The organism is Nocardioides sp. W7 (genome assembly GCF_022919075.1).
GTDB lineage: Bacteria > Actinomycetota > Actinomycetes > Propionibacteriales > Nocardioidaceae > Nocardioides.
This window is the reverse complement of record NZ_CP095078.1, coordinates 674,535-1,586,721: the sequence shown is the minus strand read 5'-3', so window position 1 is coordinate 1,586,721 and position 912,187 is coordinate 674,535. Positions and strand designations below refer to the sequence as shown.

832 protein-coding genes, 10 tRNA genes, 1 other RNA gene, 5 pseudogenes and 1 riboswitch (1 of these 849 running past the window's edge) are annotated in these 912,187 nt (G+C 72.2%); of the genes and pseudogenes, 365 read left to right on the top strand and 483 right to left on the bottom strand.

Annotated elements, in window-relative coordinates; all coding sequences use genetic code 11:
• From MUB56_RS07510 to MUB56_RS07500, 3 genes are all read right to left on the bottom strand, one after another.
• Positions 1-702: the 5' portion of an NADH-quinone oxidoreductase subunit C gene (locus MUB56_RS07510; RefSeq protein ID WP_244931282.1), read on the bottom strand. Its footprint begins 30 nt before the window's first position; 702 of the gene's 732 nt are visible here — the first part of the coding sequence; it begins with the start codon at positions 700-702; its stop codon lies off the left edge, out of view.
• Positions 699-1,253 (bottom strand): NADH-quinone oxidoreductase subunit B, encoded by a 555-nt coding sequence (locus MUB56_RS07505; protein ID WP_244931281.1) that lies wholly within the window; start codon positions 1,251-1,253, stop codon positions 699-701. The genes MUB56_RS07510 and MUB56_RS07505 overlap by 4 nt, the downstream gene beginning before the upstream one ends.
• 145 nt (positions 1,254-1,398) lie before the next feature.
• Positions 1,399-1,758, bottom strand: coding sequence for an NADH-quinone oxidoreductase subunit A (locus MUB56_RS07500; RefSeq protein WP_244931280.1), 360 nt, complete (start codon positions 1,756-1,758; stop codon positions 1,399-1,401).
• A 486-nt stretch (positions 1,759-2,244) separates the two neighbouring features.
• Between MUB56_RS07500 and MUB56_RS07495 the strand changes: the two genes are divergently transcribed.
• From MUB56_RS07495 to MUB56_RS07485, 3 genes are all read left to right on the top strand, one after another.
• Positions 2,245-2,715: a hypothetical protein gene (locus MUB56_RS07495; protein ID WP_244931279.1), complete on the top strand. Its 471-nt coding sequence runs from the start codon at positions 2,245-2,247 to the stop codon at positions 2,713-2,715.
• 29 nt (positions 2,716-2,744) lie between these two features.
• Positions 2,745-3,146, top strand: coding sequence for a hypothetical protein (locus tag MUB56_RS07490; protein ID WP_244931278.1), 402 nt, complete (start codon positions 2,745-2,747; stop codon positions 3,144-3,146).
• 68 nt (positions 3,147-3,214) lie between these two features.
• Positions 3,215-6,922 (top strand): hypothetical protein, encoded by a 3,708-nt coding sequence (locus tag MUB56_RS07485; RefSeq protein ID WP_244931277.1) that lies wholly within the window; start codon positions 3,215-3,217, stop codon positions 6,920-6,922.
• Positions 6,923-6,956: 34 nt separating this feature from the next.
• Here MUB56_RS07485 and MUB56_RS07480 read toward each other — a convergent pair whose 3' ends face one another.
• A complete protein-coding gene (locus MUB56_RS07480) occupies positions 6,957-7,646 on the bottom strand; it encodes a demethylmenaquinone methyltransferase (RefSeq protein ID WP_244931276.1) in 690 nt (229 codons plus the stop codon).
• A gap of 122 nt (positions 7,647-7,768) precedes the next feature.
• Between MUB56_RS07480 and MUB56_RS07475 the strand changes: the two genes are divergently transcribed.
• Positions 7,769-8,548: a L,D-transpeptidase family protein gene (locus tag MUB56_RS07475; protein WP_244931275.1), complete on the top strand. Its 780-nt coding sequence runs from the start codon at positions 7,769-7,771 to the stop codon at positions 8,546-8,548.
• A gap of 104 nt (positions 8,549-8,652) precedes the next feature.
• Here MUB56_RS07475 and MUB56_RS07470 read toward each other — a convergent pair whose 3' ends face one another.
• On the bottom strand, positions 8,653-9,273 hold the full coding sequence (locus tag MUB56_RS07470; RefSeq protein ID WP_244931274.1) for a hypothetical protein: 621 nt from the start codon (positions 9,271-9,273) through the stop codon (positions 8,653-8,655).
• A gap of 71 nt (positions 9,274-9,344) precedes the next feature.
• Between MUB56_RS07470 and MUB56_RS07465 the strand changes: the two genes are divergently transcribed.
• The gene (locus tag MUB56_RS07465) at positions 9,345-10,604 is read left to right on the top strand and encodes an isochorismate synthase (RefSeq protein WP_244931273.1); all 1,260 of its coding nucleotides are present in this window, start codon (positions 9,345-9,347) and stop codon (positions 10,602-10,604) included.
• A gap of 158 nt (positions 10,605-10,762) precedes the next feature.
• Here MUB56_RS07465 and MUB56_RS07460 read toward each other — a convergent pair whose 3' ends face one another.
• Positions 10,763-11,404, bottom strand: a complete 642-nt coding sequence (locus MUB56_RS07460; RefSeq protein WP_244931272.1) for an MBL fold metallo-hydrolase — start codon at positions 11,402-11,404, stop codon at positions 10,763-10,765.
• 55 nt (positions 11,405-11,459) lie between these two features.
• Between MUB56_RS07460 and MUB56_RS07455 the strand changes: the two genes are divergently transcribed.
• The 3 genes from MUB56_RS07455 to MUB56_RS07445 are packed head-to-tail and all read left to right on the top strand — an operon-like array spanning position 11,460 to position 13,740.
• Positions 11,460-12,068: a LysE family transporter gene (locus MUB56_RS07455; protein WP_244931271.1), complete on the top strand. Its 609-nt coding sequence runs from the start codon at positions 11,460-11,462 to the stop codon at positions 12,066-12,068.
• Positions 12,065-12,565: a GNAT family N-acetyltransferase gene (locus tag MUB56_RS07450; protein ID WP_244931270.1), complete on the top strand. Its 501-nt coding sequence runs from the start codon at positions 12,065-12,067 to the stop codon at positions 12,563-12,565. Before MUB56_RS07455 ends, MUB56_RS07450 begins: the two co-directional genes overlap by 4 nt.
• Complete coding sequence (locus MUB56_RS07445; protein ID WP_244931269.1) at positions 12,562-13,740, top strand: cytochrome P450; 1,179 nt, start codon at positions 12,562-12,564, stop codon at positions 13,738-13,740. Before MUB56_RS07450 ends, MUB56_RS07445 begins: the two co-directional genes overlap by 4 nt.
• A gap of 47 nt (positions 13,741-13,787) precedes the next feature.
• Here the strand turns inward: MUB56_RS07445 and MUB56_RS07440 are convergent, their stop codons facing one another.
• The 6 genes from MUB56_RS07440 to MUB56_RS07415 form a co-directional block, all read right to left on the bottom strand.
• Positions 13,788-15,653, bottom strand: a complete 1,866-nt coding sequence (locus tag MUB56_RS07440) for a Na+/H+ antiporter (protein WP_244931268.1) — start codon at positions 15,651-15,653, stop codon at positions 13,788-13,790.
• Between the two features lie 63 nt (positions 15,654-15,716).
• Positions 15,717-16,043 (bottom strand): hypothetical protein, encoded by a 327-nt coding sequence (locus MUB56_RS07435; RefSeq protein ID WP_244931267.1) that lies wholly within the window; start codon positions 16,041-16,043, stop codon positions 15,717-15,719.
• The gene (locus MUB56_RS07430) at positions 16,040-17,080 is read right to left on the bottom strand and encodes a thiamine pyrophosphate-dependent enzyme (RefSeq protein ID WP_244931266.1); all 1,041 of its coding nucleotides are present in this window, start codon (positions 17,078-17,080) and stop codon (positions 16,040-16,042) included. The genes MUB56_RS07435 and MUB56_RS07430 overlap by 4 nt, the downstream gene beginning before the upstream one ends.
• Positions 17,077-17,586, bottom strand: a complete 510-nt coding sequence (locus tag MUB56_RS07425; protein WP_244931265.1) for a thiamine pyrophosphate-binding protein — start codon at positions 17,584-17,586, stop codon at positions 17,077-17,079. The genes MUB56_RS07430 and MUB56_RS07425 overlap by 4 nt, the downstream gene beginning before the upstream one ends.
• Positions 17,583-18,533, bottom strand: a complete 951-nt coding sequence (locus MUB56_RS07420) for an o-succinylbenzoate synthase (RefSeq protein ID WP_244931264.1) — start codon at positions 18,531-18,533, stop codon at positions 17,583-17,585. Before MUB56_RS07420 ends, MUB56_RS07425 begins: the two co-directional genes overlap by 4 nt.
• Positions 18,530-19,516: an AMP-binding protein gene (locus MUB56_RS07415; protein ID WP_244931263.1), complete on the bottom strand. Its 987-nt coding sequence runs from the start codon at positions 19,514-19,516 to the stop codon at positions 18,530-18,532. The genes MUB56_RS07420 and MUB56_RS07415 overlap by 4 nt, the downstream gene beginning before the upstream one ends.
• Positions 19,517-19,552: 36 nt before the next feature.
• On the opposite strand from MUB56_RS07415, the gene MUB56_RS07410 reads away from it, so the two are divergent.
• From MUB56_RS07410 to MUB56_RS07400, 3 genes are all read left to right on the top strand, one after another.
• On the top strand, positions 19,553-20,920 hold the full coding sequence (locus MUB56_RS07410; protein WP_244931262.1) for an MFS transporter: 1,368 nt from the start codon (positions 19,553-19,555) through the stop codon (positions 20,918-20,920).
• 36 nt (positions 20,921-20,956) lie between these two features.
• A complete protein-coding gene (locus tag MUB56_RS07405) occupies positions 20,957-21,832 on the top strand; it encodes a 1,4-dihydroxy-2-naphthoate polyprenyltransferase (protein ID WP_244931261.1) in 876 nt (291 codons plus the stop codon).
• Between the two features lie 338 nt (positions 21,833-22,170).
• Positions 22,171-23,391 carry an IS30 family transposase gene (locus MUB56_RS07400; RefSeq protein ID WP_244931260.1) on the top strand — a complete coding sequence of 407 codons (1,221 nt, stop codon included), beginning with the start codon at positions 22,171-22,173 and terminating at the stop codon, positions 23,389-23,391.
• Positions 23,392-23,596: 205 nt separating this feature from the next.
• Here the strand turns inward: MUB56_RS07400 and MUB56_RS07395 are convergent, their stop codons facing one another.
• Positions 23,597-24,835, bottom strand: a complete 1,239-nt coding sequence (locus tag MUB56_RS07395; RefSeq protein WP_244928844.1) for an IS256 family transposase — start codon at positions 24,833-24,835, stop codon at positions 23,597-23,599.
• 226 nt (positions 24,836-25,061) lie between these two features.
• On the opposite strand from MUB56_RS07395, the gene MUB56_RS07390 reads away from it, so the two are divergent.
• Positions 25,062-26,351: an HNH endonuclease signature motif containing protein gene (locus tag MUB56_RS07390; protein ID WP_244931259.1), complete on the top strand. Its 1,290-nt coding sequence runs from the start codon at positions 25,062-25,064 to the stop codon at positions 26,349-26,351.
• 182 nt (positions 26,352-26,533) lie between these two features.
• Here the strand turns inward: MUB56_RS07390 and MUB56_RS07385 are convergent, their stop codons facing one another.
• Entirely contained in the window at positions 26,534-26,794 is a 261-nt protein-coding gene (locus MUB56_RS07385) for a DUF4229 domain-containing protein (protein WP_244931258.1), read from the bottom strand.
• Between the two features lie 44 nt (positions 26,795-26,838).
• Here MUB56_RS07385 and MUB56_RS07380 point away from each other — a divergent pair, with 44 nt between their 5' ends.
• Complete coding sequence (locus MUB56_RS07380; protein WP_244931257.1) at positions 26,839-27,045, top strand: hypothetical protein; 207 nt, start codon at positions 26,839-26,841, stop codon at positions 27,043-27,045.
• Position 27,046: 1 nt separating this feature from the next.
• A complete protein-coding gene (locus MUB56_RS07375; RefSeq protein WP_244931256.1) occupies positions 27,047-27,598 on the top strand; it encodes an AAA family ATPase in 552 nt (183 codons plus the stop codon).
• On the opposite strand, the gene ccsB is transcribed toward MUB56_RS07375, so the two are convergent.
• Genes ccsB through hemL form a run of 6 tightly spaced genes read right to left on the bottom strand, consistent with a single transcriptional unit; the run spans position 27,595 to position 33,604 of the window.
• Complete coding sequence (gene ccsB, locus MUB56_RS07370; protein ID WP_244931255.1) at positions 27,595-28,617, bottom strand: c-type cytochrome biogenesis protein CcsB; 1,023 nt, start codon at positions 28,615-28,617, stop codon at positions 27,595-27,597. The genes MUB56_RS07375 and ccsB overlap by 4 nt on opposite strands.
• Positions 28,614-30,242: a cytochrome c biogenesis protein ResB gene (locus MUB56_RS07365; RefSeq protein ID WP_244931254.1), complete on the bottom strand. Its 1,629-nt coding sequence runs from the start codon at positions 30,240-30,242 to the stop codon at positions 28,614-28,616. The genes ccsB and MUB56_RS07365 overlap by 4 nt, the downstream gene beginning before the upstream one ends.
• A complete protein-coding gene (locus MUB56_RS07360; RefSeq protein ID WP_348536716.1) occupies positions 30,239-30,982 on the bottom strand; it encodes a cytochrome c biogenesis protein CcdA in 744 nt (247 codons plus the stop codon). The genes MUB56_RS07365 and MUB56_RS07360 overlap by 4 nt, the downstream gene beginning before the upstream one ends.
• A gap of 15 nt (positions 30,983-30,997) precedes the next feature.
• Positions 30,998-31,570, bottom strand: coding sequence for a TlpA disulfide reductase family protein (locus MUB56_RS07355; RefSeq protein ID WP_244931252.1), 573 nt, complete (start codon positions 31,568-31,570; stop codon positions 30,998-31,000).
• 16 nt (positions 31,571-31,586) lie between these two features.
• Positions 31,587-32,270, bottom strand: coding sequence for a histidine phosphatase family protein (locus tag MUB56_RS07350; RefSeq protein ID WP_244931251.1), 684 nt, complete (start codon positions 32,268-32,270; stop codon positions 31,587-31,589).
• Complete coding sequence (hemL, locus tag MUB56_RS07345) at positions 32,267-33,604, bottom strand: glutamate-1-semialdehyde 2,1-aminomutase (protein WP_244931250.1); 1,338 nt, start codon at positions 33,602-33,604, stop codon at positions 32,267-32,269. The genes MUB56_RS07350 and hemL overlap by 4 nt, the downstream gene beginning before the upstream one ends.
• A gap of 271 nt (positions 33,605-33,875) precedes the next feature.
• On the opposite strand from hemL, the gene MUB56_RS25880 reads away from it, so the two are divergent.
• Positions 33,876-35,102 (top strand): lytic murein transglycosylase, encoded by a 1,227-nt coding sequence (locus tag MUB56_RS25880; RefSeq protein WP_280637374.1) that lies wholly within the window; start codon positions 33,876-33,878, stop codon positions 35,100-35,102.
• 4 nt (positions 35,103-35,106) lie between these two features.
• On the opposite strand, the gene hemB is transcribed toward MUB56_RS25880, so the two are convergent.
• The 7 genes from hemB to MUB56_RS07305 all read right to left on the bottom strand — a co-directional run bounded on the left by hemB (position 35,107) and on the right by MUB56_RS07305 (position 42,786).
• Positions 35,107-36,108, bottom strand: a complete 1,002-nt coding sequence (hemB, locus tag MUB56_RS07335; protein ID WP_244931249.1) for a porphobilinogen synthase — start codon at positions 36,106-36,108, stop codon at positions 35,107-35,109.
• Positions 36,105-37,763, bottom strand: coding sequence for a uroporphyrinogen-III synthase (locus tag MUB56_RS07330; RefSeq protein ID WP_244931248.1), 1,659 nt, complete (start codon positions 37,761-37,763; stop codon positions 36,105-36,107). The genes hemB and MUB56_RS07330 overlap by 4 nt, the downstream gene beginning before the upstream one ends.
• Complete coding sequence (hemC, locus tag MUB56_RS07325; protein ID WP_244931247.1) at positions 37,760-38,737, bottom strand: hydroxymethylbilane synthase; 978 nt, start codon at positions 38,735-38,737, stop codon at positions 37,760-37,762. The genes MUB56_RS07330 and hemC overlap by 4 nt, the downstream gene beginning before the upstream one ends.
• Positions 38,734-40,026, bottom strand: coding sequence for a glutamyl-tRNA reductase (locus tag MUB56_RS07320; RefSeq protein ID WP_244931246.1), 1,293 nt, complete (start codon positions 40,024-40,026; stop codon positions 38,734-38,736). Before MUB56_RS07320 ends, hemC begins: the two co-directional genes overlap by 4 nt.
• The gene (locus MUB56_RS07315) at positions 40,023-40,718 is read right to left on the bottom strand and encodes a redox-sensing transcriptional repressor Rex (protein WP_244931245.1); all 696 of its coding nucleotides are present in this window, start codon (positions 40,716-40,718) and stop codon (positions 40,023-40,025) included. The genes MUB56_RS07320 and MUB56_RS07315 overlap by 4 nt, the downstream gene beginning before the upstream one ends.
• 188 nt (positions 40,719-40,906) lie before the next feature.
• Positions 40,907-41,146, bottom strand: coding sequence for a glutaredoxin family protein (locus MUB56_RS07310; protein WP_244931244.1), 240 nt, complete (start codon positions 41,144-41,146; stop codon positions 40,907-40,909).
• Positions 41,143-42,786, bottom strand: a complete 1,644-nt coding sequence (locus tag MUB56_RS07305; protein WP_244931243.1) for an AMP-binding protein — start codon at positions 42,784-42,786, stop codon at positions 41,143-41,145. Before MUB56_RS07305 ends, MUB56_RS07310 begins: the two co-directional genes overlap by 4 nt.
• A gap of 76 nt (positions 42,787-42,862) precedes the next feature.
• Here MUB56_RS07305 and MUB56_RS07300 point away from each other — a divergent pair, with 76 nt between their 5' ends.
• The 3 genes from MUB56_RS07300 to MUB56_RS07290 all read left to right on the top strand — a co-directional run bounded on the left by MUB56_RS07300 (position 42,863) and on the right by MUB56_RS07290 (position 46,005).
• Positions 42,863-43,753 carry an HAD-IB family hydrolase gene (locus MUB56_RS07300; RefSeq protein ID WP_244931242.1) on the top strand — a complete coding sequence of 297 codons (891 nt, stop codon included), beginning with the start codon at positions 42,863-42,865 and terminating at the stop codon, positions 43,751-43,753.
• 106 nt (positions 43,754-43,859) lie between these two features.
• Positions 43,860-44,621, top strand: a complete 762-nt coding sequence (locus tag MUB56_RS07295; protein ID WP_244931241.1) for a sigma-70 family RNA polymerase sigma factor — start codon at positions 43,860-43,862, stop codon at positions 44,619-44,621.
• A 133-nt stretch (positions 44,622-44,754) separates the two neighbouring features.
• Positions 44,755-46,005 carry a DUF5667 domain-containing protein gene (locus tag MUB56_RS07290; protein ID WP_244931240.1) on the top strand — a complete coding sequence of 417 codons (1,251 nt, stop codon included), beginning with the start codon at positions 44,755-44,757 and terminating at the stop codon, positions 46,003-46,005.
• An 18-nt stretch (positions 46,006-46,023) separates the two neighbouring features.
• Here the strand turns inward: MUB56_RS07290 and MUB56_RS07285 are convergent, their stop codons facing one another.
• From MUB56_RS07285 to MUB56_RS07265, 5 genes are all read right to left on the bottom strand, one after another.
• On the bottom strand, positions 46,024-47,217 hold the full coding sequence (locus tag MUB56_RS07285; protein ID WP_244931239.1) for a lysophospholipid acyltransferase family protein: 1,194 nt from the start codon (positions 47,215-47,217) through the stop codon (positions 46,024-46,026).
• Positions 47,210-48,256, bottom strand: coding sequence for an NAD-dependent epimerase/dehydratase family protein (locus MUB56_RS07280; RefSeq protein ID WP_244931238.1), 1,047 nt, complete (start codon positions 48,254-48,256; stop codon positions 47,210-47,212). The genes MUB56_RS07285 and MUB56_RS07280 overlap by 8 nt, the downstream gene beginning before the upstream one ends.
• 28 nt (positions 48,257-48,284) lie before the next feature.
• Positions 48,285-48,386 (bottom strand): AURKAIP1/COX24 domain-containing protein, encoded by a 102-nt coding sequence (locus tag MUB56_RS07275; protein ID WP_008356322.1) that lies wholly within the window; start codon positions 48,384-48,386, stop codon positions 48,285-48,287.
• A gap of 114 nt (positions 48,387-48,500) precedes the next feature.
• The gene (locus tag MUB56_RS07270; RefSeq protein ID WP_244931237.1) at positions 48,501-48,707 is read right to left on the bottom strand and encodes a helix-turn-helix domain-containing protein; all 207 of its coding nucleotides are present in this window, start codon (positions 48,705-48,707) and stop codon (positions 48,501-48,503) included.
• Positions 48,708-48,874: 167 nt separating this feature from the next.
• Positions 48,875-50,062 carry an acetoin utilization protein AcuC gene (locus MUB56_RS07265; RefSeq protein WP_244931236.1) on the bottom strand — a complete coding sequence of 396 codons (1,188 nt, stop codon included), beginning with the start codon at positions 50,060-50,062 and terminating at the stop codon, positions 48,875-48,877.
• A gap of 188 nt (positions 50,063-50,250) precedes the next feature.
• Between MUB56_RS07265 and trpS the strand changes: the two genes are divergently transcribed.
• The 4 genes from trpS (at position 50,251) to MUB56_RS07245 (ending at position 54,001) form a co-directional block, all read left to right on the top strand.
• Entirely contained in the window at positions 50,251-51,213 is a 963-nt protein-coding gene (gene trpS, locus MUB56_RS07260) for a tryptophan--tRNA ligase (protein ID WP_244931235.1), read from the top strand.
• Between the two features lie 73 nt (positions 51,214-51,286).
• A complete protein-coding gene (locus MUB56_RS07255) occupies positions 51,287-51,712 on the top strand; it encodes a hypothetical protein (RefSeq protein WP_244931234.1) in 426 nt (141 codons plus the stop codon).
• A gap of 49 nt (positions 51,713-51,761) precedes the next feature.
• Complete coding sequence (locus MUB56_RS07250) at positions 51,762-52,448, top strand: TetR family transcriptional regulator (protein WP_244931233.1); 687 nt, start codon at positions 51,762-51,764, stop codon at positions 52,446-52,448.
• A 254-nt stretch (positions 52,449-52,702) separates the two neighbouring features.
• Positions 52,703-54,001 (top strand): HNH endonuclease signature motif containing protein, encoded by a 1,299-nt coding sequence (locus tag MUB56_RS07245; RefSeq protein ID WP_244931232.1) that lies wholly within the window; start codon positions 52,703-52,705, stop codon positions 53,999-54,001.
• Between the two features lie 369 nt (positions 54,002-54,370).
• Here MUB56_RS07245 and MUB56_RS07240 read toward each other — a convergent pair whose 3' ends face one another.
• From MUB56_RS07240 to MUB56_RS07205, 8 genes are read right to left on the bottom strand one after another with little or no spacing between them, the layout of a single operon-like run.
• Positions 54,371-54,916 carry a hypothetical protein gene (locus MUB56_RS07240; RefSeq protein ID WP_244931231.1) on the bottom strand — a complete coding sequence of 182 codons (546 nt, stop codon included), beginning with the start codon at positions 54,914-54,916 and terminating at the stop codon, positions 54,371-54,373.
• Entirely contained in the window at positions 54,916-55,722 is an 807-nt protein-coding gene (gene proC / locus MUB56_RS07235) for a pyrroline-5-carboxylate reductase (protein ID WP_244931230.1), read from the bottom strand. Before proC ends, MUB56_RS07240 begins: the two co-directional genes overlap by 1 nt.
• 19 nt (positions 55,723-55,741) lie before the next feature.
• Positions 55,742-56,692: a proline dehydrogenase family protein gene (locus MUB56_RS07230; protein WP_244931229.1), complete on the bottom strand. Its 951-nt coding sequence runs from the start codon at positions 56,690-56,692 to the stop codon at positions 55,742-55,744.
• Between the two features lie 55 nt (positions 56,693-56,747).
• Positions 56,748-57,482: an ABC transporter permease gene (locus tag MUB56_RS07225; protein WP_244931228.1), complete on the bottom strand. Its 735-nt coding sequence runs from the start codon at positions 57,480-57,482 to the stop codon at positions 56,748-56,750.
• Positions 57,479-58,180 carry an ABC transporter ATP-binding protein gene (locus MUB56_RS07220; protein ID WP_244931227.1) on the bottom strand — a complete coding sequence of 234 codons (702 nt, stop codon included), beginning with the start codon at positions 58,178-58,180 and terminating at the stop codon, positions 57,479-57,481. Before MUB56_RS07220 ends, MUB56_RS07225 begins: the two co-directional genes overlap by 4 nt.
• A 43-nt stretch (positions 58,181-58,223) precedes the next feature.
• On the bottom strand, positions 58,224-58,814 hold the full coding sequence (locus MUB56_RS07215; protein WP_244931226.1) for a TetR family transcriptional regulator: 591 nt from the start codon (positions 58,812-58,814) through the stop codon (positions 58,224-58,226).
• 13 nt (positions 58,815-58,827) lie between these two features.
• Positions 58,828-59,622: a sugar phosphate isomerase/epimerase gene (locus MUB56_RS07210; RefSeq protein ID WP_244931225.1), complete on the bottom strand. Its 795-nt coding sequence runs from the start codon at positions 59,620-59,622 to the stop codon at positions 58,828-58,830.
• Positions 59,619-60,560 carry a Ppx/GppA phosphatase family protein gene (locus MUB56_RS07205; protein ID WP_244931224.1) on the bottom strand — a complete coding sequence of 314 codons (942 nt, stop codon included), beginning with the start codon at positions 60,558-60,560 and terminating at the stop codon, positions 59,619-59,621. Before MUB56_RS07205 ends, MUB56_RS07210 begins: the two co-directional genes overlap by 4 nt.
• A gap of 43 nt (positions 60,561-60,603) precedes the next feature.
• On the opposite strand from MUB56_RS07205, the gene MUB56_RS07200 reads away from it, so the two are divergent.
• From MUB56_RS07200 to MUB56_RS07190, 3 genes are all read left to right on the top strand, one after another.
• The gene (locus MUB56_RS07200; RefSeq protein WP_244931223.1) at positions 60,604-61,365 is read left to right on the top strand and encodes a hypothetical protein; all 762 of its coding nucleotides are present in this window, start codon (positions 60,604-60,606) and stop codon (positions 61,363-61,365) included.
• A 72-nt stretch (positions 61,366-61,437) separates the two neighbouring features.
• A complete protein-coding gene (locus MUB56_RS07195) occupies positions 61,438-62,076 on the top strand; it encodes a VOC family protein (RefSeq protein ID WP_244931222.1) in 639 nt (212 codons plus the stop codon).
• Positions 62,077-62,110: 34 nt separating this feature from the next.
• Positions 62,111-62,827: a class I SAM-dependent methyltransferase gene (locus MUB56_RS07190; RefSeq protein ID WP_244931221.1), complete on the top strand. Its 717-nt coding sequence runs from the start codon at positions 62,111-62,113 to the stop codon at positions 62,825-62,827.
• 1 nt (position 62,828) lies between these two features.
• Here MUB56_RS07190 and MUB56_RS07185 read toward each other — a convergent pair whose 3' ends face one another.
• Positions 62,829-63,851: a LacI family DNA-binding transcriptional regulator gene (locus MUB56_RS07185; protein WP_244931220.1), complete on the bottom strand. Its 1,023-nt coding sequence runs from the start codon at positions 63,849-63,851 to the stop codon at positions 62,829-62,831.
• 166 nt (positions 63,852-64,017) lie between these two features.
• On the opposite strand from MUB56_RS07185, the gene radA reads away from it, so the two are divergent.
• Entirely contained in the window at positions 64,018-65,454 is a 1,437-nt protein-coding gene (radA, locus tag MUB56_RS07180; protein WP_244931219.1) for a DNA repair protein RadA, read from the top strand.
• A 49-nt stretch (positions 65,455-65,503) separates the two neighbouring features.
• Entirely contained in the window at positions 65,504-66,586 is a 1,083-nt protein-coding gene (gene disA / locus MUB56_RS07175; protein WP_244931218.1) for a DNA integrity scanning diadenylate cyclase DisA, read from the top strand.
• A 144-nt stretch (positions 66,587-66,730) separates the two neighbouring features.
• Here disA and MUB56_RS07170 read toward each other — a convergent pair whose 3' ends face one another.
• Complete coding sequence (locus MUB56_RS07170; RefSeq protein WP_244931217.1) at positions 66,731-67,600, bottom strand: hypothetical protein; 870 nt, start codon at positions 67,598-67,600, stop codon at positions 66,731-66,733.
• 79 nt (positions 67,601-67,679) lie between these two features.
• Here MUB56_RS07170 and MUB56_RS07165 point away from each other — a divergent pair, with 79 nt between their 5' ends.
• A complete protein-coding gene (locus MUB56_RS07165; RefSeq protein ID WP_244931216.1) occupies positions 67,680-68,546 on the top strand; it encodes an A/G-specific adenine glycosylase in 867 nt (288 codons plus the stop codon).
• Positions 68,547-68,678: 132 nt separating this feature from the next.
• Here MUB56_RS07165 and MUB56_RS07160 read toward each other — a convergent pair whose 3' ends face one another.
• From MUB56_RS07160 to MUB56_RS07115, 10 genes are all read right to left on the bottom strand, one after another.
• Positions 68,679-71,258, bottom strand: a complete 2,580-nt coding sequence (locus MUB56_RS07160; RefSeq protein ID WP_244931215.1) for an ATP-dependent Clp protease ATP-binding subunit — start codon at positions 71,256-71,258, stop codon at positions 68,679-68,681.
• Between the two features lie 241 nt (positions 71,259-71,499).
• On the bottom strand, positions 71,500-71,832 hold the full coding sequence (locus MUB56_RS07155) for an Lsr2 family protein (protein ID WP_244931214.1): 333 nt from the start codon (positions 71,830-71,832) through the stop codon (positions 71,500-71,502).
• Between the two features lie 136 nt (positions 71,833-71,968).
• Positions 71,969-72,742: a type III pantothenate kinase gene (locus tag MUB56_RS07150; RefSeq protein ID WP_244931213.1), complete on the bottom strand. Its 774-nt coding sequence runs from the start codon at positions 72,740-72,742 to the stop codon at positions 71,969-71,971.
• 5 nt (positions 72,743-72,747) lie between these two features.
• Positions 72,748-73,662 (bottom strand): carboxylating nicotinate-nucleotide diphosphorylase, encoded by a 915-nt coding sequence (nadC, locus tag MUB56_RS07145; protein WP_244931212.1) that lies wholly within the window; start codon positions 73,660-73,662, stop codon positions 72,748-72,750.
• On the bottom strand, positions 73,659-75,332 hold the full coding sequence (locus MUB56_RS07140; RefSeq protein WP_244931211.1) for an L-aspartate oxidase: 1,674 nt from the start codon (positions 75,330-75,332) through the stop codon (positions 73,659-73,661). The genes nadC and MUB56_RS07140 overlap by 4 nt, the downstream gene beginning before the upstream one ends.
• 9 nt (positions 75,333-75,341) lie before the next feature.
• The gene (gene panD / locus MUB56_RS07135) at positions 75,342-75,761 is read right to left on the bottom strand and encodes an aspartate 1-decarboxylase (RefSeq protein ID WP_244931210.1); all 420 of its coding nucleotides are present in this window, start codon (positions 75,759-75,761) and stop codon (positions 75,342-75,344) included.
• A 134-nt stretch (positions 75,762-75,895) separates the two neighbouring features.
• Positions 75,896-76,747: a pantoate--beta-alanine ligase gene (panC, locus tag MUB56_RS07130; protein ID WP_244932362.1), complete on the bottom strand. Its 852-nt coding sequence runs from the start codon at positions 76,745-76,747 to the stop codon at positions 75,896-75,898.
• A 44-nt stretch (positions 76,748-76,791) separates the two neighbouring features.
• Positions 76,792-77,739 (bottom strand): DUF2520 domain-containing protein, encoded by a 948-nt coding sequence (locus tag MUB56_RS07125; protein ID WP_244931209.1) that lies wholly within the window; start codon positions 77,737-77,739, stop codon positions 76,792-76,794.
• Between the two features lie 171 nt (positions 77,740-77,910).
• Positions 77,911-79,605, bottom strand: a complete 1,695-nt coding sequence (locus tag MUB56_RS07120) for a glycosyltransferase 61 family protein (RefSeq protein WP_244931208.1) — start codon at positions 79,603-79,605, stop codon at positions 77,911-77,913.
• Positions 79,602-80,789, bottom strand: a complete 1,188-nt coding sequence (locus tag MUB56_RS07115; RefSeq protein WP_244931207.1) for a hypothetical protein — start codon at positions 80,787-80,789, stop codon at positions 79,602-79,604. Before MUB56_RS07115 ends, MUB56_RS07120 begins: the two co-directional genes overlap by 4 nt.
• 164 nt (positions 80,790-80,953) lie before the next feature.
• Here MUB56_RS07115 and MUB56_RS07110 point away from each other — a divergent pair, with 164 nt between their 5' ends.
• Positions 80,954-82,369, top strand: a complete 1,416-nt coding sequence (locus MUB56_RS07110) for a bifunctional cytidylyltransferase/SDR family oxidoreductase (protein WP_244931206.1) — start codon at positions 80,954-80,956, stop codon at positions 82,367-82,369.
• Positions 82,370-82,396: 27 nt separating this feature from the next.
• Here the strand turns inward: MUB56_RS07110 and MUB56_RS07105 are convergent, their stop codons facing one another.
• From MUB56_RS07105 to MUB56_RS07085, 5 genes are all read right to left on the bottom strand, one after another.
• Positions 82,397-85,960, bottom strand: coding sequence for a CDP-glycerol glycerophosphotransferase family protein (locus tag MUB56_RS07105; RefSeq protein ID WP_244931205.1), 3,564 nt, complete (start codon positions 85,958-85,960; stop codon positions 82,397-82,399).
• A gap of 104 nt (positions 85,961-86,064) precedes the next feature.
• On the bottom strand, positions 86,065-87,312 hold the full coding sequence (locus tag MUB56_RS07100; protein WP_244931204.1) for a glycosyltransferase family 2 protein: 1,248 nt from the start codon (positions 87,310-87,312) through the stop codon (positions 86,065-86,067).
• Positions 87,313-87,469: 157 nt separating this feature from the next.
• Positions 87,470-88,411 carry a glycine betaine ABC transporter substrate-binding protein gene (locus MUB56_RS07095; RefSeq protein ID WP_244931203.1) on the bottom strand — a complete coding sequence of 314 codons (942 nt, stop codon included), beginning with the start codon at positions 88,409-88,411 and terminating at the stop codon, positions 87,470-87,472.
• Positions 88,412-88,472: 61 nt separating this feature from the next.
• Positions 88,473-89,228 carry an ABC transporter permease gene (locus tag MUB56_RS07090; RefSeq protein WP_244931202.1) on the bottom strand — a complete coding sequence of 252 codons (756 nt, stop codon included), beginning with the start codon at positions 89,226-89,228 and terminating at the stop codon, positions 88,473-88,475.
• On the bottom strand, positions 89,225-89,944 hold the full coding sequence (locus MUB56_RS07085; protein ID WP_244931201.1) for an ABC transporter permease subunit: 720 nt from the start codon (positions 89,942-89,944) through the stop codon (positions 89,225-89,227). The genes MUB56_RS07090 and MUB56_RS07085 overlap by 4 nt, the downstream gene beginning before the upstream one ends.
• Positions 89,945-89,981: 37 nt before the next feature.
• Between MUB56_RS07085 and MUB56_RS07080 the strand changes: the two genes are divergently transcribed.
• A complete protein-coding gene (locus tag MUB56_RS07080; RefSeq protein ID WP_280637409.1) occupies positions 89,982-90,947 on the top strand; it encodes an ATP-binding cassette domain-containing protein in 966 nt (321 codons plus the stop codon).
• Between the two features lie 104 nt (positions 90,948-91,051).
• On the opposite strand, the gene MUB56_RS07075 is transcribed toward MUB56_RS07080, so the two are convergent.
• From MUB56_RS07075 to dacB, 13 genes and pseudogenes are all read right to left on the bottom strand, one after another.
• Positions 91,052-92,134, bottom strand: a complete 1,083-nt coding sequence (locus MUB56_RS07075) for a GNAT family N-acetyltransferase (RefSeq protein ID WP_244931200.1) — start codon at positions 92,132-92,134, stop codon at positions 91,052-91,054.
• Positions 92,135-92,177: 43 nt separating this feature from the next.
• On the bottom strand, positions 92,178-92,801 hold the full coding sequence (locus MUB56_RS07070) for a hypothetical protein (protein ID WP_244931199.1): 624 nt from the start codon (positions 92,799-92,801) through the stop codon (positions 92,178-92,180).
• A gap of 10 nt (positions 92,802-92,811) precedes the next feature.
• Positions 92,812-93,315 (bottom strand): DUF3180 domain-containing protein, encoded by a 504-nt coding sequence (locus MUB56_RS07065; RefSeq protein ID WP_244931198.1) that lies wholly within the window; start codon positions 93,313-93,315, stop codon positions 92,812-92,814.
• 7 nt (positions 93,316-93,322) lie between these two features.
• Entirely contained in the window at positions 93,323-93,892 is a 570-nt protein-coding gene (gene folK / locus MUB56_RS07060; protein WP_244931197.1) for a 2-amino-4-hydroxy-6-hydroxymethyldihydropteridine diphosphokinase, read from the bottom strand.
• Positions 93,885-94,265, bottom strand: a complete 381-nt coding sequence (folB, locus tag MUB56_RS07055) for a dihydroneopterin aldolase (RefSeq protein WP_244931196.1) — start codon at positions 94,263-94,265, stop codon at positions 93,885-93,887. Before folB ends, folK begins: the two co-directional genes overlap by 8 nt.
• A complete protein-coding gene (gene folP / locus MUB56_RS07050; RefSeq protein WP_244932361.1) occupies positions 94,262-95,095 on the bottom strand; it encodes a dihydropteroate synthase in 834 nt (277 codons plus the stop codon). The genes folB and folP overlap by 4 nt, the downstream gene beginning before the upstream one ends.
• Before the next feature lie 27 nt (positions 95,096-95,122).
• Positions 95,123-95,743, bottom strand: a complete 621-nt coding sequence (gene folE / locus MUB56_RS07045; protein WP_244931195.1) for a GTP cyclohydrolase I FolE — start codon at positions 95,741-95,743, stop codon at positions 95,123-95,125.
• Positions 95,740-97,806, bottom strand: coding sequence for an ATP-dependent zinc metalloprotease FtsH (gene ftsH / locus MUB56_RS07040; protein WP_244931194.1), 2,067 nt, complete (start codon positions 97,804-97,806; stop codon positions 95,740-95,742). Before ftsH ends, folE begins: the two co-directional genes overlap by 4 nt.
• Before the next feature lie 108 nt (positions 97,807-97,914).
• Positions 97,915-98,037: pseudogene (locus tag MUB56_RS07035) on the bottom strand (hypoxanthine phosphoribosyltransferase); the annotation flags it as partial.
• 24 nt (positions 98,038-98,061) lie between these two features.
• Entirely contained in the window at positions 98,062-98,613 is a 552-nt protein-coding gene (gene hpt / locus MUB56_RS07030; RefSeq protein ID WP_244931193.1) for a hypoxanthine phosphoribosyltransferase, read from the bottom strand.
• Between the two features lie 10 nt (positions 98,614-98,623).
• Positions 98,624-99,601, bottom strand: coding sequence for a tRNA lysidine(34) synthetase TilS (gene tilS / locus MUB56_RS07025; RefSeq protein ID WP_244931192.1), 978 nt, complete (start codon positions 99,599-99,601; stop codon positions 98,624-98,626).
• Positions 99,602-99,608: 7 nt separating this feature from the next.
• Positions 99,609-100,637: a zinc-dependent metalloprotease gene (locus MUB56_RS07020; RefSeq protein WP_244931191.1), complete on the bottom strand. Its 1,029-nt coding sequence runs from the start codon at positions 100,635-100,637 to the stop codon at positions 99,609-99,611.
• A 40-nt stretch (positions 100,638-100,677) separates the two neighbouring features.
• Positions 100,678-102,147, bottom strand: coding sequence for a D-alanyl-D-alanine carboxypeptidase/D-alanyl-D-alanine-endopeptidase (gene dacB, locus MUB56_RS07015; protein ID WP_244931190.1), 1,470 nt, complete (start codon positions 102,145-102,147; stop codon positions 100,678-100,680).
• Positions 102,148-102,253: 106 nt separating this feature from the next.
• Here dacB and MUB56_RS07010 point away from each other — a divergent pair, with 106 nt between their 5' ends.
• On the top strand, positions 102,254-102,751 hold the full coding sequence (locus tag MUB56_RS07010; protein ID WP_244932360.1) for an inorganic diphosphatase: 498 nt from the start codon (positions 102,254-102,256) through the stop codon (positions 102,749-102,751).
• Between the two features lie 108 nt (positions 102,752-102,859).
• Here the strand turns inward: MUB56_RS07010 and MUB56_RS07005 are convergent, their stop codons facing one another.
• The 7 genes from MUB56_RS07005 to MUB56_RS06975 all read right to left on the bottom strand — a co-directional run bounded on the left by MUB56_RS07005 (position 102,860) and on the right by MUB56_RS06975 (position 112,006).
• Positions 102,860-103,519, bottom strand: a complete 660-nt coding sequence (locus tag MUB56_RS07005; RefSeq protein WP_244931189.1) for a class I SAM-dependent methyltransferase — start codon at positions 103,517-103,519, stop codon at positions 102,860-102,862.
• 4 nt (positions 103,520-103,523) lie between these two features.
• Positions 103,524-105,560, bottom strand: coding sequence for an acyl-CoA dehydrogenase (locus MUB56_RS07000; protein ID WP_244931188.1), 2,037 nt, complete (start codon positions 105,558-105,560; stop codon positions 103,524-103,526).
• 63 nt (positions 105,561-105,623) lie between these two features.
• Positions 105,624-106,940, bottom strand: a complete 1,317-nt coding sequence (locus tag MUB56_RS06995) for a C40 family peptidase (RefSeq protein WP_244931187.1) — start codon at positions 106,938-106,940, stop codon at positions 105,624-105,626.
• 296 nt (positions 106,941-107,236) lie between these two features.
• Positions 107,237-108,277 carry a phosphatase PAP2 family protein gene (locus MUB56_RS06990; protein ID WP_244931186.1) on the bottom strand — a complete coding sequence of 347 codons (1,041 nt, stop codon included), beginning with the start codon at positions 108,275-108,277 and terminating at the stop codon, positions 107,237-107,239.
• Between the two features lie 5 nt (positions 108,278-108,282).
• A complete protein-coding gene (locus MUB56_RS06985) occupies positions 108,283-109,293 on the bottom strand; it encodes an ABC transporter ATP-binding protein (protein WP_244931185.1) in 1,011 nt (336 codons plus the stop codon).
• The gene (locus MUB56_RS06980; protein ID WP_244931184.1) at positions 109,293-110,927 is read right to left on the bottom strand and encodes an ABC transporter permease subunit; all 1,635 of its coding nucleotides are present in this window, start codon (positions 110,925-110,927) and stop codon (positions 109,293-109,295) included. The genes MUB56_RS06985 and MUB56_RS06980 overlap by 1 nt, the downstream gene beginning before the upstream one ends.
• A complete protein-coding gene (locus MUB56_RS06975; RefSeq protein WP_244931183.1) occupies positions 110,924-112,006 on the bottom strand; it encodes a thiamine ABC transporter substrate-binding protein in 1,083 nt (360 codons plus the stop codon). The genes MUB56_RS06980 and MUB56_RS06975 overlap by 4 nt, the downstream gene beginning before the upstream one ends.
• A riboswitch (TPP riboswitch) is annotated at positions 111,997-112,104 on the bottom strand. It overlaps the preceding gene by 10 nt.
• Before the next feature lie 175 nt (positions 112,105-112,279).
• Here MUB56_RS06975 and MUB56_RS06970 point away from each other — a divergent pair.
• On the top strand, positions 112,280-112,714 hold the full coding sequence (locus MUB56_RS06970) for a GNAT family N-acetyltransferase (RefSeq protein ID WP_244931182.1): 435 nt from the start codon (positions 112,280-112,282) through the stop codon (positions 112,712-112,714).
• A 68-nt stretch (positions 112,715-112,782) separates the two neighbouring features.
• Here MUB56_RS06970 and MUB56_RS06965 read toward each other — a convergent pair whose 3' ends face one another.
• The 6 genes from MUB56_RS06965 to MUB56_RS06940 form a co-directional block, all read right to left on the bottom strand.
• Positions 112,783-113,271 carry a cupin domain-containing protein gene (locus MUB56_RS06965; RefSeq protein ID WP_244931181.1) on the bottom strand — a complete coding sequence of 163 codons (489 nt, stop codon included), beginning with the start codon at positions 113,269-113,271 and terminating at the stop codon, positions 112,783-112,785.
• 19 nt (positions 113,272-113,290) lie between these two features.
• A complete protein-coding gene (locus tag MUB56_RS06960; protein ID WP_244931180.1) occupies positions 113,291-114,361 on the bottom strand; it encodes an MBL fold metallo-hydrolase in 1,071 nt (356 codons plus the stop codon).
• A 10-nt stretch (positions 114,362-114,371) separates the two neighbouring features.
• Positions 114,372-115,196 carry an SDR family oxidoreductase gene (locus MUB56_RS06955; RefSeq protein WP_244931179.1) on the bottom strand — a complete coding sequence of 275 codons (825 nt, stop codon included), beginning with the start codon at positions 115,194-115,196 and terminating at the stop codon, positions 114,372-114,374.
• Positions 115,193-116,293, bottom strand: coding sequence for a diacylglycerol kinase (locus MUB56_RS06950; RefSeq protein ID WP_244931178.1), 1,101 nt, complete (start codon positions 116,291-116,293; stop codon positions 115,193-115,195). The genes MUB56_RS06955 and MUB56_RS06950 overlap by 4 nt, the downstream gene beginning before the upstream one ends.
• A 134-nt stretch (positions 116,294-116,427) precedes the next feature.
• Positions 116,428-123,948: a metallophosphoesterase gene (locus MUB56_RS06945; RefSeq protein WP_244931177.1), complete on the bottom strand. Its 7,521-nt coding sequence runs from the start codon at positions 123,946-123,948 to the stop codon at positions 116,428-116,430.
• A gap of 8 nt (positions 123,949-123,956) precedes the next feature.
• Complete coding sequence (locus MUB56_RS06940) at positions 123,957-129,707, bottom strand: InlB B-repeat-containing protein (protein ID WP_244931176.1); 5,751 nt, start codon at positions 129,705-129,707, stop codon at positions 123,957-123,959.
• A 249-nt stretch (positions 129,708-129,956) separates the two neighbouring features.
• Here MUB56_RS06940 and MUB56_RS06935 point away from each other — a divergent pair, with 249 nt between their 5' ends.
• Positions 129,957-130,688 carry a hypothetical protein gene (locus MUB56_RS06935; protein ID WP_244931175.1) on the top strand — a complete coding sequence of 244 codons (732 nt, stop codon included), beginning with the start codon at positions 129,957-129,959 and terminating at the stop codon, positions 130,686-130,688.
• A 236-nt stretch (positions 130,689-130,924) separates the two neighbouring features.
• Here MUB56_RS06935 and MUB56_RS06930 read toward each other — a convergent pair whose 3' ends face one another.
• Positions 130,925-132,112, bottom strand: a complete 1,188-nt coding sequence (locus MUB56_RS06930; RefSeq protein ID WP_244931174.1) for an NADH:flavin oxidoreductase — start codon at positions 132,110-132,112, stop codon at positions 130,925-130,927.
• Between the two features lie 50 nt (positions 132,113-132,162).
• Between MUB56_RS06930 and MUB56_RS06925 the strand changes: the two genes are divergently transcribed.
• A complete protein-coding gene (locus MUB56_RS06925) occupies positions 132,163-132,939 on the top strand; it encodes a putative protein N(5)-glutamine methyltransferase (RefSeq protein ID WP_244931173.1) in 777 nt (258 codons plus the stop codon).
• Here the strand turns inward: MUB56_RS06925 and MUB56_RS06920 are convergent.
• From MUB56_RS06920 to MUB56_RS06905, 4 genes are read right to left on the bottom strand one after another with little or no spacing between them, the layout of a single operon-like run.
• A complete protein-coding gene (locus tag MUB56_RS06920) occupies positions 132,906-133,442 on the bottom strand; it encodes a ribonuclease H (RefSeq protein WP_244931172.1) in 537 nt (178 codons plus the stop codon). The two genes, MUB56_RS06925 and MUB56_RS06920, sit on opposite strands and share 34 nt — an antisense overlap.
• A 22-nt stretch (positions 133,443-133,464) precedes the next feature.
• Positions 133,465-134,037 (bottom strand): TetR family transcriptional regulator, encoded by a 573-nt coding sequence (locus MUB56_RS06915; RefSeq protein ID WP_244931171.1) that lies wholly within the window; start codon positions 134,035-134,037, stop codon positions 133,465-133,467.
• A 55-nt stretch (positions 134,038-134,092) separates the two neighbouring features.
• On the bottom strand, positions 134,093-134,896 hold the full coding sequence (locus MUB56_RS06910) for a glucose 1-dehydrogenase (protein WP_244931170.1): 804 nt from the start codon (positions 134,894-134,896) through the stop codon (positions 134,093-134,095).
• Positions 134,893-135,969 (bottom strand): hypothetical protein, encoded by a 1,077-nt coding sequence (locus MUB56_RS06905; protein ID WP_244931169.1) that lies wholly within the window; start codon positions 135,967-135,969, stop codon positions 134,893-134,895. Before MUB56_RS06905 ends, MUB56_RS06910 begins: the two co-directional genes overlap by 4 nt.
• 78 nt (positions 135,970-136,047) lie before the next feature.
• Here MUB56_RS06905 and MUB56_RS06900 point away from each other — a divergent pair, with 78 nt between their 5' ends.
• Positions 136,048-136,695, top strand: a complete 648-nt coding sequence (locus MUB56_RS06900; RefSeq protein WP_244931168.1) for a PaaI family thioesterase — start codon at positions 136,048-136,050, stop codon at positions 136,693-136,695.
• A 176-nt stretch (positions 136,696-136,871) separates the two neighbouring features.
• On the opposite strand, the gene MUB56_RS06895 is transcribed toward MUB56_RS06900, so the two are convergent.
• Together MUB56_RS06895 and MUB56_RS06890 are read right to left on the bottom strand one after the other, a co-directional pair.
• A complete protein-coding gene (locus MUB56_RS06895; protein ID WP_244931167.1) occupies positions 136,872-138,302 on the bottom strand; it encodes an NAD(P)/FAD-dependent oxidoreductase in 1,431 nt (476 codons plus the stop codon).
• Positions 138,299-139,210 (bottom strand): alpha/beta fold hydrolase, encoded by a 912-nt coding sequence (locus MUB56_RS06890; protein WP_244931166.1) that lies wholly within the window; start codon positions 139,208-139,210, stop codon positions 138,299-138,301. Before MUB56_RS06890 ends, MUB56_RS06895 begins: the two co-directional genes overlap by 4 nt.
• A 78-nt stretch (positions 139,211-139,288) precedes the next feature.
• On the opposite strand from MUB56_RS06890, the gene MUB56_RS06885 reads away from it, so the two are divergent.
• Together MUB56_RS06885 and MUB56_RS06880 are read left to right on the top strand one after the other, a co-directional pair.
• On the top strand, positions 139,289-140,344 hold the full coding sequence (locus MUB56_RS06885) for an NAD-dependent epimerase/dehydratase family protein (RefSeq protein WP_244931165.1): 1,056 nt from the start codon (positions 139,289-139,291) through the stop codon (positions 140,342-140,344).
• A 247-nt stretch (positions 140,345-140,591) separates the two neighbouring features.
• Positions 140,592-141,128 carry a VanZ family protein gene (locus MUB56_RS06880; protein WP_244931164.1) on the top strand — a complete coding sequence of 179 codons (537 nt, stop codon included), beginning with the start codon at positions 140,592-140,594 and terminating at the stop codon, positions 141,126-141,128.
• An 84-nt stretch (positions 141,129-141,212) separates the two neighbouring features.
• On the opposite strand, the pseudogene MUB56_RS06875 reads toward MUB56_RS06880, so the two are convergent.
• Together MUB56_RS06875 and MUB56_RS06870 are read right to left on the bottom strand one after the other, a co-directional pair.
• Positions 141,213-142,093, bottom strand: a pseudogene (locus tag MUB56_RS06875) (class III extradiol ring-cleavage dioxygenase).
• Between the two features lie 122 nt (positions 142,094-142,215).
• On the bottom strand, positions 142,216-143,163 hold the full coding sequence (locus MUB56_RS06870) for an NADP-dependent oxidoreductase (protein WP_244931163.1): 948 nt from the start codon (positions 143,161-143,163) through the stop codon (positions 142,216-142,218).
• An 83-nt stretch (positions 143,164-143,246) separates the two neighbouring features.
• Between MUB56_RS06870 and MUB56_RS06865 the strand changes: the two genes are divergently transcribed.
• Entirely contained in the window at positions 143,247-143,744 is a 498-nt protein-coding gene (locus MUB56_RS06865; protein WP_244931162.1) for a MarR family winged helix-turn-helix transcriptional regulator, read from the top strand.
• A gap of 240 nt (positions 143,745-143,984) precedes the next feature.
• Here MUB56_RS06865 and MUB56_RS06860 read toward each other — a convergent pair whose 3' ends face one another.
• Together MUB56_RS06860 and MUB56_RS06855 are read right to left on the bottom strand one after the other, a co-directional pair.
• On the bottom strand, positions 143,985-144,341 hold the full coding sequence (locus MUB56_RS06860; protein WP_244931161.1) for a VOC family protein: 357 nt from the start codon (positions 144,339-144,341) through the stop codon (positions 143,985-143,987).
• 15 nt (positions 144,342-144,356) lie between these two features.
• A complete protein-coding gene (locus MUB56_RS06855) occupies positions 144,357-145,400 on the bottom strand; it encodes an aldo/keto reductase (protein ID WP_244931160.1) in 1,044 nt (347 codons plus the stop codon).
• A gap of 70 nt (positions 145,401-145,470) precedes the next feature.
• Between MUB56_RS06855 and MUB56_RS06850 the strand changes: the two genes are divergently transcribed.
• On the top strand, positions 145,471-146,010 hold the full coding sequence (locus MUB56_RS06850; RefSeq protein WP_244931159.1) for a TetR family transcriptional regulator: 540 nt from the start codon (positions 145,471-145,473) through the stop codon (positions 146,008-146,010).
• 836 nt (positions 146,011-146,846) lie between these two features.
• On the opposite strand, the gene MUB56_RS06845 is transcribed toward MUB56_RS06850, so the two are convergent.
• The 7 genes from MUB56_RS06845 to MUB56_RS06815 form a co-directional block, all read right to left on the bottom strand.
• Positions 146,847-147,458: a TetR/AcrR family transcriptional regulator gene (locus MUB56_RS06845; RefSeq protein WP_244931158.1), complete on the bottom strand. Its 612-nt coding sequence runs from the start codon at positions 147,456-147,458 to the stop codon at positions 146,847-146,849.
• Positions 147,455-148,495 (bottom strand): 1,2-phenylacetyl-CoA epoxidase subunit PaaE, encoded by a 1,041-nt coding sequence (gene paaE / locus MUB56_RS06840; RefSeq protein WP_244931157.1) that lies wholly within the window; start codon positions 148,493-148,495, stop codon positions 147,455-147,457. The genes MUB56_RS06845 and paaE overlap by 4 nt, the downstream gene beginning before the upstream one ends.
• Positions 148,496-148,497: 2 nt before the next feature.
• Positions 148,498-148,995, bottom strand: a complete 498-nt coding sequence (gene paaD / locus MUB56_RS06835) for a 1,2-phenylacetyl-CoA epoxidase subunit PaaD (RefSeq protein WP_244931156.1) — start codon at positions 148,993-148,995, stop codon at positions 148,498-148,500.
• Entirely contained in the window at positions 148,992-149,873 is an 882-nt protein-coding gene (gene paaC, locus MUB56_RS06830) for a 1,2-phenylacetyl-CoA epoxidase subunit PaaC (protein ID WP_244931155.1), read from the bottom strand. Before paaC ends, paaD begins: the two co-directional genes overlap by 4 nt.
• On the bottom strand, positions 149,857-150,135 hold the full coding sequence (gene paaB, locus MUB56_RS06825) for a 1,2-phenylacetyl-CoA epoxidase subunit PaaB (RefSeq protein WP_244931154.1): 279 nt from the start codon (positions 150,133-150,135) through the stop codon (positions 149,857-149,859). Before paaB ends, paaC begins: the two co-directional genes overlap by 17 nt.
• The gene (gene paaA, locus MUB56_RS06820) at positions 150,132-151,052 is read right to left on the bottom strand and encodes a 1,2-phenylacetyl-CoA epoxidase subunit PaaA (RefSeq protein WP_244931153.1); all 921 of its coding nucleotides are present in this window, start codon (positions 151,050-151,052) and stop codon (positions 150,132-150,134) included. The genes paaB and paaA overlap by 4 nt, the downstream gene beginning before the upstream one ends.
• Before the next feature lie 307 nt (positions 151,053-151,359).
• Positions 151,360-154,242, bottom strand: a complete 2,883-nt coding sequence (locus MUB56_RS06815) for a crotonase/enoyl-CoA hydratase family protein (protein ID WP_244931152.1) — start codon at positions 154,240-154,242, stop codon at positions 151,360-151,362.
• 102 nt (positions 154,243-154,344) lie between these two features.
• Here MUB56_RS06815 and MUB56_RS06810 point away from each other — a divergent pair, with 102 nt between their 5' ends.
• Together MUB56_RS06810 and MUB56_RS06805 are read left to right on the top strand one after the other, a co-directional pair.
• Entirely contained in the window at positions 154,345-154,938 is a 594-nt protein-coding gene (locus tag MUB56_RS06810) for a TetR/AcrR family transcriptional regulator (protein ID WP_244931151.1), read from the top strand.
• A 113-nt stretch (positions 154,939-155,051) separates the two neighbouring features.
• Entirely contained in the window at positions 155,052-155,408 is a 357-nt protein-coding gene (locus MUB56_RS06805) for a YciI family protein (protein ID WP_244931150.1), read from the top strand.
• Between the two features lie 18 nt (positions 155,409-155,426).
• Here the strand turns inward: MUB56_RS06805 and MUB56_RS06800 are convergent, their stop codons facing one another.
• Complete coding sequence (locus MUB56_RS06800) at positions 155,427-155,768, bottom strand: DUF2200 domain-containing protein (RefSeq protein WP_244931149.1); 342 nt, start codon at positions 155,766-155,768, stop codon at positions 155,427-155,429.
• Between the two features lie 59 nt (positions 155,769-155,827).
• Between MUB56_RS06800 and MUB56_RS06795 the strand changes: the two genes are divergently transcribed.
• Positions 155,828-156,301 carry a hypothetical protein gene (locus tag MUB56_RS06795; protein WP_244931148.1) on the top strand — a complete coding sequence of 158 codons (474 nt, stop codon included), beginning with the start codon at positions 155,828-155,830 and terminating at the stop codon, positions 156,299-156,301.
• 3 nt (positions 156,302-156,304) lie between these two features.
• Here the strand turns inward: MUB56_RS06795 and MUB56_RS06790 are convergent, their stop codons facing one another.
• A complete protein-coding gene (locus MUB56_RS06790) occupies positions 156,305-157,678 on the bottom strand; it encodes an MFS transporter (RefSeq protein ID WP_244931147.1) in 1,374 nt (457 codons plus the stop codon).
• Between the two features lie 120 nt (positions 157,679-157,798).
• Here MUB56_RS06790 and MUB56_RS06785 point away from each other — a divergent pair, with 120 nt between their 5' ends.
• From MUB56_RS06785 to MUB56_RS06770, 4 genes are all read left to right on the top strand, one after another.
• Positions 157,799-158,503, top strand: a complete 705-nt coding sequence (locus tag MUB56_RS06785; RefSeq protein ID WP_244931146.1) for a helix-turn-helix domain-containing protein — start codon at positions 157,799-157,801, stop codon at positions 158,501-158,503.
• A gap of 167 nt (positions 158,504-158,670) precedes the next feature.
• The gene (locus tag MUB56_RS06780; RefSeq protein ID WP_244931145.1) at positions 158,671-159,561 is read left to right on the top strand and encodes an alpha/beta hydrolase; all 891 of its coding nucleotides are present in this window, start codon (positions 158,671-158,673) and stop codon (positions 159,559-159,561) included.
• Positions 159,558-161,273, top strand: coding sequence for a bifunctional 3-(3-hydroxy-phenyl)propionate/3-hydroxycinnamic acid hydroxylase (locus MUB56_RS06775; RefSeq protein WP_244931144.1), 1,716 nt, complete (start codon positions 159,558-159,560; stop codon positions 161,271-161,273). Before MUB56_RS06780 ends, MUB56_RS06775 begins: the two co-directional genes overlap by 4 nt.
• Positions 161,270-162,214 carry a 3-carboxyethylcatechol 2,3-dioxygenase gene (locus tag MUB56_RS06770; protein WP_244931143.1) on the top strand — a complete coding sequence of 315 codons (945 nt, stop codon included), beginning with the start codon at positions 161,270-161,272 and terminating at the stop codon, positions 162,212-162,214. The genes MUB56_RS06775 and MUB56_RS06770 overlap by 4 nt, the downstream gene beginning before the upstream one ends.
• A 12-nt stretch (positions 162,215-162,226) precedes the next feature.
• Here the strand turns inward: MUB56_RS06770 and MUB56_RS06765 are convergent, their stop codons facing one another.
• Entirely contained in the window at positions 162,227-162,751 is a 525-nt protein-coding gene (locus MUB56_RS06765) for a hypothetical protein (RefSeq protein ID WP_244931142.1), read from the bottom strand.
• Between the two features lie 70 nt (positions 162,752-162,821).
• Positions 162,822-163,199: a hypothetical protein gene (locus MUB56_RS06760; protein ID WP_244931141.1), complete on the bottom strand. Its 378-nt coding sequence runs from the start codon at positions 163,197-163,199 to the stop codon at positions 162,822-162,824.
• Positions 163,200-163,256: 57 nt separating this feature from the next.
• On the opposite strand from MUB56_RS06760, the gene MUB56_RS06755 reads away from it, so the two are divergent.
• Both MUB56_RS06755 and MUB56_RS06750 read left to right on the top strand, forming a co-directional pair.
• Positions 163,257-163,574, top strand: a complete 318-nt coding sequence (locus tag MUB56_RS06755) for a nuclear transport factor 2 family protein (protein ID WP_244931140.1) — start codon at positions 163,257-163,259, stop codon at positions 163,572-163,574.
• The gene (locus tag MUB56_RS06750; protein WP_244931139.1) at positions 163,571-164,341 is read left to right on the top strand and encodes a MerR family transcriptional regulator; all 771 of its coding nucleotides are present in this window, start codon (positions 163,571-163,573) and stop codon (positions 164,339-164,341) included. Before MUB56_RS06755 ends, MUB56_RS06750 begins: the two co-directional genes overlap by 4 nt.
• Before the next feature lie 144 nt (positions 164,342-164,485).
• Here MUB56_RS06750 and ppsA read toward each other — a convergent pair whose 3' ends face one another.
• The 5 genes from ppsA to MUB56_RS06725 form a co-directional block, all read right to left on the bottom strand.
• Positions 164,486-166,888 (bottom strand): phosphoenolpyruvate synthase, encoded by a 2,403-nt coding sequence (gene ppsA, locus MUB56_RS06745; RefSeq protein WP_244931138.1) that lies wholly within the window; start codon positions 166,886-166,888, stop codon positions 164,486-164,488.
• Positions 166,885-167,742, bottom strand: coding sequence for a pyruvate, water dikinase regulatory protein (locus tag MUB56_RS06740; RefSeq protein ID WP_244931137.1), 858 nt, complete (start codon positions 167,740-167,742; stop codon positions 166,885-166,887). Before MUB56_RS06740 ends, ppsA begins: the two co-directional genes overlap by 4 nt.
• Before the next feature lie 128 nt (positions 167,743-167,870).
• The gene (locus tag MUB56_RS06735; protein ID WP_244931136.1) at positions 167,871-169,085 is read right to left on the bottom strand and encodes an AGE family epimerase/isomerase; all 1,215 of its coding nucleotides are present in this window, start codon (positions 169,083-169,085) and stop codon (positions 167,871-167,873) included.
• 4 nt (positions 169,086-169,089) lie between these two features.
• Positions 169,090-170,430, bottom strand: coding sequence for an aspartate aminotransferase family protein (locus tag MUB56_RS06730; protein ID WP_244931135.1), 1,341 nt, complete (start codon positions 170,428-170,430; stop codon positions 169,090-169,092).
• Positions 170,423-171,931, bottom strand: a complete 1,509-nt coding sequence (locus MUB56_RS06725) for a CoA-acylating methylmalonate-semialdehyde dehydrogenase (RefSeq protein ID WP_244931134.1) — start codon at positions 171,929-171,931, stop codon at positions 170,423-170,425. Before MUB56_RS06725 ends, MUB56_RS06730 begins: the two co-directional genes overlap by 8 nt.
• Before the next feature lie 89 nt (positions 171,932-172,020).
• Here MUB56_RS06725 and MUB56_RS06720 point away from each other — a divergent pair, with 89 nt between their 5' ends.
• A complete protein-coding gene (locus MUB56_RS06720) occupies positions 172,021-173,601 on the top strand; it encodes a PucR family transcriptional regulator ligand-binding domain-containing protein (protein WP_244931133.1) in 1,581 nt (526 codons plus the stop codon).
• Between the two features lie 232 nt (positions 173,602-173,833).
• Here the strand turns inward: MUB56_RS06720 and pcaC are convergent, their stop codons facing one another.
• Genes pcaC through pcaH form a run of 4 tightly spaced genes read right to left on the bottom strand, consistent with a single transcriptional unit; the run spans position 173,834 to position 177,519 of the window.
• Positions 173,834-175,033, bottom strand: coding sequence for a 4-carboxymuconolactone decarboxylase (pcaC, locus tag MUB56_RS06715; protein ID WP_244931132.1), 1,200 nt, complete (start codon positions 175,031-175,033; stop codon positions 173,834-173,836).
• Positions 175,030-176,154 carry a lyase family protein gene (locus tag MUB56_RS06710; protein ID WP_244931131.1) on the bottom strand — a complete coding sequence of 375 codons (1,125 nt, stop codon included), beginning with the start codon at positions 176,152-176,154 and terminating at the stop codon, positions 175,030-175,032. The genes pcaC and MUB56_RS06710 overlap by 4 nt, the downstream gene beginning before the upstream one ends.
• A gap of 4 nt (positions 176,155-176,158) precedes the next feature.
• Positions 176,159-176,713, bottom strand: a complete 555-nt coding sequence (gene pcaG / locus MUB56_RS06705) for a protocatechuate 3,4-dioxygenase subunit alpha (RefSeq protein ID WP_244931130.1) — start codon at positions 176,711-176,713, stop codon at positions 176,159-176,161.
• Complete coding sequence (pcaH, locus tag MUB56_RS06700) at positions 176,710-177,519, bottom strand: protocatechuate 3,4-dioxygenase subunit beta (RefSeq protein ID WP_244931129.1); 810 nt, start codon at positions 177,517-177,519, stop codon at positions 176,710-176,712. The genes pcaG and pcaH overlap by 4 nt, the downstream gene beginning before the upstream one ends.
• A gap of 104 nt (positions 177,520-177,623) precedes the next feature.
• Between pcaH and MUB56_RS06695 the strand changes: the two genes are divergently transcribed.
• Both MUB56_RS06695 and MUB56_RS06690 read left to right on the top strand, forming a co-directional pair.
• Entirely contained in the window at positions 177,624-178,820 is a 1,197-nt protein-coding gene (locus MUB56_RS06695) for an aromatic acid/H+ symport family MFS transporter (RefSeq protein WP_244931128.1), read from the top strand.
• 94 nt (positions 178,821-178,914) lie between these two features.
• Complete coding sequence (locus MUB56_RS06690; RefSeq protein ID WP_244931127.1) at positions 178,915-179,703, top strand: IclR family transcriptional regulator; 789 nt, start codon at positions 178,915-178,917, stop codon at positions 179,701-179,703.
• Here MUB56_RS06690 and MUB56_RS06685 read toward each other — a convergent pair.
• Complete coding sequence (locus MUB56_RS06685) at positions 179,637-179,951, bottom strand: hypothetical protein (protein WP_244931126.1); 315 nt, start codon at positions 179,949-179,951, stop codon at positions 179,637-179,639. The genes MUB56_RS06690 and MUB56_RS06685 overlap by 67 nt on opposite strands.
• Positions 179,952-180,144: 193 nt before the next feature.
• Here MUB56_RS06685 and MUB56_RS06680 point away from each other — a divergent pair, with 193 nt between their 5' ends.
• Positions 180,145-182,871: a response regulator gene (locus tag MUB56_RS06680; RefSeq protein WP_244931125.1), complete on the top strand. Its 2,727-nt coding sequence runs from the start codon at positions 180,145-180,147 to the stop codon at positions 182,869-182,871.
• Positions 182,858-183,169 carry a DUF1905 domain-containing protein gene (locus MUB56_RS06675; protein WP_244931124.1) on the top strand — a complete coding sequence of 104 codons (312 nt, stop codon included), beginning with the start codon at positions 182,858-182,860 and terminating at the stop codon, positions 183,167-183,169. The genes MUB56_RS06680 and MUB56_RS06675 overlap by 14 nt, the downstream gene beginning before the upstream one ends.
• Positions 183,170-183,184: 15 nt before the next feature.
• Here MUB56_RS06675 and MUB56_RS06670 read toward each other — a convergent pair whose 3' ends face one another.
• The 4 genes from MUB56_RS06670 to MUB56_RS06655 all read right to left on the bottom strand — a co-directional run bounded on the left by MUB56_RS06670 (position 183,185) and on the right by MUB56_RS06655 (position 186,404).
• On the bottom strand, positions 183,185-183,556 hold the full coding sequence (locus MUB56_RS06670) for a VOC family protein (RefSeq protein ID WP_244931123.1): 372 nt from the start codon (positions 183,554-183,556) through the stop codon (positions 183,185-183,187).
• A 215-nt stretch (positions 183,557-183,771) separates the two neighbouring features.
• Positions 183,772-185,034 carry an acyl-CoA dehydrogenase family protein gene (locus MUB56_RS06665; RefSeq protein WP_244931122.1) on the bottom strand — a complete coding sequence of 421 codons (1,263 nt, stop codon included), beginning with the start codon at positions 185,032-185,034 and terminating at the stop codon, positions 183,772-183,774.
• Between the two features lie 88 nt (positions 185,035-185,122).
• A complete protein-coding gene (locus MUB56_RS06660; protein ID WP_244931121.1) occupies positions 185,123-185,779 on the bottom strand; it encodes an acyltransferase in 657 nt (218 codons plus the stop codon).
• Between the two features lie 478 nt (positions 185,780-186,257).
• Complete coding sequence (locus MUB56_RS06655; protein ID WP_244931120.1) at positions 186,258-186,404, bottom strand: hypothetical protein; 147 nt, start codon at positions 186,402-186,404, stop codon at positions 186,258-186,260.
• Positions 186,405-186,458: 54 nt separating this feature from the next.
• On the opposite strand from MUB56_RS06655, the gene MUB56_RS06650 reads away from it, so the two are divergent.
• Positions 186,459-188,114 carry a sigma-70 family RNA polymerase sigma factor gene (locus MUB56_RS06650; protein ID WP_244931119.1) on the top strand — a complete coding sequence of 552 codons (1,656 nt, stop codon included), beginning with the start codon at positions 186,459-186,461 and terminating at the stop codon, positions 188,112-188,114.
• A gap of 5 nt (positions 188,115-188,119) precedes the next feature.
• Here MUB56_RS06650 and MUB56_RS06645 read toward each other — a convergent pair whose 3' ends face one another.
• The gene (locus MUB56_RS06645; protein WP_244931118.1) at positions 188,120-188,404 is read right to left on the bottom strand and encodes a hypothetical protein; all 285 of its coding nucleotides are present in this window, start codon (positions 188,402-188,404) and stop codon (positions 188,120-188,122) included.
• A 199-nt stretch (positions 188,405-188,603) separates the two neighbouring features.
• Between MUB56_RS06645 and MUB56_RS25875 the strand changes: the two genes are divergently transcribed.
• Positions 188,604-191,126 carry a LuxR C-terminal-related transcriptional regulator gene (locus MUB56_RS25875; protein ID WP_280637371.1) on the top strand — a complete coding sequence of 841 codons (2,523 nt, stop codon included), beginning with the start codon at positions 188,604-188,606 and terminating at the stop codon, positions 191,124-191,126.
• A 75-nt stretch (positions 191,127-191,201) separates the two neighbouring features.
• On the opposite strand, the gene MUB56_RS06635 is transcribed toward MUB56_RS25875, so the two are convergent.
• A complete protein-coding gene (locus tag MUB56_RS06635) occupies positions 191,202-193,502 on the bottom strand; it encodes a hypothetical protein (protein ID WP_244931117.1) in 2,301 nt (766 codons plus the stop codon).
• 246 nt (positions 193,503-193,748) lie between these two features.
• On the opposite strand from MUB56_RS06635, the gene urtA reads away from it, so the two are divergent.
• From urtA to MUB56_RS06580, 11 genes are all read left to right on the top strand, one after another.
• On the top strand, positions 193,749-194,999 hold the full coding sequence (gene urtA / locus MUB56_RS06630; protein WP_244931116.1) for an urea ABC transporter substrate-binding protein: 1,251 nt from the start codon (positions 193,749-193,751) through the stop codon (positions 194,997-194,999).
• Positions 195,000-195,084: 85 nt separating this feature from the next.
• On the top strand, positions 195,085-195,969 hold the full coding sequence (urtB, locus tag MUB56_RS06625; protein ID WP_244931115.1) for an urea ABC transporter permease subunit UrtB: 885 nt from the start codon (positions 195,085-195,087) through the stop codon (positions 195,967-195,969).
• The gene (gene urtC / locus MUB56_RS06620; protein WP_244931114.1) at positions 195,966-197,087 is read left to right on the top strand and encodes an urea ABC transporter permease subunit UrtC; all 1,122 of its coding nucleotides are present in this window, start codon (positions 195,966-195,968) and stop codon (positions 197,085-197,087) included. The genes urtB and urtC overlap by 4 nt, the downstream gene beginning before the upstream one ends.
• Entirely contained in the window at positions 197,084-197,884 is an 801-nt protein-coding gene (gene urtD, locus MUB56_RS06615; protein ID WP_244931113.1) for an urea ABC transporter ATP-binding protein UrtD, read from the top strand. The genes urtC and urtD overlap by 4 nt, the downstream gene beginning before the upstream one ends.
• The gene (urtE, locus tag MUB56_RS06610) at positions 197,884-198,576 is read left to right on the top strand and encodes an urea ABC transporter ATP-binding subunit UrtE (protein ID WP_244931112.1); all 693 of its coding nucleotides are present in this window, start codon (positions 197,884-197,886) and stop codon (positions 198,574-198,576) included. Before urtD ends, urtE begins: the two co-directional genes overlap by 1 nt.
• 10 nt (positions 198,577-198,586) lie before the next feature.
• On the top strand, positions 198,587-198,889 hold the full coding sequence (locus MUB56_RS06605; protein WP_244931111.1) for an urease subunit gamma: 303 nt from the start codon (positions 198,587-198,589) through the stop codon (positions 198,887-198,889).
• 29 nt (positions 198,890-198,918) lie between these two features.
• Positions 198,919-199,263, top strand: a complete 345-nt coding sequence (gene ureB, locus MUB56_RS06600) for an urease subunit beta (RefSeq protein ID WP_244931110.1) — start codon at positions 198,919-198,921, stop codon at positions 199,261-199,263.
• On the top strand, positions 199,256-200,971 hold the full coding sequence (locus MUB56_RS06595; RefSeq protein WP_244931109.1) for an urease subunit alpha: 1,716 nt from the start codon (positions 199,256-199,258) through the stop codon (positions 200,969-200,971). Before ureB ends, MUB56_RS06595 begins: the two co-directional genes overlap by 8 nt.
• 2 nt (positions 200,972-200,973) lie before the next feature.
• Entirely contained in the window at positions 200,974-201,642 is a 669-nt protein-coding gene (locus MUB56_RS06590; protein WP_244931108.1) for an urease accessory UreF family protein, read from the top strand.
• A complete protein-coding gene (ureG, locus tag MUB56_RS06585) occupies positions 201,635-202,369 on the top strand; it encodes an urease accessory protein UreG (RefSeq protein ID WP_244931107.1) in 735 nt (244 codons plus the stop codon). The genes MUB56_RS06590 and ureG overlap by 8 nt, the downstream gene beginning before the upstream one ends.
• Positions 202,350-203,114: an urease accessory protein UreD gene (locus tag MUB56_RS06580; RefSeq protein WP_244931106.1), complete on the top strand. Its 765-nt coding sequence runs from the start codon at positions 202,350-202,352 to the stop codon at positions 203,112-203,114. The genes ureG and MUB56_RS06580 overlap by 20 nt, the downstream gene beginning before the upstream one ends.
• 5 nt (positions 203,115-203,119) lie before the next feature.
• Here the strand turns inward: MUB56_RS06580 and MUB56_RS06575 are convergent, their stop codons facing one another.
• Positions 203,120-204,211 (bottom strand): substrate-binding domain-containing protein, encoded by a 1,092-nt coding sequence (locus tag MUB56_RS06575; RefSeq protein ID WP_244931105.1) that lies wholly within the window; start codon positions 204,209-204,211, stop codon positions 203,120-203,122.
• Between the two features lie 157 nt (positions 204,212-204,368).
• On the opposite strand from MUB56_RS06575, the gene MUB56_RS06570 reads away from it, so the two are divergent.
• The 8 genes from MUB56_RS06570 (at position 204,369) to MUB56_RS06535 (ending at position 210,272) form a co-directional block, all read left to right on the top strand.
• Complete coding sequence (locus MUB56_RS06570) at positions 204,369-204,842, top strand: MarR family transcriptional regulator (RefSeq protein ID WP_244931104.1); 474 nt, start codon at positions 204,369-204,371, stop codon at positions 204,840-204,842.
• A 146-nt stretch (positions 204,843-204,988) separates the two neighbouring features.
• Complete coding sequence (locus MUB56_RS06565; protein ID WP_244931103.1) at positions 204,989-205,564, top strand: GNAT family N-acetyltransferase; 576 nt, start codon at positions 204,989-204,991, stop codon at positions 205,562-205,564.
• Positions 205,565-205,790: 226 nt separating this feature from the next.
• On the top strand, positions 205,791-206,240 hold the full coding sequence (locus tag MUB56_RS06560) for a VOC family protein (RefSeq protein WP_244931102.1): 450 nt from the start codon (positions 205,791-205,793) through the stop codon (positions 206,238-206,240).
• 453 nt (positions 206,241-206,693) lie between these two features.
• The gene (locus tag MUB56_RS06555; RefSeq protein ID WP_244931101.1) at positions 206,694-207,428 is read left to right on the top strand and encodes a helix-turn-helix domain-containing protein; all 735 of its coding nucleotides are present in this window, start codon (positions 206,694-206,696) and stop codon (positions 207,426-207,428) included.
• Positions 207,421-208,155 (top strand): hypothetical protein, encoded by a 735-nt coding sequence (locus MUB56_RS06550; RefSeq protein ID WP_244931100.1) that lies wholly within the window; start codon positions 207,421-207,423, stop codon positions 208,153-208,155. The genes MUB56_RS06555 and MUB56_RS06550 overlap by 8 nt, the downstream gene beginning before the upstream one ends.
• Before the next feature lie 274 nt (positions 208,156-208,429).
• Positions 208,430-208,600 carry a hypothetical protein gene (locus tag MUB56_RS06545; protein WP_244931099.1) on the top strand — a complete coding sequence of 57 codons (171 nt, stop codon included), beginning with the start codon at positions 208,430-208,432 and terminating at the stop codon, positions 208,598-208,600.
• 382 nt (positions 208,601-208,982) lie between these two features.
• Complete coding sequence (locus MUB56_RS06540) at positions 208,983-209,225, top strand: helix-turn-helix domain-containing protein (RefSeq protein ID WP_244931098.1); 243 nt, start codon at positions 208,983-208,985, stop codon at positions 209,223-209,225.
• A gap of 3 nt (positions 209,226-209,228) precedes the next feature.
• A complete protein-coding gene (locus tag MUB56_RS06535) occupies positions 209,229-210,272 on the top strand; it encodes a tyrosine-type recombinase/integrase (RefSeq protein WP_244931097.1) in 1,044 nt (347 codons plus the stop codon).
• Positions 210,273-210,340: 68 nt separating this feature from the next.
• Here MUB56_RS06535 and MUB56_RS06530 read toward each other — a convergent pair whose 3' ends face one another.
• From MUB56_RS06530 to MUB56_RS06520, 3 genes are all read right to left on the bottom strand, one after another.
• Positions 210,341-211,123, bottom strand: a complete 783-nt coding sequence (locus MUB56_RS06530; RefSeq protein WP_244931096.1) for a hypothetical protein — start codon at positions 211,121-211,123, stop codon at positions 210,341-210,343.
• Positions 211,120-211,773: a hypothetical protein gene (locus MUB56_RS06525; protein WP_244931095.1), complete on the bottom strand. Its 654-nt coding sequence runs from the start codon at positions 211,771-211,773 to the stop codon at positions 211,120-211,122. The genes MUB56_RS06530 and MUB56_RS06525 overlap by 4 nt, the downstream gene beginning before the upstream one ends.
• Before the next feature lie 1,028 nt (positions 211,774-212,801).
• The gene (locus MUB56_RS06520; protein ID WP_244931094.1) at positions 212,802-213,029 is read right to left on the bottom strand and encodes a hypothetical protein; all 228 of its coding nucleotides are present in this window, start codon (positions 213,027-213,029) and stop codon (positions 212,802-212,804) included.
• 227 nt (positions 213,030-213,256) lie between these two features.
• Between MUB56_RS06520 and MUB56_RS06515 the strand changes: the two genes are divergently transcribed.
• The gene (locus tag MUB56_RS06515) at positions 213,257-213,538 is read left to right on the top strand and encodes a hypothetical protein (protein ID WP_244931093.1); all 282 of its coding nucleotides are present in this window, start codon (positions 213,257-213,259) and stop codon (positions 213,536-213,538) included.
• Positions 213,539-213,770: 232 nt separating this feature from the next.
• On the opposite strand, the gene MUB56_RS06510 is transcribed toward MUB56_RS06515, so the two are convergent.
• Both MUB56_RS06510 and MUB56_RS06505 read right to left on the bottom strand, forming a co-directional pair.
• Positions 213,771-213,846: transfer RNA gene (locus MUB56_RS06510), tRNA-Thr, on the bottom strand.
• 73 nt (positions 213,847-213,919) lie between these two features.
• Positions 213,920-214,138 (bottom strand): hypothetical protein, encoded by a 219-nt coding sequence (locus MUB56_RS06505; protein ID WP_244931092.1) that lies wholly within the window; start codon positions 214,136-214,138, stop codon positions 213,920-213,922.
• A gap of 105 nt (positions 214,139-214,243) precedes the next feature.
• Between MUB56_RS06505 and MUB56_RS06500 the strand changes: the two genes are divergently transcribed.
• Entirely contained in the window at positions 214,244-215,161 is a 918-nt protein-coding gene (locus MUB56_RS06500; RefSeq protein ID WP_244931091.1) for a LysR family transcriptional regulator, read from the top strand.
• Between the two features lie 15 nt (positions 215,162-215,176).
• Here the strand turns inward: MUB56_RS06500 and MUB56_RS06495 are convergent, their stop codons facing one another.
• The 3 genes from MUB56_RS06495 to tmk are packed head-to-tail and all read right to left on the bottom strand — an operon-like array spanning position 215,177 to position 218,609.
• Positions 215,177-216,742: an alpha/beta hydrolase gene (locus MUB56_RS06495; protein WP_244931090.1), complete on the bottom strand. Its 1,566-nt coding sequence runs from the start codon at positions 216,740-216,742 to the stop codon at positions 215,177-215,179.
• Complete coding sequence (locus tag MUB56_RS06490) at positions 216,739-217,959, bottom strand: DNA polymerase III subunit delta' (RefSeq protein ID WP_244931089.1); 1,221 nt, start codon at positions 217,957-217,959, stop codon at positions 216,739-216,741. Before MUB56_RS06490 ends, MUB56_RS06495 begins: the two co-directional genes overlap by 4 nt.
• Positions 217,956-218,609, bottom strand: coding sequence for a dTMP kinase (tmk, locus tag MUB56_RS06485; RefSeq protein ID WP_244931088.1), 654 nt, complete (start codon positions 218,607-218,609; stop codon positions 217,956-217,958). The genes MUB56_RS06490 and tmk overlap by 4 nt, the downstream gene beginning before the upstream one ends.
• Before the next feature lie 168 nt (positions 218,610-218,777).
• Here tmk and MUB56_RS06480 point away from each other — a divergent pair, with 168 nt between their 5' ends.
• Both MUB56_RS06480 and MUB56_RS06475 read left to right on the top strand, forming a co-directional pair.
• On the top strand, positions 218,778-219,299 hold the full coding sequence (locus MUB56_RS06480; RefSeq protein ID WP_244931087.1) for a SigE family RNA polymerase sigma factor: 522 nt from the start codon (positions 218,778-218,780) through the stop codon (positions 219,297-219,299).
• Positions 219,283-219,867, top strand: coding sequence for a hypothetical protein (locus tag MUB56_RS06475; protein ID WP_244931086.1), 585 nt, complete (start codon positions 219,283-219,285; stop codon positions 219,865-219,867). Before MUB56_RS06480 ends, MUB56_RS06475 begins: the two co-directional genes overlap by 17 nt.
• Before the next feature lie 9 nt (positions 219,868-219,876).
• On the opposite strand, the gene MUB56_RS06470 is transcribed toward MUB56_RS06475, so the two are convergent.
• Entirely contained in the window at positions 219,877-220,218 is a 342-nt protein-coding gene (locus MUB56_RS06470; RefSeq protein WP_244931085.1) for a hypothetical protein, read from the bottom strand.
• A 51-nt stretch (positions 220,219-220,269) separates the two neighbouring features.
• The gene (gene topA, locus MUB56_RS06465; RefSeq protein ID WP_244931084.1) at positions 220,270-222,984 is read right to left on the bottom strand and encodes a type I DNA topoisomerase; all 2,715 of its coding nucleotides are present in this window, start codon (positions 222,982-222,984) and stop codon (positions 220,270-220,272) included.
• Positions 222,985-223,189: 205 nt separating this feature from the next.
• Between topA and MUB56_RS06460 the strand changes: the two genes are divergently transcribed.
• Together MUB56_RS06460 and MUB56_RS06455 are read left to right on the top strand one after the other, a co-directional pair.
• The gene (locus MUB56_RS06460) at positions 223,190-226,864 is read left to right on the top strand and encodes a carboxypeptidase-like regulatory domain-containing protein (protein WP_244931083.1); all 3,675 of its coding nucleotides are present in this window, start codon (positions 223,190-223,192) and stop codon (positions 226,862-226,864) included.
• 86 nt (positions 226,865-226,950) lie between these two features.
• Complete coding sequence (locus MUB56_RS06455) at positions 226,951-227,739, top strand: hypothetical protein (RefSeq protein WP_244931082.1); 789 nt, start codon at positions 226,951-226,953, stop codon at positions 227,737-227,739.
• A gap of 46 nt (positions 227,740-227,785) precedes the next feature.
• On the opposite strand, the gene MUB56_RS06450 is transcribed toward MUB56_RS06455, so the two are convergent.
• The 3 genes from MUB56_RS06450 to MUB56_RS06440 all read right to left on the bottom strand — a co-directional run bounded on the left by MUB56_RS06450 (position 227,786) and on the right by MUB56_RS06440 (position 232,236).
• Positions 227,786-229,258: a methyltransferase gene (locus MUB56_RS06450; RefSeq protein ID WP_244931081.1), complete on the bottom strand. Its 1,473-nt coding sequence runs from the start codon at positions 229,256-229,258 to the stop codon at positions 227,786-227,788.
• 70 nt (positions 229,259-229,328) lie between these two features.
• A complete protein-coding gene (locus MUB56_RS06445) occupies positions 229,329-231,668 on the bottom strand; it encodes a sodium-translocating pyrophosphatase (RefSeq protein WP_244931080.1) in 2,340 nt (779 codons plus the stop codon).
• A 229-nt stretch (positions 231,669-231,897) separates the two neighbouring features.
• Positions 231,898-232,236 carry an anti-sigma factor antagonist gene (locus tag MUB56_RS06440; protein WP_090853966.1) on the bottom strand — a complete coding sequence of 113 codons (339 nt, stop codon included), beginning with the start codon at positions 232,234-232,236 and terminating at the stop codon, positions 231,898-231,900.
• Positions 232,237-232,417: 181 nt separating this feature from the next.
• Between MUB56_RS06440 and MUB56_RS06435 the strand changes: the two genes are divergently transcribed.
• Together MUB56_RS06435 and MUB56_RS06430 are read left to right on the top strand one after the other, a co-directional pair.
• Positions 232,418-234,769 (top strand): DEAD/DEAH box helicase, encoded by a 2,352-nt coding sequence (locus MUB56_RS06435; RefSeq protein ID WP_244931079.1) that lies wholly within the window; start codon positions 232,418-232,420, stop codon positions 234,767-234,769.
• Between the two features lie 9 nt (positions 234,770-234,778).
• On the top strand, positions 234,779-235,090 hold the full coding sequence (locus MUB56_RS06430) for a hypothetical protein (RefSeq protein ID WP_244931078.1): 312 nt from the start codon (positions 234,779-234,781) through the stop codon (positions 235,088-235,090).
• A gap of 25 nt (positions 235,091-235,115) precedes the next feature.
• Here MUB56_RS06430 and MUB56_RS06425 read toward each other — a convergent pair whose 3' ends face one another.
• The 7 genes from MUB56_RS06425 to ssd form a co-directional block, all read right to left on the bottom strand.
• Entirely contained in the window at positions 235,116-235,457 is a 342-nt protein-coding gene (locus MUB56_RS06425; RefSeq protein WP_244931077.1) for an Rv3654c family TadE-like protein, read from the bottom strand.
• Entirely contained in the window at positions 235,454-235,837 is a 384-nt protein-coding gene (locus tag MUB56_RS06420; protein ID WP_244931076.1) for a TadE family type IV pilus minor pilin, read from the bottom strand. The genes MUB56_RS06425 and MUB56_RS06420 overlap by 4 nt, the downstream gene beginning before the upstream one ends.
• Positions 235,837-236,052 carry a DUF4244 domain-containing protein gene (locus tag MUB56_RS06415; RefSeq protein ID WP_244931075.1) on the bottom strand — a complete coding sequence of 72 codons (216 nt, stop codon included), beginning with the start codon at positions 236,050-236,052 and terminating at the stop codon, positions 235,837-235,839. Before MUB56_RS06415 ends, MUB56_RS06420 begins: the two co-directional genes overlap by 1 nt.
• Before the next feature lie 146 nt (positions 236,053-236,198).
• Positions 236,199-236,936: a type II secretion system F family protein gene (locus MUB56_RS06410; RefSeq protein WP_244931074.1), complete on the bottom strand. Its 738-nt coding sequence runs from the start codon at positions 236,934-236,936 to the stop codon at positions 236,199-236,201.
• Between the two features lie 4 nt (positions 236,937-236,940).
• Entirely contained in the window at positions 236,941-237,717 is a 777-nt protein-coding gene (locus MUB56_RS06405) for a type II secretion system F family protein (protein WP_244931073.1), read from the bottom strand.
• Positions 237,714-238,877, bottom strand: a complete 1,164-nt coding sequence (locus tag MUB56_RS06400) for a TadA family conjugal transfer-associated ATPase (RefSeq protein WP_244931072.1) — start codon at positions 238,875-238,877, stop codon at positions 237,714-237,716. Before MUB56_RS06400 ends, MUB56_RS06405 begins: the two co-directional genes overlap by 4 nt.
• On the bottom strand, positions 238,874-239,929 hold the full coding sequence (ssd, locus tag MUB56_RS06395; protein ID WP_244931071.1) for a septum site-determining protein Ssd: 1,056 nt from the start codon (positions 239,927-239,929) through the stop codon (positions 238,874-238,876). The genes MUB56_RS06400 and ssd overlap by 4 nt, the downstream gene beginning before the upstream one ends.
• 132 nt (positions 239,930-240,061) lie before the next feature.
• On the opposite strand from ssd, the gene MUB56_RS06390 reads away from it, so the two are divergent.
• On the top strand, positions 240,062-240,868 hold the full coding sequence (locus tag MUB56_RS06390; protein ID WP_244931070.1) for an HAD family hydrolase: 807 nt from the start codon (positions 240,062-240,064) through the stop codon (positions 240,866-240,868).
• Between the two features lie 321 nt (positions 240,869-241,189).
• Here MUB56_RS06390 and MUB56_RS06385 read toward each other — a convergent pair whose 3' ends face one another.
• Complete coding sequence (locus MUB56_RS06385; RefSeq protein ID WP_244931069.1) at positions 241,190-241,918, bottom strand: oxidoreductase; 729 nt, start codon at positions 241,916-241,918, stop codon at positions 241,190-241,192.
• 111 nt (positions 241,919-242,029) lie between these two features.
• Here MUB56_RS06385 and MUB56_RS06380 point away from each other — a divergent pair, with 111 nt between their 5' ends.
• Genes MUB56_RS06380 through MUB56_RS06360 form a run of 5 tightly spaced genes read left to right on the top strand, consistent with a single transcriptional unit; the run spans position 242,030 to position 246,652 of the window.
• Complete coding sequence (locus MUB56_RS06380) at positions 242,030-242,872, top strand: class I SAM-dependent methyltransferase (RefSeq protein ID WP_244931068.1); 843 nt, start codon at positions 242,030-242,032, stop codon at positions 242,870-242,872.
• Positions 242,873-242,902: 30 nt separating this feature from the next.
• Positions 242,903-244,018, top strand: coding sequence for a histidine kinase (locus tag MUB56_RS06375; protein ID WP_244931067.1), 1,116 nt, complete (start codon positions 242,903-242,905; stop codon positions 244,016-244,018).
• Positions 244,019-244,038: 20 nt separating this feature from the next.
• Complete coding sequence (locus tag MUB56_RS06370) at positions 244,039-244,779, top strand: LytTR family DNA-binding domain-containing protein (protein ID WP_244931066.1); 741 nt, start codon at positions 244,039-244,041, stop codon at positions 244,777-244,779.
• Complete coding sequence (locus MUB56_RS06365) at positions 244,776-245,138, top strand: hypothetical protein (RefSeq protein ID WP_244931065.1); 363 nt, start codon at positions 244,776-244,778, stop codon at positions 245,136-245,138. Before MUB56_RS06370 ends, MUB56_RS06365 begins: the two co-directional genes overlap by 4 nt.
• Entirely contained in the window at positions 245,135-246,652 is a 1,518-nt protein-coding gene (locus tag MUB56_RS06360; RefSeq protein ID WP_244931064.1) for a cation acetate symporter, read from the top strand. Before MUB56_RS06365 ends, MUB56_RS06360 begins: the two co-directional genes overlap by 4 nt.
• Before the next feature lie 203 nt (positions 246,653-246,855).
• On the opposite strand, the gene MUB56_RS06355 is transcribed toward MUB56_RS06360, so the two are convergent.
• From MUB56_RS06355 to MUB56_RS06325, 7 genes are all read right to left on the bottom strand, one after another.
• The gene (locus tag MUB56_RS06355; protein WP_244931063.1) at positions 246,856-247,539 is read right to left on the bottom strand and encodes a CbiX/SirB N-terminal domain-containing protein; all 684 of its coding nucleotides are present in this window, start codon (positions 247,537-247,539) and stop codon (positions 246,856-246,858) included.
• The gene (locus tag MUB56_RS06350; protein WP_244931062.1) at positions 247,539-248,654 is read right to left on the bottom strand and encodes a uroporphyrinogen-III synthase; all 1,116 of its coding nucleotides are present in this window, start codon (positions 248,652-248,654) and stop codon (positions 247,539-247,541) included. The genes MUB56_RS06355 and MUB56_RS06350 overlap by 1 nt, the downstream gene beginning before the upstream one ends.
• On the bottom strand, positions 248,651-249,004 hold the full coding sequence (gene nirD / locus MUB56_RS06345; RefSeq protein ID WP_244931061.1) for a nitrite reductase small subunit NirD: 354 nt from the start codon (positions 249,002-249,004) through the stop codon (positions 248,651-248,653). Before nirD ends, MUB56_RS06350 begins: the two co-directional genes overlap by 4 nt.
• Positions 249,001-251,550: a nitrite reductase large subunit NirB gene (nirB, locus tag MUB56_RS06340; protein WP_244931060.1), complete on the bottom strand. Its 2,550-nt coding sequence runs from the start codon at positions 251,548-251,550 to the stop codon at positions 249,001-249,003. The genes nirD and nirB overlap by 4 nt, the downstream gene beginning before the upstream one ends.
• Positions 251,547-252,950: an FAD-dependent oxidoreductase gene (locus MUB56_RS06335; RefSeq protein ID WP_244931059.1), complete on the bottom strand. Its 1,404-nt coding sequence runs from the start codon at positions 252,948-252,950 to the stop codon at positions 251,547-251,549. The genes nirB and MUB56_RS06335 overlap by 4 nt, the downstream gene beginning before the upstream one ends.
• Positions 252,951-253,017: 67 nt before the next feature.
• Positions 253,018-255,141 carry a molybdopterin oxidoreductase family protein gene (locus MUB56_RS06330; RefSeq protein WP_244931058.1) on the bottom strand — a complete coding sequence of 708 codons (2,124 nt, stop codon included), beginning with the start codon at positions 255,139-255,141 and terminating at the stop codon, positions 253,018-253,020.
• Positions 255,141-256,643, bottom strand: a complete 1,503-nt coding sequence (locus MUB56_RS06325) for an MFS transporter (protein ID WP_244931057.1) — start codon at positions 256,641-256,643, stop codon at positions 255,141-255,143. Before MUB56_RS06325 ends, MUB56_RS06330 begins: the two co-directional genes overlap by 1 nt.
• A 328-nt stretch (positions 256,644-256,971) precedes the next feature.
• Between MUB56_RS06325 and MUB56_RS06320 the strand changes: the two genes are divergently transcribed.
• The 5 genes from MUB56_RS06320 to MUB56_RS06300 all read left to right on the top strand — a co-directional run bounded on the left by MUB56_RS06320 (position 256,972) and on the right by MUB56_RS06300 (position 263,026).
• Positions 256,972-257,331, top strand: coding sequence for a DUF485 domain-containing protein (locus tag MUB56_RS06320; protein ID WP_244931056.1), 360 nt, complete (start codon positions 256,972-256,974; stop codon positions 257,329-257,331).
• A 1-nt stretch (position 257,332) separates the two neighbouring features.
• The gene (locus tag MUB56_RS06315) at positions 257,333-258,949 is read left to right on the top strand and encodes a cation acetate symporter (RefSeq protein WP_244931055.1); all 1,617 of its coding nucleotides are present in this window, start codon (positions 257,333-257,335) and stop codon (positions 258,947-258,949) included.
• 171 nt (positions 258,950-259,120) lie between these two features.
• Complete coding sequence (gene acs / locus MUB56_RS06310; RefSeq protein WP_244931054.1) at positions 259,121-261,085, top strand: acetate--CoA ligase; 1,965 nt, start codon at positions 259,121-259,123, stop codon at positions 261,083-261,085.
• 156 nt (positions 261,086-261,241) lie between these two features.
• On the top strand, positions 261,242-262,567 hold the full coding sequence (gene nhaA / locus MUB56_RS06305; RefSeq protein WP_244931053.1) for a Na+/H+ antiporter NhaA: 1,326 nt from the start codon (positions 261,242-261,244) through the stop codon (positions 262,565-262,567).
• A 45-nt stretch (positions 262,568-262,612) separates the two neighbouring features.
• The gene (locus MUB56_RS06300; protein WP_244931052.1) at positions 262,613-263,026 is read left to right on the top strand and encodes a phage holin family protein; all 414 of its coding nucleotides are present in this window, start codon (positions 262,613-262,615) and stop codon (positions 263,024-263,026) included.
• 86 nt (positions 263,027-263,112) lie between these two features.
• Here the strand turns inward: MUB56_RS06300 and MUB56_RS06295 are convergent, their stop codons facing one another.
• From MUB56_RS06295 to nth, 4 genes are read right to left on the bottom strand one after another with little or no spacing between them, the layout of a single operon-like run.
• Positions 263,113-264,288: a MarP family serine protease gene (locus MUB56_RS06295; protein ID WP_244931051.1), complete on the bottom strand. Its 1,176-nt coding sequence runs from the start codon at positions 264,286-264,288 to the stop codon at positions 263,113-263,115.
• Entirely contained in the window at positions 264,285-265,010 is a 726-nt protein-coding gene (locus MUB56_RS06290; protein WP_244931050.1) for a CoA pyrophosphatase, read from the bottom strand. The genes MUB56_RS06295 and MUB56_RS06290 overlap by 4 nt, the downstream gene beginning before the upstream one ends.
• Entirely contained in the window at positions 265,007-265,600 is a 594-nt protein-coding gene (locus tag MUB56_RS06285; protein ID WP_244931049.1) for a TlpA disulfide reductase family protein, read from the bottom strand. Before MUB56_RS06285 ends, MUB56_RS06290 begins: the two co-directional genes overlap by 4 nt.
• Entirely contained in the window at positions 265,597-266,313 is a 717-nt protein-coding gene (gene nth / locus MUB56_RS06280) for an endonuclease III (protein ID WP_244931048.1), read from the bottom strand. Before nth ends, MUB56_RS06285 begins: the two co-directional genes overlap by 4 nt.
• 169 nt (positions 266,314-266,482) lie before the next feature.
• Between nth and MUB56_RS06275 the strand changes: the two genes are divergently transcribed.
• Positions 266,483-267,160 (top strand): Crp/Fnr family transcriptional regulator, encoded by a 678-nt coding sequence (locus MUB56_RS06275; protein ID WP_244931047.1) that lies wholly within the window; start codon positions 266,483-266,485, stop codon positions 267,158-267,160.
• A 56-nt stretch (positions 267,161-267,216) separates the two neighbouring features.
• On the opposite strand, the gene MUB56_RS06270 is transcribed toward MUB56_RS06275, so the two are convergent.
• From MUB56_RS06270 to MUB56_RS06250, 5 genes are all read right to left on the bottom strand, one after another.
• On the bottom strand, positions 267,217-268,125 hold the full coding sequence (locus tag MUB56_RS06270; protein WP_244931046.1) for a DUF559 domain-containing protein: 909 nt from the start codon (positions 268,123-268,125) through the stop codon (positions 267,217-267,219).
• Between the two features lie 181 nt (positions 268,126-268,306).
• Positions 268,307-269,128, bottom strand: a complete 822-nt coding sequence (locus MUB56_RS06265) for an MBL fold metallo-hydrolase (protein ID WP_244931045.1) — start codon at positions 269,126-269,128, stop codon at positions 268,307-268,309.
• Complete coding sequence (locus MUB56_RS06260) at positions 269,125-269,991, bottom strand: NUDIX hydrolase (protein WP_244931044.1); 867 nt, start codon at positions 269,989-269,991, stop codon at positions 269,125-269,127. The genes MUB56_RS06265 and MUB56_RS06260 overlap by 4 nt, the downstream gene beginning before the upstream one ends.
• A 3-nt stretch (positions 269,992-269,994) precedes the next feature.
• Entirely contained in the window at positions 269,995-270,453 is a 459-nt protein-coding gene (locus MUB56_RS06255; protein ID WP_244931043.1) for a RidA family protein, read from the bottom strand.
• A complete protein-coding gene (locus tag MUB56_RS06250; protein WP_244931042.1) occupies positions 270,453-270,611 on the bottom strand; it encodes a DUF4177 domain-containing protein in 159 nt (52 codons plus the stop codon). The genes MUB56_RS06255 and MUB56_RS06250 overlap by 1 nt, the downstream gene beginning before the upstream one ends.
• A gap of 81 nt (positions 270,612-270,692) precedes the next feature.
• On the opposite strand from MUB56_RS06250, the gene MUB56_RS06245 reads away from it, so the two are divergent.
• From MUB56_RS06245 to MUB56_RS06230, 4 genes are all read left to right on the top strand, one after another.
• Complete coding sequence (locus MUB56_RS06245; RefSeq protein WP_244931041.1) at positions 270,693-271,847, top strand: histidine kinase; 1,155 nt, start codon at positions 270,693-270,695, stop codon at positions 271,845-271,847.
• Positions 271,844-272,527, top strand: a complete 684-nt coding sequence (locus tag MUB56_RS06240; RefSeq protein ID WP_244931040.1) for a response regulator transcription factor — start codon at positions 271,844-271,846, stop codon at positions 272,525-272,527. The genes MUB56_RS06245 and MUB56_RS06240 overlap by 4 nt, the downstream gene beginning before the upstream one ends.
• Positions 272,528-272,707: 180 nt before the next feature.
• The gene (locus MUB56_RS06235; RefSeq protein WP_244931039.1) at positions 272,708-273,457 is read left to right on the top strand and encodes an ABC transporter ATP-binding protein; all 750 of its coding nucleotides are present in this window, start codon (positions 272,708-272,710) and stop codon (positions 273,455-273,457) included.
• Positions 273,454-275,853, top strand: a complete 2,400-nt coding sequence (locus tag MUB56_RS06230; RefSeq protein ID WP_244931038.1) for an FtsX family ABC transporter permease — start codon at positions 273,454-273,456, stop codon at positions 275,851-275,853. The genes MUB56_RS06235 and MUB56_RS06230 overlap by 4 nt, the downstream gene beginning before the upstream one ends.
• A gap of 53 nt (positions 275,854-275,906) precedes the next feature.
• Here MUB56_RS06230 and MUB56_RS06225 read toward each other — a convergent pair whose 3' ends face one another.
• From MUB56_RS06225 to MUB56_RS06215, 3 genes are read right to left on the bottom strand one after another with little or no spacing between them, the layout of a single operon-like run.
• Positions 275,907-276,497: a YdeI/OmpD-associated family protein gene (locus MUB56_RS06225; RefSeq protein ID WP_244931037.1), complete on the bottom strand. Its 591-nt coding sequence runs from the start codon at positions 276,495-276,497 to the stop codon at positions 275,907-275,909.
• Between the two features lie 9 nt (positions 276,498-276,506).
• Positions 276,507-277,109: a dihydrofolate reductase family protein gene (locus MUB56_RS06220; RefSeq protein WP_244931036.1), complete on the bottom strand. Its 603-nt coding sequence runs from the start codon at positions 277,107-277,109 to the stop codon at positions 276,507-276,509.
• A 37-nt stretch (positions 277,110-277,146) separates the two neighbouring features.
• On the bottom strand, positions 277,147-278,436 hold the full coding sequence (locus MUB56_RS06215) for an Nramp family divalent metal transporter (protein ID WP_244931035.1): 1,290 nt from the start codon (positions 278,434-278,436) through the stop codon (positions 277,147-277,149).
• A 91-nt stretch (positions 278,437-278,527) separates the two neighbouring features.
• Between MUB56_RS06215 and MUB56_RS06210 the strand changes: the two genes are divergently transcribed.
• Complete coding sequence (locus MUB56_RS06210; RefSeq protein WP_244931034.1) at positions 278,528-279,880, top strand: MFS transporter; 1,353 nt, start codon at positions 278,528-278,530, stop codon at positions 279,878-279,880.
• A gap of 41 nt (positions 279,881-279,921) precedes the next feature.
• On the opposite strand, the gene MUB56_RS06205 is transcribed toward MUB56_RS06210, so the two are convergent.
• The 5 genes from MUB56_RS06205 to MUB56_RS06185 form a co-directional block, all read right to left on the bottom strand.
• Positions 279,922-280,389, bottom strand: coding sequence for a DUF3060 domain-containing protein (locus MUB56_RS06205; RefSeq protein ID WP_244931033.1), 468 nt, complete (start codon positions 280,387-280,389; stop codon positions 279,922-279,924).
• A 55-nt stretch (positions 280,390-280,444) separates the two neighbouring features.
• Positions 280,445-281,344, bottom strand: a complete 900-nt coding sequence (gene sigJ, locus MUB56_RS06200) for an RNA polymerase sigma factor SigJ (RefSeq protein WP_244931032.1) — start codon at positions 281,342-281,344, stop codon at positions 280,445-280,447.
• Positions 281,341-282,078: an SDR family oxidoreductase gene (locus MUB56_RS06195; protein WP_244931031.1), complete on the bottom strand. Its 738-nt coding sequence runs from the start codon at positions 282,076-282,078 to the stop codon at positions 281,341-281,343. The genes sigJ and MUB56_RS06195 overlap by 4 nt, the downstream gene beginning before the upstream one ends.
• Positions 282,079-282,345: 267 nt before the next feature.
• Entirely contained in the window at positions 282,346-282,972 is a 627-nt protein-coding gene (locus MUB56_RS06190; RefSeq protein WP_244931030.1) for a 3-oxoacid CoA-transferase subunit B, read from the bottom strand.
• Positions 282,972-283,790: a CoA transferase subunit A gene (locus MUB56_RS06185; protein WP_244931029.1), complete on the bottom strand. Its 819-nt coding sequence runs from the start codon at positions 283,788-283,790 to the stop codon at positions 282,972-282,974. The genes MUB56_RS06190 and MUB56_RS06185 overlap by 1 nt, the downstream gene beginning before the upstream one ends.
• Positions 283,791-283,894: 104 nt before the next feature.
• Between MUB56_RS06185 and MUB56_RS06180 the strand changes: the two genes are divergently transcribed.
• The 3 genes from MUB56_RS06180 to MUB56_RS06170 are packed head-to-tail and all read left to right on the top strand — an operon-like array spanning position 283,895 to position 286,879.
• The gene (locus tag MUB56_RS06180) at positions 283,895-284,656 is read left to right on the top strand and encodes an IclR family transcriptional regulator (protein ID WP_244931028.1); all 762 of its coding nucleotides are present in this window, start codon (positions 283,895-283,897) and stop codon (positions 284,654-284,656) included.
• A gap of 31 nt (positions 284,657-284,687) precedes the next feature.
• A complete protein-coding gene (locus MUB56_RS06175) occupies positions 284,688-285,698 on the top strand; it encodes an ArsA-related P-loop ATPase (protein ID WP_244931027.1) in 1,011 nt (336 codons plus the stop codon).
• On the top strand, positions 285,698-286,879 hold the full coding sequence (locus MUB56_RS06170) for an ArsA-related P-loop ATPase (RefSeq protein ID WP_244931026.1): 1,182 nt from the start codon (positions 285,698-285,700) through the stop codon (positions 286,877-286,879). Before MUB56_RS06175 ends, MUB56_RS06170 begins: the two co-directional genes overlap by 1 nt.
• Positions 286,880-286,903: 24 nt before the next feature.
• Here MUB56_RS06170 and MUB56_RS06165 read toward each other — a convergent pair whose 3' ends face one another.
• The gene (locus MUB56_RS06165; protein ID WP_244931025.1) at positions 286,904-287,203 is read right to left on the bottom strand and encodes a WhiB family transcriptional regulator; all 300 of its coding nucleotides are present in this window, start codon (positions 287,201-287,203) and stop codon (positions 286,904-286,906) included.
• 263 nt (positions 287,204-287,466) lie between these two features.
• On the opposite strand from MUB56_RS06165, the gene MUB56_RS06160 reads away from it, so the two are divergent.
• Entirely contained in the window at positions 287,467-289,710 is a 2,244-nt protein-coding gene (locus MUB56_RS06160; RefSeq protein WP_244931024.1) for a transglycosylase domain-containing protein, read from the top strand.
• A gap of 32 nt (positions 289,711-289,742) precedes the next feature.
• Entirely contained in the window at positions 289,743-290,084 is a 342-nt protein-coding gene (locus MUB56_RS06155) for a hypothetical protein (protein ID WP_244931023.1), read from the top strand.
• 35 nt (positions 290,085-290,119) lie between these two features.
• Here the strand turns inward: MUB56_RS06155 and MUB56_RS06150 are convergent, their stop codons facing one another.
• On the bottom strand, positions 290,120-290,578 hold the full coding sequence (locus tag MUB56_RS06150; protein WP_244931022.1) for a GatB/YqeY domain-containing protein: 459 nt from the start codon (positions 290,576-290,578) through the stop codon (positions 290,120-290,122).
• A gap of 26 nt (positions 290,579-290,604) precedes the next feature.
• Between MUB56_RS06150 and MUB56_RS06145 the strand changes: the two genes are divergently transcribed.
• The 9 genes from MUB56_RS06145 (at position 290,605) to MUB56_RS06105 (ending at position 298,183) form a co-directional block, all read left to right on the top strand.
• Positions 290,605-291,528: a metallophosphoesterase gene (locus MUB56_RS06145; RefSeq protein ID WP_244931021.1), complete on the top strand. Its 924-nt coding sequence runs from the start codon at positions 290,605-290,607 to the stop codon at positions 291,526-291,528.
• An 86-nt stretch (positions 291,529-291,614) separates the two neighbouring features.
• Positions 291,615-291,691 (top strand) — tRNA-Pro (locus MUB56_RS06140).
• A gap of 151 nt (positions 291,692-291,842) precedes the next feature.
• Entirely contained in the window at positions 291,843-292,142 is a 300-nt protein-coding gene (locus tag MUB56_RS06135) for a hypothetical protein (RefSeq protein WP_244931020.1), read from the top strand.
• Entirely contained in the window at positions 292,139-292,552 is a 414-nt protein-coding gene (locus MUB56_RS06130) for a hypothetical protein (protein ID WP_244931019.1), read from the top strand. The genes MUB56_RS06135 and MUB56_RS06130 overlap by 4 nt, the downstream gene beginning before the upstream one ends.
• Before the next feature lie 109 nt (positions 292,553-292,661).
• Entirely contained in the window at positions 292,662-293,915 is a 1,254-nt protein-coding gene (locus tag MUB56_RS06125) for a histidine kinase (protein ID WP_244931018.1), read from the top strand.
• Positions 293,912-294,577 carry a response regulator transcription factor gene (locus MUB56_RS06120; protein WP_244931017.1) on the top strand — a complete coding sequence of 222 codons (666 nt, stop codon included), beginning with the start codon at positions 293,912-293,914 and terminating at the stop codon, positions 294,575-294,577. The genes MUB56_RS06125 and MUB56_RS06120 overlap by 4 nt, the downstream gene beginning before the upstream one ends.
• A 106-nt stretch (positions 294,578-294,683) precedes the next feature.
• Positions 294,684-295,448, top strand: coding sequence for an ABC transporter ATP-binding protein (locus tag MUB56_RS06115; RefSeq protein WP_244931016.1), 765 nt, complete (start codon positions 294,684-294,686; stop codon positions 295,446-295,448).
• A 5-nt stretch (positions 295,449-295,453) separates the two neighbouring features.
• Entirely contained in the window at positions 295,454-297,352 is a 1,899-nt protein-coding gene (locus tag MUB56_RS06110) for an ABC transporter permease (protein ID WP_244931015.1), read from the top strand.
• Between the two features lie 57 nt (positions 297,353-297,409).
• The gene (locus MUB56_RS06105) at positions 297,410-298,183 is read left to right on the top strand and encodes a hypothetical protein (RefSeq protein ID WP_244931014.1); all 774 of its coding nucleotides are present in this window, start codon (positions 297,410-297,412) and stop codon (positions 298,181-298,183) included.
• An 80-nt stretch (positions 298,184-298,263) separates the two neighbouring features.
• Here the strand turns inward: MUB56_RS06105 and MUB56_RS06100 are convergent, their stop codons facing one another.
• The 7 genes from MUB56_RS06100 to ffs form a co-directional block, all read right to left on the bottom strand.
• Positions 298,264-299,307 (bottom strand): aspartate-semialdehyde dehydrogenase, encoded by a 1,044-nt coding sequence (locus MUB56_RS06100; RefSeq protein WP_244931013.1) that lies wholly within the window; start codon positions 299,305-299,307, stop codon positions 298,264-298,266.
• Complete coding sequence (locus MUB56_RS06095) at positions 299,304-300,575, bottom strand: aspartate kinase (RefSeq protein ID WP_244931012.1); 1,272 nt, start codon at positions 300,573-300,575, stop codon at positions 299,304-299,306. Before MUB56_RS06095 ends, MUB56_RS06100 begins: the two co-directional genes overlap by 4 nt.
• Positions 300,576-300,657: 82 nt before the next feature.
• Entirely contained in the window at positions 300,658-301,272 is a 615-nt protein-coding gene (locus MUB56_RS06090; protein WP_244931011.1) for a DUF5063 domain-containing protein, read from the bottom strand.
• Positions 301,265-301,864 carry a recombination mediator RecR gene (gene recR / locus MUB56_RS06085; RefSeq protein ID WP_244931010.1) on the bottom strand — a complete coding sequence of 200 codons (600 nt, stop codon included), beginning with the start codon at positions 301,862-301,864 and terminating at the stop codon, positions 301,265-301,267. Before recR ends, MUB56_RS06090 begins: the two co-directional genes overlap by 8 nt.
• A gap of 1 nt (position 301,865) precedes the next feature.
• Entirely contained in the window at positions 301,866-302,267 is a 402-nt protein-coding gene (locus tag MUB56_RS06080; protein ID WP_244931009.1) for a YbaB/EbfC family nucleoid-associated protein, read from the bottom strand.
• A 28-nt stretch (positions 302,268-302,295) separates the two neighbouring features.
• Positions 302,296-304,458, bottom strand: coding sequence for a DNA polymerase III subunit gamma and tau (locus tag MUB56_RS06075; protein ID WP_244931008.1), 2,163 nt, complete (start codon positions 304,456-304,458; stop codon positions 302,296-302,298).
• A gap of 193 nt (positions 304,459-304,651) precedes the next feature.
• Positions 304,652-304,742: signal recognition particle sRNA small type (gene ffs / locus MUB56_RS06070), an RNA gene on the bottom strand.
• Positions 304,743-304,858: 116 nt separating this feature from the next.
• On the opposite strand from ffs, the gene MUB56_RS06065 reads away from it, so the two are divergent.
• Positions 304,859-304,948: transfer RNA gene (locus tag MUB56_RS06065), tRNA-Ser, on the top strand.
• A gap of 149 nt (positions 304,949-305,097) precedes the next feature.
• Here the strand turns inward: MUB56_RS06065 and helR are convergent.
• The 5 genes from helR to MUB56_RS06040 all read right to left on the bottom strand — a co-directional run bounded on the left by helR (position 305,098) and on the right by MUB56_RS06040 (position 310,857).
• Positions 305,098-307,251, bottom strand: coding sequence for an RNA polymerase recycling motor ATPase HelR (helR, locus tag MUB56_RS06060; protein ID WP_244931007.1), 2,154 nt, complete (start codon positions 307,249-307,251; stop codon positions 305,098-305,100).
• 103 nt (positions 307,252-307,354) lie between these two features.
• A complete protein-coding gene (locus MUB56_RS06055) occupies positions 307,355-308,746 on the bottom strand; it encodes a type VII secretion protein EccB (protein ID WP_244931006.1) in 1,392 nt (463 codons plus the stop codon).
• A gap of 3 nt (positions 308,747-308,749) precedes the next feature.
• Positions 308,750-310,159, bottom strand: a complete 1,410-nt coding sequence (gene eccD, locus MUB56_RS06050) for a type VII secretion integral membrane protein EccD (RefSeq protein ID WP_244931005.1) — start codon at positions 310,157-310,159, stop codon at positions 308,750-308,752.
• Between the two features lie 41 nt (positions 310,160-310,200).
• A complete protein-coding gene (locus MUB56_RS06045; RefSeq protein ID WP_244931004.1) occupies positions 310,201-310,503 on the bottom strand; it encodes a WXG100 family type VII secretion target in 303 nt (100 codons plus the stop codon).
• Between the two features lie 27 nt (positions 310,504-310,530).
• Positions 310,531-310,857, bottom strand: a complete 327-nt coding sequence (locus MUB56_RS06040; RefSeq protein WP_244931003.1) for a WXG100 family type VII secretion target — start codon at positions 310,855-310,857, stop codon at positions 310,531-310,533.
• A 151-nt stretch (positions 310,858-311,008) separates the two neighbouring features.
• Between MUB56_RS06040 and eccCa the strand changes: the two genes are divergently transcribed.
• A complete protein-coding gene (gene eccCa / locus MUB56_RS06035) occupies positions 311,009-315,019 on the top strand; it encodes a type VII secretion protein EccCa (RefSeq protein WP_244931002.1) in 4,011 nt (1,336 codons plus the stop codon).
• Between the two features lie 9 nt (positions 315,020-315,028).
• Here the strand turns inward: eccCa and MUB56_RS06030 are convergent, their stop codons facing one another.
• Positions 315,029-315,478 (bottom strand): nuclear transport factor 2 family protein, encoded by a 450-nt coding sequence (locus tag MUB56_RS06030; protein ID WP_244931001.1) that lies wholly within the window; start codon positions 315,476-315,478, stop codon positions 315,029-315,031.
• A 155-nt stretch (positions 315,479-315,633) separates the two neighbouring features.
• On the opposite strand from MUB56_RS06030, the gene MUB56_RS06025 reads away from it, so the two are divergent.
• From MUB56_RS06025 to MUB56_RS06015, 3 genes are all read left to right on the top strand, one after another.
• Positions 315,634-315,819 carry a hypothetical protein gene (locus MUB56_RS06025; RefSeq protein WP_244931000.1) on the top strand — a complete coding sequence of 62 codons (186 nt, stop codon included), beginning with the start codon at positions 315,634-315,636 and terminating at the stop codon, positions 315,817-315,819.
• A 122-nt stretch (positions 315,820-315,941) separates the two neighbouring features.
• A complete protein-coding gene (locus MUB56_RS06020) occupies positions 315,942-316,238 on the top strand; it encodes a type II toxin-antitoxin system VapB family antitoxin (RefSeq protein WP_244930999.1) in 297 nt (98 codons plus the stop codon).
• 4 nt (positions 316,239-316,242) lie between these two features.
• Complete coding sequence (locus MUB56_RS06015; protein ID WP_244930998.1) at positions 316,243-316,773, top strand: LytR C-terminal domain-containing protein; 531 nt, start codon at positions 316,243-316,245, stop codon at positions 316,771-316,773.
• Here MUB56_RS06015 and MUB56_RS06010 read toward each other — a convergent pair.
• Complete coding sequence (locus tag MUB56_RS06010; RefSeq protein ID WP_244930997.1) at positions 316,770-318,278, bottom strand: potassium/proton antiporter; 1,509 nt, start codon at positions 318,276-318,278, stop codon at positions 316,770-316,772. The two genes, MUB56_RS06015 and MUB56_RS06010, sit on opposite strands and share 4 nt — an antisense overlap.
• Before the next feature lie 63 nt (positions 318,279-318,341).
• Positions 318,342-319,367, bottom strand: coding sequence for a TlpA disulfide reductase family protein (locus tag MUB56_RS06005; RefSeq protein WP_244930996.1), 1,026 nt, complete (start codon positions 319,365-319,367; stop codon positions 318,342-318,344).
• Between the two features lie 46 nt (positions 319,368-319,413).
• Between MUB56_RS06005 and MUB56_RS06000 the strand changes: the two genes are divergently transcribed.
• Both MUB56_RS06000 and MUB56_RS05995 read left to right on the top strand, forming a co-directional pair.
• On the top strand, positions 319,414-320,895 hold the full coding sequence (locus MUB56_RS06000; protein ID WP_244930995.1) for an FAD-binding protein: 1,482 nt from the start codon (positions 319,414-319,416) through the stop codon (positions 320,893-320,895).
• A gap of 82 nt (positions 320,896-320,977) precedes the next feature.
• On the top strand, positions 320,978-322,171 hold the full coding sequence (locus MUB56_RS05995; protein WP_244930994.1) for a pyridoxal phosphate-dependent aminotransferase: 1,194 nt from the start codon (positions 320,978-320,980) through the stop codon (positions 322,169-322,171).
• Between the two features lie 71 nt (positions 322,172-322,242).
• Here MUB56_RS05995 and MUB56_RS05990 read toward each other — a convergent pair whose 3' ends face one another.
• A complete protein-coding gene (locus tag MUB56_RS05990; RefSeq protein WP_244930993.1) occupies positions 322,243-323,622 on the bottom strand; it encodes a VWA domain-containing protein in 1,380 nt (459 codons plus the stop codon).
• On the bottom strand, positions 323,619-324,488 hold the full coding sequence (locus MUB56_RS05985; protein ID WP_244930992.1) for a MoxR family ATPase: 870 nt from the start codon (positions 324,486-324,488) through the stop codon (positions 323,619-323,621). Before MUB56_RS05985 ends, MUB56_RS05990 begins: the two co-directional genes overlap by 4 nt.
• A gap of 61 nt (positions 324,489-324,549) precedes the next feature.
• On the opposite strand from MUB56_RS05985, the gene MUB56_RS05980 reads away from it, so the two are divergent.
• Entirely contained in the window at positions 324,550-324,864 is a 315-nt protein-coding gene (locus MUB56_RS05980; RefSeq protein WP_244930991.1) for a hypothetical protein, read from the top strand.
• Between the two features lie 28 nt (positions 324,865-324,892).
• Here MUB56_RS05980 and MUB56_RS05975 read toward each other — a convergent pair whose 3' ends face one another.
• A complete protein-coding gene (locus tag MUB56_RS05975) occupies positions 324,893-325,426 on the bottom strand; it encodes a gamma carbonic anhydrase family protein (protein ID WP_244930990.1) in 534 nt (177 codons plus the stop codon).
• A gap of 125 nt (positions 325,427-325,551) precedes the next feature.
• Here MUB56_RS05975 and MUB56_RS05970 point away from each other — a divergent pair, with 125 nt between their 5' ends.
• On the top strand, positions 325,552-326,199 hold the full coding sequence (locus MUB56_RS05970) for a class I SAM-dependent methyltransferase (RefSeq protein WP_244930989.1): 648 nt from the start codon (positions 325,552-325,554) through the stop codon (positions 326,197-326,199).
• A gap of 99 nt (positions 326,200-326,298) precedes the next feature.
• Here the strand turns inward: MUB56_RS05970 and MUB56_RS05965 are convergent.
• Positions 326,299-326,388: transfer RNA gene (locus MUB56_RS05965), tRNA-Ser, on the bottom strand.
• A 48-nt stretch (positions 326,389-326,436) separates the two neighbouring features.
• Positions 326,437-327,024, bottom strand: a complete 588-nt coding sequence (locus MUB56_RS05960; RefSeq protein ID WP_244930988.1) for a TIGR03086 family metal-binding protein — start codon at positions 327,022-327,024, stop codon at positions 326,437-326,439.
• A 146-nt stretch (positions 327,025-327,170) separates the two neighbouring features.
• On the opposite strand from MUB56_RS05960, the gene MUB56_RS05955 reads away from it, so the two are divergent.
• Positions 327,171-327,548, top strand: a complete 378-nt coding sequence (locus MUB56_RS05955; RefSeq protein WP_244930987.1) for a VOC family protein — start codon at positions 327,171-327,173, stop codon at positions 327,546-327,548.
• Between the two features lie 10 nt (positions 327,549-327,558).
• Here MUB56_RS05955 and MUB56_RS05950 read toward each other — a convergent pair whose 3' ends face one another.
• The 4 genes from MUB56_RS05950 to MUB56_RS05935 are packed head-to-tail and all read right to left on the bottom strand — an operon-like array spanning position 327,559 to position 334,136.
• Positions 327,559-328,950: an FAD/NAD(P)-binding protein gene (locus tag MUB56_RS05950; RefSeq protein ID WP_244930986.1), complete on the bottom strand. Its 1,392-nt coding sequence runs from the start codon at positions 328,948-328,950 to the stop codon at positions 327,559-327,561.
• An 18-nt stretch (positions 328,951-328,968) separates the two neighbouring features.
• Positions 328,969-330,048 (bottom strand): homoserine O-acetyltransferase, encoded by a 1,080-nt coding sequence (locus MUB56_RS05945; protein WP_244930985.1) that lies wholly within the window; start codon positions 330,046-330,048, stop codon positions 328,969-328,971.
• A 6-nt stretch (positions 330,049-330,054) separates the two neighbouring features.
• Positions 330,055-331,341 (bottom strand): O-acetylhomoserine aminocarboxypropyltransferase/cysteine synthase, encoded by a 1,287-nt coding sequence (locus MUB56_RS05940; RefSeq protein ID WP_244930984.1) that lies wholly within the window; start codon positions 331,339-331,341, stop codon positions 330,055-330,057.
• A 41-nt stretch (positions 331,342-331,382) separates the two neighbouring features.
• Positions 331,383-334,136, bottom strand: a complete 2,754-nt coding sequence (locus tag MUB56_RS05935) for a helix-turn-helix transcriptional regulator (RefSeq protein WP_244930983.1) — start codon at positions 334,134-334,136, stop codon at positions 331,383-331,385.
• Between the two features lie 104 nt (positions 334,137-334,240).
• Between MUB56_RS05935 and MUB56_RS05930 the strand changes: the two genes are divergently transcribed.
• Entirely contained in the window at positions 334,241-335,317 is a 1,077-nt protein-coding gene (locus MUB56_RS05930; RefSeq protein WP_244930982.1) for a class I SAM-dependent methyltransferase, read from the top strand.
• A gap of 31 nt (positions 335,318-335,348) precedes the next feature.
• The gene (locus MUB56_RS05925; RefSeq protein WP_244930981.1) at positions 335,349-337,523 is read left to right on the top strand and encodes an alpha/beta fold hydrolase; all 2,175 of its coding nucleotides are present in this window, start codon (positions 335,349-335,351) and stop codon (positions 337,521-337,523) included.
• A 29-nt stretch (positions 337,524-337,552) separates the two neighbouring features.
• Here MUB56_RS05925 and araA read toward each other — a convergent pair whose 3' ends face one another.
• The 10 genes from araA to MUB56_RS05875 all read right to left on the bottom strand — a co-directional run bounded on the left by araA (position 337,553) and on the right by MUB56_RS05875 (position 349,672).
• A complete protein-coding gene (gene araA, locus MUB56_RS05920; protein ID WP_244930980.1) occupies positions 337,553-339,076 on the bottom strand; it encodes an L-arabinose isomerase in 1,524 nt (507 codons plus the stop codon).
• A 43-nt stretch (positions 339,077-339,119) separates the two neighbouring features.
• Positions 339,120-339,797 carry an L-ribulose-5-phosphate 4-epimerase gene (locus tag MUB56_RS05915; protein ID WP_244930979.1) on the bottom strand — a complete coding sequence of 226 codons (678 nt, stop codon included), beginning with the start codon at positions 339,795-339,797 and terminating at the stop codon, positions 339,120-339,122.
• 2 nt (positions 339,798-339,799) lie between these two features.
• Entirely contained in the window at positions 339,800-341,458 is a 1,659-nt protein-coding gene (gene araB, locus MUB56_RS05910) for a ribulokinase (RefSeq protein ID WP_244930978.1), read from the bottom strand.
• Positions 341,459-341,460: 2 nt separating this feature from the next.
• Positions 341,461-342,507, bottom strand: a complete 1,047-nt coding sequence (locus MUB56_RS05905; RefSeq protein ID WP_244930977.1) for a LacI family DNA-binding transcriptional regulator — start codon at positions 342,505-342,507, stop codon at positions 341,461-341,463.
• A complete protein-coding gene (gene yjfF, locus MUB56_RS05900) occupies positions 342,504-343,505 on the bottom strand; it encodes a galactofuranose ABC transporter, permease protein YjfF (RefSeq protein WP_244930976.1) in 1,002 nt (333 codons plus the stop codon). The genes MUB56_RS05905 and yjfF overlap by 4 nt, the downstream gene beginning before the upstream one ends.
• The gene (locus MUB56_RS05895) at positions 343,502-344,560 is read right to left on the bottom strand and encodes an ABC transporter permease (RefSeq protein ID WP_244930975.1); all 1,059 of its coding nucleotides are present in this window, start codon (positions 344,558-344,560) and stop codon (positions 343,502-343,504) included. The genes yjfF and MUB56_RS05895 overlap by 4 nt, the downstream gene beginning before the upstream one ends.
• Complete coding sequence (locus MUB56_RS05890) at positions 344,553-346,124, bottom strand: sugar ABC transporter ATP-binding protein (protein WP_244930974.1); 1,572 nt, start codon at positions 346,122-346,124, stop codon at positions 344,553-344,555. Before MUB56_RS05890 ends, MUB56_RS05895 begins: the two co-directional genes overlap by 8 nt.
• Positions 346,125-346,257: 133 nt before the next feature.
• Complete coding sequence (locus tag MUB56_RS05885) at positions 346,258-347,256, bottom strand: ABC transporter substrate-binding protein (RefSeq protein WP_244930973.1); 999 nt, start codon at positions 347,254-347,256, stop codon at positions 346,258-346,260.
• A 312-nt stretch (positions 347,257-347,568) separates the two neighbouring features.
• Positions 347,569-348,627 (bottom strand): aldose epimerase family protein, encoded by a 1,059-nt coding sequence (locus MUB56_RS05880; RefSeq protein ID WP_244930972.1) that lies wholly within the window; start codon positions 348,625-348,627, stop codon positions 347,569-347,571.
• A 16-nt stretch (positions 348,628-348,643) separates the two neighbouring features.
• Entirely contained in the window at positions 348,644-349,672 is a 1,029-nt protein-coding gene (locus tag MUB56_RS05875) for a LacI family DNA-binding transcriptional regulator (protein ID WP_244930971.1), read from the bottom strand.
• A gap of 145 nt (positions 349,673-349,817) precedes the next feature.
• On the opposite strand from MUB56_RS05875, the gene MUB56_RS05870 reads away from it, so the two are divergent.
• Positions 349,818-350,672 carry a PfkB family carbohydrate kinase gene (locus tag MUB56_RS05870; protein ID WP_244930970.1) on the top strand — a complete coding sequence of 285 codons (855 nt, stop codon included), beginning with the start codon at positions 349,818-349,820 and terminating at the stop codon, positions 350,670-350,672.
• A gap of 28 nt (positions 350,673-350,700) precedes the next feature.
• Here the strand turns inward: MUB56_RS05870 and MUB56_RS05865 are convergent, their stop codons facing one another.
• On the bottom strand, positions 350,701-356,502 hold the full coding sequence (locus tag MUB56_RS05865; RefSeq protein ID WP_244930969.1) for a family 78 glycoside hydrolase catalytic domain: 5,802 nt from the start codon (positions 356,500-356,502) through the stop codon (positions 350,701-350,703).
• A gap of 265 nt (positions 356,503-356,767) precedes the next feature.
• Here MUB56_RS05865 and MUB56_RS05860 point away from each other — a divergent pair, with 265 nt between their 5' ends.
• The gene (locus tag MUB56_RS05860; RefSeq protein WP_244930968.1) at positions 356,768-356,965 is read left to right on the top strand and encodes a helix-turn-helix domain-containing protein; all 198 of its coding nucleotides are present in this window, start codon (positions 356,768-356,770) and stop codon (positions 356,963-356,965) included.
• A gap of 118 nt (positions 356,966-357,083) precedes the next feature.
• Here the strand turns inward: MUB56_RS05860 and MUB56_RS05855 are convergent, their stop codons facing one another.
• From MUB56_RS05855 to MUB56_RS05845, 3 genes are read right to left on the bottom strand one after another with little or no spacing between them, the layout of a single operon-like run.
• The gene (locus MUB56_RS05855; RefSeq protein ID WP_244930967.1) at positions 357,084-357,683 is read right to left on the bottom strand and encodes an LUD domain-containing protein; all 600 of its coding nucleotides are present in this window, start codon (positions 357,681-357,683) and stop codon (positions 357,084-357,086) included.
• Entirely contained in the window at positions 357,680-359,182 is a 1,503-nt protein-coding gene (locus MUB56_RS05850; protein WP_244930966.1) for a lactate utilization protein B, read from the bottom strand. Before MUB56_RS05850 ends, MUB56_RS05855 begins: the two co-directional genes overlap by 4 nt.
• On the bottom strand, positions 359,179-359,919 hold the full coding sequence (locus MUB56_RS05845; RefSeq protein WP_244930965.1) for a (Fe-S)-binding protein: 741 nt from the start codon (positions 359,917-359,919) through the stop codon (positions 359,179-359,181). Before MUB56_RS05845 ends, MUB56_RS05850 begins: the two co-directional genes overlap by 4 nt.
• A gap of 118 nt (positions 359,920-360,037) precedes the next feature.
• Between MUB56_RS05845 and MUB56_RS05840 the strand changes: the two genes are divergently transcribed.
• The 3 genes from MUB56_RS05840 to MUB56_RS05830 all read left to right on the top strand — a co-directional run bounded on the left by MUB56_RS05840 (position 360,038) and on the right by MUB56_RS05830 (position 361,967).
• The gene (locus MUB56_RS05840; RefSeq protein ID WP_244930964.1) at positions 360,038-360,724 is read left to right on the top strand and encodes an FCD domain-containing protein; all 687 of its coding nucleotides are present in this window, start codon (positions 360,038-360,040) and stop codon (positions 360,722-360,724) included.
• A 97-nt stretch (positions 360,725-360,821) separates the two neighbouring features.
• Positions 360,822-361,658, top strand: a complete 837-nt coding sequence (locus MUB56_RS05835) for a sigma-70 family RNA polymerase sigma factor (protein ID WP_244930963.1) — start codon at positions 360,822-360,824, stop codon at positions 361,656-361,658.
• A 72-nt stretch (positions 361,659-361,730) separates the two neighbouring features.
• On the top strand, positions 361,731-361,967 hold the full coding sequence (locus MUB56_RS05830; protein ID WP_244930962.1) for a hypothetical protein: 237 nt from the start codon (positions 361,731-361,733) through the stop codon (positions 361,965-361,967).
• A gap of 6 nt (positions 361,968-361,973) precedes the next feature.
• Here MUB56_RS05830 and MUB56_RS05825 read toward each other — a convergent pair whose 3' ends face one another.
• The 9 genes from MUB56_RS05825 to MUB56_RS05785 all read right to left on the bottom strand — a co-directional run bounded on the left by MUB56_RS05825 (position 361,974) and on the right by MUB56_RS05785 (position 375,281).
• Positions 361,974-364,958, bottom strand: coding sequence for a glycosyl hydrolase (locus MUB56_RS05825; protein WP_244930961.1), 2,985 nt, complete (start codon positions 364,956-364,958; stop codon positions 361,974-361,976).
• 52 nt (positions 364,959-365,010) lie between these two features.
• Positions 365,011-366,510 carry a rhamnulokinase family protein gene (locus MUB56_RS05820; protein ID WP_244930960.1) on the bottom strand — a complete coding sequence of 500 codons (1,500 nt, stop codon included), beginning with the start codon at positions 366,508-366,510 and terminating at the stop codon, positions 365,011-365,013.
• Complete coding sequence (locus MUB56_RS05815) at positions 366,507-368,558, bottom strand: bifunctional aldolase/short-chain dehydrogenase (protein ID WP_244930959.1); 2,052 nt, start codon at positions 368,556-368,558, stop codon at positions 366,507-366,509. Before MUB56_RS05815 ends, MUB56_RS05820 begins: the two co-directional genes overlap by 4 nt.
• A 51-nt stretch (positions 368,559-368,609) precedes the next feature.
• A complete protein-coding gene (gene rhaI / locus MUB56_RS05810) occupies positions 368,610-369,797 on the bottom strand; it encodes an L-rhamnose isomerase (protein ID WP_244930958.1) in 1,188 nt (395 codons plus the stop codon).
• 7 nt (positions 369,798-369,804) lie between these two features.
• Positions 369,805-370,191, bottom strand: coding sequence for an L-rhamnose mutarotase (locus tag MUB56_RS05805; RefSeq protein ID WP_244930957.1), 387 nt, complete (start codon positions 370,189-370,191; stop codon positions 369,805-369,807).
• Positions 370,192-370,449: 258 nt separating this feature from the next.
• Positions 370,450-371,478, bottom strand: a complete 1,029-nt coding sequence (gene rhaS / locus MUB56_RS05800) for a rhamnose ABC transporter substrate-binding protein (RefSeq protein ID WP_244930956.1) — start codon at positions 371,476-371,478, stop codon at positions 370,450-370,452.
• Positions 371,479-371,518: 40 nt separating this feature from the next.
• Positions 371,519-372,613, bottom strand: a complete 1,095-nt coding sequence (locus MUB56_RS05795) for an ABC transporter permease (RefSeq protein ID WP_244930955.1) — start codon at positions 372,611-372,613, stop codon at positions 371,519-371,521.
• Complete coding sequence (locus MUB56_RS05790; protein WP_244930954.1) at positions 372,610-373,752, bottom strand: ABC transporter permease; 1,143 nt, start codon at positions 373,750-373,752, stop codon at positions 372,610-372,612. The genes MUB56_RS05795 and MUB56_RS05790 overlap by 4 nt, the downstream gene beginning before the upstream one ends.
• Entirely contained in the window at positions 373,749-375,281 is a 1,533-nt protein-coding gene (locus tag MUB56_RS05785) for a sugar ABC transporter ATP-binding protein (protein WP_244930953.1), read from the bottom strand. The genes MUB56_RS05790 and MUB56_RS05785 overlap by 4 nt, the downstream gene beginning before the upstream one ends.
• 179 nt (positions 375,282-375,460) lie before the next feature.
• Between MUB56_RS05785 and MUB56_RS05780 the strand changes: the two genes are divergently transcribed.
• Complete coding sequence (locus MUB56_RS05780; RefSeq protein ID WP_244930952.1) at positions 375,461-376,486, top strand: LacI family DNA-binding transcriptional regulator; 1,026 nt, start codon at positions 375,461-375,463, stop codon at positions 376,484-376,486.
• 188 nt (positions 376,487-376,674) lie between these two features.
• Here the strand turns inward: MUB56_RS05780 and MUB56_RS05775 are convergent, their stop codons facing one another.
• The 7 genes from MUB56_RS05775 to MUB56_RS05745 form a co-directional block, all read right to left on the bottom strand.
• The gene (locus MUB56_RS05775; protein ID WP_244930951.1) at positions 376,675-377,358 is read right to left on the bottom strand and encodes a VC0807 family protein; all 684 of its coding nucleotides are present in this window, start codon (positions 377,356-377,358) and stop codon (positions 376,675-376,677) included.
• 83 nt (positions 377,359-377,441) lie between these two features.
• On the bottom strand, positions 377,442-379,274 hold the full coding sequence (locus tag MUB56_RS05770; RefSeq protein ID WP_244930950.1) for a sugar phosphate isomerase/epimerase and 4-hydroxyphenylpyruvate domain-containing protein: 1,833 nt from the start codon (positions 379,272-379,274) through the stop codon (positions 377,442-377,444).
• Positions 379,271-380,251, bottom strand: coding sequence for a hypothetical protein (locus MUB56_RS05765; RefSeq protein ID WP_244930949.1), 981 nt, complete (start codon positions 380,249-380,251; stop codon positions 379,271-379,273). The genes MUB56_RS05770 and MUB56_RS05765 overlap by 4 nt, the downstream gene beginning before the upstream one ends.
• A complete protein-coding gene (locus MUB56_RS05760; RefSeq protein ID WP_244930948.1) occupies positions 380,248-381,282 on the bottom strand; it encodes a DctP family TRAP transporter solute-binding subunit in 1,035 nt (344 codons plus the stop codon). The genes MUB56_RS05765 and MUB56_RS05760 overlap by 4 nt, the downstream gene beginning before the upstream one ends.
• A 1-nt stretch (position 381,283) precedes the next feature.
• Entirely contained in the window at positions 381,284-382,219 is a 936-nt protein-coding gene (locus MUB56_RS05755) for a shikimate dehydrogenase (RefSeq protein WP_244930947.1), read from the bottom strand.
• Entirely contained in the window at positions 382,216-383,490 is a 1,275-nt protein-coding gene (locus MUB56_RS05750; RefSeq protein ID WP_244930946.1) for a TRAP transporter large permease, read from the bottom strand. The genes MUB56_RS05755 and MUB56_RS05750 overlap by 4 nt, the downstream gene beginning before the upstream one ends.
• Positions 383,487-384,071 carry a TRAP transporter small permease gene (locus MUB56_RS05745; RefSeq protein WP_244930945.1) on the bottom strand — a complete coding sequence of 195 codons (585 nt, stop codon included), beginning with the start codon at positions 384,069-384,071 and terminating at the stop codon, positions 383,487-383,489. Before MUB56_RS05745 ends, MUB56_RS05750 begins: the two co-directional genes overlap by 4 nt.
• A gap of 77 nt (positions 384,072-384,148) precedes the next feature.
• On the opposite strand from MUB56_RS05745, the gene MUB56_RS05740 reads away from it, so the two are divergent.
• A complete protein-coding gene (locus MUB56_RS05740; protein ID WP_244930944.1) occupies positions 384,149-385,141 on the top strand; it encodes a LacI family DNA-binding transcriptional regulator in 993 nt (330 codons plus the stop codon).
• Between the two features lie 86 nt (positions 385,142-385,227).
• Complete coding sequence (locus MUB56_RS05735) at positions 385,228-386,193, top strand: FAD-dependent oxidoreductase (RefSeq protein WP_244930943.1); 966 nt, start codon at positions 385,228-385,230, stop codon at positions 386,191-386,193.
• A gap of 48 nt (positions 386,194-386,241) precedes the next feature.
• On the opposite strand, the gene MUB56_RS05730 is transcribed toward MUB56_RS05735, so the two are convergent.
• Positions 386,242-388,947 carry a hypothetical protein gene (locus MUB56_RS05730; RefSeq protein ID WP_244930942.1) on the bottom strand — a complete coding sequence of 902 codons (2,706 nt, stop codon included), beginning with the start codon at positions 388,945-388,947 and terminating at the stop codon, positions 386,242-386,244.
• 180 nt (positions 388,948-389,127) lie between these two features.
• On the opposite strand from MUB56_RS05730, the gene MUB56_RS05725 reads away from it, so the two are divergent.
• The 5 genes from MUB56_RS05725 to MUB56_RS05705 all read left to right on the top strand — a co-directional run bounded on the left by MUB56_RS05725 (position 389,128) and on the right by MUB56_RS05705 (position 395,094).
• A complete protein-coding gene (locus MUB56_RS05725) occupies positions 389,128-389,802 on the top strand; it encodes an FCD domain-containing protein (protein WP_244930941.1) in 675 nt (224 codons plus the stop codon).
• 68 nt (positions 389,803-389,870) lie between these two features.
• Positions 389,871-390,818, top strand: coding sequence for an iron-siderophore ABC transporter substrate-binding protein (locus tag MUB56_RS05720; protein ID WP_244930940.1), 948 nt, complete (start codon positions 389,871-389,873; stop codon positions 390,816-390,818).
• Entirely contained in the window at positions 390,815-393,094 is a 2,280-nt protein-coding gene (locus MUB56_RS05715) for a hypothetical protein (RefSeq protein WP_244930939.1), read from the top strand. Before MUB56_RS05720 ends, MUB56_RS05715 begins: the two co-directional genes overlap by 4 nt.
• Positions 393,091-393,894 carry a hypothetical protein gene (locus tag MUB56_RS05710; protein WP_244930938.1) on the top strand — a complete coding sequence of 268 codons (804 nt, stop codon included), beginning with the start codon at positions 393,091-393,093 and terminating at the stop codon, positions 393,892-393,894. Before MUB56_RS05715 ends, MUB56_RS05710 begins: the two co-directional genes overlap by 4 nt.
• Complete coding sequence (locus tag MUB56_RS05705; RefSeq protein WP_244930937.1) at positions 393,895-395,094, top strand: alpha/beta fold hydrolase; 1,200 nt, start codon at positions 393,895-393,897, stop codon at positions 395,092-395,094.
• Here MUB56_RS05705 and MUB56_RS05700 read toward each other — a convergent pair.
• From MUB56_RS05700 to MUB56_RS05690, 3 genes are all read right to left on the bottom strand, one after another.
• Positions 395,091-396,392: a hypothetical protein gene (locus MUB56_RS05700; RefSeq protein ID WP_244930936.1), complete on the bottom strand. Its 1,302-nt coding sequence runs from the start codon at positions 396,390-396,392 to the stop codon at positions 395,091-395,093. The genes MUB56_RS05705 and MUB56_RS05700 overlap by 4 nt on opposite strands.
• 80 nt (positions 396,393-396,472) lie before the next feature.
• Complete coding sequence (locus tag MUB56_RS05695; protein WP_244932358.1) at positions 396,473-396,907, bottom strand: nucleoside deaminase; 435 nt, start codon at positions 396,905-396,907, stop codon at positions 396,473-396,475.
• A gap of 85 nt (positions 396,908-396,992) precedes the next feature.
• Positions 396,993-397,478: a tRNA adenosine deaminase-associated protein gene (locus MUB56_RS05690; protein WP_244930935.1), complete on the bottom strand. Its 486-nt coding sequence runs from the start codon at positions 397,476-397,478 to the stop codon at positions 396,993-396,995.
• A 118-nt stretch (positions 397,479-397,596) separates the two neighbouring features.
• On the opposite strand from MUB56_RS05690, the gene upp reads away from it, so the two are divergent.
• Positions 397,597-398,238, top strand: a complete 642-nt coding sequence (upp, locus tag MUB56_RS05685; protein ID WP_244930934.1) for a uracil phosphoribosyltransferase — start codon at positions 397,597-397,599, stop codon at positions 398,236-398,238.
• 97 nt (positions 398,239-398,335) lie between these two features.
• Here upp and MUB56_RS05680 read toward each other — a convergent pair whose 3' ends face one another.
• From MUB56_RS05680 to thpR, 4 genes are all read right to left on the bottom strand, one after another.
• Entirely contained in the window at positions 398,336-399,718 is a 1,383-nt protein-coding gene (locus MUB56_RS05680; RefSeq protein ID WP_244930933.1) for an NAD(P)(+) transhydrogenase (Re/Si-specific) subunit beta, read from the bottom strand.
• On the bottom strand, positions 399,715-400,011 hold the full coding sequence (locus MUB56_RS05675; RefSeq protein WP_244930932.1) for an NAD(P) transhydrogenase subunit alpha: 297 nt from the start codon (positions 400,009-400,011) through the stop codon (positions 399,715-399,717). Before MUB56_RS05675 ends, MUB56_RS05680 begins: the two co-directional genes overlap by 4 nt.
• Before the next feature lie 7 nt (positions 400,012-400,018).
• On the bottom strand, positions 400,019-401,140 hold the full coding sequence (locus MUB56_RS05670; protein ID WP_244930931.1) for an NAD(P) transhydrogenase subunit alpha: 1,122 nt from the start codon (positions 401,138-401,140) through the stop codon (positions 400,019-400,021).
• Positions 401,141-401,206: 66 nt separating this feature from the next.
• On the bottom strand, positions 401,207-401,770 hold the full coding sequence (gene thpR / locus MUB56_RS05665) for an RNA 2',3'-cyclic phosphodiesterase (RefSeq protein WP_244930930.1): 564 nt from the start codon (positions 401,768-401,770) through the stop codon (positions 401,207-401,209).
• Positions 401,771-401,834: 64 nt separating this feature from the next.
• On the opposite strand from thpR, the gene MUB56_RS05660 reads away from it, so the two are divergent.
• The 3 genes from MUB56_RS05660 to MUB56_RS05650 all read left to right on the top strand — a co-directional run bounded on the left by MUB56_RS05660 (position 401,835) and on the right by MUB56_RS05650 (position 403,562).
• Positions 401,835-402,572: a GTP pyrophosphokinase family protein gene (locus tag MUB56_RS05660; RefSeq protein ID WP_244930929.1), complete on the top strand. Its 738-nt coding sequence runs from the start codon at positions 401,835-401,837 to the stop codon at positions 402,570-402,572.
• Entirely contained in the window at positions 402,569-403,000 is a 432-nt protein-coding gene (locus MUB56_RS05655; RefSeq protein WP_244930928.1) for a hypothetical protein, read from the top strand. The genes MUB56_RS05660 and MUB56_RS05655 overlap by 4 nt, the downstream gene beginning before the upstream one ends.
• A 133-nt stretch (positions 403,001-403,133) precedes the next feature.
• Positions 403,134-403,562: a hypothetical protein gene (locus MUB56_RS05650; RefSeq protein ID WP_244930927.1), complete on the top strand. Its 429-nt coding sequence runs from the start codon at positions 403,134-403,136 to the stop codon at positions 403,560-403,562.
• Between the two features lie 10 nt (positions 403,563-403,572).
• Here the strand turns inward: MUB56_RS05650 and MUB56_RS05645 are convergent, their stop codons facing one another.
• Entirely contained in the window at positions 403,573-404,301 is a 729-nt protein-coding gene (locus MUB56_RS05645) for a VIT family protein (protein ID WP_244930926.1), read from the bottom strand.
• A gap of 127 nt (positions 404,302-404,428) precedes the next feature.
• Positions 404,429-405,574 carry an acyl-CoA dehydrogenase family protein gene (locus tag MUB56_RS05640; RefSeq protein WP_244930925.1) on the bottom strand — a complete coding sequence of 382 codons (1,146 nt, stop codon included), beginning with the start codon at positions 405,572-405,574 and terminating at the stop codon, positions 404,429-404,431.
• 153 nt (positions 405,575-405,727) lie between these two features.
• Between MUB56_RS05640 and MUB56_RS05635 the strand changes: the two genes are divergently transcribed.
• The 6 genes from MUB56_RS05635 (at position 405,728) to MUB56_RS05610 (ending at position 415,316) form a co-directional block, all read left to right on the top strand.
• Entirely contained in the window at positions 405,728-406,207 is a 480-nt protein-coding gene (locus tag MUB56_RS05635) for a SigE family RNA polymerase sigma factor (protein WP_244930924.1), read from the top strand.
• A complete protein-coding gene (locus tag MUB56_RS05630; RefSeq protein ID WP_244930923.1) occupies positions 406,204-406,944 on the top strand; it encodes a hypothetical protein in 741 nt (246 codons plus the stop codon). Before MUB56_RS05635 ends, MUB56_RS05630 begins: the two co-directional genes overlap by 4 nt.
• A gap of 139 nt (positions 406,945-407,083) precedes the next feature.
• Positions 407,084-409,255 carry a glycogen debranching protein GlgX gene (glgX, locus tag MUB56_RS05625; RefSeq protein ID WP_244932357.1) on the top strand — a complete coding sequence of 724 codons (2,172 nt, stop codon included), beginning with the start codon at positions 407,084-407,086 and terminating at the stop codon, positions 409,253-409,255.
• A 3-nt stretch (positions 409,256-409,258) separates the two neighbouring features.
• Entirely contained in the window at positions 409,259-411,607 is a 2,349-nt protein-coding gene (treY, locus tag MUB56_RS05620) for a malto-oligosyltrehalose synthase (RefSeq protein WP_244930922.1), read from the top strand.
• Entirely contained in the window at positions 411,607-413,382 is a 1,776-nt protein-coding gene (gene treZ, locus MUB56_RS05615; RefSeq protein WP_244930921.1) for a malto-oligosyltrehalose trehalohydrolase, read from the top strand. The genes treY and treZ overlap by 1 nt, the downstream gene beginning before the upstream one ends.
• Positions 413,383-413,450: 68 nt before the next feature.
• A complete protein-coding gene (locus MUB56_RS05610; protein WP_244930920.1) occupies positions 413,451-415,316 on the top strand; it encodes an ATP-binding protein in 1,866 nt (621 codons plus the stop codon).
• Between the two features lie 418 nt (positions 415,317-415,734).
• On the opposite strand, the gene MUB56_RS05605 is transcribed toward MUB56_RS05610, so the two are convergent.
• The gene (locus MUB56_RS05605) at positions 415,735-415,896 is read right to left on the bottom strand and encodes a hypothetical protein (protein ID WP_244930919.1); all 162 of its coding nucleotides are present in this window, start codon (positions 415,894-415,896) and stop codon (positions 415,735-415,737) included.
• A 456-nt stretch (positions 415,897-416,352) separates the two neighbouring features.
• Here MUB56_RS05605 and MUB56_RS05600 point away from each other — a divergent pair, with 456 nt between their 5' ends.
• Both MUB56_RS05600 and MUB56_RS05595 read left to right on the top strand, forming a co-directional pair.
• Positions 416,353-417,927, top strand: coding sequence for a hypothetical protein (locus MUB56_RS05600; protein WP_244930918.1), 1,575 nt, complete (start codon positions 416,353-416,355; stop codon positions 417,925-417,927).
• Entirely contained in the window at positions 417,924-418,409 is a 486-nt protein-coding gene (locus MUB56_RS05595) for a hypothetical protein (RefSeq protein WP_244930917.1), read from the top strand. Before MUB56_RS05600 ends, MUB56_RS05595 begins: the two co-directional genes overlap by 4 nt.
• A gap of 38 nt (positions 418,410-418,447) precedes the next feature.
• Here MUB56_RS05595 and MUB56_RS05590 read toward each other — a convergent pair whose 3' ends face one another.
• Positions 418,448-418,843, bottom strand: a complete 396-nt coding sequence (locus MUB56_RS05590; protein ID WP_244932356.1) for a helix-turn-helix domain-containing protein — start codon at positions 418,841-418,843, stop codon at positions 418,448-418,450.
• 125 nt (positions 418,844-418,968) lie between these two features.
• Here MUB56_RS05590 and MUB56_RS05585 point away from each other — a divergent pair, with 125 nt between their 5' ends.
• Positions 418,969-419,874 carry an NADP-dependent oxidoreductase gene (locus MUB56_RS05585; protein WP_244930916.1) on the top strand — a complete coding sequence of 302 codons (906 nt, stop codon included), beginning with the start codon at positions 418,969-418,971 and terminating at the stop codon, positions 419,872-419,874.
• A gap of 10 nt (positions 419,875-419,884) precedes the next feature.
• On the opposite strand, the gene MUB56_RS05580 is transcribed toward MUB56_RS05585, so the two are convergent.
• Both MUB56_RS05580 and MUB56_RS05575 read right to left on the bottom strand, forming a co-directional pair.
• Complete coding sequence (locus MUB56_RS05580) at positions 419,885-420,619, bottom strand: hypothetical protein (RefSeq protein ID WP_244930915.1); 735 nt, start codon at positions 420,617-420,619, stop codon at positions 419,885-419,887.
• A gap of 164 nt (positions 420,620-420,783) precedes the next feature.
• Positions 420,784-422,964, bottom strand: coding sequence for an MMPL family transporter (locus tag MUB56_RS05575; RefSeq protein WP_244930914.1), 2,181 nt, complete (start codon positions 422,962-422,964; stop codon positions 420,784-420,786).
• 119 nt (positions 422,965-423,083) lie between these two features.
• On the opposite strand from MUB56_RS05575, the gene MUB56_RS05570 reads away from it, so the two are divergent.
• Positions 423,084-423,830 carry a TetR-like C-terminal domain-containing protein gene (locus MUB56_RS05570; protein WP_244930913.1) on the top strand — a complete coding sequence of 249 codons (747 nt, stop codon included), beginning with the start codon at positions 423,084-423,086 and terminating at the stop codon, positions 423,828-423,830.
• A gap of 67 nt (positions 423,831-423,897) precedes the next feature.
• On the opposite strand, the gene MUB56_RS05565 is transcribed toward MUB56_RS05570, so the two are convergent.
• The 7 genes from MUB56_RS05565 to MUB56_RS05535 all read right to left on the bottom strand — a co-directional run bounded on the left by MUB56_RS05565 (position 423,898) and on the right by MUB56_RS05535 (position 428,021).
• On the bottom strand, positions 423,898-424,584 hold the full coding sequence (locus MUB56_RS05565) for an NAD-dependent deacylase (protein ID WP_244930912.1): 687 nt from the start codon (positions 424,582-424,584) through the stop codon (positions 423,898-423,900).
• Entirely contained in the window at positions 424,581-425,207 is a 627-nt protein-coding gene (locus MUB56_RS05560; RefSeq protein ID WP_244930911.1) for a class I SAM-dependent methyltransferase, read from the bottom strand. The genes MUB56_RS05565 and MUB56_RS05560 overlap by 4 nt, the downstream gene beginning before the upstream one ends.
• Positions 425,208-425,257: 50 nt before the next feature.
• The gene (locus tag MUB56_RS05555; protein WP_244930910.1) at positions 425,258-425,878 is read right to left on the bottom strand and encodes a dihydrofolate reductase family protein; all 621 of its coding nucleotides are present in this window, start codon (positions 425,876-425,878) and stop codon (positions 425,258-425,260) included.
• The gene (locus MUB56_RS05550; RefSeq protein WP_244930909.1) at positions 425,878-426,384 is read right to left on the bottom strand and encodes an SRPBCC family protein; all 507 of its coding nucleotides are present in this window, start codon (positions 426,382-426,384) and stop codon (positions 425,878-425,880) included. The genes MUB56_RS05555 and MUB56_RS05550 overlap by 1 nt, the downstream gene beginning before the upstream one ends.
• Positions 426,385-426,387: 3 nt before the next feature.
• Entirely contained in the window at positions 426,388-426,729 is a 342-nt protein-coding gene (locus MUB56_RS05545; RefSeq protein WP_244930908.1) for a metalloregulator ArsR/SmtB family transcription factor, read from the bottom strand.
• 73 nt (positions 426,730-426,802) lie between these two features.
• The gene (locus tag MUB56_RS05540) at positions 426,803-427,522 is read right to left on the bottom strand and encodes a hypothetical protein (RefSeq protein ID WP_244930907.1); all 720 of its coding nucleotides are present in this window, start codon (positions 427,520-427,522) and stop codon (positions 426,803-426,805) included.
• The gene (locus tag MUB56_RS05535; RefSeq protein WP_244930906.1) at positions 427,452-428,021 is read right to left on the bottom strand and encodes a hypothetical protein; all 570 of its coding nucleotides are present in this window, start codon (positions 428,019-428,021) and stop codon (positions 427,452-427,454) included. Before MUB56_RS05535 ends, MUB56_RS05540 begins: the two co-directional genes overlap by 71 nt.
• Positions 428,022-428,900: 879 nt before the next feature.
• Between MUB56_RS05535 and MUB56_RS05530 the strand changes: the two genes are divergently transcribed.
• The 8 genes from MUB56_RS05530 (at position 428,901) to MUB56_RS05495 (ending at position 434,126) form a co-directional block, all read left to right on the top strand.
• The gene (locus tag MUB56_RS05530; protein WP_244930905.1) at positions 428,901-429,239 is read left to right on the top strand and encodes a hypothetical protein; all 339 of its coding nucleotides are present in this window, start codon (positions 428,901-428,903) and stop codon (positions 429,237-429,239) included.
• A gap of 6 nt (positions 429,240-429,245) precedes the next feature.
• Positions 429,246-429,665, top strand: coding sequence for a hypothetical protein (locus MUB56_RS05525; protein WP_244930904.1), 420 nt, complete (start codon positions 429,246-429,248; stop codon positions 429,663-429,665).
• Entirely contained in the window at positions 429,658-430,170 is a 513-nt protein-coding gene (locus tag MUB56_RS05520) for a hypothetical protein (protein WP_244930903.1), read from the top strand. The genes MUB56_RS05525 and MUB56_RS05520 overlap by 8 nt, the downstream gene beginning before the upstream one ends.
• Complete coding sequence (locus tag MUB56_RS05515) at positions 430,167-431,864, top strand: hypothetical protein (RefSeq protein ID WP_244930902.1); 1,698 nt, start codon at positions 430,167-430,169, stop codon at positions 431,862-431,864. The genes MUB56_RS05520 and MUB56_RS05515 overlap by 4 nt, the downstream gene beginning before the upstream one ends.
• Complete coding sequence (locus MUB56_RS05510; RefSeq protein ID WP_244930901.1) at positions 431,861-432,436, top strand: sigma-70 family RNA polymerase sigma factor; 576 nt, start codon at positions 431,861-431,863, stop codon at positions 432,434-432,436. The genes MUB56_RS05515 and MUB56_RS05510 overlap by 4 nt, the downstream gene beginning before the upstream one ends.
• On the top strand, positions 432,429-433,130 hold the full coding sequence (locus MUB56_RS05505) for a helix-turn-helix transcriptional regulator (protein WP_244930900.1): 702 nt from the start codon (positions 432,429-432,431) through the stop codon (positions 433,128-433,130). Before MUB56_RS05510 ends, MUB56_RS05505 begins: the two co-directional genes overlap by 8 nt.
• Positions 433,127-433,435, top strand: coding sequence for a hypothetical protein (locus tag MUB56_RS05500; protein ID WP_244930899.1), 309 nt, complete (start codon positions 433,127-433,129; stop codon positions 433,433-433,435). The genes MUB56_RS05505 and MUB56_RS05500 overlap by 4 nt, the downstream gene beginning before the upstream one ends.
• A gap of 67 nt (positions 433,436-433,502) precedes the next feature.
• Entirely contained in the window at positions 433,503-434,126 is a 624-nt protein-coding gene (locus tag MUB56_RS05495; RefSeq protein ID WP_244930898.1) for a hypothetical protein, read from the top strand.
• 526 nt (positions 434,127-434,652) lie between these two features.
• On the opposite strand, the gene MUB56_RS05490 is transcribed toward MUB56_RS05495, so the two are convergent.
• From MUB56_RS05490 to MUB56_RS05460, 7 genes are all read right to left on the bottom strand, one after another.
• Complete coding sequence (locus MUB56_RS05490; RefSeq protein ID WP_244930897.1) at positions 434,653-435,819, bottom strand: Xaa-Pro peptidase family protein; 1,167 nt, start codon at positions 435,817-435,819, stop codon at positions 434,653-434,655.
• On the bottom strand, positions 435,807-436,832 hold the full coding sequence (locus MUB56_RS05485) for a sugar ABC transporter substrate-binding protein (protein ID WP_244930896.1): 1,026 nt from the start codon (positions 436,830-436,832) through the stop codon (positions 435,807-435,809). Before MUB56_RS05485 ends, MUB56_RS05490 begins: the two co-directional genes overlap by 13 nt.
• Before the next feature lie 78 nt (positions 436,833-436,910).
• Positions 436,911-437,912, bottom strand: coding sequence for an ABC transporter permease (locus MUB56_RS05480; RefSeq protein ID WP_244930895.1), 1,002 nt, complete (start codon positions 437,910-437,912; stop codon positions 436,911-436,913).
• Positions 437,912-439,501: a sugar ABC transporter ATP-binding protein gene (locus MUB56_RS05475; RefSeq protein ID WP_244930894.1), complete on the bottom strand. Its 1,590-nt coding sequence runs from the start codon at positions 439,499-439,501 to the stop codon at positions 437,912-437,914. The genes MUB56_RS05480 and MUB56_RS05475 overlap by 1 nt, the downstream gene beginning before the upstream one ends.
• Positions 439,443-441,026, bottom strand: coding sequence for a hydantoinase B/oxoprolinase family protein (locus MUB56_RS05470; protein ID WP_244930893.1), 1,584 nt, complete (start codon positions 441,024-441,026; stop codon positions 439,443-439,445). The genes MUB56_RS05475 and MUB56_RS05470 overlap by 59 nt, the downstream gene beginning before the upstream one ends.
• Positions 441,023-443,056, bottom strand: a complete 2,034-nt coding sequence (locus tag MUB56_RS05465; RefSeq protein WP_244930892.1) for a hydantoinase/oxoprolinase family protein — start codon at positions 443,054-443,056, stop codon at positions 441,023-441,025. Before MUB56_RS05465 ends, MUB56_RS05470 begins: the two co-directional genes overlap by 4 nt.
• Positions 443,053-443,379, bottom strand: coding sequence for an antibiotic biosynthesis monooxygenase family protein (locus MUB56_RS05460; RefSeq protein WP_244930891.1), 327 nt, complete (start codon positions 443,377-443,379; stop codon positions 443,053-443,055). The genes MUB56_RS05465 and MUB56_RS05460 overlap by 4 nt, the downstream gene beginning before the upstream one ends.
• Positions 443,380-443,475: 96 nt before the next feature.
• Between MUB56_RS05460 and MUB56_RS05455 the strand changes: the two genes are divergently transcribed.
• Positions 443,476-444,036: an XRE family transcriptional regulator gene (locus MUB56_RS05455; RefSeq protein WP_244930890.1), complete on the top strand. Its 561-nt coding sequence runs from the start codon at positions 443,476-443,478 to the stop codon at positions 444,034-444,036.
• 4 nt (positions 444,037-444,040) lie between these two features.
• Positions 444,041-444,589 (top strand): helix-turn-helix transcriptional regulator, encoded by a 549-nt coding sequence (locus tag MUB56_RS05450; RefSeq protein WP_244930889.1) that lies wholly within the window; start codon positions 444,041-444,043, stop codon positions 444,587-444,589.
• 99 nt (positions 444,590-444,688) lie between these two features.
• Here MUB56_RS05450 and MUB56_RS05445 read toward each other — a convergent pair whose 3' ends face one another.
• The 3 genes from MUB56_RS05445 to MUB56_RS05435 all read right to left on the bottom strand — a co-directional run bounded on the left by MUB56_RS05445 (position 444,689) and on the right by MUB56_RS05435 (position 448,636).
• On the bottom strand, positions 444,689-445,975 hold the full coding sequence (locus MUB56_RS05445) for a Glu/Leu/Phe/Val dehydrogenase (protein ID WP_244930888.1): 1,287 nt from the start codon (positions 445,973-445,975) through the stop codon (positions 444,689-444,691).
• A gap of 3 nt (positions 445,976-445,978) precedes the next feature.
• Entirely contained in the window at positions 445,979-447,646 is a 1,668-nt protein-coding gene (gene pruA, locus MUB56_RS05440; protein WP_244930887.1) for an L-glutamate gamma-semialdehyde dehydrogenase, read from the bottom strand.
• 63 nt (positions 447,647-447,709) lie between these two features.
• Positions 447,710-448,636 (bottom strand): proline dehydrogenase family protein, encoded by a 927-nt coding sequence (locus MUB56_RS05435; RefSeq protein WP_244930886.1) that lies wholly within the window; start codon positions 448,634-448,636, stop codon positions 447,710-447,712.
• A gap of 81 nt (positions 448,637-448,717) precedes the next feature.
• Between MUB56_RS05435 and MUB56_RS05430 the strand changes: the two genes are divergently transcribed.
• Positions 448,718-449,884 (top strand): helix-turn-helix domain-containing protein, encoded by a 1,167-nt coding sequence (locus MUB56_RS05430; protein WP_244930885.1) that lies wholly within the window; start codon positions 448,718-448,720, stop codon positions 449,882-449,884.
• 115 nt (positions 449,885-449,999) lie between these two features.
• Here the strand turns inward: MUB56_RS05430 and MUB56_RS05425 are convergent.
• Together MUB56_RS05425 and MUB56_RS05420 are read right to left on the bottom strand one after the other, a co-directional pair.
• Positions 450,000-451,006: pseudogene (locus MUB56_RS05425) on the bottom strand (IS481 family transposase).
• Between the two features lie 124 nt (positions 451,007-451,130).
• Complete coding sequence (locus tag MUB56_RS05420) at positions 451,131-452,066, bottom strand: 1,4-dihydroxy-2-naphthoyl-CoA synthase (protein WP_244930884.1); 936 nt, start codon at positions 452,064-452,066, stop codon at positions 451,131-451,133.
• Between the two features lie 96 nt (positions 452,067-452,162).
• Here MUB56_RS05420 and MUB56_RS05415 point away from each other — a divergent pair, with 96 nt between their 5' ends.
• A complete protein-coding gene (locus MUB56_RS05415; RefSeq protein WP_244930883.1) occupies positions 452,163-452,606 on the top strand; it encodes a nitroreductase family deazaflavin-dependent oxidoreductase in 444 nt (147 codons plus the stop codon).
• Positions 452,607-452,670: 64 nt separating this feature from the next.
• Here MUB56_RS05415 and MUB56_RS05410 read toward each other — a convergent pair whose 3' ends face one another.
• The 4 genes from MUB56_RS05410 to recC form a co-directional block, all read right to left on the bottom strand.
• Entirely contained in the window at positions 452,671-453,276 is a 606-nt protein-coding gene (locus tag MUB56_RS05410) for an amino acid-binding protein (RefSeq protein WP_244930882.1), read from the bottom strand.
• A 76-nt stretch (positions 453,277-453,352) separates the two neighbouring features.
• Positions 453,353-455,116: an exodeoxyribonuclease V subunit alpha gene (gene recD / locus MUB56_RS05405; protein WP_244930881.1), complete on the bottom strand. Its 1,764-nt coding sequence runs from the start codon at positions 455,114-455,116 to the stop codon at positions 453,353-453,355.
• Positions 455,113-458,424, bottom strand: coding sequence for a UvrD-helicase domain-containing protein (locus tag MUB56_RS05400; protein WP_244930880.1), 3,312 nt, complete (start codon positions 458,422-458,424; stop codon positions 455,113-455,115). Before MUB56_RS05400 ends, recD begins: the two co-directional genes overlap by 4 nt.
• Positions 458,424-461,726 (bottom strand): exodeoxyribonuclease V subunit gamma, encoded by a 3,303-nt coding sequence (gene recC, locus MUB56_RS05395; RefSeq protein ID WP_244930879.1) that lies wholly within the window; start codon positions 461,724-461,726, stop codon positions 458,424-458,426. Before recC ends, MUB56_RS05400 begins: the two co-directional genes overlap by 1 nt.
• Positions 461,727-461,864: 138 nt before the next feature.
• On the opposite strand from recC, the gene MUB56_RS05390 reads away from it, so the two are divergent.
• Entirely contained in the window at positions 461,865-462,353 is a 489-nt protein-coding gene (locus MUB56_RS05390; protein WP_244930878.1) for a hypothetical protein, read from the top strand.
• Between the two features lie 22 nt (positions 462,354-462,375).
• Here MUB56_RS05390 and MUB56_RS05385 read toward each other — a convergent pair whose 3' ends face one another.
• Positions 462,376-463,245: an alpha/beta hydrolase gene (locus MUB56_RS05385; RefSeq protein WP_244930877.1), complete on the bottom strand. Its 870-nt coding sequence runs from the start codon at positions 463,243-463,245 to the stop codon at positions 462,376-462,378.
• A gap of 50 nt (positions 463,246-463,295) precedes the next feature.
• Between MUB56_RS05385 and MUB56_RS05380 the strand changes: the two genes are divergently transcribed.
• A complete protein-coding gene (locus tag MUB56_RS05380) occupies positions 463,296-463,862 on the top strand; it encodes a TetR/AcrR family transcriptional regulator (RefSeq protein WP_244930876.1) in 567 nt (188 codons plus the stop codon).
• Between the two features lie 6 nt (positions 463,863-463,868).
• Here the strand turns inward: MUB56_RS05380 and MUB56_RS05375 are convergent, their stop codons facing one another.
• The 4 genes from MUB56_RS05375 to MUB56_RS05360 form a co-directional block, all read right to left on the bottom strand.
• Positions 463,869-464,360 (bottom strand): PGPGW domain-containing protein, encoded by a 492-nt coding sequence (locus MUB56_RS05375; RefSeq protein WP_244930875.1) that lies wholly within the window; start codon positions 464,358-464,360, stop codon positions 463,869-463,871.
• 66 nt (positions 464,361-464,426) lie between these two features.
• Positions 464,427-464,864, bottom strand: a complete 438-nt coding sequence (locus tag MUB56_RS05370) for a PGPGW domain-containing protein (protein ID WP_244930874.1) — start codon at positions 464,862-464,864, stop codon at positions 464,427-464,429.
• Between the two features lie 20 nt (positions 464,865-464,884).
• Positions 464,885-465,400, bottom strand: coding sequence for a nuclear transport factor 2 family protein (locus MUB56_RS05365; protein ID WP_244930873.1), 516 nt, complete (start codon positions 465,398-465,400; stop codon positions 464,885-464,887).
• Between the two features lie 32 nt (positions 465,401-465,432).
• Positions 465,433-465,843 carry a helix-turn-helix domain-containing protein gene (locus tag MUB56_RS05360; RefSeq protein ID WP_244930872.1) on the bottom strand — a complete coding sequence of 137 codons (411 nt, stop codon included), beginning with the start codon at positions 465,841-465,843 and terminating at the stop codon, positions 465,433-465,435.
• Between the two features lie 91 nt (positions 465,844-465,934).
• Here MUB56_RS05360 and MUB56_RS05355 point away from each other — a divergent pair, with 91 nt between their 5' ends.
• Positions 465,935-466,768, top strand: coding sequence for an adenylate/guanylate cyclase domain-containing protein (locus MUB56_RS05355; RefSeq protein ID WP_244930871.1), 834 nt, complete (start codon positions 465,935-465,937; stop codon positions 466,766-466,768).
• 4 nt (positions 466,769-466,772) lie between these two features.
• On the opposite strand, the gene MUB56_RS05350 is transcribed toward MUB56_RS05355, so the two are convergent.
• From MUB56_RS05350 to MUB56_RS05330, 5 genes are all read right to left on the bottom strand, one after another.
• Positions 466,773-467,189 (bottom strand): hypothetical protein, encoded by a 417-nt coding sequence (locus MUB56_RS05350; RefSeq protein ID WP_244930870.1) that lies wholly within the window; start codon positions 467,187-467,189, stop codon positions 466,773-466,775.
• A 7-nt stretch (positions 467,190-467,196) separates the two neighbouring features.
• Complete coding sequence (locus MUB56_RS05345; RefSeq protein ID WP_244930869.1) at positions 467,197-467,946, bottom strand: ABC transporter ATP-binding protein; 750 nt, start codon at positions 467,944-467,946, stop codon at positions 467,197-467,199.
• Positions 467,943-468,716 carry an ABC transporter ATP-binding protein gene (locus MUB56_RS05340; protein ID WP_244930868.1) on the bottom strand — a complete coding sequence of 258 codons (774 nt, stop codon included), beginning with the start codon at positions 468,714-468,716 and terminating at the stop codon, positions 467,943-467,945. Before MUB56_RS05340 ends, MUB56_RS05345 begins: the two co-directional genes overlap by 4 nt.
• On the bottom strand, positions 468,709-471,000 hold the full coding sequence (locus MUB56_RS05335) for an ABC transporter permease (protein ID WP_244930867.1): 2,292 nt from the start codon (positions 470,998-471,000) through the stop codon (positions 468,709-468,711). The genes MUB56_RS05340 and MUB56_RS05335 overlap by 8 nt, the downstream gene beginning before the upstream one ends.
• Before the next feature lie 95 nt (positions 471,001-471,095).
• Positions 471,096-472,505, bottom strand: a complete 1,410-nt coding sequence (locus tag MUB56_RS05330) for an ABC transporter substrate-binding protein (protein ID WP_244930866.1) — start codon at positions 472,503-472,505, stop codon at positions 471,096-471,098.
• A gap of 216 nt (positions 472,506-472,721) precedes the next feature.
• Between MUB56_RS05330 and MUB56_RS05325 the strand changes: the two genes are divergently transcribed.
• On the top strand, positions 472,722-473,372 hold the full coding sequence (locus tag MUB56_RS05325; protein WP_244930865.1) for a TetR/AcrR family transcriptional regulator: 651 nt from the start codon (positions 472,722-472,724) through the stop codon (positions 473,370-473,372).
• Between the two features lie 224 nt (positions 473,373-473,596).
• A complete protein-coding gene (locus tag MUB56_RS05320; protein WP_244930864.1) occupies positions 473,597-474,016 on the top strand; it encodes a MarR family transcriptional regulator in 420 nt (139 codons plus the stop codon).
• Between the two features lie 30 nt (positions 474,017-474,046).
• On the opposite strand, the gene MUB56_RS05315 is transcribed toward MUB56_RS05320, so the two are convergent.
• The 4 genes from MUB56_RS05315 to MUB56_RS05300 all read right to left on the bottom strand — a co-directional run bounded on the left by MUB56_RS05315 (position 474,047) and on the right by MUB56_RS05300 (position 478,045).
• The gene (locus MUB56_RS05315; RefSeq protein ID WP_244930863.1) at positions 474,047-475,486 is read right to left on the bottom strand and encodes an MFS transporter; all 1,440 of its coding nucleotides are present in this window, start codon (positions 475,484-475,486) and stop codon (positions 474,047-474,049) included.
• Between the two features lie 86 nt (positions 475,487-475,572).
• Positions 475,573-476,205, bottom strand: coding sequence for a 3-oxoacid CoA-transferase subunit B (locus MUB56_RS05310; RefSeq protein WP_244930862.1), 633 nt, complete (start codon positions 476,203-476,205; stop codon positions 475,573-475,575).
• Positions 476,202-476,861, bottom strand: a complete 660-nt coding sequence (locus MUB56_RS05305; RefSeq protein ID WP_244930861.1) for a 3-oxoacid CoA-transferase subunit A — start codon at positions 476,859-476,861, stop codon at positions 476,202-476,204. Before MUB56_RS05305 ends, MUB56_RS05310 begins: the two co-directional genes overlap by 4 nt.
• A complete protein-coding gene (locus MUB56_RS05300; RefSeq protein WP_244930860.1) occupies positions 476,858-478,045 on the bottom strand; it encodes a thiolase family protein in 1,188 nt (395 codons plus the stop codon). Before MUB56_RS05300 ends, MUB56_RS05305 begins: the two co-directional genes overlap by 4 nt.
• Before the next feature lie 83 nt (positions 478,046-478,128).
• Between MUB56_RS05300 and MUB56_RS05295 the strand changes: the two genes are divergently transcribed.
• Positions 478,129-479,019, top strand: a complete 891-nt coding sequence (locus tag MUB56_RS05295; RefSeq protein ID WP_244930859.1) for a LysR substrate-binding domain-containing protein — start codon at positions 478,129-478,131, stop codon at positions 479,017-479,019.
• Positions 479,020-479,032: 13 nt separating this feature from the next.
• On the opposite strand, the gene MUB56_RS05290 is transcribed toward MUB56_RS05295, so the two are convergent.
• On the bottom strand, positions 479,033-479,341 hold the full coding sequence (locus tag MUB56_RS05290; protein ID WP_244930858.1) for a hypothetical protein: 309 nt from the start codon (positions 479,339-479,341) through the stop codon (positions 479,033-479,035).
• Between the two features lie 69 nt (positions 479,342-479,410).
• On the opposite strand from MUB56_RS05290, the gene MUB56_RS05285 reads away from it, so the two are divergent.
• Positions 479,411-480,076, top strand: a complete 666-nt coding sequence (locus MUB56_RS05285) for a TetR/AcrR family transcriptional regulator (protein WP_244930857.1) — start codon at positions 479,411-479,413, stop codon at positions 480,074-480,076.
• Positions 480,077-480,079: 3 nt separating this feature from the next.
• On the opposite strand, the gene MUB56_RS05280 is transcribed toward MUB56_RS05285, so the two are convergent.
• A complete protein-coding gene (locus MUB56_RS05280) occupies positions 480,080-481,129 on the bottom strand; it encodes an SGNH/GDSL hydrolase family protein (RefSeq protein WP_244930856.1) in 1,050 nt (349 codons plus the stop codon).
• A gap of 288 nt (positions 481,130-481,417) precedes the next feature.
• Here MUB56_RS05280 and MUB56_RS05275 point away from each other — a divergent pair, with 288 nt between their 5' ends.
• Positions 481,418-481,855 carry a SigE family RNA polymerase sigma factor gene (locus MUB56_RS05275; protein ID WP_244930855.1) on the top strand — a complete coding sequence of 146 codons (438 nt, stop codon included), beginning with the start codon at positions 481,418-481,420 and terminating at the stop codon, positions 481,853-481,855.
• A gap of 36 nt (positions 481,856-481,891) precedes the next feature.
• Here the strand turns inward: MUB56_RS05275 and MUB56_RS05270 are convergent, their stop codons facing one another.
• Entirely contained in the window at positions 481,892-482,368 is a 477-nt protein-coding gene (locus MUB56_RS05270) for a carboxymuconolactone decarboxylase family protein (RefSeq protein WP_244930854.1), read from the bottom strand.
• Between the two features lie 149 nt (positions 482,369-482,517).
• On the opposite strand from MUB56_RS05270, the gene MUB56_RS05265 reads away from it, so the two are divergent.
• Both MUB56_RS05265 and MUB56_RS05260 read left to right on the top strand, forming a co-directional pair.
• On the top strand, positions 482,518-483,516 hold the full coding sequence (locus MUB56_RS05265) for a sigma-70 family RNA polymerase sigma factor (RefSeq protein WP_244930853.1): 999 nt from the start codon (positions 482,518-482,520) through the stop codon (positions 483,514-483,516).
• Between the two features lie 152 nt (positions 483,517-483,668).
• Positions 483,669-484,160 (top strand): hypothetical protein, encoded by a 492-nt coding sequence (locus MUB56_RS05260; protein ID WP_244930852.1) that lies wholly within the window; start codon positions 483,669-483,671, stop codon positions 484,158-484,160.
• Between the two features lie 76 nt (positions 484,161-484,236).
• Here MUB56_RS05260 and MUB56_RS05255 read toward each other — a convergent pair whose 3' ends face one another.
• The 11 genes from MUB56_RS05255 to MUB56_RS05205 all read right to left on the bottom strand — a co-directional run bounded on the left by MUB56_RS05255 (position 484,237) and on the right by MUB56_RS05205 (position 508,990).
• Positions 484,237-491,052: a family 78 glycoside hydrolase catalytic domain gene (locus MUB56_RS05255; protein ID WP_244930851.1), complete on the bottom strand. Its 6,816-nt coding sequence runs from the start codon at positions 491,050-491,052 to the stop codon at positions 484,237-484,239.
• A 364-nt stretch (positions 491,053-491,416) separates the two neighbouring features.
• On the bottom strand, positions 491,417-492,109 hold the full coding sequence (locus MUB56_RS05250) for a GntR family transcriptional regulator (protein WP_244930850.1): 693 nt from the start codon (positions 492,107-492,109) through the stop codon (positions 491,417-491,419).
• A gap of 14 nt (positions 492,110-492,123) precedes the next feature.
• Entirely contained in the window at positions 492,124-492,903 is a 780-nt protein-coding gene (locus MUB56_RS05245) for a hypothetical protein (protein WP_244930849.1), read from the bottom strand.
• 136 nt (positions 492,904-493,039) lie between these two features.
• Positions 493,040-500,419, bottom strand: a complete 7,380-nt coding sequence (locus tag MUB56_RS05240; protein WP_244930848.1) for a DUF2341 domain-containing protein — start codon at positions 500,417-500,419, stop codon at positions 493,040-493,042.
• A gap of 118 nt (positions 500,420-500,537) precedes the next feature.
• Positions 500,538-503,831, bottom strand: coding sequence for a metallophosphoesterase family protein (locus tag MUB56_RS05235; RefSeq protein WP_244930847.1), 3,294 nt, complete (start codon positions 503,829-503,831; stop codon positions 500,538-500,540).
• Positions 503,832-504,013: 182 nt separating this feature from the next.
• Positions 504,014-504,736 carry a hypothetical protein gene (locus MUB56_RS05230; RefSeq protein WP_244930846.1) on the bottom strand — a complete coding sequence of 241 codons (723 nt, stop codon included), beginning with the start codon at positions 504,734-504,736 and terminating at the stop codon, positions 504,014-504,016.
• A gap of 204 nt (positions 504,737-504,940) precedes the next feature.
• Positions 504,941-506,224: a glycosyltransferase gene (locus MUB56_RS05225; RefSeq protein ID WP_244930845.1), complete on the bottom strand. Its 1,284-nt coding sequence runs from the start codon at positions 506,222-506,224 to the stop codon at positions 504,941-504,943.
• Positions 506,225-506,229: 5 nt separating this feature from the next.
• Positions 506,230-506,934, bottom strand: coding sequence for a hypothetical protein (locus MUB56_RS05220; protein WP_244930844.1), 705 nt, complete (start codon positions 506,932-506,934; stop codon positions 506,230-506,232).
• Positions 506,918-508,087: a UDP-N-acetylglucosamine 2-epimerase (non-hydrolyzing) gene (gene wecB / locus MUB56_RS05215; protein WP_244930843.1), complete on the bottom strand. Its 1,170-nt coding sequence runs from the start codon at positions 508,085-508,087 to the stop codon at positions 506,918-506,920. The genes MUB56_RS05220 and wecB overlap by 17 nt, the downstream gene beginning before the upstream one ends.
• Positions 508,087-508,629, bottom strand: coding sequence for a carboxypeptidase-like regulatory domain-containing protein (locus tag MUB56_RS05210; RefSeq protein WP_244930842.1), 543 nt, complete (start codon positions 508,627-508,629; stop codon positions 508,087-508,089). Before MUB56_RS05210 ends, wecB begins: the two co-directional genes overlap by 1 nt.
• A 196-nt stretch (positions 508,630-508,825) precedes the next feature.
• A complete protein-coding gene (locus tag MUB56_RS05205) occupies positions 508,826-508,990 on the bottom strand; it encodes a hypothetical protein (protein ID WP_244930841.1) in 165 nt (54 codons plus the stop codon).
• Between MUB56_RS05205 and MUB56_RS05200 the strand changes: the two genes are divergently transcribed.
• Both MUB56_RS05200 and MUB56_RS05195 read left to right on the top strand, forming a co-directional pair.
• Complete coding sequence (locus MUB56_RS05200; protein ID WP_244930840.1) at positions 508,971-510,722, top strand: SEFIR domain-containing protein; 1,752 nt, start codon at positions 508,971-508,973, stop codon at positions 510,720-510,722. The genes MUB56_RS05205 and MUB56_RS05200 overlap by 20 nt on opposite strands.
• Positions 510,715-511,797 (top strand): tetratricopeptide repeat protein, encoded by a 1,083-nt coding sequence (locus MUB56_RS05195; RefSeq protein ID WP_244930839.1) that lies wholly within the window; start codon positions 510,715-510,717, stop codon positions 511,795-511,797. Before MUB56_RS05200 ends, MUB56_RS05195 begins: the two co-directional genes overlap by 8 nt.
• Before the next feature lie 221 nt (positions 511,798-512,018).
• Here MUB56_RS05195 and MUB56_RS05190 read toward each other — a convergent pair whose 3' ends face one another.
• Positions 512,019-513,281 carry a HipA domain-containing protein gene (locus tag MUB56_RS05190; RefSeq protein WP_244930838.1) on the bottom strand — a complete coding sequence of 421 codons (1,263 nt, stop codon included), beginning with the start codon at positions 513,279-513,281 and terminating at the stop codon, positions 512,019-512,021.
• 7 nt (positions 513,282-513,288) lie between these two features.
• Positions 513,289-513,618 (bottom strand): helix-turn-helix transcriptional regulator, encoded by a 330-nt coding sequence (locus tag MUB56_RS25870; protein WP_280637368.1) that lies wholly within the window; start codon positions 513,616-513,618, stop codon positions 513,289-513,291.
• A 583-nt stretch (positions 513,619-514,201) separates the two neighbouring features.
• On the opposite strand from MUB56_RS25870, the gene MUB56_RS05175 reads away from it, so the two are divergent.
• Together MUB56_RS05175 and MUB56_RS05170 are read left to right on the top strand one after the other, a co-directional pair.
• Positions 514,202-514,456 (top strand): helix-turn-helix domain-containing protein, encoded by a 255-nt coding sequence (locus tag MUB56_RS05175; RefSeq protein ID WP_244930837.1) that lies wholly within the window; start codon positions 514,202-514,204, stop codon positions 514,454-514,456.
• Positions 514,453-514,665, top strand: coding sequence for a hypothetical protein (locus MUB56_RS05170; RefSeq protein WP_244930836.1), 213 nt, complete (start codon positions 514,453-514,455; stop codon positions 514,663-514,665). The genes MUB56_RS05175 and MUB56_RS05170 overlap by 4 nt, the downstream gene beginning before the upstream one ends.
• A gap of 255 nt (positions 514,666-514,920) precedes the next feature.
• Here MUB56_RS05170 and MUB56_RS05165 read toward each other — a convergent pair whose 3' ends face one another.
• From MUB56_RS05165 to MUB56_RS05145, 5 genes are all read right to left on the bottom strand, one after another.
• Positions 514,921-516,567 (bottom strand): IS1634 family transposase, encoded by a 1,647-nt coding sequence (locus MUB56_RS05165; protein ID WP_244930835.1) that lies wholly within the window; start codon positions 516,565-516,567, stop codon positions 514,921-514,923.
• 1,403 nt (positions 516,568-517,970) lie between these two features.
• On the bottom strand, positions 517,971-518,750 hold the full coding sequence (locus MUB56_RS05160; protein WP_244930834.1) for a GAF domain-containing protein: 780 nt from the start codon (positions 518,748-518,750) through the stop codon (positions 517,971-517,973).
• A complete protein-coding gene (locus MUB56_RS05155; RefSeq protein ID WP_244930833.1) occupies positions 518,750-519,577 on the bottom strand; it encodes a class I SAM-dependent methyltransferase in 828 nt (275 codons plus the stop codon). The genes MUB56_RS05160 and MUB56_RS05155 overlap by 1 nt, the downstream gene beginning before the upstream one ends.
• Positions 519,578-520,332: 755 nt before the next feature.
• Entirely contained in the window at positions 520,333-521,028 is a 696-nt protein-coding gene (locus tag MUB56_RS05150; protein ID WP_244930832.1) for a TIGR02391 family protein, read from the bottom strand.
• The gene (locus MUB56_RS05145) at positions 521,028-522,485 is read right to left on the bottom strand and encodes a DUF4041 domain-containing protein (RefSeq protein WP_244930831.1); all 1,458 of its coding nucleotides are present in this window, start codon (positions 522,483-522,485) and stop codon (positions 521,028-521,030) included. Before MUB56_RS05145 ends, MUB56_RS05150 begins: the two co-directional genes overlap by 1 nt.
• Positions 522,486-523,192: 707 nt before the next feature.
• Between MUB56_RS05145 and MUB56_RS05140 the strand changes: the two genes are divergently transcribed.
• Complete coding sequence (locus tag MUB56_RS05140; RefSeq protein ID WP_244930830.1) at positions 523,193-523,870, top strand: hypothetical protein; 678 nt, start codon at positions 523,193-523,195, stop codon at positions 523,868-523,870.
• Here the strand turns inward: MUB56_RS05140 and MUB56_RS05135 are convergent.
• Together MUB56_RS05135 and MUB56_RS05130 are read right to left on the bottom strand one after the other, a co-directional pair.
• Complete coding sequence (locus MUB56_RS05135; protein WP_244930829.1) at positions 523,867-525,537, bottom strand: reverse transcriptase domain-containing protein; 1,671 nt, start codon at positions 525,535-525,537, stop codon at positions 523,867-523,869. The two genes, MUB56_RS05140 and MUB56_RS05135, sit on opposite strands and share 4 nt — an antisense overlap.
• Before the next feature lie 707 nt (positions 525,538-526,244).
• Positions 526,245-527,483 carry an IS256 family transposase gene (locus MUB56_RS05130; RefSeq protein WP_244928844.1) on the bottom strand — a complete coding sequence of 413 codons (1,239 nt, stop codon included), beginning with the start codon at positions 527,481-527,483 and terminating at the stop codon, positions 526,245-526,247.
• 795 nt (positions 527,484-528,278) lie between these two features.
• On the opposite strand from MUB56_RS05130, the gene MUB56_RS05125 reads away from it, so the two are divergent.
• Complete coding sequence (locus tag MUB56_RS05125; protein WP_244930828.1) at positions 528,279-528,527, top strand: helix-turn-helix domain-containing protein; 249 nt, start codon at positions 528,279-528,281, stop codon at positions 528,525-528,527.
• Entirely contained in the window at positions 528,524-530,044 is a 1,521-nt protein-coding gene (locus tag MUB56_RS05120; protein WP_244930827.1) for a site-specific integrase, read from the top strand. The genes MUB56_RS05125 and MUB56_RS05120 overlap by 4 nt, the downstream gene beginning before the upstream one ends.
• Positions 530,045-530,097: 53 nt before the next feature.
• Here the strand turns inward: MUB56_RS05120 and MUB56_RS05115 are convergent, their stop codons facing one another.
• From MUB56_RS05115 to MUB56_RS05105, 3 genes are all read right to left on the bottom strand, one after another.
• Positions 530,098-532,638, bottom strand: a complete 2,541-nt coding sequence (locus MUB56_RS05115) for a S8 family peptidase (protein ID WP_244930826.1) — start codon at positions 532,636-532,638, stop codon at positions 530,098-530,100.
• Entirely contained in the window at positions 532,631-533,560 is a 930-nt protein-coding gene (locus MUB56_RS05110) for an ATP-binding protein (RefSeq protein WP_244930825.1), read from the bottom strand. The genes MUB56_RS05115 and MUB56_RS05110 overlap by 8 nt, the downstream gene beginning before the upstream one ends.
• A gap of 594 nt (positions 533,561-534,154) precedes the next feature.
• Positions 534,155-534,227: transfer RNA gene (locus MUB56_RS05105), tRNA-Arg, on the bottom strand.
• 180 nt (positions 534,228-534,407) lie between these two features.
• Here MUB56_RS05105 and MUB56_RS05100 point away from each other — a divergent pair.
• From MUB56_RS05100 to MUB56_RS05090, 3 genes are all read left to right on the top strand, one after another.
• Positions 534,408-536,249 (top strand): phosphoenolpyruvate carboxykinase (GTP), encoded by a 1,842-nt coding sequence (locus MUB56_RS05100; protein ID WP_244930824.1) that lies wholly within the window; start codon positions 534,408-534,410, stop codon positions 536,247-536,249.
• A 244-nt stretch (positions 536,250-536,493) separates the two neighbouring features.
• Positions 536,494-538,317 carry a phosphoenolpyruvate carboxykinase (GTP) gene (locus tag MUB56_RS05095; protein ID WP_244930823.1) on the top strand — a complete coding sequence of 608 codons (1,824 nt, stop codon included), beginning with the start codon at positions 536,494-536,496 and terminating at the stop codon, positions 538,315-538,317.
• Positions 538,318-538,388: 71 nt separating this feature from the next.
• Complete coding sequence (locus MUB56_RS05090; RefSeq protein ID WP_244930822.1) at positions 538,389-539,408, top strand: LuxR family transcriptional regulator; 1,020 nt, start codon at positions 538,389-538,391, stop codon at positions 539,406-539,408.
• Positions 539,409-539,419: 11 nt separating this feature from the next.
• Here MUB56_RS05090 and MUB56_RS25865 read toward each other — a convergent pair whose 3' ends face one another.
• Positions 539,420-539,548: a hypothetical protein gene (locus MUB56_RS25865; protein ID WP_280637367.1), complete on the bottom strand. Its 129-nt coding sequence runs from the start codon at positions 539,546-539,548 to the stop codon at positions 539,420-539,422.
• Between the two features lie 157 nt (positions 539,549-539,705).
• Here MUB56_RS25865 and MUB56_RS05085 point away from each other — a divergent pair, with 157 nt between their 5' ends.
• Genes MUB56_RS05085 through MUB56_RS05070 form a run of 4 tightly spaced genes read left to right on the top strand, consistent with a single transcriptional unit; the run spans position 539,706 to position 543,692 of the window.
• Entirely contained in the window at positions 539,706-540,749 is a 1,044-nt protein-coding gene (locus tag MUB56_RS05085) for an iron-siderophore ABC transporter substrate-binding protein (protein ID WP_244930821.1), read from the top strand.
• On the top strand, positions 540,746-541,786 hold the full coding sequence (locus MUB56_RS05080; RefSeq protein ID WP_244930820.1) for an iron ABC transporter permease: 1,041 nt from the start codon (positions 540,746-540,748) through the stop codon (positions 541,784-541,786). The genes MUB56_RS05085 and MUB56_RS05080 overlap by 4 nt, the downstream gene beginning before the upstream one ends.
• Positions 541,783-542,847, top strand: a complete 1,065-nt coding sequence (locus MUB56_RS05075) for an iron chelate uptake ABC transporter family permease subunit (RefSeq protein WP_244930819.1) — start codon at positions 541,783-541,785, stop codon at positions 542,845-542,847. The genes MUB56_RS05080 and MUB56_RS05075 overlap by 4 nt, the downstream gene beginning before the upstream one ends.
• The gene (locus tag MUB56_RS05070; protein WP_244930818.1) at positions 542,844-543,692 is read left to right on the top strand and encodes an ABC transporter ATP-binding protein; all 849 of its coding nucleotides are present in this window, start codon (positions 542,844-542,846) and stop codon (positions 543,690-543,692) included. The genes MUB56_RS05075 and MUB56_RS05070 overlap by 4 nt, the downstream gene beginning before the upstream one ends.
• 75 nt (positions 543,693-543,767) lie before the next feature.
• Here MUB56_RS05070 and MUB56_RS05065 read toward each other — a convergent pair.
• Positions 543,768-543,861: transfer RNA gene (locus tag MUB56_RS05065), tRNA-Ser, on the bottom strand.
• An 89-nt stretch (positions 543,862-543,950) separates the two neighbouring features.
• A complete protein-coding gene (locus MUB56_RS05060; RefSeq protein ID WP_244930817.1) occupies positions 543,951-544,436 on the bottom strand; it encodes a hypothetical protein in 486 nt (161 codons plus the stop codon).
• A 112-nt stretch (positions 544,437-544,548) separates the two neighbouring features.
• Here MUB56_RS05060 and MUB56_RS05055 point away from each other — a divergent pair, with 112 nt between their 5' ends.
• Together MUB56_RS05055 and MUB56_RS05050 are read left to right on the top strand one after the other, a co-directional pair.
• Complete coding sequence (locus MUB56_RS05055; protein WP_244930816.1) at positions 544,549-544,956, top strand: hypothetical protein; 408 nt, start codon at positions 544,549-544,551, stop codon at positions 544,954-544,956.
• 42 nt (positions 544,957-544,998) lie between these two features.
• A tRNA-Ser gene (locus MUB56_RS05050) sits at positions 544,999-545,086 on the top strand.
• A gap of 21 nt (positions 545,087-545,107) precedes the next feature.
• On the opposite strand, the gene MUB56_RS05045 is transcribed toward MUB56_RS05050, so the two are convergent.
• The 4 genes from MUB56_RS05045 to MUB56_RS05030 are packed head-to-tail and all read right to left on the bottom strand — an operon-like array spanning position 545,108 to position 549,375.
• The gene (locus tag MUB56_RS05045; RefSeq protein ID WP_244930815.1) at positions 545,108-546,157 is read right to left on the bottom strand and encodes an LLM class flavin-dependent oxidoreductase; all 1,050 of its coding nucleotides are present in this window, start codon (positions 546,155-546,157) and stop codon (positions 545,108-545,110) included.
• A gap of 28 nt (positions 546,158-546,185) precedes the next feature.
• Positions 546,186-546,506 carry a hypothetical protein gene (locus MUB56_RS05040; protein WP_244930814.1) on the bottom strand — a complete coding sequence of 107 codons (321 nt, stop codon included), beginning with the start codon at positions 546,504-546,506 and terminating at the stop codon, positions 546,186-546,188.
• Positions 546,503-548,011, bottom strand: a complete 1,509-nt coding sequence (locus MUB56_RS05035) for an FAD-binding oxidoreductase (RefSeq protein ID WP_244930813.1) — start codon at positions 548,009-548,011, stop codon at positions 546,503-546,505. The genes MUB56_RS05040 and MUB56_RS05035 overlap by 4 nt, the downstream gene beginning before the upstream one ends.
• A complete protein-coding gene (locus MUB56_RS05030) occupies positions 548,008-549,375 on the bottom strand; it encodes a (Fe-S)-binding protein (RefSeq protein WP_244930812.1) in 1,368 nt (455 codons plus the stop codon). Before MUB56_RS05030 ends, MUB56_RS05035 begins: the two co-directional genes overlap by 4 nt.
• 50 nt (positions 549,376-549,425) lie before the next feature.
• Here MUB56_RS05030 and MUB56_RS05025 point away from each other — a divergent pair, with 50 nt between their 5' ends.
• Complete coding sequence (locus MUB56_RS05025) at positions 549,426-550,247, top strand: GntR family transcriptional regulator (RefSeq protein WP_244930811.1); 822 nt, start codon at positions 549,426-549,428, stop codon at positions 550,245-550,247.
• A gap of 10 nt (positions 550,248-550,257) precedes the next feature.
• Positions 550,258-550,950 (top strand): cache domain-containing protein, encoded by a 693-nt coding sequence (locus MUB56_RS05020; protein ID WP_244930810.1) that lies wholly within the window; start codon positions 550,258-550,260, stop codon positions 550,948-550,950.
• Positions 550,951-550,956: 6 nt separating this feature from the next.
• On the opposite strand, the gene MUB56_RS05015 is transcribed toward MUB56_RS05020, so the two are convergent.
• The 3 genes from MUB56_RS05015 to MUB56_RS05005 all read right to left on the bottom strand — a co-directional run bounded on the left by MUB56_RS05015 (position 550,957) and on the right by MUB56_RS05005 (position 553,133).
• Positions 550,957-551,190: a biotin/lipoyl-binding carrier protein gene (locus tag MUB56_RS05015; RefSeq protein WP_244930809.1), complete on the bottom strand. Its 234-nt coding sequence runs from the start codon at positions 551,188-551,190 to the stop codon at positions 550,957-550,959.
• 51 nt (positions 551,191-551,241) lie between these two features.
• Positions 551,242-552,234 carry a hypothetical protein gene (locus MUB56_RS05010; RefSeq protein ID WP_244930808.1) on the bottom strand — a complete coding sequence of 331 codons (993 nt, stop codon included), beginning with the start codon at positions 552,232-552,234 and terminating at the stop codon, positions 551,242-551,244.
• Positions 552,235-552,377: 143 nt separating this feature from the next.
• A complete protein-coding gene (locus tag MUB56_RS05005; RefSeq protein ID WP_244930807.1) occupies positions 552,378-553,133 on the bottom strand; it encodes a carbon-nitrogen hydrolase family protein in 756 nt (251 codons plus the stop codon).
• 26 nt (positions 553,134-553,159) lie between these two features.
• Here MUB56_RS05005 and MUB56_RS05000 point away from each other — a divergent pair, with 26 nt between their 5' ends.
• The 4 genes from MUB56_RS05000 to MUB56_RS04985 are packed head-to-tail and all read left to right on the top strand — an operon-like array spanning position 553,160 to position 555,704.
• A complete protein-coding gene (locus MUB56_RS05000; protein ID WP_244930806.1) occupies positions 553,160-553,726 on the top strand; it encodes an NTP transferase domain-containing protein in 567 nt (188 codons plus the stop codon).
• A 39-nt stretch (positions 553,727-553,765) separates the two neighbouring features.
• Positions 553,766-554,095, top strand: coding sequence for a DUF6457 domain-containing protein (locus MUB56_RS04995; protein ID WP_244930805.1), 330 nt, complete (start codon positions 553,766-553,768; stop codon positions 554,093-554,095).
• Between the two features lie 27 nt (positions 554,096-554,122).
• A complete protein-coding gene (locus MUB56_RS04990; RefSeq protein WP_244930804.1) occupies positions 554,123-555,100 on the top strand; it encodes an NAD(P)H-quinone oxidoreductase in 978 nt (325 codons plus the stop codon).
• 31 nt (positions 555,101-555,131) lie between these two features.
• Positions 555,132-555,704, top strand: coding sequence for a bacterial proteasome activator family protein (locus tag MUB56_RS04985; RefSeq protein ID WP_244930803.1), 573 nt, complete (start codon positions 555,132-555,134; stop codon positions 555,702-555,704).
• A gap of 295 nt (positions 555,705-555,999) precedes the next feature.
• Here the strand turns inward: MUB56_RS04985 and MUB56_RS04980 are convergent, their stop codons facing one another.
• Genes MUB56_RS04980 through serS form a run of 5 tightly spaced genes read right to left on the bottom strand, consistent with a single transcriptional unit; the run spans position 556,000 to position 560,082 of the window.
• Positions 556,000-556,650 carry a hypothetical protein gene (locus MUB56_RS04980; RefSeq protein WP_244930802.1) on the bottom strand — a complete coding sequence of 217 codons (651 nt, stop codon included), beginning with the start codon at positions 556,648-556,650 and terminating at the stop codon, positions 556,000-556,002.
• A gap of 17 nt (positions 556,651-556,667) precedes the next feature.
• Positions 556,668-557,468: an HAD family hydrolase gene (locus MUB56_RS04975; RefSeq protein ID WP_244930801.1), complete on the bottom strand. Its 801-nt coding sequence runs from the start codon at positions 557,466-557,468 to the stop codon at positions 556,668-556,670.
• Between the two features lies 1 nt (position 557,469).
• Positions 557,470-557,961 carry a GNAT family N-acetyltransferase gene (locus tag MUB56_RS04970; RefSeq protein ID WP_244930800.1) on the bottom strand — a complete coding sequence of 164 codons (492 nt, stop codon included), beginning with the start codon at positions 557,959-557,961 and terminating at the stop codon, positions 557,470-557,472.
• A complete protein-coding gene (locus tag MUB56_RS04965; protein WP_244930799.1) occupies positions 557,943-558,803 on the bottom strand; it encodes an HAD family hydrolase in 861 nt (286 codons plus the stop codon). Before MUB56_RS04965 ends, MUB56_RS04970 begins: the two co-directional genes overlap by 19 nt.
• Complete coding sequence (gene serS, locus MUB56_RS04960; protein WP_244930798.1) at positions 558,796-560,082, bottom strand: serine--tRNA ligase; 1,287 nt, start codon at positions 560,080-560,082, stop codon at positions 558,796-558,798. Before serS ends, MUB56_RS04965 begins: the two co-directional genes overlap by 8 nt.
• A gap of 68 nt (positions 560,083-560,150) precedes the next feature.
• Between serS and MUB56_RS04955 the strand changes: the two genes are divergently transcribed.
• The 6 genes from MUB56_RS04955 to MUB56_RS04930 all read left to right on the top strand — a co-directional run bounded on the left by MUB56_RS04955 (position 560,151) and on the right by MUB56_RS04930 (position 569,484).
• Positions 560,151-561,725 carry a diacylglycerol kinase family protein gene (locus MUB56_RS04955; protein ID WP_244930797.1) on the top strand — a complete coding sequence of 525 codons (1,575 nt, stop codon included), beginning with the start codon at positions 560,151-560,153 and terminating at the stop codon, positions 561,723-561,725.
• A 311-nt stretch (positions 561,726-562,036) separates the two neighbouring features.
• Positions 562,037-563,701, top strand: a complete 1,665-nt coding sequence (kdpA, locus tag MUB56_RS04950) for a potassium-transporting ATPase subunit KdpA (RefSeq protein WP_244930796.1) — start codon at positions 562,037-562,039, stop codon at positions 563,699-563,701.
• On the top strand, positions 563,698-565,695 hold the full coding sequence (kdpB, locus tag MUB56_RS04945; RefSeq protein ID WP_244930795.1) for a potassium-transporting ATPase subunit KdpB: 1,998 nt from the start codon (positions 563,698-563,700) through the stop codon (positions 565,693-565,695). Before kdpA ends, kdpB begins: the two co-directional genes overlap by 4 nt.
• Positions 565,696-565,697: 2 nt before the next feature.
• On the top strand, positions 565,698-566,306 hold the full coding sequence (gene kdpC / locus MUB56_RS04940) for a potassium-transporting ATPase subunit KdpC (protein ID WP_244930794.1): 609 nt from the start codon (positions 565,698-565,700) through the stop codon (positions 566,304-566,306).
• A gap of 2 nt (positions 566,307-566,308) precedes the next feature.
• Positions 566,309-568,807 (top strand): DUF4118 domain-containing protein, encoded by a 2,499-nt coding sequence (locus tag MUB56_RS04935; protein WP_244930793.1) that lies wholly within the window; start codon positions 566,309-566,311, stop codon positions 568,805-568,807.
• A complete protein-coding gene (locus MUB56_RS04930) occupies positions 568,804-569,484 on the top strand; it encodes a response regulator transcription factor (protein ID WP_244930792.1) in 681 nt (226 codons plus the stop codon). The genes MUB56_RS04935 and MUB56_RS04930 overlap by 4 nt, the downstream gene beginning before the upstream one ends.
• A gap of 69 nt (positions 569,485-569,553) precedes the next feature.
• Here MUB56_RS04930 and MUB56_RS04925 read toward each other — a convergent pair whose 3' ends face one another.
• Both MUB56_RS04925 and MUB56_RS04920 read right to left on the bottom strand, forming a co-directional pair.
• Entirely contained in the window at positions 569,554-570,300 is a 747-nt protein-coding gene (locus MUB56_RS04925; protein WP_244930791.1) for an EI24 domain-containing protein, read from the bottom strand.
• A gap of 104 nt (positions 570,301-570,404) precedes the next feature.
• Positions 570,405-570,812, bottom strand: coding sequence for a DUF4446 family protein (locus tag MUB56_RS04920; RefSeq protein ID WP_244930790.1), 408 nt, complete (start codon positions 570,810-570,812; stop codon positions 570,405-570,407).
• 22 nt (positions 570,813-570,834) lie between these two features.
• Here MUB56_RS04920 and MUB56_RS04915 point away from each other — a divergent pair, with 22 nt between their 5' ends.
• The 6 genes from MUB56_RS04915 to MUB56_RS04890 all read left to right on the top strand — a co-directional run bounded on the left by MUB56_RS04915 (position 570,835) and on the right by MUB56_RS04890 (position 576,556).
• The gene (locus MUB56_RS04915) at positions 570,835-571,674 is read left to right on the top strand and encodes a prephenate dehydratase (RefSeq protein ID WP_244930789.1); all 840 of its coding nucleotides are present in this window, start codon (positions 570,835-570,837) and stop codon (positions 571,672-571,674) included.
• A 12-nt stretch (positions 571,675-571,686) separates the two neighbouring features.
• Complete coding sequence (locus MUB56_RS04910) at positions 571,687-572,484, top strand: ion transporter (protein ID WP_244930788.1); 798 nt, start codon at positions 571,687-571,689, stop codon at positions 572,482-572,484.
• Positions 572,485-572,658: 174 nt separating this feature from the next.
• Positions 572,659-573,345, top strand: coding sequence for a nickel pincer cofactor biosynthesis protein LarB (gene larB / locus MUB56_RS04905; RefSeq protein WP_244930787.1), 687 nt, complete (start codon positions 572,659-572,661; stop codon positions 573,343-573,345).
• On the top strand, positions 573,342-574,529 hold the full coding sequence (gene larC / locus MUB56_RS04900; protein ID WP_244930786.1) for a nickel pincer cofactor biosynthesis protein LarC: 1,188 nt from the start codon (positions 573,342-573,344) through the stop codon (positions 574,527-574,529). Before larB ends, larC begins: the two co-directional genes overlap by 4 nt.
• Complete coding sequence (locus MUB56_RS04895) at positions 574,529-575,131, top strand: TMEM165/GDT1 family protein (RefSeq protein ID WP_244930785.1); 603 nt, start codon at positions 574,529-574,531, stop codon at positions 575,129-575,131. The genes larC and MUB56_RS04895 overlap by 1 nt, the downstream gene beginning before the upstream one ends.
• A 195-nt stretch (positions 575,132-575,326) precedes the next feature.
• Complete coding sequence (locus tag MUB56_RS04890) at positions 575,327-576,556, top strand: arginine deiminase (RefSeq protein WP_244930784.1); 1,230 nt, start codon at positions 575,327-575,329, stop codon at positions 576,554-576,556.
• 9 nt (positions 576,557-576,565) lie between these two features.
• On the opposite strand, the gene MUB56_RS04885 is transcribed toward MUB56_RS04890, so the two are convergent.
• Together MUB56_RS04885 and MUB56_RS04880 are read right to left on the bottom strand one after the other, a co-directional pair.
• Positions 576,566-577,648, bottom strand: a complete 1,083-nt coding sequence (locus MUB56_RS04885) for a hypothetical protein (protein ID WP_244930783.1) — start codon at positions 577,646-577,648, stop codon at positions 576,566-576,568.
• Positions 577,645-578,139 (bottom strand): SigE family RNA polymerase sigma factor, encoded by a 495-nt coding sequence (locus MUB56_RS04880; RefSeq protein WP_244930782.1) that lies wholly within the window; start codon positions 578,137-578,139, stop codon positions 577,645-577,647. Before MUB56_RS04880 ends, MUB56_RS04885 begins: the two co-directional genes overlap by 4 nt.
• Positions 578,140-578,253: 114 nt before the next feature.
• Here MUB56_RS04880 and MUB56_RS04875 point away from each other — a divergent pair, with 114 nt between their 5' ends.
• A complete protein-coding gene (locus MUB56_RS04875; RefSeq protein ID WP_244930781.1) occupies positions 578,254-578,622 on the top strand; it encodes a cyclic nucleotide-binding domain-containing protein in 369 nt (122 codons plus the stop codon).
• A complete protein-coding gene (locus MUB56_RS04870) occupies positions 578,619-579,623 on the top strand; it encodes an adenylate/guanylate cyclase domain-containing protein (protein ID WP_244930780.1) in 1,005 nt (334 codons plus the stop codon). The genes MUB56_RS04875 and MUB56_RS04870 overlap by 4 nt, the downstream gene beginning before the upstream one ends.
• A 90-nt stretch (positions 579,624-579,713) precedes the next feature.
• Here the strand turns inward: MUB56_RS04870 and MUB56_RS04865 are convergent, their stop codons facing one another.
• Complete coding sequence (locus MUB56_RS04865) at positions 579,714-580,670, bottom strand: DUF5926 family protein (RefSeq protein ID WP_244930779.1); 957 nt, start codon at positions 580,668-580,670, stop codon at positions 579,714-579,716.
• A gap of 10 nt (positions 580,671-580,680) precedes the next feature.
• Positions 580,681-581,469 (bottom strand): glycerophosphodiester phosphodiesterase family protein, encoded by a 789-nt coding sequence (locus MUB56_RS04860; protein WP_244930778.1) that lies wholly within the window; start codon positions 581,467-581,469, stop codon positions 580,681-580,683.
• A 135-nt stretch (positions 581,470-581,604) separates the two neighbouring features.
• Between MUB56_RS04860 and MUB56_RS04855 the strand changes: the two genes are divergently transcribed.
• Genes MUB56_RS04855 through MUB56_RS04845 form a run of 3 tightly spaced genes read left to right on the top strand, consistent with a single transcriptional unit; the run spans position 581,605 to position 584,803 of the window.
• A complete protein-coding gene (locus MUB56_RS04855; protein WP_244930777.1) occupies positions 581,605-583,701 on the top strand; it encodes a C2 family cysteine protease in 2,097 nt (698 codons plus the stop codon).
• On the top strand, positions 583,698-584,285 hold the full coding sequence (locus MUB56_RS04850; RefSeq protein ID WP_244930776.1) for a hypothetical protein: 588 nt from the start codon (positions 583,698-583,700) through the stop codon (positions 584,283-584,285). The genes MUB56_RS04855 and MUB56_RS04850 overlap by 4 nt, the downstream gene beginning before the upstream one ends.
• A 38-nt stretch (positions 584,286-584,323) precedes the next feature.
• Positions 584,324-584,803: a nucleoside deaminase gene (locus MUB56_RS04845; protein ID WP_244932355.1), complete on the top strand. Its 480-nt coding sequence runs from the start codon at positions 584,324-584,326 to the stop codon at positions 584,801-584,803.
• A gap of 105 nt (positions 584,804-584,908) precedes the next feature.
• Here MUB56_RS04845 and MUB56_RS04840 read toward each other — a convergent pair whose 3' ends face one another.
• Together MUB56_RS04840 and MUB56_RS04835 are read right to left on the bottom strand one after the other, a co-directional pair.
• Positions 584,909-586,102 carry an ATP-binding protein gene (locus tag MUB56_RS04840; protein WP_244930775.1) on the bottom strand — a complete coding sequence of 398 codons (1,194 nt, stop codon included), beginning with the start codon at positions 586,100-586,102 and terminating at the stop codon, positions 584,909-584,911.
• A gap of 21 nt (positions 586,103-586,123) precedes the next feature.
• Positions 586,124-586,411: a hypothetical protein gene (locus MUB56_RS04835; protein ID WP_244930774.1), complete on the bottom strand. Its 288-nt coding sequence runs from the start codon at positions 586,409-586,411 to the stop codon at positions 586,124-586,126.
• A 57-nt stretch (positions 586,412-586,468) separates the two neighbouring features.
• On the opposite strand from MUB56_RS04835, the gene MUB56_RS04830 reads away from it, so the two are divergent.
• Both MUB56_RS04830 and MUB56_RS04825 read left to right on the top strand, forming a co-directional pair.
• A complete protein-coding gene (locus MUB56_RS04830; RefSeq protein ID WP_244930773.1) occupies positions 586,469-587,335 on the top strand; it encodes a DNA-formamidopyrimidine glycosylase family protein in 867 nt (288 codons plus the stop codon).
• Between the two features lie 74 nt (positions 587,336-587,409).
• Positions 587,410-587,739 carry a rhodanese-like domain-containing protein gene (locus tag MUB56_RS04825; protein ID WP_244930772.1) on the top strand — a complete coding sequence of 110 codons (330 nt, stop codon included), beginning with the start codon at positions 587,410-587,412 and terminating at the stop codon, positions 587,737-587,739.
• Between the two features lie 93 nt (positions 587,740-587,832).
• Here the strand turns inward: MUB56_RS04825 and aat are convergent, their stop codons facing one another.
• The gene (gene aat / locus MUB56_RS04820) at positions 587,833-588,516 is read right to left on the bottom strand and encodes a leucyl/phenylalanyl-tRNA--protein transferase (RefSeq protein ID WP_244930771.1); all 684 of its coding nucleotides are present in this window, start codon (positions 588,514-588,516) and stop codon (positions 587,833-587,835) included.
• A 44-nt stretch (positions 588,517-588,560) separates the two neighbouring features.
• Between aat and MUB56_RS04815 the strand changes: the two genes are divergently transcribed.
• Positions 588,561-589,253, top strand: a complete 693-nt coding sequence (locus tag MUB56_RS04815) for an EcsC family protein (protein ID WP_244930770.1) — start codon at positions 588,561-588,563, stop codon at positions 589,251-589,253.
• On the opposite strand, the gene MUB56_RS04810 is transcribed toward MUB56_RS04815, so the two are convergent.
• The 6 genes from MUB56_RS04810 to MUB56_RS04785 all read right to left on the bottom strand — a co-directional run bounded on the left by MUB56_RS04810 (position 589,214) and on the right by MUB56_RS04785 (position 597,353).
• Positions 589,214-590,428 carry a hypothetical protein gene (locus tag MUB56_RS04810; protein WP_244930769.1) on the bottom strand — a complete coding sequence of 405 codons (1,215 nt, stop codon included), beginning with the start codon at positions 590,426-590,428 and terminating at the stop codon, positions 589,214-589,216. The two genes, MUB56_RS04815 and MUB56_RS04810, sit on opposite strands and share 40 nt — an antisense overlap.
• Positions 590,425-591,534 (bottom strand): hypothetical protein, encoded by a 1,110-nt coding sequence (locus tag MUB56_RS04805; protein WP_244930768.1) that lies wholly within the window; start codon positions 591,532-591,534, stop codon positions 590,425-590,427. Before MUB56_RS04805 ends, MUB56_RS04810 begins: the two co-directional genes overlap by 4 nt.
• Positions 591,535-591,541: 7 nt before the next feature.
• A complete protein-coding gene (locus MUB56_RS04800; protein WP_244930767.1) occupies positions 591,542-592,633 on the bottom strand; it encodes a hypothetical protein in 1,092 nt (363 codons plus the stop codon).
• A gap of 47 nt (positions 592,634-592,680) precedes the next feature.
• Positions 592,681-593,607, bottom strand: coding sequence for a hydroxymethylglutaryl-CoA lyase (locus tag MUB56_RS04795; RefSeq protein ID WP_244930766.1), 927 nt, complete (start codon positions 593,605-593,607; stop codon positions 592,681-592,683).
• A 130-nt stretch (positions 593,608-593,737) separates the two neighbouring features.
• Positions 593,738-595,777 carry a biotin carboxylase N-terminal domain-containing protein gene (locus MUB56_RS04790; RefSeq protein WP_244930765.1) on the bottom strand — a complete coding sequence of 680 codons (2,040 nt, stop codon included), beginning with the start codon at positions 595,775-595,777 and terminating at the stop codon, positions 593,738-593,740.
• A gap of 64 nt (positions 595,778-595,841) precedes the next feature.
• On the bottom strand, positions 595,842-597,353 hold the full coding sequence (locus MUB56_RS04785; RefSeq protein WP_244932354.1) for a carboxyl transferase domain-containing protein: 1,512 nt from the start codon (positions 597,351-597,353) through the stop codon (positions 595,842-595,844).
• 93 nt (positions 597,354-597,446) lie between these two features.
• Here MUB56_RS04785 and MUB56_RS04780 point away from each other — a divergent pair, with 93 nt between their 5' ends.
• Positions 597,447-598,016, top strand: a complete 570-nt coding sequence (locus tag MUB56_RS04780; RefSeq protein WP_244930764.1) for a TetR/AcrR family transcriptional regulator — start codon at positions 597,447-597,449, stop codon at positions 598,014-598,016.
• A gap of 10 nt (positions 598,017-598,026) precedes the next feature.
• Positions 598,027-598,776, top strand: a complete 750-nt coding sequence (locus tag MUB56_RS04775; protein ID WP_244930763.1) for a hypothetical protein — start codon at positions 598,027-598,029, stop codon at positions 598,774-598,776.
• A gap of 1 nt (position 598,777) precedes the next feature.
• Here the strand turns inward: MUB56_RS04775 and MUB56_RS04770 are convergent, their stop codons facing one another.
• Positions 598,778-599,839: a class I SAM-dependent methyltransferase gene (locus MUB56_RS04770; protein ID WP_244930762.1), complete on the bottom strand. Its 1,062-nt coding sequence runs from the start codon at positions 599,837-599,839 to the stop codon at positions 598,778-598,780.
• A 141-nt stretch (positions 599,840-599,980) separates the two neighbouring features.
• Here MUB56_RS04770 and MUB56_RS04765 point away from each other — a divergent pair, with 141 nt between their 5' ends.
• A complete protein-coding gene (locus MUB56_RS04765) occupies positions 599,981-602,869 on the top strand; it encodes a BTAD domain-containing putative transcriptional regulator (protein ID WP_244930761.1) in 2,889 nt (962 codons plus the stop codon).
• On the opposite strand, the gene MUB56_RS04760 is transcribed toward MUB56_RS04765, so the two are convergent.
• Both MUB56_RS04760 and MUB56_RS04755 read right to left on the bottom strand, forming a co-directional pair.
• Positions 602,866-603,537 (bottom strand): SWIM zinc finger family protein, encoded by a 672-nt coding sequence (locus MUB56_RS04760; RefSeq protein ID WP_244930760.1) that lies wholly within the window; start codon positions 603,535-603,537, stop codon positions 602,866-602,868. The two genes, MUB56_RS04765 and MUB56_RS04760, sit on opposite strands and share 4 nt — an antisense overlap.
• On the bottom strand, positions 603,537-606,257 hold the full coding sequence (locus MUB56_RS04755; protein WP_244930759.1) for a DEAD/DEAH box helicase: 2,721 nt from the start codon (positions 606,255-606,257) through the stop codon (positions 603,537-603,539). The genes MUB56_RS04760 and MUB56_RS04755 overlap by 1 nt, the downstream gene beginning before the upstream one ends.
• Before the next feature lie 64 nt (positions 606,258-606,321).
• Here MUB56_RS04755 and MUB56_RS04750 point away from each other — a divergent pair, with 64 nt between their 5' ends.
• Positions 606,322-606,810 (top strand): glutathione peroxidase, encoded by a 489-nt coding sequence (locus MUB56_RS04750; RefSeq protein ID WP_244930758.1) that lies wholly within the window; start codon positions 606,322-606,324, stop codon positions 606,808-606,810.
• A 385-nt stretch (positions 606,811-607,195) separates the two neighbouring features.
• Complete coding sequence (locus MUB56_RS04745; RefSeq protein WP_244930757.1) at positions 607,196-608,671, top strand: DHA2 family efflux MFS transporter permease subunit; 1,476 nt, start codon at positions 607,196-607,198, stop codon at positions 608,669-608,671.
• Positions 608,672-608,745: 74 nt separating this feature from the next.
• On the opposite strand, the gene MUB56_RS04740 is transcribed toward MUB56_RS04745, so the two are convergent.
• Positions 608,746-609,786, bottom strand: a complete 1,041-nt coding sequence (locus tag MUB56_RS04740) for a hypothetical protein (protein ID WP_244930756.1) — start codon at positions 609,784-609,786, stop codon at positions 608,746-608,748.
• Positions 609,787-609,998: 212 nt separating this feature from the next.
• On the opposite strand from MUB56_RS04740, the gene MUB56_RS04735 reads away from it, so the two are divergent.
• On the top strand, positions 609,999-610,586 hold the full coding sequence (locus MUB56_RS04735; RefSeq protein WP_244930755.1) for a hypothetical protein: 588 nt from the start codon (positions 609,999-610,001) through the stop codon (positions 610,584-610,586).
• Positions 610,587-610,754: 168 nt separating this feature from the next.
• On the opposite strand, the gene MUB56_RS04730 is transcribed toward MUB56_RS04735, so the two are convergent.
• The 3 genes from MUB56_RS04730 to MUB56_RS04720 form a co-directional block, all read right to left on the bottom strand.
• Positions 610,755-611,645 (bottom strand): LLM class flavin-dependent oxidoreductase, encoded by an 891-nt coding sequence (locus MUB56_RS04730; RefSeq protein ID WP_244930754.1) that lies wholly within the window; start codon positions 611,643-611,645, stop codon positions 610,755-610,757.
• Between the two features lie 94 nt (positions 611,646-611,739).
• Entirely contained in the window at positions 611,740-613,848 is a 2,109-nt protein-coding gene (locus MUB56_RS04725) for a DEAD/DEAH box helicase (protein WP_244930753.1), read from the bottom strand.
• A gap of 59 nt (positions 613,849-613,907) precedes the next feature.
• A complete protein-coding gene (locus tag MUB56_RS04720; RefSeq protein WP_244930752.1) occupies positions 613,908-614,165 on the bottom strand; it encodes a GlsB/YeaQ/YmgE family stress response membrane protein in 258 nt (85 codons plus the stop codon).
• Between the two features lie 139 nt (positions 614,166-614,304).
• Here MUB56_RS04720 and MUB56_RS04715 point away from each other — a divergent pair, with 139 nt between their 5' ends.
• Entirely contained in the window at positions 614,305-614,451 is a 147-nt protein-coding gene (locus MUB56_RS04715) for a hypothetical protein (RefSeq protein ID WP_244930751.1), read from the top strand.
• A gap of 19 nt (positions 614,452-614,470) precedes the next feature.
• Here the strand turns inward: MUB56_RS04715 and MUB56_RS04710 are convergent, their stop codons facing one another.
• The 9 genes from MUB56_RS04710 to MUB56_RS04670 all read right to left on the bottom strand — a co-directional run bounded on the left by MUB56_RS04710 (position 614,471) and on the right by MUB56_RS04670 (position 623,027).
• Complete coding sequence (locus MUB56_RS04710; protein ID WP_244930750.1) at positions 614,471-614,767, bottom strand: DUF2470 domain-containing protein; 297 nt, start codon at positions 614,765-614,767, stop codon at positions 614,471-614,473.
• A 14-nt stretch (positions 614,768-614,781) separates the two neighbouring features.
• Positions 614,782-615,315: a hypothetical protein gene (locus MUB56_RS04705; protein WP_280637365.1), complete on the bottom strand. Its 534-nt coding sequence runs from the start codon at positions 615,313-615,315 to the stop codon at positions 614,782-614,784.
• A gap of 157 nt (positions 615,316-615,472) precedes the next feature.
• Positions 615,473-615,868, bottom strand: a complete 396-nt coding sequence (locus MUB56_RS04700; RefSeq protein ID WP_244930749.1) for a hypothetical protein — start codon at positions 615,866-615,868, stop codon at positions 615,473-615,475.
• Positions 615,869-615,878: 10 nt separating this feature from the next.
• Positions 615,879-616,649, bottom strand: coding sequence for a 2-phosphosulfolactate phosphatase (locus tag MUB56_RS04695; RefSeq protein WP_244930748.1), 771 nt, complete (start codon positions 616,647-616,649; stop codon positions 615,879-615,881).
• Positions 616,650-616,737: 88 nt separating this feature from the next.
• Entirely contained in the window at positions 616,738-618,681 is a 1,944-nt protein-coding gene (locus MUB56_RS04690; protein WP_280637364.1) for a M13-type metalloendopeptidase, read from the bottom strand.
• Positions 618,682-618,864: 183 nt separating this feature from the next.
• Entirely contained in the window at positions 618,865-619,197 is a 333-nt protein-coding gene (locus MUB56_RS04685; protein WP_244930747.1) for a hypothetical protein, read from the bottom strand.
• Between the two features lie 43 nt (positions 619,198-619,240).
• Complete coding sequence (locus tag MUB56_RS04680) at positions 619,241-620,224, bottom strand: NADPH:quinone oxidoreductase family protein (protein ID WP_244930746.1); 984 nt, start codon at positions 620,222-620,224, stop codon at positions 619,241-619,243.
• Between the two features lie 27 nt (positions 620,225-620,251).
• Complete coding sequence (locus MUB56_RS04675; RefSeq protein WP_244930745.1) at positions 620,252-621,490, bottom strand: M15 family metallopeptidase; 1,239 nt, start codon at positions 621,488-621,490, stop codon at positions 620,252-620,254.
• A 100-nt stretch (positions 621,491-621,590) separates the two neighbouring features.
• Entirely contained in the window at positions 621,591-623,027 is a 1,437-nt protein-coding gene (locus tag MUB56_RS04670; protein ID WP_244930744.1) for an MFS transporter, read from the bottom strand.
• 23 nt (positions 623,028-623,050) lie between these two features.
• Here MUB56_RS04670 and MUB56_RS04665 point away from each other — a divergent pair, with 23 nt between their 5' ends.
• Positions 623,051-623,923 (top strand): GTP-binding protein LepA, encoded by an 873-nt coding sequence (locus tag MUB56_RS04665; protein ID WP_244930743.1) that lies wholly within the window; start codon positions 623,051-623,053, stop codon positions 623,921-623,923.
• Here MUB56_RS04665 and MUB56_RS04660 read toward each other — a convergent pair.
• Complete coding sequence (locus tag MUB56_RS04660; RefSeq protein ID WP_244930742.1) at positions 623,909-624,475, bottom strand: TetR family transcriptional regulator; 567 nt, start codon at positions 624,473-624,475, stop codon at positions 623,909-623,911. The two genes, MUB56_RS04665 and MUB56_RS04660, sit on opposite strands and share 15 nt — an antisense overlap.
• Positions 624,476-624,557: 82 nt before the next feature.
• Positions 624,558-626,024, bottom strand: coding sequence for a fatty acid desaturase (locus MUB56_RS25950; protein ID WP_348536712.1), 1,467 nt, complete (start codon positions 626,022-626,024; stop codon positions 624,558-624,560).
• Positions 626,025-626,169: 145 nt separating this feature from the next.
• Between MUB56_RS25950 and MUB56_RS04645 the strand changes: the two genes are divergently transcribed.
• Positions 626,170-627,354 (top strand): AAA family ATPase, encoded by a 1,185-nt coding sequence (locus MUB56_RS04645; protein ID WP_244930741.1) that lies wholly within the window; start codon positions 626,170-626,172, stop codon positions 627,352-627,354.
• Positions 627,355-627,367: 13 nt separating this feature from the next.
• On the opposite strand, the gene MUB56_RS04640 is transcribed toward MUB56_RS04645, so the two are convergent.
• The 3 genes from MUB56_RS04640 to MUB56_RS04630 all read right to left on the bottom strand — a co-directional run bounded on the left by MUB56_RS04640 (position 627,368) and on the right by MUB56_RS04630 (position 629,930).
• Complete coding sequence (locus tag MUB56_RS04640) at positions 627,368-628,045, bottom strand: ATP-binding cassette domain-containing protein (protein ID WP_244930740.1); 678 nt, start codon at positions 628,043-628,045, stop codon at positions 627,368-627,370.
• A 140-nt stretch (positions 628,046-628,185) separates the two neighbouring features.
• Positions 628,186-628,941: an ABC transporter permease gene (locus tag MUB56_RS04635; protein ID WP_244930739.1), complete on the bottom strand. Its 756-nt coding sequence runs from the start codon at positions 628,939-628,941 to the stop codon at positions 628,186-628,188.
• Positions 628,938-629,930 carry an ATP-binding cassette domain-containing protein gene (locus tag MUB56_RS04630; protein WP_244930738.1) on the bottom strand — a complete coding sequence of 331 codons (993 nt, stop codon included), beginning with the start codon at positions 629,928-629,930 and terminating at the stop codon, positions 628,938-628,940. The genes MUB56_RS04635 and MUB56_RS04630 overlap by 4 nt, the downstream gene beginning before the upstream one ends.
• A 144-nt stretch (positions 629,931-630,074) precedes the next feature.
• Here MUB56_RS04630 and ppgK point away from each other — a divergent pair, with 144 nt between their 5' ends.
• The gene (gene ppgK / locus MUB56_RS04625) at positions 630,075-630,830 is read left to right on the top strand and encodes a polyphosphate--glucose phosphotransferase (protein WP_244930737.1); all 756 of its coding nucleotides are present in this window, start codon (positions 630,075-630,077) and stop codon (positions 630,828-630,830) included.
• A 15-nt stretch (positions 630,831-630,845) separates the two neighbouring features.
• Here the strand turns inward: ppgK and MUB56_RS04620 are convergent, their stop codons facing one another.
• Positions 630,846-632,189: an NAD-dependent malic enzyme gene (locus tag MUB56_RS04620; RefSeq protein ID WP_244932351.1), complete on the bottom strand. Its 1,344-nt coding sequence runs from the start codon at positions 632,187-632,189 to the stop codon at positions 630,846-630,848.
• Between the two features lie 196 nt (positions 632,190-632,385).
• On the opposite strand from MUB56_RS04620, the gene MUB56_RS04615 reads away from it, so the two are divergent.
• On the top strand, positions 632,386-632,973 hold the full coding sequence (locus tag MUB56_RS04615; protein WP_244930736.1) for a TetR family transcriptional regulator: 588 nt from the start codon (positions 632,386-632,388) through the stop codon (positions 632,971-632,973).
• Between the two features lie 34 nt (positions 632,974-633,007).
• Positions 633,008-635,335 (top strand): MMPL family transporter, encoded by a 2,328-nt coding sequence (locus MUB56_RS04610; protein ID WP_244930735.1) that lies wholly within the window; start codon positions 633,008-633,010, stop codon positions 635,333-635,335.
• Positions 635,336-635,406: 71 nt separating this feature from the next.
• On the opposite strand, the gene MUB56_RS04605 is transcribed toward MUB56_RS04610, so the two are convergent.
• From MUB56_RS04605 to MUB56_RS04595, 3 genes are read right to left on the bottom strand one after another with little or no spacing between them, the layout of a single operon-like run.
• On the bottom strand, positions 635,407-635,883 hold the full coding sequence (locus MUB56_RS04605) for an SRPBCC family protein (RefSeq protein WP_244930734.1): 477 nt from the start codon (positions 635,881-635,883) through the stop codon (positions 635,407-635,409).
• 10 nt (positions 635,884-635,893) lie between these two features.
• On the bottom strand, positions 635,894-636,394 hold the full coding sequence (locus MUB56_RS04600) for a glutathione peroxidase (RefSeq protein ID WP_244930733.1): 501 nt from the start codon (positions 636,392-636,394) through the stop codon (positions 635,894-635,896).
• 47 nt (positions 636,395-636,441) lie between these two features.
• Entirely contained in the window at positions 636,442-637,140 is a 699-nt protein-coding gene (locus MUB56_RS04595) for a hypothetical protein (RefSeq protein ID WP_244930732.1), read from the bottom strand.
• 184 nt (positions 637,141-637,324) lie between these two features.
• Here MUB56_RS04595 and MUB56_RS04590 point away from each other — a divergent pair, with 184 nt between their 5' ends.
• A complete protein-coding gene (locus tag MUB56_RS04590) occupies positions 637,325-644,113 on the top strand; it encodes an isopeptide-forming domain-containing fimbrial protein (RefSeq protein WP_244930731.1) in 6,789 nt (2,262 codons plus the stop codon).
• A gap of 128 nt (positions 644,114-644,241) precedes the next feature.
• Here MUB56_RS04590 and MUB56_RS04585 read toward each other — a convergent pair whose 3' ends face one another.
• The gene (locus MUB56_RS04585; protein ID WP_244930730.1) at positions 644,242-645,213 is read right to left on the bottom strand and encodes an SDR family NAD(P)-dependent oxidoreductase; all 972 of its coding nucleotides are present in this window, start codon (positions 645,211-645,213) and stop codon (positions 644,242-644,244) included.
• Between the two features lie 83 nt (positions 645,214-645,296).
• Between MUB56_RS04585 and MUB56_RS04580 the strand changes: the two genes are divergently transcribed.
• Positions 645,297-645,779 (top strand): SRPBCC family protein, encoded by a 483-nt coding sequence (locus MUB56_RS04580; RefSeq protein WP_244930729.1) that lies wholly within the window; start codon positions 645,297-645,299, stop codon positions 645,777-645,779.
• Here MUB56_RS04580 and MUB56_RS04575 read toward each other — a convergent pair.
• Complete coding sequence (locus MUB56_RS04575; protein ID WP_244930728.1) at positions 645,766-646,062, bottom strand: hypothetical protein; 297 nt, start codon at positions 646,060-646,062, stop codon at positions 645,766-645,768. The genes MUB56_RS04580 and MUB56_RS04575 overlap by 14 nt on opposite strands.
• 301 nt (positions 646,063-646,363) lie before the next feature.
• On the opposite strand from MUB56_RS04575, the gene MUB56_RS04570 reads away from it, so the two are divergent.
• The gene (locus MUB56_RS04570; protein ID WP_244930727.1) at positions 646,364-647,329 is read left to right on the top strand and encodes a hypothetical protein; all 966 of its coding nucleotides are present in this window, start codon (positions 646,364-646,366) and stop codon (positions 647,327-647,329) included.
• An 18-nt stretch (positions 647,330-647,347) separates the two neighbouring features.
• Here MUB56_RS04570 and MUB56_RS04565 read toward each other — a convergent pair whose 3' ends face one another.
• The 3 genes from MUB56_RS04565 to MUB56_RS04555 all read right to left on the bottom strand — a co-directional run bounded on the left by MUB56_RS04565 (position 647,348) and on the right by MUB56_RS04555 (position 649,401).
• Positions 647,348-648,475, bottom strand: coding sequence for a sigma-70 family RNA polymerase sigma factor (locus tag MUB56_RS04565; protein ID WP_244930726.1), 1,128 nt, complete (start codon positions 648,473-648,475; stop codon positions 647,348-647,350).
• A gap of 4 nt (positions 648,476-648,479) precedes the next feature.
• The gene (locus MUB56_RS04560; protein ID WP_244930725.1) at positions 648,480-648,893 is read right to left on the bottom strand and encodes a YciI family protein; all 414 of its coding nucleotides are present in this window, start codon (positions 648,891-648,893) and stop codon (positions 648,480-648,482) included.
• Between the two features lie 91 nt (positions 648,894-648,984).
• Positions 648,985-649,401, bottom strand: coding sequence for a low affinity iron permease family protein (locus tag MUB56_RS04555; RefSeq protein WP_244930724.1), 417 nt, complete (start codon positions 649,399-649,401; stop codon positions 648,985-648,987).
• A gap of 288 nt (positions 649,402-649,689) precedes the next feature.
• On the opposite strand from MUB56_RS04555, the gene MUB56_RS04550 reads away from it, so the two are divergent.
• The 7 genes from MUB56_RS04550 to MUB56_RS04520 all read left to right on the top strand — a co-directional run bounded on the left by MUB56_RS04550 (position 649,690) and on the right by MUB56_RS04520 (position 655,554).
• The gene (locus MUB56_RS04550; protein ID WP_244930723.1) at positions 649,690-650,058 is read left to right on the top strand and encodes a hypothetical protein; all 369 of its coding nucleotides are present in this window, start codon (positions 649,690-649,692) and stop codon (positions 650,056-650,058) included.
• 185 nt (positions 650,059-650,243) lie between these two features.
• Positions 650,244-650,867, top strand: a complete 624-nt coding sequence (locus tag MUB56_RS04545) for a hypothetical protein (protein WP_244930722.1) — start codon at positions 650,244-650,246, stop codon at positions 650,865-650,867.
• A 131-nt stretch (positions 650,868-650,998) separates the two neighbouring features.
• A complete protein-coding gene (locus MUB56_RS04540) occupies positions 650,999-651,550 on the top strand; it encodes a SigE family RNA polymerase sigma factor (protein ID WP_244930721.1) in 552 nt (183 codons plus the stop codon).
• Complete coding sequence (locus MUB56_RS04535) at positions 651,543-652,334, top strand: hypothetical protein (protein ID WP_244930720.1); 792 nt, start codon at positions 651,543-651,545, stop codon at positions 652,332-652,334. The genes MUB56_RS04540 and MUB56_RS04535 overlap by 8 nt, the downstream gene beginning before the upstream one ends.
• Before the next feature lie 63 nt (positions 652,335-652,397).
• Positions 652,398-653,537 carry a peptidoglycan-binding domain-containing protein gene (locus tag MUB56_RS04530; protein WP_244930719.1) on the top strand — a complete coding sequence of 380 codons (1,140 nt, stop codon included), beginning with the start codon at positions 652,398-652,400 and terminating at the stop codon, positions 653,535-653,537.
• A gap of 134 nt (positions 653,538-653,671) precedes the next feature.
• Positions 653,672-654,379, top strand: coding sequence for an ABC transporter ATP-binding protein (locus MUB56_RS04525; protein ID WP_244930718.1), 708 nt, complete (start codon positions 653,672-653,674; stop codon positions 654,377-654,379).
• Complete coding sequence (locus MUB56_RS04520) at positions 654,376-655,554, top strand: ABC transporter permease (protein WP_244930717.1); 1,179 nt, start codon at positions 654,376-654,378, stop codon at positions 655,552-655,554. The genes MUB56_RS04525 and MUB56_RS04520 overlap by 4 nt, the downstream gene beginning before the upstream one ends.
• An 11-nt stretch (positions 655,555-655,565) precedes the next feature.
• On the opposite strand, the gene MUB56_RS04515 is transcribed toward MUB56_RS04520, so the two are convergent.
• The 4 genes from MUB56_RS04515 to MUB56_RS04500 all read right to left on the bottom strand — a co-directional run bounded on the left by MUB56_RS04515 (position 655,566) and on the right by MUB56_RS04500 (position 658,081).
• Entirely contained in the window at positions 655,566-656,654 is a 1,089-nt protein-coding gene (locus tag MUB56_RS04515; protein WP_244930716.1) for a hypothetical protein, read from the bottom strand.
• Positions 656,655-656,709: 55 nt separating this feature from the next.
• Positions 656,710-657,231: a sigma-70 family RNA polymerase sigma factor gene (locus MUB56_RS04510; protein WP_244930715.1), complete on the bottom strand. Its 522-nt coding sequence runs from the start codon at positions 657,229-657,231 to the stop codon at positions 656,710-656,712.
• Positions 657,232-657,302: 71 nt separating this feature from the next.
• Entirely contained in the window at positions 657,303-657,797 is a 495-nt protein-coding gene (locus MUB56_RS04505; RefSeq protein WP_244930714.1) for a peptidase inhibitor family I36 protein, read from the bottom strand.
• 201 nt (positions 657,798-657,998) lie between these two features.
• Positions 657,999-658,081: transfer RNA gene (locus MUB56_RS04500), tRNA-Leu, on the bottom strand.
• Positions 658,082-658,248: 167 nt separating this feature from the next.
• On the opposite strand from MUB56_RS04500, the gene MUB56_RS04495 reads away from it, so the two are divergent.
• The 7 genes from MUB56_RS04495 to pknB are packed head-to-tail and all read left to right on the top strand — an operon-like array spanning position 658,249 to position 667,024.
• Positions 658,249-658,974, top strand: coding sequence for a DUF3662 and FHA domain-containing protein (locus tag MUB56_RS04495; RefSeq protein WP_244930713.1), 726 nt, complete (start codon positions 658,249-658,251; stop codon positions 658,972-658,974).
• Entirely contained in the window at positions 658,967-659,437 is a 471-nt protein-coding gene (locus tag MUB56_RS04490) for an FHA domain-containing protein (RefSeq protein WP_244930712.1), read from the top strand. Before MUB56_RS04495 ends, MUB56_RS04490 begins: the two co-directional genes overlap by 8 nt.
• 40 nt (positions 659,438-659,477) lie before the next feature.
• Positions 659,478-660,773: a protein phosphatase 2C domain-containing protein gene (locus tag MUB56_RS04485; RefSeq protein ID WP_244930711.1), complete on the top strand. Its 1,296-nt coding sequence runs from the start codon at positions 659,478-659,480 to the stop codon at positions 660,771-660,773.
• Positions 660,770-662,170, top strand: a complete 1,401-nt coding sequence (locus tag MUB56_RS04480) for an FtsW/RodA/SpoVE family cell cycle protein (RefSeq protein ID WP_244930710.1) — start codon at positions 660,770-660,772, stop codon at positions 662,168-662,170. The genes MUB56_RS04485 and MUB56_RS04480 overlap by 4 nt, the downstream gene beginning before the upstream one ends.
• Positions 662,167-663,639 carry a penicillin-binding protein 2 gene (locus MUB56_RS04475; protein WP_244930709.1) on the top strand — a complete coding sequence of 491 codons (1,473 nt, stop codon included), beginning with the start codon at positions 662,167-662,169 and terminating at the stop codon, positions 663,637-663,639. Before MUB56_RS04480 ends, MUB56_RS04475 begins: the two co-directional genes overlap by 4 nt.
• Positions 663,636-665,168, top strand: a complete 1,533-nt coding sequence (locus tag MUB56_RS04470; protein WP_244930708.1) for a serine/threonine-protein kinase — start codon at positions 663,636-663,638, stop codon at positions 665,166-665,168. The genes MUB56_RS04475 and MUB56_RS04470 overlap by 4 nt, the downstream gene beginning before the upstream one ends.
• The gene (pknB, locus tag MUB56_RS04465) at positions 665,165-667,024 is read left to right on the top strand and encodes a Stk1 family PASTA domain-containing Ser/Thr kinase (RefSeq protein ID WP_244930707.1); all 1,860 of its coding nucleotides are present in this window, start codon (positions 665,165-665,167) and stop codon (positions 667,022-667,024) included. Before MUB56_RS04470 ends, pknB begins: the two co-directional genes overlap by 4 nt.
• On the opposite strand, the gene MUB56_RS04460 is transcribed toward pknB, so the two are convergent.
• Positions 666,966-667,739 carry a DUF881 domain-containing protein gene (locus tag MUB56_RS04460; protein WP_244930706.1) on the bottom strand — a complete coding sequence of 258 codons (774 nt, stop codon included), beginning with the start codon at positions 667,737-667,739 and terminating at the stop codon, positions 666,966-666,968. The genes pknB and MUB56_RS04460 overlap by 59 nt on opposite strands.
• A 69-nt stretch (positions 667,740-667,808) precedes the next feature.
• Between MUB56_RS04460 and MUB56_RS04455 the strand changes: the two genes are divergently transcribed.
• Positions 667,809-668,279 (top strand): cell division protein CrgA, encoded by a 471-nt coding sequence (locus tag MUB56_RS04455; RefSeq protein ID WP_244930705.1) that lies wholly within the window; start codon positions 667,809-667,811, stop codon positions 668,277-668,279.
• Positions 668,280-668,501: 222 nt separating this feature from the next.
• Here the strand turns inward: MUB56_RS04455 and MUB56_RS04450 are convergent, their stop codons facing one another.
• Positions 668,502-669,500, bottom strand: a complete 999-nt coding sequence (locus MUB56_RS04450) for a rhomboid family intramembrane serine protease (RefSeq protein ID WP_244930704.1) — start codon at positions 669,498-669,500, stop codon at positions 668,502-668,504.
• Positions 669,501-669,512: 12 nt separating this feature from the next.
• A complete protein-coding gene (locus MUB56_RS04445) occupies positions 669,513-670,025 on the bottom strand; it encodes a peptidylprolyl isomerase (protein WP_244930703.1) in 513 nt (170 codons plus the stop codon).
• A 198-nt stretch (positions 670,026-670,223) separates the two neighbouring features.
• Between MUB56_RS04445 and MUB56_RS04440 the strand changes: the two genes are divergently transcribed.
• Entirely contained in the window at positions 670,224-670,892 is a 669-nt protein-coding gene (locus MUB56_RS04440) for a hypothetical protein (protein WP_244930702.1), read from the top strand.
• A gap of 20 nt (positions 670,893-670,912) precedes the next feature.
• Here the strand turns inward: MUB56_RS04440 and MUB56_RS04435 are convergent, their stop codons facing one another.
• From MUB56_RS04435 to MUB56_RS04405, 7 genes are all read right to left on the bottom strand, one after another.
• Entirely contained in the window at positions 670,913-671,932 is a 1,020-nt protein-coding gene (locus MUB56_RS04435; protein WP_244930701.1) for a 1-acyl-sn-glycerol-3-phosphate acyltransferase, read from the bottom strand.
• Positions 671,933-671,936: 4 nt separating this feature from the next.
• Complete coding sequence (locus MUB56_RS04430; protein ID WP_244930700.1) at positions 671,937-672,761, bottom strand: patatin-like phospholipase family protein; 825 nt, start codon at positions 672,759-672,761, stop codon at positions 671,937-671,939.
• Between the two features lie 3 nt (positions 672,762-672,764).
• A complete protein-coding gene (locus MUB56_RS04425) occupies positions 672,765-673,121 on the bottom strand; it encodes a DUF3817 domain-containing protein (protein ID WP_244930699.1) in 357 nt (118 codons plus the stop codon).
• Entirely contained in the window at positions 673,118-673,873 is a 756-nt protein-coding gene (locus tag MUB56_RS04420; RefSeq protein ID WP_244930698.1) for an SURF1 family protein, read from the bottom strand. The genes MUB56_RS04425 and MUB56_RS04420 overlap by 4 nt, the downstream gene beginning before the upstream one ends.
• A 52-nt stretch (positions 673,874-673,925) precedes the next feature.
• Positions 673,926-674,831: a hypothetical protein gene (locus tag MUB56_RS04415; RefSeq protein WP_244930697.1), complete on the bottom strand. Its 906-nt coding sequence runs from the start codon at positions 674,829-674,831 to the stop codon at positions 673,926-673,928.
• Between the two features lie 231 nt (positions 674,832-675,062).
• Entirely contained in the window at positions 675,063-676,691 is a 1,629-nt protein-coding gene (locus MUB56_RS04410; RefSeq protein WP_244930696.1) for a helix-turn-helix transcriptional regulator, read from the bottom strand.
• 58 nt (positions 676,692-676,749) lie between these two features.
• Positions 676,750-677,844 (bottom strand): NAD(P)-binding domain-containing protein, encoded by a 1,095-nt coding sequence (locus MUB56_RS04405; protein ID WP_244930695.1) that lies wholly within the window; start codon positions 677,842-677,844, stop codon positions 676,750-676,752.
• 172 nt (positions 677,845-678,016) lie between these two features.
• Here MUB56_RS04405 and MUB56_RS04400 point away from each other — a divergent pair, with 172 nt between their 5' ends.
• From MUB56_RS04400 to MUB56_RS04390, 3 genes are read left to right on the top strand one after another with little or no spacing between them, the layout of a single operon-like run.
• Positions 678,017-678,889 (top strand): methyltransferase domain-containing protein, encoded by an 873-nt coding sequence (locus MUB56_RS04400; protein WP_244930694.1) that lies wholly within the window; start codon positions 678,017-678,019, stop codon positions 678,887-678,889.
• The gene (locus MUB56_RS04395; protein ID WP_244930693.1) at positions 678,886-680,010 is read left to right on the top strand and encodes an NAD(P)/FAD-dependent oxidoreductase; all 1,125 of its coding nucleotides are present in this window, start codon (positions 678,886-678,888) and stop codon (positions 680,008-680,010) included. The genes MUB56_RS04400 and MUB56_RS04395 overlap by 4 nt, the downstream gene beginning before the upstream one ends.
• Positions 680,011-680,053: 43 nt before the next feature.
• Positions 680,054-680,857 carry an alpha/beta hydrolase gene (locus MUB56_RS04390; RefSeq protein WP_244930692.1) on the top strand — a complete coding sequence of 268 codons (804 nt, stop codon included), beginning with the start codon at positions 680,054-680,056 and terminating at the stop codon, positions 680,855-680,857.
• Between the two features lie 95 nt (positions 680,858-680,952).
• On the opposite strand, the gene MUB56_RS04385 is transcribed toward MUB56_RS04390, so the two are convergent.
• The 11 genes from MUB56_RS04385 to MUB56_RS04335 all read right to left on the bottom strand — a co-directional run bounded on the left by MUB56_RS04385 (position 680,953) and on the right by MUB56_RS04335 (position 691,853).
• Positions 680,953-681,028, bottom strand: a tRNA-Ala gene (locus MUB56_RS04385).
• 10 nt (positions 681,029-681,038) lie between these two features.
• Positions 681,039-681,167, bottom strand: a complete 129-nt coding sequence (locus tag MUB56_RS04380; RefSeq protein WP_244930691.1) for a DLW-39 family protein — start codon at positions 681,165-681,167, stop codon at positions 681,039-681,041.
• A gap of 69 nt (positions 681,168-681,236) precedes the next feature.
• Positions 681,237-681,310: transfer RNA gene (locus MUB56_RS04375), tRNA-Ile, on the bottom strand.
• Positions 681,311-681,401: 91 nt separating this feature from the next.
• Positions 681,402-681,968: a DUF3566 domain-containing protein gene (locus MUB56_RS04370; RefSeq protein ID WP_244930690.1), complete on the bottom strand. Its 567-nt coding sequence runs from the start codon at positions 681,966-681,968 to the stop codon at positions 681,402-681,404.
• Positions 681,965-684,712, bottom strand: coding sequence for a DNA gyrase subunit A (gene gyrA / locus MUB56_RS04365; protein WP_244930689.1), 2,748 nt, complete (start codon positions 684,710-684,712; stop codon positions 681,965-681,967). The genes MUB56_RS04370 and gyrA overlap by 4 nt, the downstream gene beginning before the upstream one ends.
• Positions 684,713-684,763: 51 nt before the next feature.
• Positions 684,764-686,821: a DNA topoisomerase (ATP-hydrolyzing) subunit B gene (gene gyrB / locus MUB56_RS04360; RefSeq protein ID WP_244932350.1), complete on the bottom strand. Its 2,058-nt coding sequence runs from the start codon at positions 686,819-686,821 to the stop codon at positions 684,764-684,766.
• A gap of 306 nt (positions 686,822-687,127) precedes the next feature.
• Positions 687,128-687,664, bottom strand: coding sequence for a DciA family protein (locus tag MUB56_RS04355; RefSeq protein ID WP_244930688.1), 537 nt, complete (start codon positions 687,662-687,664; stop codon positions 687,128-687,130).
• Positions 687,654-688,808 (bottom strand): DNA replication/repair protein RecF, encoded by a 1,155-nt coding sequence (gene recF, locus MUB56_RS04350; RefSeq protein WP_244930687.1) that lies wholly within the window; start codon positions 688,806-688,808, stop codon positions 687,654-687,656. Before recF ends, MUB56_RS04355 begins: the two co-directional genes overlap by 11 nt.
• Before the next feature lie 14 nt (positions 688,809-688,822).
• Complete coding sequence (gene gnd, locus MUB56_RS04345) at positions 688,823-689,731, bottom strand: phosphogluconate dehydrogenase (NAD(+)-dependent, decarboxylating) (protein WP_244930686.1); 909 nt, start codon at positions 689,729-689,731, stop codon at positions 688,823-688,825.
• 215 nt (positions 689,732-689,946) lie between these two features.
• Positions 689,947-691,086 (bottom strand): DNA polymerase III subunit beta, encoded by a 1,140-nt coding sequence (gene dnaN, locus MUB56_RS04340; protein ID WP_244930685.1) that lies wholly within the window; start codon positions 691,084-691,086, stop codon positions 689,947-689,949.
• A 350-nt stretch (positions 691,087-691,436) separates the two neighbouring features.
• On the bottom strand, positions 691,437-691,853 hold the full coding sequence (locus MUB56_RS04335; protein WP_244930684.1) for an organic hydroperoxide resistance protein: 417 nt from the start codon (positions 691,851-691,853) through the stop codon (positions 691,437-691,439).
• Between the two features lie 52 nt (positions 691,854-691,905).
• Between MUB56_RS04335 and MUB56_RS04330 the strand changes: the two genes are divergently transcribed.
• Positions 691,906-692,376 carry a MarR family transcriptional regulator gene (locus tag MUB56_RS04330; RefSeq protein ID WP_244930683.1) on the top strand — a complete coding sequence of 157 codons (471 nt, stop codon included), beginning with the start codon at positions 691,906-691,908 and terminating at the stop codon, positions 692,374-692,376.
• On the opposite strand, the gene dnaA is transcribed toward MUB56_RS04330, so the two are convergent.
• A complete protein-coding gene (dnaA, locus tag MUB56_RS04325) occupies positions 692,351-693,829 on the bottom strand; it encodes a chromosomal replication initiator protein DnaA (protein ID WP_244930682.1) in 1,479 nt (492 codons plus the stop codon). The genes MUB56_RS04330 and dnaA overlap by 26 nt on opposite strands.
• A gap of 476 nt (positions 693,830-694,305) precedes the next feature.
• Here dnaA and rpmH point away from each other — a divergent pair, with 476 nt between their 5' ends.
• The 8 genes from rpmH to MUB56_RS04285 all read left to right on the top strand — a co-directional run bounded on the left by rpmH (position 694,306) and on the right by MUB56_RS04285 (position 699,511).
• On the top strand, positions 694,306-694,443 hold the full coding sequence (gene rpmH / locus MUB56_RS04320; protein ID WP_114780495.1) for a 50S ribosomal protein L34: 138 nt from the start codon (positions 694,306-694,308) through the stop codon (positions 694,441-694,443).
• Positions 694,444-694,474: 31 nt separating this feature from the next.
• A complete protein-coding gene (rnpA, locus tag MUB56_RS04315; RefSeq protein WP_348536711.1) occupies positions 694,475-694,810 on the top strand; it encodes a ribonuclease P protein component in 336 nt (111 codons plus the stop codon).
• Complete coding sequence (gene yidD, locus MUB56_RS04310) at positions 694,807-695,073, top strand: membrane protein insertion efficiency factor YidD (protein WP_244930680.1); 267 nt, start codon at positions 694,807-694,809, stop codon at positions 695,071-695,073. The genes rnpA and yidD overlap by 4 nt, the downstream gene beginning before the upstream one ends.
• A gap of 3 nt (positions 695,074-695,076) precedes the next feature.
• Complete coding sequence (gene yidC, locus MUB56_RS04305) at positions 695,077-696,159, top strand: membrane protein insertase YidC (protein ID WP_280637363.1); 1,083 nt, start codon at positions 695,077-695,079, stop codon at positions 696,157-696,159.
• An 80-nt stretch (positions 696,160-696,239) separates the two neighbouring features.
• Positions 696,240-696,695, top strand: a complete 456-nt coding sequence (locus MUB56_RS04300) for a R3H domain-containing nucleic acid-binding protein (protein ID WP_244932348.1) — start codon at positions 696,240-696,242, stop codon at positions 696,693-696,695.
• Positions 696,696-696,750: 55 nt separating this feature from the next.
• Positions 696,751-697,446, top strand: a complete 696-nt coding sequence (gene rsmG, locus MUB56_RS04295; RefSeq protein WP_244930679.1) for a 16S rRNA (guanine(527)-N(7))-methyltransferase RsmG — start codon at positions 696,751-696,753, stop codon at positions 697,444-697,446.
• 158 nt (positions 697,447-697,604) lie between these two features.
• Entirely contained in the window at positions 697,605-698,552 is a 948-nt protein-coding gene (locus MUB56_RS04290; RefSeq protein ID WP_280637408.1) for a ParA family protein, read from the top strand.
• Positions 698,549-699,511, top strand: a complete 963-nt coding sequence (locus MUB56_RS04285) for a ParB/RepB/Spo0J family partition protein (RefSeq protein WP_244930678.1) — start codon at positions 698,549-698,551, stop codon at positions 699,509-699,511. The genes MUB56_RS04290 and MUB56_RS04285 overlap by 4 nt, the downstream gene beginning before the upstream one ends.
• Positions 699,512-699,580: 69 nt before the next feature.
• Here the strand turns inward: MUB56_RS04285 and MUB56_RS04280 are convergent, their stop codons facing one another.
• Complete coding sequence (locus tag MUB56_RS04280) at positions 699,581-700,342, bottom strand: lysophospholipid acyltransferase family protein (RefSeq protein ID WP_244930677.1); 762 nt, start codon at positions 700,340-700,342, stop codon at positions 699,581-699,583.
• A 51-nt stretch (positions 700,343-700,393) separates the two neighbouring features.
• Positions 700,394-701,713, bottom strand: coding sequence for a PLP-dependent aminotransferase family protein (locus MUB56_RS04275; RefSeq protein WP_244930676.1), 1,320 nt, complete (start codon positions 701,711-701,713; stop codon positions 700,394-700,396).
• A 100-nt stretch (positions 701,714-701,813) separates the two neighbouring features.
• On the opposite strand from MUB56_RS04275, the gene MUB56_RS04270 reads away from it, so the two are divergent.
• The gene (locus MUB56_RS04270; RefSeq protein WP_244930675.1) at positions 701,814-702,488 is read left to right on the top strand and encodes a GNAT family N-acetyltransferase; all 675 of its coding nucleotides are present in this window, start codon (positions 701,814-701,816) and stop codon (positions 702,486-702,488) included.
• A 9-nt stretch (positions 702,489-702,497) separates the two neighbouring features.
• Here MUB56_RS04270 and trxA read toward each other — a convergent pair whose 3' ends face one another.
• The 7 genes from trxA to MUB56_RS04225 all read right to left on the bottom strand — a co-directional run bounded on the left by trxA (position 702,498) and on the right by MUB56_RS04225 (position 711,404).
• Positions 702,498-702,824 carry a thioredoxin gene (gene trxA / locus MUB56_RS04265; RefSeq protein ID WP_280637362.1) on the bottom strand — a complete coding sequence of 109 codons (327 nt, stop codon included), beginning with the start codon at positions 702,822-702,824 and terminating at the stop codon, positions 702,498-702,500.
• Between the two features lie 87 nt (positions 702,825-702,911).
• On the bottom strand, positions 702,912-703,922 hold the full coding sequence (gene trxB, locus MUB56_RS04260; protein WP_244930674.1) for a thioredoxin-disulfide reductase: 1,011 nt from the start codon (positions 703,920-703,922) through the stop codon (positions 702,912-702,914).
• Positions 703,923-704,010: 88 nt separating this feature from the next.
• Positions 704,011-704,769, bottom strand: coding sequence for a hypothetical protein (locus tag MUB56_RS04255; RefSeq protein ID WP_244930673.1), 759 nt, complete (start codon positions 704,767-704,769; stop codon positions 704,011-704,013).
• A gap of 50 nt (positions 704,770-704,819) precedes the next feature.
• Positions 704,820-705,494: an RNA polymerase sigma factor SigM gene (gene sigM, locus MUB56_RS04250; protein WP_244930672.1), complete on the bottom strand. Its 675-nt coding sequence runs from the start codon at positions 705,492-705,494 to the stop codon at positions 704,820-704,822.
• Positions 705,491-707,293, bottom strand: a complete 1,803-nt coding sequence (locus tag MUB56_RS25860) for a protein kinase family protein (RefSeq protein ID WP_280637361.1) — start codon at positions 707,291-707,293, stop codon at positions 705,491-705,493. The genes sigM and MUB56_RS25860 overlap by 4 nt, the downstream gene beginning before the upstream one ends.
• 128 nt (positions 707,294-707,421) lie before the next feature.
• Positions 707,422-709,110 (bottom strand): murein biosynthesis integral membrane protein MurJ, encoded by a 1,689-nt coding sequence (gene murJ, locus MUB56_RS04230; RefSeq protein ID WP_244930670.1) that lies wholly within the window; start codon positions 709,108-709,110, stop codon positions 707,422-707,424.
• On the bottom strand, positions 709,107-711,404 hold the full coding sequence (locus tag MUB56_RS04225) for a DUF6049 family protein (RefSeq protein WP_244930669.1): 2,298 nt from the start codon (positions 711,402-711,404) through the stop codon (positions 709,107-709,109). Before MUB56_RS04225 ends, murJ begins: the two co-directional genes overlap by 4 nt.
• A gap of 86 nt (positions 711,405-711,490) precedes the next feature.
• On the opposite strand from MUB56_RS04225, the gene MUB56_RS04220 reads away from it, so the two are divergent.
• Positions 711,491-712,921: a CCA tRNA nucleotidyltransferase gene (locus MUB56_RS04220; RefSeq protein ID WP_244932345.1), complete on the top strand. Its 1,431-nt coding sequence runs from the start codon at positions 711,491-711,493 to the stop codon at positions 712,919-712,921.
• 39 nt (positions 712,922-712,960) lie between these two features.
• On the opposite strand, the gene MUB56_RS04215 is transcribed toward MUB56_RS04220, so the two are convergent.
• From MUB56_RS04215 to MUB56_RS04200, 4 genes are all read right to left on the bottom strand, one after another.
• Positions 712,961-713,932 (bottom strand): hypothetical protein, encoded by a 972-nt coding sequence (locus MUB56_RS04215; RefSeq protein WP_244930668.1) that lies wholly within the window; start codon positions 713,930-713,932, stop codon positions 712,961-712,963.
• Between the two features lie 115 nt (positions 713,933-714,047).
• A complete protein-coding gene (locus MUB56_RS04210) occupies positions 714,048-715,202 on the bottom strand; it encodes a hypothetical protein (protein WP_244930667.1) in 1,155 nt (384 codons plus the stop codon).
• A 101-nt stretch (positions 715,203-715,303) separates the two neighbouring features.
• Positions 715,304-716,389 carry an inositol-3-phosphate synthase gene (locus MUB56_RS04205; protein ID WP_244930666.1) on the bottom strand — a complete coding sequence of 362 codons (1,086 nt, stop codon included), beginning with the start codon at positions 716,387-716,389 and terminating at the stop codon, positions 715,304-715,306.
• Between the two features lie 84 nt (positions 716,390-716,473).
• Positions 716,474-717,061, bottom strand: a complete 588-nt coding sequence (locus MUB56_RS04200; RefSeq protein WP_244930665.1) for a PadR family transcriptional regulator — start codon at positions 717,059-717,061, stop codon at positions 716,474-716,476.
• A gap of 185 nt (positions 717,062-717,246) precedes the next feature.
• Between MUB56_RS04200 and MUB56_RS04195 the strand changes: the two genes are divergently transcribed.
• Together MUB56_RS04195 and MUB56_RS04190 are read left to right on the top strand one after the other, a co-directional pair.
• Positions 717,247-719,469 carry a transglycosylase domain-containing protein gene (locus MUB56_RS04195; protein WP_244930664.1) on the top strand — a complete coding sequence of 741 codons (2,223 nt, stop codon included), beginning with the start codon at positions 717,247-717,249 and terminating at the stop codon, positions 719,467-719,469.
• On the top strand, positions 719,466-720,902 hold the full coding sequence (locus tag MUB56_RS04190; RefSeq protein ID WP_244930663.1) for a glycosyltransferase 87 family protein: 1,437 nt from the start codon (positions 719,466-719,468) through the stop codon (positions 720,900-720,902). The genes MUB56_RS04195 and MUB56_RS04190 overlap by 4 nt, the downstream gene beginning before the upstream one ends.
• Here MUB56_RS04190 and MUB56_RS04185 read toward each other — a convergent pair.
• Both MUB56_RS04185 and MUB56_RS04180 read right to left on the bottom strand, forming a co-directional pair.
• Positions 720,863-721,921, bottom strand: a complete 1,059-nt coding sequence (locus MUB56_RS04185) for an alanine racemase (RefSeq protein ID WP_244930662.1) — start codon at positions 721,919-721,921, stop codon at positions 720,863-720,865. The genes MUB56_RS04190 and MUB56_RS04185 overlap by 40 nt on opposite strands.
• Before the next feature lie 2 nt (positions 721,922-721,923).
• Positions 721,924-723,081, bottom strand: coding sequence for a peptidoglycan bridge formation glycyltransferase FemA/FemB family protein (locus MUB56_RS04180; RefSeq protein ID WP_244930661.1), 1,158 nt, complete (start codon positions 723,079-723,081; stop codon positions 721,924-721,926).
• 148 nt (positions 723,082-723,229) lie between these two features.
• Here MUB56_RS04180 and MUB56_RS04175 point away from each other — a divergent pair, with 148 nt between their 5' ends.
• The 5 genes from MUB56_RS04175 to MUB56_RS04155 all read left to right on the top strand — a co-directional run bounded on the left by MUB56_RS04175 (position 723,230) and on the right by MUB56_RS04155 (position 728,732).
• Positions 723,230-723,841 (top strand): sigma-70 family RNA polymerase sigma factor, encoded by a 612-nt coding sequence (locus tag MUB56_RS04175; RefSeq protein ID WP_244930660.1) that lies wholly within the window; start codon positions 723,230-723,232, stop codon positions 723,839-723,841.
• Positions 723,841-724,293, top strand: coding sequence for a hypothetical protein (locus MUB56_RS04170; protein WP_244930659.1), 453 nt, complete (start codon positions 723,841-723,843; stop codon positions 724,291-724,293). Before MUB56_RS04175 ends, MUB56_RS04170 begins: the two co-directional genes overlap by 1 nt.
• Before the next feature lie 7 nt (positions 724,294-724,300).
• Entirely contained in the window at positions 724,301-725,881 is a 1,581-nt protein-coding gene (locus MUB56_RS04165) for a S8/S53 family peptidase (protein WP_244930658.1), read from the top strand.
• 4 nt (positions 725,882-725,885) lie between these two features.
• Entirely contained in the window at positions 725,886-728,333 is a 2,448-nt protein-coding gene (locus tag MUB56_RS04160; RefSeq protein ID WP_244930657.1) for a CHAT domain-containing protein, read from the top strand.
• Between the two features lie 72 nt (positions 728,334-728,405).
• Complete coding sequence (locus tag MUB56_RS04155) at positions 728,406-728,732, top strand: hypothetical protein (protein ID WP_244930656.1); 327 nt, start codon at positions 728,406-728,408, stop codon at positions 728,730-728,732.
• Positions 728,733-728,788: 56 nt separating this feature from the next.
• Here MUB56_RS04155 and MUB56_RS04150 read toward each other — a convergent pair whose 3' ends face one another.
• The gene (locus MUB56_RS04150) at positions 728,789-729,586 is read right to left on the bottom strand and encodes a deoxyribonuclease IV (protein ID WP_244930655.1); all 798 of its coding nucleotides are present in this window, start codon (positions 729,584-729,586) and stop codon (positions 728,789-728,791) included.
• Between the two features lie 256 nt (positions 729,587-729,842).
• The gene (locus MUB56_RS04145; RefSeq protein WP_244930654.1) at positions 729,843-730,565 is read right to left on the bottom strand and encodes an SDR family NAD(P)-dependent oxidoreductase; all 723 of its coding nucleotides are present in this window, start codon (positions 730,563-730,565) and stop codon (positions 729,843-729,845) included.
• A 100-nt stretch (positions 730,566-730,665) separates the two neighbouring features.
• On the opposite strand from MUB56_RS04145, the gene MUB56_RS04140 reads away from it, so the two are divergent.
• Positions 730,666-731,538 carry a helix-turn-helix transcriptional regulator gene (locus tag MUB56_RS04140; protein WP_244930653.1) on the top strand — a complete coding sequence of 291 codons (873 nt, stop codon included), beginning with the start codon at positions 730,666-730,668 and terminating at the stop codon, positions 731,536-731,538.
• On the opposite strand, the gene MUB56_RS04135 is transcribed toward MUB56_RS04140, so the two are convergent.
• A complete protein-coding gene (locus MUB56_RS04135) occupies positions 731,530-732,345 on the bottom strand; it encodes a serine/threonine-protein kinase (protein WP_244930652.1) in 816 nt (271 codons plus the stop codon). The two genes, MUB56_RS04140 and MUB56_RS04135, sit on opposite strands and share 9 nt — an antisense overlap.
• Before the next feature lie 229 nt (positions 732,346-732,574).
• Between MUB56_RS04135 and rpsF the strand changes: the two genes are divergently transcribed.
• The 4 genes from rpsF to rplI all read left to right on the top strand — a co-directional run bounded on the left by rpsF (position 732,575) and on the right by rplI (position 734,407).
• Positions 732,575-732,865, top strand: a complete 291-nt coding sequence (gene rpsF / locus MUB56_RS04130; protein ID WP_244930651.1) for a 30S ribosomal protein S6 — start codon at positions 732,575-732,577, stop codon at positions 732,863-732,865.
• A gap of 99 nt (positions 732,866-732,964) precedes the next feature.
• Complete coding sequence (locus MUB56_RS04125; protein ID WP_244930650.1) at positions 732,965-733,525, top strand: single-stranded DNA-binding protein; 561 nt, start codon at positions 732,965-732,967, stop codon at positions 733,523-733,525.
• Between the two features lie 184 nt (positions 733,526-733,709).
• Positions 733,710-733,946 (top strand): 30S ribosomal protein S18, encoded by a 237-nt coding sequence (gene rpsR, locus MUB56_RS04120; RefSeq protein ID WP_090851440.1) that lies wholly within the window; start codon positions 733,710-733,712, stop codon positions 733,944-733,946.
• A gap of 14 nt (positions 733,947-733,960) precedes the next feature.
• On the top strand, positions 733,961-734,407 hold the full coding sequence (gene rplI / locus MUB56_RS04115; RefSeq protein ID WP_244930649.1) for a 50S ribosomal protein L9: 447 nt from the start codon (positions 733,961-733,963) through the stop codon (positions 734,405-734,407).
• Between the two features lie 121 nt (positions 734,408-734,528).
• Here rplI and MUB56_RS04110 read toward each other — a convergent pair whose 3' ends face one another.
• Entirely contained in the window at positions 734,529-735,665 is a 1,137-nt protein-coding gene (locus MUB56_RS04110) for a hypothetical protein (RefSeq protein WP_244930648.1), read from the bottom strand.
• Positions 735,666-735,773: 108 nt separating this feature from the next.
• Positions 735,774-737,108, bottom strand: coding sequence for an MATE family efflux transporter (locus MUB56_RS04105; protein ID WP_244930647.1), 1,335 nt, complete (start codon positions 737,106-737,108; stop codon positions 735,774-735,776).
• 481 nt (positions 737,109-737,589) lie between these two features.
• Between MUB56_RS04105 and dnaB the strand changes: the two genes are divergently transcribed.
• The gene (gene dnaB, locus MUB56_RS04100; RefSeq protein WP_280637360.1) at positions 737,590-739,008 is read left to right on the top strand and encodes a replicative DNA helicase; all 1,419 of its coding nucleotides are present in this window, start codon (positions 737,590-737,592) and stop codon (positions 739,006-739,008) included.
• Positions 739,009-739,044: 36 nt separating this feature from the next.
• Here dnaB and MUB56_RS04095 read toward each other — a convergent pair whose 3' ends face one another.
• Positions 739,045-739,599: a hypothetical protein gene (locus MUB56_RS04095; protein ID WP_244930646.1), complete on the bottom strand. Its 555-nt coding sequence runs from the start codon at positions 739,597-739,599 to the stop codon at positions 739,045-739,047.
• A 1-nt stretch (position 739,600) separates the two neighbouring features.
• Positions 739,601-739,915 carry a helix-turn-helix transcriptional regulator gene (locus MUB56_RS04090; protein ID WP_244930645.1) on the bottom strand — a complete coding sequence of 105 codons (315 nt, stop codon included), beginning with the start codon at positions 739,913-739,915 and terminating at the stop codon, positions 739,601-739,603.
• 236 nt (positions 739,916-740,151) lie between these two features.
• On the opposite strand from MUB56_RS04090, the gene MUB56_RS04085 reads away from it, so the two are divergent.
• The 7 genes from MUB56_RS04085 to MUB56_RS04055 all read left to right on the top strand — a co-directional run bounded on the left by MUB56_RS04085 (position 740,152) and on the right by MUB56_RS04055 (position 745,986).
• Positions 740,152-740,643, top strand: coding sequence for a hypothetical protein (locus MUB56_RS04085; protein WP_244930644.1), 492 nt, complete (start codon positions 740,152-740,154; stop codon positions 740,641-740,643).
• Between the two features lie 131 nt (positions 740,644-740,774).
• Positions 740,775-741,245: a hemerythrin domain-containing protein gene (locus MUB56_RS04080; protein ID WP_244930643.1), complete on the top strand. Its 471-nt coding sequence runs from the start codon at positions 740,775-740,777 to the stop codon at positions 741,243-741,245.
• A gap of 550 nt (positions 741,246-741,795) precedes the next feature.
• Entirely contained in the window at positions 741,796-742,710 is a 915-nt protein-coding gene (locus MUB56_RS04075; protein WP_244930642.1) for a hypothetical protein, read from the top strand.
• A 109-nt stretch (positions 742,711-742,819) separates the two neighbouring features.
• Positions 742,820-743,629, top strand: coding sequence for an ATP-binding cassette domain-containing protein (locus MUB56_RS04070; protein ID WP_244930641.1), 810 nt, complete (start codon positions 742,820-742,822; stop codon positions 743,627-743,629).
• The gene (locus MUB56_RS04065) at positions 743,626-744,414 is read left to right on the top strand and encodes an ABC transporter permease (RefSeq protein WP_244930640.1); all 789 of its coding nucleotides are present in this window, start codon (positions 743,626-743,628) and stop codon (positions 744,412-744,414) included. The genes MUB56_RS04070 and MUB56_RS04065 overlap by 4 nt, the downstream gene beginning before the upstream one ends.
• Before the next feature lie 4 nt (positions 744,415-744,418).
• Entirely contained in the window at positions 744,419-745,195 is a 777-nt protein-coding gene (locus MUB56_RS04060) for a MerR family transcriptional regulator (protein ID WP_244930639.1), read from the top strand.
• A gap of 200 nt (positions 745,196-745,395) precedes the next feature.
• Positions 745,396-745,986 carry a hypothetical protein gene (locus tag MUB56_RS04055; RefSeq protein ID WP_244930638.1) on the top strand — a complete coding sequence of 197 codons (591 nt, stop codon included), beginning with the start codon at positions 745,396-745,398 and terminating at the stop codon, positions 745,984-745,986.
• Positions 745,987-746,046: 60 nt separating this feature from the next.
• On the opposite strand, the gene MUB56_RS04050 is transcribed toward MUB56_RS04055, so the two are convergent.
• The 3 genes from MUB56_RS04050 to MUB56_RS04040 form a co-directional block, all read right to left on the bottom strand.
• Positions 746,047-746,670, bottom strand: coding sequence for a superoxide dismutase family protein (locus MUB56_RS04050; protein WP_244930637.1), 624 nt, complete (start codon positions 746,668-746,670; stop codon positions 746,047-746,049).
• Between the two features lie 425 nt (positions 746,671-747,095).
• Positions 747,096-748,346, bottom strand: a complete 1,251-nt coding sequence (locus MUB56_RS04045) for a sigma-70 family RNA polymerase sigma factor (protein WP_244930636.1) — start codon at positions 748,344-748,346, stop codon at positions 747,096-747,098.
• Complete coding sequence (locus MUB56_RS04040) at positions 748,336-748,704, bottom strand: YciI family protein (protein ID WP_244930635.1); 369 nt, start codon at positions 748,702-748,704, stop codon at positions 748,336-748,338. The genes MUB56_RS04045 and MUB56_RS04040 overlap by 11 nt, the downstream gene beginning before the upstream one ends.
• 178 nt (positions 748,705-748,882) lie before the next feature.
• On the opposite strand from MUB56_RS04040, the gene MUB56_RS04035 reads away from it, so the two are divergent.
• Positions 748,883-750,325 (top strand): TIGR00366 family protein, encoded by a 1,443-nt coding sequence (locus MUB56_RS04035; RefSeq protein WP_244930634.1) that lies wholly within the window; start codon positions 748,883-748,885, stop codon positions 750,323-750,325.
• A gap of 9 nt (positions 750,326-750,334) precedes the next feature.
• On the opposite strand, the gene MUB56_RS04030 is transcribed toward MUB56_RS04035, so the two are convergent.
• Positions 750,335-750,769 carry a hypothetical protein gene (locus MUB56_RS04030; protein ID WP_244930633.1) on the bottom strand — a complete coding sequence of 145 codons (435 nt, stop codon included), beginning with the start codon at positions 750,767-750,769 and terminating at the stop codon, positions 750,335-750,337.
• A 105-nt stretch (positions 750,770-750,874) separates the two neighbouring features.
• On the opposite strand from MUB56_RS04030, the gene lhgO reads away from it, so the two are divergent.
• Entirely contained in the window at positions 750,875-752,071 is a 1,197-nt protein-coding gene (gene lhgO, locus MUB56_RS04025) for an L-2-hydroxyglutarate oxidase (RefSeq protein ID WP_244930632.1), read from the top strand.
• Here the strand turns inward: lhgO and MUB56_RS04020 are convergent.
• Entirely contained in the window at positions 752,068-752,448 is a 381-nt protein-coding gene (locus MUB56_RS04020; RefSeq protein WP_244930631.1) for an MmcQ/YjbR family DNA-binding protein, read from the bottom strand. The genes lhgO and MUB56_RS04020 overlap by 4 nt on opposite strands.
• A gap of 77 nt (positions 752,449-752,525) precedes the next feature.
• Between MUB56_RS04020 and MUB56_RS04015 the strand changes: the two genes are divergently transcribed.
• Positions 752,526-752,882, top strand: a complete 357-nt coding sequence (locus MUB56_RS04015; RefSeq protein ID WP_244930630.1) for a hypothetical protein — start codon at positions 752,526-752,528, stop codon at positions 752,880-752,882.
• A gap of 98 nt (positions 752,883-752,980) precedes the next feature.
• On the opposite strand, the gene MUB56_RS04010 is transcribed toward MUB56_RS04015, so the two are convergent.
• Positions 752,981-753,379: a hypothetical protein gene (locus MUB56_RS04010; protein WP_244930629.1), complete on the bottom strand. Its 399-nt coding sequence runs from the start codon at positions 753,377-753,379 to the stop codon at positions 752,981-752,983.
• 227 nt (positions 753,380-753,606) lie between these two features.
• Here MUB56_RS04010 and MUB56_RS04005 point away from each other — a divergent pair, with 227 nt between their 5' ends.
• The 7 genes from MUB56_RS04005 (at position 753,607) to MUB56_RS03975 (ending at position 761,114) form a co-directional block, all read left to right on the top strand.
• Positions 753,607-754,848 (top strand): YibE/F family protein, encoded by a 1,242-nt coding sequence (locus tag MUB56_RS04005; RefSeq protein ID WP_244930628.1) that lies wholly within the window; start codon positions 753,607-753,609, stop codon positions 754,846-754,848.
• Between the two features lie 2 nt (positions 754,849-754,850).
• Entirely contained in the window at positions 754,851-755,948 is a 1,098-nt protein-coding gene (locus MUB56_RS04000) for a PfkB family carbohydrate kinase (protein WP_244930627.1), read from the top strand.
• Positions 755,945-756,856 (top strand): pseudouridine-5'-phosphate glycosidase, encoded by a 912-nt coding sequence (locus tag MUB56_RS03995; RefSeq protein WP_244930626.1) that lies wholly within the window; start codon positions 755,945-755,947, stop codon positions 756,854-756,856. Before MUB56_RS04000 ends, MUB56_RS03995 begins: the two co-directional genes overlap by 4 nt.
• A gap of 104 nt (positions 756,857-756,960) precedes the next feature.
• The gene (locus MUB56_RS03990; protein ID WP_244930625.1) at positions 756,961-758,667 is read left to right on the top strand and encodes a DUF429 domain-containing protein; all 1,707 of its coding nucleotides are present in this window, start codon (positions 756,961-756,963) and stop codon (positions 758,665-758,667) included.
• Complete coding sequence (locus MUB56_RS03985) at positions 758,664-759,248, top strand: GNAT family protein (RefSeq protein ID WP_244930624.1); 585 nt, start codon at positions 758,664-758,666, stop codon at positions 759,246-759,248. The genes MUB56_RS03990 and MUB56_RS03985 overlap by 4 nt, the downstream gene beginning before the upstream one ends.
• A 133-nt stretch (positions 759,249-759,381) precedes the next feature.
• Positions 759,382-760,563 (top strand): cytochrome P450, encoded by a 1,182-nt coding sequence (locus MUB56_RS03980; protein ID WP_244930623.1) that lies wholly within the window; start codon positions 759,382-759,384, stop codon positions 760,561-760,563.
• A complete protein-coding gene (locus MUB56_RS03975; RefSeq protein ID WP_244930622.1) occupies positions 760,560-761,114 on the top strand; it encodes a TetR/AcrR family transcriptional regulator in 555 nt (184 codons plus the stop codon). Before MUB56_RS03980 ends, MUB56_RS03975 begins: the two co-directional genes overlap by 4 nt.
• A 14-nt stretch (positions 761,115-761,128) precedes the next feature.
• On the opposite strand, the gene MUB56_RS03970 is transcribed toward MUB56_RS03975, so the two are convergent.
• On the bottom strand, positions 761,129-762,118 hold the full coding sequence (locus tag MUB56_RS03970) for an LLM class F420-dependent oxidoreductase (protein WP_244930621.1): 990 nt from the start codon (positions 762,116-762,118) through the stop codon (positions 761,129-761,131).
• A 44-nt stretch (positions 762,119-762,162) separates the two neighbouring features.
• On the opposite strand from MUB56_RS03970, the gene MUB56_RS03965 reads away from it, so the two are divergent.
• On the top strand, positions 762,163-762,666 hold the full coding sequence (locus tag MUB56_RS03965; RefSeq protein WP_244930620.1) for a DUF664 domain-containing protein: 504 nt from the start codon (positions 762,163-762,165) through the stop codon (positions 762,664-762,666).
• On the opposite strand, the gene MUB56_RS03960 is transcribed toward MUB56_RS03965, so the two are convergent.
• From MUB56_RS03960 to MUB56_RS03950, 3 genes are all read right to left on the bottom strand, one after another.
• Positions 762,580-763,263, bottom strand: a complete 684-nt coding sequence (locus tag MUB56_RS03960) for a DUF4396 domain-containing protein (protein ID WP_244930619.1) — start codon at positions 763,261-763,263, stop codon at positions 762,580-762,582. The two genes, MUB56_RS03965 and MUB56_RS03960, sit on opposite strands and share 87 nt — an antisense overlap.
• Before the next feature lie 154 nt (positions 763,264-763,417).
• A complete protein-coding gene (locus MUB56_RS03955; RefSeq protein ID WP_244930618.1) occupies positions 763,418-764,911 on the bottom strand; it encodes an SDR family NAD(P)-dependent oxidoreductase in 1,494 nt (497 codons plus the stop codon).
• Positions 764,912-764,920: 9 nt separating this feature from the next.
• The gene (locus MUB56_RS03950) at positions 764,921-766,195 is read right to left on the bottom strand and encodes an MFS transporter (protein WP_244930617.1); all 1,275 of its coding nucleotides are present in this window, start codon (positions 766,193-766,195) and stop codon (positions 764,921-764,923) included.
• A 183-nt stretch (positions 766,196-766,378) separates the two neighbouring features.
• Between MUB56_RS03950 and MUB56_RS03945 the strand changes: the two genes are divergently transcribed.
• Positions 766,379-766,609 (top strand): DUF4287 domain-containing protein, encoded by a 231-nt coding sequence (locus MUB56_RS03945; RefSeq protein WP_244930616.1) that lies wholly within the window; start codon positions 766,379-766,381, stop codon positions 766,607-766,609.
• A gap of 30 nt (positions 766,610-766,639) precedes the next feature.
• Here the strand turns inward: MUB56_RS03945 and MUB56_RS03940 are convergent, their stop codons facing one another.
• From MUB56_RS03940 to MUB56_RS03930, 3 genes are read right to left on the bottom strand one after another with little or no spacing between them, the layout of a single operon-like run.
• Positions 766,640-767,704 (bottom strand): glycoside hydrolase family 6 protein, encoded by a 1,065-nt coding sequence (locus MUB56_RS03940; RefSeq protein ID WP_244930615.1) that lies wholly within the window; start codon positions 767,702-767,704, stop codon positions 766,640-766,642.
• Between the two features lie 46 nt (positions 767,705-767,750).
• A complete protein-coding gene (locus MUB56_RS03935; RefSeq protein WP_244930614.1) occupies positions 767,751-768,356 on the bottom strand; it encodes a maleylpyruvate isomerase N-terminal domain-containing protein in 606 nt (201 codons plus the stop codon).
• A gap of 1 nt (position 768,357) precedes the next feature.
• Positions 768,358-768,759, bottom strand: coding sequence for a VOC family protein (locus MUB56_RS03930; RefSeq protein ID WP_244930613.1), 402 nt, complete (start codon positions 768,757-768,759; stop codon positions 768,358-768,360).
• 115 nt (positions 768,760-768,874) lie between these two features.
• Here MUB56_RS03930 and MUB56_RS03925 point away from each other — a divergent pair, with 115 nt between their 5' ends.
• The 5 genes from MUB56_RS03925 (at position 768,875) to MUB56_RS03905 (ending at position 773,706) form a co-directional block, all read left to right on the top strand.
• Complete coding sequence (locus MUB56_RS03925) at positions 768,875-769,234, top strand: YciI family protein (protein ID WP_244930612.1); 360 nt, start codon at positions 768,875-768,877, stop codon at positions 769,232-769,234.
• Positions 769,231-770,430, top strand: coding sequence for a sigma-70 family RNA polymerase sigma factor (locus tag MUB56_RS03920; protein WP_244930611.1), 1,200 nt, complete (start codon positions 769,231-769,233; stop codon positions 770,428-770,430). Before MUB56_RS03925 ends, MUB56_RS03920 begins: the two co-directional genes overlap by 4 nt.
• A gap of 33 nt (positions 770,431-770,463) precedes the next feature.
• Positions 770,464-772,395: a M3 family metallopeptidase gene (locus tag MUB56_RS03915; protein ID WP_244930610.1), complete on the top strand. Its 1,932-nt coding sequence runs from the start codon at positions 770,464-770,466 to the stop codon at positions 772,393-772,395.
• 205 nt (positions 772,396-772,600) lie between these two features.
• Positions 772,601-773,296: a PadR family transcriptional regulator gene (locus MUB56_RS03910; protein ID WP_244930609.1), complete on the top strand. Its 696-nt coding sequence runs from the start codon at positions 772,601-772,603 to the stop codon at positions 773,294-773,296.
• Positions 773,293-773,706: a DUF1707 domain-containing protein gene (locus tag MUB56_RS03905; RefSeq protein ID WP_244930608.1), complete on the top strand. Its 414-nt coding sequence runs from the start codon at positions 773,293-773,295 to the stop codon at positions 773,704-773,706. The genes MUB56_RS03910 and MUB56_RS03905 overlap by 4 nt, the downstream gene beginning before the upstream one ends.
• 95 nt (positions 773,707-773,801) lie before the next feature.
• On the opposite strand, the gene MUB56_RS03900 is transcribed toward MUB56_RS03905, so the two are convergent.
• From MUB56_RS03900 to MUB56_RS03870, 7 genes are all read right to left on the bottom strand, one after another.
• Positions 773,802-774,407, bottom strand: a complete 606-nt coding sequence (locus MUB56_RS03900) for a response regulator transcription factor (protein WP_244930607.1) — start codon at positions 774,405-774,407, stop codon at positions 773,802-773,804.
• Complete coding sequence (locus MUB56_RS03895) at positions 774,404-775,549, bottom strand: histidine kinase (RefSeq protein WP_244930606.1); 1,146 nt, start codon at positions 775,547-775,549, stop codon at positions 774,404-774,406. Before MUB56_RS03895 ends, MUB56_RS03900 begins: the two co-directional genes overlap by 4 nt.
• Positions 775,550-775,577: 28 nt before the next feature.
• Positions 775,578-776,369: an ABC transporter permease gene (locus MUB56_RS03890; RefSeq protein WP_244930605.1), complete on the bottom strand. Its 792-nt coding sequence runs from the start codon at positions 776,367-776,369 to the stop codon at positions 775,578-775,580.
• Positions 776,366-777,274 (bottom strand): ABC transporter ATP-binding protein, encoded by a 909-nt coding sequence (locus MUB56_RS03885; protein ID WP_244930604.1) that lies wholly within the window; start codon positions 777,272-777,274, stop codon positions 776,366-776,368. The genes MUB56_RS03890 and MUB56_RS03885 overlap by 4 nt, the downstream gene beginning before the upstream one ends.
• 95 nt (positions 777,275-777,369) lie before the next feature.
• Positions 777,370-778,047, bottom strand: a complete 678-nt coding sequence (locus MUB56_RS03880; protein WP_244930603.1) for a Crp/Fnr family transcriptional regulator — start codon at positions 778,045-778,047, stop codon at positions 777,370-777,372.
• A 102-nt stretch (positions 778,048-778,149) separates the two neighbouring features.
• Positions 778,150-778,494 (bottom strand): thioredoxin domain-containing protein, encoded by a 345-nt coding sequence (locus MUB56_RS03875; protein ID WP_244930602.1) that lies wholly within the window; start codon positions 778,492-778,494, stop codon positions 778,150-778,152.
• Complete coding sequence (locus MUB56_RS03870; protein ID WP_244930601.1) at positions 778,491-778,889, bottom strand: MerR family transcriptional regulator; 399 nt, start codon at positions 778,887-778,889, stop codon at positions 778,491-778,493. The genes MUB56_RS03875 and MUB56_RS03870 overlap by 4 nt, the downstream gene beginning before the upstream one ends.
• 111 nt (positions 778,890-779,000) lie before the next feature.
• Here MUB56_RS03870 and MUB56_RS03865 point away from each other — a divergent pair, with 111 nt between their 5' ends.
• The 3 genes from MUB56_RS03865 to MUB56_RS03855 are packed head-to-tail and all read left to right on the top strand — an operon-like array spanning position 779,001 to position 781,959.
• Entirely contained in the window at positions 779,001-780,215 is a 1,215-nt protein-coding gene (locus tag MUB56_RS03865) for an acyl-CoA dehydrogenase family protein (protein ID WP_244930600.1), read from the top strand.
• 2 nt (positions 780,216-780,217) lie between these two features.
• Positions 780,218-781,351: an aromatic acid exporter family protein gene (locus MUB56_RS03860; protein WP_244930599.1), complete on the top strand. Its 1,134-nt coding sequence runs from the start codon at positions 780,218-780,220 to the stop codon at positions 781,349-781,351.
• Positions 781,348-781,959: a hypothetical protein gene (locus MUB56_RS03855; RefSeq protein ID WP_244930598.1), complete on the top strand. Its 612-nt coding sequence runs from the start codon at positions 781,348-781,350 to the stop codon at positions 781,957-781,959. The genes MUB56_RS03860 and MUB56_RS03855 overlap by 4 nt, the downstream gene beginning before the upstream one ends.
• A gap of 119 nt (positions 781,960-782,078) precedes the next feature.
• On the opposite strand, the gene MUB56_RS03850 is transcribed toward MUB56_RS03855, so the two are convergent.
• The 5 genes from MUB56_RS03850 to MUB56_RS25855 form a co-directional block, all read right to left on the bottom strand.
• Positions 782,079-783,038: an LLM class flavin-dependent oxidoreductase gene (locus MUB56_RS03850; RefSeq protein WP_244930597.1), complete on the bottom strand. Its 960-nt coding sequence runs from the start codon at positions 783,036-783,038 to the stop codon at positions 782,079-782,081.
• Between the two features lie 31 nt (positions 783,039-783,069).
• Positions 783,070-783,969, bottom strand: coding sequence for a GNAT family N-acetyltransferase (locus tag MUB56_RS03845; RefSeq protein WP_244930596.1), 900 nt, complete (start codon positions 783,967-783,969; stop codon positions 783,070-783,072).
• Positions 783,966-784,868, bottom strand: a complete 903-nt coding sequence (locus MUB56_RS03840) for a GNAT family N-acetyltransferase (protein ID WP_244930595.1) — start codon at positions 784,866-784,868, stop codon at positions 783,966-783,968. Before MUB56_RS03840 ends, MUB56_RS03845 begins: the two co-directional genes overlap by 4 nt.
• 171 nt (positions 784,869-785,039) lie before the next feature.
• Positions 785,040-785,639, bottom strand: a complete 600-nt coding sequence (locus MUB56_RS03835; protein WP_244930594.1) for a YceI family protein — start codon at positions 785,637-785,639, stop codon at positions 785,040-785,042.
• Positions 785,640-785,797: 158 nt separating this feature from the next.
• Complete coding sequence (locus tag MUB56_RS25855) at positions 785,798-785,920, bottom strand: hypothetical protein (RefSeq protein WP_280637359.1); 123 nt, start codon at positions 785,918-785,920, stop codon at positions 785,798-785,800.
• A 427-nt stretch (positions 785,921-786,347) separates the two neighbouring features.
• Between MUB56_RS25855 and MUB56_RS03830 the strand changes: the two genes are divergently transcribed.
• The 4 genes from MUB56_RS03830 to MUB56_RS03815 all read left to right on the top strand — a co-directional run bounded on the left by MUB56_RS03830 (position 786,348) and on the right by MUB56_RS03815 (position 791,277).
• Positions 786,348-786,611 carry a hypothetical protein gene (locus MUB56_RS03830; protein ID WP_244930593.1) on the top strand — a complete coding sequence of 88 codons (264 nt, stop codon included), beginning with the start codon at positions 786,348-786,350 and terminating at the stop codon, positions 786,609-786,611.
• A gap of 72 nt (positions 786,612-786,683) precedes the next feature.
• Positions 786,684-788,540, top strand: coding sequence for a glutamine--fructose-6-phosphate transaminase (isomerizing) (gene glmS, locus MUB56_RS03825; RefSeq protein WP_244930592.1), 1,857 nt, complete (start codon positions 786,684-786,686; stop codon positions 788,538-788,540).
• A gap of 54 nt (positions 788,541-788,594) precedes the next feature.
• Positions 788,595-789,422: a hypothetical protein gene (locus MUB56_RS03820; RefSeq protein WP_244930591.1), complete on the top strand. Its 828-nt coding sequence runs from the start codon at positions 788,595-788,597 to the stop codon at positions 789,420-789,422.
• Positions 789,423-789,525: 103 nt separating this feature from the next.
• The gene (locus MUB56_RS03815) at positions 789,526-791,277 is read left to right on the top strand and encodes a DEAD/DEAH box helicase (protein ID WP_244930590.1); all 1,752 of its coding nucleotides are present in this window, start codon (positions 789,526-789,528) and stop codon (positions 791,275-791,277) included.
• Positions 791,278-791,363: 86 nt separating this feature from the next.
• On the opposite strand, the gene MUB56_RS03810 is transcribed toward MUB56_RS03815, so the two are convergent.
• Positions 791,364-792,269 carry an NAD(P)/FAD-dependent oxidoreductase gene (locus tag MUB56_RS03810; RefSeq protein WP_244930589.1) on the bottom strand — a complete coding sequence of 302 codons (906 nt, stop codon included), beginning with the start codon at positions 792,267-792,269 and terminating at the stop codon, positions 791,364-791,366.
• Positions 792,270-792,368: 99 nt separating this feature from the next.
• On the opposite strand from MUB56_RS03810, the gene MUB56_RS03805 reads away from it, so the two are divergent.
• From MUB56_RS03805 to MUB56_RS03775, 7 genes are all read left to right on the top strand, one after another.
• Positions 792,369-792,737 carry a MerR family transcriptional regulator gene (locus MUB56_RS03805; RefSeq protein ID WP_244930588.1) on the top strand — a complete coding sequence of 123 codons (369 nt, stop codon included), beginning with the start codon at positions 792,369-792,371 and terminating at the stop codon, positions 792,735-792,737.
• Positions 792,738-792,874: 137 nt separating this feature from the next.
• Positions 792,875-793,870: an SGNH/GDSL hydrolase family protein gene (locus MUB56_RS03800; RefSeq protein ID WP_244930587.1), complete on the top strand. Its 996-nt coding sequence runs from the start codon at positions 792,875-792,877 to the stop codon at positions 793,868-793,870.
• 45 nt (positions 793,871-793,915) lie between these two features.
• Positions 793,916-795,844: a penicillin-binding transpeptidase domain-containing protein gene (locus MUB56_RS03795; protein WP_244930586.1), complete on the top strand. Its 1,929-nt coding sequence runs from the start codon at positions 793,916-793,918 to the stop codon at positions 795,842-795,844.
• Between the two features lie 244 nt (positions 795,845-796,088).
• Positions 796,089-797,546 (top strand): NAD-dependent succinate-semialdehyde dehydrogenase, encoded by a 1,458-nt coding sequence (locus tag MUB56_RS03790; RefSeq protein ID WP_244930585.1) that lies wholly within the window; start codon positions 796,089-796,091, stop codon positions 797,544-797,546.
• A gap of 2 nt (positions 797,547-797,548) precedes the next feature.
• On the top strand, positions 797,549-798,526 hold the full coding sequence (locus MUB56_RS03785; protein WP_244930584.1) for a DUF2332 domain-containing protein: 978 nt from the start codon (positions 797,549-797,551) through the stop codon (positions 798,524-798,526).
• A 33-nt stretch (positions 798,527-798,559) separates the two neighbouring features.
• Positions 798,560-799,540: a zinc-binding dehydrogenase gene (locus tag MUB56_RS03780; protein ID WP_244930583.1), complete on the top strand. Its 981-nt coding sequence runs from the start codon at positions 798,560-798,562 to the stop codon at positions 799,538-799,540.
• Positions 799,541-799,595: 55 nt separating this feature from the next.
• A complete protein-coding gene (locus MUB56_RS03775; RefSeq protein WP_244930582.1) occupies positions 799,596-800,909 on the top strand; it encodes an MFS transporter in 1,314 nt (437 codons plus the stop codon).
• Here the strand turns inward: MUB56_RS03775 and MUB56_RS03770 are convergent.
• The 6 genes from MUB56_RS03770 to MUB56_RS03745 form a co-directional block, all read right to left on the bottom strand.
• Positions 800,906-801,127: a hypothetical protein gene (locus MUB56_RS03770; RefSeq protein WP_244930581.1), complete on the bottom strand. Its 222-nt coding sequence runs from the start codon at positions 801,125-801,127 to the stop codon at positions 800,906-800,908. The genes MUB56_RS03775 and MUB56_RS03770 overlap by 4 nt on opposite strands.
• Positions 801,128-801,206: 79 nt before the next feature.
• Complete coding sequence (locus tag MUB56_RS03765) at positions 801,207-802,208, bottom strand: LuxR family transcriptional regulator (protein ID WP_244930580.1); 1,002 nt, start codon at positions 802,206-802,208, stop codon at positions 801,207-801,209.
• Positions 802,209-802,275: 67 nt separating this feature from the next.
• Positions 802,276-802,827 (bottom strand): TIGR03086 family metal-binding protein, encoded by a 552-nt coding sequence (locus MUB56_RS03760; RefSeq protein ID WP_244930579.1) that lies wholly within the window; start codon positions 802,825-802,827, stop codon positions 802,276-802,278.
• Positions 802,824-803,855: a sigma-70 family RNA polymerase sigma factor gene (locus MUB56_RS03755; RefSeq protein WP_280637358.1), complete on the bottom strand. Its 1,032-nt coding sequence runs from the start codon at positions 803,853-803,855 to the stop codon at positions 802,824-802,826. The genes MUB56_RS03760 and MUB56_RS03755 overlap by 4 nt, the downstream gene beginning before the upstream one ends.
• Positions 803,856-803,927: 72 nt before the next feature.
• A complete protein-coding gene (locus MUB56_RS03750; RefSeq protein WP_244930578.1) occupies positions 803,928-805,478 on the bottom strand; it encodes a glycerol-3-phosphate dehydrogenase/oxidase in 1,551 nt (516 codons plus the stop codon).
• The gene (locus MUB56_RS03745) at positions 805,475-806,077 is read right to left on the bottom strand and encodes a TetR/AcrR family transcriptional regulator (protein ID WP_244930577.1); all 603 of its coding nucleotides are present in this window, start codon (positions 806,075-806,077) and stop codon (positions 805,475-805,477) included. The genes MUB56_RS03750 and MUB56_RS03745 overlap by 4 nt, the downstream gene beginning before the upstream one ends.
• Positions 806,078-806,094: 17 nt before the next feature.
• On the opposite strand from MUB56_RS03745, the gene MUB56_RS03740 reads away from it, so the two are divergent.
• The gene (locus MUB56_RS03740; protein WP_244930576.1) at positions 806,095-807,714 is read left to right on the top strand and encodes an FAD-binding oxidoreductase; all 1,620 of its coding nucleotides are present in this window, start codon (positions 806,095-806,097) and stop codon (positions 807,712-807,714) included.
• Entirely contained in the window at positions 807,711-808,622 is a 912-nt protein-coding gene (locus MUB56_RS03735) for a diacylglycerol kinase family lipid kinase (RefSeq protein WP_244930575.1), read from the top strand. The genes MUB56_RS03740 and MUB56_RS03735 overlap by 4 nt, the downstream gene beginning before the upstream one ends.
• Before the next feature lie 125 nt (positions 808,623-808,747).
• Here MUB56_RS03735 and MUB56_RS03730 read toward each other — a convergent pair whose 3' ends face one another.
• Positions 808,748-809,422, bottom strand: a complete 675-nt coding sequence (locus MUB56_RS03730) for a pirin family protein (protein ID WP_244930574.1) — start codon at positions 809,420-809,422, stop codon at positions 808,748-808,750.
• Positions 809,423-809,470: 48 nt separating this feature from the next.
• Here MUB56_RS03730 and MUB56_RS03725 point away from each other — a divergent pair, with 48 nt between their 5' ends.
• Together MUB56_RS03725 and MUB56_RS03720 are read left to right on the top strand one after the other, a co-directional pair.
• On the top strand, positions 809,471-810,799 hold the full coding sequence (locus MUB56_RS03725) for a GH1 family beta-glucosidase (protein ID WP_348536710.1): 1,329 nt from the start codon (positions 809,471-809,473) through the stop codon (positions 810,797-810,799).
• A gap of 63 nt (positions 810,800-810,862) precedes the next feature.
• Positions 810,863-811,438 (top strand): sugar O-acetyltransferase, encoded by a 576-nt coding sequence (locus MUB56_RS03720; protein ID WP_244930572.1) that lies wholly within the window; start codon positions 810,863-810,865, stop codon positions 811,436-811,438.
• 150 nt (positions 811,439-811,588) lie between these two features.
• Here the strand turns inward: MUB56_RS03720 and MUB56_RS03715 are convergent, their stop codons facing one another.
• From MUB56_RS03715 to MUB56_RS03685, 7 genes are all read right to left on the bottom strand, one after another.
• Positions 811,589-812,281 carry a response regulator transcription factor gene (locus MUB56_RS03715; protein ID WP_244930571.1) on the bottom strand — a complete coding sequence of 231 codons (693 nt, stop codon included), beginning with the start codon at positions 812,279-812,281 and terminating at the stop codon, positions 811,589-811,591.
• On the bottom strand, positions 812,278-813,540 hold the full coding sequence (locus tag MUB56_RS03710; RefSeq protein WP_244930570.1) for a histidine kinase: 1,263 nt from the start codon (positions 813,538-813,540) through the stop codon (positions 812,278-812,280). The genes MUB56_RS03715 and MUB56_RS03710 overlap by 4 nt, the downstream gene beginning before the upstream one ends.
• Positions 813,537-814,532 carry an acyltransferase gene (locus MUB56_RS03705; RefSeq protein WP_244930569.1) on the bottom strand — a complete coding sequence of 332 codons (996 nt, stop codon included), beginning with the start codon at positions 814,530-814,532 and terminating at the stop codon, positions 813,537-813,539. The genes MUB56_RS03710 and MUB56_RS03705 overlap by 4 nt, the downstream gene beginning before the upstream one ends.
• Positions 814,529-815,464 carry a D-alanine--D-alanine ligase gene (locus MUB56_RS03700; protein ID WP_244930568.1) on the bottom strand — a complete coding sequence of 312 codons (936 nt, stop codon included), beginning with the start codon at positions 815,462-815,464 and terminating at the stop codon, positions 814,529-814,531. Before MUB56_RS03700 ends, MUB56_RS03705 begins: the two co-directional genes overlap by 4 nt.
• A complete protein-coding gene (gene alr, locus MUB56_RS03695; RefSeq protein ID WP_244930567.1) occupies positions 815,461-816,606 on the bottom strand; it encodes an alanine racemase in 1,146 nt (381 codons plus the stop codon). The genes MUB56_RS03700 and alr overlap by 4 nt, the downstream gene beginning before the upstream one ends.
• Entirely contained in the window at positions 816,603-817,229 is a 627-nt protein-coding gene (locus tag MUB56_RS03690) for a M15 family metallopeptidase (protein ID WP_244930566.1), read from the bottom strand. The genes alr and MUB56_RS03690 overlap by 4 nt, the downstream gene beginning before the upstream one ends.
• A gap of 464 nt (positions 817,230-817,693) precedes the next feature.
• The gene (locus tag MUB56_RS03685) at positions 817,694-818,659 is read right to left on the bottom strand and encodes a hypothetical protein (RefSeq protein WP_244930565.1); all 966 of its coding nucleotides are present in this window, start codon (positions 818,657-818,659) and stop codon (positions 817,694-817,696) included.
• 252 nt (positions 818,660-818,911) lie between these two features.
• Between MUB56_RS03685 and MUB56_RS03680 the strand changes: the two genes are divergently transcribed.
• The 6 genes from MUB56_RS03680 to MUB56_RS03655 all read left to right on the top strand — a co-directional run bounded on the left by MUB56_RS03680 (position 818,912) and on the right by MUB56_RS03655 (position 824,889).
• Complete coding sequence (locus MUB56_RS03680) at positions 818,912-820,069, top strand: CaiB/BaiF CoA-transferase family protein (protein WP_280637357.1); 1,158 nt, start codon at positions 818,912-818,914, stop codon at positions 820,067-820,069.
• 7 nt (positions 820,070-820,076) lie between these two features.
• A complete protein-coding gene (locus MUB56_RS03675; protein ID WP_244930564.1) occupies positions 820,077-820,808 on the top strand; it encodes a glutamine amidotransferase in 732 nt (243 codons plus the stop codon).
• Positions 820,809-820,853: 45 nt separating this feature from the next.
• Entirely contained in the window at positions 820,854-822,287 is a 1,434-nt protein-coding gene (locus MUB56_RS03670) for an NAD(P)/FAD-dependent oxidoreductase (RefSeq protein WP_244930563.1), read from the top strand.
• Between the two features lie 56 nt (positions 822,288-822,343).
• Positions 822,344-822,538, top strand: coding sequence for a CsbD family protein (locus tag MUB56_RS03665; RefSeq protein ID WP_244930562.1), 195 nt, complete (start codon positions 822,344-822,346; stop codon positions 822,536-822,538).
• A 195-nt stretch (positions 822,539-822,733) separates the two neighbouring features.
• Complete coding sequence (locus MUB56_RS03660) at positions 822,734-824,182, top strand: DEAD/DEAH box helicase (protein WP_244930561.1); 1,449 nt, start codon at positions 822,734-822,736, stop codon at positions 824,180-824,182.
• Between the two features lie 11 nt (positions 824,183-824,193).
• Positions 824,194-824,889, top strand: coding sequence for a type II CAAX endopeptidase family protein (locus MUB56_RS03655; protein ID WP_244930560.1), 696 nt, complete (start codon positions 824,194-824,196; stop codon positions 824,887-824,889).
• Between the two features lie 130 nt (positions 824,890-825,019).
• Here MUB56_RS03655 and MUB56_RS03650 read toward each other — a convergent pair whose 3' ends face one another.
• Positions 825,020-825,901: an NAD(P)H-binding protein gene (locus MUB56_RS03650; protein ID WP_244930559.1), complete on the bottom strand. Its 882-nt coding sequence runs from the start codon at positions 825,899-825,901 to the stop codon at positions 825,020-825,022.
• Positions 825,902-825,936: 35 nt separating this feature from the next.
• Positions 825,937-826,677, bottom strand: coding sequence for a MerR family transcriptional regulator (locus MUB56_RS03645; protein ID WP_244930558.1), 741 nt, complete (start codon positions 826,675-826,677; stop codon positions 825,937-825,939).
• Between the two features lie 133 nt (positions 826,678-826,810).
• Between MUB56_RS03645 and MUB56_RS03640 the strand changes: the two genes are divergently transcribed.
• The 20 genes and pseudogenes from MUB56_RS03640 to MUB56_RS25850 all read left to right on the top strand — a co-directional run bounded on the left by MUB56_RS03640 (position 826,811) and on the right by MUB56_RS25850 (position 850,611).
• Positions 826,811-828,022: an acetyl-CoA C-acetyltransferase gene (locus MUB56_RS03640; protein WP_244930557.1), complete on the top strand. Its 1,212-nt coding sequence runs from the start codon at positions 826,811-826,813 to the stop codon at positions 828,020-828,022.
• Positions 828,023-828,198: 176 nt separating this feature from the next.
• Positions 828,199-830,394 carry a 3-hydroxyacyl-CoA dehydrogenase NAD-binding domain-containing protein gene (locus MUB56_RS03635; protein ID WP_244930556.1) on the top strand — a complete coding sequence of 732 codons (2,196 nt, stop codon included), beginning with the start codon at positions 828,199-828,201 and terminating at the stop codon, positions 830,392-830,394.
• A 108-nt stretch (positions 830,395-830,502) separates the two neighbouring features.
• Entirely contained in the window at positions 830,503-831,735 is a 1,233-nt protein-coding gene (locus MUB56_RS03630) for an acyl-CoA dehydrogenase family protein (RefSeq protein ID WP_244930555.1), read from the top strand.
• Positions 831,732-832,532, top strand: a complete 801-nt coding sequence (locus MUB56_RS03625) for an SDR family NAD(P)-dependent oxidoreductase (protein WP_244930554.1) — start codon at positions 831,732-831,734, stop codon at positions 832,530-832,532. The genes MUB56_RS03630 and MUB56_RS03625 overlap by 4 nt, the downstream gene beginning before the upstream one ends.
• The gene (locus MUB56_RS03620) at positions 832,529-833,572 is read left to right on the top strand and encodes a phosphotransferase family protein (protein ID WP_244930553.1); all 1,044 of its coding nucleotides are present in this window, start codon (positions 832,529-832,531) and stop codon (positions 833,570-833,572) included. The genes MUB56_RS03625 and MUB56_RS03620 overlap by 4 nt, the downstream gene beginning before the upstream one ends.
• A complete protein-coding gene (locus MUB56_RS03615; protein WP_244930552.1) occupies positions 833,572-834,258 on the top strand; it encodes a histidine phosphatase family protein in 687 nt (228 codons plus the stop codon). The genes MUB56_RS03620 and MUB56_RS03615 overlap by 1 nt, the downstream gene beginning before the upstream one ends.
• A 17-nt stretch (positions 834,259-834,275) precedes the next feature.
• The gene (locus tag MUB56_RS03610; protein ID WP_244930551.1) at positions 834,276-834,857 is read left to right on the top strand and encodes a PadR family transcriptional regulator; all 582 of its coding nucleotides are present in this window, start codon (positions 834,276-834,278) and stop codon (positions 834,855-834,857) included.
• Positions 834,854-835,015 carry a hypothetical protein gene (locus tag MUB56_RS03605; protein ID WP_244930550.1) on the top strand — a complete coding sequence of 54 codons (162 nt, stop codon included), beginning with the start codon at positions 834,854-834,856 and terminating at the stop codon, positions 835,013-835,015. Before MUB56_RS03610 ends, MUB56_RS03605 begins: the two co-directional genes overlap by 4 nt.
• Positions 834,996-835,734: pseudogene (locus MUB56_RS03600) on the top strand (ABC transporter ATP-binding protein). Before MUB56_RS03605 ends, MUB56_RS03600 begins: the two are co-directional and overlap by 20 nt.
• The gene (locus tag MUB56_RS03595; RefSeq protein ID WP_244930548.1) at positions 835,731-838,385 is read left to right on the top strand and encodes an ABC transporter permease; all 2,655 of its coding nucleotides are present in this window, start codon (positions 835,731-835,733) and stop codon (positions 838,383-838,385) included. Before MUB56_RS03600 ends, MUB56_RS03595 begins: the two are co-directional and overlap by 4 nt.
• 66 nt (positions 838,386-838,451) lie before the next feature.
• Positions 838,452-839,069 (top strand): TetR/AcrR family transcriptional regulator, encoded by a 618-nt coding sequence (locus MUB56_RS03590; protein ID WP_348536709.1) that lies wholly within the window; start codon positions 838,452-838,454, stop codon positions 839,067-839,069.
• Positions 839,066-839,848 (top strand): TIGR03084 family metal-binding protein, encoded by a 783-nt coding sequence (locus MUB56_RS03585; RefSeq protein ID WP_244930547.1) that lies wholly within the window; start codon positions 839,066-839,068, stop codon positions 839,846-839,848. Before MUB56_RS03590 ends, MUB56_RS03585 begins: the two co-directional genes overlap by 4 nt.
• Positions 839,845-841,644, top strand: coding sequence for an acyclic terpene utilization AtuA family protein (locus MUB56_RS03580; RefSeq protein ID WP_244930546.1), 1,800 nt, complete (start codon positions 839,845-839,847; stop codon positions 841,642-841,644). Before MUB56_RS03585 ends, MUB56_RS03580 begins: the two co-directional genes overlap by 4 nt.
• Entirely contained in the window at positions 841,641-842,885 is a 1,245-nt protein-coding gene (locus MUB56_RS03575) for an acyl-CoA dehydrogenase family protein (protein WP_244930545.1), read from the top strand. The genes MUB56_RS03580 and MUB56_RS03575 overlap by 4 nt, the downstream gene beginning before the upstream one ends.
• A gap of 33 nt (positions 842,886-842,918) precedes the next feature.
• Positions 842,919-844,571 carry a carboxyl transferase domain-containing protein gene (locus MUB56_RS03570; RefSeq protein ID WP_244930544.1) on the top strand — a complete coding sequence of 551 codons (1,653 nt, stop codon included), beginning with the start codon at positions 842,919-842,921 and terminating at the stop codon, positions 844,569-844,571.
• Positions 844,572-844,576: 5 nt separating this feature from the next.
• Complete coding sequence (locus MUB56_RS03565) at positions 844,577-846,481, top strand: biotin carboxylase N-terminal domain-containing protein (RefSeq protein ID WP_244930543.1); 1,905 nt, start codon at positions 844,577-844,579, stop codon at positions 846,479-846,481.
• Complete coding sequence (locus MUB56_RS03560; protein ID WP_244930542.1) at positions 846,474-847,634, top strand: acyl-CoA dehydrogenase family protein; 1,161 nt, start codon at positions 846,474-846,476, stop codon at positions 847,632-847,634. The genes MUB56_RS03565 and MUB56_RS03560 overlap by 8 nt, the downstream gene beginning before the upstream one ends.
• Before the next feature lie 161 nt (positions 847,635-847,795).
• Positions 847,796-848,716, top strand: a complete 921-nt coding sequence (locus tag MUB56_RS03555; RefSeq protein ID WP_244930541.1) for an AEC family transporter — start codon at positions 847,796-847,798, stop codon at positions 848,714-848,716.
• Positions 848,717-848,733: 17 nt separating this feature from the next.
• A complete protein-coding gene (locus tag MUB56_RS03550) occupies positions 848,734-849,249 on the top strand; it encodes a hypothetical protein (protein ID WP_244930540.1) in 516 nt (171 codons plus the stop codon).
• A 111-nt stretch (positions 849,250-849,360) separates the two neighbouring features.
• Positions 849,361-850,611: a YihY/virulence factor BrkB family protein gene (locus MUB56_RS25850; protein ID WP_280637356.1), complete on the top strand. Its 1,251-nt coding sequence runs from the start codon at positions 849,361-849,363 to the stop codon at positions 850,609-850,611.
• Positions 850,612-850,770: 159 nt separating this feature from the next.
• On the opposite strand, the gene MUB56_RS03540 is transcribed toward MUB56_RS25850, so the two are convergent.
• Entirely contained in the window at positions 850,771-851,541 is a 771-nt protein-coding gene (locus MUB56_RS03540) for a tyrosine-protein phosphatase (RefSeq protein WP_244930539.1), read from the bottom strand.
• Between the two features lie 42 nt (positions 851,542-851,583).
• On the bottom strand, positions 851,584-852,141 hold the full coding sequence (locus MUB56_RS03535) for a protein-L-isoaspartate O-methyltransferase (protein WP_244930538.1): 558 nt from the start codon (positions 852,139-852,141) through the stop codon (positions 851,584-851,586).
• Positions 852,142-852,193: 52 nt separating this feature from the next.
• Between MUB56_RS03535 and MUB56_RS03530 the strand changes: the two genes are divergently transcribed.
• Positions 852,194-852,580, top strand: coding sequence for a PLD nuclease N-terminal domain-containing protein (locus tag MUB56_RS03530; protein WP_244930537.1), 387 nt, complete (start codon positions 852,194-852,196; stop codon positions 852,578-852,580).
• A gap of 25 nt (positions 852,581-852,605) precedes the next feature.
• On the opposite strand, the gene MUB56_RS03525 is transcribed toward MUB56_RS03530, so the two are convergent.
• The 8 genes from MUB56_RS03525 to MUB56_RS03490 all read right to left on the bottom strand — a co-directional run bounded on the left by MUB56_RS03525 (position 852,606) and on the right by MUB56_RS03490 (position 861,910).
• Positions 852,606-853,481 carry a DUF1295 domain-containing protein gene (locus MUB56_RS03525; RefSeq protein WP_244930536.1) on the bottom strand — a complete coding sequence of 292 codons (876 nt, stop codon included), beginning with the start codon at positions 853,479-853,481 and terminating at the stop codon, positions 852,606-852,608.
• 160 nt (positions 853,482-853,641) lie between these two features.
• Positions 853,642-854,892: a cyclopropane-fatty-acyl-phospholipid synthase family protein gene (locus MUB56_RS03520; RefSeq protein ID WP_244930535.1), complete on the bottom strand. Its 1,251-nt coding sequence runs from the start codon at positions 854,890-854,892 to the stop codon at positions 853,642-853,644.
• Entirely contained in the window at positions 854,889-856,133 is a 1,245-nt protein-coding gene (locus MUB56_RS03515) for a cyclopropane-fatty-acyl-phospholipid synthase family protein (protein ID WP_244930534.1), read from the bottom strand. Before MUB56_RS03515 ends, MUB56_RS03520 begins: the two co-directional genes overlap by 4 nt.
• The gene (locus MUB56_RS03510) at positions 856,130-858,259 is read right to left on the bottom strand and encodes an FAD-dependent oxidoreductase (protein WP_244930533.1); all 2,130 of its coding nucleotides are present in this window, start codon (positions 858,257-858,259) and stop codon (positions 856,130-856,132) included. The genes MUB56_RS03515 and MUB56_RS03510 overlap by 4 nt, the downstream gene beginning before the upstream one ends.
• Complete coding sequence (locus tag MUB56_RS03505) at positions 858,256-858,972, bottom strand: anti-sigma factor (protein ID WP_244930532.1); 717 nt, start codon at positions 858,970-858,972, stop codon at positions 858,256-858,258. Before MUB56_RS03505 ends, MUB56_RS03510 begins: the two co-directional genes overlap by 4 nt.
• Positions 858,969-859,574: an ECF RNA polymerase sigma factor SigK gene (gene sigK / locus MUB56_RS03500; protein ID WP_244930531.1), complete on the bottom strand. Its 606-nt coding sequence runs from the start codon at positions 859,572-859,574 to the stop codon at positions 858,969-858,971. The genes MUB56_RS03505 and sigK overlap by 4 nt, the downstream gene beginning before the upstream one ends.
• A 48-nt stretch (positions 859,575-859,622) precedes the next feature.
• Complete coding sequence (locus MUB56_RS03495) at positions 859,623-860,282, bottom strand: fasciclin domain-containing protein (protein WP_244930530.1); 660 nt, start codon at positions 860,280-860,282, stop codon at positions 859,623-859,625.
• Positions 860,283-860,362: 80 nt separating this feature from the next.
• Positions 860,363-861,910: a molybdopterin-dependent oxidoreductase gene (locus tag MUB56_RS03490; protein ID WP_244930529.1), complete on the bottom strand. Its 1,548-nt coding sequence runs from the start codon at positions 861,908-861,910 to the stop codon at positions 860,363-860,365.
• A 54-nt stretch (positions 861,911-861,964) separates the two neighbouring features.
• Between MUB56_RS03490 and MUB56_RS03485 the strand changes: the two genes are divergently transcribed.
• From MUB56_RS03485 to zwf, 6 genes are all read left to right on the top strand, one after another.
• The gene (locus MUB56_RS03485) at positions 861,965-862,711 is read left to right on the top strand and encodes an enoyl-CoA hydratase-related protein (RefSeq protein ID WP_348536708.1); all 747 of its coding nucleotides are present in this window, start codon (positions 861,965-861,967) and stop codon (positions 862,709-862,711) included.
• 120 nt (positions 862,712-862,831) lie between these two features.
• Positions 862,832-865,024: a UvrD-helicase domain-containing protein gene (locus MUB56_RS03480; protein WP_244930527.1), complete on the top strand. Its 2,193-nt coding sequence runs from the start codon at positions 862,832-862,834 to the stop codon at positions 865,022-865,024.
• A 147-nt stretch (positions 865,025-865,171) separates the two neighbouring features.
• Positions 865,172-867,100 carry an anthranilate synthase family protein gene (locus MUB56_RS03475; protein ID WP_244930526.1) on the top strand — a complete coding sequence of 643 codons (1,929 nt, stop codon included), beginning with the start codon at positions 865,172-865,174 and terminating at the stop codon, positions 867,098-867,100.
• Between the two features lie 122 nt (positions 867,101-867,222).
• Complete coding sequence (locus MUB56_RS03470) at positions 867,223-867,795, top strand: aminodeoxychorismate/anthranilate synthase component II (RefSeq protein WP_244930525.1); 573 nt, start codon at positions 867,223-867,225, stop codon at positions 867,793-867,795.
• Positions 867,792-869,117 (top strand): anthranilate synthase component I family protein, encoded by a 1,326-nt coding sequence (locus tag MUB56_RS03465; protein WP_244930524.1) that lies wholly within the window; start codon positions 867,792-867,794, stop codon positions 869,115-869,117. Before MUB56_RS03470 ends, MUB56_RS03465 begins: the two co-directional genes overlap by 4 nt.
• 14 nt (positions 869,118-869,131) lie before the next feature.
• A complete protein-coding gene (gene zwf, locus MUB56_RS03460; protein WP_244930523.1) occupies positions 869,132-870,577 on the top strand; it encodes a glucose-6-phosphate dehydrogenase in 1,446 nt (481 codons plus the stop codon).
• A 125-nt stretch (positions 870,578-870,702) separates the two neighbouring features.
• Here the strand turns inward: zwf and MUB56_RS03455 are convergent, their stop codons facing one another.
• Genes MUB56_RS03455 through MUB56_RS03420 form a run of 8 tightly spaced genes read right to left on the bottom strand, consistent with a single transcriptional unit; the run spans position 870,703 to position 876,836 of the window.
• Complete coding sequence (locus MUB56_RS03455; RefSeq protein ID WP_244930522.1) at positions 870,703-871,578, bottom strand: acyl-CoA thioesterase domain-containing protein; 876 nt, start codon at positions 871,576-871,578, stop codon at positions 870,703-870,705.
• Positions 871,579-871,582: 4 nt separating this feature from the next.
• Positions 871,583-872,125, bottom strand: coding sequence for a hypothetical protein (locus MUB56_RS03450; RefSeq protein ID WP_244930521.1), 543 nt, complete (start codon positions 872,123-872,125; stop codon positions 871,583-871,585).
• Positions 872,122-873,564 carry a HAMP domain-containing sensor histidine kinase gene (locus tag MUB56_RS03445; protein WP_244930520.1) on the bottom strand — a complete coding sequence of 481 codons (1,443 nt, stop codon included), beginning with the start codon at positions 873,562-873,564 and terminating at the stop codon, positions 872,122-872,124. Before MUB56_RS03445 ends, MUB56_RS03450 begins: the two co-directional genes overlap by 4 nt.
• Positions 873,561-874,256, bottom strand: a complete 696-nt coding sequence (locus MUB56_RS03440; protein ID WP_244930519.1) for a response regulator transcription factor — start codon at positions 874,254-874,256, stop codon at positions 873,561-873,563. Before MUB56_RS03440 ends, MUB56_RS03445 begins: the two co-directional genes overlap by 4 nt.
• A gap of 50 nt (positions 874,257-874,306) precedes the next feature.
• Positions 874,307-875,167, bottom strand: a complete 861-nt coding sequence (locus tag MUB56_RS03435; RefSeq protein WP_244930518.1) for a fructosamine kinase family protein — start codon at positions 875,165-875,167, stop codon at positions 874,307-874,309.
• Positions 875,164-875,700, bottom strand: a complete 537-nt coding sequence (locus MUB56_RS03430; RefSeq protein ID WP_244930517.1) for a low molecular weight protein-tyrosine-phosphatase — start codon at positions 875,698-875,700, stop codon at positions 875,164-875,166. The genes MUB56_RS03435 and MUB56_RS03430 overlap by 4 nt, the downstream gene beginning before the upstream one ends.
• Positions 875,697-876,095, bottom strand: a complete 399-nt coding sequence (locus MUB56_RS03425) for a phage holin family protein (RefSeq protein ID WP_244930516.1) — start codon at positions 876,093-876,095, stop codon at positions 875,697-875,699. Before MUB56_RS03425 ends, MUB56_RS03430 begins: the two co-directional genes overlap by 4 nt.
• Before the next feature lie 54 nt (positions 876,096-876,149).
• On the bottom strand, positions 876,150-876,836 hold the full coding sequence (locus MUB56_RS03420; RefSeq protein ID WP_244930515.1) for a GntR family transcriptional regulator: 687 nt from the start codon (positions 876,834-876,836) through the stop codon (positions 876,150-876,152).
• Between the two features lie 125 nt (positions 876,837-876,961).
• Between MUB56_RS03420 and MUB56_RS03415 the strand changes: the two genes are divergently transcribed.
• The 3 genes from MUB56_RS03415 to hisC all read left to right on the top strand — a co-directional run bounded on the left by MUB56_RS03415 (position 876,962) and on the right by hisC (position 879,723).
• Entirely contained in the window at positions 876,962-877,876 is a 915-nt protein-coding gene (locus MUB56_RS03415; RefSeq protein WP_244930514.1) for an arginine deiminase-related protein, read from the top strand.
• Between the two features lie 166 nt (positions 877,877-878,042).
• Complete coding sequence (locus MUB56_RS03410; RefSeq protein ID WP_244930513.1) at positions 878,043-878,627, top strand: VanZ family protein; 585 nt, start codon at positions 878,043-878,045, stop codon at positions 878,625-878,627.
• A gap of 10 nt (positions 878,628-878,637) precedes the next feature.
• Positions 878,638-879,723 (top strand): histidinol-phosphate transaminase, encoded by a 1,086-nt coding sequence (gene hisC / locus MUB56_RS03405; RefSeq protein ID WP_244930512.1) that lies wholly within the window; start codon positions 878,638-878,640, stop codon positions 879,721-879,723.
• A gap of 60 nt (positions 879,724-879,783) precedes the next feature.
• Here the strand turns inward: hisC and MUB56_RS03400 are convergent, their stop codons facing one another.
• Entirely contained in the window at positions 879,784-880,227 is a 444-nt protein-coding gene (locus tag MUB56_RS03400) for a hypothetical protein (protein WP_244930511.1), read from the bottom strand.
• The gene (locus MUB56_RS03395; RefSeq protein WP_244930510.1) at positions 880,224-880,811 is read right to left on the bottom strand and encodes a CDP-alcohol phosphatidyltransferase family protein; all 588 of its coding nucleotides are present in this window, start codon (positions 880,809-880,811) and stop codon (positions 880,224-880,226) included. The genes MUB56_RS03400 and MUB56_RS03395 overlap by 4 nt, the downstream gene beginning before the upstream one ends.
• A gap of 126 nt (positions 880,812-880,937) precedes the next feature.
• Between MUB56_RS03395 and MUB56_RS03390 the strand changes: the two genes are divergently transcribed.
• Positions 880,938-882,032, top strand: a complete 1,095-nt coding sequence (locus tag MUB56_RS03390) for a histidine kinase (protein ID WP_244930509.1) — start codon at positions 880,938-880,940, stop codon at positions 882,030-882,032.
• Positions 882,033-882,042: 10 nt separating this feature from the next.
• Entirely contained in the window at positions 882,043-882,687 is a 645-nt protein-coding gene (locus MUB56_RS03385) for a response regulator transcription factor (RefSeq protein ID WP_244930508.1), read from the top strand.
• A gap of 18 nt (positions 882,688-882,705) precedes the next feature.
• Here the strand turns inward: MUB56_RS03385 and MUB56_RS03380 are convergent.
• The 3 genes and pseudogenes from MUB56_RS03380 to MUB56_RS03370 form a co-directional block, all read right to left on the bottom strand.
• Positions 882,706-883,896, bottom strand: a pseudogene (locus tag MUB56_RS03380) (MFS transporter); the annotation flags it as partial.
• Between the two features lie 35 nt (positions 883,897-883,931).
• The gene (locus MUB56_RS03375; protein WP_244930507.1) at positions 883,932-884,516 is read right to left on the bottom strand and encodes a helix-turn-helix domain-containing protein; all 585 of its coding nucleotides are present in this window, start codon (positions 884,514-884,516) and stop codon (positions 883,932-883,934) included.
• 128 nt (positions 884,517-884,644) lie between these two features.
• Positions 884,645-886,258 (bottom strand): FMN-binding glutamate synthase family protein, encoded by a 1,614-nt coding sequence (locus MUB56_RS03370; RefSeq protein ID WP_244930506.1) that lies wholly within the window; start codon positions 886,256-886,258, stop codon positions 884,645-884,647.
• Between the two features lie 60 nt (positions 886,259-886,318).
• Here MUB56_RS03370 and MUB56_RS03365 point away from each other — a divergent pair, with 60 nt between their 5' ends.
• Genes MUB56_RS03365 through MUB56_RS03350 form a run of 4 tightly spaced genes read left to right on the top strand, consistent with a single transcriptional unit; the run spans position 886,319 to position 894,078 of the window.
• Positions 886,319-889,657 carry a transglutaminase family protein gene (locus MUB56_RS03365; RefSeq protein WP_244930505.1) on the top strand — a complete coding sequence of 1,113 codons (3,339 nt, stop codon included), beginning with the start codon at positions 886,319-886,321 and terminating at the stop codon, positions 889,655-889,657.
• Positions 889,658-889,664: 7 nt separating this feature from the next.
• Positions 889,665-892,163 carry a circularly permuted type 2 ATP-grasp protein gene (locus MUB56_RS03360; protein WP_244930504.1) on the top strand — a complete coding sequence of 833 codons (2,499 nt, stop codon included), beginning with the start codon at positions 889,665-889,667 and terminating at the stop codon, positions 892,161-892,163.
• A complete protein-coding gene (locus tag MUB56_RS03355; protein WP_244930503.1) occupies positions 892,160-893,074 on the top strand; it encodes a transglutaminase family protein in 915 nt (304 codons plus the stop codon). The genes MUB56_RS03360 and MUB56_RS03355 overlap by 4 nt, the downstream gene beginning before the upstream one ends.
• Positions 893,071-894,078 (top strand): putative zinc-binding metallopeptidase, encoded by a 1,008-nt coding sequence (locus MUB56_RS03350; protein ID WP_244930502.1) that lies wholly within the window; start codon positions 893,071-893,073, stop codon positions 894,076-894,078. The genes MUB56_RS03355 and MUB56_RS03350 overlap by 4 nt, the downstream gene beginning before the upstream one ends.
• A gap of 34 nt (positions 894,079-894,112) precedes the next feature.
• Here the strand turns inward: MUB56_RS03350 and MUB56_RS03345 are convergent, their stop codons facing one another.
• Positions 894,113-894,886, bottom strand: coding sequence for a DUF559 domain-containing protein (locus tag MUB56_RS03345; RefSeq protein ID WP_244930501.1), 774 nt, complete (start codon positions 894,884-894,886; stop codon positions 894,113-894,115).
• 175 nt (positions 894,887-895,061) lie between these two features.
• Positions 895,062-895,970, bottom strand: a complete 909-nt coding sequence (locus MUB56_RS03340) for a M15 family metallopeptidase (RefSeq protein ID WP_244930500.1) — start codon at positions 895,968-895,970, stop codon at positions 895,062-895,064.
• 51 nt (positions 895,971-896,021) lie between these two features.
• Here MUB56_RS03340 and MUB56_RS03335 point away from each other — a divergent pair, with 51 nt between their 5' ends.
• Positions 896,022-897,002 (top strand): glutathione S-transferase C-terminal domain-containing protein, encoded by a 981-nt coding sequence (locus MUB56_RS03335; RefSeq protein ID WP_244930499.1) that lies wholly within the window; start codon positions 896,022-896,024, stop codon positions 897,000-897,002.
• 9 nt (positions 897,003-897,011) lie between these two features.
• Positions 897,012-897,938 (top strand): cation diffusion facilitator family transporter, encoded by a 927-nt coding sequence (locus MUB56_RS03330; RefSeq protein ID WP_244930498.1) that lies wholly within the window; start codon positions 897,012-897,014, stop codon positions 897,936-897,938.
• Positions 897,939-897,948: 10 nt separating this feature from the next.
• Here the strand turns inward: MUB56_RS03330 and MUB56_RS03325 are convergent, their stop codons facing one another.
• On the bottom strand, positions 897,949-898,404 hold the full coding sequence (locus tag MUB56_RS03325; protein WP_244930497.1) for an SRPBCC family protein: 456 nt from the start codon (positions 898,402-898,404) through the stop codon (positions 897,949-897,951).
• Positions 898,405-898,732: 328 nt separating this feature from the next.
• Between MUB56_RS03325 and pdhA the strand changes: the two genes are divergently transcribed.
• From pdhA to MUB56_RS03310, 3 genes are all read left to right on the top strand, one after another.
• Positions 898,733-899,812: a pyruvate dehydrogenase (acetyl-transferring) E1 component subunit alpha gene (gene pdhA, locus MUB56_RS03320; RefSeq protein WP_348536722.1), complete on the top strand. Its 1,080-nt coding sequence runs from the start codon at positions 898,733-898,735 to the stop codon at positions 899,810-899,812.
• A 67-nt stretch (positions 899,813-899,879) separates the two neighbouring features.
• Positions 899,880-900,860 carry an alpha-ketoacid dehydrogenase subunit beta gene (locus tag MUB56_RS03315; protein ID WP_244930495.1) on the top strand — a complete coding sequence of 327 codons (981 nt, stop codon included), beginning with the start codon at positions 899,880-899,882 and terminating at the stop codon, positions 900,858-900,860.
• Positions 900,861-900,873: 13 nt separating this feature from the next.
• Positions 900,874-902,262: a dihydrolipoamide acetyltransferase family protein gene (locus tag MUB56_RS03310; RefSeq protein ID WP_244930494.1), complete on the top strand. Its 1,389-nt coding sequence runs from the start codon at positions 900,874-900,876 to the stop codon at positions 902,260-902,262.
• Between the two features lie 121 nt (positions 902,263-902,383).
• Here MUB56_RS03310 and MUB56_RS03305 read toward each other — a convergent pair whose 3' ends face one another.
• The 6 genes from MUB56_RS03305 to MUB56_RS03280 form a co-directional block, all read right to left on the bottom strand.
• Positions 902,384-903,160, bottom strand: a complete 777-nt coding sequence (locus tag MUB56_RS03305) for an SDR family oxidoreductase (RefSeq protein ID WP_244930493.1) — start codon at positions 903,158-903,160, stop codon at positions 902,384-902,386.
• 183 nt (positions 903,161-903,343) lie between these two features.
• Positions 903,344-904,330, bottom strand: a complete 987-nt coding sequence (locus MUB56_RS03300; protein ID WP_244930492.1) for an NAD-dependent epimerase/dehydratase family protein — start codon at positions 904,328-904,330, stop codon at positions 903,344-903,346.
• Between the two features lie 121 nt (positions 904,331-904,451).
• Complete coding sequence (locus tag MUB56_RS03295) at positions 904,452-905,918, bottom strand: M1 family metallopeptidase (protein WP_244930491.1); 1,467 nt, start codon at positions 905,916-905,918, stop codon at positions 904,452-904,454.
• Positions 905,915-906,481 carry an RNA polymerase sigma factor gene (locus MUB56_RS03290; RefSeq protein ID WP_244930490.1) on the bottom strand — a complete coding sequence of 189 codons (567 nt, stop codon included), beginning with the start codon at positions 906,479-906,481 and terminating at the stop codon, positions 905,915-905,917. Before MUB56_RS03290 ends, MUB56_RS03295 begins: the two co-directional genes overlap by 4 nt.
• Before the next feature lie 90 nt (positions 906,482-906,571).
• Complete coding sequence (locus tag MUB56_RS03285; RefSeq protein WP_244930489.1) at positions 906,572-907,378, bottom strand: ABC transporter permease subunit; 807 nt, start codon at positions 907,376-907,378, stop codon at positions 906,572-906,574.
• Entirely contained in the window at positions 907,375-908,286 is a 912-nt protein-coding gene (locus MUB56_RS03280; RefSeq protein WP_244930488.1) for an ATP-binding cassette domain-containing protein, read from the bottom strand. Before MUB56_RS03280 ends, MUB56_RS03285 begins: the two co-directional genes overlap by 4 nt.
• 169 nt (positions 908,287-908,455) lie before the next feature.
• Here MUB56_RS03280 and MUB56_RS03275 point away from each other — a divergent pair, with 169 nt between their 5' ends.
• Positions 908,456-909,910, top strand: coding sequence for a serine/threonine-protein kinase (locus tag MUB56_RS03275; protein ID WP_244932341.1), 1,455 nt, complete (start codon positions 908,456-908,458; stop codon positions 909,908-909,910).
• Between the two features lie 10 nt (positions 909,911-909,920).
• Here MUB56_RS03275 and MUB56_RS03270 read toward each other — a convergent pair whose 3' ends face one another.
• Positions 909,921-910,556, bottom strand: a complete 636-nt coding sequence (locus MUB56_RS03270; RefSeq protein ID WP_244930487.1) for a hypothetical protein — start codon at positions 910,554-910,556, stop codon at positions 909,921-909,923.
• A 64-nt stretch (positions 910,557-910,620) separates the two neighbouring features.
• Here MUB56_RS03270 and MUB56_RS03265 point away from each other — a divergent pair, with 64 nt between their 5' ends.
• Positions 910,621-912,141, top strand: coding sequence for an amidohydrolase family protein (locus tag MUB56_RS03265; protein WP_244930486.1), 1,521 nt, complete (start codon positions 910,621-910,623; stop codon positions 912,139-912,141).
• Positions 912,142-912,187 lie beyond the last annotated feature (46 nt).

Below are 912,187 nucleotides of genomic sequence, written 5' to 3'. Positions count from 1 at the left end.
CGGAACGGTGCCGCCCTTGTACTCCACGGGAATGCCGCCCAGCGGGTAGTCCTTGCGCTGGGGGTGGCCCGGCCAGTCGTCGGGCATCAGGACCCGGGTGAGCGCCGGGTGGCCGTCGAAGACGATCCCGAACATGTCGTAGGTCTCGCGCTCGTGCCAGTCGACGGTCGGGTAGACCGCCACGATCGACGGGATGTGCGGATCGGCGTCGGGCGCCGTCACCTCGACCCGGATCCGGCGGTTGTGGGTCATCGAGAGCAGGTGGTAGACCGCGTGCAGCTCGCGGCCCTCGTCGGCGGGGTAGTGCACGCCGCTGACGCCGGCGCAGAACTCGAAGCGCAGCTTGAGGTCGTCGCGGAGCACCTGCGCGACGGTCGGCAGGTCGGCTCGTCGGACGTGGAAGGTGATCTCGCGGCGGTGGATCACCACGCTCTCCACCGCGTGCTCGACGCCGCCGGCCGCGAGGGCCACGTCGAGCGCGCCCGCGACCTCCTCGTGCCAGCCCTCGAACGGCCGCTGGGCCGCGCCGGGGAGGACGACCGGCTGGACCAGGCCGCCGTACCCGCTCGTGTCGCCGGAGCCCTTCGCACCGAACATGCCGCTGCGCACGCCGACGGCGCGGACCTCCGGGTCGGTGGTGGCGGGGGCGTTCTCGGGCGACTGGTCGAGCGCCGCCTGCTCGGGTGTCTTCTCGTCGCTCATCGGAGCAGGCCCTTCATCTCCGAGGTCGGCAGCGCCTTCAGCGCGGCGTTCTCGCGCTCCTCGATCTCGGCGAGGCGGTTGACGCCGAGCTTCTTGGACTGGACCTGGTCGTGCAGCTTCAAGATCGCGTCCATGAGCATCTCCGGGCGCGGCGGACAGCCCGGGAGGTACATGTCGACGGGGACGATGTGGTCGACGCCCTGGACGACCGCGTAGTTGTTGAACATGCCGCCGCTACTGGCGCACACGCCCATCGCGAGCACCCACTTGGGCTCGGGCATCTGGTCGTAGATCTGGCGCAGGACCGGGGCCATCTTCTGGCTGACCCGGCCGGCCACGATCATCAGGTCGGCCTGGCGCGGGCTGGCCCGGAAGACCTCCATCCCGAAGCGGCCGAGGTCGTACTTCGGGCCGCCGCTGCTCATCATCTCGATCGCGCAGCAGGCCAGGCCGAAGGTCGCCGGCCAGAACGACGCCTTGCGCATGTAGCCGGCGACACCCTCCACGGTCGTCAGCAGGACGCCGCTGGGGAGCTTCTCCTCGATACCCATCAGAAAGTTCCTCTCTGCGCCAGCAGTTGAGCGTCGTCAGGCGCGTGCAGTGCCAAGGCGGAGGAAGGAAGGCGGCCTCCGGCGGAGCGCAGCGGAGCGGCCGTCGACCGACGACAACGCAGGCAATGTGCGTGCATGGCGGCGCTCAATCCCATTCGAGGCCGCCGCGTCGCCATACATAGGCGTAGGCGACGAAGACGGTGCCGATGAAGAGGACCATCTCGATGAGGCCGAAGAACTTCATCGCGTCGAAATGCACGGCCCAGGGGTAGAGAAAGATGATCTCGATGTCGAAGACGATGAAGAGCATCGCGGTGATGTAGTACTTCACCGGGAAGCGGCCGCCGCCCACGGGCTGCGGCGTCGGCTCGATGCCGCACTCGTAGGAGTCGAGCCGCGCACGGTTGTAGCGCTTCGGCCCGATGAACGCGGACATGGCCACCGATCCCACGGCGAACAGAGCCGCGAGCGCGGCCAGAAACAGCACCGGGGTGTAGAGCTCCATACCGTCGGTCCTCCCCTTGCAGGTCGCCGTGGTCAGTCCACTTTTGTGCCTTTGTGAATCGAATCACGAAGTGGTTTCGCGCACATACTGCCACTCGGCCACCCCGGCCGCACGCCGGGGGGACTTTGGTCCTGACCTGCGCATTTAGTCAACGCGAGAGTGTCCTAATTCAGAGCGAGCCTGACCTGCGAGAACGAGTTCCATGACGCAGATCACTCCAGCGCGTTCTAGTCGACAGAACGCGGCTCGGCCAGCGGTCCGCCATGTGATAACGGTCAGCGACACACGGGACGTCATCCGCCCCGGCTGCCCTGGCCACCTCTTCGGATGACGCCCCGGTGTCAGGCGCCGGCCGCGGTCCCTCGTCCCGGGCGGGCGGTCCTCGCGAAAGGGGACGGCGATCCCTACCGGCTGGGCCGCCGGGACGCCGAGGCTGACCGGCGACGTGCCGGAACCTGCCGGCACCCCTCCGAGAGGACCCACCCGATGCACCGTCGTACCCGAGTCACCGTCGTCGCCGTCGTCGCCGCTGGCACCGTCACCGTCGCACTCACGGCCGGTGCGGCCTTCGCCCTGTGGAGCGCCGACGGCTCCGGTGCCGGCGCGGCCACGACCGCCTCCGCGCAGAACCTCACCGTCACCGCCGCGGCCACCGACGCCGGGCTCTGGCCCGGCGGGCCCGCCGGGGCGGTCGGCTTCACCGCCACCAACCCCAACCCCTACCCGGTCGTCCTGACGGGCGTGTCCTACGACGACGTCGACGCCGGGGGCGCCTGCGAGGCCGACGACGTGACGCTGGCCCCCGGGGCTCCCACCGCCGTGAACGTCACCGTGCCGGCCAACGGCACCGCCAGCGCGACCATCCCGGGCGTGCTCGGCCTCGCGCAGACCGCCGGCGACGAGTGCCAGGGGGTCACGCTGACCGTCGACCTGGCGCTCACCGGCTCCCAGCAGTGACTCGGCGAGCCAGGAGCGGTCGAGCCCTGGTGGCGCTCGGCGTCCTCCTGGTGAGCCTCGGCCTCCTCGCGGCGACCGCGCTCGCCCTGCCCGGGGCGGCCGAGCGGCCGGTCAAGGCCGCGCTGAGCGTCTCGCAGCGCGGCACGGTCGCCAGCCTCTACCCCGGGCGGAGCACGAAGGCGACGGTCGTGGTCCGCAACACCTCGAAGCGGCCCGTGCGGATCCGCAGCGTCACCGCCCGCCCCCAGGCCACTCCGGGGTGCCCGGGCGCGATGCTCCGGGTCGGCAAGGTGCGGTCCCGGAAGGTCCTGCGCCCGCGTCGCAGCCTGGTCGTACGACTGCCCGTCCAGCTGGTCCGCGCCGCACCCGACTCGTGTCAGGGCCGCCGATTCCGACTCGCCCTTCGCGTCGACGGTACGACGACCCGCTGACCGACCGCCTCCGTCTCATCTCCCCCGTCCGAGCCGCCCGCCCGCCCCGCCCCAGCAGGAGACCCGCCATGTCCCGCACCCGCTCCCGGATCGCCGTCGCCGTGCTCTGCGCGCTCACGCTCTGCCTCGGCACGCTCGCCTGGGCGTCCTGGACCTCCGGCGCGCACGGCCGCGCCGGGGCGCGGACCTCCCAGGTGCCGCCGCCGGCGGCGCCGACGGCGGCGGCCGTGGCGGGAGGTGCCGACGTCTCCTGGTCCGAGGTCCGGGTCGGCGGGGTTCCGGCGAGCGGCTACCGCGTGCTGCGCACGCACCAGGAATCCGGCGCCACCGTGCCGGCGACGGGGACCTGCGCGGGCACGGTGACGGCGACCTCGTGCCGCGACACGGCCGTCGAGCCCGGCACCTGGACCTTCGCCGTCCGCGCCGAGCTGGGCCCCTGGACCGGACCCGCATCGGCGCCGAGCGCTCCGGTCGAGGTGTCCGGCGAGGTCGAGGCCAGCATCGAGGTGATGCCGCGTCAGGCGAGTCCGGGCGACGACCTCACGGTCTCCGGTGCCGGTTGGCCGGCCGGCACCGAGGTGCGGGTCGAGCTCGGGACCGAGCGGGCCTGCACGCTGAGCGCCGGCGACGACGGCCACGTGGCGGACACCTGCCAGGTCCCCGACCTCCCCAGCGGGAGCCACCCCGTGCGCGCCGTCGGCGGGGTGCGCGTCGCGACCGCCGGCTCGGTCGTCGTACGACCGGTGGTGCGGCAGGTGAGCCCGGCGGTCACCGGCGGCGGCCGACTCTCGCTCCGGCCGCGCGGTTTCGCCGCGGGCGTCCAGCTCCAGATCACCCTCGGCGATCGCAGCCTGGGCGCCCTCACCACCGACAGCCACGGCCAGACGGGGCTGAGCCAGCTCACGGTCCCGGCCGACCTGGCTCCGGGGACGTACGCACTGCGGGTCGCCGACCCGGCAGGCGGCGAGGCGACGACGCCCGTCGAGGTGGTCACCGCCAGCCTGCAGGTCGCTCCCGCCGCCGCGGCGCCGGGTGACCACGTGAGCGTCACCGGGGCCGGCTGGCCCGAGTCCGCCCAAGCGGTCCAGGTGCAGATCGGCGCGTCCTCGTTGTGCACGCTGACGCCCGACGAGGCAGGCACCGTCTCCGACTCCTGCACCGTCCCCGACGTCCTGGGTGGTGCTCGTGAGGTGCGGGCGACCAACGGCGTCGCCACCGCTGCCGCCGGCTTCGAGGTGCTGGCGTCGGTGCACCCCTCGACACCGTCGGTCAGCGCCGGCGCCGACCTCACCCTGACCGGCCGCGGTTTCGCCGCGACCGGTCAGCAGGTCGCGATCACCGTCGGCGGCGTCGCGGTCGTCCCGACCGGCACCGCCGCCGTGGGCGGCAACGGGCGGGTCAGCGCAGCGATCACGGTGCCCGCCCTCGACGGCGGGCCTCAGGAGATCACGATGACCGAGCCGGGCGGGCGCTTCGCCACGTCCTCCGTCGAGGTCGTCGCGCCCCGGGTCACCCTCTCCCGCCACACGGGAGCACCCGAGAGCACCTTCCAGGTCAGCGGGCAGGACTGGCCCGGCGAGTCCGTCGTCGCCCTCCACCTCGGTCCCAACAACCCCTGCTCGTTCATCACGGACGTCACCGGCTCCTTCGGCCCGGGCTCCTGCGCGGTGCCGACCGTCGCCGGCGGCACCTACCCGGTGCGGGCGAGCGGCGGCGGAGCACACGTGAACCTGCCCGGCTTCACCGTCGTCGGCAGCGTCTCGGCGAACCCCAACCGGGTCGCCGCCGGCCAGACCACCACCCTCGCCGCCTCCGGCCTCGCCGCCAGCAGCGACGTCACCTTCACCATCGGCGAGAGCGCCGTCGCCACGGGACGCACCACGGTCAGCGGCCGGATCACCTCGGTCGCCGCCACGGTCCCCGGCCTCTCCCCCGGCACCCACCCCCTCCGGGTCGCCGACGCCGCCGGCAACACCGCCACCACCGACCTCACCGTCTTCGCCCCCGCCGTCCAGCTCACCACGCACACCGGGGCGCCCGACAGCACCTTCCAGGTCAGCGGGCAGGACTGGCCCGGCGGGTCCGTCGTCGCCCTCCACGTCGGTCCCAACAACCCCTGCTCGTTCATCACGGACGCCACCGGCTCCTTCGGCCCGGGCTCCTGCTCGGTGCCGAACGTCGCCGGCGGCACCTACCCGGTGCGGGCGAGCGGCGGCGGCGTACAGGCACCCCTGCCCGTCGGGTTCACCGTCGTGGGCAGCGTCTCGGCGAACTCCACCCGGGTCGCCGCCGGCCAGGCCGTCACCCTCTCCACCTCCGGCCTCGCCGCCACCAGCGACGTCACCTTCACCATCGGCGAGACCACCGTCGCCACCGGACGCACCACCACCGTCGGCCGGATCACCTCGGTGCCCGCCACCGTCCCCGACCTCGCCCCCGGCACCCACCCCCTCCGGGTCACCGACGCCGCCGGCAACACCGCCACCACCGACCTCACCGTCTTCGCCCCGGCCATCGAGCTGACCAGCCACACCGGGATCCCCGGCAGTACCTTCCAGGTCAGCGGGCAGGACTGGCCCGGCGGGTCAGTCGTCGCCCTCTACCTCGGCCCCAGCAACCCCTGCGCGTTCATCACGGACGCGAGCGGCTCGTTCGCCCCGGGGAACTGCGCGGTGCCGTTCACCGCCGGCGGCAGCTACCCGTTGCGCGCTACCGGTGGCGGCGTCGAGGTGAGTTTGCCGGGGGCGTTCAGCGTCGTCGGTGTCGTCTCCGCGAGCCCGGCCCGCCTGAGCGCCGGTCAGGCCACCACCCTCTCCGCCTCCGGACTCGCCGCCAGCAGCGACGTCACCTTCACCATCGGCGAGACCACCGTCGCCACCGGACGCACCACGACCATCGGCCGGATCACCTCCGTGCCCGCCACCGTCCCCGACCTCGCCCCCGGCACCCACCCCCTCCGGGTCGCCGACGCCGCCGGCAACACCGCCACCACCGAGCTCACCGTGTTCGCCCCCACGATCGAGCCGTCCACCCGCAGCGCGGCGCCGGGCAGCACCTTCCGGATCAGCGGGCGCGGCTGGCCCGCGAGCGTCAATGTCACCATCCAGATCGGCAGCCCCAACCCCTGCACGTTCCACACCGACGCCACGGGTGCCTTCGGACCCGGGACCTGCACCGTGCCGACCATGGCCGGGGGCAGCTACGACCTGACCGCCGCCGGCGGGGGGCCGGCGATCTCGGCCGGTACCTTCACCGTCGTCGGCAGCGCCACCGCCGCGCCGGCCCGGGTCGCGCCCGGCCAGACCACCCAGCTCGAGATCCTCGGGCTGGCGGCCACCAGCGACGTGTCCGTCACCCTCGGCGGCACCGAGCTCGCCACGGGACGTACTGATCGCTCTGGACTGCTCCGCGCGCTCCCCGTCCCCGTGCCCGACCTCTCCGCGGGCCTCCACGAGCTCACGGTGACCGACGCGGCCGGGAACACCGCGACCGTGGTCCTGACCGTCCACCGGGTCACCCTGGTGCCGGCCGTGGGCTCCGGCGTGGCGGGCACCGTGTTCCGTGTCGACGGGACGAGCTGGGTCCCGGGGAGCTCCGTCGTCGTGTCCATCGGCGGGACGCACAGCTGCGCGATCGCGGCCGACGCGCAGGGCGTCCTCTCCGCAGCGTCCTGTCAGGTGCCCCAGCTCGCCCCGGGGACGTACGACGTGCGCGCCACCGGCGGCGGGCCGTCGCTCACCCTGCCGGCCGCGTTCACGATTCTGCCGCCGGGCTGAGCGAGCCGCCGCCTCGGCGGCCCCGGGTCCGTCGTCAGCAGGTCGCGCGGTGCAGGGCGACGATGCCGCCGGAGAGGTTCTGCCACTCCGGGCGGGCCCAGCCGGCCTTCGCGATCAGCGCGGCGAGGCGCTCCTGGTCGGGCCAGGCCCGGATCGACTCCGCGAGGTAGACGTAGGCGTCCGGGGAGGAGGAGACCGCGCGCGAGATCGCGGGCAGCGCCTTCATGAGGTACTCCAGGTAGACCGTGCGGAACGGCGCCCAGGTCGGGTGGCTGAACTCGCAGACCACCAGCCGACCCCCGGGACGGGTGACCCGCTGCAGCTCGGCCAGGCCGGCGAGCGGGTCGACGATGTTGCGCAGCCCGAAGGAGATCGTGACGGCGTCGAAGGTGTCGTCGGCGAACGGGAGCCGGGTGCCGTCGCCGGCCGTGAACGGCAGGTGCGGGCGCGCCTGCTTCCCCACCCGGAGCATGCCCAGCGAGAAGTCGCACGGGACCACGGTCGCTCCGCGGTCGGCGAACGGCTGGCTCGACGTACCGGTGCCGGCCGCGAGGTCGAGGACCCGCTCCCCCGGCTGCGGGTCGACCGCCGCGATGACGGACCTGCGCCAGCGCCGGTCCTGACCCATCGAGAGGACGTCGTTGGTGACGTCGTAGCGACGCGCGACCGCGTCGAACATGCGTCGGACGTCGGTCGGCTGCTTGTCCAGCTCTGCACGGGCCACCCGCACAGGCTAGATGCGACACGTCGGGAGTCCGGAGCCGGATGCAACCAACTCCCCTCCCCAGGCGTCTCCCTCGTGTTCGGAGATCCCCCCGATCAACCCCCGTAGCAAAGGACACCGTCATGTTGCTCGTGCGCCGCCTGGTGCTCGTCGTCACGCTCGCAGTCCTGGTCTCGGCCACGGCGTACGGCGCCGGCTGGGCGAGCCAGCAGGAGGACCGTCGGGCCACCGCTCCCGCGTCTGCCCCCGTCGCCGTGTCCGCGGCCCGGCCCGCGATCCTCGCCCCCGGCGACCGGGGTCGACGGGTCCGCGCCCTGCAGGCCCGGCTGGTCCAGCTCGACTGGTTCCAGGCCGACCCCACCGGGCGGTACGGCGACCTGACCACCGACGCCGTACGCGGCTTCCAGGGCAAGCGGGGAATCCCCGTGACCGGCGCGGTCGACCGGCGCACACTGCGCCGGCTCCGGACGATGACGACCGCGCCCACCCGGGCGGAGATGCGGGGCGGCGGGAGCAACGTGCCGGGTCCGCTCGACCGGCGTTGCCGGACCGGCCGGGTCGTCTGTGTCGACAAGTCGAGCCGCACCCTGCGCTGGGTGGTCGACGGCGAGGTGCTGAAGACCGTCGACGCCCGCTTCGGCGGCCCCGGCCTGGCGACCCGCGAGGGTGCGTTCCGGGTCCAGCGCAGGAGTCGTGACCACGTGTCGAGCCTCTACGGGTCCTCGATGCCGTTCGCGATGTTCTTCAGCGGCGGCCAGGCGGTCCACTACAGCCCCGACTTCGTCGCGGTCGGGTACGCCGGCGCGTCCCACGGCTGCGTGAACGTCCGCGACCGCGAGGCGATCGCCTGGCTCTTCGACCAGGTCAGGGTCGGCGACCCGGTCATCATCTACCGCTCCTGACCCCACCTGACCGCGGTCGACCCTGCCGAGTCAGCACGAATGGGGGGCCGAGTCAGCACCAGTAGTGCTGACTCGGCGAGCTTGTCGTCGGGTCGGGTCTCGGGTCAGGCGACGGCGGTCGCGAGCTCGTCGAGCAGCGCGAAGGCCTCCTCGACCGTGACGCCCTGGGCCTGCACCTGGATCGTCTGACCCGCGGTCGGCAGCTGGCAGCTGATCGAGGTCGGCGCACCGGCGTCCTGGCCCGCGGCCACCGCCTGGTAGCTCACCGAGCACAGGGCGTCGTCCTGCCGCACGAGCTCGGACGTGGACCGGGCCATGCCCTCGGCCTCGGCGTCGACCGGCGGGTCGCCCGGCGCGAAGGCCTGGGCCTCGCCAGCGAACACCGTCACGAGCGCGAACTTCTGCAGCGACTCGTCGGTGTAGGTCCGAAACGACGGCGCGTCGTCGTACACCTCGGCGTACGCCTGCTCGGCGAAGGCCCGCCGCTCCGCCTGGCGCTCGATCGCCTCGGCGTCGATGCCGGCCTCGGCGGGCAGCTCGTCGGGCTTCAGCGCGTCGGTGGCGGTCCAGCCGCCGGGGAGCGTGGCGGGCAGGTCGGCGGCACCGGTCGAGCCGGTCTCGCCCTGCGCCTTGGGGAGGGCCACGGCGAGCACGATCAACAGCCCGAGGACGACCGCGCCGAGGCCGAGGCCGACGGCGCGCTGGACGGCGGGAGTGTTCTGCACGCCCGTGACGTTACCCACGAACCCTGTGAGCCGGGCAAGTGGCCCACTCCGGCGCCGACTACGCTCGTGTCGTGACATCGAGCGCGACCCCGGACGGGCAGCCTCCGGCCGGCCCCCTGGTCGCCCGGACCGTGCCCGTCGATCCCGCCGTCGCGGACTCGCTCCTCGACCTGCTCCCCCGCGACCGCCCGGTGACGTGGCTGCGCCGGGGCGAGGGCCTCGTCGGCTGGGGCGTCGCGGCCGAGGTGCGCACCAGCGGACCCACCCGGTTCGCCGACGCCGCGAAGTGGTGGAGCGAGGCGACGGCACGCGCCGTCGTCGACGATCACGTGCAGGAGCCGGGCACCGGGCTGGTGTCCTTCGGCACCTTCGCCTTCGCCGACGACCCCGGTGACTCGCTCCTCGTCGTCCCGTCCGTCGTGGTGGGCCGGCGCGGCGACTCCGCCTGGCTGACGACGGTCGGCGCCGAGGTCGAGCTCCCGGTCGCCCAGGACGTCCCGCCCGCGCCCGTCGGCGTCCGGTTCGCCGACGGCGCCCTCAACGGCGAGCAGTGGATGACGGTCGTCGCCGACGCCGTCGCCAGGATCGAGGCCGGCGACCTGGAGAAGGTCGTCCTCGCCCGTGACCTGATCGCCACCGCCACCGACCCCATCGACGTCCGCTGGCCGCTGCGTCGCCTCGCGTCCGGCTACCCCATGTGCTGGACCTTCCACGTCGACGGCATCTTCGGCGCCACGCCGGAGATGCTCGTCCGCCGCGAGCGCGGCCTCGTCACCTCCCGCGTGCTGGCCGGCACCATCCGTCGTACCGGCGACGACGAGCGCGACCTCGCCCTCGCTGCGACCCTGGCCCGCTCGTCGAAGGACCTCGAGGAGCACGAGTACGCCGTCCGCTCGGTCGCCGACGCCCTCGAGCCGCACTGCTCCTCGATGAACGTGCCCGAGGCGCCGTTCGTGCTGCACCTGCCCAACGTCATGCACCTCGCGACGGACGTGAACGGCGTCGTCCACGACGCCGCTACCGTCTCGTCGCTGCAGCTCGCCGAGGCGCTGCACCCCTCCGCGGCCGTCGGCGGCACCCCCACCCCCGTCGCGACGGCGCTGATCGCCGAGATCGAGGGCATGGACCGGGGCCGTTACGCCGGGCCGGTCGGCTGGATGGACGCCTCCGGCGACGGCGAGTGGGGCATCGCCCTGCGCTCGGCGTCCCTCGACGGTGCCACCGTGCGGCTCTTCGCCGGTTGCGGGATCGTGGGCGACTCCGACCCGGAGGCCGAGCTCGCCGAGGCGCAGGCCAAGTTCGTGCCGGTTCGGGACGCGCTCGCGCCCTGACGCCGGTTGAGGTGCGAAGGACGAAGTCCTGAGCCTCGAAACCCAGCTGGTCCCTCGGACGACCTCGATCACGGCCGACCCGCCACCCACCGGGTTTCGAGGCTCGTCGCTAGCGCTCCTCACACCTCAACCAGCGTCAGGCCGCGCGTCCACCGGCGTCAGGCCAGCTCCTCGCCGTCGGCGAGCCGGACGTAGCTGAGGCCCTGCTTCGGCAGGAACGCGTTCATGTGCGTCTCTACGAAGCCGAGCCCGACGTCGGAGTAGATCCGGTCGTGGATCGCGAGGTTGCGCGGCGCCTCGACCGAGCGCGCGAAGTCGATGGCCTCGGAGATCTTCAGCCACGGGGCGGAGACCGGCGCCAGCAGGACGTCGACGTACTCGCCGGGACCGGTGAGCGCGTCGCCCGGGTGGTAGACCTTCTCGGCGCCAGCGGTGATGACGAAGCCGCTGTTGTGGAAGCGCGGGTAGTCGGGGTGGATGACCGCGTGCAGCTCCCCGACCGCGCGCACCGGCAGGCCGGCGACCTCGAAGGTCTGCCCGGGCAGCACGACCGTGGTCCGCTCGGCGACCTCGGGCACGTCCTCGCGGATCTTCGCGGCGACCGCGTCGATCGTGAAGACGGGTACGTCGATCGCCGCGAGGTGGTCGGGCAGGTAGTGGTCGACGTGCTCGTGGGTGATCAGCACCGCGTCCGCGCCGTCGAGCGCGGCCCGGTCGGTGAACACCCCGGGGTCGAGGACGATGGTGGCGCCGTCGTGCTCCACCCGGACGCAGGCGTGGCCGAACTTCGTGATCCGCATGACGACCAACCTAATCGGGTGGCCGGGTGGGTCCACGGACCGGGATGATCCGTGCGTGCTCGAAGTGCTGGTGTCCGGTCTCGTCACCGGCTGGGCGATCGCCATCCCGATCGGCGCGGTCGGGGCGTTCCTGGTCACCCTCACGGCCCGGACGTCGTACCGCGTCGGCGCGGCGGCCGCACTCGGCATCGCCACGGTCGACGGGGTGTACGCCGCCCTCGCGGTGCTCGCCGGCGCGGCCCTGTCGGCGCTGCTCGAGCCGGTCGCGACGCCACTGCGGCTCGCGTCGGCCGCGGTGCTGCTGGTGATCGCCGCCCTGACCGCCTGGCACGCGGTCCGCTCGTCCGGGAGCACCCGGACGCCACGGCCGATGAGCCCGCGCGCGGCGTACCTGCTCTTCGTGGGCATCACCGCGGTCAACCCGGCCACCGTCGTCTACTTCGCGGCGATCGTGCTCGGCAACACCGACCTGACCTCGACCGCGGCCGAGGGGGCGGTCTTCGTCGCCGCGGCGTTCGTCGCCAGCGCCTCCTGGCAGCTCGCCCTGGCCGCCGGCGGCGCGGCCCTCGGACGGGTGGCCACCGGTCCGCGGGGGCGGTTGCTGACGGGCCTGGTGTCGGCCGCGGTCATCGCCGGGCTGGCGCTCCATACGATGCTCGGGTGACCACCACCTCGGACGGCGTGACGATCCGCCCCGCGAGCCCGGTCGACGCCGAGGCGCTCGCCCACCTCCACCTCGACGTCTGGGACGACGCGTACACCGGCCTGATGCCGCAGCAGCTGCTCGACGACCGGCGAGAGAAGGTCGCCGAGCGGATCGAGCGGTGGCGCGAGATCCTCGGCTCCGGAAGCGAGCCGACGTACGTCGCCGCCGGCCCCGACGGGCTGGTCGGGTTCGCCTCCGCGGGTCCCGGCCGGGACAACGACGTCGACACCGAGCTGGAGCTGAAGGCGCTCTACGTCCGCGCCGCGCACTGGGGCACCGGCGTCGGCTACGCCCTGCTGGAGGAGGCGATCGGCGACCGGGCGGCGTACCTCTGGGTCCTGGCGGGCAACCAGCGGGCGATCGCGTTCTACGAGCGGCAGGGCTTCCGCCTCGACGGCACCCAGGACGAGCACGACGAGGGCCTGCACGTCCGGATGCTGCGGGCCGGCACGTGACCCGCTTCGACCTGTCCGACCCGACGTTCGACGTCACCTCGGCGCAGGTGCACGCCGCCCGCGACGAGGACTGGTACGTCGAGACGAACTGGGGCTGGGCCGTGCTCCGGTACGCCGAGGTCTCCGCCCTCCTCAAGGACCGGCGGTTCCGGCAGGGCAACGCGCGCTGGCCGGCGCAGAACGGCATCCACTCGGGGCTGTTCAGCGACTGGTGGCAGGAGACCCTGCTCAGCCTGGAGGGCGACGACCACGCCCGGATCCGGCGGCTGATGGTGCCGGCGTTCCGCAAGAGGACGATCGAGGCGATGCGCCCGCGCTTCCAGGCGCTGGCCGACGAGCTGATCGACGGGTTCGCCGACCGCGGCGAGGTGGAGTTCATCGGCGAGTTCGCCGAGCCGTACGCCGCTCGGATCATCTGCGTGCTGCTCGGCCTCGACGAGTCGCACTGGCGGCAGGTCGCGCACTGGGCCGACGACCTCGGGGCGTCGTTCTCGATCGACGTCGGCCGCCAGGTGCCACGGATCGAGGCGGCCCTGACCGGGCTGCACGGCTACCTCGACGAGGTTGTCGACGACCGGATGGCGCACCCCCGCGACGACCTGGTGACGACCCTGGTGCAGGCGTCGGTCGAGGGCGAGCGGCTGACCCGCCACGAGCTGGGCGTCGCGCTGGTCTTCCTCGCCTTCGCGGGCATGGAGACCACCCGCAACCAGCTCGGCCTGGCCCTGCAGACCCTGCTGCAGCATCCCGACCAGTGGCGGCTCCTCGGGTCTCGTCCCGAGCTCGGCGGCAACGCGGTCGAGGAGGTGATGCGGGTCAACCCGACGGTCACCTGGGTCACCCGCGAGGCACTCGAGGACGTCGACTTCCAGGGCCTGCACATCCCGCGCGGCGGGATCGTGCAGATGCTCTCGCACAGCGCCGGCACCGACCCGGCGGCGATGCCCGACCCGGCGTTCGACATCTCCGAGCAGCGGCCGCCGCACCACGGCTTCGGAGCCGGGGTGCACCACTGCCTGGGCCACTTCGTCGCCCGCACCGACATGGCCGTCGCGCTGCCGCTGCTCGCCCGCCGGATGCCGGACGCCGTACCCGACGGCCCGGGCCGCTGGCTGCCGGTCAGCGGCAACACCGGGGCCCTGGAGTTCCCGATCCGGTTCACCCCCGGCCACTGATCCCAGCCCACCGAGTCGGCAGTAATTACTGCCGACTCGGCGGGGGGTCACGCGGTGAGGTGGTGCAGGTAGCACCAACGCCAGTTCTCGCCCGGCTCGGCGGACTGCATCACCGGGTGGGTGGCGTCGCGGAAGTGGGCGGTGGCGTGCTGGCCGGCCGAGGAGTCGCAGCAGCCGACGTTGCCGCAGGCCAGGCACTGGCGCAGGGCGACCCAGTGCAGGCCCTCGTCGAGGCACCGTTGGCAGACCGGATCCTCGACCGTCTCGATCGCCGGCTGGTCGTCGAGGTCCACGCACGTCTCACCGGTACGACGCCCGGCGGTCGAGACCCGGATCTCCCGGCGCTCCTCGGCGGCGACGTCGAGCATCGACTCCTCGACGTCGAGCATGGCCAGCACGTCGGCGACCACCTCGGCCGGCACGGTGCCGGAGGAGCGGATCTCCAGCACCCGGCGTCGCTCGGCCTCGAGCAGCTCGAGCCGGACCCGGCTGTAGAGCTCGCTCGGAGCCTCCTGGTCCTCGACCGTGGCGAGCCGCTCCCAGGCGGCGAAGTTGCGCTGGTCCAGGCGCTGCCGGATCAGCTCGACGACCTCGTGCGGGTCGTCGTACTCCAGCTCGTCGAGCCGGCGCAGCGCCGACTTGGACGCCTGCTGGAGCAGCGTCGCGCGGGCCAGCGCGTCCTCGACCGGGTCCGGGGACGGCACCTTCAGCATCCGGGCGATCCACGGCAGCGTCATGCCCTGCAGGAACAGTGTCCCGGCGACCACGGCGAGCGCGATCAGCACGAGCACCTCGCGGTACTCGGTGCCTTCGGGGATCACGAAGGCCGCCGCCAGGGTGACGACACCGCGCATCCCGGCCCAGCCGAGCAGGAAGGTGTAGGTCCACGGCGCGGGAGCCCCGGTGTCGGGGTCGACGCTCGGCCGCACGAACAGGTAGCGGGACGGGAACACCCAGACCAGGCGCAGCACGATCACCGTGCCGACCACCGCCGCGCACACCGCGGCGATCCGGCCCAGCCCCAGGTCGCTGTCCATGGCGCCCTCGACGATCCACCAGGCCTGGAGGCCGATCAGCAGGAAGACGGTGTTCTCGAGGACGAAGGCGATGGTGCGCCAGTTCAGCCGCTCGGCGATCCGCGACTGAGCGGTCTGCAGGACCGCCGCCTTGTGGCCGAGCAGCAGGCCCGCGACGACCACCGCGAGCACGCCCGAGGCGTGCAGCTCCTCGGCGAGGACGTACGCCGCGAACGGCACCACGAGCGAGACGGCACTGTCGGTCACCGGGTCGGCGATCCAGCGACGCACCCTCGCGACCAGGAGGAAGAACGCGAACCCCACCAGCACGCCCCCGCCGGCGGCGCGGACGAAGTCGAACGAGACCTCCCACGCGTCCAGGCCGGTGCCGGCCGCGACGGCGAGCGCGGTGCGCAGCCCGACCAGCGCGGTCGCGTCGTTGAGCAGCGACTCGCCCTCCAGGATCGTCACGATCCGGCGCGGCAGCCCGATCCGGCGACCGATCGCGGTCGCGGCCACGGCATCCGGCGGCGCCACGACCGCACCGATCGCGAACGCCACCGCCCACGAGATGCCGGGCAGCAGCAGGTGCACCACCACCGCGACACCGGCGGCGGTGAACACCACCAGCCCGACGGAGAGCGCGAGGATCGGGCGCCGGTTGGCGTTGAAGTCGACCAGCGACGTCTGCTGCGCGGCGGCGTACAGCAGCGGCGGCAGCAGGCCCAGCAGCACCACGTCGTGGTCGAGGTAGACCTGCGGCACCTGGGGGACGTACGACGCCGCGACGCCGACCGCGATCAGCAGGAACGGCGCCGGGATGTCGATGCGCCGGGCCACCTCCGTGCAGACCAGAACGCCGACGGCGAGACCACAGAGCAGCAGGGCGACGTCCACCCGACGATTCTCCCAGGCCCGCGAGGCAGCACCCGCCGTGTTCACGCAGGGCGGAAGAGCCCGTCAGCGCAGCGAGCCGTTCCCGGACATGAAGTCGGTGCTGTAGGTGAGTGCGAGCGACTCGCCCGGCGGCAGCAGCGCGGAGGCGGCCTGTCCGATGCGCTCGGCCTCGATGTGCACGCTGACGTGCACCGCCCGGTCCGCGGGCACCTCGAACGAGACCGACCCCCAGTAGACGAGATACTGCCGCCCGTCGATGCTGACCACGGGCGGGTTCTTGGCGGTGAGCATCGAGTTGCCCGACGTGAGGTGCAGGGTGAGCACCCGCCGCTCGCCGGTGTGGTGCTCGACGTACGGGATCACGCCCGGCGGGGCCTGCTGCTCGGTCACGGCACGAGCCTACGGATCCGCTCGTCGAGGTCGCGGCGGTTGTCGCGGCGTACGACGGCCTCGACGACCTCGATCCCGCCGTTGGGCGAGGCCAGGGCGTGCTCGAGCTCCCCGACCGACCCGACCCGCCAGTGCGGTGTGCGGGTCGCGGCGCACAGCTGGGCCAGGTCGACGCCGTGCGGGGTGCCGAAGAGCCGCTCGAACTGCTCCACGTGCTCGGGCGCACCCTGCTCGAGCATCGAGAAGATCGAGCCGCCGTCGTCGTTGACGACCACGATCGTGAGGTCGGGCTCGGGCTCGCCCGGGCCGAGCACCAGGCCGCCCGCGTCGTGCAGGAACGTCACGTCGCCCATCAGGGCCAGGCTGCGCGTCGAGTGCGGGCGACCGAGGGCGGCGCCGATCGCGCTGGAGACCACCCCGTCGATGCCGGACAGGCCGCGGTTGGCGATCACCTTGCGGCGGTCGCCGACGGCGTAGCCGCGCGCCATCAGGTCGAGGTCCCGGATCGGGCTGGAGGCGCCGACGTACAGCAGCCCTCCGGGAGGTACGGCGCGGCCCACGGCGCCGGCGACCTCGTGGGGGGTGAGGCCGGCCTCCGCGGCGAGCAGCGCGTCGAGCTGACGGCCGAGCGAGCGGTCCGCCTCGACCCAGGCCCCGAACCACTCCGGGTCGTCCCGGCCGGCCGGGCGGGTCTCGCGGTCGACGGTGCCGGCGATCGGGAACGGACGCTCGGCCCAGGCCCCGCGGCCGGGGGCGGCGAGGACCTCGACGTCGGCGCGGGCGAGCAGCCGGGACACCGGGCGCGACAGCGTCGGCCGACCGAACACGACGACCCGCTCGATGCCGCGGCCCAGCTCACCGTCCAGGAGCAGCCGGTAGCAGCGCAGCGCGTGGTCGCCGGTGCGCGCACCGCTCGTCGGCTCGGCCAGCAGCGGCCAGCCGCCGTCCTGGGCCAGGACCCGCGGCGGCGGGCCGGCGTCGTCGCCGGCGACGACGACGGTGCGCGGGCCCAGCGGGAGGGTGCTCAGCGGGCTCACGGGACCCACCGGTCGGTCGGCACCAGCGGATCGTCGAGCTGCACGTTGAGGTGGGTCGGGCCGTCCTCCACGAGTGCGAACGGCCCGGGCTCGGTGAGGTTGGTGGTCGGCACCAACCGGCCGAAGACACCGATCTGGTCGGTGGTCTGGTTGGCGCTGGTGCCGCGCAGCCGGGCCGGTCGGTCGGCGGTGACGGCCACCAGCGGCACGCCGGCGTGGGCGGCCTCGAGCACGGCCGGGTGCAGGTTCGCGACGGCGGTGCCCGAGGTGCAGACGACGGCCGCGCGCGCGTGCACCTTGGTCAGGCCGAGGGCGAGGAAGCCGGCGGAGCGCTCGTCGATGCGGGTGTGCAGCCGCAGCAGGCCGGCCACCGACGCGTCGTACACCGCGAACGAGAGGGGGGCGTTGCGCGAGCCGGGGGCGACCACGACCTCGGTGACCCCACCGTCGAGCAGCACGCGCACGACGCTGCGGGCGAGCTCGGTGCTGGTGCCCTGTCTGCTCACGGTCGTCGATCCTGCCCCACGGCCCGGACAGCGGCGAGCCGGGCCTCCCAGTGCGCCACCCGGTCGGGCGCGGCCGCGAGCCGCTCCAGCGCCGCCGGGTCGACGGACGGGACCTGGACGGACAGCTCGCCGTCGACGGGCAGCAGCGAGCTCCCCGTGACGTCGTCGGTCAGCAGCTGCACGGTGGCGAGCCCGCAGGCGTACGGCAGCTCCGGCAGTGCCGCTGCGAGAGCCACCCCGGCGGCGATGCCGACGCTGGTCTCGAGCGCGGACGACACGACCACCGGCAGCCCGATGTCCTCGGCGATCCGCAGGCAGGCCCGCACCCCGCCGAGCGGCTGGACCTTCAACACCGCCACGTCGGCGGCCTCGAGGTCGCGCACCCGGTAGGGGTCGGCGGCGCGACGGATCGACTCGTCGGCGGCGATGGGTACGACGACGCGCCGGCGTACCGCGGCGAGCTCCTCGACGCTCGCGCAGGGCTGCTCGACGTACTCCAGACCGCCCGCGGCGCGGTCCAGCGCGGCGATCGCGCGGACGGCGGCGTCGACGTCCCAGGCGCCGTTGGCGTCGACCCGGACCCGGCCGGTCGGGCCGAGCGCGTCGCGGACCGCCTCGACCCGGGCCTCGTCGTCGGCGAGGCTCTGGCCGGGCTCGGCGACCTTCACCTTGGCGGTGCGGCACCCGCCGCGGGCCACGATCGCGTGCGCCTGCTCGGGGCCGACGGCCGGCACCGTCACGTTGACCGGCACCCGGGTCCGCACCGCCTCGGGCCAGTCACCGGCGGCGGCCTCCTCGGCACAGCGCAGCCAGGGGGCGGCGACCTCGTCGTCGTACTCCAGGAACGGGCTCCACTCCCCCCACCCGGCAGCGCCCTCCAGCAGCACCGCCTCGCGGACCGTGATGCCGCGGAAGCGGGTGCGCATCGGGATGGAGACGACCCTCATGCCAGACCCCGCAAGGTGAGCCGGTCCGGCTTGCCGTTGGGCAGCAGCGGGATCTCGTCGAGCACCACCAGCTGACGCGGCGCCCACGAGCGGGGGTGCGCCTCGCCCACCCACGCGCGCACGGCGTCGAGAGTCAGGTCCCCTTCCGTCGAGACCACGAAGGCGACCAGCCGGTTGCCCCACTCCTCGTCGGGGACGCCGAGCACCTCGGCGCTCGCCACGGACGGGTGCTCGCGCAGCCGCGCCGCGACGGCCGGGGCGGGCACGTTCACCCCGCCGCTCACCACGACGTCGTCGAGCCGCCCGAGCACCTGCAGCCGGCCGTCCTCGTCGAGCCGACCCGCGTCGGAGGTGAGGAACCAGCCGTCGACCAGCACCTCCGCGGTCAGGTCGGGGTCGCCGTCGTACCCGGCGAACAGGGTGGGCCCGCTGATCCGCACCCGGCCGTCGGCGCCGATCGCGAGCGCGACCCCGTCGAGCGGCAGGCCGTCGTACACGCAGCCTCCGGCGGTCTCCGCGGAGCCGTACGTCGCGACCACGTGTACGCCGGCCCCGGCCGCCCGCTCCCGCAGCGCGCGGTCGATCGGCCCGCCGCCGAGCAGGACCGTGTGGAAGCCGGCCAGCACCTCGGCATCGGTCTCGAGCAGCCGGTGCAGCTGGGTCGGCACGAGCGAGACGAACCGGTGCTCCCCGGTCATCGCCTCCGCCGCCGCCGCGAGGGACGGATGGTCGTCGAGACGGACCGGATCGTGGCCCGCGACCAGGGACCGGCAGACCACCTGCAGCCCGGCGACGTAGCTCTCCGGCAGCGCGAGCAGCCACTGGCCGGAGGCCCCGAGCCGGCGGGCGGACGCCTCGACCGACGCGAGCACGGACCGTCGCGGCAGCAGCACCCGCTTGGGCCGGCCGGTCGACCCCGAGGTCTCGACGACCCACGGCTCCGGGTCGACCGCGGACAGCCACCGTGCCACCGCGAATCCCATGTGCCGAAACCTATCGGCCCGTGATGGGATGCGCCGGTGCCAACCCTTCTCGGGCGCTTCGCTCCGCCGTCCCCCCTCGCCGGGCGACTGTCCCTTCAGTCGGTCCTCTTCGCCCTCGGCGAGGGCACCTTCCTGACCGGCTCCGCGGTCTTCTTCACCCAGGTCGTGGGGCTCAGCGCGGCGCAGGTCGGCCTCGGCCTGACCCTGGCCGGGATGGCTGCCTTCGTCGCGGCGTACCCGATGGGCCGGCTCGTCGACCGGTTCGGGCCCAAGCGCGCCTGGGCGGTCAGCGGGGTCGGGCAGGCGGCGATGTTCGCGCTCTGGCCGTTCATCGACAGCTTCGCGGGCTACGTCGCCATGGCCGTGGTGATGGAGGTCGTCGGCGCTCTCGGCAGCACCGCCCACGGCTCCTACACGATCGACGTGCTGCCGCCGCGTGAGCGGGTCACGTCGCGCGCCTACATGTACTCCGCGCTCAACGTCGGCTTCACCCTGGGCTCGCTGGTCGGTGGCATCGCACTGGCCTTCGAGTCGCTCACCCTCCTCGAGCTGATGCCGCTGTTCACGGCCGGGGTCTTCCTCGTCAACGCCTTCTGCATCACCCGTCTCCCCAAGGCCCCCCACGACCTGAAGACCGCCGAGGAGCGCGCCGCGAAGATCCCCGGGCCCGGTCCGATGCGCAACGCGGGCTGGCTGCTCTCGATGTTCTTCGCCGGCGTGCTGTGGACCAACCAGGTGCTCCTCCACCTGGTCATCCCGCTGTGGCTGGTGGAGAAGACCGACGCCCCGTGGTCGGTGCTCGCCCTGCTCTTCGGCACCAACACGGTCATGTGCATCTTCCTGCCGCTGGCCGCCGCCCGCGGCGTCAAGGACCGCCCCACCGCCCTGCGGGCGATCCGCGTCTCGACCGTGTTCTTCATCGTCTCGTGCGTCATCACGCTCTCCACCCACGAGAGCGTCGGCTGGCTCACCGTCACCCTGTTCTTCCTGGGGCACGTGACCCTGACCGGGGCCGAGCTCTTCCTCTCCGCCGCCAGCTGGACCTTCGAGGCCGAGTTGATGGACCCGCGCCGGCGGGGTGAGTACCAGGGCGCCGCCGAGCTCACGGGCACCCTCGGTCGGGTCTGGGCCCCGGCGCTCTACACCTTCCTCGCGATGAACTGGGGCGCGACCGGTTGGCTGATCATCGCCGGCATCATCACCGTCGCCGCGGCGGCCCTGCATCCCTCGACCGCCTTGGCGCGGCGGTTCCTCGAACGGCACGTGCCACCCGACGTGCTCGCCGACGCCGCGGCCTCGGACGCGACCGCCGAGGAGGAGCCCCCGCCGGTCGGGCCGCCGACCGTGACGCAGCCCGGACAGCCGGGCGGCGACGCCCCCGGAGCCGTCGCACCGACGCCCTGAGTCGTCCGCCCGAGCCGTTTGCGAGAATCACCCGTTGTGGCAACTCCAGGTGAATGGCTCTCCGGCGCCCGCCCCCGCACCCTCCCCGCTGCGATCTCGCCGGTGCTCGCGGGCTCGGGCGTCGCGGCGTACGTCGATCACTTCGTGGCCTGGAAGGCCCTCCTCGCCCTGGTGGTGAGCCTGGCCCTGCAGGTGGGGGTCAACTACGCCAACGACTACTCCGACGGCATCCGCGGCACCGACGACTCCCGGGTGGGGCCGATGCGCCTCGTCGGGTCCGGCGCCGCCTCCCCGGGCGCGGTGAAGCGGGCCGCCTTCCTGGCCTTCGGGGTCGCGGCCGCCGCGGGTCTGGCCCTCGCGGCCGCCACCGCCTGGTGGCTGCTCGCCGTCGGCGCCGTGTCGGTCCTCGCCGCCTGGTTCTACACCGGCGGCGCCAAGCCGTACGGCTACCTCGGTCTCGGCGAGGTGATGGTCTTCGTCTTCTTCGGACTGGTGGCCGTGGTCGGCACGACGTACGTCCAGACCCAGACCTGGGAGCTCGCCGCCCTGTACGCGGCCGTCGGCATCGGCGCCCTCGCCTGCGCGATCCTCGTCGTCAACAACCTCCGCGACATCCCCACCGACACCGTCGCCGGCAAGCGCACCCTCGCCGTCGTCCTCGGCGACCGCCGCACCCGGCTCCTGTACGTCGCCCTCGTCGTCGCCGCCGCGCTCGCCGTGGTCGCCCTAGCGGCCCTCACGTCCTGGTGCGTGCTCGTCGGCCTGCTCTTCCTCGTCCTCGCCGCCCCCGGCGTCCGCGTCGTCCTCTCCGGCGCCACCGGGCCCGGCCTGATCCCGGTCCTGCAGTCCACCGGCACCGCCGAGCTCGCCTGGGCCGCCCTCACCACCGCCGCCCTCGTCCTCTGCGGCTGACCGGGGTTCATCTGTCCGCCGGTGGTTGAGCAGGTCGCGCTAGCGACCGTGTCGAAACCCGGTGAGCCTCCGTACGACCGTGGTTGCGCTCTGCTGTCGGCACCAGGCTGGTTCGAAGACCTTCAATGAAACAAGGGGCTCATCGTCCGCTCGGGTCGACGCACCTGGTCGCGGCTGCTGCCCGGCTCACGGTCGCTTCGGATCGACCGTCGTGATCACCGCTGCAACAAGGGCGGCCCGTGACGCTGGTTGAGGGCCGACGCCCCGGTGGTTGAGCAGGTCGCGCCCCGGGTTCAAGCGTGAGTGCAACACCCCGGTCTGATCGAGGTGTTCGTTCAATGGCTCGTCCTGCTATTGCTCGTGAGGTCCGTAGGGCGTTCTGGCGCCATGTCGCTGCAGGTCTGTCGACAGAAAACGCTGCGGCTGCGGCTGGCGTGTCACGGACCATCGGATACCGGTGGTTTGCAGCATCTGGTGGCGTGATGCCACGCCGCTCAGAACGGGAGGACCCAGCCGAGCGACGCCCTCAGGGGCGACGCCTCACGCTGGCTGATCGCGAAGAGATCGCTCATCTCCTGTCCTCGGGAAAGACCGACGCCGAGATTGCCACCGTGCTGGGGTTCAGCCGGACCACGATCTGGCGTGAACGCACCCGCAACACCACCGGTGGCCGCTACCGGGCCACGACCGCGCAAGCAGCCGCGGACACTCGTCACCGTGACGCGCACCCGTCCGGGCCGCTCAAGCTCGCCGAGGGCACCAGACTCCGCACCGAGGTCCTCCAACGGCTGGGCGAGAATCAAAGTCCCGAGCAGATCGCACGCCGGCTGCGCCGCGACTTCCCCGATGACCCGGAGATGCACGTGTCCCACGAGACGATCTACCAGGCGCTCTACGTCCAAGGCCGCGGTGCGCTGCGCCGCGAGCTCGCGGTGTGCCTGCGTACCGGGCGGACGATGCGTAAGCCACGCGCGCAACGCACCGCCCGCAATGCCCGGAGCGGGAACCCGCGCGACATCGTCAGCATCAGCGAACGCCCACCCGAGGTCGAGGACCGGGCCGTGCCGGGCCACTGGGAAGGTGACCTGATCCTCGGCACCGCCAACGCCTCCGCGATCGGGACCCTCGTCGAGCGCGCCACCGGCTACCTGATCCTGCTCCACCTGGCCAGCGACCACACCGCAGAAACAGTCCAGGAAGCCATGTGTCGCGAGATGGCGAAGCTGCCCCAGACCCTGCGTCAGACCCTGACCTGGGACCGCGGCAGCGAGATGGCCAACCACGCCCAGATCGCCGAAGCAACCGGCCTGGACATCTACTTCTGCGACCCCGGATCACCCTGGCAACGCGGCTCCAACGAGAACACCAACGGCCTGCTGCGCCAGTACTTCCCCAAGGGCACCGACCTGTCCTTCTGGGGCCCCGGATTCCTCGACCAAGTCGCCCTCCAGATGAACAACCGCCCCCGCAAACAACTCGGCTGGGCCACCCCCGCCGAAGCCCTCGACGCACTACTGTCCAACCCCAACAACCCACCCCGTGATGCACTCACCGCTTGAATCCGCCCGCAGCAACCGTGTCGAAACCCGGTGAGCCGAGGTACGGCATCGCGTAGGGCGGTGGGCGGTGGGTGGCGGTCTCCGCCCGGCACCAGGCTGGTTCGAAGACCTTCAATGAAACAAGGGGCTCATCGTCCGCTCGGGTCGACGCACCTGGTCGGACAGAGCCCCGCGGGGTGGTGGGCTTTGAGGTGATCCTCGGTGCCTACGCGTCGCTGCTCTCGATGGCGGCGATTGGTTCAGTATCGCTGGTGGCGTAGAGCTTGGCCATGGATCCTTCGGAGAGGTAGCGGCGGTCCCCGGCGATCCACTCGTCGTGCATGTCGATCAGCACCGCGCCTACCAGCCTGATCACCGCCGCGGCGTTGGGGAAGATGCCCACGACCCGGGCGCGGCGCTTGATCTCCTTGTTGACCCGCTCGAGCGGGTTGGTCGACCAGATCTTGCGCCAGTGCTCGCGTGGGAATGCGGTGAAGGCGAGGACCTCGGGCTTCGCGTCGTCCATCAGTGGCCCGAGTTTGGGGAAGCGGGCGGCGAGCTCGTCGCGGGTCTTGTCCCACGCCACGTGGACGTCCTCGGCGGTGGGCTGGGCGAAGATCATCCGGAACGCAGCTGCAACGTAGTCGGCCTGGCCTTTGGGGACGTGGGCCAGGAGGTTGCGGGCGAAGTGGACCCGGCACCGTTGGTGCGCGACGCCCTGGAACGCGCGCTTCAACGCCTTGACGAGGCCGGAGTGTTGATCTGAGATCACCAGCTTCACGCCGGCCAGTCCGCGTTGTTTGAGGCTGAGCAGGAAGCTGCGCCAGAAGACCTCGTCCTCGCTGTCACCAACGTCCAGGCCGAGGATCTCCCGTTCACCGGTTGCGGTGACACCCGTCGCGACGACCACCGCCATCGACACGACCTGGCCACCTTTGCCAGGTGCGTTGCGGACGTGGAGGTAGGTCGCGTCGAGATAGATGTAGGGGAACTCGACGTGGTCCAGGGTGCGGGTGCGGAACGCGCCGACGGTCTCATCCAGGCCGGTGCAGATCCGGGAGACCTCGGACTTGGAGACACCCGTGCCGCCCATCGCTTCGACAAGGTCGTCGACGCTGCGAGTCGAGATCCCGTGGACGTAGGCCTCCATCACCACCGCGTAGAGCGCCTGATCGATCCGACGACGGGGCTCGAGGATGATCGGGAAGAACGAGCCCTTCCGCAGCTTGGGGATCCGCAGCTCGACGTCGCCGGCCTTGGTGGTCAGCACCCGCGGCCGGTGGCCGTTGCGCTCGGTGACACGGTCCTCGGTGCGCTCATAGGGTGCGGCGCCGACGCGTTCGATCGCCTCGAGCTCGATCAGCTCCTGCAACGCGACCCGGACCGAATCACGGATCAGGTCGACGCCATCACCGGCACGGAACGCGTCGAGGAGTTCGGACAGGGCAGACTGGGGCAAGGCCATCGGTGGACCTCTTTCGGTGAGTGCTTGGCCGTACACACCGAAGATCCCGCCGATGGCCGTCTACGTGCTGACGCCCCGCCGCTGGTCCCTCAAACCCCACCACTCCCGGGGACTCTTACCCTGGTCGCGGCTGCTTCTCGGCTCACGATCGCTTCGGATCGACCGTCGTGGTCACCGCTGTGGAGAAACAACTCGGACTGTCGGTGCCTCCGATTACATTACTGGTATGGCCAACGGTGAGCTTCACGACTGCGACGACGCAGCTGCGTTGCTCGCGTTCGTGCGCGCCGAACGGCTGACCGAGGCCCGGGCCTCGGCGAACCTGCTCGCCTCAGCGGTTGCCTGGGCGGCGATGCACTCCACCGAAGCCCTGCACGAGGCGGCGGCGATCTGGATGCCCGGGCACGAGCAGGAGATGGCCATCGCCGGTCCCGGTGCGCCGTTGGTTGCGGAGTTCAGTGTGTTGGAGTTCGCCGCCGCCCTCGGCCTGTCGACCGACGCCGGTCGGATCTACCTGGGCGATGCGGTCGAGCTGGCGCACCGGCTCCCGAGGATCTACGCCCGCACCCAGGCGCTGGACCTGCCGGTGTGGAAGGCCCGCCGGATCGCCAAAGCCACCAACGACCTGCCGATGGAGGGTGCGGCCTACGTGGACGCGCACCTGCACGCGGTGGCGCACAAGATCTCGATCGCCCAGCTCGACCGAACGGTCGAGGAAGCCCGGGTGACGTACGACCCGGGCGAAGCGAAGGCTCGGTGGGAGGCGGCGTTCGAGAAGCGACACTTCGACATCGACTCCCAGCAGGTGTCCTTCGACGGCACCGTCGACGTCCACGGCACCCTGGATCTGGCCGACGCCCTCGACCTCGAGGACGCCGTCGCCCGCCGCGCCCGCGAACTCGGCCAACTCGGCCTCGACGTGCCGGTCGACATCCGCCGCTCGATCGCCGTCGGCGACCTCGCCCGCCGCCAGCTGTCCCTGGAGCTCAACGCTGAGGACGACCGCCTGAACTCGGAGCGGAAGCGGCCGCGGCAGGTGCTGCTGCACGTGCACGTCTCCGAAGCCGCCCTCGCGGGTGCTGGGAGCGAGCTGCACCTGGCCCGCGTCGAGGAGACCCGCTCGTTCGTGACGGCCGAGCAGGTCAAGACCTGGTGCGCCAACCCCGACACCCAGGTCGTGATCAAGCCGGTCATCGACCTCGACGGCCACGTCCACGCCGACGCCTACGAGACCCCCGACCGGCTCCGCGAACGCCAGGTGCTGCTCCAACACAGCTGCGTGTTCCCCTGGTGCCGCAAGCCGGCCCGACGCTGCGACTGCGACCACATCGACCCAGCCGCCCGCGGCGGACCGACCTGCGACTGCAACATCTCTCCGCTCTGCCGGCGACATCACCGGGCCAAGACCCACACCAGATGGCGCTACGACAAGCTCGACGACACCACCTTCGTCTGGCGAAGCCCCAACGGTCTGCTGTTCAGACGCGACCACACCGGCACCACCGAGCTCACCTGACGACCCGAAGCCTCAGCCCTGACGGCCACGCGCCCCAGGGCCACAGGCGCGTCTGCAGCCCTCGCTCCCCCCGCTCGGCTGCGTGAGGCCGCGGCCCGGGCGGGGCGCAGCCGCAGGGCGAGCAGCCGACCGGGTCTCGGGGACCCAGGAAGCCGAACAGCCCCGCGAAAACGGAAGCGACGTCAGTCGACGTCTTCCTTGGTCTTCATCTCCTCGAACTTCGCGGTCGCCCGCGTCGCACGTGCCTGGACGTGCTCGGCGAGGGCCAGCCGCTGCCGCTGAAGCAGGAAGTAGGAGCCGATGCCGCTCACCAGGAACGCGATGACGACGGACCCCAGGATGTTGGCCTCGCCGGCGATCAGCAGCCAGGCCGAGAAGACGACGGCGAGCGACGCGACGAACAGGACCAGCCGCAGACCGGTGTACACCCAGAACTCCTTCACCTCTCCAGGGTAGATCCTCACCAAGAGGGGCCTACATTGGAGGGGTGCTGAAGTTCCTGCTGGTGGTCGCGCTGTTCGCGCTCGCGACGTACCTCGTCATCCGGCTGATTCAGCGCCGCGGCGTGCTGCCACCGATGCAGCGCCCGGCCCCGCGGCCCAAGCCGCGGATGGTGGCCCCGGACGACGACGACGACTTCCTGCGCGACCTCGACCGCAAGCGTCGCCATCCCGAGGACCCCGACAGCACCTGACGTGCCCCGTCTCCTGCACCTCAACGGACCACCAGGGATCGGCAAGTCCACCCTCGCCAGGCGGTACGCCGACGAGCACCCCGGCGTCCTGAGCTGCGACATCGACGTGTTGCGCACCCTCATCGGCGGATGGTCGGACGACTTCGCCGCGGCCGGTGCGGCGATCCGGCCGGTCGCGTTGGCGATAATCGAGGCGCACCTACGTGCGGGCTGCGACGTGGTCCTCCCCCAGATGCTCGTGGACCCGGCGGAGCTGGCCCGCTTCGAGGCAGTGGCGAGCCGTGCCGGGGCCGCGTTCGTCGAACGCGTCCTCCTCGACGAGGACGGACCTGACGCCGCCGTCGCGCGCTTCCACCGGCGCGGCACGGACACGCCCGACCCGTGGCACGAGCAGGTTCGCGCGATCGTGGCCGCGCAGGGCGGCGACGACACGCTGCGCCGCTATCACCGTGCGCTGCGGGGCCTCGTCGACGATCGCCCGGGGGCGGTCGTCGTCCCCAGCCGCGAGGGTGACCCGGACGCGACGTACGAGGCGCTGCTCCGCAGTCTCTAGAGCCGCGTCGAGACGATCGTGCTCTCGCCGAGTCCCTCGGCGTACGAGTGCTGGCTGGAGACGAAGAAGTTCACGCCGATGAAGCTGAACCAGAGCGTCGCCATGCCGACGAGCGCGAGGATCGCGGCGTTGCGGCCCTTCCAGCCGGCGGTCGCCCGGGCGTGCAGGTAGCCCGCGTAGACGACCCAGGTGATGAACGCCCAGACCTCCTTCGGGTCCCAGTTCCAGTACGACGCCCACGCCTGGTGAGCCCAGATCGGACCGGTGATGAGGACGGCGAAGGTCCACACGGGGAAGGCGAAGGCGTTGATCCGGTACGCCACCCGGTCGAGGGTGGCCGTGGCCGGCACGCGGGCGAGGTAGCTTCCGGACCTGCCGCGCCGCTCGGCGCGCTCCTTGAGCAGGAACAGCGCGGACGCGATGCCGCCGAGGGTGAAGGCGCCGGTCGCGATCACCGCGGACACGACGTGGATGACCAGCCACGGGGAGTTCAGCGCCTCGGTGAGCGGGGCGACCTCCTCGTGCAGCCAGATCACGTCGACCATCAGCAGCGTCAGCACGACGCCGGTGACGATCGGCGCCATCCAGGCGAGCGAGAACCGGCGGTACAGGACGAGGTAGGTGGCCCCGATGAAGAACGTGCCGGAGAGGGTGAACTCGTACATGTTGCCCCACGGCACCCGGTTCGGCTCCGCGGCCATGCCCCGGCCGACCAGGGCGACTAGGTGCACGGCGACCGCGATGATCGTGAGCAGCAGGCCGAGGCGTCCGAACAGGTTGGTACGCCGCTCGACGGCCTCGTCGACGTCCGCTCCGTCCGCTCCACTCGGCCCGCCCTCGGCGACCGCGACGGCGCCCGAGCCGCCCCTCCCGGGGGCGACCGAGATGGACCCGACGGAGACCGGCAGCTTGCGCAGCGCCGACCACTCCACCAGGTGGCTGAGCAGGGCGAGGAAGTAGACGACCCCACAGACCGCGACGGCCTGGTTGCTCAGGGTCTCCCACGAAGCGTCGGTCACGGTTCCTCCTTGGCGGGCGGTACGGCGGGCGGTACGTCAGACGGCACGGTCGGCGGCACATCACCGCGCAGCGCGGCGACCACCTCGTCGATCTCGGAGGTGACGTCGCCGCCACCGGAGCGGTCCAGGGCGGCCACCTCGACCAGTGTCACCCCGTCGACCACGCGGGCACGAACCCAGAGGCGACGCGGGCGGATGAACAGCGAGCCCAGCAGGCCCAACAGGGCGAGCACGACGCCGGAGAGGGCGACCAGCTTGCCAGGGGTCTTGCTGATCTGCAGCCGGTTCCACTCCTGGATCCCCTCGAAGGTGACGCTGCCGAGCCCGTCCGGGAGCTCGACAGTGTCGCCCTCCTGCAGGTCGAGCCGCAGCGGCTTGCCCTCGTCGTTCAGCACCTGCTCGGTCTTCTCCTTCTGCAGGATGTAGACCGACTGGGGGGTGCCGTCGTCCATGCCCAGGTCGCCGGTGTAGACGCTCAGCGACAGCAGCGGGTTGTTCAGCTCACCCATCAGGTTCGCCAGCTCGCCGTCGGTGTTGATGAACGTCGGGAAGAAGACCCCCTCGAGCGCGATCTGGGCGGGCTTCGCGTCCGGGGCCTTCACCACACCGAAGGAGAACAGCGTCTGGTCCTGCGGCAGGAAGATCGTGGGCCCGCTGTAGGCGACGTCCCCGTTGCCGTCACGGACCGTGACGACGGGCGCGTAGCCGTGCCCGATCAGGAACACCTCGGTGTCGCCGATGGCGAGCGGGTGGTTGACCCGCAGGTCGTACCGCTTCTCCTCGCTCGCGTCGGCGCCGGCGCAGTCCTCGCGGTAGCGGGTGTCGGCGCTGAAGCCCTGCGACATCCCGGCCCGCGGCCCGGAGGTCAGCCACTCGACGTCGAAGTCGTCGATGGTGAAGCAGAACGGCTCCATGTCCGCGGCGTCGAAGAGATCGCCGGGCACGAAGTCGTCGTACTGGGTGAGCGTGTTCGAGAAGCCGTTGCCGACCTGGAGCAGCACGCCGCCCTTGTAGCCGAACATCCCGCCGACGACGAAGCCGACCAGGACCACGATCACCGACAGGTGGAAGATCAGGTTGCCCACCTCGCGGAGGTAGCCGCGCTCGCTGCTGACCGCGGCGTCGTCGGCACCGTCCAGGTCGGCGGGACGGACCCGGTAGCGGCGACCCTTCAGGACCTCCCGGGCCCGGGCGAGCACGGCGTCGACGTCCTCGTCGGTGCGGTACGACGCGTGGTCGGGCAGCCGGCCCAGGTTGCGGGGCGCGCGGGGCGGCGGGGCCTTGATCGCCCGGAGGTAGACGAACGTGCGGGGGATGATGCAGCCGATGAGCGAGATCATCAGCAGCACGTAGATGGCCGCGAACCAGGGCGAGTCGTAGACGTCGAAGAGCCCGAGCCGGTCGTAGACCGGCGTCAGGTCGGGGTGCGCCTCCTGCCACTGGGTGGTCTTGAGGGAGTCGACGCCCTCCTGCGGGATGATCGAGCCGGGTACGGCGGACAGGGCGAGCAGCAGCAGCAGGATCAGCGCGGTGCGCATCGAGGTCAGCTGGCGCCACGTCCACCGCAGCAGCTCGCGGGGGGTCAGCTCGCCGGCCTTGCGGTCGGCGGCGGGGGTCTCGCTCACACACTCACCTCGAAGTCGCTGACCAGGTTCAGCTGCAGCCACTGCACGGCGTGGTCCCACCAGCCGGTGACGAGCAGGACGCCGACCACGACCAGCATCAGCCCGCCGGCGCGGGTGACCCACTGCTGGTGCCGGCGGATGAAGCCGAACGCTCCGAGCGCCCGCTGCCAGAACAGGCCGGCCAGGATGAACGGGATGCCGAGTCCCAGCGAGTAGAAGGCCAGCAGCAGGCCGCTGCGGGCGGCCGTGCCCTCGGCGTACCCCAGGGTCAGGATCGCGCCCAGCGTCGGGCCGATGCAGGGCTGCCAGCCCAGGCCGAAGAGGAAGCCGAGGACCGGCGCCGCGGCCAGGCCGACGGCAGGCACCTGGTGGAAGCGGACGTCGCGCTGGAGCAGCGGCACGAGCCCGACGAACACGACGCCCATCGCGATCGCGATGATGCCGAGGACCAGGTTGAGGGTCTCGGTGTTGACGATCAGCCAGGTGGCCACCGAGCCGGTGGCCACCCCGAGCAGCACGAACACGACGCTGAACCCGAGCACGAACAGCACCGAGCCGGCGACCATCCGGCCGCGCTTGACGTTGCCGGCGGCCAGGTCGGCGCCGGAGAGCCCCGTGGCATAGGAGAAGTACGCCGGCAGCAGCGGGATGACGCACGGCGAGAAGAACGACACCAGCCCGGCCAGCACCGCCACCGGCACCGCCAGCACCAGCGAGCCGGATCCCGCCGTCTCTCTCAACCAGTCCGTCATCGCTCAGGCGCCCTCGGCCGCGATCTCCTCGACGACATCGGTGAAAGTGACCTTCCCCGGGATCGGACCCGAGATGACCGCGGCGATCTGGCCCTCCCGGTCGAGGACCACGGTCGTCGGGATGGTGCGGGGGTTGATCCCGGCCAGACTCAGCAGCGCCTCGCCGCCCGGCGCGAAGATCGAGGGGTACTCGACCCCGAGGCCGCGCTCGAAGGCCAGTCCGTTGTCCCGGCTGGAGTCGCGGATGTTCACGCCGACGAAGGCGACGTCCTGCTCGGCGAGCTCCTGCTCGGCCTCGACCAGCATCGGCATCTCGGTGCGGCACGGCGGACAGCCCGACCACCAGACGTTCACGACGACGACCCGGCCTCGGTAGTCGGCCACGTCGAGCTGCTCGCCGTCGAGGGTCTCTCCGGAGAGCTCGACGGCCTCCTTGCGCTGGTCGGCGCCGATCTGGGCGATCTGGCTGTCGCCCTCGATGTAGCCGCCGTCGTTGGTGCCCTCGCTGTCGGTGCAGGCCGAGGTGAGGAGCAGCAGGCAGCCCAGCAGGGCGCCTGCGAGCGGGCGTCGCGTCATGTCAGTGCGGGTCCATTCAGGGCCGGTTGTCCTCGGGTGCGCCACCGGCCGAGAACGGGGCCTTGCGGTCGCCCACCGGGATCAGGTCGCCGGCCGGCTCGGAGTAGGAGACCTGGGCGAGCCGGTCACCGACGAAGTGCAGCGAGGTGAGCGAGCACAGGGTGCACTGCCTGCTGCGCGGGTCGTGCAGGAACGAGCGCTTCTCGACGTGCAGCCGAGTCGTCCAGATCGGCAGCTGGTGGGAGACGATCACGGCCTCGTGGCCGGCGGCGGCGACCCGGGCGTCCTCGACCGCGGCCATCATCCGCGCCGCGATCTCCTTGTAGGGCTCGCCCCAGGACGGGGTGATCGGGTTGCGCAGGTGCCGCCACAGCTTCGGCCGCTTGACCAGGGTCATCGCGCCCTCGCCGAAGCTGAGCCCCTCGAACACCGTCGTCGACTCGATGACCCGCTCGTCGGTGACGATCTCCAGCTCGCGGGCCGCCGCCAGCGGGCGGGCGGTCTCCTGGGCCCGCTCGAGCGGCGAGGCCACCAGGTGGGTGATGTCGCGGTCGCCGATCGACTCGGCGATCCGCTGGGCCATCCGGTTGCCGAGGGCGGAGAGGTGGAAGCCGTCGCGGCGGCCGTACAGCACGCCCTGCGGGTTGTGCACCTCGCCGTGGCGCAGCAGGTGGACGATGGTGTCGGGGGTGGCGCTCATCCTTCGGGCTCCGTCTCGTCGAGTGCGGTGGCCGCGGCCCGGGCGGCGCCGGGCAGGGCGTCCAGGACCGTCTGCACCGCTCGGTCATCGTGGGCACTGGAGAGGAACCACGCCTCGTACGCCGACGGCGGCAGGTAGACACCGGCGTCGAGCATGGCGTGGAAGAAGGCGGCGTACGCCGGCGTGCTGGTGCGCGAGGCGTCCGCGAAGTCGCGGACCGGACCTTCGGTGAGGAACACCGAGAACATGGTGCCGCTCGCCTGGATGACATGGGGTACGCCGGCCGCCGTCAGCGCCTCGGCCGCCGCCGCCTTGATGGTCTCGCCGGCGGCGCCGATGTGGGCGTAGACGTCGTCGGTCGCGAGCCGCAGGGTGGCGAGCCCGGCGGTGGTGGCGATCGGGTTCCCCGACAGGGTGCCGGCCTGGTAGACCGGCCCGTCCGGTGCGAGCCGGCCCATCACGTCGGCCCGGCCGCCGAACGCCGCGGCCGGGAAGCCGCCGCCCATCACCTTGCCGAAGGTGACCAGGTCGGGCCGCCAGCCCTCGACGGCCCCGTCGAGACCCCACTGGCCCTGCTTCGAGGCCCGGAAACCGGTCATCACCTCGTCACTCACGAACAGCGCGCCGTGGCGGGTGCAGGTCTCGGCCAGGAACGCGTTGAAGCCGGGCTCCGGCGGGACGACGCCCATGTTGCCGGGGGCGGCCTCGGTGATCAGGCAGGCGATCCGGTCGCCGTGCTCGGCGAACACCTTCTCCACGGCGGCCCGGTCGTTGTAGGGCAGCACCAGCGTCAGCTCGGTCGAGGACGTCGGCACCCCCGGCGTACCGGGCACCGCGAAGGTCGCCAGGCCCGAGCCGGCCGACGCGAGCAGCGCGTCGACGTGGCCGTGGTAGCAGCCGGCGAACTTCACCACCACGTCGCGGCCGGTGAAGCCGCGCGCGAGCCGGATGGCCGACATGGTCGCCTCGGTGCCGGAGGAGACGAAGCGGACCCGGTCCACCGGGGTCCGGGCGACGATCTCCTCGGCGAGCTCGACCTCGGGCTCCGTCGGGGTGCCGTACGACGTGCCGCGCGCCACCGCGGCCTGCACCGCGGCCTGCACCTCCGGGTGGGCGTGCCCGAGCAGCATCGGGCCCCACGAGCAGATCAGGTCGACGTACTCGTGACCGTCGACGTCGGTGAGCCAGGCGCCGGCGGCCGAGCGGATGAAGCGGGGAGTCCCGCCGACCGCGTTGAACGCCCGGACGGGCGAGTTCACGCCGCCCGGGGTCACGGCGCGGGCGCGCGCGAAGAGCGCCTCGGAGGCAGGCGTGGGTCGGGTCGCGGCAGACATCGACTCATTGTCGCCCAGCGGACCAACCCGCCCACGGTGCGGGTCGTCGGTCGAACGCCGCGGACGTGGCCCAGCCCACTGCGAACTCCCCCGTTTCGCCCCGGGCCCTCCCGGGCACCATCGTGACGCTGACCACTCAAGATCTGGGGAAGGTTCAGCTGAATGGTGTTCCTGCGTAACCTCGCCGTGACACGATTCGTTGCAGCGTCACACCCGGACGTGAGGGAACGCTCGGGAAGACATGTTTCGTTCGGAGACCGGGAGAGACCGAATGTCCGCACAGCGATTCGGACGCGCACAGCGTGCGACGGCCCTGGTGCCGCTCGCCCTGCTGTCCGCGGCCTGGACCGTGAGCCTGGCCGGCGTCGGTGCCGGCTCGGCGACCGCGACCCAGAGCCCCGACCAGGTGCCCGCCGGTCTGCCCGACGGCACCAGCGTGCCCACCCAGGCGATCGAGGCTCCGGCCAGCGTCTCCTCCCCCGACGGCGTTGCGCCCGGCATCGGTGCCGGCGGGGCCGCCCAGGCGGTCTCCACCGCCTCCACCGCAGGCATCCCGTCCGTGGCCCTGGCCGCCTACCAGCGCGCCGAGACGGTCATCAACGCCGCCGACGAGAGCTGCAACCTCACCTGGCAGCTGGTCGCCGCGATCGGCCGGGTCGAGTCCGACCACGGGCGCTACGGCGGCAACACCCTCGACGACCAGGGCACCGCCCGCCCCGGCATCTTCGGCATCGCCCTCGACGGCAGCCGGAAGACCCAGGCCATCGCCGACACGGACGCCGGCCAGTTCGACAGCGACGTCCAGTGGGACCGCGCGGTCGGCCCGATGCAGTTCATCCCCTCGACCTGGTCGGTCGTGGGCGTGGACGCCGATGGTGACGGTCGACGTGACCCGCAGGACGTCGACGACGCGGCCCTGGCCTCCGCGGTCTACCTCTGCTCGGGCGAGGACGACCTGGCCGCCACGGCCGGTCAGCGCGCCGCGGTCTACCGCTACAACAACAGCGACGCCTACGTCGACCTGGTCCTCTCGATCATGACCGCCTACCTCGACGGCGAGTACACCTCGGTCCCCAACGGCACCACCGCCGCGGGCTACATCCAGCCCGACTCGTCCTACATCCCGCCGTCGACGCCGGCCCCGAGCCCGGGCTCGGGGGGCGTCAAGGAGACCAAGCCCGGCAGCGGCACCGGAGGCGACGGTGGCGGCAAGCCCGCGCCCACCAAGCCGGCCGCTCCGACGACCGCGCCCACGACCTCGCCGAGTCCCGGCGGTGGGTCCGGCGGCAACGGCGGTCTGCCGACGAAGCCGCCGACGCTGCCGCCGGTCGTTCTCCCGACGTTGCCGGCGACCGGCGTGACCCCGGTGGACGCGATCCTCACCGAGACCCAGGCCTTGGCCCAGTGCGCGCTCGACTTCGGGATCAAGCTCGACCTGCTGGGCCTGCTCGACCCGGCGCGAGTTCAGGCCTGCGTCGACAAGTACATGGGCCGGTAGGCGCTCAGCGCGCGAGCAGCCGGGCGGCTTCGGCCGCCCAGTAGGTCAGCACCACGTCGGCGCCCGCGCGCCGGATCGAGGTGAGCGTCTCGAGGATCGCCGGCTCGCGGTCGATCCAACCGTGCGCCGCCGCGGCCTCGAGCATGGAGTACTCGCCGGAGATGTTGTACGCCGCCACCGGGACGTCGACGGCGTCGCGCACCCGGCGAACGACGTCGAGGTAGGCGAGCGCCGGCTTCACCATCACCAGGTCGGCGCCCTGCTCCACGTCGAGCAGGGCCTCGCGCACCCCCTCGACGGCGTTGCCGCCGTCCTGCTGGTAGGTGCGGCGGTCCCCCTGCAGCGAGGAGTCGACCGCCTCGCGGAACGGGCCGTAGAAGGCCGAGGCGTACTTCGCGGAGTAGGCGAGGATCGAGACGTCGGTGTGGCCGGCGCCGTCGAGGGCGGTCCGGATCACCGAGACCTGGCCGTCCATCATGCCGCTGGGTCCGACCATGTCGACGCCCGCGTGGGCCTGGACGCGGGCCATCTCGGCGTACACCTCGAGGGTGCGGTCGTTGTCGACCCGGCCGTCGGCGGTGAGTACGCCGCAGTGCCCGTGGTCGGTGAACTCGTCGAGGCACAGGTCGCTCATCACCGTCAGCGCGTCGCCCACCTCGGCGACCACGTCGGCGATCGCGAGGTTGAGGATGCCGGCCGGGTCGATCGCGCCGGAGCCGACGGCGTCCTTCTCGGCGGGGATGCCGAAGAGCATCACCCCGCCCAGGCCCAGCTCGGCGGCCTCGGCGACCGCGGCGAGCAGGGACGACCGGGTGTGCTGGACGACGCCCGGCATCGAGGAGATCGGGACCGGGGTGTCGATGCCCTCGCGGACGAACAGCGGCAGCACCAGCTGGCGCGCCTCGAGGGAGGTCTCCGCGACCATCCGGCGCAGCGCCGGGGTGGTGCGCAGCCGCCGGGGCCGGACGACAGGTCCGGCCACCGGCGGCTGCGACGAGCTGCTCATCGTGCGGTGGTGGTCTTCCGCCGGCCCGACGGCTTGCGCTCGGACGGTCGGGTGACCTCCTGGCCGGCCTCCACCATCGCGGCCCGGCGAGCGGCCCCGAAGTCGGCGAGGGCGTCGACCAGCTCGTCGACGTCCGGCTTGGGGGCCAGCACGTCGACCCGCAGGCCGTGCTCCTCGGCGGTCTTGGCGGTGGCGGGACCGATCACCGCGATGATCGTCGACGGGTGCGGCTTGCCGGCGATGCCGACCAGGTTGCGCACCGTCGAGGACGAGGTGAACACGACCGCGTCGAACTTGCCGGTCTTGATCGCGTCGCGGGTCGGCGCCGGCGGCGGCGTGGCCCGGACGGTGCGGTAGGCGGTGACGTCGTCGCACTCCCAGCCGAGGTCGATCAGGCCGGCCACCAGCGTCTCGGTGGCGATGTCGGCCCGCGGCAGGAAGACCCGGTTGATCGGGTCCAGGACCTCGTCGTACTCGGGCCAGTCGGCCAGCAGGCCGGCCGCGGACTGCTCGCCCGAGGGCACCAGGTCGGCGCGCAGGCCCCAGTCGGCGATCGACTGGGCGGTCTTATCGCCGACCGCGGCGATCTTGAGGCCCGAGAAGGCGCGGGCGTCGAGGCCGTACTCCTCGAACTTCTCGCGGACCGCACGCACGGCGTTGACCGAGGTGAAGGCGATCCACTCGTAGCGGCCCTCGACCAGGCCGCGCACGGCCTTGTCCATCTGCTGCGGGTTGCGCGGCGGCTCGACGGAGATGGTCGGCACCTCGTCGGGCACGGCGCCGTAGCCGCGGAGCCGGTTCACCAGCGGACCGGCCTGGTCCTTGGTGCGCGGCACCAGCACCCGCCAGCCGAACAGCGGCTTGGTCTCGAACCAGGACAGCGTGTTGCGCAGGTCGACGACGTCGCCGATCACGGTGATCGCCGGGGGGGCCATCCGGGCCGCGCGGGCGTCGGCGGCGATGTGCTCCAGCGTCGAGGTGACGGTGCTCTGGGTCGTCGTGGTGCCGACCCGGGTCATCGCGACCGGGGTCCGCGCCGAGCGGCCGGCGGCGATCAGCGCCTTGCTGACCTCGCCGATCTGGCCGACCGCGGACAGCAGCACCAGGGTGCGCCGGTCGGCGTACTGGCTCCAGTCGATCTTCTCGCCGCAGGTCACGACGGCGACCTCGCGGTGGTCCTTGGTGGTGAGCGGGATGCCGGCGTACGCCGGGACCGCGCTGACCGAGGAGATGCCGGGGACGATCTCGAAGCCCAGGCCGGCCTTGGCGCAGGCCTGCGCCTCCTCGGGGCCCGAGGCGTAGACGAACGGGTCGCCGGTCATCAGCCGGACCACGCGGAGACCGCGCTTGGCCTGCTTGACGACGACCTTGGCGCGGGCGGCGTGGGTGAGCGGTTGGCCGTCCTCGCCGAAGCCGCCGTCGATCAGCTCGGGGCCGGGCACCGGCTCGCCCTCCGGCAGGCCGGCCGGGTCGGCGAGGCCGAGCAGGTGGCGCACCAGGGCGGCGTGCTCGGGTGCCTCGGTGACGATCACCTCAGCCTGTTCGATCAGGCCCACGGCGCGGACGGTGAGCAGCTCCGGGTCACCGGGACCGCTGCCCACGAAGGACACCCACCCACGGGTCGGAGTGGCGTTGGTCGTCTTGCCTCGGGTCATGCGTTGCGCACCTGTTCTGACTCGTCGTGCTGTCGTGTGTCCAGCTCTCCGGCACCATCGGCGAGCATCTCCGCCGCCAGCCGGTTGCCGACGCCTGCGGCGTCGGCGGGGTCGCCCGACGCGGACGACCGCACCGAGAGCCCCCCGTCGGGTGAGAGCGCGATCGCGCGCACCCAGATCTCATCGCCGTCCTCGCCCTCGGCGACCTCTGCGAGGGCGCCGATCGGGGCCGAGCAGCCACCCTCGAGGGTGGCCAGGACGGCTCGTTCCGCCTCGACGGCGGCCCGCGCGTGCGGGTCGTCGAGGGCTGCCAGCTCGGTGGCGAGGGCGTCGTCGCGGCGGCACTCCACCCCGAGCGCACCCTGCCCGGGGGCCGGGAGCATCTGCAGCGGGTCGAGCACCTCCGTCGCCTCCTCCAGCCGCCCGATCCGGGCCAGCCCGGCTCGGGCCAGTACGACGGCGTCGTACTCGCCCGAGCGGACCTTGCCGATCCGGGTGTCGACGTTGCCACGGACTCCGACGACGTCCAAACCGAGGCCGAGGGCGTGCAGCTGGGCGGCCCGCCGGGGCGAGCCGGTGCCGATGCGCGAGCCCACCGGGAGCTCGCCCAGCGTCAGGCCGTCGCGGGCGACGACGGCGTCGCGCGGGTCCTCGCGGCCGGGGATCGCGGCCAGCGCGATGCCCTCCGCGGGGTAGGTCGGCAGGTCCTTCAGCGAGTGGACGGCGACGTCGATCTCGCCGCGCAGCAGGGCGTCGCGGAGCGCGTTGACGAAGACGCCGACCCCGCCGGCTCCGCCTTCGGACAGCGCCAGCGGCGTCCCGGACGCCTGGCTGCGGTCGCCGTCGGTGACGATCTCGACCAGCTCGACCTCGCGACCCAGCCGGGTGCGGATCAGCTCCGCCACCGTGCCGGCCTGGGTGGTGGCGAGCAGCGAGGCGCGGGTGCCGACCCGGACGACCGCCGCGGCGCTCATCGGAGTCCCTCCGGACGGGTCATCGCGTCGACGGCCTCGGGGTCGAGCGCGAACAGCTCGGCGAGGGCTGCGGCGTAGGAGACCGCACCGGCCTCGTTGGCCAGCTCCTTGACCCGCACCGTCGGCTCGTGGAGGAGCTTGTCGGCGACCCGGCGCACGGTGTGCAGGACCTCCGCACGGGTGGCGTCGTCGAGGTCGGGCAGCCGGCCGACCAGACGGTCCATCTCGGCGTCGACCACGCCGGTGGCCATCGTGCGCAGCGCCACCACGGTCGGCGTGACGCTCGCCTGGCGGCGGGCCGAGAGGAATGCGGACACCTCCTGGCCGACGATGCGGCGCACCTCGACGACCTCGCGCCCCGCGTCGGAGGCGTGCAGGTCGTCGGCGAGCTCGGCCAGGCCGATCAGGGTGACCCCCGGAAGCTCGGTCACGGCCGTGTCCACGTCGTGGGGCAGGGCCAGGTCGATCAGGACGACCGGTCGGCCGTCGGGGCGCGAGCGCGCCACCATGTCGCGGGTGATCTGCAGCCCGCTGGAACCGGTGCAGCTCAGCACCAGGTCGGCCTCGCCGAGCTGGAGCTCCAGCTCGGACAGGGGCGCGGAGCGGGCGTCGTACTCCCGGGCGAGCCGGTCGGCCCGCTCCCGGCTGCGGTTGGCCACCACGATCTCCGTGGCCCCGAGCCGCGACACGGTCGCGGTGGCCAGGCCGGCCATCGCGCCGGCGCCGACGACGAGCACCCGGCTGCCGGCGAGCCCGCCGGTGGCGAGCTCCGAGCGCTGCAGCGCCGCGCTCACCAGCGACGGTGCGGCGCGGTCGATGTCGGTCTCCGCCCGCGAGCGCTTGCCGACCCGCAGCGCCTGCTGGAACAGCACGTTGAGGGACGGCCCAACGGTGCCGAGCTCCTGGCCCAGCCGCAGCGCCTCGCGCGTCTGGCCCAGGATCTGGCCCTCGCCGACCGCCATCGAGTCGAGCCCGGCGGCCACCTGGAACAGGTGCGAGACCGCACCGTCGTCGTAGTGCACGTAGAGGTGCGGGAGCAGCGTCTCGGTCGAGCGGCCGGCCCGGTCCACGAGCAGCCGCGAGAGCTCCTCCACGGAGCCGTGGAAGCGGTCCACGTCGGCGTAGATCTCGAGCCGGTTGCAGGTCGAGATGACGGTCGCCTCGGTGACGTGCTCGCAGGCGGCCACGGCGTGGATCAGCTTCGGCGCGCCGTCGGGGCCGAGCGCGACGGACTCGAGGAGCGAGACCGGGGCGGAGTTGTGGGAGATGCCCACCACGAGGACGCTCATGCTGTCTCCTCCTGCACCTGGGCCGCGTGGGCTGCATGGTCATGGCCCTTGCGTTGCTCGTGGTACGCGAGGATCTGCAGCTCGATGGAGAGGTCGACCTTGCGGACGTCGACGCCCGCCGGGACGCTGAGCACGGTCGCCGCGAAGTTCAGGATGCTGCTGATCCCGGCCGCCACCATCCGGTCGGCCACCGCCTGGGCGGCCACTGCCGGCGTCGCGATGACGCCGATCGCGACCCCGTGCTCGGCGACGATGCCCTCCAGGTGGTCGAAGGGGCGTACGTCGATGCCCGCGACCGTCTCGCCGGTCCGCGTCAGGTCGGCGTCGAGCAGCGCCACCGTGCGGAACCCGCGGCTGCGGAAGCCCGAGTAGTTGGCCAGCGCGTGCCCGAGGTTGCCGATCCCGACGATCACGACCGGCCAGTCCTGGGTCACCCCGATCTCGCGGGCGATCTGGTAGCGCAGGTAGTCGACGTCGTACCCGACCCCGCGGGTGCCGTAGCTGCCGAGGTAGGAGAGATCCTTGCGCAGCATCGCGCTGTTCACCCCCGCCGACGTCGCGAGCAGCTCGCTCGAGCAGGTCGACGTGCCGGCCTCCAGGAGGGAGGTGAGGGCCCGGAGGTACACCGGCAACCGCGCGACGGTGGCCTCGGGAATGTCCCGGGCGGTCTCGCTGGGCGTCCGTGCGGTCACGTTCTGCTTCTCTCCATGCCACGAGGGCAAGTAGCTGCCGCGGATGGGGGCCTGCGCAGCCCGGATTCGTCCGACGGCTCGCTCACTGTAGGAGTTTGTGAACGGGAGAACAAACCGGCGGAACCGCCGTCCGCGGCCCGGGCCTAGCACATGTGACATGTCCCACGGCCAGAGGGGGTCGGCCGGACTCAGCGCGCGAGCGCCGCCCGCAGCCGCGCCTCGTCGACCCGCCAGAAGTCGTGCTGGCGCCCGTCGACGAGGGTCACCGGGATCTCCTCGCCGTACCGCTCCAGCAGGGCGGGGTCGTCGAGGATGGAGATCTCGTCGTACTGCTCGCCGAGGTCGGCGCAGACCCGCTCGATCACCACGCGGGCGTCGTCGCAGAGGTGGCACCCGGGCTTGGCGTACAGGGTGACCCGGGCGGTCACGGCGCCTCCTCCAGCAGGCCGAGGGCGCGGCGGCGCTCGATGCCGCGCAGCCGGCCCTTCTGCACCTTGCCGGTCACCGTGAGCGGGAGCTCGTCGACCACCTCGATGCGCCGGGGCCGCTTGAAGCGGGCCAGCCGGACCGCGCAGTGGTCCCGGACGGCGACCTCGATCGCGGCCGGGTCGGCGCCGGGCGCCACGACGTACGCCACGACCGACTCGCCGGTCTCCTCGTCGGCGACGCCGATGACCGCGACCTCCGTCACCTGGTCGAGCTCGCGGATCACCTCCTCGACCTCGACGGGATAGACGTTGAAGCCGGAGACGATGACCATCTCCTTGAGCCGGTCGACCAGGGTGAGGTCGCCGTCGGCGTCGAGGAACCCCACGTCGCCGGTCGACCACCAGCCGTCGGCGTCGGGACCGTCCGCGCCGTCGGGCCAGTAGCCGCTGAACAGGTTGGCGCCGCGTACCTGGATCTCGCCCGGGTCCTCCCCCTCGGGCGCCCGTCCGGTCTCGTCCACGAGGCGCAGGCCGATGCCCGGCAGGGCCGCACCCACCGAGCTGAGCGCCGGGGGCCGGGTGCTGCACAGGGTGCTGGTGACCACGGGCGAGGCCTCGGTCAGGCCGTAGCCCTGGTGCACCGGGATGCCGGTGCGCGCCACGAACTCCTCGACCAGCTCCGGCGCGAGCGGCGCCGAGCCGGACAGCACGAGCCGGACCGGGCCGAGGCGCTCGGCCAGCTGGTCCTCACCGCGCCAGTAGGCGAAGACGGGCGGCGCGACCGGGATCACGCTGCAGGCCTCGTCGTCGATGATGTCGAGGGTGCCCTGGGGGTCGAACCGCTCGACCAGGACCAGCTTGGCGCGGTGCCGGAGCACGCCGCCGAGCACGGCGTTGAGGCCGTAGACGTGGAAGAGCGGGAGCACCCCGAGGACGACGTCGTTCCCGTGCATCATCGGCGGCTCCACGACGGCGACCTGCTCGATATTGGCCAGCAGGGCCCGGTGGGTGAGCATCGCCGCGCGGGGCCGGCCCGACGTACCGCTCGTATAGAGGAGGCAGGCGAGCTTCTCCGGATCCTGGAGCGGCGGGACGAAGCGGGCCCGGTCCGCGCGCAGGTGGTCGTAGGAGCGCTCCCCCGGCAGCAGCGTGCTGCCGACGACCACGACCCGCGGGGTGCCGGCGCGGGTGAGCAGCTCGGGGTCGATGCCGGGCTCGCGTCCGTGGGCGTGCTCGTCGAGTGCCCGGGCGAGCTCCGCGACGCCCGCTCGGACGCTGCGCACCGAGTCACCGTCGGCCAGGACCACCTTGGCGCCGGAGTCGGCGAGCATCCGGGCCAGCTCACCCGGGGTCGCGAGCGGGTTCACCGGTACGGCGACCGCCTGTGCGCGCAGGACGGCGAGGTACGTCGCGACGAACTCCAGCCGGTTGCCCAGCACCAGCATCACCCGGTGACCGGCGACGATCCCCGCGGCTCCCAGGCCGGTCGCGAGCCGACCCACCTCGTCGTCGAGCTGGGCCCAGGTCATGCTGCGGCCGCCGGCCTCGACGACCGCGAGCTTGTCGGGGCTCTCCACGGCGGCAGCGGCGACCAGGTCGGCCACGTCGCGGACGTCGGGAACCTCGGCGGAGGCAGGCATGGACGGATACTTCCATACCCGGCGGGCCCACGCGGCGGTCTCTCCGAGACGCCCGGCGGGGCTCTACCCTGACCGAGTGACCCCGCCCGCCGTACGGCGCAGCCTCCCCGACCTCCGACAGCGGTCCGCGCTGGCCGGCGAGGCCGCGGCAGCGGCCGCCGAGGTCGAGAACGCACTGAACACGCCGGCCGACCTCGCCTCGGCCGCCTTCTTCGACGTCGACAACACCGTCATGCAGGGCGCGAGCATCTTCCACCTCGCCCGGGGGCTGCACCGCCGGAAGTTCTTCACCACCCGCGAGATCGCGGGGGCCGCCTGGAAGCAGGCGTACTTCCGGGTCGTCGGCGTCGAGGACCCTGAGCACGTCGCCGACGCGCGCAACTCCGCCCTGTCGTTCATCGCCGGCCACACCGTCACCGAGCTCGAGGAGCTGGGCGAGGAGATCTTCGACGAGGCGATGGCCCACCGGATCTGGCCCGGCACCCGCGCGCTGGCCCAGATGCACCTCGACCAGGGGCAGCGGGTCTGGCTGGTGACCGCGGCACCGATCGAGATCGCCCAGATCATCGCGCGGCGGCTCGGGCTGACCGGGGCGATGGGCACCGTCGCCGAGCACGACGGCGGCGTCTACACCGGCCGGCTCGTCGGCGACATGCTGCACGGCCCCGCCAAGGCCGAGGCGGTGCGAGCGCTGGCCGTCCGCGAGGGACTCGAGCTCGCGGCCTGCTCGGCGTACTCCGACTCCCACAACGACCTGCCGATGCTCTCGCTGGTCGGCGACCCGTGCGCCATCAATCCCGACGCGCGGCTGCGCGCCCATGCCCGCGAGCACGGCTGGCGGGTGCGCGACTACCGCACCGGCCGCAAGGCGGCCCGGGCCGGCCTGCTGGTGGGTGCGGTGACGGGCGCCGCCACCGGCGCGGTCGCCGCGGGCGTCGCCCTGCGCAGGCGGCCCAAGGGGCACTGACTCCCGCTCCCACCTGCGATTTTGCGGTCACTTTCGTTCACATGCCGGACTCTCCTGCGTAAGGTGAGCGAGGCTTCGACGGGGGACTCGGGAGGGGATCGACCAGATGCCGTGGGACGGTGGTGACCTCGCGCGGGGGCTCGACGCCCTGCGCGGCGAGGTCGCGCGACTGCTGCTCCCCGTCCCTCTCGTCCCTGGCGGCCCCGGTCTCCTGCTCGCCGAGGCACTGGCCGGCGAGGGCGGCGCGGGCACCGGTGGCCCCGACCCGTCGTACGACGACTCCGACCTGGCCGCGTCCTCGGAGGACTCCGAGGCCGAGCGGACCCGGCTGATCGCCCTCGTCGAGCTCGCTCGTCAGGGCGACGCCGAGGCGTTCGGACTGCTCTACGACCACTACCAAGGCTCGGTCTACCGCTTCCTCTTCTACCGCACCCGGTCCAGCACGCTGGCCGAGGACCTCACCTCGGAGACCTTCTTCCGGGCGCTGCGGAGCATGACCGGCTTCCGGTGGCAGGGCAAGGACTTCGGCGCCTGGCTGATGACCATCGCCCGCAACCTGGCGACCGACCACTTCAAGGCCGGCCGCACCCGGTTGGAGCTGGCCACCGAGGACATGGGGAAGCACGACGACGCCACGGAGGGTCCGGAGGACGCGGTCCTCGCCGGCCTCACCAACGAGATCCTGCTGCGGGCGCTCACCGAGCTCCCCGCCGAGCAGCGGGACTGCCTGGTCATGCGGTTCCTGCAGGGCATGAGCATCGCCGAGACCGCTGCCGTGCTCGGCCGCAGCGACGGGGCGATCAAGCAGCTCCAGCTGCGCGGGGTCCGCAACCTCGCGAAGCTGATGCCGGAAGGGATCCGAGGCTGATGGACCCGCACTGGGAGACGATGGTCACGGCTGCACCCTCCGCCATAACCTCCGCCGTCCGCCCGTCGTTGAGCCGGTCGTCCGGGTACGACACCGCGCACCCGGACCGCGACGAGACCTCAGGACGGAACCCATGATCCGCGTGTTCGCGCGCCGGCGCGCCGAGGAGTTCGACTCCCTGGTCGAGGGCACCTCGACCAGCGAGGCCGACGCCACCCGGCACGCCGAGCTGCTCGAGCTGGTCGGTTCGCTGCGGGAGTCGGCTCCCGTCGAGCCCCGGCCCGCGTTCGTCGCCGACCTCCGCGAGCGGCTGATGGCGGCCGCCGAGACCGAGCTCGCGACCGCGCCCACCGACCGGGCGCCCGGCACCGCCGTTCAGGACCGGCTCACCGTCGCCCGCCGCTCGCCGCGCGAGCGTCGGCTGGCCGTCGCCATCGGCGGTTTCGCGATCGTCGGCGCCACCACGTCGATGGCGGTCGCCGCCCAGTCCGCCCTGCCGGGCGACGTGCTCTACCCGCTCAAGCGGGCCATCGAGAACGCCCACACCGGGCTCAGCGTCGATGACGAGCGGAAGGGGTCGACGCTGCTCGCCAACGCCAGCGACCGGCTCGAGGAGGTCGACCGGCTCACCCGCGCCGCGGAGGCCGAGCAGGTCGACGTGGCCCGGGTCGAGGAGACCCTCGCGACCTTCAGCTCCCAGGCCACCGAGGCCAGCGACCTGCTGCTCGGCGCCTACGAGGCGGATGGTGACGACGCGGCGCTCGCCGAGCTGCAGGACTTCACCGACCGCAGCTTCGAGTCCCTCAACCAGCTCGCCGCCAGCGTCTCCGACGAGGTGCGCGCCGCCCTGGTGCCGGTCGGCAACGTGCTGGCCGCGATCGAGGCCGCCGTCCAGCAGGCCTGCCCGACCTGCACCAACGTGCTGACCACCCTGCCGCAGTGGATGCTGGCCAGTGCCGACCAGCTCGCCACCTCCAGCCTCACCGACCTGATCGGGTCGACCGGAGGCACGGCCCCCGACCCGAAGCCCGGCACCGGCAAGTCCGGTGGCGGCGACCTCGGCGGGAAGCCCGGTCCGGCGGTCGGGAAGCCGCCGACGGCGCCCCCCGCGGGGGTCCCCTCCCTCCCGGTGCCGACCGGCGGCGCCGCGGGTGGCGGCGGGTCGGGTGGCGGCGGGTCGGGTGGCTCCGGGTCCCCGACGAAGCCCGGGAAGAACGCGGTCGACGACCTCGTCAACGGCCTGCTCGGCAACGGCGGCGGCTCGACCCCCACCGAGCAGCCTCAGCTCCCGATCGTCGGCGACGTCCTCCAGGGCGTCGGCGAGACCGTGGGCGGCGTACTCGACGGCATCACCAAGCCGCTCCAGCCGACGCCCAAGCCCTGATCCCGGCCCTGATCCGGCTCAGCGGAAGACCGACTCCCGCTTCATCAACAGCGAGTAGAGCGTCTGCTGGATCGTCTCGCGCACCTGGTCGGTCACGTTGAAGACCAGCATCGGGTCGTCGGCGGCGCCGCGGTCGTACTCGTCGGTGCGGATCGGCTCACCGAACTCCAGCAGCCACTTCGACGGGAGCGGCACCAGTCCCAGCGGGCCGAGCAGCGGGAAGAGCGGCGTGATCGGGATGTAGGGGACGCCCAGCAGCCGGGCGAGCGCGGGCACGTTGCCGACCAGGGGGTAGATCTCCTCGGCGCCGACCACAGAGAGCGGGACGATCGGGACCCCGGTGCGCAACGCCGCCGACACGAACCCGCCGCGTCCGAAGCGCTGCAGCTTGTAGCGGTCGGAGTAGGGCTTCCCGATGCCCTTGAAGCCCTCGGGCCAGACCCCCACCAGCTCGCCGCCGCTGAGCATCCGCTCGGCATCCTCGGAGCAGGCCAGCGTGGCGCCGCCCTTGCGGGCGAGGGCGGAGAAGACCGGCAGCCGGAAGAGCAGGTCGGCGCCCAGCGGCCGCAGGAAGCGACCGGTGTGGTCGTGGACCGACACCATCGTCATCAGCCCGTCCATGGGCACCGTGCCGGAGTGGTTGGACACGACGAGCGCGCCGCCCTCGGTCGGGATGTTCTCAACGCCGCGGACCTCGATGCGGAACCAGCGCTCGGCGATCGGGCGGAGGGCGGCCATGAAGAACTGCTCGGTGATCTCCTGGTCGAAGCCGTACTCGTCGACCGCGTAGTCGCCGGTCAGCCGTCGGCGCAGGAAGGCGAGGAAGCGGGCGAGCTGGGGCTCCCAGTGCTCGCCGAACACCTCCACGGCGGCGTGCCGGAAGGCGGCGAGCCAGTCGGCGGCGGGGATGCCCGCCAGCGGGCCGCGGGCCGCCGTCCTGATCGGTGCGCGGAGCACGCCCTCCCCGGCCGAACCCTCGGTCAGGCCCTCGGCCGGGGTCTCTGCGACCGTCGGCTCGGGGGCCGCGCGGACCGCCTTGCGGGGCGTCGGCCGCGGCCGCGAGGGCCGGGCCCCGACGGGCTGGGCCTTGGCGCCCTTCGCGGCACCCTTCGAGGCGCCGGCGAGGTCACGGGCGGCGGAGGACGGCTGCTTCCCGGTGCCGCGGCCGGGCCGGCCGCGGGTCCCGATGGGGATAATCTCGGCGTCACCCATGGTCGCCTCCCGAGGTAACCGATCGCACGGTGGTGAGCTGGCGCTGGATCCCGGCCAGCACCCGGTCGGCGTGCCCGCCGGTCGGTGCCAGGGTGGAGGCGAAGTCCGCGAACGCCTCGGCGGTGGTGAACTCCGGCTCGAAGCCGAGCACCTCGCGCATCCGGGTCGTGTCGACGCCGCGCCCGTAGGTGAGGAACGCGAGCTGCTCGGGCGAGAAGTCGGCGACCCGCGCCGAGCGCAGGGTCGACCCGACGTTGCCGACGAGGAAGCCCGGCATCGGCACGCTCGGTCGCTGCAGCCGGCGTACGGCCTGCGACAGCATCAGGATCCCGTCGCCCGCCACGTTGAAGGTGCCGGCGACGTCACTGGTGACGGCGTGCCGGAGCACCTCCATCAGGTCCCGCTCGTGCAGGAACTGCAGGCGGGCGTCGTGCCCGACGACGGTCGGGATCAGCGGCAGCCGGAAGTACGACGTGATCGGGCTCGAGACGTGGGGCCCGACGACGTTCGCCGCACGGATCGTCGCCACGCGGACGTCGGAGCGGCGCCGCGCGAAGCCGCGGACGTAGCCCTCGATCTCGGCGACGTCCTTGGCATAGCCCGCGCTCGGCGCGCGCCGGGGCTCCATGTCCTCGGTGAACATCGCCGGGTCGCGGCTGCTCGCGCCGTACATCGTGGTCGTCGACTTGACCACGAGGTTGCGCAGTCCCGGAGCCTGCTGGCACGCGGCCAGCAGCTGCATCGTCCCGATGACGTTCAGCTCTTTCATCGAGTTGCGCCCGCCGGCACTGGCCGGCGTCGAGATCACGCTCATGTGGACGACCGTGTCGACGTCCTCCTTGGCGATCACCTTGGCGATCACCGGGTTACGGATGTCTGCACGGACGAACGAGACGTCGCCGAGGTCGCCCCGCGGGGGGACGACGTCGACTCCGATCACCCGGTCGACTGCAGGATCGGCAGCGACGGACCGCGCGAACTTGCGTCCCAGGTCGCGGGACACGCCCGTGACCAGGACGACCAAGCCGGCGCTGCCCATGGCGACCCCTCGACCCGGGAGGTGTGGCTTACTTGCCGAGCTTGCGGCGCTGAACGCGCGTCTTCTTCAGCAGCTTGCGGTGCTTCTTCTTGGCCATACGCTTGCGCCGCTTCTTGATGACAGAACCCACGGGAAACCTTTCAACAGCTGTGAGGCGGTCCCGCGGAGACACCGGAGGACCCGGACAGCCTATCCGCCGCACGGTGGCAGGCAGAATCGCGGCCCGCAGGCCGGACGTGGGAGCTCAGCCGGCGTCGTAGAAGCTCTTGCGGAGGTACTCGTTCGCGTCCTCCTCGCGGACGCGGAACGAGCGGCCGACCCGGACAGCGGGCAGCTCACCGCTGTGGACCAGGCGGTAGACCGTCATCTTCGAGACCCGCATCATCGACGCGACCTCAGCGACCGTCAGGAACCTCGCTTCGGAGATATCACCGGAGGAGTTGGGAGCCATCGTGCATCAGCCCACTTTCTTTGCGCCCGCCACCAGCTTCCCCACCGGTGATCACACGGGCAGCGCATTCGTGAGAATAGGGCCTGGTGTGACTCATGGGGAAGAGGTGAACGGAAGAAACACCAGTGGTCTACGGCGTGTTGACTTGCAGAACCTACTTGTGGGAGTCACGGCATCGGGTCCAGCCCGTGCAGCGGGAACACCTCCATCCGGGTGGCGTGCACCGCCCGGTCCAGCCAGGTGTCGGGGTCGTAGCCCTCGCGCCAGTCGCGGTAGGCCGGGGTGCGCCCGTCGGTGAGGCGGTACGGCGCAGTGCGGCCGAGGTACTCGTCGACGTACTCCCGCCAGCCGCCGGGCGTCTCGGTCATCGGGTCGACGGGGCGCCCGCCCACGATGCCGAGCAGGTGCGTCCACGCCCGGGGGACCACCTCGACCAGGGCGTAGCCGCCCCCGCCGGTGACGACCCACCGGCCGCCGGCGACCTCGTGAGCGAGATCGTGCAGGGCCAGGTACGCCGCCCGCTGCCCGTCGACGGTGAGCATCAGGTGGGCCAGCGGGTCCTCGGCGTGCGAGTCGCACCCGTGCTGGGTGACCAGCACCTCGGGCTTGAACTCCCGCAGCAGCTCGGGCACGACCGCATGGAAGGCCCGCAGCCAGCCACCGTCGCCGGTCCCGGGGGGCAGCGCGACGTTCACCGCGCTGCCCTGGGTGGCCGGGCCGCCGATGTCGTGGGCGAAGCCGGTGCCGGGGAAGAGCATCTGGCCGGTCTCGTGCAGGGAGATGGTCAGCACCCGGGGGTCGTCCCAGAAGATCTTCTCCACCCCGTCGCCGTGGTGCACGTCGACGTCGACGTACGCCACCCGCTGCGCACCCTGATCGAGAAGGCTCCTGATGCCGACGGCGACGTCGTTGTAGATGCAGAAGCCGCTCGCCCGCTCGGGCATCGCATGGTGGAGCCCGCCGCAGATGCTGGCGGAGTGCAGCGCCTCGCCGCTCCAGACCTGGCGGAACGCCTCGACGGTGGCGCCGACCACGTGGGACGCGGCGTCGTGCATGCCGGCGAAGACGGGGTTGTCGTCGGTCCCGAGGCCGAACGCCTCGTCGGGCGCGACGGTGGAGCCGGCCCGCATCACGGCCTCGATCATGGCGGGGTCGTGGACCGTCGCCAGCAGGTCGGCGTCGGCGATCGGCGCGGGCACCGTCCGCAGGGCGCCGGCACCCACGACGCCGAGCTCGGTGGCCAGGCGCATCGTCAGGTCGACCCGCAACGGGGACATCGGATGGGCGGGGCCGAAGTTGTACTCGGTCAGCGACGAGTCGAAGACGACCGTGGCCGGTCCCTCGCAGGCGGGCATGTGGCGACGCTACCCGTCATCGCCCGCCGTGCCATGATCAGAGCGTGCTCTCGACCACACCCTCCCCGCAGTGGTGGCCCGCCTGACGGCGGACCACGTTGAAGCACACACTTCACCCACGGCCGCCCACGGGCGGCCGTTGTCGATTTCTCGGCGCTCCCGTGGGCCCTCACCCCAGGAGCTCCACCATGACCTCTCGCCACCTCTCCCTCCTCAAGCCCAGCGGCCACCTGACCCTCGGCAACCTGCTGGGCGCGCTCCGCCCGATGGCGGCCGCCCAGGACGACGCCGACTGCGTGTACGGCGTCGCCGACCTGCACGCGATGACGATCACCCACGACCCCGTCGTCCTGCGGGCCCGGACCGCGGAGCTGGCGACGCTGCTGCTCGCGGCCGGCCTCGACCGGAGCACGCTCTTCGTGCAGAGCCGGGTCCCGGCCCACGCCCAGCTCGCCTACCTGCTCGAGTGCGTGACCACGACGGGCGAGCTGAACCGGATGATCCAGTTCAAGGAGAAGGGTCGGGGCGTCGGGTCCACCCGGGCGTCGCTCTACACCTACCCCGCGCTGATGGCGGCCGACATCCTGCTCTACCGGCCGGCCCGGGTGCCGGTCGGCGATGACCAGCGCCAGCACGTCGAGCTGACGCGTGACCTCGCGCTCCGCTTCAACCGGATGTACGGCGAGGTCTTCACCATCCCCGAGATCGTCACGCCGGCCGCCGGCGCGCGGGTGATGGACCTGCAGGACCCGACGTCGAAGATGGGCAAGTCGGCCGCCGACACCGCCGGGGTGATCCAGCTGCTCGACTCCCCCGACGTCGTACGTCGCAAGGTGTCGCGGGCGGTGACCGACTCCGACACCGGCTCCGAGGCCGTGCGGATCGACCAGGACCGGAAGCCGGGCGTGACCAACCTGGTCGAGATCCTGCTCGCGTGCGGCGGCTCGACCGCGGGACTCACGACGTACGGCGCTCTGAAGAAGGCCGTGACCGACGCGGTGGTGGCCGAGCTGGAGCCGCTGCAGCAGCGGTACGCCGACCTCGCGGCCGACGCGGCGTACGTCTCGCAGGTCTACGCCACCGGCGCGGCGCGGGCCCGGGAGCTGGCGGCACCGGTGCTCGCCGCCGCCGAGGCCGCCATCGGACTGTGAGTTGAACGCGTTCAGTTTTGCGCTACAGTGAGGTCACCACGCGCTCTGAACGCGTTCAACAAAGGAGATCGAGATGAGCTGGACCGTCTGGACCTACGTCGTCTACCTGCTGGTGACCGTGCCGCTGACGATCTGGGTGGCGACCACTCTGTCGCGCAACGGCAAGGTCTTCCTCGAAGACGTCTTCGCCGGGAACGACCGGCTCGCCGAGGCCGTCAACACGCTGCTGGTGGTCGGCTTCTACCTGCTCAACCTGGGCTTCGTCAGCCTCTACCTGCGCATCGGCACGGCCGTCCCGGACGCCGCCGGGGTCTTCGAGCAGCTGAGCGTGAAGGTCGGAGTCGTCACCCTGGTCCTCGGCGTCCTGCACTTCTTCAACGTCTACGTCTTCAACGCGATCCGCCGCCGCAGCCGGATGGAGACGCTCCGCAGGGCCCCGGTCCCGCCGCCGAACCAGATGCCGCCGTACGCGGCGCCGTACCCGGCACCCGGGCGCTGATCGTGCTCCACGACCCGGCCCTTCATCGGAGGTGGCTACCCTGAGCCTTGTGCCGGATCCTGCCGCCCGTTCAGCGAAGGCCGAGCAGACCCGCAGCACCATCTTGGAGTCGGCGATGCGGCTGTTCCGTCGCGACGGCTACGACCGGACCACGATGCGGGCGATCGCCGGCGAGGCCGGGGTCTCCGTCGGCAACGCCTACTACTACTTCGCCTCCAAGGAACACCTGATCCAGGCGTTCTACGACGGGATGCAGGACGAGCACGCCGACGCTGCCGCCGGCGTGCTGGAGCGGGAGACCTCCTTCGACGCGCGGCTGCGCGGGGTCCTGGAGGCGTGGCTGGAGGTCGCGGCGCCGAGCCACGAGTTCGCGGGTCAGTTCTTCAAGAACGCCGCGGACCCGCGCTCCCCCCTCTCCCCGTTCAGCGCCGAGTCCGCACCCGCCCGGGCCGCGTCGACCGCCCTCTACGCCCGGGTCGTCGAGGGTACCGACCTCAAGCTCCCCGCCAACCTGCGCCGCGAGCTGCCCGAGCTGCTGTGGCTGCTGCAGATGGGGGTCGTGCTGTTCTGGGTGTACGACGACAGCCCCGACCAGCGGCGCTCGCGCGAGCTGGTGTCCCGGCTGGTGCCGATCGTCGACCGGATGGTGCGCCTCTCCCGCCTGCCGGTCGTGCGCGGCCTGGTCGACGACATGCTCGGGCTGGTCGCCGCCCTGCGGAGCTCCGGACCCCAGTGATCGAGCAGGTCAGGCGCCCTGGCGCCTGACGTTGTCGAGATCCGGTGAGTCTCCGCATGGCGGCGGGTTGGGGTGTCCTCTTGGCACCAGGCTGGTTCGAAGACTTTCAATGAAATAAGGGGCTCGTCGTTCGCAGCACTCGTCGCACCTGGTCGCGGTTGCTGGTCGGCTCACGGTTGCTTCGGGTCGACCGTCGTGGTCACCGCTGTGGATGAACACCCTGGTCTGTCGGTGGGCTTCACTACAATACTGGTATGGCCAACGGGGAGCTGCTCGACTGCGATGACGCAGCTGCGTTGCTTGCGTTCGTGCGCGCCCGCCGCACCGTCGCGGCCCGGGCGGAGGCCGACTTGTTGGCGTCCGCGGTGGCCTGGGCGGCGATGCACTCGACCGAGTCCCTCGATGAGGCCGCGAGCCTGGTTCCGGGCAGTCAGGAGCCGGTCGCGATCGCCGGGGAGGGCGCCCCGTTGATTAGCGAGTTCTCGGTGTTGGAGTTCGCTGCCGCCCTCGGTCTGTCGACCGATGCCGGGCGGATCCACCTCGGCGATGCGGTCGAGCTGGCGCACCGGTTGCCGAACCTCTACGGCCGGGTCCAGGCCCTCGACCTGCCGGTGTGGAAGGCCCGCCGGATCGCCAAAGCCACCAACGACCTCCCCATGGAGGGTGCCGCGTACGTCGACGCGCACCTGCACGCGGTGGCCCACAAGGTCTCGATCGCCCAGCTCGACCGCACCGTCGAGGAAGCCCGGGTCACGTACGACCCCGCCGAAGCTAGAGCCCGGCGGGAGGCGGCCTTCGAGAAGCGGCACTTCGACATCGACCGCCAGCAGGTCTCCTTCGACGGCACCGTCGACGTGCACGGCACCCTGGACCTGGCCGACGCCCTCGACCTCGAAGACGCCGTCGCCCGCCGCGCCCGCGAACTCGGCCAGCTCGGCCTCGACGTGCCGGTCGACATCCGCCGCTCGATCGCCGTCGGCGACCTCGCCCGCCGCCAGCTGTCCCTGGAACTCAACACCGGGGAGCCCGCCGCGGACGACCCGCGGCGGAAGCGGCCCCGGCAGGTGCTGCTGCACGTGCATCTCTCCGAGGCAGCCCTCGCCGGGGCCGGGAACGAGCTGCACCTGGCTCGGGTCGAGGAGACCCGCTCGTTCGTGACGGCCGAACAGGTGAAGACCTGGTGCGCCAACCCCGACACCCAGGTCGTGATCAAGCCGGTCATCGACCTCGACGGCCACGTCCACGTCGACGCCTACGAGACCCCGGACCGGCTCCGCGAACGCCAGGTCCTGCTCCAACACACGTGCGTGTTCCCGTGGTGCCGCAAGCCGGCCCGACGCTGCGACTGCGACCACATCGACCCAGCCGCCCGCGGCGGACCCACCTGCGACTGCAACATCGCCCCGCTCTGCCGCCGCCATCATCGGGCGAAAACGCACACCAGGTGGCGCTACGACAAGCTCGACGACACCACCGTGGTTTGGAGGAGTCCAAACGATCTGAGCTTCAACCGCGATCACCTCGGCACCACCGAGATCACCCCGCACCCCTGAGGGACGTTCGCTCCCCAGGGGCACGGGTGCGCATCGAGACCGCTCGGCGGGCTACGGGTCCCCGGGGCCCATTCCTTGGTCGTAGACCGCGGGCATCCCGGTCGTCCAACCTCGGTGCGCTCGTCGTCCACGTAGCCCCTGCCCGCCATCAGCGGGCCATCGCTCCGGCCGGACACCGGAGCCCGCGAGCCGGTAGGGCAGGTCGACGCCGCCACGCCCACCAGCACCTCCTTCCCGTCCACACCCCTGACGGCGGCGAGCGCGGCGACGGAGCGCGCTCGCGCCAGCTGCCACTCACGGAAGGGGCGGGCTCGGGGATGTCGTCGGACCGCGACCGAGCCAGGCGGTGCCGTCCAGGGCAGCGCTCCCTCAGGATGCGGGAGACGACCCGGCCTGGCGTCGCGCATCGCGCTCGGCGAGCTCCTTCAGCGTGTGCAGCTGCTTGCGCATCATCACCAGGTCGCCCCAGGCCAGGGCCTGGGCGCGCACGCGTTCGAGGGGGCTGCCGGCGGCGACCGCGAGGCGGCAGACGATGCGCGAGTCGGCACCCGACGGCTCGGCGGCGAAGGTCATCGCACAGGGGCCGAACAGCCTGCGGCCGCGGGCGTCGGTGAGCGCGGTCCACTGGTGCGCGACGTCGTACGACGTCAGCGTGAAGACCTTCGCCATCGCCTGTCCGAGGACGAGCTCGTCGGCTCCGCGGGTCAGCTCGCGCGGGGAGCCCCGGCCGCCGTTGTCGATCCAGTCGTAGGAGTACGGCGCCACCGCGACCTGGCACAGCCAGCGCCAGGTGAGCGGCACGGGAGCGGCGACGTCGACCGCGCGCGTGAGCAGCAGCGGCCGGTCGACCAGGGTGTCGGCCGGGTAGGGCCGGGCGTGCTCGTCCGGGGTGGCGCCCCAGGCGAGCGGCAGCATCACTGGCCCTCGGCCAGCTCGCGCGAGCGGTCGCGCGCCGCCTCCATGGCGGCCAGGAACGCCGCCCGCACCTTGTGGACCTCCAGCTCGCGCAGCGCGGCGGCGGTGGTGCCGGCGGGCGAGGTGACCTGCTCGCGCAGCACCGTCGGATGGGTGCCGGTCTCGCGGAGCATCTTCCCGGAGCCGACGACCGTCTGGATGACCAGGTCGGTGGCGGTCGCGCGCGGCAGTCCGAGGTGGACCCCGGCCTCGATCATCGACTCCACCACGAAGAAGACGTACGCCGGCCCGCTGCCCGAGATGGCCGTGACCGCGTCCTGCTGACGCTCGGGGATCCGCAGCACCTTGCCGACCGAGCCCATCAGCTCCTCGGCCTCGGCCAGGTGCTCCTCGCTGCAGTGCGAGCCCGGCGAGATCGCGGCCATCCCCTCGTCGACCAGCGCCGGCGTGTTCGGCATGACCCGGACGACGGCGACGCCGTCGGGCACCCGCGACTCGATGAACGCGGTGGTGATGCCGGCGGCGAGCGAGACCAGCAGCTGTCCGGGTCGGAGCGCGGGAGCGATCTCGGCGAGCACGTCGGCCATGTCCTGCGGCTTGACGACCAGCATGACGGTGTCGGCCTTGCGGGCCGCCTCGACGTTGCCGACGACGGCGACGCCGTACCGCTCCTCGAGCTCGCGGGCGCGCTCGGCGCGCTTCTCCCCGACCAGCAGGTCATCGACCCGTCGACCTGCGCGGACCAGGCCGGACAACAGGGTCTCGCCCATCACCCCGGCACCGACGATGGCGGTCTGCGAGCTCATCAAACTCCTCGGGAGGCGACTACTTCTTGGAGATCAGGGACTTGGCGAAGAATGACAGGTTCTGCGGGCGCTCCGCGAGCCGGCGCATCAGGTAGCCGTACCACTCGGCGCCGTACGGCACGTAGACCCGCACCGTCTCGCCGGCGTCCGAGAGCCGCCTCTGCTCCTCGGGGCGGATGCCGTAGAGCATCTGGAACTCGTACGTGCCGGGCACCCGGTGGTACCGGCTGGCCAGCGACGACGCGATCTCGACCATCCGCGGGTCGTGGGTCGCGATCATCGGGTAGCCGCGACCCGCCAGCAGGACCTTCAGGCAGCGCACGTAGGCCTTGTCGACCTCGAGGCGGTCCTGGAACGCGACCGACTCGGGCTCGGAGTAGGCGCCCTTGCACAGCCGCACCCGGGAGCCCTCGTACGCCAGGGCCCGGCAGTCGGCCTCGGTACGACGCAGGTAGGCCTGCAGCACCGCCCCCGTCTCGGGGAAGTCCTTGCGCAGCTCGCGCAGGATCGCCAGCGTCGCGTCGGTGGTGGTGTGGTCCTCCATGTCGATCGTGACCGTGGTGCCGGCGTTGCGGGCCGCCCGGCAGATGGTGCGGGCGTTCTCGAGCGCGATCTTGGGCCCGCCCCCGAAGCCGGCGTCGTCGGGCAGGGACAGCCCGATGGCGGTCAGCTTCACCGAGACCTCCGCCCCCGGCGTCAGCCCCGCGGTGGCCAGCTCGCGGAGCAGGACGACGTACGCCTCGACGGTCGCGTCGGCCTGGTCGACGTGGAGGGTGTCCTCCCCGAGGTGGTCGAGGGTGGCCCGGAGACCGTCCTCGGCGAGCCGGGTGGTCGCCGCGACGGCCGACTCCGTCGTCTCGCCGGGCACGTAGCTCGTCACGATCCCCGAGGAGACCGGGAGCGTGCTGACGAGCGACTTGAGCCACCCGCTGCGAGACATCAGCAGGATCGGCTGGCGGAGCATCGACATGCCCTCAGGCTACGTGGCCCTCCCGCCGCTCCGGGTGTTCTCTCGGCAGCGGCGGTCAGGGGGTACGACGGCGCAGGGTCGCCGCCCCGAGCGCCAGGCCGGCGACGGCGACGGCCAGCACCACCGCCAGGTCCCGGACGACCTCGCCGATCGCCGCGGACCTGGTGAGGTGCTGCATCGCGTCGGTGGCGTAGCTCAGCGGCAGCACGTCGCTGATCGCGCCGAGCACGTCCGGCAGTGCCGCGCGCGGCACGAACAGGCCGCAGAGCAGGATCTGCGGGATCACGATCGCCGGCATGAACTGCACCGCCTGGAACTCCGTGCCGGCGAACGCGCTCACCAGCAGCCCGAGCGCCGTACCCAGCAGCGCGTCGGCGACCGCGACGGCGGTCAGCAGCCAGATCGGGCCCCGGACCTCCAGTCCGAGCAGGCCGACGCTGACCGTCACGGCGAGGACGGACTGGACCGTCGCCACCAGGCCGAACGCGAGTGCGTAGCCGCCCAGGAAGTCGAGCTTGCCCATCGGCATCGCGAGCAGCCGCTCGAGGGTGCCACTGCTGCGTTCGCGCAGCGTCGTGACGCTGGTGACCAGGAACATCACGATGAACGGGAAGATCGCCAGCAGTCCCGGACCGAGCCGGTCGAAGGTGGCGGGAGCCCCCTCGAACATCCACCACAGCAGGGTGATCAGCAAGCAGGGCAGCACCAGCAGCATCGCCATCGTGCGCCGGTCGCGGCGCAGCTGGGTGAGCACCCGCACCGCGACGGCGGCGGTGATCCGGGGGTTCATGCCGCGTCCACCAGGGCCAGGAAGGCGCCCTCCACGTCGGTCGCCCCGGCGCGCTCCTTGATCGCGGCCGGGCTGCCGTCGGCGATGATCCGGCCCTCGCGCATGAGTAGCAGCCGGTCGCAGCGCTCGGCCTCGTCCATCACGTGGCTGGAGACCAGCACCGCGGCGCCGTCGTCGGCGAGGCGGTGGAAGAGCGCCCAGAGGTCGCGGCGCAGGACCGGGTCGAGCCCGACGGTCGGCTCGTCGAGGACCAGCAGCGCCGGGGTGCCCAGCAGCGCGACCGCGAGACTCACGCGGGAGCGTTGCCCGCCGGAGAGCCGGCCGACCACGTCGTCCCGATGCCCGGCGAGGTCGACGGCGGCGGCCGCGCGCTCGACCTCCGCGGCACCGGCGCCGAGCACCCGGGCGAAGAAGCGGAGGTTCTCGGCGACGGTGAGGTCGTCGTACACGCTGGCCGCCTGGGTGACGTAGCCGACCCGGTCGCGCAGCTCGCGGCTGCCGGCGGGTCGGCCCAGCACCGAGACCTCCCCGCCGTGGGTCCGCTGCACCCCCACCAGCGCCCGCAGCAGCGTCGACTTGCCGCAGCCCGAGGGGCCGAGCAGCCCGGTGACGCCGCCGCCGATGGTCAGGTCGAGCCCGTCCAGCACCGGGCGACCTCCGCGGACCACCGTCAGACCCCGCACCTCGACGTTATTCACCGTGTGATGAATTATGCGCCGGGTGCCGCGCCAGCGGAAGGGGTCAGGGAAGCGGGCCGGACAGGTAGCCCTGCAGGACCGGGGCGTACGTCGCCACCAGCGTCTCGGCCGGAGTGGACGCGAGCGGCTCGACGGCGAGGACGTAGCGCAGCATCACCAGGCCCACGAGCTGGGAGGCGACGAGCGCCGTACGCCGCTCGGGCTCGTCCAGCGCCAGGCCGGCACCCACCGGCCCGAGCACCATCCGCACGAAGCCGTCGCGGACGAGGTTCTGCCGCTCGGGGTCGGCGATCCCCCGGATCAGGACCAGCAGCGGCAGCCGGGCCTCCTCGTCGTCCCAGACCGAGACGAACAGCCGCATCAGCCGCTCGCCCGCCCCCTCGACGCCACCCTCGATCACGGGCAGCACGGCCACCCGCGGGTCGACCCGCAGCTCGAGAGCGGCGACGAACAGGTCGTCCTTGGTGCCGAAGTAGTGGTGCACGAGGGCGGCGTCCACGCCGGCGTCCGCGGCCACCCCCCGGACCGAGGTGCCGGCGTACCCCTGGGCCGCGAAGCGCGCCCGGGCCGCCGCGAGGATCGCCGCCCGGGTGTCCGGGGCACCGGGCCGACGGCCGCGGCGCGCGCCACTCATCCGCGGCCAGTCATCAGGGCGTCGTGACGGCGAAGTGCTCGCGGGCGAACTCCAGCGACTCGCGCAGGTCGGCCTCGCGCTCCTCACGCGTGCTGCACCGGCGGGTGTTGATCTCGAGGATGATCTCGCCGGAGAATCCGGCGGCCGCGATGTGCCGCAGGAACGCCGCGGCGCCCATCGCACCGCGGCCGGGCACCAGGTGCTCGTCCTTGGCCGAGCCGGTCCCGTCGGTGAGGTGGACGTGGCGCAGCCGGTCCCCCAGCCGGTCGGCCATCTCGATCACGTCGGACTGGGCGATCGCCGCGTGCGAGAGGTCGATGGTGGTGTTGGCGTAGGGCTCCGCCGAGGGGTCCCAGCCGGGCAGGTACATCTCCATGCCGCGCTTCTGCGAGGCGCGCCAGGGATACATGTTCTCCACCGCGAAGGCGATGCCGGTCGACTCCTCCAACGCGGCGATGCCGTCGACGAAGCCGGCGGCGTACTCCTTCTGCCACCGGAACGGCGGGTGTACGACGACCACCGCCGCACCGACCTCGTGCGCCATCTCCGCCGAGCGCTCCAGCTTCCCCCACGGCTCGGTGCCCCAGACCCGCTGCGTGAAGAGCAGGCAGGGAGCGTGCACGGCCGAGACGGGGATCCCGTGGTGCTCGGAGAGCTGCAGGATCGCGCTGGTCTGCTGGCTCAGCGCGTCGATGCCGACCATCACCTCGACGGTGTCGTAGCCGACGGAGGCGGCGTAGCCGAAGGCGTGGGCCGAGGACTCGGGGTAGACCGAGGACGTCGACAGGCCGACCCGGACCGGGCTCACGGCGCGACCAGGACCGACATCTGGTCGAGGCGCTCGAGGATGACTCCCTCGCGCAGCGCCCACGGGCAGATCTCCAGCTCGGTCAGGTCGAAGATGTCCATGCAGGCCTCCGCGACCAGTGCGCCCGGCACGATCTGGTGGGTGCGGCTCGGGGAGACCCCGGGCAGGTCACCCAGCTCGGCGGGCGTCATCGCCGCCAGCTTGGGGATCCACGCGGTCAGCTCGCGCAGCGGCAGGCTGCGCGACGCCAGCGCGCCGTCGGCCGACGGCGCCGCGCCGCAGATCCGGGCCAGCGACCGGAAGGTCTTGGAGGTCGCCGCCGCCCGGTCGGGGCGGCCGGCGCGCAGCAGGTTGCCCGCGTCGCGGGCGATCTGAGCCCGGATCTCCTTGCGCACCCGACGGATCGCGTCCTCGTCCGGGGTCTCGCCGCCGAACCAGGTGCGGGCCAGCCGACCGGCTCCCAGGGGCAGCGACCAGGCCACGTCCGGCGCCTCGTCGCTGCCGCCCGCGATCTCCAGCGAACCGCCGCCGATGTCGAAGACCGCCAGCCGGCCGGCCGACCAGCCGAACCAGCGGCGTACGGCGAGGAAGGTCAGCCGGGCCTCGTCCTCGCCCGACAGCACCCCGATGTCGACACCGGTGCGCTCGCGGACGTGCTCGAGCACCGCGTCGGAGTTCGAGGCGTCCCGCACCGCCGAGGTCGCGAACGCGAGCATGTCCTCGCAGCCCTTGTCCTCCGCGACCAGCAGCGCGCCCGCGGTGAACTCCGTCAGCGCGTCGATGCCGACCTGGGTGACCGCGCCCGCGGCGTCGAGGTGCTCGGCGAGCCGCAGCGGCTGCTTGTAGGAGTACGCCGGGAGCGGCGCCGCACCGCCGTGGGCGTCGACCACCAGCAGGTGGCCGGTGTTGGATCCGATGTCGAGGACGCCCACGCGCATGACTCCAACGTACCCGTCGCGCGCCGGCCCGTACGCTGGACGGGTGCCCGAGGTCGACCTGGTGTTCCCCCGCGCCTGGGTGGAGTTCGTCAACCCGGCCGACGAGACCGAGCTGATGCGGTGCGACTTGACCTGGCTCACGTCGAGCTACACCTGCATCTTCGGGCAGGGCTGCCCCGGCATCTACGCCGACGCCCCCGACGTCGGGTGCTGCACCCTCGGGGCGCACTTCGCCGACGGCGAGGACGAGGAGCGGGTCGCCGGCTTCGTCGCCCAGCTCGACGAGGGGCTCTGGCAGCACAGGCCCGCCGGTGAGCTCCGCCGCGAGGACTGGGTGGAGCTCGACGACGACGGGGAGCGCAAGACGCTGACCATCGAGGTCGACGGCCAGCGGGCCTGCGTGTTCCACAACCGCACCGACTTCGCCGCCGGGGCCGGGTGCGCCCTGCACGCGCTGGCATACGTGCTGGAGAAGAACCCGCTGGAGACCAAGCCGGACGTGTGCTGGCAGCTGCCGATCCGGCGGACCTTCCGCGAGGTCACCGGGCCGGACGGAACGTCGTACACCGAGGTCTCGATCAGCGAGTACGACCGCCGCGGCTGGGGTCCCGGCGGGCACGACCTGGACTGGTACTGCACCGGCAACACCGAGGCCCACGTCGCCGTCGAGCCGCTCTACCTCACCTCGGCGCCCGAGCTCACCGAGCTGATGGGCCGGGCGGCGTACGACGAGCTCGTCCGCCACTGCGAGGCCCACCTGCGCTCCCGCTCGGCGCTCGCGCTGCACCCGGCCGACCCGCACTGAGGCTCTATCTCGACGTCAAGAGACCCGACCCCGCTGTCAAGGGCTCCGGCGGGCTCGCCCACAATCTTTTGTATGCGCTTGGACCACCTTTCTTACGCAGCCGGACCGGATGGCCTCGCGAGCACCGCCCAGCGCATCGGGGCCCTGCTCGGCCGGTCGTTCACCGACGGCGGTGTACACCCCCGCTTCGGCACCCGCAACATGACCCTCGGGCTCACCGGTGGCACCTACATCGAGATCGTCGAGGTGCTCGACCACCCGGCCTCCGACAAGGCACCGTTCGGCCAGGCCGTCCGGGCCCGCTCGGCGCTCGGCGGCGGCTGGCTCGGCTGGGTCGTGTCGGTCCCCGACATCACCACCGTCGAGGCCCGGCTCGGCCGAGAGGCCGTGCAGGGCAACCGGCACGTCCCCGACGGCACCGACCTGCGCTGGAAGCAGATCGGCGTCAACGGCCTGATCGCCGACCCGCAGCTGCCGTTCTTCATCGAGTGGCAGAGCCCCGTCGAGCAGCGGCCCAGCGCCGGCGCGGACGGCTCCTGCTCGCTGGCCTGCTTGGAGATCGCCGGCGACCCGCAGCGGGTCAGCGAGTGGCTCGGCGAGACCGTCGAGGCGCCCCTGGAGGACGTCAAGGTCGAGTGGGTCGCCCCGCACGGCACGCCCGGCGTGATCGCGGCGCAGGTGCAGACGCCCAACGGGCTCGTCCGTATCTGATCGAGCAGCCGACCGTGAGGAACGAACGGGCGGCGTGACGGACGTGTCGCACCCTCGCGGCGTCGCCCCCGGCGCTCGCCCCAGCCCGAACATCTGGCACCACCCGGCGACCTACGAGATCGAGAACCGCGCGGTCGACCCGGACGGCCTGATCGAGGCCGCGATGACCGCCCAGGCGTCCTGGGCCGGACGCGCGGTCCTGGACGTCGGCTGCGGCACCGGCTTCCATCTCCCGCGGTTCGCCGACACCGCCGCGTCGGTGGTCGGGATCGAGCCGCACCCCGACCTGGTGGCCATCGCCCGCCGGCGGGTCAGGCGGCTGCGTCGCGTGCAGGTGGTGCCGGGCAGCGCCCAGGCCCTGCCCGTCCCCGATGCGTCGGTCGATGTCGTCCACGCCCGGTGGGCCTACTTCTTCGGGCCCGGCTGTGAGCCCGGGCTGGCCGAGCTGGACCGCGTCGTACGACGGGGCGGCACGGCGTTCGTGATCGACAACGACCCGACCCGGTCGACCTTCGGCGGCTGGTTCCGCCGGTCCTTCCCGGACGTCGATCCCGAGGAGGTGCAGCGCTTCTGGTCGAACCGCGGTTGGCGTCGTACCCCCGTCGACATGCGGTGGTCGTTCTCCTCCCGCGCCGACCTGGAGGCCGTGGTCCGGATCGAGCTCACGCCCGACGTGGCCGAGCAGGTCCTGGGCGAGCACACCGGCACCGAGGTCGACTACGCCGTGAACGTCTGGTCGAAGCAGTACTGACCTAGCTCGAGCCTCGGACGGCGAGCGTCGGCTCCAGCAGCACGCCCCGGTGGATGGTGGGCGGATGGGCGAGCAGGCCCTCGAGGGCGGTGACGACCTCGGCGGCGACGACCTCCAGCGGCTGGCGCACCGAGGTGAGGCCGGGCGGGACCACCTGGGCGACCTGGGAGTCGTCGAACCCGACCACCGCGATGTCGCGACCGGCGAGCAGCCCGCGCTCGGAGAGGGTGTGCAGGACGCCCATCGCGAGCGTGTCGCTGGCGCAGACGAACGCCGAGGGGCGCGCCTCGTCTAGCAGCACCGCGCTCGCCTCCCGGCCGGACGAGACGGTGTCCTCCACGCGGGAGGCCAGGCCGGTGGTCGGCAGTCCGCGCGAGCGCATCGCGCGGCTCCAGCCGGAGCGCCGGTCCTCGCCGATGAAGGAGTCCTTGCGCCAGCCGATCCAGGCGATCCGCTCGTGACCCCTGTCGAGCAGGTGGGAGGTCGCCAGGTCGCACCCGGCGGCGCCGTCGACGTCGACCCACGGGTGGGCGGCCTCGGGATCGGCCCACGGCCGACCGAAGGCGACGAACGGCGCCCGGCGCGACTGCAGCCAGGCGGCCTGCGGGTTGCCGAGGTAGGTGTCGGTGACCACGAACGCGTCCACGGCCGTGGAGCGCAGCAGGTCGTCGTACCCCGCGAGCGGGTCGGCGGGCTCGCCCGAGAAGAGCAGCACGTGGTAGCCGGCCTCGCGGGAGGTCTCGACCAGGGAGTGCACGAACCGGTCCATCGTCGCGTTCGCCGTGCCCTCCTGGACCGTCATGATCCGCAGGCCGATGAGGTGCGAGGCGCGGGTGCGCAGGTTGCGGGCGGCCCGGTTCGGCAGGTAGCCGAGCGAGGTGATCGCCTCCTGCACGCGCAGCAGGGTGTCGCTGCGCAGCAGGTCGGGGTTGTTGACGGCGTTGGAGACGGTCTGTCGCGAGACCCCGGCCAGCTCCGCGACGTCGGCGAGGGTCGGCGGTGCCGACGGGACCCGTCCCGGCATCCTGCCCATCCGACCTTCCCCCCGTTCACCGACGCCGACCCACTTGATCGTTCCAAGGGCAGCATATCGACGCCACGGCGCACCCGTGCGGCGACCGGACGGGTCCGTCCGGGACGTCGGAGCGGGCGGACCGGCGGTTGTCGGCGGCGTCCCCTACCGTCGGGGCATGCCGAAGCCCGCACCCAGGTCGCGTCCCGCCTACCGCTGCGCCGAGTGCGGCTGGGAGACCGGCAAGTGGGTCGGCCGGTGCGGGGAGTGCCAGGCGTGGGGCTCGGTCGCCGAGGCGGCCGCCCCGACGATGCGCACCGCCGCGGCGCCCGTGACGACCCAGGCCGTCCCGATCGGCCAGGTCTCGGTCTCGGAGTCGGCGTTCCGCTCCAGCGGTGTCCCCGAGCTCGACCGGGTGCTCGGTGGCGGCCTGGTCCCCGGCGCGGCGATCCTGCTCGCCGGCGAGCCCGGCGTCGGCAAGAGCACCCTGCTGCTCGAGGTCGCCGCGCAGACCGCACGCCTCCGGCACCGCACGCTCTACGTCACCGGCGAGGAGTCCGCCTCCCAGGTGCGGTTGCGCGCCGACCGCACCGGCGGCGTCCACGACGAGCTCTACCTCGCCGCCGAGACCGACCTCGGCGCGCTGCTCACCCACATCGAGCAGGTCCGGCCGACCCTGCTGGTCGTCGACTCGGTGCAGACCATCGGGGCCTCCGGGATCGAGGGGGTGCCCGGCGGGGTCACCCAGGTCAAGGAGGTCGCGGCCGCGCTGATCCGGGTCGCCAAGACCCGCAACATCACCACCGTGATGGTCGGCCACGTCACCAAGGACGGCTCGATCGCCGGCCCCCGGGTGCTGGAGCACCTCGTCGACGTCGTGCTGCACTTCGAGGGCGACCGCAACTCGCGCTTCCGGATGGTCCGCGCGATGAAGAACCGGTTCGGCCCGGTCGACGAGGTCGGCTGCTTCGACCTCTCCAGCGACGGGATCAACGCGGTCACCGACCCGACCGGGCTGTTCGTCGAGAACCACCACGCCCAGGTCCCCGGCACCTGCGTGGCCGTGACCATGGAGGGCCGGAGGCCGCTGCTGGCCGAGGTGCAGGCCCTGGTCACCGTCTCGGCCCTGGAGCGACCGCGGCGCACGACGTCGGGTCTCGACGGCGCGCGGATGGCGATGGTGATGGCCGTGCTCCAGCAGCACTGCGGGATCCGGCTCCACAACCAGGACGTCTTCGCCTCCACCGTCGGGGGCGCGAAGCTCAGCGAGCCGGCCGTCGACCTGGCCGTCGCCGTGGCCCTCGCCTCGGCGAGCCGGGGCACCATCCCGCCCCGGGGCGTCGTCGCGATGGGCGAGATCGGGCTGGCCGGCGAGCTGCGCCGGGTCCGCGACCTCCCGCAGCGGCTGGCCGAGGCCGCCCGCCTGGGGTTCCAGGTCGCCGTCGTCCCCGCCCAGCCGGCCAGCCGCACCCCCGGGTGGGCCGCGCAGCGCCACGAGACCCGCACCGTTGACGGCATGCGGGTGATCGAGGTGCCCGACGTCGACACCGCATTGCGCCTGCTCAAGCTGACCGACGGGCGGCACGCTCCGCTGCGCGACGTCTCCGACGGCTAAGGTGTGCGCAGCGGCAGGGTGATGCCGCAGGGTGACGAAGGGACCTGACTTGGCCACCGACCGATCGGATGAGGTGCTCCGTCTGCGGGCTACCCTGGCCTCGATCGCCCCCGGCACCGCCATGCGCGACGGTCTCGAGCGCATCCTGCGCGGGCGTACCGGCGCGCTGATCGTGCTCGGCAACGACAAGACCGTCGAGTCGATCTCGACGGGCGGCTTCGTGCTCGACGTCCCGTTCACCGCCACCGGTCTGCGCGAGCTCGCGAAGATGGACGGCGGCATCATCATCGACAAGGACCTGACCCGGATCTTCCGGGCCGCCGTCCACCTGATGCCCGACCACACGATCCCGTCGGAGGAGACCGGCACCCGGCACCGCACCGCCGACCGGGTCGCCCGGCAGACCGGCTTCCCGGTCATCTCGGTCTCCCAGTCGATGCAGATCATCGCCGCGTACGTCGGCGAGACCCGCCACGTCCTGGAGGACTCCGGCCAGATCCTCTCCCGCGCCAACCAGGCCCTGGCGACCCTGGAGCGCTACAAGCTCCGTCTCGACGAGGTCTCCAGCACCCTCTCCGCCCTCGAGATCGAGGACCTGGTGACCGTCCGCGACGTCGCGGTCGTCGCCCAGCGCCTGGAGATGGTCACCCGGATCGCCCGCGAGATCGAGGACTACGTGCTCGAGCTCGGCACCGACGGCCGGCTGCTCTCCCTGCAGCTCGAGGAGCTCGTCACCGGCGTCGACGCCGAGCGCGAGCTGGTGATCCGCGACTACCTGCCCTCGGGCCGCCGCACCCGCAGCCCCGAGGAGCTGCTCACCAAGCTCGAGGCCCTCTCCGCCACCGAGCTGGTCGACCCCGCCTCGGCCGCCCGGGTGCTGGGCCTCGGCAACGGCGAGCACCTCGACGGCGCGGTCGCCCCGCGCGGATACCGCCTGCTCGCCAAGGTGCCGCGCCTGCCCGGGTCCGTGGTCGACCGGCTCGTCGACCACTTCGGCACCCTGCAGAAGCTGCTGTCGGCCGGCATCGACGACCTGCAGGCCGTCGAGGGCGTCGGCGAGCTTCGGGCCCGGAGCGTCCGCGAGGGCCTCTCCCGCCTCGCCGAGTCGACGATCCTGGAACGGTACGTGTAGCTGCGGCGCTTGCGTCCCGGCCTACACGTGCCGTTGATGGTGGTCGAGCGAGCCGCGCGACCGAGCCTGCGAGGTCGCGACCGGCGTGTCGAGACCCAGTCGATCGCGCAATCAGACCAGCCCGAAACACCGGCCGAACAGACCTCAGCCGAGGTCCGGCTCCACCGCTCCGCTCGGCTCACCGGTCGACGCGGGCTCGTCGGTCGGCGTCGTACCGCTCTGCTTGTTCTTCCGGCCCTTCTTGCCCTTCTTGCCCGACTCCTGCTTCGGCTCCGCGGTCTGGGTGACGACGACCGGCTGGGGAGCGAGCAGCTCGAACTGCACCTGGGACGGCTCGCCGGCGAGCGCGGCGGCCGAGACGTGGTACCAACCCGGGAGCGCCCACTCGGTCAGCTTCGAGCAGTCCTCGTCGGAGCGCCGGGCGTTCCAGGCGACGCTGAGGGTCGTCGTGACGGCACTGCGGACCGTGACCTGCTGCCGGGGCAGGACCCGCGGGCACTCGCGGCTGGTCCAGATGTCGTCCTTGCCCGAGGTGATCTTCAGCGTGAGGGTCTTGGCCGAGACCTTCCAGGTGCAGGCCTCGTCGGAGATCGTGCGCAGCTGCAGGTCGATGGCCACGCCGTTGCGGGGACCGGCGACCGCGGTCCGTACCTCGGGGGTGACGGCGATGTCGCTGTCGTCGCACAGCCCGTCGGGCGCGGCCAGGACCGGCTCCGTGGGGGTCGGAGGGGCGGTCGTGGCCGGAGCGCTCGCGCCGGTCGGGGTCGCACCGGCGCTGCCGGCGTCACGGGGGCTGGCACCTGCAGTCGGGCCGGTGGGGGCCGTGGTGGACGCGAGTGCATCCGCCAGGCTGGCCGTGTCGCCGTCGGAGGAGCCGTCGCTGCCGGTCCCGAGCAAGCGCGCGACCCCCAGGACCAGGAGCAGGACGACGCCGAGCACGGCCAGGCGTCGGCGCCAGTAGACCCGGGCCGGAAGCGGCCCGCGGGTCATCGGCGGGCGGGTCCGGGCAGTCATGACCCCACGCTATCCAGCGCGTCGCCGCTCGTCGGGCTGCCACACCGGCCGCGCCCGGGACCAGCAAGAATGGTGGGCGATGAGCGACCTTCACGACCCCCTGCTGCGGTGGTACGACGCCCATGCGCGCGAGCTCCCGTGGCGTGGTCCACAGGCGTCCCCCTGGTCGGTGATGGTCTCGGAGTTCATGCTCCAGCAGACACCGGTCAGCCGGGTGCTGCCCGTCCACGAGAGCTGGCTCGAGCGCTGGCCGTCGCCCGCGGACCTGGCCGTCGAGTCCAGCGGGGAGGCGGTCCGGGCCTGGGGGCGACTCGGCTACCCGCGCCGGGCGCTGCGGCTGCACGCGGCGGCGGCGATGATCGTCGCCGAGCACGGAGGCGAGGTGCCGTCGTCGTACGACGACCTCCTGGCCCTGCCCGGCGTCGGCGACTACACCGCCGCCGCGATCGCCACCTTCGGCTTCGGGCGGCGACACGTCGTCCTCGACACCAACGTCCGCCGGGTCCTCGCCCGAATGGTGCAGGGCGCCGAGCTCCCGGCGCCGGCCGTCACCAGGGCCGAGCGGGAGGTCGCGGCCGAGCTGCTGCCGCTCGACGAGCCGACCGCGGCGACCTGGTCCATCGCGCTGATGGAGCTCGGGGCGCTGGTCTGCACGGCCGCGAGGCCGCGGTGCGCGGCCTGCCCGGTGGCCGGGCGGTGCACGTGGCGCACCAGCGGCTACCCGGCGTACGACGGGCCGCCGCGGAAGGCGCAGTCCTGGGCCGGGACCGACCGGCAGTGCCGGGGGCGGCTGTTGGCGGTGCTGCGCGACGACGACGGACCCGTGCACCGCAGCCGACTCGACGCCGTCTGGAGCGAGGAGACCCAGCGGGTTCGCTGCCTGGCCGGCCTGGTCGACGACGGTCTCGTGGTCGCGGCCGGACCCGACACCTACGCCCTCCCCTGATGCCGAGTCAGCACTAGTAGTGCTGACTCGGCCCGCCACTTCTGCTGACTCGGCGAGGGCGTTCGCCCGATTGCCCGGAGATGGCCGCTGGCCCGGCAGGTGTCTGCCGGGCCAGCGGGGTGGAGTGTCGGGCTACTCGGAGCCGCCGGACTTCGGGACGTCCGAGCCGCTTTCGGCGTCGTCGGGACCCTCCAGCTCGGGGGCGCCGATCTCGGCGGTCTCGAACGGCGGCAGGTCGGGCAGCTCGCCGACCTTCTGGCCGTCGAAGGTGAACGTCGCGGTCGGACCCTCGCCCTCGACGTCGACCAGCACGATCATGCCGGGGCCGACGTCACCGAAGAGCATCTTCTCGGCGAGAGCATCCTCGATCTCGCGCTGGATCGTGCGCCGCAGCGGCCGGGCACCGAGGACCGGGTCGAACCCGCGCTCGGCGAGCAGGTCCTTGGCCGCCTGGGTGAGCTCGAGGCTCATGTCGCGGTCGCGCATGCGCAGCTCCACCGACGCGACCATGTTGTCCACCATCTGCACGATCTGCTCGCGCGAGAGCGGCGGGAACACGACGATCTCGTCGACCCGGTTGAGGAACTCCGGGCGGAAGTGCTGCTTGAGCTCGTCGGCGACCTTGGCCTTCATCCTCTCGTAGGAGCCCGCGGCGTCGCCGGACTGCTGGAAGCCCAGGTTGACCGACTTGTTGATGTCGCGGGTGCCGAGGTTGGTCGTCATGATGATGACGGTGTTCTTGAAGTCCACGACCCGACCCTGCGAGTCGGTCAGGCGACCTTCCTCGAGGATCTGCAGCAGGCTGTTGAAGATGTCCGGGTGGGCCTTCTCGACCTCGTCGAAGAGCACCACGGAGAACGGCTTGCGGCGCACCTTCTCGGTGAGCTGGCCGCCCTCTTCGTAGCCGACGTAGCCGGGAGGCGAGCCGAACAGCCGCGAGATCGTGTGCTTCTCACCGAACTCGCTCATGTCGAGCTGGATCAGCGAGTCCTCGTCGCCGAACAGGAACTCCGCCAGCGTCTTGGACAGCCAGGTCTTACCGACGCCGGACGGGCCGGCGAAGATGAACGAGCCACCGGGACGCTTGGGGTCCTTCAGGCCGGCACGGGTACGACGGATCGCGCGGCTGAGCGCCCGAACGGCCTCGTCCTGCCCGATGACGCGCTTGTGCAGCTCGTCCTCCATCTTGAGCAGCCGGGTCGACTCCTCCTCGGAGAGCTTCACGATCGGGATGCCGGTCGCGACCGCGAGCACCTCGGCGATCAGCTCCTCGTCGACCTCGGCGACCTCGTCCATGTCGCCCGCCCGCCACTGCTTCTCGCGCTCGGACTTCTTCAGGATCAGCTGCTTCTCCTCGTCGCGCAGGCGGGCCGCGGCCTCGAAGTCCTGCCCGTCGATCGCCGCCTCCTTGCGCTGGCGGACGTCGCCGATCTTGTCGTCGAACTCGCGCAGGTCGGCGGGCGCCGTCATCCGGCGGATCCGCAGCCGCGAGCCGGCCTCGTCGATCAGGTCGATGGCCTTGTCGGGGAGGAACCGGTCGGAGATGTAGCGGTCGGCCAGCGTCGCGGCCGAGACCAGCGCCTCGTCGGTGATGGTGACCCGGTGGTGCGCCTCGTAGCGGTCGCGCAGCCCCTTGAGCATCTCGATCGTGTGCGCGATCGACGGCTCGGCGACCTGGATCGGCTGGAAGCGGCGCTCCAGGGCGGCGTCCTTCTCGAGGTACTTGCGGTACTCGTCGAGGGTGGTCGCACCGATGGTCTGCAGCTCGCCGCGGGCCAGCATCGGCTTGAGGATGCTGGCCGCGTCGATCGCGCCCTCGGCCGCGCCGGCGCCGACGAGGGTGTGGATCTCGTCGATGAACAGCACGATGTCGCCGCGGGTGCGGATCTCCTTGAGGACCTTCTTCAGCCGCTCCTCGAAGTCACCGCGGTAGCGCGAGCCGGCCACCAGGGCACCCAGGTCGAGGGTGTAGATCTGCTTGTCCTTCAGCGTCTCGGGCACGTTGCCCTTGACGATGTCCTGGGCCAGCCCCTCGACGATCGTCGTCTTGCCGACGCCGGGCTCGCCGATCAGGACCGGGTTGTTCTTCGTGCGGCGCGAGAGGATCTGCATGACCCGCTCGATCTCCTGCTCGCGGCCGATCACCGGGTCGAGCTTGCCCTCGCGGGCGTCCTGGGTGAGGTTGCGGCCGAACTGGTCAAGCACCAGCGAGGACGACGGCGCGTCGCCGCCGGTGCCGGTGGCGGCCGCGGCCGACTGCGAGGACTCCTTGCCCTGGAAGCCGGAGAGCAGCTGGATGACCTGCTGGCGGACCCGGTTGAGGTCGGCGCCGAGCTTCTGCAGCACTTGGGCGGCGACGCCCTCCCCCTCGCGGATCAGACCGAGCAGGATGTGCTCGGTGCCGATGTAGGAGTGGCCGAGCTGCAGCGCCTCGCGCAGGGACAGCTCGAGCACCTTCTTGGCGCGCGGCGTGAAGGGGATGTGACCGCTCGGGGCCTGCTGGCCCTGGCCGATGATCTCCTCGACCTGGGCGCGCACGGCCTCCAGCGAGATGTCGAGGCTCTCGAGCGCCTTCGCGGCGACGCCCTCGCCCTCGTGGATGAGGCCGAGCAGGATGTGCTCGGTGCCGATGTAGTTGTGGGAGAGCATGCGGGCCTCTTCCTGGGCCAGCACGACAACTCGTCGGGCTCGGTCTGTGAACCGCTCGAACATGCGCATCGCTCCTGAAGCTTCAAAGGGGGACCCGTCCCGCCTGGGTAGCGAGGAAGGTGACGAGAGAACTAACCCCGCTCACAGCCTACGCGTTCCCTCCCAGCAGGAAACCGGCATCCGCTGAGAGCGAACAGGCGCCCGGTCCGCGGTCTCGGCCGCCGGGACGCAGCCGGAAAATGCAGAGTCGGCGCCGGGGCGGGCGAGGAACACCCGACCGGCGCCGACTCGGCGTGCGGCTCGGTCAGTGAGCTGCGTCGTACGCTTCGCGGACCTCGGCGGAGACCCGGCCCCGGTCGGGGACGTCGTGGCCGTTGGAACGGGCCCAGTCGCGGATCTCGCGGGCGCTCGGCCCGGATCCCGCGGCCGGAGCGGCGGACTTGCGGCCACGACGCGGGGCGCTGCCGACCTTGCGGCCGTGGCCGACGTAGGGGGCGAGCGCGTCGCGCAGTGCAGCCGCGTTCTTGTCGTTCAGGTCGATCTCGTACGACGTGCCGTCCAGACCGAAGGACACCGTCTCCGAGGCCTCGCTGCCGTCAAGATCGTCTTCGAGAATGATGTGGATCTTCTGCGCCATGATTCCTCTTTCTCCGAATCACTCATGCGATACCCGGCTAATCGGATGCCGCTAGGGATCTTCGCACGAAAGACGGACGTTGCCAAACCTCTATATGGGGTCAAGCGCGTCCTGACGGATCGCGATTTCCCGCATCTCAGGAATTGCGCAGGAATACCAGCTCGAGGCCACGCAACGTCAGCCACGGCGCATGATCGGTGAAACAACGACATTCATCCACGACCAGGGGCGCGAGATAGCCGGTCGCCACCACGTGCACGGACTCGGTCGGGACCGCGAGCTCCGCGATCATCCGGGCGACCATTCCCTCGACCTGACTGGCGACGCCGAAGACCATGCCCGACTGCAGCGCCTCGACGGTGTTCTTCGCGATCACCGAGCGCGGTCGGAGCAGCTCGACCTTGCGCAGCTGGGCGCCGCGGCGCCCGAGCGCCTCCAGGGAGATCTCGATCCCCGGTGTGATCGCGCCGCCGACGTACTGCCCGTGCTCGCTGACCACGTCGAACGTCGTGGCCGTGCCGCCGAAATCGACGACGATGGCCGGGCCGCCGAATTCGGTCGCCGCCGCGAGCGCGTTGATGATCCGGTCGGAGCCGACTTCCCGCGGATTGTCCATCAGGACCGGGACCCCGGTCCGGACGCCGGGCTCGACCACGACGCTCGGCCGGTCGGAGAAATGGCGGACGAGCATGTCACGCCATTCGTGCAGGACCGCCGGGACGGTCGAGCAGACGGCAATACCGTCGATCTCGGGATAATGCTCGGCCAGCAGCCCGCGCAGCAGTGCCGCCCACTCGTCGGAGGTACGCCGCTCGTCGGTCGCGACCCGCCAGTGGGCCAGCACCTCGCCGTCATCGAGGAGCCCGAGGACCGTGTGGCTGTTGCCGATGTCGGCGGCGAGGAGCGGCACCGGAATCAGTCCTCGTGCTGGGGTGAAAGATCCAGGCCGAGATCGAAGACCTTCACCGAGTGCGTGAGCGCACCGACCGAGATGAGGTCGACTCCGGTCTCGGCGACCTCGCGGGCGCGCTCCAGGGTGAGCCCGCCCGACGCCTCCAGCGTGGCGCGTCCCGCATTGATCCGGACCGCCTCGGCCATCGTCGGGGAGTCCATGTTGTCGAGCAGGATCTCGGTGCAGCCGGCGTCGAGCAGCTCGCGGAGCTCGTCGAGGTCGGTCACCTCGACCTCCACCCGCAGGCCGGGGTTGGCGTCGCGGACGGCGACGTACGCCGGCACGGCACCGCCGGCGGCGACCACGTGGTTGTCCTTGACCATCGCCCGGTCGGCCAGGCTGAACCGGTGGTTGACCCCGCCTCCGCAGCGCACGGCGTACTTCTGCAGGGCGCGGTACGTCGGCAGCGTCTTGCGGGTGTCGAGCACCCGGGCACGGGTGCCGGCCAGCGCGGTGACCCAGTGCGAGGTGGCCGTCGCGACCCCGGAGAGATGGGAGGCGAAGTTGAGCGCGGTCCGCTCGGCGGTGAGCAGGTCGGAGAACGGCCCGCTCACCCGCATCACGACGTCGCCCGCGCGGACGTGGGTGCCGTCGGCGAGCCGGTCGGAGACCACCGCCCGCTCCCCCAGCGCGTAGACGAACACGAGCGTGGCGACGCCGAGGCCGCACACCACGCCGTCCTCGCGCGCCGCGAAGTCACCGGTGCCGTGGCCCAGCGGCGGGAGTGCCGCGCTGGTGACGTCGGCGGCACCGTCGGGGAGATCCTCCTCGAACGCGGCGACGACCATCTCGTAGACGCTCAGGGGGTCCAGCCCGGCCTCGGACAGCTCCTCGATGAGCGGCCGGGGCAGATCGGCGTACGACGTGCGGGTGATCATGCGGTTCCGTCCGTTGCGGGCGAGGGGGAGAAGGCGATGGTGGTCTCGCCGTCGCGCATGCGGACGTCGAAGTGCCCGGCCCAGCGGGCGTCGTCGCGCTCGGGGAAGTCCTCGCGCCAGTGCGACCCACGAGTCTCCTCGCGCAGCGCGGCGGCCTCGAGCAGGGCGCCGGCGAGGGTGAGCAGGTTGGTGGTCTCCCAGGCCGCGACACCGGGTGTCTCGGTCCCGACCCCCGTCAGCTTGTCGAGGTGGCCGGCCCCGTCGGCGAGTCCGGAAGCGCTGCGGAGCACGCCGGCACGCACCGACATCACCTCCTGCAGCTCGGGTCGGACCGAGCCGGACACCAGGCCGGGGGTACGCCGGTCGACGGCGGTCTCGCTCCACGGCCGCAGCTCCCCCGGCAGCACGGCGGCGATCCGGCGGGAGAAGACCAGCCCCTCCAGCAGGGAGTTCGAGGCCAGCCGGTTCGCGCCGTGCACCCCGGAGCACGCCGCCTCGCCGGTGGCGTACAGCCCGGGCACGTCCGTGCGGCCCCACAGGTCGGTCGCCACGCCGCCCGAGGCGTAGTGGCAGGCCGGCGCGACCGGGATCAGCTCGGTGACGGGGTCGATCCCGTGGGAGCGCGCGGTCGCCAGGATGGTCGGGAAGCGGCGCTCCCAGTGCGCCTGGCCCAGGTGCCGGGCGTCGAGCCACAGGTGCGGCCGGCCGGTCTCGTTCATCCGCCGCATGATCGTCTTCGCGACCACGTCGCGCGGCGCGAGGTCGCCGAGCTCGTGCACGCCCGCCATGATCCGATCGCCCTCGAAGTCCACGAGGAACGCGCCCTCGCCACGGACCGCTTCCGAGATCAGCGGCTGCTGGCCGACCGAGTCGGGGCCGAGATACATCACCGTCGGGTGGAACTGCACGAACTCCAGGTCGCGCAGCGTCGCTCCCGCACGCAGCGCGATCGCCATGCCGTCGCCGGTCGAGACCGCCGGGTTCGTGGTCTGCGAGAAGACCTGCCCGAGTCCGCCGCTGGCGAGCACCACCGCCCGGCAGTGCACCGCCCCGACGCCGTCGCGCTGGCCCTCGCCCATCACGTGCAGGGTCACCCCCGCGACTCCGCCGCCCTGGCCGGCCTCCCCGTCGAGCAGGAGGTCGACCGCGAGGGCGTGCTGGATGACCTCGATCTCGGGCGCCGCCTCGACCGCGGCGATCAGGGCCCGCTGGATCTCCGCGCCGGTGGCGTCACCGCCGGCGTGCGCGATCCGGTCGCGGTGGTGCCCGCCCTCCCGGGTCAGGGACAGCGCGCCGTCGGCGCTGTGGTCGAACTGCGCCCCCAGGGCGATCAGCTCGTGCACCGCCTCGGGGCCCTCGGTGACCAGGACACGTACGGCGTCCGCGTCGCACGCGCCCGCCCCGGCGACCAGGGTGTCGACCTCGTGCTCCGCCGGGGTGTCCTCCGGGCCGAGCGCGGCGGCGATCCCGCCCTGCGCCCACTGGGTGGAGCCCGCGGCCAGCACGTCCTTGGTGACGACGAGGACCCGGTCCACGTGTTCGCGGAGTCGCAGGGCGGCGGTCAGCCCGGCGATGCCCGAGCCGATGACCACGACGTCGGCCCGCGTCGTCCAGCCGGGCTCCGGGGCCGAGAGCCGGCCCGGGACGCGGCGTACCGCTGTGGGAGGCATTCGGGCAGGCTACCGCTCGGCCAGCCGGTCGCCTCGGACCAGACCGGACCCGTCGACGGCCTCGGCCGGGTCGAAGCCGGTCGCCATGATCTTGTTGTCGGCGTCGACGAAGACCACGTGCGGCTTCAGCTCGCGCGCCTCGGCGGTCTCCAGCTGGGCGTAGGCGATCAGGATCACCAGGTCGCCGGGGTGCACCAGGTGCGCCGCCGCGCCGTTGATGCCGAGCACGCCGGACCCGCGCTCGCCCGCGATCGTGTAGGTCTCCAGCCGGGCGCCGTTGGTGATGTCGACGATGTGCACCAGCTCGCCCGGCAGCAGGTCGGCGGCGTCGAGGAGGTCCTCGTCGACGGTGACCGAGCCGACGTAGTGCAGGTCGGCCTGCGTCACCGTCGCCCGGTGGATCTTGCTCTTCATCATCGTGCGGAACATGTGCTCACTCGCTTCGCTCGTGTCTCAAAGGCTGGGGGCTCGCCTCGCTCGCCGGTCTCTTGGCTCCGTCGAACCAGGCTCGCTGCGCTCGCGGTTCGACGGACTCGCTTCGCGAGCGCCGCACGAACCCAGGGTCAGGGCGGGCCGCCCAGGGTGAGCGGGAGGTTGTCGATCAGGCGGGTGGTGCCGAGGCGGGCGGCGACCAGGATGCGGGCCTCGGTGCCGGGGGGGACGTCGGCCGGGAGCTCGGTCAGCTCCGGGGTGGTGACGACCAGATAGTCGAGGTCGACGCCCTTGCCGAGCCGCAGCTCGGCGCGGGCCGCGTCGAGCGCGACGGCGGCGCCGTACCGGGCGTTCTCCTGGGCCTCGCGGAGCGCGCGGTGGAGGTACACGGCCTCGATCCGCTGGTCCGCGTCCAGGTAGCGGTTGCGGCTGGACAGGGCCAGGCCGTCGGGCTCGCGGACGGTCGCGGCGCCGACCACGTCGACGCCCAGGCACAGGTCGGCGACGAGCTGCCGGACCAGCACGAGCTGCTGGTAGTCCTTCTGGCCGAAGACGGCCAGGTCCGGCCGGACCAGGCCGAAGAGCTTGGCCACGACGACGAGCATCCCGCGGAAGTGCCCCGGGCGGCTGCGGCCCTCCAGGACGTCCGCGAGCGGGCCGGGCTCCACGGTGACCTGCGGCTCCCGCTGCTCGGGCCAGCCCGGGTAGACCTCCTCGACGCTCGGCGCGAAGACGATGTCGACGCCTTCCCGCGCGCAGAGCTCGAGGTCGGCGTCGAGGGTGCGGGGGTAGCGGTCGAGGTCCTCGCCGGCGCCGAACTGCAGCGGGTTGACGAAGACCGACGCCACCACCGGACCGCTCCGCCCGTCTCCGGCGACGCGCTCCCGGGCCGTCCGCATCAGGCTGGCGTGACCCTCGTGCAGGGCACCCATGGTCGGCACGAAGCCGACCCGCTCGCCGGCGGCCCGGGCGCGCGCCAGCATGCCGGAGAGCTCCTCGCGCGTGTGCGCGAGGGCAGGCGTACGACTCATCGCGTCTCGACCTCGGGAACCGGCGCGTCGGCGAGCGCCTCCTCGAGCAGCTGGTGGATGCGCAGCGCACGCAGGGGTACGACGCGACCGTCGGTGACCGCGCGGGCCAGGGTCGCCCGCGCCATCACGACGTACGACGGCAACGTGTGCGGCGCGTTCGCGGCGAGGTCGACGAGGTGGGCGCGCACGGTGCCGAGGTCGCCGCGGACGATCGGGCCGGTGAGCGCGGCGTCCCCGTGGGCCAGCGCGTTGTCGAGCGCGGCCGTGAGCAGCGGGCGGAGGGTGCCGGCCGGATCGTCGGCACCGGCGGCCGTCAGCATCTCCATCGCCTCGGTGACCAGGGTGACCAGGTGGTTGGCGCCGTGGGCCAGGCCCGCGTGGTAGAGCGTGCGCATCTCCTCGGGCACCCACATCGGCCGACCACCGAGGTCGGCGACCAGGCTCTCGGCCAGCGCCCGCTCCGCGGGGCCGGCGGTGAGGCCGAAGACGCAGCCCGCCAGTCGGTCGAGGTCCACGGCCGTGCCGGTGAAGGTCATGGCGGGGTGCAGCGCGATCACCCGAGCGCCGAGCGCACGGGCGGGCTCGAGCACGGCCAGGCCGTGGCGGCCCGAGGTGTGCACGACGAGCTGGCCGGGGCGGATCGAGCCGCTGGCGGCCAGCATCGTGACGACGTTGTCGAGCATGTCGTCGGGGACGGTCAGCAGCAGCGCGTCGCTGGCGCGGGCGACGGCACTGGGCTTGGCGGGCGTCACGCCGGGCAACAGCTCGGCCATCCGCTGCCGGGAGGCGTCCGACTCGCCGGCGGCGGCCACGACCCGGTGCCCGGCGGCACCGAGCCCGGCAGCCAGGACGGCGCCGACACGTCCGGCACCGACGACGCCGATGCGAAGGGGGCGCGGGACCGCGACGGGAACGTCGTGGGCGCGCGGGTGCTGCTGGTCCATCTGCTCTCCACATCTCTCGTTCCAGTCCCTCCGACCACTCCGTCTTCTCGACGGAGCCGGGGTGGGTACCGGACGGGTTGTGCCGATGCTTGCGTCGGGGTCGAGGCTACGTGCGGCGCCTCCCGCACGGAACAGCGGCACCTGTGACGAAGCCGACACGACAGGGCGGCCTCACGGCAGCCGCTCCAGGAGCGAGCGGAGGTAGGGGCCCTCCCGCTCCGCGTCGAAGGAGTACGACGTCTGGATGCCCTTGCCGCCGGCCTCGCAGATGACCGCCTCGACCCGGTGCCCGTGGACCGCCGCCATCAGGTACTCGTTGCGAGGGGTGTACGACGCGGGCCCGACCATGATCACGTGCGTCGGCTCGGGCACGAACGCGATCTGGAACAGCCCGCTGCCGGCGTACCCGGCGGCGACCTCGGCGGCCCGGAACAGCCTGATCTGCTCGCCCAGCAAGTAGTCCTCGGGGTAGACGACCTCGAAGCCGTACTCCGCGAAGATCGCCTCGACCTCCGCCCCGTTGACGCACGCCCGCTTCTCGCTGCGCCGACCCACGAAGAAGCGGCGTGGCCAGTCGCGGTCCTCGGCCTGGTCGGCCAGCCGGTCCCCCACCTCGCGCCAGGTCTGCTCGATCCGCGGGTGGACGTAGTCGGGGTGGCTGAACAGCGGCGTGCCGGAGATCAGCCGGTCGACGAGCACCGGGCGGTCGATGACGTCGATGCGATCGCGTGGGATGCCGCAGGCCTCGTACAGCTCAAGCTCATAGTCGAGCGGGCGGGGACGCTTGCTGGTGGTGCCGACCAGCACCCGCGCGTCCGGGTCGATGGCGAGCGCCTCGGGCCAGCTCCAGACCCGGGACAGGGTCTCGGTCAGCAGGTGCCCGAAGTGTCCCCGGAACTCGTTGTCGAGGTGCAGGTAGGTGCCGCTCAGCCGGGGCAGGCTCGCCGCCTGCACCCGACCCTTCGGCCGCGCGAACCGGGCACCGTGGTCGACGAGCCGGCTGTGCACCAGGTGGGGCCACTGGTTGTGGCGGAACGTGTCCGGCAGCAGCACCCGGTCGCCGACGAGCACCTGCTTGGGCGCGACCCGTACGTCGCGGTACTCGCGGAGGCTGATCGTGGCGCTGCTGATGGGGCGGTGCATCGGGAGGCGGCGCGGCACCGGGCCCTCGCCGCCCTCCGGCGCGGGGGGCGGCTCCTCGGCGGGGAGGGTCCGCAGCAGCCGGTGCGGGGTCTCGGCCAGGCGCAGGTAGTCGTTGAACTCCGGCTCGCGCAGCTTGGCCAGCACCTGCCGCGCGTCGTGGGTGAGCAACAGGTCCTTCCCGACGACGCGATGCGTGACGTGCCGCCCGACCACGTCGCGGAAGTCCTGCAGCCGGCCCAACGTCGTTCCCGGGCCCTCCGGCGGCGACCCCGCGGTGTCCAGCAGCACACCGAGGTCGCCGCGGTGCGGGCCGAGCTCGACGGCGCCGCCCGGCACCACGAGGATCCCGCCGGGACGCAGGTGGAAGAGGGTCGCCTCGAACCGGCGCAGCCGGCCGGCCGTGCCGCCGAGGTCGACGACGACGTCGAAGGGACCGTCGACCACCATCGCGACGTGCCGCTCGCTCTCGTTGCCGGAGTACGCCGTCACCACCGCGCGCGGCGACCGGGCACGGACCAGCTGCGCGAGGGCGTCGGCATGCGGGCCGATGACGGCGATCGCAGCATCCTCGCCATCGCGCTCGGCGGCGACCAGCCCGGCGAGCGCTCGGTGCCGCGGGCGTTGGGCGAGCAGGCTCGCGCGGGACCTACCGCGCCGGAGGGTTCGCGCCGCGGCGCGGGCGCCGGGGACCCCGGCCAGCGCTGCGACGAGCCGCTGCCTCACCCACGTCGTCCGATCCGACGGCGACCGCGTCGTGCGAGCTCTCGGAGCAGTTCGCGGGCGTCGTACGACTCCAGCCCGCGCTCGGGCCGCTCCGGGGCGGCGGCCTGGGGATCGGGAGCGGGGACGTACTCCAGCGCCGAGCGGAACAGCACCTCGGCGACCCGGCCGGCCGAGGCGACACTGACCGTGTCCGGGGGCGTCACGTCCTCGGGGTAGTCCGCAGGATCGACGAGCAGGTGCTGGAGGTCGCCGATCACGGTCGCGTCGGACGCCTCGACCGCGGCGATCCAGTCGCGGGTGTACTCGTTGGACCGATCCGCCGCCCACCGGGGCGTGCGGATCGGGTGGGACGACAGGTTCTGCAGCTCGCGCAGGGCGAGCTTGCCGCCCTTCCCGGCCGTGAACATCCAGGTCGGGTGGTCGCCACCGTTCTCGGTGAAGGCGATGTTGAACGCGCGGAGCATCTCCGACTCGGGGTACGGGGTGGACGCGTTGACCTGCTCCTGCGGGACGAGCGTGCCGACGGGCACTCCGAGCAGGCTCTCGAAGACGCGCATGCCGCTGGAGCGGTCGTGCGGGTCGGCCACCACGAAGGTCAGGCGCTCCTCGCCGAAGACCGAGCCCCACTCCTCGACGACGCGGCGCAGGCTGAACCGGTGCAGCTCGGGCATGTGCCGGGTCCACTCGACGTTCACCGTGCCGTCCGGCGACACCGCGTCGAAGTGCCGGTGCAGCCAGGTGTCCAGGTCCTCGGTGCCGCGGCGGCGCAGCACCTCCTGCCACTGCGAGGCCAGCAGCGGCGCGAGCGGACGCAGGGTGAGCACCACGTGCGTGTCCGACCCCAGCCGATCGGCGATGTGCCGGATCCGGTCGGGCGCGGCCTGGGAGAGCGTCTCGCTCGACCAGATGGTGCAGCGGGCCTGGGAGGTCCGGAAGTTCTCGGCGAGCTGCTCCCACCGCTTCTCGCGTCGGTCGACCCAGTACGGCGGCAGGGTGCCGGCAGCGGCCAGCGCCGTCTTCATCTCGTGCCGGCCCTTGCCCACCAGCCGGACCCCGGCCTCCCGCAGCTGCGGTCGCCCGGCATCCAGGGCGGCCTGCAGGGCCGTCGTACCGGTCTTCGGCATGCCGATGTGGACGAGCTTCGACCCGTCCGGCAGGGCCGTCCCCGTGCTCGCTGAGCGCATTCGACTCGTCAACTCCTAGCTCACTGTCCACCGTGACCTCTGGGCGATCCGACCCTATATCGGCTCTCGCGCGGGGGCCCGGTCGTCCGACCTCCGGCCTGGTCCGCAGCGCGTTGTAGGCTGCTCGACGCCCTCCTGCCTGACCACCAAAGGATCACCAGCTCGTGAAGAACGTCGCCGTTCTCCTGGCCGGCGGGGTCGGCGTCCGCGTCGGTCTCGACGTCCCGAAGCAGCTCATCAAGATCGCCGGACGCCCGATCATGGAGCACACGCTCGCGATCCTGGACGCCCACGAGGACGTCGACGAGATCCTGGTGCTGATGACCCCCGGCCACCTCGACGCGGTGCACGCCATGGTGCGCACCGGCGGCTACGAGAAGGTCGCCGCGATCCTCGAGGGCGCCGAGACCCGCAACGACACCACCCGGCGGGCCCTCGCCGCGCTCGGCGACGAGGACTGCAAGGTCCTGCTGCACGACGCGGTCCGGCCGCTGCTGAGCCCGCGGATCATCACCGACTGCTTCGAGGCGCTCGAGTCGTACGGCGCCGTCGACGTCGCGATCCCCTCCGCGGACACCATCATCGAGGTCGGGCCCGACAACACGATCAAGGACATCCCGCCGCGAGCCTCGCTGCGCCGCGGCCAGACCCCGCAGGCGTTCCTCGCCTCGGTGTTGAAGGCGGCGTACGCGAAGGCCGAGCTCGACCCCGACTTCGAGGCCACCGACGACTGCACCGTGGTGCTGCGCTACCGGCCCGACGTCCCGATCTGGGTGGTGCCGGGCGACGAGCGGAACATGAAGGTCACCGAGCCGATCGACCTCTACCTGGCCGACAAGCTCTTCCAGCTCACCCAGAGCGACCTGCCGCCGAGCCGCGAGCCCGAGGCCTACCGCGAGGTGCTGGCCGGCAAGGTGATGGTCGTCTTCGGCGGCAGCTACGGCATCGGCGCCGACATCGCGAAGCTCGGCGAGGAGCACGGCGCCACCGTCGTCACCTTCAGCCGGTCCACGACCGGCACCCACGTCCAGCGGCGTGAGGACGTCGCGAAGGCGGCCCGTCAGGTCGTGGAGGCGCACGGTCGCGTCGACTTCGTCGTCAACACCGCTGGGGTGCTCCCCCGCGGCGCGCTCCTCGACTGCACCGACGAGACGATCTGGGCCGCGACCGAGATCAACTACATCGCGCCCATCCTGATCGCCCAGGAGTTCCACCCGCTGTTGAAGGAGACGCGCGGCAGCCTGCTGCTGTTCACCTCCAGCTCCTACACCCGCGGACGCAGCGGCTACAGCCTCTACTCCTCGGCCAAGGCCGCCACGGTGAACCTCACCCAGGCGCTCGCCGACGAGTGGGCCGCCGACCACGTCCGGGTCAACTGCATCAACCCCGAGCGCACCGGCACGCCCATGCGGACCAAGGCCTTCGGCCAGGAGCCGGCCGACTCCCTGCTGGAGTCCGTCGCGGTGGCCCGGGCCTCGCTGGACACCCTGCTCGCCGGCGGCACCGGCCACCTGATCGACCTGCGCCGGGCCGACCCGATCGCGCTGGCGATGCAGGAGACGGCGTACGACGAGGACTGAGCCCGGTCGGGCCCAGTCCTGTCCGGGTCAGCCCCAGAAAGCCTTGACCACCCGCTCGGCGCTGTGGCCGTCCTGCAGGTAGTTGTAGGTCCGGTGGAAGTCCTCGACGGCGCCGGCGTACTCCTCGGTGAGGCGGGGCAGCCGCCGGAGCCAGTCGATGACCTGGTCGGCGGTGTCGACGAGGGGGCCGGGAGCGGAGTCCTCGAACGGGTAGAGGAATCCGCGGACGCCGCCGGTGTAGGCCGCCAGGTCGGGCACCAGGAAGATCATCGGCCGCCGGGCCAGCGCCACGTCGAAGCGCAACGAGGAGTAGTCGAGCACCGCTGCGTCCGCGGCCAGGATCAGGTCGTTGATCTCCGGGTAGCCGCTGACGTCGAGCAGTCGCGCCTGGGTGTCGGCCGTGGCGTCCGGTCGCGTGTGGAACCGGTGCCCGCGCATCAGGAAGACGTAGTCCGGGCCGAGCTTGCGGCTGGCCGACTCCAGGTCGAGGTGGTGGATCATCTCGGCCGAGCGCCAGTTCGTGGCGAGGTCGTCGCGCCAGGTCGGCGCGTAGAGCACGACCTTCTGCTCCGGTGAGATGCCGAGCCGACGTCGCGTGTCCGCACGACGCTCCTCGGCTCCGTGGTCGACCAGGGCGTCGTCGCGGGGGTAGCCGGCGCTGTGGATCGCGCCGTCGTACTCGTACTCGTGCCGGTAGTAGACGTCCATCTCGGGCGCCGGGGTGAGGATCAGGTCCCAGTCGCGTGAGGTCCGGTCCAGCTCGAGCCTGATCCGGCGCGGGGTGTAGCCCTTGGCCTGCCACATCCGGATGCCCATCGACTTCGCGGGGTAGCCGTGGAAGGTCTGCAGCAGCGACTGACCCGGCCGCTTGGCGAACCACCGGTCGACGTCGATGTTGAGGCACAGGTAGCGGGCGGTCGTCAGCACGCGGTACCACTCGCGCGAGCGCATCAGCACCGGCACCGCGCCCTCGGGCAGCTGGGAGGCGCTGTCGGCGACGCCCCAGTAGAGCGTCAGCTCGGGGTGGGTACGCCGCAGCTCGTGGTGGATGGCCAGCTGGCTGTCGGTCGCGGTGGCGCCGTCGTACGACTGCAGGTAGACGGCGTCGGCCTCGATCGGCTCGGTGTGGCTGCGGGCCCAGGCCTGCAGCCGCGCCTGGCCGAAGGGACCGCGCTCGTCGTCGGTGAGCGGCGGCAGCAGCTGCACGCCGGGCCCGCGTCCGGTGCGGGCCGCCCGGAACCGGTAGCCGTGGGCGACGGTGAAGTCGAGGATCCGGTCCAGGACCGGGCCGCCGAGGACCACCCGGGCCGCGGACCCGGGGACGCCGTCGAGCTCGAAGACGTACGAGCCCGGGGGCACCGGGGTCGGCCCGAGCTGCCACGGGTCCCACCGGGTCGGCACCGAGGCGCGGACGACGCCGTCGGCACCGGTCCGCAGCTCGGCTCCGAGCCGGGCGGGGCCGAGGAGCTCCACGTTCCCCTGGGCCGGCGTGCCGAGCCAGGTGCCGGTGAGCTCGATGGTCTCGGCCGAGAGCTCCACGCTGTCGAGGACCAGCACGCCGTCGGCCTCGAGCACGTCGACGTCACCGGTGCCGGAGCGGCTGAGGACGACGCTGCCCTGCCCCTCGCCGAACCAGGTGCGCTCGTCCGCCGGCCAGCCGACCGGCAGCGGGGCGCCGTTCTCGGGGAGCGCGACGAGCTCCCACCGCGCGAACTCGCGGCCCACCCAGGGCTGCGGGACCTCGAGGTCGAAGCGGAGCACGTCGCCGTCCGGGCGCAGGGGCACCCTCTTCTCCAAGTTGCCCATCGTGACCTGCAGGCTGCGCAGCCCGTCCCGGCCGGGACGGACGGCGCCGACGACCCGGCGGCCCGTGACCCGGGCGTCGACGAGCCGGGGGCCGTGGTCGCGGCGTACCTCGATCCGGAAGCGGGCACCCTGGCGCACCGGACCGACCCGCTGGTCGCCGTGCCGGCGCGCGCCGACGTGGCCGTGCCACAGGGCCCCGGCCATCCCGCGCTCGTCGAAGCGGGTGACTCCGCCGCGGCGGGTCAGCCCCTGGGTCGTCATCCGGACGTCGAGGGTCCAGCGGGCGGTCTCGGCCGCGACCGACGTCGCCTCGGCGAGGGCGGCGGTGTCGACGTAGGCCCGGAACGTGCCGTGCGACCAGTCCTGGTGGCTGCGACCGTCCTGGTGGTTGACCATCGGGTCGACGCGCTGAACGATCTCCAGCGGGACGCGCTCGTCGCCGCCGTCTCGGACCAGCTGCACCCGCAGGTCCGGGAGCTCGTCGACGCTCACGTGGTCGACGTAGGCGGCGAGGTCGAGCTCGAGTCGGTCGCTCGAGGCCCACGCGACGTTGCGGAGGACGACGACCAGCGGCGTCTCCTGCTCGGTCATCACGTAGCAGTCGTCGGGGACGCCGACCTCCGGGTCACCGCGGAACGGCAGATCGGCGGTCACCACGCCGTCGACGACGTGGGTCGGCCGGTTGTCGCGCTCGAAGAGGCGGCTGGTCACCAGCTCCTCCAGCTCGGCGCGACGGCCGGCCTGCAGCAGCCACAGCTTGACCCGCGACTCCGAGCTGAGCGAGCGCCAGGCCTGGTCGCCGGCCGAGCGCAGCAGCAGCTGCACGTGGTCCCGCAAGCGGATCCACTGCTCGTCGGTGGCTCGCTCGACGTCGGCGACGAAGGGCTGGATGGCGGTGTCGAGCACGCCCCACAGCCACCAGTCGCTGACGTCGGGCAGGTCGAGCTCCTCCAGCTGCGCCCAGGTGCGCTCGTGGTCCTGCAGCCACTCGTCCAGGCCGGCGAGGACATCGGTCATCGCACCGACGCTCACCCCGTCGCGCCGGCCGGTCGGCACGTAGGTGTCCTCGGCGAGCAGGTCGAAGCGCGCGGCCCGGGCGTACGACGCGAGCGCGACGTCCACTCCGCGGGGCCGCTCGGGGGTGAACCGCAGCCCCGAGCTCCTCCAGAAACTGGTCCGGAGCATCCGGTTGCCGAGCCCGAGGTCGGTCACCGCCACCGGTGCGGTGGCGAGGTCGATGCCGACCAGCTCCAGCTCGTGGGCGGCCCGGAAGGGCGAGTCCACGTGGCGCCCCGGGGGGCCGGGCGGGAGGGCCATCCGCCCGACCGCGAAGTCCGACCCGGACCGCTGTAGCACGTCGGTGAGCCGGTCGAAGGCCTGCCGGGGCAGGTTGTCCCCGCCGCCGACGAAGATCAGGTAGACGCCCTTCGCGGCGGCGGCACCGTTGTTGCGGGCCGCGGCGGCGTCGGGTGCGTCGTCCTTGTCGAGGATGATCCGCCAGTCGGCGTCGGCGTGCTCGGTGGCGATCCGGCGCACCTCGGTGCTCCGACCCCACGGCTGCACCCGGACCTCCAGGCTGCGGTAGAGCTGCCCGCGCAGCTCGTCCAGGCACGGGCCGATCCGGGTCGACTCCTCGTCGCTGACGGCCAGCACCACGGTCACCAGCGGGTCTCCCCACCCGCTCCGGAACCGGCGGCTGGCCCGTCCGACCGGGCCACGGATCCCTCGCGGGGTGGCCTTGCCGACCCGCACCAGGGCCTGGGTCAGCCGTTGACGTGGACGCACCGACGAAGCTCCTCTCGACACCTGCTGGGGCGTGGCGATGCTACCGGCCACCCCCACCGGACCCCGCGGCGGTCGACGGCGGGGGAACACCCCCGCGCCTGGCCTCAGCCCGCCGCGACCCGCCCACCGCGCCAGGTGCCGCCGTCGCGCAGGCCGCGGGCGTAGCGACCACCGAGCCGGAAGCTCCACCGCGGGATCGATGTGTCCTCCCACAGCGGCAGGTGCACGTAGTAGCCGTCGTCGCACTCCTCGACGGGGAAGTCGCGCACCACCCGGCCGCCCGCCCGGTTGAAGGCCTCCACGTCGGCGCGCCGCTCGTCGCCGATCAGGTGGTAGACGACCTTGTGCTGGGGGTCGACCCGGTCCCAGAACTCATGGTTCGGCATCAGGGCCAGCAGCCCGCGCACCTCCTCGACCAGGGCGCGCCAGTAGTCCTCGGGCGCCTCCTCGACTCGGCGGATCGTCGAGGCGAAGTCGTTGTTGAGGTAGTGGGTCAGCCGCGCGTCGTGGAGCTTGCGACCGCTGACGACCTCGAGGATCTCCAGCGACTCACGAGCGGTTCGGAAGCGGTCTCTCATATTGGCGAGGGACAGCACCTGCTGGGTCATCGACGAGCGGTCGTCCCGGGCCCGCCAGGCGACCGTCGGCTCGGTGAGGGAGTCGACGGAGCGGGCGTGCCCGAAGGCGCGGGCGCTGACCAACTGGTCCTGGTAGTAGCCGGGCAGCGCGAACTCGCGGACGCTCTCGTCCCAGAACGAGCGGCGGTAGACCTTGCTCCACTGCACCGCGTTGACCATCATCGTCGGCCGGTCGGTCACGGCCGCGCCGATCATCTCCTTGGCGTGCGCGCGGCGGATCCACGGAGCGGCCGGCTCCTGCACGCCGTCGCGGATGCGGACGTACGACGCCTGCGCGAAGTCGGAGCCGCTCGTGCGCAGGGAGCGCACCATCCGCTCGTAGGCTCCGGGCAGCACCACGTCGTCGCCGTCGAGGAAGGTCACGAACTCGCCGGTCGCGTGGCCGAGCGCGAGGTTGCGCGCGGCGTTCGGACCGCTGTTGGCCTGGGCGTGCACCTGGAGCCGGTCGTCCGCGGCCGCCAGGTCGTCCAGGATGGCGCGGGTGCCGTCGGTCGAGCCGTCGTCGACGACGACGAGCTCCACCTGCCGGTGGCTCTGCCCGAGGACGGACCCCACCGCCTCGGCTATGTACGGCGCGACGTTGAACGCCGGCATGATCACGCTGACCCGGCCCTCGACGCGGCGCTGCTCCTGGCGCCGTCGCTCCCGCGGCGAGACCGGCGCGGGATGCGCCAGCACCCCGAGCCGAGGCGTCAGCACGTCGCCGTCCGCCATCACTTCCTCCTTCGGCTGCGCGCCTGATCGCCGGCCGGCAGGTCACGGAGCACGGTCGTGGATTCTGCCTCATCCCCGACGAGCGCCGTACCGGTTCCCGGGGACCGGCGCGGCGCTCGTCGGCTGAGGCAGGCGGAGCCGACCCGAAGGCCGACCCTCAGAGCAGGTCGGCGGAGGCGAGGAAGTCGGCGGCGACGTCCTCGGCCCGCTCGCGGTCGACCTGCACCCGGACGAGCAGCTCGGCGAGGGTGTCGTTGTCGAGCGCGGCCATCAGGGCGTTGAGCGGCTCCTCCACGTCCGGGTGCTCGTCGAGGAACGCCGTCGACACCGCGGGGACGAGGTTCTGCGCGGGCTGGATGCCCAGGTCGTCCTCCAGCAGGAGCAGGCCCTGTTCCTCGAGGGTGCCGTCGAGGGTGCTGGTCTGGCCGAGCTGCGCCTCACCGTCGAGCACGGCCTGGAAGGTCTCCGGGGACGCGTAGCCCAGCGGCTCCAGGGTGACGTCGATGCCGTAGGTCTCGACCAGGCCCTTCTCGCAGTCGGCCCGGCCCTTGCAGTCGGGCGCGGCGGCCAGGGTGACCTGCTGGCCCTTCAGATCGGAGAGCGCGGTGACGTCGGGAGAGGCCTCGGTGCTCACGAAGTAGCCGTTGGCGGAGTACGCCGGGGACGGGTCGAGGAGGGTCAGGCCCTTCTCCTCCAGCAGTGCGGCGCCCGCGTCGATCGTCTCCTGGGCGTCGCTCGTCGAGAGCGCGGCCGCATCGGGACCGTTCGCGTCGGTGTTGAGCTGGTCGACGATGCCCGCGACGTACTCCGGAGCGATCTGGACGGCGTCCGGCATCTCCCCGAGGTAGGCCGGCCGGGTGTCGACCAGCCGGGTCTCGACCTGGTAGCCCTCGGCCTCCAGGACCTGCTGGTACATCGCGGTGACGAGCGCGGCCTCGTCGAAGCTCTGGCTGCCGATCACCACCGAGGTGCCCTCGCCCGAGCCGCTGGTCTCGGGGTCGTCGGCGGAGTCGGAGTCGAGGTCGTCCCCGGCACAGGCGGTGGCGAGGAGGAGCAGGCCGGCGGTGAGGGCGGCGGCGAGCGGACGTCGTAGCAACATGGTGAACCTTCTGTGTCCCGTGGCCGTGGCCACGCGTGTCCGGTGGTGTGAGCGGGTCCGCTCAGCCCCGGGAGGGGGCTTCGGCAACCGTAGACCCGGACGCCGACAACCGGGAGTCCCGATCGGGTGACGCGCGCCGCACCGGGTCGACGGCACGCTGCAGCAGTGCGGCGAGGAGCTCGAGGACCAGCGCGACCACCGCCACGACGACCGCGCCGGCGAGGCCCTGGCCGTAGTCGTTGCGGGCGAACCCCTCGGTGATGATCCGGCCCACGCCGGGCCCCGCCACCAGCGCGGCGATGGTCGCCGTGGCCCACAGCTGGACCAGGGCCAGCCGCACGCCGGAGGCCACGACCGGTACGGCGAGCGGCAGCTCGACGCGACGGAACCGCTGCCAGGACGACATGCCCATCCCGTCGGCGGCCTCCAGCAGCTCGGCGGGGACCTCGCGGACGCCGACGTAGGCGTTGGTGATGAGGGGAGGCAGCGCGAAGAGGACGAGCGCGATCAGGGTCGCGAGCCCCGCCCGGCCGTAGGGGCCGAAGTCACCGGAGCCCGGCCAGTCCGCGGCGACCAGGAGGGCGAGCAGCGCGAACGTCGGGACGGCCCGGCCGATGTTGGAGATGTTGATGGCCACGAAGCCGCCCCGACCGAGGTGCCCCAGCCAGAGGGCCAGCGGCAGGCCCACGATCATCGCCACCGCCAGCGCGGTGCCGGTGACCAGCAGCTGCTCCAGCAGTCGCGCCACGAAACCGTCGGGACCCGACCAGCTGGCGCCGTCGGTGAGGTAGCGCCAGGTCTCGGCGAAGATGCTCATGCGGGCGCGGCCCGCGTCCACGGCGTGAGGACCCGCTGCAGCAGGACCAACAGGGCGTCGAGCACGACCGCGAGGGCCACGCACAGCACCGCCGCCGTGACGAGCTCGGCCCGGAAGTCGCGCTGCACCCCGTGGGAGATCAGGTTGCCGAGGCCGCCGTACGCCACCAGCGTGCCGACCGTGGTGAGGGCGACCGTCGAGACGGCGGCGACCCGGAGCCCGGCCATCGCGACCGGCAGCGCGAGCGGGAGCTCGATCCGCAGCAACAGCCGGGCGCGCCCGTGGCCGAGGCCGGTCGCCGCCTCGCGGACGTCCTCGGGGACCGAGGCCAGGCCGTCGAGGAGGGCGCGGACCAGGATCGTCAGCGCATAGAGACCGAGCCCGATCACCACCGTGGTCGGCGACAGCCCCGTGAACGGGACCAGCAGCGGGAAGAGCGCGAGCGAGGGGATCGTGTAGAGACCGGTGCTGAGACCCAGCACCGCCGACCGCAGCCGCGGGAGGCGACGGGCGAGCAGGGCCAGCGGGAAGGCGAGCACGACGCCGAGCAGGAGGGCCGCGAGGGTGATCGCGACGTGCTGGACCAGGGCGTCGGTGATCTCGTCGTGACGGTCCTCGACGTACTGCCAGCAGAACCACTCGTTGACGAACCGGCTGTAGCAGCTCGGCTCTTCCGTCGGGAGGGCCGCTGCGGCGCCCGCCGTGGGTAGGGTCACGATCATGGAACGTACCCGTTCGGCGGACGGCGACGCGATGATCCGCCTCACGGGCGTGGGAAAGACGTACGCCGACGGCACCGTCGCCGTGCACGGCCTCGACCTGGAGGTCGGCCGGGGCGAGCTGGTCTGCTTCGTCGGCCCGTCCGGGTGCGGCAAGTCGACGACGCTGAAGATGATCAACCGGCTGATCGAGCCCACGACGGGGACCATCGAGATCGACGGCGCGGACGTGACCGGCCAGGACCCGGTCCAGCTGCGCCGCGGCATCGGCTACGTCATCCAGCAGGTCGGGCTGTTCCCCCACCAGAGGATCGTCACCAACGTGATGACGGTGCCGCTGCTGTACGGCGAGTCCAAGGCGACCGCCCGCCGCCGGGCCCTCGAGCTGATGGAGCTCGTCGGCCTCGATCCCGCGACGTACGCCGACCGCTACCCGCACCAGCTCTCGGGCGGTCAGCGGCAGCGCGTCGGCGTGGCCCGGGCGCTGGCCGCCAACCCGCCGGTGCTGCTCATGGACGAGCCGTTCGGCGCCGTCGACCCGGTGGTGCGGGTGCGCCTGCAGGACGAGTTCCTGCGGCTGCAGCGCGAGCTCGGCAAGACCGTCGTCCTGGTCACCCACGACATCGACGAGGCGGTGCGGATGGGTGACCGGGTCGCGGTCTTCGCGACCGGCGGCCGGCTCGCGCAGTACGGCACCCCGGCCGAGGTGCTCGGCCGGCCCGCCGACGACTTCGTCGCCGACTTCGTGGGCTCGACCCGCGGCCTGCGCCGGCTTAGCGTCACCCGGATCGACCGCGCGCACCTGGAGCCGCTCGACGGCGTCAGCGCCGGCTCCCTGGGCGCCGTGATCGACGTCGGCGCCTCGCTCGAGGAGGCGCTCGCCGTACTCCTGCGCGACGACCGGGGCCTGGTCGGCGTCAAGGACGGCCCGCAGTTCGTCGGCGTACTGACCCCCAACGGCATCCACCGCGCCCTGCGCGCGTCCCTCGCCGACACCTGAGCATCGCCGAGTCTGCACGAATGGTGGGCCGAGTCGGCACTACTGGTGCTGACTCGGCCCACCATTCGTGCTGACTCGGCGGTCAGGGGTGGGGCCCAGGGGGGTCAGTCGACGGGGACGTCGCGGTGCCAGGACTCGGTGACGTACTTCGTCTCCCAGCCCAGCGCGGCGTACAGCCCGTGCGCTCCGGTGGGTGAGTCGGCGTCGACCTCGAGGCCGACCCGGTCGCGACCGCGGGCGGCCGCGTCGGCGATCACGGTGCGCAGCAGACCCTTGGCCACGCCCCGGCCGCGGGCCGCCTCGAGCACGCCGATGTAGGAGACGTAGGAGCCATCGGGTCCGCTGGTGCTCGACGACACGTTGGCCACCAGCGCGCCGACGGGCTGCCGCTCGTCGCCGTCGACGAGCTCGGCCAGCCACCAGTGGTCCCAGCGGTGGCCGGGGTCCTCGCGCAGCCGGTGCAGGAACTCGTCGAAGGTCTCCTCCCACGAGTTGAAGTGGTCGACGAACGCGCTCTCCAGCACGTCGTGGACGTCGCGCAGGTCGTCCTCGTCGGGCATGCCGGAGCCGGTACGACGCACCAGGCGGATCCGCATGCCGTCCTGCTCCCACAGCGCCGGGTCGGGGACCAGCCCGACCTCGTCGGGGGTGACCGGGCGGGTCTGCTGATGCCAGGTCCGGACGTGGGTGAAGCCGGACGCGCTCAGCCAGGCGTGCTGGCGCTCGTCGTCGGCGAACGCACCGGTGTCGATCTGCTGGACCTCCAGGCCCCGCGCGGCGCCGACCGCCTTCGCCTGGCCGACCGCCCACTCCACGAGCACGTCGGAGCAGGCCCGGGCGATCGCGTCGGGCAGGTCCCGCTCGACGACGTGCAGGAAGAGCATCCGGCCGCCGGCCCGGTCGTGGACGCTCCCCCAGGCGCGGATCTCGTCGTCGGGGTCGCGGACGACGACGTTCTCGCGGGTGCGCAGGCCCTGCTCGGAGACCTCGACGAGCACGTCGTCGACGCCCGAGCCGGCCCAGCCGCGGCCGTGCCGCTCGTGTGCGCGCAGCAGCTGGGTCAGCCGGGCGACGACGAAGCGGTCACTGGGGTCCGGGGTCGCGACGCTCCAGTCCTCCGGCAGGCCGGGCGGGTCCGGGACCAGCTCCTCGGGGTCGGTCTCGAAGCGGGAGTCGTCGGGGATCACGTAGAGGCATTCTGCCCCACCGGGTCTGGAGTCGTGCAGCGGCTCAGGCGCGCTTGCGGGTCGCCTCGGCCGCGCGCCACGCGCTGGTGACCGTCTCGAGCTCCGCCTTGAGCACGTCGACCTGCTGCTCCAGCTCGGCCACCATGACGACCGCCTCGGCCGCGGTCTGCTCCGCCTCGTCGAGGCGGGACACGACCCGCTCGCCCTCGCGCTCGGCGACGTCGGCGCGACGCGCCTCGGCGTTCATCTTGCGGGTGGCGTCCGCGGCGCGGCGCTGGGCCACCCCGAGGGCGTCCTGCAGCTCGGCGAGCGCCGACTCGCGCTCGGTGATCCGCTCGGTCATCGAGGAGACGTACGACGCGTGCTCGGCCGTGCGCTCCTCGGTCAGCCGCCGGTAGGCCTGGGCCTGCTCGGCTCGGTCCCGGGCGGCGTCGCGGCGGGCCTGGGCCAGCTCGGTGTGGGTGATCCGGGTGGCGGCGGCGCCGAGCGCGACGCCGAGGAACGCGGCGACCGTGACCAGGAGCCACGAGCCGCTCAGGACCGCGCCGGTGACGACGGCGGCGGCGAGCACCAGGAAGGCCACGGCGACGGTCAGCCGGGTGCTGCGCTGGCGGCGACGTGCTGTGACGCGTGTGGTCGATGAGGCTGGTGCCGATTCGTGGGGCATGCCGTCGAGGTTATGCCTCCGGGTCGTCGGTTCGGACGCGACACGCTCGCTCGAGGAACAGCCCTCCGATGACCATCGCCAGGCCGGCGACCGCTGCGACGCCCGCGCGGGTCGTCTGCTCGCCGACGAGGTCGGACGCGAGGCCGAGCCAGCTGACGGCGTACCCGCCGTAGACGCCGGCCACCAGGGCGCCGACGTAGGCGCTCGCCCGGGCCAGCGCGAGCCGGTTCAGGGCGCGGTGCGGCTCGATCCGCTCGCGCCGCACCTGGAGCTGGCGCCAGGTCGACCAGGCGGCCACGCCGACGATCGCGGCCACCACGCCGAGGGCGACCGGCTGCGCCCAGGACACGACCCGCGCGGTCCCGTCGAGCTCGACCGCCAGGGGACGCACGAACCAGCCGGCGATCAGGCCGACGACCGCGCAGGCGGTGAGCGCTGCCGGTGAGGTGGGCCGGAGCCGCCCTTCACCGGGCCCGCCGGTCGGTTCCGGCGGCTCCTCGGGAGGCAGGCTCACCGGCGGCTCACTCGAGCTCGAGCAGCAGGTCGTCGCGCAGCGCCAGGCCGTCGGTGCCGAGGCTCGCCAGCAGCTCGGAGATCGGGCCGGCGTCCGGGAGCTCGGCGTCGGGCTCGAGGTCGAACCACGGCTTGAGCACGAACGAGCGCTCCCGGGCGCGGGGGTGCGGCAGCCGGAGGTGCTCGTCGTCGTTGCGGCGGTCACCCACCACGATCAGGTCGACGTCGAGGGTGCGCGAGGAGTTCGGACCCTCGGAGCGATCGCGGTCGAAGGCGTCCTCGATGGCCAGCGCACGGTCCATCAGCCGGGTCGCGGCGAGGGTGGTGTCGATGAGGACGACGGCGTTGAGGAAGTTCTTGGCCCCCGGGGGACAGTCGACCGGGGCGGTCTCGTAGACCGGCGAGACGCCGGTGACCCACACGTCGGGGGTGTCGGCGAGCGCGTTGACCGCGCCCTGGAGAGCCGTGATCCGCTCCCCGAGGTTGGACCCCAGGGCCAGGACCGCCCGGCGGATCGGACGCATCTCCCCGGTCAGGGTGTCGGCGTCGACGATGTGCGGGTTGGGGGTCTCAGTCACGGGGAGTCCTTCGCGTGATCGTCAGCGCGACGTCGCGGAACGTCGCCTCGATGGGTGCATCCGGCTTGTGAACCGTGACCCTCGCCCATTCAACACGGACGTCCAAGAGGCAGACGTCCGCGATCCGCTGCGCCAGGGTCTCGATCAGGTCGACCGGTTCCTGCTCCACGGCGTTCTTCACCGCGGCCACGAGACTCCCGTAGTCGACGGTGTCTTGCAAGTCGTCCGACGCCGCCGCAGGCGCGGTGTCGACCCCCAGTGCGAGATCGATCACGAAGGTCTGGCCCTCGCGCTTCTCGAACTCGAAGACCCCGTGGTGGCCGTAGCACTCGATGCCCAGCACGGCCAGCTCGTCGGTCGTCCCCTGCGTCATGGCGTCCTCTCCTTGGCGACGATCGCGGCGGTGGCGGCGATCGTGTCGCGCGCGGCACGTACGTCGTGCACGCGCACCCCCCAGGCTCCCAGGCGGGTCAGGTGGGCGACCACGGCCGCGTGGGCGTGCTCGCGCTCCTCGACCGGCCTCGGGGGGCCGCCCTCGGGCGCCAGCAGGCTCCCGAGGAAGCTCTTGCGGCTGGCGCCGACCAGCAGCGGGAAGCCCAGCGCCCGCAGCGGCTCCAGGTCGGCGAGCAGCTCCCAGTTGTGCTCGGCCCGCTTGGCGAAGCCCAGCCCGGGATCGAGCACGATCCGGTCCTCCGCGATACCGGCGGCCAGCATCGCCTCGACCCGGCCCGCGAGCTCGTCGCGGACCCCGGCGACGACCCCGCCGGGCCCGTCGTACGCCGCGAAGTCGGTCATGTGGTCGCTGTGCGCGCGCCAGTGCATCGCGACGTACGACGCTCCGGTGTCGGCGACGACGGCGAGCATCCTCGGGTCGGCGAGCCCGCCGGAGACGTCGTTGACCAGCGTCGCGCCCGCGCGCAGCGCCGCCTCGGCCACCTCGGACCGCATCGTGTCGACCGAGACGACCGCGCCCGCGTCGGCGAGCTGGCGGATCACCGGGACGACCCGCGCGAGCTCCTCGGAGACCAGCGGCCGGGTCGCGCCGGGCCGGGTGGACTCTCCCCCGATGTCGAGGAGGTCGGCGCCGTCGGCCAGCAGGTCCAGGCCGTGGGTCACGGCCGCCTCGGCGGTGAGGTAGCGACCGCCGTCCGAGAACGAGTCGGGGGTGACGTTGACGACGCCCATCACCCGGGGCCGGCTCATCGATCGCAGCAGGTCCACGGACCGACGCTAGCGTCTCGGACTGTGGATCAGCGCCATCGCCTCGGAGCGGGTGGCCGGGTCGGAGAGGAACGAGCCCCGGACCGCGGAGGTGATCGTGCGCGCCCCGGCCTTGCGGACCCCGCGCATGGTCATGCACAGGTGCTCGGCCTCGATCACCACGACCACGCCGCGAGCCTCGAGGATCTCGACGAGCGCGTCGGCGATCTGGGTGGTCAGCCGCTCCTGGACCTGGGGCCGCTTGGCGTAGACGTCGACGAGCCGCGCCAGCTTGGAGAGCCCGGTGATCTTGCCGGTCTCGGCCGGGATGTAGCCGACGTGGGCGACGCCGGTGAACGGCACCAGGTGGTGCTCGCACATCGACCACAGCTCGATGTCGCGCACGAGCACCATCTCCTCGTGCCCGAGGTCGAAGGTCGTGGTCAGCACGTCCTCCGGGCTCAGCCGCAGCCCGGCGGTGAGCTCGGCGTACGCCCGGGCGACCCGAGCCGGCGTCTCGAGCAGGCCCTCGCGGTCGGGGTCCTCGCCGATCGCCAGCAGCAGCTCGCGTACGGCGGCCTCGGCCCGGTCGTGGTCGTACTCCGGGATGTCCTCGGGCCGGCGCACGGGGCCGGTCACCGGGTCGGTCATACCGGTCCGGGTCCGGGCGGCGGCGGGGTCGGAGCCGCGTGCCCACCGAGCGTCGGGTCGCCGTGCACGTCGCCACCCGGTCCGGGCGGGGTGACGACGACGCCGGGAGAGCTGGCCGTCGCGAGGCCGTTGGCGGCGGCGCGGTCGCGGATCTCCTGCGGGATCTCGATCGGCGGGATGTCGGAGGGGTTGCGGTCCGGGGAGCCGGTCCACGCCGGGCGCGCCTGGCGGCGGCGCAGCGGGGTGAAGATCTCCGCGACCTCGCCCTTGTCGAGCGTCTCCCTGTCGAGCAGCGCGAGCACCAGCGAGTCGAGGACGTCGCGGTTCTCCTCGAGGATGTCGAACGCCTCCTGGTGGGCGGTCGCGAGGAACTTCTTGGTCTCCTCGTCGACGATGCCGGCGACGTCCTCGGAGTAGTTGCGCTGGTGGCCCATGTCGCGGCCCAGGAACGGCTCACCACCGGAGTCCCCGAGCTTGATCGCCCCGAGGCGCTCGGTCATGCCGTACTGGGTGACCATCGCGCGGGCCAGGCTGGTGGCCTTCTCGATGTCGTTGCCGGCGCCGGTGGTCGGGTCGTGGAAGACCATCTCCTCGGCCGCCCGGCCGCCCAGCATGTAGGCGAGCTTGTCGAGCATCTCCGAGCGGGTCTGGGAGTACTTGTCCTCGTCGGGCAGCACCATGGTGTAGCCCAGGGCCCGGCCGCGCGGCAGGATCGTGATCTTGTGGACCGGGTCGGTGCCCGGGAGCGCCGCCGCCACCAGGGCGTGGCCGCCCTCGTGGTAGGCCGTGATCAGCTTCTCCTTCTCGCTCATCAGCCGCGAGCTGCGCTGCGGGCCGGCGATGACGCGGTCGATCGCCTCGTCCATGAAGAGCGGCGTGATCAGCTTCTCGTTGTTGCGGGCGGTCAGCAACGCGGCCTCGTTGAGCACGTTGGCGAGGTCGGCGCCGGTGAAGCCGGGGGTACGACGCGCGATCGTCAGCAGGTCGATCGCCTCGGACATCGGCTTGCCCCGCGAGTGCACCTTCAGGATCTGGTGGCGGCCGGCCAGGTCGGGCGCGTCGACGCCGATCTGGCGGTCGAAGCGGCCCGGGCGCAGCAGTGCCGGGTCGAGGACGTCGGGGCGGTTGGTGGCCGCGATCAGGATGACCCCGCCACGCACGTCGAAGCCGTCCATCTCGACCAGCAGCTGGTTGAGGGTCTGCTCGCGCTCGTCGTGGCCGCCGCCCATGCCGGCGCCGCGGTGGCGACCGACGGCGTCGATCTCGTCGATGAAGACGATCGCCGGGGCGTTCTCCTTGGCCTGCTCGAACAGGTCGCGGACCCGGCTCGCGCCGACGCCCACGAACATCTCGACGAAGTCGGAGCCGGAGATGGAGTAGAACGGCACGCCCGCCTCGCCGGCGACGGCCCGCGCGAGGAGGGTCTTACCGGTGCCGGGAGGGCCGTAGAGCAGGACGCCCTTGGGGATCTTGGCGCCGACGGCCTGGAACTTCGCCGGCTCCTGGAGGAACTCCTTGATCTCGCCGAGCTCCTCGATGGCCTCGACGGCGCCGGCGACGTCGGCGAACGTCGTCTTCGGCATGTCCTTGGAGATCAGCTTGGCCTTGGACTTGCCGAACTGCATGACGCCGCGTCCGCCGCCGCCCTGCATGCTGTTGATCAGCCAGAAGAAGATCAGCACGATCAGGATGATCGGCAGGAACGAGATCAGCAGCGTCGCGAGGATGCTCTGCTCGGCGACCTCGGTCTCGACCTCGTCGATGGTGCCCTCGTCGAACTGCTCGAGCGCCGCCGCGAAGGTGGCGTCCTGGGTGCCGCCGATCCACTTCGTGAAGACGTCGGCGCCCTCGGAGCGGACGCCCTTGTCGAGGGTGGCCCGGATCTCCTGGTCACCGTCGACGAACGTGATGTCCTTGACGTCCCCCGAGGAGATGTACTGGCTCATCTTGGAGGCGGCGATCTCGTCGCCCCCACTGTTCGGGGTGAGGTATTGGAGTGCGAGCAGGACGCCGACGACAGCGACGACGATCCACACCCACGGACCCTTGAATATGCGCTTCACTGGCTTCTTCCGACTCGGGCACGTCTGAACCCACGACGGTACACGTCGTCGGCAATCACGATTGTCTCAGCAACCCGGTGCGTCCGCGCCCTCGGGCCGAGGATGCTCTCAGGAGTAGACGTGCGGCGCGAGGGTGCCGATGTCGCGCAGGTTGCGGTAGCGCTCGCGGTGGTCGAGGCCGTAGCCGACGACGAACTCGTTGCCGGGAACGTGCGCAGCGTCCCAGCCGACGCCCCAACCGTCCTCGCCGAGGGGTCAGGAGTACACGTGCGGCGCGAGGGTGCCGATATCGCGCAGGTTGCGGTAGCGCTCGCGGTGGTCGAGGCCGTAGCCGACGACGAACTCGTTCGGGATGTCCCAGCCGACGTACTTCACCTCGACCGGCATCTGCAGCGCCTCGGGCTTGCGCAGCAGGGTGCAGATCTCCACGCTCGCGGGGGTGCGGGAGGACAGGTTGGAGGTCAGCCACGACAGCGTGAGCCCGGTGTCGATGATCTCGTCGACGATGATCACGTGCCGGCCGGAGATGTCGGTGTCGAGGTCCTTGAGGATCCGCACCACGCCGCTGGACTTGGTGCCGGAGCCGTACGACGACACCGCCATCCAGTCCATCTCGATGTGCCGGGAGAACGCGCGGGCCATGTCGGCCATCACCATCACCGCGCCGCGCAGGATGCCGACGATCAGGATGTCCTTGCCCTCGTAGTCGGCCTCGATCTCGCGGGCCAGCTCGCCGATCCGCTCCTGGATCTGGGCCTCCGTGAACAGCACGTTGACCAGGTCGTTCTCCACGTGGGCTGCGTCCATGGCGGCCAGCCTAAAGGTCGGCCCTCTCGACCCGGAGGCCCCCGTCCACCCGCCGACCGCGCAGGTGCCCGGGCAGGTCGATCCACCGCTGGCCGTGCCAGTCGGTGACCAGCGCGTCGAGGGCCAGCACGTGCTCGTGGAACAGCTCGGCGGCCGGCGCGCCGGCGGCCAGGGCGGCGATCCGCAGCACCCGGCGTCGTACGGCGTCCGGCTCGGCGGCGAGGCCGGCGACCGGGAGCACCCCGTCCGCGTCGGCGATCCGCGCGTGCGCGGCCTCGGCGAGATCGTCGAGGAAGTCCATGTCAGTCCGCAGCTGGTCGGCGGTGCGGGCGAGGGTCGCGGCGACGCCGGGGCCGAGCTGCTCCTCCAGCACCGGCAGCACCGTGTGTCGGACCCGCACCCGGGTGTACGCCGGGTCGCTGTTGTGCGGGTCCTGCCAGAACTCGATGCCCTCGACCTGGCACGCGGTCACCGTGTCGGCGCGGGGTACGTCGAGCAGCGGGCGGCGGTAGCGGTCGAAGGCGCGCCGCATCCCCGCCAGCGACCGGCCGCCCGAGCCCCGGGCCAGGCCGAGCAGCACGGTCTCGGCCTGGTCGTCGCGAGTGTGGCCGAGCAGGACCGCGGCGGCGTCGAAGTGGCGCGCCAGCTCCTCCAGCACGGCGTACCGAGCGCGCCGGGCCGCCGCCTCCGGACCGATACCGCCCTCGTCCACCTGCACCCGGGCACCGACGGTCTCGTCGACCCCCAGGCCGGCCATCTGCTCGACGACCCGCTCGGCGTGCTCGGCCGAGCCGGACTGCAGGCCGTGGTCGACGGTCGCCCCGACCACCCGCAGGCCCGCGCGACGTCCCTCGGCCACGGTGCCCGACAGCAGGGCCAGCGAGTCCGCGCCCCCGGAGCACGCCACCAGCACGGTCCGGCCCGGGTCGAGGTCGGCGAGCGAGCGTCGTACGCCCCGGCGGACGGCGGCGACCGCCGGGTGGATCACCGCCGACTCACAGCACTCGGGCGACCCAGGCCTCCGGGTCCGCGATCTCGGCGGTGGTCGGCAGGTGCTCGGGACGCTCCCAGACCGCGTTGAACTCGGCCATCCCGACCTTGTCGACGACGCCGCGCACGAACTTCGCGCCGTTGCGGTACTGCGCCATCTTGGCGTCCAGGCCGAGGAGGCGGCGCAGCAGCCGGTCGAGGGTGCCCACGCCACCGCGCCGGTCGTTGAACTTCGAGCGGATGACGGCGACGCTCGGGATGACGTGGGGGCCGACCCCGTCCATCACCACGTCGGCGTGGCCCTCCAGGAGCGACATCACCCCGGTCACCCGGTCGACGATGGCCCGCTGCTCGGGCGAGCCGAGGGCGTCCATCAGGCTGCCGCCGCCGACCCCGCTGCGGAGCGTCTCGAAGACGCGCTGCAGGCCGTCCTCGAGGGCCGGGGACGAGTCCACGGTCTCGGCGATCGCGCGGACCTCGGAGAACAGGTGGTCGCGCATCCACGGCACCGCGGTGAACTGCACCCGGTGGGTCTCCTCGTGCAGGCACACCCAGAGCCGGAAGTCCGTCGGGTCGACGCCGAGCTCGCGCTCGATGTGCACGATGTTGGGGGCCACCAGGAGCAGCCGCCCGTGCGGGTCGTGGAACGGGTCGAACTGGCCGAGCACCTTGCCGGCCAGGAAGCCGAGCAGGCCGCCGATCTCGACGGCCGTGACCCGGGACCCGACGGCGAGCGCGAGACCCGAGGGCGGCTTCTTCTCGGTCAGCTTGTCGACGAGGGGCGAGAGGATCGTTCGGAACCCGTCGGCGTTGGCCTGGATCCAGCCGGGCCGGTCGACGACCAGCACCGGGGCGGTGTCGTCGGGGGCGTCGAGGCCGGTGAACTCACGGACCAGCCCGGTCGAGCGGGTGGCGCCGGCGCGCAGCTCCGTGACCGCGGCCGCGGCCTGCTCGCGGGTGATCGCGGGGCCCTCGCCGGCGATCCGGGACCCGATCTTCACGGCCAGGTCCCAGTCCACCATCTCCCGCGTCATGGCACGACCGTACAAGGGAGCTCCTCCTGACCGGACGCAGTCAGGCGCACGCACAGGCGGCGAGCGCGGATGCCGCGGCGTCGAGATCCTCCCGGGCGTCGAGGGTGTCGGCCGGAGCGACCCGGTCGGACATCAGCACGAAGAGCAGCGGCGTACCCGCCACGGTCGTCGCGATGCCGGCCAGGCTGCTGACCCCGGTGAGGGTGCCGGTCTTGGCGCGGACCCGACCGCGCCCCTCGGTCGGACCGCTCGCGAAGCGCGACGACAGGGACCCGGAGAAGCCGGCGACCGGAAGGCCGGTGAGCACGGTGCGCAGCGCCGGGGCCCCTGTCGCGGCCTGGCGCAGCACCCCGAGCAGGGTCGCCGGCGGGATCAGGTTCTGACGCGACAGCCCGCTGCCGTCGCGCAGGCGCACCCGGTCGGTGGGGACGCCGAGCCGGGCCAGCACCTCGAGGACCACGCGGGTCCCCTCGCCCGAGCTGCCCTCGGCGCCGCTCGCCAGCGCGAGCTGGCGCATCAGCACCTCGGTCGTCTCGTTGTCGCTGACCAGCAGCGCGTGCTCGACGAGCTGGGCGACCGGCGCGGAGCGGACCTCGGCGACCTGCTCGGCGCCCGCACCGGCGGGCCGGGCCGCCGGGCGGCCGGCGACCGCGACGCCGGCCTTCGCCAGCTCGCGGGCGAAGACCTCCGCGGCCGCACGCGGCGGGTCCGCTACCCGGCCGGTGCCCTCCTCGGGCCGGCCCTGGTCGGCCCATAGGGCCGAGATCGGCGCCACCACGCCCTCGGGCAGGTAGCTCGCGGGCCAGTGCGGATTGACCGCCGGCCCGGTGAACAGCGAGTCGTCGTACCGCAGCCGGACGCTCGTGACGCCCTCGGCCAGCAACGTCTGCGCGGTCTGCTGGGCCAGGGTCGTGAGGTCCGCGCGGGCCGGCCAGGCGGCGCGCTCCCCCGGCTTGCGGTCGGCGTCCGGCGGAGAGCTCGCCAGCAGCGGGTCGCCGCCGCCGACGAGCACGACCCGGCGGCCCTCGCGCACCACCCGGGTCGCGAACGTCTGCGCCGGGTCGAGGGTCGCCAGGGTCGCGAGCCCGGTCAGCAGCTTCGTGGTCGAGGCGGGGACCGCCGTACCCCTCCCGAAGGTGTACGTCGGCCCGCCGGCCAGTCCGCCGACCGCGGCGAGCACGTGCCCGCCCAGGTCGTCGTCGCGCAGGTACGGCGCCAGCGCGGCCCGGACGGCGGCCTTGTCGATCGGGGTGTCGACCGCGACCGGGGTGGCCAGCGGCGCGGGCTCGGTGATCGGCGGCAGGTCCAGCCCGGGGGGCGGTTCGACGGTCGACGGGTCCACCGGCCCGGCCGGGTCGCGCGGGAACCAGCGGTCGGCCAGGTCGTAGCGATAGGTCGCCGCGACGCCCGCCGCGAGGGCGAGCACGACGAGGAGCGCCAGCCACGACCGGAACCGGCCGTCCTCCGCCGCTGGGCGCACGCGCCCGTGGCGTCCGTCACGTCGGGCCACCGGATCTCCTCTCCCGCTACGCATCCGCGGCCATTGTGGGGGAGACTGCGCAGGTACTGACGGAGGGGCCCCACGCGCGGCCCGCAGATCGGCGGAGGAATACGTGCTGGAGTTCGACGTACTGGTGGAGATCCCCAAGGGTGAGCGCAACAAGTACGAGGTCGACCACACGTCAGGCCGGCTCCGGCTGGACCGGACGCTCTTCACCTCCACGCAGTACCCGGCCGACTACGGCTACATCGAGGACACCCTCGGCATGGACGGCGACCCGCTCGACGCGCTGGTCCTGCTCCAGCAGCCGACCTTCCCGGGCTGCCTGATCAAGTGCCGCGCGATCGGCATGTTCCGGATGACCGACGAGGCCGGCGGCGACGACAAGGTGCTCTGCGTGCCGTCGACCGACCCGCGCCTGGAGCACCTGCGCGACATCAGCCACGTCTCCAAGTTCGACCGGCTGGAGATCCAGCACTTCTTCGAGGTCTACAAGGACCTCGAGCCCGGCAAGTCCGTCGAGGGCGCCGAGTGGGTCGGCCGCACCGAGGCCGAGGAAGAGGTCCGTGCGTCGTTCCAGCGGCTCAAGGACAACCCGGGCGCGATTCACTGACCCCGGGCGCGTGAGTTTCTCCGCCCAGGCGGAGAAACTCGTTGCTGCGTCGTGAAGCTTCACGACGCAGCATCCAGTTCCTCGACACCGGTGTGACTGTTGTGGCGATCAACCCGCCCGCACGCCCCGGAAGTACGCGAGCGCGCCGCTGGTCGTGAGGGTCACCTCGCGCACGCCGAGCCGGGTCAGCCAGGCGACGACCTCGTCTCCGGTGCAGCCGGGCCCGAGCAGGCCGGCCCGCCGGCCGAGGCGGCGCGCCGGCTCGTAGCGCCGGCCGGTGTCGTTGAGGAACGCGCTGCCGGTGATCACCCCGCCCGGGCGCAGCACCCGGACCAGCTCGGTGACGGCGCGCTCCGGGTCGGGGAAGCAGTGCAGCCCGGTGAACGTCACGACCAGGTCGTACGACGCGTCCGGGAACGGCAGCGAACCCACGTCGGCCCCCACGGTCGTGACGAGGCCGCCGACGCCGCGGCGCGCCGCCAGCTCGGCCGTCCGCTCCAGCATCTGCGGCGACAGGTCGGCCGCGACGTACTCGACCTCCTGGGTCGGGCGCAGGGCGCGGACGGCGACTCCGCCGCCGCACGGCACGTCGAGGATCCGGGCACCCCGCGGCTGCTCGCCGATCTCGCGGGCCGCGGCGTACAGCAGGCGCAGGTCGCTGCCCATCGTCAGCCGCCAGGCCAGGCCGCCGGCGCGGGGGTGCTCCACGCTCCAGTCGTACGCCGAGGCGTACAGCGGATCGTCGGCCCAGCCGCCCAGCAGCCTCACCTGATCACCCCAGCAGGTCGGGTGAGCGGAGCATCTCGGGAGGTACGGCGAACGCGTCGACCAGGTCGTCGGCGAGCGGCCGGAGCTTGCGGCACAGGCTGCCGGTCTCGCGGCTGATCGCCTTCGAGCGGGCCACCGAGAGCCGGCCGTGCTCCATGAACCAGGCCCGGTCGGCCTCGATCGTGCTGAGCGCGTGCAGGTCGCACAGCAGCCGGAGCGCGATCTTGTTCTCGCCGTCGGGCAGCGCCTCGACCTTGGCGACGAACGCCTCCAGCACCAGCCGCTCGACGTGGGCGCGAGCCGCGCCGATCACGTGGTCCTGGACCCGGGAGAAGACCTCGCCCGGGTTCATCTTGTCGGCGATCCCCCGCTTCAGCCGACGGGCGACACCGGAGAGCATGTGCTCCTCGCGGAAGCGCAGCATCGCCAGCTGGTAGTCGCTGTCGAGCAGACCGGCCTCCTGGTCCCACTGGTCGCCGCCGGGCAGCACGTCCTTGATCCGCTCCAGCAGCTTGTGCACGGCGGTCTTCTCGATGACGGTCTCGACGGCGAGGTTGGTGACGAACCGGACCATGCCGAGCTGGTCGAGGTCCTCGAAGTCGCTGGCGTAGTCGGTGAGCAGACCCTTCGCCACCAGCTGCAGCAGCACGTGGTTGTCGCCCTCGAACGTCGTGAAGACGTCGGTGTCGGCCTTCAGCGCGGCGAACCGGTTCACGGCGAGGTAACCCGCGCCGCCGCACGCCTCGCGGCACTCCTGGATGGTGCGGGTGGCGTGCCAGGTGCCGAGCGCCTTGGTGCCGGCGGCCCGCGACTCCAGCTCGCGCTTCGCGTGCTCGCTGGTCTCGATCCCGGAGGTCACGTCGTGCAGCTGGGCGGCCACGATCTCCTGCGCGAAGTGCAGTGCGTAGGTGTGCGCCAGCAGCGGCAGCAGCCGGCGCTGGTGCATGCCGTAGTCGAGGAGCAGCTCCTCCTCGTCCTCGCTGGTGGCCTCGAACTGGCGCCGACGCAGTGCGTACTTCGTGGCGATCGTGATCGCGACCTTGGCGGCGTTGATGCCGCCGCCGCCCACGCAGACCCGGCCCTGCACGAGGGTGCCGAGCATGGTGAAGAAGCGCCGGTTGGGGTTCTCGATCGCACTCTCGTAGACCCCCGCCGGCGTCACGTCGGCGAACCGGTTGAGCAGCGCGGTGCGCGGCACCCGGACGTCGTCGAACCAGATCCGACCGTTGTCGACGCCGTTGAGGCCCATCTTCAGGCCGTCGTCCTCGATGCGTACGCCGGGCAGCGTGGCGCCGTCCCGGTCGCGGATCGGGACGACGAAGGCGTGCACGCCCTCGGACTTCCCGCCCACCTCGAGCTGGGCGAAGACGACAGCCACCTCGGCGTGCTTGGCGGCGTTGCCGATGTAGTCCTTGCGGGCGTCCTCACGGGTCGTCCGCACGACGAACTCCTGGGCCGCCACGTCGTACGTCGCGACGGTGCCGAGCGCCTGGACGTTGGAGCCGTGCCCCGACTCGGTCATCGCGAAGCAGCCCATCAGCTTCCCGGTGACCAGGTCGGACAGGTAGGCGTCGTGGTGCTCCTTCGAGCCGAGCTGGAGGATGGCGCCGCCGAACAGCCCGAACTGCACGCCGACCTTCACCAGGACCGACAGGTCGCCGTACGCGAGGGTCTCGAAGGCCGCGACGGACGCGCCGATGTCACCCCCGCCGCCGTACTCCTCGGGGAAGCCCATGCCGGTCTGGCCGGTCGAGGCCATCTCGACGACGACCTCCTTCACCCGCTCGCGGAACTCGTCGCGGGTCATCGTCTCGGCGTCGGTGAGGATGCCGGCGTACTCGGCGAGGTTGGTGCGCACCAGGTTGCGGACCTCGGCGTACTTCCCGTCCAGGAGCGCGGTCAGCGCGGGTACGTCGATCGTCGGCCGGTGGTAGCCGGAGCGCTGCTCGACCTCGGCGTCGGTGTCCTGCTGGGGCGTCGCGGCCGGGGCCGTCGTAGGCACGTCCTCGGCCGAGGACGGGGGCACGGTGTCGGTCGACATGCACCCACGTTACCCACGGGTCCGGTCGGCCAGACGTGGCGAGGATCGCGGTCTGGACCCTGCCTACGGACGGGCGTAGAACGTCGGCGGGATCCAGTAGTACATCGACTCCTCGGTGACCGGCTTGCCGGTGCGCGGGGCGTGGATGATCTGGCCGTCGCCGGCGTAGAGCGCCACGTGGTAGATCGACGACGGGCTGCTCGAGGAGCCCCAGAAGACCAGGTCGCCCGGCTTCAGGTCCGCGGAGCGGATCGGGGTCGACTGCTCGTACTGCGCCACGGAGTAGTGGGGCAGGCTCGTGCCGGCCGCCGCCCACGCGCCCGCGGTCAGGCCCGAGCAGTCCCACGCGGAGGGACCGGAGGCGGCCCAGCGGTAGGGCTCGCCGAGCTGGGCGCGGGCGAAGGCGAGCACGGCGGGTACGCCGGCGCCGGGCGTCGGCGGGGTGGTGTTCTGCGTCGGCGGGTCGGCCGGCTCCGGCTGCTCCTGCTCGGCGTCCTGCTCGTCGTCAGGGGCGGCCGGCGGCTGCGCGGCTGCCTCCTCGGCCGCCGCAGCGGCCTGGGCTGCCTGGGTGGCGGCCTCCTGCCGGGCCTGCCGGCGGGCCTGTCGCTCCGCGGCGGCCGCGGCCGCGGCGCGGGCCCGCTCCTCGAGCCCCGCCTGCCGGCGCTCGGCGAGCGCGACGCTGATGTCCTGGAGCCGGGCGAGGTCGGCGATCAGCCGGGTCTTCTCCTCGGCGACGGCGACCGCCTGGGCGTTCGCGCTGTCGGCGGCGGCCGCGGCGGCATTCCGGGCGATGAGCGCGTCCCCGGCGGCCAGGTCCGCCTCGTCCTGCGCGTCCTCGGCCCGGCCGGCGGCACTCTCCGCGATCACGGTCGCGGCCCGGAGCTCGTCGTAGCGCTGGTCGAGGGCGGCCTGACCCGCGCGCAGGGCGCTGGTGGTCGTCAGCATCGAGCTGATCCCGTCGGCCTCGGTGATCGCCGCGAGGGCGGCGAGCTGGGGCGTCTCCTGGTAGGAGGAGACCATCAGGTCGGCGTAGTCCTGGCGCAGGCTCTCCTGGTCCACAGCCGCAGCTCCGGCCGCCGCCCGGGCCTCCTGCGCGGTTCGCTGGGCCTCCTCGGCCCGCCAGCGCGCGCCGTTGTAGGCCTCCGCCGCCTGGGCGGCCGCGACGGAGGCGGTCTCCAGGCGGGAGTTGGCCAGGGCCAGCCGCGCCCGGACCTCGTCGACGGTGCCGGCGGCCTCGCGGGCGGCGCCCTGGGCCTGCTCGACCTGCTGCCGCGTGGGGAGGTCGGTCGTCTCGTCGGCGGCCGCGATGCCCAGGCCGGCCGCGCCGCTCAGCAGCGCCGTGGCCAGGGTGAGTCCCGCTGCGGTCCCGAGTCTGCGCACGGCAGGCCCCTCTCTGGCTGCGGTCAGGTCGTGGAAAGGCCCCGGGTAGCTGCTCGCCGCCCGGGGCCGTGACCGTCACGCTAGTGAACTTTCGTCACATGCGCCACAATTTCCCCAACTTTCTCAATTTTCACGGCGTGTCGGCTTGAAAACTACAACCGTGTAGTTCTAGGGGGTTCGCCCGTCGGGGCAGGGCGGCACGTCCGCCGACGGGCCCGGGAGTCGTTCGGGCAGGGGTCGGCGGCCGGGCCCGGCGGCGTCGTACGACCGCGGGGTGCCGGCGGAGGGCGGCCGGGTCAGTCCCGACCGACGGGGACGACCGAGGTGGTCGTCGTCGGGTGCGAGGACAGGCCGCCGCGCTCGAACTTCTGGCCGGTCGCCAGCCCGGCGACGTAGAACGAGACCAGGGCGATCAGGATGCCGGCGATGTCGTCGGCGATGTAGTGCCACCCGAAGTAGAGGGTGGCGACGACCGTCAGACCGAAATTGATCCAGAACAGGATCCGGATGACCCGGTTGCGGACGGTGAACTGCACCATCAGCGCCCACAGCAGCGAGATGCCGGTGTGCAGGCTGGCGAAGCCGGCCACGGTCTGGGCCTGCCCGTCACCCCAGAGGACGCCTTGTCGGGCGTTGACCAGGGAGTTCATCAGGTCGGTGGTGCCGGTGTTGGCGAGGTCGTCGTAGAGCCAGTAGTACTCGAGGCCGGGGCCCAGGGTCGGCAGGGCGTAGTACGAGATGGTGCCGAGGGTCCAGGCCAGGCCCTGCGCGGTGACGAACCACCAGCCGTAGGAGAGGTTGCGCGACCACACCAGCCAGACGGTCACCAGGATCGCGACCATCGGGATGAACAGCAGGTAGAAGCTGGAGAGCAGGTGCGCGACCACCGTGGTGCCGAGCAGGTCGTGGATGACCGGGCCCGGCTCGTGGCCGAAGAACAGCACCCGGTCGAGCATGTGCAGCTCGCGGTCGTACATCCGGTCGCTGACCAGCGGGAGGAACGACTTGAGGTTCCGGTAGCAGACGTAGATGACGTAGAAGCAGACGATCCCGAGCATCACCAGCAGCACCCGCTCGCGGCTCCAGTGGCTGTCCAGCCGCTCGCGCATGATGCCGGGCATGGCCCGCACGCGGAGCCGCGAGAGCCACAGGGCGCGGGGCACCAGGTCGAGGGCGAGGGCGCCCAGGCACAGGATCGGGAGCCGCAGCCACGACGGGCCGAGGAAGCTGCCCTCGGGGTCGATCAGCGGCCGGCCGATGGCGAACGCCGTGATCGCCGCCCACGCGCCGATCACCACCGCCGTCACCACGAGAAGGGAATAGGCGCGGCGATACACGAAGGTCAGTGTAAGGACTGTCCCTCCGCAACACCGGTGGGTATCACCGCGAGCCGGGTCACGTCGACGTCCAGCCGGACCCGCTCCCCCGGGCCGGGGTGGTGGTCGAGGCCCGCGACGGCGTCGACCTCCCCGATCCCGTCGACGTCCACGACGAGCCGGACCTGCTCCGGCGTGGCCCGCGCCGAGCGCACCGTCCCGGCGAGCGGGCCGGCCGGGGCGACGCTCAGCGCGGAGCGTCGTACGGCGACCGACGCGGCCGGCGCTCGGCCCGCGGCCGCGAGTACGGCGGCAGCGGCCGGGCCGTCGAGGACCCGGGCGTAGCCGAGGAACAGCGCCGTCGCCGGGTCGGCCGGCGCTCGCCAGACCCCGGCGATCTCGCCCTCCTGCACGAGGACGCCGTCGCGCAGCACGGCCAGCCGGTCGGCCACCGTGAACGCCTCGTCGTGGTCGTGGGTGACCATCAGCGCCGTGGTGCCGGCGGCGCGCAGGATCCGGCGCAGGTCGCCGGCGAGCCGCTCGCGGAGGCCTGCGTCGAGGGCCGAGAGCGGCTCGTCGAGGAGCAGCAGCCGTGGCTCGACGGCGAGCGCCCGGGCGAGCGCGACCCGCTGCCGCTCCCCGCCCGAGAGGGTCGAGGGCAGCCGGTCGGCGTACCCGGCGAGGCCGACGAGCTCCAGCAGCTCCGCGACCCGCGCGTCGATGCCGCGGGCGCGGCGCAGCCGCAGGGCGTAGCCCACGTTGCGGCCGACGGTGAGGTGGGTGAAGAGCTGGCCGTCCTGGAACATCAGGGCGAACCCGCGCTTGTGGGTCGGGACCCGGGCGAGGTCCTGGCCGTCCCAGGTGACCCGGCCGCCGAGCACCGGCTCCAGTCCGGCGACCGCGCGCAGCAGGGTGGACTTGCCGCTTCCGGAGGGACCGAGCACCGCGAGCACCCCGCCGTCGGGGAGGTCGAGGGTGACGTCGCGGACGACGGGCGCGCCGTCGTACGCGACCGAGACCTGGTGGAGGGAGAGCATCAGAAGGCTCCTACGGAGGGGACGCGGAGCCGTTCGACGAGCAGCATCACGAGGGCGGTGGTGGCGGCGAGTACGACGGAGGCGGCGAGCGCCATGCCGTAGTTCATCGCCCCCGGGTGGCCGATCAGCCGGAAGATCACGACCGGCACCGTCGGCTGGTCGTCACGGGCCAGGAACGACGTCGCGCCGAACTCTCCCAATGACACCGCGAAGGCGAACCCGGCGGCCGCCAGCAGCGGCTTCCACACGACGGGCAGGTCGACGGTGAGCACGGTGCGCAGCGGCCCGGCGCCGAGCGAGGCGGCCGCCTGGCGCTGCCGGTCGTCGATGCCGTGCAGCACCGGCGCCAGGGTGCGGATGACGAGCGGGAGGGCCACCAGCGCCTGGGCGATGGGCACCAGCAGCGGGGAGTCGCGCAGGTCGAGCGGCGGCCGGTCCAGGGTGATCAGGAAGCCGAAGCCCACCGTCACCGCGGACACCCCGAGCGGCAGCATGAAGAAGCCGTCGAGCCCCGAGCGCACCCGCCGCTCCGCCCGCGAGCGCGACCGGCGGGTGACCACGGTGGCGACCAGCACCCCCATCAGCAACGACATCCAGGTGGCGTCGACGGCCGTGCGCAGCGAGAAGGCCAGCGCCTCGGTGACCGGCACCAGCAGCGCCTGCTGATCGCCGGTCGAGCTGAGCGCCCGGTAGTTGCCGAGGCTCCACGAGTCGTCCACCTGCAGCGACCCGGCCACCAGCGTCAGCACCGGCACTCCGACGAAGAGCAGCAGCAGGCCGGTCGCGGCCAGCACGGGTACGTCGACCAGCCGAGGTCGGCGCGGCCGGGCCAGCACCCGCGACACCCCGGGGTCGGGCACCGACCTGAGCCGGCCGGCGACGACCAGCAGCACGCTCACCACGACGAGCTGCAGGATCGACAGCGCCGCCGCGGCCTGCAGGTCGAGCAGGTTGGTGGTGAGCAGGTAGATCTCGGTCTCGACCGTCGAGTAGCGCAGCCCGCCGAGGGTCAGCACCACCCCGAAGCCGGCCGCGCAGAAGAGGAACACCACGCTCGCGGCCGACACGATCGCAGGCCGCAGCGCCGGCAGCGTGACGGTCCGGAACACCTGGACCGGGCTGGCGCCCAGTGCGGCCGCCGCCTCGGCCGGACGCTGGTCCAGCGACTCCCAGGCCGTGCCGACGACCCGGATCACGACCGAGACGTTGAAGAAGGAGAGGCCGAGCACGATGGCCACCGGAGTGCCGTCCAGGCCGAGGGAGCCGAGCGGGCCCGACTCCCCCAGCAGCTGCTTGAACGCCACCCCGACCACCACGGTCGGGAGCACGAACGGCACCAGCAGCGCCGCCCGCAGCACCCGCCGCAGCGGGAACTCCAGCCGGTGCAGCGCGTAGGCCGCCGGCAGTCCGAGCCCCACCGACAGCGCGGTCGCCGCAGCTGCCGACCAGGCCGTGAACCACAGCACCCGGTGCACCCGCGGCCGGGTCAGCACCTCCGCGACCGCCCCCGGGTCGAAGGAGCCGTCGGGCCACAGCCCGCGGGCGAGCATGCCGCTGACCGGCAGCACGAAGAAGACGCCGAGCACCAGCACCGGCCCGACGGCCAGCGCGAGAAGTCCAGCGGCGCGCCTCATCGGCTCGTGACGTCGCTCCACTCCCGCAGCCAGTCGTCGCGGTTCTCGCTGATCTCGGCCGGGTCGACGTCGTACGGCGTCTCCGGCTGCGTGGCGAACGACGCCCAGTCGGCGGGCAGCTCGACCGCCGAGGAGACGGGGAAGACGTACATGCTGTCGGGCAGTGCCGCCTGCACCTCGTCGCTGAGCAGCCAGTCGACGACCTGCTCGGCGCCCTCGGGGTTCTCGGCGCCGGCCAGCACGCCGGCGTACTCGACCTGGCGGAAGCAGGTGTCGAGCAGGGCGCTGGTGGTGGTCCCGCCCGCGCCGTCGACGGTGAACGCGGGCGAGGAGTCGTAGGAGACGACGATCGGCCGGTCGCCCTCGCCGCCGCCCTGGGTGAAGTCGACCTGGTAGGCGTCCGACCAGCCGTCGGTCAGCTTGGCGCCGTTGGCCATCAGGTCGGTCCAGTAGTCGGGCCAGTCGTCGCCGTACTCGGCGATCGTGGCCAGCAGGAAGGCCATGCCCGGCGAGCTGGTGGTGGCCCCGGGGATCACGAAGAGGTCCCGGTAGGCGGGCTTCGCCAGGTCGGCGAGCGTGGCCGGCGCGGGGACGCCCTCCTCGGCGAACCAGGTGTCGTCGATGTTCACGCACACGTGCGCGGCGTCGACCGGTGCCAGTACGTCGGCGCCGTCGCCCGTCAGCGCGAAGTCCGCGGCGCCCTCGGGGAGCGTCGGGGCGTACGGCGCGAACACGCCCTCGTCGACCGCGCGCGAGGCGAAGGTGTTGTCGATGCCGAAGGCGACGTCGCCGGTCGGGCTGTCCTTGGTCAGGACCAGCTTGTTGGTGAGCGTGCCGGCGTCGCCCGCGGCGCGGACGGTGAGCCTCAGGCCGGTGTCGGCCTCGAACTTCTCCGTCAGCTCCTCGGGGAGCGTGAACGACTCGTGGGTGATCAGCACGACCTCGGTCGGGGTGTTCCCCCCGTCGACGCCGCTCGCCTCGCTGCTGTCACCCCCGCTCAGCGAGCAGGACGCGAGCAGCAGCGTGCCGGTGGTGGTGAGTGCGACCGCCTGGGCGCGCGCACGGGTGGACAGCGTCATTCCGGACTCCCTTCGCCGGTGCTAACCGGAGCAGGTTCGAGGGTCTGCGGCTCTTCCGCACTCTCAGCACGCTCGCGCGTGCTCCCCTGTCGTGAACGGCCAGGCTACGCCCTGGCTGCCGGGGGTCGTCCCCGGGGGTTGTCGCTTCATCACGGTATGCAGACCAGTTCTCGGTTGCCACGGCGGGTACGCCGTGGGCAGTGCAAGTTCGTCTGCATGCCGTGATGAGCATGCAGCGCCCGCCCAGGCCCGGCCTCCTCCTAGGGTTCCCTGATGGACATCAGGACGCTGACCTTCGACCAGCTCGACGCGCGGACGGCGTACGACGTGTGGCGGCTGCGGCAGGACGTGTTCGTGGTCGAGCAGGCGTGCCCCTATCCCGACCTCGACGGCCGCGACCTCGAGCCCGGCACCCGGCACGTGGTGGGACTGCTCGACGACGCGGTCGCCGGCTACCTCCGGGTGCTCGACGACGGCGACCTCGCCCGGGTGGGGCGCGTGGTGCTGGCCCGCTCGGCCCGCGGGCAGGGCCTCGCCGACCCGCTGATGCGGGCCGCCCTCGACGTGGTCGGCCCGCGGCCCTCGGTGCTGGACGCGCAGGCGCCGCTCGCGGGCTGGTACGCCGGCTTCGGGTACGCCGTGTCCGGGCCGGAGTTCTTGGAGGACGGGATCCCGCACCTGCCGATGCGGCGGCCGGGTCGGGTCTGAATGAGGGGACTGGCGTTGCCTGGGAAGACTGCTGGGTCGGCGCCGGCTCAACCTCGCCCGGAGCCGGCTCAGATGTAGAGGTTGTCGTGCTCCTCCAGGAACGCCTGCAGCTCCTCGTGGCTCGGCTGCCAGCGCCCCTCGGCGATCTCGACCAGGCCCTCGAAGTAGGCCTCACGGGGCGCGCCCGGCGCGAACAGGATCAGCAGCGAGGCGTCCGCGCCGGACTCGTTGCGGAAGCCGTGCACGCCGCCCTCGGGGACGAAGGCGAAGTCTCCGGGGCGGGAGTCGACCCACTCCCTGCCGTCGTAGAGCCGGACTTCGCCGGAGAGGACGAAGAACGACTCGCTGATGGTGCGGTGGAAGTGCGGCTGGGCGCCGGACGGCTCGGGTCCCATGTCCCAGCGGTAGAGCCCGAACCGGCCGTCGGTCTGGGCGCCGGTGGCGAGGTAGTGCGCCGCGCCGCCCGGCCGGGGCAGGTCGGGCGGCGTACCGGCCGGACGGAACCAGGCACTGGGCTCACCGGTCTCGCCGAGGTAGCGGGGGTCGGGGTACGACATGCCCCCGGAACCTACGCGGTCAGGGAGCCGCCGTGAAGATCACGCCGTCGGCGTCCTCGGTGCGGGTGGCACGGCCCTGCGCGACCAGCAGCTCCAGGTGCGCCTTGGTCTCCATCGAGGCCATCCCCTGGCTGAACAGGTCGAGCTCGGTGTAGGCCCGGTCGTGACGGGTCCACGGAAGTTCCTGGGCGACGACGTGCGCCGTGCGTGCACCGCCGGCCAGGGACACCAGGCTCAGGTCGAGGCGGTGCTCGTGGAAGGCCAGCAGCTCGTCGACCCGCTGGTGCGACGACGGGGACACCGGGCCGTGGGCGGGCAGGATCCGCAGGTCCGGCAGCGCGCGCACCTTGGCCAGCGAGGCCATGAAGTCACCGAGCGGCAGGGTCGCCGGCGGCGGCACCGTGAAGCCGATCGACGGGGTGATCGTGGGCAGCACGTGGTCGCCCGCGAAGAGCACCCCCTCCTGCTGCTCGGCGAAGACGAAGTGGCCCGGGGTGTGCCCGGGGGTGTGCACGGCGTCGATCGTGCGGTGGCCGACCTCGATGCGGTGGTCGCCGTCGAGCCAGGTCGTCGGGAACGCCCACAGGCTCAGGTCGGGCTTCTCGTCGGTCTGCGCCGCGACCCACTGGTCGGCGACCTCGCGGGCACCGGCCGTCACCAGTACGTCGGCGAACGGGTTGCGGTCGAGGTTCTCGTCGTTGAGGAGCTCCAGCGCCGGCTTCTCGCCGAGGCCGAGCGCGACCTCGGCGCCGTACTCCCGGCCGAGGACGGTGGCCAGGGTGAAGTGGTCGCGGTGCACGTGGGTGACCAGGAACCGGCGGATGTCACCGAAGCCGTAGCCCACCTCGCGCAGGCAGCGGTCGAGCAGCTCGCGTGCCTCGGTGATCGCCCAGCCGCCGTCGATCAGGGTCAGCCCGTCGGGCGTCTCGATGACGTAGACGTTGATCGCCTTCAGGCCGTCCATCGGCAGCGGCAGCGGGATCCGGTGGATCCCCTCGGCGACCCGCCACGCCCCCTCGGCGCTCCAGTGGGTGCCGGAGTCCGGCGAGATGGCGTGGGCGGTGGACGTGGAACTGGTTGACGACGGCACGTATCCGACCCTAGGCCCCCACGTCCGGGAACCCGAGGTCGAGGGTCGGTTGTTGGATCCCGCCGTCGATCTCGAGGAGCTTTCCGGTGACGTACTGCCCGGCCCGGGACGCCAGGTAGAGCACGCCCGCGGCGATGTCCTCGGGCTCGCCGACCCGGCCCAGCGGCGTCTTCGTCTCGAGCTGGCTCATCAGCTCCGGCTGCCCGGCGACGTACTCGAGCGCGCTGGTGAGGATGGAGCCGACGTAGATGCCGTTGACCCGGATCCTCGGGGCGAGGTCCTGGGCGGCCATCTTCGTCCAGTGCGCGAGGGCCGCCTTCGCGGTGCCGTACGCGACGAAGCCGCGGTCGGCGGTACGGCCCATCATCGAGCTGATGGTGACGATGGACTTCTGACTCTGCCGGTGGTCGTCCTCGTCGAGACCCTTCAGCATCAGGGGTACGGCGGCCACGCTCAGCGCGTGCGCGGTGGTGACGTTGAAGCTGAACGCCTCGTTGAGGAACTCGTTCGAGGTCTTCAGGAACTCCGTCGGGAAGGTGCCGCCGACGTTGTTGACGACCGTGTCGAGCCGGCCGAACTCGTCGTACGCCGCCTGCGCGAGGCCCGCGACCGCGTCGAGGTCGCTGAGGTCGGCCGGGACGACGAGGCAGCGGCGCCCGGTCTCGCGGACCCGCTCGGCGACCCGGTCGAGCTGGCGCTCGGTGCGGGCGGAGATCAGCACGTCGGCGCCGGCCTGGGCGAGCGCGACGGCGGTGGCGGCGCCGAGGCCGCGGCCCGCGCCGGTGACGATCGCGACCTGGTCGGTGACCGCGAAGCGGTCGAGGATGCCGCTCACTTGCTCACCAGGCCGCGGCCGGTGACGAGGGGCAGGTCGATGGCCCGCACCAGGCCCGGCTCGGCCGCGACCACGGCCGGGAGCGCGTTGACGATGCGCTGGGCGGTGGTGATCATGCCGCTGACGTTGTGGTCGCCGTGCTCGCCGTGGTGGGTGAAGTCGACCTGCATCATCGGCTCGCCGGTGATCCGGATCCGGTAGCCGCCGTCGCCGCCGGTGGGCGGCTGCTCCCACTCCGGCACCTGGTCGGGGTCGGTGCGGGTGATGTGCTCGAGGACCACCCGCGCGACGCCGTCGACCTTGCCGATCACCTGGAACCGGACCGCGCCCATGGTGCCCTTCCGGACGTCGCCGCTGACGTTGTCGGTGTCCCACTCGGCGGGCCGGCGGTCGACCTCCTCGGTGAGCGGCTCGTCGAGGGTGATGTCAAGGCCGGCGGCGAGCTGGCGTACGACGCTGCCCCAGGCCATGCCGAGGATGCCGGGCGCGAAGATCGCCCCGACCTCGTCCATCGGCCGGCCGAAGCCGAACAGGTCGTTCATCACGACCGGCTGGAAGTACGTCGAGTAGTCGCAGATCTCCATCACCCGCACCTCGTCGATACGCCGGGAGAGGCTGGTCATCACCAGCGGCAGCACGTCGTTGGCGAAGCCGGGGTCGATGCCGTTGATGTGCAGGCTGGCGTTGCCGCGCTCGCAGGCGTCCTCGATCCGCGCGATGAACTCCGGCGGCAGGATCTGCTCGGGCCACTGCAGCAGCACCGGGCCGCTGGACGTCACGTTGATGCCGGCCTCGACGAACGAGATCAGGTCCTCGATGCACTCGAAGACGCGGTCGTCGGCCATCGCGGTGTGCACGATCGCGTCCGGCGCCAGCGCGATCAGCTCGTCCCGGTCGGTGGTGGCCGTGATCCCCAGCTCGCGCCCGAGCTCGGCCAGCACCCCGGCGTCCTTGCCGTGCTTGTCCGGGTTGCTGACCCAGACCCCGACCAGCTCGAGATCGGGGTGCGCGTCGACGCCGGCGATGGCGTGCCGACCGATGGTTCCGGTCGACCAGACGACGACGCGGAGCGGCTTCTCGGGGATGACCTGTGACATGCGTCGCACACTAGAACACGTTCTAGATTTGCGATAGGGGGCTCCCGACGGACGAGCTGTAACGCGACGATCGCCCCACTACCCGCCTGCTGCAACGGCCGGGTAGTGGGGCGAACAGCGCGTTACACGCGCGGTTACAGTCGGAACCTGAGGACCTTCGCGCGGGCGCGCTGGTACTGCGCGTCGCCCGTGTAGGTGACGACGACCTTCCACCGCCCGGCCGCGAGGCGCCTCGGCAACGCGATCCGCGCCGTACCGCCCACGAGCCTGCCCGCGACGGTCCGGGAGACGACGACCTTCCTCGCCTTGCCCTGGACCCACCTCGTCACCTTGCCGGTCAGCTTCACGACGACCCTGCCGGTGGCCGCGGACCGACCGGCTGCGGGCGTCACCGTGACGTTGACATGGGTCGGCTTCCGTCTGACCGTCGCGAGCCTCACGCCCACCGAGGACGCCACCTGGGGCAGCCGCTCCCAGGTCGCGGTGAACGCGAGGGCGCCGCTGGTGCCGGGCACCACGGTGACCTCGGTCTCGCTCCGGCTCAGTCCGGTTCCGGTCCAGCCGGTGAACCGGTGGTCGGGACGCGTGGGCTTCACCAGCGTGAACGGCGCGGACTCGACGGTGTACGTCGTCGGGTTGCCCGTCACCGTGCCGCCGGCGAGGTCGTAGGTGATCGGGAAGCCTCGCGAGGTCCAGGTGGCGACGTAGGCGCGCTCGCCGGCCGAGCCGGCTGGGATGGTGACCGAGGCGGTCGGCCCGGACAGGTCGGGGCCGGTCCACCCGCCGAAGTCGTAGCCCGAGCGCCGCGGGTTGCGCAGGGTCAGCGCACCCGTCTCGATCGTGTACTCGGTCGGGTTCGCCTGGGTGAGGTAGCCGCCCGCGAGGTCCAGGTCCAACCCGTAGGAGGTCACCTCCCAGTGCGCGCGGTAGCTGCGGTCGCCGGTCGAGCCCGCCGGGATCGTGACCGACGCCGTCGGCGACGTCAGGCCGGGGCCCGTCCACCCGAGGAAGGTGTAGCCGGTGCGCGTCGGCGCGGCCAGCGTGACGGAGTCCTCGGAGGTGTACGCCGTCGGGTTCTCGGCACCCGGGAGCGCCCCGCCGGCCAGGTCGTAGCCGATCGCGAAGGAGGCGACCCGTCGCACGATGTTCGTCTTCGAGGTGACCCTGTTGCCCGAGCCGTCCGTCAGGACGGCGTACCACTCCTGCGACACGTCCAGGTCCGGGTGGAAGGCGACCTCGCCCTGCTGGTCGCCGACGAGGGTGATCGGGTCACCGATCGTCTCCGGCGCGCCGGAGGCGAACGTCACGCGCGAGGCGTCCAGGGTGCGCTCCTGGACGCCGCCGAGGTCCACCTCGATGACGTAGTTCTCCGAGTTCTCGCCCCAGTAGCCCGGCGTGTTCGGCTTGGGGACCTCCTGGCTCCAGCGACCGTCGGACGTCGTCCGCTGCAGCCAGGGGCTGTAGGTGTTGACGTGGATGAGGTTGTTCTCGGCGTCGACGCTGAGGTTCTTCAGGAAGCCGTGGCCGCCCCAGGCCCGGGTCTGGTAGTCGGTCAGGATCGAGAACACGCGGGTGCCGCCGCTGTTGGTCCGCGAGGTCACGAACGTCCCGGACTGGTGGCCGGACAGCACGAGCTTGACGTTCGGGTAGGGGTCGATCAGCTCGTTGACCAACGGGTTCGAGTACGGGTTGCTCGCGTCGCGCGCCCACAGGTGGTGGTGGGTCGACATGATGACGCTGTAGTCGCGGTGCGACCCGATGACCGACTGGGCCCAGGCGACACCGTCCGCCGTGTTCTCGGCACCCGGCTCCATCGACCAGTGCCCCAGCTGGAGCCAGAGGATCTTCGCGCCGTTGATCTCGCCGGTGTAGTAGTAGTTGTCGATGTCGGAGCTGCCGCCGAAGGTCCACGGCGAGCCCTCGAGTCCGTCCTCGAAGCGCTGCATCGGGAAGTACTTCTGGAGCATCTGACGGCCGTTGTAGGACTCGTTGTAGTCATGGTTGCCCCAGGAGATGGCGAGCGGGATGTCCGCCTCCTCCAGGGCCTCGGCGGAGGGCTCGGCGTTACGCCACTGCCATTCGTCCTCGAACTCCTCCTTGTTGACCCAGTCGCCGGCCTGGACGACCATCGCGGTCTTGCGCTCGGCGGCCTTGTCCGCGATGTACTCGAACTGCTCCGTCATCGTCCACGGCGTCGCCTGGGAGTAGAGCTGGGTGTCGCCGACGTGGTTGAACGACCAGTCGTAGTCGTCGGCCGACGGCAGGACGTCGTCGAAGTCCTCGCTCTCGGCCCAGGGCAGCTCGGTGAGACCACGCCAGACGAGCACGGTGAGCACCCGCTCGTCGGACACCGGGTGCTCGGCCGCGGTGGTCCGGACGTCGAGGTTGACGTCCGATCCCTCGGGGCTGGCGTCGGACTCCTTCAGCACCCACCGCTGCGCCACGGTGTCCCACACCCAGGCCGACACGGTGCGCGTGTCGGCCCGGCCCCGCCAGGAGAAGTGCCACTCGTCCTCGGCGACCTGCTCCTCGGTCAGAGTGATGCGGTAGATCTGGAAGGGATTCTTGTCGTCGCCGACGGTCGTGGGCGTGAGCTCGCTCCCAGGAGTCCCGCTGAGCGGGGTGAGCGCGGTGGGCACCCGGTCGGCGGTCTCGCCGGTGCGGACCTGCAGGTTCTGCGCACCCAGCGCGACCGACTCGTTCGCGTAGTACTGGGCCTCGACGGTCTCCGCGAGGTCGGTCCGCGGGGTGACCTGCAGCCGGAGCGAGTCGTTGGCGGGACGCTGCGCCTCGGTGCGCGGTACGGCGGGGGCGGTCGTGTCGGTGACGTCGAGGCGGCGCACCGTCGGCTCGGAGTCGAGGCTCGGCGCCGCGGTCGTCGTGGCGGTGAAGGTGACCTCCACGCCCGACCCGGTGGTCAGCACCGGCACCGGCACCGTGAACACGCCTGCCTCGACCTGCTGTTCGAAGACCGTCTTCCCGTCGATCGCGGCGGTCAGCACGGAGCGCTTCGACACCGACCCGAACACATCGACCGGACCGGCCTCGACGTCAGCGCCGTCGCCGGGTCGGCCCAGCGCGAGCACGAGCTCGTCGGCGGCCTTCGTCTCCCGCCTGCCGAACCCGACGGCGTCGCCGAAGTAGTTGTCGGCGCGGAACGCGTCCAGCTCCGGGATGAACTGCACGCTGGCGATCCAGAGCTCGTCGACGACCCCGTGGAACGGCTCGAGCAGCCGGTTGGGGTCGTCCGGGTCGACGCCGGAGTCGCCGACGGTGAGCGGGGCGTCGTAGAGGTTCGGGAACCGCCGCCCCTCGGCCATCGCCGAGGAGGCCTCCTCGCCGTCGACGAACACCGCGTAGGTCATCTCGTCGAAGGTGACCGTGACGACGTGCGGCTCGGCGTCCTTGGCGATCGGCGTGGTGGCGTCGTCGAACGGGGTGAGCGCCTGGAACAGGCCGTCCGTCTTGCGCATGCCGAGCTCCATGGTGGGCTCGTCGGCCCCGGGCACGCTGCGCGCCACCAGGGCGTTGCTCTCGCCGCTGATGGCGGCCATGTCGTCGGGGGTGAGGCTGAAGATGCCCGAGACGGTGAACTTCTTGGCGCTCGCGCCGATGTTGCCGTCGTACTGCAGTCGCGAGGCGTCGAAGCGCACCGAGCCGCTGCCCGGCAGGGCGGACCCGGAGTCGGTGACCGCATCGAGCGCGGAGCCGACCAGCGTGCCGGTGACCTTCCCGGTCGAGTCGGTCAGGGCCTCCCCGGCCGCGACGTCGGTGGCGAAGTGCTCGACGAGGTCGAAGTCCTCGCTCCACACGTCCCGCGGGTCGTTGTCGGGCGAGCCCAGGCCACCGAAGTAGGCCCAGACGACCTGGGAGTCCTGCCTCGTCAGCTGGTCGAGCCGTGCCCAGACGACCGAGGTGCCGCCCGGCTGCCAGGTCTCGACCTCGACGGGGAGCGGGACGCTGCGCTCGGTGAACAGTGCGAAGGTCTCGGCCCCGACGTCGGGGGTGTCGTCGATCTCCAGCCGGACGGGCACGTCGGTGAGGGTGCGCCGCTGGTCGTTGGTGACGGTGACCGGCTGGCGGTACGTCGCCCCCTGGTCCGCCCACGCGATCTCGCTGCCATCGGCCGACGCGACGCCACGGAGCACCCGCAGCCTCGCCTCGGCATCCTCGAGCCGCGTGAGGTGGTCCAGGGCGCCGCGCTGGGCCTTGGTCAGCCCCTTGACCGCGATCCGCGCGGCCGCGACCTCCACCGCGTCCTCCAGGGTCACGTCGGCCGCCTCCGGGAGGGCCGCGAGCCGGGCGTCCACTGCGGACATCTCCCGGTCGATGCCGAAGCCCTCGGCGAAGTAGCCGCGGCCGTTGCCGTCGACCTCGTACCGGTTCACGGTCAGCGTGCCGTCGGTGACCTCGATCCCGAGGTAGGACGGGTTGGTGTTGCTGGTGAAGCTGAGGCCGCCGCCGAGACGCTCGAACAGGCCGAGGTAGGTCTCCTCGCTGATCTCCGCCGGCCGGCCGTCCTCGAGCTGGCTGTAGTGCTTGGCACCCGCCGTCCCCGGGTTGACGAGCAGGGTGCCCTCGGGATCGACCTTGTACTCGACCCGGACCCCGCCGACGACCTCCTCGATGACCTCGGACGCGGGATCGGCGACCCGGGCCTTGACCGGGGACGACGGGTCGGAGAACAGCTCCTTGGTGCGCGACCAATAGTGGTCATGCCCCTGGAGCACGAGGTCGATGTCGAGCTCGTCGATGAGCGGCACCAGACGCTCGCGCAGCTTCAGGATCTCGGCGTCGAACGGGTGGGCGCCGGCGGTGAACGGCCCCTTGTGGGTGGTGAGGACGATCCACTTCGCGCCGTTCTCGCGCGCCTTGCGGACGTCCTCGCGCAACCAGGCGACCTGCTCGTCGCTGACGATCTCGCACCCGGCCTCGTTGTTGAGCCCGTGGACCTGGCAGCCACCCTTGCCCTCGTTGGTGTTGAGCATGGCGAAGTGGGCGTCGTTGTAGTCGTAGGAGTAGTAGACGCCGGCCGAGGTGTCCTGGTCGTCGACCGCCTCGAGCGTGAAGTGCTGGGTGAACTCGTCCGGCATGCCGTCGTGGTTGCCCGCGACCGGCGCGATGGTGGTCGCCAACAGGCTCTCCTGGGCCTTCCCGAACAGGTCGGTCCAGTCGAGCTCCTCCTCGCTGAGCTGCACCACGTCGCCCGCGTGCACCATGAACTCCGAGTCCGGCACCGTCTTGAGTGCCTGGTCCAGGGTCCTGGCAGACACGGCGGCCTCGCTGGCGCCGCCGCGGGCCTGGGTGTCGGTCAGCCCGATGAAGGAGAAGTCGTCCTCGCCGTCAGCGGTCCGGAACGTCCCGTTCTCGCTCCACTTCCCGGTGAAGGTGTCGCCGACGCGGTAGTAGTAGGTCATCCCCGGCGTCAGGTTCTTCGCGATGACGCGGTAGAGGGTCTCGCCCTCGTTGCTCTCCTCGGCCGCGGCCTGGAACAGCGAGGTCGCGTCGTCGGGGAAGCGCGGGTCGGTGCTGAGGATCGCACCCGGTTCCACCGCGTCGGCGAGGTCCTGGTACCAGGTGAAGGCGCGCTGGGTCTCGGGGTCGCCGTAGAAGGTCGAGGTGATCCGGTTCGGCATCTCCTCGGGCGCGACGTACTTGATCCGCGGCAGCAGCGTGTCGACGTCCCACATCCAGGCGTCGACGAAGTCCCAGCCCAGGCCGGTGTACGTCGACTTCGTGTGCTCGTCGAGGCCGTCGCCGTCGTCGCCGACGACGACGTTGCCGCTGACGGTCGTCTCGGGCCCGAGGTCGCGCCCGACGATCGCGTCGGTGCTCGCTGCGTCGAGCGCGGTGTCCTGACGGATCAGGTTGTTCCGCACGACGCCGTCGGCGGAGACCGTCCCGACCACGCCGGCCGCGAGGTCGCCGACGGTGACCTCGACCTCGACGTCGACGTCGTGTACCGACGTGTGCGCACCCGACTCGACGACGATCCCCGCGCCGTGAGCGGCGTCCGGGGCCGTGAGCACGGCGTCGGTGATCTCGACCTGGGTGATCGTGGCGGGCCTCGCCGTGGTCCCGGCGGCGGTCACCGCGAGAGCGGCCACCCGCTCGGTGCCGGCGACCGGGGCGAGCCGCACGCCGGACAGGGTGAGCCCGCGGACGGTGCCGGACAGCTCGCGGAAGAAGCCGAGGTCGGCGGAGCCCGCGCTGGGCGCGTACGTGGGGTTCGCGATGGTGTGGCCGTTGCCGTCGAAGGTGCCGGAGAAGCGGTCCACGCCGGTGAACTCGGCGCCCTCGAGGTCGATGTCGGCGGCGAGGCGGAACGAGTCGGACCCGTAGACCCCGTAGTCGGACGCGATCGCCGCCTGCATCGCCTCGAGGTCGCTCACCGAGCGGATCAGGTACGGGTCGGCGGTGGTGCCGGAGCCGGTGACGCCGGCCTGCATGAGCGGCGGGATCTGCGCCTGCCGGGGCACCGGGTGGCCCAGCACGGGTTCCCAGCGCCAGGTGCCGGCCCCGGCGGCGAAGTCCCAGCCGATGCCCTCGTACGTGGGCCGCTCCGCCAGCTGTTCCGGCGTGGCCGGGGAGCCGTCGTGGCCGAGTCGCCAGGTCGTCCCGGAGTCGCCCGGGACGGACTCGAGGGCGATGTCGCTGTCCCAGGCAAGGTCGTAGTCGCCCGTGCCGCGGGTCTTGACGGTCTGCTCGACGTGGCCCTCGTCGTCGAAGGTGCGGTTGTTGTTGGCGTTGACCAGGTTCTCGGTCGCCGAGCCGTCCTTGTCCGCGGCGATCCAGCCGGTGCCGAAGGTGCGGTTGGCGCCGGTGTTGGCGTCCATGTAGATCCAGCCGGAGGCGACGACGTTCCTGCGGATGGTGGTGGTGGCGTTCGGGTCGAGGACGACGAAGGCCGCGGACGAGCCGGATCCCTGGGTGTCCTCGTTGACGCGCGTGTTCACCACGAGGTTGCGCTCGATCGTGGGGCTGCCGCCGGAGACCCAGTTGACCAGGCCGCTGGGGTACTTCTTGCCGATGACGTCGACGTTGTCGAGGTAGTTGTCGGCGATGACGCTGGCGCCCGAGATCCGGTTGACGAGGCCGGCCGCCCGGGAGTTGGTCGCGGTGATGGACGACCTGAGCAGCTCCACCTTGGAGTCGATGAGCGAGTTGCCGCTGACCGTGACGTTGGCGCCGGTCTCGACCAGGGCCGCCGCGAAGTGACCGGCCGTCGGCGGGTCCCCGGCGACCGTGACGTTCACGCCCACCAGGGTGAGGTCGCGGATGGTCGCGTTCGTCGCGCTGCGGAAGAACCCCGTGCTCGCGCTGGTCGCGTAGCCGCCGATGTTGCTCACCGCGTGCCCGTTGCCGTCGAACGTCCCGGTGAAGGTGTGGAACGTCGGGAACGTCGCACCCTGGTAGTTGATGTCGGCGTCGACCCGGTACGCCAGGGCGGCGTACGTCCCCGGTTGGGCATTGACCGCCTCGGCCGCCGCCGTCAGGTCGGCGGCGGACGCGATGACCACGGGGTCGGCGGCCGTGCCGGTGCCGGCGAGGCCGGGGACGGTGGCCGCCGATGCCGGGCCGACGACCCCCAGGAGGGAGCCGGCCAGCCCGGCGGCGGCGACGAGGGCGAGGGGGCGCAGCGAGGGCTTCTTCATGGAGGCGATCACTTCTTGTAGGTGTAGGAGAGGGCCTTCGAGGTGCCTGCGGCGTAGAAGGCGTCGCCCGCGTATCGCACGGTGATCCGGTACCGGCCGGCGGGCAGCCTCTTCGGGAGGGTCACGGTCGCCGTGCCGGCCCGCAGGGTGGACCGGACGATCCTGGTGACGCGCACCTTCTTCGTGCGGCCGCCCACCGACTTCCTGACCTTGCCGGTCACCCGGACGGTCACCGAGCCGGCGGGAGCGGCGTAGCCGGAGACGGTCCGGACGGCGACCTCGACCCGGGGCCGCTCGGCCTTGCGGACACGAGTGAGCCGGACCGTCGAGCGGGCCTTGGCCTTCTTCGTCCAGGTCGCGGTGAGCACGAGGTCACCCGTCGTCCCGGTGGGGATCGTGAGCGCCGGGTTCGTGGCGCCGAGTCCCGCCCAGCCCGCGAAGTCGTAGCCGGGACGCGTCGGGTTGACGAGCGTGAACGCCGCGGTCTTCACCGTGTAGCTCATCGGGTTGCCCGCAGCGAGGGTGCCGCCGGCCAGGTCGTAGCGGATCGCATGCACCCGGTCCCAGGTGGGCGTGTAGGTGCGCGTCCCGATGGACCCGCGCGGGATCGTCACGACCATCGTCGGTCCGGCCAGGTCCGGACCGCTCCAGCCTGCGAACTCGAACCCGGGTCGCGCCGGCGAGGGCAGGGTGATCGCCGCGGACTCGACCGTGTAGGTGCCCGGCACCGGACCGGTGAAGTCCGCGTCGTCGCCGACGGCGTAGACGATCGTGTAGACGACCGGCGTCCACGTCGCGGCGTACGAGCGCTCCCGCGGCGAGCCCGCCGCGACGACCACCGTCGTGGTGGCCCTCGTCAGGTCCGTGCCGGTCCACCCGGCGAACACGTACCCGGTGCGGGTCGGGTTCGCCAGGATGAACGCCTCACTCTCGACCGTGTACGACGCCGGGTTGTCGCCGCCCGCCGTGCCTCCGGCGAGGTCGTAGCTCAGCCGGTAGCCGATCGGCGTCCACCGGGCCGTGTAGGAGCGCGACCCGGCGGACCCGGCCACGACCGTCACGGCCGTGCGCGTCCCGTCGACCCCGGTCCCGGCCCAGCCGGCGAACGTGTAGCCGGCGCGGGTCGGGTTCGCGAGCGTGAACGCGACGCTCTCGCTCGTGTACGTCGACGGGTTGTCGCCGCCCACCTCCCCGCCGGCGAGGTCGTAGCTCACCGTGTAGACGGTGGGCGTCCAGGTCGCGGTGTACGCCAGCGCGCCGGTCGGGTAGCGCGGCAGCCGCACGTCGAGCGTCGGTCCGCCGAGACCCGGGCCGGTCCAGCCGGCGAACGTGTAGCCGGCGCGGGTCGGGTTGACCAGCGTCGTGGTGAGCGCGTAGCCGTGGGTGGCGGGGTTGGCGCCGCCGTCGGTGCCGCCGGCGAGGTCGAGGTCGAGCTCGACGCTCGGGAACGTCACGCCGGCGGGGACCGGGTGGTCGCGCTCGTCGTCCCAGCGCCAGGCGCCGGCCCCGAAGCCCCAGCCGAGGCTCTCGTACGTCGCCTGGCGGGCGAGGTCGTCGCGCGAGGTGTAGGTGCCGAGGTTCCCGCGGGTCCAGGCACCGGCCGTGTCGAGCGTGGTCGAGCCCGACCAGAACACGTCGTACGGGTTCGGGGTGGGCACGGTGGTGTGGCCGACCGGCGTGGTGGTGTCGATGTTGTTGTTGGCGCTCACGAGGTTGCCCGTGGCGTCGCAGCCGGTGGCCGCCGTGGTGATCCAGCCGTAGCCGGCGGGCGAGGACTGGCGGATGGCACCGGAGAGAACGACGTTGCCGGTGACGGTGCCCGCGCAGACGGTGTGGCCGTTGATGAAAGCGGCACCGGCGCCGGAACTGCCGTTCTGGGTCACCGACGTGTCCAGCACGAGGGTGCGGGAGACGGCCGACTCGAGCTGGGCCCAGCCGATCACGCCCCCGACGCGCTTGTCGCCGTTGACGGTGACCCCGGCGAGCAGGTTGTCAGCGAGCGTGTTGCCGGCGCCGGTCGACTTCCCGATCAGGCCGCCGACCGCGGAGGAGTTGTCGGTGTTGTCCGAGGAGCGCACGGTCGCGTTCATCAGCGCCGAGCCCGTGATGGTCGCGCCGGCGGCCCGGCCGGCGAAGCCACCCTGCTGGACCCGGGCGGTGGTGTCACCGGCCGTCACGGAGCGGAGCTCGCGCAGCGTCAGGTTCTCGATCGTCCCGTTGAGGACCTGGACGAAGCCGGTCTGGGTCGCACCGGCATCCGCCGTGTCGGCGACCGAGCCCGGCGCCAGCGTCAGGTCGCTGATCGTGTGGCCGTTGCCGTCCAGGACTCCGGAGAAGCGCCGGAACGTCGCGAACGTGCCGCCCGCGTAGTCGATGTCGGCGGCGAGCTCGAACCAGGCCGCGGCCGCGCCGGCCTGCGCCGGGTCGGCGTTGACCATCGCCGCGGCGGCATCGAGGTCGGAGACCGACGCGACGACGTACGGCGTGGCCTGCGTGCCCGCGCCGTCCAGGTCGGTCACGACGACGGTGACCGCGACCGGGGTCGCCACGTCCTCGCCGTCGGCGGCGGTGACGGTGGCGGGGTAGCTGCCCAGCGTGGCGAAGTCGACGCCGCCGAGGTCGATGCCGAGCGTGCCCCGGTCGACGACCGCACCGAGGCGGGCGAGCACATCCGCCGCGGTCGGGCTGCTGCCCACGCGGTACGACGTCGTGGTCGCGGCCACCGTGATGGCCGGCGGCTCCTCGACCGACGCCGCCGCCCGGCGGAGCACCGGGTGCTGCGACTGGGCGTCCCAGCGCCAGATGCTCTCGAAGTCCCAGCCGAGGCCCGCGTAGGTGGACTGGTCGTGGAGCTGCTCGGGGCTCGCCGGTGTGCCGTCGTTGCCGAGCACCCAGAGGCCCGCCTTGTCGTGCGCGTAGTTGCCGCTGCGGCGGGTCCACCGCAGCTGGTGTCCCTCCGGGGCCGTCTCGGCGGCGGTCGGGAAGCCCGTCCGGTTGTGGTCGGCGTTCACCAGGTTGGTGCCGTAGGTGTCGATCTCGGTGTGGTTGGAGCCCGCGATCCAGCTCACCGTGTTGCCCGGGGTGCCGGTGGCGTGCGAGTAGACCGAGCCCGAGTAGACGACGTTCCCGGCGATCTCCTGGCTGTCCATGCCCACGCCGCCGTAGCTGACGAGCACTGCGGCGTTCTGGTTGGCCCCGCCGGCCGCGTTCTGCGACATGTGGCCGGCGTCCGGGTCGGCGGCGACGAGGTTCTTGCTGAGGGTCGCGTGCGGGCCGTGGTAGCCGACGAAGGCGCTGACGTACTTGCCGGCGCTGAAGACGGTGACGTCGCCGCCGATCATGCTGTTCGTCACCAGCGTCGGCGCGCCTTCCGTGCCCTCGATGCGGGAGACGAAGCCGGCGTCGTACGGGTTCTCGCCCTCGGAGCTCTCGTTGCGGACCGTCGCGTCGAGCAGGGCGACGCCGTCGACCGTCGAGCTCGTGGCCAGCGTCGCGAGACCCGCGGTGACCGCCGAGGTGGCGCCCGGAGCGAGCGTCGTACCGGTCTTCAGCGCCGTGACGCCCGCCAGGGTGAGACCGGTGACCGTGGCGCCGTCCAGGCGCGCGAAGAAGGCGATGCGCTCGGTGTCACCGTCGACCCAGGGCGCGTAGGTGAGGTCGCTGATCGTGTGACCGGCACCGTCGAAGACGCCCGAGAACCGGTGGAAGCCGGCGAACGTCGCGCCGCCGTAGTCCAGGTGCGCCGTGAGCTCGACGTGCCGCGGGCCGTACGTCGTGGGGTCGCTGTTCACCGCGGCCGCGACGGCGTCCAGGTCCGCGGGGCTGCCGACGAGGTAGGGGCTGTCGGCAGTGCCGCTGCCGGACACGCCCACGATCTCGGCCGGGTCGAGCCTCCAGGTGGCCGTGTAGGACCGCGCACCGGTCGAGCCGGACGGGATCGTCACGGTGTGCGTCGACTCGACGAGGTCGGTGCCGGTCCAGCCGGCGAAGGTGTAGCCGGCGCGCGTCGGGTTGGCCAGCACGATGGCGGCGTCGCCGGCGAGGTAGGCCTCGGGGTTGGTGCCGGTGGCGGTGCCACCGGCCAGGTCGTAGGAGATCGGGAAGCCGGCGGTCCAGGTGGCCGTGTAGGCGCGGTGGCCGCTCGACCCGGACGCGATCGTGACGGACGCCGCCGCCTCCTCGAGGCCGGTGCCGGTCCAGCCCGCGAACGCGTGGCCCGGGCGGGTCGGCGTCTCCAGGCTGATGTCGTCCGACTCGATCGTGTACGTCGACGGAGCCGCCTGCGCTACGGAGCCGCCCGCGAGGTCCACGTCGAGCGCGTAGGAGGTCGCCGCCCAGTGCGCGACGTACTCCCGGTCGCCGCTCGACCCGGACGGGACCGTCACCTGGAGCGTCGGCTCGGTGAGGCCCGTGCCGGTCCAGCCCGTGAACGTGTAGCCGGCGCGCGTCGGCGCCACCAGCGCGAGGTCGGCCGAGGCCGGGGTGTACGCCGACGGGTTGGCGCCGTTGGTCCCTCCGCCCAGGAGGTAGGAGATCTCGTCGTACCCGTCGAGGTCGGCGTGGGCCGGGACGGGGTGGCCGAGCGCCTCCGCCCAGCGCCAGCTGCCGGTGCCGGGGGCGAAGTCCCAGCCGAGGACCTCGTAGGTCGCCTGCTGGGCGAGCGCCGCGGGTGCGGTGTAGGTGCCGAGGTCGCCCGAGGTCCAGCTGCCCGCGGTCGAGAGCAGGGTCGAGCCCGTCCAGAGCACGTCGTACGGGTTCGGGTCGGGCGCCGCGGTGTGGCCCACCGGAGCGCTCGGGTCGATGTCGTTGTTCGCGTTGACCAGGTTGCTCGACGACGTGCACCCGGTGGCGGCCGAACGGATCCAGCCGTAGGCGGCCGGGGACACCTGCTCGATCGACCCGGAGACCACGACGTTCCCGGTGAGGGCGCCCACGCACACCGTGTGCCCGGCGAGGAAGGCGGCGCCGGCGCCGGAGGCCCCCTTGTGGGCGACGGAGGCGCCGACGACCAGGTTGTCCTCGACCGTCGCGGCGATGTTCTGCCAGCCGACGACACCGCCGACGCGCTTGTCACCCGAGACCGTGGTGCCCGAGAGCAGGTTGCCGCTGACCGTGGTGGTGGCGGAGGCCGCGCCCACCGTCTTGCCGACGAAGCCGCCGACGGAGGAGGAGTTGTCGGTGTTGTCCGAGGACCGCACGGTGGAGTCGATCAGCGCGGAGCCCGTGATCGTCCCGCCGGAGCTGCGACCGGCGAAGCCACCCTGCTGCACGCGGGCGCTCGCCCCTCCGGTCGTGACCGAGGTGAGCCGCTTCAGCGTCAGGTCCTTGATCGTCCCGTCCGTCAGCACCTGGACGAACCCGGTCTGCGTCGCGTTCGCGTCGCCGGTGTCCGCGACCGTCCCTGGTCGCAGCGTCACGTCGCTGATCGCGTGCGCGTTGCCGTCGAAGACACCGGAGAACCGTTGGAAGGTCGCGAACGTGCCGCCGGCGTAGTCGATGTCGGCGCCCAGGCGGTAGGCGAGCGAGCCGTAGGTCGCGTGGTCGCCGTTGACGTGGGCGGCGGCCGCGTCGAGGTCGGCGGCCGAGACGATGACGATCGGGTCGGCGGTGGTGCCCGCACCTTCGAGGCCGTCGATCGTCGCCGCGTGGGCCGGCGCGACGAGCGTCAGCCCACCGGCACCGACCGTGAGGCCGAGGGCGGCCACGCCGAGGCGCGCGAGGAAGCAACGAGCGGCCCGCAGGGACCCGGGGTACGACATTCGACTCTCTTCGCTCTGTCTTGAGGGGTCTGGAGATGGGTCGTGAGTGTCATCGCTGACGTCGTGCCCGAGTCCCGGCACGAGCGCCGGCTCGCCCAGGCAACAACCGGTGGATAACCGGAGGGGGAGGAATCGCGACGCGGTCGAGGCCGCCGGGTGAACAATCGAAGACGTGTCTTAGCGGTGCGCACCGACCGTTCACGTCGGGTCCATCTGCTGGTCGGGTGGTTCGGCTCTCCTACGCACGCGATGCAACGACAACTGTGGATGCTCCGGCGTGCGGCGCTCGTCTCCCTGGTGGGCGCCGCCGTCTGGCTCGCGCCGGCGCCCGCCGCCGAGGCGCACCCGTTCGGCGACCCGCAGACGGCCGAGATCAGCGCGACCGCGCACGGCCTGCGCCTCGTCTGGAACGCGACCCCCGACGACCTCGGTGTCCTGGCGTCCTGGATCGGCGCGACCGCCGGGGACGGCAGCATCATGGTCTTCGAGGACGGCGAGTTCGCGCCGGAGGAGTCGACCGAGCTTCCGGAGATCCAGCTGGCGCGGGCCCCGCAGCTCTCCGACTACCTCCTCGAGCGCATCGTGGTCACCGCGTCGGGAGAGCCCTGCGCGGGGAACGTGCTGCCGGTCGACGACGTGGTGGCCACCGGGGTCGAGATCGTCTTCGACTGCGGGGGGCCGGTGTCCTCGGCCGACGTCCGGATCGCGACCCTGACCGACGTGGACGAGGCCTACCGCACCCTGGCGTCAGGGCCCTTCGGGCAGGGCCACGCCTACACGTCGGACACCGGCGCGATCACCTGGGCGCTGACGACGGCCGGCGCGGAGGCCGGCACCGACAGCGGTGCCCGGGCCAGCAGCGCCCGGAGCGCGGCGGTCCAGCTGGGCGGCGTCGGGGTCGGAGCCGCGGTGGTCGTCGGGGTCGGGATCGTCGTGGCCAGACGTCGCCGTACGCGGGACGTGTCCGGACAGCAGGGCTAGTCGCCACCACCGGTCGTGAGTCGGTGTGCGTCACAAGACTCGATCGCTGCCTGCGTGCCCTCTCTGCCAACCTTCCCGTGACATCGAGTGCAGCGACCGAAGATCCTGAGACTCCTCGAGTCCCGGAGCCGGAGGAGTGGCCAGCCCTGGCGCGACAGATCGAGCATCTGTACCTGAGGCGCAGTCTGGGGATCTGTCGCGTCCGACCGCCGCAGCGACTTCTGGGCCGTAGCCGTCTAGAGCGCCAACGGCTCCGCGGTGATCTCCGGGCAGCGGGTGCCGGAGTAGATGGTCGGCATGCAGCGGTTGCAGTGGATGCAGACGCCCGAGACGGCCTGCTCGGACTGCAGGCGGTTGACCAGGTCGGGCTCGCGCAGCACGGCCCGTCCCATGGCGACGAAGTCGAAGCCGTCCGCCATCGCCTGCTCCATGGTGTCGCGGCGGTTGATCCCGCCCAGCAGCATCAGCGGGAGCGACAGCCCCGCCCGGAACTGCAGCGCCTTCTCGCGGAAGTACGCCTCCTCGAAGTCGTACTTCTTCATGAACGACCGCCCCACCGGCGTGCGCATGCCGAGCCGCACCGGCAGCGGCATGGACGCCGCGAACTCCTTGATCGGGGTGCCGCCGCGGAAGAGGTACATCGGGTTCATCAGCGAGCTGCCGCCGCTCATCTGCAGCGCGTCGAGGGTGCCGTCCTGCTCCAGCAGCTGGGCGTACGCGAGGCCGTCCGCGGTGGTCACCCCGCCCTTGAAGCCGTCGCTCAGGCTGACCTTGGCGGTCACCGCGACCTCGTCACCCACCTCGTCGCGCACGGCCCTGGCGACCTGGCGGCCGAGCCGGGCGCGGTTCTCCAGCGAGCCGGCCCAGGAGTCCTTGCGCCGGTTCAGCCCGGGCGCCAGGAAGGAGGAGATCAGGTAGCTGTGCGCCATGTGCAGCTCGAGCACGTCGAACCCCGCCCGCACCAGGGTCCGCGCGGCGGCGACGTACGCCTTGGTGACGCGGGTCAGGTCCGCTTCGGTCGCCGACCGCACCATCTGCATCGACAGCGGGCTGGGCATCTTGCTCGCGGCGATGGCGTGGACGCCGTTGGAGCGGCCGTTGGCGACCGGTCCCGCGTGCCCGACCTGGCCCGCGATCTTGGCGCCGGTCTCGTGGACGGCGTCGGTCAGCCGGACCAGGCCGGCCAGCGAGTGCTCCCCGACCACGATCACGTCGCGGTGCGTGCGGCCCTCGGGGGCGACGGCGAGATAGGCCACCGTGGTCAGGCCGATGCCGCCGCGCGCGACCGCGAGGTGGTAGCCGATCAGGCCGTCGGTGACCTGGCCCTCGGGCGTGCGGCCCTCGAAGGTCGCGGCCTTGACGGTGCGGTTGCGCAGGGTGACCGGCCCGAGCTGGGCCGGCGCGAAGACGTCGGGGACTGTCACCGTCGAACTGTAACGCGTTCTAGTTACCTCGGGGGAGCGATGATGACCCGGTGATCGAGTCCCGCCTGCGTGCCGCCGGCTGCGTCTTCGCGGAGGAGGAGGCGGCCCTGCTCCGCGCGGCCGCCCGCGACGAGGCCGACCTGTCGCGCCTGGTCGAGGCGCGGGTCTCCGGCCAGCCGCTGGAGGTGCTTGTCGGCTGGGCGGAGTTCTGCGGGCTGCGGGTCGTCGTCGATCCGGGCGTCTTCGTGCCGCGGCAGCGGACGTCGTACGTCGTCCGCCTCGCCTCCGCCGGCCTGCACGCGGGCGACGTCGTCGTCGACCTGTGCTGCGGGACGGGCGCGATCGGCGCGGCGCTCGCCGCGACCGTGCCCGGCCTGGAGGTGTACGCCGCCGATGTCGAGCCGGCCGCCGTCCGCTGCGCGCGGCGGAACCTGCCGCCGGGGCGCGTGCACGAGGGCGATCTCTACGACGCCCTGCCCGTCGACCTGCGCGGGCGGGTCGACGTACTCGCGGTGAACGCGCCGTACGTGCCGCACGAGGCGATCGCCCTGATGCCGCCCGAGGCCCGGCTGCACGAGCCGGCCGTCGCGCTCGACGGCGGGCCGGACGGGCTCGACGTGCAGCGCCGGGTCGTCCGGGGAGCCGGCGAGTGGCTGGCCCCCGGGGGCCGACTGCTGATCGAGACGAGCGTCGCGCAGGCGCCGGTCACCCGCGCCCTGATGGCCTCCGCGGGACTGGACGCGACCGTGCACCACGACGACGACCTGGACGCCACCGTCGTGGTCGGGTCGCCTCAGAAGAGCGCGTCGTCGCCGGCGGCCGGCTGAGGCGCTGCGGTGGTCCCGGTGCTGCCACCGTCCTTGGCCGCCGCGACCGCGAGGCGGTCGACGAGGTCGTTCATCTTGTTGCCCGAGTGCCCCTTGACCCACTGGAAGGCGACGTCGCCGCGCGCCTCGACCAGGTCGACGAACGGCTCCCACAGGTCGCGGTTGGCGACCGGCTGACGGGAGCTGTTGGTCCAGCCGCGGGAGCGCCAGCCGCGCCACCAGGCGTCGCGGAAGCAGTTGACGACGTACGTCGAGTCGCTCACCACGAGCAGCGGTCCGTCGAGCGAGCGCACGGCCTCGTAGGCGGCCCGGACCTCCATCCGCTGGTTGGTCGAGGGGGCCTCGCGGCCGCTCGCCCAGACCGCCTCGTCGATCGCCCAGGCCCAGCCGCCCGGGCCGGGGTTGCCGGAGCACGCACCGTCGGTGAACACCTCGCGCGCCCCCACGGGGACGGGCATGGCGGGCTTGGCGGGGCGGGCGGTACGACGGGTGCGGGGCGGCATGGCGGACACCTTCACACACCGGCTACGAGACGACCGACAGCGCCTCGCGGGTCAGGTCGTGGAGGGTGCGCCCGGTCTCGCGGGTGAGCCAGTGCTCGTAGGCGTGCTCGGCCGCGGCGAGCGCGATCCGCACCCGCAGCCCCGGCTCCAGGTCGGTCTCGGCGTCGAGCCCGAGCCGCTCGGCGACCAGCCCGACCAGCCGGGCGCGCTCGTCGTCGTCGAGCAGCGAGGCTCGGCGTACCCGGGCGGGAGCGGCGGCCATCGCCCGGCGCCAGAGCGCGATGATCTCGGTCTCGTCGGCGAACTGCTCGGTACGTCGCAGGATCGCCGCCGCGAGCGCGACCGGCACCGGCTCGTCGGCGGGCCGGGCGGCGAAGGTGTCCACGATCTCGGCCCGGCCGACGCGGAGCGTGCCGACCAGCAGCTGGTCCTTGCTGCGCACGTGCCGGAACAGCGTCGAGAGCGAGATGCCCGCCGCGGCCGCGATCTCGTCGACGGAGACGTCGTCGAAGCCGCGCTCGGCGAAGAGCTCCAGAGCCACCCGGTCGACGTGGGCGCGGAGCTCGGCGCGCTGCCGCTCGCGCAGTCCACTCATGCCTGGCCGCTCACGTCTGGCCGCTCATGCCTGACCGCTCATGGGGACGAGTCCATCAGGTGGCGGGCTCGAGGGGCGGGACGGGTACGGAGATCGCGGGTGCCTCGACCCCGCCGTCGACCTGCAGCACCTTGCCGGTCACCCAGGAGGCCGCGGGCGAGGCGAGGTAGAGCGCGGCGCAGGCGATGTCCTGCGGCTCGCCCGGCCGGCCCATCGGCGTCCCGGCGACGAACTCGGCCCGCAGGGCGTCGTCGGTGAGGACGACGTCCAGGCCCTTGGTGGCCACGCCGCCGACGCTCAGCGCGTTGACCCGCACCCGCGGCGCGAGCTCGGCGGCGAGGTTGCGGGTCATCATGTTGAGGGCCGCCTTGGCGGCGCCGTACGCGACGAACGCGGTCTCCACCATGTCGGAGGAGCGCGAGGAGATGTTGACGATGCTGCCCCCGCCGGCGGTGTCGACCATCGCGCGGGCCGCCCGCTGCGAGAGCAGGAACGGCGAGGTGACGTTGAACCGCAGCGCCTTCTCGAACATCCGCTCGCTGGTCTCCAGCGCCGGGCGCGGGCCGGTGCCGCCGGCGTTGTTGACGAGTACGTCGAGCCGGCCGAAGCCGGCCAGCGTCGCGGCGACCAGCCGGTCGAGCTGCTCGGTCACCATGACGTCGGTCTCGACGACGAGCGCCCTCCGGCCGATCGACTCGATCTGCGCCGCCACCTCGTCGAGATCGCTGCGGGTCCGGGCCGCGAGCACGACGTCGGCGCCGGCCTCGGCGAGCCCGATCGCGATCCCGCGACCGATGCCCTGGCCGGCGCCGGTGACGAGGGCGATCCTGCCGTCGAGGCGGAACAGGTCGAGGATCATCGGACGCCCGCCCGCTCGTGACCCAGGTGGGGAGCGGCCCGGCCGGCGATCAGCGGCAGGTGGAGGTAGGTCTTGATGCCGGGCCCGGCGGCGACGACGTACGGGATCGAGCTGACGCAATGGTTCGCCGTCGAGACCACGCCGGGGTTGCGGACCAGGCCCGCGGCGACCGACTCGGGCTGCAGGCCCTGGAAGGTGAGCAGCACCGTCGGGTCGCCGGTCACCTCGACCTCGAAGCGCTCCCCCTCCTCGCCGAAGCTCCAGCCGGGGTCGAGGTCCTCCTCCCCCATCAGCCAGTTGACCACCGCGCTGACCACGGGCTCGCCGTCCACGAGCGCCTCCCAGCGGAACCGCCGGGCCGCGACCTGGCCGGGCTCGATGACGCCGATCGGGGTGTCGATCGGCTTGGCCGCGACCGCCACCTCCTGGACGGTGCGGATGCCGGGGTCGACCGCGAAGCCCAGCTCGTCGACCACCATCCGCACCGACGCCTTGAACCCGCCGGAGAGCAGCCCGGCCATCGGGCTGTCGTACGCCTCCTGCGGGGTGCCGCCGAAGCCCATCACGTGCCGGACGACGTCGGGGGCGTTGTAGGTGCGGATGTCGGAGAACTCCTCGGCCCGCACGTGGGTGATCCGCTGCGAGAGCGAGGAGACCATCAGCGGGAACCGCTCGGTGATGCCGCCCGGGTGGATGCCGGTGCCGTGCAGCGTCGTACCGCCCTCGCGACAGGCCGCCTCGATGCCGACGACCCGCGCCGGGTTGGGGTAGATCCAGCCGACGGGGGTGACGACGTTCTTGCCCGAGCGCAGCAGCGCGATCACCTCGTCGTCGTTCGGGACGAGCGGCGAGTAGACGACGCAGTCGGCGTCGGTCGCGAGGATCTCGTCCGCACTCGTCGTCGCGGCCACGCCGACGTGCTCACCGCCGATCAGCTCGCCGACGTCCTTCCCGTGCTTGCCGTCGCTGTGCACCCAGCACCCGACGAGCTCGAGATCGGGGTGCGCGAGCACGCCCTGAATGGCGGCGACGCCGACGCCGCCGGTCGCCCACTGGATCACCTTGATGGTCATGCTGGAGCAGTGAGCCAGGCGTGCAAGTCACTGTCAAGATCGAAGTGACTGTCATCTTTCTTCTGGCAGGGTGGGCCCATGAGCAGCTCGGCCCACCACGTCGCGTACTTCCCGCTCGAGGACCTGCCCACCGCGGAGGTCGACCGGCTCGAGGAGGTGTACGCCGGGCTCGCGGGCGCCGTACGCGACCTGGTCGACGTGACGCTCTCGACGGCCGCCACCGAGGAGTTGCTGGAGGAGGCCCGCGCCGCGGTCGACTCGGTGACCGCCGCCCTGCGCGTGCGGCAGAGCGAGGGTCCGCTCGGCGTCCGGCACAACGGCCACGGACGCACCTGGAGCTGGGGCAACGCGGTGATCGGCCCGCGCAACGCCACCGCCCCGCCGCTGGAGGTCGTGGGCCCGGACGAGGACGGCCGGGTGACGGCGGAGGTCGTGCTCGGTCCCGCTCACCAGGACGAGCCCGGCGTCCTGCACCCCGGCGCGGCCGTCAAGCTCCTCGACCACCTGATGGGCGTCACCGCCGCCGACCGCCGCCGGCTGACCATGACCGGCACCCTCCGGATCGCCCACCACCGCCCCACCCCGCTCGGCCCGGTCTCGCTCGCCGGCTGGATCTCCGGCGAGGAGGGCAGCAAGGTCTTCGTGCACGCCGAGCTGTCCGCCGCCGACGGGGTCACCGTCGAGGCCGATGGGGTCTTCGTGATCCCGCGCTGGGCGCGCGACTGAGCCGTCCCAGGAGCCGCAGGTTCATCACGGTATGCAGGTGAGCCGGCAGATCCCACGGCGTACCCACCGTGGGAGGTGCGAACTGGTCTGCATACCGTGATGAACCTGCCGCTCCCCCGCACCCGGGGTCGGCGCTCGGGTGCAGGGGTTTCGACACGCTCGCTGGCGCTCGCTGCTCAACCACCGGTGGGGCTCAACCACCGGAGAGCGCGCTGGGCGGCGCGGTAGCCGCACATGCCGTGTACGCCGGCGCCGGGGGGCGTGGCGGAGGAGCAGAGGAACATGCCAGGGATGCCGGCGTCGTACGGGTCGGCCTGGAGCGAGGGGCGCAGGATCAGCTGGCGCAGGTCGTTGGCGCCGCCGGCGATGTCGCCGCCCACGTAGTTGGGGTTGTACGACGCGTAGCCGGCGGGCGTGGTGACGTGGGTGGCGACGATGGTGTCGCGGAAGCCCGGCGCGAACCGCTCCACCTGGTCGAGGACGGCGTCGGTGGCGTCGCCGTCGTACCCGTGCGGGACGTGGGCGTAGAGCCAGACCGGGTGCAGGTCGCCGGCGGAGCGGGTGGGGTCGGCGAGGTACTGCTGGCCCACCAGCACGTAGGGCCGGTCCGGCATCCGGCCCCGCACCACGGACGCCTCCGCCGCTGCGATCTCGGCGCCGCTGCCGCCGAGATGCACGGTGCCGGCCCGGCGGCAGGACTCGTTGGTCCAGGGGATGCCGCCGCGGACGGCGAGGTCGAGCTTGTACGCGCCGGGGCCGTAGCGCCAGCGGCGGTAGGCGCGGGCCCGCCGGGCGGGCAGCCGGTCGCCGGCGATCCGGGCGAACGCGTCGGGGGTGGTGTCGAAGAGGGTGGTCCGGGCGGGTGGGAGATCGGCCAGCGACCGCACGGTGACCCCGGTCGAGACGGTGCCGCCGAGCGAGCGCAGCAGCGAGGCCAGCGCGTCGGTGATCGCGCGCGAGCCGCCCTCGGCGACCGGCCAGCCGTGCGCGTGCCCGGCGGCGATCAGCATCGAGCCGACCGCGGCGGTGCCGAGCCCGCCGAGCGGGCGATACATGTGGGCGGCGCACCCCAGGAAGAGCGCCCGCGCCTGCTCGGTGCGGAACCGGCGCGCCAGCACGGTCGCCGGCAGCCCCGCCCGCAGCCCGAAGGACGCCATCAGCAGCGGGTGGTCGGGCCAGCGCACCATCGGGCCCAGCACGTCCTCCGCGAGCTCCCCGAGGTGGTCCGCGAGCGGCTGGAAGGTCTGCAGCCACCGCCGCCCGTCCTCCCCCAGCCCGATCGCGGTCTCCGACATGGCCCGCTTCAGCACGCCGGCGGACCCGTCGTCGAGCGGGTGCGCGAGGTCGATCTCGGGGTGCCGCCAGACCAGGCCGTGGTCGGCGAGCGGGAGCGAGGAGAGGTACGGCGACGCCAGCGCGAACGGGTGGATCGCACTGCAGACGTCGTGCAGCAGCCCCGGCTCGGTCAGCTCCGCGGTGCGGGTGCCGCCGCCGATCTCGTCGTACCCCTCGAGCACCTGCACGGAGTGGCCCTGCTGGGCGAGCGCGACGGCGGCGGCGAGCCCGTTGGGTCCGGAGCCGACGACCACCGCGTCGAGGAGCGTCATGGCTCGATCATGCCTGCCCCGGTGATGAACTCGGCGACGAGACGGTTGACCACCGCGGGCTGCTCGACCTGCAGGAAGTGCCCGGCGTCCTCGACGACCGCGCACCGGCTGCCGGCGGGCAGCCTGGCGGCCAGCCCGTCCGCGAAGCCCGGCTCGAGGCAGCCGTCGTCGGCGCCGTGCAGGTAGAGGGTGGGCACCGTGGGCGTGCCGTCCCAGGTGCGCTTCCAGTCGGCGTACGACGCCGGCACCCGCCCGGGCGCGCGGATCGCCCGGTAGTAGCCCAGCGCCGCGGAGCGGTGCTCCGGACTCTCCAGCGCCGCCAGCACGTGCGGCAGATCCTCCGTCGCGTCGTACCCGGGCGACCAGTCCCGCCACAGCTTGCGGACCAGGCGCGGCAGGTTGCGCTCGGGCAGCAGCGGCAGCTGGTTGAAGCCGACGTACCAGCTGTGGCGCGCCTGCCGCCCGAGCAGCCCCGGGCTGCGCTTGTCCATCGTCCGCAGCGGCGGGACCGCGAGCGCGACGATCAGGGAGTACGGCGACCGCTCGTGCGCGCCGAGCGCGTGCGCCGTGATGGCGCCCCAGTCGTGTCCGACCAGCACGGCGTCGTCCCCGCCGCCGAGCACCTCGTGCACCCCGGCCGCGTCGGCCATCAGCGCCGCGACGTGGAAGCAGCCGTCCGTCGGCAGCCCGCTCGGCGCGTAGCCGCGCGTGAACGGGGCGACCACCCGGCAGCCGCGGGCGGCCAGGTACGAACCGAGATGGCGCCAGCTGTGCGCGGTGTCGGGGAAGCCGTGCAGCGCCACCACGAGCCGGCCGTCCGCCGGGCCCCAGGCGAGCGCCTCCAGGCGGACCGAGGGCAGGTCGAGGGTCAGCCGCTCGGGCGGAAGCTGCGCGTACGGATCGGTCATGGGGCCATGCTCCACCCCCGAAGGCGTCACGGGTCGCGAATCCGCGCGTACGTCCTCACGCACGGGGCACCGGGACGCATGCGCATCGTGATCACCGGGGCCACCGGCAACGTCGGTACGGCGCTCGTGCGGCGTCTCACCGCCGACGGGCACGACCTCGTCGGGCTGGCCCGTCGAGTACCGGCCGAGAACGACGGCCCGCAGCTGTCGTGGCGGTCCGTCGACCTCACCGCCGACGACGCCCCCGCTCGACTCGGCGAGGCGTTCGCCGGCGCCGACGCGGTCGTCCACCTGGCCTGGGGGTTCCAGCCGTCCCACGACGAGCGCCATCTCGAGCGGCTCGGGGTCGAGGGCACCGGCCGGGTGCTGCGGGCGGCCGTGGCCGCCGGCGTCCCGCACCTGGTGCACCAGTCCTCGCTCGGCGTGTACTCACCGCGCGCGGACGACACCCCGGTCGACGAGTCGTGGCCGACCCACGGCGTGCGGACCTCGCCGTACAGCCGGCACAAGGTGGCGGCCGAGCGGCTGCTCGACGCGGCCGAGGGCGGCACCACCACCATCACCCGGATGCGTCCGGGGATCATCGGCCAGCGCTCCGCCGGGAGCGCCCTGCTCCGGTACGGCGTGCCCGCGGCGGTCCCGTCCCGGGTGCTGGGCATGCTCCCGGTGCTGCCGCTGGACCGTCGGCTGCGGATCCCCGTCGTACACGCCGACGACGTCGCCGACGCGTTCGCGCGGGTGCTGGACCGGCGCCCGGGCGGCGCCTTCAACCTGGCCGCACCGGACCCGCTGACCGCCGCCGCCATCGCGGCGGCCTTCGGCGCCCGGCTCGTGCACGTGCCCTCGTCGGTGCTGCGCCCGGCGATGGCGGCCGCGTGGCACCTGCGGCTGCAGCAGGTCGACGCCGGCTGGCTGGACCTGGCCTTCGCGCTGCCCCTGCTCGACAGCGGTCGGGCCCGGACCGAGCTGGGCTGGACGCCGACCCGGACCGCGGTGGAGACGTTCGCCGAGGTCGTCGACGGCATGCGCACCGGCGCGTCCGCCCCCACGCCGGTGCTGCGGCCGCGCACCGTCCCGGGTGCGCTGCGCGACGCGCTGCGCAGCGGGCCGGTCGGTCGGCGCCGAGAGTCGTAGGCGTCAGGCGTCATGCCTCGTTCCGGCTCCACCATGACGCGCCCTTCGCGTCGCTCCTGAGCTTCTCGAGCCGACGAACCGCTGGTGCGTGGGCGGCAGGATCCGGCGCGCCGACGGCGCGACCGCATCTCATACTCACGAGCCGTCGGTCGGTACCTGAGAACGGGGCGGGGTGCGCAGGGCGCGAGGAGAATATCGTCCGTGTCCGTCACGTCGGCGTGACCGTTCGAGAGTGGGAGTAGTTGCGTTGTTTGCCGAAGTCCCGGTGCTTCCGGTGGTGGTCCCGCTCGCTGTGGCGGTGATGGCGTTCTTCGTGTGGCACATGCAACGGCGCGGCCTGCTCTCGTTCCCACGCGTCGCAGTGGCCCTCGCACTGTGCGTGTACGTGGCCGGGATCCTCGCCAACACGCTGTTCCCGATCTACCTGGACAAGCCCTCCAGGAGCGCGCCGTGGCACGCGTACATCGACGTCACGCCGCTCGTGGGCTACGAGGTCGCGGACGCAGTGATGAACATCTGCGTCTTCGTCCCGCTCGGGGTGCTCCTGGCCTTGGCTCTGCCCAGGTGGACGTGGTGGCGCGTGCTAGCAGCCGCTGCGATGTTCAGCTTGGGCATCGAACTGAGCCAGTACGTCACAGCGCACCTTCTGGGCGGCGGCCACATCGCAGACATCAACGATTTCGTGTTCAACGTCGTCGGCGCTGCGCTCGGCTGCGGTCTGCTTTCCGCGCTGACTCCGGTGCCGCATGCTGCGCGCCTCATCGACCGGTTCCGGTGGGCGTGACACAGAGGTCTACGACGCCTCGTTCAGGACTCGGCATGCGCACGGCCGACCAGTGCCGATGCGGCGTCGGCAGGTTGGTCCGGGTCAAGTCACCTGGAGCGACCGGATCGAGTTTCCCCAGATCATGCGATCGATCGTGCTTACTGCGCTGGCTGGGTCGGAGGCAGCTCCGAGCGTCAGGAGGAGGGGCACGTAGTGATCCGCAGTCGGGTGGGCGACCGCAACACCCGGCGCCTTGTGGCGGTAGTCGGTGAGCGCGTCGACGTCGGCTCGAGCCAGCGCGTCAACGACCCAGTCATCGAAGGCCCGGGTATGTGCTGCGAGATGCGGTTGTCGGATGACGGCGAAGCTGTGTGTCATGAACCCCGAGCCGATCACGAGGACGCCCTCGTCACGCAGCGTTCGGAGCCGCTCCCCAAGGCCAGCAGGTCGTTCGCGCGGAGGCTGGGCATCGACAGCTGGACGACGGGTACGTCGGCGGCGGGGTACATCGCCATCAGGGGGATGAAGGCACCGTGGTCGAGTCCACGGTCTGCGAACTCGTGGACGGTCGTGCTCGGCTCCAGGAGGCCCTTGAGGCGTTGCGCGAGGTGCGTGGCATCGGGGGTTGCGTAGGTCAACGTCTTGTAGCGGGGATGGAAGCCGCTGAAGTCGTAGAAGAGCGGCGTACCCGCCGCCGAGCCGGAGATCGCCGCCGGGGCGTTCTCCCAGTGCGCCGAGACCACGACGATCGCTCTCGGCTGGGGCAGCGCCTGCGCCCACGCGAAAAGGTCGCCGATCCATTGCGGGTCGTCGAGCGTGAAGGGCGCGCCGTGGCTGACGAACAGGCTGGGCAGGGGTCCGTCGCTCGGCGTCCACCTGCGTCGGGCCAGAGCCCGGGGCACGTTGCGGGCCAGGTGGTCGTCGTACGCCGCGGCCGGCCCGCTCGGCCTGGCGGTCTGGGCGTGCTTGTTGTCGGCGATCATCGAACCGTTCCTTCCGTTGGGCACCGCTGCCTCGCGGGCATTGCGCGCGTACGTCGTACCGGCCGCGCCAGGGCCGGCTGGTCCACCCCGGGCGTGCGCGCCCGGCGTGGCCGGTCCCGACGTCAGCGGGAGAGGTCCACGACGAGCTTGCCCCGGGCCCGGCCGTCGGCGATCTCGGCGAGGCCCTCGATCGCCTCGTCCAGGGTCAGGACCCTGTGCACGTCGACCATCAGCTCGCCGCTGGCTGCGCCCAGGGCGAGCGGCTCGATGACGTCGCGGGTCGGGGAGGCGATGATCCCGCCGCCGGTGAGGCCCAGCTCGACGATGTTCTCGTCGGTCGGCATCTGCGTGGTCGTGCGCACGACGCCGCCGCTGCGCACGGCTCCGACCGGCACCTCCTCCAGCGTGTAGCCGGTGAGGTTGATGAGCGCGTCGACACCCTGCGGGTAGACCTCCAGGACCCGCTTGGCCACCGCCCCGAGGGTGAAGTCGATGACCAGGTCGGCCCCGATCTCGCGGAGGCGCTCTGCGTCGGCGCTGGTGCCGGTGGCCAGCACCGTGACGCCCTGCTGGCTGAGGAGCTGGACCGCGTACCGGCCGACGCCGCCGGAGGCTCCGTTGATCAGCACGACCTGGCCGGCCACGGGGTTGACGGCGTCGACGAGCATCCGGGCCGCTCCGCCCGCCAGGGGCAGTGCGGCAGCCGTGACGTGGTCCAGGTCGGCGGGCTTCGGCGTGACCGTCCGGCCCGGCACCAGGGCGTACTCGGCGAGGGTCCCGGCCTGGAACGGCGGCTCGAACAGGATGTGGGCGATGACCTCGTCGCCGACCTGCACGCCCGTGACCCGCTCGCCGACCGCCTCCACGACGCCCGAGGCGTCCCGCCCGAGCACCAGGGGGTAGCGGTGCTCGAACATCCCCTCCAGCCAGCCCGCGGCGATGTGGTTGTCCAAGGGGTTCAGCGAGGCGGCGTGGACACGCAGCAGCACCTCGTCCGCGGACGGTGTCGGGATGGGCAGGTCCGCGAGCTGGAGCTGTTCGCCCGGGCCGGTGATGTGCACTGCGCGCATGAGTTTCTCCTGATGGGTGGATGGATCACTTGTTGATGCTTCAACTTAGCATAACTTGATCCGTCAACAAGTAGACTCCTCCCATGACCCGGCCCCCATCGACCCCGCGCTGGCTCAGCGACGACGAGCGGGCGGCCTGGCTGGCCACGGCCGCCATCATGATTTCGCTGCCCGCGGCCCTGGACTCGCGACTGCAGCGGCAGGCCGGCCTGTCGTTCTTCGAGTACATGGTCCTGGCCGCGCTGTCGGAGCGGGCCGACCGCACGATGCAGATGAGCGAGATCGCCGCCGGCGTGTCCTCGTCCCTCTCGCGCCTGTCACACGTGGTGACGCGGTTCGAGAAGCAGGGCCTGGCGTGCCGCGCGCGCGTTCCGGGCACCGGCCGGCGCACAAACGTCACGCTGACCGACGCCGGCTACGCCAAGGTGGTCGAGGCCGCCCCCGATCACCTGGCCGCCGTACGCGACTACTACATCGACGTCCTGGAACCGGCAGACCTGGTTGCCCTCGGCAGGATCGGGGCCGCCGTCGCTCGCCGCATCAACCCTGACCAGCCGTTCGTCCACGGGGCAACGAACTGAGCCCGCGCCCCGCCTGGCAGGCGAAGGGCAACGACCCGGGTCGGAGGTCGCCCCAGTAGCCCCTCCATCACCCGCGCCCGCCCCCGGGTGAACCTGGCCACCACAGGCATCGTCGCGACGCCATAGCTCCAATGCCCGGTATGCCAGGTGGACTCGCCGAAGGTGCCCCGTTCCGCCGCCTGTCGGCGCGGGCCGAAGAGTTCTGCAGCCGATGACCCGCCCGGCTACCTGGATCTCGGGCTATGCCCGCAGGCAGAACGGGTGGCCCGCTGGATCGCGGAGAACCCGGGACCGGTCCGGGCTCGGCTGCTCGATCTCCTTGGTCGCGCCGAGCCGCAGCGCCTCGTCCTCGGCAGCGTCGAGGTCCGCGACCGATAGGTCGAGGTGGAGCTGCTGCGACCGTTCGGCGGACGGCCAGGTGGGCGGCCGGTAGTCCTCGACGCGGACGGCGCCCAGGTAGAGGGAGTCGACCTGGACAGCGCAGAAGTCGGGTGTCTCGACCATGACTTCGCCACCCAGGACCGAGGCCCAGAAGGCGGCCAGGACAGCGGGGTCGGAGCACTCGAGGTTGATCGAGGCGATACGGGCGACGGGCATGGTTCTCCTGGTGTCTCAGATGGCGAGGGCGTGGGTGTCGAGCAGGCTGCGGTCGCCGTCGAAGCCGTGGTCGCGAGCGTCGGCCACGTCTTCGTGCGGGGCTCCGAGGCGGACCGCGCTGACCTGGTCGAGGCGCTGGTAGTGCTCCTCGCCGAGCTCGAGGTCGAGGGCCCGGAGGTAGGCCTCGAGGTGCGCCGGGGTCCGGGGTCCGACGATCGGGATCATCGAGGTGGACGCCAGGGAGGCGCGGCGGCGCAGCCAGGCCAGGGATACCTGGACCGGCCCGGCCCCGAGGTCGTCGGCGACGGCCAGTACGGCGTCGAGCACCGCGGTTCGTTGGGTGTTGACCTCGACGTCCGTTCCGCGTGCGCCGAGCCGGCCCGGCTCGCCGTGGCGGTACTTGCCGGTCAGCAGGCCCCCGGCGAGTGGCGAGTAGAGAACGGCCCCCAGGCCGTGAGCCTGGGCCATCGGCAGCAGCTCCCGCTCGGCGGACCGCTCGGCCAGGCTGTACTCGGTCTGGATGCCGACCAGCGGTGCGAGGCCGCGCAGGTCGGCCCGGGTGGCGGCGCTCGCCACGCGCCAGGCCGGGAAGTTCGACAGTCCGCCGTGCAGGATCTTGCCGGCGCGGATCAGGTCGTCGAAGCCGGCCAGGATCTCCGCGACGGGGGTGGTGCCGTCGGGGAAGTGGGGCATGAAGACGTCGACGTAGTCGGTGCCGAGTCGGCGCAGGCTCTGCTCCAGGGACCTGACCATGGTCTTGCGGCTGTTGCCGGTCGTGCCCGGCCGGGGCTGGGCGTCCCGGGTCCCGCTGTACTTGGTGATGACCACGAAGTCGTCGCGCTGCTGGCCGAGCAGTCCGCCGAGGACGGTCTCGGCCTCGCCGCCCTGGTAGACGTTCGAGACGTCGAACGTGGTGCCGCCGGCCTCGACGTACGCCTCGAAGATCTGGCGGGATCCCTCCAGTCCGGCGCTGGTGTCTGCGGAGCCGAAGTTGGCGGTGCCGAGGACGTACTCGGAGACCCGGAGGCCGGTACGTGCTCCGAAGGTCTGGTAGCGCATGGGGAGCTCCTGGCTGTTCGTGACGGTAGAGTCACGAAGGTACATCTAAAACGAAGGGTCGTTCTATTTCATGCCGAAGGTCACGCAGGCGCACCTGGACGCCCGGCGGCAGCAGATCGTGGACGCGGCCCGGGCCCGCTTCGCCGGCCACGGCTTCGCCCGGACTTCCATGGCCGACCTGGTGACCGCGTCCGGGCTCTCGACCGGGGCGATCTACCGCTACTTCTCGAGCAAGGACGAGATCGTCACCGCCATCTGCGAGCAGTCGTCCGGTGAGGTGTTCCCGACCGAGCTGACCTTCGAGTCCGTCCAGGGCATGCTGGAACGGATCCGGACCAGGGCCCGCGAGCACGACCACGCCCGGCTGGTCGCCCAGATCTACGCCGAGGCCGCACTCTCGCCGCCGCTCGCGGTCATCGTCGAGCAGCAGCTCGCCGGCCTGCGGTCCGCCGTCGCCAACCTGCTCGCAGATCGAACCGACGCTGATGCCGCGAGGATTGCTGAGGCCTTCGTCGCGGTCTGTGTTGGCTACAGCCAACAGCTCGCCGTTCGAGGCGACCTCGACCCCTCACCTTTCACCACGGCCCTCATGGCGATCCTGGAGCAGTGAGTCGACCCGCCGCACGCAACTCCTCGTGTTCCAGCGCTTCCAAACACCCGATCTACCCCTAGTCGTCCGCAACTGAGCCGCGCCTTTCCCCGCCAATGACACCCACCGCCGACCTACGTCCGTCGATGGAACCGGACGCCGCCGTCGGGCAGGCGGTCGGTGGTGCAGCCCGGGTCGTGGGCTCGATGGTGGTGGTGGGAGCAGAGGAGCATCCCGTCGGCCAGATCGGTGTGTCCGCCCGACGACCAGGGATCTCGATGATGCGCTTCGCACCACGGTGCCGCGATCTGGCACCCTCGGCGCGGCATTCCTGGTCGCGGAGGGCGAGGGCGCGGCGTTGGACGCGGGTGAATGGGCGGTGCAGGCCAGGCGGCGTGCCTCCTCGGCGGTGATGCGGTCGTGGGAGTCGCCGGGAGCGGGGTTGCCGAGGGTCGCGGTGCCGAGGTCGGCGCGGAGCGAGTCCAGGCTCATGATGATGACGAGGGTGGAGATCGGCCGCACAGTCGGCACGGCGGCGCCGAGTCGCGGCGGCGGCCAAGACCCCGATGTCGCGGGCACCGGACTCCTCGGCGACCTCGGAAGCGTCGGCGGCGATCCGGAGCCGGAGCTCGGCGACCCGCGCCTCCACGGCCGCCAGCTCGACCAGCACGGCGGCCTTGTCGGCGGTGGTCATGAACGCCGGATTCACGTCGGCCACCGACTTCAACGCGTGGTCCAGCTCCTGGGTGGCGACGAGGATCGGATGGTCCATGCGAGCCTCCGAGAGCTCAGGGATGACCACACCAGTATGATCGAACGCAGGTTCGATCGCGATCGACTCTCCACAGTCTCGCCGCCTACGCGCGCAGCCCGTCCAACCCGGCGGCGACCACCGTCCGCGCGAGGGAATCGACGTCGACCGGACCGTCGGCGTCGTACCACTCGACCAGCGAGTTGACCATGCCGAAGAGCAGCCGTGAGACCACCCCGGGGTCGAGGTCGCCGCGTAGCGCGCCCTCCTCGGCGGCGGCCCGGACCAGCCCCGCGAGCCGGTCGTCGACCCAGCGCCGACGCTCCAGCGCGGCCCGCTCGACCTCGGTGTTGCCGTGCACGCGCAGCAGCAGGGTGACGGCGGGCTGGTGCGCCACGAGCAGGCGTACGCCGTCCTCGACCACCTGCCGCAGCCGCTCGTACGGCGACCCGGCCGCCCCGTCGGCCGTGGCCGCGTCGACGACCTCGGTGAGCTCACCGAGCGCCTCGTCGAGGGCGAGCTCGAGCAGCCGCTCCTTGCTCGGGACGTGGTGGTAGAGGCTGGACTTGGACAGGCCGAGGGCGGCGGCGAGGTCGGCCATGCTGGTGGCGTCGTACCCCTGGCGGATGAAGAGGTCGATGGCGGTGCTCAGCACCGCGGCCTGGTCGTGGCCGGGCCGACCCCGACGGGCCCGGGCGGTCGTCCCGGAGGAGGTCATGCGTCGAAGTCCACCACGACACGGTCGCTGACGGGCGTGCTCTGGCAGGTCAGCACGTAGCCGGCGGCGACCTCGGCGGGCTCCAGGGCGTAGTTGCGCCGCAGGTCGACCTCGCCCTCGCGCACCAGCGCCCGGCAGGTGCCGCAGACCCCGCCCTTGCAGGCGAACGGCAGGTCGGCGCGGGTGGCCTGCAGCCCGTCGAGCAGGGTCGTCTCCCGGGCCACCGCGGAGGTGGTGGCCCGGCCGTCGAGCAGGGCCGTCACCTCGCTGGTCTCCCCCGACACGACGGTCTCGGGCCGGACCACCTCCGGCGGCGGCTCGTCGACGTGGAAGAGCTCGACGTGCACCTTCTCCGGCGCAACGCCGAGATCCGCGAGGACCGCCCGGGCCTCGATGAGCATCGGGTACGGACCGCAGAGCCAGATGTGGTCGACCCCGTCGACGGGCGCGACCGTGGTCAACAGCCGCCGGAGCCGCTCGGCGTCGAGCCGCCCCGTGAACAGCTCGACGTCGCGCGGCTCGCGGCTCAGCACGTGCACGACGGAGAGCCGCGGCCCGTGCCGGTCCTTGAGGTCGGCGAGCTCCTCGAGGAACATCACCGACCCGCTGGTGCGGTTGCCGTAGAGCAGCGTCACCTCGCCGCCGTCACCGGCGAGCGCGGTCGCCGCGATCGACAGCAGCGGGGTGATGCCGGAGCCGGCGCCGATGCAGAGGTGCCGGCCGCCGGGCTCGACCCGCCACCGGCCGGTCGGCGGCAGCACCTCGACGGTCGCGCCCGGCTGCACCTCGTGCACCAGCCAGCGCGAGAACAGCCCGTCGGGGATCTCACGTACGCCGATCCTCAGGGCGGCGCCGACGGGGGCGCAGACGGAGTACGACCGGCGCTGCTGGACGCCGTCCACGACCCGGCGCAGGGTCAGCGACTGGCCGGCCTCGAAGGCGAACAGCTCGGCCAGGTCCTCGGGCACCTCGAAGGTGACGGCCACCGCGTCGTCGGTGAGGGGCTCGACCGCCGCCACCGTCAGGGCGTGGAACACGCTCACAGCTCCTTCACGTGCTGGAACGGCTCCGCGCACTCCGGGCAGCGGTAAAGCGCCGTGCACGGGGTCGGCCCGAACTCGGAGGTGCGGTCGGCGAGGGCACCGCAGCGGGGACAGCGGACCGCCCGACGCGGCGGCGCCAGGGTCAGCGGCACCGGCCCGCCGCTGCTCGCCGGCGCCGGGCCGGGCGGGGAGATGCCGTGCTCGGCCAGCACGGTCCGCCCGCGCGCGGTGATCAGGTCGCTCGACCAGGGCGGGTCCAGCTCGACCCGGACGCGGACGTCGTCGTACCCCTCCTCGCTCAGGCGGCGCACCAGATCGTCGCGCATGGCGGCGAGGGCGGGGCAGCCGGAGTACGTCGGCGTGATCGCCACCTCGACCCGCCCGTCGACCTCCTCGACCGAGCGGAGCACGCCCAGGTCGGCGAGGGTCAGCATCGGCAGCTCCGGGTCGACGACCGCGGCGGCAACCTCGACGGCACTCACCACCGGGCTCACCACTGGCCCATCGGGTGCGCGCGGGCGACGGACTGCAGCTCCGCAATCAGGTCGGGCAGGTCGTCGACCAGGCCCGCGTCGACAGCTGGCCGCTCGAGCTCGGCGGCGTCGAGGAGCTGATCGAGCACCGCCTCGACCTCCTGGCTCACGTCCGGGTGCCGCCCGAGCAGCTCGACCCAGCCGGCGACGAGTACGTCGAAGGCGGCCGCCGTGCGCCGGCGCGACTCCCGGGTGCCGTGGGCGAGCGTGAGGACCCAGCGCCCGGACCAGTCGCGGTGGTAGGTCAGCTCCTTGACGCCCTTCGCCGCGACCGCCGCCAGCACCGGGTCGGGGTGCCCGACCAGCCGCTGCAGGACCGCGAGCCGCACCGTCGACCAGAGGAAGAGGCGCAGCACGGTGTGCCCGAAGTCGCCGTTGACGAGGGCCGCCGTACGCGAGGAGAGGTACGCCGGCGCGTCGCGGAAGAACGCCAGCGCGTCCTCGGCCGGAACCGGGGAGCCCTCCGGCAGCGCGGGCACGACCGCCGGGTCGACGACGGCGGCCCGGGCGAGCAGCAGCCGGGCCTGACCGAGCAGGTCGAGCGCGATGTTGCTCAGCGCGACGTCGTCCTCCAGGTCGGGCGCCCGGCTGCACCACTCCGAGAGCCGGTGCGAGAGCACCAGCGCGTCGTCGCCGAGCAGCAGGCACAGGGCAGCGTGCGCAGGCCGATCGAGCCCCTCGGGCAGGTGCGGGTCGATGCCGGCGAGCGGGTCCGCGAACCCCGTCCCGAAGGCCCAGTGCGCCGGGTCGGTCGAGTCGAGGCCGTCGTACGGCCCGTGGTCGACCTCGCCGACCCCGCCGACCTCGCCGACCTCGTCGGTCTCAGAGGTGGGGCACATCGTCGGGGACCTCGTAGAACGTCGGGTGCCGATAGACCTTGTCGCCGGCCGGGTCGAAGAACGGCCCCTTCTCGTCGGGGCTGGAGGCGGTGATCGCGTCGGCGCGGACCACCCAGATCGAGACGCCCTCGTTGCGGCGGGTGTAGACGTCGCGGGCGTGGCGGACGGCGCTCTGGTCGTCGGCGGCGTGCAGCGACCCGACGTGGACGTGGTTGAGCCCGCGCTTCGCGCGCACGAACACCTCGTAGAGCGGCCCGGTCATCGACCGCTCACCTCCCGCTCGGCCGCGGCTCTCGCGGCGGCCCGCACCCACTCCCCCTCGTCGTGGGCACGCCGGCGGTGGGCGAGCCGCTCGGCGTTGCAGGGGCCGTCGCCGGAGACCACCCGCTTCAGCTCGGCCCAGTCCGGCTGCCCGAAGTCGTGGTGGCCGCGCTCGTCGTTCCAGCGCAGCTCGGGGTCGGGCAGCGTCACGCCGAGCGCGGCGGCCTGCGGCACGCTCATGTCGACGAACCGCTGACGCAGTTCGTCGTTGGTGTGCCGCTTGATCCCCCAGGCCATCGACTGCGCGGAGTTGGGCGAGTCGGTGTCGGGCGGTCCGAACATCATCAGCGCCGGCCACCAGAACCGGTCGACCGACTCCTGCACCGACGCCTGCTGCTCCTCGGTGCCGCGCATCATCGTCAGCAGGAGCTCGAAGCCCTGCCGCTGGTGGAACGACTCCTCCTTGCAGATCCGCACCATCGCCCGCCCGTAGGGGCCGTACGACGTGCGGCACAGCGGCACCTGGTTGCAGATCGCCGCGCCGTCGACGAGCCAGCCGATGGTGCCGACGTCGGCGTACGACGGGGTCGGGTAGTTGAAGATCGAGGAGTACTTCTGCGCACCGCTCATCAGCTGCTGCTCGAGGTCGTCGCGGCTGACCCCGAGGGTCTCGGCGGCTGAGTAGAGGTAGAGCCCGTGGCCGGCCTCGTCCTGGACCTTCGCGAGCAGCACCTGCTTGCGGCGCAGGCTCGGGGCGCGGGTGATCCACGCCCCCTCGGGCTGCATGCCGATCACCTCGGAGTGCGCGTGCTGGGCGATCTGGCGGACCAGGGTCCTGCGGTAGCCCTCCGGCATCCAGTCCCGCGGCTCGATCCGGTCGTGGCGCGCGATCGTCTCCTCGAACTGACGCTCCGTCATCGGCCCTCCCCATGATTTCCCGACCGTTCGGTCGGTTATCACTCTGTCATGGAGTGACGGGGCTCACAACACGGCGTGCGGCGACGGACCGGGGTGGGCGGGCGGGCGGGCGGGCGGGCGGTGAGAGGTCCACCATCTGCCGCTTCCCAAACGTGGATCACCCACCGGCGACTTGCGTGTCCCGGCCGACCCGCCGTCGCGGCGGTGCGCCATCCACCACCCGGCACCGCGAAAGGGTGGACCACTCACCGGCCTCCGCCGCCGGCCGCCGACCCCCGACCCCCGACCGCCCGACTGAGCGAGCGGCTCAGCGGCCCGTCCACACCGGCAGGCGCTTCTCAGCGAACGCGGCGACCCCCTCACGCGCGTCGTCGGACAGCATCGCGGGCGTGGCCAGCTCGGCCTGCCGCTCGAAGCCCTCCTCGGCCGACCAGGACGGCGACTCGTCGATGATCCGCTTGCCGACGGCGACGCTGAGCGGGGCGGCGGCCACGATCTGCTCGGCCAGCTCCAGCGCGACGGCCAGCGTCCGGCCGGGAGGGACGACCCGGTTGACCAGGCCGAGCTCGTGCAGTCGCTCGGCGGGCAGCGGCTCGCCGGTCAGGGCCAGCTCGAGCGCGACGGCGCGCGGCAGCCGCAGCCCCATCCGCCACAGCCCCCCGGCCGCGGCCACCATCCCGCGCCTGGCCTCGGGGACGCCCATCAGCGCCCCCTCGGCCGCGACCACCAGGTCACCGCACAGCAGCAGCTCGAAGCCACCCGCGAGGGCCGCGCCCTCCACCGCGACGACCAGCGGCTTGGTCGGCGGTCGGCCGGTGATGCCGAGCGGTCCGCGGCCGTCGGTGATCGGCAGCTCGCCGCGGTGGGCCGCGGTCAGGTCCATGCCCGCGCAGAAGTGCTCACCGGTGCCGGTCAGCACCAGCACCCGCACCGCGGGGTCGGCCTCGGCGTCGTCGAGCGCGCGCTCCAGCGCGAGGGCGGTACGACGGTCGATCGCGTTGCGCACCTCGGGCCGGTCCAGCGTGATGACGCAGACCGCGCCGCCCTCGCCGTGCCGCTCGGTACGCACCGGCGCCTTCGGCGGCGTGGGCAGCTCGAGCCGTTCGTCGGTGTCGAAGCGCAGCCGGCCGTCTTCGGAGGTGACCCGGGCGCGGAGTACGTCGGTGGTCGCGAGCAGCTCCAGGGTCTCGGCGTCCTCGACCCGCAGCAGCACCCGCTCGCCCTCCTCGTCGATGACGCTGAGGATCGCGGCCTCCGCCGTACCGTCGCGCTCGAACGGTCGGGTGAGCGCCTCGACGACGCCGGAGCCGTCGAGCTCGGTGCGGACCGGGCGCGGCGCGGGGCGCTCGAAGGCGGGCGTCAGGTGGGCGTAGGCACGGGTCGGCGGGGTGGCGGAGTAGATCCCGATGGCGTGCTTGGTGGCGTACCACCCCAACGACGTCGACAGCCCGACCTGCGCCGGCTCGGCCCGCAGCCGCGGCACCATCGTGGCGATCGCGTGACTGCCGTAGTTGTTGCCCGGCCCGCCGCCGAAGGTCAGCCCGCCGGTGATGCTGAGCGGCCGCGCCGGGTCGTCGATCGGCAGGCCGAGCGCCTGGGCGCCGAGCTGCACGGCCGCCGGGAAGCAGGAGTAGAGGTCGACCAGGTCGACGTCCTCGATGGCCAGCCCGGCGTGGTCGAGCACGGCGGCGCCGGCCGCGGCGATCGCCGGCGAGGTCGCGAGGTCGGCCCGCTCGGAGAGGAACCACTCGTCGGTGGCCGACGCGCCCGCATGCACGAAGACCCACTTCTCCTGGGACACCCCCGCCGCCTCGGCCGCCGCCACGCTGGTCAGCACGATGCCGGTGGCCAGGTCGACCTGGAGGTTGGCGCACATGAGCTTGGTGTACGGGTCGCTCACCCAGCGGTTCGAGGGTGCCGGGTCGGCGACCTGCGCGGGCGTGCGTGCGGTCGGGTCCCAGGCGAACGGGTTGCCGGCGGCCACCTCCGACAGGCCCGACCAGAGCCGGCCGAGCATCGCGCGGTGCTCCCCGGGTTGGGTGCCGGCCCGGGCCCGCAGCGCGGACTCGATCAGCGCGTAGGCGTAGATCGGCGCACCCAGCCCGACCGCGGTCTCGGCCTCGTTGTTGGCCGGCCGGTCGACGCCGATCGCCCGGCCGGGCCCGGTCTCGTCGGCCTGCCGCTCCCACTCCGGCGTCCGGCCCGCCTTCTGCAGCGCGGCCACGGTCGCCCCCGCCTCCGCGCCGGTGAGGAGTACGACGTCCGCGTGGCCGTCGACGACCTGCTGGGCGGCGTCGTTGACGACCAGCTGCGCCCCGTCGCCGCCGTACGGCGAGGACTGCACGGTGCCGGCGTCGCCCGCGCCGACGAGCTCCGCGACCCGGCCGGCCTGGTCGGCGTAGGTCCAGCTCGCGCTCGGGACGGCGTACACGAGATCGGCCAGGGCGAGCAGGTCGACGCTCGACCCGCTGTCCTGTGCGGCGAGGCGGAGTGCCTCGACCGAGAGCTCGACGGGCTCGCGCGGATCGGCGAGGTCGGGCTCGCGCTGGACGAGCTGGCCGACGCCGACGATCACCGGCGTGCGCGGGTCGAGCTCGCGGCCGCTCGCGTGGTGCAGCACGGGCTCGCGGGAGAGTCGGAGCCGGCCACCGCCGCCGGCGACCAGCTTCTCCAAAGCGGTCAGCGACTCGGTCAGGGCGACCTCGACGCTGCGCACCGCGGTGAGCCCGACCGGCCCGCGGACGGGCGCCCCGTCGAGACCGCCGTCGAGGCGGACCGCCGTACCGCTCTCGGTCGCCACGACCGTGCACCACAGGCCGATGACGATGCCCATCGGGCCGGTGCCGTGCAGGGCGAAGCCGGTCGGTCCGGCGTACTCGACCGTCCAGCGCGCCTGCGCGGGGATGTCCATCAGCCGGATCTGCTGCACGAACTGCTCGCCGGTCCGCATCCGGTCCGGCCGGTCGCCGCGCCAGGCGGCATGCAGGGTCAGCCACTGCTCGCTGAGGTCCAGGTCGGTCACGGTCTCCGCGACGAGCTCGGCCGAGACCGGCAGCAGCCGGGTCGCGCTGACCTGCCGCGCGAACGCCGCCACTCCTGCGGGAGCCGGGACGTCGGGGCCGCCCTCCCTGACAGCCCCGACGTCCGCGGCGGATCGGGAGAGACGGTCGCTGACGGTGGCCCGGGCCACGGTGGCGAGAGTGCGTGCGGTGCGAAGGAGATGCTGGGTACGCCGGGCCATCGCGGGTCACTTTCCGTCTGATCGGACCGTTTCTTCCACTACAGTAGCCCCATGAGCGAGCGGCCGCGCCGGACCCAGGCCGAACGCACCGCGGCCACCCGCGCGCGGCTCATCGACGCGGCCTACGACTGCCTGCTCGAGACGGGGTACGCCGCCACCACCGTGGGCGCCGTCCAGGAGCGCGCCGGCGTCGCGCGCGGCACCCTGCTCCACCACTTCCCGACCCGCGCGAGCCTGATGGTCGGCGTCGTCGAGGACATCGCCGACCGTCGGCTGGCGGTCCTCGCCTCGCCCGACGCCCCACCGACGGGTCAGGGCTGGGACGCCGTCGTCGACCTGCTCTGGCGCGACCTCCAGAGCCCGGCCTTCCTCGCCGCCCTGGAGCTCTGGGTCGCCGCCCGCACCGACGAGCCGTTGCGCGAGGCCCTCGTCCCGCTGCAGGAGCGGCTCTTCGCCGCCATCCACCGCGCCGTCACCGCCCTGGTCGGCGACGACCCGCGCGCCCCCACGCTCGTGCAGTTCACGATCGACCTGCTGACCGGCACCACCATGGCCGGGATGCTGGGGCCGGGACGCGCCCGGACGGCCGTCGTCGTCGAGCGGTGGAAGGACGCGCTGGTCACGCTGGCCGGCGAGCGGCGATAGCGACGGGCCACGACCCGAGGAAGAATTGCCCGACCGCCGGTGTCGGATCCGCCGGGCGCCGTTCGTGGAGTAGGTGAACGCGGACCGCGGGTCCGCCAGGAGAAGGAGCGCTCATGACCGAGTACCTCATCTACTTCAACCAGCAGTGGGTGGGCGACCACACCGAGGAGTGGTTCCGCGGGCGCGCGCCGCTCGCCATGGGGGTGATCAACGAGATGAAGGCGGCCGGCGTGTACGTCTTCGCCGGGGGCCTGGAGGAGGACGGTCCGGTCCACGTCGCCGATGCCACCAGCGGCACCGTGATGGTCACCGACGGGCCGTACGTCGAGAGCAAGGAGTATCTCGGCGGATTGACCGTGGTGGACGTCCCCGACGCCGAGACCGCCACGATGTGGGCGGGCAAGGTGGCCGAGGCCTGCGGGTGGCCCCAGGAGGTACGACGGTTCGGGGCCCAGCCCCAGGTCGAGTAACGCCGGCGGGGGCGGCCCTCAGGACCGCAGGACCTTCGCCATCGCCCTGCCGCGCGCGAGCTCGTCGACCAGCTTGTCGAGGTAGCGGATCTTCTGCATCAGCGGATCCTCGACGTCCTCGACCCGGATCCCGCACACCACACCGGTGATCGAGGGGGCATGCGGATTGAGCTGCGCCTCGGCGAAGAAGTCCTGGAACGTCGTACCCGCCTCGAGGTGGTGGCGCAGGGCCGCCTCGTCGAAGCCGGTCAGCCACTCGACGACCTGGTCCAGCTCGGCCTTCGTACGCCCCTTCTTCTCGACCTTCGCCACGTAGTGGGGATAGACCGACGCGAAGCTGGTGGTGAAGATCCGGCTCATCCGCGCAGCGTAGACGGCGTCTCGCGCACGGACGGCACGAAGTGCGCCAGGATCGAGCGGTGACGACACTGCCCGGGCGAGCGGCCGCCGGAGAGCCCCGGTCCCGACGACGCCCGCTCCGCCGCTGGATCCGGGCCCGCCCGGCGGACGTCATCGACCTGTTCGTCTACGTGGTGGTCCTCAACCTCGCCGTCGAGTACGTCCCCGCGGTCATCACCGAGGGCTTCACCCTGTCGCTGCTGACCGCCCTCCTGCTCAAGGTCGCGCTGGAGGTCGTCATCGTCCTCAAGGGTCGGGTGACGGCCAGGTTCCGCGCGGCGACCACCCGACCGGGGAAGGTGGCCGCCGCCGTGTCGCTGTGGCTGATCGCCGTCGGCAGCAAGCTCGTCGTGCTCGGGCTGGTCGACCTGGTCTTCGGCGACGCGGTGAGCCTGGGCGGGTTCTGGTCCGTCACCCTGCTCGTGCTCGTGCTGCTCGCGTCCCGATCCGCCGTACGCAGCGTGCTCGACGACACCGCGGACCCTGCGGCGTGACCGTCAAGCACGGACGGCGACGGCCTCCGGCCGTGCGGTCGCCTCGACCCGCCCGGCCTGCGCGTCGTCGGAGTCGAGGTCGCGGTCCCGGGACTCGGCGGCCCGCCAGATGGCCAGGCCGCTGAGCACCGCCACACCGGCCACGAACAGCGAGACGTACGTCGGGTCGTTGTCGCCGGCCGAGGCCAGCAGCGAGGCGCCGATGATCGGCGCGAACCCGGCACCCAGGGTGGTCGAGAGCTGGTAGCCCAGGGAGGCGCCGGTGTAGCGCGAGCGGGTCCCGAACATCTCGGTCGTGTACGCCGCCAGCGGGCCGTACATCGACGCCTGCAGGATCGGGTTGGCGATCAGGTAGCCGACGAACAGCAGGCCCAGGCTCCCTTCCCCGATCATCAGCAGGACCGGGTGGATCAGGACGACGGTGGCGGCGACGCCGCCGAGCATGACCGGCCGGCGGCCGACGCGGTCGGAGAGGACGGCGAACGCGGGGATCGTGAAGACGTGCACCAGTGAGGTCGCCGCACCCACCGCCAGGACCGCGCTGCGGGAGTGCCCGGCGTCCATCGCGTAGGCGATGCAGAAGGTCGCCAGCAGGGACTGGACCGTGAAGGCCGCGAGCCCGCCGCCGGCGGAGAGGACGACCTCCCGGCGGAACCGGGTGAGGACCACGAGGATCGGCGGCTTCGCCGGGGCCGCCGCGGCACCGGCCTCGGCCTGCTCCCGCGCCGCGACGAACAGCGGCGACTCGGTGATCTTCAGGCGGATGAAGAGCCCCACCCCGACCAGCACTGCGCTCAGCAGGAAGGGGATCCGCCAGCCCCAGGCCATGAAGGCGGACTCGGGCATCAGGGAGAGCAGGCCGAAGATCGCCGTCGCGAGCACCGCTCCACTGGGCCCGCCCATGTTGGTCACGCTGCTGGAGAAGCCGCGCCGCTCCTTGTCGGAGTGCTCGAGGGCCATCAGCGCGGCCCCGCCCCACTCGCCGCCCACGGCGACGCCCTGGACGACCCGGAGCACCACGAGCAGGACGGGGGCGAGCGCCCCGACCTGCGCGGTCGTCGGGAGCATGCCGATGACGCAGCTGGCCGCGCCCATCAGCGTCATCGTGATCACGAGCATCGACTTGCGGCCGACCCGGTCGCCGAAGTGCCCGAAGACGATGCCCCCGAGCGGCCGGGCGAGGTAGCCGACCGCGAGCGTGCCGAACGAGGCGATGGTGCCGACGACCGGGTCGAGGCCGGTGAAGAACACCTCGTTGAAGACCAGGCTCGCCGCGAGGCCGTAGAGCAGGAAGTCGTAGAACTCGATGGTGCTGCCGAGGTAGCTCGACAGCAGGATCCGCCGCATCTGGGGGTTGGTCGCCCGAGAGCTCCGCATGAGATTCTCCAGTGGGTGTAGATAACGCACGTCGCCGTGCAGGTAACGCCCCTAGCGTGAGGGCGACCACACCTCGGCGTCAAGAGCCGTTCGACAAGAGGGCGGCCTACAGTGACGGCCATGAGCACGACGGACGAAGCGGGCGCGAGCAGCAGTCGGACCGTGGGATCGCAGACGCTGGCCCGCGGACTCCGCGCACTCCAGCTGGTCGCCTCGACGCCGGGCGGGATCTCGGTGCAGGAGGTCGCGAGCCGGCTCGACGTGCACCGCTCGATCGCCTCGCGGGTGCTCACCACGCTCGCCGACTTCAAGATGATCGTGCGCGGCCCGGACGCCCGCTACCGCGTCGGCGCCGGCCTGGCCACCCTCGCCTCCGGCGTGCACACGACCCTGCGCGACCTGGCCGAGCCGGTGCTGCAGGAGCTGGCCCGCGCGACCCGCGCGACCGTCGCCCTGCTCGTCGTCGAGGGCGACGAGGCGGTCGCGCTCTCCGTCGTGACGCCGCCGGACGCGGCGTACCGCATCGTCTTCCAGCCCGGCAGTCGCCACCCCCTCGAGCGCGGCGCCGCCGGACTGGCCCTGCTCGCCGCGGGGCCCCCACGTCCCGGCGAGCCCGAGGGCGTCGCCGTGGCGCGCACCCAGGGATATGCGATCACCTTCGGCGAGGTCGAGCCCGGCGCGTACGGCGTCGCCGCACCGCTGCGGTCCGTCGACGGCTTCCCCGCCGCGTGCCTGAACCTGATCACCTTCCGCGAGGACGTCGCCGAGGCCTCGGCCCCGGCGCTGCACGAGGCGGCCGCCCGCCTCGACGCACTGCTCGCCTGACCCGGACCCCACTCCGAACCACCCGACGGACCCGCCGTCCGAGCGGGCGCTGACGCCTGCCCGCAGCTCGCCACCTCTTGACATCGGGCTATGTCGCCCGTCACCTTGGTCTCAGCGACGTGTAACTAACGCATTGCCATGTGCGTTATTTGAGACAAGGAGACGATATGTCCGAGCAGCGGTTCACCAGCGTCTGGTCCGACCTGGCCCAGGTCGAGTTCCGGCAGGGCTTCCTGCAGGCCGGTCCGTACCGGACCCGGTTCCTGCAGGCGGGCAGCGAGGGCAAGCCGCTGCTGCTGATGCTGCACGGCATCACCGGGCACGCCGAGGCGTACGTGCGGAACCTGGCGGCGCACGCGGAGCACTTCAACGTCTACGCGATCGACTTCATCGGGCACGGCTACTCGACCAAGCCCGAGCACCCGCTGGAGATCCCGCACTACCTGGAGCAGGTCCACCACGTCCTGGACGCACTGGGCCAGGAGACGGCGTACTTCTCCGGCGAGTCGCTCGGCGGCTGGGTGACCGCGCGGTTCGCGCAGCTGCACCCCGAGCGGACCGAGCGCATCGTGCTCAACACCATGGGCGGCACGATGGCCAACCCGAAGGTGATGGAGCGGCTGCTGACGCTGTCGTCGGAGGCGGCCGAGGACCCGTCGTGGGAGCGGGTCAAGGCTCGCCTGGAGTGGCTGATGGCCGACCCCGCGATGGTCACCGACGACCTGATCCGCACCCGCCAGGCGATCTTCGAGCAGCCCGACTGGAAGCTGGCGTGCGAGATGAACATGGCGCTGCAGGACCTCGAGACCCGCCGGCGCAACATGCTCTCCGACGACGACCTGCGCGAGATCAAGGCCGAGGCACTGGTCGTGTGGACCACCAAGGACCCCTCGGGCCCGGTCGACGAGGGCCGCCGGATCGCCGAGCTGATCCCGAACGGCCGTCTCGCGGTCATCGAGAACGCCGGCCACTGGCCGCAGTACGAGCAGACCGAGATCTTCAACAGGATCCAGCTCGACTTCCTGCTCGACCGCACCCAGGCCGGCAGCGGTCGATGAGCGCCGCCGTCGACACCGACGTCCTGATCATCGGCGCCGGGCCGGTCGGGCTGATGACCGCCAACCTCCTCGGCGTCCGCGGCCGGAGCGCGATCGTGCTGGAGGCTCGCTCCGAGCTGATCGACTACCCCCGCGGCGTCGGCCTCGACGACGAGTCCCTGCGCACCATTCAGACCGCTGGCCTGCTCGAGGAGATCCGTCCCTACACCGTCCCGCAGCACATCTCGCGGATGGTCAACGGCAAGGGCCAGGTGCTCGTCACCAACGACCCGCGCACCGACGAGTTCGGCTTCCCCCGCAAGCACGGCTTCAACCAGCCGCTGGTCGACCGCGAGCTCGCGTCCGGCCTGGACCGTTTCGAGGACGTCGAGCTCCGCTTCTGCCACGAGGGCGTGGACATCGTCGACGAGGGCGACCACGTGCGCGTCGTCGCCCGGGTCGTCCGCGAGGGCGAGCCGGCAACCACCGTCGAGCTCACCGCCAGGTACGTCGTCGGCTGCGAAGGCGGGCGCTCCCTCACCCGGACCTGGATGGGCGTCGACTTCGAGGGCAGGTCCCCCTCCACCCGGTGGCTCGTGATCGACGTCGACAACGACCCGCTCGGCACGCCCAACGTCTACCTCGGCGCCGACCCCCGACGGCCGTACGTCTCCATCGGGCTGCCGCACGGCATCCGCCGCTGGGAGTTCATGCTCTTCGAGGACGAGCCGACCGAGCTGGTCGAGAGCCCTGAGTTCATGCACCGCCTGCTGGAGCCGCACGTCCCCGACCCGACCACCCTCGACGTGATCGGCCAGCGGGTCTTCACCCACCACGGCCGGATCGCCTCGTCGTTCCGCAAGGGCCGGGTGCTGCTGGCCGGCGACGCCGCGCACCTGATGCCGGTCTGGCTCGGCCAGGGCTGGAACTCCGGCGTCCGCGACGCCACCAACCTGGCCTGGAAGCTGAGCGCGGTCCTGTCCGGCCTCAGCGACGACCGTCTGCTCGACACCTACGACGAGGAGCGCCGCCAGCACGCCGCCGACATGATCGAGATCAACATGTACGCCGGCGCGCTGATGAAGTGCGGGCCGGTCGCCGCCCGGGTCCGCGACACCGTCGCCGGCGCCCTCAACGCCGTGCCCTCGCTGAAGTCGTGGTTCACCGACATGCGCTTCAAGCCGATGCCGCGCTACGCCGCGGGGGTGGTCGTCGACCAGAGCAGCCGCACCCCCGGCTCCTCGGCGCTCCGCCTCACCCGCCGGATCGCCCCGTTCGTCGACGCCCCCGGCTCCACCTCTCCGGTCGGTCGGCAGTTCATCCAGCCGCGGGTGAACACCTGCGCCGGGACCGGCGTACTCCTCGACGACGTCGTCGGCCACGGCTGGACGATCCTCGCCTGGGGCAACGACCCGACCCGCCACCTGAGCGACGCCGACCTGGCCGCCGCCCAGCGGCTGGGGATCCACCTGGTCGCGGTCTTCTCCGAGACCCAGCGCGAGTGGGCCGAGAAGCGGTACGCCGACTCCCCCGTCCCGGTCAGCATCGTCGGCGACGTGGACGGGCGTCTGAAGACCTGGTTCGACACCCGGGCCTGCGGCGTGGTCTTCCTGCGTCCCGACCGGTTCGTCGCCGCCGCCTGCCTGGCCCAGGAGACCTCTCCGACGCTGCGGGCCGTCCTGGACGCGGCGTCGTACCAGCCCTCGCGGGCCCCGGAAGGAGCCGTCCGATGAGCCTCGCGCTGGTGACGATGTCCCACAGCCCGCTGCTGGACCACGCCGACCCGCCCGCCGAGGTGAAGGCCGCCGTCGACGGCGCCTTCGCGGCGGCCCGCGCGTTCGTGGCGGACTACGACCCGACGCTGGTGGTCTCCTTCGCCCCCGACCACTACAACGGGTTCTTCCACGACCTGATGCCGCCGTTCTGCGTGGGCTTCGAGGCCCTCGGCGTCGGCGACTACGGCACCGCGGAGGGCCCGCTGGACGTGCCGACGGAGCTCGCCGAGCGCCTCGCCCAGCACGTCGTCGACCACGACGTCGACCTGGCCATCTCGCGGCGGATGGAGGTCGACCACGGGGCGATCCAGCCGCTGGAGATCCTCTTCGGCGGCATCGACACGGTCCCCACCATCCCGGTCTTCGTCAACGGCGTGGCCGCCCCGTTCACCCGGCTACGACGCATCCGGCGCCTCGGCGAGGCCATCGGGACGTTCCTGGCCGCTCTGGAGGGCGAGCGGGTGCTGCTCCTCGGCTCCGGCGGGCTGTCCCACGACCCACCGGTCCCGCAGTGGGCCACCGCCACCGAGACCCAGCGCGCGCTGCTGCTCGACGGCCGGCACCCGACCGCCGCGGCGCGCGACGCCCGGCAGCAGAACGTCATCCGGACCGCGCGGGAGTTCGCCGCCGGCACGGCCACGATCCGCGACCTCAACCCCGTCTGGGACCAGGCGCTGATGGACGTCCTCGCCCGCGGCGACCTCTCCCCCGTCGACGCGATGACCCCCGCGCAGATGGCCGAGGACGCCGGCAACTCCGCCCACGAGGTCCGCACCTGGATCGCGGCGTTCGCAGCCCTCTCGGCGGCCGGCCCCTACGCGGTGGAGACGTCGTTCTACCGGCCGATCAGGGAGTACATCGCCGGCTTCGGCGTGATGACCGCGCGCTCGGTGGCCTGAGGCGGCACCTGGTCAGTCGTTGCGGCGTACCCGGATCGTCGGGCTGACGTCGCCCCGGCAGCCGGCCTTGCGCGCCACCTTGGCGAAGAAGCGGCCCTCGGTGCCGGTGTTGCCGGTCGACCAGGCGTAGCGACCGTTCTGGAGGTCGGTGGTGTCGGTGGCCCACAGGTGCGGCTCGCCGCCGACGAGCTTGAAGACCTTCACGGTCCGGTCGGCGGCGCAGCGCTTCGGCCGCGGGCTCTTCACGACGCCGGACATGTCGGTGCCCTGCGCGGTGATGGTGACGGTGACCTCGGCCCGGGCGGGCGCCGCCTGGGCCGGCACCAGGGTGGCGGACGCGGTCAGGGCGCCCGCGACGAGCAGCAGGGGGAGGATCGTGGACTTCGCGACCGACCCTCCTCCGGACGACGGGTGCCCCTTGCTCGGCGCGCGGCCGCGCCTGGTGGTCCGACGGGTCGGCCAGACGGACCGGCCGCCCTGACGGTCGGGGCCGTCCTTGCCCCACAGATGGACGATGGCGTGGATCGAGGACCTCATGACGAACCTTCCCGGGGCGACTCTCGCCTCTTCTGGGAAGAGGAGTCGGCGACGGGCGTCCGGATACACCTCAGAGGTGGTCGGGGATGATCAGCGCGTCCGGGTCCTGGCGGGGCGGGACGTTCTGCAGCACGGTCCGCACCAGCGCCACGCGAGCGGCGACCTGCATCTTGCGCTTGATCCGGCCGACGTCGCCCAGGGTGGACTCGACGGCCTCGGTGACCTGCGCGTCGGTGAAGGTCGGGCGGGTGCCGATGGCGACCTCGACGTCGGGCAGCGCGACCAGGGTCGCGAGCACCTGGGTGCCGAGGGAGTCGAGCAGCTGGTAGCGCTGGAAGCGGCTCAGCTTCTCCCACGCCTCGTCGGCCTTGTCGGCCTTGCCACGAGCGGCGACCAGCTTCGCCGCGCCCGTGAGCCCCTCCGTCATCTCCCGCTCGGTGAACCGCATCCCCCAAGGATGCCGTCTCTGGTGTCTCCCCCGGGGAGAGGGTCCACGCTCGGCGACATGGACCACCACGCCCTCGTCGCCAGCTACTTCGCCCGCGCACTCGACCCCGACCGCGAGTCGTACGTCGCCCTCTTCTCCCCCGACGTCGTCGTCGAGGACGACGGCCGGACCTGGCGCGGCCTGGACGACGTACGACGCTGGCGCGCCTACGTCCCCGACGTCACCTACACCGTCCGTTCCGTCGCCGGGTCCGAGGATCGCGCGCTCGCGGTCGCAGAGGTCGCCGGCAACTTCCCCGGCAGCCCGGTCGAGCTCCGCTTCTCCTTCGAGTACGACGCCGCCGGATTGGTCCGAGGCCTGAGGATCGAGGCATGACGCGCAGCGGCCTGACCATCGGGGAGTTCTCCCGGATCACCCACCTGAGCATCCGCACCCTGCGGCGCTACCACGAGGCCGGGCTGCTGGAGCCGGCCGCCGTCGACCCGGCGTCGGGCTACCGCAGCTACGCGCTCGACCAGGTGCCGCAGGCCCAGGTCATCCACCGGTTCCGCCAGCTCGACATGCCGCTCGCCGACGTCCGGGCCCTGCTGGCGACCGACGACCCGGACCGTCGTACCGCCCTCGTGACGGTGCACCTCGACCGCCTCGAGCGCGAGCTCGACCGCACCCGCGGCGCCGTGGCCGCGCTGCGCCGACTGCTCGAGCCCGCCGCCCCGCCGGCGGTGTCGGTGCGGCGTACCCCGTCGTTGCGCGTCGAGGCGGTGCGGGCGCGGGTCCGGCACGACGAGGTGCTGCAGTGGTACGCCGACGCGATGGCGTCCCTCGCGGACGTCCCGCGAAGCGGACCGCCGGGCGGCCTCTACGACCACGAGCTGTTCACCGACGGCGTCGGCGAGGCGCTGGTCTACGTCCCCACCGACGCCGGGAAGCTGACGCTGCCCGCGCGGGAGGTCGCGGTCGTCACCCACCCCGGCCCGCACGACGGCATCGACGTCTCGTACGCGGTGCTCGGCAGCCACGTCGCCGAGCACGAGATCGGCGTCGCCGGACCGGTCCAGGAGGTCTACCTGGTCGGGCCGGGCGACGACCCGGATCCCGCGGCCTGGCGGACCGAGCTGGCGTGGCCGGTGTTCCGGACCTAGGAGGACTCGATCCCGGGAGCCCCGGGTTCATCACGGTATGCAGATCAATTCGCACCTCCCACGGTGGGTACACCGTGGGAGGTGCCGGCTCGTCTGCATACCGTGATGAACCTGCGGGCGACCGGCCCGGCCGCAAGCAGAGACTCAGACCGACTTCTTCGCCAACCGCAACCAGGTGTCCACGACCGTGTCCGGGTTGAGCGACATCGACTCGATGCCCCGCTCCAGCAGCCACTCGGCGAGGTCCGGGTGGTCGGAGGGACCCTGGCCGCAGATGCCGACGTACTTGCCCGCGTCGCGGCAGGCGGTGATGGCCAGGTCGAGCATGTGGAGTACGGCGGGGTCGCGCTCGTCGAAGCCGTCGGCGACCAGGCCGGAGTCGCGGTCCAGGCCGAGGGTCAGCTGGGTCATGTCGTTGGAGCCGATCGAGAAGCCGTCGAAGTGCTCCAGGAACTGCGAGGCGATCACGGCGTTCGAGGGCAGCTCGCACATCATCACGACCTGCAGGCCGTTCTCGCCGCGCTTGAGGCCATGCTGGGCGAGCAGGTCGATGACGCCGCGGGCCTCCTTCAGCGTGCGGACGAACGGGATCATCACCTGGACGTTGGTCAGGCCCATCTCGTCGCGCACGTGGCGCAGCGCCTCGCACTCCATGGCGAAGCACTCGGCGAAGTCGGCGGAGAGGTACCGCGACGCGCCGCGGTAGCCGAGCATCGGGTTCTCCTCCTCCGGCTCGTAGGCCTCGCCGCCGACCAGGTTGGCGTACTCGTTGGACTTGAAGTCACTCATCCGTACGATCACCGGCTCGGGCGCGAACGCCGCCGCGATCATCGCGATCCCCTCGGCGACCCGCTTGACGAAGAAGTCGCGCGGGCCGTCGTACGCCGCGATCGTCTCCTCGATCCGGGCGCGCAGGCCGGCGTCGATCGAGGACGGGTCGGCGGCCAGGTCGAGCAGCGCCTTCGGGTGGATGCCGATCTGGCGGTTGATGATGAACTCCAGCCGCGCGAGACCGACGCCCTTGTTGGGCAGCCGGGAGAACGCGAAGGCCTGCTCCGGGGTGCCGACGTTCATCATGATCTTCACGGGTACGTCGGGCATCGAGTCCAGCTCGGTGCGCTCGACGGAGAAGTCGAGCAGCCCCTCGTAGACCAGCCCGGTGTCGCCCTCGGCGCAGGACACCGTCACCTCGCGGCCGTCGGCGAGGTCCTTGGTGGCCGAGCCGGTGCCGACGACGGCGGGGATGCCGAGCTCGCGGGCGATGATCGCCGCGTGGCAGGTGCGCCCGCCGCGGTTCGTGACGATCGCCGAGGCCCGCTTCATGATCGGCTCCCAGTCGGGGTCGGTCATGTCGGCGACCAGCACCTCGCCGGCGTTGAACTCGTGCATGCTCTCGATCGACGACATCACGCGTACGGCGCCCGCGCCGATCTTCTGGCCGATCGCGCGACCCTCGACCAGGACGTCGGAGGTGACGCCCTTCGGCATCTTGTACCGCTCCAGCGCGCCGGTCGCGCGCGACTGCACGGTCTCCGGGCGGGCCTGCAGGATGTAGAGCCGGCCGTCGATGCCGTCCTTGCCCCACTCGACGTCCATCGGTCGGCCGTAGTGCTCCTCGATGACCAGCGCGTGCCGGGCCAGCTCCTCGACCTCCGCGTCGGTGAGCGACAGCAGCCGCGAGTCGGCCGGGGCGACGTCGATGAACTCGGTCGTCCGACCGACCCTCGCGTCGTCGGTGTAGACCATCTTGGTCGCCTTGCCGCCCACCCCGCGCTTGAGGATCGCGGGCCGGCCCGCGCGCAGCGCGGGCTTGTAGACGTAGAACTCGTCGGGGTTCACGGCCCCCTGGACGACGCCCTCGCCGAGGCCGTAGGCCGAGGTCACGAAGACCGCGTCGGTGAAGCCCGACTCGGTGTCCATCGTGAACAGCACGCCCGAGGAGCCGATGTCGGAGCGGACCATCCGCTGCACGCCCGCCGACAGCCCGACGTCGCCGTGCGCGAAGCCGTGGTGCACCCGGTAGGCGATCGCGCGGTCGTTGTAGAGCGAGGCGAAGACCTCGCGGATCGCGAGCAGGATCGCGTCGATCCCGCGCACGTTGAGGAACGTCTCCTGCTGCCCCGCGAACGACGCGTCCGGCAGGTCCTCGGCGGTGGCGCTGGAGCGTACGGCGAACGACGGCTCGCCCTCGGTCTCGGCAGCCAGCTGCTCGTAGGCGGTGCGGATGTCGGCCTCGAGGTCCTCGGGGAACGGCTGCTCGACCACCTCGGTGCGGATCTCGAGACCGACCTCGGCGAGGCGGCGTACGTCGTCGGTGTCGAGGCCGTCGAGGAGCCCGGCGATCCGCTCCCGCAGACCGGTCTCGCCGATGAAGCGGTGGAACGCGTCCGAGGTGGTGGCGAAGCCGTTGGGGACGCGCACCCCGAGGTCGGACAGCTGGGAGACCATCTCGCCGAGCGAGGCGTTCTTGCCACCGACCTGCTCCAGGTCGCCGAGGCCGAGCTCGGAGAACCAGCGGACGTTCACGTTGCTGTCGGGGGTGGTCATGAGGTCTTCCCTTCGGGCTGCCGGCGCCGGGACGTGGCGTCGGACTTGAGGGTCTGCAGGATCAGCGCGGAGATCTCCTCGACGGACTTCGCCGCCGAGTCGATCACCGGGAGCCGGTGAGCCCGGAACAGCTCACTGGCCCGGCGGAGCTCCCAGCGACACTGCTCGGGAGACGCGTACCGACTACCCGGGCGACGCTCGTTGCGCACCCGGCTCAGTCGGTCGACCGTGGTGGTGAGGCCGAAGCAGCGCTCGACGAACGGCTGGATCGGCTGCGGGAGGCTGTCGGCCTCCAGGTCCTCGTCGACGAGCGGGTAGTTCGCGACGAACAGCCCGTGCTGGAGGGCGAGGTACATGCTGGTCGGCGTCTTGCCGCAGCGCGAGGGCGCCAGCAGGATGACGTCGGACTTCTCCAGCGCCCGCAGGCTCTGGCCGTCGTCGTGCTCGATGGTGAACTCCACCGCCGCCATCCGGGTGTTGTAGCGCTTGATGTCGCCGACCCCGTGCAGCCGGGCGGCCTCGCGCACCCCGCGCTGCCCGATGATCGACTCGACCTTCGTCATGTGCATCTCGAAGAAGTCGATGAGCGGTGCCCGGGTCTTGTGCAGCTCCGCCCGGACGTCGTCGGTGGCCGCGGTGCAGAAGACCAGCGGAGTGATCGGCCCGGCCATCGCCTCGTCGAGCTGCGCCACCACCCGGCGGGCGTCCTCGACGGTGTGGATGAACGGGATCAGGGTCCGTTCGAAGCGGGTCTCCGGGAACTGGATGAGCAACGCGTTGCCCATGGTCTCGGCGCTGATGCCGGTGCTGTCGGACAGGAAGAACACGGGTACGACGTGCTGCTCATCGTCCATCGCGCCGTCCTCCGGGTGGGGTGTCCCGCAACCTACTCGCTGGACTCGGCCGGTACCCCACCCGACCCTTGTCACGGACGTCACATGGACAACGGGGTCCACCCCGTCCTGGCAGCGGACCGGGCAGGTCAGCAGCCACCGGGATCGATCGAGCCCGCGACCGAGAACCCGGCGGGCAGCAGGGGCAGCAGTGCGGCCTGGTAGGCGTGGTAGACGTCGGGCTTCCCCGACCAGACGGTGCCGGCCGGCCGGTTGTGCTCGTCGAGCTCGTGGTGCCACGAGCCACGCTCGTGGTCGACCAGGCAGCGGTCGACGTACGCCCACCACTCCACGCCGGCGTCGGCCCAGCGCTCCTCCCCGGTGGCCTCGTGCAGCGCGAACGCGGCGCTGAGCGCCTCGGCCGCGACCCAGTGCATCCGGGTGCGGACGACGGGCTGTCCGGACCAGTCGGTCGTGTAGACGAAGCCGTCGGCGCCGTCGGCGGCCCAGCCGTCGGCGACCGCCCGGTCCGCGAGGTCCGTCGCGGCCTGGGTGAGGCCGAACGGCAGCACCAGCCGGGCCCACTCCAGGCCGTGCCCGACGGTCGCGCCGTACGGCTGGAACGGGTGGGCGGGCTCGTCGCGGTGGTGCTCGAGCAGCGGCTGCCACGCGGAGTCGAAGTGCTCGGGCACCCGCCACTCGTTGGCCTCGGCCCAGTCCAGGACGCGGGCGGCGATCCGACCGGCGCGGGTGTACCAGACCGAGTCGCTCCCGAACGCGGGCGAGGTGACGTCGGCGGCGGCGAGGTAGGCCTCGACGGTGTGCATGTTGGCGTTGACGCCGCGGTAGTCCGCGAGCCGGGTCCAGGTGCGGTCCCACTGGTCGACGACCAGGCCGGCCTCGTCATCCCAGAAGTGTAGCTCCTGCGCGGTGAGGGCCAGGGCGACCAGCTCGTCGGCGCCGGGCACCTCCGCGATCAGCGCGGAGCACGCCGCCAGCAGCACGAACGCGTGCCCGTAGGCCTGCTTCGAATCGTCGACGACCCCGTCCGGCCCGACCGCGGCGTACCACCCGCGGTACTCGTGGTCGGCGAGGTGCGTGAGCAGCGCGTCCACGCCGTGCTCGGCCAGCTCGGCGAGCTGGTCCGCGTCCGGCCCGCCCGGTGCCGGCGGCTCCTTCGCCATCTTGGCGAGGCTGAAGATGTGCGTCATCCGGCAGGTGATCCACAGCTCGACCGGTCTGGTCGGGTCGAGCGCCCCGGTCTCGTCGAGCCAGCCGAAGCCGAGCTCGTGCCGCGACCCCGCGGCGAACCGCAGCAGGTCGGCCCGCTGGGCCTTCAGGTACGCCGGGCTGCCGGGGATCACGCGGTCACGATACGGCGGCCACCGCCCGGGTGAGCGCCCGGTCGAGCATGGCGAGTCCGGCGCGGGCGTCCTCGGCGGAGATCGTCAGCGGCGGGACGACGTGGATCCGGTGGTAGTTCGCGAACGGCAGCAGCCCCTCGGCCCGGCACGCAGCGAGCACGGCCGCCATCGCGGGACTGCTCCCGCCGTACGGCGCCAGCGGCTCCCGGGTGGCTCGATCGGCGACCAGGTCGAGCGCCCAGAAGACCCCGGTGCCGCGGACCTCTCCGATCCAGTCGTGCCGGCCGGCGAGCTCGCCGAGCCCGGGTCCGAAGACCTCCTCGCCCAGCGCGGCGGCGTGCTCGACGACCCGGTCGTCCTCCATCGTCTGGATGGTGGCGACCGCGGCGGCACAGGCCAGCGGGTGGCCGGAGTAGGTGAGCCCGCCCGGGTAGGGCCGGTGGTCGAAGGTCGCCGCGATCTGCTCGTTGATGGCGACGCCGCCGAGCGGGACGTAGCCGGAGTTCACGCCCTTGGCGAAGGTGAGCAGGTCGGGGACGACAGCATCGTGCTCGACCGCGAACCACTTCCCGGCCCGGCCGAAGCCGGCCATCACCTCGTCGGCGATCAGCACGATGCCGTGCCGGTCGCACAGCTCGCGGACGCCGGTCAGGTAGCCCGGAGGCGGGACCATGATCCCGGACGTCCCGGGGATCGACTCGAGCAGGATCGCGGCGATGGTGGCCGGCCCCTCGAGGACGATGACCTGCTCGAGGTGCTCGAGGGCCCGCTGGCACTCCTCGGCCTCCGTGGTCGCGTGGAACGCGCTGCGGTAGAGGAACGGGCCGAAGAAGTGCACGACCCCGTCGGACGCGTGGTCGTTGGGCCAGCGGCGCGGGTCGCCGGTCAGGTTGATCGCGAGCTGGGTGCCGCCGTGGTAGCTGCGGTAGCGCGAGAGCACCTTGTGCCGGCCGGTGTGCAGGCGCGCCATCCGGACCGCGTGCTCGTTGGCGTCGGCGCCGCCGTTGGTGAAGAAGATCTTGTCCAGGCCCTCGGGGGTGTGGCTCGCGATCAGGCGGGCCGCCTCGGAGCGGGCGTCGTTGGCCGCCGTCGGCGCGATGGTGCACAGCGTCGCCGCCTGCTCCTGGATCGCCTTGACGACCCGCGGGTGCTGGTGGCCGAGGTTGGTGAAGACCAGCTGCGAGGTGAAGTCGAGGAGCCGGTTGCCGTCGCCGTCCCAGACCCAGGAGCCCTCGGCCTTGGTGACCACCATGGGGGTGATCTCGGCCTGGGCGGACCAGGAGTGGAAGACGTGCCTGCGGTCCAGCTCGTAGGTGCGGCGCGGGTCGCCCATCAGCTCAGTCATTCTGCGGGAACCCCAGCTCGAGGCCGCCCTGCGGCCGGTTGGCGGGGTCGATCCAGCGGGTCGTGACGACCTTGCCCCGGGTGAAGAAGTGCACGCCCTCGGAGCCGTGGGCGTGGGTGTCGCCGAAGAGCGAGCGCTTCCAGCCGCCGAAGGAGTAGTAGGCGACCGGGACCGGGATCGGCACGTTCACGCCGATCATCCCGACCTCGACCTCGTTCTCGTAGCGGCGGGCCGCCCCGCCGTCGTTGGTGAAGATCGCGGTGCCGTTGCCGTAGTGGTTGCTGTTGACCAGCGCCACGGCCTCGTCGTACGACGCCACCCGGACGACGGAGAGCACCGGGCCGAAGATCTCGTCGGTGTAGATCGCCATGTCGGGGGTGACGTGGTCGAAGAGCGTCGGGCCGAGCCAGAAGCCGTCGGCCTCGCCGGCGGCCCGGACCTCGCGGCCGTCGACCACCAGCTTGGCGCCGGCGGCCTGGCCGGAGTCGACGTACGACGCCACCTTGTCGCGGTGCGCGCGGGTCACGAGCGGACCCATGTCGGACTCGTGCTCGACGCCCTTGCTCCCGTCGCCGATGACCAGGGTGCGGGTGCGGTCGGCGATCCGCGCGACCAGCTCGTCGGCGACCGGCTCGACGGCGACCAGCACGCTGATCGCCATGCAGCGCTCGCCGGCGCTGCCGTAGCCGGCGTTGACCGCGGCGTCCGCGGCCAGGTCGAGGTCGGCGTCGGGGAGCACGACCATGTGGTTCTTGGCGCCGCCGAGGGCCTGCACGCGCTTGCCGTTCCTGCTCGCCTGCTCGTAGACGTACTCCGCGATGGGGGTCGACCCGACGAAGCTGATCGCCGCCACGTCCGGGCTCTCCAGCAGCGCGTCGACGGCGACCTTGTCGCCCTGCAGCACGTTGAAGACGCCGTCGGGGAGACCGGCCTCCTGCCACAGTGCCGCCAGCCAGAGCGAGGCGGACGGGTCCTTCTCGCTGGGCTTGAGGACCACGGCGTTGCCGGCCGCGATCGCGACGGGGAAGAACCACATCGGGACCATCGCCGGGAAGTTGAAGGGGCTGATGATGCCCACGACGCCGAGCGGCTGGCGGGTCGAGTGCACGTCCACGCCGGTCGAGGCGCTCGGCGAGTGGCCGCCCTTGAGCAGGTGCGAGATGCCGCAGGCGAACTCCACGACCTCCTGGCCGCGGGCGATCTCGCCGAGGGCGTCGGAGTGCACCTTGCCGTGCTCGGCGGTGATCAGCTCGGCCAGCTCGCCCTTGCGGGAGTTCAGCAGCTCGCGGAACGCGAACATGACCTGCGTACGCCGCGCCAGCGAGGTCTCGCCCCAGGCCTTCGCGGCGGCCTTCGCCGCGGCGATCACGTGGTCGGCGTCCGCGCGGCTGGCCAGCGCGACCTGGCCGCTGACCTGGCCGGTGGCGGGGTTCGTGACGTCGGCGGTGCGGTCACTCGTCCCGGCGTACGACACTCCGGCGGCCCAGTGGGAGATGGTCATGCGCTCATCCTCGCGCCGACTCGGGTCGGCAGCGGCCGACGGACCGTACGATTCGGCGTACCGACCCGACGATCTGTAAAGCCGGTCCCATGTCCGACGTCACCCTGCGCGACGTGCTCGCGATGGCGGTGCTGCGCGCCGCCGACCCCGTCGTGCTGGCCGGCGAGGACGGCCTGGACCGGCGGGTGCGCTGGGTGCACGCGACCGAGCTGCCCGACATCGCGCCGCTGCTGCGCGGCGGCGACCTGGTGCTGACCACCGGCATCGCCCTGCCCGAGGCCGAGGCGGGGCTGCGCGCCTTCGCGTCGAGTCTCGCCGAGGTCGGCGCGGCCGGGCTGATGGTCGAGCTCGGCCGGCGCTGGACGGTCGTGCCCGAGGCGCTGGTCGACTCGTGCGCGGACGCCGGGCTGCCGCTGGTGTGCCTGCGGCGGGTGACCCGGTTCGCGGCGATCACCCAGGCCGTCGGCGAGCGGGTGGTCGACGAGCAGCTCGCCGAGCTGCGGGAGGCCGAGCGGGTGCACGAGACGTTCACCGCGCTCAGCCTCGCCGAGGCCGACCCGGGCGAGATCCTGGCCGCCGTGCAGCGCCTCTCCGGGGCCGCCGTCGTCCTGGAGAGCGAGCAGCACCAGGTCGTCGACTACCTCGCAGGGCCGGAGGACCTCGACGCGCTCCTCGACGGCTGGACCGCCGTCTCCGCGCGGGTGCCGCTCGCCGGGCGCACCACCTGGGACGAGCAGCAGGGCTGGCTGCTCACCCGGCTCGGCCCGCGCGAGCGGGGCTGGGGCAGGCTGGTCGTGCGGTCCGCGCGCCCGCCGTCGCAGCGACTGGTCGCGATCGCCGAGCGCGGGGCCGCCGCGCTCGCGCTGCACCGGCTGCACGACCGCGACCGCGACAACCACCTCCGGCGCACCCACCACGAGCTGCTGCTCGCACTGCAGACCGACCCCGCCGGTGCGGACGTCGTACGACGCTGCGAGCTGGCCGGTCTGCCGACGACCCGGCGGTCCTACGTCGGGCTGACGGTGCGGCCGCGGCCCGACGAGGCCGGGGCCGGCCGGCGGTCGTCGGCCGGCGAGGTGCTCGCGGCCGTCGTGCACGCGGCCCACGAGGCGGGTCTGCCCGCGCTGATCTGCGAGCTGGACCACGACGTACGCGCGCTGCTCGCGGTCGCCCCCACCGCCTCGGACGCGGTCGTCGACCGGCTGGCCGCGACGGTGCTGCGCCGACACGCGGCACTGGTCGGGGCCGGTCGCCCGGCCCCGTCGCTGGCGACCGCGGACCGCACCCTGCGTGAGTCCCGGCAGGTCGTCGACGCCGTGCGCGCCGACGCCTCGACCGGGCGGTCCGTGCACCGCCTGGAGGACGTGCACCTGCGCGGACTGCTCGCCCTGCTCGCCGACGACGACCGGCTCCGGCTCTTCGTCGCACGCGAGCTAGAGCCGCTGCGCCGCCACGACGCCGAGCACGGCACCGAGCTGCTCGCCGCCGTCCGGGCCCTGCTGCTGCACCCCGCCGGCAAGGCCCAGGCCGCGGCCAGCCTGCACCTGTCACGGCCGTCGTACTACGCCCGGCTGGCCCGCGCCGAGGCCGTCCTCGGCGAGCGTCTCGACGACCCCGACATCCGGGTCTCCCTGCACGCCGCGATCCTGGCCGCCGAGCTCGGGGGCTAGACCAGGTCACCCGCGAGCGCGCGGCGCGGGTCGGGGAGGCGGGCGTGGCGTGCGGGCGGGCGGGCGGGCGGGCGGGCGGGCGGTGAACTGTCCACCGATTCCGCCCGACGGACGGGGGATCACCCACCGCCGGTCCGGTGTGCCGAGCCTAAACGCCGCGTCGGCGGTGAGTCATCCACGAGACGCTTCGCCGGAACGGTGGACCACTCACCGCCCCACGAGGGACCCAGCGTCAGGCGAGGCCCTCCTCCGCGAGCACGCCCTGGGCGATCCGGAAGGCGGTGTTGGCGTCGGGGACGCCGCAGTAGATCGCCGTCTGGAGCAGCAGCTCCTTGATCTCCTCGACCGTGAGCCCGTTGCGCAGGGCCGCGCGCACGTGCATCGCGAGCTCCTCGTGGTGGCCGCGGGCGACCATGGCGGTGAGGGTGATCAGCGAGCGGCTGCGGCGGTCCAGGCCGGGGCGGGTCCAGATCTCGCCCCAGGCGTACTCGGTGATCAACTCCTGGTAGTCGCGGGTGAAGTCGGTGGCGTTGGCGCTCGCGCGGTCGACGTGGGCGTCGCCGAGCACCTCGCGGCGCACAACCATCCCCGCGTCGTACCTCGCCGAGCGGACGACCTCGGTCGGCGGCTCCTCGCCCAGCAGGTGCTGGCGCACCAGGGTGGCGACCACCTCGGGCGCCTCGGCGGGCGCGAGGTGGGCGACGTCGTCGAGGACGACGACCCGGCCGTCCCGCACGCCGGTCGCGATCTCCTCCAGCGAGGACGGCGGGGTGGCCGGGTCGACCGCACCGGCCACGGCGAGCACCGGCGCCGCGATCTCGCCGAGCCGGTCGCGCACGTCGAAGTCCGCCAGCGCCTGGCAGACCTGCGCGTAGCCGGCGTCGACGGTGTCCTGCAGCGCGTGCAGCAGCGCGGACCCGATCGCCGGCTGGCGGTCGAGGAAGCCCGGGGCGAACCAGCGCTCGGCGGAGCCCGCCACCAGCGCCGGGGTGCCGGAGGCGCGGACCTGGTCGATCCGAGCCGCCCACGACGCGGGGTCGCCGATCTGCGCGCCCGTGCACAGCAGTACGGCGCCGTCCACGCGCTCGGGGGCGTCGAGGAGCAGCTGCAGCCCGACGGCGCCGCCGACCGAGTCGCCGGCGTACCCGAAGGTCCCGCCGGCGTCGCCCCGCTGCTCCAGGACGTCGGTGACGACGGCCAGCACGCCGCGGGCCAGGTCGGCCATCGTGAACGGCTCGTCCGGCACCGACTTGTTGTGGCCGTGGCCGGGCAGGTCCCAGGCGAGCACGTCGAAGACGTCGGTGAGGCCGGCGGCGCAAGCCGTCCAGAGGGTGCTCGCGGAGGTGCCGAGCGAGGGCCCGAGCACCAGCAGCGGCAGCTCCGCCCGCCGGGCCGAGCCGGTCAGCCGGACGGCGGTGATCGCGGGGGTCATCGGTTCTCCTGCGTCTTCGGAAGGGTGTTCGGGACGGTGGCGCGGTGCACGACGGCGTCGACGATCGCCCCCGCCTGTCCGAGGTACGACGGTGCGGGGTCGTGACCCGCCTGCTCGGCCAGCGACCGCTGCTCGGCGAGCACGTCGTCTCCGGCTCCCGCGAGTGTCCGAGCCATCCGGTCGGGCCGGACCTCCAGCCCGTCGAGCAGGTCGTGGGTCTGGGAGACCGCGACCAGCGTCCGGCGGACCAGGTCGCGCAGGGTCGCCCACTCGGCGTGCCAGCCGCCGTCGGCGCGGTCGTCGACCTGGCTCGCGGCCGCCAGGTGCAGGGTCGCGGCGAGCTGGGGCGTGGTCAGCGCGGCGCGTCGTACCAGCACCGACAGGACGGGGTTGGCCTTGTTGGGCATGGTCGACGAGCCGCCGCCCGACCCTTCGGCGAGCTCGCCGAGCTCGGGGCGACCCATCGCCAGCACGTCGTTGGCGATCCGCCCGCACGCGTCGGTGCAGCCCGCGAGCGCGTCGCCGATCCGGGTCACGCTCGCCCGGGTGGTGTGCCACGGCAGCGGGTCCAGGGCCACGTCGCGGCCGAGCTCGACCATCCCGGCGCGGGTGCCCGCCGCGCCGCCGAGCTGCGCCGGGAAGGCCAGCCGGCGTACGTCGTCGCGGGCGTCGAGGACGCCGGTCAGCCACTGCGCGACCCGGAAGCCGAACGTCGTCGGGATCGCGTGCTGGGTCAGCGTGCGCGCGACCATCGGGGTGTCGCGGTGCGCGGTCGCCAGGGCGGCGAGCCCGTCGACGATCCGGTCGAGATCGCCCAGGAGGTCGGCGACCGCGGCCTCCGCCATCCGCATCAGGGCCGAGTCGACGACGTCCTGGCTCGTCAGTCCTCGGTGGAGGCGCGCGATCCCGGTGCCGTCACGGAGCCGCTCGACCAGCCCGATGACCGGGTTGCCACCGACCTCGGACTCGTTCTCCAGCCACTCGAGGTGGTCCGGCCCTACGACGCCGTCGAGGTCGACCCCCGCCCACTCCTCCTCGACCGCGACCATCGCCTCGAGGAACGACTCGGACGTGAAGTGGTCGCCGGCCCGGTCGTCGCCCGGCCAGAAGAGGTCACCCATGCGCTCAGTCTCGCCCGTGCGCCAACCCGTGCGACAGGAAGACGGTCTCCCCCTCGCCCTGGAGCCGGAGATCGAAGGCGAAGCCGTGCTCGTCGGGACGGGCCACCAGGGTGTCGCGGCGCTCGGCCGGCAGCCCGGCGAGCAGCCGGTCCCGAGCCGTGTCCGGACCCGGCAGGTAGGCGCGCGTGAGGAGCCGGTCCAGCAGCCCGCGCGCGAAGACGGTCAGCGCGAAGAACGGCGCCGCGCCCGGCTCGGTCGCCCCCGGCGCGACGGTGGTGAACGAGTAGCGACCGGTGTTGTCGGTCGCCGCCCGGCCCCAGCCGGTGAACGAGAACCCGTCGCGGCGCAGCGACCCCTCCGCCCGCGGGACGACCCCGTCGGCGTCGGTCTGCCAGAGCTCGATCAGCGCGTCCGGCACCGGCTCGCCGGCGCCGTCGAGCACCCGCCCGGAGAGCCGGATCGCCCGCGCGCTGCCCGGTGGCACGAGCTCGCTGTCGCCGTCGTACGGCAGCGCGTAGCCGAAGAACGGGCCGATGGTCTGTCCGGGGGTGGGGATCACCGGTCGTCCTCCGTGTCCGACGAGAGCGGGGTGCGGTGCGAGCCGGTGAGCACGATGTCCCAGCGGTAGCCGGTGCACCACTCGGGCTGCGTGACGTCGTGGTCGTACGACGCCACCAGCCGCTCGCGCGCCCCCGGGTCGACGATCGCCTGGTAGATCGGGTCGAGCGCGAACAGCGGGTCGCCCGGGAAGTACATCTGGGTGACCAGGCGCTGGGTGAACGCAGCTCCGAAGACCGAGAAGTGGATGTGCGCGGGCCGCCAGGCGTTGCGGTGGTTCTTCCAGGGATAGGGCCCCGGCCTGATCGTGGTGAACCGGTAGGTCCCGTCGCCGTCGGTCAGGCAGCGGCCGACGCCGGTGAAGTTCGGGTCGATCGCGGCCGGGTGCTGGTCGCGCTGGTGGAGGTAGCGCCCGCCGGCGTTGGCCTGCCAGACCTCGACCAGCTGGTGCCGCACCGGGCGCCCGTCGCCGTCGAGGACCCGGCCGGTGACGACCATCCGCTCGCCGACCGGCTCGCCGGTGTGCTGGATGGTCAGGTCGGCCTCCAGCGGGTCGACGTCGCGGTGGCCGAAGGCCGGCGACCACAGCTCGATCCCCTCGGGGTCGGCGTGGTGCGGGTCCTTGGTGGGGTGCCGCAGGATGCTGCTGCGGTACGGCGGGTAGTCGAGCCGCACCCGGTCCTCGACCCCGCCGTCGGCGGCGTACTCCTCGGCGATCGTCGCGATCTCGGCACTGACCTCGGCCTGCGAGGTGGCCGCCGCGTCGGAATCAGCAGGGGCGTCAGCAGGAACGGAGGTGGCTGTCACGTCAGGGACGGTACGACGCCCGCCGCCGTCATCGACCCGCTCGCCTTCCACTCACCGGAAGGCATCGGTCGTCTAGACCAGGACCGCGGTGTGACGGTCACCCCATGAACCGCAGCTGGCCCGTCCTCCTCTGTTGGATCGCCGTAGCACTCGACGGCTTCGACCTCGTCGTCCTCGGCGCGGTGATCCCGACCCTGTCGAAGTCCGGCGACCTCGGCTTCACCGACGCCTCCCTGACCACCGCCTCCACGATCGGCCTGGTCGGCGTCGGGATCGGCGCGGTCGCCATCGGCCCGCTCACCGACCGGTTCGGGCGGCGGATCAGTCTGATCAGCAGCATCGCGCTCTTCTCGGTGCTGACGATCGCGGTCGCGTTCGCCCAGACGACGACCCAGTTCACCGCGCTGCGCTTCTTCGCCGGCCTGGGCCTCGGCGCCTGCCTGCCGACCGCGCTCGCCTACATGAGCGAGCACGCCCCCGCGGGCCGCGGCGGCTCGGCGGTCACCCGGATGATGACCGGCTACCACGTCGGCGCGGTGCTCACGGCCCTGCTCGCCCTGTGGGTGATCGACGCGTTCGGCTGGGAGGCGATGTTCGTGATCGGCGGCGTCGCCGGCCTGCTCACCCTGCCGCTGATGTGGGCCAAGCTGCCCGAGTCCGAGACCTACCTGCGTCGTACCGCCGAGAAGCCGCCGCGCAGCACCGACGTCGTCAGCGGCCAGTACCTGCGGATCAGCCTGGGCCTGTGGGTCGCGTCGTTCATGGGTCTGCTGCTGGTCTACGGGCTCAACACCTGGCTGCCGAAGATCATGGGCGAGGCCGGCTACTCCATCAAGGCCGGCACCAGCCTGCTGCTGGTGCTCAACGTCGGCGCCGTCATCGGCCTGCTGGTCGCCGGGGTCATCTCCGACTCCCGCGGCAACAAGCCGACCGTGCTGCTGTGGTTCGGGCTGGCGGCCGTCTTCCTCGCCCTGCTGTCGATCAAGCTGGAGAGCTCGCTCCTCGTCTACGTCGCCGTGCTGCTCACCGGCATCTTCGTCTTCAGCGCCCAGGTGCTCGTCTACGCGTTCGTCGGGCACCTCTACCCGCCGGAGATCCGCGGCACCGCGCTCGGCGCGGCCGCCGGCATCGGCCGGGTCGGCGCCATCGTCGGCCCCTCGCTCGGCGGCCTGCTCGTCACCGCCGGCGTCGCCTACCCCTGGGGCTTCTACGCGTTCGCAGTCGCGGCCCTCCTCGCCGTACTGGCCCTGGCGACCGTCCCGGCCCACGTCCGCGAGCCGGCCCACGCCGAGTCCTCATGAATGGTGGGCCGAGTCAGCACCAGTGGTGCTGACTCGGCCCGCTACTCCTGCTGACTCGGCGAGGGGGGTTCCGGTGGGTGGAAGACTCGGGTGCATGGCCGGCAACGTCTCCCGCCCCGGCACCACGGTCACCGGGCGGGCGCTCGCGCTGATCGGCGCGTTCGACGAGGACCACCGCCGGCTCACCCTGACCGAGCTGGCGGTGCGGGCCGAGCTGCCGCTGCCGACCGCGCACCGGCTGGTCGCCGAGCTGGTCGCGTGGGGTGCGCTCGCCCGCGCCGTCGACGGTCGGTACGTCGTGGGCCGGCGGCTGTGGGACATCGGCCTGCTGGCGCCGTTCAACGCGGGTCTCGTCGAGGTCGCCTCGCCGTTCCTGCACGACCTGTACGGCGCCACCCTGGCCACCGTCCACCTCGCGGTGCGCGACGGGGCCGAGGTGCTCTACCTCGACCGGCTCGCGGGCCACGCGTCCGTGCCGGTCGTGAGCACGGTCGGCTCCCGGCTGCCGCTGCACGCCACCGGGGTCGGCAAGATCCTGCTCGCGCACGCACCGGCCGACGTGCAGACCCAGATCCTCGGGAGCGACCTGGCCCGGATCACGCCGTACACCGTCACCCAGCCGGGGACGCTGCGCCGCCAGCTGACCCGCGCCGCCAGGGAGGGCTGGGCCACCACGGTCGAGGAGATGAGCCTCGGTGCCTGCTCGGTCGCGGTGCCGATCCGGCGCGGCACGGACGTGGTCGCCGCGCTCGGCATGGTCGTACCGTCCCTGAAGAACGACCGCCCCAGGCTGGTCGCCGCACTCCAGGTCGCCGCTCAGGGCGTGGGACGGGCGATCAGCGGGCTTCCCGAAACCACAAGCCCCTCCTCGGCACGGGGCTGAGGCTGATCGAGGAGGTCGGCGCGAGGGTCGTCCTGGGCCGCGCCCAGCTCACGCCCGACCTGCTGGCGCCCCGCCCCGAGGGGGCGGTCGATGCGCTGATGCACGCGGGTCCGCGGGACGGACTCCTTGCTGGCCTGCCACAGGAACAGCATCATCACGCCCACCACGGCGAACGCCGCGATCGCGATGAAGATCGCCCACCAGAGCGGGCCGAAGTTGAAGCTGCCGGGGTTCATCTCGTTCGTCACGCGACGAGCCTCGCCGGCCCGCCGGTCCCCGGGCAGGGTCGAAGGTCCGGGACTCGCGGGACTCAGGTCTGGGACGGATGCTCCACGAGGGCCAGGAGGTAGCCGACCCCCATCGCACGCGTGGCGCAGACCTCAGCCAGACCTGGGCGAGACTGGGCGACGTACGCCTCGCGCGACCATGAGACCATCGACCGTGTCCCTCGCGCGGCAGGTCGGCCGGGTCACGCTCACGGGCCTGCTCGCCGTTGCTCTCGTGGCCGTGGTCAACGGCGCGATCCTCATGTATCTCGCCCTCGTCCAGAACCGCGACCTCGAGGAGGTCACCGACGGCGCCCGTGCGGTCCGGCTCGCCCACCTCGCCATGCTCGACCAGGAGACCGGCGTCCGGGCGTACCTCCTGACCGGCGACGAGGCCGACCTCGCGCCGTACATGCAGGGACGCAAGGACGCCGCCACGCAGCTCGCCGAGGCGGAGGAGCTCATCGGCGACCTCGACGGAGTCGGTCCCCTGCTGATCCGTCAGCAGGCCTCGATCGAAACCTGGAGCGCGGACTGGGTGGCCGAGGCGATGTCGCTCGGCGACGGCCTGGCCGCCCAGCCGGGCAGCGCCGCGAAGACGGACTTCGTCGAGCGGGGCCGGAGCCTCTTCGACGACTACCGCAACAGCCACGACGAGCTCGAGACCGCCGCGGACGAGCTGCGGGCGACCGAGCAGAACCAGCAGACCACGGTGCTGGTCCTGGCCCTCTTCCTCGAGGTGCTGCTGCTGACCGGTGCGGCGTACATCGTCACCCGCCAGCGCCGGACCCTCCGCGCGGCGGTGGTGGAGCCCGTCGACGAGCTGCTGGACACGATCGGCCGGATCCGCGACGGCGACCTCGAGCCGCGCCCCCGCAAGCCCGCCCCGGCCGAGCTGCGCCTGATCGGCGAGGGCTTGGACGACATGGCCGGGGCGCTCGCCGAGCGGGAGCGCGACCTGGTGGCGGCGCGCCTGGAGGCCGAGGCCGCCAACGTCGCGAAGTCGGCGTTCCTGGCCACCATGTCCCACGAGATCCGCACCCCGATGAACGCGGTCATCGGGATGAGCGGGCTGCTGCTGTCCACCGACCTGGACGACCAGCAACGCGACTACGCCGAGACCGTCCGGACCTCGGGTGACGCGCTGCTCACGATCATCAACGACGTCCTCGACTTCTCGAAGATCGAGTCCGGCGAGCTCGACCTCGAGGAGCACGCCTTCGCGCTGCGCGAGTGCGTCGAGTCCTCGCTGGACCTGGTCGCCGCCCAGGCCGGCGCGAAGGGAATCGACCTGGTCTGCCAGATCGACCCGGACGTGCCCGCGGTGGTCGAGAGCGACGTGACCCGGGTCCGCCAGGTGCTGGTCAACCTGCTCAGCAACGCCGTGAAGTTCACCGCCGAGGGCGAGGTCCTGGTGCGGGTCCGGGTCGAGGACGGGACCGACCCCGACCGGCCGACCCTGGCGTTCGCCGTCCGCGACACGGGCATCGGCATCCCCGAGGACCGGATGCACCGGCTGTTCCGCTCCTTCACCCAGGTCGACAGCACCACCACCCGCGTGTACGGCGGCACCGGGCTGGGCCTGGCGATCAGCCAGCGGCTCGCCCAGGCGCTGGGCGGCCGGCTCCTCGTCGAGAGCGAAGCCGGCGCCGGCTCGACGTTCACCATGGTCGTCCCGATGACCCGGGCCGCCGGCGCCGAGGAGGACCGGGCTCGGGTGGCCCCCGCCGAGCTCCGGGGCCGGCGGGCGCTGGTCGTCGACGACAACGACACCAACCGCCACATCCTGCGCGCCCAGCTCGAGGCGTGGGGCATGCAGGTCGTCGACCACGCCGACCCCGTCCGGGCGCTCGAGGCCATGGCGGCCGGCCCCGAGGTCTTCGACCTGGGCGTGCTCGACATGCACATGCCCGAGCTCGACGGCCTCGGACTGGCCCGCGGGCTGCGCGAGCTGCCCGGCTGGGCCGACGTGCCCCTGCTCCTGCTGACCTCGCTCGGCGAGCGGCTGCCCGGGGCGGCCGGGGTCGGCCTCGCCCACCTCACCAAGCCGGTCAAGGCCGCGGCCCTCCGCGACACCGTCGCGCACCTGCTCGGCGCCCGCGAGCCGGTCCCGGCGCCGACCGCCGTGCCCGAGCCGGTGGGCCCGCTGCGGATCCTGCTCGCCGAGGACAACACCGTGAACCAGAAGGTCGCGACGCTGATGCTCGAGCGGCTCGGCCAGCGCCCGCTGGTGGTCGCCAACGGCGAGGAGGCGCTGGCAGCCGTGCACGCGGCGCCGTACGACCTGGTGCTGATGGACGTGCACATGCCGGTCATGGACGGGCACGAGGCCACCCGTCGGATCCGCGCCGAGCTGCCCCCGGAGCGGCAGCCCCGGATCGTCGCCATGACCGCCGGCGCGCTCGTCGAGGACATCGAGGCCACCTTCGCCGCCGGCATGGACGACCACCTGTCCAAGCCGGTCCGTGCCGAGGAGCTCGCCGCCGCCCTGGCGAGGGTCCGGCCCGCGCCCCCGGCGGAGGAGCCGACTTCGTCGGACGACGACGGGCTCCCGCCCGTGCTCGATCCCACCGTCCTCAAGACGCTCGTCGGGCACCTCGGCCCCGACGCAGGCGCCTTCCGGCAGCGGCTGATCGGTGCCTGGGTCACCGACTCCGACCAGCAGCTCACCCGGCTCGCCTCGGCCGTGGCCGCGTCCGACGCACCCGCCGCGGCCGACATCGCCCACAGCATGCGCTCGGCGAGCGCGGCCCTGGGCGCCCTGCGGGTCGCGCACCTGTTCACCGAGCTCGAGTCCGTCGCCCGCAACGGCGCCGACCCGGGAACGGTGGCCCGGCTCGCCGCGGCCGCCGCCGCCGAGGTGGAGCGTGCGCAGGACGCGCTCAGCGGTGGTGCTGACTAGCGTGATCCTGGAGTTCGACGGCGTGGTCTGGGAGTGGCGCGGCCCCGCGCCGTACCACTTCGTCTCGGTGCCCGAGGACGAGTGCGTCGAGCTCGCCGAGGCGGCCGCCCTGGTGTCGTACGGCTGGGGGATGATCCCCGTCACCGTGACCGTGGGCGACACCTCGGTCACCACCTCGCTGTGGCCCAAGGACGGCGGGTACGTCGTGCCCCTGAAGGACAAGCTGCGCGCCGCCGAGGGGATCGCGCTGGGCGACGTCGTGACGGTGCGCCTGAGCGTCGACGTGCGCCCGCGCTGAGGCGCGCGGTCTCGCTCAGGACGGGATGACGATCTGCTGGAGCGCCCACCGGTTGCCGTCCGGGTCCTGGAAGTGGACGAACCGGCCCCACGGCTGCTCGTCGACGCCCTCGCAGGCGATCCCTCGACCGCGGAGCTCGGCGAGGGCCGCATCGGCGTCCGCGACGACGACCTGGATGAACTGGCTCGAGCCCGCCGGCATCATCTCGAGCCCGATGCCGAAGCAGATCGAGCACGCCGAGCCGGGCGGGGTGACCTGCACGAACCGGAGCTCCGGCGAGACGGTGCGGTCGTGGTCGACACTCCAGCCGAGCCCGTCGCCGTAGAAGGCGACGGAGCGGTCGACGTCGGAGACGGCAAGGGGGATGAGCTCGATCTTGTAGTCCATGACGACCACGGTACGAGCGGTTGCGGTCAGTTCCTGACCTGAGTCGTGGGCGGTTCTGGTCGGTGGGAGGCCCGCGGCTTCATCACGGTATGCAGCCGGATCGGCAGTCCCCACGGCGTACCCACCATGGGAGGTGCGAACTCACCTGCATACCGTGATGAACCTACGGCCCGACGCAGGCCCAGCAGCGACGTCAAGCCGCCACCCGCCCGGCGCTAGGAGAACTGGCCGAGGATCGGCTCGGGCAGCTCGAACAGCGGCTCGCGCTTCAGCTCGGCTCGCGCCAGCGTGGTCAGGTGGGCCTCGTCGGGTCCGTCGAAGATCCGCATCGCGCGGTGCCACCCGTAGAGCATCGAGAGCACCGTGGCGTCGGTGACCCCGGCGCCGCCGTGCAGCTGGATCGCCCGGTCGATCACCGACAGCACCGCGCGCGGTACGGCGACCTTGGCGGCCGCGATCAGGTGCCGCGCGGCCTTGTTGCCCTCCGCGTCGACCGTGTACGCCGCCCGGTGGCAGAGCGCCCGGGCCTGCTCCAGCTCGATGCGCGACTCCGCGATCCGCTCGCGCACCGCGGACTGCTCGGCCAGCGGTCCGCCGAACGCCTCCCGGGTCTGGGCACGCTTGACCATCATCGCCAGCGCCCGTTCACCCGCGCCCAGGGCCCGCATCACGTGGTGGATCCGGCCCGGCCCGAGCCGGGCCTGGGCGGCCGCGAACCCGCCGCCCTCCTCACCGATCACCGCCGTGACCGGCACCCGGACGTCGGTGAAGACGACCACGTTGTGACCGTGCTGGTCCTGGCGACCGAAGACCGGCAGCGACCGCTGGACATCGACGCCGGGGGTGTCGACCGGCACCACGAGCATCGACTGCTGGCGGTGCGTCGCCGCGGCCGGGTCGGTCTTGCCCATCACGATCAGCACCTCGCAGCGCGGGTCGGCCGCACCGCTGGTCCACCACTTGCGGCCGTTGACGACGTACTCGTCGCCGTCGCGCACCATCCGGGTCTCGATGTTCGTCGCGTCCGAGCTCGCGACCCCCGGCTCGGTCATCGCGAACCCCGAGCGGATCTCCCCGGCCAGCAGCGGCACCAGCCACCGCTCCTGCTGCGCCGGCGTGCCGAGCATGTGCAGCAGCTCCATGTTGCCGGTGTCCGGCGCCTGGCAGTTGATCGCCTCCGGCGCGATCTCGATGCTCCAGCCCGACAGCTCCGCGATCGGCGCGTACTCCAGCTGCGACAGGCCCGACTCCGCGGGCAGGAAGAGGTTCCACAGCCCCCGCTCGCGGGCCTTGGCCTTCAGCTCCTCGACCACCGGCGGGACCGTGTGGTCGCCCGGACCGGCCGCCTGCCGGAACGCGTCGTACGACGCCTCGGCGGGGAACACCTCCTCGCGCATGAACGCCACCATCGCGTCGTACAGCTCCAGCGCGCGGGGGGACGGGGCGGGGTAGGCGGGATACGAGATGGGGGTCAGCACGTGCCACACGGTAGCCACGGCAAAGCGCCCCGAACAGACGCATCGGCGCCGGTGGTGGTGCGGCTACCTCTTCGGCGAGACCACGGCCTCAGGCAGACGGCAGCTCAGGGCGTACGTCGCCGCTCGCGGCGACCCAGCCGACCCCCGGCTCATGACGCCGCACCACGCGGGCGGGCACCCCGGCGACGACCGCGTGGTCGTCGACCTCGCCGCGGACGACCGAGCCGGCCGCGACGACCACGTTGCGGCCGAGCCTGGTGCCGGGCAGCACGATCGCGCCGTGCCCGATCCAGCACCCGTCCCCGATGACGACCGGGCTGTGCGTGCCGAACTGCCGCCCGATCGGGGTCGCGACCTCCTGGTAGCCGTGGCTCGCGTCGGAGACGAAGACGTCCTGCCCGCACCAGACGTCGTTCCCGAGGACGATCGACTCGTGGGCGGTGAGGCTGGTGCGCGCGCCGATCACGCAGCGGTCGCCGATGACGAGCCCGCGCTCGGGCAGCACCGCGTCGTCCGGGGAGTAGCCGACCGACAGGGTGGCCTGGCGACCGATCAGCGTGCGGGTGCCGAGGTGGATCGACCCCACGTTCATCAGCGTCGCCGTCGGGAAGCCGATGCAGCTGCCGGCGCCGAAGCTCCCGAACCCGTCCGCCGCCCGCGTGCCGGGCGCGATCTCGCCGGCCCGGTCCAGCCAGCCCCACGCGGCCTGGACGGTGGCGCTGACCCATCTCCTACGTCGACTCACGGCCGCAGGGTAGTGCCCCTGCGGCCGGTCCGGCGCCCGACGCCCGGTGCCGCCGGCCGACGCGCTGAGGGGCGCGGACCGCCCCGGGGAGTTTCATCGGTTAGCCGATGAACCTCATCCCGGGACGACGAAGGTTCATCGTCCAAGCAGGAGTTCTATCGGCTAACCGATGAAACTCTCCCGCCCGGTCCGCGCCCCCCAGCCCCCAGCCACAGCCCCGCCGGCGACCGGCACCGCGAACCACCGCAGTACGGCGACGACGAGCGCGCGAGCCCGTCGCGATCTGCCGACCGAGCTCGACACGGGCGCTATCGGGTGATTTCCCGGGTGAAAACTCCGGCGAAGCGCGCGGGGACCGAGAATTCCGACGGTGCGGGGCCGGCAGAGCCGCGATGCTGTCCTCGGCGCCGCCGACCGGGACTCCCGGCTCTCGGGGCGACCTCCGGGGGGAAGAGTTCTTGATGATCGGTCACGTGGCTCAGGTCGAGCGCCAGCGCACCACCTCGAGGCCGGCGGCGAGGTCGGCCGCGCGCGGGATCCAGCCTCGCGCCAGCTCCTCGCGCCACAACTCCGCGAGCGCAGCTCGATCCTCGTCGCTCAGGGATTCCCACGTCAGCTCGGTCACGCATCAGGGACGCCGTCGTACGCCCGTCCTTACGCCGGGACGCGGGCCGGTCCGGTGACGTCCTCCATCGAGCGCGAGAGCGTCAGCGATGTCGACCTGATCGGCGACGCCAGGACCGGGGACGAGGAGGCGATCGAGGAGCTCTATCGCCGGCACCGGGAGCCGGCGCTGCGATTCGCACGGAGCCTCACCGACCCGGTCACCGCCGAGGACGTGGTGGCCGAGGCCTTCGTCAAGGTCCTGGAGTCGATCCGGTCCGGCGGCGGACCCTCCGTGGCGTTCCGCCCCTACCTGCTGACCGCCGTGCGCAACACCTACGTCAGCCACGTCCGCCGCGACAGCCGCCATGTGTGGGTGGACGACCACGAGAGCAGCCTCGACCGGCCGACCGACGCCGACGTCACCGACCACCGTCACGAGTCGGCACTGCTCGCCGCCGCCTTCGCCACGCTGCCCGAGCGGTGGCAGGCGGTGCTGTGGCACAGCACCGTGGAGGACGAGGACCACGTCACGATCGGCCGGCGCCTCGGGCTGAAGCCCAACGCGGTCGCCGCCCTCGGGTTTCGCGCCCGCGACGGTCTGCGCCGGGCCTACCTCGACGCGCACCTCGGGGCGGCCGACGAGCACTGCCGTCCCTACCGTGAGCTCCTGGCTCCCTACGTCCGCGGGCACCTCCGCACCCGCCGTCGCGAGGAGGTGCAGCGGCACCTCGGCGACTGCCCCGCATGCACCGCCGGCTACCTCGAGCTCTCCGCGATCAACGCGAATCTCGGTGCGGTGCTCGCCCCGGCCCTGCTCGGAGTCACGGCGGCCAGCTATGCGGTCCTGACCGGCGGGACCGGCGGGGCCGTCGGTCTGGCCGGCGGCAGCCCGCTCCGGCACTGGGCACGCGTCCACCGCGGTGCCACCGCGACCGGTGTCGCCGTCGCCGCGACGGTGGTGGTCACGACTGCCTCCTTCGCCCTCGTGTCCGCCCTCGGCCCGTCCGAGGCGGGCACTGGGGCCGGGTCGACCAGCGCGGGGGCGTCGACGGTCCCCGACGAGCCGTCCGGCACAGCCGGGATCGACTCCCACGAGGACCCGGCACCCACGCTCGACGAACGCCCCCGGGCCTCCGCCCGACCCGGCCTGACACCCGCCTCGCCGTCGGCGACACCGAGCAGCGCCCCGAGCGGTTCGACCGCACCGACACCGGAGCCCTCCGAGACGCCGACGGGCGCCGCCCCGGGGGGCGGCAAGGACACGCCGACGGGAACGCCCTCGACGGCCCCGACCGCTGCCCCGACACCGAGCACGACTCCGACCGAGCCCAGCCCGACCGTCACGACGTCCCCGACCCCGGACCCCGTCCTCACCCACCTCGACCTGGGGCTCACGGGCGGGTCGGTCGTCTGGTACGGCCCGCACCATCATGTGGGGATGCAGGTGGCCGGCGGCGCCGACCCGACGATCCTGACCGTCGTGGTCCGCGGTCTGGAGAGCTACACCGTGCACAGCGAGGCGGCGTACGTCCCCGGCACCTGTACGACGTCGGCGACGGACGGCGACCTGAGCACGCTCTCCTGCCTCCTGGAGCCGACCGGCGGGAGCTTCGCCATCGACCTCGTGGTCACCGGCGCGCAGGGCGCACTCGATGCGACCGCCCGGGTGTCCGCCGCGGACAACCTGGATCCGGAGCCCGGCAACGACGAGCTGCACTTCACCGGCTGAGCGGTTCAGCTCACGAGTCGCTGGAGCGCCTCGCTGGGCGCGGGAGCCGACGTGACGCCCTCCACCTGCGTCAGCAGCAGCCGGATGGAGATCTCCTCGGGCTCGCCGGCCCCGGCGTTCGGAGCGTTGAGCAGCAGGCGCTGCAGCCGGTTGCGCAGCTGGACCTCGCGCACCGTCGCCTGGGCCTGCACCGCCCCGTCCTCGGCGACGACCGCCAGTCTTCTCCGGTGCGGGTCGAACCGCACCCGCCCCTCACTCATCCGTGCGATCTGCTGTTCGATGCGTGCCACGGCCACTCACCTCTCGTCGTCGGCTGTTGCCGGGGAGACGGTCGAGCCGGGTGGGCATGACGCCGTGCACCGCGTGGTCCAGACCATCCGCGGCGATGAGCGACCACTCGAGACCCACGCGGAGGGTGCGCCGTAGCGCGCCCGAGCCCGGCCCACCGGGCAGGACGACGTCTTGACCGGCCGGTGATGATGGCTCCCGATGAGTCCCCGCTTCCCACTGCCGCGCGTCAACCCCGACTTCCTGGTGCGCCCGCAGCTGATGGCGCTGCTCGACCGCTGGTCGCCGATCACCGTGCTGCTCGCGCCGTCCGGCGCCGGCAAGGCGGTCCTGGCGACCCGGTGGGCGACGCACGCCGTCACCGAGGGCGATGACGTCATCTGGGTGGACGGGGAGGTGGACGAGCCGGCCGACGTCGTGGCCGCTCTGGCCCGGCACGCCGGGGTCGACCCGAGCCCCGACCCGTCGACCACGCTGCGCCTGATGCGCCGGCGCCTCCAGGGACTCGACCGGCGACTCGCGCTCGTCATGAACAACGCCGAGCCGATCCTCGAGGCCATCGGGGACGGGCTCGTCGAGGTGGTCCGCGACTGCCACGACGTCCACCTCGTCGCGTGCCTGCGTCGCCGCCTCGACCCGGTGGCCAAGGCTCTCCTGGAGGCCGAGACACGGATCGTCGGCGCGGCCGACTTCCTGTTCACGACCGCGGAGGTCCAGCAGCTGGCGCTCCTCCACGACCTGGTCCTGGACGAGGCCGAGGCCGAGGACGTCCGCGCTGCGACCGGGGGGTCGGCGGCGCTCCTCCGGACCGGTCTCGAGTCCCTCCCCGACAGCGACGGCCGCACCGTGACCCGGTGGTCCCCGCGGCACGTCGCCTGGTTCCTGACCGTCAACCTGGTGCCCACGCTGCCGTCGGCGGCCTGGTCCGCCCTCCGGCGGGCCGCGCTGGTCGAGGAGCCGACGTACGGCGCCGTCCTCGCCGCCACCGGTCCCCTGGACGACGACGCCCGGATCCCCCTGGAGATCATCGGGATCCTCGATCCGCTGATCAGCTCCGGAGAGCCGCTGGTCCGGCTCCCGCCCGTGATGCGGGACTACTTCCGCGGCTGCTACGACGACGCCGAGCTCGGCCCGCCCGCGGTCCTGCACGCGTCGGTCGCGCGGCACTGGCTGGCTGCGGCCGAGCCCGGGCGTGCCCTCCGGCAGGCCGTGGCGGGTCGGGCGTGGCCGCTGGCGGTCGACATCGTCGACGAGCACTGGTGGGAGCTCCTCGTCGAGGACCCGGCCGGGCTGCGCCGGGACCTGCGGCGGATCCCTCCGAGCGAGATACGCGACCGGCCCCGGGTCGAGATCGGCCGCCAGCTCATCGCTCCCGACGAGACCGATCCCGAGTCCCCCGCCCTCCGGGCGTGGACGGCGGACCTGCTGTCGACGTCCGACGAGGACCACGCCGCCCGCGCCCCCGAGAGCGTCGCCCAGGCCCTGGATCTCCTGGCCCTCCTCGTCCGCCGCGAGATCGGCCGCGGCGACCTGGCCGCGGCGGCGCGACTCGCCCGGCGAGCCGAGCCCCTGGCTGCGGCGCTGCGCACCTCCGGGCCGGGACCGGCCGCCCCCGTCCTGCGCCGCGCCGCCTGGCAGACCGGCACGGTCTGGCTGCTGACCGGGGAGACGACCGCCGCGACCACGGACCTGCGCACCGCCGTCGACGGCACCGACGGCCGCGATGCCGTCGCTGCCGACGCCGCGGGACGGCTGGCCCTCGGCGCCGTACTCCAGGGCGACCGTGAGGCCGCCTCGCACTGGCAGGACCAGTGGCGCGCCGTCCGCCCACCCGACACCGGCCCGGCCCCCGCCGTCGACGCCGCCGCCCGGATCGCCCAGGCCGCCGACCGGGTCCAGGCCCTCGACCCCGACGACACCGAGCTGCGGGCGCTGCGCCAGGAGGTCCCCGTCGACCACGAGCTGTGGCCGTTCACGCTGTGGGTCGAGTCCCAGCACGCCCTGGCCTGGGGCGGACGCTCGCGGGTGAGCGCCCGGCTCGCCGGCGCGCGCGAGCGGGCCCAGCCGGGCCGGGACTGGATCGCCGGACTGCTCGGCGCCGCCGAGGCCGAGATCTGGCTCTCGCTGGGCCGCACCGGGCCCGCGACCCAGGTCCTGGCCGAGCTGGACCCCGGGTCGGCGTTCGCCGCCGTCACGCGCGCCCGGCTGGCGCTCTCCACGGGACGGGCCGAGGACGCGCAGCTCCTCCTGCAGCCGGCGCTCTCGACCGGCCACCCCTTCGTCTCGGCCCGGATCGAGGCCCTGGTGCTGGCCGCGTGGTGCCAGGACGAGCCCGACCACGTCGCCGCCCGGGAGCTGCTGACGGATGCCGTCCGGATCGCCCAGCGCGAGCGACTCGCGCTGCCGTTCTCCCGGGTGCCGCGCCGACTCCTGGACGCACACCGCGCCGCCGTGCCAGGACTCGCGGAGATCCTGGCGATGCTGGACGAGGCCCGCGTCCGCCCCCCGCAGACGGAGGTGCACGACCTCCCCGACCTCACCCCCCGGGAGACCACGGTGCTCAGCGCCCTCGCCCGGGGGCTCTCCCTCGACCAGGCCGCCCGGGAGCTGTTCGTCTCCCGCAACACCGTGAAGACCCAGGCCTCCTCGCTGTACCGCAAGCTCGGCGTCCGCGACCGGCACGACGCCGTACGCCGCGGCTACCAGCTCGGCCTGCTCGGCTGACGGGCCCTGGATCCCGGGTGCGGGTCGACCTGGACGCTGACGGCCCTACAGCGGGAGCGAGGGCACGTCGGCTGCTCAGGGTGGCGACAGGACCGCGCCGACCTGGTCCAGGTCGAGTGACTCGACGAACTTCGGATCCTCATACAGAGCCCTGAGCTCGTCACGGTCGGCCGGGCCGAGCAGGTGGGCGGGAAGGGGGTCCCCGCTGGAACCCGCCTCCCAGGCCGACTCCCACAGCATGGCCAGAGTGACGACTCCGTCCGCCATGTTGAGTGTCGTGCCCTCACCGAACTGCTGCCACAGGGCAGTGGTGACGGTCTTGTTCTTGGTGGGGTGCTTCGCGGTCCGGCCCTGCTGAGTCACCGCGTAGGCCGTTGCCAAGGCGAGCGGGTCCACCCGTCGGGCGCTTCGCTCCATCAGTCCGACGACGGCCGAGGCGGCCTGGTGACCCGTTCCGACCAGCTGGGGCGTGACGACAGCCTGTCCATCGATCGCCTCGTGCATCCCCGCGAGCAGTTCGACGGCGTGATGGTCGACCATGGCGCTCTCGTAGGCGGAGTGGACACCCTGGCCGATCAGCTCGTCTCCACGGATCCCGTCGGCGTGCTGCGATCCGTGCAGGGACTGGCAGGCGTCTCCGACGTAGTGGGAGAGCAGGCCTGCGGCACAGACGAACCTCGCCGTGTCTCCTCGTGCCGCGGCCTCGGTCATCTCGTCGAAGAACTGCCACACCCGGAACGGGAGCAGGCCACGCTCCCGGGACTGAGCGTGGCCCGTGCGGGTGTAGAAGTCCTGCCACACCTCGACGGACAGGTTGGCGGGGTCCGCGAGCGTGAGTCCGCGCAAGGTCGCTCCGTCCGCGTCGGCGACGTCGCCGTCCGCGTGGTGCGCCGGATGCTCGGGTCCGACGCGCGCTCGGACATCCCGTCCCCCCTGGACCTGGTCGGGCGTGGTCTTCCAGACCAGGTCGGGGACGTCCGCGAGCGGGATGAACTCGCCTGCCTTCTTCGCGGCCACGGTCGCGTCGTTGACGTGCCGGGGGTCCAGCTGGTCGACGTCGAAGCTGATCCGGTCCGTGTTCGCGGTCATCAGGGTCGCGAGCTGACCAGGGGCGAGGGTCGTGCACGCCAGCGCGGCGATCGAGTAGTGACCGGTCTTCCCCCAGAAGGGCTGGGCGCTGGTGTTGTGCTCGACGACCAGCTCGACGTCGAGCAGGCGCAGGACCGTGGTCATGCTGGCGGCGAGGGCGAAGTTGAATCCCTCCGCACCCACCGCGGACGAGCCGAACCGCTGGCCTCCCCACTGCACGGCGAGCGGTCGAAGCGTCTCGAGACCGGTGTCGTCGGTCTCGGCCAGGTGCCACACCGTGCCGGAGTCACCGGGTTGGGATCCGGCGGTGCCGGGGACCGGAGCGATCAGGAAGTCGGTGACGTCGTCGTACCCACCACGGCTGCGGTGCCGGAAGAACAAGGCCGCGACCCGGCCCCTCAGCAGGCCGGAGGCGGCGCCGTACGCCGTGACAGGGGCGTCGATGAGCCGGGTCCCGATGTTGCGCTCGCTGAGGTCCGCCAGCTCGCCGACGTGCGGCAGCCCGAGCACCTGGGACGTCCAGTCGTCGAGATCCTCCACGGCGACCAGGCCGACGTCGACCGTCAGGTGGGAGCGGCGGCCGGCGTACTCGGGGTAGGCCTCGGAGAACGGCAGGCGCGTGATCTGGCGCGAGGCGGACCTGCCGATCTCGACCCGACGTCCGCCGAGGATCGTGCTCGCCGGGTGGCCCTCGGGTCCGGCCACGTGGCGGCTCGTCAGCGCGTACGTCGTGTGCCCGTCGGTGACGAGCGCCCCCACGCTCGCGACATTGTCGCGGCCCTGCACGGCACTGATGAGCGGGCATCCGCCGCCCACCCGGGTCCGTGGCCAGGACCACCGCGGCATCAGCTCGGCCGTCGGCTGCTCGCGACTGACCAGGACGACGCACACGGGAACGGTCCGGCCGTCCGGGAGGAAGAGCGTCTTCGGCACCATGTCGGTCGGTGCGGCACTCGCACCGGGCCCGCTGCCGAACTCACCCGTGTCGAGCCAGGTGTCGACGAGGACGAGCACGCACGGCCACGAGTACTCGCGAATCTCGCTGTTCGCGAACGTCCGCGGAGGCCTGACCTCCTCGGACTCCGTCCGCTGCTGCCTGATCGTCCGGTACGACGCCTCTCGCGAGGGCCAGGGGTCCTGGGTGCGGATGTAGTAGAGCCCGACCGCGGTCCCCACGACGTTGGCCAGGTGGGTCAGATGCCAGTGGTAGTGGTCGCGGGCCTCGAGCAGGTCCCGCACGGACAGGCTCGAGTAGTTGCGGTCGACGCCCAGCACGCTCGTCGCCATCGTCCCTCCAAGGATTCGGCGTCCACGGAGTCTCGCAGCACGACGAGACCGGGCGCCTAGCCCAAACAGGGGATTCGGGCGAGGTCACCCCGGGGCCCAGACGGCAAGCGTGGTCGGCCGCCGAACCGTGTTACACGGATTTAATTCCACTTGGTAGTAATTCGAAATCCCGGATTCCTAACGTCCTCGGCCATAGGGAGCACAGCGACGTGCTCGTGGCGGTCTTCATCCCGAGAGGTCCCATCCGTGTCCACATCACGCACTCGCCTGGCGGCGAGTACCGCAGCGGCCCTGGCCGCGTCCCTGGTCCTGAGCAACTGCGGCAGCAAGTCTGAGGACGGATCCGACGCAGCCTCCACCGAGAGCTGTGTCAACACCTCGGGCGACACCATCAAGCTCGGCTTCCTGAACTCCACGTCGGGCGCCATGGCCATCAGCGAGCAGACCGTCCGCGACTCGCTGCTCCTCGCCGCGTCCGAGATCAACGCCGCCGGCGGAATCCTGGGCAAGCAGATCGAGCCGGTCGAGGAGGACGGCGCCAGCGACCCGGCGGTCTTCGCGGAGAAGGTCGAGAAGCTGCTCACCAGCGACTGCGTCGCCTCGGTCTTCGGCGGCTGGACCTCCGCATCGCGCAAGGCGATGCTGCCGGTCGTCGAGGGTGCCAACGGCCTGCTCTTCTACCCGGTCCAGTACGAGGGCCTCGAGGCGTCCGAGAACATCTACTACACCGGCGCGACCACGAACCAGCAGATCATCCCGGCGATGGACTTCCTCGCCGGCAAGGGCGTCAAGACGTTGTTCCTCGCGGGGTCCGACTACGTCTTCCCGCGGACCGCCAACAAGATCATCAAGCAGTACGCCGCCGAGCTCGGGATCGAGATCGTCGGCGAGGAGTACGTCCCGCTCGACAGCGACGACTGGTCGACGCAGGTGGCGAAGATCGTCGAGGCCAAGCCCGACTTCGTCTTCAACACCATCAACGGCTCGTCCAACGTCGGCTTCATCAAGGCCTACTACGAGCAGGGCCTCGGCCCGGACAGCTCCCCGATCATCTCGGTGTCCATCGCCGAGGAGGAGGCCCCCGCGATGGGCAAGGACGTCACCGGGCAGTTCGCGGCCTGGAACTACTTCCAGTCCGTGGAGTCCCCCGACAACGCCGCGTTCATCAAGGCGTTCCAGGCCGAGTACGGCGCGGACCGCCCGACCTCCGACCCGATGGAGGCGGCGTACACCTCGCTCTACCTCTACAAGAACATCGTCGAGAAGGCCGAGTCCTTCGACGTCGACGACGTCAACGCTGCCTCCGACGGCGTCAGCTTCGACGCACCCGAGGGCACCGTCACCATCAACGGCGAGAACCACCACATCGCCAAGACCGGCCTGATCGGTCAGATCAACTCCGACAACCAGTTCGACGTGGTGTGGAGCTCCGAGGAGCCGATCGAGCCCGACCCGTTCCTCGAGGGCTACGACTGGTGGGACCCGAAGGCCGAGTGACCCGGCCCTGAACCAGACGCCAGCACGACGACCGGTGGTCCCGCGCCCTGCTCCGGGCGCGGGACCACCGACTGGAAAGGTCGGCATGGACTCCTTCACCACCCCCCTGCTCACCGGCACCTCGACGGCCGCGATCCTGCTGCTCGCCGCCCTGGGTCTCGCCCTCACGTTCGGCCAGATGGGCGTCATCAACATGGCCCACGGCGAGTTCCTGATGGCCGGTGCCTACACGACCTACCTCACCCAGCAGGTCGTCACCAGTGCCGACATCTCGCTGCTCGTCGCGATCCCCGTCGCCTTCGTGGTGACCGGGCTGCTCGGCCTCGCGCTGGAGGCGGGGGTCATCCGCTGGATGTACGCCCGACCGCTCGACACGCTCCTGGTCACGGTCGGCGTCTCGATGGTTCTCCAGCAGCTCGCCAAGGACCTCTTCGGCGCCCAGGGCGACCCGGTCCGCGAGCCGGGTTGGCTCGACGGCAGCATCGCCGTCGCCGGCTACAACTGGCCCTTCACCCGCATCTTCACGATCGTCCTCGCGATCGCGTCACTGGCGGCCCTGTCGGCGCTGCTGCGCTACAGCTCCTTCGGCCGACAGATCCGGGCGACGGTGCAGAACCGTGATCTCGCCGAGACGCTGGGGATCTCGACGCGGCGCGTCGACCGGATCACCTTCTTCGTCGGCTCCGGGCTGGCCGGCATCGGGGGCGTCGCCCTGGCGCTCGCGTCGGGCACCAATCCCAACCTCGGGACCAGCTACATCATCCCGGCGTTCCTCGTCGTCGTCGCGGGCGGGCTCGGCCAGCTCAAGGGAACCGTGATCGCGGCCTGGCTGGTCGGTGTCGCGACCGCCTTCCTGACCGACCGGTTCAGCGGCAGCACGGCGCAGGTCGTCACGTTCGCCCTGGTGGTCGTCTTCCTGCAGGTCCGCCCGCAGGGCCTGTTCACGGTCCGCACCCGGGGCCTGGCATGAGCGCCCGTACGACGGCGTCACCCCGCCTCGACCTGCGGACCTGGGGCGGGCTGCTCGGCATCGCGGCGGTCGCGGTCGGGCTGCTGGTGCTCGCGCCCGCCGTCCTGAGCGACTTCCGGCTCAGCAACCTCGCGAAGTACTGCTGCTGGGCGATCGCCGCCGTCGGCATCGGCCTGGCCTGGGGCCGCGGCGGCATGCTCGTGATGGGCCAGGGCGTCTTCTTCGGCCTGGGCGGCTACGCCATGGCGATGCACCTGAAGCTCGAGGCCGCCGGACCGGGCAACGTCCCCGACTTCATGGTGCTGTACGGCGACGCGACCATGCCCGGCTGGTGGGAGCCGTTCCGCAGCGGCGCGTTCACCCTGGTCGTGATCGTGGTGCTCCCCGCGGTCGTCGCGGGGATCCTCGGCTACGCGATCTTCAAGCGCCGCGTCCGGGGCGCGTACTTCGCGATCCTCACCCAGGCGATGGCGGTGGCCTTCGCGACCCTGCTGGTCGCGACCATCAAGCAGACCGGCGGCTTCAACGGGCTCAACAGCTTCACGACGTTCTTCGGCTACAACCTCTACGACCCGGTGAACAAGCGGATGCTCTACTTCATCGTCGCGGGCCTGCTGATCGGCTGTCTGGTCCTGGTGTGGCACCTCAACCGGAGCCGGTTCGGCGAGCTGCTGATCGCGACCCGCGACGCCGAGGAGCGGGTGCGCTTCCTCGGCTACGACCCGGCGAACGTCAAGCTCACCGCGTTCGTGCTCGCGGCCATCATGGCGAGCATCGGCGGTGCGATGTTCGCGCCGATCGCGGGCATCATCTCGCCGTCCGACGTCAACGCGACCGCGTCGATCCTGATGATCGCCGGCGTCGCCCTCGGCGGCCGGGCCTCGCTGCTCGGCCCGGCGCTCGGTGCCCTCGCCGTGGGCTACGGCCAATCGGCGCTGTCCGAGTCGTTCCCCAACCAGTGGACGTACTTCCAGGGTGCCCTGTTCATCGGGGTCATCCTGCTGATCCCGGCCGGCTTCGCCTCGCTGCCGCCGAGGGTGTGGTCCTCCGTCGTACGACGGCGGGCCTGGTCCTCCGTCGTACGACGCGGCCGGACCGAGCAGGCGGAGGCGGTATGAGCGGCCGCGGCATGGACTACCTGGAGGTCCAGGGCCTGTCCGTCGACTTCGACGGGTTCAAGGCGATCGACGGGGTCGACCTCACCCTGCTGCAGGGCGAGCTGCACTTCCTGATCGGGCCGAACGGCGCCGGCAAGACCACCCTGGTGGACGCCCTCACCGGCCTGGTCAGGGGCACCGGTCTGGCCCGCTACGGGAACCAGGACCTGCTCGCACTCAAGGCACACCAGATCGTGCGCGCCGGCATCGGGCGGACCTTCCAGACCGCGACCGTCTTCGACGAGCTCAGCGTGCTGCAGAACCTCGACATCGCCGGCGGGCTGCACCGCCGGGCCTGGCGGCTGGCCCTGCCGCGGCGCGGGGTGCCGGAGGCGGTCGAGACCGTGCTCGAGACCATCGGGCTGAGCGCCCTGCGGGACCGGCCGGCCGGCATCCTGGCGCACGGCCAGAAGCAGTGGCTCGAGATCGGCATGCTGCTCGTCCAGGACGCGAAGGTGATGCTGCTCGACGAGCCGGTCGCCGGGATGAGCGCCGAGGAGCGCGAGGCGACCGGCGAGCTGCTCCGGCGGATCGGTGGGGAGCGCACCATCGTCGTCATCGAGCACGACATGGAGTTCGTCCGCAGCTTCGCGGACAAGGTCACCGTCATGCACGCCGGCAAGGTACTCACGGAGGGGACCGTGGCCCAGATCCAGGCCGACGACCGGGTCCAGGAGGTCTACCTGGGCCGCACGGCCGACGCCGTCAACGCCGATCCCGAGGCGGTCGTCGCCGAGGCCGCAGGAGGGGAGGGCTGATGCTCGAGCTCACCGGCGTCAGCATCGGCTACGGCCGCACCGCCGTCGTCCACGACGTCGACCTGGTCGTACCGACCGGCCAGGCGGCTGCGGTCATGGGCCACAACGGCGCGGGCAAGACCACGCTGCTGCGGGCCGCCGTCGGGCTGCTGCCCGTCACTTCCGGGACCATCCGCCTCGACGGTGAGGACGTCACCCGGCTGCGGCCCAACCAGCGGGTACGGCGCGGCCTCGGCTACGTGCCGCAGGGGCAGCTGTCCTTCCCGCAGCTGACCACCCTCGAGAATCTCCAGCTCGTCGCCCACCAACGGGCGGGCGCGGCCCGCCTGATCGACGAGGTGCTGGACACGTTCCCGGCCCTGACGGGGTTGCTCGCCCGCAAGGCCGGCCTGCTCTCCGGTGGCCAGCGCCAACAGCTCGCCATCGCCCGGACGCTCCTGACCGAGCCGCGGATGCTGATCCTCGACGAGCCGACCGAAGGCATCCAGCCCAACGTGGTCGCCGAGATCGAGCGGGTGATCACCGCGCTCACCGGGCGCGGTGACCTCGCCGTCCTGCTGGTCGAGCAGCATGTCGGCTTCGCACTCCGGGTCACCGACCGCTACTACGTGCTGGAGTCGGGCCGGGTGACCTCCCACGGTGAGGGTGGTCCGGACGCGGTCGACGCCGTTCGCGCGGCGATGGCCGTCTGAGGGCCGCGCGATGCACCTGACGCCCAGCGACACCGAGAAGCTGCTCCTGGCCGTGGCCGGCATGGTCGCGCGCGACCGACTGGCCCGCGGGGTCCGGCTCAACTACCCGGAGGCGGTGGCCCTGCTGACCACGTGGGTGATCGAGCGGGCCCGAGACGGCGTCCCCGTCGCCGAGCTCATGACCACCGGTCGGGAGGTGCTCTCCCGCGACCAGGTCATGCCCGACGTCACCGACATGCTCACCGACGTCCAGGTCGAGGCCACCTTCCCCGACGGCCGCAAGCTCGTCACCCTGCACCACCCGATCGCCTGACCCCGGCACCCGAGGAGAAGAGGACCACGATGGCCAGCCAGTCCGCCGGTCCCGGAGCGATCCGGGTCGCTCCCGGCACCGTCGAGATCAACGCCGACCGCGGCCCCGACGAGCGCCGGACGCTGGTCATCGTGAACACCGGGGACCGGCCCGTGCAGATCGGCTCGCACATCCACCTGGCCGAGGTGAACGCCGCCCTGGCGTTCGACCGGCAGCTCTCGACCGGCTTCCGGCTCGACATCGCGTCGGGGACGTCGCGCCGGTTCGAGCCGGGCGCGTCGATCGAGATCGGGATCGTCGCCCTCCGCGGACGCCGGCTCGTGCCCGGGATCCAGGTCAAGGCCGGCCAGCAAGGGGGCCCGACCGGTGGCTGAGCTCTCGCGCGCGGCGTACGCCGCCCTCTACGGACCGACCGTCGGCGACCAGGTCCGCCTGGGCGACACCGACCTGTGGATCGAGGTCGAGGAGGACCTGACCTTCGGCGGCGAGGAGGCGGTGTTCGGCGGCGGGAAGTCGATCCGCGAGTCGATGGCCCAGGGCAGTGCCACCCGGGCCGACGGCGCGCTCGACACGGTGATCACGAACGCCGTGGTCCTGGACCACTGGGGGATCGTCCGGGCCGACGTGGGCATCCGCGACGGCCGGATCGTCGCCCTCGGGCGGGCCGGCAACCCCGACGTCGCCGACGGGGTGCACCCGCTGATGGAGATCGGCCCGTCGACCGACGTGATCTCCGGCGAGGGCCGGATCCTCACGGCCGGGGCGATCGACGTCCACGTCCACCTGCTGTCGCGCTCCCAGATCGCCGAGGCGCTGGCGACCGGCATCACCACCATCGGCGGCGGCGGCACCGGACCGTCGGAGGGGTCCAAGGCGACGACCGTGACCCCGGGCGCGTGGCACCTGCGCACCGTGCACCGCGCCCTGGACTCGCTGCCGGTCAACCTGCTGCTGTTCGGCAAGGGCAACACCGTGAGCGCGGCCGGCCTCGCCGAGCAGGCGCTCGGCGGAGCGGCGGCGTACAAGGTGCACGAGGACTGGGGCTCCACCCCCGCGGCGATCGACAGCGCACTCCGGGCCGCCGACGAGTTCGGCCTCCAGGTCGCGCTGCACTCCGACAGCCTCAACGAGGCCGGCTACCTGGACTCGACGGTCCGCGCCATCGCCGGGCGCTCGATCCACGCCTTCCACGCCGAGGGCGCCGGCGGCGGCCACGCGCCCGACATCCTGAAGATCGCCTCCCTGCCGCACGTCATCCCCGGGTCGACCAACCCGACCCTGCCGCACACGGTCAACACCGTCGCGGAGCACCTCGACATGCTGATGGTGTGCCACCACCTCAACCCGCAGGTGCCAGAGGACCTCGCCTTCGCCGAGTCCCGGATCCGGGCCACCACGATCGCGGCGGAGGACCTCCTGCACGACCTGGGCGCGCTCTCCATCACGTCCTCGGACGCCCAGGCGATGGGGCGGATCGGTGAGGTGGTCTGCCGCACCTGGCAGGTCGCCCACGTGATGAAGCACCGGCTGGGCGACGCCCACCTGCCCGTCGGGCCGGCCGACAACGCCCGCGCGCGGCGCTACGTCGCGAAGTACACGATCAACCCGGCGATCGCCCACGGGATCGCCCACGAGGTCGGCTCGGTCGAGCCCGGCAAGCTCGCCGACCTGGTGCTCTGGGACCCCCGTTTCTTCGGGATCCGGCCCCAGGTGGTGATGAAGGGCGGCGCCCTGGTGTGGGGCGCGCTCGGCGACCCGAACGCGTCCATCCCGACACCACAGCCGGTGCTGATGCGCCCGACGCTGGTGGACCCCGCGGACGGGAGCGGCGCCGACCACGCCGTCACCTTCGTCGCCCCGGCGGCGCTCGACGCGGGTCTCGCCGACGAGCTCGGCCTGCGGCGTCGGCTGCTGGCGGTCGCGCCGACGCGGGACATCGGCAAGGCCGACATGGTCAACAACAGCGCGCTGCCCGAGATCGAGGTCGACCCCGAGACCTTCGCGATCACCATCGACGGCGAGGTGGTCGAGCCCGCACCGGCCGGCGTCCTCCCGCTCGCGCAGCTCTACTCCCTGTTCTAGCCATGACCGTCTCCCCCGAGCTCGTGATGATGCTGCTGGCCGACGCGCGCCTGCCGGTCGCGGGGCACACCCAGTCGGGCTCGCTCGAGCCGGCGGTCCGCGACGGGCTCGGCGCGGCGCACGTCCCGGTCTACCTGCGGGCCCGGCTGCGGTCGGTGACCCGGGTCGAGGCCGGCACCGCCGTCGTGGCCCGCCACCTCCTCCTCCTGGACCTGCCCGTGGCGCCGGTGGAGGCGGCGTGGGCGGCCCGCACCCCCAGCGCGGCGATGCGCCGCACGTCCCGCGCCCAGGCCCAGGCGCTGCTGCGCCTCGCCGTACGCCTGTGGCCGGAGCATCCCGCCGTCGAGACCGTGCGCGCCGGGCCCGCGCCCTCGCGGGCCGTGGTCCTCGGCGCGGTCGCGGTGGCCGCCGACCTGGGGGCGGCGTCCCTCGCCCGGGTGGTGGGGTACGACGACGCGCAGACGATCGCGTCCGCCGCCCTCAAGCTGCTCCCCCTGGACCCGGCGACCGCGACCGGCTGGGTCCACGACGCCCTCGTCGAGGTCGACCGGCTGGCCGACGACCTCGCCGCCCTGACCTGTCCGTCGGCCGTCCCGGCCGGCGCGATGCCCCAAGTCGAGGTGTGGGCCGAGACCCACGCCGTCTCGAGCCGGAGGTTGTTCAGTGCCTGACCAGACCCGTCCCAGCCCGACCCGCGCGATGCGCCTGGGCGTCTGCGGCCCCGTGGGCACCGGCAAGAGCTCGCTGATCGCGTTGCTGTGCCGCGAGCTCGCGGGCGGGCTGCGGCTCGGCGTCGTCACCAACGACATCTACACCGACGAGGACGCCCGCCTGCTCCGCTCCGCGGGGGTCCTCGACCCGGAGCGGATCCGCGCGGTCGAGACGGGGGCGTGCCCCCACACCGCGATCCGCGACGACATCACCGCCAACCTGCTGGCCGTCGAGGAGCTCGAGGCGGACTTCAGCCCGCTCGACCTCGTCCTGCTGGAGTCCGGCGGTGACAACCTCACGGCGACCTTCTCCCCCGCGCTGGTCGACGTGCAGGTGTTCGTCCTCGACATCGCGGGCGGTGGCGACGTCGCCCGCAAGGGCGGGCCGGGGATCGAGCGGGCCGACCTCCTGATCGTCAACAAGACCGACCTGGCGCCGTACGTCGGCGTCGACCGGGACCAGATGGTCGCCGACGCCCGCGCGGCCCGCGACGGCCGGCCGGTCATCGCGCTCTCCCGCACCGACCGGGCCTCCGTCGACGAGCTCACGGCGTGGGTGCGCGGCCAGCTCGCCCGGCACCGGGACGGCCGCCTGGTCCCCGTCGACCCCGGGCCGATGGCGCCGCACTGGCACGCGCCCGACCACGACCACCAGCACGGACTCGAGCATGGTCACGTCCACGCCTGAGCCGGACGTCGGCTTCGCCACCGCGAGCCGCACCCGGATCACCGTCGAGCGGTCGGACGTCGGCCGCGTCCGGGTGGGGCTCGAGGCGTCCGCCCGGCCGGACCTGCCCCTGCTCCGGCCGGTGCTCGTGGCCGCGGGATCCGCCTCCGCACGGGTCGCCCTGGTGGCCGAGGGGGCGTTGCTCCTCGCCCGCGACGCCATGGTCGTCGAGGTCCACGTCGGAGCCGGCGCCACCCTCGAGCTCCTCGAGCCGGCCGGCACGGTCGCCTACGACATGCGCGGCGGCAGCGCCACCTGGGACGTCGACGTCCGCCTGGACCAGGATGCCCGGCTGCTCTGGCACGGCGAGCCGTTCGTCGCCGCCGCCGGCTCCGACGTACGACGCCGCACGCGCCTCCGCCTGGCCCTCGGCGCCCGCCTGGCGCTCCGGGAACAGCTGGTCCTGGGCCGGTACGGCGAGTGGCCCGGGCGGGTGCGGCACCGGCTGGACGCCACCTCGGACGACGGGACGCCGTTGCTCGTCGAGGAGATCGACCTCGCACCCGAGAGCACCGGGATGCTGCTCGGCGGGCGCCGGGTGCTCGCCACCGTCCTCACCCTCGGGGCCGACCCCGGCGAGCCGGACTCGCCGCAGTGCCTCCGGCTGGAGTGCGGCGGCACGCTCGTGCGGGCCCTGGCCGGGGAGGCCCACCGCGCCACCCTCGCGGCGGCCTGGAGCCGCTCGACGGCCGCCGTCGGTGGGTGACCGGCTCAGGTGGTCCGAGCGATCTGCTCCTGGACCACGAACTCCAGGCCGTCGGCCGCCGCGAGGTAGACGTCCTGGTTGAGCAGGTTGCCGTCGAGGCGGAGCAGCCCGCGGGGACTGTCGTAGAAGTGCCCGGGCGCCATCGCCCCCACCGCGGCGACGTCGAGGCTCCCGCACACCTGCCCCATCCGAGCCAGGAACCGGATCGCCTCGTAGCAGGACTCGCCCACCGCGTTCAGCGTCGGCGCCCATGGCCCGAAGCGCTCGTGGTAGGCGGTGCTCAGCTCGACGCTCTCGGCCGTGCCGAGACCGTCGAAGTACGCCGCCGCGGCGTACAGCCCGTCGTGCGCGCCCGCTCCGCCGCCGAGCAGGGTGTTCTCCTCGACGGCCGGGCTGAGCCGGTGGATGGTCTCGCTGAGCCCGAGCCGGGCGAACTGCCGGTTGAAGTGCACGGCGTCCTGGCCCATCAGCAGCATGATCACGCCGTCGACCCGGCCCGGGTCGAGGGTGTCGAGGACCCCGCGGAAGTTGGTGGTGCCGAGCGGCACATAGGTCTCGCTGACGATCTCCGAGCGGGTGCCGTGAAGGGCCGCGCGCGCGGTCGCGCCGGTCACCCGCGGGAAGACGTAGTCGTTGCCGACCACCGCCCAGCGCCCGACGCCGAGCTGCTCGCGCATCCAGTGCGCGGCCGGCAGCAGCTGGTTGATCGGCCGCTCCCCCAGCATGAAGACACCGGGGGTGTCGTCGCGGCCCTCGTGCATCGCGGCGTAGGCATAGACCACCCGCCCGCCGATGCGGCGGGTCACCGCGACCCGGACCGCCGAGATGTGCCACCCCGCGACCGCCTCGACCCGGCCGGCGTCGACCAGGGCGCCGACCTCGTCGGCCACCACCTCGGGATCCCGGCCCGCATCGACGACGACGAGCTCCACCGCCCGGCCGGCGATGCCGTCGACGCGGTTGAGCTGCTCGACGGCCAGCTGCCCGCACGCGAGGCACGAGGGACCGTAGATCCCGGTCGGACCCTGCAGCGGGACGACGAACGCGACACGGAGGACGTCGCCGGTGGCGACGTACGGCACGGCATCCTCGTGCACGGAGCCTCCCGGTGGGCAACTGACCTCGGCGGGAATCTCGAGAAGCCCCCGCGAGCGTCGGTGGTCGCGTCAGGCGTGCGCCTACACTAGTGGACACACATCCGGTGTGATCCGGATCGCGTGGATGAGACGAATTCCACTTCGCCAGGGAGGCGACATGGACGAGGGCCTCGGACGCCTGCTCGCGCCCCAGACGCCGGCCGACGCCGTGACCGGCGAGCGGGACAGCCTCGCGCTCCTGGTCGCCCGCGTGGAGCACGCGCTCCGCACCCGGCTCACGCCCGCCCTCTTCGAGGAGGGCCTGACCTTCGAGCACTGGCGGATCGTGGCGGTGCTCCTCGAGCGGCCCGGTCTCCCGATGTCCGCGCTCGCGGAGGCGGCCGTACTGCCGAGCGCGAGCCTGACCCGCCACGTCGACCGGCTGGTGGAGCGGGCCCTCGTCGTACGCCGCATCGACACGCACGACAAGCGGCGGGCCGTGACGGCGCTCTCGCCGATGGGTCGTGAGCTGGCCCTGCGCCTGCGGGCCACCGAGCGCGACATCGAGACCGACATCGCCATGGGCCTCGGCTCGGAGCGGTACGCCGCGCTCGTCCGCGAGCTGCGGATCCTGCCCCACCTGTTCGACTGATCCCCTTCGCACTCGGGCCCGGCATGCCGGCTGGTCGCGGGCGTGGCCGCCTTCTCGCCAAGCCCAGACCGAGACGTGGGCCGGCTGGGGAGTTCTACGAGAACTCCGTCGCGGCGACTGTCGCCGGGCCGTGATGGAGTGGCCCCATGACGTGGGAGACGCATCCGCTGACCCCGGACCGTTTCGAGGACTTCGCTGACGTCGTCAACCGCACCCGACGCGCCCATCACTGCTGGTGCCTGTCCCACAGGCTGCGGGCTGGTGAGATCGAGGAGCTGGGCGGCGGAAGCCGGGAGCAGGCCATGCGGGCCCTGTGCGAGCGTGACCATCCCCCAGGGGTCGTGACCTACCGAGACGGCGAGCCCGTGGGCTGGTGCAACATCGGTCCTCGCGCCGAGATCACCCGGCTGGCCAACTCACGTCTCATCCGACCCATCGACGACCTGCCGGTGTGGAGCATCGTGTGCGTCGTGGTTCGCTCGGGCCGCCGTCGACAAGGGGTGACGGCACCTCTGCTCGAAGGTGCCGTTGCCTACGCCGCCTCGCACGGCGCGCCCGCGGTGGAGGCACACCCGGTCGACCCGCCGAACCGGATGGACCTGACCATGGCGTTCGTGGGAACGAGGTCGATGTTCGACCGGGCCGGGTTCCGGGTCGTGGGCACCACCGACGCCGTGGCGAGCGGAATGCCGCGCCTGATCATGCGGCGAGACCTCAGCTGAGCAGTGCCCCGTCTGGTTCACCGATGGGGGCGGGTGGTTGCGTGGCGTGGCGTGGCGTGGCGTGGAACGAGAATGCCCCTTGGCTGGCTGGAGAACCTGCCGCCGCACTGCCCACGCTTCTCCGCCGCGACGGGCGCCGGAGGCGGCTCGGCGCACCCGTCCCTCGCAGCACGGACGCCCCTCGACGGCGACAGCCAAGGGCGCCACCGCGATCTAGTCTGATCGGGTGCTCACCAACCGGTCGGCGCCGCACGCGCGAGTGACCCCCGTCCTGACCGTGGCCGACGTCCGATCGGCCGTGGCGTGGTACGCCGAGGTCCTCGGCTTCGTCGAACACGTCCGCATCGGCGACGGGCATCGCTCGCAGCTCGGCCTCCCGGACGGGCCGCCGGCCGAGCTGGTGGTGGCAGAGGTGCGGCCGGGACGGCGAACACCGGAGCGGGAACGCTCGCACCAAGTAATGCTGAAGGTCGCCGACGTCGAGGAGGTCGTCGCGGCTGCGGTGGCACGGGAGGCGCGGCTGGTCGAGCCGCCCCACGACTGGGAGTACGGCGAGCGGCAGGCCACCACCGATGACCCGTTCGGGCACCAGTGGGTTCTCAACCAGACGCTGACCGATGTCGCGCCCGAGCAGTGGGGTGGCAACACCGTGACTCCACGTTCGCCGTCCCGGTAGCTGTGCGCTTCGAATCGGTGGGCGCGCGGACGCCGGTGAGTCGCCCCTCGGCGCGTCGCTTCGCCGCGAATCAGCGTCAGCCGAACCTCTGCGGCGTCCGGCTCTGACCACACACCCGCCTCACGGAGCAGGCGTGATCTCGGCGGCCATCCTCCAGCTCTGATGGAGCACCGATCAGTCGACCTGCCCCGCACGACTGACCCGACCCCTCGCCAGTGACAGCGGGCTCGCTCGACGACGCGAGACGACCGCGCCAGGCGTCTCGGGCAGTCCGACTGAAGCAGGACGAGCCGCCGAGTGCCCTCGGCGCGGGACCGCACGCTTTGTCTGTTCGCTGCCCGCATCCGCCGAGAAGCCATCTATTCGATTGCAGGAACCCTTGAAGTATTTATAGAGTTCCAGGAAATCTAGAGACCCTGAAACCGAAGAGGAAACCGCATGTCCCGCTCTCAGGTGACCGTCTCCCAGGCGGCCGAGATGCTTGGCGTCCATCCTCAACGCGTCCATCAGCGCATCCGCGCGGGCTCGCTGGCCGCCGAGAAGATCGGCAACCAGTGGCTCATGGACGAAGCCGACGTGCGGCGGGTCGCCGAGCGCTCGAGCCCGGGACGCCCCCTGTCCTCGAAGTCCGCATGGGACGTCTTCGCGGTCTGCCTGGGCGACTCCTCCGCCAGCGAGCTCAGCCCCGTGTCGCGCAGCCGGGCTCGATCTCGCCTACGAGAGCTACTCGCGTCGGCCAGCGACGCCGACGCCGGCGACATCTCCGCCCTCCTCGGGCGCGCACTGCGCAACCGCGCCGAACGAGTCCCGTACGTCGCCTCCCCGCGTGACCTGCCCGACCTCCGGGCCGACGAGCGCGTTCACCTGTCCGGGCTCTCTCTCCCCGAATCGAACCTGGCCGCCGGAGACAGCGTCGAGGGCTACGTGCTCGTCGATCGCCTCGACGGGCTGGTCGATGACTATCTGCTCTCGCCCGCTGATCGCGACCGAGCCAACGTCATCCTGCACGTCGCGCCGGCCGCCGACTCGCCCGGGCGCCGCGCCGTCGACCTCGCCGACATGGCCCGCTCCCCCCTCACCCTCGCGGCCGACCTGGCGGAGTACGACGGCGTGCGCGAAAAGCACGAAGCCCTGCGCTTGATCGCCGACCTGGGTCGCATCGTCGCGCGGGAGGAGCGTCGTGCCTGAGCCCATCCTCATGCCCGTCATGGCCCCCGATCAGGAGCTGACGTGGCACGCGCTCATGGACCTGTACGAGCGCGTGCCCGCCGACTGGGCACTGATCGGCGGTCAGCTCGTCCATCTGCACTGCGCCGAACGCGGAGCCAGCCCCCACCGCCCGACGCTCGACATCGACACCGTCGTCGACATCCGCGCCTCCCAGACGATCCTCCAGTCGTTCACCGGCGCCCTGGCCCACCTGGGCTTCACTCCGGACACCTCGGGTGACGGCGTCCAGCACCGCTGGCGTCGCCACCACTCCCAGATCGACGTCCTCATCCCCGAGGGCGTCGGGGAGCGCGCCGCCGCGCGACCAGGCGCCGGCGGAGCTCCCACGATCTCGGCCCCAGGCACCACCCAAGCGCTGGCTCGCAGCGAACCCGTAAGGGTCCAGGTCGGAGACCGAGTCGGCACCCTCCTGCGCCCCAACCTGGTGGGCGCACTCGTGGCCAAAGCGGCCGCCCGGACCGAGGTCATCAGCGACAGCGCGCGGGCGCGTCACTGCTCTGACTTCGTCGTCCTCGCCGGACTCATCTCCGCTCGCGACTTCCGCGACACCGAGCCCACCAGGAAGGACAAGCAGCGGCTGAGCAAAATGCTCGCCCACTGCCGCGACGATCCCGCTGCCATGGCAGTCGACGAATCCGGGAGCGCCCTCGACCGCCTGGAACGCGCGGCGAAGCTGAGCCGCTGATCCAGCCCCCGCCCAATCAGCGGCACGCATGCTACGAGTTCCGTCCGTACGTCTGCCGCGTCGACCTCACCGCCCGAGTCCCGTCCCCCAGCGATGAAGCCGCCAGCCATCACACCTCATGCACCTCAGGAGTGGTGAGTCGCCCGTACGAAAGCCCTGACGCCGCCCCGAGGCCGCTCACCGACGACGGGATCAGCGCCGCGAACGCGTCCGATCCAGCCCGTCGAGGAGACGAAGAAGAGAGCGCAGCGTGGGCTCCCAGCGTGGATCCGACGTGAGCTCGCCCCGCGCAGCGGCCGACGCCAGGGCATCCAGCACGCGCCGACAGGCCGTCGACGAGCCGACGACCGCGGCGACGCACGCGTCGAGATCGTGGGGGCGCTGGGAGGACTCCACGATCTTGACCGCGATCGCACCGTTCGCCGCCGCCCGCCGCTCCTCGTAGGCGGCACGCCGGCACCGGTGAGAGCACCACGTCCGCGGTCTCCCTCCTTGATACGGAGGGATCGGATCATCACAGCGAGGACAACGATCAGGTGCTGACGACGAGCTCGGCATGTCCTCAGTGATGTCGCTGCTACGTCCTCGACGCGGGACCCGGTGCGTATCTGGGGATATCGACCGGACGTTTCCACAGGATCGCCGTCACCACGGGGTCTCCCCACCGCAGTGGTGAACGCTCACCACCGGGTCCGCGCCCGCTCACCATCGCCACGCTGGCCATTCCGCGGGAGCACGTGTTGCTTCTGGAGGATGCCGGGCAGGTCGCAGCGATCCACGACGACCTCGGCCCAGCACGACCGGATGACCCGACCCGTGGAGGAAACATGACCGACCAGTTCACTCGCGACCTGCAACCGGAGCGCGAGGCCAACGACCCCCTGCTCTCGCCCGAGCAGGTGTCGCAGATGCTCGGCGGCGTACCCGTCGGCAGCCTGAAGCGCTGGCGAACCGAGCGCCAAGGACCGACGTGCCTGCACATCGGCCGGCACGTCCGGTACCGCCGCTCGGCCGTCGAGGAGTGGCTGCGCCGCAAGGACGACGAGGCCGCCGCCTGGATGGAGACCTGAGCATTGCCTCAGAACCGCATCCCCCGCGGCGAGCACAGCTCGATCGCCACCGCCCGTCAGCCGGACGGGCGGTGGCTCGCCCGAGCCCAAGTACGCAACGCCGACGGCCGCATAAGCTCCGTTCGCGCCCTCGCCGACACGAAGGGAGCCGCGACCCGCCTGCTGCAACGCAACCTCGCCGCTCGCTCCGACCCGGGCACCCAAGGCATCCGGCGCGACACCACGCTGGAAGCGCTGGCCGAGATCTGGATCGCCCACCGCGCCGAGCACGGCAAGAGCCGATCCGAAGGACCACTCGCACCGCAGACGCTGGCCATCTACGCCAACGAGATCCGCCAGGTCGTCATCCCCGCCCTCGGTCAGGTCCACGTCCGCGAGGTCAAGTTCCTCACCGTCGAACAGGCCAACCACCTACGCCGCCGAGTACGACGCGACACGATCCGCATCCCCGACCAGCGCATGCCCAACGCCGACCTCGAAGACCTCGTCGACCTCATCCTCGGCACCGGCTGCCGGGAGGGCGAAGCCCTCGCCACCCGCCGCTGCGACGTCGATCTCGACGGGCCGCTGCCGCTCCTCCACGTCGGCGGCACCATCGTCAACCCCCGCGCCGGCTACGTCACCACGCTCCACCGCCAGGACTGGACCAAGACCCGAGAGGACCGGACGCTGATCCTCCCTGACGCAGTCGTCAAGATGCTCCGACAACGGCTCGCACTCCTACCCGCCGACGGCGAGACACCGGTCTTCCGTGCCCGCACCGGCAACTGGCTGCACCCCTCGAACCTGCGCACCCGTCTCCGGACGGCGCTCACTCGGGTCGAGGAACCGCCCAGCGAGCTCGATCTCGCCATCGCCGGCACGACCTTCCATACCCTGCGCCGGACGGTCGGCACCCTCATCGCGCACGAGATCTCTTTGGACGCCGCTCGCGATCAGCTCGAACACCGGGACCCGTCGATCACCTTTCGGCACTACGTCGGTCGTCGCGCCACCGCACCCGACCTTCGCGCCACATTGGACCGGCTCCTGGCAGCGGACGACTAGCCACGCGGCGGGAGTCCAACCTGCGGCTAACTGCCCACTATGACGCGGGCAACGGAGTGCGCTCGGGGCTAGTCCAGGACCAAAGCTGGCAGCAGACGGTCCTCGACGTCCGCCTCTCCCTTCGGAGAGATGACCACCAGCCCACTCTGCTCGTTGTACTCCACCAGCACTTGGTCGTCGAGGGTCCGCAACGTCTTCTTGTAGTCACGAAGCCGACCGTGCTTGATGTCGGCGGCCAGGTCCGCGTCAGTCATGCCGCCGGCGGAGCCGTACAGCAGCAACAGCGTCTTGTCCGCCAAGCGCATCGTCGGATCCATGATGCGACGCCGGCCGTTGACCTCCCAGATGAGGGGCAACGTCCGCTCGACCAAAGCGTCGACGGTTGCGGTGGCCGTTGCCACGTCGGTTGTGTGGAAGAGTCGAACCAACTCAGCCATGACCCACTGCGCGGCATGCAGGACGTAGGTGGCGTCCATGTGGTTCGCATCCACCTCGCCACCAACGTGCCCGCTGTCGCGGTTGTTGCGAAACTCGTAAAGCCCGATCAGCAGGCGAGGAATCCCGATCCGAACCGACTGCGGGAACGTGGCCTTGTCGGCCTGCTGCTCCAGGTCGCGGCACTTCTGCGGGAAGTTCGCTGGCTTCGACGCTGAGGTCGGAAACGACCCGTCCACATGGCCTTTCAGGATCGAGTAGACGACCTCGCAGAAGCGACCGCCGTACAACTCGGCTGATCCCCACTCACCCCGTGCGAAGTTCTTCGTGATCTTGGTGTACTCCGCCAGCAACTCGTCACGCAGACCCTGGGGCAGGTTTCCCAGGGTCTGCGCGGGATCGAGCGCTGAACTCACGAGTCGCCGACCAACTGGTCGACCAGCGCCGGGAACGACGCGATGCCACCAGCCTTGGCGCGCACCCGCTTATTCGCGCCGCCCCCAGTGATGACATAGCCCGGCGTCAGCCTGGCCAACTGCTTCGTGAAGTTCGGTCCGTCGTAGCACTTGAGGCGCTGCGCCTCCACGCGCACTGACTCGACGCTCGTGCCGTCCTCGTCCAGGCCGAAGGCGCGCACGATGCTGAGCACCTGCGCGATCGCCCGCGTCTTGTCTGCATTGTTCTTGCCCAACTTGATGCCGGGCAGGCTGAGCTTCAGCACGCCGTCGTCAAGGTGGACCAGGCTCTCCAACTTCTCCTGTGACGTGCCAGTGCCGGCAGCCACCTTGCTCAAGAGGTCGTCCTCGCTCACGGTGATGTCGCCGCCGCTACCGCCGGTGGCGCCGCTGTCCTTCGTGCTGCCACTGCCGTTACCCGCCGAGTCGGACTTCGGCGCCTGGCCGTTACCGCCGTTGGGGCGGATCGGAGCTGCCGGTCCGGCAACGGGCGGCGGCGGCGGCGACAGCAGCCGCACAGCTTCCCGGAACGCAACCTCGTGGACTTCTTCCGGCAGGTTGGCGCCCTGGACCGCCTCCCATGCCTCCTTCAGGACCTTGCTCGCGTCCACTACGTACCCTTCCGTCGCTTGAATGTGAACCGAAGAGTACTCCCGGAACGTGGACATCGCAACGAATCGCGTCACGGGCATCTCATTCACATCTCAAGGGACATCCCGCCACGTTCACCTGGCTACGAAGTATTGCCAGGTTAGATGGCACTTGATCACCCAACGCGCCTGCGCGACGTCGCCAGATGCTCAGATGTACGTCTTGCGAATGCGGTCTACTTCCACCCGACGGGTGTGTGCGAGGGGCAGGAACCCTGCGTGTGACCTGGGTGTTTGTGGTCAACGGTTCAGATTAGACGCGAACCCGTTGTACACAACGCGTCTATCTCATCTCGTTCATGCGTCTACGCGCGACGACCGCACGTCTGCTGCTGCGCGACACCAGGAAGGACCCGCCTCCCAGGCGGGGGACGGGCCTGAAGTCGGTGGTCAGGCGGCGCGCAGACCGGCTCATGCCATGCCGGCCGCGAATGTCTGACGGTTCCAGTGCCCGGCGTGGCGCGGCTCGCGCCCAGGCCTGCCGTCCAGGTGGGCGGCCACCTCGCCGCCGTTCAGCAAGGTCGCGACCACCGAGATGACGTGCTGCTCGCGCTCAACCAACCCGGTCTTAGCGAGGCCGAACGGGTGATAGTCCGAGGGTTTGCCACCAGCCGCTTAAGATCAGGGCGGTCGTCACGGCGGGCCGCCGGAGCCAGTCGCTGAACGCGACTACTCGGCAAACGGCTTCGTACCGCCACTGACGGTCAGCACTGGGTTGGCATCGCTGGTGGTTCGTTCGGCCACACCAGGTGCGTGGCGATCCGCCGCCGACGCAGGCTGGCTCGTCGACGACTACTGCTATCCACATGACGTGGAGGCGGGCGACGTGATCGTCGTGACGGAGGGACCGACTGTCGTTGGGTACTTCCACGTCGAGTCAGTGACGTAAAGAACCGCACTCTCTGCTGCCGACAAGGCGTAGGCGTGCCTGTGAGCGGACGTAGCGGTCAGGACCAACCACGGCTGGCAAAGACATCTTCGCCGGGCCGTCAGACAGCCAACGAAGCGTCTTGGAAGGCATCTGCGTGGACCTGCAACATCGCGATCTCGGGTCCACTCAACTCGGTTGGCTCCGGGTGGATGGCGACTTCTCCCAGGCCAAGGCGGATCACCAGTCCGGCCGCCGGCGACTCCTCAGTCTCGATGACTTCGTGAGAGATGAGGGCGCACAGCGCGTCGCGGTAGCCCGGGTCCCCCCAGACCACGGCTGACGTCACCAATGCTCACCGTGGGCCAGACGTAGGCGCTCAATCGTGCGTTCGCGAAGTCGAGTTGCAAGTAGTCCCGGACGAACACGACCGACTCCAGTTGCTCCTCCATCAGCGCCGCAAGGAGGGAGTCGGTCACGCCGACGATCCTGCCACCTTGATCGCCTCCGACGCCCCATGCCGGGCTGAGCGCGCTGCCCCGTTGACGTCCGCACGCTTCGGAATAGCCTCAAACCGTGTCCCGAAAGTCAGACCGGCGACAAGCACGCGACGCGGTGAGCGCCTACCACCGGGCTCGACTCGCCGAGCTCGTCGCGCACGTAGCCGACGCCACCGATCGGTTCCGCGCCGGCGAGCTTGACGCGTTCGAGGTCGACCAGGTCCTGTTCCAGTACTCGCGTGCCGCGAAGGAGCTCTGGAAGTTCTGCAACGTCGGCAACGTCGGCAACGTCGCATTCCACCTGCGGGAGGAACCGCCGATCGATTGGTGGGACCTCGGAGCGCCCCGATCGTGGTGAGTGCGCACGGCAGGAGCACGACAACGTCGTCGGCGGGAGCCCGCCCCGAGTCCCGGAGGCCCGCACTACCGTGGCACCGGCGACCCGCCCGAGACGCGCAAAGCTGCACGTCAGAGCGGGTCTCGACGAGCCGCAACGATCTGAAACGTGTCGCAAACGTGTCAATCCGGCGATTTCGGCCCCGAACGCCAACATCCCCGATCCGCGTTTCCGCAGGTCAGGGATGTTGACGTGGAGCCGCCTGTCAGAATCGAACTGACGACCTAGTCATTACGAGTGACTCGCTCTACCGACTGAGCTAAGGCGGCGTGTTGCCGGACACCAGGTCCGGACAACCCGGGGAAGTATACGGAGAGCGATCCGCCTCGCGAAAATCCGGGGTCAGGCGGCGGCGACCGCGTCCTCGCGGGCGGCGACGGTCGCGCCAGCGGGGGCCTCGGCGGTGGTGCCGGCCCGGCTGCCGGTGAGCAGCGTCTGGTCGGCGCCGCACCAGCAGGTGAAGGCGACGATGATGCCGTGGTCGGTGTTCACGAGCGAGGTCACCTGGCTCGGGAAGATCAGCTGGCGCTGGGTGCACGACGTGCAGTGGTGGGCGAACATCGAGGGACCTCCTTCAGGGGTCAGGGCGGGATGACACCACCATTCTCCGACGCTCCAACTCATAGGGGTAGCCTCGCTTTCCTGCGGAAGCCATAGGATCTCCCTATGCTTTCGCTGCACCAGCTGACCTGCTTCCTCGCGACCTACGAGCACGGCTCGCTCACCCGCGCCGCCGAGGAGCTCGGCTACTCCCAGCCGAGCGTCTCCGAGCAGATCCGGACCCTCGAGAAGTCCCTCGGCGTCCAGCTGTTCCGACGGGTCGGGCGCGGCGTCGTACCCACCACGGTCGCCGACACCCTGCGCCCGCACGCCGAGCGCACCCTCGCCGCCGCGGAGGAGACCCGCCGGGCGGCCCAGGCGGTGAAGTCGCTCGAGACCGGGACCATCCGGTTCGGGATGTTCGGCATCGCCCGGCTGTACGCCGGCGCCGGCCTGATCGCCGACGTGCTCACCCGCTACCCGGGGGTCCGCGTCGAGCTGGTCGGCCAGAACTCCACCGAGGTCGCCGACGACCTGCGCCGGGGCTATCTGGAGGCGGCGATGCTCGCACTCTCGACGGTGGCCAGCGAGGGACTCACCGTGACCCCCGTGGCCCGCGAGGAGCTCGTCTACCTCAGCGCGGACCCCACGCACGTGGCCAGCCCGGTCACGGCCCATCGACTCTCCCGGGCGTCACTGGTGATGCCGGAGACGACGTACCGCGCGGTCGACAGCACGCGGCTCACGCTGCGCCAGATGCTGCACGAGACCGGCCACAACCCGCAGACCCGGATCGAGGTCGAGGACATCGAGACCGCGGTCGAGCTGGTCGGGATGGGGTACGCCGACTCCGTCGTCCCCATGGGCGCGGCCACGCAGCTCGTCCCGCGGCTGGCCCCCGGTGCCGGTTGGGTCAGCCTGCGCCCGCGCCAGTACGACACCTTCGCCATCGTGCACCGCTCCGGGGCGACCCTCTCCCCTGCCGCTCAGCTGATGATCGACCTGGCCACCAAGCGCATCCAGGCGCTCACGGAGCCGGTCTGACGGAGTCGGAGGCGATCAGCACTCCAGCCCGTCCGCCGGCACCGTCGCATCGACGAGGTAGTCCTCGACCGCGGCGTCGACGCAGGCGTTGTCGGAGCCGTAGCCCGTGTGGCCGTCGCCGTCGCGGCTGACCAGCACACCCGACTCGAGCTGCTCGGCCAGCGCGAGCGCCCAGGAGTACGGCGTGGCCGGGTCGCGGGTGGTGCCGACGACGACGATCGGCGCCGCGCCCTCGGCGCGGATGGTGGGCGGGGCCTCGACCGCGCGCGGCTCGAAGCCGACGCAGCCCACCAGACCCCACACGAAGCTCGTCGCCAGGGTCGGCGCCGCCTGCTCGAAGGCCGGCAGCTCGGCCTCGACCTGCTCGACCGGGGTCGACGACGGGTCGTCGAGGCAGTTGATCGAGACGTTCGCCTCGGTGCTGTTGTCGAGGAAGGTGCCGTCCGAGGACCGCGAGGAGTACGCGTCGGCGAGCAGGGCGAGCACGGTGCCGTCGCCGTCGAAGGCGGTCTCGAGGCCGCGGTCGAGCAGCGTCCAGAAGTCGCGAACGTAGAGCGGCTGGACCACCCCGAGGAGCGCCAGCCCCTCCGTCAGCTCCCGCCCGTCGTCCAAGGGCAGCGGCTCCGCGTCGACCTCCTCCAGGAACGAGGCGATCCGGGCCAGGCCGGCCTCGACGGTGTCGCCCAGGAAGCAGTCACCCCGGTCGACGCAGTCGGTGACGTAGGAGCGCAGCGCCGTCTCGAAGCCCTCCGCCTGGGCGAGCGCCTGCTGCCGCCGGTCGATGCTCGGGTCGACCGCGCCGTCGAGGACCAGGCGTCCGACCCTGGCCGGGAAGAGCTCGGCGTAGGTCGCCCCGAGGAAGGTGCCGTACGACGCCCCGAGGTAGAGCAGCCCCGGCTCGCCCAGCGCCGCGCGGAGTACGTCGAGGTCACGGGCCGCCTCGACGGTGGAGAGGTGGCCGGCCAGCTCTCCCGACCGCTCGCTGCAGCCGCGCTGCAGCCCGCTGGTCGCGGCGACCAGCGCGTCGACCTCCGCCGGGTCGTCGGGCGAGGGGTCGGCCGCGAGGTAGGCGTCCAGGTCGGTGTCGGAGAGGCAGTCGACGGGCGAGCTCTGACCGGTGCCGCGCGGGTCGAAGCCGACGATGTCGAAGCCGGCGGCGAGCCGCTTCCCGAACTGGCCGCTGGCCGCGTAGTCCGTGCCGGGCGCACCGGGGCCACCCGGGTTGACCACCAGCGAGCCGACCCGGCCGTCCGGGTCACCGGCCGGGGCCCGGAGCAGCGCCAGGTCGATCGTCTCGCCCGCGGGCTCGGCGTAGTCGAGCGGGACGGTGAGGGTCGAGCACTCGAAGCGGTCGCGGCAGCTCTCCCAGCGCAGCCGCTGGGAGTAGTACGACGCCAGCGCCGGCTCCGGCGGGTCCGTCGCGCCCGGTGGGGGCGGCGTGGGCGGGTTCGCCCGCACCGGGAGGTCGCTGCGGCTGTCGCCGCCGCTGGCGAGGCCGACCACCGCCGCACTGAGACCGCCGAGGCAGAGCACCACCACCAGCACCAGGACGACGACCCGGACCGTGCGCGGGCTCATCATGCGGACGCCCCGTCCGGCGCCTGCAGGGCGACCATCATCGACTCCAGCGCGAGGGCGGGCTGCACGTTGAACTCCAGCATCTGCTCGCGGGCCTCGAAGATCCAGCCGATCCGGCGCAGGTTGAGCTCGGGGGTGGAGCCGGCCGCGATCTTCTCGACGTCGGCGCGGATCTCGGCGTTGACCAGCTCACCGGGCGCCCCGGTCGCGAGCGCGACCGCGTCGCGGTAGACCGACACCAGGTCCATCAGGCTGCGGTCGACGACGTCGAGGTGGCGCCGCTTGGCCCGGGACTTCTGCTCCTTGAGCAGGTGGGCGAGGGCCGGGGCGTACTCCCGCGGCCGGCGGCCACGCTCGACGACGCCGTACGCCGAGTCCAGGTCGACCTTCTCGCGCGCGTCGAGCTCGCCGGTGACGAGGTCGGCCTCCTCCTTGGTGACCTCGGCGAGGCGCTGCGCGGCCTTCATGGACCGCCCCAGGCTGGTCAGGCCGACGGGGATCGAGACGACCTCGCGACGCCGGTTGCGCGTCCCCTCGTCGCGGGCCAGCGCGCGGGCCCGGCCGATGTGACCCTGGCTGGCGCGGGCGGCGTACGACGCCAGCGCGTCCGAGACGCCGTCGGCCCGGACCAGGAACGCCGCGACGTCGGCCGCGGACGGCGTGGTGAGCGTGACCAGTCGGCACCGGGAGCGGATCGTCGGCAGCACGTCCTCGACCGTCGGGGTGCACAGCATCCACACGGTCCGCACGGCCGGCTCCTCGATCGCCTTGAGCAGGGCGTTGACCGCGCGCTCGGTGAGCCGGTCGGCGTCCTCGACGATGATCACCTGCCAGCCGCGGCCGACCGGGGTGAGGGCGGAGGCCCGGACCAGGTCGCGGATGAAGTCGACGCCGAGCGAGAGGCCTTCGGTGCTGACCCGCTTGACGTCGGCGTGCGAGCCGGCGAGGACGGTGTGGCAGGCGTGGCACACGCCGCAGCCGACCTCGGCGCTCCCGCTGGTCTCGACACCCGGGACGCTCGCTCGACCACCATCAGCGGGTCCGCTGTCGCGTCCCCGCTCGCACTGCAGCGCGGCCGCGAACGCGACCGCGGCGTTCGAACGGCCCGAGCCGGGCGGACCGGTGAAGAGCCAGGCGTGACTCATGCCGTGCCCCGCCGCGGCCTCCCGCAGGGCCTCGGCCGCGCGGTGCTGGCCGACCAGGTCGTCCCAGACGCTCACGGGGCCACCGCGGCGCGATCGAGCAGCGGCCGGACCCGGTCGAGCACCAGCGCGGCGATCTCCTCGACCGGCAGCCGGGCGTCGACCACGAGGTAGTGATCGGGGTCGGCGGCCGCCATCCGCAGGAATGCCGCGCGCACCCGCTGGTGGAACTCCCGCGACTCGCCCTCGATCCGGTCGCGGCCCTCGAACCGGCCCAGGCCGGTGTCGGGCTCGAGGTCGAGGAGGACCGTCACGTGGGGTCGCAGGTCGCCGGTGGCCCACCGCATGACCCCCTCGACCTCGGCGACGACGAGCGCGCGGCCCGCCCCCTGGTAGGCCAGCGCGGAGTCGACGTAGCGGTCGGTGACGACCACCTCGCCGCGCCGGAGCGCCGGCCACACCACGGTGTCGACGTGCTCGGCCTTGTCGGCGGCGTAGAGCAGCGACTCGGTGCGGTCGGAGAGCTCACCGGTCTCGGGGCTGAGCACGATCTCGCGCAGGGTGCGGCCCACCGGGGTGTCGCCGGGCTCGAACGTCAGCAGGACCGTGCGGCCCGCGGCCTCCAGCGCCTCGCGGAGCCGCCGGGACTGGGTGGACTTGCCGGAGCCCTCGCCACCCTCGAAGCACACGAAGACGCCGGTGTCGGCGTACACACCCGGGGAGCTCACGCAGTGAACCTACGGGGGGTCGCCGACACCGGCCAAGACGGGTCGGGCCGTACGCCGGGGCGCGCGGGGGCGCACGGTGCCCGAAAGCCGAAGCGGAATCCGGCCGGTGCGTGACAACCTCGACCGGTGTCCCGGAGTTCTGGGGGGCGTGACGAGACGGAACCCCACGTGATCAGTCGAGCCGACCAGCTGGCCTTCGACGCGTTCGTGCGCGAGACCTCCGACCGGCTGCTGCGCACGGCGTACCTGCTGACCGGCGACCGCGGGCACGCCGAGGACCTGGTGCAGACGGCGCTGCTGCGGACCGCCCGCCGGTGGTCCACGGCGCGCCAGGACCCGGCGCCGTACACCCGCCGGGTCCTGGTGAACCTCGCCAAGGACCGGTGGCGCGACCTGCGCCGGCGACCCGGCGAGGCGCCGCTGGAGATGGATGTCGCGGTCCCGGTGACCGACGGCGTCGCCGACCGCGACCAGCTGCTCCGGGCGGCCCGGCAGCTGCCCACCGGGCAGCGGGCGGTGCTGGTGCTGCGCTACTTCGACGACCTCAGCGTCGCCGAGACCGCCGCCGCCCTCGGCTGCTCCGAGGGAACCGTCAAGTCACAGACCGCCCGCGCGCTGGACCGGCTCCGGTCCGCGCTCGTCCCCACCACCGCCACCACCAGGGAGAACGCCGATGCTGACCGACGATGACCTGACCCGCGACCTGCGCGGAGCCTTCCAGGACGCCACCGACACCCTGCTGTACGACGGCCTGGCACCCACCGTGCGCCGTACCCCGGCCTGGGCCTCGCGCGGCTGGCTCGCGCTGCCCGTTGCGGCCGCGGCCGCAACGGTCGCCGTCGTGGTCGGCGGCCCCCAGGCCGCGGTGGCCCCGGTCGCCGACCCGCCGAGCAGCACGCCTCCGGTCCCCGCGGACACCACCGCTGCGTCGCCATCGATCCCGGCGCCGCCGCTCGAGCTGGTCACCGAGAGGTTCCAGGTCGCCGGCTTCACGGTCGCCTACCAGCGCCCGGCCGACCAGGCCCCCATGACGCTGCACGTCTTCCGGCCGGGATCGCTGCCGGACGGCGCCCGGCCGTTGGACCTCCCCGGAACACCTCCTGAGCGTGCGTGGATCGGGACCGACCGACGCTCCGGTGACGGCGCGCTCTACCTGCGGGCCACCACACCGAAGGGCCCGAAGTGGACGGCAGTGGTCAGCCCCGGGGTCTCGGCGGACGAGCTCGGCGCGCTGCTCACGAGCGAGACGGGGAGCTGAGCACCCCGATCATCCGAGGGCGACGACGACCCGCAGGACGCCGTACGCCACGAACGGCGTGAGCACCGCGGCCGCGCAGCGCAGCCAGAACCGTCGGCCGGTCAGCCACCCGGCCTGCACCGCAGCCGCGAGGGCCACGACCCCGCCGAGGTACATCACCCCCCGGTAGAGGTCGGGCCCGCCGATCCCGCACACCCGGTGGCCGCGGGCCCAGTCCATCCAGTAGGGCTCGCCGCTGGTGCCGACGCAGTACGCGTTGCCGAAGGTGCCGATCCCGACCAGGGTCGCGATCACGATCCACCCCAGGACCGCCAGCACGACCAGGCCCCGACCCACCGCACGCACGTCCATGCCAGCGCCAACGGACGGGTCGCCGGGGAGGTTCCTCCCCGGCGGTCCGCCTCAGCTCTTCTTGGCCGCAGCCTTCTTCGTCGTCTTCTTCGCGGCGGTCTTCTTGGTGGTCGCCTTCTTCGCCGTCGCCTTCTTGGCCGGCGCCTTCTTCGCGCCCTTCTTGGCCGCCTTCTTCGCCGGACCCTTGGCGCGCCGCTCCTCGAGGAGCTCGGCGGCCCGCTCGAGGGTGATCGACTCGACGGTGTCCTCCTTGCGGAGGGTGGCGTTGAACTCGCCGTCGGTGACGTACTCACCGAACCGGCCCGCCTTCACGACCACGGGCTGCCCGGAGACCGGGTCGTTGCCGAGCTCCTTGAGCGGCGGGGCGGCCGCGGCCCGGCCGCGCTGCTTGGGCTGGGCGTAGATCTTCAGCGCCTCGTCGAGGCCGATGGTGAGCAGCTGGTCCTCGCTGGTCAGCGACCGGGAGTCCGTGCCCTTCTTCAGGTACGGCCCGTAGCGGCCGTTCTGGGCGGTGATCTCCTCGCCGTCCTCGGCGACGCCGACCACCCGGGGCAGCGAGAGCAGCTTGACGGCGTCCTCGAGCGAGACCGTGTCGAGCGTCATCGACTTGAACAGCGAGCCGGTCCGCGGCTTCGCCGACTTGGGGGCATCCTCGGGCAGCACCTCGGTGACGTACGGACCGAAGCGGCCGTTCTTCGCGACCACGTGCAGGCCGGACTCGGGGTGCACGCCGAGCTCGATCTCCTCGCCCGCGGGGTTGGCGAACAGCTCGGTCGCCTTCTCGAGGGTCAGCTCGTCGGGCGGCAGGTCGTCCGGGACGTTGGCCCGCTTGCCGATCGGGTTGCCCTCGTCGTCCGGGCCCTCCAGGTACGGGCCGTAGCGGCCGACCCGCAGGTTGATGCCGGACTCGGGACCGCCGATCGGGAACGTCGCCAGCTCGCGCGCGTCGATCTCGCCCAGCTCGTCGACGAGCTTCTTGAGCCCCTCGATGTCACCGGAGCCGAAGTAGAACTCGCCGAGCTCGGTGTTGCGGTCCTTACGACCCGCCGCGATCTCGTCGAGGATGTCCTCCATCTCGGCGGTGAACTCGTACGAGATCTGCCGCGGGAAGTGCTCCTCCAGCAGCCGGGTCACCGAGAACGCCAGCCAGGCCGGCACCAGAGCCGTGCCCTTCTTGTAGACGTAGCCGCGGTTGAGGATCGTGCCGATGATCGAGGCGTACGTCGAGGGGCGGCCGATCTCGCGCTCCTCCAGCTCCTTGATCAGGGTGGCCTCGGTGTAGCGCGCCGGCGGCTTCGTCTCGTGGCCCGACGCGGACACGGTCGCCGCGGAGACGGAGTCGCCCTCGCTGAGGTTCGGCAGCCGGGTCTGGGCGTCGTCCTTGGCGTCGGCGGCGTCGTCGGTGCCCTCGACGTACGCCTTGAGGAAGCCGTGGAAGGTGATCACGCGACCGCTGGCGGAGAAGACGACGTCCTCGCCGCTGCTCGCCGCGCCGCCGAGGCGGATCGTGACGGAGTTGCCGACCGCGTCCTTCATCTGCGACGCGACGGTGCGCATCCAGATCAGCTCGTAGAGCCGGAACTGGTCGCCCTTCAGCCCGGTCTGCGCCGGGGTCCGGAAGGTGTCGCCGGCGGGACGGATCGCCTCGTGCGCCTCCTGGGCGTTCTTCACCTTGGAGGCGTAGACCCGGGGGCTGTCGGGGACGTACTCGGCGCCGTACAGCTCACGCACCTGCGCCCGCGCCGCCCCGACGGCGGCGTCGGAGAGGGTGGTGGAGTCGGTACGCATGTAGGTGATGAAGCCGTTCTCGTACAGCCGCTGCGCGACCGACATCGCCACCGAGGCGCTCATGCCGAGCTTGCGGCCGGCCTCCTGCTGCAGCGTGGTCGTGCGGAACGGCGCGTACGGCGAGCGACGGTAGGGCTTGGACTCCACGGAGCGGACGTCGTACGTCGTGTCCTGCAGACCCGCGACCAGCGCCTCGGCGCGGGTCCGGTCGAGGTGGACGACGTTCGCGCCGGCCTTGAGCTGGCCGTCCTGGCCGAAGTCGGAGCCGCGGGCCACGCGCACGGCGTCGACGGAGTGCAGCTTGGCGGGGAACATCCGCTGCTCGTGCTTGCTGCCGGCGTCGAAGGTGCCCTCGAGGTCCCAGTACGACGCGAGCCGGAACTTCATCCGCTCGCGCTCCTTGTCGACCACCAGCCGGGTCGCGACCGACTGCACGCGGCCGGCGGAGAGGCCGGACATGACCTTCTTCCACAGCACCGGGGAGACCTCGTAGCCGTAGAGGCGGTCCAGGATCCGGCGTGCCTCCTGGGCCTCGACGAGGTCGTCGTTGATCTGGCGCGGGTTCTCGACCGCGGCGAGGATCGCGGGCTTGGTGATCTCGTGGAAGACCATCCGGTGGACCGGGACGTCCTTCTTGGGCTTCAGCTCGTCGAGGAGGTGCCAGGCGATCGCCTCGCCCTCGCGGTCCTCATCGGTGGCGAGGTAGAGCTCGTCGGCGTCCTTGAGCAGCGACTTGAGCTTGGCGATGTGGGACTTCTTGTCGCGCGGGACGACGTAGTAGGGCTCGAAGCCGTGGTCGACGTCGACCCCGAGGCGACCCCAGGGCTTGTCCTTGATCTTGGCCGGGGTCTCCGCCGCGCTCTGCGGAAGATCCCGGATGTGGCCGATGGAGGACTCGACGACGTACCCCGGACCGAGGTACCCGCCGATGGTGCGGGCCTTCGCCGGAGACTCGACGATCACCAACTTGTGTGCCACTGCTGCTCTTTCCTCGTACGTCCTCGGATCCCCACCGTGGGGGGCTCACGGCCAGTCACGGTAGCGCGTGCCGGTCCCGGCACATTCCGCCAGACCTATTCGCCACTGGTCTAGCCCTCCCGTACCAAGTCCACCAGGATGGTCTCGGGCGCTCGCCCGCGCCCCCAGCATGGCCCAGTCCCGTGCCTTCCCCCCTGGAGTTTCTATGCCCGCGTTGCCCCGCGCCCTCCGCCCCCTCCTCTTCCTGCTGGCGATCGTGCTCGCCGTCCCCACCACGGCCCTGATGGGGGCTCCGCCCGCGCACGCCGATCCTGTCCCCCTCGACGGTGTCGTCCACCACACCGACGGCGGCGGACTAGAGGGTGTGACGGTCGAGGTGTACGACGCGGGCGGCACCCTGCAGGCCGACCTCGGGACCGAGACCGACGAGGACGGTGGCTACGAGCTCGACCTCGACGACGGCTCCTACCGCCTGCGCTACACCCTCGCCGGCCACGCACCCGGCTGGTACGGCGGCGCCGAGCCGGACTCGGTCGTGGTGGACGGCGGCGCCGTCACCGTCGACGGTCAGGCGATCGAGGACCTGGGTGTCGTGACCCTGCTGTCCACGGATCTCCACACCATCACCGGCGTCGTGACCGGCCCGGGCGGCGCCCCCGCCCCCGCGAACGTGGCGGTCGAGGCGTACGGCGACGACGACGAGCTCGCCGCTCGTGACTCCGAGCTGACCGACGGCGTCTACGAGTTCGCCCTGCCCGAGGGTGACTACCGCCTGCGGATCGACGCGCCGGCCGGGTACGCCGACCCGTGGTACCCCGACATCGAGACGGTCCTGACCGTGACGCGCGGCGGCGCCGTCGAGATCGACGGCGCACCCCAGCCGTGCACCCTGCCGGCCGGCCGTCAGGTCTGCACCGTCGCCCTCACCCAGCTCTCCGGCAGCGAGACCTGGTCGATCACCGGCCGGGTGGACGACGCCCTCGGCGCCGGGGTCGGCGACGTCCGGGTGACGGCCGCGAACACGGCCGGCGGCACGCAGCCCGCGCCGGTCCGGACGACCGCCGGGGCGGACGCCGCAACCGGCACGTTCACGATCACCGGCGCCCGCGCGGGCACCTACGAGCTCACCGTCGACGACACCGCGGCGTCGCCGGAGTTCAAGCAGCTCAAGACCCTGGTCACCGTCGCGGACGACGGCATCCTCAGCACCGCGGACGGCACCGTCTCCAGCCTCGACCTGGACCTGGTCGGCGTGGACCACCCGGTCGGCGGCACCGTCACCGTCCAGGGCGCCGGCGCACCGGCCGGGGTCGTCGACGTCTGGGCGTACGACGCCGCCGGCGGCGAGCTGCCCGACCCGAGCGACGAGCCGATCGTCAAGCGCGAGACCTCGGCCGGCTCGAGCGCCTTCGAGCTGCCGCTGCCCGTCGGGCGCTACTACCTCTACTTCTTCGACGAGGACACCACCAACCCGCAGTACGACGACGCGTTCCTCGGCGGCGCGAGCACTCCGACCGTCGTGACCGTCAGCCGCGGCGGCGGATTCGAGCCCGCGCCGATCACCGCGCAGATCAGCGTGGCCTCAGGCGGGCCCGCCGACGTACGCGGTCTGGTGACCGACGCCCTGGGGAAGCCGATCGAGGGCGTCCAGGTGCGCGCGCTCACCGGCGGCGGGGTGGCCGACGAGGGCGTGACCTCGGCGCTCGGCAGCTACGAGCTGACGCTGACCCCGGACATCCCCTACACGCTGAGCTTCGGCAAGGGCGAGGACTTCCCGACCGCGTCGTACAAGGCCGACCCGGACAACGCCGGCCCCTCCGTGATCACCGTGACGACCGACGGTCGCGTCCGCGTCGACAACGGCGATCCGACGGCATCCCTGCCGACCATGGAGCTGCCCAGCAAGCCGTACCTGCTGAGCGGCAGCCTGGCGGTCGCGGGCCAGCCGAGCGGCACCGCTCCGACGGGGGTGACCGTCGTGGCCTACGACCCCGACGCGCTCGACACCCCGCTGGTCCCCGCGGTCACCCCGTCCGGCACCGGCTACACCATCGGGCTGCCGATCGGCGGTCCCTACCTGCTCCAGTTCAAGAGCGCCGGCTACAACGACCAGTGGTACGGCGGGGCCACCGCCTCCACCGCGACCAGGCTGACCATCAACCAGGGCGGCTCCGTCACCTACGGCGACGACCCCCTCCCCCGGGGCAGGAACCTCAGCCTCACCACGCTGACCCCGCGCAGCTCGACCAGCACGACCAACCTGTTCGGCACCGTCGTCGACGCGGCCGACGAGGGCCTGGGCGGGATCACGGTCACCGCCGAGCCCCAGGGCGGCAGCGGGACGGAGAAGTCGGTGCTGACCGGGACCGACGGCAAGTTCGACCTCGACGTCCTCAACGGCCGGTACCGGATCAAGCTGACGACCCCCGGCTTCACGCAGGACACCTTCGACCCCGTCAGCTACTACCTCGACCCCGGCACCGAGCCCGCAGTGCCCGCCGACTACCAGGTCACCGACGGCACCGTCACGCTGGTCGTCGCCCCCGGTGACGACCCCGTCGCGGCCAATCCCAACATCGGCGAGCGCGCCCTCCTCGGCAAGAAGACCTTCCCCCTCGGGGGCAGCGTCACGAGCGATGCGTCCCCGCCGGCGAACCTGGCCGGCATCACCGTCCGGGCGCTCTCGAAGGTCGACGGCGACGCCCGCACGGTGACGCCCGCGGTCACCGGCTCCGGCGGCACGTTCAGCCTGGCGCTGCCCGTCGGCACCTACGAGATCGAGTACGTCGACCTCGACAACACCGCGCCGCTCTACCTGACCACCAAGTACGGCGGGAAGGACACGCCCAAGATCGTCCGCGTCGGCACGTCAGCGACCCGCGACGTGACCGTCGACAACGTCCCGGTCACCAACCTCCCGACCTTGCCGATGACCCGCTCGACGGGCACGGAGACGTTCGACATCGTCGGCACGGTCAGCGACGACACCGTCGAGCTCGACGGGGTCGTCGTGCGGGCCGATCCAATCAACGGCACCCCGGCCGATCGCCAACGGTCGATCGCCTCGGGCCCGGACAAGGTGATCGGCGCGGGCTCGCTCGGCGCGCACGGCGTCTACCGGCTGCCGGTGCTGCCCGGCACCTACTGGCTGAACTTCAGCAAGCCGCTCTACGCGCCGACGTACCTGATCGACGACGAGACCGAGCAGAACGTCGCTGTCGTGGTGACCGCCGGCGGTGACGTGCAGATCGCGGGCCGGACGGTCGAGACGATCGAGGAGGTGATGCTCGCCCGCGCCGAGCTCATCGTCGCGACCGCACCGAAGGTAGTGGGCAAGGTCGCCGTGGGCAAGGTCGTGACCGCCTCGTTCGGGTCGTGGCGGCGCCCCGAGGGCGGTGGCGCCTTCACCCCCGACACGGACTACGCCTCCGTCGAGTGGTTCATCGACGGCAAGGCCGCTGACGACTACAGCACCGGCTCCGTCGGGCAGCGCTTCAAGGTCCCGGCGGTCGCCGGCGGCCGGAAGCTGAGCTTCAGGGTCACGGTCGACGACCCCAACGAGGACCTGTTCCGCGTGGAGACGACCGGCACCAGCAGGCCGGTCGCGGTGCCGAAGGCCAAGCCCAAGCTGGTCGCGAGCTACAAGAAGGGCAAGCTCACGGTCGTGGTCAAGGTCGCGGGCCTGAAGAAGCCGGTCGGCTCCTTCGTCGTCCTGGACGGGCGGAAGAAGGTCGGCAAGGCCGCCCTGAAGGCCAAGAGCAAGGGCAAGGCCGTCATCAAGCTCAAGAAGCTCAAGAAGGGCAAGCACACGCTGACGATCAGCTACGGCGGCAGCAAGAACCTCGCCAAGGCGAAGGTGAAGATCAAGATCAAGGTCTGAGTCCGCGGGGCCTGTGGATGACCTCCACGGGCCGGGGGCGGTGCGTGCCACGGTGGCACGCACCGTCCCCGACCTCGGAGGTCCCCGTGCACGACTGGTTCGATCCCGACCCCTACCCCCGCTCCAGCATCGACCTCGCCGACCGCGTCACCCACCTCGTCTTCGTCGGCGGTCGCCTCGTCGACACCTGGCACGAGCGCGCCGCCAACACCGAGTGGGCGGCGTACGTCGATCGCCCGGCGCCGCCTCCCCCGCCGCCCCCGCCGCCCGCGCCGCCTCACGACGTGCAGGTGCTCGACTGGCTCGCCGAGGTCTGCGGCGGGCCGGCGGCCCTCGACGCGCTCGATGCGGAGCCGCTGACCGACGACGCCACCGACCTCCCGTCGGACTACCCGGATCAGGAGTCACGCGAGCGCCTGGAGGCCACGGCGACGCTCCTCGACATCGTGGCCGACCGGTGGTTCGACCCCGAGACCGCCCACGCCTTCCGGAACGCCCTGCTCGCCCTGTGGGTCGAGGAACCGGCCCGGGTCACCCAGTCCAGGTCCGCGGCCCTGCTGGCCGGCGGCGTCTGCTGGACGGTCGGCAAGGCCAACGGGCTCTTCCACCCCAGCGGCTCGCGCCGGGTCGGCACGGTCCAGGACACCCTCGGCCTGCCCGGCTCGCTGTCGACGCCAGGCCGAGAGGTCTCCGGTGCCCTGCGCGGGTTCCGCGGCCACTCCTCCCAGCCTCGACCGACAGGAGTGCCCGACCTGCTGCCGCTCTGGCGCTCCGACGTGCTGCTCGGGGCCACCCGCGAGCAGCTGGTGCGGCTGCGCGACCGGGCCCGCGCCGCCGAGTCAGCAGAAGCGGGTGGGCCGAGTCAGCAGAAGTAGTGGGCCGAGTCAGCACCAGTAGTGCTGACTCGGCGATCGGGAGCGGTCAGGCCGGCTCGAGGAAGCCCTGGGCGACCAGCTCGCGCACCACCGGGAGGTACGTCGTCCGGGTATCCGCGGCGTCCCGCTCCAGGAGCTGGGCCAGCGCGTCGAGGATCTGGCCGACTGCGAGCTCGCCGTCACAGGCGCCCACCAGCGCCGCCTCCACGGTGTCGGCCTGCCGCGCGCGGCGCAGCCCGCGCTGCTGGCGGAGGACGACGGCCTCGGGATCCTCGGCCCCGGGCGCGCCGACGGTCTCCTGGCGCACGTCGGTGCGGACGCTCAGGCGGGAGTCGAGCCCGACCCCGTCGGCCAGCGCGTCCACCGCGTCGCCCCAGGCGCCGATGGCCGGGGCGATGGGCTGCTCGACGTCGTAGGGCCAGTCGAGCAGCTCGCGGGCCGGCGTACCGGCCTCGGGACGCTTGCGCAGGTTGACCCAGCCGAACCCGATCGCCTCGATCCCCTGCTCGTCGAACCACGACAGCCAGGTGTCGTAGCGGTGCGCGTAGTCGGGCCCGCCGTGGTGGCCGGCGTCCTTGAGCCACAGCTCGACGTACTGGGCGGGGTCGACGACCTCGCGCTGGACGACGAGCGCGTCGCAGTCGTCGGCGAGCCAGCCGGCCAGCCGCTCGTCCCAGGGCCGGTCCCGCTCGATCACCCAGTTGGCGAGCACCTGGCACCAGCCGCCGGGGGTGAGGTGGTCCGGCGCGGCCCGGACGATGTCCTCGACGACGCGGTCGCCCGGCAGGCCGGAGTCTCGGTAGACGAGCCGCTCGCCCGTCGCCGGGGAGATCACGAACGGCGGGTTGGTGGCGATCAGGTCGTACTGCTCGCCCCGGACCGGCTCGAAGAACGACCCGTCGCGCGCCTCGACCCGGTCCGCGACGTCGTTGAGGGCGGTGTTGAACCGGGTCATCCAGAGCGCCCGCGGATTGACGTCGGTGGCGACCACCGAGATGCTGTGCCTGGCCAGGTGGAGCGCCTGGACGCCACAGCCGGTGCCGAGGTCGAGCGCGCGGGCGACGGGGTCGCGCAGGGTCAGCTGGGCCAGCGACGTCGAGGCCGAGCTGATCCCGAGCACGTGCTGCGGGCCGACCCGCTGCGGTCCGCCGTCGAGGCCGGGGGTCAGGTCGCTGACCACCCACAGGTCCTCACCGGCGGTGTCGGTCGCATAGGGGCGTACGTCGAGCCGCGCGGCGACCTCGCCCACCGATTGCTCGAGGATCCCCTCGTTCGCCAGCCGGTCGACCAGGCCGGGCAGCGCGGCCTCGGCCTGGGCCGCCGGCACCGGGTGCTGGAGCAGGAACAGCCGGACCAGGGTCTCCAGCGGCGAGCCGCCGCCGGTCCGGCGTACCCCGGGCCGGGTCTCGTTGCGGGCGAGCGCGCCGTGGGCCAGCGGGCCCAGCAGCTCGGCGACGGCGTCGTAGGTGAAGGTCGCGGTCGTCAGGGCGTCGCGCAGGCGGTGCGGAAGGTCGCTCACCGGAGCAGCCTAGTGTCGACGCACGACGCCCACCCGGGGCGTCCGGGTGGGCGTCGTGTGGGGCGCGTTGCTACATCTGCGCCGTGGGCGTCGGGTCGACCTGCGTGGTCGGCGGCACCGCCGGCGGTGCGGGCGGCACGTCGTCGCCGAGCGTGACCGCGCGCTGCTTGGAGATGTAGACGGCCCCGGCGATGATCGCCAACGCCACCAGCGCGATCAGGCTGCGGACGAGGTCGTTCTGGTCGTCGCCGACGCTCAGCGAGACGACCGCGCTGGCGATCAGCAGCGAGACCAGGTTCATCACCTTGATCAGCGGGTTGATCGCCGGACCGGCGGTGTCCTTGAACGGGTCGCCGACGGTGTCGCCGATGACCGTCGCCTCGTGGGCGGGCGAGCCCTTGCCCCCGTGGTTGCCGTCCTCGACCAGCTTCTTGGCGTTGTCCCACGCACCACCGGCGTTGGCCAGGAAGACCGCCATCAGGGTGCCGGTGCCGATCGCTCCGGCCAGGAAGCCCGCGAGGGCCGTCACGCCGAGGCCGAAGCCGACCGCGACCGGGGCCAGCACGGCCAGGATGCCCGGCGTGATCAGCTCGCGCAGCGAGTCCTTGGTGACGATGTCGACGACCTTGCCGTACTCCGGACGGCCGGTGCCCTCCATGATCCCGGGGATCTCGCGGAACTGGCGGCGTACCTCGTAGACCACCGCGCCCGCCGCCCGGGCGACGGCGTTGATCGCCAGGCCCGAGAAGAGGAACACCACGGCCGCACCGAGGAGGACGCCGACGATGACCGCCGGGTTGAACACGCTGAAGTCGAGCAGGTAGGCCTCGTCCGCACCGACGTTGGCGTCGGCGAGCTCCTCGAAGACCGAGGTGGCGTACGACCCGAACAGCGCGGTGGCTGCGAGGACGGCGGTCGCGATCGCGATGCCCTTGGTGATCGCCTTCGTGGTGTTGCCGACCGCGTCGAGCTCGGTGAGGATCTGCGCGCCGGCGGGGCTGACGTCGCCCGACATCTCCGCGATGCCCTGGGCGTTGTCGGAGACCGGCCCGAAGGTGTCCATGGCGACGATCACGCCCACCGTGGTGAGCAGCCCGCAACCCGCCAGGGCGACCGCGAACAGGGAGACGGTCAGGGCCGCACCCCCGAGGAGGTAGGCCCCGAACACCGCGGCCCCGATCACCAGGGTCGTGTAGACCGCCGACTCGAACCCGACCGAGAGGCCGGACAGGATGACCGTGGCCGCGCCGGTGAGCGAGGTCTTGCCGACGTCCTTGACGGGCTTGTACTCGGTGCCGGTGTAGTAGCCGGTGAGGGCCAGGATGCCCGCGGACATCACGATGCCGATCACGACCGCGGCGGCCGCGATGAAGCGCGGGTCGCCGTCGGCGCCGGCGAGCTCGGGAGCGATGTTGTCGAACTCGGCAAAGCTGCCCGGGAGGTAGACGTAGGCCAGCACCACGCTGGCCACCGCCGCGATGGCCGAGGACAGGTAGAAGGACCGGTTGATGGTCGTCAGGCCGTTCTCGCCCGCCTTGGGCCGGGTGAGGTAGACACCCGCCACGGCCGTCAGGGCGCCGATCGCGGGGATCAGCAGCGGGAAGACCAGGCCGGCGTCGCCGAAGGCCTGCGAGCCGAGGATCAGCGCCGCGACCAGGGTGACGGCGTACGACTCGAAGAGGTCCGCGGCCATGCCGGCGCAGTCGCCGACGTTGTCACCGACGTTGTCGGCGATGGTGGCGGCGTTGCGCGGGTCGTCCTCGGGGATGTTGTTCTCGACCTTGCCGACCAGGTCGGCGCCGACGTCGGCGGCCTTGGTGAAGATGCCGCCGCCGACTCGCATGAACATCGCGAGCAGGGCCGCGCCGAAGCCGAAGCCCTCGAGCACGTGGGGCGCCTCGTCCTGGAAGAACAGCACCACGAGGCTGGCGCCGAGCAGGCCCAGGCCGACGGTGAGCATGCCGACCATCGCCCCGGTCCGCAGGCCGATCCTCATGGCGGGCTCGCGCCCCGTGGTCTCCGCCGCGGCGGCGACCCGGAGGTTCGCGCGGACGGCGAGGTTCATGCCGAGGTAGCCGACGGTCGCGGAGAAGCCCGCGCCCACGATGAAGAACACCGAGCGGAAGATCCGCACCATGGCGTCGTCGGCCGGGAGCACTAGGAGCGCGAAGAACGCCATCCCGGCGAAGATCGCCAGCGTCCGGAACTGGCGGGTCAGGTAGGCGTTCGCGCCCTCCTGCACCGCCTGGGCGATGGCCTTCATGTTGTCGGTGCCTTCACCGGCGGCTAGGACCTCCTGGCGGAACATCGCAGCCATGGCGAGCGCGCCGAGCGCGATCAGGGCGACGACGATGACCAGGACGAGATTGCCGCCGGAGACTTCCACGACAGCGGGTGCGATCCCCGTCATGTGTTTCCTCCTGCAGTAGCTGGTGGAGTGACTCAGGTCTGAGAACGTGCCGGAGTCTACGCAGACGAGATCTACGTCACGCGGTTATGTGTGACCGACGCCACATGGCGCGTCGCGGTCGTCGTCTCCGAATCCCCGATCCGGGGCGGGTACGACGACGCGCCCCGTCGTCCGAGAACGGACGGCCGGGGCGCTGTGTGGCGGGTGCGCGGGATCCCGCGCGGCCGGGTCAGCTGCTGGCGAGGGCGGCGTCGGCGGAGTCGTGGATCACGAACACCTTCGCGAGGCCGGTGATGCGGAAGATCTTGAGGAGCCGGTCCTGGGTGCACACCAGGTGCAGCGAGCCGTCGTGGGCACGGACCTTCTTCAGCCCGCCGACCAGCACGCCGAGCCCGGTGGAGTCGAGGAACTCGACGGCTTCCATGTCGATCACGATGTCGTAGACACCGGCGGCGACGAGCTCGGTGATCTTGTCGCGCAGCTTGGGCGCGGTGTAGACGTCGATCTCGCCACCGACGGCAACGATGGTCTTCCCATCGACGTCGCGCGTTGCAAGAGTGAGGTCCACGTGTACTCCCCTGGAGGATTTTTCCGACCGGCGCCCGAGTCCGGGACGACACGCGCCCGACACCCGGCCTGGACAATGAAACCATGCCGAACGCTCGCGCGCACAAAGAAGTAAACAGTGCGGGACAACCGAAGGTCACGGTGACCCCGGGCTGTCGGTGCCGTTTGTCAGGATCGGGAGCGTGACGACGACGACCATCCCCCGCAGCAGCCCAGCGCTCCCGGGTCTGGTCGAGCGACTCGCCGCCCGCCCCGGACGCGAGGACAGACTCACCCACGTCGAGGTGCTTCCGGCCCGTTCCGGTGTCCGCACCGACTGGCCGGCGTGGGCCGCTCCCGACGTCGTCGAGGCCTTCCAACGACGTGGCATCACCAGCCCGTGGCGTCACCAGGCCGTGGCCGCCGACGCCGCGCACGCGGGTCAGCACGTGGTGCTCGCCACGGGCACCGCCTCCGGCAAGTCCCTGGCCTACCAGCTGCCCGCCCTGTCCCGGGTCCGCGGCAGCCGGGGCGCCCGCGGTCAGCGCGGGGCCACCGTCCTCTACGTCGCGCCAACCAAGGCGCTCGCTCAGGACCAGCTGACCTCGCTCTCGGGTCTCGGGCTCGACGTCCGGGTCACCACCCATGACGGCGACAGCTCCCGCGACCAGCGCGACTGGTCGCGCGACCACGCCGAGTACGTCCTGACCAACCCCGACATGCTGCACCGCTCCCTACTGCCCGGACACGCCCGCTGGTCGGCGTTCCTCGGCTCCCTGAGCTACGTCGTGGTCGACGAGTGCCATCACTATCGAGGAGTGTTCGGCGCCCACGTCTCCCACGTGCTGCGCCGGCTGCGGCGCGTCTGCGCGTCGTACGGCGCCCATCCGACGTTCGTGCTCGCCTCCGCGACCGTGGCCGAGCCGGAGGTCGCCGCCGGCCGGCTGACCGGACTCGACGTCCTCGCCGTCACCGGCGACGACTCCCCGCGCGGCCAGGTGTCGCTGGCGCTGTGGGAGCCGCCGTTCACCGCGCACACCGGTGAGAACGGCGCGCCGGTGCGCCGGGCCGCGTCCTCGGAGACCGCCGACCTGCTCACCGACCTGGTGCTGGAGGGGGTGCGCACCCTCGCCTTCGTCCGCTCGCGGCGCGGTGTCGAGCACGTGGCCGCGACGACGGCCGAGCTGCTCGCCGAGGTCGACTCGTCCCTGCCGGGGCGGGTGGCCGCCTACCGCGGCGGCTACCTCCCCGAGGAGCGGCGGGCGATCGAGGCCGCACTGCGCCGCGGCGACCTGCTCGGCCTCGCGGCCACCAACGCCCTCGAGCTCGGCATCGACGTCGCCGGCCTCGACGCGGTGTTGTTGGCGGGCTTCCCCGGCACCCGCGCCGCGATGTGGCAGCAGCTCGGCCGAGCAGGTCGCGACGGCCAGGACGCTCTCGGGGTGCTCGTCGCCCGCGACGACCCGCTCGACACCTACCTGGTCCACCACCCGGAGGCGCTGCTCGGCCAGCCGGTCGAGGCCACCGTCTTCGACCCCGCCAACCCCTACGTCCTCGGCCCGCACCTGTGCGCCGCGGCCCAGGAGGCGCCGCTCACCGAGGCCGACCTGCCGCTCTTCGGACCAGGCGCCCGCGAGGTGCTCGACAGCCTCACCGAAGCCGGGCTGCTGCGGCGCCGCCCGCGCGGCTGGTTCTGGACCGACCGGCGCCGAGCCGCGGACCTGGCCGACATCCGTTCCGCCGGCGGGTCGCCGGTCCAGCTCGTCGAGGCGGGCACCGGTCGGGTGATCGGCACGGTCGACGCTGCCAGCGCCCACTCCACCGCGCACGCCGGCGCGGTCTACGTCCACCGCGGCGAGACCTGGCTGGTCGACTCGCTCGACCTCGACGAGCACGTGGCCGAGATCCGGCGCGCCGACCCCGACTACTCGACGTCGGCCCGCGAGGTCACCGAGATCACCATCGTCGGCGAGCGCGAGCACCGCGACTGGGGAGGCTGTCGACTCTCGTTCGGCGACGTCGACGTCAGTCACCAGGTGGTGTCGTTCCTCAAGCGCCGCCAACCCAGCGGCGAGGTGGTCGCCGAGGAGCCGCTCGACCTGCCCGTGCGGACCCTGCGCACCGCATCGGTGTGGTGGACCGTGCCCGATCACGTCCTCGCCGAGAGTGGCCTGGCGGCCGCCGACCTGCCCGGCTCGGCCCACGCCGCCGAGCACTGCTCGATCGGCCTGCTGCCGCTCTTCGCGACCTGTGACCGCTGGGACATCGGTGGCGTCTCGACCGCGGTCCACCCCGACACCGGTGTGCTCACCGTCTTCGTCTACGACGGCCACCCCGGCGGTGCCGGCTTCGCCGAGCGCGGCTTCCGGGCGGCCCGTGCCTGGTTGTCGGCCACCCGCGAGGCGATCGCCTCGTGCGCCTGCCTGGAGGGCTGTCCGTCGTGCATCCAGTCGCCGAAGTGCGGCAACCAGAACAACCCCCTCGACAAGGCCGGCGCGGCGGCCCTTCTGGACGTCCTGCTCCTGGGTGCTCCGGCGGAGGCCGCGGAGCAGTAGCCTCGGCCCATGCTGCTTCTGGGTCTCCTCCTCATCGGCGCCGGCGCGCTGGTCATCGTGTCCGCCGTGTTCACCGCCGAGCTCGACGGGACCGCTCTCGAGGTGGTGGGCATCGGAGTCAGCCCGCTCGGGCTCTTCCTGCTCGGCGTCGGCGCCGGCCTGGCGGTCCTGTGGGGCTTCGGGATCTTGAAGTACGGCACCAAGCGCACCCTGCGCCAGCGGCGCGAGTCCAAGAAGCTCGAGGAGCTCTCGGAGAAGCTCGAGGTCGCCGACCGCGAGCGGCACCGCGACAACGACGACGCCGACCACGACCGGCGCTGACCGACCCTCACTGACGGCCCACGCCTCAGCCGGGCCCGGCCCGCGCCTCGGCCTCCGGGTCGACGTCGAGCACTCGCCAGCGCGGACCGGCCACCCGCACGGTCACCCGTGCCTCCGGTCCGTTGAGCGCGCACCGGGTGAGCTCGGCGTCGTTGGCGTCGGCCACCGAGGCCGCCGCCCCGCAGCCGTCACCGCCGTCGGCCAGCGCGGTGGCCGCGGCGAGAGCCGCGAGATCGGCCGCCGACTGTGCCGCCCGGTGCGCCACCACGACGGCGGCGACGGCGCCCAGCGCGGCCCCCAGGAGCAGCAGCACCCCGAGGAGGGCCACCGCCGGCACGGTCGCCGAGCCCCGGTCCTCGTCGATCACGGCGTCCTCGCCTCCCCCTCCGCTGCGGCGACCGCCGCGGCCCGGACGGTGACTCCCGGCAGGAAGCCGAACAGGCCGCCCGGTCCGCGCACCTCCCCCGACGCGACCGCCCGGACCCGGTCGCCGGACCGGCTCAGAGTGACGGTGGCGCCCGCCGGGGCCACCTGCTGCCCGCGCGCCACCGCATCCCCGTCCGCTTCCCCGCGGGCCGCGGCCCGCGCCGACTCCCGCGCGGCGTCGACGACCCGGACCTGAGCGGCCCCGACCGCGAGCAGCCAGACCAGCCCGATGGTCACCGCCACCAGGATCGGCAGCACCATCGCCAGCTCGGCCGTGGCGGCCCCCCGGTCGGTACGGCGGGGGCGGCGGGGGCGGGTCATCAGATGCCCAGCAGGTCGAGCACGTGGTCGAAGAGCGTCGAGAGCAGCTCGTTGCCGAAGCCGCCGGTGAGCATCTTGTAGAGCAGCCCCGCGAGACCCGCGCCCGCGGCCGTGCCGACGGCGTACTCGGCGGTGGTGATCCCGCGCTCCTCGCGCCCGCCGCAGCCGGTCTCCTGGGCCTGGTCGTCGGACTGGTTCTGCAGCTCGTCACGCATGAGGTCTCCTCCTCGTCGTGGCCGCGGGTGCGGCCGGTGCACCGAGCCTGCGGCGCCGGACGGACCGTCCGCTGCCCCCGAGCGCGGTCCTGTGGAAGGCGGTGTCGGGCCGTGTCCGGTGGACGGCTCGTGGCCCAGGGCGTCCCTCACAGAGCGACCGTCCCGAGCAGCCCGGCGACCAGCGGGACGATCCCGATGAGCACGAACGCCGGGAGCAGGCAGAGCCCGAGCGGCAGCGCAGCCTTGACGCCCACGGCCCGGGCCCGGTCCTCGACCTCGGCGCGGGCGCCGGTGGCGAGATCGTCGGCGAGGCGTTCCACGGAGCGGACGACCGGAGCACCGGTGGCCTGGGCGCGGGCCAGGGCCCGGCCGAGTGGCCCGAGGGCGTCGTCGTCCGCGAGCTGCTCCCAGACCCGGACCGGGTCCGCCCCGAGAGCCAGCCGGGCAGCGACGGGAGCCAACCGGTCGGCGGCCGCGCCCGGGAGCGCGTCACAGACGACTCCGACCGCCTCACCGGTGGCGGCACCTGCTCGGAGGGCGGAGGCCAACAGGCCGACCACGTGTGGGAGGTCGGCGCGGGTCTGGTCACGGCGCCGCCGCACCGACGGGGGCTCAGCCCGGCCGATCACGAACCACACGACCACCCCGGCACCGGCACCGGCCGCCGGCCCGACCGGTCCGCCGACGAAGACCGCACCGGCCATCCCGGCGAGCAGGCACCACAGCAGGCGGAAGCGCAGCATCCATCCCGGACCGGAGACCACGGCCGCGGGCAGCGGGCCGGACGAGCTGGACGGGCCGTCGCGCAGCCGCGGGCGGCCGGGCACCAGGAGTGCCGCCGCGAGCGCGGCGGCGACGGCGGCGAGGACGACCAGGCCGATCACGGGCTCACCCGGCCCGGTCGACGTCGCGGGCCAGGGCCTCGATCCAGGCGAGACCGACCATCCCGAAGCCGAGCCCGCCGGCGAGACAGGCCAGCCCCACCGGATGCCCGAGCAGGAACCCGATCGGGTCGCCACCGGCACCGGAGCCCATGAGCAGCGCGACGACCGGGAGGCCCGCGACGAGCCGGGCCGTGGCCCTGGCCGAGGCCAGCTCGCCCCGCACGACCCGCCGCGTCGCCTGGCCCGCGCGGAGCCGCTCGGCGACCCGGTCGACCGCCTCGGCGAGACCCTGGCCGGTGCGGTGCGAGACCTGCCAAGCGGCCGCCAGGTGGCGCAGGTCCGCCGCCCCCGGCCTGGTCGCGACCTCGCGCCACGCAGCGGGCACGTCGGCGCCGACGGCGAACGCCCGGGCCACCGGGTCCAGGTCCGACCAGCCCGAGGCCGCCCGGGTCAGTGCCGGCCCAGGCGGCTGGCCGACCGCGAGGTCCCCGGCCAGCTGCTCGCAGGTCTCCAGGACCCGGGCCGCCGTCCGCTCCGCCTCCAGCCGCGCCCACCGCTGGCGCCACAGGGCGGACCCGGCGAACCACCCGGCCGTGGCCACCCCGGCGATCACCAGCACCTGCGGCGAGGTGCCGGCCAGCAGCAGCGCCAGCGGGACCAGGCCCAGCGGGAGCAGGTGTCGGCCGAACGGGGGGCGCTCGGCCGAGCGTGGGAGCCGGACCGGGCGACCGACCACGAGAGCGGCGGCCAGCGCAGCCGCCAGGACGGCGAGCGCGGTCACGATGCGTCCGCCAGAGCGCGCTCGAGCCGGGCGGCCGCAGGCCCGGTCACCTCCCGGCCGTCCGGCTCGAACCGCACGGCCGTCTCCATCCGCACCAGGCCGGCATCGTCGCGGACCGGGACCGCGACCTCCCGCAGCCGCCGGACCCCGTCGCGGTCGCGGGCCAGGTGGAGCACCAGGTCGACGCCGGAGGCCAGTTGACTGTGCACGGCGTGCCGCCCGAGCCCGGCGGCCAGGGCGAGCGCCTCGACCCGGGCCGGCACGTCGGCGGCGGAGTTGGCGTGCAGTGTGCCGCACCCGCCCTCGTGGCCGGTGTTCAGCGCAGCGAGCAGGTCGACGACCTCCCCGCCCCGCACCTCGCCGACCACGAGCCGGTCCGGCCGCATCCGCAGCGCCTGCCGGACCAGGGTCCGGACGTCGATCGCGCCGGCGCCCTCGATGTTCGGCGGCCGGCCCTCCAGGCCGACGACGTGCGGATGGTCGGGCCGGAGCTCGGAGGCGTCCTCGACCAGCACCAGCCGCTCCTCGGGCGGGACCGTGGCGAGCAGCGCCGCCAGCAGCGTGGTCTTTCCGCTGCCGGTGCCCCCGCTGACCAGGAACGCCAGGCGGGCCGCCACCACGGCGGCGAGCAGCCGGGCCGCGCCCGGACCGAGCATCCCCGCACCGACCAGGCCGGTCATCGAGAACTGCCGCGCGCTCGGGACCCGCAGCGAGACGACGGTGCCCGGTCGCGCCACCGGGGCGAGCACGGCATGGAACCGGGTGCCGTCCGCGAGCCGCAGGTCGGCGTACGGCGTGGCGTCGTCGAGCCGGCGGCCGGCGGTGGCGGCCAGCCGCAGCGCCAGCCGCCGCACCGCCTCGTCGTCGCGGAACCGGACGTCGGTCAGCTCCAGCCCGTCGCCCCGGTCGAGGTGGACGGCGGCGGGCCCGTTGACCAGCACGTCGGTCACCCCCGGCAGCCGGAGCAGCGGCTCGAGCGGCCCCGCCCCCAGGACGTCGCGCCGGAGCGCGTCGTGCACGGCCAGGACGGTGGCGTCGCCGACCGGCCGGCCCGCCCGGCGCAGGGCCTCCGCGACCCGGTGCGGCGTGAGCTCTCCCGGTCTGCTGACGAGGTCGTCGCGGACCGCCTCGACGATCCCCGCCGGCAGCTCGGCGCTCACGCCGCCGCCCGAGTCAGCGCCATCCGGTCGAGGACCGCGCCCGCGCCGCGGCCCAGCGGCCCGCGCCACGAACGCACCGGCCCGAGCCCGAGGTCGATGGCCTCGTCGAGCCCGCGCTGGTGGCTCACCTGGGCCAGCACCGGCACGCCGGTCACCCGCGCGACCTGGGCGGGGTCGAGTCCGCTCCCGCGCACCACGAGACGTGCGCCGCCCCGGTCCGGGAGCCGGGCGCACACCCGGCCGGCCGACGCCACCCCGGCGACGGTCGGCGCGACCAGCACCAGGACCAGGTCGCACCGGGCCGCGATCTCGTCGACGATTGGGTCGCCGCTCCGGGGCAGGTCGACCACCACCGTGTCGTGACCGCGCTGAGCGGCCGAGAGCGCCTCGCGCACCGCGAACGCCTGGAGGGTGCCGCGGGTGCCGCGGGTGCCGGCGTCCCACGTCAGCGCGCCCACGCCGTCTCGGCGGGGCAACGCCTCTCGCAGCGATCGGGCGCTGAGTCGTCCGGTGGTCTGGCACAGCGCGTCCCACCGGATGCCGTCTCGACCCTCGAGACCCAGCACCCGGTCGATGCCGGGCCCGAGCGGGTCGGTGTCGACCACGACGGCCGGACCGGTCCGACCGGCCACCTGCCCGAGGGCGCAGGCGAAGGTGGTCGCTCCCACCCCACCGGAGCCGCCGACCACCCCGATGACCAGCCCTCGCGCGGGTCGCTCGTCGCCGAGGTCGGTGAGGGTCTCGACGAGCCAGGCGTCGGACCGCGGGAGGTCGGTGACGCTCTCGGCGCGCAGGTCGAGCGCGACCCGGAACAGCCCGTCGGGCGAGGTGCCCCAGGACATCAGGTGGACCCCGGCACGTCGTGGCGGGGCGAGCCGCGCCATCTCGCCGGCGAGGTCCGACCCGAGCAGCACGAGCGGGGCCGCGGTCCACGACCGCAGGGCGGCACCCGCGTCGGCCGCGACCTCGGGGGTGACGCCGGCGGCCGCCGCCAGCCGGAGCAGCTCGTCGAGCAGGGTCTCGTCGCGGGTGACGAAGAGGGGTGGGTTCATGGCCGAGACGTTCCCCTGCCGCGCCGACCGACCGGGCCCGCTGCGTCGGGACCTGGGGACGACCTGCGCCGGAGGGGCAGCTGTGGACGGTTCCTGGCCCGGTCCGCGGCCGAGGTCCCTACGATGGAGGGCATGACGGCTCCGACGCTGCGGCCCACCGCGGCGTTCTTCGACCTCGACAAGACGATCATCGCCAAGTCGAGCACCCTGGCGTTCAGCAAGCCATTCCAGGCCGGCGGGCTGATCTCGCGCCGGGCGGTGCTGCGCTCGGCGTACGCCCAGTTCGTCTACCTCGTCGGTGGGGCCGACCACGACCAGATGGAGAAGATGCGGCAGTTCATGTCGCAACTGTGCGCAGGCTGGGACGTCGCCACGGTCCGCGAGATCGTCGCCGACACCCTGCACAACATCGTCGACCCGCTGGTGTACGACGAGGCCGTCTCGCTGATCGAGGAGCACCGGCTGGCCGGCCGCGACGTCGTCGTCGTCTCGGCGAGCGGGGCCGAGGTCGTCGAGCCGATCGCGGAGATGCTCGGCGCGGACCTGGTGATCGCGACCCGCATGGAGATCGCCGACGGCCGGTACACCGGCGAGATCGCCTACTACGCGTACGCCGAGGAGAAGGCCCGCGCGGTCCGCGAGCTCGCGGAGCAGCGGGGCTACGACCTGGCCGAGAGCTACGCCTATAGCGACTCGGTCACCGACGCGCCGATGCTCGAGTCGGTCGGTCATCCGTTCGCCGTCAACCCCGACCGCGAGCTGCGCAAGATCGCCGCGAGCAGGGAGTGGCCCGTCCTCGTCTTCACCAGGCCGGTCACGCTGCGCAGCCGGGTGCTGCCCCCTGCCGTACCCACGCTGGCCGCCCTGGCCGTCGGTGGTGCCGTCGCGGTGGGCGGGGTGCTGTGGGCCAGTGCGCGCAAGCGCCGACCCGGCGCCTGACCAGCACCTCGGTGGGTCAGCCGGGCCGGTTCTCCTCGGGCTGACCCCTCCCCGTTATTGGGTAGAAAGTCAAGGGTTGTACGCCCGACTGAAGCGGCGTAGACAGGGAGTCAACAACTCCAGAGACGTACACGTGAACCGGGGTACCCACGCGGCGACCTACCCTTCCTTAGGGTGCTGACCGACTCGGATCTTCCGGTGGCAGCAGTTGGAACTTGCACGCTTGGTAGCCCGCGGTCTCACGTGTCAGGCGGTGGCGTCCGAGTCCTTGAGACCCGGGCGCCACCTGCATGTGGGGACGGTGCTTTTCCCCGAGAACCCCTACTCCAGAGCTCGGCGCAGCGGGCTCGCCTCCGCGGCGGCGGCGTACGCCTCGGCGGCGTAGAGCAGCCAGGCGTGTACGCCGGGCTGGGTGCCGGCGGCGTACCCCCGCAGGTTCGACTCGTACTCGGCCCGCAGCGCGAGGTGGGCCGCCTCCGGCACGATCAGCGACTTCTCGTCGACGCCGCGGGCGGCGAGCACCAGCCGCTCGGCCGCGCGCGCAACGATCCCGTTGTGGGAGGCGAACGGTGCCGCGCTGGCCAGGTCGGCGTGCACGACCGCGGCCAGCACCAGCGCGGGTGCCTCGGTGCGGGCCGTGACCAGCGCGGCGAGGTCGCGCAGCCGGTCGGCGGACGCGGCGTCGCGGGGACGGCCGAGCCGCTCGGGGTCCAGCGAGCCGGACGCGGCGACGGCGTGCAGCCGGGCGAGGGCCTGGAGCGGGGCGGTGCGCAGCGTCGGCACCAGCGCGAGCACCTCGGTCGAGAGTCGCACCGCGTCGCGCGCGACGTCGTCGCCCCCGCCCTCGCGGAGCTCGGCGAGCGAGGAGGTGGACCCCTCCAGTACGGCGCTCGCGTGCGCGCCGCGGAGCAGGGACTCGCCGGTCGTCTCGGGAGAGGTACGGCGCAGGCCGCGGTCGCGCAGCACCGCGTCGATGCCGTCGCGGGCGGCGGCGAACGCGCTCGGCACCCCTTCCAGGGCCACCAGCCAGGCCAGGGGATCGGCGGTCACGGAGCGGAGGCTACCGCGCCGATCCGACACCGGCCGACGCGCCCGGGTCCGGCCGCGGACACCGGGCGTGGAACCCACCCCAGTCCACCCTCTCCGGATAGCCTGGGGCAGATGAGTGACCTCCACGCCCGCTCCTTCGGCTCCGTGGCCGACGCCTACGACCGCGGTCGGCCGAGCTACCCCCGCGAGGCCGCCGCGTGGCTCACGGGCGAGCGGCCCGCGACGGTCCTCGAGCTCGGCGCCGGCACCGGGAAGCTCACCCGGCAGCTGGTCGAGCTCGGTCACGACGTGCACGCCACCGATCCCGACGAGGCGATGCTCGCCATCCTGCGCCGGGACCTGCCCGAGGTGCGCACGGCCGTCGGCGGTGCCGAGGAGATCGCCGCGCCGGACGCGTCGTACGACGTCGTGGCGAGCGCGCAGGCCTTCCACTGGTTCGACCTGGACCGGGCGCTGCCCGAGATCGCGCGGGTGCTGAAGCCGGGCGGGCGGATCGCGCTGGTCTGGAACGAGCGCGACGAGCGGATCCCGTGGGTGCGCAAGCTCGGCCGGATCATCGGCAGCCAGGACCAGGACACCGACCCGACGGAGCCGGTCTCGACCTGCGGCCACTTCGGGTTCGTCGAGGACGCCGCGTTCAAGCACTGGCAGGGCGTCGACCGCGAGTCCATCCTCGACCTGGTCCGCTCGCGCTCCCACGTCGCCGTCATGGACGAGGAGGCGCGGGCGGAGAAGCTCGCCGAGGTCCGTGCGTTCTACGCCGACTACGGCCGCGGCATGGACGGCATGCAGCTGCCGTACGTCGTGCGCTGCTTCCGCTCCGTGGTCAACGACAGCATCGTTCGGCACGCCGCCCCGGCACGGTCCGCCGACGAGCCGGGCGAGGACGCCACCCCGATGGAGACCACCTCCGACGGCACCGACACCGATCTGCTGTTGATCGACTTCAAGTGAGCCGGGTCACCCGTCCGTCATGATGACGACATGGGTCGCGCCTGGCGTCGTACGCACCTCGGCACCGAGTCCGACCGCGCCACCTTCCGGACGCTGCACACCGCGTCGCTGGCCAGCCCGGCGCTGCGGGAGGGACTGACGACCGCCAGCGCCGAGCGCTCGATCAAGCACCTGCGGGCGCTGCTCGGCACGCCCGCGCTCGCCCTGACCGACACCGCGGGCCCGCTGGCCTGGGACGGCACCGGACAGCACCACGAGCGGCAGTCGGCCGCGCTCACGGCGGCGACCCTGGAGGCCGGCGGCACCCGCAGCTTCGACCGGGTCGACCTGCACTGCGACGAGGCGGGCTGCCCGGTGCGCACCGGCATCGCCAGTCCGCTGGTCGTGGACGAGCGGGTCGTGGGAACGCTGCAGGCCTTCGCGCCGTACCCCACCGCCGGCCTCGCCCGCGCCACCGACGAGGTCGCCCAGTGGGTCTCGGGGCAGCTGGAACTCGCCGAGCTGGACGCCTCGCGGACCCGACTGATGGAGGCGGAGGTGCGGGCGCTGCGGGCGCAGATCAGCCCGCACTTCATCTACAACTCCCTCGGCGCGATCGCCAGCTTCGTGCGCACCGACCCCGACCGGGCGCGCGAGCTGCTGCTGGAGTTCGCCGACTTCACCCGCTACTCGTTCCGGCGGCACGGTGAGTTCACGACCCTGGCCGAGGAGCTGCGCTCCATCGAGCGCTACCTGCTGCTGGAGGAGGCCCGGTTCGGGGACCGGCTGCGGGTGACGCTGAACATCGCACCCGAGGTGCTCCCGGTGGCGGTGCCGTTCCTGTGCATCCAGCCGCTGGTGGAGAACGCCGTACGCCACGGGCTGGAGGGCCGCGGCGAGGGCGGCCACATCCGGATCAGCGCACGCGACCAGGGGCAGGAGGCGGTGATCGAGGTGGAGGACGACGGGATCGGCGAGGACCCGGAGAAGGTACGCCGCGCGCTCGCCGGCGACGCGGCCCTGGACTCGGTCGGCCTCGGGAACGTCGACGCCCGGCTGCGCAACGCCTACGGCGACGCGCACGGGCTCGTGGTCGAGACCGCACCGGGGGCCGGTACCCGGGTGATCGTGCGGGTGCCGAAGTTCGCGCCGGGGGTGCAGGTGTGACCGGCCCCGTGAACAGTCCCGTGAGTGGATCAGGGACGGCACTGAAGGTCCTCGTCGTCGACGACGAGCGGCCGGCCCTCGACGAGCTCGCCTTCCTGCTCGGCCAGGACCCGCGGATCGCCGAGGTGCTCACCTGCGACAGCGCGACCGAGACCCTGCGGGTGCTGCAGGAGCTCGAGGTCGACGCGGTGTTCCTCGACGTGCAGATGCCCGGGCTGACGGGGCTCGAGCTCGCCCAGGTGCTGGCCCGCTTCCGCGAGCCCCCGCCGATCGTCTTCGTCACCGCCCACGACCAGCACGCGGTCGAGGCCTTCGAGCTCCAGGCCGTCGACTACGTGCTCAAGCCGGTGCGGGCAGACCGGCTCGCCGAGGCGGTACGACGGGTGGTCGGCGTCGTCGACGGCGTCACCGAGCGCGGGCCGGTCGGCGACCTGCAGGTGCCCGTCGAGCTCGGCGGGGTCACCCGCTTCGTGGCCCGCTCCGCGATCTCGCACGTCGAGGCGCAGGGCGACTACGCGCGGCTGCACACCGACGAGGGCTCGCACCTGGTGCGCACCCCGCTCTCGCAGCTGGAGGAGGAGTGGGGACCGGCCGGGTTCGTGCGGATCCACCGCTCGCTGCTGGTCTCGCTGGCGCACGTCGCGGAGGTCCGGATGGACGCGGGTCGCTGCACGGTCGTCGTCGCCGGCTGCGAGCTGCTGGTCAGCCGGCGGCACACCCGGCAGCTGCGCGACCTGCTGCTCAAGCGGGCCGGCTCGTGACCGAGCGCGTCCGGGTGACCGGGCCGCCGCGCCGTCGTACCACCGTCCGGTCGCGGGCGCGCGACATCGACACCGACACCGAGCTGGGCGGGATCTACCTCGGCTCGCTGCTGCGCGAGCAGCTGCGGCTGGCCGCGCAGGTTCTGGCGGTGCTCGCGGTGTCGGTCGGGTCGTGGCCGCTGGTGTTCCACCTGTGGCCGGGGCTGGCGACCGTCGAGCTGGCCGGGGTGCCGGTGGCCTGGCTGGTGCTGGGGGTGCTGGTCTACCCGCTGCTCCTCGGCCTCGGCTGGTGGTTCGTCCGCCGCGCCGAGCGCATCGAGCACGACTTCACCGAGCTGATGGAGGAGGTCGAGAAGTGAGCTCGGCCCCAGGGATCGTCGCGATCGCGCTGGTCACCCTGGCCACGCTCGCGATCGGCACCTGGGGGCTGCGCTTCTCCCGCACGACCAGCGACTTCTTCGTCGCGTCCCGGTCGGTGAACCCGCGGCTGAACGCGACCGCGATCGGCGGCGAGTACCTCTCCGCCGCGTCGTTCCTCGGCGTCGCCGGGCTGGTGCTGACCTTCGGCGCGGACATGCTCTGGTACCCGATCGGCTGGACCGCCGGCTACCTCGTGCTGCTGGTCCTGGTGGCCGCGCCGCTGCGCCGGTCGGGTGCGTACACGCTGCCCGACTTCGCCGAGGCCCGGCTCGGCTCGCGCGGGGTCCGCGCGGTCTGTTCCCTGCTGGTCGTGGCGATCGGGTGGCTCTACCTGCTGCCGCAGTTCCAGGGCGCGGGGCTGACGCTGCGCTCGGCGATCGGGGCGCCGGTCTGGCTGGGTCCGCTCATCGTCGGGCTCGTCGTACTGATCAACGTGACGGCCGGCGGGATGCGGAGCATCACCTTCGTCCAGGCCTTCCAGTACTGGCTCAAGCTCACCGCGCTGCTGCTCCCGCTGATGGTGCTGCTGGTCGCGTGGGCCGGCGACGGCGCGCCGGGAAGCCGGGTGGTCGGCGAGGCCGCGTCCGGCTGGTCGGTGCCGCTGGCCGACGGGGGTGGACAGGGGCTCTACCTGACCTACTCGCTGATCGTCGCGACCTTCCTCGGCACCATGGGGCTGCCGCACGTGGTGGTCCGCTTCTACACCAACCCCGACGGCCGGGCGGCCCGTCGTACGACGCTGGTGGTGCTGGCGCTGCTCGGCGCGTTCTACCTGCTGCCGACGGCGTACGGCGCCCTCGGCCGCGTCTACGCCCCCGGCCTCGCCTCGTCCGGTCGCTCGGACGTGCTGGTGCTGGAGCTGCCGCGCCTGGTGGTGCCGGGGCCGCTCGGCGAGGTGCTGACCGCGCTGGTGACGGCGGGCGCGTTCGCGGCGTTCCTGTCGACCTCCTCGGGGTTGGCGATCGCGGTCGCGGGGGTGCTGACCCAGGACGTCACCGGCCGGCCGTACGGCGAGCGGCGGCTCGGCGGCGTGCCCGCGTTCCGGCTGGCGGCGGTGGTGGCCGTCCTGGTGCCGGTGCTGGTCGCCCTCGCGATCCCGAACCTGGGCGTCGCGCGCGCGGTCGGGCTGGCCTTCGCGGTGGCGGCGTCGACGTTCTGCCCGCTGCTGCTGCTCGGGATCTGGTGGAGCCGGCTCACCGACGCCGGCGCCATCGCCGGGCTGATCGCGGGCGGTGTCGGCTCGGGATTCGCCGTCGGCTGGGCCCTCGCGCCGGTCTCCGCCTCCGGGTGGGCGGGGGTGCTGCTGGAGCAGCCCGCAGCCTGGTCGGTCCCGCTCGCCGTGGCGACCATGGTCGGCGTCAGCCTGCTCACCCCCGGCCGGATCCCCCCGCACACGCGCCGGCTGATGGTGCGGCTGCACACGCCCGAGATCGTCGAGCTGGACCGGGGGTGAGCGCGGGCCCGGGGTGGGTCCTGGGGGCGCGGTCACAGGTGTCGCAGGTTCATCACGGTATGCAGGCCAGTTGGCACTGTCCACGGTGGGTACGCCGTGGGAGGTGCGGACTCGTCTGCATACCGTGATGAACCCGCAGCCGGCCGCCCGCTGCGAGGACCTCGACAACGCCGGCGCTGGCGCGCCTCCTGCTCGATCAGCGGTCAGGCGGTACGCCGCGCCTGCAGCAGCGCCGTCGCCCGCTGCACGATCAGGTCCACGACGAGCGGGTGCGGCCCGATGACGTCGGCGACGACGGCCGCCCCGAGAGACTCCCGGCGCGCCCGTGAGGCGAAGAATCCGTCGGCGAGCAGGTACGGCGAGATGGCGTCGCCCGGTCGGACCACGTCGGCCGGGCGCAGCCCCTGTCCGGCCAGCGTGGCCAGCGAGACCGGGCCACCCCAGGCGCCGGCGAGCAGGTCGCGGGCGCGGAGCAGGTCACGCATCGCGAGCGGGTCGTTGGAGCCGGCGGCCACCATGGTCACCGGCTGGCCGGGGCGGGCACCGGCGTCGAGCAGCCGGTCGACCTGGGCCGAGGCGAGCAGCGGGTCCGGGCCGAGCGGCCGGCCGAGCACGACGTCACCCGAGTCCGGGAGGGCGGCCGGGAGATCGTGTCGGACGTGGTAGCCGGTCGAGAGGAGGAGCGGTACCACCACCGAGGACGGTCCGGAGGCGACGACGTCGGCGTACAGCGGCGAGCAGAGCTCGACGTACGACGCCGTCGCGGGCAGCCCGAGCCGCGCCGCCGCGGCGAGCGTCAGCTGCACGGCGACCTCGTTGCCGGCGGCGTGCCGGGTGCCGTGGGCAACGGTGACCAAGCGGGTGGCGGGGCGGACGAGGGTCCGCATCAGGACGCCGCCGCCAGCCGGTAGCCGCGCTTCACCACGGTCTGCACGGACTTGGTGCCGAGCGCGGCGCGCAGCCGGGCGACGGCCATCTCGACGGCGTGCTCGGAACCGGCGGTGCCGCTCGGCAGCATGGCGAGCAGGGCCCGGCGGGAGACGACGTTGCCGGGGTTGGCGACCAGCGCCTGCAGGACCGCCGTCGGAGCGGGCGAGAGCTTGATCTCGACGCCGTCGAGGAGCACCTCGTCGCCGTGCAGGAGCAGCAGGGAGCCGCTGTCGAGCTCGATCGAGAGGCCGCCGCGGCGCGAGGGCAGCTCGACCTCGAGCTGCTTGACCATCGCGGCGAGCCGGGACCGCTCCGGGAACATGGTCGGGACGCCCCAGAGCTCGAAGGCGGCGGCGGTCACCGGTCCGACGCAGGCGGCGACCACGTCGGCCTGGAAGGCGGTGATCACGTCGTCCCGCCGGCCGGTGGGGCCCGCGGCGTCCATCAGGGCCGCGACGGCCGGGGCAGAGGTGAAGGTCACCGCGTCGAGCTGGCGGTCGGCGATCAGGTCGATCATCCGGAACATCGGCTCCGGGTCCTCGGCCCCGGCGACCCGGTAGACGGTGACGACCGTGACGTCGGCGCCGCGCCGCCGCAGCGCGTGCGCGACCATCGACAGCGACTGCCCGTGCTCCTGGACGACGATCCGCAGACCGCTCAGGTCGCGACCGCGGAGATGCTCCAGCACGTCCTCGAAGCACTCCGACTCCGGCGCCCACATCTCCCGCAGCCCGCGCCGCCGCAGCGCCCCGACCGACTTCGGGCCGCGCGCGAGGATCTCGGCCCCGCCGAGGGCCTCGACGAGCCGCTCCCCCAGCCCCCAGCGATCGGCGGCCTCGAACCACGCCTTCATGCCGATGCCGGTGGTCGCCAGGAACATGTCGACCGGGCGGTCCAGCACCGTCTCGGTCGCGGCGCGCAGCGAGGCGTCGTCGACCTGGTTGGGGTCCTGGGAGAGCGCCGGCGCCCACTCGACGGCGGCCCCGCGGCGCTCGAGCAGGGCGATCTGCTCCTCCACCTTCCGGGCAGCCGTCACCCCCACCCGGAACCCGGCGAGGGGCAGATCACTCACGGACTCTCCCTCTTGCGACCCACGGAGACCACTCGGTCGGTGACCAGGACGTCGTACGTCGGGACCCGGACCGCCGCGTCGTCGAGGCACTGTCCGGTGCGCAGGTCGAAGGCCTGCTTGTACATGGGCGACGCCACGAACGGGATGTCTCCCCGAGTCCCGACGATGCCCCGGGCCAGCACCGAGGCCCTTGAGAAGGGATCGTAGTTCGAGATCGCGAAGACCTCACCCTCGTGGGTCCGGAACACCGCGACGGCCTCGCCGTCGACCAGCGCCGCGACCCCGCCCTCGACCTCGATCTGGTCGAGGCGGCAGACCGTGGTGTACGTCGTCTCCGTGGCGGCGTTCATCGGGGCGCCCCGACCGGGATGCTCGAGCCCAGGGAGATCGGACCCAGCGACACCGGACCCTCGGAGTCCGCCGGCGCGATCTGGTCGCGCTCGTCGCGGAAGCTGATGTTCGGGTCCGGGGTGTCGGGTGCGTTCACGAAGGACACGAAGCGGGACACCTTCTCGGGGTCGTCGATGGTCGTCTTCCACTCGTCGAAGTAGGTGTCGACGTGCCGGGCCATCGCCGCCTCCAGCTCCGAGCCCAGTCCGAGAGCGTCGTCCACGACGATCTCCCTGACCCGCTCCAGCCCACCGTCGAGCGAGTCCACCCAGGGCGCGGTGCGCTGCAGCCGGTCGGCGGTGCGGATGTAGTACATGAGGAACCGGTCGAGGTAGCGGACCAGCGTCTCGGTGTCGAGATCGCCGGCGAGCAGCCGGGCATGCACCGGGGTGGCGCCGCCGTTGCCGCCGACGTACAGGTTCCAGCCCTTCTCGGTGGCGATCACGCCGAAGTCCTTGCCCCGGGCCTCCGCGCACTCGCGGGCACAGCCGCTGACGCCGCCCTTGAGCTTGTGCGGCGAGCGCAGGCCGCGGTAGCGCAGCTCCAGGTCGATGGCGAGCTGGACGGAGTCCTGGACGCCGTAGCGGCACCAGGTGGAGCCGACGCACGACTTCACCGTCCGCAGGGACTTGCCGTATGCGTGCCCGGACTCGAAGCCGGCGTCGACCAGGCGCCGCCAGATCAGCGGGAGCTGCTCCATCCGGGCGCCGAACAGGTCGATCCGCTGGCCGCCGGTGATCTTCGTGTAGAGCCCGAAGTCGCGCGCGACCTCGCCGATCACGATCAGCTTCTCGGGCGTGATCTCGCCGCCGGGGATCCGCGGGACGACGGAGTAGGTGCCGTTGCGCTGGATGTTGGCGAGGTAGGCGTCGTTGGTGTCCTGGAGGGTACGACGATCGCCCTCGAGCACGTGCCCGTTGAGCTGGCTGGCCAGGACCGAGGCGACGGTCGGCTTGCAGATGTCGCAGCCCCGGCCGGTGCCGTGCGCCTCGACGACCTGGTCGAAGCGGGTGTAGCCGTGCACCGCGACGACGTCGAAGAGCTCCTGGCGGGTCAGCGGGAAGTGCTCGCACAGGCTCTTGTCGACGACCTTGCCCTGCGAGGTGAAGTAGTCCTCGATGATCTTCTTCGTCTGCACCTTGCACGACCCGCAGGTCGAGCCGGCGCGGGTGGTCTCGCCGCTCGCCGCGGCCTCGATGATGTCGCCCTTGGTGACGTCGTTGCAGGAGCAGACCTGGGCCTCGTCGGGGAGCTCGATGCTCGCGCCCCCGCCCCGGCTCGCCGGCAGGATCAGCTCCTCGGGGTTGGCCGGCAGCTCGATGCCGCTGGCGACCATCGGCCGCAGCACGCCGTACGCCGAGGCATCGCCCACGAGGATGCCGCCGAGCAGCTGCCGGCCGTCCTCGGAGACGACGAGCTTCTTGTAGACCCCGGCGACCGCGTCGGCGAAGACCAGCTCCAGCGAGTCGGGCGTGGTCGCGAAGGCGTCGCCGAAGCTGGCGACGTCGACGCCCATCAGCTTCAGCTTGGTGGACATGTCGGCGCCGATGAACGAGCCCGGGCCGCCGAGCAGCGCGTCGACGACGACCTCGGCCATCGCGTAGCCCGGCGCGACCAGGCCGTACATCCGCCCCGCCGGCGCCGCGCACTCGCCGATCGCCCAGACGTGCGGGTCGGAGCTGCGGCACTGCTCGTCGACCAGGACGCCGCCGCGCTCGGCGAGGCCGAGGCCGGCCGTGCGGGCGAGCGCGTCGCGGGGTCGGATGCCGGCCGAGAAGACGACGATCTCGGCGTCGATCGTGGCCCCCTCCTTCAGCGCGAGGCCCGCGGCGCGGCCGTCCCGCTCGACGACCGCGGAGGTCATCGCGCCGGCGTGGACCGTCAGGCCGAGCTTCTCGATGTGCCGGGTGAGCACCGCGCCGCCCGCGTCGTCGATCTGGACCGCCATCAGCCGCGGCGCCATCTCGACCACGTGTGTCTCCAGCCCGAGCTGGGCCAGCGCGTTCGCGGCCTCCAGACCGAGCAGGCCGCCGCCGATCACGGCGCCGACCGTCGCGGTCGCCGCCGCCTCGCGGATCGCCTCCAGGTCCTCGATCGTCCGGTAGACGAAGCAGCCGGGCAGGTCGTGGCCGGGGATCGGCGGCACGAACGGCGCCGCTCCCGTGGCGAGCACGAGCTCGTCGTAGGCGAGCACGCTCTCCCGGCCAGTGGCGTCGGCGAGGAGGACGGTCCGGGTCTCCGGGTCGAAGCCCTCGACGGACGTGCCGAGCAGCAGCCGGACCCGCGGGTCGTCGTACTCCCCCGACGGGAGGAAGGACAGCGCGTCGGCGCCGACCTCGAAGAAGGAGGTGAGCGCGACGCGGTCGTACGCCGGGCGCGGCTCCTCCCCCACGACGACGATGTCGTGGGTCTCGGTCAGGCCGCGCTCGACGGCGGCCTGCACGAACCGGTGGCCGACCATGCCGTGGCCGACGACCACGAGCGTCTTGCGGTGGTGGGGGCTCATCTCGGGGTTCCTTCCAACAGGGACGTGCGGGTGCTGAGCAGGTGGCGTACGGCGGGCGAGCAGCCCCCGCACCCGGTGGTGGCGCGGGTGGTGGTGCGGACCTCGTCGAGCGACGCGCACGCCCGGACGGCGCCCGCGCTGACCCCGGCGCAGGAGCAGACCTCGGCGTCGTCGGGCAGGACGATCGGGGTGGCCGCGGTGACCCGGTCGGGCATGAGCAGCAGACCCGGTTCGGTCTCGCCGAGCACGGTCCCGCGGTCGTAGTGCTGGGTGATCAGGCCGATCCGGGACAGGTCCCCGACCAGGGTGCCGGCGACGATCCGGCCGTCACGGACCACCAGCCGGCGGTGCGACCCGACGATCGGGTTGGTGACCTCGACGACCTCGCCCTCGGCGCGGTTCGGGTCGCCGAGCACGGCCACGTCGAGGCCCGTGGCGCGGAGCCGGGCGACGCTGCGGGTGCCGGCGTACGCGATGCGCTCGCCGGTCAGGTGCCGGGCCAGCAGGCTGGCCTGCTCCCAGGCGGGCGGCACGAAGCCGGTGACCTGGCCGCCGTGCTGGGCGCAGTCACCGATCGCGTAGACGTGCTCGTCGCTGGTGCGGAGCTGGTCGTCGACGACGATGCCCCGGCGTACGTCGAGGCCGGCGCGGCGGGCCAGCGCGGTGCTCGGCCGGCCTCCGGCGGTCAGTACGACCAGGTCGGTCTCCAGGGTGAAGCCGTTGTCGAGGACCAGGCCCTCGTCGGTGATCCGGACCGCGCGGGCGCCGGTGTAGACGGTGGCGCCGAGGCGGCGCAGGTCGCGGGCGATGATCCGGCCGGCCTTCTCGTCGACCTGGCTGCGCAGCAGGTGCTCGCCGCCCTCGACGATCTCGACGGCCAGCCCGCGGACACTCAGCGCCCGGGCGACCTGGAGGCCGAGCAGCCCGCCGCCGACGACGACGGCGGTCCGCGCCCCCGGGACCGCGGCGTCGAGGCGCTCGCAGTCCTCGCGGCTCCGGAACGCGTGCACCTTCTCCTGCAGCCGGCCGTCGACCTGCACGAGGCCGCGGATCGGCGGCAGCGTCGGGATCGCGCCGGTGGCCAGCACCAGGGCGTCGTACGGCACCCGGCTGCGGTCGGCGAGCTCGACCTCGCGCTCCTCGCGGTGGATCTCGACGACCCGGGTGCCGAGCCGCAGGTCGACCTCGTCGCGCAGCCCGAGCACGAGGGCCCCCGCGTCGTGGGTGCCCTCGAGGACGGCGGAGAGCAGGATCCGGTTGTACGGCGCGTGCGCCTCGTCGCCGAGCACCGTGACCCGGGCGCCGCCGTCGACCAGCCCGTCGGCCAGCCGGGCGGCCGCCATCCCGGCGCCGACGACGACGATCCGCTCGGCGGCTTCGCGGGCGTCGGTCGGGGGCATGTCCCCAGCCTGTGGAACCGGCGTAACACCGACGCCATGGCGTCGTACCGGTGGCGTCAACTTGTCCTCACGGCCTCACGGCGCTCACGGCCTCACCGGGCCGCCTCTCGGCAACCGGGGTCGCGACCCGCGCCTCTCGCGCCTCGACCGCCGCCGAGACCGCGGCCGCGCAGACCTTGAACTCCGGCATCCGGCTGGACGGGTCGAGCGCATCGTTGGTGAGCCGGTTGGCGCCGACCCAGTGGAACGGCACGAAGACGGTGTCCGGGCGGATGGTGGTGACGACCCGCGCGGGCGCCTTCAGCTCGCCGCGGCGAGTGGTGATGACGACCGGCTCGCCGTCGCGGGCGCCGATCCGGTCGGCCAGCATCGGGTGCAGCTCGACGAACGGGCCGGTGTCGGGGAGATCGCGGACCCGCCGGGTCTGCGCGCCGGACTGGTACTGCGCCAGCACCCGCCCCGTCGTCAGGTGGATCGGGTACTCGTCGTCCGGCTGCTCGGCGGCGCCGACGTGCTCGACGTCGACGAACCGCGCCCTTCCGTCGGGCGTCGCGAAGGAGTCCGCGAACAGCCGCGGGGTGCCGGGGTGCTCGGGCGTCGGGCACGGCCAGAAGACGCCGTGCTCGGCGCGGATCCGGTCGTAGCTGATGCCGGCGTAGTCGGCCCGGCCGCCCGCGGAGGCCAGCCGCAGCTCGGCGAAGACCTCCTCGGGCTCGGTCGGGAACGCGGCGGTCGAGCCGAGCCGTGCGGCCAGACCGGCCATCACGTCCAGGTCGCTGCGCACGCCGTCGGGCGGGGTCACGGCCCGCTCGCGCAGGATCACCCGGCCCTCGAGGTTGGTCATGGTGCCGGTCTCCTCGGCCCACTGGGTGACCGGCAGGACGACGTCGGCCATCGCCGCGGTCTCGCTCATCACGATGTCGGCGACGACGAGCAGGTCGAGCGCGGCGAGCCGCTCGGTGACCCGGGTGGCGTTCGGCGCCGAGACGACGATGTTGCTGCCGAAGACCAGCAGCGCGGACGAGCCACCCTCACGGCCGAGCGAGTCCAGCAGCTCGTACGCCGAGAGCCCCTTGCCCGGCAGTGTGTCCGGGTCGACGCCCCACACCCGGGCGACGTGCTCCCGGGCCGCCGGGTCGTCGATCATCCGGTAGCCGGGCAGCTGGTCGGACTTCTGGCCGTGCTCGCGACCACCCTGGCCGTTGCCCTGGCCGGTGAGGCAGCCGTAGCCGGCCGACGGCTTGCCCGGCATGCCGAGCGCGAGCGCGACGTTCAGCCAGCCGAGCACGGTCGCGGTGCCCTGGCTGTGCTGCTCGGCACCGCGGGCGGTCAGCACGGTGACCTTGCCCGCTCGGGCCAGTACGTCGGCCAGTCCGCGCAGCTGCGACGCCTCGACGCCGGTCACTCGCTCGACCCGCTCCGGCCACCAGGCGGCGGCGGTACGCCGGACGTCGGCGAAGCCGGTGGTGCGCGCGGCGACGTACTCCTCGTCGACGGCGCCGGCGGCATCGAGGAGATGCAGGACGCCGAGGGCGAGCGCGAGGTCGGTGCCCGGCACGGGCTGCAGGAAGGTGTCGGCGCGGTCCGCGGTGGGGGTACGACGGGGGTCGATCACCACGACGTGCCCGCCGCGCTCGCGGAGCCGATCGAGGTGCCGCGCGGCCGGCGGCATCGTCTCGGCGAGGTTGGAGCCGACCAGCACCAGCACGTCGGTGTCCTCGACGTCGGCCAGCGGGAACGGCAGCCCCCGGTCGATCCCGAACGCCTGGTTGCCGGCGGAGGCGGCCGAGGACATGCACCAGCGGCCGTTGTAGTCGATCCGGCTGGTGCGCAGCGCGACCCGGGCGAGCTTGCCGAGCAGGTAGGCCTTCTCATTGGTCAGCCCGCCGCCGCCGAAGACCGCCACCGCGTCCGGGCCGTGCTCGGCCTGCATCCGTCGTACGCCGTCGGCCACCACGTCGAGGGCCTCGTCCCACGACGCCGCCCGCAGCTCACCGGTCGCCCGGTCGCGCAGCAACGGCGTGGTCAGCCGTTCGCGGCTGCCGCGGAGACCGCCGGCGGTCCAGCCCTTGCGGCACAGCGCGCCCTCGTTCACCGGGAACTCCGGCCACGCCTGCACCTCCAGCGTGCGACGGCCCGTGAGGGCCATCCCGCACTGGAGGCTGCAGTAGGGGCAGTGGGTCTTGGTCATCAGATGCCCGCGTTGGCCAGACTCGTGTGCGCCTTGGTGGCGTGCGGCTTGCGGAGGAAGACCGCCCAGGTCACGACCGCGCAGACGACGTAGAAGGCGGTGAAGACCACGAACGCCCCCTTGGTCGCGTCCATCGGCTGGTCGACCCACGGCGAGCTGAAGGCGATCGGGATCAGGAAGCCGCCGATCGCGCCGACGGCACCGATGACGCCGATCGCGGCCGAGGCCTTCTTCGTGCCGGCGTGCAGGGCGGCGCTCCGCTCGGCGGTGCCGGCCGGGGTGGCGCGCTCGGCCTGGGTGCGGAAGATCGCGGGGATCATCTTGTACGTCGAGCCGTTGCCGATGCCGGTCGCGGCGAAGACGCAGAGGAAGAAGGCCAGGAACCAGGGGAACCAGGACTGGTTGTCGTCGGCGATCGCCGGGCTCTGGCCGGGGTTCGGGGTCAGCTGGGTGAGGGTCCACAGCACCGCGAGGGTGCTGACGATCATCCCGGCGAACGCGCCGAGGGTGACCCGCGCGCCGCCGTACTTGTCGGCGAGCCAGCCGCCGAAGGGCCGGGTCGCCGAGCCGACCAGCGCACCCAGGAAGGCGAAGTACGCGAAGTAGATGCCGGTGCCGAGCGGCGCCGGGTCGGGCACCCAGAAGTTGAGCTTGATCAGCAGCGGCATCGCGGCGGAGTAGCCGATGAACGAGCCGAAGGTGCCGATGTAGAGGAACGCCATCACCCAGGTCTGCTTCTCCTTGACGACCTGGAGCTGCTCGCGCGGCTTGGACTTCGCCGAGGTGAGGTTGTCCATGAAGAAGTACGCCGCCAGGGTCGCCACGATCGCGAGGCCGGCGTACACGTAGGCCGCCCGCTCCAGGCTGATGCCGCCCTCGGCTGCCTTGACCAGGCCGAAGATGCCGGCGCCGCCGATGATGACCGGCAGGAACAGCTGGATCAGCGCGACGCCGAGGTTGCCGCCGGCGGCGTTCAGGCCGAGCGCCGCGCCCTTCTTGTCGCTGGGGTAGAAGAAGTTGATGTTGGCCATCGAGCTGGCGAAGTTGCCGCCGCCGAGGCCCGCGGTCGCCGCGATCAGGCAGAACAGCCAGAACGGCGTGTCCGGGTTCTGCACCGCGACCGCGAACCCGAGCGTCGGGACCAGCAGCAGCGCCGCGCTCACCATCGTCCAGTTGCGGCCGCCGAACTTCGGCACCGCGAACGTGTACGGCAGCCGCAGCACCGAGCCCACCAGGTTGGGCAGCGCGACCAGCAGGAACAGCTGCTGCGGGGTGTAGCTGAAGCCCATCGAGACCAGGAACGCCGAGCTGACGCTCCAGATCAGCCAGACCGAGAAGCCGAGGTGCTCGGCGAAGATCGACCAGATCAGGTTGCGGCGGGCCACGCCCCGACCGGTGCTCTCCCAGAACTCGGGCTCCTCCGGGCGCCAGTCGTCGATCCAGCGGCCGGTACGGCGGGCGGGCGCGGCCGCCGTCGCGGGGCGGGTGTCGGTCACGGTCATGGCGGGGCTCCTGTGAGATCGAGGTGTCCCCAGACTCGGCCGCGGTCGTAACGCCGGCGACAGGTCGCCGTACCGATGCCGTCAACTTCTCCTCACGACCTCACGGCCCTGAACGCTGGTTGAGGTGCGAGGCGCGCCAGCGCCGAGCCTCGAAGCCCGGTGAGACGCCCATCGGCCTCGATCGAGCCCGACCGCTCGTCGTACGAGAGCTACCGCTGGGCGACGGGGCGGGGCCGCTGAGCGACCGCCGACGACGTACCTCTCTCCGTCGTACGAACAACGCTCCTACGGTGACGGCGATCACACCCACCTCCGAGAGGGGAACCCCGTGACGACCAACCACGAGCCGGGCCAGGCCGCGCGCCACGACCCGGTGTACGACGAGCTGCACGCCCGCCCGGAGTTCACCGAGCTGCGGCGGCGCTACCGCGGCTTCGTGTTCCCCGCGACGGTGGCCTTCCTGTCCTGGTACCTGCTGTACGTCGTCATGTCGAACTGGGCGGGCGACTTCATGAGCATCAAGGTCGTCGGAAACATCAACGTCGCGCTGGTCTTCGGGCTGCTGCAGTTCGTGACGACGTTCCTGCTGGCCTGGCTCTACAGCCGCTTCTCGACGGCCAAGCTCGATCCGCTGGCCCGCACGCTCGACAACGAGTACCGCGAGCACCTCGCGTCGAAGGAGCTCTGACATGGACGACCAGGTCCTCACCAGCGTCCTGTTCCTCGCCGTCGTCGCGCTGACGGTCGGCATCACCTTCTGGGCCAGCCGGCAGAGCTCCGGCACGGCCGACTTCTACGCCGGCGGCCGGTCGTTCTCCGGGCTCCAGAACGGTCTGGCCATCGGCGGCGACTACATGTCCGCGGCGTCGTTCCTCGGCATCTCGGGCGCCATCGCGCTCAGCGGGTACGACGGCTTCCTGTACTCCATCGGCTTCCTGGTGGCCTGGCTGGTCGCCCTGCTGCTGGTCGCGGAGATGCTGCGCAACTCCGGCCGCTACACGATGGCCGACCAGCTGGCGTACCGGATGAGGCAGCGGCCGGTGCGCATGGCGGCCGCCACCTCGACGGTGATCGTGTCGATCTTCTACCTGCTCGCGCAGATGGTCGGCGCGGGCGTACTGGTCACCCTGCTGCTCGGCGTCGACGACCAGGCGGTCAAGAACCTCACCATCGTCGCCGTCGGTGCGCTGATGGTCTTCTACGTGACCGTCGGCGGCATGAAGGGCACCACCTGGGTCCAGATCGTCAAGGCCGTGCTGCTGATGGCCGGCTCGGCGCTGATCGTGGTGCTGGTGCTGATCAAGTTCAACTTCAACATCTCCGACCTGCTCGGCTCGGCCGCCGACAACTCGGGTGCCGGCTCGGCCTTCCTGGAGCCCGGGCTGAAGTACGGCGCCACGATGACCAGCAAGATCGACTTCCTCAGCCTCGGCATCGCGCTGGTCCTCGGTACGGCGGGCCTGCCGCACATCCTGATCCGCTTCTACACCGTCCCGACGTCCCGCGACGCGCGGAAGTCGGTGCTGTGGGCGATCGGCCTGATCGGCGTGTTCTACCTGTTCACGCTGGTGCTCGGCTTCGGTGCCGCGGCCCTGCTGGACACCAGCAAGCTGGACGCGGCCGGGAACCTGGCCTCGCCCAAGCTGGCCGAGGAGGTCGGCGGCGGAGCCGGCTCGACCGGAGGCGCGGTCCTGCTCGCCCTGATCGCGGCGGTGGCCTTCGCGACGATCCTCGCGGTGGTGGCCGGACTGGTGCTCACGTCGTCGGCCTCGGTGGCGCACGACATCTACAACAACGTGGTGAAGAAGGGCACCGCCACCGAGCAGCAGGAGATCCGGATGACCCGGATCGCGGCCGCGGTCATCGGCGCGGTCGCCATCCTGCTGGCGATCCCCGCGCAGAACCTCAACATCGCGTTCCTGGTGGCGCTGGCCTTCGCGGTCGCCGCGTCGGCGAACCTGCCGGCGATCGTCTACAACATGTTCTGGCGGCGCTTCAACACCCGCGGCGCCGTGTGGAGCATCTACGGCGGCCTGATCGCCTCCGTCGGCCTGGTCATCTTCTCCCCGATCGTCTCCGGCAAGGGCGAGGACGCAGCCGGCAAGAACCTGTCGCTGCTGCCCACCAGCATCGACATCTCGTGGTTCCCGCTGGAGAACCCGGGCATCGTCTCGATCCCGCTGGGCTTCTTCTTCGGCTGGCTCGGCACCGTCACGATGCGGGAGCCGGACTCCGAGGAGCGCTACACCGAGCTCGAGGTCCGCGCCCTCACCGGCGCGGGCGCCGAGCAGGCGATCCAGCACTGATCTCGTCGGTCGAGTAGCGAGCGCCAGCAAGCGTATCGAGACCCGTGTCGAAACCCCTCGCTGCACCGGTCTCGATACGCCGCTCGTCCCTCGCGGCTACTCGACCGACGAGGTCCCCTAATGTGGCAGAGGCCACCATCCCGAAACTGCGACTCCAGGAGTGCGAGCACCGTGAGCGACGAGACCCTCTCGAACCTGCTGAAGGAAGACCGGCGCTTCGAGCCGCCGGCCGAGCTGGCGGCGAACGCCAACCTCACGGCGGAGGCCTACGAGCGCGCGGCCGCCGACCGGGAGGGCTTCTGGGCCGAGCAGGCCGAGCGGCTCACCTGGGACCAGAAGTGGGACACCGTCCTGGACTGGACGAACCCGCCGTTCGCGAAGTGGTTCGTCGGCGGCAAGCTGAACGCGGCGTACAACTGCGTCGACCGCCACGTCGAGGCCGGCAACGGCGACAAGGTCGCCTTCCACTGGGTCGGCGAGCCGGTCGATGACAAGCGGACCATCACCTACAGCGACCTCAAGGACGAGGTCAGCCAGGCCGCGAACGCGCTGACCGACCTCGGCGTCCGGGCCGGTGACCGGGTCGCGATCTACCTGCCGATGATCCCCGAGGCGATCGTCGCGATGCTGGCCTGCGCCCGGATCGGCGCCCCGCACACGGTGGTCTTCGGCGGCTTCTCCTCCGACGCGCTCGCCTCACGGCTGACCGACTGCCAGGCCAAGGTCGTGATCACCGCCGACGGCGGCTACCGCCGCGGGGCACCGTCCGCGCTGAAGCCGGCGGTCGACGAGGCCCGCACCAAGACGGACGTGGTGGAGAAGGTCCTCGTCGTACGACGCACGGGTCAGGAGGTCGAGTGGGACGACGGCGTCGACGTGTGGTGGCACGAGTCGGTGGCGACGGCCTCGACCGAGCACGCGTGCGAGTTCTTCGACGCCGAGCACCCGCTGTACGTCATGTACACCTCCGGCACCACGGGCCAGCCCAAGGGCATCCTGCACACCACCGGTGGCTACCTCACCGGCTGCGCCTACACGCACTGGGCGGTCTTCGACCTCAAGCCCGAGACCGACGTCTACTGGTGCACCGCCGACATCGGCTGGGTCACCGGCCACTCCTACATCGTCTACGGCCCACTCGCGAACGGGGCGACGCAGGTCCTCTACGAAGGCACTCCGGACGCCCCCGAGCGGGGCCGGTGGTGGCAGATCATCGAGGAGTACGGCGTCACGATCCTCTACACCGCCCCGACCGCCATCCGGTCGTTCATGAAGCAGGGCCGCGAGATCCCCGACCAGCGCGACATGTCGAGCCTGCGGCTCCTCGGCTCGGTCGGTGAGCCGATCAACCCCGAGGCCTACATCTGGTACCGCCAGGTCATCGGCGGCGACCGCACCCCGGTCGTCGACACCTGGTGGCAGACCGAGACCGGCTCGATCATGATCAGCCCGCTGCCCGGCGTCACCCACGGCAAGCCCGGCTCGGCGATGATCCCGATCCCCGGCGTGGCCGCCGACGTGGTCACCGAGGAGGGCGAGTCGGTGCCGAACGGCTCCGGCGGCTACCTGGTCCTCACCGAGCCGTGGCCCGCGATGCTGCGCACCATCTGGGGCGACGACCAGCGCTACCAGGACACCTACTGGTCGCGCTACGCCAAGCAGGGCTGGTACTTCGCCGGCGACGGTGCCAAGAAGGACTCCGACGGGGACCTGTGGATCCTCGGCCGGGTCGACGACGTCATGAACGTCTCCGGCCACCGGCTCTCCACCACCGAGATCGAGTCCGCGCTGGTCTCGCACCCCAAGGTCGCCGAGGCCGCGGTCGTCGGCGCCAAGGACGAGGACACCGGCCAGGCGGTCTGCGCGTTCGTGATCCTGCGCGACGAGGCCGGCGACGGCGGCGCGGACATCGTCGAGGAGCTACGCAACCACGTGCGCAAGGAGATCGGCGCGATCGCCAAGCCGCGCCAGATCATGATCGTCCCCGAGCTCCCCAAGACCCGCTCGGGCAAGATCATGCGCCGCCTGCTCCGCGACGTCGCCGAGCACCGCGAGATCGGCGACGTCACGACCCTCGCCGACAGCTCGGTGATGAGCCTGATCTCCGACGGCCTCGCCGACAAGCCCGAGGACTGACCCACCCCCCGCTCGATGGCCGAGTCAGCACTACTGGTGCTGACTCGGCCCCCTACTTCTGGCTGCGGTTCTGTTCTCGGGCGGTGGGTCAGTAAAGTAGGGCGCGGTGCGCCGGGAAGTCTGGTCGGCAGTCTGTCGACGACCCCGGAAGGACCCATGTCCGATCGCCCCGCTCCCACCCGCCTCTTCACCCGCGGCTCGTTCCTCGAGAGCTCGCGGGTCGCCCAGATCCTGCGCGCCGAGACCACCGGCGGCCTGCTGCTGATCGCCGGCGCGCTGATCGCGATCGTCTGGTCCAACACCCCCTTCTCCGAGGCGTACGCCGATCTCCGCGACCTGCGGATCGGCCCGGAGGCCCTGCACCTCCACCTGAGCCTTGGCACCTGGGCGGCCGACGGACTGCTCGCGATCTTCTTCTTCGTCGCCGGGCTGGAGCTGAAGCGGGAGTTCGTCGCGGGCGACCTGCGCGACCCCCGACGGGCCGCGCTGCCGGTCGTGGCGGCGGTCGGCGGGATGGCGGTGCCGGCCGTCGTCTACGTGCTCTGGAACCTCGGCACCGACGGCGACCTTGCCGGCTGGGCGATCCCGACGGCCACCGACATCGCGTTCGCGGTGGCGATCCTGGCCGTGATCAGCACCCACCTGCCGAGCGGGCTGCGGACCTTCCTGCTCACGCTGGCCGTTGTCGACGACCTGCTGGCCATCACCATCATCGCGATCTTCTACACCGACGACCTGCGGCCGTCGTACCTGCTCCTGGCGCTGGTGCCGATCGCCCTCTTCGCGGTCCTGGTGCAGCGCCGGATCCGCTCCGGCTGGCTGCTGGTGCCGCTGGCCCTCGTCGCCTGGGTGCTGGTGCACGAGTCGGGCGTGCACGCCACGGTCGCGGGGGTGCTGCTGGCCTTCACCGTGCCGGTCCTGCGCAGCGACGCCGCCGGGGGTCCGGACGCCGGCCCGGGCCTGGCCGAGCACCTGGAGCACCTGATCCGGCCGATCTCGGCGGGGATCGCCGTCCCCGTCTTCGCGTTCTTCGCCGCCGGCGTCGACGTGGGCGGGCTCGACGGGCTGACCAGCGCGCTCACCGACCCGATCGCGCTGGGGATCGTGACCGGGCTGGTCGTCGGCAAGACGGTCGGCATCGCCGGGTCGACCTGGCTGCTGGCGACCTTCACCCGCGCGGACCTCGACGACGACCTCTCCTGGGTCGACGTGGTCGGCATGGCGATGCTCGCGGGCATCGGGTTCACCGTCTCGCTGCTCATCGGCGAGCTCGCGTTCGGCACCGGCACCCCGCAGGACGAGCACGCCAAGGTCGGCGTCCTCGTCGGCTCGCTGGTCGCGACGCTGCTCGCGACGGTGGTGCTGCGCAGCCGCAACCGGGTCTACCGGAGACTGCACGAGGCGGAGACGATCGACGTCGACGAGGACGGGGTACCCGACGTCTACCAGCGCGACGAGCACGGGGATCGGCCCGGCTTGTAGGGTCTGCACGACCAGCGCATCCGCACGAGCAGGGGGACCGCCCGCATGGCCACCGAACCCGTCCAGGCACCCAGCAAGGACGACCCCACCATCGGTCGCCTCGTCGCCGACGCCAGCCGCGACATCTCGTCGCTGGTCTCCAAGGAGATCGCGCTCGCGAAGTCCGAGCTGAAGGTCAGCGTGAAGGCCGGCGGCCTGGGCATCGCGATGTTCGCCGCGGCCGCCTTCGTCGCCGTGCTCGCGATCATCATGTTCTCGGTGTCGCTGGCCTACTTCATCAACTGGAACGGCAGCGGGCTCAGCCTGCACTGGGCGTTCCTGATCGTCTTCGCCCTCTACCTCGGCATCGCCGCGCTGCTGGTCTTCATCGGCGTGAAGAAGGTCAAGCAGGTCGGACCGCCCGAGAAGGCGATCGAGCAGGGCCGCGAGATCCCGAAGGCGCTCCGGGGCAAGTCCTGACGTACGACGGAGCCGGTGGAGGCCGCTTGTCGGCCCACCGGGTTTCGAGGCTCACCCGCTAGCGCGGCTTCACACCTCAACCAGCGTCAGCCCGCGCACTCCCCGGTCGAGACCTCGCTCGTGCGGGTCACGCCCTCGGCCGCGGTCTCGGCGACCTGCGCGGCGGTGAGCGCGTAGCCGGTGTCGGCGTCGGTGACCGAGGCCGCGAACACCACGCCGACGACGTCACCGTCGCGCTCGACGATGGGCCCGCCGGAGTTGCCGGGCCGCACCAGACCGCGTAGCGAGAAGACCTCGCGGATGACCGAGCCGTTGCCGTAGATGTCGGGCGAGCGGAGCCGCTGCTCGGCCCGGATCCGGCCGGCCTGGGCGTCGTACGGGCCGTCCTGGGGGTAACCCAGGATGACGACCGGGTCCTGTGCCTCGGCGGTCTGGTCGAAGCGGAGCGTGGCCCGGCCCTCGGAGTCGAGCTGCAGCACGGCGAGGTCGAGCTGGGGGTCGTAGAGCACGACCGTCGCCGGGACCGTCTCGTCGCCGAGCAGCACCTCGGGGTCGTCGACGCCGGCGACGACGTGGGCGTTGGTGATGAGCCGATCCTCGGCGTACAGGAAGCCGGTGCCCTCGACGCCCCGGCCGCAGCGGTTGGAGGCGCGGACCTTCAGCACGCTCTCCTGGGCCACGCGCACCCGCCGCTTCTCCAGCAGCTTGCTGTCGCCGGGCGCGACCTCGACGATCCGCTCGGGGGCGAACGGCTCGAGGTAGCGCGGGAAGAAGCTGGTGCCGACGACGTCGTTGAAGGCGCTCAGCACGCTGGGGGCCGACTGCGGCAGCACGCTGTTGACCTTGGCGAGCACCGTCGACTCGCGGACCATCGGCGTGACCTGGCCGATCTTGCTGCCCGAGACCGCGACGCCGAGCGCCCAGGCCACCAGCAGTACGGCGGCCGCGCTGAGCAGGGCCCCGCCGACGGCGTCGAGGGCGCGGATCGGCTGCCAGGTGATCTTGTTGCGGATCCGCGCGCCGACGAACTGGAACAGCGCCTGGCCGAGCGACGCGGCCAGGATCACGATGAACAGCGCGCCGAGCGAGACCCAGGTCGACGGGGAGGCGTCACCCAGGGCGACCGGCGCGAGCCAGACCCCGAAGAGGCCGCCGAGCAGCAGCCCGGCCGTCGCGAACGCGCCGGTGACGAAGCCCTGCCAGTAGCCCGACAGGGCGTAGGCGACGACCAGCGCGACCAACAGCCAGTCCAGCAGGTTCATGCCGGCTCCTCGCCGTCGCTCTCGTCGTGCTCGATGTCCAACATCCCGGCCCGGGCGTTGCGCTGCGTGCGCGAGTCACCGGCCAGCATGTACGGCGGGAGGTCACGAACGCGCGCATCGTCCCACGGGCGCGACCACCCGAGGTAGTCGAACAGACGCGCGATGATCCCGCCCGTGAAACCCCACAGGATGACGTCCTTGTCTGGACCGATCAGGAAGCCCGGACTGGTGTAGCCGCTGGGGTGACGCACGGAGACCCGGTGGTCGGGGTCCAGGAGCTCGCTGATCGGGGCGTGGTGGATCGCGTGCACCTCCGCGCGGCTGACCACCTCGGCCCCGCCGGGCTCGCGCCACCAGCCGAGGACGGGCGTCACCGCGAAGTTGCTCGGCGGCAGCCAGAGCTCGGGCAGGAACCCGAAGACCTCGACCGAGGACGGCGCGACGCCGACCTCCTCCTCGGCCTCGCGCAGGGCGGCCTCCACGACGCCCTCCCCCGGGTCGAGCGAGCCGCCCGGGAAGGAGACCTGACCCGGGTGGGAGCGCATGTCATGGGCGCGCTCGGTCAGCAACAGCTCGCCCCCCGACGGACCCTCGCTGAACAGCATCAGCACCGCCCCGAGCCGGGCGTCGGAGCCCTCGGGCGGCACGAACTTGGTGAGGTGGCTCGCGTCGATCGTCTCGGCCGCATCCCGGACCGGGACCAGCCAGTCGGGAAGGGTCACAGGGTGATCCCCAGGTTGTCCTCCGCCAGCTCGACCAGCTCGTCGACCGAGTCGATCCCGCCCAGGACCATCTCCACGTCGCCGTCGGAGGTCAGGAACGCGAACGCGGGATACCCGCGCGGTCGGATCTCGGTGCCCTGCACGTCGTTGCCGGGGTCGGCCAGCTGCGGGTACGTCGCGCCGGTCGTCCGCGCCAGCTCGAACGCCTGCTCGGGCCAGAGGTCGTTGGTGACGCCGACGACCGGCACCCGGGCGGCGTACCGCTCGTGGAACTCCTGGATCGCCGGCATCTCCTGGCGACAGGGCCCGCACGCGGCATTCCAGAAGTTGACGATCAGCGGGCCCTCCAGCGTCGCGAGGTCGACGTCGGGACCGCCGCCCAGGCAGGCGAGCGTGAGGTCGGGCAGGCCGCCGTCAGCGCCGCCGCCCGGCACGCAGGCCTCGACGCCGACCTCCTGCTTGAGCGCGCGCAGCTCCGGGGTGTCGACATCTACCCGGGACTGCCCGACGGAGTCGTCCGGCTCGGAGTCGTCGGTGCACCCGGTCGCCAGGACCAGCAGCACCGCCGCACCGGTCAGCAGTCGCCTCATGCACGTCCCTCGGTCTTGACCAGCTTGGCCGCGGCCTCCGGGTCCGTGGGGCCGGCGCCGTACGCCGGGCACCAGCGCGCGACCGGGCACGCCCCGCAGGCGGGCTTCTGGCTGTGGCAGCGGCGTCGGCCGTGCCAGATCAGGTGGTGGCTGAGCATCGTCCAGTCGCGCTTGGGGAACAGCGCACCCACCGCGTGCTCGACCTTGACCGGGTCGGTCTCCTCGGTCCAGCCGAACCGGCGGGCCAGCCGGCCGAAGTGGGTGTCGACGGTGATGCCCGGGACGTCGAAGGCGTTGCCGAGGACGACGTTGGCGGTCTTGCGGCCGACGCCGGGCAGCTTGACGAGGTCGTCGAGCCGGGCGGGCACCCGGCCGTCGTACTCCTCGACCAGCGCGGCGCTGAGCCGGAGCAGCGACTCGGTCTTGGCGCGGAAGAACCCGAGCGGCCCGACGATGCCCTCCAGGGTCGCGCGGTCGGCGGCCGCCATCGCCTTGGCGTCGGGGTAGGCGGCGAAGAGCGTCGGCCGCACCGCGTTGACCCGTTTGTCCGTGGTCTGCGCCGACAGGACGGTGACGACCAGCAGTTGGAACGGGTCGTCGAAGTCGAGCTCGCAGCGGGCGTCGGGGTAGGTCTCCGCGAGCACCCGGTCGATCTTGCGGGCCCGGCGGACCAGGCTCGTGTCGGGCTTCACGGGCAGGGGGGTGGCGGGCACGGGTTCAGGGTACGGCGAGGCATCGACAAGACGGTGAGCTCGCCCACTCCAGGCGTACTCTCAACTCGCGGGCCCCGTGTCGCCTGTGAGATAAACCACTGGCTAGGATCTACCGCTGAAATGCCTTTGCGCAGGTGAGGGCCGCCGTACCCGTCAATCAGGAGGACCCGTGGACAACGACGTACTGCGTCAGGCGCCGCTGTTCAGCGCCCTCGACGACGAGGCCGCGACCGCCCTGCGCGCTTCGATGGCCGAGAACCGGCTGCGCCGCGGCGACGTGCTCTTCCACGAGGGCGACTCGGGCGACAAGCTCTACATCGTCCTCGACGGCAAGGTGAAGCTCGGTCGCACCTCCTCCGACGGCCGCGAGAACCTCCTCGCGATCCTCGGCCCCGGCCAGATGTTCGGCGAGCTGTCGCTCTTCGACCCGGGCCCGCGCTCGGCGACGGTCACCGCCGTCACCGACGCCGCCTTCGCCTCGCTCTCCCACGAGGACCTGCTGCGCTGGCTCGAGGGCCGTCCGGTCGTCGCCCGCGGCCTGCTGACCCAGCTCGCCGGCCGGCTCCGCAAGGCCAACGACGTCGTCGCCGACCTCGTCTTCTCCGACGTCCCCGGCCGCGTCGCCAAGGCGCTGCTGGACCTCGCCGACCGCTTCGGCCGCACCGCCGACGACGGCGTGCACGTCCACCACGACCTCACCCAGGAGGAGCTGGCCCAGCTGGTCGGCGCCTCCCGCGAGACCGTCAACAAGGCGCTCGCCGACTTCGCCTCCCGTGGCTGGCTGCGTCTCGAGCCCCGCTCGGTCGTCATCATGGACGTCGAGCGGCTGGCGCGTCGGGCACGTTGAGTCGTCCCTCCTGACCGTCGAGTCGTCGCTCCTGACCGTCGAGTCGGGGATCCCCGTCACCATCGACGGTTCGAGTACCCCGGCACCAGTGCCGCGCGGAGCTCGTCGAGCCAGCGGTCGAGGCCGGGATCTGAGAAGTCACCCTCCCGCACCACGATGACCGTCCACCCGTGGTCGCGGAGCCACTGACGGCGAGCCCGGTCGTGGGCTCGCTGCTCGTCTGACGAGTGGGCCTCGTGGCCGTCGTACTCGACACAGACTCGGCGGCGACGGTAGGCGAGGTCGAGGCGGTACGTCGGACGCCCGTCGACATCGATCCACACCTGCGGCTCGGGCACGGGCAGACCCGCGTCGTGGATGGCCAGCAACGTCCAGGACTCGCGTGCCGACTCCGGCCGGGGATCAACGAGCTCGACGAGCTCGCGGAGCTGCACCACTCCGCGCCGGCGCCCATAGCGACGCAGTTCCCGGCGGAGGTCGTCGCGCGTCAGCCCGTGCTCGCGCGCGAAGGCGTTGAGCACGGCGTACGCCTCGCGTCGCCGCAGGCAGCAGCCCAGGTCGAGCGCCGTGCGCATCGGCGTCGTGACCCGGACACCGTGGAGCGTCATGACGTCCGCCGGTGCCAGGTCGCGGGAGCGTGCGTCGAGCCCGGCACGCGACGTCGGCTCCTGCCCACGCAGGGCGCACACCTCCACGGGTGGTACGGCGTCGTGCTCGGCGAAGACGTGGGCGTCGATGCCGTGCAGCCACGCCGCCGTCCGGTCGGTGACCACGTGGTGCGGGCTGACCGCCAGCGCCGCGGCGCGGGCCCGCAGGTCGAGGGTGTCGTCCAGGCGCGCCGCGACGTACACCCCGCGCAGGGGCTGGTCGACCTCGGCGCAGCGCAGGGCACGCCGCAGGTCGGTGCCGCTGCGGCCCAGGTCGACGAGGTCGGTGCGCTTGAAGGGTCGGTCCGGCCAGTCCATGGCCCGATGCTCGGCCGCGGGGCCGCCGCGCCGACGGGGCCGTCGTCCGGCCTGTGGACGACGGGGTCAGCTCCGCGCCCTGTGGACGTTCGGTGGCCCGGATCGCGAGCGCGAATTCCCGACTCAACGGTCAGGAGGGACGACTCAACGGTCAGACGACTCAACGGTCAGGGGGAACGACTCAACGGGAGGCGAGGTAGGCCAGCTGGGCGCGGACGGACAGCTCGGCCGCGAACCACACCGACTCGTCGACGTCGGCGTACACGACCTCGACCACGCGCCGGGGCAGGGCGTCGTCCTCGGCGAGCTCGGGGGTGAGCGGCTCGCCGAGCTCGCGCAGCGCGGTCTCGACCTGGGCCAGCCGCTCGCGGCGATGCACCAGGTAGTGGTCGAGCACCGCGCCGGCGTCCTCGAGCACCGGGCCGTGGGCGGGCCAGATGGACTCGACCTCACCGGCGGCCACCAGGGCACGCATCTTCTCGATCGAGGCGAAGTAGGGGGCGAGCTGGCCGTCGGGGTGGGCGACGACCGTCGTACCGCGACCGAGGACCATGTCGCCCGACAGCAGCGCCTTCTGCGCCGGCAGCACCAACGAGATCGAGTCGGCGGTGTGGCCGGGCGTCTCGACGACCCGCAGCGCCAGACCGTCGACGTCGAGGAGCTCGCCGTCGGCGACCGGCTCCGCCCCCAAGCAGTACGCCGGGTCGAAGGCCCGGACCGCGCACCCCTTGGCCTCGGCGAACGCGACGGCCACCTCGGAGTGGTCGAAGTGATGGTGGGTGAGGAGCACCAGCCCGACCGCGCCGGTCTCCTCGACCAGCCGGTCCAGGTGGCCGCCCTCGATCGGGCCCGGATCGATGACGACCGCCCGCTGCTGGTCGGGCCCGGCGCCCGGCTCGCGCAGCACCCAGGTGTTGGTGCCGTCGAGCGTCATCACCCCGGGGTTGGGCGCGAGCAGGCACTCGGCGCGGTCGCCGTAGCGGCCGCCGGACCAGGGGGTCACCGGCGCCGTTCCTTCAGCAGCGGCCGGAGCCGGTCGGGCATCGAGAGGGTCCAGCCGTCCTCGAGCGGCTCGACGTCCGGCGTGAACATCTCCACGCTCCGCACCGCCGCCACCTCGAACACCTCGGCCGGCGAGGCGTGGGTGCCGATCTCCAGGCTGGTGAGGTACGTCGGCGGCATCAGCGCGAGCTCGCCGGCGTCGGCCTGGTCGACCGCGATCCCGGCCGGGATCCACGCCACCGACGACGACTCACTCGACACGTCGCGCGTCAGCTGGCCCGACGGCAGCAGCGCGACGAAGAACCAGGTGCGGAACCGCTTCGGCTCGAAGACCGGCGTCAGCCACGCGTCCCAGACGCCGAGCAGATCGGTGCGCAGCACCAGCCCGCGCCGGTTGAGGAAGTCGGTCATCGCCAGCTCGCGCGACTCCAGGGCGACCCGGTCGGCCTCCCAGTCGTCGCCGGTCGTGTCGGCCACGACGGTCGTCGCCGAGGTGCCGGCGAGGAGCACTCCGGACTCCTCGAACGTCTCCCGCACGGCCGCGGCGACCAGGGCGCGGGCGGTCTCCTCGTCGCAGTGCAGCCGCGCGGCCCACTCAGCGGGCGACGGGCCGGCCCAGCCGACGGTCGCGTCGAAGTCGCGCGGGTCGACGCCGCCGCCGGGGTAGACGCACATGCCCCCGGCGAAGTCCATCGTCACGTGGCGGCGCATGTAGTAGACCTCGGGCCCCTGCTCGGAGGGGCGCATGAGTACGACGGTCGCGGCGTCACGCGGCTCGACCGGCGTCTGGCGGCCGGCGGCGTACTCCTGCGCGGCCGCGACGACCTTCTCCGGCAGCGGCACCGGCGGTAGCGGGATCCGCATCGGCTAGATCTCGACCAGGATCTCGACCTCGACGGGCGCGTCGAGCGGGAGGGCGGGGACGCCGACGGCCGAGCGGGCGTGGATCCCGGCGTCGCCGAAGACCTTGCCGAGCAGCTCGGAGGCACCGTTGGCGACGCCGGGCTGACCGGTGAAGTCGGGGGTCGAGGCGACGAACGCGACCACCTTCACCACGCGCTTCACCTGTGACAGGTCACCGACGACGCTCCGCACCGCCGCGATCGCGTTGAGCGCACACTGCTGGGCGCACGCGTAGGCCTCCTCGGCCGTGACCTCGCCGCCGACCTTGCCGACCGCCATCAGCTCGCCGTCGCGCATCGGCAGCTGGCCCGAGGTGAAGACCTGGTGGCCGGAGCGGACCGCGGGGACGTACGCCGCCACCGGCGTCGGCACCTCGGGGATGCTCAGGCCCAGCTCCGCCAGGCGCTCCTCCGGGGTCGCCATCAGCCCGCCAGCGGGCGCTTGAAGTAGCCGACGAGGTTCTCGGGGCTCATGCCCGGTGCGACCTGCACGAGCTCCCACCCGTCGGCGCCGAAGTTGTCGAGGATCTGCTTGGCCGCGTGCGTCAGGATCGGCGCGGTGAGGTACTCCCACTTGGTCATGGCGCCGACCCTACTCCGAGCGCACCGGCGTCATCCCCCGGTCTGACGCGGTTGCCGTCCGAGCCCTCTACCGTGGCCCTCGTGGACTCAGATCGGCAGCCGTGGCGGTTGGACGAGCGTCGCCGGCGCTGGTTCGACCTGGGGCTGATCGGCGTCCTGCTGCTGCCGGTGCCGCTGCTCGGCGTCTCGATCGGGCTCGCGAGCGCCGGTTTCTCGCTGGCCCAGATCGCCCCCCTCGCGGTGCGCCGACGGTGGCCGGTGGCCGTCTTCGCCGCGGTCGCCGTCGCCAGCGCGCTCCAGGCGCTCGTGATCGACGAGCCGGTGTGGGGCCAGGTCGCGTTCCCGGTCGCGGTCTACTCGGTGGCCCGCTTCTCCCGGGCCCTCCCCGCGGCCGTCGCGCTGGCGGTCGGGATCTGCGGGGCCATGGTGGCGTCGTACGACTGGCTGCTGGAGTTCGACCAGCTCACCCCCACGGCGTTCGTCTCCTACGTGCTCTTCATCGCAGCGATCGTCGCCACCGCCTGGGCGCTCGGCACCCTCGGCCGGACCCGCGCGGCCTACGTCGCCGCGCTCGTCGAGCGGGGCGAGCAGATCCGGCGCGAGGCGGCCCAGCAGATCGAGCTCGCCGCCGGGGACGAGCGCTCCCGGATCGCCCGCGAGATGCACGACGTGGTCGCGCACGGGCTGTCGGTGATCGTCGTGCAGGCCGACGGGGCGAGGTACGCCGCCGCGCAGGACCCCGACGTCGCCGGCCGCACCCTGGAGACCATCGCCGCGACCGGGCGCGAGGCGCTCACCGAGATGCGACGGATGCTGGGGCTGCTCCGCGCCGGCGACACCGGCACCCGGCCGCAGCCGCGGCTCGACGACGTGGCCGTGCTGGTCGCGGAGGCGCAGGCCGCCGGCGAGGACGTCGAGGCGACGCTGCCCCGGCCCGGTGCCACGGCGACGATGCCGGCGGGCGTCGCGCTGACGGCGTACCGCGTCGTCCAGGAGGCGCTCACCAACGTCCGCAAGCACGCCGGGCCCGGCGCCCGGACCCGGGTGGTGGTCAGCGTGGGCACGGCGCTCGAGGTGCTCGTGGAGGACGACGGCCGCGGCGCCGCCAGCGACGACGACGGCGGCGGACTCGGCCTGGTCGGCATGCGCGAGCGCGTCGCCGTGCACGACGGCACCCTGACCGCCGGACCCCGGCCGGGCGGCGGGTTCCGGGTGTCGGCGAGGCTGCCCCTGTGAGCGAACCTGATCTCGTCAACGCGCCCATCCGGGTCTTCCTCGTCGACGACCAGCAGATGGTCCGCGCCGGGTTCACGATGCTCGTCGACAGCCAGCCCGACCTGCAGGTGGTCGGCGAGGCCGGCGACGGCGCCGCGGCGCTCGCGCTGCTCGCGGTCACCCGGGCCGACGTGGTGCTGATGGACGTCCGGATGCCGCGGATGGACGGCGTCGAGGCGACCCGGCTGCTGGCCGCCCGCCCGGACGCGCCGCGGGTGATCGTGCTGACGACCTTCGACCTCGACGAGTACGCCTTCGCCGCCATCAAGGCCGGCGCGGCCGCCTTCCTGCTCAAGGACGCCGCCCCGCACGACCTGCTCAACGCCATCCGATCCGTGCACGCGGGTGACGCCGTCGTCGCCCCCAGCACCACCCGGCGGCTGCTGGAGCACTTCGCCGCTGCCCTGCCCGACCCTGCTGCTCCGGCCCTCGAGAATCTGCGCCTGGTCGGACTCACGGAGCGCGAGCGCGAGGTACTGGTCCTGGTCGGCCGGGGCCTCTCCAACACCGAGCTGGCCGCGCACCTCGTCGTCGCCGAGGCGACCGTGAAGACCCACGTGAGCCGGCTGCTCGCCAAGACCGGCTCGCGCGACCGGGTCCAGCTCGTCGTGCTCGCCTACGAGGCCGGGCTGGTCGGCTGAAGCCGGTGGTCGAGCAGCGAAGGCGCCCCGGCGCCTGAGCGAGGTCGAGACCCCACCGCCCACTCCACGCCGCGGTCATCTCGATCACCGGGCTGTCATCCCCCGGTCGTACGACGGCGCCCGCCAGGACCAGCCCGCAGCCTGACGACCCGGGCCACGAGTTCGCGAAGACTCGGGGCCATGACGCAGACAGCCCTCCCCTCCACCTCCACCGCCGCGGCCAGTGCTCGCGGCCTGACCCGCACCTACGGCCGCGGCGACGCGCAGGTGCACGCGCTGCGCGGCGTCGACCTGGACCTCCCCGCGGGCCGGTTCACGGCGATCATGGGGCCCTCGGGGTCCGGCAAGTCGACCCTCATGCACTGCCTCGCGGGTCTCGACCAGCCCACGTCCGGGACCGTCACCGTCGCCGGTCAGGGCCTGGAGGCGATGACCGACGACCAGCTCACGATCTTCCGGCGCGGGCACCTCGGCTTCGTCTTCCAGTCCTTCAACCTGCTGCCGATGCTGACCGCGGGACAGAACATCCTGCTGCCGCTCGAGCTGGCGGGGCGGCCGGCCGACCGCGAGCGCTACGAGATGCTCACGGCCACCCTGGGCCTTGACGACCGGCTCGGGCACCGACCCGGCGAGCTCTCCGGCGGCCAGCAGCAGCGGGTGGCGATCGCCCGCGCGCTGATCACCAGCCCGGCGATCGTCTTCGCCGACGAGCCCACCGGCAACCTGGACAGTGAGTCGTCCGCGGAGGTGCTGGCCGTCCTGCGCCGCTCGGTGCGCGAGCTCGGCCAGACCGTCGTCATGGTGACCCACGAGCTGGACGCCGCGGCGTACGCCGACGACGTCGTGGTGATCGCCGACGGCACCGTCCGCGCCCACCTGGTCGACCCCACCGCCGACGAGCTGGTCGCGACGCTGCGGGGCGAGCGATGAGGACGGTCCTGCTCGCGTCGCTGCGCACCCACGCCCGTCGGTACGTCGCCGCCGCCGTCGCGATCGTCATCGGCGTCTCGTTCGTCGTCGTGACCAGCGCCCTCTCCTCGGCCACCAAGGACGGCCTGGTCGCCGGCGTCGGGCTGCCCTTCCGCGGGTCCGACTCGGTCGTCTCCGAGCTCGGCGCCGACGACGCAGCGACCGTCGTACGACGCGCCGCGGAGGCCGGCGACAGCGCGGCCGTGCTCGGCTACGTCACCCTGCCGGTCACCTCCGACGGCGGCGTCGTCGACCAGAGCGCCGACGTCGCGGCCCTCGCCGACGACGCCGCCCTGCGCTGGCAGGAGCTGCGCGACGGTGCCTGGCCGACCGGACCGGGTCAGGCCGTCGCGGACCTCAACGACGCCAAGTCCAACGGCCTCGGGATCGGCGACCGGGTACGGATCGGCGCCGGGGCCCGGGCCGTCGAGGTGGAGGTCGTCGGCCTGGTCGACAGCCCGGCCGCGACCGCCGGCGCCGCGCTCTACCTGCCCTGGTCCGACGTGGAGCGTTGGACGTCGAGCCTCTACGTCGACGGCGTCGCGTACGCCGGCGACGGCGCCGCTGCGGCTGCACGTGGCACGGGCGCACAGGTCCAGCCGACCGGCGAGTTCGTCCAAGACCGGCAGGCCGAGCTGACCCGCGAGGTCGACGTGATCGCGATCGTGCTGCTGGTCTTCGCCGCGATCGCGCTGTTCGTCTCGGTGCTGGTCATCGCCAACACGTTCTCGATCCTGTTCGCCCAGCGGCAGCGCGACCTCGCCCTGCTGCGCTGCGTCGGCGCGACGCGGCGCCAGCTGCTCCGCTCGATCCGGATCGAGGCGCTCGCGCTCGGCGCGGCCTCGGCAGGTCTCGGCCTGGTCGCCGGGACCCTGCTGGGCCACGGCCTGGTCGCGATCGCCCGCAGCCAGATGCCGACCGGGACCATGGGCAGCGCGTCCGTCTCGCCGAGCTGGTACGCCGGCGCGTTCGTCGTCGGCCTGCTCGTCACCGTGATCGCCTCCTGGCTCCCGACCCGGAAGGTCGTGCGGGTCAGCCCCCTGACCGCCCTGCGCCCGGACACCGGCGTCGACGTCCGCACCGCCGGTGGGCTGCTCCGCACGTCGGCCGGCGTGCTCCTCGTGCTCGCCGGCGCCGCGCTGCTCGTGGCGGCGATGTCCGGGCACGACGTGGTGGTGATGCTCGCCGGCGGGACGCTCGCCTTCACCGGCGTGCTGGTCCTGGGCCCGCTGCTGATGCCCGCCCTGGTCCGCGCCGCCGGGTCCCTCGGCCGGGGCACCACGGCCCGGCTCGCGACCGGCAATGCCGTGCGCAACCCCCGTCGTACCGCCGCCACGACGGCATCGCTCCTGGTCGGTGTCACCCTCACCACGGCCGTGCTGACCGGGCTCGCGAGCTCGCGCAGCGCGGTCGCCGGAGACATGGACACCTCGCACCCGGTCGACCTGACCCTGACCTCGACCGGGGCACCGCTGCCCGCGACCCTGCTCGCCGACGTCCGAGCGACCGCCGGGGTGCACGACGCGGTCGCGCTCGACGGCGTGCCCGCGCAGGTCGAGGGCATCGGGGAGCTCACCCTGCTGGCGTCCCGGCCGGCGACGGACCTGGTCCGCGACGACACCGTCGTGCTGCCCGAGCCTGGCGTGATCACGCTGCCGTACGGCGTGCTGCCGGACGGCGAGGTGCCGGCCCGGGTCGAGGTCACCGTCGACGGCCGCACCGAGCGGCTGCGCGTCGCGACCGGCGACGGCTGGGGTGAGGCCGGCCTGGTCGCGCCCGAGACCCTGGCGCGGCTGGTCGCGAACCCGCTGCCCCGAGCGGTGTGGGTGCGGGCCGACGACGCGGCCGACACCGAGGATCTGGCCGGCGACCTGGGCGCGCTGGCCACCAACGCCGACGCCGACCTCACCGACGGTCTCGCCGAGCGCGCGTGGGTGGAGCTGCAGCTGGACATCCTCACCGGTGCGGTCGTCGCGCTGCTCGGCATCGCGGTCGTGATCGCGCTGATCGGCATCGGCAACACGCTCGGGCTGTCCGTCCTGGAGCGGGCCCGCGAGAACGCGCTGCTCCGAGCGCTCGGCCTGACCCGCCGTCAGCTGCGCCGGATGCTGGCCGCGGAGGCCGTGCTGCTCTCGGTCGTCGCGACGGTGCTGGGCACGGCCATCGGCGTGGTGTTCGCCTGGGTGGCCGTGCGGACGCTCGTCGACCCGGCCGTCGACGACGCGACGGTCGTGCTGCCCGGCGGCCAGCTCGCCATCGTCGTCCTGGTCGCCGGGGTGGCCGGGCTGCTGGCGGGGGTGCTCCCGTCACGCCGGGCCGCGAAGGTCGCCCCCGCGGCCGGGCTGGCACTGGACTGAGCCGGGTCGTGTCCCTCAGCGTGCGCCCCGGCGCGCGCTCGGGGACACGACTCTCAGGACGGGCGAGCCTTCTGCGGGTAGACCGTCTCCTGCCGGGCGAGCATCGCGACGAACTCCCCGATCTTCCGCTCCCGCGTCTCCGCCCGCTTGACCGCGCCGAGCCGGACGATCAGGGCGAAACGGTTGGTCTTGGTCAGCACGTCGAACATCGCCTGCGCGGCCGGGTCGGCCGCGATCGCCGCCGCCAGATCGGCGGGGACCTCGGCGGTCGAGGGCGGGGCGTACGCCGCGGCCCACCGACCGTCGGCCTTGGCCGCGTCGACCGCGGCCCGACCGGCGGGCATCATCCGGTCCTCGGCCTCCAGCCGGGCGACCAGCCCGACGTTGATCTGCGACCAGCGGCTGCGGGCGGTCCGCGGCGTCATCCGTTGGTACGACGTGGCCTCGTCGCGGCTGCGCGCCTGCCCGTCGATCCAGCCGAAGCAGAGCGCCTCGTCGAGGGCGGCGGCCCGGTTGAGCGCGGTGACGTCGCCGCCCTTCTTGGTCAGCACCAGCCACACCCCCGGCGAGTCGGCGTGGTGCTCGCTCAGCCAGGACCGCCACGCGGCGGCGTCGGGGACGAGCAGCTCATCGAGATCGGCCATGGAGGGAATCTAGTGTCTCACCGCGTACCGCACGTGGGTCGCGAGCGGCGAGGCGTGCACCCGCAGGATCTCCAGGTCCAGGTCCTCCTCGAAGCCCTCGAAGAGCCGTTTGCCGGCACCGAGCACGACCGGCGCGGTCGAGAGGACCAGCTCGTCGACGTCGCCCGCGGCCAGCGCCTGGCGGATCACGTGCGCACCGCCGCCGACGGACACCGCCTTGTCGCCGGCCTCCTGGCGCGCCCGCGCGATCGCGGTGGCGTAGTCCGGGACGAAGGTGAAGCCGCTCTCGACCGGCGGGGCGTCGTCGAGGCCGTGGGTGAGGACCACGACCGGCCCGCCGAACGGGTTGGTGTCGCCCCACGCCCCGGCCGCGTCGTACATCCCGCGGCCGATGAGGCCGGAGCCGATCTCGGCCACCAGCTCCTCGAAGAAGTCCTTGTCGGCGCCGGCGACCTCACCGGGGGTGTGCTCGCCGTCGTACGTCCACGGCCCGCCCATCACCCAGTAGTGCAGCCGCTCCCCGCCTACGCCGAGGCCCTGCCCCGGTCTGTCGTCCGGCCCCGTGACGTAGCCGTCGACGGAGACCGTGATGCTCGCGATGACCTTGCCCATGCCTCTACCGACCGCGGGCGGGCCGAGAAGTCATCGATCAGACGTACGGCGCCAGCGTCTCCCGGATCTCGTTGACCGCCAGCGCGATGAACAGCACCGCGCACAGCGCCATGAACCCGTTGGACAGCCAGCCGTTGCGCCACTCCTCGGGCACGTCGGAGTGCGGCAGCGCACCGGCCCGACGCTTGTTGAGCAGCGCCAGCAGGGTGATCGCGAGGAACGGCATGAACAGCGCGCCGAGGGTGCCGTACGCCAGGATCAGCCCGACCGGCTCGTCGAGCAGCAGGAGCAGCATCGGCGGGAAGGTCAGCCACAGCATGTAGCCGCGGAAGTAGCGGCCGCCGGTGCGGGTGTCGGGGTGCCCGGACGGCAGGTCGCGCAGGTTGCCGACGAAGTCGGCGAACATCAGGCTGACGCCGCTCCACACGCCGATCAGCGACGAGAACGACGAGGCGAAGAACCCGATCAGGAACACCTTGCCGAAGACCTCGCCGTACCGCTCGTCGAGGATGTCGGAGAGCTGCACCAGGGCCTGGTCGCCGGTCTCGGCGGCGATGCCGACGGAGTGGTACAGCTCGGCGCCGACGATCAGCATCGCGACCACGAAGACGCCGGTGACGGCGTACGCGACCCCGTTGTCGATCCGCATCACGCGCATGAACTTCGGGGTGCTCCAGCCCTTCTCCCGCAGCCAGTAGCCGTACGCCGCCAGCGTGATCGTGCCGCCGACGCCGCCCGCGATCGCGAGCACGTTGACCACCGAGTCGTCGGGGAAGATCGGGCGCAGCCCGAGCACGATCTCGCCGAGGTTCGGCGTCGCCAGCAGCGCCGCACCGACCACCGTGACGAACATGACCCCGACCAGCGCGGCCATCACCTTCTCGAACGCCGCATAGGTGCCGAACCACACCAGCACCAGCCCGACCAGCCCGATCACGACCGCCGTCCAGCGCAGCGAGAGGTCCGGGAAGAGCGCCACCAGCGGCAGCGCGGAGGACGACATCGCGGTGGCGCCGTACACGAGGCCCCACACGACGATGTACGGCGCGAAGTACCACGTCGTCCAGCGACCCAGGCTGCGCCAGCCCTCGAAGATGGTGCGGCCGGTGGCCAGCGAGTAGCGGCCGGCGCCCTCGACGAGGACCACCTTGATGACCGCGCCGAGCACCGCCACCCACAGCAGGGTGTAGCCGAACTTCGCGCCCGCGACGAGGGTCGCGACCAGGTCGGCGGCGCCGACGCCGGTCGCGGCGACCACCAGGCCGGGGCCGACCACCCTCCAGCGCGGCGCTCGTGCGGTGTCGGACTGGTTCCCGAGGTCGGTCATCTCCTCAGGGTGCCCACCCGGGTCAGTCGGTGAACGCGCGACACCGAATCTCGATTGACTTCAAACCGGCTTGAAGTTCTACCGTCCTCGGGTGACCGTGACCGCCCCTCCGCCGCCGCGCGAGCGGCTGCTGTCGCCGACGTACGCCGCGACGACGATCGGCATGTTCGCCCTGTGCGCGTTCGTGGCCTTCGAGGCGACCGCGGTGACGACGGTGATGCCGACGGTCGCCGACCGGCTCGACGGGGTCGGGCTGTACGCGCTGTCGTTCGCCGCCCCGCTCGCCAGCGGCGTCGTCGGCATGGTGGCCGCCGGCGGCTGGAGCGACCGACGCGGGCCGGCACTGCCGCTGGGCGTGGCGCTGGTGCTGTTCTCGCTCGGACTGGTCGTCTGCGGGACCGCGCCGACGATGGAGGCGCTGGTCGCCGGCCGGGTGCTGCAGGGCCTCGGCGGCGGCGCGGTCACGGTGTGCCTCTACGTGCTGGTCGGGCTGGTGTTCCCGGCCGCGCTGCAGCCGGCGGTGTTCGCGAGCTTCGCCGCGGCCTGGGTGCTGCCCTCGCTGTTCGGTCCCGCACTGGCCGCGTTCGTGGCCCACTCCGTCGGCTGGCGCTGGGTCTTCCTCGGCGTGGTGGCGCTCGTGGCGATCGCCGCGGGCCTGGTCGCCCCCGCGCTGCGCCGGGCGCCGGTCACCGTCGCCGACACCCCGTTCCCGGCCGGCCGCCTGCTGTGGGCGGTCGCGGCGGCCGGCGCCGTGCTCGGCTTCGAGCTGCTCGGGTCGAGGCGCGGGGCGCTCCTCGCCCTGGCCGCGGCGGCCTTCGTGGTGACCGTCGTGGCGCTGCGCCGGCTGCTCCCGACGGGTGCCCTGCTCGGGGCCCGCGGCCTGCCCGCCGTCGTCGCCACCCGGGGCATGCTCAGCGCCTCCTTCTTCTGCGCGGAGGCCTACATCGTCTTCGTGCTCCAGGAGCAGTGGGGCCAGAGCCCGGGGCAGGCCGGCATCGCCCTGACCATCGTCGGCGTCGTCTGGGCCGCGGCCAGCCAGGTCCAGTCCCGGCTCGGCGCGCGGGTCTCGGACACCGCCGCGATGGTCTGGGGCACCGCCCTGGTGCTCGGCGGGATCGTCGTACTCGCGCTCGTGGTGGCCGCCGACCTGCATCCCGCGCTCGCCGTGGCGTCGTACGTCGTCGCCGGTGCGGGCATGGGCTTCGGCTACCCGCGGACCGGGGTCGCGATGCTGGCGGCCTCGTCGGCCACCGACCGCGGCTTCAACTCCTCGGCCCTCTCGATCGCCGATTCGCTCGGCGGTGCCTTCGCGCTCTCGGCGTCCGGCATCGTCTACGCCACGGCCACCCGTGCCGGAGCCGACCCGTTCGTCCCGGTCTTCGTGCTCGCCGCCGCGTTCGCCGTCCTCGGGACCCTCGCCGCGGCGCGGACCCGGATGGCGTGACCGGCCCCGTGTGACCGGCCCGCGTGACCGGCCGCGGGTGACTACCGGCGCTTGGCCACGCGGACGATGTTGGCCGCGCCGACGACCCGGACCTCGGTCCGCCCCCGGCGCACCACGACCCGGTTGCCGGCGCCTCGGACGGTGACCTTCCGCAGCCGCTCGAACGTCGTCCGGTTGGTCGAGCCCCGCACCGTCAGCGACGTCGCGCGCTGCGCCGTCAGCCGGTTGCCGGCCCCGATGACCCGCACGGTGCCGGCCCGGTCGGCGCGGACCACGGTGTCGCTGGAGCGCAGGGTCAGCGCGGTCGCCGACGTCAGCGAGACCTTGAGTCCGCTGCCGCGGACGGTGACCTTCGAGCAGGCGCCGGTCAGCGTGTAGACCTCGTCGGTGCCCCGGACGGTCACCGGGCCGGTCGAGCAGTCCACCACCACGGCCGCGGAGGCGGGGGTCGCGACCAGGGTGGCGGCGGTGACGGCGACGACGGACAGGACGAGAGCGGGCAGGCGCAACGTGGGACTCCTCGGCAGACGGGCCCCGTCGGCCCGGACGCAGACTCCCTGCCCGCTAGGAGGACGCTCCAAGCGCGATCCCGGCGAGCTTGTCGGGTGCCCGCACGATGTCGACGCGGGTGACCCGGTCGTCATCGACGGTCAGCGAGAGGACCGTCGAGACGTGCCCGTCCTCCTCGACCACGGCGAAGCCGGTCGCGCCGTTGACCTCGACGACCACCGACCTGCCGGTGCCCGCGGCGGTACGACGCAGCGTGCCCAGCACGAAGCGGGCGACCCGATCCGGGCCGAGCACCGGGCGCCGGGCCGCGTTGACGACCCCGCCCCCGTCGCCGGTGAGCACCACCTCGGGATCGAGGGTCCGCACCAGAGCGGCCAGGTCTCCCCCGGCTGCGGCGACCGCGAAGGCCGCGGCGACCCGGTCGTGCGCGGACCGGTCGACGTCGACCCGCGGGGTCCGCTCCGCGACATGGCGGCGCGCGCGGCTGGCCAGCTGCCGGACCGCGGCGGGGCTGCGCCCGACCGCCGCGGCGACCTCCGGGAACGCCATCCCGAACAGGTCGTGCAGCACCCACGCCGTCCGCTCCGCCGGGCTGAGCTGCTCGAGGACCACGAGCAGCGCGTAGCGCACCGACTCGTCGAGGGTGACCCGCTCGGCGGGGTCGCCGGCGGCCGCGACGGCAGGAGTCACGACAGGCTCGGGGAGCCACGGGCCGACGTACCTCTCCCGCCGGAGGCGGGCCGAGCGGAGCACGTCCAGCGCCGCGCGGGAGACCGCGACCGTCGACCAGCCGAGCACGTCGCGGACCGGGTCCCGGCGGTCCGCCTCGACCAGGCGCAGCCAGCAGTCGGCCACCACGTCCTCGGCCTCGGCGTGACTGCCGAGGATCGCGTAGGCGACCCGGACCAGCCGCGGCCGCGCGGCGTCGTACTCCTCGGCGAGGCGGTCGCTCACGACGCCAGCCACTCCTCGAAGGTGATCCGGCCGCGCGGGCCGTCGGTGTCCGGGCACAGCGAGCCGCCGCGCATCGCGCGTCCGGCGGCCCCGGGCACGGGGAGCCCGACGACGCGGCGGCCCAGGCCCCGGGCCTTCGAGACGCGCCGCGCGAGGGTGACCATCGACAGCCTGTCCGGACCGGCGAGGTCGGGGACCCGGCCCGAAGGACCGGCCTCGGCGAGGTCGACCAGCGCCTCGGCCACCTCGACGGCGGCGATCGGCTGGCTGAGCATCCCGGGCACCAGCGAGAGCGGGCCCAGGCGCATGAATCCGAGCGCCTGCTCGGCGAACTCGTGGAACTGGGTGGCCCGCAGGATGCTCCACCCGACCGGGGCCTCGCGGACCAGGCGCTCCTGGAGCTGCTTGCCGCGGTAGTAGCCGGACGGTACGTCGTCGACCCCCACGATCGAGAGCGCGACGTGGTGGCCGACCCCGGCCCGCTCCTCGCCGGCCAGCAGCGTGCGGGTGACGGCACCGAAGAAGGCCTCGGCCTCCTCCCGCTTGAGCGTCGGCACGCTGGTCACGTCGACGACGGCGTCCACGCCGTCCAGCCGCTCCGCGAGCCCCGCCCCGGTGGTCAGGTCGACGCCGAGCGAGCGGGCCAGCTCGACGACCTGGTGGCCTCGTGCCCGGGCCACCTCGACGACGTGGTGGCCGACGACCCCGGTGGCTCCGGCGACGGCGATCTTCATCGGACGGCCTCCGGGTGGGTCGGGGCGGGGCGGGGGGCCTGCGGCTTCATCACGGTATGCAGGGCAGTCTGCACTTCCCACGGCGTACCCGGCACGGGGAGTGCGGGTTCGCCTGCATACCGTGATGAAGCTGCGGCGGACGTGATCGTGGATGCGCTCATACCCGAAGGACGAGACAGCCGCCCGCGCTGTGACATCGAACCCCGGAGCCCGACCGACAGTCCCTGACGTTTCGCACGCCCGTGGCGGGCATCAGGGACTGTCCGCTCAGACCAGCGCCGGCTCGGTCTTCTCCCGGACCTCGTCCTCGGTGACCCCCGGGGCGAGCTCGACCAGGCGGAGGCCGGCGGCGGTCACGTCGATCACGCACAGGTCGGTGATGATCCGCTGGACGACGCCGCGGCCGGTGTAGGGCAGCGAGCACTCCTCGACGATCTTGTACGACCCGTCCTTGGCGACGTGCTCCATCAGCACGATCACCCGCTTGGCGCCGTGGACCAGGTCCATCGCGCCGCCCATGCCCTTGACCATCTTCCCGGGGATCATCCAGTTCGCGATGTCACCGGTGGCCGAGACCTGCATCGCGCCCAGGATCGCGGCGTCGATCTTGCCGCCGCGGATCATCCCGAACGACGTCGCCGAGTCGAAGATTGAGGCGCCCGGCCGCAGGGTCACGGTCTCCTTGCCGGCGTTGATCAGATCGGGGTCCTCGTCGCCGTCGAAGGGGTACGCCCCGGTGCCGAGCACGCCGTTCTCCGACTGCAGCACCAGCTCGACGCCGTCGGCGACGTAGTTCGGCACCAGGGTCGGCAGCCCGATCCCGAGGTTGACGTACGACCCGTCGCTCAGCTCGGCGGCCGCCCGCGCGGCCATCTCCTCGCGCGTCCAGCCCATCAGAGATCACTCCCCGCCGCAGCGCTGTTCGGGGGGTCCACGGAGGGCGGAGCCCCCCGGGTGGTGCGCTTCTCGATCCGCTTGTCCGCCGCCTGCTCAGCCGTCAGCTCGACCACCCGGTGCACGAACACGCCGGGGGTGTGCACGTTGTTGGGGTCGATCTCGCCGGGCTCGACCAGCTCCTCGACCTCCGCGATCGTCACCCGCCCGCACATCGCGGCCAGCGGGTTGAAGTTCCGAGCGGAGTCGCGGAAGACCAGGTTGCCGTGCCGGTCGCCCTTCCAGGCTCGGACCAGCCCGAAGTCGGCCACGATCGCGTGCTCGAGCACGAACTCTTTCGGCCCCTCGGGGGTCTCGAAGACCTGGGTCTGCTTGGCCGGCGAGGAGACGACCACGTTGCCGGCGTCGTCGTACCGCCACGGCAGGCCACCCTCGGCGACCTGGGTGCCGACGCCGGTCGCGGTGAAGAACGCCGGGATGCCCGACCCACCGGCCCGCATCCGCTCCGCGAGCGTGCCCTGCGGGGTCAGCTCGACCTCGAGCTCGCCGGCGAGGTACTGCCGCGCGAACTCCTTGTTCTCCCCGACGTACGACGCCACCATCCGCCTCAGCCGGCCGGACTCCAGCAGCAGCCCGAGCCCCCAGCCGTCCACGCCGGCGTTGTTCGACACCGCCTGGAGCTCCTTGGTGCCGGCCTCCAGCAGCGCCGCGATCAGCACCGACGGGATCCCGCACAAACCGAACCCACCGACGGAGATCGTCGCCCCGTCGGGGATGTCCGCGACGGCCTGCGCCGCCGTACCCACGACCTTGTCCATGCCCCCCATCACAGCCAGCCGGTCCCGGTCTCGTCAACGACCGACCATCCAGCAGACGTCGATCAGTCGGCACGTGAGAGGCGATCCGCGCTAGCGTTCACTGAGTGAACACCCCTGCGGACGTCGTCGGCCGGGTCGGCTCGATCCTGCGCGCCGTCTCCGCCCACGAGCCGAACGGCGCGACGACATCCGACGTCGCCCGGTCGGCCGGCCTGCCCCGACCGACCGGGCACCGGCTGCTGACCTCGCTGCACGCCCAGGGCCTCGTCGACCGCGACCCCGCGTCCGGTCGCTGGCTGCTCGGCCCGGAGCTGTTCTTCCTCGGCACCACCGCCGCGCCCCGGTACGACGTCACCGCGCTGGCCCAGCCGTTCGTCCGCCGGCTCGCGCAGGTGACCGGCGAGAGCGCGTTCTTCTCCGCGCGCCGCGGCGACGAGACGATCTGCCTGCTCCGCGAGGACGGCAGCTTCCCGATCCGCAGCCACGTCCTGTCGGCGGGCGTCCGGTTCCCGCTGGGCGTCGCCTCGGCGGGCATGGTCGTGCTCGGCCACCTGAGCGACCGCGAGGTCGACGCCTACCTCGCGCACACCGACCTGGTCCCGGAGTTCGGCCCCCGGCACGCCGCCGCGGAGGTGCGCGCCCACGTCGCGCGCACCCGCGAGCACGGGTACGCCGTCAACCCCGGCCTGGTCGTCGAGGGCAGCTGGGGCATGGGGGCTGCGGTCTTCGACGGTGACGGGCTGCCGCGGTGGGCCCTCAGCCTCACCGGAGTCGCCCACCGCTTCTCCGGCGAGCGTCGTCCCGAGCTCGGCTCGCTGCTGCTCCGCGAGGCCCACGAGCTCGGCCGCGTCCTGGCGACGCGTTAGTCCGCGCCCCGATCTGGCTAATCTTCTCGCCATGACGGACGCGGCGTGGGCGAAGGTGCGCCTGCACGTCGTCACGGGCAAGGGCGGCACCGGCAAGTCGACGGTCGCGGCGGCCCTCGCACTGGCGCTGGCCTCGCACGGTCGCAACGTGCTCCTCTGCGAGGTCGAGGGCCGCCAAGGCATCGCCCGGATGTTCGACGTCGACCCGCTCCCGTACGCCGAGCGCCGGATCGCCACCGGCCTGCCCAGCGAGGACGGCGACCAGCACGCCGGCGTCGTGCACGCGCTGCACATCGACCCGGAGTCGGCCCTGCTGGAGTACCTCGCCATGTACTACAAGCTCGGCCGCGCCGGCCGCGCACTGGACCGGTTCGGCGTGATCGAGTTCGCCACCACGATCGCCCCCGGGGTGCGCGACGTGCTGCTCACCGGCAAGGTCTTCGAGGCGGTGCAGCGCAACAGCCGCAACAAGGGCGCCATGCAGTACGACGCCGTCGTGCTCGACGCCCCGCCGACCGGGCGGATCTCGCAGTTCCTCAACGTCAGCGGCGAGCTGGCCGGGCTGGCCAAGGTCGGCCCGATCAAGAGCCAGTCCGACACGATGATGACGCTGTTCCGCTCGCCGCGGACCGCGGTCCACCTGGTCACGGTCCTGGAGGAGATGCCGGTCCAGGAGACCGTCGACGGCATCTCCGAGCTCCGCTCGAACGGGCTTCCGGTCGGCGGGGTGGTCGTCAACCGGGTCCGCCCGCGCGACATCGCCGAGGCCGACCTGGTCGCCACCCGCTCCGCCGGCCTGGACAAGGAGATGGTCCGCGAGGACCTGGTGGCCGCCGGGGTCGAGGCCACCAAGACGCTGGTCGACGGGCTGGCGGCCGAGGCCCGCGACCACGCCGAGCGTCGCGCTCTGGAGGACGCCCAGCGGGCCGTGGTGGCCGAGCTGGACGCGCCGGCGTACGAGCTGCCCCTGCTGGCGGGCGGCATCGACCTCGGCGGCCTCTACGACCTCGCCGCCCGCCTGCGCGAACAGGGCATGGCCTGATGGCCGCCCGCGCCTCCCGACCGCGGGTCGGCCCGCTCGCCGCCCACCCCGGCGCGGCCCCGACGCTCGACGTGGACGCGCTCCTCGACGACGCCTCGACCGGGATCATCGTGTGCTGCGGCTCGGGCGGGGTCGGCAAGACCACGACGTCCGCGGCGCTCGCGCTCCGAGCGGCCGAGCGCGGCCGCAAGGTCGTGGTGCTGACCATCGACCCCGCGCGCCGGCTGGCCCAGGCGATGGGCATCCAGCAGCTCGACAACACCCCCCGGCCGGTGACCGGCGTCGACCCGGCCGCCGGCGGCAGCCTGGACGCGATGATGCTCGACATGAAGCGCACCTTCGACGAGGTGGTCGAGGGCCAGGCCAGCCCGGAGAAGGCGGAGCAGATCCTGGCGAACCCCTTCTACATCGCCCTGTCGAGCTCGTTCGCCGGCACCCAGGAGTACATGGCGATGGAGAAGCTCGGCCAGCTCCACGCCGATGCCCGACGCGACGGGAGCTACGACCTGATCGTCGTCGACACCCCGCCGTCGCGCTCCGCACTGGACTTCCTGGACGCGCCCGAGCGGCTCTCCAGCTTCCTCGACGGCCGGTTCATCCGGCTGATGCTCACGCCGGCGAAGGGCCCGGCCCGGCTGATGAGCGCCGGCTTCGCGATCATCACCAACGCCCTGACCAAGATCCTCGGCGGCCAGGTGCTGCGCGACGTACAGACCTTCGTCGCCGCCCTCGACACCGTCTTCGGCGGCTTCCGGGCCCGGGCGCAGAAGACCTACGCGCTGCTCCAGGCCGACGGTACGGCGTTCCTCGTCGTCGCCGCGCCCGAGCCGGACGCGCTGCGCGAGGCGGCGTACTTCGTGGAGCGGCTCGGTGAGGACCGGATGCCGCTCGCCGGCCTGGTCGTCAACCGGGCGAGCCCGGCGCCGCGCGGTCGCCTGTCGGCGGACGAGGCGATGGCCGCGGCGGCCCGGCTGCGCAAGCGCAACCCGACGTCGCTGACGGCCGGACTGCTCCGGCTGCACGCCGACCGGGTCCGGACCACCGAGCGCGAGGCGACCCTGCGGGACCGCTTCGCCGCGGCGCACCCGTACGTCGCGACGGCCGTGGTGCCGGCCCTGCCGACCGACGTGCACGACCTCAAGGGCCTGCGGCGGGTCGGGGCGCTGCTCGCCAAGGGCTGACGCCCGGCGGGCGAGCCCTCCCGATCAGACGTGGATGACGGGCGCGGCGGCGGGCTGGTCGCCCTGCTCCCGCGCGGTCTCCAGCATCGAGCGCCACGAGGCGTTCGGGCGGCGGCGCAGCAGCGCGCGGCGCTCCCGCTCCGTCATGCCACCCCAGACGCCCCACTCGATCTGGTTGTCGAGCGCCTCGGCCAGGCACTCGGTGCGCACCGGGCAACCCGAGCACAGCTGCTTGGCCTTGTTCTGCTCGGCGCCTCGCACGAACAGCTGGTCCGGCGAAGCCGTCCGGCAGGCGGCGCGCGGCGTCCAGTCCTCAACCCACATGTTTGATGTCCCCACATCGTCCGAGACGGATCGCGTCCCCATGACGCGTGTTCCCGGAGTCCCTCGGGCCTAAAGGTAAAGACCCGCCGGGAGGACAGACAGACACAAAGGGCCCAGATTCACTAGTCCGAACTAACTAGTCATTTCGGACTATGCCCGACTCGGGCAGCACGCGGGGTCGTCCTCCGGGGTGCGTCTGGCCCGGATCGGGGCCGCGTTCGGGGAAGCCGGGGCTGTCCCCGCGCTCCCGTACCCTGGGAGCCATGCCGCAGTCCTCCCGCCCGCCGTCCTCGCCGACGCCCGCCCCGCGCGGGGAGCGCCTGACCGCGAGCCGGGTGCTCTCGCACGTCGCCGTGATGCTGGCGGTCTCGGCCGTCCTGGGCGTCATCGTCGCCGGTCTGGCGATCCCGTTCGCCGGGGTGGTGGGCGTGGGCGCCCGCAACGCGTCCGAGGCGATCTCCGACCTGCCGGAGGAGCTCGACACGGGGGTCCTCCCCCAGCGCACCCAGATCCTGGACCGCCAGGGCCAGGTGATGGCGACGATCTACGACCAGAACCGGGTCGAGGTCTCGCTCGACCAGATCTCGCGCACCATGGTCAAGGCGATCGTCGCGATCGAGGACTACCGCTTCTACGAGCACGGCGCCCTCGACCTCAAGGGCACGCTGCGCGCCTTCCTGACCAACGCGGCCAACGACGGCGCGTCGGTGCAGGGCGGCTCGTCGCTCACCCAGCAGCTGGTCAAGCAGACGCTGGTGACCCAGGCGAGCACCGACGAGGAGCGCCGCGAGGCGACCGCCACCGACTACGCCCGCAAGCTGCGGGAGCTGCGCTACGCCATCGCGATGGAGGAGGAGCACAGCAAGGACTGGATCCTGGAGCGCTACCTCAACATCGCCTACTTCGGCGACGGCGCCTACGGCATCCAGGCCGCGGCCAAGCACTACTTCAACGTCAATGCCCGCAAGCTCGACCTCCGTCAGTCCGCGATGCTGGCGGGCCTGGTGCAGAGCCCGGACGCCCTCGACCCGACCGACAACCCCGACCGGGCCCTGAGTCGCCGCAACGTGGTCCTGGACCGGATGGCCCAGCTCAACGTCATCCCCGCCGAGCGGGCCGACCGGGTCAAGCAGCGCGCCCTCGGCCTACGCGTGCAGCCGGCCAACAACGGCTGCACCTCCGCCTCGGCGCCGTTCTTCTGCGACTACGTCCTGAAGTACCTCCTGCGCGACAAGTCCCTCGGCGAGACCCGCGCCGAACGCGAGAAGAAGCTCAGGTCCGGCGGCCTGACGATCAAGACGACGCTGGACCAGCGGTTCCAGGACGGCGCCGACGCCGCGGTCCAGGACCGCGTCTACCCCGAGGCCCAGGCGATCGGCGGCCTGGCCATGGTCGAGCCCGGCACCGGCGAGGTCCGCGCGATCGCCCAGTCCCGCCCGATGGGCCGCGACAAGAAGGCCGGCCAGACGTTCATCAACTACGCCGTCAACGCGAAGTACGGCGCCGCCAAGGGCTTCCAGGGCGGCTCGACGTTCAAGGTGTTCGTGCTGGCCCAGGCCATCGAGGACGGCATCCCGCTCTCCAAGGCGATCAACTCCCCCGACCCGGGCACGTTCCAGGAGGAGGACTACGAGGACTGTGACGGCGAGCCGTACGGCTACGGCCAGTTCACGGTCCCCAACTCCACCACCGGCAGCATCACCGCCAACATGTACAACGGCACCCGCCTGTCGGTGAACACCTTCTTCCTCGGCCTGGAGAAGGAGACCGGCATCTGCGAGCCGTTCAAGCTGGCCAAGAAGATGGGGCTCGACCTCGACAACCCCACGGGCGACTCGCGGGGCAACGGCGCCGAGCGGATCCCCAACTTCACCCTCGGCACCGCCGACGTGAGCCCGCTGGAGATGGCCGAGGCGTACGCCACCTTCGCCGCCCGCGGCAAGCACTGCGACGCCCGGCCGGTGACCTCGATCGAGGACAGCAAGGGCAACGTGCTCAAGACGTACGACCCGACCTGCACCCAGGTCCTGCAGGAGAGCACCGCCGACGCGGTCAGCGACATCCTGCGCGGCGTCATCGACGGCGGGTTCGCCTCCGCCCAGAGCCTCGGCCGCGACGCCGCCGGCAAGACCGGTACGACCAACGGCGGCAACTCCGTGTGGTTCGCCGGCTACACCCCGACCATGGCGGCGGCGGCGATGATCGCCGGCGCCAACCAGCAGGGCACCCCGTCCAGCCTGGAAGGCGTGAACATCGGCCCGACCACGATCTATGGCGCCTCCGGATCCGGGTTCGCCGCGCCGATCTGGGGCAGCGCGATGCGCGCGGCGCTCGATCTCTTCGACAACGCGGAGTTCGTCTACCCCTCGGGCGTCAAGGGTGTCGGCGTCACCGCGCCCGCGCCGCCGCCCCGGCAGGGTGGTGGCCGCGGGGGCCGGGGCAACGACGACAACGACCGCGGAGGTCGCGGTGGCCGAGGCGGCGGTGGTGGGCGCGGCGGGCGCTGACCCGCGCCCCCCGGCCACGACGGTCCTCGGCCATGGCTGAGGCCACGCCGGTAGCGCACGACCGCTCGCGGTCGCGGACGGTGTGGTCCGTGCTCGTCACCGGCGTGGTCAACGTCGCGCTCGGCTACCTCAGCGGGTTTCTCGTCGTGACCGCGGTCAGCTTCGTCGACAACGCCCTGCTCGGTCCTGCTGGCTACGAGTACGCCAAGAACCGCGAGTCCTGGCAGTTCCTGGGGCCCGTCGCGCTCGGGGTGCTGTTCTCGTCGGTCAACGTCGGCCTGCAGCGGTGGCTCATCGGATTCCGGCTGCACCTGTGGGTGGTCGCGCTGGTCGGCTTCCTCCTGCCCACCGGCGTCGTTCTCCTGGCCAGCTGACCCGGAGCGATCGCGCCGGCCGGGTCGGCGAACCGTCAGCCGAGCTGGCGGCGTACCTCCGCGGCGACGGCCGCACCGTCCGCCTTGCCCTTGACCTGGGGCTGGACGATGCCCATCACCTTGCCCATCGCCTTCATGCCCTCGCCGGCGGCACCGACCTTCTCGACCGCCGCCGTGACGATCGCGGAGATCTCCTCGACGCTGAGCTGCTGCGGCAGGTAGTCGGCGAGCACCACGGCCTCGGCCCGCTCCTTGGCCGCCATCTCCGGGCGGTTGCCGTCGTCGAAGGCGACCGCGGCTTCGCGGCGCTTCTTCGCCTCGGAGGACAGCACGCCGATCACGTCGTCGTCGCTGAGCTCTCGGGCCTCCTTGCCGGCGACCTCGGCGTTGGTGAGCGCGGTCAGCACCATCCGCAGCGTCGAGGAGCGCACCTCGTCCCGGCCCTTGATGGCGGTGGTGAGGTCGGCGCGGAGTCGGTCCTTCAGGGAGCTCATGCGGGCCATTGTGGCAGCCTTGCCACGTGCCCCTCACCCGAGTTCTTCCCCGCCTGCTGGGCGCGGGCGCGCTCGCGGGCGCCGGGCTCACGGCGTACGCCGCCACGGAGGCCCGGCGCTACGTGCTGCGCCGGGTCGAGGTGCCCGTGCTGCCCGCCGGGCAGCGGCCGCTGCGGATGCTGCACCTCTCCGACCTGCACGTCACCCCCGGCCAGACCCGCAAGCTGGAGTGGCTGGCCGGGCTCTCGGTGCTGCGCCCCGACCTGGTCGTCGACACCGGCGACAACCTGGCCCACCGCGACGCGGTGCCCGCCGTCCGGGACGCTCTCGGGCCGCTGCTCGACGTGCCCGGCGTGTTCGTGATGGGCAGCAACGACTACTTCGAGCCGTCCTTCCGCAATCCGTTCCTCTACCTGCTCCCCGACACCGGCAAGCGGCACACCGAGGTGCCCGAGCTGCCGTGGCGCGAGCTGCGGTCGACCTTCGCCGACCGGGGCTGGACCGACCTCACCAACACCCGGGCCCGCCTGCAGGTTGGCGAGACCACCATCGCCTTCGCCGGCGTCGACGATCCGCACCTGGAGTACGACCGGCTCGACGAGGTCGCCGGCCCGGCCGACCCCACGGCCGACCTGCGGCTCGGGGTCGCGCACGCGCCGTACCTCCGGGTGCTGGACCAGTACGCCGCCGACGGGTACGAGGCCGTGCTCGCCGGCCACACCCACGGCGGCCAGGTGTGCCTGCCGGGCGGCCGGGCGCTCACCACGAACTGCGACCTGGAGCCGGCCCGCGCCCGCGGCCTGCACCGCCACCCGGCCGCCTCCCGGCCCGGCGATCCCGGCTCGTCGTGGCTGCACGTCTCGGCCGGGCTCGGCACCAGCCCCTACGCCCGGATCCGGGTCGCCTGCCGCCCCGAGGCCACCCTGCTCACCCTCGTCCCGCGAGGCTGACCGGGGGCCGCCCGATTTCGAGCAGGCCGGTCCGCTCCGGTATGCTCCCGTGCTTGTGAGCCCGGCCCCGGCCGGTGCTCATGGATCGGGCTGTGGCGCAGCTTGGTAGCGCGCTTCGTTCGGGACGAAGAGGCCGCAGGTTCAAATCCTGTCAGCCCGACCAGATGATGTCTCCGGACATCGTGAACACCCGGATCCACGGAAACGTGGGTCCGGGTGTTGCTCATTTCGGGTGCTGACCGGTCGGCACGGCGGGTCGAGAGCGCGGGCGGTGACCTCGACAACGACTCATCCCCACTTCTAGGGTCCGGTGGATGCAGATCTCCCGGATCAGAGCGTTCGAGCTGGTTCGGCAGGCTGTCGGGCCGAGCCTGATCGCCGCTCCTCGGTTGCGGACACGCACCGACGACCCGTCGTTCGCCCTTCTCGTCCGCACGGTCGGAGTCCGCGACGTGGTCCTCGGGGTGGGCTCCGTGCGCGCGGTCGGCGTCCGGCGAGGCCTCGCGGCCGCGTTGGTCCCCGTCCCGTTCGTCGCGGCGGGCGTCTGGGCTCTGCGGGAGTTGGGCGATCGCGCCACCGGCCCTCACAGGGTGACTGGGGAGGATCTTCGGTGAGCGAGCCCCCCACCAGTCCCCTCTCGACTCCGGTGGCCGTAGCCGTCGGAGTCGGGTGCGGTCGGCTGACCGCTGTCGCCGTGCGCGGACTCGCGCCCGCAGCACGCCTGAGGGTCCTGTCGCTGTCGCTGGTTCCGGTCGCGCTGGTCTACCCCCTGGCCCGCACAGCAGTCCCGGACAAGCGGGCGATCCTGAGAGAAGCGGGCGGCGTGGCCGCCATGGGGTTCGTGGCCGCGCTGGCCGTTCGTCGCGACCGTGCCAACCAGGTCGCGGCAGGGGGTTGGCTGGCCCATGCCGCCTTCGACCTCATCCACGACCCCGGCGGTGGTTCGCTCATCCCCCGTTGGTACCCCGCTCTGTGTGCGGGGTTCGACGTCGGAGTCGCCTGGGACCTTCTCGCGAAGCCCTGAGGAACGCGGGTGGCCCGGTCCGGCGAGGGACGGGTCGGCGGACGAGCAGCGGCGACCGGCTCGCAGCCTGTCAGCCGACCCGGTGCGACGATCCCCGTACGCTGCGCCCATGGCGGCGCACCTGGCACGAGCGACCCGCGTCGACGTGCTCCTGGCCGGCGGCTGCGCGATCGTCGCGGCCGGGATCCTGCTCCTGCTGCCGGTGCTGGAGCAGGCGGATCCGGCGGCCACGGACGGAGCTCCGGACGCCGGTGGCGGCGCCTGGTGGGCGGTGCTCGTGCTGCTGGTCGCGCAGTCGGCCGCGCTGGTGTGGCGCCGCACGCATCCCGAGGTCGTCGCCGTCGTGGTGGCGGCCGCGGTGCCGGTCGGCGCCGCGATCGGGATGGGGCCGGTCCTGGGTCTCACCTCCCTGCCGCTGCTCGTCGCCGTCTACACCCTGGCGACGCTCCGGGCCCCGGCCCGCGTCTGGCCGCTGCTGACGCTGATCGGCGCCCTGATCGCCGGTGGACACCTCGCCGCGGGGCTGCGCGACGACGTCCCTGCCGGCGAGGCGGTGGCCACGGCGCTGCTGCAGGTGGTCAGCCTGATCGGCGCACCGCTGCTGGTCGCGGCGCTGGTCGTGGCCCGTCGGGAGGCACGCACGGCGGGCGCGGACCGGCTGCTCGCGCTGGCGCGGGAGCAGGAGGCCCTGGTCCAGGCCGCGGTCGCCCGGGAGCGCACCGCCATGGCCCGCGAGCTCCACGACATCGCGGCGCACCACCTGACCGGGATCGCGGTGATGAGCGCCGCCATCGCCACTCAGATCGACACCGATCCGGCGGCCGCGAAGGCCGCCGTCGGCGAGGTACGACGCCAGAGCACGGCGGTCCTGCGCGACCTGCGCAGCCTGGTCGGCCTGCTGCGTGACCACGACGAGACCGCGGCCGCCGCCGGAGTCCGGACGGAGACGCTGGCCGGCATCCCGGGTCTGGTCGCCGGAGTCGCTGCAGCGGGCCAGGACGTCGGGCTGACCGTGCTGGGTCCGGGCGACGGGCGGACGCAGGGCGCGGGGATCGGCCCGCTGGCCCAGCTGGCGGCGTACCGGATGGTCCAGGAGGCGCTCGCCAACGCCGGGCGGCACGCCCCCGGAGCCCGCTGCGAGGTCGAGATCGACGACCGCGACTCCGCCGCCCTGGTCGTCACGGTGCGCAACGACCCGGCCCCGCAGCCGTCCGACCCCGGCCTGCGTGGTGGACTCGGGCTCGTGGGGATGCGCGAACGGGCCGAGCTGACCGGAAGCCGGCTGGACGTGGGCCCTGCCCCCGACGGCGGCTGGCGGGTGCGGCTGCGCGTCCCCCGGGCCGGAGCGGAGCCGGCGTCGTGATCCGGGTGGTGGTCGCCGACGACCAGCCGCTGGTGCGGGCCGGCCTGACCACGCTGCTCGACGCGGCGCCCGACATCGAGGTCGTCGCGGCGGTGGCGGACGGACGAGCTGCCGTCGACGCCGCCCGGGCGCACCGCGTCGACGTGGTGTGCACCGACATCCGGATGCCGGGCCTGGACGGCATCTCGGCGACCCGGGAGCTCAGCGGCCCGGGCGTCGAGGACCCGATCGCGGTACTGGTCCTCACGACCTTCGACATCGACGAGTACCTCTTCGGCGCGCTCGAGGCGGGCGCGTCGGGCTTCCTGCTGAAGGACGCCGAGCCGGAGGAGCTGGTCGCCGCCGTGCGCTCCGTCGCCGCGGGGAACGGGACGATCGACACCTCCCTGACCAAGCGGGTGCTGCGCGAGGTCGTCACCCGCCGCGGCACCCGGCCGGCGGTGGCGGCGCGCCCCTCCGACCTACTCACCCCCCGCGAGCTCGACATCCTGCTGCTGCTGGCCCAGGGCATGTCGAACGACGAGATCGCCGACGAGCTGACCCTGGAGGTGTCGACCGTGAAGTCCCACCTCGCCCGGATGATGCCCAAGCTCGGGGTGCGCTCGCGCCTCCAGGCCGCGGTCTGGGCCTACCAGAACCGGGTCGTCGACCTCCCCGACTGAGCCGGACCGAGGGTTTCGTCGGGGTCGTTGCATCGAAGGATGCAACCCGCGATCTCATCCCTGCGCGGCTCGTGGGCGAGGGGTCCGGATTCCTAGCGTGGTGGGCATGACGATCCAGCATCAGACCTCGCCCGTCGACGCCGCGACACGCACCGTCGTACGCCTCGTCGACCTCCACAAGTCCTACCCGCACCGCACCGAGCCGGTCCCCGCGCTGCGGGGCGTCTCGCTCACCCTGACGAGCGGATCGTTCACCGCCGTCATGGGTCCGTCGGGCTCGGGCAAGTCCACGCTGCTCAGCTGCGCGGCCGGGCTCGACGTGCCGACCGGCGGCCAGGTCGTCGTGGGCGAGTACGACATCAGCAGGATGTCCGCGGACGCGCTGACCCGATTCCGGCGCGACCACGTGGGCTTCGTCTTCCAGGCCTACAACCTGGTCGACCACCTCTCGGTCGCCGACAACATCACCCTCCCGGTGGTCCTCGCCGGCCGCGAGCCGGACGCCGCCTGGCTCGCCGAGCTGGTCGGGACGGTCGGGCTGACCGGCCTGGAGCGTCGGCTGCCGGGCGAGCTGTCCGGCGGCCAGGCCCAGCGGGTCGCGATCGCCCGCGCGCTCTTCACCCGGCCGGACGTCGTCTTCGCCGACGAGCCGACCGGCGCCCTGGACTCGCGCACCGCCGCCGTGGTCCTCGACGTACTCCGCTCCACCGCTCGCGCGCTCGGCCAGACCGTCGTGGTCGTCACCCACGACCCGCAGGTCGCCGCCGCGGCCGACCGGGTGCTGTTCCTCGCCGACGGGCTGCTGGTCGACCAGCTCGACCAGCCCACCGCCGAGCAGGTCGCCGCGCGGATGCTCGGACTGGGCCGGTGAGTGCGATGAGCAGCACCTGGACCCTCGCCCGCCGCAGCGCCTGGGCGCACCGCGCCGGCCTCACCGGCACCGCCCTGGTGCTCGCCCTGGCGGGGCTGCTGCTCGCCGTCGCCGGTGCGCTCGCCGAGTCCGGTCTCCGAACCAGCGGCGACGACGCCGCCGCGGACGGCGGACTGCTCCTGCTGCTGGCGGGCTCGTTCTCCGGCACCGTGATCACCGTCGTCGTGCTGGTCGTGGCCGCCACCGTCTCCCTCGCCCTGCGCGGCCGCCGCCGCGAGCTCGCGCAGCTGCGCGCCGTGGGCGCCACCCGGTCCCAGCTCCGCTCCCTGATCGGCGCCGAGGTGCTCCTGGTCGGGCTCGTCGCGGCACCGCTCGGCGCCGTCGCCGGCGTGCTGCTGGCCGGCCTGCTGACTCCGCTCCTGCGGGACGCGGGGGCGATCGCGGCCGGTGGCTCGCTCACCCTCAGCCCGCTGCCGGTCCTCGGCGCAGCGGCGCTGGTGCTGCCCGTGGCCTGGCTGTCGTCCCGGCTCGCCGCCCGGGAGACGCTGCGCGCCGCACCCGGCCAGGCCGTCCGCACCAGCACGGTCGAGGCGCGCTCCATCGGCGTCGTACGACGGGGCGCGGCCGTCGCCGTCGCCCTGCTCGGTCTCGCCGCCGCCTTCAGCCCGCTCCTCGTCCCGGGCACGGTCGGCAGCGCGGGTGCCGCGACCTCGGCCTTCCTCCTCGTGGGCGCCGCCGCGCTCGCCGGCCCGCTGCTGATCGGCCGGGCCTTCGCCGGCGCCGCCCGGTGGGACCGGCTCCTCGGCCCCGCCGGCCGGCTCGGCGTCGCCAACCTCCGCGGGTTCTCGCAGCGACTCTCGATCGTCGTCGTCCCCCTGGCCCTCGCCCTCACCACCGGCACCGCCCAGACCACCGTCGACCGCACCGTCGCCGAGGCCACCCGGGCTCAGCTGGTCGACGGCCTGGACGCCGACCTGGTCGCCACCGCGAGCGGCGGGGTGCCGCCGTACGCCGCCGACGCGGTCGCTGACCTGCCCGGGGTGGCCGGCACCACCGCCCTCGCCGCGGCGCCGGCTCGGGTGCGGATCGACCCGGACCTGGACGGCGTCATCGACGCGCTGGCCTGGGAGCCGACGACCGTGCGCTCCCTCGGCCCCGGGTCCACCGGGCTGCTCCTCGATCCCGACGTCAGCTCGGGCTCGCTGGCCGACCTGGCCACACCGGGCACCGTGGCGGTGAGCAGCGACGCGACCTTCGACACCGGCTTCCGGATCGGCGGCACCGTCCCGCTGCGCTGGGCCGACGGGACCACCAGCCGGCCCCGGGTGGTCGCCGTCTACGAGCGCGGCCTCGGCTTCGGGGACTACCTCGTCGGCCCGGCCACGCTCGACCAGCACCGTGCGGAGCGGACGGTCGAGTCGCTCCTGGTCGAGGCCTCCCCCGGAGCACTCGACGACGTCCGGACCGGCCTCGCCGGGCTCGGCCTCCGCCCGACGAGCCCGTCGGCGTACGCCGAGAGCGCCACCGCGGCCGGCGACGCCGAACGGCGGCTCTCCACCGTGCTGCTGCTGGCGCTGCTGGCGTTCGTGTTCCTCGCGGCCGCCAACACCCTCGTGATGGTCACCGTACGGCGCCGCGACGAGCTCCGGCTCTACGGCCGCACCGGCGCCACCCGCGCGCAGCTGATCCGGATGGCGGTCGTCGAGGCCACCCTCACCGGAGGACTGGCCTGGCTGATCGGCACCTTGGCCGTGCTGCCCGCGGTGCTCGGCGTCGGGTTCGGGATGCTCGGCCCGGCGGTCCCCCCGGTGGACCTCACGGCGTACCTCCTCCTGAGCGCCGCCGTCCTCGCCCTGCCGCTGCTGACCGTCGTCCCGGTGGCTGCGCGGATGGTCCGCCGCTGACCGCGGGCCGTCCGCGATCGGGGGACCGGGGACGTGCCGTCTGACACACTGGCCCGCATGTCAGCCGACGACCGCGACCCGGGCGCGCCGTCCCTGGAGCCGCCCTCGTTGTTCCGACGCAGGCGCCGGCCGAAGGCCGGTCCCCCGGAGGAACCCACTTTCGACGAGCAGCCGACCGAGGCGATCGAGCCGGCGCCGGCCGAGCCGACCGAGGTGCTGCCCCCGGTGCCGGAGCCCGAGCCCGTCCCCCTGCCCGAGCCGGTCCCCGGACCCGCCCCGGTCCCCGCGCCCGCCCCGGTCCCGGGACCGGAGCCCGTGCCCGTCCCCGGACCCGAGCCGGTCGAGCCCGCGCCGCTGTTCGTCGACGAGGTGGAGCCGGACGGCGCCGCCGCAGCCGGGGCCACGAAGACCCTGACACCGACGAAGGTCCTGAGGGCGCCCCGCGCCCCCGTCGTGACCGGCCTCGCCGCTGCGCTCGCCACGGGGCTCCTGGTTGGCCTGCTGGTGGTGCTGCTGACCGCAGGTGGACAGCAGGTCTGCGAGGCCGCCCAGGGCACGTCGTCGTGCGGCGGGGCGGGCTACCCGATGATCCTGGCGATCCTGGTCCTGGCGGTGCTGGCCGGCGGCGCGCTGCTGCGCTGGTCCACCGTGCCCGACCCGGTCAGCACCAGCTTCCTGGCCGTGGGACTGCTCGCGGTGATCGCGCTGCTGTTCCTCGTGGAGTCGCTCGACTCCTGGTGGATGCTCGTGGTGATCCCGGTGGTCGCGATGGCGACGTACGCCGCCAGCCACTGGATCACCACCGCGGTCATCGAGCCCGCGCGCGAGTAGTCCCCGCGCCGGGTGGGCGATGAGCTGCAACCGACCGCGTGGACGCAGAGGGAACGGCTGCTGGCGCACCGCCGTCCGGCTCAGCGCGAGGCTGCGACCAGCTCCGCGATCTGCACGGTGTTCAGCGCCGCACCCTTGCGCAGGTTGTCGTTGCTGATGAACATCGCCAGTCCGCGACCGTCCTCGACGCCCTCGTCCTGCCGGATGCGCCCGACGTACGACGGGTCCTGGCCCGCCGCCTGCAGCGGCGTCGGGATGTCGGACAGCTCGACGCCCGGCGCGGCGGCCAGCAGCTCACGCGCCCGCTCGACCGAGAGCGGCGAGGCGAACTCGGCGTTCACCGACAGCGAGTGGCCGGTGAAGACCGGCACGCGGACACAGATGCCGGAGACCTTCAGGTCCGGGAGACCGAGGATCTTGCGGGACTCGTGACGGAGCTTCTGCTCCTCGTCGGTCTCGTTGAGGCCGTCGTCGACGATCGAGCCCGCGAGCGGCAGCACGTTGTAGGCGATGGTGCGGGCGTACTTCACCGGCTCGGGGAACGCCACGGACGCGCCGTCGTACGCCAGCTCGCGGGCCTTGTCGCCGGCGGCCGCGACCTGGGTGGCCAGCTCGTCGACGCCGGCGATGCCGGAGCCGGAGACGGCCTGGTAGGTCGAGACGATCAGCCGGACCAGGCCGGCCTCCTCGTGCAGCACCTTCAGGACCGGCATCGCCGCCATGGTGGTGCAGTTGGGGTTGGCGATGATGCCGCGCCCGGCGGCGATGACCTCAGCCGCGGCGTCGGGGTTGACCTCGGAGACGACCAGCGGGATCGCCGGGTCCTTGCGGAAGGCGCTGGAGTTGTCGACGACGATCACGCCGGCGTCCACGAACTTCGGGGCCAGGGCCCGCGAGGCGGTGGCGCCGGCGGAGAACAGCGCGACGTCGAGACCGGCCGGGTCGGCGGTCTCGGAGTCCTCGACGACGATCTCCCGGCCGGCGTACTGCAGCACCTTGCCGGCCGAGCGGGCCGAGGCGAAGAACCGGATCTGGTCGACCGGGAAGTTCCGCTCCTCCAGGATCTGGCGCATCGCGACGCCGACCTGGCCGGTGGCACCGACGACGCCGATGTTGAGACTCATCGTCCGGTGCCCCCGTAGACGACCGCCTCGACCTCTTCGGCGTCCAGGTCGAAGGCCGAGTGGGTCGCGCGGACGGCCTCGTCGACCTGGGCCTCGGCGACGATGACCGAGATCCGGATCTCGGAGGTGGAGATCATCTCGATGTTGACGCCGGCCGAGGCGAGCGAGGCGAAGAACTTCGCGGTGATGCCGGGGTGGGAGCGCATGCCGGCGCCGATCAGCGACACCTTCCCGATCTGGTCGTTGTAGAGCAGCGTCTCGTAGCCGACCTCGTCCTGGATCCGCGCGAGCGCGGCCATCGCGGTCTGGCCGTCGGAGCGTGGCAGCGTGAAGGAGATGTCGGTGAGGTTCGTCGCGGCCGCCGAGACGTTCTGGACGATCATGTCGAGGTTGACCTCGGTCGCGGCCAGCGCCTCGAAGATCCGCGCCGCCTCACCGACCTTGTCGGGCACGCCGACGATCGTGATCTTGGCCTCGCTGCGGTCGTGGGCGACGCCCGCGATGATCGCCTGTTCCATCTCTTCTCCCTGCTGCGCGTCGGGAATGATCCAGGTGCCTTCGTTCTGGGAGAAGGACGAGCGCACGTGGACGGGCATGTCGTAGCGGCGGGCGTACTCGACGCACCGCAGGTGGAGGATCTTGGCGCCGGAGGCGGCCATCTCGAGCATGACCTCGGTCGAGACCCGGTCGAGCTTGCGGGCGGCCGGGACGATCCGCGGGTCGGCGGTGAAGACGCCGTCGACGTCGCTGTAGATCTCGCAGACGTCGGCGCCGAGCGCGGCGGCCAGCGCCACCGCGGTCGTGTCGGAGGCGCCGCGACCCAGGGTCGTGACGTCCTTGGTGTCCTGGGACACGCCCTGGAAGCCGGCGACGATCGCGATCGCGCCGTCGGCGATGGCGGCCTCGATCCGGCCCGGCGTGATGTCGATGATCTTCGCCTTGCCGTGGGCGGAGTCGGTGATGACGCCCGCCTGCGAGCCGGTGAAGGACTGCGCCTTGTGGCCGAGCTGGGCGATCGCCATCGCGACCAGCGCCATCGACATCCGCTCGCCCGCGGTGAGCAGCATGTCGAGCTCGCGCGGCGGCGGCAGCGGCGTCACCTGCTCGGCAAGGTCCCGGAGCTCGTCGGTCGTGTCACCCATCGCCGAGACCACCACGACGACGTCGTGGCCGGCCTTGCGGGTGTTGACGATCCGTTGTGCGACGCGCTTGATGCCGGTCGCGTCAGCGACGGACGAGCCGCCGTACTTCTGCACGACAATGCCCACGGTGCTTCCTCGAGGTCGATGTGTACAGGGGGTCGCCGACAGGGTTCAGCCTGCGCCACAGGCGTGGCGACCGCACCTGAGTTTACCGGCCCGTGACGTCGTCGCCCGCGAGCATCTCATCGGCGGCCGCGACCTGCTCGGCGTCGAGCTCGACCTCGGCGTCCAGGCGGGCGTGGGTGACGATCGACTGCAGGGCCTGGAGCGCGGTGCTGGCGCTGGTGCCCCAGGACGAGACGTAGGAGAACTGCCACCACCACAGCGCCTCCGCGACGTCGCCGTTGCGGAAGTGCCGCAGGCCGTTGGCGACGTCGTTGGCGATGCTGGTCAGCTCGTCGGAGAGGTTGGCGGTCACCGGCTCGGGCACGTAGGGGTCGAAGACGTGGGTGTACGTGTCGACCGGGTCGAGCAGGGTGGCCAGCCTCAGCCGCATGGCGTCCAGGTCGGGGTCCGGCCCGACGTCGGGCTGGTACTCCTGTGCCGGCTCGAAGTCGGCCTGCGCGCCGAGGCGCGCCCCGGCCAGCAGCAGCTGGCTCACCTCGAGCAGCAGCAGCGAGATCGCCGCCCCGCCCTCCTCGTCGCGCGAGATCGCCTGCAGGGCGACCAGGAAGCTCTCGACCTGGTCGGCGATCTGCTGGGCGAACTCCTCGGTCGCGGAGTCGGACAGCCGGTCGCTCGTCATCTCGGTCATCTCAGTCATCTGCGGATCGTCTCCCTGCAAAGGCTCGTCCCAGGGTGACCTCGTCGGCGTACTCCAGGTCACCCCCCACGGGCAGTCCACTCGCCAAACGGGTCACGCGCAACCCGATCGGCTTCAGCATCCGGGTGAGGTACGTCGCGGTCGCCTCGCCCTCGAGGTTCGGGTCGGTGGCCAGGATGGTCTCGGTGATGGTGCCGTCGGCCAGTCGGGTCATCAGCTCGCGGATGCGCAGCTGCTCGGGCCCGATGCCGTCGATCGGCGAGATCGCGCCGCCGAGCACGTGGTAGCGGCCGCGGTACTCGCGGGTGCGCTCGATGGCCACGACGTCCTTGTACTCCTCGACCACGCACAGCACCGTCGGGTCCCGCCGCGGGTCGCGGCAGATCCGGCACTGCTCGTCCTGCGAGACGTTGAAGCAGACGCTGCAGAACTTCACCTTGGCCTTGACCTCGATGAGTACGTCGGCGAGCCGGCGGACGTCGGCGGGGTCGGCCTGGAGCAGGTGGAACGCGATCCGCTGCGCGCTCTTGGGACCCACGCCCGGCAGCCGACCGAGCTCGTCGATCAGGTCCTGGACGACGCCTTCGTACAACTCAGAATCCCAGCTGGCCGAGGCCGGACAGGCCGCCGGCCGGTCCACCCGGGTCGCCGCCCGGCAGCCCGCCGGCCAGCGGCCCGAGCGCCTCGCCGGCGAGCGCGTCGGCCTGGGCCTTCGCGTCGCGGTAGGCGGCCACGACCATGTCGCCGAGGTCGGCGAGGTCGTCGGCGTCCGACCCGTCGAACTGGCCGGCCTTGATCTCGACGCCGACCAGCTCGCCGACGCCACTGACCGTGACGGTCACCGCGCCGCCGGCGACGGTGCCGTCGACGGTGGCCTCGGCGAGTCGCTGCTGGGCCTCCTGCAGCTGGCTCTGCATCTGCTGGGCCTGCTGGAGCAGGGCGTTCATGTCGAAGCCACCGCCGCCACCGAGGGCGTCGAAGGGGTTCTGGGTCATGGGGTCACCTCGTGGGAGCAGGGAATGGTCATGGGTGGCGGATCTCCTCGACGATCCGCGCGCCGAGCTCACGGGCCAGCAGCTCGGCACCGCCGAGCTCGCCGTCGTCCGCGTCGAGGTCGTCGGGGTGGGCGTCGGCGTCGGCGTCCGCCAGGTCGTCCGAGCGCGGGATCTCGGCCCCCGCCGGACGGGTCTGCTGGACGGCCTCGCGGGCCAGGGAGATCGCGTCGGGCCCGGAGCGATCCGGGGCCGAGCGTGGGTCGGACTCGGGAGCCGGGTCGGGCTCGGACGCGGCCCAGTCCGGCGGCGCGTCGGGAGCGGGCGGGGCCGCGTCTGCCGGGGGTGCGGGCGTCTGCTCGGTGGGCGCCGCGGGTGCCGGCTGCGCGGCGGGCGGGGGGGTGCCCGATCCGCCACCGGTGCCCGGCTGGGTGCCGGGATCGACGATGGTCTCGATCTTCCAGTCGGCGCCGACGACGTCGATCGCCGCCTGCCGGAAGACCTCGTCGCAGCCGCCGGCCATGAACGAGTCGCGGGCGCCGGCGTTGGAGAAGCCGATCGTCAGGACCCGGCCCTCGATCCCGACCACCTGGCAGTTCTGGGTGAGGATCATCCAGGCGACCCGGCGGCGCAGCTTGATGGCCTCGACGATGTCGGGCCAGAGGCGGCGTACTTCGACGAGGTTGAGCCCACCGCCCGCAGCGGGGGCGGGCGCCGGAGCGGCCGGCGCGGGCGTGGCGGCGGGCGCCGGGGGCGGGGTCCGCTCGGGCCGCTGCTCCGTCACCGGCTCAGGCTGCGGGGTCGGCGCCGGAGCGGCCGGGACGGGCTCGGGGGCGGGCTGCGAGGTCGCAACGGCCGGCTCGGGCGCAGCCGGGGCGTCGACCGGTCGACGGCTCTCGACCGGCGGCGACGGCGGCGGGGCCGCCTCGCTCGCCCGGTCGGAGGCGACGGTGACGGCGGCCGGCCGGTCCTGCGCGGGCGGCGCCGGGACGGCCTGCGGGGTCGCCGCGGCGGACGGCACGCCGGTGATGGTGAGCCGCCTCTCGAGCCGGTCGACGCGCGCCATCAGGCCGGCGGTCGAGTGGTCGGCCCCCGGCAGCAGCACCCGGGCACAGATCAGCTCCAGGAGCAGCCGGGGGGCGGTCGCGCCGCGCATCTCGGTCAGCCCGGTCGCCACCAGGTCGGCCGCGCGGCTGAGCTCGGCCGCGCCGAACCGCGCGGCCTGCGCGACCAGCCGCTCGCCCTGGTCCTCGGAGACGTCGATGAGCCCGGAGGCGGTCGCCTCGGGCACCGCCGCGACGATCACCAGGTCGCGCAGGCGGCGCAGCAGGTCCTCGGTGAAGCGGCGCGGGTCCTGGCCGGTCTCGATCACCTTGTCGACCACCCCGAAGACCGCGGCGCCGTCGGCGGCGGCGAACGCGTCGACCACCTCGTCGAGCAGGGTGTCGGGGGTGTAGCCCAGCAGGCCGGTGGCCAGCGCGTGGGTGACGCCCGCGGGCCCGGACCCGCCCAGCAGCTGGTCGAGGACGGAGAGGGTGTCGCGCGCGGACCCGGCCCCGGCCCGGACCACCAGCGGCAGCGCCGCCGGCTCGATCGTGACCTGCTCCTTCTCGCACAGCTCGGAGAGGTACGACGACAGCAGCCGCGGCGGGATCAGCCGGAACGGGTAGTGGTGGGTGCGCGAGCGGATCGTCGGCAGCACCTTCTCGGGCTCGGTGGTGGCGAAGATGAAGCGCAGGTGTGGCGGCGGCTCCTCCACCAGCTTCAGCAGGGCGTTGAAGCCCTGCGTCGTCACCATGTGGGCCTCGTCGATGATGTAGACCTTGTAGCGGCTGCGCACCGGCGAGAAGAACGCCTTCTCGCGCAGGTCACGGGCGTCGTCGACGCCACCGTGGGAGGCCGCGTCGATCTCGATGACGTCGATCGAGCCCGGACCGCCCCGCGCCAGGTCGCGGCAGCTGTCGCACTCGCCGCACGGATCGGCGATCGGGGCCTGCTCGCAGTTGAGCGCGCGGGCCAGGATGCGCGCCGAGGTGGTCTTGCCGCAGCCCCGCGGGCCGGAGAACAGGTAGGCGTGGTTGACCCGGTTGTGGGCCAGGGCGGACCGCAGCGGCTCGGTCACGTGATCCTGGCCGATGACCTCGGCGAACGTCTCCGGCCGGTAGCGGCGGTACAGCGCGAGGGGGGACTCCACGTAGGAACCCTAACGACCGGCTCCGACAGCCGGTAGCGGGTGGCGTACGGCGTGCGTTCGGTCTGCTCGCGAGAGCTGGATCGGGTCTCGATACGCGTCGGCGTCCTCGCTCGCTTCGCTCCCGAGCCCGCCCGACGCTACTCGACCTCCTGCCCTCTTCCACGCCCTCGCAGGCTCGGGCGTGGGGGCATGAAAAGGCCCCCCGCGCACCCGACAGAGCTCACTTACCCTTGCTGCCTTCCGGCCCTGGGGGAGTTGGGCGAGATGTCGCCACACGGGGGGTTGGGCATGAGTGTAGGTGAGCCCTCCCGGGCCGACCAAAGCGAGGTCGTCGGCGCGCCGATCGCCGAAGACGGAGGGGATTTCACCCCCGTCCCCAGCGACCGGTACTGTCCTCCGCGGAGGATTCGCCTAGTGGCCTATGGCGCTCGCTTGGAAAGCGGGTTGGGTGTGAAAGCCCTCAGGGGTTCGAATCCCCTATCCTCCGCCATCGGAACGGCGCCGACACCTCGTGTCGGCGCCGTTCCGCATTCGTGGCCGGCCAGCAGCCGGGGCTGATTGCCGTTTGGTCACCAACGGCGATCAGCCTTCGTGCCCGAGACCAGGAGGGCAGGGTCCCGGCCCGGACACCGTCGCCGACTACCCGTGCGCGCTGAGGACGACCAGCCGCTGGGTCGCGCGAGTCATGGCGACGTACCGGTCGACGGCGCCCTCGATGCCGGTCCCGAACGCGTCCGGTTCGACGAGCACGACCAGGTCGAACTCCAGGCCCTTCGCGAGCTCCGGGGTCAGCGAGCGCACGCGAGAGGTCTCCTCGAAGGTCGGGTCACCGATGACGCAGGCGGTCCCCTCGGCATGCTCGGCGAGCCAGCCGTCGAGCACGCGGCCGAGGTCGGTCGTCGGCCCGTGGGAGACCGGTACGCCGGTGCTGCGCACCGAGGTCGGAACGTTGGCGTCCGGGAGGGCAGCCCGGATGACCAGCTCGGCCTCGCTCATCACCTCCTCCGGCGTCCGGTAGTTGATGCTCAGCGGGGCCAGCTCGACCCGGTCCAGGCCGATCCGCTCCAGCCGCTCCTGCCACGTCTCGGAGAAGCCGTGCCGGGCCTGGGCCCGGTCGCCGACGATGGTCAGGCTGCGCGACGGGCACCGGAGCAGCACCATCTGCCATTCCGCATCGGTCAGCTCCTGCGCCTCGTCCACGACGACGTGCGCGAACGGGCCGGCGAGCGGGTCGGGGGCCTCGACGGCGTGCACGGCCTCGTCGACGATCACGCTCTGGGCGTCCGAGACGCGCAGCATCGACATCACCTTCATCTCCGAGTCGTCGGTGGCGACCAGGTGGTCGACGACCAGGTCCATCTCCTCGCGCTCGGCGGCGACCTGCGCCTGCTGCCGACGCCGACGCCGCGACGCCTCCGGGTCGCCGAGCCGCTGGCGGGCGGCGTCCAGGAGCGGCAGGTCGGAGACGGTCCAGGCGTGGGCGTCGCGCCGCTGCAACCGGCGTACGTCGTCGGGGTCGAGGCCCGGCGCGCACCGGCGCAGGTACGCCGGCACCGTCCACAGGTCGCCCACCAGGTCGGTGTGCTCGATCAGCGGCCAGGACCGGGCGAAGGCGTCGACCAGCTCCTCGTTGCGGACCAGCGACCGGCGTACCAGCTCCTCGGAGACCTCGTCCTCGTCCTCGGCCTCGTGCTTGTCGACCAGGATCGTCAGCAGCTCCTCCCAGACCTGGTCGCGGGCCTCGTTGTGCGGGGTCCCGGGCGCCGGCGAGCCGAACGCCTCGGCCCAGTCCGCTGCGCTGAGCCATACGTCGGACCAGTGCGTCTCGACCACCATCCCCTCGGTCGGCGGCTCCTCGTAGAGCGCGACCGCCGGCTCGATGGCCCGCACCATCGCCAGCGACGACTTCAGCCGGGCCACCTCCGGGTCGGTATCGGGCACCGCCGCTGCCCCCTCGGGGACCAGGTCGCGCAGGGTCGCCGTCTGCACGCCCTCCTCCCCCAGGCTCGGCAGCACGTCACCGACGTAGGTCAGGTACGGCTGGTGCGGACCCACGAACAGCACGCCGCCCCGGCGGTGGCCCAGCCGGGGGTCGGCGTAGAGGAGGTACGCCGTGCGGTGCAGCGCGACGACCGTCTTCCCCGTACCCGGCCCGCCGTCGACGACGAGTGCCCCGCGCGAGCCGGCGCGGATGATCGCGTCCTGGTCGGCCTGGATGGTCCCGAGCACGTCGCGCATCCGGTCCGACCGGTCGGCGCCCAGGCTGGCGATGAACGCCGACTGGTCGTCGAGCGCGGCGGCGTGGCCGTCGTACCCCTCGGCACTGAAGACCTCGTCCCAGTAGTCGGTGATCCGGCCAAGGGTCCAGCGGTAACGGCGCCGACTCGCCAGCCCCATCGGATCGGCGTGGGTCGCCCCGAAGAACGGCTCCGCCGCGGGGGAGCGCCAGTCGAGCAGCAGCCGCCGGCCGGCGCTGTCGGTGAGGCCGAGCCGCCCGACGTACACGGGCTCGGCGCCGTCCGCCGGGACCATGTGCCCGAGGCACAGGTCGAGTCCGAAGCGGCGCAGGGTCCGCAGCCGCGCGCTCAGCCGGTAGATCTCCTGGTCCCGCTCGAGCGCCGCCTGGCCGCTGCCGCCCGGCTCTCGGCGTACGGCGTCGAGGCGCTCGGACAGGTCGGCGATCGAGCGCTCGAGGCTCGCGGCGATGGCGACGAATCTCTGCTCGTCATCGGCGATCAGCGCCGGGTCGGACTTGGCGGAGAGGTGCGCGGGCAGCTCGAAGACAGTGGTCACGGCGGGCGATTCTGGGGCTGGACGGGGGTCTTGCCGCAAGCCCCCGGGTGGGCTATAAGTTGAGAGTGGAGAGGCGAGGTCGCCTCTCCTTTCGTATGTCGGTTCAGCGACACTCCTGCTCGTCCGGGCAGAGCGCACCCTCCCGCGACAGCGGGACGCCCGCCTCGAAGAGCTCGACCCACGCGTCGGGCACGAGCGGCGCGTCGACTCCGCCGTAGCCGAGCTGTGCCGCGGCGTCCCCGACGAGCGCGTGGGCGGCACCGCGGGCGTCGATGAGGTACGACGAGCCGCCGTCGACGCGCGCGTGGCCACCATGACCGGGCTCGACCCGCACCCGCTCCGCCGGGGCGAGGAGTCCCTCCGCGGACGCGGCCTCGGTCGGGTCGGTGGCCAGCAGGACGACGGGCGCATCGTCAGTGCCGGCGACCAGCAGGGCGCAGGGCTCGCCGTGCACCTCCCCGAGCGGGCCCACGGGCCAGTGCGCTCCGACGAAGGGCGGGAGCGCCGCACGCACCCGGGGAGTCTCCTCGAGGACCACCGGCTCCAGGCTCAGCGGCTCGGCGAGCGACGGCCGTACGGCGGCCTCGTAGACGGCCTTCGCGAACGGGTCCAGCGTGGCCGGTCCGGCGACGGTGAGGACCTGGAAGTGCTGGCCGTCCGTGGTGACGACCTGCCCGATCCGGGAGCCCGCCGGCAGCCGACCAGGGCCCTGGTCGGGGGCGGGTTCGCCGTACCCCTGCGGGCCGAGGCTGGCGAAGTCCAGCGCCCCGCCGGAGGGCAGGAGCCGGAGCCATCGCTCCGGCACCTCGCGCGCGGCGGCGGTGATCGGCAGGCCGAGAGCGGCGAGCAACGGGTCGGCCACGCCGCCGTCCGGCAGGGAGTACCGGTAGGCGCGGCGCGGCTCACCGGGCTCCGCGCGCCCGGTCGCGACGACGAAGAGGCGTCCCTCGCTCACCACCGTGAGACCCCGATCGGTGACGGGCCGGACGCCGGGCTCGGCCGAGATCCCCACCGCGAGCCCACCGCCCACGGACGTGCATGCCGACCAACCGCGGTGGACCAGCCGGTCGGGGTCGGGGACGGTCTGGGGCGCGCCGAGGATGCCGAGCTCGGGGCCGAGCTCCTGAGCGGCGATGGTGTCCTCGGAGAGCAGGGTGGGCGCCACGTGCCCGAGGATCAGCCGGGCGGACGTGACGTTGGGGACCGGGTGGAGCACGGGGTCCTCGCTGCGCTCGAGGATGACGTAGAGCGCGCCGGAGTCCTCGGCGATCAGCAGACCCGGCTCGTCCCAGCCGTCCGGGTCGCCCCCGACCAGCAGCCGTGCGACCAGCGCGCCGGCGACCAGCAGCACCGCGAGCGCCAGCCCACCCACGACGGTCCGGCCCGGACGGGTTCGGTCGACCTCGTGGCCGCCGTGAGCCCCCGAGACGAACGCGGTGACGAGCCGCCGTCGGTCGAAGCCCTGGGCCTCGGCCAGGTCGCGTGTCGTCGCCACCGATCAGGGCCCGACCGAGGACGGCAGGCCAGTGGCCAGCACGAGCAGCGGGAGCAGCGCCAGCAGACCGAGGGTCTCCGCGACGTCGCCGAGCCGACCGCGACGTACCGGGGAACGGGCGGGGAGCAGGGTGGCGGCAAGCAGCACCGCGCCGACCGCCAGGAGGGCGGCCGCCGTGATCGGCCGCCACCCGGGCCACCAGGCGAGCACCGAGACCGCGACGACGACGAGGCCGAGCACGCCGGAGAGCAGGCCGACCCGCACCTCCGCGCCGGTGCGGTGCTGGCGGGTGCGGAGCATCACCAGGCCGCATGCGACGAGAGCCAGGAGGGTCCCGGCGGCACCGAGCCGGACCGCCAGCGGCAGGACCAGCACCAGCACCAGGCCCACCGCGCCGGAGCTGGCGACCAGGAGCTCGTGGGCCAGCCGAGCGTCCGTCCGGACCCGCAGCAGGTCGACCTCCGCGGCGTGCCGCGGCTCCGCGCCGGCGCCGGTGCCCGTGGCGCGGACCCGCAGCAGGTCGACCTCCGCGGCGTGCCGCGGCTCCGCGCCGGCGCCGGTGCCCGTGGCGCTCAGGGCCAACCACGGGAGCACGCTGCCCATCAGTACGACCACGACCAGCGTGGTGGTCAGCACCACCGCCCCATCGACGTCCGCCACATGCACCGGCACGCCGGTGGCCAGCGCGACGGCGCCGACCACCACCGGGGGGATCAGCAGGGGGCGGCCCTCCTCGAGACCGGCCAGCGCCAGCAGGCCGGTCAGCAGGACTGCGGCCCCGGCACCCGCGAGGGGCTGTCCGAAGAGCTCGCCGTCGGTCGGCAAGACCCCGGACGCCGCGGCGTACGACGTGCTGGTCCACGCGAGCGCGACCGCGGCTTCCCGGTCGCGCCGGACCCGCGAGAGCACCACGGCTGTCCCGAGCAGGACGACGGCCACGACCCCGGCGAGGGCGGCGGCGACGGCGGCGGTCGGCGAGCCGCGCTGCATCAGCAGCGCCACGGCGCCGAGCACCATCAGCAGGACCGCCGCCCCGAGAGCGGTACGACGGCCGGCCTCGGACGACCACGGCCGCAGGTCGCTCTCGACGACGTCGGCCATCGCCTCGGCGACGTCGTCGTAGACCCGGGGCGGCTCGTCGTCGATCCCGGCGGAGACCGCGAGGAGGCCACCGTCCTCGACGCCCTGGACCACCAGTCCGCCCTCGGGTGACAGCGTCCGGCCCGCCGCGGTCATCAGCTGGTACCCGCCGTGGACGGTGCGCGCGTCGAGCAGCCCGACGCTGCGCGCGAGCTCGGGCAGCAGTTCGGCGACCGGCACCGAGCCGGGCAGCACGAGGTCGACCCGCCGGCCTGCGGAGGTCACCGTGACCCGCAGCAGGTCGGCCGGCCCGGCGACGGGACTGCGTGTCATCGGCTCTCCTCCCGCTCTGGTGCCGCCCGGCTGGGAGTCACTCAGGCCCTGATCTGGAACGCCTCCGCGCCGCGCAGATCGGCGGCGGCGTAGTCCGCGTTCGACTGTTGGACGGTGCGGCCGGTCTCGTCGAGCAGGTCCTTCAGCTCCTGGATCGCCCCGTCCCACCTGGCCTTCGCGGTGTCGTAGGCGGTGCGGGCGTTGCCGGCCCACTGGTGGCGCAGGGGGCCCAGCTCGCTCTCGAGCCGGTCCAGCCGGTGGTCGATGTCCATGACCTTCGCGCGCAGGTCCTGGGCGGCCTGGTCGAGGCCGGCGTGGTTGACGCGGATGCCGTTGAGGTCCATCTGATCCTCCTGGTCTCGGGTGCCGGCTCAGACGCCGTCGAGGCGGCCGGCGGTGCGGACGTAGTGGGTGGACTGGGTCTCGTCGGTCGAGACGTTGTCGTGCTCGGTCGAGACCAGGGAGGCCTCGAACTCGTCGAGGGCGGACACGATGACGCGCTGCTTCTCCGTCCAGGCGTGGTGCAGCGCGAAGAACGCGGCACCGCCCTGACCGACCCAGCGGCCCCGGAGGGCGCCGATCTGGTCGTCGAGCTGGCGGGCGTAGCCGTCGAAGTCACGCTTGGCGTCGGCCACCAGGGTGGCCGCTCTGGACAGGGACTTCTCGCCCTGGCCGAACTCCGGGGTTGCGTGGGACATCTCGTCTGCTCCTTCCCCGTGGCGGCGGGGGTCGCCGCACTCCGAGATCTGTCGGCATCCTCGCCCGGACCCGGGTCGACCTGGAAACGGTTCTCCACAGGTCCCTGGCACGACCGTTCCCGGTGGGGGTCCCCCGTGGCACCGTCGCGGTATGGAGCCCACGCTGACGCGGACCGTCCCGGGTCGCCCCGAGCCGCCCTCGGGCCGGCTCGTGCTGCGCGCCCCGCCCGAGCTGGAGCCCCACGAGGGGGCGTCCGGGGTGCTGATGAACGCGATCCCGATGCTCGGCGGGCTCGGCTCGGTCGTGCTGGTGACGACGATGGGCGGCAGCTCCGGCGGCCGCGGCTACCTGGCGGCCGGCATGTTCCTGTTCGCGACCCTCGGCTTCGTGGTCGTGCAGATCGACCGGCAGCGCACTCAGCGCGCCCGGTCGCTGACCGCGGCCCGCACCGCCTACCTCCACCACCTGGCCCAGGCGCGTCGACTGGCGCGCGAGGCCGCCGGCCGGCAGCGCCGGGCCCTGGTCTGGCACCATCCCGAGCCCGCCGCGCTTCCCGCCCTCGCCCAGGAGCGGTCGCGGCTGTGGCGGCACCGCTCCACCGACGAGCGGTTCCTCCGGGTCCGCTACGGGCTGTCCGCCCAGCCGCTCGCGCTGGAGCTGGTGCCTCCGGAGGACGCCCACGGCCACGCCGACCCGGCCGCCGTCTCGGCGCTGCACCGGCTGCTGGCCGCGCACCGGCTGCAGCCGGACCTGCCCGCCTCGGTCGACCTGCGCGCCTTCGCACGCCTGCAGGTGTGCGGGCCGGAGGAGCCCGCCCGGTCGTTGGCGCGGGCCCTGCTCTGCTCGGCGACCGCGTCCCACTCCCCGGAGCACCTGGTGGTGGCCGTGCTCGCCTCCGAGCGGCGGCTCGCGCACTGGGACTGGGTGAAATGGCTGCCGCACGCGGCGAGCGCACGGCGGTACGACGCCGTCGGGCCGCGGCGGATGGTGTCCACCTCGCTGACCGAGCTCGCGACCCTGCTCCCCGACCTGGAGGACCGGCCGCGCTTCGGCGCCGACGAGCGGCGGCCCGGCCCGCACGTCCTGCTCGTCGTCGACGGGGCGGAGCTGCCGTCGGGGAACCCCGTCGTACCTCCCGACGGCCTGCAGGGCGTCACGGTCCTGGACCTGCCGACCCGGGGGGACGCTCCCGGAGACGCGACCGGGGTCCGGCTCCTGCTCGAGGACGGCGACCGGTACGACGACCGGCCCCGGCTCACGGCGATCCGGATGCGCGAGGAGCCGGTCCGGGCCCGTGCCGACCAGTGCGACCTCGCGACCGCCGAGGCGTTCGCGCGCCGGCTGGCCCCACTGCGCACCGCGGCCCAGCTCGCCGCCGGCGACGGGCGCTCCGGCGCGGCGACCGGCCCGGCCGACCTGCTGGAGCTGCTCGCCCTCGGCGACGTCCAGCGGTTCGACCCGACTGCGGCCTGGCGGGAGCGCCCGGTCCGCGACCGGCTGCGGGTGCCGATCGGTCTCGGTGCGGACGGCTCGGTCGTCCACCTCGACCTCAAGGAGTCCGCCCAGCAGGGCATGGGTCCGCATGGCCTGGTGATCGGCGCGACCGGCTCGGGCAAGTCGGAGTTCCTGCGCACCCTGGTGCTGGGGCTGACGATGACCCACTCCCCCGACCAGCTCAACCTGGTCCTGGTCGACTTCAAGGGCGGTGCGACCTTCGCCGGCATGGCGCGGCTGCCGCACGTCTCGGCCGTGATCACGAACCTCGCCCAGGAGCTCACCCTCGTCGACCGCATGCAGGACGCCCTCTCCGGCGAGCTGGTGCGCCGTCAGGAGCTGCTCCGGGCGGCCGGGAACCTCGCGTCCGTGCGCGACTACGAGCGGGCCCGGACCGACGGCGCGGACCTCGCCCCGCTCCCGTCGCTGTTCATCGTGGTCGACGAGTTCTCCGAGCTGCTGTCCGCCAAGCCCGAGCTCGTCGACCTGTTCGTCGCGATCGGCCGGCTGGGCCGCTCGCTCGGCCTGCACCTCCTGCTCGCCTCCCAGCGGCTGGAGGAGGGTCGGCTGCGCGGGCTGGAGTCCCATCTGTCCTACCGGGTCGGGCTGCGCACCTTCAGCGCCCAGGAGTCGCGGGTGGTGCTCGGCGTCCCCGACGCCTACGAGCTGCCGTCCGTCCCCGGGGTCGGCTACCTCAGATCCGACCCGACCACGATGGTGCGCTTCCAGTCGGCCTATGTCTCGGGTCCGGCTCCCGGGCTCCGGCGGCGGGGACCCGATGACCGCGTCCCCGTTCCCGGCATCCTCCCGTTCACGATCGCCGAGGTGCCGACGCTCGGCGTCCCCGAGCCGGAACGGCTCGCTCCGGAGCAGGTCGAGCAGGTCTCGCTCCTCGACGCCGCGGTGGCGGCGATGGTGGGCCGCGGTCCCGCCGCCCACCAGGTCTGGCTGCCGCCGCTCGACGTACCCGAACCGCTGGACCGCCTGCTGGGCGACCTGGCTCCCGACCCCGACCTCGGCCTGATCTCACGCCGGTGGCGGCGGCGCGGCGGGCTCAGGGTGCCCCTCGGCGTCGTCGACCGGCCGCGCGAGCAGCGCCGCGACGTCCTCGACATCGACCTCGGCGGCGCGGCCGGGCACGTCGCGGTCGTCGGCGGACCGCGCAGCGGCAAGAGCACCCTGCTGCGCACGATCGTCACGAGCACGTCGCTCACCACGACCCCGCTGGAGGCGCAGTTCTTCGTCCTCGACTTCGGCGGCGGCACCTTCGCGCCCCTGACGAGGCTGCCGCACGTCGCCGGCGTCGGCACGCGCGCCGAGCCGGACGTCGTACGCCGGGTCCTGGCCGAGGTGCAGGGCGTCGTGGACCGTCGCGAGGCGTACTTCCGCGACCAGGGGATCGACTCGATCGAGACCTACCGGACCCGTCGAAGGGAGAGCCGGCTCGACGACGGCCCCGACGACGGTTGGGGCGACGTGTTCCTCGTCGTCGACGGGTGGAGCACCCTGCGGGCCGACTTCGACGACCTCGAGACCCAGGTCCAGCAGCTGGCCACGCGCGGCCTGGCCTTCGGTCTCCACGTGGTTTCCGGCGCGTCCCGCTGGGCGGACTTCCGGGCCACGATGCGCGACGTCTTCGGGACCCGCCTCGAGCTGCGCCTGGGCGAGGCCCAGGACTCCGAGGTGGACCGCCGGGCAGCGGCCCTGGTCCCCGCCGGCCGGCCCGGTCGCGGACTCGTCGCCGGTCCGCTGCACGTCCTGACGGGACTGCCACGCATCGACGGCGTCGCCGAGACCGACTCGCTCGGCGCCGGCGTCGACGACCTCGTCGCCCGGGTGCGCGAGGCCTGGCGGGGACCCGACGGGCCGAAGCTGCGGCTGCTGCCGGAGCGGATCGACCTCGACCGGGTGCGGGAGCTCGCGGGCGTGCCGACGGGCGACGACCGGGCGGGTAGGCCGGACCGGGCGGACGGTCGGCTGCTGCTCGGCGTCGACGAGCGGGAGCTGGCACCGGTGTGGCTCGACCCCGACACCGCCCCGCACCTCTGGGTCCTCGGCGACGGGGGGTCCGGCAAGAGCTCGGTGCTGCGCAGCCACGTCCGGGAGGTGATGCGCACGCGCACGCCGAAGCAGGCGCAGCTGGTCGTCGTCGACTACCGCCGCTCACTGCTGGGCGAGGTGGGCGAGGAGTACCTGCTGGACTACCTGACCTCGGCCGCCCAGGCCGGGCCGGCGCTGCAGGACCTCGCGTCGTACCTCCACGACCGGCTGCCCGGACCCGACGTGACGTCCGGCCAGCTGCGGCACCGCTCGTGGTGGTCCGGCGCCGAGGTGTTCGTCGTGGTCGACGACTACGACCTGGTCGCCACCCAGCACGCCTCACCGGTGCACGCGCTGCAGCCACTGCTGGCCCAGGGCCGGGACACCGGCCTCCACCTCGCGCTCGCCCGGCGTACCGGGGGCGCGTCCCGCGCGCTCCACGACCCGGTCGTCCAGTCCCTGCGCGACCTCGCGGCGCCGGGCCTGCTGCTCTCGGGCCCGCCCGAGGAGGGGCCGCTGATCGGCAACCTGCGCCCGGTGCCGGCGCCGCCGGGTCGGGGCCGGCTGGTCACCCGCGAGCGTGGCATCGAGGTCGTCCAGACCGCCTGGACCGACCCGACTCCGTGACCGCGGGCCTCACGCGTGGGTGTGCACCCCGGGCCCGCTGATCTTCACGCCCGGCATATCGCTGAGGTCGTAGGTCATCTCGTAGGTGCGCCGGTAGCCGGTGTGGGCGATGCGCCAGCCCTCGCCGGTGCGGACGTAGCGGTCCTCGTAGAACGCGGCGCCCTCGAGCATGAACTTGAAGGCCTCGACGATCACCTTGTCCTGGAGGTACCAGCGCCCGGTGGCGACGTCGCCGTCGACGGCGATCTCCGGGTGATGGGCCTGATGGAGGGTGAGCATGCCCTCGCCGAGGTTGTCGCGCATATAGCCGACCAAGGACGCCCGGTCGTCGAAGACCAGGCCGTTGTAGTCGCCGGTGGCGTCGGGCTGGAAGCAGGCTTCGAAGTCGTCCCACTGCTTGGTGTCCAGCGCCCGGAGGTAGCGGTACTTCAGCTGAGAGATCGCGGTGATGTCGTCCACGGCTCGAATCTAGAACATGTTCTCGTCGCGTGGTGAGGATCACGTTTTTCGGAACACACCTGTAACCGCCCATCAATCCCCCGCTCACCCAGGCCCCGCACCCTGGGGGCACCACTTGGAACGATCCACACCCGATCACACACCTGGAGGCCGAGATGGAGAACCCCACCACGACCGAGGTCACCGTCGACCTTGAGCTCGCCCGCTTCAGCGACCACCGCAACGAGCAGCGCACCCGCCACTCCCAGGCCCTGGCCAAGCTGATGGAGGAGCGCGATGACCTCTACGGCGTGAACGCACTCGCCGACCTGGTCTCCGACTCGCTGCGCTGGACGGCCTGATCGCCGAGCCCGGGCAGGCATCCGCCGTCGCATCTGCTCGCGGGTCGCGGCATCGTCCGCCCCCCTCGTGACGATGCCGCGGCCCGCGGCCGCCCCGACCGGGCATCGTTAGACTGAGCCGTGTGATCTTCAAGCGCATCGGCGACGGGCGCCCGTATCCCGACCACGGGCTGTCCTCCCGGGCCTGGGCGGCGGTGCCGCCCCGGCAGGTGCGGCTCGACGAGCTGGTCACCACCAAGGACACCCTCCAGCTGGCCGCCCTGCTGGACGAGGACTCCACGTTCTACGGCGACCTGTTCGCCCACGTCGTGGAGTGGCGCGGGGAGTACTACCTCGAGGACGGGCTGCACCGCGCCCTGCGCGCGGCCCTGCACCAGCGCAACGTCCTGCACGCACGCGTCCACCCGGTCGGAGCCTGAGGCCATGTCCCCCCTGTCCCCCGCCGCCCGCACCGCGACCACCCTGGCGGTCTTGAGCGCCCTGCTCGTCGCCGGCCTGGCCTGGGGCTGGTCGGCCACGACCGCACCGCTGCCGGGGACGGTCGAGCTCGACTCCTCCTGCACCCGCCTCGAGCTGGCCGAGGGCGACCCGGTCTACCCCGACCAGGTGCTCGTCAGCGTCCTCAACGCCGGCACCCGCGACGGTCTCGCCAGCACCACCATGAAGCTCCTGGTCGAGCAGGGCTTCGTCGCCGGCGACCGGGGCAACGCCCCGCGCCGCTCCGGCGTCGAGAAGGCCGAGATCTGGACCGGCGACCCGGACAGCCCGGCCGTCCGGCTGGTGCGGTCCTGGCTCGGGAAGGGCGTGGTCGTCAAGTCCGAGCCCACGACCGCCGACGGCGTCGTCGTGGTCGTCGGCGACGGGTTCACGGCCCTGGCCAACGGGCGCCCGAAGGCCGCGGCCAAGAGCGACACCACGATCTGCAGCCCGCCGCCGCCGGAGCTGGCGGGCTAGTCGGTTCGGTGCTCGTCGGGGAGCCACTGGGCGAGCCGGCCCCCGAGGCTGACCTGGCGCAGCCGCTCCTCGGTCTTCCAGCGCAGCCGTCGGGGGGTGACGACGAGCAGGTCGTCGCCGCGGCGCAGGACGGTACGGAGCTCCGGCACCAGGGTCTGGTCGTCGCGGACGATCATCGAGACCGAGGCGCCCGGCGGCAGCCGCAGCTCGCCCACCTCGACGCCGTGCAGCTGCGACGCCGGGCTGATCGTCACCTGGAGCAGGTCGGCGGCCACCCGCTCCAGTGGCGCGGCCTCGAGCTCGAGCTCGCGTGGCTCGTTGCGCTGGGCCACCCCCAGCAACCGAGCCACGAGCGGGAGGGTCGGGCCGGTCAGCAGGGTGTAGATGACGACCATCACGAAGACGATGTCGAACAGCTTCTCGGCGCCGTCGAGGCCATCGGCCAGCGGGATGATGGTGAAGACGATCGGGACCGCACCGCGCAGGCCGGCCCAGGAGATGAAGCCGAGCTCACGCCAGGGCATCGGCTGGGCGATGGCGCTCACGAACACCGAGATCGGCCGGGCCACGAGGGTGAGCAGCAGGCCCGCGACGAGGGCGAGGCCGACGATCTCCCAGGTCAGCCGCGACGGGCTCAGCAGTAGGCCGAGCATGACGAAGAGCCCGATCTGGGCGATCCAGGCGATGCCCTCCGAGAAGGACCGGGTCGCCGCCCGGTGCGGCAGGTCGGAGTTGCCGAGGACCAGGGCAGCGACGTACACGGCGGCGAAGCCGGAGGCGTGCACGGCGGCGCCGGCGCCGTACGCGAGGACGGTCAGGCAGAGCACGGCGATCGGGTAGAGGCCGGACGAGGGCAGCGCCGCGTGCCGCATCACCCAGGCCCCGCCCACGCCGACGGCCAGGCCGATCAGCACGCCGGCCACCAGCTCGAAGAGGATCAGGGCCAACATCAGCAGCGGGCCGTCCTCGGCCGCCGCACCGGAGGAGACCAGCACGACCAGCACCACCACAGGGGCGTCGTTGAGGCCGGACTCCGCCTCGAGGACACCGGTGAGGCGGCGCGGTAGCGGGACGGCGCGCAGCACCGAGAACACTGCGGCCGCGTCCGTGGCCGAGGTGGCCGCGCCCAGCAGGATCGCGAGCTCCCAGCTCATCCCGAGCAGGTAGTGGGCGCCCAGCGCCACGATGCCCACCGAGATGCTGACCCCGACCGTCGCCAGCACCACCCCGAGACGCATCGACGGCCTGATCTCGCGCCAGTTCGTCGTGAGACCACCCTCGGCCAGGATCACCACGAGAGCGCCGAAGCCGAGTGCGTGGGCGAGCTCGGCGTCCTCGAAGTGGATGCCGAGGCCGGACTCGCCGAGCAGGACGCCCATCAGCAGGTAGACCAACAGGCTCGGCAGGCCGGCACGACTCGAGGCCCGAACAGCCAGGATCGCCAACAGGGTGACGCCCGAACCGACCAGAAGGAAAGCGTCCAGCTGGTGGGCGTCGAAGGTCATCTCACCTCAGGTGTCGGCGTTCACGTGGGGTGAGTCTATCGGTGCCGCAGCGGCCACCGGACCTCAGGTCGTCGGGGTGTAGCCGGGCCGTCCGGAGGCGTCCCAGACCTCCCAGAACGAGGTGAACTCCTCGCCGAGGAACGGGTCGCCGCCGGTCATCATGATCCCGCCACGACGTACGGTCCAGTCCCACGGCGCCAGCACCTGCGCCGCCGCGAGGTGGGCCTTCGCCGCGTCGGTGCGCCCGCGTCGTTGGAGGTACGCCGCCACCCGCCGCTCGGCCAGCGCCAACTGCTCGTCGTCGGTGCGCTCGGGCAGCTCGCCGGCCGCGCTCGCGGGCAGCGCGCCGTCACGGACCCAGGCGCGCAGCAGGTCGTGGTGCCGCTCGGCCCCGATCTTGGTGAACTCCACGAACTGGTCGTCGCCGGGCGCGATCGTCGGCGGCTTCACGACGCGGTCGTCCTCGTCGACCCACACCACGGAGGGGACGTTGGTGATGCCGTAGCGCTCGGCCGTGACGTGGGCGGTGTCCACCGCCACGGGGTACGACGGGGAGGCCGCCTCGATCCACGGCCGACTGTCCTCGGGGTCGGCGTCGAGCGCCACCGAGAAGATCTTCAGGCCGGTGTCGGCGAGCTCGTCCTGCAGCCGCTGCCAGCCGGCGAGCTCGTGCCGGCAGCCGCACCAGCTCGCCCAGGTGACGAGCACCCGCTTGTGACCGGACTGGTCGTCGAAGGAGACCGGGTTCCCGTCGACGTCGCGCAGCGCCAGGCTCGGTGCCCGACCGTCGCCGACCTCCCGGTGCCGCGCGGCCGCGGACGGCGCGAGCGCGGCGACCCGCTCCTCCGGGTCGTGCGCGAGGACCAGGCCGAGCGCCTCGGCCCAGACGGCCAGGTCGATGCGGGCGTCGTCGGCGGGGTCCGTCACGACCCGGCCGAAGAGCGGGACGCAGACCTCGCCCCGGCACAGGCCGACCGGCTTGAGGTCCCAGCCGGTGGCCGCCGCCAGGTCGGTGGCGTCGACATACCGCCCCTCCCCGCGCAGGTCGTGCTCGGCTCCGTCGACGTCGATGAGTGCGAGGGTCGCCATCCCGGGAGGATCGCACGAAACTGAAACTTGTTCTACCTTTGGCCGCATGAGCAAGGGCACCGCGCTTCCCGACATCCTTCCCGCCTCGGTGCTGGCCGCCGACACCCCGTCGTACGACGTCGTCGTGGTCGGCTTCGGCATCGCCGGCGGCTGCGCCGCACTCGAGGCGGCCCGCGACGGCGCGCGGGTGCTGCTGCTGGAGAGGGCGGCGGTCCACGGCGGCACGTCGAGCATGTCCGGCGGGCACTTCTACCTCGGCGGCGGGACCGTCGTGCAGCGCGCGACCGGCCAGGAGGACTCGGTCGAGGAGATGTACAAGTACCTCGTCGCCGTCTCCAAGCAGCCCGAGCACGACAAGATCCGCGCCTACTGCGAGGGCTCGGTCGAGCACTGCGACTGGCTGGAGGCGCTCGGCTTCGAGTTCGAGCGGTCCTACTACCCCGAGAAGGCAGTGATCCAGCCCGGCACCGAGGGGCTGATGTACACCGGCAACGAGAAGGTCTGGCCGTTCAAGGAGCAGGCGGTGCCCGCGCCGCGCGGCCACAAGGTGCCGGTGCCGGGCGACACCGAGGGCACCAGGATGGTCATGGACCTGCTCCGCGACCGGGTCGAGGAGGCCGGCGTCGAGGTCCGCTACGAGACCGGGGCGACGAACCTCGTCGTGGACGAGGCCGGTGCCGTGGCCGGCCTCGCGTGGAAGTCGTTCGACGACACCGGGCTCGTGCGCGCACCGTCGGTGATCATCGCCGCCGGCGGCTTCGTGATGAACGCCGACATGGTCGCCGAGCACACCCCACGGCTGGCCGAGAACCCGTGGACGCTGGGCTCGACGTACGACGACGGACTCGGGATCCGGCTCGGCGCGTCCGTCGGCGGGGAGCTCAAGCACATGGACGAGCCGTTCATCACCGCGCCCATCTACCCGCCGTCCGCCCTGATCACCGGGATCGTCGTGAACGCCGAGGGCGAGCGGTTCGTGGCCGAGGACAGCTACCACTCCCGCACCTCGCAGTTCGTGATGGAGCAGACCGACTCGACGGCGTACCTCATCGTCGACAGCGAGCACGTGGAGTACCCCAAGTTCCCCCTGGTGCCGCTGATCGACGGCTACGAGACGATCGACGAGCTCGAGGACGCGCTGTCGCTGCCCGCGGGCTCGGTCGCCAAGACGCTGGAGCGCTACAACGAGTACGCCGCCCGCGGCGAGGACCCCGACTTCCACAAGGGCGCCGAGTGGCTCGCCCCGCAGACCACCGGCCCGTGGGCGGTCTTCGACCTGCGACTGGGCAAGGCGATCTACGCCGGCTTCACCCTCGGCGGCCTCCGGGTCACGGTCGACGGCCAGGTCCAGCGCCCCGACGGCTCCGTCGTCGCCGGCCTCTACGCCGCCGGCGCCTGCGCCTCGAACCTGGCCCAGGACGGCAAGGGGTACTGCTCCGGCACGCAGCTGGGTGAGGGGTCGTTCTTCGGTCGGCGGGCCGGGGCGGCTGCGGCGCGGGCACGCAGCTCGGTGAGTTTCTCCGCCTAGGCGGAGGAACTCATGCTGGTGATAGGAAACTTCATGACACCAGCATGAGTTTCTCACCACCGATGTAACAGGAGTGACGCCCGTGACCGTCAACGCCGGGCGCTTCCAGGTCGCCAGCCGCGCCAACGTTCCGCCCTTCCACGTCATGGATCTACTGGCGGCGAGTGCCGAGCGGCAGCGGAGCCACGGCGACCTGCTGAACCTGCTCGCGGGGCAGCCGAGTAAGGGGGCGCCCGCACCGGTGAACGCCGAGGCGGTGCGGCTGCTGGGCAGCGGCGACCCGCTGGGCTACACGCCCGCGGCGGGGATCCTGGAGCTGCGCGAGGCCATCGCCGGCCACCATGCCCGGGCGCACGGGATCGAGGTACATCCGGACCAGGTGGTGGTGACGACCGGGAGCAGCGGCGGGTTCCTGCTGGCGTTCCTGGCGGCCTTCGAGGTGGGCGACCGGGTCGCGATGGCCCGGCCGGGCTACCCGTGCTACCGCAACGTGCTGACCGCGCTGGGCTGCGAGGTGGTCGAGATCGCCACCGGCCCGGAGACCAGGTTCCAGCCGACGGTCGAGCAGCTGGCCGCCCTCGGCCCGGACATCAAGGGGCTGGTCGTGGCCAGCCCCGCGAACCCCACGGGCACGATGCTGCTCCCGAGCGAGCTGGCGGCGCTGGCGTCGTACTGCGAGGAGCACGGGATCCAGCTGATCAGCGACGAGATCTACCACGGCATCGAGTACGCCCCGCTCGACGGCCACGAGTCGCTGGCGCGCAGCGCGTGGGAGACCAGCCGCGAGGCGGTGGTCTTCTCGTCGTTCTCGAAGTACTTCTCGATGACCGGCTGGCGGATCGGCTGGATGCTCGTCCCCGACCGGCTGCGGCGCGCCGTCGACGTGCTGACCGGCAACTTCACGATCTGCCCGCCGGTGATCGCGCAGCGGGCCTGCATCGCGGCGTTCGCCGACGAGTCGTACGCCGAGCTCGACAGGCACGTGCAGCGCTACGCCGGCAACCGCCGGCTGCTGCTCGACGGCCTGGCCCGGCTCGGCGTCTCCAGGCTGGCGCCGGCCGACGGCGCGTTCTACGTGTACGCCGACATCGGCCACCTCACCGACGACTCGATGGCCTTCAGCCGCGGCCTGCTCGACCGGACCGGCGTCGCGATGGCCCCGGGCATCGACTTCGACACCGCCGACGGCGGACGGTTCGTGCGGATGAGCTTCGCCGGCCCGCGGGCCGACATCGAGGAGGCGCTGGAGCGGATCGCGCCGGTGTTTCGCGGCTGAGCGTCGAGTGCCATCGATTGGCCCCTGAACCTGACCCCTGATGGGCCAATCCATGGCACTCGACGGAGTGCTCAGAGGATGTCGTGCACGAACTCGCCGAGCTGGGCGAGGTTGCGGCACTCCGCCATCGGCACGACCTCGCCGTACGCCCAGGCCGCGGAGTCGCCGGTGTCCCAGTGCCGGCGGTGCTCGGGGTTGAGCCACCACGAGTGCCGGGCGGTGGCCGCCATCTCCTTCAGCGACCCGAGGGCGAGGTCGCTGTAGTTGGAGCGCGCGTCGCCCAGGATCAGCAGCGACGACTTCGGCCCCAGGGCGTCGCCGTGCTCCTCGGTGAACTTGGTGAACGCGCGGCCGTAGTTGGTGCGGCCCCACAGCGCGGCGTGCGAGGCGCTGGCGGCCAGGTCGGCCATCACGTCGGCGACGTCGGCGCCGGGCCGGAAGTGGTGGCTGACCTCGTGGACGTGGTCGATGAAGGTGAAGGCGCGGACCTTCTGGAACTGGTCGCGCAGCGCGAAGACCAGCAGCAGCGTGAACTGCGCGAAGTTGGCGACCGAGCCGGACACGTCGCACAGCACGACCAGCTCGGTGCGGTGCGGGCGCTTGGGCTTGTGGTGGGTGGTCAGCGGCACCCCGCCGGTCGAGACCGAGGCCCGGACGGTACGACGGAAGTCCAGCGGCCCCCGGCGCCGTGCGTGGTGCTCCTGGGTCAGCCGGGTCGCGAGCCGGCGGGCCAGCGGGTAGATCTCGCGCCGCATCTCCTCCAGGTCGGTGCGCCGGGCCTGGAGGAAGTCGAGCCGGTCGATCGTCGGTCGGACCGCGACGTTCGCGACGTGGTCGGGGCCCTTCTCCTCGGCGATCCGCCTGCGGGCGTCGTCCTCGACCAGCTTGGTGAAGCCGCCGAGCCGGCGGCCGGCCGTGCGTTGCGCCTCCTCGTCGGTGCGGCCCTGGGCGAGCAGGGCGGCGACGATCCGGTCGACCAGCTGGCTGGGCGCGACCCGCTGCTGGGCGGTGTACGCCGACCAGCTCGACAGGCCGGGCCCGCGACCGGGCATCGCGCCGAAGCGACCGACCATCTCGGCGGCCAGCCGGGCCAGCGTCTCCTGGTCGCCCTCGGCGAGCGCGGCCAGCAGCTGCTCGCGGAAGGAGGCCAGGGCGCGACCGGTGTCGCCGGGAGCGCTCTCGTCCGCCCCCTCGTCGTCGGCGTGGCCGGCGCCCTCGCCGACGAGGCGCGGAAAGTACAGGTCGAAGAGGGTGTCGAAGGTCGGGCGGAAGGACGACTTCTTCACCAGGGTGGCGGCGTACCCCTCGCGGACCGTGGCCCGCTCGTCCCACGGGAGAGCCCGCAGCGCGGCGACCGCGTCGAGGTCCTCGGCGAGCGAGACGGGCAGCCCGGCCGCCCGCAACGCCTCGAGGAAGGCGATGTGGCGCTCGAGTAGCCCGCTGCCGGTCATCGGCGCAGCCGCAGCTCGCGGACGGCGCGGTCGGTGTCGGAGGCGTGCTTGAGCACCACCCCGAGCGTGTCGTTGACGGCCTTGTCGTCGAGCTCGCGGATCTCCAGCGCCAGCAGGGTGCGCGCCCAGTCCACCGACTCGGCGATCGACGGCGCCTTCTTCAGCTCCAGCTCGCGCAGCCGGCCGACCATCGCGACCAGCTGCTCGGCGAGCCGGTCCTCCAGGTCCGGCACCTGGGAGGTGACGATCTCGCGCTCGCGCTCGGCGTCGGGGTAGTCCAGGTGCAGGAACAGGCACCGGCGCTTGACCGCCTCGGACAGCTCCCGGGTGGCGTTGGAGGTGAGGACGACGAAGGGCCGGCGTACGGCGGAGACGGTGCCGAGCTCGGGGATGGTGACCTGGAAGTCCGAGAGCACCTCCAGCAGCAGGCCCTCGACCTCGACGTCGGTCTTGTCGACCTCGTCGATCAGCAGCACCGTCGGCTCCTCGCGGCGGATCGCGGTCAGCAGCGGTCGGGTGAGCAGGAACTCGTCGGTGAAGATGTCGTCGTGGGTCGCCGACCACTCCTGGTCGGAGCCCTGGGACGCCTGGATGCGCAGCAGCTGCTTCTTGTAGTTCCACTCGTAGAGCGCCCGGGCCTCGTCGAGCCCCTCGTAGCACTGCAGCCGCACCAGGTCGGCACCGGTCGCGCGGGCGACCGCCTTGGCGAGCTCGGTCTTGCCCACCCCCGCCGGACCCTCGACCAGCAGCGGCTTCTCGAGCGCACCGGCCAGGAAGGCGGTCGTGGCCGTGGCGCTGTCGGCGAGGTAGCCCTCCGCTGCGAGGCGGGTGACGGCGTCGGTGGGCGAGGCGAACCAGGTCGTCATGGGCCCATCCTCCAACACACCCGCGTCACTCGTCCCGAGGTGCGTCGTTGAGCGGAACGTCATGGCGCCCCGCTCCCTCCCCGCCCTGCTCCTCCTCGGCCTGCTGGCCGGCGGGTTCACCCTGGGCGGGCGGCAGGACGTCACGTCGGGCACCGCGACCGGCGCCACCGCCGACGGCTACGCCCAGGTCGTCCGCCCGGTGCTGGCCGAGCACGGCTGCACCCCCGTCGGGTTCGACGACGTCGAGGACGTGCGGGCCGCGCTGGTGCGCACCCCGCGGGGACGACTCGTCCTGGTGTCGGCCGCGCGCGGCCGGGAGGTGTACGACGGCCGCCGGCCCGGCGTCCTGGTGGCGGTCTGCACGCGGCGACCGTGACCGACGCCGAGCCGGACCGTCAGGACCGTCAGGACTGCTCGACGGGCCGGGCGCCCGTGCGGTGCCGACCGGCGAGCTCGCCGTAGTAGAGCGCGTTGGTCTCGACCCACACCTCGGAGGAGGTGCCCTCGATCGGCTTGCGGGCCGAGGCCGGGGAGCCCGCCGCGACCACGCCTCCGGGGATCTCGGCCCCCGGGGTGACCACCGAGCCCGCGGCGACCAGCGTGCGGGCGCCGACGCTCGCGCCGTCGAGCAGGATCGAGCCGTTGCCGATCAGCGACTGCTCGCCCACCGAGGCGCAGTGCACGACGCAGGAGTGGCCGACGGTGGCGTTCGGACCGACCACGAGGGTCTGGTCGGGGCCGGCGTGCAGCACCGAGTTGTCCTGGATGTTGGTGCCCTCGCGGACCACGATCGTGCAGACGTCCCCGCGCAGCACGGCGCCGTACCAGACGCTGGCGCCCTTCTCGACGGTCACGTCGCCGATCAGGGTGGCGGTGGGGGCGATCCAGGCGTCGGGGTGGACCGACGGGCGGCGGCCTTCGAACTCGATGAGGTGCATGGGCTCATTCCACACCCCGTGCCCGACCCGTTCGCGGGCGCTCCGGGGTCACGTCGGGTCCCGCACCGCTCGGGAGGTCGGTGGACGCACGGGCGACCGTCGGCAGCGGACGCTACGGTACCCGCGTGGCCACCGAACCCCGGCGCCTCGACCGGGTCGCGGCGGCGTACGACCACTGGGCGGGGCCGTACGCCGATCTCTTCGCCGACCCCGCCCGCGGTCACCCGTGGGACCGCGCGGCGATGACGGTGCTGGCCGAGACGGTCCGGGCCGGGGAGCCGGGCCCGGTCGTCGACCTGGGATGCGGGCCCGGGCACTGGACGGCGTACCTCGCCGCCGCCGGTCTCGACGTGCACGGCGTGGACATCTCGGCCGACTTCGTCGCGCTCGCGCGCGCCGCCCACCCCGGGCTGCGGTTCGACCATCGATCGATGACCGACACCGGCCTCCCCGACCGGAGCCTGCGCGGAGCCGTCGCGTGGTTCTCGCTCATCCACGTGGAGCCGGCGGAGCTGCCGGCCGTGCTGGTCGAGCTGCGCCGGATGCTGGCCGACGGCGCCCCGCTGCTGGTGGGCTTCCAGACCACGGACGAGCCGGACGGCCCACCGGTCCCCTACGACCACCGGGTCGCACCGGCCCACCGCTGGCCCGTCGGCACCCTGGCCGACCTGCTGGCCGAGGCCGGGTTCGTCGAGTCGACTCGGCTGGTGCGGCAGCCCGAGGGCACCGAACGCTGCCCGCAGGGCGCGCTCCTGGTGCGCGCGGGCCAGTGATCGATCTCGACGAGCAGACCGCGATCCCGCCGAAATGAAGAACACCCGACCCCACGTCTGTCGTGGGTCCGGGTGTTCTCGATGCCCTGGGACATCAACTGGCGGTGGCGGAGGGATTTGAACCCTCGGTGGGCTTGCACCCACAAACGCTTTCGAGGCGTTCTCCTTAGGCCGCTCGGACACGCCACCGCCGGAGAATGTACCGGAGCGGGGTGGGACGGACGAAATCTGGGCAGGTCAGGCGGCGGTCCAGCCCGGGTCGCGGCCGGTCGCTCCGGCGAGCCGGTCGAGGGCGGGCGCATCGGCCGGCACGGGCACGGGAGGGCCGAAGGGGGCGGCGGCGTCCCTTGCGTCCGCGGACAGCTCGAAGGAGGCCGCGAACCCCAGGCACGCGGCGACGGCCGCCGGGTCGGCGTCGTACTCCTGGCTGGTGGCCCGGGCCAGGTCCCAGCCGTGCACGACGACCTCGTCCAGGGCGACCAGGGCGGCCACGTCGCCCGGCGTCTCGACCGGGCCGGCCATCGTCAGGCCGACGTACGCCGCGGGGTCGTCCCAGGCGGTCGCGAGCTCGGCGAGCCGATCGGTGGCGACCCCGCGCCAGCCGTCCGGGAGCCGCGAGCCGTCGCCGGACGGGCTGACCGGCACCGGGAGGGTCTCCTTGCGCGCGGCGGCGGTGAAGGCGACCGCGAGGCCCAGGACGTGGTCGACCAGGTCGGCGACGGTGTACGCGGGACAGGGGGTCGGCCCGGCGAGCTGGTCGTCGCGGATGTCGTTCACCACCCGGGCGAGAGCGGTGCAGGCAGGTCGGAGGTCGAGAGGTTCCATGCGGGTGCTGACCGGCCGGGCGCGGCGATCTCATCGGCTTCGCCCAGGGGTTCGGGCCCGGCCGCGGACGTCATCCGAGTCGGCACCCCCAGCAACCACGTCGTACGACGTCGCGGACTGTCGGCGCCGCGCCCTACGGTCACGTCATGACCCTCTCCCTTGGCATGATCACCTGCGACTCCACCGACCCGGTCCCGCTCGCGGCCTGGTGGGCGGAGCAGGTCGGCGGCACCGTCGCCGACCCGTTCGACGGCACCTTCCTGATGGTCCGCATCGACACGATCCCGGTGCAGCTGGCCTTCCAGCTCGTCGAGGACCCCACGCCCGGTAAGAACCGGATCCACTACGACTTCGCCGCCCCGGACCTCGAGGCCGAGGTCGACCGACTGCTCGCGGCCGGTGCCACGCTGGTCGACCGGCGCGGCGACGAGAGCTTCGCCTGGGTGACCCTGGCCGACCCGCAGGGCAACCAGTTCTGCGTGACCTCGTCGGCGGACGCCGAGGCCGAGCTCTCCGACGGCTAGCCGGCACGGCTCACGCCGGCCCGGTCAGCCCCGACAGCTCAGCGAGTCGGGCGACCCCCGGGCCGACGTGCTGCTGGAGCCGGGCGAGGGCGTCGTCGAGTCCCGGCGAGCCGGGGTGCCCGTGCGGGACCCGCGAGGGGTTCAGGGCGACCCGGTCGGCGAAGGCCTTGATGTCCGGCTCGGCTCCGAAGGCGGCCGAGCCCCGGAAGCCGCGGACGTTCATCTCGGCCCAGTCCGGCAGGGTGTTGCCGTAGTTGGAGGGCGGGCAGAGCCGGTTCTTCTCGACCTCCGCGTCGGGGCCAGGCCCGCGGGTCGCCTCGACGTACCCGGCCAGCGCCGCACCGAAGCAGGGGAAGCCGGCGCGGATCGGCTGGACGGTGATCGCCTCGGGTCCCCAGATCGGGACGAGCGGCGGCTGCTTGAGCCCGTCGGCGGCACAGTTGACCACCAGGGCGTCGGCGACGGCGACCGATCCCCGTTCGAGCTGGAGCCGCCCGCGACCCGCGGTGACGAGGTGACCGAGGCGTACGACGTTCTCGACGCTGCGCAGCAGCTCGAGCTCCCAGACGCCCAGGGTCGGCGCCTTGGCCATCGTCGGCATGAGCGAGCGGTCGATGCGCAGCATGATGTCGGCGTCCTCGAGGGCGAGGAACAGCTCGTCGAGCGACCCGGCGGACCCGGCGGCGCGCATCAGGTCGGCGACCATGCCGAGGAAGACCTCGGGGTCGGGCTGGATCTTGGCGCGGTTCAGCATCCAGGGCTCGCGCGGACGCACCCAGCAGATCGCGTCGGGGTCCGTCCCGCGGCCCAGCAGCCAGACGATGGCGTCGGTGGCGGTCTTGCCGGAGCCGACGACGACGTACTGGCTCGGGGCGTCCTCGACCCGCGGCAGGTCGTTGACCGGGATCACCCGGGCACCGTCGACGCCGAAGCGCGGCGGCGTCTCCGCCGGGATGTCGGGGGCGAGGTAGCGGGCGTCGACGATCCGGCAGCGCTCGGGCACCTCGAGGCGCTCGCCCGAGGAGAGCGAGACGACGGCGCCGGACCCGTCGTACTCGCTGCCGGTGATGAGCTCGACCCCGCCGGTGCCGACGAGGCGGGTGAGCACGTCGTCGTAGTAGCGCAGGATCGTCGGCTGGTCGGCCCGCTCGTGCAACCCCGCCTCGGGACCCGTGGTCTGGATCCGGCCGCCGCCGAGCAGGGTGGAGGCGACGCCGTAGAACGTGGAGGACTGGTGCAGGCGGACGAAGGGGTACGCCTCGCGCCAGTGCCCGCCGGGGCCGGGGCGGCGGTCGACGAGGGCGACGCGCACGTCCGTGTGGTCGATCAGGGCGTCGGTGAACGCCATGCCGCTGGCCCCCGCCCCGATCACGAGGTAGTCGGCATCGATCCGGCGCGTCATCGGGTCAGAGAAGCACGGTCAGGGCGCATCGAGGAAGCCCCGCAGCAGGTCGTGGTAGCCCGGCGGCTGGAGCAGGAACGAGTCGTGCCCCCAGGGCGAGGCGACCTCCACGTGCTCGCCGGCGGTGCCGGCGGCGGCGAGGTGCTCGTGCAGCCGGCGCGAGTGGGCGGTCGGGAAGCGCCAGTCGGTGTCGAAGGAGACGACCAGGAAGCGGGTTCCGCCGGAGCCGGCCCGGACCGCCGCCTCCGGGTCGACGAACGGGTCGAAGTAGTCCATCACCCGGGTCAGGTAGAGGTACGACAGGGCGTCGAAGCGCTCCAGGAAGACCTCGGCCTGGTGGTCGAGGTAGGCCTCGACCTGGAAGTCGGTCTCGTGCCGGGGCGGTCCGTCGGTGAGCCGCTCGCGCCCGAACTTGGTCTCCAGCGACTCTTCGGAGACGTAGGTGATGTGGGCCATCCGCCGGGCGACGGCCAGCCCGTGGTCGGGGCGGCGGCCGGAGGTGAGGTACGCGCCGCCCTGGAAGTCGGGGTCGCGCATGATGGCGTCGCGCGCGACCGCCGAGAACGCGATGTTCTGCGCCGAGAGCCGGGAGGACGCCGCGATCACGACCGCCCGCTCGATCGCCTCCGGGTCCTCGATCGCCCATTGCAGCACCTGCATGCCGCCCAGCGAGCCGCCGACCGCGGCGTACAGGCGCTCGACGCCGAGGTGTGCGAGCAGCCGGCGGTGCAGGGCGACCAGGTCGCGCACGGTGAACAGCGGGAAGTCCAGGCCCCAGGGCCGGCCGGTGGCCGGGTCGACGGACGACGGGCCGGTGGTGCCGCGGCAGCCGCCGAGCAGGTTGGGGCAGACCACGAAGAAGCGGTCGGTGTCGATCGCCAGGCCGGGCCCGATCAGGTTCGCCCACCAGCCGCCCTCTCCCGCGGCGTGGGCGTCGCCGGTGAGCGCGTGGGCGACGAAGACGACGTTGTCGCGCGCCGGGGCCAGCTCGCCCCACGTCTCGTAGGCCACCTCCACGTGGGCGAGCCGGCCCCCGTGCTCGAGGATGAGCGGGTCGTCCTCGGTGGCGAGGACGACCCGCTCGGCCGACTCAGTCAAGGGAGCTCACTTGCTGGCGGCCAGGGCCTGCTCGAGGTCGGCGATCAGGTCCTCGACGTGCTCGATGCCGACGGAGAGCCGCACCATGTCCTCCGGTACGCCGGCCGCCTCCAGCTCGTCGGGCGTGAGCTGGGAGTGCGTGGTGGTGGCGTTGTGGATGGCCAGCGACTTCGCGTCCCCGATGTTGGCCAGGTGCGAGAAGAGCTCGAGCGCCTCGATGAACTTCTTGCCGCCCTCGCGGCCCGACTTCACGCCGAAGCTGAGGATGCCGCCGTACCCACGACCGGTCAGCACCCGGTCGGCCACCGCCTTGTAGGGGCTGTCGGGCAGGCCGGGGTAGCTGACCCAGGACACCTCGGGGTGGGCGGAGAGGAACTCCGCGACGCGCAGCGCGTTGGCGCTGTGCCGCTCCATCCGCAGGTGCAGCGTCTCCAGGCCCTGCAGGAACAGCCAGGAGTTCATCGGCGTGATCGCCGCGCCGGTGTTGCGCAGCAGCACGGTGCGCGCCCGGATGATGTAGGCCAGGTTGCCGACGGCCTCGGTCCACACGACGCCGTGGTAGGCCGCGTCCGGGCCGGTCAGGCCGGGGAACCGCTCCGCGTGCGCGGCCCAGTCGAAGTTGCCGGAGTCGACGATGACCCCACCGATGGAGGTGCCGTGGCCGCCGATGAACTTGGTCGCCGCGTGCACCGCCACGTCCGCGCCGTGGTCGAAGACCCGGGCGAGGTACGGCGTGGGCGCGGTGTTGTCGACGATCAGCGGCAGGCCCTGCGCGTGCGCGGCGTCGGCCCAGGCGCGGATGTCGACGACGTTGATCTTGGGGTTGCCGACGGTCTCGGCGAAGACTAGCTTGGTGTGCGCGTCGACGGCCGCGGCCAGCTGCTCGGGGTGGTCGGGGTCGACGAACCGCACCGTGATGCCGAACTGCGGGAGCGTGTGCGCGAACAGGGCGTAGGTGCCGCCGTACAGCGTCGAGAGCGCGACGATGTTGTCGCCGGCGCCGGCCAGGTTGAGCACGGCGTACGTGGTCGCCGCCGAGCCCGACGCCGTGGCCAGCGCCCCGACGCCGCCCTCCAGCTGGGTCATCCGCTCCTCGAAGACCGACTGCGTCGGGTTCATGATCCGGGTGTAGATGTTGCCCGGCTCGGCCAGCGAGAAGAGGTTCGCGGCGTGCTCGGTGTCGTTGAAGACGTACGACGTGGTCTGGTAGATCGGCACGGCCCGCGCGTTGGTCGCGGAGTCGGGCTCCTCCTGGCCGGCGTGGACGGTCAGGGTCTCGGGGCGGTACGACACGGGTGCTCCTCGGGATCGGGTGCAGCCAACATAAAGCACACCTATTCGGTGGACAATCTCGGTCCCGGCTCCCCGGCGAGGGCGCGAGCCAGGTCGGCCCGGGTGTTGATGCCGAGCTTCGTGTAGGCGTGCCTCAGGTGGTACTCCACGGTCTTGGGGCTCAGGAACATCGCCGCGGCCGCCTGCCGGGTGGTCCGCCCCTCCGCGAGCAGGGTCGCGACCTGGAGCTCCTGGGGGGTCAGCAGGTCGATGCTGCGGTCGGCGCGCCGGTGCGGCCGCTCCCCCGTGGCCTCGAGCTCGACCGCCGCCCGGTCGGCCCAGGGGCGCGCGCCCAGGCTCTCGAAGGAGGCGAGGGCCGCGCGCAACGGCTCGCGGGAGGCGGTACGACGGCGCGAGCGGCGCTCCACCTCGCCCAGCACCAGCCGGGTGCGCGCCTCCTCGAAGCGGTCCGGGCTGGCGGCATGCAGCGCGAGGGCCCGTTCGAGGCCGGGACGCGGATCGTCGGCGACCAGGGCGCTCACCCGCTCCGCCCGGGCGAGCGCCCAGGGCTGGCCCTTGGCCCTCGCCCGGCTGCGGTAGTCGCCGGCGAGCCGGGCCGCCTCGTCGGGACGGTGGGTGCGGTGCAGGCACTCGACCAGCTCGGGCTCCGGGGAGATGTCGACGTCGCGGAACCCGATCCGGTCGAGGAACGCCTGCAGCTCGGCGTACCTCTCGAGGGCCTCGGCGTGCCGGCCCGCCCCCAGCTCCAGGTCGCCGAGGGCGTACGTCGCCCAGATCCGCGCCAGGTGCACCCGGTGCCGGGCCGCCAGGGCCAGCGCCTCGGCGGCGTGCTCGCGGCACGGCTGCTCCGGACCGGTGCGGGCCTCCAGCCAGGCCAGCCCGGCCAGCAGCATGGCCAGGTCGGTGGTCTGGCCGGCCTCACGGGCCAGCGCGATCCCCTCCTGGTAGTGCCGCGCCGCGTCCGCCCACCGGTCGGTGGAGCCGGCGTACCGGGCCACGACGAAGAGCAGGCCGGCCAGCGACCCGATCGCGGCGCGGTCCCGGAGCTGCCGCTCCGCGAGCTCGGCCAGGCCCCGCGCGGTGGCGGACTCCTCGCGGAGGAACAGCGGCCCGAGCACCAGCCAGCTCGGGCGCAGGTCGTCGGTCGCCGGCGTCGCGCCCGCCATCGCGGCCACCGCCGCGCGGATCGCCGCGATCCCGTCCTCCCCGGCGATCACCCGGGCGACGCCGCCGGCGAGCAGGCACCGGACCCGCGCCGCCTCGGAGGCCCGGTCGGCCAGCTCGTCGAGCGTGTCGGCCGTGTGCGCCGCGAGGGCGGTGTCGCCGAGGTAGAAGCAGGTGGCCACCAGGTCGGTGGCGGCATCGACCGCCGCGTCCGGGTCCACCGGCGCCAGTGCCTCCAGGGCCCGGCGGATCAGCTCACGACTGCGCTCCAGCGAGCCCCAGCGCTGCTCGACCGCCCCGCGCAGCGCGTCGACCCGACCCCGCCGCTGCGGGTTCGCGGTCTCGGCCGCCGCCAGGTCCAGCAGCGCGGTCGCCCGGGAGCCGTGCCCCGCGAGGGCGGCGGCCTCGCCGGCCGCCAGCATCCGCTCCCCGCGCTGCTCCCGGTCCGTCGCCAGCGCGGCCGAGCGCTCGTACGACGACGCCGCGACCCAGTACGCCCCGCGGTCGAGGCTCCGGCGGGCCGCGGCAGCCACCTCGTCCGCGACCCGGTCGTCCAGCCCGAGCGTGCCCTCGCCGCGGTGCCAGGCGCGCCGGTCCGGGTCGTCGGTCACGGCCGCCACCGCGAGGTGCGCCTCGCGGCGCTGCTCGGCCGACGCGGCGGCGTACGCCCCGGCCCGCGCCAGCGGGTGCCGGAACTCCACGCGACCCGGCCGCAGCGCGACCAGCCCGGCGGCCTCGGCCTCGCGGAGCTCGTCCCACCCGACGCCCAGCCGGTCGACCGCGGCGGCGGCCACGGCGCTGCCCTCGGCCACGCTCGCGGTGCTGGCCACGCTCGCGACCAGCAGCGCCGTCCGGGCCGACGGTCCGAGTGCCGCCGTACGACGGACGTACTCGGCCACCACGCGGTCCGGGACTCCGATCGGAGTCGCCGGCGTCAGCCGGTCGAGCAGGTCCGGCGCCGACGCGGCCAGCTCGACGACGGCCAGCGGGTTGCCGGCGGTCGCCTCGTGCACGCGGGCGGCGACGTCGTCGGGAAGAGGGTGGCCCGAGCGCTGCGTCAGCAGCGCCGTGACCTCGGCCGGGGACAGCCCCTCGAGGTCGATCCGGGGCAGGCCGGCCTCCAGCAGCACTCCCCCGGTGGGCCGGCTCGCCGCGACGACCGCCAGCGGGTCGGCCAGGATCCGTCGGGCCACGAACACCAGGGCCTCGGCCGAGGGCCGGTCGAGGGCGTGGGCGTCGTCGACCAGCACCAGGACCGGCTGCTCCTCCGCCGCACGGCCCAGCAGGCTGAGGGTGGCGGCGCTGATCGCGAACCGGTCGGCCCGGTCGCCGGGCCGCAACGCGAGCGCGGTCTCCAGGGCGAGCGCCTGCGGCTCCGGGATCTCCCCGAGCAGCGGCAGCAGCGGCCGGACCAGCTGGTCGAGGCCCCCGAACGCGAGGTCGCTCTCCGACTCACTGCCGCGGGCCCGGAGCACCCGCAGCCCCTCGGCCCGGGTCGCCAGCTCCTCCAGCAGCGCGGTCTTGCCCTGCCCCGCCTCGCCGACGACCAGCAGCGCGCCGCTCTCGGACACCCGCGCCGCCACCGCGAGCCGCGCGAGTGCCTGTCGCTCGGCGTCCCGGCCGATGAGCACCACCCGAGGTTAGGGCGGTCCGGGACCAGGGGGGTCACCTGATTCGGACCGGTCCGGACCGGCGCGAGGGTCGTCGTACCAGCCACCAGCCAAGGAGCAGCACGATGACCACCACCACCCAGACCCGTCCACTCGACCCCGACGCGCTGATGAGCTTCGTATTCCGCGCGGTCGAGGAGGTCGGGGCCGCGCTCAACGCGGCGCTCGTCGTGATGGGCGACGAGCTCGGCTACTACCGCTCGCTGGCCGAGCACGGCGCGAGCACACCGCACGAGCTGGCCGACCGCACCGGCACCGACGCCCACTACGCCCGCGAGTGGCTCAACGCCCAGGCCGCCGGCAGCTACGTGGAGTACGACGGCGCGACCGGCCGCTACCTGCTCCCGCCCGAGCAGGTCGTCGCCTTCACCGACCCCGACAGCCCGGCGTACCTGTGCGGTCTCTTCCAGATCGCGCACGGCACGATCCGCGACACCCCGAGCATCGTGGCCGCGGCCCGCAGCGGGGACGGCGTCGGCTGGCACGAGCACAACGCCGACGTGCACGTCGGCTGCGAGCGGTTCTTCGCGCCGAGCTACCAGGCCCACCTGGTGGCGGAGTGGCTGCCGGCCTGCGACGGCGTGGTCGCGAAACTGACCGCCGGCGGTCGGGTCGCCGACGTCGGCTGCGGGCACGGCGCCTCGACGGTGCTGATGGCCCAGGCCTTCCCGGGGTCCCGGTTCGTCGGCTCCGACTACCACCGGGCCTCGATCGAGACCGCGCGGGAGCGGGCGAGCGACGCCGGGCTCACCAACACCGAGTTCGTGACCGAGCCCGCACAGGCCGTCGACGGGGCGGGCTTCGACCTGGTCACGACGTTCGACTGCCTGCACGACATGGGCGACCCCGTCGGCGCGGCCCGGCACATCCGCGGCCTGCTCGGCGACGACGGGACCTGGATGATCGTCGAGCCGGCCGCCGGCGACCGCGTCGAGGACAACCTGAACCCGGTCGGACGGGCCTACTACGGCTTCTCGACGCTGTTGTGCACGCCCACCTCGCTCGCCCAGGACGTCGGGCTCGCGCTCGGCACCCAGGCGGGCCCGGCCAGGATCCGCGACGTCGTCACGGCCGGCGGGTTCAGCCGGTTCCGGCTGGTCGCGCAGACGCCGTTCAACAACGTGTTCGAGGTCCGTCCCTGACGGCTGCCCGGGGACCGCGAGGAGGAGCACCATGGTGACCATGACGGAGGAGCCCCGTCCCGACGAGGTGCTCCCGGCCGATCGCGGCCGGGCCTGCCTGCCCGATCACACGGGCACGGTCGTGCGCGCCGGCGTACCGCTGGCGTGGGAGGTGTACGGCGACGGTCCGGTGACCGTGCTGCTGATGCCGACCTGGTCGATCGTCAGCTCCCGGGCGTGGAAGGCGCAGGTGCCCTACCTGGCCCGCCACCACCGGGTGGTCACCTTCGACGGCCGCGGGAGCGGCTGCTCGGGGCGACCGGCCGGGGCGGCGGCGTACGCCGACCGCGAGTTCGCCGAGGACGCCGTCGCGGTCCTGGACGCCACCGGGACCGACTCGGCGGTGCTGGTGGCGCTCTCCTGCGGCGCGTCCTGGTCGGTGCACGTCGCGGCCCGGCACCCCGACCGGGTGCTCGGGATCTTCGCGATCGGCGCGTCCTGCGGGCTCGCCGTCGCCCAGCCCGAGCGGGAGCGGTACGCCTGGGACGCGCGGCACGACACCGACCGCGGCTGGGCGAAGTACAACAAGTGGCACTGGCTGGAGGGCGGGCTGGACGACTTCCGGGAGTTCTTCTTCGACCGGATGTTCCACGAGCCGCACTCCACCAAGCAGATCGAGGACTGCCTGGACTGGTCCTCGACCATCGCCCCGCGGGTGCTGGTCGACACCCGCGCCGGGGGCCTCGGGCTGGACGGTGCGGTGCTGGAGCCGCTGGAGCCGCTGTGCGCGCAGGTCCGGTGCCCGGTGACGGTGCTGCACGGCAGCGAGGACCGGATCCGGTCGGCGGCGGTCGGCGCGCGGCTGGCCGAGCTCACCGGCGGTGACCTGGTCGTCGTCGAGGGCGGCGGCCACGGCCTGCCCGCGCGCGAGCCGGTGCTCGTGAACACGATGGTGCGGACGTTCGTCGACCGGGTCTGCCCGCCGCCGCCCGTCAGCCGGACCCGGGTCCGCGCGCCGCGGCGCGGCCGCCGCGTGCTCTACCTGTCCTCGCCGATCGGCCTCGGCCACGCCTACCGGGACGTCGCGATCGCGGCCGAGCTGCGTCGGCTGCGCCCCGACGTCGAGGTCGACTGGCTGACCCAGGACCCGGTCACCCGCGTGCTGGAGGGGGCCGGCGAGCGGGTGCACCCCGCCTCGGCGTGGCTGGCCAACGAGTCCTCCCACCTGGAGGAGGAGGCCGGCGAGCACGACCTGCACGCCTTCCAGGCCATCCGGCGGATGGACGAGATCCTCGTCAACAACTTCATGGTCTTCGACGAGGTGGTGCGCGAGCAGCACTACGACCTGGTCGTCGGCGACGAGGCCTGGGACGTCGACCACTTCCTGCACGAGAACCCCGAGCGCAAGCACTTCCCCTTCGCCTGGCTCACCGACTTCGTCGGCTGGCTGCCGATGCCCGAGGGTGGCGCCGACGAGGCCCGGCTCACCGCCGACTACAACGCCGAGATGCTCGAGCACCGGGCCCGCTACCCCTGGGTGCGCGACCGCTCGGTCTTCGTCGGCAACCCCGACGACGTCGTCGCCGCCGACTTCGGGCCCGGCCTGCCCGGCATCCGGGAGTGGACCTCGCAGGAGTTCGACTTCGCCGGGTACGTCGCCGGCGCGGCGCCGCCGTCCGGGTCGGCGCGGGCCGCCCTGCGCCGCTCGCTCGGCTACCGGCCCGAGCACCGGGTCTGCGTCGTGACGGTCGGCGGCTCGGGGGTCGGCGGTCCGCTGCTGCGCCGGGTGCTGGACGCCGTACCCCTCGCGCGCCGGCTGCTCCCCGAGCTCCGCTTCCTCGTCGTGTGCGGCCCGCGGATCGACCCGGCGTCGCTGCCCCGTCGTACCGGGGTGCGGGTGCGGGGCTACGTGCCCCGCCTGCAGGAGCACCTCGCCGCGTGCGACCTCGCCGTCGTCCAGGGCGGGCTGACGACGTGCATGGAGCTCACCGCCGCCGGCACCCCGTTCGTCTACGTGCCGCTGCGCCGGCACTTCGAGCAGAACCTGCACGTCCGCCACCGCCTCGAGCAGTACGACGCCGGCCGGCACCTCGGCTACGAGGAGGCGTGCGATCCCGACCTGCTCGCGCAGACGCTGGTCGACGCGCTCGCCGCCGGGTCCTCGGCGCGCCCGGTCGAGACCGACGGCGCCGCACGTGCCGCGGCGATGCTGGCCGAGCTGTTCTGAGACCGCCGCCCCTCCACCGGCGGTCGAGGTCAGAGCCGAGCGGCGAGCCGGTGGTAGGCAGCGTTCCAGCGCAGCTCGCGCTGGAAGGAGCGGGTCGTGGTGTCGGCGTCGATGACGAGCAGCTCGGTGCCGGTCATCTCCGCGAAGTCCTCGAGCACCTCGACCCCGACCGCCTTCGACAGCACCGTGTGGTGGGGCGCCCCGGCCATCAGCCACGACTCCGCCGACGTGGACAGCGAGGGCCGGGGCTTCCAGACCGCGCACGCCACGGGCAGGTGCGGGAGCGCCTCGTCGGGCTCGACGACGTCGATCTCGTTGACCGTCAGCCGGAACCGGTCGCCCAGGTCGCAGAGGCCGGCGACCACGGCGGGGCCGGGGTCGGCGGTGAACCGGAGCCGGACCGGGTCCTCGCGCCCCCCGATGGCGAGCGGGTGGACCTCCAGCGACGGCCGGGCGGTGCTGATCGTCGGGCAGACCTCGAGCATGTGCGCCCCGAGGATCTTCTCCTCCCCCGGGACCAGGTGGTAGGTGTAGTCCTCCATGAACGAGGTGCCACCCGGCAGCCCGGCGGCCATCACCTTCATGCCGCGCAGCAGCACCGAGGTCTTCCAGTCGCCCTCGCCGCCGAAGCCGAAGCCGTCGGCCATCAGCCGCTGCACGGCCAGGCCGGGGAGCTGACGCAGGCCGCCGAGGTCCTCGAAGTTGGTGGTGAAGGCACCGAACTCGCCCTCGGCGAGGAAGGCGCGCAGGCCGAGCTCGAGGCGGGCGCCGTACCGCAGGGAGTCGTGCCGCTCCGCGCCCGGGAGCAGCTCGGGCGCGACGGCGTAGGTGTCGGCGTACTCGGTGACGAGCTTGTCGACGTCGTTGTCGGCGACCTGGTCGACCACGGCCACCAGGTCGTTGACGCCGTAGGTGTTGACCGAGACCCCGAAGCGCAGCTGGGCCTCGACCTTGTCGCCCTCGGTGACCGCGACGTCGCGCATGTTGTCGCCGAAGCGCGCCAGCCTCAGCTGGCGCAGCTCGCGGCGGCCGACGGCGGCGCGGGCCCACTGCCCGATCCGGGCGGCCACGACCGGGGAGTCGACGTGGCCGGCCACGGTCTTGCGGGGCACGCCGAGCCGCGACTGGATGTAGCCGAACTCCCGATCGCCGTGGGCGGCCTGGTTGAGGTTCATGAAGTCCATGTCGATCGTCGACCACGGCAGCTCCATGCCGGCCTGGGTGTGCAGGTGGAGCAGCGGCTTCTGGAGCGCGTCGAGCCCGGCGATCCACATCTTGGCCGGCGAGAAGGTGTGCATCCAGGCGACCACGCCCACGCAGTGCGGCGCGCTGTTGACCTCCAGCATCTGGCGGTGGATCGAGGCTGCGTCCAGCAGCACCGGCTTCCAGACGACCGTGACCGGCAGGCCGGCGGTGACCTGGAGACGCTCGACGATCCCCTGCGACTGGGCGGCGACCTGGTCGAGGGTCTCGGGCCCGTAGAGCGACTGGCTCCCGGTGAGGAACCAGACCTCCGGCGTGGGGGCGGACGTGCTGGACGACGGGGTGGTCATGGGAGGGGAGGCCTTCCGTTCGGGGCGGGACCGGCGGCTGAGGTCAGCGCTGGCCGTAGACGTTCTGGTAGCGGTCGTGGAGCGAGTCGATGTCGGTCTGGTCGATGGGCAGGGGCGTGCCGAGCTGCCGCGCGACGTGGACGGTGCGGGCGACGTCCTCGCACATCACCGCGGCCTTGACCGCCGACCTGGCGGTCGGGCCGACGGTGAAGACGCCGTGGTTCCGCATCAGCACGGCGGGCGACCGGCTCCCCCGCAGGGTCTCGACGATCCCGCGGCCGATGGAGTCGTCGCCGATGATCGCGAACGGCCCGACCGGGATGTCCCCGCCGAACTCGTCGGCGGCCATCGTCAGCACGCACGGCACCGGCTCGCCGCGACTGGCCCACGCGGTGGCGTACGTCGAGTGCGTGTGCACCACACCGCCGACGTCCGGCAGCTCGCGGTAGACGTAGGCCTGCGCCTCGGTGTCCGACGACGGGGCGTGCTCGCCCTCGACGACCCGGCCGCGGAGGTCGCAGACGACCATGTTCTCGGGCGTCAGCTCGTCGTACGACACCCCGGACGGCTTGATGACCAGCAGGTCGTGGCCCGGCACCCGCGCCGAGACGTTGCCGGCCGTCCACACCACCAGCCGGTAGCGCGTGAGCTGCTCGTGCAGGGTGCAGACCTCGCGGCGCAGCGTGGCGATGGTGTCGGCGACGTCGGTCACCGCGGTCATGGTCAGGACTCCCTTCGGGCGACGGCAGCGCGGCGCAGCGCCTTGAGCCGACGCATCGTGGTGGTACGACGACCGAAGTGGTCGTGCAGGTCGAGGTAGATCTCGAAGAGCCGGTCGTAGGCCTGCGCTCGGGCCTCGTCGGGCAGGTAGACCGAGGCCCGCACCTTGCCCATCGACTTGGCCGCGGTCGGGACGTCCGGGTAGCTGCCGGCCGCGACGGCGGCGTGGATGGCCGAGCCCAGGGCCGGACCCTGCTCGGAGTCGATGATCGACAGCGGCAGCCGGGTGACGTCGGCGTAGGTCTGCATCAGCAGGGCGTTGCGGGCCAGCCCGCCGGCGACGATGAACTCCTCGACCGGGACCCCGCTGTCGCGGAAGGTCTCCACGATCACCCGGGTGCCGAACGCGGTGGCCTCCAGCAGCGCGCGGTAGACGTCCTCCGGCCGGGTGGCCAGAGTCTGGCCGACCACGAGGCCCGAGAGCTCGTGGTCGACCAGCACCGAGCGGTTGCCGGAGTGCCAGTCCAGCGCGACCAGGCCGTGCTCACCGACCTCCTGGGTCGCTGAGAGCCGGGTCAGGTGCTCGTGCAGGGACTCGCCTTCGGCGGCCGCGGCCTCGGCGTACGACGCCGGCACTCCGTGCTTCACGAACCAGCCGAAGATGTCGCCGACCCCGCTCTGCCCGGCCTCGTAGCCCCAGGAGCCGGCGATGATGCCGCCGTCGACGACGCCGCACATCCCGGGAACCTCCCGGAGCACGTCGGCGCTCATCACGTGACAGGTGGAGGTGCCCATGATCGCGACCAGCTGCCCCGCTCGGACCGCCTGTGCCGCCGGTGCGGTGACGTGCGCGTCGATGTTGCCGACCGCGACCGCGATGCCCTCGGGCAGCCCGGTCCAGCTCGCAGCCTCCGCGGTCAGGGTGCCGGCCCGCTCGCCGAGCTGGCCGATCCGGTGCTCCAGCTTTTCCTCGACGAAGCCGCCGAAGCCGGGAGCCAGCGCCTCCAGGTAGTCGACGCTCGGGTAGGCGCCGTCCTGGAGCTGGCCCTTGTAGCCCGCGGTGCAGGCGTTGCGGACGTAGCTCCCGCACAGCTGCCACACGATCCAGTCCGCGGCCTCGACCCAGCGGTCCGTCAGGTCGTAGAGGTCGCGGTCCCCCTCGAAGAGCTCCAGGCCCTTCGCAAACTCCCACTCCGAGGAGATCAGCCCGCCGTACCGCGGCAGCCACGCCTCCCCGCGCTCCTCGGCCAGGTGGTTGATCCGGTCGGCCTGCGGCTGCGCGGCGTGGTGCTTCCAGAGCTTGACGTAGGCGTGCGGTCGGTCGGCGTACCCGGCCTCGACCAACGGGGTGCCGTCGGCGAGGCAGGGCACCATCGTGCAGGCGGTGAAGTCGGTGGCGACGCCGACCACGTCGGCCGGGTCGATCCCGGCCGCCGCGACCGCCGCCGGCACGGCGACCCGCAGCACCTCGCGGTAGTCCTCGGGCACCTGCAGCGCCCAGTCCGGCGGCAGGCTGCGGCCGTCGGGCAGCCGCTCCTCGAGGACGGCGTGGGGGTACTCGTGGACGCCGGTGCCGAGCTCGGCGCCGTCGGAGACCCGGACGACGACGGCCCGGCCCGACAGCGTGCCGAAGTCGACACCCACCACGTACTGCTCGGACATGGTCAGTTCCTCTTCTTCGAACGGGTCGGGGGCGGGCCGCTGCTGGCCCGGACCACGAGCTCGGGGCTGATCAGCCGCTCGGGGCCGGGCTCGCCGGCGAGGGCCGCCTGGATGAGCTCGATGACCCGGCGGCCGACCTCGGTGAAGTCCTGGCGGACCGTGGACAGGGGCGGGATGAGGTACGCCGCCTCGGGGATGTCGTCGAAGCCGACCACGCTCACGTCGCCCGGGACCGACCGACCGCGCTCCGACAGCGCCCGCAGCAGGCCCAGCGCCATCTGGTCGTTGGCGCAGAAGACCGCGGTGACGTCGTCGCTGCGGGCGATCTCGAGTCCGGCCAGGTAGCCGCTGCGCGCCGACCAGTCACCCTCGACGTACGGCGAGGGCCGCAGTCCGGCGGCGGACATCGCGTTCCGCCAGCCGAGGAGCCGCGAGCGGCTCTCGGCCCACGACGGCGGCCCGGCGAGGTGCAGGATCTCGGTGTGGCCCAGCTCGAGGAGCAGGCTGGTGCCGAGCTCGGCGCCGGCGACCTGGTCGACACCGACGGTCCAGCGGGTCTTGGCGTCGTCGCCCTCGACCACGACGACCGGGGTCCCGAGGTCCTCCTGGGCCCGGGCGACCTCGAGCGCGTCGTCGGTGCCGCCGATCAGCACGATCGCCTCGACGCTCTGGTCGCGCAGATGGCTGATCGCGTCGAGGAGATCCTCGCGGTTCAGGCTCTGCAGGTTGGCCGAGCTGACGTAGTAGCCGGCCTCGCGGCCCGCCGCCTGGATGGTGCGGTGCACCGTGCTCGGGCCCCAGTAGCCCGCCTTCGAACCGATCACCCCGATCGTCGCCGAGCGGCGGGTCACCAGGGCACGTGCGGCGCTGTTGGGCCGGTAGCCGAGCTGGCGGATCGCCTGCAGGACCTTCTCGCGGGTCGCCGGGCGCAGGTTGCTCTGGCCGTTGACCACCCGCGAGACGGTCTGGTGGGAGACGCCGGCCAGCCGGGCGACGTCGGCCATCACCGGCGTCCGGTCGGCCGGCGGGCGTGGCGCGGTCTCGGTCACGGCTGCCGCCGCGTGGCGAAGCGCTGGACGACGACGAAGGCCAGCAGCAGGATCCCGGTGATGATCCGGATCCAGTAGGAGCTCAGGGTCCCGTCGAAGGAGATCAGGGTCTTGATGATCCCGAGGACGAGAACGCCGAGCAGCGAGCCGACGACGTACCCCCGCCCACCCGTGAGCAGGGTGCCGCCGATGACCACCGCGGCGATCGCGTCCAGCTCCATGCCGACCGCGTGCAGGCTGTTGCCGGAGAGGATGTAGAGCGAGAACAGCAGCCCGGCGAGCGACGCGCAGAAGCCGCTGATGACGTAGACGCCGACCTTGGTGAACGCCACCCGGAGGCCCATCAGCATCGCTGAGCTCTCGCTGCCTCCGATGGCGTAGACGGTGCGGCCGAATCGGGTGCGGGCCAGGACGTACGCCGCGACCGCGACCACGACCAGCGCGATGATCGCCGTCCAGCGCAGGTAGTACTCGCCGAAGTAGACGGTCCTGAACGCCAGCTGGGTGAAGGTCTCGTCGCTGATCGAGATCGACTCGACGCTGATCAGGTAGGTCAGCCCCCGGGCCAGGAACAGCCCCGCCAAGGTGGCGATGAACGGCTGGATGTCGAAGTAGTGGATGAGCAGGCCCATGAGCAGACCCATCAGGGTTCCGGTGGCGAGCACCGCTGCGATCGAGAGGTACGGCGGCCAGCCCAGCTGCAGCGTCTTGGCGGCGATCATCGTCGAGAGCGCGACGACCGAGCCGACCGAGAGGTCGATGCCTCCGGTCAGGATCACGAACGTCATGCCGACGGCGAGCACGATCAGGAAGGCGTTGTCGATCAGCAGGCTGAGCAGCACCTGCGCGTCTCCGAAGCCTTCGTAGCGGACGCTGCCGACGCCGAAGAGCCCGATGAAGAGGGCGAGGGTCGCGAGCACCGGCAGGTAGCGCGAGGGCGGGCTGTAACCCCTGACGCGGTCCCAGGTCGACGAGGTGGGGACGGTGGCGGCGCTCATCGTGCGGTACCTGCCTTCACGAGAACGGGAGCGGCGGGGCCGGACCGGCGGACGCGGAACACGGCGCGCGCCTTCGGCGACTGGAGGAGGCAGACGGCGATCACGACGATCGCCTTGAACAGGTAGTTGATCTCGGAGGGGATCCCGATGTTGGGGATCGTGCGGGCCAGGGTCGCGATGAACAGCGCGCCGATCAGGGTGCCGGTCAACGAGAACCGGCCGCCGGCCAGCGACGTACCGCCGATGACCACGGCGAGGATGGCGTCCAGCTCGATCCACAGGCCGAGGCTGTTGGCGTTCACCGAGTTGGTGTTGGCCGCGATGACCAGGCCGGCGATCCCCGCGCACAGGCCGGAGAAGGCGTAGACGGTCCAGATGATGGTGCGCGCCCGGACGCCGGCCAGGCGGCTGGCCTCCGGGTTGATCCCGACCGCCTCGATGAGCATCCCGAGCGCCGTACGACGGGTGAGCAGGGCGGTGAGCGCGAAGACCCCGAGCGCGATGATGAAGGCCAGCGGCAGGGTGAGCACGAAGCCGGATGCCAGGTCGCTGAAGTGGCCGTTGTTGACCGTGGTGATCTGGCCGTCGGTGACGGCCATCGAGATGCCGCGGCCGGCGACCATCAGGATCAGGGTCGCGATGATCGGCTGGATGCCGAGCACGGAGACCAGGAAGCCGTTCCAGGCACCGAGCACGACGCAGACCACGACGGCGTACGTCGACGCCATCACCGCGGTGACCAGGGCGCCCTCGTCGCCGGCCCCGACGATCCGGGTGCAGGCCACCGCGCCGGCGATCGCGGCGATCGCGCCGACCGAGAGGTCGATGCCGCGGGTGGCGATGACCAGGGTCATGCCGAGGGCGACGAGCAGCACCGGGGCGCTGTTGCGCACGATGTCGACGACGTTGCCGTAGAGGTGGCCGTCCTGCATCCGGATGTTGAGGAACGTCGGTGTCGCGACGACGTTGACGACGAGCAGGGCGACCAGGGCCAGCAGCGGCCACAGCAGCTGGTGGCGCAGCGCCCGCTGGACGAGGGTCGAGGACTCAGGCACGGGGAGCCTCCTCCTCGCGGGTCTCGCCCGCGATGATCTCGAGGACGTCGCTGACGCTGACGTCGTGGTTCGGGCGCTCGGCGATCTTGCGGCGGTCGCGCATCACGACGAGGCGGTCGCTCAGCCGCAGCACCTCCTCCAGCTCGGCGGAGATGAAGACGACCGAGAGCCCCGCGGCCGCGAGCTCGGCGACTTTGGCCTGGATCTGCGCCTTGGCGCCGATGTCGATGCCGCGGGTGGGCTCGTCGAGGATGAGCACCTCGGGCTCGGTGATCAGCCACCGGGCCAGCAGCACCTTCTGCTGGTTGCCGCCGGAGAGGTTGCGCATCAGCGCGGTCGGGTCGGCGGGGCGGATGTCGAGCGCCTCGACGTACTGCTCGACGATCCTGGTGCGGGTGGCCTGCGGGATCGGACGCAGCCAGCCGCGGGAGGCCTGCAGCGCCAGCAGCATGTTGTCGGCGACGGTCAGGTCGCCGACCACGCCCTCGGCCTTGCGGTCCTCGCTGGAGAAGGCGATCTTGCGGTCGATCGCGTGCCGGGGACTGCGCAGCCGACGACGCTCGGACTTGAACCTCAGCTCGCCGGTGTCGACGGTGTCGGCGCCGTAGAGCAGCCGGGCCAGCTCGGTCCGCCCGGAGCCGAGCAGGCCGGCGATGCCGACGACCTCGCCCTCGAACAGCTCCAGGTCGGTGGCCTGCAGCGACCCCTTGCGACCGATGCCGAGCGCCTTCACGACCGGGGTGCCGACCTCGGCGTCGGTGTTCGGGGGCTCCCGCTCCAGGCGCTCGAGCGCCTCCAGCTCCCGGCCGATCATCAGCTTGACCAGCTCCAGCTGGCTGGTCTCGGAGACCATCCGCTCCTCGACCAGGCGGCCGTTGCGCAGGATGGTCATCCGGTCGGAGATCTCGTAGACCTGGTCCAGGAAGTGGGAGACGAAGACGATGGCGACGCCCTGGTCGCGCAGGCGGCGCATCACCTCGAACAGCTTCGTCACCTCGTCGGCGTCGAGGCTGGAGGTGGGCTCGTCGAGGATCAGCACCCGCGCGTCGACGTCGACGGCCCGGGCGATCGCGACCAGCTGCTGGACCGCGATCGGGTGCGCCCCGAGGACCGAGGAGGGATCGATGTCGAGCCCGAGGCCCTCGAGGGTCTCGCGCGCCCGGCGGTTCATGGCCCGGACGTTGATGGCGCCGAAGCGTCGCGGCTCGCGGCCGAGCAGCATGTTCTCGGCGACGGTCAGGTTCGGCACCAGGTTGACCTCCTGGTAGACCGTGCTGATGCCGGCGGCCTGCGAGGCGGCCGGCGAGGAGAAGCTGTGCGCCTCGCCCTCGACCAGGACGGTGCCCGCGTCGATCGTGTAGACGCCGGTGAGCGCCTTGATCAGGGTGGATTTGCCGGCGCCGTTCTCACCCATCAGGGCGTGCACCTCGCCGGGGTAGAGGCGCAGCGACACCTCGCTGAGCGCCCGGACGCTGCCGAAGGTGATCGAGATGTCCCGCATCTCGATCACGGGGGCCGAACCGGCGGCGCCCGTCTCCGAGGACTGGACGTCCGTCTGCGTCATCTCGTTCCTCCCTGCTGGTGGGTCTGCCTCGCGTGCGTCGCCGGGCCCGTCCGGCGGCGACCGGACGGGCCCGACGGCATCGGGCGTCACGTGAGGGACGTGGTCGGTGGGCGACCTGGAGCAGCAGTGCTGCTCAGTACTGGCGGTCCGGGAGGGCGGCCTTGGCCTGCTCCTGGTCGAAGGTGCCCTCCTCGGTGAGGACACGGGGCTCGACCTCCTCGCCGGCGACGACCTTCTCGGCCAGGTCCATCAGCTGCGGACCGAGCAGCGGGTTGCACTCGACGATGAAGTTGATCTTGCCCTCGGCGAGGGCGGTCATCCCGTCCTTGACGGCGTCGACAGTGATGATCTTGATGTCCACGCCGGGCTTCTTGCCGGCCGCCTCGATCGCCTCGATCGCCCCCAGGCCCATGTCGTCGTTGTGGGCGTAGACGACGTCGATCGTGTCGTCGGACTGCAGGAAGGACTCCATGACCTGCTTGCCGCCGTCGCGGGTGAAGTCGCCGGTCTGCGAGGCGGTGACCTCGATGGTGGGTTCCGAGCCGGTGGTCGAGGCGAAGCCCTCCGCGCGGTCGATCGCCGGGGCCGCACCGGTGGTCCCCTCCAGCTGGACGACGTTGATCTTGCCGTCGCCATTGGTGTCGGAGTCGGCCGCGTTGTCGACCAGCCACTGGCCGGCCTTCTCGCCCTCGACGACGAAGTCGGAGCCGAGGAAGGTCTTGTAGAGGGAGGTGTCCTCGGAGTCGACCGCGCGGTCGGTGAGGATCACCGGGATGTTGGCGGCCTTGGCCTCCTGCAGGACGGCGTCCCAGCCGGTCTCGACGACCGGGCTGAAGGCGATGACGTCGACCTTCTGCTGGATGTAGGACCGGATCGCCTGGATCTGGTTCTCCTGCTTGCCCTGGGCGTCGGTGAACTTCAGGTCGACACCCTCGGCGTCGGCCGACTCCTCGATGGACTTGGTGTTGGCGGTGCGCCAACCACTCTCGGCACCGACCTGGGCGAAGCCCATGGTGATCGCACCGCCGCTGTCTTCGCCCTTGCTGTCGCTGTCCGAGTCGCCCCCGCAGGCGGTGAGCGCGAAGGCGCTCAGGGAGATCGCGCTCGCGGCGATCAGAGTCTTCTTCAGCACTGGTCTTCCTCCAGATCGACGGGCTCTCACCCTGTGACCGGTGTCACTGATGGACGAGTGTGAGCGCTAACATTCACCCTCGTCAAGCCCTGTCGAGGGGTTTCATCCGGAAAATGTGAACGCTCACTTGGCGGCTGACCCAGGAACGTTCCACGGCCCGGCAACCCACCCGGCCGCTTCTGCCGTCCTCTCGCTCTCGAGGTTCTCGGCGGTCATCACCTGCCGGGGCCGGGCCCTGCGGGCGCGGCCCGAGAGCCCCCACGGGCTCGCTCAGGGGGTGCGGATCAGGGGGTGCGGGTCAGGGCGAGCCGGTCAGGGCGTGCCGGGCGCGACGGAGAACTCCCACTCCAGGGTCGCCCGGTAGGTCTCGCCCGGCCCGACCTGCGCGGACGGCCACGCGGGCCGGTTCGGCGAGTCGGGGAAGAGCTGCGGCTCCAGGGCGATGCCGTCACCCTGGCGGTAGCGGCCGCGACCCGTCGACGGGTCGGTGCCGTCGAGGAAGTTGCCGGTGTAGACCTGCAGACCGGGCTGGTCGGATCGGAGCTCCAGCCCGATGCCGGAACGATCCGACGCGAGGGCCGCGTGGACCCGCATCCCGGCGCCTCGGACGACGTAGTTGTGGTCGATCCCGCGGGCGTCGAGAAGCTGGGGGTGGTCGCGACGCAGGGCCGGACCGATCGGCGCCGGGTCGCGGAAGTCGAACGGCGTGCCCCCGACCGGGGCATGCCCCCCGAGCGGGATGCCGGCGGCATCGACGGGGGTGTACTCGTCCGCGGCGAGCGTCAGGACGTGGTCGTCGACGGTGCCGGCACCCTCGCCGTCGAGGTTGAAGTACGCGTGGTTGGTGAGATTGAGGACGGTCGGCGCGTCGGTCGTCGCCTCCAGCTCCACCCGGACCACGGCACCCTCGACGCGGTAGCGCACCAGCACCGAGACCGCGCCTGGGAAGCCCTGGTCCCCGTCCGGGCTGAGCAGCGCCAGTGCGACCTCGTCCGGCGCTTGGGCGACGACGTCCCAGAGCCGGCGGTCGAAGCCGTCCGGCCCGCCGTGCAGGCTGTTGCCGCGGTCGTGGGTGTCGACGACCACCTCGCGGCCGGCGAGCGGGAAGCGCCCACCGGCGATCCGGTTGGCGTAGCGGCCGATGGTGCCACCGAGGTACGCCGTGCTCGCGAGCCGGTCGGCCGCCGAGGCGTGGCCGAGGACGACGTTGCGACGCAGCCCGTCGGAGCCGGCCACCTCCAGCCGGTGCACGGTGGCGCCCAGCGTGAGCACCTCGACGAGCGGCCCGGGCGCCGCCCCGATGGTCACCGACCGGACCGGGCGCCCGTCCGGCAGCACGTCGAACGGGAGTCCGGGCGGCGCCTGCGTCATGATGTGAACGCTAACATCAGCGGGTGGCGGGCGCGCCCGACGACGCCCGGACGACGAGGGACGGCCGGACCAGGTCCGCCACCGGCTCCCCCTCACCCGCGAGGGCCCGCAGGGTCAGCGCGACGGCGCTCCGCCCGAGCACCGAGAACTCCTGGCTGACGGTCGTCAGGCCGGGCCAGTAGTACGCCGCCTCGGGCACGTCGTCGAAGCCCACGACGCTCACCCGGCCGGGCACGTCGACCCCGCGCTCGTGCAGGGCCCGGAGCACCCCCAGGGCCATCGCGTCGTTGGCCGCGAACACCGCGGTCACGTCGGGGTCGTCCGCGATCCGCTGACCGGCGTCGTAGCCGCTGCGAGCGGACCAGTCGCCGGCGAGCTCGCGCCCCGGCAGCAGGTCCCGCCGGGCGTGCGCGTCCCGCCAGCCCGCGCGGCGTTGCCCGGCCTCGACCCACTCCAACGGACCGGTGACGTGGGCGACGTGTCGGTGGCCCAGGTCCAGCAGATGTTCGGTGGCCAGGAAGGCACCCGCCATCTGGTCGATGCCGGCGGCCATCGGCTGGCCGGCACTGACGCCCTGCACGAGTACCACGGGCACCGGCAGGTGCAGCGAGAGAGCGCGCTCGGTGGCCGTCGTGTGGGCGACGGCCACGACAAGCGCCTCCACGGCCTCGTCCAGCAGCCGGTCCACGGCCCCCTTCAGCGACTCGGGCGAGAAGTCGGAGACGCCGACCAGCGAGACGTCGTACCCCGCGTCGTGCCCGGCCTCCTGCACCGCCACCGCGATCATGCTCGGGCCGTGCAGCGCGAGGTGGGCCGAGATCATGCCGATCCGGCCCGACCGGTTCGTGGCGAGCATCCGCGCCGCGTTGTTGCGGCGGTAGCCCATCTCCTCGATCGCGGCCAGCACTCGGGCCCGGGTGTCGTCCTTGACGAGCGGCGAGTCGTTCAGGACGCGCGAGACCGTCTGGTGCGACACCCCCGCCTGCGCGGCAACCTCGGCCATGCTCGGCGAGCGCCGCCCGCTCCTCTCCCTGGGTCCCGGCATGCCCGCATCGTAGGCGCCGCCCCGGCCGTGTCGTCCTGCGAGTTGGCGGCGGTGGCGTCCGGGTCGAACGACGTCATCCGAGCTGGTCGTCACGGCCACCAGGTCGTACGGCGTCCGGTCGGGGCCCGCTGCGACACTGGCCCGCATGACAGACGTGGTCGTGGTGGGCGGGATCAACCAGGACGTGACCGTCCGGGTGGCGGTGCGGCCGGTGCCGGGCGAGACGGTGGTGGGCGCCGGACCGACGGTGAGTGCGGGTGGCAAGGGCGCCAACATGGCGACCGCCGCCGCGCGGGCCGGGGTGGCGGTGGCGGTCTGCGGGGCGGTCGGCGACGACGCCGCCGGGCGGGACCAGCTCGAGCAGCTGACCGCGGGCGGGGTCGCGATCGAGCACGTGGCGGTGCGCGCGGACGTCGCCACCGGCACCGCGCTGATCGTGGTCACCCCCGACGGCGAGAACTCCATCGTCGTCGGCACCGGAGCCAACGCGACCCTCACGTACGACGAGGTCGGGGCCGCCTGCGCGGGTGCCGCTGTCGTGCTCGCCCAGACCGAGGTCGGGGCCGGCCCGGTCGACGCGGCCGCTCGCGCCGTCGCCGCGTCCGGCGGCCGGCTGGTGCTCAGCCCGGCGCCCGTCGTACCCCTCGCGGCGGAGACGCTCGCCCTCGCCGATCCGCTCGTGGTGAACGAGTCCGAGGCCGCGGACCTGCTCGACGCGGAGAGCGTCGCCGACCTCGCCGCGGCGGTCCGCACCCGGGCCGGAGCCCGGTCGGTCGTGGTCACGCTCGGGTCCGCCGGGCTACGGGTGGCGGACGCCGACGGCAGCCGGCACCTGCCCGCCCCCCGCGTCGACGCGGTGGACACGACCGGTGCGGGCGACGTGCTCGCCGGCACCCTCGCCGCCGCGCTGGCCGGCGGGGCCGACCTCGACACGGCGCTGGTCGCCGCCCTCGAAGCAGCGTCGCTGTCCGTGCAGCACACCGGCGCCCGCCCCCACTGAGGGGACGGGCGCCGGCGCAGGGTCAGGCTCAGCGGACGCGGATCACCCGCGCCTTCGAGGACGACGCGGCCACCGTGGCCGAGCCGAGGTAGGCAGCGGTGATCCGGTGCTTGCCGGCCCGGCGGATCTTGACCGTGACGACCGCCCGGCCGTTGCGCAGGACGACCCGCTTCACGATCTTGCCGTCGACCCGGACCACGACCTTGCCGGTCGCCCTCGGGGAGGACGTCACGACTGTGGTGACCCGGACCGGCTTGCCCTTGCCCACCTTGGCCCGGTTCACGCTGACCTTGGTCCGCGAGCCCACCTTGGCCACCGGTGCGGTGGCCGTGGAGGTCGCCACGCCGGGCGCCTTGCCGGCCTTGGTCGCGGTCACCCGCACCGAGAGCCGCGTGCCGATGTCGGCCGTGCCCACCCGGTACGACGCCGCCGTCGCCCCGCCGATCGCCGAGCCGTCGCGCAGCCACTGGTAGGCGAACGACAGGCCCTTGGTGTTCCACGAGCCGGTGGTCGCACTCAGGGTCGCCGCCGGCCTCGCGGTCCCCGTGACCTGCGGCGCCACGATCGCGGTGACCGTGTCGACGTCGGCCAGGCTGACCGTCTCGTGCCGCATCGGCTCGACGTTGCCGGCCCGGTCCGTGGAGGCGAAGTCGACCGTGTGGTCGCCGAAGCCCTGGAGCGTGATCGGCTGCTCGCCGACCGTCGCCCAGGCACCACCGTCGATCCGGTAGACCGTCGACCCCACGCCGCTGGTGGCGTCCGTCGCGGCGAAGGCCAGGGTGGCGGAGTCCGCGCCCTCGACCCCCGCCCCGCGAGTCGCCGTCAGCGCCGTCGCCGGCGCCACGGTGTCGATGCCGACCTTCAGGGTCCGGGGGCCCGAGCCGTTGCCGGCCTCGTCGGTGGCCCGGTAGGTCAGCTCGTGCTCGCCCTCGCCGGTGACCGCGACCGGACCGTCGTACGACGTCCAGCCCGCACCGGCGCCGGTCTCGACGACGGGCGTGGCGTCCCGGTTGTCCTGGGCGCTCACGGCGACCTCGACGTCCGAGCGGTACCAGCCGTCGTCGCCGGGCGTGCCCGCGACGACCGTCGCGGAGACGTCGGGAGCCTGCGTGTCGCCCGGGACCTCCAGGACCCACGTGTCGGCGATCGACGGGTCGTGGAAGCCGGCGGCGTCGAGCGGGTACTCGTACCTGATCCGCACGTTGCCGTCGTTCTCCAGCACGGCCGGGTCGTCGACCAGGGCGTCGTACACCTTGATCCCCTGGCCGCCCTCGGTGCGCGGCACCAGCTGCGTCTTGACGCGGACGCCGTCGACGAACACGTCGTACTTCTTGGACCGCGCCGCGTCGAAGGTCTCGACGTTGCGGAGGATGAACGGCTCACCCTGCGGGACGTCCACCGTCACCGAGTACCACGAACCGGGGAAGTTCGAGTGCGCGTAGCGCCGGGTCAACCCCGCCTCGGTGTTGGTGCCGCTGCTCGAGGACGCCAGGATGCCGTGCGCGTTCTCCGAGCCCGGGTCGCCGAAGTCGACGTGGTCGACGAACGCCGCCGGCGGACGGGGCAGGTCGACGCTCACCGTGGCCTCCGAGGAGACCAGGCTGACGCCGCCCCGTCGTACGTCGACCGTGACCGGGACCGCTCCTCCGACCAGGTCGAGCGGGACCACGACCGGGACGTCGACGTCGACACTCTCCCCGGCGGGGATCAGGACGTCGGCCGAGGACACCGAGCGCCAGCCGGCGGGCAGGGTCAGCGCCACGTGGGCGCGAACGGCGGCCGAGCCGGTGTTGCTCACCGGCACCGTGACCGTCGCGTGGTCGCTCGGGTCGTCACCGTCGACGGCGGCCGTCACGGTGCCGACCGCGAGCCCGGAGGTCACGGTGACCCAGTCGGGCGTGGTGGTGGTGATCGTGTACGGCTCCCCGTCCACGACCAGGTCGAGGGAGAGTACGGCGTCGTACGCACCCGGGTCCTGCTGCCGTGAGGCGGTCAGGGACACCGGGAGCTGGACGGAGCCGCCGGCCGGGACCGAGGCGAGCGATGCGGTCGCCTCGCCGAGGCCGTCGACCGTGACCGTGCCCTCGAGGCCGGTCAGGGCGGTGGTCCCGTCGTTGGTCACCTCGATGGTGCCGGTGACGGTGCCGCCCGGGAGGACGGGGGCGCTGACCGGCGGGAGGGTCACGGTGACCCCCATCGACTCGGTCACCGCGGTCACCAGCTTGGCCTCGATCGCGGCGATCCGGTTGCCCAGGTCCGTGCGGACCTCGGCGGCGATGCCGGACCCGGCGACCCAGGTGCCGAGTGCGCGGACGTCGGCCAGGGCCGACTCCAGCGACGCGGTCACCGTGGCGCCGTCGCCCTCGATCGCCGCGAGCAGCGCGGCGCTCACGTCGTCGCCGATCGCGTCGACCGCGGCGTCGAGGTGCTCGCGGTCCGCAGCCTCCAGGTCGCCGGCCTCGTCGAGGTCGGCCACGTGGGCCTGCAGCGCGTCGAGGTCCTCCAGGATCGCGCCCATCAGGGCATTCCCCGACGTGACCGCGAAGTCGTAGCTGCCCGACCCGACCGTGACGGTGACGGTGTCCCCGTCGTCGGTGGCGCCGGTGACGCCGTCGACGCCGGTGAGCAGCGCGCCGCCCTCGGTGACCGAGTAGGTGTTCTCCGCGGGGAGCACGACCTCGGCAGTGGTGTTGACCGGGACATCGACGCGCAGATCGAGGTCCTCGCCGTCGAGCGTCCAGTCGGTACCGATCGGCCCGTAGACCGAGGCGTAGTCGCCACTGCCCCGGGTGAGCCCGCCGCCGACGACCGGGGCCACTCGGATCTTCTTGTAGCCCGCCTCGAGCGCGGTGATGCCGCCGATGTTCTGGTACATCCAGTCACCGACCGCGCCGTAGGCGTAGTGGTTGAAGGAGTTCATGTCGACCGGACCGAACTCGCCATTCGGCATGATCGTGTTCCAACGCTCCCACATCGTGGTGGCGCCCTTCGCGACCTCGTAGCCCCACGAGGGGTAGTCCTCGTGCAGCAGCATTGCGTAGGCCAGGTCGTCGCGGCCGATGCTGCTCAGCGCCGGAAGCAGCCACGGCGTGCCGAGGAAGCCGGTGGTGAGGTGGTTGTCGCTGCGCGCGAGCTTGGCGACGAACTTGGCGCCGACCTTCTCCCGCAGCTCGGAATCGTCCACGAGGTCCATGCCGAGCGCCATCGCGTAACCGGCCTGGCTGTTGCCGCTGACCGTGCCGTCGGAGTCCACGAGCGCGTCGGTGAACGCCGCGCGGATCGCGGTCGAGAGCGCGGCGTAGTCCTCCGCCTGGGCGTCCTCGCCGATGGCGGCCGCCATCTCGGACATCATCCGCGCGTCCTCGGCGAAGTACGCCGTGCTCAGCACGCTGGTGGGGGTCGGGTCGTCGAGGTTGAGCCAGTCCCCCCAGGTACCGCGGCCGGACTCGATGAGGTCCGCCCCGGCGCTGGTGCGCAGCAGGTCGTAGAACCGGGTCATGTCGTCCCAGTACTCCCGCACGATCGAGGCGTCTCCGGTGGACCGCCACACGGCGTGCGGGACGGTGATGCCTGCATCGGACCAGCCCGTGCCGGTCCCGGCCTTGAAGTTCGGCGTGGTGGGCGCGACGCCCTGGTAGTCGCCGTTGGCCTCCTGGGTGTCGCGCATGTCGGCCATCCACTTGGACAGGAACGCCCGGGTGTCGCGCAGGTAGCTCGCGGTGGGCGCGAAGACGTTGATGTCGCCCGACCAGCCCAGCCGCTCGTCGCGCGCCGGGGTGTCGGTCGGGACGGACAGGAAGTTGCCCCGCTGCCCCCACGAGATGTTGCTCAGCAGCTGGTTGAGCATCGGGTCGGACGTCTCGAGGTCACCGGTGGCCGTCAGGTCCGAGCCCCACACGACACCGGTCACGTCGGCAGCCGCGGGCGTGACCTGCGCGCCCGCGATCTCGACATAGCGGAAGCCGTGCTGGGAGAAGGTCGGCTCGTAGGTGACGGTCCCGTCCTCAGCGAAGGTGTAGGTGTCGGTGACCTTCGCGGAGCGGAGGTTGGCGTAGTACGGAGTCCCGTCGCGGTTGAGCTCCTCCGCGTAGCGGATGGTCACCGTGTCGCCGGCCTTGCCGGTCAGCACCATCCGGGCGACACCGACCATGTTCTGGCCGACGTCGTAGACGTGGCGGCCCGCAGCGGGCTCGGTGCGATCGATGGTCGGGAGCTCCTGGGTGGTGCGCACCGGCTCGTCGGGCTGCGGCACCACCAGGTCGGTAGCCGAGTCCTTGGCGTCGCTCGTGACCCAGCCGCCGTCGTCGTACCCGATGGTGTCCCAGCCGGTCCGGGCCGAGCGCGCGTCGTACGACTCGCCGTCGATGTTGTCGGCCTGGACGTAGGGACCCGACTGCGTGGTCCAGCCGGAGTCGTCGGTGTCGATCCACTCCGAGGTGCCGTCGGTGTAGTCGATCCGCAGCCGCGCCAGGAGGGAGTTCTCGTCGCCGTAGTTGCGGGTCTGCAGGTGGGCCACGCGACCGGACCACCAACCGCTGCCGAGCTCGGCACCGAAGGCGTTGGCACCGTCCTCCACCAGGTCCGTCACGTCGTAGGTCTGGTGCTGGATGCGGTCCTGGTAGTCGGTCCAGCCGGGGGCCAGGTGCTGGTCGCCGACGGCCCGGCCGTTGAGGCGCAGTTCGTAGACGCCGCGCGCGGTGGCGTACACCCGGGCCCGGGCCACCGCCTTGCCGGCTGCGGTCTCGAACTCGGTGCGCAGCAGCGGGAGGTTCTGGACGGGCGCGCGCCAGAGGGCGTCGACGCGCCCGTTGAAGCGGAGGCCCCCGTCGACGATCGTGCCGCCGGTGAACGGGTTGCCGTCCGAGAAGTCGGTGTCCAGCAGTGTCGCGCCCGCACTGTCGGTGACCCGCACCGCATGGATGGTCGACGTCTCCGGACCCTCCGTGGCCAGGTCGGAGCGGAAGCCCACGAAGCCGCGCGCGATCGTCGCGTCGGTCCGGGTGTCGATGGTGGTGCCGTCCAGCTTCGTCACGATGCTCGACCCGGCGACGGTGACGCTGAGGGTGTGCGAGCCCGTGCGGAGCGCCTGGGCCGAGATGACCGACGAGATGTCGACGTTGCCGATCAGGGAGTAGCCCCCGTTGACCTTGCGGTGCGGACGGAAGCGGGGAGTGCCGTCGGCGACGCTCAGCTGCCACATGTAGGCGTTGTTGAGATCTGCCGCGCGGACGTAGACCCCGAGGGCGAGGTTGTCGAGGGTGAAGTCGATGTCGGCGGTGTAGTCGCGCCAGCGGTCCAGCTCGGCATCGGCGTGAGCACCGATCCAGTCCGCGTCACCCCAGTCGGAGGCGTCCAGCATGCCGGTCTCGAACGACGCGGGCTCGCTCCACGCCGAGGCGGTGTCGGCGCCGTCCCAGGTCCGGACCTGCCACACGTACCGGGTCTGCGAGGTCAGGGCGGGCCCGTCGTACTGGACGTCGACCTGGCGGGCCGAGTCGACCTTGCCGGAGTCCCACACGTCCGCGGACTCGAGCGCGTCGTCGCTGCTCGCGACCCGGACCTGGTAGGCGCTCTGCACCACGCCGCGGGCCGACGAGGCGGCCTTCCAGCCCAGGCTCGGCGCGCCGCCGGGGATCCCCAGGGGGTCGACCCGCCCGTTCGTCGTCAGGCCCGTCACCTGCACGCTCGCTGCCTCGGCCGCGGCGGTGGCCGGAAGAGCCGGTGCCGCATACGCCGTGGCCGGTACGACGGCGCCGAGGCCGCCCACCAGGGCCAGCACGGCCAGCGCCGAGGTGCGGACCCGCACCGTGTCTGTCAGAACTCGTGTCACTGCGTCGTTCCCATCCCTCGTGCCCGGGGCGCCCGCCGGAGCGGCGCCGGATGACGTGACGGCAGTCACGACATTAGTGAACCGTTTCACAGTGCATGGTTCCGCCGCTAGGGATCTCTCCAGGTTGACGGAGTTCTGTCACGGTGGCCCACGCGGCCATCGCGCCAGATTCCAGGAAGGAGACCGACTTCCCAACCAGGCGTGACGACTGCCACAATCCGGGCAGTCTGCTGAATCGTTACATCCCATTGGATGAGGAGTCGCCGTGCCGGACCGCCCCGACGAGCTCACGCTCCGGATCCTGGCCCTGATCGCCGACGGCGCGACGGCCGCCGAGGCGGCAGCGGCCTGCAACGTCTCGGAGAGCACCCTGAACCGGCGACTCCAGGCGCTGCGCCGGCAGTGGGAGCTCGAGAACAACATGCAGGTCCTCGTCCGCGCGGTCCGGATCGGCCTGGTCTGAGCAGACCGGCGGTCAGCGCCCCGCCCGGCTGTAACGCGGTGTTCGACCGCCTGGTGCGGTGCCGCAGCACCGCACCAGGCCCGTGGACACCGCGTTACAGCGGCGACCGGGTGGGCCCTCAGGCGACCACGATCACGTGCAGGGTGCGCGGGCCGTGGACGCCCTCGACCCGGTCGAGCTCGATGTCGCTGGTGGCCGACGGGCCACTGATCCAGGTCAGCGGGCGGGCGGGGTCGAGGACGACGACGGCGTCGGGGACGTCGGCGACCACCTGGTCGGCGCGGACGATGCACACGTGCCGGTCCGGGACCAGGGTGATCGCGCGGCGGCCCTGGCCAGCGGTGTGGTCGAGCACGATGGTGCCGGTCTCGGCGATGCCGACCCGGGCATCGGTGACGACCACGTCGATGGCGTCGAGGTCATGGGCGCTCAGGGTGCCGTCGTCGACGGTCGCACCCTCGACGGCGACCGAGAGGCCCGCGGGCACGACGACCGTCGCTCCGGACGGCACCGCGGCGGCGACGACCGACGCGAGGTCCGCGGGCGTGCAGCGCTCCACGATCGCGCGGTAGTCCGCGACCCGCTCGGCGAACAGCTCGACGACCTCCGCCGCCGGGCGTACGGCGAGCCGCGGCGACTCGACCGGCTCGCGGTCGGGCTCCACGTCGGCCAGGGCGGCGCGGACCCGGCCCAGGATCTCCTCGCGGGCGGTGGTCATCGGCGTCCTCCGTCGGTGCGCTTCCACCACGCGCGGAAGGACTCCGCGGGTGGCGCGGGCAGGTCCCGCGCGCCGGTCCACTTCGCGGCGCCGGGCCCGGGGATCCGGCCGGCGGCCGGTCGGCCGCCAGGCAGCGTCGTACGACCGAAGCGGCCGATCACCCGCCCGGCCAGGCCGGACGCCCGCTCGGCCCAGGCGAGACGCCGCGCGTCGCCGAGGGCGTACGCCGCCCCCTTGAACGCGACCGCCTCCAGCTTCGGGACGGCGTCGTCGCGGTGCCCGTCGACGACCTTCGCGCGCAGGTGGACCAGCACCTCGGGGATGTCGATGCGCACCGGGCAGGCCTCGAAGCAGGCCCCGCAGAGCGAGGAGGCGTACGGCAGCGAGTCGGTCTGTGCGTCGCCGGTGCCCTTCAGCAGGGGGTTGAGGATCGCGCCGATCGGGCCGGGGTAGACCGAGCCGTAGGCGTGCCCGCCGGTGCGCTCGTAGACCGGGCACACGTTGAGGCAGGCCGAGCAGCGGATGCAGCGCAGCGCCTGCCGGCCGACGTCGTCGGCGAGCGCACGGGTGCGGCCGTTGTCGAGGAGTACGACGTGCACCTCCTGAGGTCCGTCGCCGGGGGTGACACCGGTCCAGGTCGACGTGTACGGATTCATCCGCTCGCCGGTGGAGGAGCGCGGCAGCAGCCGGAGCAGCGGGTCCAGCTCGGCCCAGGTGGGGACGACCTTCTCGATGCCGACCACGGAGACGAGCACCTCCGGCAGGGTCAGGCACATCCGGCCGTTGCCCTCGGACTCGACGACGACCAGGGTGCCGGTCTCGGCGACGGCGAAGTTCGCGCCGGAGACGGCGACCTTGGCGCGCAGGAACTTCTCGCGCAGGTGCTCGCGCGCGGCCCCCGCCAGCGCGGCCGGCTCGTCGGTGAGGTCGGCCGGGGCGGGCCGGCCGACCTTGCCCATCTCACGCAGGAAGATCTCGCGGATCTCGGCCCGGTTGCGGTGGATCGCCGGCACCAGGATGTGGCTCGGCAGGTCGTGGCCCAGCTGCACGATGATCTCGGCGAGGTCGGTCTCCCAGGCACTGATGCCCTCCGCCTCGAGGGCCTCGTTGAGGCCGATCTCGGCGGTGACCATCGACTTGACCTTCACGACCTCCTCGACCGCGTGCTTCTTGGCCACCGCGACGACGATGGCGTTCGCCTCGGCCGCGTCGCGCGCCCAGTGCACGGTCGCGCCGGCCGCGGTCAGTGCGGCCTCGAGCTGCACGAGGTTGCTCTCCAGGTCGCGCAGCGCGCGGTCCTTGACGCCGGCGCCGGCGAGCCGGAGGTCCTCCCACCCGCTGCCCGACGGCATGGACTCCTCGACCTCCTCGACCAGCCGCAGTCGCTTGGCCCGGATGACGCCGGTGGCGTGGGCCATGTTGTGCCGCAGCTGGGTGTTGCCCAGCGCCGCGCGCGCCGCCTCCGGGAAGGCCGGCATGCCCACGAACGTGCCGCTCATGCGGAGGCTCCCTCGGTCGAGGCCAGGATCTCGGCCAGGTGCATCACGCGTACGCCGGACCGCTCCCGCGACAGCACCCCGCCGATGTGCATCAGGCAGGAGTTGTCGCCCGCGACCAGCACCTCGGCGCCGGTCTCGCGGACGTGGCGGGCCTTGTCGGCGCCCATCGCGATCGAGGTGTCGGCATTCTTCACGGCGAAGGTGCCGCCGAAGCCGCAGCACTCCTCGGCCGCCGGCAGGTCGGCCAGCCGGATCCCGCGCACCTGCTCCAGCAGCCGTCGGGGCCGGTCGCCGACGCCGAGCATCCGCAGCGAGTGGCAGGTCGGGTGGTAGGTCACCCGGTGCGGGAAGTACGCGCCCACGTCGGTGACGCCCAGGACGTCGACGAGGAACTCGGTCAGCTCGTAGGTCTTCGGCGCGGTCTCGGCGACGGCGGCGACCAGGGCCGGGTCACCCGATCTCCGGGCGACGATCCCGTGCTGGTGCCGGGCCGAGCCGGCGCACGAGCCGGACGGCGTGACGATGGCGTCGTACCCCTCGAACGCGTCGACGAAGGTGCGCACCACCGGCACCGCCTCGTCGAGGTAGCCGGTGTTGACCATCGGCTGGGCGCAGCAGGTCTGTGCGGCCGGGAACTCCACGTCCACCCCGAGCCGGCGCAGCAGGGTCACGACGGCCTTCCCCGTCTCGGGGAACATCGCGTCGTTGACGCAGGTGACCATCAACGCGACGCGCATCCGACCTCTCCTCCAGAACTTGGGGCATCCTGTGGTCTGACCACAGGTTCCGACGATAGGCTGGGGCCCGCTGCGCCGTCAAACACCGGCGTACGACGAGCGTCGCGAGGAGACCGGGGTGCGCGCCTACAAGCAGGTCGTGGAGCGGGTCGAGGGGCAGATCCTGGCCGGCACCCTCAAGGTCGGGGACCGGCTGCCCGCCGAGCGTGACCTCGCCGTGCAGCTGCAGGTGTCGCGGGCCGCGGTCCGGGAGGCGATGCGGACCCTGGAGGCGCAGGGCGTCGTACGCTCCGGGGTCGGCTCGGGCCCGGACGCCGGCACCGTCGTCTCCGCGCTGCCGTCGGAGGCCCTGACCCGGGTGCTGCGCCTGCACGTCGCGCTGGCCAACTTCGCGATGGACGACGTGGTCGCCGCCCGGGTGATGCTGGAGCGCTCCAGCGCCGGGTTGGCCGCCGCGCACGCCTCGGCCGAGGCGCTGGCCGCGGTCGCCGAACCCCTCGAGGCGATGTCGGGCGAGCCGGACCGGCACGAGTTCAACGACCTCGACACGGCCTTCCACATCGCGATCGCCGAGGCCGGCGGCAACCGTCTGGTCGCCGACATGACGATCGCGATCCGCGAGGCGATGCGGCTGCCCATCCTGCGCGAGCTCGAGCAGCTCGGCGAGCGGTGGCCCGAGGTCCGCACCCGGCTGTGTGCCGAGCACCGGGCGATCCACGACGCCATCGCCGCCGGCGACCAGGTCCGCGCGGCGGAGCTGATGGAGGCGCACATCCACTCGGCTCGGCGGCTGCTCGCGCCGTAGCGCCCCGCCCGGGCCGAGGTCGTCGAGGAGACGCGGTCACACTCCCTCCCGCTCAGTCGTCAGCAGGGTGAGACGCAGGGATGGAAGGGTGGAGACCGTGGACCAGACAGACATCTTCGAGGCCGAGCGACCGCGCCTGGTGGGGATCGCGAGCCGGGTGCTCGGCGACCACGCCGAGGCCGAGGACGTCGTGCAGCAGGCGTGGCTGCGGCTGCACGGGACGGACGCCGAGATCGACAGCCTGCCGGCTTGGCTGACGACCGTGACCACCCGGCTCTGCCTCGACCGGCTGCGCTCGCGGACCCCTGTCCCCGTGGAGGAGGTCGAGCCCGAGGAGACGGTCGCCGATCCCGCGGACGACGTGGCACTCGCCGATACGGTCGGTCTCGCCCTGAACGTCGTGCTGGACCGGCTCGCCCCGCGCGAGCGCATCGCCTTCGTGCTCCACGACAGCTTCGGCTTCGAGTTCCCGACGATCGCGGCGCTCCTCGACACGACTCCGGTGGCCGCGCGCAAGCTGGCCTCCCGGGCCCGGGCCAAGGTCACCCAGCCGCATCCCGAGGACCGGCTCGCCGACTGGGAGGTGGTCGACGCGTTCATGGCCGCGGCCCGGAACGGCGACTTCGAGCAGCTGCTGCGCCTCCTCGCCCCGGATGCCGCCGTGACGGCCGACGACGCCGCCGTCCTGGTCGGCACCCCCCGGCAGCTCGACGGCCGCGACGAGGTGGCGACGTTCTTCAACGGCAGCGCCACCTCCGCGCTCCCGGTCTTCGTCGGCGACCGGCCCGGGTCCGCCTGGTTCCACCTCGGCGCGGCCAAGGTCCTCTTCGACTTCACCGTCGGCGACGGACTCGTGCAGGGCATCACCTTCCGAGCCGCGCCCGAGCTGCTCGCGCAGGTCGTACGGCGCGACGGCGGGCGGCCGCGCGGCTGACCCGGTCACACCCTGCACGTCCCGATCGTCAGCACCTCAGAAGCAGCAACCACATCCGAAGAAGGAGACACCATGAAGACCATGACCTGCCGAGCCCTCGGAGGGCCCTGCGACCTCGGGCACCACGGGGAGAGCGCCGACGACGTCATCAACGCCCAGGACCGCCACCTCAAGGAGAGGGAGAAGGCCGGCGACGCCACCCACCAGGAGGCCCGCAACGCCATGAAGAGCCGCTGGCGGCACCCCAAGAAGTCGATGGGCTGGTACAACGACACCAAGCGGGCCTTCGCCGACCTCCCCGAGGACTGAGGTCCCTCAGACCCGCAGCGACCGCTCGGCGTACGGCACCAGCCGGACCGGACCGACCAGCCCGTACGCCTGGCGGGCGGCGACGCCGTACACCTCGGGGGTGACCGTGCGCAGCCGGTTCAGCAGCGTGGAGGCCACCTCGACCTCGATGACGTTGCGGCCCCGGCGCAGCCGGCGGCCGAGGTCGACGGTCGTCCCGAGCACGTCGCACGGCGGCAGCCGGTCGCCGTTGACCGTGACCCGGAAGGTGTCGTTGACCTCCCCGAGCTCCAGCAGCGCGCCGTCGTCGTCGGTCCAGTCGCGGCCGAGGTCGAGGACGGTGCGATAGCGGCCGACCCCGGAGACGTCCTCGAGGCCCGGGAGCTGCGACCAGGGCGCCAGCGTCGTGAGGGTCGTCCGACGGACCGGCCGCACCGTGGTCGACGCGGTCGACCCGGGCTGCCAGTCCTCGAGGGCGAGCTCCCACGACGCGGGTACGACGGGCTCGCGGACGCGATCGACCGAGGTACGCACCACCCGTCCCGACGCCAGCGTGACGCTGTGCGCGCCCGCCGCGGTCGCCCGCAGGACCACCCGTGATCCGTCCCGGCGGACCGTGCCGGTCGACGCGACGACCGCCGGGGTGCGGTCGCCTCGGGCAGGAGCCGTCAGCGCGACCACGGTCGACTGGCCGGGCAGCAGGTCGACGGTGACCCGCACGCGATCGCCGTCCCGCTCGTAGGCCGCGACCGGCGTGACCGTGCCGGTCCACGCGTCGAGCAGGTAGGGCACCGACGAGCGGTCGGTGGCGGAGAGCCAGACGTCCTGGGTCACCCGGACCAGCTTGCGGTTCTCCGCGTGCTTGGCGTTGGCCAGGTAGTAGAGGTCGGTGTCGCCCTCGACGCGGCGCAGGTGCATGACGGTCGAGGTCTCGTGCGTCACGGCGGGCGTGACGCCGAGCGCGGCGAAGGCGGTCGGCAGCTCGACGTCCGTCAGCACGGAGCGAGTGGTCGGCAGCGCCGCGAGCGCGGCCAGCAGGGAGCGCAGCGTCGCGGTCTCCCCCGGCTGCGCCAGGCCCACCGGCTCCACCGTGGACCAGTCACCGAGCAGCACGACCGGCAGACCCGCCCGACCGAGCGACAGCACCTTCCGGGCGGTGGCCACGGCCATCGTCCGCTCGGCACCGCGGAACTGGTCCGGGCCGATCACCATGACCTGGTACGCCGGCCCGTCCGGCGCGAACCGCCCGCCCTGCACCCGCGCCAGCGGCAGGTCGAGCAGCGCCGGCGTGGCGAACGAGTGCGTCCAGCCGGTCGGGATGCCGACGTTGGTCGCCCAGGGCGCGCCGATGCCGGTGGAGGTCCAGCCCTTCTGGCGCAGGAAGACGATGTCGTGCTTCGGGGTGCCGGTCTGCAGGACCAGCTGCGTGCGGGCGAGGTAGCCGGCGATGTCGGGCATGTGCCGCCACTGAGGGGTCCGCGGGCCCCAGGCCTCGCCGTACCCGATCGCCCCGTTGTAGTACGGCGAGAAGGCGGCGAAGCCGGGCCAGGTGACATCCGGGGCGTCGGCGTACGCGAAGCCGTGCAGCACGCACTGGTTCACGCCGGCCGCGAAGATGCTGTTCAGCGTCTGGAGCGCGCGGTCCCAGGTCGTGTTGTAGGCGGCGCCGTTGTAGCAGGCGGCCTCGCAGGACAGGAGCGTGTGGCCGGCGAGGTCGCGGCCCCCGGACATCACCCGGTAGTCGTCCAGGTTCTTGAAGCCGAGCGACTCGGTCTCCGGCACGTCGAGCAGCGCGGCGTGCTCGACGGTGTCGGTCTCCAGTCCGTACGGCTGCACGCGCAGGCCCATCCCGAGCGAGCGCGCGAAGCGCTGGATCGGCAGCAGGTGGTGGTCGCGGTAGAGGTCGCTCAGCACCTGGTTGAAGTCGTCGCGGACCCGGGTGGTGGTGACGGCGTCGAAGGCGAAGAGGTACTTCTCGTGCGCCTCGACGACGACCGGCAGGAACGGCAGCAGGTCGTAGCCGGCCCGCTGCTCGAACTCGGCGAGCATCAGCGGCGTCCAGATGGTCGCGTCGGTCTCGATCTCGAGGGAGTCCTCGAAGAGGTGGCCGCCGGCCTTCCTCAGCAGCCGGCGCAGCTCGCGGTCGAGGATCCGGTCCTCCCACAGGTCGACGACGGCGGCGGAGCCGGCGGCGCTGAAGTGGTCGACGACGTACGACGGCGGGTCGGTGTGCGGCCCCGCCTCGGGCTCCTGCGCGGAGCCGCGGCGCCAGTACGACAGCAGCACCCAGGCGCCGTCGGCCGGGGCCGTCCAGGTCAGCCGGCCGTCGCGGACCCGGTCGGTGAGGTCGACGCGCGAGGCCGGGTCGAGCGTGGTGATCGCCTTGACCGTGCCGAGGTCGCGGTAGGCCTGCACGGCGACCAGCTCGCGGCGGGTGCTGGTCGCTGCGGCGGCGATGACGGGCGCGGGCACGACGTCGTCGTACGTCGCCCCCGCGGCGAGCGTGGTCTGGCCGTGGGCCAGCTCGGTGCAGGCGGCGTCGTCGTCGGGGGTGACGGTGGGGACCGCGGCGGGCCACGAGGGCCCGACCGTGATGTCGATGCGGACGTCGCGACGGGCGCCGCGGGCGAGGGCGGCCTTGACGCCGCGCACCCACGACGGCGTGCCCCACCCGTGCTGCGCGAGGTCCATCTCGATCCCGCGGGCGTTCAGGCTGTGCGTGACGTCCGCGATCTCCAGCACGCCGAAGCCCGCGTCGGCGACCTGGTCGACCTCGCGCTCGACCTCCCGCGGGTCGACCAGCCCGTTGGGCCACCACCACCGGAAGCCCGCCGCGGTCGCGGTGCCGGGCCGGGCGAAGGACCGCAGCAGGTCCTTGGCACCGGTCCGGCCGCGACCGTGGGCGCCCGCCGGAGCCGCGCCGGCCACGGCTGCGAGACCGAGGCCGGCGGCGGCTCCTCCGAACAGCGTCCGCCGACGAAGGGGATGAGGGGTCGGTCGGACGTCGTTCATCTGGGCTCCCGAGAGTGGAGGGTGAGTTCAGCCGAGGGTGGTGCGGGGTGGATCAGCGGGACGCGCGGGCCTCCGCGGCGTCCCAGTCGGTGCCGGGACGGGGCTCGAAACGGTGCAGCTCGTGGGTACGACGCACCAGGTCCCGCATCGCCGCCAGGTCGCGCAGCGGCGCACCCAGCGTGCGGGCCTGGACGAGCACGTTCCCGAGCGCGGCCGCCTCCGACGGACCGGCCAGGACGGGGATCCCGGCCGCGTCGGCGGTGAGCTGGCAGAGCAGGTGGTTCTGCGAGCCGCCGCCCACGATGTGGATCACCGACGGGGACCGACCGGCGAGCTCGGCGGCCGTGCGCAGGTGCTTGCGGTAGGCCAGGGCGAGGCTGTCGAGCACCGTGCGGGCGATGGCGACGGGGGTGCGCGGGATCGGCTCCCCCGCCTCCTCGGCCAGCTGCTGGATCCGCGACGGCATGCCGTCGATCGAACCCGTGCCGGGGGGCAGCAGCCGCGGGTCGTTGATGTCGACGACCGTGCGCAGCGGCGGCGCCTCGTCGGCACCTTCGAGCACGGCCGCGAGGCTCGCCTCGCGGATCCGCTCGTGCGACCAAGTGCGCAGGCACTCGGAGAGCACCCACAGGCCCGTCACGTTCTTCAGGAACCGGACCGTGCCGTCGACGCCGCCCTCGTTGGTGAAGTCGGCCAGCCGCGCGGCCTCCGACAGCACCGGCCTCTCCAGCTCCAGGCCGACCAGCGACCAGGTGCCCGAGGAGATGTAGGCGAAGTCGTCCTCCACGGCCGGCACCCCGACGACCGCCGAGGCGGTGTCGTGGGAGCCCACGGCGACGACGGGTACGTCGGCGTCGACGCCCAGCTGCTCGGCCACCTCGCCGAGCACCGGCCCGATCACGTCGCCGGGCTCGCGCAGCGGCGGCAGGATCGCCCACGGCAGGCCCACCCGCTTGGCGAGGTCGACCGCCCACTCGCGGGTCCGCACGTCGTACAGGCCCGTGGTCGAGGCGTTGGTGCGCTCCGCGCCGATCTTGCCGGTGAGCCAGTAGCCGAGCAGGTCCGGCAGCAGGAGCAGCTGCTGGGCCGACTCCAGCGCCGCGGTGCCCTGAGCGGCCGCGAGCTGGTAGATCGTGTTGAACGGCAGGTTCTGCAGCCCGGTCGTGGCGTACAGCTCGTCGGCGCCGACCTTCTCCAGCACCCGCGCCGAGACTCCGTCGGTGCGGGAGTCGCGGTGGCTGTAGGGGCTGCCGAGCAGGTTGCCGTCCCGGTCGAGCAGGCCGTAGTCGACCGCCCACGAGTCGATCCCGATGCCGTGCAGCGGCCCGGTGCGGGCCACCTCGCGGACGCCGGCCAGCACCTCGCGGTGGATGCCGAGCACGTCCCAGAAGAGCGAGCCGTTGGCGCGCACCCCGCCGTTGGGGAAGCGGTGCAGCTCCTCCAGGTGCAGCGAGCGGGGGCCGACCCGGCCGGCCATGATGCGACCGCTGGTCGCGCCGAGGTCGACGGCCGCGACGCGCACCGCCGATCCCGGCCGGGCGGCCGCGATCATCGCAGGAACGCCGCGGCGACGCCCGCGTCCACGGGCACGTGCAGGCCGGTGGTGTGGGTCATCTCGGGACCGCACAGCACGAACACCGCGTTGGCGATGTTCTCCGGCAGCACCTCGCGCTTGAGGATGGTGCGCTGCGCGTAGAACTTGCCGAGGTCCTTCTCCTCCACGCCGTAGACCGCGGCGCGGTTGGCCCCCCAGCCGCTGGCGAAGATGCCCGAGCCCGCGACGACGCCGTCGGGGTTCACGCCGTTGACCTTGACGCCGTGCGCGCCGAGCTCGGCGGCGAGCAGCCGGACCTGGTGGGCCTGGTCGGCCTTGGTCGCGGAGTAGGCGATGTTGTTCGGGCCGGCGAAGACGGAGTTCTTCGAGGAGATGTAGACGATGTCGCCGCCCATCTCCTGCTCGATCAGCACCTTGGCCGCGGCCTTGGAGACCAGGAACGAGCCCTTGGCCATCACGTTGTGCTGCAGGTCCCAGTCGGCCTCGGTGGTCTCGAGGAGCGACTTGGACAGCGACAGGCCGGCGTTGTTGACGACCAGGTCGAGCCCGCCGAAGGCGAGCACGGTCGCGTCGACCATCGCCTGGACGGCGGCCTCGTTCGACACGTCGGCGGCCACGCCGATCGCGACGTCGGGGCCACCGATCTCGGCGGCGGCGGCCTGGGCCTTCTCCAGCGAGAGGTCGGCGACGACGACGCAGGCGCCCTCGGCGGCGAGCTTCTTCGCGGTGGCCTTGCCGATGCCGCCGGCGGCACCGGTGATCAGCGCGATCCGGGTGGCGAGCGGCTTGGGCTTCGGCATCCGCTGGAGCTTGGCCTCCTCGAGCGCCCAGTACTCGATGCGGAACTTCTCCGCCTCGTCGATCGGGGCGTACGTCGAGAGGCCCTCGGCGCCGCGCATCACGTTGATGGCGTTGGTGTAGAACTCACCGGCCACCCGCGCGGTCTGCTTGTCCTTGCCGAAGCTGAACATGCCGACGCCGGGGACCAGCACGATGAGCGGGTCCGCGCCGCGGATCGCGGGCCAAGAGGTGGTCGAGCCCGTCGGGACCGCGTTGCGGTCGTAGTAGGCCTGGTAGTCCTCGCGGTACGACACCGCGAGCTCCTTGAGCCGGGCGATCGAGTCCTCGACGCTCGCGGAGGCCGGCAGGTCGAGGACCATCGGCTTGACCTTGGTGCGCAGGAAGTGGTCCGGGCACGAGGTGCCCAGCTCGGCCAGCCGCGGGTGCTCGCTGCTGGCGAGGAAGTCCAGGACGACGTCGTGGTCGGCGAAGTGGCCGACCATCGGGCGGTCGACGGACGCGATGCCGCGGATGGTCGGCGCGAGTGCAGCGGCCTTCGCGCGACGCTCGGCCTCCGGCAGGGCGGCGTACCCCTCGAGGGCGGGGCCGAAGGGCTCGGCCTTCGAGTTCTCCGCGATGTACGACGCCGCGGTGTCGATGATCCACAGCGAGTTGGCCTCGGCCTCGGCGCTGGTGTCGCCCCACGCGGTGATGCCGTGGCCGCCGAGGATGCAGCCGATGGCCTGCGGGTTCTTCTCCTTGATCGCGGCGATGTCGAGGCCGAGCTGGAAGCCGGGACGACGCCACGGCACCCAGACCACCTTGTCGCCGAAGATCGTGCCGGTCAGCTGCTCGCCGTCCGCGGCGGTCGCGATCGCGATGCCGGAGTCGGGGTGCAGGTGGTCGACGTGCGCGGCGTCGACGAGGCCGTGCATCGCGGTGTCGATCGACGGCGCGGCACCGCCCTTGCCGTGCAGGCAGTAGTCGAACGCCGCGACCATCTCGTCCTCGCGGTCGAGGCCCGGGTAGACGTCGACCAGCGCGCGCATCCGGTCCAGGCGGAGGACGGCGAGGCCGGCCTCCTTCAGGGTGCCGAGGTCGCCCCCGGAGCCCTTGACCCAGAGGAGCTCGACGGGCTCACCGGTGACCGGGTCGGTCTCGGTGCCCTTCGCCGAGGTGTTGCCGCCCGCGTAGTTGGTGTTCTTGGGGTCGGCGCCGAGGCGGTTGGACCGGGCGATCAGCTCGGCCGCAGCAGGGTTGGTCATGATGCCTTTCGATTCCAATCGGGTGGTCGAGGTGCGAGGGACGCTCGCGCCTCAGGTCCAGGACAGCTGGGTCCCGCCGACGCGGGACTCCTCGATCTGCTGCTGGTAGCCGGACTCGGCGTACGCCTTCATCGGGCTGGCGGGCAGGCCGCGCCCCTCGCGCCAGGCGGCGAGGTCGGGACGGACGTCGGTCTGGAAGGCGTCCATGAAGACCTCGTGGGCGCCGAGGACGTCACCGGCCGCCTGGGCGACGGTCAGGGCGTCGCGGTCGACGAGCAGCGCACGCGCCGTCATCTCCTGGACGTTGAGGACCGAGCGGATCTGGCCGGGGATCTTGTCCTCGACGTTGTGGCACTGGTCGAGCATGAACGCGACCTCGCTGTGCCCGCTCTCGTTGGCCGGCCCGTAGCCGCCGCCGCGGATCACCTCGAACATGATCCGGAACAGCTGGAAGGGGTCCGCCGAGCCGACGATCAGGTCGTCGTCGGCGTAGAAGCGGCTGTTGAAGTCGAACGAGCCGAGCTTCCCCAGCCGCAGCAGCTGCATGACGATGAACTCGATGTTGGTGCCCGGCGCGTGGTGGCCGGTGTCCAGGCAGACCGCGGCCCGGTCGCCGAGCGCGCTCACCTGGGCGTACGACGTACCCCAGTCCGGGACGTCGGTGTGGTAGAACGCCGGCTCGAAGAACTTGTACTCCAGGACCAGGCGCTGCTCCTCGCCGATCGTCAGCAGCCGCTCGTAGATCGTCGACAGCGAGTCGTGGAGACGGTCCTGGCGGCCGCGCAGGTCGGCCTGACCGGGGTAGTTGGAGCCCTCGGCGAGCCAGATCTTCAGGTCGCGCGAGCCGGTCGCGGCCATCACGTCGATGCACTCGAAGTGGTGGTCGATCGCCTTCTGGCGCACCTTCGCGTCGATGTGCGTCAGGGCGCCGAACTTGTAGTCGTCGTCCTGGAAGGTGTTGGAGTTGATGGTGCCGAGCTCGACGCCCTGCTCGCCGGCGTACGACCGGAGCGCGGCGTAGTCGTCGACCTTGTCCCACGGGATGTGGAGCGCGACCTTGGGGGCGAGGCCGGTGAACCGGTGCACGGTCGCGGCGTCGGCGATCTTCTCCTCGACGGAGCGGGGCGTGCCGGGCGTGCCGAACACCTTGAACCGGGTGCCGGAGTTGCCGAAGGCCCACGAGGGCAGCTCGATGGCCTGGCCCTCGAGCTGCGGTGCGATCTGGTCGAACGTCGTCATCGTGACATCACTTCTCGGTGGTCGGGGCGGCCGCGGGTGGGGTCGCCGTGGAGTCCTGAGGGGCGGCGAGCTGGTCCTCGAGGTGGAAGACCTCCTGGAGCTGCACGAACCCGGTGTCGGGGGCAGCGCCGTCGAGGTCGACGAAGAACTCGGCCATCTCGGCCTGCCACCGGGCGTTGACCTCGGTGGCGGCCATGCCGGCCTGGGCAGCGGCGAGGTCGGGGGTCTCGACGTAGCCGATGAGCAGGCCGTCGTCGCGGAGGAAGAGCGAGTAGTTGTGCCAGCCGGTCTCGTGCAGGGCCGCGAGCATGTCGGGCCACACGGCCGCGTGCCGCTGCCGGTACTCCGCCATCCGGTCGGGACGGACCTGGAGCTGGAAGCAGACGCGTTGCACGGTTCCTGCCTTTCGGTTGTTCTCGGGAGTGCTGGGGGCCCGGCCGGCCCCTCGTGGGGGGAGGAAGGACCGGCCGGGGGTTCTAGCGGGTGTTGCCTGGTACGTCGGCCCTTGGCCGGTGTGACTTCGACGCTTGATGGGGTTTTCGAGACGGGTTGCGCAGCCCTTCGCGAGCTCAGGTCTGCGCAACCCTCCTCGACCCGATCGACTTGTCAGGTCCTCGCAGGCTCGGACCTGGGCGATCGCCTCAACCTGAGATCAGAAGTCGAAGTCGGCGATGTTGTCGGCGTTGAAGCGGAACGGCTCGCCGAGCAGCACGGTGTTGTCCGCGCCGACGGTGAACTCGCCCAGGTCGCCGGCGGTGAAGGTGTCGCCCTCGCCCTCGATGTCGCCGTCGACGAGCGCCTTGGCGGCGAACGCCGCGAGGTAGCCCAGGTCGCCCGGGTTCCACAGGGCGAACTCGGTGACGGTGCCGTCCTCGACGTACTCACGCATCTGGTTCGGCGTGCCCAGACCGGTCAGCGCGACCTTGCCCTTGGCGTCCGAGGTCGACAGGTAGCGAGCGGCGGCCGCGATGCCGACCGTGGTCGGGGAGATGATCCCCTTCAGGTTCGGGTGCGACTGCAGCAGCGCCGCGGTCCGGTCGAAGGAGGTCTGGTCGTCGTCGTCGCCGTAGACGGTGTCGACCACCTTGATGTCCGGGTGGTTCGCGGCGATCTCGTCCTCCATGAGGCCGATCCACTCGTTCTGGTTGGTCGCGTTGGCCGCGGCCGAGAGGAACGCGACCTCGCCGGCGTCACCGATCTGCTCGGCGATCATCTCGACCTGCACCTTGGCGATGCCCGCGGAGTCGGCCTGGTTGATGAACAGGTCGCGGCAGTCCGGGTTGGTGTCGGCGTCGTAGGTGACGACCTTGATGTCGGCGTCGCGCGCCTCGCCGATGGCGTCGCACAGGGCGTCGGGGTCGTTGGCCGAGATCACCAGGGCGTTGCGGCCCTGCTGGGTGGCGGTGTTGATGTAGGTCACCTGGCCGTCGGGGGAACCCTCGGCCGGGCCGACCTCCTCGTACTTGCCACCGAACTCCTCGACGGCCTTCTTGCCGCCGGCGTTGGAGGTGTCGAAGTACGGGTTGCCGAGGTTCTTCGGGATGAAGGTCACCGTGGTGCCTCCGCCGCCGCCGTCGCTCGACGAGCCAGACTCGTCGTCGCCCCCGCAAGCGGTCAGTGCCAGGCTGGCGACCATCGTCACAGCCGCGAGGCTGGCGAGTCGTCGGTTCTGGAAACGCATGTTTCTTACCTTTCGATCATGTCCGGCATCGTTGCCGGAATCAGCTCAGCGACCGCTTGCCGGCGCTGTCCGAGGTGCGGCCCGAGGTGCGCGCCCCCTTGCTCGCGGCGACCAAATGACGGGCGCCGGCGAGAAGACTGGTGGACATCACGGAGAGCACGAGGAGCACTCCGATGACGATGTTGATGATGTTGATGGTCTGGCCGTTGAGGAGCATCGCCCGCTGGATGACGCCGATCAGCAGCACGCCGGCGATCACGCCGTGCAGCGCACCCTTGCCGCCGAAGATCGACACGCCGCCGAGCAGCACCGCCGCGATCACCTGGAGCTCCAGGCCGACGGAGTTCTCGGCGCGGGCCACGCCCGTGACGAGGGTCGTGTAGATGCCGACGAACCCGGCGACCGCGCCGGCCAGGACGAAGAGCATGGCCTTGGTACGGGCCACGTCGACGCCGGTGAAGTGCGCCGCCTCGTCGTTCAGGCCGATCTCGAAGACGCCCCGGCCGAACGGCGAGAAGTGCAGCAGCAGCGCGAAGGCGATGGCCAAGACGACGAAGGGGATCAGGATCATCGGGTACGGCTGGTCCTCGAAGATCCGCTCCTTGGCCAGGTCGGTCCACGAGTCGGGGAAGTCGGTGCGCGACTCGGTCCCGAGCAGGCCGGCCGCGATGCCGCGGAACAGCGCCATGGTGCCGATGGTCACCGCGATGGACGGGAGCCCGACGTACGCGACCAGGAAGCCGTTGAAGGCCCCGCACACCGCCCCGATCAGGATCGCCAGGAGCGCGGCGACGGTGATGGAGAAGCCCGCGTCGGAGTGCAGCATGCCGAACGCGACGCTGGTCAGGCCGACCGTGCTGGCGACCGACAGGTCGATCTCGCCGGTGATGATGATGGCCGTCATCGGCAGCGCCAGCAGCAGGATGCTCGCGGAGTCGCGGAACAGGTAGTACATCGTCTGCGGGCCGTCGAAGTAGTCGACCTGCGAGCGCGAGTAGACGATCGCGGCGATCAGCAGCGCGACGACGGCGAACTCGCGGCTGAGGACGACTCGCTGCCAGAACGGGCGGGAGTACGCCGCGTAGCTGCGCGGCGCCTGAGCCTGCGCATCCGAGTGATCGATCAGGGTGCTCATCGGACGGCCTCCTCGTCGCTGGTCTCGCTGGTGGTCTCGTCGGTGGCCGGGCCGCCGGGGACGATCGGGGCGAGGGCGGGTGGCCCGCCCGGACCCGCGGAGGGCGTGTCCGGCCCGTGCTCGCGGGCCGCGATCAGCGCCCGTTCCTGGCGGCGTACCAGCACCCGGTCCAACACGATGGCGCCGACGATGAGCAGGCCGACCACGGCCTGCTGCCAGAAGTCGGAGATGCCGAGGACCGGCAGGGAGCGGTTGATGGTGACGAGCAGGAACGCGCCGAGGGCGGCGCCCCAGACGGTGCCGCTGCCGCCGAAGATCGCCACGCCGCCGATGACGGCGGCGCCGACGGCCTCCAGCTCGATGCCGGAACCGACGCTGGAGGAGACGGTGCCGAAGCGGGCGGCGGAGACGACGCCGGCGAGGCCGGCGAGCGCGCCGCTCAGCACGAAGGCGAAGAGGATCCGGCGGGTCACCGGGAGGCCGTAGAGCTTGGCCGCGTCGGGGTCGGACCCGATGGCGTAGAGCTCGCGGCCGCCGCGGGCGGTGCGCAGGTAGTAGCCCACCAGGCCCAGCACGACGAGGGCCACGATGGTCAGGATCGGGATGCCGAGGATCGAGTCGGTGCCGAGGTTTCGGAAGTCGCGCGGCATGTCGTCGGCGTTGATCCGGTCGCTGCCCGCCCAGGTGAGGAAGATGCCGCGGTAGATGTACATCGTGCCGAGGGTGATCACCAGCGCGGGGACGCGGCCGAAGGCGACCAGGACGCCGTTGACCAGGCCGAGCACGGCACCCATCAGGACGCCGGCCAGGACCACCGCGATGATCGGCAGACCGGTGTCGATGAAGAGCCGACCGGTGAGGTACGCCGTCAGGCCCAGGGTCGAGCCGACCGAGAGGTCGACGTTGCGGGTGATGATCACCGCGGTCTGACCGACGGCCAGCAGCACCAGCATCGACGGCGTCAGGAGCAGGTCGCGCCAGCCGGTCGCGCCGAAGAGGAACGCGTCACTCTTGACGGTCGTGGCGGCCACCAGCAGGACCAGGACCACGGCCACGGCGAGCTCGCGGGAGCGCAGCACGTCCTTCAGGATGCGGGTCGCCGGCGAGGCGGCACTGGGCTTGAGGAGGGTGTCGCTCATGCCGGGACCTCCGTACCGGTGTGGGTCACGGCGTTGGTCGCGGCGAACATGACGTTCTCGGGGGTGGCCTCGTCGCGGTCGAGCTCGGCGGTGATCCGGCCCTCGCAGACGACCAGGATCCGGTCGGCCATGCCGAGCACCTCGGGCAGCTCGGAGGAGATCATCAGGATCGCCATGCCCTGGCCCGCCAGGTCGGAGAGCAGCCGGTGCACCTCGGACTTGGTGCCGACGTCGATGCCGCGGGTGGGCTCGTCGATGATCAGCAGCTTCGGCTCGGTGGCCAGCCACTTGGCGATGACGACCTTCTGCTGGTTGCCGCCGCTCATGGTCGCGGCGCTCATGTCCAGGGCGCTGGTCTTGACCTCGAGCCGTCCGGCCCACGGGCCGGCGGCGCGGTTCTCCGCACGGCCCGTGAGCAGGCCCGCTGTCGTCAGACCCCGGCGGATCACACCGGCGACGTTGCGGGCGACGGAGGCCTCGGTGACGAGGCCCTGCTTGCGGCGGTCCTCCGGGACGAAGGCCATCCCGGCCCGGATCGCGGACCGGGGGCTACGCGGGGCGACCTTCTTGCCCAGCAGCTCGACGCTGCCGGTGTCGTACCGGTCGACGCCGAAGACCGCCCGGGCGATCTCGGAGCGGCCGGCACCGACCAGGCCGGCCAGGCCGACGATCTCGCCGGCGCGGACCTGGAAGGAGACGTCCGAGAAGACGCCGAGCGAGCTGAGGTCGCGGACGTCGAGGACGACGTCGCCGATCTCGGCGACGGTCTTGGGGAAGAGGTCGGCCACCTCGCGGCCGACCATCTCCGCGACCAGCGCGTCGACGGTGGTGTCGGCGATCTTCTGGGTGGAGACGTAGGAGCCGTCGCGCATCACGGTGACCGTGTCGCAGAGCTCGAAGACCTCCTCGAAGCGGTGCGAGATGAAGACCAGGCCGCGGCCCTCGTCGCGCAGGCTGCGCGCGACGGCGAAGAGCCGCTCGACCTCGACGCCGCTCAGGGCGGCGGTCGGCTCGTCCATGATCAGCAGCGCCGCGTCGAGGGAGATGGCCTTGGCGATCTCGATGATCTGCTGGTCGGCGATCGACAGGCCGCGAGCGGGGCGGCGCGGGTCGATGTAGACGCCGAGGCGGGCGAAGAGCGCCTCGGCCTCGGCGACCATCGCGGCCCGGTCGATGCGCCGGCCGCGGCCGAGGGGCTGGCGGCCCATGAAGATGTTCTCGGTGACCGACAGGTCGGGGAAGAGCGTCGGCTCCTGGTAGATCACGGCGATGCCCGCGGCCTTCGACTCCGCGGTCGAGCCGAAGTCGACGTCGGCGCCCTGGAACCGGAAGGTCCCCGCGTCGCGTCGGTGCACGCCCGCGACGATCTTGACGAGCGTGGACTTCCCGGCGCCGTTCTCCCCGATCAGCGCGTGGATCGACCCCGCGTCGACGGTGAGGCTGCCGGACCGCAGCGCGACCACGGCACCGAAGGACTTCGTCACGTCCCCCAGCTCGAGGACCGGACCGGCCTGGTGGGCCTGAGTCATTCCTGACTCCCCTGTCTGATTGAAAGGTTTCACTTCAACTCCGGAGACCGTAGGTGACTGCTTTCACACTCGTCAAGCAATCTCGCCGAAATCTTCCCGAAATCGGGTTTGCCGGTGTCAGGAGAGCGGGACGTCTAGGCTGCGCGCAACGTTTCAGAGGTACCCGATGAGGAGGTCCGATGGTCACCCGCGAAGGACGCGCCGCGTCCGTCAAGGATGTCGCCGCGGCGGCCGGGGTCTCCCTCGGGACGGTCTCCAACGTGCTCAACCGGCCCGACCGGGTCAGCGCCTCGACCCGCACCCGGGTGCAGACGGCGATGGCCGACCTCGGCTTCGTCCGCAACGAGTCGGCCCGCCAGCTCCGCGCCGGCACCAGCCGCACCCTCGCCTACGTGATGCTCGACGCCAGCAACCCCTTCTTCACCGACGTCGCCCAGGGCATCGAGACCGCCGCCGACGCCGCCGAGCTGTCCCTGGTGCTCTGCAACAGCGGCAACGGCGCCGCCCGCGAGGAGGCGCACCTCGCGCTGCTCCAGCAGCAGCGGGTCCAGGGGGTGCTCGTCACCCCGGTCGAGCCCGAGTCGCCCCTCCTCGACGAGGTACGCCGCCGCGGCACCCCGCTCGTCATCGTCGACCGCACCCGCGACGACGAGACGTTCTGCTCCGTCGCCGTCGACGACCGGCTCGGCGGGCGGCTCGCGATCGAGCACCTCGTCGACCGCGGCCACACCCGGGTCGCCTTCATCGGCGGCCCGCTGCACCTCGGCCAGGTCCGCGACCGGCTGGAGGGCGCCCGTCAGGCCTGGGCCGCCGCCGGGCTGCCCGCCGCCGACCTCGTCGCCCTCGCCACCGAGACGCTCGACGTGCACGAGGGCCGCAACGCCGGGCAGCGGCTCGCCGGCCTCCCCTCGAGCCGTCGACCCACCGCCGCCTTCTGCGCCAACGACCTGCTCGCCCTGGGCCTGCTCCAGCAGGCCATCGGCTCCGGCACCCGCGTCCCCGAGCAGCTCGCCATCGTGGGCTACGACGACATCGTCTTCGCGGCCGCGGCCGCCGTACCCCTCACGTCCGTGCGGCAGCCCCGCCAGGAGCTCGGCCGCACCGCCGCCGAGCTGGTCCTCGACGAGGCGACCAACGCCGACCACCAGCACCGCCAGGTCCTCTTCACCCCGGAACTGATCGCCCGGGCGTCAACCCAGGGCTGAGCGCCGAGCGCGGGCTGAGCATCGAGCGCGACCCGTCACTTTCTCGGCGTTTTCTGCGGTGTGTCGACGCAGCATTGACGGTTCGGCCAGCGCCGTACGGCGTCCGCTCAACGAACCGTCAACTCCGCCGCGACACACCGCGAAAAGTGCCGAGAAAGTGACGGGTCGGCGTCAGGCCGGGACCACACTCAGGCCGGGACCACGCAGGTGCCGAGGAGGCCTTCCTTGCGGGCGACGCGGACGGCCAGGGCGATGGTGCCGGCGACGGCCGCGATGTTGAGGGTCTGCAGCGAGGCGTCGCGGACCAGGACGAAGGTCTCGACGTCGAGGGCGAGCAGCATCCACAGGGTGGCGGCGGCCTTGCCGAGGCACAGCAGCGCCCAGAGCAGGGTGAGCCGCCAGAAGAGCTTCCGGATCCGCGGGCGCAGGTGCAGCTCGTGGTCCATCGGGTAGAAGTCGCCGGCCAGCCGGGCCACCAGGGGCCGGGCGGTCGCCAGCGACAGCAGGAAGGCCGTGGCGACCACGCCGTCGCTGATGATCGGCTGCAGGAAGTACAGGAACGTGCTGTCCGCGAGGAGCGCCACCAGGGTCCGCCCGGTCAGCACGATCGCGGTCAGGATCAACAGCCCGGAGGTACGACGACCGGTCGCCGCCCGCCACGCGATCGCGCCGTAGGACCAGGCGAGCGCGGCGATGATCGCCGGCCAGACCCCCGCGATCAGGGTGATCGAGCAGAACAGCCCGGCTGGGACCAGACAGGCGATCAGCAGGCTCACCGACACCCGGCGCACGATGGTGCGAAGGCCGGGGCGATCGGGCTCGAGGACGGGTTCCGGGGCGGACGGGGCCAGTGTGGTTCCGAGAGAGCTCATATGTTCCTGCCTGGCCCTGCGGACCGGTCGGGTACTACCTCACGCTACCCATCCCCGGCGGCATTGACCCATTTACACGCAGATCAGCGCCCGGGCCGGCGGCCCCGTTCGTACTGCGCGGCGAGCCGCACCGGGGCGTTCGCGGCGCCGTACCCCTCGTAGCCGCCGCGGCGCTGGACCACCTCGAAGAACACGCCGCCGATCGTCTCGGTGTAGAAGTGCGTGAACTCCCCCGTGCCGTCGCGGTCGTGCAGGACGCCGAGGTCCGCGAGCTCCTCGACCACCCCGTCGGCGAGGTCGAAGCGGGCCTGTAGGTCGTCGTAGTAGTTCGCCGGGATCGGGATCGGCCGCAGCCCCCGCTCGCGGGCCTGGCGCGCGAGCGCGAGCACGTCGCCCGAGCCGAAGGCGACGTGCTGCGGGAAGCCGTCCGGGTGGTCGAAGGCGAGCGGGGCCACGTTGAGCGCGAGGCGTACGGCGCCGTCGTCGCTGCGGACCACCTGGCTGCGGACCAGGCCGGTCGGGGCGGCGACCTCCTGGCCGGCGTCGGTGCCGAGGCCCAGCACGCTGCTGTAGAACAGCACGGCCTCGTCGAAGCGCTGCCAGGCATGGGCCAGGTTCACGTGGTCGATGCCGGTCAGCAGCCCGTCGCGGGCCGGCGGCTCGCCGTCCTCGAACTCCCGCACCCAGGCGGGGTCGCCGTCGGCGTCCGCGGCGAGGAACACCTCGGTGCCGTCGGGGGCCCGGAAGGCCGACAGGTCCAGCTCGCCGGCCAGGGCACGACGGAAGACCGCGGGCGCCTCCAGCAGGCGCGCGCGGGCGGTCGACGCGGCCGGGTCGGCGACCTCGAAGCCCACCGCCGCGAGCGTCGGCACCCAGTCGCGCGCCTGCTGCTCGTTGCAGACGACCCGGGCCCGGCCCTGGGTCCACAGCCGGACCGGCTTGCTGCGGTGCCGGCCGCGGAAGGTGAACCCGAGCTGGCGCAGCAGCACGTCGACGGCGCCGGCGTCCTCGGCCTTGACCTCGACGAAGTCGAAGCCGCTGGGCTGCGCCGCGTCGGGCAGGCGGGCCGGGCCGTCGGCGCGCACCGGCGGATCCGGGAGCCGGGCCGCCTGGTCCTCCAGCCAGGTCAGGGACCGCTTCGCCTGCTGGGCGGTCCGCAGCACCTCGGTCTGCCGGAAGGTGTCGTTGAAGACCTCCAGCGACAACGGCCCGTCGTACCCGGCGCGGAGCACGTGGCCCAGGAACGCGGTCAGGTCGAAGGCACCCTCGCCGGGGAACAGCCGGTGGTGCCGGCTCCACGACAGCACGTCCATGCTCAGCGCGGGGGCGTCGGCGAGCTGGAGGAAGAAGATCTTCGCGCCGGGGATCTGCTCGATCGCGGCCGGGTCGTGGCCGCGCGAGAGGATGTGGAAGCTGTCCAGGCAGGTGCCGACCGCGGGGTGGTCGGCCAGCTCGACGATCCGCCAGGCGCGGCGGTAGTCGTCGACGTACCGGCCCCAGGCGAGCGCCTCGAAGGCCAGGCGTACGCCGTGCGCCGCGGCCTCCTCGCCGAGTCGCCGCAGCTGGCTCGCCGAGACCTCGTCGTCGTCGACGGTCGCGGTGCCGACGTTGCTGCAGACGAGCATGGTGTCGGTGCCGAGGCGCTGCATCAGCCGGAACTTCGCCCGGGCCCGCCGCAACACCCGCTCGAACTCCTCCTCGGTGACGCCCTCGGCGTCGCGGAAGGGCTGGTAGAGGTCGAGGCTCAGGCCCAGTCGCCGGGCCAGCGCGGAGATCTCCTCCGGGCTGGCCGGCGAGGCGACCAGGTCGGGCTCGAAGACCTCCACGCCGTCGAAGCCGGCCTCCGCCGCGGCGTGCAGCTTGTCGGCGAGGGTGCCGCTGAGGCAGACGGTCGCGATCGAGGTGCGCATGCTCATGTCGACGGCTCCAGGACTCGGGCGGGGTTGAGCACCAGCAGCTGGTGCAGGTCGGCCTCGGTCGCGCCACCGGCGAGCAGCCACGGCACGATCCGCGTGGGGATGTCGTCCATCCGCCAGTGCGGCGCGTACGCGGCCCGCCAGGACGGCGGGGTGACCCGGCTGAAGAACGCCGCGTCGTGGGAGAGCACCATCCGGTCGGCGTACCCCTCGCGGAGCAGGGCGAGCACGGTGGCGACCCGGGCCTCGTCGGGCAGCACGTGCTCCATGCCGAACCGGTCCATGCCGATGGTCGCGCCCGCGTCCATCAGCTCGCGCAGGTAGTCGAGGTCCTGGCTGTCGCCGCAGTGCCCGATCACCAGGCGCCCGGGCGCGACGCCGAGGCCGGTGAGCAGGGCGAGCTGGTCCCGGCCGTTGCGCGACGGCGCGTGGGTGTGGGTCGTGATCGGCACGCCGGTGCGCAGGTGCGCCTCGGCGGCAGCCGCGATGACCCGTCGTACGTCGGGCGTCAGCCCGGGTGCGTCCGTGACCACCTTGAGCATCCCGGCCCGGATCCCGGTGCCGGCGATGCCCTCGGTCAGGTCGCGGACGAAGAGGTCCACCAGCGGGTCCGGGCCACCGACCAGGCGTCCCGGACCGTGGGTGGAGAAGTACGACGGCAGCACGCTGGCCGTGTAGTAGCCCGTCGAGGCGACGAGCCGCACCCGAGTCCGGGCGGCCACCCGGGCCACCCGGGCGACGTCACGGCCGAGGCCGAGGACGGTGAGGTCGACGATGGTGCGCACGCCGAGCTCCCAGAGCCGCTCCAGCCCGGCGACCGCCTCCTCGATCGCCCGCGCCTCGTCCCACTCGAGGGGCGGGAGGTCCAGGTCGAGCTCGGGGTTCCCGACGAAGACGTGCTCGTGGACGAGGGTCGTCCCGAGCTCGGCCGCCGCGACCGGTCCCCCGAAGGTCTGGACCTCGCCCGCCCCGGTCACTCGGCGGTGCCCCGGATGGCCTCGTAGACGGCGAGCTGCTCCTCGTCGAACTCCTCCCTCAGGTAGGTGTCGACCTGGGTGCGGAACGCCTCGACGTCGACGTCGTCGACGATCTCGAGCTCGTCGCCCTCCTCCCACTCGGCGAGGGTCGCCGCCTCGTCCTCGGCGACGCAGCCCGGCACCTGCTCGACCGCGGCGTCGACCGCGGCCTGCAACGCCTCCTGCTGCTCGCTGTTCAGCTCCTCCCAGACGCCGCCGATGATCACGAGGTTGGAGTTGGCCTGGTGGCTCGACAGGCTCAGGTAGTCCTGCACCTCCTGCAGGTTGCTGGAGTCGATGTTGGTGATCGGGTTCTCCTGGCCGTCCACCGTGCCCTGCTGGAGGGCGAGGAAGAGCTCCTCGTAGGCGACCTCGGTCGCCTCGGCACCCAGCGCCTCGGCGTTCATCAGGAACTGCGGGGAGTTCGGGAACCGCATCCGCAGGCCGTCGAGATCCTCCGGCGTCCGGATCGGGTCGTTGGCGGTGAAGTGCCGCATGCCGGCCGACCAGGCCCCCAGCGTCGTCACCCCGGTCTCGTCGGCGAAGCCCTGGAGCAGGTCGTCGGAGGCCTCGCCCTCGAAGAAGCGGGCGAGGTGCTCGCCGTCGTCGAAGGCGTACGCCGCGTCGACCACCGCGATCGGCTCGTAGACCGCCCCGAGCGCCGAGGCGCCCTGGATGTCGATGTCGATGTCGCCGGAGACCACCGAGGCGATCCGGTCGGCGTCGCCGCCGAGGCTGCTCGCCGAGAAGATCTCGACCGTCAGTCCGACGTCGGCCGCGGCGACCTCGTCGGCGATCACCTGGGCCCCGCAGCGGTGCTGGGGCTGGGTCTCGGTGTAGCTGTGGGCGAGCGAGAGCTCGACCTCGCCGCCGCCCTCACCGCCGCTGTCGTCGTCGCCGCCGCATGCGGCCAGGGCGAGCAGCGGCAGGACGGCGACCGCGGTCAGCGCCGCGTTCCGTCGGTGCCGCAGGCCCTCGTGTGTGGCTGCCATCTCAGTGGTTCCTCTCTTCGGGGTGGTCCCGAGTCCTGGGGTTGGTGTCCTGCGTGCGCTCTGTCTCCTGGGTCTCCGCCGCGACCAGCTGGTCGAAGTCGCGGAACATCGCTGCGCGGTCGGCCGGGCGACCGGTGATGAGCTCGAACGCGTCGGCGGCCTGGTGGACGGCCATGCCGGCGCCGGTGAGGGTGCGGCATCCGCGGTCGGCGGCGGCGCGCAGGAGCTCGGTGTGCAGCGGCCGGTAGACGATGTCCGCGACCCACAGGCCGGGGCGGAGCAGGTCGACCGGGACCGGCGAGCCGGGGTGCGCGGCCATCCCGACCGGGGTGGCGTTGACCAGCCCGTCGGCCGCACCGAGGGCCGCCGCCACCCCGGCCGGCGCGACGGTGACGACGTCGGCGCCGGGTGCGGCCCGTCGTACGGACCCGGCCAGCGCAGCGGCCCGGGTCGCGTCGGGATCGACGACGACCAGCCGGCGTACGCCCTGGGCGGCGAGGGCGTGGGCGACCGCCGTGCCGGCGCCGCCGGCCCCGAGGAGCACCACCTCGTCGCGCGCCGCATCGGCCAGGGCGTCGGCGAAGGCCCGGGCGAAGCCGGTGACGTCGGTGTTGTGCCCGACGGTCTCGGCCGCGTCGACCAGCACGGTGTTGAGCGCGCCGATCGCCTCGACCTCGGGGGTGACCCGGCCGACCAGCGGCACCATCGTCTGCTTGACCGGGTGGGTGACGTTGAGGCCGTCGAAGCCGAGGTCCACCGCGGCGGCCAGCAACGCCCCGAGCCGGTCGCGACCGAGCGCGTCGTCGGCGAGGTCGACGGTCTTGTACACGTAGCGCAGGCCCTGGCGGACCGCCTCGCGCTCGTGCATCTCCGGGGTGAGCGAGGGCTTGATGCCCTGCCCCAGCAGACCCGCGAGGTACGACCGCCGGCCGCTCACAGCCCCAGCCTCTCGGGCAGGTACAGGATCGCGTCGGGCCAGAAGATGATGCCGAAGCAGATCAGGATCAGCGGCACCAGGAACGGCAGCGAGCCGTAGAACACCTCGGTCATCCGCACCTTCGCGATCGCCTGCAGCACGAAGATCACGGTCCCGACCGGCGGGGTCAGCAGGCCGATCATCTGCGAGAGGATCATCAGCACGCCCAGGGCGATCGGGTCGACGTCGTACTGCGCGCTGATCGGCATCAGGATCGGCACGGTCAGGGTGAGCACGGCGATCGCGTCGAGGGCGGTGCCGAGCACCAGCGAGAGCGCGAAGACCAGCAGCAGGAAGATCGTCGCGTCGTCGGTGAGGCCGAGCACCAGCTCGGAGAGCTCCTGCGGGACCTGCTCGCGGGCGAAGACGTACCCGAGCAGGTTCGCCGAGGCGACGATCAGCATGATCGCGCCGGTCGTGAGGACGGTCTCGGTGAGCACCTTCGGCAGGTCGCGGAGCCGGAGGGTCCGGTAGCCGAACCCGAGGAGCGCCATGTACGCCGCGCCGACGGCGGCCGCCTCGGTCGGGGTGAACCAGCCGCCGAGGATGCCGCCCAGGATCAGGACGGGCGCGCCGAACGGTGCGATGACCCGCTTGCCGGTGTGGGCGACCCGGGCCCAGCTGAACTCGGTGCGCTGGATGTTGGGGTCGCGGCGGACCAGGAGGAACACCACGACCGCCAGCCCGAGCGCCATCAGCAGGGCCGGGACCACCGAGGCGGCGAACAGCGCCCCGGTGGAGATGCCGGCCAGGCCGGCGTAGATGACGGCGGGGATGCTCGGCGGCATCACCGGGGCGATCAGCGAGGCGGTGCCGGTGACCCCGAGGGCGAACCTCTTCGAGTAGCCGGCGCGGAGCATCGCGGGGATCTGCAGCTTGCCGAGGGCTGCCGCGTCGGCCACCGCGGACCCGCTCATCCACGAGAAGCCGACGCTGACGCCGATGCTGACGTAGCCGAGGCTGCCCCGCACCCGGCTGAAGAGGGCCAGCGCGAAGTCGAACAGCCGGTCGGCGATGCCGGCGTGGTTGGCCAGGCAGCCCAGCAGGATGAACAGGGGTACGGCGAGCAGCGGGAAGCTGGCCGTCGAGTTGGCGACCAGCCGCAGCGCGAGCCCGAGCGACTGGTCGGTCGTGACCATGTAGAGCAGGCACGGGCCGATGAAGGCGAAGGCGATCGGCACCCGCACCAGGAGCAGCGCGGTGATCAGCAGGCACAGGACGAGCAGGCTCATGCCGTCGGCACTCCCACCACGTCGTCGTAGCTCAGCTCGGGCGCACCCAGCACGGCGTACTGCACGGCGGCGACGAGCGCGCGGATCGTGGTGCTGACGAAGCCGATCAGCGAGATGCCGTAGAGCCAGGACATCGGCATGCCGAGGGCCGGCGACTTCAGGATGCTCTGGGTGTCGACGAGCTCGAGCGCCTCGAGGGTCAGCCCGTAGCCGACGGCGGCGACGATCAGGCAGGACAGGACCCGCACCACCCGGCGCAGTCGCGGGCCGCCGAACCCGTCGACCATCTCGATGGCGATGTGCGAGTCGCTGGTGACGAGCACGCCCGCGCTGAGGAAGGTCAGCCAGACCAGCGAGAACCGCGCGAGCTCGCCGGTCCACGGCCAGCCGTCGATCGGCAGGTAGCGCTGGCCGGCCTGGACGAGGACCAGGAAGAAGATCAGCAGCAGGGCGGCGGACGCGATCGCGATCTCGACCGCGGTCACCACCCGAACCGTCCGCGCGAGCCAGCGGGGCGGGTCGGTGAACACGGCCGCGACCCTGCGGACGACGCGGTTGCCGGTCGGTGTGTCGGCTGTCACACCACGGAACCTAGGGAGCCCCCGCCGACGACGGCAAGGGGTTGCCAACCTGTTGCCAAAGGGCGTTGAGTGCTTCCGTGAGCGGCCCCACCATCTACGACGTCGCCCGCGAGGCCGGGGTCGCGACCTCGACGGTCTCCCGGGCGTTGTCCAACCCCCACCGGGTCAACGCCCGCACCCGCGAACGGGTGCTCACCGTGGCGGCCGAGCTGGGCTACCGGCCCAACCCGCACGCCCGCGCCCTGCTCTCGGGTCGGCACCACACCGTCGCGATGGTCGTCTCCGACATCACCAACCCGCACTACTTCGAGCTGATCCGCGGTGCCGAGCAGCGGGCGAAGGCCTCGGAGTACACCCTCGTGCTGGTCAACGTCGAGGAGTCGCCGCGCATCGAGTGGGACCAGGTCCAGCGGCTGGTCCCCGCCGTCGACGGGTTCGTGCTCGCCGCCAGCCGGCTGCCCGACGAGAACCTGCACCAGATCGCGGTCCAGCGCCCGGTCGTGCTGATCAGCCGCGAGCTCCCCGGCCTGGCCAGCGTCGTCCTCGACCACGTCGAGGGCTGCCGCCGGATCGTCGAGCACCTGGCCTCGCTCGGCCACCGCGACCTCGTCTACCTCGCCGGCCCGCGCAACTCGTGGATGGCCGCGACCCGCTGGTCGGCCCTGCAGGCGGCGACCGAGGAGCACGGCCTCACCGCTCGCCGGATCGGGCCGTTCACGCCCAAGGTCGCCCAGGGCCCGGCCGCGGCCGACGGCGCGCTCAACGCCGACGCGACGGCGGTCGTGGCCCACAACGACCTGCTCGCCATCGGGGTGCTCCAGCGCCTCGCCCAGCGCGGGGTGCGAGTGCCCGAGGACCTCAGCGTGGTGGGCTTCGACAACATCTTCGCCGCCGACCTGTGCACCCCCGGGCTCACCACGCTCGGCGGGGTCCACTCCGACGTCGGCCGCGCCGCCGTGGAGCTGCTGCTGGACGCGACCGCGCCCACCCACCGCCGCGAGGACCGGCCACAGGTGGTGCTGCCGACCGAGCTGGTGCTGCGGGGGTCGACGGGCCCGCGGCGCCCGTAGACGACCAGTTCCAAGACCTCGCGGGCTCCGCGACGCTCGCCTGCGCGATCCCTTGGAATTGCTCATCTGGCAGGCACCCTGGGTGCATGCGCATCGTCGTCGTGGGCTCGGGCGTCAGCGGGCTGAGCTGCGCGGCGCTGCTCCTCCGCGCCGGTCACCAGGTCGTCGTCGTCACCGCGCACCCGGTGCAGCGGGTCACCTCCCACCTCGCGGCCGCGGTCTGGTTCCCCACCGCCGCGGGACCGCCCGACGCCGTCGCCCGCTGGGGCGCGACGACGTACGACGTCCTGGCCGCCGAGGCGGCCACCGGCGTGCCGGGCGTGGTGATGCGCGAGTCGCTGTCGCTGCTCCGGGAGCCGCGCGACCCGGACGCGCCGCTGCCGGACTGGGCCGACGCGGTCGGCCGGGTGCGGCCGGCCCGGCCCGACGAGCTGCCGCCGGGCTACCCCGCCGGGCTCCGGTACGCCGTACCGCTGGTGGAGATGCCCCGCTACCTGCCGCACCTGGAGGCGACCGTGGCCCGCGCCGGCGCCACCTTCGTCGTACGACGCCTCGAGCGGCTCCACGACGTCCTCGACCTCGCCCCCGACGTGGTCGTCAACGCGGCCGGACTGGCGGCCGGCCGGCTGGTCGACGACGACACGGTCTTCCCGGTGCGCGGGCAGATCGTCCGGGTCGCGAACCCCGGCCTGGACCTGTCGGTCCGCGACGAGCACCACCCGGGCGGCCGGGCCTACGTGCACCCGCGCACGTCCGACTGCATCCTCGGCGGGACCCTCGACGCGGGCGTCTGGGACACCGATCCGGACCCCGCCGAGACCGCTGCCATCCTGGCCCGCTGCACCGACATCGTCCCGGCGCTGGCCGGTGCGGAGGTGCTGGAGAGCCTGGTGGGTCTGCGCCCCGGCCGGCGGGCGATCCGGGTCGAACGCGACGACTCCCTGCTGCCCGTCCCGGTCGTCCACGACTACGCCCACGGCGGCTCCGGGATCACCGTCGGCTGGGGCTGTGCCCAGGACGTCGTACGCCTGGTGGAAGCGGAAGGTCCCTGACCTTCTGCGCGGGTCGCCCACGCAGAAGGTCAGGGACCATCGGTCCTGCTACCTCTTCTTGACGGCCTTCGTCCTGGCCGAGGTGACCACCTTGGCGGTGAAGCCGGCCTTGGTGCCGGCCACGCGCACGGTGATCCGCTTGCCCTTCAGCGCCTTGGTCAGCTTCAGCGCCTTGCCGGTGCCGCCCCTGATCGCCTTGCCGTTGGCGAGCCAGCGGTAGGACAGCTTCGTGCCGGCGGTCCAGCCGCTGGTCCGCACGGCCAGCTTCCTGCCGACCACGGCCTTGCCGCGGATCTTCGGCTTGGCCGCCGTCAGCGTGCCCCGGGCGACGGTGGTGGCCGCCGAGGTCGCGCTGGTGGTGGCCCGACCGGCGAGGGCGCCGGTGACGGTCACCGTCAGCGCCCGACCGGCGTCGGCCGCCGTCGGGGTGTACGACGCAGCCGTGGCGCCGGCGATCGCCGCGCCGTCACGGTTCCACGCGTAGCTCAGCGTCGCGCCGGACGTCCAGGCACCGGAGACCGCGGTCAGTGGCTGGGCGACGACGGCCCGGCCGGTGATCGTCGGCGTCGCGGAGGCGACCTTGGGGGTCAGCTTGATGACCTTGTTGCCGCTGTCCTTGTTGACCGCGTAGACCGAGCCGCTGCCGTCCTCGTGGACGTGGTTGGGCCGGGTGAACGGCAGGTTGGCGACCAGGTTGCCGTCGTAGTCGGCGACCGAGACCGTCGTACCGCCGAAGTTGGCGATGTACAGCAGCTTGTTGACCCGGTCGACGGCCACGTTGAGGGCGCCGGCGCCGATCGGCACCTCGCGGATCGTGTTGCCCTGCAGGTCGGTGATCAGCAGCAGGTCGTTGTCCTGGGCCACGGCGAAGAGCCGGTCACCGGCGGGGTCGACGCCGACGCCGGAGAAGCCGCGGTTGGCCAGGTCGGGCACGTCGAGGTCGATGACCTCGTCCTCGAGCGTGGTCGTGTCGAGCGCGAGCGCCTTGGAGGTGCTGAGGCTGGTCGTGTAGACCTTGCCGTCCTCCTCGTCGAGCTCGAGGCTCATCGGCGAGAACTCGGTGCGCGGGTGGAGCGCCGCGTCCTGGATCTTCTCGAACCTGGTGCCGTCGCCGTCGTTGTCGCCGCCCTCGAAGACGCTGATGTAGCCGTCGCCGCTGCTGCCCTCGCTGGCCGAGCTGACGAAGACCCGGTTGGTCCGCGGGTCGTAGACCACGTCGCGGGAGTGCGTGACCGTCCCGCTCGGGTGCTGCACGAGCAGCTCCAGCGTGCTCTGGTCATAGACCGCGACGGTGTTCTGCCGGGTGTTGGTGATCCAGACCGTGCCGTTGACGTCGTCCACGCCCACGCCGTACACGGCGAAGCGGGCGGCGTTCTCGGCGGGATCCGTGGGGGTGACCTTCGCCGGCTCGACCGAGTCGAGGACCGCGAGGGTGTCGGCGTCCAGCTTGTAGAGCCGGCTCGGGTAGCTGACCTGCGCAGTGGTGGCGAAGACGACGTCGTTCTTCGCGCTGTAGGCGGTCTGGTAGAGGCCCTCGGCGACGGCGCCGGCCGCGGACTCCACGCGGGCGTAGCCGTCGACGTCGAGCAGCGCCGAGCTCGGCGAGACCTTCGAGGTCAGCGTGTACGTCGCCGGGTACGGCTGCGACTGCGTGACCACGACGGTCTTGCCGAAGCCGGTCGGCTGGGTCGCCGGGACGCTGACGACGCCGGTGGTGACGATGTTGCCGTTCGCGTCGGCCGTGCCGTTGACGACGACGGGCGCGCCGAGGACCTCGACCTCACCGCCGGCGGCGTCGGGCGCGTTGTCGATCTTCACCGAGCTGATCGTGGTGCCGACCGGGACGTTCTGGACGGTGAGCGTGCCGTTGCTGGCCTGGGCCAGGCCGGAGACGGCGACGATCCCCTTGACGTCCACCTGGGCGCTCGCCTCGGAGGTGGCCCCGGTGAACAGCAGCTGGTGCTCACCGGCGGTGAGCTTGCCGAGCGGCAGCACGAGCTTCCCGCTGAGGGCACCCGTGCCGTCCGCGGCGATGGTCGCCGGTGTGGTCGCGCCGGCGCCGGTCCCGACGGTCCACGCCAGGTCGGTCCGGGTGGTGGCGCCGGTGGCTCGGGCCACGCCGACCGACTCGCCGGCGGCGAAGCCGGTGCCGGTCACGGTGACGGTGACGTTGGAGCCGCCGCGGCCCGAGGAGGTGACGGCGGTCGCGGTGACCGCCGGGGCGGGCGTCGCCGCGGCGTCCAGCGTGAAGTCGCCGGTCCAGCAGGAGGCCGCCGGGGCGCTGCCCAGGAAGCGGGCGAAGTGCGGGCCCTCCCAGCCGTTGGAGTTCACTGCCGCGTTGTCGAGGTCGGCGGGGACCACGATCGACCCGGAGACCGTCCCGTCGCCCTGCACCTGGAAGGGGCCGAAGATCTTCTCGGACAGGGGGTTGCCCGCACCGTCACCGAGGTAGCCCGGCAGACCGGGACCCTCGGCGTCGATCTTGAGGCTGAGCCGTTGGAAGCCGCCGGTATTGCCGGCGAAGCCGGAGCCGGCGAAGGAGAGCCGCTGCCCCTTGGCGACGGCGGTGGCGGAGGTGATCCCGATGCTGCCGGCGCCGACCGAGCAGGCCGGCCCGGTGGCGCCGCCGGGGCCGGCGACCGCGGGGGTCGTCGCCAGGCCGCCGAGCCCGGCCGCAGCGGTCGCCAGTACGGCGATCCGGGTGGTCAGCGCGCGCCGGGCGGAGGCCCGGCGGCGCGGAGTGGATGTGCTCACTGATGCTCCTGATGAGGAACGGATCCCCTAGGGACCCGAAGGTTAGGTAAGGCGAGCCTAAGATAGATCTGATGATTCGGTAAAGGCCAGGCCCACCGGGTGAGATGCCCTCGTGGTCACCGCCGGTGATTCGTCGCGACACCCGACGAGTCACCGGCGGTGACCACTAGGTTCAGGGCCATGACCGCGATGGGCAGCGACCGCGCGCGCGAGACGGTGCGGCGCCTCCAGCGCGACATCACCTCGGGGCGCTGGCCGCTCAACAGCCGAATCCCCACCGAGGCCGAGCTCGCGACCGAGCTCGGCGTCGGTCGCAGCACGGTGCGCGAGGCGGTGCGCAGCCTCGCCCACCTCGGCATGCTCGAGCCCGCCCCGGGGCGTGGCACCTTCGTGCGCTCCCTCAACCCGGTGCGGGGCGTGCTGGCCGACTTCGCAGCCGAGCACTCCTGGTCCGACATCCTCGCCGTCCGCCAGGCCCTGGAGGTGCAGGCCGCCTTCCTGGCCGCCCAGCACGGCAGTGAGGAGCGGGTCCAGCGACTGCGCGCCGCCCACGAGGCCGACGCCGGCGGGCACGACCCCGCGACCGAGCGCGGGCAGTCGCCCGGACAGTTCCACGCCCTCCTCGTCGAGCTCGCCGACAACCGGCTGCTGACCGAGCTGCACACCGCGCTGAGCACCACCCTCCGAGTCGGCAGCACGCGCGGCCGGATCGTCTCGGGCCAGGAGGCCGACGCCCGCCGCCGCGACCACGCCGTACTCCTCGAAGCCATCGCCGCCGGCAACCCCGCGGCCGCCGCCGCTGCCGCGTCCACGCACGCGGGCCACGACCTAGTGGTCCAGAAGGCGGAGGACTAGGCCGGAATCATCAGATGGATGTTAGGTTAGGGTCTCCTCACTTCCATCGCTCAGAGTGGTTCGCCCTGATGACTCTCCTGCGTCGCGCCCTGGCGCTCGCGCTCCTCGTCCCGCTCGCCCTCACCGCCGGCTGCGGAGGCGAGGACACCTCGGTCGGCGCCTCCGACTCAGAGACCCGCACGGTCGTCGACGTCGAGGGCACCTCGATGCAGGTGCCCGCCGACCCGCAGCGCGTCGTCGCCCTGAGCGAGCCCACCCTCGACGGCGCGCTCGCGCTCGGGGTGGAGCCGGTCGGCACCATCAGCGGCCGTGGCCAGAGCGAGGTGCCGCGCTACCTGTCCGACCTCGCCTCCGACATCGCGCTGGTCGGTGCCGTGGCCCAGCCGGACTTCGAGAAGATCGTGGCGCTCGCCCCCGACCTGATCCTGGTCGACGGCACCAGCATCACCAACAACCCCGGCGCGGTCGAGAAGCTGCGCAAGATCGCCCCCACCTTCTACGCCGGGTACGCCGGTGCGGACTGGCGCGGCACCTTCGCGTCGGTGGCCGAGGCCCTCAACCGCACGTCCGAGGGCGAGCAGGTCGTCGCGGCGTACGACGAGCAGGTGGCAGCGGCTCGCACCGAGCTCACGTCGTACGACGCCAGCACCTTCTCCATCGTGCGCTGGCAGGGCGGCGCCCCGTCGATGATCCTCGCCGAGCTGCCCGCCGGGATGGCGCTGAGCGATCTCGGCCTGCGCCGGCCGCCGGGCCAGGACCGGCGCGGCCGCGGCCACAGCGAGCCGGTGTCGCTGGAGAACCTCTCGATGGTCGACGCCGACTACCTGTTCTTCGGCACCCTCGGCGACGACGCCTCGAAGGTGCTGGATGACGCCCGGAAGGTGCCGGGCTTCGACGACCTGACGGCCTCGCGGCTCGACCACGTGATCCCCGTCGACGGCTCGCTGTGGACCTCCACGGGCGGACCGCTGCTGATGTCGCGCCTGGTCGACTCGGTCCTCGAGGGGCTGTCGTGAGGCGCTGGGGCCCGGCCGCGCTGGTGGCCGCCGCCGCCGCGCCGGCACTGCTGCTCCTGCCGCCGTCGCCGGCCGCGGGTGCCGACTGCCCCGCGACGGCGACGGTGTCCGTCGACACCGCGACCGTCGAGCTCGGCGGGCAGCTGCGCCTGAGCGGCACCGGCTGGTGCCACCCCGACGGCGCCGGCTCCCGGATCGGCGTCAAGCTCGACGAGGGCGCCATCAGCCGCCTCGACACCGCCGTGCACGCCAACAGGACCATCTGGGCGATCGTCGACGCGGCGCCCGACGGCACCTTCGCCGCGTCCCTCACGCTGCCCGACGGTACGACGGCCACCTCCGCGCCGGCCCTCGACACTGGGCCGCACACGCTGCGCCTGCTCTCCGGCTCGCTGCGCGGCGGCGACACGGTCCGCAGCGCGCTGAGCGGCACCTTCGACGTGGTCGGCGCGGGCAGCGGCGGACCGCCGTCGTGGGCCCACACGACGCTTGCGGCCGGTGGCGCCACCGTCTGGGTCGAGCGCACCGTGCCCGCCGGCGACGGCGGCAACCTGCGGATCAAGGGCACCGGCTGGACCGGCGGCTCGGGCGCGTCGACCGTCGCGGTGAAGCTGGGATCCTCGGCCGACGGCGGCCAGTACCGCCGTACCGGCTCCGGGGTCGTCGCCCATCCCTCCGCCTCGGGCGACGACACCGTCTGGGCGCTGCTGGCCCCGGGCGGCGGGAGTCACCCCCACGTCCGCGAGCTCGCCACCGACGGCTCCTTCGAGGTCACCCTCGACCTGCCCGACGGTCGCGTCGCCGGGCAGTACCTCACCGTCTCCCTCGCCTCCGGCCGGTTCGCGGCCGGCGACACCCAGCGCAGCGTGACCACCACCCCGCTGGTCGTCGGCGGAGTGCCCTGGACCGGGAACGACGGCGGCAGCGACGTCACCTGCGTCCCGACGTCGGCCTCGCCGACGGTGGCGCTCGGCTCCACCACCGCCTCCTTCGGCGGCAGCCTGCGGATCACCGGCACCGGCTGGTGCAACCCCGCCGGCGGCGGCTCCCGGATCGGCGTCAAGCTCGACGAGGGCGCCATCAGCCGCCTCGACGGTGCCGTGCACGCCAACAGGACGATCTGGGCGGTCGTCGAGGCCCGGGACTCCGACGGCACCTTCAGCGCCGACCTCGAGCTCCCCGACGGCACGACCGCGACGTCGACCCCGGCCCTGGGCGGCGGATCCCACACGCTGCGCCTGCTCAGCGGGTCGCTCGCCAACGGCGACACGATCCGCAGCGTCGAGTCCGCGCCGTTCGTCGTCGGGAGCTACCGCCCCAACGGCGTCCCCGACCCGCTGCCCGCCGGCGCGCTCCGGGCCGGCACCCGGGCCGGGCTCACCGCCCGACTGCAGGGCGACCGGCTGCTCGTCCGGATACCCGCCGCCGACCGCGGCGACTGGGTGTTCCTCAGCGCGTACGCCGCCGACGGCTCCCCGCGCTACCCGTGGGGCGACCGCTGGCTCCGCGCCGGCGACGGCGGTCGGCTGGAGGTCTCGGCCCGCTCCGCCGTACTGACCGGGCGCCTCTCGCTGGTCGCCCAGGCCGGCGACCTGGACGGGTACGGCGACCTGCTCGGCTGGACCGGCGTCCGATTCCCGACCGCTGGCGCGACCCCACCCGGGCCGACCGGCACCACGCCCCCGACCAGTCCGTCCGGCCCGTCCAGCCCGCTGACCCCGACCATGCCGACCGGCGGCTCCGCGGCGGGACTCGCCCCCCTCGCACCCCTCCCGCAGGCGCTGGTGGCGCCCGCGCCGGCGGCACCGTCGTACGTCTCCCTCGGCGTCCTGCCCGCCCGCGGGGCGACCGCCCGCCTGGACGGCAGCCTGCTGACCCTGAGGGTGCCGGCCGCGAGCCCGGGCGCCGTCGTGTTCGTGCGGGTGTACGGCGTCGCCGTGCTGACGGCCGGGTTCGCGACCCTCGACGACCGCTCGGAGCTCTTCGTCGACCCGGCCAGGCTCGCCCCCGGCGCCTACCGCGTCACGGCCCAGGCCGCCGACGGAACGCTGCTCGGCTGGGCCGACGCGACCGTGCCGGAGGTCGAGCCGCCGACGACCGCCGTCGAGGTCGAGGCGTCCACGACGCCGGTGGCGGCCGCCCCGGCTGCCGAGGACGCACCGTGGTTCGACAGCACGGACGGCTGGCTGCTGCTCGTCGGCGCGGGGCTGCTCCTCGGCGTCGGCCTCGGCCTCACCGTCGGCGGCCGCGCTCCCCGCACCAGGGTCGCGGCGTGAGGCGGCTGCTGGCGGCGCTGCCGCTCCTCGCGCTCCTGCTGGCCGGTCCGGCCGGCGCGGTCCCCACCGGCGGCTCCGGGCCGGACACCCCGGGCACGGCCGCCTCGGTCAGCCCACGCAGCCTGGCGGCAGGTGGACAGCTCCGGTTCACCCTCAGCGGCTTCCCGGCCGGCGAGGTCGTCTACGTGAAGATCGACGACGGCGACTTCTGCGACAAGCAGGGCGTGCACGGCGCCTGTGTCGTGCACCAGCAGCGGGTCGGGGGCGACGGCCGGGTGTCCGGGTCGTTCCTGCTGCCCGCCGGTCTGCCCGCGGGCTCGCACTGGCTGCGCTTCCTCGCCAGCGAGGAGCTGACCGACGCGCAGGGCAACTACCTGGGCGTGAAGGGCTACACGCGGCGCGGTGGCGCCGACTTCAGCATCGTCAGGTCGGCCGGCGCCCCCGCCGCCTCCCCTGCTCCGAGTGGGACCACGCCGTCGGGCCCGTCCGACCCGTCCGTGCCGGCAGCGTCGTCCGAGCCCCCGGCCGGAGCCGAGGTGCCGGCCGCCGGCACCCCGGCCGACCTGCCTGACGCGGCGGTCCCCTCCGCCGGGGCGGTGCTGGCCCTCGCCCCGGGCGAGCAGGACCTCGCCCCGACCGACGAGCCGACCGCAGGCCCCGCCCCCGCGCCTGACGCCGCGCGCCCGGAGGCCGAGGCACCGCCGGCGGAGAACCGGTTCCCGGTGTTCGGTGCCGTAGGCCTGGCCGGGCTGCTCGCCGCGGCCGGGGCACTCGTGCTCCGGGCCCGTCGGAGTCGCTGAGTGGCCGCTGGACCGCTGCGCCGGCCACCGAAGGTCCCGCGTCCCGAACCCGTGCCGCGGGTGCGCGGCGCCACCGTCGAACGGCTCCGCCCGGACGACGTCGACGCGTTCTGGTCCGGTAAGACGCTCCCGCTGGTCGAGCCCGACGGCCCCGGCACGGTCGTGGTGACCTTCTGCTGGCGCGACCCCGACGCCGAGCAGGTGCTGCTCTTCGCCAACCGGCTCACCGACGAGACCCGGCTCGGCGACACGCTCCTCGAGCGACTGCCGGGCACCGACCTGTGGCACGCGTCGTACCGGATGGACAGCGACTGGCGGGCGTCGTACTCCTTCCTGGTGCAGCGCACCGGCGAGCAGGCGCCGTGGCTGGCCGCCGGCGATCAGGTCGCGCTCCGGGCGGCCCTCGACCGCGGGCGGCCGGACCCGCGCAACGGCGCGACCTGCCGCAACCGGGCGGGTGTCCTGCAGTCGGTCGTCTCGCTGCCCGACGCCCCTCCGCAGCCGTGGCTGCTCCCCCGCCCGGACCTCGCGCGCGGCGCGGTCACCGAGCACTCCGGTCCGGACGGGCGGCCCACCTGGCTCTACGAGCCCCCGGGCGTCGACCCCGGTCAACCGCTCCCGCTCGTGGTCGCCCTCGACGGCGAGGTCTGGGTCGGGACCCAGTCGCTGCCCACGACCCTCGACAACCTGCTCGCCGACGGTGCGCTCGGTCCGGTGCGGGCGGTGCTGCCGTCGTCCGGCGGCCGCGACGCGCGGTGGGCGGAGCTCGGCACCGACGACGGTGCGGGGTACGTCGTGGACCGGCTGCTGCCGTGGGTCGAGCAGCGGCGTGCGGTCGACCGGGTGGCGGTCGCCGGCCAGAGCCTCGGCGGCCTGACCGCGCTCCGCGTCGGGTTGCTGCACCCCGAGCGGATCGAGGCCGTGGTCAGCCACTCGGCGTCGCTGTGGCAGGACGACCTGGGCGCGCTGGTCGACGGGTTCGCGGAGCGTGCGGATCGCATGGGTCGCGCGGGCGAGCTGCGGGTGCACCTGGCCCACGGCCGCCAGGAGTGGGTGCTGGCCGGACCTCACCAGGTCCTGGCCGAGCGGCTGCGCTCGGCGGGGGTCGCGGTCGACGCCGCCGAGCACAACGGCGGGCACGACTACGCCTGGTGGCGCGGCGGGATCGCCGACGGGCTGCGGAGCGTCTGGGGACGCTAGACGGCGGCGCTCTCCGCAGCGGCCGGCGAGTCCGTGGACTCCGAGGGCTCCGGAACCGCGGGGGTGCTGACGGGCGCCTCGGGTGACGGCTTCGGGTCCGGCTTCTCCTCGGGCTCCTGCTCCGGGGCGGGCTTGTCGCTCGCCGGCTCGGAGGGCGCCTCGGACTCGGCAGGAGTCTCGGGCGTGGGCGTGGGCGCGGTCGTCGGCTCGGGAGTCGGAGCAGGTGCCGGAGCCTTCTTCGGCTTGGCCGGTGCCTGGGTGGCGGGCGGCGTACGCACTCCGGCCTCGGAGGTCACGGCGACCTCGAACGGCGTCGAGGTGCTGCCCTCGGCGAGCGGGCGGTCCGCGAAGCGGAAGCGGTACGACGTGGTCCGCTCCGGGTTCACCTCGACCACCGGATCGGCACCGGCCGCGTCGACGACGACCGGGTCGGTCCGGTCCGCGTCGCGGAAGACCGTGGTCCAGGGGCCGTCGCCGGTGCGCTGCTCCAGGACCAGGGTCGCGCGGGCGACCCGGGCGCCGCTCTGGTCGCGGACCGCACCGGTGAGCCGCGCGGGCTCGCCGGCCTCGACGGACGGGGTGCCGCTGATCGTGGTGGTGGTCGAGAGTCCCTCGAGGTCGTAGCTGCGCACGGCGCCGTCCGTGCCGACCCGGAAGGTGTCGAGCGAGACCTTGCCGCCGCCGCAGCCGGCGCCGATCGAGTAGAAGCCGGACCCGTCGCCACCGTGCACCGTCATGAACGTGGACAACGGCGCGGTCCCGCCCGGCAGCAGCTCCGCACCGGTCCCGAGGTCGCGCTTGGTCCAGGTGAAGCTCAGCCCGATCGCGGAGACCTGGCGCCAGGTGCCGGGCGGCAGCGACACGTCGGCGCGGCCGACCCAGACCCGGGCCGTGCCGTCGTCGGCGGGCTCCTGGTAGCCGGCGTACACGACCGCGGACGAGGCCCGCTCGACGTGCACCTGGAGGTCGGCGGTGCTGGTGGCAGCCATCGACGCACGCTGGAAGAGGGCGCCGACGGCGCTGCCGCCGGCGAGGTCGTACCCGAGGCTGCGCTGGCCCGACGGCGACGTGGACGGGCCGAGACCGACGAAGGGCTGCGGCGACTGCTGTGCGACCGCGCTCATCGTCGCGCAGCCGGCGAGCGAGAGCTGCGCGGTCTGCGGGTCGGGGAAGGCGGTGCCGCGCACGACGGTGGCGCCCGCGGACGCGGCCTGCGCCGGGACCGCTCCGTGCAGGGGCATGGCGAGAACCGTCACCGCGAGCACGCTCGCTGCCGCTCCCATCGCCCGTATGCGCATCACACCATTCTGCCCCCGGATCGGGCGAGAGTCAGCGACATGTTCAAAGTCCCCATGAATGAGGGATGAACACCCGGCTCTCAGCCTCGGTGTGAGCGGAAGAACGTGTCCAGAAGCACGCCGGACTCCTCGGCCAGTACCCCGGCGAGCACCTCCGGACGATGGTTGAGGCGCCGGTCGCGGACGACGTCCCACAGGCTGCCGACCGCGCCCGCCTTGGGGTCGTGGGCGCCGAAGACCACCCGGTCGACCCGGGCCAGGACGGCGGCGCCCGCGCACATCGTGCAGGGCTCGAGGGTCACCACCAGGGTGCAGCCGTCCAGCCGCCACTCGCCGCGCGCCCGGGCTGCGGCGCGCAGGGCGACGACCTCGGCGTGCCCGGTCGGGTCCGCCTCGGCCTCGCGCACGTTGCGGCCGGTGCCGAGCACGGCCCCGTCGGGACCGACGACGACGGCGCCGATGGGTACGTCGTCGGTCGCGAGCGCGGCTCGCGCCTCGGCGAGTGCGGCGAGCATCGGCTCGCGCCAACGGTCGTGCGGCACCGGACCAGCGTAGGCGTGACCGGGGTCGGTCGAACGTCGGCGGGGTTCAGGCCCTCGGTCAGGCCGAGGTCAGGCCGACGACGTCGTCGAAGAGCTCGCCGAACCCGACCCGGCGGGCGATGTCGGAGAGCATCTCGTCGGGGTAGAGGTCGAAGTCCTCGAGCAGCACCCCGAGGTCCACCGGGTGCATGCCCAGGTCGGCGAGCAGCTCCAGGTCGCCGGCCGGCACCTGCTCGTCCTCGTCCTCGGGCTGGGGCAGGCCGAGGAAGTCGACCGCGGAGGCGGCGAGGTCCCACTCGTCCGCGGCGGTGACGTCGGAGAGCAGCACCCGGGTCGTGGGCCCGGACACCCGGACGACGACGAAGAAGTCCTCGTCCATCGCGACCATGGCGACGGCGCCGGAGTCGCCCGGCAGCCGACGCAGCGCGTCGGCCAGGGTCTCGACGTCGACGAGGTGGTGGCGGGTGAGCTCCTGCACGGTCCAGACGTCGTCCTCCCGGAAGGCCGCGATCGCGAAGTCCACGTCGTCGAACTGGTCGACCATGGCGCTCCTCCGGTCCTGCACGACATCCACGGGAGTGGGTCTCCAGACTGTCAGACCACGGCCTCGGGAGCCAACCCTTTGCGAACCCCCTGACCTGCTGTTCCCCTAGGATTCGCGTATGCGTACCCACGTCGTGGACCACCCCCTCATCTCCCACAAGCTCACGACGCTGCGAGACGCGCGGACCGACTCCCCGACGTTCCGGAGCCTGACCGACGAGCTGGTGACGCTGCTGGCCTACGAGGCCACCCGCGACGTCCGGGTCGACCGGGTCGAGATCGTCACTCCGGTCTCCCCCGCCACCGGGGTGAAGCTCGCGACGCCCAAGCCGCTGGTGGTGCCGATCCTGCGCGCCGGGCTCGGCATGCTCGACGGGATGATGCGCCTGCTGCCCACGGCCGAGGTCGGCTTCCTGGGCATGGTGCGCAACGAGGAGACGCTGGAGGCCTCGACGTACGCCGAGCGACTTCCCGACGACCTGTCGGGCCGCCAGTGCTACGTCCTCGACCCGATGCTGGCCACCGGGGGCACCCTCGCCGCGGCGATCAGGTTCCTCACCGACCGCGGCGCCGACGACATCACCGCGATCTGCCTGCTGGTCGCGCCCGAGGGCTGCGCGCGGCTCGAGAAGGACCTCGAGGGCCTCGACGTCCCGGTCACGGTCGTCACGGCCGCGATGGACGAGCGGCTCAACGAGAAGGGCTACATCGTCCCCGGGCTCGGCGACGCGGGCGACCGGATGTACGGCATCGCGGGCTGAGTCCGGGCTCGGCGACCGGCGCGGGTGAGTCCGGCGGCTGGCTCAGCCGTCGCAGGTTCAAGCCGCAGCAGGACCCCGGCGCCAGGACGCGCCAGGACTACAGCGCCTTGACCGCGCTGAGCACCTTCGCGAGCGAGTCCTTGGCGTCGCCGAAGAGCAGCGAGGTGCGCGGGTCGAAGAGCAGCTCGTTCTCGATGCCGGCGAAGCCGGGCCGCATCGAGCGCTTCAGGAACACCACCTGGCGGGCCTCGTCGACGTCGAGGATCGGCATGCCGTAGATCGGGGCGCCGGGGGTCGTCTTCGCGGCGGGGTTCACCACGTCGTTGGCGCCCACGACGAGCACCACGTCGGTGTGCTTGAACTCGCCGTTGATGTCGTCCATCTCGACCAGCTGGTCGTAGGGGACCTGCGCCTCGGCGAGCAGCACGTTCATGTGTCCCGGCATCCGGCCGGCGACGGGGTGGATCGCGTAGTCGACTCGCGCGCCGCGGGTGAGCAGCACGTCGACCAGCTCGCGCAGGGTGTGCTGGGCCTGGGCGACCGCGAGGCCGTAGCCAGGCACGATGATGACGCGCTCGGCGTACCCGAGCAGGATCGCGACGTCCTCGGGCCCGGCGCTGCGCACCGGCCGGTCGGAGGCCTCGCCCGCGCCGAGGGTCGAGCCGCCCCTCAGCGCCCCGAAGAGGATGTTGGACACCGAGCGGCCCATCGCCCGGGCCATCAGCAGGGTGAGGAAGGTGCCGGAGGCACCGACGAGGGTGCCGGCGACGAGGAGGACGACGTTGCCGAGGACGTAGCCGCCCGCGGCAACGGTCAGGCCGGTGAAGGCGTTGAGCAGCGAGATCACGATGGGTACGTCGGCGCCGCCGACCGGCAGCACCAGCAGCACGCCGAGCAGCAGTCCGAGGGCCGCGAGCGGGATACCGACCGACATGCCCGGGTCGGTCACCACGAGCACGCCGAGCACGATCCCGGCGACGACCGCGAGCGCGAAGAACACCGGCAGTCCTGGGAAGACGACCGGCCGCGAGGTCATCAGCTCCTGGAGCTTGGCGAAGGTGACGGCCGAGCCGGCGAACGACACCGAGCCGACGAGGATCGTGAACGCCGTCGCGGCCAGGGTGAACCAGCCGACGTCGTCGGCGTGCGGGCCCAGCTCCTGGAGCTCGAGCAGCGCGACGAGCGCCGCGGCCCCGCCGCCGACCCCGTTGAAGAGCGCCACCATCTGCGGCATCTGGGTCATCTGCACGCGCCGCGCGCCGACGACGCCGATCGCCGAGCCGAGCGCGACCGCCGCCAGGATCAGCGGGACGTGGTCGAGCTCGAGGTAGAAGAACGGCGTCGCCACCGCGACGACCGCCGCCGCGGCGCCGATCAGGTTGCCGATCCGGGCGGTGCGCGGGCCGGCGAGCCCCTTGAGGGCGAGGATGAAGGCCATCGCGCAGGCCAGGTAGACCAGCTGGGCCCAGGTGGGGATCACTTCCCGCCTCCCGGCTTGCGGCGTACGAACATCTGCAGCATCCGGTCGGTCACCACGAACCCGCCGATCATGTTGACGGCGGCCAGCACGATCGCGACCAGGCCGACGACCAGCGCGACCGTGCTCTCGGTGGAGCCGGTCACGATGACGGCGCCGAGCAGGATCACGCCGTGGATGGCGTTGGCGCCCGACATCAGCGGGGTGTGCAGGGTCGAGGAGACCTTCGCGATCACCTCGACGCCGACGAACACGCTCAGCAGGAAGATCGTCAACCAGACGACGGGCTCGCTCATGGAACGCTCACGGTCCCTCCACCAGCAGCCGGGTCGGCTCGTGCAGGATCCGGCCGGCGCGGGTGACGCAGCAGCCGGCCAGGATCTCGTCGTCGAGGTCGGGCGCCAGGACGCCGTCGGCGGTCATCAGGGTGATGAGCTGGACGATGTTGTGGGCGTAGAGCCGGGACGCCGGACCGGGCATCTGCGCGGCGACGTTGCGCCCGCCCCAGACCTGGGCGTTGCCGATCCGGACCACCTCGCCGGCGACCGCGCCCTCGACGTTGCCACCGCTCTCGGCGGCCATGTCGACCACCACCGAGCCCGGCCGCATCGCCTCCACCATCGCGGCGCTGACCAGCACCGGCGCGATGCGCCCCGGCACGGCGGCGGTGGTGATCAGGGCGTCGGCGGCCGCGACGTACGGCGCCAGCAGCTGCATCTGGCGGGCCGCCCGGTCCTCGGTCATCTCGCGGGCGTAGCCGCCCGCCCCGTCCAGCGCGGGGAGGTCGAGGTCGATCGCCTGCGCCCCCATCGACCGGATCTCCTCGGCGGCGGCCGGGCGGACGTCGTACGCCTTGACGACGGCACCGAGCCGGCGGGCCGTCGCGATCGCCTGCAACCCGGCCACGCCGGCGCCGAGCACGACGACCTCGGCGGGCGGGACGGTGCCGGCGGCCGTCATGTTGAGCGGGAAGAAGCGGCGCAGCATCCCGGCCGCGACGACCGCGCTTCGGTAGCCGGCGACCAGCGCCTGCGAGGACAGCGCGTCCATGCTCTGGGCCCGCGAGATCCGCGGCACCAGCTCCATCGCGAACGCGGTGGCCCCGACGTCGCGCAGGTCGGCGACCAGGCCGAGCTCCTGGGTGGTCGGCAGGAACGAGACCGTGGCCGCGCCCTCGCGCAGGCGGCGGACCTGCTCGGGCGTCAGCGGCTGCACCGCGACGACCAGGTCGGCGTTGGCGAGGGCGGCGTCGTCGATGCCGGCGCCTGCGTCGAGGTACTCCTCGTCGCTGATGAGCGCGCGACGACCGGCGCCGGGCTCGACGTCCACGTCGTACCCCAGCGCCGTCAGCTTGCCGACCAGCTCGGGCACCAGCGCGACCCGCGCCTCACCCTCACGGGTCTCCCGAACGACCGCGATTCTCATCCCGGTCAACCTAGGCCATGGCGCCGACGCCGGGGGCCGGGAACACGCGGCGCCGGGAGCGGCGATTCAGCCCAGCGCGAGCTCGGCCACCGTCTCGTAGCGCGGCCGGCCGCGCGGGCCCTCGCCGAGGTACGACGCGACCAGGCTCAGCCGGTCGACGGGCCACGCGGGGCCGGCGTATCCGTCGAGCAGCTTCACCCAGTCGCTGACGTCGTCGGGGTGGCGCAGCCGGGCGAGCGTCACGTGCGGGCGGAACCGCTGGCCGTCGACGACGGCGCCGGCCCGGCTCGCCGCCGCGCGGGCCCCGGTCGCGAGCCGGTCCAGCTCGGTGCGCGCCTCGTCGTCGAGGACCAGTCCGGCCCAGAGCACCCGAGCTCCGGCGACGTGCGGGAACGCGCCGCCGCCGGCCACCCGCGTCTCGAAGGGGGTACGCCGGCCCGCGGCCCGGCCGAGCCGCTCGACCAGGTCGTCGAGCGACCGCTCCGGCACGTCGGCGTAGAACCCCACGGTCACGTGCAGCTGCTCGACCGGTGCCCAGCGGAACGGGCCGGCAGCGCGTCGTACGTCCAGGAAGGCGTCGAGGTCGGCGACGACCTCCTCGGGTGGCACCACAGCCGCGAACATCCGCATCGCCCGGATCCTAGGCCGGGAGGGGGCACAGGGACCTGCCAGTTTCCGTGCGTACGCTGGCCGGGTGACCGTGGCGCTCTGGGACGACGAGTTCCGCAGGTTCCTTCTGGAGCACAAGTTCGGCATGGACGAGGTGGTCACCAAGCTGAGCATCCTGCGCGACGAGTTCACCCACCTGCACGACTACAACCCGATCGAGAACGTCACCTCGCGGCTCAAGACCCACGAGAGCCTGATCGAGAAGATCGAGCGCAAGGGCATCGACCTCGAGGGGCCGGCGGCCTACGACGAGGTCCGCCAGCGGGTCACCGACATCGCGGGCGTCCGGGTGACCTGCAGCTTCGTCTCCGACGTCTACCAGGTCTTCGACCTGCTGACCGCCCAGGGCGACATCCGGACGATCCAGGTCCGCGACTACATCGTCGAGCCGAAGGCGAACGGCTACCGCAGCCTGCACGTGCTGGTGGAGGTCCCGGTGTTCCTGTCCGGCGGGGTGGTGCCGGTCGTGGTGGAGGTCCAGCTCCGCACGGTCGCGATGGACTTCTGGGCGAGTCTGGAGCACAAGATCTACTACAAGTACCGCCGCGAGATCCCGGCCGAGCTGCTCGACGGCCTGCGCGACGCGGCCGACACGGCGTTCACCCTCGACACCACGATGGAGCGGCTGCACCAGGAGGTGCGCGGGCTCGACGTGCTGCCCACGTCGGTGCTCACCAAGCTGCGCCACGACGACTCCGTCCCGGCCGAGGAGCTGGTGGACTCGCTGCGCCGGATGGGTGCGCCGAGACCTCCGGCGCCGTGACCCGTCTCTACGGCTGGCTCTACGCCGTCAGCGCCGTCGCACTGCTGGTCGGCCTGGCCCTCGGCACCGTGCTCGGCAACGGGCCCGACCACCCGGCGATGTGGCTGATCCTGGGCGTCGCCACCCTCGCCCTCGGCGGACTGTCCGCGTTCTTCCTGAGTCCGGAGCGCTGGTGGCGCCCGCTCGGGTGGCTGGTGGCCGCGACCTGCGTGGGGTTCTGGCTGGCGCTCTCGCTCACCGCGCTGGTGGCTCCGGACGTCGTCTCCGATCCGCTGGCTCGACGCGGCCCCCGGACCGAGTCCGGCGCCCGGTGGCTGGGCGGGGCGCTCCTGGTCACGCCGGTGCTCTCGCTGGCCGTGGTGTCGTTGGTCGCCGCCCACCGGGATGCCCGGTGGCGCGGGCGGGCCGGGCGGGCGCCGAAGAGCTGATGGCTCGGCCGTCCCTGGGGTCCGACAGGTCGGCGCTCGTGGACGACCCGCACGATTGCCTCGGCGTAACCCTGGGCAGAGTACGGCTCCCGGGCCGAGGTGCGGCCGACGATCGGCCGAGGCTTGCGAGGACATGCGCGACAGGGAACGGCGGCTCAAGCCGCACCACTACTGGACCCCCACCCTCACGGTCACGACGTCCGCGCCGTCCGAGGTGGCCGTGGCGGCCCTCGTCGACGCCTTCGTCGCCGCTCGCTTCCAGGTGCAGGAGCGCACCCCTGGCCGCGCCCGACTGCGGGCCGGTTCCTGGCTGCGCGAGCAGGTGGCCGACTCGGTGGACATCCACTGGATACCGCGCTTCGCCACCTGGGGATTCCGGGCGACCGTCGACCTGGAGACGCTCGACACCGCGCCGCCGACCCAGGTGCGGGTCCGGATGCACCGGGTGTCGGAGCATCGGTTCGCCGTACCCCACACCCTCCGCGCGGTCGAGACCGCGGTGCAGGCGCTGCGTGCCGCCGACCATCACGCCGAGGCGGGCGAGGTGGGAGCGGGACCGTGACGGAGCGCTCTCAGACCTGCGTCCCCAGCAGCGACCCCACGCCGTAGGTGATCGCCATCGCGAACGCACCGCCGACGACGTTGCGCACCACCGCGCGACCGGTCGGCCCGTAGCCGAACCTCGCGCTGGCCCAGCCGGTCAGGGCCAGGGCGAGCAGGACCGAGACGACGGTGACCCAGATCCGCGCGTCGGCGACGACCAGGGTGATCGTGAGCAGCGGCAGCAGCGCCCCGAGCGTGAAAGACAGTGTCGACGCGATCGCGGCGTTCCACGGGCTGGTGATGTCGTCGGGGTCGATGCCGAGCTCGACCTCGGCGTGCGCCCCGAGGGCGTCGTACGCCGTGAGCTGCTCGGCGACCTGGAGCGCCAGGTCCTCGGTGAGACCGCGGTCGACGTAGAGCGCGGCGAGCTCCGCGAGCTCGTCGGCCGGCTCCTCGGCGAGCTCGCGCCGCTCCTCGGCCAGCAGCGCGAGCTCGGAGTCACGCTGGGTGCTGACCGAGACGTACTCCCCCGCGCCCATGCTCAGCGCACCCGCCGCCAGTCCGGCCACGCCTGCCACCAGGATCGCGTTGCGGTCGGTGGTCGCGCCGGCGACGCCCATCACGATGCCCGCGGTCGAGACGATCCCGTCGTTGGCGCCGAGGACGCCGGCACGCAGCCAGTTCAGGCGGTTGTTGAGCCCGGTCTCGTGCGGCTCGTCGGCGTGGCGCCACGTGTGCAGCGGCTGTGCGTCGGTCACCACGGCATCGTCGCACTCCTGGGCGAAGTCGAGACGAGCTGGGCCTGGAGTGCGTGCATCGCCAGGCGGAGGAGGGAAGGCGGCCTGCTGGTGGCCGTCGACCGACGACAACGCCGCGAGGTGCGTGCTACAGGCCCAGCTCGCGGCCGATGAGCTCCTTCATGATCTCGTTGGAGCCGGCCCAGATCTTGGAGACGCGGGCGTCGCGCCAGGCGCGGGCGACGCGGTACTCGTTCATGAAGCCATAGCCCCCGTGCAGCTGGACGCAGTGGTCGAGGACGTCGTTCTGGACCTGCGAGCTCCACCACTTGGCCTTGGCGGCGTCGACCGGGGACAGCGCGCCCGCGTTGTGCTGGATGACGCAGCGGTCGATGAACGCCTCGGCGACCTCGATGGCGGTGACCTGCTCGGCGAGCAGGAACTTGTTGTGCTGGAAGTTGCCGATCGACTGCCCGAACGCCTTGCGGTCCTTGGCGTACTGGATCGTCTCCTCGAGGATCTGCTTGGCGTGCGCCACGTTGCTGATCGCGCAGCCGAGCCGCTCCTGCGGCAGCTTCTGCATCATGTGGATGAAGCCGCCGTCGAGCTGACCGACGATCTCGGCGTCGGTCACCCGAAGGTTCTCGAAGAACAGCTCGGCGGTGTCCGACTCGTCCTGGCCGACCTTGTCGAGCTTGCGGCCGCGACTGAACCCGGGCGCGGTCGTGTCGACGGCGAAGAGCGTGATGCCGCGGGCCTTCTTCTCGGGCGACGTCCGGGCGGCCACGATCACCAGGTCGGCGGAGTAGCCGTTGGTGATGAAGGTCTTGGAGCCGTTGATGACCCAGTCGTCGCCGTCGCGCACCGCGGTGGTCTTCAGCGCGGCCAGGTCCGAGCCGCCGGAGGGCTCGGTCATGCCGATGGCGAGCAGGATCTCGCCGGCGGCCACGCCGGGCAGCCAGCGCTTCTTCTGCTCCTCGGTGCCGAGCTCGACCAGGTACGGCGCGGTGATGTCGGCGTGGATGCCCACGCACGAGCCGAGCGCCGCGTTCACCTTGTTCAACTCCTCGAGCAGGACGGCGTTGAAGCGGTAGTCGCCCGCGCCGGCGCCGTCGTACTCCTCGGGGATCTCCAGGCCGAGCAGGCCCTGCTTGCCGGCCTCCCGCCAGAACTCCCGCGGGATGGCCTTGTCGGCGGCGTGCTGCTCGACGTGCGGGATGACCGACCGGTCGAGGAACTCCTTGACCGATGCCCGGAACGCCTCGTGGTCCTCGTCGTAGATCTCGCGCTTCATGACGGCGATCCTACTGGCAGGTAACCAGGTCGGGGCACGGTTGCCCCCACCACCTCGCGGCATCGGAACGCGACGGTCGCGAAACGTGCCGAGGAGTTCCCACGAATCTCGCGGCAGAGGCAAGCGATCATGGCGCTCGTGCGTCGTCTGGGTGTGAGCGAGAGCGAATTCACCCGGTTCTACCTGACGAGCCGGGACCGGTGCCTGCGGGCCGTGGTCGCGTCCGGACTGCGTCCCGACGAGGCCGAGGAGGCGGTGGCCGAGGCCTTCGCCCGGGCCTGGTCGCACTGGGGCAAGGTGCGCACGCTGGAGCGGCCCGAGGCCTGGGTCGTCCGCACGGCGGTCAACGCCACCATCTCGTCGTGGCGGCGCCGGCGGCGCGAGGCGCCGACGGCGACGCCGCCGGACGGGGTGCAGGCCGACGCCGCGGACCGGACGGACCTGATGACGGCCCTGCATCGGCTGCCGCCCCGGCAGCGTGACGTGGTGGTGCTCCGTTACCTCCTGGACCTCAGCACCCAGCAGACCGCCGACCACCTCGGCATCGCTCCCGGCACGGTCGCCTCCCAGCTCCACAAGGCGATCGCGACGCTCCGCTCGCACCTCACCCACTCCGAGAGGACACAGTCATGAACGACTCCACTGAGCTGCAGGACCAGCTCGCGGCCGGCACCGCGCACCTGACGATGGACCGGCCCGCGGCGGCGATCGTCGCGCGCGGCGACCGGATCCGCCGGCGCCGCCGTACCTCCGCGCTCGGGGGCGTCGCCGCCGTCGGCGTGGTCGGAGCGGTCGTCGCCTCGGTCCTGATGCCGCCCGGAAGCACCCCGCTCGCCCCGTCGGCGTACGCCGCGTGGGGACCGGCCATGGTGAACCTGGAGCCCGGCCTGGCCACCGTGGTGGGCCGCGTGTGCGGCAGTGAGCTGCGCGACTTCGGGTTCGAGGTGGCGACGGCGACGCCGGTGGCCGCCGACCGCCGCGACGGCGACACCGTCGCCGTCTACCTCGGTGAGGAGCACTACGGCATCTGCGCCCTCCGCGGCGAGGCGGACCGCCTGCAGCCGCGCAGCGCCGTGACCGGGCGGCTGAAGGATCTGCGCGACGGGACGCACGCCGACCTCGTGACCTGGACCTTCTCCCACGCCACGCTCGACTCCCCCGCCCGCGACGGCGTCGGCGTCCTACAGGTCTCGCCGCAGGTCGACCGGGTCAGCGTCGAGGTCGCGGGTGAGTCGTTCGATGCGGCGGTCGGCGGTGGCTTCGCGATGTTCTGGCTGCCCGACGGGCTCACGGAGGCGGAGGTCGACGCGGCCAGGGCGACGGCGTACGCCGCGGACGGCGAGGTGCTGTCCGACACACCGCTCTCCTGAGGGCTGTGCACGGAGTTGCGGACGTCCCGGTTCGGGTACTCCGGGGCGTCCCCCCTTCCCCGCCGTGATTGCCGCAGGTGATGTTTTGAACGATCGAACCCCTAGCTCGACCATCACTGACGCCGAGCCGGAGACCGAGCTGCAGATCTGGCCGGGCGAGGCGTACCCCCTGGGTGCGACGTACGACGGCGCCGGCACCAACTTCGCCCTCTTCAGCGAGGTCGCCGAACGGGTCGAGCTGTGCCTGTTCGACGCGGAGGGGGTCGAGACCCGCCTGGAGCTCACCGAGGTCGACGCCTACGTCTGGCACTGCTATCTCCCGCAGGTGCAGCCGGGTCAGCGCTACGGCTACCGCGTGCACGGCCCGTGGGACCCCGAGCAGGGACTGCGCTGCAATCCCAACAAGCTGCTGCTGGACCCCTACGCCAAGGCGACCAGTGGCGAGCTGGACTGGCACCCGAGCCTGTTCTCCTACACCTTCGGCGACGAGGACTCCCGCAACGACGAGGACTCCGCGCCGCACATGACGCACGGCGTCGTCATCAACCCGTTCTTCGACTGGGAGGGCGACCGCCGCCTCAACATCCCCTACAACGACTCGGTCATCTACGAGGCGCACGTCAAGGGGCTGACCCAGCTGCACCCCGACGTCCCCGAGGAGATCCGCGGGACGTACGCCGGCCTCGCGCACCCCGCCATCACCGCGCACCTGCAGAAGCTCGGGATCACCGCGATCGAGCTGATGCCGGTGCACCAGTTCGTCCAGGACAACACGCTGCTGGAGAAGGGGCTGCGCAACTACTGGGGCTACAACACCCTCGGCTTCTTCGCGCCGCACGAGGACTACAGCACCGCGACCCGCGCGGGCCAGGGTCTGGGCCAGCAGGTCCAGGAGTTCAAGGCCATGGTCAAGGCGATGCACGCGGCGGGCATCGAGGTGATCCTCGACGTGGTCTACAACCACACCGCGGAGGGCAACCACCTGGGTCCGACCCTGAGCTTCAAGGGCATCGACAACGAGGCCTACTACCGGCTCGTCGAGGACGACGAGCGCTACTACATGGACTACACCGGCACCGGCAACACCCTCAACGTGCGGCACCCGCACTCGCTGCAGCTGATCATGGACTCGCTGCGCTACTGGGTGACCGAGATGCACGTCGACGGCTTCCGCTTCGACCTGGCCTCCGCGCTGGCCCGCGAGTTCTACGACGTCGACCGGCTGGCGACGTTCTTCGAGCTCGTGCAACAGGACCCGGTGGTCAGCCAGGTGAAGCTGATCGCCGAGCCGTGGGACGTCGGCCCGGGCGGCTACCAGGTCGGCGGCTTCCCGCCGCAGTGGACCGAGTGGAACGGCAAGTACCGCGACACGGTCCGCGACTTCTGGCGCGGCGAGCCGTCCCTGGGCGAGTTCGCCTCGCGGCTCTCCGGCTCCTCCGACCTCTACGAGCGCTCCGGGCGCCGGCCGTTCGCGAGCATCAACTTCGTCACCGCCCACGACGGCTTCACCATGCGCGACCTGGTGTCGTACAACGAGAAGCACAACGAGGCGAACGGCGAGGACAACAACGACGGCGAGAGCCACAACCGGTCCTGGAACCACGGGGTCGAAGGACCCACCGACGACCCCGAGATCCAGGCGTTCCGGGCCCGCGAGCAGCGCAACCTGCTGGCCACCCTGCTGCTCAGCCAGGGCGTGCCGATGATCCTGCACGGCGACGAGCTGGGCCGCACCCAGCAGGGCAACAACAACACCTACGCCCAGGACTCCGAGCTCAGCTGGGTGCACTGGGACGACGCCGACGGGCCGCTGATCGAGTTCACCGCGGCGATCGTCCGGCTGCGCGCCCAGCACCCGACCTTCCGCCGCAAGCGGTTCTTCACCGGCGAGGAGGTGCGCAGCGGTGAGGGCGAGCGGCTCGACGACATCGTCTGGCTGCACCTCGACGGCCGGCCGATGGTCGACGAGGACTGGACCGGCGGAGCCCAGGCCATCGGCATGTACCTCAACGGGCACGGCATCGCCGGCAAGGACGCCCGCGGCCAGACGATCCTCGACGACCATTTCCTGCTCTACTTCAACGCCGACGGGGACGCCCAGGTCACCCTGCCGCCGGCCGAGTACTCCGACGCCTGGGACGTCATCATCGACACCGCCGGCTCGGCCGACGACGACGGCACCTTCGAGGCCGGCGCCGTCCTGCAGCTCGGCCACCGCAGCCTCGTCGTGCTCCGCGAGCACCGGGCGCCGGTGGTCGAACCCGACCTTTCCGTCGCCGCGTCGGTCGCCGCCCAGTCGCGGCGGATCTGAGCCGTGGCCGCGACCCGCCGTACCCCGACCAGCACCTACCGGCTGCAGATCAGCGCCGACCTCGACCTGTTCGAGGCGGCGCGCCTGCTGCCGTACCTCCACGACCTGGGCGCCGACTGGGTCTACCTCTCCCCGATCCTGGAGGCCGAGCCCGGCAGCACGCACGGGTACGACGTCATCCGCCACGACCGGGTCGACCCGGCCCGCGGGGGCGAGGAGGGCCTCGCGGCGCTCTCCGCCGAGGCGCGGCGGCTCGGGATGGGGGTGCTCGTCGACATCGTGCCCAACCACGTCGGGGTCGCGACCCCGGCCGAGGACCCGTGGTGGTGGGACGTGCTCAAGCACGGCCGCCAGGCCGAGCACGCGCCGGCGTTCGACATCGACTGGGACGCCGCGGGACAGCGGCTGCGCCTCCCGGTCGTCGGCGACGACGACCAGGCCGACGACCGGGCCCCGATCGACCACCTGAGCCTGGTCGAGGGGGCCGACGGTCTGGAGCTGCACTACTGGGACCAGGCCTTCCCGGTCGCCCCCGGGACCGCGGACGGGCTCCACGACGACCCGCAGCAGGTGCACGACCGCCAGCACTACCAGCTGGTGAGCTGGCACCTCGCTGACGACGGCCTGAACTACCGGCGCTTCTTCGCGGTCAACACCCTGGCCGCCGTGCGCGTCGAGGAGCCGGAGGTGTTCGACGACACGCACGTCGAGATCCGGCGCTGGTTCGACGAGGGCCTGGTCGACGGGCTGCGCGTCGACCACCCCGACGGGCTGCGCGACCCCGGCGGCTACCTGCGCGACCTGGCGTCGCTCACGGGAGGCGCGTACGTGCTGGTCGAGAAGATCCTCGAGCCCGGCGAGCGGCTGCCGTCCTCGTGGGAGACCGCCGGTACGACCGGGTACGACGCTCTCGCCCACATCGACCGGGTGCTCACCGACCCGGCCGGTCAGAAGCCGCTCGACGACCTGGAGGCGCGGCTGCGCGGCGGGCCCGTCGACTGGGCCGAGATGATCCACGACACCAAGCGCGAGGTGGCCGACGGCATCCTCAACAGCGAGGTGCGCCGGATCGTCCGCGAGCTGCGGCGGCACCTGCCCGTCGTACACGCCTTCCGGGCCGAGGACGCCGTCGCCGAGCTGTTCGCCTGCTTCGGTGTCTACCGCTCCTACCTGCCCGAGGGGCGCGAGCACCTGGAGCACGCCTTCACCGAGGCGCGCCGCCGCCGCCCCGACCTCGCGGTCACCTTCGACCAGCTCGAGCCGTGGCTCCACGACCCGGACCTCGCGGCCGCGAAGCGCTTCCAGCAGACCAGCGGGATGGTGATGGCCAAGGGCGTGGAGGACTGCGCGTTCTACCGCTACTCCCGCCTCACCTCGCTCAACGAGGTCGGTGGTGACCCCAGCGTCTTCGCCCTCGACGTGACCGGCTTCCACGAGCAGCTGGCCGAGCGGCAGCGCGACTGGCCGCACGCGATGACCACCCTGTCGACCCACGACACCAAGCGCGGCGAGGACGTGCGGGCCCGGATCACCGCACTGGCCGAGCTGCCGGAGGCGTGGGAGTCGGCGCTGGAGTCGCTGCTCTCGCTCGTCCCGGTGCCCGACCCGGGCTTCGGCTCGCTGCTCTGGCAGGCGGTGCTCGGCGCCTGGCCCGCCGACCGCGACCGGCTGCACGGGTACGCCGAGAAGGCGATGCGCGAGGCGGGCGACCGGACCACGTGGACCGAGCCGGACTCGTCGTACGAGGAGGCCGTGCACGCCGCGGTCGACGCCGCCTTCGACTCCGACGAGGTGCGCGCGGTCGTCGACGGTCTGCTCGAGCAGGTCGTGCTGCCCGGCTGGTCGAACGCGCTCGCGGCCAAGCTGCTTGCCCTGACGATCCCCGGTGTGCCCGACGTCTACCAGGGCAGCGAGCTGTGGGAGCAGAGCCTGGTCGACCCCGACAACCGGCGGTGGGTCGACTTCGAGGCGCGCCGCTCGATCCTCGGCAGCGGCGCGTGGACCGCACCCACGCCGGCGGTCGACGACGCCGGCACGGCCAAGCTGCACGTCACCGCGACCTCCCTGCGGCTGCGACGCGACCGGCCGGAGCTGTTCACGTCGTACGACGCGGTCGCGGCCAGCGGGCCGGCGGCCGACCACGTGATCGCGTTCGACCGCGGCGGGGCGCTGGCCGTCGCCACCCGGTTGCCCGTCGGGCTCGCCGCGAGGGGCGGCTGGGATGCCACGACGCTGGAGCTGCCGCCCGGCCGCTGGACCGACGCCCTCGGCTCGTGGTCCGGATCCGGCTCGGCCCCGCTGGCCGAGGTGCTGGCCGACCTGCCCGTCGCCCTGCTCGTGAAGGAGTCCTGATGCGCGGTCCGTACGACGTCTGGGCCCCCCGGCCGGCTCGCCTCCGCCTGTCCCTTCGAGACGCCTCGTCCCTCGGCTCCTCAGGACAAGCGCTGCCCGATGAGATCGTCGAGATGACTCGCGGGGACGACGACTGGTGGACCCCCGCGGGACCCGTTCCCGACCCACGCTCGGAGGTGGACTACGGCTACCTGATCGACGACGAGGACGCGCCCCGACCCGACCCGCGGTCGCGGCGCCAACCGGCGGGCGTCCACCAGCGCTCGCGAACCCACGACCCCGCGGCCTTCGCCTGGACCGACGACGCCTGGACCGGGCGCCAGCTCGCGGGGGCGGTCGTCTACGAGCTGCACGTCGGCACCTTCACGCCCGAGGGCACCTTCGACGCGGCGCTCGGCCGGCTCGACCACCTCCGCGAGCTCGGTGTCGACCTGGTCGAGCTGATGCCGGTCAACGCCTTCAACGGCACCCACAACTGGGGCTACGACGGCGTGCTCTGGTCGGCCGTGCACGAGGGGTACGGCGGCCCGACGGCCTACCAGCGCTTCGTCGACGGCTGCCACGCCGCGGGCCTGGGCGTGATCCAGGACGTCGTCTACAACCACCTCGGCCCGTCCGGGAACTACCTGCCGGTCTTCGGTCCCTATCTGAAGTCCGGCAGCAACACCTGGGGCGACCTGGTCAACCTCGACGGCGAGGGGTCCGCGGAGGTGCGCCGCTACATCCTCGACAACGTGCGGATGTGGCTGTCGGACTACCACGTGGACGGGCTGCGGCTGGACGCCGTGCATGCGCTGTCCGACGAGTCCGCGACCCACCTGCTGGAGGAGATGGCGGTCGAGGTGGCGGCGCTCTCGGCCCACCAGCGGCGTCCGCTGACGCTGATCGCGGAGTCCGACCTCAACGACCCGACGCTCATCACGCCCCGCGAGGCGGGCGGCTACGGGCTGGACGCGCAGTGGAGCGACGACTTCCACCACGCCGTCCACGTCGCGCTGACCCGGGAGACGGACGGCTACTACGCCGACTTCGAGCCGCTGGGTGCGCTGGCCAAGGTGTGCGAGCGCGGCTTCTTCCACGACGGGACGTTCTCGTCCTTCCGCGGCCACGACCACGGCGTGCCGATCGACACCGCGGCGATGCCGAGCTGGCGACTGGTCGTCTGCGCGCAGAACCACGACCAGATCGGCAACCGGGCGGTCGGCGACCGGATCACCGACCACCTCGACGACGACCAGCTGGCCTGCGCGGCGTTGCTGACCCTGGCCGGTCCGTTCACGCCGATGCTGTTCCAGGGCGAGGAGTGGGCGGCCTCGACCCCGTTCCTGTTCTTCACCTCGCACCCGGAGCACGAGCTCGGGAAGGCGACGGCCGAGGGCCGGATCGCGGAGTTCGAGCGGATGGGCTGGGACCCGGCCGTGGTGCCGGACCCGCAGGACCCGGCCAGCTTCGAGCGCTCGAAGCTCGACTGGGCCGAGGCGAACGAGGGTCGGCACGCCCGGATGCTCGACGTCTACCGCCGGCTGGGCGCGCTGCGCCGCGGGTGGAGCGAGCTCACCGACCCGGCCCTCGGACGGACCCGCTGCGAGGCCGACGAGGAGCGTCGTACGTTCGTGATGCACCGGGGGGAGCTGGCGGTGGTGGTGAACTTCGGCGACGCCGAGGCCGCACTCCAGCTCGGTCACACCCGGTTGCTCTTCGAGACCGAGGCGGGGGTCGAACTCGCCGGCGGGAGGCTCACGCTGCCCGCCCATGCGGGCGCACTCCTGGCGTGATCCCGACCGGTCGGACCGGAGTTCTCGGTTCCGGCGCGAGGAATTAATCCCGGTGCTTTACTTCGGACGTGTCCGAGCCTGCCGCACTCCTGCTGCCGCTGCCGGACCCCGTCCGCGGGCTCGCCATCGCAGCCGTGGAGCGAGCGCTGGCGGTGCTGGCGCCGGACCCCGAGCCCGCGCTCGTCGCCCGGTGCGATCAGGCGCTGGCGGCGGCCCGGACCGCGCTGGGTGCGGCGATCGACGAGGGCATCCCGCTCGGCATCGTCGCCGCTCAGGCGGCTCTCGGCACCGCCGAGACCGAGCTGCTGGCCGTGCTGGTCGGGGCCGAGCTCGACGAGAGCCTGCAACGCCTGCTGGTCAGCCTGACCGAGGACCGCGACCGGCACCGGGTCGAGCTCTGGATGCTGCCGCATCTGCTGCCCGGCAGCACCCCGGCCCTGGCGGGACCGACCTCGGGCCTGGTCCGCGCGGCGCTGGCCCTCGTCACCGCCCGCGGCGCCTTCGGCCGCACCGCGATCACCCTCGCGCCTCGGCTCCTGTGGGCGCTGTGGGGCGACACCCGGTCCGACCCGGCGCTGCCCGTCGGGGCGGAGCTGGTGCCGGTCGTCTCCACGTCGGCACCGGCCTGGGCGGACGGCCACGACACCGTGCTCGTGGTCGGTCCCGACCGGGCCCGCCGCCGTCACCGCGCGGCGGAGAAGACGGCTGCGGTCCGGCTGCTGGTCACCCCGCCCCCGACCCACCCGGACGGCTGGTCCGCGGTCGTGCGCGAGGCCACCCTGGCCGGGGCGGCCGTCCTCCTCGAGTCCACCGAGCCACTGAGCGCCGACGGCCGGCGCTGCATCGAGGACACCACGCACCTGCGGTGGGCGATATCGACGTCCACGCCCGTGGCACTCGACGACCTGCCCCGCCGCGACTGGCGCGAGTTCGCGCCCGAGCCGCCGCAGATCTCGCAGACCGAGTGGGTGGCCGTCGCGGGCGAGGCCGACCGTCCGCACGCCCTGACCGCGGAGCAGCTCGACCGGATGGGCCAGGCCCTCGGCCTGACCGGCGGCGACTCCGAGGCGGCGTACCGACGGCTCACCGACGCCCGGATCGACGCCGTGGCCACCCGGATCGTGCCGCGGGCCGGATGGGACGATCTGGTGCTGCCGCCGAATCGCAAGCAGCGACTGGTCGACCTGGTCGACCGTTACCGCTCCTCGTCGACCGTGTACGGCGAGTGGGGCATCTCCCCGTCGCCGTCGCGCGGGCTGGTCGCGCTCTTCTCCGGCAAGTCCGGGACGGGCAAGACGATGGGCGCCGAGGTGGTCGCCGGCGAGCTGGGGCTCGACATGTACCGCCTCGACCTGTCGGCCGTGGTCAGCAAGTACATCGGCGAGACCGAGAAGAACCTCGACAACCTCTTCGACGCCGCCTCCATCGGCGGGACGGTGCTGTTCTTCGACGAGGCCGACGCCATGTTCGGCAAGCGCACCGAGGTCACCGACTCCCACGACCGCTACGCCAACGTCGGCACCAGCTACCTGCTCCAGCGGCTCGAGCGGTACGACGGCATCGTGATCCTGGCGACCAACTTCGAGAAGAACATCGACGAGGCGTTCATCCGCCGGGTGCACGTCCGGCTCGACTTCCAGCTGCCCGGTGAGTCCGAGCGTCAGGAGCTGTGGCGCCGCAACCTCGCCGCCGGCATGCCCCTGGCCGACGACGTCGATGTCGAGTGGCTGGTGAGCCGGTTCGAGATGTCCGGGGCGTCCATCCGCAACGCGGTCGTGGACGCCGCGTTCCTGGCGGCCCGCGACGGCGGCTCCGTGGGGATGGCCCACCTGGTGCAGGGCACCGCCCGCGAGCTCCAGAAGTCCTCGCTGCGGATCACCCGGGACAAGTACGGCGACTGGTTCGACCTCGCGATGGCGAGCACCTCCGGATGACACCCACGACCGAGCGGGGTGGACGAACGTGAGCCGGACCGCCGCCGAACCGGAGGCCGCGCCGGCGCGCGATGTGGTGGCGCCGGCGCCGCCTGCCCCGGCTGCGCCCGCGCTCGAGGTGGGTGCCGCGAACGACCAGTACGAGCAGGCCGCCGAGCGCACCGCGGAGCAGGTGCTGCGTCGGCTCGCCGACGAGGGTGCCCTCGGCGGTGCCGACGACGGCTCGGGCCTCGGGCGCGCCTCGGGTGCCATGGGGGCGGCGGGCGGAGCGGTCGACGCCGGCACCGCCGCCGCCATCCGGGGCAGCAGCGGCTCCGCGCTCCCCGAACCGGTGCGCCGCTCGATGGAGAGCGCCTTCGGTGGTGCGAACTTCAGCGGCGTACGCCTGCACACGGGACCGTCGGCCGCGGCCCTGAGCTCACAGCTCGGGGCGAAGGCGTTCACCGTCGGCAAGGACATCTTCCTCGGCTCCGGCACGCCAGCCCTCGACAGCCGGCCGGGCCAGCACCTGCTCGCCCACGAGCTGGCCCACACCCGGCAGGACGGCGGCGCAGCACACCGCACGGTCCGTCGCGCCCACGGGGCGGCACCCCTGCAGGCGCCGCTGCCCCCGGGACCCCCGCCACTGCGACACCCCGGACCCCCACCCCTCCCACCCGGCACCCTCCGCGCCGCCCAGCCGCCGCTCCCCGCAGGACCCGCACCCCTGCAAGCACCGCTGCCCCCGGGACCCCCGCCACTGCGACACCCCGGACCCCCACCCCTCCCACCCGGCGCCCTCCGCGCCGCCCCGCCGCAAATGGCCTTGTTGCCGCGGCCCGCTCCGGGCCGCGCGGGCACTGCCACCGCGAGTCCCCCGGCACCGGTGGCGCCTGCGAGCACGGGCAACGCCGCCCCGCCGCAAATGGCCTCGTTGCCGCGGCCCGCTCCGGGCCGCGCGGGCACTGCCACCGCGAGTCCCCCGGCACCGGCAGCGTCGCCCGCGCCGACGGGCACGGGCACCGTCGCGCCGCCACCGCTCCCCCGGCGTCCGCGGGTGCCCACCACCCTCGCCGCCTGGACGCAGGGGAACATCCCCGCAGCGACCGACCGCACGACGGACGAGGTGAGCTCCGGCTTCGAGAGTGTCAGCGAGCTCGGCGGCCTCGCGGCCGAGAGCGCCGCGACCACGAATCACGTCGACGCGACCAACAGCTACCTCGCCGGCCTCAACAAGGCCGACGGGGGCAAGCGCTCGACCCTGGGCGACGACGCCCAGCAGGCCAACCTGACCTACGGCGGGGCCGGCATCGCGGGCTTCGCGTTCCTGGTCGAGGGCGGCACGGCCGTCCAGAAGTGGCGCAAGGGCTTCGACAAGACCGAGGATGCCGTCGCCGCCGCCTTCAACGTGACCACCGCGGCCGCCGGCACCGCCAGCGCGTTCGCCAACGCCACGAAGACCGCCCAGGGCGGGGACGGGCAGGAGGTGGAGGCCCCGCCGAAGGTCGAGGCCCCGCCGAAGGTCACCGGGGAGGCGAGTGGGCCCGAGACCGACCTCGCGAAGAAGGAAGGCGGGACCGAGACGGTCGGCGCCGCCCCGGAGGAGACCGCCAAGGCCGCCGACTTCCTGGCCTCGATCGCCGGCATCCTCTCGTCCATCAAGGCGGGCTACACGATGGTCAAGACGATCGCCGCGGCCGTGAAGGCCGCCGACGGGCTGGAGTCCGGCGACCCGTCCGCCGCCGCCGTGGCCGCGCTTCGGTCCGTGGTCGAGGCCGGCAAGTCGACCATCGAGGCCATCAACACGGTGATGAGCCAGGTCAGCAGCGTCAGTTCCGCCATGCTCAATGCCGTCCCCGGTCTCGGCATCGCGATCGGGGTCCTCGACATCCTGGTCAACGGCATCGGTCTCGGCATCGCCTACCAGGGGTGGGCGCAGATGCGCGAGGACAAGCGGGCCGCGAAGATCGTGCTGATCGGTGCGCGCGACCTCGAGGAGAACGCGACCTTCTTCGGAGGGAACCGCTCGGCCACGGGCATCGCCAAAATCATCCTCGACACCTTCGCAATCTCCCAGGCCGGTGCCGACATGTCGAAGGTCGCCGCGGCGAAGGAGTACACGATGACCCGCCAGCTGCAGGCCATCACCGGCAAGCGGATCAAGCGCAACGCGCTCAACATCGCCGCGGCCCTGCCCGGGATCGCCGGCGACATCGCGATGCTCTCGGGAGTCGGCGCCGCCGCCGGGGTGGGTCTCAAGGCCGCGGGCGGCGGCTTCAAGGCGCTGGCCACCCTGTGGCGGGTCGGCAAACAGAAGCTCGCCGACGCGCGGAACTGGGACTCCTCGACGATCAAGAAGCGCAAACGGTACGACGAGCTGATCACGCACCTCACCGGCTCGATCGTCGAGGCCAACAACCTGCCGGAGCCGGCCAGCCAGGCCGGACCCGCGAGCCAGGCCGACCTGGCCATGACGGCGGCCAAGGTCTACCGACAGGAGACGGTGATGGGTCAGGTGATGGCCTCGGGCATGACGCCGCTGCGGATGGCGTTGAACAAGGGCGACGGCAAGGCCCTGTGGAAGGCCTGGATCGACGCCCTGCGCAACCGCGACGGGCTGCCGGCCGTATGAGCTGGGGCCTGCCGGACCTGGCCGCCTTCCTGACCGGCCTCGGCGTCCACGTCGTCGACTCCGGCGAGGAGGACGAGCTGCTCGCCGGGTTCAGCGGCGACACCCCCGACCTCCCCCGGCCGACCCTCCTGCGGCTCGTGAGCGCGCGCGGCCAGGACGAGCGGATGCTGCTGGTCGACGTGACCTATCCCTTCACGGCCCCCGTCGTCGACGACGCCCGGCTCGCGGGCGCCCTGCTGTCCCCGCACCTGGTGCTCGGCCACACCGAGGTCGACGACGACGGCTCGGTCCACCACCGCTACGCGATGGTGCTCGACACGGCCGGCGAGCTGCCCGCGGCCGTGCTCACCCAGGTGGTGGCGGTGCTGGACTACGAGCAGGTGCACTTCGGCGACTACCTCGAAGCGGTGTGCGTCGGCGGTGCGCGGCTCGACCTGTTCGCCGAGCTGATCGTCCGGGGCGAGGAGTCCGGGATCACCTGACCCGGCGGGCCTCGCCGGCGTGGGCACGTCGAGGGTGCTCAGGCCGAGCGGGCGTCGTACTCCTCACGCGCGGTGCGGACGTCGTCCATGTGCGCCTCGGCCCAGCCCTTCAGGTGACGCACGACGGCGTGGAGCGAGGCGCCGAGCGGGGTGAGGTCGTACTCGACGGTGACGGGCACGGTCGGCGTGACCGTGCGGGTCACCAGCCCGTCGCGCTCTAGCGCGCGCAGGGTCTGGGTGAGCATCTTCTGGCTCACGCCCGCGAGGCGTCGGGCGAGCTCGGAGTAGCGCATGCTGCCTCCCTCGGCGAGGGCCGCCAGGACCAGGGCCACCCACTTGTCGGAGAGCCGGTCGAGCAGCTGCCGGCTCGGACACTCGCGCAGGAAGGCGTCGTAGGTGACCTTCTCCTGCTCGCGGCGCTGCGCTGCGGTCATCGTCGGCACGAGGCCCTCCCAGGCACGTTCGGGCAAGTTACGCACTTCAAGGTGCCTACTTACCAACGGAGAGTTACCCCTCCATCGTGGTGCATGACAACACCATCCGACAAGAGGAGAGCACCATGAGCACGTTCCGCGCAGCCGTCGTCCGCACCCCGGGCGGTCCCGACTCCATCGAGCTGATCGACGTGCCGGTGGTCGAGCCAGGTCCCGGGCAGGTCCGGGTGGCCGTCGCCGCGGCGCCGGTCAACCCGGTCGACCTCGGGGTCAGTGCCGGCTTCTTCCACGGCCTGGGACTGATCGACCAGCCCGCCCACACCGGTCTCGGCTGGGACTTCGCCGGCACCGTCGTCGCCGTCGGGCCGGACGCCGGCCTGGCCGTGGGGGACCGGGTCGCCGGCCTGGTGGGCGGCTTCGACCGCGACTTCGGCACCTACGCCGAGCAGCTCGTCGTACCGGCAGCCGACCTCGCCGTGGTCCCGGAGGGCCTGGACCTGGTGGCGGCGTCCACCCTCGCCCTGAACGCGCTGACGGCAGCACAGCTGGTCGACCTGCTCGGCGACGGCGGGGGCCGTTCGCTGCTGGTGACCGGAGCGGCCGGCGCCGTCGGTGGGTACGTCGTCCCGCTGGCGGCCGAGCGCGGCTGGCGGATCACCGGGTTGGCCCGCGCGGGGGACGAGGAGTTCGTGCGCGGGCTCGGGGCCGACTTCACGACGAGCACCCAGCGCGGCTGGGATGCGGTCGCCGACGGCGCCGTCCTGCAGGAGGCCGGCCTCGACCTGGTCCGCGACGGCGGCACGTTCGTCGGCGTCCAGCCCTCCGCCCCGCCCGCGCCCGAGCGCGGGGTGCGGGTGCTCGCCGTCGAGGTCGTGCCGGACGGACGTCGTACCGCCGACCTGCTCGCCCGGGCCGCGGCCGGGGAGCTCCCGACCCGCGTCGCGGGCGAGCTCCCGCTGGCCGAGGCCGCGGAGGCGCAGCGTCTGGTCGCGAAGGGCGGGGCGCGGGGCCGCTACGTGCTGCGGCCCTGACCGGGACCGGTCAGCTGCCGAGCTCGTCGAGGTCGACGGTGTCCTCCGCGGCGGGCGCCTCGACGGGCACCTCGGCGTCGAAGTCGGAGAACGTGATCGCCCCCTGGTCGTCGCCCTCGGTGCGCTCCATCTTCAGCAGGTAGTGGTCACCCTCGACCTGGACGTGACCGACCGAGGGACCGTCCTCCCCGTCGGTGTTGGTGATCGCGATCGCCTCGGTGCCGTCGATCTCGGAGACGTCGCCCTTCTCGTAGGTGTTCTCCTCGTCGTTGTCGACGAGCTCCTCGAGCAGGCTGTCGAGGTCGCAGAACTCGCCGAAGCCCTCGTCGCCCGCCGGCATCACGACCCACCGGCCGGCGACGAGGTCGATGATCGTCTGGGCCTGCTCGCCGCCCTGGGCGAGCCAGAACTCGTCGCTCGGCTTGAACCAGGCCGTGCCGTCGGCGCCGAGCAGCTCGGCCGACGCCCCGCCGACGGAGACCGAGCCCGCGCACTCGCCGGCCGTGCTGACCGCGAGGTCGAGCGCGATCTCCTCGCCGTCGCTGCTGATGGAGCCGCTGACCCGCACCGACTCCAGACCGGCCATGGCGTCCTTGGCCGCCTCGGCGATCTCCGCGCCGGACTGGTCGGTGAAGGAGCTCGAGCTCTTGGACCCACCGCCGTTCCCGCTGTCGTCGTCGCCACCGCAGCCGGTCAGCAGGGTTGCGGCGCCGAGCACGGCGGCGGCCAGGGTCAGGGTCTTCATGAGATCTCCTCGGGAGGGGGGTCGGCATCGCATCACAGCACATGCCGCCCACCCCCCGGGCGACACGCCCGGCGGGCACTCAGGCAGTGAGGCCGAGGTCACGGCTGAGCGGCTCGTCGTCTCGTGGTCGGCTCGTGGTCGGCTCGTCGCCGGCATGGAGCAGCTCAGACCGCGGAGTGCTCCCGCCCGGGGTCGATCTCTCCGATCTGTCCGGGGGCCTCGTCGCTCTCCCGGAAGCCGTACCGCTCCCACCAGCGGCGGAGCGGACCGGGGGCGTACCAGTTCCAGTCCCCGAGCAGCTTCATCGTCGCCGGCACCAGCAGGGCCCGGACGACTGTCGCGTCGATGAGCAGGGCCACCAGCATGCCGATGCCGAGCATCTTCATGAACACGATCCCGCTGGTGCCGAAGGCACCGATCACCACGCCCAGCAGCAGGGCCGCGCTGGTGATGATCCGCCCCGTCTTCTGCAGGCCCGTCGCAACCGCGAGGTCGTTGTCGTGGGTCCGGTCCCACTGCTCGCGCACCCGCGAGAGCAGGAACACCTCGTAGTCCATCGAGAGCCCGAACAGGATCGCCAGCATCAGGATCGGGTTCGTCACGTCGAGGAAGCCCTGGGGCGTGAACCCCAGCAGGTCGGCCAGGTGGCCTTCGCTGAAGATCCAGGTCACGACGCCGAAGCAGGCGGCGACCGAGAACAGGTTCATCAGCACCGCCTTGACCGGCAGCACCACCGACCCGAAGGCCAGGAACAGCAGCACCAGCATCACGACGAGCACGATGAGTCCCATCCACGGCAGGTGCGCGCCGACGGAGTCGATCAGGTCGACGGTCGCCGCGGTCTGACCTCCGACGAGCACGGTGCCGACCTCGGGCTCGATGTCCCGCAGGTCGTGAACGACCGCCTGGGACCCCTCGGTCTGGCTGTTGCCCTCCCAGACGGCGCGGAGCAGGGTCGCGCCGTCCGCCTGCGCGACCGGGACCACGGCCGTGACGCCCTCGACCTGCTCGACCGCGCGGGTGTACGACGCCACCTGCTGCTCGGGCACGCCCTGCAGGAGCAGCGACGCGGCCGAGGACTCGGGCCCGAACTCCGCGTTCAGCTTGTCGATCGCCACGTGCGCCGGCGCATCGTCGGGCAGCACCCGGTGGTCGACGCTGCCCCAGCGCGCGCCGAGGAAGGGCGAGGCGACGACCAGCAGGCCGACGACGGTCACCACGATCACGACGACCGGCCGGCGCATCACCGCCCGGGCCAGCCGCGCCCACCGGCCGTGCCCGTCGTCGACCGCCACGGCCCGGTGCCGGCGCCAGGGCAGCCGGCCGGCGTCCACCCGGCGACCCAGCAGCCGCAACGTCGCCGGCAGCACGGTCAGCGCCGCGACCATCGCGACCAGGACCGCCGCGATCCCGCCGTACCCCATGCTCTTGAGGAAGGCCTGCGGGAAGATCAGCAGGCTCGACATCGCCGCCGCCACGGTCAGACCGGAGAAGAGCACGGTCCGGCCGGCGGTCGCCATGGTGCGTCGTACGGCGATGGCCGCGGCGTCCGGATGGTCCGGCGGGACGAGCGCCAGCTCCTCGCGGAACCGGCTGACCACGAACAGCGCGTAGTCGATCGCCAGGCCGATGCCGAGCAGGGAGATCACGTTGACCGCGAAGACCGAGACGTCGGTGACCATCGTCAGCACCCGCACCACCGCCAGCGCCCCGAGCATCGCCACGACGCCGACCAGGACCGGCATCGAGGCCGCGACCAGGCTGCCGAAGATCAGCAGGGCGAGCAGCAGCACCAGCGGCATCGAGATCAGCTCGGCGCGCTTGAGGTCGTCGGAGGTGATCTCGTTGACGTCGGTGAAGACCGCGTAGGTGCCCGCCAGGTCGGTCTCCAGACCCGCTGCCACCAGGCCTGGGCTGATCTCCTCGTAGGCGCGGGTGAAGTCGTCCTCCGACTCCCCGGCCAGCGAGATCTGCACCTGCGCGGCGTGTCCGTCGGCGCTGACCAGGTCGGGCCGGTCGCTGTCGTAGTACGGGACCACCGCGGAGATGAGATCCGCGGGGATCGCATCGACGACGGCCGCGACGGCCGCGCGGAACTCGGGCTGGTCGGCGGTGAGCTCCTCGCTGGAGTAGATCGCGATCACGTCGAGCGACCGGTTGCCGAACGTGTCCTGCTCGACTCGGAGCTCGCGCGAGCTCTCGCTTCTCCTGTCGTCGAAGCCGCCCTGCGAGAGATGGTCGAAGACGCCGATCCCGAACACGCCGGCGGCCAGGGCGACCGCCAGTCCGGCGAGCAGCACGGTCAGTGCCCGACGGCCGACGAAGGCCCCCCAGCGTTCGATCATGACGGTCTCCTCGCGACCTGGTGAACATGGGTAAGTAGAGTGAAGGATGTAAACCGTAAACGGGGTAAACTATTCGCGTCAACGGTTCGCGCAGACGGGAGCGGTCACGGGTGGGGACGTTGCGGGAGCCGACGAGGCGCGAGCGCCAGCGCGAGGCGACGTACGACGAGATCGTGCGGGCCTCACGGGCCCTGCTCTCCGACGGCGCCGACCTGTCCCTGCGTGGGGTGGCGAGCCGGATGGGGATGACCGCGCCGGCGCTGTACCGCTATGTCGCGAGCTACCAGGAGCTCGTGGACCTGGTCGCCTTCGAGATCGACAAGGCGGCGACCGCCACGTTCGCGGCAGCCGCCGACGAGCTGCCCGAGGACGATCTCGCCGGCCGGCTCGTGGTCTCGGTGACCGCATTCCGCCGATGGGCGCTCACCCAGCCCCGCGAGTTCGGCCTGGTCTTCGCCAACCCGGTCGCCGACTCCTCCTGCACCCGCCGGGAGATGCTGACGCTGTCGTCGTCGGGCCACCTGTTCACCGACCAGATGCGCGCACTCTGGCAGCAGAACCGGCATCCCGTCCCGTCTCTCGAGGACCTGCCACCCACCGTCCGCGATGCGGTGCTCGACCCGCTGATCCCGGCCGAGGTGGAGGGGCTCGCCCCCGAGGACCGCGGCCTGCTCTGGGTCTACATGCAGGGTTGGACGCGGCTGTACGGCGTGGTTGCGCTCGAGGTGTTCGGCCACCTGGACCCGCGCATCATCGCCAGCGGCGAGATGTTCATCGACGTGGTCCGCGGCTTCGCCCCGGTGATCGGCCTCCAGGACGACGTAGCTCGGCTGGAGGGGCTGATCCGGGACCGGCTGGCGGGGTAGTCCGTCACACAGTGGGGGTCAAGAGCGGGGCAGGCTCAGGCGGTCTTAGCCCCGCCCGTGTGACGGACTACCCCACCAACGCGTCCACCCAGGCCGGCACCAACCGGGACGCCGGGCCGTGCCGGGTCTCGTCGAAGAGGTGGCTGCCCTCGGAGGGGAGCAGGTTCAGCTCGAGGGTGCGCGCGCCGTACGACGCCGCCGCCTGGACGAAGCCGGCCGCGGGGTAGACCGCGCCCGAGGTGCCGACCGAGACGAACAGGTCGCAGCGCTCCAGGGCGGCGTAGATCCGGTCCATCTCGTAGGGGATCTCGCCGAACCAGACCACGTCGGGCCGCAGCTCGGTCACGCCGCAGCGGGGGCAGGGCGGGAGGTCGGCGAGCGGGTCGGTCCACGGCGAGCGGCTCCGGCAGCCGCGGCACAGGGCGGAGAGCAGCTCGCCGTGCATGTGCAGCACCCGCTGCGAGCCGGACCGCTCGTGCAGGTCGTCGATGTTCTGGGTGACGACCAGCAGGTCGTCGCCGAGGGTCTCCTCCAGCCGCGCCAGCGCGTCGTGGGCGGGGTTGGGCTCGACGTCGGCGAGCGCCGCGCGGCGGGCGTCGTAGAAGGCGTGCACGAGCGAGGGCTTGAGGTCGAAGCCCTCCGGGGTCGCGACGTCCTCGACCCGATGGCCCTCCCAGAGCCCGTCGGCGTCGCGGAAGGTGGGGACCCCGCTCTCCGCGGAGATCCCGGCACCGGTCAGCACCACGACCCTCATGCCCCGATCCTCTCGCGCCGCTCGTGCACGGTCACGACGTACCCGCCGCCGTCGTACGGGTCACCGTCCCAGGTCGCGAACGGCTCGGCCGCGACCAGGCCCGCCGCCGCCATCGCCGCGTCGACGTCGGCCAGCGGCGTCACCGGGCAGTCGCCCGGCAGGTGGGCGGCGTCGAGGCCGAAGCCGCAGACGACCCGGCCGCCGGCGCTCACGTGCGCCGCGAGCCGCGCGGCGACGGCGTCCAGGGTCCCCGGCTCCAGCAGCGGGACGATGTTGCCGGCGAGCAGCACCAGCTCGAACGTCTCGCCCAGGTCGAACGACGCCAGGTCAGCCTCCTCCCAGCGCAGGCCGGGCGCCGCCCGGCGGGCGACGGCCAGCATCGAGGCGTCCACGTCGACCCCGACGACGTCGTACCCCAGCTCATCGAGATGTACGGCGATCCGGCCGGTCCCGCAGCCCGCGTCCAGCACCCGGGCCGGCGGCGCGACCAGCCGGGTCACGAGGGCGGCCTCGCCGTGCACGTCGTGCCCGGCGGCGGCCAGCCGCGCGAACCGTTCGGCGTACGTCGTCGCGTAGTCCTCGCCGGCTTGGGCGCGGGCGATCCTCTCCCAGGAGCTCGACATGCCGCCGAGCCTAGTGAGCGACGCGTCGGGGAGCACCGAGGTCGAGAGAGCTACCGCTCCCGGACGGCGTAGGTCAGGTGGGTCACCCGCTGCGTCGGCTCCGCGCGCACCTGCTCCAGGGCCACGCGACCCGCGTCCACGCCCTCGAACAGGCGGATCCCGGAGCCGAACAGCACGGGCGACAGCGCGATCGAGAACTCGTCGACCAGACCGGCGTTCAGGTACTCCACGATCGTCGCGCCGCCGCCTGCGATGCGGACGTCCCGGTCGCCGGCGGCCTCGCGGGCCTGGTCGAGCGCGGTCTCGATGCCGTCGTTGACGAAGTGGAAGGTGGTCCCGCCCGGCCGCTCCCAGGCGTCACGCTTCTCGTGCGTCACGACGAAGACCGGCGTGTGGAACGGCGCCTCCTCCGGCCACGCCGGCTCGCCGGCGTCGAACATGCGCTTGCCCATCACGCTCGCGCCGGTGCGCTCGAACGTCTCGCGCACGATGTCGTTGTCGGGACCCTCCTCGCCGCCCTCGCCGAGCTTCAGGCGCTCCCGGAAGTACCGCTGCGGGAAGATCCACTGCTGCAGCTCCATCCACTGCTGCCCCATCAGGTCCCCGAGAGACTCGGGCGCGATGTAGCCGTCCAGCGACATCGACACGCTGAAGAACACCTTTCCGGCCATCAGCCCTCCGCCCCCGACCGAGCGATCTCGCAGACGTACGCCGCCAGGTTGCTCAGGGTCTGCTGGCCGCCCTCGATCGCGTGGTACTTCTCGACCGCCTCGTCGCGCAGCTCCTGGGTGGGGAACACCGTGCGCATCTCGATCCGGGTCGCCGCGCCGTCGGGCGCGAACGTCAACACCGTCTCGAAGGCGTTGGGGTCGTCTCGGGACTCGCCGTGGAGCAGTGCGATCCTCTCCGGCGGGGTGAGCTCGGACCAGGTGATCCACTCCTGGTAGTCCGTCCCGTCCGGTCCGTGCATCACGAAGTCCCACTCGCCGCCGACCCGGAACTCGAACACCCGCGTGGTGGTGGTGAACCCCTCCGGGCCCCACCACCGCGCCAGGTGCCGCACCTCGGTGAACGCCTCGAACACCAGCTCCCGTGGGGCGTCGACGACCCGCGTGATCACGACCTCGCGGTCGGCCGCCGCGGACTGCGCCTGCGCTTCTCGTCCCGTCGCGCTCATCAGCTACTCCTCTGCCTTCGTCTGCTTCAGGTCCTGCACGTACGCGTCCAGCCGGTCGAAGCTCTCCTTCCAGAACCGCTCGAAGCCGCCGGCCCACTCGTGGACCGGTCGCAGCCCGTTGGCGTCGAGGCCGTACAGGCGCTGCTTGCCCGCCTTGCGGTCCCGCACCAGCCCGACCTCCCGGAGCACCCGCAGGTGTTTGGACGCTCCCGGCTGGGTCATCCCCAGCTCCTGGGCCAGCTCGGTCACCGGCCGCTCACCCGCCCGCAGCAGTACCAGGATCTCCCGACGCTGCGGCTCGGCGATCGCGTTGAAGACGTCCGACGTCGTCGCTGCCCGTGCCATAGCGCGATCATATGCCGATATCGGCATGCGTCAAGCCGGAGATGGCTCAGGGAACTCAGGTGCAGATCGAGCTCTACCCCGACCGCCTGGACAACAATGCCCGGAACACCGAGCCCAGCATCGCGTCGGGGCGACCTGACCGGGGGAAGGCGCACTTCACCCGCGCTGCCCCGAAGAGCGCGAACGCGCTGGCCGGCGCGGAAGTCTCACCGAGCCGCAGCGTCTGAACGCCGGCCAGCCCGACGGTGACACGAGTCGCGGGGGCTCCGGGCATCGCGATGCCGCTCCAGATCCCGGAGGTGCCGGAGCCGACGCTCAGGGTCGACGCGACGGACGATGTGTCGGCCACGCCGGCGAACCCGTCGAACTCGGTGCACCGCTGGTCCAGCCGCCACTCGAGCCAGCTCGGCCGATGGGGTTCGCTCAGGTCCAGGAGGTCGACGGTGTGCGGGTAGTCGACGCCGCCGATCTTCCACCCGGGCTCGCCGCCCCCGCCATGGTGGTCGTTGGAGCTGGCCACGACGGCGAGGTCGTCGAGGTGGTGCCAGCCGTACACCTGGAAGTCGCCCGCGGACACGTAGCGGTCGACGAAGGCTTGGGTGCGCAGCTGCCAGCCGTACTTGATCCGCAGGAGCACGGCGGCGCCGGACACCTGGGGCACGCCCTCGAGCAGGTACCGGCCCTGCCTGTTGACCCGTGCGGTGTTGACGATCAGCCATTCGTCACGGTCGGCGTCGTACTCCTGGAGGCTGAGGAAGTCGCCGGCGAGGTTGGGTGTCGTCGTGCCCCGCACGGAGATCTTCGCGCCGGGTTCGACCGTGCGAGGGGTGCCGGCGATGACCCTGATCCGCTCGCGTGCAGGCCATCACCCGGCCGGACGGAGCCCCGGCGGTACGCCGCGTGGGTAGCGCGCGGGCCCGCAGGTAGAGCGACGAGATCAGCCGCCTCTTGAGCCGGTACGTGCCGTCGGGCTTGCTCCGGGTGGTGCCGACCCGCTGCCAACTGGTCGAGCCTCCCGGGAAGCGCATCGACTCGATGACCACCTTCGTCGCGACCCCGGCACCGCCCGGGCGCTCGGTGACGCGCCCGGCGACAGCGATGCGGCTCCCCGACAGGACGTTCTTCGGTGCCTTCACCGTGACGCGCACCTTCGTCGGCTTGGCCCGCGGCGCCTCACGGGAGACCGCACGGTCGTGGGTCGCCGCCGCGACCGACGGGGTGCCGGCGAGCGCCAGGGCGACGGTTGCGAGCGGGACGACGAACAGGGTGCGGAAGCGGAGTGGCAACGGCACGGAGAACCTCCGGAACTGGAACGCGGCCCGAGAGGCTGGTCGCCCAGTATGTGAGCGATCCGATCACGGTCCCTGTCGGAGCCCGGTGTTCACCCAATTGGGGTGAGACCCGCCGGCCCTCGGTACGACAACGACATCGACGGGCGCTGGCGCTCGACCCGGAGGTCAGCCAGACTCCCCGACTTGCGTCACTTCTGCGCCTCCGGCCTGATCGCCGCCGGCTGCGACGTCGTCACCGTGCAGCGCGAGCTGGGGGCACTCGTCCGCGGCGACCACGTTGACGAACTACAGCCAACCTGGCCCACGGCCGAGGATCGGACCCCGCGCGTCGCAAGCGCGGAGGACACGGCCCGACGTCCGAGTTCTTGCGGGCTCTTTGCGGACTGAACGCGGACTCCTGGCCCCTACACCCCGTCTGACCTGCGCAAGCGCGCAAACTCAGTAGCACCAGGGGACGCGCGGCACGCTGAGCGACTGTCGTTGATCCTGGACTGCACTGCGAGCCTGACCTGCAAGAACACGTTGGCTGTCGTCGAGCACGAACGGTCGCGGCTGGGCGTCCTGCCACACTTTTGCCACATCTCTGCCCGTCCAACCCTGTAGCCCTTTGCGGCTTCAGAATGACGCTAGTCGGAATCTTCAGGGCTCGCAGTGCCGCTGGAGGCTGGCCATCGGGTGCCGACCGGCGCGTCTGCCGAACCTGTCCTACGGACTGCAACGTTCGACGGGTCCTGGGGTGCCGGGTAACCCGATCGTCCGAGGTCACCCAGAGACGCCGCAAACGAGCATGTCGCTGAGTTCTTTCCGGCAGCAGGCTTTCACGGACCCCCGCGACGACGTCTATCAGGCAGAGCGGGCACAAACAGAAAGGAGCCCACAGTGAGCACTCACTCCGAGAGCGACACGACGTCCAAGCCGGGCCACGGCGACGACCACCCCTTCAAGGTGACCATCCGGTCCCTGGCTGGCCACAGCGACAAGGTGACGGTCAAGCCGTCCGACACTGTCGGTGAGGTCACCGACAAGGAGGTCAAGCTGTTCGTCAACAAAGGCTGGCTGACCGCCGGCGACTACTCGCTGAGCCTGCCCCGGGTCTCCGACAACGAGCTCGACCCGTCGGCGACCTTCGGCGACCTCCGCATCGTCGAGGGCGACGTCCTGGTGCTGATAAACCGCAAGCCCCAGGTCGACGGCGCCGGCATCACCCACACCAAGTAGCAGGCAGTGGCTCTTCACCCGGCGGTCCTGGCCGACCTCCTCGACGCGGAGGTCGGCCGGGCCTGCCTGAAGCTGGGCGACCTGGCCGGCGACCTCCACCGGGACGGGTCGAACATCGCGATGACCCTGACACGTCACGACGGCACGTGGAACCTGCTGCTGGACGGTTCCCGCTACGACTCCGAGCCGTTCGACGCGACCCTGGTCGACGACGCCAGCGAGATCCTGGCGGTGGAGCAGTGGATTCCCGGCTTCGGCCTCGGCATCCACCCCAGCCTCGGCGTTCCGTTCGTGTGCGTCAGCGGCACCCGCGGCTACTACGCCCACGAGAGCCACTTCACCGAGCGCTGGGACTCCCACCGCTTCAGCATGCGACTCGACTCCCTGATCGAATCCCTGCTCCGGAAGACAGGCATCCATGCGTAACCACCACACCTCCTCCACGCCCGCAACGACGCCCCCGGCCCCGGAGGCGCCACTGGTGCTGACCTCGAAGGTGCTCCAGGACGCGCGCACCTTCTTCGAGGACCGCGGAACGTTCGGCCTCGAAGGCACCGCGATGATGAAGAAGGGCACCGGCCTCGAGCTGGTCGTACCACGGCAGAACGCGCACCGCGACACCTACGGCCACGTCAACGTCGAGGTTCCCCGCGAAGGTCAGATGGACCTCGCCCTCGCGCTGGGCCCCGACGACCTGTACGTGGCACGCATCCACAGCCACCCCGGTGATGCGTTCCACTCTGCCGCTGACGACGCCAACCCGGTCATTTCCTTCGAGGGCGGCATCTCGATCGTCGTTCCGTTCTTCGGGCTGGGCCTGCGGCGCGGCCTAGACGCCTGCGCCGTCTACCTCTTCCACGACGGGTACTGGGTCGAACTGAAGGCCGGACCGGACCGCGACCGCTGGATCGCCGCGGAGGAGTCGTCGTGAACTCCTCGGTCGAGGACCCACGTCTGCGGCTTCTCGGGAGCCAGACCGTCGGCGGAGCGCAGGAGCCGGCGACCCAGGTTCTTCGCCGGCTCGACGAGACCGAAGTCGCCGTCGCCGTCGCAGCGGACGCCGACGATGCTGCGCGCGTCGCTGTCGCCGCGTTCGTGACGATGATCGCCCGCCTGGTGCCGGGCGTCGTCGTCAACGACCCGGCCGGAGATGGTCGTCGCCTGCCGAACAACTGGTGGCAGGCGGCATCGTGGGCTGACCTGCTCGACAAGCTGACGCCGGTGCGCCCGGTCACCGACCTGCCCGCCACCCGACAGATCACGGTTGGTTTCGGCGTCGCCGAGCCCGTCTGCGACGTCTACGTCGGCGGCGGCGACTGGAACGTCGTGCTCGCCGACCACCCCGTCGTCATGGAGACCGGCACCGTCCACGGCCTCGGGCTTCATGCCGCAGGGAGCCTGGCGGTCAGCCAGGTCCTCATCAAGGTCCTCGCCGACCTGGGCTTCCCGGGCGTGGAGGTGATCGGGACGATCGAGACCAACTTGATCGACCACCGTCTGCGCCTGGTCGACGCCAGCGACCTCACGGTCACAAACCCGGCGGCCGAGTGCGAGATCGCGCGAACCGCGTTCCTCGGCGTCGGTTCGGTCGGCACCAGCGCGATGGCCGTGCTCGCAACGGCGTGCTCACCAATGCTGAACGGGTCGGCGGCCGCGGCCGCGTTGGCCGCAGCGCTGGAGGTGACCGCTGTCGACAAGGACGTCTTCGACCCCGACCGAAACCCGTACCGTTACCCGGCCCTGCTGGGAGGCGAGACCGGCAAGAAATCCACCGGGATGGTCGAGCGCCTCCAGCAACTTGGGCTGACCGCCGAGGCTCGCGATACCGACGTCGCGACCTGGAACACCACCAAGAACGAACCCGGCTGGCACGGCGTCGTGATCTCGAGCGTCGACACTCTCAGCGGGCGGCTTGACGTCGCCGACGTGCTCAGCAAGGCGACCTTGTCTGCCGGGGTGTCGGGCACTGAGCTTCACGTGCAGTGGGAGCGGTTCGCCGACGGGTTCGCCTGCCCGTTCTGCGACTTCGTCCGCGCCGACCCGCCACTGACCCAAGCCGGCGTCTACTCCCAGGTCACCGGTATCCCGATCCCGCGGGTGCTCGCTCTCCTCCAGGACGGAGCAGTCTTGGCGGCCTCCGACGTCGACGTGGCGATCGCCGCCGGCCGCGTACCCGCGCAGCGACGTGACGCTCTGGTCAGCGCCCCGCTCAGCGACCTGATCCGTCAGGCGTACGCCGAGGCCGAGATGCGACCCCAGGGCGGCGACGCAGGTGCCGACGCGGCGAACGGTTACAGCGACGTCATCGCGGTTGCGTCGCCACAGGTGTCCTGGTTCGCCGGTACCCTGATCGCCGCCGAGCTGGTGAAGCACATGCTCAACCTTCCCACTGTTGACCGGCGGGTCGACCTTGACGTCGCTGGCTTGCCAGCCGGGATCGTGCGCCGGCCGCACGCCGACGCCACCGGCACGTGCATCTGCCACTCCGGCGTACGCCGACGCTGGTACCGGACGATGTACGGCGACCTCCCGGCGACCGAGGTGGGACGTGCGGCGGATTCCTCTGCCGATCGAGCCGAAAACTCACCCGTCCTGTCGGGCGCATCGCCGATACTTGAAGCGTGACCGACGCGCTGGCCGACGACCCCGGTGAGAATGCGCGCGTCTGCACCCCATCCGACGTCGCCGCCCAGTACCGGCAGCACCACGAGTGGCTGCGCAAGGTTGCGAACCGATTCTTTGACGGCAAGCGGCCCGACCTGGCCGCCGAGGCGATCGGCCTGCTGTTCGCCCACCTTCTCGAGCTGGTCGAGGAGCAGAAGCTCACCGACCGGGGCGAGGGCTGGCGCGGCTACCTCCGCAAGGCGGTGCTGAACCGGTGCGTCGACCTGGTGCGCGCCGAGAAGAAGACCCGGGAGCGCTTCCCTCCCGGTGATCCCGAGGAACCTCGCATCATCGACCAGGACCCGCTCGGGGACTACGCCGCTGCCGAGGACCTCGCGCGTCGACGGCAGGGGAAACTGAACAGCGCTGTCGAGAAGCTGACCGACCGGCAGGTCACGATCGTCCGGCACTTCCTGAACGGAAAGACGAACAAGCAGATCGGCGAGGAGCTCGGCATCACCGGTCAGGGAGTCGGCGACCAGCTCAAGACCATCATCAAGAAGTGTCATGAGGAGGTGACGAAGGATGAATGACCCGAACACCGAGAAGACGTCGCCCGCGACCGACCCGTTCGTCGAAGCACTGCTGGACACAGTGGCCGGGCGCCCGACGTCCGCCGACCTCACCAACGACGAACGTGACTTGATCGCCGGCATCGCCGAATGGGCACCTGGACTTCCAGAAGCACTTGCCGAACTCGACGCCGAGACGGACCAAACCAGCCCGACACCAGTGCGAGTCGACGACCCGATCGCTCAGATGCTCGGCCTCGTCGAAGACCCAGCAGTTCTCATCAACGGTCGCCAGCTCGCTGCCATACGGAAGTCAGCAGGCCTCACCGTCGGCGAACTTGCACAGCGACTGAGCCAACGAGGCTGGGACGTCACCACGAACAATGTCTTCTCCTGGGAACGCGACAAGCTCAATCCACCACCAGCAACCATCAACGCAGTCGCCGAAGTCCTCAACGTCGCCGCCGACTCGATCCTGACGACCAACACACAGCGAGCGCAGACCCTCGACGTCCTTTTTGACGACGAGATCATCGCCGCGTTCCTCGACCAGTGGTCCCGGGAAAGCAACGTCCCCGTCGAACGACTCGCTGAACATTCCAAGCGACTGCTTGCCACCGCCGGCAAACGCAACGCCACCTCTGCGACACCTCAAACACTCCTGGCGATCCTTGAGCACTTCAAGAACCTGCCCAGTTTCTTGGACCCGGCGTGAGCACCCGCCGCGACCACGCGCGTCGCCTCATCGAGGCCATCGAGCCGGCGCAACGTGCCGCCGTCGCGAACCACCCCATCACTGGCATCGAGAGCCTCGGCTACACCGTGGTCGCCGAACCGGCGCTCATCTCGCAGCGGGGCGCCGGTGGCCTATGCGACGGACTGTCCTTCGCCGAACACAACACCGTCATGTACTCGCCGACCCCCGGCTCGAAAAGGGAGAACTTCACCCTCCTTCACGAGGTCGGACACATTCTGGTCGAACGCGACGACGACGCCCTTCAACTGGCTCGCCGACCGTAACGACCCGGACGCCGAAGTCGAGCGCCTCTGCGAAGAGATCGCAGCAGACCTCGTCGTACCCCAAGACATGCTCGACGACCTCGTCGGCACCGGCCCGATCACCGGCGAAGACCTCAAGACGCTAGTCGCGCGGTCGGCCGCGAGCGGCCCGGCCTGCGCCATTGCCTTGTCGAACAGGCTCCCCTCCGGGGCGGTCGTCATCATCGACCGTGCCCACGCGCGCGTCATCCACTCTGCTCTTCGCGGCGACTCACTGAAGGTGTACCCCTGGAAGCACGGGGACGTGCCCCTCGACCATCCGCTGCTCACCCTCAAGCCGGGCGACACGATGACAAGGAAGACCCACTGGTCTGACGAGTGGAAACGACGACAGGACTTCTACGTGAGCGCGGTAGCCACCGAGAAGCGTGTCTACGCCGTGTTCAGCACCTCCGACCTTTGGGGCGTGGATAAGCTCCACGGAGGCCAGGCCTCACCAGAGAAGTCCGCCGCACCTCGACTCGGGAAGCTTTGCCGCTGCGGCTTCGCCGGCACGGCGGTCGGCTGGCCGTGTGACACGTGCCGTCACCAGTTCTGTCCCCGCTTCGGCGACTGCGACTGCCAACGCCGCGACGACGTGCAAGGGACGTGCAACAGTTGCTTCTGCAAAGCCCCCGACCTCGAAGACGGCTTGTGCAGCGGGTGCCGCTAGGCAACTGGGTAAACACTAAAAAGCCCAGGCATTGAACGGGCGCCTTCGGTCGACCCTGTAGCCCCGCCAGCCCAGGCGCGTCACACCCCCGCAATGGGTCGCGTGAGGAATGACGAGTTGGGATCACGACCGCGCCGCGGTCCAGCCTCGGGGCGACTCGGCGAGTCGATCGTCCTGAAATCCTGGCGGAGTGTGTGCGCACCTGAGGCCGCACCCGCCCTTCCAGCTGAGCAACGCGCCATCGCACAGGTCAACGCAGAACGATTGGGCGAGTCCCGGCAATCGTTGGAAGCGCCGGTCGAGTTGGAACCTCTGACCGGCAGTCGCGCGGAGGTGTCGGCTGTCGTCGCTGTTTGTCGGGCCGGACCGGAATCTTGCGGACTATGCGCGGCCGCGGTCCGTTCGGAGCCCCCGCCTGGCACCCGACGAGAAACTGGTTTCACCGGGGATGCGCGGAGCCTCTCACGAGCCGGCTATGCGTCCTCTCCCACAGCAGTGGGGACTCCGTGCAGCCGGGAGGCCACCCCTAGTCGACCCACAGGTCTCGAGACTGTCGGTTGAGCTGCTCGCAGCCGTGCTCCGTGACCACCACGATGTCCTCGATACGCGTACCGAGGTCCGGACGGTAGATGCCCGGCTCAATGCTGAAGGTCATGCCTGGAGCCAGCACGTCGTGGTTGCCACTCACGATGTTGGGGCTCTCGTGCACGTCCAAGCCGATCCCGTGGCCGGTGCGGTGGAGGAAGAACCGGGCGAGGTCGTGACGTTCGAGCACGGTCCTCGCCGCTCGGTCGACCTCGTGGGCCGTTACGCCTGGGCGCACCATCGCGATGGCAGCATCGAAGGACTCGCTGAGCGCTTGGAAGAGACGTCGCGCTGCCGGGGACGGCGGACGCAAGGCATAGGTGCGTGTGCAGTCGGCGAAGTACCCGGTCCCCAGTCGGCCGCTGATGTCGACGAAGACGAGGTCATCAGAACGCAGGGCGCGAGCCGTTGCGGCGTGGTGCGGGTTCGCCCCGTTCTCCCCCGACGCGACGGCGACGAACGTGACCTCCTCGAACCCCGCGGCGTCCATGAGGTCGTGGACGTCGGACGCGACCTCGGCCTCGGTCCGTCTCGGCACCAGGAGCTCGGGGAGCCTGGCGTGCACCGAGTCGACGGCGCGCGCCGCCACACGCAGCTGCTCGATCTCCCCATCGTCTTTAACCCTCCGGAGGCGTCGTACCGCGTCATCCACGGCAAAAGTGCTGCCGTCGCAGGCACCCATCAACTGCAGCAGGTGCGACGCGGGTAGCGAGCCGGAGACGCTGACCCGACCTCTGCGGGGGAGGTGTTCCGCGACGATAGCGTGCACGTCCTGGCCGTCAGACCACGGAGTCAGCTCGATGCTCAGTCTGGTGGCTACCGACTCCCAGGCCGACGACTCGACTGTTGGCACGATGAGCACGGGAGTGGAGCCCGGCTGGATCACCAGGACGGTCAGGCGCTCGAACGACGAGTGCGACTCACCCAACAGGTACCTGAGATCGCTGCCGGGCGAGACCAGCGCTGCGCCGATCCCTGACGCCTCCAGCTGGGATTCCAGGCGTGCCCGCCTGACGTCGAGAGGAGTGCTGCCCGGCGCAACGGCGTGGGCCCCGGCGAGGGGCGCGGCGCCCCGGCTGGTCGCCCAACGCCGACTCAGGACGTCCATTGGGCAGTGAAGTCGGCGGCGTTGTCCTTGATGAGGTACGCACCGTCGACGGGCGCCAGGGTGCTGGCATCGACGACCGTCTCGTCCGGGGTCTTGCCCTGCGCGAGCTGGATGGCGATCGTCGCGCCGGTCTCACCGATCGAGAACGGCAGCGTCAGCATCGACCCGAGCCATGCGCCGTTCTTGACGGCTGCCACCGCCTGCTCGCTGCCGCCGAAGGAGATGATCTTGACCTGCTCTGACTTCGAGGCCGCGTCGATGGCCTGGGCCGCGCCGAGGGTCTGCTGATCGGCGAAGGAGACCAGCACGTCCAGGTCGGGGTTGCGCTGGAGCTCGCTCTGCATGACGCTACGGCCCGTCACCGTGTCGTACTTGCCGTCCTGGGTCCCGACGAACTCGACGTTGCTTGGCGCCTTCTCCATCACTCCGGCGAAGCTGTCCTTGGCGGCGCGGTCGCTCGGGAACGTGCTGTCGCCGTTGAGGAAGAAGACCCGACACGGGTCGACCCCTTCGCAGGCCTCCACCGCGTGCCCGGCCATAGCCTCCGCGACTTGTCCGTAGTCGCTAGCGACGACGCCGCCCTGCCCCTCGACCTGAAGGTCGATCTTCGTCGCGTCGGGACCACAGGCGGACGTGACGCAGACGACCTCGATGCCGGCCGCCGCTGCACGTGCGAGGGGCCCGGCAATGGCGGCGCCGTCGACCGGCTCAATGACGAACGACTTGAAGCGACCGGACGTAACCGCGTCCTGGACCTGCCCGATCTGGGCCGTCGAGTCGAAGCTGGCGTCGAAGACCTGGACGTCGCCGGCGCCGAGGTCCTGGGCAGCCTTCTTGACTCCGGCGGCCTGCGCCTGCTCGTAGGAGTTCGCGGAGGTCGAGAGGAAGACGCCGACGCCGTCAGCGCCTGCTGCTCCAGACCCGCTCGAACTGGGGTCCGAGCCGCATGCGGCGAGCCCACCGGCGAGGCAGAGCAGACCAGCGGTAGTGGTTGCCAGAAGTTTGGGGTTCATGTCTGTTGATCGCTTTCCCTGAGGCGTGCGAGGTAGTCGCTGCGCCGAAGCTCGACGAGCGATCCGAGAGTGGGGGTGCTACTTCTGCGTTCTTCTCGACCAGGCGTCGACCGAGACGGCCAGGACGATGATGCTTCCGAGAAGGACCTGCTGGTAGGCGGGATCGACCGCGAGGAGGTTGAAGCCGTTTCCGATCAGCGCCAGGATCAGGACGCCGACCAGAGCGCGCGGGATCGTCCCCTCCCCGCCGTAGATGCTGACGCCGCCGATGACGACGGCCGTGATGGCCTGGAAGGCCAGATCGGTCCTGATGTCCGCGGATGCGGACGAGTTGCGACTGGCGGCCAGAACTCCGGCGACGCCCGCGGAGAGCCCCGATACGGCGTAGGCGAAGATCTGAACGCGGTTGACAGCGACGCCGGAGTAGCGGGCGGCCTCGTAGTTGCCGCCGACCGCATAGATCCGTCGCCCGACCACGGTCCGGGAGAGCACGATCGCGGAGAGGACGGCGAAGACCACGAACGCGATTGCCGGCAGGGTGAGGTCGCCGAAGCGACGCAGACCGATCTTGGAGAAGGCGGGATCGGCCACGGCGAGGACCGAGCCCCTGGTGATGAGCTGCGCGATCCCGAGGAAGACCACGGACGAGGCGATCGTCGCCACGAACGGGTTGATCCGTCCGATCGTCACCAGGATCCCGTTGAACACGCCGAGGACCAGGCCGCTGGCCACCCCGACCAGCAGACCGAGCTGCGGGTTTTCGGCGTTGATCGCGACCCAGGCAGAGATGACCCCCGAAAGTGCGAACACGGCGTCCACCGAGAGATCGAAGCCTCCGGCGACGATGCAGATCGTGGACCCGCACGCGATGATGCCGATGGTCGACCACTGGTCGAGGATGTTCAGCTGGTTCGTCGTGGTCCGAAACGGCTCGGACACCAGCGCGAGGACGATGAACAACCCGACCGCGCTCGCGACGACTCCGTAGTCGCGCACCAGCTTGAGGTTGGATCCAGCGCGGCCGAGCCCCGCGACGGTGGTGCGGCTCTTGGGGACCTCTGGTGCGACCTGACTGCTCATCACGCCGATTCCTCTCGTGTGTCTTCCCGGAACATCAGGTGCAGGACGTTCTCTTCGTTGATGTCGGCCCCCGTCAGCTCACCGACGATCCGGCCACCCCGCATCACCAGCACCCGGTCCGCCAGGCCGACGACTTCCTCGTTGTCCGACGACACGAACAGGACCGCGGCACCGTCGTCGGCTATGCCGCGAAGCAGCTCGTACAGGCCTGCTCGCGCGCCGACGTCGACACCGCGAGTCGGCTCGTCTGCGAGCAGGACGTTCGGATTGGTGAGCAGCCACCGGGCGAACATGACCTTCTGCTGGTTCCCGCCCGAAAGCTGCCCGACCGGCGAGTCGATCCGGGTCGCGTCGAGACCGACCTGCGGAAGCATCCGCTGGACGGCGGCGGTCTGTCTCGACCTCGACACCAGGGACATCCGGCTGACGGAGCCGAGGTGGGGAAGGGTGACGTTCTCACGGACCGTGCGGCCGAGGACGAGTCCGTGGTCCTTCCGGCTCTCCGGGACCAGCACCAGGCCGGACTGCTGGGCCTGGCGCGGCGACCGGAACGCCTGGGTGGTCTCACCGACCGTGACCGAACCCCGGTCGGCTCGGCGGAGTCCGACCATGGTCTCGAGGAGCTCGGTGCGGCCCGCGCCGACGAGACCGGCGATGCCGACGATCTCGCCGCGGTTCAGCTGCAGGCTCACGTCCTGGAACTCGCCGGTCCGGCTCAGGTTCTCGACCCGGAGGACGGTCTCGAGGTCCGCGGTCTCCTTGCGGGCAGGGAACATCGATCCCAGGCTCCGCCCGAGCATCGACTCGATCAGGCTGTCGGGCGTCTCCCCCCTGGCCGGGGACGTTCGGACGAGGCGGCCGTCCTTGAGCACCGTCACGCGGTCGGCCACGGCCAGCGCGTCGACGAGGAAGTGGGTGACGAAGACGACGGTGCGCCCTTCGTCCCGCAGGTCCGTGATGATGCGGAGCAGCTGGTCGGCCTCCGCTCCCGCCAAGGAAGCGGTGGGCTCGTCCATGATGATCAGCTCCGCGTCGCGAGCGAGCGCCCGCATGATCTCGACCTTCTGCTGCTCGGCGAGGCGCAGGGACCCGGCGCGTACGAGCGGATCGACGGCGAACCCCGTCTTCGCCGAGAGGACGGCGTACTCGTCGAGCAGCTGACGCCGCTTCACCATCCCGAACGCGAATCCGGTGCGCCCCAGGAAGACGTTCTCGAGCACGGAGCGATCCGGAACGATGCTGAGCTCCTGGGCGATGAATGCGATACCAGCGGCGATCGACTCACGTGGGGACCTGAAGTCGACCTCGGCGCCAGCCAGGACGAGGGTTCCCTCGTCTGCCCGATGAACGCCCGCGACGACCTTGCCCAGCGTCGACTTCCCCGCCCCGTTCTCCCCCACGAGGCAGTGGACCTCGCCCCTGGTGATGGTCAGGTCGATCTCCGAGAGCGCACGAGCACCGCCAAAGTGCTTCGAGACCTGGCGCAGCTCGATCAGTGGCTGCGCGCCGCCTCCGGGAGCCACGAGAACGTCACTGCTCGGCGACACCGAAGCCACCCCCACCGCCGGTGAAGATGCTGACCGTGTCACCCGCCACCAGCGGCAGGCCGTTGGTCTTGAGCAGGTCGTCGCGGTTCACGCTGCCGGTGATCTCGACACGAGGAGGAAGCCCGGTGCCGCCGCCCTGCAGTCCCCAGGCCGGGGTCCGGGACCGGTCCATCCACAGGTACAGCTGGGTCGGGGCGTCGACCCGGTACCGCCGGACGATCCCGGAGCCACCAGACGTGCGTCCCGCGCCACCGGATCCGGCACGGACGCCGTACTCGGTGACGGTGAGTGGGTACCGGGCCTCGATGGCCTCGACCGGCGTGTTCCGGAAGCTGCCGTTGATGACGTTGATCAAGCCGTCCGCTCCGTCCGCGGACGACGACGCACCCCAGCCGCCCGCGTGCGCCTCGACGCAGAGGTACGACGGGTCCGCGGCGGTCTCCCCCGGTCCGGCGAAGTAGGAGATCATCGAGTCACCGAACTGGGCGGCGGTCACCTGCTCGGGCATCACCTCCGCGAACGCACTCACGAAGAGGTCGATCAACATCCCGAGCGAGGTGTAGTACCAGCCGCAGGCCGCCGGCTCGACCGCGTGGTGGACGGTGCCGGGTCGGGTGAGGACCTCGAGGTTCTGGAAGCAACCGCCGTCGAAGGACCGCTCTGAACTGAACAGCATCTTGAACGCGACCCGGACGGCGGCAACCGTCTGCGCTCGGCCACAGTTCACCGGCCCGAGAGCGGCCTCCGGGCTGCGCGTGAGGTCGACGGTCATTCGCTCGCCGAGGACCTCGATGCGGATACTGACCGGCACCGGCGCGTCGAGGACGATGCCGTCGTTGTCCATCAGCCCTTCGCCGAAGTAGACACCGTCCGGGATGTCACTCACGGTGGTGAGGTCGGCGGCGACGCTCTGGCGGAAGATCTCGTCGCGGCACTCCTCGACGGTCGGACGGCCGAAGCGGGCGAGGATCTCGAGCATCCGCCGCTGCCCGATCCGGCACGCCGCGATCATGGCGTTCATGTCGCCGACGACGAGATCACGGCTGCGGCTGTTGCGCCGGATGATGTCCATGATGTCGTGGACGGTCCCGGCGGCGGTCGCGATCTTGACGGGCCCCAGCCGCAGGCCTTCCTGGTAGACCTCGGTGGTCTCCGTACCGCCGCCCGGATCACGCCCGCCCAGGTCGGTGACGTCGCCGCGGGCAGCGACGTAGCCGGCGATCTCACCGTCCAGATGGACCGGGGCGAAGATCGTCACGTCGTTGACGTGCGTGCCCTGGATGTAGGGATCGTTGAGGCAGACGACGTCGCCTTCGGCGAGCCAGTCGGTCCCGCCTCGCTGTCGCAGGGACTCCTTGACGGCTTCGTCGAGGTTGCCCAGGAACAGTGGCAGGCCGCTGGACTGCCCGAGTACGTCGGCGTTTGCGTCGAGGAGTGCAACGGCCGCGTCCTGGTTCTCGTAGAGGAGCGGTTGGTACGCCGAGCGGACGAGCGCGGCGTGCATGTCCTCGGCAGCGGACTGGAAGAGGTTGCGCACGATCTCCGTGGTGATCACGTCAGAGGTCACGACAGGAGCTCCTTCTGCTGGGTGATGATCAGGGCGCCGAAGCTGCCGCGACGGACGGACCAGCCGTCCGGTACGAGCGTCGTCGAGCCGTCCTCCTGGACCACGAGGGGACCCGGGATCTGGGAGTCGCCGCCGATCGTGTCGCGACGGACGATCCGTGCGTCCCAGTCCTGGCCGGCGACCCGAACCCGACGAGTGGTCTCATCCGACTTCTCGGCGAGGGCCTCGTCGCGGTCGGCGAGCGTCGCCCCGACCCTGCCGGTGGCTGAGAGCCGTGCGTTGACCAGCTCGAGCGGGGACTCGGGCATGGCGTGACCGAAGTGCCGGCCGTAGGTCTCATGGAAGGCAGCCGCAAGGTCCTCGTCGCCGTCCGCCAGGTCATCGAGCGCGACGTTGATCGCGTGCTCCTGCCCGACGTAGCGCATGTCGACGCTGGCCGCGTAGTGCCGGTCACCCGACGCAACGCCCTCCTGTTCCAGCAGCACACGACCGCGACCGCGGAGCTGCTCGAGCGCGCTGGCCATGGCCGCGCGCGCATCGGCGTCGCCGAGTCGACCAGTCAGCGGGAGCGAGACGTCGTGCCGCACATCCGCGTGCAGCATGCCCCAGGCGGAGAGCACGCCCATGGCGTACGGGATCACGATCTCCTCGATACCGAGCTCCTCGGCGAGGGCGACGCTGTGGAGCGGACCCGCGCCACCGAAAGCGACCAGAGTGAAGTCACGCGGGTCGACCCCACGGCGCAGGGTGAGGGTCCGGATGGCGTTGGCCATCTTGGCGTTCGCGACCGCCAGGATGCCTTCCGCAGTCTCAACGGCGTCCAGACCGAGCTCATCGCCCACCGTTGCCATCGCTCGTTCGGCGGCGACCACGTCCAGGGTCATCCGTCCGCCGAGGAACCAGTCCGGGTCCAGGCGACCCAGGAGGACCTGGGCGTCCGTGACGGTCGGTTCCTTCCCGCCGAGCCCGTAGCAAGCAGGACCCGGGTCTGCCCCGGCGCTCTTCGGACCGACGCGAAGTCCGCCCGCCTCGGCGCGCGCGATCGAACCGCCGCCCGCACCGATCGTGTGGAGCTCGACGACCGGCATCCGCATGACGTGGTCGGCGATCTCACCTTCGTTGTTGAGGGTCATCGCACCGTCGACGACCAGGCTCACGTCGGAGGACGTGCCGCCCATGTCGATGGCGATCAGGTTGGGCCGTCCGAGGCCACGCGCGAGCGTCTCGGCGGCGACCACTCCGCCGGCTGGGCCGCTCAGGATCGTCTGGATGGGCTGCCGTGCCACGAGCTCGGCCGAGCAGACGCCGCCGCTGGACCGCATGACCTGGAGGGGCGCCGTGCAGCCGCGTTCCCGCAGCTGGGCGACGAGGTTCGTCAGGTATCTGTCGACCGTGCGCGCGACGTACGCGGTCGCGACCGTGGTCGAGGTCCGCTCGTACTCACCTTGCTCTGGGGAGACCTCGTGGGACAGGACGACGGAGAGGTCCGGGAGCAGCTCGAGGAGCCGGTCCCGGAGTTCGACCTCGTGGGCCGGATTCCGGTGCGCGTGGAGGAGGCAGACAGCGACCGTCGAGATCTCCTCGGCATGCAGCCACTGTGCAGCTTGCCGAACGTCGTCGGCGTCCAGCGGGGTCTCGACGGTGCCGTCGAAGCGCACCCGCTCGCGCACGGTGCGAACGTCCTTGTCGGCCACGACCGACGTGACGTTCTTGGCCCGGAGACTCCAGATGTTGTCGTTGCCGGCGCGTCGGAGGCGAAGCACGTCGTGGAACCCGGTGGTGGTGATCAGCGCGGTTCGCTCACCGGACCGGGAGAGGAGAGCGTTCAGTCCGGCCGTGGTGCCGTGGACGAGATACTCGATCCGTTGCGCGATGCCGAGCTCGTCGATGCCCTGCAACATGCCGAGGCTCGGGTCCTCGGGTGTGCTCAGGACCTTGTACGTCGAGGTCGTGCCGGCGGCGGGGTCCATGACGACGATGTCGGTGAACGTGCCGCCGATGTCGACGCCGACTCTCAGATCCCTGGTCATGCGTCCTCCTCGGGCAGGCAGGCGACGACCTCGTAGAGGTCGCCGCTCTCGAGCGGGAGCGACTCGGGCGCGAGAAGCTCCTCGAGGTCTCCGACCTCGGTCGCGCGCCCGGTCGACTTCGTCCAGGACTCGTAGTCGGCGACGGACTTCCACAACGCACTCACGACGACCTCGTCTCGGTCAGGCAGCCGCAGGTGCAGCTCGGCACCGGCGCACCCGCCCTCGCTGAGTGCTCGGGCGAGGATCTCGCGCCTCTCGTAGAAGTCGAGAACCTGGGGCGCGCCGTCGGGCCGGGGCCGTAGGCGGAGGATGCTTCTGATCACCGTCACGTTATCTCTCGTTCGTCATGAGTTAGTTTTGTAAGTAGAACAGGGCAATATCGACCCGTCAAGAGATTCGCCCTGCGCTAGGGTTTTGTTATGGACCGTTCGATCGCAAACCTGGGACAGGTCATCCGTCGGCACCGGCTGGCGGCTGGGATGAACGTCAAGCAGCTCGCACAGGAGACCGGCTACAGCGGCGCGTACATCTCGCAGGTCGAAAGCGGGACCACCCTCCCGTCGTTGAGCGCGCTGTCCACGATCGCCATGACCGTGGGTGCCGACCTCACCCAGTTCTTCCCGGTCGTATCGGGACCCAAGGTCCGCGTCTCGCGGGCAGGGGACCTCAACAAGCTGCGGATGTCACCCAACGCCGCCGAGGAGTACACGATCCTCAGCAGCCACGGCCCCGGCACGTCACTCACGGCACTGGTTCACCGCGCGTACCCGAGCGAAGAGCCACCGGTGAAGTTCAGGAACGTCGGTGAGCGATTCGCACTCGTGCTCTCGGGATCGGTGCAGTTCACCTTCAACGGCGAGACCGAAGACCTCGGCGCCGGAGAATCGGTGCACTTCACGTCCCAGACCCCCTACTCGATGGAGATCACCTCGAATGGCCCAGCAGAGATCCTCTGGTTCGTCAGCCCGGCGATCGTCTGAGTCGATGGCCCGCCGGACTCAGGACCCGACGTCACTGGTGACGACGATGGGGGCGCGTCTGCGAGAACGTCGACTGGAGCTTGGGCTGACCCTGTCCGAGGCGGCACGTCGGGCAGAGGTCTCGACCTCGTACCTCAGCGCGGTCGAGAGCGGTTCCAGTGCCGCATCCTTGCCGGTGCTCTCCCGCATCGCACACGCGCTCGAGCTGACGATCGGCGAGTTCCTGGCGGCAGAGACCACGTCGACGGTCGAGCGCGGCCGTCTCGAGACCGGCCGGGGCACGGCTCTGGTGAGCAGCTCGGCTCTCCAGATGCAGGTCGCGTTCCAGACATCCGATCCAGGCGAGTCGGGCGACTGTCCGCTCGAGATCGCGCAGAGCTCGGTCGTGGCGTTCGTCCTGTCCGGCAAGGTCGACGTCGTCGTGGACGGCGAGGCCTGGCATCTCGGAGAGGGAGACTCGCTTCATGCCCAAGAGCCCGAGAGCCTGCAGTGGGCGACGACGGGAGGGTCCGCCACCCTCGTCTGGGCGGCGGCGCCCGCAGAGGCTACGTAGAGCCCGGTCACGGTCAGATCGCCTGGACGGCGCGCGTGGTGGGCCCGATCCAGCCGCGGCAGTCCTGTCGGGGCCGCGGCGCAGATGCCAGGTCGTCGGTCACGGGTAGAGCCCTCGGGCGAGGTGCGCCGATGCCACGGCGTCGACGGCGATCGCGGTCGCGGCTCGACGCATCGAGACGTCGCGCTGGCGAGCCGTCTCGATCACGCGCTCCCACGCGGCCTGCATGCGGTCGCGCAGTCGCGCCTCGACCTCCTTCTCGCTCCACCAGTACGCCTGGTTGGCTTGGACCCATTCGAAGTACGAGACGATCACTCCACCGGCGTTGGCGAGGATGTCGGGGACCACGAGGCAGCCGGCGTTCTCGAGGATCTCGTCGGCATCGGGGGTCGTTGGTCCGTTCGCGCCCTCGACGACCAGTCGAGCCTGGACCCGGTGGGCGTTCCCGGCGTTGAGCACGCCCTCGACGGCCGCCGGGACAAGCAGGTCGACGGCGTCGTACAGCAGGTCGTCGCGGTCAAGGCAGGTGTCTCCTCCGTCGAAGCCGCCGACCTGACCCGTGGAGTCGACGTGGCGCACCAACGCCTCGATGTTCAGTCCGTCCTCGTTCCGGACCGCCGCGTACTGGTCGCTCACCGCCACGACCCGCACGCCCGCGCGCTCGAGGAGGACTGCGGCGTCGCGACCGACCTTGCCGAAACCCTGGATGGCCGCGGTCGCCCGCTTCTGGCGCAGGCCGATGTGATCCATCGCGGCGAGTGCGACGTGGACGACACCGGCCGAGGTCGCACTGGCCCGCCCCAGAGAGCCTCCGAGCGTCAGCGGCTTGCCGGTGACGACGCCGAGGGCGGTGTGACCTCGATTGACCGAGTAGGTGTCCATCATCCAGGCCATCACCTGGTCGTCGGTTCCGATGTCAGGCGCGGGGATGTCGGTCGTCGGCCCGAGGATCGGCATGATCTCGCTCGTGTAGCGACGCGTCACCCGCTGGATCTCGCCGCGGGAGTAGGAGCGCGGGTCGAAGCAGACCCCGCCCTTCGCGCCGCCGTACGGAATGTCGACCAGTGCGCACTTCCAGGACATCCACATCGCCAGCGCGCGCACCTCGTCGAGCGTGACGTCCGGGCTGTAGCGCAACCCGCCCTTGGTCGGTCCGCGTGACATGTTGTGCTGGACCCGGTGCCCGACCAGGAGCTCGACGGTGCCGTCGTCGCGTCGCAACGGGACCGACACGGTCAGCTCCCTGCGGGCGGTCGCCAGCATGTCGTAGATGCCCCTGCTGTGACCGAGTAGCGCGACGGCGTCGGCCAACTGCGTGCGCGCATCGCGCAGCGGGTCGGCACCGTCGACGGAGGTGCGGGTCGGGTCCACGGCTGTGAGCGTCATCGGTCAGTCCCTGTCGGCAGGAGGTGCGGTGGGCACCCGGGTCGATCCCAGATAGGGGTACCGGTAGTCGGTCGGAGGCACGAACGTCTCCTTGATGGACCGTGGGCTGGTCCACCTGAGGAGGTTGACCGCGGCGCCGGCCTTGTCGTTGGTGCCGCTGGCCCGGCCGCCGCCGAAGGGCTGCTGACCGACGACCGCGCCGGTGGGCTTGTCGTTGATGTAGAAGTTGCCGGCCGCGAAGCGCAGCTCGGCCTGCGCCCAGGCGATCGCGCGGCGGTCCTGGGCGATGATCGAGCCGGTCAGGGCGTACGGCGCGATCGACTCCATGCCGCGCACGACCTTGTCGAAGTCGGCATCCTCGTAGACGTGGACGGCCAGGATCGGGCCGAAGTACTCGGTCGTGAACATCGCGTCGGTCGGGTCGGTGGACTCCACGACGGTCGGGTTCACGAAGTAGCCGACCGAGTCGTCCAGGGTGCCGCCGACGATGACGTCGAGCTTGTCCTGGCGCTTCGCGCGGGTGATCGCCGCCTGGTGCTTGGCGAAGGCCCGGTCGTCGATCACCGCGCCCATGAAGTTGGAGAAGTCCGTCGGGTCGCCGATCGTGATGGTCTCGATCTCGGAGAGGAACGAGTCCTTCATCTTCTTCCACACCGACCGGGCGACGTACGCCCGCGACGCGGCCGAGCACTTCTGGCCCTGGAACTCGAAGGCGCCGCGGATCATCGCCGTGCGCACCACGGCCGGGTCGGCCGACGGGTGCGCGACGATGAAGTCCTTGCCGCCGGTCTCGCCGACGATGCGCGGGTAGGCCCGGTAGTTCTCGATGTTGTTGCCGACCTCGCGCCACAGGTGCTGGAAGGTCGGCGTCGAGCCGGTGAAGTGGATGCCGGCCAGGTCCGGGCTGGCCAGCGCGACCTTCGAGACCTCCAGACCGTCGCCGGGCAGCATGTTGATGACGCCGGGCGGCATCCCGGCCTCCTCGAGCAGCTCCATCGTCAGCGACGCCGCGAGCTGCTGGGTCGGCGAGGGCTTCCAGATGACCGTGTTGCCCATCAACGCCGGCGCGGTCGGCAGGTTGCCCGCGATCGCGGTGAAGTTGAACGGCGTGATCGCATACACGAAGCCCTCCAGCGGGCGGTGGTCGGTGCGGTTCCACACGCCGCGGCTGTTGGCGATCGGCTGGTCGCTGAGGATCTCGCGGGCGAAGGTGACGTTGTAGCGCCAGAAGTCGATCAACTCGCAGGCCGCGTCGATCTCGGCCTGGTACGGCGTCTTCGACTGCCCCAGCACGGTGGCGGCGTTGAGACGCTGGTGCCACGGACCCGCGAGCAGGTCGGCGGCCTTGAGGATGACCGCCGCGCGGTCGTCGAAGTCCATCTCGCGCCAACCCGGCGCGGCGTCGGCCGCGGCCTTGATCGCGGCCTTCGCGTCGGCCTGCGTGGAGTTCTTCAGGACACCGAGCACGTGCTGGTGGTCGTGCGGCTGGACCACCTTGATCTCAGCGCCACCACCGGCCTGGCGGCGACCGCCGATGTGCGCCTGGAGGTCCTTCTGCTTCTTCTCGAGCCGCTCGATCTCGATGCGCAGCTCCTCACGTTCGGGAGAGCCCGGGGCATAGGTCAGGTTCGGCTCGTTGATCGGGGCAGGAGGAGTCGTCACGGCGTCCATCTCAGGGTTCCTTCGTCATTCAGCAGGGTCGAGCGGAGGGAGGTGTGATGTGCGCGGGCTGCGTCAGGAGGACGTCAGGGCGCGCAGGAAGAAGGCGACGTTCGCCGGGCGCTCTGCGAGCCGCCGCATGAAGTAGCCGTACCAGTCGGTGCCGAACGGGATGTAGACCCTTACCTGTCGCCCGGCGTCGATCGTCTCGCCCTGGAGGTCGGTCCGGATGCCGTACAGCATCTGGGTCTCCCAGGACCTGTCGTCCTTGCCCGACGACCGTGCTGCCACAACGGCATGCCCGAGCATCCCTGGGTCGTGGGTCGCGACCATCGGGTAGCAGGTCGAGGCCATCAGGGCCGAGATGTCGCGGAGGTAGGCGCTGTCGACGTCAGCCTTGCTCTGGTGCGCGACCGACTCGGGCTCGCGGTAGGCGCCCTTCACGATGCGCAGGCGGGCCCGCGAGTCGCGAAGCTGCTCGATGTCTCCATGAGTGCGACGGAGGTTCGACTGGAGGACGTTCCCGACGAACTCGAACTCGGTGCGCAGTTTGGCCCCCACCATCAACGTGGCGTCGACCGTCGTGTGGTCCTCCATGTCCAGCGTCACGGTGAAGCCGTGGCCCTCGGCCGTCGCGCAGATCGCGTGGGCGTGCTCCGTGGCGATCGCATCTCCGTCACGCGGAATGCTCAGTCCGAGTGCGGACAGCTTGAGCGACAGGTCAGTGCCGCGGCCGGCCCCGGCCTGCACCAGGGCGCCGACGAGTGCGAGATAGGCCTCGCGGGTGCGGTGAGCACCCACGGCGTCGTACACGTCCTCGCCGAGGAAGTCGATGGTCACCGAACGGTGAGACCTTGCCAGGTCCAGAGTCGCGCGTACGGCGTCTGCGGTGTGTTCGCCCGCGATGAACCGGTCCACCACCTTACGTGTGAGGGGGACGCCTTCAACGATGCGGCGGGTCCGCGTGCTGCGAGAGGCACGGAGGAGAGCTGAACTGAGCATGGAGCAAACGTAGGGAGGTTCCGGTCCACCGAGGATGGACGAACAGTCGAATGTTCCTCGATCTTGTGCGACATTTGTCCAATGGCTGCGTTGGACGACCTGGTCGAGGACTTGGCCGGGTTGATGGGCGCGTCGTGCATCCTCGAGGACCCGGATCTCCGGCTGCTCGGGTTCTCGGACCAACGCGACGTCGACGTCGTCCGACAGCGGTCCATCCTCGAGCGAGGCTCGAGCCAGGAAGTCAGGGACTGGTTCTACGCGCACGGGATTCTCGACGCCGAGGGGCCACTCCGGACGCCGGCCGACCAGACCCGCGGCATCGTGTCTCGGGTCTGCGTGCCGGTCCGTCACCTGGGACGACTGCAGGGGTTCTTCTGGGTGCTCGACGCCGACGGCGCGATCGACGAGGCCCGTTGGCCCGAGGCAGCGCCGATCGCCGAGGAGGCCGGCGCACTGCTGAGCCTGGCCGAACGACGTCAAGCGCGCCGGGACGCTGTCTACCGAGAGGTCGTCGAAGGCGGACCCAGCGTGGCCGGACCGGCCGCGGTCGAGCTCGCCGGTGCTGCCGGGCTGCGCGTGGACGAGTCCGTCGTGGTCGCTCTGGTCGAGCGTGCGGATCTGGCGACCCAGCTCGCCAGCAGGCCCAGCCGTGGCGGGATGTTGTGGGTCCGCGAGTCCGGGGGACTCTGCGCGGCGATCGTCCGTGACGGGATCCTGGACCCCCCGATGACACTTCGGGAGGTGCTCACCGCGCTGGGTCTGTCCCGGCGGGTGCCCGAGCTGGATCGGACAACGCTCATCGGCATCGGTCCGCTCGTCCCGACCTTGGACGACCTTGCTGACGCGCGGTCCGGCGCGCTGGTGGCGCTGCGGGTCGCCCGCGAGAGTGGCGACCACGTGACCTCATGGGAGCAGCTCGGGCCGTTGACCCTGCTCGGGATCGCTCGCGACGCAGACCTCGCACGGGCCCTGATGCCGGTGTCGGTCCGCAAGTTCCTCGAGATGAGCCCGGAGTCGCTCGTCGAGACGGCTCACGTCTACCTCGAGGAGGCGGCCAACGTCGTCCGGACGGCAACCCGCCTTGGCCTCCACCGCCAGACCGTCTATCACCGCCTGGACGCGATCGAACGGGCTACGGGTATCGATCTCGCGACCGGAGGCGGCCGCCTCACCCTTCATCTCGCGCTCGAACTCGCGCCGTACGTCAGCGCCCACAAGCGCGTGCCGGACAGTCCGACCGAACCATGAGCCTCGTCTCTCACGGTGTCGTCCCGAGGGTGACGGCTGGCCGACGGACTTGCCTCGCACATCTCTGCCACACATTGACACCCCATAGGCCTCTGACCTGGGCACATAGCTTGATCTAGTTGTGATGCCCAGCCAGGTTGGTCAACCGGGTGATGGGTGAGGCCTTGCCGATGGCGGAGTGGGGCCGGTGGTGGTTGTACTCGTGGAGCCATGCTGGCAGAGCGGCCCGGCGGGCTGATTCGGAGTTGTAGAACTTCTTGAAGGCCCAGCCCTCGGCCAGAGTGCGGTGGAACCGCTCGATCTTGCCGTTGGTCTGGGGCCGGTAGGCCCGGGTCCGCTTGTGCACGATGCCGAGCTCAGCGCACACGTCGCGCCAGAAGTGGGACTTGTAGGCCGACCCGTTGTCGGACAGAACCCGCTCGACGACCACGCCGCGGGCGGCGAACCAGGCCACCGCGTTGCGCAGCACCAGGGTCGCGGTCTCCTTCTTCGCGTCGTCGTGGATCTCGGCGTAGGCCACCCGGGAGTAGTCGTCGATGACGGTGTGGACGAAGGCGGTGCCGATCTTGGCCTTGTGGTGCTTGTTCTTCACGCCGGTGCGCCGGGCGGTCGCGGCGCGGCTCTTGTTGCCCTGGACCCGGCCCAGGAACCGGTGCCCGCCGCCGTCGGGGACGTTGCCGAGCTTCTTTACATCGACGTGGATCATCGAGCCCGGGTGCGGGTGCTCGTAGCGGCGGATCGGTTCGCCCGTGGCCCGGTCGATGTGAGTCAACCGATTCAGACGGCACCGAACCAGCACCGCGTGCACGGTCGAGGCTGGCATATTGAGCCTGGCGCCGATCTCGACCGGGCCCAGGCGGTGCTTCCACCGCAGGTGCACGATCTTGCGGACCCCCGTACCGGGGTCTTGTTCGGCTGGTGACGCGGCACGGAGGACCGATCGCCCATCGCGTCCGGACCTTCGGCGGCGTAGCGATCAGCCCACCTCTTCGCGGTGCGCCACGAGACGTCGTAACGCTCTGCCGCGCGGGCGATCGGCCACCCGGAATCGACGATGAGACGCGCCAGCCGAAGCCGGGCACGAGGGGTCAGAGCAGCGTTGGAGTGGGTAGCGTGTGACACGAAGGCCTCCTGGATGTGAAGCGGTTCCTTAGACAGCTCCACTCCACACCGGGAGGCCTTCACCCATCCACGACATCAGACCGTGTCGTCACACCTTCTCGACCAACGTGCCTGGTCATCACATCTAGTAGTACCAGGGGAACGGCGACCAGTCGGGCTCGCGCTTCTCGAGGAACTGGTCGCGGCCCTCGGCCGCCTCGTCGGTCATGTAGGCCAGCCGGGTGGTCTCGCCGGCGAAGATCTGCTGGCCGATCAGGCCGTCGTCGATGGCGTTGAAGGAGTACTTCAGCATCCGCTGGGCGGTCGGGGACTTGCCGTTGACCAGCCGGCCCCACTCCAGCGCGGTCGCCTCCAGCTCGGCGTGCGGGACCGCCCGGTTGACGGTGCCCATCCGGACGCCGTCCTCGGCGGAGTACTCCTGGCCGAGGAAGAAGATCTCGCGGGCGATCTTCTGGCCGACCTGGCGGGCGAGGTACGCCGACCCGAAGCCGCCGTCGAAGGACCCGACGTCGGCGTCGGTCTGCTTGAACCGGGCCTCCTCGGTGCTGGCCAGGGTCAGGTCGCACACGACGTGCAGGCTGTGCCCGCCGCCGGCCGTCCAGCCCGGGACCACGCAGATGACGACCTTCGGCATGAACCGGATCAGCCGCTGCACCTCCAGGATGTGCAGCCGGCCCAGCTTCGCCTTGTCGATCGGGTTCGGCGCCTCGCCCGACTGCGCGTGGTGACCCTCCTCGTACTGGTAGCCCGCGCGACCGCGGATCCGCTGGTCGCCGCCGGTGCAGAACGCCCACTTGCCGCTCTTCGCACTCGGACCGTTGCCGGTGAGGATCACGCAGCCGACGTCGCTGGAGGTCCGCGCGTGCTCGAGCACCCAGAGCAGCTCGTCGACGGTCTTCGGCCGGAAGGCGTTGAGGACGTCGGGCCGGTCGAAGGCGATCCGGACGGTGCCGTGCTCCTTCGCCCGGTGGTAGGTCAGGTCGGTCAGCTCCTCGAAGCCGGGGACGACGTCCCAGGCCTCGGCGTCGAAGATCTCCGACACCCCGTCGATAGCGCTCATGGCGCAGACGGTATCGGTGGGTTCCGCCGGGGAAGCAGACGGTATCGGTGGGTTCCGCTGGGGAATGGCGCGCCCCGGGCCGGGCATTGGAGAGGTATGACACTTGAAGGCGAGTACGAGCCCAGTCCCGAGCAGTGGGTCCGCGACCAGGTCGAGGAGTTCGAGTCCTCCGGCGGGCAGCGCGGCAACATCCTGCGCGGCAACCCCGAGTGGCCGATCGTGGTCATCACCTCCCGAGGCGCCAAGTCCGGCAAGCTCCGCAAAAACCCCGTCATGCGGGTCGAGAAGGACGGCAAGTACGTCGCCATCGCCTCGCTGGGCGGCTCGCCGAAGAACCCGACCTGGTACTACAACTTCATCGCCCACCCCGAGGTCGACCTCCAGGACGGCGCCGAGAAGCACACCTACGCCGCCCGGGTGCTGGAGGGCGACGAGCGGGCCGAGTGGTGGGACTACGCCGTGGCCACCTGGGCGACGTACGGCGAGTATCAGGAGAAGACCGACCGCGAGATCCCGGTCTTCCTGCTCGAGCGGGTCTGATCGCCGAGTCAGCACTACTGGTGCTGACTCGGCCCACCATTCGTGCTGACTCGGCGGGTCGGGGTCAGCCGGCGCGGGCGATCGACATCGCCAGCGCCACCAGGTGGCCGAGCCGGGCGAGCTCGGAGTCCAGGAACTCCGGGCCGCCCCGGCGGCCGATGATGACCACCTCGTGGTGGTTGAGCCGCGCGCCGCAGTGCACGTTGTCGTCGTCGGTGTCGAGCCGGGCGGCCCGGCCCATCGACACCCACGTCAGGGCGGCCGGAGCGGCCTCGGTCGCGTAGACGACTCCGGCCTTCTCGCTGACCCGCGCGGCCCAGTCGGCGCGGAAGGTGATCGGCAGCAGGTCGATCAGCCGGTCCAGCGCCTCGGGCGGGTTGGCGGTCAGCTCCTCGACCGCCTCCAGGTCGAGGAAGAGGTTGCCGCCGGCGGCGTAGCGGCTGATCCACACGACCCGGACACCCTCGATCGCGTTGCACGCGGAGACGATCGAGTCGGGCATCGAGCCGGGCGCGATCTCCAGGAGCACATCGTCGACGGCCGTGCCGTCGTGGCGCTTCTCGACGATCTCGATCGCCTCGATGTCGCCCCCGGCCTCACCGATCCGGCTCGCGACCTGGCCCAGGGACCCAGGGACGTCGGGCAGCTCGACGCGCAGCAGGAATGGCACGTCACGACCCTAACCGGCCCACGTTGCGGCGCGGTTTCCGCGTGTCAGGGTGCGGACCCGGGAGGCCCGGGCATCGCTAGAGCTGCCGGAGCCGGTGCTGGAGTCCGGACGCGCGCTGGGCCCGGCGGGCGACCGCGGCTCGGACGTCGTCCTCGGATCCCACGACGACGACCTTGTCCCGAGCACGGGTCAGCGCGGTGTAGAAGAGCTCGCGGGTCAGCAGCCGACTCTCCGGCGGCGGCAGCACGATGACGACCTCGTCGGCCTGGCTGCCCTGGCTCTTGTGGATCGTCATCGCGTGCATGGTCTCGACCTGGGCGAGCCGGCTGGTCGCGAGGTCGTGCTGGGTGACGCTGCCGGCGACCGCCGCCCGCAGGGACCGGTCCTCACGGCGTACGACGACGCCGGTGTCGCCGTTGTAGAGGCCGAGGCCGTAGTCGTTGGCGGTGACGAGGAGCGGCCGGCCGGCGTACCAGGTCGACCAGATCGGCTGGCCGGTCTCCTCCCCCAGCCAGCGCTCGACCTGGCGGTTCCAGTGCTGCACGCCGTGCGGGCCCTCCCGGTGCGCGCACAGCAACCGCTGCTCGTCGAGGATCCGCAGCGCACCGCCGACCTCGCCGGCCTCGGCGGCGCGCAGCAGCCGCACCGCGTGCGGCACCAGCAGCTCCCGCAGCCGGGGAGCCGGGTCGGCGTCGTCGACCAGCTCGACGTGGTCGCCGCCTGCACGGAGCAGCTCGACCACGAGGTCGGGGTCATCGGCCCGGACCGCCTCGGCGAGCGTCCGGATCGTCTCCCCGAAGCGGTGCGAGGTGCGCAGTCCCGCGACCTGGACGTCGCTGCGCTCGCCGAGGCCCTCGACGAGGTCGGCGAGCACCGCCCCGGCCTCCACCGACGTCAGCTGGTCGGGGTCCCCGACCAGGATCAGCCGGGTGTCGGGCCGGACCGCCTCCAGCAGCCGGGCCATCATCGTCAGGGACACCATCGAGGTCTCGTCGACCACGATCACGTCGTGCGGCAGCCGGTTGTCGCGGTGGTGGCGGAAGCGGGCGGCGGTGTCCGGTCGGCTGCCGAGCAGCCGGTGCAGGGTGACCGCCTGCAGGCCGTGCAGGGCGTCCTGGTCGGACCCGGGCAACTTGGCGACCTCCTCGACGACGGCCTGCTGGAGCCGGGCGGCCGCCTTGCCCGTGGGCGCCGCGAGGGCGATCCGCGGCAGCGGCCGGTGCTGGGTGCGGGCCTGCTCGGCCAGCAGCGCGAGCAGCGCCGCGACCGTCGTCGTCTTGCCGGTGCCCGGGCCACCGGTCAGGACCGTGGTGCTCTGCTGCAGCGCGATGCGGGCCGCGGCCCGCTGTTCGTCGTACCCCTCGGCCGGGAAGACCCGGTCGAGCGCCACCTCGAGAGCCTGCGCGGCCTCCTCGGACATCGGCACCGGCGCCGGCCGGGCCAGCAGGTCGTCGCAGACCTGCTCCTCCTCGCGCCAGTAGCGGTCGAGGTAGAGCAGCCGGTCGTCCAGCAGCCGGAGGACCTCGGGCTCGCGCGTGAGCGGGCTCGCGGCCAGGGCGGCCCGCCACTCGTCCAGGTCGGGCCAGGGCAGGTCGGGAGCGAGCGAGTCGGCGGCGACCGTCGTCAGGTCGACACAGACCGACCCGCCACGCACGGCGCGCACGGCCAGCGCGACCGCGAGAGCCACCCTCGGCTCGGCCTCGCCCGCGAGGTCGCAGACGCGGACCGCCACGTGCACGTCGGCCGCCTCCAGCACCCCGGCCCGGTTGAACTCCGCCAGCGGCTCCTTCGCCGTCAGCGCGAGGCGATGGTCGCGCGGGTCGTCGTAGGCGGTCGTCATGACGTCACCCCGTCGAGGAGGTCGGACAACGCGGTGACCAGGGACGGGGGCGGGGTCCAGCTGAAGACGCCGGCCGGGTGGCCGTCGTCGAGCGGGGTCTCGGGCCCGCACATGCCCCGGACGTAGAGGTAGAGCACCCCGCCGAGGTGGATCGCCGGGTCGTAGCCCGGCTGCCGCCAGCGCAGGTAGCGGTGCACGACGACGGTGTAGAGCAGCGCCTGCAGGGGGTAGTCGGAGTGCAGCATCGCGGCCGTGAGCTGGTCGCGGCGGTAGTCGTCGGAGGTGAGCGGCGCGTCAGGCGTGCCCAGGCGGTTGGTCTTGTAGTCGACGACGAGGTAGCGGGAACCGTCCTCGCCGGGCACCCGGAGCACCACGTCGATCGATCCGGTGAGGTAGCCCCGGAGCGACTCCTCGGCCAGACCCGGGCCGGTGAGCCGGTCGGAGTACGGCAGCAGCGGGTCACCGGCCGGGAGGTGGCGGCGGAGCAGGGCGCCGATGTCGGCGAGGACGACCCGCGGACCGGTGGCGTGGTCGCCGCCCGCGAGGGGGATCTCGAAGTCGAGCTCGCGGAGTCGGTCGCCCAGCCCGACGTCGCCCAGCGTCAGCCCCGGTGCCAGCGGGCCGAGCGGCGTGCGGTGCAGCGGCACCAGCCCCGACGCGAGGTCGTCGACGCCCGCCTCGACCGGCCACCAGGCCAGTTGCTCGCGGACCCGGGCCGCGAGCTCGGCGACCAGGTCGGGAGCGTGCGGGTCGGCGTGCTCCAGCACGCCGTGGACGAGCGAGCCGAACGTCGCGCCGGCGGGCAGGTCGGCCATCGGGGAGACGAGTCCTCCCACGGTCTCCCCGGGAGTCGGGGTCGGGGCGACGGGCAGCGGCCCGTCCGCCTCGTCGTCGAGGACTCCGACCTCGGGCTCGGAGGTGACGCCGCGCAGCTCCTCGGCGGCCCGGATCAGGCCGGAGTACGACGTCCGCCGCCACGCCAGGTCGATGCTCCGGTCGAAGCGACGCACCCCCAGCGCGGTCGGCGGCGACCCCGGCGGTGTCTCCTCGGCGGCCACGAGCAGCGCCTGCTCGATGCTCGGGCCACCGACCGACTCCCAGCGTCGGAGCTGGGTCAGCGCGGCGACGTCCTCGACCTTGTCCTCGCACCGGTCGGGCACCTCGGCCTGACCCGGGCCACGACCGCGCAGCAGCCGGGACAGGCCGCCGTTCGGCTCGTCCCACGAGGGCGCCCACCAGGCGACGACCTGCGACTGGGCCCGGGTGAGCGCGACGTAGGTGAGCCGGATGTCGTCGCCGGCCATCTCGGCCCGGCCCCGGGCCTCGATCGTGCGGAAGCCCGGCTGGCTCTTGCCGCCGATGTCGAGGCGGCGCTCGTCGTCGTGGTGGTAGAGCACCACCTCGCGCTGCGGGAGGTAGCGGTTGAACGCGAAGGGCAGGTAGACGAGGGGGTACTGCAGGCCCTTGCTGACCCAGACGGTCATGATCTGGACGGCCGCGGCGTCGCTGTCGAGTCGCCGGTTGCGCTCGCCGGCGCCACCCCGCTCGTCGCACTGGGTGCGCAGCCAGTCGAGCAGGGCGGGCAGGCCGAGCCGGTCGCGGTGGGCGGTCTCGTGGAGCAGCTGACCCACGTGGGCGAGGTCGGTCATGTGCCGCTCGCCGCCGCGCCAGGTCAGCACCCGCTCGGCCAGGCCGGCGACCAGTGCGGCCTCGAGGACCACGGCGATGCCCCGCTCCCGCACGTGGTCGGCCCACTGCCGCAGCGTGTCGGCGACCTGGTCGGTGAGCCGGTCGCCACCCGCGGCCAGGTCGGCCGCGGACTTCCCGAAGAACATCGTGGACGCCGCCGCCCGCACCAGCCCGCTGCGGTGCGGCTGCTCGAACGCCTCCAGCAGGCACAGCCAGTCGGCAGCCGCCTGGGAGGCGAAGACGTCGCTGTCGCCGGTGTAGACCGCGGGGACGCCCGCCTCGGCCAGCGCGTCACGGCAGACCCGGGCGTCCTTGTGGGCCTCGACGATCACGGCGATGTCGCTGGCGACCAGCGGCCGGCCGTCGTACGACGCCCCGGACGCGAGCAGACGCTTGACGTCGGCGGCGAGGTCGGCGGCGACGAAGGGGCGCAGCTCGTCCATGGCGATCGTCCGGGTGCCCTGGAGGCCGAACTTCTCCCGGGTGACCACCCGCAGCCGGAACGGGTCGTCGACGGGCGCGCCGGCGAGCCGCTGACCCGACCGCTGGGCCTCGACGGGCCGGACGACGATGTCGGGGTGGCCGAGCGCCGCCCCCTGCAGGACCTTCTGGAGCCGCTCGACGAGCGGTCGATCGCTCCGCCAGTTCGTCGCGAGGGTGCGGTGGTGGTCGGCCTGCCCGGCGGCGCGGAGGTACGTCGAGATGTCGCCACCGCGGAAGGCGTAGATGGCCTGCTTGGGGTCGCCGATCAGCACCACGGTGGTGTGGCCGACGAACGCGCGCTCGATGACGTCCCACTGCACCGGATCGGTGTCCTGGAACTCGTCGACCATCACGATCCGCCAGCGCTGCCGCATCCGCACCCGGGCCGGCGCGTCCTCGCCCTCCAACGCCACCGCGAGTCGGCCGAGCAGGTCGTCGAAGCCGAGCACGCCGAGCCGGCGCTTGCGGCGCTCCAGCTCGGCGAGCACGTCGGCGGCGAAGGCGTAGCGCACGGCCGCGGTCGAGCCGGCCGGCGGGTCGAGCGGGGTGAGCACGGCGCGCGGGTTGGCCACGACCTCGCGGGCGAGCAGCAGCGCCTCAGCGCGGCTCACCGCCGGCTTCTCCTGCTCGTTGCCGAACCGCTGGAGGTAGAGGTCGTCGACGACCTCGGTCACCAGCTCGTCGAGGCTCTCGACGAGGGTGACCCCCGCGTCGGTGTCGCCCGCGACGCCCAGCGAGCGCAGCACCAGCTGGCAGAACTGGTGGGTGGTCGCGATGGTGGCGGCGTCGAAGCCCGCGAGGGCGTCGCGCAGCCGGTCGCGGCGGGCGGAGAGCTCCTCGACGCTGCCCGTGACCAGGTGGCGGAGCAGCTCGTCGGCGTCGTCGCCGAGGACGTCGGGGTCGGCCAGCGCCTCGGCCGCGACGAGCAGCTGGTCGCGGACCCGCTCGCGCAGCTCCTGGCTGGCGGCGCGGCCGAAGGTGATCAGCAGCATCTCGTCGAGCGTCGCGCGGCCCTCCGCGACGTACCGGGTCACCAGCGCGGCCAGCGTGTAGGTCTTGCCGGTGCCGGCGCTCGCCTCCAGGACGGTGGTGGTCGGGCCCGACGGAAGCGGGCCGAGCAGGTCGAAGGGCTCCATCAGGTGATCGCCCTCTCGCTGCGCAGCAGGGGCACCCAGAGCCGGGCCGAGAGCGCGCCGAAGCGGGTGTCCTCGCCCTCGACCTCCTCGCCCGGGGGCACCGGACCGAGCAGCGTCTCGAACGGCGCGTTGGCCCCCCAGACCCGGACGTGGGCGGGCTCGGCGTCCTCGGCGGGGAACCGTGCCGACTTCCACCGTCGTCGGGCCGCGTCGCGGGGGTCGTCGCCCATCAGCCGCGCGCTCGCCCAGGCGAACGACGACTTCAGCGGCAGCGGCAGCGGCTCGCGCCGGCCGGCGTCGTAGATCGCCACCAGGTCGGCGAGCAGCCCGAGCGGCTCCTCCACCGCTGGGCCGAGCAGCCGCTGGGCCGGCTGCGAGCCACGGGGCGCGCGGCCGATGGTGAGGGCGGTCCAGTTGTGGTCGTCGTGGTGGGCGGCCAGCGCCAGCAGCCGGATCCAGGACTCCAGCAGGTGCTTGCCGTCGAGGCGGGAGTAGCCGACCGCGACCAGCCGGTCGGCGTACACCGGGGAGACCGTGCCGGTGACCCGCCGCCCGTCGGGCAGGACCACGGCGACGTCGTGGGCCCTCGGCGGCACCTGGCGGTGGGTGAGCGCGTGGATGGCGAGCTGCATGGCGGCCTCACGGACCTCGCTCGCCTTGCGCCAGCCGAGCCGGCCGGGCGGCAGTGACCCGCGGCGCCACTCGGCCGCGAGCGCCTGGTCGGGGTGGATGCCGCGGAGCATGTCGGCGAGCATCCGGTCGCCCACGCCCCAGGTCTCGAGCGCGTCGATCTCGACCGGCATCGCGTCGGAGAGCCCGTCGGCGTCCCACGGCAGGGTGACGTCGAGCGCGCGGAAGAAGCCCTTGACCGGGTCCTTGAAGAACTGGACCAGATCGGCGAGCGGCACGTCGTCGTGACCGGGAGGCGCCAGCGGTCGGTCCAGGAACTCCGGGGCGGGCGGGCGGGCGCCGGTCAGCGTGCGGGCCGCCACGAGCATCGACGGGTCGAACGTGAAGGGCGTGGGCACTCCCAGGGCGCCCGGCGTCACGTTGCTCGCGTCGAAGGGCTGCAGGGGGTGCTCGACCACGATCCGGTCGCGGACCGGGTCCTCGGTGGTGCGATCGAGAGCGTCGAGCAACTCACCGAGAGGTACGGCGGGGGGCCGCGGACGGCCGCTGTGCTCGTTGGCGCCGGTGTAGGTGACGACCAGCCGCTCGGCGGCCGCGCCGATCGCGTCGAGCAGCAGCTGGCGGTCCTCGGAGCGGACGTCGCGCTCGCCGGTGACCGGGTCGCGGGCCAGCACGTCGTCGCCGTCGACCAGGCCGAGCCGCGGGAAGATCCCGTCGTCGAGCCCGAGCAGGCAGACCACGCGGTGCGGCACCGACCGCATCGGCACCATGGTGCAGACGGTCAGCGTGCCGGTGCGGAAGTTGGCCCGGGTGGGCCGGCCCGCGAGATGGCTGCCGAGCAGCGCACGGACGTCGGTCAGCCTCATCAGGGTGCCCTCCCGGTCGGCCGCATCCGCGAGCACCGCGGCGAGCTCGCGCTGGACCTGTCCGGTCTGCCACGCCTCGGCTGAGTCGACCCGGGTCAGCGCGCTCACCCCCTCGGCCAGCGCGGCCAGCCAGTCGCCGAGCGGCCGGGCCCCGGTGAGCGCGTCGGTCGCGACGACGAGCCGGTCGACGTACTCGGCGAAGCGCCCGGTCAGCTCGACCCGGTTGCTGCCGACGTCGTCGAGCGGGAGCGTGGTGCCGAGCCAGGCCCGGGAGTCGTCGGACAGGGCGACGCCCGCCAGCACCCGGTCCAGGCCGAACTGCCAGGTGTTCTGGATGAAGTCGAGCCCGAACGGCGCCCGGTGCTCCGGGTCGAAGCCCCAGCGGACGCCCGACTCGCGCGTCCAGGACGTGATCGCGTCGAGGTCGTCGTCGGTGAACGCGAACCGCTTGCGCACCGGCTGGCGCTGGGCCAGGTCGAGCACCCGGCTCGCGGTGGCGCGCCCGCCGGCGAGGTCGAGCAGTTCGGCGGCGACCCCGAGCAGCGGGTTGGTCTGGGTCAGCGCCCGGTCGGCGAGCCGGACCCGGAGCCGGTGGGCCGGGTGACCGCCCTCGACGACGTCGGCGAGCCCGAACCCGGCGGTGATCAGCGGGGCGTAGGTCTCGATGTCGGGACACATCACCAAGATGTCGCGCGGCTCGAGGGTGGGATCGTCGTCGAGCAGGCCGAGCAGGACCTCGCGGAGCACGTCGACCTGCCGAGCGGTGCCGTGGCAGCTGTGCACCTGCACGGTGCGGTCCGCAGGGTCGAGGCGCCGACCCTGGGGGCGCGCGGCGTCGGCCCGCAGGTCGGACTGCAGCCAGCCGAGCATCGTCGCGGGTGGCTCGGGCCCGCGGTGATGGACGTCGCTCGCGGCGACGCCGTCACCGAGTCCGCGCTGCAGCTCGCGCACGTCGCGGCCCAGCGTCGCCAGCAGGGGGTGACCGACCCGGCGGTGGGTCAGGTCCTCGCGGCGCGGCACCGGCCCGCCGGCGCCCGCCAGGCCCAGCCACGACGCCGCGCTGGGGTGGGGCAGCCACAGGTGCAGGTCGTGGTGGTCGGCGAGCGCCCGCAGCAGCTCGATCTCCGTGCGGGGCATCCGGGTGTGCCCGAAGAGGGACAGTCGGGAGGGCAGGTCGACCGGGCCCGCGGCGAGGCGGGCGAGGGTGGCGTCGTGGCGCTCGTGCGGGGCTGGCGCGTCGATCCGCTCGACCAGCGCGCGCCACAGTGGCGGCTGCCAGGCGAGGTCGGCGTCGAGCTCACCGCCCGTGCCGTCGGAGGGCGATCCCCGCAGCCAGTCGACGAGCAGCTGCGGGCGCTGGGAGGCGTACGACGCGAACAGCCCGGCCACCCGCCGCGCGACGGCGTAGCGCCGACCGCGGCGGAACTCCGCCTCGTCGCCGGTGTCGAGGTGGCCGAGGTGAAGCGCGAGGGTGTGCGCCCACGGCTCGTCGAGGCTCGCGTCGATCACCTCGAGCAGCGGCCAGGCGAGCGCGTCGGGCGCCCAGGGGTCCTCGTCCACGGTATCGGTGAGCTCCGCGACCAGCGACCGAGGCGAGCGGAAGTCGACGCCCGCGCAGACCCCGTCGAGGCGCTCGCCGCGGCCGAGGCGGTGGGAGAGCCGCTGACTGAGCCAGCGCTCGACGCCGCGGGCCGGAACCAGCACCAGCTCGCGGGCGAACGGGTCGTCGAGCGGAGTCGCGAGCAGGTCACCCAGGGCGTCCGCGAGCACGTCGGTGCGCTCGGCGCGGTGCAGGTGCAGGCTCACGGGCGGCAGCATCGCACGCGGCTCCGACAGCCGAGCGACCCGAGGGACGAGTGCTGCGGGGCCGGTGCGTCGTCGGCCCCGGGTGAAGCCTCACCCGATCGCCTGCGGCCCGCGCGACCGCGGCCCTACGGTCGGCCCATGAACCGACGTCTGCTCGTGCTGCCCGCCCTCACCCTGACCCTGCTGGCGTCCGGCGCCGGCCTCGGCTACTCCGTGGGCGCCGCCGACGCGCCCGCTCCCGTGAGCGTCGCCCGTGAGCCGCTCGCCGCCACCACCCAGGTCCGCGGCGCCGCCGACCGGACCCTCGGCCTGACCCGGGTCACCGTGATGCCCGGCGCGAAGCTGGCCTCGCACCACCACCCCGGCACCCAGATCGCCCGGATCGCCAACGGGACCCTCACCTACACCGTCGAGACCGGGCGGGTGCGGGTGATGCGGGGCGACGCCGAGGACGCCACCTTCGTGCGCACCATCAAGGCCGGCCAGACGGGGCAGGTCCGGACCGGCCAGTGGATCGTCGAGCAGCCGAACGAGGTGCACCACGCCGCCAACCGCGGCACCGAGCCGGTGGTCATCTACCTCGCGACGCTGTTCCCCGACGGCGCACCGGCCTCGGTCGCGGACTGAGCGCCGGGATCGCCGCGCCGGCTCAGCGCCTGGCGAGCCGCGGCAGCACGTGCTGCTCCCACGCGTCGCGGAACGAGCGGCGGAAGAAGCCGTGGTGCCCGATCCGGGGTACGCCGAGGTCCGCGGGCGCGAGTCGCTGCGACTCGACCGCCGTGCCGGTGTAGAGCGCCTCGAGCGCCTGCATGCTCGCCTCGGACAGCAGCTCGTCGTCGGTGAAGTGCAGGGTGCTGACGGGGACGGAGACCTCGCCGTACCGCGCAGCGGCGTCGGGCACGTCGACGGCCAGGTAGTCCGGGGTGAGGCACCAGCGGCCCCACTGCCGGACCACGCCGGTCGGCAGGTCACCGATCATCCGCAGCCGGCGACCGGGGTAGTAGCCGGCCAGCCGGGTGCTGATCGGCACGACGACCCGCCACAGCAGCGGCGCGATCAGCCGGACGGTGCCGACGTTGTGCCGCCAGTAGCCGGATCCGGACGCGACGAGCAGCACCCGGGCGACGAGGTCGTGCCGGGCGAACGGCAGCACCTGGCCGCCGAGGCTGTGGCCCAGCCAGGTGACCGGCACGCCGTCCGGCACCTCCTCGAGCAGCGCCTCGAGCGCGCTCGCGGCGTCGCCGGCCCAGCGCAGCAGGTCGCCGGTCTCGGCCCTCAGCTCCGCCACCGAGGCGGTCCCCCGGTAGTCGAAGGTCAGCGCCAGGAAGCCGGACTCCGCGAGCCACTCGGCGAACGCGCCGTAGTACGCCGCGGGCGTCGCCATGGCCGGGACCACGACGACCGCCCCGCGCGGCTCGCCCGTGGGACGGAACCAGGTCGCGCGCAGCTCGCGGCCGTCGTCGGCGAGCACCACGGCCGCCTCACGCACCGGTTTATTACGAGTGTCATAGATGGTCATGGGCCCGACTCTAGGACAGTCGTCATAGTGCGGGCAATAGACTTAACGCCATGACGAGGGACACCCGCCGCCGGATGGTCGCCGGCGCCGCGCGGATGATCGGGACCGGCGGCATCGAGGCGATGAGCCTGCGCGACCTGGCCGAGCAGGAGGGCGTGCCGCTCGGCTCGACGTACCACCACTTCCCCGGCGGCAAGGCCGAGCTCGTCGACGAGGCGGTCCGGTACGTCGGCTCCTACGTCACCCGGATCGTCGAGCAGGCGACCGAGACCGGGCCGCGGGGCGTGCTGCAGGTCTTCGCCGACACCTGGCGCACCACCCTCGAGCAGAGCGGCTACCGCTCGGGTTGCGCCGTCCTGGCGGCCGCGACCTCGACCGACCCGCGGCACCACGAGGTCGCGCGCGAGGTCTTCGAGGTCTGGCAGCGGGTGCTGGCCGGCTCGCTCGCCGACGCCGGCGTCGAGCCCGCCCGGGCGCCCCGCCTGGCCCGCACCGTGGTCGCCGCCGTGGAGGGGGCGATCGGGCTGTCCCGCGCCGCCGGCACGGCCGACCCGCTGGACGAGGTCATCGAGGAGCTGGCCGAGCTGTTGGAGTCGGCCACGCCCACTGCGGGTTGAGCCGGCTCAGTCGCGCAGGCTCTTGAGCTTGTCGTCGGCATCGACGATGTCCTGCTCGAGGTCCGCGACGGCCTCGGGGTTGCCGTGGAAGCGGCGGTAGCTCCAGCCGAGCAGGATGAACGCGACGATGGCCGAGGCGATCTGGGTGATGCCGGTGGCCAGTCCGCCGGGCAGCCACCAGTGCTCCGCGATCGGCCACCAGCCGGGGACCGCCGGGCTCCAGCTCCAGAGCACGCCGCAGGCCAGCAGGCCGAGCGCGACCAGCGAGGAGAAGCCGATCCGGAGCCAGGTCTCGACGCTCTCGGCGGCGCCCTTCAGCGCGCGGTACTTGATCGGGTTGAGGCGCCTCTCGGCCCATTCGTACTGCTGGGAGAGGACGGCGACGCCGGCGAAGATCATCAGCAGCCCGGGGCCCGGCAGGATCAGCGCGGCCACGCCGGCGAGCACGAGCGCCCAGCCACCGACCTCGATGGCCACCCTGCGGGCTGCGCCCTTCATGTCCTCGCCCTCATGGGCGAAAGCCTCCCAGATCCGCACAAGCACGGCATCCGGGATCCCCCCGATCTACCCCGTCGTGCTCGTCGCCGCCGGCGGGTCGTCGCGCGAGCGCCGCCAGGCGTACCCCACCACGAGCAGCGCCACGAGGCCCGACACGATCTGCCCGACCCCGCTCCACACCCCGCCCGGCAGCCAGGTCCAGGCCGGCAGCACCCACCACGACGGCTGGGCCGGCGCCCACAGCCAGAGCAGCCCGGAGGCGCCGAGCAGGGCGGTCACGAGCACCGTCCAGAAGGTCCGCCACGACGTCCGTACGCCGGCGGCGGCCCCGCGCAGCGCACGCACCCTGACCCGGTCGACATACTTCTCGGCCCACGGGTGGTGCTCGGCGAGCAGGGCGAGACCGGCGGCGAGCAGCAGCAGCCCCGGGCCCGGCAGAGGGAAGAGCACCACCCCCGCCAGGGTCAGCACCCAGCCGAGGACCAGCACCGTCGTACGCCGCACCCGGCGCAGGGTGCCAGGGGTCAGTGACCGGCAGGTGAACCGAACTTGGCCACGTAGGCGCGACCCTCGTCCGAGAGCCGGCCGTGCTGCTCCGCGACGGCGGCCCAGCGCATCGTCATCCTCATGAAGCGCATCGGGTTGTAGATGTCCTCCTCGCGGCTGAACATCCCGTCGCCGGCGTAGGTGACGATCGTCAGGTTCGACTCCTCGTGCACCGAGCCGTCGCCGGGGTCGGGCATCAGGTTGCGGACCTCGCAGATCAGCCGCGACGTCGACTCGTCCACCACCGACCAGGCGAGCGGGAAGCCGGTCATCACCCCGCCCGGGAAGGACGTCATCGTCGCGGTCGCCCAGGCCCGGATCTCGTCGCGGCCGCGGAAGGTGCCGTAGACGTGCTCGAAGTACGTCGCATCCTCGGTGAACAGGTCGGCGAACCCGTCCCAGTCACCGGACTCGGTGAAGCCCTGGACGTGGCCGTGGAAGACGGCGTACGCCTCCTCGATCTCCGCTGCGCTGAACTGTCCCGTGGTGCTCACGCGCACATCAGAGCAGATTTCTAGAACAAGTTCTAGGTGCGTCGGGTGTCGGTGACGACGAGCTCGTCCTCGGCGACCTCGTGCCCGGCGGCACAGCGCGGCGCCACCGACACCGCCTCCCCGCAGCGGGCGTGCGAGAGACCGACGTGGCTAGGCGTTGGCAGGTGCCGGTCGCCCCACGCCATCAGGGCGAGGACGGCGGGGACCAGCGCCTCGCCGCTGGCGGTCAGGACGTACTCGTGGCGGGTGCGTTGGCCGGCCTCGCGGTAGGGCTCCTTGGCGAGCACCCCGGCCTCGACCAGGTCCCGCAGCCGCTGCGCCGCGACCGCCTCGCTGACGCCGGCGCGCCCACCGTGGCCGGCTTCACGACCGCCTGGGTCCTCGTCGCCGCGTCCTCGCTGGCCGCCGCGCTCGCGGCCCTCGGCATGGCCCCGCTCAGGCACGCCGCCGACCCGGCTCCGGTGTCCGCCGGGACGCGGTGAGCCTGGCGACACGACCTACGGCGACATCGCCCCGGTCTGGCAGCATTCGCTCGTGGCCACCGTCCTCCTCGTCGTCGCGGTGTCCCTCGAGGGTCTCGCGATCGTGCTCCTCGTCGTGGCCCTGCAGGTCTCACGGCGCCGTCATCGACTGCTGCGCGAGGAGGTCGCGCAGCTGCGCACGCCTCCGACGAAGCCGCCGCGCCGGCTGGTGCCCACCAGCCGGGAGGTGGTCAAGGGCGTCTGGGAGACGGCGGCGCTGGTGCGCGAGAAGGGGCTCGGAGGCGCGCTGCGCAACTCCATCGACGACCTCGCCGGCTGGGCCCAGGTGGCGCGTCCCGACCTGGTCCGCCTGGCCGGCCCGGACGGCAGCCTGTCGATGCTGTTCTCCGACATCGAGGGCTCGACCGCCCTCAACGAGCGACTCGGCGACCGGCAGTGGGTCCGGCTGCTCGCGCGCCACGACCGGACCGTCCGCACCCGCGTCGCGAGGTACGACGGCCACGTGGTCAAGACCCAGGGCGACGGCTTCATGGTCGCCTTCCCGGATCCCGAGCGGGCGACCCGCTGCGCGGTGAGCGTGCAGCGGGCCTTCGACCGGGGGTTCCGCGACGGCCGGCCCGACCTGCGGGTGCGCATCGGCATCCACCACGGTGACGTCGTGCACCGGGAGGGTGACATCTTCGGACGCCACGTCGCGCTGGCCGCCCGGGTCGCAGCCCTGGCCGCGGGCGGCGAGATCCTGGTGAGCGACACCGTCGCGACCGCGCTCCACGAGCACCCCGACCTGGTGCTGGAGGAGGGCCGGACGGTCGAGCTGAAGGGGCTCAGCGGCGAGCACGCGGTGACGCCCGTGTTCTGGGGCGACCGCGAGCCCGCCGCGGAGTGACGAGCTACCGCTGCTCGCGCAGCGCGGCCACCAGCTCGTCGTGCCGCTCCTGCGACTCCACGACCTGGCGCAGCAGCCAGAGTCGCATCAGCGCCGAGAGCGACCCGGCGAGGTAGAACCCGACGCCGAGGACGGACAGGGCGAGGAACGCGACGGCGAGGATCTGCGCGGAGCCGGTGTCCCGGGAGTCCTCGTAGCCCAGCGAGAGCTGGTAGGCCACGAACGCGCCCACCACTCCGACGATCATCGCGACCAGGCCGACGACGCGCACGGTGCTGTCGCGCGAGGCGCTCCCGGTCTTCAGCTTCTTCTCGGTCACCGCGGCGGTGAACGCCTCGCTGCGCTTACCAGGTCGGGCACTCACGGTGGTCTCCTCGGCGGTTCGGGGGTCGGCTTGGTGGTCGGCGGTGTTCGTGGTCATGGTGGCGTCATCCCCCCAGGTAGGTGGTGGACAGGTCGACATCGATCTCGGCCGGGCTGCCGACGGCGGCGATCCGGCCCTGGAGCATCACCGCGGCCACGTCGGCGATCGGCAGGACCGTCCGTGCGAACTGCTCGGCGACGAGCACGGAGATCCCCTCCTCGACCAGCTGGGCCACGGTGTCGTACATCTGGCTGACGATCATGGGCGCGAGACCCATCGACAGCTCGTCGAGCAGCAGCACGGCGGGGTCGGTGGCCAGCGCCCGCGAGAGCGCGAGCATCTGCTGCTCGCCACCCGACATCGACCCGGCCAGCTGGTTGCGGCGGTCCTGGAGGATCGGGAAGCGGAAGTAGGCCCGCTCCTCGATCTGCTCACGTGAGGCACCGGTCCCGGTCGCGAGCCAGAGGTTCTCGCGCACGCTGAGGTTCGCGAACACCCCGCGTCCCTCGGGGATCAGGCACACCCCCATCCCGGCCGCGGTCTCGGCGCTGACCCCGTTGACCTTCTGCCCGGCGTAGCGAAGCTCGCCCCCGGTGATCGGCAACAACCCGGCCGCGACCTTGACGGTCGTGGTCTTGCCGCCGCCGTTGGGGCCCAGCAGCGCCACCACCTGACCGGGGTGGACGGTGAGGTCGACGCCGTGCAGGACCTGGATCGGGCCGTACGCCGCGCGTACGCCGACGAACTCCAGCACCGGCGGGACCGGCTCCGGCTCGATCGGTCCGACCGGACGATCGTGAATGCTCAAGCTCATGTGAGGACCTCCCCGCCGATGTAGGCCGCGACCACCTCGGGCGAGGACTGGACCTCGGCCGGCGTGCCGGACGCGATCAGCCGGCCCTGGTCGAGGACGTGGATGGTGCTGCACAGCTTCATCACCAGCGGCAGGTCGTGCTCGACCAGGCAGATCCCGAGGCCGGTGGCCGCGAGTCCGGCCAGCATCTCGGCGAACTCCTCGGTCTCGTGCTCGGTCTGGCCCGAGGCCGGCTCGTCGAGGAGCAGCAGCCGGGGATTGGTCATCAACGCCCGGGCGACCTCGACGACGCGGGCCCGACCGGTCGGGATCGCGGAGACCTCCATGTCGGCGATCGGGGTCAGCCCGGTGAGCTCGAGGAGCCGGTCGGTCTCGGCCTCGACGTCGTACCCGCCGCCGATCCCGCCCCCGCGCCAGCGGCGTCCGGAGCGGACGATGTCGCCGGCGACCCGGACGTTGTCGCGCACGCTCAGCGACAAGAACAGCTCGAGTCGCTGGAAGGTCCGCGCGATGCCGAGCGAGGCCCGCTTCGCGACCGGGCGACCGGTGATGTCGACGCCGTCCAGGATCACCCGCCCCGACGTCGGGCGCTGCATGCCGGTGACGGTGTTGAACAGCGTCGTCTTGCCGGCGCCGTTGGGGCCGATCAGCCCGGTCACGCAACCGGGCTCGACGCTCAGGCTCACGTCGTCGACGGCCGTGTTGCCGCCGAAGCGGACGGTGATGCCGCGGGTCTCCAGCAGGGGGGTGCTGGTCGTCGGGCTAGACACGGGCCACCTCCGGTGCGTCGTGCGGGTTCTCGTCCAGGGCGGGCAGCGCCCGGGCGGGCAGCCCGAGGTAGGTGTCGAGGTCGTAACGCTCCTCGGGCGTCAGTGGCGCATCGAGGGCCCGGAGCTCGGGTGGCACCTCGGCCGCCCGGGCCCGGCGCTCGGCGAGCTCGGACTCGGTGAGGACCTGCTCGGGCATCCAGACCCGGCCGAGCACGGGCAGCAGCACCACGACGAAGAAGATGCCGAGGGCGAAGGTCCAGTCGCCGATGACCTCGACCCAGTTCAGGGCCAGCAGTGCCAGCCCGGCCCCGATCCCGGCGTACAGCACGGGTGGGGCGTTCCGCAGCGGCCGGTAGGACTCGCAGATGTCGTTGACGATGCCGCTGGGGTTGCGGTTGACGCCGAGGCCGGTCAGCGCGATCGCGATCGCGAAGACGTGGCTCAGCGAGCCGAAGAGGCCGGAGTACATGTCGCTGTCGGCGGCGAGGTTGCCGAAGGTGCCGTTGATGAGCGAGAAGCCCATGCCGATCATGAACCCGCCGAACAGGGCGCCACTGACGTAGCTGACACCACCGACGACGGTCAGCATCACCAGCGCCAGGCTGGCGGTGATCAGGAAGTTGTCGGGGGCCACCGAGCCGACCGCCATCACCATCAGGATCGAGCCGAGGCCGGCTATCGCCGCCGAGAGCATGAAGACGCTGAGCTTGAGCCGCACCAGCGACTGCCCGAGCATCGCCGCCGCCGCGGGGCTGTCCTTCATCGCCGCCAAGCGACGTCCGTAGCCGCTGTTGCGCAGCGCGATCACCGCCACGCCGAGCACCGCGAAGACGACCGAGAGCGCGACCAGGTACGTCGCGTCCTCGCTCAGGTCGAACGGGCCCAGGTCCACCGGCGGCAGGGTGATCACCGCCGCCGGGAAGATCGTGTTCTCACCCCAGATCGGCCAGTCGCGCGGAGTCACCTCGCTCAGCACCAGCGCCGAGACCAGGCCGCCGAACGCCATCGTCGACAACGCGAGGTAGAGCCCGCGCAGGCGCAGGGCCGGCAACGCGACCAGGCCGCCCACCAGCGCCGCGGCCAGCACTCCGGCGATCACCCCCGTCCAGGACAGGCGGGCGTCCATGCCGGTGCCGGACACGCCGACGTGGTAGGCCACGATCACCGCGATCGAGCCGAAGGACAGCGGGGCGAGGTTGATCTCGCCGGCGTACCCGGTCAGCGGCACCAGCGACAACGCGATGATCGAGAACGCCAGCCCCGCGGCCCACGGTCCCAGCATCAGCGGGTTCGCGATCTTGGTGATCACGAACATGATCACGACGAAGGCCACCGCCCACCCGGCCGCGAACCGCACGCTGGGCACCCGGGCCCGCTCGCGGGTGCGCTGCGCCGCACCGCGCAGCCGGTCCTGGGGCAGCACCAGCAGCACCAGGAACAGCACGATCATCGGCAGCGCGGTCTTGACGTTGCCGACCCAGTCCCACTCGGTGGGCGCATAGGCCAGGACGTACGTCGAGGCCAGCCCCAGGAACAGCGCGCCGACGAAGGTCCGCGGAATGCTCTTGAGACGGCCGAACATCGCCGCCGCGAAGGTGTCGATGACCAACAGCGTCAGCGTGTTGGCCTCCAACGACCCGCCCGCCACCGGGGTCACCAGCACCCCGGCGAGCGCGGCCAGCGCGGCACCGACCGCCCAGGACGCCATCGCGACCCGGTCGGGGTTGTAGCCGTTGAGCCGGAGCAGGTCGGGGTCGTCGACGACCGCCCGCATCGTCACCCCGACCCGGCTGCGGGTGAACAGCAGCCGCAGGCCGATCGCCAGCGCCGCGGCCGCGACCAGGCAGAGCAGCTCGTGGTAGCGGATCGTCACCCCGAACAGCTCGAAGGAGGTCCGGTTGCCCCACAGCATCTCCACGGTGCGGGGCTCGGAGGGGTTCCAGATCCACTGCGACAGCGAGACCATGCCGAGCAGCACGGCCACGGTCACGACGACCTTGGTCACCTCGGCCACGTCGCGCAGCCCGTGCATCAGGGTCTTGTGCAGCAGCACCCCGGTGAGCGGGCCGAAGACGAGGACGACCAGCACGAACGCGACCGGAACCGGCAGGCCCCAGCCGACGCTGAACTGCCAGTACAAGAACGCGGACAGCATCGCCTGCGCCCCGTGAGCGAAGTTGAAGACACCCGACGTCGTATAGGTCAGCACCAGGCCGGACGCGGCGATCGCATACACCGCGCCCATCACCAGGCCGACCAGCGTGTAGGTCAGGAACAGGTCCACGAAGTCCCTCCCCAGGAACTGCAACGGGAACTACTCGGAATGGTGGTGCGGGGTCCGACCGCCGTGGCGACCGGACCCCGCACCGATGAATCAGCTCAGCTCGACGGCGTGATGATGTCGTCGGTGAGGTACTTCGTGGCGATCCGATCCTTGGTCAGCTCGATGCCGCCCCAGGCCGACGACGGAGCCGTCCGCGGCCCGTCGGTGCAGAAGTACTCGCCCTTGGCCGCCGGGATGATCTGCTCGTAGGCGTCGCCCTTGACCTCGGTCAGGAGGCCGCAGTACGGGGTCCGGTTGTCGCCGGGGTTGCTCTCGGCGTGCAGACCGCCCCCGGTCCACGTGGTGACCTTCGACAGACCGTCCACCATGCACTGACGGGTCAGGTCGGAACCGCACTCCTTGGCGACCTGCGCCCAGAGGATGAACGACGACGTCGCCTGCATGCCGAGCAGGCCCTTGACGCCTCCGAACTCGTCCAGCACCGACAGGTAGTCGGCCACGGCCGGGATCGCGTCGGCGTTCTCGAACGGCTGGAACTGCATACCGACCTTGATGCCCTCGGTGAGCTCGCCGACGTTGGCGTCGAGCACACCTTCGAGGTACCACGTCGCCTCCGAGCCCATGATCACGTCCAGGCCCTCGACGGCCGCGGCCTCGAGGAAGGAGTAGATCGGGGGCGACGGCGGGGTGAAGGTGAACAGCGACGTGACGCCGCACTCCTTGTACTTCTGGACGATCGCGCGGTAGTTGTCGCCACCCGCGGACTTCAGCCGGACACCGCAGTCGGTGGCCTTGGCCCCGACCGCCTTGAAGTTGTCGAAATACCGCTGGAGGCCCTGGTCGACCGCCGGGGAGTCGCTGTTGACCATCCCGACCTTGGCGAACTCGGGGTACTCGTCGATGAGGATCTGCTGGGTCGCCGCGTTGTACTCGTCGACCGGTCCCGGCACGCCCTGGTAGTGCATCGGCCCCATCGAGGCGGCCGGCGAGATCGTGAACCCGGGGACGGTCGGCATCTTGCACTTGATCCGCTCGGGCTCGGCGTTCTCGTCGAGACCGAAGCCGTGACCGACCATCATGAAGTCCTGCGAGCAGGACTCCTTCATGACCTGTGCGGACTCGAAGATGGCCGCGTCGTAGCGGTTGCCCTTGATCTCGCGGCCGTTGATGCCACCGAGACCGTTGCACCACTGGATGAACGCCGCCACGGCGTCGCCCATCTCCTGGTTCAGGCCGGGCGTGGCCGTGAACCCTTTGTCGTCGCCGTACCCGATCGTGATCGAGTCGTCGGTGACGCCCTGCTCGGTGGCGCCCGATGCGTCACCCTCCCCGCACGGCGACTCGAGGTCGCCGAACGTGTCGGTCGGCAGCTCGGCGGCGGCCGTCTCGGACTCACCGCCATCTCCCGGGTCGCTGCTGCCTCCGCGGTCCGATGAGCAGGCCGGAACGAGCAGCAAGATGCTGGCCGCTGCGGCTCCCGCCCGGACCAGACGCTGATGACGCATCAAAGTTTCCCCTCCCTAAAGAACCTTCGGTGTGATCGCGAGCACATCAAACCTCATTGAGGGTACTATGTGAATAGTCGTTGAGGTGCCGATGTGAAGATCGCACACGGGAGGTCTCGCCCGCACCGGTTTGGGTGATCACGATCACACAACGCCTCTCTGTGCAACGGTTCGACCATCCCGGAGACCGGGACGATTCCTGGAGAGAGGGCGCCTGTGGAGGACAGCACGACGACCGGCGACAGCACGGCGATCAGCGCGAAGGGCACCCGCCTGAACCGCCGCGGCCTGCAGACCAGGCGCCATCTGCTGCGCGTCGCCCTGCACTGCCTGGCCGAAGGCGGGCCGGAGTCGGTCAGCGCCAACCTCGTCGCGCGTCAGGCCGGAGTGACCTGGGGGACGGTCCAGCACCAGTTCGGCGATGTCGACGGCCTGTGGGCGGCCGTCCTGGAGTACGTCGCGGTGGAGGGCGGGCCGATGCTCGCCGACATGCCGGACCAGACCGATCTCGCTGAGCGGGTCGACGCCGTCGTCGAGATGCTGTGGAACAACCTCGACCTGCCCGTCTCACGAGCACTCCACCAGCTGCGCATGGCGCTGCCGCAGGAGCGCAGCGAGCTCGAGACGGCCTTCCCGCGGACCGCGAAGGCGATCGCCGCCTGGGAACGGAACTGGGCCGACACCGTCGAGCACGCGTTCGCCGACCTCGACGTCGACCGGGTCCGCCTCGCCCGGGTGCGGGCGATGCTGCCCGCCGCGATGCGCGGCCTGCGGGTCGAGCACGCGATGAGCACCTACCTCGACATCGACGCCGCCCGGATCGGCCTGCGCGACGCGATCACGGCGTACCTGTCGTCCGACTCCTGAGCCCGACCCTCCCGAGTCGACCACCGGGCGGCCGGTGCGCCGCGGCCAGGGAGGAGGCCACGGCGCACCGTGCGACCCGCAAGGGTCGAAACCGAGCCTAGGCAGCATCCGGGAGTACCGACGGGTAGGTGACGGGCGCCACACCATGACTGTCGGTCACGCCGACTCCCGGTGGCTGGAAGCCGTCCGATCGACCGCTCCCCGGGCCGTGCCACACTCGCGTCATGGCCGAGGACGACCTCCTGCGCGCGCTCGGGACCGAGCTGCTGCGGGCCGGGCGCCTGCGCGCCGCGTCGTACCCCGGCTCGGTGCTGGACAACTCGGCGTTCCGGATCCTGTGGCGGCTGGTCGAGCGCGGCCCCTCGACCCAGCGCGAGCTCGCCGAGGACCTTCAGCTGGAGCGGTCCACGGTGACCCGGCAGGTGGCGGCCGCACTCGAGCGCGGCCTCGTGGAGCGGTACGACGCTCCGGGACGCGGCGGGCGGCTGCTGCGCCCGACCGCTGCCGGCGACGACGCCTACCTGCACGACGGGCGGCTGCGCGCCGCCCGGATGAGCGACGCTCTCGACGAGCTCGGCGTCGAGCGCGCTCAGGGGCTGATCGCCGACCTCCGGGCGTTCAACGACGCCCTCGACCGGACCTGAGGTCCGACCGAGGGCGTCGACGAGACGACCTCAGGCCCGCACCGTCGACGGCTCCTCGAGCGAGACCGGCTCCAGCGAGGCGTCCCGGTTGCGCGGAATGGTGGCTCCGATGAGCACGCCGAGGAAGGCCGCAGCGGCGCCGATCAGGAAGCAGAGCTGGAAGGCCCGCTCGGTCGGCATCCCGGATGCGGTCACCGAGCCGGTCAGCACCGCCGCCATCACGGCGGAGGCCAGCGTGGTGCCGACCGAGCGCATCAGGGAGTTCAGACCCACGGCCGCGCCGGCCTCGCGCATCGGCACGTTGTCCATGATCAGGGTCGGCATCGCGGCGTACCCGATGCCCACGCCGGCCGACGACACGCACGAGGCGACCAGCAGCTGCCAGGCGGCGTCCATCATGCCGAACGCGACGAGGTATCCCAGGCCGAGCACGGCGGCGCCGAGCATCAGGGTCAGCTTGGCGCCGTACTTCTTGATGAGCATGCTGGTCAGGGGTGCGAAGGCCAGCATCATCAGCCCGCCGGGGGCCATCCACAGGCCCGCGTGCAGCATCGACTGGCCGAGGCCGAAGCCGGTGGACTCGGGCAGCTGGAGGAGCTGGGGTACGACGACCGACTGCGCCATCATGCCGAAGCCGATCGCGACCGCGGCGATGTTGGTCATCAGCACCGGCAGCTGCGCGGTGGTGCGCAGGTCGACCAGCGGCTCGGCGTGCCCGAGCTCGAACCAGCCCCACAGGGCGAGGACGAGGAGGCCGCCGACGATGCAGCCGAGGGTCTTCGGGTCCGCCCAGCCCCACGTGTTGGCCTTGGAGATGCCGATCAGGAAGGCCACCAGTCCGGCGGCCAGACCGAGCGCACCGACGAAGTCCACGCGACCGGGGTTGGCGTCCGGGACGTGCGGGACCAGGAGGACGACGGCCGCGAGGGTCACCAGGGCCAGGCCGGTGGCGACCCAGAACAGGGCGTGCCAGTCGTGCGCGTCGGCGATCCAGGCGGACAGCGGCAGGCCGATCGCGCCGCCGACGCCGAGCGTCGCGCTCATGGCGGCGATGGCCGTGGCGGTCATCGCGGGCGGGGTGATCTCGCGCATCAGCGAGATGCCGACCGGGATGAACCCCATCGCGAGGCCCTGCAGCATGCGACCCGTGAGCATCAGCACCAGCGAGTCCGACAGGGCGCAGACGACCGAGCCCAGGACCAGGATCGCGGCGCTGACCGCGAGCACCCGCTGCTTGCCGAACAGGTCGCCTAGCCGGCCGGCGACGGGCATGGCCACCGCTCCCGCGAGCAGGGTCACCGTGATGACCCACGCCGTGTTGTCCGCCGAGGTGCCGAGGTAGCCCGGCAGCTCGCTCTGGATCGGGATGACCACCGTCTGGGTCAGGGCGGCGCTGAGCCCGCCGAGGCAGAGGATGAGGACCGGGACCAGCGGGTTGGTGGTCGTGGTCGTGGCGCGGGGAGAGGACACGCTATATGTGTAGCATGCACTTACTTGTCAGCGTCAACCTTTTGTGCCTGAGGACACATCTGCACCGGCAGCAGTCGTCCCCGGCGTCACCCGCGCTGGAGCGAGACGTCCAGACGCTCGGCGAGCTCGTCGTACGACATCCCGTGCGTCTCCCGGACCACGACGCCGTCGGGGCCGAGGTCGAAGGTGGCGACGTCGGTGTAGACCCGGTCCACGCACCCGACGCCGGTCAGCGGGTAGCTGCACTCCGGCACCAGCTTCGGCGAGCCGTCCTTGGCGAACAGCGTCATCATCACGAAGACGCTCTTCGCGCCGATGGCGAGGTCCATCGCCCCACCGACGGCCGGGATCGCGTCCGGGGCGCCGGTGTGCCAGTTGGCGAGGTCGCCGGCCGCCGAGACCTGGAAGGCCCCGAGCACGCACACGTCGAGGTGGCCGCCGCGCATCATCGCGAACGAGTCCGCGTGGTGGAAGTACGACGCCCCCGGCAGCTCGGTGACCGGGACCTTGCCGGCGTTGGTGAGATCCGGGTCGACCTCGCCCTCGGCGGCGGCGGGTCCCATGTTGAGCATGCCGTTCTCGGTGTGCAGCACCACCCCGGCGCCGTCCGTCAGGTGCTCGGCGACCAGCGTCGGCTGGCCGATGCCGAGGTTGACGTACGCGCCGCGCGGGATGTCGCGGGCCACCACGGCTGCCATCTCGTGCTTGCTGAGGCTCATACCTGCACCACCCGGTCGACGTAGATGCTCGGGGTCACGACGGTCTCGGGATCGAGCGCGCCGGTCTCGACGACCTCCCGGACCTGGGCGACCACCGTGGTCGCCGCCGTTGCCATCACCGGCCCGAAGTTGCGGGCGGTCTTGCGGTAGACCAGGTTGCCCATCCGGTCCGAGCGGTACGCCCCGATCAGGGCGACGTCGCCCTTGATCGGGAACTCCAGGACGTAGGTCCGGCCGTCGATCTCGCGGGTCTCCTTGCCCTCGGCCAGCGGCGTGCCGACCCCGGTCGGGCAGAAGAAGGCCCCGATGCCCGCGCCGGCGGCGCGCATCCGCTCCGCGAGGTTGCCCTGCGGCACCACCTCGAGCTCGATCCTCCCCTCCCGATAGAGGCCGTCGAAGACCCAGGAGTCGGACTGCCGGGGGAAGGAGCAGACCATCTTGCGGACCCGGCCCTTCGCCAGCAGCGCGGCCAGTCCGGTGTCGCCGTTGCCGGCGTTGTTGGACACGACCGTCAGGTCCGTGGCGCCCTGCTCGATCAGCGCGTCGATCAGCTCGACCGGCATGCCGGCCATGCCGAAGCCGCCCACCAGGACCGTCGAGCCGTCGGCGATGCCCTCGACCGCGGCAGCCGCGCTGTCGCAGATCGTCGCGGTCACGACACGCCCTCCGTCACGTTCTCCAGCACCACGGCCAGTCCCTGGCCGACGCCGATGCAGATCGCGGCGACGCCGTAGCGCTCCCCCGACTCGACGAGCCGCTTCGCGAGGGTGCCGAGCACGCGGGCGCCGGAGGCACCGAGCGGGTGGCCGATGGCGATCGCGCCGCCCTGGGCGTTGACGATCGCGGGGTCGATCTTCCAGGCGTCCAGGCAGGCCAGGCTCTGGACGGCGAACGCCTCGTTCAGCTCGACCGCCGACACCTCGGCCCAGGTGATCCCGGCCCGCGCGAGCGCCTTCTCGGCCGCCTCCACCGGCGCGAAGCCGAACTCCTGCGGCGCGAGCGCGTGCACCCCCCGGCCGGCGATCCGGGCGACCGGGTCGACGCCGAGGCCGGCGCTCTCGCTGCCGAGCACCAGTGCGGAGGCGCCGTCGTTCAGGGGCGAGGCGTTGCCGGCGGTGATCGTGCCGTTGGTGCGGAACGACGCCTTCAGGCCGGCCAGCCTGTCCGCGCTCGAGCCGGGCCGGACGCTCTCGTCACGGGTGAGCTCCACGCCCTCCACCGGCACCGTCAGGTCGTCGTAGAACCCGGCGGCCCAGGCGGCGTCGGCCAGCTGGTGGGAGCGGGCGGCGAACTCGTCCTGCCGCTCGCGGGAGATCGAGAACCGCTCGGCCAGGTGCTCGTTCGACTCGCCCAGCGAGACGGTCCACACCGCCGGCATCCGGTCGTTGACCAGCCGCCACCCGAGCGTCGTCGAGACCGCGGTGACGTTGCCGGCCGGGTAGGCGCGCGCGGGCTTCGGCAGCACCCAGGGCGCCCGGGTCATCGACTCGACGCCGCCGACCACGACGACGTCGGCGTCGCCGGTCTCGATCGTGCGGGAGCCGATCATGGCGGCATCGAGGGAGGAGCCGCAGAGCCGGTTCACCGTGGTCGCCGGGACACCGACCGGCAGGCCGGCCAGCAGCACGGCCATCCGGCCGACGTTGCGGTTGTCCTCGCCGGCCTGGTTCGCGCAGCCCCAGACCACGTCGTCGATCCGGGCCGGGTCCAGACCCGGCACCTTCGCGAGGACCCCGCTCAGGGCGGTCGCGGCCAGGTCGTCGGGCCGGACGTCGGCGAGCGCGCCGCCGAACCGGCCGAAGGGGGTCCGCGCGCTGGCGTACAGGTAGGAGGAGGTCACCCACTCGACGGTAGGCAACCCGATCCATCACGTCCAATACTCATTGGGCGCTGATTGATAAGGCAATCAGGCATAATCCGACGATGGAGATCAGGCACCTGCGCTCGTTCGTCGTGCTCGCCGAGGAGCGCCACTTCGGGCGGGCGGCCGCCCGGTTGCACGTCGCCCAGCCGGCACTGTCCCAGCAGCTGCGCCGCCTCGAGCACGAGCTGGGGGTCACGCTGCTCGACCGGTCCACGCGTCGGGTCGACCTGACCGAGGCGGGCCGACTGCTCCAGACCCGGGCCCGCCGGCTGCTCGCCGAGGTGGACCGCACCACCGGCGACCTGGAGGCGTTGGCCGCGGGGCTGGCCGGCACCGTACGGCTCGGCTTCGTCGGGACCGCGACGTACGACGTCCTGCCGCAGGTCGCACGCCGGGTGCGGGCCGAGCTGCCCGAGATCCACCTGGAGCTGAAGGGCGAGCTGCTCGGGCCCGCCCTCCTCGACGCGCTGGTCGCAGGAGACCTGGACCTCGCGGTGCTGCGCCCCGGGCCGGGTGCCCCCGACGGCGTCGTCCTGCGGCAGCTGCGGACCGAGCCCCTGGTGGCGGTGCTGCCCGCCCACCACCCGCTCGCCGGGGCGGCCGCGGTCGAGGTCGCCGACCTCGCCGGCGAGCCGGTCGTCACCCACCCCTCGGGCCACCGCTCGTCCATGCAGCCGCAGGTGCTCGACGTCTTCCGACGGGCCGGGCTGGAGCCGGACCTGATCGAGGTCGGCGAGACCGGCACCCTCGTCGTCTTCGTGGCCGCCGGGCTCGGGGTCGGCCTGGTCCCGGCCTCGGTCCGTGCCCTGCGCCTCGACGGCGTCGCCTACGTCCCGCTCGCCGGGCCGGCCAAGGAGGTCCCGCTCGCCCTCGCCCACCGCCCGGACCCCGGCGTCGCCGTCGCCCGGGTGGCGGAGCTGGTCGCCGAGGTCGCCGACGGGTCGGGCTGACGGCGCCCGGGGATCAGTCCGCGTCTCGCCGGCTCAGCTCCGCGAGGCGGTGGGCGCAGGGCCGGCACGCCTCCGGCTTGCGTCCGTCGAAGGGCAGGTGCCAGAAGACGAACCAGGTCGTCCGCGGGAGTCCGCACGCGGTCTTCGTCGATCCGCTGAGACCGGCGTGCACGACGCCCCAGGGCGCCCGGTCCCCCACGTGCCGAGGCTGAAGGTGGGGAGCGACCGATATCCAGGTCCGGGCGGGGGCGGGGGCGGCCGGCGCTCGCCGGTCGGGGTGCCGCTTCGGACTCACGTCGGCCATCACGGAACTGAGTGTCACATTTCGAGACTATGTCTCAGCGGGCATGATGTCCAGAGCAACACGACCGAAGTTGAGCCCGGAGGACCTGTGGCCGCACCGTCACCGCACGACGTCATCACCGACGCCGCCTTCACGCTCTTCGCCCGCCAGGGGTACGACGCCACCTCGGTCGAGGACATCGCGAGCGCCGCGGGCGTCAGCCGCAGCACGTTCTTCCGCTCCTTCGGGTCGAAGGAGGCGGTCATCTTTCCCGACCACGACGAGCTCCTCGCTCGCGTCGAGTCCCGGCTGCAGTCCTCCCAGGAGGACTCCGCCCTCGCGGCCGTCATCGACGCCGTCAAGATCGTCCTGTTCCACTACGTCGCGGAGGGCGAGCGGGCCCGCGAGCGCTACCGCCTCACGTCGGCCGTCACGACGCTCCGCGAGCGCGAGCTCGTCAGCAGCGCTCGCTACCAGCGCCTCTTCCGCCACCACCTGGGTCGCTGGGGCGACGGCGGCGAGGCGGCCGACCTGCAGGCCGAGGTGACCGCGGCCGCCGTCGTCGCCGCCCACAACCGGGTGCTCCGCCGCTGGCTGCGGGGCGAGTGCGGCGACCCCGAGCGGGAGATCACCGGCGCGCTGGCGATCGTGCACCGGACCTTCGACCCCAAGCAGTCCACCGCCAGCCCGGTCGCGCTCCTGGTGCTCCCGGCCGGGACGTCGCTCGCCGCAGCGGAGGACGCCGTACGTCATCTCGCCTGGGCTCCCCAGTAGGCCTCAGCGAGCTCCGCGGGACTGCTCGGCCAGCCAGGTGCGCCAGGACTCGGTCGCGATCCCCGGCGGGGTCGCCTCCGAGCGAAGCGTCGAGCCGATCGGCGGCTGGGCGACCGCGTGACCCGGGGCGGTCCCGCCACCGGTGAGCTGGCGGTAGATCTCCTGGGCGGCGCCCCGCATCCCCCGCAGGAACGGGTGGAAGTTCGCCGCGCGGAGCGGCTTGAGGGTGCTGCCGTTGATCCAGGCCTCGCTCCCGGCGCAGGCGTCGTGGCCGCGGGAGGCCGGGTAGAGATTGAGGTAGGTCGCCCCGTTCTTGACTGCGGCGCGACGCAGCGAGCGGTTGAGACGCTGCTCGATGCGGTTCCCCCAGCGGTAGTCACCGCCAGCGAACTCGACGGCCTTGCAGGTGCCGCGCTGCGGCAGCAGCCGCGGGTAGCCCACGACGTACACCTCGGCCGCGGGGGCGCGGCGCGCGACGGCGCGCAGCACCCGGCCGACGTTCGCCTGGATCTTGGTGGCGTCTCGGAGCTTGGTGTCGACACCCTTGCGGTTGGTGAAGTGGCGGCGGCACGGGGCGCCCTTCGGGTCGAGCTCGGCCACGGCCTCGCAGACCTCGATCATCGAGCCGAACAGCTTCCGGTCGTTGCCACCGATGCCGAGCGTCACGAGGTCGGTCTCGGCGTTGAGGACCTCGAGCTGCGGGGCCGGACTGGGCCCCGGCACGATCGTCGTCTGGCGGCGCTTGTCCAGATCGGCGGTCTGCGCGCCCGAGCAGGTGACGTCGACGTAGCTGCGCACGCCGAAGTACCCGGCCAGGAACGCCGGGTAGTTGTTGGTCGAGCGCAGGCAGCCGAGCGGGTCGAGCCGCTGTGCCGGCACCAGCGGACCGGCGCTGTAGGAGTCTCCGAGGGCGACGTAGTCGATCGGGTCGCTGCCGGTGACCACGGCGCCGGGGGTGCCGGCCACGGCGGGAGCCGTGCCCAGCGCCAGCACCAGTACGGCGGCCGCACCGACCAGGGCCGAGCGGAGGGAGCGGGGACGAGACGTGGTCATGGGACCTCCCGGAGTCGTGGCGCGGCGACGCCGTACCGACGGGTAGTTACCCCACCCTCGGCTGACCGAATCCACGGCCGAGCCGCACGTCAGGAACCGCGAAGCTCCGAGCGCGCCGCGGAGAGGTCGAGGCAGCGCTCGTGCGCCGTCTGCCTCGTGACCGACGGGATGGTCGAGGCGGCGGCGAATCGGGGATCCTGGGGTCGGGCAACCATTTCGTGCCACGGACGCGTCTTGGTAGGGATGCCGGCAAACCGCCCGGCACCGGGGCCCGAGGGTCGTGGTCGTATGGCAGACGAGACGCAGTTCGACGAGTTCGTCGTGGCGCGGTCCCAGGCTCTCGTGCGGTCGGCGTACCTGCTGACGCAGGACGAGGGGCTGGCCGAGGACCTCGTGCAGACGGCGCTCACCAAGGCCTGGTTCGCCTGGCGGCGCATCGACGACCCGGAGGCGTACGTCCGCAGGATCATGGTGCCCACGTCCGCGTCCTGGTGGCGCCGGCGCTGGACTCGCGAGGCCCCGACCGAGCAGCCACCGCAACGGCCGGATCCCGCTGGCACGGAGCTCGCCGTTGCCGAGGGGCAGGACCTCTGGAACGCGATCGGGCACCTGCCCCGGCGCCAGCGCGCCGTCGTCGTCCTGCGCTACCTCGACCTGGGGCTGGACGACCACAGTCACCTGATCCGGCCCGAGGACCGGGTCAACCTCGCGATGGGCATCCAGTAGGCGGGGCTCCCGTCCGTCCGCCGTCGTACCGGACGGTCAGGCCGACTGCTTCCAGCTGGGCCGATCGGCACGCTCACGGACGGTCACGTTGATCCGGTTGAACAGGTTGAGCAGCCCGATCTGCAGGATCAGCGCGGAGACCTGCCGCTCGTCGTAGTGCCGCGTGACCTCGCGCCACAGCTCGTCCGGCACCGCGCCGTTGCGGTCGGCCACCCGGGTCAGCTCGTCGGTGAGGGCGAGGGCGGCGCGCTCGGCCTCGTCGTAGTACGGCGACTCGGCCCACGCGCCCACGCCGACGATCCGGTCGACGGACTCGCCCTCGGCCTGGAGCGCCTCCAGGTGACTCTGGACGCACGGGCTGCAGCCGTTGATCTGACTGGCTCGCAGGGCGACCAGCTCCAGGGTGCTCGTGGGCACACCGCCCGTGCCGATCGCGGCGATCAGGCTGCCGATGCCACGGAAGGCCTCGGGCAGGACGAACGCGGGGTTGGCCATGCGGGGTTCGAAGGTCATCTCGGTCTCCTCATTCGTTGGAAGCTGTCGAGATCCCTGACCCGCGCCGGGCAGGATGTGTGACGGGGAACCGAGACTTCTGTGCCGGTGTCACATTCGGCTCCCGCGGCGGGTCACTCCGGGGAGACCCGTTTTCGAAAGGACACCACGTGGACGACGACCTCGACCTCACCCGGCAGTTCGAGGCACACCGCCCGCACCTGCGAGCCGTCGCCTACCGCGTCCTGGGCTCGGCCGGCGACGCGGAGGACGCCGTCCAGGAGGCGTGGCTGCGGCTGCACCGCACCGACACCGCGGAGGTCGACAACCTCGGGGGCTGGCTGACGACGGTCGTCGCCCGGATCGCGCTGAACACCCTGCGCTCCCGCTCCACCCGTCGCGAGGAGTCCCTCGAGGAGCGGGTCGAGCGCCTGCCGGAGCCGATGCTCACCCCCGACGACGCGCGTCAGCCGCAGCAGCCGGAGCACCAGGCACTGCTGGCCGACTCGGTCGGGCTCGCGCTGCTGGTGGTGCTCGACCAGCTCTCCCCTGCCGAACGGATCGCCTTCGTGCTGCACGACCTGTTCGCCGTACCGTTCGACGACATCGCGCCGGTCCTGGAGCGCTCGCCCGCGGCGACCCGCCAGCTGGCCAGTCGCGCGCGGCGCCGGGTCAGCGGGTCGGCGTCCCCGGCCCAGCACGATCAGGTCCAGCACGACCCGGCCCAGCACGACCCGGTACGCCGGCGCGAGGTCGTCGACGCCTTCTTCGCCGCCGCGCGCGACGGCGACCTCCCGCGGCTGCTCGGGGTGCTGGCCCCCGACGTCGTGGTGCATGCCGATCACGGTGCGCTCCGCGGCGTGGTGACCTACCGCGGCGCGGAGTCCGTCGCCGGGAACGCCCTCAGGTACGCCCACCCCGAGCGGGTCGTCCACCCCGTCCGGGTCGACGATCTCACCGGGGTGCTCGTCACGCTCCACGGCGAGCCGTTCAGCATCATGGCGTTCACCGTCGCCCAGGGTCGGGTCGTCGAGATCCACACGTGGACCGACTCCGCGCAGGTGGCGCGGGTCAGCGCCTCCCTCGGCGACTACGGCTCCGTCCTGGGGAGTGATGTCCAGGAACGTCGTCGGCTCGTCCAGCAAGACGACGGGGGGTCCACTGCCTGATCAGGCTCCCCGGTCGGTGGTGCGGTCAGACAGGCGATAGTCCCCAGCCGAGGACGGGCTGAGCGTGGGCGATGGCTCCCGAGACGGGGATTGCCTGTCTGACGGCCCTGGTCGGCTGACCAGGTCGACACCGGCACGGCCAGAATGTCCTCATGCCCGGAAAGACGCCCATCCGCTTCACCGTGCGCGACCGGACCCCGGAGGACGTCGCGCGCGTCGCGAGCCGGTACCGCGGCAACCGGCTCTTCGGCCGCGAGTACGTCCGGGTCGACGGGGAGCGCATCCGGGCGCAGTTCCGGGAGAGCCGCTCGCCCACCCCGATGCTGCGCGGCGTACTGACCGCGACGAGCCGCGGCACCCGCATCGAGGGCCACGTGCACTTCGGTTCGGCGAACCTCTTCAACTACGTGTTCGTCGCGGCTGCCGTGCTGATGACGGCGGCAGCGGTGGTGGTGGGCGTCACCGACGGCGGGGCCGGCCCCCTCGCGCTGTGCGTGGTGAGCGCGGTCCTGCTCTGGTTCGTCGCCCTCGGCCTGCTGATCGTCTCCGAGCTCAGCACCCGCACCGAGGCCTCGGCCCTGCGCAACGAGCTGGTGGCGCTGCTCGAAGACCGCGAGGTCCCCGACCGACCGTCGGCTGGATGACCCGTCTCCACGACCTGCACCGTGTCGACGGGTCGGGCAGGTGCCGGGTCGTCGACCCGGCACCCGCCCGTGACGCTCAGCGCACCCGGACCTTCACCCGGGACGAGCTGCTGCCCTGCACACCGGCCGATCCGGTGTAGACGGCCTGCACCCGGTGGGTGCCTCTGCCGCGCAGCACCAGGCGGACGTCGGCCCGCCCGTCGGACAGCCGCACGGTCCGCACCGTGCGACCGTCGATCCGCAGGGTCACCCGGCCGTCCGGCGTCGTCGACGGCGAGCTGACCGCGATCCGGATCCGCACCGCCTTGCCCGAGCGCACCACGCGCTTGCCGACCCGGAGGGCGACCCGGGAGCTCGCCTTCGTCACCAGACCACTGCGCCCGGAGATCGCGGTGCCGGAGGCCCCGTTGTCGCGGGTGCCGGTCACGCGCACCGAGAGCCGGGACCCGAGGTCCGCCGCACCCAGTCGATACGTCGCCGCCGTGGCGCCGGCCACGGGCCGGTCGTCGCGCAGCCACTGGAAGGCGAAGGCCAGGTCGGTCCGGTTCCACGAGCCGGTGCTCGCCCGGAGCGTCTCGCCGACCACCTCGGTGCCGGTGACCTGCGGGGCGACCACCGCGGCGACCGTCTCGTCCTCGACGAGGGTCACCACCGTCCGGCGCAGCACCTCGGTGTTGCCGGCGACGTCGGTCGAGAACGCCTCGACCACGTGCTCGCCGTACCCGACGACCGCGACGGGCTCCGCACCCGCCGTGGCCCACGCGCCGCCGTCGACCCGGTAGCTGGTCGAGGCGACCCCGCTGGTCGCGTCGCCGGCCACCAGCCGGACCGAGGCCCGGTCGTCGCGCGGCGTGCCGGCGAGCTCGATGACCGTCGTCGGCGCGGTGCCGTCGATGCGGACCGTCGTCGAGCGCGCGCCGCTGGAGTTGCCCGCGAGGTCGCGGACCCGGTAGTCGACCCGGTGCTCGCCGTCGCCGGCGACCGGGACGGGCCCGGTGTAGGCCTGCCAGCCGGCGGTCGCGCCGACCTGGACGTCGAGCGTCCCGGCCCGGTCGTCGGTGGCCAGCACCGCGACCTCGGCCGGACCGCGGAACCAGCCGTCGCGGCCCGGGTGGGCGCTGTCCACGCGCACCGACCCGAGCGGCGCCTGGTCGTCGAGACCGGGCAGCACCCACACGTCGGCGATCGAGGGGTCGTACGCCGTGGCGTCGGTCGGGAACTCGAACTTCAGCCGCACCGTCCCGTCCGCCGTGGCCGCGACTGCCGCGGGGGCGTCGACCAGGAGCTCGTGAGCCATCCAGCCCACGCTGTTCTGGGTCCGGGTGATGTCGTAGCGACCGACCAGCACGTCGTCGACGTACAGGTTGAACTCCTTGGTCGTGGCCTTGTCGAAGGTCTCGATCAGTCGGAGCGCGAACGGCTCGTCCGGGTTCACCTCGACCGCCGCGGAGTACCACGAGCCCGGGTACAGCGAGTGCGCGTAGCGACGGGTCAGGCCCGCCTCCGGGCTGGTCCCGCTGTTCGGGGCCGCCTGCACCGCGTGGGCCGTCTCCGAGCCCGCCTCGCCGAAGTCGACGTGGTCGATCGCGTCGGTCGGCGGCGTGGGCACGACCACCGCCAGGGAGCCGGTTCCCTCGGCCATCGTGTCGGTGCCGCGCACGAACGCCGCGGTGACGTCGTACGACGTCGCGACGACGCGGTGCCCGAGCAGCATCGGCACCTGGACCTGGACCGACCCACCCGCAGGCACGGTGACCGGGTCCGAGGGCACGGTCGTCGGCCAGCCCTGCGGGGCGGTCAGCTCGACCCGCCCCGTGATCGGGACGGAGCCGGTGTTGGCGATCGTCGCGGTGACCGTCCGGCGACCCGGGGCCTCCGGGGTCTCGTCGGCGACCTCGACGGAGGTCACCTCGAGTCCGCTGGTCACCGTGGCCCAGGGCCCGGTGCCGGTGGTCGAGCGGCCCTCGTCCCCGCTGCGGTAGGTCAGCGCCACGGTCGCGGACTGCTCGCCGAGCGCCGCGTCGGTCGGGACCGTCGCGGTAAACGGCAGCGTGGTGGTCGTCCCGGCCGCAAGCGAGTCGAGCACCAGGGCGGACCCGTCGACCGGCCAGTCGCCCACGGTCACCTCGGCCCGCAGGCCGGTGATCGCGGTCGTCCCGGTGTTGGTGACCGTGACCGAGCCCTCGACCACGTCGCCGGACAGCACGGCCTCGGCGAGCGGCGGCACGACCGCCACGACGCCGAGCCGCTGGGACAGCAGCGCCTCCAGGGCCGCCACCACGCGGTCGAGGTGTCGCACCAGGTCGTCGCGGACGGGACCGTCGATCTCCGAGTCCGCCGTCCGGGTGCGCAGCTCCCGCACGTCGGCGAGCGCCTCGTCGAGGCGCTCGGTCACGGACTCGTCGCCGGCCAGGGAGGCCTCGGCCGCGGCCGCCACGTCGTCGCGGACCGCGCCGAGACCGTCCACCAGGGTGGTGTGGTCGGACCCGTCGAGGTCGCCGGCGTCGTGGTGGGCGTCGGCCCGGTCGCGGGTGGCGTCGAGCCGGTCCAGGACCCGCCCGAAGCCGGCGAGCTCGGCGTCGACGCGGAACTCGTAGTGACCGGAGCCGACCGTCAGGGAGAGGGTGCCGTCGGCGTACGACGTCTCCTCGACGCCCTCGGCCTTGACCGCGAGGACGCCGCCCTCGCTGACCGACCCGGCGTTCTCGGCGGGGACCTCGACGTGCCCGGTCGCGCCGACCGGGACGTCGACCTGGAGCACGAGCTCGTCGTCCTCGTGGCGCCAGTCCGAGGTCACCGGACCGTACGGCGTGTCCACCGTGGCCCGCGCCCAGTCGAGGTCACCGGTGACCGCGGGTGCGATCGTGACGTCGCGGAAGCCGGTCTCGGCCGACGGCCGGATGCCGGCGGTGTAGTGGTAGAACCAGTCGTCCACGGTGCCGAGGAAGTAGTGGCCGTAGGAGCGCGCGTCGGTCGACCAGTGCTCCCACATGGAGGTGGCGCCCTCCTCGATCATGTAGCCCCAGCTGGGGTACGTCGTCTGCACGGCCAGCTCGTAGGCGACGTCGGCGTACCCGTGCTCGGTGAGGACCGGCAGCAGGTACTTGGTGCCGAGGACGCCGGTGTTGAGGTGCCCGTCCCGGTCCCGCACGTCGGCGACGATGCTCGCCGCCACCCGGTCCGCGGTCGCGGCGTCGGGCGCCAGGTCGAAGGCCAGCGCCAGCACGTTGTGCGTCTGGCGGTAGCCGCGGTCGCCCGTGCCCCGGTAGTAGCCCTTGGCCTGGTCGAGGAAGGTCGCGTTGAAGGCGTCCTTGACCACGACGGCCCGCTCCCGGAACTGCGCCGCGTCCGCGGTCTTGCCGAGGTGCTCGGCGCTGCGCGCCATCGAGGTGAGCATCGTGTAGAGGTACGCCGTGCCCGAGACCCGGGTGTCCTCGGGCGCATTGCCGCCCGCGGGGCTGGCCTCGGGGCTGACCCAGTCACCCAGGCGGACGTTCTTGACGATGCCGTTGCCGGCGGTGGTGAACTCCAGGTCGACGTACTTCTTCATCCCGTCGTACTGCTCGCGCAGCACCTGGTCGTCGCTGCCGTACTGGTAGAGCCACCACGGGATCATCACGTAGGCCGAGTGCCAGGCCGGGGCGATGCCCCACGCCCCCCAGTCGGCGGAGCTCGGGGCGATGACGTACGGGCGCCCGTTGAGCTCGCGACTCTCGTGCAGGTCGCGCATCCACTTGGCGAACAGCTCGTGGGTGTCCATGTTCATCATGAACATCTCGGCGCCGACGGCGGCGTCGCCGGTCCACCCGTTCTTCTCGAACATGGGGGTGTCGGTCGGGATGCCGTGCAGGTTGTTGGCCAGCGTGTCGACGACCGCCTCGTGGGTCGCGTTCATGGTGGCGCTGGAGCTCTCGAAGGAGCCGGTGCGCTCGGCGTCGGTGTGCACCGCCTTCGCGGTGAACGCGCTCAGCGGCGGCGCCTGGTCGCCGGGCCAGCCGGTGACCTGGATGTACTGGAAGCCCTTGTAGGAGAACTGCGGCTCCCACGTCTCGGGCTCGCCGGTGCCGGCGAGGGTGAACCGGTCGGTCTGGAAGCCGGAGGCGAACCCGCCGTTGTTGTCGACGTTCACCAGCCCGGAGGCGCGCAGCTTCTCGCCGGCCTGGTAGCGGATCGTGGTGCCGGCCGGTCCCTGCGCGGTGACCTGGACCCAGCCCGCGAGCATCCGCGGGAACTTCACGACGTAGGTGCCGTCGACCGGCTCGCTGATCTCGCTGGCCGGGAGGGTCTCGGTGACCCGGATCGGCTGCTGGCGCTGGTTGACCAGCACGCCCTTCGGACCGGCGACCTCGCTGGCCGCGGCCCACGAGCTGTCGTCGAACCCGGCGGTGTCGAAGCCGGTCTGCACCCGGTTGGCGTCGTACGTCTCGCCGCCGTAGAGGTCGTCGAAGCGGGTCGGGCCGTCGTGGATGGTCCAGCTGTCGTCGGTGACGACGTGGTCGACGCTGCCGTCGGCGTACTCGATCTCGAGGACGGCGCGGGCGGCCGGCTCGTCGTGCCACGGCGGGTTCTGCCAGTTCCAGACGTTCCCGCCGGTCATGCCGTAGAAGCCGCGCCCGAGCTCGAGGCCGAGGGCGTTGGCGCCGTCGTCGAGCTGGTCGGTGACGTCGGTGGCGACGTACTGCACGGTGTCGTCGTAGTCGGTGAAGCCGGGCGAGAGCACGTCGGCGCTGATCGGGTCACCGTTGAGGGTGACGTCGGCGTAGCCGCCCGCCGCCACGTAGACCGTCGCGTTGGCGACCTCGTCGTCGACCGCGAACTCCTTGCGCAGCAGTGGCGCCGGAGCCGCCTCGGGCTTGGGGTCCTTCACGCCGCGGTTCCACGGCGCGCCGCCGTACACCGCCTGCGCGACGGCGGTGCCCCAGGCGCTGTCGTCGTACGACGGGTCGGCCCAGGCGGCCGGGATCTCCTTGGTCGCCTTCCAGCTCGGGTCGGTGGTGAGGACGTCGCTGCTGCCGTCGGCGTAGTGCACCCGGATGGCGGCGATCAGGCCGGCGGCCGAGCCGGGGCCGTTGGTGGTGCGCACCGCGAACACGTTGCGGTCGGGCTCGAGCTCGACGGTGTAGAGGTGGGCCTGCTGCCACTCGTTGGTCGCGCCCTCGGTGTTGCCGATGAAGGTGCCGTTGACGTGGAGCCGGAAGGAGTCGTCGGCGGTGATGAGCACGTCGGCCGAGACGGCCTCCTTGCCTGCCGGAGAGGTCCGGGTGGTGCGGAAGGCGCGGTCCTCGGCGGGCGCGACCGGGCTGGTCGCCTCGGGCGTCCAGATCCAGCGGGCACCCTCCAGGCTGAGGGACTCCGCGCCGTTCGCGACCTGGGGGACGGTGACACGGTCGCCGTAGACCCAGCCGCGGTAGAGCGCCTGCGCACGGGCCGGGGTCCAGGCCGAGTCGTCGAAGCCGGCGGTGGTCCAGCCCTCGGGCGCGGTGGCGTTGCCGATCGCCAGGGCGTCGGTGCCCGCGTCGGTGACGACGTCCTCGCCGGTGCCGTCGGCGTAGCCGATCCGCACCCGACCGAGGACCCCGCCGTACTGGCTGTTGCCGGGGGTCTGCAGCCGGACGGCGAGCACGTTGGTGCCGGGGACCGTCGGGAGGTTGACGGTGCGGGCCCGCTGCCACTCGTCGTTGGCGGCGGTGTTGGCGGCGACCTGCTGGCCGTTCCAGTACGCCGTGAAGACCTGGTCGCCGGTGATGGACAGCTGGGCCCAGGCGACGTCTCGGTCGTCGACCTCGACGGTGCGGCGGAAGAGCGTGGTGGGGATCGGGTTGGCGCCGCTGGGAGCGCCGATGTTCGGGATGATCCAGGAGGAGGTGTCGAGGTTCATCGCGACGTCCGGGGCGGCGGCGGCCGGGACGACCACCTGGTTGCCCCAGGGGGAGCCGCCGTACGTCGCCCGCGCGGCCGCGGCGACCCAGCCCGTGGTGTCGTAGCCGGCCAGGTGCCAGCCGGGGTTGGCCGAGGTGCTCGCGCGCCAGGTGCCGTCGGAGACGAACTCCTCGCTCGTGCCGTCGGCGTAGCGCACGACGAGCTTGCCAACCACGGCCGCGTAGGCCTTGGCGGTGTTGTTGAGCCGGACGGCCAACAGGTTCTCGCCGGACTTCGGGGTCACGGCCACCCGCGAGGCCTTCTTCCAGGCGTCCGCGACCGAGGCGCCGGAGGCGACCTGCTGGCCGTTGAGGAACGCGGAGAAGCCCAGGTCCCCGGCCATCACCAGCTCGGCCGAGGCGACCTCCTTGGCGGGGTCGATCGTGAACGTTTCACGCAGATATCCCGGCGGCGTGTTGGGGCCGGTGTAGGGCGAGTGGATCCAGGACGCGCCGTCGAGGGTGACCTTCGTGGCGCGGGCCGGACGCTCGTTGCCGATCCAGGTCGCCCCCGCCCAGTCGCCCGCGGACCGCAGCCCGGTGCGGAAGCTCGAGGTGGCCGACGCGGAGCCGACGGAGGTCACGACGTCGACGTCCCACACGTAGCCGGTCGCCGACTCGAGCGCCGGACCGTCGTACGCGACCTGCGCGGACTCTGCCGAGGCCTGTACGCCGCTGTCCCAGGTGAGGTCGCCGCCCAGACCCTCGTCCGCGGTCGCGACCCGGAGCCGGTAGCTCTCCTGGGTGACGGCCCGGGCACCGGACCGGATGACCCACGAGAACCGGGGGTGGTCGAGATCGATGCCGATCGGCTCGACCTTCTTCTCCACCTCCAGCGAGGTCAGCTCGACGGGAGCCGGGGCGGCAGCGGAGGCGGCCGGAAGGGGCGTCGCGACGGCGGTGAGCGCGCCTGACACCAGGGCGGCCGAGGCGACCAGGGCAGCGGCGAGAAGGCCACGGGAGTGGAGAGTCATGTCGTCCTGACTGTGAATCGTTTCACATAAGAGATCGCCTCACATTAGGGGGGTGACTGTCGTCACGTCAACGACCGGAGCCCTCCCATGGGACCGGCGCGCGCTCGGCTGCCCGGTCACCGGCCCGGTGGTGCGGTCAGACAGGCAATAGCCCCCACTCGGGGGCGGGCCGAGCGGAGGCGATGGCTCTCCGGGCGACTACTGCCTGTTCGGCGGTCCGGTGGACGAGGCCGGACCCGGACCGTCGTCATCACGATCGTCGCTGCGGCGCTGATCGACACGAGCGTCGCTCAGGCGCTGACCACCGTGACCTGGTGACGACCGCCGACGCCGACGTGGAGGCGACGGTCGTCTCGGGGGAACGTTAGGTCAGCGTGACGGTGACCTCGTCGGGGTGGAACCGGCCCTCGCTGTGCTCGTAGGGCTGTCCGTCGGCGCTGCGAGCCGTGCGGTGGACCTGAATCAGCGGTGCGGTGCGGGGTACGCCGAGCAGCTGGGCGTCGCGGGTGTCGGCCGGGCCGGCGCTGATCCGGGACTCGGCCGTCCCCGGTTCCACCCCGCCCCGCTTGACGACGTGATCGACCACCGACCGGGTGTCGGGGGGCGCCGACTGGACGAGGTCCGCGAGCCAGAGCGGGAAGGTCGCCCGCAGCACGCCGACCGGACGCCCGTCGAGCTCGACCGACCGGACGATGCGCACCACCCGCGACTGGTGCGGCAGGCCGAGCGCCTGCGTCTCGGGACCCGTGGCCTGCACGCGTTCCATGTCGACCGTGCGGGCCGACGGCTCGTACCCCGCCGCCAGCGCCCACATGACGAACGGTCGCACGCCGTCGTAGCGGCGCGGCCGACGAACATCGACGACCAGCCAGCGGACCCCTCGCCGCGAGACGGCCTGCTGGCGCTGCTCGACCTCCTCGAGGGCACGACGCACGGTCCCGCGCGCGACCCCGAACTCGGCCGCCAGCGCAGTCTCGCTCGGGAGGATGCGCCCGGCGACGTACTCGCCCCGCCGGATGCGCCCCTCGAGGGCCTTGGCGATCTCTGGGAACCTCATGTGCTCGACCCGGATCAGGGGACGGCCAGGGGCGGCATGTTCTTCAGCAGGTTCTCCCCGGTCAGCTCGCCGAGGTCGCGGAGCGCCGCTCGCCACTGGTCGTCGGTGGTCCCGAGTCGTCGGAAGAAGCTGTCCGGCAGCAGACCGCTGCCCGCCTGCCACTCCCCGATCGTGCCGGCGAGTGAACGGTAGGACTCCAGCGCGGCGACCAGCTCAGCTGCCGGGGAGCCCGCGGGCGGAACCGCCATGGTGGCCGCCCGGAGCAGGGTGTCCAGGTCGCGCACGATGAGGTCGCCCAGGCCGGCCACCTGGTCCTTCGGGAAGTCCGCCGACGGGTCCGTGGCGACCGACATGGCGTGCAGCTGGAGGACCTGATCACGGCTTCGCGTGGCCACCGCCGCGGCGGCGGCGACGTACGGCGAGCTCGGGTCGTCGACCGCGGGCCCGTCCGCAGGGGCCCCGTCGCTCGGGACCCCGTCGGCGCCACCGGCCGCCCCGTTGTTCGTGCCGGTCCCGCCGGCGTCGCCGTCAGCACCACCTGTGGCACCACCTTCGGTGACGGCGTCGTCGACCGTCCCCTCGGTCGGGACGTCGTCCGCACCCGGCACACCCGCACCGTCGCCCTCGACCTCACCCGAGGTGGTCGGGTCGGCCGACCCGGTGGCCGCGGCCGAGGAGCCGCCGACCTCCGCTCTCCGCTCGGCCGCCTCGTCGGTGTCGGCGGAGCAGCCGGCGAGCCAGAGGACGGCGACGAGGACGGGCGCGAGCGCGCCGGTGCGGATGGGGCGGGGCATGCGGGTGTCTCCGATCATAAGGATGGTGCGGTCGATCCGGTCCGACCGGTCCGACGGACCGGAGCCATCGAACCGGCGGGACCGGGCGGGCCGGCGAGCACCCGCCCGTCCCGAGGTGAACGCTCGGGGAACGACCTCAGCCGACCGGGGTCAGCGCCGCATCGATGCCCGGCACCAGTGCGTGGTCGACCCCGACGACACCCGCACCGGCCCGGTCCGCCGCACCACCCGCGGCACCGGTCCACCACTGGGTCGCGTAGGTCGCCGACGGGTCGAAGAACGCGACCTGCCAGTCCCCGGAGGCGACCTCGTCCACGTAGTAGGACCCGTCAGCCTGCGCGCACGACGCGTACGACGCGGACGCCGTCACCCCCGGCGCGTAGACGTAGGCGCACGCTCCGCCGACCGGCGCGCCGGCCGACCCGGTCACGACACCCGCGACCGCGCCGCGCGCCGCGACCAGCTGCACCAGCAACGGAGCCTGGGCACCGTCGATGCTCACCGGCCCGGTCGACCACCAGGTGTCGTGGGCACCCGACGGATCCGCCACCGCGACCGTGTAGTCGCCGGCAGCGATCCCACCCAGCCACCACGAGCCCGTGGCGTCCACGCAGGTCGCGTAGGCGGCCGACGATGCTTCGGGCGAGGCGTAGAGGTAGACGCAGGCGTCGGCGACCACACCCGCACCGTCGCTCACCACACCCGACGCCGACACCGAGCCGCGCGTCAGGGTCACCGGCACCGCGCCCTGCGCGCCGTCCACGACCACCGGCTCCGGCGACCACCACGTCTCGTGCGCACCGCTCGGGTCCGCCACCGCCAGCACGTACGACCCGAGGGCGACGTCCGGGATCACGAACCCGCCCGACGCATCCGTGCACGACGCGTACGACGCCGCCGCCGCGTCCCGCGCCCGGTACAGGTAGGCGCAGGCGCCCGCCACCGGGCCGCCCGGACCGGACACCGAGCCCGTCACCGCTGTGAACTGCGGCTCCGGTGCCCCGACCGAGATCACGCTGGTCCGGCTGCGCGTGGTGTGACCGGCGCCGTCGAGGACCTCGGCGTACCACTCCTGGGCGACCCCGGGCTCGACGTCGAGGACGACGCTGGCCGTCTCGGCGCCGACCAGCTGCTGGGTCTCGCCCACCTGGACCGGGCCACCCGCGGAGAAGGTGATCTCCTCGGTGGCCAGCGACCGGGTGGTGTGACTGCCGAGGTCGAGCTCGACCACGTAGTTCTCGGTGTCCGAGCCGTGGAAGCCCGGCACCGCGCCCTCCGAGACCGTCTGGTGGTGGCCGCCGCTGGACTCGCGGGCCTCCAGCATCGGGGAGAAGGTGTTGAAGTAGAGGAGCCCGTTCTCGGCGTCCACGCCGATGTGCTTCATGAACTCCTGGCCGCCGTACACCCGGCCCTGGTAGTCGGTCAGCACGCCGTACACCCGACGCCCGGCGACGTTGGTCGACGTGGCGATCCCGGTGCCGGCGATGTGGCCGCCGAGCACCAGACGCACGTTGTCGTACGGCGCGATCAGCTGGGTGGTGACCGTGCTGTTGGTCCAGCTGTTGGTGCCGCCACCGACCACGTTGTGGGTCGCGAGGATCACCGTGTGGTCGGGGTGCGAGGCGATGACCTGCTTGGCCCAGACGATGCCGGCGTCGGACGCGTTGTCGGCCGAGAAGTTGCCGACCGTCAGGACCAGCAGCTTGGCCCCCGAGATCTCACCCAGGTAGTAGTAGTTGTCGATCCCGTTGCTGCCCCCGAAGGACCAGGGACTGCCCTCGAGGCTCGCCTCGAAGCGCGACATCGGGTAGTAGCGCGGCAGCATCACCCGGCCGTTGCGCTCGTTGGAGTAGTCGTGGTTGCCCCAGGAGATGAGGTAGGGCAGTCCGGCCTCCTCGACGTGATTCATCGCCGCCTCGGCGTCCTGCCACTGGTACTCCTGGCTGTAGTACTCGCGGTTGACCCAGTCGCCCGCCTGCACCATCAACTGCGTCTTGCGGTCGTCCTTCGCGTCGACGACGTACTCCAGCTGGTGCTCGAGGCGGTTCGGCGTCGCCTGGGTGTAGAGCTGGGTGTCGCCGACGTGGTCGAGGCCCCAGTCGAAGTCGGCGCCCTCGGGCGGCTGGGTGAAGTCGTGGCCGCTGCCCCACGGCAGGGTCGTCAGGCCGCGCCAGATGAGGACCCGCACCTTGCCGTCGGCGACGGCGTGCTCGCTCGCGAGGGCGTCGACGTCGAGGGCCACCGAGGACCCCGCGGCGCTGGAGGTGTCGTCCTTGAGGATCCACGCCCCGGCCACGGCGTCCCAGACCCACGCCGAGACCCGGCGGTCGTCGGCGTTCCCCTGCCAGGTGAAATGGAACCGGTCCTCGGCCGCCTGCTCCGGGGTGAGGGACAGCTCGTAGATCTGGAAGGGGTTGCGGTTGTCCCCCACCGTCGTCGGCCGCACCTCGGCGTCGACCTGGCCGCTGCTCGGCGTGAGCGCCGTGGGCACCCGGTCGGTGGTGGTGCCGGTCCGCACGACCACGCCGCCGCCATCGGGGTCGATGACCTCGCCGGCGAAGAAGCGGGCCTCGACCTGCTCGCGGTCGTCGGCCTGCGGAGTGGCCTCGAGAGTCACCTTGCGGACGCCGGGCGTGGCGGAGTCGTCGCTGACCAGTGGCGCGTTCGGCGCCGCCGAGTCGGTGACCTTCAGCCCCACGGTGACCGGCTCCGAGGTGTCGTCCTGGTCAACGACGGCGGTCGCGGTGAACGTGACCGAGGTGTTGCCGGTGACGTTGACCGGGACCTTCACCTCGAACAGGCCGGCGTCCACCCGGTCGCTCCAGACGTCCACGCCGCCGATCGAGGCGGTGATCACGGAGCGCCGGCTGACGCTGCCCGCCACGTCGACCAGGCCGGCCTCGGTCGCGGTGCCCGCGGTCGGCGTCCCGATGACCAGGGTGACCTGCTCCTCGCTGCGGGCGACCCGGTCGCCCAGCTGGACCGCGTCGCCGAGCAGGTTGGCGTGGCGGAACGACTCGAACTCCGGGGTGAAGGCGGTGCCCGTGATCTGGACCTCGTCGATCAGGCCGTGGAACGGCGAGGCCAGCGCCCCGTCGCTGCGGTAGCGGTCGCCGATGGTGGTCAGCACGCGCGGGTCGCCGTAGGTCGTCCGGTACTCCAGGAAGTTGCTGTAGACCTCGCGGCCGTCGATGAAGACCGAGTAGGTCATGCCGTCGTAGGTCTGGGTGACCAGGTGCGGCCGGCCGTCAGCGGGCAGGGCGAACTGCTGGAGGCTGTCGACGTCGGCGAACTCGTAGCTGTTGCCCTTCAGGACGAGGGTGACCTTGTTGTCGGTGCGGACGGCCTGCGCGAACGCACCGGCACCGTCGGTGCCGATCGCGCTCTCCTTGGCGATGACCGGTGCGGTCCCGGAGAACTGGGCGACGTCGGCGGCCGTGAACGTGTAGAGACCGCTCACCGTGAGCTTGTCGTAGTCCCCGCCGATGTTGCCCGGGTACTCGAGGCGGGAGGCGTCGAAGCGGGTCTCGGACGTGCCGCGGCTCGACACCGAGGCGGCGAGCGCACCGCCGCGCAGGGTGCCGGTCGCCAGGCCCGTGGAGTCGGGCCGCTGCCCGCCCCCGGTGGTCTGGCCGGTCATGTGGTCGACCAGCGAGTAGCCGTCGCTCCAGACCGCCGCCGGATCGTTGGTGGCGGACCCGCCGCCGAAGTAGGCCCAGAGGACCGTGGCGGACTGCTTCGCGAGGGCGGGCACCTTGACCCAGACCACCGACGTGCCACCCGGCTGCCAGGTCTCGACCTCGAAGGGCAGCGGTGCGCCGTCAGCGCCGAAGAACGCGAGCTGGTCGGAGGTCACGTTCGCCGTGTCCGTCAGCCGCACCTGCACGGGTACGTCGGAGAACGGCGTCCGCGTCGTGTTGCGGACCGTGACCTGCTGGCGCGTCGACGCCGCGGGGTCGGCCCACGCGACCACGCTGCCGTCGGCCGAGACCAGGCCCTGGAGCTCGCGCAGACGGCGCTCGATGTTCGTCAGCTTGGGGCCGTGCTCGAGCGCCTCCTGCTGACCGATCGTCAGCGCGGCCACGACGGCGCGGGCGTCCGCGACGGCGGCCGCGTCGTCCAGGGTGATCTCGCCCGGCGCCGGCAGCGCGGCGAGCCGGTCGTCGACCGGCGAGAGCTGCCGGTCGATGCCGAAGCCCTCGAACAGGCGCGGGCTGGTGCCGCCGCGGATGTCGTACTGCTCGACGGTGAGCCGGTCGGGGGTGACCCGCACCGACAGGAACGTCTCGCGGTCCGCGGCGGGGTCGGGGAGCCGGTCGAACAGGCCGAGGTAGGCCTCCAGGTCGATCCCGCCACCGGGCGCGGTCGCCTGGTCGTAGTGCTTGGCGCCGGCGGTGCCGGGCAGGTAGTAGATCGTGCCGTCCGGGTCGACGACGTACTCGATGCGCTTGCCGTTGACCGTCTCGGTGAAGCGCGACGTCTCGACGACCCGCGCCCCCTCGACGCCCTGCGGGTCGCTGGCCAGCACCTCGGTGCGGCTGATCACGTGGTCGTGGCCCTGGAGCACCAGGTCGATGCCGACCTCGTCGATGACCGGGACCAGCACGTCGCGCATCGCCATCACGTCCGCGTCGTCCAGGTGGGTGGCCGGGGTGTAGAGGCCCTTGTGCAGGCTGAGGATCAGCCAGTCCGCGCCGGCGGCCTTGGCGGCGCGGGCGTCGGCCTCGAGCCAGGCGAGCTGGGCGGCCGAGATGCCCTGCGCGGCGCTCTCATTGGTGTTGAGTACCATGAAGTGGGCGTTGTTGTAGTCGTACGAGTAGTACGCGCCGGTCGCGGTCGACTGCCCGTTCGGGGTGTCGAGCGTGAAGTGGTCGCTGAAGGCGTTGGTGGCCGCGTCGTGGTTGCCCGAGGCCGGTGCCAGTGTGGTCGAGGTGAGCGTCCCGGCGGCCGCGCCGAGGAGGTCGGACCACTCCTGCTCCACGTCACCGTGCTCGACGATGTCACCGGTGTGCATCATGAACTCGGCCTCGGGCACCGCCCGCAGCGACTTGGCCATCGTCGACGCCGAGAGCTGGGCCTCGGCGAGCGAGGTGGCCTGGGTGTCGGTGAGGTCGATGAAGGTGAAGTCCTCGTCGTCGCCGGTCGGGGTGACGAAGGTGCCCGTCGTGCTCCACAGCTGCTCGCTGACGCTGCCGAGCCGGTAGTAGTAGGTCTGGCCGGGCGTCAGGCCCTCGGCGACGACCCGGAAGAGCTGCTCGCCGTCCTCGCTCGACTCGGCCGCGGCGACCACGTCGACCGTGGCCGCGCCCTCGGGGAACTCCCGGTCGGTGCTGAGCCGGGCCACGACATCGGTGGCCGTGGTGTCGGAGTACCAGGTGAACGCGCGCCGGGTGCTCGGGTCGCCGTGGAAGGTCGTGGTGATCCGGTTGGGCACCTCAGCGGCGGTGACGTACTTCGGGACCGGGTGGCCGAGGGTGGCGTCCCAGCGCCAGGAGCTCGCGAAGTCCCAGCCGATGGCCTCGTACGTCGCCTGCTGGGCCAGCTCCGCCGCGGTCTTGTCGGTGCCGTGCTGGTTGGCGGTGCCCGGCCCGGTGACGGTCGCGCCGCCGATGGTGATCGCCTGGTTGGCGAGGTTGTTCGACGCCGACCAACCGGGGTAGCCGGTGTAGCCGACGATCCGGCCGGCGAACCCGTCGACCTTGCCGGAGTAGCCGACCGAGCCGGACAGGGCCACGTTGCCGGTCACGGTGCTCGCCGGGTTGCCCGCGGTGAAGGTGCCCGGGTAGGCGGCGACCAGAGCCGGGTCGACCCCGCGGGTGCCGGCCGTGCCGCCTGCGGTGGCGGACGAGTAGCTGCCCTGGACCAGGTTGTTCTTGACGGTCACGCCGTACCGGAAGTACCCCACGACACCGCCGGCGAAGCCCTTGGCGGACGCGGTCGCGTCGACCCAGTTGTTGATGATCGTGACGTTGTTCTGGGCCTCGCCGGCGATGCCGAACGCCCGCTCGGTGCTGTTCGCGGTGAGGGTCGCGCCGAGGACCGAGTTGCCCTCGATCCGGGCACCCGCGTTGGCGACGACCGCGATGCCCGCGACCGCCGCGTTGACGGTGCCGTTGTTGGCGGTCACGCCGCGCAGGGTCAGGTTCTCGACCACGCCGCCGGCGAGAGTGCGGATCAGGCCGAGCGAGGTGTCGGTCCCGCGCGCGGCGTAGGTCAGGTTGGCCACCGTGTGACCGGCGCCGTCGAGGAACCCGCTGAAGGTGTTGATGCCCTGCCAGGCGGCGCGTCCGGCGAAGTCGAGGTCGCCGGTGAGGACGTAGTACTTCGCACCGGTGTACTTCGCGGTGCCCGCCGTCAGCTGCGCGGCGAGGAACTCGAGGTCCTCGGCCGAGGAGATCTCGAACGGCGCGACCTCCGTGCCGCTGCCGAACAGCGAGGCGGCGTAGGCCGGCATCGGGTGCTGGCGGGTCGCGTCCCAGCGCCACGAGCTGGAGAAGTCCCAGCCGAGCGCGGTGTAGGTGGCCTGCTGGGCGAGCTCCGCGGTGGTCTTGCCGGTGCCGTGCTGGTTGGCCGTGCCCGGCCCGGTGACGGTGGTGCCGCCGACGGTGATCGCCCCGTCGGCGAGGTTGTTCGACGCCGTCCAGCCGGTGAGGCCCGTGTAGCCGGCGATCCGGCCGGCGAACCCGTCGACCTTGCCGGTGTAGGTGATCGAGCCGTTGAGCGCGACGTTGCCGGTGAGCGTGCCGGTGCTCGGGGTGCCCGGGTAGGCGAGGACGTAGGCCGCGTCGACGCCCCGGGTGCCGTTCGCCCCGCCGGGGGTGACCGCGGTCAGGTCGGCGTCGGTCAGGTTGTTGCTGAACATGTAGGTGTTCTTCGCGTAGGACGCGATGCCGCCGGGCAGCTTGGCCGCGGTGATGGAGCCGCTGACGAAGTTGTCCGAGACGGTGCCGGCCTGCAGCTCCGCAAGGAGGCCACCGACCTTCTCGCCGTTCGGCGCGGACAGGGTCGCGTCGACGACGGCGTTGCCGGTGAGGATCGAGTCGATCGCGACCACCGCGAGGCCGGAGACCCAGCCGGTGCCGGTGCCGTTGTCGGCGGTGACGCCGTCCAGCGTGAGGTTCTTGATGGCGGCGCCGGTGACGGTGCGGAAGAAGCCGACGTGACCCGTCCCGGACGGGCTCGCGCCGTACACGATGTCGGAGATGGTGTGCCCGGCGCCGTCGAAGGTGCCGGTGAAGGTGTTGATGCCCTCGAAGGTCGCGCCGGCGAACGGGATGTCGGCGGTGAGGCGGTAGGCCCGGCCGGCGTACTGCCCGGGGTCGGCGTTGATGCTGTCGGCGACCAGGTCCAGGTCGGCGACGTTCGCGATCTGGTAGGGGCTGCGGGCGGTGCCCTCGCCGTCGAGGTCCAGCGCCGCCGAGGCGGGTGGGGCAGCGATCAGCAGCGGGACGAACGATCCGGCGACCAGCGAGCCGACGAGGCCCGCTCCGACGGCGATCTTGCTCAGCGTGAACACGCGCTTCTCCTGTGATTGGTCATCCGTGGATCCGAGTGAGGGTCCGAGAGAGGCGGCCGGGCAGGCCGCCGCGGTGGTCCGGACGCGGGCGCGCCCGGACCACCGGGAGAGACGTCGGTCAGCCGACGGGCGTGAGGGCTGCGTCGACGTTCGGGACCAGGGCATGGCCGACGCCGACCTCGCCCGCACCGGTCCGGTCGGACGCGCCACCCGCGGCGCCGGTCCACCACTGCGTGGCGTAGGTCGCGCTCGGGTCGAAGAACGCGACCTCCCAGTCACCGGTGGCCACGTCGCCCACGTAGTAGGAGCCGTCCGCCTGCGCACACGAGGCGTACGACGCCCCCGCGGTGGCACCCGGCGCGTAGACGTACACACACGCCCCACCGACCGGTGCGCCGGCCGAGCCGGACACCGCACCGGCGATCGCACCGTCGGCCGCGACCAGCACCGTGCTGAGCGGCGCCTGCGCACCGTCGATGCCCACCGGGCCTGCCGACCACCAGGTGTCGTGCGCACCCGACGGGTCCGCCACCGCGACCGTGTAGTCACCCGGCACGATCCCCCCGAGCCACCACGACCCCGACGCGTCCGCACAGGTCGCGTAGGCCGCCGACGACGCCTGCGGCGAGGAGTACAGGTAGACGCACGCGTCCGCCACCGCACCCGCGCCGTCGCTGACCACGCCCGATGCCGACACCGAGGCCCGCGGCAGGGTCACGGCCACCGGCGCCTGCGCACCGTCCACGTCCACCGGGTCCGGCGACCACCACGTCTCGTGCGCACCCGACGGATCCGCCACGGCGAGCACGTAGGACCCCGGCGCCACCTCCGGGATCACGAACCCACCCGAGTCGTCGGTGCACGAGGCGTACGACGCCGCCGGGGACCCCCGGGACTCGTAGAGGTAGGCGCAGGCTCCGGACAGCGGTGTCCCGCCGGCTCCCGCCACCGTGCCGGTCACCGCCGAGAGCTGCGGTGCCTCCGGCGCCTCGAGCGTCACCTCGTCGACCACCGCGAGGGTGTCGGCGCGGTAGGTGGTCAGCCGGATCGACGCGTCGCTGACCGACACCTGGGTGAACTGCGGGACGTTCGGCTGGGCCGAGACCCCCACCCACGGCTGCCCGGCGTTGCTGGCGCCGTAGAACTTGCTGCCCGACGACGAGGACGCCGTCATGTACAGGACGCTGCCCTCGCCCGCCTGGATCGTGTCCGGCGTGCCGTCGGTCTCGGGGACCGGGGTGTTGCCGGCCATCGGGTGACTGCGCGTGTAGATGTGGTCGTGCCCGGCGAGTGCGAGGTCGACCCCGAGCCGCTGGAACTGTGCGGCCATGGTCGCGCGCCGGGTGACGTTGTCGCTGTCGGTCGCGTGCGGGCCCGACGAGTACATCGCGTGGTGCTGGACCACGACCTGCCACTTGGCGTCGGGGTTCAGCTCGATCGCGTCCTCCATCCACGCGACGTGCGCGGCCCGCTGGGGCTCGGTGTTGAAGTTGGAGTCGAGGTTCATGAACAGCGTGTCGCCGTAGGTGTACCAGTAGTCGCCGCTCGTGGCGTCGTAGTTGGGCACGTTGTAGTGCTGGTAGTACGCCGTACGGCTGCCGACCTCGTGGTTGCCCACGGTCGGCGAGGTCGCCCACTCCTTGACCTGGTGCGGCGAGAGGAAGCCGTCGTACTGGTCCTCGTTGCCGGCTGAATCGACCTGGTCGCCGGCCGAGAGCAGCCACTCGGCGGTGGGCACCTGGATCTTGGCCTTCGCCAGGGTGTCGCTCCAGCCGGAGGTGTCGCTCGCGATGTTGCCGGAGGAGCCGATCTGCGGGTCGCCGACGTAGATGAAGTCGAACTCGTTGTCGTAGTCGCCCGTCGTGAAGCGGTGGGTCGGCGACCAGGTGGTGCCGGTGCCGACCCGGTAGGCGTACTCGGTCGTGGCCTCGAGCCCGGCGAGCGTCGCCTTGTGCCAGGTCTTGCCCAGCTCGGCGGCGAGGCCCTGGGTGGAGGTGAAGGTCGCGGCGCCGGTGGCCGGGAACTGGCCGCCGACCAGCTGGTCGGCGGCGACCAGCTCGACCACCTGGGCCTCGGTGGTGGCGCTGTACCAGTTGACGTTGCGCTGGGCCTCGTTCGCGCCGATCCCGAGGATCAGGTCGGTGATGCCGCTGTCGGTCGGGACCTCGGGCACCTCGTCCGCGCTGGCCTCGAGGCTGACGAGGTCGAAGTAGATGTCCGAGCTGGTCGTCCGGTCCTGGTGGATCTCGACCGAGACGGTGTTCTCGCCCGCGGTGAAGGCGCTCGCGGGGATGGTCAGCGGCGAGGACACCGGCGAGCCGCCGGAGTTGCCGGCGTACTGCAGGTTGGCGGTGACCGATCCGTCCAGGAAGCCGGCGACCCGGATGCCGTTGACGTAGACCGTCGCGGTGTCGTCGTACTTGATCGTGCCGACGAAGGAGCCGGCCTCGGCCAGCACCGCGGCCGGGACGTCGACCTTGGTCCGGAAGAAGAGCGCCTCGATGTCGGGGAAGGCGGTGCCGTTCTTGTACTGGTTGACCAGCGTCCTCGGGGTGCTGTCGTTGCCCAGGTCGGAGATCGCGCCGTTCTTGGCCCCGAAGGAGCCGACGGCGCTCTTCCACGTCGAGTCGTCGTACGCCGGAGCGGTCCACGCCGTGCGCGGAGTCAGGCCGGCCGCGGGGTCCGTGCCGGTGTCGAGGAAGCGCCAGGTGGTGTCGGCCGTCGAGATCACGGGCCCGGTCGGCGCGGTCGGCGCGGTCGGCGCGGGGAGCGCGAGGGAGCTGACGTCGAGGTAGACGTCGGAGCTGGAGGCCCGGCCGTTGTGCAGCTCGACGCCGACGGTGTTGACGCCCTCGGTGAACGCCGCGGCTGGGATCGTGAACTCGACCGCCTTCGGGGTGCTGGCGTTGGAGCCGCCGTACATCGTGTTGGTCGTGATGGCGGTGTCGTCGAAACCGGCGACCCGGGTGCCGTTGACGTAGACGGTCGCCGCGTCGTCGTACACGAGCGAGGCGGTCAACGCGTCGACGCCGGCGAGTCCGCCGGCCGGGACGGTGACCTGGGTGCGGAAGAAGTACGCCGGGATCGACGTGGTGCCCGATGAGTAGTGCGTCAGGAGCGTTGCCGGCGTGTAGCCACCGCCGAGGTCGCCGATCGCGCCGTTCTTGGCCCCGAACGAGCCTTTCGCGCTCTTCCAGGCCGAGTCGTCGAAGCCCGGGTCGGACCAGTCCGTACGGTCCGCCAGGCCAGCGGCCGGGTCGACCCCGGTGTCGAGGTAGCGCCAGGTCGTGGCGGCCGTGGTGCCGAGGTTGTCGTCAGCGGCGGCCGGCGCCGGTGGCGAGAGGACGGCCACCCCGACGAGAGTCACGATGAGCGCCACGAGTCCTGCGAGGACACGGCGAGCTACGGCCACGATTGACCATCCTGTTGTCGTGCCGCCGCCGGGCTCGGGCCCGCCGGTCAGCTTGACCATGCAATCGGTGACCCCCGAACCCGCGACCTCCCTCTGACGACCGGACCGGGATGCGGGGGTGAACCGCACGTGAACCGATCCGACCGTCGCCGAAACGGTCAGGTCGGGAGCGTCGGTGCCGATCAGGCTCCGGAGCCGGCGGTGCGCCGGCGGCGGAGCCACCAGCCGCCCCCGCCCAGGGCGCCGGCAGCGAGCCCGACGCCGCCCAGCTGCCAAGCCGCGCTCGCGCCTCGGCCCCCGCCACCGTCCGCGTCCCCGCTCGGCGCGACGCCCGGCGCCGGGAACGCCCAGGTGAACGTGTCCTGCTTACTCGTGTAGGCGCGGCGCTGGCCCCCGACGCTGGTGGCCAAGGTCCGGTACGACGGATGCAGGTCCGTGAGCGTGGTGATCGTGACGACGGCCTCGGTGACCGGCCCGCCGCAATCGAAGTCGACTGTCGCACCTTCGGTGCTCACGTCCCTGACCGGCTGCAGGTCTCCCGCGCAAGGAGCGCCGTCGCCGACCACGAGGACGTGCTCACGCAGGTAGTCACCGAAGTCGGCCGACGCAGCAAGGACGACGCCGTCCGTCTCTTCCGACTCCTCGGGCACCAGCGCCCCGTCCTGGAAGACGAAGGTCCGCATCTCATCGATCAGGTCGAGGTCGATCGCCAGCATGGTCACGTCGTCCGGCGACGCCTTCCAGGCGACCCGGACCCCATCGTCGAGCGAGGTGATGTCCACCGATTGCGGCTCGCCGAACGGGTGCGCCTGCGCCTGCCCGGCCGGCAGCGTCAGGGCAAGCGCCACCAGCGGCGCGCCGAGAGTGAGACGTCGTACGGCCTTCGCCTTCACCTGGTTCCTCATTCCTCGGCCCGGACTGAGAATCCCAGCGGTCGAGCAGAAACGGCCCGTGAACGCTCGGCCTCGCCCACACGGCCAGGACCCGTCAAGTGGCGCGGCTCGATCCGGGCGCCAGAGGGCGAGCCGGGTCGCCGGTCGACGCACAGGCCCCCGCCCGGCGAGCGGCTCGGGGGCGCCGGCGTCCACAGGGGATCCAGGAGGGCCGCATCAGGCGGCGAGTCGGGGCGTCTTGACCCAGGCGTTGCGGCGCAGCACGAGGTTGGCGAGCGCGCGGAGGGAGACGAAGAACCAGACGTAGCCGTACGTCGTGAAGGCGAGTGCGGCCGCGGGGAGCTGGTACCACCGGAACGGGTGAGCGCTGTGTCGCTGGTAGGTCCCGAGGAACACGGTGACCGGCAGCACGGACAGCAGCAGGCTGACAGTGCGGCGCGGCACGCCGTACGGCACCCAGAGCAGGAAGTCGTTGGTCACCTGGACGAGCCCGAGGGTGCCGAGCAGGCCGACGACCACCGTGTAGGAGACCAGCACCACGGTCACGACCAGGACCAGGTAGAGGATCAGGTCCAGGCGCGCGAGGATCGGGGTGCGGCCGGACCGGGCGAGCGGCACCAGGTGCCGCCAGCACTGGTAGTGCCCCTGGATCCACCGGGTCCGCTGCCGCAGCAGTGGGCGCCAGGAGGTCAGGCCCTGCTGGTCGACGTAGGTGAGGTGGCAGAACCGTGTCCGCCAGCCGCCCTCGATGAGTCGCAGACCAAGGTCGAGGTCCTCGGTGAGCGCGCCGCGGTGCCACGGGTCGCGGCCCAGGGTCTGCAGCGCTGAGAGGCGGGTGAACTGGCCGTTGCCGCCGAGCCCGGACGACCCGATCCAGTCGCGGGCGATCTGCACCAGCCAGCTGAACCCGACGAACTCGATGTCCTGCATCCGCGCGAGCGCGTTGGCGTCCGCGTTGGCGATCCGGACGCCGATCTGGACCGAGCCGACCTTGGGGTCCGCGAAGTACGGCGCGACCTTGGCCAGCGACTCCTTCTCGAGGCGGCCGTCGGCGTCGACGATGACCAGCACGATGTCCTCGGGCCGACGGCCCTCGAGCCACGGGTCGCCAGCCTCGAGCCAGTCGCCGACCAGCCGGTTGGCGTGGTTGAGGACCTCGCTCTTGCCCTGCCCGGCCTCGGGCGGGACCCGGCGGCTGGTCCGGATGCGATCGTCCCGGGCGGCCCAGGCACTCGCGATCGTCGGCGTCGCGTCGGTGGACGCGTCGTCGACGACGAGGACGCGGTGGCCGCCGGCGTACTCCAGCGAGGACAACGACTCGAGGGTGCCCTCGAGCACCAGCTCCTCGTTGCGGGCCGGCACCAGGATCACCATCAGCGGCCGGGTCGCCTCGGCGCCGGCAGGCGGGCGGCGGCGGAACCAGCTGGCGAGGAACAGCACGAAGTAGTAGCCGACGACGACGGTCACGATCCAGCTGACGACGGTCAGGTCGATGCTCACGCCGCTCAGCTCGGCATCGCGAGCGGCGCGAGGTCGGCGAGCAGGTCCTGCTCGGAAAGCTCGCCGAGCTGGCGCAGGGCGCCCTTCCAAGCGCGGTCGTTGGTCGCCAGCCGGGAGAACCAGGCGTCCGGCAGCGCGGCGCCGCCCGGCCCCCAGGCGGCCAGCTGACCGGCGAGGCCGCGGTACTTCTCCAGGGCCGCCACCAGGTCCGCCGCGGGGCTACCCGCGGGCGGGGGCAGCATGGTGCTGTCGTCGATCTGGCGGCCGAGCTCGGCACGGATCGCCTCACCCAGCGCGGGTAGCTGGTCGGCGGACAGGCCACCCTGGCCGGTGGTCGCCAGGCCCATCGCGTGCAGCTGGGTGATCTGGTCGCGGCTGCGGATCGCGACCGCGGTCGCAGCCACCACGAACGGCGAGTTGGGGTCGGCGGCCGCGTTGCCGCCCAGGGTGCCGTCGGCGGTCGAGCCGGACCCGCCGGTGCCGCTGCCGGAGCCGCCGGGGTCGGTCGGGGTCCCGGCCTCGGCCGAGGGATCGGCGGTGGGCTCGGAGCCGGGCGCGACCGAGCTCTCCGCGGAGGCGGACGCCGCATCGGCGTCGGCGTCGTCGGCGTCGTCGCCGCCGCACGCAGAGACCGGACCGACGAGCAGGACCAGCACGGCCAGGCCGGCCAGCCGGGTGCGGGTGGACGAGTGGTCAGGAAGCAGTCGCATGGGAATCCAGGTCCGAGGTAGTCGGGAACAACAGGTCGAGGGCGGCGACGACCCGCGCGGACGCGGCTCCGTCGCCGAAGGGCAGGGAGCGGCAGACCAGGGCGTCGTACGCCGCCGGGTCGGTGAGGAGTACGTCGGCCGCCGCCACGATCCGGTCGGGCTCGGTGCCGACGAGGAGCAGCCCGCCGGCCTCGACCCCCTCGGGCCGCTCGGTCGTGTCGCGGGCGACCAGGGTCGGCTTGCCCAGCGAGCAGGCCTCCTCCTGGATCCCGCCGCTGTCGGTGAGCACCAGGTCGGCGCGATTCATCAGCCGCACGAAGGACGGGTAGTCCTGCGGCTCGGTCAGCAGCACGCTGGGCAGTCCGCCGAGGCGACGGCGTACCGGCTCGCGGACCATCGGGTTCGGGTGCACCGGGAAGACCGCCACCAGGTCGGGGTGGGCCGCCACCAGGCGGGCGACCGCCTCGGCGATGCCGTCGAGCCCGGCGCCCCAGGACTCGCGCCGGTGCGCGGTGACGAGGAGCACCCGCCGCCCGGAGGCCTCGACCTCGGCGAGCGCGGCCGCGTCGGGCCCGGTGAACGGGTGCCGGCGGCGGACGGTGTCGAAGAGCGCGTCGACCACGGTGTTGCCGGTGACCAGCACCCGGGTCGGGTCGACCCCCTCGGCAAGCAGCCGGTCGCCGGCCCAGGTGGTCGGGGCCAGGTGCAGGTCGACGAGCTGGGTGACCACCCGCCGGTTGACCTCCTCGGGGTACGGGGACATCCGGTCGTCGGTGCGCAGCCCGGCCTCGAGGTGGGCGACCGGGATCCTCCGGTAGAAGCCGGCCAGCGCGCCGGCCAGGGTCGTGGTCGTGTCGCCCTGCACGAGCAGCAGGTCGAGGTCGAGCGCCTCCACCGCCTCGCCGATCCGGGTCGTCGCGAGGCCGGCCAGGTCGGTGAGGTGCTGGCCGGGCCGCATCAGGTCGAGGTCGACGTCGGGCGTGACGCCGAAGAAGCCGAGCAGCTGGTCGAGCAGGTGCCGGTGCTGGCCGGTCGAGACGACGACCGGCTCGTAGTGCCCGCTGTCGCGCAGCGCGGTCACGATCGGAGCCAGCTTGATCGCCTCCGGCCGGGTGCCGAGCACCACCCCGACCCGCCGGGGCGAACCGCCCATCAGTAGCTCGAGATGGGAAGCATGGTGACGATGCCGCTCTCCCGCACCTTGACCGAGGCCCGGTAGCTGCGGTTGTTGCGGAGGCGTCTCGTCTTGCTGATGGTCCGGGTCTTGCCGCCCGCCTTCAGGGTGATGGTGACCCGGTAGCGGCCCGGCTTGAGGCTCACCTTGGCCCGGTAGGACCCGGTCCCGCCGATCCTGGCGGTGGCGCGCAGGCCCTTGGTGGAGCGCTGGACGCCCGTGATGATCAGGCGAGCGTTCCGGACGGGGACGCCGGCGGAGGTGATGGACCCGTAGAAGGTCTCCCGGAAGCGCCGGCGCTCCGTGACCTCGGCGGCCGCGAGGGAGTAGTCGACCGAGAGGTCGCGGTCGAAGCCCGGGGGGTCGCCAGCGATCTCGCCGAACGACGCGTCCAGGGTCGGCGAGGCGGGGGCGACGACGTACAGAACTCCGCCGGAGACGACGAGCAGCGAGAGCGTTGCGATCGCGGCCTTCCGGAGTCGGAGGCGCAACGGGAGAGCGGGCGTGGGCGCAGCGGACATCAGAGCAGCAAGACCTTTCAACCAGAGTTGGTGGGCCCGGGCCCGGAGCGGATCGTGGCGAGTCCAGGTGAATCACTGGTGGCCGCGAGCAGTCGCACCGGCAGCGTCAGGACGTCCGGAAGAGCAAAGTAGGGAGAACTCCTGAAGAGGCGCTCGGCCCGGCCGACACCCGGGCCGCGTCCACAGGGGGCAGTGGTCAGGAGACCGGCAGCAGAGCGGCGTCGATGCCGCTCGCGGTGCGACCCGCGGTGACCGGACCGACGGCGTACTGCGGCCGTCGCGGCTGCCCCGTCTCCCCGCGGAACCCGCCGCGAGACGCCTCTCCCGGCCCATAATGAGCCATGGCGATCCGGGTCTTCATCAGCTACACCCACGACTCGGACGCACATCGCCAGTCCGTACTCGACCTGGCGGACCGCCTGCGTCGCGAGGGCCTGGACGTCTCCATCGACCGGTGGGTCAACGGCACACCCCTGCAGGGCTGGCCCGCCTGGATGGAGGACGAGGTCGAGGCCGCCGACTTCACGCTCGTCGTGTGCACACCCAGCTACTACGAGCGTTACCGCAACCACGGCGACCCTACGACGGGAAAGGGGGGTCGCTGGGAGTCGATCCTGATCCGCGACAGGATCTACGCCGACACCACGCGACGAACCCGTTACGTACCCGTCCTCATTGGTGGTGCCGACCAGTCGAGCGTGCCGGAGGTCCTCCGGGAGAGCGTCACGCGCTACCGCATCCCCGACGAGTACAACAGCCTCTACCGGTACCTGACGGGACAGCCGGAGGACGTCGCGCCGCCGATCGGTTCGATCCGACACCTCCCGCCGACTCGGTCAAGACCCGACGGCGCGCGGCCGGACCCCACGCCTCCCGACCCGACACGAGCCCCGCCGCTCTCCCGCCGCGGCATCGTCGTGGGAGAGATCCCGGGCCAGCCGCGGACCTTCGTCGAGCGGAGGGCGGTCGAGCGGCTCGCACGCCAACTCGACCGGTCCAACGTCGTCCTGGTGAGCGCCCTCACTGGCATGCGGGGCGTCGGCAAGACACAAGTCGCCGCCGCCTACGCCAGGGCCGCCGCCACCGACGGATGCCCTCTCGTGGCCTGGGTCAACGCCGACTCCGAGGACAACCTCATCGCGGGCCTCGCCCGCACCGCGGAGCGCGCTGGCGTAGTGACCCCCCAAGCGAGTCCCAGGGAGGCCGCCCACCAGTTGCGCGAACACCTCGCCACCTGGGACCTGGGTGGCGTCCTCGTGCTCGACAACGCCGCGGATCCCGACACGGTCCGGTCGTTCCTGCCCCCCACGGGCCTCACCAAGGTCGTCATCACCAGCACGGACCGCGCCTTCGACGAGCTCGCCGCCACCATCGACGTCGACACCTATGACCGAGCCGACTCGATCGCCTACCTCCACCGGAGCACCGGCCACACCGACGACGCCGGCGCCGACCGCGTCGCGCACGAACTCGGGGACCTGCCCCTGGCCCTCGCCTCCGTCGGGCCCTACATCCGACACCGGCGCCTCGACTACGACCGCTGCCTGCGCGACCTCCGCGCCTACCCGGTCGCGCAGACGCTCGCCAACGTCAGGGGAATCGGCTACCCCGACCCCACCGCCGCCGCGTTGCTCCTCGCCGTCGACTCGGTCGACACCGACGACGACCGGCGAATCGCCGGAACCATCCTCGAGATCATCGCCACCCTGTCGCCGGAGGGCGTCCGACGCGACCTTCTCGAGCGCGTCACCGGGGCCGACCACGCGACCTGGACGACCGACCAGATCGACCACGCGCTGGAACGGTGCGTCACCGGGTCCGTCCTCACCTGGTCAGAGTCGGGCGACTCGGTCATCATGCACCGCCTGATGGCGAGGGTCATCCGCGAGCGAACCGAGTCCCGCGGTCGCCGAGCCCAAAGCATCGACGGGGCGCTCGACCTCCTCGGTCCCGGGTTCGCGGTCGCCCCCGACTCCTGGAGGGACCGCGGAGCCGGACTCCACGCGATCACACACTTACAGGCGGTCGCCGACGCCGTCCTGGAGACCCGCCCCCCGCCGCCGGCAGGCCCGGCGGAGCCCACAGATGAATGACGACGCTCTGGTCGAGCGGCTCGTCGAGCTTCGCTCCCGTGCGGTCCGGTACCTCCTCAGCGTCGCCGACCCCCAACGAGCGGTCGAGGAGGGCATGCAGAACGTGGCCGACGCTCGCGCCCACCTCGGCGACCACCACCCTGCGACCCTGCAGGCGCGCATCGAGCTCGCCGACGCCTTCGACGACGCCGGCCGGATCGACGAGGCGATCAGCCTCTCGACCGATATCGTCAACGCGCTCACCTCGGCCCTGGGGCCGACCGCCCCCGAGACCCTCCGGGCCAGACACGCTCTCGCGTCCGTGTACAACTCCGCGGGTCACCCCGACGTCGCGATCGACATGCTCGACGCCCTCCTCCCCGAGCAGGCCGGTCTCCCGGGCGAGGCCCACGTCGACACTCTCGCGACGAGGACCGTCCTCGCAGACGCTCAGGAGAGCGCGGGTGAGACCGACGCGGCCATCACGACCTACCTGGACGTCATCGCTAGCTACGACCGAACCGTCGGCCCCAGGCACCCCGAGTCCTTCACCGCGCGCATCAACCTCGCCTACGCGTACGAGACGAACCAGGAGTTCGATAGGGCCGTCGAGGTCAGCGAGGCGCTCCTCGACGACATCGCGGCCGCCCTCGGCGCCGATCACCCTGACGCGCAGACCGTCCGGAACAACCTGGCGTACACCTACGAGTCCATGGGTCGACCGGACCTGGCGGTGCCTCTCTACGAGTCGGTTCTCGCGACCAGACGGCGAACCCTCGGCAAGGACCACCCGACGACCCTCGTCTCCGTGAACAACGTCGCCTACGCGACGCAGGCGAGCGGGGACGCGGAGCTGGCGGTCGAGATGTACACCGACGTCCTGGAGCAACGCCGGCGACTGTTGAGCGAGCACCACCCCGACGTCCTCCTGTCGAGGCACAACCTCGCCTACGGACTCGCCGGCGCCAACCGCACGGCTGAGGCGATCGAGGTGTACGCCGACGTACTCGCCCGCCGCGAGAAGGTCCTGGGCGCGAACCACGAGCACACGGTCCGCACCCGGCGGAACCTCCAGGACCTGCTTGACGAGACCTGAATGGGCACGGGTCGGACACCGATCTTGAACACCGGCGGAGCCTCGCGAGCGACCCGACTGCGGAGCCGGCCGGCGCTCGTCAGGCGAGGGCGATGCTCGACGTCGTGCTTGTCACCGTGACCCGCTTCGTGCAGTCTCATCGAACCCCCCGAACGAGGCGAGACGGCGACATCCCTCGTCCGCCGGAAGCGCCGGGCTCCCCCTCCCCCCCGGCGATGCACCTATTCGTAGACGTAGTCGTTGAGGATCTGCCGCTTCCACAGTCGCTGCTTGTCTTGGAAGGTCAGGCGGCACTCGTCGGCGGCGTCGGCCCATTGCGAAGTGATGACCTCGAGTTGTGAGTCGATAATGTCGGTGGCCTCCTGGCGGGTCAGCAGGTACACGTCGCTTGCGTCACGACACACGGCAAGACGGCTCTCTCGTTCGCCGTTGCGTCCGATCGCCATCGCTTGATTGGCCTCCGTGCCGCTGCGTGGTTGAGGGCACAGGTCGTAGGCCGGTGTCAGATTGAGCGACTCCCCGTTCCAGAACGCCGCATGGTTGCGAGCATGGTCGTCGGTGTTGCCGACGAGGACGTTGAACACGATGCGGGCGAACAGCTCGCGCAAAGTCGCCGCGGCGCTATCGAACCGTCGCCGAACGAGGTCGGCGAGGTCGTAGTAGGTGGCGTAGCGCCCCATCATCTCGTCGAGCCCCAGCATCGTGAGAGCAGAAACGACCAGCCGGCGTTCGCCCTCGTTTGGAGTCCGATCGAAGCGTTCGACGAGCAGAACGTCGCGCCCCATGGACGTGGTGACTTCGGTGGGCGCCACGTCCAGACCGCAGCGTCGAGCAAGGTTCATCGCCACGCCCTCGGCCTTGACCACGGGGTAGGTGTCGGTGGTCGAGGAGAGCTTGGCAATGAGCTTGCGGCCGTTGTGGTCGAGCAACACTTTCGGGCGCGCGCCGCCGATGGAGGTCCCGCGCAACAACACTTCCGCGAGTTCCGCTGGGAGTTCGCCGCCAGCTTGCAGGGTGTCGGCCGCCTGCTGCATCTGAGCCAGTGAGGCGTGGCCGGTGCGGGCGACGTACTCGGTCGCACTGAGTTGAAAGTCCAGAGCGCCAATGCGATCCGAGCCTGATTCGAGCAAGTACGTCAGCAAGCTCGGATCGGCAGTGTCGCTGTCGCGGTCCAGGTGCCCGAAGTGACGAGCCAGGATGATCCGTTGCCCCCAGGAGTCGGGGCCGGCGTCCTTGATACAGCCCGGGGCGCTCAGACCTGCACCGGGTCGAATGGAACCTCGTTGCAGTGGAAGCTCCGGCAGGTAGAGCGCGATCGCGTCGTCCCGCGACAGGTAGCTGTGACCGTAGGTGAAGGTGACGATCTCTCCCTGCTCGTCCAGACGTCCGGCGACGACCGGAGCAGTTCGCCCGGGCAGCCAGACCCAGACGAAGGCGCTGCTCGGCCGCTCGCCCGACGGACGCGAGCTGGTTGAGCCCAGCACCTGAGCTCTAGAAGTCATCGTCGACGTCTGTGTGCGTGTGCCGCACACTGGCCGGCAGAAGCGCAAGCCGGTCTCGTCCGCGTTCGATGTGGCGCTCTACCTCCTCAGGAGTGCCGAAGAGGTCGATGCCGAGCGTGGTCGCAATCTCGAAGGCCGTGCCGATCGACACGCTCAGCGCGCCCTTCTCGACTGAGCGAACTGTCACGTGGGAGACGCCGACTCGCTCAGCGAGTTCGGCTACGGACCAGCGGCGAGCACGACGTGCCCGTGCGACTTCGAGCCCGAGCAGACGAGCAGCGTCTCGCGTGGGGGGTGAGTAGGTTCGAGCGCGGGCCATCAGAGCTTCCTTAGGACATGAGGGTGCCGACGCCCGTGGCGTCAGAGCCCGGACTGCGTTTAAACAATATTAGCGCCGAACTGCTTCAGCGAAAATATCGTTTAACCGCCTGCGCCACCGGACCCGCTTGACGTCAGGCGTGAGGCCGGTTCCGAGGTCGGCAGGCGTGCCGCTCCGCCGGTGTTCGCAGCCCGTCGCTCCTCGTACGCCGCACGGCGGCAGCGCAGGGAGCACCAGATCCTGGGCCGACCATCCCGCGAGGTTGGCAACGGCTGGTCGCAGCGCAGACACCGCTCACACGGCGAGAGCTTCTCGGACATCAGGCCAGTCAGCGTCAAAGGCTGACCCGGCGCCCGCCAACGGTCGAGTCCTGTGGATAAGCACCCAGCTTTCCACTGGTGGGCGCCTCACCACCGCCTCACCACTCACGTGGGCGACCCTCACCACCATGCGGGACCTCGCTCACCACTCCCTTCCCGGCCGATTTACAGGCCCACGTGTGGCTTCTGGAAGTTGCCGGGGTCCCCAGCAGCTCGCGCCCTGCCCGGCGTCAGTCCAGCGACTCGACCCCGTGGAGGACCCCATGACCAGCTCCAGCTACTCGATCGCGCCCCACCCCGACAGCACTCTCGCGACGACCGGCGCCGTACCGGACGAGCCGCTCATCGACATGCGAGCCCTGGCCGCCTGGCTCTCCGTGAGCGAGTCGACCGTCCGCAAGTGGACCGCGAAGGGTCCTGGTACCGGTTTGGTCCCGACCTTCATTCGCGTCAACGGTCAGATCCGGTTCCGCCCCTCCGACGTCCGCGACTTCCTGGTCGCCAAGCAGGTTCAGTGACGGTTTGGGGCGTCTACGCCATCCAGGGACGAACACCCGATGGCCGGACGGTCGCCGAGAACGACAAGGCCGCCGCTCGCTGGTTCGTCCGCTGGCGGGTCGACGAAGTCCTGAAGAAGCGCACCTTCCCCACCAAGGGGTCCGGCATCAGCATCTACCTCGCCTCCGACTGGGCCGGCCACAGCACCGACGTTGCCGAGCTCTGCTAGGCGGGACGAGCCGACACGACCTACACCAAAGAGGTCGAGCTCCTGACTCGGCGGCCTCGCCGATCAGACCTGGGTCGGTAGCCCTATGCGCCCAGAATGGGGCTCCGAGAACCTGCGATGACAGCACCCGAAAGAGCGGCGGGTCCTCCGGGCGGGCGGCCGCGAAGGTGACGACTCGGTGGCCCGGTGCAGGCGGACTACAGGAGGGAGTCGTCCGCGATGATCCGCAGCGCACCTGGAGTTGGGCCAAGCGGCTTAGTGCCTTGCAGTCGGCGTTCGGAGCGCGTTGAGGAGTTCTTCTTCTTCGGGGCTGAGTCCGGGCGGGATGGTCGTGGTGGTGCCGTTGATCGCGAGGGTGGCTGAGCGCAGCGGCCTGAGGATCCGCAGGACTCGTCGTAGTGACAGGCCGCTGCGGTTCTGGACCTCGCGGCTGACGGCGAGGGCGGCGAACACGATGGTGAGGTGGGCCTCGATGGCGTCGCGTGTTCGGGCGAAGATCGGCCTGGCTCGTAGGTCGGTCTTGGACATCCGGAAGGACTGCTCGACGGTCCACAGGTCGTGGTAGCTGGCGATGACCTCGCCGGCGGGCATGAGGTCGGCGGGGATGTTGGTGACGTAGCCCTTCAACCCGACTAGCCGCCGCGCCCGAGCGAGGGACGCGTCATCGAGGACATGTCCGCTGCTGTTGTTCTTCACGAATCGTGGCGTGCGAGCGGTCTTCTCCCCAGCGACCACAGCCTTGGCGCGGTTCTCCTGCAGGGTCAGGGTCTTGTTGTCACGCACCGCTCGCTTGGTCGAGTAGGCCCACACCGCCCGCCACGACCCGGCGTGCTCCTCTGGTTTCCAGACTGGTTCTGCCTTCACCATCGGATCGTTCTCGACCTTGTGCCCGGTACGTGGGGTGATCGTCTCGATGAGCTGGCTGTCGCTGAATGCGTCGCCGTGCCAGCGGAAGTGGGACTCCAGGTCTTTGGGCGCCTTGGTCACCCGGGAGCCGACGATGAACCGCAGGTTCGCCTCGTCCAGATCGCGCAGGTTGGTCGACGACAGCATCCCGGCGTCCGCGACCACGACCATGTCCGCGAGGCCGTGGCGGGCTTGGAACTGCTTCACGATCGGAACGATCGTCAGGGTCTCGGCCTTGTTGCCTTCGTAGCAGCCGATCTCGAGGGGGAACCCGCGTCGGTCGACCAGCAGCCCCACAACGATCTGCGGGTCGACGCGTCGCTCCTTGGAGAAGCCGACCTTCCGGAGATCGTCCTCCTTCTCTGCCTCGAAGTAGAGCGTGGTGACGTCGTAGAGCACGAGGCTCACGTCGCCGTGGGTGACGGCGTGGGTGAAGCACGCGGACGCAATCTGGTCCCGATAGGACCCGGCATGGCAGCGGCGTAGGGACCGCTTCCGAGTCGAGTGGCTTGCTGATCGTCGACCCATCTCGGCCAGCACCCGGTCGACGTCGAGCAGGCTGGTCGGCTCCACGATCCGTGCGATCACCAGGTCGCGGAAGACCTCATCGGCCACGATGTCGAACCCGAGGCTGGAGTAGACCGCGGCGAGCGCGTCGTAGAGCAGCCCCGACGATGTCCTCAGCACCCGCGTCCGTGCCACCGCCGGCATGGGTGTTACGGCGGCCGCGCTGGGAGACGGGAACAGCCCTACCGGCTCTGCCTGGGCCGGGGCGATCATCGCGGCCCTCGGGACTGACGGCGTGATCCCGAGATCCAGCAGGCCCTGCTGATCGTCTTCGAGCAGCCGCCGGGCATCGTCCATCAGCAGACCGAGTTCGACCTCATCACGTGCCGAGCCGACATGCCGCACGATCCGACGACGACCATCGACCGACTCCGCGATCTGCACTGCTGTGGCGCCCGACGCGGTGCGAACGCGTCGGATCCAGGCCACCGGCCGATCCTAACCGCTCGAATTAGTGCCTTAGCTACGCACTAAGTTGCTCCATCATCGCAGGTCAGCGCGATCTGACCCGCCAAATCCCCAGCAGGGACCCAAGTCAGGCCTGAAGAAGCGCACCTTCCCCACCAAGGGGTCCGGCATCAGCATCTACCTCGCCTCCGACTGGGCCGGCCACAGCACCGACGTTGCCGAGCTCTGCTAGGCGGGACGAGCCGACACGACCTACACCAAAGAGGTCGAGCTCCTGACTCGGCGGCCTCGCCGATCAGACCTGGGTCGGTAGCCCTATGCGCCCAGAATGGGGCTCCGAGAACCTGCGATGACAGCACCCGAAAGAGCGGCGGGTCCTCCGGGCGGGCGGCCGCGAAGGTGACGACTCGGTGGCCCGGTGCAGGCGGACTACAGGAGGGAGTCGTCCGCGATGATCCGCAGCGCATCGAACGTCCCGCGCTGGTGTGTGCGCTTTCCGTTTCCCGCGACCAGGGTGAAACGAAACTGGGACGACCAAGACGAGTTCGGTGTGAGACCACCACGGAGCCGACTGTCATAGGCGCGGGCAGAGGGCAATGCGTCGGCATACCACGACACCGCAGCGTGGGCTTCCAGGCGGAACGGCAGCGTGGGGCCACTGACGTCCTGGACGGGGAGCAAGGGCGACCGCTCGCCGTACGGCGTGACCCAGAAGGTTTGGACGGAGATGGCCGCCCGCCCGGCGTTGCTGACCGTAAGCAGTACGGCCGAACCGTCTGCGAAGGGGTTGTCCTCAGCGTCCTTAGCGACCGGCACCGCGCGAAGCCGAAGGCTGGGCCCACCCGCCCGGAATGCTAACCCCGACACAAGCAGCGACCCCGACGACAGACCGAGCGCCGCGTAACTGATCCACCCAGGAGCGCTCGACATGACCGAGAGGCTAACGGGGGCGGGGAGGTCGCGGGCCAATTTATCGCAGGGTCGAGGTCCCGAAGTGCGCGTCCTAGATCTCCAAAGCCTTCGAGCGATCTCGGGCAGTCCCCTCAGCCGGAGCGGCTCCCACTGGATGGTCACCGGGATCGCGAAGGTCGCTGGAATCCACGCACATCACCAACTCGGCGGGCGAGTCGCAGGAGGTGCCGCGCGTGAGCCGCCCCGAACTGGCTCGTGCCACTCGACCGCGGAATGGCGAATGCGTCGGTGTCTGTTGGGGTTGCCGCGGGCGCGGTCGTAGCGCTCTGTCGTGCGCCGGTCGGCGTTCCGGGCCACCTGAGCGTCGCGGGGTGGAACGCCCGCGTCGACGCGTTGGCGATGGCGACGTGCCGTAGCGAATTGCGGACTTCGCGGCCCGGCATCCGCGCACTTCACTGCAAGGCCTCTGGCCTAACCCTTCGCCTTGGCGTGTTTCACTTGGGAAACCTAGGCTAAAGAATTCTCGCGACGCGGAGCAAACGAAGTACATCTTGGCCCGTTCGCTCCAGTTCAACGAGATCTGCCGCAACCGGAAAGACCTGCGGCTCAGTCGAGAAGAAGTACAATACACCGACGATCTGCTTTTCATCCCGAAGCGGGGAGGCCAAGTATGAGCGCGCACTGGTGGTGTGACGCTGAACCTCGTCGGAAGAAAAACCAAACTCAGAAACCATTCGGTGGTCATATTCCGAACGATCGCGAAAGTTCACCCAAACGATATCATTGAGTCGAAGGCATCGCCCCACCAGTCCGACCGCAGGGTTGAGAACCCGCCACCTCCGCCCACCAAGCGACTTTCTCGTGTACGCGGAGACCTGGATAAGCGACGGAACAGCTCCGGAATCCGAATCTGGGAGAACGTCCACGCGCAGATGGAGAGTCGAACTTATTTTTGATGGATCGCAACCACGAAACCCGCGTACGCAATTATTCAGTGAATCGACGATCGCATCGTGAATATTCGTCGTGGTGAGCTTCTGCTGCAAGCGGTCCAGGAGTGCAGCACTTTCCGGCGGAAATCTCTTGTCCAGAAGCAGGTCTGTAACAGCGAACTCGGCGACGGTCGCCAGCGCAAGCACCACAGCGGGGATCACCGCCCACAAGTATTCATTTTCCTGCACCAGTACGGAGAAGGCATACGCACCCAGCGCGCCGGCGAGGATAGCAACGAAACGAGCGTAAACCCTATAGCGTTGGCGTCGAGGCAAATCGCCGAGAATCGATGGTGGCATTACACGGCCCGAGCCTCAAAAAGGTCCAGTATCGGCAACCGGTATGGCGACAGTCCGAGTTGCTCGGCCGGAGAAGTAACATCTGCAGAAACTGGCTGGACGCCTTCCGGAAGGCTATACGAACTGATCTTAATGCTTGTCGGATCGAAACCTGCGGCCTCGAGCATGAGTTTCAACTGAGATACAGAGTAGAGCGCCGAGGGAACTTTTGCGATGCTTCCAGTACGGAGCATAAATCGCGTCTCCATCTGGTCGACATCCAATTTCCCCCTGAGAGCCCGACCCCAAACTTCGCTCGGCGTTGTTCCCAATAGCACGCCTCCCGACGTCAGTACGCGCCGAGCTTCGCTCAAGAAATTGAGCCCCAAGAATGGATCACATAGGAAGGCCAAGACAACGCTAAATTCGCCATCAGGAAACGGTAGGCTCTCGGCATCGTTCAACACACGCACTAGCGACGCCTCGCGCGGCTGGAGACGCAACATTGCGGCAGAGTTGTCCAATTGAACGATGCGATTCGAGTCGATGTTTAAGAACTCATTGGCGCGACCGCGACCAGCCCCGACCTCTAGCACCTTCCCCGTCGGCAAGTCATGCTGGAGAGTGGCGACAGCATCGATCGTTGTCGCGTCGAAATTCCGCGACGTCTTATGGGCGGCGTCGTAGTATTCGCCTGCAAGTGCATCATAGGGCTTCGCGTCCACATGCCCAGTATGAAGCAACAGAGTCTCCCCAGGTACATCCGGTCGCGATACGGCCGCCGGGTCAGCTCGACGGTCGGTGGCCGTGAACACCGCAAGGCCCACCCTGCCGATGAACACGCTCATTCGCCAGATCCAATCGCGCCAGGAAGGACGCGAAACGCGCCGGTGGTCGACGATCGTTCATGAACGAGTGGCGGGCTCATCTCTATCCCGCGCCTGCCGCGCGCGAAAACGCGCGCTCATGGCACTCGTCGTGGGCTCACGGGTGCGTCTTTGCACCGCGAATGAGCTGGCCCTAGGTGATCTATCCGCGACTGGAAGCCTTTGCCTACCGCCCCGGAAGCGGGTAGCAGACGCCGACCGACCTAGGCATGCGCGGACGGGATCGGCGCCGATCGCGACCCCCGAACACATGTTCGTCGCCCTTCGCGACCTCAGTTCAGGAGGCTGTGTCGCGGACGATCTGTGCCCACAGTGTGCCCGGAGCTGAGTTCGGCCCGATCTGGCCTGTCCCGATCGATCGTCCTCGCACGCCCAGAAATGGACAAAACCCCAGGTCAGCGCGCTGACCTGGGGTTTTGAACTGCTGTGCGCCTGTAGGGATTCGAACCCCAAACCTTCTGATCCGTAGGGAGTCCCTACCGCCTCCTGGCGATACCCCACACCACATCTGACCTGCGAAAACAGTTCCGATCAATTCCGATTGATTCAGTCGACTGTGCCCACAGTGTGCCCGGAGTGTGCCCACAGAAGGCCCGGTCTGGTGGCCGCCATCAGCTCGCGATCCGGCGGCCTGCAGGCGGACCGGATCGAGACCATCGTCGGGACCATCACCGCCCCGTTGCTGCTCCTCTACCGACGCACGTCGGGCTGACGCCTCAGCTCGATGTCGTCGTTGCGCCGTGCGTGCGGCGCATCTCGGAGATCAGCAGGCTCCCGAGTCCGATCACGTTCCACGCCAGCTGCTCAGCGTCATCACGAGTATTGATCGTGTGCCGGTGGCCGTTGCCGACCGCCTTGGCGAGGCCGACACCCAGGTCACGCCAACCCTCCATCTCGCTCGGGTCGGCTCCGAGTGAGAACGATCCGCCAGGTCGAAGGATCTCGGCGAACAGGCCCGACCCGTACAGCTTCCCGCCCTTCTTGTTCGGAGGGTCTCCGGCCGTTCGGCGGAACCAGTCCTCCACGAACGTCACAACCGTTGAAGGGATCTTGTCCCAGATGGCGCTCTCGACGAGTGGCTCGACGTGGACCCAGAGCTCGGGGTCGCAGGTCGGCATTCGCCTCGGGGACAAGCCGTCGCTGTCGATCAGGGCAACCGCGGCGTCGACGTATCCACAGAGCTCGTCGACCGGACTGGTACGTGCGAACCGGTTTGCTGCGGAGAAGGAGACCCAGTTCTCCAGCTTGTCGACGAGGTAGTGGTCCTTACCCAAGCAAGACGCCACCAGCACCGTGGCCTCGACTCGTCTGCGGTCAGCCACTCCCCCGCGGCTCGGGATGAATGCCAACTCGCTGCGCAACTCGTGGGAGAGGGTCTGCAGGCGATCTGTCACGGCACGTAGGTCCACCATCAGACCAGACTGGTGTCGGCCGTCGCACCCTGCAGTCCTTGGCGGTACTCCAGCGCCTCGGGCTCTTCGACGAACGTCATCAGCTCACCGGACAACTCGGTCAACGCGTCGCGGGCCTCGGCCGCGGTGACCTTGAAGAACTCCTTGCGGTTGTTGACGCGGTTGACGCGGCGATCGGCGAACCGCTGATGCATCTCGCGCTCGATCCGCACGGCGTTGTCGGCGAAGTACAGCGCGTGCACGTCGAAGATGAACGGCACCGAGGCGTCACCGAGCTCCTTGACCCGGTCCATCGGCTCCAGGCGACGGGTCATGCCGATCTTCAGCACGCCCTCGCCGAAGGAGCCGATGTTGGAGATCACGTACACGTGTCCGGCGGTCAGGGTCCGGGCCCGGAAGTCCACGGCCTCGATCTCGCCAATGACCCCTTCGAGCCGAGCCTGCAGGCGGGCGGCTCCCTCGGCGTCGCCCTGGGCCGCGAGCTGAGCGATCGCCTGGCGGAACTGCTGCTCCTCCTTGCGCAAGCGCTGACGCTCGCGCTCGATCTCCTGCTCGACCTTCCGCTCCTCGCGCAGCCGCTCCCGCTCCTCGCGATCGCGCTCCTTCTCCTCGGCGACCTTCTCCAGGTAATCCGCGGTCAGCTCCAGCTCGCGCCACCGGAGCTGGTGGTACGGCACCGAGACCTTGATGCTCATCGATCGGCCGAGTTTCTCGATCGTCATCGCGACCTTGTCGAGACGATCGGTGGCGGACTGGAGCTTGTACGGCTTCATCGAGCGCACCAGGTTGTCGGCCTCGGCGTTGTAGGCGCGCAGCATCAGCTTCGAGATGTCGTTGACCATCTTGCGACCCTCGGTCGCCGAGCCGTTCACGTTCCAGCTGGTCGTCGCCGAGATGGCGCCGCCGTCCTTCTTCACCATCGCCTTGATCTGGTCCTGGATCCGCGACAGTTCCGCGCGGTAGGCGACAGAGTCGTCGAGCGGGTGCTGGTAGCGGTAGATCCCCACCTCCTGCAGGATCGCGGTCTCCTCGGTCTCGACGACCATGCGCCGCGCCGCCGCCAGCTGGGACTCGATCTCCTGACGCTGACGCTGCCCGTCTACCTGAGACGCCGCGAGTTGCTCCCCGGCCGCGGCGACCTCACCCTGCAGCCGCTCCCGCTCGGCCTGCAGGTCGGCGATGTCCATCGCCCCGAGGCGAGCGAGCTCGGCGCGAAGTCGATCGATCTCGGCGTGCGCCTCGTCCAGGGCCTGGCCCTTGCCGAAGAGTTTCGGCTTCGACGCCTTGAACGACGCGGCCGGGGCGGCCGGCTGCTGAGGTTGGGGCGGCTGAACCGGTGCGAGCGCCGGGGTCGCCTGAGCCTTCGGCTTCGTGTGGCTCGTCCACTGCTGGCCGTCCCACCAACGGATGATGCTCTGGTCCTGCGGATCGTCGTACCAGCCCTGTGGCGTTGCCATGGTCTCGCGCCTCCCACTCATCCTGATGGTCTGTCAGACCATCACGCGCAACCGCGCTCTGCCCTCGGTTCCTCGAAACTCGCACCCCAGCGTTTCGCCGGGGCGCGATTCCGTGGCCGCCTCTTAGGCCACCTGTGCCGCAGCACGCCCGCGGAAGTGACAATTGAGCGGACCGTGGGCGCACACACGTCGCGCGTCCGCGCGTAGGGCACGTCAAGGTGACAACCGAACCTTCAGCAGTCCCGGTCGACCACTGGGTGCTCGAAGGTCCCGTCCGTAGTCGACCACTGAGTCGAGGAGTACAACACGACGCGGCCGCATCGCAGTTTGACCGGACAGACCCCGGCCGCATACGCCAAGATGCACACGGAAGCGACGTCCTATGACCTGGGTGGAGGTAGCCGATCAGAGTGACTACCAAAGCTGCACCTACACCAGGCGCGACCGTGCAGAGCCTGCACCATCGCCCGGCTCGGATCATCCAGAACTCATCACAAGTGCTGGACCAAATGGCCGGAGCCGGAAAATGCGAAGGTGACCGAGTATGACGCGACATTCTCGCATATCTGAGCGGAGGTAGGACAATCACTGTCATTGTTCGGATGGGGCTCCTAACGCTCGTTAGCCTCGGGATTGCCGTCCTGTTCGGGCCAGGCGGCATTGTTGGAGGGCTACTAATTGGCATAGCTGGCAGCGCAGTGATCGTTATGGCAGAAGCGGTCCCCACCGAGTTCTACCACCGCAGCATCGTGCGTCAGATGATCAGGCACCCCAACCAGTCGGTTCGGATCTCGATCTCCTACCTATTCAGGATAAGGTCATCCGGTCGCTACTTGCTGATCCAAGGAAATAGATATCCAGGCCAGTATCAGCCGATTGGCGGCGTCTACAAGTTCTTTCCTTCGGCAGCGCCAGGCTTGCGGTCCGAGTTCGCGCTTCTGGATGACGACCTGCTCCCAGTGGATCAAACGAGCGATGGAGATCTGCGCATTCGCATCCCTGGCAAGCGCCTCATCAAATTTCTAAACTGGTTCGACTCGGGCTTGGGGCGCGAATGCACACCTGAGCGAGAGTTCCACGAGGAACTGATCGCCAGCGGCTTTCTAAACGCTTCAGACTTCCCGTATTTGAACCCTCAGTACTGCGGCAGGCATCTGGAACCAATCCGCTACAGCGACTACGCGAAAAGTCCAGAACTCCTTGTCGCTGACATCTACGAGTTGATCCTCTCAGATGCGCAAGTCTCCGCCATCGAGGCGGCCGTAACGGCCCATCCTGACAAGTTGATTTGGGCGACCTCCGATCAGATTGAGCGACGGGGTGCGGTACCTGGTTCTGCTCACGTTGTTACGGTGTCGGGGCACTCAAGTTGGTTGCTCAACTAAGGGATCGGGACTCGCGCCTTCAGTGTCGCCAACGAAGGGAGCGACTTGGCGTTGGTCAAGTAGGAGGCCGATCGCGCCAGTAGTGGATCCTGAGCGCGCAGGAAACCGACAGTCACGGCGTCCAACGATCCGACGCGAGCGAGTGCCGTGGCATAACTGCGAACAAGGTAAACATCCGGAGTTGACTTCGCCGATCGTCGGATCCAAGCAATAACCCTCGGATGCCGAGATCTCGCAGCTAGGTTGGCCGCGATACCCCTGAGCTCGGCAGGCGCCGCCGCGTCCTTCATTAGCCGCACCGCATGGTCGATCCAACGGCTCGGCAAGGGGCCAGGGTGATCGAGCATGGCCGCGAAAAGGTGAAACACAAGATGTGGGTGGCGGACGTTGTCAACGTCGTCGAGGAAGTCCGAAAGCTCCGACTCCACGAGAGCTTCGTCTATGTACGGCCGAAGATACTCCGCCACAACCGATGCGGCCGGCGCGAGATCGTCGAGCCGTGACAGTACATGAGCAAGAACAGTTCGGTCGCGCAACTTGGCGAGTCGCCACAGACTGAACTTGAAATTGCGCGGGTCGAGTTCTCCCGGGGCGGATGTGGATTGCCGCAAGAGCAGGCGCAGCCTCTTTCTGGCACTGCGGAAATCTCTGGCCCCGAGGAAGTACAGCACTGCCCCGCGCCCATCCTCGCGGTCAACATTAAGAGCGTCAGGTCCGCTATGAATTGTCGTCTTGTTCGGGCTGAGGATCAGACCGCGATTGCGGCACTCCTTTTCTAGGACTCGCATGCCCTCGATGACATCAGCCTTGGTTGCACCAGTGATCCGGACGTCGTCCATGTACCGGGAGTAACCGAACCCAGCGGCAACCATAACCGAATCGACCGGAGCCAAGTACAAGTTCCCAAGTACCCGCGCAGCATCTGGGCCCTGAACTAGCCCCGCGCCCTTCAAGGGGGACCAGGCCTGCAGCATGCCCATTAGCGCTTCGCGCGAGTCCACGGGAACCGCCAAAGCCTTCAGTTCATCTTCGAGAAGATCGAACTTGATTGTGTCGAAGTATGCCGTCAGATCTGTCTTGATCATCCACGGTTCACCGTGGGTGAGGCGTCGCCGCACGTATCGAAGCCAACGCTTCCATTGATTCGTCCCCCGACGCGTGAAAAACTTGCCCCCTGCGGCAAGGCGTGCGGAGTACACGCGATTCGACAGGGACTTGTCGATAGCGCCTGCAAAAGTCGCAACAACCGCATGGAAGGCGACGCGCTCTTCGAGGGATATCAGTCGACCTGGTCGAGTGAAGAAGGACGTCTTGGGCACCTCAACATCGCGAGGAGGCCCCCAGGTACCCGAACGAATACGTGACCGTGCGCCTGCTACGACAGACCCGATGTCGGCCAGTTGGTCTTCGTGGCGAAGTAGATCAGGGACCCACTCCTCGATTAGGTCGAGCGATCTCACATGAGCGAGCGCAGCGTTTAGATTGACCCGGCGACTCAGCCCCACATATCGCCGAGACCCAGCAAGAGCTGGCACGGCAGCCTCGTCGATCAGCCACCGGCCACGATGCTTCGCGGCCGGAAGCGTGCCGTTTCTACATCTCAATCGCAACTCATTGGCCGTCACGCCGGATCGGTGGGCGAACTCGGTGACGGTGAGGTACGCCACCGAGATCACCCCTGTTCGACTACGAGTGCTTCACGAAAACGAATCCGGGCAAGGCTATTGGATCGGTGCTGCAAATTGGTCCGGAACCGACCAGGTGCAGTCGAGACCTGGGGCAGGAGGTCGGGTGGGCATCATCGTGCGGGCAACCTGAAGCGCCCCAGGTACTTCGCCGCTTCTGTAGGGGTGCGGCTCTTGGTTGAGAGTCGCGTGGCGGGCTCGCTCGACCACCGCTGGGGTCATCAGTCCAAGGGTGCCGTGCAGGCACCTGTTGTGTACCAGTTGACCCATCCGGCGGTCGCGGACTCGACGTCACCGATCGTTCGCAGCGGCTCGACGACGACCGTGGTGCTCACGCACTCGGTCTTGTTGCCGCGATCCGCGCGCTTGCAACTGTGTCTCAGCCTGCGATGCCCAACCGTGCCCCATTGGCTCTGCGGGCAGTCCCAGCGATACCGCTCGGCGCTCGGGCGGACCACGAGCCCGCGGGACCACGGGCCAGCGGCACGCATGCTAGAGACATCCGTCCAGCACGAGCCTGCGTTGCCGACGCCAGCCCGAATTGCCTGCTCAGCACCAGGTGTTCCGACATGGTGATCTCGACCCACACACCTCATGCACCACAGGCCGGGTAGCGTCCGTACGAAAGTCCGGCGCAGCGCGGAGACAGAGCCCCGCGGGGTGGTGGGCTTTGAGGTGATCCTCGGTGCCTACGCGTCGCTGCTCTCGATGGCGGCGATTGGTTCAGTATCGCTGGTGGCGTAGAGCTTGGCCATGGATCCTTCGGAGAGGTAGCGGCGGTCCCCGGCGATCCACTCGTCGTGCATGTCGATCAGCACCGCGCCTACCAGCCTGATCACCGCCGCGGCGTTGGGGAAGATGCCCACGACCCGGGCGCGGCGCTTGATCTCCTTGTTGACCCGCTCGAGCGGGTTGGTCGACCAGATCTTGCGCCAGTGCTCGCGTGGGAATGCGGTGAAGGCGAGGACCTCGGGCTTCGCGTCGTCCATCAGTGGCCCGAGTTTGGGGAAGCGGGCGGCGAGCTCGTCGCGGGTCTTGTCCCACGCCACGTGGACGTCCTCGGCGGTGGGCTGGGCGAAGATCATCCGGAACGCAGCTGCAACGTAGTCGGCCTGGCCTTTGGGGACGTGGGCCAGGAGGTTGCGGGCGAAGTGGACCCGGCACCGTTGGTGCGCGACGCCCTGGAACGCGCGCTTCAACGCCTTGACGAGGCCGGAGTGTTGATCTGAGATCACCAGCTTCACGCCGGCCAGTCCGCGTTGTTTGAGGCTGAGCAGGAAGCTGCGCCAGAAGACCTCGTCCTCGCTGTCACCAACGTCCAGGCCGAGGATCTCCCGTTCACCGGTTGCGGTGACACCCGTCGCGACGACCACCGCCATCGACACGACCTGGCCACCTTTGCCAGGTGCGTTGCGGACGTGGAGGTAGGTCGCGTCGAGATAGATGTAGGGGAACTCGACGTGGTCCAGGGTGCGGGTGCGGAACGCGCCGACGGTCTCATCCAGGCCGGTGCAGATCCGGGAGACCTCGGACTTGGAGACACCCGTGCCGCCCATCGCTTCGACAAGGTCGTCGACGCTGCGAGTCGAGATCCCGTGGACGTAGGCCTCCATCACCACCGCGTAGAGCGCCTGATCGATCCGACGACGGGGCTCGAGGATGATCGGGAAGAACGAGCCCTTCCGCAGCTTGGGGATCCGCAGCTCGACGTCGCCGGCCTTGGTGGTCAGCACCCGCGGCCGGTGGCCGTTGCGCTCGGTGACACGGTCCTCGGTGCGCTCATAGGGTGCGGCGCCGACGCGTTCGATCGCCTCGAGCTCGATCAGCTCCTGCAACGCGACCCGGACCGAATCACGGATCAGGTCGACGCCATCACCGGCACGGAACGCGTCGAGGAGTTCGGACAGGGCAGACTGGGGCAAGGCCATCGGTGGACCTCTTTCGGTGAGTGCTTGGCCGTACACACCGAAGATCCCGCCGATGGCCGTCTACGTGCTGACGCCCCGCCGCTGGTCCCTCAAACCCCACCACTCCCGGGGACTCTTACAGCGCGGACCACCCTTAGCCGGCGAGCTCCGCGACGCTTGATCAGTACCGGCGAGGCGGCGGAGTCAACGCCTCCAACAGGCGAGCCAGCGGGCGGAGCGTCGGATCCCAACGCGGGTCAGAGGTGAGCTCCCCGCGTCCCGCCGAAACGGCCAGGGCGTCAACCACCCGCCGGCACGCCGTCGAGGATGCGACCACCGCCGCGACGCAGTCGTCGAGGTCGTGGCGCGGGGCCTCCGACTGCACCTCGACGACCCTGACCGCGATGGCGCCGCTCGCCGCCGCCCGGCGCTCCTCGTATGCCGCCCGACGGCACCGCTGGGAGCACCATATCCTCGGTCGCCCACCCCGGGAGAGCGGCAGCGGGTGGTTGCAGCGCAGACAGCGCCCCGATGGCGACGGCTTGACGGACATGAGCCCAGTCAGCGCCAGTGGCCTACAGGTGCACACCGACCGACTCGTCCCTGTGGATAGCCAGCCGACTATCCACTGATGAGCGGCTCACCACCGCCTCACCACTCGGGTAGGCGACGCTCACCACCATGCGGGTCCTCGCTCACCACTCGCTCTTCGGCCGATCCGTGGCCCTCCGTGGGGCTTCTGGAGGGTGCCGGGCTCCCCAGCAGCTCGCGCTCTGCCCGGCGTCAGTCCAGCGACTCGACCCCGTGGAGGAAGCCATGACCAGCTACTCGATCGCGACTCACCCCGACAGCACTCTCGCGACGACCGGCGCCGTACCGGACGAGCCGCTCATCGACATGCGAGCCCTGGCCGCCTGGCTCTCCGTGAGCGAGTCGACCGTCCGCAAGTGGACCGCGAAGGGTCCTGGTACCGGTTTGGTCCCGACCTTCATTCGCGTCAACGGTCAGATCCGGTTCCGCCCCTCCGACGTCCGCGACTTCCTGGTCGCCAAGCAGGTTCAGTGACGGTTTGGGGCGTCTACGCCATCCAGGGACGAACACCCGACGGCCGGACGGTCGCCGAGAACGACAAGGCCGCCGCCCGCTGGTTCGTCCGCTGGCGGGTTAACGAGGTCCTGAAGAAGCGCACCTTCCGCACCAAGGGGTACGCCCGCACGTTCCGCTACCAGCTCCTACGCGCGAAGCTCATGGGCTGGGACGCCGACGACCGCGGCTGGCCCGTCGACCCGACCCTCAGCTCGGCATCCCAAGACCACCGCGCCTCCCCCGAGGCCGCGCCGGCCACGACGAGTCCATCGACCCGGAGCTTCGCGTCGTACTGCGACGACGTGTGGTGGCCGATCATGGGCCCGACCTTCGGCGACAAGAACATGCTGGGCCACCGACGCAACATGCGCGTCGCCATGGACCTGCTCACCTACCGGCCCGGCGACCCCCGCTGCACCCACCCGGCGGCACAGCCGGGCGCATCGATCCTCCTCTCGGACCTCACCGCCGACGACCTCCGCCTGGCCCTCGTCGCGCGCCGATCCGTGAACGACCGCACCCGCGCCGCCAACGACCGCCACCTCACTACGGCCATCGCCCGAGGCGAGACCGACATCTCGCTCCGACCGATCCACGCGTCCGCCGCCACCGTCCGCGCCTTCTTCGTGACGCTGTCGATGATCGTGAAGGCCGCCATGCAGAGCGGCCACACCGTCGGCGATCCTCTTGCCGGCGTTGCCAAGCTCGCCCCGGCCCCGAAGCCCACCAGGGTGACCACCCGGCTCGTCCCCTCCATCGACGAGGTCTTCGACCTCGCCGACGCCATCGCCACCCTCGGTCCCGTCGTGGACGGTCACCCAACAGGTGAACGCTTCCGAGCCCTCGTCCTCGCCGCCGGCACCCTCGCCGCCCGACCCGGCGAGCTCGTCGCCCATCGACCAGAGCTCATCGCCTTCGGCACCGCGACCGAACCGACCGTCGTCACCTTCGAGGAGACCGAGGCCGCGGTCTACGACCGCGAGACCGCCCTCCGCGGCCGACGTACCCGCAACCTGAAGCACCGCGAAGCCGGCGACACCCGCCAGGTCCCCGCAATCCCCGAGACCGCCGGCGCCCTCCGCATCCACCTCGAGCGCGGGTACGACGGCCACGACCGCACCTTCACCAGCCCCTCCGGACGCGCTCGGCTCTCCTGGGGCAACATCACCGAGCCCTACTGGCGGGCAGCCTGCGAACGCATCTTCGCCGGTAGCTCAAGACCGGCGCTCGTCGGCATGCCGCCCAAGACACTCCGCAAGGCCGCCATCACCCACTGGCTCGACGCCGGCATCAGCATCTACCTCGCCTCCGACTGGGCCGGCCACAGCACTGACGTTGCCGAGCTCTACTACGCGGGACGAGCCGACGACCTACGCCAAAGAGGTCGAGCTCCTGACCCGGCGGCCTCGCCAATCAGATCGGGGTCGGTAGCCCTATGCGTAGCCCAGAATGACTCAGCCGGCCAGCGGCATGGGTGGACTTATCGTCGCCAGTGACTGGCTAACCAGGCGGCGCAGATCCGTCGGACGATGAGCCGCAACGAAATGAGCTACTCGATCACGATCGGGGTCGGAATCTGGAGAGTGTTCGCAACGGGGGTGTACAGGTCGACGTCCTGTTCGGCAGTCTTCAGGGAGACCACCAGTGCGTACCGAACCGGCTGGTCGACTCGGGCTTTGGCGGCGTTGTTCTTCCACCAGCCACCGACCGGGAAGACTGCGAGCTTTCCCGAGTGCGCAAGTTCGACGCCGGAGGTCTGCCAGATGTCCTGGTGTAGCGAACCGAGGTTGCGCTGGTTGGCGCCCACCAGCCACTTGACTTGTCCGCCCCCGGGGCGTCCACCGGCCTCTTCCGTTCGAGCGTCGTGGTTGACCCGTTGGACGAACTGCGATTCGGTTTCCAAGGGATCTTGGACTTCGAAGCGCAGGTGGTGGGAGGCGTAGCTGTAGCGGCGGCGCCATCCGCGGCGCGACGCGGTGGGCTCGACGAAGTAGGAGAGTGTGACCCGCAGGTCTACCTGGGCGTCACCTAGATCTTGAAGAACTTGTGTTGGCCAAGGCAGGTCGTGGAGACGGAACGCTGGGATCTTGAATTCGTTACCCTCGAACGGAATGAACTCATCTTGAACGACCAGAGTCACCGCCTGGTCCGTCGAATAGAGCACGCGGTCTTCCGTCGGAACTCCCCAGCCGTATCGACGCAGCACGGCTTGCTGATTCTTCTTGCCGGACTTGCCCGCCTCCTTCACGGCGGCCTTCATCACCGGGGTCCACTCTGCTCCGTGCACTACAAGCGCGCGGATAGTCTCAGGCCAATACTCCGGGTAGGTGGCCATCGCCAGCGCAGCGAGGCGCGCACCTTGAGCAGTGGCAGCACTGGTCGCGTGCGCCGACGCCAGCGCGAGATCAGTGGCATGTCCGGTGGTTCTGGTCGAGAGCACCGGCAAACCCGGTTCGAACAGCGAAGCCCCGTCGTGAAGGACGTTGCCGCCCTCCATCACGATGTCCGGCTTGATCGGCCAAGGCTTGATGCCAAACAACAAGGACGTACGGCTGTACGGGGAAAGCTCACCGTCCTTGGCGACCACGTCCCACCCCGTGTACGCAGGGTCTGTCGGCAGATCGGTGAGCTCCGTATGTGCGCCTACAGTCAGGGCATTCCAGGCCTGTCCAGGATCCAGGACCGCTGACAGATCAGACTGAACAAGGTGATCAGCAACGCACTGGTCGGTGTTTCCGGCCGAGACCACCAGCAACCGAGCCCGTTCAGGATCCGGCACGGAGAGCAGTTCAAGTTCGTCGCCGTTACGGACAACCTCAGCCCCGACCGCGAGGGCATCGACAGTTGCCGACCAGAGGGTTGGCTGACCCGGCACGTCAGCGGCGTCGGACTTGACGCTGACAGGCATGCAGAACACACGGCTCCGACTGGCGACGGTCTCGGGCATGGCGACCGCCTGGGCCGTCACGTCGCCATAGGTGATCGGGTCGTGCTGCGGTTCACCGTTCTGCGGGAAGATCCTCACGGACTCCAGGCGGTGCCGCAGCACCACGGGAGCGGATCCTGCCAGTTGTCCTTCCAGGTCGCCGAACAAGGCGATTCCGGCCATCTTGGTTCCGTGGCCGTCCCGATCGAAGCCACTGATTCCGAGCACGGTGTGCAGATCCTGCTCGGGTAGCGATTCGCCCAGCAGCACATGAGTGCGCGCCACACCGGTATCAAGATGGCAGACAGCAGGCGCAGCCTCCGGGGCCGGTTCGAGGCGCTCAAGAAGATCGTCGAGGTACTCCTGCTGCTCCTCCAGTGTCAGGTCCTCGATCGTGTCCACGAACTCAGGGCGACGGATCTCCGCCACCGGCACCGCCGTGAACGGAAGACCTTCGAGCTGAGACCAGGTGGCCTGCACCCACGTCACGTTGCGGTCGATCAATCGCAAGACGCGCGACGAAACGCCAAATCCTGCGGACTGCGCGTAGCGACGAAGGAGATCCGGGCCGTCAGTCGTGGGCCGCAGCCAGACCTCCCACCAACGCGTCCCGGCCTGCGGGGGCTGGCCGTCGGACTGCCACAAGTCGGCGAGCACACTTTGACGAATACGGGCGATGTTCGCCACCAGTTCGTTGTTCCTCGGATTGCCAGCGGAACTGGAACTCCCCAGGTAGTCCTCGAAGAGCTTCAGGAACTGGGCTCGATACTCGTCACTGACCCATACCATCGCTCGTTCCGGAAGGTCTAGGTCAGGCTGCGCCGGGAGCACCGAGAGGAGCAGCCACTGCGGACGCTTCGGCGTCTTGCGGTGCACGGACATGCGTTCTAGGCGTTCGATAGCAAGCGGATACTCGGCGCTGGTTCCTTCCAGGGTGATCACGGTTCCGAGCGCGCGAAGCTCCTCCTCGGTCAGCAGCTCGGCTCGTGCCTGATCGGCTGCATCCAGTGCTGTTCGAACCTCAACGAGGCGTTCTCCGCCATGTCCAGAGCGGCTCTCGACCGGTCGAACCTTGGGATCGCCTCCGCCGCGTCGCCGGAACTCCTCGTCTGTGGATCTGTTCTCAACTAGGAGATGGCTCAGATGCTGACGAGGTTCAGCCAAGGCTGCCCGCCCTCCGGGCCTCCAGCGAATCGCGCAGATCCTCGGGGGTGATCTGAGTGCTGCCGTTCAGGATCACGCTCTTTGCGGCCGACTCGGCTGCCCGAACGAGATCTGCATGAGACAGACCTTCCATCACCGGCGCGAGGCTCGCCCAGCGCACACCCTTCGCCAGTGTGCCCAGACGCCCACGCATCACCGCAGCCCCCTGCTTGGGGTCTGGGAGTGCGTAGTCCAACACCATGTCGAAACGCCGGAACAGCGCTCGGTCAAGGATCTGACGATGGTTGGTGGCAGCGATGATCAGGCTCTCGCTCCTGTTGTTCTCCAAGAACACCAAGAATGAGTTCAAGATCCGGCGAGCTTCGCCGACGTCGTTGCCGGTGCGGTCGCCGCCGAGCGCGTCAAACTCGTCGAACAGGTAAACCGCACGCTGCTGCTCGGCCGCGTCAAAGATCACCCGCAGTTTGCTGGCTGTCTCGCCCATGAACTTGCTCATCAGGCTGTCCAAGCGGATCGTCAGCAGGGGCATCGAAAGCTCATGAGCGAGCACTGCTGCTGTCATCGTCTTGCCCGTTCCTGGAGGGCCTTCGAACAGCAGTCGATGCACCGGCTCAAAGCCATGGCCCAAGAGGTTCTTGCGCTGGCGCTGCTCGGTCAGGATCCGTTGGATCTGGGACGCCAACCCTGGCGGCAGCACGAGTTCCTTCAGTGAAACATCGGGATGCGACGCGATGACCAGATCGGCGAGATCGCCGCGCGGCTGAGCGATCGATGTGACCTTCGGGCCAGCACTACGGGAGGACTCGACCGCCGACTTCAGGTCGGCCGCGATCTTGTGGTGCCCCTTGCGCGCCTCTTGCGCCGCTACCTGCATCGCGACTGAGTAGAAGGCGGCATCATCACCGGCAGCGTGACTGCGCACGAGAGCCTTGAAATGCTCAGCACTACCCGCCACAACACACCTCCCGCCGCATCTGTCCCCCGTAAGCGCAGTCTAGGGGCCACCACCGGCAGAAGTGGACCGAACAAGTCCTGCAGGGACGGCCGCCGGCCCGCGGCCCAGCGCCACTCAGGTCCGGCGGGGCCATCATCGGGCGGGGCCATCATCGGATCGGCAGCGGTGAGGCATATTGCAACGAACACAATCCGCACCGACCGGTGACACCTGGCTTGCGTCACACCCTCGCGAATGAGCTGGCCCACGTGATTTGGCCGCGACTCGGACCCTCTCCCTACCGCCTCGACAGCGGGAAGCAAACGCCGCCAGCCCTACGCATGCGTAGACGGGATCAGCGCGGATCCCAACGACCGATCGCTTCGCCGGACACGTACTCGTCGCCCTTCGCGACCCCGGTTCAGGAGCCCCTGTCGCCGACGATCTGTGCCCACAGTGTGCCCACAGTGTGCCCGGAGCCGAGTTCGGCCCGATCTGGCTTGTCCTGACCGACCGTCCTGACACACCCTGAAATCGACAAAACCCCAGGTCAGCGCGCTGACCTGGGGCTTCGAAGTTCTGTGCGCCTGTAGGGATTCGAACCCCAAACCTTCTGATCCGTAGTCAGATGCTCTATCCGTTGAGCTACAGGCGCCCTTCACCCACCGAGGCGAGCGACTGGACGAGGATAGCGGACCACCTCGGGCATCCTGAAATCAGCCGGACCCCACCACGGTGGAGGTCCTTGCGGACGGTGTGGGAAGGTGCCGTCACCACCCGGCGGGACAGCAGGCCCGCCGCCGACGGCAGTTCCACGAGAGGGAGCCAGGCAGAGATGGCAGATGTTGAGGCGGCCCTGACGGCAGCCGGACTGACCAACCCCCACGTCCTCGAGTACGTCCGGAAGTACGCGGACCTCACGGGCGCGGAGCGCATCGAGGTCGTCAGCGCCGCCGACGACGCCCGCCTCATCCAGGAGTGCCTGGACGCCGGCGAGCTCGAGCCGGCCGGGGAGGGTCGCTACTACTCCCGCAGCTACCACAAGGACACCGCGCGCTCCGAGGAGCGCACGATCGTGGCGACCAACGACGAGAAGGACAAGGGCGTCTACAACAACTGGCGCCCCGCCTCGGAGATGAAGCCGCTGCTGCACGACCTCATGCGCGGGGAGTCGGCCGGCAAGACCATGTACGTCATCCCGTACCTGATGTCGCCTCCCGGCAACGAGCTCGCCCCGTGGGCGGCGGGTGTCCAGCTCACCGACACCCGCACCGTCGTGCTGCACATGATCCGCATGGCCCGCGTGGGGGCGCACTTCCTCGACGGCCTCGAGGACCCCTCCCACTTCGTGCGCGCCGTCCACGTGACCGGCGACCTGGAGAACCTCGGTCAGGGCACGGCCGACGACAAGCGCTACTTCGTGACCGTCGCCGACGAGCGCACGATCCTGCACTTCGGCTCGTCGTACGGCGGCAACGCGCTGCTCGGCAAGATCGCCCACGGCCTGCGCCAGGGCGCCTACGACGGCTGGGCGTCGAAGAAGTTCCTCGCCGAGCAGTACATGCTGATCGGGATCAAGGACAAGGAGACCGGGAAGGACTACCACATCTGTGGCGGCTTCCCGAGTGCGTCGGGCAAGACCAACCTGGCGATGATGCTGGCCCCCGACGTCCTGGGCGAGCGCTACCACGTCTCGTTCTACGGCGACGACATCGCGTGGCTGTGGGTCGACGAGTCGACCGGCCGGCTGATGGGCATGAACCCCGAGTACGGCGTGTTCGGTGTCGCCAAGGACACCAACGAGGGCACGAACCCGACCGCCCTGGAGTCCATCGCCGAGGGCACCCAGGCGATCTTCACCAACATCGCCTACAACCCGCAGACCGGTGAGGTCTGGTGGGAGGGCCGCACCAAGCAGCCGCCCGCCGAGACCGCCGGCTGGCTGGACTGGACGGGCGCGCCCATCGCGGACCGCAAGGACGCGGACACCTCGCCCTGGGCCCACCCCAACAGCCGCTTCACGACGACGCTCGACAACGTCCCCAACATCGCCGCCGACTACGACGCCGCGACCGGCGTGCCGATCGACGCGATCATCTTCGGTGGCCGCACCCGCGACCGTGAGCCGTTGATCCGCGCGATCCACGACCTCGCCGAGGGCGTCTACGACGGCCTGACGCTCGGCGCCGAGGCCACCGCGGCCGCCGAGGGCAAGGAGGGCGTGCTCCGCTACGACCCCATGTCCAACCGCCCGTTCATGGCGTACGGCGAGGGCGACTACGCCCAGCACTACCTCGACGTCGTCGGCGCGGCCACGGACCAGCCGATCTTCGCCCACGTCAACTGGTTCCAGCGCGACCCGGAGGACGGTCACTTCCTGTGGCCCGGCTACCGCGACAACCTGCGCCCGCTGCTGTGGCTGCTGCAGCTGCGCAACGGCGAGGTCAAGGGCCGCCAGACCTCGGTCGGCATCATCCCGACCGAGGAGGAGCTCAACCTCGAGGGCGTCGAGATCAGCCCCGAGGACCTGCAGACGATCCTGACGATCGACAAGGTGCGCTGGCAGCAGGAGATGGAGCACCGCGCCGAGCACCTCGCGCTGTTCGACAACATGCCCGAGGCGATCTGGGAGGCCCACCGCCGCGTGGCCGCCGCCGTGGAGCGCGAGAGCGACTGACGAACAACCCCCCGACGGCCCGGATTCCCTGCCCACACAGGGGGTCCGGGCCGTCGTCGTACGCATTGAACGATCCAATGTGTGGAACCGGCGGACCGGGTTAGCCTCTGCCCACCCATCTCGTCGGGCAACGGTGCCGGGCGAATTCAGCAACAGTCCACGACAGCCACGTCGACACGCTCGACGACTCGGCGACCCGGGCCCGCTGGCCCGGGCGCTGTGCACGGCGCGAGAGGGAACAGCTATGACAGCCGACACGCAGACCCGGAACCAGACGGCTCCCACGACCCACCAGGGCATCCTCGACTTCGTCAACGAGTTCGCCGAGTTGATGCAGCCGGACAGCATCCACTGGTGCACCGGCTCCGACGAGGAGTGGACCCAGCTGACCGACGCCCTGGTCTCGACCGGGACGTTCACCCGGCTCAACCCGGCGATCAAGCCGAACTCCTTCTACGCCGCCTCCGACCCGATCGACGTCGCGCGCGTCGAGGACCGCACCTACATCTGCTCGGTCGACAAGCGTGACGCGGGGCCCACCAACAACTGGATGGCCCCGGCGGAGATGAAGCCGCTGATGACGAAGCTATACGCGGGCGCCATGAAGGGCCGCACGATGTACGTCATCCCCTTCGTCATGGGTCACCTCGAGGCCGAGCAGCCGATGTTCGGCATCGAGATAACCGACTCCGCCTACGTCACCGCCTCGATGCGCGTCATGGCTCGGATGGGCTCCCACGTGCTGCGCCGGATGGAGGAGCTCGACGCCACCTTCGTCCAGGCCGTGCACTCCGTGGGCCACCCGCTCGCCGACGGCGAGAGCGACGTCGCCTGGCCCTGCAACGACACCAAGTACATCGTGCAGTTCCCCGAGGAGCGGACCATCTGGTCCTACGGCTCCGGGTACGGCGGCAACGCCCTGCTCGGCAAGAAGTGCTACGCCCTGCGCATCGCGAGCGTCATGGCCCGCGACGAGGGCTGGCTGGCCGAGCACATGCTGATCCTCAAGCTCACCAGCCCGGCCGGCGTCGTCAAGTACATCGCTGCCGCCTTCCCGAGCGCCTGCGGCAAGACCAACCTCGCGATGCTCGAGCCGACCATCCCCGGCTGGAAGGTCGAGACCCTCGGCGACGACATCGCCTGGATGCGCATCGGCGAGGACGGCCGGCTGTGGGCGGTCAACCCGGAGTACGGCTTCTTCGGCGTCGCGCCCGGCACCAACAACCACACCAACCCCAACGCGATGAAGACCATCGACAAGGGCAACTCGGTGTTCACCAACGTCGCGCTCACCCCCGAGGGCGACATCTGGTGGGAGGGCCTGGAGAACACGCCCGCGCAGGCGACCTCCTGGAAGGGCGAGCCGTGGACCCCCGAGTCCGAGGAGCTCTCCAGCCACGCCAACAGCCGCTACTGCACCCCGATCAAGCAGTGCGACATCCTCGCCGACGAGTACGACGACCCGCGCGGCGTCCCGATCGACGCGATCCTCTTCGGCGGCCGGCGCAAGACGACCGTCCCGCTGGTCTTCGAGGCGCGTGACTGGACCCACGGCACCTTCCTGGGCGCCACCCTGTCCAGCGAGACGACCGCCGCCGCGGTCGGTGCGGTCGGCGTCGTACGCCGCGACCCGATGGCGATGCTGCCGTTCATCGGCTACAACGCCGGCGACTACTTCAACCACTGGATCACGGTCGGCAAGGACAACGACGCCGCCAAGCTGCCGAAGATCTTCTACGTCAACTGGTTCCGTCGGGACGACGAAGGCGGCTTCCTGTGGCCCGGCTTCGGCGAGAACAGCCGGGTGCTGAAGTGGGTCGTCGAGCGCATCGACGGCCAGGCCGACGCCGTGGAGACCCCCGTCGGCTACGTGCCGACGCCGGGCGCCCTGGACACCGACGGTCTCGACATGACCGAGGAGGCGCTCGCCGCCGCCCTGGCGGTCGACCCGGAGGAGTGGAAGGCCGAGCTCCCGCAGATCCAGGAGTGGTTCGAGAAGTTCGGCGACGACCTCCCGGCCGTGCTCTGGACCGAGCTCGACGGGCTGCGCGCGCGCCTCGGCGCCTGACCCCAGGACCCATCGACGTCGGCCCCGCCCGGTTCGGGCGGGGCCGACGTCGCCTGTGCGAGCATGTGCCCGTGTCGAGTCAGGGCCCCGAGATCTCCGGTCCCGAGCGGCGCGCGCTGTTCGAGGCCGAGTCGACGTCGCTCTACGACGAGGCGCTCGCCTCCGGCGGACTCGCCGCGACCGACGAGCGGATCGTGGCGGGCGGCGCGCAGCACCGCGCCTTCGGGCTGCTGGTCGAGCTCGGCCTGGTCCGGCGCGACGCGGAGTCCGACACCTGGGTGGCCGAGGACCCGAGCACGGTCCAGTCGCGGGTCGTCTCCCCGCTCACCCAGGAGGGCTCCCGGCTGCTGGAGGAGTCCTCCCACTGGGCCCGGACCTTCGCGGGCCTGAGCACCAGCTGGCGACGCGCGCCGTCCACCGCCGGTCACGGGCCCTTCACCTACCTGCGGGACGAGGCGATCGGCCCGTTCCTCACCAGCCTGGTGTCCGAGGCGGAGGACGAGATGCTGACCGCGCAGCCGCAGGCCGGCCGCGACGCGCCGTCACTCGCCGAAGCAGCGGTGCGCGACATCGCGATGCTCGAGCGCGGCACCCGGATGCGCACCCTCTACCAGCACAGCGCCCGGCGCAGCTCGATCACGCACAAGTACGTCACCGCCGTCACCGAGCGCGGTGCGGAGGTCCGGACCCTCGACGAGTTCTTCAACCGGATGATCGTCGTCGACCGGCGGGTGGCGGTGATTCCCGCCGCGGACGACCTGCGCACCGCGATCGCCGTACGCGAGCCGTCCGTGGTGGCCTACCTGGTCGACATCTTCGAGCGCACCTGGGAGCGCGGCCGGCCTTTCGCGAACCGGGAGTCGTCGATGATGCGCGACATCGCCGCCGAGCAGCGGGCGATGACGATCCGGATGCTGATCGAGGGCCACTCCGACCCGGTCAGCGCGAAGCGACTCGGCGTCAGCCCCCGGACGTACGCCGGCTACGTGGCCGACCTGAAGCAGGAGTACGACGCCGAGACGCGCTTCCAGCTCGGCTACACGATGGGCACCCGCGGCGTCTCCGGCAACGAGACGCCCACCGAGAGCTGACCGGGAAAGCGCTACCGGACGACGCGGCAGAAGCCGCCGCAGCCCCAGCTGCTGGCCTGGGCCGGGGCCGGCAGCGCGACCAGCCCGAAGGTGACGACGGTGGCGGCGGCGAGGAGGGCTGCCTTGCGAGCGAGGTTCATGGGGGTGTCCTTCTGTCCGGGCTTCCACTGTCGGTGGGGCCACGCCCTGCTGGCAACCCCTCCCGCCGACCTGGGGGGGGCAAACCGCACACCGACTCACATGAAGACGCATCGATCCTTTAGGGTTGCCTTACCTAATCACGATCGGAGCACCTCCATGCGTTCCACACGCCTCCTCGCGGCGGCCACCGCCGCCGCCCTCGCTCTCGCCCTCAGCGCCTGCGGCAGCGAGAGCGAGTCCGGCGACACCGAAGCCGGCGCATCCGGCGGTGACTCGTCCGCGGCCTTCCCGGTCACCATCGAGCACGCCTTCGGCAAGACGACGATCGAGAAGAAGCCGGAGCGGGTCGCGACCGTCGCCTGGTCCAACCACGAGGTCCCGCTCGCGCTCGGCGTCGTACCCGTCGGGATGAGCAAGGCGACCTGGGGCGACGACGACAACGACGGCGTACTCCCGTGGGTCGAGGAGCAACTGAAGGAGCTCGACGCCGAGACCCCCGTGCTGTTCGACGAGACCGAGGGCATCGACTTCGAGGCCGTCGCCGACACCGCGCCCGACGTGATCTTCGCGGCGTACTCCGGCCTGACCAAGGACGACTACGACACCCTCACCAAGATCGCGCCCGTGGTCGCCTACCCCGAGGTCGCCTGGGCCACCACCTGGGAGCAGATGATCACCATGGAGAGCCAGGCCCTCGGCCTGGCCGAGGAGGGCGAGGAGCTGATCGCCGACCTCGACGCGCAGGTGGAGGAGTCGTACGCCGCGCAGCCCGCGCTGGCCGGGAAGAGCATCATGTTCGCCTTCCTCGACCCGAAGGACCTCAGCCAGATCGGCTTCTACACCAGCCACGACACCCGCCAGGGCTTCATGCTCGCCGCCGGGATGACCAACCCGGCGATCGTCGAAGAGGAGTCGGCCAAGACCGAGGAGTTCTACGTGACCCGGAGCGCTGAGGACGCCGAGGCGTTCGCCGACGTCGACGTCTTCGCCACGTACGGCGACCCCGACGGCGACCTGATCGAGCAGCTCCAGGCCGACCCGCTGCTGTCGAAGATCCCGGCGATCAAGCGCGGCTCGATCGCCATCCTCGAGGAGTCGACCCCGCTGGCCGCCTCGGCCAACCCCTCCCCGCTGTCCATCGGCTGGGGCGTCGACGAGTACTTCGAGCTGCTCGGCGCCGCCGCCGCCAAGGCGGAGTGACCGCGACCCTGGCCCCGCAGTCGTCCCCGACCGTCACGCGACGGTCGGGGACGACCCGCGTCCTGTGGGTGGCCGGGGCGCTGCTCGTCACGGTGCTCGCCGGGTTGGCCTCGGTCGCCTTCGGCGTCCGCACGGTCGGCTGGCACGACGTGGTCGCCGGCCTGGGCGGCGGCGAGGCCGACATCGCCCAGGCGGCGGTGCAGAAGCGCATCCCCCGCACCGTGCTGGCCATGCTCGTCGGGGCGGCCCTGGGCCTCGCCGGCGCCGTGATGCAGGGCGTGACCCGCAATCCCATCGCCGACCCCGGCATCCTCGGCGTCACCACCGGCGCCTCGCTCGCGGTCGTCTCCGGCATCGCCTTCTTCGGCCTGTCCTCGCCCGCGTCGTACACCTGGGTCGCCATCGCCGGAGCGGCGCTCGCGGCCGCCTTCGTCTACACGATCGGCTCCCTGGGCCGGGGTGGCGCCACGCCCCTGAAGCTGGCGCTGGCCGGAGCCGCGACCTCGGCCGCGTTCAGCTCGCTCATCAACGCCGTCCTACTGCCGCGCGTCGACATCCTGGACAGCTTCCGGTTCTGGCAGATCGGCGGCGTCGGCGGGGCGTCGTACGACCGGATGGGCCAGGTGCTGCCCTTCCTGGCCGTGGGCGCGGTCCTGTGCCTCCTCGCCGCCCGCGGGCTCAACTCGCTGGCCCTCGGCGACGACGTCGCCGCCGGTCTCGGTGAGCGGGTCGTCCTGACCCGGCTGCTGGCCTTCGTCGGCGCGGTCGTCCTGTGCGGTGCCGCGACCGCCGTCGCCGGCCCGATCGCGTTCGTCGGCCTCGTGGTCCCGCACCTGTGCCGGCTGCTGATCGGCATCGACCACCGCTGGCTGCTGCCGCTCTCCGCGATCGTCGGCGCCGCCCTGCTCACCGTCGCCGACGTCGTCGGCCGGGTCGTCGCGCGTCCGGAGGAGATCGAGGTCGGGATCATCACGGCGCTCATCGGGGCACCGTTCTTCATCTACATCGTCCGCCGGCAGAAGGTGCGTTCCCTGTGAGTGCCCAGACCCTCGACGCCCCTCGGGCTCCCGTCGACCCGGTCGTGCGCGTCGCCCGCGGCCGCCGCCGGCGCGCCGTACGACGCCTGCTCGTCATGGTCGTGCTCGCGGTCCTGGTGGCCGGCGTCTACGCGACCAGCCTGATGATCGGAAACACCTTCTACGGGCCGGGCGAGGTGCTCGACGTGATCCGCGGCGAGGTCGTGCCCGGGGCCTCGTTCACGGTCGGCGAGCTCCGGCTGCCGCGCGCCAGCCTGGCCGTGCTGACCGGTGCGGCGTTCGGCCTGGGCGGGGTCACCTTCCAGACCATGCTGCGCAACCCGCTGGCCGCGCCCGACATCATCGGGATCAGCTCCGGGGCGAGCGCGGCGGCGGTCATCGCGATCGTCGTCTACTCCCTCGACGGGGCCGCCGTCTCGGCGCTCGCCATCGCCGCGGCGCTCGGCACCGCCCTGGTCATCTACCTCCTCGCGTTCCGCGACGGCGTCGTCGGCACCCGGCTGATCCTGATCGGCATCGGCGTTGCCGCGATGCTGGAGAGCGTGGTCTCCTACGTCCTGCTCCAGGGGGCGGTCTGGGACGTGCAGACCGCGATGCGGTGGCTGACCGGCAGCCTCAACAACGCGTCCTGGGACCAGGCCCGGCCGCTCGCCCTGGCCATGCTCGTCGCCTGCCCGGTGCTGCTCGCCCAGGCCCGCAACCTCAACCTCCTCCAGCAGGGCGACGACTCGGCCTCCGCCCTCGGCGTCCGCGTCGAACGCACCCGGCTGGTCGCGATCGTCGCCGCCGTCGCGCTGATCGCCTTCGCCACGGCCGCCGCCGGCCCGATCGCCTTCGTCGCCTTCCTGTCCGGCCCGATCGCAGCGCGGATCATCGGGTCCGGAGGCTCCCTGATGGTCCCCGCGGCCCTCGTCGGCGCGTTGCTGGTGTCCTCGGCCGACCTGCTCGGCCAGTTCGCCTTCGAGAACCGCTACCCCGTCGGCGTCATCACGGGCGCGCTCGGGGCGCCGTACCTCATCTACCTCCTCGTCCGCTCCAACCGCTCCGGAGGATCGCTGTGACCGACGCCCACTCCCTCGTCGTCGAGGGCATCACCCTGGGGTACGGCGACCGCACCGTCATCGACGACCTCGACCTGGTCGTCCCGCCCGGGCAGATCACCGCGATCGTCGGCGCGAACGCCTGCGGCAAGTCCACCCTGTTGCGGGCCATGTCGCGACTGCTGGCCCCCCGGGGCGGCCGGGTGCTCCTCGACGGCAAGGCACTGCACAAGCTGCCGACCAAGGACGTCGCGCGCACCCTCGGGCTGCTCCCGCAGTCGCCGGTCGCGCCCGAGGGCATCGTCGTCGGCGACCTGGTCTCCCGCGGCCGAAACCCCCATCAGCGGGTGCTCTCGCGCTGGGCCGCCGACGACAGCGCCGCCGTCGCCGAGGCGCTGCGGCTCACCGACACCCTCGAGCTCGCCGACCGCAGCGTCGACGAGCTGTCCGGCGGCCAGCGCCAGCGGGTCTGGATCGCGATGGCGTTGGCCCAGCAGACCGACATCCTGCTGCTCGACGAGCCGACGACCTTCCTCGACGTCAGCCACCAGGTCGACGTACTCGACCTGCTCACCGACCTCAACCGCAGCCGCGGCACGACCATCGTGATGGTGCTGCACGACCTCAACCTGGCCGCGCGCTACGCCGACCACCTGGTGGCCGTGCGGGAGGGCCACCTGTACGCCGCCGGCGACCCCGGCCAGGTCCTCACCGCCGAGACGGTGCGTGACGTCTTCGGCATGGCCTCCCGCGTCGTCCCCGACCCGGTCTCGGGCAAGCCGATGGTGCTGCCCATCGGACGCCACCACGCCGACCCGACCGACGGCCGGGTCGAGGCCCTCGCGGGCCCGTCCGTCGAGGCCTGAGCCCCGAGTCCTGAATTCGGAACGAAGGAACCCCCGGCGAGCCAGGCTCACCGGGGGTTTCCTTGCGTCTATCTCTGGCGGAGGCGGAGGGATTTGAACCCTCGATGGGGTTGTAGCCCCAAACCCGCTTAGCAGGCGGGCGCCATAGACCGGACTAGGCGACGCCTCCTCGACAGCGCCGACAGGCTACTAGGCCGGTGCGGCGATCCACGAATCAGCCCCGACCTCGCGGTCAGATCGGGTGATCAGGCCGGGCGGTCAGACCGGGCGCAGACCCTGACCACGCTGGAGGTGCTGCTGCAGCTCGCGGACGAACTGCTCGCGGTCGATCGCGAGCGCCTGCACGGGGATCGTGGTGGTCCGGCCGTCCTTCAGGTGCAGGACGACGCAGGGGATGCCCCGCGGCGAGGCGGTGGCGGCGTCCGCGACGTCGGTCCACCGGGCCGCAGTCACGCCGGCGCCCCGGACCAGGCCGACCCGGTAGCCGTCCCGGTCGCAGCGGAGCACGAAGGACCGCGAGCGCAGCCGCCAGCCCAGCACGAAGACCGCCACCACGCTGACCACGAGCAGCACGACCAGGACGTCGGCGGGCAGGTCGAGGACGGCCACCAGGGCGGTCGCGGCGAACATCAGCAGGGCGGTGAGGACCAGGGCGAGCCCCACGAACCGGGCCGCGAACGCCGGGTTGAGTCGGTAGTCCACCGAGGCGGCGTCGGCGGGCGGGAGTGGAGCGGGGTCTGGCACCCTCCTATTGGACAACGCCGGTCCGGGCACCGGCCAATCCGGCCCTCGACGGCCTTGTGATCGGTCGTGAGCTGGGTCACACTCGAGCCCCAGACGCAGCCGGGAGGCGCCCATGGCCACGACCCGCACACCGACCACCAGCGGGATGACCGCCCGCCTGACGATCGCGCTCCAGGGCCTCGATCTGGCCCTCGACGCGCCGCGACAGCGGGGAGTGCCGCTCGGCAACTGGCGCTGGGTGGTCCGGCAGCGGATGGCGGCGCTGCGCGACGCGCTGGCCGGCGAGGCGGCGGGTCCCGACGACGGCTGGCTGGCCGCCCGCGGCGGCACGGCGTTCCGGGAGCGCAACGTGCTGCTCGGCCGGCTCAACCGGCTCGGGAGCGTCGTCCTGGAGACCGAATCGGTCGAGGAGGTCCGCATCGAGCTCAAGCGGCTCGTGGTCGACGTGCACCACCACGTGCAGCGGCTCAACGACCTCGCCTACGACGACGTGGAGCTGGAGCTCGGCGGCTCGGAGTGATCACCGCCTAGACTTCTCCCCGGCGCATCCCCGGATGCGCGAGGAGGGGTGCCGGAGCGGCCGATCGGAACCGCCTTGAAAGCGGTCGTAGGGAGACCTACCGCGGGTTCGAATCCCGCCCCCTCTGCCAACCCGGACCCGTCGTCGCGGCTCACGCGAACGCCGGCATCACCTGGTCGTGCACGAGCTGCAGCTGGGAGTTGATGTCCGGGACCCCCTCGAGCTCGCGACCCATCAGCGCCTTCACCAGGGCGGCGTCGGTGATGGCCAGGATCATGTGGTTGACCCCGGTCGGCTCGATCTGCTCCTTGATCCTCGCGGTGACCTCCTCGGGCGTGCCGGCGATGGAGAGACGCTCGGCCAGGTCGGGAGTGGTCAGCTCGATCCCACGCGCCATGTCGCCCGCGCCGATCGCCGCGATGATCGGTGCGACCTCGTCGGGCTGGACGCCGTTGCGCTTCAGCTGCTCGTGCGGCATCGAGGAGGCGTAGAGGCCGACCATGCTGCGGGCCGCGTCCTTGGCGACCGCGGAGTCCTCGGCGACGCAGAACACCACCCACGAGCCCAGGTCGAGGTCCTGCAGGTTCTTGCCGGCCCGCTCCGCGCCGATGGCGCAGTGCTCCATCATGTATTCGTAGGCCTCGCGGGTGTAGCTGAGCGCGTGGTGGCAGCCGTCGGAGAGTTCCGTCGCCGCCTCGAAGGACTTCGGTCCGCGCATCGCGCCCATCTTCACCGGCAGGTGCTCCTGGACCGGGCGGGCGAAGGTGAAGAGCCCGTCGTAGGAGAAGAACTCGCCGTCGAAGCTGATCACGCCGTCGTCGAGCAGGGTGCGGATCACGTGCACCGACTCCTTGACCCGCGACAGAGGCTTGGTCTTCGCCCAGTCGATCTTGTACTGCGCGAGCAGCCCGAAATTGCCGCTCGAGACGGCGACCTCGGCGCGCCCGCCGGTCAGCTCGTCGAGCGTCGCCGCGGCCTGGGCGATCAGCGTCGGCTCGCGCAGACAGACCCCGGAGATGCTGGGGCCGAGCCGGATCCGGCTGGTCGACGCCGCGGCCGCGGCGAAGAGCAGCCACAGGTCCTTGTGCCAGGTCTCGTCGGCCGCGTAGACGGCGTGGAAACCGAGCTCGTCGGCCCGCCTGATCGACGCCAGGGACTCGGTGAGTGGGTAGTCCGGCAACATCGCGTAGCTGAATCTCATCGGGTGACTCCTTCTCGAGAGGGCCGGGCTACCTGGCCGGCGCGGCGGGTCCGGGCGGTGGGGGGTCGTGCTCGACCTCGGCCAGCAGCTCCGAGCCCGTCACGACCCGGTCGGCGAAGTGGCGGTGCATCCAGTCGAGGTGGTCGTGCCGGCTGTTCATGATCCGGAGGCTGTCCCAGTTGGGGAACTGCTGTTGCAGCACCCAGCGCTCCATCAGCCGGGGGTCGACCTCGAAGACGTGCTCGAAGGTCGTGAGGGCCACGTCGGAGGCCCGTTCGGGCGGCGGCGGCTCGTGCTGCTCGGCGTACCGGTAGCCGATCGGGCGGTCCTGCTCCTCGGGGCACATCACCGGCCGCCCGGCTCGTAGGCCCGGTCGAGGTGGTACTTCCCGGGGTTCATGATGTTGTTCGGGTCCAGGGTGCGCTTGAGGTCGAGCATCAGGTCGTACCCGCGGCCCAGCTCGTCCGGGACGAGGTCCACCTCGCCCTCGCGGCACGAGCCGTGGCAGGCGCTGATCGAGCCGCGATGGGCCAGGGCGACCGCGGCGAGGTCCCGCTTGGCCGCGACCCAGAGCTCCCAGGCCCGGTCGTCGAGGTGCTGCTCCCAGATGCCGACGTCGATCTCGGTGAGGTAGTCGACGCCGGTGTCGGCGGAGGTGTAGGCGAACATCCCCCAGTCGTCGAAGACGTCGGTACGACGGCGCAGGTCGGCGACGATCTCGTGCCAGGCCTTCGAGACCGCGGGCAGCCGGGTGTAGTTGATGGCGGCGTCCTCGCAGTGCCAGCTCATCGGGACCACCTGGCCGTCCTTGGTGCGGCCGTGCAGCGGAGTCGCGTAGCGGTCGTGGCGGGCGGCCCAGTCACCCTCGGAGATCTCGTCCCCGAGGTAGCGGGCGCCGTACTCCCTGGCGATCCGGAACAGCCGCCGCCCGGCCGGGCGGACCTCGTCCTCGTAGCCGTACAGCACCGCACAGACCAGGGCGCGCACGTCGCCGGGCTGGGGGATGTAGGCCTCGTCGTCGCGACGCAGGTAGGCGACCTTCCACTCGTCGAAGAGCACCGCCCCGGCGAAGGTCGCGACCCCGGCCCGGGCCAGCGCGCCCACGCACCGGTAGGCGTCGTCGTAGTCGTCGAAAGCCCAGAACGGCGAGAGCTCGGCCTCCGGCTTCGGGTACAGCTTGAGCGTCGCCTCCGTCGCGACCCCGAGCGTGCCCTGGTGGCCCATGAACAGGTGCTTGAGCTGGTAGCCGCTGGAGGACTTGCTGATCTGGTGGCCGATCCCGTCACCGACGTGCATCACCTCGCCGGTCGGGAGCACGTGGTCAAAGCTGAGCACCAGGTCGCGGGTGTGGCCGTACCGGGCGCCGATCAGCGACCAGCCGCTGGTGCCGATCCGCCCGCCGACCAGCGAGCAAGGGTACGACGCCGGGTCGTCGGGGTAGAACAGACCGTGCCGCGCGAGCTGCTCGTTGAGCTTGAGCATGTTGATGCCGGCACCGACGGTCACCGTGCGGTTCTCCAGGTCGAGGGCGTGGATCTCGTTCATCCGCTTGACGTCGAGCACGATGCCGCCGCGCAGCGGCACGGCGCCGTCGGTGAGCCCGGTCCCCCCGTCCCGCGGTACGACGGGGACGCGCAGCTCGTTGGCGATCCGGACCACGCCGGCGACCTGCTCGGTGCTGGTCGGCAGCACGGCCAGGTCGGGCAGCCGCTCGGCCCACCGGTGCACCGGGAACGGCGCGGGGACGCGGGCACGGTTCAGCCGGTCGGCCTTGGAGGTGAGGATCTGGTCGTCGGCCAGCACGGTGCGCAGCGCGGTCACCACCTCGTCGAGGCGCTCGAGCTGGAGGGTCACGACACGCCTCCGTCCGTCGTGCCCCCGACCTCGATGCCGAGGGAGGCCGCGAGCAGCTCGTGGAGGTCGACCACGTCGATGTCGTGGCCCTCCCCGGCCGCCGACAGCGGGCGCTCGGACCACGGACAGGCGCTGACCAGGGTGTCGACCTCGAGGGCGGCCGCCTTCTCGAGACGGCTCGCCGAGATCCGCTCGGTGAGCTCCGGCTTCTCGATCGGCAGGCCCCCGCCGCCGCCGGAGCAGTACGACCACTGGGTGACCCGGTCGACGTCGTGGAAGGTCAGGCCGGGGATCGCGCGGAGGATCTCGCGGGGCTCCTGCCAGATCCCCTTGCGCTTGTTGAGCCGACAGGGGTCGTGATAGGTGATCGCCCGCTCGACGGGGACGGACGGCGTCAGGCGGCCCTCCCGGATCAGCTGGGCGAGGAGCTCGACGACCAGCACGACCTCGATGCCGTCGTACTCCTCGCCGAAGTAGCGGGGGTAGTCCTCGGTGAACGAGATGTAGTCGTGCGGGTCGAGCACGAGCACCCGCTTGGTGCCCGTCGAGCGCCAGTCGTCGAGGTTGTGGCGGGCGAACCGCTGCGCCTGCTCGACGTACCCCATCTCGGCGGCCGGGCCGCCGCAGCACCACTGCTCCCCCATCAGCCCGAACTCGTAGCCCGCCAGCGTCAGGATCTGGGCCACCGCCCGCGGCACCGAGGTGCGGTAGAACGCCGCCTCGCAGTCGACGAACAGCACCGTCTCGCCGCCGATCGGCAGGTCGAGTCCCGCGCTCCAGTCGCGCACGTGCTCCTGGCTGACCGGGGTCTCGCCGAGCACCGGCTCGTGGGTGAGCTCGTCGGTGCGGGCGTTCCAGGTGCGCCAGCCCTCCTGGTGCACGCCCTGGTCGACGGCGAGGGCCCGCACCGCCTTGACGACGTCGACCGTGCGGGTGCGGAACCGGTAGAAGTCACCGGTGAACAGCGTGTTGGGGCAGCGCAGCTCGCAGGCCCCGCACTGGGTGCAGTTGACGTAGTCGGCGGCGACGTCCTCGACGGTGAGCTCGCCGCGCTCCATCGCCACGACGTTGGCGTGGAAGGCGGTCGGGGTCCACGACTCGTTGCGGGTCACCTGCATCACCGGGCACACCTCGCGGCAGAACTTGTGCCCCGAGGAGAAGCAGTTGTACGCCGCGTTGCGCCACTCGGCGGCGAACGCCTGCTCGGGCGAGGGGGCGGGCGGGTCCGGGTCGGCGAGCGGCAGCGGCCGGCCGACGATCCCGTCGGTGAAGTCCGCCAGCTCGGCGGGGTTGTCGCGCATCCCGGGGGTGAACGGCGTCGACAGGGCGTCGCCGCCGCCCCTCCCACTCTCGGTCCGGGCCATCCGCGCCTCCCTTGAAGTGAGCCAGATCACACCGTGAGGGATGCAAACCTATGAGATTGAAGGTTTACTGGCAACCCCGATCCTGGGGTGGGAAGGCCGCCGAGCGCGAGGAGGACGACGCCGTGCGACTGCTGTCCGGCGACGCCCGCAGTGCGCTGCTCACGCCCCTGGACGGCGGCGGCCGGAGCGAGGCCGTGGCGCGCCGGCTCGGCAGCGCCATCGCCCTCGGCCTGATCGAGAACGGCGAGCAGCTGCCGTCGGAAGCGCACCTCGCAGCGGCGCTCAACGTCTCGACGGTGACCTTGCGGGAGGCGCTGGCCGAGCTGCGCGCGCGGGGTCTGGTGGAGACCCGGCGGGGACGGGGCGGCGGCAGCTTCGTCCGGATGTCGCCGGCCGCGCTGGCCGAGCTGTCCCGGGACCGGCTCGCCGAGGTCGGCACCAGCGACCTGCGCGAGCTCGGCGACATGCACGCGATGGCGGCCGGCTCGGCGGCCCGACTGGCGGCCGAGCGCGCCTCGCGCACCGAGCTGGCCCGGCTGCGCGAGCTGGTCGCGCGGATGGCGGACGCGCGCGACGCCACCGAGCTGCACCGGCTCGACGGCCGCTACTACATCGAGGTGGCGGCGGCCGCGCAGTCAGCCCGCCTGACCCGGCTGGAGATCGACCTCCAGTTCGACCTCGCGCAGGTCAGCTGGCGGCTCCGGTCGGACCGGGCCGCCGGCGCGGTGGCCGCGGAGCGGGCCGCGGTGGTCGACGCCGTGGCCGGGCATCGGGCCGACCTGGCCCGGGAGCTCACCGAGGCCCAGGTCGTTGCGGACACCCGGCGCCTGGTCGAGGACCACATCGCGACGAGCCGGTCGAGCGCGAGCTGAGGAGCGACGGATGAGCATCCCGAGGACCCGCGAACCCGCTGCCGTGATCGGCGAGGCGATCGAGGGCATCTTCGCCACCGTCGCCGAGGTACGCCGCACGACCCTGGCCCGCTTCGCCGAGGTCGCCGCCGCGCGCCGACGGCTCGCCGACGAGGACGTGCACGGCCTCGCCCCCGCCCTCGTGGACCTGCTCGGCTCGCCCGGCGAGGTGGCGGTCGGGCTAGGCGTCATTCTCGAGCCCGGCACGCTGGCCAGTCACCCGCTGCGGCTGGAGTGGTGGCACTCGGCCTCCGGACGCGAGGAGCCGGTCGCACTGGAGGTCGACCTGCACCCCGACAGCGTCGGGTTCTACGACTACGCGGCGGCGGACTGGTTCGCGGTGCCCCGGCGTACCCACGCCCGCCACGTGGTCGGCCCGTACGTCGACGTGCACGGCACCGACGGCTACATGCTCACGTTCACCATGCCGATGACGGTCGACGGGCGGTTCCTCGGCGTCGCCGGCGCGGACGTCCCCGTCACCCGCTTCGAGTCGCTGGTGCTCGGGCGGCTCGGCGACCACGACGCCGTCCTGGCCAACGACGAGGGCCGAGTCGTCCTCTCCACCTCGAGCCGGTGGATCACCGGCTGCCTGCTGCCCGAGCCGCGCCGCCCGGGCGGCACTCCGCTTCCCGAGGTGCCGTGGGAGCTGGTGGCGGGCTGAGAGTCCCTAGGAGACGACGAGCTCCACCAGCACGTCGCCCTCCTGGACGACGTCGCCGGGCGTGACCTTCACCGCACGCACGGAGCCGGCGACCTCGGCGAGCACCGGGATCTCCATCTTCATCGACTCCAGGAGCGCCACGGTGTCGCCGACGGCGACGGCGTCCCCCGCCTCGACCGCCACGCTCATCACGTTGGCGACCATCTCGGCGACGATCTCGGTGAGCTGTTCGCGGGCCATGTCGCGAACCTAGTCGTTACCCCGAGGTAGGGCAGAACCAGGGTCCCGGGCTCAGAGCAGCGCGCTGGTCCGCGACGGCTCCGGACGCGCGGCGGCCTCCTCCTCGGCCCGCCGCGCCCGGCTCCCGCGGGGGCCGGTGAGCATCAGGTCGACGCGGACGACGACGTACCCGATCACCAGGCCGACGACGAGGCCGTAGGTCACGGACAGCACGACCTCGGAGAGCGCGATCGCGGGGTTCATCAGCGAGTTGGCGACCGGGGCGGTCGCGGCGGCACCGAAGGCGCAGACCCACCAGCCCTGGCGACGCCGGGCGCGCATGTGGGTGCCCCAGACGAGCGCCGGGACGCCGAGCACGGTCTCGATGGGCCGCGGGAAGGCGCCGAGGTTCTCCCGGCTCCAGCGCACCCCGTCGAGCAGGTTGTCCACGAGCCCGGGGGTTCCGTAGCGGCGCAGCAGCTCGGCGTACGCGAGGGTGATCGCGAGGACGACGGCACCGATCAGCACCGTCGCGATGCCGCGGCGCCCGAGACCGTGGAAGCCCGCGCCGAGCCGGTAGACCACCCCGAAACAGCCGCCGAGCACGAGCACCAGGGTGACGTACTCGAACCGCAGCAGGTCGATGGTGGGCTCGAAGCCGGCCGTCGCGAGCGCGCCGATCGCCGCGATCCCGATGGCGACCACGCACTCACGGGCCGAGTCGAGGAAGCGCTTGGCCGGGATCGTCGCGACCACCCCCAGGACGCCGCTGATCACGCAGCTCATCACCGCCGCGCCGGTGCGCAGCGACTCCTCGTCGAGGACGAGTACGGCGACGCCACAGGCCACGGCGAGCGTGCCGAAGAGGATCGGCCGGCCTCCGGTGCGAGCCGCGAGCGCCCAGGTGAACGCGCCGGTGACCGTGACCGAGCCGACGCCGGCCAGCACGTCCGGGCCGACCGGCACCATCGCGGCGACCAGGCAGCCGACGCCGGCGAGGACCGCGACCGCCCACCCGAGGATCGGCACCCGGGACTCCCCGATCCGGGTCAGCCGCCCGCGCACGCCCGGCCCCGGCCCGGGCTGGGCCCCCGGTCCGGGGGCCGGCCCGCTGCGGGGCCGGGTGGGGGGCCTGCTCGCGGACCGGCGCGCCCGAGTCGGGCGCTCGGCGCGACGACGAGGGGCAGCGGAAGGCACGTCGTGGAAGATTACAGACGGCGGTTCGCGAGCGAGGGGTTGGTACGCCGGGCCGCCGCGAGCGTCTCCGCGTCCAGGTCGGCCGTCAGGATCTCCGGCCCGTCGCCGGCCTCCGCGAGCACGTCGCCGAGCGGGTCGACGACCAGCGAGTGACCGCTGTAGCGCGGGCCGGGCTGGCCCGCGGCGGCGACGTACACGGTGTTCTCGATCGCGCGGGCCCGGACCAGGGTGCGCCAGTGGTCGACCTTGCGCTCGCCGGCGACCCAGGCGGCGGGGAGGACCAGGACCTCGGCGCCGGCGTCGACCAGCGCCCGGGCCAGCTCGGGGAAGCGCAGGTCGTAGCAGGTCATCAGCCCGACCCCCATCCCGGCGATCTCGACCACGACGGGCGCGACCGGGCCGGCGCTGAGCCGGTCGGACTCGCGGTAGCCGAAGGAGTCGTAGAGGTGCACCTTGCGATAGGCCGCCGTGGCCGCACCCCGGACCACGAGCGTGTTGTAGGGCCGCTCGGGGTCCGAGCCGGCCTCGAACATGCCCGCGACCACCGTCGTCGCGTGCGCGGCGGCGGTCTCGGCGACCGCGGTCGCGAACGGGCCGTCGGCGGCCTCGGCGTACGGACTGACGTCGGAGCCGGCCTCGCCGAAGTCGCGGGCGAACGCCTCGGGGAAGACGACCAGGTCCGCACCGTCCGGCGTCAGCTCGCGCAGCCGGGCACGGTTGGTCTCCGGCTCGAGGCCGGCGGGCTCCTGGACCAGGGCGATGCGCACGGGACCAGCGTGGCACGCTGGCTGGCATGGAGGACCTCGGACCGTTCGGTTTCTGCGCGGTGGTGCTCGCCGGCGGCACAGCCGCGCGGCTCGACGGCGCCGACAAGGCCTCGATCGAGCTGGACGGCCGGACCCTGCTCACCCACGCGCTCGACGCCCTGGTGGACGCCGCCGAGGTCGTGGTCGTGGGCGAGCCGGTGCCGACGGAGCGGCCGGTGACCTTCTGCCGGGAGAGCCCGCGGTACGGCGGACCCGTGGCCGCGCTGCTCACCGGCGTCGACGCGCTGCTGCGGTCCCCGCGGACCGTCGGCGTGCTCGCCGTGGACATGCCGCGCGTGACGGCGCTGACCTTCCGCCGGCTGCACGAGGCGGCCGTCGGCCGGGACGGGGCGGCCCTGGTCGGGCCGGACGGACGGCGCCAGCTGGCTCTCGTCCTGGACGCCGACCGGCTGGCCGACGTACGACCCGACCTCGAGGGGCAGCACGGCATGGCGGTACGCCGGCTGCTCCAGTCGCTCGACCTCGCCGATGTCGCCGCCACCGGGGACGAGCACCGCGACGTCGACACCTGGCTCGACCTGCGCGACCTCTGAGGACTTGCGGCCCGACCCTCGTCGCGCGAATCTGGGGTCGTGAACCTCCACGACTGGATCGACGAGCTGAGCGACGTCCTCGACCTCGACCCGGAGGTCGAGATCGACGAGGGTCTCGTCCTCGATCTCGCCCGGGTGGTCGCCCATGCCGTCGAGCGCCCGGCGGCACCGGTCACGGCGTACCTCCTCGGCCTGGCGGCCGGAGCCCAGGGCGCCAAGCCCGCGCTCGTCGAGAAGCTGGCGGCCCGGGCGCAGGCCCTCGCCGAGGGCTGGGAGCGGCCGGCCGGGGCGCCGGACCCGGACGACGTGACCGACGAGGTTCCCGACGACACCGGCGTCGACCATTCCGGGGAGCGCTTCGAGGGCTAGCCCCTCGGCCTCCGTAGGCTGAGGCGCATGCGTGCAGTCGTTGCGAACCAGACCGGCGGTCCCGAGGTCCTGTCGGTCGCCGAGGTGCCCGATGTCGAGGCCGGTCCCGGCGAGGTGGTCATCGCGGTCGTGGCCGCGGGCCTGAACCGCGCCGACCTGCTGCAGCGGCAGGGCTTCTACCCGCCGCCGCCGGGCGCCTCTGACGTGATCGGCATGGAGTGCAGCGGCACGATCGCCGCCGTCGGCGAGGGCGTCGACGACTGGCAGGTCGGCGACGAGGTGTGCGCGCTGCTCGCCGGGGGCGGCTACGCCGCGCTGGTCGCCGTACCCGCCGGCCAGGTGATGCCAGTGCCGGACGGCGTCGACCTGGTGACCGCGGCGGCGCTGCCCGAGGTCGCGGCGACCGTCTGGTCCAACGTCTTCATGGTCGCGGGGCTGCAGCCCCAGGAGCGGCTGCTGGTGCACGGCGGCGCCGGCGGCATCGGCACCTTCGCGATCCAGCTCGCGCACCGGCTGGGCGCGTTCGTGCTGACGACCGGGGGCACGCCCGAGAAGCTCGAGGTGTGTACGGCGCTGGGGGCCGACGTCACGATCAACTACCGCGACGAGGACTTCGTCGAGGTCGTCAAGGAGCGCACCGACGGGCACGGGGCCGACGTGATCCTCGACAACATGGGCGCCAAGTACCTCGGTCGCAACGTCGCCACGCTCGCCACCGAGGGCCGGCTCGTCATCATCGGCATGCAGGGCGGCACCAAGGCCGAGCTCGACATCAACGCGCTGCTGCGCAAGCGCGGCGCCGTCGTCGCGACCACCCTGCGCTCGCGACCGAGCGAGGAGAAGTCCGCCATCTGCGCCTCGGTCGTCGAGCACGTGTGGCCGCTGGTCGCCGAGGGGCTCGTGCAGCCGATCGTGCACGGCACCCTGCCGCTGGAGCAGGTCGCCGAGGCGCACGCCCTGATGGAGTCGGGCGAGCACACCGGCAAGATCCTGCTCACCCTCTGACGCTCCACCGAGGCTGGGTAGGGTCGAGAGCATGAGTGAGCAGCAGGAGCAGGTCGTCGTGATCGGTCCCGACGGTCAGCCGGTGGGCGCCGTACCCGCGTCCGCGCTGGCGCCGACCGACGAGCGTCGCGCCGGCGAGCGCGCCGTCACCGACCTGGTCGAGCAGCCGGCCAAGGTGATGCGGATCGGCAGCATGATCCGCCAGCTGCTCGAGGAGGTGAAGGCCGCGCCGCTCGACGAGGCCAGCCGCAACCGCCTCAAGGAGATCCACCAGGCCTCCATCCACGAGCTGGAGGAGGGCCTCGCGCCCGAGCTGGTCGAGGAGCTCAACCGACTCGCGCTGCCCTTCAGCGAGGAGACCACGCCCTCGGAGGGCGAGCTGCGGATCGCCCAGGCCCAGCTGGTCGGCTGGCTCGAAGGGCTCTTCCACGGCATCCAGACCGCGATCTACGCCCAGCAGATGGCCGCCCAGGCCCAGTTCGAGCAGATCCGCAAGGCCCTGCCCCAGGGCATGATGACCCCCCAGCCGGGCGCGCCCGGCCAGCCGGCTCCCGCCGAGGACCAGTCCCACCGGCCCGGTGACCCCGGGGGCATGTACCTCTAGCGCGGACCGTCGGCGCCCGCTGGTCCGGCGCTTGCCGGCTGTCTCAGGCGCCTCTGGCGTCTCTGGCGTTGTCGAGGAACTCGCGCTGGTGTCGAGATGTTTCACGACACAGGCGTGAGTTTCTCCGCCCAGGCGGAGAAACTCACCGCTCCCGGCCTGGTCGCCCGGCCACGAGGCCCCAAGCGCCCCGGGCATCACAGCGACGTCGAGAAACTCGCGCCTGTGTCGAGATGCTTCACGACACAGGCGTGAGTTCCTCCGCCCAGGCGGAGAAACTCACCGCGCCCCAGGCCCGTCAGCCCCGCCGCGCCCACCGACGTACGACGACCAGCCCGAGCAGCCCGACGAGCACCATCGCGGCACCGGGGGCGGCGGCGCGGGTGAAGGTCATCGGGTCCTCGACGCCGGGGACCGGCTCGATGCTCGCCGTCTCGGCGGGCACGTCGGCCTGCGGCGGCTCGCCGGCGCCGAACAGGCTCTCCAGCTCGACGGTCAGCTTGGGGCGGGCAGGCTGGGTGCCGCCGCAGCCGGCGGCGGCGAGGGTCTCCTCGGCGGCCTCGACGAAGAAGGCGTAGCGCACCCCGTCGGTGAGCCGGCCGAGGTCGCAGTCGGCGCCTCGGAGCGTCTGCACCTGGACGGTCTGCTCGCGCAGGTCGCCCTTGTAGATCAGGTCGACGGTCACGTCGTGGGTGTAGATCGCCCCGCGGACGCCGTCGACGCGCCGCTCGGCCGTGGAGGCGGTGACCGTGCCGGTGAAGACGTGGTTGGCGGTGCGGGCCAGCCGTTCGGTGTCGGAGCGGATGTCGGCGGTGGTGCAGCTGCAGGCGGCCGAGGCGGACGACGGCACCACCCAGACCAGCGCGCTCGACAGCAGCGCCACCACCAGCAGGCGACCCAGGAGGGGGCCCACGGGACGGCGCAACAGCGTCAGCGGCGGGAACGACACGCGCTCATGCAACCAGGTCACAGCCCGAAGACACCAGCCAGGACCCGGGCCACGCCGTCCTCGTCATGGCCGGGCGCCACCCGGTCGGCCACCTCGGTGACCGTGTGGTGCGCGTCGGCCATGGCGTACGACGTGCCCGCCCAGGTGAGCATCGGGAGGTCGTTCGGCATGTCCCCGAACGCCACCACGTCGCGCGCCTCGACGCCCAGACGCGCGCACAGCAGCGCGAGCGTGGAGGCCTTGGTGACGCCGGGCGCGCTGATCTCCAGCAGCGACGACGTCGAGGACCAGGTGATCACCAGCCGGCCCTCGGTCGCGACCTCCGCGAGGTCCCAGAACTCCTGCGGCGCGAGGTCCTCGTGCCGGGCCAACAGCTTCAGCGCCGGCCCGTCGAACAGCTCCTCGATCGGCGCGCGACGGGTGCCGTCCGGCATCGGGTAGCGCTCCAGGTAACCCGGCTCGAGGCCGATCCCCCGCAGGCTCTCGACGGCGTACGACGTCCCGGGGACCGCCTCGCGCAGCGCCCGGCAGACCGCCAGGCCGAGCTCCGGCTCGATCGGCCGCTCCAGGTCGACCCGCTCCCCGGCGACGTCCCAGACCAGCGCGCCGTTGGAGACGATCGCCAGGCCGTGGCTGCCGACGTGCTCGAAGACCTCGGCGGCCCAGCGCAGCGGCCGGCCGGTCACGAAGACCACCGGGACGTCGCGGCGGTCGAGCGCGAGGAGCACCTCGCGGGTGTAGGCGGACACGGTGCCGTCGGAGCGGACCAGGGTGCCGTCCAGGTCGGTGGCGACCAGGCGGGGCCTCGCGGCTCGCACCTCAGGCACCGTCTCGCACCGGGCGGGCCATCACGAGCTGGCCCTCCTCGTCGGCCCCGCGCAGCTCGGTGAACCGGCACGTCGCGAGCACCCGGATGCTGGCGGTGTTGTCGGGGCGCACGCTGGCCCGGACCCGGACCCCTGCGGCGTCGGTGCCGGCGAGCAGGCCGAGCAGCGCCTCGGTCGCGAAGCCCCAGCCGCGGGCCTCGGCGACCAGGCCGTAGCCGACCTCGGCCTCCTCGACCCCGTCGGCAGCCTCCTCCGCCGGGCCGAAGAACCCGATCGAGCCGAGCACGGTGCTGCCGCGGACGATGCTGCGCGGGCCCCACGGGTCGCCGTCGCGCCACAGCGTCACCGCGTCGAGGTCGTCTCGGCGCGGGAAGTCGGCGTGCCACCCGGGACGTCGTACGCCGGCCCGCAGCGCGGCGACGTCGTCGGCGGTCCACAGCGGCAGTCGCAGCCGCTCGGTGACGACTACGGCTGGGAGAACCATCGGTTGATCTCGGTCGCGGCGCCGTCGTCGTACACGCTCCCGGTGACGTCGTCGGCGACGTCGATGACGACCTGGATGGCCTGGCCCATGGCCACCCCGCGGCGCGCCCACTGGAGCATCTCGATGTCGTTGCGGCCGTCGCCGATGGCCAGTACGTCGTCGGCGCTCAGCCCGAGCTCCCGGCAGACGTGCTCGAGCCCCGACGCCTTGGAGACCCCGACCGGCGCGAGGTCGAGCCACGCGGTCCAGCCGACGACGTAGTTGGTGCCGTGCAGGCCGAGATCCTCGGCGAGCGCGACGAACTCGTCGACGGTGGACTCGGGGTCGCGGATGATCACGCGGCTGACCGGTCCGGCGACCAGGTCCTCGACGTCGGTGACGATCATGTCGCCCGAGAGCTCGCCGTCGGGGAAGTGCGAGCTGACGCGGTAGCCGACCCCGCGCTCCTCGACCGCGACCAGGGCGCTCGGGTGCCGCTCGAGGATCGCCTTGACCGCCGGGCCGGCGTCGAAGGTCTCCTCGTGGACCACCTCGAACGGCGGGTAGCGCAGCACCACGGCGCCGTTGGACGCCACGATCCAGAGCCGGTCGCGCTCCTCCCCGTGCAGGTCGAGCAGGTCGGCGATGCCGGTCATCCCGTGCGGGGACCGGCCGCTGGCCAGGACCACGTGGGCGCCGGCACCGAGCGCGCGGTGCACGGCGTCGTACACCGCCGGGGAGATCTCCTCGTGGGTCGCGCCGGCTCCCTCGATCCACTTCAGCAGGGTGCCGTCGATGTCGAGCGCAACCAGCCGGGGGGTCCAGGCCGGGTCGAGGGACGGTTGCTGCACGGCCTCAGCCACCGAGACCTCCCACCGGCTTCAGCACCTCGAGGCCGCCCAGGTGCGGCCGCAGCGCCTCGGGCACGCGGACCGAGCCGTCGGCCTGCTGGTGGGTCTCCAGGATCGCCACGATAGTGCGGGTCATCGCGCACAGCGTGCCGTTGAGCGTCGAGATCGGCTTGGTGGTGCCGTCGAAGCGGGCCCGGGTGTCCAGGCGGCGGGTCTGGAACTCGGTGCAGTTCGAGGTCGAGGTGAGCTCGCGGTACTTGCCCTGAGTGGGGATCCACGCCTCGCAGTCGAACTTGCGGATCGCGGACAGGCCGAGGTCGCCGGCCGCCACGTCGATCACCCGGTAGGCCAGCTCCAGCTTGTCGAGGAACTCCTTCTCCCAGCCCAGCAGCCGCTGGTGCTCGGCGTACGAGTCCTCGGTGGTCGTGTAGACGAACATCTCGACCTTGTCGAACCAGTGCACCCGGATGATGCCCTTGGTGTCCTTGCCGTGCGAGCCCGCCTCCTTGCGGAAGCACGGGCTGAACGCGGCGTAGCGCAGCGGCAGCGAGGCGCCGTCGAGGATCTCGTCGGAGTGGTACGCCGCCATCGGCACCTCGGCCGTGCCGACCAGGTAGAGGTCGTCGCCCTCGATCTTGTAGACGTCGTCGGCGGCCTGGCCGAGGAAGCCGGTGCCGTCCATGGCCCGCGGGCGCACCAGGGCTGGCGCGATCACCTGGGTGAAGCCGGCGTTGCGGGCCAGCTCCATCGCCAGGTTGATGAGCGCGAACTCCAGCTGGGCGCCGACGCCGGTGAGGAAGTAGAAGCGGCTGCCCGAGACCTTGGCGCCCCGCTCGATGTCGATCGCGCCCAGGATCTTGCCGAGCTCGATGTGGTCGCGCGGCTCGAAGCCGTCGGCGGCGAAGTCGCGGGGCGTGCCCACCGTCTCGAGGACCACGAAGTCGTCCTCGCCGCCGGTCGGGGTCTCGTCGGAGGCGAGGTTCGGCATCGAGAGCAGCGCGTCGTTCCACGCCTCGTCGGCGGCGGCCTGGGCGGCCTCGGCGGCCTTGACCTCGGCGGCGAGGGTCTTGGTCTGGGCGAGCAGGGCCTGCTTCTCCTCGCCCTGGGCCTGCGGGATCAGCTTCCCGAGCTGCTTCTGCTCGGCCCGCTTGGCCTCGTAGTCGCCGATCGCGCGGCGGCGCGCGGTGTCGGCGGACAGGGCGCGGTCGACTACCTCGTCGGACAGTCCGCGCTTGGCCTGGGCGGCGCGCACGCGGTCGGGGTCTTCTCGGAGGATGCGGGGGTCGATCATGTCGCCAGGCTATCGGGGTGGCCTCCCGCGCTTCACGCGAGTAACGGTCCCTTGGTCATACTTGCCCGGTGCTGGATCGTCCCCGAGTCGTGCTCCTGAGCTGGGCCGTCCTGTGCTACCTCGCCTTCGCGGGGATCGCCCTGGCCGTCAGCCAGGACTGGGGACCGCTCGTCCGGGTCGACGACCGCGGCGACCCGGCCTCCGCCTGGGCGACCGACGAGGGCTGGCTGCGGCACCTGCTGCGCGGGGTCGAGCTGGCCTTCGGCGACCTCGGCATGCTCCTGATCGCGGCCGTCATCACCCTCGCGATGGTGCTGAAGGGCCACCGGCGGGCGGCGGCGTACGCCCTCGGTGTGCTCGTGGTGACCCGCGTCGTCACGCACCTGGTCAAGGTCGGGTTCGGCCGGGACCGGCCCGAGTGGCAGGACCCGACGCACCTGCTGACCAGCCGGTCCTTCCCCTCCGGCCACGCCTCCATGACCGCCGCGCTGGCCGGGGTGCTGTGCGTGCTGGTGCTGATGCTGGTACGCCGCTCGAGCGTGCGCCGGGTCGTGTACGTCGCCGGCGTGCTGGCCACGGCCCTGGCCTGTCTCGACCGGGTCCTGCTCGGGCGGCACTACCCCTCCGACGTCGTCGGCGGGGTGCTGCTCGGGGCCGGCACCGTACTCCTGGGCCTGGCGGTCTACAGCCCGCTGCCGAGGAGCATCGCGATGAGCATCGAGCCGCTCCCCGAGGTGTTCAGCTCCACCCGCCAGCTGGCGGTCATCCTCAACCCGATCAAGGTCGAGGACGTCGGCGCCTTCCAGTCCGTCGTGTCCACGATGGCGGCCGAGGCCGGCTGGAACGAGCCGACCTGGCACCTCACCACCATCGAGGACCCCGGCACGGGGATGGCCGAGGCGGCCGCGGTCGCCGGCGCCGACCTGGTGCTGGTCTGCGGCGGCGACGGCACGGTGCGCGAGGTGTGCTCCGAGCTCGCCGGCACCGGCATCCCGGTGGGCATCATCCCCGCCGGCACCGGCAACCTGCTCGCCCGCAACCTCGACATCCCGCTCTACCTGCGCTCGGCCATCGACATCGGCCTGCACGGCCAGGACCGGGCCATCGATCTGGTCAAGGTCAGCGGCGACGGCTTCGAGACCACGCACTTCATGGTGATGGCCGGCATGGGCTTCGACGCCGCGATCATGGAGGGCGTCAACGAGGACCTGAAGAAGCGGGTCGGCTGGATGGCCTACGTCCTCTCGGGTCTCAAGGCGTTGATGTTCCCCGCCGTCCGGGTCGAGGTCTCGGTCGACGGCGCGCCGTTCACCAAGCACCGGGCCCGCACCGTGGTGGTCGGCAACGTCGGCTCGCTGCAGGCCGGCATGCCGCTGCTGCCCGACGCCGCGATCGACGACGGCCAGCTCGACGTGGTGCTGCTGCACCCCCAGCGGTTCCTCTCCTGGGTGCCGCTCGCCTTCCGGGTGCTCGCGAAGCGCTCGCGCACCGACGACACCATCAACCGGATGACCGGCGCGACGGTGCACGTCCGGGCCGCGTCCGACACGCCCCGCCAGCTCGACGGCGACTCGATCGGACTCGGCCGCGAGCTGCGGATGGAGTGCATCCACGGCCGGCTGCTGGTGCGGGTGCCCCGCTGATCGTCGAGTGCCACCAGATGGCCCCTCTCGACCCGGGATCAGGGGCCAATCCATGTCACTCGACGCAGGTCAGGGGACGGGCTGCTCGCGGGTGTCGGCAGGCGGGGCCAGCACCGGACGGGTGACCGGTGCGGCGGCCGCGCCCGTCCGGATCCCGTCAAGAGGCCCGGCCAGGCCGTCAAGGAACCGTCAAGGGGCACGGCGAGGGGCTCCGACCGGGCCTACGAATGGGGCGTGACCGATCTTCTCTACCTCGCCCTGACGCTGCTCGCCTTCGTCGCGATGGCGCTCCTGACCCGGGCCCTCGACCGGTGAGCGACCTGGCCCCCGCCCTCGGCCAGATCGCGGTGCTCGTCGCCGCGCTGGCGCTCGCCGTCCCCTTCCTCGGGCGCTACCTCGCCCACGTCTACACGTCGCCGAAGCACCTGCGCCTCGAGCGGGCGACGTACCGCGTCCTACGCGTCGACCCGGACGCCGACCAGCACTGGCGCAGCTACGCGATGTCGGTGCTCGGCTTCTCGCTCGTCGGCGTGCTCGCGCTGTACGCCTTCGGCCGGCTCCAGCAGCACCTGCCGCTGAGCCTCGGCTTCGGCCCGCTGCCTGCGGACGGCGCCTGGAACACGGCCGTCAGCTTCGTGACCAACACCAACTGGCAGTGGTACTCCGGGGAGGCCGCGCTCGGCCACCTGATGCAGATGTCCGGGCTGACGGTGCAGAACTTCGTCTCCGCCGGCGTCGGCATGGCCGTCGCCGCGGCGTTCGCGCGCGCCCTGGCCCGCCACGGCGGGGAGGGTCGGATCGGCAGCTTCTTCACCGACCTGGTGCGCACCGTCCTCCGGGTGCTGCTCCCGATCTCGCTGTTCGCCGCGCTCGTGCTGGTCCTCCTCGGCGTCGTGCAGAACCTCGCCGGCAACGCCGACGTGACGACCCTCGACGGGTCCACCCAGGTGCTCACCGGCGGCCCGGTGGCCAGCCAGGAGGCGATCAAGCAGCTCGGCACCAACGGCGGCGGCTTCTACAACGTCAACGCCGCCCACCCGTTCGAGAACCCGACCCCGTTCACCAACCTCTTCGAGATCTTCCTGATGCTCCTCGTCCCGTTCGCGATGGCCTGGGCCTTCGGCCTGATCGTCAAGGACCGCCGCCAGGGCATCGCCGTCGTCTCGGTCATGGGCGTCCTGCTCTCGGCCGGCATCGGCCTGCTCACCTGGGCCGAGCTGGCCGGCCCGGGCACCGCGCCGCAGCTGGCCGGCGCCGCCATGGAGGGAAAGGAGACCCGCTTCGGCGAGGCCGCGTCCGCGCTGTTCGGCGCCGCCACGACCGGTACGTCGACCGGCGCGGTGAACTCCATGCACGACTCCTTCACCGCCCCTGGCGGCGGCGTCGCGATGTTCAACATGATGCTCGGCGAGATCGCGCCCGGCGGCGTCGGGAGCGGGCTCTACGGCATGCTGATGCTCGCCGTCGTCACGGTCTTCCTGTGCGGCCTGATGGTCGGCCGGACGCCGGAGTACCTCGGCAAGAAGATCGGCCAGCGCGAGATCGTCCTGGTCTCGGCCTACGTCCTCACCACGCCGATCCTGGTGCTGGCCGGCATCGCGGTCGCGATCACCGCCTCGGACGGACTGGCCGGGCTCCAGGAAACGGGGCCGCACGGCCTGTCCGAGGCGTTGTACGCCGTGACCTCCGCCGCGAACAACAACGGCAGCTCGTTCGGCGGCCTGACCTCCGGCACGCCGTTCTGGAACACCCTGCTCGGTCTGCTGATGCTCTTCGGGCGGTTCCTGCCGATGCTGTTCGTGCTCGCCCTGGCGGGGCGGTTCGCGAGCCAACGCCCGCTGCCGCCGAGCGCCGGCACCCTGCCCACCCACCGGCCGCTGTTCGTGGCCCTCCTCACCGGCGTCGCCCTGGTCGTGGTCGGCCTGACCTACGTCCCGGTGCTCGCCCTCGGTCCGATCGTGGAGTCCCTGTCATGAGTGCCCTGAACCTCGACCTCGCCGGTGCCCTCCCCGGGGCCCTGCGCAAGCTCGACCCGCGCGAGCTGGTCGCCACCCCCGTGATGCTCGTCGTCGAGATCGGCGCCGTGCTCACCACCGTCCTGTCCGTCCTCGACCCCAGCGTGATGGGCTGGCTGGTGACGGTGTGGCTGTGGCTGACGGTGCTCTTCGGCACCCTCGCCGAGTCCGTCGCCGAGGGTCGGGGCAAGGCCCAGGCGGCCAGCCTCCGGGCCCTCCAGGAGGAGACGACGGCGCACCGCCGTCGTACCGACGGCTCGCTCGAGGAGGTGGCGTCCACCGCGCTGCGGGCCGGCGACCTGGTGGTCGTCGAGGCCGGCGAGCGGATCCCCGGCGACGGCGACGTCGTCGAGGGGGTCGCCTCGGTCGACGAGTCGGCCGTGACCGGCGAGTCCGCACCGGTGATCCGGGAGTCCGGCGGCGACCGGAGCGCGGTCACCGGCGGCACGGTGGTCCTCTCGGACCGGATCGTCGTCCGGATCACCTCCGAGCCGGGCCGGTCCTTCGTGGACCGGATGATCGCCCTGGTCGAGGGCTCCGAGCGGCAGCGCACCCCCAACGAGATCGCCCTCAACGTGCTGCTCTCGTCGCTGACCGTCGTCTTCCTGACCGTCGTCACCTCGCTCTACTTCGTGGCCGACTACAGCTCGGCCGGGCAGTCGGTGCTGGTCCTGACCGCGCTGCTGGTCTGCCTGATCCCGACCACCATCGGGGCCCTGCTCTCCGCGATCGGCATCGCCGGCATGGACCGGCTGGTACGCCGCAACGTGCTGGCCATGTCGGGCCGGGCCGTGGAGGCGGCCGGCGACGTCGACGTACTCCTCCTCGACAAGACCGGCACCATCACCTACGGCAACCGGCAGGCCAGCGAGCTCCTTGCCGTCACCGGCGTGGCCCGCGAGGACCTCCTCGACGCGGCGCTGCTCGCCTCGCTGGCCGACGAGACGCCCGAGGGGCGCAGCATCGTCGCCCTGATCGGGGAGGGCCGGCCGGTGCCGGCCGGGGCCCGCCTGGTGGAGTTCAGCGCCACGACCCGGATGAGCGGGCTGGACGCGGACGGGCGCCGGGTCCGCAAGGGCGCCGCGTCGGCCGCGGTGCAGTGGGTGCGCGACTCGGGCGGCGAGCCGTCCGGCGAGATCGACGACCTCGTCAACCGGGTCAGCGCCACCGGCGGGACCCCGCTGGTGGTCGCGGAGCAGCACGGCGAGGCCCCGGCCCGGCTCCTCGGCGTCATCCACCTCAAGGACGTCGTCAAGGAGGGCATCCGGGAGCGCTTCGACGAGCTGCGCGCCATGGGCATCCGCACCGTGATGATCACCGGCGACAACGCGGTGACCGCCCGGGTGATCGCGGCCGAGGCCGGCGTCGACGACTTCCTCGCGGAGGCCACGCCGGAGGACAAGATGGCGCTGATCCGCAAGGAGCAGCAGGGCGGCCGGATGGTCGCCATGTGCGGCGACGGCACCAACGACGCCCCCGCCCTGGCCCAGGCCGACGTCGGGGTCGCGATGAACACCGGCACGACCGCGGCCAAGGAGGCCGGCAACATGGTCGACCTCGACAGCGACCCGACGAAGCTCATCGACGTCGTCGAGATCGGCAAGCAGCTGCTCATCACGCGCGGCGCGCTCACGACGTTCTCCGTGGCCAACGACGTCGCGAAGTACTTCGCGATCCTGCCCGCGATGTTCGTCGTCGCGTTCCCGGACCTCGACGTCCTCAACGTCATGCGGCTCTCCTCGCCGGAGTCCGCGATCGTCTCCGCGGTCATCTTCAACGCGCTCATCATCATCGCGCTGATCCCGCTGGCGCTGCGGGGCGTGAAGTACCGACCCGCCGCGGCCTCCGACCTGCTTCGCCGCAACCTCCTGCTCTACGGCGTCGGCGGCCTGGTGGCCCCGTTCGTCGGCATCAAGCTCCTCGACCTCGTCGTCTCCCTCATCCCAGGACTGTGATCATGAAGGACCTCCACGCACTGTTCCGCCAGAGCCTGGCCGGGCTCCGGCTGCTGCTCGCCGCGACCCTGCTCCTCGGCGTCGCCTACCCCCTGCTGGTCACCGGCGTCGCCGCCGTCGCCGCGCCCTGGCAGTCCCGCGGGTCGCTCGTCACCGCCGACGGGTCGCACACCACCGACCCCGACGAGGCGGTCGGCTCGGCGCTGCTCGGCCAGGCCGTGACCGACGAGTCGCTGTTCTCGCCCCGCCCCTCCGCCGCGGGCGACGGCTACGACACGCTCTCGACGTACGGCTCCAACCTCGGACCGGAGAGCCCCGACCTGATCGCCTCGATCGAGGAGCTCCGGGCCGCCGTCGCCGAGCGCGAGGGGGTGGACGTCTCTGCGGTCCCCGCGGACGCGGTCACGGCCTCCGGCTCCGGCCTCGACCCCCACATCTCGGCGGCGTACGCCGACCTGCAGGTGCCCCGGGTCGCCGCGGCCAACGGGCTCTCGGAGGATGCCGTGCGCGCGCTGGTCGAGGAGCACACCTCGGGCCGGACGCTCGGCGTGCTGGGCGAGCCGCGAGTGAACGTGCTGCAGCTGAACCTCGCGGTGCTGGCAGGATCGTGACCATGGACGCCGATCCAGGAGCTGGGCGCCGGGGGCGGCTGACGGTCTACCTCGGCGCCGCTCCCGGCGTCGGCAAGACCTACGCGATGCTCGGCGAGGCCCGCCGGCGCTGCGAGCGCGGCACCGACGTGGTCGTCGGGTACGTCGAGACGCACGGCCGCGCGCAGACCGTCGGCCAGCTCGCCGACCTGGAGGTCGTCCCGCGGAAGGTGATCGACTACCGAGGGACGACCTTCACCGAGATGGACACCGACGCGGTGATCGCCCGGGCACCGACCGTCGTACTCGTCGACGAGCTGGCGCACACCAACGTGCCGGGGAGCCGGCACGAGAAGCGCGCCCAGGACGTGGCGGAGATCCGGGCGGCCGGCATCGACGTCATCACCACGGTCAACATCCAGCACCTGGAGTCGCTCAACGACGAGGTCGAGCGGATCACCGGCGTCCGCCAGCGCGAGACCGTCCCGGACGAGGTCGTCCGCACCGCCGACCAGATCCAGCTGGTCGACATGCCCCCCGACGCACTGCGCCGCCGGATGGCGCACGGCAACATCTACAAGCCGGAGAACATCGACGCGTCGCTGACGTCGTACTTCCGGGTCGGGAACCTCACCGCCCTGCGCGAGCTCGCGCTGCTCTGGCTCGCGGACCGGGTCGACGACGCGCTCGGCGACTACCGCCGCGCGCACCGCATCGAGCACACCTGGCCGACCAAGGAGCGGATCGTCGTCGCCGTCACCGGCGGCGCCGAGAGCGAGACCCTGCTGCGGCGGGGCGCACGGCTCGCCCAGCGGGCGGCCGGCTCGGAGCTGCTCGCGGTGCACGTGATCGCCACCGACGGCATCTCGACCACCGACGACCAGCGGATCGCCCGCTCCCAGCAGCTGGTCGCGTCGCTGGGCGGCACCTTCCACTCCGTCGTCGGCGAGGAGGTGTCCGAGGCGGTGGTCGACTTCGCGACCGGTGCCAACGCCACGATGATCGTCGTCGGCGTCTCCCGCCACGGTCGCCTGCGACGCCTGTTCACCGGGACCACCGGCGATCGGGTGGCCCAGCTCGCGGGCGCGATCGACGTCCACCTGGTCACCCACGACGAGAGCGGCGGGGGTGGCCGGCCGCGGTGGTACCTCTCCCCGCTCAGCCGGCAGCGCCAGGTCGCGGGGCTGCTCCTCGGCGCTCTGCTGCCGGTGCTGCTCACGGTGCTCCTCACCCGGTTCCACGACCCCGACCAGCTGCCGCTCGACGTCCTGCTGTTCCTGGCCCTCACCGTGCTGGTCGCGCTGGTCGGCGGCCTGGTGCCCGCCCTCCTGGCGGCCCTCGTCGGCTTCGTGCTGATGAACTGGTTCTTCACGCCGCCGCTCAACCGGCTCACCATCGCCGAGCCCGAGAACCTGGTGGCGCTGCTGGTCTTCGTCGCCGTCGCGGTCGGCGTGGCGACCGTCGTCGACCGCGCCTCGCGCCGGGCCGCCGAGGCGGTGCGCGCCCGCGCCGAGGCCGCGACCGTGGGGGCGCTCTCCCGCTCGGTGCTCACCGGGCAGGACACCGCCGAGGCGATCGTCGAGCGGCTGCGCGAGACCTTCGGCCAGGACGCCGTCTCGCTGCTGCAGGGCGGACCGGGCGGCTGGCGGGTCGTCGCCGCGAGCGGTGCCCCGTGCGCGTCGTCCCCCGACGAGGGCGCCACCCGGGTCGGCGTCGACGACGACCACGTGCTGGTGCTGTGCGGCTCGCCGCTGCGCGCGACCGACCGGCGGGTGCTGGAGGCGTTCGCGGTTCAGACCAGCCTGGTCCTGGAGTACCGGCGGCTGCGCTCCCGCGAGGAGCGGGCCGCGGCGCTGGAGAGCGCCGAGGCGACCAGCACCGCCCTGCTGCGGGCGGTCTCGCACGACCTGCGCACCCCCCTCGCGACCATGCGTACGGCGGTCGACGGGCTGGTCTCCGGGTCCCTGGACGCCGACGACCGGGCCGAGCTCGTCGAGGCCGTGGACTCCTCGACCGAGCAGCTCGAGCGGCTCATCGACAACCTGCTCGACCTGTCGCGCCTCCGGTCCGGGCTGGTGCACCCCGAGCTGCGCGAGCGCAGCCTCGAGGAGGTGCTGCCGCTCGCGGTCGCCGGTCAGCCGCCCGGCGCCGTCTCGCTGGAGGTCGACGAGGACGCCCCGATGGTCGCGACCGACGCCGGCCTGCTCGAGCGGGTGGTCGCCAACCTCGTCGGCAACGCCGTCCGGCACTCGGGGGGCACGCCCGTCCGGGTGCTCGCCCACGTCCTCCCCGAGGCCGTCGAGATCCTGGTGGTCGACCGCGGGCCCGGCGTACCGCCCGAGCAGCGGGAGCGGATGTTCGAGCCGTTCCAGCGCCTCGACGACACCTCGCCCGGCGGGCTCGGGCTGGGGCTCGCGGTGGCCCGCGGGCTGACCGAGGCGGTCGGCGGCTCGCTCGCGGCCGAGGACACCCCCGGCGGCGGGCTGACCATGGTGCTCTCGGTGCCCCGGGCGGCCGGATGAGCCCGCGGGTGCTGGTCGTCGACGACGAGCCGGCCCTGGCCCGGGCGCTCGCGATCAACCTGCGTGCCCACGGCTGGGAGGTCGTCACCGCCGCCGACGGGCGCGCCGCGCTCGACGCCGCCGCCACCACGCACCCCGACGTGGTGCTGCTCGACCTCGGCCTCCCCGACCTCGACGGCACCGAGGTGATCGCCGGGCTGCGCGGCTGGTCGTCGGTGCCGATCGTCGTCCTGTCCGCCCGCCAGCACGGCGAGGACAAGGTGGAGGCCCTCGACCTCGGGGCGGACGACTACATCTCCAAGCCGTTCGCCATGAACGAGCTGATGGCCCGGCTCCGGGCGGCGGTACGACGCGGCGCGGCCGCGCACCCCGAGGAGTCCTCGCTGCAGGTGGGGCCGTTGCTGATCGACCTGGCGCGCAAGCGGGTCGCGCGAGACGGCGTCGACGTACGCCTCACGCCCACGGAGTGGGCCTTCCTGGAGCTGCTCGCCCGCAACCTGGGCCGGCTGGTCACCCGCGAGCAGGTGCTGCGCGAGGTGTGGGGTCCGTCGTACGAGCACGAGACGAACTACCTGCGCGTGTACGCCGCCCAGCTGCGCCGCAAGCTCGAGGCCGACCCCGCCCACCCGCGGCACCTGGTCACCTCTCCGGGCCTGGGCTACACGCTGGAGCCGTGAGGGGGTCGGCGGGGTAGTCCGTCACAGGAGGGGGGATCTACTGGCCAGTAACCCCGCTCATGTGACGGACTACCCCGCCGCCTCGGCCGATTCCAGGATCTCCCGCACCAGCATCGTCGACCCCACGACCGCGGCGGGCATGACGGCCACCGCGCCGAACGGCACCAGGAAGAAGGCCTGGGTGGCCATTCCGAGGCCGAGGACCGAGGAGCCGTGACCGGCCAGGATCGCCTTGCGGGCCTCTCGGTCGAGGCCGCGCGACTCCAGCGGCCGCGAGACGAGCTCGCCCGCCAGCAGGCGGGCCGAGACGAGGAAGCCCAGGACGGCGCCCGCGATCGCGCCGACGAGCGGCAGGAAGCCGATGACCGCGAGGACGAAAGCCATGCCGAGGCCCGCGAGCATCAGCACACCGGCGTCGCGGAGCGCGCGCCAGAACCCCACGCCGCCCTCGGGCACCTCGCCGCCGAGCATCCGCTCGGTCTCGCGCCAGATCCGCTCGTAGAACGGGTCGCCGACCGCCAGGGTCAGCCCCGTGAAGGTCACCGCGGCCAGCACCGCCGAGCCGCCCACGAGCAGCAGCGCCAGCCCGAGGCGCACCACGCTGCGCCAGGTGTCCCAGTCGTCGGCGAACGGGGTCAGCCACCCGGCCAGGTCGCCGACGTTCGCGACCAGGAGCACCAGCGCCGCGCCGATGAGGACCAGCACGAGCACCGCCGGCACCATCCCCAGCAGCATCAGGCCGGGCCGCCGGCGCCACATCGTGAAGCCCTTCAGGACGTACGACGCCCCGTGCGCCACGCCGACCGGTCCACTCATGGGCCACAGGCTAGGGGTGACCTGCGGCGGCGTACTCGTCGAGTGACAGGTAGTGGCCCCTCTGACGCCTCGGAGAGGGGCCAGCAGGTGTCACTCGACGCGGGTCAGCGCTTCCGCGGCCGGGCGTGCTCGATGGCCTCGAGCTCCTCGGGCGAGAGCTGCTGCTCGCAGGTCCAGCCGACGATGCTCTTGGCGTAGGTCCGGGCCTCGGAGCGGCCGTGGATCGAGGTCAGCACGACCCCGTGGCCGGAGTCGTCGAGCAGCGCCACCGACCAGGACAGGTGGCCGCCCATGTCGCCGAACGCGTCGTACCGCACGACGGCGAGGTGGCGCAGCGCATCCGTGGCCTCCGCGCGCAGGGCGGCGACCTCCTGGCGCAGGCCGTGGACGTCCTCGGGGAGCGCGTCCCCGGCGGGAGTACGACGCCCCGACCGCGCCTGGCGCAGCAGCACCAGGGAGAGCACCAACGCGACCAGCGCGACGACCAACGAGAGCACGGCGAGCACGACCACTCCCCGACCCTAGACTTCCCGGGTGACCGAACGACGACGCATCGCCTACCAGGGCGAGCCCGGCGCCAACTCCCACCAGGTGTGCGTGCAGCACTACCCCGACTGGGAGTCGGTGCCCTGCGCGTCGTTCGAGGACGTGTTCGCCGTCGTCGAGGCCGGCGAGGCCGACCTGGCGATGATCCCGATCGACAACTCGATCGCCGGCCGGGTGGCCGACATCCACCACTTCCTGCCCTCGTCCGGGCTGCACATCGTCGCCGAGCACTTCCTGCGGATCCGCTTCCACCTGATGGGCGTGCCCGGGACCTCGCTGGAGTCGATCCGGACCGTGCACAGCCACGTCCACGCCCTGGGCCAGTGCCGCAAGTTCATCCGCGAGCACGGCCTCAAGCCGATCATCTCCGGCGACACCGCGGGAGCGGCCCGCGAGGTCGCCGAGGCCGCGGACCCGAGCCAGGCCGCGATCTCGCCGCCGCTGGCCGCGCAGATCTACGGCCTGGAGATCCTCGCCGAGGACGTCGAGGACGAGGACCACAACACCACCCGGTTCGTGGTCCTCTCCCCCGGCCTCGTCCAGGCCGCCCCCGGAAACGGGCCGGTCGTCACCAGCTTCATCTTCAACGTCCGCAACCTGCCGGCCGCGCTGTACAAGGCGCTCGGCGGATTCGCGACGAACGGCGTCAACATGACCAAGCTGGAGAGCTACATGGTCGGCGGCGAGTTCACCGCCACCCAGTTCCTGGCCGAGGTCGACGGGCACCCCGAGGACCTCGGGCTCCAGCGGGCCCTCGAGGAGCTGGCCTTCTTCACCACCGACGTGAAGATCCTGGGCGTTTATCCGGCGGACGCGTTCCGTTCCTGACAAAATGCACCCGTGAGGGAACGGGTGCGTCAGCTCGTCGAATCGGCCCGGTTCCAGTGGTTCGTCATCGGCGTCATCATCATCAACGCGGCAGTCATCGGCGCCGAGGTCTCGCCCGGCTGGATGGCCGAGCACGGCGACGCGACCGAGGCCGTCGGCCGGGTCACGGTCGTGATCTTCGTGATCGAGATCGTGCTCCGGATCTACGCGCACGGCCGGTCCTTCTTCAAGGGCGGCTGGAACCTCTTCGACCTGTTCGTGGTGCTGATCGCGCTCACCCCGGGCGCGGGGTCGTACTCCGTGCTCCGGGTGCTGCGCGTGCTCCGCGTGCTGCGGCTGCTCTCGACGATCCGCTCGATGCGGCTCGTGGTCGCGGCGCTGGTCAAGACCGTGCCCGGCATGGCCTCGATCGGTGCCTTGCTCGCCATGCTCATCTACATCTGCGCGGTGATGGCCACCCAGATGTTCGGCGAGGCCGACCCCGAGCACTTCGGCTCGCTCGGCGACTCCATGATCGCGATGTTCACGATCACCACCGGCGACGACTGGGCCAACATCACCCGGCCGACCACCGAGGCCCACCCCGCCGCCTGGATCTTCTTCGTCCTCTACATCGTGCTGTCGGCCTACATCGTGCTGAACCTCTTCATCGCGGTCGCCGTCGAGGCGCTGGACCGCGAGAGCGACGAGGTCACCGAGGAGATCGAGCACGCCGTCGACGACTCGACGGACACGATCCTGGCGGCCCTGGCCGACCTGAAGGCGCAGGTCTCGGCGCTGGAGTCCCGGTTGGTCGGCGTGCCCGACTGAGGTTGGCGGCCGGTTGGTGGCCGGTTGGTGGGCGTTGCCGTTGGTGACCAAACGACAACAAATCCGGCTCCAGGCTGTCGTTGGTGACCAAACGGCACCGCCCAGCGCCGCCGGCCGGATCGCCGACCACCGGGCGCGCGAACCGGCCCGACCCGCGCCGGATAGATTCCTGGGGTGGACCAGCCCGACCGCCGTACCGCCGACCTCGGTTTCGCCCGCGTCGATGTCGACCGCACGGCCCGCACCGGCGACCCCGAGGTCGTGTACGGCGAGGGCAAGACGCCCGACCAGGTCGTGGCGATCCTGCGGACCCTGCACGACCAGCACCCCGACCGGGCCGTGCTCGCCACCCGGCTCTCCCCCGACGCGCTCGAAGTCATCGGCCGCCACCTGCCGGACGCCACCCTCCACCCGGTCGCGCGGTCCGTCACCCTCGGCCCGCTGCCCACGCCGGTCGGCACCGTCGCGGTGGTCAGCGCCGGCACGTCCGACGCGCCGGTCGCCGCGGAGGCGGCCCTGACGGTCAGCGTGCACGGCGGAGGGGTGGACCGGATCGACGACGTCGGCGTCGCCGGGCTGCACCGGGTGCTCGCCGTCCGCGACCGGCTCGCGGCGGCCGACTGCCTGGTCGTCGTCGCCGGCATGGAGGGCGCGCTGCCGTCCGTCGTCGGCGGCCTCACCGGCGTACCCCTGGTCGCCGTGCCCACCAGCGTCGGCTACGGCGCCTCCCTCGGCGGCGTCACCGCCCTGCTGGCGATGCTCAACTCCTGCGCGCCCGGCGTCACGGTCGTGAACATCGACAACGGGTACGGCGCAGGCGTGTTCGCCGCCCGGGTCGCCCGCCAGTCGGCGCCTCGATGAGCCGCACGCTCTGGATCGACGCCACCTCCGGGGCCAGCGGCGACATGCTGCTCGGCGCGCTGGCGGGCGCCGGCGTACCCCTCGAGGTGCTGCAGGCCGCCGTCGACGCGGTCGCCCCCGAGCCGGTGGCGCTCGCCGTCGAGCAGGTCACCCGCAACGGTCTCGCCGCGATCCGCTGCCACGTCGCGATCACCGAGTCCCACCACCACCGCACCTGGCGAGACGTCCGGGCGCTGCTCGACGGGGCTGCCCTCGATGCCCGGGTTCGCGACCTGGCGCAGCGGGTCTTCGAACGGCTCGCCGTCGCCGAGGGCGCGGTGCACGGCGTCGCCGCCGACGAGGTGCACTTCCACGAGGTCGGCGCGCTGGACGCCATCGCCGACGTCGTCGGGGTGGCCGGCGGCCTGGTCCACCTGGGCGCCGAGACCGTCGTCGTCAGTCCGGTCGCCGTCGGCTCCGGCACCGTCCGGGCCGCCCACGGCACCCTGCCGGTCCCGCCACCCGCCGTCGCCGAGCTGCTGCGCGGCGTCCCGTCGTACGCCGGACCTCCCGGCTCGCCGGCCATGGAGCTGTGCACGCCCACCGGTGCGGCGGTGCTCACCGCCGTCGCGACCTCGTGGGGCGCGCAGCCGCTGATGGTGACCGAGGCGGTCGGGGTGGGCGCCGGCGGGCGGGACCCCGAGGGGCACGCCAACGTGCTGCGGCTGCTGGTCGGCGCGGCCGGCTCCTCTGACTCGGCCGTCGACACGGAGCTCGTCCTCGAGACGAACGTCGACGACCTCGACCCGCGACTGTGGCCGACCGTGCTCGACGCGCTCCTCGCCGCAGGTGCCGCGGACGCCTGGCTGACGCCGATCCTGATGAAGAAGGGCCGACCCGCGCACACCCTGCACGTCCTGGTGAGCACCGACCGGGCGGCCGCGGTGCGCGAGGTGATCTTCCGCGAGACCACCACCATCGGCCTGCGCGAGCACGCCGTCACCAAGCGCGCGCTGGCCCGCGAGCTCGTCGAGGTGGTCGTCGGCGGCCAGGTCGTCGCCGTCAAGGTCGCCCGGCTCGAGGGCCGGGTCGTCAACGCACAGCCGGAGTACGACGAGGTCGCGCGGGCCGCCGCCGTACTGGGCCGTCCGGCCCGGGACGTGCTGGACGACGCTCGGGCGACGTTCTGGGCGGAGAACGCCTGATGGATCTCGGTGCCATCGCGCTCACCTTCGGCGCGATCTTCCTGGTCGAGCTGCCCGACAAGACGTTCCTCGCGACCCTGGTCCTCGCGACCCGCTACCGACCGGTGCTGGTCTGGATCGGCGTGGGGCTGGCGTTCGCGGTCCAGACGACGGTCGCGGTGTTGCTGGGCCACGCGGTGTCGTTCCTGCCGGAGACCGTGGTCCAGTCGGCCGCCGCCGTCCTGTTCCTGGTCGGGGCGCTGCTGCTCTTCCGCGAGTCGCGGGCGCACCGCCGCCAGGCCGAGGACGACGACGGCTCGGAGTTCATCGAGAAGGCCAAGCCGGCGACCGGGATCGGGGCGGTCGTCGCGTCGTTCCTGGTCCTCTTCGCCGCCGAGTGGGGCGACCTGTCCCAGCTGCTCACGATCTCGCTGGTCGCCCGCTACGAGGCGCCGCTCGAGGTCTGGCTCGGTGCCCTCGGCGCCCTGCTCGCGGTCAGCGGCCTCGCGGTGCTCGTTGGCCGCTGGCTGATGCAGCGGATCCGGCTGCACGTGCTCTTCGCCATCGGCGGCACGGTCTGCCTGGTGCTCTTCGCGCTGGTGCTGTGGGAGCTGGTGAGCTGATCCGGACTCGGTGGCCAGCGTCGTCGTACGCCTGTCCCCTCCGGTCCCGTCGGCCGCAGCGGTGTCGAGAAACTGGATGCTGTGGTTTGAAGCATCTCGACAGGGCAGTGAGATTCACCGCCTAGGCGGAGATTTTCTCGCTCCACCGCCCCAAAGAATTGTCTGACAATCTCTCCCCGGGACTACAGTCGCACCATGACGTCCCCGGGTGCCGAGCACGGCGCGAGCAGCGAGGTCGGGCGCCTGCAGACGGTGATGCTCCACCGTCCGGGCAACGAGCTGAAGCGGCTCACCCCGCGCAACAACGACAAGCTCCTCTTCGACGGCATCCCCTGGGTGGCCCGCGCGCAGGAGGAGCACGACGCGTTCGCCGAGGCGCTGCGCGCGCGCGACGTGGAGGTCCTCTACCTCACCGAGCTGCTCACCGAGACCCTCGAGAGCGAGGCCGCGCGCAACCACGCGATCACCTCGGCGCTGTCCGGGCTGCACCTCGGCGACACGATGCGCGGCTACCTCGCCCGGTTCCTGCGCGAGGCGTCGCCGGCGGAGCTGACCGACTACCTCACCGCCGGGATCCGCAACGACGAGGTGCGCGGCGGCTTCGGGCTGGTCACCTCGCTGCTCGACCCGCACGACTTCCTCGTCGACCCGCTGCCCAACCTGCTCTTCACCCGCGACTCCAGCGTCTGGGTCCGCGACCGGGTGGCGATCACCTCGCTGTCGATGCCGGCCCGCAAGCGCGAGACCCAGCTGACCGAGCTGATCTACACCGAGCACCCGCGCTTCCAGGGCACGCGCAAGATCCACGGCTGGCACAGCGAGTACGTCGAGGGCGGCGACGTACTCCTGCTCGCTCCCGGCGTGATCGCCGTCGGCGTCGGCGAGCGCACCACCCCGGCCGGCGTCGAGCGGTTCGCCCGCCAGGTCTTCCACGCCAACCTGGCGCACACCGTGCTCGCCGTGCCGATCGCCCAGGAGCGCGCGACCATGCACCTCGACACGGTCTGCACGATGGTCGACGTCGACAAGATCGTGATGTACCCCAACGTCGCCGACTCGCTCCAGGCCCACGCCGTCACCCTCGCCGAGGGCGCGGCCGAGGACAGCGAACTGACCCTGCGGGTGGCCGACGCCGAGCCGTTCCTGGTCGCCGCCGCGAAGGCGATGCAGATCGACACGCTGCACCAGATCGACACCGGCCTGGACCCGGTCACCGCCGAGCGCGAGCAGTGGGACGACGGCAACAACACCCTCGCCCTCGCGCCCCGGGTCGCGGTCGCCTACGAGCGCAACCACGAGACCAACGCGCGACTGGAGGACGCCGGCATCGAGGTCGTCCGGATCGCCGGCTCCGAGCTCGGCTCCGGCCGTGGCGGCCCGCGCTGCATGAGCTGTCCGGTCGCGCGGGAGCCGCTCCCGGGCTGACCCGCCGGCTCAGAGGCCCGGCAACAACACCCTGCCGTTCGGGGCGTCGGCCACCGCGGCGCACCGCAGCTCGGTGGTCGAGCAGCGCCACACGCCGGTGACCGCACCGTCCTCCTCGATCCACTGCGCGACCACGACCTCGGTCTCGTTCTCCCAGCCGACGACCCGGAGCAGGTCCGCGTGGAGGGGAGCGACCGTGGCCCCGGCCTCGGTCGCGAACCGGATCCCGTCGTCGGTCGCCTCGGCGTACCGCTCCCCGTCCTCCGACCACGCCCCGGTGCCGCCGCCCTCGGTGCCCCACTCCTGGTAGACGCGCCCGGCATCGTCGATCTGTCCCGCCAGCACCCGGCCGCCTGCGTACAGCGCCAAGCCTCCCAGTCGGGCGGCGACCGCGGCTCCCTCCGGCACCCCGGTCACCGGCGTGGGGCCCCCTCGGCCGTCCTCCCAGAGGAGGACCTCGGCGCCCCGAGTCATCAACACCTGGCCGTCCTCGGTCAGGCCGACGGCCCGCGGCCGTTCGCCCGGTGGCAGCGAGGATGCGGTGCCGCTCCCGTCCGGTGATTCGACGCCGACCGCGTAGTCGTTCCCGGTGTCCTCCACCCAGAGCCGGATGCCGTCGGGACCGACCACCGGCGGCCCGGTGAGCGGGACGTCCGCCACCGGTTCCAGGACACCGTCCACGACCTCCCACCACCGCTGGGCGCCGTTCTCGACGAAGGTCCGACCCTGCGTGTGCAGGAGCCCGGACGCGGGGAACGGCACCTCGGCACCCGCGACGTGCAGCACCCCGATATCCGGGTCGGTCTGATCGTCGATCGTCTGCCACCACGGCAGGGCGAGCGGTCGAGCGAGGTCGTCGACGAACGGCGCCGGCGCGGGGTCGACCGCCAGGTCGTGGCCGCCGCTCAGGCCCGCACCTGCGCGCACGGCGACGACCGCCACGGCGGCGACCAGGCCGGCGACGCCCGAGCGGCGTCGTACCCGCTCCCGACGGCCGGCGGCGACCAGGCCGGCGACGGCGAGATCCGGGACGCGCAGGTCGGTGGCGACGGCGCCGAGCTCGTCGGTGAGGCGCTGCTCGAGGTCGGTCATGCCCGCTCTCCCATCGTCTGGCGCAGCGAACGCAGGGCGGCGGCGCACGTGGACTTCACGGTGCCGGGGGCGATCCGGAGCTCGTCGGCGATCTCGCGCTCGCTCAGCCCCTCGTAGTAGCGCAGCACCACGACGGCGCGCTGCCGAGGAGGCAGCGCGTCGACCAGCGGCCACAGCACCAGGCGGTCGTCCGGGTCGGCGTCGTGGGTCACCGCGTCGGGCAGGGTGTGCACCAGCCGCTCGCGGGTGAACCGGGCCGGTCGGCGCGACGAGAGGAACGCGTTGACCAGGGTCCGGCGCGCGTAGGCCTCCGGCGAGGCGGCCCGGGAGACGCGGCTCCAGCCGGCGTACACCTTCACGAGCGCGACCTGCAGCAGGTCCTCGGCGTCGGGGCGGTTGCCGGTGAGCAGGTACGCCGTCCGGAACAGGGTCGCCGAGCGGGCGGCGACGAACTCCTCATAGGAGCCCGCCCGGCCGTCCTGGGCCACCATCGTCACCTCCATGACCTTCCAGACGCCGCCGGGTGTGCGCGCGGTTCAGTCTGGACACTCCCTGACCGGGTCGGGGAGGATCCCCGGCGGGGAGGCCCGACCGAGAGGCATCGCATGACCGAGACGTTCTTCGACGCGTTCACTCCGCAGGAGGTCGCGCGGATCAGCGCCGCCGGCACCCACCTCACCCTTCCGCAGGGGTGGTCCCCCATCTGGGAGAACACCCCCGCGGACAAGGCGTACGTCGTCCTCGCGGGCAGCGTCTCGGTACGCCGCGGCGGCGAGGAGGTGGCCCGCCTCGGTCCCGGCGACATCGTCGGCGAGGCCGCGATCCTGAACCGTCAGCTCCGCAACGCGACCATCGTGGCGCTCACCCCGCTCGAGCTGATCCACCTGGCCGCCGATGCCGTGCGCAGCCTGTGCGAGGAGATGCCGACGTTCCGGGCCACGCTCGACCGGGTCGCGGAGTCGCGGCTCGGGTGACCTCGTCGGACGACGTACCCGACCTGTCGGGCGCCCTCGAGGCCGTCGAGGAGTACCTCCTCGGCGCCCGACCCGGCCTGACCCGGGTCGAGGTGGCCGAGCGGGCCGGCGTACCCCTCGTCGTGGCGGAGCAGCTGTGGCGGCTGCTCGGCTTCCCGCACGCCGGGGACGACGACGTCGCGTTCACCGAGGCCGACATCGAGGCGCTCCGGCTGACCGACGACCTGATGGAGCTCGGCATCCTCAGCCCGCAGCGGCAGGCGGCGCTGGTGCGGACCTGGGGGCGCAGCTACGCCCGCCTCGCGGAGTGGCAGACGACGCTGCTCACCGACGTGGCGATGGAGTCCGACGACCCCGTCGCCGAGGTGACCCGACTCGCCGAGCAGGTGCTGCCCCGGGTGGAGTCGCTGCAGTCCTACGTGTGGCGTCGCCACCTGGCCTCCGCCGCCTCCCGCACGCTCGCGGTCGGCACGGTCGGCACGGTCGGCTCGCCTGCCGCACCGCTGGCGGTCTGCTTCGTCGACATCGTCGGCTACACCTCCCGGAGCAAGGCACTCAGCGAGACCGAGCTGGTCGCCTGGATCGAGGGCTTCGAGGACGTGGTCACCGGCATCGTCGTCGACCACGGCGGCCGGATCATCAAGAACATCGGCGACGAGGTGCTCTTCGTCGCCGACGACGTCGCTGCCGCGGCGTCGATGGCCCTGGAGATGACGGCCCGCGGAGCCGACCCCGCCGACGACTTCCCCTCGGTCCGCGCCGGGCTGGCCTACGGCGACGTCGTCAGCCGGCTCGGGGACGTCTTCGGCGAGGTCGTCAACGTCGCCGCCCGGCTCACCTCGGTGGCTCGCCCCGGCACCGTGCTGGTCGACCGGGGCGCGCACGAGGCGCTCGACGGCGACCCGTCGTACTCCTTCCGGCACCTGCGGCGGACGCCGGTCAAGGGGTACGCCCGGCTGCAGCCGTGGGTGCTGCGGCGGGGGGCCGAGGCCGAGCTGTAACGCGATGTCCGCCGCACTACCCGCATGCTGCAGCGTGCGGGTAGTGCGTGTAACAGCGCGTAACAGCTGGGCGCGCCGGCCCCGCGGCGATCAGCGGATCGTGACCTGCCGGTTCGCCAGCCCGCTGCGGGCCGATCGCTGCTCGGTGGTCAGGTCGGAGGTGTCGGCGAGCGCCTCGGCGAGGTCGGCCGCGAAGGCGGCGGCCGGCTCCTCGAGGGCCTCCGGGCCGGTGCCGACGGGCAGGTCCCAGACGGGGGCGAGCAGGCCGTGGGCGCGGAACATGCCGACCAGCCGCGAGTCCGGCACCAGCACGTCCTTGCCGGCCGCGTGCAGCCGCGAGAGCGCGTCGAGGAGCTGGTCCTCGGGCTCGGGCATCACCCAGCGCAGGTGCTCCTTGGTGCCGACGTTGGTCCAGTACGCCGCGGGCACCGACGTCAGCTTGGCGGTGGGGTGCACCGAGGCGTTGGCCTGCTCCAGTGCGGCCTCCATGCCGGCCTGGTCCTCGACGTCGGCGACCCAGTACTCGAAGCCCTCGTGCACGGTGAGGTCGAGCGAGTCGCCGGTGACCAGGTCCTGCAGCCGCGGACCCGGGCCGGGGTCGGTGGTCAGGCCGACGATCCCCGACTCGCCGCGCTCGGCCTGCTCCAGCGCCGCGGTCAGCACCGCACCGAGGTCGCGCGAGGGGTCGCCGAAGGAGTGCTGCACCTGCAGCCCCAGCCACACCTCGCCGCTGTCGCGGACCATCGCCGGCGCCGCCATCGGCAGCAGCGAGCACAGCACCACGGTGCGGTCGCCGTCCTTCAGGGTCAGCGGCGCGGTCGCGGCCGGGACCAGCTCGCGGAGCGCGACGATGTCGCACTCCGACGGGAGCCCCTCGAACGGGCGGCCGACGTACGCCGTCGCCGCGCCGCCCGGCGCGCCGTGGCAGGCCTTGTAGCGCTTGCCCGAGCCGCAGGGACAGGGCTGCCGGGGGCCGACCTCGCCCTCCGCGAGGGGGGCAGCGCCTACTTTGAGGTCACGGGCTTTGGTACGGGACTTCTTCGCCATGGCGGCGAGCCTAGACGTCACCCTGGTCCAGGAGCTCGAGCAGGTACGCCGGCCGGTCGCTGATCACCGCGCGCACCCCGAGCTCGACGCAGAGCTCCAGCTGGGACCTGGTGTTCACGGTCCACACGTGCATGGCGTGGCCGCTGCGGGTGATCCGGTGCCCGAGCCGCGGGTGCTCGGTCAGCTCGTCGATGCCCGGTCCCACGATCCAGTCCTTGCCGATCACCCGGCGCAGCATCGGCCAGTACTGCGCCTTGTCGACCAGCATCACCAGCGGTACGCCGGGAGCCAGCCGCTCGACCCGCTGCAGGGCGGTGTAGGAGAAGCTCATCACCCGCGCCGGGGTGCCGGGCTCGTCCCAGCGGAAGTCGCGGAGCAGCTCGACGACGCGCTTCTCCACCAGCCCGCCGTACCGCGTCGGGTGCTTGGTCTCGATCGCCACCTCGATCCGGCGGTCGTAGTCGGCGACCACCTCCAGCAGCTTGCGCAGGGTGAGCACCTTGCCGTGCTCCCGGTCGCGCTCGGGCGCCTCGTCGTCCAGCTCGGACCAGGGGTTCTTCCACGACGCGAAGTCGAGCTCGGCCAGCTCGGCCAGCTCCATCGTGGAGACCGTCCCGTGGTGGCTGGCCGTACGACGCAGGCTGCGGTCGTGCACGCAGACCAGGTGCCCGTCCGCGGTCATCCGGACGTCGCACTCGAGCCCCTCCGCGCCGGCGTCCAGCGCAGCGACGTACGCACCCAGGGTGTGCTCGGCGTTGTCGTGGCTCGCGCCTCGATGAGCGACGACCTGCGGCCTCATGGGGAGCATCATTCCGGACGCCCGGCCGGTCGCGGGAGCGGGTGTCCCGCTCGAGGGTGCCGGGCACTTCGGCCGTTCACCCACGCCCGCTCGCCGTGACCCCTAGCCTCACCGCGGAGGATGAAGGAGACCCGCATGCGGACCGACGTGACCCGCCAACAGGGGCCGACGCAGGCCGTGCCCGTGTCGGCTGCTCCTTCTCCTGCTCCCGCTGTGCCCGCGGCCGCCCTGTCCGCCCCGGTACCGGCCCCCGTCCTCGCCGGATGCGCCGGATTCGCGTCCGCGGACCCCGAGGTCGCGCCGAACGGTGGCCTCGAGAACGTGCGGGTACGCGCCGGGGCCGGGACGACCACAGTCAACGACCGTCTGCGGGCCGTGGCCAGGGGCCCGGAGCCCCCGGAGGCCGGTGGCGACCGCCCGGTGGTCCGCCGGATCCTGCAGAGCCGCAAGCAGCTCGAGCTCGACGCCGGGGAGGCGAAGGGGAACTTCGGTCTGTTCCACCGGCAGGCCAACTTCGCCAAGATCCTCGCCGACCTGGACGCCTACCACGCACTGCTCGACATCCCCATCGTCCCCGGCAACTACGTAGCGCTCGCCGCCCGGGTCACGGACGCGCACGCGACCCTGCTGGCCAGCTGCGCGGCGTACGCCGGCAGCGCCGAGCCGGCCAAGGACGCCGCGACTCCGCGGCCGGACCGGGTCCGGCGCCTGGCGGAGAGGGCTCGGATCGAGGCGGACATCGTCCGCGAGATCGCTCCTCAGGCGGATTGGCAGGTCGGGCAGACCTGGCGCGGTCTGCTCCCGACGACGGGCGGCGCGGCGGGTGGACTGGAGGTGAGGGGCGCGGCCACCACCCGGGCACCCGATCCCGGACTGCCCGGGACGGTCTCGGCGGACTCGACGATGGTGGAGAACGTCGAGGAGGGGGTGGAGTCCGGGACCCGGACTCCCCTCGCGGCCGGCGCCGCGCTGATCCTGCACGAGCAGAAGGGCAGCTACACGCGGGTCGAGGCCTACACGTCGACGCCCGGGGTGATCAGCACCCTGGAGATCACCCACCGCGGATTCCTGCGTACGGCGCACGTGAAACGCGGCAGCACCAAGCACGTCATGAAGGACCGGTCCTTCCCGATCTTCACCCACGATCCGGTCATCGACGACATCAACCAGGGTGCGATCGGTGACTGCTACCTGCTCGCCGCGCTCGGCGCCCTGGTGGCCGCCGACCCCGTCGCCGTCTTCCGGATGATCCGCGACAACGGCGACCAGACGGTGACGGTCAAGCTCTACCCGCCGGGCGACCTCGAGGCGCCGACACTTCGCTACGTCACCGTCGCCAAGTCGGTCGTCTCCGACGCACAGAGCTCCTCCGGACCGCTCTGGGTCGCCCTGATCGAGAAGGCCTACGCGACCCTCGGCATGCCCGCGGGGAAGCACTCCTCGTCGTACGTCGGTCTCGGCAACGGTGGCTTCGCGGACGCGGCCTTCGCGACGCTCACCGGGAAGATGTCCCGCGAGCGCGTGGTGACGTTCAAGTCCCGCGCGCCGCACGGGCTCCCGACGTACTGGGTCAGGGCTGCCGACGTGGAGCCCTCGGCCACGCCCGCGTGCGCCGAGCTGTACGGCGGTGACGCCGAGCTGACCCGGCAGTTCTTCGCCCTCGTCGAGAGGCCGGACATGATCGCCCGCCTCACCGGCTTCACCACCTACGAGGAGTGGGCGTCCTGGTGTGAGGAGGTCGCGATGCCCGCGCCCGTGTCTGCTCCACTGCTGGCCAGGATCGGGACCGAGCTCCCCTCCGCCCGCGGGTCGAACAGATACACCCCCAGACAGCTCGAGCTCTACACGGACGTCACCGCCGCGCTGGCGGCCCGGAAGCTCGTCGCCGCGACCACCCACGCCCAGCCGCCCCTGGAGCGAGCGGGCGCGCACGGGGTGGCGCCCTCCGGGGAACCGGTCGCCGAGGGCATGGTCGGCAGTCACGTCTACACCGTGCTCGCGACGGAGGGGATCGCCGTGGCCGGCAAGCCGGAGCGGAAGTTCCTGAAGCTCCGCAACCCGTGGGGCGCCGAGTCAGCGGCCAGTGGCCGGGGCCGCGTCTACCGGGATCGGGCGGCCGACGCCCTGGACGTCGTCACCGACCTTGCCGAGCTGGAAGCTCTCGGCAAGCCCGAGTTCGACATGGAGCTCACCGACTTCACCCGCTGCTTCACTCGGGTGGACCACACATGACGACGCAGCTGCCCTGGCTGCAGCTGCCTGCGGCGTCCACGAGCGCCGACTGGCCGACCCGGGTCTGCGAGGTCCCGGACCTGCGCGCCCGCGTGGGGGTCCCGGACTCCTGGCGGGACCAGGGGACGTCGTCGCCGCCCGAGGGTGAGCGGAGCGCGGTCTTCCGAGGTGACTCACCGCTCGACTGGCTGGAGATCCGGCACCGGGTCGACGTGGGCAGCGAGGCACTGGCCCGGTGGACCGACGGTGTCCAAGGAGCCATCGGCTTCCCGGTGGTTCCTCCGGGACGGTTGGTCCTCGACCTGCCGGAGCTGCTGTCGTGGCCGATGCCGGGCGGCGTCACCGACGAGCACGACCGGGACCGCCTCGGTCTCGACGAACTGCTCGGCTACGAAGGGCTCGCAGCGTGGGACGGACGACGGCTACGGCTGTACGTCGTCCTCGCCCGGCGCGGCGACGACGCGTGGCGCCTGACCCTGGGCATCGAGAGCGCTCTGCTCCCCGGGATGCCGGACGACCTCGTCTGGAGCAACGACCATGTACGGGCGGCGGCCGTGTTCGGCGCGCTCTCCTTCGGACACTGAGGGTCAGTGCCACAGGAGAGCGCGAGAATGCAGTCGTGATGAACACCCCCAGCGAGGACGTCGATCTCCTCCGCCAGGCCATCGCGATCTCCGCCGACGCCGTGGCCCACGGCAACCACCCGTTCGGCGCGCTGCTCGCGGGCCCGGACGGCGAGGTGCTGCTCACCGCCGAGAACACCGTGAACACCGAGCACGACGTCACCGGCCACGCCGAGACCAACCTGGTCCGGCTCGCCTCCCGTTCGCTGGACCCGTCCGTCCTCGCCACGACCAGCCTCTACACCAGCTGCGAGCCGTGCGCGATGTGCGCGGGGGCGATCTACTGGGCCGGCATCGGCCGGGTGGTGTTCGCGATGTCGGAGGCCGACCTGCGCGACCTCACCGGCGCGCACCCCGAGAACCCGACCCTGGCCCTGCCGTGTCGTGAGGTGTTCGCCGCCGGCTCGCGCGACATCGAGGTCGTCGGGCCGTTGCTGAGCGAGGAGGCGGCTGTGGGTCATCGGGGGTTCTGGGGCTGAGGGGGCGCGGCCCGATCCCGAGGAGCGGTGAGTAGGCAACCGATCTGCTCCGGCAGACGGTGGCCAGCTCACCGCCGCGACCACCCGCTGGCGCCGGCCCGCGGACTACCCCTGCTCGCGCAGGTACCGCCCGAAGTGCGGGACGGTGAAGGCGATCCGGCCCCGCTCGCCGGAGTAGATCAGCCCCTTCTTCAACAGTGAGTCGCGGGCCGGCGAGAGCGACTGCGGCTTCTTGCCGAGCAGGGCCGCGACCTCCGCGGTGCCGACCGAGCCGACCGGGTCCGCGTCCTCGCCGGCGGCGTCGGCCATGGCGCGGAGGTACTCCCGCTCCCCCGGCGTGGCCCGCTCGTAGCGGGACCCGAAGAAGCCGACGGCCAGCTCCCGCTCCGCCTCCGGCCCCGCCACCGCCACGTCCGGGGCGGTGATCGGGCTGCGCGGGGCCACGTCCCACACCGACTTGCCGTAGGCCTGGATGAAGTACGGGTAGCCGCTGGTGGCGTCGTACAGCCTGGCCAGCGCGGCCTCGTCGTACGCCGCCCCCTCCTCGGCCGCGGGTGAGGAGAGCGCCCGGTCGGACTCCTCGCGGGAGAGCCGGTCGATGCGCTGGTAGGAGAAGAGCCGCTCGGAGTACGACTTGCTCGCCGAGAGCACCGCGGGCAGGTGCGGCAGGCCGGCGCCGACCACGATCACCGGCAGGCCGTTCTGGCTGAGCTCGTGGCAGGCCGCGCAGAGCGCCGAGACGTCGGCGGCGCCGAGGTCCTGCATCTCGTCGATGAACACCGCGACGCCCTTGCCGGTGTCGGCGGCGAGCCCGCCCACGTCGGTCAGCAGCTCGACCAGGTCGATCTCGACGTCGCCGGAGTCGGCGCGGCCGCGCACGGGCGGTACGTCGATGCCGGGACTCCACTGGTCGCGCAGCTTGGCGCCCGGACCGGCCTCGCGCTGCGCGAAGGAGCGGAGCACCCCCAGGACGTGGTCGGCCTCGTCCGACTGCGGATGGGCCAGCTCGCGGACCGCCTGGTGCAGGGCCGACGACAGCGGCCGCCGCAGCGACTGGTCGGGCCGGGCCTCGAGCTTGCCGGTGCCCCAGCCGCGTCGTACCGCCGCCGAGCGCAGCGCGTTGAGCAGCACGGTCTTGCCGACCCCGCGCAGCCCGGTGAGCACCAGGGACCGCTCGGGACGACCCCGGGAGACCCGCTCCAGGACCACGTCGAAGGCCCGGAGCTGGACGTCGCGGCCGGCCAGCTCGGGTGGGCGCTGCCCGGCCCCGGGGGCGTACGGGTTCCGGATCGGGTCCATGCCAGGACCGTATCCGGGTGTCTAAGAAATTTCGTAGACCGGCGCCGTGTCGTGAGCGACCGGGCCGGTGTCGCTCCGGTCGCCGAGCGCGGCGTCGTACGCCACGTCGAGGCCGGTGCGGAGCATGTCGATCAGGTCCGGCACCTCGTCGACCGCGAGCCGGAACGAGCCGGCGCAGACGTTCTCGCGCCACAACGACAGCACGACCAGGCCGGACTCGTGGTGCCAGGAGACCCGCAGGGCTCGGTCCGCACCGCGGGCGTCGAGGAAGATCGACCCCAGGTGCGGGAGCGGACGGGCTGCGGCCATGCCTCATGATGCTCCCGCTCGGCCCCGATTGTCAGCGGTTCTCCCTACAATCGGTGCGTGCCCGAGCTGCCCGAGGTGGAGGCGCTGGCCCTCGACCTGAGAGGCCGGCTGGCCGGTCGCGCCATCACGAAGGTCCACGTGGCGCAGTTCAGTGCGCTGAAGACCTTCGACCCGCCACTGTCGGCGATCGAGGGCACGCTGGTCGACGACGTGACCCGGCACGGCAAGTTCCTCGACATCGAGGCCTCCGGCGTCCACCTGGTGCTCCACCTCGCCCGCGCCGGCTGGGTGCGCTGGCGCGACGAGGTGCCGACGATCCCGCCGAAGCCGAGCACCAAGTCCACGCTCGCCGTCCGGATCGTCCTCGACGACCAGTCGGGCCTCGACGTGACCGAGGCCGGCACCCGCAAGAGCCTGGCGATGTACGTCGTCCGCGACCCCCACGACGTCCCCGGCATCGCCTCCCTCGGCCCCGACCCGCTGACCGACGACTTCACCGTCGACGTGCTCGCCGGGATCCTGCAGCGCGAGGGCCGCAAGCAGGTCAAGGGCGTGCTGCGCCACCAGGGCACCATCGCCGGCATCGGCAACGCCTACTCCGACGAGATCCTGCACGCCGCGCGGATGTCGCCGTACAAGCCCGCCTCGAGCATCGAGGGCGACGACCTCGAGATCCTGTACGCCGCCATCCGGGGCACGGTCGGCGACGCCGTCGAGCGCTCCCGCGGGCTGGCCGCCAGCGAGCTGAAGGGCGAGAAGAAGTCCCATCTCGCCGTGCACGGCCAGACCGGCAGGCCGTGCCCGGTCTGCGGCGACCTCGTCCGCGAGGTCTCGTTCGCCGACTCCTCCCTGCAGTACTGCCCCACCTGCCAGACCGGCGGAAAGCCGCTCGCCGACCGCCGGATGAGCAAGCTGCTGAAGTAGGCCGCCGGGTGGTCGACCGGTCCTTCGCGTCGGCCGCGGTCCTGACCGTCCGGGTCCGCCGGTACCGTGGCCGCATGATCCCCTCGGTGTCGATCGACGGCGTGCCCGACCCGCTCCCGGAGGGCCTCGCGGTCCTCGACGTCCGCGAGGACGTCGAGTGGGAGCACGGGCACATCGACGGCGCGGTGCACATCCCGCTGATGGACCTGCCGCACCGTCTCGACGAGGTGCCATCCGGCCAGGTGCTGGTCGTCTGCAAGGTGGGCGGCCGGTCCGGGCAGGCGGTCGGCTACCTCTCGCAGCAGGGCATCGACGTGGTCAACCTCGACGGCGGGATGGTCGACTGGGCGGCCGCCGGCCGGTCGATGGTCAGCGAGACCGGCCAACCGCCGACGGTCGTCTGAGGCCGGGCCCGGACCTCTCGGGCGAAGCCGGACCTTCTCGGCCGACATTTCGCCGCAGAACGTCCAAGTTCCCCGGTTAACCGGGGAACTTCCTCACTCACCCCCGAACACCCCCGGCAGCGGCAGCTCCAGCGCCCCGGGCAACGCCGCGAGGTACGACGACCGCGGCACCTCGACCACCCCCAGCGAGGCCAGGTGCGGGGTCTGCCACTGCACGTCGAGCAGCCGCCGGCCGGCGTGCTCGTCGCGGAGCAGCTCGACCAGCGCGATCAGGGCCACCTTCGAGGCGTCCCGCTCGTGGTGGAACATCGACTCCCCGGCGAACAGGCCGCCGATCGCGACGCCGTACAGGCCCCCGACCAGGCGGCCGTCTCGCCACGCCTCGACCGAGTGCGCCCAGCCCAGCTCGTGCAGCCGGTCGTAGGCCCGTCGGATGTCGCGATCGATCCAGCCCTGCGGCCGGCGCGGGTCCGCGCAGGAGGCGACCACCTCGTCGAAGGCGGTGTCGACCCGCACCTCGAACTCTCGAGCCGAGCGTCGCAGCGAGCGCGAGACCCGGAGCCCGTCGAGCGGCAGCACCCCGCGGTCGACGGGGCAGAACCAGTACGTCGGGTCCCCGGGACGCCCCCCGGGCATCGGGAACAGCCCGGCCCGGTAGGCCGCGAGCAGGGTGCCGGGCTCGAGGTCGGCACCGATCGCGACGAGGTCGTCGAGGTCGTCGTCGGCCAGCGTCGGATCGGGCAGGACCCACGGCGTCGGCGGCGGCTCGGTCGGCACGCGGACACGGTACGGCGTACCGGCCCCTCCGTAGGATCGTGGGCATGAGCACCATGGGCCGGATGACCGGCGGCGTCGCCCGCCAGATGGCCCCGCGCGCCGCCGCGATGGCGCCCGGGCTGACCTCGTCGTTCGTCCGCGAGGCGCTGCACCGCGCGATCGTCGGAGTCGGACCGCTCCCGCCGGCCGCGAAGGCCGCCGAGGCGCAGCTGCGCGAGCAGCGCGGCGACGTCGAGAAGGCCGTCCACGAGGTGATCGAGAACCACGTCCGCTACGCGGGCGCGCAGGGCTTCGTCACCAACATCGGCGGCATCGTCACCGCGGCCCTGACGATCCCCACCAACGTGACCGGCCTGGCGCTGATCCAGTGCCGGATGGTCGCCGGCATCGCCCACCTGCGCGGCTACGACCTCGACGACCCCCGGGTCCGCAACGCGATCCTGACCTGCATGCTCGGCCGCGACTCGGTCGACAAGCTGGTCAAGAAGCGCAAGCTCCCCGCCCCGCCGATGGCCCTGGCGACCGCTCCCCACCACGACCCCGACCTCGACCGGCAGATCAGCGCCGAGGTCGCCGGTGAGCTGATCTCGAAGGTCGCCGGCAAGCGGCTCGCGGTGACCGTAGGTCGGCGGGTGCCGATCGTCGGCGGGCTGGTCGGGCTGGGCGCCGACGGCTACGCGACCTGGCGGATCGGCCGCTACGCCGACTCCGAGCTCCTGCCCCGCGCGCGGCGGTAGGTCTCCAGCAGCCGGGTGCCGAGCCGCCCGTCCTGCAGCCGGCGGACGGTCTTCTCGCGCCAGCGGTACGTCGGGCGCAGGTAGGAGCGCTCCAGTGCGCGGTGGGCCTCGTCGAGCTCGGCGCGGAGCGTGTCCTCGGCCACCACCCGACGGGCGTTCTCGAGGAGCAAGGCCCTGATCGCGTCGACGGCGGCGTTGGCCACCTGCCGCTGCGACGGGGCGTCGGGGTCGGCGAACCGGGCGGGCGGCGGTGGGCCGGTGAGGTCGTCGAGGTCACCGACCACGTCGTACCCCCGCTCCCGGATCTCGGCCACCCAGGCGGTCTGCAGGTCGCGCGCCCACGGGTGCACGTCCGGGGGCAGCGCGAGCCGCGGAGAGCGGGTACGTCGGGACAGGGTCTGGTGGGCGAGCAGCTCGCGGACCAGCGGTCGGTAGGTGCTGGAGTCGAGCTCGCCGTTCACGGCGCGGTTGATGCGCCGGATCAGGGCCGTCTCCGGGACGCCGAGGGACGGGTTGACCCGCTCCACCTCGAGGTCGAGCTCGACGTCGTCGAGGCCGAAGACCCGGCTGAACCGCTGCCACAGCAGGTCGCGTGGGCCGCCCGGCGGCGGCACGGTGACCAGGTGGATCCGCTCCGGCGGCAGGTCGTGGCCCCAGCGGTCCAGGATGTCGGGGACCTCCTGGACCCCCCAGAACCAGGTCGGGATCCGGCCCTCGCGAGCGGGGTCGCGGATCTGCTCCAGGAAGGTGGCGTAGCTCAGCAGGCTGCGGTGCTTGAGGTTCTCCTGCCACTCCGCGGGGATCTGGCGCACCAGGTCGCGCACCGAGAGCACCAGGTGCACCTCGGTGCCGGAGCCGTGCCCGAGCGACGCGAGGGCGCGGTCGGCCTGGGAGCGCGAGGCGGTCGCGAGGATCTCGTGGCTGACGACCGCGGTGCCGTCGTGCTCCCGCACCGCCGCGGCGAGCCGGTCCCAGGCGCCGACCGCCTGGACCTCGAGGCCGCCCCAGGGCAGCCGCATCAGGTCGAGCGCAGCCAGGAAGTGCTCGTCGAACCGCTCGGCCGGGTACAGGATGCCGTGCTCGGCGAGGGTCGGCCGGTTGCGGAAGAGCACGTCCTGGAGGTACGACGTCCCCGTCTTCGGGGTGCCGACGTGCAGCAGCACGCGCTCGCTCATCCGGGCCTTCCGTTCTCGTTCTCCAACAGCAGGCGCAGCGCCAGCGCGAGGACGGCGTCGTCGCGTGGACCCTCGACCCCCGCGCGCGGTCGCGGCAGCAGGACGTCCGGGTCGCCGACGACAGCGTAGCCATCGACCTGCAGGTCCTCGCGCATCCGCCCGGCGTGCTCCTGCACCCACGGGGCCAGCCCGGCGGGGATCGTGAGCGCGGGTCCGGGGAGCGCCGCGAGCCGCGGGAGCAGCCCCTCGCGGAGCAGCTCGACGCGGCGCTCGGGCGCGACCAGCACGCCCAGCACCGCCCCGACCCGGCGGGCCAGGTCGGTCGCGTCCGCCGAGACCGGCGGCGGGACGGGCAGCGCGCCGCGTCGTACGCCGACCAGGCGCGGCAGCGCCGCCGGGTCGAGCACGACCCGGACCCGGTCCCGGCCGACCTCGTCGGCCCACCGGCGCGCGGTCCGGACCAGGTCGGCGCGACGCGGGGGACGGCGGCGTTCGGCGATCCCGGCGATCCACTCGGACCAGGAGGGCGCCCCGGTCGAGAAGGAGCGGGCGGTCCAGACGTCGACGATCAGGCTCGCGAGGTCGGTGCCCAGGACGAGGACCGGAGCGCCGCGGTCGCCCGACGGCCGGCCGCGGGCGGCCAGCTCGGTGCGGATGGGCTCGGTGAGCCACGGGTCGCCGACCAGGCGGTAGCGGGTCCGCCACGGCCGGCTCCGGGCCGGCGCCGGGCGGGCGGGCACCCCGGCGGCGACGGCGTCCTCGGCGAGCAGGCTGCTCGCGACCCGGACCAGCTCCTCGTCGGGCAGCTCGGTCGGGTCGACCGGCTGCGCGCCGTACCTGCGCGGCGCGGCCGCGCCGGCGAGCTCCAGGTCGGGACGGCCCCGTCCCGGCGCACTGGCCACGAGCACGCGGGCGGCGAGGCCGGCGGTGGGCCGGCCCGCCTCGTTGAGCCGGCGCAGCAGCTCGAGTTGCTGCGCACCGGGCAGGTACCGCCCGGCCGGCTCGGCCTCCTCGGTCCACGCGCCCCAAGCGGTGGTGCCGCCGGCGCGCAGGTGCGCGTGCCAGCCCCAGGCCCGCCGCGGGCCGGCGCTCGCGGGAGTGCTCACCGGGTGCTCACCGCTCGCGCAGTCGCCGGGCGACCTTGCCGACCCGCGCGGTCAGCTGCTCGTCGGGCGGGGTACGACGGGCCGCCTCCATCACGACCGCGACCAGCGCCTCCATCGTCACGTCGGTCACCTCGCGCTGGCGGGGCCGGTCGGGGTTCTTCCAGGGCGCGTCCGGGGCCGGTCGGACGGGACGCAGGTCGTCGAGGTCACCGACGACGTCGACCCCCGAGCCGACCAGCCAGTCGTGCCAGCGGTCGGCGATCTCGTCGGCCCAGTCGTAGGACGTCGGCGGGAGGGTGACCTTCTCCGCCGTACCGCGGGCGGCCAGGGTCTCGTGGACGATGAGCTGCCGGACGAGGGTCGCGTAGTCGGCCTGCTGGAGGCCCTCCGTGCGCAGCCGGGCGTTGAGCCGACGCAGCAGGACGGTCTCGGCGGCGCCGATCGACGGGTTGCGGCGGACGCTGTCGAGCGGGGCCCACGCCGGGTCGACGTCGACCGCGCGGCAGAACCGGCGCCACAGCTCGTCGTGCGGCGCGCCCGGGTGCGGCACGGTCACGACGTGCACGTGGTCCGGGGTCAGCTGGCTGCTCCACCGCTCCAGCACCCGCGTCAGGTCCTGGACCTGCCAGAAGGACTTCGCCGGCTCGGACCGGGGACGCCGCTCGATCCGGCGCACGAAGCGGCGGTACGACGACACGTGGCGGTGCTTGAGGCGCTCCTGCCACTCCGCCGGGACCTGCCGGGCGATGTCGCGCGCGGTGACGACGATGTGGATATCGGCCGGGGCCAGCGAGGTCACGGCCCGCTCGACCTGCTCCCGGTTCGCGCCGGCGAGGATCTCGTGGCTGATGATCACGCTGCCCTTCGCGCGCTGGGTGCGACGGACGAGTGCGTCCCACTCCCCCTCCACGTCGCGCTGGAGGCCGGCCCAGGGTCGCTCGACGAGGTCGAGCGCGGGACGGAACATGTCACCGTTCGAGCCGACGGGGTAGCGGACGTCGTGCCGGGCGAGGGTGGGCCGGTTGAGGGCCAACCGGTCCTGGATGTAGGTGGTGCCCGTCTTGGGCGCACCGAGGTGGAGATAGACGACGTCGGCCATGGGCAGATTGTGCCGCAGGGCCCGTCGGCACCCGTCGGCCCCGTTGATCAGGCCAGCGCGCGGACCACGGCGGACGGGCTGGGCCGGCCGAGCCGGTCGGCCAGCCAGGTGCTCGTGGCCGCCAGCGCCGCCAGGTCGACACCGTGCTCGATGCCGAGACCGGTGAGCAGCCACACCAGGTCCTCGGTCGCGAGGTTGCCGGTGGCGCTCTTCGCGTAGGGGCAGCCGCCCAGCCCGCCGGCGCTCGCGTCGAAGGTGGTGATGCCGGCCCGGAGCGCGGCGTACGCGTTGGTCAGGGCCTGGCCGTAGGTGTCGTGGAAGTGCAGCGCGAGCCGGTCGACGCCGACCCCGGCCGCGTCGAACGCCGCGACCAGGGCGGTGACCTGCCCGGCGGTGCCGACGCCGATCGTGTCGCCGAGGCTGAGCTGGCTCGCGCCCAGGTCCAGCAGCCGAGTGCCGACGGCGACGACCTGCTCGACCGGCACCGGCCCCTCCCAGGGGTCGCCGAAGCACATGCTGACGTAGGCCCGGACGTCGAGCCCGTGGTCGCGCGCGCGACGTACCGTCGGCTCGAACATCTCCAGCTGGCCGTCGAGGCTGCGGTTGAGGTTCTTCTGGGCGAAGGTCTCGGTGGCCGAGCCGAAGATCGCGACGTGCTCCAGCCCCAGGGCCAGCGCGCGGTCCAGCCCGCGCTCGTTGGGCACCAGCACCGGGTGCCGCCGGCCGGCCTCGCCCAGCAGGCCCATCAGCTCCTCGGCGTCGGCCAGCTGCGGCACCCAGCGCGGGTGGACGAAGCTGGTCGCCTCCACGACGGGCAGCCCGGCTCTGACGAGGCGCTGCACGAACTCGGCCTTCACCTCGGTCGGCACCAGGGCCTGCTCGTTCTGCAGCCCGTCGCGTGGGCCGACCTCGTAGATCGTCACCCGCTCGGGCAGCCCGGGCTCGGGGACGACCGTCGGCAGGCCGGGGGTCATCGGAGGGCTCCGGGGTGGGCGCGGCGGGCGCTCGGGCTGTAACGCGATGTTCGCCCCACTACCCGGCCGCTGCAGCATGCGGCCAGTGCGGCGAACATCGCGTTACAGCAACCACAGTTGCCCGTGGGACTCATGTGACCTCCTCCGGTTCCACGTGGAACAGGACCGCACCGAGGGCGACCCGCTGGCCGGCGGCGACGTCGACCGCGACGACCGTGCCGGCGAAGGGCGCGCGCAGGGTGAGCTCCATCTTCATCGCCTCCAGCATGCCCAGCGGGTCGCCTTCCGCGACAGTCGTGCCCGGCTCGACCCGGACCTCGAGGACCGTGCCGGGCATCGGGGCGGTGACCAGGCCGTCGCCGGCGAGCGGACCGTGGTCGGCCAGGGCGTCGGGACGGGCGAAGACGAACCGCTGACCCTGGTACGACGCCTCGGCGACGTCCCGCTGCACATTCACCACCATCCGCACCCGGCGGCCGTCGACGGCCAGCTCCAGGACGTGGTCGGCGGCGGCCAGCTGACGCACGGGTACGCCGTCGACGGTGCCCGCGTGCCGGTCCACGACGACCTCCCGTTCGAGCGCGACCAGCGTCGGCGCGGGCGGCGCACCCAGCCGGAACCCGTCGGCCTGGAACGGGTGACCGGTGTCGCCGACCACGGTGAGCAGCGCGCTCACCCAGGCCACGAAGAGACGCGGGAGGTCGGGGTCGGGCGGAGCCACCTCGTGCCGGTCCAGCCAGGCGGTGTCGATGGCCGCGTCACGGAACGCCTCGCCCGCGGCCAGCGCCCTCAGGAACCCGGTGTTGGTGGTCAGCCCGAGGATCACCGTCTCGTCGAGCGCGGCGACCAGGGCCCGCCGGGCCGACTCGCGGTCCGGGCCGTGCACGACCACCTTGCCCAGCATCGGGTCGTACGAGGTGCTCACGACCTGGTCCGGCTCCAGGGCGTGGTCGACGCGGGCGCTCGCGGGCCAGCGCACGATGGAGGTCGCCCCGGCCTGGGGCAGGAAGCCGCCGAAGGCGTCCTCGGCGTACACCCGGGCCTCGATGGCGTGCCCCTCGCAGCGGACGTCGTCCTGGGTCAGCCCCAGCGGCTCACCGGCGGCGACCCGCAGCTGCAGCTCGACCAGGTCCAGCCCGGTGACGAGCTCGGTGACCGGGTGCTCGACCTGGAGCCGGGTGTTCATCTCCAGGAAGTACGCCTCGCCCGTCTCGTCGTCGACCAGGAACTCCACGGTCCCCGCGCCGACGTACCCGACCTGGCGGGCGAGCGCCACGGCCGACGACGTCACCAGCTCGCGCACCTCGGGGGTGATGGTGGGTGCGGGCGCCTCCTCCAGCACCTTCTGGTGCCGGCGCTGGGTGGAGCAGTCGCGCTCGAACAGGTGCAGCACCGTGCCGTGGGTGTCGGCCAGCACCTGGACCTCGACGTGCCGGCCGCGCTCGACGTACTTCTCGACCAGCATGGTGTCGTCGCCGAATGCGCTGAGGGCCTCGCGCTTCGCGGCGGCCACCGCCTCCTCCATCTCCTCGGCGGAGCGGACGACGCGCATGCCCTTGCCGCCGCCGCCGGCGGCCGCCTTCACCAGGACCGGGAATCTCGATACGCCCGCTCGTTCCTCACGGGCTACTCGATCACCGAAACCTCCGACGCCCCCTCGTTCCTCACGGGCTACTCGATCACCGAAACCTCCGACGCCCCCTCGTTCCTCACGGGCTACTCGATCACCGAAACCTCCGACGCCCCCTCGTTCCTCACGGGCTACTCGATCACCGAAACCTCCGGAGTCGCTCGGCACCACCGGCACCCCGGCCGCGATGGCGACCTCGCGGGCCGCGTCCTTGCGTCCCATCGCGTCCATCACCTCGGCCGACGGGCCGACGAAGAGCAGGCCGGCGTCGAGCACCGCACGGGCGAAGGCGGCTCGCTCGGAGAGGAAGCCGTAGCCCGGGTGCACCGCGTCCGCACCCGTGGCGACGGCGGCGGCGACCACCGCGTCGACATCGAGGTACGACGCCACGAGCACCGCCTCGTCCGCGGCCCGGACGTGCGGGGCCGTGGCGTCGGGCTCGGTGAACACGGCGACGGTGCGGATGCCGAGGCGGGCCGCGGTGCGCATCACGCGGACGGCGATCTCGCCGCGGTTGGCGATGCAGAGGGACTCGATCATCAACTCTCCTCGGTGAACGTCGGCGGGTTTCGACGCGCTCGTTCCTCGTGCGTCACTGCGGCCCTCACATCCGAAAGACGCCGTAGGAGGGCTCCGGCACCGGCGCGTTCGCCGCGGCGGCGAGCCCCAGGCCGAGCACCCGGCGAGTGTCGGCGGGGTCGATGATGCCGTCGTCCCAGAGCCGGGCGGTGGCGAAGTACGGCGAACCCTGGGACTCGTACTGGTCGCGGATCGGGGCCTTGAACTCCTCGTCCTCAGGGCGACCGGCGACGGTCGCGAGCACCGACGCGGCCTGCTCCCCGCCCATCACCGAGATCCGCGCGTTGGGCCACATCCACAGGAACCGCGGGTCGTAGGCCCGCCCGCACATGCCGTAGTTGCCCGCCCCGAACGAGCCGCCGATCACGACGGTGAACTTCGGGACCACGCTGCACGCGACCGCCGTGACGAGCTTCGCGCCGTCGCGGGCGATGCCCTTGTTCTCGTACTCCCGGCCGACCATGAAGCCGGAGATGTTCTGCAGGAAGACCAGCGGGATGCCGCGCTGGTTGCACAGCTCGATGAAGTGCGCGCCCTTGAGCGCCGACTCGCTGAACAGGATCCCGTTGTTCGCCACGATCCCGACCGGGTGGCCCCAGATGTGCGCGAAGCCGGTCACCAGCGTCTCGCCGTACAGCCTCTTGAACTCCTGAAACCGCGAGCCGTCGACGACGCGGCGGATCACCTCGCGGACGTCGTACGGCGAGCGGACCTCCGCCGGGACGACGTCGTAGAGCGAGGCCGGGTCCTCCAGCGGCTCCTCGACCGGCCGGATCTCCCAGGGGGCCACGGGCGCCGGTCGAAGGGTGTCCACGATCCCCCGCACGATGGCCAGCGCGTGCGCGTCGTCGTCGGCGAGGTGGTCGACGACGCCGGAGGTGCGCGCGTGCACCTCGCCGCCACCGAGCTCCTCGGCGGTCACGACCTCCCCGGTCGCGGCCTTCACCAGCGGCGGGCCGCCGAGGAAGATCGTGCCCTGGTCGCGCACGATCACGGTCTCGTCGCTCATCGCCGGCACGTAGGCGCCGCCCGCGGTGCACGAGCCCATGACCGCCGCGATCTGCGGGATCCCGCGCGCGGAGAGATTGGCCTGGTTGAAGAAGATCCGACCGAAGTGCTCGCGGTCGGGGAACACCTCGTCCTGCATCGGCAGGAACGCCCCGCCGGAGTCGACGAGGTAGACGCACGGGAGGTGGTTCTCGGACGCGACGGCCTGCGCGCGCAGGTGCTTCTTGACCGTCAGCGGGTAGTAGGTGCCGCCCTTCACCGTGGCGTCGTTGGCGACGACCACCACCTCGCGACCGTGGACCCGGCCGATCCCGGTGACCACGCCGGCGGCGGCCACTCCCCCGCCGTACAGGTCGTACGCCGCCAGCGGGCTCAGCTCCAGGAACGGGCTGCCCGGGTCCAGCAGCCGGTCGACCCGCTCGCGCACCAGCAGCTTGCCGCGGTCGGTGTGCTTGCGGCGAGCGGCCTCGCTGCCGCCCTGCCGGGCCACCGCCAGTCGCTCGCGCAGCTCGACGACCAGGTCCCTCATGTCTGCCACGGGCCCAGGTTAGCGATCGTTAACCGCCGGCGCCAGGGCGGACGCCGTCGCGGGGGCAGGGCCGCACGCCGATAGCCTGAGCCCATGACCAGCGCCGCCGAGGCCCCCACGCGGCGCGACCAGATCCTCGCGACGGCTGCCGAGCTGTTCGCCGCCCGCGGGTTCCACGGGGTCTCCGTCGCCGACCTCGGCGCGGCCTGCGGCATCTCCGGTCCGGCGCTCTACAAGCACTTCCCGTCCAAGGACGCCGTGCTCGCGGCGATGCTGGTCTCGATCAGCGAGGAGCTGCTCGCGGTCGGGCGCGAGCGGGCCGGGCGCGCGACGAGCGCCACCGGCGCCGTCCGGGCCCTCGTCGACTGGCACGCCGACTTCGCGCTGCGGCACCGGGCGCTGATCGTCGTCCAGGACCGCGACTGGGAGTCACTGCCCGACGACGCGCGCGAACAGGTCCGCGCCCTGCAGCGCGCCTACGTCGACCTGTGGGCCGACCAGCTGCGCCGGGTGCACGCCGGACTCGCCCTCGACCCCGCCCGCGCGATGGCCCACGCCGCGTTCGGGCTGATCAACTCCACCCCGCACAGCGGACTGCTGCCCGACGAGCCGATGCACGAGCTCTTGGTGCGGATGGCCCTCGGAGCGCTGGGGGTCTCGTAGGGTCAGGGCCATGCGTGCCCGGCTCGTCGCTCTCGTCGTTGCCGCCGTGCTCGGCGCCGGCGGCGGTGTCACGACCGCCCTGCTCGACGACGAGGATGGGGGTGCCCGGGACCCGCGTCCGGCCCCCGTCGCCGATCCGCTCGGCATCAACCTCCCGCTGGTCAACCTCGAGTGCACCGGCGAGGCCGTCCTGGTCGTGGGCTTCGGCGACCGACCCGCGGCGCTGCGGACCGAGGTCGTCAACACCCCCGACGAGGACCTCCGCTACCTCGACACCCAGCGTTCCTGCGACGCCCGCTGGACCCCGGCTCGCTCCACGGCGGCCCCTCGGTGGGTCGTCTACACCGGCCCCGGCGACCGCACCGACCTCTGCCTGGCCCGGCTGACCGAGCGGGCCCACCAGCGCGACAACGTGACGTTCCTGCGCGCCGGCAGCGACCAGCGGGCCATGTGCCTGTGCGAGGTCGCGGCCGACGCGGCCCCGCCTCTCGAGATCGGGACACCCGCAGCGAGCGACCCGGGCAACCGGATCTGGATCGGCGAGCTGCAGGACATGCTGATCACCATCGACGCCGAGCTGCGCGCGGACGAGGCGGTCCGGCTCACGGAGGCGAACCGCACCGGCGTGTACGACCGCCCCACGGCGGACCGCGTCAACGTGGTGCGCGCCAACGCGAAGCTGCCGGAGAACGGCGTCCTCGACAAGCAGGTGTGGAGCCGGGTCACCAGCGCCGGGTGCCCGCTCTACGACTACTCCTGACTCACGACAGCCGGTAGAAGCGGAACATCTCGTGCTCGATCGGGAGCACCTCGACCGAGCCGAAGCCGGCCTGCTCGGCGTACCCCCGCAGCACGGCGGGTCGCATCACGGTGCCGGTGCCGACCGAGGGCTCGTGCGACAACCCGTCGGGCAGGCAGACCAGCAGCGAGATGCCGTACATCAGCTGCTCCACCGGGTCCCCGGGGCCGGTGAACTCCTCGGGCACCCGCTCGTCCATCACGATCAGCGAGCCGCCCTCCCTCAGCAGCCGGCGCGCGCCCGCGAGCACCGCCACCGGATCGGGCAGGTCGTGGACGCACTCGAAGGCGGTCGCCAGGTCGAAGGTGCCCGCACCGGGGGCCTCCGCGGCGTCGACCAGGTGGAAGCCGACCCGGTCGTCGAGGCCGTACGACGCCGCGTTCCTGCGGGCCGCGTCCACCGAGTCGGGGTCGACGTCGAAGCCGGTCACCCGGGCGGCGGGGTAGGACAGCGCGATCCCGATCGAGGACCAGCCGTCGCCGCAGCCGATGTCGGCCACCCGTCCTCCCTCGCTCAGGATCCGGTGCACGTCCGGCACCGCCGGCAGCCACTCGTGGCCGAGCAGGTTGAGGAACAGCGGCCGGTTGGCGTCGGCCTGGGCGGTACGCATCAGCGCGCCGTACTCGCTCCAGCCGACGCCGCCGCCCTCGCGGTACGCCGTGAGCAGTGCCGGCAGCTGGGCCGCGGCCGCGGCGACCATCCGGGCGAACGGCGTGAAGTAGGCGACCGAGTCGGGGTCGACGAGGACGGGCACGTGCTCGTCGGGGATCGCGTAGCGGCGGACGTCGGCGGGCAGCGCCGGGTCGTCGACTTCCAGCAGCCCGGCGACGGTCTGCTGCTCGAGCCACTCCCGGGCGTAGCGCTCCTGCATCCCGGCGCCGACCGCGGCCTCCGCCACGGTGCAGGGTCCGCGCTGGTGGAGCAGGCGGTACAGGCCGAGCTGGTCGCCGACGTGCAGCGACAGCACGTCCAGGGCGCCGAGCACGGAGCCGAACAGGCGCTCGGCGAGGTCGTCGGTCTTCATGGGTCCTCCAGCTGATCGGGTCGGTTCCTGCTCGCAGCGTGCGCGGCCGGACTGACAGGCGGCGGTCAGCCGGCTGACACCCGCCGCGAGCGGCCGGGGAATCCCGTGGCGCGGGGCGCCGGACGGGCCCATCCTGAGCGGATGACCCCCGTGTCGGTGCGCGTGCTCGGCGAGCCCGAGCTCGTGCTGGCGCGCGGGCCGACGCCCTTCCCCGCGGGACGGCCGGGGCGGCTGCTCGCCGCGCTGGTGCTCGCCCGGGGCCGGGTGCTGGGCGCCGAGCGGCTGGTCGACGACGTCTGGGGCACCGACCCGCCGGGCGACGCCCGGGCGGCCCTGCACACGACGGTCGCGCGGGTACGCCGGGCGCTGGCCGAGCGGGCCGCCCTGGTGGAGCGGACCGGGTCGGGCTACCGGATCGACGCCGCCGGCCTGCGGCTGGACTCCGACGACTTCCTGACCCAGGTCGCCCCGGTCGCCGGGGAGGGCGCCGCCGCCCGCGTGGAGAGGTACGACGCCGCGCTGGCCCGGTGGCGGGGACCCGCGTGGGGCGCGCTGGCCACCGACCTGGCCGCCGGCGAGTCGCTGCGGCTGACCGAGGCGCGACTGGCGGCCCTGGAGGAGCGGGCCGCCGCGCTGCTGGAGGCGGACCGCGCCGACCGGGCCTTGGGCGAGCTGCGCCTGCTGGTCGCCGACGAGCCGCTCCGCGAGCGCGGCGTCGGCCTGCTGATGACCGCGCTGCACCACACCGGCGACGTGGCCGGTGCGCTCGCCGCGTTCGCCTCGCACCGCCGGCTGCTCGCCGACGAGCTCGGGCTGGACCCCTCCCCCGAGCTGGTCGCGCTGCAGCAGGAGCTGCTGCAGCGCCGGCCCGCGCCGGCGCGCCGGCTGAGCGTCGTACGCCCCCGGACGACGGGGACGCACACCCCGCCCGAGCGGCCGGCCGGGCCGCGACTGCACGGCCGCGACGCCCAGATCGCCTCCCTGGACCGGCTGCTCGGCCTGCACCGCTGCGTCACCGTGGTCGGTCCGGGCGGGGTCGGCAAGACGACGCTCGCCGCCCACGTCGTCCGCGAGCGTCGGCACTGGTGGGTCGACCTGGCGACCGTCACCGACCCGACGGACGTGCTGCCCGCGGTCGCCGGGGCCCTCGGCGTCGAGGCCTTCCCGGGCGCGACCCTGGCGGAGGCGGTCCGGCACCGGGTGGCGTCGGCCGACCGGATCCTGGTGCTCGACAACTGCGAGCACCTGCTGGGCGTGCTCACCGAGCTCGCCGAGGACCTGCTGGCCGCCGGCCCCCGCGTCCGCGTGCTCGCCACCTCCCGGGAGCGGCTGGCGGCCACCGGGGAGCAGGTCCTCCCGCTGCCCCCGCTGCAGCTGCCGGTCACCGGGACGGGTCAGGCCGAGTCGCCGGCGGTCGCGCTCTTCGTCGAGCGGGCTCGGGCGGTCGCACCCGACCTGGTCGTCGACGACACCACGCTGCGGACCATCGCGGACCTGGTCCGCCACCTCGACGGCCTCCCGCTCGCCATCGAGCTCGCCGCGGGCCGGGTCGGCGCGTTCACCCTCGACGACCTGCACGCCCGGCTGATCGACCGGCTCGACCTGCTCCGCTCCACCGGGCGGCGCGGGCCCAGTCGCCAGCACACCCTGAGCGCGACGATCGCCTGGTCGGTCGACCTGCTCGCCGCCGAGGAGCGCTCGGCCTTCCTGCGGCTCTCGGTCTTCGTCGGGCGCTTCGACCTCGACGCCGCCGAGGCGGTGCTCGGTCCGGACGCCGACGACCTCGTCGGCGTGCTCACCGAGCGGTCCCTGCTGGTCCGGCCCGGACCCGTGGGCCACGGCGAGTACCGCATGCTCGAGACGCTTCGGGCCTACGCCCACAGCCGGCTCGACGACGCCGAACGGGCGACCGGGCGCCGGGCGCACGCCGGCTGGGCCGCGGACCTGGTCGAGGAGGCCGCCGTCGGCCTGCTCGGCCCGGACGAGGCAGCGTGCGGGGCACGCCTGGACGCCGCCCACGCGGATGTCGCCGCGGCGGTCCGCTGGGCGGTCGCCGGCGGCGAGGCCGCGCTCGCCGCGCGGCTGGTCGGCGGCCTCGACCGCTGGGCGTACTACCGGCTGCGACCCGACGCGCTGCGCTGGTCGCTCGACGTGCTCGCGCTCGGCGGCGCCGCCGAGACGGCCGCGCTGCACGTCTGCGCGGCGTCGTACCACTGGATGACGGGCGCGCACGACGACGCCCGTGCCCACGGCGAGCGGGCCGTGGCGCTCGCGGAGCCCGGCTCGGTGACCGCGGCCCGGGCGCTCGACGCACTGTCCGACATCGCGCTCGCCGTGGGCGACCTCGACGAGTCGATGCGCTGCAGCCAGGAGGGGTACGACGCCGCCAACGCCGCCGGAGCCTGGTCGCACGCGGCCGCCGCCGCGGTCGGCATGGTGCTCGCCGAGACGTACGCCGGCCGGGACGCCACCCACCTGCTCGCCGTCGCGCACCGTGCCGCGACCCGGTCCGGCAACCCGACCTGGTCGGCGTTCGTGCGGTACGCCGAGGCCGAGGTGCTGGCCGACTCCGACCCGCAGCGCGCCCTCGCCGCCACGGCCGCCGCGATCCGGATCGCCACGCCGGTCGACAACCGGCTGGTGCTCGGCATCGCCACCACCGTCGACACCGCCATCCGCTGCCGGGTCGGGCCGCTGACGACCGACACCGTCGACCACACCTGCCGGGCGGTCCGGCACTGGATCGCGTCCGGCAACGCGGTGCTCTTCCTCACCTGCCTGCGCAACGTCGTACCCCTGCTGGAGCGGCTCGGGGCGGCCCGGGAGCTGGTGGAGCTGGTCGCCGCGACCTCCGGGACCGACGCGGCGTACGGCGCCGAGGCGGTGCGGCTCGACGCCGGTCTGCGGCACGCCCGGGCCGCGCTCGGCGAGCAGTCGTACGCCGAGGCCTGGGCGGCCGGTGCCGGCCGGACCCCCGCCGAGGCCGGACGGCAGCTGCTCGACGTGCTCCCCGCGCTCGTGAAGCGTTAGAGCAGGTGGTCGACCCGGCTGTCGGGGTCGTCGAGCAGCTCCAGGAGCCGGGCGGCGCGGAGCGCGGCGTCGAGCGCCGACTCCAGGTCACCGTCGGCGTGCTCGGGCGGCACCTGCTCGCGCTCGTGCAGGCGGGCGAGCAGCTCCTCGCGGGCGAGGCCGCGCAGGTGGAGGAGCACGAACGGGTCCACCTCGACCAGCCAGGCGAGCTGGTAGAGCACCGCGAGCGCGTGCCGGCACGGGTCGGCCCAGGCGTCGCAGGTGCAGGCCGAGCCCAGCTCCCCGCCGTACGGCAGCAGCTCGACGCCGGCCTCGTCGGCGTGCTCGACGAGCAGGTGCGGCAGCTCGCCGGACATCAGCGCGGCGATCCGGCCGGCCTCGGCCGCGACCACCTCGACCAGCGTGGCCCGGCCGTCGGCGTCGAGCACCGGCAGCACCCCGGCGACCGTGACCATCCCGCCCTCGTCCTCCACGGCCGCGTAGTAGCCGCCCTCCTCGACGGCGATCTGGCCGACCCGGCCGCTGCGGGCCAGCTTTCGCGCGCCGGCCAGGTCCTCGTGCGCGAACGCCGACTCCTCGACCGCGCGCACCCAAGCCTTGCCCCACCAGGTCGTCGCCCGGGCCGTGGAGCGCCGGGGCGCGATGCGCGGGTGCAGGTGGCGGGTCATCAGCTCGGTCGCAGGGTGACCAGGTCGCGCAGCTCGTCGTTGCTGAGCTCGGTCAGAGCGGCCTCGCCGCGGCCGAGCACGGCGTCGGCCAGGGCGCGCTTGCGCTTGAGCAGCTCGGCGACCTTCTCCTCGATGGTGCCGCGGGTGATCATCCGGTGCACCTGGACCGGCTTGGTCTGGCCGATCCGGTAGGCCCGGTCGGTGGCCTGGTCCTCGACCGCGGGGTTCCACCAGCGGTCGATGTGGACGACGTGGTCGGCGCGGGTGAGGTTGAGGCCGGTGCCGCCGGCCTTGAGCGAGAGCAGGAAGACCGGGGTGTCGCCGGCCTGGAAGCTGCGGACCATCGCCTCGCGCTGTCGCACCGGCGTGCCGCCGTGCAGCAGCTGGTGGGCGACCCCGGTGCGGTCGAGGTGGCTCTCCAGGAGGCGGGCCATGGCGACGTACTGGGTGAAGACCAGCACCGCGCCGTCCTCGGAGAGGGCGGTCGCGAGCAGCTCGTCGAGCAGGTCGAGCTTCTCGCTGCGTCCGGCCAGCCGCGCGGCACCCGACTGCTTGAGGAAGTGGGCCGGGTGGTTGCAGATCTGCTTGAGGCCGGTGAGCAGCATCAGCACCAGCCCGCGCCGGGCGTCCTCGTCGGCGCGCTCGATCCGCTCCATGGTGTCGCGCACGAACGCCTCGTAGAGCACCGTCTGCTCCCGGGTCAGGCGCAGCGGGTGGTCGGTCTCGGTCTTGGGCGGCAGCTCCGGCGCGATGCCGGGGTCGGACTTGCGGCGGCGCAGCAGGAACGGCTCGACCAGCTCGGCGAACTGCTTGGCCTTGGTCGGCTCCTGCCCGGACTCGATGGGCGCGGCCCAGACCTTGCGGAAGGCGTTGCGGCTGCCGAGCAGTCCCGGCGTCGCCCAGTCGAGGATCGACCACAGCTCGGTGAGGTCGTTCTCGACCGGGGTGCCGGTCAGCGCCACCCGGCCCGCGCTCGGGATGGACCGCAGCGCCCGCGCCGTCGAGGAGCGGGAGTTCTTGATGTGCTGCGCCTCGTCGGCGACCACCAGGTCCCACGGCACCGCGGCGAGCTCCTCGGCCGAGACCCGCATCGTGCCGTACGTCGTCAGCACGAACCCGCCGCCGGCCGATCCGAGCAGGTCGGGCTCGTCGTAGCCCTCGAGCGAGCGCTGGCCGCCGTGGAAGCGGCGGACCTGGGTGCCGGGGGCGAACCGCTCGATCTCGGCCTCCCAGTTGCCCAGCAGGCTGGCCGGGCAGACCACGAGCGTCGGACCGGTGGCGCCCGTCGAGACCCGATGGAGGTGGAGCGCGATCAGCGTGACCGTCTTGCCGAGGCCCATGTCGTCGGCCAGGCAGGCACCCAGGCCGAGGTCGGTCATCTCGGCGAGCCAGGTCAGCCCCTGGCGCTGGTAGTCGCGCAGCGTGGCCTGCAGGGCGGCCGGCACCGGCACCGGGTCGCGGGTCGCCGCGACGGTGAGCCGCTCGCGCACCTTCAGCAGGGACGCCCCGACGATGACCTGCGTCTCCTGCGCCTCGCCGCCGGGGGTGGCGACCAGGGCGGTGCCGGTGAGAGTGGCCGCGACCGCCTCGCCGGCGCTGACCCGGCGCAGCAGCCGCTTGCGGGCGCGGCGGGCGACCGAAGGGTCGATGACCGTCCAGCTGCCGCGCAGCTTGAGCAGGGGCGAGGCGGACTCGGCGAGCTGCTCCATCTCCTCGTCGGTGAGCGGGTCGCCGTGCAGGGCGACCTGCCAGTTGAAGGCGAACATCTCGCCGGCACCGAACAGGCCGGTCTGCAGCTGCTCCTCGCGCGGCCCGGTGGACGAGGGAGCCCGGTCGAGCACGGCGCGGGTGGTGAGGTCACGGCCCAGCGAGCGCGGCCAGAGCACGTCGACACCTCGGTCACGCAGCGCGGCCACGCCGTCCTCGAGCAGGCTGGCGATCTCGGCGCCGTCGAGGGTGAGCTGGTCGGGCACCCGCAGCTCCAGGAGCCGGTCGAGCACCGGCCAGGCCTCGGCCGCGGCCCGCAGCGCGATGGTGGCGTGGGTGCGGGCCCGGTCGCCGAACCCGTGGCTCGCGTCGGCGCCGCCCTCGGCCCACAGCACCGCGGCATCGCTGACGTGCAGGGGGTTCTGCTCGTCGTGGACCTGCAGGACCACGCGCACGGCGCCGTCGACCAGCTCCTCCTCGTCGGCCTCGACCCGCAGCGAGATCGACACCAGCTGCGGGCGCTGGTCGGGCGGCTCCTCGCGGTGCTGCTCGATGCGTCGCTTCAGCCGGGACCGGAAGTCGGGCGCGGGGTCGGGCCGCGCCGGCCCCGGCGCCGTGCGCGGGACGGCGTCGACGACGGCGGCGAGCACCGAGCGGACCAGCTCGGTCGCGGCCGCCGGCTCCAGGCCGATGGCGCCGCGACTGCCGGCCAGGAGGCTGATCCGCTCGCGGTCGTCGGCGTCCAGGGGGGTCACCTGCCAGCTCGGGACCGGCCCGCTCGCCGGCTCCAGCTTGCCCGCCGCGACCAGCCGCAGCCCCAGCAGCGCCGCCCCGGCGAGAAGCGAGACGCTTGGATGGAGGTCGTCGCGGGCCTGCGCCTTGGTGAGGATCGGGATCGCCGAGCGGATCGGCAGCACGACGGTGCGCCGCTCGTCGCTGAACTCGACCGTCCCCTCGCGCGGCGGCTGCGCCGCACGGAACGTCGCCGGGCCGGAGACGGGGACGAAACTCACGGAAGGGACCGTAGCCCGGAACGCCGACACCCCGGCTTCGCCGTACTCACTAGTCTCGGCTCTCATGAGCATCCTCGACACCTCCATCGCCCGTCTCGACGGCACCCCCGCCACTCTCGGCGAGATCACCGGCGGCCGGCCCGCCCTGCTGGTCAACGTCGCGAGCAAGTGCGGGCTGACCCCGCAGTACGCCGGCCTCGAGCAGCTCCACGAGGAGTACGCCGGCGCCGGTTTCACCGTGGTCGGCCTGCCGTGCAACCAGTTCATGGGCCAGGAGCCGGGCACCTCGGAGGAGATCGCGGAGTTCTGCTCGGCGACGTACGGCGTGACCTTTCCCATGACGGAGAAGATCGACGTCAACGGTGACGACCGGCACCCGATCTACGCCGAGCTGGTCTCGATCCCCAATGAGCAGGGCGAGGCCGGCGACGTGGCCTGGAACTTCGAGAAGTTCCTGGTCGCCGCCGACGGCACCGTGGTCGCGCGGTTCGGTCCCCGGGTGGAGCCGAGCGACCCCGCGCTGGTCGACGCGGTCAAGGCGATCACCGCCTGACCGCGCGGGGCCGGGGGTGAGGGCTCGCTCGGCGAGTGAGTTTCTCCGCCTGGGCGGCGAAACTCACGCCTACGTCGTGAAACATCTCGACACAGGCGCGGGTTTCCCGACATAGGTGTGACCCCAGAGGCGCCTGAGACAACACGCAGCCGGACAGGTGCGGGCGGTGACGTCCGCGCCAGAGGTGCATGCCTTCGGAGTCGCTCGGCGACCTGCCCGGGCCGCTCACGGTGCTCCTGACCCGGTTCCGCGACCCGATCAGCTGCCGCTCGACGTCCTTGTGTTGATTGCGGCGGCCCGGCGGGCCCCGGGCGTGAGCGAAGACACGCCGCAGCGCGACCAAAGTCGGGTGCGATGGGTTGGGGACCCCTCTTAGCCTTGCTCGGTGACCTCTGCTCCCTCCACCAGCCCTCCTTCTCCCAGCACCAGTCCCGACAAGCTCGACCGCGGCGTCCTCCTCGTCGCGGGGGTGGTGGTGCTCGGGGCGATCATGTCGATCCTCGACATCACCGTCGTCTCGGTCGCGCTGCGGACCTTCGAGCGCGAGTTCGACGCCTCGACCGCCCAGGTCGCGTGGACGATGACCGCCTACACGCTCGCCCTGGCGAGCGTGATCCCGCTGACCGGCTGGGCCTCCGACCGGTTCGGCACCAAGCGGCTCTACCTGATGGCGATCGGCCTCTTCGCCGCCGGCTCGACGCTGTGCGCCGCCGCCACGTCGCTGGAGATGCTGGTGTTCTTCCGGGTGCTGCAGGGCTTCGGCGGCGGCATGCTGGTGCCGCTCGGCATGACGATCCTGACCCGGGCCGCCGGCCCGGAGCGGATCGGCCGGGTGATGGCCGTGATGGGCATCCCGATGCTGCTCGGCCCGATCGCCGGGCCGATCCTCGGCGGCGCGCTCATCGACAACGCCTCGTGGCACTGGATCTTCCTGATCAACGTCCCGATCGGCGTGGGCGCCCTCGTCTACTCCTACAAGGTGCTCCCCGCCGACAACCCGACGCCGTCGGAGAGCTTCGACTGGCTGGGCATGGTGCTGCTCTCCCCCGGCCTGGCCCTGTTCCTGTTCGGCATCTCGACGATCCCCGAGACTGGCACCGCCTGGGACGCCGAGGTGCTGGTGCCCGCGATCCTCGGCCTGGCCCTGATCACCGCGTTCGTCCCGTGGGCCCTGGACCGCCGCAACGCCCACCCGCTGGTCGACCTGCGCCTCTTCGCGAACCGCACCCTGACGTTCGCGGTGATCGCCATGTCGCTCTTCGCGATCGCGTTCTTCGGCGCCAGCCTGCTGTTCCCGCAGTACTACCAGGGCGTGCGCGGCGAGTCCGCGATGATGGCCGGTCTGCTGCTGGCCCCGCAGGGCATCGGCGCGATGCTCACGATGCCGATCGCCGGCGTACTGAGCGACAAGATCGGTCCCGGCAAGATCGTGCTGACCGGCGTCGCCACCATCGCCGTCGGCATGGGGCTCTACGCCATGCTCGACGACAGCACGTCGTACTGGTTCCTCGGCCTGGCGCTGTTCATCCAGGGCCTCGGCATGGGCGCGACCATGATGCCGATCATGTCCGCCGCGATGCAGACGCTGCGCGAGCACACCATCGCCCGCGGCTCCACCCTGATGAACATCATCCAGCAGGTGGCCGCGTCGATCGGCACCGCGATCTTCTCGGTGCTGCTCACCAACGGCGTCAAGAACGACATCGGCCCGGTGGACCCGGTCGGCGACCTGGCCGGCGTGTTCAGCGGCGTCTTCTGGGTGGCCGCGGTGATGGTGCTGCTGGTCCTCATCCCGGCGTTCTTCCTGCCGCGCAAGAAGGCCGACCACGCGATCGACCCCACCCTGCTCGCCGGCCACTGAGTCCGACCCCTCGCCGAGTCAGCAGAAGTGGCGGGCCGAGTCAGCACCAGTAGTGCTGACTCGGCCTTTCAGGGTTAGGGGGCGACGCGGCCGGTGATCGGGGGCAGGTCGGCCAGGGTGACGATCCCCGGCGGGGCGGCGACGACGTACGGCACCGCGTTGGTGACCGGCATCGCGGTGTAGATCATCCCGAGGTCCATGAACCCCTCCGCCCAGTCCTTCGGGGGCAGGCAGTGGATGACCGTACGCATGTTCGGCACGCCGAAGACCTGGATGACGTGGCCGTGCGCCAGCGGCTTCGGGGGTACGACGTGCTCGCCCATGGTCCAGTTGAACCCGACGCTGACCACGTTGCGGTCCCCCACCCAGCCGCGGTGGTAGCCCATCACGCCCCCGACCGTGCCGGCCGGGATCGTCATGAAGCCGAGGTCGGTGTCGCCGGTCGCCTCGGTGAAGGTGACGTCGAAGGTCATCCGGTCCAGGGTCACGCCGAGCGCGTCGGCCATCATCGCGGCCGACTCGGCGAAGACCTCGGACTCGCGGCGTACCGACTCGGCCAGGCCCGGCGTGTCCGGCCGCTGCGAGAAGCCCATCGCGGTCTGCGTGCCCGCCGACTCGTACGTCGAGCAGTCCACCGACTCGGTGATCCGGATCTCGTCGACCCGCTCGCAGGAGCCGCTGAGCACCATGCCGACCAGGTTGGTCATTCCCGGGTGCGCGCCGCTGCCGAAGATCGTCGACTGGCCACGCTCGCAGGCCTGGCGGACCCGCTCCAGGTCCTCGGGTGACTGCTTCCCGCCGGTGATCCAGGCCGCGCTGGAGCAGACGTTGACCCCGGCCTCCAGCAGCGCACAGAGCTCGTCGACCGAGGGCCACAACGGGTTGTAGCAGCACGCGTCGGCGCCCAGCGCGAGCAGCGCTTCGACGTCGTTGGTCGCCAGCACGCCCGTCGGCTCCGGCCAACCGCACAGCTCGGAGGCGTCCTTCCCGACCTTGTCCGCGCCGTGGGCGTAGACGCCGACGAGCTCGAGGTCCGGGCGGGCGAGGATCGCGTGCAGCGAGCGTCGTCCGATGTTGCCGGTCGTCCACTGGATCACGCGCAGGGGTCGGGTCATGCCGGGCAAACTAGAACGAGTTTCAGTTCGGTGTCCAGGGCCGGGTCGGTCGCTGGGGTAGTCCGTCACACCAGCGGGGCGATCCGGCGGCAGGACCCCCTCATGTGACGGACTATCCCGGCGCTCGCACTGACTTCCACGGAAATCATCGAGCGGGTCCGGGCGGTCGCGGCCTAGGTTGTCCCCCCGACCACGCACGAGGAGACAGACAGATGGGCTGGAAGGACGTCGCCAAGCTGGCCACCGGACTGGTGTCCGAGCTGAAGGAGAAGGCCGAGGAGTACCGCCCCGAGGCCGTCGCGGCGCGCGAGGCCGAGAGCGAGGCCCGCGCGGAGACCGAGCGTCGCGACCGGCTCGCGGACCGGTCCGCGGCGGGCGCCACGGCCGAGCTGACGATCACGCTCAGCGGCGGCGAGCAGGGCACGCTCACGATCACCCTCCCGTGCGAGCGCGAAGAGGCGGACGGCTGGTGGCGGCTCCGCCTCGAGGCGCCCGACCCGGTGCTGCTCGGGACCACCGCCCTGGCGGCCCTCTCGCTGGCCGTCCCGGCGTACGACGGCCCCGGGCGCTACGACCTCGCCGACCTGCACCGCCGCGGCGAGACGGGCGAGATCGAGTCGTGGGAGGCCTTCGACCTGTACCTGACCCCGGCGACCGAGGTCGACGACCGCACCTGGTTCGTCGACGTGTCCGCCACCCCGCCGCCGGTCGTGGTGGTCGGCACCGAGGCGGTCGAGTTCGACCTGCCGCTGGGCTCCGCGGTCAACGCGATCCGGGCGGTCGGCACCGTCCGCTGGTGAGCCGCTAGTGCCGCGGGTCGGAAGTTGTTGACCGGTTGGCGTGCTCAGGGTGGGTGGCTCGCCAGGCGTCGGCGCGACGCCGTACCTGTTCGTCCTGCGAGCGTCGGCAACGCCGCGAGGCGCGTGCTCTGGGTGCGCGAAGCGCACAAGAACTTCTGACCCGCGGCACTAGCCCTTCTGCAGGCGGGGCAGGACGTCGCGGGCGACGGCCTCCAGCACGGCCTCGTCGCCGACGTACGCCGTCTCCCGGCGCGGCCAGTGCGTGACCAGGTCGGTGAAGCCGAGCTCGGCGACCCGGCCGGCGATCTCCTCGAAGAACCCCACGCTCGACAGGGCGAAGCGCCCCGTCCCGGACAGGTGCGGGGTGGCGTCGGGCAGCACGTAGCGAGGCACCAGGCCGGGGTCGCGACCGAAGTCCGCGAGCGCGTCGTCGAAGACGTGGACCGACTCGGCGAGGCCGGCGTACCAGCTGTCGACGGAGTCGGCGACGTACGGCCCGGTCGTGATCCAGCCGCCGCCGTGCTCGGCGGCGAAGCGCAGTGAGCGAGGGCCGTTGGCCGCGAGGAGGTACGGCGTGCGCGGCAGGCCCGGGCGGGTGCGCGCATCGGCGGTCGAGAACCAGCGTCCCTCCGTGGTGACGTGGTCGCCGTCGCGCAGCTGCTCCAGGACACCCACGAACTCCTGGAACCGGTCGACCCGCTCGCGCACCGACAGGTCGCCGGCGCCCAGCACCCGGGAGTCCAGGTCGCCGCCGGTGCCGAGGCCGAGCAGGAACCGGCCGCCCGAGATGTCCTCGATCGCCTGGGCGTCGCGGAAGAGCAGGTAGGGGTGCCGGAAGTTCGGCGCCGAGACGAGGGTGCCGATCCCGATCCGCTCGGTCACCGACGCCGCGGCGGCGAGGGTCGGCGTCGCGCCCGCCCACGGCGACTCCGGCAGCCCGCCCCAGGTGAGGTGGTCGTAGGTCCAGGCGTGGTCGAAGCCCAGCTCCTCGGTGGCGCGCCACCGCGGCGCCGCCTCGGCCCAGGGTTGATCGGTCAGGAGGGTGAGGCCGATGCGCATGCGAGGAGCCTAGGGCCGGCGCGATCTCGGGACGTCATGCGTTCCGGGACGCCGGACGCCCAGCTCGTACGACGTCCGCGCGCTCGGCGGGGGGTCAGGACTGGCTGGCCAGGGCCAGCGGGAGTACGTCGGCCGCGCCGGCCTGGCGGAGCGCGCGGGCGGCGACGGTGAGGGTCCAGCCGCTGACGACCAGGTCGTCGACGAGCAGCACCCGGGCGCCGGGCGGCAGGTCGGCGTGCAGGTCGTAGCGCCGCCCGACGGCGGCGACCCGCTGGGCGGAGTTGGCCGCCCCCTGGCCGGGAGCGACGTCGGGGTCGACGATGGCGAAGGCGCCCAGGAGCGGCACCTTCAGGTAGCGCGAGAGGCCGCCGGCCAGGTCGGCCACCAGGGTCGGTCGGGTCAGGGACTCGACGTGCACGATGCCGTCGATCCGGGGCTGCCAGTCGCCGAGCACGGCCACCACCGCCTGCACGAGCGCCACCGGGACCGGGCCGTCGGGCGTGTCCGGCCGGAACAGCTCGCGCAGCGCGCCGCCGTACCCCAGGTCGGTGAGCCGGGCGACGACCCGGCCCTCGCTCGCGGGCGCGGTGATCTTGCCCTTCCAGTCGATGCCGAGGCTGGCCAGCGCGGTCGGCCACATCTTGCGCGGCTCGATCGGCACCCCGGGGCGCGACAGCCGGGCGTCGGCCTCCTCGATCGCGGCGGCCGAGACGTCGGTCGAGAGCCGGAGGCCGCCGCAGTTGTCGCAGCGCCCGCAGTCGGCCGCGTCGGGGTCGTCGAGCTGGTCGCGCAGGTAGCGCATCCGGCACTGGTCGGTGTCGAGGTAGTCGAGCATCGCCCGCTGCTCGCGCTCGCGGGCCTCGGTCACCCGCTGGTAGCGCTCGGCGTCGTACGACCACGGCTGCCCGGTCGACTCCCAGCCGCCCCGGACCCGGCGCACCGCGCCGTCGACGTCGAGGACCTTCAGCATCGTCTCGAGCCGGTTGCGGCTGAGGTCGACGTGGGCCTCCAGGGCCCCGGTGCTCATCGTCCGGCCCTCGCCGGCGAGCACATCGAGGGACTGGCGGACCAGCTCCTCGCGGGGGAAGGCGAGCGAGGCGAAGTAGGCCCAGATGTCACGGTCCTCGAGCGCCGGGAGCAGCACCACCACGGCCTCGTCGGTGCCACGGCCGGCCCGGCCGACCTGCTGGTAGTAGGCCACCGGGGACTGCGGCGCCCCCATGTTGACCACGAAGCCGAGGGTCGCGTCGAAGCCCATGCCGAGCGCGGAGGTCGCGATCAGTGCCTTGACCCGGCCGCCCGCCAGGTCGGCCTCCAGCGCGAGCCGCTCGGTCTGCTCGGTCTGGCCGGAGTACGCCGCGACGTCGTGCCCGCGCGAGCGGAGGTAGTCGGCGATCTCCTGGGTGGCGGCGACGGTCAGGCAGTAGACGATGCCGGAGCCGGGCTGCTCGGCGAGGTGGTCGGCCAGCCAGGCCAGCCGCTGCTGCGCGGTCTTGAGACGTACGACGCCGAGCCGGAGCGACTCGCGGTCGAGCGAGCCGCGCAGGACGAGCACGTCTCCCAGGGATCCGGCACTGCCGAGCTGCTCGGCGACGTCCTGGGTCACCCGGCTGTTCGCGGTCGCCGTCGTGGCCAGCACCGGGATCCCGGCCGGCAGGTCGCCGAGCAGGGTGCGGATCCGGCGGTAGTCGGGGCGGAAGTCGTGGCCCCAGTCGGAGATGCAGTGCGCCTCGTCGACCACGAGGAGCCCGCAGGTGGCCGCCAGCTTCGGCAGCACCTCGTCGCGGAACCCGGGGTTGTTTAGCCGCTCCGGGCTGACCAGCAGCACGTCGACCTCGCCCGCGTTGATGGCGTCGTGGATCGGCTGCCAGGACTCGATGTTGGTGGAGTTGATCGTCACCGCGCGGATGCCGGCCCGCTCGGCGGCGGAGATCTGGTTGCGCATCAGCGCCAGCAGCGGGGAGACGATGACGGTGGGTCCGGCGCCCTCGGCCCGCAACAGCAGCGTGGCGAGGAAGTAGACGGCCGACTTGCCCCAGCCGGTGCGCTGCACGACCAGGGCGCGGCGGCGGTGGACGGCCAGCGCCTCGATCGCCGACCACTGGTCCTCGCGCAGCACCGCGTCGTCGCTGCCCACCAGGGCGCGCAGGTGCGCCTCGGCCTGGGCGCGGACGTCGGTGCTCGTCGGGTTCGCTGCGGTCATGCCCCGTGTCTACCAGCGGGCGCCCCCAGCCCAGCGCGCCGGGCGGGGCCACGTTTCGTTCAGGCCCGGCGGCCCTGGAAGGCGTTCCACCCCAACGTGACCAGGAGCGCGCCGACGAAGGAGCCGATCAGGCCACTGGGCCGCAGCTGCAGGCCGTCGCCCGCGAGCAGGCTGACCAGCAGGCCGCCCACGAAGGAGCCGGCCAGGCCGGCGACGATGGCCATCGACCAGTTCACGGAGTCCATCCGGCTGCCCAGCGCGAGCTGGGCGAGACCGCCCGCGAGGATGCCGAACACGATGATCGCAAGGATGAGCATGGTTCGACGGTAGGGCCTGCGCGCCCCGGTGCCGATGGTCCGAGCGGTTCCGGAGCGGATTTCACCCGGGTCGGGTGAGGGTCCGTCGCCGATGCCCCCGAGTGGGTGAGACCGATGCGGCTTGCGGGTACTCCCAGGCATGGACCACCCCGTACGCCGCTTCCTCGCGACCCTGCCCGGGCTGCTGGCGCTGTCGGTCTACCTGGTGCTGGCGGCCGCCCCGACCGCGCCCGTCGACACCGGGCCCGTCGACACCGGCCTGGTGACCACCCACGAGGGTCGCTGACCGGCTGAAGACCCCTCGTTCAGTGCGGGCGCGCCTCGACGCCGAGCCGCTCGCACGCGGCGTCGTACAGCGCGACGATCTCGCGGCGGACCTCGGCACGCTCGGTGATCCCGCCCGCGGGCCACGGGACCCGGACCTCCTCGGCGCCGCCGGCGGTCGTCGCCGACCACATGCCCCCGTCCTCGTCGAGGCCGGTCATGGTCGCGTCGACCGCGTCGGGGAGCGCGAAGGCGCGGACGATCAGCAGGCTGTCGTGGGTGTGGTCGTCGTTCATGTGCGCGAGCACCGCGGCGACGACCGGCTCGGGGAAGGTCACGGACGCCAGCGTAGTCAGGCCGCCGGGCCTTTCGCCCGGACGTCGGCGACCCGGCCGGTGGCGTCGCGCAGCTCGGCCAGCCAGTCGCCCTCGTGCTGCCCGACCAGGCGCACGCACCAGGCCAGCGCGTCGGCTCGCGAGCGGGCCACGCCGGCGTCGACGAGGGTGTCGAGGACCTGTCGCTGCGGCTGGCGCAGCCGGGTCATCACCGGCGTCGCCAGGTGGGTCCACAGCTCGCCGTGGGCGTCCTCGTCCTCCCCGAGGCGCACCCCCCAGGAGACCTTGCGCGCGTAGCGGTGCTCGGCCTCCCGGGCGATGGCCATCCGGGCCTCGCGGGTGTCCTCGCGGAACGCCTTGGCGCGGCCGGCCCGGGCCTCGGCGACCTCGGCCGGCGAGGCCCCCTCGGCGACGGCGACGTCGGGGACGCTCAGCCGGACGGTGATCTCCTCGCGATCGACGGCGATCTCGGCCGGGCCGGCGGTCCAGGCCTCCGGGAGGCGGCCGGTGAACCAGCCGCGGATCACTTCTCGAGTCTCGTCCTGAATCATGATTACATCATTACACGCTTGCGTCATGCAGCCAAGGGTGACCGATCGGGCGGTGGGTCAGCCACCGATCTGTCGCGCGGGAAGGTGCGCACCTCACCGCCCGGGCGCCCGCCCGCCAACCGCCGTCCCTGACGAGCCGGCACCCTCGCCGGACGGCTCAGGCCGCCCGCGCCCGGCGCGCGATCCCGCCCGGCACCGCCCCGACCAGCGCGGGAACGGCCACCAGCAGGGCCAGGAAGAGCCAGCCGTCGCGCAGCTCGTCGGCGAGGGTCGCACCCGACACGTCGAGCGCGATCGAGACCACCGGGATCCCGAGGCCCGTGAGCGCTCCCGCAATCAGCCAGACGATCGCCGCGGTCGGCAGTCCGCGACGCCAGCCGTCCCAGATCGCCCAGCACAGCGCGAGCACCACGACCAGCAGGAAGTACAGCAGCCCGGCCCCGAGCGCGTCGTCGCTGTCACTGCGGTCGAGGACCTCGACGAAGCCGGCGTAGAGGACGACCACGACCAGGGCCCGGACCAGAGCTGCGACGACGACGTAGACGAGGTTCACCGGCACAGCATCACGGATCCGAGCGCGGCCCGTCGCGAAACGACTCACCCGACAGCACGGGTACGACGTCCGTCGCGTCCACCTCGGCGGCCACGGCCACGTCACCTCCGAAGCCGCCCTCCACGAGCTCGCGGCCGCTCGCGCAGTCGTGCAGGGCGGCGCTCAGGTCGCCGGCCACCACGTCGTACGCCGCCGCCGCGACCCGGGCCTCGGGGCTCGGCCGGCCGACTCCGGCGTCCGCGAGCGCGGCCAGCACGGCGCCCGCTCCCCACAGGTCCTCGACGGCCGGGCGCAGCGAGCCGTCGGGCCACCGCTCGCCGGCGGCCACGACCGCGACCGACGCGCCGTCCCGCAGCCGGTCGGCCAGCGCGGCACCCACGGCCCGGGCGTTGCGCAGGCAGCCGACCAGCACCTCGACGCCGGCCTCGGCCAGTCCGAAGCAGATGCTCGACCCGTTCGGGCTCGGCAGCACCAGCCGCTCCACGCCGGACGACGCGCGGACCGTCAGCGGTGACAGGCTGACCTGCCCCTCGGCAGCCTCGCGACGACCGACCGCGAGCACCGCGTCACGGGTGGCGGCGTACGTCGTCGCGCGCACGTCGCGCCAGCCGAGCGGGAAGACCTCGATCCCCCGCTCGACCGCCACCGACAACGTGGTCGAGAACGACAGCACGTCGACCACGACCGTCACGTCGGCCGCCACCGCCCGGGCCCCGGTCAGCCCCCAGTCGAAGCGGACGTCGAAGCCGGCCTGGGCGTGGGCGGCCTGGATACGCGTCACGGTCCCTCGCTTCGCTCGGTCCCGTCGACGCTACTCGACCTCCCGGCGTGCCCCCGGCCCCTCGCTTCGCTCGGCCCCGGCACCGTGATCACCAGATGCGGACCCGGTCGTCGGGGTCGAGCCACAGCCCGTCGCCGGGCGCGGTCTCGAACACCTCGTGGAACTCGTCGAGGTTGCGCACGATGTTGGCCCGGAACTCCGGCGGGGAGTGCGGGTCGATGGTGAGGTACTGCTGCTCCTGCTCCGTGCGGCGCTTGGTCCGCCACACGTAGGCCCAGTTGCTGAACAGCCGCCGCCGGTCCTCGACCGAGGCGGTGCCGCCCTGCGAGATCAGGAACGCCCGGTGGGCGATGGTCAGCCCGCCGAGGTCGCCGATGTTCTCGCCGACCGTCAGCTGGCCGTTGACCTTCTCGCCGGGCAGGCTGCGCGGCTCGAAGCCGTCGTACTGCTCGACGAGCTTCTTCGTCTTCACCTCGAAGGCCGCCTTGTCGTCGGCGGTCCACCAGTCGTCGAGGTTGCCGTGCGGGTCGTACTGCGCGCCCTGGTCGTCGAAGCCGTGCCCGATCTCGTGGCCGATGACCGCGCCGATGCCGCCGTAGTTCTCCGCGGCGAGGGCATCGGGGCTGAAGAACGGCTTCTGCAGGATGCCGGCCGGGAAGCAGATCTCGTTCGTGCCGGGGTTGTAATAGGCGTTGACCGTCTGCGGGAGCATGAACCACTCGTCGCGGTCGACCGGGCTGCCGATCTTGGCCAGCTGGCGCTCGGTCTCGAACGACGACGCGGACGCGACGTTGCCGAGCAGGTCGTCCTTGCTGACCCGCAGCGCCGAGTAGTCGCGGAACTTCTCCGGGTAGCCGATCTTGGGCCGGAACGTCTCGAGCTTCTCGTAGGCCCGCGCCTTGGTCTCCTCGGTCATCCAGTCCAGCGCCTCGATCGAGACGCGGTACGCCGCGAGCAGGTTGGCGACCAGCTCGTCCATCAGCGCCTTGGACGTCGGCGGGAAGTGCCGGGCGACGTACTCCTTGCCGACCGCCTCGCCGATCGCGCCCTCGACCAGCGCCACCCCGCGCTTCCAGCGGGCGCGCAGCTCGGGCGTGCCGTTGAGGGAGCGGCCGTAGAAGTCGAAGTTGACCTCGACGAAGTCGTCGGTGAGGTACGGCGCCGCCGAGCGCAGCACGTGCGTGAGCAGCCAGACCTTCCACTCCTCGATCGGGACCTCGTCGAGGACGGTCGAGAGGTGGCCGAAGTACGACGGCTGCCGCACGCAGGACTCGGCGATCGTCAGGTCGTCCCCGCCGAGGTTGGTGACGTAGGCGTCCCAGTTGAAGGACGGGCACAGGTCCTTCAGCTCGGCCGCGGTCAGCAGGTTGTACGTCTTCTGGACGTCGCGCGTCTCCGCGCGCTCCCAGTGGCCCGCGGCCAGCCGGGCGTCGATCGCGAGAACCGTCGCGGCCGCGCCCTCGGGGTCGGGGTGCTCGCCCAGGGTCAACAGGCGGGTGAGGTAGCCGACGTACTTCTCGCGGATCTCGGCGAACTTCTCCTCGCGGTAGTACGACTCGTCCGGCAGCCCCAGCCCGCCCTGGACCAGGTGGAAGAGGTAGCGGTCGGAGTTGCGGTCGTCGGAGTCGACGTAGGAGCCGAACAGGCCGTGCCCGCCGATCCGCTCGAACTCGCCCAGGAACGCGGCCAGGTCCCGGACGTCGCGCAGCGCGTCGACGGCGTTGATCAGCGGCCGCACCGGGCGCAGGCCCTTGGCGTCGATCGCCTCGGTGTCCATGAAGGAGGCGAACAGGTCGCCGATCTTGCGGGCGTCCTCCGTCATCGTGGCCGCGTCACCCGCTGCGAGGCTCTCGATGATCTCGCGGACGTGCGCCTCCGCGCCGTCGGCCAGCTGCACGAACGGGCCCCAGCTCGAGCGGTCCGAGGGGATCTCGGTCTCGTCGAGCCAGCGCCCGTTGACGTGGCCGAACAGGTCGTCCTGAGGACGGATGTCGAGGTTCATGCCCTCGCGGGCGTCGTCGAGGATCGTCACGCGGTCGAGCGTAGGACATGGGGGGAGGGCTGTTGCCGGTTCATCACGGTATGCAGATCAGTTGGCGCCTCCCACGGCGTACCCACCGTGGGAGGTGCAGGCTCGTCTGCATACCGTGATGAACCTGGGGTCGGAGGGGCCGCGCCCCGACCGCCGGCCCCGGCCCGGGCCCCCGACCGCGAGTCAGCCGTCGATGCGGGTGCGGATCCGCGCGAGCACGTCCTCGCGGCTGAGACCGTCGCGCTGGGCCACCTCGTCGACCAGCTCGCCGACGACCAGCAGCACGCCGCTCATCAGGGGCGAGATGTCGAGCTCGAGCTCACCCTCGTCCTCGTCCATCGTGACCTCGATGGCATCGATCTCGAGCAGCTTGCCGAAGGCGAGCTCCATCGCGTCCTCGTTGTCGACGTCGCTGGCGGTGACCCCGTCGAGGATGATGTGGCCGGCTCGGCGGACCAGGTCCTCGTCCGGACCGTCGTGGTCGTGGTCGTGGTCGTGCTCGTGGTCGTGGCTCATGACCACATCCTGCCGGGTCGGCGGTGGGACCGGCCGGCGGCCCTCAGCCGCGGACCCGCACCACCGACTTGCCGAGCGTGCGCCGCTCCTCCATATCGATCAGCGCCCGGCCGAAGTCCTCGAGGGGGTACGTCGCACCGACCGGCGGCTTCACGACCCCCGACTCGAGCATCGGCAGCAGCCGGGCCCACTGCTCCTGCATGTAGCCGGGTCGCGCCATCGCGTAGGCCCCCCAGCCGACGCCGCGGACGTCGACGTTGTTGAGCAGCAGCCGGTTCACCTTGACCTGCGGGATTCCGGCGCCGGCGGCGAAGCCGACCACCAGCAGCCGGCCCTGCGGGGCGAGCGCGCGCAGCGAGTCGGTGAAGGCGTCGCCGCCCACCACGTCGACCACGACGTCGACGCCGACCCCGTCGGTCAGCGCCAGGACCGCGTCCTTGAACCCGTCGAGGAGCACCGCGTCGTCGGCGCCCGCGGCGCGCGCGACCGCGGCCTTCTCCTCGGTGCTGACCACCGCTATCACCCGGGCACCCATGCCGCGGGCCACCTGGATCGACGCCGTACCGACGCCGCCGGCAGCGCCGTGCACGAGCACGGTCTCGCCGGTGCGCAGCCCCGCCCGCTCGGCCAGGGCGAAGTCGGCGGTCAGGTAGTTCATCGGCAGCGCCGCGCCCTCGTCGTACGACGTCGCGTCGGGCAGCGCGAAGGTGAAGTCGGCCTGGCTGACCACCAGCTCGGCCGCCCCGCCCCAGCCGCCGACGCCGCAGACCCGCTGCCCAGGCTCGAAGCGGCGCGCCCCGTCGGTCGAGCCCGTCGAGACCACCACGCCCGCGAAGTCGACGCCGAGCGTGAACGGCGGCTCGGGCTTGAGCTGGTACTCACCCTTGCTCAGCAGCAGGTCGGGGAAGGAGATCCCGACGCTGTGCACCTCGACGAGCACCTGACCGGCACCGGCGGTGGGCTCGGGGACGTCGCGGACCTCGACGTCGCGGGGACCGGTGGGCGTGATGACCTGGACGGCTCGCATGCCCGCGAGGCTAGCCGGGACCAGCCCTCACCGGGGATCGACGAGAGCGTTCATCTCGAAGTGCATCGGGTCGGTGTAGCTCCAGTCGCCGCCCCAGGCGAAGCCCCACTTCTTGAAGATGCCGACCACGCTGCGGTCGATCGCCCCGGCGCTCCCCCGGCCGTTGCCGGGCACGTTGATGTCGAGCGCCAGGCCGAAGGCGTGGTTGGAGAGCTTGGTCGACCCGGCGATGAACCGCGGGTAGAAGCAGCCGGCGTACTCGTCGGGGTGGATCCTGTCGGCCAGCCCGCGGTCGACGACCTCCTGCAGGGCCGCGCGCAGCTGCGGGAAGAGCAGCCGGTTGCAGGTGACGCTGCCCAGGATCGGCACCTGCTCGGTGGCGATGTGGCTGGCGACCCACTGCGGGTCCGGGGCGACCTTCCCGCCGGCGAGCACCGTGTAGGTGTAGGTGCCGACCGCGTCGGCGCTCGCGCCGACGACGACGGCGACCAGCTGGGCGCCGGGCTTGAGCCCGTAGCGCGCGACCGCGTCGACGAAGCCGAGCGGCCGCTGCGCCCCGACGGCCTTCCGCACCTCCTTGCCGACGACCTGCGGGTCGAAACCCGGCGCCGAGACGAGCAACGCGTTGCCGGGCGTCATCGCGAGGGCGTCGACCCACTCCTGGTTGACGACGGCGTCGATGCCGCCCTCGACCTGGGGCGCGTAGGAGCCGACGTGGGCCCGGGGCGCGTCCTTGTCGCTGCCGAGCTTGAGGAACCCGTCGGCATCGACGGGCAGCTTCTCCTGGACGGCCGGGTCGACGGCGATCTCCCCCGCCGCGACCCGGTCCCAGACCTCCTGGGTGTCGGCGCTGCCGGCGTCGGCGAAGTTGCGGTAGGTCGCCGGGTCGACGGCCGCGACCGTCAGCAGCGTGTTGTCGACGCTGACCTGGGCCAGCGAGATCCGCTCGACCGCCGCGACGTTCGGGACGCCCCGGACCGCGTCCAGGACCTCGTCGCTGATCGGCTCGCGACCGTTGACCAGGATGTCGACGTAGGTCAGCCGGCCCTTCCGCGGTCCCGGCGGGTCCATGGCGTACGGCGCCAACGGGTCCTCGGTCGACCCGGTCGTGCCCGGGGTCGACGCCGAGGCCGAAGCCGAGGCCCCCACCGTGCTCGGCGACGCGTCGGGCTCGGTGCTGCTCGCGCCGTCGCCGCCACCGCAGGCAGCGACGAGCAGGAGCGCGCCGGTCATCCCGGCGGCCCCGAGTGCCTGCCGCAGTCGCATCTGTCCCCTCCCCGGTCGTCCAGGGTAGGTGGTCTGGTCGCGCCCGTCGGACTTCTCGGCCAGAACGTGACGTTCTGGGGCGTCGCGTTGCCTGAGAACGTCAGACTTCCCCGGTAGACCGCGGAAGTTCCACCCCCCGCTCCCCCAGCACCCGGTTGCCGATCGCGAACCACGACACCAGCCCGCCCGCGGTCAGCAGCGCGGCGGAGGCGACCATCGCCGAGCGGTACGCCGCGTCGAAGGCGACGGGGTCGGCGTACTCCTCCCCGCCGAGGCCGACCAGCACCGGGAGCGCGGCGACGGCGAGCAGCGACCCGGCGCGGGCGACGGCGTTGTTCACGCCACTGGCGATGCCGGCGTGCTCGTCGGGCGCAGCGGCGAGCACGGTCGCGGTGAGCGGGGCGACCATCAGCGCGAGGCCGAGACCGAAGACGGTGATGCCGGGCAGCACGTCGCGCCAGTAGTTCACGTCGGCGTCGACCCCCAGCATCAGCAGGGTGCCGGCAGCCATCACCAGCGGGCCGAACGTCATCGGCACCCGCGGCCCGATCCGGGTGGCCAGCCGGCCGCCCCGGGCCGCGAGGAGCAGCATGCAGATCGTCACCGGAAGGCTGGCCAGCCCGGCCGCGAGAGCGTCGTACCCGCCCACGGTCTGCAGCTGCAGGGTGAGGAAGAACAGCACCGCCCCCAGCGCGCCGTACACGAGGAAGGTCATCGCGTTCGAGGCGCTGAAGGTCCGGTCCCGGAAGATGTCGAGGCGCAGCATCGGCTCGCGCACCCGCTTCTCGACGACCAGGAAGAGCACCGCGGTCACGACGGCGATGACGCCCGCCCACGGCGCGAGCGGACCGCCCCACTGGATCAGGGCGTACGACGTCGCGCCGAGCGCCACCGCGGCGAGCACCGCGCCGCCGAGGTCGAGGTGCGTGGCGGCGTTCGGGTCCCGGGTCTCGGGCACCGAGCGCTGGGCGATCACCACGGTCACCACGGCCAGCGGGAGGTTGATCCAGAAGATCCAGCGCCAGCTCGCGTGCTCGACCAGCGCGCCGCCGACGAACGGGCCGATGGCGGCCGCGATGCTGCCCAGCCCGGACCAGGCGCCGATCGCCGCCGCCCGATCGTCCTTCACGAACGCGCCCTGGATCATCGCCAGGCTGCCGGGGGTGAGCAGCGCCCCGCCCACTCCCTGCAGCAGGCGCGCGGCGATCAGCACCTCCGGGTTGGGGGCCAGTCCGCACAGGACCGAGGCCGCCGCGAACCCGACCGTCCCCCACACGAACACCCGCCGCCGGCCGAACCGGTCACCCAGCGACCCGCCCAGCAGGATCAGGCTCGCGAGCGAGAGCAGGTAGCCGTTGGCCACCCACTGCAGCTCGGCCAGGCTCGCGTCGAGATCCTCCCCGATCGTCTTGAGCGCGACGTTGACCACGGTGCCGTCGAGCAGCGCCATCCCGGAGCCCAGGGTCGCCGCCGCGACGACCGCTCGACCGCCAGGAGTGCCCATCCGGACCACCCCGACCGCTGCGCGCTCACGCATCATGGAACGGTAGCCTTTCCTTCATGGCTGAGGGGACCCGGACCGCGTTGCGGCTGGCTCGGCACGTCGACCGGCTGGAGGCCGAGCACCCCCCGATCGACCTCGGGAGCGTCGACTGGACGGTACGCCGCCCGGTCGAGTTCGAGGAGCGCTTCGGCCACGTCCTCGACTACATGGCACGCGTCGAGCTCGAGGTCGACCGCAACGTGCTCGAGCTGATGACGATGCTCCCCGACCCGCCCGAGATCGACCGCCGCTTCTACGCCGACGTCTGGCAGCCGCAGGAGACCCGGCACGGGCTGATCCTGGACCGGCTCCAGGTCGAGCTCGGCCGCCCGAGCGCCGAGGCCGACCTGACCTCGATCGGCTCCAAGCTGAAGGTTCTCGGGGCGCTCGGTCGCTGGCCGGCCTTCCAGGACGTCAGCCGGATGATCTACTACCTCACCGGCATGGCCACCGAGCGGTCCGCCGTACTCGCCTACAACCTGCTCCACGACGGCGTCGTCGAGATGCGGGAGTCCGCGGTCGCCGAGACGATCGTCGCGCCGATCAAGCGCCAGGAGCCCGGCCACTACGCCTTCTACCAGCTCTCCGCGCGCGGCCTCTGGGCCGAGCTGGCCGGCTGGCAGAAGTGGTTCGTCCGCCGGCTGCGCACCCTCTCCTTCGCCCCGGTCGGCGCCAATAACGGCGACCAGCTGGCCGACTTCGGCGAGCTGATGGCGACCCTGGGCATCACCGCCCAGGTCGACGACTTCGCCGCCCAGATCTCCCGGGTCGAGGCCGAGCTGCTGTGGGCGCAGCGGCGCGGGCTCAAGGTCCCGCCGTACGTCGTCGCCGCCTTCCGCGAGGCCGTGGAGAAGGCCGCCGCACGCCGCGCCGGTTCACTGACCACGTAGCACCCGCGCCGCGATCCACGCGATGTCGTCGGCCGTCGCCGCCGGCGTGCCCGAGGGCTGCATGACGTGGCTGAGCACCACCCGCACCACCATGTCGATGGCGGCGTCGAGGTGGGCGGGACCCAGGTCGACGTCGTACGGCGCCAGCCGCTCGGCCACCACCGCCTTGGCCGCGGCCAGCAGCGACTCGGCGTGGGTCGTCAGCAGCGGCAGCAGCTCGGTGTCGGCCCCGTGCGTCGCGGAGACGACCGCGTGCAGGAGCAGGTTGTCGTGGGCGTGCTCGAGCACTCCGCGCGCGCTGGCCCGGATCGCCTCGACGAGGTCGTCGGGATGCTCGTCGAACGCCACCGACACGACGTGCAGGAAGCGCTCCAGCTCCCGCAGGATCATCGCCTCCGCGAGCCCGGGCTTGGTGCCGATCTCGTTGTAGACCGTCTGCCGGCTCACGCCCACCCGGTCGGCGAGCTTGGCCATCGTCACCTGGGACCAGCCGATGTCGACCGTCAGCCGCACCGCCGCGTCGACGACGCGCTCGCGGGTGCTGACTGCCATGCGGACCAGTCTAGGTATCCACTCCCGCGGGGGCTGCCCGGCTTCCTGGGGGCCCTGGGTCCGGCCGGGTGCGGACCGGTGCTCAGCTGGCGGGTTGGGGCGTGCCCGACAACGCGACGAAGTCGACCTTCTCCCGGACGCCGCAGTCGGGACAGCACCAGTCACTCGGGATGTCGGCCCAGGCGGTGCCGGCCGCGAACCCCTCGTGCTCGTCGCCCGCGGCGACGTCGTACACGTAGGAGCAGCCGGGGCAGCGAGCCGCCAGGACCTCCTCGACGGCACCGTGGTTCCGAGACGGTTGCTGCGCAACCGGCTCGACCACCGGTGGGGGCGGGTAGGCCGCGAGCAGTCGCGCGCGCTTGCTCGGCTGGAGGTTGGCCCGGGACAGGTCGCCGCCGAAGTGCGCGTGCACGCGGGGGTCCATGACGCGGCGCCACAGCGGCGGGACGAGGGCGAGCACGATCATGCCGGCGTACCCCGTCGGGAGGACCGGGCTCTCCTCGAAGTCGCGCAGCGTCTGGTAGCGGCGGGTGGGGTTCGCGTGGTGGTCGCTGTGCCGCTGCAGGTGGTAGAGGAGCACGTTGGTGGCGATGTTGTTGGAGTTCCAGGAGTGCGAGGGGTCGACCCGCTCGTAGCGCTGCCGCTCGCCCACACCGACCTTCTGGCGCAGCATCCCGTAGTGCTCCATGTAGTTGACGACCTCCAGGAGCGAGAAGCCGACGACGGCCTGGACGAGGAGGTACGGCAGTACGCCGACGCCGAGCCACCCGACCACGGCACCCCACAGCACCGCCGTCATCAGCCAGGCGTTGAGGACGTCGTTGCCGATCCGGAACGGGTGCTGCTTCCTGCGGGCGTAGCGGCGCTTCTCCAGCCGCCAGGCACTCCGCAGGGAGCCGGTGACGGTGCGCGGCCAGAAGGCGTAGAACGTCTCACCGAGGCGGCTGCTCGCCGGGTCCTCCGGCGTCGCGACCCGGACGTGGTGGCCGCGGTTGTGCTCGATGTAGAAGTGGCCGTAGCAGCTCTGCGACAGCGCGATCTTGGACAGCCAGCGCTCGTGACTCTCCTTCTTGTGACCGAGCTCGTGGGCGGTGTTGATGCCGATCCCGCCGATGCAGCCGATCGAGACCGCCAGGCCGAGCTTGTCGACGGTGGCCAGATCGCCCTGGAGTCCGAGCGGGTCACCCCGCGCGATGAGGTACATCGAGCCGAGGAAGCCGGCGTACTGGACCGGCAGGAAAAGGTAGGTGATCCACCGGTAGTAGCGGTCCTTCTCGAGGCGCTCGATCATGTCGTCGGGCGGGTTCGACCGGTCCAGGCCGGCCACCAGGTCGATCGCGGGCACGACCACCAGGATCACGGCCGGTCCGATCCAGAAGAACGCGCCGACGCCGGTGGCGGCCCAGCCGGCGTACGCCAGGAAGGCCAGCGACGGGACGACCAGGCCGATCAGCCACAGATGGCGCTTGGGGTCGTGCCAGGTCTCGGTCGAGCCGTCGGGCACGGTGCAGTTGGCGGTCCTGTCGGCGGGGCTGTCGTCGATGGCCATTCGGTGCTGCCTCCTCGGTCGGCGTCGCTGCCGGGTTTACAGAACCCTAGGAGATGTCAATCTGCTTGACAAGTACGCATCAGATGTAAAGGTCGGCGGCCAGGTTTACGGTTCTTGATGAACCCCGACCTTCATAAGGAACCGTGTGAGTCCGCTCCCCAGCCCGTACACCCCCGGCGAGGCGCCGCCCGTCCTGGTCGGACGCGGCGCCCAGCTCGCGGACGCCCAGGCCGACCTCGCTCTGCTGGCGACCTACGGCCGGTTCCTGGGCCGGGTGCGCGTGCACGTCGGGTCCCGCGGGGTCGGCAAGACCTCCCTGCTCAAGGTCGTGCGCGACGAGGCGGGCCGGGCCGGGGCCGTCGTGGCCTGGGTGACCGCCCGGGGCGACGAGAGCCTGGTCGCCGCCCTCGTCGCCGCGACCGCCCGGGCACTCGATGACATCGGCGTCGACGTCGCCCGCCGATCCCGGCTGAGCGAGCGGATGCAGTCGCTCACCCTCAAGCTCGGCGCCTGGCCCGCCAGTGCCGGCGTCGAGCTCGACGTCAGCCCGGCGGCCGGGCCGGGCACCGGCGCGGCGTCGGCCGCCTTCGGCGACTTCGTGGCATTGGCGGCCGCGGCCGCCCGGGACCGGGGCTCGGCGGGGCTCTGCCTGCTGGTCGACGAGATCCAGGCCGCGCCCCGCGAGGACCTCCGCACCCTCGCCTACGCCTGGCAGGAGCTGCAGCAGGCGAGCCCCGAGCCGCCCGCGCTGGTCATCGCCGCCGGCCTGCCCAACACCCCCGACGTGCTGACCGCGGCCGTGACGTTCAGCGAGCGGTTCGCCTTCCGCACCCTGGAGCGGCTCGGCGAGGGTGACGCGACGGAGGTCCTCGAGGCCCCCGCCCGGGACCAGCGGGTGCGGTGGCACCCCGACCTGCTCGCCGAGGTCGTCGACCTGGCCCAGGGCTACCCCTACTTCCTCCAGCTCTACGGCGACGCCGTGTGGCGCGAGGCCGCGCCCACCGAGGGCGACGAGCTCGGTCACGACCTGCTCGACCGCACCCGCGCCCGGGTCGACGAGGAGCTGGCGACGATGTTCCGCGCCCGGTGGGTCAAGGCCACCCCGGGCGAGCAGCGCGTGCTCACGGGCATGGCCGAGCTGGCCGGCCCTACCGAGACCGACGTACGCCGGGGCGAGCTCGCCGACCACCTCGGCCTGTCCAGCAACGACCTGAGCGTCCCCCGACGCGGCCTGCTCGACAAGGGACTCATCGAGGTGGCCGGCCGGGGCGCCCTGCGGTTCACGGTGCCGGGCTTCGCCGCCTGGATCCGTCAGGAGACGGGCGGCTGAACGCCGCCGACGCTCAGCCGGCGGTGGCCGACCAGCGCCCGCGGTGGCGGTGCACCTCGATGGGGTGCGCGAAGCAGGCGGTGACCAGCTCGGTGGTCAGCACCTCGTCGACCGGCCCGGCGGCGACGACCCGCCCGAGGCGCAGCAGCGCAGCGTGCGTGGTCGTGGCCGGCAGCTCCTCGAAGTGGTGGGTGACCATCAGGGTCGTCAGGCCGGGGATCACCGCGGGGAGTCCGTCGATGGTCTGGATCATCTGCTCGCGGGCGGCCACGTCGAGGCCGGTGCTCGGCTCGTCGAGGAGCAGCAGGGGCGGATCGGTCATCAGGGCGCGGGCGATCAGGGTCCGGCCGCGCTCGCCCTGCGACATCGTGTGCCAGCGCAGCGGGCCGTCGGCGTCCAGCCCCAGCGACTTCATCAGGTGTCGGGCCCGGTCGCGCTCGACGTCGGTGGGCGTCCAGCGGGGCACCGTCTCGATCGATCCCGTGGCGCCGGTGAGGACGACCTCCTCGACCGGGAGATCCGAGCGCAGCGGGTGGCGCGGATTGACGAAGCCGATGGAGCGCCGCAGCTCGCGCAGGTCGATCGAGCCGAGCCGGTGACCCAGCACCCGGACCTGTCCACGGCTGGGGAAGGTCACCGCCCCGCACAGGTTCAGCAGGGTGCTCTTGCCCGCACCGTTGGGGCCGACCAACGCCCACTGCTCGCCCCGTCGTAACGACGAGGTCCACGTCCTCCAGCAGAGGACGCGCATCGCGGATGGAGGTGACGCCGGTCAGCTCCAGGGCGTTGTCGCTCACCCGGGCAGGTTAACCAGGCCCGGACAGGGCCCCGTCAGGCGTTCTCCCGTCGGAACACCGCGACGCCCCACCAGACCGCGAGCCCGAAGAGCGCGAACGTCCAGCCCACTCCCCAGCCGAGGGTCGCCAGGTCGTAGTCGCCGAAGAAGGCGCCACGGACGGCGTCGACGACATGCCGGATCGGCATGAAGTTGGCCAGGCTGTCGAGCCAGGCCGCGCCGAAGCTCATCGGCAGCAGGATCCCCGAGAGCAGCAGCACCGGCATCATCACCAGGTTGACGACCGGTGCCATCACGTCCTCGCTCTTCACCGTGAGCGCGAAGGCGTTGGACGCCGCGGCGCAGGCGCCGCCGAGCAGGATCGTCAGGATGACGCCCAGCACGATGCCGGCGGGGTTGAAGTCCATGCCGAGGGCGAGCCCGAGCCCGACCAGGATCACCGCCTGCACGAACAGCTGGAGCAGGTCGCGGTAGAGCCGGCCGAACAGCAGGGCCGCCCGACTGGCGGGCGTGACCCGCTCCGCCTCGATGACCCCCTCGCGCCACTCGCCGATCAGGCTGAAGCCGGCGAAGAAGGCGCCGAAGATGCCGAGCTGGACGAGCATGCCGGGCACGAACCAGGTGTACTTGTTGCCGCCGAGCTGGCCGATCACCGGCTCCAGCAGCGGGCCGAAGAGCAGCAGGTAGAGCACCGGCTGCAGCATCCCGATGATCACCCAGGCGGGGTTGCGCAGGTTCATCCGGATCTGGCGCCGGAACACGATGCCGCTGTCGCGCAGGAAGCCGGTCACCGGTCGTCTCCTTCGGGAGTCGTCGCGGCCGCCTCGGCGTCGCGCAGCGAGCGGCCGGTGAGGGTGAGGAACACGTCGTCGAGGGTGGGCCGGGCGATCTCGATCGACTCCAAGGCGATCCCGGCGCCCTCGAGGTCACGCAGCAGGCCCGGCACGACCTTCCCGGCACGGGCGACCCGGCCGCGCACCTGGCGGCCGTCGACCTCCACGGTCTCGGCGACCGCGGCGAGCCGCTCCCGGGCGACCGGCACCTGCTCGTCCGCGCCGACCTCCAGGGCGACCAGGTCGCCGGCGACCTGGGCCTTGAGGTTGTCGCTGGTGTCGCTCGCGACGATCTCGCCGCGGTCGATGACGATGATCCGGTCGGCCAGCGCGTCGGCCTCGTCGAGGTAGTGCGTGGTCAGGAAGACCGTCGCCCCCTGCCGGTTGCGCAGGTCGACGATGTGGTCCCAGAGATTGGCCCGCGCCTGCGGGTCCAGGCCGGTCGTGGGCTCGTCGAGGAAGACCAACGAGGGCGAGTGGATCAGCCCCATCGCGATGTCCAGGCGGCGCTTCTGGCCCCCGGACATGTTCTTCGGCATCCGGCGCCACAGCCCGTCGAGCTGGAGCCGCTCGAAGAGCTCCATGCCCTGCGCCACGGCCTCCCGGCGCGACATCCCGTAGAGCATCCCGTGGTCGACCACCTCGTCCCCGGCGTAGGCGCCGGAGAAGGTCGAGCCGACCTGCGAGCAGTAGCCGATGCTGCGTCGTACCTCGACCGACTGCGTCGCGACGTCGTACCCCGCCACCGTGGCGGTGCCGGCCGTCGGTCGCAGCAGCGTCGTCAGGATCCGCAGCGTCGTGGTCTTGCCGGCGCCGTTGGGGCCGAGGAAGCCGACCACCTCGCCCTCGGCGACGTCGAGGTCGACGCCGTTGACCGCGTGCACGGCCTGCTTCTTCCGGCCCTTTCCGGTGTGGAACGTCTGCACGAGTCCTCGTGCGGTGATCATCCGCTGCCCTCCGCCCGATCGGGGTTCATGTCGTCCTCCAGTAGCAGTGCCGCCGCGGCCCGCGGTCAACCGATTTCGGTCCGCCATGCGGCAGACCCGGCCACCGTCGACTTCTCATCGCTCACCGCGCCCTAAGGTCGGGGGATGGCGAGCAAAGACGTCCCCTTCGGCATCGACTTCGGCGGCACGGGCATCAAGGGCGCACCCGTCGACCTCGAGTCCGGCGACTTCGCCGGGCAGCGGGTCCGGTTCAAGACCCCCTCGCCGTCGACCCCCGAGCGGGTCTCCGAGGTGTTCGTCGAGCTGCTCGCGGCGTTCCCCGACTCCGCCGGTCCCGTCGGCGTCACCGTCCCGGGCGTGGTCCGCCACGGCGTGGTCAGCTCGGCGGCCAACATCGACAAGGCCTGGATCGGCACCGACGCCGACGCCCTGTTCACGAAGGCGACCGGCCGCGACGTACACGTCGTCAACGACGCGGACGCCGCCGGCCTCGCCGAGGTGCGGTACGGCGCCGCCGCGGGCCGAGGCGGCCTGGTCATCGTGACGACCCTCGGCACCGGTATCGGCTCGGCGCTGGTGCACGAGGGGGTGCTGGTCCCGAACGCTGAGCTCGGCCACCTCGAGATCGACGGGCACGACGCGGAGTCGCGGGCGGCCAACAGCGCCCGCGAGGCCGAGGACCTGGGCATGGAGGAGTGGGCGAAGCGGTTGAACCGCTACTACCGCACCCTCGAGATGCTGTTCTCGCCCGACCTGTTCGTGGTGGGCGGCGGCATCAGCAAGCGGTCGGAGGAGTTCCTGCCGCTGCTCGACCTCGACACCGAGATCGTGCCGGCGACGCTGCGCAACAAGGCGGGCGTCGTCGGCGCGGCGCTCTACGCAGCCGACGCCCGCGGATAGCCCTGTCCGTCGTGGCTAGCGGTCGGCGCGGATGGCGGCGGCGACCGCCTTCGACACGTCGGGGTGGAAGACGGTGGGGATGATGAAGCTCGGGTTGAGCTCCTCGTCCTTGACCACGAGCGCGATCGCCTCGGCCGCGCGGAGCAGCATGTCGATGGTGACGTCGGTGGCCCGCGCGTCGAGGAGGCCGCGGAACACGCCGGGGAAGGCCAGCACGTTGTTGATCTGGTTCGGGTAGTCGGAGCGGCCGCTGGCCACGACGGCGGCGTACTTGTCGGCCTCGGCGGGGTCGACCTCCGGGTCGGGGTTGGCCAGCGCGAAGACGACCGGGTCGGTGGCCATGTCCCGGATCCACTCGGCCTGCAGGACGCCGGGGGCGGAGACGCCGATGAACACGTCGGCGTCGGCCAGGGCGGCGCGCAGGTCGCCGCGCACCCTGCGCGGGTTGGTCGCCTCGGCGAGCTGCACCTGCGCCGGCGAGAGACCCTCGAGGTCGGGCACCAGGCAGCCGACCCGGTCGTAGACGACGACGTCGGTCACCCCGGCGGCCAGCAGCAGGGTCACGATGGCGGTGCCGGCCGCACCGGCGCCCGAGACCACGAGGCGCACCTCGGGGAGCTTCTTGCCGACCACCCGCAGCGCGTTGGTCAGCGCCGCGAGGACGACGATGGCGGTGCCGTGCTGGTCGTCGTGGAAGACGGGGATGTCGAGGCTCTCGCGCAGCCGTCGCTCGATCTCGAAGCAGCGCGGCGCCGCGATGTCCTCGAGGTTGATGCCGCCGAAACCGGGGGCGATCAGCTCGACCGCGCGGACGATCTCGTCGGTGTCCTGGGTGTCCAGGCAGATCGGCCAGGCGTCGATGTCGGCGAACCGCTTGAAGAGCGCCGCCTTGCCCTCCATCACCGGCAGCGCCGCGCCCGGACCGATGTTGCCGAGCCCCAGTACGGCGGACCCGTCGGTGACGACCGCGACCGAGTTGCCCTTGATGGTCAGCCGACGGATGTCCTCGGGGTGCTCGGCCAGCGCCATGCTGACCCGGCCGACGCCCGGGGTGTAGGCCATCGAGAGGTCGTCGCGGTTGCGCAGCGGCACCTTGGAGGAGACCTCGATCTTGCCGCCGATGTGCAGCAGGAAGGTCCGGTCGGAGACCCGGTAGACCTCCACGCCCTCGATCTCGTCGACGATGCCCTCGAGGACCTTGGCGTGGTCGGCGTCGATCGCGGAGCAGGTCACGTCGACCACGAGACGCTCGTGACTGGACTCGGTGACGTCGATGGCGGTCACGATGCCCCCCGACGCCGCGATCGCGGTGGCGACCGCTCCGACCACCGCGTGGTCAGGAGCGGTGTGCAGCCGCATGGTGATGGAGTACGACGACGGGGTGGCGGTGCGGGGGGAAGACACCCGACCACTTTCCGCCCCCCGCTCGGTTACCAGCAAGTCACAGCCGCCCCGCCGTGATGAACCGCACGGCGGGGTCGGCCGCGTTCCACAGAGCGGCGTGACCGCCATCACAATTATGCACTTCTTGGTCGAGAGTGCAAGAATGCACTCCATGTCCGAGAGTGCAACGATCCGCCAGGTGAAGCGGCTGCAGACCGAGCGGCGGATCTGCCGCTGCGCGCAGCAGCTCACCGAGGAGCGCGGTCTCGACGGTTTCACCCTGGACGAGCTCGCGGAGCGCGCCGAGGTCTCCCGCCGGACCCTGTTCAACTACTTCCCGAGCAAGCTCGACGCGGTGCTCGGCCCGGTCCCGACCATGTCGGACGAGGTCCGGGCCACGTTCGTCGCCGGCGGGCCGCACGGCGATCTCGTCAACGACCTCTCGGAGATCGCGAGGGAGCTCTTCGAGTCCCACGACGTCGAGCGAGAGGACGTCGAGCGCGCCAAGCGGGTCGTCGTCAACGAACCCCGTCTCGTGCTGATCGCCGGCGAGCGCTTCGAGAAGATCCTCGGCACGTTCACCGATCTGATCGTCGAGCGCGAGGGCGACCGGATCGCCACCGCCGACGCCCGGCTGCTGATCCGGCTCCTGGTCGCGGTCTTCGAGGTCTCCATGCGCGAGTTCGTCTGCGGTGACCAGCGCCCGGTCCTCGAGCTGTTCGACGAGAACCTCCGCGTCGCCCGGCACCTGCTCGCCTGACCCGCCTTCCCCGACCCTCCCCAGGAGATCCTCCATGGCCACCCTGCTCCACCGCCTCGGCAAGACGGCGTACCGCCGCTGGCCGTTCTTCATCGCCGCGTGGCTCATCGCGTTCGTCGCGGTCGGCATCTTCGCGGGGACCATGTCCAAGCCGATGACCGACGCGTTCTCGATCCCGGGCATCCCGTCGGAGAAGGCCGCCGACATGCAGGCCGAGCTCTTCCCCGACGCGGTCGACGCCTTCGACCAGGCCTCGGTCAAGGTCGTCGTCGCCGCCCCCGAGGGGCACACCCTCGCGGAGCCCGAGTACGCCGCGCAGGTCGAGGACCTGATCGCCGGCCTCGAGGGCCTTCCGCAGATGCCGGACGCCCCGCTGACCGACCCGACCACCGCGGCGGCCGAGCAGGAGAAGGCGATCGTCGACGCCGCGACCGAGGCCGGCGGCGACGTGGCCGCGGCGCAGGTGAACGCCCAGGCGCTCTCGCCGCTCTCCGAAGACGGCCGGGTCGGCACCATCACCTGGGACTTCGACGTGGAGACCGTCACCGACGTCGAGCCGGCCACGATCACCGCGCTCGGCGAGGTCATGGACGACGCGAGCACCAACGGGCTCGTCGTGGAGGCCAACGGCTCCGGCTCGGCCGGCATGACCGAGATCAGCGGGACCTCCGAGCTCATCGGCATCGCCGTCGCGCTCCTGGTGCTGATCCTCACCTTCGGCTCCCTGATGGCCGCCGGCCTGCCCATCGTCACCGCACTGGTCGGCGTGGGGCTGGGCATCACGGGCATCACGGCCAGCACCGCGTTCTTCGACATCGGATCGACGACCCCGATGCTCGCCACGATGATCGGGCTCGCGGTCGGCATCGACTACACCCTGTTCATCCTGGCGCGCTACCGCACCGAGCTGCACCACACCAGCGACCGCGAGGAGGCGGTCGGCGTCGCGGTCGGTACGGCGGGCTCCGCCGTCGTCTTCGCGGGCCTCACCGTGCTCATCGCGCTGTCGGCCCTGGCCCTGGTCCAGATCCCGTTCCTCACCTCGATGGGCCTCGCGGCCGGCGCCACGGTGCTGATCGCCGTCCTGGTGGCGCTGACCCTGCTCCCGGCGGTGCTCGGCCTGCTGAAGAAGCGCGCCTTCGGGGGCACCGTTCGGCACTATCGACCCACCCGCGACACCGACGGCCTGGTGATGAACAACGGGGTCCGGTGGGCCCGGCTCATCGGCCGGCGACCGATCACCGCCGTACTCCTGACCGTGATCGCCCTCGGCGCCCTCGCGCTGCCGCTGAGCAACCTGCACCTCGCGTTCCCGACCGACAGCACAGCCTCGCCGGAGACCACGCAGCGCAAGGCGTCGGACCTGATCGCCGACTCCTTCGGTCCCGGCCGCGACGCGCCGATGATCGTCGTGATCGACGGCCGGGAGCTGCCCGACGCCGACGCGCGGACGACGGCGTACGACGACGTGGTCGCCTGGGCCGCCGGTCAGGACGACGTCCGCAACGCCCAGCTGGTCGGCACCAACGAGGACGGCACCGGAGCCCAGGTGCTGATCACCCCGGAGACGGGCGCCGAGGACACGGCCACCGAGGACCTGCTCACCGCCCTGCGGGACGGTCAGGAGCAGATCGAGGAGGAGACCGGGACGACCACCGGGGTCACCGGCCTGACCGCCATCACCACCGACGTCTCGGAGCGGCTGAGCGGCGCACTGCCGATCTACCTCTCCGTCGTGATCGGGCTGGCGTTCATCCTGCTGATGATCGTCTTCCGCTCGATCCTGATCCCGCTCACGGCGACGCTCGGCTTCCTGCTCACGGTGCTCGCCACCCTGGGCGCGACGGTCGCCGTCTTCCAGGAGGGCGCGTTCGGGCTGATGGAGGGTCAGCCGATCGTCAGCTTCATGCCGATCTTCCTGATCGGCCTGGTCTTCGGGCTCGCGATGGACTACCAGGTGTTCCTGGTGACCCGGATGCGTGAGGCGCACGTGCACGGCATGTCGACCCGCGAGGCCGTCGTCGACGGCTTCCGCAACAGCGCCCGGGTCGTGACCGCCGCCGCCGCGATCATGATCGCCGTGTTCTCCGCGTTCATCCTGATCGACGAGCCGATCATCCGATCGATCGGCTTCGCCCTCGCCGTGGCGGTCTTCTTCGACGCGTTCCTGGTGCGGATGACCCTGATCCCGGCGCTGATGTACCTGATGGGCGAGAAGGCCTGGTGGCTGCCCGCCTGGCTGGACCGGATCCTCCCGAACGTCGATGTCGAGGGCGAGAAGCTCGACCGGCCGCACCTGCGGACGTACGCCGACGACGCCCTCGGCGAACGTGACCCGGAGTCGGAGTCGGTCCAGGTCTGAGGCCCGATCGCCGGGGTAGTCCGTCACACCAGGGGGCCGAAGGCCCACGAAGACCCCGCTGGTGTGACGGACTACCCCGCCTGCTCGACCCCGAGCTCGCGCAGCAGGTTGGCCGAGAACCGGTCGCCCATGGTGGCCATCACGCCCCTCATGGCCGAGCTGACGGCCGGGGCGGCGAGTCGGGGCAGGGGTAGGTCGAGGGTGATCTCGAGGCTGGTCGCCAGGTGCGTGCCACCGGGGGCGTCGGCGAGGTCGTACCAGCCCTCGACTCCGGAGCGCTCCTTGACCCCGGGCGGTGGGTCGTGGTGAAACTCGATGCGTTCGAGGTCGACGAAGACCATCCGCTCGGTGAACGCGGGCGCCACCTTCACCCCGAGTACGTCGAGGCCGGTCATCTCCCAGCGCCAGTGCTCGCCGTCGGCGCTCACCCGCTTGAGGAACGGCGTGAGCGCGGCGATCGTGGCCGGGTCGACCAGCAGGTCCCAGATCTGCTGACGGGGTGCGGGCACCACGGCCTCGGCCGAGGTCGAGGCGGTGAACCGGGTCATGAGCCCGTCGTTACCCCGCGAGCGCCTTCTCGATGTCGGCGGCGATCTTCTCCGGCTTGGTCGTCGGCGCGTAGCGGGCGATGACGGAGCCGTCGCGACCGATCAGGAACTTGGTGAAGTTCCACTTGATCTTGTCGCCGAGCACCCCGCCCTTCTCCGAGCGCAGCCACTGGTACAGCGGGTGCGCCCCGTCGCCGTTGACCTCGATCTTCGAGAACATCGGGAACGTGACGCCGAAGTTCCGCTGGCAGAAGCCGGCGATCTCGGCGTCGTCGCCGGGATCCTGGTGGCGGAACTGGTCGCACGGGAAGCCGAGCACCGTGAAGCCCCGGCCGTCGAAGCGGTCGTGCAGCTGCTGCAGTCCCTCGAACTGGGGCGTCAGGCCGCACTTCGAGGCGGTGTTCACGACCAGCACGACCTGACCGGTGTACGACGCCAGGTCGATGTCCTGGCCCTCGATCGAGCGGGCGGCGAAGTCGGCCAGGGTCGTCGGAGTCGTCGGGGTCGGCATGCCGGAAAGTCTGCCAGCACGAGCCCGGTCCCGTCCGGAAGTCCCGCTCAACCGATCATCCGGCCGCGCACCCGCGCGCTCTGCTGGTGACCGACCGGGTTGTGGTGGCCGGCGAGCTCCACGACCACGCGCCGGTCGTCGACCAGCAGCACCACCCGGTCGTCCTCGATCGACTCGACCTCGCCGGCCACGACGTACTCGTCGCCCTCGACCCGGTCCAGCACCGCGCCCGGCGCGCAGCGCTCGACGTCGCCGCTCGCCACGAGCACCAGCTGGGGGCGCAGCCGCCGACGGAACCGCCACAGCAGCAGCCCGACCAGCAGCAGCAGCGCGTCGGCGACCGCCGTCACGACCAGCGCGCCCGAGCCCCGGACCTGGCCCTCGACGGAGTACGCCGAGGGGTTGCCGGGCAGCACCCGGACCGTCAGCTCGCCGGCGTCGACCGCCGCCTCGCGGACCTCGTCGGTGACCTCGACGGTCCAGCCGCGCTCGTGGTCGGCGAGCCGCTCTCCCCCGACCTCCTCGGGCAGTACGAACGCGACGAGGGAGCGCCCGTCCTCGACGGTGTCGTCGGCGACCTCGGCCTGCACCTCGACCCCGGACCGCTCGACCTGCCGCTCGAGCCAGGTGCTGTGCGCCAGCGGCAGGTTGACCAGCACCAGCACCACCACGGCCAGCACCAGGGCGAGCGGCCGCCGGGGCTGGTCCGGCCGCGGAACCGGGCCGGAGGCGGCGGGTGTGGACATGCGAGCAGTATGCGGGTCACCCGTCAGTTCACCCGCGGCAGTTCTGCCGAACGTTGCCGCCCGCGGACGATCCTTGCGATGATGGTGCGGATCCGCGCCGTAGGCGCGATGGCACCACGTCTCCACGTGGTCGATGAGCACGATGTTTTCAAGTGGCTGGGGGGCCTCGACCATGAGTCGTTCTATGTCCGCGCACGCGCGCGGTTTCCGTCTGCTGACCCACCTGGTGGTCGCAGCACTGGTGAGCGGCATGCTCGCCGTCACCACGGCGCTGCTCGGCGCCGCTCCCGCGCAGGCGGCCGGCTCGCCGGACCTGCAGCTGAGCGGGGGCCCGGCGGCCGACGTGCTGTACGGCGAGACCGTGCCGGTCGCGCTGACCGCGTCGCTGCCCGCGGGCGCGCCGAAGGGCTACAACCTGGCCTATCGGTTCGTGCTGCCCGCCGGCACGTCGTACGTCGGAGCCTCCGCGGGTGAGGAGGCCGGCGAGCCGACCGTCCTCGCCGACGCGCCGACCAGCGGCAAGACCACGCTGATCTGGCCGAACACCTACGACCTGGTCGCGAACGCGAGCCACACGCTGGCCTTCGAGGTCCGCTACAACACCACGGCCGCGGCGACGCCGCCGAGGTACGACGTCGGCAGCCCGCTCGCGATCGACATGGGCGCCTACCTCTCGAGCGACCCGCGGGACCTGGCCGACTTCAGCGCCCTCGGCGTCCCGCAGCCCGGCCCGGACTCCTACTCGGGTCACGCCGCGAAGAGCACGATCACCAAGCTCACGGCGATCGAGATCGAGAAGTCCGAGCCGCACCCCGAGGGGGAGATCCCGCGCGGCGTGCACGACCACCAGACCGTCTACACGCTGACCGTCACGAACAACAAGGTGAACCCGACGACGGGCGTCACCGTCGACGACTACCTGCCCGCGGGCCTGGAGTTCCTCGGCTGTGCCGGCACCGCCGACCACACCACCGACGCCCCGACCAACCCCGGCTCCGCCGAGGAGTACGCCGGCTCGGGACCGATCGTCGTCAGCCAGCCGACCACCGACTGCGTCGACCCGGTCCTGGTCGAGACGGTCGACACCGACCCCGACGGCTCGGGCCCGCTCCCGGCCGGCGTCTACACCCACGTGCGCTGGACCCACCTCGGCGGCTTCGGTGCCGACCAGGTGAAGAAGATCCGCTACGCCGCGGCGATCCCGATCCGCGAGAACACCCTGACCTGGACCACGCCCGGCGGCACCCCCGCCACCACCGGCGCCCAGGCCGTGAACCTCGACAACAACTCCGGCCCGGAGACGTACGACGAGCAGCCGCTGCTCAACGGCGCGATCGCGGCCGGCGACTACCAGTCGCCGATCGACGGTCCGCGGGCCGTCAGCGACGAGGGCACCCTGCTCCGGACCGCCGAGGACATCGCGATCCAGAAGAGCAACGACAACAACGGGCTCGAGCAGGGCGACCTGACCAAGTGGACCGTGGACCTGCAGGTCTCGGAGTACCGCTACGTCGACCACGTCGTCGTCCGCGACACCGTGCCGAACGGCCTGTGCCCGCTGGGGACCGGCAACCTGACGACCCAGAACAACGCCACCGACGCCGAGTGCGCCCCGACCGCGGGCAAGCTCCCGAGCCAGCCGTACAGCTCGGTCGCCGAGCAGTCGGACGGCACCTTCGCCATCGTGTGGGACGAGTCGACGTACCCCGCGCTGGCCCGTCTCGCGCCGAGCGCGACCCGGCAGCTGACCTTCTGGACCCGCACCCGGGCCAACTACCAGGGCGGCTTCCTCGACACCACGCCCGTGCTGTCGAAGGACGCGGTCACCAACAACATCGCCACCGAGGGCGTCGACTGGGTGCGCTGCGCGCCGGCCGACCCGACCTGCGCCGGCTCGGGCACCAAACTCGACCACGACGAGACCGACGGCGAGCTCGACTTCGACGTCTCGCAGTCGGGCAAGGCCGCCGAGGGCCCCGCGATCCTCAAGCAGGTCGCGGCGACGTACCCCGCCAGCGGCGACTGCGACGACCTGGTCGCGGCCGACTACGGCAAGACGGTGCCGGCGTACGGCCCGGGCGACCTGGTCTGCTGGAAGCTCCGGCTGACCTTCCCGACCCACCTCGACACGTTCAGCCAGGACGTCTTCGACATCCTGCCGGCCTCGCTGTCCTACGTGCCGGGCACCTGGCAGGAGACGACCAACAACACCGTCGACATCACCGCGTTCGACGATACCGCCGACGACACCGCCGGCCGGCTCGGCTGGAAGATCGGTGGCGGCGGGACCGACGTCGACACCGGCGGTGAGATCTTCGAGGTCACCCTCAAGACCACCGTGGGCTCCCCGCTCGGCCACCACTCCGGTGACGTCGAGGGCAACCTGCAGAAGTTCTCGTACCAGAACACCGCCGGCAAGGCGTTCACGCTGCGCGACCTGGTCGACTTCGAGCTCACGCTCCCAGAGCTCGGCGTCACCAAGACCGCCGACGACGAGGAGGTCGAGGCCGGCCAGGCCGTCGGCTACACCGTCGGCGTCCGCAACACCGGCACCGCCCCGGCCCAGGACGCGCGCGTCTGGGACGTGCTGCCCTCCGGCTTCACCTGCGCCGAGATCTCCACGATCTCGGACGGCGGCTCCTGCACCGGCGGCCGGATCACCTGGACCGGCGTCGACGTCGCCGCGGGCGCCACGAAGAACCTGACGTACACCGTCACGGTCCCCTCCGACGTCAGCCCGGGCGTGGCCTACACCAACCGGGTCGGCGTCGTGGAGTACGGCTACACGACCAACAGCGGTACGACGTACCAGCTGATCCCGGCCAACCCGGTCGTCAAGGACCCGTTCCTGCCGACGCCGAACATGCCGGCCGCGGAGGCGACGGAGACGATCCGCACCCGGGACGCGAACGTCGTCAAGGGCCGCACCACCTCGGTCAACGAGTCGGGCAACAACGCCGGCAGCCAGGCGACGATCGGCGAGGTCGTGACCTACACGGTCGTCACCACTATCCCGAAGAACACGACGACGTACGGCGCCAAGGTGACCGACCCGCTCGGGTCACGCCAGACCCTGGTGCCGGGCAGCCTCTGCGTGAACGGCTGCACGCTCGACGGCGTCGCCTTCGGCGGCGTTACCGAGTCGCCCGCCAACACCGTGCTCGCCACGCTGCCGGCGACGTACGCCGCCCCCACCGCGACGGACGGCGTGCTGGTCCTGACCTTCCAGGCGAAGGTGCTCGACGTCGCCGCCAACACCCGAGGCACGAACCTCGGCAACACCGCGACCCTGGCCTACACCGACCAGGACGGCGCCCCGCACACGCGCTCCGGCACGGTCAACACCACGATCGTCGAGCCCAAGATCGCCGTCGCCAAGACGGTCGCCGGGCCGACCGTCGTGACCTCGGGCGAGGTCAAGACCTTCACCGTCACCGCGTCGAACACCAGCGGCAGCAACGTCTCGACCGCCCACGACGTGGTGGTCGTCGACACCCTGCCGGCCGGCACCGAGCCGGTGACGATCCACAACGGGGGCGTCTGGAACTCCGCCACTCGGACCATCACCTGGACGCACGCCTCGCTCGCGCCGGGCGCCTCGACGGCGTTCACCTACACCGTGCAGGTCGAGGACCCGGCGGTCGGCGGCACGACGTACAAGAACACGGTGCTCGCGACGTCGACCAGCCAGCCGAACGCCACGGGCGGCGTCCGCACGCCCGCCTCGACGGCGACCACGGCCGGCGACTACGACGCCACCGCCGAGAAGACGATCTCGGTGGTGCTGCCCGGGATCACCAAGGACGTCAGCCCGACGACCGCCACGATCGGCGACAACCTCACCTGGACGGTCCGGGTCACCGTGCCCGCGAACGTCCGCTACTTCGACACCACGGTCGTCGACACCGTGCCGGACGGCCTCGCCGTCGACGGGTACGGCGCGATCACCTGCACCGCCGGCTGCCCCGGCACCGACCCGGCCGTCAGCACCTTCCCGGTGACCACCAGCGGCGCGACTCAGCAGGCCGCCTGGTTCCTCGGCGACCTCGCCCCGGCCGCGCAGCAGCGCACCTACGAGCTGGTCCTGACCGGGCACGTGCTGTCCACCAAGCGCGGCGGCGGCAGCGTCACTGCGCCGGTGTCGTTCACCAACCAGGCGACCGTGCGGACCAACCGGACCGACACGATGCCGGCGACGCCGACCAGCGTGCCGGCCTCGTACTCCGACACGGTCACCCCGGCCACCGCGACCACGGCGGTCAAGGAGCCGACGCTCACGATCGACAAGGCGGCCGACAAGGGCCCGCGGGTCGAGGGCGACGACACCGTCACCTACACGGTGAAGGTCAAGAACACCGGCTCCTGGCCGGCGTACGACGTCGTCGTCACCGACCAGCCCGACACCGAGCTCGTCGACGTCACCCTGGTCGGCGGTGCGGCCCTGAGCACCGACGGCTGGACCGCCGGTGACCCGGACCTGCGCTGGCTGGTCCCGGGCCCGATCGCCGCGGGTGCCACCGTCACCTTCACGTACACGGCGAAGGTGAAGCCGGGCGCCCAGCTGAACGCGGGCGACCAGGTCACCAACACCGCGGCGATCCCGTCGTACTTCGGGGCCTCGACCGCCACCCGCACCGGGGACGGCGACAACCCCTGGCGCGAGTACGTCGGCCCGCAGGACACGGTCACCCTGACCGTCGTGAAGCCGAACCTCACGATCGCCAAGACGCCTGACAACGGCGCCGCGACGGCCGGCGAGGACGCGACTTTCACGATCACGGTGAAGAACACCGACGCCCACGCCACCGCCCACGGCGTCGTGGTCCACGACGTGCTCCCGGCGGGGCTGACCTACGTCAGCAGCACCCCCTCCGGCACGGCCTCGGGCTCGACCGTCGACTGGACGATCGGCACCCTGGCCCCTGGCGCGTCGAAGACCATCACGGTCGTCGCCCGGGTCGGCTCCGACGTCGCCACCGGCACCACGCTGACCAACACGGCGTCGACGCACGCCGACGAGGTGCCGACCGACAAGACCGACACCGGCTCGCTGGTCGTCGGCACCAAGACCGACCTGAAGGTCATCAAGACGGCGTCGAAGACCTCGGTGCTGGCCGGTGAGCAGCTCGGCTACACGCTCACCACCACCAACGTCGGTCCGTCGGACGCGCTGGCGTCGACGCTGACCGACACGCTGCCGGCGTACCTCACCTTCGTCTCGCTCGACGACGAGGAGCGGTGCTCGGTGACCGGTCAGGTCGTCAGCTGCGACTACGGCACGCTGGCGCCCGGCGCGACCCGCACGGTGCACGTCACCGTCCAGGTCGACCCGGCCCGGACGACCCCGGTCACCAACGCGGTCGACGTGACGACGACGACGCCGGACACGGCGCCGGGCAACAACCACAGCCAGGTCACGACGCCGGTCACCCCGGTGGCCGACGTGTCGGTCACCAAGACGGCCGACGGCGTGGACTACGAGGGCGGCGACACCGTCACCTACACCCTCGTGGCCCGCAACGACGGCCCGTCGACGGCTCAGAACGTCACGCTCACCGACCCGCTCCCGGCCGACCTGACCTTCGTGTCGGTGACTCCGGGCGCGCCGACCTGCACGCAGGCCGCCGGCACGGTGAGCTGCGCGTTCGGCGCGCTCGCACCGGGCGCCGAGCGGACCGTCACGATCGCCGCGAAGGCCAAGGGCACCCCGCCGGTGCCGGCCGTCGACAGCCACGACCACCAGCTCGACGTGTCCAAGTCCGAGCAGTACGTCTCGCTGCAGGCCGGCGAGACCCGGACCCAGGACCTGAGCTGCACCGGCGGCGCCACCATGACCGACGGCTCCGTCGGGGTGATGAGCGTCGACCAGGGCACCGGCACCAAGGCCGACGTCGTGGTCCGCGAGGCCCGCTCGACCAGCCTCGGCACCTACCGGTTCGTGGTCACCAACCACGCCACCGGCCAGGCCCAGGTGAAGCTCTTCGGCACCTGCCTCGCGGGCAGCACGACCACCGTCGCGGGCCACGCCCACGACATCGCGGTCGGCTCGCTGCAGACCCTCGGCACCGGCGCGCTCGCCGTCGGCCGGCACGACGTGACGCTGCCGGTCGCCGCCGGCACCCGTGCGGTCGCGCCGGGCATCGAGGTGCTCAGCGGCCAGGCCCGCCTGGTCGCGGCGGAGCCGGTCGCCGGCGGCTGGCGATTCACGGTCGACGTGATCACCCCGGCCCAGGCCACGCTCAGCATCCGGGCGCTCCAGACCCGGACCGCGATGGGCGGCACGCCGTCGCACCTGCACGGGCTCGACCTGGAGCACGTGACCCGGACCGTGACGCTGGCCCCCGGGGAGAGCGTCGAGCGGGTCGGCTGCCCGGTCGGCTTCAAGGGCATCACGGCGACGTATGACCTGCCCGCCGGCGTACTGCCCCTCGGCCACGAGCCGCAGCCGGTCAACCGGGACTTCCGTCTGCTCAACACCACGGACGGGCCGCTCGACGTGCTGCTCGACCTGGAGTGCATCGGGATCCGCACCGGTCCGGAGCTGGCCGAGGTGCTGACCGTGGTCAACATCGCCGAGGTCGCGACCACGACGTACGACGCGGACGCGGCGAACGACACCGGCTCGGCCACGGTCACCCTGGCCCGCGCCGCCGGCAGCGTCACCCCGGCGCCCGCGCCCGGGCCGGCCCCGGCACCCGCGGCCCCGGTCTCGGCCGTCGGCGCGTTCCGGGTCGTCTCGGCGAGCAGGGGCGCTACGGTCCGGGTCGCCTGCGCGGGCAGCGGAGTCTGCACCGGCACGGTCACCCTGACCGCGGTGATCGCCAAGCGGCACGGCCGGGCGAAGCGCATCGTCATCGGCACCGCCCGCTACCGTGTCCTCGCTGGCGGCACCGACCGGGTCCGGGTCACCATCAAGAAGCGGTTCCGCCAGGACGTCCGCCACGACCGGGCCCGCCGGTTCCGGATCGGCTGACGCACCACCCACCGCACCACCGCCAGACAGGGCCGGCCCTCCGGGGCCGGCCCTGTCTGCTTGGCAACGCCGAGTCAGCAGAAGTAGGGGGCCGAGTCAGCACTACTGGTGCTGACTCGGCCCTCCTGTCAGTCCCAGTCGGGGGGCGTCTCGGTGCTGACCGCGACGTACTCGAGGAACGCCGCCACCGCGGCGGGGTCCTCCTCGCGCTGCCAGCCGAAGGTGGTGGGCCGCTGGACCCGGTCGTGCCAGAAGTGCCCGGGCCCCGACTCCGGGCGGGTGGCGATCAGCCAGACGGCGGTGTCGGCGCCGTCCTCGGCGGTGCGCAGCACCGGTCGGGTGAGCTTGCGGAAGGTGGGCAGGTGGGTGGCGACCCCGGGCGTCTCGACCCAGCCCGGGTGCATGCTCTCGACGCGGACGTCGGTGCCGTCGTACCGCCGGGCCCACGCGTCGGCCAGCACGACCTGCATCCGCTTGGTCCGGGCGTACGCCTGCAGGCCGCGGTAGTCGCCGTCGCGGTACTCGATCCCGTCCGGTGTGGACTCCAGGCCGGCGCCGTACATCCCGCCCGTCGACATCCACACGACCATCCCGCGGCTGGCGGTGAGCGCGTCCAGCAGCAGCTCGGTCATCAGGTGCGGGCCGAGGACGTGGACGGCGAGCTGGAGCTCGTGACCCTGCGGACTCTCGGTGCGCGTCTCGGTCACCGTGCCGGCGTTGTGGACGAGCCCGTCGAGCCCCGGCACCCGGTCGGCGAAGGCCTCGCCCCAGGCCCGGACCGCCTCCAGGTCGCCGACGTCGCAGATCTCCTCGACGATCTCGGTGGTGGGATGGGCGACCCGGAGCTCGCGCGCGACCCCCGCGAGCTTCTCGGCGTTGCGGCCCAGCACGTGCACCGTGGCCCCCAGAGCGGCGAACGAGCCCGCCATCGCCTCCCCGATCCCGGAGGTCGCGCCGGTGACCAGGACCCGCCTGCCGACCATCGAGCCGGGCGCGGGGTCGGCCGGCCACCACCGCCGGCGCAGCCGTGAGCCGAGTCGCGTGTAGCCGAGCACGACGGAGCGGTCCAGCGCCGTGTCGAGGAGGTGGGAGATCGCCATGGCCCCAGGTTGCCAGGAGGATGGGCGGGTGGCGGCGGCCGTGCACAGGGTTCGCCCGGTCCGCGACCGGGCAGGCTCGGTCCATGCCACAGGTGACTGCCGAGACGTGGGTGCCGGTCCCGCCCGAGACGGCGTTCGCGGTGTCCCAGACCACCGGCGCGGTCCGGCTCTCGTGGGACCCGTTCATCCGCCACCAGCACCTCCTGGACGCCGAGCGCCCCGACACGGGCGTGCACACCTTCACCCGAGCACGGGTCGGCCCGTCGATGGTCAGCAGGTACGTCTCCTACCGTCCGCCCACCTCGGTCGGCATGACGATGGAGAAGGGCCCGTGGTTCTTCGCCTCCTTCGGCGGCGGCTGGCGGTTCACCCCCGAGGAGCGCGACGGCGTCGCCGGCACCCGCACGGTCTGGAAGTACACATGGTCGGGACGGCCCGCCTGGCTCGCCCCGGTCGCGGACCGGGTCGGCCGCTGGCTGCTGGGCCGCGAGATCCGCGCCCGGATCGCCGCCTTCGCCCGGGCCTGCGCGGACGACCGGGTGCTGGCCTCGGTCAGGGACCGCTGAAGAGCGTCCAGTAGCTCCGGTAGTCCGGGTGGTCGACGTACGCCGCGGCCATCCGGTAGAGGAAGCGCGCCACCTCGTCGGCGCGCCGCGGATCCTCGTCGAGGTCGCGGCGCATGTCGTCGAGGATCGAGAGGGTCTGCCGCGAGAACCGCTCGACGGGCTCGTCGCCGCGAGCCGCGGCGATGCCCACGGACTCGCAGATCCGCGCGTGCAGGAACTCGAAGAGACTGTCGACTCCGGCGTCGTGACCGGTCAGGCCGCCGGAGGAGCGGGTGTCGGGCATCGGGCATCGGCTCCGGGTCGAGGGTGTGCACAACTGGTCGAGGCGACCGTCTCCCCTGGCCTCGCCCCCCGTTGGCGATGCGGCCCACGGTCACCTCGACGGCCACTCTAAGACCGCTCTGTTTCGTCCCGATGACAGTTCGCGCAAGGCGGGCACCGGGTTGCGGCGGTCCGTCGACTGGTCTGGTCCAGACCGGTCCAGGCCCGCGATCGACCCTTGCCGGAGGACGTACCCGCGCCGCTACGTTCCGCTGCGGGGGGCCGGGTGGGCCGGGGGTCCACATCGACCAAGGGAGCAGTCTGTGAAGAACGTACGAGCCACGATCGGTGCCGCCGCAGTCGCGGGAGCCACGCTTCTCGCCGGGCTGGTGGGGATCTCACCCGCCGCCCAGGCAGCGGACGTCGCGTGCAACACCTACAGCTCCACGACCAGCACCTGCGTGAACAGCCAGCTCGTCGTCGACGGGGAGAGCCACAGCGTCGACTGGTACCTGCCGAACGGCACCGCGTCCGCGCTGATGGTCCTCGAGCACGGCTTCAGCCGCGGCTGCGGCAACCTGCGCGGCACCAGCAAGGCGATCGCCCAGAAGGGCGTGATGGTGCTGTGCGTCAACGGCGACCTGACCGCCGGCAACCCCGAGCTCGCCGACGCGCTCGGTGACCTGCTCAGCGCCCGGACGATCACGCCGCCGGCCGGCAAGCCGCTGCCGCAGCGCTACATCGTCGGCGGCCACTCCGCCGGCGGCCACTTCGCCAGCGAGCTCGGCGCGCGCCTGGTCGCGAACGGGTACGGCGACCTCGCCGGCGCCGTCCTCTTCGACCCCGTCGCCTCCGGCGACTTCACCGCCAACCTCGAGACGATCTCCGCGGGCGGCACCCGTCCGGTGCTGGCCGTGACCGCGCGACCGAGCGTGACGAACCTGTTCAACAACTCGCACGGCGCCCTGATCGGGCTGACCAACCCCTACGTCGGCATCCAGCTGGTGTGGGAGAAGTACGTCCTCGGCATGCCGGTCGGCGGCAGCTGCCACATCGACGTCGAGGGCGAGAACACCGACATCATCGGCGTCGCCGGCGCGCTGTGCAGCGCCAACACCACCCAGACCGCCCGGCTGCGGGACTTCGGCTCGACCTGGGCCAAGGACCTGGCCACCGGCACGAAGACGTCGGCGTACTACTGCACCGACGCGGCGGTCGTCTCCACCTGCGGCTCGAAGGTCAAGGACCTGGTCGACCGGAGCCTGCCGCTGGCGGCCCCGATCCGCTGAGCCGATCCGGCTCCGGCCTCAGCCGAGCCGGGCGGCCTGCCGCGTCAGGTGGGTCCGCTCGGCCACGCTGGTGGCCAGCTCGGCGGCGCGGGCGTACAGCGCCCGCGCCGTCGCGGTCTCCCCCGCCCGCTCGCGCAGCCACGCCTCCACCGCCGTCCGACGGGGTACGTCGACCGGCACCGCCTCGAGCGCGCGCAGCCCGGCCAGCGGGCCGTCCACCTCCCCGACGGCGACCGCGCGGTTCAGCGCGACCACCGGGGAGTCGGTGAGCCGCAGCAGCTCGTCGTACCACTCCAGGACCTGGGTCCAGTCGGTGTCGGCGGCCGTCGGTACGTCGCAGTGCAGGGCGGCGATGGCGGCCTGGGCCTGGTACTCGCCCAGCCGGTCGACGGCGAGTGCCGCCTGGAGCACGTCGACGCCCTCCGTGATCAGGGTCGTGTCCCACCGGGAACGGTCCTGATCGGCCAGGGGCACCAGCGATCCGTCGGCCGCGAACCGGGCCGCCCGCCGGGCGTGGTGCAGCAGCATCAGCGCGAGCAGCCCAGCCACCTCCGGCTCGGCGCTGGCCCGCGCCAGGGTCCGGGTCAGCCGGATCGCCTCGGCCGCGAGGTCGACGTCGCCGGAGTAGCCCTCGTTGAACATCAGGTAGAGCACCTTCAGCACGTCGCGGAGGTCGCCGGTCGCGCCGACCCCCTGGCGGGCCACGGTCCGCTTCGCCCGGCTGATCCGCTGGGCCATCGTCGCCTCGGGAACGAGGTAGGCCGCCCCGATCTGCCGGGTCGTCAGCCCGCCGACCGCGCGTAGCGTGAGGGCCACGGCCGAGGCGGGCGTCAGCGCCGGGTGGCAGCACCAGAAGAGCAGCAGCAGGGTGTCGTCGTGCTGCTCCGCCGGCCCCGCCGCCGGCTCCTCGGCCACCCGCTCCTCGCGGGTACGGCGGGCCGCCTCCGAGCGCTGCGCGTCGACGAGCTTGCGCCATGCAACGGTCACCAGCCAGGCCTTCGGGTCCGCGGGCGGGTGGTCGGGCCAGCGTCGTACCGCCTCGATGAGCGCCTCCTGCACGGCGTCCTCGGCCACCGCGAAGTCACCCCCGCGGCGGACGAGGACGCCCAGGACCTGGGGCGCCAGGTCCCGCAGCAGCTCGGTCATCGGGCTATTCGGTGACGGTCTCGGGGTGCTCGAGGAACGGCCGCACTTCGATCCACTCCTTGATCGGGCGGCCGCCCGGCCCCGGCGCGGAGGAGAGGTACGCCGCCGCCTCGTGCGCCCGCTCCACGCTGTCGACGTCGATCAGCATCCAGCCCGCGATCAGGTCCTTGGTCTCGGCGAACGGCCCGTCGGTCACCGGCGGCCTCCCCTCGCCGTCGAAGCGCACGAAGGTGCCCTCGGGCGAGAGCGCCTGGGCGTCGACGAACTCACCCCGCTCGGCGAGGGTGTCGGCCACGTGGTTCATGAACGCGATGTGGTCGGAGACCTCCTGCGGCGTCCACCGGTCCATCGGGACGTCGCCGTCGGGCATCCGCTCGGGTCCGCCGCGGTAGTGCTTGAGCAGCAGGTACTTGGCCATCTCTGTCTCCTTCGTCCGGACGCCGCCCTCGGCGTCGCTCACCCCTGGGACGGAGCCGGTCCCGGGTTCTCGACATCCTGCGACCGGTCTCTCAGTGCCGCTCCTCGAGACCGACGGCGTCGCGGAGGCGACGTACCGACTCCGTGAGCTCGGGGTCCTGCCGCGCCCGGGACTCCATCAGGTCCGAGAGCGCCTCCGCGATCACGTTCAGCTTCTCCTGGGCCGCCTCCTCGCTGCGCCGGCCGGCGTTCTCCAGCAGCACCAGCAACAGCAGGGACAACACGCTGGCGACGGTGTGGATGGCCACCTGCCAGGACTTCGCATCCGGGAAGAGTGGGAAGCTCGCGAGCCAGGCCACCACGATCAGCACGCAGATCCCGAAGAACGGGGCCCGGCTCACCTGGAGGTACGTCGCCTCGACGAACCGGTCGAAGCCGCTGCGGCCGTCGTACTTCTCCCGGTCCTCGGCCGCGGGGCTGCGGCGACCTCCGGTCTCGCTGGTCTCCATCTGCGCACCCTAGGGCCCCACGCCACCGGGGTCAGTGGTCCGGCGAGACCCGGCGACGGCTGATCGGATCGCGAGTGCTCCGAAGCGGCAGGGGATCACCGGCGCAGTCGGATTCCCTGGACCACATCCGGACGCGCGGATGAAGGTGGGATGTCGTCGCCGGCACACTTTCCCCGACCTGAATAGCGAGATTCGCTGCACCGCGTGGAATTCGCCCGCCACCTGACATTAGAGAGTCGGAGGCGGGCACGAGGTCCGCCGTCACTCTCACGGAAAGCAGCGACTCAGATGAAGAGGATTGTGAAGAAGATCGCCGTCGGCCTCTCCGCCGTCGGTATGGCGGGCAGCTCGCTCATCGTCGCGGGCGCTGTGCTCGAGCCGGCATCCGCGGCGGGCACCTGCCCGAACAACAATTGGTCCAATGTCGTCAACACCCGGGTCAACAACAACTTCTCGACGGGTGGGGTGAACATTCGGACCGGTGACAGCGTCAACTGCACCCCGATCGGCCAGGGCCAGCCGGGGCACGACACCCTGCTGCACTGCAACAACTACAACGGTTCGTGGAACTGGAACCACCTGCGCGACATCACCAACGGCAAGGTCGGCTGGGTCCGGGTCGACAACCTGGACATCTGGACGATCAACCCCTGCTGACTCGACCGCGGGGGTGGCCGGCCCAGCGCTGTCCACCCCCGCCTCGCGCGCCTTGTCGCTGTGCCCAGCGGTGGGCCGCGCGACTGCGCCTGACCCTTCTTCGGGCGTCCGCGTAACGCCGCGCAGAGCGCTGAGCGTCATTACCAGTACCTGCTGGAGACCGGAACTCACGGAGGACGAGCACCATGACGACGACACCACCCACCATCGACCTTCGCCGGGGCGGGGTGCTGTTCGCTGCCTGTGTGCTGTCAATGGGGTTCCTGAGCGGCTGCGGAGGGTCGGACGACACCGCTCGGTCGCAGGTGGCGACCGCGCAGTCGGCCTCGCCGGGAGGCGATGCCTCGGCCTCGGAACAGACGGTTGCGCCTTCGCGATCGGTTCTCGAGACCTACATCGACGACATGCAGAAGTACGCGGACTGTCTGCGGAGCAACGGCTTGCCGGATCTGGCCGATCCGAACCAGTTCGGTCAGATCCTGGTCACCCAGGAGACCGCCCCGGACCCAGCAGTCGCCCACCAGGCGCAACTGGCGTGCGAGAAGCTCGCCATACCGATGCCCTCCGAAGTCAAGGCTCTGATCGACAATGCCGACGCGTCGGCGTTGACCGATGCCCAGAAGCATGTCTACGCCCAGTACGCGACCTGCATGCAGGACAACGGCGCCGCAGACTTCCCGGACCCGTTGCCCAATGGACTGCCCGGTGAGGCCCCCTGGGACCAGACGTCGGCGGGCGCCCAGCGCGCTTCGAGTTCGTGCGCATCGATCATCGGGGACCCGGTCGTGGAAGGGCCCGGTGTCGGCTAGCACCATGGCGTCAGCGTCACTCCGTTCCGCGCTTTTGAGGCCTAACGTAACGACAGGGCGGGGCCACCGCGTCTTTCCTAATGAAGGACCCGCGCAGTGGGAACGGCCGAGAGACAAAGAGGAGCGAGCAGGTGGTGCAGGACCACGAGAGTTTCCGGGCGTTCGCCGCCGCCCGATTGCCTGCTCTTCACCGGTCCGCGGTCTTTCTCGTTGGAGACCCATTTCTCGCGGAGGATCTGGTCCAAGAAGCGCTCACTCGCGTGTACCTGGCCTGGGGACGTCGCCCGATCCATGATCCGGTCGCTTACACGCACACCACCCTCACCCGTGTCTTTCTCTCCTCTCGACGCCGGCGCAGTTCGACCGAGTATCCGGTCGACACGGTCCCCGAAGTCGCGTACGACGACAGCGATATCGCCGCACGGCTCGATCTCCAGCGGGCCCTCGCAGGTCTCAACGACCTCGACCGTGCCATCGTCGTCATGCGCTACCTCGAGGACCGCAGTGCCGAGGACGTCGCAGCCGCCGTCGGCTGCACGCCGGGCAATGTCCGGGTTCGTGCGAGTCGGGCGCTGACGAAGCTCCGTGGAGTGACCACCAGGCACGGCGGCATCTCAGCGATCCCAACCCCCGTCAACGGGCATCGACAGTCAGACGAGCAAGCGGGGCGGGGTCATGACTGACCGCCGGGCCGAGCGGGACCAGGGTCACCCGTCAGCCGAGGAAGTGAGGCTGATCGACCTGCTCCACCGCGCGAGCTCGACCATGCCACCGAGTCCACGATCGGTGATCGACGTCAGCATCGAGGACGGCATCCGTCGTACCCGGCGTCAGCGCCTTCGTCATCTGGTCGCAGCGGCTGCCACGGCCGCGGTCATCGGGAGCGCGGCGACGCTCGCGACCACGAACATGGGTGACGCGCATGATGGAGGGACGCCGACTGCTGAAGACGTCGCGGACGAGTTCGGGGTGGAACCGGCCGGGATGGGGGAGAAACTCGTCGACCTTCTCGCCCAGTCCGTTCTCCCGGCGCACCCGGATGGCGTCCGGATCGACAGTGGCGCCTCGCCCCGGTGGGTTGCCCGCAGCGCCGCTGAGCTCCGCTATCCGACGAAGGAGATCGCACCGCACGTCTCGGACACGCGTGCTGGCGCCGTCAGCTACTGGAAGGGCGGCGAGCGCGTCGACGTCGCCGTGATCGTGCAGCGATTGCGCAACCCGAAGGCCGACCCGTCTGCGGTTCAGCAGGCCGTCGCCACTTCCGACTTCAGCGGGGCGTTCTCCAAGACCGCCTCGGGTCTGCTCTACCTCCAGGGCAAGGATGACAGCGCGGGACCCGGCAGCTCGGCCGCGGCCACGCTGATTGCCGACAGTGGCTGGATCGTTCGGGCCATGAGTCGCAACCCCAGCAGCGTGTCGGTGGATGTGCTTGCCCTCCTCGCACTGAATGAAGCGTGGTTGCCGTGACCGACGGTCGGCAGTCCCAGCCCATCACGCCGGGTTCGAGGGTCGGACTCGTGGGTTTCGGCCTTGGATGACCGTGGGCCGGCAGCCCGGAAGGCGCTCTACGGTGGCCTCGCGCTGTTGGTGTTGGGAGGCCTCCTCGGGAGTTGGTTCGTTTTCAGGGGCGGCGGAGCAGACGGGAGCAGTGCCCCTCCTCAGATCGGCCACCAGGTGGTCGAGGTCAAGCGCCAGACGCTGACCGTGGGCGCGAGCGTGAACGGGAAGATCGGCTACGGCACACCCACGGACCTCCCCATCAGGGCGAGCGGAACCGTCACATGGCTCCCACGCAGCGGTGTCAACATCGCGCGCGGTGGAGTGCTGATGCGCGTCGACGAGAAGCCCGTGGTCCTGATGTACGGGTCCACGCCTTCGTATCGTGCTCTCCACGACACCGCGACGGAGATCATCGATGACGCCAGGGAGCCCACAGGCGCCTTCGGTGGTGACCACGGGAGCTCCGAAGCGGCCGACCAACAGGCTCCACCGGTAGCCCCGCCCCCAGCACCCCTCGTCGGGTCCGATGTCGAGGAACTGGAGGAGAATCTCTCCGCACTGGGCTATCGCGGATTCGACGTCGACGAGGAGTTCACGTCCAACACCACCGAGGCGATCAGGGCCTGGCAGCGAGATCTGGGCGTGCCCCCCACAGGACGGGTCGAGCTGGGCGACGTCCTGGTCGTGCCCGGCCCCATTCGGCTCGTCACCGACCCGGCCGCCCTCGGCGGAGAGTCTCCGAGCACCGCGGTGCAGCAGACCTCGACCGAGAAGGTCATCACCGCCACCGCATCGTCCGAGTCGCTGGGATGGGCCGAGCCGGGTGCCAAGGTGAGGGTCACGCTTCCCAGTCAGCGCACGGTGGTCGCATCCGTCGATTCGGTGGTGACCGGCGACGAGGCAGAGTCGTCCGTCCGGTTGCGGTTCGCCCATCCCGAACGCGCTCCCACGTCCGGGACGGTGACCGTCTCCTACATCGCCCAGCGAGCCCGTCACGTGCTGACTGTTCCGGTCACGGCGCTGGTCGCGCTGGCCGAGGGCGGCTACGGCATTCAGCTCGCCGACTCCTCGGGCACCTTCGTGCCGGTCGTTCCAGGTCTCTACGCCGACGGCACGGTCGAGATCTCGGGCGACATCGAGCCCGGTGCCAAGATCCGAGTTCCCAGATGACCGGGGGAGGTCATCCGGCGCGGGCCTCGACACCTGCCCCCGGTACGGAGACGGGCCACGAGCCCGCTGTCGGACCGAGGGCCGCGTCGGCGCACCGAGGAGACCCGTGGCCGCCGTCCTCACGCTCAGGTCCGGTGGTGGAGTGCCTCGACGTCAGCCGGCACTATCCGGGCGACGTCCAGGCGTTGAGGGGTATCACCCTCACCGTCGGCGCCGGCGACTTCACCGCCATCGTCGGCCCGTCCGGCTCGGGCAAGACGACGCTGCTGCAGTTGATGGGCACCCTGGACCGCCCGACCGCCGGGACGGTCAGGATCGCCGGTACCGACGTGGCCACCCTGCGCGACCGAGCACTGTCCCGGATGCGTGCCCACACCATCGGATTCGTCTTCCAGCAGTTTCACCTGTCAGCGATGATGAGCGTGCGCGACAACGTGGCCGAGGGCCTCCTGTATGCGGGTGTGCGTCACCGAGAGCGCCAGCGGCGCGCCGTCGAGGCCCTCGACCGCCTCGGTTTGGGTCACCGTCTCACCCATCGTCCTCACATGCTCTCGGGAGGGGAGCGCCAACGTGTCGCGATCGCCCGTGCCATCGTCGGCAATCCCTCCTTGGTGCTGGCGGACGAGCCCACCGGGAACCTCGATACCGACAACGGTCGGATTGTCATCGAGATCCTGCGCGACCTCGCGGCTGAAGGCACGGCCGTCGTGGTGATCACCCACGATCACGAGGTCGCGGCGGCCATGGACCGGCGCATCTCCCTACGTGACGGGCTCCTCGATCAGGCCGACTCCACCCGGGGCGCCCACCACGCTACCGATGTCGACGGCGGCCGGCGATGACCACGCTGACTCTTGCCGACCATGCCCGTCTCGCATCCAGGGGACTGCGCGGGCACCCCCTGCGCTTCGCGCTCTCGGCACTCGGGATCGCCATCGGGGTCGCCTCGATGGTTGCCGTCGCCGGCATCACTCAGTCCAGCCGCGTCGAGCTCGACGACCTCCTGTCCCGGCTCGGTACCAATCTGCTGCGCGTGTACCCCACCCCCGATCTCCAGGGAACACCCACCAGGCTCCCCGAGACGGCGAGGGTGATGCTGGGCAACGTCGGCCCGATCACCCATGCCAGCGGCGTCGGCGAACTCACCGACGTCGGTGTCTACCGATCGCCGTTCGTGCCCGCCGGCAACACCAACAGCATCGTCGTCACCGCGGTCGACCCGACCCTGATCGGCACCCTTCACGGCACCGTTGCTCGCGGACACTGGTTCACCCAGGCCAATACCGCCTTCCCCACCGTCGTCCTCGGCAGCGCAGCCGCCGATCGGCTCGCAATCGACACGCCCGGTACGAGGGTGTGGATCGAGGACCAGTGGTGTGTCGTGGTCGGGATCCTCGACCCGCTTCTGCTCGCCGGCGAGCTTGACGGGGCAGCGATGCTGCCGGACCCAGCTGCGCGTGCCTTCTTCGGTTTCGACGGCAGCCACACCGGTGTCTACTTGCGTGCCGACGAGCACCAGGTCGTCAACGTGGCCCAGGTGGCCGCCGCCACCGCCTCCCCCCAGCATCCCGAGCAGGTCGGGGTGGACCGGCCGTCGGATGCCCTGAGCGCACAGCTCACCGCGGACCGAACCTTGAACCGGCTACTCATCGGTCTGGCCACCCTCGGGTTGGTGGTCGGCGGCATCGGAGTGAGCAACACGATGATCATCGCCGTCATCGAACGGCGCGCCGAGATCGGACTGCGCCGCGCCCTGGGGGCGACCCGCGGCAACATCGCTGCGCAGTTCCTCTCGGAATCCATGCTCATGTCCGCCACGGGCGGAGCGGTCGGCTGCCTGGTCGGATACCTGGTCACCGGCATCTATGCGAGCACTCAGCACTGGGGTTTCAGCTTGCCTCTATGGGTGGCCGCGGCAGCAATCGGTCTCACCGCTCTGGTCGGCACCGTCGCCGGACTTTATCCGGCCCGCAAGGCGAGCAGAGAATCTCCTACCGTCGCTCTTGCCACCGCTTGAGGATCGCCGCTCTACTCAGGTACGTCGGTTTCGGGGATGCGGGTTCGGCTCGTCACAGCAGCGAACTCGACCACGGCGGGCGCGTCGACATCACGCAGATCGGGCTGGGCAACAATGAGTACCGTCTCCTTACCGACGTACTTGCCAGTCGCCTCATCGAAAAGCAGAAGGTATTGGCGCTCGCGATCGGGATCGTCGATGACGAAGACCTCGACATTGCGGCCGATTCTGTCGCGACCCGCACCGGCGTACCTGATATCGGGGGCCTGAATGAACGCGCGGGTCAAGCCGGCTTCTAACTGCGGTCTGAGTAAGAAGGTCAGATTCAACATGCTCGCGCTCTCGAACAGGCAGTACGCCTCCATGCCGCCACAGTCCGCGTCCCTGCCGAGCAGGGCAGTTCTCAGCGCCGAGGGACGATGCGGGAGCCGCTCAGGGGAGTTGAGCGGATCCGTCGAGTCCAGGGGAAAGGTCTCATCGCTGGTGATCGGTCCGGGGCGGACGTCGTCCAGTTGCCCACTCACCTCCATCGGCTGCCCCCGCCGGACCCGTACCCGGGTCACTCTGCCCGGCAGCTGCAGGGTCTCGGTCTCGACAGGAACAACTCGTCGCTGTGCCGACACTCTGCCCGCGGCGTGACTCTCGTCTTCATCGACGTCCAACCACCAGCCCACGCGGGCGATGCGCTCGACGGCGCCGGAGCCAGGAACAGGTGGCTGGGCAGCGACCAGCCGTGCGATTCGTTCCAGATGAGGGTCGGCCTCGGTCCCCACCAGGGGGTAGCTGTCGGGCTCGAGACCATCGATCTGGAGCAGGGGGGGCGTCGACGCATGGGCGACCGCCGACGGTGCGTCACGCCATTCGACCACCACCCCGACAGCCAACAGGACCGCCGCTGCCAGCGCGATCGCGCGGGAAGACGAGCGCCCGCGTCGACCTTCAGGTGGTCGCTTCGCCCGTGGAGGCACCGTCGAGGTGATTCGAGCGAGTGCGTCCGCAGCGTTGCGGTCGGACGCTCGTTGCTGCTCGACGGTCAGGCTCAGGTCGCCACGGACCACCGCGCAATGCTCCCGAAGGAAGTCCTCCAGCTCCTGCTCCACCCGGTCGTGCTCCGGATCCGAGTTGCCGTCGTGTGGCTCTCGAGGGACGTCACGCTCAGCCATCCCCCCTCACCCCCTCGCCCGCCATCTTCGTCCGGAGTCGGTCCTTCGCCCGGCTCAACCGCATCGAAGCCGCCTTGGGCGTCACCTCCAGGATGGCGGCGATGTCACTGGTTCTGAAACCGGCCAGCATCAGATTGAGGGCCTGCCGGTCGTCGAAGCTCAGCTCGGCGATCAACGACCCGACCCGGTCGGGGAGGACTGCCTCGTACGTCGGATCGCCGATGTCACCGCGAATCAGTAGCTTCGCCTCCCCCAAGGCGGTGGTCAGCCTCCCCTCGGCGGCCTGCTTCCGCTCCGCGTTGCGGATGTGACCGATGGCAATCGAGTACACGAACGACCGCAGTTGTCGCTCAGCGATCTCGCTGGTCGGTGCGGCAACATCCTTCTGCCACAGCGTCAGCATGGTTTCGTTCGCCAGATCTTCAGCGAGATCGAACGGGAATCGCGCACGAATGAAGCGGGCTATCCCCGGGCGCATCTCGGCGTAGAAATCACTGAAGTACGAACTGTCCACCTGCGACGCCTCAGCCCTTCCTGCGCCCCCCAGCACCCAAGACCGACGCCGGAGCCACTGCAGCCGCAGGCCTAGCAGCCCCCGGCCAGTAACCTGACCTTCTTGGCTGTGTAGTACGAAGCGCTGAGCGACGCCGACTTCCGGCCCGCAACGTAACAAGAATTTGCCGCCGCTGTATTTGAAAACAACCGAGCCGCATTCGCTCGGTTGTTGAACACTGAATGCACGGTGCCCGAAATTGCGTACGTGACCGCTGAACCCGTGCGGTACGAGAACGACCCCTGGTAGTTGGTTTCGTCCCACATGCACCAGCGTCCGCTCAGGCACTGACTCAGTGACAGCGTGCCGGCATCGGCAGCAACGAACACGGTCCCGTCGGGGCGGTGGATCTCATTGCCCTGCACCCGACCCCTCGGATCACGCTCGAGCTCCTGTTCGAGTGCCTCTTCGGCGGTTGCGTCCCCCGGTTCGGTCGGGGTTGCGGAGGCCAGCCCCAGGGCTGTGGACATCGACAGGGCGACCAGCGCGGAGACAACTGCCGCGCAACACGGTGCAGAGAAGTTCATGCCCATTGATGTCGCAACCTGTGGCGAAGCCACATCCGAGTTGCGGGTGCGAGCATGAGCCGGATCACACCCTCGTCGAGGGACGGACCTCGGTCGTGCGCCGTGCCTGCGGCTCGGTAACGCCACAGGGCTCCTGACCGTGGTCAGGAGCCCTGTGCGATGTCTCGGCGAGCAGTCCGGGTTTCTCCGAACCGCTCCACGTGCGCGAGGGGGGATTTGAACCCCCACGCCCTTTCGGACACTGGCACCTGAAGCCAGCGCGTCTGCCGTTCCGCCACTCGCGCGTGAAGCGGCCCCAAGGTATCCCAGCCGCTCACTCAATCCCAAACCGGCGTGCGGCGGTCCGGCACCCGCTCTCGCCACCCCGTTACGATCGGTCGCAACCCGGCGCCAGGTCGGGCCGGTCGGCCTGCCGTGGGGGCAGGATGCAAGGACAAGAGGGGGAACGCGGATGGGCGGGCTCCAGAAGTTCGAGCAGCGTTTGGAGCAGATGATCTCCGGGGCATTCGCGCGCGCCTTCCGCTCGGCCGTGCAGCCGGTCGAGATCGCAGCGGCGCTGCAGCGCGAGTGCGACAACAACGCGCAGATCCTGTCGCGCGAGCGTCGGATGGTCCCCAACGACTTCCACGTGGAGCTGTCCGCGGTCGACCTGGAGCGGCTCGCGCCGTACGACAGCGCGATGGCCGACGAGCTGGTCGCCCAGGTGACCCTGCACGCCGAGACCCAGGGCTACGTCTTCCCCGGCCCGGTCGCGATCGCCTTCGAGTCCGCCGACGACCTGACCACCGGTCGGTTCCGGGTGCGCAGCCAGGCCCAGGCCAAGGTGACCGGCAGCTCGTCGTACACCCAGGTACGCCAGGCCCGCGCGATGCTGGAGATCAACGGAACCCAGCACCCGCTCCAGCCGCCCAGCCTGGTCGTGGGCCGCGGCAGCGAGGCCGACGTGCGGATCAACGACCCCGGCGTGAGCCGGCGGCACGTCGAGTTCGTGGTGCACACCCGCCACACCGACGGCCGCGAGGACGTCCAGGTCGAGGTGCACGACCTCGGCTCCACCAACGGGATGCTCGTGGACGGACAGAAGGTCAAGCGATCTCCCCTCGACGACGGCTCCACCGTGCGCATCGGCAACACCACGATGACCGTTCGGGTGGTCGAGGAGGACGGCCTTGTCTGAGCTGACCCTGCTGCTGGTCAGGATCGCCTACCTGGCGATCCTGTGGATCTTCGTGCTCTCCGCGATCTCCGTGATCCGCTCCGACATGTTCGGTGCGCGGGTTCCCGAGGCGGCGCGCGCCAAGGCCCCGCGCAAGGAGAAGACCGCGAAGGCCCCGTCGAAGCGGCGGGGCGCGCCGACCCACGTGCTGGTGGTCGAAGGATCGAGCGCCGGCGAGCGGGCCGACCTCGAGCACGCGCCGATCCTGATCGGACGCGGCACCGACGCGGCCATCCGCCTCGACGACGACTACGTCTCGACCCGGCACGCCCGGATCGCGGCCTCCGGGGACCAGTGGTTCGTCGAGGACCTCGGCTCGACCAACGGCACCTACATCGGCACCGTCCGGATCACCCAGCCCACCACGATCACCATCGGCACCCAGGTCCGGATCGGCAAGACCATCCTGGAGCTCCGCAAGTGACGCCGGACGTGCTGGCGCCCGGGACGCGGGACGCCCCCTGATGCTGCGCCTTCAGTACGCCGCCCTCTCCGACGTGGGTCGGGTTCGCCGCGACAACCAGGACTCCGGGTACGCCGGCCCCTGGCTGCTCACCGTCTGCGACGGCGTCGGCGGAGCGGCTCGCGGCGACGTCGCCTCGAGCACCGCGGTCCAGCAGCTGCGCAAGCTGGACGAGCAGCCCGGCGAGGACCTGCTGGGCGCGGTGGCCGGCGCCCTGCACCGGGCCCACGACCGGATCGCCGAGCTGGTCGACGAGGACCCGGCCCTCAACGGCACCAGCACCACCGCCACCGTGGCGCTCTTCGACGGGGCCCGCATCGGCCTCGGCCACGTCGGCGACAGCCGGGCGTACCTGCTGCGCGACGGCGAGCTGAGCCAGCTCACCACCGACCACACCTTCGTCCAGAGCCTGATCGACGAGGGCCGGATCACCGAAGCCGAGTCGCGGGTGCACCCGCACCGCAACATCATCCTCAAGGCGCTCGACGGCGTCCGCGAGGCCGAGCCCGACCTGTTCGTCCTCGAGCTCGTGGCCGGCGACCGCCTGCTGCTGTGCAGCGACGGCGCCAGCGGGGTCCTGGACGACCCCCGGCTCGCCGCGATCCTCGGCTCCGGCACGCCCGACTTCGCCGCGGTCGAGCTGGTCCGCGCCAGCCTCGAGGCCGGCAGCTCCGACAACGTCACCTGCATCGTGGCCGACGTCCTGGAGTCCGACGGCACGCCGGCCACCGACGGGGAGGGCCAGGCGCTGCAGCCGCAGCTGGTGGGCGCCGCCGCCGAGCTGCGGCGTCGTCCGACCCGCGGCCCTCGCGGCGGCACCCTGTTCCGGGGCAACCGGTCCGGCGACACCGGGGAGCTCGATCCGGTTCCGGGCCTGCCCGACGACCTCGACTACGGCATCCCCGCGGATCCGGTCGACCCCGAGGAGATCCGCTACGCACCGCGACCGCCTGCCCGGTTCCAGTGGCTCTCGCGGCTGCTGCTGACCCTCGCGCTCGTCGGCCTGCTGTGGATCGCCGTCGCGGCGGCCTGGTCCTGGACGCAGCAGCAGTACTACGTGGCCCAGGACGGCAACGAGGTGGTCATCTTCCGCGGGGTCAACGCCGACCTGCCGGGCATCTCCCTCTCGGAGCCGTACGAGACCACCAACGTCGACATCGACCGGCTCCCCGACACCTACCAGCAGCAGCTCGACGAGGGCATGGGCAACGGCTCGCTCGACGACGCGCGCAAGATCGTCGAGAACCTCGTCGAGCGGATGGACCCGGCGGAGGCGACCTCCGCGGTGTCGCCATGAGTACCAACACCACCGGACTGATGGGGTTCGTGCACCGCCGCCGGCGGGGCGCCGAGCTGTTCCTGCTCGTCCTCGCGCTCGCCGTCGGCGTCGGCGCGTACGCCGCCGTCGGGATCGGCGTGCAGGGCGAGGTGCCGGCCAACATGGTCGGCTACAGCAGCTGGCTGGCCGCGCTGACGATCGCCGCCCACCTCGTCGTCCGCTTCGTCGCGCCGTACGCCGACCCGGTGCTGCTGCCGATCGTGGCGGCGCTCAACGGCCTCGGCCTGGCCGTCATCCACCGGCTCGACCTGGCCAAGGGGCCCGACTCCGACGTCGCCCGCGCCCAGCTCACCTGGATGACCCTGGGCGTGATCCTGTTCGCGGTCACCCTGATCGTGCTGCGCGACCACCGCCGACTGACCCGCTTCACCTACACCAGCGGCCTGGCCGCCCTGGTCCTGCTGGTGCTGCCGATGGTGCCCGGCATCGGCAAGACCATCAACGGCGCCAAGATCTGGATCGGCATCGGCCCGTTCAGCTTCCAGCCCGGCGAGATCGCCAAGGTGCTGCTGGTGATCACCTTCGCCGGCTACCTGGTGCTGCACCGCGACGCGCTGGCGCTCGCCGGCCGCCGGGTGCTCTTCGTCGACCTGCCCCGCGGCCGCGACCTCGGGCCGATCCTGGCGATGTGGGGGGTCAGCCTGATGGTGCTGGTCGCCCAGCGCGACCTCGGCTCCAGCCTGCTCTTCTTCGGCCTGTTCCTGGTGATGCTCTACGTCTCGACCGAGCGGCCCGGCTGGCTGGTGGTCGGCGCGCTGCTGTTCGTCGCAGGCGCCGCGGCGGCGTACTCCTTCGCGGGCCACGTGCAGCGCCGCTTCGACATCTGGATCGACCCGTTCTCCTACTACGGCGAGGGCACCAGCGACCAGAGCCGTCAGCTGGTCGAGTCGATGTTCGGCATGGCCTGGGGCGGCCTGCTCGGCCGCGGCTTCGGCGAGGGCAGCCCGTGGCGGATCTCGTACGCCAACTCCGACTTCATCATGGGCGCGATCGGCGAGGAGCTGGGGCTCACCGGCGTGCTCGCCGTGCTGGTCCTCTACGGGCTGATCGTCGAGCGCGGCCTGCGCGCGGCGCTGATCTCGCGCGACGGCTTCGGGAAGCTGCTCGCGACCGGCCTGGCCAGTGTCTTCGCGCTCCAGGTCTTCGTGGTGATCGGCGGCGTCACCCGGCTGATCCCGCTGACCGGCCTGACCACCCCGTTCCTGTCGGCCGGCGGCTCCTCGCTGATCGCGAACTGGGTGATCATCGCCCTGCTCCTGCGGATCTCCGACCTGGCCCGCCGCCCCCTTCCCGACCTCTCCGCCGACGACGAGGACTCCGACTCCGAGGCGACACAGGTGGTCCGACTCCCATGAACAAGCCGATCCGCACCATCTCGATCTTCTGCCTGCTGCTCTTCGTGGCGCTGATGGCGAATGCGACGTACCTGCAGTACTTCCGCAGCGAGGCGCTCAACGACCGCGCCGACAACCGCCGGGTCTTCGACGCCGCCTACGCCCGCGAGCGCGGCTCGATCATCGTCGGCCGCGAGGCGATCGCCGAGAGCGTCTCCGTCGACGACCAGTACGAGTTCCAGCGCGTCTACAAGAAGCCGTTCAAGTACGCCCCCCTCACCGGCTTCTTCGCCTACGCGTACGGCGCCAGCCAGCTCGAGCGCACCCAGAACGACGTGCTGTCCGGCAACGACGACCGGCTCTTCGTGACCCGGCTCGTCGACCTGCTCAGCAACCAGGGCACCAAGGGGGGCAACATCAGGCTGACCATCGACCCGGCCGCCCAGGACGCCGCGTCGGCGGAGCTGGCGAAGGTGCCCGGCGACGTCCGCGGCTCGGTCGTGGCCCTGGAGCCCAAGACCGGCAAGATCCTGGCCATGGTGACGTCGCCGACCTTCGACCCGAACGAGCTCGCCTCGCACGACAAGGCGGCGGTGGACGAGGCCTGGAAGCGGCTCAACGCCGACGAGGGAGACCCGATGCTCAACCGGGGCACCCAGAAGACCCTGCCGCCCGGGTCGACGTTCAAGCTGGTCACCGCGGCCGCCGCGATCGAGGACGGGCTGGCCGGGGCCGCCGACGACAGCGTGCCCGGCGGCACCTCCTTCCAGCTGCCCCAGACCAGCGGCGACTCGGGCCTGATCGACAACGAGGGCCGCCCCTGCGGCTCCGACCAGATCCCGTTCACCCAGGCCATGGGGAACTCGTGCAACACCACCTTCGCCCAGCTGGCGATCCAGGTCGGTGACGAGAAGATGCGTGAGCAGGCCGAGGCGTTCGGCTTCAACCAGGACTACCTCGAGGACCTGCGCCCGCAGGCCATCTCGACGTACCCCCGCGACGCCAACGAGCCGCAGACCGGCCAGGCCGGCATCGGCCAGTTCGAGGTCCGCTCCACCCCCCTGCAGATGGCGATGGTGGCGGCCGGGATCGCCAACAACGGCGTGGTCATGCGTCCCTACGTCGTCGACGAGGTGCAGTCGGCCGACCTCGACGTCGTGGAGACCACGCAGCCCGAGGAGTTCTCGCAGGCGGTCGAGCCGTCCACGGCGAAGGTGCTGACCGACCTGATGACCTACACCGTCAACGACGGCACCGCGAGCCCGGCGGCCATCCCCGGCATCCAGGTCGCGGGCAAGACCGGCACGGCACAGAGCGGCCAGGACGACGTCCCGCCGTATGCCTGGTTCGTGTCGTTCGCACCGGCCGACGACCCCGAGGTGGCAGTGGCGGTGATGATCGAGAGTGCCGACATCCCGCGCGGCGAGATCGGCGGCGGGTCGATCGGCGGACCGATCGCGAAGGCGGTCATGGAAGCGGTGATCAAGTGACGACCGGGACCCCCGAGACGTACGCCGACGACGCGCGGCGCTACCTGCTGCGCAGCCGGATCGCGACCGGCGGCATGGGCGAGGTGTGGCGCGCGTCCGACACCACGCTGGGCCGCGAGGTGGCGGTCAAGCTCCTCAAGACCGAGTACGCCGACGACCCGGCGTTCCGGGCCCGGTTCGAGACCGAGGCCCAGCACGCGGCGGCCCTGCACCACCCGAACATCGCGTCGGTCTACGACTTCGGCGAGGCCGAGGCGGCCGACGGCTCCGGCGTACCCCGCCCGTTCCTGGTCATGGAGCTCGTCGACGGCCAGCCGCTCTCGGCGCTGCTGCGCGCCGGCTCCGGCCTGGATCCCGTGCCGACCCGGGAGCTGCTCGCCCAGGCCGCCGACGCGCTCGGGGTCGCGCACGCCGCCGGCATCGTGCACCGCGACGTGAAGCCCGCCAACCTGCTGGTCACCCCGTCCCGCCAGCTGAAGATCACCGACTTCGGGATCGCCCGCGCCACCGAGGGCCTGGGCATCACCCAGACCGGTCAGGTGATGGGCACCCCGCAGTACCTCTCCCCCGAGCAGGCCCGCGGCGAGACCGCGACCCCGGCCTCGGACGTCTACGCGCTGGGCGTCGTGGCCTTCGAGTGCCTGGCGGGCCACCGGCCCTTCGACAAGGAGTCGCCGGTCGCGACGGCGCTCGCGCACCTGCACGACCCGGTGCCGGACCTGCCCCCCGAGGTGCCCGCCGACCTGGCGCACGTCGTACTGCGCGCGCTGTCGAAGGACCCCGCCGAGCGGTACGCCGACGGCGCGGCGCTCGCCGCCGCGCTGCGCGACCCGGCCACCGACGCCGCGACCCAGGTCGTGCCCCCGGTCACCTCGCCCCCGACGGAGCGCACCCAGGTGCTCGGGGCACCGGCCCCCGCGCCGGTGCCGCCGCCGACCACCTCGACGCCGGCGGTCGAGCCGGAGTCGAAGGACGGTCGCCGGAACCGCTGGCTGATCGTGCTGCTGCTGGTGCTGCTCGGCGTGGTCGCGGTGACCGCGGCGGTGCTGGCCACCCGCGGCGACGACGAGCCGGACAGCCCGCCCAGCGACGCGGAGGTCGTGCGGGTCCGGGAGAGCGACTTCGTCGGCCGCCCGGTCGGCGAGGTCGCCGACGAGCTCGCCGACCTGGAGCTGCGGGTGAGCACCACCGAGGTGGCCAACCCGGGCGACCGGATCGAGGGCAACGTCTCGTCCGTCGACCCGTCCGGCAACCTCGCCGAGGGCGACTCGGTGGAGGTGTCCTACTGGGGGCCGGTCCCCGAGGAGGAGCCGAGCCCGACCCCGTCCGAGACGCCGAGCGAGCGGCCGACACCGACTCCGACTCCGACTCCGACGAAGGAACCGAGCAAGACTCCGTCGCCGAGCCCGACCAAGGAGCCGACGCCGTCGGAGACCCCTGAGCCGAGCATCTCCGAGCCGGCGCCGAGCGAGAGCACCCCCGCCGCCGACCAGATCCCCCCGACCGACCGGGAGGTCGCACCCCGATGAGCAGCCCACAGCCGACGACGGTCGGCGGACGCTACGAGCTCGGCGAGCTCCTGGGCCGAGGCGGCATGGCCGAGGTCCGCAAGGGCATCGACACCCGGCTGGGCCGGGTCGTCGCCGTGAAGCGGCTGCGCACCGACCTGGCCAGCGACGCCACCTTCCAGGCGCGGTTCCGCCGGGAGGCGCAGTCGTCCGCGTCGCTGAACCACCCCTCGATCGTCGCCGTGTACGACACCGGCGAGGAGACCGCCACCGACGGATCGGGCGTCGCCCAGCCCTACATCGTCATGGAGTACGTCGCCGGCCGCACGCTGCGCGACGTTCTGCGGGAGGGCCGCAAGATCCTGCCCGAGCGGGCCCTGGAGATCACCAGCGGCGTGCTGGCCGCCCTCGACTACAGCCACCGCGCCGGGATCATCCACCGCGACATCAAGCCCGGCAACGTGATGCTCACGCCGAGCGGCGACGTGAAGGTGATGGACTTCGGCATCGCGCGCGCGATCAGCGACGCGGCCAACACGATGACCCAGACGGCCGCCGTGGTGGGCACCGCCCAGTACCTCTCCCCCGAGCAGGCGCGCGGCGAGACCGTCGACTCCCGCTCGGACGTCTACTCCGCCGGCTGCCTGCTCTACGAGCTGCTGACCGGGCGGCCGCCGTTCGTGGGCGACAGCCCGGTCGCGGTCGCCTACCAGCACGTCCGCGAGCAGGCGCTCCCGCCGTCCGACCACGACACCTCGCTCCCGCCCGAGATCGACGCGATCGTGATGAAGGCGCTGACCAAGCGCCTGGAGGACCGCTACCAGTCGGCCGCCGCGATGCGCAGCGACATCGAGCGCTACCTCGCGGGCCGGCCGGTCCACGCGACCGTGCCCCCGCCCGCCCCGGCGACCACGGCCACCACCGTCGTCCCGGCGGTCACCGATCCGACCGCCACCAGCGCGGCGCTTCCCGAGGCGGAGAGCAGCAACGGCCCCCGCACCGGTCTGCTGGTCTTCCTGAGCCTGTTGGTGATCGCGCTGATCGTCGGCGGGGTGCTGCTGTGGCCCAAGCTCTTCCCGCCCCCGGTCGAGCAGGACGAGGTGCCCGACCTCGGCGGGAAGACCGAGCGCGCCGCCCGGGCCGCCATCGGCGACGCCGGGCTCGCGGTCGGCTCCATCGCCCGCGAGGCCAGCGCCGAGATCCCCGCCAACCGGGTCATCCCGGGCTCGCAGGACCCGACCGCCGGCCTCTTCGTCGACCCCGGCACCGCCGTCAGCTTCACCATCTCCACCGGCCAGCCCCAGGTCACGATCCCGGTCGACCTGGTCGGCCGGAACCGCACCGAGGTCGTGCAGCAGCTGCAGGCGCTCGGCCTGGTCGCCGACCCGAAGGAGGAGAAGTCCGACGAGGACCGGGACGCGGTGACCCGGACCGAGCCGCCGCCGGGCACCCCGGTGACGACCGGGTCGACGGTCACCGTCTTCTTCTCCGACGGTCGCGAGACGCTCCCCGACCTGGTCGGGCGCACCCGCGAGGAGGCCGAGCAGATCATCAAGGACCTCGGTTTCGTGCCCCGGATCTTCGAGGAGGACGACACCACGGCGCCCGCCGGCGAGGTGATCCTCCAGGAGCCCGAGCCCGGCAAGGAGTACGACGACCAGACGATCGTCTATCTCACCGTCTCGACCTTCGTCGAGCCCCCGCCGGTCCCGACGCCCACGGCCCCGACCGTGCCGACGGACCCGGCCACCGAGCTGCCGCCGACCGACCCGGCCACCGAGCTGCCGGGGGTCGAGGGCGAGCGGTCGACCGGTCCGGTCACTCCAGCGGGACGGCGTACGACAGGTCGAGCAGGCCGTCGAACGCCGGCGCGGTGAGGTCGTCCTCGAGCTCCAGCTCCCAGCCGATGGCGATCTCGGGGTCCTCGGCCTGCTGGCGGTAGGTCTGCAGGTTCTCGTCGTCGGCGACCGCCGTGAGCAGGTCGCCCTGGTCGCCCACGGCGGAGATGACGTACGGCGGTGAGTACGGCTGGCCCTGCAGGGTGACGGAGTTGCCGATGCACTTGATGCCGGTCGTGGAGACGATCCGCTTGCCCTGCACGGTGACGGCCTCCGCCCCGCCGCGCCACAGTGCGTTGACGACGGCCTGGATGTCCTGCTGGTGGACGACGTAGTCGCTGAGCCGGACCCCGGACTCGGTGGCCGCCTCGAGCAGCTCGGCGGGTGAGTCGGTGAGGGTGACGGTCACCCCCTCCCCGGAGCGCTCGACCAGGCCCGCGGGGTCCTCGACGCGCTCGATCTGCCGGCGGTAGCGGTTCACGGTGCGGTCGTTGACCGACCCCGACAGCGCGGTCACCTCGTCGGTGAGGTCGGCGACCCGGTCCTCGAGGCGCTCGTACTGGTCGGACTCGGTGCGGACCAGGTCGGCGAGGTCGGTGTAGCGGCCCGGTCGCAGGTCGGTGCCCTCACTGTTCTGGTAGCTGACCACGAACAGTCCCCCGCAGACGAGGACCACCGCGGGCGTGCCGAGCGCCCACGGGCGCAGCACTCGGCGCCAGCGGGAGGGACCCGCATGCGGGTGCTCGGACGTCACGACGACTAAGGTAGCCCGCGACCCGTGGGCGGACGTCCCGGGCGCGTCACGAGCCGAGGAGCAAGATCAGTGTCCAAGTCGAAGGCCACCCCGACCTTTGCCGACCCGGCCCGCGGTCCCGTCCTGTCGGCGCGCTTCATCGCCGCCCTGGTGCTGATCGTGCTGGGCATCGCCTGGATGGCGTACTACTACGTCGTCGTACGCGTCGACCCCACGGCGATCCCCGCTCCCGACCCGGGCAGCCCGAAGTTCATGGCCGACCTCGGCGACTGGAACTACCTGATCGGCTTCGGCGCGGTGCTGCTCGGGCTGGCGATCTCCGCGCACCCCTCGACCCCGCTCGGCCGCGGCCGCGGAGTGGTCGTCGGCATGCTCGGCTGCTTCATCATCGGCCTGCTCTGGATCTGCACGTTCTACGTCTTCAGCAACGACGCCGACACCGGCGGCATCCCGATCATGAACGACCTGGGCCAGAAGAACCTCTTCGTCGGCATCGGCTTCATGGCCATCGGCTTCACCTTCGCCACGCGTTGGGAATGAACTGACTCCGCGGCTGAGGCGAGCGGCCGAGGGTGATCGAGGAACGAGATCACCCTCGGGTAGAGCGAGGGTCGAGCGAGCCCGCGGCTGAGGAACGAAGCCGCGACGGCGAGTCGAGACCCATCCAGCTCTCGCAGAGCGACCAGCACACCACCCCAGAACCGCCCGCCACCCCCACGGTGGCGGGCGGTTTTGCACACCTGGGGACAACCCTGTGGAGAACTACACGCGTGTAGTTCTGCACAGGGTTCTCCACAGCTGGGGATAACTCGGGCGCACGCCGAAGGCCAGCGCGGCCGTACGGACGACGACCGCGACCGCGAGCAGCACGGCGAAGGCGACCAGGCCCGAGACCTGGATGGCCGTACGGCGAGGCCCGCGCGGGGCGTAGACGAGGACGGCGGCGACCAGCGCGCCTCCGAGGAACCCGCCGAGGTGGCCCTGCCAGGAGACGTTGGGGACCGTGAAGGTGATGACGGCGTTCAGGCCCAGCCACATCAGGAGCTGCTGGACGTTGCCGCCGACCTTGTAGGCGATGACGAGCAGCGCCCCCATCAGGCCGAAGATCGCGCCCGAGGCGCCGACCGTGGTGCCCTGCGGGTCCGCCGCCCAGTAGACCAGCACCGAGCCCGCGAGGCCCGAGAGCAGGTAGAGGGCCAGGAACCGGAGCCGGCCGAGGACCAGCTCCAGCTGCGGACCGAGGAAGTACAGCGCGAGCATGTTGACCGCGATGTGCCACAGCTCGACGTGGGTGAAGGCCGAGGTGAGCAGCTGCCAGTACGACCCGTCCGCCACCCCCGGGACCCAGATCGTGTCGGCGACCTGCGCACAGATCGCCTCGCTCTCGACGGACGGGAAGTACCCGTTGCCCGCGTCGAGCGAGCAGGTGCCGGTGGGCGTCAGCCCGAACAGCTCGTAGAGGCGCGAGGTGTAGCGGCCGGTGCCCTGGATCACCACCCAGACGCCGAGGTTGATCGCCATCAGCACGATCGTGGTGATCGAGGCGTTGGTCGGCCGCAGCCCGCCGTACGCCGCGCGCGCCTGGCGGGTCGTCTTGCGACCCTCGGCGATGCAGCCGGGGCACTGGAAGCCGACGGCGGCGTCGCGCATGCAGTCCGGGCAGATCGGCCGGCTGCAGCGCTGACAGCGGATGTGCGACTCCCGGGCGGGGTGCCGATAGCAGGTCGGCACCCCGGCCTGGGGCGTCGGAGAGTGCGTCACGTCAGGTGACGCTCAGGCGTTGACGATCTCGACCGACTCGAACACGATCGGCTCGACGGGCCGGTCCGCGGGGCCGGTCTTGACCTTCCCGATCGCGTCGACGACGTCGCGCGAGGCCTGGTCGGCGACCTCACCGAAAATCGTGTGCTTGCGGTTCAGCCACGGCGTCGCACCGACGGTGATGAAGAACTGCGAGCCGTTGGTGCCCGGGCCGGCGTTGGCCATCGCAAGCAGGTAGGGCTTGTCGAAGACGAGCTCGGGGTGCGGCTCGTCCTTGAACGTGTAGCCCGGGCCGCCGGTGCCGGTGCCGAGCGGGCAGCCGCCCTGGATCATGAAGCCGTCGATGACGCGGTGGAAGCCGAGACCGTCGTAGAACGGTCCGGTCTTGCCGTTGCCGGCGTCGTAGGACTTCTCGCCGGTGGCCAGGCCGACGAAGTTCGCGACCGTCTCCGGAGCGTGGTTCGGGAACAGGGTGATGACGATGTCGCCCTTGTTGGTCTTCAAGATGGCCTGCTGGTCAGCCATGACTGCCCTTCTGCTGTGACGACGCGAGGTGAAAGTGCGTGCTGAAGTGGGTACTGGAGGGTAACGACGATCTCTCGTCGTGCCTCGTCGATCCTCGCACGTTCCCCAAGCACCCCGCTGCTGTGGGTCTGCGCCGTGCTGGTCGCCGCTTGCGCGACATGATCGAATGGCAACGACCTAACGAGAGGAAGTGACGCGATGCGTCTCCGCAAGAAGAAGTCCCTCCTCGATCAGGCCTCGGACTACGTCGACGCGGTCCGCCCGCAGGTGGAGGCGGCCGTCGCGCAAGCCATCGACGCAGTGGAGGAGTTCGTCCACGACACCGCCCGTCCGGCGCTGGCCGATGCCCGCGAGAAGGCCGGACCCGCACTGGCCGAGGCGCGGGTGCGCGCTGCGACCGCCGCCACGGACGCGCGGGAGAAGGCGGCGCCCGTCGTGGCCGACGCCCGCGCCAAGGCCGTCCCGCTGATCGCCGCCGGCGCGACCATCGCCGGCGAGAAGGCGAATGCCGTCAAGGAGCTCGCCGACGCCAAGGTCGCCGAGCTCAAGGGTGACCCGCCCAAGAAGAAGGGCGGCAAGCTGAAGAAGGTCGCCCTGATCGCCGTCGTCGCCGGCGCCGCAGGCTTCGCGGCGAAGAAGCTGCAGGGCAGCAAGCAGAGCGACAGCTGGCAGTCGTCGTACGTCCCGGCTCCGCCGCCCGCGGGCCCGACGTCGCCGAAGGCGCCGGGTGCCCCCACCGTGACCGCCGACGACATCGGCGGGGCGGCTCCCGACGAGGCGATCGCCGACCAGGTCGAGGACCCGCACCCGGTCACCACGCCCGAGGACCCGGCCGAGGTCGTGCCGATCGACGAGGGCAAGAAGTAGCCCGACCGTCTAGACAGCAGTCAGGACCGGCCCGAGGTCTCCTCGGGCCGGTTCTGCTGTATCCAGGCGTCGATCCGCTCCCACCAGGCGAAGAGCCAGTCGATCCGCTCGTCCCGGTCCTCCGGGATCTCGGCGCGCGGCACCTGCCACCAGCGCATCACGATCTGCTTGTCCATCGGCAGCTCGCGCCACACGTCGCCGACGGTGAGCAGGTGGTCGAGCCCGGTGTGCGCGACCAGCACGACGTCCGCGTCGGGCGCCGCGTCCAACGCCGCGAGGAAGCCGCCCGGCCGGGGCGCGAGCACGTGGATCATCGACTCGGCCCGCGTGGCCATCCGCTCCATGCCGAGCCGGCGCAGCCGCGCGATCGCCCGGTCCCGGCGCTTCTCGGTGAAGTTGCCGCCCTCGGGGAAGATCACGAACGCGTCGTTCCCGTCGAGCCCGCTCGCCAGGGCCGCGATCTGCGACTGCAGGTCTTGGCCCTCGGCCGGGTTCGGGGTGATGAAGCGGGCGGGGATCCGGTTCAGCACCACGTCGATCATCGGGTCCCAGGCGAGGGTGTCCTTCAGGACGACCCGCGGCTCACGGCCGTACCAGTGCATCAGCGCGTGGATGAGCGTGAACGAGTCGCCGGGGCCGGCGTGCCGGCTGCAGACCAGGATCGGGACGCCGGGGTGCGCGTCCGGCGACGGCCCGTCGGTCTCGATCGTCAGCCGCAGCACCCGCTTCGCCTCGCGGAAGAAGACCCACATCACGCCCTGCACGAGGTCGTAGTGGATGCCCTCCCAGTAGGGCCGGCGGATCGTGCGGCCGAACCCCGAGGCGAACCACGCGCCCCACATCACCAGCAGCATCAGGGTCTCGATCGTCAGGTAGACGACCACGATCCAGAGCAGCCGCAGCACCCGCCAGCGGCCGGGGACCACCGGCGAGAGCGCGGCGGCGGCCACCAGCCAGAGGGGGAGGGAGAACCAGACCAGGACGGTCAGCCCGACCACGGCCGGCGCCACCACGAATCGGCGCACCGCCCAGGTCAGCACGGCGTCAGGCCAGCTCGTCCAGGTACGTCACGCAGGCGTCGTACGTCGCGTCGATGCGGAGCTGGACGGTCTTGAAGTCCTTGCTGCCGAAGAACGTGTCGTCGCGCGTGGAGGTGCCGCGCGCGGGCAGTACGTGCGCCTCGACCCCCGGCGGCAGCTCGTCGAGCTCGCGGACGAACCGGTGGCGGCGGGCGATCTCGAAGGACACCCGGGCAACCTCCCAGGGTCGACGCGGCACCGTCAACGGCCGGTCGAACCGGCCGACCTGGAGGACGAAGACCCGGGTGGCGCCCAGCGCGACCGCGCGGCCGAGGGGCACGGAGTTCACGATGCCGCCGTCGAGGAAGTGCTCGTCGCCGACCTTCGCCGGCGGCAGCAGGCCGGGTACGGCGGCACTCGCGACCACGGCGTCCACGACCGGGCCGGTGCTGAACCAGTGCTCGGCGGCGCGCTCGATGCTGGCCGCGCAGACCTGGAGCCGCACGGGCAGCTCCTCGAAGGTGGTCTCACCCAGCTCCTCGGTGAGTCGCTGCTTCAAGGGCGCCGAGGAGTAGATGTGGGTGCCGGTCGACACCGCGCGGCGCACGGTCCGCAGCGGCCGGTCGCCGTACACCTCGCGGCCGGACTCGTTGGCTCCGCGCCACAGCTCGGTGAGCCGCTCGACGACACTCGGGGCGGGCTCCCGGGCGACGAGCGCGCCGTTGAGCGCGCCCACGCTGGTGCCGAGCACCAGGTCCGGGACGATGTCTCGCTCGAGGAGGGCGCGGAGCATGCCGACCTCGACCGCGCCCAGCACGCCCCCACCACCGAGGACGAACGCGGTCGTCATGGGCTAGCGGGAGGGGTCGGGCTCGAGGGCGTCGGCCGCCGCCTCGGCGCGGACCCGCTGGGTGGCGCGGTGCTCGGCCCAGAAGCTCAGCACCGGCACGGTCCCGCAGATCAGGGTGACGAGGGTGTACGGCAGCTCCCAGGCCTCGCGGCGCGCCAGCATGAAGGCCGCGAACAGGAAGATCATGTAGAGCCAGCCGTGCAGGACGCCGAGGTTGGTGGTGATCCACGCCCCGATCTCCTGGAGGTCGGTGCCATCGCCGGCGAGGTACTTCAACGGCACGCCGACGAGGATCAGGACGACCAGCAGCACGCCGACGATCGTGGCCATCACGCGGTAGGCGGTCAGGTTGCGGTTCACGGCTCCGACGGTACCGGGTGGGGATCGGCGTCCTCCGCCTCGTCCTCCTGGAGCGTGAGGTCGCGCACCCAGCGCCACCAGATGAAGGCGGCGAAGGCTCCGAAGATCCACCACTCGATCGCGTAGAGGAAGTTCTTCAGCGCGGTGAACGTCCCGGCGTCGGGCAGCTGCTCGAGGGTCGCGGGTTCGAGGCCGTCCAGCGGCTCGATGGCGACGGCGTACGCGCCGTACAGGTCCTGGTCGACGTGCTGGATCAGGTCGGCGGTGCGGACCTGCGGGAGGATGTCGTCGCTGCGGTCGGAGTCGGCCTCGTTGGTGCCCTGGGTCGGCTGCAGCCACGCCACCAGCTCGACCGGGCCGGTCGGTGGCGCCGGCGCCGCCTCGGGATCGGCGACCCAGCCGCGCACGATCGGCAGCGCGGGTGCGTCGCTGTCGCCGACGGCCATCGGGGTGACGGCCCAGTAGCCGTCCTGGCCGTCGTGCTCACGACCGGAGACGTAGACCGTGCCCGTGGGCACCCAGGTGCCGCCGACCTCGACCGGTTGGCCGACCTTGTCGGCCGGGAACGGGTCGTCCGGGCCGAGTACGTCGACCAGCGGCTCGGGCTCGAGGTCGCTCAGGTCCGCGGCCTCCGCGGCCCGGCGCTCCTGCCAGGAGTCGTACTGCCAGTAGCCCAGCAGACCGGCCGTCGCCACCAGCACGAGCGCCAGGAGATGCGCGCCCAGCAGACGTGGCTGAAGCAGTCGGGGCACGCCTCCCAGAATAGGTGGCGTGCCCCGACCGTTCGTTCTCGGTGCTTCAGGACTACTTGACGCGGATGACGATCCTGTCCTTCGAAGGCGCGTAGACGTCGGTCCCGGGGTAGCTCACCTTCACGGCGTACCTGCCGCGCTTCAGCTTGGGCAGCAGGACCCGGGTGTTGCCGTTCCAGAGCCGCTTGGTCTTCTTCCACTTGCCGACCTGGACGGTCACCTTGCCGGAGATATTGCCCTGCGCGGAGACCACGTCGACCCACGCACTCTTCGCGAGACCCGCGGGAACCACCCGGCGGAAGGTGGTCACGTTGGCCTTCGTCCGGACCTTCTCGATCTTCTTCCCCGTGAGCGTCTTCTTCTCGGCGAACGAGCCCGCGCTACCGAAGATCTCCCCGAACAGCAGGCCCGACGAGGAGATCCGCGGCTGGATGGTGTGACCGACGTCGGCGATGCGGATGGAGTACGACGTGCCGGTCGCACCCGGGATCACCACGCCGTCGCGCAGCCACTGCGTGTTGCCGTAGAGGCCGCCGAAGAGGTCGTAGAGACGGTCCATCGGTTCGGAGAAGTCGACGGCCAGGGTGGCGCCCGCCTTCGGACTGCCGACGACGACTCCCGGGGTCGGCGCCTGGAACGTGTAGCTCGCGGTGCCCTCCTCGGGGACGTCGACGACGCCGGCGACCGAGATCTCGGCACCCCCGAACAGGATGCTGGCGTCGCACGGGGTGACACCGGCACAGAGCAGGCCGCCCCAGGGGGACATCGCGACGATGCCGTACCGGGCCGACGGAACAGTCTCGGTGTCCGCATCCCCGAAGTACTCGAGGCCAGATCCGCCGAGGCTGATCGATCCCACCGGAACCGCGTAGTACACGGCGCTCAGCTTCGCTCCGGACGGGTCGACCATGGTGAGGGTCAGCTCGCCCTCGCCGGACGCGGCCTGGACGGGGGCCATGGCAAGCCCGGAAAGGACGAGGGCGGCGGCCGCCCCCAGAGACATGAGACTGCGGCGGAGGCTCAGACGCACAGACAAGTTCCTTCGTGACGAGGGGCCGTCCCATCGACACCCCTGCTCCGAGCAGGCTAAGACATCTCTTTCTCCGGCGGGTCGAAATGACTACATTCGAGTGCCCTCCGACCTATCTCATCGCTGGGGTCGCAGGCGCGGCGCGCAGTCGCAGGGATCTCAGACGAGGTGGTGCTCGAAGGCGTACGCCGCCGCGGCCGTGCGCGACCCGACCTCCAGCTTGACGAAGATGTTCGAGAGGTGGCGAGCCACCGTCTTCTCGCTCAGCACCAGGACCGCTGCGATCTGGGTGTTGCTCCGGCCCGACGCGACCAGGCTCAGCACCTCGACCTCTCGGTCGGTCAGCCCGGCCGGGTGTGCGGCCGGTCGCAGCAGGCGCTCGACCTCCGCCGCGGCCGGCGTCGCGCCCAGCTCGCGGAACGTGGCGCGCGCGATCTCCAGCTCCTGTCGGGCCGACTCGGCATCGCCGACGGCGCTCAGGGCGCGTCCCGTCACGAGTCGTACCCGCGCGATCTCGTAGGGGCTCTGCGCGTGGGTCCACAGCTGACGGGCCTTGCGCAGGTAGGGCAGCGCGCCGGCGGCGTCACCGACCGCGAGCTCCAGCGTGCCCGAGGCGAAGGCCGCACACGCCTGCAACGCCTCGGTGCCGACGTGTGCGGCCACCTCGTCGAGTCGGGCAGCGACCGCGCGGGCCTCCTCCAGGGCGCCGGCGCTCACCAGGACGTCGACCGCCGACGGCAGCAGTCGGCACTGGGCGACCGGGTCCACAACCTCCGCCACCAGTCGGCGTACGGCGGCGAGGGCGGCGTCGTTCGCCCCGCGCGCGAGCCACAGCAGCGCCAGACCGGGCTGCGGGTCGTAGCCGTGCTCGCTCGATCGCTGGTACGCCGCCTCGGCCGCGTCGTACTCGCCGCGCTGGCGCAGCACGTCGCCCCGCTCGCACTCCGCGAGACCCATCGCGGCCACCGCGTCGGCCAGGCGGTAGCGCTCGATCGCGCTCGCGAACTCGTCCAGCGCCTCCGGCCACGCACCGTGCACCCGCATCAGCTGACCGCGATGCACCGAGCACTGACCGGTGAACGCCACCAGGCCGGGCTGGGCGAGACACCAGCGGTGCAGGGCCGAGGTCCACTCGGCCACCCTGCCGAAGTCGGCGATCTCCTGGCAGCCCTCGATGGCGGCGCAGTAGACGTGTCCGAAGATCACCGGCGTCAGCTCGTGGGCCGCGGCGCCGGCCATCGCCTCGTCGAGGAGCGCCAACCCGTCCGCGAGGTGGCCGGAGTAGATCGCGAGCCTGCCCTGGCAGCTCAGGCCGAGGGCGAGCAGATCGGGATCCCGGTGCCGCCTCCCCACGACGACGACCGCCAGAGCGGCCTCGGTGGCGGCCGGCAGGTTGCCCGTTCCGAGGTGGCGGTACAGGTGCAGGAGCGCGACGTACCCGTGCTCGACCGCGTTGTCGTCCAGGTCGTCGAGGAGTCGCTCGGCACGAGTCGTCCAACCGCTCTCCAGGGCGTGCTCACCGCCCGAGCCGAAGATCATCGCGAGGTGGAAGCAGCAGGACAGCGCCCCAGCGCCAGATCCAGCCTGCTGGTACAGCGAGAACGCTCGCTGGTGGAAGTCCACAGAGGCCTCGCGACGCCCGAGCAGGTACGCCGCCAGCGCGGCGTCGCGCAGGTCGTCGGCGCTCATCTGGTCGGGCTGGAGGTCGGACCAGAGGTCGAGAGCGGCCGTCCAGTCGCCCCGCTCGTAGTCGGTACGAGCCTGCACCAGGTCGTCGATCACGCCCACGAGAGGCACCTCCTCGTCGGACGATACTCCCGGAGCGGGGTCCGGCCCGGCGGGCGAGTCAGGCTGCGTGGTGGTCACGTCGGGGCGTGCTTCCGGCGATGTGTCGTGCGACGTGCTCGGCGTCCCGACCGGCGCCGGCCAGCAGCATCGAGGAGAACGCGTACTGGAAGGAGAGGCCGCAGAAGTACAGCCCGGGCACGTCGTCGGCCACCCCCCGATGCTCGCGGGGCCACCCGTCGGCGCCGAGGATCGGCAGGTCGATCCAGTCGAACGCCTGCCGGAAGCCGGTCGCCCAGATCACGTTGGTGGCGGCCACGACCGTTCCGTCGGCCAGCAGCGGGAGCCCGTCGCGCACCCCGACCACCCGGGCCTCGTGCCGGACCACCCCGCGCTCGTCGAGGTCGGCCCGCTTGACCCTCAACTGCGGCCCGCCGTGGAAGCGGATCGCGGACATCTCCTTGCGGCCCATCGGCGTACGACGCGTCAGGACGTGGCGCCACGCGAACACCAGCACGGGGAAGACGACGGGGATCAGTGGTGACTCCAGGCGGATCGGGATCTCACCGCAGTCCCGGCCGACGAGGGTGGTCGGCTGCGTGAGCGCCAGCTCGTAGGCGATGTCCGTGCCGGAGTGCGAGGCTCCGACCACCAGCACCGGCCCGTCCCGGAGCTGCCCGGCTCGCCGGTACTCACTGGAGTGCAGCTGAAGGACCGACTCGTCCAGCTCCGCGGCGTAGTCGGGGATCACGGGCGTCCGCCCGAAGGTGCCGGTCGCGACCACCACGTGGTCGCAGTGGACGGGCCCGGCGTCCGCCGTGACGACGAAGCCGTGGCCGGCGGCCGGGGCGAGGCCCTCGACGCGAACGCCGAGCCGGACCGGCAGGTCCCACCGGGCGGCGTACGCCTCGAGGTAGTCCGCCACGTCGTCCTTGGTCGGGAACGACCACGGATCCGCGGGGAACCGCAGGCCCGGCAGCCCGTCGAACCTCGCCGGCGAGTAGAGCCGCAGGCTGTCCCACTGCTGGCGCCAGTTGTCGCCGACCCGCCGGTGGTGGTCGAGAACCACGCAGTCCCGGCCGCGCCTGCGCAGGCGCTGCGCTGTCGCCAGACCGGCCTGTCCGGCGCCGACGATGACGGTCTCGACGTGTTCCATGGCTCCTCCTGGCGACGGGTCGGAGCACCACGCTAGGAACCGGGACCGCGGCGACGCGTCGGCCGGACCACCCATCGCGGGTCCGACCCGAATGGGTGTTCCTTCCGATGCGCACTCGCGGGTCCGCTTCCTAGCGTCGGCTGCAACCGCCTTCCCCGAGAGGACAGAGAAGATGACCATCGACCACGAGACATCCCCCGCTGAGCACGCCGACTTCGCGCCCCAGGAGGCCTGGGACGCGATCGCGACCGGGTACGCCGAGCACGTCGCGCCGGGCGAGCAGTCGCTCTCGGCCGCGGCTCTCCGCCTGGTGGGGCTGAGCCCCGGCGAGAGGTTCCTCGACGTCGCCGCGGGACCGGGTGGTCTGGGACTGGCCGCCGCACGTCTGGGTGCCACGGTGCTGGCGACCGACTGGGCGCCGCAGATGGTGACCCAGTTCGAGTCGCGAGCGCGCTCGGAGGGCCTGAGCGAGGCGTCGGCTGCCGTGATGGACGCCCACGCCCTCGATCTGGAGGACGATCGGTTCGACGTGACCGGGTCCCAGTTCGGGGTGATGCTCGTCCCGGACCAGGCACTGGCCCTGCGCGAGATGGTGCGGGTGACCAGGCCCGGGGGTCGGGTCCTGCTCGTCGCCTACGGCCCGCCCGCGGAGTTCGAGGTGTTGCAGGTCTTCATCCGTGCCCTGCAGGCCGTCGCCCCCGGGTTCGAGGGCCTACCGGATCCGCCGCCGCTGGAATTCCAGGTCTCCGACCCCGACGTGCTGCGCGAGCGCCTGGTCGCCGCCGGTCTGCGGGACGTGCAGGTGGACACCACGCAACAGGAGCGACTGGAGCTGGCCACCGGTCAGGAGCTCTGGGACTGGATGCTCTTCAGCAACCCGATCACGGCGATCATCCTGGACGACGTCGGCGTCAGCGAGGCCGATCGGGCGACGATGCGGGCCGTCGTGGAGTCGGTGGTCCGCGAGCGCGCCGAGGGCTCCGGGGTCGCCGTACTCACGTCCCCGCTCAACATCGGCTGGGGTCGCAAGGGCGACCTCCGATGACCGGTTCCGTCCTCGTCGTCGGCAGCGGGATCGCGGGACGGGCCGTCGCCCGGGTCCTGGCGCGGCACGGGAGGGGGTGCACCGTCATCGAGCGGCGCGAGTCCGTCGGGCGTGGGATGGGCGTCAACCTGCCGGGCAACGCGGTGCGAGCCCTGGCCGAGCTGGGCGTGCCCGACCGGGCGCTGGCCGGCGGCGTACCCGTGCGACGACGGGAGTACCGCAACCGTCGCGGGCGGTTGCTGTTCGCCGTGGACGACGATCGCTTCTGGCACGACGTCGGGCGCCCGGTCTGCGTGCGCCATGGCGCCCTGCTCGACGCCCTCCCACTGCCCGGGGCGGCCGAGCTGGAGCGCGCCCGGGCCGTGGCTGCCCGACCCACGCCCACCGGTGTCGACGTCGACGTGGAGGGTGCACCGTCGCCGCGCCACTTCGACTTCGTGATCGGCGCCGACGGCGTCAACTCGGCGATGCGGGAGGCCGTCGACACCGACGCCCTGCGCCCGTCGTCGATGACCGGGTCGAGCTGGCGCTTCGTCGCTGCCGATCCTGGGGTGGACTGCTGGACCGCCTGGGCCGGTCGGGACGAGACCTTCCTGCTGATCCCGGTCGGGGCGGGCCTCGTCTACGGGTACGCCGCCCGCACCCGCGGTGGGAGCACCGGATCCGACCGCTCCTGGTTGGCGCAGGCGGCCGAGGGGTTCCCCGAGCCGGTGACCGCGGCCGTCGCCCAGGCGCTCCAGGCTGGTGAGCTCCACCATGCCCCGGTCGACGAGGTGCACCTCGACCACTGGCACCACGGGCGGCTCGTGCTCGTCGGCGACGCCGCGCACGCCACCGGCCCGGTGTGGGCGCAGGGTGTGGCGATGGCCCTCGAGGACGCCCTGGTCCTCGGTGACCTGCTGGCCCGCACCCCCGTCGAGCACTGGAGCGGGGTGGGGCCTGAGTTCGAACGGCTCCGGCGCCCCCGGGTCGAGCACGTCCGGTCGGCCACCGACAAGATGTCGCGACTTGCCGCGCTGCCCGCCTGGCTGCGTGACGCGAGTGCACCCGTCCTCGGTCCCAGGAACTATCGGGCTGCCTACGCGCCCCTGCGCGAGGTCTCCCACCCAGCCGCTGCCTGACGATGATCTTCCCCGGGTCGTCGCCCTGTGCGACCGTGGTGAGATGGACCTGGTGACACCGGGCGGCGGCCTGAGGATCACCCACCAGCGTGCCGGATCGGGTGCCGCTCTGGTGCTCCTCCACGGCGGCTTCGGCTTCGACAGCCGGGCGTGGCAGCCGCAGTTCGACGACCTCACCGACGAGTTCACCCTCGTCGCCTGGGACGCTCCCGGATGCGGAGGCTCGGACGACCCCCCGGCGTCGTTCCGGATGGCCGACTACGCCGACTGCCTCGTGGAGTTCCTGACCGCTCTCGGGCTGCACCGCCCCCACGTGCTCGGCATCTCGTTCGGCGGCGCGCTCGCACTCGCGCTCTTCGGCCGGCACCCCACCCTCCCGGGCAGTCTGATCCTGACCGGGGCGTACGCCGGTTGGGCGGGCTCGCTGCCGGCCGATGAGGTGCAGCGGCGCCTGCAGCGGATCGGCGAGGACCTCACCCACCCGCCCGCGGACTGGCTGGCCACGTACCTCACCGGGATGCTCACCGAGTCGGCGCCCGAGGAGATGGTCGGGCGGATGCTCGCCCTGATGTCCGACATCCGCCCCGGACCCAGTCTGACGATGCTTCGAGCCATGGCGGAGTCAGACCTTCGCGACGTCCTGCCCACCATCGACGTCCCGACCCTGGTGCTCCACGGTGACCTCGACTCTCGAGCACCGCTCTCGATCGGTCGGGAGCTGCACGAACAGATCCCCGGATCGCAGCTCGTCGTACTCCCGGGAGTCGGGCACCTGAGCAACGTGGAGGCCGCTGGGGCCTTCAACCGCGAGGTCCGATCGTTCGTCCGGACGGCGAGCACCCGCTAGCACCGGGACTCGATGCCATCTGCCGCTCTGCACCACGGCGGCCACCGTGCGGACGCCGAAGTCAGAAGAAGCCGCAGGTGAGCTGCGGCTTCTCGTGGTGGAGCCTAGGGGACTCGAACCCCTAACCCCCTGCTTGCAAAGCAGGTGCGCTACCAATTGCGCCAAGGCCCCCGGTGGAAGGTCAGCCCTTCCGGGTGACCGCGTCGGTGGCCTCGGCCCAGAGTGCCTGCTCGGCCTTGCCCTCGTCGATCTTCTTCTTCGCGAGGACCGCGCCGGCGGCGGCGATCGCGATCAGGACCAGCTTCTTCAAGGCGACTCCTGGTGGGGTCTGGGGGCGAAGCCCCCGTGGGATCCACGGGGGCCGGAGCCCCCGTGTGAGTGGGCCTAACAGGACTTGAACCTGTGACCTCTTCCTTATCAGGGAAGCGCTCTAACCGTCTGAGCTATAGGCCCGCTTCCGGCCAGGCCGGATGCGGTCGCCGGGCGACCGAGGGGTGACATTACCCCACGCTCGAGGAGCCCGACAAAACGGGGCGAAGGAGCGTCAGTTGTCCTCGGCCAAGGTCACTTCGACGCCCCCGAGCAGGGCGGCTGCCATGTTGTAGAGGAACGCCCCGAGGGTTGCGATCGCGGTCAGCAGGACGACGTCGACGACGGCGATGAGCATCGTGAAACCGACCACCCGGGAGGTCCCGACGTAGTCCTCGACGTTGAAGTCCTGGGCAGTGTCGCCGCCGAGGATGTCGCGGACCGACTTGTTGATCGACTCCCAGACGCCCGCGGCGTCCAGCACGCTCCAGACCATCAGCACCGAGACGATGGTGACGATGCCGAAGGCGATCGAGAGCAGGAACGACGTCTTCATCACCGACCAGGGGTCGATCCGGGTCAGCCGGAGCCGGGCGCGCCGCGGCGGGCGGTCGCCGGCCGGCTTGGCGGCCCGGGTCGACCCGGGAGTCGCGTTCGCCTTGTGCTCGTCGGCCGCGCTGCCGAGCTTGGCCTGGACCCGTTCCCTCAACGGCGGCCGCACGGCGGTCTCGTCGCTGGTGCGGGCGCGGCCGTCGTCCTGGGCAGATCGTGACGCGGTGCGTTCGGCGGAGCGTTCCGTCATGCGTCCTCATCCCCGGGCTGCTCGGTCGTATCGGTCGAATCGATTGTTGCACTCACGTCCGCATCCGACGACTCGTCCGCCGCAACGTCGACAACGGCGTCCACTGCGAGGTCCACGGTCTCGGCGTCCGTCTCATCGGCGTCGTCACCCTCGTCGGTGACCTTGGCCTCGACCGAACGGGCGACGACCGCAACCGCGTCGTTGGACTTCGGCGTCACGAACTTCACACCTTGCGTCGAGCGTCCGGTCGGTCGGAAGTCCGCGTTGATGGGGCTGCGAACCACCTGGCCGGCCTGCGTGATCGAGAGGACCTCGTCCCCGTCCTCGACGATGAACGCGCCGACCAGGCCGCCGCGGTCCTCGTTGGCGAGGGTCATCGCCTTGACGCCGAGTCCCCCGCGGCCGGTGATGCGGTACTCGCTGATCCGGCTGCGCTTGGCGAAGCCGCCGTCGGTGATCGTGAAGACGTACTGCGGCTTCACCTCGGCGACCTGCTCCGACGTCGCCTCGACATGGGCGGAGTCGGCGCTCTGCTCGCTCAGGCCGGCGGCCTCCTCGGCCGCGACCTGGGTCGCGCGGATGACCGACATCGACAGCACCGCGTCGTCCGGGCTCTTGAACTTCATGCCGGTGACGCCGGACGTGGCCCGGCCCATCGGGCGGAGCTGGCTGTCGTCGGCGCGGAACCGGATCGCCTGGCCCTTGCGGGAGACCAGCAGGATGTCGTCCTCGGAGCTCACCAGCTCGGCGCCGATCAGCTCGTCGTCATCCTCGCGGAAGTTGATGGCGATGACGCCGGCCTGGCGCGGGCTGTTGTAGTCGCCCAGCCGGGTCTTCTTGACCAGGCCGGTCCGCGTGGCCAGCACGAGGTACGGCGCCTGCTCGTAGTCGCGGATCGCCAGCACCTGGGCGATGTTCTCGTCGGGCTGGAAGCTCAGCAGGCCAGCGACGTGGCCGCCCTTGGCGTCGCGCGAGGCCTCGGGCAGGTTGTAGGCCTTGGTGCGGTAGACCCGGCCGGCCGTGGTGAAGAACAGCAGCCAGTGGTGGTTCGTGGTCGAGATGAAGTGCTCGACCACGTCGTCGCCGCGCAGGGTCGCGCCGCGCACGCCCTTGCCGCCGCGCTTCTGGGTGCGGTACTGGTCGGCGCGGGTCCGCTTGGCGTACCCGCCGCGGGTGATGGAGACGACGAGGTCCTCGTCGGGGATCAGGTCCTCCATCGAGAGGTCGCCGTCGGCGGCGATGATCTGGGTGCGGCGGTCGTTGCCGTACTTCTCGACGATCTCCGAGAGCTCCTCGGCGACGATCGAGCGCTGGCGGGTGACGTTCGCGAGGATGTCGCGCAGGTCGGCGATGTACTCCTCGATCTCGGCCAGCTCGTCGATGATCTTCTGGCGCTGAAGAGCGGCCAGCGAGCGCAGCTGCATGTCGAGGATCGCGGTGGCCTGCAGCTCGTCGATGTCGAGCAGCTGCATCAGGCCGGTGCGGGCCTCGGCGACGTCGGGCGAGCGGCGGATCAGCGCGATGACCTCGTCGAGGGCGTCGAGCGCCTTGACCAGGCCGCGCAGGATGTGGGCGCGCTCCTCGGCCTTGCGGAGCCGGAACTCCGTACGACGGCGGATCACCTCGATCTGGTGGGTGATCCAGTTGCTGATGAACTGGTCGATCGACAGGGTGCGGGGCACCCCGTCGACCAGCGCCAGCATGTTGGCGCTGAAGTTGGTCTGCAGCTCGGTGTGCTTGAGCAGGTTGTTGAGGACGACCCGGGCGACCGCGTCGCGCTTGAGCACGATGACGAGGCGCTGGCCGGTGCGGTCGGAGGTGTCGTCGCGGACGTCGGAGATGCCCTGCACCCGGCCGGAGTCGGCGAGCTCGGCGATCTTCAGCGCGAGGTTGTCCGGGTTGACCATGTACGGCAGCTCGGTGATGACCAGGCAGGTGCGGCCCCTGGCGTCCTCGTCGACCTCGATCACCGCTCGCTGCGTGATCGAGCCGCGACCGGTGCGGTAGGCCTGCTCGATGCCGGCGTGCCCGGTGATCAGCGCGCCGTTGGGGAAGTCCGGGCCCTTGATCCGCTCGATGAGCGCTTCCTGCAGCTCCTCGCGGGTCGCGTCGGGGTGCTCGAGGGCCCACTTCGCGCCGTCGGCGACCTCGCGCAGGTTGTGCGGCGGGATGCTGGTGGCCATGCCGACCGCGATGCCGGCCGAGCCGTTGACCAGCAGGTTCGGGTAGCGCGCGGGCAGGACGACCGGCTCGGAGGAGCGGCCGTCGTAGTTGGGCTGGAAGTCCACGGTGTCCTCGTGGATGTCCCGGACCATCTCGAGGGCCAGCGGCGCCATCCGGCACTCGGTGTACCGCATGGCCGCGGCCGAGTCGTTGCCCGGCGAGCCGAAGTTGCCCTGGCCCTGGACCAGCGGCGCCCGCATCACCCAGGGCTGCGCGAGCCGGACCAGGGTGTCGTAGATCGCGGTGTCGCCGTGCGGGTGGTACTGACCCATGACGTCACCGACGACGCGCGAGCACTTCGAGAAGCCACGGTCGGGGCGGTAGCCCCCGTCGTACATCGCGTAGAGCACGCGGCGGTGCACCGGCTTGAGCCCGTCGCGTACGTCGGGGAGCGCGCGGCCGACGATGACCGCCATCGCGTAGTCGATGTAGGCGCGCTGCATCGAGGTCTGCAGCTCGACGGGCTCGATCCGGCCGCCGGGTCCCGGAGGCGTGCCGCCGTCGGTGGGGGTCTCGGTCACGATTGCTCTTTCTGGTCGGTTCTACCGGTATCTAGCGCTCGGGTTAGAGAGCTAGATATCCAGGAATCGGACGTCCTTGGCGTTGCGCTGGATGAAGGAACGGCGCTGCTCGACGTCCTCGCCCATCAGGATCGAGAAGATCTCGTCCGCGTGGGCGGCGTCGTCGAGGGTGACCTGCAGCATCAGCCGCTGCTCGGGATCCATCGTCGTCTCCCACAGCTCCTTGGCGTTCATCTCACCCAGGCCCTTGTAGCGCTGGACCGGGTTCTCCTTGGGCAGCTTCTTGCCCGCGGCCAGGCCGTCGCGCATCAGCGCGTCCCGCTCGGCGTCGGAGTAGACGAACTCGTGCTCGGCCGGCTTGTTCCAGCGCAGCCGGTAGAGCGGGGGCTGGGCCATGTAGACGAAGCCGCCCTCGATCAGCGGCTTCATGAACCGGAAGAGCAGCGTGAGCAGCAGGGTGTTGATGTGGTGGCCGTCGACGTCGGCGTCCGCCATCAGCACGACCTTGTGGTAACGCAGCTTGTCGATGTCGAACTCCTCCTGGATGCCCGTGCCCAGGGCGGAGATGATCGACTGCACCTCGGTGTTGTTCAGCACCTTGTCGATGCGCGCCTTCTCCACGTTGAGGATCTTGCCGCGGATAGGCAGGATCGCCTGGACCCGAGGGTCGCGGCCCTGGCGCGCCGAGCCACCGGCGGAGTCGCCCTCGACGATGAAGACCTCGCACTCGGCGGGGTTGGTCGACTGGCAGTCGGACAGCTTGCCCGGGAGGCCACCCCCGCCGAGCAGGCCCTTGCGGCTGCGGGCCAGCTCGCGCGCCTTGCGCGCGGCGACGCGCGCGTGCGCGGCAGCCTGGGCCTTGCGGACGATGTCCTTGCCCTCGTTGGGGTTCTGCTCCAGCCAGGCACCGAGCTGGTCGTTCACGATCCGCTGCACGAAGCCCTTGGCCTCGGTGTTGCCGAGCTTGGTCTTCGTCTGGCCCTCGAACTGCGGCTCGCCCAGCTTCAGCGAGATGATCGCGGTCAGACCCTCACGGATGTCGTCACCCGTGACCCGGTCCTCCTGCTTCTTCATCAGGCCCCAGTCGAAGCCCGCGCTGTTGATCAACGTGGTCAGCGCCGAGCGGAAGCCCTCTTCGTGGGTCCCGCCCTCGTGAGTGTTGATGGTGTTGGCGAAGGTGTGCACCGACTCGCTGTAGGTGGTGTTCCACTGCATCGCCACCTCGAGACTCATGTGGTTCTCCACCTTGTCGGGCGTCTCCGCCTCGAACGAGATGACGCTCGGGTTGGCGGCCTGCTTGGCCCGGTTGAGGTGCTCGACGTAGTCGACCAGCCCTCGGTCGTAGCGGAAGACCTGCTCGATGCCGCCGCTCTCGCCGCGCTTGAGGGCGTCGTGACCGGCGCTGTCGGCGGCCGGGTCGACGGTGTCGTCCTCGACCGCGTCGGCGAGGTCGACCGCGGACGAGCGCTCGTCGCGGACGACGATCTCGAGGCCCTTGTTGAGGAAGGCCATCTCCCGGATCCGCGCGGTGATCGTCTCGAGCGAGTACGTCGTGGTCTCGAAGATCGTCGGCGAGGCCCAGTAGGTGACGGTGGTGCCGGTCTCCTCGCCGGGCTCGAGCGGCCGGACCTGCTCCAGGTCGGCATCCGGCACGCCGAGGCTGAACGCCTGGCGCCACAGGTGGCCACGGTTCTTGACGTCGACGATCAGGTGGTCGGACAACGCGTTGACGACCGAGACGCCGACGCCGTGCAGGCCGCCGGAGACCTTGTAGCCGCCGCCGCCGAACTTGCCACCCGCGTGGAGCAGGGTCAGCGCCATCGTCACCGCGGGCATGTCCTGGCCGGGCGCGGTGTCGGTCGGGATGCCGCGACCGTTGTCGGTGACCCGGATCGCGCCGTCCTCGGTGAGCGTGATGACGATCCGGTCGCAGTGTCCGGCCAGCGCCTCGTCGACCGCGTTGTCGACGATCTCCCAGATCAGGTGGTGCAGCCCGCGCTCACCGGTGGAGCCGATGTACATGCCGGGACGCTTGCGGACTGCCTCGAGGCCCTCGAGGACCTGGATCGCGGAGGCGTCGTAGTCGCTGTCGACCCTGGTGGAGCGGATCGGGACCGAGGCGGTGGGGGTCTCGTCGGTTTCGACGGGCTCGACCGGGCTGACGTCGCTCACGCGTACCTCTTCTACGGCTGTCGTGACATGGAGAAGGCCGCGTGCGTGAATGCGTGCGGCCAATCTCCATGATAGCCCCCAGAACGCCGTGTTCCATGGTCCGCGCCGTGAGAGGGGGGTGTCTGGGGATGAAATCGGTCCGTGAGCGGCCTTTTCGGGCATACGAGAGGGCTCAGCAGGGGGTCAGCTGGATCCCGGTACGTCGGCGGGTCCCGCAGATCGCCGGATCGGCCCGTGCCGGGCTCAGCCGTAGGTGTCGCGGGGTCCGCGGCCGTCGCGGGCCGATCGCAAGCCCTTCTTCCAGGTCGGCAGGTTCGGACCGATGACCTCGATCAGGACGACGGTGCCGTGCCCCAGCTGCTCGTTGAGGCGGCGCACCACGGTGGGTGCGAGCAGCTTGAGCTGGGTGGCCCAGGCCGTGGAGTCGGTGCGTACGACGAGCTTGCCCTCGGCGAACGACTCGGGGGTGCAGTGCGCGGCGACCTCGTCGCCCACGAGCTCGGGCCAGCGGCCGAAGACGCCCTGCATCCGCAGGTCCAGCTCCCAGCCGTAGTCGCCCACGAGCCGGCTCAAGGTGGCCTCCAGCAGCTGCGGGTCGCGTTCGTCCGGGTGCGATCCGGACACCCGGCTGCCGGTCGCCCGGCGCGGCCCGCTCCGGGGCTTCTTCCGCGCCGGCCCACCGGACCGGGCCGACGCCCGGGTGAGCGCCTTCGCGAGGTCGAGCCCGTCGTCGCGTCGTTCCGGCCGCGACTCCTCCGCCGTGGGCTCGTCACTGCTCACGGGTGACCTCACCGCCCTTCACCAGGTAGCGGACGCCGGCCAGGGCGGCCGGGACGTCGGCGGCGACGGCGGCGGTCACCAGCACCTGCTCGGCGTCGGCGACCAGGTCGGCCAGCTGAGCGCGCCGCTCGGAGTCGAGCTCGGCGAACACGTCGTCGAGGATCAGGATCGGATCGTCGCCGTCGGCGCGGAGCAGGTCGTACGACGCCAGCCGCAGCGCCAGCGCGAAGGACCACGACTCCCCGTGCGAGGCGTAGCCCTTGACCGGCAGCGCGCCCTCGCCCGGCCCATGACCCAGGGTCAGCAGCAGGTCGTCGCGATGCGGACCGACCAGAGAGACCCCACGGTCGAGCTCGTCGCCCCGCCGCCGCTCGACCTCGGCGAGCAGGATCTCGGCCAGCGCCTCGCGGGTGGTCGCGCCGGCCAGGTCGCAGGAGGGCCGGTACTCGATCTCGGCGTCGTCGCGCGTCGCGCCGCGGGCCACGGTCTCGTACGCCTTCCCGACGTACGGACGCAGGGCCTCGACCAGGGCGAGCCGCTCGGCGAGCAGCTCGGACCCGGTCCGGGCCAGGTGGTCGTCCCAGACCCCGAGCGTCGAGAGCGCACCCTCCTGCGAGGAGCTCCCGCGACGGGCGGCGCCGGCGGTCTTCAGCAGGGAGTTGCGCTGCCGCAGGATCCGGTCGTAGTCGGAGCGGACTCCGGCCAGCCGCGGTGCGCGCAGCACCAGCAGGTCATCGAGGAAGCGGCGCCGATCCGACGGGTCGCCCTTGACCAGGGTCAGGTCCTCGGGGGAGAAGACGACCGTGCGGACCAGCCCGACCAGGTCGCGCGCGCGGGGAAGCGGCGACTTGTTGACGCGCGCGCGGTTGGCCTTGCCGGGGTTGAGCTCGATCTCGAGGACCGCCGTACGACCGTCTCGTACGACGGCCGCGCGGACCACCGCCTGGTCGGCACCGGCACGGACCAGCGGTGCATCGGTGGCGACCCGGTGCGAGCTGAGCCGGGAGAGGTAGTCGATCGCCTCGACCAGGTTGGTCTTGCCCTGGCCGTTGCGCCCGATGAACGCGGTCACGCCGGGCTCGAGCGGGACCTCCGCGGCGGCGTACGAACGGAAGTCGTGCAGGGAGAGGTGGGAGACGTGCACCAGGGCTGCCCGGGCTATCCGGGGTTGGCGTCCCCGCCGACCGGCGGCTCCGTGCGGACGGCGTGGCCGCCGAACTGGTTGCGCATGGCGGCGATCGCCTTCATGGCCGGACTCTCGTCCTGGCGGGAGACGAAGCGGGCGAAGAGGGACGCGGCGATGACGTTCATCGGCACGGCGTTGTCGATCGCGGCCTCGACGGTCCACCGGCCCTCGCCGGAGTCCTCCGCGTAGCCGGCGATCTTGTCCAGGTGGGTGTCGTCCTGAAGGGCCGCGACGAGCAGGTCGAGCAGCCACGAGCGGATCACGGTGCCCTCGCGCCAGGAGTCGAAGACCTCGACCACGTTGTCGACCAGGTCGACCTTCTCCAGCAGCTCGAAGCCCTCGGCGTACGACTGCATGATCGCGTACTCGATGCCGTTGTGGACCATCTTCGCGAAGTGGCCGGCACCGGGCTTCTTGCCGGCGTGCACGAAGCCGGACTCACCCTCGGGACGGAGCGCGTCGAAGGCCGGCTTCGCCTTGGCGACGTTCTCGTCGGAGCCGCCGCACATCAGGGCGTAGCCGTTCTGCAGGCCCCAGACGCCGCCGGAGACCCCGCAGTCGACGAAGCCGATGCCCTTGGCGCCGAGCAGCTCGGCGTTGACCTGGTCGTCGGTGTACTTGGAGTTGCCGCCGTCGACGACGAGGTCGCCCTCGCCGAGCAGCTCACCGAGCCGGGCGATGGTCTCCCGGGTCGGGTCCCCGGCGGGCACCATCACCCACACCACCTTGGGCGAGGGCAGCGCCTCGACGAGCTCCTCGAGGCTGCCGACGTCCGAGACGTCGGGGTTGCGGTCGAATCCGACGACGGTCACGCCCCCGTCGCGCATCCGGGTGCGCATGTTGCCGCCCATCTTGCCGAGGCCGACGAGTCCGAGGTGCATCGTGATTCCTCCCGTAGTGGCGTGCGGTCACAGCCTAGATGAGTAATTCCAAGGGATCGCGTAGGCGAGCGGCGCTCAGCGCCGCGCTGGCAAGGCGCCGATGCGTCGTCAGACTGGTCGTCTTCCCAGCATCGGCAACGCCGCCAGCGTGGATGCTGAGTGTCGCGGAGCCCGCGAGGTCTTGGAATTGGTCATCTAGGGGCGGGGCGGGTGGCTCACGAGAGCAGGCGGCGCGGCATCAACAGGTAGCGGAAGCCGGGGGCACCGGAGCCGTCGGTCACGGCGCCGCTGATCACGACCGGCTTGGAGGCCTGGGTGAACGCCAGCTCGACCTCCTCCTGGTCGATGGCGGTGAGCCCGTCGAGGAGGAACTGCGGGTTGAAGCCGGTGGTGATGTCCTCGCCGTTGACCCGCGCCTCGATCGACTCGGACGCCTGGGCCTCGTCGCCCGAGCCCGCGTCGAGGGTGAGCAGGCCGTCGCTGAAGGCCAGCTGGACGGCGGTGTTGCGCTCGGCCACCAGAGCGACCCGCTTGACCGACTCGACCAGATCCGACTTCTTCACCGTCGCGACCGTGAGGTGTTCGGAGGGGAAGAGGCTGCGGACCTTGGGGAACTCCCCGTCCAGGAGCCGGGTCGTCGTACGACGCAGGCCGCCGGCGGCCGCACCCTCGAAACCGATGATCCCCTCGCCGGAGCCACCCGCGGCCAGCGCGATGGTCACCTCCGAGCCCGCCGTCAGGGACTTGGCGGTGTCGCCGAGGACCTTCGCCGGCACCAGGGCCGCGACGGTCTCGTCGGGAGTGCGCGGGTCCCAGCCGAGCTCGCGGTGGGAGAGCCGGAACCGGTCCGTGGCGAGCAGCGAGATCGACGAGCCGTCGATCTCGATCCGCACGCCGGTGAGGACGGGGAGCATGTCGTCGCGGCCGGCCGCCGTGACGGCCTGGGCGACGGCGTGGGCGAAGACGTCGCTCTGGACGGTGCCGGTCGCGGCGGGCATGTCGGGCAGCGTCGGGTAGTCCTCGACGGGCATCGTCTGCAGGCTGAACCGCGCCGAGCCGCAGGTGAGCGAGACCCGCGAGCCGTCGATGATCATCTCGACGGGCTTGGCCGGAAGGCTGCGGCAGATGTCGGCGAGCAGGCGGCCGCTGACCAGGGCGCGGCCCTCCTCGCTGACGTCGGCGGCGAGCGTGGCGCGAGCCGAGGTCTCGTAGTCGAAGGTCGAGAGGACCAGACCCTCCTCACCCGCCTCGATCAGGAGACCGGCCAGGACGGGGACGCTCGGCCGGACCGGCAGGCTGCGGGCAGCCCAGGCAACGGCATCGGCGAGCACGTCGCGCTCGACGCGAAACTTCACGATGTGTCGTCCTTCGACTCGGCTCCAGGGATGCGAATCCTGCCATGGCCTGCGAATTCCGGGGAGGTCCGGTCGGGTTGTCCCCAGGGAGGGGCCCGGATAGATGTTGACCGAGGATCGACTTGGTTAGAGGTACGTCGTAGTAAGAGCATCGGTGGAATCTGTGGAGAACTCATGTTTGCCCAGGTCAGGTGCCGTTCAGGCTGTGCACCTGGGGTGTGGACGACAAACCGGCGGCCCGGCCCTGCATGTGGATACCGGACCGGGCCGGGTCGATCGTCGTCGTTCGTCCACAGGGGTTGGGGAAGGTCGGCGGCGCGGCACCACAAGCTGTCCACAGGCCGCGGGGGTCAGGCGAGGCTGAGGGTGACCTCGATGTTGCCGCGCGTGGCGTTGGAGTACGGGCACACCTGGTGGGCCTGCTCGACGAGCTGCTGGGCGGTCGCGGCGTCGACTCCGGGGAGGGACACCTCGAGCTGGACGGCCAACTGGAATCCGCCGGCGTCGTTCGCTCCGATGGAGACGTCCGCGACCACCTCCGAATCGGTCGCGTCGGCCTTGGCCTGTCCGGCCACCAGCCGGAGTGCCGAGTGGAAGCACGCGGCGTACCCCGCGGCGAAGAGCTGCTCGGGGTTGGTCGCGCCCCCCGACCCGCCCATCTCCTGGGGGATCCGGACATCGAGGTCGACGTGGCCGTCGGCGGACTGGACGTGGCCGTTGCGGCCCTCGCCCGTGGCGACGGCGGAGGCGGTGTAGATGGGTGTCATGTGCACAAACCTATTGTGCACAATGGAATAGCGCAAGCGTATGCTGGGTCGTATGACGGCCAGACCCCCGCAGCTCTCGCTGGACGACATGGTCTGCTTCCCGCTGTACGCCGCGACGCGCTCCGTGACGCGGACGTACGCAGGGTTGCTGGCGAGCGTGGGGCTGACCTACCCGCAGTACCTCACGATGCTGGCGTTGTGGGAGACCGAGAGTCCGCGCAGCGTCCGCGAGCTCGGCGACCGGCTGATGCTGGACTCCGGCACGCTGACGCCGCTGCTCAAGCGGCTCGAGGCGGCGGGGTTCGTCGAGCGACGGCGTGACGCGCTCGACGAGCGGCGGGTTCTGGTCTCGGTGACCGAGCAGGGTGAGCGGCTGCGCGACGACGTCGCCGAGGTCCCCGGCCGGCTGTTCGCCGCCATGGGGATGGAGATCGGGGAGCTGGTCGAGCTGAGGACTCGCCTGGGAGAGCTGATCGACAACCTCGAGGGTCTGCGGATCAGGACTGACGAGCCTGCATCTTGACGCGGTTGGTCAGCTCGGAGACCTGGTTGAAGACCGCGCGTCGCTCAGCGAGTAGCTGATTGATCTTGCGGTCGGCGTACATCACGGTGGTGTGGTCGCGATTGCCGAACTGGGCGCCGATCTTCGGCAGGGACAGGTCGGTCAGCTCGCGGCACAGGTACATGGCGATCTGACGCGCCATCACGAGGTGGCGACCCCGGCTGGGGCCGGTGAGCTCCTCGATCGAGAGGCCGAAGTAGGCGGCGGTCTGAGCGATGATCAGCGCCGCGGTGATCTCGGGCTCGCCACCCTCGGGGATCAGGTCCTTGAGCACGATCTCGGCCAGGGTCATGTCGACCTCCTGGCGGTTGAGGTTGGCGAACGCGGTGACCCGGATCAGCGCCCCCTCGAGTTCGCGGATGTTGGTCTGGATCTTGGAGGCGATGAACTCCAGCACGTCCGGCGGGGCGGTGAGCCGGTCCATCGCGGCCTTCTTGCGAAGGATGGCGATCCGGGTCTCGAGGTCCGGCGGCTGGACGTCGGTGATGAGGCCCCACTCGAACCGGTTGCGGAGTCGGTCCTCGAGCGCCTCGAGCCGCTTGGGCGGGCGGTCGGAGGTGAGCACGATCTGCTTGTTGGCGTTGTGGAGGGTGTTGAACGTGTGGAAGAACTCTTCCTGGGTCTGGGTCTTGCCCTCGAGGAACTGGATGTCGTCGATCAGCAGCACGTCGACGTCGCGGTAGCGCCGCTTGAACCGGTCCTGGCGGTCGTCGCGGATCGCGTTGATGAACTCGTTCGTGAACTCCTCACTCGACACGTAGCGGACCTTGGCCCCGGTGTAGAGGCTGCGGACGTAGTGGCCGATCGCGTGCAGGAGGTGGGTCTTGCCCAGACCGGACTCGCCGTAGACCAGCAGCGGGTTGTAGGCCTTGCCGGGCGCCTCGGCGACGGCGACCGCGGCCGCGTGCGGGAACCGGTTCGAGGAGCCGATGACGAAGGTCTCGAAGGTGTACTTCGGGTTCAGCCGGGTCTCGAGGGCCGACGGCTTGGTCGCGCCGGTGTGCACCGGGTCGGGCAGCACCTCGCCGTGACCGGAGGCCGCCGACCCAGCCGACTGAGAAAGCCGCTTTGTCGACATGTCGATCTGTTGACCCTGGCGGTCGGCATCGATCTCGTCGGTCTCCGGAGCGGGCTCCGCGTCCTCCAGGAGTTGGTTCACCGTGACGGCGATCCGGATCTCCCGGCCGAAGCCGACGGTGAGGGCGTCCTCGAGCTGAGCGCGGAGTCGGCCCTCGAGCTGGCTGCGGGTGAAGTCGTTGGGAACGGCGATGATGGCCGTGTTGCCGTGCAGGGTCACCGGCTCGCTGGCGCGCAGCCAGGCGCGCTGGTTCGGCTGGAGGTCCCGGACGACTCGCGCCCACGCCCCGACGAGGTCGACGGCGGGGTCGGCGTTGAGATCGGTGTCCTGGTCCACGGTTCCCATTTCTTTGGTCGGTCTGAGGCACTCGACACGCCGGTCGCCGTGCCATCGAGTTGGTTTCCACAACTTTGTCCACAGGCTGTGAACCTGGGTCGGTCAAGGTGGTGGGCTCCGCTCCGAGACGCATCCCGCGAAGCCAAGAACTCGCATTTCCGCAGGTCAGAGGCCTATTCAGCAATCAAGTGGCCTGCGTCACAACGGTCCGATGGAGGGTGTCTTCGCGAACTGGCGGGGAACCTCGGTGCCGCGAACTTAACCCGGCCGCTCTCCCAGCGGCAACCCGTCATCCACAGGCTTGAGGGCCTACCCGTAGGCTGACCTCGTCGGCGTTCGGCGTCGGTTTGACCCTGTCGAATCGCAGCGCGTACCGTTGGCCGGTCATCCGGTGTTGATCGCCTGTCGTCGAGCAGTCGACGGGCAGCGCCGATCCGCCGGGCCCCAGGCCTGCACACCCACCGAAAGAGATGCTCGTGAGCAAGCGTACGTACCAGCCGAACAACCGTCGTCGTCACAAGGTCCACGGTTTCCGCCTGCGCATGCGCACCCGTGCGGGTCGCGCCATCCTCTCCGCGCGCCGCCGCAAGGGCCGCAAGAGCCTGGCCGTCTGACGGCCGCTCGGCCGTCCTCGCGGGAGCTGCGTTGCTGTCGCCGGACCATCGACTCACGGATGCGGACTCGTTCCGCGCCGCGACTCGTGGTCGGCGATCGGGTTCGCGGACCCTCGTCGTCCACCTCGGCACCGCCGGTGAGGGCGACGACCCGGCCCGAATCGGGCTGGTCGTGAGCAAGGCCGTCGGCAATGCCGTCGTCCGCAACCGCGTGAAGCGCCGTCTTCGACACCTGGCCCGGGAGCACGTAGGTGTGCTCCCGGGCTCTGCTGTGCTCGTGGTCCGGGCGCTTCCGGCTGCGGCCACGTCGTCGTACGACGAGCTTCGCGTCGACCTGGCGCGCTGCGTGGGCCGGGTGCTCCCGTGAAGCTCGTCCTGGTGGTGCTGCTGCGCGCCTACCGCGCGGTGATCAGTCCGCTCTACGGTCAGGTCTGTCGCTACCACCCGTCCTGCTCCGCGTACGCGCTCGAGGCGGTGCAGGTGCACGGGAGCCTGCGCGGACCTTGGCTCGCGCTGCGCCGGCTCGGACGGTGTCACCCCTGGGCCGCCGGTGGCTACGACCCGGTGCCCACTCGTACTCGTCCTCCGCGCTCCGGCGTGGCCACTTCCTCACCCCAGCAAGGAGCCTGATCCGTGGGCATCTTCAGCGACATCGGCAGTCTGATCATGACGCCGCTGTACTACGTGATCTCAGCAGTTCTGCTGGCCTGGCACTGGTTCTTCACGCAGATCGGGCTGGACCCTGAGGGTGGCGCGTCCTGGGCGCTGTCGATTATCGGCCTGACCCTGGTCATCCGGATGGCGTTGATCCCGCTCTTCGTCAAGCAGATCAAGTCCAGCCGGAACATGCAGCTGATCCAGCCCAAGGTCAAGGAGCTGCAGAAGAAGTACGGTCACGACCGGGAGCGTCTCGCCCAGGAGACGATGAAGCTCTACAAGGAGACGGGCACCAACCCGTTCGCCTCCTGCCTGCCGCTGCTGCTCCAGATGCCGATCTTCTTCGCCCTGTTCCGGCTGCTCGACCAGGCGGCCAAGAAGGGCACGGCGCACGGCCTGCTGACCGAGGACCTCGCCCGCAAGTTCGGCGAGTCGGAGATCTTCGGCACCTTCCCGCTGTCGCAGAGCTTCTGGCAGGCGCGGATCTGGGGTCCGACCCCGGACGGCGCCGTGATGGTCCTGGCCCTGATCCTGGTCCTGGCGATGACGGCGACCACGTTCACGACGCAGCGGCAGCTCATGCGCAAGAACATGCCCGCCGACGCCCTCAGCGGCCCGTACGCGCAGCAGCAGAAGCTGCTGCTCTACGTGCTCCCGGTGGCTTTCGGTCTCGGTGGCGTGGCGTTCCCGATCGGCGTGCTCCTGTACTGGACCACCTCGAACCTGTGGACGATGGGCCAGCAGTTCTACGTGATCCGCAACAACCCCGCTCCCGGTACGCCGGCGGCCCAGGCGAAGGTCGATCGCGACCGTGCGAAGGCCGAGCGCAAGGGCACGCTGGTCGTCGAGGCCCCTCCGGAGGTCGAGGAGGCGCCGCGCCCCGCGGTCCGGCAGCAGCCGAAGAAGCAGACCCGTGACCAGCGACGTCAGGGCGGCACCCGCCCGCCGGGCGGCGCGCAGGCCAAGCCGAAGCCGTCGGGCGCTCCCCCGAAGCCGGGCCAGAAGAGCGCGCCCCCCAAGTCGAGCCAGAAGAAGCCCAGCAAGGGAGAGAAGTCGTGACTGACGAGATGACCGAGGCCCCCGTCGAGGATGCGGCCAGCGGGTCGACCGAGGAGTCGCCGTCGGAGCGTGGCACCCGGATGGAGCGGCTTGAGCAGGAGGGCGACATCGCTGCCGACTATCTCGAGGAGCTGCTCGACATCGCCGACCTGGATGGCGACCTCGACATGGACGTCGAGGGCGACCGTGCGGCCGTGTCGATCGTGGGCGCGGACCTGTCGCAGCTCGTCGGTCAGCGTGGCGAGGTCCTGGATGCTCTGCAGGAGCTGACCCGGCTCGCGGTGTACCGCGAGACCGGCGAGCGTTCGCGGTTGATGCTGGACATCTCGGGCTTCCGTGCAGAGCGACGCGCCGAGCTGGAGAAGCTCGCCGAGGACAAGATCGCCGAGGTCAAGACCTCGGGCGAGTCCGTCTCGCTGCGCGCGATGTCGCCGTTCGAGCGCAAGGTCGTGCACGACGCCGTGGCCGCGGCTGGGCTGTCCTCGGAGTCCGAGGGTGTCGAGCCGCGTCGCTACGTGGTGATCCTTCCGAGTTGATCGAATGAATGACGTTTCACGTGAAACACCCTCCGCTCCCGAGGTGGCGCGGAGGGTGTTCTCGTCTGAGCGCCTGCCCCTCGCGGAGGAGTACGCCGCCCGACTGGCGACCGACGGAGTGGTACGCGGTCTGATCGGACCGCGGGAGGCCCCGCGTCTGTGGGACCGTCACCTTCTCAACTGTGCTGTCCTCGCGGAGCTCCTCCCCCCCGACGCCACGGTGGTGGACATCGGCTCGGGTGCCGGCCTGCCGGGCATCGTCCTGGCCGTTGCGCGACCGGACGTCCGGGTCACGATGGTCGAGCCGCTGCTGCGCCGTACGACGTTCCTGGAGGAGGTCGTCGGGGCGCTGGATCTCGATAATGCCGAGGTGGTCCGTGGGCGAGCCGATGTGCTGCATGGCATGCGTCGCTTCGATGTGGTCACCTCCCGCGCCGTGGCGCCCCTGGATCGGCTGCTGGACTGGTCGATGCCACTGGTGGCGCCGAGCGGCTCCCTGGTGGCGATGAAGGGTTCGAGCGTCGACGAGGAGATCCGAGCGGCGGAGGAAACCCTAGCGCGGTGGCGGTGCGCACCACCCGAGGTGCTCACGCTCGGAGAGGGAGTGATCTCCTCCACGACAGTGGCCCTCCGAGTGGTGTGGGCCGAGCCGGCGAAGGTATCTTGGCCGCTTGCTCCGGCTCCGGTGCGCACCACCCCTGCACGCACCCGGCGCAACCCCCGACGATCGCAGCGAAAGCAGGACACGTGACCGACGAGCTCCCCCGGGGTGACCGTCTCGACGGCGACGAAGAAGAGTTATCCACCGATAAAGAGGGGTCTCCTGAGCGTGACCATCCACAGATTCGACCTAGTTCTCCACAGGCACGCGCCGTCGATGTTTCACGTGAAACTCCGGACGTGCCGCCCGTGACGTTCCGGGTCCGCACCGCCGGCGAGGTGGCGCCGTACGCCAGCGACCTCGCCGACAACACCACTCCCCTGGCCCGGGCGGCCGAGCACATCGTGCTCGCACGCCAGACCGGACCGAATCGGCGAGTCGTCCCCCGCCCTCACGCCACCCGGATCTTCGTGGTCGCCAACCAGAAGGGCGGCGTCGGCAAGACCACCTCGACGGTGAATGTGGCTGCCGCACTCGCCCAGCTCGGCCAGCGGGTCCTGGTCATCGACCTGGACCCCCAGGGGAACACCTCGACCGCGCTCAACATCGAGCACCGCCGTGGCGTCCCGTCCACGTACGACCTGCTGGTGGACGGTGCGGCACTCGCCGACGTCGTCAGCCCGTGCCCGGACGTGCAGGGTCTCGACGTCGTTCCGGCGACGATCGACCTCGCCGGCGCCGAGATCGAGCTGGTCAGCGTGGTCGCGCGTGAGGGACGGCTACGACGAGCGGTGCACGGTCACCCGTTGGTCGGCGACGAGAGCATCGGTGACGATCGGTACGACTACGTGCTCATCGACTGCCCGCCGTCCCTGGGCCTGCTCACGCTGAACGCGCTTGTCGCCGGCGACGAGATGTTGATCCCGATCCAGGCGGAGTACTACGCCCTGGAGGGCCTGGGGCAGCTCCTGGAGACCGTCGACATGGTCCGCGCGCACCTGAATCCCGACCTCGCGGTCTCCACGATCCTGATCACGATGTTCGACGCCCGCACCCGGCTCGCCGCCGGCGTGGCCGAGGAGGTGCGCGAGCACTTCGGCGACCAGGTCCTGCAGACGGTGATCCCGCGCTCGGTGCGGGTATCGGAGGCGCCGTCGTACGCCCAGACCGTGATGACGTACGACCCGGGCTCGCCGGGTGCCCTCAGCTACTTCGAAGCCGCCCGCGAGATCGCCACCAAGGGAGTCCGCCCGTGAACAGCAGCCGTCCTCAGCAGCGCCGCGGACTCGGACGCGGACTCGGCTCGCTGATCCCCACCGCTCCGCCCCCGGCCGAGGGGTCCGGCGACCAGAACGGCGACCGACCGGACGAGCAGTCCGCCGGTTCTCAGCTGGCGCCGGTCGAGGGCGCCTACTTCGCCGAGCTGCCCATCGGTCAGATCGTCCCCAACCACGTGCAACCTCGGACGGTCTTCGACGAGGACGCGATGGCCGAGCTGGTCCACTCCATCAAGGAGATCGGCCTGCTGCAGCCGGTCGTGGTCCGGCGCACCGGTCCGGAGACCTATGAGCTGGTCATGGGGGAGCGGCGCTGGCGTGCTTCGCAGGAGGCCGGTCGCGACACGATCCCGGCGATCGTGCGGGAGACCGAGGACACCGACATGCTCCGGGACGCGCTCCTGGAGAACCTGCACCGCTCCCAGCTGAACGCGCTGGAGGAGGCCTCGGCCTACTCCCAGCTGCTGGAGGACTTCGGCTGCACCCATGAGGAGCTCGCGAGTCGGATCGGTCGCTCGCGGCCGCAGATCAGCAACACCCTCCGGCTGCTCCGGCTGAGTCCCGCCGTCCAGCGCCGGGTGGCGGCCGGCGTGCTCTCGGCCGGGCACGCGAGGTCGCTGCTCGCCGTCGAGGACGCCGACCTTCAGGACCGGCTGGCCCAGCGAGTGGTCGCGGAGGGCATCAGTGTCCGCGGCCTGGAGGAGATCGTCGCGGTGGGCGACCACGGTGGCGCCCAGCGGCGTGGCCGGCGGAACAAGCCGACGGCCCCCGGTCTCAACGATCTCGCCGAGCGGCTCTCCGACCGGCTGGAGACCCGCGTGAAGGTCGACCTGGGACGGAGCAAGGGCAAGATCACGGTCGAGTTCGCGTCGCTGGACGACCTGCGACGGATCGTGGACGTGATGGACCCGCGGAACCGCGACGACCGGCCCATTTGAGCCGCTAAAGCAATAAACCGATAAGTCGACAAAGCAACGATTCGACTTGTCGTCTCGTCGACCAGTCGATCAACCGCGGGCGGCGCGGCGCCTCTCGGCCCGGCGCCGCTTCTCCTCCGCGTCGAGCCGGACCGCCTCGTCCGGCGTCGGAGCGGATCCGCCGAGCCGAGCCGGCAGCCACCAGGAGCCCGGGGGCTGCTCGTGGGCCGGGTACGCGGCGATGGTCTCGTCGAGCAGCCGGCTCATGCTCGTGCGGAGCTCCGCGGTGTCGGCCCCCGGGTCCTCGCCGGTCGGGTGCAGCGGTTCGCCGACGGCGATGGCGATCGTCTTGCCGCGGGAGAAGTCGCGGGGGTGGTCCTTGGTCATGACCCGCTGGGTGCCCCACAGGATGACCGGCAGCACCGGCACTCCGGCGGCGGCCGCGATGCGCACCGCCCCGGTCTTGAACTCCTTGAGCTCGAAGGAGCGGGAGATCGTCGCCTCGGGGAAGATCCCGACGGCCTCCCCGGAACCCAGGAGAGAGACGGCGGAGCGGTACGACGCCACGCCCTCCCCGCGGTCCACCTCGATGTGGTGCATGGAGCGCATCACCGGACCGCCGACGCGGTGGTCGAAGATCTCGCGCTTGGCCATGAACCGGACCAGCCGGCCGGATGGGTTGGCGGCCAGGCCGCCGTAGATGAAGTCCAGGTAGCTCACGTGGTTGAACGCGAGCAGCACGCCTCCGGAGCGCGGCACGTGCTCGGTCCCGGTCATGGTGAAGCGCTGGCCGAGCAGCCGGAACCCGGTCTTGGCGGCCAGGATGATCGGGGGGTAGGTGAGGTCACGCACGCAGCCGAACCTACAGGTCGCCGCGAGGACCCGACCGAGGTGTCGAGGGGCTCAGCTCAGGTCGGTGCTCGGGCCGTCGTACCCCTGGGGGCCGACCTGGCGAACCGGCACCGCGGGGCCGAACGTCGCCCGCAGCTCCATCTCCGCCTCGAGCACGCCGGCGAGGCGGCGTACCCCCTCGCGGATGCGCTCGGGGGTCGGGTAGCAGAAGGAGAGCCGCATGTGGGAGCTGCCGAACCCGTCGGCGTAGAACGCCGTGCCGGGGACGTAGGCGACCCGGGCCGTGACCGCGCGGGGCAGCATGCCCTTGGCGTCGATCCCGGGCGGCAGCGTGAGCCAGACGTAGAAGCCACCCGAGGGGATGTTCCACTGGCACGACGCCGGCATCAGGTCGGCGAGCGAGGAGACCATCGCGTCGCGGCGCTCGCGGTACATCTCACGGAACTGCTTGATCTGGCCCTGCCAGTCGTGGTTCGCCAGGTACGCCGAGACCGCCATCTGCGAGAACTGCGGCGGGCACAGGGTCGCCGACTCCTGCGCGAGCACGAGCTTCTCGCGCACGGGGTGCGGAGCCAGCGCCCAGCCCACCCGGAAGCCCGGGGCGAAGGTCTTGGAGAACGACCCCAGGTAGATGACGTTGTCGGCCTCGTCGGCCCGCAGCGCGCGCATCGGCTCGCGGTCGAAGCCGAGCAGGCCGTACGGGTTGTCCTCGAGGACCAGCACGCCCTCGCTGCGGCAGATGGCCAGGATCTCCGTGCGTCGCTCGGCGGAGAGGGTCACGCCGGCCGGGTTGTGGAAGTTCGGGATCGTGTAGAGGAACTTGATGGTCTTGCCGGCGGCCTTGACCGACGCGATGGCCTGGCGCAGCGCCTCCGGCACCAGTCCGTCGGCGTCCATCTCGGCGTGCACGACATCGCACTGGTAGGACTTGAAAACGCCCAGCGCGCCGACGTACGACGGGGCCTCGCAGATCACCACGTCGCCGGGGTCGCAGAAGACGCGGGTGACCAGGTCGACGGCCTGCTGGGAGCCGACGGTGACCACGACGTCGTCGGGGTGGGCCTCGATGCCCTCCAGCCGCATCACGTCGGTGATCTGCTCGCGCAGCTCGGGCACGCCCTGACCGGAGCCGTACTGCATGGCCACCGGGCCCTGCTGGGCGATCAGGTCGCTGATCGCGCCGCCCACTACGTCGAGCGGGAGGCCGGAGATGTTCGGCATGCCGCCGGCCAGCGAGACCACCTCGGGGCGGGAGGCCACCGCGAACAGCGCCCGGATCTCCGATGCCGTCATGCCCGCGGTGCGCGCTGCGTATCGGTCGACGTACGAGTCGAGCCGGGCGCTGGGCGGACGTGCGGGCGTGTTCTCCATGATCTCCCTAGCATGAAGGATGGACGCCCCGTCCGCACGCTCAGCACGCGTTTCGGGCGCGTACCACGGATCACAGCGAGTGCCGCCCGAGGAGGAGCGAATGTCCCGCAAGGTCGTGCGCCTGACCGTCGACCACCTGGCCCGGCTCCCCGATCCGGTGCGGACCTGCCTGTTCTGGGAGCTGGACCCGGTACGCCGAGCCCGGGTCCGGGCCGAGGAGGCCGCCGCGGAGAAGGAGGCCTGGCTCAGCGAGGTGCTGCGCGAGTGGGGCTCCTGCGGGCGGGTGGTGCTGGTGGACGACGAGGTCGCGGGGATGGCCGTCTACGCGCCCGAGGCGTTCGTCCCGGGAGCGGCCGGCTTTCCGACAGCTCCGGTCTCGGTCGACGCCGTACTGCTCACCACGGTGTACGTCGACCCTGCGCGCACCGGAGGCGGCCTGGGGCGGCTGCTGGTGCAGGGGATGGCCCGCGACCTGATCAGGCGGGGCGGCATCCCCGCCGTGGAGGCGTTCGGCCACGTGTGTCGGGGGCCGGGGCCGCTGACGGAGCGTCAGCGGTGCACGGCGCCGGTGGAATTCCTGGGGAGCGTCGGCTTCAAGACCCAGCGTCCGCATCCGACGTCGCCGCGGATGCGGATGGATCTGCGCTCGGCGCTGACGTGGCGCGACGAGGTCGAGGCGGCCATCGAGCGCGTCGTCGGCGTCGTACGCCCGAACCCGGCGAGGCCCCCGACACCCTCCCGCGTGAGCGGGAGCGTGCCGAGGGCCTCGGAGTGAGGTCGCGGATCAGTTGATCAGGTCCTCGAGCTCCTTGAGGATCGCAGCCTTCGGGCGGGCACCGACGATCGTCTTCACGACCTCGCCGCCCTGGTAGACGTTGATCGTCGGGATGCCGGTGACCCGGTAGGACGAGGGGGTCACGGGGTTCTCGTCGACGTTCATCTTGAAGAAGGTGATCTTGTCGCCGTGGCTGCCGGCGATCTCGTCGAGGATCGGGGCGACCTGGCGGCACGGCCCGCACCACTCGGCCCAGAAGTCCACCAGGACGGGCTTGTCGGACTTGAGGACCTGCGCCTCGAACTCGGCGTCGGTCACGGCGGAGATGTTGCCCACGGTTGTCCCTCTCTCTGGATGCGTGCTGCGAAGTCAGTACTGAGTGAACACGGTGCCCGGGAAGGATGTTCCCCGGCGCCTCGCGGATCACAGACCGGCGGTCTGGACCTGCTCGGAGACGGCGGAGCCGGCGACGGCGTCCTGCGCGTCGGAGGCGCTGACGGCCGCGTGGTCCAGCTCCGCGAGGTAGCGCTCGGCGTCGAGCGCAGCCGAGCAGCCCGTCCCGGCGGCGGTGATCGCCTGGCGGTAGTGGTGGTCGACCAGGTCGCCGGCGGCGAAGACGCCGGGCAGGTTGGTGGCGGTGGAGGGGTGCCGGACCTGCACGTAGCCGTCGTCGTCCAGGTCGACCTGGCCGGTGAGCAGCTCCGAGCGCGGGTCGTGGCCGATCGCGATGAACAGGCCGGTGGACGACAGGTCGCGGGTCTCACCGGTGACGGTGTCCTTCAGGGTCACCGACTCCAGCCGGTCCGAGCCGTTGATGGTCTCGACGACGGAGTTCCACTCGATCTCGAGCTTCGGGTCGGCGAAGGCGCGCTCCTGCATGATCTTGGAGGCGCGCAGCTCGTCGCGGCGCACGATCAGCGAGACCTTCGAGCCGAACCGGGTCAGGAAGGTCGCCTCCTCGATCGCCGAGTCGCCACCGCCGACGACGGCGATGTGCTGCTCGCGGAAGAAGAAGCCGTCGCAGGTGGCGCACCAGGAGACGCCGCGGCCCGAGAGCTCCTCCTCGTTGGGGAGACCGAGCTTCCGGTAGCCCGAGCCGGTCGCCAGGATCACCGCCCGGGCGGTGTAGGTGTCGGTGGCGGTCTTGACGACCTTCACGTCGCCGGTCAGGTCGACCTCGATCACGTCGTCGGCGACCAGCTCGGCGCCGAACCGCTCGGCCTGCGCCCGCATCTCGTCCATCAGGGCCGGGCCCATGATGCCGTCGCGGAAACCCGGGAAGTTCTCGACCTCGGTGGTGTTCATCAGCGCCCCGCCGGCGGTCACCGAGCCCTCGAAGACCAGGGGCGCCAGGCTGGCGCGGGCGGCGTACACCGCAGCGGTGTAGCCGGACGGCCCGGAGCCGATGATGATCACGTTGCGGGTCTCGGACATGACGTCCTCTCGAGTCGGTGAACTAGCTCCTGCAGAACCGATCGTAGGCGAGGAAGATTCCCCCGTACGGCGCTGCTCGGGTGGTGGGTCAGGGCAGCGGCACCGTGGCCGAGCGCAGCACCGCCGCGCTCCCGCAGCGGAGCAGCTCGACGACGGCCGAGTCGCCGGTCGCCGGGCGGATCGCCAGCACGGCCGGGTGGCCGTCGTACTGGACGGCGACCAGGCGGCCGTCGCCGTACGGGCCGGGCTGGCAGGTGAGCGACGCGCCGAGTGCGGGCTTCCCAACCTGCGGAGCGTCCGCCAACGATCGACGCAACATAGCCCTCCGAGACCCGAGGGTCAGTTTGCGCAGCGCGCGGAGCCGGTCGGCCGAGGCGAAGTCGGCGTCCTCGACCACGAGCGGCTCCGGGGCGGCCGGCATGGGTACGAACTGAAGCGCCGACCGGGCAGCAGCTAAGTCCCGGTTGTCAGGAGTGGCCGGCGAGGCCTCGGCCGCGCCAGAGGGCTGGTCGGCGTCCGCGGCGATCGACGACGACCCGGCGGACTCATCACCGCCCGCGTCGACGTTCGACGTGCTCGAGGTCAGGTCGAGCTGACCGAGCCCGATGCCCACGACCGCGACGGCGGCCGCGGCGACCAGGAGGTTGCGGGCCCGGCGCCGGCGGCGGTGCGTCTCCAGGTCGGCCACCGGTGCCTGGTCGGCCGGGTCCTCGGCCGCGAGCTGGTCCAGGACCCGGTCCAGCCGGGCGGCGACATCGACGGGCATCGGCTCGTGGTGTCGGGCCTCGGCGAGGAGCCGTCGCACGTCGTCCTCGCGGTCATGGTCGTGCGGGTGCTGGTCGGACATGGGTGCGCCTCCTCTCGGCGGGTGGACGGGCAGGGGTACGACGCTCGAGCCTACGGAGGGGCCGTCGTGCCCTCCGTTGGTCGGACGGCCGGCGCCGGTCGGGGGTTCCTCGGACCGGAGTGACCCTCGTCGACTCGGGGGGCGAGGTCGTCGAGCAGCGCGGCCAGCCGGGTCCGCCCCCGGGAGCACCGGGACTTCACCGTCCCCTCCGGGCAGTCGAGCATCACCGCCACCTCGGCCACCGCGTAGCCCTCCATGTCGACGAGCACCAGGGCCGCCCGCTGCTCGGCCGGGAGCCGGCTGAGCGCGGCGAGCACGGCCCGTCGCCGCTCGGCGCGCACGGACGCGTCCGCCGGATCACCGGACCCGGGGCCGGAGGTGACCAGGGACCCGCGGCCGACGTACTCCTCGAGGTCGTCGGGGAGCGCCTCGGTCCGCCGCACCTTCGAGGCCCGGAGCCGGTCGAGGCACGCGTTCACGACGACGCGGTGCAGCCAGGTGGTCACGGCGGCGTCGCCGCGGAACGTCGCCGCGCGCCGATAGGCGGCGATCATGCCGTCCTGCAGGCCGTCGGCCGCGTCCTCGGCGTTGCCCATGGTGCGCAGCGCGACCGCCCAGAGCCGGTCACGGTGGCGGCCGAAGAGCACCCCGAACGCCGTGGTGTCGCCGTCGACGTGCGCGGCGAGCAGCGCGGCGTCCGAGCGCCCGTCGTCCAGCGCGCTCATCCCCGCACCGTGATCTCGGCGATCTCGCCCCGGAAGCCGCCGTCGGCCGCCGGCAGCGAGGTGAACCAGACGGTGAGGAACCGGCCGGAGCCGGGCTGGTCCGGGGCCAGGGTCGCCTCGGTGCCGACCCGCTGCTCCGCCAGCAGCGGGGTGAGGCCCTCGACGTCGTCGGGGGCGCTGTCGGTGAGGTAGAGCGAGATCACGCTCGGCTCGCCGACGAGCCGGAGGCCGACCTCGGCCACCTCGCGCGCCGCACCGAGGTCGAGGACGACCCCGACGCCGCTCTTGAACCCTCCGGGCGCCAGCTGCTCGTTGTACGTCGAGGTTCGCCAGGTGGTCGCCGGATCGCCGTCGACCGTCCGCCCCACCGTGTCGGGGTTCTCCTCGGGCGGGTCACCCTGCGGGTCGAGGTCGCGCGCGACCAGCCCGGTGATCGGGGTGGGCTCGGCGGTGGGGCTCGGGGAGACGCTGGTCGTCGGGTCGTCGTCGGGCTCGGTGCCGAGCGGTGTCTTCCCCCGGCCGAGATTGAACGCGACGACCACGGCGACCAGGAGCAGCAGCGCCGCGCCGATCCCGGCGGCGAGCCGCAGCCAGCTGCGCCCCGGGACGTCCTCGGCCACGGGGGTCAGACCCGTGCCGGAGGTGCGGTCCGGGTCGGTCCCCTCCCACGGCCAGTACTCGGCGCGGTCCTGGGCCTCCCGGGCTCCGACGGAGGGGCGGGACTTCCGGGCCGGTCCGCCGTCGGAGGGCTCGGGGGCGAAGAGCGGTCGCTCCGGCGGGCTCTCGAACGGCGGCGGCGGTGGCGCGGGCGCCTCCGGGGCGTCGAGCCACGACACGTCGTCGCCGTCGTCGCCGAAGATCGGCAGCCCCGCCTGGGTGGGGTCCGGCTCGGGGGCGGGCGGCGGAGTGCTGGGCTCCGGCTCCGGCTCCGGCTCCGGGTCGCGGGCCGGGATCTCCGGGATCTGCGGCAGCACGACGGTCTCGCCGGGGCGCAGGTTGGACAGGGCGAGCTGCTCGGGCAGACCGGTCGGCTCGCCCACGAAGTCCGCGAGCACGTCGGCGATCCCGCGGGCGGTCTCCAGGTCGACGCCCTCGCGGCTGCGGCCCAGCGAGTAGGGGTTGAGGACCTCGTCGCACAGGGCGTCCAGGGGTCTGGGTACGCCGGCGCGGACCTGCCGCGGGCGCAGCACCCGGCCGTGCTCCTGCGGAGCAGGGGGTACGGCGGAGGTGGACACGCCCGCCCACCGACCGGTCAACGCGCAGTAGAGGAGCCCCGCGAGATCGGTGACGTCGGTCGCGAGCCGGCCGGGCGGCAACCCGTGCAGGGCGGCGTCGACGGAGAAGCCGATCACCTTGATCGCACCGGTCTGGTCGATCAGCACGTTCTCCGGGGCCAGTCGGCCGTGCGCGATCCCGTCCGCGTGTGCGACGGCCACCGAGTCGGCCACCTCGGCCACCAGCCAGGCCGCCCGCCGCGGCAGCAGCGGCCCGTGGGTGGCGACGACGGTGTCCAGAGAGGTGCCGGCGCCCCACTCGTTCACGACGTAGCAGAGACCGCCCGTGCGCTCGGCGTCGAGGACGCGCAGGATCCGCGGGTCCAGGACGGTCGCCGACCTTCTGGCCGCCTCGACGAGCCCGGCCGCACGCTCGTCGTCCTCGGCGATGACGTGCAGCGCCACGTGCCGTTCCAGGATCCGGTCGTGGGCGCGCCAGAACCGGCCGTTGCCGCTCTCGCTGAGCAGGTCGACCAGCCGGTAGCGGCCGGCGAGGACGTCGCCGGGTCGGTTCGAGTGCGGCACGACGCGGCGACTCCTTCCCGACGGCTCGGCACAGGGGGCCCGGGACGGCCCCGAGTCATGGTAGGCCGGGCTCAGCCCGGATTCACCGACCTCCGCCTGCGACGCGTCACCAGTCGGTGGATCCGGCCTCAGGCCCGGTGCGTGGGCGACCGGCGGCGGGTCACGGTCTGGAGCACCGAGGTCACCTCGCGCAGCCGCAGGACCCGGGCCAGCACGAGGAACACGACGACGTCGACCACGGCGACGAGCCCACCGACCAGCACGGCCGCCGGCCACGAGGAGTCCTCGGTCGCCCGGTGCAGCGGCCAGGCCACGGCGACCGCCACCCCGGTCGAGATCGCGGTGGCCAGCAGCAGCCGCACCAGGAAGCGGAGCAGCTCGCCGGTGTGCAGACCGCCGACGGTCCGGCGGAGCACGGCGTACGAGATCGCCGCGCCCACGGCGTACGACGCGGAGTAGGCCACCACCAGGGCCGGTGACGTCTGCTCGTCGTTGGTGCGGAGGACCAGCGCCAGGGCGACGGCGATGTTGGTGGCCGCGACCCAGCACTGGATGAAGAAGACGGTGCGGGTGCGCTCGAGGGCGTAGAAGCCGCGCAGCATCAGGTAGTGGACGGTGAAGAAGACGACGCCGGGGCCGAAGAGGGCGAGCGTGGGGACGTAGCTGTCGAAGTCGTCGGCGGCGGCGCCGTGTCCCCACACCACCTGGGCGATGTCGGGCGCGACCACCGGGAGGAGCGCCGCGAAGGGCAGCAGTACGGCGAGGGCGGTGCGCAGGCTGCCGGTGAGGGTGCGGGCCAGCCCGGCGAGGTCGCCCTCGGCGGCCCGGGCCGAGAGCCGCGGGAGGATCGCGGTCGCGAGGGAGACCGTGATGACCGAGTGCGGGACCATCACGATCAGGAAGGCCGAGGAGTACACCATGTAACCGGTGCCGTCCTCGGTGCCGCCGACGGTGCCGCTGGAGGCGAGCCGGACGACCACGGTGTAGGCGACCTGGTTGACGATGACGAAGAGCACCGTCCACAGCGCCAGCCGGAAGGTGTGGCCGAGGCCGGTGCCCCGGAAGTCGAAGCGGGGCCGGAAGGTGAAGCCCGCCGCGCGCAGGAAGGGCACCAGGATCAGCAGCTGCGCCGCGATGCCGACCGTCGAGCCGATGCCGAGCAGCAGCTCCTGGCCGCGGCTGAACGCTCCGAACCGCTCGTCGCCCCCGGCAGGGCCGAAGGTGAGCAGGTAGACCACCAGCACCAGCACCGAGATGACGTTGTTGGCGATCGGCGCCCACATCATCGGCCCGAACTTCCCGCGGGAGTTCAGGATCTGCCCGACCAGCACGAACATCCCGTAGAAGAAGACCTGCGGCAGGCAGAGCCGGGCGAAGTCGATGATCGACTCGCGGTGGGCGGCCAGGTCCGCGTCGTCGTACCGCGAGTCGAGGTAGAGCGACATCACCAACGGCGCCGCCAGCACCAGAAGCAGCGTGACCGCACCCAGGAACAGCGCGGCCAGGGTGACGACCCGGTTGGTGTAGGCCTCCCCGCCGTCGGGGTCGTCGCGCATGGCGCGCACCAGCTGCGGGACCAGGACGGCGTTGAACACGCCGCCGGCCAGCAGGATGTAGAGCATGTTCGGGATCGTGTTGGCGATCGTGAAGATGTCGGCGTGCAGGTAGGCGCCGAGCGCGGCGGCCAGCAGCGCGGACCGGACGAAGCCGCTCAGCCGGGACACCACGGTCCCGGCCGCCATCACCGCGCTCGAGGCGAGGATCTTGCGGTCGGTCTCCTCCGCGGACTCGCGGGTGCTCATCTCGGGGGCGCTCATGCCGACGCGGGCGCCTGCTCGGTGGCCTCGGCCTCGGGACTGGCGTCGTCGGGAGCCGCGGCGTCGCCGGAGGTACGACGGGCCGCGCGGAAGCGCCGGGCGAGGCGGACCCCGATCGCGCCCAGGAGCAGCGCGGCGCCGGTGCCGATGATCAGCCAGATGACGTCGCTGACCTGGGCCGCGCGGATCGGGAGGCGGTCGCTGGTGCCCACGGTGGTCCCGGCCATGTTGGTGACCTGGAGGGTGATGTTGTGGACGCCCTGCTGCTCGGTGGAGGCGGTGAGGAGCACGCTGCGGCGGCTGCGCGGCGGCAACGTGACGTCCTCCTCGGTCATGGTGATGGTGATCGGCTCCTCCGCGACCGCCCGGACCCGCACCGTCACCGGCTGGTCGAGGGTGTTCTCCAGGGTGGCGGAGAACCGGCCGCTCGCGCTGGAGAGGGTGACCTGCCGCGGTGCCTCGATCCGCACCCCGTTCAGCAGGTCCTCGAGCACCGCCCGGGAGCGGGTGTTGCTCGAGAGGGCGGCGTCCGGGTCGGCCCGGCTGGCGAAGGACAGCGAGGCCATGGCCTGGTCGGCGACCTCGTGGCCCACGGTGTCGTTGCGGGTCAGCAGGTACTGCAGGGTCGTGCCGGCCTCGCTCAGCGAGCGGGCCGAGGCGAAGACGCCGGCGCCGAGCTGCCGGCGGGCCTGGGCGCGGGGGTAGACGACCTGTTCGGGCTCGAGCGTCGTGGCCGGCTCGTCGAGCACGTCGGCGACGGTGGTCAGGTCCAGCCAGGGCTGGTCGAGGCCGTCGAAGAACTCGTCCGGCTCGGCCGCGGACCAGCCGCCGGGCAGCACGACGACCAGCGGCTCACGCGGGCTGACCAGCCGGCGTACGGCGGCCTCGGCGAGGATCCGCTGGCGTACGGCGACCCCGGCCAGCGGGTCGTCGGGCCCCGGGCCGCCGCTCGCGGCGCCCGTCGACGCGAGGACCAGCCGCCGGCCCCCGATCGTGGCGACGGTCGGGGCGGAGCCACTCAGGCCGGGGACCATCAGGTCCGAGCCGATCAGGGCCTCGTCGTCACCGGCCAGCTCGATCGAGGCCGGGTCGAGGAAGGCGCGCCCGCCCAGCGCCGGGCTGGTGGGGAGCTGCCAGGGCTGGAGGCTGGACCCGGAGCGCCGGCGCGCTCGGGTGTACGCCGCCGAGTCGTGCTCGGCCGCCGCCGGGACGTCGAGGTCGCCGTACGGCAGGGCGAGGATCTCGGTCGACGCGAGCGCGTCGCGCAGGCTCTCGCGCCAGGCCGACGCGGCCCGCGCGGCGGTCTCCTCGGTGGGCGTCGGCGGCTCCGGTTCCTCCTGCTCGGTCTGGTCGGCCGAGCCGGTCGAACCGTCGGGGGAGGGCAGGGCGGTCTCCGGCTCGGCGGGCGGGGTCGCCGTCGGGTCCTCGGGGTCGGCCACCAGCCGGTCCGGGTCCTCGGTGGCCTCGGGATCGACGGTGGAGCCCAACGAGCGCGCGGGGTTCCCGGCGGCGAGCCGAGCCGTGGCGTCGGTGAGCGCCGGGTCGATCAGCCAGGTGAGCGGACGGCTGCCCGCGGCGGCCCCGAGCTCGACCGCCGAGCCCAGCCGTCCGTCGGTCGCCAGCGAGGAGGCCCAGGCCGCCGGGTCGGCGATCGAGCCGTCGTCGGCGTACTCGATGCCTCCGCGGAGCGGGACCACCAGCGCGGTCTTCACCTGGCGGCCGGTCCCGCCCACGCGGGGCAGGAAGGTCCGGGCGCGGCCGTCGGCGGTCGGGGCGCTGGTGCCGCCGGCGTCGGTCGCGCTGCGGCCGAGGGCGTGCACGCCGAACCAGTAGACCCCGGCGTTGTCGGCGAGATTCCCGCCGTTCGCGGCGACGTGGGCGCGCAGGTCGGCGCTGCGGACGCGGACGGAGTAGTACTCGGACTCGCCGGGCGCCAGCTCGTCGATGGTGTGGTACGGCCCGCCCGTCGTGACCCGGTCGCCCACCGGCGCCGACGGCGCGGTCGCCGTCGCCTCGGTGAGCTCGGCGCGCGTGGTGAGCGGTTGGGAGGAGATGAAGGGGTAGAGGTTGATCGTCGACCAGGTGACGTCGTCGTCGTTGGTCACCCGTCCGGTGAGCGTGACCGGACCGCGGTCGGGCACCGTCGCGGGCGACATCGACTCGATGCTCACCGACAGCGGCGCGTCGGGATCCTCCGCCCGGGCCGCCTGGGCCGCCTCGGCCGGCGCGCTCCACCCCACCCAGGTCGTCGCCACCAGCGCGAGGGCAGGCAACAGCGACAGAGGGCGGAGCATGCACTCGACTCTATCCGCCGGGACTCGGAGCTCTCGGGCAGCACGGCCTAGACTCAACCCTCGTGTCTGATGTCGCTCTGCCGCCCCTGAACCTTGCCGAGGTGCAGCGGTCCGTGGCGACCGAGCTGGACCGCATCGCTCCGGTGATCGACGATCTCGGGCGGATCTTCGAGGCGGCCGGCCACGAGCTCGCCCTGGTCGGCGGCCCGGTGCGGGACGCGATGCTCGGCCGGCACCACAACGACCTCGACTTCACGACCTCGGCGCGGCCCGACGAGACCGAGCGGCTGCTGAAGAGGTGGGCCGAGGCGACCTGGGACATGGGTCGCGCGTTCGGCACCATCGGCTGCCGCAAGGGTGAGTGGGACGTCGAGGTGACGACGTACCGCTCGGAGTCGTACGACCCCTCCTCCCGCAAGCCCGACGTCGACTTCGGCGACTCCCTCGACGGCGACCTGGGCCGACGCGACTTCACCGTGAACGCGATGGCGGTGCGACTCCCGGGCCGCGAGGTCGAGGACCCGCACGGCGGCGTCGTGGACCTGGCCCACCGGGTGCTGCGCACCCCGGGCCGTCCCGAGGACTCCTTCTCCGACGACCCGCTGCGGATGATGCGGGCCGCCCGGTTCGCCGCGCAGCTCGGCTTCAGCGTGGACGAGAGCGTCGTCGCGGCGATGACCGCGATGGCCGGCCGGATCGAGATCATCTCGGCCGAGCGGGTCCGCGACGAGCTGGTCAAGCTGATCTGCGCGCCGTACCCGCGCCTCGGCCTGACCCTCCTCGTGGAGACCGGACTGGCCGCGCACGTGCTGCCCGAGCTGCCGGCGCTCGCGCTGGAGCGCGACGAGCACCACCGGCACAAGGACGTCTACGAGCACACCCTGACCGTGCTGGAGCAGGCGATCGAGCTCGAGGACCGGCTCGGTGGCAAGCCCGACTTCGTGTCCCGCTTCGCGGCGCTGATGCACGACGTCGGCAAGCCGCGCACCCGCAAGTTCGTCGACGACGGGACCGTCACCTTCCACCATCACGACGTGGTCGGCGCCAAGCTGACCCGCAAGCGGATGAAGGCGCTGCGCTTCTCCAACGACCAGATCGAGGCGGTCAGCCAGCTGGTCGAGCTGCACCTGCGCTTCCACGGCTACGGCACCGGCGAGTGGACCGACTCGGCGGTACGCCGCTACGTCCGCGACGCCGGTGACCAGCTGGAGCGGCTGCACGTGCTGACCCGGGCGGACTGCACGACCCGCAACCAGCGCAAGGCGGACCGGCTGCGGCGGACCTACGACGACCTCGAGGTGCGGATCGCGCGGCTGTCGGAGGAGGAGGAGCTGGCCTCCATGCGCCCGGACCTCGACGGCAACCAGATCATGGAGATCCTCGGGATCGGTCCGGGCCGGGAGGTCGGCGAGGCCTACGGGTTCCTGCTGGAGCTGCGGATGGACCGGGGCCCGCTCAGCGAGGAAACGGCCCGCGAGGAGCTGCTCGCCTGGTGGGCGGCTCGATCCGTCGAGTGACACCAGCTGGCCCCTGATCCGGCCCGAAGTGGGGCCAGTTCATGGCACTCGACGAGACATGGGCGGGCCGACCTGCCAGCGCCTCGGCAACAGGCCGGCTCGCTGCTCGGCCTCCTGCATCCGGGCCACGACCTTGGCGGGGTCGCGCAGGTCGCGGGCGACGACCTCGACGTACTCCAGGCCGACCCGGCGCAGCGCCGCCTCGCGCGCGATGTCGGACTCGTGGCGGTCGATGTCGCGGTGGTCGGCGCCGGCGTATTCCCCGACCACGCCGCGGGTGACGTCGAGCAGGTCCGGTACGGCGACCAGCCGGCCGGACTCGTCGAGGACCGGACGGTTGCCCACCGGGCGACCCCAGCCGGCGTCGTACTCCCAGATCAGGCGGAACCGGTCCTCCTGCGGTGAGCGGCAGTCCTCGACGGACATCTCGAGGGCTCCGGTGACGGTGCGGACGTCGCGATACCAGCGCCGAGCCGCCGCGTAGCCGCGCATCCGCTGCACGGAGGTGAGGCCGGCGGCGCAGACCGCGCCCACGGCCACGGCCATCTCCCGGGGCTCGCCCAGCCGGCGCATCTCGTCGAACAGGGCGCGCTCCACGCTCGCGCAGCGGACCCCGTGGCGGAGCACGACCTCGTCCTCGGGCACCCGCTGGCGGATGAGGAGCAGTCCGGGGACCTCGGCGCGTCGCTCGCCGTTCGTGGCGACGGGCACGGGCAGGCGGGTCCGGCCGTCACGGGCGAGCCCGTCGGAGAAGCGGGCACCGTGCAGCCGCAGCGCTGCCCATCCGGTGACGACGGCTCGCTCCCCGGCTCGCGCGTGCGCCTCGACGATCCGCTGTTCGACCAGGTCGGCGCTCACGCTCGCGGGGACGAAGAGACCGGCCGAGGTGGTGCGCCAGTGCGGACCCCTGGCCTGCTTGCGCGTCGGGCCCGTGCGCCCGGTCGGATCCACCCGGACAGGGCGGACCAGCCCGGTGACGGGCGGCGCGGTCGGATCCCAGCGGTGCGGCACGGACCGGGCCTGCCCGTAACGCCGCAGCGTGAACCAGGCCCTCCTGCCGCCTGTGGAGAACCGTCGAGTGACAGGAAGTGGCCCCTATTTCGGCCCAGAAGGGGGCCAGTTCATGTCACTCGACGCGAAGGTGGTCGCGCACCCGCTGCTGCACCTCCAGCACGTGCGGGAGGTCGTGTACGACGTCCGCGGCGGACGGGGTGAGCTGTATCAGCCAGCGGTGCGGGGCCACCTCCTCGACCCGGTGGGCCGGGGTGCCGGCGAGCCGGTCGCGGCCGATCACGGCCTCCAGCTCCGGGCCGATCAGCTGGGCCCAGTAGACACCGGGCAGACCGGCCGCCAGATCCTCCTCGGTGAGCAGCACCCACGGGACGTCGGCGGGGTCGTCCGGGTCGTCGTGGCGCAGTCCGGTCGTGTCGGACGGCAGCGTCTCGGCCGGCGTCCAGTGGTGCAGGAAGGCGTAGCCGACGTCGAGGGCGGCCAGCGCCAGGAGCAGCCGGCCCGTGGTGGCGGCGTCGACGGTCGCCGTCAGCGAGATCTGGCTGAGCGTCTGTCCGGGTGTGCCGGCGACGGCCAGCTCCCAGGTGGCGGCCGGCTCGGCGCTCGCGAGCCACTGGGCCGACGGCCACCAGGGCGGGGGCGGATCCGTCGCCGTGAACGGACGCCACTCGCCGTCGACCTGCACGGAGCCCGGCCACAGCTCGGGGACGTCCGCGGTGAGCGCGTGCACCACCCGCAGCAGCTGGCGCCAGCCGGCCTCGTCGGGCGGGGCGCCGGGGAGCAGGGCGGTGAGGTACGCCCTCCCGGTGCCGAGGTCGGGGGCAGGGGCGGAGGCGACCGCCTCGGCCGGCGCCGGCGGGTCGACGCCGTCGAGCTCGACGAGCTCACCCTCGACGACGACGTGGCCGGAGCTGGCCGCGGCAAGAGCGGCCAGGACGGCGGACAGCACGTGCACGGCCGCCTCGTCCTCGGCCCCGCGGGCGATCTCGAACCGGGTCCACCAGGTGCTGCCGTCGGCATCCGTGGGTCGCGCGACGCCCAGGTCGGTGGTGTACGCCGCCACTCCGCCACCGGTGCGGCTCTCCTGCGGGCCGTGGAGGACCAGGCTCAGCCGCTCGGTGTCCACGCGGGTGACCCGTGGGTGCTCCTCGGGGCTGCCGGCGAGGGTGGCGTCACCCAGCGCCGAGCGGACGCCCGGGTCGGCGAAGAGCTCCTGCAGCACGGCCAGGGTCACTCGCTTGCCGCTCACCAGCATGATCTCTGCGCCCATCGGCGACCACCTCCGGCGAGGACGCTAGCGCCCGGGTACGACGAAGCCCCGCCCGACCTGGTGGTCGGGCGGGGCTCGGTCTGTCCTACGTCAGGAGGCGATCACTCGTCGCCGGCGATGAAGGCCTCGACGCGGCGGCGGCCCTCGTCGTCGGGGAGCTGCACCGGCGGGGACTTCATGAGGTACGACGACGCCGAGATGATCGGGCCGCCGAGGCCCCGGTCCTTGGCGATCTTCGCCGCGCGGATCGCGTCGATGATGATGCCGGCGGAGTTCGGGGAGTCCCAGACCTCGAGCTTGTACTCGAGGTTCAGGGGGGCGTCGCCGAAGGCGCGACCCTCGAGGCGGACGTAGGCCCACTTGCGGTCGTCGAGCCACGCGACGTGGTCGGACGGGCCGATGTGCACGTTGCGGTCGGAGATCTTGTTGGCCAGCTCGCCGGTCAGGTTCGAGGTGACGGCCTGGGTCTTGGAGACCTTCTTGGACTCCAGGCGCTCACGCTCGAGCATGTTCTTGAAGTCCATGTTGCCGCCGACGTTGAGCTGGTAGGTGCGGTCCAGCGTCACGCCGCGGTCCTCGAACAGCTTCGCCATCACCCGGTGGGTGATGGTGGCGCCGACCTGCGACTTGATGTCGTCGCCGACGATCGGGACGCCGGCGTCCTCGAACTTCTTGGCCCAGACCGGGTCGGAGGCGATGAAGACGGGCAGCGCGTTGACGAAGCCCACGCCGGCGTCGATGGCGCACTGGGCGTAGAACTTGTCGGCCTCCTCGGAGCCCACCGGGAGGTAGGACACCATCACGTCGACCTTGGCGTCCTTGAGCGCCTGGACGACGTCGATCGGCTCGGCGCTCGACTCGTCGATGGTCTGGCGGTAGTACTTGCCGAGACCGTCGAGGGTCGGGCCGCGCTTGACCTCGACGCCGAGGGTCGGGACGTCGGCGATCTTGATCGTGTTGTTCTGCGAGGCGTTGATCGCCTCGGAGAGGTCCTTGCCGACCTTCAGGTCGTCGACGTCGAGTGCCAGGACGAACTCCACGTCCTTGACGTGGTACTCGCCGAAGGCGACGTGCATGAGCCCGGGGACCGAGCCCGTCGGGTCGGCGTCCTTGTAGTACTCGACACCCTGGACGAGGGAGCTGGCACAGTTGCCGACTCCCACGATTGCTACGCGAACCGAACCCATCGGGATTCCTCTCCTGTCACTGCTGACGATGACGACTGTCGATGACTGTGTTGTCCAGGCCTTGTTTGTTGAGACCCGGTTTGTCTAGGACTGTGGTGCTGGCGGTGCCGGCGGCGCCGCGGGTGGGGGCAAGCCGGCACTTCGCTCGGCATTGATGAGGTCGGAGAGCCAGCGGACCTCGCGCTCGACGGACTCGACGCCGTGACGCTGCAGCTCGGCCGCATAGCGGTCGACCTCTTGCTCGGTCATCTTCAGCTCGCGCTGCACGCGGTCGAGCCGCTCCTGCAGTCGGATCCGGCGTCCCTCGAGGACCCGCAGCCGGATCTCCATGTCGGTGCGCCCGAAGAAGGCGAACCGGATGTCGAAGTTGTCGTCCTCCCAGGCGGTCGGGCCGACCTCCGTCATCAGGCGCTCGAACTCGCGGGTGCCGGCCTCGGTGACCTGGTAGACGATGCGCGGGCGCCGGGTGACCGGGGTGACCGTGGCGGTGGTCTCCTCGATGAGGGACCCCTTCAGCATCTTCTTCAGGGTCGGGTAGAGCGACCCGTAGGACAGCACCCGGCCCCAGCCGAGCATCAGGTTGAGCCGCTTGCGCAGCTCGTAGCCGTGCATGGGTCCCTCGTGCAGCAGTCCGAGGACTGCGAGCTCGATGGTCTCTGCACGACGTGCCACGCGACCTATCGTAGCGATATATCCGGCCGACGGGAATTCTCGTCGCATCGGGGCGCTGGTCTCGGCGCTCCGCCTCGGCCGTGAATTCTGGAATGAGACGTGTAGGCGCGGTTGCGTACCCTCTGTGGTGGCCGAGACCGACCGTCGTGTACAAACCCGACCCGAGACCCGTGGAGCTACCGCGCGTGAATGGCAAGCGCCGGGCCGCCGGCCCCGCTCAGAAGAAGGCCCCGAAGCCTCCCCGGACCCGCAAGCAGAAGGTGCTGCGGGTCGCCAAGTGGGTCGGCATCGTCGGGCTGGTGTGCACCCTGCTCGCGGCCGGCTCGTTCGTGGCGCTCTACCAGGCGATCGACGTACCGAAGCCGAACGAGGAGTTCCAGGACGAGACCACCGTCGTCAGCTACGCCAACGGTGACAAGCTCGGCACCTTCGCCACCCAGAACCGCGACATCATCCCGCTGGAGGAGATGCCGGAGAGCCTGCAGAACGCGGTGGTCGCCGCGGAGAACCAGTCCTTCTGGTCCGACAGCGGCCTCGACCCCAAGGGCATCCTGCGCGCGGCGTTCAGCAACGCCTCCGGCGGCACCACCCAGGGTGCGTCCACGATCACCCAGCAGTACGTCAAGATCCTCTACCTCAACCAGGACCGCTCCTACACCCGCAAGGTGAAGGAGGCGATCTTGTCGCTGAAGATCCAGCGTCAGCAGAGCAAGAAGGAGATCCTGACCAACTACCTCAACACGATCTACTTCGGTCGGGGGGCGTACGGCGTCCAGGCGGCCGCGCAGGCGTACTTCCGCAAGCCGGCCAGCGAGCTCACGCTGCGCCAGTCGGTGGTGCTGGCCCGAGTGCTGAACAACCCGACGGCGTACGACCCGGCCAACGGCGAGGCCGCCGTCGAGAGCCTCAAGGCCGGCTACGACTTCATCCTGGACGCCATGGTCGGCCTCGACTACCTCACCGAGGAGGAGTCGACCAAGGCCCAGCGGCGGCTGCCCAAGTTCCCGCCCGTGGTCAAGGAGGACTCGTACGGCGGCCAGCGCGGCCACATGCTCGCGATGGTCAAGGCGGAACTCGAGCGGCTCGGCTTCCCCGAGGAGGAGGTCGTCGGCAAGGGCCTGCGGGTGACCACCACGCTCACCAAGAAGGACATGGACGCGGCCGCCGCCGGGGTCAAGGAGGCGCGGCCCGAGGGGTTCAGCGACAAGAACCTGCACGTCGGGGTCGCGAGCGTCGAGCCGGGCACCGGCGCGATCCGCGGCTTCTACGGCGGCCAGGACTACCTGAAGTCCCAGCTGAACTGGGCGGTGGCCGGTGGCCAGGCCGGCTCGATCCTCAAGCCGTTCGCGCTGGCGGCCGGTATCAAGGACGGCTACTCCCTCAAGGACACCTTCGACGGCAACAGCCCGATCACCGTCGGCAGCACCGACGTCGAGAACCAGGGCAACAGCTCGTACGGCCGGGTCAACCTGATCAAGGCCACCGAGGACTCGATCAACACCGCCTTCATCGACCTCACCGACAGCATGCCGAACGGTCCCGAGAAGGTCGTCAAGATGATGAACGCGATGGGCATCCCCCCGGCGAAGGCGGGTCGCCGCGCGCCGGGCTTCCCCAGCCGCACCCGGGGCCTGGAGCCCAACGTCGGGGTCGCCCTCGGCAGCGCGACGGTCAGCCCGATCAACATGGCCACGGCGTACGCCACCATCGCGAACGAGGGCGTGTACGCCGCGCCGTACCTCATCGAGAAGGTCTTCGACAGTGGGGGCAAGGAGATCTACGTCCACGAGGCCAAGAAGAAGCGGGTCCTCGACGAGGACATAGCCGCCGACGTCTCGTACGCCATGCAGCAGGTCATCAAGACCGGCTCGGGCTCCGACGCCTCCGCCCTGGGCCGGCCGGCGGCGGGCAAGACGGGCACCTCGACCAACGACAAGGGCCGGGTCGTCTCGTCCTGGTTCAGCGGGTTCACGCCCCAGCTCGCCACCTCGGTGGTCTACGTCCGCGGCACGGGTGTCGAGCCGCTCGACGACTGGCTGCCGAGCTTCTTCGGCGGCGACTTCCCGACGGCGACCTGGACCGGGGTGATGACGCGGGCTCTGGAGGGCGAGGAGGTCCGCGACCTGCCGACCGCCGTCTACGTCGACGGCGACGCACCCGAGACCGGCCACGTGCCGTACACCCCGCCGCCGCCGAAGCCGTCCAAGAAGCCGTCCAAGAAGCCGTCGGACAAGCCGTCGAAGAAGCCGACCAGGGAACCGAAGCCGAAGCCGACGCCGACCCAGGAGCCGCCGCCCCCGCCGGTGCCGACGCCGACCCCGGAGGTGCCGACGACCCCGCCGGTGCCGACGCCGACCGATCCCACCCCGTCCGGGACGCCGATCGTGGGCGGGACCGGGCGCCGGTGAGCGACACCGTCCACCCCACGCACACCGACGGCGTCGTCGCGTCGGTGAGCGCGGGCGTGGGCGGGCCCCTCGGCACGCGCGCCGGCCGCCACCGCTGGTGGACGCCGGTGCGGGTGGTGCTCGCGATCGCGGCGCTGACCTTCGCGCTCGGGATGGTGCAGAAGTCGTCCTGCTACGACGACACCTGGACCGACGGCACCCAGCGCTACACCCAGATGTGCTACTCCGACCTGCCCTACCTCTACACCGGGCGCGGGTTCGCCGAGCTGGCCTGGCCCTACGACGACGACCTCGACGTGCGCAGCCGTTACGAGGTGATGGAGTACCCCGTCGGGATCTCCTACTGGGCCTGGGCGACCGCCAAGGTCACCCACCTGATCACCGGGTCGCCCGACGTCTCCGAGCGCGCCCAGCGGCCCACGGCCGAGCTCTTCGGCGACCCCGAGATCCAGCGGGAGATCCGAGCCTTCGTGATCGTCAACGCGATCGGCTTCGCCGCCCTGGTCCTGCTCGCCGCCTGGCTGCTGGCGCGGGTCGACCCACGCCGGCCCTGGGACGCCGCGATGTTCGCCGCCTCACCGGCTCTCGCGCTCACGGCGCTGGTCAACTGGGACCTGGCCGCCGTCGCGCTGGTCGCCGCGGCGATGTGGGCCTGGGCGCGGGACCGCCCGGTGCTGACCGGCGTGCTGATCGGCCTCGGCGCGGCGACGAAGCTCTACCCGCTGTTCCTGCTCGGCGCGGTGCTGGTGATCTGCCTGTGCGACAAGCGGGTGCGTGACTTCCTCGTGACGACCGCCGCGGCCGTGGTCGCCTGGGTGCTCGCGAACGCCCCGGCGTACCTCCAGGGACCCGAGGAGTGGAAGGTCTTCTGGACCTTCAACTCCGACCGCGGCGCCGATCTCGGCTCGGTGTGGCTGGTGATCTCCCAGGCCACCGACGGCGTCGACGCCTCGACCATCAACACCTGGTCGTGGCTGCTGTTCGGAGCCTGGTGCGTGGGGGTCTTCGTGCTAGGCGTCCTCGCCCCCGAGACGCCGCGCTTCGCCCAGCTCGGCTTCCTGATCGTGGCCGGCTTCCTGCTGGTCAACAAGGTCTACTCACCGCAGTACGTCCTGTGGCTGCTGCCGCTGGCGGTGCTCGCCCGGCCGCGCTGGCGCGACCAGCTCGTGTGGCAGGCGACCGAGGTGTTCTACTTCGCGGCCGTGTGGTGGTACCTCGGCGGGTTCCTCGCGCCGGGCGGTGGCGGGGACGGCGGCGTCTACTGGGTCGCGATCGTGCTGCGGATGGCGGGCGAGCTCTTCCTCGTCGGCCTCGTCGTGCGCGACATCCTGCTGCCGCGCTACGACCCGGTCCGCGTCGACGCTGACCGGCTCGGGGAACCCCCCGAACCGTCTCAGGACACGACGACGCGGTCGAACGTCGTGGCGGTGTAGCGCACCCGCACCTGAACCTGCTCGCCGACCTCCGGCACCCGGGGGCCGTGCGGCAGGAAGAGCATCGAGGCCTGCATGTGCGGCGGCTCGGCGAAGAGCCGTTGCTTGCCGTCGATCGAGAACGGCGAGCGCACGAACCCGACCGCGTCCAGGCCGCCGCGGGCCAGGGTGGCCGCGCGGGCCCGGATGCTCTGGTCGCCGGTCGGCGCCTCGAGCCCGATGCCGTGGGCGGTGCCGCCGCTGACGACGAGCAGGTGGCCGGACTTGGGCGCGGTGCGGCTGCGGTAGCCGAACGCGTCCCCGCGCTCCACCTCGTGCACGTCCAGGACCGTCGCGGTGACCTGCAGCGCGTCGCGGGCGCCGAGCCACAGCCCGGTGCCGATCCGGGGCCGGATGTCGTAGTCGGCGTACGACGCCCGCAGCTGGGCGAGCTCGGCGTCGGTCAGGTGGCTGACCCAGACCGTGCGGGTCGGCAGCTCGGCCGCGACCACGTCGTTCATCAGCCGGTCCACCTCGGAGAGGTGCGAGCCCTGCTCGAGCGGCAGGTGCAGGGCGATGCCCTCGAGCCGGGCGCCCGGGTGCCGGTCGTGCAGCAGGCGGGCCGCCGCCCACAGCTCGCGGGCCGAGAAGCCGTGCCGCTGCATGCTGGTCATCCGCTCGAGCACGAACCGGGCGTCGGGCTGGCGGTCCAGCAGGTCGGTCAGGTCATCGGTGCGGCCGAGGGTGTGCACGATCCGGTGCGCCAGGGACGGGTCGGTCTCGAGCGCCGCGCCGAAGGGTCGCCACGGGGTGAGCACCAGCAGGTCGCCGTCGAAGCGGGACGCGACGTGCGGCAGTTCGTCGTACGTCCCGACGGCGAGGGTGTCGACGCCCAGCCAGGCGGCCTTGCGGGCGAGCCGGCCGAGGGTGAAGCCGTAGCCGTTGCCCTTGGCGACGGGGACCAGGCCGGGGTGGGTCTCGGCGACGGCGCGCAGGTGGGCGCGCCAGCGGGGGCCGTCGACGGTCAGGGTGAGGGACATTCTCAGCGTCGCTTCATGTAGAGGTCGAAGGCGGCGTAGAGAGCCCGGTTGAGCGGGAGGTCCCACTCTCCGGCGTACTCGACCGCCTCGCCGCCGGTGCCGACCTTGAACTGGATCAGCCCGACGTGGGAGTCGTCGGAGTCGAGGGTGTCGGTGATGCCGCGCAGGTCGTATACGTGCGCGCCGGACGCGAGCGCGTCGCGCATCATCGCCCACTGGACGGCGTTGGAGCCGCGGACCTCGCGCTTCTCGGTGGAGGAGGCGCCGTAGGAGTACCAGGAGTGGGTGCCGACCCGGACCGCGATGGTGGCGGCGACCAGGTCGCCGTCGTGGCGGGCGAACCAGAGCCGGAACCGGTCGGGGTCCTCGTTGGTGAGCGCGTCCGTCATGGTGCGGAAGTACGACAGCGGGCGCGGCGTGAAGTGGTCGCGGCGGGCGGTGTGGACGTAGAGCTCGTGGAACGCCTCGAGGTCGTCCTTGCTGTCCGCGTCGGTCGAGCCGACGGTGACCTCGACGCCCTCCTTCGCCGCCTTCTTGATGTTGCGGCGCCAGAGCTGGTTCATGCCCTTGAGGACGTCCTCCTCGGTGCGGGGCGCGCCGTCGGCGTCGACGAGCGGGACCTGGAAGACGTACTGCGGCTGGCCCGCTGCGAAGCCGCCCTCGGTGACCTGGGGACGCCAGCCGAGCTCGTGCAGCTGGGCCACCACGCGGGCGCCGGTGGCGTCCCGCTCGGTCGGCGGCAGGTCGCCGAGGCGTCGTACGGCGGGGTCGGCGATGCCCTCCTTGACCTGGGCGGCGGTCCAGCGGCGGGTGACCACGGGCGGGCCCATCCGGACGCCGAACGCGCCCTGCTTCTTCAGGTGCGCCGTCATCGGGGTCAGCCAGGCCGAGAGCTGCTCCGTGTCCCAGTCGATGACCGGACCCTCGGGCAGGTAGGCGAGGTAGCGCTTGAGCCGGGGGAGCTGGCGGTAGAGCACCAGCGCGGCGCCGACGAGCTGCCCGCCGTCGTACCAGCCGAGCGACTCGCGTCGCCACTCCGCCTTGACCTGTCCCCAGGCGGGGGTCTGCAGGAACGAGGCCGAGGGTCGGGTCCGCAGGAACGCGAGGTGCTCCTCGGGGGAGATCTCGCGGACGCTGAGGGCGGAGCCGGGGGAAGTCACGGCCCCGAGGCTAGTTGACCGGTCCCGGCCGGTCTGAACACCGTGGCGCGCGGAGGTGGTCTGCACCACTATGTGGGTGGGGGCACATCGGAGGTATCAGGACGAGCGCGTCCTGCTCCTCGGGAACGTGATGGTGCTGGAGGCGAGGATGGCGGCGAGTCGAGCGACCGGACGGGTCGCGACCGGGGCGGGCGCGCCCCCCGATCGGCTGTGGGTCGACGCGGGACACGCGTTCGAGCGCTGGCTCGGCGGAGACCCGGCCGGGCTCGACGAGCTGGTCCGGCTGATGACCCCCGTGCTGTGGCACGTGGTCCGCGCCTACCGGCTTCCCCAGGAGGCCGCCGAGGACGTCGTCCAGACGACGTGGCTGGCACTGGTGCGCCGTCGTACGACGATCGCCGACCCGGCCGCCGTCGGGGGCTGGCTGACCACGACGGCGCGGCGCGAGTCCTGGCGGGTGGCGAAGTCCGACCAGCACGTCATGCCCGCGGCCGACGAGGAGCTGGCCGCCCGGCTGCCCGCCGATCGATCCGCCGAGGCCGACGCGGTCGAGAACGACTCCCGCTCGCGGCTGTGGCACGCGGTCGACGCGCTGCCCGAGCGGTGCCGGCGACTGCTGCGGGTGGTCGCGTTCGAGCGGCGTCCCGACTACCAGGCGCTGGCCAGCGACCTGGACATGCCGATCGGCAGCATCGGGCCCACCCGGGGCCGCTGCCTGGCCAAGCTGCGCGTCGCCCTCGTGCAGGCGGGAGAGATCTGATGAGCGAGATGAGTCGTGAGGACCTGCTGGACCTCGTACGCCGGGTCTACGAGGAGCGCGACCCGGTCCCCGACGGCCTGGTCGCCCGGATGCAGGCCGCCGCCGCGTTTGCCGCGAGCGACCTGGACGCGGAGCTGCTCGGGCTGATGGAGCTGGTCGAGCGCTCCCAGGAGCTCGTCGGCGCGCGCGGGACCGCGACGTACACGCTCCGGTTCGTGTACGGCGACACCGACCTGCTGGTCCGCGTCGCCGTCGACGACGGCCGCTCCCGCATCGACGGCTGGATCGTGCCGCCCGAGCCGATGACCGTCCGCGCCGGCGAGCACGCGGCGACCGTCACCGACACCGGCCGCTTCGAGCTCACCGGCCTGCCGCTGGGCCTGCTCCGGCTCAGCCTGGAGCCGCACGACATCGCCCGCCCGGCCTTCTCCACCCCCACCTTCGAGATCTGAGGAATCCATGGCCCAGCCCGACGACGAGAAGCGCCCCGCGCCCCGCAAGCCGCTCGACCGGGACCCGAACCCGCCGCCGCGGGACACGATCGCCGGGGTCGAGGGCCGGGTGCTCGACCCCGCCACGGCGATCGCCGTGAAGGGCGTCCTGCCCCGGCCGACCGTGTACGTCGGGCCGCGGCTGCTGATCTCGAAGTCGGTCGACTTCGACGACGCGCTGTACGTCCTGCGGGTGGTCGCGAAGCCGCTCGGGTGGGACGTGGTGCCCGAGCGGGAGGACCCCCGGACGGTCGGGCTCCGCCATGGCGTGCGTCCGGTCCGTCTCGTGGTGGCATCCCACCACGCCACGATCGCGCCGGACGGCTGGACGCTGCTCCAGCAGACCCGGGCACAGCTGGGCGTCGATGCGGTCCGGGGCGTCGGGCTCGAGCACGTGGTGTTCTCCGGGTCCGTCGAGAGCAACCCGTACCACGCCGGGAATCCCTACCACGCCGGGAATCCGTACCACGCGGGAAACCCGTACCACGCCGGGAACCCGTACCACGCCGGGAACCCGGTCGCGACCTATGCCGAGCCGGGGTCCGGTGGCCGTCAACCGGTCGCCTACGTCGGACCGGCACCGGTCAGGTCCTCGCCCGGATCCGGGCGGCGTCCGGTGGTCGCGATCCTCGATACCGGATGCGGGAGTCACCCCTGGCTCGACCCGGTGGTGACGACCGGCGTGACCCTCGACGGGCACGCCATCGGATACGACGACCCGACCACTGACCCCGAGCTCCACGGCGACCTGGAGGGCGCGCTCGACGGGGTGATCGATCCGCTCTCGGGCCACGGGACCTTCATCGCCGGCCTGGTTCACCAGGGTTGTCCCGACGCCGACATCCTGAGTTGGCGAGTGGTGCCCTCCGCCGGCCCGATCGTGGAGTCCGACCTGGTGGCATCGCTCGCCCAGATCGCCGAGCTGGCGCGACGGCACCGGGACGGGGAGGAGGGCGGCCGGGCGATCGACATCCTCAGCCTCTCGATGGGCTACTACCACGAGACACCGGAGGACGAGCTCTTCGATCCGACGATGCACGACATCCTCGCCGATCTCGCCGCCGGCGGGACCCTGGTGGTGTGCTCGGCCGGCAACGACGCGACGAGCCGACCGAGCTTCCCCGCGGCATTCGCTCCGTGGTCCGACGGCACCGGGCCGTTCGCGGCGTCCGCCGAGCGGTTGCCCATCGTGTCGGTCGGGGCCCTGAACCCGAACGGGGTCACCGACGCGCTGTTCACGAACGCCGGGCCCTGGGTCCGGGCCCACGTCCCGGGGGCGGCGGTGCTCAGCACCATGCCGTCGTTCGAGGGCGGGCTTCAGTCGGCGGCGCGCACGACCGCCTTCGGGCGAGTGCGCGAAGCGCTGGACCCGGACGACTTCCGGAGCGGCTTCGCGGTCTGGAGCGGCACGTCGTTCGCCGCCCCACTCCTCGCCGGACGGCTGGCCGCGCGGATCGGGTGCGGGATCACGGACGGTGACGACCCGGCCACGGCGACCGACCGCGGCTGGCAGGCACTGGAGGAGTTGACCTCTCTCACGCCAGACTAGGCGGGTGTCGACGGCCGGCGAGCTCCATCAGCGCGGCGTCGCAGCGACCAACGCGGGACGGTACGTGGTCGCCCGACGACTGCTCCTCCGGGCCCGCGACGCGGCTACCGAGACTCAGCTCGAGGCGGAGATCGAGTCCAGCCTCGCGCACGTCGAGGCCGAGACCGGCGACACGGCAGCGGCGCTCCAGCGGTGCGAGCAGGTGCTCGCGGCGACGGTGCTGGACGACCGGATCCGCGGCTCCGTCCTGAGCCAGCGCGCGATGCTGCTGATGCTCAGTGGTCGCACCAGCGACGCGCTCACCGACTTCGCGGCCGCGATCGCGTTGCTGGGCGACGAGCACGCCCTGCTCGGTCGCGCCCTCCTGAACCGCGGGGGCGTGCACCTGAGGCACCAGGACCTTGAGCTCGCGAACGTCGACTTCGATCGTGCGATCCCACACCTGCAGCTCGCGGGGCTGGAGGTCGAGGCCGCGATGGCCCGTCACAACCTCGGCTACTGCCGGCTCCTGGCAGGCGAGCTCGTCCAGGCCCTTGCCCTCATGGACGCCGCCGCGCCGGTGCTCGCGCCGCTGAGCCCGGTCAGCGAGGCGATCGGACAGCAGGATCGTGCCGAGGCTCTGCTGGCGGCCGGCCTGGAGGCCGACGGTCGGCGGGCACTCGAGGCCGCAGGCCGTGCGTACGGCGTACGGCGCCTCCGCCGGCGACAGGCCGAGGCAGAGCTGGCCCTGGCGCGTGCCGTGCTGTTCCGGGACCCGGCCGAGGCGATGGTCCGGGCCCGGCAGGCCGCCCGCCGCTTCCGCCGAGTGAACGCCCCCGCTATGGCGGACCGCGCGGAGTCGGTGCGGCTGGTCGCCGAGTTGCGAGGTCACCGACTCGTCTCGGGACGGGTGGACGAGGCAGAGGGGCTGGCGCGATCGCTGGCCGCGGACGGGGCCGGCTGGGACTCGCTCAGTCTCCGTTTCCAGGTGGCCGGCGGCCTCGCCCGGTTGGGACAGGTCGACGGCGCGCGGACGCGACTGGCCGACCTGAGGATCGGGCGCCGCTCTCCGCTTGCGGTGCGACTGCTGGCCCGGGAAGCACGTGCCGAGCTCGCCGCCGCCGAGGGCAGGCGCCGCGATGCCCTGCGTCATCTCCGCTCCGGTCTGGTTGACCTGCACGCGTGGCAGAGCTCCTTCGGCTCGCTCGACCTGCAGACCGGCGTCGCGGGACAAGGCGTACGTCTCGGGGTGCGTGGTCTGGCTCTGGCCGTGGATTCTCGGAGGCCGGCTGTGCTGCTGGAGTGGTCGGAGAGGGCGCGGATGCTGGCGAGCCGGGTCCAACCGGTGCGGGCACCCGAGGACGAGGAGTTGGTCGCCGATCTGGCCGAGCTGCGCGGGCTCGCGAGCGGTGAGGGCAGCCACGACGCGGCCCGCGAGGGTGAGCTGCGGCAGCGGGTGCGCGAGCGGGCCTGGCAGCACCGCGGGTCCGGCGAGGTCGCCGACCCGGTCACGCTTCCCGAGCTCCGCTCCGCGCTCGACGCGGAGACGGCGCTCGTGGCCTACGTCGTGACGGCCGAGGCGCTGGTCGCGCTCGTGGTGACCGACGCCGGAGCGACCTGGGTCGACCTGGGCGTCCGCGGTGTCCTCGACGACCTCGTGGGCGGCCTGCTGCCCGACCTCGACGTGGCCGCGGCCGACCTGTCCGAGCCGATGGCGGGCGCGGTCCGCGGCGCGCTCGCCGTACGCCTCGACCAGCTGGCGGCACTGCTGGTCGCGCCGGTGCTGGAGGCGGTCGGCGAGCGGCGGGTGGTGCTGACGCCGTCCGGAGTCCTGGCGGGTGTGCCGTGGACCCTGCTGCCCGGGTACGTCGGCCGCCCCGTCACGGTCGCGCAGTCGGCGACGTCCTGGCTGGCCCGTCGTACGACGCCGCTGCGGACGACGACGGCCGGCTTCGTCGCCGGGCCGCGGGTGCTGCGCGCCGAGGACGAGGTGAACGCCGCCGCGAAGGAGTGGCCGTCCGCCCGGGTCCTGGTCGGTGCGGCCGCCACCGCGGGCGCGGTCTCGGAGCTCGCGGAGCAGGTCGACGTCCTGCACGTCGCGGCCCACGGCCGGCACTCGGCCGAGAACCCGCTCTTCTCCGGGTTGCTGCTGGCCGACGGGTCGTGGTTCGGCTACGACATCGACCGGCTCCGCGCGGTGCCCGATGTCGTGCTGCTCTCCGCGTGCGAGGTCGGCCGTTCGACGGTGCGGTGGGGCGAGGAGCTGATCGGCATGTCCGCCGCATGGCTGCACGCCGGCGCGCGCTGCGTGATCGCGTCGGCGGCCGCGGTCAACGACCAAGCGGCGTACGACGTCCTGGTCGCCGTCCACCAGCAGCTCTCCACCGGCGTCGATCCGGCCGCGGCACTGGCCGCGGCGGTGCCGGCCGTCTCGACCGGCACCGCCCCGGTGCCGTTGGTGTGCTTCGGCTGAGCCCGTCCCCGGCGTATCAACCGGGCGGCGGTCCGCTCCTGATCCTCAACAACTCAGTTCGAGGAGGCAGTCGTGTCGATCGCCACGAAGCAGCGGATCAGTCATCACGTGCTCGAGGACCCCGCGTCCGGGCAGGTGATCGACGCCGGGGTGGGCAGCTGCGTGCAGCTGGTCTTCCGCCGGCGGCTCGGCGCCAGCCGGTGGCACGTGGCGGAGCGGCCGTCGTACCTCGTGCCCATCGAGGACGACGGGCACGTGTTCTCCTTCCTCGTCTTCGGGTCCGAGGAGCTGACGACGGCTGAGGGCACGCTGCGGCTGGTGCGCCAGCGCAGCGGCCGGCCGGACTCCGCAGAGGTGCGCTGCCTGACCCTCACGGTCGCGGGCCCGGTTGGTCCCTGACTCCCGCCGGGTCGCGGGCGTGCCGAATCTCAGGGACCAACGCGGGAACGCTGCGGTCAGAGCCGCTCGCGCAGCCAGTTGAAGTCGGCGACGTGCGCGTCGGCGGGGCCGGGGGTCTCACAGATCACCGGGGCGCCGGCGTCGCGGACCACGGAGGCCAGCAGGTCGGGGTCGATCCTGCCGGCGCCGAAGTTGGCGTGCCGGTCGGCGCCGGAGTCGAACTCGTCGCGGCTGTCGTTGCAGTGCACCAGGTCGATCCGGCCGGTGATCGCCTTGACGTCCTCGACGACCGTCTCGAGCGCGTTGCCGCCCGCGTGGGCGTGGCAGGTGTCGAGGCAGAAGCCGACCATGTCGAGCTGGTCGGTCTCGGCGATCGCCGCCCAGACCCCGGAGATCCGGTCGAGGTAGCGGGTCATCGCGTTGTCGCCGCCGGCGGTGTTCTCGATCAGCAGCGGGAGCTTGAGGTCGGTCGCCTCGATGGCCTTGCGCCAGTTGTCGAACCCCTTCGCAGGATCGTCGGCCTTGTTGACGTGACCGCCGTGCACGATCAGGCCCTTCGCGCCGATCGAGGCCGCCGCGTCGACGTGCTGCTGGAGCAGCTTGCGGCTGGGGATCCGGATCCGGTTGTTCGTCGTCGCGACGTTGATGATGTACGGCGCGTGCACGTAGAGGTCGACGCCGGCCGCCTCCGCGTCCGCCTTGAGACCCTCCGCGCCCCCGGCGTACGCGAACTCGGGGCCCTGGTAGCCCTGCGGGTCGCCGAGGAAGAACTGCACCAGCGGCGCGTTGCGGGCCTGCGCCTCCGCGATCGGGTCGGTCTGGTCGACGTGGGCTCCGATGGCGATCTGGCTCATGTGCCCATCGTAGGAAGAGGTGGGGACAGTGCGGGTGGGGCCGGGGGTGTGCGCAGGCTCATCACGGTATGCAGCCGAACCCGCACCTCCCACGGTGGGCACGCCGTGGGAGGTGCGAACTGGCCTGCATACCGTGATGAACCTGGGGCGGATGAGACGCCGGGCGTCGGGCACAGGACCTGCTGCGACACGCCGCCCCCGGGGCGCGGGTCGCCGAGCTCCGGGACGCGGGGTCGACGTACACCTCCCGTGACGCTCAGCGCGGGATCACGCCGTACCGGTCGAAGTGCGCGCCCGGCACGTGGTCGGCCGACGCGGCGGTGACGATCGCGTCGGTTCCCTCGGTGACGGTCTGCCGGCCGGCGTGCCCGTTGAGGTCCGTGGCGGTGTAGCCGGGGTCGACCGAGGACACCCGCACCTCGGGAAGAGCCTTCGCGTACTGGTTGGCGATCATGTTCAGCGCCGCCTTGGAGGACTGGTAGACGATCCCCGGCACGCCGAACTCGTCGCGCGACGGGTCGTTGTTGAGGGCGATCGAGCCCAGGCCGCTGGAGACCATCACCAGGCGCGGCCGCGCCGACGCGCTCAGCAGCGGCAGGAAGGCCCGGGTCACCCGGACCGGCCCGAGCACGTTCACGTCGTACGTCGAGGCGAAGTCGGCGGCGGTCGTCTCCAGGGTGCTCGTGAACGAGCCGATGATGCCGGCGTTGTTGATCAGGACGTCGAGGCCGGTGCCCGCTGCCGCGACGACGTCGTACGCCGATGCGACGGACGCCTCGCTGGTGACGTCGAGCTCGACCGTCCGCAGGTCGGCGTCGGGCTGGTCGGCCCGGAGCTTGTCGGCGGCCTCGGTGGCGGCCCGGGTGTCGCGGGCGGCCATCCAGACGGTCCAGCCGAGGGCGGCGAGGCGGCGTGAGGTCTCGAGGCCGAGGCCCTTGTTGGCGCCGGTGATCAGGACGGTGGTGCTCGTGTCGGTCATGCCTCGATCCTGCGTCGGTCCGAGTGGCGCTGACAGGACCTGCTGGTCGTGGGACCGGGCGTCCTACCCGGCGTCGTCGAAGCCGGGGCATCCTGGGGACGTGAAGCCGAACCGCACCGAGCTGGCGACCGTCCTGAAGCGGGCGCGCGAGCGGATCCGCCCCGAGGAGGTCGGCCTGCCCGCCGGACTGAACCGCCGGGTGCCCGGACTGCGGCGCGAGGAGATCGCGATGCTGGCCGGGATCAGCGTCGACTACGTGGTCCGGCTGGAGCAGGGCCGCGGGCCGCATCCCTCCGAGCAGGTCATGGGTTCGCTGGCCCGCGCGCTGCGACTCGACGACGACGAGCGCGACCACCTGTTCTCGCTGGCCGGCGTCGCCCGGCCGCAGGCCGGCCGGATCTCGTTGCACGTGAAACCGAGCGTGCTCCGGTTGATCGATCGGTTCGCCGACCTGCCCGCGATGGTGGTGAGCGCCAAGGGCGACATCCTCGCCTGGAACGCCATGTCCGCCGCGCTGCACGGCGACTGGTCGCGGATCCCGCTCGAGCGCCGCAACCGGATGCGGCTGCGGTTCCTGCCGGACCCGCGCGACCCCGCGCGGACGCCGGTGGGCGGTTCGCCCGACGAACTGGAAGCCACCGTGCGGCAGGGCGTGGCCAGCCTGCGCACCGCCAGCGGCCGCTACCCCGACGACCCGGGCCTGCAGCGGCTGCTGGCGGACCTGCTGGCGAGCTCGGCGGAGTTCCGCGAGCTGTGGGAGACGACTCCCGCCCGCTGCCCGCGCACCCACCGCAAGACGCTCGTCCATCCGAGCCTCGGCCCGGTGACCCTGGACTGCGACACCCTGCACCTGCCCGACGACGACCAGATGCTCATCGTCTACTCCGCCGCGCCCGACACCCCCGAGGCGGAGGCGCTCGCGCTGCTGCGCGTCATTGGGACCCAGCGGCTCGAACCGACCGCGTCACCGTAGCCAGCCGAGCCGACCCCGCGTCCCGGCCGGCGGCCCCGGCGGGTCCGGACCGAGCCGGTCGGGGACGACGGGCCAGTCGCCGCCGCGGCGTACCGGGAGGGAGCGGAGGCGCTCCAGCGCCACCTGGGCCGTGGGGCGCAGCCGGGCCTCGGGCCGGGTCATCGAGTCGAGCAGGGTCGTCACCGCGGCCGGGCCCCGGAGCAGGCGGCGGCCGGTGACCCCGAGCGCGTAGACGTCCTGCGCCGGGTCGGGCGGGGCGCCGCGCTCCTGGTCGGGTGCGAGGTAGCCGACCGTGCCGACCGGCCCGATGCTCCGGAACACCACCCCGTCCGCGGCGGAAGCCACGCCGAAGTCCGCGAGCCGGAGGTGCGGGCGGCCGGCGCCGGTGGGCTCGAGCAGCAGATTCGCGGGCTTCACGTCGCCGTGCACGACCTCGGCGGCGTGCACCGCGACCAGGGCCTGGAGCGCCTGGTCGAGGAGGACGACGGCGAACCCCTCGGGCAGCGGGCCGGCGCCGAGCAGGCCGCGCACCGAGCCGCCGCGGACCAGCTCGCTGACGATCACCGCGACCTCGTCCTCGGCCGCCCAGCCGCGCGGTGCGAGCACGTGCGGGTGCCGGATCCGCAGCGCCTGCTCGCGCACGAAGCGCAGCAGCAGCGCCTCGTCGTACCTGCGGAGCAGCTTGGCGGCGACGTACCGCTCCTCGCGCAGGTCCCACGCTCGCCAGACCGCGCCCGTCCCGCCGAGGCCGACCCGGTCGGCGAGCAGGTAGCGCCCCACGATCGGGGGTGGGCGGGTGCGGGCCATCCCGCGACGCTAGCCACGGCCGCGGACAGGCGCGGACCGCAATCCACAGGATTGGGAGGGAGTGCGGCGCCGCTGCTAGCCTGTGCTGTCCGCTGCGCCCTGCCCACCGACGGGACCAGGTCGCCGCGTGACCTCCACCTCGATCCAGCCCGATCCGGATCGTCGTGGGGACGCTGCACCCTCCTGCCACGGAGAGACCGTGGCCGCCGAGTCCAAAGGAGGACGCGCTTTGCGCGCTTACGAAGTCATGGTCATCCTCGACCCCAGCCTCGAGGAGCGGACCATCGGTCCGTCGCTCGACAAGTACCTCAACGTCATCCGCAAGGACGGCGGCTCGGTCGAGTCCGTCGACGTGTGGGGTCGCCGCCGGCTGGCCTACGAGGTCAAGAAGAACGCCGAGGGCATCTACGCCGTCATCTCGCTGAACGCCGAGCCGGCCACGGTCAAGGAGTTCGACCGCCAGCTCACGCTCAACGAGTCGATCCTGCGCACCAAGGTCATTCGCCCCGACGCTCACTGAGCGTCTCCTGTGGACGACCCCTTCCGGCTGTCGGCGCGCTGCTCCACGATGGGCGCGACGACGACCGGACACGATCAGACAAGAAGCTGAGGAGACCTCATGGCAGGCGAGACCGTCATCACGGTGGTGGGCAACCTCGTCGACGACCCGGAGCTGCGCTTCACCCCCTCGGGTGCGGCAGTGGCGAACTTCCGGATCGCCTCGACACCGCGCACCTTCGACCGGCAGACCAACGAGTGGAAGGACGGCGACGCGCTGTTCCTCTCCTGCTCGGTCTGGCGGCAGGCGGCGGAGAACGTCGCCGAGTCGCTCCAGCGGGGGATGCGCGTCATCGTCCAGGGCCGGCTCAAGCAGCGGTCCTACGAGACCCGCGAGGGTGAGAAGCGCACCGTCGTGGAGCTCGAGGTCGACGAGGTCGGTCCCGCTCTCGCCTTCGCCACGGCCAAGGTCACCCGCGCCTCGCGCTCGGGCGGCGGCGGTGGCGGCTACTCCGGTGGTGGCGGCGGTGGGGGCCAGTCCCGCCCGCAGCAGCCCAGCGGCGGCAACGACCCCTGGGCCACCCCGGCTCCTCAGGGTGGCGGCTCCGGCGGCGGTGGCGGGGCTCCCGCCAACGACCCGTGGGGCGCCCCCGGCGTCGGCTCGGAAGAGCCGCCGTTTTAACGCCCTTCCGCTGAGCCTGCGAAGCGGAAGACCCAGGCGGAAAGGTCGAGTGGCGCCACGGCTGAGCGAAGCGAAGCCGTGACGCGCGTATCGAGACCCTCCTCTCGCGTCTGATCGAGATTCACCCAATCGAATCCCTCAACCATTCCGGCGCGAGCCGGGCTTCTAGAAAGGAAGCACCACAATGGCCAAGGCAGTGATTCGCAAGCCGAAGAAGAAGGTTTGCCAGTTCTGCAAGGAGAAGGCGGGCGGTGTCGACTACAAGGACACCACCCTTCTTCGCAAGTTCATCTCCGACCGCGGCAAGATCCGCGCGCGTCGCGTGACCGGCAACTGCGTCCAGCACCAGCGGGACGTGGCGATCGCGGTCAAGAACGCGCGTGAGGTTGCGCTCCTGCCCTACACCTCTACCGGTCGCTGAGAGGGGACGGACGCATGAAGATCATCCTGACCCAGGAGGTCACCGGCCTCGGTAGCCCCGGCGACGTCGTCGAGGTGAAGGACGGCTACGGCCGCAACTACCTCGTCCCGCGCGGTGTGGCGATCCGTTGGACCCGCGGTGCCGAGAAGACCGTCGAGTCGATCAAGGCCGCCCGCGCCAGCCGCGCGGTGCGCGACCACGACCACGCGGCGCAGATCAAGTCCAAGCTCGAGGCCCAGGCGGTCTCGGTCAAGGTCCGCTCGGGCCAGGGCGGCCGCCTCTTCGGCGCCGTCACGGTCGCCGAGATCGCCGGCGCTCTCACCGAGGCCTCCGGCGAGCCGGTCGACAAGCGCACCATCGTCCTCGGCAACCCGATCAAGGCTCTGGGTTCGCACGAGGTCTCGGTCAAGCTGACCGACGAGGTGTCCGCCACGGTGGCCCTCAACGTCATCCCCGCCTGACCCACGTCTGATCCAGCAGGGCCCGTTCCTCCTTTCGGGAGGGACGGGCCCTGCTGCGTCCGGTCGCCTGGGTTCGGCACGCCGGTCACGACCTCGCAGGCTCAGTCGATGCGCCAGGATGTCAATGCGCGAGGATGCCGTCGAGGCGGACCGGGCCGCGCAGGACCCGGATCTCGATCCGGCCGCGCTGCGGGGTGGCCCGCTCGTCGCGCAGTCGGAGCTGGTCGTGGGGCCTGGCGGCGGCCCGCCGCAGGTCGACCCGCTGGCGTTTCCCGCCGTACCTGAGCTCGACGACGCCGGCCCTCGGCCCGGTCGCGGCGAGCAGCCGGAGCTCGCGGAACCGGCCCGCCCCGACCACGAGCCGGGCGCCGCGGGTGCTCGCCTGCAGGTAGTCGCCACCGAGGTAGCCGCCGCGGCGGACCAGCTTCCAGCCGGGGGCGCGACCGCGGGGGGCGAGATTCATGGGTACGGCGAACCGCGTCGTCGCCGGCGTCGGGTCGACGTTGCCGGCCGGGTCGACGGCCTGCACCCGGAGCTCCTGGTCGCCCGGCCGCAGCGAGCGCAGGGTGGTCACGCCGCCAGCGCAGGGGGCGGCCGCGCCGTTGACGGTGCATCGGAAGGTGGCCGTCTCGGTCGCCGCGAGCCGGAATCGCGGGCTGGCGGTGCTCACCATCGGCAGCGTCGGGCGCAGCCGGTCCTTCGGCGTGCCGGACAGCAGGGTGTCGGGGGCGACGGTGTCGACCTGGAAGGCCAGCCTCGCGGGTGAGACGTCGTGGTCGCCGGCCGACTCGTCGCCGAACCCGTTGAGCAGGTCGCCGTCGGACCAGGCGATGGCGGCGTCGGCGCTGTCGACGGCGCGCACCCACAGGACGTACGGCACCGAGGTGGTCGTGAGCCCGCGGAAGACCCCGTCCGTCGGGCAGTCGGACCACTCGTCCTCCGTCGGCGGCGCCGGGTCCAGGGCGAGCGAGCACTCGAGGGCGATCGGATCGGTGTCGGCGTCCGTGTGGTGGCCGGAGAGCCCGACCCGCAGGGTGTGCTTGTTGACCCAGCCGCCAGGACCGAGCCGAGGGGCGGTCGTCCCGATCGCCGTCTCCGGCGGGGTCGTGTCGTCACACCCGCCGGGGGCGAAGATCGGGACGACGGAGACGTCGTGGAGGCAGCCCGGCTCCGCCTGCGCGGGTGACGCGGCGACCGCCGGGAGCGCGACGCCTCCGAGCAGCAGGGTGAGGGCGACGATGCGGGGCCGGTGGGTCACGCGGGTTCCTCCAGGGGTGTGACGACGGACTCAGGCCGGACAACGCGAGCGTCCCCCGCGGGCTACGTTCGAAGCGCGGAGCCCGGCCAGGTCCAGACCAGCAGCACGTCAGCGGCTCACCCCGGTCACCAGCCAGGCGTCGCCGCGGGCGCGGTGCACGAGCACCCCGAGCCGGGCGCCCATGAAGAGGAAGGCGAAGCTGACCCATACCGCGAACAGTCCACCGCCGGCGACGGCGAGCACGACGGGCGCGTACACGACCAGGGTGAGTAGGCCGCCCAAGGCCAGGTAGCGGCCGTCGCCGGCCCCGATCAGCACCCCGTCGAGCACGAAGACCACGCCGGCGATCGGCTGGGCGAGCGCTGCCACGAGGAGGACCGGGACGAGGGCGTCCCGGACGGCGGGGTCCGCAGTGAACAGGTGGCCGAGCAGCGGGCTGCTCGCGGCGAGGAGCACGCCGGTGACCAGGCCGCTCACCACGCCCCACTGCACCATCCGTCGGGTGACGGCCCGGGTGCCCACCCGGTCGCCGGAGCCCAGCAGCCGCCCGGTGATGGCCTGGGCCGCGATGGCGATCGCGTCGAGCACGAACGCCAGGAAGGTCCACAAGGTGATGGCGAGCTGGTGGGTGGCCAGGTCGACGGCGGAGTCGGTTGCATCGACCGCACCGAGGGTGACGGCGTACGTCGTGACGAGCAGCGCCGCGCGCAGGGTCAGGGTGCGGATCACGAGCGGTACGCCGGCGCGCCCTGCGGCCCGGATGCCGGCCGGGTGCGGCCGCAGCGACGCGCCTTCCCGGCGGGCACCGCGCACCACCACGACGAGCAGCGCGGCGGCGCTCGCGACCTGGGCGAGCACCGAGCCCACCGCCGACCCGGGCAGGCCGAGACCGGCGACCGGGCCCGCGCCGTACACGAGCAGCAGGTTCAGCACGATGTTGAGCGCGTTGCCGGCCACGGCGACGACGAGCGGGGTGCGGGTGTCCTGCAGGCCGCGCAGGACACCGGTCGCCGCGAGCATCAGCAGCAGCGGGGTGGTGCCGAGGAAGGCGATCCGGAGGTAGGTCGTGGCGTGCTCGGTCACGACGGGGGAGGCGTCGAACGCCTCGACGAGCGGTCCGGTCGCGGCGACGCCCGCCACGGTGGCGACGGCGCCGATGACGACGGCCAGCCACAGACCGTCGACGCCCTGCGCGAGCGCGCCTCGCCGGTCGCCGGCGCCGAGCCGGCGGGCGACGCCGGCGGTGGTGCCGTAGGCCAGGAACACGCAGAGCCCGACCACTGTCTGCAGCACCACCCCGGCGATGCCGAGTCCGGCCAGCTCGGGGGTGCCGAGGTGCCCGACGATCGCGGCGTCGGAGAGCAGGAAGAGCGGCTCGGCCACCAGGGCCAGGAAGGCGGGGACCGCGAGCCGCAGGATCTCCCGGTCCTGGCCTCTCCGCACCCGGACGAGCCTAGTCATGTAGGGACCACACCCCGGAACTGGCAACAACGTGACTAGTCAACGAGAGCGGTGGAAAACCACGGTGTTCCTGTGGATGGACGGCTCGGCGGGGTGCTTTGTCGACATAGCAACGACCTACGTCCAGATGGCGGGCAGATGAACGGAGCAACTTCCCGGATTTCTTCCTCCACACGGTCAGCACCCTGTTTGTGCAGGTCAGAGAGGTGTCGCGGACTCCGGTCGGCGTGTCCTCCACAGGCTCCTCCCCATCCTGTGCACAGCTCTGTGCGTGTCGTCCACGCCCTCAGGCGGGTTATCCACAGGCCCTGTGGACAAGGTGGTGTCGCCGGGGCCCTGCGGCGTCGTACGGTCCCACGGTCGTGGACGTCAGTCCGATGTGCGCGGCGAAGCGTTGTCGGTGCTCATCTCTAGGCTCGACACCATCATCCGGGGTCGATCCGGCACGATCGTGGGAGGCACTTTGAGCGTCACCGAGCAGGCCGGCCGGGGGCTCCCCGAGCCGCCGTTCGAGGACTGGGGCGACGGCCCGGTCTCCTACGCTCCCGGCGAGCGGCCGACCACGCCCGGCGACCGCACCCCGCCGCAGGACATGGCCGCCGAGCAGTCGGTGCTCGGGGCGATGCTCATCTCCAAGGACGCGATCGCCGACGTCAGCGAGACGATCCGCGGTGGGGACTTCTACCGCCCGTCCCACGAGACGATCTACGACGGCATCATCGACCTCTACGGTCGCGGCGAGCCCGTCGACATGGTCACCGTGGCCGCCGAGCTCCAGCGCCGCGGGGAGCTGCAGCGCATCGGCGGCGCGCCGTACCTCCACACCCTCTCGGCCAACGTGCCGATCGCCGCCAATGCGGGCTACTACGCCGAGATCGTGCGCGAGAAGGCGATCCTGCGTCGGCTCGTCGAAGCGGGCACCAAGATCGTCCAGATCGGGTACGCCGGCGAGGGCCAGGTCGACGACGTGGTCGACCAGGCGCAGGCCGAGGTCTACAAGGTCGCCGACAAGCGCACGGGCGAGGACTACGCCCCGCTGAGCGACATCATGACCGGGGTCCTCGACGAGATCGAGGCGATCAGCAACCGTGAGTCCGGCATCTACGGCGTGCCGACCGGCTTCGCCGACTTCGACGAGCTCACCAACGGCCTGCACAAGGGCCAGATGATCATCGTCGCGGCGCGCCCCGCCATGGGGAAGTCGACGCTGGCCCTGGACTTCTGTCGGGCGGCGTCGATCCAGAACAACCTGGCCAGCGTCTTCTTCAGCCTGGAGATGACGCGCACGGAGATCACCATGCGGCTGCTGTCTGCCGAGGCGAAGGTGCCGCTCAACCACATCCGCAACGGCAACATGACCGACGACGACTGGGTGAAGCTGGCCCGCAAGATGGGCGAGGTCTCCTCGGCGCCGATCTTCATCGACGATTCGCCGAACATGACGATGATGGAGATCCGGGCCAAGGCCCGCCGGCTGCGGCAGCGCCACGACCTGCGCCTGGTCGTCATCGACTACCTCCAGCTGATGTCCTCGGGCAAGAAGGTCGAGTCCCGCCAGCTGGAGGTCTCGGAGTTCTCCCGCCAGATCAAGCTGCTGGCCAAGGAGCTCGAGGTCCCGGTCATCGCGCTCTCCCAGCTCAACCGTGGTCCCGAGCAGCGCGCCGACAAGCGGCCGATGGTCAGCGACCTGCGTGAGTCCGGCTCGATCGAGCAGGACGCCGACATGGTGATCCTGCTGCACCGCGACGACGTCTACGAGAAGGAGTCGACCCGCCCCGGCGAGGCCGACCTGATCGTCGCCAAGCACCGCAACGGCCCCACGCGCGACATCACCGTCGCCTTCCAGGGTCACTACTCGCGCTTCGTCGACATGGCGCACTGACCCGCTACGCGTGAGTCGAACGCACGCAGATCCCGGCTAGCCCGCGCGCATCGACAGCAGCCGGTCGACGCGAAGGTCGTCGCCCCCGACGAACTCGGCCACCCAGCGGGCCGCTTCCTCCAGGTCACCCGCCTCGTTCTCGACCAGCGACTCGATGTCGACCCAGTCCAACGATTGGTCGCAGAGGGTCTTGAAGACCATCAGGTCCGTCGCCGACATCACCTTGATGTCGTCGCCGAGGAAGTCGACCGGTTGGGCGCGCGACGTGACGAGCGCGTGGTAGGTCGGATGCTGAGGAAGGAACAGGTCGAGGGGTGTGTCCGGATCGTGCCAGAAGAGCCGGATCTGACCGTCGCGCCGGATCTGGTCGGCGGCGTGCTCCGTGACCTCGACCTCCGGCGGGAGCGCGGCCAGCATGGCCTCGGGGTGATCGGCGTCGGCCATGACGTTGAGGTCGATGTCGGCGGTGAACCGAGGTTCCCGGACGTGTACGGCGAGGGCGATCGCGCCACCGACGGCGTGGTCGAAGCCACCGCGGTCGAGGGCCTCGTGGACCGAGCGCAGCCGCTGGAGCAGCAGCGGTGTGCTCATCTCAGCCGGCCTGGGCCCGGCGCCACATCGGTCCGAGGTTCACGAGGGGTTTCGGGGCCTTGCGCGGGAACAGGTCGCCGAACTCCAGGACGGCGAGGAACTGGTCCGGCACAGGCTTCGACCTAGGGCGCACGGACAGCTCCAGCACGCAGCCCGCCGACTCGGCCAGCCGCTCCACCTGGGCGATGCTGGGCTGGGAGCGGCCCTTGAGGTAGTCGTCGATGAGGGAACGGCTGATCCCCGAGGCCGCGCTGAGTGCGGTCTTCGACAGGCCGGAGTGCTGCACGATCTCGGCGACGATGGCACTGCTCCTCATGAGACCATGATACGTACGGTATTTCGTACAAAACAACGCGCACGCGCGATCGACAGTGGCTCCACGAAGCGGAGACCTCGAACACCGCAAGTGTCGGCAGTTAAGAGCAGGGAGTCGAGCGGCTCTGAGGGAGCGGCACGCGAGATCGTCAACGCGGGCACGGCTGACCATCGCGCACTCGATGCGAGTGACAGACTCCAGGCCGCTTCCCGTTCAGCCCACCCCGGATCGGCCACATGAGAACCTCCAAGCGCCAGTACGTCGTCACCGTCTCCGACGGCGAGGCCGCACGCCTCCGGGCGTTCGACAACCAGGCGGAGGGCAGGCAGCACTGGCCGCTGGGTGAGAACCGGACGTTCATGCGTCGCAACGAGACGACCTTCGTCGTCAAGGAGATGACGTCCGTGGGCATCGGCCAGGGCGCGGTCGCCACGACGCTGGGTACGGCGACCCTGCGCCCGGACCATCGGGTCGACGTCGTCGTCAAGAAGACGAAGGTCGAGTGGCTCAACTACCTCCTCATCGCGAGCGGCCTGGCGTGCCTGGCCGTCACTCCCCGGGACGGCGTCCCGGCGGCGGTCCTCGGCGTCGCGCTCCTGCTGGCGGGCTGGTTCCTGCGGGTGAGCAGGACCCAGGTCGAGCACGACCTCGACCAGGTCGAGCAGGTGCTGCGCAGCGAGATCAACGGGGATTGGGTTCCCGCGCTCGCGGACTCGCGACACCGATAGCCCTCAGTTGGCCAGGTCGGGCTCGGCCGGTAGCGTGCCGGCAGCGTCGCGTGCCGGTGGCCGGCAGGGTCAGGCATGGAGGCGCCGTACCAGGGGAGTCGACATGACGTCACTTTCCTCGTACCTCCTCCATGGGTGAGGCGGACGAGACCAGGCTGGTCGCCTGGGCGAACGAGATGCGCACCGTTCATCAGCGGCTGCGTGACGCACTGCAGGTGTCCCGCGATGCCCTCGTCGAGGGCACGGATCCCGAGCGGGCCGGGCGCGACCTGCTGCTGTTCTGCCACGGGTTCTGTGTCGCGCTGAGCGGACACCACGAGGGCGAGGACCGCGAGCTGTTCCCCGTCCTGGCGCGGGAGCACCCCGAGCTGACGCCGACGTTGGCCAAGCTGCGGCAGGACCACCACCTGATCGAGTACCTGCTCACGGCGCTCCGGGCGAGCCTGCGCGGACCGGCCACCCGCGCCGAGATCGAGCGGCACCTGGACGGGATCGAAGCCGTCATGGAGACCCACTTCCGCTACGAGGAGAGGCAGCTGCTCACCGTGCTGGCCGACCTCGAGCTCACCGCGGAGATCGGGGAGGTGTTCGGACCACTGTGACCTCCCGGTGGCCCGGGCCGCTGACTAGACCGCTCTGTATCGAACGATCGTCAAGCCGAGCTTTCCCCACCGGCAGGACCTGTCTTCCCTAGAGTCCAACCCGGAGCGGCCGTTCAGCCTTCGATGATGCGCTCGAGGCGGACCAGGTCGACAGACGCCCGAACCCTCCCCATCGGGGTGAGGCCGACGGGGTGGGGACGAGAGTCAGAGGTGAGCGATGGCGCGAAGTCGAGTTCGGGAACTCCGGTTGCCCTTGACGATCGTCTTCGCTGGGACCGCCGGCGTCGGGCTGGTCTGCTATGTCGTCCTGGCCGTGGCGGGTGTCGAGGTAGGGACCAACCTGGGGGTCGTCGGTCTCGTCCTCGCCCTGGTCCTCCCGTTGGGGATCGAGGTCCGGAACCGGGCCTCGCGGCCGCGCACGGTCTGGTTTCTCGACTACCGGAGTCATCACTTCGGGCAAGGAATGGCGTCGGCTCTGACGTCCGCGCTCGCTCGCGACCGGGTCAGGTGGGAGGTCGACGTGATGCGTCCCGCTGACGACGAGCCAGCGATGCAGTGGCAGGTGCGGCAGCTCCAGTCCGCGATCATCAACGGGATCGACGCGGTCGTGATCATCCCGGCAGCCGAAGACTCCGAGCTGTGGCACGCGATGGCTGCGCTGAGCAAGACGGGCACGTTCCTCATCGCCGTCGACAGCAAGCCCCCGAACAGCGCGTTCCGCCGGTTGGGAGTCGACGAGCCGCGGTTCGTGTCGTCGAAGTACAGCTCGACCGGCATCCTCATCGCGGACTGGCTCGTGCCGTGGCTGCAGGGCGACAGGACGCGGCAGTGTCTGCTCTGGACCGGCCCGGTCGGCAGCTGGCCGGGCGAGGAGCGAAGCCGCAACATCATCTACCAGTTGCTCGTCGCCGGACTGGCCAGGCGCCTCGCCCTGCAGCCGCTGAGCTCGTGGCAACCTGCCGTGGTCCGTTGTCGCGAGGCGATCGCCTGGGTGCAGAGCCAGAGCGGCGAGTGCGCCATCTACTGCGGCGACGACGAGAACGCGCTTGCCCTGCACATGGTCTGCATGTCCGAGACGCCGGAGCTTCGTCCCCGGATGCGCATCATCGGATGCAACGCCACCGCGGACGACTGGGGAAATGTGCCGGCCCTCGACATGCACGCAACGGACGTGACCGTCGACATCCTGGTCAGGGAGCAGGGCCAGGCGGTGGCTCAGATGCTGATCCGCGAGCGACGCGGACAGCTCTCGTCCAGTGAGCAGACCGTCTTCATCCAGCCACAGCTCGTAGCCCTGCAAGGCGACGGAGGCTGGCTGGGGCAGGTGTTCCGCACCGAGGACGCGCAGCAGCCTCCCGAGGAGGTGGAGGAGGTCGATCGCGCCCTGGCGGAGGTGGCCATGCTCGCCGATACGGCGGAGGCCGATCGAGCCCACCCCGCCACCGCGAGCTCCTCCGCGCCGTAGCGAGGCAAGGTACGAACCACCTGTCCGATGTCGTCGGCCGGTGGCCGACAGGTCGGGCATGGCGGTCGGGCTTGCCCTTGACGCAGCGTCAACCTCGCACGCTGTGCCCATGACCGACCACACCACCTCGATCGAGGTCTCCGGGATCGAGAAGTCGTACGGCGACCTCGCCGTCCTGCGCGGCATCGATCTCACCGTGCCCACCGGGACCGTGTACGCCCTGCTCGGGCCCAACGGCTCCGGCAAGACCACCATGGTCCGCATCCTCTCCACGCTCCTGGCGCCCGACGGGGGGCAGGCGCTCGTGGCCGGGTACGACGTCGTGAAAGACCCCGACGGCGTACGCCGCAGCATCGGGGTCACCGGCCAGTTCTCCGCGATCGACGAGCTGCTGACCGGCCGCGAGAACCTCCGGCTGATGGCCGACCTCGCGCACCTGCCCAAGCCCGAGGCGGCTGCCCGGGTGGACGAGCTGCTGGGCCATTTCGACCTGGTCGACGCAGCCGACCGGCGGGCCGCGACGTACTCCGGCGGGATGAAGCGCCGCCTCGACCTCGCGATGACGCTGGTGAGCCGGCCGCGGCTGATCTTCCTCGACGAGCCGACCACCGGGCTCGACCCGCGCAGCCGCCGCGACCTGTGGCAGATCGTCCGGGAGCTGCTCGCCGACGGGGTGACGATCTTCCTCACCACCCAGTACCTCGAGGAGGCCGACCAGCTCGCCCACACCGTCGGGCTGCTGGACGGCGGTCGCCTCGTCGCCGAAGGCACGCCCGCCGAGCTCAAGGCGCAGGCCGGCGGGGAGACCCTCGACGACGTGTTCCTGGCCCTGACGGGACACCCGGCCACGACCGACCCCCAGAGCGACGACCAGAGCGACGACCAGCACGACCGGGACGAGAAGGAGGCGCTCCGATGAGCACGATGACCTACGCCGCGCGCGACTCGGCCACGATGCTGCGGCGCAACCTGCGGCACATGCTCCGCTACCCGTCGCTGACCCTGATGCTGATCGCGCAGCCGGTGCTGTTCCTGCTGCTGTTCGTCTACGTCTTCGGCGGCACTCTGGGCGCCGGGCTGCCCGGCGGTGGGGGCCGGCAGGACTACCTGGCCTACATCGCACCGGCCATCCTCCTCGTCACCGTGGCCTCGGTCGCGCTCAGTACGGCGATCCACGTGGCCAAGGACGCCACCGAGGGGATCATCGACCGGTTCCGCACCATGCCGATCGCGAAGTCCGCGGTGCTGACCGGACACGTCCTCGCCGCCATGGTGCAGACCGCGGTGGCGCTCGCGGTCGTGCTGGCCTTCGCGGTCCTGCTCGGCTACCGCCCCGACGCCGGTGCGGTCGGCTGGCTCGGCACGATCGTCGTCCTGGCACTGCTCGCGTTCGCGCTCACCTGGCTCTGCGTCGCCCTCGGCCTGGCCGCGGGCAGCGTCGAGACCGCCAGCAACACCCCGATGTTCCTGATGCTGCTGCCGTTCATCTCCAGCGCCTTCGTGCCGACCGACTCCATGCCGGCGGGGCTGGCCTGGATCGCCGAGAACCAGCCCTTCACGCCCGTCATCGACACGCTCCGCGCCTGCCTGGAGGGGCGAGACCCGGGCGCGGACCTGTGGTGGGCGATCGGCTGGTGTGTCGCCATCGCCGTGCTCTGCTTCGGGTGGGCCCGTCGCCTCTTCGCGCGGGTTCGGGCAGTCTGATCCGGTGTTGACCATCGGCCAGCTGGCGTCGTACGCCGGCGTCACCCCGCGCGCGGTCCGGCACTACCACCAGATCGGGCTGCTGCCGGAGCCCGCACGGAACGCCTCCGGCTACCGCAGCTACGACGCCCGGGCGGTGATCGAGCTGATCCGGATCCGGACGCTGGCCGAGGCGGGGGTGCCGCTGGTCCGGGTGCAGGAGCTGCTCGAGGCCGGCGAGGAGGAGTTCGCGGCGGCGGTGGGTGAGATCGATCGCCGGCTGCGCGACGAGGTCCGCGCCCTGCAGGAGCATCGCCGTCGGATCGCCCGGCTGGCCGCCGGCGACTCGCTCGCGCTCCCGCCCGAGGCGGTCGCCTACCTCGACAGGCTGCGCGCCAGCGGCGTGCCGGCGGCGCTGGTCGAAGGCGAGCGCGACGGCTGGATCCTGCTCGCGGCCCGCTGGCCGGAGCGGATGCCGGAGTTCATGGGCGACAAGATGGCCCAGCTCGACGACCCGAGGACCGTGCGGATGTACCTGCTGATGGCCGAGGTCCATGAGGGCGGCATGGACGAGGGCCTGTTGACCACCCTGGCCGACCTGATGGCCGAGATGATGGACGAGGCCGCCGAGCGCGGTGAGCTGGAGCGGCAGGAGATGGGCGACGACGCGTTCATCGACCTCGTCGACTCCTTCGCCCTCGACGCCCACCCGATGATCCAGCGACTCCAGGAGCTGCTGGCCGAGCGTGGTTGGACGGGCTGGAGTCATCTCGAGCGGGTGACCACCAGTGTCCGGACGTGAGGACCGTACCCACGTCGCACGCATCCGGGTGCGCCCGGGGGCAGGGCCCTCGGGTCCGGGCGCCGAGGATGGCCCGCGAATCATGTCGTTGGGCGATGCGTAGCGCCGACGAGCGGTCCTATCCTGGCAGGTGGCCCGGCCGGGGCCATCGAACGGCCTCGACCGGTCTCGAGTACCCACGACGACCGAGGAGGCAGTAGATGTTCATCCAGATGATCCAAGGGTCCTGCACCCGGCAGGACGAGGCCCACGAGCTGCTCGACGAGTGGCGCCGCGACCTGGCGCCCGGCGCGGCGGGCTGGCTCGGCGGCACGTACGGCTTCACCGACGACGACCAGCTGATCGGGGTCGTCCGCTTCGAGTCGCGCGAGGCGGCGATGGCCAACTCGGGGCGTCCCGAGCAGGGCGCCTGGGCGGAGCGGCTGACCGCCCTGATGGACGGACCACTCGAGTTCCACGACTGCGACGACGTGACGCTGCTGATGGACGGCGGTTCCGACGAGGCCGGGTTCGTCCAGATCATCCGCGGCCGCGTCGACGACCCGTCCCGGCTCAAGGCGATGCTGGCCGACACCACCACGCTGCACGAGATGCGGCCGGAGATCCTCGGGGGGACGCTCGCGATCGAGCCGGACGGCACGTTCATCGAGACCGTGGCGTTCACCAGCGAGGACGCCGCTCGGCAGGGCGAGCGCGTCGAGCCGCCCGCCGAGATCCGACGCGAGCTGGAGTACGCGATGAAGGGAGCGAGCTTCCACGACCTCCACCACCCGTGGTTCGCCAGCGCTTGAGGGTCCGTGACCGGGTGATCGTCCCGGGCCCGCGGCATCGCCAGATCAGGTGACGCGGCCTCAGCCGACCACGCCGCAGATCACCCGGTTGCCGGCGTCTCCCGTGGCGAGCGTCGCCGCGTCGGGCCCCGCGATGCCACCGGCAGAGTAGCGCGTCGGGATGTTCGCGTAGTTGTCGCGTCCGCCGTGGATCATCACCGCCGATCCGTCGTCGGCCCGCAGCTCGGCGAGCGTGAACCGGTCGGTGGTGAACCAGATGCGCGCCGACCCGCTCTGATCGGCGAGCAGTGAGGGCAGGTCGCCGTCGTGGTCGCCGTGGCTGCCGCCGCTCCCGACGTAGTGACCGCCGGCGCTCGTGAAGGGTCCGTTCGGAGCGGCCGGGTCACAGACCCCGGTCGTGTGCACGTGGAAGCCGTGGAAGCCCGGCGCCAGCGAGCGCACCGTCCCGGTCACCTCGATCACGGCTCCGCGCTGGCGCATCTGGACCTTCCCGACCCGGTTCCCGGCCGCGTCGTGCAGGCTCACCGTGAGTCCGCGGCCGTGGTGGCCGTGGCGGTCGTGATGGTGCTGGCCCGGTCCGCCGGGCCTGTCTCCGCTCGCCTGCACCGCCTCGGTCGTCACCGCTGCTCCGGCGGCGGCGACCAGCAGGGCGGCGGCCAGTGCGGTCGACTTCGTCCTCCGCATGTCTCTCACCTCGTCCGCGTGCTGGGGCCAGGTGCCCGACGGGGGTCGGGCGACGGCCCGGTGTGACCGGGCCGTGAGCGTCGACGCCCGCCCGGCACGCACGCGAGCGGTCGCGGCGCGGGGAGTTCACAGTCCCTCGACCATGTGCTCGGCTCGCGGAGGTGTCAACCACCAGATTGACTAGTGCTGCTCAGTCATGGCCCGGGACCACCCCGGGCCGGCGGGCGGGGTATCGGACTTGACCTTGACCTTGCGTCAACCCGGCACGCTTCTCCTCCGGTCGCCGGGCCGGGCACAGAGCGGAGATTCCCATGACCGAGCTGAAGCCGTACCTGTGACGAACCGCCAGTGGCGTGGACACGGTCGCGACCCTCGCCGAGCTCAACGGCGACGTGGCCGAGAAGCTGGCCACGTAGTTCGAGCGCCTATCCGAGCCGGTTGAGCCGGCGCAGCCGCTGGCTGAGGTGCTGCCGCTCCGCCGTACTGCGGGTCGCGGCCACGGCGAGCCGGTAGGCGTCACCGGCGGCGCCGAGGTCGCCCTGACGCTCGAGCAGGTGTGCCCGGACCGCCTGCCACCGCGGCAGGTCCGGGTGTCGGCGGCCCAGGTCGTCGAGGAGCGTCAGCCCGCGGCCCGTCCCGTGCACCATCGACTCGGCGACGATCCGGTTGAGCTCGACGTTCGGGTTGGCCTGATGGGCGACTCGCTCCAGCAGCCGGTACAGCGCGAGGATCTCCCGCCAGTCGGTCTCCTCGGTCGACGGGGCCTGGCAGTGCAGCGCGGCGATGCACGCCTGGAGGAGGTACGGCGCTGGCGGCGTGCCGACCACCGCGCCGTCCAGGACCCGCAGTCCGTCGGCGATCAGGTCCGCGTCCCAGCGGGAGCGGTCCTGCTCGTCCAGCGGGACCAGCCGTCCGTCGTCGTCGAGGCGGGCGGGGGTGCGGGCCTCGGTCAGCAGCACCAGGGCGAGCAGGCCCGCGGCCTCGGTGTCCTCGGGGACGAGGTCGTGCACCAACCGGGCCAGCCGCAGGGTCTCGGCGGCGAGCGTCGTGTCCTGGGCGGGCTCGCCGCTGGTCGTGTGGTGCGCCTCGGTGAGCATCAGGTAGAGCACCTCCAGCACCGGACCGAGTCGATCCGTGGCACCGTCCGGGGCCGGCAGCCGACCGCCGACGTCGCGCAGCCGTCGCTTGGCGCGGGTGATCCGCTGCGCGAGCGTCGTCTCGGGGACCTGGTAGAGGTTCGCGATCTGGGCGGTGCTCAGCCCGGAGACCGCGCGCAGGGTCAGCGCGACCTGCGCGGACCGCGACAGCTCGGGATGGCAGCACAGCTGCAGCACCAACAGACTGTCGTCGCGCGCGGAGACCCGCTGCTGCGCCACGGGGTGCGTGAGCCGGGCCTGCCCGACCTCCCGGTCGCGGCGTCGCCGCTCGGTGCGGACCAGGTCGACGTACCGGCGCTGCGCGGTCGTGACCAGCCAGCCGGCCGGGTCCCGCGGTGGCGTCGAGGCCCACTGCCGGTGCGCCTCGATCAAGGCCTCCTGGACGGCGTCCTCGCACAGGTCGAACTGCGCGGCGCCGTACCGGCGCACCAGCCGGGCGAGGGCGTGCAGCGCGAGCTCGCGCCAGCCGTCCTCGCCCGGCCGGTCGGGACCGCCCCGACCACTGGCCTCAGACGCCAAAGCCGTCGCTGAACATCACCGGCCGGATCTCCAGCGCCAGACCGTCGATCCGGGCGTCGGGGATCAGCTGCGCCAGCTCCACGGCGCGGGCCTCGCTCTCGACGTCGACCAGGTAGTAGCCGCCGAGGAACTCCTTGGCCTCCAGGAACGGGCCGTCGGTCACCTCCGGCGTCCCGCCCACGGAGCGGACCACCTTGGACTGGCTCGGGTCGGCCAGGGCCTGGGTGCCGACGAACTCGCCGGACTCCCGGGTCACGCGCATGAACTCGTTGTGCCCGACGCCGATCTGCTGGCCCTGCTCCTCGGTGAGCTGCTCCAGCACGGTGCCGTCCACCTGCATCAGGATCAGGTACTTCATGGTGCTTCTCCTCATCTGTCCCGCCGAGCCGCTCTCGGCCTCACCCGGTGGTCGTCACCATGGCGCCGGATACGACACCGTGGACGAACTCGCCGAGAGATGTCGAGACCAGCCCGGGGATGGAGGAGGCACCGAGGGGGCACGGGACCTGTCGGAGGAAGACCGAGAGGAGTCCCCGATGAGCCACGCCGCCCCCGAGGCCGCAGCCGGATCCGCACAGGAGCGCGGCCTGGCCCGCTTCGCCCAGCGCTGTGCCGCCTGGACCGAGAAGTGGTTCCCCGACGCCTACGTCTTCGCCCTGGCCGGCGTGTTCGTGGTGACCGTCGCGGCCCTGCTGAACGGCTCCAGCCCCAAGACCGTCGCCAACGCCTTCGGCGGCGGCTTCTGGGACCTCACCGCGTTCACCCTGCAGATGGCCATGGTGGTGCTGACCGGGTACATCGTGGCCACCTCACCCCCGGTCGCCCGGCTGATCGCGCGGATCGCCATGGTCCCGTCCACCCCGCGCGGCGCGGTCGCCTTCGTCGCGCTGCTCTCGTGCCTGGTCTCCATGCTGAACTGGGGCCTGAGCCTGGTCTTCGCCGGGCTGCTGGCCCGCGCGATCGCCCGCCGGACGGACCTGCGCGCCGACTACCGGGCGCTGGGCGCGGCGGCGTACCTCGGCCTCGGGGCGGTGTGGGCGCTCGGCCTCTCCTCCTCGGCCGCCCAGCTCCAGGCGACGCCGGCGTCGCTGCCGCCCGAGCTGCTGGAGATCACCGGCGTCCTGGACTTCGGCAGCACCATCCTGACCTGGCAGTCGCTGACCATGGCGGCGGTGCTGATCGCGCTCAGCGTCGCCGTCGCCTGGGCCTCGGCGCCGCGCGGGGCGGCGGTGAAGACCGCCGAGGACCTCGGCGTGGACCTCGACGACTCCGTCCCGCCGGCGCTCGCGCGCACCCGGCCCGGCGAGTGGCTGGAGCACTCCCGGATCCTGCCGGGCTTCCTCGGGCTGATCACCCTGGTCTGGCTGGTCTGGCAGCTCATCGACCTGCCGGTGCTCACCGTGCTCAGCAGCCTGAACGCCTACCTGCTGGTCTTCCTGGTCCTCGGCCTGGTGTTGCACGGCACCCCGCGGGCGTTCCTGGACGCCACCACGAAGGCGGTGCCCTCCACGGCCGGCGTACTCGTGCAGTTCCCGCTGTACGCCGCGATGGCCGCGATCCTGACCCGCGCCGAGGGCAACGGCGGGATGACCGTCTCCGAGCACCTCGCGGACCTGTTCACCGGCATCGGCGGCGGCGGTGGCTTCGCCGTCGTGATCGCGCTCTACACCGCACTGCTCGGCATCCTGGTGCCCTCCGGCGGCGGCAAGTGGCTGGTCGAGGCCCCCTACGTCATGCAGTCGGCCACCGACGTGCAGATGAACCTGGGCTGGACGGTGCAGATCTACAACGCCGCCGAGGCGCTGCCGAACCTGGTCAACCCGTTCTTCATGCTGCCGCTGCTGGCCGTGCTCGGCCTGCGGGCCCGGGACCTGGTCGGTTTCACCTTCCTGCAGTTCCTCTTCCACCTGCCGGTGGTCCTGCTGCTGTTGTGGCTGCTCGGGATGACCTTCGACTTCGAGCCGCCCGTGATGCCGTAGCCGCCCGCCTCAGCGCGTCGTCGGGAGCGAGCGTTGCAGCCGGTCCTGGACGGCGGAGAGAGCCAGGGTGACGGCTGCGGTGCCTAGACCGACCACGGTCCATGGGCGCCGGACGCCGCGGGCCCGGAGCCGCTCCACGGCCGCCCGGCTCGCCCGCCTGCCGCCGACGCTGGCGCCGACCGAGGCGAGCAGGCCTGCGGCGACCGCCGCGGCCACGAGGGCCGGGCGCGGCTCCTCGGTCTCGTTCGGCTCATCGGCGTCCTCCTCCTCCGGCGCCCTGCGCTCGAGCAGGACGAACGCGCCGGCCGAGGCGGCCAGGACGGCGGCGCGCGCGGTACGCCGCGCCATCGGCCGCGAGGTGTAGTCGGGGACCGCGATCCAGGCGGCGGTGGCCCCGGCCTGGAGGACCTGCTCGGCGGGACGGGGAGGGCGCGAGTCGCTCACGGGCCCAGGTCTACCAGGTGGCGAGTGCCTCTTCCCCGCGACCGCTCCCCGTCGTACCGTCGCGCGGACCGGTCGACGACGCCCGGACCTGGCGGAGGGATGCGAATGAGCGAACGCACCATCGGCGTCGTCGGCGGCGGGATCGTCGGGCTGGCGGTCGCCCGGGAGCTGACCCTGCGCCATCCCGGCACCCGGGTCGTCGTCCTCGAGAAGGAGGACCGGCTCGGCGCCCACCAGACCGGGCACAACTCCGGTGTCGTGCACGCCGGGATCTACTACAGGCCCGGCAGCCTCAAGGCCGGACTGTGCACCCGGGGCCGCGGGCTGCTCAAGGAGTACGCCGCCGAGCGCGGGTTGCCGTACGACGAGTGCGGGAAGCTCGTCGTGGCGGTCGACCCCGCGGAGCTGGGCCGGTTCGAGGCGCTGGAGCGGACCGCAGCCGAGAACGGCGTGCCCGGCCTGCGCCGGGTCGAGGGCACCGACCTCACCGACGTGGAGCCGCACGCGGCCGGCCTGGTGGCGCTGCACTCGCCGGCCACGGCGATCACCGACTACGTGGCCGTCGCGACGGCGTACGCCCGAGACGTCGAGACCGCCGGCGGGGTGGTGCACCTGTCGACCACCGTCACCGGCGTACGACGAGGGGTCGGCGGGGTGGAGGTCGCCACCGACGGTGGGCCGTTCCGGTTCGACCGGCTCGTGGTCTGCGGCGGGCTGGAGTCCGACCGGCTCGGGCGGCTCGCCGGTGGCTCGTCGACCCCGCGGATCGTGCCGTTCCGGGGCGAGTACATGAGCGTCGTCGCCCATAAACAGAGCCACGTGCGCGGGATGATCTACCCGGTCCCCGACCCGCGCTACCCCTTCCTCGGGGTGCACTTCACCCGCCGCGTCGACGGCAGGCTCGAGGTCGGTCCGAACGCGTTCCTCGCGCTGAGCCGGCAGGCCTACGGCCGGCTGTCGTTCTCGGCCCGCGACGTCACGGAGACCCTGGCCTTCGGCGGCTTCTGGCGCTTCGCCGGCGAGCACTGGCGCACCGGCCTCGCCGAGGCCCGCGGGGTGCTCTCGAAGCGGGCCTACATGCGGGCCGCCCAGCGCTACGTCCCCGACATCGGCGCGTCCGACGTCGTCCGCAGCGGCCTCGGGTTGCGCGCCCAGGCGCTCGAACGCGACGGCTCGCTGGTCGACGACTTCGTCATCCAGCAGTCAGACGGGGTCACCAGCGTGCGCAACGCGCCGTCGCCGGCCGCCACCTCGAGCCTCGCGATCGCCGAGCACGTCGTCGACCGGATGGACCTTCGCTAGCCCTCGGGGGTCGGCGGCCGCGGCACGAGAGCCGCGAGGGGCGCCGGCGCCCGCAGGCAGTAGCCGTCGGTGAGGAGCTCGGCGAGCTCGTCCCAGTCGGTGTCGCCGTCGAGCACCAGCCCGACCACGTCGCGGCCGTAGCCGGCCCGGAAGTACGGCGGCCCGAGGTGCTGGAAGGCCATCACCTCGTCGGGCTCAGCGTGGAAGAGGATCCGGAAGAGCTGGTCCTCGCCACCGAACACGTGCGCGACGCTGGTGGAGCCGACCTTCCACTGCACGCCGACCCACGCGTCGAGGCGCTCGCACTCGGGCAGCACCTCGAGCACGGCGCCGATCCTGCGCACCCACTCCGCGGGAACCTCGGGACGACCGGCCACAACACGACATGATGACGCCTACCACCGACACCTCGCTCGGGGGCACCTCGAGCAGCGCGACGACAGGAGCAGCCCTGATGACCATCAGCCCCGAGGAACGTCAGCAGGCGGCCCGCGGGTCGATCGGTTCGCTGGTCGCCACCTCCCTCGCGCTGGCCTGGGCCCGGCTGTGGCGCGCCGAGATCCGGTACGACGCGGGCACCCGGCTGCTCGTCGCGACCGGTCGGGGTGGCTTCGGGCGGGGCGTCACGGTCGGCGGGGTGTTCCTCGCCGGACGGAGTTCGAGCCCAGCGCTGCTGCGGCACCAGGCCGTGCACGCCGAGCAGTGGGCGAAGTACGGCCTGGTCTTCCCGCTCCGCTACCTCCTGGAGGAGCTCGGCCGCCCCGGGCGGATGAACCGTTTCGAGATCGAGGCGGGCCTCAAGGACGGCTGACGGGCGGGGGCTGGGGGAGCTGTAACGCGCTGTTACACCCACTACCCGCCTGCTGCAGCGGTGCGGTAGTTGCTGTAACAGCGCGTTACAGCTGACGACTAGCCCCGCTTGCGGTCGCGGAGCACCCCGCCGGCGAACAGCGCCCAGGCGACCAGCACCGGCTGGAAGAACAGCCGCACGAACCGCTTGGTGTCCGTGTCGAGACCGAAGGCGTCGGTGTGCTCGACGTACTGGGCGATGTTGCCCGGGAAGATCGCGACGAAGAACGCCGCGAGCAGGGCGCCGACGGTGCGCCGGTGCTTCGGCAGCGCGACGAATGCGGCGCCGAGGCTGATCTCGACGACACCGGAGGCGAGCACGACGGTGTCGGCGTCGACCGGGAACCAGTCTGGCACCTGCGCCCGGAACTCCTCGCGGGCCGTCGTCAGGTGGGTGACGCCGGCGAAGGTCATGATCGAGCCGAGGGCGACGCGGGCGGTCGTGCGGGCGAGGGACATGTGAAGCAGCCTAGGCGCCCGCACTCAGCCCCGACCGGGCTTCAGGGGTCGGCGGTGAGCAGACCACCGTCCGGTCTGGCGGGTCGGTGGACGAGCCACCGCGCGCCCGCGTGTCGTGGGCGGCGCGCCGGGTCGGCGGTGAGCAGTCCACCGTCCGGTCCGGCGGATCGGTGGACCACTCACCGCTCCCGCCGTCCCGCGCTACATCGACCAGGGATGATGGCGCCATGGCCGGCGCGCACTCCCACCGACGAGACAGGCACGCCGGTCCCGGTCACGGGCACGGCCACGGCCACGGTGGGGGCGCCGACGTCCGGGTCACCCGCGGCGCTCGCGCCGCGCTGCTGAGCTTCCTCGCACTCGTGGCGGTGGCGACCGCGGTCGGGGTCTGGCAGCTGTGGCCGGACGGCGAGCAGGTCGACGCGCTGGCCGACTCGGTGCCGTTCGCCGCGGAGGGGGTCACCTTCCCGACGGCGGAGGTCGTCGAGGTCGAGCCCGCCTGCGCGGACGGCGACGACGGGTCGGCGTGCGGCCAGGTCGTGGTGCTGGTCGACGACGAGGAGACCCGGCTGACGGTGCCGCCGCAGGTGCTCGAGTCCGACCTGACGGCGGGCGACGACGTACGCCTGGTCCGCACGCCCGGCGCCGAGGGCGAGCCGGCGCGGGTGAGCTGGTTCGGGGTGGAGCGGACCAGCCCGATCTGGCTGATGGCGGGGCTCTTCGCGCTGGTCGTCGTCGTGGTCGCGCGACTGCGCGGCGTGCTGGCCCTGATCGGGCTGGTGTTCGCGGGGATCGTGCTGTGGCAGTTCGTGCTGCCCGCGCTGCTGGTGGGGGAGTCCGCGGTCGCGGTCGGTCTGGTCGGCTCCGCCGCGATCCTGTACGTCGTCCTCTACACGACCCACGGCTTCTCGATCCGCACCAGCGCCGCCCTCGCGGGCACCCACGTCGGCGTGCTGCTCACCGCCCTGCTGGGCTGGCTGGCCGTCGGTGCGACCCGGCTGACCGGCGTCGCCGACGAGGGCGCGAACACGCTGACCACCTTCGCGCCCGATCTGGACTTCGCCGGCCTGCTCACCTGCGCGGTGATCATCGCGGGCCTGGGCGTGCTCAACGACGTCACGATCACCCAGTCCTCCGCGGTCTGGGAGCTGCGGGCCGCCGCGCCGGGGCTGTCGCGCGCGACCGTCTTCGCCAGCGCCATGCGGATCGGCCGCGACCACATCGCCTCGACGATCTACACGATCGTCTTCGCGTACGCCGGCACCGCGCTGACCGTGCTGCTCGTCCTGCAGCTCTACGGCCTGCCGATCGCCGACCTGCTCGCGACCGAGGAGATCGCCCAGGAGGTGGTCCGCACGCTGGCGACCAGCATCGGCCTGGTCCTCGCCGTACCCGTCACGACCGCGATCGCGGTCGCCACCGTCCCCGCGGGGGTTGCTGATCAAGATAAAGCGCCCTTAGTATCCTAAAGGTGAGCCTGACCGAGCGGGAGAGCGAGATCGTCGCGCTGCTGCGCCGCGACCCGCTGCTGGGCTCCGAGGCGATCGCCGGCGCGCTCGGCACCACGCGGGCCGCCGTCAACGTGCACCTGTCCAACCTCGGCAAGAAGGGCGTCATCCTCGGCCGCGGCTACGTGCTCGGCGACGGACCATCGGTCGTCGTGGTCGGCGGCGCGAACATGGACGTCAAGGCGCGCAGCACCCGGAGCGTCCGGCGCGGCACCAGCAACCCCGGCAGCTCCGCGCTCGCGCCCGGCGGCGTCGGCCGCAACGTCGCGGAGAACCTCGCCCGGCTCGGCACCCGCACCCACCTGGTCGCGGCCGTCGGCGCCGACCCACTCGGCGACCAGGTCCTCGCCGCGACCTCGGACGCCGGCGTCCGGGTCGAGCACGTACGACGCAGCCCGCACGCCACCGGCACCTACACCGCCGTCCTCGACGCCGACGGCGAGCTGTTGGTGGCCGTCGCGGACATGCGGGCCACCGACGAGCTCGCGCCCGCCGACATCAACCCCGCCCGCGACCTGGTGGCCGCCGCCTCGCTCGTGGTGCTCGACGGCAACCTCGCCGCGCCGACCCTGGGCTACGCGCTCGACCTGGCGGCGGCGGCCGGCGTCCGGGTGGTCCTGGAGCCGGTCAGCGTGCCCAAGGCCGAGCCGCTGCGCGACCTGCTCGACCCGGCCCGCCCGGTGTACGCCGTGACGCCCAACCGCGACGAGCTCGGCGCGCTCACCGGCCGCCCGGTGCGGACCGAGCGCCAGCTGGGCAGCGCCGTCGACGACCTGCACGCCCGCGGGGCGTCGTACGTCTGGGTGCGGCTGGGGGAGCGTGGCTCGCTGCTCAGCGGTCCCGACGGCCAGGTCCTCCTCGACGCGGTGCCCACCGGCGAGGTCGCCGACGTCACCGGCGCCGGCGACGCGATGCTCGCCGCCTTCTGCCACGCCGTGCTGGCCGGCGAGAGCGAGGCCGAGGCCGCGGCGTTCGGCCACGCGGCCGCCGCGCTCACCATCGCCAGCACCCACACCGTCCGCCCGGACCTCACCGACCGCCTTGTCAGGAGACACGTATGACCCACCCGATGCTGGCCGTGACCGACGAGGTCGCCGACGCGCTGCGCGACGGCCGCCCCGTGGTCGCGCTGGAGAGCACGATCATCAGCCACGGCATGCCGTACCCGCAGAACGTCGCCATGGCCACCGAGGTCGAGGGCATCGTGCGCGAGCACGGCGCCGTCCCCGCGACCATCGCCGTCCTCGACGGCACCCCGCGGATCGGGCTCTCGCCCGACGACCTGGAGCTGCTGGCCAGTCACGGCGACGTCACCAAGGTCAGCGTCCGCGACCTGCCGTACGTCGTCGCCCGCCGCCTGCACGGCGCCACCACCGTCGCCGCGACCATGCGGCTCGCCGCGCTGGCCGGAATCAGGGTGTTCGTCACCGGCGGACTCGGCGGCGTGCACCGCGGCGCCCAGCAGACCTTCGACGTCAGCGCCGACCTCACCGAGCTCGGCAGCACCGACGTCACCGTGGTCAGCGCGGGCGTGAAGAGCATCCTCGACATCGGCCTCACCCTGGAGACCCTCGAGACGCTGGGCGTGCCGGTGCTGGTCGACGGCAGCGACGAGTTCCCGTCGTTCTACTCCCGCTCCAGCGGCCACGCGGCGCCGATGCGGGTCGACGGCCCTGAGCAGGTCGCCGCCGTGATGCGCGCCAAGTGGGACCTCGGCCTGGCCGGCGGCATCGTCGTCGCACACCCGATCCCGGAGGCCGACGAGATCCCCGCCGACGAGATCGGCGGGATCATCGACCAGGCCCTCACCGACATGGACGCTCTGGGCATCCGCGGCAAGGATGCGACGCCGTACCTCCTCGGCCGGATCGTCGAGATCACCGGCGGGGCCAGCCTCACCGCCAACATCGCGCTGGTGCGCGCCAACGCGCGGTTGGGTGCGGCGATCGCGGTGGCGTACGCCGGCTGACGCTGGTTGAGGTGCGAAGGACGAAGTCCTGAGATGATCCATAGGACCGTCTCGCTTCGCTCGCACCTCAACCGGCGTCGGGCCGCGTAGGGCAGGGTGGGTCCGTGCACTACGTCGGTCTGGACCTCGCTTGGGGCCCCAAGGGCTCGACCGGCGTGGCCGTCATCGATCCCGACGCGCGCCTGCTGCACGTCTCGACCCGGCGCAGCGACGAGGAGATCGACGCCGCGCTGGCGCCGTACCTCGACGAGAGGTGCCTGGTCGCCATCGACGCGCCGCTCATCGTGCGCAACCCCACGGGGTCGCGGCCGGCGGAGAAGGCGCTGAGCAAGGACTTCCGCCGCTTCGAGGCCGCGACCCACCCCTCCAACACGGGCAAGCCCGAGTTCGCGGACGGTGGCCGGGCCTGGCACCTGGCGAAGCGGCACGGCCTGGACGTGAACCCGCGCTCGGGTCGCGCACGGCGGGCCATCGAGGTCTATCCGCACCCGGCGACGATCGTGCTGTTCGGGCTCGGGCGGACGCTGAAGTACAAGCACAAGCAGGGCCGCGACCTGGAGCTGCTCCGCTCGGAGCTGCTGGAGCTGATGCGCCACGTCGAGTCGGTCGTCACGGTCGAGGAGACCTGGGCGGCGCTGCGGCGACAGGTCGAGCAGGCCACCCGCAAGAGCGAGCTGCGGGTCGTCGAGGACCAGGTCGACGCGGTCGTCTGCGCCTACGTCGGGCTGTTCTCCGACCACTGGCCGGACCGGACGACGACGTACGGCGACCCGGACCCGGGCTGGGAGCAGGGCTACATCGTCACCCCCGCGCTGCCCGACGAGAGCGAGGTGATCGACCGGGCCGTGCGGGAGTACGCCGCCGGCCACGCCGCGCTGGTCGAGGCCGGGCAGCAGGCCCTCGCGCTGACCACCGCCGTGCTCGACGAGGCGGGCATCAACTACCTGACCGTCACCGGGCGCACCAAGACGGTCTCGTCGTTCGCCGAGAAGTCCCGTCGGGTCGCCGACGGCAAGCCGCTGTACACGGACCCGCTGCGCGAGATCAACGACCAGATCGGCATCCGCGTCATCACCTACGTGCAGAGCGACGTCGACGCGGTGGCCGACCTGCTGGCCGACCAGGTCGTGGTCAAGGACGACCGCGACATGGGCCGCGAGACCGCGCGCGAGGGCCGGTTCGGCTACGCCAGCCGGCACCTGCTGGTCGAGCTCGACCCCGCACGGGAGGGCCAGTCGGCGTACGCCGCGCTCCGCGGGCGGGTCGTCCAGGTCCAGGTCCGCACGGTCCTGCAGCACGCCTGGGCGGAGTTCGAGCACGACATCCGCTACAAGGGTCAGATGCCGGCCGAGCATGCCCGCGACTTCGACCGGCGGTTCACGCTCGCGGCCGGGCTGCTGGAGCTGGCCGACCGGGAGTTCTCCACGATCCGCGACAAGCTCCGCGAGGCGGCCGCCCCGGCGCCCGCCCCGGAGGCCGACGACGACCCGCGCCTGGACCCGCGCGAGCTGGCCGCCTTCCTGGCCGGGCAGTACGCCGATGCCGGCTGGTCGCGCACCGACCACTACGCCTGGATCTCCGGGCTGCTCCTCGAGCTCGGCATCACCTCCCTCGACGAGCTCGGCGACGCGATCCGGCCGACCACGACGATGGGGCTGAGCGAGCGGATGGACTACCGCTACCCGCCGGGTGCCGTCCGCCGGCTCGACGACGCCCTGCTCGCCGTCTTCGAGGAGCGCTACGTCGAGCTGCACGGCAACGCGCACCGCGCCCCGCTGCTGCGCCAGCGGCTGGAGAAGATCCGGGCGTGAGCGGCGTGTTCGACCGGGTCGCCTGGCCCGTGCTGACCGAGCGGCTCTCGCTGCGGCCCGCCGTACCGTCCGACAGCGACGAGGTGTGGCGGATCCGCTACTCGCCGGGCGTCTCCGACTGGCTGACCTACCGGGTCGAGGACGTCGAGGTGTGGCGCGAGAAGTTCAACGACCCCGAGCGGCTCGACCGGACCCTGGTCCTCGAGCTCGCAGGCGATCCCGGCCGGGTCGTCGGCGACCTGATGCTGCTGATGCAGTCGCCGTGGTCGCAGGCGGAGGTCCGCGAGTCCGCCCGCGACACCCAGGCGGAGCTCGGGTGGGTGCTCGACCCGGCGTACGCCGGCCGCGGCCTGGCCACCGAGGCGGTCCGGTCCCTGCTCGGCATCTGCTTCGACCAGCTCGGCCTGCGTCGGGTCGTCGCCAACTGCGTCGCCGCCAACACCGCGTCCTGGCGGCTGATGGAGCGGGTCGGCATGCGCCGCGAGGCCCACCACGTGCGCGCCGAGCTGCTGCGCGACGGGACCTGGGCGGACGGGTACGGCTACGCGATCCTCGCGGAGGAGTGGGAGTCGTCGGGGTAGTCCGTCACATGAGCGGGCCCATGCGGCCGCTGGGCCCCGCTGGTGTGACGGAGTACCCCGGCCCGCCCGACCCGCCCGACCCGGCCGGCAGGACTCGCTGGACAATCTCGCTCGAATGTCTCACGCTCGACACATGGCAGATCTGGTGTCGTACCGTCCCGGCGGGGGCGAGGCCTGGCGCGACCCGTGGCCGTCGTACGCCGCGCTCCGCGACCGCGACCCCGTCCACCACTCGGTGGCGGGCGGCTTCTCCGTGCTCAGCCGGCACGCCGACGTGCTGGCCGCGGCGATCGACCATCGGACGTTCTCCTCGGCGCAGGGTCTGACGGTCGGGTACGGCGAGCTCGACCGGATCGGGATGGCCGACAGCCCGCCGATGGTGATGCAGGACCCGCCGGTGCACACCGCGTTCCGCCGGCTGGTGGCGCGCGGGTTCACGCCGCGGCAGGTGGCCTCGCTGGAGCCGCAGGTGCGGGCCTTCGTGACCGAGCGGCTCGACCGGCTGGCCGACGCGGGCGAGGGTGACGTGGTGGCCGAGATGTTCAAGCCGCTGCCCAGCATGGTGGTCGCCCACTACCTCGGCGTCCCGCCGGAGGGCCGGGACCGGTTCGACGGCTGGACCGACGCGATCGTGACGGCCGGGGCGGCGGGGGACGCCCTCGACGCGACCGACGCGGTCACCGCGATGCTCACCTACTTCAACGAGCTCGTCGAGCTCCGGCGCCGCGAGCCCGGGGACGACACCGTCTCCCACCTCGTCGCGGCCGGTGCCGACGGGCCCGACCTGCTGGCCGTGCTTGGCTACGTCTTCACGATGGTCGCCGGTGGCAACGACACCACGACCGGCCTGCTCGGCGGCGCGGTGCAGCTGCTCGCGGAGCGCCCGGACCAGCGGGCGCTCCTGGTGGCCGACCCGTCGCTGGTGCCCGACGCGGTGGAGGAGCTGCTCCGGCTCACCTCGCCGGTGCAGGGTCTCGCCCGCACCACCACGCGCGAGGTGACCATGCACGGTGTCGAGGTCCCCGCCGGTCGCAAGGTGCTGCTGCTGTACGGCGCCGGCAACCGCGACCCGCGCCGATACGGCCCGGACGCCGCCGAGCTCGACGTGACCCGCCGGCCGACCCAGATCCTGACCTTCGGGCAGGGCAACCACCACTGCCTGGGCGCGGCGGCGGCCCGGCTGCAGGCCCGGGTCGCGCTCGAGGAGCTGCTGCGGCGCTTCCCGTCGTACGACGTGGACGCGGCGGGCGTGACGTGGGCTCCCGGGCCCTACGTCCGGCGACCGCTGACCGTGCCGTTCCGGACCGCAGGATGAGCGACTGGCTCGGCGACGACCGGTCGCGGATCGCGGCCGAGCGGATCCTCGACGCGGCCGCGGAGCTGTTCGTCCAGCGCGGTGTCGGGTCAGTCGGGATGGGGGAGATCGCGACCGCGGCCGGGTGCTCGCGGGCGACGCTCTACCGCTACTTCGCCGACCGTCGGGAACTGCACGTCGCGTTCGTGCACCGGGAGGCGCAGCGCGTCGGTGAGCGGGTCCGGGCCGACGTCGCGGGGATCGACGACCCCGCGGAGCGGCTCGCGGCGGCGGTGCTCGGCGCCGTACGACGGGTCCGCCGGACGCCGACGCTGGCCGCCTGGTTCCGGGCGGCAGACGTCGCGGCGACCGCCGAGTTGGCACAGTCCTCGGCGGCCGTCGAGGCGCTCGGGGCGGGGGTCGTCGACGATCCGGACGCCGCGCGCTGGCTGGTGCGCGTGGTGCTGTCGCTGCTCGCCCTGCCCGGGCGCGACGATGCCGAGGAGGCCGAGCTGGTGGCGCGGTTCGTCGTGCCCGGCCTGGTGGGTCGGGTGCCTGAGGGTACGGCGTAGCGCGCGACCGACTCTCAGCCGGCTGCCGCCCGCAGGCGCTCCAGCAGGGGTCCGGCCGCCTCGTCGAGGAACCGCTGCTGCAGCCGGTCGCCCACCTGGACCAGCGCGACGTCGGTGAAGCCCGCCTCCCAGAACGGCCTGACCGACTCCACGATCGCGTCCAGGTCGGGCCCGCACGGGATCTGCTCGGCGACGTCGTCGGGCCGCACGAACTGCGACGCGCCCGCGAAGCCGGCGGGGGTGGGCAGGTCGGCGTTGACCTTCCAGCCGCCGGCGAACCAGCGGAACTGCTCGTGCGCCAGCTCCACCCCCTCCTCGGCCGTCGGCGCCCAGCAGATCGGGAGCTGCCCGATCGCCCGGGCGCCGTCCGCCCCGATCGTGGACGCACCGGAGGTCGCGTTCCAGGACTCCACCAGGTCGGCGCGCGGCTCCACGGCGACCAGGTGGTCGGCCAGCGGCGCGAGGTCGGAGACCGATCGGTCGCCGGAGACCGCGACCCCGATCCCGACGGGCTGCTCGGGCAGATCCCAGATCCGGGCCGACTCGACGTCGAAGTGCGCGCCGCGGAAGTCGACCAGCTCGCCCCCGTGCAGTGCGCGGATGATCTCGATCGCCTCCTCCAGCATCTCCTGGCGTACGCCGACCGCCGGCCAGCCGGCGCCGACGACGTGCTCGTTGAGGTTCTCCCCGCTGCCGAGGCCGAGGGTGAACCGGCCCTCGGCCAGGATCTGCAGGGTCGCGGCCTTCTGCGCGACGACGGCCGGGTGGTAGCGCAGCGTCGGGCAGGTCACGTAGGTCATCAGCCCGACCCGCTCGGTCGCCTGGGCGATCGCGCCGAGCACCGTCCAGGCGTACGGCGCGTGCCCCTGCTCGGTCAGCCAGGGCGAGTAGTGGTCGCTGGAGACCTCGAAGTCGAAGCCGACCCGCTCCGCGGCGACGGCGTACCGCACCAGCTCGCGCGGGCCGCTCTGCTCGGTCATCAGGGTGTAGCCGAAGGACGTCATGCCGCGCCGGTAGCCCGTTGTGCGGGCGCCGTAACGTCGGGGCCATGACCCCAGCAGAGCTCCTCGTCGAGTCCTTCGAGCGCGTCCTCGAGAGCGGTACGGCGCTCGTCGACGGCCTCACCGCCGACCAGCTCGCGCACCGGCCCGCCCCGGACGCGAACCCCATCGGCTGGCTGGTCTGGCACCTCACCCGGGTCCAGGACGACCACGTCGCCGACGTCGCCGGGATCGAGCAGGTCTGGACGGCGCAGGGGTACGCCGACCGCTTCGCGCTGCCGTTCGAGGACGGCGACATCGGCTACGGGCACAGCAGCGCGCAGGTCGACCAGGTGCGGGCGGAGGCGGACCTGCTGGCGTCGTACCTCTCGGCCGTTTACGCGCAGACCGTCGGCTTCCTCCGCGAGCTGGGCGAGGACGACCTGGACCGCGTCGTGGACGAGCGCTGGGACCCGCCCGTGACGCTAGGCGTGCGGCTGGTCAGCGTCGTCAACGACGACACCCAGCACGTCGGCCAGGCTGCGTACGTGCGGGGTCTGCTCGGGCTCTGAGTCGCTCTCGAGCTCATCGGCCACGGAGACGACGAGCCCGCCGAGCATGAAGGCGACGATGGCGGCGACCAGGGTGGCCGTCGGGAACGTCGGGAGGTAGCGCCGCGCGCCGGTCACCTCGGCCGGCGCGCCGTGGAAGCGGTGGGTGAGGGCGTGGCCCCGGCCGCGGGCCAGCAGGTAGCGGTTGACCGGGTAGGCGGCGAGGAACGCGGCCGTCAGCGCGATCATCATGCCGATCCAGAAGACGCTGTTGACCAGGCCGGCGTCCATCGCGCCCGGGATGATCGCCATCACCAGGTTGTCGACGACCTCCATGGTGGCGATGGAGAGGGTGTCGGCGGCCAGGACGACGCCGAGCGCGGCGCCCAGCCCGAGCCCCGCCTTGACCAGCGGCAGGGTCGAGAGGGTGTAGCCGAAGAGGAACGCCAGGCCGACGGCCAGCACGATCGTCCAGCCGCTGCTCAGCCCGATGGCGGTGCCGATCATCAGGCCCGCGACCTCGCCGATCGCACAGCCGGTGAGGCAGTGCAGGGTGGCGCTGAGCGCCATCGACCGGGTGCTCGTGGAGTCGTGCTCGTGGTGGTGGGTGCCGTCCATGGAGTTCGCAACCAATACCCACGGGGGGTATATTCCCGGGTCGCGCCGGCCGACCGCGCCGGCTGTAACGCGGTGTCCAGGAACCTTGTGCGGTGCTGCAGCACCGCACAGGGGCAGCGGACACCGCGTTACAGCGGCGGGCCCGCCGGCCGACTCACCAGGGACTGGGGACGTAGTCCTTCAGGAAGTGCCCGTACAGGTCGACGCCCGCCTCGCCCTGCACGATCGGGTCGTAGACCCGCGCCGCGCCGTCGACCAGGTCGAGCGGGGCGTGCCAGCCCTCGGCGGCGATCCGCAGCTTCTCCTGGTGCGGACGCTCGTCGGTGATCCAGCCGGTGTCGACGGCGGTCATCAGGATCTGGTCACTCTCGAACATCTCGCCGGCCGAGGTCCGGGTGAGCATGTTCAGCGCGGCCTTGCTCATGTTGGTGTGCGGGTGGCCCGGGCCCTTGTAGCGGCGCGAGAACTGGCCCTCCATCGCGGACACGTTCACGACGTACGCCCGCCGCGCACCGGCGTGCACCGCCGCGCGCATCGAGGCCCGCAGCCGCGAGATCAGCAGGAACGGCGCGGTCTGGTTGCACAGCTGGACCTCGAGGAGCTCCAGCGGGTCGACCTCGTCGACGTGCTGGGTCCAGGAGTTGGTCCGCTGCAGGTCGGGCAGCAGCCCGCCCGCGTCGACGGCGGTGCCGTCGAGGTGCCGCTCCAGCGACGCGTGGCCGGCGGTCAGCGCCAGCGCGGTCAGGTCGGCGGCGGTGCGGGCGGCGACGGCCGCGCCGGACTCGGGATGCGAGTGGACGTGCTCGCTCAGCGCGCCCGCGATCATCGCCGGGTGTGCCTCGCTGACGTGGTCGAAGGTGACCATCGACGGCAGCGCGACATCGGTCGGCAGTGGGGCCGACTCCATCTCCACCAGTCGCGAGTAGGCGCCCGGGCTGCGGCGTACCGTCTGGCAGGCGTTGTTGATCAGGATGTCCAGCGGGCCCGCGGCTGCGACCTCGTCGGCCAGCGCGACGACCTGGGTCGGGTCGCGCAGGTCGATGCCCACCACGTGCAGCCGGTCCAGCCAGTCGGCGGAGTCGTCCATCGCGGCGAAGCGGCGTACGGCGTCGCGCGGGAAGCGGGTGGTGATCGTCGTGTGCGCGCCGTCGCGGAGCAGCCGCAGGGCGATGTACATGCCGATCTTCGAGCGGCCACCGGTGAGCAGCGCGCGCTTGCCGCTCAGGTCGGTGCGGGCGTCGCGCTTCGCGTGCGAGAGCGCGGCGCAGCTGGGGCAGAGCCAGTGGTAGAACGCGTCGACGAGGGTGTAGTCGTTCTTGCAGATGTAGCAGCCGCGCGGGTTGATCAGCTCGCCGGCGAAGGCCCCGGTCGTGTTCGAGACCAGCGGGATGCCGGCGGTCTCGTCGTCGATCCGCATCGCCGACCCGGTGGCCGTGGCCTCGGTGACCGCCCGGTCGTGGGCCAGCTCCGACTCGCGCTTGCGGGTCCGGCGCTCGCGCTTGAGCGCCTTGTACATGTGCGACGCCGCGTGCTTGACCGTCCGGATGTCGGGGTGGTCGTCGGGGAGCTCGTGGAGCTGGGTGAGGACCCGCACCGTGGTGGCGAGGTCGTCGGGGTCGATCCCGTCGACCTGTTCGCGGCTGTGCACCGGTGGAGTCTAGGTGTGGGTGCGGGTGATCCGATAACGGACGAACGACGGCACGACGAGCGCCGCCACCACGGTGCCGATCACGACGAGTACGCCGCCACCCGCGGCAGCCGCCGCCGTACCGACCGCGGCCGCGGCCGCGCCGTGCAGCACGTCGGCGAGTCGCGGCCCGCCGGCCACCACCACGATGAAGACGCCCTGCAGCCGACCGCGCATCTCGTCGGTCGCCGCCGACAGCAGCATCGAGGTCCGGAACGCGGCCGAGGCCATGTCGGCCGCGCCGCCGACGACCAGCAGCGCGAGCGCCAGGAGGAGCATCGCCTCCGGCCACCGGTCGGCCAGCCCCACCGCGAGGCCGAAGCCGGTCATCGCGGCGCCCCAGACCAGGATGCAGACGATCACGGCGAGGCCCTGCCGCTCCACGCGGGAGACCCATCCGCTGAAGATCCCGCCGAGGACCGCGCCGGCGGGGATCGCCGCGAAGAGCAGCGCGAAGACCAGGCCGCCCTCGTCCGAGCCGCCGAAGTCGACGTGGGCGATCTCCGGGAAGAGCGCCCTCGGCATGCCGAAGAGCATCGCGATGATGTCGACGACGAACGACATCAGCAGCACCGGCTGGTGACGCAGGTAGGCGAAGCCCTCGACGACCGCCCGGATGCCCGGGGCCGCACCGGTCGCGATCGCGCCGAACCGCGGCAGCCGCACCACCGCCGACAGCGTCGCGAACAGCGTCAGCGTGTCGATCAGGTAGAGCCAGGAGAACCCCACGAACGGGATGAGCACCCCCGCGACCAACGGCCCGGCGATCGCGCCCGCCTGGAAGACCGTCATGTTGAGCGAGTTCGCGGCCGGCAGCAGCTCGGCGCTGACCAGTCGCGGCAGCAGCGCGCTGCGCGTCGGCTGGTTGACGGCGAAGAACGCCTGCTGCACGGCGAACAGCGTCAGCAGCAGCCACACGTTCGTCGACCCGGCCGCCGCCTGCGCGAAGAACAGCCCGCTCGTCACGATCAGCCCGATCGTGGTGACCACCATGATCGAGCGGCGGTCGAAGTGGTCCGCCAGGGCGCCGCCGTACAGCCCGAACACGATCAGCGGGACCAGGCCGAACAGGCCGGTGAGGCCGACGTACGCCGACGATCCGGTGTCGGCGTAGATCTGCGCCGGGACGGCGACGACCGTCAGCTGCGCGCCGATGACGGTGATGATGTTGGCGACCCAGAGCCGGCGGAAGTGGTCGTTGCGGAGGGGTCGGGTGTCGGCGACCAGAGCCCGGAGTCGCGACACGACGCAGAACGGTACGCGCGCGTCGATGAGTCCCTGGCGCGGGCCCGGTCTGCAGGAGCAGCGTGGCGACGAACGTCATGCGATCTGGGGGTCCGGAGGCTCGATCCGCATGACGTCCGCGGGCCGAAGTCCGCGGGCGACCGGGTGACTTCCGGCTGGCGGAGAGACTGGAAGGATGTCGCGATGACTGACGAGAAGGTGCAGGGCCCGGCGTCGTACTTCCCCTCGATGGAGAAGAAGTACGGCCGCCCGATCACCGAGTGGAAGGCGCTGCTGCGCGCGAAGGACGGGTACGCCGAGGCCAGGCACTCCGAGCTGGTGACCTGGCTGAAGACCGAGCACGCGATGGGTCACGGTCACGCCAACGCGCTCGTCGCGCACACGCTGGCCGAGGACCGCGGAGCCGCGCGCTGACCTCTGGGGAAGCCGGACGTGCCCCGGCTCTCAGCAGCCCGGGGATTCGGGCCGGCCCAACAGCCGGTCGGCGAGCTGGTCGCACCATTGGCCCGAGGGCGCAGACGAGTTGACCGGCCCGTCGGACTCACCGGGGTGCTTGATCCACAGGGTGCCGTCGAAGGCGCCCTTGAAGCGCAGCCGGGGCGCCGGTCCGAGCCGCGCCCAGGTGGGGTTGATGACGTCGCCGGAGACCGGGTTGGCGGCGCCGTTGCGCGAGACGTCGACGACGTACTTCCTGCCCTTCACGCCCACCTTGCGCAGCTCGCGCAGCAGGGTGCCGGCGTAGGCCTGCTCGGTGGCGGTGGAGCGGAAGTTCGAGACGTTCGTGCTGAAGCCGCGGGCGTAGCGGATGCCGGACTTCTTCAGCAGCGCCGCGCGGCCGGGCACCCCACCGTTGGCGTTGGTCCAGTCGGAGTGCGCGGCGTCGAGGTAGACCCAGGCGCCGGCCCTGGTGAGCGTGCGCGAGGCGTACTTCAGCAGCGCCGGCCACGAGCGGGTGCCCACGCACGCGGAGTTGTCGGCGTAGAACCCGATCGCGTCGGGCTCGAGCACCAGCAGCGGTTTGGCCCGGCTCGCCCGGATCCCCTTCGCCAGCTGCCGCACCCACTTCTGGTACGCCGCGGGGCCGGCGAGTCCTCCCGAGGAGTGCTGGCCGCAGTCGCGGCCGGGGATGGCGTAGACGACCATCGTCGGCGTCTTGCGGGCGGCCTTCGCCCGGCCGAGGTAGTCGCGGGCCGCGGCCCGGACCGACGAGGTCGGGTAGTAGTCGGTGAACCACAGGGCCTGGGGCTGCCGCGAGATCCGCCGGTACGCCGCACCCTGCTGGGCGGCGGGCATCCGCGGGTCGACGTACAACCCGAGTCGCTTGCGCGGGTCCCGCGCCTTCCTCGCCGCAGTCACCGGCGCCGACGGCGAGTCGACGGATCCGACGGAGGCCGAGGCCGAGGCCGAGGCCGACGCCGCGGCGGGCGTCGGCGCCGCGAGCGGGGCGGTCAGCAGGGCACCGACGGACACGAGCGCGGCGAGCAGTCGCGAGGAGCGAGGAGGGAGCACCTGATCAGGGTAGGTGCCCGCTCCGACAGGGCGCGAAGCCACGAGTTCAGGGGACGGGCTGGTCGTCGTCGCGAGGGCCGAACACGCAGATCCCGTCGAGCTGCTCGGAGCTGAGCGGCAGTCCCCACGCGAGCATCTGGGTGCGCGAGCGCCGGGAGAACAGCCCGCGGAAGAGCTCGTACGGCGCCACCCCGTCGACCGTGCCGCCGACCGGCCCCAGCATCATCGGCGCGACGGCCTCGAGGACCGGCCGCCACAGCCGCTCGGCCGGCTCGCCCAGCCCGAACGCCTCGTGCAGGTCGGCGTGGTGGACGGCGATGTCCCACACGATCGCCGGTCGCGGGTTGTCGACCACCGAGACGATCACGGCGCCCTGGTGCGACAGCAGCTCCTCGACGAGGCCGGCGACGGGCAGGTGCCGGCGCTCGCCGACGTGCCGGGCGGTCCACTCCGGGGCGGGTGCCCCGGCCATCCGGCCGGTCACGGAGTCGGCGGCGCCGCCGGCGAGGTGGGCGACCACCTCGTGGGCCGTCCACCCGGGGCTGGCCGGTACCGGGGTGGCGAGCTGGGCGGGCGTCAGCTCGCCGACGAGGGCGGCGACCGCCGTCGCGTTGCCGCGGTAGAGCGATCCCCAGTCCGTCGCGGAGGCCATCTCAGCCGCCGGGGGCGAACAGGCAGAAGGGGTGGCCGGCGGGGTCCAGCATGACGCGCACGAGCTCCTGGGGCTGGTACGCCGCCTGCCGCGCGCCGAGCGCCTCCGCGCGGGCGACCGCCGCGGGCAGGTCGTCGACGCCGATGTCGAGGTGCAGCTGCAGCTGCTGGTCGCCCGGACCGGAGGGCCACGTCGGCGGCGTGTGGTCCCTCTCCAGCTGGAAGGAGAGCCCGGGGGCGACGTCGTCGGTGCCGGGCGGTTTGATGACGATCCACGCGGCGTCCGGCTCGGGCTCGCCGTCGCGGTAGCGGTAGCCGAGGAGCTCGACCCAGAAGCGGGCGAGTCCGGGCGGGTCCGGCGTACCGAGGACGGTGCTGTGCAGGCGAAAGCTGGGCGTCGGCATGGCATCCCCGAAGAAGATCGAAAAAGATGGCTCATCGGTGTCGTACCCGGCGCCCGCAGTTCGTAGACGAAGTGAGAGGCAGCCAGCACGGGCCGCCCGAGACGAGGAGCCAGCGATGACTCAGTACTTCCTGTCCGTCCACCACGACGAGGCCGGCGCCGCCGCGATGGCCGAGCTGACCGAGGCCGATATGCAGCGCATGTTCACCCAGGTGGGTGCGTTCAACACCAGGCTGCAGGCCGAGGGGGCCTGGCTCTTCGCCGGCGGCCTGATGCCGATCGAGCAGTCCACCTGCGTCGACGCCACCGGCGAGAGGCCGATCGTCACCGACGGCCCGTTCTCGGAGTCCAAGGAGTACCTCGGCGGCTTCTGGATCATCGAGGCCGCCGACCTGGACGCCGCGCTCGCGTGGGCCGCCGAGGGCTCGCGAGCCTGCGAGGGCAAGGTCGAGGTCCGACCCTTCCAGTCGGAGTGACCATCGAGCAGATCTTCCGGGAGGAGTACGGCCGGGTGGTCGCCTCGCTGGCCCGGCGCTTCGGCGACCTCGACGTCGCCGAGGACGCCGCGGCCGAGGCGCTCCTGGTCGCGCTCGAGAGGTGGCCCGCCCACGGCGTACCTCCCAACCCGGGCGGGTGGCTCACCACCACGGCCGGCAACAAGGCCCTCGACCGGATCCGCCGCGAGCGCAAGCGCGACGCCAAGCACCAGGCGGCCCTGATGATCAACGACGACACCCCGCACGAGCCGACCGGCATCGTCGCGGACGACCGGCTCCGACTGATCTTCACCTGCTGCCACCCCGCGCTCGCCCCGGAGGCCCGGGTGGCGCTCACGCTCCGGCTGCTCGGCGGCCTCACCGTGGCCGAGATCGCGGCGGCGTTCCTGGTGCCCGAGACGACGATGGCTCAGCGGATCACCCGCGCCAAGGCCAAGATCAAGGGCGCGAACATCCCCTTTCGGGTGCCGTCCGCGACCGACCTGTCGGACCGGCTCGGCGCCGTGCTCGCGGTGGTCTACCTGGTCTTCAACGAGGGCTACCTGTCGTCGTCGGCGGCCGAGCCGCTGCGCGACGAGCTCACCGACGAGGCGATCCGACTCGGCCGGATGCTGCGGACCCTGCTGCCCGACGAGCCGGAGATCGCCGGCCTGCTCGCGCTGATGCTGCTCACCGACGCCCGCCGCCCGACCCGGGTCTCGGGCGGTGAGCTGGTGCCGCTGCACGAGCAGGACCGCGGTGCCTGGGACCGCGAGCTGATCGGGGAGGGGCACGCCCTGGTCCGCGAGTGCCTGGCCCGCAACCGGCCGGGGCAGTACCAGCTGCTCGCCGCGATCAACGCCGTCCACACCGACGCCCCGACCGCGGCCGCCACCGACTGGGGCCAGATCGCCACCCTCTACTCCCACCTCCAGGCGATCGCCCCGAGCCCGTTGGTCGCCCTCAACCGCGCGATCGCGGTCGCCGAGCTCGACGGTCCCGAGGTCGCGCTCGCCGAGGTGGACCGGCTGCCGCTCACGTCGTACCACCCGTGGCACGCGACCCGCGCCGACCTGCTGCGCCGCCTCGGCCGCAGCGCCGAGGCCCGGGAGGCGTACGGCGCCGCCATCGCCGCCACCGCCAACGCCGCCGAGCGGGCCTACCTCACCCGCCGACGCGACCAGCTCGGCTCCTGAACGAGGTCGGCGCCGCCCCCTACGCTTGCCCGCGTGACGCTCTCCCCGCTCTCGCTGCCCAGCTCCGACGACGCCCTCTCCTGGGTCGAGACGTACGCCGACCAGGGGCTCGCCACCGCCCGCCGGCTGGTCGACGAGCTCCGTGCCGAGCCACCCGCGGAGACCCTCGGCGTCCTGCGGGCCTGGGACGAGATCGCGCTGCAGCTCGGCAACGTCGCCGCCGTCGGCTCGCTGCTGTCCAACGTGCACCCGCGCGAGGACGTCCGCACCCGCTGCGAGCAGGCCGAGGTCGACGTCGACCGGCTGGCCACGTCGCTGCGCCAGGACCGCGCCCTGTACGACGTCTTCGCCGCCCTCGATCCCGCCGGCCTCGATGCCCGGGCCGCGCGGCTGCTCGACAAGGTGCTCGCCGACTTCCGCCGCGCGGGCGTCGACCGCGACGACGCCACCCGGGCCCGGCTCGCCGAGATCAACGACCGGCTGACCGCACTCGACCAGGAGTTCGGCCGCAACACCCGTGACGACGTCCGCACCGTCACCGCGCCGGCCGAGCGGTTCGCCGGGCTCCCGGAGGACTGGCTGGAGGCGCACCCCGCGGACGCGGACGGCAACGTCGCGGCCACGACCGACTATCCCGACTCCGTGCCGGTGCGGATGTTCGCCCACGACGCCGCCCTGCGCCACGACATGTCGGTGGCCCTCCTGACCCGCGGCTACCCGCAGAACGAGCCGCTGCTGCACGAGCTGTTCGCGCTCCGCCACGAGCTGGCCACCCTGGTCGGCTACGCCGACTGGGCGTCGTACGACGCCGACGTGAAGATGATCGACTCCGGCCCGGCCATCCCGGAGTTCATCGACAAGATCTCCGCCGCGGCGGCCGAGCCGATGGAGCGCGACCTCGCGGTGCTGATGGCGCGCTACCGCCAGGACCGCCCCGACGCGTCCGAGATCCCCGGCAGCGACGCGTCGTACTACCAGGAGGTCGTGCGGCGCGAGCAGTACGACGTCGACGCCCAGCAGGTGCGCCGCTACTTCGACTTCGCAGGAGTCCGCCAGGGCCTGCTCGACGTCACCGGCCGGCTCTTCGGCCTGTCGTACCTGCCGGTGCCCGACGCACCGGTCTGGCACGAGGACGTGACGGCGTACGACGTCGTCGAGTCGGGCCCTGAAGGTGACGCGGACGAGCCGTTCGCCCGGATCTACCTCGACCTGCACCCCCGCGAGGGCAAGTACAAGCACGCCGCCCAGTTCACCCTCACCGACGGCGTCGCCGGGCGCCAGCTGCCCGAAGGTGTGCTGGTCTGCAACTTCTCCCGCGGGCTGATGGAGCACGACCACGTCGTCACGCTCTTCCACGAGTTCGGCCACCTGGTCCACCACGTGCTCGGCGGCCGCGGCGAGTGGGCCCGCTTCGCCGGGGTCGCCACCGAGTGGGACTTCGTCGAGGCGCCGAGCCAGATGCTGGAGGAGTGGGCCTGGGACGCCGACATCCTGGCCACCTTCGCGACCGACGCCGACGGCGCGCCGATCCCCGCCGATCTCGTGGCCCGGATGCGCGCCGCCGACGACTACGGCAAGGGCATCTACGCCCGGGTGCAGATGTTCTACGCCGCGATGTCGTACTGGTTCCACACCGATCGCCCCGCCGACCTGACCGCCGCCATGCGCGAGCTCCAGGCCCGCCACTCGCCGTTCCCGTACGTCGAGGGCACCCACATGTTCGCCAGCTTCGGCCACCTCGGCGGCTACTCCTCGGCGTACTACACCTACATGTGGTCGCTGGTCATCGCCAAGGACCTGTTCAGCGCCTTCGACCCCGCCAACCTGTTCGACCCCGAGGTCGCGCACCGCTACCGCGACCGCGTCCTCGCGCCCGGCGGCGCCAAGGACGCCGCCGACCTGGTCGCCGACTTCCTCGGCCGGCCGTACTCGTTCGAGTCGTTCGCGGGTTGGTTGGCGCGGTAACGGCGAGGAGATTCACCGCCTAGGTGGAGATTTGCGCGCCTCTGTCGAGATGTTTCACGACAGAGCAGCCAGTTTCTCCACCTGGGCGGTGATTTTGTCTTGAGCCCGCCGACACATCGGCGTACGCTCACGATATATCGCGAACCGTCGCGACAGTCACTCGGACGTCCGGCTGACCGCGATACCCAGAACAAGGAGGTCCCAGATGGGACAGCGTGGATTCAATCGACAGTGGTCGCGGTACGCCGAGGGCCAGTTCCAGCAGCACCCGGGCCGCGGCGGACGCGGCGGCCCCTTCGACGGCCAGTTCGGCGGCTTCGGCGGCTTCGGTGGACGTCAGGGCCCGCCGCCGTGGGTGGCCGGCCTGTTCGGGCTCGACCAGGGCGAGCGCCGGCGGGGCCCGCGGGTCCGCCGCGGTGACGTCCGATCGGCCATCCTCGACGTGCTCCGCACAGCGCAGGAGGGCGATCCGATCAACGGCTACCAGGTGATCCAGCAGATCACCGAGCGGTCCGGCGACGCGTGGCGGCCCAGCCCGGGCTCGGTCTACCCGACCATCCAGCAGCTCCAGGACGAGGGCCTCGTCGAGGTCGACGAGGCCAGCAGGCGTCGTACCGTCCGGCTCACCGAGGACGGCGAGGCGTACGTCGCCGAGCGCGCCGACGAGCTCGCCGCCGTGTGGACGCCCTTCGAGGACCGTGAGCGCGAGGAGCGCAGCGACTTCGCCGACCTCAAGCCGGAGATCGGGCAGGTCATGGGCGCGGTCTGGCAGATCGTCACCACCGGCTCGGAGACCCAGCGCCGCGCGGCCGTCGACGTCCTCGTCGACACCCGCCGCAAGCTCTACGGCATCCTCGCCGAGGGCGACAACGACAGCGTGGAGGAGGCGGACGAGGCATGAGCGAGGCGCAGCTGCGGATCGGCGACGCGGAGCGCGAGCAGGCGGCCGCGGCCCTGGGCGAGCACTTCGCGGCCGGCCGGCTGAGCACCGAGGAGCACGGCGACCGCCTGGACCAGGTCTGGTCCGCGCGCACCCGCGCCGATCTGGTCCCGCTCTTCCACGACCTCCCCGGCCCGGGCAGTACGCCGGGTCGCGCGCCGGAGCGCGCCGGCCGCAGCCGCGGCTACTGGGCGGGTGGGCCGCACCACGGCCTGCCCGCCCCGCTCCTCCTGGTGCTGGGCGTGCTCGTCACGCTGACCGTGCTGACCCACCTGCCGATCGTCCTGCTCGGCCTCGGCGTGTGGGTGTTCGTCGCGTCCCGGCGGCGCAGTCGCCGGCACCACCACCGTCCGGAGCTCGGCTGGCGCTGAAGCGCTCGCGACACCCGATCAAGGTCTCGACCCGCCGGTCGCGACCTCGCGCGGCTCGCTCGACCACCAACGACGGGTCCGCTGGCGCGTCCCCGTCAGATCCAGCCCAGCCGCCGTGCGGTGATGGCGGCGTCGTGCCGGTTGACGGCGTCCAGCTTGGTGACCGCGCTCGACAGGTAGTTGCGCACCGTGCCGGGCGAGAGCGACGCGCGGCGGGCGATCTCCTCGACGGGGGCACCGTCGGCGGCGAGCTCCAGCACGTCGGCCTCGCGCGGGGTGAGCGGACTGTCGCCGGCGGCGATCGCCTCGGCGGAGAGCTCCGGGTCGACGTACCGGCCGCCGGCGTGCACCGACCGGACCACCGACGCGAGGGTCGCGGCGGAGGTGGTCTTCGGCAGGAAGCCGCGTACGCCGGCCGACAGCGCCCGCTTGAGGTGGCCGGGCCGGCCGTGGCCGGTCACGATCACCACCGCGCAGCCGGGCTGCAGGCGGAGCAGCTCCTGGGCGGCCGAGATGCCGTCGGACCCGGGCATCTGCAGGTCGAGGACGGCGACGTCGAACGCCTGGGCGCGCGCGACCGCGAGCACCTCGTCGCCGGACGCGGCCTGTGCGACGACCTCCAGGTCGTCCTCCAGGTCGAGCAGCTGCGCGAGCGCGGTGCGGATCAGGTGCTCGTCGTCGGCGAGCAGGAGCCGGATCACCGGAGCACCCCTGCGTCGCTCAGGCGTACGACGACCGCGAACCGGTCCTCGCCGCCCTCGACCTCCAGCGTCGCGCCGACGCCGGCCAGCCGGGTTGCGAGGCTGCTCAGCCCGGTGCCGTCGCCGCCGTCGGCCGCGGTCGGCCGGTCGTTGGCGACCCGCAGGGCCGCGCCGTCGTACGAGATGACGACGCGGGTCGCCTCCGAGTGCCGGAGCACGTTGGTGACGGCCTCGCGCACCACCCAGCCGGCGGGCTCGTGGAGCTCGGCCGGCAGGTCCTCGACGTCGAGGGCGACCTCGATGCCCGCCGAGCGCAGCAGGGAGCGCGCCCCCTCCAGCTCCTGAGCCAGGTCGGTCGGGCTGTAGCCGCGGGCCAGCTCACGCGCCTCACGGAGCGCCTCGTGCGCGACCTCGCGGACCTCGAGCATCCGGTCTGCGGCGGCCGGGTCGCCCCTCCGGGCCAGCTTGGCGCCCAGCTCGGCCTGCAGGGCGATGGCGGAGAGCCGGCGCCCGAGCACGTCGTGGACGTCGCGGGAGAAGCGCAGCCGCTCCTCGGCGACGGCGAGCGCCGACCTGGTCGCGCGGGCCCGGTCGAGCTCGCGCACCACCCCGAGCAGCCAGAGCGAGGCCCGCACCGTGAAGAGGACGAACAGCGCGATCGCGAGGCCCCCGAGCAGGAACCACGGCTCGCGGGCCGCCAGCGCGGGCGCAGCCGCGAGCACGACGAGCACGGCGGCCGTCGTCCGCCGGCCGCGCAGCCCCACCAGCGACCAGGCCGCGGCCGACCAGAGCAGCATCACACCGAACCCGCGGACCTCGGTCGGCAACGTCAGCACCACCAGGAAGCCGACGACCGACAGTCCGAGGAAGGGCCCGAGGCTGCGCCAGGGGAGCGGGCGGTACGCCGGGTAGAGCGCGATCACGTCGGAGAGGACCCGGTGGGCGGCCAGGGTGACGACGAAACCCCCGACCGCGACCGCGACCGCCAGGCCGCTGTCCTCGGCGGGGACCTCGTGCGAGGCCTGTACCGCGGTCAGGGCGGTGAAGCTCCAGAGCAGCACGTAGAGGGACTGCCGGGTGTACAGGTCGACGCGGTCGACCTGGTCCCGATCGGCCCACGACCGCCACCTGCGAGAGCTCATGCCCCACAGCCTGCCCTGCCGGTGCCGATCACGAACGCGGCTCCCAGCGCATCGACCGGGCGGTCAGCCAGACGCCGAGCGCCGTCCAGGCCGCGAGCACCAGCAGCGGCGGGCCGGCCGCGGCCCAGCTCCCGCCGAAGCCCAGCGTCGGGTCGGTCGAGGTGCCCTCGAGGCCCAGCCACGAGGAGCGCACCAGGTCGGTGATCGCCGCGCCGGGCGTCAGGTCGACCCAGCGCCGGACCTCCTCGGGGAGGCTCACCGCCACCTGGCCGACGACCGCCAGCAGGATCACCGGCATGCTGGTGATCTGGGCGGCCTCGGCGTTCCTGGTCCATGCCGCGGTCCAGAAGGCGAGTACGGCGAAGACCAGGGCCGCGACGAGCACCGCCAGCACGAACAGGACCGGGTTCACCGGGATCGGCGCACCCAGGGCCAGTGCGATCGGGATCGCCGCCAGGCCGACGATCAGCGCGACCGCGACGCCCGGCAGCGCGAGCGACGTCAGCAGCTCCAGGTCGCGGGTCTCCCCGGTCCGGATCCGCTTGAGCACCAGCTCGTCGCGGCGGGTCACGGTCATCGACAGCACGTTGTAGTAGACGGGGAACAACACCGCCATCACCACCGTCGAGGTGAGGGCCATCCCGGCCGCTCCGACCTCGCCGCGGTCGCCGACGAGCAGGAAGGCCATCGGCAGCAACGGCAGCACGAAGCCGTACGCCAGGTTCAGCCGGTTGCGCAGCATCAGCAGCGCGTTGGCCCGGGTGAGGCCGGTCGTGCGTCGCAGGGCGGGGGAGGTGTTCAGGGAGGTCAGGGTGGTCATCGGAGGGCTCCTTCCGGTGCCTGGGCGAGCGCGAGGAACGTCGACTCCAGCGACGCGGAGCGAGCGTCGAGCCGGTCCAGGCGTACGCCGTTGGTGGCGGCCCAGGACAGCAGCTCGGTCAGGGTGGACTGCAGGTCGTCGGTCTCGAGCGTGGTGGTCTCGCCGTCGGGCGTGAGGTACCGGACGGTGGACGGCTGCTGCGCGACGACCTCGGCGATCGTCCCCTCGCGGACGATGCGGCCGGCGTGCATGATCGCGATCCGGTCCGCGAGCTCCTCGGCCTCGTCCAGGTAGTGGGTCGTGAGGAGTACGGCGCTGCCGTCGGCGCGCAGGTCGCGGACCAGGTCCCAGACCCGCCGCCGGCTCTCGGGGTCGAGCCCCGTGGTGGGCTCGTCGAGCATCAGCAGCTCGGGACGGCATAGGAGGGCGCAGGCGAGGTCGAGGCGTCGGCGCTCCCCGCCGGAGAGGGAGAGGACCCGGGTGTCGGCGCGGTGGTCGAGGTCGACCAGCGCCTGGACCTCCTCGACCGGTCGCGGGTCGGTCGCGGTCGCGGCCTCCATCGTGAGGGTCTCGCGGACGGTCAGGTCGCCGGAGAAGCCGCTGTCCTGCAGGACGACGCCGGTACGCCGGCGTACCTCGGCACGGTCGGTGATCGGGTCGAGCCCGAAGACGCGGACCGTGCCGGCGGACGGTGCGGCCAGGCCCTCGACGACCTCGAGGGTGGAGGTCTTGCCGGCGCCGTTGGTGCCGAGGAGGGCGACGACCGTGCCGCGCTCGACGGTGAGGTCGACCCCGCGGACGGCTTCGAACGCCGCGTCACCGGTGCCGTAGGACCGACGCAGGTCGCGGATCTCCAGCGCGGCCTCGAGGACGGGGGGAGGGGGGATTGCCGGTGCGGTTGCCATGTCTCCAGCCTCGCCGCGCCCAGGGGTCCGCGGCAGTGCGGAAGATCAGCAGAACTCCATGACAGATGTCAGGTCGGGTCCGCCACGAGCGAACGTCAGGACGCGAAGGCGCGCAGCCGCTCCTGGTCGCGGATGGTGATGACCCGCTGCTGTACGTCGATCAACCCCTCCGAGGCGAACCGGGCCAGCGCCTTGTTGACCGTCTCCCGGGCCGAGCCGACCAGCTGGGCGAGCTCGGACTGGGTGAGCTGGTGCTCCACGACCACGGCGCCGTCCGCGTTCGGCACGCCGAAGCGCTCGCCGAGCCGGAGCACCATCCGGGCGACCCGGGCGGGGACGTCGGAGAAGACGAGGTCGGAGACCGTGTCGTTGGACGTGCGGAGCCGTCGGGCGAGGTGGCCGAGCAGGGCCCGGACCAAGTCGGGACGGCGGCCGAGCTCCTCGTCGAAGCGGGCGCGGGAGAGCTCGAGCAGGACCGTGGGCGCCACCGCCGTGACGGTCGCGTCCCGGTCGGTGGCGTCCAGGAGGGACATCTCGCCCAGCACGTCGCCCGGGCCGAGGACGGCCAGCATCGTCGGCCGGTCCCGCGAGGCCGAGCGGGTGACCTTCAGGCTGCCGCTGGCCACGACGTACATCGAGGCACCCGGGTCGCCCTGCGTGAACAGCACGCCGCCCCGGTTGAGGTGCACCCGGTGCATGAGAGCGAGCAGCTCGTCGGCCGCGCCCGGGTCGGCTCCTGCGAGGTCGTGCAGGGCCGTGCTGAGCTCGGACACCATCGCTCCTTCGGACTCCACAGATTCGGGCTTGGAGTCAACATGATCGGACATCCGACGGCACCGGCGCGACTTTGGAGCGGATGAGATCGGACACGTCGCTCAGGCGAGGATCCGTTCGAGCTGCTCGAGCAGGGCGCGCCGGGGGCGGCTGCCGACGATCGCGCCGATCTCCTCGCCGCCCCGGAACACCTTCATCGTCGGCAGGCCGAGCACCTTCAGGGCCGCCGCGGTCGCCGGGTGGGCGTCGGCGTCCAGGGTGACCACGCGCAGCCGGTCGCCGAGCTCGGCGGCGACGTCGGCCAGGACCGGACCGAGCTGGTGGCACGGGCCGCACCACGCCGCCCAGACGTCGACCAGCACGGGCGTGGATGAGGCCAGCACCTCCGTGGCGAAGGTGGCGTCCGTGACGGCGGTGAAGCCGGGCAGGGCGGACAGAGTGGTCATGGGATCTCCTCGGGGACGAGCTCGCACCGCGGGACGGGTGCGGTGCGAGCGGTGGCGGCCGCGAGGCGGTCGGCGAGCGTGTCGCGCCGGTCGCCCAGCTGGGCGATCCGGTGCGTCATGTCGGCGATCGCCTCGCGGTAGGTGTCGAGGGAGGCGGGGCAGTCGTCGCCGGACGGACGCCCGGCGTCGAGGCAGTCGAGGAACGGGCGGGTCCGCTCGGCGGTGATGCCGAGCTCTCCGAGCGTCCGGATCTCGCGGATCCGGTGCACCTGCGCCTCGTCGTACTCCCGGTAGCCGTTGGGCAGCCGGCCGGCGCGCACGAGCCCGAGCGACTCGTAGTAGCGCACCGCCTTCACCGTCACCCCCGCACTCCGGGCAACCTCGCCGATCCGCATCCCGACCTCCTTCGCACCATTTCCCGACAAGCCTCGACCCTGACCACAGGGTCAAGGTCAAGTGCGGCGGGACGATTCCCGCCAGGGTTACGCGTGAGTAGGGTCGCTCGCGTGACGACGCCCTCCTTCGAGCTCAGCCCCGACCACCTCGAGCTGCAGCGCTGGCTGCACACCTTCGCCGCCGATGTCATCCGCCCCGCCGCGGCCGAGTGGGACGAGCGCGAGGAGTTCCCGTGGCCGGTGGTCGAGGAAGCGGCCAAGGTCGGCATCTACTCCTTCGACTTCATCGCGACCCAGGCCTTCGACGGGACCGGGCTCGGCTTCCCGGTCACCATGGAGGAGCTGTTCTGGGGCGATGCCGGCATCGGCCTGTCCATCGTCGGCACGTCGCTCGCTGCCGCTGCCGTCCGCGCGAACGGCACCGACGAGCAGGTCGGGGAGTGGGTCCCTGAGATGTACGGCGCCCCGGGCGACCTCCGGCTGGGCGCGTTCTGCTCCTCCGAGCCGGACGCCGGCTCCGACGTCGGTGCGATGCGGACCCGCGCGGTGTACGACGAGGCCACCGACGAGTGGGTGCTCAACGGCACCAAGACCTGGGCGACCAACGGCGGGATCGCCGACGTGCACGTGGTGACCGCGGTCGTGGACCCCGACCTGCGCACCCGCGGCCAGGCGAGCTTCGTCGTACCGCCGAAGACGAAGGGACTCAGCCAGGGCCAGAAGTTCCACAAGCACGGCATCCGCGCCTCGCACACCGCCGAGGTCGTGCTGGACCAGGTGCGGGTGCCCGGCCGGTGCCTGCTCGGCGGCAAGGAGCGGCTCGACGCCCGACTCGCCCGCGCCCGCGACGGCAGCGGCGCCCGGGGCAACGCCAGCATGGCGACCTTCGAGCGCACCCGGCCCGCGGTCGGCGCCCAGGCGGTCGGCATCGCGCGGGCGGCGTACGAGGTGGCCCTCGACTACGCGAAGACCCGCGAGCAGTTCGGCAAGGCGATCATCGAGAACCAGGCGATCGCCTTCGCGCTCGCCGACATGAAGACCGCCATCGACGCCTCGCGGCTGCTGGTCTGGCGGGCGGCGTGGATGGCCAGCCAGGGCAAGACCTTCGAGGCGGCCGAGGGCTCGATGTCCAAGCTCTTCGCCGGCGAGACGGCGGTGAAGGTGACCGGCCAGGCGATGCAGATCCTCGGCGGCAACGGCTTCACGCGGGAGTACCCCGTGGAGCGGTGGGCCCGCGACGCCAAGATCTACACGATCTTCGAGGGCACGTCCGAGATCCAGCGGCTGGTGATTGCCAGGACCATCTCCGGGGCACCTATTCGCTGACGATGGACGCAGCGGGCACGACGACACAGCGGCCCGGGCGTCGCCGCGACCGGTGGCACGACCCGGTCCTGTGGACCGACGCCATCCAGCTCCTCAAGACCGTCGTCGCCGCCGTCGTCGCCTGGGTCCTGGCCACGGACGTGCTGGACCTGTCGCAGTCCTTCCTGGCCCCGTGGTCGGCGCTCCTGGTCGTGCACGGGACCGTCTACCGCACCTTCTCGCAGGGCCTGCGCCAGGTGGTGGCCGCGGTCGCCGGCGTCCTCGTCGCCTGGCTGGTCGGGTGGTCCCTGGGGCTGGACCCGCTGGCGGTCGGGGTGGCGGTCGGGGCCGGCCTGGTGGTGGGGGCGATCGGCTGGTTCAACGACGAGGGCACCACGATCGCGGCGACCGCGCTGATCGTGCTCACCACCGGTTTCGCCGACGACCGCCTCGTGCTGCTGGACCGCCTGCTCGACACCGGGATCGGGATCGCGGTCGGCCTCATCGTCAACGCGCTGGTCTGGCCGCCCCTGCGCCGGCGGGCCGCGGTCGCCGCCCTGGACGCGCTGGACGGCCAGATCGGGGAGCTCCTGGTGGACATGGCCGCCGGGGTCGAGCACGGCTTCCGGCCCGAGGAGGTCGCCGACTGGGTCGAGCGGAGCCGCGGCCTCGACGAGGACCTCGACCGGGCCTGGTCGCTGGTCCGGCAGGCCCGGGAGAGCGCCCTGATGAACCCCCGCCGCGGTGCCGGCGAGTACCGCGACCCGCGCGAGTGGGTGCAGCTGCTGCGCCGGATGGAGCAGGCGCTGGCCGAGATCCGCAGCCTCGCGCGGACCTGCTCCTACGACCAGCTGGTCGAGCCGGAGTGGCAGCCCCGGTTCCGGACGGCGTACGCCGCCGCGCTCCGCAAGGCCGGCGACGGGCTCGTCCGGGCCGACCGTCAGGCGCTGCTGGCCGCCTGGGAGGACCTGGACCGGCTCGTCGACGAGCTGGCCGAGACCCAGCCGGCCCCGCGACTGTGGCCGGTCTACGGGAGCCTCGTGGTGAACCTGCGCAACCTGGTCGACGCGATGGACGAGGTCGCCGCCCAGAACCCGCTCGCCCAGGCGCCGCTCCCGTTCGCGCGGCTGCGCCTGCGTCGTCGGCGGTCGCGGTGAGCCAACCCGCCCGGAGCCGCTTCCGGGGTGCGATCGCGGGGGTCGGTACGAGCTCCGGAGTCCGGATCGTGATCGGCTGCTGGTCGTCCTCGCCGTACGGCGGGTTCGCGGACGCGATGGTCGAGACGGCGCTCGGTCACCGGGTGCTGCTCGCCCCGTCGCCGGAGGTCGCCGAGTTCGTCGCGTCGACGTACTCCTTCGACGAGGTGCGGGTCGAGCCGATCTCGGTCGTCGCCGGCCCCACCGCCTGGACGGTCCGCTCGGACTCCCTCGAGCTCGTCCTGGCCCTCGGTGCGCCGACCGCACTCGGGCGGCTGCTGCGCGTGGTCCCGGCCCGGGTCGCCGAGGCGCCGTGGTGGTGCGCGGTAACCGACCCGGTCGCGCGGGTGGCCCTGCGCGGCGTCCGGACCCGCGGCTCGGCCGGCAACGGGCGGCGGGAGCACTACGGCGCGACCGGAGTACGACGCCTCTCCGCAGCGGCCGGCGCCTTCGACGGGACCGACCTGGGTGTGCTGGCGACCGTCGACCCGCCCCCGCGCTTCGGGTTCTCCTCCACCCCGCGTCGCCCGTCGGTGACCCAGGTGGTGACCACGGTCGTCCCATCGTGATCCGACCCGCCTCAGCCGTCCCTGGAGTCACAGCGATGTCGAGAAACTCATTCCTGGCGCATGAAGCATCTCGACAGGGGCATGAGTTTCACCGCCTGGGCGGAGAATCTCTCGCGCCCTCAGCTCCGCACCGCCGGCAACACCGTCTCGCTGATCGCCCGCAGGCTCGCCCAGGACGGCTCGGCGGGCAGACCGCCGCAGGCGGGGTGGCTGGTGACCAGCCGCAGTCCGGCGCGGCACCGGTCGACGAGGTCGTCGGGCGTGGTGACCAGGTAGACGCCGGCCTGCTGCATCTCCTCGACGCTGCGCGAGCTGTCGACGACGTACGACCCCGCCTCGCCGTGCCACTCCTGGTACGCCGTGGCGTCCGCGAGCAGGTGGTGTCCGTAGCGCTCCCAGAACTCCTCGGGGTCCGCGGCGCAGAAGACGTTGGCCGGCCCGGTGTCGGGGGCGCGCAGCACGAAGCCGGGCTCGCGGCCGAGCGAGCGGCAGGTCGCGTCGTACTCGTCCTTCAGGGCGCGGTCGCCGTGCTGCGGCTGGAAGTTCAGACCCAGCCGGGCGGCCCGGCGCGCGGCGGCGAGTGAGCCGCCGCCGTAGAAGAGGAACGGGTGCGGCTGGGAGTAGGGCCCCGGTGTCGTGGCGCCCGTGGCCCACAGCTCCAGGATCCGAGCGATCCGCTCCTCGATGTCGCGGCCCCGGGTCGACCACTGCCGGTCGTACAGCTCGTACTCCACCGGCCGGTAGCCCAGTCCCAGCGTGTAGCTGACCCGGCCCTTGCTGAGCAGGTCGAGCACGGCGATGTCCTCGGCCAGCCGCGCCGGCTCGTAGAGGTTGACCAGGAGCGCCGAGATCGTGATCGGCACCCGCTCGGTCACCGCCGCGAACGCCGAGGCGACCAGCAGCGGGCTCGGCAGGTAGCCGTCCTCGGCCGCGTGGTGCTCGGAGACCATGATCGCGTCGTGGCCGAGCCGGTCGACGTACGCCGCCTGCTCGACGGCCCGCCCGAACAGCTCCTGACGCTCCTCGGGGGTGACGCCGGGGGCCCGGAGGTCGTAGCGGGTGACGAAGGTAGTGCTCATGGTGCCCACCCTGGCAGAGAACTAGAACGCGTTATAGATCTTTGGCGCGGTTGACCCAGGTCGACGCGACCACCATCCCGACCCTCTCGTAGAGCCCGCGCGCACCGGCGCGGGTGTCGGTCGACAGGTAGCACCGCTGCGCGCCGTGCTCGCGGGCCCGGGCGAACGCGTCGACCAGCAGCGGCGGGGCCAGGCCGCGCCCGCGGTGGTCGGGTCGTACGGCGACCCGCGCGACGTAGCCCGCGTCCCCGGCGAGGAAGACGTGCACCGCGCCGACCGGCTCGCCGGCGGGGCTCTCCAGCAACCGGAGGTTCCAGGGCGCGAAGCCGGGCCGCCCCCAGACCCGCGCGCCGAAGTCCTGGATCGTCATCCGCTCCCGGTCCGCCCACTCGCCGAAGGCGTCCTCGACCAGCGACCAGACGGCCGTGCGGTCGCCCTCCGCGGCGTCGCGGATCGCGAACCCGTCCGGCATCGGTCGCGCCGCGACCCCGGCTCCGGGTGGCAGCTCCAGGTCCCAGGCCGTCCACCGGACGGTGTAGCCCAGGTCGGCCAGCAGCCGGTCGGCCGCGCTGCCCTCGGGGACCTGCGCGCCGATCGCCGCGTAGCCGCGCGCGCGGGCCGTGGCCTGCAGCCAGCCGGCGATCGCCGTCCCGAGGCCGCGGCCCTGGTGCGCCGGCAGCACCGCCGCGTACGCGACGCCCGGACCGCTGAGGTCGCCGTACGCCACCAGCTCGTCGCCGTCGAGGACGCCGATCGTGCTCGTCGCGATGTCGTACGACGGTCGCCGCCAGTCGGCCAGCACGTCCTCGAGCGTGAGCTCGGCCGCGCCCAGGTCGACCTCCTCCTCGGCTGCGATCGCGGCGTGGACGGCGCGGGCGTCGTCGAGGGTGAGCGGGCGGGCGGTCAGACCGGCCGGGAGCCCCGCGATCACAGCTCCACCGCCCGGCTCACCCAGGTGGAGGTGACCTCCATGCCGACCTTCTCGTAGAGGTCCAGCGCGCCGGTGCGCGAGTCGGTGGACAGCTCCGAGCGGGAGGTGCCGTGGGCGCGGGCCTCGCGGAACGTGTCGGCGAGCAGGCACTGGGCCAGGCCGCGGCCGCGCTGGTCGCGCCGGGTGGCGAGCCGGTCGACGTACCCGGACTCGTCGTTGACGTGCAGGACGGCGGCCGCCACGACCGCGTCGGCGGGGTCGGCGACCACCCGCAGCTGCCAGGGCTCGAACCCGGGCCGGCGCAGTACGTCGACGGCGAAGTCGTCGAACGGCTCGCGGGCGCGGTCGGACCACTCCAGGAAGGCGTCCTCGAGGACGGTCCAGCAGGCGCGGTGCTCGATCTCGCGGGCGGCGCGGACGGCGTACCCCTCGGGGAGCGGGCGCTTCGCGATGCTGCGGCCGGCGGGCAGCTCCAGGACCCAGCTGGTCCAGCGGACCCGGTAGCCGAGCCCCGTGAGCAGCCGGTCGCCCGGGGAGCCCTCCGGCACCGGCACGCCGACTCGGCGCCAGCCCCGGGCCCGCGCCAGCTCCTGCATCCGGTGCGCCAGCCAGGTGCCGATGCCGCGCCCGCGGCTGTGGGGATGCACGGCGGCGACGCCGCGCTCGTGCCGGTTGACCTCGACGTACCCGACCAGCCGGTCGCCGTCGGTGACGCCCAGCGCGCTGCTGGCCAGGTCGAACGCGGGCCGGCCCCAGTCGGCGACGAGGTCGGCCGCCTCGATCAGGACCTCCCCGACGTCGGCCAGCTCCTGGGCGGCGACCAGCTCGAAGACCGCCTGTGCGTCGTCGGGGACGAGCGGTCGGGAGGCGAGCCCGTCGGGCAGCTCGTGCACGGCCATGCGGCTCAGTGTGGAGGACGTCCGGCCCGCGGTGCGCGGTCTTTTCGCCGCCGCCGCTCGACTCGGGAGTACGACGAGCCGGGGCGCTCGGGGCCCTCGAGACGCCGACGGCCCGGATCCACAGGGACCGGGCCGTCGGACGCCCCGGCCGACGGCCGGGGCGGTGATGCGTCAGACGTTCTTGATCGCGGAGACGTCGAACTCGAGCTTGACCTTCTCGGAGACGAGCACGCCGCCGGTCTCGAGAGCGGCGTTCCAGGTCAGGTCCCAGTCCTTGCGGTTGATGCTGGTCGCGCCCTCGAAGCCGACGCGCAGGTTGCCGAACGGGTCCTTGGCGGAGCCGGTCTCGTCGAAGGCGATGGTGACCGGCTTGGTCACGCCCTTGATGCTCAGGTCGCCGGTGATCGACCAGGTGTCGTCGTCGACCTTCTCGACCTTGGTGGAGCGGAAGGTGATGTCCGGGTTGACGGCGGCGTCGAAGAAGTCGGCCGAGGCCAGGTGGCCGTCGCGGTCGGCGGAGCCGGTGTCGATGCTGGCGGTCTTGATGGTGAGGGAGACCGAGGAGGCGGACGGGTTCGCGGCGTCGATGTGCGCGGTGCCCTCGAACTCCTTGAACGCGCCGCGGACGGTGGTCACCATGGCGTGGCGGGCGCTGAAGCCGATCCGGCTGTGCGAGGGGTCGATGGTGTAGTCGCCGGTGATGTCCTCAAGGGCCGTGGTCGCGGCGTCGAAGGTCTGCTCGGCAGCGGGCTTGCGGGTGAAGATGCTCATGGAGACTCCTGGGGTCGAGGGGATCGTAGAAGATTCAACCACTCTAACCGGACCGGGGCTCGGTTTCATTCCCGACCAACCCGGAAAAGTCCTCCGGACGTGCGACGAGGCCGCGTCCCGGGCGGGATCACGGCCTCGTCGGCGTGGGAGTGGGTGGGTCAGGCGGCGTGCGGGGTACTGGTCGCGGCGGCCTCGCCGACGACCTGCCAACGCGCCTCCATGTGGGACCGACCGTCTCGGTCGACCACCGAGATCCAGCGCATCACAAGCTCGCCGGTCATCCTGGATTCCTTCATGGGACACCTCCTGTTCATCTGTTGTTCACCAACAATAGCCGATCCCCACCCGGACCGCCAGAACAGCCCCCAATAGCGCCCGCCCGCTCCACCTGCACCCCCAGCCGCCCGCCCAGAGGCCCCCATCCCCTCCACCTGACTCCTGCACGCCGACCCGTCACTCAATCGGCAGAAATCACGGTGTGTCCCCGAAGGATCGACGGTTCGGTCAGCGGACATCGAAGCCCGATAGTCGAACCGTCACTTCGTCTTCGACACGCCGCCAAAAGCAGCGATTAAGTGACGGGTCGGCGCGGCTCTCCTCAGCGCCAGGGATGGTTGTCCCCTCGAAGTTCATCCACACTGGGTATTTCCTGCCCGATTCCGGGCAGGAAGTTGCCGTTGCCTCCGAATCGGGGTCAGAGTGCTCCTCGTGCCAGCCGATCCGGACCTGGTCGCCCACCTGGTGGGGACGACCGGCCTCACTCCCGCGGAGGCCGCGCGCGTCGTCGAGGACGTCGTCGCGTTCCACGCGGAGCCCGTGGAGGAGCTGGTCCGGCGCCGGCACACCGAGCTGAAGACGTACGGCGCCAAGAACCCCGAGATCTTCGGCCGGATCTCGACCGAGCTCGCCGATCGCGTCGTCGGTGCGCCCCGACTCACCGAGCGCCAGCTGCGGCGCATCGTCTACGGGTAGCGGGCGCCAGCGGATCCGCTGTTGGTGGTCGAGCGTGTCGAGGCCCATCCAGTTCACGAAGAGAGGTTCACCATGTGCGGCATCGTCGGCTACATCGGCGCCCAGCAGGCCGGCCCGCTCCTCCTGGAGGGGCTGACCCGCCTGGAGCACCGCGGCTACGACTCGGCGGGCGTCGCCGTACTTGGCGCCTCCGGCAGCGCCTTGAAGGTGGCCAAGAAGGCCGGCCGGGTGCGCGACCTCGCCGAGGAGCTGCCCAAGCGGTTCGCCGGCAAGATCGGCATCGGCCACACCCGCTGGGCGACCCACGGCCCGGCGACCGACGCCAACGCGCACCCGCACACCGATGCCAAGGGTGACGTGGCCGTCGTCCACAACGGGATCATCGACAACGCCTCGGCCCTGCGGAAGCTGCTCACCGACGACGGGGTCGACCTGCGGAGCGACACCGACACCGAGGTGCTGGCCCACCTGGTCGCGCGCTCGGCGTCGGCCACCCTCGAGGGCCGGGTGGCCGACGCGCTCGCCCTGATCGAGGGGACGTACGGCGTCGCCGTGGTGCACGCCGACTTCCCCGACCGCATCGTCGTCGCCCGCAACGGCAGCCCGCTGATCATCGGCGTTGGCGACAAGGAGATGCACGTCGCCTCCGACCTCGCCGCCCTGGTCCGCTACACGACCACGGTCGCCCACCTCGACGACGGCGAGATGGCGACGCTGACGGCGACCGGCTTCACGACGTACCGCCAGGACCTCACCGCCACGGCCAACCGAGCGCAGACCGTCGACATCGACCCCTCGGCGTACGACGCGGGTGACGCCCTGCACGCCTCGGGCGGGTCCTTCATGCACCAGGAGATCCACGAGCAGCCGCACTCGACCGAGCGGGTGCTGCGCGGCCGGCTCGACGAGCGGTTCGGCACCGCCCACCTCGGCGGCCTCAACATGGACCCGCGCGAGACCCGGGCGATCCGGCGCCTGAAGATCCTGGGCTGCGGGTCGGCGTACTACGTCGGCCAGATGGGCGCCTCGCTGGTCGAGGAGCTCGCGCGGATCCCCGCGGACGCGGAGGCGGCGAGTGAATTCCGCTACCGCAACCCGATCATCGAGCCGGACACGCTCTACGTCGCCGTCAGCCAGTCCGGCGAGACCATCGACACCCTGCTCGCCGTGCAGGAGATCCGCCGCAAGGGCGGCCGGGTGATCGGGCTGGTCAACGTGGTCGGCAGCGCGATCGCCCGCGAGTGCGACGGCGGCATCTACCTGCACGCCGGGCCCGAGGTCGCCGTGGCGTCGACCAAGGCGCTCACCAACATGTTCGTCGGGTTCGCGCTGCTCGCGTTGCAGCTCGGGCGGGTCCGCGACCTCTCGATCGCCGACGGCAAGCGGCTGATCGCCGGCCTGAACCGGCTGCCCGGCCAGATCGCCGAGATCCTCGAGCGCGAGGACGAGCTCGCCGAGCCGGCCGCCCGGCTCGCCGAGGCCGACAGCCTGTTCTTCATCGGCCGGGTGCGGGGCTTCCCCGTCGCCCGGGAGGGCGCGCAGAAGTTCAAGGAGATCACCTACCGGCACGCCGAGGCCTACCAGACCTCCGAGCTCAAGCACGGCCCGCTGGCGCTGATCGACGAGTCGGTGCCGACCGTCGCCCTGGTGCCGAGCGACGAGCTCACCGACCGCAATGTCGGTGCGATGCACGAGATCGCGGCCCGCCGCGGCCCGCTGGTCGTCGTCACCCACGAGGACGTCGACCTGGGCGAGCTCGACGCCGGCCCGAACTTCTGGGGCCGCATCGACGTACCCCGCAACGAGCGCGAGCTGGACCCCATCCTGCTGACCGTCCCGCTCCAGCTGCTGGCCTACCACGCAGCGCTCCGACTGGGTCTCGACATCGACAAGCCGCGCAACCTGGCCAAGTCGGTCACGGTGGAGTGACGGGCTCGTTTCGGTACCGAAGTCCTGCGTGATCTGCCAACATCGCTCCACCCAGTGGAGGTGGCGATGAAATGTAGCTTCTCGGAGTTTTCGTACGGATACGCCTGCATCCGTGAAGCAGAACAGGAAGTGCAGGCGTTGTTCCCGCTGACGGCCGCTCCCACTCAGCCGTCACTGTTGACTGAGGGCAAGGTCGGCTACGACGCTGCGCTGTTTGCCGTGGACTACACGCTGTTCATGCAGTTCAAGCGCTCGGACTACATCACCCGACTCCACACCTCAGCCTGTTCGTTCGATGGTAGTCATGAAAAGCGCTGTAGTTGGATGCATATCAAGTCGAAGCACCACCGGTTCGAGGTTGACACCGCGAGCAACCAGTTTCATGCCCTGCGGGGGTACGACGAGGAGATCCAGAAGGGCTACTGGCGTGGTGACGTCCTCTATGTGGCGCCTCGGTTCCACCAAGACTCCGAACTCAACGGGCTCTACTTCTCGAGGGATGTCCTTAACCGTTCGTTGCTCATCAGGCCCCGAGACCTTCCCGCGGACGGAAAGGTCCACCGAATTTCCCGTCGGCTCAGCGGTGGGCCGCTAATCGTGATGTCCGAGCCGCATGACGTCGATGCAATTGAATGGCGACAAGTGCGGGACCGGATGCGGTCCACCGTCGAAGGGGTTGAGCAGGATGCGCGCCCGCAAGGAGTTCCCCAGACCTTGACGACCCTCGTGCGGCAGATGGAGGAGTTCGCGTGGGGGAGGCAGCTCAGATTGCTCAATCAGGATGAGCCACGATCTGAGTTTCAGCGGCTTCGCGCCGCGGCAAGAAGACTTGGCGGAGAGATGCTGGTCGTCGGACACGAGATGGCTCAGCTGCGCGCCTGAGTCAACAAGCCGCGCAACCTGGCCAAGTCGGTCACGGTGGAGTGACGTACGCCTCCGCAGCCCGGAATCTGGTGCCGAGCGCGTATACCACTACCGTTGACGGGTGAGCACCGAGGATCAAGCAGCCGAAACCGTCGACCAGCAGCAGATCACCTTCGCGGACCTGGGACTGGATGATGCTGTCCTCAAGGCGCTGAAGGACGTCGGCTACGAGACCCCCTCGGCCATCCAGGCGGCGACCATCCCGCCGCTGCTGGCCGGGCGCGACGTCGTCGGCCTGGCGCAGACGGGCACCGGCAAGACGGCCGCCTTCGCGCTGCCGATCCTGTCGCGGCTGGACGTGAAGCAGAAGAAGCCGCAGGCTCTCGTGCTCGCTCCGACCCGTGAGCTCGCGATCCAGGTCTGCGAGGCGTTCGAGAAGTACGCCGCCCACCTCAAGGGCGTCCACGTGCTGCCCGTCTACGGCGGTCAGGCGTACGGCGTGCAGCTCTCGGCGCTGCGCCGCGGCGTCCACATCGTCGTCGGCACCCCCGGCCGGATCATGGACCACCTCGACAAGGGCACCCTCGACCTGTCCGAGCTGCGCTTCCTGGTGCTCGACGAGGCCGACGAGATGCTCAACATGGGCTTCGCCGAGGACGTCGAGACCATCCTCGCGAGCACGCCCGCGGAGAAGAACGTCGCGCTGTTCTCCGCGACGATGCCGGCGCAGATCCGCCGGATCTCCAAGAAGTACCTGAACGACGCGCAGGAGATCACCGTCAAGGGCAAGACGGCGACCGCGGCCAACATCACCCAGCGCTACCTGATGGTGAGCTACCCGCAGAAGGTCGACGCGCTCACCCGGATCCTCGAGGTCGAGAACTTCGAGGGGATGATCGTCTTCGTCCGCACCAAGAGCGAGACCGAGTCGCTCGCCGAGAAGCTGCGGGCCCGCGGGTTCAGCGCGGCCGCCATCAACGGCGACGTCGCCCAGGCCCAGCGCGAGCGGACCGTCAACCAGCTCAAGTCGGGCAAGCTCGACATCCTCGTCGCCACCGACGTGGCCGCCCGTGGTCTCGACGTGGAGCGGATCAGCCACGTCGTGAACTACGACATCCCCACCGACACCGAGTCCTACGTGCACCGGATCGGCCGCACGGGCCGCGCCGGCCGCAGCGGTGACGCGATCTCCTTCGTCACGCCGCGCGAGCGCTACCTGCTCAAGCACATCGAGAAGGCCACCCGCCAGCCGCTCACCCAGATGCAGCTGCCGAGCCCCGAGGACGTCAACGTCACCCGGCTCACCCGCTTCGACGAGCAGATCACCGCGGCCCTGCAGCAGACGGCCCGAATCGAGCGGTTCCGCGAGATCATCGACCACTACGTCCGCCACCACGACGTGCCCGAGGCTGACGTCGCCGCCGCGCTCGCGGTCGTGGCGCAGGGCGATGAGCCGCTGCTGCTCGACCCGGCCGCCCAGAAGCCGGTCCGCGAGCCCCGCGGTGAGGAGCGCGAGCGCCCCGAGCGCTCGGCCAGCCGGGAGCGCCGTGGCTCGCGCAGCGACGTCCCGATGGCGCTGTACCGGATCAACGTCGGCAAGCGCCACAAGGTCGAGCCGCGCCAGATCGTCGGCGCCATCGCCAACGAGGGCGGCCTGCGCCGCGCCGACTTCGGCCAGATCCAGATCCGCCCCGACTTCTCGCTGGTCGAGCTCCCCGCCGACCTGGGCAGCGAGGTCTTCACCGCGCTGTCCGGCACCCGGATCTCCGGCAAGCTCATCGAGCTGCAGAAGGACAACGGCCCGCGTCCGACCAGCACCCGGCCGTCGGACGACGACCGTGCCGAGCGGAAGCCGCGCCACAAGACCACCTGAGGGTCGCGCCTCGGGGATCGCTCCGTTGGGGTAGTCCGTCACACAGCGGGTCTCTAAGAGGCCTCTTAGCCCGCTTGTGTGGCGGACTATCCCGCCAGGAGATCCTGCACGACCGCACTGGCGGCGACCAGCCCGGCGGCGGCCGAGGTGAGCACCGACGACATCGGCATGGGCAGCGCCTCGACGTGAGCCAGGTCGCCGGCGGCGAAGACGCCCGGGAGGCTGGTCCGCTGGAACTCGTCGACGCGCACGCAGCCCGACGGCAGCAGGTCGAGCCCGAGCTGCTCGGCGAACGGTGCCGACTGGGCGAAGGCGGTCGTGACGAACAGCCCGCCGACCTCCTCCGCCGGGCCCTCAGCGAACGACACGCTCGCGCCGGCGGCGCTGCGGCAGAAGCCGGCCACCGGCTCGGTCCGCACGGCGACGCCCGCTCGCGACAGCGCCTCGGCGAGCTCCGGGTCGGGGGCCACGCCGTCGGCGAGCACGGTCAGCCGGCCGGCGATCGGCCCCATCATCGCGGCCAGCCTCGACGCGTGCGGGCCGGCGCCCAGCAGGGCGACGTGCCGGCCGGCGTACTCGTGGCCGTGGCAGAACGGGCAGTGCGCGGCGACGGTGCCGAACAGCTCGGCCAGCCCCGGCTTGTCGGGCAGCGTGTCGCGCACCCCGGTCGCGAGCACCAGCCGCCGGGCGGTCAGCGCGGACCCGTCGGCGAGCTCCACGCGGAACTGCCCGTCCGAGGGGGCGACGGCGGTCGCCGCGACCCGCCGCACGGAGACCGACGAGTACGACGCCAGGTCGGCGTGCGCCAGGGCCCGGAACTCCGCCGGGTCCCGGCCGTCGTGGGTCACGAAGTTGTGCAGGTGCTCGACCGGTGCGTTGCGGTACGCCCCCGAGTCCAGCAGCACGACCGTGCGGTGCATCCGGCCGAGGGTCAGGGCGGCCTGCAGGCCGGCGGGCCCGCCGCCGATCACGACCGCGTCGAGGTTCTCCATGTGCTTCTCCCGTCATCGAGACTTGTGTCGGAGACGAGCATGTGACTTCATGTTGACATGAAGTCAAGCCCGGAAGAAACGCCCTGGTCGGTGGGCGACGTGGCCGCGAAGTTCGGCCTCGCCACGCACGTGCTGCGGCACTGGGAGGACGTCGGCCTGCTCCGACCGGTGCGCGACGGAGCGGGCCGGCGACGCTACGGGATCGACGACCTGTCCCGGGTCGCGGTGATCGTGCGGAGCAAGGACTCCGGCATGAGCCTCGACCAGATCGCCGTCCTCCTCGACGCCGAGTCGGTCGACCGGCACCGGGTGCTGCAGGCCCACATCGACGACCTCGACCGCCGGATGGCCGAGATGGAGCGGTCGCGTGAGATGACCCTGCACGCGCTGCGCTGCCGCGCGCACGACGTCGCCACCTGCCCCAACTTCCAGAAGCTCGTGGAGGACCTCGTCGGGGCGGTCGCGTAGGAACCGCCTGGGAGCAGAGCGGTCCCGCTCTCCTCCACAGGCGCGCGGAGCCCGGTGGCGGCGGCCGTCCGGGGGTGCTTCGGTGATGCCCCGGCGGCCGCATCGGGGTGGCCGCACTCGGACCGCGGAGGTCGCTCGTGCGCAGACTCCTCACCGTCGCCGGGCTCACGCTCGCCGTCCTGCTCTCCTCGCTGTCGGCGGCGGCCGCGGCGGTCGCGCCGGCGACACCGCCCGGGGCCGCCCGGCCGGAGTACGTCGCGCTCGGCGACTCCTACGCCTCGGGCGTCGGCACCGGCAGCTACCTCGACGACGAGGGCGGGTGCCAGCGATCGTCGTACGCCTATCCGGCCCTGCTGGCCAGAGCCCGTGGTTACGCGCTGCGCTTCCGGGCCTGCTCGGGCGCCACGATCGCGCACGTGCGCGGCTCGCAGCTCGGGGCGCTGAGCGCCCGCACCCGCTACGTCTCGCTCTCGGTCGGCGGCAACGACGCCGGCTTCGCGCAGGTGCTGACGACCTGCGCGACCCCGTGGTGGCTGGCCGACTGCGACCCCGCCGTCGACCGGGCGCGGGCGGTCGTCCGGGACCTGCTGCCGGGTCGGCTCCGCGCGCTGTACGCCGAGGTCCGCGACCGGGCGCCGCGCGCGAAGGTCGTCGTCGTGGGCTACCCCCGGATCTTCATGGGCACCGACTGCGACCTCGGCACCTGGTTCACCCGCGCCGAGCAGCAGCGGCTGAACCAGACGGCCGACCTGCTCAATGCGCGGACCGCGCGGGCGGCGCGGGCCGCGGGGTTCGCCTTCGCCCACCCCGGGCGGAGCTTCCGGGGCCATGCGGTCTGCGACGACCCGGCGTGGCTGAACGGGCTGTCGATCCCCGTCGGGGAGAGCTACCACCCCAACCGGGCCGGCCACGCCGAGGGCCTGCTGCCGCTGGTGCGTCCGCTGCTGCGGGGTGCCGGACCGGCTGCCCGGCCCGGCGCGTCGGGCCGGTCGAGCCGCCCTGCACCGGCCGTCCGGACCGCCGGCACCCGGGCTGCGCCGTTCCGCAGGCCCGACCTGCGGAGTCCGCGGGCGGAGCGGGCCGCCGAGGGTCACGGCATCGACATCGAGGCCTGGTGGCAGCGCCATCCCTGAGGTGGGATCGGAGGTCGGTCGGTGCGGCCTGGTAGAAGGGTGGCCATGCGCCGACGCCTCCTGGTCCCGCCCGCCGTCCTCCTCGTGGCCGGGCTGCTCAGCTCGTGCGACCAGGTCGCCGACCACCTCGCGGACCCCGAGCCGGACCAGGCCGCGGCCGATCTCGCCACCGGCCTGGCCGGCGGCGACCTGAGCACGGTGGTGTTCACCGACGCCACCGGCCCGGCGGCGACCGAGGCGTACACGGCGGTGGTCGAGGGCCTGGTCGAGGGCCTGGGCGACGCCGAGCCCACCGTGAGCGTCGACGACGTCACGGCAGCCACGGACGGAGCGTCGACGGCGACCCTGGCCTGGTCCTGGCCGGTCGGTGCGACGCCGTGGGAGTACACGTCCGAGGCGCCCCTGGAGCTGGTCGACGACGAGTGGCGGGTCGTCTGGTCGCCGGCGGTGGTGGAGCCGTCGCTGACGGAGGGCGAGGTGCTCGACACGACCCCGATCGGCGCTCGACGGGGCGACATCACCGGGGCCCAGGGCAAGACCCTGGTCACCCTGCGACCCGTCGTCCGGCTCGGCATCGACCGGTCGGCCGTCCCGCAGGAGCAGGCGGTGGCCGCCGCCCGACAGCTGGCGGACCTGGTCGAGATCGACGCGGCGGCGTACTCCGACCAGGTCGGCAAGGCGGGCGAGGCGGCCTTCGTCGAGGCGATCACCTACCGCCCCGAGGACGTCCCACCCGCCGCCGCCCGCGCGGCCGAGACGGTGCCCGGCATCCGCGCGGTGCAGGACGAGCGGCCGCTCGCGCCGACCCGCGAGTTCGCGGCGCCGATTCTCGGCACCGTCGGCGAGGTCACCGCCGAGATGGTGGAGAAGGATCCGGACACCTACCAGCCGGGTGACCAGGCCGGTCTCTCCGGGCTGCAGGCCCGCTACGACGACCTCCTCCAGGGCAAGCCCGGCGTGGTCGTCACCGCGACCGTCGCCGTCGAGGAGGGCACGGAGGAAGGTGCGGAGGGTGCGGCGGAGCGCGAGCTCTACCGGGCCGAGCCGCAGACCGGTGGCACCCTCAAGCTCACCCTGGACCCCGACCTCCAACTGGCGGCGGAGAGCCAGCTCGCCGGCGTCCGCCCGGCGAGCGCCCTGGTGGCGCTGCGGCCGAGCACCGGCGAGATCGTCGCCGCGGCCAACGGCCCGGGCACCGACGGCTACAACATGGCGACCTTCGGGCAGTTCGCGCCCGGCTCCACCTTCAAGGCCGTGACCAGCCTGGCCCTGCTGAGGGCCGGCCTGACTCCCGCCACCCGGGTGCCGTGCACCTCGACGATCGTGGTCGACGGCAAGCGCTTCAAGAACTACTCCGACTACCCCGCGGGGGCGATCGGTCGGATCCCGCTGCGCTCGGCCATCGCCAACTCGTGCAACACCGCCCTGATCTCACAGACCGAGCGGGTGGGCGAGACCGGCCTGTACGACGCCGCGGTGTCGCTCGGCATGGGCCTCGACCACGACCTCGGCTTCCCCGCCTTCCTCGGCAGCGTCGAGGCCGCGACCTCGAAGACCGAGGCGGCCGCCGCAACCATCGGCCAGGGCACCGTCCTCGCCTCGCCGATGGCGATGGCCACCGTCATCGGCTCGGTGCAGCAGGGCCAGCTGGTCGTCCCGCGGATGGTTCCCTCGGTCGAGGTGTCGGCACCCGACGGCGCCCAGCCGATGAGCCCGACCGAGGCCAAGGCGCTGAAGTCGATGCTCCGCGAGGTGGTCACCTCCGGCAGCGGTCGCGCGCTGGCCGACCTGCCCGGCGGACCGGTGATCGCGAAGACCGGCACCGCGGAGTTCGGCAGCGACCCGGTCCGCACCCACGCCTGGATGATCGCCGCCCAGGGCGACCTGGCCGTCGCGGTCTTCGTCGAGGTCGGCGAGTCCGGCTCGCAGACCGCAGGGCCGATCCTGGAGGCGTTCCTGCGCGCGGTGGACTGACGGCCCGGACGGCGGGAACGACGAAGCGCGGAGCTCCGGATGGGGCCGGGCTCCGCGCCTCGTCGGCGCCCGGCGATCGGGGACGTGCACGCCGGACGAGGGAGAACCCCTCGCCGCATGGGGTCGGCAAGGGGTTCGGTCGCCTTCAAAGTGCTCCCTCCGAAGTCGACGTCGAAATGATTCCACGCGTTACCGGGCCTGTCACCGGTTTTGCCGAACTCGACCGGGTGACAGGGTGGGTGACATGACTGGACTGAACCTCCTCGCCCCTCACCAGCGGCACCTCCTCGTCGGCGGCGAGTGGCGTGAGGCCGACGGCGGCCGTCGCTTCGACGTCCTCGACCCGGCCGACGGCAGCGTGCTCACCGACGTCGCCGACGCCTCCGTCGCCGACGCGGTCGAGGCCCTCGACGCGGCGGTCGCAGCCCAGGCCGACTGGGCCCGGACGGCCCCCCGCGAGCGCGGCGAGATCCTGCGCACGGCCTTCGGGCTGATCGCCGACCGGGCCGACGACTTCGCCGAGCTGATGAGCCTCGAGATGGGCAAGACGGTCGCGGAGGCCCGGGGCGAGGTGACCTACGGCAACGAGTTCTTCCGGTGGTACGCCGAGGAGGCGGTCCGCATCCACGGGCGCTGGATGCAGGCGCCGGCGGGTGGCAGCCGGCTGCTGACGATCAAGAAGCCGGTCGGGCCGTGCCTGTTCGTCACGCCGTGGAACTTCCCGCTCGCGATGGGCACCCGCAAGATCGGGCCGGCGATCGCGGCGGGTTGCACGATGGTCGTCAAGCCGGCCGAGCTGACGCCGCTGACCATGCTCGCGCTGGCCGCCGTACTGGAGGAGGCCGGGCTGCCGAAGGGAGTGCTCAACGTCGTCCCGACCACCCAGGCCGCGGAGGTGAGCAAGGCGCTGCAGGCCGACGACCGGCTGCGCAAGGTCAGCTTCACCGGCTCGACCGCGGTCGGGAAGGTCCTGGTGCGCCAGTCCGCCGAGCAGCTGCAGCGGGTGAGCATGGAGCTCGGCGGCAACGCACCGTTCCTGGTCTTCGAGGACGCCGACGTCGACGCGGCGGTCGACGGCGCGATGGTGGCCAAGATGCGCAACATGGGCGAGGCCTGCACCGCCGCCAACCGGTTCCTGGTGCACACCTCGGTCGCGGCGGAGTTCGCCGAGAAGCTCGGCGCGCGGATGGGCGCCCTCACCGTCGGCCGTGGCCAGGACAGCGGCGTCGACGTGGGCCCGCTGATCGACGAGAAGGCCGTCGAGTCGGTCGGGCAGCTGGTCACCGACGCGGTCCACGACGGCGCGAGGGTCGTCACCGGCGGCTCGGCGCCGGACGGGCCGGGCTACTTCTTCACCCCGACGGTGCTGGTCGACGTCCCGGTCGACAGCGCGATCAACACCCAGGAGATCTTCGGCCCCGTCGCCCCCATCACCACCTTCGAGACCGAGGAGGAGGCGATCGAGCGGGCCAACGACACCGAGTACGGGCTCGCGTCGTACGCCTACACCCGCGACCTGGCCCGCACCATCCGGCTCGCGGAGACGCTCGACTACGGGATGGTCGGCATCAACACCGGCCTGATCTCCAACCCGGCGGCGCCGTTCGGCGGCGTGAAGTCGAGCGGGTTCGGCCGCGAGGGCGGCTTCGAGGGGATCGAGGAGTATCTCGAGACCACGTACGTCGCGCTGCCCGCGGGCTGAGCGTGGACGTCTACGGGGAGCTGGTCGACCAGTACGCCGACTTCGGCCGCTACGCCGTCGCGGACTCCGCCTGCTTCGCCGCCTGGGCGGCGGCGGTGGCCGAGGACCCGGACCTGCTCGCCTGGCTGAGCACGCTGCCCGCGGGGAAGGCCCAGCCGAACCTGGTCTTCGCCGCCGCGCGCTGGCACGGCGTCCCCGCGCCCGGGCCGTACGACGGGCTGCGGGACGCGCTGCTCGGCGACGACGGCCGGATCCGCGCGACGATCCTGGCCCGTCGTACCCAGACCAACGAGGTGGGCCGGCTGGCGACCCTGGTGCCGGCGTTCGCCACCCTCGGGATCGACGAGCCGGTGGCGCTGCTGGAGGTGGGACCGAGTGCGGGGCTGGTGCTCTATCCGGACCGCTGGTCCTACGCCTGGGAGACCGACGCGGGCGTGGTGCGTGCGGGGGACGGGCGGTCGCTGAGCTGTCGGGTCCGGGGACCGGCTCCGGTGCCGGCCGACCCGCCCCGGGTCGCCTGGCGCGGCGGGGTCGACCTGAACCCGCTCGACGTCACCGACGCCGACGCGATGGCCTGGCTGAGCACCCTGGTCTGGCCGGAGCAGGACGCGCGCCGCGAACAGCTCGGGCACGCGATCGAGGTCGCCCGGGCGGAGCCGCCCGACCTGCGCCGGGGCGACCTGCTGACGGAGCTGCCCGCGTTGGTGGCCGAGGCTGCGTCGTACGGTCCGGTCGTCGTCTTCCACACGGCGGTGATCGCCTACCTGACCGACCCGGACCGCGAGCGCTTCCACGACCTGATGGCCGGACTGGTCGCCGCAGGCGCCTGCCACTGGGTCAGCAACGAGGGGCCCCGGGTGCTGCCCCGGGTCACCGCCACCGGCCCGGCGGCGCCGGAGGGCAGGTTCGTCCTCGGCGTGGACGGGCAGGCCGTGGCGTCGACCCACGGCCACGGCACCGCGATGACCTGGCACCCTTGACTTCAAGTTAACTTCATCTTGTGGGATCGGCTCATGCACGCCATCCGACAACACGCCCTCGGTGACCCTGACGTCCTCGTCCTCGACCAGCTGCCCGACCTCGACCCGGGACCGGGGGAGGTGCGGATCGCGGTCGAGGCCTGCGGGGTGCACCTGCTCGACACCACCCTGAGGCGCGGCGAGACCGGCGGTCCGATGCCGCAGCAGCCGCTGCCGACGATCCCCGGCCGGGAGGTCGCCGGCGTCGTCGACCGGGTCGGCTCCGGCGTCGAGGAGTCCTGGCTCGGGCGCCGGGTGGTCGCCCACCTGGGCCTGGTCCCGGGCGGGTACGCCGAGCAGGCCGTGACCGCGGTCGGCACGCTGTTCCCGGTGCCCGACCACGTCTCGTTCCCCGCCGCGGTCGCGGCGGTCGGCACGGGCCGGACCGCCCTGGGCGTCGTCGAGCTGGAGCCGCCCCGACCCGACGACGTCGTGCTGGTGCCCTCGGCCGCAGGCGGGCTGGGGTGGCTGCTGGTGCAGTCGGCGCACGCCGTCGGCGCGTCGGTCGTCGCCGCCGCGCGCGGCCCGGAGCGGACCGCGGCCCTGGCCCCGTTGCAGGCGCGACTGGTCGTCGACTACGCTGACCCGGACTGGGCGGAGCGGGTCCGGGCCGAGGTCGGCGCGGTGACGGTCGTGTACGACGGGGTCGGCGGCGAGGTCGGCCGGGCGGCGCTGGAGCTGCTCGCGCCGGGCGGCCGGCAGGTGATGTTCGGCTACAGCGCCGGCACGCCGACCCGCTTCGACTCCGGCGACGTCGTCGAGCGCGCGCTGAGCGTCGGCTGGAGCCTGGGCCCGCGGATGGCCGCGCTCCCCGGCGGCGTCCCCGGGCTGGCCGGCCGGGCGCTCGACCGGGTCGCCGCGGGGGACTGGGAGCCGCTGGTGTCGACGTACCCCCTCGCGGACGCGGGGCGCGCCCACGCCGACCTCGAGGGCCGCCGGGCGCTGGGCAAGGTCGTCCTCACGGTCGAGCGATGAAATCGGTGGAGAGTGTCGGTGGCCACCGCCAGACTGGGTCGTCACGGAGGACCCGATGACCGAGCAGCAGACCCGGACACCGCCTGGGCGGTCGCTGCCCCGCGCGCTGACGCCGTTCCGCAACCCGGCGTACCGCAGGCTGGCGCTCGCGCTGGTGCTCTCGACCTTCGCCTCCGGCGTCTGGATCGTGGGGCTGGTCTGGGAGGTGATCCGGATCGGCGGCGGGCCCGGCCAGCTCTCGGCCGTCTCGACCGCGGCCGCCGTGGGCGTGCTGCTCCCGGCGCTGCTGGGCGGCGTCGTGGCCGACCGGGTGCCGCAGAAGCTGATCCTGCTGGTGGTGGCGGGTGTCGAGCTGGCCGGCATGGGCCTGGTGGCCGCCCTCTCGATCTCCGACGCGACCCGGCTCTGGCACCTCGCCACGGTGTCGTTCGTGACCGGCGCGGCGATGGCGTTCTACTACCCGGCGTACTCCGCCTGGCTTCCGGCACTGGTCGAGGAGCGCGACCTGCTCGCCGTCAACGGCTTCGAGGGCATGGTCCGCCCGACGGTCGGGCAGGCCGTCGGCCCCGGTGTCGCCGGAGCCGTGGTCGGGGCGGTCTCGCCCGGCGCGGCCCTCTCGGTCGCCGCGGTCGCCAGCCTGGCCGGGCTGCTCGCGCTCACCGCGGTGCCGCTGACGCCGGTGCGCCGCGAGCTCGACCCCGAGGCGGTGCCACGCCACCCGGTGACGTCGGCGCTGATCGACATGCGCGAGGGCTTCGGCTACATGGTCCGTACCCCGTGGCTGCTGGCCACGCTGCTCTTCGCGTCGCTGCTGGTGCTCTCGATCATGGGCCCGTTCGAGGTGCTGGTGCCGTTCCTGATCAAGGACAAGCTCGGCGGCGACGCCGGTGACCACGCGATGGTGATGGCGGCGTTCGGCATCGGCGGTGCCGTCGGGTCACTGGCGATGGCCTCGGTGCGGTTGCCGCGGCGCTACCTCACCGTGATGAACCTCGGCTGGGGGATCGGCTGCCTGCCCCTGATCGCGATGGGCATGGCGACCGAGGTGTGGGTGCTCGTCGCGGCGGCGTTCGTCTTCGGCGCGATGTTCGCGTTCCCGATGGTGATCTGGGGGACGCTGCTGCAGCGGCGGGTCCCGCCGCACATGCTCGGCCGGGTCGCCTCGCTGGACTTCTTCGTCTCGATCAGCCTGATGCCGGTGTCGATGGCGCTCGCCGGACCGGTCAGCGACGCCATCGGCCTGCGCACGACGTTCCTGATCGCGGGCCTGGTGCCCGTCGTGGCCGCCGTGGTCGCGACCGTGGCGGGCCGGCTCCCCGCCGACGAGCTCGCGCACCCGCTGCGCGACGAGGAGCCCGTGGAGGCCTAGAGGGTCGACATCCCGGGGAAGGGGCTGCGCAGGTGCAGGGTCTGGTCACCGAAGTCGACGGTCACGCCGCTGGCGTGCACGGCGATGACCCGGCCGAGGCCGTGGCGGTCGTGCGAGACGCGGTCGCCGACGGCGAAGTCCTCGATCACAGGCTCGGGGTCGGGCTTGAAGGGACTGCTGGCGAGGTGTCTGCGCTTCGCCCCGGGAGAGTTGGTCATCGACTCGAGTATGCGCCTCAAGGCCCAGGAGCGCTGATTTTCCGGCGTTCTGGGCGCCGATGAATGAAAAGGGGACGGTTCAGACGGGGGTGCCGAGGGTGCTGGCGAGGTGGGAGCGCGAGGCGATGCCGAGCTTGCGGTAGATGTGCGAGAGGTGCCACTCGACGGCCTTCACGGTCACGACCAGCTCCTCGGCGATCCGCCGGTTGGTGAGCCCCTCGGTGGCGAGCAGCGCGACGCGTCGCTCGGCGGCCGTGAGGGTCGCCATCGCCTCGGACCGCACCCGGTGCGGCTGCTCGCCCATCCGGTCGAGCAGCCGGCGGACCCGGCCCTGGAGCGGCCAGAGCTCCTCGAGACCGGCGTACTCCTCGGCGGAGCGGAGCAGGTCCCGGGCCTCGTCGGTGCCGGCGCCGGTCGGGTCGAGCAGCAGCAGGCCCGCGAGGTCGGTGTCGATCTGGGCGGCGAGCCGCCGGGCGACCACCCCGCTGAGCGTCGCGCGGGCCTCCCGCAGCAGCACCACCCGGTCGCCGCCGACGCCGACGATCGCGAGGGTGCGCAGCGCGTGGGCGTGGGCGTACTGCGACCCGGAGGCCGCGGTCACCCCGCGCCACTCCTCGGCCAGCGCGACCGCCTCGCGGTGCCGGCCGACGCGGACCAGGGCGACGGCGGCGCTCGCGCGCCAGGGAACGAGCGTGGGGTCGGTCAGCGCCTCGGTCTCGGCCAGCCGTTCGCCGGCGGTGGTGAAGTGCTCGACGGCGAGCTCGTCCTGGCCGAGCACGGTGGTCAGCTCCCCGCGGGCGTGGTGAGCGAGGGCGCCCGGCGGACCGGGGAGCTCGAGGAGCGCGTCGAGGTCGCCACCGACGACGATCGCCTCGCCGACGTCGCCGCGGGCCAGCCGGCAGTCCAGGAGCGCGGCGGCGATCAGGCCACCGGCGACGGGGTCGACGGCGGCGACCGGGTGCGCGCGCAGGGCGGTCAGCGCCGCCAGGCCCTCCCGGATCCGACCCGCCCGGACGCTGACGAGGGCCGAGGGCAGGGCGTCTGCGAGGTCAGCCTCGTCGGGAACCTCGGGCGAGCGCATGGGGGAGAGCCTAGGAACGGCGTGCGGCGGCTGGACCGGAACCCAGGAATCGGTCCGGGTGGACCAGTCAGGTACGGCCCAGGAACGCCAGGAGACGCACGTCCGCCGGCGAGTCGGGCGGCACGTCGCGGGCCGGTCCGAACCGGACGCCCCGGTCCCGGGGGGCGACGAGCGATCCGGCCGCTGCGAGCAGGCCCTCGGCGAGCTCGTCGGGGACCCGGCGGGGGCGGCCGGTCGCCTGGCCGACGTCCCAGCCGTGCACGGTGATCTCCAGGGCGGCCGCCGTGACCAGCACCGGGCCGGCGAGCGCGGCGTCGCCGACCAGGACGTCGCCCGGACAGGCCCGGACCCACGCGCCGAGCAGCGCACCGGCCTTCCCACGCAGGGTGCCCACGACATCGGGCGCCGGCGCCGGCGGGGTCACCGCGACCGCACCCTCGGCGGCCTCGAGGAACGCGTCGAGCGCGTCGTCCATGTGGGCGAGCAGGGAGCCGAGCGACCAGCGGCTGCACGGGGTCGGCCGCTCCAGGTCGTCCGCGCCGACGCCGGCGAGGGCGACGCAGGTGAAGGCGAGCGACCGGTCGAGCAGCTCGACGGCGTCGTCGAGCCGCGGGGTCACCGGGGAGCCGGGCTCTCGGCGACGGCGCGCGGCGCCGGCTCGTAGTCGGCCGGCAGCTCCGCGGGGAGCCCGCAGCGGGTGAACAGGGTGGCGTCGAAGAACGCGTGCACGTGCTTGACCTGGTCGCCGTCGAGCTGGAGCACCTGGAGCTGGAACGGCACGAAGTGCCCGTCGGGGGTGCGCATGTACAGCCCGAACGCCGGCTGCCCGTTGGCCCGCGTCGCGAGCATCGGCATGTCGTAGCTGCCGCCTGGACAGGCGGTGTCGATGAGCTCGCCGATGGTGGCGGCGCCGACGTACCAGCCGGTGAACGGGGGCATCTCCCAGACGGCCTCGGCGGTGAGCAGGCTGACGATCTGGTCGATGTCCTTGCGCCAGAACGCCTCGACGTAGCGCTCCAACAGCCGCTGCTGCTCCGGCGACAGGTCGGGCTGCAGACTCTCCTCGGTCAGCCCGCGGTCCCGGATCTGGGCGTGGGCGCGCTGCAGCGCGGAGTTGACCGCGGCCGTGGTCGTCTCGAGCGCCTCGGCCGTCTCGGCGGCCGACCAGCGCAGCACGTCCCGCAGGATCAGCACCGCCCGCTGGCGGGCCGGCAGGTGCTGGAGGGCGGCCACGAACGCGAGCCGGATCGAGTCCCGCTCGGCCACCACGACGGCGGCGTCGGGGACCGGCTCCAGCCAGGCGATCTCGTTGTTGGCCTCGAGCGCGTCGCCGGCCAGGGCGTCGGGCGTACCGAGGCCGGTGGGGAGGGGCCGGCGCGGCCGACCCTCCAGGTTGGTCAGGCAGACATTGGTCGCGATCCGGTAGAGCCAGGTGCGGACCGACGAGCGGCCCTGGAAGTCGGCGGAGGCCTTCCAGGCCCGCAGGAAGGTCTCCTGGACGAGGTCCTCGGCCTCGTGCACCGAGCCGCTCATCCGGTAGCAGTGCGCGAGCAGCTCGCGCTGGTAGCGCTCGGTGAGGGTCGGGAAGTCGTCGAGCTCGCTGCTCGTCACCTGCTTGGTCACCGCCAGGGTCGTCGCTGCCGTCATGGTCTGTCCCCTCGAGTCGTCCAGTCTGCCTCGCCGTACCGACCGGGGTCGAGGAAAAAACTCATCGTTCCCTCAGCTGAGGGACGACGCGCAGAGCTCCAGGGCCCGCTCCGCGGCTGGTACGGCGAGCCGCCGGTCGGCCGGCACCAGGCCCACGCGAGTACGCCGGTCGAGCAGGTCGTCGACGTCGAGGGCGCCCTCGTGGGTGATGCCGAAGAGCAGCTCGGCGAGCGTGACCGGGACCCCGTCGGCGATCGGCGCGAGCAGCTCGTCGTCGGTGAGGCCGCTGACCGTGCGCGCGCTGTGCAGCACCAGGGCGGCGTCGGTGCCGTAGCGGCGCACCAGCCGGGCCGGCTCCTCCAGCTCGGCGAGCACCCGTCGCGGGGCGGCGCCGAGCAGCGGCAGCGCAGCGGTGCGGCACGGGGCGGCGTCGAGGCCCGCCTGGGCCACGGCGGCGTCGACGGCGTCCTCGGCCATCCGGCGGTACGTCGTCAGCTTCCCGCCCACCACGGTCAGCAGCCCGGTGGGGCCGGTCAGCACCGCGTGCCGCCGCGACAGGTCGGCGGTCGAGCCGTCCGGGGCGTGCAGCAGCGGCCGCAGCCCGGCGTACGCCCCGACGACGTCGCCGCGGTGCAGCGGCCGGGCGAAGGCGGCGGAGACGACGTCGAGCAGGAAGCCGATCTCGGGCTCGGTCGGCTGCGGCACGTCGGGCACCTGCCCGTCGGCCGGCTCGTCGGTGAGGCCGACGTACAGCGTGCCGTCGGGCTGGGGCAGCACCATCACGAACCGGTTGGTCGCGCCCGGCACGGGGCAGAAGACCGCCGCGCGCAGGCCGGGCGCGGAGTCGGCGCGCAGCACCAGGTGGGTGCCGCGGCTGGGCCGCAGGCTCACCTCGGCCGCGAGCGTGTCGGCCCAGACGCCGGTGGCGTTGACGACGGCCCGTGCGGAGACGGTGCGGGTCGCGCCGCGCCCGTCGACCGTCTCGTCGCGCAGCTCGACGCGGGTGCCGGTGGCGCTCAGCACCCGGGCGCGGGTGCGGACGTGGGCGCCGTACGACGCAGCCGTGCGCGCGAGCGTGATGACGAGCCGGGCGTCGTCCTCGAGCTGGCCGTCCCAGGCCATCATCGAGCCGCGCAGGCCCGAGCGACGCAGCGCCGGGGCCAGCTGGAGGGTCTCGGTGGTGCTCAGACGGCGCGGGCGCGGGAGCGTCTCGTGGTCGGTGCGGGCCCCGCGGCGCAGCCCGTCGCCGGCCCACATCCCGGCCCGGGTGATCCCGGCCATCAGCCGGCCGACGCTGGAGTCGAACGGCACGACGTACGGCATCGGGCGGGTCAGGTGGGGTGCGGTGACCTCCATCAGGACGCCGCGCTCGACCGCGCTCTCGTGGGCGACCCCGACCTGGCCGTTGGCGAGGTAGCGCAGTCCGCCGTGCACGAGCTTGGAGGACCAGCGCGAGGTGCCGAAGGCGAGGTCGTGGGCGTCGACGGCGAGCACCGACAGGCCGCGGGCCACCGCGTCGAGCGCGACGCCGGCGCCGGTGACGCCGAGCCCGACGACCACCAGGTCGACGCTCTCGGGGGCGCCGTCGAGGCCGGGGACGATCCGGGTGCCGGTCTGGCTCATGGCCGCAGCGCCCGGGTGATCAGCGTGGTCAGCTCGGCGTCGAGCTCGGCCTCGCTGACCCGGTCGTCGACCATCGTGTGCGCCGAGAGCACGAAGCCGTGGGCGGCCAGCAGCACGCCGCGGGCGAGGGCGACGGGGTTGCCGGCGCGGACCTCGCCGGCGGCCTGGGCGGCGCGGACCGCCTCGGTGGTGATGTCCAGGATCAGGTCCTGCGAGCGGCCGCGCCGGGAGAGCAGGTAGGGCAGGATCAGCTCGGGGTCGAGCTCGACGATCCGCACGAACAGCTCGTTCTCGCGCAGCGCGCGGACGGTGCCGACCACGCCGGCGACGAGCCGGTCGACGGCCGGCTGCTCCGGGTCCTCGGCGGCGACGGCCGCGTGCACCACGGCGGTCCACTCGCGGGTCATCAGGTCGCCGAGCAGCTGCGGCATGTCCGACCAGGTGCGGTAGATCGTCATCCGCGACACCCCGGCCCGCCGGGCGACCTCGGTGAGGGTGGTGCGTCGCCAGCCGACGTCGAGGATGCAGGCGCGGGCGGCGTCGAGATACCCGTCGCGAGGACCCGCCCCGGGCTCCGGATTGTGACGAAGTGACGTCATATGTCACATTGTAACTCATGGAGCCCCTGCCGCCCGTCCCGGAGATGCACCCGTCCCGCTGGGGCGACCCGGCCCAGGCCGCGCCGCTGCCCGAGTCCGCGCGCGGGCTCGTCGAGCTGGTCTTCGGGCTGGCGGAGCGGCCCGCGGCGACCGAGGTCGTCGTACCTCCCTCGAGGCTGGCGCCCGCCGTGCTCGCCGGGCTCCGGGAGCTGCTCGGCACCGAGCACGTGCTCACCGACGACCTCACCCGCCGGTTGCGCACCCGCGGCAAGTCCACGCCCGACCTGCTCCGGCAGCGGGCGGGCGACCTGTCCGACGCCCCGGACGTCGTGGTCCGCCCCGACGGCCACGAGCAGGTCGCCGCGGTGCTCGCCCTCGCCGTCGAGCACCACCTCGCGGTGGTGCCGTTCGGCGGCGGTACGTCGGTGACGGGGGGTCTCGCCGCGCGCCGGGACGGGTACGCCGGGGTCGTCTCGCTCGACCTGATCCGGATGAAGCGGCTGCTGGCCGTCGACCACGTCTCGATGACCGCGACCCTCGAGCCGGGTCTGCGGGGCCCGGAGGCCGAGGCCCTGCTGGCGGCCGAGGGGCTGACGCTGGGCCACTACCCGCAGTCCTTCGAGCACGCCACGATCGGCGGCTTCGCCGCGACCCGGTCCTCGGGCCAGTCCAGCGCGGGCTACGGGCGCTTCGACGCGCTGGTCGTAGGCCTGCGCGCCGCCACCCCGCGCGGCGAGCTCGCCCTCGGCAGCGCACCCGCCAACGCCGCCGGTCCGGACCTGCGGCAGCTGCTGCTCGGCTCCGAGGGGGCCTTCGGCGTGATCACCGCGGTCACCGTCCGGGTCCGCCCGCTGCCCGTCGAGAAGGTCTACGAGGGCTGGCGCTGGCCGTCCTTCGACGCCGGTCGCCACGCGATGCGCACCCTCGCCCAGGCCGGCCTGCTGCCGACCGTGCTGCGGCTCTCCGACGAGGCCGAGACCGGGATCAACCTGGCCCGGCCGGACTCGATCGGGGTCCCGACGAGCTCGACCACCGGCGTGGAGGGCTCGACCACCGAGACGGGCGGGTGCCTGATGATCACCGGCTACGAGGGTGAGCCGGACGCGGTCGCGGCCAAGCGGGCCGCGGTCACCGCGGTACTGGGCGGGCTCGGCGGCACTCCGCAGGGCGAGGAGCCGGGTCGGGCCTGGGCGCACGGCCGCTTCCACGCGCCGTACCTGCGGGACTCGCTGCTCGACGTCGGCGTGCTCGTCGAGACCCTGGAGACCGCCACCTTCTGGTCCGAGGTGCCGCGGCTCTACGCCGACGTCAAGGCCGCGCTCGAGACGTCCCTCGGGTCGCCCACGCTGGTGCTGTGCCACGTGTCCCACGTCTACGAGACCGGCTGCTCGCTCTACTTCACCGTCGCTGCGAAGCAGGCCGAGGACCCGGTCGCCCAGTGGCGCGCGGCGAAGGCGGCGGCGAGCGACGCGATCGTCGCCGCCGGCGCGACCATCACCCACCATCACGCGGTCGGCACCGACCACCGGCCGTGGCTGGCCGCGGAGATCGGCGAGCTGGGCGTGTCCGTGCTGCGGGCGGTCAAGGCCGACCTGGATCCGACGGGGATCCTCAACCCTGGTGTGCTGATCCCGTGATCCGCTCCTTCACGTTCCTGGTCAACCCGGCCTCGGGCGGAGGCGCCGCGCCCGCGGCCGTCGTACCCGTCGCGCGGCTGCTGCGCGACGCGGGCGCAACTGTCGACGTGACCTACTCGCCCGGACCGCTCGCGATGGGCTCGCTGGTCACCGAGGCGGTCGCGCGCGGCGACGTGGTCGTCTCCGTCGGCGGCGACGGGATGCTCTCCCACCTCGCCGGTCCGGTCGCGGCCGCCGGCGGGACCCTCGCCGTGCTGCCGGCGGGCCGCGGGAACGACTTCGCCCGGATGCTCGGCCTGCCGACCGAGCCGGGGGCGGTGGCCGAGCTGCTGCTGCACGGCTGCGCGAGCCCGATCGACCTCCTCGGCTGGACGGTCCCCGGCAGTCCCACGCGGGAGGTCGCGGGCTCGGTGTACGCCGGGGTCGACGCGCGCGCCGCCGCGCTGGTGCACCGGATGCGGTGGACGCCGAAGGCCCTGCAGTACCCCTGGGCCGCCGTCCGCTCGCTCGCGACCTACCAGCCCGGCCGGTTCGAGGTGACCGTCGACGGGTCGCTGCACCGCTTCTCGGCCGCCACGGTCGTGGTCGCGAACTCGGCGTACTACGGCAAGGGCATGAAGATCGCGCCCGCCGCGGCCGTCGACGACGGGCTGCTCGACGTCGTCGTCATCGAGGCCGCCTCCCGGCTGGAGCTGGTCCGCTCGCTGCCGAAGGTGTACGACGGCGGCCACGTCGCCCTGCCCGAGGTCACCGTGCTCCGCGGTCACCGGGTCGAGCTGCACGGCACCTCCCGCAGCACCATCCCCGTCGGCGCCGACGGCGAGCCCCTCGGCGACCTGCCCACCCTCGACGACCCACCCGCCGTCGTCGAGGTGCTGCCCGCCGCCCTCGCGGTCGTCCGCCCCTGACCACCGGAGCGGCCACCGGTGGTTGAGCAGGTTGCGCAGCAACCGTGTCGAAACCCGGTGAGCCGAGGGGCAACATCAGGCGGGGTTTCGAGACGGGACTTCGTCCCTCCTCAACCACCGGACTCTCAGTCGTCGAAGGCCCAGACGAGGAGCTCGGTGGGGACGGCGGCGGTGACGGGGACGGCGGGGTGGTCGACCATCTCGAAGGCGTCGCCGGAGGAGAGGGGCTCGGCGAGGGAGGACCGCATCAGCGCGCCGGTGGCGACGAAGGCGTGCACCCGGCCGGCGGCCGGGAGCTCGACGGTGTCGCCGGTGCCGAGCCGGGCCACCGAGAACGTCGCCCCCGGCACTGGGGAGACGACCTCGCTCAGGACGCCCGGCTCGAGCGCCGCCGTCGTGACGTCGTACGACGGTGGGGCGGGCTCGTCGGTCGCGAGCCAGACCTGCACGAACCGGGTCCCCGACTCGGCGGCGACCTCGCTGTGCTCGACGGGCGGGTGCGTGACCCCGTCGCCGGTCTGCAGCACGGCCACCTGGCCGGGCGCGACCACCACCGGGTCGCCGACGCCGGTGTGCGCGACCGCGCCGCCGACCACCCAGGTCACGATCGACACGCCCGAATGGCGATGAGTGGCGAAGCCCTCACCGGCCGCGAGCAGGTGGTCGTCGTGGCAGACCATCGGCCCGAAACGCAGGCGCTCCGGGTCGTGGCGGTCGCCGAAGGAGAAGGAATGCTGGGTGGCCCGGCCCGGCGCGCGTTCGGTAAAACGTGCGGAAGCTCGGCGGATCTCGACAGTCACGTCCATGATGGTGACATGGGGGTCGAGTCCGAAAGTCGAACATTCCCGGTGCTCCCTCCCGGTTTCCGGCTGGGGGCGGGCACCGCGGCGTACCAGGTCGAGGGTGCGGTCCACGAGGACGGGCGCGGCCCGAGCATCTGGGACACCTTCAGCCACGTGCCCGGGGTGATCGCCGACGGCAGCACCGGTGACGTCGCCACCGACCACTACCACCGGTACGCCGAGGACGTGGCCCTGCTGAAGCGGCTCGGCGTCGGCGGCTACCGGTTCTCGATCGCCTGGCCGCGGATCCAGCCGACCGGCAGCGGCGCCCCGAACGCCGCCGGGCTGGCGTTCTACGACCGGCTCGTGGACGAGCTCCTCGAGGCCGGCGTCAAGCCGATGGTGACGCTGTACCACTGGGACCTGCCGCAGGCGCTCGAGGACGACGGCGGCTGGCTGAACCGGGTGACCATCGACCGGTTCGCCGAGTACGCCGGCATCGTCGCCGACCGGTTCGCGGACCGGGTCGAGCACTGGGTGCCGATCAACGAGCCCAACAACGCGGCGTACCTCGGCTACGCGCTCGGGCAGCACGCCCCCGGTCGCGCGCTGCTGTTCGACGCCCTGCCGGCCGCCCACCACATGCTGATGGCCCACGGTCGCGCGGCCGTGGCGCTCCGGGCCGCCGGCGCGACCAGCGTCGGGTGTGCCAACAACCACGCCCCGATCTGGCCGGCCAGCGACGACCCCGCCGACGTCGGCGCCTCCAAGCTCTTCGACGCGCTCTGGAACGGCGTCTTCATCGAGTCGATGCTGCTCGGCCGCTACCCGATGGACCTGCAGCCGCTGCTCGAGGACGTCGTCCACGACGGCGACATGGCGACGATCCGCCAGCCGCTCGACTTCTACGGCGTCAACTACTACAGCCCGCAGCGGGTCGGGGCGACCCACGAGGACGCGGCGCTCCCGTTCGAGTGGCGGCCGCTGATGGGCTACCCGACCACCGAGGCCGGCTGGTCGGTGGTGCCGGCCTCGCTGCGCGAGTGGCTGATCACGTTCCGCGCCCGGTTCCGCGCCGCGCTGCCGCCGATCTACGTCACGGAGAACGGCGCGTCGTACACCGTCGCCCCCGGCGCGGACGGCGAGATCGACGACCAGGCGCGCATCGACTACCTCGACGCCCACCTGCGCGCCGTCGCCGAGGCGGTCCAGCGGGGCGTCGACGTGCGCGGCTACTACGCCTACTCGCTCCTCGACAGCTTCGAGTGGGGTGACGGGCTGCGCTCGCGCTACGGGCTGGTGCACGTCGACCCCGAGACCCAGGAGCGCACGCCGAAGCGGTCGTTTGAGTGGTACGCCCAGATGATCGCCGCGCAGACGCGGTCGACCGGCTGAGCTGTCCCGGGCCGCCTCGCCGCCCGGGTCGCGGATCACCTCGGTGACGCTAACGTCGGAGCGGTGACGGCCTACGAGCGAGACGACCGGACGATGCGCGAGCGGATGCTCGCGGGCGACCCCTACATCGCCGACGACCCCGACCTGGGGGAGGCGACGTTCGTCGCCCACGACCTGATGGGGGCCTACAACGCCACGGGTCCGCGGGAGAAGCCGCTGCGCCGTCGGCTCCTCGAGGAGCTGCTGGGCGCGATCGGCGAGGACACCGAGATCCGGCCGCCGCTGTACGTCGACTACGGCAGCCAGCTGCGCATCGGCGCCCGCTCGTTCGTGAACTTCGGCCTGATGGCCCTGGACGTCGCCGCGATCACCATCGGTGACGACGTGCAGATCGGACCGAACGTCCAGCTGCTGACGCCGACCCACCCGGTCGAGCCCGGTCCGCGTCGCGACAAGTGGGAGGCCGCGCAGCCGATCACCATCGGCGACAACGTGTGGCTCGGCGGCGGGGTGATCGTCTGCCCGGGGGTGAGCATCGGTGCCGACACGGTCGTCGGCGCCGGCTCGGTCGTCACCAAGGACCTCCCCGCCGGCGTGGTCGCGGTCGGCAACCCGGCGCGGGTGATCCGGAAGCTCTGAGGCCGGGGGCGAGCGGTCCCCGGACGCTGGTCGAGGTGCGAGCGCAGCGGAGCCGGACGCTGGTTGAGGTCCGACCTCGCCACCACTTGACGATCCATAGGACCGTCTCAGGACTTCCTCCTTCGCACCTCAACCAGCGTCGGGCCGGCGTCAGGCGAGCCCGTGGGCGTGCGCGAAGACGACGATCTGCACCCGGTCGCGCAGGGCCAGCTTCCGCAGGATCGCGCCGACGTGCGTCTTGACGGTCGACTCGCTGGCGAAGACCAGGCCGGCGATCTCGGTGTTGGAGAGCCCGCGGGCGACGGCGGCGAACACCTCGCGCTCCTTCTCGGTCAGCGCGAGGTACGGCGGGGGCACCGGCGCCTGCGCCTGGAACTGGCCGTCGAGCAGCGTCGAGAGGTCCTGCGGGGCGAGCACCGCGTTGCCGGCGTACACGGTGCGGATCGCGTCGCGGAGCAGCGTCGGGGTGGTGTCCTTGAGCAGGAAGCCGCTGGCGCCGTACCTGATCGCGGTCGCGGCGCGGTCGTCGAGGTTGAACGTCGTCAGCACGATCACCCGCAGCGGCCTGGACCGCCGCGCGACCCGCTCGGGCAGGAACAGCTGCCGGGTCGCCTCGACGCCGTCCATCTCGGGCATCCGCACGTCCATCAGCACCACGTCGGGATCGAGCTCGTCGACGAGCCGGACCGCCTCCAGCCCGTCGGCGGCCTGGCCGACGACGCTCATGCCGTCCTGGGCGTCGACGATGACCGCGACGCCGGCGCGGAAGAGCTCCTGGTCGTCGACGAGGACGACCCGGATCGGCTCGCTGGGCTCGGACGGTGCGCTCGGGGGAGAGCTCATGCCGGCACCGTACGCACGGGCACCCACGCGGTGACCGTGAAGGTGCTGCCCTCGGCCTCCTCGCGCCGTCGTACGTCGAGCCGCCCGCCGACCGACTCCAGTCGGCGGCGCATCCCGTCGAGGCCCTGGCCGCCGGTCGCGGTGAGCGCGCTCAGCGGCTGGGTCTCGTCCGGGGCGGGGGCCACGTTGCGGACCTCCAGCCGCAGCTCGTCCTCCCAGGCGCCGTCGGGCCAGTGCCGTTCGACGAGCACCGGTGCATCGCGGCGACCGTGCTTGATGGCGTTGGTGAGCATCTCCTGCAGCACCCGGTAGGCGACCGTCTCCAGCTCGGGCGGCAGCGGCTGGACCTGGCCGACCTCGGACGCGACGACCTCGTGGCCACCGGCCCGCACCCCTGCGAGGAGCTCGTCCAGCCCGCCGGGACGCGCGACAGTCGGATCCTGGGTGCTGGTGAGCACCTGGCGGACGTCCTGCAGCGACGCGCGGGCCGAGGTCGCGATGGTCTCCATCGTCTTCTTCAGCGCCTGGGTGTCGGCGTCGGGGAGGTACTGCGCCGACTCGGCCTGGGCGAGGATCACCGCCAGCGAGTGGCCGACGACGTCGTGCACGTCGCGGGCCAGCCGGGTCTGCTCGTGACGGAGCCGGGCGATCTCCTGGGCCTGCTCGCGGTCGTGGACCGCGCGGGCCGCCTGGTCCTCGGCGGCGACCTGGGAGACCCGGGAGGACTTCGCCCGGGCCACGAACCGCAGCGCAAGCCCGGCGAGCCACGGCACGCCGAGGAGCGCCATCCCGACCACGGCGGCGGCGACCTGCCAGGAGTCGCCGTAGCGGTAGCGGTCCTGGACCAGGTCCCGGAAGCCCGCCCCGTCGACCAGGCCGCCGAGCCCGCTGGTCCCGACGTACACGACGGCGATGAGGGCGGCGGCCGGGATCGAGAGCGCGCTGATCCAGACGGTGAGCGTCGAGCCCCAGCGCGCACAGCCGAAGGTGACCACGGCGATCGCGATCTCGACCACCATCAGGTCGACCGCGTTGACCACCTGGAGCGCGCCGATGCCCCACACCAGAGCCAGGGCGGCCGCCGGGGTCCAGCGGCTCAGCGCGACCGCACCGCCCATGGCCAGGGCGACCAGCGCGAGGCCGCTCCGCGGCGCCACGACGTCGTCGCGGTTCATCGCCTCGAGCAGGCCGAGGAAGAAGACCAGCAGCCCGGCGGCGACGTCGGGCACCCAGCGCCGCCAGTCGTGGACGGGGCTCATCCGGGCACCCCCTCGAGCACGCGCGGGCGCGCCTGGAAGCGGCGCTCCACGGCGTACCAGCTGAACGCGGCCGCCGGCACCGTCAGCAGGGCGGCGAGCAGCCCGGCGTGGTCGACGTGCGGGCGCAGCCACAGGGTGAGGGGGTAGTTCCAGAGGTACGCGCCGTACGACATCGTCCCGAGCCACACGAGCGGGCGCAGGCCGGCCGCGGTCACGTCGGCCCAGGACCGCCAGGCGACCAGCAGCACCGCGGTGAGCATCGCTGTGGCCGGGCCGGCGAGGAGGTAGGTGAGCGCATGACCCCGCAATGGAACCACGCTCAGCACCGTCAGGCCGACGAGCGCCGCACCCGGCGCCCAGGGCGGTACGACGACGCGCACGGCGAGCACCCGGCTCGCCGCGCCGATCACGAAGCAGACCGCCCAGGAGGTCGGCAGCGCGTAGGCCAGATCGGGCTCGGCGCGCAGCCAGAGCACGGTCAGCGCGACCGCCGCCAGGCCGACGACGCTGCCCGTGGCGAGCAGCACGAGCACCAGCCGGCGCCGGAACGCCACCACCAGCAGCACCGGCCAGAGCAGGTAGAACTGCTCCTCGGTCGCCAGCGTCCACAGGTGGAAGGTCGCGCCGTCGGGGGTGAGGTGCGGCAGGTTGCCGGTCCAGGTCAACGCGACCAGCGCGTCCCGGCCGAGGTCGGCGCGGTCGCCGAGCGGGTCGAGCAACACGGTCACGAGGGAGACGCCGAGCACCAGGAGCACGAGAGCCGGGACCAGGCGGCGGGCCCGACGCGCGTAGAACCGGCGCAGGTCGACCCGCCCCGTCCGCTGCAGCTCACCCAGCAGCAGCCCGGTGATCAGGTGGCCGGAGAGCGCGAAGAACATCACCACGCCGACCACCCCGGCGCCCGCGAACTGCTCCGGCAGCGCGTGCCGCAGCACCACCAGCCCCACCGCGATCCCGCGGAGCAGGTCGAGGCCGTCGATCCGTCGCGTCACGGGGCGATCGCGTCGCGGACCAGCAGGTCGACGAGGTCGGGGTACGACAGCCCGGAGGCGGCGAACATCCGCGGCACCTGGGAGTGCTCCGTGAACCCCGGCATCGTGTTGACCTCGTTGAGTACTGGCCCGTCGGAGGTCAGGAAGAAGTCGACGCGGGCCACGCCGGCGCACCCGAGCGCGCCGTACACCGCGACCGCGGCGTCCTCGAGCGCCTTGCGGTCCACCTCCTCGAGGGCGGCCGGCACCCGGAAGTCGGCGCCGCCGCCGTACTTCGCGTCGAAGTCGAACAGCCCGTCCACCACGATCTCCAGCGCCGGCGACACCACGAGACCGCCGCCGGTGGCGAGCACCGCGACGTCGATCTCCCGACCGACGACGACGTCCTCGACGAGCACCCGGTCGTCGAGCGCGAGGGCGGCGGCCAGCGCCGGGGCGAGCTCGTCGGCGGTGCGGACCAGCGAGACGCCGTGGCTGGAGCCGGCGGCGACCGGCTTCACGACGACCGGGTGGGTGAAGCGGTACGACGCCGCGCTCGCCGCGCTCATCAGCACCCCCGGCGCGGTCGGTACGCCGATCGCCTCCGCGACCAGCTTGGTCACCCACTTGTCCATCGCGATCGCACCGGCGCCGACCCCGGAGCCGACGTACGGGATGCCGGCGAGCTCGCAGAGGGCGGCCAGGGTGCCGTCCTCGCCGTGCGGTCCGTGCACGACCGGGACCGCGACGGCGCAGGTGCCCAGCACGGCCACGGCACCGGCCAGCCCGATCGGCCGCTGCTCGCCGTCGCGCCAGGTGCCGTCGGGGTCGATGGTCAACCGGACCACCTCGTAGCGGCCCTCGAGCGCGTCCGCGACCCCGGCGGCCGAGGCCAGCGAGACCTCGTGCTCGCAGCTCACACCGCCGCCGATGACGGCGACCCGGGTGCTCATCGGACACCGCGGAGCGAGGAGATCGCCGTGGTCCGGGCGACGCGCGGGCCGAAGCCGGTGACCACCTCGTGCGGCAGGGTGTCCGCCCAGGCGGCCCAGTCCGCCGGGGTCGGCTCGCCGGCGTCGCCGGGGCCGAGCAGGGTCGCGGTCTCGCCGGCCAGCACCGGCTCGTCGCCGACGTCGACGACCACCTGGTCCATCGACACCCGGCCGACGACCGGCCATCGGCGGCCGCGCAGCAGCACCTCCGCGCGGCCCGAGACGGCTCGAGGCAGCCCGTCGGCGTACCCGAGGGGGAGCAGCGCGAGCGTGGTCGCCCGCCGCGTGGTCCAGGTGTGCCCGTAGCCGACGGGCGTGCCGCCGCGGACCCGGCGGACCGAGACCACGGGTGCGGTGAGCGTCATCGCCCAGGTGAGCGCGGTGGTCCCGCTGGGGTCGATGCCGACCAGGCCGGCGCCGACGCGGACGGCCGTGTGGTGGCTCCGCGGGTCGGTCAGGGTGGCGGACGTCGCGGCGAGGTGGCGTACGACGGGCCGCAGCCCGGCCGCCCGCGCCGTCTCGACGCCCCAGGCGAACCGGGTCCGCCCGGCGGCGTTCGCGGGGTGGTCCGGCTCGTCGGCGCAGGCCAGGTGGCCCATCACGCCGACGACACGCAGCCGGCCGGCCTGCTCGGCCCGGCGAGCGGTCCGGCACAGCCGGGCCCAGGCGGTCGGCTCGGCACCGTCGCGGGCCAGCCCGGTGTCCAGGTGCAGGTGGACCCGTGCTCCCGGCGCGGTGCGCAGGATCGTCTCCAGGTGCGCCGCGGACGGGACGGCGAGGTCGAGGTCGTTGTCCACGGCGGTCGCGAAGTCGGCGTCGACCGGGTTGAGCCAGCTCAGCACCGGCGCCCGCAGCCCGGCCTCCCGCAGGGCGAGGCCCTCGGCGATGCTCGTGACACCGAGGCTGGTGGCGCCGTTGGCCAGGGCGGTGCGGGCGACGGTCACGGCCCCGTGGCCGAACCCGTCGGCCTTCACGACCGCCATCAGGTCGCCCGTGGCGCGGCCGGCGAGCAGCCGGGTGTTGGCGGCGATCGCCGCCGGGTCGATCTCGAGGCGCGGGCCGACCGCGCGGGGGGCGACGACGGTCACCGGCACGGCGCTCACGCTGCGACCATCGCGTCGAGAGGGCCGTACGCCGCCGCCGCGGCTCCGGTCGCGAGCGCCCAGTACCGGTCGCCGAAGCTCCAGTGCCACCACTCGGTCGGGTAGTTCACCAGCCCGGCCCCGCCCAGCACCCGGGCCAACAGGTCGCGGTGGGCGCGGGCGTCCGGGCCGATGCCGTTCGCGGCGGTGAAGCACCGGCCGTCGGACTGCTCGGGGGTCGCGTCGATCGGCGTACCGAGATCGAGCTCGTCGCCGCAGACGTCGACCAGGGTCAGGTCGACGGCGGCGCCGGCGACGTGGGGCGCGACCTCGACCGGGGCCACGAACCGGCTGACCAGCCGGGCGATCGTCGCGGCGTCGGTGACGTCGGGGTGGGCGGCGCGGACCTCCGCGTCGTACGCCGCGACGATCGCGCGCTGGTCGCCGACCGACCGGTGCCCCTCGACGACCCTGATCGCGATGCCGAGCGGGAGCGCGCGCCGGGCGGCGACGAGGCGGTCCGCGAGCCCGGCGCGGACCAGGGCGCGGGCCGGGCCGAAGCCCGCGTCGAGGCGGACCAGCGGCTCGCCGCACTCGTGCACCGGGACCGCGGCGACGCGGGGGTCGGACAGCAGGATCGTCATGGCATCCACGATCCCGGCCGCACCGGGTGGGTCGCCTCCACCTGAGGTGCCGGTGGGCTGTCCTCCAGGACAGTCCTGCTGGGCCGGCGGTTCCTGCGGGGTGGCGGGCCTGGGGGGGCGGTGAGTAATCCACCGTTTGGTTGCGCGGGTCGGTGGACTGCGCACCGCCGCCTGGGCGAGTCGTGGCGACCCGCCGGTCGGGCGGTGACTTGTCCACGTTGTCGCCGACCTGATCGGTGGATGGCTCACCGCCCGTCCGGGATCGCCGGCAGTTGGTACGGCGGCCCGCTGCCGAGCGATCGGGAAGGGTGGCGGCCGGGTCGTCGTCGGGGGGGGGCGGTGAGTGGTCCACCGTTTGGTGCAAGCAATCGGGGGACTGCGCACCGCCACCTTGGCGAGTCGTCACGACTCGCCGATCGGGCGGTGACTTGTCCACCGAGTCACTCGCCGGATCGGTGGATGGCTCACCGCCCGGTCGGGGCCACCGGGTGGTCCCGCGGACCGACGGCGGCGGAGAGCGGGAGGAACAGCAGTGGCCAGACGCCCTCGAACGTCGGGGCCGGTCCGTCGTACCCACGCCGCAGCAGGGCGCGATAGACCTCGCCCACGAGGGTCTTCGCGTGTCGCAGCTTCTCGTGGGTGACCTGGACGTAGCCGTAGTCGGCGGCCGCGTCGCGCAGCAGGGCGTAGCGCGCCAGGTCGGAGTTGTACTGGTCGCGATCCTCCTGGTGCTGCCGACCTTCGTACTCGACGAGCACTCGGTACGGGCGGTACAACAGGTCGCCGATCACCCCGACGTCCTCGCCCACGTCCACGGCGACGTTGACCTCGGGCGCCGGCAGCCCGGCGAACACGAGAACGGCGCGGGTCTCGGACTCGGGGAGCGAACGCGCGCGTCCGTCCAGGTGGTCGAGGGCCCACAACGCTTCGTGCGCGCCCGGGCGCCACAGCTCTGCGAGAGCGAGATCGCGGATCCGCTCGACGGTGGTGTGGCCGTGGTGCAGCAGCCAGTCGCCGACCTTGATCGCGTCGATCACCCGGGCGCGCGAGCAGTAGGCGATGAAGGCAGCGGTCGGGGTGACGCCGACGTCGTCGGTCGGGGGCAGGCGGACAGTCCGGTGCAGGAAGATCTCGTGGTACGCCAGGTGCAGGTCGCCCTCGACGACGAACCTGACCGGCAGCCGGGGCCCGTAGTCGAGTCCGAGCTGTTGGATGCGGGTGACGCCGGTGAGATGGGCGCCCGCGGGCAGCGCGAGTTTGGCCGCCGTCACCCAGTCCTCGTCGGTCATGACGTGGTCGCGGTGCCGCCACACGCGCGGCAGGACGCGGTCGAACAGCCGGCCCTCCAGCATCCGATCGCTGACCTTGAGGTCGTGTGCGCTCGCGCGGGTGAAGGGCCCGTGCAGCAGACGGTCGGGGATCGGGCGCATGTCGACCATCGCAGCCGGTACGCCGTCCGTGTGCTCGGCGTCGATGCTGGTCTGTGGATCGTGGGTGCCCGAGGACGTCCTGTGGGCGCTGGCTGGCCCGGATTCAGCGGTGAGTGGTCCACCACCTCCCGGCTCGATTCGGTGGACAACTCACCGCTCGCCCGTCAGGCGCCTGCCACCCGATCGCCGCCCCGACCCCATCCACCGAGACCCCCCTTCAAACGTGACAGCAACGCTGTCATCATCGTCCCCATGACGTACGAGCTGGGACAGGGAACGGGTCCACTCAAGGGCGTGAGGGTGGTCGAGATCGCGGGGATCGGGCCGGGCCCGCACGCCTGCATGATCCTGGCCGACCTGGGGGCCGACGTGATCCGGGTCGAGCGGCCGGGCGGGCAGATGCTCGCGGGGGGAGCGAAGAACCTGCTCAACCGCGGCCGACCGAGCGTCGCGCTCAACCTCAAGGATCCCGAGGCGATCGCGACGATCAGGACCCTGGTGGCCGACGCCGACGTCCTGGTCGAGGGAATGCGGCCCGGCGTGGCCGAGCGGCTCGGCATCGGGCCGGCCGACCTGGAGCAGGTCAACCCGCGCCTGGTCTACGGCCGGATGACCGGCTGGGGCCAGCACGGTCCGCTGGCGCACGCGGCCGGCCACGACATGAACTACATCGCCATCACCGGCGCGCTCTTCGGCCTCGGCCAGGACAAGACCAAGCCGCACTTCCCGACCAACCTGCTCGGTGACTTCGGCGGCGGCTCGACGTACCTCGTCATCGGCATCCTCGCCGCCCTCCTCGAGGCGAAGGTCAGCGGCCGGGGGCAGGTCGTCGACGCGGCGATCGTCGACGGCACCGCGCACCTCAACGCGATGACGGCGGCGTTCGTCGGCGAGGGCACCTTCAAGGAGGAGCGCGCGGCCAATCTGCTCGACGGCGGCGCGCCGTTCTACGACGTCTACGAGACCAGCGACGGCCGGCACATGTCGGTCGGCGCGCTCGAGCCGCAGTTCTGGGCGATGTTCATCAAGCTCCTCGGCATCGAGGACGTCGTGCCCGGCCAGTACGACCTCGACCGGTACGACGAGATGCGCACCCTCTTCGCCGACACCTTCCGCGCCCGCACCCAGGCGGAGTGGGTCGAGGTGTTCGAGGGCACCGATGCGTGCGTGGCCGGCATCGTCCCGATCAGCGAGGCGGCCGAGCACCCGCACCTGAAGGCGCGCGGCACCTTCGTCACCAAGGACGACCTGCTGCAGCCGGTGCCCGCGCCGCGCTTCTCCCGCACGGAGGCCACGCTGAGCACCCCGCCGTCCCCGGCGCCGGGCAGCCACACCCGCGAGGCGCTCGCCGCCTGGGGCATCGCGGACGTCGACGGCCTCCTCGAGCGGGGCGTCGCCGTACAGACATGATGGGGCGGTGAAGCCGTTCCTCTTCCTCGGCACCCGCGCCGAGGACCTCGCCGCCGACGGTGAGTACGACGCCGTCCTGCGCTTCAGCGGCCTCGACGAGCGCGCCGTACGCCGGATCCGCCTCGAGCGCGACCCGCTGGACGAGGTGGACCTCGCGGACTGGTCGGGGATCGTGCTCGGCGGCGGGCCGTTCAACGTCAGCGACCCGCCGGAGCGCAAGAGCCCGGCTCAGCACCGGGTCGAGACCGAGCTGCGCGGCCTGGCCGAGCAGGTGGTCGCGCGCGACTTCCCGTTTCTCGGCGCCTGCTACGGCATCGGCACCCTGGGCGTCCTCCGGGGCGGCGTGGTCGACCGGACCTACGCCGAGCCGATCGGCGCGGTGAGCGTCACCCTCACCGACGCCGGCCGCGAGGATCCGCTGACGGGCGTGCTGTCGGACCGCTTCGACGCCTTCCTCGGTCACAAGGAGGCGGTCAGCCGGCTGCCCGAGGGGGCGGTGCTGCTGGCGAGCAGCGCGGGGTGCCCGGTGCAGGCGTTCCGGATCGGCAGCCACGTCTACGCCACCCAGTTCCACCCCGAGCTCGACGTCGAGGGGATCTGCACACGGATCGAGGTCTACCGCCACCACGGCTACTTCGACCCGCCCGACGCCGCGACCCTGGTGGCCCGGGCCCGCGCGGCCAGCGTCAGCGAGCCGACCCGGCTCTTGACCCGGTTCGTGGAGCTGTACGCGCGCTGACGAGGCTATTGAATATTCGTCAATAGACGGGCTAGGCTCGAATCCATGCCGACTCCCGAGCACCTGGACGTCCTGATCATCGGGGCCGGACTCTCCGGCATCGGGGCCGCCTGCCAACTGCGCGAGCACCATCCCGACCGGAGCATCGCCGTACTCGAGGGGCGCGCCGTCAGCGGCGGCACCTGGGACCTGTTCCGCTACCCGGGCATCCGCAGCGACTCCGACATGTTCACCTTCGGCTACCGCTGGCGCCCCTGGCCCGGCGACACCGCCCTCGCCGACGGGCCGCTGATCCTCGACTACGTCCGCACGGTCGCGCGGGAGTACGGCGTCGACGAGCTGATCCGCTACGACCACCGGGTGACCCGCGCCAACTGGGACTCCTCCACCGCCCGCTGGACGGTGGAGATCGAGGGCCGCGAGCCGATCACGGCGAGCTTCCTGCACGCCTGCACCGGCTACTACGACTACGAGACGGGGCACGCGCCGGTCTTCCCGGGTCAGGACGACTTCCGCGGCGACGTCGTCCACCCCCAGCACTGGCCCGAGGACTACGACCACACCGGCAAGAAGGTCGTCGTGATCGGCAGCGGCGCCACGGCGATCACCCTGGTGACCGCGATGGCCGGCACCGCCGAGCACGTCACGATGCTGCAGCGCTCGCCGACGTACGTCCTCTCCCGGCCGGGCAGGGACCCGTTCGCCACCCGGCTGGCGCGGCTGCCGCTGCGGCTGCGCTATCCCGTCGTGCGGTGGAAGAACATCCTGGTCGCGAGCGGCTTCTACCAGCTCTCCCGCCGCAGCCCGGGCCTGGTCAAGGGCGTGATCGCGAAGGCGCTGCACCGCCAGCTCGACGGGCACGTCGACGTCGACCGGCACTTCCGGCCGTCGTACGACCCCTGGGACCAGCGGGTCTGCTTCGTCCCCGACGGCGACCTGTTCAAGGCGTTGCGTCGGGGCACCGCCTCGGTGGTCACCGACACCGTCGAGACCTTCACCGAGACCGGCATCCGGCTCACCTCCGGGGCGGAGCTCGAGGCCGACCTGATCGTGACGGCCACCGGGCTGAAGCTGCTGCCCTTCGGCAACATCGACCTCGAGGTCGACGGCCGGAAGGTCGAGCTCAGCGACACGATGGCCTACAAGGCGCTGATGCTCAGCGGGGTGCCGAACTTCGTCTACACGATCGGCTACACCAACGCGTCCTGGACCCTGAAGGCCGACCTCGTCAGCGAGTACGTCGTCCGCCTGCTGAGCCACCTCGACACGCACGGCCTGCGCAGCGTCGTACCCCGCAAGGACCCGTCGGTCGAGGAGCGGCCGTTCATGGACTTCCGGTCCGGCTACGTCCTGCGCGCGCTCGACGGACTGCCCAAGCAGGGCGACCGGGCGCCGTGGATGCTGAAGCAGAACTACCTCACCGACGTCCGGACCATCCGCAAGGACCGGATCGACGACGGGGTGCTGGCCTTCGACTGAGGGTTCGCTCCGAGCCCGATCGGTTACCGGAGCGACAACCGACCGAGGAGGACGCGATGAGCTTCGTGGACAAGGCCAAGAACAAGGCAGAGGAGGTCAAGGGCCAGGGCAAGGAGCACGCCGGCAAGGCGACCGACGACCCGCAGCTCGAGGCGGAGGGTCACGCCGACCAGACGTCCGGCAAGGCCAAGCAGGCCGGCGAGCACGTGAAGGATGCTGCGAAGGACCTGAAGGACGGGTTCACGAAGTAGCGCATGTCACCCCGCCAGGATGCGGGGTCTGTCGGGCCGCACCCCTATAGTTGGGGGTGCGGCCCGTCCAGTCTTGCCTCGGGCCCGTCTCGCGACACTCTCTGTCCTCATCGACAGGTCGCGCTTCTTCTGGCGAGACACACCGCCACAGTTAGTGACTCCCTCTTGTCTTCGCAGTCCTTCGCCGCTCTCGGCGTGCCCAATTCCCTCGTCGCCCTCCTCAAGGAGCGCGACATCACCATCCCGTCGCCGATCCAGGCGGCGACCCTTCCCGACTCCCTCGCGGGTCGCGACGTGCTCGGCCGCGGCCGCACCGGCTCCGGCAAGACCTACGCGTTCCTGCTGCCGCTCGTGACCCGGCTCCAGGCCTCCGACAAGCGTCCGCAGCCCAAGCGGCCCCGCGCGCTGATCCTGGCCCCGACCCGTGAGCTGGTCGGCCAGATCCAGGAGGCGCTCGCGCCCCTGGCCAAGGCCGCCAACCTGACCACCATGACCGTCTTCGGCGGCGTCGGCCAGAACCCCCAGGTCGCGGCCCTGCGCCGGGGTGCCGACATCGTGCTGGCCTGCCCCGGCCGGCTCGAGGACCTGATCGGCCAGGGTCACTGCGACCTCGGCGCGATCGAGATCACCATCCTCGACGAGGCCGACCACATGGCCGACCTCGGCTTCCTGCCCGGCGTGCGCCGGATCATGGACCGCACGCCCCGCGAGGGCCAGCGGATGCTCTTCTCGGCCACCCTCGACAACGGCGTCAACGTGCTGGTCAAGCGGTTCCTGACCAACCCGGCGACCCACGAGGCCGACTCGGCGCAGTCGCCGGTCTCCAAGATGGACCACCACGTCCTGCACGTGCACCGCGACCAGCGGGTGCCGGTGCTGGTCGACCTGACCAGCGCGCCCGGTCGCACCGTGGTCTTCACCCGCACCAAGCACGGTGCCAAGGCGCTGACCCGCCAGCTGAACAAGAACGGCGTCCCCGCCGTCGAGCTGCACGGCAACCTCAGCCAGGGCGCCCGCACCCGCAACATGGACGCGTTCCACGCCGGCAAGGCCAGCACCCTGGTCGCGACCGACATCGCCGCGCGCGGCATCCACGTCGACGACGTGGCGCTCGTCGTGCACGCCGACCCGCCGGCCGAGCACAAGGCCTACCTGCACCGCTCGGGCCGTACGGCGCGCGCCGGTGCCGCGGGCACCGTCATCACCCTGATGACCGAGGACCAGGTGCGCGACGTGCGCGACCTGACCCGGGCGGCCGGCATCAAGCCGACCATCACCAAGGTCGACGGCCCGCGCCACCCGATGCTCGCCCAGCTCGCCCCCGGCGAGCGGGTCGTGGTCGTCGGTGGCATCGAGATCGAGGTCCCCGAGCAGGCCCGCCAGCCGAAGCAGTCCCGCCCCGGCGGCGGCCCCGGTGGAGGCGGTCCCGCCGGTGGCGGTCGCAACCGCCGTCGCGGCGGCAGTGGCGGTGGCAGCGGTCAGGGCGGCGGCCAGGGTCGCCAGTCGGGCGGCCAGTCCTCCGGCGGCCAGTCCGCGGGCGGTCAGTCCCGCAAGCCCGCGGCCAAGCGCGCTTCGTCCGCGGGCGCGGCTGCCTCCGGTGGCTCGCGCCACAGCGCGTCGTCCTTCTCTTCGGGTCGTCGCTAACCTCGGAGCGCATGAGCCCGGTCGTCGCCTGGATGCGGAGATCGCTGTGGGACGTCGTCCCGCGCGATCACCGCGAGCCGCCTGAGATCCTCAGGCGGCGCCAGGTCGTGACGGCCGGGTTCGTCGTTCTCGGCGCGGCCGTCCTCGGCCTCTCGCTGCGGATCGAGCCGGGCAGCGCGTGGTTCTACCTCGCGACCCTGCTGCTGGCCGGGGTGTGGACCGTCGGCGCCTTCGCGTCCGGTCCGCTCCACCTGGGCCGCATCGCCCGCCGCGACCGGCTGGTCCGACCGTGGGCGACGCCGATCGCGGTCGGTCTCGCGCTCGGCGCGGTCTTCGTCGCCGGCGCCCTGCTGGTCCGCGAGATCCCGTTCCTTGACGACCAGGTCACCGCCGTACTCGACTACGCCGACCAGGGCTCGCTGCCGCTCCTGGTCGGGATCACCCTGGTCAACGGGATCGCCGAGGAGCTGTTCTTCCGAGGTGCGGCGTACGCCGCCATCCCGCGGCGGCCGGTGCTCTGGACGAGCGTCGCCTACCCGATCGCCACCCTCGCCACCGGCAACCTGATGCTGTCCTTCGCCGCCGTGCTGCTCGGCGTGGTCGTCGGCCTCGAGCGGCGCGCCTCCGGCGGCATCCTGGCCCCGATCCTCACCCACGTGACCTGGTCGCTGGCCATGCTGCTGGTGCTGCCGCTGATCGTGGGGTAGGTCGGGCGGCCGCGGGTTCATCACGGTATGCAGACGAGCTTGCCCCTCCCACGGCGTACCCACCATGGGGAGTGCGAACTGGCCTGCATACCGTGACGAACCTGGGGCTCCTGAGACCGCCCCCGAGCACTCACCCCTCCGCCAGCGCCCGCTCCACCGCCTCGACGTAGGTCAGCGGCTCACCGGGCACCACGTCCCGGATCGCGAACTCGGTCTGGATCACCTCGGTGCCCATCGAGTCGATCAGGTTGCGGCCGGTGGTGACGTCGACGCTGGTGATGAACGAGATCCAGTACGACGACAGCTGCGGCGTCAGCACCGGCACCTTGATGATCGGCACCTTGCGGCCGGTCATCACCTCGGACGCCTGCTGGAGCATCTCCAGGTAGCTCAGCTGGTCCGCGCCGCCGACCTCGAAGACCCGGCCCACGGCCTGGTCGTTGCCGATCACGCCGGCCAGGTAGCGGGTCACGTCGTCGACGGCGATCGGCTGCGTGCGGGTGGCCGCCCACTTCGGCACCACCATCGCCGGCAGGTTCTTCACCAGCTGACGGGTCATCTCCCACGAGATGCCGCCGGCCCCGACCACGATCGCCGCGCGCAGCACGGTCACCGGGATGCCCGAGGAGCCGAGCAGCTCCTCGACCTCGCGCCGCGAGCGCAGGTGGGCCGACAGGTCCTCGCCGTCCTTGCCGAGCCCGCCGAGGTAGACGATCTGCTTGATCCCGGCTGCCGCAGCGGCCAGCCCGAAGCCGCGGGCGGCCTCGGCGTCCTTGCGCTCGAAGTCGTCGTCGCCGAGCGAGTGCACCAGGTAGACCGCCACGTCGACGTCGGTGAGCGCCTCGGCGAGCGTGCCCGGATCGTGCACGTCGCCGAAGACCGGCTCGCCCGGGGCGTCGTACGTCTCGGGGTGGCGGGTCATCGCCTTCACGTGGTGGCCCTGCTCGACGAGGACGGGCACCAGGCGCTTGCCGACGAAGCCCGTGGCGCCGGTGACGAGAACGTTGCTCATGGAGGGTCCGGTACCCACGGCCAACCGGGCCCGGCTCAGGCCTCGGCGCCCTCGGTGCCGCTCGCGCGGCGGGCGCGCTCGGCGATCCGCTCGCGCTTGGTCTCGTCCATGGCGGCTTCGTAGGCCGAGACCAGGCTGGCGATCGAGAGCGGCTTGAGCCGCTCGACGACCTCCTGGATCCGCTCGGGGGCGGCCCCGGCGTCGCGGTAGACCGGCCACACCATGGTGCGGAACAGCTCGTTGAGCTCCTGCGCGAGCTGGCGGCCGTGGGCGGCGTACACGTCGGCCGCGGCGATCGCCGCCTCGGTCGGGAAGCCGAGGTCGAGCAGACCCAGCCCGACCGGCAGCTGCGACATCGACACCTCGTAGCGCCCGCGCTTGTTGCGGAACGCGATGCCGAGCGCCGCGAGGGTGGCCAGGTCGCCGTCGCTGAGCGTGCGCCCGGTACGAAGGTCCAGCTCCGCGCGGGTGAGCTCGGCCGGGGCGTCGGCCTGCCAGGGCGCGAGCATCGTGCGGTGCAGCGCGATGTCCTCGGGGGTGGCGTCGGCGGGGATCGCGACGAGGTACCGCTCGATCGCCGAGAGCGTGAAGCCGTGCTGCTGCAGCTCGCGGACCAGCTCGAGCCGGGCGACGTGGTCGGCGACGTAGTAGCCCGACCGTCCGCGCCTGATCGGCGGCGGCACCAGCCCCTTGGTCGTGTAGAAGCGCACGTTGCGCACGCTCATGCCGACCCGGGCCGTCAGCTCATCGAGCGTGAGCAGCTCGTCGTCCGCCATCTCCCCATGCCGCCTTTCGTGACCGAGGCCACATCTGTCGGGTGCCCCTTGACCGTGACACTCATGGTGTCACAATCAAAGGACACGGTGGGCGCTCGGCCCCACACCCCGAATCACTCTCGCTAGGACGGTCATGGCAGAAGCATTCGTGTACGACCACCTTCGTACGCCGCGCGGCAAGGGCAAGGCAGCGGGCTCGCTGCACGAGGTCAAGCCGGTCGACCTGGTGGTCGGGCTGCTCGACGAGGTCCGGGTCCGCAACCCCGGCCTCGACCCCGCGCGGGTCGACGACGTCGTCCTCGGCGTGGTCTCGCCGGTCGGCGACCAGGGCGGCGACATCGCCAAGACCGCCGCGCTGGCCGCCGGCTACCCCGACACCGTCGCCGGCGTCCAGCTCAACCGGTTCTGCGCCTCCGGCCTGGAGGCCGTCAACCAGGCGGCGTCCCGCGTCCGCGGCGGGTTCGAGGACCTGATCCTCGCCGGCGGCGTCGAGTCGATGAGCCGGGTGCCGATGGGCTCCGACGGCGGCGCCTGGGCGTCCGACCCGGCGACCGCGTTCAAGGCGGGCTTCGTGCCGCAGGGCATCGGGGCCGACCTGATCGCGACCATCGAGGGCTGGATCCGCGACGACGTCGACGCGTACGCCGCCGAGTCGCACCACCGCGCCGCGAAGGCCTGGGCCAACGGCTACTTCTCCGGCGCGATCGTGCCGGTCAAGGACATCAACGGCCTCACGGTGCTGGACACCGACGAGACGATCCGCCCCGACACCACGGCGACCGGCCTCGCCAAGCTGAAGGCGTCGTTCGCCCAGGTCGGCGCGGACGCGGGCTTCGACGACGTGGCCCTGGAGAAGTACCACTGGGTCGAGAAGATCAACCACGTCCACCACGCCGGCAACTCCTCCGGCATCGTCGACGGCGCCGCGCTGATGGCGATCGGCTCCGAGCAGGTGGGCGCCGAGCTCGGCCTGACCCCGCGGGCCCGGATCATCGCGACCGCGGTCTCCGGCGCCGACCCGACGATCATGCTGACCGGTCCCGCGCCCGCCGCCCGCAAGGCGCTCGGCAAGGCCGGCCTCGAGGTCGGCGACATCGACCTGTTCGAGATCAACGAGGCGTTCGCCGCCGTCGCGATGCGGTTCATGCGCGACCTGGGCATCGGTCACGACATCACGAACGTCAACGGCGGCGCGATCGCCATGGGCCACCCGCTCGGCGCGACCGGCGCGATGATCCTCGGCACCCTGATCGACGAGCTCGAGCGGCGCGACCAGCGCCGCGGTCTCGCCACGCTCTGCGTCGGCGGCGGGATGGGCATCGCCACCATCGTCGAGTTGGTCTAGCGACGGAGTCGCTGACCAACTCGACGAATGGCGGAGATGCCCGTCGGTGGTCGAGCGAGCGGCACGGCTGAGCCTGCGAAGCCGTGACCCGCGTGTCGAGACCCATCCGGAGCTCGCAGACCGACCGACCCGCGCCCGCCGTACCCCAGACACCTCTCATCCAGAACAGGAACCTGATGAGCACCAGCACCGAGACCCAGTCCTCCGTCCACTACGAGAAGGACGCGGACGGCATCGTCACCCTGACCCTCGACGACCCGTCGTCGAGCGCCAACACGATGAACCAGCTCTACATCGACTCGATGGACGCCGCGATCGACCGGCTGTACGCCGAGGAGCCGGACGTCTCCGGCGTCGTGCTGGCCAGCGCGAAGAAGACCTTCTTCGCCGGCGGCAACCTGAAGAACATGATCAAGGCCGGGCCCGACGACGCCGCCGACGTGTTCGCGATGAGCGAGACCGTCAAGGCGTCGCTGCGCCGGCTGGAGAAGTTCCCCCGCCCGGTCGTCGCCGCCATCAACGGCGCGGCGCTCGGCGGCGGCTACGAGATCTGCCTGGCCTGCAACCACCGCATCGCGCTCGACGGCCCCGGCGTGGTCGTCGGCCTGCCCGAGTCGACGCTGGGCCTGCTGCCCGGTGGCGGCGGCGTGACCCGCATCGTCCGCAAGTTCGGCCTGCAGGCCGGCCTGATGGAGGTGCTGCTCACCGGCACCCAGTTCAAGGCCGCGGCGGCCAAGGAGCAGGGCCTGGTCGACGAGCTGGTCGCCACCCGCGAGGAGCTGGTCCCGGCCGCGAAGGCCTGGATCAAGGCCAACCCCGGCGCCGCGCAGAACCCCTGGGACGCCCCGGGCTACAAGATGCCGGGTGGCACCCCGAAGTCGCCGGCGCTGGCGGGCTTCCTGCCGGCCTTCCCGGCGCTGCTGCGCAAGCAGACCAAGGGGGCGGTCTTCCCCGCCGCGCGGGCGATCCTGTCCGCCGCGGTCGAGGGCGCGCAGGTCGACTTCGACACCGCCTCGCGGATCGAGTCGCGCTACCTGACCAGCCTGATCGTCAACCAGGGCGCGAAGAACATGATCCAGGCCTTCTTCTTCGACCTGCAGGCGATCAACTCCGGCTCGCTGCGCCCGCAGGGCATCGAGCCCTGGAAGGCCACCAAGGTCGGCGTCCTCGGCGCCGGGATGATGGGGGCGGGGATCGCCTACTCCTGTGCCCGCGCGGGCATGCAGGTCGTGCTGAAGGACGTCTCGGCCGAGAACGCCGCGAAGGGCAAGGCCTACTCCGAGAAGCTCAACGCCAAGGCGGTCAGCCGCGGCAAGCTCACCGAGGAGAAGAGCCAGGAGCTGCTCGACCGGATCACCGCCACCGCCGACCCGGCCGACCTGGCCGGCTGCGACCTGGTGATCGAGGCGGTCTTCGAGGACCCGGCGCTGAAGGCGAAGGTCTTCGCCGAGGTGGCGCCGTACGTCAATGCCGACGCGCTGCTGTGCTCGAACACCTCGACGCTGCCGATCACCGAGCTGGCCGACGGCGTGGACCGGCCGGCCGACTTCATCGGCCTGCACTTCTTCTCACCCGTCGACAAGATGCCGCTGGTCGAGATCATCCGCGGCAAGGAGACCTCCGACGTCGCGCTGGCCAAGGCCTACGACGTGGTCCAGCAGATCAGGAAGACCCCGATCGTCGTCAACGACAGCCGCGGCTTCTACACCTCGCGGGTGATCGGCTTCTTCGTCAACGAGGGCCTCGCGCTGCTCGCCGAGGGCCAGCGCCCGTACTCCATCGAGCGCGCCGCCACCCAGTCCGGCTACCCCGTCGGCCCGCTGCAGCTGACCGACGAGCTCAACATGGAGCTGATGGCCAAGATCGCCAAGGCCACCCGCGAGGCGGCCGAGCGCGACGGCACGTCGTACGACCCCCACCCCGGCACCGGCGTGGTCGAGAAGATGATCGAGGCCGGCCGCCCCTCGCGGCTCGCCGGCGCCGGCTTCTTCGAGTACGACGAGGGCAAGCGCGGCTCGATCTGGTCCGGGCTGGCCGAGCGGTTCCCGGTCGCCGAGGAGCAGATCCCGTTCGTCGACATGAAGGAGCGGATGCTCTTCGCGGAGGCGCTGGAGACCGCGAAGTGCTTCGAGGAGAACGTCATCACCTCGGCCGCCGCCGCCAACATCGGCTCGATCATGGGCATCGGCTTCCCGCCCATGACCGGCGGCGCGGCGCAGTTCATGACCGGCTACCAGAGCGCGACCGGCGAGATCGGGCTCGCGGCCTTCGTGACCCGGGCCGACGAGCTGGCCGACGCGTACGGCGAGCGGTTCCGCCCCACGGCGTACCTCCGCGACCTCGCCACCTCGGGCGGGTCCTTCCCCGCCTGACCCCACCCCCCCAACGCCGAGCCGGCGCGAGTTTGGTGCCGAGCCGGCGCAAACTTGCGCCGGCTCGGCGGTCTCTCCACAGGCACGGACTACGTAAGGTCTTCTCACATGGACTTCAGCCCGTCCCCGCGAGCGGCGGACCTGACCGAGCGGGTGCGGACCTTCCTCGCCGAGGAGATCGAGCCGGTCGAGGCGGCGTACCACGCGGACCTGGCCGAGCAGCGGCGCATCGGGGATCCCTGGCAGCCGCTGCCGGTCCTCGAGGAGCTGAAGGCCAAGGCCCGCGAGCGGGGGCTGTGGAACCTCTTCCTGCCCGCCGGCCACAGCGAGGGGTACGGCGAGGGCCTGTCGAACGTCGACTACGCGCCACTCGCTGAGCTGATGGGCCGCAGCGCGATCGCGCCGCTGGTGCTGAACTGCAACGCGCCCGACACGGGCAACATGGAGGTGCTGCTCAAGTACGGCAGCGACGCCCAGAAGCGGGAGTGGCTGGAGCCGCTGCTGGCCGGTGAGATCCGGAGCGCGTTCGCGATGACCGAGCCGGACGTGGCCTCCTCGGACGCCACCAACATGGCCGCGACCGCGGTGGTCGACGGCGACGAGGTGGTCGTCAACGGCCGCAAGTGGTGGTCGACCGGCGTCGGTCACCCCGACTGCCGCGTGCTCATCTTCATGGGCGTCACCGACCCCGACGCGGACCGGCACCACCGGCACTCGATGGTGCTGGTCCCGCGCGACGCGGCCGGGGTGCGGGTCGAGCGGATGCTCCCGACCATGGGTCTGTACGACGAGCCGCTGGGCCACGGCGAGGTGTCGTTCACCGACGTCCGGGTGCCGCTGGCGAACCTCATCAGCGGGCCGGGCGAGGCGTTCGCGATCGCCCAGGGCCGGCTCGGCCCGGGCCGGGTGCACCACTGCATGCGACTGATCGGACTGGCCGAGCTGGCGCTCGAGCTGGCCTGCCGCCGGGCGCTGGAGCGGACCGCCTTCGGCAAGCCGATCGCCAACCTGGGCGGCAACCGCGAGAAGATCGCCGACGCCCGGATCGCCATCGACTCGGCCCGCCTGCTGGTGCTGCACGCCGCCTGGAAGCTCGACGTCGGCGGCCCGGCGAACGCCCTGAGCGAGGTCTCGCAGATCAAGGTCGCGGTGCCGAACATGGCCCAGTCGGTCGTCGACCTGGCCATCCAGCTGCACGGCGGCGGCGGACTCTCCGACGACTTCCCGCTCGCGGCGGCGTGGACGGCCGCCCGCGCGCTCCGGCTCGCGGACGGACCCGACGAGGTGCACCGCGGGATGGTCGCCCGGCTCGAGCTCGGCAAGTACGGAGCCGCGAAGTGAGCCGGGTGCTGATCACCGGCGCCGCCTCCGGGCTGGGCGCCGCGCTGGCCGACGCGTTCGAGGCGCGCGGGGACGAGGTGCTGCGGACCGACGTGGTGGGTCTCGATACGCCGTCGCTCGTTCCTCGCGACGGCTACTCGACCAGCGAGATCCTCCGCCTCGACATCACGTCCGAGGACGACTGGGCAGCGGCGCTCGCGCACGTGGAGGAGACCTGGGGCGGGCTCGAGGTACTCGTCAACAACGCCGGCGTCGCGGGCGGCGGCCGGCTCGACGTCGCGGGGCTCGACGAGTGGCAGTGGATCTTCGACATCAACCTCTTCGGCGCGGTCCGCGGCACCCGCACGTTCGTGCCGCTGTTCAAGCGGCAGCGGTCGGGCCGGATCGTCAACGTCGCGTCGCTGGCCGGCCTCGTCCACCCCGCGGGGATGGCGTCGTACAACGCCGTCAAGGCCGCGGTCGTCGCACTCACCGAGACGACCGGCCACGAGCTGGCGGCGTACGGCGTCACCGCGCACGTCGTGTGCCCGTCGTACTTCCGGACCAACCTGATGAGCTCGATCCGCGGCGCCGACACCGCGCTGGCCGGCGTGATGAGCCGGCTGGTCGACGAGTCGCCGGTCAGCGCGGCCGACATCGCGGCGGCGGTGCTCGACGGGCTGGACCGCGGCGACGAGGTGATCCTGCCCGACCCGGCCGGGCGGGCGGCGTACGGACTCAAACAGGCCGACCGGGCGACGTACGACGTCGTCATGCGCGACCAGGCCCGCAAGCTGGACGAGGGAGCACAGGGATGAGCGACGGGAATCCGGCGAAGCCGGTCCGCGACGAGGACGCCTTCGACGTCGCGGCGGTCCAGGAGTGGCTCGGGCTGGGCGAGATCGAGGAGGTCCGCCAGTTCCCCGGCGGCGCGTCGAACCTGACCTACCAGCTCCGACTGGCCGACCGGCGACTGATCCTGCGCCGACCCCCGTCCGGCCAGAAGGCCGCCGGAGCCCACGACATGGGCCGCGAGCACCGCATCCAGGCCGCGCTCGCGCCCGTGTTCCCGTACGTGCCGGAGATGATCGGGTTCTGCGAGGACGAGACGGTGATCGGCTCGCCGTTCTACGTGATGGCCGAGGTCGAGGGCACCATCCCGCGGCGCGACCTGCCGTCGACGATGGCCCGCGAGGACGTGTCGCGCCTGTGCGGCAACGCCTGGGACGTGCTCGCCGAGCTGCACTCCGTCGACGTGGCCGCCCACCCCGCGCTGGCGGCGCTCGGGCGCGGCGAGGGGTACGTCGCCCGCCAGGTCGCCGGGTGGACCGGCCGGTTCGCGAAGGCCCGCACCGAGGACACCGGCGACTGGAGCGCGGTCGAGGCCTGGATCGGGGCGCACCAGCCGGCCGACGTCGCGCAGGTGCTGATCCACAACGACTTCCGGCTCGACAACGTGGTGCTCGCGCCCGACGACCCGACCCGGGTGGTCGGCGTCCTGGACTGGGAGATGGCGACCGTCGGCGACCCGCTGATGGACCTCGGCGGCTCGATGGCGTACTGGGTCGAGGAGGGCGACGACGAGTTCTTCCAGATGTTCCGCCGCCAGCCGTCCCAGGCCGACGGCATGTGGTCGCGCGCCGAGATCGTGGCCCGCTACTGCGAGCGGATGGGCTACTCGCTGACCCCCGAGCAGTGGCGCTTCTACGAGGTCTTCGGGCTCTACCGGCTCGCGGTGATCGCCCAGCAGATCTGGTACCGCTACTTCCACGGCCAGACCACCAACGAGCAGTACGCCGTCTTCGGCCCCGCCGTCGGCTACCTCGAGACGCGCTGTCGCCGGCTGATCGCCGGCTGATGGGCCTGCTGCTCCTGGTCCGGCACGGCCAGGCCTCCTTCGGCGCGGACGACTACGACGTCCTCTCCGCCACCGGCCACGAGCAGGGCCGGCTGCTGGGCAGGCAGCTGGCAGCGCTCGGCGTACGACCTTCCGCCGTGCTGCGCGGCGGGATGCGCCGGCACCGCGAGACGGCGGAGGCGATCCTCGAGACCGCGGGTTGGGACCTCGACGTCGAGGTCGACGCCGACTGGGACGAGTTCGACCACCTCGCCGTCGTCGCGGCGCTCGGGGAGCCGGTGCCGGGCGACCTGGACCGGCGCGCCTTCCAGGCGCTCTTCGAGCGCGCCACCGGCCGCTGGGTGGACGGCACCCTGCCCGGGGCCGGCGAGTCGTACGCCGGCTTCCTGGCCCGCACCCGGGCCGCGCTGTCCCGGGCGGTGGACCGGGCACAGGCGGGCACGGTCGTCGTGGTGACCTCCGGCGGCCCGGTCGGTGCCGCCGCCGCGACCCTGGTCGACCCGACCGATCCGGGGCGGCTGTGGTCGGCGTTCAACACGGTGCTCGTGAACAGCTCGGTGACCCGGGTCCTGGTCGGCCGCACCGGTACGCGGCTGCTGACCTTCAACGAGCACACCCACCTGCCGGCGGGCGTGCTCACCTGCCGCTGCGTCGGTGCATACGTGGTATACATACCGAGTATCTAGCGACCACGGAGGTCACGATGTCGGTGAAGCAGGCGCTCCTGGCGCTGCTGGAGCAGGGCCCGATGTACGGCTACCAGCTCCGCAGCGAGTTCGAGCAGCGCACCGGCGGCACCTGGCCGCTGAACGTCGGCCAGGTCTACACGACCCTCGCCCGCCTCGAGCGCGACGGCCTGGTGGCCGGCACGGGGGCCGACGACGACGGCCACCTGGTCTACCGGCTGACCGACACCGGGCGCGGTGAGGTGGCGGCCTGGTTCACCACGCCCGTGGCGCGAACCCAGCCACCCCGTGACGAGCTGGCGATCAAGCTGGCGCTCGCGGTGACGGTCCCCGGCGTCGACGTCGGCCGGGTGATCCAGCAGCAGCGCAGCGCCACCATGACGGCGCTGCAGGACTACACCCGGCTCAAGCGGGGCGAGGGGGGGAACGAGCGAGCCGACCTCGCCTGGGGCCTGGTGCTCGAGTCGCTGGTCTTCGCCGCCGAGGCGGAGATCCGCTGGCTCGACCACTGCGAGTCCCGGCTCCGGCGGGCCGCCCGCGAGGAGCAGGCCCGGCCGGCGACGGCGACGGCCCCGACCGGGCAGGAGGCCGGCCGATGAGCGACGAGCTGCCGGTCGCCGAGGCCTCGATCCTCGCCCGCGCCGAGTCGCGCTGGCTCGATCAGGCACGCGAGCGGCTGCGCACCACGAAGTCCAGCGCCGGGCGCCCGGGTGAGCGCCGGTCCGGCCGCACCGACCATGAGGAGACGGGCCGATGACCACCGTGCTGACCCTGGACCGGGTGACCCGCGTGCACGGCGAGGGCCCCACCGCCGTCGAGGCGTTGCGCGGGGTCACCTTCGCCGCTGCCGCCGGTGAGCTGGTCGCGGTGATGGGCCCGTCCGGGTCCGGCAAGTCGACCCTGCTGACCCTGGCCGGCGGCCTCGACAGTCCGACGTCCGGCACGGTCTCGGTCGAGGGGGCCGACCTCGGCGCGCTCGGTCTGCGGGAGCGGGCGCGGATGCGTCGTACCGCCATCGGCTACGTCTTCCAGGACTTCAACCTGATCCCCGCCCTGACCGCCGCGGAGAACGTCGCGCTACCGCTCGAGCTCGACGGACAGCGGCCGCGCCCCGCGCGGGCCGCGGCCCGGACGGCGCTCGAGGAGGTCGGCATCGGCGACCTCTGGGACCGGTTCCCCGACGACATGTCCGGCGGGCAGGCCCAACGGGTCGCGATCGCGCGCGCCGTCGTCGGCGAGCGCCGGTTGATCCTGGCCGACGAGCCCACCGGGGCGCTCGACACCGAGACCGGCGAGGACATCCTGCAGCTGCTGCGGGCCCGCTGCGACGCCGGCGCGGCCGGCGTCCTGGTCACCCACGAGCCCAGGCACGCCGCCTGGGCCGACCGCGTGGTCTTCCTGCGCGACGGCGTCGTCGTCGACCAGTCGGGCTCGGCCCCGGTCGACGCGCTGCTCGACGCCGGGCAGGGTCGATGACGGCCTGGCGCCTGCCGCTGCGGATCGCCTGGCGCGACGCGCTCCGCTCGCGCGGGCGCAGCGTCCTGGTCCTGGTGATGATCGCGCTGCCGGTGCTCGGCGTGACGACCGCCGACGTCCTCATCCAGACGGCCACCATCGACGCGGGCGAGGACCTCGACCGGACGCTCGGCAGCGCACAGGCGATCGTCACCGTCCGCGACGGCATCGACGAGGTCCAACAGGCCCCGAACCCGGACTCCGGCTACGCCTCCGACGGCGACGGCGACGGCGACGACGGCCAGGAGCTCACGCCCGAGCAGCTTGCGGCGGCGCTCGACGGCCGGCCGCTCGCCGAGATCCGGCATGGCTGGGCGATGCTCGGCACCGACCGCGGGGCCACGGACGTCGAGACGACCGAGGTCGACCTCGGCGACCCGCTGGCCGACGGGCTCTTCGAGCTCGCCGACGGCCGGCTTCCCCGGACCGCCGACGAGGTGGTCGTCAACCAGGCCCTCGCCGACAAGGGGTACGCCGTCGGCGACGCGCTGCGACTGGACGAGAGCGAAGCTCCCGGGCCCGTCGTGGTCGGCATCGCGGAGTCCACCACGGTCCGCACCGAGCCGACGGCGGTCGGACCGATCGGCAGCCTCGGGGTCGAGCCGTACGACGGCCGCACCTGGCTGGTCGGCGGGGGCCCGATGACCTGGGACGACGTGCTCGGGCTCAACGAGCTGGGCGTGACGGCGTACTCCCGGGCCGTGATCCTCGACCCTCCCCCGGACGACGCGATCGCGCCCGAGGTCCAGGGCTTCGAAGGCTCCGGTGACGACGCCTTCGTCGCCGTGGTCGCCCTGATCGTGGTGATGGCCCTGCTGGAGGTCGTGCTGCTGGCGGGTCCGTCGTTCGCGGTCGGCGCGCGGCGCCAGGCGCGGACCCTGGCCCTGGTCGCGGCCTGTGGCGGCACGCCCACGCAGGCCCGGCGGGTCGTGCTGGCCAGTGCTGTGGTGCTCGGGGGCATCGCCTCGGCGGCCGGAGTGGTGCTCGGCATCGGGCTCGCGGCCGCGCTCCTGCCCCTGGTGCAGTCGTTGAACTCGACCTGGCTGGGCCCGTTCGACGTGTCGTGGCTGCACCTGGCCGGCGTCGCCTGCTTCGGGCTCGCGAGCGCGCTCCTGGCCGCGGTCGTCCCCGCGCACCTGGCCTCGCGGCAGGACGTCGTCGCGGTGCTGGCCGGCCGCCGGGGTGACCGCAAGCCCTCGCTCAGGTCTCCGCTGCTGGGGGTGGCCCTGCTCGCGGGCGGGATCGTCGGCGCGGTCCTCGGTGCCCGGCCGGGTGGCGAGCTCCTGATCGCGGCTTCGGCCATCCCGGCGATCCTCGGCATGGTGCTGCTCGTCCCCGTGGTGCTCGGCCTCCTGGGTCGGCTCGCCGGTCGGCTCCCGCTCAGCCTGCGGTTCGCGGTGCGGGACGCGGCTCGGCACCGCACCCGCACGGTGCCCGCGGTCGCCGCCGTCGCCGCCACCGTCGCGGGCGTGGTCGCGCTGGGCATCTCGACCAGCAGCGACGCGGCCGAGAGCGAGGCGACGTACACGCCCTCACTCCCGGCGGGCATGGGAGTCGTGTCCACGCTCGGTGGCCAGGACACCGAGGCGGTCCGCGCCGCGCTCGTCCAGGAGGTCCCCGCGGCCGCGCGCACCGAGATCCTCGGGGTGCCGGACGAGCTCGACGACCAGTGGCTCTACACCTCTGTCACGGCCGACGGTGGCGAGGACGGACTGCTGAGTGGCTCCAGCTCCGTGCTCGGCGCGTCGGTGCTGGTCGGTGAGGAGCTGCCACCCGGGCTGCGCGGCGTGGACCGCGGCGAGCGCGTCGCCGCCGGTCGGATGCTCGCGGCCGGCGGCGTGGTGGCCTTCACCGACCGGGGCGTGCAGCTCGACGAGGTGCACGTCCGGGTCTCGCGCTCGGACAACAACACCGGCGAGGAGATCGGCCGGCCGGTGGAGGCGACGCTGCCGGCCCTGGTGGTCGAGGTCGACGCCTCGACGTACGGTCCCGTCGCCGTGCTCTCCCCGGAGGCGGCCGAGGGGCTGGGCCTCGAGGTCGCGACGGTCGGGTTCGCGCTGGCCGGGACCGACATCACCGACGACCAGGAGGAGGCGGTCAACGAAGTGCTCGCGGCCACCGCCGCCGGGCAGGAGCTGTACGTCGAGCGCGGCTACCGAGCCGCCGACGAGACCTTGATCGTCCAGCTGGTGCTCGCCGGCCTCGGCGCGCTCCTGATGCTCGGCGGCACGCTCACCGCGACCTTCCTGGCGCTCTCCGACGCCCGACCCGACCTGGCCACCCTGTCGGCCGTGGGGGCCTCGCCGCGGACGCGGCGGGGCGTGGCGGCGGCGTACGCGCTGGTGGTGGGCTTCGTCGGCGCGGTGCTCGGCGCGGCCGTGGGGTTCGTCCCGGGGCTGGCGGTCGCGCGGCCGCTCACCACGATGCAGGGCGACTCCTGCGTCGTCGAGGGGTCCGGGTCGTGCACGCCCACGAACGTCGACGTCGGCCCGTTCGTCGACGTCCCGTGGCTGCTGGTGCTGGGGATCGTGGTCGCGCTGCCGCTGCTCACCGCCGCCGTCGTCGGGCTGACCGCCCGGTCGCGGCTGCCGCTGGTGGCGCGACTGTCCTGATCCGCTGGGCGGACGAACAAAAAGTCAGGCTTGACTGTTTGTTGACCGCCGGGCCATGCTGACCGGGTGCCCGCCCCGACGACGCAGCGCGTCCCCCAGGAGGAGCGGACCCGCGTGATGCGGGCCCGGCTGCTGGAGGCGACCGTGGAGCTCCTGGTCGAGCGCGGGTTCGCCGGCACCTCCACCACGCTCGTCTCCGAACGGGCCGGGGTCAGCCGCGGCGCGCAGCTGCACCACTTCCCGACCAAGAACGCGCTCGTCGTCGCGGCCGTCGAGCACCTGACCGAGGTCCGGGGCGCCGAGCTGGCCGCGGCCGCGGAGGCGCTGCCGGCGGGCCAGCGTCGGACCCGCGCCGTGCTGCAGATGCTCGGCGACCACTTCACCTCTCCGGTCTTCACCGCCGCGCTCGAGCTGTGGGTCGCCGCCCGCACCGATCCGGCGCTGCTCGAGGCCGTCGCGCCGCTGGAGCAGCGGGTCGGCCGCGAGGTGCACCGGCTCACCGTCGAGCTGCTCGGCGCCGACGAGTCGCGGCCGGGGGTGCGCGAGCTGGTGCAGGGCACCCTCGACCTGGTCCGCGGACTCGGGCTCGCCGACACGATCACCGACGACGCCCGGCGCCGCGGCCGGATCCTCGACCAGTGGGCCGAGGTCCTCGACGCCACCCTCACCCAGGAGTCCGCATGACGTTGCTCGACGACCTCCTCGACGACCTGAGGACCGAAGGCGATGGCGTCTGGAACGCCGTCGCCGGCCTCGACGAGGACGGCTGGGCGACGCCCACGCCGGCGGTCGGCTGGAGCGTGGCGACCCAGGTCGCGCACCTGGTGTGGACCGACGAGGTCGCGGTGGTCGCGGCGACGGACCGGGAGCGCTGGGACGCCCTCGTGCACGAGGCGATGTCCGACCCGAGCGGGTACGTCGACGCGGGTGCCCACGAGATCGCCCGGCTGGCACCCATCGGGCTGCTTGCCCGCTGGGGCACGGCCCGCACCGCCCTCGTAACGGCACTGCGCGCGTTCCCGACCGACGAGAGGATGCCGTGGTTCGGGCCGCCGATGTCGCCGACGTCGATGGCGACCGCGCGGTTCATGGAGACCTGGGCTCACGGCCTCGACGTGTACGACGCCCTCGGGATCGACCCCGAGCGCACCGACCGGATCCGGCACGTCGCCCACCTCGGCGTGCGCACCCGTGGCTACGCCTACGCGATGCAGGGCGAGCAGGCCCCGGCCGAGGAGCCGCGGGTCCAGCTCACCGCGCCGTCCGGCAGCACCTGGTCCTGGGGACCGGAGGACGCCCGGCAGTCGGTGACCGGCTCGGCGTACGATTTCTGCCTGCTGGTGACCCAGCGCGTCCACCGCGACGACACCGACCTGGTCGCGGTCGGCGACGACGCCGAGCACTGGCTGCGGATCGCCCAGTGCTTCGCGGGACCTCCGGGAGCGGGGCGGGCCGCGCGATGACGGAGGCGATGCGGATCGGCAACTGCTCGGGCTTCTACGGCGACCGGCTGTCCGCGATGCGGGAGATGTTGGAGGGCGGGTCGCTGGACTGCCTGACCGGCGACTACCTCGCCGAGCTGACCATGCTCATCCTGGGCAAGGACACGCTGAAGGACCCGTCGCTGGGCTACGCGAAGACCCACCTGCGCCAGCTGGAGGACTGCCTCGGCCTGGCCCTGGAGAAGGGGGTCCGGATCGTCAGCAACGCCGGCGGGCTCAACCCGGCCGGGCTGGCCGCAAAGGTCCGTGAGCTGGCCAAGGGCCTCGGCCTGGACGTGAACGTCGCCCACGTCGAGGGCGACGACGTACGCGACCTCGGCTTCGACGGTGCGCTCACCGCCAACGCCTACCTCGGCGGCTTCGGCATCGCCGCCGCGCTCCGCGAGGGCGCCGACGTGGTCGTCACCGGCCGGGTCACCGACGCCTCGCTGGTGGTCGGTCCCGCGGTGGCGCACCACGGCTGGACGCCGAGGTCGTACGACGAGCTCGCGGGCGCCGTCGTCGCCGGGCACGTGCTGGAGTGCGGGACCCAGGCCACCGGCGGCAACTTCTCCGGCTTCATGTCCCTGCGCCACGACGGGACCCCGCTGGGCTTCCCACTGGCCGAGCTCGCGGTCGACGGCTCCAGCGTGATCACCAAGCACGCGGGCACCGGCGGCGCGGTCACCACCGACACGGTGACCGCCCAGCTGCTCTACGAGATCCAGTCGACGCGCTACCTCAACCCCGATGTCACCGTGCACCTCGACTCGATCCGGCTGCGCCAGGACGGCGTCGACCGGGTGCACGTCGAGGGGGTGCGCGGCGAGGCCCCGCCGGAGCGGCTCAAGGTGTGCGTCAACGAGCTGGGCGGCTACCGCAACAGCGTCGAGTTCGTGGTGACGGGCCTCGACATCGAGGCCAAGGCCGACTGGGTGCGCGAGCAGCTCACGCCGGCGCTCACCGCGAGCACCGTGCACTGGAGCCGGGTCGCGATGCCGATGCCCGACGCGGACTCCGAGGAGGGCGCCTCGACGCTGCTGCGCTGCACGGTGCTGGACGCCGAGGCCGGCCCGGTCGGCCGCTCCTTCACGGGTGCGGCCGTCGAGCTGGCGCTGGCGTCGTACCCCGGCTTCACGATGACGGGCCCGCCCGCCGCGCCCACGCCGTACGGCGTCTATCGCGCTGAGTACGTCGACCGCAGTGCCGTCTCGCACACGGTCGTGCACGCGGACGGACGGCGCGAGGTGATCGCGGACCCGACCGAGTTCGCGGTCGTCGACCCGGCGCTGGGGCTGCGCGAGTCGCCGTACCCCGCCCCCGCCGACTCGCTGACCCGCCGGGTGCCGCTCGGCACCTTCGTGCACGCCCGGTCGGGCGACAAGGGCGGCGACGCCAACCTGGGCCTGTGGGTGAAGAACGACGGGGTCTCGACCGGCTCGACCAACGAGCTGCGCGAGGCCCGCGTGCAGTGGCTGGCCAAGTTGATGAGCCCGCGCAAGGTGCGCGAGCTGATCCCGGAGGCCGCCGACCTCGACGTCGAGGTCTACGTGCTGCCCGACCTGGGTGGCGTCAACGTCCTGATCCGGGGTCTGCTCGGGCAGGGGGTCGCCGCCTCGACGCGCTTCGACCCGCAGGCGAAGGGGCTGGGCGAGTGGATCCGGTCCCGCATGGTGCACGTCCAGGAGGACCTGTTGACCACCCCACCGAGTTCTTCGTCTCCCCCGCTTCGCTCCTCCGCCGAACAACTCGGCGGGGACCCCGGAGCCGCGTCATGATCGGCCTGCGAGAGCTGGGTGCGGAGTTCGTCCGCCGCGAGGTGGCGCCGTACCTCCAGGAGTGGGAGGACGCGGGCGAGGTCCCGCGCGAGCTGCACCTGGCGGCGGCCAAGCAGGGGCTGCTCGGTGTCTCCTTCGCCGAGGCGGTCGGCGGCGAGGGCGGCAGCGCGCTCGACATGGTCGACCTGCAGGAGGGCATGTTCGAGGCGGGCGCCTCGAGCGGGCTGATGTCGGCGCTGTTCACCTGCGGCATCGCGGTGCCGCACCTCGCCGGGCACGGGTCGCCCGACCTGGTCGACCGGTTCGTGCGCCCGACGCTGGCCGGGGAGAAGATCGGCTCGCTCGCCATCACCGAGCCCGGCGGCGGCTCCGACGTCGCCGGCCTCCGCACCACGGCCGTCCTCGACCCTGGCACGGGCTGCTACGTCGTCAACGGCACCAAGACCTTCATCACCAGCGGCGTACGGGCCGACTTCGTGACGACCGCGGTCCGCACCGGCGAGCCCGGCCACGGCGGTCTCTCGCTGCTGGTGATCGAGAAGGGCACGCCCGGCTTCACCGTCGACCGCGCGCTGGCCAAGATGGGCTGGCACTGCTCCGACACCGCCGAGCTCGGCTTCGCGGACGTCCGGGTGCCGGTCGAGAACCTCGTCGGCGCCGAGAACTCCGGCTTCTACCTGATCGCCGAGCAGTTCGTCGCCGAGCGGCTCGGGATCGCCGTGCACGGGTACGGCGTCGCGTCCCGCGCGCTGGCGCTGACCGCGGAGTACTGCCGCCGGCGCGAGACGTTCGGCAAGCCGCTGATCGCCAACCAGGTGGTCCGCCACAAGCTGGTCGAGATGCGCCGCCAGGTCGAGGTCGCGCGCACCTACGCCCGCGAGGTCGCCCGGCGTCACGACGCCGGCGAGAGCGTCATCGCCGAGGTCTGCCTGGCCAAGCAGACCGCGTGCGAAGCCGCGACGTACGTCGTCGACCAGGCCGTGCAGCTGCACGGTGGGATGGGCTACCTGCACGGCACCGAGGTCGAGCGGCACTACCGCGACGCCGGATCCTGCCCATCGGCGGCGGCGCGACCGAGGTGCTCGCCGACCTGGCCGCGAAGCTGCTGGGGTACGCCAAGTGACGACCCACCGGTGGTTGAGCAGGTTGCGCAGCAACCGTGTCGAAACCCCTGGATCCGGGCGACTGTCTCGATCGAGGCGGTCTCTCGGCTCGCCGGGTTTCGACACGCTCGTCGCTGACGCTCCTCACTGCTCAACCACCGGGAGGCGGCGATGACCAGAAACCGTGAGGCGATGCTGGAGAAGCTCGCGGATCTCGACGCCGAGCACGCGAAGGCGGTCGCAGGCGGCGGTGAGAAGTACGCCGAGCGGCACCGCACGCGGGGTCGGCTGCTGCCGCGCGAGCGGATCGAGCTGCTCGTCGACGAGGGGTCGGCGTTCCTGGAGCTGTCCCCGCTGGCCGGCTGGGGCTCGGACTTCACCGTCGGTGCCTCCGTCGTGACCGGCATCGGCGTCGTCGAGGGCGTCGAGTGCCTGATCACCGCCAACGACCCGACGGTCAAGGGCGGCGCGAGCAACCCGTGGACGGTGAAGAAGCTGTTCCGGGCCTCCCAGATCGCCGAGGAGAACGGGCTCCCGACGATCTCCCTGGTCGAGTCCGGCGGTGCCGACCTGCCGACGCAGAAGGAGATCTTCATCCCCGGCGGGCGGCTCTTCCGCGACCTCACCCGCGCCAGCGCCCGCAAGGAGCCGACGATCGCGCTGGTCTTCGGCAACTCCACCGCGGGCGGTGCCTACGTGCCGGGCATGTCCGACTACACGGTGCTGGTCCGCGAGCAGGCCAAGGTGTTCCTGGGCGGTCCGCCCCTGGTCAAGATGGCCACCGGCGAGGAGTCCGACGACGAGTCGCTCGGCGGCGCCGAGATGCACGCCCGCACCTCCGGGCTGGCCGACTACCTCGCCGAGGACGAGCGGGACGCGATCCGGATCGGGCGCCGGATCGTGGCCCGGCTGAACTGGCGGGGTCTCGATACACGCCGCTCGTCCCTCGCGGCGCACTCGACCACCGAGACTGCTGGCGCTCGTCGGTCGAGTAGCCCGCGAGGAACGAGCGGGCGTATCGAGACCTACGCCGAGCCGGATGCCGACCCCGACGAGCTCCTCGACCTGGTCCCGGCCGACCTGAAGGAGCCGTTCGACCCGCGCGAGGTGATCGCCCGGCTGGTCGACGGGGTGAGCCCCGTCAACGGCGTGGCCTTCGACGAGTTCAAGCCGCTCTACGGCACCTCCCTGGTGACCGGCTGGGCGCGGCTGCACGGACGCCCGATCGGCATCCTCGCCAACGCGCAGGGCGTGCTGTTCAGCCAGGAGGCGCAGAAGGCCGCGCAGTTCGTCCAGCTGGCCAACCAGACCGACACCCCGCTGCTGTTCCTGCACAACACCACCGGCTACATGGTCGGCAAGGCGTACGAGCAGGGCGGGATCATCAAGCACGGCGCGATGATGATCAACGCGATCAGCAACTCCACGGTCCCGCACCTGACGGTGATCATGGGGGCGTCGTACGGCGCCGGCAACTACGGCATGAACGGCCGCGCCTACGACCCGCGCTTCCTGTTCACCTGGCCGTCCGCGAAGTCGGCGGTGATGGGCCCGGCCCAGCTCGCCGGCGTGCTCTCGATCGTCGCCCGCGCGGCTGCGGAGGCCCGCGGGACGGCGTACGACGAGGAGGCGGACGCCGGCATGCGCGCGTTCATCGAGCAGTCGGTCGAGGAGCAGTCGCTGCCGCACTTCCTCTCCGGGATGCTCTACGACGACGGCGTCATCGACCCGCGCGACACCCGGACGATCCTCGGCATCTGCCTCTCCGTCATCGAGAACAGGCCGATCGTCGGCACCGACCGCTTCGGCGTCTTCAGGATGTGAGTGACGTGATCAGCAGACTGCTCGTCGCCAACCGGGCGGAGATCGCGAGCCGGGTCTTCCGCACCTGCCGGCGGCTCGGCATCGAGACCGTCGCGATCCACAGCGACGCCGACGCCGACCTGCCGTACGTGCGCGAGGCCGACCACGCCGTCCGGCTCCCGGGCAGCACGCCGGCGGAGACCTACCTGCGCACCGACCTGGTCGTCGAGGCGGCCAAGCGGGCGGGCGCGGACGCGATCCACCCGGGCTACGGCTTCCTGTCCGAGAACGCCGACTTCGCCCGCGCCGTCCTCGCGGTCGGGCTGACCTGGGTGGGACCGCATCCCGACTCGATCGACGCGATGGGCTCGAAGATCGAGGCCAAGCGGATCATGGCGGCGGCCGGCGTACCCGTCCTCCAGACGCCCGCCGAGCCGACCGAGGCCGACCTGCCCCTCATCGTCAAGGCCTCCGCGGGCGGCGGCGGGCGCGGGATGCGGATCGTCCGCACGCTCGCCGAGCTGCCGACCGAGCTGGAGAAGGCCCGCGCGGAGGCGGCGTCGGCGTTCGGCGACGACACGGTGTTCGTCGAGCCGTACGTCGAGCGCGGCCGGCACGTCGAGGTGCAGGTCCTCGGCACGCCGGACGGCGTGATCGTGCTGGGCGAGCGGGACTGCTCCCTGCAGCGGCGCCACCAGAAGGTGGTCGAGGAGTCGCCCGCCCCCGGGCTCTCCGACGCGACCCGCGCCGCGCTGCACGAGGCCGGGCGGGCCGCCGCGGCCGCGATCGACTACCTCGGCGCCGGCACCGTGGAGTTCCTGTACGACGCCGCGCGCGACACGTTCTTCTTCCTCGAGATGAACACCCGCCTGCAGGTCGAGCACCCCGTCACCGAGCTGGTCCGCGGCGTCGACCTGGTGGAGCTGCAGCTCGCGGTCGCCGAGGGCCGGGTGGTGACCGATACGAGCGTCGAGAGCGGCCACGCGATCGAGGCGCGGCTCTACGCCGAGGACCCGGCCGCCGACTACCAGCCGCAGAGCGGGGTCCTGACCCGCTTCGACATCCCCGCGGGAGACGGGGTGCGCGTGGACGCCGGCTTCGAGAGCGGCTCGACGGTCAGCACCCACTACGACGCGATGCTGGCCAAGGTGGTCGCCCACGCGCCGACCCGCGAGCAGGCCGCCCGCAAGCTCGCCGGCGCGCTGCGGCGGGCGCGGATCCACGGCCTGACCACCAACCGCGACCAGCTGCTGGCGGTCCTCGGCGATCCCGGCTTCCTGGCCGGTGAGGTCAGCACGGCGTTCCTCGCCGAGCGGGTTCGTGCCCCTGAGGGTGCGCCTGAGCGCGCGTCCGGGGACACGACCGCGATGGTGGCGGGCGCGCTCGCGCTCGCCGAGCGGGCGGTCGCCGCGCGCACCGTCCAGCGGGGCATTCCCGTCGCCTGGCGGAACGTGGTGTCGCAGCCGCAGCGCACCGAGTTCGAGAGCGGGACGGTCGAGTGGTGGGGCGGGCGATCCGGCTACCGGGTCGACGGGGTCGAGGTCGTCTCCGTCGCGGTGGACCGGGTGACGCTCGAGCACGACGGCGTGCGAACGTCGTACGACGTGGGCGTCAGCGGCGACGCCGTGGACGTCGACTGGGCCGGCGGGCACCTCGCGCTGACCCGGATGCCGCGGTTCACGGACCCGGCGGACGCGGTCGCGAGCGGCAGCCTGCTCGCGCCGATGCCCGGCACGGTCGTGTCGGTCGCCGTCGCGGCCGGCGAGCGGGTCGAGGCGGGCCAGCCGGTGCTGGTCCTGGAGGCCATGAAGATGCAGCACACCGTGAGCGCGCCGCACGCCGGCGTGGTCGCGGCGATCAGCGTGGAGGCCGGGACGCAGGTGGCGTCCGGTGCGGTCCTGGCAGTTGTCGAAGGAGACGAAGATGAGTGAGTTCACCGAGTCCGAGGAGCGCCAGGAGCTGCGCAAGGCGGTCGCGAGGCTGGCCGGCAAGTTCGGGCGGGACTGGTTCACCGAGAAGGCCCGCGCCGGCGAGAAGACCACCGAGCTGTGGCTGGAGATCGCCAAGAACGGCTACCTCGGCATCAACATCCCCGAGGAGTACGGCGGGGGCGGCGGCGGGATCGGTGACATCGCGGCGGTCTGCGAGGAGCTCGCCGCGCAGGGCTGCCCGCTGTTGCTGATGGTCGTCAGCCCGGCGATCTGCGGCACCATCGTCACCCGCTACGGCACCGAGGAGCAGAAGCGCCGCTGGCTGCCGGGCATCTGCGACGGCACCGGCACCATGGCTTTCGCGATCACCGAGCCCGACGCCGGCACCAACACCCACAACATCACCACCACCGCGCGCCGTGACGGTGACAGCTGGGTGCTCACCGGGCGCAAGGTCTACATCTCCGGCGTCGACGAGGCCGACAACGTGCTGGTCGTCGCCCGCGCCGAGGACGCCGGCACCGGCAGGCTCAAGCCGTGCCTGTTCGTGGTGCCGACCGACGCGGACGGCTTCGAGGCCACGCCGATCGCGATGGAGATCGTCAGCCCCGAGCGGCAGTTCCAGGTGTTCCTGGACGACGTCCGGCTGCCCGCCGACGCCTTAGTCGGCGACGAGAACGGCGGGCTGGTCCAGCTGTTCGCCGGGCTGAACCCGGAGCGGATCATGGCGGCGTCCTTCTCGACCGGCCTCGCGCGCTTCGCCCTCGACAAGGCGACGGCGTACGCCAAGGAGCGCACCGTCTTCAAGGACGCCATCGGCTCCCACCAGGCGATCGCCCACCCGCTCGCGCAGTCGCACATCGAGATCGAGCTGGCCCGGCTGATGACCCAGAAGGCCGCCGCGCTCTGCGACGCCGGCGACGACCAGGGCGCCGGCGAGGCCGCCAACATGGCCAAGTACGCCGCCGCCGAGGCCGCCTGCGACGCCGCCGACCGCGCCGTGCAGACCCACGGCGGCAACGGCATCACCCAGGAGTACGGCATGGCCGGCCTGCTGGTCGCCACCCGGGCCGGCCGGATCGCCCCCGTCAGCCGGGAGATGATCCTGAACTACGTGGCCATGCACTCGCTGGGCCTGCCGAAGTCGTACTGAGCGGGGGCTGGCCGGTCCCGCCCGGCCGGTGCTGTAACGCGATGTTCGCCGCACTACCCGCACGCTGCAGCAGGCGGGTAGTGCAGCGGACATCGCGTTACAGCTGGGCCGCCCGCCGCCCGCCGCCCGTGTGACCCGCGTCGCTCACTACGCTCACAGACGTGGATGGGGTCTTCGCCGGGTTCGCGACGATCGCCCTCATCATCGGCCTCGGGATCCTGTTGGCCCACCTGAAGGTCATCGACGCGGCGGGTCAGCGGACCCTGTCGACGCTGGCGTTCTACGTCGCCAGCCCGGCGCTGCTGGTGACCGTGCTCGAGGACAGCGACCTGGGCGCGGTCTTCTCCGGCAACCTGGTGGCGACGATCGCGGCGGTCCTGGTCGCGGGGCTCGCCTACGTGGCGGTGGCGGTACTTCGCGGGCAGGACCTCGGGTCCACCGTGATCGGGACCCTGTGCGCCGCGTACGTCAACGCCGGCAACCTCGGGCTCCCGATCGCGGCGTACGTCCTCGGCGACCCCGCCCTGGTCGCGCCGGTCCTGCTGCTGCAGCTGCTGGTCCTGCAGCCGCTCGCGCTCACCCTGCTCGACGCCGCGAACAGCGACCACCGGCTCTCGGTCGGCGCCATCGTGAGCCGGCCGCTGAAGAACCCGATCACCATCGGCTCGGCGATCGGGCTCGGCTTCGCGCTCACCGGGCTGGAGCTGCCCGTCGCCATCCACGATCCGCTCGCGCTGGTCGGCGGGATGGCGGTCCCGTCCATGCTGATCGCGTACGGCGTCTCGCTGCGCCTCGGTCCGCTGCCCGGCCGCGGGGTGGCCGCCTCGGAGCTGGCGCTGGCGACCGGGCTGAAGATGGTCGTCCAGCCGCTGGCGGCGTACCTCGTCGGTCGGTTCGCGCTCGGTCTCGACCCCGAGCAGCTGCTCGCGGTGACGGTGCTGTCCGCGCTGCCGACGGCGCAGAACGTCTTCGTGATCGCCTCCCGCTACGACCGCGGGGTGCTGCTCGCGCGCGACTCGATCTTCGTCAGCACCCTGGCCTCGGTGCCGGTCGTCGTGCTGATCACCGCCCTGATCGCGTAGCCGCCATGCTGTCGGTCATGTACTCGAGGGCGCTCGCCACGACCGCGCTGTCGTACGGCGTCCTGCACCACCTCGGCCTGCTCCCCGACGGGCTCGGCGCGGGACCCGACGGCAGCCGCTGGGCGGACTGGCTGGACCTGCTCGTCCCGTGGCTGGTGCTCGCCCCGGCGGCCTGGACGATGGTCGCCGCCGAAGCGGATCGACGGACCTGGCTGGCGTTCGGGATGGGGGCGCTGGCCTACGCCAACGGCCACGGCATCCACCTCGCGGGCAACTCGCTGAACAACGCCGTCGGCACCTCGGCGGGCGGCGAGACCGCGCACCTGTGGGACGAGGTGGTCGGGCACGCGGTCTGGTACGTCGGCGTCGCGCTGATCCTGGCCGCCCTCGCCGCGACCATGCGCGGGCGGCCCCGGCCGCACCCGGTCGGCTACCCGTTGGCCCTCGGCGTGGGCCTGACCTGGGCCACCAACGCGGTCGGCGGCGGCACCGTCGTACCCGCCCTGCTCGTCGCGCTGGCGGCGTCGTGGTGAGGCTGGCGACGGCGTGACGAGCTCGGCGTCGTCCTGCTCGTGGGGTTCGCGCCGGGGGCGCTGGTGCTCGTCGGTGACCTGCTCGGCCGCCTGAGCCAGTAGGTTGTGCCTGTGGGCCGGGTCATCGACGTCGTCGATCGCGGCCAGCAGCGGGTGCCGGTCATCGGATTCCCGCTCGCGGTCTTCTACAAGTACCTCGACGACCAGGGCAACTACCTGGCCGCGATCATCGCCTACTACGCGTTCATCGCGATCTTCCCGTTGCTGCTCCTCGGCACCTCGATCCTCGGGTTCATCCTGCAGGGCAACCCCGACCTGCAGGAGCGGATCCTCGACTCCGCCCTCGGCCAGTTCCCGATCATCGGCGACGAGCTCGGCCGGCCCGAGGGGCTGCAGGGCTCGAAGACCGGCGCCGTCGTCGGTGGTCTGGTGGCGCTGTACGGCGCGCTCGGCCTCGGGCAGGCGATCCAGAACGCGCTCAACCAGGCCTGGGCGATCCCGCGCAACAGCCGGCCCAACCCGTTCCTGCTGCGGCTGCGCAGCCTGATGCTGCTCGTCACCGCCGGCGTCGCGCTGCTCGGCCTCTCGATCGGCTCGGCGTTGCTCAGCCAGACCGAGGTGTTCGGCGAGTTCGCGTCGTACCGCTGGCCGATCGTCGTCGTCACCGTGACCCTCGTGACCCTGGTGCTCGCGCTGCTGTTCCGGCTCGGCGCCGCGCGCACCCACCAGCTGCGCAGCGTGCTGCCCGGCGCCTTCGTGGTCGCGGTGATGTGGCAGAGCCTGCAGAGCATCGGTACCGCCTACGTCACCGGCGTCATCGCGGAGGCCGAGGGGATGGACTCGACGTTCGCGGTGGTCCTCGGTCTGATCGGCCTGCTCTGGGTCGCAGCCGTGATGGGGGTGCTGGGCATGGAGGTCAACGTCGTCCTCGCCCGCCGGCTGTGGCCCCGGGCGCTGCTCACGATCGTCACCGACAAGGTGAACCTCACCGACGCCGACAAGCGGGCCTACGAGTCGTACGCGCGGATGCAGCGGCACAAGGCCTACCAGGCGATCGGGGTCGTGTGGTCCGAGCGGCCGCGTTCGTCGTCCTCGGTCTCGCCTTCGGGGCCGGAGCCGGAGCCGGGTCCAGAGCCGGAACCGAGTCCGGGGTCGGGGCCGGCTGCGGAGACGGCGTCGGAGGTGGGGCCAGAGGTGGGGCCGGAGCCGAAGACCGCGGCCGCGCCGACGGGCAGGCCGATGCCGCCGACCGGCCCACCGCCCGCGGGTCCGCCGCCCCCGCCTTCCAGCCCGCCGCTGCCGAGCCAGCCGACGGTCGCGCCGGCCGACTCGCCGCCCGTGGGCTCGCCGGACAGTCCCTGACGCTCGATCGTGCGAACACCCCGTCCGTCCGCGCGGTCGGTCACCGCCGCCCGCGCACCGGGAGCCACTCAGGTCACACCGATGTCGAGGAACTCACGCTGACGGCGTGAAGCATCTCGACACAGGCATGAGTTTCTCCGCCTGGGCGGAGAAACTCACTCACCCCCCAAGCTTGCGCCCCAGCGCCGCAAGCACACCCTCACCCAGCCCGAGCCCGTCGCGCAGGTAGGCACCCCGGTCGCCGTACAACCGCTCGACCGAGGCGTAGGACGTCCGCAGGTAGTCGGCGTCGGCGACGAGCACCGGCTGGTAGACCTCGGCCTTGTCCGGGCCGAGGTGCTCGACGATCTGCGCGAGGACGGCCGCGCGGCTGGCCTCGGCGTACTCGTTCGTGAGCAGGTAGTCGGCCTCGATCACGGCGTCGTCGACGCCGGCGAGGTGCAGCAGCAGGGCAGCGGTCCAGCCGGTGCGGTCCTTGCCGGCGCTGCAGTGGAACAGGTGCACCCCGTCGTCGGCGAGCAGGGTGAGCACCCGGCCGAGGGCGGCGCGGGTGGCGGGGTCCTCGACGAAGCCGCGGTAGACCCGCTCCATCATCGCGACCGCGGCGGTCCGATCGGGCAGCGAGGAGATCTCGTCCATGGGGATGCCGAGCACGTCGACGTGCGTCCAGGCGGCGCCGGGGATCTCGATGTCGGGGTGGGCGTCGATCTCGTGCTGGCTGCGCAGGTCGAGGACGCCGGTGACGCCCAGGGCCGCGATCGACGCGGCGTCCTCGTGGGTCAGCCGCAGCTCGTTGGCGCGGAAGAACACGCCACGACGCACGGTCGAGCCGCGCGTGGTCGGGTAGCCGGCGCCGGGGCCGGCCACGTCGCGGAAGTTGTCGGCCGAGGCGAGTCGGACCAGCTCCTCGGGGTTCTCCTCGGTGCTCACCGCCGCAGGATAAGCGGCGTACTCAACCAGTCGGTGAACTGTTCACCTCAGCGGGACGAACCGGTAGGCGCCGTGCGACGTCACGATCGGTCCGTCCGGGTCCGCCACGACCAGCAGCAGCTCGCCCCGCACGGGCACGACCAGGCGCCCGCCCGGCACCAGCTGGTCGACCAGCGGCACGGGCAGCTCGTCGGCCTCCGCGGAGACCAGGACCCGGTCGTACGGCGCGTGCTCCGGGTCGCCGAGCACCCCCGGCGCCGTCGCGTCGATCCGGGCCCAGCCGCGGCGCATCGTGGCGAGGTTGGTGCGCCCGAAGCCGACCAGGTCCGGCACGATCTCCACCCCTCGGACCTCCCCGCTCGGACCGACCAGGTGGGCGAGCAGGGCGGTGGTCCAGCCGGAGCCGCTGCCGACGTCGAGCACCCGCTGACCCCGGCGTACCTCCAGCAGCCCGAGCATCGCCCGGACGGTGCGGGGCTGGGAGCAGGTCTGGCCGTGGCCGATGGGGAGCGGACCGTCGTACGACGTCCGCTCGCGCTGGTCGGGCGGGAGGAAGTCCACCCGCGGCGTGGCGTCGAACGCGGCCGTCACCGGGTCCATCAGTCCAGGAAACCACGGACAGCGACCGCCGTCATCGGCCAGACTGCCGGCCATGCTCAGGTTCCTGCCCGGCCTCGTGGTGCTCGTGCTGTGGGTCTACTGCCTCGTCGACGTGATCGGCACGCGCGACGACAGCGTCCGCCATCTGCCGAAGTGGGCCTGGATCGTGCTCGTGCTGCTGTTCCCGTTCGTCGGCTCGGTCGCCTGGCTGCTGGCCGGCCGGCCCGCGAAGGCCCGGCCGCTGACCCGCGAGCAGGGGGCGGCGCCCGGCTTCTCCGAGTACGAGCGGCCCGGCCGGTTCGCCGCCGCCGACCCGGAGAAGGACGAGGAGTTCCTCCGCCAGGTCCGCGAGCGAGCCGAGCAGCAGCGACGGGCCTACGAGGAGAAGAAGCGGCGCGAGCGCGAGGAGCAGGACGGCGCCGAGGAGCCGGGGGCCTGAGCCGGCGTACTTCTCGGGGAAGGCCCTACGTGCTCCGGCGATGTGATGGCCGAGAACGGACGCCCCCGGTAGACCGGGGAAGTGGGACGTCCGCCCGGCGCGGCGGCAGCGGCACGAACGCCGAGGTCCGCGCGGCGTACTCGGGGTAGCCGGGCCGCTGCATCATCGTCTTCTCCAGCAGCCGCACGCCGGTGACCCGGACCAGGAAGAGCGTCATGATCGCGGGGCAGGCGACGGTGGCCAGGCCGGCGACCCAGCCGGAGCCGAGGCCGGCGGCGAGCCAGATGCCCCACCAGACGGTGGCGTCGCCGAAGTAGTTGGGGTGCCGGGTCCAGGCCCACAGTCCCCGGTCCATCACGGCCGGGCGCGACGAGCGCGGCTGCGCCTTGTAGGCCGCGAGCTGCCGGTCGCCGACCGCCTCGAAGAACAGCCCGACGCCCCAGACGACCACGCCGGCGGCCACCGCGGGCCACCAGGCGGCGTCGAGGACCGCGCCGACCATGACGGGTACGGCGACCAGCCACTGGGCCAGTCCCTGCACGAGGAACACGCGGCGTACGGCGGTCGCCATCCCGACCTCGGCCAGCGAGCCGCCGAGCATCGCTGAGTAGCGCGGGTCCTCCTTCCCGCCGTGGTCGCCGAGCGCGCGGCTGCGCACGTGCCAGGCGAGCCGCAGCCCCCACACCGCGACCAGGCCGACCACCAGCCACCGGCGCCAACCGGTCCCGTCGCCGATCGCCGTGCCGAGGACCGCCGTCGACAGCGCGACCAGCACGAAGCCGGCGCCCCACGCCACGTCGACGACCGCGACGACGCCGAGCCGGCGGGCCCGGAGCGCGGCGGCCCCCATGCCGACCAGCACGGCGGCCAGGCCGACGAGCAGGGCGATCACGACGCTCATCGGGCCCCCGCCAGCGGTGGGTCAGCCACCGATCGGTGGGCTGGATCGGTGGACAGCTCACCGCTCACCCGAACGGCCGCAGAGTGGCGGTGAGTCAGCCACCGATGGGCGGGCCGGATCGGTGCACAGCTCACCGCCCGTGGGCGGCCGGCCGGCCCGCTCACCACGACCGCACCGACGGCAGGGAGTGCTCGCCACCGGGCCGGACGGCGAGGATCTGGTCGACGCCCATCCGCCCGTCGCGGAAGGCCATCGAGCCGCCGACGAGGTAGAGCCGCCACACGCGGACGACCTCCTCGCCGACGAGGTCGACGAGGCGGGGCAGGTTCTTCTCGAACCGCTCCAGCCAACCCGCCACGGTGAGCACGTAGTGCTCGCGCAGCGCGTGCACGTCGCGCACCTCGAGACCCCCGTGCTCGAGGTACGCGACCGTCTCTCCCACCGGGCGCATGTGCATGTCGGGGGCGATGAACGACTCGATGAACGGTCCGCCGCCCGGCCACCTCCCGGTGCGCGACATCTGCTGCACCAGCACCCGCCCGCCGGGCTTCGCCGAGCGCGCCAGGACGGAGACGTACGTTGGGTAGTTGCCCTCGCCGACGTGCTCGCCCATCTCGATCGACCCGACCGCGTCGAAGTGGTCGCGCTCGGGCACCTCGCGATAGTCCTGGAGCCGGATCCGCACCCGGTCGCCCAGGCCGCGCTCGGCGATCCGGGCGTCGATGAACCGCTTCTGCTCGGCCGCGATGGTCACGCCGACGACCTGCGCGCCGAAGTGCTCGGCGGCGTGCAGCGAGAGCGACCCCCAGCCGCAGCCGACGTCGAGCAGCCGCATCCCGGGCTCGAGGCCGAGCTTGCGGCAGACCAGGTCCAGCTTGGCCCGCTGCGCCTCCTCCAGGGACACCGACGGTGAGGCGTGGTAACCGCAGGAGTACGCCATCGACTCCTCCAGGATCAGCGCGTAGAACTCGTTGGAGAGGTCGTAGTGGTGGCTGATCGAGCGCCGGTCCCGCAGCGGGCTGTGCAGCCGGCCGCGGCTCCGCGCCTGCGACCGCGGCGGCGCCGGAGCGGGGCGCAGCAGCCCGAGCCGCGTCACGGCACGGACCGCGGAGAGCACCGCGGACGGTGTCGGCCGCACCGGCAGGCCGCGCTCGCGAGCCACCGAGAAGGCCTGGGTCAGCGCGTCTTCGAGGTCGTGGTCGACCTCCAGCTCGCCGGTGACGTACGCCTGGGCCGCGCCGAGCTCGCCGGGGTGCCGGAGCAGGCGGCGTACGGCGTCGGGCGAGCGCAGCTCGACCAGCGGGGCATCGACCGGGCCGGCCTCGGAGCCGTCCCAGGCCCGCAGCCGCACCGGCAGGTCGCCGCCCAGGAACGGGCGCGCGGCCTCGGCGAGGGTGGCGGCGACGCTCACGCGCTCTTCTCCAGGACGAGCTGGTTCACGTCGATGTAGCCGGAGGCGAAGCCCGCGCGGGAGTACTCCAGGTAGAAGTGCCACATCCGCTCGAAGGTGTCGTCGAAGCCGAGCTCGCGGACCCGGGCCGAGGCGCCGAGGAAGGCCTCGTCCCACAGCCGCAGCGTCGCGGCGTAGTGCTGGCCCATCGAGAGCTGCTCGCCCAGGCGCAGCGAGGTGTGCTCGCGGGTGACCTCGTCGATGACGTCGACCGAGGGGAGGAAGCCGCCGGGGAAGATGTACTTGTGGATCCAGGTCCAGGTGTTGCGGGTCGCGAGCATCCGGTCGTGCGGCATGGTGATCGCCTGGATCGCGGCCCGGCCGCCGGGGGCCAGCACGGCGTCGATCTTCTGGAAGTAGGTCCGCCAGTACTGCCAGCCGACCGCCTCGATCATCTCGACGGACAGCACGGCATCGTACGTGCCGTCGACGTCGCGGTAGTCGCACAGGTCCACCGAGACGTGGTCGGCGAAGCCGGCCGCGGCGACCCGTTCGCGGGCGAGCGCCTGCTGCTCGACCGAGAGGGTGATGGTGCGGACGGTGGCGCCGCGGCGGGCCGCGCGCAGCGCGAGCTCGCCCCAGCCGGAGCCGATCTCCAGCACCCGGCTGCCCTCGCCGACCCCGGCCAGGTCGAGCAGCCGCTCGATCTTGCGCGCCTGCGCGGCCTCGAGATCGGCTGCCGTCGCGGTGGTCGGGTCTCCGGCGAAGAGCGCCGAGGAGTAGCTCATCGTCGGGTCCAGGAAGATCCGGAACAGCTCGTTGGACAGGTCGTAGTGGTGGGCGATGTTGGCCTGCGCGTTGTCGGCGCTGCTCACCTGCTTGCGCGGCGGGCGCTTGACGACGAACGAGCGCAGCCGCTGCAGCGGCCGGGGCACCAGCTCCGGCATCTGCGCGGCCAGGACGGCGAGGAAGCCGCCGAGGTCCTCGGCGTCCCACGCGCCGGTGAGGTAGGCCTCCCCGAAGCCGATCAGCTGGTGCACGCCGAGCCGGGCGAAGAACTCCTCCGGCCGGTGCACGACCGCGACCGGGCCACCCCGGCCCCAGGTCTCGTCGCCGACGACGACCGAGACGTCGAGGCGGTGCACGGCCGAGTGGAACAGCCGACGGGCGACCCGTGCGGAGACCGCGGCCCGGGGGCCGGTCGGTACGTCGTGCAGGCCCGGCCACCGCTGGGTCGACGGGCGGGCGGGGGCGAGCGTCATGACACACCTTCCTGGTGGTGGCGAGGGCGGGAGCGGAGCGGGAGGCGGCGCAGCCAGAGCCAGACGCCGTGTACCCGGATGAGGGCGGCGCCGCGCAGCGTCGCGCCGGCCGCGCGCACGGGTCCGTCGGCGGAGCGGGTGCCGTCGAGCGTCGCGCTGAACGTCGCCCCGTCGTCGGAGTGCAGCGTCACCGCGACCCGCAGCCGCTCGCCCGGTAGCGGTACGGCGAGCTCGTAGTGGCCGTCGGTGCCGTGGAAGGGCGAGACGTACATCGCCTTCGGGGTGCTCGCCCGCCCCTGCTCGTCGGGGTGGACGAGGTAGGCGTGCCGGTCGCCGTAGGTGTTGTGGACCTCGACGACCACGCACTGCCGGCGCCCGGCGGAGTCGAGGCACCAGAAGACCGAGATCGGGTTGAAGCAGTGCCCCAGGGTCCGCGGGTGCGCGGCCATCAGGATCCGCTCCGGCCGCTCCTCGCCGTGCGCGGCCAGGAACGTGTCGACGTTGACCCGGAGCGAGTGCTCGGGCGAGCCGAGGTGGTCGCGGGCCTCGAACGACCCGAGCAGCCACGACCGCGCGCCGTGGTCGGGCAGGTCGTCGAGGTCGACCAACCAGGTGTGCGAGCGGTGCGTGAAGCTGCGCCCGAACGGCTGCCTCCGGGTGTGCCGGATGGTCGTGTCGTAGAGAACGCTGGTTGAGGTGCGAAGGACGGAGTCCTGAGCCTCGAAACCGGGTGAGTCGTACGACGGCCGTGATCGGGGTCGCTTCTTGGCAAGACGGGTTTCGAGGCTCGGCGCTGGCGCGCCTCGCACCTCAACCAGCGTGGGCGCTGGCGCGCCTCGCACCTCAACCAGCGTCGGGTCGGGCGCGTCCCAGGCCAGGCCGAGCCGCTCGACGGCGGCCAGCCCGGAGCGCGCGCCGTCCTCGTGGAAGCCCCAGCCGTGGTACGCGCCGGCGAAGGAGACCCGGTCGCTGTCGATCTCCGGCAGCCGGGCCTGGGCGGCGACGGAGGCCGGGTTGTAGAGGGGGTGCTCGTACTCGATCCGGTCGATCACCAGGTCCGGGTCGACGAGGTGCTCGCCGCCCAGGGTGACCAGGTAGTGCGTGTCGGTGGGCAGCCGCTGCAGCCGAGTCAGGTCGTAGGTGACCGTGACGCCGTCGCGCTCCTCGCGCGGGCGGTGGAAGTTCCACGACGCCCAGGTGTTGCGCAGCCGGGGCAGCACCGAGGTGTCGGTATGCAGCAGCGCCACGTTGGGGGAGTACGGCAGCGCGCCGAGCACCTCCGCCTGTCGCGGGGTCGGCTGGGCGAGCAGGGCCAGCGCCTGGCCGGGGTGCGTGGCGACCACGACGGCGTCGTACGACGTGATCGCGCCGCTGCCGTCGGTCAGCTCGACGCCGGTCGGGGACTCCAGCAGCGAGGTGACCTTGGTGCCGGTGCGCACCTCGGCGCCCGCGTCCGCGAGCGCGGCGGCGACCCGGGCGACGTACTCCCGGGAGCCGCCGGTGACCGTTCGCCAGGTCGGCGAGCCGAAGATCGCGAGCATCCCGTGGTGCTCCAGGAAGCTGAACAGGTAGCGCGCGGGGTAGTCCAGCGAGACCGCCGGGTCGCAGGACCAGACGGCGGCGACCAGCGGCTCCATGAAGTGCCGGGCGAAGTACGGCGTGAAGCCGCCCACCTCCAGGAACGCCCGGAGCGTGAGGTCGTCCCCCGGCCGGGTCAGCAGCGCCCGCGCGCGCCGGTGGAACCGCGGGATCTCGGTCAGCATCCGCACGTAGCGTGGGTTGGCCAGGTGCCCGAGGGTCGGTACGACGCCCGCCCGGCCGAGCGCGCCGGCCCACTCCAGCCCGGTGCCGGCGTCGCTGATCGACATCGACATCTCCGACTCCTGGGTCTCGACGCCGAGCTCGCCGAAGAGGCGCAGCAGCACCGGGTACGTGCGCTCGTTGTGCACGATGAAGCCGGTGTCGATGGCGAGCCCGTCGACGAGGTGGGTGTCGGCGTGCCCGCCGAGCCGGTCGTCGGCCTCGTAGAGCGTGACGTGCGCGGTGCGGGAGGCGACGTACGCGGCCACCAGGCCGGTGACGCCGGACCCGACCACCGCGACGCGGCGGCCCTCCGATGCGCTCATGCCTGCTCGAAGCCGACGACGGCGAGGACGTCGCCCTGGGGCTCGCCGGTCGGGGACCCGCCGGCGGCCTCGAGCGTGATGCCGAAGCCGTCGGCCGTGGCCGGGTCGCCGACCAGCTCGACGACGTTGTCCGGACCGGACGGCATCAGCGCGGCGGCGACCATGTCGTCGTCGTGCTGCAGCCAGACCTCGTAGACCCGACCGCTCGGCGCGTCGGCCATGTCCTCGGTGACCATCACCGCCTGGTTGAGCGAGACCGACCGGTAGAGGGTCGCCGTCGAGCCGTCCTCGAACTCCTCGGTCCAGGACTCGGCGTCTTCCGCCGCCTGGATCCGGTCCACGGCCGAGATCTCGGTCTGCGAGGACTCGTCCTCCCAGGGCTGGACGACGGCGGCGCCCACACCGAGCGCGGTCACCACCGCGGCCGCCGCGAGCAGACCGGGAAACCACCGGCGGGCCGGCCGGCGCGTCACCTCCGGCACGATCGGCGGCAGCGGCCGCACGGTCGCGATGTCGGCGAGGACCCGGTCGCGCAGACCGGCCGGCGGCTCCTCGGCCACGGTCTCGGCCATCAGGGCGCCGGCCTCGCGGAGGCTGTCGACCTCCGCACGGCAGGTCGGGCAGTCGGCGAGGTGCCGTTCGAACTGGGCGCGCTCGAGGTCGTCGAGCGCGTCCACGGCGTACGCGCCGGACAGGGCGTGGATGTCGGTCATCGGCCCCCAACTCCCATCGTGTCGCGCAACCGGATCAGGCCGTCTCGGATGCGGGTCTTGGCGGTGCCGACCGGGAGGTCGAGCATGCCTGCCACCTCGGTGTGGGTGTAGCCCCCGAAGTACGCCAGCTCGAGCGCCTCGCGCTGGACGGAGGTGAGGCTGCCGAGCGCGGTGCGCACCCGGCGGGCCTCGAGCGAGGCGTGGGCCGCCTCGGCGGTCGCGTCGTGGGCGACCGGCTGGTTCTGCTGGTGGTACGACGCGTCGCGGCGGGTGGCCGACTCCGCGGACCTGACCCGGTCGACCGCCTTGCGGTGCACGATCGTCAGCAGCCAGCCGAGCGGGCTGCCCCGGTCCGGGTCGTAGCGCCCGGCCGTCCGCCAGATCTCGAGGAACGCCTCCTGGGTCACCTCCTCGGCCTGCGCCGGGTCGCGGACGACCCGGACGGCGAGGCCGAAGACGCGCGTGGAGACGGCGTCGTACAGCTGGCTGAAGGCGCGCTGGTCCCCGCGCCCGGAGAGCTTCAGCAGCTCGCCGAGATCGGGGGCCACCGACGACCCCTCCACCGGGGAGGGGTCGTCGGGCACGGGCCGGATGTGGTCCACGTGATGATCCTTGCGCTCAGGTCAAAGACGGTCAGGTCGGAGGAGACGTCAGGCGGGCATCAGCACGGTGTCGATGATGTAGACCGTGGCGTTCGCGGTCTGCACGTTGCCGCACAGCACGGTGGCGCCCTCGGTCCCGACGGTCGCCTCCTCGCCCTCGCCCTGGATGGTCAGCATGTCGCCGGCCAGGGTCTCGAACTCACCGGAGAGCTGGTCGGGGGAGATGCGCTCGGCGACCACGTGGTGGCTGAGCACGGTCCCGAGCAGCTCGGGGTCGGCCATCGCGGCCTCGAGGGTCGCCGGGTCCATCGCCTCGAAGGCCGGGTTGGCCGGCGCGAAGACGGTGAGGGCCTCGGCGGAGTTCAGCGCGTCGCCCAGACCGGCGACGCCGACGGCCTCGACCAGGGTGCTGAGCAGCGGGTTGGCGGACGCCGCGGTGGCGACCGGCTCGGCGGCCATGCCGCCGAACGACGCGGGACCGTCGGCCGGGATGTCCGCGCAGGCGGGGCCGTACGGTTCGGCGTCCATCCCAGCGTCCATCTCAGCGTCCTCGGACTCGTTCATGTCGTCGGCGGGGGTGCTGGAGGCCGCGGTGTCGTCGGCGCTGCTCGAGCCGCTGTCCTCGTCGCTGCAGGCGGCGAGCCCCACGGTGAGGGAGAGGGCGGCGGCCGTGAGGGCGCCCGTGCGGCGCAGGGTGTGGAGCTTCATCGTGGTGCCTTCCGTCGGTGGGTTGACAGGAGTGGTTCGAAGCGGCGGCGGGACCGGATTGGTCCTGCTTCGGACGAATCTCAGGAGACCGTCACGCGGGTCTCCTGCACCCCGCTGGAGCCCGCGGGGAACGGGGTCGCGCGTACGGCGGTCTGGGTCTCGCCGTCGCCGCTGGTCGCGCGGACGGCGAGCGAGTGCTGCCCGGAGGCGGCGTCCCAGGGCAGGTACCACTGGCGCCAGTAGTCGTTGCCGCCGTCCGGGCCGAGCGTGGCCGGCTGCCACGGGCCGCCGTCGACGCGGACCTCGACCTTCGCCACGCCACCCTGGTGCTGGGCCCACGCGACCCCGCCGACGAAGGTCGGGCCGGCGTCGATCGTGGACAGCGACCGCGGGGTGTCGATCCGGCTGGAGAGCTTGATGGGGGCGTCGGTGGCCCACTTCTTCTTGGTCCAGTACGCGTCCTGCTCGCCGTACGTCGTCAGCGTCATCCGGCTGATCCACTTGGTCGCGCTGATGAAGCCGTAGAGACCGGGGATCACCAGCCGGGCGGGGAAGCCGTGCTCCAGCGGCAGCGGGTCGCCGTTCATCCCGACGGCGAGCAGCGCGTCGCGTCCGTCGACGGCCAGCTCCAGCGGCGTACTGATCGTCATGCCCTCGACGTCGGTGCTGAGGATCTGGTCGGCCCGGGTGCGGGAGATGCCGGCCTGGTCGAGCAGGTCCTGCAGCGGTACGCCGAGCCAGCGCGCGGAGCCGACGTACCGCCCGCCGACGTCGTTCGAGACGCAGGTGAGGGTGATGTCGCGCTCCACCATCGGCATCGCGAGGATGTCCTCGAAGCTGAAGCTGACCTTCCGGTCGACGTCGCCGTCGATGGTCAGCGACCAGTCGTCGAGGTCGATGACGGGCAGCGAGAGCCGGGTGTCGACGCGGTAGAAGTCGGCGTTCGGCGTCCGGAACGGGGTGACGCCCTCGACCGTGCCCTCGATGCCCGTCGGCAGCGGGGGCGCGGGGTCGGTGGCCGCGGGCAGGGTGACGTCGGCGATCCGGGTGCGGACCCGGGCGATCCACTCGCCGGCGCCGCCGACCACGGCGGCAGCCACCGCGAGCACGCCGGACGCCACGAGCACGCCGCGGCGGCTGGGGGCCCGGTCGGCCTGCGACGCCCAGGCCATCGCGTCGTGCCGGGCCGGCCGCTGCCGACGGGCATCGAGGGCGCGATCGAGGAACCACAGCGCCGCGACGCCGGCGACTGCCGCGACCACGCTCGGCAGCAGGTCGAGAGCCTCGAACCGCGGGCGGTTGACCGTGGCGGCGCCGGCCACGACGACCAGGAGCACCAGCAGCCCCGCGCCCAGCGCGAAACGCCGCCGGGCGAGCAGGCCGGCGGCGGCGGCCAACGCCAGCACGCCCGCGAAGACCGATCCGACCAGGATCGGCTTGTCCTTGGTGCCGAACTGCTGGATCGCCCACTCCTTCATCGGCGTGGGCGTCAGGTCGATGACCTGGGACCCGACCGCCAGCACCGGCGACGCCCCCGGGTCGGTCAGACCGGCCACCAGGTGGGCGAGCGCGACCGCCACGAGGGTGGCCAGCACCCCGGAGCCTGCGTACGCGAGACGTGTCCTCATAGGGACTGTTCGTCGCGGAGGGGGCGTTCGGATGGGTGCGGCAGGATGCGGGGCATGAGCGAGCTGGTGCACTACGCCGTCGCCGACGACATCGCGACCATCACCCTGGACTCCCCGCACAACCGCAACGCCCTGTCCCGGCAGCTCGTCGCGGAGCTCTCCGCCGCGCTCGAGCGGGCGGGCGTGGACGACGCCGCGAAGGTGGTCGTGGTCCGGGCCGAGGGCCGGGTCTTCTGCTCCGGCGCCGACCTGTCCGAGGCGGCGGGCGGCAGCATGGAGGAGGGTGCGCTCGCCATCGTCGGGCTGCAGCGCCTGGTGCTGACCCTGCCGAAGCCGGTGGTGGTGCGGCTGCACGGAGCGGTCCGGGCCGGAGGCATCGGGATCGTCGCCGCCGCCGACGTCGTGGTCGCGGCGTCGGAGGCGACCTTCGCGCTGACCGAGGTGAAGCTCGGCCTGGCGCCGGCCGCGATCTCGCTGACCGTGCTGCCGCGGATGACCTCGCGGGCCGCCGCGCTGACCGCGCTGTCCGGTGAGGTGTTCACCGGGGCCCAGGCGGCGTCGTACGGCCTGGTGACCACGGCGGTGCCCGCCGCGGAGCTCGACGTCGAGCTGGAGCGGGTGGTCGCCGCGCTCGCGACCGGCGCGCCCCAGGGACTGCGCGAGACCAAGGCGCTGCTCACCCGCGACCTGGTCGAGCACCTCGACGCCCGCGGACCCGAGGTGGCCGCGCTCAGCGCCCGGCTGTTCGGCTCGCCGGAGGCCCAGGAGGCGATGCTCGCCTTCCTGTCCCGGAAGAGATGACGCTCTCGCGAAAATTGGCGTGGGCATACCCGCGGTCCGGATACAGTTGTCCACTTGTCGCGCCCCGTCCGGGGGCGGCGACGAACGGCAGGACACTTCGGTGCTGAGGGGATCGCAGCGTTGACGGACGAGGCAGTCGAGACTCGGGAGATCGCCCAGGAGCAGGCGTTCGTCGACCGGGTGTACCTCCAGCTGGCGGACTCCGCGAAGGCGGCGCAGGAGCTGGCACGCGAGGGCCACGAGCGGGGCAAGCTGGGCCACGAGGGTGGCCTGGTCGAGCGCGACGCGATGGTCTTCCAGGCCGCGAAGCGGATCGCCCAGCTCGACGCCGCCCACGAGGGCCTGGTCTTCGGGCGCCTCGACATGCGCCCGTCGCTCGACCCGCAACCGCGGTACGTCGGCCGGATCGGGCTGCGCGACGCCGACCGTGACTCGCTGCTGATCGACTGGCGCGCGCCCGCGGCGGCGGTGTTCTACCAGGCGACCGCGGCCGAGCCGCAGCAGGTCATCCGGCGCCGGGTGTTGCGCTCCGACGGCCCGCACGTGGTCGGGGTCGAGGACGAGCTGCTCGACGCCCAGGCGCTCGAGGAGGACGACGTCGACCTCCCGATCATCGGCGGGGGCGCCCTGATGGCGCAGCTCTCCCGCGCCCGGGACCGCTCCATGCACTCGATCGTCGCGACCATCCAGGCCGAGCAGGACAAGGCGATCCGCGCACCCGGCAAGGGCGTCGTGTCGATCTCCGGCGGTCCCGGCACCGGCAAGACCGTCGTCGCGCTGCACCGTGCGGCGTACCTCCTCTACAACGACCGGCGCCGCTACGAGACCGGCGGCGTGCTCGTCGTCGGCCCGAGCGGGGTCTTCATGCGCTACATCGAGCGGGTGCTGCCGAGCCTCGGCGAGACCGCCGTCGCGCTGCGCTCGCTCGGCGAGGTCGTCGACGGCGTCAAGGCCAGCCGCCACGACGAGCCGGCGGTCGCCGACGTGAAGGGCTCGGCGCGGATGGCCGAGCTGATCCGTCGTACGGCGCGCCAGCAGGCGCCCGGCAGCCCGTCCGAGTTCCGGGTCTTCTACCGCGACGACCGGCTCGTGCTCGACCGCGGCGTGCTGGGCCGGGTCCGCCGCAGCCTGATGTCGCAGGGCCGGCGCAACCGGCAGCTGCCGCGGGTCTCGCAGGCGCTGCTCGACCAGCTGTGGCGCCAGGTCCGCGGCGACCGTGGTCGCGAGCGGGGCCGCGAGCTGTTCGACGAGGACATGCTCGGCAACGACGCGTTCCTCGACTTCGCCGCCTCCTGGTGGCCGCCGCTGGACGCCGCCTCCGTGCTCGGCTGGCTGCGCGAGCCGGAGTTCCTCGCCCGCGTCGGGGAGGGCGTCGTGTCGCCCGAGGAGCAGCGACTGCTGCTGAAGTCCTGGGCCGCCGGCAGCCCGCTCTCGGTCGAGGACGTGCCGCTGATCGACGAGCTGCGCTACGCGCTCGGGGACGTGCTGGTCCGCACCGACGACGAGCGCGACAACCCGATCACCGCGGTCGAGGGCTCGGTCGACCTGCACGAGCTGTTCACGGCCTCCGACCGGGAGTACGCCCCCACCGGCCGCGCCTGGGCGCCGCCGACGCACAGCATCGAGGACGACGGCTACGCCCACGTCCTCATCGACGAGGCGCAGGACCTCACGCCCATGCAGTGGCGGATGGTCGGCCGCCGCGGCCGGACCGCGTCGTGGACCATCGTCGGCGACCCCGCCCAGTCCTCCTGGCCGGTGCCGGCCGAGGCCGCGGAGGCCCGGGCCGAGGCGCTCGAGCGCAAGGTGCAGCACGACTTCCACCTGTCGACGAACTACCGCAACTCCTCGGAGATCTACGAGTACGCCGCGGCGTACGCCGAGCGGGTCGGCCTGAACGCCGACCTCCCGACGGCGGTCCGCTCCACCGGCGTACCCCCGCAGATCCTGGAGGGTGTCGCCGATGTCGAGGCGGCCACCCGGGCGGCGGTCAACGAGGTCGCCGAGCAGGTCTCCGGCACCGTCGCCATCGTCGTCCCGGCGGCGCGCCGCTCGGAGGTCAACGCCTGGTTGGCGTCCTGGCCCGAGCTCGCCGACGCCGCCGCGGGCGCGCGGGCGGCCATCGACTCCTCGGTCACCCCGTCCGGTGAGGACCGGGTCGTGGTGCTGACCGGCCTGGACACCAAGGGGCTGGAGTTCGACGGCATCGTCGTCGTGCGCCCGCAGGAGATCGAGGACGAGTCGGCCACCGGCCGGGCGACGCTGTACGTCGTGCTCACCCGCGCGACCCAGCTGCTGACCACGATCTCCTGAGGCGGCCTCGCCGGTCGCCGACGTCCGCGGCGGGCATCGTGGAAACTCTGACGCACCAGGCACGTCAGGCTTTCCACGCTCCGCCGCGCCGGGTCCGACTGCCGACCGCGGCACGGCGGCGAAGCACGGCGCAACTAGAGTTCGCCCATGACCGCCACACCTGACGCCCGGGCCGCGATCGAGGCGCTCCAGGGGCACGAGGCGTGGGCGATCATCCGGCGCTCCACCCGCGCGGGCGACCGCGACACCGTCGGCCTGGTCGGCGGGCGGCGCAGCGTCGTCGAGTCGATCCTCGACGTACCCCTCTCGGACGGCGTGCCCGCTGACGGGCACATCGCCGACCGGCTGCTCGCCGTACCGTTCCGCCAGGTGGCCGAGCGCGGCTTCGAGGCCCACGACGACGGCACCCCGCTGGTGGTCGTCGACGTCGAGACCGAGCTGGAGTTCTCGGTCGCGGAGGTCCTCGAGGCGATCGACGACACCGGTCTGGAGTTCGCCGACCGGGGTGGCTTCGAGACCGACGACGAGGAGTACGGCAAGCTCGTCGAGTCGATCATCCGCGACGAGATCGGGCAGGGCGAGGGGGCCAACCTCGTCATCGGCCGCCACTACCGCGCCACGGTCGCCGACTGGAACACCCAGAAGGCGCTGACCGTCTTCCGTCGGCTGCTCGAGCGCGAGCGCGGTGCGTACTGGACCTACGTCTTCTTCACCGGCGACCGCTACCTGATCGGTGCGAGCCCCGAGCGGCACGTCTCCATCCACGGCGGCGACGTCCGGATGAACCCGATCAGCGGCACCTTCCGGATCCCGGCCGACGCCGACACCGCCGAGTCCGATCTCCGGGGAAAGCTCCTCGACTTCCTCCACGACGAGAAGGAGATCTACGAGCTCTTCATGGTCGTCGACGAGGAGCTGAAGATGATGTGCGACATCTGCACCCAGGGCGGCCAGGTGCTCGGACCGTTCCTGAAGCCGATGAGCCGCCTGATCCACACCGAGTACCTCCTCGCCGGCAGCACCGACCGGGACCCGCGCGAGGTGCTGCGCGACACGATGTACGCCGCCACCGTCACCGGCTCGCCGGTCGAGAACGCGTGCCGGCTGATCAAGCAGTACGAGACCACGGGGCGCGGCTACTACGGCGCCGCGCTCGCGATCCTGGGTCGCGACGACGAGGGCGAGCCGGTCCTCGACAGCCCGATCGTGATCCGCACCGCCGACGTCGGGCTCGACGGCCGGCTGACCGTCACCGCGGGCGCGACCCTGGTCCGCGACTCGGACCCGGCGTACGAGGTCGCCGAGACCCACGCCAAGGCCGGCGGCATCCTCAGCGCGTTCGGGCTGGTCCCGCCCGCGCCGGTCCCGAGCACCAACCTGGCCGAGCTGGTGACCGACGAGGACGTCCTGCTCACGCTCAACAAGCGCAACCGACGGCTCTCGCGCTTCTGGCTGACCGACCAGGGCGGCTCCCGCCCCGACCCCGGCCTCGCCGGGAAGAGTGCGGTGATCCTCGACGGCGAGGACGACTTCGTGAACATGCTGCGTCACGTGCTCCGCGTGCTCGGCATGACCAGCGAGGTGGTCCGGCACGAGGAGTACGCCGCGGGCGTGCTGGACGGCTTCGACCTGGTGATCGTCGGCCCCGGCCCGGGCGACCCGCGCGACGGCGCCGACCCGAAGATGGCGCAGCTGCGGGCGGCGGTCGCGGAGCTGATGGCGGCCGAGCGGCCGTTCCTCGCGGTCTGCCTCGGCCACCAGGCGCTGTGCCACCACGTCGGCATCCCGCTGGCCTACAAGGACATCGTCTTCCAGGGCACCCAGTCGCCGGTCGAGATCGACGGCGCCACCGAGCGGGTCGGCTTCTACAACACCTTCGTGGGCCGGGTCGGCGACGACACGGTGCTCGAGGACGGGGTGAGCGTCGAGGCCGACCCCGACACCGGCGACGTACACCTGCTGCGCGGGCCGCACTACCGCGGGATCCAGTTCCACGCGGAGTCGATCCTCACCGAGAACGGCTACGACCTGCTGCACGAGCTGGTCGTCGACCTGCTGCTGACCAAGGGTTCCTGAGACGACGCTTTGGTCCTACGCTGGGAACGTCAGGAACACGGACCCGGTGGTGACTGCCCCCCAGTGCCACCGGGTCCATCCCTGTTCTCGCCCACCAGCTCCCGGGCAGTAGGTTGCTGAGCGTGGCGGCACCGGACGTGGTCGTCGTGGACCACCACGACTCCTACACGTGGAATCTCGTCCACCTCGTCGCCTCCGTCACGGGCGTCCTGCCCCGGGTGGTCCAGCACGACGAGGTGGACGCCGCCGACGTGCTCCGGCACAGCCACGTCGTCCTCTCGCCCGGCCCCGGCCATCCGGCCTCGCCGGCGGACTTCGCGGTGGGCGGGGAGGTGCTGCTCGCCGGCACCCGTCCGGTCCTGGGCGTCTGCCTCGGGATGCAGGGCATGGTGACGGCGTACGGCGGCCGCGTCGACCGGGTCTCGCCGGGACACGGCGTGCTGGCGCGGGTCAGCCACGACGGCGACGGGCTGTTCGCCGGCGTACCCACTCCCTTCGCCGCGGTTCGCTACCACTCGCTCGCCGCCCTGGAGCTCCCGGCGTGCCTGCGGGTGACGGCGACCGACGAGGAGACCGGCCTGACGATGGCCGTCGCGCACCGCGACCTGCCGCTGGTCGGGGTGCAGTTCCACCCCGAGTCGGTGCTGTCCGAGCACGGGGCCCGGCTGATCGCGAACTTCCTGGGTGCCCCGTGACCGACCCCGTGACCGACCCCGCGTCGTCCTTCGCGGCGGTCGCCGCCGAGCACCGGCGCTGCTTCTGGCTCGACGGCGGCGGCGCCCGCGAGTGGTCGGGCCGCCGCTCGCTGCTCGGCTGGCTGGCCGACGACGACGTCTCGCTCACCTACTCCGCCACCACCCGCGAGGTGGTCCGGCACGCCTCCGGCCGGGCCGAGGTCGTCGGCGACGACCCGTTCGCGGTCCTCGAGGCCGAGCTCGCCGCCGGATCGCCCACCGACCAGTGGTTCGGCTACTTCGGGTACGCCGCCCGCGCCGACCTGCCGGCGTACTCCTCCGACTCGGTGCCGGACGCGGTCTGGATGCGGCCGAGCCAGGTGCGGCTCTTCGAGCACCCAGTGATGTCGAGAAACTCGCTGCTGGCGCATGAAGCTTCACGACACCAGCGTGAGTTTCACCGCCTGGGCGGAGAAACTCCCGCCGCCTACCGCACCCACTTCGCCCGCGTCCAGGACCACCTCCACGCCGGCAACAGCTACGAGGTGAACCTGACCTACCGCGCGGAGGTGGCCAGCGAGCTCGACCCGGCGACGGCGTACCTGCGCCTGCGCGAGCTCAACCCCGCGCCGTACGCCGGCTTCCTCCAGCACGACCTGCCCGGGGCGCGGGCCTGGCTGCTCAGCTCCAGCCCCGAGCGGTACGCCGTCATCGATGCGGATCGGCGCATCGAGACCAAGCCGATCAAGGGCACGACACTGCGCGGGGCGACGGCGGCGGAGGACGAGGAGCAGCGGCGGCAGCTGGCCGAGGAACCGCGCTTCCGCAGCGAGAACCTGATGATCGTCGACCTGCTCCGCAACGACCTGGCGATGGTGTGCGAGGTCGGGTCGGTCGAGGTGCCGACCCTGATGGCGGTGGAGTCGTACGCGACGGTGCACCAGCTGGTCTCGACCGTGCGGGGCCGGCTGCGCGACGACGTGACCACGCTCGGCGCGGTCCGGTCGCTCTTCCCCGCCGGGTCGATGACAGGAGCGCCGAAGCAGCGCACCATGGAGATCGTGCAGGAGGTCGAGGACACGCCACGGGGCGCGTACGCCGGCGCGTTCGGCTGGGTCTCCGCCGACGGGCGCGCCGACCTGGGCGTCGTGATCAGGGCCATGACGACCACCGGCGACGGCCGGTACCGGCTCGGGACGGGCGGCGGCATCACCGTGCACTCCGACGTCGACGAGGAGTACGCCGAGTCGCGCTGGAAGGCCGAGCGGCTGCTGCAGGTCTTCGGCCCGGAGCCGACGACGACCGCCCCGCCCGCACCGACACCCAAGGGAAACAAGGCGTGACTACCCTCGACGACATGGAGCAACCGCACGTCATCGTGCTCTTCGGGGCCACCGGTGACCTGGCCCGCCGCAAACTCCTGCCGGGGCTGCTGCGTCTCTTCGAAGCCGAGCTGCTGAAGGACTCCTGCATCGTCGGCACCTCGCTGGAGGAGATCGACACCGAGACCTTCGTGAAGATCGCCCGCGACGCCTGCGAGGAGTTCGGCAAGGGCGACGTCACCGACGAGCGCTGGGCGCCGTTCGCCGCGATGTTGAGCTACGTGCCGCAGGGCGCCGGCCCGCACGCCCTCGCCGAGGCGGTGCACCGCTCGGAGGAGGTGCTGGCCGCCCACGGCGAGGAGATCGGTCGACTGCACTACCTCAGCGTCCCGCCGAAGGCCGCGCTCGACGTGCTCCGGCAGCTCGACGAGGCCGGCCTGGTCGAGCGCTCCCGGATCATCATGGAGAAGCCGTTCGGCACCGACCTGGAGTCGGCGAAGGCGCTCAACGCGCGGGTCCACGAGGTCTTCGACGAGAGCCAGGTCTTCCGCATCGACCACTTCCTGGGCAAGGAGGCGGCGCAGAACATCCTGGCCTTCCGGTTCGCCAACGGCCTCTTCGAGCCCATCTGGAACCGCAACTTCATCGACCACGTGCAGATCGACGTACCGGAGACCCTCGGCCTGGAGGGCCGTACGGCGTTCTACGAGGGCACCGGCGCCTATCGCGACATGGTCGTCACCCACCTGATGCAGGTGCTCGCGTTCATGGCGATGGAGCCGCCGACCTCGCTGGCGCCCGACCCGATCAGCGACGAGAAGCTGAAGGTGTTCCGCTCGATGCGTCCGATCGAGCCGCACAACGTCGTGCGCGGTCAGTACAACGGCTACCGGGGCAAGTCGGCGGTCGCCGAGGACTCCGACACCGAGACGTTCGTCGCCCTGAAGGTCGAGATCGACAACTGGCGCTGGGCCGGCGTGCCGTTCTTCCTGCGCACCGGCAAGAAGCTCGCCGAGGGGGCGCGGATCATCTCGATCGCCTTCAAGGAGCCGCCGCTGACGATGTTCCCGGCCGGGTCGAACGTCGGTCGCCAGGGACCCGACCACCTCACCTTCGACCTGGCCGACCAGTCGCGGATGTCGCTGTCGTTCTACGGCAAGAAGCCGGGCCCGGGCATGAAGCTGGAGAAGCTCTCCATGCAGTTCGCCACCCACGAGACCAAGTCCTCGACCGCGGTGCTGGAGGCCTACGAGCGGCTCATCCACGACGCGATGCGTGGCGACCACACGCTGTTCACCACCGCCGCCGGCATCGAGACGCTGTGGGAGAAGTCGATCCCGCTGCTCGCCGACCCGCCTCCGGTCCGCGGCTACGCACCCGGCAGCTGGGGCCCCAACGCCATCCACCAGCTGATCGCTCCCCACGCCTGGCGGCTGCCGTTCGAGCGTTCCTGGCGCGACGCCAACACCTCGACGCGCTGAGCGCCTGCGCCCGCGACGCTGGTTGAGGTGCGAGGAGCGTTAGCGACGAGACGATCCATAGGACCGTCTCAGGACGTCGTCCGTCGCGCCTCAACCAGCGTCGGACGACTCGACCCGGCGTCGCCTCAGGCCGTCGTACGGCGCTCGCCGTCGTCGGTGTACTCGACCCCGCCGAGGTCCACGACCCGCTTCGCGTTGGCGAGCGAGGTGACGACGGCGGTGCCGAGCGGGCCGGACCGGTCGAAGACGGTGGCGGTGCCGACCGCGACCCCGTCGACCTCGACCCGGTCGACGGCGGCCAGCCCGATCGAGACGCCGTCGGGCTGGCGGGCGAGGGTGAGGGTGATGTCGGTGTTGATGTACTCGATGCCGCGGTCACCCCAGTTGGTGACCAGGCTGGCCCCGTCGGCGATCGAGGCGACCGCCTGGAAGGGCGACCTCGGCTCGCCGTCGACGATCGCGACCGCGGTGTGCCACGACGACTTGCGGGAGTCGTTCTGGTGCAGCCCGAAGGACTGCGACCAGCCGGCGGAGCTGTGGAAGTACGGCACGTGGCCGTCCGACGACACCGGCGCGAGGTCGAGCGGCGGCGGCGAGGGTCGCGACTCGGGCGACCAGACCGACCCGCCCGTCGACGCGGTGGGCTTGAGGAAGAGCGCGCTGGCCCGGGCGACCCGCACGTCGACGCCGTCGCGCACCTGGGTCAGCACGGCGTCGACCAGGCAGATCCGGGGACCCTCGCGGACCACCTCGGTGGTCACCGTGCAGTCGCGCATCCGGGCGGCGGCGAACAGGTCGACGGTGTAGCGCGCGGGCAGCAGGTCGTCGCGGCCCAGCTCCCGGACCCGCTCCTCGACACCGCGCGCGAGGGCGCCGCTCACGGCCACCCCGTGCATCTGGTCGTCGTCCCACATGCTCCGCGCCAGGTCGGTGGGGGCCAGAGCGGTGGGGTTCAGCGCAGTGGGAGTGTCGTCGGACAGACGGAAGAAGGACAGCTGCATGCGCTCATGATGGGCCACCGCCGGCCTGCGCGTGCGCGGACAGCTGCTGCATGGTCTCGCGCACCGCGGCGGTGACCGCGCGCTCGTCGTACGGCGCGGGGTCGGCGGCGTTGACGACCTGGACCAGTTCGCCGTCCTGGACGAAGCCGGTGACCGCCAGCACCTCGGTGCCCGCGTCGGCCACCATCCGGGCGGCGTCGGCGCCCGGGATCTCGGGCTCGGTCACGCTCCCGTCGTCGGGCGCGCCCATCTGCTTCCAGGCGGCGTCGAGGCCCGCGGGGAAGACGAGGTAGTTGGCGTCCACGACCGCGCCGCCCTCGACCGCGGGCAACAGCGTGCACCGGGGCGCGTCCGCGGAGCCGGCCTCCTGCGTCAGTCGGGCACCCAGGGCCCCTTCGATGCCGGCGACGTCAAGGCCGTCGCAGGGGTTCCAGACAGGCGCGGCGCTGGCGCTCGGGCTCGACGAGGAGGCGGCGTCCTGCTCGTCGCCACCACCGCACCCGGCCAGCAGCAGGGGTACGACGAGCAGCGCGGCGCGGGCCCTCATGCGTCGGCCCCGGTCCCGGCGGCGGCGGGCTGCGCCGGCGGCGGGGTGGGCGCGCCGGGGATCCGGAGGACCAGCCGGGCACCGCCGGAGGCGGCGTGACCGGCCTCCACCGTGCCGGAGTGGCGTACGGCGACCTGCTCCACGATCGAGAGCCCGAGGCCGGACCCGGGCATCGACCGGGACTCGTCGGAGCGCCAGAACCGCTCGAAGACCCGAGGCAGGTCGGCGTCGGCGATGCCGGGTCCGTCGTCCTCGACGACCAGCACGCCCTCGACGAGCGAGACCCGGATCGTCCCGCCGGCGGGGCTCCACTTCGCGGCGTTGTCGAGCAGGTTGGTGACGGCCCGCTCGAGCGCGCCGTGCTCGCCGATGACGAACCACGGGTCGAGGGTCACGTCGAGTGCGACGCCGGGGGCGCGGCGGCGTACCCGGGCCAGGGCCAGGTCGACCACCTCGGCGAGGTCGACGGTCTCGATGACGTGGGCCATCGGCTCGTCGCGGGCGAGCTCGACCAGGTCGCCGATCAGCGTCGTCATCTCCTCGATCTGGGCGCGTACGTCGTCGAGCAGCTCGGCTCGCGCCTGGGGCGGCAGGGTCGCGCTGGACGCGTCCGACTGGGCCAGCAGGTCCAGGTTGGTGCGCAGCGAGGTGAGTGGGGTGCGCAGCTCGTGCCCGGCATCGGCGACCAGCTGGCGCTGCCGGTCGCGGGACGCGGCGAGCGCGGCGAGCATCTGGTTGAACGCCGAGGACAGGCGCGCGATCTCGTCGTCGCCCTCGACCGGGATCGGCTGCAGCTCCTCGGTCCGGGCGATGTGCTCGACCTTGGCGGTCAGCCGGCGGACCGGGCGCAGGCCGTTGGCGGCGACGCCCCAGCCGGCGACCCCGGCCGCGACCACGCCGGCGAGCCCGAAGAGCAGCATCACGATGCCGAGCCGGGCCAGCACCTTCTGCTGCGGCTCGAGCGACTGCGCGAGCAGCAGGGCCTGGTGGTCGAGGTAGGGGACCGCGACGACGCGGTAGCGGTTGCCCTCGACGACGACGGTGCGGATCGACTGCGGGGAGTCGCCCTGGGCCACGTCGAGCTCCGGGGCGCCCAGCTCGAGGCGGCCGAGCCGGTCGTACCACTCGTACTTGCCGTCCTCGTACATCAGGCCGACCCGCACGTCGCTGAGCACCAGCAGGAACGCCGGGATCTCGGCGCCGGTCTGCTGGTTGATCACGCTCGGCGACTTGGCGGCGAGCGTGGCGCGGTCGGTCAGCGACTCGTCGAGGGTCGACTGCAGCTGCATGCGGACGGTGACGTAGGCGCCGAGCGCGACGAAGGCGATGGTCAGGCCCACCGCCATCGTGGTGAGCAGGGTGACCCGGCTGGCCAGCGACCGGCGGTAGTGCCAGCGTCCCTCTCCTAGCTCGCGGCCGGGGGCGAAGGTGCCGGTCACGATTCCTTCAGCACGTAGCCCACGCCGCGGACCGTGTGGATCAGCCGGGACTCGCCCTCGGCCTCGGTCTTGCGGCGCAGGTAGCCGACGTAGACCTCGAGGGAGTTGGCCGTCGTCGGGAAGTCGTAGCCCCATACCTCCTCGAGGATGAAGCTGCGCTCCAGGACCCGCCGGGGCCGGCGCAGGAACATCTCCAGCAGGGTGAACTCGGTGCGGGTGAGCTCGATCGCCCGGTCGCCGCGGCGTACCTCGCGGGTCGCGACGTCCATGGTCAGGTCGGAGAAGGCGAGCACCTCCTCGGCGGCGTCCTCGGGCGGCACCACGCGGCGCAGCAGCGCCCGCAGCCGGGCGAGCAGCTCGGCCAGCGCGAACGGCTTGGTGAGGTAGTCGTCGGCGCCCGCGTCGAGGCCCTCGACCCGGTCGCCGACCGCGTCGCGCGCGGTCAGCACCAGGATCGGGACGTCGTTGCCGGCGGTGCGCAGCGCCCGGGTCGTCTCGATCCCGTCCAGCCGCGGCATCATCACGTCCATCACGACCACGTCCGGGCCCACCCGGCCGATGCCGGCCAGCGCCTCGGCGCCGTCGGCGGCGAGGTGGACGTCGTACCCGTTGAACTCCAGGGAGCGGCGCAGCGACTCGCGTACCGCCCGGTCGTCGTCGACGACGAGGACGCGGGGCTTCGGGACACTCACGGGTCCATGTTGCCAGCCGCGGCTGAACCGTGCCTGAGAGCGGCCGCCGCTCAGGCGTAGCGGGCGGCGGCCTCGGCGGCCCGGGCGCCGTACCCGCCCCCGAAGAGACAGGCGTGCACGAGCAGCGGGAACAGCTGGTGCAGTCCGACCCGGTCCGCCCAGCCGTCGGCGAGCGGGGCGACCTCGGCGTACGCATCGAGGACCCGCTGCAGGTGGGGGAGGCCGAAGAGCGCGAGCATGGCGAGGTCGACCTCGCGGTGGCCGGCGTAGGCCGCCGGGTCGATGACGCTGACCCGGCCGTCGGTGCCCCAGAGCACGTTGCCGTTCCACAGGTCGCCGTGCAGCCGGGCGGGCGGCTCCTCGGGCAGCAGCGCGGGCAGCCGCCCGACGACCGACTCGATCCTCGCGGCGTCCCGGTCGGTGACGGCGCCGCGGTCGCGGGCGAGCTTGAGGTACGGCAGCACCCGGCGTACGGCGTAGAACTCCGCCCAGGTGTCCGCGGTGCGGTTGGGCAGCGGCAGCCGGCCGATGAAGCCGTCCTCGTCGAGGCCGTACGACGGCGCGCCCGCCGCGTGCGTCGCGGCCAGGGCCCGCCCGAGGCCCGCCGCGGCGTCGCCGCTGTTGCGGCCCGGCTCGACCCAGCGCAGGATCAGGCACTCGGCGTCGACCGCGAGCACCTCGGGCACCGCGAGCCCGCCCTCGACCTCGGCGAGCCAGCGCAGCCCGCGGGCCTCGGTCGCGAAGAAGGTCGGCGGTGCGTTGTTGAGGGTCTTCATCAACGCCGTGCTGCCGTCACTGAGCCGGAGCTTGGTCGCGGTCGCGACGTCGCCGCCGGCGACCGGGGCCGTGGCCACCACCGCCGAGCCGAGGAGAGCCTCGGCCCGCCGGGCGACCAGCGGCTGACGGGTCACGGCTCCCCGGACTCCTGGCGAAGCTCCTCCTGGAGGCCGTCCACGATCGCGGCGCAGGTCCGCTCGACCATGGTCAGCACCTCCTCGAAGCCGTCGTCCCCACCGTAGTACGGGTCCGGGACCTCCCCGCCCGGATCGACCGGATCGAAGTCGCGGAAGAGCCGCACCCGCTCTCCGGCACCGCCGATGTCGGCGAGGTTGGTCCGGTCCATCGCGAGGACCAGGTCGTGCTCGTCGAGCCACGCGGTCGACCAGTGCCGGGCCCGGTGCAGCGAGGGGTCGTACCCGGCGGCGGCCAGGGTGGCCGCGGCCCGGTCGTCCATCGGGTGGCCGACGTGCCAGTCGCCGGTGCCGGAGCTGACCACCACGACCCGGCCGGCGAGGCCGGTCTCGTCGACCCGCGCGGTGAGGACGACGTCGGCCATCGGCGAGCGGCAGATGTTGCCGAGGCAGACCAGGGCGATCGAGTAGCGGCCGGGCGTGCGGGGCGGAGGCAGGGTCGGGCCGGTCGTCGGGTCGGTCGCCGGGCTCATCGCCGGTCCTCCTCGGGCCCGATCAGGCCGTCGACGATCCAGGTGACGACGGTGATCACGATCGCGCCCCCGGCTGCCGACCAGAAGCCGGCGACGCTGAACCCGATGTCGAGCTGGTCGGCGAGCCAGCCGGTGAGCATCAGCATCAGCGCGTTGATGACCAGCAGGAACAGGCCCAGCGTGACGATGATGAACGGGATCGAGAGGAGCTGCAGGATCGGCTTCACGAACGACGTCACGACGCCGAGGATCAGCGCGACGAGCAGCAGCGGGACGATCTTGTCCTCGAGCTCGGCCTGGCCCTGGGTCGGACCCGTGAAGCTGATGCCGTCGATCAGCCAGGCGGCGACCGCCAGGGCGACGGCGTTGGTGACGAGCCAGCTGAGGATGCGCACGCGGCGATACTGCCAGGTCGGGCCAGGAGCGGGAGGGGAGCCGGCCGTGCCGCGTCAGGACTCGGCGAGGCCGAGGGCGTCGATGATGTCGTCCTCGGCGTCGACGAGGTGCTGGCGCAGGAACTCGTGGGCGCCGGTGATGTCGCCCGCCTCCAGGAGCAGGACCAGCGCCGTGTGGTTGTCCGCCTCGTCGTGGGCGTTGCGGCGGATCCGCTCGACCTGGGCCAGCGCCAGCTTCAGCTCGACCACCAGGTTGTCGGCCATCGAGACCAGCCGGGGCGAGCCGGTGAGGCCCACCAGGGAGACGTGGAAGGCGAGGTGCCGCTCGTTGAGCTCCTGGTACGACGCCCCGCGGCGGACCGCCGACGTGTAGGCCTCGAGGGTGCTGCGCACCAGGGCCCGCTGACCCTCCTCGGCCTCGGCCCAGCGACGTACCCCGGCGCCCTCCAGGACCCAGCGGGCCGCGCACACGTCGCGGACCGAGTCGACCTCGGGGGTGGCGACGTGGACGCCGCGGTTGGGCTCGCGGGTGGCCAGCCCCTCGGCGACCAGGATGGTCAGGGCCTCGCGGATCGTGGGCCGGGATACCCCGAGCGAGGCGGCCAGCGCCACCTCGCGCAGCGGGGTGCCGGACTCCAGCTCGCCGTCGAAGACGGCGCGGCGCAGCTCCTGGGCGACCCGATCCACGGTGGACGAGTGCTCCAGGTGCAGGGTCCCGAAGGAATCACCCGACGCCGACATGGGGCCATTGTGAGGCACGGGACGCGGGTTGTCCGGACCACTGGTCGCGGAGGCCGCCATCTTCTCGTACCCTTCAGGTCAGATTGTCTGACACTCTGACAATCCCTAGACGAGAAGGACGGCCGATGGAGCAACTGCTGGACGCGCGCGAGCTGGCCTGGGGACGCCGGTACGTCGCCGTGGAGCCCGTCCACTTCCGGGTCGAGTACTCGATCAACCCGTTCATGGACCCCGCCGTCCAGCCCGACCCGCAGGTCGCGATGCTCCAGTGGCACGCCATGGTGCGCACCCTCGAGGACCTCGGCGCCACCGTCGACGTGCTCGCGCAGCGCGCCGACGCCCCCGACATGGTCTACGCGATGAACCTCGGCCTCGGGCTGGTCAAGGCCGACGGCACCGCGCACGTCGTGATGTCCCACATGCGCTTCCCGGAGCGCCGGATGGAGACCCGCTCGGCCCAGCCCTGGCTGGCCGGCCGCGGCTTCGCGACGTCGTACGTCGGTCGCGACGGCATCGGGGCCCACCTCGAGGCCGGTGACGCATTCGCGTTCGGCGACGCCCTGGTCGTCGGCTACGGCCCGCGCACCGAGGAGCTCGCCCTCAAGCACCTCGCCGCCGACCTCGGCATCCGGGTGCGTGGACTGCGGATCACCCACCCGGCGATGTACCACCTCGACCTGGCCTTCTGCCCGCTCGACGAGCGCCGGGCGCTGGTCTGCCCGGCGGCCTTCGACGCCCCCTCGGCCGCCGCGCTGCTCGAGCTGGTGCCCGAGCCGCTGGTGCTGACCGAGGAGGAGGCGCTGACGACCTTCTGCGCCAACTCCGTCGTCGTCGGCAACACCGTCGTGATGCCGGCCTGCCCGCCGCGGGTGCGCCGCCAGCTGGTCGAGTGGGGCTTCGACGTCGTGGTCGTCGACGTCTCGGAGTTCCACAAGGGCGGCGGCTCGGTCCGCTGCCTGACCAACCCCGTCGACGTCACGATCGGGCGCGACCTGCCCGCGGTGCCCGGGGGCGAGGTGGTGCTGCCGGCGCTGGGGTGAGGGGGGCGGTGAGTTTCTCCGCCCAGGCGGAGAAACTCACGCCCCTGTCGAGGTGCTTCACGACACCAGCTCCAGTTTCTCGACACCGCTGTGGCTCCAGGGGCGGAAGGTACGACGGTCGCGCCGGCCTCCTCCACGCATGGCGGGCCTCGGTACGGTCGAGCGCATGTTTCCGGTGGGCGGCGTGGGGGTGATGCTGGTCGGCGTCGTGCTGTCCGGGCTGGTCTGCCTGGCACTCGGCCTCGCGCTGCGCCGCCGGCTGGGCTGGGTGGGGGCGGCCGCGCTCGCGGGCCTGCTCTGGTCGGTCGCGGTGATCGCGTGCCTGACCCTGATCCCCGCCAACGGGGCGCCCGGGATCGTCAGCGCCGAGGGCCGGCTGGCCACCTGCTCGTGGGACATCGGCGGCCCGGCGCCCGAGGGGTTCTGGATCTTCTCCGGCGGGCAGCGGCTCCTCAACGCCGTCGTCTTCGTGCCGTCCGGCGCGCTGCTGGTGGTGGTCGCCGCGCGCTGGCGGGCGGCCGCGATCGTCACGGTGCCGATCGGGCTCGCGCTGCTGGCGGCGTACTCCGTCGCGATCGAGAAGACCCAGCTCGAGCTCGCCCGCATCGACCGGGCCTGCGACGTCACCGACATCGTCGACAACGTCACCGGCGCGGTGCTGGGCGTCCTGCTCGGCCTGGTGCTGGCGCTGCTGCTGCGACCCTGGCGGGCCCGGCGCCGGCCACCGACTGCCGGCGGACCGGCCGCCTAACCTGAGGAGCATGAGCTCTCCGCAGCCGCGCGCGAACATCGCCGACATCCCGCCGTACGTCCCGGGGAAGCCGCCCACGGTCCGGCCGGGGATGACGTCGTACAAGCTCTCCTCGAACGAGAACCCCTACCCGCCGCTGCCCGGCGTGATCGAGGCCGTGCAGGCGGCGGTGGGGCAGATGAACCGTTACCCGGACATGGGCTCGACGGCGTTGTACGACGCCCTGGCGCGCGAGCTCGACGTGCCGGTCGGCGACCTGTCGGTGGCGACCGGCTCGGTGGGGCTGATCTACCAGCTGGTGCAGGCGTTCTGCGACCCCGGCGACGAGGTGGTCTTCGCCTGGCGCTCCTTCGAGGCGTACCCGATCGCGGTCACCGCCGCCGGGGCGCGGACCGTGCAGGTGCCGCTGCTGCCGGACGCGCGGCACGACCTGGACGCGATGGCCGCGGCCATCACCGACCGCACCCGGATCGTGCTGGTCTGCACGCCCAACAACCCGACCGGGCCCGCGGTGACCCGGGCCGAGCTGGACGCGTTCCTGGCGCAGGTCCCGCCGCACGTGCTGGTGGTGGTCGACGAGGCGTACCTGGAGTTCGTGCGGATGGCCGACCCCGTCGACGGGCTCGCGACGTACCGCACCCACGAGAACGTCGTGCTCACGCGCACCTTCTCCAAGGCCTACGGGCTCGCCGGCTTCCGGGTGGGGTACGCCGTCGCGCCGGCCCCCGTCGCCGCGGCGCTGCGGGCCGTCTCGCTGCCGTTCGGCGTCTCGACCGTCGCCCAGACCGCGGCGATCGCGTCCCTGGAGCGGCGCGCCGAGCTGCTGGAGCGGGTCGACGCGCTGGTCGCCGAGCGGACCCGGGTCGTCGACGGGCTGCGCGAGCGCGGCTGGGACGTGCCGGAGGCGCAGGGCAACTTCGTGTGGTTCGAGCTTGGGGAGCGGACGGCCGACTTCGCGCTCGCCGCCGACGAGCTCGGCATCGTCGTACGGCCGTTCGCGGGGGAGGGCGCCCGGGTCACCGTCGGCGAACCGGAGGCCAACAACCGCCTCCTCCAGCTGGCGGCGTCCTTCCCCCGCCGCGCCGCCCCGCTGTAACGCGGTGTCCACCGACCTCCCGCGGCGTTACGACACCGCGGGAGGTCGGTGGACACCGCGTTACAGCCAGGCGAGCGGCAGGACCAGTGCCCCGAAGCGGGCCACCCGGCCGGCCAGGCACAGCACGCCGAACAGCCACCGGCGCTGACCGGAGGCGCCGGCGGCCAGGCTGACGACGGCGAGCGGCGGCAGGCCGAGGGAGGCGGCGGCGAGCACCATGGGCACGCCGGTGCGGTCGCGGCGCAGCCCGTCCCGCACCCGCCGGGTCCACCGGCTGCCGGATGCCTTGCCCGCGAACCGACCCGCCCCCCGGCGGGCCGACTCGAAGAGGACCAGCTTGCCCGCGGTCTGGCCGGCCGCGAGGGCGAGCACCAGCGGCGCGACCAGAGCGGGGTGGGCGCGCGCGCCTGCGACGACGGCGTACGCCTCGGCGTTGACCAGGGGCACCAGCGCCGAGGCCAGCCCGGTCCCGACCGCGAGGAGGAGTCCCAGGACGGCGGTCACGAGAGCAGCCGCAGCACCCGGGCGGCCGACCAGACCTTGACGGCCAGCACGGCGAGCGCGACCAGCAGGGCGACGGCGTGGGCGCCGACCGCGACCGCGCCGATGACGCCGGCGGTGTTCACGGCCTTGCCGAGCGGTGACCAGTTCAGCTCGTAGACCCGTCGGTCCACCCGCCAGAAGTGGTTCGGGGTGTCGATCGGCCAGCACAGGAAGGCCAGCGACAGCATCGTGTCGAGCACCGCGAACGACAGCAGGAACACCACCGCGACCGGGGCGACCGCGGGCGTGTGCGCCACCAGTCCGGCGCACAGCAGCACGGTGCAGGCCCGGTCGCAGACGATGTCGAGCACCGCGCCCAGCCGGGTCTCCTGGTCCAGTCGCCGGGCCAGCCAGCCGTCGGCGAGGTCGCCGACCCAGTAGGCGGCGTACGCGACCAGCAACGCGCTCGGCTCGCCCGCGGCGACGCCGTACGCCCCGATCGCGACGGCGAGCGCCGTGCGGACCAGGGTGACCAGGTTGGGGATCGTGTCGACGCGCCCGAGCCGGGTGGCGGCGGGCAGGGGAGCGAGGGTCGTCGTGGTCATGGCGCCGACGATCCGGCAGCTCGAGGGGCCCGCGGCACGGTCGCAGGTGCCGACCCGACCGGTACCGGGGTACCGACTTCGCCGCTTCGCCTCGCACCCGCGGCATCGCTCGCCGAGACTGACGGGGTGCACATCCCGCTGAGCCGTCATCTCGGGGATCCCGTCCTTCTTCGTCGCGCCGTCTACGTCGTCGCGGCGATCGCCGTGGTCCTGGCGCTCGGGGCGTCGACGGCCTACCCCGACGAGTCGGACACGGTGTGGGTCCTCGGGATCCTCCCGCTGGCGCTGGTCGCGGGTCTCGCGCTCCCGGGGTGGCGAGCGGGGGTGGCCGCGACGACGGCGGGATTCGTCGCCGCGTGGACCGGTGACGGGACCTACCTGTGGCCGGTGGTGGCGGCGGCCGTCCTGGTTTCCGTCGTCGAGGACGAGCGGGAGGTGCCCCTCGCCGGCTGGGTGGGCGGCACGGTCGGGTCGGTCTTCTCCCTGGTGCTGTCCGCCTGGGCACCCTCGGTCTCCGGCTTCCTCGCCACCGCGCTCGGCGGCGGACTCGGACTGCTGGTCCGCGCCCGGCTGCGGACGGTCCAGCTGGTCGAGCACACCGAGGAGCTCGAGCAGCAGGCCCGCTGGCTCGAGCAGCGCACCGCGCTGGCCCGCGAGCTCCACGACGTGGTCGGCCACCACGTGACCGCGATGGTGGTCCAGGCCGAGGCCGGCCTGGTGGGCGAGCCCGAGCGCGCGCTCAGCGCGATCGGGGAGCTCGGGCGTACGGCGCTCACCGAGCTCGACGCGCTGGTCGTCCATCTCCGCGATCCCGACGTCCCGCTGACGGTGACCGCGCCGCCGCGGCTCTCGGACGTCGACGAGCTGCTGGCCGCGCCGCTGCGGATGCAGGGGGTCGACGTCCGGGTCCGGATCGGGGACGACCTCGATCTCGACGAGGTGCAGGTGCTGACCGTCTACCGGATCCTCCAGGAAGCCCTCACCAACGTCGCCCGGCACGCGCGGGCCGGTGCGGCCGCCGTTGAGGTGGTCCGGCTCGACCGGCACCTGCGGGTCCGCGTCACCGACGACGGGATCGGTACGCCGGCGGCCCCCGGGCGCGGCTCCGGCCTCCTGGGCATCGAGGAGCGGGTGGCCGCCCAGGGCGGGTCCTGGGAGATCGCGGAGCGGCTCGGCGGCGGGACCGTCGTCGACGTGGTGCTGCCGATCGGTGCCCCATGATCGGGCAGCCGTGATCCGGGTCGCCGTCGTCGACGACCAGGCGCTGGTGCGCGAGGGGTTCGCGCTGATCCTCGGATCCCAGCCCGACATCGAGGTGGCGGTGCAGGCGCCGGACGGCCGCGCCTTTCTCGACGCGGTCCGGGCCGACCCGCGCCTCGACGTCGCGCTGGTCGACATCCGGATGCCGGTGCTCGACGGGCTCGCCGCGACCCGGGCGCTCGCCGCCGTCCCGCACGCGCCGGCGGTCGTCGTGGTGACGACCTTCGACCAGGACGAGTACGTCATCGACGCGATCGCCGCCGGCGCCCGCGGGTTCCTGCTCAAGCGGTGCAGCGGGCGCGAGCTGGTCGAGTCGGTACGACGGGTCGCGGCCGGCGACTCGATCCTCTCGCCCGAGGTGACCGGGACCGTGCTCGACCGGGTCCGCGCGGGTGGGCCGGCCGGGCGCGCCGACCTGGCGTCGTACTCACTGACGACGCGTGAGTCCGACGTCCTCGCCCTGGTCGGCGCCGGCCTGAGCAACACCGAGATCGCCGCACGGCTGCACCTGTCGCTGTCCACCGTGAAGACCCACGTCAGCAACGTCCTCGACAAGACCGGCAGCCGGGACCGGGTGCAGGCCGCCATCCTGGCCATCCGCGCCGGCCTCGCCTGACGAGCCCGAAGGCCGCCGGTCCAGCTCCCGCCAGCGCGGGTCGAGGGCGGGCAGCGTGGTGATGAGGAAGTACGCCGCGCCGACGGCGAGCAGGGCGGGGGAGAGCCCGATGCCGCCGATCAGCACGCCGCCGAGCAGGCCGCCCAGCGGCATCAGCGCGAAGCACATCGCCGTGGTGAGCGAGGAGACCCGACCGACCAGCGGCTCGGGGATCCGCTCGAAGATCACCGCGCCGAGGACGGGGTTGAGGAAGCCGCACGCGAAGCCGCTCGCGACCGAGACCGCCAGCACCCCCCACAGCGGGGTGTCGAACGCCAGGACCACGAACCGCGGCGCCCCGCCGACCAGGAACGCCAGGAGATAGGTCCGGTAGCGCGGCAGCCGCGCCGCCCAGGCCGCCGCGCAGATCGCGCCGAGCGCGGACGCGCCGCCGAACACGGCCAGCACCACCCCGATTGCGGCCGCGCCCCCGCCGCGATCGTCGGCCCACACCGGCAGCAGCACCGTCGTGTAGGCGATGTCGAGCAGGTTGGTCAGCGCGACCATCACCGAGATGCCGAGCAGCACCGCGTCACCCCGCAGGAAGTCCCACCCCTCCCTCAGCTGTCGTCCATAGCCTGTGGACGAATCCGCCGAGTCGGCGCACATGTGCGCCGACTCGGCGACCTTCTCCACAGATCGGGGCAGGGCGCGGGTCGACCAGGCGAGCACGCCGGCGGACACGGCGAAGGTGAGCGCGTTGAGGACCAGCGCGTTCGCCGGCCCGAAGGCCGCGACCAGGCCACCCGCGAACGCGGCGCCGAGCATCCCCGACGTGCGCTCGACGGTCGAGTGCAGCCCCGTCGCCCGCTCGAGAGGTACGCCGGCCTCCCGGACCAGCGACGGCACCATCGCGTGCTTCGCCCCGTCGGCCGGACCTCGGAGCGCGCCGGCCAGCGCGACGAGCGCGAGGAAGACGGGGAAGCTCAGCAGGTCGAGCCCGTGCAGCAGCGGGATCGCCCCGATGGCCAGGACCGAGGCCAGGTCGCAGGTGATCGCCACCCGACGCGGGCCGACCCGGTCGATCACCGGGCCGCCGAGCACCTTCAGCAGCACCATCGGCAGCAGCTCCGCGAGCGCGACCAGCCCGGTCTTGGTGGCCGATCCGGTCGTCGTCAGGACGAACCAGGGCAGCGCGATCATCGACACCCGGGTGCCGGTCAGCGACACCGCCTCCGCGGTCAGCCAGCCGTACAGCGGCCGCCTCACGACGGGTCGCCACCGAGCCGGCCGGGGTAGGGGAAGGAGTGCAGGACGACCACGAAGTCCGCGCTCTCGTCGTCGACCGGGTCCTCGCTCCAGCCCTCGACCAGCTCCCCGATCGCGTCGACCAGCTCCCGCGCCCGGGCCGCCGTCAGCCGGATCCCCCAGTCGCTGAGCGTGGTCGCCTCCAGCCATTCCTGCGGCATCAGCGCCCGCTCCTCGACGGCCCGCTGCAGCAGGTCGGTGTGCACGACGGCCACGGACTGCGCGTACGCGTCGTACGTCTCCCGCTCCTCGGGGCTCGCGTCGGCGAGGTCGGCGGGATCGGTGTAGGTCGACTGGTGCGCCGCCCGCCACCACCGGTCGCGGCCGTTGCCGCGCTCGGCGTCGTCCTCGACGAAGCCGTGGGTCGCCAGCTGACGCAGGTGGTACGACGTCGCGCCGGTGTTGAGCCCCAGCCGGGCGGCCAGGCCCGTGGCGGTGGCCGGCCCCTCGGTGCGCAGCAGGCCCAGGATGCGCAGCCGCACCGGGTGGCTGAGCGCCTTCAGCTGCTGCGGCGTCGGCGTGATCCGGGTGAGGTCGTCCATGCGTCCACGGTAGAACCGCAAAGAGTCATTTGCAAACAGTTCTTTGCGGTCGGTCTCGGCAGCTGTAACGCGATGTTCGCCGCACTACCCGCACGCTGCAGCAGGCGGGTAGTGCAGCGAACATCGCGTTACAGCGGGTCGCCGCCCGCCAGGTCGTCCCCGGCCGCCCCGTCCTCGGCGGTCTCGGGCGGGCCCTCGGTCCGGGTCTCCTCCTCGTCGGTGGCCGACATGATCCGCACGATCTCCTCGCGGTCGGCGGCCGACGGGAAGCCCCACTCCGGCTCGTAGTGGTAGACCTCGCCGAGCAGCCGGCCGTCGGCGAGGGTGTCGAGGACCTCGATGTCGTTCGGGCCGAGGAGGCCGGGGTGCTCGACCCCGCAGGTCTCGGAGACCTTCAGCAGGTCGCGCCGGAGGGTGCGCACGTAGTTGGCGACCCGCTCGCCCTTGGACACCGGCTCCAGGCCGTGGGCCAGCCAGCGGTTCTGGGTCGCGACGCCGGTCGGGCACTCGCCGGTGTGGCACTTCTGGGCCTGGACGCACCCGACCGCGAGCATCGCCTCCCGGGCCACGTTGACCATGTCGGCCCCCAGCGCGAAGGCCACCACGGCGTTGTCGGGCATGCCGAGCTTGCCGGCCCCGATGAAGGTGACGTCCTCGTGCAGCCCCCGCAGCGCGAACTCCCGGTAGACCCGGGCGAAGCCGATCCGGAACGGCAGCGAGACCGAGTCGGTGAAGATCAGCGGCGAAGCACCGGTGCCGCCCTCGCCGCCGTCGATGGTCACGAAATCCACCCCGCGGTCGCCGCGGGCCATCAGGTCGGTGAGCTCGCGCCAGAACCCGAGGTCGCCGACCGCCGACTTGATGCCCACCGGCAGCCCGGTCTCGGCCGCGAGCAGCTCGACGAAGTCCAGCAGCGAGTCGGGGGAGTCGAACTCCGCGTGCCGCGAGGGGCTCAGGCAGTCCACCCCCTCGGGCACCCCGCGGGTCTCGGCGATCTCGCGGGAGACCTTCGGCGCCGGCAGCACCCCGCCCAGGCCCGGCTTGGCGCCCTGGCTGAGCTTGATCTCCAGCGCCCGCACCGGCGCCGACGCGACCACCTCCTTCAGGCGCGGCAGGCTGAACCGCCCGTCGTCGTCGCGGCATCCGAAGTACGCCGTACCGATCTGGAAGACCAGCTCGCCGCCCATCCGGTGGTACGGCGAGATCGCGCCCTCGCCCGTGTTGTGCAGGCAGCCGGCGTCGGCCGCGCCCCGGTTGATCGCCTCGATCGCGTTGCCGGACAGGGAGCCGAAGCTCATCGCGGAGATGTTGACCACCGACGCCGGGCGGAAGGCGTGCCGGCGCCCGCGCGGGCCGCCCAGCACCTTCGCCGACGGCAGCTGCGCCTGCTGCCCGACCGCCCCGTGGCTCGGGTAGGCGCGGCCGAAGGTGCGGTGGTGCACGATCACGTTGCCCGTGCCGTGCTCGAGGTCGTTGTCGGTGCCGAAGCCGAAGTAGTTGTTCTCCAGCTTCGCCGACGCGTAGACCCAGCGCCGCTGGTCGCGGCTGAACGGGCGCTCCTCGTCGTTGGCGGCGACGACGTACTGCCGCAGCTCGGGCCCGATCCTCTCGAGCAGGAACCGCGCGTGCCCGAGGACCGGGAAGTTGCGCAGGATCGCATGGCGACGCTGGAGGAGATCGTGCGCGGCGACGGCGCCGACGGCGCCGACGGCCGCGACGGGGGCGGCCCAGAGCTTCTTCATGCCGACCGGTACCCGCTGCGACGTTACTGTTCGGCAACGTCCGTCGGGGAGGCTGTGCACATGTCGATCAAGGTCGCCCTCGAGCACCGGACCACCTACGACTTCGCCGAGCCCGTCAACGTCGGCCCGCACGTGGTCCGGCTGCGCCCGGCGCCGCACAGTCGTACGCCGATCGAGGCCTACTCCCTCGACGTCAAGCCGGCGAACCACTTCCTGAACTGGCAGCAGGACCCGTTCGGCAACTGGCTGGGCCGACTGGTCTTCCCGGAGAAGGTGACGACCCTCGACATCACCGTCGGCCTGGTCGCCGACCTGATGGTGATCAACCCCTTCGACTTCTTCATCGAGGAGTACGCCGAGCGCTTCCCCTTCGCCTACGAGCCGCAGCTGGCCGCCGACCTGGCGCCGTACCTGCGCCCCGTCGAGGACAGCAGCGAGGCCGCGGCCTGGAAGGAGAAGCTGGGTGACCTGCCCGACGACGGCGTCCCGACGGTGAACTTCCTGGCCGACCTGAACGCCGCCGTGCACCGCGACGTCGCCTACAGCGTCCGGATGGAGGCCGGCGTCCAGACCCCGGACGAGACGCTGCGGATCGGCATCGGCTCGTGCCGCGACAGCGCCTGGCTGCTGGTCAGCCTGCTGCGGCAGCACGGCCTCGCGGCGAGGTTCGTCTCCGGCTACCTGGTCCAGCTCGCCGCCGACCAGGAGGCGCTCGACGGGCCGAGCGGCCCGGCGCAGGACTTCACCGACCTGCACGCCTGGGCCGAGGTGTTCGTGCCCGGCGCGGGCTGGGTGGGCATGGACCCGACCAGCAGCCTGTTCGCCGGCGAGGGCCACATCCCGCTCAGCGCCACCCCGCACCCGAGCAGCGCCGCGCCGATCGAGGGCGCGACCGACCCGGTCCAGGTGACCTTCTCCTTCCACAACGAGGTGACCCGGGTCCACGAGGACCCGCGCGTCACCAAGCCCTACACCGACGCCGAGTGGGGCCGCATCGACGCGCTCGGCGAGGCCGTCGACGCGCGGCTGCGGGAGGGCGACGTCCGCCTGACCATGGGCGGCGAGCCGACGTTCGTCTCCCTCGACGACTCGACCAGCGCGCAGTGGAACACCGACGCCGACGGCCCCGAGAAGCGGGCGCTCGCGACCGAGCTGGCCGAGCGGCTGCGCACGACGTACGCCGCCGGCGGGGTCGTGCACCGCGGGCAGGGCAAGTGGTACCCCGGCGAGCCGCTGCCGCGCTGGAACATCGCGCTGCAGTGGCGCACCGACGGCGTACCGCTCTGGCAGGACCCGGCGCTCTTCGCCGACCCCTGGGGGGTCTCGACAAGCTCGACCACCGGAACCGACGAGGCGGCGACCGAGCACGCCGAGGCGCTGGCCCGGCGGGTCACGCAGGTGCTCGGGCTGCCCGCGGAGCAGCTGCGGCCGGCGTACGAGGACCCGCTCGCCGCGCTCGCCGAGGACGTACGACGCCCGGACGGCGAGCGGCCGGCGAGCGATGGTCTCGATACGCTCGCTGGCGCTCGCTACTCGACCACCAAAGCAGCGGTCGTGGAGCTGGACGCGAGCATCACCACCCCCACGGGCTGGGTGCTGCCGATCGTCACCGGCGAGGAGTGGACCAGCCCGGCCTGGCGGTTCCGTCGGGGCCGCCTGGTGCTGACCGGGGGCACCAGCGCGGTCGGGCTGCGGCTGCCGCTGGACGCGATCTCGTGGGAGGACCCCGAGCACCCGGGCGACTGGCCGGCGCCGGAGAAGAGCACGCCGCTGGAGCCGAAGGTGCCGGTCGTGACCGTGATCAGCCCGGAGGGTGCGCCCACCACGGCGCTCGCCTTCGAGGCCCGCGACGGCCACGTGCACGTGTTCCTGCCGCCGACCGAGCGGCTGGAGGACTACGCCGACCTGCTCCGGCTGATCGAGGTCGCGACCCGCAGGATCGGCTGCCCGATCGTGCTCGAGGGCTACGGCCCGCCCGCCGACAGCCGGCTGACCCAGCTCGTCGTCACCCCCGACCCCGGCGTGATCGAGGTCAACGTGCAGCCGACCGCGAGCTGGGCCGAGCAGCGGGCCCTGACCGAGACGCTCTACGAGGAGGCCCGGCAGGCCCGGCTGACCACCGAGAAGTTCGACCTCGACGGCCTGCACACCGGCACCGGCGGCGGCAACCACCTCACCCTCGGCGGCACCCAGCCGAGCGACAGCCCGCTGCTCCGCCGGCCCGACCTGCTGGTCAGCCTGATCACCTACTGGCAGCGGCACCCGTCGCTGTCGTACCTCTTCTCGGGCCGCTTCATCGGCCCCACCAGCCAGGCCCCGCGCTTCGACGAGGGCCGGCCGGAGGCGACGTACGAGATGGAGATCGCCTTCGCCGAGGTCGCCCGGCTGGTCGCCGAGCAGGAGGAGCACGGCCTGGAGCCGCGGCCGTGGCTGGTCGACCGGGCGCTGCGGCACCTGCTGACCGACCTGACCGGCAACACCCACCGCGCCGAGTTCTGCATCGACAAGCTGTACAGCCCCGACTCCTCCCGCGGCCGGCTCGGGCTGCTGGAGCTGCGCGGCTTCGAGATGCCGCCGCACCCGCAGCTGGCGCTGGTGCAGGCGCTGCTGGTGCGCAGCCTGGTCGCGATGCTGTGGGAGCGGCCGCTCGTCGCGCCCCTGGTCCGCTGGGGTACCGCCCTGCACGAGGACTTCCTGCTCCCGCAGGGCGCGATCGCCGACCTCGGCGAGGTGGTCGCCGACCTGCGCGCGCACGGCATCGCGTTCGAGGAGTCCTGGCTGGCGCCGTTCACGGAGTTCCGCTTCCCGCGGATCGGGGCCACGCGGGTCTCGACAGGCTCGACCACCGGAGGGGAGGTCGAGCTGGAGCTGCGCCAGGCGATCGAGCCCTGGCACGTGCTGGGCGAGGAGGCCACCGCCGGCGGTACGGCGCGCTACGTCGACTCGAGCGTCGAGCGGCTGCAGATCTCCGTTCGCGGGATCGACCTGCACCGCCACCTGGTCACGTGCCAGGGTGTCCCGGTGCCCCTCACGCCGACCGGTGTCCCGGGCGAGTTCTACGCCGGGGTCCGCTACCGCGCCTGGCAGCCCTCGTCGGCGCTGCACCCGTCCATCGCCGTGCACGCCCCGCTGCACGTCGACGTGGTCGACGTGGCCGCGGAGGTGAGCCTCGGCGGCGCGACGTACCACGTGGTGCACCCGGGCGGGCGCTCCTACGACCACCCGCCCGTCAACGCCAACGAGGCCGAGGCGCGCCGCGCGAGCCGGTTCGAGGCGCGCGGCCACACCGCGGGCCGCCTCGACGTCGCGGCGATCCGCGACGCCGGTCGCCGCGCGGCGAGCAGCGAGTACCCCCGCACCCTCGACCTGCGGCGGGTGCCGCCCAGACCGAGCCGGTGATCGGCGCGTGACCGTGCTGCGCGACTACGCGGAGAGCATCGGCCAGCCCCAGCTGGGCGACGAGCCGGCGCGCTACGACGAGGTCGTCGGCCCGGACGGCTCGCTGCGCCCGGCCTGGAAGGGGCTCGCGGAGGTCGCCGTCGGCCTGACCCGTCCCGAGCTCGACCGGGTGCACGGCGACATCACCCGCTTCCTCGCCGACGACGGCGTCACCTACGCCCGCCCGGGCGAGCGCGCCGGCCCGTGGCGGCTGGACCCGGTGCCGCTGGTCATCGACGCCGCGACCTGGACCCGCCTCGAGGTCGGTCTCGCCCAGCGCGCGGAGCTCCTCAACGCGGTCCTCGCCGACCTGTACGGCGAGCAGCGGCTGCTGGCCGACGGCATCGTCCCGCCGGCCGTGGTGCTCGGCCACGGCGGCTTCACCCGCGTGGTCGCGCGCGCCTCGGCGACCGACCCGCGCCCGCTGGTGCTGTCCGCCACCGACCTGGGCCGCGACGCCGACGGGGCCTGGCGGGTGCTCGCCGACCGGGCACAGGCACCGTCCGGGATCGGGTACGCGATGGAGAACCGCCGCGTGGTCTCCCGGGTGATGCCGGAGCTCTACCGCGAGGCCGGCCTGCACCGGATCGAGCCGTACTTCTGGGCGCTGCGCTCCGCGCTGATCCAGTCCGCGCAGGGCGAGCTGGCCGACCCGCGCGTCGTCGTACTCTCGCCGGGCACGCACTCCGAGACGGCGTACGACCAGTCCTTCGTCGCCTCGATGCTCGGCTTCCCGCTGGTCCAGGGCAGCGACCTGGTGGTCCGCGACGGCTGGGTGTGGATGAAGCGCCCGGGTCCCCAGCCGCTCGGCGGGCGCGCCGGCCTGGAGCGCGTCGACGTCATCCTGCGGCGGGTCGACGCCGCCTGGAGCGACCCGCTGGAGCTGCGCGGCGAGTCGCAGCTCGGCGTCGCCGGCCTGGTCGAGGCGGTACGCCGCGGCCGCGTCCGGGTCGTCAACGGACTCGGCGCGGGCGTGCTGGAGAACCCCGGCCTGCTGCCGTACCTGCCCGCCGCCTCGGAGGCGCTGCTCGGCGAGCCGTTGCGGCTGGCCGCCGTACCGACCTGGTGGTGCGGTGACCCCGACGGGCTCGACCACGTGCTGGACCGGCTCGACACCCTGGTGGTCCGGCCGATCGACGGCTCCGCGTCGGCGCTGGCCGGGCTGACCCGGACCGCCCTGCGCGAGCGGCTGCTCGACGAGCCGCACCGTTACGTCGGCCAGGAGACCCTGCCGCTGTCCCAGTCGCCGACCTGGTCGCCGACGGGGCCGCGGCCGCGCGCGCTGACACTGCGCACCTTCACGCTGCGCTACGGCTCGGCGTACCGCCCGATGGTCGGGGGCCTCGCGCACGTCTACGAGACGGGCGGCGGCGTCGACCGGGCGGCCGGGAGCAAGGACGTGTGGGTCCTGAAGGCGGCGCCGGGCGACCCCGACCAGGGGCTGGCCGAGGTGCTGCCGATGACCAACGTCCGGTCCGCGGCGGTGCTGGTGCCGCGGATCCTGGAGGACATGTTCTGGTTCGGCCGCTACGCCGAGCGCGCCGAGGACCTGCTGCGCCTGGTGCTGGCCGCGCACGCGCTGGCCGAGGACTTCGGCACCCGGCCGCGCTCGACCGGCGGGGCCGGCCTCGCGGTGATGATGGGGGCCGTGCAGCGGCTCGCGGGTCACCGGTACGACGACCTCGACGAGGAGTTCCGCTCGCTGGTGCTCGACGCTGGCCGGACCGGGTCGGCCGCGCACGCGATCGGCGGGCTCCGCGACGCGCTGCAGGGGGTCCGCGACCAGCTCTCCGGTGACATCTGGCGTGCCTTCGGCACCACCGACCGGGCCACCGAGGCGCTGCTCGCCTCGCCGCACAGCCACCAGATCGCCGAGAGCGCCGGCCGGATGCTGACGGGGATCCTGTCCCTGCAGGGGGTCACCGCCAGCATGATCCGCGACGCCGGCTGGCACATGCTCGGTGCGGGCCGGTCCCTCGAGCGGGGCCTCCAGCTGGGCCACCTGCTCCGCGGCACGACCACGGTCCGGCGCGGCCTGGACGTCGACCGCGAGGTGCTCAACGCCGTGCTGCTCTCGGCCGAGAGTGCGGTCACCCACCGGCGCCGCTACCGCGGCTACGTCCGCCCGGCCGGCGTGCTCGACCTGCTGCTCATGGACGCCGACAACCCCCGCTCGCTGGCGTTCTGCCTCGCCGACCTGCGGGTGCACCTGGCCGCGCTGCCCGCCTCGACCGGCTCGACCCGGCCCGAGCGGCTCCTCGACGACCTGGTGGCCGACCTGGAGGCGCAGGAGCTCGCGGCGCTGGTCGCCATCGGCGGGGTGGGTCGGCCCAACCTGGAGACCTTCCTCGACTCGTTCCTGGGCCAGCTCGACCGCCTCGGCGAGGCGATCGCCGAGCTGCACCTCGCCGGCGGCCCGGCGCCACGGCCGATCACCGCGATGACGTTGGTCGAGGAGCCGGCGTGATCGCCTACCGGGTCACCCACCGCACGACCTACTCCTACGACGAGGACGTCACCGACTCGCTGGGCATCGCCCACCTGGTGCCGCGCGAGCTGCCCTGGCAGCAGGTCACGGCGACCCGGGTCACCGTCGACCCCGACCCGGGCGACCTGTCCCACGACACCGACCACTACGGCAACACGGTCAGCTACTTCCAGGTCACCCGCGACCATCGGCGGCTCGAGGTCTCGGCCGTCAGCGACGTCACGGTCGAGACCCCGTCGTACGACGCCCCGGCGCTGGCCACCCCGTGGGAGCGGGCGCGGCCGCTGCTCGCGCCGCGGACCCCGGGCGCCTGGCGGGCCACCGACTTCGCGCTCGCCTCCGAGCAGGTCGAGCACCCGCCCGAGGCCCGGGCGTACGCCGCGATCTCGCTGCTGTCGGGCCGGCCGGTCGGGGAGGCCGCGACCGAGCTGATGCACCGCATCCACGCCGACTTCGACTACGACCAGAAGGCCACCACCGTCACCAGCACGGTGCCGGAGATCCTCGCCAGCCGCGCCGGGGTCTGCCAGGACTTCGCGCACCTGACCATCGCCTGCCTGCGCAGCCACGGGCTCGCGGCGCGCTACGTCAGCGGCTACCTCTCCACCGACCCGCCGCCGGGCAGAGAGCGGGTCGTGGGCGCAGACGCCTCGCACGCGTGGGTCGCGGTCTGGGCGCCCGACCCGGCCGGCGGCGACGGGACCTGGCTGGCCCTCGACCCGACCAACGACCAGGCCGCGAACGACCGCTACGTCACCGTCGCCTGGGGCCGCGACTACGGCGACGTACCGCCCGTGAAGGGCGTCATCTTCACCGAGGCCAAGCGGTCCACGCTGCGGGTGTCGGTCGACGTGGCGCCGGTCCTCGATTCGGGTACGACCCCCGCGTGAAGTCCTTCCGCTGCCGGGTGTGCGACAACCCGCTGTTCTTCGAGAACTCCGTGTGCGTCTCCTGCGGCACGGCCCTGGCCTTCTCCCGTGCGGAGCGGGCGATCGTGCCCGTCGACGAGCACGGTCGGTACGTCGACGCCGGCGGGCTGGTCTGGCACGTCTGCGCGAACCTCAACCTCTCCGGCTGCACCTGGCTCGCGCCGATCGAGGGCGGCCAGTGCTTCGCCTGCGACCTGACCCGGACCCGACCCAACGACGAGGACCTGGAGGGACTGGCGAACTTTCCGGTGGCCGAGCAGGCCAAGCGGCACCTCGTCGTCGACCTGGACACCCTCGGCTTCCCGGTGGTGGGCAAGGAGACCGATCCGGAGAACGGGCTGGCCTTCGACCTGCTCTCGTCCGCTCCGTCGGTCGAGGGTGGCTCGAACGTCGTGATCGGCCACGAGGACGGCGTGATCACCATCGACCTGGCCGAGGGCGACGACGCCTACCGCGAGCGGGTCCGCACGCAGCTCGCCGAGCCGTACCGCACCATGCTCGGCCACTTCCGCCACGAGGTCGGCCACTACTACGAGTGGCAGCTGGTCCGCGGCGAGGAACGGATGACGCGCTGCCGCGAGCTGTTCGGTGACGAGTCGGCGGACTACCAGGCCGAGATCGAGCGGCACTACGCGGAGGGCCCGCCCGCGGACTGGGCCGAGAACTACCTGTCGACGTACGCCACCATGCACCCGTTCGAGGACTTCGCCGAGACCTGGGCGCACTTCCTGCACATCAGCGACACCATCGAGACCGCCGGCGAGTACGGCCTGACCTCGGTCGCGCCGGTCACGGCGTTCTCCAGCTTCCGCGACGTCGTCACCGGCATCTGGGTCCCGCTCTCGGCCGCGCTGAACATGATCAACCGGAGCATGGGCAAGGACGACCTGTACCCGTTCGTGATCCCGGCCCCGGTGCTCGACAAGCTGGACTTCGTCGCCGGCCTCGCGCCGAGTCGCTCGTAGCCGGAATGACAGATGTCCGCCCGCGGGGGATTCCTCAGGCGGGCAGGCAGGTTGGACACCGGGCTTCTGTACGTCCGACTACGGCTGCCTCGAGCACCGCCTGGACGTCGAGTGGCTGCAGCATGACGTCCTCCCAGGAGAAGCGGAGCACCAGCCAGCCCGCCACGACGAACGCGTTGTAGCGGCGCGCGTCGCGAGCGAGGGCGGTCCGGCCGCCGTGCCACTCGAAGGAGTCGGCCTCCAGGATGATCCGCAGCCGCTCGTCGACCAGATCCGGCCTGCCCAGGAAGTGTGGCTCGCGGATGCTCACCTGTGGGACCACGGACAGGCCCTCGACCCGGCCCGCGATGGCGCGCAGCACCGACTCGAACGGGTTGGCCGCCCGGGCGTCGGCCGACTGCGCGACCTGCCGCGCCTGGGTCGCCCCAGGGCCGCGCGCGTCCCTGGTGATGGCCAGGAGCCGGGGCCGCGGGAAGCCGTCGCGGAGGGCCGAGTCCGCAACGGCGAGGGCACTGTCGAAGGGCTCCCGCCGCAGGCAGTCCAGCAGCGTCCGGTCCTTGCTCGTGACGATGCCGTCGACGTCGTCCGCGCCGAGGTCGGCGACGTGCAGCGAGACGGCACCGGCCGTGGCGGAGCGGATCCGCCGGCCACGTGGCACCGTGACCACCGGCCGATCGGGCACGGTCTGCACCGCCCACCCCCAGTGCAGCGCTGCGCTGAGTCCGGAGACAACCCCGGTCAGTCGATGGGCCGCGGCCAGCGCGTCGTCGACCGTCGGCAGCGCGTAGCGCCCCCGCTGGAGAGCCACGACGTCACCGCCGGCCAGGGCCCGGTCGACCGCGGTCCGCGAGGTGGCGGTGACCAGCTATCGACGGGTGGCGACCCCGCCGAGCTCGACCAGCACCTCCACCACGGACACCCGGCGAGCCTGCCGCCGTCGGGCGCGGTCCGCGACCGGCTATCCACAGCGGCCGAGCCGCCGGTCAGCGGCCGTTCTGCGAGAAGTGCTGGTAGTCCTTCAGCGACGCCCAGGCCCCGCCCCAGCCCCAGCCGATCCGGGCGAAGGCGCGCACGACCGGGCCGTCCGCGGTGATCATGCCGGGCCGCAGCCGCCCGCGGTCGAGGTACGACGACGCCAGCTCGGGGAGCACCACGTCGCCCTTCTCGTAGGGGTTCTGGAAGGAGTTCAGGTCCAGCGCCAGCCCGTAGGCGTGCTGGGAGTACGACGTCCCGCCGGTCACCGCCCGGCAGACGAACGCCTCGGTGTTGTTGCCGTCGCCGGTCGGGGCCGCGTCGAGCTCGGCGCGGGTGCTGATCCGCAGCTCCTCGATCGGGAAGTCCGCACGCCACAGCTCCCGGAACACCGAGACCAGGTCGTCGGCCGCCGACGACGCGACCAGGAGCTCGCCGGTGTGCCGCAGCCCGTCGAAGCCGCGGAAGGTCAGGCGGACCCAGGCGAGCTGGTCCCGGCTCACCGGGCAGCCAGGCTCCCAGGTCGAGCGCGTGAGCACGTCGTCCGGCGGCGGGGAGGCGACCTCGACCGCGAAGCCGTCGCCCGGCAGCGCCGGCAGCCGGTCGGGCAGCGTGAATCGACGCCGGCGCAGCTCCCGCGGGGTCGGCCGCACCTCGCCGTACCCGCTCGCCGCAACGGGGAGCGGTCGGGTGCCGAGCCAGGTCGGCGGCACGGTGCCGGGCCGGGGGCCGGGGGTGGGGGTGGGGCTCGACGGGGACGTCGACTTCCCCGGTTCAGCGGGGAAATCCCCGGGGCCCGGCTCAGCCGCCGGCGTGCCGGTCGACGTGGGCGCCCCGGATTCCGTCGGGCCCGGCGACGAGGGGTCGGGGTTGCTGCACGCGACGAGCAGCAGCACGAGGAGCGGGATCAGACGGCGCACGCCCGAACGCTACGGCCCGAGGTGGTTGAGTCTTCATCTACAGTGGCAGGCATGACTCCCGAGGCGGACCACACCCCGACGTACGTCGCCCAGGGCGGGGAGTTCGACCGGGACATGAGCTACATCCCGGACCGGATCACGAAAGACGAGCGGCGTCCCGAGCACGGGCCGGGCGACGTACCGCTGTGGCCCGTCGAGCCCGGCCGCTACCGCCTGGTCGCGGCGGCCGCCTGCCCGTGGGCCAACCGCGCCCTGATCGTCCGCAAGCTGCTCGGCCTGGAGGACGTCCTCTCCGCCGGCCTGCCCGGACCCACCCACGACCAGCGCAGCTGGACCTTCGACCTCGACCCCGGGGGTGTCGACCCGGTGCTCGGCATCCACTTCCTCAAGGACGCCTACGAGAAGCGCTTCCCGGGCTACCCGCGCGGCATCACGGTGCCGGCGATCGTCGAGGTGGCGACCGGCGAGGTCGTCACCAACGACTTCCCGTGGATCACCCACGACCTGTTCTTCGAGTGGCGCGAGCACCACCGCGCCGACGCTCCCGACCTGTGGCCGGCCGAGCTCCGCGACGAGATGGAGGTCGTGATGAAGCGGGTCTTCACCGAGGTCAACAACGGGGTCTACCGCTGCGGGTTCGCGGGCTCGCAGGAGGCGTACGACGCGGCGTACGACCGGCTCTGGACCGCGCTGGACTGGCTGGAGGAGCGGCTGGCAACCCGCCGCTACCTGATGGGCGAGGCGATCACCGAGGCCGACGTCCGGCTGTTCACGACCCTGGCCCGCTTCGACGCGGTCTACCACGGCCACTTCAAGTGCAACCGGCAGAAGCTGACCGAGCTGCCGCACCTGTGGGGCTACGCGCGCGACCTGTTCCAGACGCCCGGCTTCGGCGAGACGATCGACTTCGAGCAGATCAAGCGGCACTACTACGTCGTGCACACCGACGTGAACCCGTCCGGCATCGTGCCGCTCGGTCCCGATCCCGCCGGGTGGCACGCCCCGCACGGGCGCGACGGCACCGACCTCTAGCCTGGCCTGATGGGCCACTCGCACGACCACTCGCACGCGAGCGGACGGGCCGCCGACCGGGCCCGGCTGCGGCTGGTGCTGGCGATCACCGGCACCGTCCTGGTCATCGAGCTGGTCGGGGCCTGGCTGGCCGGCTCCCTCGCGCTGCTCGCCGACGCGGGCCACATGGCGACCGACACGGCCGCGATCGTGCTCGCCCTGGGGGCGTCGTACGTCGCCGCACGCCCGGCCGGCCCGCGCTCGACGTTCGGCCTGCACCGGGCCGAGGTGCTCGCCGCGCTGCTGAACGCCCTGGTGCTGCTGGGGGTCTGCGTCTACCTCGCGTACGCCGGCACGATGCGGCTGGTCGATCCCGGGACCGTCGAGGTCGAGGCCGGCCTGCTGATCGCCTTCGCGACCGCCGGCCTGGTCGCCAACGCGGTGTCCCTGCTGGTGCTGAGCCGCTCGGAGAGCGACTCGCTCAACCTGCGCGGCGCGCTCAACGAGGTGCTCGCCGACACCCTCGGCTCGGTCCTCGCGCTGGCCGCCGGCGTGGTGATCTGGCTGTGGGACTTCCAGCAGGCCGACCCGATCGCCTCGCTGCTGATCGCGGTGCTGATCCTGCCGCGGTCGGTGTCGCTGCTGAAGGACGCGGCCGTCGTACTCCTCGAGATCGCGCCGCGGGACCTCGACCTGGAGGAGGTACGCCGCCACCTGCTCGGCGTCCCCGGTGTCGTCGACGTCCACGACCTGCACGCCTGGACCATCACCAGCGGCATCCCCAGCCTGTCCGCCCACGTCACGGTCACCGACGCCTGTCTCGCCGAGCGCGGCGTCGGGGCCACCCTCGACGAGCTCAGCGGCTGCGTGAGCGACCACTTCGACGTCCGGCACACCACGTTCCAGGTCGAGCCCGCCAGCCACCGCGAGCACGAGGACCTCGGCGAGGTGCACTGACGGGCCAGACTCAGCCCGCCGGTGCCGCCGCGTCCTCCGCGGCAGCGGCCGCGAGCCGGACCAGGGTCTCCCGAACGGCGGCCTCGGTCTTCTTGCCGAACAGCGCGCGCAGCACCGGGCGCAGCAGTGCGGGGTAGCGGGTCAGGTCCCACGACTCGGTGACGCGGGTGCCGCCCTCGACCGGCTCCAGCTCGTAGCGCCAGCGGTGCGCGCCCTTGTGCCGCCACGCGATCAGCCGGTCCTCCTCGAACTCGACCACCCGGTTCGTGATCTTGTACGACGCGCCCTGCTTCATGTCCATGCCGAACTCCGCGCCGAGGCTGAGCCGCTCCGGGCCGGAGACGGTGCCCCTCACGGTCCCGGACCCGTCGATCCGCGGGTGCTGGCGCGGATCGGCGAGAATCGCGAAGACGACGCTCGGCGGAGCGGCGACGACGGTGCTGGCGGTGATGACGTCAGATCCCATGTGCCGAGCCTAGGGAGATGAGACGAATTGGGAGTCGCCCACGCGCCGAGCGGGACGTCCGGGCAGACTTGGTACGCCGATCTGCGCGGCGCTAGGTTGGCGGCACCTGTTTGTGGTCTCGATCACAGGCGCACCACCCCCGCGCCGAGTGTTCGACCCGTGACGCGGCATGGCGGTGACCCCACCAGGCCGGTGAACTGAAGGAGCGCGTGTGTCCCAGCTCGTCCCGCCCACAGATCCCTCCGCCGACCACTCCGACCGCGGAGCGGGTTTCGGCCCCGACCTCGCGGAGGTCTTCGGCCCCTCGCAGACCGATGGCGGCCCCGAGCTGGTGCAGCTCCTGACGCCCGAGGGCGAGCGGGTCCACCACCCGGAGTTCGACCTCGACTTCTCCGAGGAGCAGCTGCGCGGCTTCTACCGCGACATGGTGCTGACCCGGCGCCTCGACGTCGAGGCGACCGCCCTGCAGCGACACGGCGAGCTCGGCATCTGGGCCCAGCTGCTCGGCCAGGAGGCGGCGCAGATCGGCGCCGGTCGCGCGCTGCGCAAGCAGGACCACGTGTTCCCGACGTACCGCGAGCACGGCGTCGCCTGGTGCCGCGGCATCGACCCGCTCCGGCTGCTCGGGCTCTTCCGCGGCGTCGACCACGGTGACTGGGACCCCGAGGAGTTCGGCTTCGGGCTCTACACGATCGTCATCGGCGCGCAGACGCTGCACGCCACCGGCTACGCCATGGGCATGCAGCGCGACGGCGCCGTCGGCACGGGCGACGCCGACCGGGACGCGGCCGTGGTCGCGCACTTCGGCGACGGGGCGTCCTCCCAGGGCGACGTCAACGAGGCCTTCATCTTCGCGGCGTCGTACAACGCCCCGGTCGTCTTCTTCTGCCAGAACAACCAGTGGGCCATCTCGGAGCCGATCGAGCGGCAGACCCGGATCCCGCTCTACCAGCGCGCGCTCGGCTTCGGCTTCCCCGGCGTCCGCGTCGACGGCAACGACGTGCTCGCGACGTACGCCGTCACCCAGGCCGCGCTGCAGCGCGCCCGCGACGGGCAGGGGCCGACCCTCGTGGAGGCCTACACCTACCGGATGGGCGCGCACACCACGACTGACGACCCGACCCGCTACCGGCTCTCGGCCGACCTGGAGAGCTGGAAGCTGAAGGACCCGATCGCCCGGCTGGAGGCCTACCTCAAGCGCAACGGCTTCGCCGACGCCGCGTTCTTCGAGGAGCTCGACGACGAGGCCACCCAGTTCGGCGCGGCCCTGCGCGAGGGCTGCAAGGCGCTGCCCGACCCGAGCCCGCTGTCGATGTTCGACCAGGTGTACGCCGAGCAGACCGACGAGCTCGTCGCCCAGCGCGAGGGCTACGCGGCGTACCTCGACACCTTCGAGGAGGCCCGATGAATCACCCCACTCGATTCTTCGTCTCCCCCGCTTCGCTCCTCCGCCGAACAATCGATCGGGGACCCCGATGAGCACCAAGATCACCCTGGCCAAGGGGTTGAACATGGGCCTGCGCAAGGCCATGGAGGACGACTCGAAGGTCCTCGTGATGGGCGAGGACGTCGGCAAGCTCGGCGGCGTCTTCCGGATCACCGACGGCCTGCAGAAGGACTTCGGTGAGGACCGGGTGATCGACTCCCCGCTCGCCGAGTCGGGCATCGTCGGCACCGCCGTCGGGCTCGCGCTGCGCGGCTACCGGCCGGTGGTGGAGATCCAGTTCGACGGGTTCGTCTACCCGGCGTACGACCAGATCGTCTGCCAGGTCGCCAAGATGCACTTCCGCTCGCGCGGTCGCTCGAAGATGCCGATGGTCATCCGGATCCCGTTCGGTGGCGGCATCGGCGCGGTCGAGCACCACAGCGAGTCCCCGGAGGCGCAGTTCGCGCACACGCCCGGCCTGAAGGTCGTCGCCTGCTCCAACCCCGTCGACGGCTACTGGATGATCCAGCAGGCCATCGCCTGCGACGACCCGGTGATCTTCCTCGAGCCCAAGCGGCAGTACCACGCCGACAAGGCCGACCTCGACGAGTCGGCGACCCCGGAGCCGCTGTTCACCTCACGGGTCGTCCGGCCCGGCACCGACGTGACGCTGCTGGCCTACGGGCCGACCGTGAAGACCGCGATGAAGGCCGCCGAGGCCGCGGCCACCGAGGGTCGCTCGGTCGAGGTGATCGACCTGCGCACCCTCTCGCCGCTCGACATAGCGCCGGTCTACGAGTCCGTACGCCGCACCGGCCGCGCGGTCGTCTGCCACGAGGCGCACGTCAACCTCGGCATGGGCGCCGAGCTCTCGGCGCGGATCACCGAGGAGTGCTTCTACTCCCTGGAGGCGCCGGTGCTGCGCGTCGGTGGCTTCGACACGCCGTACCCCGCCTCGCGCATCGAGGAGGACTTCCTCCCCGACCTCGACCGGGTGCTGGACGCCGTCGACCGCAGCCTCGCCTTCTGATCGGAGACAGTTGATGCCTGAGTACAAGCTGCCCGACGTCGGAGAGGGCCTCACCGAGGCCGAGATCGTGGGCTGGAAGGTCAAGGTCGGCGACGTGATCGCCGTCAACGACGTGGTCGTCGAGATCGAGACGGCGAAGTCGCTGGTCGAGCTGCCCTCGCCGTACGCCGGCACCGTCACGGCGCTGCTCGTCGCCGAGGGCGAGACGGTCGAGGTCGGCACCTCCCTCCTGGCCGTGGGCGAGCCCGCGTCGGCTGTCGCGGCGCCGATGGAGATCGACCTGTCCAACCCCGCGGCCAGCGGTGGCGGCGAGGGCGAGAGCCTGGTCGGCCGCAACAAGGCCGACCGCGGCCCGACCCGCCGGGCGCGCCGGGTCGCCACCGGCGCCGGCGCCGGCGCGGCCAACGTGCAGACCCAGGCCGCGTTCGAGCCCGGCGCAGCACCGGTCGTCGAGGTCGAGATCGAGGACCTGGACCCAGCCGTCCCGGCGACGTCGGCCGCACCCCTTCCGGGTGCGGTGCGCGCGCTGGCCAAGCCGCCGGTGCGCAAGCTCGCCAAGGATCTCGGGGTCGACCTCGCCGCCTGTGCCGCCTCGGGTCCCCATGGCACGGTCACCCGGGCCGACGTGGAGGCGGCGGCCGGAGCGACGTCATCCGGTGAGAGCAACCGGTTGCTCCGTCCGGATGACGTCCGCGGCGACGGCGCCCGCGAGACCCGCGAGCCGATCAAGGGCGTGCGCAAGATGATGGGCGCCGCGATGGTCCAGTCGGCGTTCACCATCCCGCACGTCACCGAGTGGGTGACCATCGACGTCACCCGGACGATGGAGCTGGTCGAGCGGCTGCGCTCGCAGCGCGACCTGCGCGAGGTCAAGGTCTCGCCGCTGCTGGTGCTGGCGAAGGCGGTGATGCTGGCGATGCGTCGTACGCCCGAGATCAACTCGCTGTGGGACGACGCGGCCGGCGAGGTGGTGTTCAAGCACTACGTCAACCTCGGCATCGCGGCGGCGACCCCGCGCGGCCTGGTCGTGCCCAACGTCAAGGACGCCCAGGACCTGGCCCTGCCCGACCTGGCGCGTGCGCTCAACGAGCTCGCGGCGACGGCGCGCGAGGGGCGGACCCAGCCGGCCGAGATGAGCGGCGGGACGTTCACGATCACCAACGTCGGGCCGTTCGGAGTCGACGGCGGCACCCCGCTCATCAACCCGGGGGAGTCGGCGATCCTGTGCTTCGGGGCGGTCAAGAAGCAGCCCTGGGTGGTGGACGACGAGATCGTGGTCCGGCAGGTCTGCACGCTCGCGCTGTCCTTCGACCACCGCCACATCGACGGGGAGAAGGGCTCGCGCTTCCTCTCCGACGTGGCCGCGATCATGACGGACCCGGCCAGCGCGCTGCTGTTCTGAGGTACGACGGCGCGGCTGGTGCCGGGTGGCGGTGCGTGAGCAACCGTTCCGCATCGTCATTCGGTTGCCAGCTCACCGCCCAGGTGAGAGTGGCGCACGACGACCGTGATCCGGACCCGCCCTAGGGTCGCGGTGCCTGCGGGTGGGTGATCGCGTCGGTGCCGCCGTCGACCATCAGCACCACGCCGACGACCAGCGAGGCCGCGTCGGAGAGCAGGAAGCCGATCGCCGTGGCGACCTCCTCCGGACGGCCGGGCCGCCCGAGTGCGGTGGGGTAGGTGTCGGCGAACGGGCCGAAGACCGGGTCGGCGCGCAGCTGCTCGGTCATCGGCGTGGCGATCAGGCCGGGCGCGACGGCGTTCAGCCTGATCCCGGCGCCGGCCCACTCGGCGGTGACGCCGTGCGTGCGGGCCCACCAGGCCAGCGCGCCCTTGGTGGCGGGGTAGACCATCACGGCCTGGATCCCCGCGACGGCGTCCCGGGCGGTCGGCTCGTCGGCGCTCAGCAGCAGCTCGGCCAGGCCGGTGTCCCAGCCGGGCTGGCAGGTCATCGAGTTGGAGGCCAGCAGTACGACGCCCGCCCCTTCGGCCGCCGCCAGCTGGGGGCGGAGCCCCTCGACCAGGGCGATTGCGCCGAAGTAGTTCACCGACACCACCAGCTGCGGGTCGACGCCGGTGAAGCCGCCGACCCCGGCCGCCGGCACCAGGCCGTGCACCACGTCGGTCAGCCCCTGGACGCCCGCGACCGCCGCGGCCCGGCCCTCGACGGTGGACAGGTCGGCGATCACGTCGGCGTCCCGCTGGTCGACCGTGATCACCCGCCCGCCCTGCTCGCGCAGGTGGGCCGCGGTGGCAGCCCCGATCCCCGAGGCGGCTCCGGTCACGACGTAGGTCTTCACGAGCCGGAACTGTAACGCGTTCTAGGTCTGCCTGGCTGGCCGAGCCGTCACTTTCTCGGCACTTTTGACGGCGTGTCCTTGCGGGATTGACGGGTCGCTGAGCGGACGCCGTACGCCGCTCAGCGACCCGTCAATCTGTCCCCGACACGCCGCGAAAACCGCCGAGAAAGTGACGGGTCGCGCTCAGGAACGAGCCCGCCAGGCGGCGAGCACCTCGGCCTCCTCGTCGATGCTCAGGCCGGTGACGGTCGGGTCGGGCGTGGCGCGCAGCCAGGCGAGGGTGTCCCGGGCGGTGTCGGCCAGGGGGCGGAGCCGGAGGCCGGCGGCGAGGGACGGGGTGACGTCGTGGGCGAGCATTCCGTCGTACGCCGGCCGCGGCAGCCAGAGCGGGACCGAGCGCGGACCGGACCACGGTTGGACCTGCTGCGCCTCCAGCGCGTCCTGCGGCACCCAGGTCCAGGCCGGGTCCGCGTCGCAGCCGGCCGCCACCTCGGCGAGCAGCTCGCCGAGCGGCCGCACCGGGCCGACGCCGTCGAAGACACCGGTACGGCGGAGCTCGCAGCTGTCGACGATCCAGTCCGCCAGGTCCCGGACGTCGATCACCTGGACGGTGTCGGCCGGATCGCCGGGCGCGAGCACCTCCGGGTGCGGTCCGGCGTCGCCGAGCCGCGCCGGCCAGTAGCTGAACCGGCCGGTCGGGTCGCCCGGGCCCACGATCAGCCCCGGGCGGATCACCATCGAGGACGCGGTGCCCTCGGTGACCAGCTGCTCGCAGGCGACCTTCATCGGCCCGTACGCCTCCGGGTCGGTCGTCAGGTCGACGTCCTCCCGCACCGGCTCGCGGAGGGTCAGGCCGGCCGGGGTGCCGCCGGGCGTCGACTCGTCCGCATAGACGTTGATCGTCGAGACGAACACCCAGTGCGCGTCCGGGAGCCGCTCGACCGCCGCCCGGACCCAGGACGGGTGGCGTCCGACGTCGACCACTGCGTCGAACCCGGTCAGCTCGGCCGGCAGCGGCCGGGTCCGGTCGGTCTCCACGTGGCGGGCGCCGTCGGGGACCGAGCCCGACGTACCGCGACAGGCGCAGACGACCTCGTGCCCGCGTCGTACCGCCTCGGCCGCGACCGCCCGCGAGAGGAAGACCGTGCCGCCGAGCACCAGGATCCGCATGCGGGCGAGCCTCCCCGACCCGCCGCCCCCGGGCAACCACTTCTGCTGTGGACAGAAGGGCCGAGTCAGCACCAGTAGTGCTGACTCGGCCCGCTACTTCTGCTGACTCGGCGGGATGGGGTCAGTCGCGGGGTGGGGTGGTGGCGCCGAGCAGCCAGGCGTCGAAGAAGGCGGTGAGCTCCTCGCCGGTCTGCTCCTCGATCCAGGCGAGGTAGTCGTCGCGGTCGGAGTTCGCGTTGTCGCGGACGGCGGGCCACGCGCGCACCATCGACCAGAAGGCGTCCTCGCCGAGCTGCTCGCGCAGCTCCTGCCACATCAGGGCCGGGCCGAAGTAGATGTTCGACTCGCCGAACGAGCCCGGGTCGTAGTCACCCGGAGGGCCGGACTCGGTGCGGTCCTCCTGCTCGGCGTCGGCCCAGTCGTCCATCACCTCGCTGACCGGGATGCCCTGGGCGTCCGCCTCCCACGCGCCCTGGAAGTACATCGCCATGCCCTCGTTCATCCACACGTCGCGCCAGTCGCGCGGGGTGACCTGGTTGCCGTACCAGTGATGCGCCAGCTCGTGCACCAGCACCTCGGGCGAGGTGGCGTACTCGGTGTCGCCGAGCGTGATCATCGTCTGGGTCTCCATGCCGCTCTCGGAGTCGACGACCACGACGCCCAGGGTGTCGAAGGGGTACGGCCCGAGCCGCTCCTCCAGCCACGCGAGCCCGGCCGGCGTCTTCCGCAGCCGCTCGACGTACTCGGGCTCGTCGGTCGGCGTCCAGTAGGTGATGGGCACCCCGGAGGCCGACTCGTCCTCGGTCATCGTGAAGTCGCCCGTCGCGACCGTGACGAGGTACGACGCCGCGGGCTCGGCGAGGTGCCAACGCGTCTCGGCGACCCCCTCGGACTCGGTGCGCGAGAGGAGCTCGCCGTTGGCGACGCCGGTCCACGGCGCGGGCACGGTGAGGGTGAAGTCGTAGAGGGCCTTGTCGGAGGGCTGGTCGTTGACGGCGTACCAGGTGTAGGCGCCGAACGGCTCCTGCATCGTCCAGGTCTCGCCGTCGGCGGTGATCGTCCAGCCGGTGGTGCTGAAGTCGCTCCGGGTGGTGGGCGCGGATGCCGGCTCGGGGGTGCCGGCGTACGACAGGGAGAGCTCGTAGCGCCCGTCCTCCTCGACCGGGGAGAGGACGACGAGGTCCTTGCCGCGGTGCTCGACCTCGACCGGCTCGCCGTCGACGCTGACGTCGGCGACCTCGAGCGGCTCGCCCAGGTCGAGCTGGAACCGCTCGGCGGTCGTGGTGGCCCGGAAGGTGAGCACCTCGGTGCCGGTCAGCACCGACGCCCCGGGGTCCCAGTCGAGGGTCAGGTCGTAGTGCAGGGCGTCGACGCCGGGGTCGCCGACCTGCGGGTAGAGCGCGTCCTCGACCGGCTCGCTGACGGCCAGGTCGAGCTCCCCGGGCTCGGAAGGCTCGGCGGGATCGGCGTCCGACCTGGGGTCGGCGGACGGTGCCGGGCTCGGGTGGGCGTACGGCCCGTCGAGGTCGGTGGTGCAGCCGGTCAGGAGTACGGCGACCAGCACGCCCGACGCCGTCGTACGCCTCACTCCTGGCCCCGCAGCAGCGGCCGGGCCAGGCGGCGGCCGTGGTGGATCTGCGCCTTCACGGTGCCGAGCGGGACACCGACGAGGCGGGCGATCTCGTCGTACGGGAGTCCGTAGACGTCGCGCAGCAGCAGCGGCTCCACGAACTGCGGGTGGTCGCGCTCGATGGTCTCCATCGCCTCGAGGAGGTCGAGGCGGGTGCCGGCGATGACGCTGGTGGTGCGGGGGTCGGGCCGCTCGAGGGGCCCGTGGTCGTGCGGGTCGGTGGCGACCGCCTGGTTCTTCAGCCGCCGGTACGTCGACCGCGCGCTGTTCATCGCCACCACGTGCAGCCAGGTGGTGAACCGGCCCTCGCCGTGCCAGCCGCCGATCTTCGTGGCGACGTTGAGCAGCGCCTCCTGGCAGGCGTCCTCCGCGTCGGAGCTGTACGGCAGGACGCCGCGGCAGACGTTCAGCGCCCGCGGCCGCACGGTCGTCAGCAGCGCCTCGAGGGCGTCGCGGTCGCCGTCACGGGCTCGTCGCGCGAGCTCGTCGATCTCGTCCGCGCCCAGCGGCTCCGCCGTCATGCCCCGATCCTCCCTCGTCCCCCGAGCTGTCCCACGAACCGTCCCCCGAACCCTAGGGGGCGCGGGGGACGGCGAAGGATCCGTTCGGGGCTACTTGACCTCGGAGCGGAGCACCGACCAGACGCCGATCGTCAGCGGGATGATCAGCCAGAACAGGCCGGTGAACCCGAGCTGCGCCCACTGCTCGCCGGTGAGCGAGCCCTCGAACAGGGGACCCTGCGCGTAGTTGAAGTCGATCCAGGACTGGTTGTCGGCGAACCACTCCTGGGTCTGGGAGAGCACCGTGGTGATCGTGGGGAGCACCAGCGAGTAGACGAAGTAGCCCACGATCGCGCCGGGGGAGTTGCGGATCAGCACGCCGAGCATGAAGCCGACGGCCATGCCGATGATGTTGCCGAGGACGATGAACGAGAACTCCTGGACCGAGACGTTCCAGACCAGGTCGGTGCCGGTGATCGCCGTACCGACGACGTTGCCGAGGGCGCCGATCACCAGGGCGACGCCCATCGAGACCACGCCGACGATGAGCGCGACGAGCGCCTTGGCGCCGATCACCCGGCCGCGGTGCGGCATCAGCGTGAACGACGTGAGGCCGGTGCGCTGGCTCCACTCGCTGGTGACCGAGAGGATCGCGACCATCGGCAGCACGATGGCCATCGGGAAGCCGATCGCGGTCGCGAAGGTCTCGTAGGTCAGCTCGTCGTTCGGGGCGAAGAGGATGACCGCGCCGGTGGCGAGGGTCGCCAGGATGCCGATGCTGGCCAGCAGCCAGAAGCCGGAACGGGTGTCGAAGGACTTGCGCAGCTCCACGGCGACCAGCCGCGAAATGGGGATCCGGGCAGGGGTACGACGGGGCGCGGTCGCGACCGCGTCGACGGTGGGAGTGGCGGTGCTCATGCTGCGACCTCTTCTCGCTGGGTGTCGGCGGTGAGCTCGAGGAACATCTCCTCGAGCCCGGCGCCGTCGGCTCCGCGCAGCTCGACGAGCGCGATGCCCGCCTCGAGCGCGACCTTGCCGACGACCTCGGGGTCGGCGTCGACGCGCAGCGCGTCGTCCGAGCCGGTGGCGCCGCTGGGGACGGGGGTGAGCCCGGAGGCGGTGAGCGCCCGGGTGAGCTCGGGGACCGAACGCGTGCGGACCAGGGTGCCGGCGCCGGCGAGCAGCTCGGCCTTGGTGCCCTGGGCCACGATCCGGCCCTGGCCGATGACCACCAGGTCGTCGGCGATCACCTCGATCTCGTGCAGCAGGTGGGAGGAGAGCAGCACGGTGCCGCCGCGGTCGGCGTACCCCCGCAGCAGGTCGCGCATCCAGCGGATGCCGGCGGGGTCCAGCCCGTTGGCGGGCTCGTCGAGGATGAGTACGTCGGGCTCGCCGAGCAGGGCGGTGGCGATGCCGAGCCGCTGCCGCATGCCGAGGGAGTAGTTGCGGACCCGGCGGCCGGCCTCCTGGGGAGTGAGGCTGACCCGCTCGAGCATCTCGTCGACCCGGCTCTTCGGCAGGCCCATCGTGTGGGCGGCCACGGCGAGGATCTCCCGCCCGGTGCGGCCGGCGTGCTGGGCGGAGGCGTCCAGGAGCACGCCCACCTCCAGGCCCGGGTTGGGCAGGTCGGCGAAGCGCCGGCCGGCGACCGTCGCGGTGCCGGAGTCGGTGGGCGTGAGCCCCACGATGATCCGCATGGTCGTGGACTTCCCGGCGCCGTTGGGGCCGAGGAATCCGGTGACGCGGCCGGGCCGCGCCGTGAAGGAGACGTCGTCGACGGCGGTGAAGGCGCCGTACCTCTTGCTCAGTGCTTCGACCGTGATCATGGGGATGAGCCTGGTGCGCGGGGCACCCTGCGCACATCGGGGCTGAACGCTGAGCCGACCCCGGTCGCACCCCTGAGCCGTCTCAGGGTCGGGCTCGGGGTCCGGGGTGGGGTCCCGGGCGGCGGGGCGGTGGCCCGGGCCCCCGGCCACCCATAATGGCTGGGTGTCCATGCCCAGCCGCCTCGGCCGGTACGCCGTGCGCCGCCGGATCGGCGCGGGCGGCTTCGCCACCGTCTGGCTGGCCTACGACGAGCAGCTCGACGCGCCGGTCGCGGTGAAGGTGCTCGCCGACAACTGGACCGAGGACCACCAGGTGCGACGCCGGTTCCTGGAGGAGGGGCGCTACCTGCGCCGGGTCGAGTCCCCGTACGTCGTCCAGGTCTTCGACGCCGGCGAGCTCGACGACGGCCGGCCGTACCTGGTGATGACGTACGCCGACCAGGGCACCCTCGCCGACCGGCTCGAGATCGACGGGCTCACCGCCGGGCAGGCGCTCGAGGTGGTCCGCCAGGTCGGGGCCGGGCTGACCGCGCTGCACCGCAGCGACATCCTGCACCGCGACGTCAAGCCGGCCAACGTGCTGTTCCGCACGGTCGACGGTTCGGTGCGGGCGATGGTCGCCGACCTCGGGCTCGGCAAGGCGCTCGACGTGTCGTCGCGGCTGACCATGCTCGCCGGCACGCCGTCCTTCGTCGCCCCCGAGCAGGCCCAGGGCGAGCCGCTCGATGCCCGCGCGGACCAGTACTCCCTCGGCGCGCTGAGCTACCTGCTGCTCGCCGGGCGCGCGCCGTACTCCCACGCCTCGCTGGCCGCGGCCGCCCGGCCGGTGCCCCCGCCGCCGCTGTCGACCGCCGAGCGTCCCTACGACGACGCGGTCGACGCCGTCGTACGTCGGGCCCTGGCCGCCGACCCCGAGGAGCGCTGGCCCGACGTCGAGGGGTACGTCGGCGCGCTGGCCGCCGCGCTCGACGGCACCGCGGCGGGCTCGCCCGCCCCGTGGCTGCCGATCGACCCCGAGCTCACCCAGCCGGGCGCTCGGCCGGAGCTGGTCACCGACGTGGTGCCGGTGCCGGAGCCGGCGGTCTCGGTGCGGCGCCGCCGCTGGCCCGCCGTGCTCCTCGGGGTGGCCGCCCTGATCGCGGGCGGGCTCGGCGGGTTCGCCGTCGAGCAGGCGCGGGCGGATCCCGCTGTCACGGTCGACGACGCCGACGGCACCCTCGCGGTGACCGTGCCGGCCGCGTGGCACCGAGCGGTGGCGACCGGTCCGTGGGTGCCCGCGGGCGACGACGAGGTCGAGCGGCCGGTGCTCTCGGTCGGGACCGTGGCCGACTGGACCGACCCGGAGGGCACCGGCCAGGGGGTGTTCGTGGGCGTGCTGGGCGGCACCGAGCTGCCCGATCAGCTGCCCCAGCACCCGGAGTGCACCGAGACCGGCACCCGCTCCGACGACGTGCAGGACGGCGACGAGGTCCGCACCCTCGGCTTCGCCGGCTGCCCCGGCGGGGTGACCATCGAACGGGTCGTGCAGGCGACCAAGGACCAGCTGGTCTGGATCCAGGTCCGCAGTCGCGACCGGGCCACCGCCAACCGGGTGCTCGACTCGGTCGCCGTCTACGGGATGTGAGGCGGGCTGGTCAGGGGACCCGCAGCGACCCGCTCACCCGGGCCAGCAGGTCCTCCAGGCCGGGACGGTCGATCTCGCGGCCGATGACGGCCACGGTCGCGTAGGCGGACGTGCCGCCCAGGGTCAGGAACCGCTCCATGGTCACGCGGCGGTAGCCGTGCTGCAGGTAGCTCGCCACGAAGCCGTCGTCCGTCTCGGACTCGACCACGAGGTTCTGCAGAGCGTCGTTGTCCTCCGCCTCGTCCAGCGCGCCGAGCCGCGCGATCCGCTTCACGCCGACCGACTGCTTGTCGGTGAAGATCCCCACCCGCAGCTGGTAGGTGTTGAGCGGGTTGCCCGCCACGACGAAAGTCCGGTAGTTCCCCTCGCCGCCGGCCTTCCACGCCGTCGGCACCCCGGTGACGAGCTTGGAGCCGGCGGCACTCAGCCGCGTCTCCACCAGCGCCAACCCCGGCTTGAGCGCCGGGTCGTCGGGGTCGGGCTTCACGTCGTACTCGTTCACGGGGTACGACGGCGACGCGGCCGGGACCGGCAGCGCCATCGAGATGGTCCGCGGCTCGTCGGCGTTGACCGCGCCCACGGCGTACCCGCCGACGGCACCGGCTACGGCGAGCGCCAGGGCGATGCCGAGTGTGCGAGCCGTCATGGCGGATCACCGTAGTGGGTGGCCGGGTCGGGCCCGGATCCGGCCGCCCCCTAGCGTCTGGCCCATGACGAGCCTCCTCCTGCGCGGCGCCCGCCTGGTGCCGATCGCGTCCGGTGACCGGGTGCCCGACGCACCCCTGGACGTGCTGGTCGAGCACGGCACCGTCACGGCGGTCGGTACGGGGCTGGACCGGCCGGCCGGCGCCGAGGTCGTCGAGGCCGGCGGACGCTGGCTGGTCCCGGGGTTGTGGGACCAGCACGTCCACATGGCGCAGTGGACGCTCGCCTCGCAGCGCCTCGACCTCGCGCCCGCCCGCTCGCCCGAGGAGGTCGTCGCCCGAGTCGCGGAGCGCATCGCCGAGTACCCCGACCTGCCCGTGATCGGCTGGGGCCACCGCTCGGGCAGCTGGGAGCGCGACGTCACCGTCTCCGAGCTCGACGCGGTCTCCGCCGACACCGCCGTGGTGCTGATCAGCGGCGACGGCCACCACGCCTGGCTCAACACGATCGCCCTGATGCACCTGGCGATGCCGGTGCGCGACTCGGTGGTCCGCGAGACCGAGTGGTTCGCGGCGTACCCCCGGCTCGCGACCCTCGTCGGCAACGACGGCACCTCCCCGGACGCCTACCGCCGCACGCTCGACCACGCGGCGTCGATGGGGATCGTGGGCTTCACCGACTTCGAGTTCGGGGCCAGCCGCGAGGAGTGGGCCGGGCGCTGGTCGCAGGGCTGCGACACGCTGCGGGTGCGGTGGGCGACGTACGCCGACACCCTCGAGGACGTGATCGCGGCCGGGCTGCGCACCGGCGACCCGCTGCTCGGGGTCCACGGGGACGACCGGCTCACGATGGGGCCGCTGAAGATCATCAGCGACGGCTCGCTGAACACCCGGACCGCGTGGTGCTGTCAGCCGTACGCCGACGCGCACCGGCTGGAGTACCCCGCCGGGCAGCCCAACCAGGCGCCCGAGGAGCTGCGGCGGCTGCTCGCCCGCGCGCACGGCGCCGGGCTGGAGATCGCCACCCACGCGATCGGCGACGCGGCGGTGGCCGACGCGCTGGCGGCGTACGCCGAGACCGGGGCGCGCGGGTCGATCGAGCACGCCCAGCTGGTCGGGCGCGACGACGTACGACGGATGGCCGAGCTGGGCATCCGCGGCAGCGTCCAGCCCGCGCACCTGCTCGACGACCGCGACCTGACCGAGAAGGTGTGGCCGGACCGGGCCGAGCGGTGCTTCGCCTTCCGCTGGATGCTCGACGACGGGGTGAACCTGGCCCTCGGCTCGGACGCGCCGGTCTCCCCGCTGGACCCGTGGCTCGCGATGGCCGCGGCCGTGCACCGCAGCGCCGACGAGCGCGAGGCCTGGCACGGCGAGCAGGCGCTCACCGCCCGCGAGGCCCTGGCCGCGTCCGTCGACGGCCAGCCGACCGTCGGTGTCGGCTCTCGCGGCGACCTGGTGCTGCTCGACGCCGACCCGTTCACTTCCGCCGACTCGACGGTGAGGTCCGCAGCGGTGCTCCGCGAGATGTCCGTGGCCCTGACGGTGGTCGCCGGCCGGATCGTGCACGACGGTCTGGCGGGGTAGTCCGTCACACCAGCGGGGTGAATCGCCGGCCAGACCCCCTGGTGTG

Excerpts from the sequence above, each read along its gene's own strand:
- hpt (WP_244931193.1), bottom strand. The coding sequence starts at position 98,613 with ATGGACGCAGCCCACGTGGAGAACGACCTGGTCAACGTGCTGTTCACG.
- MUB56_RS06315 (WP_244931055.1), top strand. The coding sequence starts at position 257,333 with ATGGACGACCAGGTCCTCACCAGCGTCCTGTTCCTCGCCGTCGTCGCG.
- MUB56_RS04495 (WP_244930713.1), top strand. The coding sequence starts at position 658,249 with ATGGGCGGGCTCCAGAAGTTCGAGCAGCGTTTGGAGCAGATGATCTCC.
- MUB56_RS05720 (WP_244930940.1), top strand. The coding sequence starts at position 389,871 with ATGACTCTCCTGCGTCGCGCCCTGGCGCTCGCGCTCCTCGTCCCGCTC.
- MUB56_RS04770 (WP_244930762.1), bottom strand. The coding sequence starts at position 599,839 with ATGAAGACCGACGACCTCGCCGAGCGCCTGTTCGGCTCCGTGCTCGGC.
- MUB56_RS06800 (WP_244931149.1), bottom strand. The coding sequence starts at position 155,768 with ATGAGCCGGATCTTCACCACCAGCTTCGCGTCGGTCTATCCCCACTAC.
- MUB56_RS06430 (WP_244931078.1), top strand. The coding sequence starts at position 234,779 with ATGCTGCTTCTGGGTCTCCTCCTCATCGGCGCCGGCGCGCTGGTCATC.
- MUB56_RS07140 (WP_244931211.1), bottom strand. The coding sequence starts at position 75,332 with ATGCCTCCCACAGCGGTACGCCGCGTCCCGGGCCGGCTCTCGGCCCCG.
- MUB56_RS03700 (WP_244930568.1), bottom strand. The coding sequence starts at position 815,464 with ATGAGCACCCGGGTCGCCGTCATCGGCGGCGGTGTGAGCTGCGAGCAC.
- MUB56_RS03905 (WP_244930608.1), top strand. The coding sequence starts at position 773,293 with ATGAGCGAGGCGCAGCTGCGGATCGGCGACGCGGAGCGCGAGCAGGCG.
- MUB56_RS07400 (WP_244931260.1), top strand. The coding sequence starts at position 22,171 with ATGGCTCGTCCTGCTATTGCTCGTGAGGTCCGTAGGGCGTTCTGGCGC.
- MUB56_RS06900 (WP_244931168.1), top strand. The coding sequence starts at position 136,048 with ATGAGCAGCTCGGCCCACCACGTCGCGTACTTCCCGCTCGAGGACCTG.
- MUB56_RS06285 (WP_244931049.1), bottom strand. The coding sequence starts at position 265,600 with ATGAGGCGACTGCTGACCGGTGCGGCGGTGCTGCTGGTCCTGGCGACC.
- MUB56_RS06380 (WP_244931068.1), top strand. The coding sequence starts at position 242,030 with ATGAGTGACCTCCACGCCCGCTCCTTCGGCTCCGTGGCCGACGCCTAC.
- MUB56_RS05230 (WP_244930846.1), bottom strand. The coding sequence starts at position 504,736 with ATGAGGAACCAGGTGAAGGCGAAGGCCGTACGACGTCTCACTCTCGGC.
- treZ (WP_244930921.1), top strand. The coding sequence starts at position 411,607 with ATGCGCGGTCCGTACGACGTCTGGGCCCCCCGGCCGGCTCGCCTCCGC.
- MUB56_RS06015 (WP_244930998.1), top strand. The coding sequence starts at position 316,243 with ATGTCCCCCCTGTCCCCCGCCGCCCGCACCGCGACCACCCTGGCGGTC.
- MUB56_RS05630 (WP_244930923.1), top strand. The coding sequence starts at position 406,204 with ATGAACGACTCCACTGAGCTGCAGGACCAGCTCGCGGCCGGCACCGCG.
- MUB56_RS04580 (WP_244930729.1), top strand. The coding sequence starts at position 645,297 with ATGCCACAGGTGACTGCCGAGACGTGGGTGCCGGTCCCGCCCGAGACG.
- MUB56_RS07215 (WP_244931226.1), bottom strand. The coding sequence starts at position 58,814 with ATGAGTGGCGCGCGCCGCGGCCGTCGGCCCGGTGCCCCGGACACCCGG.
- wecB (WP_244930843.1), bottom strand. The coding sequence starts at position 508,087 with ATGGGCGGTTCGCCCCGGCGGGTCGGGGTGGTGCTCGGCACCCGGCCG.
- MUB56_RS03280 (WP_244930488.1), bottom strand. The coding sequence starts at position 908,286 with ATGATCACGGTCGAAGCACTGAGCAAGAGGTACGGCGCCTTCACCGCC.
- MUB56_RS06105 (WP_244931014.1), top strand. The coding sequence starts at position 297,410 with ATGTCAGCCGACGACCGCGACCCGGGCGCGCCGTCCCTGGAGCCGCCC.
- MUB56_RS06975 (WP_244931183.1), bottom strand. The coding sequence starts at position 112,006 with ATGACGCTGTCCACCCGTGCGCGCGCCCAGGCGGTCGCACTCACCACC.
- MUB56_RS05875 (WP_244930971.1), bottom strand. The coding sequence starts at position 349,672 with ATGCCGGGACCCAGGGAGAGGAGCGGGCGGCGCTCGCCGAGCATGGCC.
- MUB56_RS05000 (WP_244930806.1), top strand. The coding sequence starts at position 553,160 with ATGGAGGACCTCGGACCGTTCGGTTTCTGCGCGGTGGTGCTCGCCGGC.
- hemL (WP_244931250.1), bottom strand. The coding sequence starts at position 33,604 with ATGTCTGCCGCGACCCGACCCACGCCTGCCTCCGAGGCGCTCTTCGCG.
- MUB56_RS03775 (WP_244930582.1), top strand. The coding sequence starts at position 799,596 with ATGACCGAGCAGCAGACCCGGACACCGCCTGGGCGGTCGCTGCCCCGC.
- MUB56_RS05270 (WP_244930854.1), bottom strand. The coding sequence starts at position 482,368 with ATGACCTTCGAACCCCGCATGGCCAACCCCGCGTTCGTCCTGCCCGAG.
- MUB56_RS06010 (WP_244930997.1), bottom strand. The coding sequence starts at position 318,278 with ATGACCTTCGACGCCCACCAGCTGGACGCTTTCCTTCTGGTCGGTTCG.
- MUB56_RS03640 (WP_244930557.1), top strand. The coding sequence starts at position 826,811 with ATGGCAGAAGCATTCGTGTACGACCACCTTCGTACGCCGCGCGGCAAG.
- MUB56_RS05480 (WP_244930895.1), bottom strand. The coding sequence starts at position 437,912 with ATGAGCAGTCAGGTCGCACCAGAGGTCCCCAAGAGCCGCACCACCGTC.
- MUB56_RS05960 (WP_244930988.1), bottom strand. The coding sequence starts at position 327,024 with ATGGAACCTCTCGACCTCCGACCTGCCTGCACCGCTCTCGCCCGGGTG.
- MUB56_RS06375 (WP_244931067.1), top strand. The coding sequence starts at position 242,903 with ATGGGTCGCGCCTGGCGTCGTACGCACCTCGGCACCGAGTCCGACCGC.
- MUB56_RS03945 (WP_244930616.1), top strand. The coding sequence starts at position 766,379 with ATGACTGACGAGAAGGTGCAGGGCCCGGCGTCGTACTTCCCCTCGATG.
- MUB56_RS04775 (WP_244930763.1), top strand. The coding sequence starts at position 598,027 with ATGCGTGCCCGGCTCGTCGCTCTCGTCGTTGCCGCCGTGCTCGGCGCC.
- MUB56_RS05725 (WP_244930941.1), top strand. The coding sequence starts at position 389,128 with ATGACCGCGATGGGCAGCGACCGCGCGCGCGAGACGGTGCGGCGCCTC.
- MUB56_RS05870 (WP_244930970.1), top strand. The coding sequence starts at position 349,818 with ATGACAGACGTGGTCGTGGTGGGCGGGATCAACCAGGACGTGACCGTC.
- MUB56_RS04715 (WP_244930751.1), top strand. The coding sequence starts at position 614,305 with ATGGACCACCCCGTACGCCGCTTCCTCGCGACCCTGCCCGGGCTGCTG.
- MUB56_RS05595 (WP_244930917.1), top strand. The coding sequence starts at position 417,924 with ATGAGCTGGGGCCTGCCGGACCTGGCCGCCTTCCTGACCGGCCTCGGC.
- MUB56_RS07290 (WP_244931240.1), top strand. The coding sequence starts at position 44,755 with ATGATCCGCGTGTTCGCGCGCCGGCGCGCCGAGGAGTTCGACTCCCTG.
- MUB56_RS04055 (WP_244930638.1), top strand. The coding sequence starts at position 745,396 with ATGTTCATCCAGATGATCCAAGGGTCCTGCACCCGGCAGGACGAGGCC.
- MUB56_RS06720 (WP_244931133.1), top strand. The coding sequence starts at position 172,021 with ATGTCCGACGTCACCCTGCGCGACGTGCTCGCGATGGCGGTGCTGCGC.
- MUB56_RS05015 (WP_244930809.1), bottom strand. The coding sequence starts at position 551,190 with ATGGCCCGCGAACAGCTCACCGAGATCGTCGCCGAGATGGTCGCCAAC.
- MUB56_RS05850 (WP_244930966.1), bottom strand. The coding sequence starts at position 359,182 with ATGAGCGGCACGTTCGTGGGCATGCCGGCCTTCCCGGAGGCGGCGCGC.
- MUB56_RS05815 (WP_244930959.1), bottom strand. The coding sequence starts at position 368,558 with ATGACCAACCCTGCTGCGGCCGAGCTGATCGCCCGGTCCAACCGCCTC.
- MUB56_RS06770 (WP_244931143.1), top strand. The coding sequence starts at position 161,270 with ATGAGCCTCGCGCTGGTGACGATGTCCCACAGCCCGCTGCTGGACCAC.
- MUB56_RS06775 (WP_244931144.1), top strand. The coding sequence starts at position 159,558 with ATGAGCGCCGCCGTCGACACCGACGTCCTGATCATCGGCGCCGGGCCG.
- MUB56_RS07020 (WP_244931191.1), bottom strand. The coding sequence starts at position 100,637 with ATGACGCGGGAGATGGTGGACTGGGACCTGGCCGTGAAGATCGGGTCC.
- MUB56_RS03710 (WP_244930570.1), bottom strand. The coding sequence starts at position 813,540 with ATGAGCCCCGTCCACGACTGGCGGCGCTGGGTGCCCGACGTCGCCGCC.
- MUB56_RS05085 (WP_244930821.1), top strand. The coding sequence starts at position 539,706 with ATGCGTTCCACACGCCTCCTCGCGGCGGCCACCGCCGCCGCCCTCGCT.
- MUB56_RS05695 (WP_244932358.1), bottom strand. The coding sequence starts at position 396,907 with ATGCTCGCCGCACTCGCCGAGGCGCGAGCCGCGCTCGCGACCGACGAC.
- MUB56_RS05735 (WP_244930943.1), top strand. The coding sequence starts at position 385,228 with ATGCGCATCGTCGTCGTGGGCTCGGGCGTCAGCGGGCTGAGCTGCGCG.
- MUB56_RS04050 (WP_244930637.1), bottom strand. The coding sequence starts at position 746,670 with ATGCGGAGGACGAAGTCGACCGCACTGGCCGCCGCCCTGCTGGTCGCC.
- MUB56_RS05845 (WP_244930965.1), bottom strand. The coding sequence starts at position 359,919 with ATGCGCGTCGCGTTGATGGTCACCTGCGTCAACGACGCGATGTTCCCC.
- MUB56_RS04585 (WP_244930730.1), bottom strand. The coding sequence starts at position 645,213 with ATGGCGATCTCCCACCTCCTCGACACGGCGCTGGACCGCTCCGTCGTG.
- trxB (WP_244930674.1), bottom strand. The coding sequence starts at position 703,922 with ATGTCCGAGACCCGCAACGTGATCATCATCGGCTCCGGGCCGTCCGGC.
- MUB56_RS06635 (WP_244931117.1), bottom strand. The coding sequence starts at position 193,502 with ATGGCGACGAGCGTGCTGGGCGTCGACCGCAACTACTCGAGCCTGTCC.
- MUB56_RS04925 (WP_244930791.1), bottom strand. The coding sequence starts at position 570,300 with ATGAGTGGACCGGTCGGCGTGGCGCACGGGGCGTCGTACGTCCTGAAG.
- thpR (WP_244930930.1), bottom strand. The coding sequence starts at position 401,770 with ATGCGGATGTTCGCGGCTGTGGTGCCACCCGAGGAGGTCGTCGCCGAC.
- MUB56_RS04275 (WP_244930676.1), bottom strand. The coding sequence starts at position 701,713 with ATGGAGAACACGCCCGCACGTCCGCCCAGCGCCCGGCTCGACTCGTAC.
- MUB56_RS05760 (WP_244930948.1), bottom strand. The coding sequence starts at position 381,282 with ATGGCAGCCACACACGAGGGCCTGCGGCACCGACGGAACGCGGCGCTG.
- MUB56_RS06725 (WP_244931134.1), bottom strand. The coding sequence starts at position 171,931 with ATGACCATCTCCCACTGGGCCGCCGGAGTGTCGTACGCCGGGACGAGT.
- MUB56_RS04660 (WP_244930742.1), bottom strand. The coding sequence starts at position 624,475 with ATGGCAGTCAGCACCCGCGAGCGCGTCGTCGACGCGGCGGTGCGGCTG.
- MUB56_RS07285 (WP_244931239.1), bottom strand. The coding sequence starts at position 47,217 with ATGGGTGACGCCGAGATTATCCCCATCGGGACCCGCGGCCGGCCCGGC.
- MUB56_RS03665 (WP_244930562.1), top strand. The coding sequence starts at position 822,344 with ATGAGCTTCGTGGACAAGGCCAAGAACAAGGCAGAGGAGGTCAAGGGC.
- MUB56_RS05245 (WP_244930849.1), bottom strand. The coding sequence starts at position 492,903 with ATGCCCCGCCCCATCCGCACCGGCGCGCTCGCGCCCGTCCTCGTCGCC.
- MUB56_RS05780 (WP_244930952.1), top strand. The coding sequence starts at position 375,461 with ATGGTCACCCGCGAAGGACGCGCCGCGTCCGTCAAGGATGTCGCCGCG.
- MUB56_RS07165 (WP_244931216.1), top strand. The coding sequence starts at position 67,680 with ATGAGCGACCTTCACGACCCCCTGCTGCGGTGGTACGACGCCCATGCG.
- araA (WP_244930980.1), bottom strand. The coding sequence starts at position 339,076 with ATGACCACCCCGTCGTCCAGCACGTCCGCCCCCACGCCGGAGGTCTGG.
- panC (WP_244932362.1), bottom strand. The coding sequence starts at position 76,747 with ATGCTGGCGCGCGCCCGGGCCGCCGGCGAGCGGGTCGGCTTCGTGCCG.
- MUB56_RS04440 (WP_244930702.1), top strand. The coding sequence starts at position 670,224 with ATGCGTCTCCGCAAGAAGAAGTCCCTCCTCGATCAGGCCTCGGACTAC.
- MUB56_RS04860 (WP_244930778.1), bottom strand. The coding sequence starts at position 581,469 with ATGAGGCCGCAGGTCGTCGCTCATCGAGGCGCGAGCCACGACAACGCC.
- MUB56_RS03330 (WP_244930498.1), top strand. The coding sequence starts at position 897,012 with ATGGGCCACTCGCACGACCACTCGCACGCGAGCGGACGGGCCGCCGAC.
- MUB56_RS04270 (WP_244930675.1), top strand. The coding sequence starts at position 701,814 with ATGTCCCGCAAGGTCGTGCGCCTGACCGTCGACCACCTGGCCCGGCTC.
- MUB56_RS07265 (WP_244931236.1), bottom strand. The coding sequence starts at position 50,062 with ATGCCCGCCTGCGAGGGACCGGCCACGGTCGTCTTCGACTCGTCGCTG.
- MUB56_RS06670 (WP_244931123.1), bottom strand. The coding sequence starts at position 183,556 with ATGGACTACAAGATCGAGCTCATCCCCCTTGCCGTCTCCGACGTCGAC.
- MUB56_RS03890 (WP_244930605.1), bottom strand. The coding sequence starts at position 776,369 with ATGACCACCCTGACCTCCCTGAACACCTCCCCCGCCCTGCGACGCACG.
- MUB56_RS03970 (WP_244930621.1), bottom strand. The coding sequence starts at position 762,118 with ATGACGTCCTTCGGCTACACCCTGATGACCGAGCAGAGCGGCCCGCGC.
- MUB56_RS05415 (WP_244930883.1), top strand. The coding sequence starts at position 452,163 with ATGACACTTGAAGGCGAGTACGAGCCCAGTCCCGAGCAGTGGGTCCGC.
- MUB56_RS05565 (WP_244930912.1), bottom strand. The coding sequence starts at position 424,584 with ATGAGGGTCGTGGTGCTGACCGGTGCCGGGATCTCCGCGGAGAGCGGG.
- MUB56_RS04895 (WP_244930785.1), top strand. The coding sequence starts at position 574,529 with ATGGATCTCGGTGCCATCGCGCTCACCTTCGGCGCGATCTTCCTGGTC.
- MUB56_RS04150 (WP_244930655.1), bottom strand. The coding sequence starts at position 729,586 with ATGAGCCAGATCGCCATCGGAGCCCACGTCGACCAGACCGACCCGATC.
- MUB56_RS04390 (WP_244930692.1), top strand. The coding sequence starts at position 680,054 with ATGGACCTGGTGACACCGGGCGGCGGCCTGAGGATCACCCACCAGCGT.
- MUB56_RS05690 (WP_244930935.1), bottom strand. The coding sequence starts at position 397,478 with ATGGTCGACCAGTTCGACGACGTGGACTTCGCGATCGCGGCCTTCCGG.
- MUB56_RS03810 (WP_244930589.1), bottom strand. The coding sequence starts at position 792,269 with ATGGAGAACCTCGACGCGGTCGTGATCGGCGGCGGGCCCGCCGGCCTG.
- MUB56_RS03655 (WP_244930560.1), top strand. The coding sequence starts at position 824,194 with ATGAGCCCGGTCGTCGCCTGGATGCGGAGATCGCTGTGGGACGTCGTC.
- urtB (WP_244931115.1), top strand. The coding sequence starts at position 195,085 with ATGGACTCCTTCACCACCCCCCTGCTCACCGGCACCTCGACGGCCGCG.
- MUB56_RS04675 (WP_244930745.1), bottom strand. The coding sequence starts at position 621,490 with ATGCGACTGCGGCAGGCACTCGGGGCCGCCGGGATGACCGGCGCGCTC.
- MUB56_RS05175 (WP_244930837.1), top strand. The coding sequence starts at position 514,202 with ATGACCAGCTCCAGCTACTCGATCGCGCCCCACCCCGACAGCACTCTC.
- MUB56_RS05145 (WP_244930831.1), bottom strand. The coding sequence starts at position 522,485 with ATGGCAACGCCACAGGGCTGGTACGACGATCCGCAGGACCAGAGCATC.
- MUB56_RS03620 (WP_244930553.1), top strand. The coding sequence starts at position 832,529 with ATGAGCGACGGGAATCCGGCGAAGCCGGTCCGCGACGAGGACGCCTTC.
- MUB56_RS04035 (WP_244930634.1), top strand. The coding sequence starts at position 748,883 with ATGAGCCACGCCGCCCCCGAGGCCGCAGCCGGATCCGCACAGGAGCGC.
- MUB56_RS04855 (WP_244930777.1), top strand. The coding sequence starts at position 581,605 with ATGCGGACCGACGTGACCCGCCAACAGGGGCCGACGCAGGCCGTGCCC.
- MUB56_RS05830 (WP_244930962.1), top strand. The coding sequence starts at position 361,731 with ATGAAGACCATGACCTGCCGAGCCCTCGGAGGGCCCTGCGACCTCGGG.
- MUB56_RS06850 (WP_244931159.1), top strand. The coding sequence starts at position 145,471 with ATGCCGAAGGTCACGCAGGCGCACCTGGACGCCCGGCGGCAGCAGATC.
- MUB56_RS04850 (WP_244930776.1), top strand. The coding sequence starts at position 583,698 with ATGACGACGCAGCTGCCCTGGCTGCAGCTGCCTGCGGCGTCCACGAGC.
- MUB56_RS04780 (WP_244930764.1), top strand. The coding sequence starts at position 597,447 with ATGACCAGCGCCGCCGAGGCCCCCACGCGGCGCGACCAGATCCTCGCG.
- MUB56_RS04885 (WP_244930783.1), bottom strand. The coding sequence starts at position 577,648 with ATGACCGACCTCGAGCAGCGCCTCACCGACGAGCTCGGCGCCGTCGCC.
- MUB56_RS03490 (WP_244930529.1), bottom strand. The coding sequence starts at position 861,910 with ATGAGGACACGTCTCGCGTACGCAGGCTCCGGGGTGCTGGCCACCCTC.
- MUB56_RS04790 (WP_244930765.1), bottom strand. The coding sequence starts at position 595,777 with ATGATCGAGTCCCTCTGCATCGCCAACCGCGGCGAGATCGCCGTCCGC.
- MUB56_RS05520 (WP_244930903.1), top strand. The coding sequence starts at position 429,658 with ATGCGTAACCACCACACCTCCTCCACGCCCGCAACGACGCCCCCGGCC.
- MUB56_RS07295 (WP_244931241.1), top strand. The coding sequence starts at position 43,860 with ATGCCGTGGGACGGTGGTGACCTCGCGCGGGGGCTCGACGCCCTGCGC.
- eccCa (WP_244931002.1), top strand. The coding sequence starts at position 311,009 with ATGGAGCCCACGCTGACGCGGACCGTCCCGGGTCGCCCCGAGCCGCCC.
- MUB56_RS07070 (WP_244931199.1), bottom strand. The coding sequence starts at position 92,801 with ATGCCCCACGAATCGGCACCAGCCTCATCGACCACACGCGTCACAGCA.
- MUB56_RS07125 (WP_244931209.1), bottom strand. The coding sequence starts at position 77,739 with ATGGACCAGCAGCACCCGCGCGCCCACGACGTTCCCGTCGCGGTCCCG.
- MUB56_RS04990 (WP_244930804.1), top strand. The coding sequence starts at position 554,123 with ATGCGTGCAGTCGTTGCGAACCAGACCGGCGGTCCCGAGGTCCTGTCG.
- MUB56_RS04680 (WP_244930746.1), bottom strand. The coding sequence starts at position 620,224 with ATGCGAGCCGTCCAGGTCATCACGCCCACCGGTCCCCGCGACGTCGAG.
- MUB56_RS05350 (WP_244930870.1), bottom strand. The coding sequence starts at position 467,189 with ATGACCACGAACACCGCCGACCACCAAGCCGACCCCCGAACCGCCGAG.
- MUB56_RS05590 (WP_244932356.1), bottom strand. The coding sequence starts at position 418,843 with ATGACCGCAGCGCAGCGCCGCGAGCAGGAGAAGGTCACCTACGACGCC.
- MUB56_RS05650 (WP_244930927.1), top strand. The coding sequence starts at position 403,134 with ATGCGCGACAGGGAACGGCGGCTCAAGCCGCACCACTACTGGACCCCC.
- MUB56_RS06325 (WP_244931057.1), bottom strand. The coding sequence starts at position 256,643 with ATGACCGTGACCGACACCCGCCCCGCGACGGCGGCCGCGCCCGCCCGC.
- pknB (WP_244930707.1), top strand. The coding sequence starts at position 665,165 with ATGAGCAGCCCACAGCCGACGACGGTCGGCGGACGCTACGAGCTCGGC.
- MUB56_RS03570 (WP_244930544.1), top strand. The coding sequence starts at position 842,919 with ATGACCAGAAACCGTGAGGCGATGCTGGAGAAGCTCGCGGATCTCGAC.
- MUB56_RS06295 (WP_244931051.1), bottom strand. The coding sequence starts at position 264,288 with ATGAACCTGCTGGACTGGCTGTTGGTCGCGCTGGTCGTCGCCTACGCC.
- MUB56_RS05575 (WP_244930914.1), bottom strand. The coding sequence starts at position 422,964 with ATGATCGAACGCTGGGGGGCCTTCGTCGGCCGTCGGGCACTGACCGTG.
- MUB56_RS03300 (WP_244930492.1), bottom strand. The coding sequence starts at position 904,330 with ATGCGGATCCTGGTGCTCGGCGGCACGGTCTTCCTCTCGCGGGCGGTC.
- MUB56_RS05750 (WP_244930946.1), bottom strand. The coding sequence starts at position 383,490 with ATGAGCCTGCTCGTCCTGTGCCTGCTGATCACCGCGCTGCTCCTGGTG.
- rhaI (WP_244930958.1), bottom strand. The coding sequence starts at position 369,797 with ATGACGACGTTCGACCAGATCGCACCGCAGCTCGAGGGCCAGGCCATC.
- panD (WP_244931210.1), bottom strand. The coding sequence starts at position 75,761 with ATGTTCCGCACGATGATGAAGAGCAAGATCCACCGGGCGACGGTGACG.
- MUB56_RS03455 (WP_244930522.1), bottom strand. The coding sequence starts at position 871,578 with ATGCAGCTGTCCTTCTTCCGTCTGTCCGACGACACTCCCACTGCGCTG.
- MUB56_RS03630 (WP_244930555.1), top strand. The coding sequence starts at position 830,503 with ATGGACTTCAGCCCGTCCCCGCGAGCGGCGGACCTGACCGAGCGGGTG.
- MUB56_RS03290 (WP_244930490.1), bottom strand. The coding sequence starts at position 906,481 with ATGACGGCGGAGCCGCTGGGCGCGGACGAGATCGACGAGCTCGCGCGA.
- MUB56_RS03650 (WP_244930559.1), bottom strand. The coding sequence starts at position 825,901 with ATGAGCAACGTTCTCGTCACCGGCGCCACGGGCTTCGTCGGCAAGCGC.
- MUB56_RS03860 (WP_244930599.1), top strand. The coding sequence starts at position 780,218 with ATGGACGCAGCGGGCACGACGACACAGCGGCCCGGGCGTCGCCGCGAC.
- rpsR (WP_090851440.1), top strand. The coding sequence starts at position 733,710 with ATGGCCAAGGCAGTGATTCGCAAGCCGAAGAAGAAGGTTTGCCAGTTC.
- MUB56_RS06860 (WP_244931161.1), bottom strand. The coding sequence starts at position 144,341 with ATGCCCGTCGCCCGTATCGCCTCGATCAACCTCGAGTGCTCCGACCCC.
- MUB56_RS05505 (WP_244930900.1), top strand. The coding sequence starts at position 432,429 with ATGAATGACCCGAACACCGAGAAGACGTCGCCCGCGACCGACCCGTTC.
- MUB56_RS05795 (WP_244930955.1), bottom strand. The coding sequence starts at position 372,613 with ATGAGCACCCTGATCGATCACTCGGATGCGCAGGCTCAGGCGCCGCGC.
- MUB56_RS06110 (WP_244931015.1), top strand. The coding sequence starts at position 295,454 with ATGAGCAGCACCTGGACCCTCGCCCGCCGCAGCGCCTGGGCGCACCGC.
- MUB56_RS03750 (WP_244930578.1), bottom strand. The coding sequence starts at position 805,478 with ATGAGCCAGACCGGCACCCGGATCGTCCCCGGCCTCGACGGCGCCCCC.
- MUB56_RS07460 (WP_244931272.1), bottom strand. The coding sequence starts at position 11,404 with ATGCGGATCACGAAGTTCGGCCACGCCTGCGTCCGGGTGGAGCACGAC.
- MUB56_RS03875 (WP_244930602.1), bottom strand. The coding sequence starts at position 778,494 with ATGACCACTCTGTCCGCCCTGCCCGGCTTCACCGCCGTCACGGACGCC.
- MUB56_RS03635 (WP_244930556.1), top strand. The coding sequence starts at position 828,199 with ATGAGCACCAGCACCGAGACCCAGTCCTCCGTCCACTACGAGAAGGAC.
- MUB56_RS07230 (WP_244931229.1), bottom strand. The coding sequence starts at position 56,692 with ATGTCGATGCTCCGCCAGCCGATCCTGCTGATGTCTCGCAGCGGGTGG.
- MUB56_RS06080 (WP_244931009.1), bottom strand. The coding sequence starts at position 302,267 with ATGACCCAGAACCCCTTCGACGCCCTCGGTGGCGGCGGTGGCTTCGAC.
- MUB56_RS03870 (WP_244930601.1), bottom strand. The coding sequence starts at position 778,889 with ATGCGGATCGGCGAGGTTGCCCGGAGTGCGGGGGTGACGGTGAAGGCG.
- MUB56_RS07225 (WP_244931228.1), bottom strand. The coding sequence starts at position 57,482 with ATGAACCCCCGGATCACCGCCGCCGTCGCGGTGCGGGTGCTCACCCAG.
- nirD (WP_244931061.1), bottom strand. The coding sequence starts at position 249,004 with ATGAACGCCGCCACGGAGACGACGTACACCACGGTCTGCCGCCTCGAC.
- MUB56_RS03610 (WP_244930551.1), top strand. The coding sequence starts at position 834,276 with ATGTCGGTGAAGCAGGCGCTCCTGGCGCTGCTGGAGCAGGGCCCGATG.
- MUB56_RS04475 (WP_244930709.1), top strand. The coding sequence starts at position 662,167 with ATGAACAAGCCGATCCGCACCATCTCGATCTTCTGCCTGCTGCTCTTC.
- MUB56_RS05150 (WP_244930832.1), bottom strand. The coding sequence starts at position 521,028 with ATGGTGGACCTACGTGCCGTGACAGATCGCCTGCAGACCCTCTCCCAC.
- MUB56_RS06415 (WP_244931075.1), bottom strand. The coding sequence starts at position 236,052 with ATGCGTGACGAGCTGCAGAACCAGTCCGACGACCAGGCCCAGGAGACC.
- MUB56_RS05670 (WP_244930931.1), bottom strand. The coding sequence starts at position 401,140 with ATGAGAATCGCGGTCGTTCGGGAGACCCGTGAGGGTGAGGCGCGGGTC.
- MUB56_RS05280 (WP_244930856.1), bottom strand. The coding sequence starts at position 481,129 with ATGACCACGTCTCGTCCCCGCTCCCTCCGCTCGGCCCTGGTCGGTGCG.
- MUB56_RS06390 (WP_244931070.1), top strand. The coding sequence starts at position 240,062 with ATGACGGCTCCGACGCTGCGGCCCACCGCGGCGTTCTTCGACCTCGAC.
- MUB56_RS03395 (WP_244930510.1), bottom strand. The coding sequence starts at position 880,811 with ATGACCACGACGACCCTCGCTCCCCTGCCCGCCGCCACCCGGCTCGGG.
- MUB56_RS06505 (WP_244931092.1), bottom strand. The coding sequence starts at position 214,138 with ATGTTCGCCCACCACTGCACGTCGTGCACCCAGCGCCAGCTGATCTTC.
- MUB56_RS07170 (WP_244931217.1), bottom strand. The coding sequence starts at position 67,600 with ATGACTGCCCGGACCCGCCCGCCGATGACCCGCGGGCCGCTTCCGGCC.
- MUB56_RS05375 (WP_244930875.1), bottom strand. The coding sequence starts at position 464,360 with ATGAAGGGCGCAGCCCGCAGGGTGGCCATCGAGGTCGGTGGCTGGGCG.
- MUB56_RS03285 (WP_244930489.1), bottom strand. The coding sequence starts at position 907,378 with ATGAGCACCGCCACTCCCACCGTCGACGCGGTCGCGACCGCGCCCCGT.
- MUB56_RS05880 (WP_244930972.1), bottom strand. The coding sequence starts at position 348,627 with ATGACGCAGGCGCCGCCCGGACTCCCGTTCGACGTGCTGCCGGACGGG.
- MUB56_RS05990 (WP_244930993.1), bottom strand. The coding sequence starts at position 323,622 with ATGACCGGCAGCGGGCTACTCGAGCGCCACATCGCCTTCCTCGAGGCG.
- pruA (WP_244930887.1), bottom strand. The coding sequence starts at position 447,646 with ATGGACGCCGTGACGACTCCTCCTGCCCCGATCAACGAGCCGAACCTG.
- MUB56_RS06605 (WP_244931111.1), top strand. The coding sequence starts at position 198,587 with ATGCACCTGACGCCCAGCGACACCGAGAAGCTGCTCCTGGCCGTGGCC.
- MUB56_RS05125 (WP_244930828.1), top strand. The coding sequence starts at position 528,279 with ATGACCAGCTACTCGATCGCGACTCACCCCGACAGCACTCTCGCGACG.
- MUB56_RS05930 (WP_244930982.1), top strand. The coding sequence starts at position 334,241 with ATGACCACCACCACCCAGACCCGTCCACTCGACCCCGACGCGCTGATG.
- MUB56_RS06970 (WP_244931182.1), top strand. The coding sequence starts at position 112,280 with ATGGACATCAGGACGCTGACCTTCGACCAGCTCGACGCGCGGACGGCG.
- MUB56_RS04485 (WP_244930711.1), top strand. The coding sequence starts at position 659,478 with ATGCTGCGCCTTCAGTACGCCGCCCTCTCCGACGTGGGTCGGGTTCGC.
- MUB56_RS06805 (WP_244931150.1), top strand. The coding sequence starts at position 155,052 with ATGACCGAGTACCTCATCTACTTCAACCAGCAGTGGGTGGGCGACCAC.
- MUB56_RS05580 (WP_244930915.1), bottom strand. The coding sequence starts at position 420,619 with ATGAAGACCCTGACCCTGGCCGCCGCCGTGCTCGGCGCCGCAACCCTG.
- MUB56_RS06500 (WP_244931091.1), top strand. The coding sequence starts at position 214,244 with ATGCTTTCGCTGCACCAGCTGACCTGCTTCCTCGCGACCTACGAGCAC.
- MUB56_RS05775 (WP_244930951.1), bottom strand. The coding sequence starts at position 377,358 with ATGAGCTCTCTCGGAACCACACTGGCCCCGTCCGCCCCGGAACCCGTC.
- MUB56_RS06165 (WP_244931025.1), bottom strand. The coding sequence starts at position 287,203 with ATGTGGGTTGAGGACTGGACGCCGCGCGCCGCCTGCCGGACGGCTTCG.
- MUB56_RS04090 (WP_244930645.1), bottom strand. The coding sequence starts at position 739,915 with ATGAGGAGCAGTGCCATCGTCGCCGAGATCGTGCAGCACTCCGGCCTG.
- MUB56_RS06170 (WP_244931026.1), top strand. The coding sequence starts at position 285,698 with ATGGCCGCCCGCGCCTCCCGACCGCGGGTCGGCCCGCTCGCCGCCCAC.
- MUB56_RS06910 (WP_244931170.1), bottom strand. The coding sequence starts at position 134,896 with ATGATCCTCGACCTGTTCCGCCTCGACGGCAGGATCGCCCTCGTCACC.
- MUB56_RS05055 (WP_244930816.1), top strand. The coding sequence starts at position 544,549 with ATGGCCACGACCCGCACACCGACCACCAGCGGGATGACCGCCCGCCTG.
- MUB56_RS03975 (WP_244930622.1), top strand. The coding sequence starts at position 760,560 with ATGAGCGACTGGCTCGGCGACGACCGGTCGCGGATCGCGGCCGAGCGG.
- MUB56_RS05160 (WP_244930834.1), bottom strand. The coding sequence starts at position 518,750 with ATGCCACCATCGATTCTCGGCGATTTGCCTCGACGCCAACGCTATAGG.
- hemC (WP_244931247.1), bottom strand. The coding sequence starts at position 38,737 with ATGAGCGCCGCGGCGGTCGTCCGGGTCGGCACCCGCGCCTCGCTGCTC.
- lhgO (WP_244930632.1), top strand. The coding sequence starts at position 750,875 with ATGAGCGAACGCACCATCGGCGTCGTCGGCGGCGGGATCGTCGGGCTG.
- MUB56_RS06780 (WP_244931145.1), top strand. The coding sequence starts at position 158,671 with ATGTCCGAGCAGCGGTTCACCAGCGTCTGGTCCGACCTGGCCCAGGTC.
- MUB56_RS06865 (WP_244931162.1), top strand. The coding sequence starts at position 143,247 with ATGACCCGGCCCCCATCGACCCCGCGCTGGCTCAGCGACGACGAGCGG.
- MUB56_RS04730 (WP_244930754.1), bottom strand. The coding sequence starts at position 611,645 with ATGCGCATCGGCCTCACCCTCCTGACCGATCAACCCTGGGCCGAGGCG.
- MUB56_RS04930 (WP_244930792.1), top strand. The coding sequence starts at position 568,804 with ATGAGCCCGCGGGTGCTGGTCGTCGACGACGAGCCGGCCCTGGCCCGG.
- nhaA (WP_244931053.1), top strand. The coding sequence starts at position 261,242 with ATGTCCGATCGCCCCGCTCCCACCCGCCTCTTCACCCGCGGCTCGTTC.
- MUB56_RS03925 (WP_244930612.1), top strand. The coding sequence starts at position 768,875 with ATGACTCAGTACTTCCTGTCCGTCCACCACGACGAGGCCGGCGCCGCC.
- MUB56_RS07390 (WP_244931259.1), top strand. The coding sequence starts at position 25,062 with ATGGCCAACGGTGAGCTTCACGACTGCGACGACGCAGCTGCGTTGCTC.
- paaC (WP_244931155.1), bottom strand. The coding sequence starts at position 149,873 with ATGTGCCCCACCTCTGAGACCGACGAGGTCGGCGAGGTCGGCGGGGTC.
- MUB56_RS03895 (WP_244930606.1), bottom strand. The coding sequence starts at position 775,549 with ATGAGCTCTCGCAGGTGGCGGTCGTGGGCCGATCGGGACCAGGTCGAC.
- urtC (WP_244931114.1), top strand. The coding sequence starts at position 195,966 with ATGAGCGCCCGTACGACGGCGTCACCCCGCCTCGACCTGCGGACCTGG.
- MUB56_RS03580 (WP_244930546.1), top strand. The coding sequence starts at position 839,845 with ATGACGGAGGCGATGCGGATCGGCAACTGCTCGGGCTTCTACGGCGAC.
- MUB56_RS06940 (WP_244931176.1), bottom strand. The coding sequence starts at position 129,707 with ATGTCGTACCCCGGGTCCCTGCGGGCCGCTCGTTGCTTCCTCGCGCGC.
- kdpB (WP_244930795.1), top strand. The coding sequence starts at position 563,698 with ATGAGTGCCCTGAACCTCGACCTCGCCGGTGCCCTCCCCGGGGCCCTG.
- MUB56_RS04085 (WP_244930644.1), top strand. The coding sequence starts at position 740,152 with ATGAGAACCTCCAAGCGCCAGTACGTCGTCACCGTCTCCGACGGCGAG.
- kdpC (WP_244930794.1), top strand. The coding sequence starts at position 565,698 with ATGAAGGACCTCCACGCACTGTTCCGCCAGAGCCTGGCCGGGCTCCGG.
- MUB56_RS06445 (WP_244931080.1), bottom strand. The coding sequence starts at position 231,668 with ATGACGGGGATCGCACCCGCTGTCGTGGAAGTCTCCGGCGGCAATCTC.
- MUB56_RS06935 (WP_244931175.1), top strand. The coding sequence starts at position 129,957 with ATGCAACGACAACTGTGGATGCTCCGGCGTGCGGCGCTCGTCTCCCTG.
- MUB56_RS04740 (WP_244930756.1), bottom strand. The coding sequence starts at position 609,786 with ATGACCCGACCCCTGCGCGTGATCCAGTGGACGACCGGCAACATCGGA.
- MUB56_RS04125 (WP_244930650.1), top strand. The coding sequence starts at position 732,965 with ATGGCAGGCGAGACCGTCATCACGGTGGTGGGCAACCTCGTCGACGAC.
- MUB56_RS06590 (WP_244931108.1), top strand. The coding sequence starts at position 200,974 with ATGACCGTCTCCCCCGAGCTCGTGATGATGCTGCTGGCCGACGCGCGC.
- MUB56_RS07475 (WP_244931275.1), top strand. The coding sequence starts at position 7,769 with ATGTTGCTCGTGCGCCGCCTGGTGCTCGTCGTCACGCTCGCAGTCCTG.
- MUB56_RS04520 (WP_244930717.1), top strand. The coding sequence starts at position 654,376 with ATGACCACGCTGACTCTTGCCGACCATGCCCGTCTCGCATCCAGGGGA.
- MUB56_RS04075 (WP_244930642.1), top strand. The coding sequence starts at position 741,796 with ATGCAGTGGCAGGTGCGGCAGCTCCAGTCCGCGATCATCAACGGGATC.
- radA (WP_244931219.1), top strand. The coding sequence starts at position 64,018 with ATGCCGAAGCCCGCACCCAGGTCGCGTCCCGCCTACCGCTGCGCCGAG.
- MUB56_RS03530 (WP_244930537.1), top strand. The coding sequence starts at position 852,194 with ATGCTCAGGTTCCTGCCCGGCCTCGTGGTGCTCGTGCTGTGGGTCTAC.
- araB (WP_244930978.1), bottom strand. The coding sequence starts at position 341,458 with ATGTCCGAGCAGTACGTGGTGGGTGTCGACTTCGGCACGCTGTCGGGC.
- upp (WP_244930934.1), top strand. The coding sequence starts at position 397,597 with ATGCGTACCCACGTCGTGGACCACCCCCTCATCTCCCACAAGCTCACG.
- MUB56_RS07330 (WP_244931248.1), bottom strand. The coding sequence starts at position 37,763 with ATGACCCGAGGCAAGACGACCAACGCCACTCCGACCCGTGGGTGGGTG.
- MUB56_RS06420 (WP_244931076.1), bottom strand. The coding sequence starts at position 235,837 with ATGACCCGCCCCCGCCGCCCCCGCCGTACCGACCGGGGGGCCGCCACG.
- gnd (WP_244930686.1), bottom strand. The coding sequence starts at position 689,731 with ATGCACCTCGGACTCGTCGGCCTCGGCAAGATGGGCGGCAACATGCGC.
- MUB56_RS07270 (WP_244931237.1), bottom strand. The coding sequence starts at position 48,707 with ATGGCTCCCAACTCCTCCGGTGATATCTCCGAAGCGAGGTTCCTGACG.
- MUB56_RS07090 (WP_244931202.1), bottom strand. The coding sequence starts at position 89,228 with ATGAGCATCTTCGCCGAGACCTGGCGCTACCTCACCGACGGCGCCAGC.
- MUB56_RS03420 (WP_244930515.1), bottom strand. The coding sequence starts at position 876,836 with ATGTCGGCGTCGGGTGATTCCTTCGGGACCCTGCACCTGGAGCACTCG.
- MUB56_RS03885 (WP_244930604.1), bottom strand. The coding sequence starts at position 777,274 with ATGGCAACCGCACCGGCAATCCCCCCTCCCCCCGTCCTCGAGGCCGCG.
- MUB56_RS06920 (WP_244931172.1), bottom strand. The coding sequence starts at position 133,442 with ATGCCGCCCCGCACCCGTCGTACCGCCCGCCCCGCCAAGCCCGCCATG.
- MUB56_RS05490 (WP_244930897.1), bottom strand. The coding sequence starts at position 435,819 with ATGGACGTCCTGAGTCGGCGTTGGGCGACCAGCCGGGGCGCCGCGCCC.
- MUB56_RS07255 (WP_244931234.1), top strand. The coding sequence starts at position 51,287 with ATGAGCTGGACCGTCTGGACCTACGTCGTCTACCTGCTGGTGACCGTG.
- MUB56_RS06895 (WP_244931167.1), bottom strand. The coding sequence starts at position 138,302 with ATGACGCTCCTCGACGCGGTGGTCGTCGGCTCCGGACCCAACGGGCTC.
- MUB56_RS05250 (WP_244930850.1), bottom strand. The coding sequence starts at position 492,109 with ATGAGGTTCCCAGAGATCGCCAAGGCCCTCGAGGGGCGCATCCGGCGG.
- MUB56_RS04670 (WP_244930744.1), bottom strand. The coding sequence starts at position 623,027 with ATGCGTGAGCGCGCAGCGGTCGGGGTGGTCCGGATGGGCACTCCTGGC.
- MUB56_RS03510 (WP_244930533.1), bottom strand. The coding sequence starts at position 858,259 with ATGAGCGCATCGGAGGGCCGCCGCGTCGCGGTGGTCGGGTCCGGCGTC.
- MUB56_RS04630 (WP_244930738.1), bottom strand. The coding sequence starts at position 629,930 with ATGATCACCGCACGAGGACTCGTGCAGACGTTCCACACCGGAAAGGGC.
- MUB56_RS07505 (WP_244931281.1), bottom strand. The coding sequence starts at position 1,253 with ATGGGTATCGAGGAGAAGCTCCCCAGCGGCGTCCTGCTGACGACCGTG.
- paaA (WP_244931153.1), bottom strand. The coding sequence starts at position 151,052 with ATGACGGAGCGTCAGTTCGAGGAGACGATCGCGCGCCACGACCGGATC.
- MUB56_RS07205 (WP_244931224.1), bottom strand. The coding sequence starts at position 60,560 with ATGCGCGTGGGCGTCCTCGACATCGGATCCAACACCGGCCACCTGCTG.
- MUB56_RS04560 (WP_244930725.1), bottom strand. The coding sequence starts at position 648,893 with ATGGCCAAGTACCTGCTGCTCAAGCACTACCGCGGCGGACCCGAGCGG.
- MUB56_RS06100 (WP_244931013.1), bottom strand. The coding sequence starts at position 299,307 with ATGAGTCTCAACATCGGCGTCGTCGGTGCCACCGGCCAGGTCGGCGTC.
- MUB56_RS03835 (WP_244930594.1), bottom strand. The coding sequence starts at position 785,639 with ATGAGCATCTTCACCCGCAAGCCCGCTGCCGAGCAGACCTTCGACGCC.
- MUB56_RS04880 (WP_244930782.1), bottom strand. The coding sequence starts at position 578,139 with ATGGTGGCCCAGGACGGCCGGGCGGGCTCCTATGAGGAGTTCGTCGCC.
- MUB56_RS04890 (WP_244930784.1), top strand. The coding sequence starts at position 575,327 with ATGACGTCCCCGGGTGCCGAGCACGGCGCGAGCAGCGAGGTCGGGCGC.
- MUB56_RS07420 (WP_244931264.1), bottom strand. The coding sequence starts at position 18,533 with ATGAGGGTCGTCTCCATCCCGATGCGCACCCGCTTCCGCGGCATCACG.
- MUB56_RS03515 (WP_244930534.1), bottom strand. The coding sequence starts at position 856,133 with ATGACGCTCGCCCCCGCCCGCCCGTCGACCCAGCGGTGGCCGGGCCTG.
- MUB56_RS06985 (WP_244931185.1), bottom strand. The coding sequence starts at position 109,293 with ATGCTCTCCCTCCACCAGGTCTCGGTCGCGTACGACGGCGCGCCCGTC.
- MUB56_RS03965 (WP_244930620.1), top strand. The coding sequence starts at position 762,163 with ATGACCCCAGCAGAGCTCCTCGTCGAGTCCTTCGAGCGCGTCCTCGAG.
- MUB56_RS06005 (WP_244930996.1), bottom strand. The coding sequence starts at position 319,367 with ATGGCGACCCTCGCACTCATCGACGTCGACGGAGCCGAGCACGACCTG.
- murJ (WP_244930670.1), bottom strand. The coding sequence starts at position 709,110 with ATGAGCGCCCCCGAGATGAGCACCCGCGAGTCCGCGGAGGAGACCGAC.
- MUB56_RS04165 (WP_244930658.1), top strand. The coding sequence starts at position 724,301 with ATGGCCCAGCCCGACGACGAGAAGCGCCCCGCGCCCCGCAAGCCGCTC.
- MUB56_RS05445 (WP_244930888.1), bottom strand. The coding sequence starts at position 445,975 with ATGACGCTCACAGCCGTGGACCCGACCCGCACCTCCGTCGACGGTGCC.
- MUB56_RS04010 (WP_244930629.1), bottom strand. The coding sequence starts at position 753,379 with ATGTCCCTCGCCCGCACGACCGCCCGCGTCGCCCTCGGCTCGATCATG.
- MUB56_RS06740 (WP_244931137.1), bottom strand. The coding sequence starts at position 167,742 with ATGGACGATGAGCAGCACGTCGTACCCGTGTTCTTCCTGTCCGACAGC.
- MUB56_RS07495 (WP_244931279.1), top strand. The coding sequence starts at position 2,245 with ATGCACCGTCGTACCCGAGTCACCGTCGTCGCCGTCGTCGCCGCTGGC.
- MUB56_RS04620 (WP_244932351.1), bottom strand. The coding sequence starts at position 632,189 with ATGCGGCTGCACACCGCTCCTGACCACGCGGTGGTCGGAGCGGTCGCC.
- yjfF (WP_244930976.1), bottom strand. The coding sequence starts at position 343,505 with ATGAGCGCCGCCACCGTCCCCACCTCGTCGACCTGGGACCGCGTCAGG.
- ppgK (WP_244930737.1), top strand. The coding sequence starts at position 630,075 with ATGGCGAGCAAAGACGTCCCCTTCGGCATCGACTTCGGCGGCACGGGC.
- MUB56_RS04335 (WP_244930684.1), bottom strand. The coding sequence starts at position 691,853 with ATGACACCCATCTACACCGCCTCCGCCGTCGCCACGGGCGAGGGCCGC.
- eccD (WP_244931005.1), bottom strand. The coding sequence starts at position 310,159 with ATGACACGCAGTCCCGTCGCCGGGCCGGCCGACCTGCTGCGGGTCACG.
- MUB56_RS04725 (WP_244930753.1), bottom strand. The coding sequence starts at position 613,848 with ATGACCGCAGCGAACCCGACGAGCACCGACGTCCGCGCCCAGGCCGAG.
- MUB56_RS05130 (WP_244928844.1), bottom strand. The coding sequence starts at position 527,483 with ATGGCCTTGCCCCAGTCTGCCCTGTCCGAACTCCTCGACGCGTTCCGT.
- MUB56_RS03790 (WP_244930585.1), top strand. The coding sequence starts at position 796,089 with ATGACTGGACTGAACCTCCTCGCCCCTCACCAGCGGCACCTCCTCGTC.
- MUB56_RS06270 (WP_244931046.1), bottom strand. The coding sequence starts at position 268,125 with ATGGACTGGCCGGACCGACCCTTCAAGCGCACCGACCTCGTCGACCTG.
- MUB56_RS03335 (WP_244930499.1), top strand. The coding sequence starts at position 896,022 with ATGACTCCCGAGGCGGACCACACCCCGACGTACGTCGCCCAGGGCGGG.
- MUB56_RS04785 (WP_244932354.1), bottom strand. The coding sequence starts at position 597,353 with ATGAGGGACCTGGTCGTCGAGCTGCGCGAGCGACTGGCGGTGGCCCGG.
- MUB56_RS04175 (WP_244930660.1), top strand. The coding sequence starts at position 723,230 with ATGGCGGCGAGTCGAGCGACCGGACGGGTCGCGACCGGGGCGGGCGCG.
- MUB56_RS04705 (WP_280637365.1), bottom strand. The coding sequence starts at position 615,315 with ATGATTCAGGACGAGACTCGAGAAGTGATCCGCGGCTGGTTCACCGGC.
- MUB56_RS03780 (WP_244930583.1), top strand. The coding sequence starts at position 798,560 with ATGCACGCCATCCGACAACACGCCCTCGGTGACCCTGACGTCCTCGTC.
- MUB56_RS06475 (WP_244931086.1), top strand. The coding sequence starts at position 219,283 with ATGCTGACCGACGATGACCTGACCCGCGACCTGCGCGGAGCCTTCCAG.
- paaB (WP_244931154.1), bottom strand. The coding sequence starts at position 150,135 with ATGACCGGGCCGCTCTACGAGGTGTTCGTGCGCGCGAAGCGCGGGCTC.
- MUB56_RS05455 (WP_244930890.1), top strand. The coding sequence starts at position 443,476 with ATGGACCGTTCGATCGCAAACCTGGGACAGGTCATCCGTCGGCACCGG.
- MUB56_RS04605 (WP_244930734.1), bottom strand. The coding sequence starts at position 635,883 with ATGACCCGGTTCACCGCCTCGACCTCGGCCGAGGCCGTGGTGCCCGCA.
- MUB56_RS25875 (WP_280637371.1), top strand. The coding sequence starts at position 188,604 with ATGAGTCCCCGCTTCCCACTGCCGCGCGTCAACCCCGACTTCCTGGTG.
- MUB56_RS04545 (WP_244930722.1), top strand. The coding sequence starts at position 650,244 with ATGACGACGACACCACCCACCATCGACCTTCGCCGGGGCGGGGTGCTG.
- MUB56_RS06980 (WP_244931184.1), bottom strand. The coding sequence starts at position 110,927 with ATGAGGCGCGCCGCTGGACTTCTCGCGCTGGCCGTCGGGCCGGTGCTG.
- MUB56_RS06220 (WP_244931036.1), bottom strand. The coding sequence starts at position 277,109 with ATGGGCAAGGTCATCGCGAGCATCACGGTCTCCGTCGACGGCTACGTC.
- folB (WP_244931196.1), bottom strand. The coding sequence starts at position 94,265 with ATGACGCAGGGGACGACCGACGAGCTGGCCGTGCTGGGCATCGAGTGC.
- MUB56_RS03680 (WP_280637357.1), top strand. The coding sequence starts at position 818,912 with ATGACGTACGAGCTGGGACAGGGAACGGGTCCACTCAAGGGCGTGAGG.
- MUB56_RS04095 (WP_244930646.1), bottom strand. The coding sequence starts at position 739,599 with ATGAGCACACCGCTGCTGCTCCAGCGGCTGCGCTCGGTCCACGAGGCC.
- MUB56_RS04255 (WP_244930673.1), bottom strand. The coding sequence starts at position 704,769 with ATGTCCGACCAGCACCCGCACGACCATGACCGCGAGGACGACGTGCGA.
- MUB56_RS03995 (WP_244930626.1), top strand. The coding sequence starts at position 755,945 with ATGACCCACCCGATGCTGGCCGTGACCGACGAGGTCGCCGACGCGCTG.
- MUB56_RS04005 (WP_244930628.1), top strand. The coding sequence starts at position 753,607 with ATGGCCGGCGCGCACTCCCACCGACGAGACAGGCACGCCGGTCCCGGT.
- MUB56_RS03265 (WP_244930486.1), top strand. The coding sequence starts at position 910,621 with ATGACGAGCCTCCTCCTGCGCGGCGCCCGCCTGGTGCCGATCGCGTCC.
- MUB56_RS06090 (WP_244931011.1), bottom strand. The coding sequence starts at position 301,272 with ATGACTGAGATGACCGAGATGACGAGCGACCGGCTGTCCGACTCCGCG.
- MUB56_RS03585 (WP_244930547.1), top strand. The coding sequence starts at position 839,066 with ATGACGTTGCTCGACGACCTCCTCGACGACCTGAGGACCGAAGGCGAT.
- urtE (WP_244931112.1), top strand. The coding sequence starts at position 197,884 with ATGCTCGAGCTCACCGGCGTCAGCATCGGCTACGGCCGCACCGCCGTC.
- MUB56_RS04185 (WP_244930662.1), bottom strand. The coding sequence starts at position 721,921 with ATGTCCCTCACCCTGACCGTCGACGGCCCCCGCTGGCGCGCCCACCTG.
- MUB56_RS07160 (WP_244931215.1), bottom strand. The coding sequence starts at position 71,258 with ATGTTCGAGCGGTTCACAGACCGAGCCCGACGAGTTGTCGTGCTGGCC.
- MUB56_RS04800 (WP_244930767.1), bottom strand. The coding sequence starts at position 592,633 with ATGGCCGACGTCGTCTATCTCCACCTCGGTGCGCCCAAGACGGGCACC.
- MUB56_RS04430 (WP_244930700.1), bottom strand. The coding sequence starts at position 672,761 with ATGACGACCGCGTTCGTCCTCGGTGGTGGGGGCGTGCTGGGCGCGGTC.
- folE (WP_244931195.1), bottom strand. The coding sequence starts at position 95,743 with ATGACCGACCCGGTGACCGGCCCCGTGCGCCGGCCCGAGGACATCCCG.
- MUB56_RS06765 (WP_244931142.1), bottom strand. The coding sequence starts at position 162,751 with ATGAGGTCCTCGATCCACGCCATCGTCCATCTGTGGGGCAAGGACGGC.
- MUB56_RS05310 (WP_244930862.1), bottom strand. The coding sequence starts at position 476,205 with ATGAGCCTCAGCAAGCACGAGATGGCAGCCGTGGTGGCCCGCGACATC.
- MUB56_RS06540 (WP_244931098.1), top strand. The coding sequence starts at position 208,983 with ATGACCGACCAGTTCACTCGCGACCTGCAACCGGAGCGCGAGGCCAAC.
- MUB56_RS06150 (WP_244931022.1), bottom strand. The coding sequence starts at position 290,578 with ATGAGCTCCCTGAAGGACCGACTCCGCGCCGACCTCACCACCGCCATC.
- MUB56_RS04565 (WP_244930726.1), bottom strand. The coding sequence starts at position 648,475 with ATGACCGAGCTGCTGCGGGACCTGGCGCCCCAGGTCCTGGGCGTCCTC.
- MUB56_RS05495 (WP_244930898.1), top strand. The coding sequence starts at position 433,503 with ATGCTCGACGACCTCGTCGGCACCGGCCCGATCACCGGCGAAGACCTC.
- MUB56_RS05210 (WP_244930842.1), bottom strand. The coding sequence starts at position 508,629 with ATGTCCGCTGCGCCCACGCCCGCTCTCCCGTTGCGCCTCCGACTCCGG.
- MUB56_RS03715 (WP_244930571.1), bottom strand. The coding sequence starts at position 812,281 with ATGAGCTCTCCCCCGAGCGCACCGTCCGAGCCCAGCGAGCCGATCCGG.
- MUB56_RS06495 (WP_244931090.1), bottom strand. The coding sequence starts at position 216,742 with ATGATGAGCCCGCGCACGGTCCGGGTCGTCGTCCTGGTGCTGGTGGTG.
- MUB56_RS06950 (WP_244931178.1), bottom strand. The coding sequence starts at position 116,293 with ATGTCACAGGTCATCCCCGAGAAGCCGCTCCGCGTCGTCGTCTGGTCG.
- MUB56_RS06215 (WP_244931035.1), bottom strand. The coding sequence starts at position 278,436 with ATGACCGACCTCGGGAACCAGTCCGACACCGCACGAGCGCCGCGCTGG.
- MUB56_RS03275 (WP_244932341.1), top strand. The coding sequence starts at position 908,456 with ATGCCCAGCCGCCTCGGCCGGTACGCCGTGCGCCGCCGGATCGGCGCG.
- nirB (WP_244931060.1), bottom strand. The coding sequence starts at position 251,550 with ATGAGCCCCCACCACCGCAAGACGCTCGTGGTCGTCGGCCACGGCATG.
- MUB56_RS05820 (WP_244930960.1), bottom strand. The coding sequence starts at position 366,510 with ATGATCGCGGCCGCCCGGCCGGGATCGGCGGTGCGCGTCGCGGCCGTC.
- MUB56_RS03670 (WP_244930563.1), top strand. The coding sequence starts at position 820,854 with ATGCCGACTCCCGAGCACCTGGACGTCCTGATCATCGGGGCCGGACTC.
- MUB56_RS05915 (WP_244930979.1), bottom strand. The coding sequence starts at position 339,797 with ATGACCGCGGTGACCGACGTCGCCGACACCATCGCCACGCTGCGCCGC.
- ppsA (WP_244931138.1), bottom strand. The coding sequence starts at position 166,888 with ATGACCACCCCCGACAGCAACGTGAACGTCCGCTGGTTCTCCGAGCTC.
- MUB56_RS04395 (WP_244930693.1), top strand. The coding sequence starts at position 678,886 with ATGACCGGTTCCGTCCTCGTCGTCGGCAGCGGGATCGCGGGACGGGCC.
- MUB56_RS03685 (WP_244930565.1), bottom strand. The coding sequence starts at position 818,659 with ATGCGCCCGATCCCCGACCGTCTGCTGCACGGGCCCTTCACCCGCGCG.
- MUB56_RS04575 (WP_244930728.1), bottom strand. The coding sequence starts at position 646,062 with ATGCCCGACACCCGCTCCTCCGGCGGCCTGACCGGTCACGACGCCGGA.
- MUB56_RS05770 (WP_244930950.1), bottom strand. The coding sequence starts at position 379,274 with ATGAGCATGCGCACCTCGATCGCGACCGTCTGCCTCAGCGGCACCCTC.
- MUB56_RS04505 (WP_244930714.1), bottom strand. The coding sequence starts at position 657,797 with ATGAACTTCTCTGCACCGTGTTGCGCGGCAGTTGTCTCCGCGCTGGTC.
- MUB56_RS03505 (WP_244930532.1), bottom strand. The coding sequence starts at position 858,972 with ATGACCGACATCCACGCCCTGTCCGGCGCGTACGCCGTGGACGCGCTC.
- MUB56_RS06355 (WP_244931063.1), bottom strand. The coding sequence starts at position 247,539 with ATGCGGACCCTCGTCCGCCCCGCCACCCGCTTGGTCACCGTTGCCCAC.
- MUB56_RS04750 (WP_244930758.1), top strand. The coding sequence starts at position 606,322 with ATGAGCATCCTCGACACCTCCATCGCCCGTCTCGACGGCACCCCCGCC.
- MUB56_RS04070 (WP_244930641.1), top strand. The coding sequence starts at position 742,820 with ATGACCGACCACACCACCTCGATCGAGGTCTCCGGGATCGAGAAGTCG.
- MUB56_RS07240 (WP_244931231.1), bottom strand. The coding sequence starts at position 54,916 with ATGCTGCCGCTCGCCTGGGGCGCCACCCCGGACGAGCACGCCCGGCCC.
- glmS (WP_244930592.1), top strand. The coding sequence starts at position 786,684 with ATGTGCGGCATCGTCGGCTACATCGGCGCCCAGCAGGCCGGCCCGCTC.
- MUB56_RS04875 (WP_244930781.1), top strand. The coding sequence starts at position 578,254 with ATGACCGAGACGTTCTTCGACGCGTTCACTCCGCAGGAGGTCGCGCGG.
- MUB56_RS05430 (WP_244930885.1), top strand. The coding sequence starts at position 448,718 with ATGGCTGCGTTGGACGACCTGGTCGAGGACTTGGCCGGGTTGATGGGC.
- MUB56_RS03740 (WP_244930576.1), top strand. The coding sequence starts at position 806,095 with ATGGAGCCCCTGCCGCCCGTCCCGGAGATGCACCCGTCCCGCTGGGGC.
- MUB56_RS05485 (WP_244930896.1), bottom strand. The coding sequence starts at position 436,832 with ATGAACCCCAAACTTCTGGCAACCACTACCGCTGGTCTGCTCTGCCTC.
- MUB56_RS03475 (WP_244930526.1), top strand. The coding sequence starts at position 865,172 with ATGACCGCCACACCTGACGCCCGGGCCGCGATCGAGGCGCTCCAGGGG.
- MUB56_RS07195 (WP_244931222.1), top strand. The coding sequence starts at position 61,438 with ATGCGCTTGGACCACCTTTCTTACGCAGCCGGACCGGATGGCCTCGCG.
- MUB56_RS03365 (WP_244930505.1), top strand. The coding sequence starts at position 886,319 with ATGTCGATCAAGGTCGCCCTCGAGCACCGGACCACCTACGACTTCGCC.
- MUB56_RS05980 (WP_244930991.1), top strand. The coding sequence starts at position 324,550 with ATGGCGCCCCGCTCCCTCCCCGCCCTGCTCCTCCTCGGCCTGCTGGCC.
- MUB56_RS25870 (WP_280637368.1), bottom strand. The coding sequence starts at position 513,618 with ATGGCCCGCGCTCGAACCTACTCACCCCCCACGCGAGACGCTGCTCGT.
- MUB56_RS04610 (WP_244930735.1), top strand. The coding sequence starts at position 633,008 with ATGGCCACCCTGCTCCACCGCCTCGGCAAGACGGCGTACCGCCGCTGG.
- MUB56_RS06040 (WP_244931003.1), bottom strand. The coding sequence starts at position 310,857 with ATGTCCCACGCAACCCCGGAGTTCGGCCAGGGCGAGAAGTCCCTGTCC.
- MUB56_RS07280 (WP_244931238.1), bottom strand. The coding sequence starts at position 48,256 with ATGGGCAGCGCCGGCTTGGTCGTCCTGGTCACGGGCGTGTCCCGCGAC.
- MUB56_RS05785 (WP_244930953.1), bottom strand. The coding sequence starts at position 375,281 with ATGACTCAGGCCCACCAGGCCGGTCCGGTCCTCGAGCTGGGGGACGTG.
- MUB56_RS07395 (WP_244928844.1), bottom strand. The coding sequence starts at position 24,835 with ATGGCCTTGCCCCAGTCTGCCCTGTCCGAACTCCTCGACGCGTTCCGT.
- MUB56_RS04370 (WP_244930690.1), bottom strand. The coding sequence starts at position 681,968 with ATGACGGAACGCTCCGCCGAACGCACCGCGTCACGATCTGCCCAGGAC.
- rplI (WP_244930649.1), top strand. The coding sequence starts at position 733,961 with ATGAAGATCATCCTGACCCAGGAGGTCACCGGCCTCGGTAGCCCCGGC.
- MUB56_RS05045 (WP_244930815.1), bottom strand. The coding sequence starts at position 546,157 with ATGAGATTCAGCTACGCGATGTTGCCGGACTACCCACTCACCGAGTCC.
- MUB56_RS07415 (WP_244931263.1), bottom strand. The coding sequence starts at position 19,516 with ATGGGATTCGCGGTGGCACGGTGGCTGTCCGCGGTCGACCCGGAGCCG.
- MUB56_RS06160 (WP_244931024.1), top strand. The coding sequence starts at position 287,467 with ATGCCGCAGTCCTCCCGCCCGCCGTCCTCGCCGACGCCCGCCCCGCGC.
- MUB56_RS05400 (WP_244930880.1), bottom strand. The coding sequence starts at position 458,424 with ATGGAGCCCTTCGACCTGCTCGGCCCGCTTCCGTCGGGCCCGACCACC.
- MUB56_RS06195 (WP_244931031.1), bottom strand. The coding sequence starts at position 282,078 with ATGAAGATCGCCGTCGCCGGAGCCACCGGGGTCGTCGGCCACCACGTC.
- MUB56_RS05330 (WP_244930866.1), bottom strand. The coding sequence starts at position 472,505 with ATGCGTCATCAGCGTCTGGTCCGGGCGGGAGCCGCAGCGGCCAGCATC.
- MUB56_RS06565 (WP_244931103.1), top strand. The coding sequence starts at position 204,989 with ATGACGTGGGAGACGCATCCGCTGACCCCGGACCGTTTCGAGGACTTC.
- MUB56_RS06335 (WP_244931059.1), bottom strand. The coding sequence starts at position 252,950 with ATGCCCCCGACCGACGCCCGCGAAGCCGCCGAGCGGATCGTCGTCGTC.
- MUB56_RS25855 (WP_280637359.1), bottom strand. The coding sequence starts at position 785,920 with ATGACCGGCGAGCTTGTGATGCGCTGGATCTCGGTGGTCGACCGAGAC.
- MUB56_RS05020 (WP_244930810.1), top strand. The coding sequence starts at position 550,258 with ATGAGCATCCCGAGGACCCGCGAACCCGCTGCCGTGATCGGCGAGGCG.
- ureB (WP_244931110.1), top strand. The coding sequence starts at position 198,919 with ATGGCCAGCCAGTCCGCCGGTCCCGGAGCGATCCGGGTCGCTCCCGGC.
- MUB56_RS04040 (WP_244930635.1), bottom strand. The coding sequence starts at position 748,704 with ATGAAGTACCTGATCCTGATGCAGGTGGACGGCACCGTGCTGGAGCAG.
- MUB56_RS04400 (WP_244930694.1), top strand. The coding sequence starts at position 678,017 with ATGACCATCGACCACGAGACATCCCCCGCTGAGCACGCCGACTTCGCG.
- MUB56_RS03595 (WP_244930548.1), top strand. The coding sequence starts at position 835,731 with ATGACGGCCTGGCGCCTGCCGCTGCGGATCGCCTGGCGCGACGCGCTC.
- MUB56_RS04815 (WP_244930770.1), top strand. The coding sequence starts at position 588,561 with ATGAGCACCATGGGCCGGATGACCGGCGGCGTCGCCCGCCAGATGGCC.
- MUB56_RS04080 (WP_244930643.1), top strand. The coding sequence starts at position 740,775 with ATGGGTGAGGCGGACGAGACCAGGCTGGTCGCCTGGGCGAACGAGATG.
- MUB56_RS04065 (WP_244930640.1), top strand. The coding sequence starts at position 743,626 with ATGAGCACGATGACCTACGCCGCGCGCGACTCGGCCACGATGCTGCGG.
- MUB56_RS06890 (WP_244931166.1), bottom strand. The coding sequence starts at position 139,210 with ATGACCGATCCGTACGCGCAGCTTCCGCCCGAGCGGCTGACCCTCGAC.
- MUB56_RS05095 (WP_244930823.1), top strand. The coding sequence starts at position 536,494 with ATGACAGCCGACACGCAGACCCGGAACCAGACGGCTCCCACGACCCAC.
- MUB56_RS03795 (WP_244930586.1), top strand. The coding sequence starts at position 793,916 with ATGCGCCGACGCCTCCTGGTCCCGCCCGCCGTCCTCCTCGTGGCCGGG.
- serS (WP_244930798.1), bottom strand. The coding sequence starts at position 560,082 with ATGATCGACCCCCGCATCCTCCGAGAAGACCCCGACCGCGTGCGCGCC.
- MUB56_RS05390 (WP_244930878.1), top strand. The coding sequence starts at position 461,865 with ATGAACCGACGTCTGCTCGTGCTGCCCGCCCTCACCCTGACCCTGCTG.
- MUB56_RS05950 (WP_244930986.1), bottom strand. The coding sequence starts at position 328,950 with ATGACGCGCCGGATCGATGCCGACTACCTCGTGATCGGGGCGGGGGCC.
- MUB56_RS04765 (WP_244930761.1), top strand. The coding sequence starts at position 599,981 with ATGACCCCCGTGTCGGTGCGCGTGCTCGGCGAGCCCGAGCTCGTGCTG.
- MUB56_RS06460 (WP_244931083.1), top strand. The coding sequence starts at position 223,190 with ATGCCCGCGTTGCCCCGCGCCCTCCGCCCCCTCCTCTTCCTGCTGGCG.
- MUB56_RS04615 (WP_244930736.1), top strand. The coding sequence starts at position 632,386 with ATGTCCGAGAGTGCAACGATCCGCCAGGTGAAGCGGCTGCAGACCGAG.
- MUB56_RS07115 (WP_244931207.1), bottom strand. The coding sequence starts at position 80,789 with ATGCGCTCAGCGAGCACGGGGACGGCCCTGCCGGACGGGTCGAAGCTC.
- MUB56_RS04685 (WP_244930747.1), bottom strand. The coding sequence starts at position 619,197 with ATGAGCCACGACCACGAGCACGACCACGACCACGACCACGACGGTCCG.
- MUB56_RS06135 (WP_244931020.1), top strand. The coding sequence starts at position 291,843 with ATGCAGATCTCCCGGATCAGAGCGTTCGAGCTGGTTCGGCAGGCTGTC.
- MUB56_RS05260 (WP_244930852.1), top strand. The coding sequence starts at position 483,669 with ATGCCCGGAAAGACGCCCATCCGCTTCACCGTGCGCGACCGGACCCCG.
- nadC (WP_244931212.1), bottom strand. The coding sequence starts at position 73,662 with ATGATCACCCGCACGTCGTACGCCGATCTGCCCCGGCCGCTCATCGAG.
- MUB56_RS04795 (WP_244930766.1), bottom strand. The coding sequence starts at position 593,607 with ATGACCCCCGGCCTGCCGACGGTCGTCCCCGAGCCCGGGCTGCCCGAG.
- MUB56_RS04015 (WP_244930630.1), top strand. The coding sequence starts at position 752,526 with ATGACCATCAGCCCCGAGGAACGTCAGCAGGCGGCCCGCGGGTCGATC.
- MUB56_RS04720 (WP_244930752.1), bottom strand. The coding sequence starts at position 614,165 with ATGCTCATCCTTGCGATCATCGTGTTCGGCATCCTCGCGGGCGGTCTC.
- MUB56_RS06755 (WP_244931140.1), top strand. The coding sequence starts at position 163,257 with ATGGACCACCACGCCCTCGTCGCCAGCTACTTCGCCCGCGCACTCGAC.
- MUB56_RS03485 (WP_348536708.1), top strand. The coding sequence starts at position 861,965 with ATGAGCGAGCTGGTGCACTACGCCGTCGCCGACGACATCGCGACCATC.
- MUB56_RS04600 (WP_244930733.1), bottom strand. The coding sequence starts at position 636,394 with ATGCCGACCCCGACGACTCCGACGACCCTGGCCGACTTCGCCGCCCGC.
- MUB56_RS06125 (WP_244931018.1), top strand. The coding sequence starts at position 292,662 with ATGGCGGCGCACCTGGCACGAGCGACCCGCGTCGACGTGCTCCTGGCC.
- MUB56_RS07485 (WP_244931277.1), top strand. The coding sequence starts at position 3,215 with ATGTCCCGCACCCGCTCCCGGATCGCCGTCGCCGTGCTCTGCGCGCTC.
- MUB56_RS06470 (WP_244931085.1), bottom strand. The coding sequence starts at position 220,218 with ATGGACGTGCGTGCGGTGGGTCGGGGCCTGGTCGTGCTGGCGGTCCTG.
- MUB56_RS05925 (WP_244930981.1), top strand. The coding sequence starts at position 335,349 with ATGGTGACCATGACGGAGGAGCCCCGTCCCGACGAGGTGCTCCCGGCC.
- proC (WP_244931230.1), bottom strand. The coding sequence starts at position 55,722 with ATGAGCTCGCAGACCGCCATCGTCGGTGCCGGGGTGATGGGCGAGACC.
- MUB56_RS03375 (WP_244930507.1), bottom strand. The coding sequence starts at position 884,516 with ATGGACGACCTCACCCGGATCACGCCGACGCCGCAGCAGCTGAAGGCG.
- MUB56_RS06750 (WP_244931139.1), top strand. The coding sequence starts at position 163,571 with ATGACGCGCAGCGGCCTGACCATCGGGGAGTTCTCCCGGATCACCCAC.
- MUB56_RS03560 (WP_244930542.1), top strand. The coding sequence starts at position 846,474 with ATGAGTGAGTTCACCGAGTCCGAGGAGCGCCAGGAGCTGCGCAAGGCG.
- MUB56_RS05825 (WP_244930961.1), bottom strand. The coding sequence starts at position 364,958 with ATGAACGACGTCCGACCGACCCCTCATCCCCTTCGTCGGCGGACGCTG.
- MUB56_RS06260 (WP_244931044.1), bottom strand. The coding sequence starts at position 269,991 with ATGCGGATCCCGCTACCGCCGGTGCCGCTGCCGGAGAAGGTCGTCGCG.
- MUB56_RS03310 (WP_244930494.1), top strand. The coding sequence starts at position 900,874 with ATGCCTGAGTACAAGCTGCCCGACGTCGGAGAGGGCCTCACCGAGGCC.
- MUB56_RS05320 (WP_244930864.1), top strand. The coding sequence starts at position 473,597 with ATGGCCGAGGACGACCTCCTGCGCGCGCTCGGGACCGAGCTGCTGCGG.
- MUB56_RS03415 (WP_244930514.1), top strand. The coding sequence starts at position 876,962 with ATGGAGCAACTGCTGGACGCGCGCGAGCTGGCCTGGGGACGCCGGTAC.
- MUB56_RS06855 (WP_244931160.1), bottom strand. The coding sequence starts at position 145,400 with ATGCGCTACCAGACCTTCGGAGCACGTACCGGCCTCCGGGTCTCCGAG.
- MUB56_RS04535 (WP_244930720.1), top strand. The coding sequence starts at position 651,543 with ATGACTGACCGCCGGGCCGAGCGGGACCAGGGTCACCCGTCAGCCGAG.
- MUB56_RS07355 (WP_244931252.1), bottom strand. The coding sequence starts at position 31,570 with ATGACGCGACGCCCGCTCGCAGGCGCCCTGCTGGGCTGCCTGCTGCTC.
- MUB56_RS04405 (WP_244930695.1), bottom strand. The coding sequence starts at position 677,844 with ATGGAACACGTCGAGACCGTCATCGTCGGCGCCGGACAGGCCGGTCTG.
- MUB56_RS06225 (WP_244931037.1), bottom strand. The coding sequence starts at position 276,497 with ATGGCCGATCTCGATGAGCTGCTCGTCCCCGACGCCGCCGCGTGGCGG.
- MUB56_RS07245 (WP_244931232.1), top strand. The coding sequence starts at position 52,703 with ATGGCCAACGGGGAGCTGCTCGACTGCGATGACGCAGCTGCGTTGCTT.
- MUB56_RS04205 (WP_244930666.1), bottom strand. The coding sequence starts at position 716,389 with ATGGGTTCGGTTCGCGTAGCAATCGTGGGAGTCGGCAACTGTGCCAGC.
- MUB56_RS03850 (WP_244930597.1), bottom strand. The coding sequence starts at position 783,038 with ATGAGCACTACCTTCGTCACCCGCTACGACCTCCGGGCCCCCGGCGTC.
- MUB56_RS04135 (WP_244930652.1), bottom strand. The coding sequence starts at position 732,345 with ATGGCCCGCACCCGCCCACCCCCGATCGTGGGGCGCTACCTGCTCGCC.
- MUB56_RS05345 (WP_244930869.1), bottom strand. The coding sequence starts at position 467,946 with ATGAGCTTGAGCATTCACGATCGTCCGGTCGGACCGATCGAGCCGGAG.
- MUB56_RS04835 (WP_244930774.1), bottom strand. The coding sequence starts at position 586,411 with ATGGCCGCAGCCCGTCCGCTCCCGCACCTGGGGTCGATCTTCCTCGAC.
- MUB56_RS06155 (WP_244931023.1), top strand. The coding sequence starts at position 289,743 with ATGGCTGAGGCCACGCCGGTAGCGCACGACCGCTCGCGGTCGCGGACG.
- MUB56_RS03935 (WP_244930614.1), bottom strand. The coding sequence starts at position 768,356 with ATGGCCTCCGCGACGGACTGGGGATCGCTCTACCGCGGCAACGCGACG.
- MUB56_RS06190 (WP_244931030.1), bottom strand. The coding sequence starts at position 282,972 with ATGGGCTGGACGCGCGAGGAGATGGCCGCGCGGGCGGCCGCCGAGCTG.
- MUB56_RS06250 (WP_244931042.1), bottom strand. The coding sequence starts at position 270,611 with ATGACCAAGTGGGAGTACCTCACCGCGCCGATCCTGACGCACGCGGCC.
- MUB56_RS06580 (WP_244931106.1), top strand. The coding sequence starts at position 202,350 with ATGGTCACGTCCACGCCTGAGCCGGACGTCGGCTTCGCCACCGCGAGC.
- MUB56_RS05195 (WP_244930839.1), top strand. The coding sequence starts at position 510,715 with ATGAATGACGACGCTCTGGTCGAGCGGCTCGTCGAGCTTCGCTCCCGT.
- MUB56_RS05985 (WP_244930992.1), bottom strand. The coding sequence starts at position 324,488 with ATGACGACCTGGTTCGCCTCGCCCACCGACGCCGTCACCCGCCTCGCA.
- MUB56_RS04865 (WP_244930779.1), bottom strand. The coding sequence starts at position 580,670 with ATGGCGAAGAAGTCCCGTACCAAAGCCCGTGACCTCAAAGTAGGCGCT.
- MUB56_RS06695 (WP_244931128.1), top strand. The coding sequence starts at position 177,624 with ATGAACCGCAGCTGGCCCGTCCTCCTCTGTTGGATCGCCGTAGCACTC.
- MUB56_RS06300 (WP_244931052.1), top strand. The coding sequence starts at position 262,613 with ATGGCCACCGAACCCGTCCAGGCACCCAGCAAGGACGACCCCACCATC.
- MUB56_RS06760 (WP_244931141.1), bottom strand. The coding sequence starts at position 163,199 with ATGCGGTTCACCGAGCGGGAGATGACGGAGGGGCTCACGGGCGCGGCG.
- MUB56_RS06185 (WP_244931029.1), bottom strand. The coding sequence starts at position 283,790 with ATGGACAAGGTCGTGGGTACGGCGGCGCAGGCCGTCGCGGACATCCCC.
- MUB56_RS05435 (WP_244930886.1), bottom strand. The coding sequence starts at position 448,636 with ATGCTCAGTTCAGCTCTCCTCCGTGCCTCTCGCAGCACGCGGACCCGC.
- MUB56_RS05100 (WP_244930824.1), top strand. The coding sequence starts at position 534,408 with ATGGCAGATGTTGAGGCGGCCCTGACGGCAGCCGGACTGACCAACCCC.
- MUB56_RS05385 (WP_244930877.1), bottom strand. The coding sequence starts at position 463,245 with ATGACCATCTATGACACTCGTAATAAACCGGTGCGTGAGGCGGCCGTG.
- MUB56_RS05585 (WP_244930916.1), top strand. The coding sequence starts at position 418,969 with ATGAGCACGTTCCGCGCAGCCGTCGTCCGCACCCCGGGCGGTCCCGAC.
- MUB56_RS03370 (WP_244930506.1), bottom strand. The coding sequence starts at position 886,258 with ATGAAGAAGCTCTGGGCCGCCCCCGTCGCGGCCGTCGGCGCCGTCGGC.
- MUB56_RS06235 (WP_244931039.1), top strand. The coding sequence starts at position 272,708 with ATGACGCAGACAGCCCTCCCCTCCACCTCCACCGCCGCGGCCAGTGCT.
- MUB56_RS05295 (WP_244930859.1), top strand. The coding sequence starts at position 478,129 with ATGGAGATCAGGCACCTGCGCTCGTTCGTCGTGCTCGCCGAGGAGCGC.
- MUB56_RS06785 (WP_244931146.1), top strand. The coding sequence starts at position 157,799 with ATGAGCACGACGGACGAAGCGGGCGCGAGCAGCAGTCGGACCGTGGGA.
- MUB56_RS05155 (WP_244930833.1), bottom strand. The coding sequence starts at position 519,577 with ATGAGCGTGTTCATCGGCAGGGTGGGCCTTGCGGTGTTCACGGCCACC.
- MUB56_RS05675 (WP_244930932.1), bottom strand. The coding sequence starts at position 400,011 with ATGAGCGAGCCCGTCGTCTGGTTGACGATCTTCCTGCTGAGCGTGTTC.
- MUB56_RS06915 (WP_244931171.1), bottom strand. The coding sequence starts at position 134,037 with ATGAGTGGACTGCGCGAGCGGCAGCGCGCCGAGCTCCGCGCCCACGTC.
- MUB56_RS04735 (WP_244930755.1), top strand. The coding sequence starts at position 609,999 with ATGGGCTGGAAGGACGTCGCCAAGCTGGCCACCGGACTGGTGTCCGAG.
- MUB56_RS05855 (WP_244930967.1), bottom strand. The coding sequence starts at position 357,683 with ATGACCACCGCCCGCGAGGAGATCCTGGGCCGGGTCCGCGCCGCCCTG.
- folP (WP_244932361.1), bottom strand. The coding sequence starts at position 95,095 with ATGAGCCGGCCCCGGGTGATGGGCGTCGTCAACGTCACCCCCGACTCG.
- MUB56_RS04480 (WP_244930710.1), top strand. The coding sequence starts at position 660,770 with ATGAGTACCAACACCACCGGACTGATGGGGTTCGTGCACCGCCGCCGG.
- MUB56_RS05380 (WP_244930876.1), top strand. The coding sequence starts at position 463,296 with ATGACGAGGGACACCCGCCGCCGGATGGTCGCCGGCGCCGCGCGGATG.
- MUB56_RS06945 (WP_244931177.1), bottom strand. The coding sequence starts at position 123,948 with ATGAAGAAGCCCTCGCTGCGCCCCCTCGCCCTCGTCGCCGCCGCCGGG.
- MUB56_RS04210 (WP_244930667.1), bottom strand. The coding sequence starts at position 715,202 with ATGGGCGCAGAGATCATGCTGGTGAGCGGCAAGCGAGTGACCCTGGCC.
- MUB56_RS03765 (WP_244930580.1), bottom strand. The coding sequence starts at position 802,208 with ATGCGCTCGCCCGAGGTTCCCGACGAGGCTGACCTCGCAGACGCCCTG.
- MUB56_RS06570 (WP_244931104.1), top strand. The coding sequence starts at position 204,369 with ATGGACGAGGGCCTCGGACGCCTGCTCGCGCCCCAGACGCCGGCCGAC.
- MUB56_RS06845 (WP_244931158.1), bottom strand. The coding sequence starts at position 147,458 with ATGACCTCCTCCGGGACGACCGCCCGGGCCCGTCGGGGTCGGCCCGGC.
- zwf (WP_244930523.1), top strand. The coding sequence starts at position 869,132 with ATGGAGCAACCGCACGTCATCGTGCTCTTCGGGGCCACCGGTGACCTG.
- MUB56_RS06230 (WP_244931038.1), top strand. The coding sequence starts at position 273,454 with ATGAGGACGGTCCTGCTCGCGTCGCTGCGCACCCACGCCCGTCGGTAC.
- MUB56_RS04445 (WP_244930703.1), bottom strand. The coding sequence starts at position 670,025 with ATGGCTGACCAGCAGGCCATCTTGAAGACCAACAAGGGCGACATCGTC.
- MUB56_RS04935 (WP_244930793.1), top strand. The coding sequence starts at position 566,309 with ATGGACGCCGATCCAGGAGCTGGGCGCCGGGGGCGGCTGACGGTCTAC.
- MUB56_RS06730 (WP_244931135.1), bottom strand. The coding sequence starts at position 170,430 with ATGACTGAGCTGATGGGCGACCCGCGCCGCACCTACGAGCTGGACCGC.
- MUB56_RS04840 (WP_244930775.1), bottom strand. The coding sequence starts at position 586,102 with ATGGACCCGATCCGGAACCCGTACGCCCCCGGGGCCGGGCAGCGCCCA.
- MUB56_RS03770 (WP_244930581.1), bottom strand. The coding sequence starts at position 801,127 with ATGACCAACTCTCCCGGGGCGAAGCGCAGACACCTCGCCAGCAGTCCC.
- MUB56_RS05025 (WP_244930811.1), top strand. The coding sequence starts at position 549,426 with ATGAGATTGAAGGTTTACTGGCAACCCCGATCCTGGGGTGGGAAGGCC.
- MUB56_RS03550 (WP_244930540.1), top strand. The coding sequence starts at position 848,734 with ATGTACTCGAGGGCGCTCGCCACGACCGCGCTGTCGTACGGCGTCCTG.
- MUB56_RS06000 (WP_244930995.1), top strand. The coding sequence starts at position 319,414 with ATGAGCAAGGGCACCGCGCTTCCCGACATCCTTCCCGCCTCGGTGCTG.
- MUB56_RS06790 (WP_244931147.1), bottom strand. The coding sequence starts at position 157,678 with ATGCGGAGCTCTCGGGCGACCAACCCCCAGATGCGGCGGATCCTGCTG.
- MUB56_RS03755 (WP_280637358.1), bottom strand. The coding sequence starts at position 803,855 with ATGACGGCAGCGACGACCCTGGCGGTGACCAAGCAGGTGACGAGCAGC.
- MUB56_RS07320 (WP_244931246.1), bottom strand. The coding sequence starts at position 40,026 with ATGAGCGTCCTCGTGGTGGGCATCTCCCACAACTCCGCCCCGGTCTCG.
- MUB56_RS06870 (WP_244931163.1), bottom strand. The coding sequence starts at position 143,163 with ATGCGCGCAGTGCACATCACCGGCCCGGGCGAACAGCTCCAGCTCGCG.
- MUB56_RS05545 (WP_244930908.1), bottom strand. The coding sequence starts at position 426,729 with ATGGCACGGGCAGCGACGACGTCGGACGTCTTCAACGCGATCGCCGAG.
- MUB56_RS05465 (WP_244930892.1), bottom strand. The coding sequence starts at position 443,056 with ATGACCAGGGATCTGAGAGTCGGCGTCGACATCGGCGGCACGTTCACC.
- MUB56_RS07100 (WP_244931204.1), bottom strand. The coding sequence starts at position 87,312 with ATGGCGGACGGCGACGTGCTGACGCCTCGGCTCGGGGTGCTGGCGCAT.
- MUB56_RS05140 (WP_244930830.1), top strand. The coding sequence starts at position 523,193 with ATGGCAGAAGCGGTCCCCACCGAGTTCTACCACCGCAGCATCGTGCGT.
- MUB56_RS03430 (WP_244930517.1), bottom strand. The coding sequence starts at position 875,700 with ATGAGCCCGGCGACCGACCCGACGACCGGCCCGACCCTGCCTCCGCCC.
- MUB56_RS03910 (WP_244930609.1), top strand. The coding sequence starts at position 772,601 with ATGGGACAGCGTGGATTCAATCGACAGTGGTCGCGGTACGCCGAGGGC.
- pcaC (WP_244931132.1), bottom strand. The coding sequence starts at position 175,033 with ATGACCCCCGCGATCACCGCCGTCCGGCTGACCGGCTCGGCCCGGCGG.
- MUB56_RS04595 (WP_244930732.1), bottom strand. The coding sequence starts at position 637,140 with ATGTCCACACCCGCCGCCTCCGGCCCGGTTCCGCGGCCGGACCAGCCC.
- ssd (WP_244931071.1), bottom strand. The coding sequence starts at position 239,929 with ATGAACCCACCCCTCTTCGTCACCCGCGACGAGACCCTGCTCGACGAG.
- MUB56_RS03615 (WP_244930552.1), top strand. The coding sequence starts at position 833,572 with ATGGGCCTGCTGCTCCTGGTCCGGCACGGCCAGGCCTCCTTCGGCGCG.
- MUB56_RS06965 (WP_244931181.1), bottom strand. The coding sequence starts at position 113,271 with ATGTCGTACCCCGACCCCCGCTACCTCGGCGAGACCGGTGAGCCCAGT.
- larC (WP_244930786.1), top strand. The coding sequence starts at position 573,342 with ATGAGCCGCACGCTCTGGATCGACGCCACCTCCGGGGCCAGCGGCGAC.
- MUB56_RS05890 (WP_244930974.1), bottom strand. The coding sequence starts at position 346,124 with ATGACGCAGACGGACGTCCAGTCCTCGGAGACGGGCGCCGCCGGTTCG.
- MUB56_RS04985 (WP_244930803.1), top strand. The coding sequence starts at position 555,132 with ATGAGTGAGCAGCAGGAGCAGGTCGTCGTGATCGGTCCCGACGGTCAG.
- MUB56_RS04970 (WP_244930800.1), bottom strand. The coding sequence starts at position 557,961 with ATGGTTCTCCCAGCCGTAGTCGTCACCGAGCGGCTGCGACTGCCGCTG.
- MUB56_RS05560 (WP_244930911.1), bottom strand. The coding sequence starts at position 425,207 with ATGTCGAGCTCCTGGGAGAGGATCGCCCGCGCCCAAGCCGGCGAGGAC.
- MUB56_RS04665 (WP_244930743.1), top strand. The coding sequence starts at position 623,051 with ATGGCTGAGGGGACCCGGACCGCGTTGCGGCTGGCTCGGCACGTCGAC.
- MUB56_RS03605 (WP_244930550.1), top strand. The coding sequence starts at position 834,854 with ATGAGCGACGAGCTGCCGGTCGCCGAGGCCTCGATCCTCGCCCGCGCC.
- MUB56_RS04415 (WP_244930697.1), bottom strand. The coding sequence starts at position 674,831 with ATGGCCCCCGTCCAGGCCGCGTCCGGCGAGGGCGAGCTGACCCTCACC.
- MUB56_RS07080 (WP_280637409.1), top strand. The coding sequence starts at position 89,982 with ATGATCCGCCTCACGGGCGTGGGAAAGACGTACGCCGACGGCACCGTC.
- MUB56_RS04810 (WP_244930769.1), bottom strand. The coding sequence starts at position 590,428 with ATGAGCGAGCGCGTGCTGCTGCACGTCGGCACCCCGAAGACGGGGACG.
- MUB56_RS07500 (WP_244931280.1), bottom strand. The coding sequence starts at position 1,758 with ATGGAGCTCTACACCCCGGTGCTGTTTCTGGCCGCGCTCGCGGCTCTG.
- MUB56_RS03745 (WP_244930577.1), bottom strand. The coding sequence starts at position 806,077 with ATGACGTCACTTCGTCACAATCCGGAGCCCGGGGCGGGTCCTCGCGAC.
- MUB56_RS03535 (WP_244930538.1), bottom strand. The coding sequence starts at position 852,141 with ATGGACCCGGTGACGGCCGCGTTCGACGCCACGCCGCGGGTGGACTTC.
- MUB56_RS05030 (WP_244930812.1), bottom strand. The coding sequence starts at position 549,375 with ATGGCCCGGACCGAGAGTGGGAGGGGCGGCGGCGACGCCCTGTCGACG.
- hemB (WP_244931249.1), bottom strand. The coding sequence starts at position 36,108 with ATGAGCAGCTCGTCGCAGCCGCCGGTGGCCGGACCTGTCGTCCGGCCC.
- rhaS (WP_244930956.1), bottom strand. The coding sequence starts at position 371,478 with ATGCGTTTCCAGAACCGACGACTCGCCAGCCTCGCGGCTGTGACGATG.
- hisC (WP_244930512.1), top strand. The coding sequence starts at position 878,638 with ATGAGCTCTCCGCAGCCGCGCGCGAACATCGCCGACATCCCGCCGTAC.
- MUB56_RS25865 (WP_280637367.1), bottom strand. The coding sequence starts at position 539,548 with ATGAACCTCGCTCGCAAGGCAGCCCTCCTCGCCGCCGCCACCGTCGTC.
- MUB56_RS06045 (WP_244931004.1), bottom strand. The coding sequence starts at position 310,503 with ATGGACCTCAACGGCATCCGCGTCAACCACGCCGGCCTCGACCAGGCC.
- MUB56_RS03690 (WP_244930566.1), bottom strand. The coding sequence starts at position 817,229 with ATGACGATCCTGCTGTCCGACCCCCGCGTCGCCGCGGTCCCGGTGCAC.
- MUB56_RS25880 (WP_280637374.1), top strand. The coding sequence starts at position 33,876 with ATGTCCGCACAGCGATTCGGACGCGCACAGCGTGCGACGGCCCTGGTG.
- MUB56_RS04760 (WP_244930760.1), bottom strand. The coding sequence starts at position 603,537 with ATGACCCGCCACCTGCACCCGCGCATCGCGCCCCGGCGCTCCACGGCC.
- MUB56_RS06690 (WP_244931127.1), top strand. The coding sequence starts at position 178,915 with ATGGCCGGCAACGTCTCCCGCCCCGGCACCACGGTCACCGGGCGGGCG.
- MUB56_RS05640 (WP_244930925.1), bottom strand. The coding sequence starts at position 405,574 with ATGAAGCGCGAGATCTACGACGAGGACCACGAGGCGTTCCGGGCATCG.
- MUB56_RS04590 (WP_244930731.1), top strand. The coding sequence starts at position 637,325 with ATGTCCGCGCACGCGCGCGGTTTCCGTCTGCTGACCCACCTGGTGGTC.
- MUB56_RS07350 (WP_244931251.1), bottom strand. The coding sequence starts at position 32,270 with ATGAGCGCCACCCCCGACACCATCGTCCACCTGCTGCGCCACGGCGAG.
- MUB56_RS03315 (WP_244930495.1), top strand. The coding sequence starts at position 899,880 with ATGAGCACCAAGATCACCCTGGCCAAGGGGTTGAACATGGGCCTGCGC.
- MUB56_RS06885 (WP_244931165.1), top strand. The coding sequence starts at position 139,289 with ATGCGCATCGTGATCACCGGGGCCACCGGCAACGTCGGTACGGCGCTC.
- MUB56_RS06330 (WP_244931058.1), bottom strand. The coding sequence starts at position 255,141 with ATGACCAAGACCCACTGCCCCTACTGCAGCCTCCAGTGCGGGATGGCC.
- MUB56_RS06255 (WP_244931043.1), bottom strand. The coding sequence starts at position 270,453 with ATGGCGACCCCGGAGGAGCGCCTGGCGGAGCTGGGCCTGAGCATCCCC.
- recD (WP_244930881.1), bottom strand. The coding sequence starts at position 455,116 with ATGACGACCGCCTACGACGACCCGCGCGACCATCGCCTCGCGCTGACG.
- MUB56_RS04145 (WP_244930654.1), bottom strand. The coding sequence starts at position 730,565 with ATGACCGACACGAGCACCACCGTCCTGATCACCGGCGCCAACAAGGGC.
- MUB56_RS05275 (WP_244930855.1), top strand. The coding sequence starts at position 481,418 with ATGGCAGACGAGACGCAGTTCGACGAGTTCGTCGTGGCGCGGTCCCAG.
- MUB56_RS05550 (WP_244930909.1), bottom strand. The coding sequence starts at position 426,384 with ATGAGCGCGACGGGACGAGAAGCGCAGGCGCAGTCCGCGGCGGCCGAC.
- MUB56_RS04300 (WP_244932348.1), top strand. The coding sequence starts at position 696,240 with ATGGAGCGGCTTGAGCAGGAGGGCGACATCGCTGCCGACTATCTCGAG.
- MUB56_RS07305 (WP_244931243.1), bottom strand. The coding sequence starts at position 42,786 with ATGCCTGCCTCCGCCGAGGTTCCCGACGTCCGCGACGTGGCCGACCTG.
- MUB56_RS05700 (WP_244930936.1), bottom strand. The coding sequence starts at position 396,392 with ATGCGCATACGGGCGATGGGAGCGGCAGCGAGCGTGCTCGCGGTGACG.
- MUB56_RS06905 (WP_244931169.1), bottom strand. The coding sequence starts at position 135,969 with ATGACCATCAAGGTGATCCAGTGGGCGACCGGCGGCGTCGGCGTCGCC.
- MUB56_RS03980 (WP_244930623.1), top strand. The coding sequence starts at position 759,382 with ATGGCAGATCTGGTGTCGTACCGTCCCGGCGGGGGCGAGGCCTGGCGC.
- MUB56_RS05205 (WP_244930841.1), bottom strand. The coding sequence starts at position 508,990 with ATGAAGACCCGGATCGCCATGGCTCATTATGGGCCGGGAGAGGCGTCT.
- MUB56_RS05200 (WP_244930840.1), top strand. The coding sequence starts at position 508,971 with ATGGCGATCCGGGTCTTCATCAGCTACACCCACGACTCGGACGCACAT.
- urtD (WP_244931113.1), top strand. The coding sequence starts at position 197,084 with ATGAGCGGCCGCGGCATGGACTACCTGGAGGTCCAGGGCCTGTCCGTC.
- MUB56_RS03495 (WP_244930530.1), bottom strand. The coding sequence starts at position 860,282 with ATGAAGCTCCACACCCTGCGCCGCACGGGCGCCCTCACGGCCGCCGCC.
- MUB56_RS04330 (WP_244930683.1), top strand. The coding sequence starts at position 691,906 with ATGACGGCCAGACCCCCGCAGCTCTCGCTGGACGACATGGTCTGCTTC.
- MUB56_RS04825 (WP_244930772.1), top strand. The coding sequence starts at position 587,410 with ATGATCCCCTCGGTGTCGATCGACGGCGTGCCCGACCCGCTCCCGGAG.
- MUB56_RS05975 (WP_244930990.1), bottom strand. The coding sequence starts at position 325,426 with ATGCACCTCATCGAGTTCGAAGGCCGCCGCCCGTCGGTCCACCCCGAC.
- MUB56_RS04845 (WP_244932355.1), top strand. The coding sequence starts at position 584,324 with ATGAACACCCCCAGCGAGGACGTCGATCTCCTCCGCCAGGCCATCGCG.
- MUB56_RS04555 (WP_244930724.1), bottom strand. The coding sequence starts at position 649,401 with ATGGAGACCAGCGAGACCGGAGGTCGCCGCAGCCCCGCGGCCGAGGAC.
- MUB56_RS07095 (WP_244931203.1), bottom strand. The coding sequence starts at position 88,411 with ATGTTGCTACGACGTCCGCTCGCCGCCGCCCTCACCGCCGGCCTGCTC.
- MUB56_RS05555 (WP_244930910.1), bottom strand. The coding sequence starts at position 425,878 with ATGGCCGGAAAGGTGTTCTTCAGCGTGTCGATGTCGCTGGACGGCTAC.
- MUB56_RS06175 (WP_244931027.1), top strand. The coding sequence starts at position 284,688 with ATGACGGACGCGGCGTGGGCGAAGGTGCGCCTGCACGTCGTCACGGGC.
- MUB56_RS07155 (WP_244931214.1), bottom strand. The coding sequence starts at position 71,832 with ATGGCGCAGAAGATCCACATCATTCTCGAAGACGATCTTGACGGCAGC.
- MUB56_RS03270 (WP_244930487.1), bottom strand. The coding sequence starts at position 910,556 with ATGACGGCTCGCACACTCGGCATCGCCCTGGCGCTCGCCGTAGCCGGT.
- MUB56_RS03325 (WP_244930497.1), bottom strand. The coding sequence starts at position 898,404 with ATGGGATCTGACGTCATCACCGCCAGCACCGTCGTCGCCGCTCCGCCG.
- MUB56_RS04550 (WP_244930723.1), top strand. The coding sequence starts at position 649,690 with ATGAAGAGGATTGTGAAGAAGATCGCCGTCGGCCTCTCCGCCGTCGGT.
- trpS (WP_244931235.1), top strand. The coding sequence starts at position 50,251 with ATGACCTCTCGCCACCTCTCCCTCCTCAAGCCCAGCGGCCACCTGACC.
- MUB56_RS03525 (WP_244930536.1), bottom strand. The coding sequence starts at position 853,481 with ATGAGCGTCGTGATCGCCCTGCTCGTCGGCCTGGCCGCCGTGCTGGTC.
- MUB56_RS07185 (WP_244931220.1), bottom strand. The coding sequence starts at position 63,851 with ATGCCGGGACGGGTCCCGTCGGCACCGCCGACCCTCGCCGACGTCGCG.
- MUB56_RS06115 (WP_244931016.1), top strand. The coding sequence starts at position 294,684 with ATGACGATCCAGCATCAGACCTCGCCCGTCGACGCCGCGACACGCACC.
- MUB56_RS03840 (WP_244930595.1), bottom strand. The coding sequence starts at position 784,868 with ATGGCCGTGCACGAGCTGCCCGACGGGCTCGCCTCCCGACCGCTCGTC.
- MUB56_RS05420 (WP_244930884.1), bottom strand. The coding sequence starts at position 452,066 with ATGAGCGCTATCGACGGGGTGTCGGAGATCTTCGACGCCGAGGCCTGG.
- MUB56_RS03450 (WP_244930521.1), bottom strand. The coding sequence starts at position 872,125 with ATGAGGGCCCGCGCCGCGCTGCTCGTCGTACCCCTGCTGCTGGCCGGG.
- MUB56_RS05450 (WP_244930889.1), top strand. The coding sequence starts at position 444,041 with ATGGCCCGCCGGACTCAGGACCCGACGTCACTGGTGACGACGATGGGG.
- MUB56_RS06025 (WP_244931000.1), top strand. The coding sequence starts at position 315,634 with ATGGAGAACCCCACCACGACCGAGGTCACCGTCGACCTTGAGCTCGCC.
- MUB56_RS03960 (WP_244930619.1), bottom strand. The coding sequence starts at position 763,263 with ATGGACGGCACCCACCACCACGAGCACGACTCCACGAGCACCCGGTCG.
- MUB56_RS05220 (WP_244930844.1), bottom strand. The coding sequence starts at position 506,934 with ATGCGACTGCTTCCTGACCACTCGTCCACCCGCACCCGGCTGGCCGGC.
- MUB56_RS06710 (WP_244931131.1), bottom strand. The coding sequence starts at position 176,154 with ATGGGTGACCTCTTCTGGCCGGGCGACGACCGGGCCGGCGACCACTTC.
- MUB56_RS25950 (WP_348536712.1), bottom strand. The coding sequence starts at position 626,024 with ATGGCCATCGACGACAGCCCCGCCGACAGGACCGCCAACTGCACCGTG.
- sigM (WP_244930672.1), bottom strand. The coding sequence starts at position 705,494 with ATGAGCGCGCTGGACGACGGGCGCTCGGACGCCGCGCTGCTCGCCGCG.
- MUB56_RS03575 (WP_244930545.1), top strand. The coding sequence starts at position 841,641 with ATGATCGGCCTGCGAGAGCTGGGTGCGGAGTTCGTCCGCCGCGAGGTG.
- MUB56_RS04225 (WP_244930669.1), bottom strand. The coding sequence starts at position 711,404 with ATGCTCCGCCCTCTGTCGCTGTTGCCTGCCCTCGCGCTGGTGGCGACG.
- MUB56_RS05955 (WP_244930987.1), top strand. The coding sequence starts at position 327,171 with ATGACCCTCTCCCTTGGCATGATCACCTGCGACTCCACCGACCCGGTC.
- MUB56_RS05255 (WP_244930851.1), bottom strand. The coding sequence starts at position 491,052 with ATGACTCTCCACTCCCGTGGCCTTCTCGCCGCTGCCCTGGTCGCCTCG.
- MUB56_RS03410 (WP_244930513.1), top strand. The coding sequence starts at position 878,043 with ATGTTTCCGGTGGGCGGCGTGGGGGTGATGCTGGTCGGCGTCGTGCTG.
- MUB56_RS04170 (WP_244930659.1), top strand. The coding sequence starts at position 723,841 with ATGAGCGAGATGAGTCGTGAGGACCTGCTGGACCTCGTACGCCGGGTC.
- MUB56_RS03930 (WP_244930613.1), bottom strand. The coding sequence starts at position 768,759 with ATGCCGACGCCCAGCTTTCGCCTGCACAGCACCGTCCTCGGTACGCCG.
- MUB56_RS07000 (WP_244931188.1), bottom strand. The coding sequence starts at position 105,560 with ATGTCGACCGACACCGTGCCCCCGTCCTCGGCCGAGGACGTGCCTACG.
- MUB56_RS06810 (WP_244931151.1), top strand. The coding sequence starts at position 154,345 with ATGAGCGAGCGGCCGCGCCGGACCCAGGCCGAACGCACCGCGGCCACC.
- MUB56_RS05790 (WP_244930954.1), bottom strand. The coding sequence starts at position 373,752 with ATGAGCGACACCCTCCTCAAGCCCAGTGCCGCCTCGCCGGCGACCCGC.
- MUB56_RS03645 (WP_244930558.1), bottom strand. The coding sequence starts at position 826,677 with ATGGCGGACGACGAGCTGCTCACGCTCGATGAGCTGACGGCCCGGGTC.